The organism is Acidicapsa ligni, assembly GCF_025685655.1.
GTDB classification, from domain to species: domain Bacteria; phylum Acidobacteriota; class Terriglobia; order Terriglobales; family Acidobacteriaceae; genus Acidicapsa; species Acidicapsa ligni.
On sequence record NZ_JAGSYG010000002.1, the window covers coordinates 55,664 to 978,409 of the forward strand.

Below are 922,746 nucleotides of genomic sequence, written 5' to 3' on the forward strand. Positions count from 1 at the left end.
TCGTGGAAAATAGGGCGAGATGGCAGGAATCGTTCTCTCCTTAGAGATATGGCTTTCGTTTCGATGGGACTTTCGTCCATGCAGTATGCAATCTCAGGCCGTACTTCTCTCTGCTGTGAGCGAATGGTAGCTACGTCCTGATACACTTTTCTTTCGGACTCCATCCGGATTCCAGATGTTTTGGTTGACCGTTCTGCCGTTTCGAAGGCGGGGCGGGGAGGTTTCATGCAGCGGTTGCTGACGCTTGTCTTTGTGCTGTGCCTGGCTATACCTGCCGGCATCTCGTTTACCGGTTGTACGCGTAACCCCGCCGGAAATTATTGCAACGGTGAGGGAAATGGACTGAAGCTGACGGATGTCGCTTCCATTGACCTGGAACCGCGCACCACGGGCGTGTCGCTGGCCTTTGGGCAGACGCAGCAACTCGCCACTCCAACGGCCAAGACCTGCAAAGGCAATGCCGCCAGCGTTACCAGCTACACCTGGGGTACGACAAACAACCAGCTCGTGGATATTTCCCCCACAGGGAACATGTGCGCGGGAACATGGAATCGGCGCAGCGGTGGTGGTATTCCCGACTTCACCATCTGCAACAAGCCATCGCCGGTGCCGTCAACCGGAGGGCTGCCTTACCAGAGCGCCTTTGTCACGGCGACGGCATCCGCAGTCACTTCAAACCAGTTGACGATTTACATTCATGCCCAGGTGACTGCTGTCTCCCTTGTGCTGGAAAGTCTCGGCACGACGAATGCCTTTACCGGATGCGTCTCACAGACCCAGACCGCTCAATTGGACTCCCAGGCGTTCTACAGCAACCCAGCCGGTCAGCAGGCGCTTTTGTGCGGACCCCAGCCTACGCCTGGTCAGCCTGCGCTGCCCAGTTGCTCTACCGCAATTGGCAACCTGGCCTACACATCGCAGAACACCACAATCGCCACGATCGATCAGTTCGGTGTGATTACGGCGCAACTGCCTGGAACCACCGCGATCACCGCGTCGGTAGCGGGTTCAGGTTCGTCGGCTGGATATTTCTCCACCTGCCCGCCCAAGTCGATCAGCGTCACCCTGAATAGCTGCGATCCGAACGCCGTCGGCGGTTGCACGGGCAGCGTCACCCAGGGCGTCACACAGAACCTGGTCACGACCGTTGTGGATACGAACAACAATCCCATCACCGGTCTCACGCTGGACTATCAATCGACCAACCCGTTGGATATCAGCGCAAGCTCGACAGGTGCGGTCACAGCCAACTTTGCGGGCGAGGCGGCAATTTACGCAGTCTGCCAGCCGACCACCTGCAACCCGGCTCCAATCAACAAGGTTGGCGTGAATCAGACGGGAACTCCGATCACCAGCAACTCGGTGACCATCACGACCCCGGGACAGGCCAGCTCGTTTGTCTGGTTTGCCAATCCTGATTCGCAATCCTTTACCCCGATCGAACTCATCAGCGGTACCGTGGGCTCGCCGGTGAGAATGCCGTACTTCCCGAACTCGATGGTTCTGGATAGAACGGCAACCAGCCTCTACTTTGGTTCCAGTCACGAACTGATGATTTACAGCGCGACTTCCAATTCGTTGACCAAGGAAGACCCCAACGTTCCCGGTACAGTTCTGGCCGTTTCTCCGGATAACCAGACCGTTCTGATCAACGATCCTATCCGCCAGCTTTTCTACATCTACACCGCAGCTTCCGGTGTGTTCACGACACAAAGCGGTCTCGGTACTGCGGCGCAGTGGACTCCCGATGCGAAGACGTTATACGTCGTGGGTACAACTCCTGCAGGTGCTCCAACCTTGTTCGTCAATAACGTGAACACGGGCTGGACCACGTATCCGCTGAGCACAGAGCAGGCCGCCACTGCCGCGAAGAACCTGGCAATCACCGTTCCCGGAGTGGGAGCCTTCCTGAGCGGAAGTCCGACAGTCGCTCATGCATGGTGCCCCAATGTTTCCTCCAGCGGAACCATCATCCAGGCATATCCCAAGGCAGCCTCCGTTGCAGCCAAGACGGATGCCCTGGCAGCGACGACAGACGGTGAGCATATTCTTGGCGTTGGCCTTGACGGGACGACAGCCACGTTGACCGACGTGAATGTGAATCTCTTCGCCAGCCTCGATGGTGGCGCATGCCCGGCCGCAAACACCGGCATAACCGTGAACACACCGTTCACGCAGACGCCGTTGACCAACGTGCAGGCAACTTCGATCAACCAGATCGTGGCATCGCCGGCTTCAAACCTGGCGTTTGTGACCTATACAGGCAGCGGCACAACGGCTGCCAGCCTGCCGTATTACGTGCCTGCAGCTTCGGGTGCAAAGGGTACCGTTAATTACGTGCCTTTGACGGCCACGGGTACGAGCGTTCCCACGGCTCCTGTCGTAGGTGCCTTCAGCCTCGACGACACACAGTTCTTCGTATCCACTTCGGGAGATAACCTGGTTCATTACATCAATGTCACCGGGGCAACACCGACGGATACGCAGCAAATCAACCCAGGACTTACCTGCGCTGCCGGTAATCCAGATTCCTGCCCGGTCGGACAAGCGCTTCCTGCTACGTTTATCGCCGTCAAGCCGCGCTCGACCACCTAACCAGAACAGAACGAAAGCATTTGCAACAGGCCCGCGCAGGCTCGCATCGCGCGGGCCTGTTGCTTTGTGTGAACAACAAACCGTCGCAGCCTCAACGGCAATTCGGCGAGATAGAATTTAACTATGATCAAGGGCATCTCTTTTCTGCGCCCGGCAAAGACCGCGGCTGATTATGGCAAACTGGCAAACTTTTTCTCAGCACTCGGCTTCACCGCAGGCCATGGCTGGGACGAACCCGCAAGCCGTGGTGCTTCTTTCCTGGCGCCACTGGCCAATCTTGAGTTCGTAGATGGTGCTATGCCTTCAACTGCGGACATCCTGGTGGAAGTGCTTCATCTCGATGCCGTTCGCGAGACAGCTCTGACGTGGCTGCGCAGCCAGGTTGAAGGCGAGGCTGACGCACGCATTACCGCCATCGCGGATACGGATTGGAAGTCGCGAACTTTCACCGTCACGCCGATTGATGGGCATTCGTTCACCTTCTGGGAATGGGCCGATCCGCTCAAGGGCAAGCCTGTGGCTGTTGAAGGCGATCTCTCTGCGGCCGGCATGCGCTTCGCTATCGTCGCCGCACGCTGGAACGCTGTTATTACCGAGCGTCTGCTGGATGGAGCGCTCGATGCGTTGTTGCGCAGCGGTGCCGCTCGCCGCCATATCGAGATCGTGCGTGTGCCCGGTGCGTGGGAAGTTGCAGCGGCGGCGCGTACGATTGCCGATCGAGTTACTCCCAGCCGCGGCCCTGTCGATGCAATCATCACGCTGGGCTGCCTTATTCGCGGCGAAACTGCGCATTACGAGGCCATCTACAACGAAGTCGCGCGCGGAATCGGCCAGTCGCAGCAGGAGACCGGAATTCCTCATTCCTTTGGCGTACTCACCTGCGAGACGTTGGAGCAGGCGTTGAACCGCGCGGGCATCAAGGCGGGCAACAAGGGCTTCGAGGCTGGTGTTGCAGCCATTGAGATGGTTTCGCTGCGTCGCAAGCTTCTTGAGTCCAATTCAATGGATTCAAACGATCGCGAGGACGCATGAGTACCGCGGGTTCCGGAACGCGCCGCAAGTCGCGCGAACTGGCAATGCAGATGCTCTTCCAGGGCGATATAGGCAAGCAGACCCCAGAACAGGTCGGCAAGACTTTCTGGGTCGCCCGGGAGGAGTCCGATGCAGACGTGCGCGGCTTTGCCGAGGATCTTTATCGTGCCGCGACCGTTCGTTCCGACGAGATTGACGAGCTGATCGTGGCACATCTCGTCAACTGGCGGCTGGAGCGGATGCCTGGCGTCGATCGCAACGTTTTGCGGCTTGCCGTGGCTGAAATGCTCGGATTCAAAGGCACGCCTTTTCCAATCATCATCAATGAGGCTCTGGAGATTGCGCGTCGCTACTCCGCTCCGGAGTCGGTCAGTTTTCTGAATGGGGTTCTTGACGCGCTGGCCAAGGATCTGATCAAGCGCATTTAATACAAGCGCATTTGCAAACAGGTAGGAGCTCGCCGTGGCATTCGAACATATTCTTCTCGAAAAGCGAGCGCCCATCGCGGTTGTAACGATCAATCGCCCCAGGGTTTTGAACGCGCTCAACGCCGCCACGCTTTCCGAATTGTCAGAAGCCTTTGAAGATCTGGCCGCAGATACCGCAATCGGTGTCATCCTGCTCACCGGAGCGGGCTCGAAGGCCTTTGTTGCGGGTGCGGACATTCATGAATTAGCTGTGCTGGACGAGGCTTCTGGCCGGGCCTTTGCTGCTCGCGGCCAGGCAATCTTTCGCCGTATCGAGACTCTTGGAAAGCCGGTGATCGCCGTTATTCCTGGCTTTGCATTGGGCGGTGGCTGTGAGCTGGCGATGGCATGCACGCTTCGCCTTGCAAGCGATGCCGCCAGATTCGGGCAGCCTGAGGTAAAGCTTGGCATCATCGCCGGTTTTGGTGGAACGCAGCGGTTGCCTCGGCTGGTTGGCCGAGGGGCTGCACTGAAATTATTGTTGAGCGGCGCCATTATTTCTGCTGAAGAAGCTTTGCGCATCGGGCTCGTGGACGAGGTTGTAGAAGCGGAGCAGTTGATGGCTCGCGCCGAGGTGCTGGCATTGGAGATCGCAGCCAATGCGCCGCTTGCCCTGGCGAAGACACTGGAAGCGGTGGATCGGGGATTAGATCTCTCCCTTGAGAAAGGGTTGGCGCTTGAAGCGGAACTTTTCGGCAATTGCTGCAGCACTGCGGATAAAGCTGAAGGCACAGGTTCCTTTCTCGCGAAACGGCCTGCATCGTGGACTGGAAAATAGCCTGCCGGCGGCGTTATCAGGGAGCGGTTAGGGCTGATATGCTCAGTTTTGTGAGTTCCTACAAGAGATTTGCGATAGGTTGTTTGTGCCTGCTGGTGTCAGCGTCCGTTGGCTGCCATAAGGAAGAACAGGCGGTAACGCAGGTGGCAGCGAATGCGGCTACGGCTGAGCATCGCGCGCAGGCTATTTCCGATCAACGGGATCAACAGAGGGCAGAGCTTGCGCGAGTGGCGCTGCCGACCAAGAGTCGCTATGTCGATGTGCACGAGCCGGGTGCGTGGCTCAATCCTTTTGTGAGTGTGGATAGCAAGATGGTGAATCTGCGTATCACTCTCGCAGATGCGAATCCAAGCACGCTTGGCGAAGGTGGAATGCTGCGTCCAAATGCTGCGCGCAGGCAGGAGATTCAGATTGATCCTGCAAAGCTTACGGAAGCTTTGATTGCGTTGCCCAATAGTGCATGGCCTTATGGCCGAGTGGTGGCTATCGAAGAATCTCCGCTGGCAGATAAGAAGCAGCGGCCTGCGATTCGACGACAGATTGAGGCGGCCATCCAGCAACTCAACGATCTTGGAGTCGTTGTGGATGAGTTTCCCACGCGATAGGCTCTCTCTTTTCCTTGAGCAGAGCCACCTCGGCGCGTAGTTGCTGGTTGGTCACCAATAACTCTCCGACCAGTGCCTGGAGGTTCTTATACCGAGCCTCCAGCATCCCTAATTCTTCCTGCATTGTCTTCTCCAAACAGGCTGATCCTGCGGGGATAGCCGTTGTGTGCTGTGGGGATGGGTAAGGCTTGAGGATGGCCTCAAACCTCACCGATCACCCTGGCTGCCGCGTCGATCGCTTCAGCGATCCTGCGTGTTTGCTCGGGCGATAGAGTGCCCTGGCTTGCGCGGATCTTGAGTGCGAATTTCAAGTTCATGATGGCACGCATGATTTGCGGCGATCTGCCTCGTCCAAAGGCCTGGCCTGCCTGCTCCATGCGTCCGAAGATGGCTTTGAGCGTGGCCTGGTTTGTTTTCAGGTACTCGGTGCCTGATTCGGTAATGGTGAAGAGCTTTTTGGTGCCTTCCATGGAAGAGATGGCGTAGCCTTCTTCTTCGAGGAGGGTGAGGGTGGGGTATACGACGCCGGGGCTGGGTGCGTAGCCGCCGGAGAGGCGTTCTTCAATGGCTTTGATGATTTCGTAGCCGTAGCTGGGCTTTTCGGCGACGAGTTGCAGGATGACGAGGCGTAGTTCTCCCGAGTCGAAGAGGCGCTCGCGGTCCGATCCGAAACCACCGCCAAAGCCGCGTTCCCGGCCTCGCCCCAGAAAGCCTTCGAAGCCAGCGCCGAAACCGCCGTGGCGTCCGTGATGGCGCTCTTCGTGATGGCCGTGGCGACCTTCTCCTCTGCCTTCGTGGCTGTGGGCCTCGGTAAATCGTGCTTCTGCAAATTCTCTCAATCTTTCTTTTCCAAACATATGGATTCTCCTTGTGTTGTAATTCTGATCTTGCGATACATCTCGTGATTGATTCACGATATATCTTAAGATATATCTAAGATTGTCTAACTGATCAAGAAGATTCATGGAAATGTTGGAATTTGTTGCATAATCCGGCGGGAAACTTTATTCCCCATTCGGATGTGGGGTGAAATTGCCGGCTGCAAGCGGGATTTTGGGAAAAGCGAATGGATGACGAATTTTACCGGGGGTGGGGGCTATGTAGATTTTTCTACAGGCCTGCGCGTCGAACTGGATTCTTTGATTGTGCGCGTGGGGAAGGTAATTTTCGGCAAGGTGGGTGAGGCTGCCGGAGGGTATTTTGTAAACCTGAAGACTGTATTTGTAAGCCTGAAGTAGGATGATCGGTAATGCATTCTATTGCCAGGCTACGATCGCTCATTTCGCTTATTCTTGTCGCGATATTCAGTCACATCCTGCTTGCTGAACGTATTCCATCCGAGAGCGGAATCATCTACGGCGTTGCAGCTCGACAGCGGCTCACGATGGACTACTATGCCGGGCAGGGTGCGGGGCCGCATCCGGCGGTGATACTTGTGCATAGCGGCGGCTTTGTCGCTGGCGATAGCAGAAGCAGTAGCGAAATCTACTGTGCTGATTTTCTTGTACCGGCTGGTTATGCGGTCTTCTCTATCAACTATCGCCTGGCTCCTGAATTTTTCTATCCGGCTCCCATTCAAGATGTGGAGAGGGCGATCCGTTTTGTGCGCGCTAACGCTGGGCGCTGGGATGTCGATCCGGCGCGCCTTGCGCTGGTTGGCGGATCGGCTGGCGGCTACATTGGAGCGATGGCTGGACTTGAGCAGGAGCTGGGAAATGAAGCAGCTTCTGACCCGGTGGAGCGCGCAAGTGCGAGGGTTCAGGCTGTGGTTTCGTTGTATGGGCTAACTGGTTTTGAGGACGGCAAACTGAGTAAGAACGAACATCTTTTATTGGACCATCTCATCCGGCAGAAGGGGAAAGCGGCGGCTCTGCGCGAAGCTTCGCCTGCTCATCTTGTCTCGAAAACTTCTCCTCCTTTTCTGCAGATCATCGGAGATAAAGATGAGTATTTTGGATTGAGCAGTGTAACTGGATTCGACGAGAAGTTACGCGCTGCGGGAGTGTCCAGTACTGTCATTGTGATTCCTGGCGGAAGTCATGGAACCTATGATTGGCATCGTCTTCCGAATGTGCCTGACTGGGAGCGAAGGATGACGGAGTGGTTGAATGCGGAGCTCTCCCACTCAGGCCCGATAGGCGAAGGGATACGGAGACGGGAGCCTGTTGCAGAGGCTTCATCTTCGAGATAGGCTCTCTGGGATTGTTGGGCTGAACTGGTTGTTTTTAAATGTCCATCGTTGATGCTGTATTGGGGCTAATTTCTAATCTGAAATCAGCTTATTGGTAGTGCGTTCTCAGTGGCGATATGAGCACAGCGCAACCGGCGCAGTGTATGCGGTGAAACGGCCACTGCATTCACAACATGCTGGGGCTATCAATAGTCGGTAGCACATCCTCAACTCATCGGGCAATTTCTCAGCCAGTTCATCGCCGCGGCCTTTGTATTCTCGGCCTCTGTATCCGGCTTCTATATCTGCGGCTTCTATCAGCAACACCATCTTTCATAAGTATGGATCGGACGTGCGCCAACAATCGCGTCCTGCGCTTTTTGCACTGTAAAGTGCTTTATCGGCGGCGCTGATCAAATCCTTTACAGTCTGGTGATGAAATTCAGTGCAACTCCCCACCCCCACGCTCACGCTGATTTTGCGTACGGTAGGCCCAGGAATTTCGATGCCAAGTATGTGAACCGCTTCCCAAAGCCTTTGCGCCACCACTTCGGCATCTTTCAAATTTGTGCTCGGCAGCACGGCCGCGAACTCGTCTCCTCCATAGCGGCCCAGTATGTCTGTTTTGCGCAGCAAGACTGCCCGCAACGCCTGGGCAACTGACACAAGGCAGCCATCGCCTTCCTGATGGCCCAGCGTGTCATTCAATTGCTTGAACAAATCTATGTCGATCAAAATAAGCGAAAGCGGCGAACCTGAGCGCATACTGTGCTCCCATTCGGAATCAAGCGCTTCATTGAAAGCGCGGCGGTTCGCAATCCCGGTGAGCGCGTCCACATAGGACATCTCCCGCAGACGCATCTGTGCCTGCTCCAGAAATAATTGTGCCCGCTCAAAGCTGCGCTGGAAAAATGTGGCGCGAACCGCAAACAGCAGAAATGCCGTAGTCATTGCAGCAATCCCTATCCGATGAAAACGAGATTCAACAACAATACCGAGCGTCAGCAGGGCGGCCGACGGCATCGCCGGGCTGGCGATGTTGATTAGATCCGCCAGCACACCTACCCTAAAAGGCGCTGCCTCGGAATCTTCGGCCGGGAGCAGAAGATAGATCGTCGGCGCGAGAAGGCTTACCAGGAGGCCAGCCACGTTATACAGGCTCTCTTGCGGATGGAGAGCAACGAGCCGATTAAAGACGAGGCGGATAGGCAACGAAATGACGGCGTTGAGACTAACTGCCCCGAAAAACCATTTTTCATCACGGCCAACCGCGGCGAAGTAATGCAGCAGGTAAGCAGCCGTGACACACAGGCTCTCCAGAAACAGAAGGTGCATGAATGCCATTTCATCAATGGGCGCCACGGGGGCGGAAGTAAAAGGTAACTGGTGCAGCACCACGACATAGAAAAGGTATGCGGCCATCGCTACCAGAGCTAGATCGATCCATATTAAATGCCGGAAATATCGTCTGCCAGCGGGGAGTGAGATAAGCAGTACAGAAGGAATAGCGCTCGAGACCGCGATTACAAACTGACAAGATATAAGGTAGGCAACAGGAACACGTGGAAAGATCGCGCCAGCCCAAAGATCCCATAGCACGTAAACGATATACAGCCCAGAGACAGCGGAAAGCAGAAACCAGTGCGCCTTGAGGTGATCTGACCGCCTCGCGCGCCAAATCTCAATTGCCATCAGGGCGGCTACATTGATCAAGAAAATATAGGCTAAGAGATGCTCTGCCGCTGCATGATTCGAACGGAGAAACAACTGTGTCGAGGCCTCGAACAAAAATATCCCGGCTGCAAGTCCAACGATCCTGCGCGGTCTACCAGCCATCAGGTGCAAATCCATTATTTCCTTCTCTCTTCGTCAACGGACTTCCCGGAACGGTGGGCGAGCTACCGATCAATTAGAGATTTTGATAAATCGATAGAAGAACAATCATAATGAAGAACTCTCACGAAATGATGTAGTTAGCAATAATGAATTATGGGTATGTTCTTCTGTGTTATCCGAAGCCTCATCGCTGTAGTCAGCGAGTAACGATACGATCTTCAAATCTGTGTGTCGTCTGATATCTAAACTGTGATTGTTTTAATGCAAGGCCGCACATTACTCAATGCATTTGCGGCAACGAATTCGGCAACTAATTCATCGCTGAGTGCATTATCGTTGAGTCACTCATGGACGATCAGAACCGGGACATAGGCTTGTTGGTGGTGATTAGGTGCAATTGGGATTGGGCTTTCTCGTTAAACGGTGTTTTGGGAATTTTGGTTTGGGTTGTTTCTTTGTTTTGATAATTCCTCTTTGTGTGACATGAAGGGGAATTGTCATGATGTTCTCTATGTTCAGTTGGTTTGGGTTCAGAGCCTGGATTTTGTTGGAGATGTTTAGCTGGTGAAGCTATGTGGTCTTTAATGGTCCGGCGGCTTTGTACGTGTTGACGAGGATGCCGGATGGCAATGCGTTTGTGTTGACCAGTTCGAAGGAGCGTGGTGGGGTTTGCGCTGCGAAGATGCGTTTTCCTGTGCCTAGCAGGACGGGATAGACGATGAGCAGGACTTCATCGGCTAGTTCGTGTTCGAGTAGCGTGGATGTCAGTGTGGAGCTGCCTGAGAGGATGAGGTCCGGGCCGTGCTGCGACTTGATGCGGCGAATGTCTTCTACGATGTTCGGTCCCACGCTCTCGAATGGGCCCCATTCGAGGCTTTCCGGGTGGTGGGTCGCTACATATTTTGTTGCTGCATTGAGGCGGTCCGCCAGCGGGCTGGATGGCGCTTTGGGCCAGAATCCTGACCAGATGTTGTAGGTGTGGCGGCCGAGCAGGAGATCGAAGCTTCCGCCGTATGCGGCGAGGACTGCTTCTCTGCCAGCGAGGGTTCGATAGGGCGCAGTCCAGTCGCTGTAGGGGAAATTGTCGTCATCGGCGGAGTGCTGGATTACACCGTCCAGCGAGATGTGTTCCATGATTCTGAGCTTTCTCATTTGAGCCTCTTTGTCTGGGTTTCGTTCTCCTGGCGTAGCGGGTCTATGTTACGGCTTTGGGGTTGTTGTTGGTTGTGATTTTTTGGGGGGGAATGAGATTCCCTTCGGGAATGACGGATAGAACGGTAAGGGCAAGTGCAAATGCAACAGCAACGGCAAGTGCAACGGCAAATGCTAACAGCAGATTCCCTGCGGGAATGACAGACAGAAAGGCAACAGCAACAGCAACGGCAACGGCAAGGGCAAGTACAAGTGCAACGGCAGGGTGAGGGCGGTTTGGGTGGTGGGGGTATGTTTGATTCTCCCATCCTGCTGTTGGTGGTCAGGATGGGAGTTTGGGTGGTGTTATTCGGCGTTGTCGATTTGGGCGCGTTGCAGGGTGTCGCTGTAGTCGAAGTAGACGGCTTTCCAGATGGTGTAGAAGTCGATTGCGCCGTTGCCTTCGCGGTGACCGTTGCCGGTTTGTTTTACGCCGCCGAAGGGTAGGTGGACTTCGGCGCCGATGGTGGGGGCGTTGATGTAGGTGATGCCTGCTTCGAGGTCGCGCATTGCGGTGAAGGCGCGATTTACATCCCTGGAGTAGAGGGATGTTGAAAGGCCGTAGTCGATGCTGTTGGCTATCTCGATGGCTTCTTCGAAGGTGTTGAATTCTATGAGGGCGACTACGGGGCCGAAGACTTCTTCGCGGGCGATGCGCATGGAGGGTGTGACCGATCCGATGACGGTGGGGGCGAAGAAGGTTCCGTTGGCGTAGGGGGCTTCGGTGAGGGCTTTGCCGCCGGTGAGGATCTTTGCGCCTTCGGCTTCGGCGATGGCTACGTATTTGGTGGATGTTGCGATCTGGTCGGAGTTGACCTGGGGGCCTACTTCGATGCCTTCTTCGAGGCCGTTGCCGACTTTGAGAGCGGCTGCGCGGGCTACGAGTTTCTGCGTGAATTCGGCGGCGATGGACTTGTGCAGGAGGATGCGGCTGGTGGCTGTGCAGCGCTGGCCGGTGGTGCCGAATGCTCCCCAGAGCGCGCCTTCGAGGGCTAGTTCGAGGTTGGCGTCGTCCATGACGATCATGGCGTTTTTGCCGCCCATTTCCAATGAGACTGGCTTGAAGTTGGCGGAGGCGCGCTGGCCGATGATGGAGCCTACGGCGCTTGATCCGGTGAAGCTGATGGCGCGGACGTCGGGGTGCTCGACGAGCGGTGCTCCGGCCTCGGGACCGAAGCCGCTGACGATGTTGATTACCCCTGCGGGGACGCCTGCGTCGATGAGGGTCTGGACGAGGTTGTAGGTGGAGAGTGGTGTGTCCTCGGCGGGCTTGATGACGCAGGTGTTGCCGGAGACGAGGGCGGGGAAGAGCTTCCACGAGGGGATGGCCATGGGGAAGTTCCAGGGGGCGATCATGCCGACGACGCCGACGGGCATGCGGACGGACATGGCGAATTTGTTGGCGAGTTCGGAGGGCGTGGTCTGGCCGAAGAGGCGTCGGCCTTCGCCGGCGACGTAGTAGGCTTCGTCGATTGCTTCCTGGACGTCGCCACGGGTTTCGGCGAGGACTTTGCCCATTTCGCGGGTCATTTCGCGGGCGAATTGTTCTTTGCGTTCGGCGAGGAGCTGGCCTGCGCGATAGAGGATTTCGGCGCGCTTGGGAGCGGGGACGAGGCGCCAGGTGGCGAAGGCTTTTTTGGCGGCGGCTACGGCGAGGGCGACGTCTTCGGCATTCGATGAAGGGAAGGTGCCCAGGATGTCGGAGTGATCGGCGGGGTTGATGTTCTGGAAGGTCTTACCGCTTACGGAGGGCAGCCATTGGCCGCCGATGAGGTTTTGATATTGCTTGTGTGCCACGGGTGCCTCGCTTTGTTTTCTGAAAAGGCTATTGATAGGCCACATGCGCAGGCAGGGGCCGACCTTTCAGCTTATCGCATAAAGCTTTGTCCATTTATGGACGGGCGTTTTCAATTATGGACAGATGTCGTGGATTCGCGGATGTTTGGGGCGGTGCATTTGCTTGAGAATGTGGAAGTTGCCCGATAAACTGATTGGCAGGTGACGTGCCGTTTGGTGGCAGGGCATTCAGTTTCAGGAGGATTTCAATGCAGACCCTGTTCTACGATTTGAGCTATGCTTTGCGGCAGTTACGGAAGACACCGGGGCTGGCGCTGCTGGCTATTTTGACCCTGGCCCTGGGAGTCGGGGCGAACACGGCGATCTTCACGGTGATTGAAAATGTTCTGCTGCGGCCGTTGCCTTATGCGAATTCAGATCGCCTGCTTTATATCGGGCCTGGGGACAAGACGGGTTTCGCGACTACTTCGTGGTTGAACTACCGCGATATTCGCAATCAGTCGCAGCAGCTTGAGGCGGTGGCGGGCTACTCCGAGGATATTGGGGTGGTTGAAGGGCATGACAGCTCGCAGAGCGTGGTTGCGCCGCGTATCACTACGAATCTGATTGCCATGCTTGGCGCAAAGCCTTTGCTGGGGCGCTCTTTTACCGAGGCTGAGGGACAGGCTGGCGGTCCGCAGGTGGTGATGCTTTCCGAGGGGATCTGGCGGCAGGTTTTTCACGCCGACTCGGGCATCGTTGGGACGGCGATCAAGGTCAGCGGCAAGTCCTACACCGTTATTGGAGTCATGCCGGATTCGTTTCGCTTTCCTGAGCAGGTGGGGCCGGAGATGAGCAAAGGTGTATGGCTGCCGGTGCAGCCCACGGCGGAGATGCTGAAGGATCGGGGCTATCACTTTTTCAATGTCGTGGGTGAGCTGCGTCCGGGGATCAGCACGGCCCAGGAGCAGGGTGAGCTGGATTCGATTGCGGCGCATATTGCGAAGACCGATTCTGGAAATTCTTATGCGTTTCGCGCAACGCTATATCAGGAGGTGTTGACGGGGTCGATGAAGCCTGTGCTCTATGCGTTGTTTGCCGCGCTGGCGCTGGTGCTGTTGATTGCCTGTGCCAATGTGTCGAATCTACTGATTGCGCGGTGCCTGGGGCGTCAGCAGGAGTTTGCGGTGCGGGCGGCTCTGGGGGCCGGGCGGGTGCGGTTGATCCGGCAGTTGCTTTCCGAGGGAATTGTATTGAGCCTCTTCGGCTGCTTTGCCGGAGTCATGCTTGCTCAACTGGCTATGATGCTGGTGCATAAGCTGCCGGAGGGAACGATTCCGCGCGCGGAGTCGATCGGCATTCATTGGACGGTGGTGCTGGTGCTGGCGGCGATCGCGATTCTTACGACTTTGCTGTCTTCGCTGCTGCCTGCATTGCTGGTGGCGCGCTCCAATCCGCAGGCGGCATTGCAGGCTGCTTCACGGGGTATTGGTTCACGCACGGTTAGCGGGAAGTTGAGCGGATGGCTGGTGATGGGCGAGGTTGCCCTTTCGGCGCTGCTGCTTGTTGGAACGGGTTTGCTCTTTCACACGCTATGGAATCTTCAACAGTCGCGGCTTGGTTTCGAGGCGGCGCACATTACGGCTTTCAGCGTTATGCCGGAAAATTCCGCGGGTTTTTCCGGGATGACGGTTTCGGAGGATACGGGAAACGCGCCGCCCTCGGTGGCTACGTTGACGTATCGGCCTGTGCTGGAAGCTGTGCGGAGCGTTCCTGGTGTGGAGAGTGCGGCGCTGGTCACGAGTCCGCCTCTTTCGGGCATGGATATCAATACAAGTTTTGAGGTGGTCGGCGAGGCAAAGGATAAGGCAGATAAAAAAGATGGACGCATCTCTGCTGTCAGCGGCGATTATGCGCGCACGATGGGTACGCCGGTTCTGCGAGGCCGGATGATAGACGACAGCGATGTGGCGACTTCTCCTTTTGTCGTGGTGATCAACGACACGCTTGCAAAGAAGTATTTTGCGGGTAAGGATCCGCTGCAAAAGCAGATCGACCTGGGCGGCAAGAATACGGGGATGATCCGGCCGTACACGGTGGTCGGCGTGCTTGCAGACCAGGTGGATACCAGCGTTGGAGGTGATATTCAACCTTTCATCCTGGTGCCGCAGCAGCAGATTCCAACCACGTCACTCTTTTACCAGGCGCTGTTAGAAACGAAGGTAAATTTTGTAGTGAAGACGCGGGGCCAGATACCGGTTGCGGCGGATATGCGTTCGGTTTTCCATCGGGACGCTCCGGGGTTTGCGGTGGATGGATTTCAGACGATGCAGGAGGCGGTGGAGGGTAACACGTTCAGTCAGCGGCTGGGGCTGTACCTGGTGGGTTCCTTCGCGGGGCTGGCGGTGGCCATGGTGATTGCCGGGTTGTATGGGGTGCTGTCTCAACTGGTGAGTTATCGACGGCGCGAAATCGGGGTTCGCATGGCATTGGGTGCGACGCGGGGAAGTGTAGCTCAGCTTATTCTTCGGCAGGGTTTGATCCTGATTGGGGCGGGACTTGGCATTGGTCTTTTGCTGGCGTTTGCAACGGCGCGCCTGGTAAAGGGATTTTTGTACCAAGTGCAGCCATTGGATGCATGGACTTATGCGGCGGTGGTTCTGACGCTCTGTGTGATTGGAGTATTTGCGTCGCTGCTACCGGCGCGCAGAGCTGCTTCGATTGAGCCTATGGAGGCTCTGCGCATGGAATAGCGTGCGATGAGAAAAAGTGATATCACCACATTCCAAGATGGGTTTTTCGCAGCCCGCACTAGCGGCCTGATGGCCTTACAATTAGGCGTAGAGAGTTTATCCAAGAATGTCATCTAACGGTTATCCATCGCGTACATCGCGTTCGCACGGTTTTCGCTCGCTGTTCAGCATGTTTTCGAGTGATCTGGCGATCGATCTTGGCACAGCTAACACCCTCGTTTTTGCGGCGGGTAAAGGAATCGTGGTCAATGAGCCATCGATTGTCGCCATTAACAAAAATACCGGCGAAGTAGAAGCCGTGGGCAAAGAGGCCAAGGACATGCTCGGCAGGACGCCGGGCAATATCGTGGCTATCAAACCGATGAAAGACGGCGTCATCGCGGACTTCAAAGTCACCGAGAAGATGCTGAATTACTTCATCCAGAAGGCGCACAACCGCAAGATGCTGGTGCATCCGCGAATTGTGATCGGTGTGCCTTCAGAGATTACGCAGGTGGAAAAGCGTGCGGTTGAGGATTCGGCGTACCGCGCCAAGGCCAGCGAAGTCTACCTGGTAGAGCAGGCGATGGTTGCGGCAATCGGTGCGGGATTGCCGATTACCGAGGCTTACGGCAACATGGTGGTCGATATCGGCGGCGGAACCAGTGATATCGCGGTGATTTCGCTTTCGGGCATTGTGTATTCGCGGTCGGTTCGCATGGCCGGGAACCAGATGGACGAGGCGATCACCAACTATCTGAAACGCAAGTACAACCTGCTGATCGGTGAGCGTACGGCGGAGCAGATCAAGATCGAACTGGGGTCGGCTTATGTGCTGGACAAGCCGCTGACGATGGAGATCAAGGGGCGCAACCTGATTGAGGGCGTGCCTAAGACGATCACCATCAACGACAGCGAGATTCGCGAGTCGCTGGCGGAGTGCATTGCGGTGATTATCAATGCGATTCGCGTGGCACTGGAGCGGACGCCACCGGAGCTTTCCGCGGATATTTCAGATCGCGGTATTGTGCTGACGGGCGGCGGTGCGTTGATCAAGAATCTCGACAAGCGCATTCGCGAAGAAACGGGCTTGCCGGTTTCGGTAGCGGATGATCCGCTGGCGTCTGTGGTGCTGGGGACGGGGAAGATGTTGTCCGATTTCCGCCTGCTGCGCAAGATCAAGATCGACTAATCCTGACTGGCTGGGCGGGTGAACGGGCTGTGGCCGGTTCACCCGTTAGCCTGAACGAGCGTGGCCTTATTGAGATAGCCCGTATTCAGATTGATTCGGGTGCTCGATGAGTTTATTTGCTTTTGAAGGCAATCGCTGTAAATCGTGATCTTCTGTTATGCAATTGAGGACAGTTTGTCCTTGGTTCAATCCTCCATTCTTGAGTCATCATGGAATCCTTTTTCAGCCGCTATCGCAACCTGATCGTGCTGCTGGCGGCTCTTCTGCTGCAGGTGATCGGGCTGGCGGTGCAGGTGCGCAAACCTGCTCCGATTGCGGGCAGTGCAATGGCGGCGAATTCGCATGAGAATCGCGATGGGAGCGGTGTGCGCCTGATCCGGCTTTGGGCGTCGGGATTGGTGACTCCGTTTGAGCGGGCGATTCATGGGACGAGCTCGGGCGCGAGTGGGCTTTGGGGAAACTATCTCGACCTGCGCCATACGCGTGAAGAGAATAAACAGTTGCAGGAGACGATCGACCGGCTACGGCTGGAGCAGGCTTCGCTGATCGAGGATGCGCGGCAGGGACAGCGGCTACAGGGATTGCTTGGTTTTAGCCAAAGCTATATTTATCAGACGGTTCCGGCGCAGGTGATTGGGACGAGCGGCAGCCTTGTGTCGCGCGTGATTGTGCTGGATAAGGGCTCGCTGGATGGGCTGAAGCCGGATATGGCGGTGATTACTCCGGATGGGATTGTGGGCAAGGTGCGCGATGTGTTTCAACACTCGGCGCAGGTGCTGTTGATCAACGATCAGACCAGCGGGGCTGGGGTGATTCTGGAGACGACGCGTATTCGGGGAATTCTGCGTGGGAATGCGGCGGGGCAGCCTCAGGTGGTTAATATTCTTGCCGATCAGAGGATTCAGCCGGGCGAGAAGGTGCTGACGGCGGGTGGGGATCAGATTTTTCCGCGCGGTCTTCCGGTGGGCGTAGTGGAGCGAGTGGCGCGCGATCCGGACCGGGGATCATTTATCAATGTGATTATCAAGTCGTCGGCAAATTTGCAGCACCTGGATGAGGTGCTGGTGATTACGGCGCTGGATGCGCACCTGTCTCCGCAGCAGATGGCGGATTTGAAGACCAGCGAAGAGTTGAAGGGTGCGGAAGCGGCGGCGGATGCGGAGAGGAAAAAGGCTGCGCTGGAGATGTCGGAGCGGTTGCCGAGTTTGACTGATCCCAATGCTCCGGTTGATCCGAATGCTGCGAAGCAGGGGGCGAATGGGCAGCCGGATTCGGGTGTTCCTGTGCCTCCGCCAACGCCGAAACCACTGCCTGCTGCGCATGCGGATCGATTTTCGCCGGGGTCTACCGGTGCTGGAGCGCCTGCAACGGGAAGCGGCGATGCTGCGGATGGGGATGAGACGTTGACGAAGCCGGTTACGTCTAAGCCTGTTACGACCAAGCCTGCGACTTCTAAACCTGTCACGCCGAAGCCTGTTACACCGAAGCCGGGAACGCAGGGAGGGGATCAGTAGCGATGCAGGTTCTGACACCCGATTACCGACGCGATCTGGAGACTCGCAGTTATCCCATCTATATTTATGTGCTGGTGCCGCTTGCTGCGCTGGTATTGCAGGCGTGGCTGCCGCGGGTACTTCGGAATTATTCGTACTTCGATTTGCCGTTACTGGTGACGATCTACTTTGCGTTGAACAGGCGTAGTCCGATTCATGGATCGTTGCTTGGGGCTGTGCTGGGTATGGCGCAGGATGGGCTGACGCAGGGAGCTATCGGTATTCATGGGATTGCGAATACGATCTGCGGATTTCTTGCTGCTTCGATAGGGGTTCGCATTGTGGTGGAAAACAATGCGATCCGGATGGTGTTGAATTTTTTGCTGGCATTACTTTCCAGCGCGGTGGTGGTCTTTATTACCAGGGTGCTGCTGGGATTGGGTTTGGAGTGGAACTGGCTGGACCAGGTTCTGAAGGCTGTGGGCAATGCGGTGATTGGGCTGGCGGTGTTTCCGTTGCTGGATCGTACGCAGGCCAGGGATTAGGCGACGCAGTGAATCTGGTGTGAGTCTGTTTGAGTAAGGCTGGGCGAATCTGAATTGGCGCTATGTTTTTATAGACGGGATACGGGCGAATTATGGCTTTCGATAAGATCGATCGCGTGAATCGAGATGAGAAGCTGCAGCCGCTGAAGTTGACGGTGGTGCAGTACGGCATTTTGCTCATGATGCTGGTGCTGGTTGGCGGTTTGTGGCGGTTGCAGGTGTTGGGCGGCGATAACTGGCGGGTGCTGGCGGAGCAGAACCGCATTCGCAAAGTTCCGGTGATGGCGGCTCGGGGCAAATTGCTCGATCGCGAAGGCCGCCTGCTGGTGGATAACTATCCTTCGGTCTCGTGCTTTCTTCTTCGGGAACAGAATCGCAATCTGGATGCCGATCTTCCGTTGATCGCGAAGGGGCTGAATCTCGATCTGGACCAGTTGCGGAATACGCTGCATCGCTTCCGGCTGGCTCCGGGGTATCAGCCGATTCCGATCAAGCAGGATATTTCGCCGGATGAGCAAGCGTTCATTGAGGCGCATCGGAATGAGCTTCCTGAGCTGGAGACGGTGGATGAGGAGCGAAGGCTGTATCCGCGCGATGGCTTTGCGGCGCATTTGATCGGGTATGTCGGCGAGGTGAGCGAGGAGATGCTCAACGATCCGAAATACGCCTATTACGAACCGGGCGATGTGGTGGGCCGAGCTGGCGTAGAGCAGACATACGACGAGTTGCTGCGCGGGCAGGATGGCTCGATGGATGTGGTGGTCGACAGCCACGGGCGTGAGGTTGGACGGCAGGGAATTCAATTGGCTACGCCGGGTCAGGATCTGAAGCTGACGCTCGATATCGATATTCAGCGTGCTGCTGAGCTGGCGCTGGGCACGGCCAATGGTGCGGTGGTGGCGATGGATCCGCGCAATGGCGAGATTCTTGCGCTGGTTTCGCATCCGAGCTACGACCCCAATGCTTTTGCGGTGCGTATTGGGCGGTCGGATTGGAACAAGCTGATTACGGATCCGAATCACCCGCTGATGAACAAGGCTATTCAGGATCAACTTGCCCCGGGGTCTACTTTCAAAATCATCATGTCTGTGGCTGGATTGCAGGAGGGGATTGCGCAGAATCTCAAGGTTAATTGCGCGGGCGGCGGCACATTTTTTGGACACTTCTTCAAATGCGACCATCATCATGGTTTGCTGAGTATCCATGAGGCGATACCGGAATCCTGCGACACGTACTTTTACGATCTGGCCTCGAAGCTGGGGATCGACACGATTGCCAAGTACGCGACTGCGCTGGGAATCGGCTCGAAGACGGGTGTCGATCTGCCGAATGAGATGGCGGGTACGATGCCGTCCACACAGTGGAAGATGAAGAATTATCACGAGAAATGGTATGCGGGCGAGGTCATTTCCGTGGGCATTGGGCAGGGGGCGGTCGCGGTTACGCCGATCCAGTTGGTGCGCGCGCTGAGCGGTATTGCTTCGAATGGACACCTGGTGCGGCCGCATGTGGTGAATAGCGAGCAGCTTCCGGCGCAGTTCAAGCAGGCGGTGCTGGACACGTATTCGGGATCGGGAGTGAAGGATGTTTCGCTGAACTCCGATACGTGGATGACGGTGACCGAGGGCATGGCGCAGACGACTCAGCCGGGGCTTTATCACACGGCGCAGGCTTCGCGGCTTGAGGGGATCGATTTTGCGGGCAAGACGGGCACGGCGCAGGTGGTGGGCGGCGGCGATACGCATAATCGAGGCGGCGTGCGTACTCCGAATGCGTGGTTTGTAGGGATGGTTCCGCGACGCAATCCGGAGATTGCTGTGGTGGTTTTGCAGGAGCATGGCGATTTCGGATCGGGATCGGCGAAGCTGGCTGCACAGATTATTACGGCGTATGTGAACAAGAAGCGCAGGCAGGAAGGAAATCTGCTGTTGCAAGCGAATAAGCCATCGACGCCGGTGGAGATGGGGGCGGTCTGGTCGACGCCTAAGCCGGAGGCGCATCGGGCTGGTTCGCGAGCTGGTTCAAAGGCTGATTCGAATGGCAAGGGCGATGAGCAGGCAGATGGGCTACAGGTTGCGGGGATGAGTGGTGGGCATTTTCTGATCGATACGGGTTCGCCTTACTCGTCTCCGAAGATGGCTTCGGTGCCTTTTCCGAGCAGGCCTCGGCCGGTGCCGAAGGATCCTATTGAGCCGAAGGATCCTATGGAGCCGGTGAATGCGGATGCGATGAAGGCTGGTCTGGCTGGTGCGGGTTCCGGTGAGTCTGCTGGTGCAGGGGCGCTGGCTGCGCGTTTTCGCAGAGTGATTAACTGATGCCGCGTGCGACAGGATCCAGGGGTTTTGGCGGGCTTGGCGATTTTGACTGGGCGCTGCTGGGGATGGTGGTGACGCTTTGCACCATTTCTGTCTTTGAAATTTACTCGGCCACGCTGCATACGAAGTACTCCGGCTTTCATACCAAGCAGATGTATTGGATTGGCGGGGGCATCGTGGTGATGTTTGTGATGTCCAAGATCGACTATCACCGCCTGCTGGATGTCGCTTATTGGGCGTATGGATTTTGCCTGCTGTCGCTGGTGGCGGTCAAACTGGTGGGCAGCAAGGTGCTGGGTGCTCGACGGTGGATCAAGATTGGGCCGATGCATTTTCAGCCGTCGGAGTGGGTGAAGCTGGTGCTGATTGTGCTGGTGGCGCACTACTTTGCCAATCTGGGTGGAAAGCGGCTGACGTGGGGCGATGTGTTCAAAGCGATTGGGCTGGTCGGCATTCCGATGCTGCTGGTGCTTTCGCAGCCTGATTTGGGAACGGCTTTGACGTACACGCCGATTTTGCTCGCTGGGTTATTTCTGGGCGGCATTCACTGGAAGCAGGCGGCGATTTTGTGTACGGTGGGGCTGGTGGCGATTGTCGGAGTCTGGTCGAGCGGCAAGATTCTCAAGCCGTATCAGAAGGCGCGGTTGACGAGTTTTATCAATCCGGATAACGACCCGAAGGGATCGGGATACCAGATTCGGCAGTCGCTGATTGCGGTGGGTTCGGGCGGAATCTGGGGCCAGGGAGCGGAACAGGGGACGCAGACGCAGGGGGATTTTCTGCCGATTCCTCATGCGGACTTCATTTTTGCTGCTTTTAGTGAGGAGCATGGGTTTACGGGCGCGTTTGTTGTTCTGCTGCTATACTTCGTGATATTGATGCGTTTGATTCAGAACGCTCAAACGGCCGCAGACATGTCCGGCTCGCTCCTGGTTATGGGAGTTGTCGCCGTGTTGACCTTTCAAATTGCGGTCAACGTTGGCATGGTCATCGGTTTTATGCCAGTCACCGGAATTCCTTTACCGTTAATGAGTTACGGCGGATCTTCGGTGTTGTTCACGTTTCTGGCGCTGGGTGTGGTTATGAATGTCCGTATGCGCCGTTTTGTGAACTAGGTCTGGCAACAGAGGTAGTATCAAAGGTTTTCACTTTTAGCCGGAGATTGGGCTGAAAGTTCGTAGTTGTTAAGAATCAATCACTTCGCCGGCAGGTTTCGATTGCAAACAGCCCCGGCAGGATTGGGTGAATGAGCACGCAGAGACGGGTAGACCGTGTGCAGCGCTTCCTAAGTACGAAACTCACCGGAACCGGGATTCCATTGTCGATTAACGACGGTGGCACGGATCAGGAGAATCAGTTTCGTCGCGTTGCTACTGGCTTAACGGCATTTGCCACAAACTCTCTGAGCTCAAGCAGTTGCTGTAAATGGCGTTTTCGCCATGGGTACTATGAATCCGGGTGTGCAGGCTTTTCCTTTTCAGGGTTGAGCGGCGTGCCTGATTCTTCTCCGGTACAGATGGGGTCCTCGATTGGATCTTATTCTGGATATAAAGCCGGATTCCTTCCCGAGCAGCTTCCTTCCTATTCTCCTCTCCTGGTACGTGTGTCTCCCTTGCATTCGGCCTTGCCGCAGGTCTCGACGAGCTCAGGCTCCGGGACGGAAAGGCAACATGGCCAAGGAAATATGTATCTCCAGCACGCCGCACGAAACGCGGCTTGCGATATTGGAAGATGATCAGCTCGCAGAGATTTACTACGAGCGGGAAAATGAATATACACTCGCAGGCTCGGTTTACAAGGGCCGCGTAACCCGGGTTCTTCCGGGCATGCAATCCGCGTTTGTGGATATAGGGCTGGAACGCGATGCGTTTCTCTATGTCACGGACTTTCTGGAGATGGAAGACCAGGAAGATACGGACGAGGTAGAGAGAGCAGCGGCGAACGGGGACACGCATCGTCCGCAGATGGCAGCGCCTGTGGCTCAACAGGGACAGCAGGCACAGGCTGCACAGCGCGCGCCTCGCAATGAGGAGCAGCGTGGGGAGCGAGAGGGCCGCGGTGGCCGGGATGGCCGTCCACGGCGCGGAGAGCCTCGGCTGGCAGAGCCACGGCAGGCAACTCCAGTAGAGACAGAGGGGCAGACTGCTGCTCAATTTTCAGTAACTTCGGCTGTGTCTTCAACTGCGCAGGCAGGTGCGCAGGCGGATGAGTTTGCGATTCCGGCGTCGGTTGCGGATGCTGCCGCTCAGCAGGATGAGGCCGAGGATCAGGGTGCTCGCCGTTTGCGCGGGCGTCGTCGACGACGCGGCGGACGCGGACGGGATGAGGCGGGTCAGGCTGCCGGTGCTGTTGCGCCTGCCGGCGAACCTACGGAAGAGCTTATTGTTGCGGATGAGGAAGAGGAAGCGGAGACTCCTCGGTTGGAGTTTGAGGCTGCGGCTTCTGCGCCACGAGCGGTTAGTTCTCGGGAGGCTGCTCCGGAGCGGCATAGGCAGAGGTCGGCTGAGCCGGTTCAGACTTCGGCGGCTACCACGCCATTTCTGCTGCCGGGTGAGTCGCTGGGAAAATATGGCTCGGCACCGATCGTTCCTACTCCGAGCCGGTTGGTTCTGAGCGAGCTTCCGCCGGATACTTCCGATCCATTGCCGGAGCGGACGGCGGCGAAGCCATCCACCTTGATTGAGCATGAGATTGCCTGGGACGGCAAGGGGCTGATGCCTGGCGAGTCGATTGCCCGCCATCGCAGGGCTGAGCCGGAGGTCAAGGTTAGCCACGATATTCCGGTCAACATTCCGGTTAAGGCTGAGGCGGAAATCGCTGCAGAGCCTGTCAGTGTTGCAGAACCTGTGAGTGCCCTGGCGGATCATTCCGGTGAGATTTCGGAGCCGGTGGTTGAGGCTGCTGAAGGGTTTGAGGAAGTTCATGCGTTGCCGGTGGCTGAAATTTCGAGCGGAATACCGAGCGGAATGCATGAGGAAGAGTTCGAAGAAGAAGAGCTTGAGTTCTCGGACGAAGACGCGGTAGCTGAAGTTGGCGCGGAAGAAGAGGCGAATGCCGCTGAGCAGTTTACTGAGGCTGAAAGCGAGCATGCTCATGAAGGTCATGATGGCGACATCTCTGCGAGCCACAATGTAGACCCGTTGCCTCCGAGCGGCTTCCGGCTTAAGGATCTTTTTGGTTCGCGTAAGAAAGAGGAAGAAGTTGAGCCTCCTGCGCCTGTGCAGAAGACGGTGACTGCGGTTTCTGCGTATGCTCCCGGTGCGGGATTGGTGGAAGAAGAAGTTATCGAGGATGAGGAGTACGAGTTCACTCCGCTGAAGGCGCATCACGGCGAAGAGCACGATCTCGAAGAGCTGGAAGAAGAGACGCTGCAGCAGCAGATTCGCTCAGGGGCATTGGGCGAGATGTTGCAGGAAGCGCACATGGATCATCGCATCCTGATCGATTCGGATGACGAAGAGGATGCAGAGGAAGAGGGTGCGCCTGCGGTTGGAGGCGGCCGTTCGGCGGCTGCACCGGGTCGGGATCGCGGGGACAGGAGTGGCGGCCGCGGTCGTCGCGGTGGCCGCGGACCGGGCGGAGCTGGTAGCTCCGGTGGTTCGGGCGGCGATGGCCGTCGCGGGCCTTCGCGGCGCTCGGCGCAGACTTCGGACCTGCCGATTATCAGCGATCTGTTGAAGCCGGGGCAGGAGATCCTGGTTCAAATTGCCAAAGAGCCAATCGCCAAGAAGGGCGCGCGGATCACGAGCCATATTGCGCTGCCGGGGCGGTTCCTGGTGTTCATGCCGACGGTCAGCCATATTGGTGTGAGCCGCAAGATTGCTTCGGATGAGGAGCGTCAGCGGCTGAAGCGGATCCTGGTGAGTGAGAAGGGCGATGCGACCGGCGGATTTATTGTTCGCACGGCTGCCGAGGGAGCGACCGAAGAGGAGCTTCGCGCGGATCTGCGGTTCCTGATCAATCTTTGGAACGACATCAAGCAACGCGCGGATACGTCGAAGTCGCCAGCGTTGATCTATCACGATCTCAACCTGATCGAGCGTATTCTGCGCGACCAGGTGAGCGATAACTTCTCGCACATATGGGTTGATTCCGAGGCGGATTACGAGCGGATTGTTCGCTTCCTGAATCGCTTCTCGCCGGACCTGGTGCGGCGTGTGAAGCTGTACACGAAGGAAATTCCGCTGTTTGAGCACTTCGGCATTCAGGATGAGATTTCGAAGGCGCTGCGCTCGAAGGTTTGGCTGAAGAGCGGTGGTTCCATCGTGATCAACCAGACGGAAGCGCTGGTCGCAATCGATATCAACACCGGCAAATATGTGGGCAAGACGGCGCGGCTTGAGGACACGATTCTCAAGACTAACCTGGATTCGATTCCGGAGATTGTGCGGCAGATTCGACTGCGCGATCTTGGCGGCATCATCGTGATCGACTTTATCGATATGGATGAGCGCAAGAATCGTACTCGCGTGATGGCTGCTCTCGAAGAGGCACTGAAGCAGGATCGTGCGCCGACGAAGGTATTGCAGTTCAATGATTTTGGCCTGGTGGCGATTACGCGCAAGCGCGTGAAGCAGTCACTAGAGCGAACTCTCAGTGTGCCGTGCCCTGTTTGCCAGGCGACCGGCATGGTGAAGTCCGCGGCGACGGTTGCCAACGAAATCTACATTGAAGTGCGCAAGATGCGGAAGCATTTTGACCAGACCGAAGTGTTGTTGCGCGTCAATCCTGAGACGGCGAAGGCACTGAAGGCGAACAATGCGCGCTGGTTGACGGAGCTTGAAGATCTCGCGGGCAAGAATGTGTTGATCAAGAGCGATGCAACGCTGCATCCGGAGCAGTTCGATATTCAAGGGTAATTTTTAAAAAGATGGAGACGGGCTGAGGCGAAAGCTTCAGCCCTTTTTCATGCGCTGAATACGAAATCGTGAATGGATTCGCAGTGATTGCGATGCGTATCGCCAAGGGGCAACTTTTTTGAGAGAGATGTGTCTAATGTTGCAACGAGAGCGATGCACGACTCTCTGGTGGAAGCAATTTAGCTCATTTGAGGTCACAACGTATGTTCATTCACAAAGCTGCGTCGCCTGCGCGACGCGTCCTTTACTTTGCATTCGCAACTGTTTGCGCTATCTCGGTAAGCGTATTTCCAGCGATGGCACAGACGGAATCTTCCCACTCCTCCAACGATGGTTTCAGCGATGGTTTTTCCCACGCGAACTTCTCCAGTTCAACAGATGGTTTGAGCCCTGCAGCGACGGAAGGATACGTGGCTGCTCCTCCTGCGCTTTATGGAGCGGCGGAGCGGCATGATGTCAGCTATGGGTATCACGATCATAGTTGGACTAACCGGATCGCTTTTGAGGCCGGCGGCGGATTCAATGCACCGATCGGCAACGATGAGCCATTCATTACATGGGGTGGCAACTTTACGGTAGGCGCCGGGCTGCATCTGCAGCGTCATTTGAGTTTGCTGGCTGAGTATCAATTCATGGATAACAAGCTGCCTGGCGCACTTATCTCGGATGCTGGCGCGCAAGGCGGGCATGCGCATATCTGGTCGTTGACGCTTGATCCTGTGGTTGATCTTTTTCCTGCGCGCAAGAACGATGTCTATGTGACGGGCGGTGGCGGATTCTATCGTAAGGTCACGAGCTTTACCGATCCTGAGGAAGTTATACAGTGCTATTACTTCTGCGAAGTCGGCGTTGTGGATGTTGTGGTGAGCCACTTCTCCAGCAACCAGGGCGGGTTGAATTTCGGTGTAGGTTTTACGCGCAAGTTGAGCAGCGATAGCAATCTGAAGGCTTTCGCAGAGGCTCGCTATGTGTGGATTAACACGCCGGGACTTGGTGAGCAGGATGGTTTAGGTACGACAGGACTGATTCCGGTTACGTTCGGTCTTCGCTGGTAGATTTAATTCTGCCTTGTCGATAGGTCCACATCTTGATGATGTGGACCTATCTGTTTTAGCGAGCAATATTCATCGCAACCGGCTTCCGCCAATTTCAGCCAAGAAGGCTCGTGCAAGCCTTGGCTCGCCGGGGTCGCTTTCGCCGTGGATGGAGCAGAGATCGAGGAACTGATCGCAGAGCGGATCGGATTCTTCGGATTGCGCGAGGATTGACTGAAGCGCGAAGGCCAGCTCGCGAAGGAGTTCTGCCTCGGGCCATGCTTTATGTTTTGATGCTTCTCCCAGATAATCCTGACTGCTGAAAAGACCGTGCCGGCCTGCGGAGCACTCTTCAAGGCAGGCTATGAGCTGATCTCGAAATGCCTGCGTCAGTGGCTGTAATTGTTCGGGTGCGAGGCGATCATTGAGGCGATCATCGAGAGACATGCTTCTCCTTACTTTGCGTCGCCAGAGTCTGATCGCATGGCTGCTTCGACTTCATCTGCGGTGTGTGGAAGAGTGGCGATCATATCAAGGAGTTTGCCATCTGCGCCGACGACGAAAACATCTTCGATGCGCACGCCGATTTTTTCCTGTGGGATATAGACGCCGGGTTCGATGGTGAAGACCATGCCCGGTTTCAACACGGCGGGATAGATGGCTGGATCATGCACGGCGATGCCGACCATGTGCCCGAGGCCATGAATCCAATAGTCGCTGAGGGGCTCGCCATGCAGGCCTTTGCCGTGAGTGTTGATGTAGTTCCACGCAGCGGTATCGAGTGAGTTTGGGTCTCTATGATACGGATCGTTAATGGTGGACTTGCCTGCGACGAAGGCTGCGATTGCAGCGCGTTGTGCGCCAAGGACGACGTCGTAGACTTCGCGTTGACGTGGTGTGAAGTGTCCGTTGACGGGGACAGTGCGCGTGATGTCTGAGGCATACATGCTGTATTCTCCGGCGGCATCGACGACCATGACATCGCCATCGGCGAGTGTTGCTGAGTTATCGGAGTAGTGCAGTGTGGTGGAGTTGATACCAGTGCCGACGATGGGAGCGTATGAGGGGCGTTCGCAGCCGTCTTCCATCAGCTTTGCGAGAATCTTGCCTGCGATGGCGCGTTCAGTAACGCCGGGCCTGGCGGAGCGCATCATGACGCGTTGAGCAGCGATGGAGGCGTCGCTGGCTTTCTTCAGCAATGCAAGCTCGCCTTCATCCTTGGTCATGCGTAGCTGCATCGTGAGGCTTGTTACGTCATGTTCCGGTAGAGCGGCATCCTCGCCAAGCGTTGTTCCTGTCCAGCCAGCCAGGGATTTGGCCTGGGATGCGAGTGGCTGTGTCCAGACTTGATTCCTGATGCGGCGATCTGTCGTGATCAGTTTGTCGAGCTCTGCGGGTAATTCAGCCATGGGTAAGACTTCGTCGACGCCTGCGATTTGTGCAGCGTTGGGAGTAGCTGCGTCGAGCTTGGTGCCGGTGTATTTTTCCATGCGCAGGTTACGGGCAGGGAGTAAGAGGACTTCGCGATATTTGCGTGGGGAGGATGCGGAGGCCGCATCTGCGACGATCATCAATGCTGCGCCTGGCTCTGTCCAGCCGGTGAGATAGAAGAAGTCTTCATCCTGGCGATAGGGCATAAAGTCCAGAAGAGGTTCTTCTGCAGCGAACAGAATGGCGACTCCACCTTGCAGCGTCTGCGAGAGAGCGACTCGACGCGCGTGATATGTCGAGGGCGATTGTTTCTCCAATGCATGCGCGTGTTGGACGAAGAATGTAAAGAGCAACATGGTGGCACATGCAATGCGAAGAGATATGCGTGTCGGATGCAGTCGCGAAAGGTAGATCATAAGTATTTGCCTTTGCAATGTGGTGTGGCTACGGATGAGTTTACTACCGCACGATTGGGAAGCAGCTATTCTTTTTGGCCTGCACTTACTTCGGCTATTGCGGAGGTAAGTGATGAGACTACAGATTCTGCGTCGTCTTCTGACAGGCGATTGAAGAATGGGAGTGCGAGTGTGCGCTGCGAGATTGACTCTGTGACGGGAAGTATCGCGTGTTGTGCCTGGTGCAGCGATTGATATGCAGGTTGAAGATGAATGGGTGCAAAGTATCGGGCGCATGCGATACCTTGCTTGATCATGATGTCGAGAAGGATGTCGCGCGTGCCTATGGGCAGTGAAGAAGACAAGCGCAGGACATATACGAACCAACTGATCGTGCGGTGCTTGATCTGTAATGGTGGGCGTTCGATCAATGGGTTCAGGACAAGGAGTTTGTCGTAGCGCTCCGCTACGGATTGTCTCTCGACTAGGATTTGATCGAGGCGGCTTAGTTGCACAATGCCCAGCGCACAGGCCATTTCAGAGAGGCGATAGTTATAGCCAAGCTCTGCGTGTTGTAGCCAATCGCCTGATGGATAGCGGCCCTGATTGCGAAGAGCGCGCATGCGATCGGCTAATTGCGAGTCGCGCGTCAGGATTGCTCCGCCTTCGCCGGTTGTGATTTGTTTATTGGGATAGAAGGCGAAGACGGAGATATCACCGAAGCTTCCTACATGCTGGTTCTTGTAAGTTGCGCCGATGGCTTCGCAGGCGTCCTCAATCACAAAGAGGTGGTGGCGGCGAGCGAGCGCCATGAGTGCTTCCATCTCTGCGGGCACACCGAAGTTATGAACGATGATGATGGCTCGAGTGCGGGAAGAGATTGCTGCTTCAACAGATGCCGGGTCCATGTTCAATGTCGCGGGATCTATATCTACGAAGACAGGAGTGGCGCTTTCATAACGCACGGCATTTGCAACGGCAATGAAGGTGAAGGAAGGAACGATCACTTCGTCGCCGGGGCCGATGCCCAATGCATGAATCGCCAGATGTAGAGCGGCTGTTCCTGAACTGACGGCGATAGCGTGCGGCATTTGATGAAAGGATGCCAGTGCGGATTCAAATGCTTCGAGCTTCGGTCCGAGGCTGAGCGTGTTGGTTCGCAGGACTGCGGTAACAGCGTCGATCTCTGCGTCGGTAATGTCTGGAGATGAGAGCGGTATGCGCAGGGTTAGTGCTCCTTCGATTCATCCGAGATAGGTGCGGGAGCTTTGATGAGCAGGCTATTGAGTGGAGTGGTTGCGAGTATATCGACTATTATTTCTGCGGCATTGCCGTGTCCGTAGGGGTTGGTCATGCCTGCGAGGCTATCGCGAAACTCTGAGGTTTGCGCGTGCTCGATTGCGGCGACTATGTCCTCTGCATTTGCAGGCACATCTAATACATTGCGGGCGCGTTCTCTGCCTTGCTGGCGCATGCCTACGTTGACGGTGGGTAGTGCGTAGGATGCGGTTTCCATGATGCCGCTGGAGGAATTGCCTACGAGTACGTTGACGTGGCGTAACAGGCTCCAATAGGTGAGAGCACTCAGGTTCACAAATATGTTTGTGTTTGGGCGCTCTGCAGCGAAGGCTTTTGTACGTGCGATCAATTCATAGCTGCCTGAGTCGGAATTGGGATAGATGAAGATAATCTGTTCGGAGACGCGACTCAGGGCAGCAAAGAGCGCATCGGCTTCGCGTGTCGTATCGCGATGAATGGTTACGGGATGATATGCGACGAGGATGGTTGGTTGTTGCAGGTCGATCGACAGTAAATGTTCAAGCGCTTCCTGGGTCAATAGCGAGCTGCGCCGCAAATGGTCCAGGGATGGAGCGCCTGCGTGATGTACGCGCCAGGGCTCTTCGCCCATAGAGATGACTCGCCTGCGCGCTGTTGCTGTCGAAGTGAAATGGATATGGGCCAGCTTGGTGAGGGAGTTGCGTACTGCATCGTCGATGGCTCCCTGACTGACTTCTCCGCCTTCAATGTGGGCGATTGGAATACGCAATGCGAGCGCTACTGAAGCAGGTGCGAGCATCTCGTAGCGGTCGGCGATCAGCAGTATTAGATCCGGCCGCCAGGCGCCCATTGCATCTGCAAGGCTGAGTGTTGCAAGGCCGATTGTTTTGGCCATTCCTATATCTGTGTCGGAGCTGATGAGGCACTCTATGCGGGCGATGATGGGAAAGCCATCTTTTTCTATTTCTCGAATGGTGTGGCCGAACTCGGGGGAAAGATGTGCGCCGAGTGCGATGATGCCGAGTTCAATCTCTGAATGGCGGGATAACTCAAACAGAGGCCAGTAGAGGTGGCTGTAGTCTGCGCGTGAGGTGGTGACTACTGCGATGCGGCGCTTCATTGTGAGATCGCTTTCAGATTGGATTGTTGCGCAAGGCTTCGTATGGTATCGCTGGGCACATAGGTGGGAACGAGTTGCTGAATCACTTCCATGGCGCGTGAGAGATCACGTTCTTTGACGGCTTGTTGCATCTGATCCAATGCGTGGACAAGCCGCGCGGTGCCTGGGGTAGAGGGTGCAAGTTGCAGCACTCCCGGCAGCGGTATGGATGTCGAGTTTTGCAAGGGGCATTCGCTTGCAGTCCACAGGATTTCGTGCGCCTTATCTCCAGGGCGAGGGCAGGTAAATGTAATTGAAATGGAGCGGTTCATTGCTTGCGTAGTTATCAAAAATTCAGCGAGAGAAAGGATGTTATGAGAGCGATCTAACTGGGGTACGAAGATGCTTGCGGAGCCTGCCTCAATAGAGCATGTGAGGAGCAGATCGACCGCTTCGTCTCTTGTGAGAAAGTATCGACTTGCATTTCGGTCAGTGACTGTAACGGGGCCATCGGACGCTATCTGCTGAAGGAAGAGTTCTACTACGCTGCCATCGCTTTCGAGGACGTTGCCGAGCCTTAGCACGACTCCTTTATATGCGAGAGTGATCTGCTCTGCTATGCGCTTGGTTGCGCCCAGTATGCTCGCGGGGTCTGCGGCCTTGTCCGTTGAGAGAAGTATGACACGCTCGGCGCCATGCTTACGAGCAAGCAAAACTAGCGTATTGGTGCCGAGTATGTTGTTTGCTATGGCTGCAAGAGGATGGCTCTCAAGCAGGGGAACGTGTTTGTGGGCTGCAGCGTGAAAGACAATTTGCGGGCTATGTATTGCGAAGGTTTCATCGAGCAGAAGCGCGTCCGTTACGCTGCCCAGGACTATGTGTGTATCTTTGCAGAGCCCGATGTTTTTCAGCTTTGACTGAAGAGAGTAGAGTGCCTGCTCTGAAGAGTCCAGCAGGACTAGTTTCTTCGGATGGAGGTGTGCGAGTTGGAGGCTCAGTGAGCTGCCGATGGAGCCGCCTGCTCCGGTGATCAGAATGGATTTTTCACGAAGCTGCTGCAGGGTTTTCTGCGAGGGCGAGGGAAGTCGCGGACGATTGAGGAAGGCGTGCCAATCAATCTGCCTGTGCGGAAATCCTGCGTCGGGGCGTTCGTTCACGGACTTAGTATAGATGCTTCGCAGTAGGATTGGCATGGGAACGGCAGGGTTCGAGTTGACTAAAGAATAGGGAAGTAATGTTGATTGCGTCGCATGGAGATGAGCCGTCTATAGTAATCAATTCGGTTTTGTGGGTGCGCGCGGGTCGCTGAATTTGAGACACTGTTGCTGCGCGTTACGGAGCATTTTGTCTGGCGCGAGTCAGGAATCCCGTACATGCAAATCTGGAAGACCACAACTGTCCCCGTATTGTTTGTTATAGGGACTCTTATTCTTGGTAACAGCCTTTCTGCTGCTGCTATCGAGCATGATTCGCAGGCGGTGCGGCTCAATAACAACGGCGTGGCTCTGATGAATCAGCAGCAGACGGAGCGGGCGGAGGCTGCGTTCGCGGAGGCCTTTGGTAAAGACAAGGCGCTGGCTGAAGCTGCGTTGAATGATGGCATCGCGCTGCTCTATTTGCAGAAGCTGCCGGAGGCGCAGGCTGCGCTGAAAAGTGCGATTGCGCTGGAGCCGAAGAATCCTCGTGCATGGTACAACCTGGGGCTCGTGCAGCGAGCCAATAACGATGTGTCGGCGGCACTTATGAGCTTTCAACATGCGGTTGAGCTTGATGCCGGGGATGCGGATTCCTACTATTTCGAAGGCGTTTGTTTGCAGGATGAGAAGCAGACGGACCAAGCGATTGCGGCCTTTCGCAAGGCACTCGAAACGAATCCTCAACATGCTTCTTCAGAGTTTGCATTGGCTCGTACTTTGCAGCGAGCAGGACGAGCGGATGAAGCGAAGATACACTTTCAGCGATTCCAGCATCTTACGAGCGCCAAGATTTCGAGCGCGATTGGTTTGAGTTATGGAGACCAGGGGCACTACTCGACGGCTGTGGCTGTCTCTGAGGCGGTGCAGCCAAAGAAGCCGATGATTGCTGTTCGCTTTACGAAACAGGCTTTATCGGCCGGGCAATCTGGAGATCATGCGGGGAGCGGCGGTAGCTGCATGATGGATGTGGATGGCGATGGGTTGTTTGACCTAGTGCTGATGGAGTCAGGCGATTCTGCGATTCGCGTGTTGCGGAATTCCGGCAATGGGAGTTTTGCGCAACTGGGTGCGGAGCAAACGGGGTTGCGTGCGAATGGGCGAGCTATCTCCTGTGCTGTTGGGGACTATGATGGCGACGGACTTTCGGATCTTGTTGTGGCGCTGGAGGATCGGCTGGAGTTATTTCACAACCTGGGGCATGGGCATTTTGAGGATAGATCGCAGCTTGCGGGCCTTGTGTCGCGCAATCATCCTGCGGGCATATCGTTTGTGGATTATGACCACGACGGGGACCTGGATTTATTTGTAACGGGTGCTGGTTTGAAGCCTGGAGATGCGCCGAATGTATTGTGGCGGAATAACGGCAACGGCACTTTTACGGAGTGGACGGAGGCTGCGGGATTTGGCGGAACAGGCCGTACTCACTCCGTGATTCTCTCCGATATAAATAATGACCGTGCTGTCGATCTGGCTGTAACTGGAGATAGCAATGCTCCTGTGTTGTATCTCAATCCGCGGGAGGGTAAATATCCAGCGAAGCCTCTTTATGTGGGCGATGAGTTATCGGGCACGGAAGGTATCACTGTGCTTGATTTCAACAAAGATGGCTGGATGGATGTTGCGGTTACGCATTCGGGAGCGCCGGGTGTGACGCTTTGGCGCAATCGGGATGGGAAGAGTTTTGAGCGCGAGGACCTGCCGATTCATGACGCGATTCGTGCGTGGGGAATTACTCCGATTGATTTTGATAATGATGGCTGGATTGATCTGGCTGCGATTGTTGAGACGCGGCGTGGAGCGGAGGTACGCGTCTTTCGCAATCGCGGCGATGGTGGCTTTGATGATGTGAGTAAGACGCTTGGATTGGATGGGATTTTTCTTGCTGCTCCGCGTGCGTTGATTGCATTGGATGTGGATGGGGATGGAGATGCGGATCTGATTGTCACTTCAGCAACGGGGCAGCCGGTTCTGCTGCGCAATGATGGAGGGAACAAGAATCACTCGGTGCGATTGAAGCTGACGGGCTTTGCGGATAACAAGACGTCGATTGGAACCAAGGTGGAGATCTTCTCTGACGGTAACTGGCAGAAGTGGGAAGTGGCTGGAGCGTCGGGTTATCTTAGCCAGGGTCCGCCGGAGATTCTGGCGGGACTTGGGGATGCGGAAGGCATCGATCTGCTGCGCATGTTATGGCCTACGGGGGTACCTCAGGATGAGATCAATGTTGCGCGGAAGCAGGTTGTTTCCTACACGGAAGCGGATCGCCGAGGCAGCTCCTGCCCTGTGTTGTTCGCGTGGGACGGCAAGCATTATTCGCTGGTGACGGATACGATCGGCGCGGGTGTTGTGGGACATTGGTTCACACCTGCGCGACGTAATATCTCCGATCCGGATGAGTGGATCAAGGTCGATGGTTCGCAGTTGGCCACGGTGAATGGGCGATTGAGCCTGCGCTTTACAGAGCCGATGGAAGAGGTGAATTACATCGATCAACTACGGCTGCGGGCGGTGGATCATCCTGAAGGCACGGAGGTTTATCCGGACGAGCGGTTTTTGGATGAGCCGCCGTTTGCATCGGGTCGTGTCGTGGTAAGTGCTGCGGCGCATTTGCCGGTTGGTGCGTGGGATGATCATGGGCGCGATGTGATGGCGTTGCTTTTGGCGCGCGATCACAGGTTCGCGAGCGACTTTATCAAGGCTCCGTATGATGGGTTTGCGAATCAGCATGTACTTACCGTGGACATTGGTAAGTGGCAGGCTGCGAATCCGCTGCGGCTGTTGTTGACGGGGTATGTCGAGTACTTCAGCGCGAGCTCGTTGTATGCAGCGTGGCAGGCTGGCGTTGCGCCGGTGTCACCGTATATCGAGGCGCAGTCAGCCGATGGATCGTGGAAGCGGATCGATAAGGAAATGGGATTTCCTGCGGGACTGCAGAGAACGATTGTTGTGGATCTTAGCGGTAAGTTGCCGATCGGTACGCGGCGTATTCGCATCGTGACGAATCTACAGATTTATTGGGATCAGTTGCTGGTCGATAACGGGACTGAGAAGAAAGGCGTGGTCCGTGAGACAGAGATTCCGCTGGCGCATGCGGGGTTGCGTTTTCATGGTTATCCGCGGCAGATTGATGGTGTGAGTTCTGGAGATTTGAGCTATAACTACGACGAAGTCAGTCTTACCGGGCCGTTTCAACGGCAGCGGGGAAGTTATACGCATTTTGGGGATGTTACTCCGCTGGTTAAGGGCGTTGATAATGAGTTCGCTATCTTTGGCAGTGGGGAAGAGATTGCGACGGAGTTCGATGCGAGTGCTCTACCGGCGCTGCCGCCGCATTGGAAGCGGGATTACTTCTTCTATGCGAATGGATATGTGAAGGACATGGACTATTACGATGCTTCTCCGTTTACGGTTTCGCAGTTGCCGTTTCATGGGATGAGTGCGTATCCGTATCCTGCGGACGAGAAGTTTCCTGACGATGCGCGGTCGATTCAGTATCAGTTGGAGTGGAATGACCGCTTCGATAGCGGAGATCCTGCGCATTCCTTCCGATTTGATTATGAGCTGCGGCCATCGACTCCTGCTGCGGATGGCGAGGCGATGCAGAGGTGAGTGAGTTAGTGCTGGAATCAGCGACGCGCCAATTAGCTCGATTGCGATCGGGGGAGATATCGGTCGTTGAGTTAGCCGAGGCGCACATACGGCAGATTGAGCGTTTGAATCCTGCGATCAATGCGTTGGTGGATTTTGATGCGGAGAGAGTGCGGTTGCAGGCTCGCGCGTTGGATGAGACCACGAATGCGATTGGGCCGTTGCATGGATTGCCGGTTACTGTGAAGTCGTCTATCGCGACGGCTGGATATCTGTGTGAGATCGGCAGCACGATCAATCGAGGGAGCGTTGCGAGAGAGGATGCGGCCGTGGTGGCGAGGCTTCGCGCTGCGGGTGCGTTGATTCTTGGGACTACGAATTGTCCTGAATTTTTGATGGCGTATGAGACGGACAATCTGCTGCATGGGCGAACGAGTAATCCGTGGGATCTGGGGCGCTCGCCGGGTGGTTCGAGTGGTGGTGAATCGGCTGCGATTGCGGCTGGCATGTCGGCGGGTGGATTGGGTAGCGATAGTGGCGGGTCGGTGCGGCTGCCTGCTCATTTCACAGGGATTTGTGCGCTGAAGCCGACGCCGGGACGGGTGCCGGGGCGAGGACATTTGCCTCCGTGCGTGGGACCGTTTTCTGTCCTTGGTGCGATTGGGCCTATGGCTCGTACGATTGCGGATGTTTCGTTGTTGTTCGAGACGCTTTCCGGACAGGATGCTATCGATCCAGTGAGTGCTCCGATTGGTTTTCGCAGGCTGGATCCAGTGAGTCTGCGTGAAAAGACGATTGGGTATTTTGAGGAGGATGGCCGCGTCGGAGTGACGGAAGAAACGCGCATGGCTATTCGGGATTCGGTGCGTGTGTTGCGGGATGCAGGCTTTCGTATGGAACCGTTTCGTCCGCGTACGCTGGAGTTGTTGCGGCAGTTGTGGTGGAAGTTTTTTGTGCAGTGCGGAGCTATGTTTTATGAGCCTGCGATTCGTGGGAAACACGATCAGCTTAGTCCAATCTTTCGCGAGTTTCTATCGTTTGCGGAGAAGGCTGGGCCACTGAGTGCGACTGAGTTATTGAACGCGTGGGCAGAGCTTGATTTATTGCGCAGCAGGATGCTTGAGGAGATGGAGAGCCATCCCATTCTGCTTTGTCCGGTGGCGAGTATTCCTGCGTTTCGACATGGAGAGCGAAGCTGGAGGATTGGCGAGAGCCAGGTGGATTATCTTGACGCGGTGCGGCATACGCAGTGGTTCAATGTGCTGGCTGCTCCGGCTGTTGTGGTGCCGGTGGGGAGATCGCCTGAGGGGTTGCCGATCGGGGTGCAGATTGTGGCGCGGCCTTATGAGGATGAGTTGGCGTTGGGTGTCGCGGTTGTGCTGGATGAGGCTTTTGGTTATCGGCCTCCGCCAATGGCAACTAACATCGACTGAGTTATACGCCGACGGGAAAGGGTTTGGGGCTGGACTCGTCTGTATTGGCGTCGGGGCTGGCACCGGATTTCCAGCGCTCGAAGCGGCCTTGCAACAGGCTCATCAGGCCGGTGTACCAGTATCCCAGGACGAACAACAACAGAAACGGCGCGGTGAAGAAGTTGTTGTTGGTAAAGGTGTATACGATGGCCAGCGCGAAGTAGGTGCCGATAGCGAGTTCGATCCAGGGAGTGAGAAGCAGGCGCTTGCGGTATTTTGCGGCCTTGGACTTTTCGCCCTTCTTGGCAACACTGTATTTTGGCGTGCGGGCGAAGGCGGACTTGATTCCGAAAAGCGCTTCCATCACGGCCTTGGTATTGGTGATGGTAAGTCCGATGCCGAGGGCCATCAGAATTGGCAGATAGAGAAATGTCTTGAGCCAGTTTTTGGGGAATAGCTCACGTTGACTGATCACGTAGAAGGTGGCGATGGATAACGTGGATGCGGTGAAGAGGGGAACGTCGATCAGCAGCATCTGGAACCAGCCCTGATAAAAACGCACGATCATCGCGGGGATGAGAAGCGCGGTCATCAGGACCATCAACGGATAACTGAGGTTGGCGGTGAGGTGATAGACGGCCTCGATCTTGATGCGCCGGGGGACATTGGATTTGAAGATGAGAGGCAGGACTTTGATCGAGGTTTGAATCAGACCTTTAGCCCAGCGCGCCTGCTGCGTTTTGAAGGCGGTCATCTCGATGGGTAGTTCGGCGGGGCATTCGATATCGGGAAGGTATTTGAACTTCCATCCGGCGAGCTGCGAACGATAACTGAGGTCGGTGTCTTCGGTGAGGGTATCGTGCTGCCAGCCTCCGGCATCGGTGATGGCCTGGCGACGCCACATACCGGCGGTGCCGTTGAAGTTGAAGAAATCGCCAGAGCGGGCGCGTGCGCCGTGTTCGAGGACGAAGTGGCCGTCGAGCAGGATGGCCTCTACCTGCGTGAGCAGGCTGTAGTCGCGGTTGAGATGCGTCCAGCGGGTTTGCACCATGCCGATGGCTGGGTCGTAGAAGTGATGCACGACTTTCATCAGCCAGTCGTGCGGAGGCACGAAGTCAGCGTCAAAGATGGCGATCAGATCGCCTTTGGCTACTTTGAGCCCAGCATCGAGAGCGCCGGCTTTGAAGCCGTGGCGGTTTTCGCGATGCATGTAAACGATGGGATGGCCGAGCGCTGCGTAGCGGGCAACGATGGCCGCTGCGACCTGCTGGGTTTCGTCGGTGGAGTCGTCGAGGAGCTGAATCTCCAGCTTGTCCTGGGGATAGTCCATTGCGCAGATGGCTTCGAGCAGGCGGTCGATGACGAACTGCTCGTTGTAGATGGGCAACTGGACGGTGATGCGGGGCAGTTCGGTGAACTTGCCGGGTGGTTCCGGGTGGTAGTCCTTGCGGTGCTTGAAGTAGAGATAGACCAACTGGTAGCGATGCACACCGTAGATGGCCAGCACGATCATGACGGCGAAGTAGGGCAGGAGCAGCGCGGCGTCAAAGCCGTTCCAAGTATAGAGGCCTTTGAAGGTCTGGTCGGCGTACTGTGTTTTGAGAAAGTGACGAAAACCGCTCTGGGGAGCGAAGGCAAGGCTGGCGGTCCAGTGTGGCAGACTGCTGGGCAGGCCGCTAAACAGGCCGGAGCACAGACTGGAGATCGAGGCGAGACTCGACTGGATTTGGCTTGCTTCGAGAACGGAAAACAGGGGGAAACCTCCAGACAAGGGTCCTATGCGATTGTAAGCGATTGAGCGGTCCGCATTTGGGACTTGATTCTTAGTGATGGGAAGCGGATTAACACGCCATTGGTTGCCTGGGCAGGCGCTGGGGGCGTAAGGTGGCGATGCCGGGAGGATTTGCCGCTATGTCCAGCTCTACTTTATCCGCCACATCTTCGATTGTTGCCGCAGCCGGGGGCAGTTTTCTGCTGGAGGATCGTCTGCCGGGAGAGGTTTTTACGCCGGAGGATCTGAGCGAGGAGCAGCGGCAGATTGCCGATACGGCCGGGCGGTTTGTGCGGGAGCAGGTGCTGCCGATGGTCGCGAAGGTCGAGGCGAAAGAGCCGGGCGTCATGCGGGAGCTGCTGCGAGCGGCGGCGGATCTGGGGTTTACGGCTGTCGATGTTGCGGAGGAATACGGCGGGCTGGGGTTGGACAAGACGACTTCGGCGGTGGTGGCTGACCATCTTTCGGGGCTGGCGAGTTTTGCGACGGCATTCGGTGCGCATGCGGGGATTGGGACGCTACCGCTGGTCTGGTATGGGACGGAAGAGCAAAAGCAGCGGTACCTGCCCAAGCTGGTTTCGTTGGAGTGGGCGGCGGCGTATGCCTTGTCCGAGGCGACTTCGGGATCGGATGCGATGAATATCCGGACGAAGGCGGTGCTTTCTGCGGATGGCGCGAGTTATGTGCTGAATGGCGAAAAGATGTGGATCACGAATGCCGGGTTTGCGGATCTTTTCACGGTGTTTGCGAAGGTCGATGGGGAGAAATTTTCCGCGTTCCTGGTGGAGCGTGAGACGCCAGGGCTTACGGTTGGCAAGGAGGAGCACAAGCTGGGGATTCGCGGCTCGTCGACCTGCGCGCTGGTGCTGGCCGATTGCAGGATTCCGGTTGGGAATCTGCTGGGCGAGGTGGGTAAGGGGCATCACATCGCTTTCAACATTTTGAATGTGGGGCGGTTCAAGCTGGGAGTGGCCTGTGTTGGCGGGGCCCGGATGGCGATCGAGCACCAGATTCGGTATGCGAAGGAGCGTCGTGCTTTTGGCAAGCCGATCGCGGAGTTTGGGCTTATTCAGCGGAAGATTGCTGCGAGTGTTACACGCTTGTTTGTTACGGAGAGCATGACGTATCGGACGGCGGGGATGATGGACGCGGCGCTGGCGCAGATGGCGCCGGAGGTGGCTGGTTCTTCGCGTGAGATTCAGAAGCGTATCGAGGAATATGCGGTTGAATGTTCGATTTTGAAGGTTTTTGGGTCGGAGATGATGGGGTTTGTCGCGGACGAACTGGTGCAGATCATGGGCGGGTATGGATATGTTGAGGATTATCCTGCGGAGCGCCTGTACCGGGATGCCCGGATCAACCGGATTTTTGAGGGAACGAACGAAATCAACCGGATGATCATTACCGGCTGGCTGATGAAGCGGGCGATGAATGGGCAGCTTCCTCTGCTGGCTGCGATCAAGCAACTTATGGACGAAATCACGCAGCCGCCGAGCTTTGCCTCCGATGAGGAGGGTGAGATGGTTTTGGGCAGGGAAGCAAAGGTGCTTGGGAATCTGCGCAAGATCACGTTGCTGGCTGCGGGGGCGGCATCGCAGCGGTTTATGGCGGGATTGCAGGAGCAGCAGGAGATCATGGCCGATCTTGCGGACTGCATTATGGCTGTCTTTGCGCTGGAGTCGGCGCTGCTCCGGGCACGCAAGCTGGTGGCCAGTAAATTAGTGGGCAGCAAGGGCGGCGGAAGTGACCTGGCGGTGGCGATTACTTCGGCTTTTGCGGATGAGGCACTGGGGTCGGTGGAGCAGGCGGCGCGGCGGGTTCTGGCGGCATCGAGCGAGGGGGATGCCCTGGCCATTCAACTGACGGTGTTGCGCCGGTTCGTCAAGGTGGTTCCGGTGGATGTGGTGGCGCTGAGCAGGACGATTGCGAGCTTTTCGCTTGACGCGGGAAGGTACCGCTTCTAGGCTTCCGGGTGATAGGACATGACCTATAGGTTGGATTGTCTTGACTTCGATGGCGCACTACTCTAAACCTTGACGTATCAAAGCGTACCCTCAAAGAGCTGCCTCTGCCGGGATTAACCCCTCGATGGAGGCTGTGCGAGGGCGCCAAGAGCCGTTTCATTTCATTCCGGGGTTATTGCGTACCCGGCAACTCAATCGCGGTTCGTTCCGCTTTGCCTCCCCTGAGGTTCGTTATGAATGCCTTACTCTCCCCCATCTCTCGTGTTGTTCGTTCCTTGTTTCTTTCTGGTTCAGGAGTTGCGCTGACGGCTGGGATGCTTTTGCCCGGAGTGGTTTTACATGCGCAATCCAGTAAGCCTGCTCTTGTTACCGAATCGGTAAACGAGGCCCATCGTGTTGTTCTCAAGGGCAATACGCACCCGTTGGCTACGAAGGCGGCGGATCGTGGAGCAGTGCCTGATTCCATGCAGGAGAGCGATCTGCTGCTGGTATTGCAGCGCAGTCCGGAGCGGGAGTCGGCGCTTCGAGCTTCGATTGAATCGCTGCATGACAGCACGTCGCCTAATTTTCACAAGTGGCTTACCCCGGCGCAGTTTGCGGCGCAGTGGGGCGCGGCGGACTCGGATATCGCTGCGGCGACGGCCTGGTTGCAATCGCACGGCATGACGGTGACGGGGCCGAATGAGGGGCATACGGCGATCCAGTTTTCTGGAACGGCGGGGCAGATCGGAGAGGCGTTTCACACTTCGATTCACACGTTTGTTGTGAATGGAGAGACGCATCACGCGAATGTGAGCGATCCTCAGATTCCAGCGGCTTTGGCTCCGCTGGTGGCGGGTGTCAGCACTCTGAACGATTTTCATCTGAAGTCGATGGCCAAGGCTGGGCCTCGGGGTATCTATGACACGAAGACGCACCAGGTTCGTCCGGATGCTGCTTCGCTGAGCAAGCTTCGTCCGAATCAATCAATCGCGTCCGGCGGGGAGTTTCTTTATGTTGGGCCAGCCGATGCAGCGACCATTTATGACACGCCGAACGGGGCATTGAATGCCAACTATCTTGGCAACGGCACGTTTGATGGAACCGGAGTGAAGATCGGTATCGTTGGCGACTCCTTTATCGATATCACGCAGAACGCCAACTATCGCACGTTGTTTGATCTTGCTCCTTTGGCACCGATCGTGAAGCTGGCCAATGGCACAGATCCGGGAACGAATGGAGATGCTATCGAGGGGTATATCGATACGCAAATCGCCAGTGCAATTGCGCCTGGTGCGAACGTTTATTTCTACTATGCGGGTGGTGACAACGGAATTCAGGATGCTGTCAAATTCGCTATCGATAAGAATGCCGTGGATGTTCTCAGCATTAGTTTTGGTGAGTGCGAGGGGCAATTGGGAGCCTCGGGTAATGCAATGTTCGAGACCTTCTGGGAGCAGGCGACGGCACAGGGAATTTCGGTTGTAGCTGCGACTGGAGATTCCGGTTCCGCTAATTGCGACGATCCCAATGCGGTGACTGAGGCGAGTTATGGATTGCAGGTCAATGGCGTGGCCTCGACAGCTTACGATATTGCGGTCGGTGGAACAGACTTCTATGCGTTGCTGGGACCGGATGGCAATGGGGCTAACTATCCTAACTATGTTTTGCCAGTGAATGCGAATCGGCTTCGTACAGCGAATACGTATATTCCTGAATCTCCCTGGAATGATACTTATGATGCGGATACCTATCCGCCGGCAAGTTACTCCGCTAACAAGGTTAGTACGCTCGGGTATGATCAGCTTTCCGCAGCGGGTGGAGGCAGGAGCAATTGCACTGTAGGAACGATAAATGCCGACAGCTCGCTCGATTGCAAATCCGGTTACGTGAAACCTGCATGGCAGGTGGCATCGGGAGTGCCTGCAGATAACGCGCGCGATATCCCCGATCTTTCCCTGTTCGCAGGCAATGGACATGCACTCGCAACCTGGGCTGTTTGCACGGACCAGGATACGGATGCGAACGGTAATCCAGTTACAGATTGCGTGCCGTTTGGAGCTGATAGCGACGAGGTCTATGTCTCTGGTTATGGCGGTACATCGGCATCGGCTCCGGCGTTTGCGGGTGTTCTCGCGCTGGTGAAGCAGGCGACCGGGCAGCGGCAGGGACAGGCTGATTATGTGCTCTATAACCTCGCACGGAATGCCAGTCTTGCACCCTCGGTCTTTCATGATGTAACTGTGGGCAATAACTCTGTGCCTTGCGCTACCAATTCGCCAGATTGTGCGAATGACTCGGCGGGGTACTACTTTCTGAAGGGCTACAATACGACGGCGGGTTATGACTTAGCTTCCGGGCTGGGCAGTGTGGATGTCGCCAACATGATTACGAGCTGGTCGAGCGTAGCGCTTGGATCAACAACGACGCAGTTGATGGCTTCTCCTACTTCGATTCAACATGGACAGACGGTTACGGCCAATGTCAATGTCACGAATGAAGGCGATACTGCTACGGGGAAAGTTACTCTATCCGCAAGCACAACTCCGCAGGCACTTACGCTGGGCAGTTTTCCCCTGATGTTAGGCGGAGTTACAGGCAACATTACTCTCGCCGATCTTCCAGGTGGAAGCTACAACTTGTCAGCGACTTACCAGGGCATCGCAAGTCTTTCGCAGAGCGTATCCAATACCGTTGCGATCACGGTTGCTCCGGAGCCGAGTACGACGACGGTTACGGTGAAGGAGCTGAACCCCACTTCGGGTGGGGTGGATGGCGCGGCCAGCACTCCTTATGGCTACTTTGCCGATCTGACGGCTGCGCCTGTTGGAAATAGCAAAGTCGGCGTTCCTACCGGAACAGTTGTTTTCACTGTTGATGATAAGACATTGGGCGGCCCGGTCTCTCTTGGGACGACCGGCACTGCCACTGTCAATCACACGATACTGCCGGTGGGTGAGTACGCTGTCAGAGCGGCTTATAGTGGAGACGCGAGTTTCCAGGCTAGTTCCGGACAAGCTGTCGTCGATGTGGTGAAGGCGACAACGAAGTTGCAGCTTACCTCATCCGCGACGAGTTATAACGGGCAGGCCATTACTTTCACGGTCAACCTCAGCACGAATAGTGCTGGTGCTGCTCCGACCGGCGAGGTAGAGCTGCAGGATGGATCGACGGTTCTGGGTGAGGTTCATCTGGAGGGCGTTGCTGCCTCTGGGACTACTCTGGCGAGCGGGTCGGCGACTTTTTCCGTCTCGAACTTTGCCGTGAATCAGGTTAACAGCATCAGGGCTGTCTATGTGGGAGATGCCAACTACAGCGGGTCAACGTCGAACGCGATCAAGGTTACGGACCTGGTTGCGATCTTTACTTTGAATGACCTTAACCTCACCCTCTCTTCAGAGCACTCGACGCAGGTGGGGAATATCGTCGCTACTTCTGTGGGAGGCTATGCGGGTACGGTGAATCTTGCCTGCAAGCTGACCAGCAATACGACGATGTCGACGTCTACTCCGGCGGAGTGCGCGATGGATCCGGGCACTGCAACCGTTGCGGCACATGGAACGGGAGGCAGCTTAATCCTGATCTTCGGCAATGGAACAAAGCTGCCGACGGGAATTACGGCTTCAGGTGTTGCGGGACGGTGGCTGGGTGCGGGCAGTGCGATATTGGCATTTGCCTTGTTCTTTGGCATTCCGGCACGACGGCGTGGATGGAAGAATATGCTGACGGCGGTCCTGCTGCTTGTCTCCATGTCAGGCTTTACGGCGTGCGTGTCGCAGCCGAAGTTTGTCTCTGCGGGGACATATGTCTTCCAGGTAACGGGTGTCGACTCGAAGAATCCTGCGCTGACGGCGACAAGTACTGTAACGGTGAATGTGCCGCAGTAGAGGCTAAGGGCAGAAGCAGATTCCCTGCGGGAATGACAGACAGAAAAGCAAAAGCCAGAAAACAGAAAAGCAAAAGCAAGAAAACGAATGTACCGCGGTAAAATCGGGCAATTTACGCAAACGGCCATCCTAAACGGGGTGGCCGTTTGCGTTGCTTTTGAGGCTGGTATCAGAGGCGGGCAATGCAGGACTGACAATGCAGGACTGGCAATGCAGGACTGGCAATGTCGGACTGGAGTGTTCGGACTGGGTGTGTGGCAAATGCCTGGGCTGGCCTGATCCTGTGTGGGCTAATCTTGCTCTAAGCGAGGGATGAGCCCTTTGGGGCAACTTCAATCTGCAAGTTAGCGTCCAATGGGGTGAGTCAGGATTAAGTTTTCGATTACACTGGGAGCTTGCCAGTGCAACAGGCTTAATGCACTCACGGGATTGGGTAATATCGGTCCTACTTCATGTGTTACGAAAGGAGTTTCCTTTATGGCGACAGATAATCAGCAGGCATTCGGATGGTTCCTTGCAGGTTTGGGACTTGGAGCACTCGTTGGAATTTTGTATGCACCTAAGAGTGGGCGCGAAACACGTGAAGACCTTCTGACTTCAGCGAAGGATGGATCGGAGTATGTGCGTGTTCGCGCACGTGAGGTGGTTGATCAGGCCGGTCATCTGGTGGATACGGGCAAGGTCAAGGCATCGGAGTATGTTCAGCGTGGACGTGGTGTGGTTGATCAGGGCCGCGCGCAGTGGGAAGAGTTTGTCGATAAGGGCAAAGGCTTCGTCAATGATCAGACGGTGAAAGTATCGGCTGCGGTCGATGCGGGTCGCCAGGCTTATCAAACCACTACCGCTGCACCGGGTGAAGGTCCGCTCTCCTAATCGGACAGCCTGCGTTTTTAGCCGAGGCGCAGGGCATGCATGTGCCCTGCGTTTCCTTATTTTGAGGCGGGATTTGTAGTCCTGCCTGAGTGAACGAGATTCGACTTATGGATACCCAGACAATTCTGATCGTGTTCGTCGCATTCACAGGTTTGTCTGTGCTTTTGCAGGCATGTGTGCTCTTTGGCATATTTCTTTCGCTCAAGAAAACCGCGAAGTCTGTGCTGGATGTGACCGAGGATATAAGGGTCAATGTCATGCCGATGGTGCGCCAATCGCGGGATTTAATGGAGCGGGTTGGGCCACAACTGGTTACGGTTACTGCGGATCTTGCAGAACTTACACAGGGATTGCGCAAGGAAACGGCGTCCGTGCGTGTTTCTGTTTCGGAGATCGTGGACCGCGTGAATCGGCAGACAAAGCATATCGACGCGATGCTGACGTCCGGACTTAATTCAGTTGAGCGAGCAGGAGTGGTCCTGGAGTCTGCGGTGGCTGCGCCGGTGCGCCAGGTCAACGGTATATTGGCTGCTGTAAGGGCGGTAATCGATACATATCGCCATGTCGATCCGCGTGATCCATTGCGAAAGCCTACTCATTCCGCTGCTGACAAAGATATGTTCATCTAGCAGGGATTATGTTTATCTAGTCTTCGCTGCGGCGTCGGCTAGTCCCATGAGGCTAGCTGAATGTTTCGTGAATCCATGCGCCACCGACTACTTCGTCGCCGTCGTAAAAAACAGCGCACTGACCGGGCGTGACGGCGCGCTGCGGCTCGTCAAACGTGGCGAGCGCAAAGCCTTCGCCATCGGGCTGGAGCCATGCCCATGCCGGGTCGTGACGATGGCGGATTTTTGCCTGGACACGAATCGGTTCGGTCAGATCGGGAATGCTGATCCAGTTGAGATCTTTGACGCGGAAGGATTTTGAGTTCAGCTCGGACTCTTCGCCTACGGTTACGCGATGGCTTGCGGAGTCGATTTGGAGGACGTAGAGCGGGTTGGGAGAGGTGACGCCGAGCCCCTTGCGCTGCCCTATGGTGAAGTTGTGGATACCTTCGTGGGCGCCGAGGCGCTCTCCCGTGGCGGTGACCAGATCGCCGGCGGAATCAGGAACCTGCTGGCCCTGCTCCTCCAGGTAATTGGTGATGAACTGCTTGTAGTCGCCGCCGGGGATGAAGCAGATCTCCTGCGAATCCGGTTTGTCGGCGAGGGCCAGGTGGCTTTGACGCGCGATTTCGCGCACCTCGGGCTTTTGCAGATGCCCGAGAGGGAAGAGCGTGTGAGCGAGCTGCTCCTGGGTGAGTCCGCCTAGAAACCAGGTCTGATCTTTGGCGAGGTCGGATGGACGCTTCAGAATCCAGCGATCGCGGATTGGGTCGTACTCGTTGCGCGCGTAGTGGCCGGTGGCGATGCGATCCGCGCCGATCTGCCGGGCGGTGCGCAGAAGCTGGTCGAACTTGAGGTGATTGTTGCAGAGGGAGCAGGGAATCGGCGTGCGTCCGGCAAGATATTCGTTGACGAAGGGCTTGACTACATCCTGCTCGAAGCGCTCCTGCTGATTGACGACATAGTAGGGGATGTCGAGGGTTTCGGCGACGCGGCGGGCGTCATAGACATCGTCCAGCGAGCAGCAGCGGCCGGTTGACCGGGTGGGAACGCCAGCTTTGCCAGCCAGCCGGTTCTGATCCCAGAGCTGGAGGGTGAGGCCGATGACTTCGGCTCCCTCGGCGCGGAGCATGGCTGCGACGGTGGAGGAGTCTACGCCGCCGGACATGGCGACTGCGATGGTCGTGTTTACGCTGGTGACGGGCATGGGTTAACCAGCCGTTCCGGCCAGGACAGGGGAGAGTTCGCGGAGGCGGTCGACGGCGGAGGGAACGACTTCGAGAACGTAATCGATATCCTCGTCGGTGGCGGTCTTCATCAGGCTGAAGCGAAGACTGGCACGGGCGCGATTTTTGTCCACGCCCATAGCCATCAGGACGTGCGATGGCTCGGTGGCACCGGAGTGACAGGCGGAGCCGCCGGAGATGGCGATGCCCTTCAGGTCGAGCGCGATGACGAGCGCCTCGCCCTCAAGCTGATCGAACCAGATATTGGAGGTGTTGGCGGCGCGTGGCGCTCCTGCTCCGTTGACGCCGGTGCCGGGGATTCGATCCAGCAAGCCGGTTTCAAGGCGGTCGCGCAGGGAGGCCAGGCGGTGCATGGCTCCTGTTTCAAGGCTATGCATGGCCAGTTCTGCGGCTTTGCCGAGGCCAACGATGCCGGGGACGTTTTCGGTTCCGGCGCGACGGCGGCGCTCATGGCTGCCTCCGACAGAGGTGGCTTCGAGGGGCGTGCCCTTGCGCACGAACATGGCTCCGATGCCCTTGGGTCCGTGCATTTTGTGGCCGCTGATCGAGAGGAGGTGGCAGCCTATCCTGCTTACATTGATGGGGACTTTGCCTGCGCCTTGTACGGCATCAATGTGAAAGAAGACGCCGGTCTGGGCAGCGATTTTGCCAATCTCTTCGACTGGCTGTACGACGCCGGTCTCGTTGTTGGCGAACATTACGCTGATCAGGCGTGTTTCCGGGCGGATGGCGCGGAGAATATCCATCGGATCGATGAGGCCGTTGGGACGCGGATCGACTTTGGTGGTCGTAATACTACCTTGAGCTGCCAGCCGGTCGGCGGCGGCGAGGACGGCGGAGTGTTCGATCGAGGTGGTGATGAGGTGATCGCCGGGGTGCAGGAGGCCGAAGAGAGCGGTGTTATCGCCCTCGGTACCGCCGGAGTTGAAGACGACCTCAGCCGGGTGACAGCCAAAAAACTCAGCGATGGTTTCGCGGGCCTGATCGACGGCGGTGCGGGCGCGCTGGCCCTGCTGGTGAATTGAGGAAGCGTTACCGAAGTGTTCCATCCAGAATGGGCGCATAGCCTCCATCACCTCCGGTAGAAGTGGGGTGGTGGCATTGGCATCCATGTAGACGGTTCGGCGCATTGGACAATTCTCCTTATTGCCATTCTACGTAAAGTTATGCTTGCCGGATACACGGTTGCGTTAAGAGGGGATGTCGTAACGGCTGGCGGTCAAAAACGGAGGTTGGATTGGGAGAAGCGCGGCCTGATAGAGTCAATGCGCGGCTGGACAACAGTTGGAGAACAGGAAAGCTGATTTGAAAGCCGCTCAGGAGGGTTTGTTGTATGCGCAAGTCTTTTCGTTTCACATCGCTTAATCTGATCGGTTGTTGTCTTTTGGCGGCGACTTCCACTTTTGCAATTGCCCAGGCAGCACCGGCAAAGCCGGCCGTGGGTACGGTGATATCTCCGGCTCAAATGTATGACAGGCAGCTTTCGGGTATGGAGAAAGAAATTGTCGGCGCGGCAGAGGCTATGCCTGCGGATAAATTCAATTTTGCACCGACGCAAGGCGAGTTTAAGGGCGTTCGGACATTTGCCGGGCAGGTGAAGCATCTGGCAGCGGCGAACTACTACTTTTTCCATGACACAACGAAGCCGTTCAAGGATCCGGAAGCGGATATTGAGAAGCTGACCTCCAAGGAAGATATTGTGAAGGCGCTCAAGGATTCCTTTGCCGTTGCGCATGCGTATATCAGCGGAATCACGGTGGCCAATGCATTTGTGATGACCGAGAATGGAACCAGGAGCGGCACGGCGACGATGGCTCTTGCGCACTCGATGGATCATTACGGGCAGATGGTGGAGTATCTGCGCATGAATGGCATTGTGCCTCCGGCGAGCCGCGGCGGGATGTAGTTTTCAGTTTGAATGCAAACGCGAGAGGGTGCCGATTGGCACCCTCTCTTTGATTTCAGTAATGAAGATTGTCAGGTGCGGTCTGCAATCGGGACGTAGGGTGAAGGATACTCGGGTCCGATGTACTCCGCGCGAGGGCGAATGAGGCGGTTGTCGTCCAACTGCTCGATGACGTGGGCGGACCATCCGGCGATGCGGCTGACGGCGAAGATGGGCGTGAAGAGATCGACGTCGATGCCCAGGGTGGTGTAGGTCGAGGCCGAGTAAAAGTCCACGTTGGCGTTGAGCTTCTTCTCGGTGTTGATGTAGATCTCGATTTCGCGGGACCAGTCGTACCACTTGCTGATGCCGGAATCTTTGGACAACTGCTCGCTCATGGCGCGGAGATGCGTGGCGCGCGGATCTTCAGTCTTGTAGACACGATGGCCGAAGCCGGAGATTTTTTTCTTGGCGGCCAGCATTTCGGTTACATATTCAACGGGATCCGCTCCGGCCTTGTCGATGGCGAAGAGCATACGCATGACGGCTTCATTGGCGCCGCCGTGCAGAGGGCCTTTGAGTGCGCCGATTGCGCCGGTGACTGCGGAGTGAATGTCGGAGAGCGTTGCGGCGATGACGCGAGCGGCGAAGGTGGAGGCGTTCAACTCGTGGTCGGCGTGCAGGATGAGTGCGACATCCAGAGTTCTCGCGGCGGTTTCCGAGGGCTTTTCGCCGTTGAGCATCCACAGGAAGTTGGCTGCGTGGCTCAGGGTCGGGTCGGAGGGAATGACCGGGAGGCTTTTGCGCAGACGATCGTAAACGGCCACGATCATGCCGACTTGCGAGGTGAGGCGGTAAGCCTTGCGGACATTGGCGTCGTGGGTGTTGTCCTTCTCGTCGGCATCGTAGAAGCTGAGCGCGGAGACGGCGGTGCGCAGTACTTCCATGGGTGTGGCGCTGGCAGGGAAGCTCTTCAGGAGGTCGATGATCTGGGGAGCGAGAACGCGCGACTCGGCCAGTGCAGCCTGAAATGCTGCGAGTTCTGCTTCTGTGGGCAGGTGGCCATTCCAGAGCAGGTAGGTCGTTTCTTCAAAGGTTGAATGAACTGCCAGTTCATGGATGTCGATGCCACGATAGGAGAGAATTCCGGCATCGCCGTCAATCCAGCAAATTCCCGAGTTCGCGGCGACAATGCCTTCCAGTCCTTTTCCAGCTACTGCAGTCGACATATTTTCTAGGTGCTCCCAGTCTGTGTAGATGAGTTATGCAGCATGGACGTTTGTTGCTGCTGGGCCATGCAATTTTGAAAAGAGAACAAAACTCTTTATAGCGCAGCGATTCCATTGTTGTCACTTCTGAACGGCCAGTCCGGGGGGTGAAAAGCCGTTGTTGTCCCGCTTCCTGAATTCAGGAGGCAAAAATGCATCGAAATGGGAGTGTAACCGACTGGGGAGAGATTCAAGATGTGCAGGAATTCGATATTTCGGTGACATCAAAAAGTTAGTTCACGGGTAGAGTTTTCAGTATGCTAGTACGCACCCGGAGTTTGACCTGACCGGTACCGCGAAACATGGAAGAAAAGAATGTCTCGCACAATCGCACGGCTTGCAGAAGATGCTACGCAGGATCGTAGCCAATGAAAGGCAAAAGTATGAGCGAATTTGACACCCCTCCGTCTCGATCTATTTCTGGAGCGCTGATTGGCGTGATTGCCGCGGCCCTCCTTCTCGCAGTGGGAGGATTGGCGTGGAGCTATGTGCTTTCCACCCATCTCAATCGGGAGGATGCAGCTTTGCGAGAGGCGACCCAGCAGAATACGAAACTGGCCGCGGAACTACGCGAAACCAACGCGCGTCTCAAGGTGACTTCAGAGGAGATGGGGCAGTCGCTTGGACTTACCCAGAAGCAACTGGAAGCGAAGGCGCAGAATCTGATGGAGCGCGAAGCGGCTGACAACAGGCGGCTGGAGAGTGCGCAGAAGGCAAATTCTCAGCAGATTACGGCTGTTTCGAGCGCGGTATCCGATGTCAAGACCGATGTTGGTGGAGTGAAGACGGATGTTGCCAAGACGCAGAGCGACCTGGCGAGTGCTGTGGGTCAACTGCAGTCGATGAAGGGTGATTTGAGCGGTCATAGCAGCTTGATTGCGCGCAATCATGACGAGCTGGAGTTGCTGAAGCATAAGGGTGACCGCAATTATTACGAATTTACTTTGAATAAGGGCGATCGGAAGCCGGTTTCTACGGTGAGCCTTGAGTTGAAAAAAGCAGACCCGAAGAAGAGCCGGTTCACGCTTGAGGTATATGCGGACGACAAGAAGTATGAGAAGAAGGACCGGAACATCAACGAGCCGCTGCAGTTTTATACGGGTAAAGAGCCGATGCTGTACGAGATTGTGGTGAATAATCTCAACTCGAAGAACCAGATCACCGGATATATTTCGACGCCCAAGAGTGCGCCGGTACCGCCAACAGTTCAGTAGTCAGGCTGTAAATTATTGCTCGGTAATCCCGGCCTTGGATGTTAGCACAAGGCTGGGGTGGTTTTTGAACTGGAAGGTGAAGTTTAGATCTTTGCGTGCGGCCCATTCCTCTTTTGAAACACGGAAGGCGGAGACGATCATTCCATCCAGCACCTGATTGGGTTGGAGGATGGTGTCTGGCTGCAGCGTTTTTGCATGCAGGCTTTTCAGCGCAGGGTAGGCAATAAAGATGCGTTCGTAGTCGGTTGGACCGGCTGCATAGCTGGAGTGAATGCCATCCGCCAGGGTGATGTTGCTTAGCATTTCCTTCAACACAATGGGCTGATCGCTCTGGTTGACGAGATGGATGTTGGCGAAGACGAGCACCTGGTCAAAGGCCCGGGCTGTGCTCTGAACGCCATTGGCATCGGTGGGCGTGGTGATGGTGTGGACTGGATGAACCCAGACCTGAGTGACTTCTCCTGCGGCTACCGGAGGCTTGTGAATTGCGACCAGGAAAAGCGCGATCCCCAGCGAGAGAACCACGAAGGCGATGATGGTTGTCCAGATGAGATGGCCGCTGCCCTTGGCGTAATCTTCGCCGTGGGAGCTGGCGTCGTCCGAATTGATCGTGTCCGGTTGCAACTGAAGCAAGCTCATAGCGAGCTAATACTACTCCGATTTGTGGAAAGCCGTTGCGGAAAAATCGAGGATTTTTCCGGCGGGGAACGTAGATTTACCTCACGGTTTACGGGCGCGGGCGCAGTGCGGCGAGGAATTCGCCGGGGGCGAGCGTGTTCAGCACATCGTCACGAGTGAGCCATGCGCGTCGCAACTGGCGGATGCCGTAGCGCATTTTTTCAAGATGGCGAGTGTCGTGCGCGTCGGTGTTGACGATGATTTTGCAGCCGAGTTCCTTGGCCAGGCGCAGGTCGCGGTCGCTTAAATCGAGGCGCTCGGGGGCTGCGTTGTGTTCTACCGCGACTCCGAGTTCGGAGGCACGGCGCAGCACGGTGGGCATATCGATGGCAAAGGGCTCGCGACGCAGCAGGAGGCGGCCGGTGGGGTGGCCGAGGATGCGCACGTAGGGGTTCTCGATGGCGCGGAGCACGCGGGCGGTCATCTCTTCGCGCGTCTGATTGAAGAGGGTATGAACGCTGGCGATGACGACATCCATCTCGGCGAGGACTTCGTCGGGCAGGTCCAATTCGCCGTCGCCGAGTATATCTACTTCAATGCCGGGAAAGATGCGGATGCGGCCTTCCATCTCGCGATCGACCTGCCGGATGTGGTGAACGTGCTCCAGTGCGCGGGCTGCGTCCAGACCGTTGGTCATGGCGAGATTTTTGGAGTGATCGGTGATGGCGATGTACTGATAGCCGCGAGCCAGCGCGGCGTCCGCCATTTCGCGGATGGAGTTGCGGCCATCGGTGGCGAAGGTGTGCATGTGTACATCGCCACGAAGATCGGCCTGTTCAATGACGCGGGGAAGCCGTCCGTGGCCGCTCTGAGGATTGCGTATGGCAGCCTCAATTTCGCCGAGATTTTCGCGCATCTCGGGCGGCATCCAGTCCATGCCGAGAGCTTCGTAGATGGATTCTTCGGTTTCGGCTGCGACGGTGGAGTTATCGTCGAGCCGGGCCAGAGCCCATTCGCTTAAGGTGTAGCCGAGCTTGAGGGCGCGCTGACGCAGCGCGACGTTATGCATTTTTGAGCCGGTGAAGTATTGCAAGGCCGCGCCGTAGGAACCGCTCGGGAGCAGGCGGACGTCGACCTGGAGGCTGTTCGCGAGGTAGAAGCTGACCTTGTTTTCGCCTCTGGCGATCAGGTCGCGAATACCGGGGAAGGCAGCGGTGTAAGCCACGGCTGCGGCGGCCTGATCGGGTTCACAGGCTGGGCCGGTGACGAGGAGATCGAGATCGCCGGCAGTTTCTCGTCCACGGCGAAGCGAACCTGCGGGGGTGACGCGATCGATGCCTTCGAAGGCGAGCAGGTAGGCGATGATGCGATCGGCGGATTCCTCGGCTTCGTCGATGCGGAAGCGGCCGGCGCTTTTGCGGAAGTCGTCGATGCCTTTGCGGAGTTTTTCAATCTGCTTGACGCCCATGCGCGGCAAGCAGTCGAGTCGGCCCTGCTCGATGGCCTCGGCGAGCTGGTCGATGCTGGAGATTTTCGATGCGTCCCAGAGCAGGGCAACGGTTTTGGGGCCCATGCCGGGCAGTTTGAGCAGGTCGAGGATTCCGGCAGAGTAGCGAGCCAGCAGCTCGTCGCGAAGGGGAATGGAGCCGGTGGCGACGGCAGCCTGAATGTTGGCGGCCATGCCCTTGCCGATGCCCGGAACTTCGAGCAGTTTGGCTGTGTCCGCGGCGACTGCGGCGAGATCGACGGTGCTTTGTTCGGCTGCCTCAGCGGCACGCCGGTAGCTGCGAATGCGAAAGGTGTCGCCACCGCTGATTTCCAGCAGATCGCCGGTTTCCGCTAACAGATGAGCAAGGGTTGCGTTGTCCATGGGAAGGGATGTTCTCTCCCGGACAGTATCCGCTATCTCAGGCGCAAGGCGCCACTGGTGACGGACACGTGAACGACGCAACCGCTTAGTTGTTCAAAAAAAGAGCGGCTATCACAGCCGTCACGACAGCGAGCGAAGGCACATGCTTTCTGTGTGTCTCAGCCAGTCGCGGTTAAGCGGCGCAGGGCAGAAACCGTACATCCACATCGTCACATCGTGTGGGGATGTGTCGGAACTCAAAATCCAGAAACCTTCAAGATCCCAAAGCTATAGTCTTATTTAAGACAAACAGGATCGAATACGCCTTACTCCAACTGGAGTCGCAAATCTTTCAGCGGCTTCGCCGAGTTACGCGCAAAAATGAGTCATCGAGCATTTCCGCATGGATAGTGCTCGTTCAGCTAAATGAAAAATCTTCCTTTACCGCTATGCTGCGGCTGAGGTGGACGACGCTGCATCCTTTTGCCGAGTAACTGTATCGGCCTGAGGACCTTTTTGCCCGGTCACGATGTCGAATTCGACTTCGTCGCCTTCTTTGAGTGACTTGTACCCATCCACCTGAATGGCCGAGTAATGTACGAAGACGTCTGGACCATCTTCACGACCAATGAAGCCGAAACCTTTGGCGTTATTGAACCACTTGACTGTGCCTTTGTATTGAGCCACCGGCTTTCATCCTTCCTTCTGCTTTAGCGATAACGGCGTCGGGGAACACCGCCCAATTTAAAGACGAATGAGGAAGATGAAAAGTTGACAACAGACGCGGGAGCATGGCCGCAAGTAAAAAAGCAGAACTTTCCAGATGGGAAAGTTCTGCTTTGGGAATCCTCGAATTGGTTTATTTCTTGCGCTTTACGCCTAGCTGCCGGGCATAGAGGAGGACGCTGGTCAGGGTCTTGCCGTCGATGATTTTTCCTTTTTCGACAAGATCGAGCAGGTCAGAAAGCTTTACCAGGCGGAAGTCGATGTGCTCGTCCTCCTCGGGGTGGGCATCGCCTGCGATCAGCCCTTCTGCGAGGAAGACCTTCATGGATTCGCCGAGGAAGCCAGGGCTGGCGAAGTATTCGACCAGGAGCGACCACTTCTTTGCTCCGTAGCCGGTTTCTTCGGAGAGCTCGCGTTTGGCTCCGTCGATTGGCTTTTCGCCTGCATCGAGCTTGCCAGCGGGGAGTTCCCATAGGAACTGGCCTGCGGCGTGGCGATACTGTCGCTCGATGACGATCCAGGGATCCTTCTTATGCTTGCCGGGATCGACGGCGAGAATGACAACCGAGCCGTTGTGCTTGATGATGTCGCGATGCGACTCGCGGCCACCGGGCTCAATCAGGTGGTCCTGCTGAACGCGAAAGAGCGGTCCCTGGTAGACGACCTTGGTGTCCAGAACCTTGGCCACATCCTGAGCCGGAACCTGGACAGCCCCATTTTCTGTAGCTTCGGTCTGAGCCGGTGCGGTGCCTGCTGGCGCGGCCTTTTCTAATTGCTTGTCACTGCGTATCTTTTTGCCAAGCTTTTTGGCGCTGGCCACTTTCTCGTTTTTTCCCGACTTCTTGGCCAGTGTCGCTTTTGCGGTCTTCGTCGTACCGGTTTTTGCGCGGGTCTTCTTTGCGGAGGGGGTCTTTCGCGGCGCTTTTTGCGGTGTTTCGGAGGGGACCTGGCTGGTCGCTTCGACTTTACTCTTGCGGGTTGTCATTTCAATCTCTCCAGAATCAGGAATACATGTTCGTGTAGCAGGCGCGGCCTGTAACCGGAAGTCTTCCAGAAATACCGTAACACTCATCCGCATCATGACATAGTGTTGTTCCGCTCCGATTTTTTGCTGGAGGCTGCAATCCTCTCATCCGCGATATTGTCCTGCATCTCCGAGCGGGTTAAAAGCATCCTAAACTCGACCCTGTAAGGCGAAAATAACATGCGAGGCATTAGACTCAGACAGGGCGAGAGTTGCCATTACTACTCCGGAAGCCAGAGAGCACGAATTGAATAGTGAATGTTTCCCAATCTCCGCGGTGCCTGGACTGAGCCGCATTTTCCTGGACTATTGTTCGGGGCAACTTGGCGTGCGCGCCTGGTATGGGGCGGCTCCCCGCGATCGTAACTGGCAACAGACGCAGCATGCGCAGAGCGAAGCGCATCGGGAAGAGCTTGCGCAACTGCTGGCGGTTCAGAATCCGCAGGCGACGGCGGCGATTGATCGGATTCGCCAGGGCGTGCCTGTGGTGGTAACCGGGCAGCAGGTCGGCCTCTTCGGCGGCCCTGCATTCACTCCCTATAAGGCCGCTACGGCGATTGCACTGGCTCGTGAAGCTACCGATGCCGGGCATGCACATCTGCCGATCTTTTGGCTGGCCAGCGAAGACCACGATTTTGCCGAGGTGAATCACGTTACCTTTCCTGCTCGCCGCGAACTGACGAAGCTGTCTTACGAGGCTGCGCCATCATCGGCGGTTCCGGTTGGCAGTGTGGTGCTGGATGAATCGATTACACCGCTGATCGATCAGGCATGGGAGTTGCTTGGCTATTCCGATGCGATGGAGTCGCTGGCGGCGGCGTATCGACCGGGGCAGACACTTGCGGGCGCGTTTGCGGAATTTTATGGCAAGGTTTTTGCGGCGCAGGGGCTGCTGGTGCTGGATGCCTCCGGACGCGAAGCACATCGTCTCGGAGCGCCTGTGCTGCGGGCGGCAATTGAGCGAGCGGACGAATTGCACGCGGCCTTGCTGGAGCGCAACAAGGAGATGGTGGCTGCGGGCTATCATGCGCAGGTTGCAGTTGCAGATCGTGGCAGTCTGTTGTTTTTACTGGATGAGCAGACGGGTGCGCGTGTCGCGCTGAGGCGGACGGCAGCGAGTGTTTCGGAACCGGGTGGAAGCTGGCAGGCGGGCTGGCAGAATTATTCGACAGAGGAACTGCTTGGAATTCTGGAGAGCGCGCCGGAACGGATTTCTCCTTCGGCTCTGCTGCGACCGGTCTTTCAGGATCAGATCCTGCCGACTTCGGCTTATATTGGCGGACCGGCGGAGATCGCGTATTTCGCGCAGTCAGCGGTGCTCTATGAGCGGATTCTGGGTCGGCTGACGCCGGTATTGCCGCGGCTTTCTGCGACGCTGGTAGAGCCGTCGATCGGGGAACTGCTGGATCGGCATGAGCTGACTGCCGAGGCGGTTTTTCAGCATACGGAGCAGACGCTGGCGCAACAACTGGCTGCGCGTGCGATGCCGGTTACAGGCAAGCGACGGTTGGCTGCGGCGGGCAACGCTCTCGATGAGGAGCTCACCAGGCTGACGGAATACATGGGTTCTCTGGATGAGGGACTTGGCCAGTCGGCTGGGGTCTCCGCGAGCAAGATGCGCTACCAGATGAATCGGCTGCGGCGTATGGTTGCGAATTTTCAGCTTCAGAAAGAAGCCTCTCTTGGACGACATGCGCAGGCGCTGGCGCACGCACTCTATCCGCATGGCGGCTTGCAGGAGCGGTTGATTGGGGCGGGATATTTTCTGGCTCGTTATGGGGATGGGCTGATCGAACGCCTGGTCGCTGAGGCTGCTGACCAGTGTCCGGGACATAGGATTATTCGACTGTAAGGCCTGGGTATTCAGTCTGGTCTAACGTGTTCGGTATAAGGTAACAGCTATAATTTGCCCGGGCGCGACTGTGCTGTTGACTGTGTGGCCAGGCCGGCGCGAACCGGGAGGTTCATGTTGAAACTGCTCTCATCTGTTGCCTTTGCTGTTGCTCTTGCCGTGGTGGCTTTGTCTACTGTTTACGCGGGCGCACAGGCTTCGGCGGCATCTGTCCCCTGCACTGAGACGAACAGCAGCAATGCTTATCTTGGGATTACAACGGTGCGCCTGTGGCCGGGCGATGCTCCTGAGGCCAAGGGCGTCGGGTGTGAGGATATTCCGACGCTGTCGGTATTGAGGCCACAGCCGGGCAAGGGAAACGGCAGCGCTGTGCTGGTCTTTCCTGGCGGTGCATACATGGGGCTGGCGTCGATTCTGGAAGGCAGGGAAGTCGCCGATTGGTTCACGGCGCATGGCTTTACCGCCTTTGTGCTGCGCTATCGGCTGGGTAAGAAATATCTGCTGCCCGTTCCTCTGATCGACGCACGACGCGCGGTGCAACTGGTGCGGGCGAGGGCATTGGATTATCACATCTCGCCGGATCGGATTGTGGTGATCGGGTTCTCTGCCGGCGGGCATCTGGCTGGTCTCTCCGGAACGCAATTTGTACCGGGGAAGCCGGATGCCGATGATCCGATTGAGCGGGTATCCAGCCGACCGAATGCACTGGTTCTCGGCTATCCCTGGATCGGCGGTATCTCGCCGAATACGGCGCATCTGACTTACTGCAAGTTAGTGGATGTTATGGATCGGTGCGAGGAGTTACAAAAAGCCTATTCGCCAAATCTGTATGTCACCAAAGATACGCCGCCAACATTTATCTACCATACGACGGATGATAAGACTGTTCCGGTAGAACAGGCGCTCAGCTTTTACACGGCGCTGTTGCAGGCGGGCGTTTCCGGGGAGATTCATATCTTTGCGCATGGCGCGCATGGAAGCGGGTTGGGCGCGGGAGATGCATCGCTCGATCAATGGCCTAGTCTGCTTGAAAACTGGCTGCGGGCGCAGGGCTTTCTCGCGCCCGATCAGCGGTAACGAGAGGTTAGTTTGATTGGGTAAAGTGCTGTATTTCGCTAACACCCAGCCAGCAGCGGGCTTTTCCTGTGTTACTGTCAACCGCAAGCTATGTTGGAGTCTATTGAGACGGATTGTAGCTATAGGGTTGTGACGAGTACTTAAGTCAATCCAATTTTTTCCCAGTATAAATCGTAATGAGCCAAGCAATAACCGCCCAAGCACCTGGAAGCGCAGTCAATATCATTGAAAAGATAAGTCCTGTTTTATAAAGCATCCTGCGGGGTTGGCCTTTGTACAAGGCCGTATCGATCATCCAGCCCAGCGTGTAGAAGAGATTTGCCCCTATTCCATAGAAGATGGGGCCGAAGATCATGACGATTGGTTCTTCAAAATCTACACCAGGTTTAACGGCAGCGGATCCCGCGATCTCAACCAGTAACCACGTCACGACTCCGACTGCACCAATTCGAAGGTTATAGCTAAACCTCCGAGATTCCCACCATCGAAGGATGTCGTGACGCGAGATCCTTCGATCATCTTCGAAGAGTGAAACGGGTGCTTCTGGCACGCTCTCTCCTGTTTAACATGGAGACGGCTGTTTTTCTAATTCAGGAACATGGTGCGATAAAGAGTATCGCGCTGGACTGGTTTGAAGCCGGCGTCGCGGATGATTCTGCGTAACTCTTCTTCGGTGGTGTGATTGCTGGTGCCGGCTGCTTTGACTACGTTCTCTTCTAACATGACGGAGCCTACGTCGTTGCCGCCGAAGTGCAGGCCTAACTCCAGAACCTTTAGGCCCTGAGTTACCCAGCTTGCCTGCACGTTCTCGATGTTATCCAGATACAGGCGTGAGATAGCCAGAACCTTTAAGTATTCGACGGAGGTAGCTTCTTCCCATCCGCGGCCGCCGAGGGCGGTGTGGTTGGGCTGGAAGCTCCAGGGAATGAAGGCTGTAAATCCGCCGGTTTCTTCCTGGAGATTGCGCACTACTTCGAAGTGGTTGATGCGCTGGTCAAAATTTTCGCCTACGCCGAACATCATGGTCGCCGTGGTTCTCATGCCGAGTTGGTGGGCGGTGCGATGCACGTCGACCCAGTCCTGTGTCTTGCATTTCAGGCGGGCGATGCGGTGGCGTACGTCGTCGTCGAGAATCTCTGCGCCGCCGCCGGGAATGGAATCCAGTCCGGCATCGCGAAGTCGTGCGATGGTGTCGCGCAGTGATAGCTCGGAGTACTCGGCGATAGCCAGGATTTCGCTGGCGGACAGGCAGTGCAGCCAGATATTCGGGAAGCGCTGCTTGATGCCGGTGAAGAGCTTCTCGAACCAGTCGATCTTGAGGTCGGGATGGAGGCCGCCCTGCATCAGTACACCGGTGCCGCCTAGTTCCTGCGTCTCTGCGATCTTTTCGTAGATCTTTTCAAAGTCGAGGATGTAACCTTCCTCGGCCCTGGGATTTTTGACGCCCTCTTTGGGAAGCGGGCGATAGAAGGCGCAGAAGGTGCAGTATTCCGTGCAGAAATTGGTGTAGTTGATGTTGCGATCAATGATGTAGGTGACGACGCGTTCGGGATGAAGACGGCGACGGACTGCATCTGCTTCCATGCCAAGGCCAATCAGGTCATCGGAGTGGAAGTAGTCGAGAGCCTGCTGGCGTGTAATCGGCATGACTCTATTGTAGCTATTCTGCTGGATTTTGGCTGGGCCAGATCCGATTGAGAGTGGTCAGGCGTAAATTCGCCGTGCAGATTCGGCTATTCGGGCTTGGCCGGGGGAATGGCGGGGGCTTCCTGCGGCTTGGGCTTCCGGGCATAGGTGGAGACTCCCATGCTCATCAGGAAAAAGGTGAAACCCTTGCGGAGTTGATCGGCCATGCTCATCTTTGCGTCTCATTTCCTGAACTGTCGTTGGGTGTCTTGATTCGTATGATACCCCGAGGAAGGCACGCGCAGAGTGAGGCTTAAAAGGAGACGTCGGCGGGCTGCGTGACTTTGAGTACGGATTGATCGCCGGTAAGTTTTTTCCACGCTACGCGGATGGCTTCGATTTTGGCTTCGGTCTGTGGGCTTTCCTGATAGTCGATGACCAGCAGTTTGGAGCGGATACGTTCCGGCGTAGTGGCGTTCCGGCCCTGCCACTGTCCGTAGACGTCGATCACGCTCAGGCCATCGGGAAATCTAGGCGTGACTTCCTTATCCAGAAATGCGCGCCATCTGGCTTCGGTAATGCCTTTCTCCGGTGCATCCGAGGGGCCGAGGCCAAAGTACAGTTTGGTATCGACCCAGCCTTGTGTCCGGGCGGGATGAGCTGCATCCCCATGCAGGGTTGGGCTCACCGGCGCTTGCGAGGACAGGGAATAACGGCCAATGCCGAGCAGGGACAGCGATAGTAGAGCGACGAAAAGGAGAGACTTCATCTTCATCGAAGGAATCCTTACAGGTAACAATTTGGGCAGGTAACGATTTTGTGCCGAGGGGGACTTTTTCTGGTTGAAACTACTTTACGGCACTGGACTGGTTGCCGGGTTGATTAACGGGCTGGCCGGGCGTGAAGTTCAGAGGCTCCTTCAGCAAGGTTATTGCTTCGGGAGGCAGAGGCTTGTCGGCATTGGCGAGCAGCACGCTGACCTGCCACATCTGCGTTTCGGACAGGACGCCTTTGTAGGCAGGCATCCCGGAGAGGCGAATGCCATTGGAGACTTTCCAATAGGTTTCTCCGGCCGGGTCGTCGCTCACGCCTACGACTTCGCCATGATGCTTTTCCCAAAGCGGGGGCGCGTCGGGAAACATGTGTCCGCCGGCTGCGGAGGGGGTGCTGGAGACTCCGTGACAGAAGGCGCATTGCTCGCGGTAGATATGGGCTCCGGCGATGAAATTTGCTTCGTTCGGCTCGATCGGCACTGTGCGGGGTATCTCTCTGTCGATCCGATTGTGGAGGGCAATTTCGGCGAGTTGCCGTTCAAAGGGCAGCGCGTCATCGCTTGCCGCAACCGGGGGATGGCCGTGATGGAACCAGACAAATGCCACTGCGGGAAGAAGCAGGATTCCGATGATAATTCCCAGGAAAATTCGCATCATCTGAAACGGAACCTCCAGTTTCTCAACCATACTAGCGGACTATCAACCCGATGGCGAACCTGGTGCGGCTACTGATTTATTTATGACCTGCAGTTTGTCCCGATCTGGATGCCGGGTTTTTTCTGCAGGTTTTCCGCATAGGGGAATTAGTATTCATTGCACTACTCCATTTGTATCGGCTGGTTGATGAATTCGGTGAGTCTGGCGGAGAGATTGGAAAGAGGGATATTGCAATGGCAGATCACACAAACATGAAGCTGGGCCGCAAGTCCATTCGGACGGACAGCCGCACCCTGCAACTTGGGAAATATATCGGGGCCGGGCTGCCGGCTGCTCCTGCTGCTGCTGACTGGACCAAGGGCATTCAGAAGTGGGGCATGATGCTCAATGACAAACTGGGCGACTGCACGATTGCCAGTGTGGCCCATGCGGTCCAGGTCTGGTCGGCGAATACAGCGGGCGAGATTACGGTGCCTGATGCGCAGGTGTTGGAATACTTCGAGCAATGGGATGGATACAAGCCGAGCGATCCCAGCACTGATGCTGGCGGAGTTGAGCTGAATGTGTTGACCCGATGGCGAAAGGGGGCTTTCGATACGCACAAACTGATCGCTTTTGCCGATGTGGCGATTACCAATCTGGAAGAGGTGCGACAGGCGATTCACCTCTTTGGCGGTGTGTACATCGGCGTTGGTCTGCCTATTACGGCGCAGACGCAGGATGTCTGGGACGTTGTGAAGGATGGCGGGGCGCACGCAAAGGCGGGTAGCTGGGGCGGCCATGCTGTCTTTGTGCCCAAGTATGATGCTCACGGCTTTACCTGCATCACGTGGGGAGCAACCAAGACGATGACCAATGCGTTCTGGGAAAAATATGTCGATGAGGCGCATGCTTTGCTGAGCCATGACTGGCTGGCGCGTAAGGGTGCTCCTTCGGGGTTCAAACTGGATGAGCTGAAGGCAGATCTGGCGCTGATTCACTAAGCTGATTCGGGAAATCGGGTCGGGCGGAATTGGGCTGGATGGCGCCTGGGCGCAGGATATTCAATGGTTTCCGGAAGGGTTTCTGGAATTCGCGATACCGAAACGGTAGTTGAAACCGTCTTACCGCTGTCACTCTTTGTTGTTGCATCTGCGATGAAGGGCTCGAACCAGAAGACGCGCTATACGTGTGTGCGGAGTGGCTGTTCGCGTGGACCTGATCTGCTTTCGGGTCTTCTTTCGGAGCCTCTTTCAGGTTCTGGCAATACGGGGCTGGCCCCTAAGGTGATTTAATACGAAAGGGGCTGCTGCCATATTGGCGCGGTTCTCGATCGCTGTGGAGGAATCCCGATACCGATGTTTTCGTTTAAAAATTCTGTTCTTTTGCTTGTTCTTACCGCGTCTGCAACCCTGGGTTTACAGGCACAAGACAGCAGCTCACAACCGCAGCAGCCTGCTGCCGCCGCACCAACGCCGACTCAGCAGTCCATGACCGTTCAGGCGCGTATTCGCGCTCGCAGGGAACAGCGTCGCGCTACGGCTATCCATGATGTATACAGCCATCTGTACGAGGTGTATCTCGGTGGAGGGTATACGCGCACGATTCCTGGGCCTGGCGCGGTACCGGGAAAGGGTCTGCAACATCTGAATGAGTACGGCTGGAATCTGGGCGTTAGCCGCTATTACACCGAAAAGTTCGGCGTTACGCTGGATGGACGTGGATTGTATGGACCGGCCTACGTTGGACCGAACGCGATTTCGGGAAGCTCCATTACGGAGCCGCGCATCAGCCAGTATGAGGCCCTGATCGGACCGACTTACCGCTTCGTGCTCCACCCCAAATACTCGATCTCCGGCAGGATCATGGGTGGTATCGCTTATGGGAATTTCTCCAGCGATACGGCGACTTTTGGCCCCACTGCACTGGGGCTTTATGGAAATGGACCAGCGGGTGCCTTCAGCGCCAGCGTTCCATTTGAGTACAACGTGAATCCGAGTGTCGGTATTCGTATCGCGCCGGAGTATCTGCTGACTACTTTTGGTTCGTCGATTCAGAATGGCCGTGGAGTTACTGCCGGTGTAGTCGTTCGTTTTGGCAAGCTATAAGGTTCAGCATCTTCGGGTAGTTATCGAGTTATAAGCATAAGGCGCGAACAGATTGAATCCTGTTCGCGCCTTATGCTTTTTCAATTTGCGGAGGAGTTATTGCAGGATGGGAACTCCGGCAATTCGCTGTTGCCACTCGGCTGGGCCAGTGTTGTGAACGCTTGTTCCTTTGGAATCGACGGCGACGGTGACAGGCATATTTTCTACGTCGAATTCGTAGATTGCTTCCATGCCCAGGTCTTCAAAGGCCAGTAATTTTGAGCCGCGAATCGCCTTTGACACCAGGTAGGCTGCGCCGCCTACAGCCATGAGATAGACGGCTCCGAATTCGCGAATAGCTTCAATGGCTGTCGGGCCGCGCTCGGCCTTGCCAACCATGCCCAGCAGACCGGTTTCGGCGAGCATCTGGCGGGTGAACTTGTCCATGCGCGTGGCGGTGGTTGGGCCAGCCGGGCCAACGACTTCTTCGCGGACGGGATCTACCGGGCCTACGTAGTAGATGAAACGGTCCTTGAAGTCGACGGGCAGTTTTTCACCGCGATTGAGGATGTCGGTCATGCGTTTATGCGCGGCGTCGCGTCCTGTGAGCAGCTTGCCGCTGAGGAGGAGTACTTCGCCGGGCTTCCATGACTCAGCTTCGGCGCGAGTCACCGTGTTGAGGTTTACCGGGCGCGCTTTGGAGACATCGTAAGTCAGCCTGGGCCAGTCCTCGAGAGACGGTGGATCGAGATACACGGGACCGGAGCCATCGAGTACGAAGTGTGCGTGGCGGGTTGCCGCGCAGTTGGGAATCATGGCTACAGGCAGATTGGCGGCGTGGCAGGGGGAATCCAGCACTTTCACGTCGAGAACGGTAGTTAGACCGCCCAGACCCTGGGCACCGATGCCGAGACGGTTTACCTTGTCATACAACTCGATGCGCAGTTCTTCGGCACGGTTTTTGGGGCCACGCGCGATGAGCTGTTGTATGTCGATGTCATCCATCAGAGATCGCTTGGCGAGCAGCATTGCCTTCTCCGCAGTGCCGCCGATGCCGATACCCAGCATGCCTGGCGGGCACCAGCCTGCGCCCATTGTGGGGACAGTCTTAAGCACCCATTCAACGACAGAGTCGGACGGATTGAGCATGACGAATTTGCTCTTGGCCTCGGAGCCGCCGCCTTTGGCTGCTACGGTTATATCGACCGTGTTGCCGCGCACCAGTTCAACATTTACGACGCTCGGGGTGTTGTCTCTGGTGTTCTTGCGGGCTCCCGCAGGATCGGCCAGAATGGAGCCGCGCAGCTTGTTATCTGGATCGAGATAGGCCCGCCGGACGCCTTCGTCACACATGGCCTGTAGATCGAGTTCTGAATCGAAGCGTACGTCCATCCCGACCTTGAGGAAGACATTCACGATGCCTGTGTCCTGGCAGATGGGCCGATGACCTTCGGCGCACATGCGGCTGTTGATCAGGATCTGCGCCATCGCATCCTTGGCCGCGTGAGATTGCTCCTTTTCATAGGCAGCGGCGAGGCTGGTGATGTAGTGTACTGGATGGTAGTAGCTGATGTACTGCAATGCGCCTGCAACACTCGCAATAAAATCTTCCTGCCGAATGACCGTCATGAGAAAAGCTCCTCAAATCGCTACCCCACTAGGGTAAAGGATGTGGGCTATCGCTGGCATATTACGAAAATGTCGGTATTGGTTCAGTTTGGATAATTGTCCTTTTATGAAGAGCGGCAGAAGCAGATTCCCTGCGGGAATGATAGACAGAAAGGCAACGGCTAAGAGCATTAGGGCTTGCGAATATCGGTGTGAATGAAGTCATTGCCTTTGTAGAGCAGCGGTTCTCGCTTGTCGCGAGCCAGTGCATAGGCAAAGCAGTCGCCGAAGTTGAGGTTAGCCCGGTGTCCGCTGCCGCGGCCGTAGTCGCGGTAGGCCTGGCGAGCGATTCGGGCCTGTTGAACGGTGAAAGGCTCAATCTCAATATGCGTTGCTTCGAGGATGGCATCGAAACGAGCTCGTAGTAATGGATCTTTATATCCGTCCACGACGATGCTGGCTTCGAGGTAAGTAGCTGCGGAGATTTTGACAGATCGCGATTCCAGTATTGCGGCCTTGAATGCCTGGGCCTCCGGTTCTTCTCTAAGTATTGCGATTAATGCCGAGGAGTCGAGGATCATATCGGGAGTCCCGTTTCCGGATCGTATAACGCGTCTATCAGCTCCGTGGAAGTGGGTCCGTCCTTCATCAAAACGGCGGTTTCACGCGTTACCTCATCCAGCCACTTCGCTAATTCAGCTTTTGGATTGGGCTGCTCCAGTTGCGCTTTTACTGCAAGGGTGATTGCACCAGTCATGCTTTGTCCAGTGCGCTTGCTCAGTTCTCTTACCAATCGAACCGTTTCTTCGTTCTTTATATTCAGGCTCGTCATTGTCTACCTTTCTACCAGTATTATCTATAATTCTACCATCCGTGGTGTTTTCCTTAAGCTTGATGGGGGTTGTGCAGGTGAGAAATCCTGCAATGCCATAATCTAAGAGAATGAGCGATGCCATTTTGGAATCGGGTGCGGGGCTGGCAGGCGGCGACACTCCCGGCGAAATTTACGATGTACTGGTCATTGGGGCGGGGCCGACGGGGCTTGCCTGCGCTATTGACGCGCAGAATGCAGGCTTTCGCGTGGTTCTGGTGGAGAAGGGCTGCATCTGCAATTCGCTCTACCATTACCCTTCGCACATGACTTTTTTCACCACGCCGGAGCTGCTGGAGATCGGCAACATTCCTTTTCCCAGCCCCAATCCCAAGCCCAACCGCAATGAGGCGCTGCAGTATTACCGGCAGGTCGCGGCGTATTACAAGCTGGAAGTGCGGCAGTATCATCGCGTGGAGCAGGTGACGGGTTCAGACGGACAGTTTGTTGTGCATACGCGCGACCGTTTTGAGCGTAGTGGACGAATCGTGGCGCGCAAGTTAGTGATCGCGACCGGTTATTACGATCTGCCGAATTACCTTGGAATTCCGGGGGAGAATCTCTCGAAGGTGATGCATTATTACGACGATCCGCATCCCTATTCCGACCTGGAGATTTTGGTGATTGGCGGTAAAAATTCTGCGGCGATTGCTGCCCTGGAGCTGTGGCGGCATGGGGCGCGTGTGACGCTTGTGCATCGCGGCCCGGATATTCATCGTCACGTGAAATACTGGATCAAGCCTGATATCGAAAATCGCATCAAGAATGGCGAGATTACCGCTTATTTCGATTCGCAGGTAGCGGAGATCTCAATCGATTCTGTACGGCTGGAGACTCCATCGGGGGAGCGTATTCTTAGCAACGATTTTGTCTTTGCGCTGGTGGGCTATCATCCTGATTTTTCTTTTATAGAGAGCCTCGGAGTACGGTCGAAAGGGCCGGATCGGCTGCCGGTTTGCGATCCTGAGTCGCTGGAGAGCAATGTTCCCGGCATCTATCTGGCAGGGGTGATCGTGGCGGGAGCGCGCACCAATGAAATCTTTATCGAGAATGGCCGCTTTCACGGCGGACAAATTACTGCAGATCTTGTGAAAAAGCGAGCCGCTGGGCCCTTTTCTACGTCACAATTGTTAAATATTCCAGTCCTATAAGCCGGGAGAGGGACAGCCATGAGAGCTAGCGTGAGGGTCCGGGGATGGCCTCGTTCCATCAAGTTTCAGCTTCTGGCTGGACTGGTGCTTCTGGAGACGCTTTCTCTCCTGTTATTCGGGGTGCTGCTGATTCATCGCCAGTCGCGTGAGACTTATTTTCGCGCGCAACAGCGGTTAGGGCGTCAGTGCGACACGCTGGTTTTGCAAATCAGAGATGCACTGCAGGCCGGTCGTCCGGAGATGATTGGCGCCTCGCTGCATATGGTGGGTTCTGCGCCCAATGTTGCCATTGCCAAGGTGTCGGATGTCGATAACAAGATCCTCTATGTAAACAAAGGGGTGCCTGCGGGGCATGCGTTGACACCGGCAGAGCGCAGCCAGATTCCGCTGATGGTGCTCAATATATCCCATGTCTTCAAGATCGGCCCGGATGTATGGGAGTCGGCGAAGCCGATTTATTTCCAGGGCAAATTGTTTGGGTTCATCTGGGTGCAAATGGATCCGGCCTGGGATCGCGGCCAGTTGATCTTTTTGCTGCACTCCATCACACTGTTTGGCTTTATCTGGATCGCGACATCGGTTCTTATGGCATGGGGATTGGCCCGGTCGATTACCGGACCGCTTGCTGTGCTTCACCGGGGGACGCGGGCATTGATGGAATCTCCTGAAAGCCACACCAGCTTTCCGCTGCCGGTAACTGTGCATAACGAGATTGGGGACCTGATTGAGGCGTTTAACCGCATGATGGCCTCAATCGAAGAACAGCGCTCCGGGCTGAGCGATACTCTCTCATTGCTTGATTCCATGCTGGCGAATGCGCCTATTGGGTTGGCCTTTTTTGACCGCCGCTGCCGGTTTGTGCGGGTCAATCGGATTTTTGCCGACACTACGGGAATTCCGCTGAGCCGGCATCTTGGGCGGCCACTGTCGGAGGTTTTGCCGGCCGCTGTTGCACTCCAATTGGAAAAGACGATTCTGGGTGTCTTTGAAAATGACGAGCCGGTACGCGATCTGGAGTTGACGGGGACGGCGTTGGGAACCACTCGTCCGTGGACATGGATTACCTCTGCGTATCCGATCCGCACCACGCCCAGCCAGGTTCGCTGGGTTGGGTTGATCGTGATGGACGCGAGCGACCGCAAGCGCGGCGAGGAAGCGCTGCGTAAGACGGAGAAACTGGCTGCGACCGGCAGGCTGGCTGCCTCCATCGCACACGAAATCAACAATCCTCTGGAGGCGATCACGAACCTGTTGTACCTGCTGATCAACTATTCGGGACTGGAAGAGCCAGCCCTGGGTTATGCGGTCATGGCGGATCACGAGGTTCGGCGCATCTCGGAGATCACCCAGCAGACGTTGCGGTTTTACCGGCAGTCCACGCTGCCTGCGTTGGCCAATCTCTCGGAATTGCTCGATTCGGTGCTGAGCCTGCACCAGGGACGGCTGCGCAACCTGGGGATTGAAGTCAAGCGGAAATATGATGCGAAGACCACGCTCTATTGTTTTGCAGGAGAACTGCGGCAGGTGTTTGCCAACCTGGTAGGCAACGCGATTGACGCGATGCCGGAGGGTGGGCGGTTGGAGGTTCGAGCGCGACGCTCCCGAGACTGGAGCAATCCGTCGCGCACCGGAGTTCGCTTCCAGGTGGCGGATACGGGGTCCGGTATGCAGCCAGAGGTGCGCAAGCATATCTTTGAGCCTTTTTTCACGACCAAGGAAGTGACCGGAACAGGACTCGGGTTGTGGGTGAGTTGGGAGATCGTGGTCAAGCACCACGGTTCGATTCGCGTGCGAAGCAGGTCGAATGCAGATGGAGGCAAGTCCGGTACGGCCTTTGAGCTGTTCTTTCCGGATGAGCCAGAGTTGGTCACTGCGCAGGAAGTAGAACAGGCGGAGATATCCGCGCCTGCCTGATGTTCCTGGCCTGATATTCCGGAAGAGATCTGTTTAGTTGGGGAGCTTGATCGTGTCCGGTAGCAGGTCCGGATAGGAGTTCTCGGCGGGGAGGGCTTTCTGCTGATGGCTGAAGCAGCTACCGGAGCTTTGCGACGGCGTTCCATGGGAACGCGTGACATGCAGGCGGTCCATCAGGATGACGCGAACGCGCTGCCCCTCGACTGATTCGGGTAGAGCGCTGCTTACCTTCTTACGATCCACAAAAAGGACGATCGCTGCGTCGCCGGGGTTATCCAGACTTTGCCCGACCCCTACGCCGAAGATTGCCGGGTTGGACTTCAGAAGCGTGGCTGCATTGCGCTGTTTGACAGCCAATACCTGGGCCAGAGACGCGGCATGCGGCTGTGGAGTGGCTGCGGCCGCTTCGTTGGGAATTACGAGTGTTGGAAGACCGCCGATGGTGGCTGGGGGAGTTCCAACATAGCCTGGCTCAACGTAGAAGGCTACGGCGCCTTCTTCCGGATGATCTTTGCTGGCGGCAGGGCCGACGCGCACGATTCCGGTAGAGGGGCCCTGGGACTGCTGGGCCAGCTGTTGAGCGAGCGGCAGGGCCGCCTCGACGCGCTCCAGTTCAATCGAACCCAGTTTGGCATAGCTTGCCGTTACTGAACTTGAGGTATCGTCCGAGAGTTTCTGGCTGCTGTAGCTGAGGCAGGAGACGGGGTGATCCGGGCCTCCGACAAAACTGTAACTGGTCTGGCCGGCCACTCCGGGAACCTGGCTGTTCAGCGCGCCGAGTACATCTGAAACCGGATTCGCGATGGCGTGCTCCACTCCATCCGCATCGGTGCCACCGGCGAAGAACAGGCCTACGGGCTCCGCGTTAGCTGTATCGACCACCAGGGCACCGGAGTCACCGGCATCGCTGAAACTTGTGCCGGAAATGGCGATCTGGTTGGTGAAAGTCTTGGTCATGGAGTGGCTGGTTTCAGCGCAATCGGTGAAGTAGTCCACCACGACGTCGACATTCATTGCAGAGACGCTGGCGCAGGTCAGTCCGGTCGTCCTGCCGCTCTTGGCGACCATCATGCCGAGCGATGCTGCCTGACCCTTACCGCTGGTGGATGAGATTCCCAGGGGAGCTGCGGCGAGGGAGCCGTCCTGCTGCTTGGTTCCCAGCTCCAGAATGCTGCCTTTGAGATCCACCGCGCCGGAGGCGACACGAGCGATGGCCGCGTCCACGTTGGTGGCGGGCGAGGTCAAGGCGGGATAGCCGGTGAGGTTGGCGATGGGGGTGGTGCCGGGGCCGACGCCGTAGGGAGTGCATCCGTTATCGATCAGCCCGGGCTGGATGATGGTTTCGCCGATAAGGGATTGGTCGCTGCGCGCCAGCACGTGATTGTTGCTGAGCACATACTGGTTTCCGCTGGTGTCCTGCAGCAACGCGCCGAGGGTGCCGCCACAGCAGTCGGAGAGTGAGCCCAGGCTTGCGTCGTAATCCGTATTGCTGCCACTGGATGAGCCGAGTTGTACCGGAGCTGCGAGATGGGCCTGGTGTCCGACTGGATTGCTGTTGATTCCGGAGGAGTTGAGAAGCACGCGCGTCCAGCTTCGCGTGGCGGATTTTGTGGGGGAGCTGCCCACATATCCGACAACATACACGAGCACAGGCGTTGCAATCGTTGCGGGCGCTGCATAGGTGACCGTGCAGACGGTGTATGCGGGGTTGGCGCTGCTGACGGAACTGCGGGTGCAGTGAGGTTGGGAGAGTGTGCCTGCGTCGCTGGGTGTTCCTGCGGTGTCGCTGGCGAGGGCAAAATGGATGCTGGCGCTGCCGCCGACTTCGGTCATGGACCCGGAGATCGACACGGTTCCATTCGCTCCCAGTGCCAGATTTTCAGGCGTGAGCGGCTGTAGAAACCCGGGAGTCACGGTGAGGTCTGCGGTGCTCTCGGTCAGGCTGAACTGGCTGGCTTGCTTTGCCGGTACGGCGCTGACGGTAACGTTTGCCTCGTCCTGGGTGAGATAGCTGGGCGGCGTATAAAGGCCATTCGCGCTGATGCTGCCTGCGCCTGCGGTCGGGTCTCCGCCAGTCACGGACCACTCTACTTTGGCCGGTTCGCCGGTGGACAGGGTGGCCGAGTATTGCGTGGTGCGGCTGGTGTCCACCTGGGTCGTCGCGGCGTGGATCGATACCCTGGTCGCACCTGCGATGTCTGTCCCGGAGGCAGATACATGTCCACCGCAGCCCGCAACGGCGAGGATCGCCGGGGCCAGTACGACAGCGGAAGCATGGAGCGGGTTCAGACGCAAAATGAAACTCTGCTTTCAAAACAAAGGTATTGTGCGGCCAGATTCATTTCCATTGCCGACTTACGAAATTACCCTGCGCAGGAAGCCGCGTACACCAAAACGGCCCAGGATTGCCAGGAAGATCGTCAGCGCGAGAAGGATAGCCCACTCAGGCATGTGATGAACACCCGGAGTGACAGCCGCGCGTAGACCCTCACTGATATATACGATTGGATTGAAGAGAACGGCAATCTGTAACCAGCGTATTTTTTCCAGATAGGCCCACGGGTAGTAGACGCATCCCAAAAAGGTAATCGGCACGACGATGATGGAAAAAACCAGCCCAATCTGCTTGGGACTGACGATGGAGCCGATGGCCAGCCCGAGGGAACCGGCCAACAGGCTCGACATGATCAGGACGATGATCAGCAATGGCCAGTTATGGAAGTCGGGATAGACCGGCGTCGCTGGAATCAGGATCGCCATGGGAATGACCGAGAGTGCGGCGACTATGCTTTGCATCGCGCTGAAGCAGACTTTTTCGAGTGCGACGACGGCTACGGGCACGGGGCACATGACGCGGTCGTCAATCTCGCGGGTAACGCCAAATTCGGTCGAGAGCGGCAGGGCGACGGCGGCGATACCGCTGAACATGATTGCCACGGCCATCAGGCCCGGCAGCAGGACGGTTCCAAAACTGGGGCCAGCCGCGGACGCCATCGGATTGCCGCTTGCTATGTGTGGCATAACAAAGGTGAAGACGAAGAGGAAGAGCAGAGGCTGCATGCCGACGCGGAGCAGGAACGGCATCAGCTCCCGGCTCAGCACACGCAGATCGCGGAGGTACAGTCCCCAGAAGGCTTTCAGGAACATGCTTTGTTTGGATGGAGTCTTCTGGGACGGAATCCCCTGGATGGATGAATTACTCACGCAAGTCCCTCCCCGTCAGTTGGATGAAGACTGTTTCCAGACTCGGTTCGGTGATGGAAATGTCTCTCAGGCCGAGTTTTGCGCAGGACTGAATGATCTCCGGAAGCAGGCCATCGACGTTGCCTGCAAAAACGCGCAGGCCGTCGGGCAGGGTTTCGGCGCTCTTTACGCCTTCGCGCAGGCGCAGATCGGAGGCAAGGGCCTCGGCTCCGGCGATATTGCGCAATTTGAGGTCGATGATGGTCTGGGCGCCGTGCGTATCTTTCAAGTGCTGCGGCGATCCCAGGGCCAGCACTTTGCCGCGGTCCACAACAGCAACGCGGTCGGAGAGCTCGTCGGCCTCTTCCATATAGTGCGTGGTCAGGACGACGGTGATGCCTTCTTTGCGCAGTCCCTGCACGGCGGTCCACATGGCAATGCGGCTTTGCGGATCGAGGCCTGCGCTTGGTTCATCCAGAAACAAAACTTTGGGCCGATGAGCAATGGCTCGTGCGATCTGCACACGCTGCGCCAGTCCGCCGGAGAGTTGCGAAGGGTACGCGTCCTTGCGCTCGGTCAGCAGGAACTGGGCCAGTAGTTCACTGGCGCGCGCCTTGGCCTGAGCGTTGGAAAATCCAAAATAACGGCAGTGGTAGTAGATGTTTTCAAAGATGGTCAGGGAGCGGTCGAGCGTGTTGTACTGCGGAACGACGCCGATAAACTGTCGTGCCTGGGATGGCTGCTTCACAACGTCGATCCCGGCAATGCGCACTTTGCCGCTGGTGGGCAGTGTGCGGGTGGTGCAGATGCTGATGGTGGTGGTCTTGCCTGCGCCGTTTGGCCCAAGCAGGCCGAAGATTTCACCCTGGCGTACAGTCAGATCGATCCCGTCCAGGGCGACTACTCGCTGCTTGGCATCGTAGACCTTGGTAAGTTGTTCTATTTCAACAATCAATTCGGGATTTTGATCCGGCATCAGGATGGGCTCATTGTGGGCGGGGAAGTTTGCACCTGTAATCAGATTACAGGAAAGGTGGTTTACTTGCCCCCGGATTCCCGTCTAGATCCGGTCCAGGAGCAAGTCTAGTTTGCTGAGATTACAATCTTGCCAAAATGGGCTCCGGATTCCATTCGACGCAGGGCAAGGGGAAATTCGGTAAAGGGGAAGACTTGATCGATCACCGGCTTGAGTCCTGAAAGCGAGATTGCCTTGTTCATCGCAATGAACTGAGCGCGCGAACCGACATAGACGCCGTGAATGCGGGCCTGTTTGGTGAGGATGGGGCGGACATCGAGAACCTCTGCTGCGCCGGTTAAAACGCCGATCTGTGCGATCACGCCTCCGTGGCAGATGGCGCGGATTGAGCGCGGAAGTGTTCCTGCGCCGCCGACCTCGACGACCAGGTTGACGCCGGCGCCGGCGGTCTGCTCCATCGCCCATTTTTCCCAGTCAGGGCTGGTGCGATAATTCAGTCCGGCATCGAGACCGAGTGTCCTGGCGCGTTCGAGCTTTTCGTCGCTGCTGGAGATGCCCAGCACCTTTGCCCCGGCTAGTTTGGCGAATTGCAGTGCGAAGATGGAGACGCCTCCCGTTCCCTGAATCAGGACGGTATCGCCCGGTTTTACGCTAGTTGCGGTGAAGAGGGCGTTCCAGGCGGTAAGGGCTGCGCAGGGCAGTGTGGCGGCCTCTTCGTAGTTCAGATGGTCGGGGATGCGCACCAGACCTGTCTCGCGCAGGACGATTTCCGTGGCCAGTACGCCGTCGATATCGCCGCCTAAGGCTCCTTTGGAGTGCGCGGCAGAGGGTGCGCCGTCCTCCCAGTTCTGCCAGAAACAGCCTGCTACGCGGTCACCGGTTTTCCATTGCTGTACGTCTGCGCCAACGGCAACTACTTCGCCTACGCCATCGGAACAGGGAATGCGGGGCAGCGCCAGGCGAGGATTGTATTTGCCCTCGACGACCATCAAGTCTCGGAAATTGAGAGAGATAGCGTGAATGCGAACCAGGACTTCGTTGGCATGGAGTGAGGCCGGTGAGATGGAATTACGATTTGCCAGAATCAGCGAATCGATGCCAAAAGCGGGGATTTGCCATTGCTGCAAGATTGGTTCTCCTATATTTAGGGCCAGCAAAGATGGCCCTTACCCTCGGTTGTCGAGCGCATACAACGTACAATGGATACATGGCCCGAGGTTGGGAAAGCAAATCGGTGGAGGAGCAAATGGCAGCAAGCCAGCAGCAATCGTCCGTTTTTTCTGGAAGTGCACAAGATTTGCGGAAGCAACAAGTGGATAAAGCACACGTCGCCCGTCAACTGCAGGCGTTGAATCTGCAGAAGGAAAACATCCTTGGGCAGCGGACTTCGAACCCTGGCCGTCGTGCCGCGTTAGAAGCAGCGTTGGCTCATGTCGAGGCTCAGATCAAGGCGCTCGACTAATTCAATCAATTCAATTTTCGCGATGATTCGCTGCGGCAGCAGGGGCACAGGTCCCTGCTGCCGTACGTGTTTAGCCGCTACATCTTTAACGGGTGTTTCCAGTTGTGCCTGCCTGCTCGCGATGGAAGAGCAGGGAATTAGCCTGCCCAACGGGCGTCATCAGGACGTGGGCGATGTTCACGTGCGCCGGGCGGCTGACTGCCCAGACGATGGCGTCGGCAACGTCGACGGGGGAGAGCGGAGTGATTCCCTGGTAGACCTTGGCTGCACGAGTTTCGTCCCCGCGAAAACGTACCTTGCTGAAATCGGTCTCGACCATACCGGGATCGATGCTGGTAACGCGGACCGGCGTGCCCAGTACATCCTGGCGCAGACCGTCGTTGATGGCCTTTTCTGCAGCCTTGGTGGCGCAGTAGACGGCTCCGTTGGGATAGGTAAGCTCGCCTGCTGTCGAGCCCATGTTCACCACGTGACCGGAACCGCGCTCGACCATGCCGGGAACAACTGCGCGGGTGACGTAGAGCAGGCCCTTTACGTTGGTGTCGATCATCTCGTCCCAGTCCTCGATGTGGCCCTGGTAGAGTTTGTCCAGTCCACGGCTCAGACCGGCGTTGTTTATCAGGACATCAATCGCTGACCACTCGGCAGGCAGCGCTGCAATTGCAGCGGCTACGGCGGGCTGTTTCTGCACATCGAGTTCGAAGGCGTGGACAGCCTGTGCGCCTGCTTCGAGAGCTTTGCTGGCAACGGCGGAGAGTTTGTCCTGGCGGCGTGCGGCAAGCAGCAGCCGCGCTCCCTCGGAGGCAAAGGCATAAGCCGTGGCCTCGCCGATTCCGGAGCTGGCCCCGGTAATGAAGACGATTTTTGCTTTAAGACTCATGCACACAGTGTAGCTAAGAGTTGCCGGAAGCTGGAGCATTCTGCCTCTAAAGCGCGAACATGGAATGCCTCTGCAGTGTGCTTGCTTATTGATCTTTCAACATCTTTGCCGGGGAGGTTTTTGCCGCTGCATTGGCCGGCAGCATGGCGACTGAGATCGCGAGGGCTAAAACTACCAGGGGAACTGTTGCCACAGTGGTCCACGACCAGGGTGTGGACGATAAGGATGTGCCTCCCATCCATTGCCCGGTTGCCAGCTCTACCAGAAGTCTCCACGAGATCAATGACAGCCCCAATGCTGCCACTCCGCATTGGAAGGCCTGCCGCAGCATGGTTCGTCGAATATCCCAGCGCGACGCTCCAAAGCAGAGGCGGACGGCAATTTCTCTGCGCCTGTTGTTGACCGCGTACATCAGAACGGCATACAGCCCGAGATAGGCGATCAGCGCGACCGTTACGGCGCCTGCTACCGGCAGAAAAAGGCGAGCTCTCTGCTCCAGAAAGGACGCTTCCAGGCGCTCATCAATCCGGTATGTGGCGGTTACGCCAAAGGATGGCATGGATGCGTCCGCCTGCTGCCGGATCAACTCGCTCAACGCAACCGGCGACTGGTTGCCCTGCAGCAGGAAGTACAGCGGAAAGGACAGTGCAAATACATTTTCTCGCAATGGCAAAAATAGCGTGGCCTCGGGGGAACTGGTCACTCCGGCAAAGCGCATATCGTCCGTGATGCCGACGACCTCGGCGGTGAAACTGATTGGAGAATTGGGATCCTCGATGCGAATGCTGCGATGCAGCGGGTCTTCGCCTGGCCATAGTTCTCGGGCAAGCTGCCTGTTTACGACAACCTCCGAGACGGAGTGGGTAAACTCATCCGCGGAGAATGGGCGCCCGCGGTAAATGGAGTTGCCCATGGTCTGAAAATAACTCTGCGTTACTCCACAGTAATGAATCGAAGCTGAGGGGATTGAACTTTGGTCGAGGCGTTGCAGGGTGAGCGTCTTCATCGCTTGCCCGAATGGTGCGCAGGAAGCCGCAGCGATCGAATGTATCTCTGGAACTCGATCTCCGGCGCCGCTCAGCACGTTGCGGGTAAATGTCGCAAAGGGAAAATCGTCGCCGCCGCCGGTGGAAAAATTGACGATGGACTGCTTTGTAACCGGACCGATTTCGATTGCTGTCAGGTGAGCCGGTTCAAAGCCAAGCGCCTCTTGCGACAGGCCGCGAACTGCCTGGACCATGGTGCGGCGAGCAGACACATCACGATGCACGACGCCATTTGCACCGCTACCATGGATCGCATGGCGATGCCCGTCCACTTGTCCCCGGTGGAGGTGTATCCCAGTCGTGGTGCACCTCCTTCGCGCAGCAGACGCAGGGCTGGAAGCAATGCAATGGCGGCGGCAAGCAGGCAAACCGCAGCCAGTTCCACGGCTAAGGTATGCGTTACATTCGGCCACGAGATGGAGCCTGCCGGAAGAAGGACGGCTGCCTGTTTGCCGAAAAATATCAGCGACAATATTGTCCCGGCTGCGGCCAGTAGAAAGGATGCCAGTACGGTAAATGCCGGGCCGCACATTCCCTCCGCGATAAGCCGAAGCGTTCGCGCTCCGAGGATGCGCTTGAGCCGTATTTCTTCGGCCTGGCGCGGAGCCTGGGCGAGCAGCAGGCCAGCATAGTTCAAGCCCGCAGCCACGATCAGAGTTACCGCTACGATGAAGGTCAAGTGAGACCAACTGCGCAGCTTGGCGTCCCGCACTGGATCGTTTGTCAGGCCGTCGCTGAGGTGAAGGTGGAAGCGGCGATTTTCAGGCGCGTGGGCAAACCGCTCCAATGCAATACGATTTCCCTGCACTGTCGGCGTGGACGATGCTGTCAGGACAAAAAAGATCGGCTCCATCTTCCATGAGATGCGTTCAGCGGATGCGGATTGCGACCTGGTATTCGAGGCTGCGGCCCTGCTTCCGTTTCCCAGTGCGATCATCTTTTCTGGAGCTACCCAGGCATCTGTTTCCGCCCAAAGTCCGGTGAAGCTGCGCGGTGCAACGCCGATGACACGATATTGGCCGCCATTCAGAGTTGCATCCTGGCCGAGCGCGCTGTGGACGGAGCCGAAGAGCTGCTTCGCAAGAGATTCGGCCAGCACTACTTCAGGCTCGCCAGAGCCGTTGTCCCAGCCCGGAGCAAAGCTTCCGGCAAACACTCCTCCGCGCGTAAAACCTGGGAAAAAACTGGAAGAAACGCCGGAAACCGAGATTTCCCGGCCTTGCCCATGCGCCAGTAACCTGGCTCGCACAGGGCCGCCGTAAGCAGCTATTGCCACCCCTGGAACTGAGATGTGGCTGGAGAGATATTCATAGGCTGGCCAGGGGAGCGAGCGGGATGCGCCTCCGACTGTCTCTTCGGCGAGAGTTTCAAAGGAGAGCGGAAGCAGACCGTTAGAACCGGTGCGCGACATGGCGGCCATCACGGTAAAGGCCAGGGTTGATCCGGCAAATCCCAGGGCCAGAATCAGGCCGGCAAGCATCGTCAGAATTGGACTGCGCCGAAAAGAACGGCGAACTTCACGCACGATCAATGGTTGAATCTCCCTGTCAGCCCTTCATATCGAGAGCTATTTGCAATACGTCGACACTTGCTGCTCCGACTCGTTGGCGAAGCGCTCGAACTGCACTGTCCTGCGGCAGGCACATGGGGTGAGACGGAAACTGCGTAAGGGCAAAAACCAGGTAATGATGATCGGACTTGATGGTGTCTTTGGCTTTGGCAAAGTCAGGCACGGCAGCAAAAACCTCGTTCCGTTGCAGTAGCCCATTGGTTAAAGTGCGACCCACAGCTGATTCCGGCAAATGATTCAGAAAACTTCCGTTTGCTATCGGGTCGCTGCCGTAATAAATCAAAACTCCAGCTGGGTTGTAGACCATAATGCAGGGCAAGCGGAAAGTGACGTTCTTTACCGCATCGTCACTCTTCTTTTTCTCAAAGAGAGGAAGCACATTCTTGCTGAAGTCAGCAAACTTCAGCACGGTAGTTATGTAGATGGAGTCTTCTGCAGCGAAGCTCGTAGGGGTACACAAAGCGATCAGAAGCGCCGCGAAAATTGGCAGCAGGGCTGGTTTCCAGTTCACGAATTCTCCGTTGCCGGTTCGGCAGTTGTAGAGCTAATTTTTCATGTCGAGAGCTGCCTGGAGAACGTCAATCTTCAAGGCTGAGCCTTTTTGAGCGAGCTCTTTAACGGCATTGTCCTGGAGAGCATTCCACGGGCTAAAAGGGTATTGCGTGATGGACAACACAAGAACGTGATGGTCCGATTCGATGGCGTTTTTGGCCGTGGAAAAGTAAGGGACCGCATCAAAAATTTCGCTGCGTTGCAAGAGCCCCTCGGCTTTTCCCTGACCCACGATGGATTGTGGTAATCCGCGCAAAAATGCGCTGTTTTTCTTAGGGTCGAAGCCGGAGTACACCATCACTCCAGCCGCGTTATAAACGATAAGGATTGGCAAGCGGATCGCGATTTCCGTGGGGTCATTCTCTTTGTGCCTCATCTTGAAGACGTGCCCGATGTTGTTATCGAAGGCGACATTCTTTAGGACGGTACTGAGATAGATGGCGTTCTCTGCCGCTATTGTTTGAGGGATGAAGAGTAGGGCTATGACTCCAGCCAGAAACTATGTCAGGCAGACCTTCATCGTTAGGCAGTCCTTCACGGATAATTGATTCTCTTTGGATGATTTTTAGACGAAGTCAGACTAGCAGGAGTTATCTGTTGTGTCGATAGGAAATTGTTATGGAGTTAGTAAGTGGAATTTGGAGGTTGCTTCAGGGGAAGCTATATATTTCAAGCCGTAAGGTATTAAAAGCGGGCCTTTCGCTATACGCGGGATGGCTGAAGTTATATAGATAGTTTAAGACTCAGGATGTCGGGAAAAGTTAGCTCATAATATGGATATTTAATTCTTTATAAATACCGGATGCAATGCTGAGGTTGCATCCGGCATTACTTCTGAGGGCCTTACTCTGGCATGGTCAGAGTTATGACGGTGTAACCAGTGTGTGGGCTATGGCGAATAGGGCCAGTTCCAGACGGGTTGAGACGCCTGTTTTGTCGAAGATGTTGGAGAGGTGTCTTTTTACTGTTTCCTCGCTCAGGGTGAACTGTTTTGCGATGTCGCGATTGCTACAGCCTTCAACGATGCAGCCCACGACTTCCAGTTCGCGTGGAGTCAGGCCGTAGGTTTTGCGTTGCGGCACTGCGGCTTGTTGCATTAGGGTGTGCAGGGCGCTTACGAGATTTACGACACGCTTGCCGCCGATCCAGTAGTCACCGGCGATGACGGTGCGGATGGAGGTTTGCAGATGATCTGCCAGTGCATCTTTGAGGACGATGCCGCGAGCGCCAATCTGCAGTGCTTCAATAATTTGTTGTGTCGTGATGGTCGAGGTCAGAAGGATGATCTTGACCGTCGGCGTGCCGTTCATGATGGCACGCATGGCTTCAAGACCAGGCAAGCGGGGCATCTGCACATCGAGCAGAAGGATGTCGGGCTCCAGTTCCAGGGTCTGCGTGATGGCTTCATCGCCGTCCGACGCTTCGCCGACAACTTCAAAGCCGGGATGAGCCGAGAGCATGTTGCGTACGCCAATGCGCACAACCGGATGGTCATCCGCCAGAACAATCCGAATCAATCTGTCCGTTGCCGACATTCTTCCCCCTTGTGTTCGTGCTTCAATCTTCGATGGTACTCTGGCATTCGGCAGCGATTGCTCACTGGATACCTTTAGCCAAGTTACTACAGTAATGTTTCTTTCAGCATACTCTGTAATGACTTAAGTGCATTATGCAACTGCAAAACTTCTTTTGGCCACGTCTCACGCAGGTTACTGGATTCCAACCTGGCGGCGGATTGCATCGCGCTTGAAAGGCCCACCATCGCGCATCCACCCTTGATGGAGTGAGCGATGCGAGCTACTTCGGGGGTGTCGTTCGCATTCATGGCTTGTTGCAGTGCATTCAGCCGGGTGGTCAGGTCGTTTGCAACGGCGGTATAAATCTCAGTTACTGCCGCGGCGGGCATCATTGCTTTGAGTTTGTCCAAAATAACTACATCAATAACTACATCGATCGGCTCCGGCTCAGCTTCAGAGCCAGCCGCAACGGTGGAGAGATTATTCTCGTTTCGATTCCCGCTTTGGAGCAGAGTTACAAGATGGGCTGCTTCGATGGGCTTGAGCAAAAAACCATCCGTCGCTTCTCGAATGGAGGCGTTAATCTCGCTGCCGCTGATGGCGATCAGGCGGGCTGGCGAGGCACTTCGCAATGCGTGAACCAGCTCGATGCCGCTGAGGCCGGGCATCTGGGTGTCCATCAGGATCACTTCCGGCTGCGATGTTGAAAGTATGGCCACTGCTTGTTGACCATGCTCGGCTGACGATACGGGGAAGCCTTCCATCTCCAGCAGCATCGATAGAACTTCGCGGCTGATGGGGTCATCGTCGATCAGCAGAATGTGCGGAAGAGATGGAGTGCTAGTTGGGCCAGGCATGTTTCCAGTGTGCCATTGCGAGGGAGGTGTTTGTCATTCTAATTTCCGACGACCAGTGTCTGAAAGCTGCCCTTCATGGGAACGACTCTCAGGGATCCGATGCCTCCGGAGTGGGTGGTATCAAAGCCCTCGATATCGGTCACGAGATACACTTCGCCATTTTCGGAGTTTACGGCCAGTGTATTGGCCCGGCTGCGGGTGGGCAAATCCTGAACGACATCGTAGCTATCGGAGATGTGTTGCTGGATGACGGTGAGGCTTCCCAATCCTGCTCCGTTTGCGCTGTAGATCAAGCCGCGCGTGGGGTCGAACCCGATGCCGCCGACTCCCGGACCGATCGGCAGGGAAGTGATCAGTGTGCCGCGGGATGCATCGAGAACCAGCATCTTCAGGTTGCTGCAACCGACGAACAGGCGCTGTTGATCCTTGTCGATTGCCATTCCCTGGGGATCGTTGCAGTCCGATCCGAGATGGAGCCGATGGATCTGGCTTGATGCCTGGGATGAGGTCGATGACCCGCTCCAATCCAGAACGGGAAGAGGAGTGGAGGGATGTTTCGCTTTTTCTGTCTCCGTCGCGCGAGCGAGTTCACGGAGCTTTGCGACGACTGTTTGCGTGTCGAAACTGTCGATTTCGTTCTGGTCTACGATGTTCACGAAGATCTGGCCGTTGCGGTCCGTTTGCGCAAAGCTTAGCCTGCCCGCGAGCAGCAGGTCACCGATACGGGTGTTGGTTGTGCTGTCGATCACGGTAACGACCGATCTTGTCGGACCGGTGGTTTGTGCCGGGTCGCTCGCGATTGAGGCGCAAATTGCAAAGACCGTTGCAGTCACCGGATCGAAGACGATTGCCTGCGGACTGGGACCACTGCGGATATTGGCCACAACATCTTTCATGCGCCGGTCGAAGACCTTTACCTGGCTGGATTGTCCATCGGTCACGTAGCCATACTGACCGCTGTCTTCGAGCGCTACGCTGTGCGCCTCGCCGATGTCGGGGACGACTCCCATCAACTTGCCGGCGTTCAGGTCGACGATCTGCACGACCGATCCGTGGGCGATATAAAGTTGGAGTGCTTTGGAGTCAATCGCAAGATTGCCCCATACACCCTCCCCACCGATTCTCCAGGTCGTTTTGATGAAGAATGGGTGGGCAGGCAGGTCGGTTGCTTTGGGCGGCTCTTGAGCGGCAAGGGTGGCACAGCATGCCAGACAGAATGCCAGAATTCTTTTCATTGCTCTCCGGTCCTGGATTCTACGATCCTATCTTTGTTGGACGTGGATCGAGCAATCGAAGCCGCTTTTATTCGTCACTGACGGAGACTTCATGCAGCCAGCCGGGATGTTTGAGTAGTTCGCGTGGACGCGAACCGTCGGGAGCACCGACCAGGCCATCGCGCTCCATGAGGTCGATGAGGTGCGCGGCGCGGCCGTAGCCGATTCGTAGACGGCGCTGCAGCAGGGAAGTGGAGGCTTTGCCGAACTCGAAGACCAGGCGTACTGCGTCGTCGAAAAGTTCGTCGTTGTCGTCCTCTGCGGCGCCGGTGCCTTCGCCATGCGCACGTTCTTCACGCGGCGCCTCAAGGAAGCCCTCGACATATTCGGCCTCGCCTTGCGCCTTCCAGAAATCGACGACGGCCGCGGTTTCCTTTTCGCTCACATAAGGGGCGTGTAGGCGCATCAACCTTGAGGTTCCCGGCGGACGGAAGAGCATGTCGCCGCGCCCGAGCAGCGACTCCGCGCCGTTGTCGTCGATGATGGTGCGCGAGTCGACTTTAGAGGCCAGGCGGAAGCTGATGCGTGTCGGTACGTTGGCCTTGATGAGGCCGGTGATTACATCCACCGAAGGACGCTGCGTCGCCAAGATCAGATGAATGCCGACGGCACGAGCCATCTGCGCGAGGCGGGTGATCGATTCTTCAACATTGGCGCGGTCGAGCATCATCAAATCGGCCAGCTCGTCGATGATGATGACGATGTAGGGCAGAGATGTTTCTTCTTCGCCTGCATCGGTGAACAGGCTGGCCATGCCTTGTTCCGATAGCTTGGCGTTGTACTGATCGATATTGCGAACACTGCGGCTGGCGAGCAGTTTGAGGCGGCGCTCCATTTCGCGGACGGCGTTGCGGAGTGCATTCGCTGCGAGCTTGGCCTCGGTGATGATGGGCGTGAAGAGATGCGGAATGCCTTCATACATTCCCAACTCGACGCGCTTGGGATCGACAAGGATCAGGCGCACCTGCGCGGGCGTTGTGCGGAAGAGCAGCGACATGATCATCGCGTTGATGGCGACGGATTTACCGGAGCCGGTTGAACCGGCGATCAGTACATGCGGCATTCCGGCGAGGTCGGCGGTGACGATGCGGCCATTGATGTCCTTGCCCATGGCCAGTGTGAGGCGAGATTTTGCCTTGGCGAAGGTCTCCGACTCGATCACGTCGCGGAGATGAATCGTTTCGCGGTCGTGATTCGGCACCTGGATGCCGATGGTGCTTTTGCCTGCCATGCGCTCGATCAGGATGCTTTCGGCGCGCATGGCGAGGCAGAGATCGTCGCCGAGGCCAGCGACGCGGCTGTACTTCACGCTGGCATCGGGTTTGAACTCGTAGGTGGTGACCATGGGGCCGGGATTGATCTGCACGACCTGGCCGTTGACTTTGAACTCGCCGCACTTCTCGACCAGTTTGCGGGCTTCTTCGCGCAGCATATCTTCGCGAATTGCGAGTGGCTCTTCGCCTTGATGGAGCAGGGTGCTGGGCGGTAGTTTGAAGCCGCTCACGTTCTTGGGAGCCACGGTGACGGTGCGCAGATCGGCGTCGGCACGTTCGTGGATGGTGAGGTTTTCTGCTGGAGCTTCAGCCCGAGGTGTGGGGTGTTCTCGCATCGGCAAACGGGTTGGTGCTGGCTCGGGGATTGTCCGTTCTGTTACGAAGCGCTCAGAAATTGCGCGTTCCGGCATCGCATGTTCTGGTATCGCGCGGTCGGGCATTACGCGATCAGGCAGGGGCCGTTCCGAGATTGGCAGAATGGGTGCGAGTTCCGCTGCTTCTTCAAAGGCTTCCGAGGCGGCGTCTTTGGCGCGGTTGCGCGAAGGCATGCGGGTTACTCCGCCTGCTGGATTCGCTGTGCGGCTGGTGATCGGGACTTGCTCGGGACGATGTTCGGGCCTGTGATCAGGCCGGTACTCGGGCTGGTATTCCGTAACTGCCAGAGGAGGATATTCGGATTGAGCCGCAGGTGCTTCTTCTGCTTCGCGTCGATCCCAGATGCTGGGCCGACGTACGCTTGCGGGAAGATCTTCGTCGTCCTGCGCTGCGGAAAATCCTACGCGACGCACTGCCGGAACTTCGTCGAGAAGCTCTTCTTCGGAGCGCTGACGGCGGCGGAATAATCCTGAGAACCAGCCGGTTTTTGTGCGGGCGGATGAGCCTGCTTCGGACATCTCTTCCATGCGTTCCGAGAGGTCGATCGGTCCTCGTTCGGCTTCGCGAACAGCGGCTTCTTCGGCTCGGCGATCGGCACGGTCAGCCTGCCAGTTTTGCCAGCGATCATGGAGTGCGGAGAGCTGGATCGAGCGCTCCTGACTCCATCCCCAGGCGGCCTGGAAGCTGAAGTTCGATCCAAAATACAATCCTGCGCAGGAGAAGACGGCTGCGACAATCCACGCGCCCTGCGTATTCAAATAACGAATGAGGAGATCGGCAATCAGCCTGCCGGTGACGCCCTCGATTGGCAGGATATGCAGCCAATGCCAGTGCCAGGGCAGAAGGCCCAGAATGGCGGGGAAAAACGCCAGCGTGAGGATTACGCCAGTCCAGCGCAGCCATGCAGCACCGTTGTAGCGCGAACGAATCCAGGTCAGGCCGAGCCCGCCAAGCCATAAGGGAAGGCCAAAGGCCGTGAGGCCGAGCACCTGCAACAGCAGATCGCTGAGATAGGCTCCTGTGGGCCCAATCCAATTGCGAACGGCGTGCGGGCCGGTTATGCCGGAGGCGGAATTCAAGGATGGATCGGAGGCATGATACGAAACGAGAGAGAGCGTGAGGAGCGCGGCGAGCAGCACCAGCACTGCGCCCAGGAGCAGGTTCAGTGGGCGACTGCGGGTCGGCGTCGGGACTAGTCGGATGGGTTTCATGGCAGGGACGCACCCGTGGGCAGAACTCAAGCCGATACATCCAGCGAGCCAGCCAACGGTCGAAAATCCCAGAGCAGTTTCTATTATCGCTGGGAAGAAGCAGTTTTCGGTCCAAAAGGAGGCGAGGGGAACCTAGCAGTCAACCCCCGAAACTGAGATGGCCAGGACGAAACCGGGATGGCCCAAACAAAAAGGATGGGCAAGACTAAATCGAGATGCCCAGATGCGACGAGGCCGGAGCATCTGCCCCGGCCTCGTCGCTGCTCTTGTTTTATTGCTAGCTCATGCCCAGCATCTTGTGCCCGAGAGTGAGCAGCAGAACTGCCAGGATGATGCGGTAGATCGCGAAGAGGACAAGTCCATGCCTTCGCACCCATTGCAGGAACCACTCGACGACGCCGAGAGCCACGATGAACGATACAACAAAGCCGATGGCCAGCACGATCCAGCGCTCGGTATTCATCACCAGCGGAGCTGTGGCTTCTGCGACTGCGGGATGATGCAGCACCTCTTTGTAGAGGTCGTAACCGGTTGCGGCAATCATGGTTGGGATGGAGATGAGGAAGCTGAATTCGAGCGCTGCGCCGCGAGTCAGGCCCACGATTTGTGCGGCGGCGATGGTGGACATGGATCGCGATGTGCCGGGGAAGACAGCGGAGAGTGTCTGGCAGAGGCCGATCCAGATTGCCTGCCACAGGCTCATCTCTTCCACGTCACCGATGCCGGCTTCGTGGCGAATTGTCCACGCATCGATCGCCCACATCACGATGCCACCGATCAGCAGGGCCATGGCCATGACTTGAAGGCTTTCGAGATTTTTGCTGATCATCTTTTTCAACAGCAGAGCGGGGATTGCGGTGAAGAGGAACGCAATCAGCGTGAGAGAGATGGGGTGATTCAGAATGGTGCGATTGCCGCTTTCTCCCTTGGGGAAAGTGCGGATGAACTCGATTATCCGGCCCATGAAGAGCAGGCAGAGCGCAAGGATCGCGCCTAACTGGATCACGATGGTGTACATCTTCCAGTAAGCATCGGTCAGGTCAATGTGCAGCAGGGCTTCCGCAATGCGCAGATGCGCGGTGGAACTCACGGGCAAAAACTCCGTGAGACCTTCCACGATGCCCAGAATTACTGACATGAAATAGTTATTCAATCTTCCTCCACCTTCGGTTTCTCCGAGAGGTTTTTAAAAACCGACGCCGTATGCGCCATCCAATGTGTGCGTCGTATTGCAATCCAGCAGACAAATGTTATAAGACAACAGTCCCGGAAAGTCAGATTACAAAAGGGTAATACTGCAGCTTTATCCTGTTCAGGATACCTGAAGGACTTGCAAAACTATTCCGGGAATTCAATCGCGGTCTGAACCGTAGACTGCGATGCCCTGTTCCAGCTTATATACAAGGGCTGCGGCGCGGCTGGTGTAGTCCGACTCAGGGAACTTGGACTGTAATTGCGCCGCTATCTGTTTGGCGCGACTGGCGGCTGCATCGCTCTTTTTATCGTTGCTGTCTGCGGCGTACATATCTTTCAGAACTGCCTGGCGATACGTTGCCTGATAGAGCGCCTGGGCAGTGCGCGGTCCGCTGGGATACTCGGACGCAAATTTTTCGTAATACGCCGATTCTTTCTCCGGGCACTTTTCCTGGCCTTGCCAGTCTCCGCAGAGCTTGTTGTCGATCAACTCAAAGGCAGCCATATCCGCCTGTTTTGAGTGAGGGTAAAGCTTGATGACTTTTTTCATTTCATCTTCGTAGAGCTGCTCGCGAAGATAGGCCTCGCGCTCTTTGGCGGATGGGCGTTTGGAGACATCGGCTTTCTCAAACTGCCAGCGAATATCGGCAGCGCGCCATGCTGCTTCGGCGGCCAGCGGAGAGGTGGGGAAGAACTCCACCAGGCGGCGGTAGAGCAATCGTGCGGCGTGGCCTGCGTTGCGGGGGCCGCGAGCATCTTCGGCCAGAATCTCCATGCTTGCTGCTTCGCCCATCAGTACACGGTCGCCGCCTTCGGTGGTATCGCGCACGATGCCGCGTGCCTGCATCCAGCCGGATACGGGGGGTGGAGCTTCTTCGCGGCCAAATACGGGGGCGTCGCGCTCATCCACTTCTTCTACGTCGGTGTTGGCGAAGACTCGCACCCACGGACCACTGGTTTCGGCAACCACCAGTTCGCGGCCCTCCTGGATGCGATCTACCTTCTGCGATGTTGTATCCGGGGCGACGTAGAGCGGTGTTTCGCGCAGGATGGTTGCCCTGGGGCCTGCGAGTGGCTTCACCTGAGGCTTATCGGCTCCGATAGCGATCAGGGGAGCTGCGATCAGGATGGCGATAGTCGCGGCGAAGCCAAGGGTGTTTTTCACAGTCCAAATCATAAAGGAAGGATGTGAGTAGATCTGTTCGTACTGGGGCAAATTGGTCTTTGATTTGGGTTGAAGGCGAAGGGATGGTGAATTTTGGCTGTGTGGGTGGATGTTTGTGGTGGATGTTTGTGGTGGAACAGCAGATTTCCTTTGGGGATGACGGACAGAACGGCAAGGGCGAGGGCAAAAGAAGAAGCAGATTCCCTTCGAGAATGACAGATAGAACTGCAACTGCAACTGCAAAGACAACAGCTACTGCAAGGGCAACTACAACGGCGACTGGATTTCAGGGGTGTTCGAGTAGTGCTTCGGAGAGCATTTCGGGGGCTACGTTGCCGCCGCTTAGGATGGCTACTGCGTTCCGGTATGGGGGCAGTTCGTGGGCGTGGAATAGCAGTGCGGCTGTCGTTACTGCGCCGCTGGGTTCCGGGACGAGCCGTGTGGTGGCGACGATTGCTCGCATTGCGGCGCGAATCTCGGCTTCGGTAACGGTGATGATGCGATCGACGAAAGCCTGGATATGAGCGAAGTTGCGCACACCCAGACTCTGGGTGCGCAGGCCATCGGCGATGGTGCGGCTGGTGAGTTCTGCCGGCCAGGTTACGATCTCACCTTTGCGGAAGCTTTCGCATGCGTCTCCTGCGAGTTCGGGCTCGACGCCTACAACGAGCGCATTCGGGCATAAGTGCCGGATGGCTGTGGCTACGCCGCTCAGCAGGCCGCCGCCGCTTACAGGGCTTAGGACGAGGTCAACTTCGGGCAACTCTTCCGCAATCTCAAGCCCGCAGGTGGCTTGCCCGGCGATGATCGCTTCGTCATCGTAGGGAGGGATGACGATGTAGCCATGTTTGGCTACGAGTTCTTCTGATTTGGCCAGCCGTTCGCTGGAGGCTACGCCGACTTCGACGACCTCGGCACCGAGGGCGAGAGTTGCGGCGCGCTTGATCGCCGGGGCGTTCGAGGGCATGATGATGAATGCTCTTGCGCCGACTTCGCGGGCTGCGTAGGCTACGCCTTGTGCGTGGTTGCCGCTGGAGAAGGTGATGACGCCGCGTTGGATTTCTTCCTGCGTGAGTTGGAGGATCCTGTTGGCTGCGCCGCGCAGTTTGAAGCTGCCGATGGGTTGCAGGCTCTCGGCTTTGAGCCAGACTTTGCCGACGATGCCGGGAAACGGCGCGCGAATCAGCGGAGTTTTAATGGCGACGCCGGAGATGCGGGCGGCGGCCTCACGTATGGCTTCGATGGAAACTAATGCTGAAGTTACAACGGAAGGGGACATATTCAACCACTGTATTTCATGTGGAATGGACATTTACGCGGGCTCACGGCAGATCTTTGGCGGGGATTTTCTCTTCGGGAGTTTCTGCCTGCCACTGGATGTTGAGGATGCGCCAGTGATTGCCGTCCTTGAAGGCTTCGATGCTGTTGATACCGCGGAGCTTCGCTTTTCCATCCGGAGTGTCGCGAATTTCGTAGGTGCTCCAAAGGTGAGCGATGTGGCCGTAGGTCTGAGCGGTCACTTTGATCTGGCGTTCGTAAAAGGGAGTGCTGCCGCGCTTGGCGACGGCTTCGATCCAGCCATCGAGAGTGACGGTGTGGGGAGTGATTGCGCCATCCTTGGCCTTCAATACGGGAGTCATCCGCGCATCGGGCATCATGAGTTCGCGCATGCAGGAGCGGTCGCGGTTGGCGGGGCCGCTTACGTCTGCGTCGAGTGCCCTGGTCAAATCCTGAAGAGTCGTGGTGGTCGGGCATTTGGTCAGCTTCGGAGTAGGATGGCCGGATTGGGCAGGCGCAGCAGGAGACGAAGCGAAGAGGAGGAGTGCGCTGGCAGCGGTGACGACACAGAGCAAACGTTTCATAGCGCGATTTTACAGAAGGATAAGACCGCTATGTTCGGGAAATGATTTCTAGTTTGCGTATAAGTCCCGGGAGCCTCTGCTGGCTGGCGATGTCAGGCATCAGGTAGCCGGGGAGTGCGTCAAGGAAGATGGGTTGCATTAACAGTTCCTTCGCCGCTTCGGCCAGAAAAATGCGAAGGTCCTGGGTAGTGGCGGCAATTTCATCGAGGAGCGACGGACGGCCATCGATAACGGAAACAAAGTCTTCCAGATCGTGGCTTTCGTAGAAATCCTGCTTGCCACGACTACGAAAGGCTTCGATTTTGGTGCCGAGAAAATAGGGAGCGGTAATGACTCGAATTGATGTTTTGCTGGGCAGGATGAGCTGCTGCGAGTTGTAGAGTGCTCCACGATACCAGCGGTTGCTAAAGCCGAGGACACTTTCCTCTATCGGCATTACATCGAGAATGAGATCGCCATGAAGCCAACGGCATAGTGGTGCGCCGGGACGAGCATCTTCTGTGAATCCACATGCCCGAAGCTGTTCTGAAAAGGCTATGTAATCCAGATACGAAGCGATTTCTGCGATGACATCTACGTCGATTGTTGCTCGGATGGGAGCTCCGCCAGTGTCGGTAAGCAACACTCCCAGTGTTACGCCGCCGACGAAGACGACGCTGTCGAGCAGAGGAAAGAGCCTGGCCGCTACTTCTTCCAGAATGTGCAGATTGGGATCGGGCATCATTTTTTCGTTAGAAGAGGATTCAGACGCGAGGTGAGTTTTTCGACGGCAAGTTTTCGTTCTCGGACTCGGTCGCCACGGATAGCGTCGAGCAGGGCCAGCATTTCGTAAAGTTCCGGATCCTGCAGTGCGGCTTTGGGTACTTGTTTATGGAGTGGAATTAAGGCAATTCCGCGAACGGTACCTTCCGCATAGGGCCAGACGGGCGGAGGTTCTCCACTATCGAGGAAATGAGATTTGAGCGGTTCGGCAGCGATACCCGTGGGAATTCCGCGGGTTAGCGAGCCCCGTTCGGCGGGAAATACATACCGGAAGCCATGAGCAAGAAACTCAAGAAGACCGGCACGATTCACGCGCTTCTCAATATCTGATTTGTATAACAAGCCTGCGACGGTACATCGAGTCAGGGACTCGGAGACTTCGGATGGAGGCAGGAATAGTTCGGCGGCAAGCTTGACGGACGGTACGCGAAGCTCTTTCTGGCGAGAGAGCTTGAGTAGAAGCATTATGTCAAGACCGTTAATCATAGACATGATGATTATGTCAAAAATATTTGGGATTTGCCAAATGGCAAATCCCAAATCCTAGCTCCGAAACGATGTTCGGCTGCTTTTCTCTGAGTGCAGATAAAGCCTAGATTTCCATCACTACGGGCATCACAAGGGGGCGGCGGCCTGTTGTTTTTTGGATAAACCGTTTCAGTTCTACGCGGACCTTTTCTTTGACCATGCCGTAGTCGCTTTTTTCTTCAGCGCTCAGGCCGTCAAGGCTACGCAGGACTACTTCGCGTGCTGGTTCGGTGATATCCGCGCCGGCGAAGCCACGCATTACGACTTCTGGAGCGCGTTCCACCTGGCCGGTATGTTTATTGATCGCCAGAACTGCGAGTACGATGCCGTCTTCAGACAGGGTGCGACGATCTTTGATTACCAGATCTTCGACCACGTCGATGCTTGATCCGGAGTCGATCAATACACGTCCAGCGGTGACTTTGCCGTTCTTGCGCGCGGTGTTGTTGTCCAGTTCGAGTACGTCTCCGTCCTCGATCACGATGGCCTGGCCGATTGCGCCGGTCTCCGTGGCTACCTGGGCGTGCTTGCGTAAGTAACGATAATCGCCATGCACGGGGATGAAGAACTTGGGCCGAACGAGATTGATCAGCAGCCGCATCTCTTCCTGACTGCCGTGGCCGCTTACGTGGATCAGTCCCTGGGAACCGTCGTCGTAAATGACGTTTGCATCGCGGCGGCTCAGGTGATCGATGACGCGGAAGATGCTCTTTTCGTTGCCGGGAATCACGCGTGAACTGAGCACGACGGTGTCGCCCGATTCAATGCGCGCCTGCTTGTGTGTATCGACTGCAGCACGGCTCAGGGCGCTCATGGGTTCGCCTTGCGTACCGCTGATCATGACGAGCAGCTTTTCGGAAGGGAAGTCTTTCATCTGCCCGGGGTGAATGATCAGGCCTGGCGGGATTTCGAGATAGCCCAGGTCCTGCGCAATCTCGGTGCTCTCGTTCATTGAGCGGCCGATGACTGCGACCTTGCGGCCATGCGCCTTTGCCAGTTCAAACGCGATACGAATGCGGTAGATCGACGAGGAGAAGCAGCTGAAGAAAAGCTTCTTCCTGGTGCGGGAGAAAATCTCATCCAGCCGAGGCTTCACAGACCATTCGCTGGGCGTGTAGCCGGGGCGCTCGACGTTGGTGGAGTCCTGCAACAGGGCCAGTACGCCGCGCTTGCCGTATTCGGCAAAGGTATGCAGATCAAAAGGCTTGCCGTCTGGCGGCGACAGGTCGATCTTGAAGTCGCCGGTATGAATGATTACGCCGACAGGAGTATCGATGGCCAGTGCGACGCAGTCCACAAGTGAGTGGGTTACGCGAATCGGCTCGATCGTAAATGGCCCGATGACGAACTTCTGCTTGGGCTGGATCTCGATCAGTTCGATCTGGTCGGTGAGCTTGTGCTCTTCGAGCTTGCCGTCCACGTATGCCAGAGTGAACTCGGTGCCATAGACAGGAACCTTCAGTTCGCTCAGGATCCAGGGCAGGCCGCCGATGTGGTCTTCATGCCCGTGGGTGAGCAGAATTCCGCGTACATGCGCTCTATTTTCAATCAGGTAAGAAATATCAGGGACGACAACGTCAACGCCAAGCAACTCTGATTCCGGAAACATAAGGCCGGCATCAATGACGATAATGTCGTCTTCCCAACGGAGCGCCATGCAGTTCATTCCGAACTCGCCAAGGCCGCCCAAGGGGATGATTTTCAGTTTTTTCGTTTGCATCGTGTCACTCTCGATGCTAACACCTGCGCCTATGCTGGATGTGGTTTACGTTTTCACGGCGCGGACATGGGTTGTTCCGCGCGCCGCATGTATTGAAGATCAATACATGCGGCGAATGTGTCAGCGCAGGAAAGCCAGCATAGGAAGATCAGCGCAGCAGGTCTTCGAGGGCGGTGCTGAGGTCGGTTTTTTCGTCGCGATACTTTACGATCACCGGGGCGTAGAGGCTGAGGCCCCATTCGGCGCCTTTGCCGCGGCTCACGGCGCGTGAGCCTGGAACGACGACGGCGCCCTCGGGAATGATCAATGGCAGTTCTGGAGTGGCGCGCAGGATCTCGCCTTTTACCAAGTCAAATACAGGAGTGCCACGGGTCAGGATGGTTCCGGCGGCCAGGACTGCTCCCTTGCGCACGATGGTGCCTTCGTATACGCCGGAGTTGCCGCCGACGAGCACGTCATCTTCGATGATCACGGGAGTTGCGTTTACCGGCTCAAGTACGCCGCCGATCTGGGCTGCGGCGCTGAGGTGAACGCGTTTCCCAATCTGCGCGCATGAGCCAACCAGTGCGTGCGAATCGACGAGAGTGCCTTCGTCTACGTATGCTCCGGTGTTGATGTACATGGGAGGAACGCAGATGACGGAGCGCGCAACGAATGCTCCGGCGCGGATGCTGGAGCCACCGGCAACGACGCGTACTCCGTCGGCAGGGGTGAAGCGGCGAGCGGGATAAGTATCCTTATCGACAAAGGAAAGGCCGAGGCCTGGCAGTTCGGCCAAAACGCCGACGCGAAAGCCGAGCAGAATGCCCTGCTTGACCCACGCGTTGACGCGCCAGCCTGAGGCGGAGGCGGCATCGGGCTCGGCGGAGCGCAATTCTCCCGCTTCGAGCGCGGCTCGCAATTGAAGAAATGTTTTGAGGGCTTCCGGACGGGTTATAGGGTCTGTGGCGGCAGCAGGGTTCGCGAAGAACTGCTCAATTGGTTGCTGAAGTGGATGTACGGTCATCGATCTTGAGTTTAGCAACTCTGCTTCGCCGTCGCCGCTCGGTGATGATGGAGACAACGGGCGTGGGCCTCAATTGGGAGATTGCCGGCAGGGTTTTATGTGGGATATCTGTACGGGTTGTTCCCTGCGATATCTGTTCGTTCGGTGCTGTTTCCAGTGGTTGCAGCCTGAATGCATTTGGGCCGGAGGGAATCAGGGAAAGCTGCGCGGTTCGCGAGGCGAGTTTTCCGCTGGTGCGTTTGGAGTCAAGCCAGCTACTCAGGCGCAGATCATGAATTACTGGGCGGTCCAGCCAGAAGGAGGGATCGAGGGTGCAGACAATGCGCAAGTGATCCAGTTCCAGCTCGACGAAGAATGTGCCGTGCGGGAAAAACTGATGTGCGTTTTCGGTACCGACGTGTAAACCAACCACTCCTGGGCGCTTGTCTTGCGTAAGAACGACCATTCCAACCTCTATCTGGAGCGCTATAGAACAGAGTCTATGAAGCTGACGGGTAAAGGTGCTCGACCGAAGAGTAACTGAAGGGTAACTGAGGTTCCAGGGTTTCAGTTAGGAAAATGATGTTAGCATTTTCCGATTCAAAAACGGGATATCTCTGCGAGTACTTGGGTAACTGCAAAGATAATCGGAGAATCGAGGCCAGTATACCCGGCCTCGATTCTCCGACGTTAAATTTTGATTGAGATTGTTTACCGCGTTTACATTTTTGTTTAAGCGCAAAAACTGATGGCGTATTGGGTATCGCGCATTTCTTCCCGCTTAATGGGTTGTAAACGAAAGGCATGATCCCCGGCGGGAATCATTGCGACAGGCGCTGGGCTGGCGGCCAGCTTTCCATTCATACGTTTTGCTTCGAGCCACGAGTCGAGCCGCTCATCATGGATCTCCGGCTCTCCATCCCAGAATCGTGGATTCAGCGTACACACTATCCGCAAGTGATCTAATTCAAGTTCAACAACCGGCACATCTGGCGGGAAAAGCCGTTGCACATTGCCGTCTCCGACATGCAACCCCGTCATCCCCGGGCGCATACCTATTGCCTGGACAACCATAAACCACCTCTGCCTTGGGAAGGTCTGAACAAACCCAGACATTTATTACGATGCTTGAATCCAGAAAAGAGGCACACATAAGGTGTGTCATTTTATACAGCATTCACGGAAAAATGCGGCGCCGTTTTCGGCGGCGCGAAGGTAAAGGTTTTCATTTGTTTGAATCCCGTTGTAACTACCTTCGCGCTTGTTACAACCGGGCTTGTTACAGCCGCACTGGTTATAACTCTGCCCTTTGCAAGCGCTTGTTGCTAGAACATTCGCATATCGCCTTCGGGCAACGGGGCATCGCGCAAGAGACCTAACTCTCCTGCAAGCCGCTCCAGACGCTGGCGGGTAGCTCTTGTCGGCTCTACGAGGGGCAGGCGAACGGTGGATTCGCAGCGCCCCATCAGGTTCAACACGGACTTCACCGGTCCGGGATTAGACTCCCAGAAGTTGGCTTCGAAGAGACGGGCGTACTTGCGATCAATTGCCCGGGCGAGATGCCAGTCGTTGCGCAGGGCTGCGCGGACCATGCGCGTTATCTCGGTGGGCGCTTCGTTGGAGGCCACGCTGGCCAGGCCATGCGCGCCGATACCGATGGCTGCAAGAGCCAGATTGTCGTCTCCGCTGAAGATCTTGAATCCCTGGGGCACGGTGTGGACGAGAGCCGCTACCTGGGATAGCTGTCCACTGGCCTCTTTTACCGCCTGGATGTTTGCTGCTGTCTCGGCAAGGTGGACTACCGTTGCCGGTTCAAGATTGACGCCGGTGCGGCCGGGAACGTTGTACAGAACCACGGGTATGGGATGAACAGCGTTCGCGAGGGCGAGGAAGTGCTGATACTGGCCGTCCTGCGAGGGGCGATTGTAGTACGGATTCGCGGAGAGGATAGCGTCGACGCCACGAATGCGCGCGAGTTTTTCTGCCTTCTTGACCAGGGAGCGGGTGGAGTTGTGGGTGCATCCAGCCCAGACGGGAACCCGGCCGGCTGCTGCTGAGATCACGATTTGTATGACGTCCAGCCATTCCTCGTCTTCGAGGGTTGCTGCCTCGCCGGTCGAGCCGCAAGCCATGAGGAAATCGATGCCGGAATCAATCTGCCAGTTCACCAGCGCGCAGAGCGCACGATCGTCGATCGATCCATCGGCCCGAAAGGGCGTCACTATTGCCGTACCGCAACCTGTAGTTTCCATCTCTATTTTCCTGTTCCAGCTTCCAGTTTCAGCCATTGCCGCAAGGTGAGTTTACAACGGATGGCTTCGTCTTCGGTCCAATTGCCGACACGGATTGTGGCGTCTGGGCTGTGCCTGTGTCGGTATCGGAGTGCCCGGTTTCGGCGCAGGGCTGTCATCTCTTGATTCAAAGGCGTTTGGCTTCTTTATGTTGGCCGGTGAGGCGAAAGATCGAACTGGGTTCCTCGGAAGAAGCCTCGTATTCGCCGTCCGGCTGGTTATTGAGGATTTCCCGGTCGGCTGCATCATCCTCGGCGGATAGCGGAATGGGGCCAGCCCACAGTCTTGCCCAGCGCTGATTTTTCTCGAACAGGTCTGCGAATTCATGGTTCGCGTAGAGCACGTCCAGTTGGCCGGGTCTTCGGGCGAAGCTGCTTTCCATATGCCGGATGAGGGATTTGATCACGGGCTCGCGAAAGGGATTGAACATGTACGCCAGGCAGGGAGTGGCAGGGAACTCGAACTCGATGGCGTCCTGGCAGACAATGCGCATCGGGCAGCGAGCCCGCGCGGAGAGATTCCATTTGTCGATATTTTTCTGGGCGGTTGCAGCCAGAACGGGATTGAGTTCGACGCCGATAACTTCTCGAAAAGGCATTCGCGCCGCCAGCAGCATGGCTCGCCCCATGCCTGCGCCGAAGTCGATGAATGTGTAGTCCTGCGACGGGGCAACGAGAGAGGTGGATCGCCAGCGCGCGCACAATTCTCGAAAAACCGAGGGAGCTATGCCGTAATATGCGGTGCTGTGCCGGTCGTGAGCGTGCCCGGTTCCGAGGTGGCGTCCGCTGACGAGGCCACTGGTCTGAACGCCATGTTCAACGTCAAAGGGATGACGAGTGAAGCCATCCTTGATCGTTAGTCCAGGCAGGAGCCGCTTGCGTCCCATAGTCGGTACTCCAGCAGTCTCAGACTACAGCTTGTCGCCCAGAATTTTGTCGACGACTTCGCGGAACTCCCACACGCCATTTTTATCGTGAAGCCACTCCGCCGCGAGCACTGCGCCTTCGGCAAAACCGCGGCGGCTGAATGAGTCGTGGCGCAACTCGACCAGGTCGTTTTCGCTGCGGGCCGTGACGGTGTGCAGGCCGGTGGCATCGCCTTCGCGTTTGGATGTAATCTCCACCTTCGCGTCGGGCTGGGCCGTTTGGATGATCTCTCTCAGAGTGATTGCCGTGCCTGAGGGAGAGTCCAGCTTGGTGGTGTGGTGTATCTCGGCAATGTCAAAGGTGTAGCCCTGCAGCTTGGCGAGCTCGGCCGTGAGCTTGAAGAGCTTTTGCACGCCGATCGAGTAGTTCGTACCATAGAGCAGAGCACCGTCGCGGCGAAAGGCCAGAGCTTTCATTTCGCCCAATTGCGCGTACCAGCCGGTCGTTCCGACGACCACGCGTGCGCCGAGAGCGAGGCAGGCACGGATGTTTTCGACCGCGGCATCGGGCGTTGTGAAATCCAATACGACGTCGATGTTCGCCAGGGTCGGTGCGGTGAGAGCGCTTGCGCCGTGGTTTTCGCGATAGTCCAGTACGCGCACGGAGTGGCCGCGCTCTCTCGCTATTTGCGCTACGAGGCTACCTGTCTTGCCTTTGCCTAGAACGAGCAGCAACATATCTCTCTCCTATTGCGCCTGAGTTGTTGGAACGGTTGGAATCGTTGGTTGCGCTGTAGCCTGGCGAGCCTCGACATCGAAAATCGCGGGGTCGGGATCCTGAAAGAAGGCTGAGTGCAAGGATCGCACTGCTTCTTCCACGTCCTCTTCTTCAATCATGAAACTCATGTTGATCTCGCTGGCTCCCTGCGAAATCATGCGCACGTTGACGTGCTTGATGGCGGTGAAGACCTGCGCGGAGATACCCATCTGGCCGCGAATATCTTCGCCAACCATGCAGACCAGGGCTTTTTGCCCCTCGTACTTCACGTCAGCGAGTTTGCTTAGATCGTCGGCAATGGCGGGCAGCTTGTCGTTTGAATCCACGGTGAGCGAAACGCTGACTTCGCTGGTCGAGACCATATCCACAGGGCACTGGTGCTTGTCGAAGATATCGAAGATGGATTTCAGATAGCCGTGGGTCATCAACATACGGCTGGCTACCACGTCGATGATGGTCAGCTTCTTTTTGACTGCGATGCACTTGAACGGGCTGCGGCAATGCGGGGCCAGTGAGATGATCCGCGTGCCTTCGTTGGTAGGGTTGCGCGAGTTGAGCACCAGCACCGGAATGTTCTTCCGGACTGCGGGAAGGATGGTTGCCGGATGCAGGACCTTGGCGCCGAAGTAGGCCAGCTCCGCAGCCTCTTCAAAGCTGATCACCTTGACCCGCAGTGCGTCGGGGCAGATTCGGGGGTCAGTGGTCATGATGCCATTGACGTCGGTCCAGATCTCGATGGATTCGGCATGAAGCGCGCCGCCGATCAGCGCGCCGGTAAAGTCCGAGCCGCCGCGACCGAGGGTGGTTGTAATCCCCGCTTCATTGCTGCCGATAAAGCCGCCCATCACGGGAACTCGTCCAGCCTCAAGATGGGGCCGCACTTTTTCCGCACAGCGCGCCTCGATCAGCGCGTCCAGCGGAATAGCTTTCTGGAACTGCGAATCGGTGATGATGACTTCGCGGGAATCGATGTGGACTCCGTCGATGTCGCGCTCTTTGAATGCCTCGGCGATCATGAAGCTGGAGAGGCGTTCGCCATAGCTGACGATGAGGTCGGAGATGCGCGGGGTGAGTTCGAGAATGGCGGCGAGGCCACGAAGAATCTCGTCGAGCGCGTCGAACTCACGTTCGATTGCGCTCTGTAGTTTGCCGCAACTCTGAGGATCTTTGACCAGGGCGGCAGCGGTGTCTCGATGACGGCTGCGCAGGCGCGAGCTGATGGCCAGTGCTCCGGTACGATCTCCGCGACTGGCTGCGGCGGCACAGGCCAATAACTGGTCGGTGACCTTGGACATGGCGCTAACGACGACGACAGGTCGTTTCCCTGCGGCGACTCTTCCGGCTACGATTCCCGCGGTGCGATTGATTGCGGTTGCGTCCTCGACGGACGTACCGCCAAACTTCATAACCACCAAACTCATCAGGATTATCCCGTTCTTCTATGCCTGTGCCGCAGCGGCAACGGCCAGAGGCTCCAACTTGCCAAGACTCAAGAGCAGCTCAGCATTCACGATAGCGGCCCCGGCTGCTCCGCGGATGGTATTGTGCGAGAGCACAGTGAACTTCCAGTCCAGCAATCCGCAGGGACGCAGACGGCCCACGGTTGCGGCCATTCCCCTACCACGATTTTTGTCCAGGCGAGGCTGCGGACGATCTTCCGCGGCGACCCACTCGACTGGTTGCGCGGGCGCGGTAGGCAGATTCTGACCTTGCAGTGGATGGAAGTCTGCCCATGCCGACAGCAGTTCTTCGCGTGTCGCGGGCCTGCTCAACTTGATGGATACGCTTTCCGTGTGGCCGTCCTCGACGGGAACGCGGTTGCAGTGCGCGCTCATGCGTGCCGCCAGGGGCACGATGGAGTCGCCTTTGAGGTGGCCGAGGAGCTTGAGCGTTTCTTCTTCCATCTTCTGTTCTTCGTTCTTGATGAACGGAACCACGTTGCCGAGGATGTCCATCGAGGGCACACCGGGGTAGCCTGCTCCGCTTACCGCCTGCATGGTGGTGACGAAGATCTGTTCAATGCCAAAGCGTTCCTGAATCGGCTTGAGCGCCATGACCAGCCCGATTGCAGAGCAGTTGGGATTGGTCACGATGTAGCCGCCGGATTGCTTGCGCCACGTCTGATCTTCGATCAGGTGCAGGTGCTCGGCGTTGACCTCGGGAATCACCAGCGGCACATTGGGATGCATGCGGAAGGCGCTTGAGTTCGAGACGACGGCGCAGCCAGCCGATGCGAACAGCGGCTCCAGATCGCGAGCAATGTCGGTGTCCAGTGCGGCGAAGATGATTTTGGGAGCGCCGGCGGGGTCAGCCGGCGAAATAATCATCTTTGCAATGCGCTCCGGACAGGGAGTATCGAGGCGCCATTTGGCCGCGTCCTCATACACTTTGCCGCTGGAGCGGTCGCTGGCCGCAAGCCAGGTGATCTGGAACCAGGGATGGTTCTCCAGAAGCTGAATGAATCGCTGCCCGACCATTCCGGTCGCGCCTAATATGCCAATTTCTAGCTTGTTTTGCATAAGTGTGGACTCTTCAGTGTACAGGAGAGTTGCACCCGCAGGAATGCGGGAGAACGGATCCGCTTGAATCTACGATCCACTGGCCATTTTTGAGCCACTGTTCGACCGTGATTCGGAAGAAACTTGCAGGCGCGGAATCAAAGATCGCTTCCGCTATGCCGACTTCCCGTTACTAATCTAATCTGGACCATTCAAGGCCCTAAGCAGCCCCTGTAAAGCAGACAATCAACTCGGCTCGTGCCCTAAACTGGTCGTCAGGGCATGTTGCAAGCATTCGGAAAGGTTCGTATGAGACACCCAGACCTTGATGCCGCTCACAAGCATTCGAGTCGTCACCGAGCCGAAGTGGAGGCAAGCACAGTCTGCGGCTGCTTCTATTGCCTGAGCACGTTTCCTCCGACGGCCATCACTGGCTGGATCGATGATGGGCAGACGGCACTTTGCCCCAGATGCCCGGTTGATGCTGTGCTTGGCTCAGCATCGGGCTTGCCGATCACGAGTGACTTCCTAGAGCGTATGCACAATCGCTGGTTCTGAGAGCGGGCCAACTACTTCCGAGAAGCCGACTTATAGTTACCAAGCGTAGTTACTGAAAACGTAATTTTTCGGAAACGATTAATCCTCAGCGTGATATAGAGGTGCAACCACACATCAATTGCTTAGCTATCTTTCTGGCATGCCGATGCTGCTGCGCCTGATGTACTATGCGATGGTATGAACCGAGTCAAGATGACAATCCAACTGGCAATCGCGTATTTGGCTTTGGCCACAGCATCCGTAGCACAAACGGCCGTTTATGGCCACAATGACAAGTATGCACTGCCTGACAGGAGCATGACCCCCGGAGCAGTCAATCCTGCTATCGTTGGTGATCCATCGGGCAAATCGATCATCGTCCAAGGTGTTGAAGCGAATATTTGTGCCAAGGGATTTACCCCCCATCCATACATGAAAGTGACCGAGACCATTAGGAATCAGGTATGCGAAAAATATGCAGGAAAGGGCTGCTCCAATCTGACGAACGGACGAATCAATCGTCTGATTCCGTTGGAAATTGGCGGAAACGATACGATTGAAAACCTCTGGTGGCAGCCAGAACCGGATTTTGCCGCGAAGGACGAGACAGACAACAATCTAAAGTCCTTGGTGTGCTCTGGCAAAATCAGCTTGACCACTGCGCAGGCAACCGTGAAGGCCAATTGGGTCAACAGCATGTGGGTCACCCAATCTTTACGAAAATGTAAGAACTGCACGGTCACGATAGCGCCGCTAATTAAGACGTCAAAATAAGAAAGGTATGTGGCCACGCTGCCCAAAACTTGAGCAGCGGAGACGCTTTCAGCAGCAATGGGATTACTCCTCATAAACGCTCGTATCGTCATTTGCGGATCGCTGACGACAAGCTGACTTGTCGGGACTAACATACACTCATTCATAAATCTCGAATGTCGTGGCGAGTTCTAAATTTGTCTGATTCTTATTGGTTATCAGTTCGATAAGAACATGCCACGCATCGCAACATGACTTTACGGATCGAATCTTTGTACGCGATTCGATTGTGGCGATATTCATCAGAGCAATTATGTTGCTGTGATGAAGCTTGCAGTCGTAGCCGCGAAACTACCCAGAGGAGCATTTCGCATGTCGAAGTCTTTAGAAAACAAACTCGCACTTGTAACCGGATCATCACGCGGTATTGGAGCAGCGATCGCTATTCGTCTCGCTGCCGAGGGCGCTTACGTAATCGTCAACTATGCTGCAAGCCCCAGTCGCGCAGCAGAGGTCGTGGCAGAAATCACCAAGGCCGGCGGCCATGCTGAAGCTGTTGGAGCCGATCTTGGAAGCGCGGATGGCCCAAAGACACTCATTGCATCCATCGATAAGGCCTTCGATGGCAAGTTCGATGGTCGGCTCGATGTCCTCGTCAACAATGCCGGTACGGTGGAATTTGGACCGTTTCTGGAGTCTTCGGATCAGTCCTACGACAAGCATTTCAATCTAAACGTTCGGGCACTCATCGAACTATCCAAAGATGCGGCGAAACGTATGACGAAGTCCGGCTGGGGGCGCATCATCAACATCGGATCCGCGTTCGGCGAAGCAGCACCTCTTCCGGGCGTAACGCTGTACATCGCTACTAAGTTCGCCGTTCACGGATTTACACGCGCCCTGTCACGCGAGCTGGGTTCGACCGGCGTGACTGTCAACGGTGTTCAGCCCGGACCGATCGACACGGAACTCAGCCCTGATGACAATGGCCCTGCCGCGCAGACGATGAAAAAGCTCACAAGCGTCGGTCGTTTCGGCAAGGCTGAAGAGATTGCTTCTGCCGTGGCCTTCCTTGCCAATCCTGAATCGGCTTTCATCAATGGTGAGAATCTTACTGTCGATGGCGGTTGGAACGCCTAGCTTGATGTGCGGCGCGCTCCACGTGCGCGCCGCACGTTAGCTTTCGGTACGACAGGCTGTCGCCAATATGCGGCGTGCATAGTTTGCAATCTCTTTGCGTTCGTCCTCGATCAACCTGACGAAAGTGGGAAGGACAGTAGATTGTGAATTCCTGGGCCACGCCACAACAAGATCAGCCCTGTACTGGTCGGGCTGCAAGCGCAAAAACCGCACACCCTCCGAGCGAAGATTCAGAGTGCACATCGGAACGATCGCAACTCCTTGTCCTGCGCCGACAAGCGTAAATGCTGTCTGCGGCATATCAACCTCATACTCGATCTTTGGTGAGAAACCACGTTCCTGGCACATGCCGAGAATCGCGTCAAAGATGGTTGGTGCAACGTCACGTTGAAGAATGATGAAAGGCTTCTCCGAAAGGTCTTCAATCTTCATCTTCCTGCCTGCGAACGGATGACCTTCAGGAACTGCGACAAGAAGCGGCTCACGGATGATTGTCTTTACATGCAGCTCACGCGCTAACTTCTTCGCGAAAGGCGGTCGTGTGATGCCTATGTCGATTTCGCCTTGAGAAAATGCCACTTCCTGCTGAGGAGGAGTCATCTCACGAAAGAGCAGTTTTACTCCAGGGAGAAGCTCCTTGTACTGCCTCACGACGTTTGGAAGAAATCCATAAGTAGCGACGCTGCAGAATCCCAGGGACAGAGTTCCGATTTCACCGCGGGCGGCACGTTGGGCAGCCTCCATCGCAAGGTCGGACTGCTTCAATGTTCGAAGCGTCTCCTGATAAAAGACCTCGCCCTGAGGCGTCAATCGTGCCGTTCTACCGGAACGCATAAAAAGCTTGATGCCAAGCTCCTGCTCCAACTGAGTGAGTGTCTTGCTGATCGCCGGCTGAGAAATATGCAGGAAGCGCGATGCCTCCCGAAATCCCTTCTGCTGTGCGACGGCGACAAAGTAACGAAGATGCCTTAGTTCCATTGATAACCCATGTCTATCGGTACGATTGCAACTTGGAGTATTTTAGATCACTCTCTATACCACTCTACTCGCCCAAAAGAGTCAACAAATTGCATGAGAGAAGTTAAGTGCGTCAGTACCGGCAAACGTACTTATCGTTCGTGATCCTGTGCCTATGAGTACATTGGCGGTAAATCGCAAAGCCATGTAGTTGTCGCTTTCATCATGTTTGCTTGTTCTTTCTCCTATTGACATTCTTTATGAGCGTTCTCTAAACTCCTATCGTCATTCAATAGGAGCGCGACGAGTGGAACGAAATCAGGCAAATCTTCTGCAGGGCACGTTGGACCTGCTCATACTCAAGGCAATCGGCGATGACGAATTTCATGGCCTGGGTATTGCCCGGCGCGTTGAGCAGATCACCGAGGACACGTTCAATGTCAGGCCAGGATCGCTCTTTCCCGCTCTTCACCGAATGGAAGAAGCAGGATGGCTGAAATCTTTCTGGGGCGAGTCGGAAAATAACCGCCGCGCTAAATATTACCGGCGCACAAAAGCAGGCGAGCGTCAGCTCGGAGTCGAAACAGAACAATGGACGATCATCTCCCGGGCCATCGGCCACGCGTTGAAGACGACATAAAGAGAGCAAATCGTATGTGGTCCCAGATCAAAGCGGCGTTTCGAAATCTACTGCACATTCAACAGGTTGAGTGTGAACTCGACGACGAGATTGCGAGCTACGTCGCTGCAGTAACCGAGGAAAATATCGCCTCGGGCCTCGCTCCTCAGGAGGCTCGCCGCCGCGCGCTTGCTGAATGTGGCGGGACCGAGCATGTGAAGTGGGCTGTCCGCAATGGCCGTGCCGGAACACTCATCGAATCCCTCCGCGAGGACATTCGCTTTGGGATCCGCCAGTTGCGCCGAAACCCCGCTTTCGCCTGGACCGCAATCCTCACGCTTGCGCTCGGCATCGGAGCGACGACCGCAATTTTTTCCGCAGTCTACGCGTTGCTGCTGCAACCACTAACTTATCCAGGCTCAGATCGGCTGATGTTTATCTATCAGCACACAAAATATGACGACATATCCGCTCTGCTCAATCAGGATTTCATCGCAGCGCAGCCTACTCTGCGGTCGTTTGAGTCGGTGGCTGGATATCTCGATTACGGAGACCAGAATCTGACTGGCGCAGGTGCCCCGATGCGCGTGTCGGCGATGCGGGTGACCGCCAACTTTTTCCCCACGCTGCGCACGTCACTCACGCTGGGTAGAAATTTTCTGAGCAGTGAAGACCGCAAGGACGGCCCAGCCGTGGTGATCCTGAGCCACCGTCTCTGGCAGAGCAGGCTGAACAGCGACCCTGCAATCATCGGCCGCACCATCATGCTCGTTGGAAAAGCGCAGACGGTGGTCGGAGTTCTGCCCGCACACTTCATCTTTCCCGACTCGGCAACCGAGCCCGATCTCTATGTTCCTGCAGATATAGACACGGATACGAGTCTTCAAACGACCAACGTCTCGGTCTACATGGTGATGACAATAGCCCGGCTTCGCGACGGCGTAACGCTGCCCAAGGCGCAGGCGGAGCTCAATCTCTTTGAACAAAACCGGGTGAAAGGCTACGGCCCGTTTTTTGTGAACTGGGCCGAAGGCCGCAAAATTCTTGCCCAGCCGCTGCAGCGTTATCTCACAGGAGACGACCGCGAGCCGCTCCTCATCCTGTTGGCCTGCGTTGCCGCTGTGTTGCTCATCGCCTGCGTGAACGTAGCCAATCTGCAACTGGCGCGTACCGTCACCCGCGAGCCAGAGATGGCGCTGCGTGGGGCGCTCGGTGCCAGTCGCCTGCGCCTTATCCGGCAGTCGCTGGTTGAAAACCTCACGCTCTCGGCTATCGCTTCTGTGCTCGGCCTGGCCATCGCCTCCCTGGCCGCATGGCTCATCCGTCATAGCTGTGCGCCGGGCGAATTCTCTTCCGGTTCAGCGGTTGCGGATCTGCTCCAGGCACCCTTCGGCAAGCTGAGCGCTGCCGTTGAAGTCAATGGCTGGGTTCTTGCATTCACCGCAGGCCTTGCGCTCCTGACCACAATTCTCTTTGGCGTTGCTCCGGCCATCGGCTCTTCGCGCGCCGATCTTCGCACGTCGCTTCAGGGTGCAGCGCGCGGCGTCTCCGCGGGACGGCAGCAGCGTCGGTTGCGCAGCGTTTTGCTCGCGTCAGAGATCGGCCTTGCCGTGCTGCTGCTCACCGGCGCGGGCCTGTTGATTCGCAGCTTTGCGCATGTGCTTCAAAACGGTACCGGGTTTGATCCTCGCCAGTGTCTAACTGCAAAAGTGCAGCGCAATTTTTCCGAGGATCCCAAAAAGACGAGAGCCTTTGCGCAACAAATACTGCCACGGCTCAACGCGCTCCCCGGCGTACATGCCGCGGCTATCGGCAGCCTGCTTCCGCTTGAACACAACTACCGGAACAGGACTCTAGCCTTCGGTGACGGACCTCCGCTTCCCGTAGGACAGCGCCCCGGCGCCTCCAGCATCAGCATTAGTCCTGAATATTTCGCGGTGACCGGCACGCGCCTGCTTCAGGGCCGCACCTTCACCGATCAAGATAACGCCGACGCCGTTCCCGTTGCCATCGTCAATCAGGCGTTCGCCCGGAAGTATTTCGACGGCAACGTGCTCAACAAACAATTCAGAATCAACCTCAACGGCCACAACATATTCACCCCGATCACCGCTGTCGGCATCGTGCAGGATGTCCGCTACGACGGCCTCGAAGCGGATGTTAAGCCTGTCATCTATCTGCCGTTTGACCAGGTGCCATATTCCGAGGTCAACATCCTGCTGCGCACCGGCGTCGAGCCCGCTTCGCTTACCGCGGCCCTGCGCAAAGCTGTCATCGACACGGACCCCACGCAGCCAGTGTTTGATGTAGTAACAATGAAGAGCCGCCTCTCGCAGTCGCTCGCCCAGCGGCGGCTCATCATGCTGTTGATTGCAGTTTTCGCGATGCTGGCGATGATCCTGGCTGGAGTGGGCGTGTACGGCGTATTTTCCTATTGGGTAAGCCAGCGTCGGCAGGAGATGGCAATCCGTCTCGCGCTCGGCTCATCGCGCGGTGAACTGTTACGCCTCATCGTTTCGCAAGCCCTGCGCCTGATCCTGGCGGGCATCGTCGTAGGCATCGCGGGCGCATGGTTCCTGGACCGTCTTCTCGCCAGCATGTTGGTCGGCATCCAGGTGCATGACCCGCTATCGCTCTCGCTGGCCGGGGCACTCATGACGCTGGTTGCGCTGGTGGGATGCGGCCTGCCCGCCAGAAACGCAGCCCGCACCGACTTAATTTCCATACTCCACTGCGAATAGGGCCTTTGGATATCAGTGGTATTGGGCCTTGCACTTATCATTACCGATTTTGTCTCTATGCTTTCTCGAGCACGAGATGGGTCGCGTACTCCGAAGTCTGGCGCTTGGTCACGGAAAACCCCAATGCGTGAAGATCCAGACCATCGAACAGCGGCTCTCCTTGACCGAGAAGAACGGGTACCGACGCGATGTGGAGAGAGTCGATCAGGCCAGCTCTCAGATACTGTCGCACTGTGGCCACGCCGCCGCCGATCTTGACGTCTTTGTTTCCGGCCGCCTGCATTGCAAGGGCCAGCGCCTCTTCAATTCCGCCCGTCACAAAGTGGAAAGTGGTTCCTCCTTCCATCATCAAAGATGCACGCTCGTAATGTGTGAGAACGAAGGTGGGCGCGTGGTACGGTGGATTCTCACCCCACCAGCCCTTCCATGAGTCGTCTTGCCATGGACCGCGCACCGGACCGAACATGTTGCGGCCGAGGATGAAGGCACCGAAGTTCTCCATCGACTGGTGAGCGAACACATCGTCGACATCGCCTTTGGTTCCATCCTCTCCCCCATGCATGGAGCGAAAGCTCTGCGTGTGAAAGAACCACTGAAATATCTCCGGTCCGCGCTTACCCAGCGGATCGGCCAGGGTCTGTTCGATCCCAGCGCTGAAACCGTCCAATGAAACACCAAATCCCGCTATTCGAACCTTCGACATCGCAACACTCTCCGTTAATATGATCTTCCTACTCTGCTCCTGGCCGGTATGTCAGCGTGCGGTGACCTTGCGCCGTCGCTGCTCGCTTGCCTTCATCATTTCAGCCAGATCGCCCGTTGGCCGTATCTCGAATATCGACCCATACTTCACGGCAGGATGCTCCGCCATGAGTTGAATTGCGTGATTCATGTCCCGCGCCTCAAGTACGAGGATGCCACCGAGCTGTTCCTTAGTTTCCGCATAGGGGCCGTCAGTCGTCGCGACCTTGCCGTTCTTCCAATACATGGTCAACGCTGTTTCAGACGGTTGAAGGGCTTCTCCGCCAACCCAGTTCCCGTTCGCGCGCAAATAGTCGTCGTAGTCAAAGCATTCGTCGAACATCGCGTTGAGCTCGTCTTCGGTCATTGTCGCGTGTTTAGCCGGTTCGTAGTATCCCAAACAGATGTATTTCATAGGTCTCTCCTTTAAGTTGGCTGCCAGTAGCGCAACCCGCGCTACTGGATTGTTCACCCTATAGTCGTTGGGCAAAGGGAAAATCGACAGCAGAGCTAGTTTTTTCAATTCCGCTATTTCAACTCCTCGAGCCTCCTCGAAAGAAAGCGGCGTTCCGGCTCCTGCCGAGCCCCGTCCCGAAGCAGGGCAAGGGCCTTTTCATACGAAGCACGGGCCTCCGGAAGCCGCCCTAGCCTGCGACACAGATCCGCACGAGCGGAGTGGACGAGGTGATAATTGGCGAGTTCCTCGCGCCCCAGAAGGTCGTCGATGATGCCAAGCCCCTGCTCAGGACCTTCATACATGGCGATAGCAACGGCACGGTTGAGTTCCACGACCGTAGACGGCTGAACCCGCATCAGCCGGTCGTAGAGTAGCGTGATCTGCCGCCAGTCCGTGGACGCCGCTGAGGAAGCCTCAGCGTGAACCGCCGCGATGGCCGCCTGCAGTGTGTATGCACCGAAACGGCGCGATCGAAGAGCGCTTTCGGTGAGCGCGATGCCTTCGGCGATCTGGGCTGTATTCCAAAGAGCGCGATCCTGCCGGTCCAGCAGAATCAGCTCTCCTTCCGCAGAGCTTCGAGCGGCGCGGCGCGATTCCTGCAACAGCATTAGCCCCAACAGGCCCATCACCTCGGATTCCGGAAGAAGGTCCAGTCCCGGAACATCCAGGAGCAGCCTACCCAGACGGATCGCCTCGTGACTCAATCCAGTTCCTGTTGCTTCCGCTGAATAACCCTCGTTGAAGACCAGGTACACGACCTGAAGTACGGCCCCCAACCGCGCCGATAATTCCTGCGACACTGGCACCTGGTAAGGAATCGCTTTATCGCGGATGACGGCTTTCGCTCGAACGATGCGTTGAGCAAGCGTCGCGGGTGTAACCAGAAAAGCCCGGGCTATCTCTTCTGTTGTCAGACCGCAGACTTCACGCAGCGTGAGCGCAACCTGCGCCTCTGATGGCAGTGCGGGATGGCAACAGGTGAAGATGAGACGAAGACGATCGTCCTCGATCTCCTCTTCCTGGGGCGCTTCATAGACACGCGCTTCAAGTTGGCGTGCCAAGTCACTCTGTGCGGCGTCGAAGCGCGCCCGCCGCCGCATTGCATCGATGGCCTTGAATCGCCCAGTCGATATGAGCCAGGGGCGCGGCTTGTCCGGAAGGCCGGTCTGCGGCCATGTCTCCAGGGCGGCAGCGAAAGCCTCGTGCATGGCCTCTTCGGCGAGATCGAGGTCGCCGAGCAAGCGCATCAGCGTAGCTAGAATTCTGCCCGATTCCGACCGGTAAAGAGTCTCTATGGTCCTACTCAGATCTTCGGGCGCATTCGGCGGCATGCATGTCAAATTAGCAAACGGGCAGATTCAACACAACTGCGGTTGGCTGTTCCTCAACCCACCTTCCCGTACTGGCTAATGCGATTTGTATTCATATAAAATTTCCGCCTTGGCAACAGGATTCCTGGACTCATTCTTTCTCTAACCGCTTGCAATCTCAGAGGTGGTCTGTTCAGTTGAGTTGTTCTGAGGTTCCGCCCCAATCCTCTGGGAGCACGTCAGCTACTGATTGAGAAAATGTCCAGGAGTGGCCGGCAAGATCCTCGGCAACATACTGCCGCTCTCCGTAAGGATGGGTGGATGGTTCCTGCGTAATTCGTGCGCCGTGCGCCCGAGCGCGAGTGCAGTGGGCGTCTGCGTCGTCGACTCGGACGGTGATCGAGTGGCCGAGGCCGACAGGGCCGCCAATCTCATGGGGACGAAGCTCTCTTACGATGACTGCACCCTCTCCCACGTTGAGCTGAACGCGGTGCGTGCCAACCCGTAGCCGTATTGAATATGCGAACGCCTTACACAGCCACGCCGCCGCCTCATTTGCATCAGGATAGGCAAGAACCGGGATTACCGTGACACGGGGTATGGATCGGTTCGAAATCATTTGCAAGCTCCAAAATCCTGAGGCTATGACTAGGGTGACTCTGTACAGCGTCTCATCTTACCTCGCTCCATCACCGTCCATCCACAGCCTTCGCGAGACCGACGTACAAGCCACCCTCCCTTGCGGATTCGGGCCGATGCCATCCCCGAGAACAGGCCAAGTCACTCATTGACTCCGCACTGGGCCGCATTTGAATATTGGTCCTCATAAACGCCGTTGTCGTCAGTGATCGCTCACTGGCGATAAGTCGACGTATCGGTACCGATTAGCCGCGTGCAGGAAGGAATCCGGCGGAAGTAATAGTGCGGCGGCTGGCATGCCATGCTGCACCGTCGGACACCGCCGTATTCTACGAGGAACTTCGGGTGACGCTAGCTACGGCCCGCACCGTTCCGTCCCTCGCACAAAACAGGTAAGCGTCTCTTTGAACCTCAGCATGGAAGGCGGCAGCTTGGTCGCCGGCAGCGCGTGAGGGTTTTCGAAGACGGCAAAGCGATATTCGAGTCCCTCCCGTGAACCGGTCGAGACTGCATGGAAGACGCCAAAGCCACCGATATTCTCGTACTGATTGTTCTACTTTAGACCGGGCTGGAGTCGTCCAGGATCTATTCTCAAAATGTGTAGGAGTCGATAGATGGACAGTCCTGTTGTTTGGTTTCCCCAGATATGTGAGGCTACCTGTGAGATGCCTCGCCTCGCCGCCCTGGACGTTCTTGATTCTCTGAGTGACGAGGCGTTTTCGAAAGAGTATGCAGCGCGATCCATGCCTTTTCTACTGCGGCTGGGTGCGTTAAAGTTCTCTGAAGCGGAGATCTTAGGTCTGCTGCAAGGGGCCTACGGCGATCAGACCGTGAACGTCCGTTTCGGCAATATGGCAGATCCGGGTAGCTACCTGAATCGCCGCGAAGAAGCGATGCCCCTAAGAAATTTCATTGGGGAACACTTCATGCAGGTAAACGATGCCGGGACGGCCTATGCCGCCGGCACCGTGATACCCGTCGAGATGGCGCGCGATCTCGGGGTCCCTTTTCCGATGTTCTACCCTGAGTATTTTTTCAATGAGCCACGGATGTGGATGGGTAAGAAGGGAACGGTGACTGCCCTGCACAAGGACATCCCGGACAACTTCTCGTTCGCATACTTCGGTGCCAAAGAATGGCTCCTCTATCCGCCAGCCGATTTTCCTTATCTATACATGATTCATCCGAACCCGAATGCACTTCCAGACTTCGGGGTCAGCATGGTTAACGCAAAGTCTCCGGATGCGACGCGCTTCCCGGAGTTCTCGAAGGCTACACCGATCTCCATCACGCAGCGTGCGGGCGATCTGCTTTATGTGCCTGCGGGGTGGAGTCATTTTGTGGAGAACCACGAAGACTCTCTGATGATGAATTTCTGGCTAAGACGCGGAAGATCCCCTGCGGTGTTAGGCAGGGACCGATGACAGGGGTTCACTCCAGTATCCTGTCCCTGTTCTTCCCATGTGCCAGGGTTAAATCTTATTTCTCGAGAAATCTACTTTCTTCATTTGGCGGTCGCTGGCGATAAGCCGACTTATGGGGACTAATGAGCGCTATTTCGGCAGACCGAGTCTGACGAGTTCAGCCTCAGTCACAAAATAGGCGTTGAACAAAATGCTAAAAGGCACTTGGAGCGACTTGAACTGTGCCGCCTCTTTCTCGAAATCCGTTTCTTTGACCAGCGCTTCGAAGGCCTTCGCCACTTCGGAGCAAGACCTTGCTTTGTAGTCTGGCCATGGTTCGTTTGCACCTCGCTCTCTCGAGTTGGCTTCGAGCCAGAAAGGTTCATAAAGCGAGCCGTCGGAAAGAAGAAACCAAAACTGCCCGCCTAAGCACGCATACCCCAGGTCTGGTGCTTCCTGAAGCGCTGCCGGAAATGCATTCAAACCCAAGCGTACTCATCTTGCCTAACAATTGCGCCTTGAGAAAGGGTCAGTGGCAGCGCTTCAGACAATGCATCGCTCTTTTGGTCGGACATGGAGAAATTGTACGGTGCGAGCCTACTACGACGGCTAGGAGGCCGTCCGTATGGCGAAAAGAGCAAAGAGACCCAAGAGCGTTCTCAAACTTCCTGACCTCGATTATTCCAAGTCGGCAGTCCTCAACAGCCTTCCGTCCTTGAACTCGCGGCGGTCTTACGATCACGCCATCCGCGACTTCATCGAGTGGTATTGCTCCGAGCCATGGCTCGCGTTCAACAAAACGGTTGTGACCCGCTATCGTATCGCTTTGGAGCAACGTAGCTACGCGCCCTCAACGATAAATCTCAGACTCGCAGCAGTTCGCAGGCTTGCATACGAGGCTTCGGATTGCGGACTGCTCAGCCCGGACCTCGCTGCAGGCATTCGCAGGGTCAAAGGAGCGAAACGACTGGGCGTTCGTGTTGGGAACTGGCTAACCGTGGAACAGGGCAAGAAGCTTCTCGCGGTGCACTCAGGCAAACAACTCCGAGACCTACGTAACCATGCCGTTCTAGCCATGCTTCTCGGCTGTGGTCTGCGCAGAGCAGAGCTCGTGGCAGTCAAGGTTGAGCACTTCGAGCTTCGAGAAGATCGCTGGGTGCTTGCAGACCTTATCGGCAAAGGTCGTCACATGCGGACGATCCCCGTGCCTGATTGGGTCAAGTCGACCGTCAATGCCTGGACAGCAGCAGCGGAGCTCCACAGCGGCACACTCTTCCGAGCCATAAATAAGACCGGAAGTGTTCATGGCTGCGGATTCACAGCCAAAGTAATTTGGTCTATCGTTCGCGAGGCTGCCTCAAACTGTGGCATCGGTGTAATCGCCCCACATGACCTGCGGCGCACGTGTGCGCGGCTTTGCCATCAAGCTGGAGGGGAGCTGGAACAGATCCAGTTTCTCCTAGGCCATGTGTCAGTCCAGACTACCGAACGCTATCTTGGGTGCAAGCAGCGGCTTCAGAACGCCGTAAATGATCAGATCGGCCTAGAACCAGAATCTGCCTAAAGAGCATCGCTCTGCTGTAGCTCAACAGGACGTTCCTCTGGAAAAGCGCCGTATTCGGCGTAGTGTCGCTCCAACGGAAAATCAATGTCGCGTTGATACTTTCTTCGGAGCTCATGGTCAGCGACCAGCTTCTCCATCAGGCTTCTAATTCGGGAGTAATGCATCGTCTTGCCCGGCGGAAGAATAACCACGCCACATTCGCTCTTCTTTTCGCTCCAGAAGAATAGCCGCTGGGCACTCTTCGTTCGATCCGAAGTCCAGACCAAATGCCAGTATGTAAAGTTCCAGCGTTCGCCATTCTTACCTTGCCGAGGCTTCTCTTCGTTCCATCGGGCGATCATGTCAGCATATTCTCACGACATGCACAAGTCTGTCTGGAAGCGCTATATCAACAGCTTCCAGATAACTCCTGATAAACGCCGTTGTGGGAACTTACCGAATGTTTCTCCGGTTTTAAGGCAAACAAGAAGTAATCAGCAGCTACTCAACTCGTCCGTTGAGTTCACTGCTGCGGAGTTCTATTTCTTCGGTGGATTCGCGTCGCGATTGGGTTCGCGTGTGTGCAGCAGTTGCTCCAGCTCTTCTTTGAATTCGCGCACATCTTTGAAGTCGCGATAGACGCTGGCAAAGCGTATATAGGCAACCGTGTCCAAGGTCTTGAGATGATCCATGATCAGGCTGCCGATCTCGCTGGTGGTGCGTTCGCGTTCAGGAGCATCCATGAGGTAGCTCTCGGTCGCGTCGACAATCGTTTCGAGCTGCGTTGAGGATACCGGGCGTTTTTCGCAGGCGCGCAGAAGACCGCTCAGCACCTTGTGGCGTTCGAATTTTTCGCGGCGGCCGTCTTTCTTGACAACCATGTAGGGAATTTCGTCGATGCGTTCGTAAGTAGTGAAACGGCGCTCACACTTCTCGCACTCGCGACGACGGCGAATGGAGTCCGCTTCTTTGCTCTCGCGGCTGTCAACGACACGATCCTGGGCAAAACCACAAAACGGACATTTCATCTTGAATTCAATATTAGCCCGTTTAGTTGAAGCAGCGGGTTTTCAGGCCCTTGCAGCAGCAATATCGGCGCTCGCGTAAGTTGCCTGCATGATTCACTTCGTCGAAAGCGCCTTAGCCGCGAAGATCGCCATCGCTCGCAGAGCCTTCCTGCTTTTACCCGCTTTGGCTGCGAATCGAATTCCCGCGAGGGTCGCATCGAAGAAACCGGCTGCACTTTGAATATCCTCATGCGCGAGTTGATTTTTTGCTGCGGCATCCTGAAGCAACGCCAGCAACGTGCGGTGCTGAAGATCGGCTGCGGCTCGAATCGTTTTTATGACTTCCGGATCACGCTGACCAAACTCCGCAATCGCATTGAGGCCCATGCATCCATCGGCGCTGGACATGTCTTTTCGTTCTGCAAAAGAGATGAGAGCATTTTGGATGATTTCCAGCGGCGGCCCGCTTTTCCGAAGCTCCATGAGAAGCGCACCGCAGCTTTCCGTCACGTATAAGTGAAGAGCCTTCAGGAAGAGTTCTTTCTTGCCGCCATAGGTGTCGTACATACTCTGACGGCCAATTTTCATGGCCTGCATGAGTTCTTCCGTAGATGTAGCGGCCAATCCTTGTTGAGAGAACAGGCGCACAGCTTCGTGAAGGGCAACGTCTTGATCGAACTCCTTCGTGCGGGCCATGCACCTTCTCCTTAAAAATGTCTTGCTCCCAGTTTAAGCTGAGTATCCGCCATCGACGGTGAGGCTCGCGCCGGTTATGAATGCAGCGTCCTTTGTCGTGAGGTAGGAAACGAGGCTGGCAACCTCAGCATCTTTTCCATAGCGCCTTAAAGGAATCAGAGTATGCAGCATGTCGACGTGCGGGCCGTCTGCGGGATTCATATCTGTCGCGATAGGGCCTGGCTGAATATTGTTTACGGTGATCGCTCTGGGTGCCAGGTCGATAGCGACACCGCGGACCAGGCCGACTATCGCTGCTTTCGTCATGCTGTAAATGCTTGAACCGGGAAAGCCAGTTCGAACCGCTACGACGCTCCCAATGGTGATGATTCTGCCGCCGTCGTTCATCGTAGCCGCTGCTGCCTGAATGCCAACGACAACCGCACGTACATTGATTGCCAGCATGCGGTCTAGGTCTTCCAGCGAAAGATCGCCGATGCTTCCTCTCGTGAGAATGCCTGCGTTGCTGACAAAGATATCGAGAGGGCCAAAATGAGAAACAGCCTTCGTCACAGCCAATCGCACCTCATCCGCAGACGCGCTGTCTGCCTTGATTGCAAGCGCGCTGCCGCCAGTTGATTCGATTTCATTGACCAGTTGCAATGCTTTGTCTTCGGAGGATGAGTAGGTAAAAGCGACCGATACTCCGTCGGATGCAAGGCGTCGAACAATTCCAGCCCCTATCCCTCTTGATCCTCCAGTGACCAGGGCTATTGATCCCGCGTGCCTGTCTATATGCGTTGATTCCATTGTTTTCTCCTGGGCCGATGTGGCCTGTCTTATTTGGCTTCTTTTATTTGGATTATTCTGTCCAGAATAAGATTCAGAACAAATCGACCGTCATCGAATTGGAATCAGGTTCGAGGAGCGCCCTTCGCGGGACGATATGTGAGAGTTCTGCCGGGCTCAGTCTGAATGGATATGCTCTACGTTTAGGCTGGTTCCTCGACTTGCGCTTCTTTCACTTCTGCGCCGGCGTGCTCGCTCTCTACGGCCACCTTGCGCAGGCTTATGTGCTCAAACTGAGCCCAGATCAGCCCCACCGGCACCACGCTGAGAAACGTGACGCCCAGCAGCGTTGCAGCGCAAGCGGTTGCGGATTCAGGAGCGACGCCAAAGAGTTTTACCAGCACGCCCGCCACCAGGCCAATCTGCGTGAACCAGCCGACTATCGGAAGCTGGATGATGCTGGCGACTCCGCTTGAAGCCAGAAGCACCATGCCCTGGGGCAGTGTTATCGATGCCAGTTGCGGCGCTGAGAAGGCGCGGACCGTTTCCAGGTAGGCGATGGTGATGAGCGCCCACATTCCCAGCGAAAGGCCGAGGGTCAGCAGGAAATCGGTAGGCGTGCGCAGTGTGTCCAGGCCGGTTCGAAAGCTGCGAATCTTCTCTCCGATTGCTTGCGCAAGCTTTTTTGAGAGAACGCCAATCGTCTTTTCAAAGAAGGAGGCGACTACTCCGCCAGCAAGCCGAATCGCAGCCAGAAACAGCGCGCCAGCTACGGTACCGGCCAGTCCCCAGAAGCCAAATTTTTTGAAGATCTCAGGATGAGGCAATGCTCCGGCAGGGGCTAACAAAATGACTGAAGAAAAGATCAGCGCCATCGCTCCGGCGTCAAACAGCCGCTCCACAATGTAAACGGCAATCTGTGTGCTGACGGTGAGGCCGGTCTTCTTGGCCACCAGGTAAGGCCGCGTCAGATCGGCCACTCTGCCGATGAGCGCCACGCCTGTAAAGCCGATTACCTGCGTTCCAAGCAAGGAGAACAAGGGCACCTTTTTGTTGGGCCTGAGCAGGAGCGCCCAGCGTACCGCGCGAAAAAGATAGCCCAGGTAAATACACACAACGCCGATGCAGATATGCCGCCAGTCAGCCTGCTTGAATTGCTCAGCAAACGCGTGAAAATCGAAGGGGTGTTGATGTTGACCATAAATACCCAGTCCGATCAATGCGGCCAGAACGATCACGCCCAGAATCATCTGATTCTTTTTCAAGTGCTCTCCGTGCTCTAGTGGATTTCGATGGTGGCAGCGGCCAGACTTTGCCTGGCGGACTTTTGACGTGCTGCTACGCGGCGGTTAAACTCGTGCACCACGCGAGCCACGTAAACTCGGGTCTCGCGGTAGGGCGGAATTCCGTGATAGCGGTCAACTGCCTCCGGCCCGGCGTTGTAGGCAGCCAGGGCGAGGGTGATGTTGTCGTGATAACGGGTCAGCAGGTTGTCGAGATAGGCCGTGCCGCCGCGAACATTCTGCTCCGGCGCGAAGCTATCGGAGACGCCAAGCTGCAGTGCTGTGCCGGGCATGAGCTGCATCAATCCACGGGCTCCGGCGCGGCTGGTTGCGTGGGTGTTGCCGCCGCTCTCGGCCTTGACCACGCTGGCGAGTAAATCTGCGTCCACATTATGCTCGCCGCCGGCTTTCGATAGCAGTTGATGCAGATCTTCGGGGGTGAGCTTTGTGTCGGATGCTTTCGCGTGCTGCTGCCCGGATGACAGGGAGGATGCCTGCGCGACAGGCAGGGAGCTCTCAGCGGCCCTTGTCTCGGCAGGCGGATCAGGCACGGACTCTACGCCGGTCACTGCCTCCGGCTTCAGCTCAAAATAATCCGGTTCTGTTGCCTTGAGGAAGACGCGAACGTGACCGTCCACGAGCTGATGATGATCGCAGACTACGTCGAATCCATTGGAAAGAGTAAGGCGCTCGGCGGCGAAAACAGTGGATGGCAGGCACAAAGCCCCCAGGGCGGCAATTGCCGCCAGCTCACACCGGATTTTCCACTTTGCGTTCATCGAATTCTTCCCGTTCGTTGCTCGTTCAGACTTTAGCAGACGCGAGGCTGGCGTCTGCTGTTTCCAGCGAGGCGTCGGCTGTTTCCAGTGAAGCCACTGCTTTTTCCAGCATCACGGCCACGCCGTCTTCAGTATTGGTCGGGCCAATGTGCCAGCCGCGTTCAGGGGCCAGTGTCCGCAACTCCTCGGTCGCATTGCCCATCAGCACACCGACTCCGGCCCAATCAAGCATCAGTTCATCATTCCAGTTATCGCCGATCGCCATGGTCTGCTCCTGCGGAATTCCCAATCGCGTCGCCAGTTGCTCCAGGGCTGAGCGCTTTGAAACGCCCCTGGGCAGCAGATCCAGGATGGATAGATCATTGCCTGGGTACGCCGTTCGGATGCACTCGAACTGACCGGTCCAGGGGCAATCTTTGAGTAGCTGCTCGGCCTCGATCATCTCGGCAATCGTTCCGGCGGCCATGCCCTGAATCAGGTCCACGTCGTCTCCAAGCGCATTCTCAATGGGGCGAACTTCTTCAATTGAAAGGCGATTGGATTCGACCCACTTCGCCAGATGATCTTTGGCTTTCGCCATATCTTCGACAATGAGATCAGGCCGGGACGCTTTATCGAGCGTAAAGACCAGCAATCCTACCCCGCGCAGAACCCCGCACAACCCACGTGCCACGGCTGGGTCGAGGCGGCGGAGGGCGATTCGCTCCCCGGAAAAATTCCTCGTCACTGCACCATTGGACGTAATCATGGGCGTATCCGCTCGCAGGCCGACGTTTTGCAGCAGCGGAGCGGTGAAGGCCTGGCGGCGTCCAGTCGCAATCGCCACGACGATTCCTGCCTGCTGCGCTTCGCGGAGTGCCCGCTGGTTGCGTTCGCTCACTTCAGTGCTGAAATCCGGCAAAAGCGTCCCATCCATATCGATGGCAACCAGGCGAATCGGAGACAGAAATGGGGCAGCGGCTTTGGAATAAGGGGAACTATGCATACTCCTCAGTTTACCTTTGAAGGGATGAAGGCAGCATCAATTCCACCATTTAAAGCAGAAAGCCGGTAGGTGGGACAGTTTGCATACACTATCAAAGTTCAGAACTTAGTCCTAGCTCTTAGCCCAGGCCGCTGCCTTTGCCTTTGCTTTTGCCCTTGCTCTTGTTTTTGTTTTTGTTTTTCTGGCTGTCATTCCCGAAGGGAATCTGCTTCTCCAACCCAAGTTCCCAAAAGCCAGCCCTAGCCGAGTCGCCCTGTTCCATAAGTCAACACCTATGTCGAACGTGTAAGCTTTTAAGGATGGCTGAAATGAACGATTCCGATACGATCTGCGCGGTGTGCTATGCGCGTGTCTCTGAGGCGGCACATGCATCCGCCTGTCCCGTTTGCCGTGGAGCATTGCTGCCCTATAGCAGCCTCGATGCGACCGCCTCAGGAGTGGAGACGCTGGATCATCGCGGCCTTGTTCTTCCGCGCCGCCATGCTGTCGGTGGAGTTATCACGCCGCGCTAACTCTCTGCAACAAAAGACAAGGCCGCGTCGTCTTCTCTGGCAGTAGTCCAGAGGATCTTACATATGAAAGTTCCCAGGCAAAGAAGTATTGCTTCCATTGCAAAACTGCTTATCGTTGCGTTGACTCTCTCTAACATGGCCTTCGCCGAATCGAAGCCAATTACAGCAGCCGCGGTGCATGAACGTATCTTCAAGCGCGGGGTCGATAGATGGATCTATGTCAAGGAAGATAACGATATTGTATTAGTGGGCCGCATTACCTCAATCGGTGTACGGTCGTTCAATATGCGGGTGCAGGATGAGTCCCAGCCGACAGAGGTCTTCTATAACGATGTTATCGATGTCCGCACTGGCATTGGCCATAAGGGACTTATCTCTTTCGGAATATTTGCGGCGGCCGGGATCGGCACTTCGGTTGCGCTGGCAGTGCATTTCCAGAATGAATCCAACAAGCTGTTGCAGCCGCCAACGCATCCATAAGGAAGCGCTGGCGCTATTCGTAGCGGAGCGCTTCGGCAGGCAGGATTTTTGCTGCAGCGGATGACGGATAGAGCGTTGCCAGCAGCGCTACTCCGATTGAAACTATCGCTACGAGTACGCCATCTTTCCAATCGGGGGCGAAGGGCAGCGTGTCGATGTTGAACACTGCCGATGAGAGATGGACGAAGTGATAATGCGCGCCAGCCCAGGAGGCCAGATAGCCCAGCGTCAATCCGATGGCTGTGCCTGTCAGGCTGATCAATAGGCCTTGTAGCAGAAAGATTCGCCGCACCTGCCCGGGCAGCACGCCAAAGCTCATCAGTACCGCGATGTCACGGCTCTTCTCCATCACCGTCATGGTGAGCGCAATGAGGATATTCAACGCGGCTACCATGACGATCAGTCCGATGATGATGAAGGTTACGATTTTTTCCAGCGCGAGTGCGTGAAAGAGTTCGTGATTTTCGTCCATCCAGTTGGTGGATAAATAGCCTTTGCCTGCGGCTTGTTGAATCTCTGTGCCACGTGCCTCGGCTTGATAAAGATCGTCGATTTTAAAGCTGATGATCGAGATCAGATCCGGCTCACTGAAGAGCCGCTGAGAATCGGTGAGACGCATGAACGCTACGGCCGCGTCGTACTGGTAGAAGCCGGAATGGAAGATGCCTACGACGCGAAAGTGTCTCCATTGCGGCACCAGTCCGAGTGGGGTCAGTTCCCCCTGCGGACTGGTGACGAGCACAGAGTCTCCGACCGAAACGCCTGCGGTGTCGGCGAGATCGCTTCCAAGTACGATGGGAGGAACTGCGGCATCGACGGGGGCTTCCGTTTCCTGACTGGGAGCTAGTTCACTCGCCGAACCCTTGTTTATCTTCTCAAGCAGGTCGCTGACTTTGCTTTCCTGCGAGGGGATGATTCCTTTGATTAAAGCGAAGCCGGCATGGGTTCCATTGGAGACGAGTACCTCTCCGTAGAGGGCTGGTGCGGCAGCTGTTACATGCGGCAGGCTGCTAAGGCGTTCGACCAGTGGACGCCAGTTCTTGATACCGTCGCCCTTTACGCGAATGAGACTCACATGCGCTGAACTGCCGAGCAGCCTGTCCTGCAGATCGCGGCGCATGCCGTTGGTGATGGCCAGGGCAATCACCAATGCGGCTACTCCGGCGGCCACTCCCGTCACGGAGATGATCGTGACAATTCCGGCCACAGCCTGGCGTCGCTTCGCGCGCAGGTAGCGTATCGCCAGAAAGAGTTCAAATCCCATGAGCGAACCTATCTCTCTCCTGTTGTGGATGAAGCGGGAACAACTACTTTGGCAGCGCCGCTATTGTCATAACGATCGTAAACTCGCACGGCTACCAGGTGCTCTGCCTGCGGTGTCGATTCGTCATTTGCCTGTCCACGCGAAGGCAGTGGGGCGGTGAAGGAATAATGCTCTTCGCTGGAGTCGGAGAGTTCACCAACCGGCTCGATGTACTGCCAGGGTCCGCCGTCGAGGGAGTACTCCGCGTGGCTGATTGGCGACGTGGCATCTTTGCCATCGAAGCTCACCGAAATCGCCTGAGCGCAGGTACCTGGCTTGCAATTCGCATTGACCGCGGCAGAGGCTTTGAGGCTGCTGATTACAGGGGCAGTCGTGTCGAGTTCAAAGCGTTCGCTGGTGAGTTCTCCCTTTAACGCATCGCCCGGTGTATGGGATGGAGCATCGCTGGCTACGACCTTGATCTCGTAACCGCCATCGGGAATCGCAGAGCCATCAAAGCTGTAGACCTTGTCGGTAAGATCTTTCTTCAGCAAACGCCATACATGCTCGCCGTCGCCGCGAAGATAGAGCGTGTAGCGCAGATCGTCGCTGTCATCATCATGCGCGGCCCAGCGCACGGTTACGGCTGAGCGATCCTTTTGCGCCTGGATCGGAGCGACGCCGTTGGCTGTGCCTGTGTCAAAGGTTGAGACGGCCGCTTGCCCCGGATTTGGAAAGGCAATTGTCACCGTCGGTGGCTGTCCTGATTGCATCTGCTGTGCGGTCACCCGCGCGCCTGGAACGACGACGACATCGTCCACCGAGGGAGCTGAGTTTACCGGCAGATAGTTGATCCCGATACCACCAATGAGTCCCTGGTCGCCGAGCACGACTTTCCATTGCAGATAGCGCCCAATCGGCGAAACGATTTTGCCGTCGGCAACAGGCTGCCAGTCGCTCCAGCCCCAGTCTTTCTGGTTGCGTACGGGCTGTTCGACGTTTCCGGATCGAGTCCAGATCTGGAAGCCGTGCGAGCCGGGTTCTGTCTCCACGCGGCCCCAGCGGGCTGTTGCACCAGCGTCGAGAACGTCGCTGGCGTAGGCGTGTTCATCGCTCTTTTCGGAGGTGACAGCGTGATCTGAAAGGCGGTAAAGTTTGCCGGTATTGGCTGTGCCTATCAGCCATCCATTCTCTTGCTGCAGCATTGAGACAGCCTGCAAAGCGTCGAGGTGGGCCACGTCACTGAAGCTTCCGTCGGAATGGATGTTGAGAATGCGGCCGCGATTTCCGGTCAACACTGTCAGGCCATCCGGTGTAGCTGCCAACTGGTAGACGACCTCCTCTTTGCCGGACCATAACTTCTTGGGAGCGGCATTCGGAGTCAGAGCATAAATCTCCGTGCCGTCCGGTAGCGCGGCACTGGCATTGGCGGCCTGCACCGAGCCTGGCTGCAGGAAGTTGATGGTAATGCCGATGCCGCCGCTTTGTACGGGCAGAGCAGACAGAGGATTATGGCTCTTGTCTCCTACATCTGCCGAGTAGATCGTGCCGTCCGCGCCTACGGCAAGAGCCGTGATTTCACGCCGTGGGGCGCTGAACAGCACATAGCCCTTGCCGTTCGGATCGATGCGATAGACAAGCCCGGAGCCGTCTGAACCGGCGAGAAGGTTTCCCGATTTGTCCCATGTGAGTACGCGAATATGCTGCTCGTCGCTCTTGAAGAACAGCTCAGGCTTTGCGCCGGTCTGCTTTACATCCAGACGATAAATCGCCGCGGGACCACCGGTAGCGATGTACAGACGTCCGGCAGAATCAAAGGTCATATCCCAGATGTAGTGGGATTTGTTTGCCTGTTTTTCGGCATCGGGCTTGCTGTTCTTTTCGTCGTCCATCTTTGCCAGATCGAAGACGACCTCGGCATTGGATTCATCCAATTTCGCAGGGGCATCCGGGCGAATCCGATAGACTTTCCCGTCGGGGAGAGTCGCTGCATAGAGCGATCCATCCGGACCGGTGCGCAATACCTGAACAGCGACGGCCTTGCTTTCAAAGAGAGTGGTTGTCTTACCGTCTTTTTCAACACGCTGGATGGTGGCCGGAGAGCCGGTGGCCAGATAGATTGTGCCGGCCTTATTCGCCGCGACTGACCAGACAAAGGTGGCCTGCGTCGTCACGACCTCGGCTGCAACCGGTCCTCTGCGCAGTTTGCCGTTGCTGGTGATTTCCACACCCTGCGGCGTGCCTTTTTCAAACTCGTCTAACTTGGATTGGGTCCAAAGCCGCGTTCCCTGGGCAGAGGCTGGAAGCAGGGCAGGGGCGAGCATCAGGAGAAAGGCTGCGGCAGGCAGTGTGGACAAAAAACTGCGAGAGACAAGGCCGCAAAAACGGAAGGGACGCGAGGCGCAGGACTGATTCATTCTGTCGCTGAGTTTACTAGAGTTGATGCCGGTCGAGAGCGGGAGTGCCCTCGTCGCAGCCGTGACCACAGCAGTGACCACGACTGCGACCACGACAAAGACCACATCTGCGACTGCCCTCGAAGACAGGAATTTAGCGCAGACCGCCTCCGGCCTCCACATGCAGCGTGACTATTTGCTGCCCGTTCAGAACGCCGCCTATGGGTGCTTCGGCTGCGACGAAGATTGACTCGCCATGAAGCTCCACATCCTGGCCGCTATGTTCGGCCTCCATCGAATTGGCCATTGAGAGCGGCAGGCTTTCCAACGTCTGCCCTTCTACGGAGGCTTGCGACTCGGGCAGCAGCAGGGCTGCGTATAGATGAGCCGCGTCATGCAGGCTATGCAGCCGTGCCGATGCGGCTTCGAGGCTTGCCGGATGCCCTGCGGATCGGGTTGCATCGAGGGTGCGATCCAATGCGGCGGCACTTCCTACCAGCAGGCGCAGAGTTCCCGGCTGCAAACGTGCAGGAATCGCAACCGACATGCGAACATTGCGGGCTGGTTTCTGCCAGGGGCGAATGGTTGCCTCAAGCTCCACTGTTCCGCCTGCGTGTACGATGCCGGAGGAAACCAGCCGTACGCTTTCCAGTTCGGTGCGTAGATCCTGCGGAATAGCCTCGATATGCAGGTTCACGCTCTCGACCGGTTGCAGCCGAGAGGCATTCGCGTAGAGCCGCGTGAAATCATCGCCCACCGCCAGCGCTGCCGCCAGTTGCGACTGCATCGAGTCCGCTGGCGCTGCCCAGGTATTGACAGGCACGGGAGCCATGCCGCGCAGGCCAATCTCGCCGGTCACATGATAGCTGGTGCTCACTGTGCTCTGGTTGGTCTGCAGCAGGACCTGGTAAACCGAAACGAGTACTAGCGATGCCGTCATGGATGGCAGATCGGCCACCTCGATCCTGTGTTCGAGAGATCGCGCGGGCTCCTTCGGTCCTCCGTCAACGGTGATGTTTACGGGGATCATCCGCGCTTTGGCGCCGAGTTCGCCGCGAATGGCTGCTCCGCGATCTTGTGTGAATGCGCCGATGGTGCGGCCGGTATTGACGATCTTGAAGGCATTCAATGGCGAGGCAAGCGTGGCCACAACCTCGGCTGAGGTCATGGGCAGAGAAACCGGTCCTGCCTGCAAAACCGGATGCCCGCAGGCCAGGAGCTGCTTCGGATCGATGTAGGTTACGGTGCAAGTGGCGGCGATTTCCAGATCGCCTCGCACAAGTTGCATGCTCACGGCCGATCCGGGCAGTACCGGGCCTGAGTCGTCTGTGGTGTCTGCCTGTTCTGCCGAACCTCCTGAACTTGTCGAGCCCATAGGCCCGCCGGCGGAGATGACATCGAGGCCAGTCCCGGCCATACGCTCTTTCCAGACGCGGATGGCTTCGGGATCAAACCCACTCATGAGCAGAGGGGTTTCCATGGCGGCGAATGTCATGCCGGTGTCTATAGCCGTAGTCGTGCCCGTGGACGCATTCGTGGTCATGCCGGAGGCAAGATTGCTATCGGTGATCTTGCCATTTACCGCAGTTTGCAGCGGGCTGCCCTGCTCGGGAATATCGCGTATTTCGAGCATCTGCTCAATCGGAGTGATGCCTGCGATGGGGTCTTTGCTGAATTGCCCGATGCGATAGGAAAGAGAGCCCAGCAATTTGCCGTCGATATAGACAGGGCTGCCGCTCATGCCCGCAACTACTCCTGTGTACTCCGGCTTGGGGCCGCGCAACCGGGCGAGGATCATGTCCTGCCCCGGGCCGCGTCCGCCGCGAAGGACGCCCAGAATTTCTACATCCATCGGCTCCGGCACGGTTCCTTCAAAGACTGTCCACGCGACTCCCTTGAGTCCGCGATGCACCTGATTGAGTGGAAATACCGGTACGCTGGAGGGCGGTGGTCCTGCGGCGACTTGGCTGGTTTGCGTGGCTGAGCCAGTTGTCTGTGCCGTGAGGGCAACAGCAGTTGTAGTGAGAGCAACGAGAATCAGGGTGAGAGTTGTTTTCTTCTGACTATTCCACACGTCTACCAGATTAGACGCTGCAGCTCGCCCATCGCTGGTCAACGCCTGTAAAACCTGGTCCGAATTAATTTCAGTAGAATGGGTATCCAATTGTTTCGTCTGGCCGTATTCTCCTTGGTAAGTTCAAAGTGAGGTTGCGATGCGTTGCACGAATCCTGGCACCGATCTCCCAAAGTGCAGTGAGTTTTCCTTCGGCTTTCTCTCTGCTTGCCCGCGTCTGAGACGCCACGTGGCATTCAGCGCAACTCTCCTGGCGCTGGCCATTGCGGTGCCTGCAACGCATCTGCTGGCCCAGTCGCAGCAGCCCGCGCCATCGCAGCCGCCATCGCCTCAGCAATCTCAGCCGAAGACGCCGGATGTCTCGACGGACGATTCCGGCGGTCCCTCGGGAGATAACGGCTCCATCATTGTTCCGAAGAAGAAGGCGCAGACAGAGGATGTTCCGCCGCCTGCTCCTGCTGCGCCTAAACTTAAAAATCCAGAGGGGTTGCCGCCGGTTTCGTTGCGCCTGGATGTCCCCGAAGTTACCGTGGATGTGGGCGTGCTAATCGAAAAGACGCATCAGTTCGTCCCCGGATTGAAGCCTGCCAACTTCCGCGTTTATGAGGATGGCAAGGAGCAGAAGGTCATTGGATTCAAGCGCGTCGAGGCACCCATCACGGCGCTGCTCATCTGTGAGTTCGCTTCGACGAACTATCGCTTCATCTATGACATGCGCAACGCGGCCTTCTCCTTTGCACAGCAGTTGAGGCCGCAGGACTACGTTGCCATGATGACTTTTGACATGCGCACGCAGATCGTCACCGACTTCACACAGGATAAGCGCGTCCTGCTTGAGAACATCAACGCCCTGCGCATTCCCGGCTTCTCTGAACGCAATCTTTTCGACGCCATGTATGAGGGGCTCGACCGGCTTACCCGCGTCGAAGGGCAGAAATACATCATTCTGATCGCCTCCGGACGCGACACTTTTTCCAAGATCACGCTGGATAAGGTCATGGACAAGATCCGGCAAACTCCCAATGTGACCATATTTACCGTGTCCACCGGGGCTGTCGCGCGCATCATGTCCGAAGGGCGTGGCGGTATGGGCGGCCAGATCCGCGAGATGGATTATCTGCAGGCCGACAACCAGATGCAGACCTTCTCCAAAATGACCGGCGGCATGTTCTTCGCGCCACGCTTCGTCGGCGAAATGCCGGATGATTTCAGCGCCATCAACCAGGCAATCCGGTCGAAATATGAGCTTATCTATCATCCCCTCAACAACAAGCAGGACGGAACCTTCAGGAAGATTCAAGTCGAACTGGTCGACGATGAAGGCCACCCGCTCAAAATGCAGGACGAAAAGCACAAAGCGCTCAAGTACGACCTCATCTTCCGTAACGGCTACCACGCCAAGCAGGAAGTCGAATAGGCGATTGGATTTAGCTCTCCGGCTGCAATCGCTCTGCGACTTTTCGCACAGTTACGGCATCCAATCAGGAATAACGGGCCAGAACGCTCTTGTTTCTCTATGCCAGTTGGCAGTAAAGTAAACATAGCGTTCGAGACAAGTTTTCGATCAGTCAGGTCGGATCGGTCAGGTCTGGCGAGTTCAGTTTTAGGGAGAATCCAAAAAATGGCTACCGCAATCGCAACCCCAGAAACAATCGCAGTTCCTACGGAAACCAAGGCAACTCCGCTGAACATGACGCCTTCGGCTATCGCCAAGGTACGCGAGATCATGGCTACCCAGGATCCGATCCCGGCTGGTCTTCGCGTGGGCGTTGTTGGCGGCGGCTGCTCGGGCTTCCAATACTCCATGGCTTTTGAAAATCAGAGCGGCATGATGGATAAGGTCTTCACGTACGATGGCCTGCAGGTATTCATCGACTCGACCTCGCTGATGTATCTGAACAATTGCATCGTGGACTACGTCGAGACCTTCGAAGCGGCAGGCTTCAAGTTTGAGAACCCCAACGTCAAGAGCACCTGCGGCTGCGGTTCCTCCTTCAGCGTCTAAGTTTCTTCCTCCAGAACAAAAGGAAAGGCTGCCGTGATGGCAGCCTTTCCTTTTGCCTGAAAACGCCTGTTGCCTATTGCTGCTGTTGCGGTGAGGGCGGCGGCTGGGGCTGGGGAGAACTTCCGCCGAAAGAGCTGCTTCCGCTTCCGCTGCTGCCATTGCCAAAGCTGTTTCCAAAGCTATTGCTGCTACCGTTACTGCCCCCGAAGCTGCTGCCGTTGCTGTTCCCGAAGCCGCTGCTGTTGCTGCCGCCAAAGGAGCTTGTCCCGCCGTTGCCGGCAGCGCCCATCGACTGCCCAACAGCGCCGCCGCCACCCATCATCATGGCCTGCTCGCTCTGCGGATCGTAGGTGAACTCCCACTCGTTGAAATGCTTCTTCTTCTTGTATTCCAGAATCGTTGCCTTGGGGCTGGTGCTTTCCACGCCTACAATACCTCCGCCACCAAAGGTCTGCCCGCTTCCGCCGGAGCTGCCAAAAGTCGAGGCAGTGTTGCTGCCCAGGCTGTTGCTCGTCGATCCGGAATCCGTGCCCGTTCCGCTGGACGACCCACCGTTCGTACCCGATGAGGAGTTCGTTCCCGAAGAACTGCTGGGCAGGGAACTGCCGCCAAAGGTCATTCCTCCGCTGGAACTGCCTCCCGAAGAGCTGCCTCCAAAAGAACTGCCGCCGCTTGAGCTGCTGCCGTACGAACTGCTGCCGAATGCGGAGCTGACACTCTGGCCCGCGCCTCCGGGACCGACCCCCGCCAGAGTTCCGCTGCTGATTCCGGCGAGCGGCTGCCCAAAAAATCCCATAGCCATGGGAGTTTTATTCTCACCGAAGTGGATGAGATGCCACTCGTCTTTGCCGGTCATCGGATCTTTGTAGCGTTTGCGCAGGAATCGAATCTCGCTCGTCTTTTCGAGTGCATCCATATTCGGCGGATAGGCATTGAACTTGCGGTAATAGAGCTGGATGGCGCGCCGATACTGCTTGCCCCGGTGCATCAGTTCGATCTCGCGGTCGCGCTGGATATCCGCGGCAACTTTGGGGGCAGCAATCGCCAATGTAATGAGCAGGATAGCCATCAAAAACAGCACCGCGATCAGGATGTAGCCTTCTTCCCCAGCCGCCGGGCGAGAGCCCACCCGGGCTGCCACAGTGCGGCATTTTCGCAGGTCTTTTGCGCCCTGCTGGCCCTTCGCGGTTTGGAGGTTGATCGCCATAATATCCGTTACTTGTTTGGACTCATCGGCAGCAATCCCGGTGAGCGGCTAATGAACTCAATTGGTGCTGATCGGCAGGCTCTGCGTGTTGTTATAGCTCAGGTCCGTCACTTGAACCTGCCCCGGCTGTACGGTCACGATCTTGAACCGGTGATCGACGATCTCTCCCGGAGAAGCCTCGAAGATATCTTCGCCATGCAGAAGATATGCCTTGAGACTGCCGCTTTTGGTCGATGTGTATCCAAAATAACGCAGATCGATCGCGGGAGGCTGCGGTACAGGAGGCGGCACATAGGCTGCCGGTCCAGATACTGCCGCCACTGCCTGCCGGGCGCTCGCTGCCGGGCGTTCGATGGCTATCGGGGCGGAGTCCTCGGAAAAGATATTGCGTCCGCTACCCGCATACTCGATTGATTCACTGAGCGCCAGCTTTTCCACGTGCAATGCCGGGTCGAGGCCGGAGCTGGGAAGCTTCTCGGCTGCCGGACCAGCCTCGCCAGCCGAGCTGACTGAGTTTGCCGAGTTGGACGCGGATTCCGCGCCCTTATTCTGCGAACTTGTAGCTGTCACGGTACGCGGTCGCGTGCGGGGAACAACCGGAGCCGGAGCTGGTGGTGCGGAGGGTCCGCTGAAAAACAGTTGGCTGATGCCCAGGTATGCCACGAGGCAGAACAGCACTCCCGCAATGATGACGTTGCGCTTATTGTCTGTACCAGCTTTGAGGGCCATGACTATCGTCCCTCCCCGCTGGGAGCGGCGTCGGATGCCGTTCCCTCTGTGGCCTTGGGCGCGCCCTCAATGGGCAGACCGCTCACAGCCGCATCCGCTGGCCTTAGCCAGGTAGAGAACCCAAGTCGAAGATTCACAGTACCGCTTTGCTGGCCGGTCAGGGCCATGGTTCGAATCACGAAGAAAGTCTCGCTGCGTTCCAGTCCATTTACAAAATGCATGATTGCCGGGTAATCGCCGCTCAAACCGGCATCGACGCGAATCTCGGTCAGATCGCCGGAACCCGGCACCTGCGAGTATTGCGCTGCGCCCAGGTGAACCTGGCTCTTGGCCTGAATTGCCCCGATTTGCTCCAGGATCGACGAATAGCTCGGCGGAACGCGCTTCTTGTAGAAATCATCGATCTGAGAGCGGGAGAGTCCCACGCGCTTATCGAGCCCACGAAGCGGCGCTGTCTGAATCTGCATTGCTCGAAGCTGCGCCGCGCGCCCGGCCATGATGTCCATGTTGCTGGCGCTGGTGGCGTGCCAGTCCAATCCAACGCGAATCCCAAGGAAGATAGTGGCGATCGCAAGCACGCCAAAGGCCACGGCATGCAGACCGATAGGCGAAAGCAGGCGCTTGCGCAAAAGCGTGAATTGGCTCATTGCGGTTCTCCTGCTGTTGCTTCGGTTGGCGCGCCATCGGGCCGCAGGCGGTTTTGACTATGATTTCTCAGTCCGTTGGGGTCAAACCCGTTGGGATTTTGCTGGCTCACGCCAGGATTCGGTGTCCGATTTGGCATGGGGCGTTGGAACTGCCGTTGCTGCTGTTGCTGGAGATTTGGCGGCAGGTAGCCTGGTCGAGCACCCGGACCTGCACCCGGGCCAAAACCCGGACGCGCGCCCATACCGGCACCCGGACCAAAACCAGGCCGGGCCGGGGCTCCAAGAGGCGGTATTTCGACCGAAGGAACTGCCCGTTTCTGCGCGGCATTTGCAGCCTTGCGCTGCTCCAGAGTGGGCGGGTTGTACTCCGCCAGCACTTCAAAGGCAACCCTTCCGCTATCGTGTACGGTCTGCGGTCCAGACCTGGATCCGGGCCCGCTTTGCGATTCACTATTGTCCGAATTCTCGCCCGTGATGCGCGGATGCACAAACCGCTGCGAGTGCTCCATGTTCCGTATCATCTCGACGGATCGTTCGCGTAACCCGGCGATGCGCAGTCGCAGCGTCAATTGCCCATTCTTGGCTCGTACCGGCTCGATCGCTGTAACCTGCACGCCAGCGGGTAGAACCCGCTCCAGGTCTTCCATCGCAGCCGTCCACGAGAACGACTTCACATCGAAAAGATGATTCAAAAATCCAGCCTGGGTGAGCACCTTGGCATTGAGAGGCTGCTGCATCTGCGCCTGGTACCCGTCCTCTTCCCGCTGGATATTTGCGATTGCCTTGTCCATCGCTTCTTCGCGGGCGGCAACGCGTAGCGCCGATTGGTGAAAGTGCAGCAGGCCGAGCCCCAGGATGAGCAATAGCCCGGCCAGCACCGCCATGCCGATGCGCAGGCGTTTGACCATCGGGCCCTGGTCGGCATAGGGACGAGTTGCGAGATTGATTGAAATGCGCATCGCTTAGTTCGTCCCCACCAGTGCTCCGGTCACGCCAGCTACAGATTGGTGTCCCATTGCTGAAACTATGCCAGTCTCAGGCGCGGGAACCATTTCTCCTACTGCAAATTCGGCGTCCGCTAACAGCGCTGCAAAATCATGTACCGACAGTGTGCCGGAGTAAAGCAAACGATGAGGACGAAATTGCAGCCTGTCCTCAAAGTATGCGGCGGCGACTGCAATGGATCGCTGTACATCGGCTTGCAGCGCCTCTGGCTCCAGAGGCAATTCGATGGTGCGATGCAGCAGGATGTCGTTGCCTGAAAGGATGGACGTAGTCAGCACTTTGGCGCTCAGATTTACCGCCAGCACTGCCTCCTGGCTGTCGACCGCGCACATACCGGCGAGACTGGTCGGCATCACAACGCCCGGCTCGTACCCGGCAGCCCGCACGGCAGCTTCGTACTCCGTCAGTACCGGGCCGGGAATGATCGCCGCCAGCACCTTCCACTGCGTTTCCAGTTTGGCCGAGCCCTCGCTGAGAACCTGATAGCTGATGCCTGCGTGCTCCACATCAAAGGGCACGGACTTGCGCAGGCGGAAGCGCAATACCGGCAAGGCCTCAGACTGACTCGATGGCAGCGTGTCAAAGTCCAGCACAAAGACGCGCACGACAGAGTCCGGAACCACGACGGTCACCGCTTTCACGCGTGATCCCACCTGTCCCAATGCGGAGCGGATAGCTGTCGTCAGCACTGCAGGGTTCGCGATGTTCGGCTCCAGGAGACTTGGGTAAACCGCGCCGGCAGGCAGAGGCTCAAAGGCATACACAGCCGTGCCACCCGGCGCCGGAGTAGCTGCGGCAACGACCCCCTCAGGCGTGATCTCACAGGCTGCCGCTGGACGTCCGCCCGGCGCAATCCCCACGGGAACTTGTAATCGAAATGAAGGCACTAAAGCATTTCTCCTGTTACATCGCCTTGCTCAGGATTGTTAAGTGCAGCTTTCGTTGCGGAAAGCTGCGTGATCTCGGTAACTTCCATCGACATCCTCAGGAGAAATGCTTTAGCGAGAAGCCTCGATAAAGGTGACCTTGTTGATTTCCTTAAGCGTCGTATAACCGCGGCGTACGCGGTCCAGTGCGGATTCGCGCAGAAAGCTCATGCCTTCCTGCTGGGCCAGTTTACGTACTTCTGAGGTGGGTCGCTTATCCAGAATCAGCTCTCGGATCGGGTCGGTCAAGTCCAGTAGTTCGTGGATCGCTGTTCGACCACGATATCCTGTCCCGCCGCACTCGATGCAGCCCGCTCCCTCGCGGAATTCAAAATCGCGCCACTCCGCCGGATCGAGGCCGCTCAGCAGCAGCAGCTCTTCCGGATGTTTTACCGTATACGAGCAATGCGCGCATATGGTTCGCACCAGTCGCTGAGCGAGAATGCAGTTCAGCGCGGAAACAAAGTTATAAGCCTCGACGCCCATGTTCAGAAAGCGTCCCAGCACATCGACCACGTTGTTTGCGTGGACGGTCGTGAACACGAGATGGCCGGTCAGCGCGGAGTTGATGGCGATCTGCGCCGTCTCCGCATCGCGGATTTCGCCAACGAGGATCTTGTCCGGATCGTGACGCAGAATCGAGCGAAGTCCGCGCGCGAAGGTGAGGCCTTTTTTCTCGTTCACCGGAATCTGCGTGATGCCGCGAATCTGGTACTCGACCGGGTCTTCGATGGTGATGATCTTGTCTTCATCGCTCTTGATCTCGTTCAGAGCGGCATAGAGGGTCGTCGTCTTGCCCGAACCGGTAGGCCCGGTCACCAACACCATGCCGTATGGCTCGCGAATGTAGCGGCGGAAGCGCGATAGATCTTCTTCCGCAAAGCCGACGACTTCCAGCGTCAGGTTGCGAAATTTCTCGCTCATCGACTCTTTGTCGAGTACGCGGAGCACGGCGTTTTCGCCATGCACGGTCGGCATGATGGATACGCGGAAATCGATCAGCCGCCCCTTGTAGCGAACGCGGAAACGGCCATCCTGCGGTACGCGCCGCTCGGCAATATCCAGCTCGGACATGATCTTGATACGCGACAGAATCGTCGAGTGATGCTCGCGTGCAATGGGAGCCATGGCTGGCTGCAGCACGCCGTCGATGCGGTACTTCACCAGCAGGGAATCGTCGTAGGTCTCGATATGTACGTCCGAGGCGCGCCGCTCCAGTGCTGTAAAGATCGTCGTGTCCACGAGGCGGATGATGGGGCTGAGATCTTCATTGCTGGCGAGTTTGTCTATCGAGATATTTTCGTCGGCATTGCCTTCGCTTGAGATCACGTCAAATGTCAGGCCTTCGCTGGCCTCATCCAATACACGCTGCGATTGCTCGGTCTTCTTCAGCAGATCGGTAATCTGCGATAGCGTTGCCACGCGCGGCTCGATGCGGCGCCCTAGCAGGCCCGCAATTTCATCGAGCATCATCAGCTTGGATGGATCGCTGACTGCAATAACCAGCATGTCGTCGCGCAGTTCCAGTGGTATGAAATTGAAGCGGAACATCAATTCCACGGGTACCGTGCGCAGCAGGTCGTGCTGAATTTTAAAGTTCTTGAGGTCGGCAAACTCCGCGCGATAACGACGCGCCATCTGCTCAGCGGCGGCGCGCTCGTCAATCTGGCCAAACCCGACCAGGGCTGGCGAGGGAAGTCCATTCTGGGGTGGAGCTATTACTGCATCAGCCATAACCAAACCTCATAAAACTTGCATTTGCAGATGCCCATAATCCGATCCGGGATAGGGGCTCTTCTACTGCTGGAACTGCTGTACCTGTCCAAGTGAAAAGATTGGGAGATAGAGCGCGATCAGGATGATCACAACAAAAACGCCCATCACCAGCAGAATCGCAGGCTCAATCAGCGCCATGGACGCGGTCAGTGCGGTCTCTACGTCCTCTTCAAAAAACTCTGCAACGGAATTCAGCATCTGCGGCAGTGCGCCTGTCTGCTCGCCCACGGTGATCATCTCAATCGCGACCCCGGGAAAAACCTTGGTTGCCTGGAGCGAATTCGCCAGCGTTTGCCCTTCGCGCACGGAAACCACCGACGAAAAAACGGCCTTCGCAATGCGATTGGAAGAGATGGATCGTGCAGCTGTTTCGAGCGATGGCACCAGCGGCAAGCCGCCCGTCAGCAGTGTCGAAAGGGTACGCCCAAAGAGAGCTACCTGGTACTTGATCCAGATCTTGCCAAAGATAGGCAGCCCGATGCGGAAGCCATCGACGATGTCGCGACCCTTGGGCGTCCGGGCGTAACGAGAGGCTCCGTAACCGAGCGCCGCTACGACAAGCAGGCCATAAATTCCATTGTGCTGCGCCTGTTTGCCAAAGTTCAGCAGCGCAATCGTGATAGCAGGCAGGTGCGAACCCATCTGGTCGTACAGCGTGGCAAAGCTCGGCACCACAAACGTAATGAGAAAGATGAACAGCGCGATCACGATGGTGATCAGCACGCACGGATAGATCAGCGAAGCCGTCACCTTCTTGCGAAAGGTCAGTGAGATGCGCTGGAAGCTGACAAACCGTTCGAGCACTTCCTGCAGATTGCCGGAGCGTTCGCCCGCCAGCAGCGTCGTCGTATACATTGCCGGGAACCCACCCTGCGCCTCGAATGCGGATGAAAGCGATTCGCCGGTTTTGACGCGCTCGGTCACGTTCAAAAGCTGCCCGGCAAAATAAGGATTGCGCTGGTTCTTGGCCAGCATCTCCAGCGAACCATGAATCGGCAATCCGGCGCGGACCAGCGTTAAAAACTGCTGGTTAAAGATGAGAAACGGCTCCAGCTTGGCTTTTTTCTTGCGCCCGAGGCCGCCCCGCGAGCGCACCGAAAACACGTGGTAGCCAGCGTGCGCGAAGCGCTGGCGCAGCTCTTCGGCAGACGCAGCAGAATGGGTCTGCTCCTGCACTCGACCACGTTCATCCGCCAGCTTGATGACAAACTCTGCCATGTTTCCTTTTCCTAAGCGCCGCCGTTACAGAGGTTTCTGGATTGATAGACGATACCGTTGCTGTCCTCAGCGCCCGTCGCAGCTTTCCCCGTTCTCTCGAAAGGGTAACAGTTTCGCCGGTCGGCCAGTGAGATCGCCAGAGAGTTCGCCTGTTCAATGGACGCGCCAGGTGTCTGTCCCGCTCAAAATCGCAAAATGGGAATCCGGGATTGCGATTTTGAGCGGGACAGGAAACAAAATGCTGATACCCATCAGCCCAGCCCCATCAGCCCGGCCCCGAATCCGCCCCGAACCTGTTTCGTGGCGGGTTGGCAGCCAGGCTGGGTTTTGTCCATCAATACCCGTTGGCAACAAGCCACGGTTCCGTAATGTCAAACTCCGGCTTTTCGGCGGTTTTAGCCCGCATTTCCGCGAATTTCAGCAGCACATCGGCCTCAACGTTGATCGTTGCGCCTACAGCGAGGGAATGTAGATTTGTTCGCCAGTAAGTCAGAGGCAGAATCGCCAGGCTGATCGTCTCGCCGCCCGCAGGAATCGTCGAACGAGCGATGGTCAGGCTGATGCCCTCGATCGTTACGGAGCCCTTCTCAACCATGAATGCGCGCACGTTCTCCGGGACTCGCACCGTGAGCCACCAGTCCGTCGCCTCCAGGTTGAACTGTGGAGACGACCTGGGCACAACCGGTTCCAGGGAGACCAGCGATCCAGTCCCGTCCACGTGGCCCTGCACGATGTGGCCGCCGAGCGGACTGCCCGCTGCTGTCGGCAGTTCCAGGTTCACCAGGGAACCGGGGGCGAGTGAGCTGAGAGATGTTTTTTCCAGGGTCTCAGCGGCGAGATCGGCGTAGAAGAACTCGGGGTTGATTTCCAGCGCGGTGAGGCAAACGCCTGAAACCGCCAGCGAATCGCCCTCTCGCAACTGCCCGGCAATACCCGGTGCTGCCACCGTAATTCGCTGTACTCCGTCGAGATTGATAAGGCTAACTATTGTTCCGGTTTGTTCAATAATCCCTGTAAACATGTATTTAGTGTAAGTGAAACGAGCGGAAATAGATTACCGCGTGCCTGACATCCACGGATCGCGCAGGAGTGCGGAGATACTGTAGTCGTTGCCATGACGTTCCATTTCCACAGGGTCGAGCAGGATTGGCAGCGGCAGGCCGCGAAAAGCCGGAACTGCATCGGAGCCGAGAATTTGCGGCGAACAGAAGATTTTCAGGCGATCCACGAGTCCAGCGGCGAGCAGCGCGGTATTGAGCCGGGTGCCGGTTTCCGTCAGCAACGTCAGAATGTTTTCTTCGCCCAGTTTCGACAGCACTTTCCCCAGCGGAACTCTTCCCGGAGCGAGAGTGCTGGCCTCGGGCTTGAGAATCTCCACACGCACGCCGCGCTCTACAAGTGCCTGAATTCGGGCTGCATCTGAGCTCACCGTAAAGACCAGAACGTCCTCATGCGCCGTTGTCACCAACTGCGAATCGAGCGGAATGCGCAGTGCTGAATCCAGTACGACGCGAAGCAGCGGCCGGCGACGACGATTGCCGCTGCGGTCGGTCATCAACGGGTTATCGGCGATAACCGTATCCACGCCGGTTAGAACGGCATCGGCTATCCAGCGCAAAGGCTGTACGGCCGCCCTCGATGCATCGCAGGTGATCCAGAAAGGCTCACGTTTTACATGGATTCCGGGCGGCGGGGCGATGCGGCCGTCCAGCGTCATGGCGACTTTCATCAATACCAGGGGACGCTTGGTGGCGGAAGGCTGAATCCAGCGTGCAAAGCCCTCGTTCAGTCGTTGCGCCTCCGCCTGGCACACGCCTACCTCGACAGCAACTCCAGCGTTTATAAGGGTTTGCAGGCCCTGCCCAGCTACCAGGGGATTCGGATCTTTGGTGGCTGCGACGACCCTTGTTACTCCCGCAACCAAGAGTGCCTGGGAGCAGGGGCCGGTACGCCCGGAGTGGTTGCACGGCTCAAGGGTGACATAAGCCGTACCGCTGCGGGCTCTGTCGCCAGCTATTTTAAGTGCTGCTATTTCAGCGTGATCGCGCAGATCGTACTCGTGCCAGCCTTCGCCCGCGAGTTCGCCGTTCCTGTCTAAAATTACGCAACCCACAACCGGGTTGGGTGAGCAGAGACCTATGCCCCGCTGCGCCAGTTCCAGGGCTCGTTTCATCCATTTTTCGTCTATTGTAGCCAGGCTCACGATAGGTATCCTTTTACAAAATCGTCGGACTTCTTTATTAAAGGTCTAATGTCACAAAGAAACCGTTAGGAATTTAATAAGGAATCGACGAAAACTGCTGGATCGAATTCAAGAAGATCGTTAATTTGCTCGCCGACACCTACGAACCGCACCGGCAGGTTGAGTTCGCGGGCGATGGCGACGGCGATTCCACCTTTTGCAGTACCGTCAAGTTTGGTGAGAACGATGCCGGTAACTCCGGCAGCCTGGGTGAAGAGACGCGCCTGCTGCAGGCCATTCTGCCCGGTAGTCGCGTCCATCACCAGGAGAACTTCATGCGGTGCCTCAGGAATGAGGCGGGCAGCGGTGCGGCGCATCTTTTCAAGCTCGTCCATGAGACCGCCCTTGGTATGGAGGCGTCCCGCAGTGTCGACTACCAGGATGTCGATGCTGCGCGCTTTAGCGGCCGAGATGGAATCGTAAAGTACGGCTGCCGGGTCGCCCCCCTGCTTGGTGCGGATCATTTCGACGCCGGAGCGATGCGACCAGACTTCGAGCTGCTCGATGGCGGCGGCGCGAAAAGTATCCGCTGCGCAGAGGAGAACGGATTTACCTCGGGCACGATACCAGGAGGCGAGCTTGCCGGTGGTCGTGGTTTTGCCCGTGCCGTTCACGCCGACCATGAAAATGACTTTGGGCGGAGCGTTCGGTTCGACAACAGGCTTTCGCGGGGCTTCGAGGATAGCGCGGATCTGTTCTTTGAGAAGCTGGCGTAGTTCTTCACCGCCGTTGATATCCTGGCGGCGGGCTCGATCGCGTAGCTGATCCAGGATGGCAGTGGTGGTCGGCAGGCCCAGGTCGCTGGTGAGCAGGGCGGCTTCGAGGTCTTCGAGCGTGCTTTCGTCTACCGTGCGCGTAAGGGCCAGTACGCCTTCAAGGCGCGAGGAGAGCGACTCGCGGGTGCGGGTCACGGCCTGCTTCATCCGGCTGAAGAAGCTGGAGCCTGCGGGTTCTTCAACTACGGGGTCAGGCGTTTCCTCGACTGATCCCGGAACGGGCTTTGTCTCTTCAACTGTCTGAAGAATCGAAATCGGCTCGTCTTTTTTGCCGCCAAAAAACTTTGAGAACATGGGTGTCTACCAGCTTCGAGTCTACCAGCCGAGCAGTCGATGTCAGCGCATCCGGTCCAGGCATCCGGTCCAGAAATCCAAGACAGACTTTCCCGTCGCTGCCCGCTTTAGGTTTGAAGATAGGTGCCAGCTTTGCCCGCACTGTCTTTATCGCGGAGCAGGTCTTCTACATCGCCGATCTTGTCCGTGAGGAGATTGAGCTTTTGCGAGAGCATTTGAATTTCAGATTCGGCGCGGCGGTTTACATCGAAGTCCAACTCGCTGCGAAGGCGGTCCTTAGTGTCCTGGCGGTTCTGGCTCATCATGATCACCGGGGCCTGAATCGAAGCAAGCATGGATAGGAAGAGGTTGAGCAAAATAAAGGGATAAGGATCCCACGCCCGGCCTTTGAGTATCAGGTTCATTCCCGCGTAAGCCACGAGGACGATGCCGAACCAGATGATAAATGTCCAGGAGCCGCCGAAGCGGGCTACGGTGTCGGCGATGCGTTCGCCAAAGGTGGCTTCTTCTTCGATGAGTTCGTTGGCATTGCGGTTGGCGCGAAGCTGGACGAGGCGCTGCGATGCGTGGAGCTGGCGTCCCAGTACGGTGAGCATGTCGAGGCCGGCCATCGGTTTGCTTTGCAGAAGCGTGGTGATGTCGTTCCGGTCAAGTTCGAGGCATACGGTTTCTGTCAGGGCCATGGCACCGGCCTGGTGCGATGTCTCGTCGAGCATGGAAGCAAAACCGAAGAGGCCGCCATGTGTGGGCTCGTCGATTACGACCTCCTGCTTGTCTTCATCGACGGTGGTGACGCGAACGCTGCCGGACATCACGATGTAAGCATGCCTGGATGGATCGCCAATCTTGAAGATGCGCTGCCGTGCAGCAAAGTTCACGAAATCGACCTGCGTGGCCAGGACGGCCAGTTCTTCATCGTCAAGCAGTTCGAACAACGGGACGTGTTTCAACTCTTCTGGATTGCAGGGCATGGTTGTTTTTCTCCGAAAGGTAGCGTGGATATCGCTTGTCTGAACGACAAGAGCAGACAGATCATGACTGGTTTTGATGGAGCGCAAGAGTGGAACGAAAGAGTGAGTGAGATAGTGATGGTCAGGATCGCGGCGGCTGCAATCAGCCGCCGCGATTGAGTTTTCGACGGATAGTTAAATGGACAGGTTGAGGATGCGGTTCAGGCGTTGGACGAAGTTAGCCGGGTCCTGAAGAGCAACACCTTCCATCAGGAGAGCTTGATCGAAGAGTAGCCATGCTGCGTCTTCTGCAGTGGCATCCTCAGGACGAGCGAGAAGTTTCTTGACGATCTCGTGATCAGGATTGATCTCAAGTGTCGGCTTGGGTGCGGGGAAGTCGGTCTGTCCCATGGCGCGGAGCATCTGCTGCATCTGGATGGAGGGTTCTTCTTCATCGGAAACAATGCAGGAGGGGCTGTCCGCGAGGCGTTCGGAGACGCGCACATCTTTCACGCGATCGCCGAGCGTAGCCTTGAGTTTTTCGAGCAGAGGCTTGAGATTTTCAGCCTGCGCTTCCTTGTCTGTTTTGTCGGCTTCGGCGTCGTCTTTGAAGTCTTCGCTGGTTCCGGCTTTATTGACAGCTTTGATGTCGATCTCGCTGTACTTGTCGATGCCGGAAAAGACGATTTCGTCGATGTCGTCATCGAGTATGAGGACTTCGAGATCCTTCTTCTTGTAGATCTCCAGCAGCGGCGAAGTGCGGAGCAGCGATTCGGCGCCGCCGGTGATGTAGTAGATGCTCTTCTGGCCCTCTTTCATGCGCGATTTAACGTCGGCGAGGCTGGTGCGGCCTTCTACTTTGGTGGACTTGAAGCGGACCAGTTCGAGCAGTGTTTCGCGATTGGCGTAGTCGCCGTACAGGCCCTCTTTGAGAGGACGATTGTATTCGGCGGTGAACTTCGCGAACTCGTCTGGATGATTCGTGGCGATGCTCTTCAGTTCGGAGAGAATCTTCTTCACGCTGGCAGTGCGGATGCTGGTGAGTACGCGATTCTGCTGGAGTATTTCGCGGCTTACGTTAAGCGGGAGATCTTCGCTGTCGATGATGCCGCGCACGAAGCGCAGATACTGCGGCAGGAGTTCCTTGGCGTCGTCCATGATGAAGACACGCTTGACATAGAGTTTCACGCCGACCTTGTATTCAGCCTGGTAGAGGTCGAGTGGAGCCTTGGCCGGGATGTAGAAAAGCGTGGTGTAGTCGAGGCTGCCTTCGGCCTTGGTGTGGAACCAGAAGAGCGGATCCTGCGAGTCGCCGGTGATGGACTTGTAGAGTTCTTTGTAGTCCTCAGGTTCAAGTTCATTTTTAGAGCGACGCCAGAGTGCGCTGGCTGCATTGACCTGCTCGGTCGTGCGCGTCTTGATGGACTTCTTTTCTTCTTCGTTCCACTCGCTCTTGTCGTAGGTCAGAAAGATGGGGAAGGCAATGTGGTTGGAGTACTTCTTGACGATCTCCTGCAAACGCCAGCTGTTGGCATATTGCTTGCCCTCTTCATTGAGATGAAGAAGGATGGTGGTGCCTGCAACCAAGCGTTCGGCTGGCTCGATTTCAAAGCCGGTTTTGCCGTCGCTGGTCCAGCGCCAGGCCAGCTCTTCGCCAGCTTTGCGAGAGACAACTTCGATCTTGTCGGCGACCATGAACGCGCTGTAGAAGCCGACGCCAAACTGGCCGATGAGGTTCGAATCTTTCTTGGCGTCACCGGAGAGCTGCGAGAGAAAATTCTTAGTTCCCGAGCGAGCGATGGTGCCGAGGTGCGAGACAAGTTCTTCTTCGTTCATGCCAATGCCGGTATCGGCGATGACGAGAGTCTTGGCTTCTTCGTCGAGATCGAGATCGATGCGCGGATCGAAGGGGACGGTCTTGTAGACGTCGTCCGTCAGGGTAAGATGGCGGAGCTTGTCGAGCGCATCGGAAGAGTTGGAGATGAGTTCGCGCAGAAAGATTTCTGGATGCGAGTAAAGAGAATGGATGATGAGCTGTAGGAGCTGATTGACTTCAGTCTGAAATTCACGCTTGGACATAGATTGTTATCACCGTTACACATAACTATAAAACGTGAGAGCGAGTGCGCGAATCTGCTGCGTGGCGCATTTGTCCGTGATTGGACAGGGGTGTCCGACGGTGGACGATTTCTGGAGTAATAGATTGAGCTTTTAACCGATAATTGTCCAGAATAGAGCGGATTTCTGCTATTTGATTTTGGAACCGGAAGTGCTATTAGTTCTGGATACCGATGGATGGAGCGTGGCCATGTCTCTTTTTCGCGATCTGAAAATTGCAATTCGTCACCTGTTGAAGTCTGCCGGCTTTACGACAACCGCTGTGTTGATGCTGGCATTGGGGATAGGTGCAACTACAGCAATATTTTCGGTTGTCGAGGGAGTCTTGTTGCGTCCGTTGCCATTCCCCGATTCGGAGCGGGTTGTGGTTTTGACGGACATCCTGCAGGGTTTGGACGTGGGTGGAAATGGCGAGGCTGGGGTTACTGTTCCCGATATTCGTAATTACACTCGCGACACGCATAGCTTTACCAGCCTGGGGGGATATACCGGAACCGGATATGAGCTTTCGGGCGCGGGTGATCCTGTATCGGTGAATGCTTCCCGGATGACTGGAGGCGTCTTTCCGGCATTGGGAGTTGCGCCGCTCATGGGGCGCTTTTTTACTAAGCAGGAAGACGATCAACACCAGCAGGTAGCACTGCTCAGCTATGCCACATGGCGGAACCGCTTTCATGGGGACGCAGGGATATTAGGAAAGAAGATCCTTCTCGACCGCAAGCCTTTTGTGGTCATTGGTGTGATGCCCCGCAATTTTGAGTTTCCGTTGAATCCCGGACAATTGAATCGCAGTGAATTATGGGTTCCGATGAGCTTTACGGTAGAAGAGCTTTCAACACCCGCTGCGGCTAACTGGAGTTACAGCATGGTTGGGCGCTTGAGATCGGATACAACTGCATCGCAGGCAGTTACCGATGCGGGGCGCGTAGCTGCGGAGACGATGCGCAATTATCCGGCAGAAATGGCGGGCTTTCACATTCGTCCGGTGATCAGGCCGCTGCATGACGAGGTGGTAGAAGATGCTCGTCCACTGCTTCGCACATTGTTTCTGGCGGTCGCTGTTGTTCTGCTGATTGCATGCGCCAATCTTGCCGGACTCCTGCTTGTACGAGCCATTCGCCGACGTAGAGAAGTCGCTGTTCGTCTTGCGCTGGGAGCGAGTGCTGCAACCTTGTTGCGACAGGCGATCATGGAAAGTCTGGTGTTAAGCGTTGCCGGCGGTCTGACTGGGCTGGCGCTGGCAGCCATCGCGCTAAAGGTGGGAGTGCAGTTGCTGCCGGAGACATTGCCGCGCATCGGCGAGATTGGTCTGGATTGGACTGTTGCCTGCTTCGCGTTGGTGTTGGCTGTTGTAACCGGAATCATCTGCGGTTTGGCGCCTGCGTTCGCTGCTATTCGAACCAACGTCAACGACACGTTGAAAGAGGGCGGCCGCACTGGCACTTCAGGAGGACACGGGCGGTTGCGCTCGGCGTTGGTGATTGCGGAGATTGCCGTTGCGCTGGTGCTGCTCACAGCATCGGGCCTGCTGCTGCGCAGCTTTGAAAAGATGCGCCAGGTGGATCTTGGTTTCAGGCCGGATCATACGCTGGTGTCCGGTTACGTACTGCCGCAGAAACAGTATGCGACACAGGCCTCAATAGACCAGTTCAATCACGAATTGATACGTAGATTGCAGGGGCTTCCCGGCGTAAAAAGTGTGGGGATTACAAGCTTTTTGCCTGCTTCAGGAAGCAACTCCAACGGAGCGTTTGTTGCTGAAGGATATATTGCTCCCAAAGACGGAAGCCTTGATCTGGCAACTCCGATACAGGTGCAGGGAGACTATTTTCAGGCGATGGGGATTCCCTTGCTGCGAGGGCGATTTTTGAACTCCGATGACAGGGTGGCTACGCAACTGGTGGTGGTTGTAAACCATAAACTTGCTGCGCAGTCGTGGCCGGGCCAGAGCCCTATCGGCAAGCGCTTTCGACTTGGAACGCAAGCCATGCGGACGCCCTGGGCGATAGTGGTGGGTGAAGTGGCGGATGTAAAGGAGAGCTCACCTGACTTGCCGACAAAACAGCAATACTACATGGCTACGGAACAGGCATTGGGAATGGCGGGATCTCTTGCCTCACCGACTGACCTGAGTGGGGGAGGTGGATCGATTGCTATACGCACGGTCATGGATCCGAAGCAGATAGAAAACGCGCTTCGCGCCACAGTTCACGCACTCGATCCGCAGCTTCCGCTCATACAGACACAGACCATGGAGCAGGCAATTTCCGATGTGGAAGCTCCGCGAAAATTCAATACGGCGCTTATCTCATCGTTTGCTGCGGCCGCATTGCTGCTGGCGATCCTGGGCATTTACAGCGTCATTGCGTTCTCGGTTGCGCAACGTGTGCAGGAGATGGCAATTCGCATCGCGCTTGGATCGCAACGCTCCGGAATCGTGGGTCTGATTTTGTATTCAGGCGCGAAGCTGGCTGTAATTGGCTGTGCTATCGGGCTTGCCGGAGCGGTGGCTGCTTCGCATCTGCTGAAGTCATTGCTGTTTGGGGTGAGCGTGCTCGATCCTATGGTGCTGGTAGTGGCTTCGATTTGCGTACTGCTGCTGACTCTGGCGGCATCGCTTCTGCCCGCTTACCGGGCTGCGACTGTCAATCCGACGCAGGCGTTGCGAGCGGAGTAGCTCGCACAGCGGCTAGTCTTCTTCGTGGCGGCCGGGGCGCATCATCAATTCGCGGACAACAGCTTTGGGCGCTTTGCCGTGGTCGAGGATGAATCCCATCTGCTCAGTGATGGGCATTTCTACGCCAAGCTTGTGAGCCAGTCCGAGTGCGGCTCGCGTTGTTCGTATGCCCTCTGCAACTTTGCCGTCGAGGCCGGCGAGGATTTCCGAAAGGCTGCGCCCCTGGCCTAATTCGAAGCCCACAGTACGGTTACGCGAGAGCGAACCGGTGCAGGTGAGAACTAGATCGCCGACTCCGCTGAGCCCGGCAAGTGTTTCGCGATGGCCTCCGGCGGCGATGGAAAGGCGCGTGATTTCAGCGATGCCTCGTGTAATAAGTCCGGCCGCAGAGTTGGAGCCGAGGCCCAGTCCGGCGAGCACTCCCGCAGCGATGGCGATCACGTTTTTAAGCGCGCCGCCAAGTTCGACACCGATGACATCGTCATTGGTGTAAAGGCGCAGCGTATCGCTGGAAAATTCGCGCTGGATCGTTGCTGCAACAGCGCTTTCAGAGAAGGCGATTGTGACCGCGGTCGGCATTCCTGCCGCGACTTCCTGGGCGAAAGACGGACCGCTCAGAGCGCCAACCGGGATGCTGTTTCCTGCTTCGCCAAGGCAGCTTTGGATCACTTCCGTCATGCGCAGAAAGGTGTGATCTTCAATACCTTTAGTGGCGCTGACGAAGATCTGCCCGGAATGAATATGCGGAGCGAGACGAGTGATTGTGGAGCGCAGAAACTGGGACGGAATCACGCTTACGACGATCTCTGCCCGGGCCAGCGCGGACGCGTCGTCACCCGTGATCTGCAGTGAATCCGGAAACCGAAAGCCGGGAAGGAAATGGTGATTCTCGCGGCTCAGGCGCAGCGCTTCCGCTGTCGCCGTTCGATGGGACCAGAGAGTGACTTGATGGTCTGGTTTTGCAGCGAGGGAAAGAGCAATTGCCGTTCCCCAGGCTCCCGAGCCCAGCACGGTGATACGGCTCATAGGGAGTCTTCTGCTTTCGCTACAGGCTTTTTTGCGCCAGTGCCAAAGCGATACTCCGTGCCCGCAACCAGGCGCTGAATATTTGCAGAGTGCTTGGCGATGATCAGCGCTACCACCGCCAGGATTACAACGAAGGGAAGCGGAGCTCGTACCCACGGCGTGAGAAACCAGGCCAGTGCTGGAAAGGCCGCAGCTCCGATGATCGATGCTAGCGAAACATAGCGTGTAAGCGCGAAGATCATTGCAAAAATAACGATGGAACCAACTGCAGCGAGCGGAGCGATGACGGTGAAGACTCCGAATGCAGTAGCGACTCCCTTGCCGCCGCGCAGGCCGAGCCATACGGGGTACATGTGGCCCAGGATGGCGCAAAGGGCTGCTAGCGCTTCTGCGTTGTGCAGCGGAATAGGCGGGAAGCCTATGGAGGCCATCCGCGCGCCTACAAGGACCGCGAGAGCTCCCTTGAGAACATCGAAAAGAAAGGTGGCCGCGCCCAGGCCCTTTGCGCCGGAGCGGAGGACGTTTGTCGCACCAATGTTGCCGCTGCCAAGGCTGCGGATATCCTGCTTGCGGAAAAAGCGCACGAGCAAGTATCCCGTGGGAATGGACCCCAGCAGATAGGCCGCTGCGACGATCGCAAGCGAATGGAACCAGACTGTGAGTGCAACTGGCATTACTCAAACTTTATCAGGTTACGCTTGCGTACTCCGAATATCAGTTTGCCGCGACCCGTCCTGCTGCAGTGCTGGAGTTGCTTGCAGTTATGGACAAAGGCTTCCAATCGGAAGCCCATTTCGACGGGGACGGCCCCATAACCAGCTTGAGCGTCGGACCAGTCATGATCTGCTCGTAGCGGATTACCGGGATGTCGAGCGGTTTGCCGTTCAAGGTCGCAGATTGGATGTAGACGTTTGTTGGTGAGTTGTTCTCAGCAACTACGTTAAGCCGCTTTCCATTGGCTAAACGCAACGACATTTTGGAGAAGAGCGGACTGCCGATCATGTAGTCGCCAGAGGCCGGGTTGACAGGATAGAAGCCGAGAGCAGTGAAGAGATACCAGGCGGACATCTGGCCGCAGTCATCATCGCCGTCAATGCCGGAGGGCAGGTTGGCGTATTCAGCGTTGGCAATTTCGCGGACTTTGGCCTGCGTCTTCCAGGGCTGGCCGCTGTAGTCGTAGAGATAGCCATAGTGGTGGCTCGGCTCATTGCTGTGGACGTTGTGTCCACCCTTGAAATGTTCATCGAGCAGGGCGTTGTATTTTTCAGCGCCACCCATGAGATCGATGAGTCCGGGGATGTCGTGGAAGACTGCCCACGTGTAGACCCAGTGGTCGCCTTCAGTCCAGCCGTCTTTTTCATCGGCCCACGAGCCATCGGAGTTTTTGGCCTGCATGAAGCCGGTTTGCTTGTTGAAGATGTGTTGATAGTTCAGTGAGCGCTTGAGGAAGAATTCGTAATCGCTGGTCTTGCCGAGAGCCTTGGCAACTTGCGCCACGCACCAGTCGTCGTAGGAGTCTTCAAGAGTGCGAGAGGCAGCTTCGGCGGTCTTGTCGGTCGGGACATAGCCAAGCTGTTTCAGGTAGGTGAGTCCGCCGCGTGCTTCGTAGGGTGTGTTGGGTTCGCGATCGAGCCACTTACGGGTGGTGTCGCCATCCGGCGGAGTCATGGCGTCTTTGTAGACGGCTTGCCAGGCGAGGTTGCGGTCAAAGCCGTGAAAGTTTTTCTGAATGGCTTCGGCGACCATGGAGTCGGCATGTGTGCCGATCATGATGTTGGTGTAGGAGGGGTTGGGCCACTTAGGCATCCATCCGCCTTCCTGATAATTCTGCAGCAGAGCAGTGATCATGCCGTCGATGCGCTCAGGCGCAACGAGCGTGAGCAGGCTGTGTTCAGCGCGGAAAGTGTCCCAGATGGAGTAAGCAGTGTACGACTCGCCCTTGTGAATCTGATCGTCGAATGCGCTGTAATAGCGGCCATACTCAGAGAAGATGCGCGGGTAGAGAAGCGTGTGATAGAGCGCGGTGACTACGGTGCGCTGCTCATCTTCATTCGCGCCTTCAAGGGTGATGCGGCTTAGCTTGTCATTCCATGTCATGTGAAGTTTTTTGCGAACAGCATCGAAATCCCATGCGGGGATTTCTGATTTAAGATTGGCGCGCGCCTGCTCGATGCTGATGAAAGATGTGCCGACGCGTGCCTCGATAACTTCGCCAACTCCGCCTTGTGCCGTATTGAATGTTGCGTATGCGCCAGTTGCTTCGTCGTGATTTGAAGAGTCTGTTCCGTAGGTTGCAGCGTCGTGAAATGGCTTACGAAATTGAACTACGAAATAGCCCTTGAAGTTCGGCAGCTTGAAGGGTCCCAGTCCGTCATCGGTGCGGGCCGGGTTGTAACCGGTGATTTCGTTATGGGCCTTGTCGATGCTGACGAATCCTGCGATACCCGGACGCGACGCTTCGACGAGAACCCTGGAGTCAGAGCCCGCTGGGAAGGTAAAGCGCATGTAGGAGCAGCGTTCGGTCGCGGTCATCTCGGTGCGAATTTTTTGTGAGCTGGCCGCGTCCATCACGACGGAGTAATAGTCGGGGTGCGCGATTTCGTCGCTGTGCGTAAAAGGGAGCTTGCGGTCTTCAGGCGTTGTCCTGAGCTTGCCGGTTTCGGGCATGAGTGTGACGTAGCCGTAGTCGCCCATCCAGATAGCGGGTTGATGCGTGCCCATGAAGCCGGAGATGGTGGTGTCTTCGTATTTGTAAGAGACGCCGCTGAGCTTGTTCTGGCGGGTTTGCGCAGCCCAGTTGATCATGCCAAAGGGCGGCGTGACGAAGGGCATGGTGCCGCCGTAGCCGATCTTGCCGCTGCCGGTACCGATGTAGAGGTTTACTTTATCGACGGGATCGATAGGATCAATGGAGTCAATGCGATCAACGGGATTAGCGGGCGCACGGAACGCATGGAGAACAATTGTAGACGACAGTAACAGCAGGGCCAGAAAGTTCAACGGTCGCAAGGGAAGTCCTCTTTTTCTTACTGCGTTGCGGGAAGCGAATATTCAAGATCGTAGGAATGCTTGCCGTCTGCGATCTGGATCGTCATTTTACCGGAGATGCCTTTGAGTTCCCCGCTGCTTGAGCCCGGGACCACCTGGACTTCGAGGGATAGCGATCCGGCGTCCATGGTGCCGAAGTGCTGCATCGCAAAAGTGCCCGTGTGGCCATTCAACTTGCCCGTTACGACCTCAATGGCCACATAGCCTGCAGAGCCGGAACGAGGATCGCCCGCGCTGAGCATTATGCCCTTGCTGGTGCCCTCGAGGTCGCCATGAAATTGCTTGTCGAGCAGGAACCGGCCAATGGAGGGAGTCTCAGAGTGCGGCTCCGGTGGCTGGGGAATTGTCTTGACATCAAAAGGACCGCGGGCATGTTGTGTCATCTGCTTCTCCTGTGTGGAGGATCATGTTCGACAAAATTTTCTTAAAATTGGAGCATGGAAGCAACAACTCGACAGCGAACGACGGAATTACAGACGACCTACGGTTGGAAGCTGGAAAAGGAGTGCCGCCCGCCACAAACTTCCGTTACTGCGGCGTATCCAGCGGATGCTTGCTCTTTTCATAGAATTCGTTTTGCAGCTTCAGACTCACATCGTCGGCTTTAATGGCGACAATGATTTTGCTGATGGAATCCACCCACCAGTTCATTTGATATTCGCCTAACTCACGAGTAGCAGCGGAGCCGTCACCGGCATAGTGATCGGGGTAGCGCGAATACCACCAGATACCGGTGTAAACGCCCTCCGGCAAAGTCTGCCGATGCTGGTCGGCGCCGGACTCGTTCGCAGCACGATCCTGGTGCAGAAGGTCGGGCCGGACAATCATCATCTTGGACGTTTCACTTTCGCCTGCGTGGGCGTCGACGGTCGTCTTCTTCTTGGGGCCACCGGACCCAGGCACGCGCTCGTCGGAAAAATAGACCACATAATCGTGCGGCTTATCCAACTGCGACTGGGCAAAATAGGGCAGCAAGCTATCGTTGCCGCCGTGGCCGTTCACAATCAGAATTTTCTTGCAGCCATTGCGAGCCATCTCGTCCGTAGTCGCCTGCAGCAATGCCAACTGCAAATCGCGGCTGTAAGCCACCGTACCAGGCTCATGACGCGCTTCGGCGATCTGTCCAAAGTAATATTCGGGGAAGACCACGGCATACTGATTCTCAGCCGCATGCAAAGCCGCGTAACGCACATTGATCAGATCGGTGCCAAGCGGCATATGTGGTCCATGCTTCTCCATAATGCCAAACGGCAACAGGCACACGCCCTGCGCACGATGAATGGCCTGGATAAAATCCGGCCCCGTTAGTTCTTCCCAATGAACCGACAGTTTGGCCTGCGGTGAACCGGTCTGCGCCTGCGCGTGTTGCCCCGCATTCAAGAGCGCACCCAAAAGGAAGAGAACTACAGCACAACAACTCATGCGATTCAGCTTGATCATTCAGCGGTCTCTTTTCTGCGCGAATTCTAGCATGACCGGTGACATAGGATGTCTTACACTCGTCCTAGAGATGGCGCGGATTTAGATTTGCTTCTCTTGTAAAGAGCGCTGATGTTTTCCAAGGATTGCGACTTTGAAATTTCATACATATCGACTTTCGATCTTGCTGTTGCTCGTCGTTTCGCCAATGGCGAATGTTGCGCTTTGTGCGCAGTCACTCAAACTCAGCCCTGTGACGCAGAATCAGGGCCCGCAGTCGCTTGAGGACAGGCGCAAGGATCTGAACCGTCTCTTCGATGATTATTGGCAGGACAATCTTCGTCACTCGCCTGAGTTTGCTTCTTCGCTCGGAGATAAGCGGTATAACGATCAGATTTCGGATTACTCGGTGCGCGCTTATAACGATGGGCTGGCGCGGGAGCAGGGATTTTTACTGCGTCTGGCAGCGATCGATACCACAGGTATGAGTGCACAGGAAGTGACAAGCCACGATCTGTTGCTGCGGCAGTTTACGGAAGATCAGGAGGCTGCCGATTTCAAAGAGTGGGAGATGCCGTTTAACCAGATGGATGGAATTCACACGGTGTATCCCGAACTGGTGCGGCAATTGAGCTTCAAAGAAGTGAAGGATTACGACGATTGGATAGCCCGGCTTCATGCAATTCCAAAGGCGTTTGACCAGGTAACGCAGAACATGGAGATCGGCATCCAGGATCGTCGTGTGCCGCCGAAGTTTCTGTTGCAGCAGGGGCTGGATCAAGTGAAGGAATTGGCGCATCAGAAGCCGGAGGATTCTCCGCTGGCGATGCCGCTGAAGAGTTTCCCCGCATCGATTCCGGCGGCGGAGCAAGCGCGTATCAAGGACGAGATGCTGGATGCGATCAAGAAGGAAGTACTGCCCGCGTATCTGAGATTTCAGCGTTTTCTCGAAGTGACGTATGTGCCCGCGGGACGCGACGAGCCCGGGATTTCAGCGCTGGAGGATGGGGCGAAGTATTATGCGTTTTGCATCCGGCGCAGCACGACGACGAATCTGACCGCGGAGCAGATCCACCAGATTGGGCTGGATGAGGTAAAGCGCGATGAGGCGGAAATGCTGGTCATCGCAAAGAAGCTGGGCTTCGCAGATCTGAAGAGCTTTCAGGCTTCGCTGAAAGGAAATCCCAAGCTGCATCCGGCGTCTGCGGATGCCTTGATGGATATTTTTCGCGGGCACGAGAAGGATATGCAAGCCAAGCTGCCGGAGCTGTTTGGACATTTGCCCAAGTCTCAGCTTGAGGTGGTAAAGATTCCCGACTACCGTGCCAAGTCCGCCGCCGCAGCTTATTACGAAGAGGGTACAGCGGACGGCAGCAGACCGGGACACATCACCGTGAACACGTATAACGCTACCGAGCGCTCACTGGTGGACGTGGAGGCGGTTTCGTATCACGAGGGAATTCCAGGGCATCACATGCAGATTTCGATTGGGCTTGAGATGCAGAATATCCCCGAGTTCCGCAAGCATCTGGGATATACGGCATTTGTCGAAGGATGGGCTTTGTATGCCGAACATCTGGGCAAGGATGCCGGCTTCTACCAGGATCCCTACTCGGATTACGGGCGTCTGGAGGCGGATATCTGGCGTGCGATTCGGCTGGTCGTGGATACGGGCGTACATTCGCAGCACTGGACGCGGGATCAGATGGTGGCGTACTTCCGCGATCACTCCGGGATAGACGAGACAAATATCCAGTCGGAGACAGACCGTTATATCGGCTGGCCTGCTCAGGCGCTGGCATACAAAATGGGGCAGATGAAGATTCTGGAACTGCGCGAGCGGGCGAAGAAAGCACTGGGGCCGAAATACGATATTCGCGCATTTGACGATGAGGTGATCGATTCAGGTGCGCTGCCGCTGGATGTACTCGAAGCCCGAATAAACGATTGGATTGCCACGCAGAAGTAGATGCATGACGTCAAATGACGTTAGACCTTTTCTCGCTTCAAAGGAAGGAGCTGAGGTAGGATGCCTAGTATTTTTATGCTGATGCGAGCCTTTCAGTGAGCCATGTAAGTGCCCGCCTTTGCAAGGCTAAATCTGCAGCGTCAACGTCTTTGGCGTGAGTATCGGGCCTATCGTTCACCAAGTCGCAGCTCTCCTCGAAATGCCGTTTGTCGGCAAATACGCCCGAAAACACTGGCCACTCGCGAACGACAACAGCTTTCAGTTCAAGCCAATATAGTTTTTCGGCCAGGTCGTCTGCAGAGACTGCCTTAAGTGGCTCTCTTCGCTCAGTAGGAAGGGATGCTAGCATTCGTTCTCTAGCCCCCCCCCGCTGTTTCTTGATTATTGAATCAGCCCTTAGAAAATTCAGAATCATTTGCCGCATTCGCTTTTCGAGAAGATTCCTACTCTTGTTTATGAGTGCTAGTTCTTCGGCCCATTCAGTGAGCCCAAGTGGACTTGCATCTTCTGATGGTGTATTCGGTGTGGTGGGTTGAAGTAACTCGGCAGTTATGTTCTCCTGTATACCCTTGAGCGCCTCTCTGACCATAAGCCCAGACGGTTCGATTGGCTCTCGTGATGCCAGGATTCCGTATCTGCGAAGAATAGTGAGGTTGCTAGGAAGGATTTGCGACGGGCTGGCCCCCAGCACGCTAAGAGATGGATCAAGAAGTTCTGGGTAAACCCGAAATAAGTGAGAAAGTGCAACTTGCGCGAGCGTATTGCCCTCCTCTTTCACGAACTCAGAAATAAGAAGTTTTGAAGTTGATAATTGTATAATGACTGGTCTGTTTGCAATCTCGGTCCGACGATGAATGTATGAGCATGCTTTGCGAACCCAAAACGGCATGTCGCTGCACGCTGCAGAAATAGCAGCTGCGGAATCCTCTGTGAATGTCAGCCCCGCTGACCGGGCAATTTTCTTGATCATTGCAATTGATGCACCACGTGGTAGCGGGCTTAAGTACTCCTCGGGAATAAGAGCTAGCGCCGCATTCTCTACCTGTCCAATTGATCCGACAGCAAACCACTTTGCAGACACGCCGCCCACCATTACGGAAACGATTTTTTCCGCTCGTAATGCTTCTTGGTATACGGATCTAAAGTTTCTCCAGAATCGGTTGAAACCATCTTTCCAGTAAGTTGTCGTGGGGCTTCCAGGCGTGATGTAATCGACTTCGTCAATAAACAGGGCTATTGGTTTAGATGCGGATTTGATCATCGCAAGCAGACCTGAGGTGGCATCCGGAAGATCCAAAGAAGCAACTGGTGAATTCACTGTTGAATATTGGTCGAGGCTTTTGATAGCTGCACGTATTGCTTCGCCTACTGATGTCATTAATTGCTCGGCGGTCTGTGCCCATATTTCGTCTCGAGAGCAGTCCATTACTACGCTATAACAGTCGTGGTGAGAACGACACTCATTTATCACTCGATTTATAATTGAGGTCTTTCCTATTTTACGGATGCCCAAGCAGGAACGTATTTGACCCGTCTGGAGCTTGCGCGCCATATCTAAAGCTTCGTTTCTTCGACCGAAAAAGTTGTCATCGTCGCTTACTGGGCCGGTTACATCAAATGGATCATGGCTAAAAAGTTCATAACAAAGATGTCTTTCAAGCTCTTCCGGAGTTGTTGGCATTCGGCCGGAAAATACGGGTAGCACCGCAACGCCAAGACTCCGTCCCCACTTAGGCAGCTTTCCGTTACCGTCGGGATCTTTATGCACGATGATCGCCAAGGTTGACTCTAGGCGCCCATCGCTTTCAGAAATTAGCTCGCGTGAGACCTTGACCGTTCGCTGTTGTTGGTCCTGGAATGTTGAAAACAAGATCAATACTTCGCGATCAATGGAAAGGGCCGTCGCGAGCCGCCGAGATGGGCGCGCAAATAGGTACGCATACAGTCCCTTATCGCGAGTCGTGAATTGCGGTTCCTGTGATGCAAAGGAGACGACGGATTCAAAGGGGTGGCGGAGCTTGTCAACCAATTCCCTAAGTTGATCTGGGGGATCGAGTTTGCGCATGAGTGGATATTACCGCGAATGCATAGACGTTTGGGAGTCCACTCTAAAACCCAGCCTTTTGACGGAAGCGACTTTAGGATTTAACGCTGGGTTGTCGTCGAGACATTAGCCTTCTGGGGTTGGATTTGTGCAGGCTTCTAGCTGCTACATGAGGCGGCGTCGCACCAGGTCCAGGGCTTGCTGACTGGCCCATAGGCGAATTCGGTCGCGGTCGCCGCGGAAGTTGCATTCGAGAGACTCGGTTTTTTGGGCGTCGCTCAGGGCTATGTAGACGAGGCCTACTGGTTTTTCTTCGGTGCCGCCGCTGGGGCCAGCTATGCCGGTGATGCCTACTCCGAGGCTGGCTCCGGTGCGCTGGCGGATACCCTGGGCCAGGGCTTCGGCTACTTCTGCGCTGACGGCTCCGTGGGCTTCTATGAGTTCCGGGGGAACTCCGGCGAAGGCGGTTTTCAGTTCATTGGAATAGACGATTGCGCCGCCCAGGAAGGAGCGCGAACTGCCGCTGATGCTGGTAATGCGCTGCGACATGAGGCCGCCGGTGCAGCTTTCGGCTACGGCGAGAGTTTCCTGCTTCATCTCAAGGTAGTAAAGGACGATCTGCTCCAGTTTTTCGTCGGATGAGGCGAAGAGATGCTGATCCAGGACTTCTTCGAGGCGGCTGGCTAGTTCATCTACGCGCTGCTGGGCTGCTTCAAGGGTGGGCTTGGCGCAGAAGAGCTGGAGCTGAATCTCGGCATGTCCGGCGAGGATGGTGGTGTCGACATCCTTGTACGTTGTGTAGATCGGTGCGAGCAGCGCGTCGGCGGTCGACTCCGGAATCATGGTTGCTTTGAGAATGCGTTTGGCGATGTGGCGGACGGGCAGGATGGCGCGCAGGCGCGGGATGCATTCATTGGCGAAGAGCGGTTTGCATTCGTTGGGTGGGCCAGGGACCATCATGACGAGTTTGCGATGACCGGCGAATTGCGTATCCAGCCAGAGGCCGACCGCGGTGCCATTGGCATTGGGCAGGACCACTGCACCCTCGATGATGTCAGCCTGCTTGAGGTTGTTGTCGGTCATGGCCATGCGGCGGGATGCGAAGCGGGCGGCGAGGGCGACGACGAGCGATCCGTCGCGGCGGATGCTGAGGCCGAGGGCCTGGGCGACGGCTTCACGGCTGAGGTCGTCTTCGGTGGGTCCGAGGCCGCCCATGACGGCTACGATGTCGGCACGTCCGAGGGCTACCTGCACCGCGTTGACGAGATCGCGAAGACGGTCACCGACGATGGTTTTGAAGGTGACATCTGCGCCGATGGCGTTGAGCTGTTCGGTGAGGTAGAGCGAGTTGGTGTCCTGGCGGAAAGGGGTCAGGAGTTCGGATCCTACGGCGATGATTTCGCTTTTCATGGATAGATATTGGACTCCTCAAAAGCAGATCCTTCACTCTGCTCAGAATGACAATACTGCTTTCAGGATTTCTTAGAAGAGTCGCAGCCCCTCCACTCCGAGGTCGACGCTGTAGATGGTGTCGTTGGTAGCGAGGACGGCAGTGCCGAGAGGCGAGAAGGCTACGCCGACGAGACCGTTGCCGGCGAGCACCACTTCCGCATTGCCCTGCGGTGTGATGCGGACGAGTCCGCGCTGGCCGTGCAGGGATGCAGCGACGTAGACATTGCCGTCTGCATCGAGGGCCAGTCCCTGGGGACGGCCGAGGCCACGATACCAGGCGGAGGTTGCGCCGTCGCGGTCAATGGCCCAGATGCAGTCATTGGATGAAAGCGAGGGGGCGGTGACGTAGAGGGTGCCGTCTGCGCCGATGGCCAGATGATAGGCGGCGACACTTGGTTCGAGTGTGGAGTGAACGAAGGTCTGGCGGGCATTGCCTGATTGCTGGGGCGCGATTTTGAAGATAGTGCCACTGCGATCGCCGACGAAGAGGTTGCCGTCTGCGTCGAAGGCCGCGCCGGTGGCTACGCCCATGCCTTCAGCGTAGACGGTGGAATCGCCGCTTTGATCGATGCGGTAGACGGTGCCCTCGGCGCGGGAGGTGACGTAGAGATCACCGTCGGGATCGAAGGCGAGGCCGGTGGGGTTGAGGATGCCGCTGGCGAAAGGGGTTCCGAGGCCGTCCGGGCTGATGCGCACGATGGAGACGGGGGTTTGTTTGCCGCGAGTGCCGGAGATGGTGGCGAAGGTCATGCCGGAGCGGCTGACGACGGGGCTGGTGACGGGGTGAAGACCGTCGGAGAGTTCGCGGGCGATGCGGAGCGGGACGATGTTGCTTGCTCCGTGAGAGTTGCGAACTTCGATGAGGCCGTCCGATGCGTTTTCGGGGACGTGGAAGGCGATGCGTTCGGGGCGGCTGAGTGAGATGCGCGCCGCCAGACCGTCGACGGAGACAGCGGGCAGGGTGGTGCCGCGTGGACCGAGAGACTGGCCGCGCAGTTCGACTTCTCCGCCTGGGAGGCTGGCTGCGGGCGAGACGCTCTCTATTACCGGAACCGTTGGAAGCAGAACGTTTTTGGGAGACTTAGGCATTTGGAATCTCAGCGAACGGGTGAAGCGGGCCGATCAGGGCCGGGCCGGTTATTTGAGCCAATGGATCGCGAGTAATAGTACAGCCCCAGCATACAGTCCGGCAGCCACGTCGTCGAAAACGATGCCCCAGCCTTCAGGAAGTTTTTCCAACTGACGGACCGGAACGGGTTTGGTGATGTCGAAGATGCGGAAGAGGAGCAGGGCGAGGAGGATATTTTCCCAATTTGGGATTGCGCCTGCCAGGGGGATGGCGAGCAGGGTTATGGCTTGGCCGGCAACCTCATCGATGACGACGAAGCCGGGGTCTTTGCGGCCGCTTTCGCGGGCGGCGATGGTGGCTGCCGGGACTCCCAGGGCGACGGAGAGGACGATTCCGGCGAGGGTGAGGCTGAGTAGAAGCTGCTGCGACGGGTGGAGGCCGATGGCGATTGCTGTCCAGATGAGGACTGTGGCGACGGAGCCCCAGGTGCCGGGGCCGGGTTTGCCGAGGCCAGCGCCGAAGAAGGTGGCGACGGTCCAGGCCCAGAGGGTCTTTTTCCCGGGTTGGACTCCAAGAGCTTTGCTCTCGGCGGGCTCACTCATAGCGGTCACGGTCGGTTTTCGGATTCATCTCTGAGCCTTCGAGTTCTTCAAGGAGATCGGGATCGAGGGCTGGAGAGCTGATTTTGTAAACGCCCATTGCCCACTTGCCTAGATCGATCTTGCGGCAGCGGTCACTGCAGAAGGGGAAGTCTTCGCCGGTGGCGAGGACCAGCGTCTTGCAGGTGGGGCAGTGGAGGGATTTGATTTTCTTTGTTTTTGCCATCAATTTGTCACTCGGAGTGTTTCCTGTGCTTCTTCCTCTATTTTCGCAGTGTCGGGGGGATATATCCAGACTGGGCCGTTGCAGGGGGGAGGGGGGCTATGTAGATTTTTAGGGACGCTTCGTTTTGGGTTGCTGTGGGGCTCTTTTTTAGTGTGCCTTAGTTTGGGGGAATTGGCTGCAATGGTTTTTGGGTTTCGGGTGGGGGAAGAAGCAGATTCCCTTCGGGAATGACAGACAGAACTGCAAGGGCAAATGCAAAAGCAAGGGCAACTGCTAGGGCAAAGGCTGGGATGGGGGATGGGAATCAGTTTTTTCCGTTGGTGTTATGTCGTTCCTGGAGGGTTGGATAGAGGTCTTCCCAGGTGGAGTTTGATTGTTCGATTAGTTTTATCTTTTGTTCGCGGTCCAATGTTTGAGGGACTTTTCGCGGGCTATGGCGCTGCGTATGTAGCGGAAGTATTCGAAGTAGACTAGGCGATGGATTTCGTAATGGGCGGTGTGGGTTTCTGGGATGTTTTCGCGGTGTGTGGAGGTTCTGCGAACGAGGTTGTTGGTTATTCCTATGTAGAGATTTCGCGAGCGACTGGAGAGGATGTAAATCCAGAAATGATACTCGCGGGGTGGCATGCGGAATGGTAGCAGGGTTGTGGGGAATGTGGTTTTTTCTTTTTGGATGGATGATGGATGGATGAGCAAAGGCAAAGGAAGAAGCAGATTCCCTTCGGGAATGACAGACAGAACTGCAGGGGCAAATGCAAATGCAAAAGCAAAGGCAAGGGCAACGGTAACTGCAAGGGCTCGGGCTTGGTGGTTGGGGTTGGGTGGCTTTGCTGTTTTCCTGTTGCTTTCCTATAGGGGGTGTGGGAGTATGCTCCTGTGGGAAACCAAAAGGATCTGTCATGGGGATGCTGAATCGGTTCTTCCTGCGCGCTGTTCACTTCGCGACTTGGCGGCGTAGCGAGGAGCAGGGTTACGGGCGGTTGAGAGAAGAAATGGAATCGCATCTTGCGGAGCAGACGGAAGAGAATATCCGCGCTGGCATGATTCCGGAGCTAGCGCGTCGAGAGGCTCGTTTAAAGTTTGGTGCGATGGAGGCGGTTCGCGAGAGCTATCACGCGGAGAAGGGGCTGCCATTTCTGGAGAGCCTGCTCACGGACATTCGTTACTCGCTGCGAGTGCTGCGGAAGTCTCCTGCGTTTACGGTTGTGGCTTTGATCACGCTGATGCTGGGGATTGGGGCGAACGTTGTCGTCTTCGGTGTGTTGAATGCGGTGCTGCTGCATCCGCTGGAGGTGAGTGAGCCGGAGAGTTTGTATCAATTGCGCCATACGGCGTGGATGAAGGGACGGCTGCTGACTACGTCGTATCCGGCGTTTGAGGATTTCAGGCGGCGCAATACGACCTTCGCTGGAATGGCTGGGATCAACGGATATTCTCATGCGCAGTTGAACTGGCGTAACGCGGTGATGAACGTATCCGGCGATGAGGTCACGGGCAACTATTTCGATCTGCTGGGCGTGCAGCCGGAGGTGGGAAGGTTGTTCCACGCGGCGGATGAGCATGGGCCGGATTCAGCGCCGTATGTGGTGTTGAGCGATGGTCTGTGGCGAAGCGTTTTTCACGCCGATCCGGGTGTAGCCGGGACGATGGTGGAGTTGGGTAAGCAGCCGTATACGGTGGTGGGCGTGGCGGCGGCGGAGTTCCACGGTACGGAGCGGTTTGGATGGCCGGATTACTGGATACCGATGGTGAACGAGGAGCAGATGAGTGGGGCGGATTATCTGCATAGCCGGGCATCTATCGCGGTTACGGTGATTGGAAGGCTGAGGCCGGGTGTGACGCCGCAGCAGGCGACAGACAATCTCAATACGATTTCTGCGGAGCTGGCGAAAGAGTATCCGGAGACCGACGATGGGCAGGCGCTACGGCTGATTCATCCGGGTCTGCTTGGGGATGATGGGGATGTCATTCGTGGGTTTCTTTTGAGCGTGACGGTGCTGGCCCTGTTGGTGCTGGCGGCGGCCTGTGCGAACCTGGCGAGTCTGTTTGCGGCGCGTGCGGCGGATCGTGGCCGGGAGATGGCGCTTCGTGTGGCGCTTGGATCGAGCCGGCGAAGGCTGGTGAGACAACTGTTGACCGAGGCTGTACTGGTATCGCTGGCGGGCGGCGCAGCGGGGCTGGTGGGGGCGTATCTGCTGTTGGGTGCGTTGAACCGATGGGATTCTCCCTATGGCCACCTGGAAGTCAGTGTGGATGCGCGGGTGTACCTGGCGGGGCTGGCTTTGACGCTGGGAAGCGCGCTGTTGTTTGGGATGGTTCCAGCGCGGCAGGTGTGGGGGAGCAGTCCGTTGCAGATGATGAAGAGCGGAGCATTTGGGCAACTGGATGCAATGCATCTGCGCCGGTTTGCTTTGCGGGATGTTTTGCTTGGGGTGCAGATTGCTATCTGCACGCTGCTGGTAACGGCGTCTCTGGTGGCGGTGCGGGGCATGTTGCGTGAGTTGCATGCTCCGATGGGTTTTAGGCCGCAGGGGGCGATGCTGGTGAATATGGATCTGGATGGTGATCTCGATGGCGACCTCAATGACGAACTGGTTGTGGAGAAGGAGAAAGCGATCCTTGAGGCGGCTGGGAGCATTCCGGGAGTGACGGCGGTGGGTGCGGTGAGCCGTACTCCGATGACGGGCGGGATGCATGGGGTTCCGATTTTCAGGCCGGGAACGACGGAGTTCAAGATCGATAATTCGGTGCTGGCGCCGTATGTTTTTCCGATGTCGCCGGGATACCTGGAGGCTGCTGGAACGCGGCTGCTGCGTGGGCGGGATGTTTCGTGGCACGACACGGCGAATGCGCCGGATGTGGCGGTTGTGAACGAGACATTTGCTCGGAAGATGTGGGGGAAAGACGCGCCGGGAGGCATGGCTGCAGAGATGGCGGCAATCGGGCAGCGCTTTATCGTGGCGGGCAGGCTGACGGAGGTGGTTGGCGTGGTGGAGGACGGGAAATACCACGACATGCAGGAATCTTCGCAGGCTGTTGTGTATCTGCCCCTGACGCAGAGTGAGCAGGGCGAGATGGTTTTTGTGGTGAGATCGCTGCGGACGCCGAGGGAGATGGCGGCGATTTTGCAACGGACGTTGAGCGGCATTGCGCCGAATGTACCGATCACGGTGCAGAGCTGGTCGGATTCGCTGCAGGGTGAGTTGTTTCCGGCACGCGCGGCGGCGGTGGCACTGGGCGTAATGGGTTTGCTGGCGGCGATGCTGGCGGTGACGGGCATCTTTGGCATGGCGGCTTACAGCGTGAGCCGACGGATGAAAGAGCTGGGCATTCGGGTGGCATTGGGCGCGCGCAGGATGCATGTGATGAGCGCGGCGGTGGGTCGGCCGATGGTGCTGCTGGGGGTGGGATCGGTGGTGGGATTACTGTCGGGGGGCTTCGCCAGCCGGTTGCTGGGGCAGATTGTGTACCAGGCGAATCCGCTTGATCCGGTGGTGGTGGGCGGGGTGGTTTTGACGATGGCGCTGCTGGGGGTTGTTGCTGCTGCTATTCCGGCGCGGAGGGCACTTGGGGTGGATCCGTCGCGGTTGATGCGGGAGGATTGAGTTGGATTTACTTTGGGGGATTACGGATAGGAAGGGAAGAAGCGGATTCCCTTCGGGAATGACAGACAGAAAGGCAAATGCAGGAAAAGCAACGGCAGCGGCAACGGCAGGAAAAGTAAGGGCAACGGCGGGAAAAGCAAGGGCAGGTGCGAGGGCAACGGCCTGCTTGCTATTCGATGATTCTGGCTACTACGTCGTAGTGGTGGGATTCGGTGATTTCGCAGCGGTAGAAGGTGCCTGGGACTAGTGTTTCGCGCGGTGTGCAGTCGGCTTCAGTTCCGAAGTCGTTGATCAGGACTTTGCCGTCGATTTCCGGGGCGTGGAGCATGGTGCGGCCCTGCCAGAGGAGGTCGGATTCTTCGCTGACGCCTTCGACTAACAGGTCCATCTCGCGGCCGATCCAGTGGGACTGGCGTTCGGCACTGATCTTTTGCTGGAGCTTCATGAGCTTTTTGCGGCGAGACTCGATGGTGCGCTTGGGGACTTTGGCGTCGAGGTCGAAGGCGGGTGAACCTTCTTCATCGGAGTAGGGGAAGGCGCCGAGCCAGTCGATTTTGGCTTCGCGGACGAAGTTTTCGAGATGCTGGAAGTCTTCGTCGGTTTCGCCGGGGAAGCCGACGATGAAGGTGGTGCGGACGACGAGGTCGGGGACGATGCTGCGGGCTTTCTCGATCATGCGGAGGAAGATATCGCCGCCGCCGCCGCGTTTCATGCGCTTGAGGACTGAGGGGGACGAATGCTGGAGCGGCACGTCGAGGTATTTGGCGATGTTGTCGTGCCTGGCGATGGTTTCGAGGAGTTTGGTGGTGACCTTGTTGGGGTAGGCGTAGAGGAAGCGCAGCCACTTGAGGCCTTCGATGCCGGCGAGGGCTTCGAGAAGCTGGGCCAGGCCGTCTTTCATGGGCTCGCCGTTGACCATAAGATCTTCGCCGTAGCAGGTGGTGTCCTGGCCGATGAGGGTGATTTCGCGGACGCCCTGACGGACGAGGTTTTGCGCCTCAGCGACAACGGATTCGAAGCGGCGGCTGCGGAATTTGCCGCGTAGCTGCGGGATGATGCAGAAGCCGCAGGGGTGGTCGCAGCCCTCGGCTATCTTGATGTAGGCAGAGGACTTGGGGGTGGTGAGGATGCGCGGGGTTTCGTCGCTGTAGAGGTAGTTGGGGAGGCTGGCGATGGCTCCGTCCCAGTGGTCGCGAGAGAAGCGGCCTTGCTCTTCGCGGAGGTCACCTTCGGGGCGGCTGTGCTTGTTTACGGCGCTTGGGGCTCTTTCGACCAGATCTGAGGCGGTGAGGATGTTGAAGGGGGAATTGGAGATCGCTGGTGGGGCCATGTTCAGGCCTGCTGCTGCCAGGATCGCTTCCAGTTCGCCGGTGCCGACTACGGCGTCTACTTCGGGGATGTTTTTCTGGATTTCATCGCGGTAGCGCTCGACGAGGCAGCCAGCCACGATGAGGCGTTTGGTGGAGCCGGAGGTCTTGTGCTGGACCATCTCGAGGATGGTGTTCACGGACTCCTGCTTGGCGGAGTCGATGAAGGAGCAGGTGTTGACGACGAGGATTTCGGCGTCTTCGGGGTTGTTGGTCAGACGCGCACCGGCGCGGTCCAGCAAGCCCATCATGACTTCGGAGTCGACGAGGTTCTTGGGGCAACCGAGGGAGATGAAGCCTACGGTTGGGGCGGTGCTTGACGCTGGTTCGAGCGTCGCTGAGGTGGATTCTTTGCTCACTTATCTATTGTAGCGGGATATGAGTTCTCGTGATTAAACAACGTTTTGAGCCGGGATGGTATTCGGGGTGCGCTCCGAAAGTGTCTTAACGGCTTAGGCATGGTTTTGGGCATGCTTTGGGGTTTACATCGAATTACGTCCGATCACTACCGGTAGTGAGATATGGTGTATGTAGCGTTTATGGCACTTGGGAGGCGCGAGAATGACCCCTACAACGAATCAAGCAGCGGTTTCAATTTCGGAGCGAGATCAAAGGGATATTCAGGATTTGTACACCAAGATTCGAGAGGCTGAGGCGAAGCTCGTCGGTCCGGATGGAAAGACTGATTTATTGCCTCAAAATTTGTATTCGTTTCTGTGCAAATTATTGGGAGATTTGAAGGCGGGAAACTCCGTTACGATTCTTCAGAATAATGCTGAGCTTACGACGGTGGAAGCGGCCAAGCTTTTGTCGGTTTCACGGCAGTTTTTGGTTCAGCTTCTGGAAAAGGGTCAAATTCCATTTCACATGGTTGGGACACACCGGCGGCTATACGCTCGTGACATTCTTGCTTTCAAAGGAAAACGGGATTCGGCGCGACGGAAGACGCTGGACGACCTGGCTAAGGCGGAAGTGAATGACGGTTTGTATGACCGGGTGCCTTTGAATGATTCTGACGCCCGATAATGAGTACTTCGTTGTGCTGGATGCCTGTGTTCTGGCTCCGATGCCGTTGTGTGACACGTTGCTGCGCTGTGCGGAAGAGCCGGCGTTTTTTCGTGTGCTGTGGAGCGAGCAGATTTTGGAAGAGGTAAGCAGAACTCTGGATAAATTTGGTTATACAAGCAGCCAGGCACAGCGGCGTATACGTTTCATGCGGGAGGCGTTTCCCGAGGCCTGCCTCGAAGTTCCGCCACACTTGATTGAAGCGGTGCCCAATCTCCCGGACCCTGACGACAGGCATGTGGTGGCTGCGGCAATTCATGGGCACGCGCATGCTATTGTCACGGCGAACCTTCGGGATTTTCCTCAGGAATTACTTGCGCCGCATGAGATTCTCGTTGAGTCTCCGGATCAGTTTCTAATGCATCAATTTCATCTCAATCGAGATCGGATGCTTGAGGTGCTTGATACTCAGGCGGGCGGAATAGGGCGGTCGAGAGAGGATGTTCTTGAAAAGCTCCAAACCGGTGTGCCTGGTTTTGTCGATCTTCTTTGTCGCTAAGGGAGCGGTCGTGGGCTATCTCAATTAGGCGGCCCAAAGTGGTATCATCAATCAGTGCCGGGTCCTACGCGACGCAATCCCGCCAACCCCGCCAGGTCCGGAAGGAAGCAACGGTAACGGGCTAGTGCGGGCGCAGTAGGCTACCCGGTACTTTTTTGTGTTTTGCTTAAAGTTTTGCGGAATCAGGTTGATTTCATCCTCTCCGGATGGGCTGCCTGAAGGAGATTTCAGTCTTGACTCAAGAGTTTCGTGGTCCTCATTGCACCCGAGCGAAAATCAGCGCACTCGGTACTTATGTTCCCCCTAAAATTCTGACGAATGCCGATCTTGAAAAGATGGTCGATACCAACGATCAGTGGATCACGGAGCGTACCGGGATCAAGGAACGGCACATTCTCGAAAAGGGGCAGGGAACGAGCGATATGGCTGCTGAAGCTGCCCGGCGCTGCCTGGCTGCTCGTGGCATTGAGGCCAGCGAAGTGGATGCGATCATCATCGGCACGGTTACTCCGGACATGATGTTTCCTTCGACGGCTTGTCTGGTGCAGGAGAAGATTGGGGCCAGGGGCGCGTGGGGATTTGATGTGTCGGCGGGCTGCTCGGGGTTTGTGTTTGCGCTGCAGGCGGGTGCGAAGCTGGTGGAGAGCGGCGCGCACAAAAAGGTGCTGGTGATTGGCGCGGATGCCAATTCTAGGATTGTGGATTACACGGATCGGACGACGTGCATCATCTTTGGCGACGGTGCGGGAGCTGTGTTGATTGAGCCTGCGGACGAGGGGGAAGTTGGTCTGATCGACTTTGTGCATGAGATCGATGGATCGGGTGGTCCAGCGCTGAATCTGGCCGGCGGCGGGAGCTTGAATCCTGCGACGGCGGAGACGGTGGCCAGCGGGATGCATTTCATTCACCAGGACGGTCAGACGGTTTACAAGTTTGCTGTACGCAAGATGGCTGAGGCTACGACGAAGGTGTTGGAGCGTAATGGCGTCGAGGGCAAGGACCTGGGATGTTTTATTCCGCACCAGGCGAACAAGCGGATTATTACTGCGACGGCGGACCGGATCGGGATTGAGCCGGAACGGGTGATTATCAATATTGAGAAGTATGGCAATACTTCGGCGGGGACGATTCCGCTGGCGATGGGAACGGCGATGGAAGAGGGTAAGTTGAAGAAGGGCGATCTGGTTTTGCTGGCTGCGGCCGGGGCTGGATTTACGGTTGGAGCTACGCTGCTTCGGTGGGAGATTTAGTTTTTTAGAGATAAGCCCCCTGTCTCAGGCGTGAGATAGGGGGCACCTGTTTGATTGTCCAGGTTGATTGCTTAGGACGGCAACTTCTGGGGTTTTTAGATTAGAAGCTGTAGGGCGGCAGGACTTTGGTTTCGGCTGCTAATTCATAAAATTTGCGCAGGCCTTTCAGGCACTCCTCATCGAGTTTGTAGACGATGTTGGAGGTGAGATAGGTGCGGATTGTGTTGGCTGGAATGGGCATGCGCGCGCTCCATTCGATGACGAGCTGTTCTATGTTGGCGAGGCCGTTATCGCGGGAGGCGGTGAAGTCGGCGGTGATCTCTTCGAGGGAGCGGGTGCAGCTTGCGAGGGAGGTTTCGCGGATGGCCCAGACGGCGGATACCCAGGGGAGTCCGGTGAGGGCTATCCATTCTTCGGCGAGGTCGTGGTAGATGAGCTGTTCGCCGGTGCGTTCTTCGCGGTTCTGACGCTCTTCGAGGGCGTAGAGTGCGGGGTCTCCGATGAGGATGGCTGCGTCGGCGATGTCGAGCATGGGGTCGAGGTCGGGAAAGTGCTGGACGAACTCAACTTCTGGCTTCGTTTCGGGTGTCCACCATTTGCGGAACATGATCTGGGTGTAGGCGAGCGAGGCGCGGGAGGATGTGTCGGCGGCTACGGTGTGAATCCCGGAGATTGGCCGGTTGGCTCGATGGACCAGCAGGATGGAGCGGACGCTGCGTGTGGCGGCGATGGCGCAACCGGGGATCATCAGCAGTCCTGGGGTGGTGGCGAGGGCGGCTACGGGAACCAGTCCGATGTCGGCGGCGCCGGGAGCGTTGGGGGGGAGTGCCAATCGTTCGGCGCAGGCTGCGGGCATCATCCATTCAATTTGATAACGATTGGCGAGTGCGCTGCGGGCTGGTTCGTGCTCGAAGTCCCACATGAGCGGGGCTGGATTCAGAAATCGGATTGCGGCAATTCGGAGTGGGGTTTCGGTGGTGGGGTGGGCCTGGGGAAAGTTACTCACTTCTTCAGGTTATCAAGGTGGGGTGGTGGGTTTTCCATAGGTGGGTGGTGGAAGCTGGTTTCCTTTTGGGTGATGGATAGAACTGTAAAAACAAAGGCAACGGGAGAAGCAGATTCCCTTCGGGAATGACAGACAGATAGGCAAGGGCAAGGGCAAGGGCAAGGGCAAGTGCAACGGCAAAGGCGTCAGGTGGGGTATTGTTCGGGGTGCTTGACTTCTGGTGGCTGGCGGGGTAGTGTGGGCAAAATCTCTTGAAATGAAAAAGACAGGGTTGGCCTGGGGATGTTCTCCGGAGGATCTTGTTTTTGTGGTGGCAATGACTCCTACTACGCCTTTGCAGGTCCGCGCTTCGGTTTATTCGGCATTGGATGAAGATCGTTTGGCATGGCTGGCGCTGACGCTTTCGCCGGGGTTGGGTCCGAGGCGGATTCATGGGGCGATGAGTCGGTTGGGCAGGCCTGCGGAGATTTTTACGCTGTCGCTTACGACGATTGAGGCTATGCGCTTTCCTGCGGAGGCGGCGCAGTATGTATTTGATGGAAGGGCGCGTGCGGCTGCGGAAAAAGAATGGGAGCGGGTGCGGGAGCAGGGTGCGCGGATTGTGACTTTCAGTTGTGAGCAGTATCCGGAGAGGCTGAAGCAGATTTTCGATCCGCCGCCGGTGCTGTGGGTTCGTGGGGATGTGGGCTTGCTGGGACGTCCGTCGATTGCGATTGTGGGAACGCGTCACCCGAGTCCTTATGGGACGGGGATTGCGGAGATGCTGGGGCGCGACCTGGCTGCGCGGGGGATGCTGATTGTGAGCGGGATGGCTCGCGGGGTGGATACGGCGGCGCATAAGGGGGCCATGGTGGCGGGGAGGCCGACTGTCGCGGTGTGGGGGACGGGGATCGATGTGATTTATCCCAAGGAGAACAAGAAGCTGGCTGAGGACATACTGGCGACGGGGGGCGCGCTGGTTTCGGAGCTGCCGTTGGGGACGTTTCCGGCGCCGCAGAATTTTCCGCGGCGGAACAGGATTCTTTCGGGAATGAGCATCGGGGTGCTGGTGGTGGAGGCGAGTGAGAACTCCGGGACGCGGGTTACGGCGAGGTGCGCGGCGGACCAGGGGCGGGATGTTTTTGCGGTTCCGGGGAATGTGACGAATAAAAATTCATGGACGCCGAATACGTTGATTAAACAGGGCGCGAGGTTGACGGCGACCTGGGAGGATGTCTGGGAAGAGCTGCAATCGGACGTGCGTCTGGAGCTGGAAGCGGGATGGGCGGTTGAATCCAAATTGAAAGATGGCGCATCTGACTTGCCGGATAGAGCTGGTTCGAGTCTCGGTTTAGGAAATTTTCCTGGGATGGGAGTCGGCGAGGCAATCGTGTTCGACGCGCTTCGCATGGATGCGGCTTTGCAGATCGACGAACTTCTCGATCAGGTGGAGGCGCAACTCACGTCTTCTGAGGTTTTTACGGCTTTATTTGAGCTGGAGCTGGCTGGCCGGATTCGCTCTTTGCCGGGTAAGAATTTTGTCCGCGCAATATAAGGTTGCGATCAAAGATCCAATCGAGAATGCGAAGTTTTTCGACAGGTCGCTGCTGGTATTCCACCGGCATTCCGTGTTAGTTTCCAAACTTTGCAGGGTGTTTTTTCGGGGCGTGGTTTTTAGCGCCGCGTTTTGAATTCAATTTTGCCGAAAAATCGGTGCAACGGATGGTAGCTGAGTCAGTCCAATAGTCCGACGAACCGGATTGGGCAGGGTCGGCAGGTTAGAGTGGGTACGGAAGACCGTACTGGTTAATTAAGGATGGCAATGAGCAAATCACTGGTGATCGTCGAGTCCCCCGCCAAGGCGAAGACGATCGGGAAATATCTTGGCAAGGAATTTGAGGTGCAGGCCTCCGTTGGACACATCATGGACCTGCCGAAGAACGATATTGGCGTGGAGTTGAAGAAGCGCACCTTCGAGCCGACACTGATTGTCTCTCCGGGCAAGGAGAAGCTGGTTGAACAGCTGAAGAAGGCTGCGTTGAAGGCGGATCACATCTACCTGGCGCCCGATCCTGACCGCGAGGGCGAGGCGATTGCTTACCACCTGGCGTTGCAGTTGGGAACCAATGCGACCCAGAAGAAGAAGATTCAGCGCGTAACCTTTAATGAAATCACCAAGAAGGCGGTGCAGGAAGCGTTCAAGCACGCCCGGGATGTCGACCAGGACCTGGTGGATGCGCAGCAGACGCGGCGCGTTCTGGACCGGCTGGTGGGCTACCAGGTTTCTCCGCTGCTGTGGGACAAGGTGCGGCGCGGGCTTTCGGCTGGACGTGTGCAGACGGTCGCGGTGCGGCTGATTGTGGAACGGGAGCGCGAGATTGGCGCTTTCAAGCCGGTCGAATACTGGACGCTGGATGCACAGTTGCATCCGCAGGGCCGGACGCCGGAGAGCTTTACGGCGCGGCTGGTGGGGATTGACGGCAAACGGGCGACGGTGGAGACGGTCAATACGCCTTCGCTGCCGGATGGGGTTTCTTCAGAGCAGGCTGTAGCCGAGTTGGAGAAGGCTGCGTGGAGCGTTGGCAAGGTTGAGCGGAAGCAGCGCAAGCGGAATCCTTCGGCGCCGTTTACGACGAGCCAGTTGCAGCAGGATGCTTCGCGGAAGCTGGGATTCAATGTGCGGCGCACGATGGGCGTGGCGCAGCGGCTGTATGAAGGCGTCGAGGTGGGCGCTGAGGGTTCGGTGGGTCTGATCACCTACATGCGTACCGATTCGCCGCGTGTTTCTCCGGATGCGATTGCCGGGGCTCGGGAATGGATTGGTTCGCAACTGGGGCCGAAGTATCTGCCTGCGGCGGCGATCCAGTACAAGGGCAAGAAGGATGCACAGGATGCGCATGAAGCGATTCGCCCGACGGATGTGACTCGTACGCCGGATGCGATTGCCAAGTATCTGAGCGATGAGCAGTTGAAGCTGTACAAGCTGATCTGGCAGCGGTTTGTGGCTTCGCAGATGACGGCGGCGATTTTTGATGTGACGACGGTGGAGATCGCGGCGAAGGCCAAGCGGACTTACGATTTCCGTGTTTCGGGATCGGTGCCGGTGTTTGACGGCTTCCTGAAGGTGTATGAGGTTTCGAAGGAAAAGAAGGACGACGAGGACGATGAGCTGGCGAACCGGCTGCCGGCGCTTGCCGAGGGCGAGAAACTGGCGCTCGAAGAACTGAAGCCGGAGCAGCACTTTACTGAGCCGCCTCCGCGATATAACGAGGCTTCGCTGGTGAAGGAGCTGGAAGAGCGCGGTATTGGACGGCCCTCGACGTATGCCTCGATCATCAACACGATTCAGGATCGCGAGTATGTGACGAAGCTGGGCGGGCCGCGTGGGCGGTTCTTCCCGACCGAGATCGGGATGGTTGTATGCGACCTGCTGGTGAAGAATTTCCCCTACATTTTCAATTCGGCCTATACGGCAAAGTTGGAAAGCGAGCTGGATGATATTGAAGAGGGCAAGGAGAAGTGGACCACGCTGCTGGGCGGTTTCTATGACCACTTTGAGGTGGAGTTGAAAGACGCCGAGAAGAGCATGGAAAGCATCAAGGCGATGGAGATCAAGACGGATGAGAAGTGCGATCTCTGTGGCTCTCCGCTGCTGCTGAAGTGGGGCAAGTTCGGGACATTCTTTGCGTGCAGCGCCTTTAACAAGAAGGATAAGAATAGCTGTACTTTCACGAAGGAAAACACTGCGGGCAAGCCGGATATGAATACTCCGGAGGCGCAGGAAGCGGAGCAGGCCGAGGAGTATTGCGAGAACTGCGGACGGGTGATGGTGCTGCGTCGCGGGCCCTTCGGGATGTTCATGTCGTGCCCGGGGTATAGCGAAGATCCGCCGTGCAAGACGATTCGCAAGCTGAGCCAGAAGCAGCAGCAGAAGCCTCCGCAACCGACGGGTGAAGCGTGTCCGTTGTGCGGCAAGGACCTGGTGTTGCGCCAGGGAGCTTATGGGGAGTTTGTTTCGTGCTCGGGCTATCCGAAGTGCAAGTATGTGAAGCAGAACCTGATTGAGGGGATGAAGTGTCCGAAGTGCGGCGAGGGCGACCTGGCTGAACGGAAGGCGCGTCGCGGGAATATCTTCTGGGGTTGCACGAATTATCCGAAGTGCGACTTTACTTCGAATTACAAGCCGGTGGCTAAGCCGTGCCCGAAGTGCAAGAGTCCTTACCTGTTGGAGAAGACGCTGAAGTCTGGCGTGTTCCTGTTCTGCCCGAACAGCAAGCCTGCGGTGGTTGAGGAGGCTGCTCCGAAGAAGGCGGCGAAGAAGAGTGCGGCGAAGAAGTCGGCTACCAAGTCGGTGGCGGTGAAGACTGCTCCGATTGTGACGGAACCGTGCGAGTACGAGAAGCGGATTGGGGATGCTCCGCCACCGCCTACGGTGGAGACGCATGGGCCGGTCAAGGAGAAGCAGAGGGCGGATGAGGCGGAGTTGCAGCCTGTTTCCTGAGGGTGATTCTGTGGGGCGGCTGGGGTTGCTGGCCGTCTCTCTGGTTGGGGTTGTTACTGCATTACTGCAAGGGCAACGGCAAGGGCTAACAGCAGATTCCCTTCGGGAATGACAGACAGAACGGCAAGGGCAACTGCAATTACAACGGCAACTACAACTGCAAGGGCAACTACTAAGGCAAGGGCGAGTGTAACGGCGACGGTTGGGTAGGCTGGTTTTGGGTATTTTGGGATGTGGCTTGCCAAGTGGCGGGGGATTGGCGCATTCTCACTGTGATTGCTTTTGCACCTCACTTTGGATGTCTGCCGGAGGAAATACGCATGAAGCGAATTGCTGCACTCTCTCTTTCGTTGTTATCACTGGTGTCGGTTACGGCGTTTGCAGCTGACTCGACCAAGCTGAACGGCTGGATTTCTGACTCGATGTGCGGAGCCAAGCATGCTGGTACGGGTGCGGCTTGCGCGAAGAAGTGCATTGAAGGCGGCAGCAAGCCGGTTTTTGTGAGCGAATCGAAGAAAGAAGTCTGGACAATCGACAATCCAGAGGCGGTCAAGGAAGCTTATGGCAAGCATGTAGCTCTCACCGTTACTCCGGACGAGGGCGCGAAGAGCGTACATGTGACTTCGGTAGCGGTGCTCGCGGACTAATTCGTACTGCGTCGAGTTACGCAGTATAAGTGCAATGGGCAGATGGCGATTCCTTTTGGGAGTCGCCATCTGCCTTTACCCATACAACGATTCATCAGGTCATCAGGAACGGATCTCATTACCCATGGCGAAAGCAGTCTGGAACGGCGTTGTTATTGCGGAAAGCGAAACTTACGAAACGGTCGAAGGCAATATTTATTTCCCCGAGTCTTCATTGAAGCGGGAATTTTTCCGACCCAGTTCAACCACATCCACCTGCCCGTGGAAGGGACAAGCGCGATACTACTCGCTGTTTGGCGATGGCCAGGAAAATCCTGACGCGGCCTGGTATTATCCCGATCCCAAGCCGGCTGCGCGCAAGATCAAGAACCATGTGGCTTTCTGGCGCGGCGTGGAAATCGAAAAATAAGCTGTTTGCCTATGGCTGGCTTCGCCTGAAGCCGGCAGGCTCGGCACCGGATTGTTTGCGCGGGATTGTTTGCGGGTTCGGGAACCAGTGTGGCTGTCGCAACGTATCATGGTGCTGGCATACGATCCGAAAACCATCTGTAAACCCATCTCTTGTGGAGAACCCATTATGAACAATGCTTCGTCCAGTCTGAGTCGTGCTCTTGTGGTGTGCGCAGGGCTTGCGTGTGGAATGCTTCTCAGCTTTTCCGTCCCGGCTTTTGCGCAGCCTACGTCTGCTCCGCTTAAAGTGCCTGATTTGAAGTACGAGAAGTACACGTTGCCGAACGGGCTGGAGGTTATTTTGCGTGAGGATCACCGGCTGCCCCTGGTGGCGGTTGATCTTTGGTATCACGTTGGCCCGGTGAACGAGAAGGCTGGACGGACGGGATTTGCGCATCTGTTTGAGCACATGATGTTCGAGGGTTCGGAGCATGTTGGCGAGAAGGCGCACTTCAAGTACCTGGAAGGCGCCGGCGCGACGGATATCAACGGCACTACGAGCTATGACCGGACGAATTACTTCGAGACGATTCCAAGCAACGAGCTGGACCTTGCGCTGTGGCTTGAGAGCGACCGCATGGGCTTTCTGCTGGAGACGCTGGATCGCGCGAAGCTGACCAATCAGCGGGATGTTGTGCGCAATGAGCTGAGGCAGGATGAGGGCAATCCGTATGATGTGGCGGACGAAGCGGTGGGGCATCTGCTGTTTCCCAAAGGCCATCCTTACTACGGCAATGTGATCGGTTCACATGCGGATGTGGAGGCTGCGCGGCTGCTGGATGTGCGCGACTTTTTCCATCACTTCTATACACCGAACAATGCGAGCATCTCGATCGTCGGCGACTTTGATGCTGCGACGATCAAGGAAAAGGTAGCCAAGTTCTTTGGGCCGATTCCAGCGGGTCCGGTGGTTGAAAAGGTGAAGGTCGAAACGCCCCAAATTGCTACCGAGCGCCGCGTGACGGTGACGGATACGGTGCAGTTGCCGCGGCTTTCGGTGGCATGGCTGTCTCCTGAGGCTTTTCATCCCGGCGACGAAGATACGGATATGTTCGTCAACATCCTGGGAGGAGGCAAGATCAGCCGTCTCTATCAGAAGCTGGTGTACCAGGATCAGATTGCGCAGAGCGTGAATTGCAGCAACCAGTCGATGATGGTGACTTCGATTGCGAGCTGCGACATTATTGCTCGTCCGGGAGTGAAGCTGGAGGATCTGGAAGCGGCGTTCGATAAGGAAGTGGAATTGCTGCGCAAGGATGGGCCGACGCAGGCTGAGCTTGACCGGGCCCGTAATCAATCGCTTTCAGGGCTCATCCAGGGGTTGCAGAGGCTGGGTGGTTTTGGTGGTGTGGCGGACATGATGGACCGCTACAACCAGTATCTTGGCGACCCAGGATATCTGCCCAAGGATGTGGCGCGTTACGAGGCTATTACTCCGGCCGGTGTCAAGAAGGTTGGGCAGGATGTTTTTGGAAAGAATCAGCGCGTGGTGGTCTATTGCATACCGGGCAAGAAGGTGACAGAAGATGTTCCGCGCAGCCCGGCGGATACGGATGCGACGGTGAAGGTGACGCCGCCTTACGCGCCGGAGTTTGAGACGGCGCAGGACTGGCGCAAGGAAGCTCCGAAGCCTGGGCCGGAACCAACGCTGCATCTGCCGACTCCGACGACCTTTGAGCTGGCCAACGGCGTGAAGGTATACCTGATTGAAGAGCATGCGCTGCCGGTGGTGAGTGCTTCGCTGGTGACGCTTGCGGGTGGAGAAGAGAATCCCAAGGATAAGGCTGGCCTGGCGGGCTTTACTGCGCGGTTGTTGAGTGAGGGTACGACGACTCGTTCTTCGACGCAACTGGCGAACGATGTGGCGCGAATCGGCGCTGAGCTGAGTGCTTCGGCATCGATGGATAGTGCGAATGTGAGCGTTGGTGCGTTGAGCAACAACACGGCTCCTGCGCTGGAACTGCTTTCGGATGTAGCTTTGCATCCGGCATTCAAGGCGGAGGAAGTTGAGCGTATTCGTCAGCAGCGTCTAGTCGGGATTCTGCAGGAAGCGGATCAGCCGATATCGTCGGTTCTGCGTGTTGGAAACAAGGTGCTGTATGGCGATCAGCCGTATGGCTTCCAGCCGGTGGGCACGACGGAGTCAGTCAAGGCGATGACTCGGGATGATCTGACGGGCTTCTGGTCGGCGCATTATGCGCCGAAGAATGCAGCGCTGATCCTGGCGGGCGATCTGACGGAGTCTGAAGCGAAGCAAATGGCGGAGAAGTATTTTGGCGGCTGGAGCAGTTCAACGGCATCGGCTACCACTGCCATACCTGCACCGCCAGCCGCGCCAGCGCGCAAGGTGGTGATTGTCGACAAGCCGGGTTCGCCGCAGACGACGCTGATTACTTTTGGTCTCGGTGTGCCACGCAATACGCCGGATTATGCGGCGATTACGGAGATGAACAGCATCCTGGGCGGGTTATTCTCAAGCCGCATCAACATGAACCTGCGGGAAAAGAATGGCTTCACTTACGGAGCATTTTCGGGCTTCTTCTTCTATCGCTTGGGTGGCCCGTTCTACTCGGGAGCCCAGGTTCGGACGGACATCACCGGACCGGCTACGCATGAACTTTTTGCGGAGCTGAATCGCATTCATACGGATCCGGCTACTCCTGAAGAACTGAAGCTGGCGAAGGATAATGCGTTGCGCACGCTGCCGGGAGATTTTGAGACGGTGGGCAACGAGTCCGGATTGATGGCTGAGCTATTCGTTTATGGTTTGCCGACGGACTACTTCCAGAAGCTGCCTGCAGCGTTTCAGGCGGTAACTCCGGAGGCTGTTGCGCAGGCGGCCAAGGCTTATATTCATCCGGATAACCTGATCGTGGTTGCGGTGGGAGATCGCGCCAAGATCGAGCCGGAGTTGGAGAAGCTGAACCTCGGGCCGATCGAGTATCGCGATGAGAGTGGTGGTTTGCTCAAGAAGTAGATGTGGTTTTGGTTGGATGGGAACGGGCTGCGGAGCGGGTGCTCCGCGGCCTGTTTTTTTTGCCTTGTTTGGTTGGGTAGAGGCAGGTTTTCTTTTGGGGATGGCAGAACTGCAACTGCAAGGGCAACGGAAGAAGCAGATTCCCTGCGGGAATGACAGCCAGAAAGGCAACGGCAACTGCAGAACGGCAACGGCAACGGCAACTGCAGAAAGGCAACTGCAACGGCAAAAGCTGATTGGGGTGGAGAGATGGTTGCCGTTAGTAGGCTTGTAGCTGGTTTAGTGGCAGGCGTACTCGGAAGCAGGTCAGGCCGTCTTCGGAGCGGACGCCCAGGTGTCCGCGATGTTTGCGGACGATGCGCATGGCGTTGTCCAGACCTAGCCCGAGGCCCTGGCCGGGTGGCTTGGTGGTGAAGAATGGTTCGAAGATGCGGTCCTGGAATTCGCGTGGGATCTCTGGGCCGTTATTCCAAACTTCGATGAGCATCATGTCCGGTTCCTGGCGGACTACGATGCGGAGACAGCCTTTTTGTTCGGGATCTGCGCTGTGATCGACGAGCATCAGAGCATCCTGCGCGTTCTCAATGAGGGCTGTCCATACCTGGTTCAACTCGCTGCCGTAGGCGCTGATGGTGGGCAGGTTGAGCGCGTATTCGCGGATTACGTTGATGTCGCTCATGCGCGATTGCAACATCTGCAATGTTGCATCGATGCCGGCGGGGACATCTATTTCGAGAATTGGGGCGCGGTCCATGTAGGAATACGTCTTGATGGCGCTGATGAGGTCGAAGATGCGATTGGTCGAGTGCAGCATGGCCTGAGCGTAGTGTTCGGCGCGCAGGGCGGAGGCGAATTGTTCAAGCACGACGCGGATTGCGGCTTCGTCGAGGAAGGCTCGGAGCGGATCGAGATCGCTTGCCTCGACGCCCATTTCGGCGAGTTCAGGCGCGATCTGCCAGGCATCGGAGGGGCTGTGGCGGGCGATCCAGGCGGTGATTGCGTCTTCGCGTGCGGCAATGTGGACGGCTTCGGTGTCGGGGTGATCGAGAGAGCGAAGACGCACTCCCTGCTCCCAGTTCTGCACGGCGAGTACTTGCTCGGGGGTAAGGCAAAGAGAGACGAGACGATAGCGCCTGTCGCTGAAGTTGCCGAGCTCGGTCAGGATACCTCCGGCGGCGCGCTGGGCGGCTGAGGAGGGATTGTTCAGTTCGTGAGCGAGATTGCCTGCGAGCTTGCCGAGGGCGGTGAGCTTTTCGGTTTGCTGTTCGATGCGGGTGACTTCGCGGACTCTGTCCAGAAGCGTGGCCACGACTCGTTGCCCGAAGGATGGGATCACTTCGAGGATCAGTGGGAACATCGATTTGTGGTAGACGAGCGCCCATACGGGAGAGACGGCAAAGCCCTGCCCTCCGTAGCTGGTCATGCGCGAGTAGGGAAGCAGACCGGTCATCTGGCCGGAGCGACCGATAAAGAGCGCCATCGGGCCGCTCTTGGTACGGCGGACGTGCAGTTCGCCTTTGAGGATGAGCATCATCTGCTCGGCGGGATCGCCTTCTTCAAAGAGGACGTCGCCGGTTTTCAGACGAATTTCTTTGCCATGCTGCGCGAGCCACTCAAGCTGGTCGCTGGGGAGGCCCTGCAATGGTGGAATCTTGTCGATTGCGGCCATGAGGACAGGCCGGGAGGAGGGTGTCTCCGGAATCATGGATAGCGGAAGTTCTATCGGCATTCGGTACCCTCCCTATTGAGTCTTAGTTTAACGGATGATCTTGAACGGAGTTCCATTGGGTGGTGCGATGTGGAGAATACGTGGGACTGGGGGGAATGGTTCCCGGGTTGGAAGGCTGTGGTCCTCTGGTTTGGGGAGTTGGTCTTCTGGGGGATTCCGTTTGGGGATGGATGGGAGGGTGACTGGCAAGGGCGACGGAAGAAGCAGATTCCCTTCGGGAATGACAGACAGAACGGCAAGGGCAAAGACAACTGCAACGGCAAGACAACTGCAACGGCAAAGGCAAACGGAAGAAGCAGATTCCCTTCGGGAATGACAGACAGAAAAACAAAGGCAACTGCAACGCAACTACAAAGGTAACTTCTCGGTTTGGTTGAAAGCTTTGAGTCCGCCCTGGCTGAGGGATGTTTACCTGGCCAGGGAGGACTCGGTATTGCTGGTTTAGCGGGTTTTGGATACTTCTTCTACTGTGACTGGGTCGAGGAAGGGCATGGCTGCGCGGAGCTTTTTGCCGACTGCTTCGATTGGCTCGGCTGCTTCGGCGTCGCGGAAGGCCTGGAACTCCTTGCGGCCGGAGAGCTGGTCGGCGATGAAGCGCTTGGCGAAGGTGCCGTCCTGGATGTCGGTGAGGATGGCCTTCATGGCTTTTTTGCTCTCAGCGTTGACGACGCGTGGGCCGCTGACGTAGCCGCCCCACTCGGCGGTATCCGAGATGGAGTAGTTCATGTAGGCGAGACCGCCGCGATAGATGAGGTCGACGATGAGCTTGAGCTCGTGGAGGACTTCAAAATAGGCGATCTCGGGCTGGTAGCCGGCTTCGGTGAGGGTTTCAAAGCCTGCCTTGATGAGCGAGGCTACGCCGCCGCAGAGAACGGCCTGTTCGCCGAAGAGATCGGTTTCGGTTTCTTCGGTGAAGGTGGTTTCGTGCACGCCAGCGCGGGTGTTGCCGATGCCCTTGGAGTAGCTGAGGGTGAGGGCGTGAGCGTTGCCGGTGGCATCCTGCTCGACGGCGATGAGGCCGGGTACGCCGCCGCCTTCGGTGAAGACTTCGCGGACGCGGTGGCCGGGAGCTTTGGGCGCGGCGAGGGCGACGTCGATGTCCTTGGAGGGCGTGATGGTGCCGTAGCGGATGTTGAAGCCGTGGGCGAAGAGCAGCAGCTTGCCTGCGCTGAGGTTGGGGGCGATCTCTTCAGCGTAGAGTTTGGCCTGAGTCTGATCGGGGGTGAGGATCATGATGACATCGGCCCATTTGGTGACTTCGGCTGGGGTGCCTACTTCGAGGCCAGCCTTCTGGGCCTTGGCGCGGGACTTGCTGTTCTCGGCGAGGCCGACGCGGACTTCTACGCCTGAGTCCTTGAGGTTGAGGGCGTGGGCGTGGCCCTGGGAGCCGTAGCCGATGATGGCGACTTTTTTCGCCTGGATGAGGGAGAGGTCTGCGTCTTGATCGTAGTAGGTCTTGGCCATGATGTTGTTTGACTTCCTTTTAGCAAGTTAGCGCCGCTTTGCGGCATTGGCGAGTTAGCGAGTTAGCTGGATTGTTTTGTAACCAGCTACTGCTCTTGTTGATTTCAGATGTTGTCGGCGAAGTTGTCGGCTGTCTTCGGGGGGTGAATGCCGGGCTTTGGTGCTTCCGCGTCACCTGCACCCATGGCGCGGAGGACTCCGCTGGAGTGTTTGCCGCGGCGCATGGTCATCTTGCCGCTGCGGCAGACTTCGAGGACGCGGTTTTCGGTTTCGTTGAGCACCTGGATGAGGCCTTCGATCTTGCTTTCGACGCCGGTGATTTCAATCATCAGCGAGTCGGGGGCGAGGTCGACGATGCGGGCGCGGAAGACTTCGGCAAGCTCGAAGATGTGGGAGCGGTTGCTTGCCGTGGCGGAAACTTTGATGAGCGCGAGTTCGCGGGTGACGGCGGGCGCGCGGCCGATGTCGTCGACTTCTACGACATCTTCAAGTTTATAGAGGCTGGCCCGGATGCGGTTGCCGGTTTCGGCGTTGGCATGTTCGGGGGCGTTGGCGACGATGGTCATGCGCGAGACGCCGGGGCGCTCGCTGTGGCCGACTGTGAGCGAGATGATGTTGATGTTGAGGCGGCGGAACAAAGAGGCTACACGAGCCAGAACGCCTGGCCGATCCTCCACATAAGCGATGAATGTATGCAGCATAATTGCGACTTACCTCAGGGGCTCTGGTGCTACTCGTCTTCGGGTTTCTCTACCAACGGGTTGTGGCCGGGGCGGCGGATCATTTCGTGCAGGGCTTTGCCTGCGGGGATCATGGGGTAGACGGAGTCTTCTTTCTCTACCATGAAGTTGATGAGGAAGGCGCCGTTGTGGCTGCGGGCTGTCTGCACGGCGGCTTCGAGGTTGCCGCGATCGCGGACTGCCAGGCCTGCGATGCCGTGGGCGTCGGCGAGTTTGACGAAGTCCGGGCTTACGAGGGGTGTGGACTCGTAGTTGCGGTCGTAGAAGAACTCCTGCCATTGACGGACCATGCCGAGGTAGCCGTTGTTGATGATGGCGATGTTGACCTTGAGCTTTTCCTGCGCGATGGTGGCGAGTTCTGAAGACGTCATCTGGAAGCCGCCATCGCCGGCGATGACCCAGACTTCTTTTTCAGGGCATGCGACTTTTGCTCCGATGCCGGCGGGAAGTGCGAAGCCCATAGTGCCGAGGCCGCCGGAGGTGATGAGTGTGCGCGGGTGATCGTGATGGTAGTACTGTGCTTCCCACATCTGGTGCTGGCCTACGTCGGTGGCTATGATGGCTTTGCCTTCGGTGATGCGCCAGAGGTCGTGCATGACGTGTGCGGCGTAGAGATGGCCGTCGTCGGGAAGGTTGCGGATGTCGCGGACTGCGGCTGTGCCTTTGCTCGACTCGATGGCATTCAGCCAGGATGAGCCGTCGCGTCCGGGGAGCAGCGGCAGGAGCTGTTCGAGGACTTCGCGGAGATCACCGACGAGGGCAATGTCGGCTTTGATGTTCTTGTTGATCTCGGCGGGGTCGATCTCGATGTGAATCTTTTTGGAGTTGGGCGAGTAGGTCGAGGGCGTTCCAATGACGCGGTCATCGAAGCGCATACCGCAAGCGATGAGCAGATCGGCTTGCTGGATCGCGTCGTTGACCCACGACTCGCCGTGCATGCCCATCATGCCCATGTTGAGTGGATGCGAGGCGGGGAAGGCTCCGAGGCCGAGGAGCGTGGTGCCGACGGGAATCTGCATGCGTTCGGCGAGAGTGCGGACTTGTTCGCCTGCGTTGGATTGCAGGATGCCGTGGCCAGCGAGGATGACGGGGCGCTTGGCGTTGCGGATCAGCTCGGCTGCGTCTGCAAGCCTTGAGTCGATGACGGACAGCATGGGGTGCGGCAAATAGGGCCTGGGTTTGGCGGCGGCGAAGTCGAAGATGGCGGAGTTCTGCTGCGCGTCCTTGGTGATGTCGACGAGGACTGGACCGGGTCGTCCGGACCGGGCTATCTGGAAGGCAGAGCGGATAGCGGGAGCGATGTCTTCGGCCCGGGTGACGAGAAAATTGTGCTTGGTGACGGGGAGTGTGATGCCGGTGATATCGACTTCCTGGAAGGCATCTGTTCCCAGAACCTTGCTTGATACCTGGCCGGTGATGCAGACCATCGGAATCGAGTCGAGCATGGCGGTGGCGATGCCGGTGACGAGATTGGTCGCACCGGGGCCGCTGGTTGCCATGGCTACGCCGACTTTGCCCGAGGCGCGCGCGTATCCGTCGGCCATGTGCGAGGCACCCTGCTCGTGGCGCACGAGGATGTGACGGATGGGGAACTTGCGCAGAGCGTCGTAGATGGGCAGGATCGCGCCGCCTGGGTAGCCGAAGACTTCGGTGACATCCTCGCCTACCAGCGTGGCCCAGACGATCTCTGAGCCGGTGAGGCGGGTGGGGGTGGTGAGGTGCGAATTGTCTTTGTCGATATTGTTTGTCATGGAAGATTTCCTTCCTTTTCTTCTAGCTTCCAGCTTTTAGCCTCCAGCTACCAGCCAGAGGCTAAAAACTAAATTGTGATTGCGCCTTCTGCGGCGGAGCTTACGGACTTGGCGTATTTGGCGAAGACGCCTTTTTTGAAGCGTGGTTCTGGGGCTTTGAAATTTGCCAAGCGTGATGCAATTTCTTCTTCTGAGACTTCGAGGGTGAGCTTGCGGCCTGCGATGTCGAAGTGGATGATGTCGCCTTCGCGAACGGCTGCGATCGGGCCGCCGACGAAGGCTTCGGGGGCAACGTGGCCTACGGTGAAGCCTCGCGTTGCACCGCTGAAACGGCCATCGGTCATGAGGGCTACGGTGGCGCTGAGATGAGGATTGGAGCTGATGGCTGCGGTGACTTGCAGCATCTCTCTCATGCCGGGACCGCCTTTGGGGCCTTCGTAGCGAATGACGAGGACATCGCCGGGATTGATCTGCTGATTCTGCACGGCGAGGAAGCATTCATCTTCCGATTCGAAGACGCGGGCAGGGCCGCGATGTTCGACGCGGTCGGCTGCTGCAATCTTCATAACCGAGCCCTCGGGGGAGAGATTGCCCTTGAGGATGACGAGGCCACCGTGGGCTTTGATGGGTGCTTCAAAGGTCTTGATGACTTGCTGGCCGGGTGTTTCGATGGCGTCGTTCGCTTCTTCTGCGATGGTGCGCCCGCTGATGGTCATGGCTGAGCCGTCGATCATGCCTGCTTTCAACATGCGCTGGGCTAGGAGGCGCGATCCGCCTGCGGCTTGATAGTCCGAAGCGACGTACTTGCCTGCGGGCGAGAGGTCGCACATGAAGGGCGTCTTGTCGCTGATGCGGTCGAAGTCGTCGATGTTGAGTGGGATGCCCATCTCGCGTGCGATGGCGAGGAAGTGGAGGACTGCGTTGGTCGATCCGCCGGAGGCTGCGACGGAGGCGATGGCGTTCTCGATGGAGGTGCGGGTGATGATGTCGGAGGGGCGGCGGTTGGCGCGGACAGCTTCCATGAGGATGTGCCCGGCCTGGCGCGAGGCTTCGTGCTTTTCGGCGCTCAATGCAGGTACGCCGGAGAGCTGGATGGGGCTGATACCGAGAATCTCGGAGGCCATGGCCATGGTGTTGGCGGTGAACTGACCGCCGCAGGCACCGGCTCCGGGACAGGCATTGGCTTCGACGGCTTCGAGGCCTGCGTCGTCGAGGGTGCCTGCGGCGTGAGAGCCGATGGCCTCGAAGACGTTGAGGATAGTGATGTCCTTGGTCGTTCCGTCGGGGCCCTTGAGCTTGCCGGGGGCGATACTGCCTCCGTAGAGCATGATGCCGGGGATGTTGAGGCGGCAGAGGGCCATGATGATGGCGGGCATATTCTTATCGCAGCCGCCGATGCCTACGATGCCGTCAAAGAGATTGCCGCGAGCGACGAGCTCGACTGAGTCGGCGATGACTTCGCGTGAGACGAGAGAGGCCTTCATGCCCTGGGTGCCCATGGTGATGCCGTCAGAGATGGTGACGGTATTGAACTCCATAGGAGTGCCGCCGGCTTCGCGGATGCCCTGCTTGACGGCTTCAGCTACATCACGGAGATGGAAGTTGCAGGGGCCGATCTCGGTCCAGGTGTTGGCGACGCCGATGATGGGCTTGTGCAGATCTTCTTTGGTGAATCCGATGCCGCGGAGATAGCTGCGTGCGGCGGCGCGATTGGGGCCTTCGGTCAACGGGATGCTCTGGCGCTTGCCTTGGATGGTCACTGATCTGATCCTTTGCTTTATTTCACTTGCCTTGGCTCACTGTAAAAAGGTGCGGAATGATTTCCGCCATCTCACTTGCGAATTGTTCTTTCAGTTGCTTGAAGCGTCCTGGGTATGTCGTGGTGTAAATCGGAATATCAATCCCGGCTTCTTTTGCAGCCCTGTGAATCAACTGGTCTACGCTGCGTCCAATGATAACGATGGCAGCCGGGCGATATGCTTTCAGACGAGTTGCAAGAGGCGCTACGCTCTCTTCGCATTGTCTTCTTCGTTCCTTCCGCTCCATTCCGTTAACAGGGATCAGCGAAAGATCGTCGAGATAAAATCCTCCGGCTTTGAAGTTGGATAAAAAGTCGTCTTCTCCGTGGAAGGCTGCTTTTATCGCACGATACAGTCCGGTGTTCTGCTGGTAAAAAAACTTGCCACTGCGTGGTGCCGATTCTCCCACGAACAGGGTTCCGATTTGGTCAGGCCGGAAGCTTTGGCGTAGTTCTTCCAGCCTGTTCATTGTGATTATGCCGAGGCAGTTGCGGGCCTGGGCTCCAGCCACGTGGCTTGATCGTGTTTTGCTTCGTAGGTGTCGAGTGCTGAAGCGTGGCGCAGGGTGAGGCCGATGTCGTCGAGGCCCTCGATGAGGCAGTACTTGCGAAAGGGATCAATCTCGAAGGTGGCGTGAAAGCCTTGTGCGTCGGTAACCGTTTGATCTTCGAGAGAGACGGTGATCTGATAGTCCGGTGTCTTCGCGGCGCGGTCGAGGAGCAGGGCTACGTCTTCTTCGGAGAGGCGGATGAGGACGATGCCGTTCTTGCCTGCATTGGAGAAGAAGATGTCGGCGAAGGTCGGTGCGATTACGGCGCGGAAGCCGAAGTCGCTGAGTGCCCATGCGGCGTGTTCGCGGCTGGAGCCGCAGCCGAAGTTCTTGCCTGCGATGAGGATCTTCGCGCCTTTGTACTTTGCGTCGTTGAGAACGAAGCTGGGGTCGGGCTCGTCTGCGGACGGGCCTTCCTGGAGACGGCGCCAGTCGAAGAAGAGGAATTCGCCGTAGCCGCTGCGCTCGATGCGCTTGAGGAACTGCTTGGGAATGATCTGGTCGGTATCGACGTTGACGCGATCGAGCGGTGTGGCGAGTGAGGTGATGGTCTTGAAGGGTTCCATGTTAGTTGACCTCCGCTGTCAGTTCGATTGCTGCCCAGTTGCGCACGTCTACGAAGTGACCGGTGATGGCTGCGGCTGCGGCCATTTCAGGGCTGACGAGATGGGTGCGTCCGCCGCGGCCCTGGCGGCCCTCGAAGTTGCGATTGCTTGTGGACGCGCAACGCTCGCCGGGTTGGAGGATGTCGGGGTTCATGCCTAGGCACATAGAGCAACCTGGCTCGCGCCAGTCGAAGCCAGCGGTGCGGAAGATGACGTCGAGGCCTTCGCGTTCGGCTTGATCTTTCACGGCTTGCGAGCCGGGGACGACCATTGCTGAAACGTGTGTGCTGACGTGGTGGCCTTTGGCGATACCGGCGGCGGCGCGGAGATCTTCAATGCGGGAGTTGGTGCAGGAGCCGATGAAGACGCGGTCGACTGCAATCTCTTCAAGGAGCGTGCCGGCTTTGAGGTCCATGTATTCGAGGGCACGCTCGAAGGCGCGACGTTCGCTCTCGTTCTGAGTCTCGGCGGGGTTGGGAACGGATGCGGTGATGGGTGCGACCATGCCCGGGCTTGTGCCCCAGCTTACATAGGGCGCGAGCGTGGTGGCGTCGATGATGAGTTCGCGATCGAATTTGGCGCCGGGGTCGCTGGGCAACTGGCTCCATGCTGCGACGGCTTTGTCCCACTCTGCATTTTTTGGAGCGAAGCGGCGGCCTTTGAGATAGGCGAAGGTGGTTTCGTCGGGAGCGATCATGCCTGCGCGTGCGCCTGCCTCGATGCTCATGTTGCAGACGGTCATGCGGCCCTCCATCGAGAGCCCGCGAATGGCGGAGCCTGCGAATTCGATGACGTGTCCGGTGGCGCCGTCGGTGCCGATCTTGCCGATGATGGCGAGGACGATGTCTTTCGCGGTGACGCCTTTGGGCAGATCGCCTTCAACTGCGATGCGAAAGGTTTTGGGCTTGTCCTGCGGCAGTGTTTGCGTGGCGAGGACATGCTCGACTTCGCTGGTGCCGATGCCGAATGCGAGTGCTCCGAATGCTCCATGAGTGCTGGTGTGCGAGTCGCCGCAGACGATGGTCATGCCGGGCTTGGTGATGCCGAGTTCCGGGCCGATGACGTGGACGATGCCTTGTTCGCGGCTGCCGATGTCGTATAGCTCGATGCCGAATTCTTTGCAGTTTTCGCGCAGGGTCGAGATTTGCTTAGCGGCGATCTGGTCGAGGATGTTGAAGCGCTCGGCCAGCAGTGTGGGTACGTTGTGGTCCACGGTGGCGACGCAGCGATCGGGACGGCGCACGGTGCGGCCGGTGAGGCGTAATCCCTCGAAGGCTTGCGGCGAGGTGACTTCATGGAGCAGGTGCAGGTCGATGTAGAGGATGGTCGGTTCGCCCTGAGGCTCGACGACTACATGCTGCTCCCATACTTTTTCGAATAACGTTTTTGGCGTGTTGCTCATGATTGTGTCCTGTTCCGATGTTCGGGTTCCGATTCGTATGTTGCGAACTAAATGGTTTCGGTGGTCAGCATTTCGTTGACGGTTTCGCGGACCTGTTTGCCCATCTCGGTGCTGGAGAGAACCTTGAAATCGGTTGTATTGCCACGGGCCAAGTCGGGCGTGCGGAAGCCTTCTTCGAGGACGCGGCGTACGGACTTCTCGATGATGGCTGCTTCGGCTTCGAGACCGGCGGAGTGACGTAGAACGAGCGCGGCGGTGAGGATGGCTCCGAGAGGATTGGCGAGGCCTTTGCCTGCGATGTCGGGAGCCGAACCGTGGATCGGTTCATAGAGGTTGACCTTGCCGCCGATGGTGGCGGAGGGCAACATGCCGAGCGAGCCGGTGATGACGGCGGACTCGTCGGAGAGGATGTCGCCGAAGAGGTTCTCGGTGAGGACGACATCGTAGTTGCGCGGGCTGGTCATCAGAAGCATGGCCATAGAGTCAACGAGCTGATGCTCGACGGTGACGTCGGGGAATTCGGCGGCGACTTCGTTTACGGTGGCGCGCCAGAGCTGCGAGACTTCGAGAACGTTGGCCTTGTCTACAGATGTTAGTTTCTTGTCGCGCTTTTCGGCGAGTTGGAAGGCGATGCGGGCGACGCGGACGATTTCGTCGCGGGTGTAGCGCATGGTGTTCCAGGCTTCGCCGGTGGACTTGTTCCACTCGCGAGGCGCGCCGAAGTAGAGGCCGCCGAGGAGTTCGCGAACGAAGAGGATGTCTGCGCCTGCGACGATCTCGGACTTGAGAGGGCTGTTAGCGGCGAGCTCGGCCACGGCGAAGGCCGGGCGCAGGTTGGCAAAGCCGCCGAGGGCAGCGCGGAGTTGCAGCAGGCCGGCTTCGGGACGAGTGTTGGGAGGTAGGGCGTTCCACTTGGTGCCGCCGACTGCGCCGAGGAATACGGCGTCGGATGCCAGGGCTGCTTCGAGTGTGTCTGCGGGCAATGGAGTGCCGTCGGTGTCGATGGCGATTCCACCGATGCGCTTTTCCGTGACGGAGAATTCATGGCCTTCGAGTTCGGCGACCGTGTTGAGAACGGCGACTGCTTCGCGGGTAACTTCGGGGCCGATGCCATCGCCGGCGACTACTAGGAGGTTCAGCTTCATTGCGTTCCTTTTCCTCGTGTTGCGCTCGTGAGGTGTTGTGCTGATGCGCGTTAGTCGACTTCAGCGTAGGACATGGGGCGGCGGTCGCGAATCTGTTGCGGCAGCAGGCCGACTAGATCCTGGTCGTAGATGTTTTTCTTGCGATCGGCGAGGGCTACGAAGCGGTAGTAGGTTTGCTGCAGCTCTTCGCGGGAGATGGTGTAACCGAGTTGTTCGAGACGATTGCGCAGTGCGGCGCGTCCGGAGTGCTTGCCGAGTACGAGAGTGGTGGTCGCCGCTCCGACTGAGGCTGGAGTCATGATTTCGTAGCAGAGCGGATTGGCGAGCATGCCGTGCTGGTGAATGCCGGATTCGTGGGCGAAGGCATTGGCTCCGACGATGGCCTTGTTGGGCGACGGGCCGAAGGTGATGAGCTGGCCGAGAGTCTGGCTGGTGGGCACGAGCTTATCGAGTTGAATGCCGGTGGTGACGCCGTAGCGGTCGGCACGGACGAAGAGTGCGGCTGCGATTTCTTCGAGTGCGGCGTTGCCTGCGCGTTCGCCGATGCCGTTGATGGTGCACTCTACCTGGCGTGCTCCAGCGGAGACGGCTGCGAGAGTGTTGGCGACGGCGAGGCCGAGGTCATCGTGGCAGTGGCTGGAGAGAATAATGCCTTGCGCGTCAATGGCCGGGATGCGCTCACGGACTTCGCGGAAGAGCTGGCCGTATTCTTCGGGGGTGGTGTAGCCGACGGTGTCGGGCATGTTGATGGTGGTGGCACCAGCTTCGATTGCGACGCGGACCATTTCGACGAGAAAGTCACGGTCGGAGCGGGTGGCGTCTTCGGGCGAGAACTCGACATCATCGATGAGGGCGCGAGCCTGACGTACCGACTCTGCGGCCTGGGCGAGCGCTTGTTCACGGCTCATCTTGAGTTTGTATTCGAGGTGCAGATCGCTTGAGGCGAGGAAGACATGAATGCGCGCGCGGTCGGCGTGTTCGAGCGAGCGTGCGGCCATGATGATGTCTTCGCTCTTGGCGCGGGCAAGCGAGGTGATGCGCGGCTTGCGAATGGCTTGTGTAATGGTTGCGATGGCTGCGAAGTCGCCTTCTGACGCCATCGCGAAGCCTGCTTCAAGTATGTCGACGCCGAGATCTTCAAGGGCGTGAGCTATCGAGAGTTTTTCCTGGGTGGTCATGCTGCAGCCGGGGGATTGTTCCCCGTCGCGGAGAGTGGTGTCGAAGATCAGAACTTGATTTTTGTCTATAGACATTGGAATACCTGGGGGGGAAGACTCTTCCGCCTGAACATAGTTTCGCCGAATTGACGGGTATAACGCAAAGTTATAATTATTTTATAATCGATTAGAATTGCTTATGTTGATAGATGAGGTGGAAAGTCATGGAACTGAACCAGTTGGAGACTTTTCTTGCGGTGGCGGAGGAGCATAGTTTTTCGCGTGCCGCGGTGCGATTGCATCGGACGCAGCCGGCTATCAGCCAAGTGATTCGCAAGCTGGAAGAATCGGTTGGTGAGATGCTGTTCGATCGTGCGGCGCGAGACGGATCACTGACGGCGGCGGGTGAGTTGCTGCGCGAGTATGCGACTCGGCTGCTGGCGCTGCGCCGCGAGGCTTCGTCGGCGATGGAGGAGTTGAAGTCGCTGGAGCGAGGGCGGTTGCAACTGGCTGCGAATGAGTACACGTGCCTGTATCTGCTGCCGGTGGTGGATGCGTTTCGCAGGCAGTATCCAAAGATCGATGTAACGGTCCATCGTTCGCTGGCGAGCAAGATTCCGGAAGAGTTGTCCTTGCGGATCTTCGAGCTTGGCGTGATGTCGTTCAAGCCGGACACGGAGCAGTACAGATCGATTGCCGTTTATGCGGATACGCTGGCGCTGGTGATGAATCCGCAACACGCGCTGGCGGGCGAGGAACGCTTATCTATCACCGATCTTGGCGGTGAGACGTTTGTTGCGCACAATGTGCCTTCTCCGTTGCGACGCAAAGTGATCGAGGCATTTGAGCGGCATCGCACGCCTTTGAACATGGATATCGAGCTGCCTTCGATTGAGGCGATCAAAAGATTTGTAGCGATGGGAAACGGCGTGGCGCTGGTGCCGCGATTGACGGTGGGGCGCGAATTGGAGACTGGGGATCTTGTCGCAGTGCCGGTCGATGAGTTGGAGTTTCGCCGATTGCTGCGGCTGGTGCATCGACGGAATGGAAAGTTGTCGTATGCTGCTTCAGCGTTTCTTCAAACGGTGCGCAGCATGGCGGTCGAAGTCGGTGCGCCGTTTCATTACCAGATTGAGCGGGCTGGTTAGAAGCTTGCTTTATAAAATCGATGAGGCTATGGCCAGGGATGCGATGGCGGCGGTTTCTGCGCGAAGGATTCTTGGGCCGAGCGATGCGGGTTGCCAGTTGTGTTTTGTGAAGAGCGAGAGTTCTTCACTTGTCCAGCCGCCTTCGGGGCCGATGGCGAATTCAAATGTGGGCAAATTTACTTCGTTGGTGTTCGTCGCTGCTTCGAGCCGCTGGCGAAGTGTGGTGTCGCGTTCGTCTTCGGCGAGCAGTATGCGTTGCGCATCGGAGTTTTGTTGTAGGCGCGCCGGTAGTGCTATTGGATCTTCGATGAAGGGAAGATCTGCGCGGCGAGATTGCTTGGCTGCTTCGTGTGCGAGCCTTCGCCAGCGCTCGACACGTTTGTCTGCGGCCTGCGCGAGATGCTTCTCGGTGCGGCGGGCGACAATGGGAACGATGGTTGCTACGCCGAGTTCGGTGGCCTTCTCGATGGCCCACTCCATGCGATCGAATTTGAAGATGGCTAGAAGCAGCGTGACCGGGAGAGCTGGATCGGCGGCGGTCTCTGCGATGAGTTTGAAGATGACCTCTTCGATGATGACGGTTTCTATTACGGCGTTGTAGACGCGGCCGTTGGCGACGACATCGACTTCTGTGCCAGCCTGTGCGCGAAGGACGCGCGCGAGATGTTCGGCTTGTGTGCCGAGAAGGCTTGCGGTTGTGTCTGTCCAGCTATCGGCGATCCAGCGGCGTCGTGTCATTGAGGTTGTTGTCCATGACAAGTGTATCGTGCTGACAGATGAATAGCTCACATACGAGAGGCGAAGAGATGAGAGCAGAGACACGAAAGGGGACGCTTTGAGCGTCCCCTTTTGTGTTGCCTTTTTTGTGATGCCTTGCCTGTTGGTTGCTCGCTGGTTCTCCCTGTGAATCAACTCCATTGCAGTCCGAGCAAAACTGCTGCAATGGATGAAGGTATAGTTTCATGCTCGATAAGTGTCAAGAGAAAAATGGAAATCTTAGAGGGAATTTTTTTCGAACGGGAAGGCGTAACTTTCGTCACGCGTGAGGAAGCCTGTCCAGCATGTGGCTTGAACGCAAAAATGCGAGCAACATTCCAGTTGCAAAATCGTGCCATGCATGTGCGAGCATGCCGGGAAAAAGATTGCGGCGAAGTAGCGCAATGATGCCGAACAGCGCACCGAAAACGGTGATGAGACATATGCCGCGCACGCCTTGATAGCCGTGTGCGGAGCCGAAGACGAGAGCTGCAATCACTACGCCAGCAGGCATGCTGCGGAGAAATGCGATGCACTGCGTTTGCAGATAGCCACGGAAGATGATCTCTTCTGAAAAACCGACGAGCAGGCAGAGCCCTCCCCATGCGATGCATTCGAGTGCAGAGCTCGGAGCCATGGTCATGAGTTTTTCGGCCATCTCCTTTTGCTCCTGTTCGGGTGAGGTGAGCTTGGTTGCTGCGGAACCAGGTGTGCTTTTCTGCTCTTGCAATTTGTGTTGATAGATTTTTGTTTCTACGCCAGCCCAGGTGACGGAGAGCGAGCCGAGAATGAACATGGACGCGAACCAGAAGAGAATCGCGATTACGATTTCTTTGCCGAACGCAGAGATCGTATTGGGGAATGCGCAGAGGAGAGAGCGGAAGGAAATCTTTCGTAGACGCAGGCCGAATGCAATCCACGCGACTACGAGGAGTTCGACTGCGCCGGTTACTGCGTAGCGTACGAAGAGCGATCCGCTGTTGCCGGTGGGCGGTGCGTGTTCGAGCGCTCCGTCGAAGGATAGAGCGAGCAGCGCAATGAGAAGCAGGAGCGTGTGCCATAGAGGCGCGATGCCGCGCTGATGGCTGGGCAGAGGTGGAATGGCGATATTTGCAGTGAGAGATTCGCTGCTTAAATCAGGATAGGGTTCATTCGCTTGCGGCTGTTCGCTTTCCAGAGTAGGCCTCTCATTTCTGCATGAAGTGTGCGGCTGCTCAGCACTCGATGATGTTGAGAGCGAGGCCGGCGAGGGACGTTTCCTTGTAGCGGGATTGCATGTCGAGGCCGGTGAGGTACATGGTTCGGATGACTTGATCGAGAGAAACTTTGTGCTCTTCCGGTTCTTCCATTGCCATGCGCGTGGCGTGAACTGCTTTGACTGCGCCCATGGCGTTGCGCTCGATGCATGGAATCTGAACGAGGCCGCCGATGGGATCGCAGGTCATGCCGAGGTTGTGTTCCATGCCGATCTCGGCGGCGTGTTCAATTTGTCCGTTGGTGCCGCCGAGGGCTGCAGCTAATCCGCCAGCAGCCATAGAGCAGGCTACGCCTACTTCGCCCTGGCAGCCGACTTCTGCGCCTGAGATCGACGCGTTTTCTTTATACAGAATGCCAATGGCGGCGGAGGTGAGGAAGTAGCGCAGGAGCCCGGCTTGATCTGCACCTGGGATGAAGTTGAGATAGTAGTGGGCTACGGCCGGCACTACTCCTGCTGCTCCGTTGGTTGGTGCGGTGACGACTCGTCCGCCTGCTGCATTTTCTTCATTGACGGCCATCGCGTAGATGGTGACCCAATCGAGCGGCGCGAGTGGATCGACGGGTTGACCGTTTTGCCTGCGGGCTTCGAGGCGCTCCGCGAGACGATGGGCACGTCGACGGACTTTGAGGCCTCCGGGCAGGATGCCTTCGGTGGCGATGCCGCGAGCGACGCAGGATTGCATGGTCTTCCAAATAGTAAGGATGCGGTTGCGGATTTGCTCTTCGTCCGATTGGTGCGTTCCGTCGGTATGAATGAGCGCGCATTCATTTGCCAACATCAGTTCGTCGATGCGGAGATGATTTGCATTGGCGAGTTCGAGCAGTTCGGCAGCGCTTTGAAAAGGGTATGGAATCTCGATGGAAGGCTTGTCGGTTGCCGCAGAGGTTTCTCCGTCTTCGGTGATGAATCCGCCACCGATGGAGAAGTAGGTGCGTTGCGAAAGCACGGCGCCGGATTCGTCGAAGGCTGTGAGCCGCAGACCGTTTGGATGCTGCTGTGTTGCTTCGGGGGGAAACATCTGATCGCGATGGAAGAGCAGATCGGTGTTTTCGTGGAAAGCGATGGGGTGGCTGCCTGCGAGCAATATCTGCTGCGAGGCGCGAATCCCGGCCACGTCTCGATCGATGGCTTCTGGATCAACGGTGGCGGGTTCGTGACCGCTGAGCCCGAGTAATACGGCGCGATCTGTTGCGTGACCGATGCCGGTAAGCGCGAGCGATCCGTAAAGCTCGGCCTGGAGGCGTGAGACGCGTTGCAGGACCTGCTGTTGGTTGAGGTCGTGGGCGAAGCGGAAGGCTGCGCGCATGGGGCCCATGGTGTGTGAACTGGATGGGCCCACGCCGATTTTATAGAGATCAAAAAGACTAGTCATGCGGAAGGAGTCGTTCAGCATGATTGTAGCGGATATGGATTGGTCGTTTGTAAATCGACGAAGGGTTAGTCGAAGGCGTTGTTGTGAAGATAGGCTCGTTTACGGCGTTTCTCGATATACATGGCTGCGTCGGCCTGGTGGATCATGTCATCGAGCGAGTCGAGTGCGTGAGGGTTGCAATGAATGATGCCGATGTTGATGGAGAGCTGGGGCTGGTCTGGAAAAAAGTTGTTGTGGTGGCTGATTTTCTCATCCAGGCGGCCCTGGATCTCTTCGACGGGCGTGGATGAGCTGGTTGCGAAGACGATGAACTCGTCGCTGCCGATGCGTGCGATGACGTCGGATTCGCGGAAGGTTTCGCGCAGCACCTTTGCTGTGTTCTTGATGAGCTGATCGCCTACATCGTGGCCCAGTTCTGCATTGATCGGCTTGATCCCGTCGAGTTCGAGATAGATGAGCCAGCCCTGAGCGTTGAGGCGAGGTACGAGTTTGAGTTGCTGTTCTGCTCGGAGGAGGAAGCCGCGGCGATTGCTGAGACCGGTCAGCTCATCTGTCACGGAGAGACGCTGGAGTTCGGCTTCGAGGTGCTTGCGCCGATTGATTTCGTCCCGTAGTTGCTGATGGACTGCCGCGAGCTCTTCAGCTTGTGTGTGCACAAGCTGTTCGAGGTCCAGATGGGCGCTTTCGGGAATGGATATGTCTGTTTGTCTCATGAACGTTGGCTGCTTAAACCTGGTGGCCGAACCTGATGGCCAAACTTAAGGACCGAACTTAATGACCGAACCGGGGTGGCCGAATTTGGGTACCTGAATTTAGATGCCGAAATTTGGCGACCGATAGTAGTGAGTGATTTAACGATTCTAAGCGTAACCTACCATGATTTGGGAGTGGCCTAGATTTTATTTGAATTACGCGGCGTGGAATTGCCCAAAATGAAAAAAAAACAGCTTTTTGGACAAGGCGATTCAATTTGGGAGCAGAAAACGGGTGTTGGCAAGATTTTTGAGTATTCGATGTTCAAGCTAGGTTACTACCGTTACTATAAGTGTATTACTTGCACCATGTCAGGTCATATTGGGAACGGATGTTTAATCTCAAGCAGCGATTTAAAAAAGTGAACTCTGTTGTTGCCGTGCTCGTCCTCGCCGCGGTTGGTGCAGGGCTGCTTACGGTGCTTGCTGGATTATTGGTTTACCGCAACACGCGAAGATTGATCTCAGGGGCGGACTGGGTACAGCATACGCAGGAAGTGTTGACAGCGATTCAGCGGGCGTCGATGTGGAACGAGAGGATTGAGTACAGAACCCGGCTGTATCGCCTGACGGGCGAGGAAGAGCAGTTGAATCGAGCGCGTTCAAGCGCCAATCTGCTTGAAAATTCTGTCATCACTCTTCGGGTATTGGTTGCGGACAATCCTTACCAGGTGACAAATGTGGAGAGCCTGGGGATTTGTTCCCAGAACCTGAGCCGGGTTGTGAACACTTTTAACATGCAATCTACTGTGCCAGAGCTGCCGATCCAGCGGTGCCAGCAGACGATCAACCGCATGTTGGATGAAGAGCAGTCGCGGCTGAAAGAACGAACTGCAGTGCGGCAACAGAGCTCTCTGGCCTCAACGATCGGTGAATTTGGTTATGTTGGCCTGTCCCTGGTGGGGCTTGTGGTGCTGTTTGGATTTCTATTGCGGGATGCGGTGCTGCGACAGCGAGTGGGAAGGCAGATGCTGCTGACCAATGAGCGGCTTGCTTCGAGTGTGAATGCGCTGGAGGATAAGGCGAATGAGTCGGCGCTGCTTACGTTTTCGCGCGATGAGTTGCAACTCTGCGTGGATGTATCGCAGGTATATGAGTCTGCTGCCAGAAGCTTTTTACGATTGCTGCCGATGTCGAGCGGATCGTTGTGCATCATCAATAATTCGCGGCAATTGGTGGAAGTAGTTTCGTCGTGGGGCGTGGCGGCGTTGGAGGATTTCAATCCGCCAGAATCGTGTTGCGGGTTGCGATCGGGTCAACCACGCTGGCGTCAGCCGGGTGTTTCGGAGATTCACTGTACGCATTTTGTAGGTCATCTACCGGAGAGATATCTGTGCCTGCCGATTGTGGCTCATGGCAATACGCTGGGCGTACTTTATGTGCAATGCAACACAGATGAAGATGTAGCAGCGGTGAATGCGCGATTGGATGGTTTGCGGCAATTGCTGCAACTTACGGGTATGGCGGTTGCTTCGCTGAACCTGCGCACCAAGCTGGAAAGCCAGTCAATTCGCGACTCTTTGACGGGGCTGTTCAATCGGCACTTCATGCAGATTTCGCTGGAGAGGGAACTGGCGCGTGCGGCACGGCGCAAGCAGACGCTTGCTGTCTTTATGTTGGATGTCGACCACTTCAAGCGCTTCAACGATACGCATGGCCATGCTGCGGGAGATACCGCGTTGCAGGCGATTGCGGATCTCTTCCGGACGAACATTCGGACGGACGATATTGCGTGTCGTTACGGAGGCGAGGAGTTCACGATTATTCTTCCTGACGTGAGTGGCGCTACAGCGTATGACCGTGCGGAGACGGTTCGCAAATCGGTGACCAGCCTTAAAGTTCCATTGGAAGATGAGACTTATGGAGAGTTTTCTCTATCGATTGGCATTGCTCTGTATCCGAGTGACGGCGAGACGGCGGACCTACTGTTGCGGCGCGCAGACCAGGCGCTTTATCGCGCCAAGCGAGGCGGACGGAATCAAGTGGTTGTGTATGAGGCTGGATCTGCGGTTGCGGTACAGAGTTAGTCTTATTTTGAGATTGTTATAGATCTTGTATCGGCTAATTTAGAGCTATGGCATGGAAGCTATGCCTGATTCCCAGGGTGGTGTGTTCGATGTGGATCAGGCTTGCAGGTTCGGGTATGTGGGGCTATAGAACTGGATCTATAAGCCCATATCGGATTGATCGGGAGTGCCTATTTGCTGTGGGCTTCTACTGCGGTATGGGTTGGCAGAGCGGCTTCTACTTCTGCAGCCTTGACTCTTCTGTTTCCACCGTGCAGCAAGGGCTTTTCCATGAGGTACCAGGATAGAGTCGCGTACAGTGTGCTGCCGGCGAAGGCGATAACGGCAATAACATAACGCTGATGCAGGTAGCGCTCGGCTAAGACCAACATGCCGTCGTGGATGAGATAGAAGGAATAACTGATCCTGCCGAGGAAGAGCATGGGTGGCGTGGACAAGATCCATGTGTATCTGCCGCCCAGTGCCCAGAGGAAAACTCCGGTAGCAGCGAGGAGAGATATTTCCAGGGTGATGACGTTGCCGCGGATGGTGCCGTCTGCGGTCGAGAAGCCGGGGTGATACTTGTTGAGATAGATCATCAACGGTGGGGTGAGGATCGTTAGAATGAGCGCGAGATAGCCGTATTTCTTGATTTTTTCGCTGTGACTACGCCAGAGAAAAGTGATGAGAGCGCCAGTGGCGAGGCAGTCCATGCGGAACGGTGTTGATTTGTAGACGAACCAGCGGGAGGCATTCCAGGGTACGTGATCGGTCCACGGTGTCAGGACTCCGCGAAGTAAAGGAGCTGCAATAATCATCGCGACGAGAAGGGCTGGGAGTCGCTTGGGCTTCAAGAAAAAAACAGCGAGTGGCCAGACAATATAGAACTGTTCTTCAACGCCGAGTGACCATAGAGGGCTGAATGCGGGTAGCTGGCGATCTTTATAGAAATAGCCTACGTAATTGGTGAGGCCGATGAACATGTACCAGTGCTGCATCCAATAAACGCCGAAAACCAGCGATGCTACGAGGAGGAGTAGCAGGTAAGGAGGCACAATCCTGCGAACGCGGCGCGCATAGAACTGAGCAATGAAGGATTTGAAGTTATCCTTTTGCATGTCCAGAAGGATGCCGGTGATGAGGAATCCTGAGAGTACAAAGAAAATATCCACGCCCATCCAAAGCATTCGAATGTCGAGGGCATGGCGCAGAAACACCGCGATAATCGCGACTGCGCGCAGTCCATCCAACTGCATAATTCTTTTACTCATACTCGAAGAATATATGAAGCGAGCAGGTGAAGCTAGTGGGATTTAACGTAGTTTAACTTAGCTTGGTTTCGTGTTTCATTTCATGGTTTGGCAGAAGGCTGTGTTGCTTGAGGGAGGTAAAACTGGGTGTGGTTGGTTTGGGGTGATTGTGTTTTTGTTGGGGTGGAGAGGGAGATTCCCTTCGGGAATGACGGACAGAAGGGCAAGGGCAACGGCTAACAGCAACGGCAACGGCTAACAGCAGATTCCCTTCGGGAATGACAGACAGAACTGCAACGGCAACAGCAACGGCAAAAGATAAGGGTAAAAGCAAAGGCTAGGGCTAGGGCTAGGCTAAGAGCAAGAACATCGTTCTGAACTTTGATGCTGTATGTGAGTTGATCCATTACTTAAAACTGGTGCGGTTATGGATTCGGGCGGTGGGATGGTACACTCGCTGCAATTTCCCAAATGTTAGCTAAAGTTTTGAGTGCTGCAGTTTATGGCATCGATGCGAATCTTATCGATGTTGAGGTGGACCTGAGCGGAACTATTGCTGAGGAAGATCGGTTTCATACGGTTGGGCTGCCGGATGCGGCAGTACGGGAGAGCCGCGACCGTGTGCGGGCGGCGATGAAGAATTCGGGGTATTTGATACCGCCGACGCACATTACGATCAACCTGGCTCCTGCGGATATCAAGAAGGAAGGCGCGGGATTTGACCTGCCTATCGCTATCGCTATTCTGAGCGCGTACGGGGCGCTGCACTTGAAGGATCTAAGCCCGTTTTTGCTGGTGGGCGAGCTGGGCTTGGACGGTAGTTTGCGACCGGTGCCGGGGGTGCTTTCGATTGCTGTGCTGGCGCGTGCGCGAGGTATCGCCAACCTGATACTGCCTGCGGTGAATGCAGCGGAAGCTGCGGTGGTTGAAGGCGTGAATGTTTACCCGGTTGCGACTCTTGCCGAGGTGATCGAGTTACTGAATTCGACATTGATGGGAGAGGTGCAGAGGCAGCCGTTTCGCGTGGCGACGGACGAGTTGCTGAACGAATTGCATCACTATGCAGCTGACTTCAGCGATGTGCGTGGACAGCAGACAGCGAAGCGTGCGCTGGAGGTTGCTGCAGCGGGTGGGCACAACATTCTGATGATTGGGCCGCCGGGGTCGGGCAAGACGATGCTGGCGAAGCGGCTGCCTTCGATTCTGACGCCATTGACTTTTGACGAAGCGCTGGAGACGACGAAGATTCATTCGGTGGCGGGAGTGCTGGACGCGGCGCAAGGTTTGGTGGCGCAGAGGCCGTTTCGGGCTCCGCATCATACGATTTCGGATGCCGGGCTGATTGGAGGCGGAGCTGTGCCGCGGCCGGGCGAGGTTTCGCTGGCGCACAATGGGTTGCTGTTTTTGGATGAGCTGCCTGAGTTTCCGCGCAACGTGCTTGAGGTGATGCGGCAGCCGCTGGAGGATCACACGGTGACGATCGCCAGGGCGTCGATGTCGCTGACTTTTCCGGCGCGGTTCATGTTGGCTGCGGCGATGAATCCGTGTCCCTGCGGGTATTTCAATGACAAGTCGCGGGAGTGCAATTGCACTCCGCCGATGATTCAGCGCTATGTGGCCAAGGTTTCGGGGCCGCTGCTGGATCGAATCGATATTCATATCGAGGTTCCGGCGGTGCAGTACAAGGAGTTGCGTGGTGGGGCAGCGGCGGAGGGTTCCGCACAGATTCGCGACCGGGTTATGCGCGCCAGGGAGCGGCAGCGTGAGCGGTTTCAGGAGGCGGGAGAACGCATCTTTGCCAATGCGCAGATGGGGACACGGCAGATTCGGGCTTACTGCGAGCTGGGCGCGGATGCGGAACGACTGTTGGAGCGGGCGATGCAGCAACAGGGATTGAGCGCGAGGGCGCATGACCGAATTCTCAAAGTGGCACGGACTATTGCTGATCTGGAGGGTGCTGCGGGGCTGGCGGTGAGCCACTTGGCGGAGGCGATCCAGTATCGGACGCTGGATCGAAGTTATTGGGCGTAGATCGGTTCCGGGCCATGATCGGGTCGTGCCAGGACCTATCGAGCCATGATCGGTATTGGGTCATGATCTCGTTACTTAGGGTGTAGTTCATGGCTCGGGAGTCGTATTTTGCGTCGTTTCTATGCGTGATAACTTGTGTTGAATTCGATGTACAGGTTTTCAGTATCTTTGCGGAAAAGGTTGATAGATATGACGATGATTCAATCCAATTCAGACGCGCTCCTGGTGGCGATTCCGATGATCGGTATATTGCTTGGGGGCTATTTCAGGCTGGATGAGATGCTGATCAGGCCGAAACAGCAGGTCGAACAGAGGCGGCAGTTTTCCGCTCTCAATGAGCATGGGCAGCCGGTATGTATCGATCCGGACGGCAGGATTTACGAGGGAAAACGCAGGAATTATTGATCGCGCGTCTTGTGGAAGATACTCAGAAATGGCGAATGGCTGGTATTTGGGCCACTATTATATGTAGGGCCGACGCGCAGAAATCGTTGCAAGAAGGACAAAAGGGAAGAGCGTTCCCAAATTTGACAGGTAAACTCTAAAGTAGGGCTGGCTGGAGATGGCAGTTTCATAGGATAAGCTTCTTGTTTTCTATGGAAATCTTCAGGAATAGAGGGTAGGCCGCATAAATGTGCTATAAAAAAGGGTTGACCTAGGAGCACTGTGGGTATAGATTCATGAGTGCTAACCAACAAGGCAGACATCGCGTAGACCTGTAGGGGATGCGCTCTGCGTCGCTTTGATTCCGCGTCATCTTATGTTGCGGTTCACCGGGAGTATCGGTGCGACCGATAGTGTGTTTATCCGGTAGTTGTTGGATATTGCCGGATTTGATTGGCAGGCTGGATTCAATTGATCCAGATTGAACATTGCAGTTTCTGCGGTAGCAATATCGTGGGAGTGAATTATGAGAAGGGTGTCAAAAATGAGTTATCAGAATAGCAGCAACTTTTTGAACTCTATCCCCTTTTTTTGCGTCTAACAAATGTCTGTAAACAAAAAGGGCGTGCCGCTCAACGGGCGTCCTCTGCACCGGTCAAGCCGGGCAGTGATCACCACAAAGGAGAACGATGCATATGCGCTCGGAACTGATTTTTGGGGCACTTACTCACGTGTCCAACCGCTACCAGTTGTGCCAACTGGCGAGCAAGGCAACCCGTAAGTTGCACAAGCCGAACAGCCGGCTGCAGGATACGACGAACGAAGTTCTTTACCGCTTTCGTAATGCCAATCCTGGTATGTCGGCGCCGATCACGGAACCGGAAGCTCAGCCAGTAGAGCAGCGCCGCGCAGCTTAAGCGCGGCCTGCAAGGCCTGCCGTAACCACAACCCCGCCTTTTATTTCCCCGGAGTTCCCTCCAATCCATCCCCCTCCTATCCTCCTAGTCGCAGGTATCCATGACCATTGCTGAGTTAAAAGAGAAAAACATCACCGAATTGAGCCGCATTGCGCGCACACTGGACATTCCCGGCGCTAGCGGTCTCCGCAAACAAGACCTTATCTTTAAGATTCTGCAGGCGCAGAGCGAAAAAGAGGGGCATATTTTTGCCGAGGGCGTCCTCGAAATCCTGCCTGACGGTTATGGTTTTCTCCGTTCTCCGGATTACAACTATTTGCCCGGCCCGGATGATATTTATGTCTCCCCGTCCCAGATTCGCAAGTTTGACCTCAAGACCGGCGACACGATCAGCGGCAATGTTCGTCCGCCACATGAGGGCGAGAAGTACTTCGCACTGGTTAAGATTGAAGCGATCAACTTCGAGTCTCCTGAGGAGACGCGCAACAAGATTCTTTTCGACAATCTGACGCCGCTTTATCCACAGGAACGCATCAAGATGGAGACTGTTCGCGAGCAGACGAGTGGCCGCGTGATGGATCTGTTGACGCCGGTGGGCAAGGGGCAGCGCGGTTTGATCGTAGCTCCGCCTCGTACAGGCAAAACGATGCTGTTGCAGTCGATTGCCAACTCGGTGACGACCAACCATCCTGAGGTTGTGCTGATCGTACTGCTGATTGATGAGCGTCCGGAAGAAGTCACGGATATGCAGCGGTCGGTGAAGGGCGAAGTCATCAGCTCCACCTTTGATGAGCCGGCGGCGCGCCACGTACAGGTCGCCGAAATGGTGATTGAGAAGGCCAAGCGCCTGGTGGAGCACAAGCGTGATGTGGTGATCCTTCTGGACTCCATTACGCGTCTTGCCAGGGCTTACAACACGATTGTGCCGCCTTCGGGCAAGGTACTCTCGGGCGGTGTGGATTCAAATGCGCTGCAGCGGCCGAAGCGGTTCTTTGGCGCGGCTCGCAATATTGAAGAAGGCGGGTCTTTGACGATCATTGCGACGGCTCTTGTCGATACTGGTTCGCGTATGGACGAGGTCATCTTTGAAGAGTTCAAGGGCACGGGCAATATGGAAGTGATTCTGGATCGCAAGCTGGTTGATAAGCGAGTGTTTCCGGCAATCGACATTCAGCGCTCGGGCACCCGTAAGGAAGAGCTGCTTATTCCCAAGGAGGATTTGCAGCGTATCTGGGTTCTGCGCAAGGTGCTGAATCCGCTGTCTCCTGTGGAAGCGATGGAACTGCTGGTGAGCCGCCTTGAAAAGGTGCGCAACAACGCAGAATTCCTGCAGAACATGAACCATCTGTAGAGTTCTCTCTAGGGTTCAAGGCGGGAAGGGGAGTTTGCTTCCAGGTGCATGCAAGGCTTTCCACTGCACCTGTTTGCGGATTTCCCTCTCGCTGATAGAATAGAAAAGTTGTTTCCCAATGTGGGGCTGTAGCTCAGCTGGGAGAGCGCCTCGTTCGCAACGAGGAGGCCAGCGGTTCGATCCCGCTCAGCTCCACCAAATAAATATCAAATTTATAATTCGAAAACCTGGGGCCAACTTGTCCTCATTCAATACCAGAATTGAGAAATCGGATACTTATCCGATTTGGCGACTACTCGGACAGGCGCAGGATCAGTTGTCGGCGACGACAGGAGAAGCATCCGGATGCTTCTCGAATGTCCAACTCTCCCAAAGCCAATGGGGACGTGCGGTCACCCGTGCAGTTGCCTGATACGAAAGCATTGACCGATACCATCGTTCAATAGATTCTCCTCTATACGTCTGCATTCATGACAATTGTGCGGCGCCTCGGAATTAAGCGAAAAAGCACTGCGCTTTGGAATTGCGAGCTGAAGAAGTTCGATGTGCATCTTCGGATCGAAAGTGTCGGACCAGAGGTGCGTGCCCGAATTCGTACGGAACTGCTGTGCCTGATACTCCGTATCAACGGCATATCAGATTCGAGGATATTGCTTTGCCTCTGCGACTGCGCCCACATCGCTCTGCAAACTGCCTACGAATATGCGGATCTGGATTGGTCTATTCCGAATACCGTCGACAGAGGGTCTCGATATGATGGCTCGAGCTTGAGGTTTGCGTTACTGCACGTCGAGCGTAATGGTGGCGGATTGTTGGATATTGCCGCTGGTCGCCGTTACTTTCAGGGTATACGTCTCCGGCGGTGGCGAGGAGCCTCGGCTGTGACCGCCGCATCCTGTAAGAACAGCGGCCACAGGCACACAAATCAGAGCGAGCGATAACAGCCTCAGCATCTGGTTCATCCTGCGTCTGGATTTGCGCATTCCTCCGGCAGCGAAAAATGGAAGAAACAGAAGAGCAAGTGTTATTGGCGGCAGCTTTCTTCCTAAAGCAGGAGCAGGCTGTATCGCGGCGGAGGCGGGTGCCTGGATGGTCAGGGTGACAGTCTGTTTTCCTGCGTTAGCTGCGACTGTAGCGGGCGAAAAGGTTGCCGTCGCCCGGGGCGGAAGTCCACTGATGGAAAAATTTACCGGACCCGCATAGGAGCCATAGAGCGGATCCAGGTTGAACGGATAACTAACCGAACTTCCTGGAGTAACGGTCAGAGTGGTCGGTCCCGATATGGTGAGACTGAAACCGAGCGGAGCTACGGTCACGGTTGTGCCTGCGGAGGCATTGCTGCCTGCGAAGTTTGTGTCACCACTGTAGGCAGCAGTCAATGTGTGGGTCGTTCCGGCCGCAAGGGATATGGTGGCATAACTGGCTGTGCCTGCAGAAAGAGTCGCGGTGTTTAGCAGGGATGTGCCGTCGTAAAAGCTTATGGTGCCGGTCGGCGTGCCGGATGTAGCAGAACTAACCTGCGCGGTCAGAGTCACGCTCTGGCCTGGAGTGGTTGAAGTGCTGCTGACCTTCAACGCGGTCGTTGAAGAAGCCTGAGTGATATTCAAAGCCCCATTTGTGATCGCCGCTGCGTAATCAGAGAGATTGGTTCCGGTTACGCTCGGGACGATCGGATACGTTCCGGCGTTGGAGGTGATGGTAGCGGTGGTGCTGAAGGTTTCGATGAAGGTGTCTCCATCTTGCGCGCCAGTTACCTTGCCGCTGAAAGCCGGATTGGGGGTGCCGTAGACCCTGGTTGCATTGTTGGCGGTGATCGTCAGGGCTGGTCGATTGACGATCAGGGTTTGCGTGACCTGGAGCGCAGGCGGATATGTTGTATTCCCGGCCTGGTTTGCGGCCACTATGATCGTGCCTGCCCCGCCCACGACCATTGTGTTGCCGCTGATTGTGCCGGGGCCTGAAACGACACTGAAGCTGACGGGGAGGCCTGACGTAGCGGTAGCGGACAGCACAATGGGAGCAACGCCATAATTTACAGGACTGGCGAGAGTGAAGCTGATGGTTTGTGACGATTGCGCAGGAGATACATTGAAGGCATTGCCTGGAGGCGACGAGATGGCAATCGATCCATTGAGAGTCAAATTCGCAGTAAGGGTATCGCCGGTGCCTGTTGCGCTTACGCTCAGGGCGGAATACGTGGCGATGCCGTTGCTGGGGGAAGTTGCAGCCGATCCGCCGGAAAGCTTGCCATTGCCGGTCAGCGACAGAGGGATCGTCACCGAGCCACCAGTGAAGCCGTTGCCGCTTTCGTCGAGTTGCACGGTGGGAGCCGGACTCATAGATTTGTTTTCCGTCACTGCCGACGGTTGTTGCACGAAGGCCATAGAGTAGTTGGTCTGCACCGCACCCGCATCCTGACAGGTGTTGCTGCCGTAAACAGTCGTACGCGGCAGACCTCGCTGGTCAGTTCCGGCAGCGCTTGAAGGATTGATGGCGCAGATCGCCACGCTGCCCGGCAACGGAATCATTGTCTGCGTAGGGCCACCATAATTGCCCAATGCCGACAGGTTGGCTGCTATTCCGACGATGTTGCCTAAGACGCCATTTGCAGGGCAGTTGCCGTTGCCGCCGGGGTAGATCATGCATTCTGCGCCGGTGTCTCCGGTCAGGATGCTGTTAAAGACCTCAAGGGTGCCATAGTTTGCGATGGTTTCGTCGCCTGAGTTGCTGGTGAAAGTGCTCCCGTTCACGTCGAGCTCGCCGCCGTAATTAAAGATTACGGGCTGGCCGTTGGGTGCGGTATTCCCGAAAACAGTACTGTTGTTCAGACTCACTGTGACAACGTTGAAGAGGATGCTGGCAGAGCCTGAACTGTTCCCGGATAGAGTGCTGCTATTCACCGTGAGATTACCGGAGTTGTTAATCGCGCTACCTTGCTCTGATTTATTGTTTGAGAGCGTGCTGGCGTTTATGGTCAGAGAACCATCGTTCGTAATGAGTCCGCCCGAGCCGCCATTGGTGATGATCAAAGAGGTAATGGACGTATTACCGCCGGACACGGTGAAGATAGATTCCTGGCTATTTGCTCCTCCTCCACCAGATACAGTTACGAGATTGGTAAGCTGCGATCCACTTCCTGAGGTCCTGCCGATGATCGAGGTATTGCCGGGGATGGTGAACGTCCCGGCGCTGCCAAGCAGGATTGTTTTCGCAGCGGCAAAGAGTGTTGCATCGAAGGTGATTTTTCCTGCGACATCGTTGGCTGCATAGAGCAGCGCGTCGCGCAGGCTGCATGCGGCGTCAGTGCCCTTATCCGGATTAGCCTGCGGCGTGCAATTGGCCTTGTTACCGGCATCATCGCTGCTGGTGGTTACGACGAGGTTCGGCGTAGACGCCGCGGAGACAACGATGCCACTGGAGACGCCGATCAAAGTGTTATTGATGGTATCGGTTGCCGTGATTGTCTGTGATCCTGTGGTTCTCAAGGTCGCGGTGTAGGTTCCTGTCCCATTTGTAAGTGGGCTGTCTGCGGGCAATGTCGCGGCTGTGTCGTTACTGGTGAAGTGAAGCGTGGTTGAGTAGTTTGTGACGGGAGCATTGCTTGCATCCAAAGCCTGGACGGTGAAAGAGACAGGTGTTCCTACCGTGGCTGTAGCCGGCGCCGAGACTTCAAGATGTGTCACGGGTAAAGCAGCGACAGTGATGCTTGCCGAAGCGGAATTTCCGCGGGCCTGCGCAGTGATGACCTGGCTGCTTGTATCCACCACTGAACCGGCTGCGATTCCGGTCACACTCACCGACAGCACGCAGGAGGAAGCCTTCGGGATCGTTCCCGCGGTCAACGTGATCGAAGACGAACCTGCTGTCGCGGTTGCCGTTCCGCCACAGCTGTTGGACAGGCTGTTCGGTGTTGTCACGACCAGGCCTGCAGGCAGCGTGTCACTGAAGGCGGTAGTGGTCAACGCTACGCTTGCGTTGGGATTGTTCAGGGTGAAGGTCAGCGTGGTGGCGCCTCTGAAGGGAATAGACGCAGCGCCAAATGCCATTTGCAGGACTGGCGCGGAAACGGGGTTCGCGGATACGGTGAGCATGGCGTCTGGATCTGTGGCGATGGAATAGGCAGGCGCAACCTGGATTGTGGCCGAGAGAGTATCGGTGCCGGGAGCGGAGACCGACAGACTGCTGAAAGATGCTCCGATGCCGCTGACGGTGGTTACCGGACCTAATCCGGTTGCAGCGCCGGTTCCGGCGAATGTGAGAGTGACCGGTACACCACCTGTGTTTTGTCCACTTTCCGTGACGGAGACGATCGGTGTTGGGCTGGGGCCGGTGGGCTGATTTGTCACGGCGTTGTAGCCGGAGCCTGCATTGGTGAATTGCACCGACTGGAAATTAGTCTGGACAGCGCCTAGATCCACGCATGGATGGCTACCGGAGAAACCGGTGTACGTGGTATTGAGACGAGGAAATCCACGCTGATCCGTCGTGATGCCCACGGGTATAAGTGCGGGGGAACCTGCGCAGATCGCTGCGCCGCCTGGCAAGGGAAGCATGGTCGGGGTTGGGCCGCCGAAGTTGCCGATAGACTCGAGCGGCGCATTGATAACGTTGTTTGGAGTGCTGATCAGGTTGTACATGCTCTGCGTGCCGCAGCCGTCGCAGTCGTCACCAGCGGCGGGGGCTGTGTTGCCAGCTACAATCGTGTTCGTCATCGTCAACCGGGCCGGGCAGCTATAGTAGAAACCCTGGTTGTTGTAGATGCCGCCACCTTGACCTTGGGCCGTATTGCCGCTAATAGTGCTGTTGTTGATGGTTATCGTGCCGCAGAGGTTGTGAAGAGCGCCACCGTCACCGGCAAGAGCGGTGCCGCCGTCCCCTGGCGGGGAGGCCATGTTGCCGAAGAACGTGCTGTTATTCAGGATCACGGTTCCGTTGTTGAAGATCGCCCCGCCGCTGCCAGACAGCGTATCCTCAGCGTCGGAATTGCCGAAAGCACCATTGCCGGTGAAGGCGCTGCTGTTCACAGTCAACGTTCCACCGTTGTAGATGGCTCCGCCGTCGGCGAAGATAGGGCTGCCGTTTGGTTTGTATTGCCCTGAGGCGTTATTGCCGGTGAAGATGCAATTGCTGATTGTGAGAGTGCCCTCGTTATCAATGCCGCCGCCGGAGCCAGCACTTCCGTTCGCAATCGCAAGTCCGGAAAGGATGACGGACCCTGGACCGCTGACAATCAAGATGCCCACCACGCCCGCGCCGGAGACGGTAACCACATTCGCTCCCGGTCCTTGAATCGTCATGCCTTGGCTTACGGTCAGCGGCGCTGTCAGGCTGATCGTGTTTTGGGCCGCGGAATTCGAGGACGCGAAGATCTTCGAATCGAAAGTGATCACGCCCCCGCTTGCATTGTTTACATAGGTGATCGCATCGCGCAGACTGCAAGCCTTGTCTGTCCCAATGCCCGGCTTGCTTTGAATCGTGCAATTGGCGGCATTGCCAGCGTCATCGGCAGCCGTGGTCACCACCAGATTGAAAGGTGCATCCACGACGATGCCGCCGGAGACGCCGGTCAGACTCGCGTTCTGGGTATCGGTGGCTGTGATGGTCTGCGTCCCAAGCGTTATCAGAGTCGCGACAAAGGAGCCACTGCTTTGAAACAACGTGCTGTCTGCGGGCAACGTCGAGGCAGCGTCGGTACTGGTGAAATGCACCGTTCCCGAGTAACCCGAGGTCACGTTGCCGTTGATGTCGTAAGCCGTGACCGTCAGGTTGATCGGTGTTCCGGTGACAGCTGTGGGAGGCGCGGAAACGACGAACCTGGCTGCCGGTCCGGCAGCCACACCGATCGGGGTGGTGCCGGTGATGGTCGCGTGCATCGTATCCGTGACGGTAATAGTCTGGTTTACGGCTGTAAGCAGCGTGACGGTGAACGTACCTACTCCACTGCTCACGGAGGCATTGGCGGGTAAGATGGCCGCCGGATCGCTGCCGGTGAAATGTACTGTGCCGCTATAACCGGTCGCCGTTTGATTGTTCGCATCCTGCGCTGTCACTGTAATGCTGAAGGGAATGCCCGCAGTCACGTTACCTGGCCCCGTGATCGCGAAGTGCGTCGCTGGATTGCCTGCAACCGTGGTTACGTTGAAGGGGCTGCTTGTGGCTGTCAGCGTATCTTCAGGCACGATGAGCAGACTTGTGGACAGAGTGTCCCCCGTTCCTGCCTGATTCACAATCAGGTTGCCAAACGTGGCGACGCCGCCACTGGAAATCTGCGTCGTTGTGCCCTCCAGCGCGCCCGTACCGTGAAATGTAACCGTGACGGGAATGTCATTCACTGCATCGGTGTTGTTGGGTGCGGGGAGGTCCGGGTTTGTCTCCAACACCTGCAGGGAGGGAGCAGGCGTGATCGCCTCGCCTGCCGCGCTATTTGTCGGTTGTTGAACGAAATTGACTGAAGTGTAGTGGGTCTGTACGGCGCCGGCGTCCAAGCAGGGACTGCTGCTGTATCCGGTATAGGTGGTGTTGAGACGCGGAAAGCCCCGTTGATCGTTGATAAGACTGCCGGGAAGAAGCGCCGGGGAACCCGCGCAGATGGCCGCACTGCCGGGTGCGGGAATCATGGTGGCCGTAGTGCCGCCGTGGCTACCCAAAGTCGAAAGTGAAATATTGCTCACCCCAACCACATTGCCGTTGATGCCATTTTGAGGGCATCCATCGCCGTTGCAATCTCCGCCACTGTCATTGACCAGGACGCTGTTGGTCATGGTGAGCGTGCTGCCGAAGTTGGCGACACCGCCGGCGGAGGTGCTGACCTGGGAGCTATTGGAAGAGAACGTACTGCTGGTTACGTTCAATGTACTGCCGTTATAGATTGCTCCACCACCAAATCCGAATCCGGAGCCGCTGCCAGTATTCCGTACCAGGTTGGCATAAAAGCTGCTGTTGATAACCGTCAGGACATTGTTATTGGAGATTGCGCCGCCGTTGGTGTCTGAGAAATTTCCAGAGAAAGTGCTGTTAAGGACTGTTGATGTGCCGTCGTTATAGATTGCGCCGCCGGCCCCCTCCGCATAATTGTTAGAGAGGCTATCGCTATTCATTACGAGGGTGCCGGTGTTTTGAATGCCTCCGCCGTTGCCGAAAGACTGGGAGCCGGAGATTGTACTGTCTGTGACAAGAGCTGTACCGGAGTTGCTGACAGCGCTGGAACCACTGGAGAGACTGCTGTCGCTCACAATCAGCGTGCCTGAGTTGACGATGCCGGTGGCATTGGCGCCAGAAACGGTGCTATTGCTCAGCGACAATGTGCCGGAGTTGACGATGCCCTGGGATTGATTGACCGCCTCTCCTCCACTTGGATTGATGGTGACTCCGGAGAAGACGGCATCCGCTCCGGCGTTCACCGTAAGCATGCTGCCGGAGAGGACAGTCGCGTTTTCGCCAGCGATTGTCAGCTCATTCGCACCCGGCCCGCTGAGATTCAGATGCCCCGAGATGGCCGGGAGCTGACCGATCAGCATGATAGTGCCAGAGGAAGTTGAGTTGACCAGGCCTGCTTTAAAGACGATATCTGCCGAGCCACCTGTGGCGACCGTTGTGAGAGCAGCGCGCAGAGTGCAGGTGCTTCCGCAGGACCCCGACGTACTGTCCGAGAGCGTAGTTACAGTGAGGTATCGGGTTTGTATCGCGCCCAGATCAATCTGAGCGTTTGCCGAGGAAGGACGATTGAAGCCGCGTTGATCCGCAGCCAGCTCCCCGATTTGATAGCTTCCCGCGCCGATCACCGGGCTGCCCGGCATCGGAATCATCGTTTGTGTGGGGCCACCATTCCAGCCCAATGCACCAAGCTGAGGCGCGCCGCCGATGAGGTTGCTTGAGCTTTGCGCGCCGCAATTGTCGCAATCGTCCGACCCAAGTACGCCGCCTGTGGTATTTCCAGCGACGATGGTGTTGATGGCGGTGATCGTGGGCGCAGGCGAATCGGACAAGTTGTTGAAGATGCCGCTACCGCTTGTGCCCGCAGAATTGCCGGAGACGGTGGTGTTGTTCAGCACAATTGTGCCACTGTTGTTATCGATGCCGCCTCCGCTGGCTCCTGCGGAATTACCGGAAAAGGTACTGTTCGTCACTGTGAGCGCGCCACTATTCTGGATTCCGCCGCCGAGAGTGCTCGCCGAATTGCCCGTGAAGGTGCTGTTGTTTACGGTCAGATTGCCGGCGTTGTCGATGGCGCCCCCGTTGGTTGCGGAATTGGTGGAAAATACGCAGGCTGTGAATATAACCGCGCCACCTGAGATCAGGACGCCGCCTCCCGCCCCGTTCGTTGCGGCGCGGCCATTGGCGATGGTCAAGCCTGAGATCGCGACAGCGCTGGAGTTGATGGAGAACACAGTCGCGCTGTTGCTGCCCGAGATGGTCAGCAGGTTTGCGCCCGGGCCCTGAATCGCGATGTTCGTACTGATTGAGAGTGTTCCGCCGGTCAGGGCAATAACCTGTCCATCCAGGGAGTTGGCGAAGGTGACAGTGTCCCCGGATTTCGCATGGTTGATTGCATACCGCACCGAGTTGGAGTCAGATGGGCTATCTGTCGTGTCAGACACCGTCCACGTGGTCGCGCCAGCACTCGATGCGAACAGACCAAAGCAGAGCAATACCGCAATCAAGCCGGGCAGACGAAGTGTTGTTCCGTCTTGACTGGGCTCCGTAATTCTTCGCATCAACCAGTAAGTAGCTCTGGGAAGAAAACTAAGAAGCATTCCACTTGTATGCGCAGACCTGGCTTTGGCCATAACGATAACCTCCAGAACCGCTTGAGAGAGCCATGAACAGAATCGTGGAAGGACGCAACCAGAAAAGTTGCAATCGTTGATGTGGAAGTATTTATTCCAAAAAACAATGCTGAGTCAAGACCTATTTATGCCACACTGCAACGTCCGCCAGTTTTAGCGGAGGCGTTTCAAGTTATCGCATCCTCGCCGAATCAGCGCGCCGAGCGAAATCGGCATGAAGCAGGGAATGTAAGAGTCCTACGAAAAAAGTAGTAGCGAGCTGACCACTCGCGAGCAGGAGATGATGGAATTGGTGGTCGACGGTCTGCAGAAGAAACAGGCAGTTGGAAAGCTTGGAATCAGGGAGATAACGTTGCAGATCCATCACGGGAAAGTTGAGCGTTTCAGGCAGTGTGACAAGGGCCCTGAGCTGTTTAGTTTCAGGAAGGTATTTGCTAATCATGGATAGAGATAACAGATACATTCTGGAATGAAGGCTCACGTCACCATTCGCACAAAATTACTACTACTCAACACATGCAGACATTCATTACTGATTGGTCAACGAATTGGCGATTTATGTTTGATTGGTTGAGTGCTGGGACACGATCTGTGCCAGCTTTCCATGACACCGTTTTCGCAAACGAGGCCCTGCTATCATTTCCGGAGAACTGAGGGCCTTACATCGTGACCGTCTCAACTACTCCGACTGCCATGCGTCACCGCGGCTTCGACCTCTTGCGCGTTATCGCAATTTATATGGTCATGCAGATCCACACCGGTGAGTTCGAATACATAGCGCCAAACGGCACGGTGCTGCACACGGCGGGATCCTGGGCTGTGGGGTGGACAAACTCGCTCCTCCGCGTCTGTGTGCCGCTCTTTGTCATGATTACCGGATTCTTCTTGTTCCCAATCGGAGATGAGCGCAAATTCTTCCGTAAACGCTTCACTCGCGTATTGATCCCATTCTTGATCTGGTGCGCGGTTTACTCATTTTATTACTACGGGCAAGGAGCGATCTCTATACAGACCGCGTTGCTCAACATTGCCAAGATTCCCGTCAACTACGGCACTGAAGTAGGCCATCTGTGGTTTGTCTATATGCTGATGGCGATCTATCTCATCGCGCCTGTATTCTCGCCGTGGATCGTTTCGGCAAGCCGAAAGAGCATGGAACTCTTCCTGGCGTTGTGGGGCGTGACCTTATTGCTGCCCTTCATTCATCTATTCTCAGAGGTGTGGGGCGAGTGTTATTGGAATGCAACGCCACCCTCTACTACTTCTCCGGCTTTATGGGCTATGCGGTGCTAGCTGCTTATATCAAGAGATTCTGGATGGCGCCGTCATTGCGTATCGACTGGCTCGCCGCCGGCTTGATCGTTGTGGGTTACGCAGCTACCGCCGGAGGGTTTCTTTACCGGCTTGGTCACGAGCACGAAGTAAAGAATCTCGAGTTGACCTGGAACTTTACCGTGCTGAACGTTGCGCTCATGACGGCGGGTCTATTCCTCCTCTTCCGAAACATTCATGCGAATCGCAGCAACAGCCGCGGATGGCGGTTGATCGACGATGTTTCGCGTATGAGCTATGGCATGTATCTGGCGCACATCATCGTACTCAATTCGATTCACTCTCTATTGGCGCCTATGCTTGGAAATGCTTTTTTGCGTATACCAACAATTGCGCTGACTACGTTCGTCATCACTTATCTTGGAGTCAAGCTGATATCGCTAGTGCCGGGGAGCAAATATGTAATCGGCTAAGACTTCCAATCCAAGAGAGGCCTTACCAGCCGTTGTCGGCAGGGGGATGACATCCTCTATAAAGGCAGGATTGGGCTCGTCATTACGATGGCTTGCAACGAACGGTGCTACTTACAAGCGAGTGGTGGCAGTAAGATGCCGTGACGATGAAGGTGTAACCGTCAATGCAAGCATATTGAACCGGAGAACTAGATGGTTCTCCAAGTTTTCGAACTACTGTTCGATCGCTATCTCAATCTTGCGCAAAATGTAGTGGCGTGTGGAAACTCCGCATTTCGTAAGCGCCTCATCTTCGCAGGCGCGCTCAATCGTGGTCACCGGATTCTCCATCGTCGCGCGCACAATGTGTCCATCCTTCAGGCTTACGGTCATGTCCACAGTAAATGTCTCGATGCCCACGCCTGCTTCGTACTTGCCGTGCGCATTCTTGGCAATCTGCACCCAATTATTTACGCCTGCGCTCACCGGCTCTTGCATCCAGGCAGCCTTTAGCGGTACTGCCGGGTCATGTGGCGGCACGTGCTTCACTTCCACCGTGGCAGTCCCACCGATGGCATCCACTGACTTCAGAGTCATGTCAAAATCGATTGCGTCCTCGCCCACTATCACACGGGTACCATCCGCCCATGATGACGGCGGCATAGGGTTCTTGAAATAAAAATGATCACCAGCTTTTTTCAGCACACCCACCTTACTGGCGAGCCATAGGTCTGTGTAGAAGGTCAACATGTCGGTAACGGGGCCAATCATCTTTGGGTCCAATTTAGTCAGATCCGGCGCTGATGGATTCTGTTCAGGATCGAGTGTCAACTTCTGTCGAAAGTCCGCAGACGACAAAGCTATGGACGTAGGTTGCCCAGCGCTTGTCATGTGTATCCACTGGTACTCTTCGAAGAATCGTCCCGCATTGTCCTTCTTAACTACGCCTTCTGCGTCGATCTCGTAGTGCCAGGTTTCGTTGACGCCTTTCATGTGATACACCAACCTTTCGCCGTCCCGATACTGCCGGTGGAGCGGGTTCGCTATCGCAAAGCCGGCCTGGGCGTTCGAGCATGAAGGCCACCCGCACAGTGCCAAGAGGGTGAAAGCAACTTGCAATTTCATACCGGCTCCTTGAGCGAAGAGGAAGTGCACTAGCTTTTTTGTAAGCGATGCAATAATACGCGAGCCGATCTAACACCGGACACGAGCCCGTTGGGCCTATTGATTGTTGCGGTAGGATCGTCGGCAATTCGGAAATTACCTTTCAGTAACGTCCAGGTTGCGGGTGATTCGCCTGCAGCGCATTCAAGCACGCTTGAAACTTCTCGAAAACTTACCAATGAATGCATTTGCGATTTGGCACTAACTGAGAGCTCTAATCCCTTCATGTCTTTATCGATGGCCAAGCCATGAACTTCCTTCACCAGGGATACCAATCACACTAATTCTGAGGTGAACATTTCATTATTTTTCGCAACTGCTCAGAACCTCCGGGGTTTTAATTTGATCTCCACGAACGCCGACGGTATTCACTTCGTTCTGAGCGGGCCGGACAATCACATTCGCAACAGCTTCGTCACTCGCACTCTCGATGATGCCCTGGCCATCGACTCCATCGATCTCGCCACCGAAGTCAGTAAGAGTGGACCAAGGCAACTCACGGTGCAACGCAGCTTTTATCGACGCTTTCCGAATGGCACCGCCGTAAACTTTGTCGATCCCTCGACGGCTGAGGAACTGGCTGGCGCTGCGATCGTCTCGCAGAGCCCTGCCGGTTCCAGTTCGCCCACGCTCAACGGAACCGTCGATCTCACCTTTGACCGCGATCTTCCAACCACCATCGCGGCAGGCTATGGAATGGTCTTCGCCAAGGCAGAGGATCGCGGCGCCGGATCGAGCATCGAGGGAAATGAAGTCAAGGAAATATCCTTTGGCCGCGGCGTTTATATCGCTGGCGCGGAAGGAGTGAGCGTCGAACGTAATCGTATCGAGCACAGCAGCAACGCTGGCATCGGGGTTTTTCAAAACGTCACGTCTTATCCTGGCCCTCCAGCCCACGACATCATGATCGCAACCTTCAGCGCTCAATAGGTGCAAACGAGAACTCTCGTCCCTTGACAAGAGCGCGTTGACTCTTTTAATGGCGCGTGGCGATGCACGGAATTTCTCTCAAATGGACTACGTCTATTTCGATCCAGCTACGGGCGGGGAACTGGCACTGTGGAATCGAGGAATCAACAACACATGGGACGGAAGATTTGTCTTCTGGCTGAGCCCATTGCATTTCGGATATGACTGGGAACTTGCGATCAAAATCTCTGGGCCGCGCTCTGCCTCTTCTGTCGATTACAGGAGTGCGTATGTATTGGAACCGATACCTTGGCAAGAAGTGGAAACGGATCAAAGACCGAACGTATTCGTCGGGAGATAACGCTGTACTGGACTGATTTCTGTTGTTTGAGTAAGTCGGGTAGTGCGGACTTTGTTGAAGAAGAACTTCCTTCGATAGATACTGGGGGCTTTCCGCTATCATTAGGCAGTCGTCAGCCTCCGGGTTGTCGATCTCCGGCCTCCTTCGGTGCTTCGCCAAAAAGACTACCGGGGGAGGCCGTCTACCCTCTTCTCCCTCCTCAATTCTTAATCGGTACAGTTCGCTGATTGCCACTTGACGTAAATATACGACCAAAGTAGTCTGCATTTAAAGCAGAGAGCCGTGGAGTCTTTTGGCGAAGCGCCGCGGCCACTCTGGAGATCGATACGACGGTGTGTTTCAGCACATCGACCAGAAGGATGAAACGACGATATGAGTCAACGAAAGAAGTGGAAGATTCAGCGTGCGCTGGGTCTGGAACTACCAGGTCTGGGCAAGCCCGGTGCACTCGAAAAACGGAACTACCCTCCAGGGCAGCACGGCAAAGCCCGCAAGCCTAAGCTGTCGCAGTTCGGCGCACAGCTTCGCGAAAAACAGAAACTGATCTTCCACTATGGCATTCGCGAGGAGCAGTTGCGACGGTTCGTTCGGAAGGCGAAGAGTCTCCAGCCCAAGAATTGGATCGAGGCCCTGGTTGGTCTTCTTGAGCGGCGTCTCGACAATATTGTGTTCCGGCTGGGCTTTGCTCGCAGCATGGCGGCAGCGCGGCAGTTGGTCTCTCATGGCCACATCCTGGTGAACGGTCGAAGAGAGACTATCGGCTCGATGCTGCTTCATCCTGGAGCGGTCATCGAACTCAGTGAGAGAGCCAACCTGTGGGAGACGACACAGAGCGCCCGCAAGGCTCCGCGGCTGCCGTTGCCATCCTTCCTGCAATTCGAGAGCCCAGAGGGCATGGAACGAGGTGTGCTGCTCTCCATCCCTGATTCACGTCATATTCCATTCGAGTTCAACACGAGTCAAGTTGCGGAGTATTACGCAAAGCGCGGCGTTTGACGTAGTTGAGATAGGTACAGCAGTCCGATGGGGAGTCTTTTGGCGAAGCGCCCCTGAAGGATTGGAGATCGACAACCAGGCGGGGTGGTCCGCAATGGACGACCGCCGCAACCGCGAAAGGTGAGGCGATGCGAAGCGCTGTTTTTCTTGTTCTATTCATGCCTTTTCTTGCGAACGCACAGAGTGCATCGCAGCACGTGGATGGTCATGTTCTTGACCCCCACGGTTCCGCAATATCTCACGCAGCCGTTACACTGCGCAACTCGTTAAACGGGGCTGCACAACAAACTGAAACCAATGCCACGGGAGAGTACAGCTTCAACACTGTCTCTCCAGGCGAATATATCCTTACGGCTTCAGCAACCGGGCTGGCGGCTGCAGTTCGTACAGTGCAAATCAGACAGGGCATCGAGGCAACATCAGCCGACGTTTCTCTCACCGTAGCGACGGTGGAGCAGAATGTGACCGTGGTCTCCGCGTCGCGTGTAGAGGAACTGCAGCAGGATTCTCCGCTGCCTGTCGATGTGATCACGCGAGAGCGGATTCAACGGACGGGGTTTGAGAATGTAGCCGATGTTCTGAGTGAGTTGCCGGGTGTAGTTACGCGCAACAACGCGTCTTACTCCGGTTCGTCGCAGGAGCAGATCGACGGCATCGCTTCGCAGGATGTGTTAGTGCTGCAGGATGGTCTGCCGCTGGTTGGAGCTCGGGGGATCAACAGCGGCATCATCGATCTCGACGAGCAGAATATCGGGAGGCTGGATCGGGTCGAAGTGGTTCGCGGTGCAGCTTCTTCTCTGTACGGAACAGATGCTATCGGTGGAGTCATCAACCTGATTACGCATGAGCCGACGCATCCTTTTGAAGGCGGCCTGCGTGTTTCAGGCGGCACCCTCGGCGCTTTCGATGGGGATCTCGATGTGGGCTCGCAATGGAAGAAGCTTACGGCATTCACCGATCTTGAACTACATCGCATCAACTCATATCCGCTGGTTCCTGGCGATGAAAGCACTATAGGTGCTAACAATCAACGCTACGACGGCCTGGTGAAACTGGCGTACAGCTTCAACCCGCGTGCTTCGATTGCCTATAGCGGCAATGCTTATCACAACACGGCGGATGGCAAGAGCGCGGATATTACCGGTACGGCTGGATCGGGATACGATTACGCCGAGAGCCAGGACAGCACGCAGACGCACGCGCTGATCGGAAATTTCCTTCCTACATCGACGACAGCGGTGCAGGCGCGAGTGTATGAGGCGCGCTTCGATTCGAACTCGTACTCGAATCCAATCAATGCGGACGGTACTCATGGTGCGCAGTTTGACTACGGCAATCTCTATGAGCGCTATCACCGCGCAGATGCGACTGCTTCACAACAGATGGGTTCGTGGAACTTTCTTCAGGGTGGGGACGAGTGGGTTCAAGACTCTTATCGCGGCCTTAACAGGATCGTTGGTAATGACAACGGCCAACAGATCACGACCAACGATGTATGGCTTCAGGATCGGATTCAGCCGTGGAAGAAGCTCATCATCAACGTGGGGGGACGGTATGATCACCACTCGCTTTACGGTAATCATGTTGTCCCGAAGATTGGACTTGTCTACAAGATCGACGATCACTGGACTGTTCGTACTGCATACGGAAAGGGTTTCCGTTCTCCAACCATCGGCGAACTGTATTACCTGCTGCTTCATCCCGAGTACGGTTATCAGGTGATTGGAAATCCGACGTTGCAGCCGGAACGCAGCGAGAGCTATTCCGTGGGCGTTGATTACCAGGTGAACCGCTATAGCTTTGGGGTATCACTCTACCGAAACAATCTGAATCACCTGATCAACTATGTCATTGCCGGTGCGCCCGCGACGCAAGCGGATCTTGATACGTTGCTTGCACAGTATGGCATTCCGGCATCGTTTGGCGCGGAGCCCGGACTTTATACCTATGTGTACACCAATGTCGATCAGGCCTACACGCAAGGGATCAACCTCAAAGGAAGCGTGCTGCTTAACCACAATCTGCGCGTGGATGGCTTCTATGCATACCTCGATCCCTACGACGTGACTGACAAACAAACTCTCACGGAACGCAGTCGTAACGCCGGCTACTTTCGCACGGAGTATATTGCTCGACGCCTGGGACTTATCGCTAACATCCGAGGTAACTTCTACGGGCGCTGGTTGATTGATGCCGATAGCGGAACACATGAACAGGCTTATGCTTTGTGGAACTTCTACGCCTCGAAGGATATTACACACGGTATTCAGGCGTATGGAACCATCGACAATCTCGCCAACAGTCGCGACAGCCTTCTCAGGCAAACGTCACCATCGTATGACCGCACCGATTACGGAAGAACCTTTCGCATCGGGATGCGCTACACCTTTCCCCACGAATAACCGCCTTTAAAGGTTGAAGGGAGCAGCTATGAGCGACATCAACGTAATTCTTGCGGAGCGAACCGGGACCGGGGCTATTCGGCTTTGCGGTAGCGACTGCATTCACTTAAGCATCGGGCCGGTGACGATTAACATGGCGCCGGAGTTGTTCGCTCAGGCCGCGGTTCTTGTGAAGCAGGCGATGGAATCGTTATTGGTCATCATGGCCTCCGGAGATCTGAACCAACCACAAAGCTCATTGCCTAACTGAAAGCCCAGGGCCTAACTGAAATCTCAATGTCCAATTGAAAGATCGGAGCGTATTACCGTGCGGAAAATATTCTTGTTTGTCTTCGTACTATTCTGCTGCTTTGAGTTAAGCAAGGCTCAGGCGCAGAGTCCTTCTGTACCGGCTGCTGGTGAACCTCATGCGCGTGTCGGAGTTCTGCTCCTGGCGCATGGGGGCAGCGCCCAGGAATGGAACGAAGAGGTGCGACACGTTGCAGACCAGGTGGACCTTGTGATGCCGACCGAGATTGCTTTCGGCATGGCGACGAGATCTTCAATGCAGGCGGCTGTTGACCGTCTGGTGGCTCGTAAGGTCACTGCGATTGTGGCGGTGCCGCTGTTTGTCAGTTCGCACAGCTCTGTGATCGATAGCATCTCGTATCTACTCGGTTCCCGTTCGGCGGAGCCTGAGGATTTGAAGATGTTTGCGGAGATGGATCATGGCAGTGGCGGCATGGTGATGGACCACGGATCGATACGATCAATGCCGCATGATCCGAGCATGACCGCGGAAGCTAGAAAGCCGATTTCTTCACCGGTCCCTATTCGGCTGGCGTCCGCACTCGATCACCATCGGATAGTTGCCGACATACTTCGTGACAGAGCTGCCTCTGTCAGCCGTGATCCAGCGCATGAGGTCGTTGTGCTTGTGGCTCACGGCCCGGTTCCGGACAGTGAGAACAAATTGTGGCTTGACGATATGGCTTTACTGGCAAGCGAGATGGGGCAGCAGAGCCATTACGTTGGAATCGAATGCCTGACACTGCGCGATGATGCAGATGATCCAGTGCGCAGTGCTGCAACGGAACAGCTCCGCAAGAGAGTCGAGCAGATTAGCAAAGGCGGAAACACGGTGTTGTTGGTTCCGCTGTTGCTCTCGTATGGCGGCATCGAAGGTGGGCTTCGCAAGCGGTTGGATGGCCTGAGCTATAGGATGCCTTCGCAGGCACTGCTACCGGATAAGCGGATCGTGGATTGGGTGATCGACACGGCGGCTCTCTCGTCTACGAAGACAGTGCAGTAGGAGAGCTATTCCCTGTCTTGAGCGTAGAGGCAGCCTAACCGCGTCGGATCGATTTATCTTGGAAAAGGCTTCCCGCTTGGCCGGGAGGGTTGGGTTTCTTTTAGCTGAACCCCTGTAATCTGGAGCCGATTGTTCTGGCCAATGGTTTCCGTCACCCCATTCCTGTAGGGTATGGGGTGAGCTGCCCGATTGGGGAAATAGCTGGTCGAAGAAACGTACGAATAGGCCACTTAAGTTCCTTTGAGGTGATCTGGCCATCCCTATCTTGGTCGTAACGGACAAGTGCTGCGTCAATCTCGGACTACAATTTATCCATACGTTCTCCATGCGGAGAGGCGTTGAGAAATGAGAACTGATGGAGTATGTAACACAATCTGCTTCGAAGCTGGTATCGAGCACCGTGGATGCGCAGAACGCTCCAGGCCTGCTCTCTTCAAAAGCAGTGCTCGATATTCTGCGGCTAATCCTCGCGGGAGCTCCTTTGGCGGAGGTGCTCACAATCATTGCCCGGCTGGTTGAATCGCCGGACGACGGGACTTTGTGCACTATCTGGCTCCCCCATGAGGATGGGAAGCAGCTTTTTTGCGCGGCCGCACCCAGTCTTCCGGGGTTTATCTCTGGTGCTGGATCGATGGCGATCGGTCCAAAGGGTGGATCCTGTGGTACTGCCGTTTATCGCAAGGAACCGGTCTATGTAAACGACGTTCTCACTGATCCGGTTTGGGATATCTATCGTCATCGGCTCTTGCCTTTTGGGATTCGAGCAGTGTGGTCGCGGCCCTTGTTTACGAGCGAAGGCCGGGTTCTTGGGACGTTCGCCATTCATTATCGTGAACCGCGAAGCCCTGACGCCGCCGATCTGCAATTGATCGAGAACGCCGGGCATATCGCGGGAATTGCGATAGAGCGTCATGTCAATGAGGAGAGATTGCGGCTCGAAAGCGATCGACTACGGCTGCTTCTGGAAATAACGAACAGCATGACGTCGAAGTTAGATATGCATCGTTTAGTAGAGACGTTATCTACGGATCTGCTGAGAGTGATGCGATGTGACTTTTGCGCTTTGCTGCTGCCTGATCGCGACAGTGACGGATTGCGCGTAACCACGCTGTACAACCCGGAGCCGCGTGGAGTGCTGTCGGACGGAACGAGCATACCCCATGCCGGTTTTATATGCGGCAAAGCTTTTCGGATCGGCAAGAGTCCACATGTCAACCAATTTGAGAAAGGTTGCTATGACCTGGAAAGCTTCGTCGATGGAGCAGGTCAGAGTATCCACCGTCTGATCACGGCTGAGGGCTTGGTGTCGGGTTGCGGCCTCCCATTGATTGGCAGGAGCGGTGTCATCGGCGTGCTGACAGCGCTGAATCGGTCAGAGAGAGTTTTGGAGCAAGCTGACGTTACGTTTCTCGAACAAGCTGCCCTTCAGGTTGCCATTGCTGTTGAGAACGCGTTGGATTATGAGAAGGCGATAAGGGATCGCGACAAGGAGACGAAGCGAAGGCTGTATCTCGAAGAAGAGCTTCGCGCTGAGTTTGGGTCGATTGTAGGCGATAGCTCCGCGTTGAAGAGCGCGTTGCATTTGGTGTCGGTCGTGGCGCCGACCGATTCTAGTGTGTTGATTCAAGGCGAGACGGGTACTGGCAAGGAATTGATTGCCCGGGCTATTCACAATTTGAGCAGCCGCCGAGACCGCGCGTTTGTTAAGTTGAACTGCGCCGCGATTCCGCTTGGTCTCCTTGAAAGCGAATTGTTCGGTCACGAGAAGGGGGCATTTACTGGTGCTGTTGCACAGAAGACGGGGCGCTTTGAACTGGCCCACAAAGGAACGCTCTTCCTGGACGAAGTCGGCGATATTCCCCTGGAACTCCAGGCAAAACTGCTTCGAGTGTTGCAAGAGCAGGAATTCGAGAGGCTAGGGAGCAACCGGACTCACAAGGTAGATGTCCGTCTCGTTGCGGCGACGCATCGTGATTTGACTCTGATGATAAAGCAGATGACTTTCCGTGAAGATCTCTACTATCGGTTGAAAGTATTCCCGATCCATGTTCCAACTTTGCGGCAACGTGTGGAGGATATACCGAAGCTGGTCTGGCACTTTACAGAGCTGTATGCACGACGCATGAACAAGAGGATTGACACTATTCCTGCGGAGACAATGGATGCTCTCGTGCGATATCAGTGGCCGGGAAATGTTCGTGAGCTGCAGAATTTCATCGAGCGCGCAGTGATCCTTTCTCCTCATACTGTTTTGCGAGCACCCAGCTCAGAGCTTGAGCCTTTCAGCGCCGCAAGACCAGCGAACGCGCCAATGACGGGTCTGGAAGAAGTCGAACGAGATCACATCCTTCGCGCTCTTGAGGCCAGCAATTGGGTTGTAGGGGGTCGGAGCGGCGCGGCCGAACGGTTGGGAATGAAGCGCACCTCTTTTGTGTACAAGATGAGGAAGCATCGTATTGTTCGCCCTATTTCCTCCCGCGCATAGTTTGGGCTGACGCCCTGCGATGAAGTTGAAGCACTCTTCCTTTGCCGCAGTGAATTATGGAAGCCCAGATTCCCGACGGCGTGGGTACGATGGCGAATCGCTCACGCGACAAATCCTGCGACTAACTTCCGTCACTGTTGGATATTCGTCTCATCTTGGTCAGCGAGCGATGAACCCTTTTTGCCTTCGCATTGCCTATCTTGCGGGAAGACAAGGGGTTAGCTTTGCGCTTAAGGGCGGCTCAACAGTTCGGGTTTTGGCACTGCGAGTGCAATGAGAAATCCACGGGTGCTCGCTAGTTCCAGGAGAAAACCCAATCAAAGCGGAGATGCAACAGAAACTCGTCCACACCAACTAGAGAGAAGAGGCTTTATGAGTGCTGTCCTTGCCAAGTTCACGATACCGTTGACATCCGTTCATACAGTTGAAGCAGATGGAGTTGAGGTTTTCTACAGGACGGCCGGTGACCCCGATGCACCGGTTGTGCTTCTGCTCCATGGATTTCCCACATCGTCCTTCATGTTTCGCGAGCTTATTCCACGCCTGGCTGACCAGTTTAGAGTGATCGCGCCAGACCTGCCCGGTTTTGGGTTTACAAGAGTGCCTGAGACACGAGCCTATGCCTACTCGTTCGATGCGCTGGCACATACATTGGAGGCGTTCACGGATGCTCTCGGTTTAGAGCACTACGCGATTTACGTGTTCGATTACGGTGCTCCCACAGGCTTTCGCCTGGCGATGAGGCACCCCGAACGAATCACCGCGATCGTTTCACAGAATGGCAATGCGTATGAAGAGGGTCTTGGCGACGCGTGGGCGCCCATTCGAAAATACTGGTCTGAACCGACCGGAGAAAACAGGGAAGTCATTCGTCAAAACATCCTGAACTTTGAAGGAACTCGTTGGCAATACACGCACGGAGTAGCGAATCCGGAAGGCGTGACGCCTGAGTCGTACACCCTGGATGCCGCTTTGCTCGAACGACAGGGAAACAAAGATATCCAGCTCGACTTGTTCCTGGACTACGCATCGAACGTGAAGCTTTATCCGCAGTTTCAGGACTATCTTCGCAAATCAAAACCGCCTTTACTGGCGATATGGGGCAAGAACGATCCATTCTTCATTCCAGCGGGCGCTGAGGCGTTTCGTAAAGACCTGCCTAATGCACAGGTCCAGTTCCTGGATACAGGTCACTTCGCTATTGAAACGCACGTCGTAGAGATCGCTTCGGCGATGAAGGCGTTTCTTGCGAAGGAGGTTTCACGATGAGTTCCTCTTCTCCAATGGGCACAGCCGTGCTGGTTCATGGAGCCTGGGCTGACGGATCTTGCTGGAGTAACGTCATTTTGCCATTGAGGAACAAGGGATTCAATGTGACGACGGCGCCAATTCCTCTTACAACGCTTTCGGAGGATGCGGCTGCTCTTCGCCGCGTGATCGAAAGAACTACTGGCCCCGTGATCCTTGTGGGACATGCGTATGCGGGTGCCGTGATCGATGCGGTTGAAGACGAGCGAGTGAAATCACTGGTGTACATCGCGGCGCTGGCGCCTGATGAGGGGGAGACTGTCGCGGATCTCTTTTATCGGACGTCTCCTCATCCCAAGGCTCCCCAATTGGCTCCCGATTCGTATGGGTTGATCTGGATGCCGGAGGAAGGATTTGGCGATGCGGTAGCTCACGAGGCAGCTCCGGCGCAGTTAGCCATCATGGCCGCAGTGCAGCGGCCAATCTCGGTCAACTGCATCCAGGAGAAGGCACCTGCTCCGGCATGGAAGACGAAGCCTTCGTGGTTTCTTCTTGCCGAAGAGGACCGGATGATCAACCCTGCGACCCAGAAGTTCATGGCTGAGCGCATGGGAGCAAACATTCGTTCGCACAAGGTGGACCACACCCCGATGCATACGGCGCCGGAGCTCGTAATGGACATCATTCTGGAAGCTGCGCAGAGCACGTCAGCAAAATAAACCTTTGAGCCGCGAGGGTCGCTGTAAGTCATAGAAACGGTCCTCGCGGATCATCTTAGAGCTACAAGGTCAGTTAAGAAGGATATTCATGGCAGTCAAATCCGTTGCTGTTGTAACCGGCGCAAGTCAGGGAATTGGTCGTGCCACTGCTTTACGGTTAGCGTGTGACTTCTCGGCGGTTGTAGTCGTAGCTCGAAATAAAGATGAATTGGAGAAGACCGCTGCCGCGATCAATTCAGCCGGTGCGGAATCACTTATTTACGCGCTCGATCTACGTGAGCCTCAGTCGCCGGAAGTTATCGTCAATGGAACGCTTAATCGCTTTGGGAGAATTGATGCCCTGGTAAACATTGCTGGCGCGGTGCCACAGATTGATTTGTTTGAGATGACAGATGCGCAGTGGGATGACGGCATGTCACTCAAGCTTCATGGTGCACGTCGCCTCACGGTCCAGGCCTGGGCTGCACTGAAGGCTTCGAGCGGCTCTGTTGTTTTAATCTCTGGAAGCGCGGCACTGGATCCGAAGCCGGGTTTTGCAGCGGTGGCGACCATCAACGCTGCCATCATTGCGCTTGCGAAGGCCTTTGCCGAACAGGGCATCAAAGATGGGGTTCAGGTTAACAGCGTAGTTCCGGGCGCAGTTATGACTGGTCGTCGTCGCTCCTTTATAGGGCACTGGGCTCCGGAGCACGGCATGAGTGTTGAAGAGGCCACGAAGCTGTTTCCTGAAAAAGCCGGTATAGCTCGCTATGGGACACCGGAAGAAATTGCGGACTTGATGGCCTACCTGGTGTCACCTGCAGCAAAGTGGATGACTGGCACCTCTGTGCGCATGGATGGTGGTGAGATCAAAGGTATCTAGTGCTGGAAGATCAAAATCTTCGAATCGCTGCACAGGAGTATTTTGCTTCCGTACATCTGAGGATGTGTGCTTCAACGAAGAGCAACGGTTGAGCACTTGAGTCATTTTCAGGTGGAGTATTTTCAGTCATCCTTACCATCATGGTTCCCTAGTTGGAGTATCCTGAGCATCTAACTTTTTGCAGGGTGCGCTGAGTCACGTAGCGAACCAGATTGCTCAACGTCCAGGCGATGCTGAATCGACAATGAGCAATACCAATGATGGAACAGATGCATTGGAAGGTTGAATCCATGTTCCTTGAGAAGCGCGTTGGAGAGATCGTATCTGCTTTGCGCACTATCGAAGATCTGAAGGGGCTGACCGAAGAGGAGTTCACATGGCTCGCGATCCATGGTACCGAGAGGCTTGGTGACGATGGAGATCTTATTTTTAGCCAGGGAACTCCACCTCATCATCTGATGTTCATCCTCAGTGGCGAGGTACTTGTTCATCGTCACTCATCCAGTCCGGTATCTGTCCTGATTGGGCAAACGGGGCGCATCACAGGCAAGACTCCCTTCTCGCGCATCAAGGCGTGGAACGCGGACGGCAGGTCCTCTGGGAAGACGTGGATACTGGAGCTTCACGACAGCTATTTTTCAGAACTCCTCAATGCAATACCGTCGATGACACAACGAATTGTCCGCGTATTGCTTGATCGGAACCGGGAATATACACGAGCGGAAGAGCAGATCGGTAAGCTGGCCGCTCTGAATAAGCTGGCCGCAAACCTCGCGCACGAGCTAAACAATCCTGCGTCGGCTGCCAAGAGTGCGGCCTCGCAATTACTGAGCATGTCTGACGCCGATCATGAGAAAACTCGGTATCGAGTTGGAATGGCTTTAGGTGCAGAAGACAAACTCAATGCGTACCTAGACTGGCTATCGAAATTACGTTCACAGGTTTCCTTCTCGCGTCACAGTGCGACGGAGAATGCTTTTGCGGAAAGTGCGTTGCTTGAAGACTCACTGACATCCTGGTTGGAATCGAAAGGTTTCGCAGAGGCATGGAAACTTGCCCCGATACTTGTTGAGTCCGGTGTGCCTCTATCTTTACTTCAGGAGCTGGAGCAGCTAGTGCCGACGCAGTCGCTTTGCCTTGTAATCTGCGACGTGCAGGAGACCGTTGCCTCTTACAAGGCGATGCTTTCGGTGGCCGATGCCGCTGACAGGATCTTCCGCCTTGTCACCGCAGTAAAAGACTATTCGTATATGGATCGACAGCCGGTTCAGGATGTCAATATCTCCGCGTCGTTAGATATCGTTCTGAAGCTCACGCAGCCTAAACTGACTGGCATCACAGTCAGACGTTTCTATAGCCCCGATGTACCTTTGCTCAAAGCTTTTGGGAGCGAATTAAATCAAGTTTGGGCAGCGCTTATAGAGAACTCACTGGACGCGATGGCTGGCTCCGGAACACTTACACTGTCGACGAGATTGCAGGGAAACACGGTGCTGGTCGAAGTTACAGATACGGGCCAGGGAATCCCTCCGGAGTGCGCTAACCGGGTCTTTGAACCGTTCTTTACTACGAAGCCTTTCGGGACCGGCCTGGGGCTGAGGCTTGATACGGTCCAGCGAGTTGTTCAAAAGCATTTCGGGTCCGTCGCTTTCGATTCGCAACCAAACAAGACAACTTTCCAGGTGCGATTGCCGATTGATCGGACAGAGGTTTATTGAAGCAGCCGAGTTACATTTATAAGTCCGCGGCCGGTATGGCCGTATAGATTTTGTACCGAGACGAATCGCGCGACTAACATCCGTCAGTGTCGGAAATACGTCGCAACTTCATCAGATAGGTATTCGAGACGAGATGAAGTTTCCCATTGATTCTGGGCGCAGAAGAGAAGTAATTGGATAATCTCCCCGAAAAGAATGGTCGGCTGCGTTTGGCGCTTCGATTGCAAATAAACATTCTGGATTACATTGCGTAGGATTTTACGAAAGCGACGGAAGGTTACAAAAATGAAGATTTCAGAACAAGGTGCAGCTTCTCATGCACAAGCCAAGAGCAGGTTAACTCAATTAGCGGCATGGATAGATGATCGTAATATTTCATTCCTGGTCACCAGTCTGGGCTTGATCGTGATGCTGCTCTGGGCCGGAGCTTATAAGATGACTGCTCCAGGCGCCGAGGGCATCATTCCCCTGGTTTCCAATAGTCCGCTGATCAGTTGGCATTTCAAATTATTCGGACCCTATGTCGGTTCCGATTTGATTGGTCTTACGGAGTGGATCGCGGCTGTATTGTTTGCGATCGGCTATCTGAAGCCCAAGGCTGGTATCTTAGGCGGCTTCGTCGCAACGTTCATGTTCTTTACGACCAGCACGATGATTCTTACTACGCCGGGCACGACGAGAGTGGTTCACGGAATAAGTTACATGAGCTTCCTGGGCCTGTTTCTCTTCAAGGATGTTATCTCTCTCGGAGCGTCTCTTTATCTAATCAGTTATTTTGGAAGAAAAGCCATTCTATCGGAAGACAAAAACTAATCATCAAAGCAGACGGTATTTTGGTAGAGGTTCCGTATGCTTTCGAGCACGAAGCTGGAATGTAACTGATCAGGTTGTGGTGAGTTCAACAGATCGAGCTCGGCTGGGCCGTTCTCCTCTAAATCCGTATAGAGCTGCAAAGCCTAATAGTGTCTGTATCGAGGCGAAGATAGCTAGCGCAGTGCTGAAACCGAATGCGAGAGTCGATACACCATAGGGAATCAGGTAGCCTGCGATGAGCCAACCCAGTTGATAGGCAGGTGCTGCAAACTCCTTCAAAAACGCGGGGAGGAGCGGCGCGACCATGTAGTTGCTATAGAAGATGGCGAACGCGAGAGTTGCCATCACCCAAAGCTGAACCTGATTGTTCAAAGCAAGGGGTTCGATCACGAGTTCCATAGTGTCGGCGTAAACCTTAAGAGATTGCCGGCAGGGTGGGCTCGGAGGAGAACAGGGGAGTTAACCCTTCGACAAGTGTTGGATGTGCCCATATGGCATCGCGGAGTGCGGTATACGGAAGCCCGGCTATCATCGCAGTCTGTACGGATGCCATAATCTCGCCGGCATCGACAGCGAAGGCGGTAAAGCCAAGAATGAGATCGTTGTCGATACCTACTAACGCTTTCAAGAACCCGCGTGTCTCCGAGAGAGTATGAGCTCGCAGCACTCGCTCCATTGGGATTTTGAACAAGCGATAGGCTATGTTTTGCTCTTTGGCTTCCTTCTCCGTCAGCCCGATTCTTGCAAGTTCAGGATCTGTGAAAAGGGTGTAGGGAATTAGGCGCCATGTTGTAACGTGATTGCCGCCTGCGAGGTTGTCGCGGACAACGCGGAAGTCGTCAACACTGACATGTGTGAACTGAGGGGTTCCGGCTACCTCGCCGATGGCCCATACGCCTGGCGCGGTTGTCTCAAGCCGTCCGTTGACCTTGATGTAACCGCGATCATTCAACTCGACCCCAGCCAGATCGAGGCCTATATTTTCTGTGTTTGGACGTCGGCCTGCCGCCACAAGCAGGTGAGTGCCCACGAGAGTTTTTTCTCTTCCTCCCTGGTCGAGAACGACGGTTACCGCAGTGCCTGATCTACCGGAGATATGTTTCACTTTTGCATTCAGAATCGTGTCGATGCCTTCGTATGTGAACAAGCTGGCAAGACCGCTGGTTACATCCTCATCTTCCAAGTGGAGCAAGCGGTCATTTCGATCGATGACGGTGACCTTGCTACCGAACCGGCTCATCGCCTGCGATAGTTCCAGTCCGACATAGCCTCCGCCAATTACGATGAGGTGACCTGGGACCACATCCAGTTCGAGCGCCTCGATGTGTGTTAGTGGTTGTGCATCCGACAGCCCGGGAATTGGTTCCGAAGCAGCTCGCGTACCCGTGCTGACGATCACATTGGTTCCGTGGAGTCGGCGAGTTGTCCCGTCTGGAAGCGTGACTTCAAGAGCTCTCGGCCCGATGAAGCGTCCTGCTCCAAGGATGAACTCAGCCCCAGTCTGCCTGAAGTTTTCGCGATACATGTCATTTAATCCCAATACCATCGAGCGCTTGCGGTTTCGCACCGTGGGCATGTCGATGTCGAAGCTATCTGTCATGGCACCGAACTCTTTGCCTCGACGGAAGTAGGACGCAACCCTTGCACTCTGGACAATGTTCTTGCTGGGGAGACAGGCAATGTTCGGGCATGAGCCGCCTATGTACTTTCGCTCAATCACCGCAACACGCTGTCCTTGAGCAGCGAATGTCCATGCGGCGAGCGTTGCTCCTGTCCCGTCCCCCAGGATGACAAGGTCATAACCTTCCGAAGGGAGACTGTTCGTTGCGATGTTTGACGGAGACTCGATGTTTTCAAGTAAGCCCATGCCACGAATCTATGCAACCGAAGTGCCACTGAGGCTGGAGTCGGTTGATTGAGGCACTTATGCTCTAAGTGTTCTATATACGTCAGTTAAAACAGGAGTTTGATGAAGGAAGTTAAGTATTGCGTGGCAAATTAGCGACTGATTCCTGACAGTGGCGGTCGGCGAACGCAGCGACCGTCACCAGACAGTCGCAGTTCACCCATGATTGGGTTCGCTGGATATGTCTCGTACTCGAAGCTTAGGTCACACAATCTTTTGCGCTCTGGCAGACCACAGCTATGACAGAAAAGTAAGGCCCCGGAGAGATTCTGGGGCCTGATCTTTGAGCCATCCTGGTAGTCAAATCTTTCGTCAGAAGTACTTCATATTGGTCAGATCTTCGATCAAGCCAGGTCCAATCGGCTCCCAACCCAGTGCCTTGCGGGTCCACTCGCTCGAAGCCGGCATATCTGTCCCCGCAAAGTGCGCGAGCCAGCCGAAGTGCTCACCAGCTTTTTCCGGCGTTATGGAAACCACTGGCACCTTCAGCCCTTGTCCGATCGTCTCTGCGATCTCCCGCATGGATACGCCTTCTTCCTGCACCGCGTGATACACCGATACGCCTTCGCCAGTTTTCTCGACAACCAGCCGGTAGAGGTGCGCGACATCATGAAGTTGGGCCGCGGCCCAACGATTGGAGCCATCGCCCACGTACACCGACATGCCCTTCTCACGCGCAGCCTGTGTGACGAGCGGCACCAATCCCTGCTTGCGCGTGTCATGCACCTGCGGCAACCGCACAACCGCCAGATGAAGACCTCGCTCTGCCGCTACCTCGCGTGCGGCTTTTTCCGGCCGCCGCGGGATCGATGGCAAGTCCACCGGCGGGTCGCTCTCCATGCGCAGATGGCCCGGGCCGCCGCTTGCCAGCCCTGTACCTGAGGTGACTACCAACAGCTTGCCCGGCTCAAGCGCCGATCCCAGGGCTTTGATTGCCTTGATTTCGTCTTCGGCATTCTTCGCGAAGTTTTCGAAATCGTGGCTGAACGCCAGGTTCACCACCACATCCATGCCCGCCACGCCGCTGCGGAGGCTGTCCAGATCTGTCAGGTTGCCGCGATGCACTTCCGCGCCTGCTGCCTTCAACTGCTCCGCACCCTCATCGCTGCGTGTGAGCCCACGCACCTGGTGCCCTGCTGCAATCAACTCTTTCACGAACTCTGTTCCAATGAATCCTGTCGCTCCGGTCACAAATACTCGCATAGTCATTCTCCTGTTGTTGGGCGCTCCCTGTGATGATCGCGCCGATTGACTTCTGCGTCTCCGTCGGCTAAAACGGAAACAGTCCCCGGATAATAAGATAAACGGGGATACTCCCCGGTTGCAGAAAATTTTAGCCTTTCGTCCTATGTCCAAAAGCAAGCTTCCGCCATCCCCGCCTGTCCGCAAACCTCGCGCCGACGCGATGCGTAATCGTGAGCGCATCCTTGAGGTAGCTAAGGAAGTTTTTACCCAAGATGGTGCGGCTGCGAGTCTTGACGAGATCGCACGGCAATCCGGCATCGGCAACGCGACGCTGTATCGTCACTTTCCAACTCGTGACGCGCTTATCGAAGCTGTGTACCGCAGTGAGGTTGAAAGACTTGCCGGTGCTGCTGCACGCTTTGCTGCGACACTGCCGCCGCTTGACGCCCTCCGCGCCTGGATGAATCTCTTCATAGACCATGTTGCACACAAGATGCTCATTGTGCCTGCGATGGAAACCGTCGCTGGCGGCTCTTCGCGCCTGATCATGGGGTCACGTGGCCTCATCCGCGCCGCATTCGCCGGCCTCGCCGAACGAGCCATCGCCAATGGCGATCTCCGCCACGATACAGATCCCGATGATCTTATTCGTGCTCTTGTAGGTGTCTTTCACACGGCTTATGAACCCGGCTGGGAGCAAACAGCTCGCCGTCTCGTCGACATTCTCATCGTCGGTTCGCGCCCAACAATTTAACGGGTCAAGCTGCGTCCATTACGCATAGGCCTACGATGCTGTTGGTTCACCAGGTGTGCGAACCAGCAAGATCAGGCATGCTGTTGCAAGCAGAGGCAAGAGCCCAGCCATCATGAATGCGGGAGCATAGGAAAAGCGATCGACCAGAATCCCGACGACAAATGTAAAACCCACACCGACCAGGCCCGCAGCCAGTCCACTCAATCCAGTTACGGTAGCTACGACATCCTGCGGAAACAGATCAGAGGGTAGAGTGAGGCCCATCGTCGACCAGCTCGCATAGCCCCACAGGGCGAAACAAATCAGTGCCAGCGCGGCATACACGCTATGCACACTCACGGCAGGGATGCCCGCAAGGATGGGCAGGCAACTGATGAGGCATACTCCAGTGCGCGCTCGTACGACGGAAATGCCGCGGCGAATGCAGTAGCCGGAGATCAGGCCGCCGGTGAAGTTGCCAAGGTCGGCGGCGATAAACGGCATCCATGCAAAGAGTGCGATGCGCTGCAGGCTAAACCCACGAGCGTCGCTGAGATATTGCGGCAGCCAAAATACGTAGAACCACCAGATGGGGTCGGTCAGCGCGCGTCCGAGAACGATGCCCCAGACATTCCTGTCCCTGAGCAGCTTGATCCAACGTTGAGGGCCACGTACCGGGGAGATCTGGGCAATCTCCTGGCCTGCGCGAATGAATGCAACCTCTTCCTGCGTTACGCGTGGATGGCGGTCGATCGGATGGTACACGCGTAGCCAAACGAACAGCCAGACAAACCCTAGCAACCCGGATGCGACAAAGGCCATTCGCCAGCCAAATTTCAATGCAATGAGGGGTATCGCGAGCGCTGCGACGGCACCTCCGATGCTGGAGCCGCTATCGAAGATTGCTACGGCGAGGCTGCGTTCTTCGCTGGGAAACCACTCGGCGACCGTCTTGCTGGCCCCCGGCCAATTGAAGCCCTCGCCTATTCCCAGAAGAAATCGGAAGGAAGCAAAGCTGAAGACGGACGTTGCGAAGCCGGTGAAGATGTTGACGACAGACCAGAAGACCACGGCGATGGCCAACCCTATACGCGTTCCTACAGCGTCGAGGAAGATGCCGCCTAGAAGCCAGGTCACTGCGTAGGAGAGTTGGAATGCGCCCAGGATTTTAGCCAGGTCGGTGTGCGTTAAATGATATTGAGCGGTGATCATCGGAGCCAGCACGGAAAAGCTCTGGCGGCTGATGTAGTTGGTCACCGTCGAGAAGAACAGCGTCCAGACAATCCACCATCGTACGCGTCCTGAACTGCGGATGCTGGATGGCTTGCGCGTACTCTCGGCAACATTCAATGCACTCATCCTACTTTGTTGCTCCGTCTGCATCCTTTGGCTGGCTCTCGATCTCCGCAATATTTGTGACCTTGGTCGGAGCGGCGATGGTGGTGATCGAGTCGACATCGAAGTACTTATACAGATCGAGACAGAAGAGATCGGGTGCATTGCGAAACGCGACTGGAGTGTCGAGAAGGTAGCGCAGGCTCTTCATCCCATGGTGGGTGGTGATTACATCGAATGCGTTGGGTTCGAGTGCTGCCGCGACCTCCGCTATCACGCTGGAGCGGATGCCGTCAGTCTCGATCTGAATCTGGTTGTGCGCGCCGTTGTCGCGAAGCCAATGGGCAATGCCGAGTAACTGTGATACTTCGAGGCCAAGCGGGCGATCACCGGCACTCGAAACAAGAGTTTCCCAATCTGTTGAATCGGGAGTTTGCGGACGTGTGAAGCCATTGAAGATCAGGTCGAGAGAGAGTACCTGTTCGCCGTGATTGACATGGCGGGAGACTGCTTCGCTGGATGCTTCATAGCCACTGTCGTTGAGAATGATTGTCGCAGGACTGTTGTCTCCTGCGTCGTTGGCCTTGAGCCAGATTCCTGTAGCGCTGAGTCCGTTTGAGAGATCGAACCGATACGATATGGTTCGCATCGCCATATGCTTGGTGGCCGTGATTCTCCATGCGTTCTCTACTGCAACCGGCGAAAAGCGAATCACGTCTTTCAGCTTCTGTCGTTGTGTGATGCTCCACGAGGCACGGTCGCTGCCGGTGGATGGAATCGCTGGCCTGGTGATGTTGGCGGCGAGCTTTCGCGCCAAACCAGTTATGGTGAGGTTGTTGGCTGGAATGCCTGAAGTTAGTTCTTCCGGCGTTCTAATTTCAGTGGAGCTTGGAATCTCTTCGGTGATGGCAGGCAAATGAAATTGCTCGGCGAAGAAGCTATATGCATGCAGACGGTTCACTAACTGATAGTTATGCGTGCCGGGATCGCTGCTTTCATACCAGGCCAACGCGTCGGCCTTGCCGTACAGGTTGAAGTAAGGCTTGATCCTATCGTAGTTATCCGGCTTGACGAGCGCTGCGCGGAAGCAGCAATCATCTTCAGCATTGTGGATCAAAAGTGTTGGGCGTGGCGCACGCATGGCGGTGAGAAAAGTGTAGTCCGAGCCTTGGTTGAGATCGGTGGCGTTTTCTTCGATCTCATCAGCATCGCGCGCATGTGCAATGTTGAACGCGAAGGATCCGAAGCCTGCCACCTCTGCGCTCACTGCAATGCGAGGGTCCGTGGCGCTCAGCACAATCGTTTGCCATCCACCGCCGGACAGGCCGGTCATGCCCAGGCGTGTAGGGTCCACCTGCGGCAAGGAAGCCAGATAATCGAGGCCACGACGCATGCCCAGGTAGAAGAAGCCCAGAGCATTGGAGCCAACCAGATCGAGCGCTGCGGCGTCATCGTGGTCGTCTTCTTTGATACGCATCTCGCCGAAGCCAACCCATCCAAGACTTAGCGCGATAATGCCTCGCTTGGCGAAGTTGATGCTGCGCTTCTGTTCATACTCGGCCGCATTGCCCATCGGCTCATGGCCGATTACGTTCAGGATCGCAGGCACGTGACCCTCGATCTTTTCCGGCACGTAGAGCACGGCAGGCGCGTAGAATCCGGGCACAATCTCGTAACGAAATCTGCTTACGCGATACCCATCGCGTGTTTCTGTGGAGCCCTCCTGCTGAAAGATTGGCGCTGAATGTACCCAGTCGGCGGGCCAGCCATGAAAGGCGATGTCATCGAGAATATGTTTGCGCAGTTGCTGTTGCCGAGCAGTCCAATCGTTCGCATTTGTTGGCGCAGGCAGGGGAGTAATGCGGTGGCTTAGATACTGCTGCAGTTGAAAGGCAGTAACATCCGTTGTCTGCACCGGCTGTGCAAGCAGGCTCTTCAGCGATTCAGCGGTCGTCTGCCCATAGCCGATTCCCGCAATCAAAACACATACGGCCGCAATGGCCATCCCATAGATTCGTCCAGCCACTCTCATTTGCCAGCCCCCATAGAAGGTTCATGATGTATAGCAACCTGGCGGCGAACAATAACATCGCCGCCACAATCAATGCTGTGGATTCGTGTGCCCGAAGATGTGAACGAGCTACGCCCCAGTTCGGATGATCAGACTGGATGGTCCAGAATCTGCTCGTTGTGCGGATCCCAATAGAGTCTCTTGCCGCTCCAGTAGGATTGCGCTGCCATGATGCAGACCAGAGAATGCGAGAAGCCGTGATCCACCGTGGCATTTGGCTGGGTGCGATTTTGCATTGCCTGCAGCCAGTTCGTCAGATGAACCACATCATCGTCGTTGGGGCCGAGTGAATCTGGTGGAGGGGCGCCAGGAACTTTGAGAATTTCGCCACGATCTTTTGCAGGGCCGACAATCGGGACACTGTTGTAGACCGGGCCGGCATCCTGTGGATCGAACTCCTGCCGTCCACCTTCCTGCGTGACCCAAAACAGAGATGCACCTTCGCCGCCATAGTTTTCAATGGTGCCATCGCGACCCTGAATCCTGGAGAAACTTCTATAACTGTTCCCGAAGATCGTCTTATAGGTGTAGAGAAATCCTTTCGGATAGGTGATTGCAGTAACGCATGTATCGGGATTTTCTCGCCCATCTTTCCACGTGAAAATTCCGCCGTTGGACACTACGCTTTCCGGATACGCCTGGTCTGTCCAAAGATGAACCATATCGCTGCCGTGGCTGAGCCATTGATCGAAGATTCCTGAAGAGAAATCCTTGTAGAGGCGGAACTCGAGATACACATGCGGGTCGAACGGACGATCTGGTTTGCCGAGCAGCCAGCGCTTCCAGTCGGTATCTTCTTCGCGAAGCATCGATGTCCTGCCATAGAGCCATTGCTTCCACTCGACGTGGATGTCCATCAGCATCTCTCGATTGAGGCCGGTATCCTCGGGCTTGAATCGCCATCGTCCTTCGTTCACATTCCATTCCTGCTCGATGTGGACCACATCGCCGATTCGTCCTGCGCGAATGAGATCCCTCACTGCCAGCGGGTAGGGCTGGCTGCGATGCTGCGTGCCCATCTGCACGATCTGCTTCGATTGCTTAACCGCATTACGCGCCTCGATGGCCTCGGACAACACGTTGGCAAACGGCTTCTCGACGTAACAGTCTTTGCCTGCCTTCACCACTTCGGTGCATAGCTTGGCATGTTGAAAGTCACCGGTTGCAATCATGACGCCATCAATATCCTTGAGCGCCAGCATCTCCTCGGAGTACTTAAACTTCTGCGGCTCCAGGTTGAAAGCCTTCTTTACCTGCGCCGCCCGATGTTCGCGCGCTTCGCTCCACAAGTCACAGACCGCGACGGTTTCGACGGGCATCTGCTTAGAGGCAAGCTGCACCATGCGCACATGTCCTTCGCTACGGTCGCCGCATCCAAGTTGAGCCAACCGAATGCGATCATTGGCGCCCAGAACGCGTGCGTACGACTTGGCGGTGAGTCCTGTCGCGAGGACTGCACCGCCTGCCTGTTTTACGAACGTACGACGGTCGATTCCCGGCTTGCTCTCTTCAGCCATTGCATTCTCTCCCATCTCAGCCATTGCCTGCTGCTCGATCATTTCGTTGACAGATGTACATCGCTCAATTCGGATGCGGACTCGGCATCCAGATAGATCGTGACGTCCGGATGCGTGCGAAGAAGCGTCGAGGGGCAGTCCGTCGTAATTGGATCTTCGAGTGTACGCCGGACTGCAGTAGCCTTGCGGATGCCGGGGACTGAAGCAATCAGCTTTGGCACTCGGAACAACGTGGGAATGGTAAGCGTGAGAGCCTGCTGCGGTACTTCATCCAGGCTGGCGAACCACCCCTCCGACACTTGTTGCTGCTGGCACGCATTGTCCAGAGTTACCACCTTCATGGGCAGAGGATCGTAGAAATCGGCCTCGGATGGGTCGTTGAATGCCAGGTGCCCATTCTCGCCGATTCCGAGCAGGCAAAGCTGCGGATTCATAGCTTCAAGAATGTGAGCATATTCCTGTTCATACTTTTCGATGTCCGCGGCATTGCCATCGATCTCGAAGAACCTGCGCATCGCCACACGGCTAGTCAACTTTTCGCGCAGATAATGGCGAAAGGATGCAGGATGATTTTCGCTCAGACCTACATACTCATCCAGATGAAAGCCCAGCACATTCTGCCAGGGCAGGCCGGGAATCGATGTTAGCACTTCGAGGGTGTCCAGTTGTGAAGCGCCGGTGGCAAAGATCACGGCTATCTCTTTGCCCAGCCGGTCGAGGCGGCGAAGCTCTTCTGCTGCTGCTTGTGCTGCGGCTTCGCCGGCAGCTTTTCCGTTGCGATGAATCTCCAACTTAATAGTTCCTGCGTTGAAGCGTGTGACATCCTGACTTGGTGAATTCATATATCCTTTCCTGCAAATGTTCTAAGCGGATAGTTATACGGTGAGCGAATCAGGGGGAGATGATTCGCATAAGAGTGCAAATGTGGTGGTCGGATCAGAAGAGTATCTTGAGCGAGAACTGCATGATACGCGGGCTCAAGGAGGAGGTTAGCTGTCCAAAGGCGCTGTCGGTCAGGCCCGAATCCGGCATGCCGAAATTGACGTTGTTGAAGGCGTTATAGAATTCGGCTCGGAATTGTGCCGATATGCCTTCCTTGATCGGGGTGTTCTTAAGCAAGGCCACGTCGGCATCGAAATATCGCGGTCCGCGCAGCACGTTCTTGCCGGAGTTTCCAAACGTTCCAATTGCATTTGCTGTAAAGGCGCTGGTGTTGAACCACTGCTGCACCAGTTGGGTGTGAGGCCGTCCTGTACTGAGAATTGCTTTGCCGATGGTTGGCACAGTGAGGTCGGCGCGATCGTTGCCGATTCCGCTGAAGGCATTGTCGTCGTCGGCGTAGATGGTGAATGGGAAGCCGCTCAGCTCAGTCGCGATTCCACTCAGCTCCCACCCATTGACCAGTCTTCCCAGAGCTCCTGTCAGATTTGCGGTCGGAGGCCGGTAGCTTCCCGATAGTTTGAAGGTCTTGCTGATATCTCCCGTGTCGGGGCCATAGTCGAAGAAGCGGCCACAGGTACAGGTATTGCTGCCGGTTGGATTCTGATGACCGCCTGAGCCTCCGGGTCCAAAATCATCCAGCGTCTTGGCCCATGTGAAATTTGAGAGGAAGGCAAAGCCTTGCGAGAAGCGTTTCTCCAGCGTCAACTGAAGCGCGTTGTAGTTGCTGTGTACTTCTGAATCGAGTTCATACAGCGGGCCGAAGTTCGGATAAGGGCGGCGTTGCTGCGTGTTTGCCTCTGTGGATTGGCCCGGAATATAGGTGGCGGGATTCATGGCCAGCAACCCGGCCTCCTGATCGCCGGTTCCATTCAGGTGCGTGCCCTCGCTGCCCATGTAGGCCACGCGAGCCAGCCAGCTTTGGCCGAAGCCGTGTTCCAGCGTCAGGTTTTGAGTAAGCACCATGGGAAGACGGAAGTGCAAAGAGAAATAAGGATAGAGGGAGATGTCCTGCGGGAAGGTTGCGTTTGGCCCTGGATTGGACGGCCCGAACTCTGCGGGGAAGGGATTGGCGATGCCCGCGCTTCCGTATGGGTCGGATAGGTTCACATCCGTCAGACTTACGATCGGAGCGAAGGGCGGAATGCCCACTACATCCTGAAATGCGACTGTGTTGGGCGATTCGTAGTAATAGCCGGCTCCGCCGCGCAGACTGGTCTTTCCATCCTGCGTAACTTTCAGCGCGAAGCCTAAACGCGGTCCGAAGTTCCAGGCATTATCGTCCATAGACGATTTGGGGCAGCCTGCGTCATGATGGCTGCCGCCGAAGAGCAGCCCGGCAGGCGCATTGGGAAAGCGCGTCGACTGCGCACCTGGCTGGAAGCAAGCAACACGTCCTTCGCTATCCGTGTAAGGAATGAAGGGATCCCAACGGAAGCCAGCGCTGATCGTAAGCCGAGAGTTGGCTCGCCAATCGTCCTGAACAAAGGCGCTCCAGTTGATACCGGTGAAGTTCAGATAGAGCCCGCCACCCTGATTCAGGGACGACAGAGCGCCGAGCAGGAAATCGGCCGTGTTGTCGCCTGAGAGACTGTTGGAGAATCCGAAGCTGCCATCTTCGGAGTACTCGTTCTGCATGGGGGTGTGAATGCGCAATGCTTCGCCGCCGAACTGGATTGCGTGCTTACCGCGAATCAGCGTAGCGGTTTCGCGCAGGGATTCGTCACCGCGCGTGAAGTTGCCGTAATGGCTGCCGTCAATGGCAAAGCCGCCGGATACGCTGAAGTCGATTCCGGGTCCCACACCTCCTCCGGAACTTGGAGGTTGGGCGATGTTTACTCCTGCCTGGTTCATGTTGAACGGGATGTTGGAGAGACTCTTGCCCACCTGGCTGGTGTAACCGAAATAACTGCTCATGAAGAAAGTGGGACTGATCGTATAAAGATCGACTACTCCCACGTTCTTGAGTGTCAGCTTCTGGGCGGGATTGGTATCGATTTCGAGCACGTTGCCGGAGGGCGGCGAAAAGATGGGGACGTTGAAGTCGGTTTCGAAATAGCGGGCGCTCAGGTGATGCTTGCCTACGTTGTAGTCCACCTTGGCCAGATACTCATTCGTATTCTGCACCAGGGGAGATCCGTTGAACGTCAGTTGTCGGCCGGGGCCATTGGGAAGAGGAATATGCTGCAACAGGTAGTTGGCGACCGGACTCAGACGGGACAGAGGAATCTGATTGTTGGCAAAGGGCGTTCCTGTTACGGGGTCGACTAACTGCGTGCCTGGTAACAAGTCAGAGAAGTCGCCTTGACGTTCGGCAAGCGTAGGCACAAATTGCACCTGGCCGTTATTGGTCGTGCTGGTTCGCGTGCCCTGGTACGATCCGAAATAAAATAGCCTGTTCTTCAGAATCGGACCGCCGATGCTGCCACCGAACTGATTTTGCTTCAATGGATCGGGCGACGTCGCGAAGTAGTTGCTCGCATCCAGAGCATAGTTGCGCAGGTATTCGAATGCGCTCCCATGAATCTTGTCCGTTCCGGATTTGCTCACGACATTGACGATCCCGCCAATCGCATTTCCATACGCCGCACTCATATTGTTGGTGTCGACATTGAACTCCTGCACCGCGTCTGGATTGGGGAAGGGCAGATTGGCATTGATATACGGGTCGTTGAAATCTACGCCATCCAGCAGGTAGGAGACGCCGTTGGCTCCGCCGCCGTTGACCTTGGCATATTGCTCGCCTGGAAATGTGCCGCCTTCGCAACTCGCACCACAATTTTGCGTGCTGACATTGGTCGCACCGGGGATGAGAAAGACGAGTTGCTGCACCTGGCGCCCATTCAGGGGCAGGGAAGAAACATTCTGCTGGTTGATAAGCTGGCCTACGGTCGCAGACTCCGTTGTCACCAGGGATGCATCGGCGGTCACCGTCACCTGATCGCTCGCCGAACCCACCTGCAATTCGAAGTCGCTGGTTGCCGCCTGGCCGACCGCCAATACGATTCCCTTCTGCACGTAGGAAGAGTAACCCGCCATGCTAACGGTGATGTTGTAACTGCCCACCGGCAGACTGGGCAAGAGATACTGGCCAGAAGTCCCGGTCTTCACCGTCTGCTTATAGCCGGTCTGCACTTCCTGTGCCATTACGACGGCGCCTACAAGGGCTGCGCCGGACTTATCCAGAACTGTGCCGCTAAGGCGGGCTGTGGTGTACTGGGCCGTCGCGTGGATACTGCACAGAAACATCACGACGAGCACTGCGACAGTCATAGAAATGAAACCAGTAGAAAGCCGGTTTTTGTTGATCGCTATCATCTTTGCCTCCGAAGGATATGTTTCCTGCAAGTTCTTACTGCTTTCGCCACAGTCATCAGCGAGCGGTGAGACAAAAGCTCTCCCTGCGCGCAGGCGTACTGCTTTGCGCGTCAACAATTACGTCAAATGACCTAATGCCCGGCGGGCTGGATTTCAGCACCGCTTATTCGGTCGATGGATATGGATCTGCGATGAGTATGAAAACGAAAACTGCGTCCCGGGAGATGGGAAATTAGTGCGTGGAGTCTTGCAATGAACGGAGATTAGCACGGAAAATTACAGAATTGCAATGAAATATTTTCTTAATTGTAAGAAATTTTTCTCAAATATTTCTTACTCAGTCCCGACGTTCAAGGCAAAGGAAAACTATTATCCTGGAATCTTTCATTCCCACAATCCGTTTGCGGATTGTTCCTTCAACTTGTAAAGCATTCTTTTAATTCATCTTATCGGATAATTTCATTGCGTCCGCAGAGGCTTACTGACAATTCGCTTGAGGCCGACGGGACCGGGATGAGGCAATCATTGCCTGTCGTGAAAATTTTCTGTATGGTGGAGGCTGCAGTGTTGAGTGCGTCCGAAACGGTGGATTTTACCCGTGCTTGTATCCGGATGGTTGGGTATGGGAGAAAAATCGGCCGAGTCGAATCGAAATGAGACCGTTGCAGGGATACAGACCTGAATGACTGATAAAGATTCCCGAAAAAGCAAATTAGGTCTCAAGGAGATTGCCTCTACTGCGCAGGTCAGCATCGCTACCGTCTCCCGCGTTCTAAATGGAAGCAATCGCGTCGATCCTGCCATTCGCAAAAGCGTGCTGGCTGCAGCCGCAGAACTAGACATCGACCTGACGGAACGAAACAAGACCAAGGCCCTGGCGTTTTTGCTCAGCAACCGGCCTACCCAGCACGTTTTCCACTCGAATATTCTTCTTGGCGCCGAAGCTTATTGTGGTTCAAGCGGGTGGGAACTGGTCTTTCAATCCTCGCATTATCCGAATCAGATTCCGGGAAAAGAGCTCCACTTGCCGAAGGTAGTGCAGCGCCGGGACATCGTGCGCGGCGTGATTCTGGCGGGCACGAACTCTCCCAATCTACTTGAATTGCTGACCTCGCAACGGATTCCCTTTGTCGTGCTGGGCAACAACGTGATGGGCGAGCTGGAGCAGCCTCAATACGATGTAGTTTTCTCGGACGACATTTGCGGCGGACAGGATATGACCCGCTACCTGATCAGCCTGGGGCATCGTCACATCTGGTTTGTGGGCAATATTCGACTTCCCTGGTTTGCGCGCTGCTACGAAGGTTATTGCCGGGCTATGGATGAGGCTGGATTGCAAGCCCGCTTCAGCACCATCGACTCGGAAGATGAAACCGACATTGGATATCTGGGCACCAAGTCGCTCCTCGCCAAAGGCGAGCCGGTGACTGCCATCTTCGCCGGTAACGACCCCACGGCGCATGGTGTCTATAAAGCGCTACGCGATAGCGGCCGGGAGATTCCGGACGATGTTAGCGTGGTGGGCTGTGACGATACTGTCGGGTGCTGGTTGTATCCTGCCCTGACAACTATCCGGGAGTTCCCTGAACAACTGGGCAGGAAGATGGTTGAATTGCTCATCAATCGGATTCTCGATCCGAATCAAGACCGGCAGCAGGTGATTCTTCCTACTGAGATCGTCAAGCGGGATTCGTGCCGTCCAATTTCCCCCACTGAAAATGTTTCCGCAGAGCCCCGTCTTCAGGACACGATGATTTAGATTTAGGCTGCATCAACCCTAGAGTTCCCCTGCCAAGCGGTGTCTATGAAGGCGCCAAGGCCTCATTCTTACCCTCTTCGCTTCAACTCGTCCACCGCCAGTCGTCATCGTGGCGAACAGCAGATACGAGTGCGTCTGCCATGCGACGGGGATCTCCATTGTTTAGCTCGTGTACGAGTTAAGACCGAGTGAAGACTGGAGGTTCGCGATAAATCCTCTTGCTACTCATCTCCCGCATTCTTTCGTGTCTCGGTAGACTAACGCAGAAAAGATACCTTTCCGTTCTGTGGCGTGGTGAAACTGGCAACCGGTCACGGTGATCTCGCGAGCGCTTTCGGTCGGAGACTTTCCGGCCCGTCGTCACTTCCACCGCGCTGACTGTTAATTGCAAGGTCCGCCCAGCGGAGGAATTACTGACGATGACGGCGTTTATCGGTACTTACTTTTAGGACACACGACTCCGCGTCATTAGCGGCTCGTCGCATCGTATATTCACGAGCTTTTGAGAACGGCGCACGCTATCGTATTCTTCCGAGTATGCGTTTGAAGGCTTTACTTCCCATGATGGCAACGCTGCTTTCTGCGGTTTGTTACGGGCAGGTAGTCTCCAATGGAGACAGGCAGATTGTTAGCTCGGCTCGTGCTCGGTACTACAACCTTGAGGCAGCTGGGTTCCAATCACTCTCCTGTGCTGTGAATTTTGATTTCTCTACAGTACCCCAGATACCTTCGGCCAATGACGAAGCTACGCGGAAGCTCATTCAGCAAACGAGCTTCAGTTTGACCCTAGACAGAAATGGCCCAAGGGTTGAGCACAAATTTCCCGCCGGTTCACCAGAAGCGGCAAAGCAACAGGCGGCACCAGCCACCAATCTTCTGACTTCGCTAATTGGAGGCATCTTTCAGACGTGGCCTACAAAAGGCTTGCACGGTCCCATTCCACCATTTGACTCTCAGATAGCAAGCGTCGCTCGAACGCCTGACGGCTACCTTTTTGGTCTCAGGGTGCCCGGGGCACCTATTCAAGTCTCGACGGACAAAAATTATCTAGTGACGACGATCACTAGCATTGGCGGAAAGATCACAGAGCATCCTGACTACGCGCCTAGCCCCGATGGGATGGTGTTTGTCGGAAACGATGCAACAGACGACTCTGAGCCCTATGGGCAAGTTGCAGTAAAGTACGAACTTGGCCTCTCCGTCATCAATGGACTGAGGTTGCCAACGTCTGTAAGGCTGCGAGTGAACGAAAACATCGATGTGAAGTTTGTTCTGGCAGACTGTTCAGTTAAAAAAGCGATGGTCGTGCCTGTTCTTCCTCCACCGTCTTGATAGGGCGGTTAGAGGCCTTCATCTCTTGAAAGGATGGATACGATTAGCGTCGACGCCCGTTTCACTATTCCTCATAAGTCTACTTATCGTCAATCATCGGCCAACCGACGGGAACGGCGTTTATCGTTACTTGAGGCTCAATTTCTCAGAAGGTGTACGACCGGGGATTTTAATGTGAATAAGATAAACGTTTCGGTGCGCCATTGGTGCGCTACTGTGCTTCGTTTCGTGTCCGTGGCATCTCTTTTCTTCCTTGCGGGGATGGCGTTCCAATCCAACCGTTCGAGTGCTCATTCCGTCGAGGCCGCTTCAACACATCTTTACGAGCTCATGGTGTACCACGCACTTCCGGGCAAAGCATCAGACCTCGAATCTGTCTTTAAGGGCGTTTCCGGACTGCAAGACAAACATGGCTTGAGAGCTGTTGGCTATTGGATTCCGAAGTCCGAAGATCCTGCATGGCAGAACACCTTTGTGTATCTGCTGGATCACTCAGACCGTGAGTCTGCAGAGAAGAACTGGCAGGCTCTCCATGCCGATCCTCTCTTTACTCCCTTCCGTCAAGCTGCTATCCCGCTGATCCGCCAAAAAGATGGCGAATATTTAGTGGACGAGGTGTACATGAGCCCCACATCGTACTCCGCATCGAAATGAAGATCAGCCGTCGAACCTTCTTTTCCAGTCAAAGCATGACTCTGGCAAGGGCAGCGGCAGCGGCTTTGCTCGTGTTGAACACATATTCAGCTACCTGTCAGCATCGCGATTGGATCGCGACCTGGACGGCAAGTCCTGAAGCCGCGGACCCCGATCCTGACGATGCGTTGCTCAATCTGAACGACCAGACGGTCAGAGAGCGAGCGCGCGTCTCCGTCGGCGGTCGGCAAGTCCGAATTGTGCTTTCCAATGAATATGGAAGCGCTCCGCTCATGTTGGGCCGTGTCAGTGTTGGCATTGCACGCAACAAAGCTGCAGTAGTCTCCAGATCGCTTCGAGGAGTCACATTCGATGGCAAAGACAAAATCAGTATCGCGGCAGGAGCGACCGCAACGAGTGACCCCGTGGACCTGCGCGTGGAGAGTGACACAGAACTTGTCGTCAGTCTGTACATTCCTGAGCCGGTTATAGGGGTTACCTGGCATTCGCTGGCCATGAAGCAGGCAGCCATCTCGAAGCATGGCGATCACACGCGGGATACGATTGTGGAGACGAACAAAACTTCCGATAGTTCGGTCTTTCTCAAACAGGTATTGGTTCCCAGCCACCCACGACTAAAAGTTATTGTTGCGTTTGGCGACTCGATCGTCGACGGCGATAAAAGCACTCCCGAAGAGGACAATGGCTGGCCGCACGACCTGTTCAAGCGGCTTCTTGCGAGCGGCGACATGCATTACTCGGTAGTCAATGAGGGCATCGCCGGTAACCGGCTTTTGAAAGACGGCCCCTTCGCTAGTCTTGGCGCCTCCGGTCTCTCTCGCTTTCAGCGGGATGCCCTGGATGTGCCGGGCGTTACAGATATCGTGCTCTTGGAAGGTACTAACGACATTGGATTTCCAGAGGCGAAACTACATGACCTCCTTCTAGCCCCCGCTAAGGACGCCCCGACAGCGGAAGACATCATCCGTGCGTACAGGCAGATCATTGCAGAATCACATGCTCGGGGAATCCGGGTGATCGGTTGCACCATCATGCCAACAGAAGGTGCCGCCATTGCCAACTATCATACGGACACCAAGGAGCATACTCGCCAAGCTATCAATGATTGGATTCGGACCAGCAGAGCGTTCGATGCAGTGATCGATTTCGATGCTGTAATGCGCGACCCGGAGCAACCGATCCGCTTGAATCCGCGTTTTGCATCTGACGACCATCTTCATCCAAATGCTATGGGCTATCAAAAGATGGCGGACGCTATCGACCTTTCCCTGTTGAGACGAGGCGGAAGAAGTATCGCGGCGGATAGGTAACGATAATGTATGGTCCGCCGCAGGACTGCAAGGGAAAAGCTGCGAGCGAGAAGACGAGTCTGCGGCAATGTATTCGGCCTTTGGTTGGAGATATCTCTCCTGGCCATGATGAGTTCCGCTGCGTGCCTGTCCTTATAAGTCGGTCGGTCGTTGGAGACCATTCTCGGTACCAGGTTGAAGGCACGCCGTTGTGACTGTTCTTTCGTCGTTGCTGTTCCTGTGCAGACTTCGGTGGGTAAGCTCTAAATCTGTCGGTGTAGCGCCGTTACCGGCCCGTTCAAACTACTGAGACGCTCGGTTGTGGCCTGTAGTCTTGTCCGCTCGATAGAACGGCCCATGCGATGCGTGCCAGCTTGTTCGCCATGGCAACCACGACGACGTTCTTAGGCGCTCTGGCGTCCAATCGATCCAGCCAGGGTCCGATGGGCGCTCGATCTCGCTTGATCCTCAACACCGCAGCTCGTGCGCCATGGATCAGAACCTTGCGCAGATAGACGTTGCCCCGCTTGCTGATGCCGAGCAGCTTCGCCTTGCCTCCGGTGGAATACTGCCGGGGTACGACACCGAGCCATGCAGCGAAATCTCGTCCTTTACGGAAAGCAGTTCCGTTGCCGATAGCCGCCACAATGGCTGTTGCCACGATCGGCCCGATGCCCGGAATCTGACGGATGCGAGTGCAACCCGCGTCTGCATCGGAGATGCGCTCCAACTGCTTGGTAAGTTCCAAGACCTGCAGTTCAACCGTCTTCCACTCACTCCACAGCATGTCGATGAGGTGGCGCATCTGCGGTGTCAGATCTGCTTCTGCGTTCTCGAGGATGTCTGCCATGGCGGCCTTGAGCTTCGCTGGCGTCTGGGCAAACACCATCCCGCGTTCGAGCAGGAAGGCCCTCAACTGGTTGATGACGGCCGTGCGTCGCGAGATCAGCCGGTCGCGCACGCGGTGGATCGCCTGAAGGTCTAGCTGGTCGTCCGTCTTGATCGGAACGAACCGCATGTTCTTGCGTTCGACGGCTTCAGCGATGGCCTCGGCGTCCACGAAGTCGTTCTTGTTGGACTTCACGAAGGGCTTCACAAACTGCGCAGGAATCAGGCGCACATCGTGGCCTTGCTTCCGCAAGGCCCTCCCGAGAAAGTGCGCTCCGGAACAAGCTTCCAGACCGATCAGAGAAGTCTGCATGTTCGCCGTGTATGTCAGCAACTGGCGTTGTGTGAACTTCTTCTTCACAAGCACCTTGCCCGCTGCGCCGAGCGCCACAAGGTGAAAGGTAGTCTTGCCCAGGTCGATGCCAACGGAATGTATCTGCATAGCGATGATCCTCCTTGTCAGAAGCTGCTTCTACGATCCTCCTGCTCACGCAGGAGAATCAAGCGGCGGACCATCTCATTGGTCGGCTTGTCGGTGGTGGGCTCTAACTGACGACCAGTGCGTTTGTTGGCGCTTTGATTACGACTTTGATCTGATGTTGGCGATCTGATCTTGATATCTATGAATGGGATTTTGAGGCATATGGGCGGTTCGGCTGATTCGATGTTGGATGGCCAGGTCTTCGCGAGGAAGACCTGGCCATTATTTTGGTGTGAGGCGCGTTCTTGCGGGTCTGGACTGGAAGGTCAGGGTTGGAGAGTCAGGGTTAGGTTGTGGCTGATGTTTCCGCTGGTGGCTGTGACGGTGAAGACTACTGCGGGTTTGCTGCTTGAGCATCCCAGGAGTGCCGATGTTGCTAGTGCTACGACTATAAGAATTGCTGCAATTCGTACGCGGTAGTTCTTTAGCTTTTTGCGGAAGCCGAGGAAGAACGCCATGCAGCAGGCGAGTACTGGCAGTGTGGTCGTTCCGCTAAACGGTTTCCGATTGAGGGCCGCAGGCGTGGGCTGGCTGAGCGTCATCGTGGTGCTGACTGTGCCTCCATTCGGAGTCACGGTGGATGGCGTGAAGACCGGAGTTCCATACGAGGGGTCGAGACCGGTCACCTTGAACGTGATCGGCTGATGGAAGCCGATGCTTGCAGTCAGTGGTGCGACATCGATTGCCCATGTCGGGTTGGAGCCGCCCTGTGATGGGGATGCTGAGGAGAGGACGAAGTCCGAAGGATTGGTGCCGCCGCTGAGCGTTACGTTCTCAGTGCCCGTGTTGAGAACGATCTGGAGGTTGGCACTGAATTCGTTCCCTGTTGCAAGAGGCTTGAAGTAGACGGAGATCTGGCAGTTGCCATTTTTGTTCAGGTTTGCGGGGCAGTTGTTGGTCTGGGTGAAGGCTGTAGGGTTTGTGCCGTTGATGCTGATGCCAGCGATAGCAAACGGCGAGTCACCCTGATTGGTCACGTTGACGATCTGGGCCGCACTGGTTACACCGTTCGCCGTGGCGGGGAATTGAAGCGACGTTGGACTGACGACAGGGGTTGGCGGCGAAAGGGTGTTCGCGGTGAGGGCTGTCGCTAGGTAGTGTAGCTGCGTGTCGCCGGAGTAGGTCCAGCTAAGTTGGAACTGTGCGTTGTAGGTGGTATCTGGCGTAGAGATTCCGGTGGGATCGAAGACGATGTCGATGATGCAACTGGTGTTGGGAGCCAGAGTGATGTTGGCGTGGCCATCTGTCGAGATGGGGCAGAAGAAGGGTTGTCCTACCTGCTGGTTGAAGAAGCTGCTGCCCGCTCCGGCGATGATGCGCTGTGTTCCCAGAACTTCAATGGTCTGTGAAGTCTGGTTCGCGAAGGTGAGCTGCTGCTCAGGGGACGAGCTGGAGCCCTGACCCAGGACGACATTCTGGAAGTTCACGGCAGACGGGGAGAGACGAACATCGTCGGCAGTCGGCGGCTGGATACCTGTTCCGGTCAACGCTACCGAGGGGTTTGACGATCCATCTGTGACGGTAAAGGTGCCCTGCACCGTGCCGACGGCGAAGGGGATGAAGCTCAAGGTGTAGGTGCAGGAGGATCCGGCAGCAACTGGCTGTGTGATGCAGGTTGTTGTGACGATATGGAAGACCTGTCCGGTGATGGTGGCTGCCGAAAACGTGACCGCCCCCGGACCGTTGTTGGTAAAGGTGACGACCTGCTGAGCGGTGGTGCTGTCGTAGACATTGCCGAAGTTCACGGTAGCAGGCAACAGCGTCTCCGAACCCTTGGCTTGTGCGCCGGTGGCTGTGAGCTGCACGATCTGCGTTCCAAGGCTATCGGTTACAGTCAATGTGCCTGTGTAGGGGCTCTCGGCTGTAGGAGACGCGGTGATGCCGAACTGGCACGTTGCACCGGCGGCGATGGAGGCTCCGCAACCATTGCTGGTCAACGAAAATCCTGTGCCGGTTACGACTGCGCTGGTGATGGGGAGCGCTGCACTGGAGGAGTTTGTAAGCGTGACAGACTGTGTCACGCTTGTTCCGTCCGTGACGGAGCCGAAGGCGAGCGTGGTGGGAGAAAGCGTTGCCGCTGCTGCGTTGGCGGTTCCGGTGAGCGTAATTGTGAGCCGGGTCGCCGGGTTGTCGAGGTCGCCGGTGGTGTAGGTCGAAGTCAGTGTTCCGGACGTTTGTGGCTTGAAGGTGAAGGTCACCGTGCAACTGGCTTGCGGAGACAGAATGCCGTTGCAGTTATCGCTCTGGGTGAAGTCCTTGCTGTCGGTAAGTGTGCTCTGGATCAGGTAGATGGACTGGGTAGTTCCGTTGAGGAGCGTTGCGGTCATCGCGGCGCTGGTTGATCCGACGCTGGTCGCCGGGAAGGTGATGGTGGTCGGTGTCAGGGTGAGGGAGCTGGACTGAATAGCGGCGATGAAGCCGTCTGTAGCTCCGCCGCCACTAGCCGGCTGATAAGCGTTGGCGATCGGAACGTCCGTTGCATTGGTCTCGCCTACGATCAGGATCTGGCCGGTGTCGGCGAGATACACGCGCTGCGGCAGCGTGGTGCCGGTGGTTGTGCCCAGGTAAGACGAGATCAGCAACGAGTTGTCGAAGGACTGGGTGGTGTCGATCAGGCCAAACACAGCGTCGTAATTATTCGCTCCAATCGGCATGGTCTGCAGGTTGTTCTGAACGGGAAAGCCCGATCCGGCGACGCCGGTAAAGGCCAGCTGGCCTTTTGTCGAGACTGCAATCTCGGCGCTCACCGGCAGGAAGGTGGAATAGAGCAGGGTCGTGCCATCCGGGCTGAGCTTGCTGGCGTAACCGGCGTAATAGCCGTCGATGGCGAGAGAGTAACCGTTCAAGGTGGGGAAATCGCCCTGATTGGTATAGCCCGAGACATAGATGTTATCGGAAGGATCGATCACGATGTCACGAGGCGTAACTACGGTGTCGGAAGCACCGTTGGTTCCTCCGAGGTACGTGGCATAGGGGATTGAGGCGCCTGTGGGATCAATCTCCATCAGGAAGCTGGCAACGCAGGGGGTAGACCTGCATTGAGGCTCCAGTGCGTTGGCGGTTGCGACCGGAAACGTGTTGTCACTGGTTTGGCCGTAGAGCCAGACATCCCCCTTGGAATCGAGTGCCAGGGATGCAAGCTGGGCGACTTTCGTGCCGTCGACGCTGTCGCCTACGCAGGTCGCATAGACAACAGAATCCGTTCCGGTTTTGGTGGTGTCGAGCTTGGCGAGAAAGTCCTGACCGAGCATGAAGAGAGGGTTTTTCTGCCAGATGAAATTTAAATCCGCAACGTCGGATTGCCCGATCAGATAGACGATACCGTTGTTCGCGGTGACCATGACGGGCGGAGCGAAGCTCGCAGACGGGCTACCGTAGCCGATGAACGTGGAGTAGAGGATCGTGGAACCGTCCGCGGAGAGCTTGGTCAGCGTACCGGAGGGTTTGCCTCCTACGACAGGTGTGCCACCGGGATAGCCGTTGACGATGGGGAAGTTGGTGCTATGCGTGGCGCCTGCCACGTAGACGCTGCCGTCCGTATCCAGTGCAAGGTTGTAGGCCTGGTCGTTGTCGCTGCCGCCGAGGTATGTCGCGAAGAGCAGCGTCTGGAAGGTGCTGTCGAGTTTGGCGATGTACATGTCCGGTTGGGTGAAAGCGCCTGCGTCTGCATTGGCCGGGCCGCACTCTCCGACGCAGGCTCCGGTGGTCGCGCCGACCGTCTTCAAGTCTGTCGAATCCGTGGTCAGCAGCAGGTAAAGGCTGCCGTCGCTGCCCACTTTGAGATCGACGATCGAGTCGTTAAACTTGCCGCCGAAGTAGCTGCCGTAGACAATCACGGGGTCGATGACGACTGCCTGCCGATGATCGTAGACACCGAGGGCAAAGCCGTAGCCGCCGTCGGCCAGGGGACGATAGCGGACGGGGATGGGTGTTTTCGCCCCATTCGCCGCCTGCTGGTAGGCCACGGGCTTCAGCAGGCGCAGCGCCTCGTTTGGTGTGCCGGTGCTTGCCGTCTGGCGCAGGATCAGGTCGCCGGTGCTGTCGTCGTTTACGGTCGCCGCGCCTTGAAAGCGCATTCGGATCAGGGATGGATCGGCGTTGGGTGCTAACTGGTAATCGTGCTCCAGTTGATTGCCGTTACCGTAGTAGACGAGATCGATACCGGGGTAAACGGCCGGTACGCGAACGCGGCTGAACTGGCTGACGCCGGTCCGCCACAGTGCAGGATCGTTGCCCAGGAGGTAATTGCTGCGGCCGGGGAGGGTCTCTTCGCCCGTGGGCTTCGCTGCTGTACGGGCACCATCGAGCACCATGGAAATGGCCGTCTTTCCTGGGGCGGAGAACTGTGCTTTTCCAGCGGCGTCGAGGCGCATTGTTCCTGCGGGAGACCGGCGGGTCATGGCACCGTCTGCGGCTGGCTCGAAGTAGAGGGGCTGGCGCAACAGGGTTTGCCGGATCTGGTCGTGGGAGGGAACGGCTGCGGACTGGCTACGGGATTTGGGCTGGGCTTGAGTCGTGGCTTGAGCTTGGGCTTGAACTGCACGGTGCGTTGCGGTCTGGGGCAGCGTTGCCGCCTTTGCCACGCCGATGGAAAGAAGCGTCAGCAGAACGAGAATCGAGGCCGTCATTGATACCCGGGGGGATTGCCTCAAACGAAGATCGAGGGACATGGTGAGCTCCTAAAAGTGAAATCAGAAATTCTGAAGCAGAGAAATCGGAGGCTGATCGGAGACTGAAAGAGCTGGCCGATGATGGGGAAAGACATCGGTCATTGGAGTGTCCTAGGGAAGGTCATTCGCGCTTGCCCGTAAGCTGCTCCAGGGAGTAGCGGCAGATCCAGATCTGGCCGTCGGGCTGCCGCTGGAAGTGAACGCCGCTGTTCGCAAGCGCGGATTGCAGGAGAACGGCAGCGATATGTCCTTGACGGAGGGCCTCTTCGACACTCAAAAAGGACAGTCCATTACAGGCAGGGCAGGGTGCCGAAGGCTGGGTGTTGTTCGTTGGCCCGGTGTCAGATCCGGAGCCAAAGTCGCTGGGCATCGCTCCGGACATCACTTCGGGCATTGCTTCGGTTTGTGTCATCGACACAGAGATCTCGCGGTGCTCGATGCTGATGGAGATCCGGCGGACGCGCTTCATAGGCTGGCCCCGAAAAATAGAGCAAGCGATGGTCGTCGAGTCTTCGCCGAGGCTTTGCTATGCTTCAGGCAAGGTATCGGTTGGCATTCTCTGCTAGGCGTCGGTTGCATGGTTCGGTTATCCCATCGGACTTGTGGTTTCGTCCTCAACTGCGGATCAAGGCTCTCTCAATTTCAGATCAAGTAGGCTATCTTGCTGGAAATAAAAAGCTCCATTCGATTCGAAGGCTATGTAATTGATCGTCAAGGCTGGAGCATGCGCTGGTCGGAAGAGCCGATTGCGCTCAATCGCAAGAGCTTTGACGTGCTGCTTTACCTCATCGATCATCGGGATCGCGTGGTCAGCAAGAGCGAGCTGCTCGAGAAGATCTGGGAGGGTCAGTTCGTGGAGGAGAGCAATCTTGCGCAACAGGTCTTCCTGCTGCGCAAGGCTCTGTCCCGGCACGATTCGCGGAGCAAGATCATCGAAACGATTCCGGGTCGCGGCTATCGCTTTACCGCTCCGATCAAGGAATGGGTCGAGGCACCGGTTGGGGAACCGGAGACTCGCATTGAGCGGATCGTGCTGAGCGCTACGGAATCGATCACCAGGATTACCGTGGAAGAGGAAGAGGAGGATGATTCGCCGTCTTCGCCGTCTCTCGCTCCTGATACATCTGTGATTGATGCCACGACTAGAACCGGTGTCCACGAGCAGGAAAATGGGCAGGGGCTGTCGGTTCAAACAGGGGCGGATCAGGGCGTCCGTGGCGTCCGAATAAGAATAGGCTGGCGCTGGGTGCTGGCCGCATCGTTCGTGGTCCTGGTGCTAAGTATTGCTGGTTGGTTTGGCTGGCAACGTTGGCTCGACAGGGAAAGCGGAGCGCCGGTGGACGTTGTTATTGCCCCGATGGCTGGAAGCACGGGCGATGCGGTGCTGGACCAGGCATTGGTCGTCGCTCTGCGCACGGATCTCTCACAGAGTCCATTCGTCTCCATAGTAACTCCGGCCAGGATTCGCGAAACCTTGAGGGAGATGAAGCAAAAGCCTGACGCCGAGATGACCTCCTCAATTGCAAGAGATGTCTGCGAGCGCACCAATAGCCAGGCGGTTCTATTTGGCAATATTGCTCGGTTGGGGCAGCACTTTCTGCTGACTGAAGAGGCGACGAGCTGCGTCAACGGCGCGATGCTCGCCAATGCGAAGTATGAAGCATCGACAACAGAAGACCTGCCCCACGGCATCGATAAACTTGCTGAAGGTCTAAGGCATGGGCTGGGTGAATCCAGGCGCAGTATCGCTCGATTCGACGTTCCGCTCTTTGTTTCTATAAATACATCATCGCTGGAAGCATTGAAGGAATATACTCTGGGCGCGACGCTGGCGGATCAGGGCAAGTATGAAGACGCTACCAACCTGATGAAAAAGGCGATTGCCGCAGATCCTGATTTTGCAGAGGCTTATTACGGTCTTGCGGCCGGTCTTAGAGCTTTGCATGATCCTGTTGCGGAGAAGGATGCAATTCTCAAAGCGTACAGTTTGCGCGACTCCGCCAACGAGTCGACGCGGCTGGCGATCATTGCTCTGTATCACTACGGAGCGACACAGGACCTTTATGAGGCGGAGCGGAACTACCGTACCTGGACAGAGCTCTATCCGCGCGCTGGCGCGGCATGGAATAATCTGTCGGCTATAGAGCGTGATCTTGGCCATCATGCGGAAACACTCGCCGCCGCCAGGCACGCACTGGAATTGAGGCCCGACGTAACGATCGTCTATGGGAACGTGGCCTATGGGCAGTTAGAGACAGGCGATATGCGGGGGGCACTTAGCACTTGTGAAAGCGCCATTGCCACAGGCCATGATTCAGATCATCTGCGTGGATACTGCTTTGAATCCGCTTACGCTCTGCATGATGCGGCGCTCGTTCAGAAACAGCGAGACTGGGCTGCTGCACATCCCGATGCGATCTTGATCCGGCAGAATGAAGTCGATATCGCGGTTGCAGAGGGAAGATTTTCTGACGCAAGGCGTCTTTTTCCGCAACTCGAGGCGATCATACGTCATAGAGGGGTGGCTGCACCGGCCGATGAAATTGTTCGCGCTGAAAGCATCGATCTGATCGATGCAGGGGAGGTGGAAGAAGGACGCAGGCTCTTCCGCAGCGTTCCTGTCGATCCGAAAAGCCAGTACAGCATCCTTGGCCTGGCCAGTGTGGGAGATTCTGAAGCAGCTGCATCCGATTTGCGCGCAATGCAGACCGAGTTTCCTCAAGGGACTATCTGGAACGATTATCTTGGCCCTGAGGTGCAGGCAATCAATGCCATGACGAATCACAAGCCTGACGAAGCCATCGCCGCACTGGAACGGATTCGACCGTTGGAAGGGCGTGATCCGCTTATCACCATGATGCGGGCAGATGCCTATCTAGCCAAGGGAGAGGCTGGCCTCGCAGAAAAGGAGTATCGCCGGGTGATCGACAGCCCAGTGCAAGATCCGATCATTACGGCGGTGCCGCTCTCCTGGCTTGGCTTAGGCCGTGCGCTTGCTGCTGAAGGCAATCGTACCTCGGCAATCGAAGCCTATAAGCATTTCTTCATGCTTTGGGCACATGCGGATCCCGATGCAAGGTTTCTTGTCCAGGCGAAAGGCGAGTTCAACGCGCTCCACGCACAGCTTTAGTGGAGTGACTGTTTTGGTTAGCGCTTTCCGTGCGCAACGCCGCAAGGCAGCGCGTGTGTTGTGGAAGCAGTTGTCGTTATCCGTCACCGAGTAGGATGAAGCTGCTTCGAGCGGAGTTATATGTTTGCGGTGTGGAGCGCAGTTGGGCACTCAAGTTGCCTGGTCGCGAATGGCGCAGAGGAATTTAATGTCGGTGTAATATGCTTTTGCGAACGGTCCTGTAAAACATCAATTGTACCCACCCATATGTTGTGTTGAGCGCATCTATGCGTACGCGCCGATGTGTGTTTATCTCGTTCTTCCCTCCTACAAAAATCCCACTGTAAAACAATTTCAAAAAATAAACAGCATCTCCTCGTTGAGAACAGATACCTCCAAAAGTCATTTTCTGTAGAGGGGCTTATGCTCCGTCTCATTTGCCCGCGGTGCAGTTTATGAGCCGCTGGGGACAAATGGGAAGCAGGCTGTATTTCTTGGAGGGTTTGTGCGAATTCTGTCGAAGATTGTTGGTAGCCGGCTGGCGGCAGCGGGCATAGCGCTGGTGGGAGCACTCATGATGGTGGGCTGCGGTGGCGGTTCATCGTCATCCTCCCCGGGCAATGCAACCGCAACACCGAGTTTCAGTCCTGCCGCGGGAAGCTACACAACGTCGCAGAGGGTCACCATTTCAGATACGACAGTTGGAGCGGTGCTCTATTGCACGACGGATGGGACGACGCCAACGACATCCTCTCCGAAGTGCGCCCAGCCTTCTACGGTCTTCCAGACGGAATTTCTCCAGGCTCTTGCGGTTGCGCCGGGAAGCAGTCCCAGCGCGGTTGCGTCGGCGGGTTACACGATTAACCTGAACGCCGTGGCGACACCGACCTTCTCTCCTGCCGGGGCTACGTATGCATCACCGCAGATGGTGACCATTGCCGATGCGACTCCCGGTGCGAACATTTATTACACCACCGATGGAAGTGTGCCAACTACCTCTTCGTCGGTGTACGGGGCTCCTATCAACGTTTCTACTTCAGAGACGCTTACTGCAATCGCCATGGCGAGCGGCTTAAGCAACAGTGAAGTTGCAAGCGCTGCTTACACGATCGGCCAGGGTGGCGCTTCGACTGCTGCGGCAACGCCGACATTTTCTCCTGCTGCGGGGACATACTCGTCTTCGCAAACAGTGACCATCAGCGATACATCCGCTGGCGTGAGCATTCATTACACGATCGATGGCAGTACGCCGACGGATTCTTCCGCGACGTACAGCGGTCCGATTACAGTTTCGACGACAGAGACGATCAATGCGATTGCAACGGGCGGCGGTTTCACTGACAGCACGGTTGCCAGTGCGGCGTACACGATCGCTCCTGTTGCTTCGAATCCTGCTGTGGCGCCGACGTTCTCGCCTGCGGCCGGTACCTTCACGTCTGCGCAGACGGTGAGCATCAGCGATGCTTCTGCCGGCGTGAGCATTCATTACACGGTCGATGGCAGTACGCCGACGGATTCTTCCGCGACGTACAGCAGTCCGATTGCGGTTTCCAAGACGGAGACGATCAAGGCTATCGCAACGGGCGGTGGTTTCACTGACAGCACGGCTGCGAGCGCTACATATACCATCAGCTCCGGACCGGCAGCGACGCCGACGTTCTCGCCTGCGGCTGGCTCTTACGCATCCGCGCAGACGGTGACTATCAGCGACGCGACTTCAGGTGTGACGATCCACTACACGATCGATGGCAGCAACCCGACGGATTCTTCCGCGACTTACAGCGGTCCGATTACGGTTTCGTCAACGGAGACTGTCCAGGCAATCGCAACGGGTAACAGCTATACCGACAGCCCGGTTGCGAGCGCTGCGTACTCTATCACCTCCGGCCCTGCGGCAATGCCGACGTTCTCGCCGGTGGGCGGAACCTACACGACTACTCAGACGGTGAGCATCGCGGACGCATCCGTGGGTTCAATCATCCACTACACAATCGATGGCAGTACGCCGACGGATTCTTCTGCGACTTACAGTGGTCCGATTACGGTCTCCTCAACGGAGACCGTCAAAGCAATCGCAACGGGCAACGGCTACACCGACAGTTCGGTTGCAAGTGTGACATACACGATCAGCGCTGGTCCTGCCATAACGCCGACGTTCTCTCCTGTGGCGGGTACTTATGCCTCCACGCAGACGGTGACTATTGCGGACGCATCTCCCGGTGTGAGCATTCACTACACGATCGACGGCAGCACACCGACAGACACCTCCATGTTGTACAGCGGCCCGGTTACGGTTTCCGCAACGGAGGTGATCAAGGCGCTCGCGACGGGCAATAACTATACCGACAGCCCGATCGCTCTTGCTGCTTACACCATCAACACAGGCCCAGCGGCGAGCCCGACCTTCACTCCGACTGGAGGCTCATTTACTACTTCTCCGCAGGTGGTGACGCTTGCCACGACATCCACTGGCGCGAGTATTTACTACACGCTCAACAGCACTGCGCCGGGCAACCCGCCGACGCACGGATCACAGCTCTATACCGGGCCGATCACATTGCCGGCGACGACGACTATCAATGCCATTGCGGGTGGCGACGGCTTTAGCGACAGTCCGGCCTCGACGCAGACGTTCGCTCTCAACGTAGGAACCGCTGCTATGCCGACGATTACGCCTGGCACCGGCAACTTTACTTCCACGCAGACAGTGACCATCACTGGAACGAGCCCTAACTCAGTCATTTACTACACGCTCGACGGCAGTGCGCCGTCTTCAGTGCCTAATCCGGCTATTCCGTACTCCGCCTCTATCTACAACGGTCCATTCACGATCCCATCGACGGCAACCGTCAAAGCGATCGAGGGGGGCAATGGCTATGTAGACAGCGCTGTGGCCAGCTCGACGCTTACCATTACCAGCTCTGCCGTAGCCGCGCCAATATTCATTCCAGGCCCCGGCATACTGCATGCAGTGTCGTCGAATATCAACTTTGGTTCCGCAACGCCTGGTGCCACCATTTATTGCACCTTTGACGGCAGCACACCGCAGGCGATCCCGGCGGATGCGTGCGGGAGAAGTCTCTATCCGGGTAACCCAGCCACTTCGAACAACAACATCGTTGATCTGACAAATGCTCCGTTCACCCTCAAGGCTATCGCGGTAGTCACCGGGCAGCCTCCAAGCGAGGAGACAGACGGTACCTATACCTACGAGTTAGGAACTGCGGACGTACCCACGTTCTCGCCGAACCCTACAACCGGCTTGTATACAAACCCGATAACCGTCTCCCTCACCCAGGATCAGGGTCCGCTGCCGGTGATGTACTACACGACCGACGGAAGCACACCGACTACTTCTTCACCAATGTACATTTCAATTTTTCAAGCAGGTGGAGGGATCCCGATCTCCTCTACTACGACCATCAAGGTGCTCACTGTGGGCAATGGCTACGATGCTGCCCCGGTGGTAACGGGGAACTTTGTCTTCAACCAGGCAGTCGCGGCAACGCCTGTCATTACGCCAGCGACGGGAACCTACGCCGGATCGCAGACGATAACCATTATCGATCCGACTCCCGGAGCCACGATTTACTACACCGACGACGGTACTGCGCCGACGACCGGCTCATCGGTATATAGCGGCCCCATCACCGTGTCTTCGACGGAGACTATCCAGGCTATCGCAGTAGTTCCCACCTTCGCCAACAGCTCGACTGCCTCGGCTACCATCACCATCTCGGCAGGTGGATCGGTGGCGCTCACGGGCAAGGTGCTTAGCGGTACGGCGGCTGTTTCAGGTTCACAGGTGCAGCTATACCAGGCAAGCCAGGCCAACTATGGCGCAACAGGTAGCCCATTGGGTGCTTCCGTCAGTACGGGTGCTGATGGCACCTTCAGCATTTCCTATACCTGCCCGGCCAACCCCAACGATCTGCTTTACCTGATCGCAACGGGCGGCGATGCCGGTCAGGGAGACAACTCCAGCCTGGAATTCATGGCCGGACTGGGATCCTGCAACAGCATGAATGTCGCCGCTCCGATTGTGATGAATGAGGCTACTACCGTAGCTTCGGCCTATGCGCTGTCGCCCTTCATGGTGGCGCCTCCGGATGTAGGTACTTCCGGCAGCAACTACCAGGGCCTGGCGAATGCTTTCCAGACCATCTCCAGCATGGTGAACCTCGCTTCCGGACAGGTGCTTGCGCATACACCGGACTATCCTGCGGCGCTGGCGAACGATCCGACGATTGTGAATAACAGCACGGTGCCACAGTCACGTATCAATACATTGGCTAACGCCCTCAATGCCTGCGCCAGTTTGACCGGCGGAGGTTGCACCGATCTGTTCGCGGCAGCTACGCCGTCCTCCGGGCCATCGTCGGGTACAGCGCCTACTACTACATTGCAGGCCATTCTGAACATCGCTCAGAACCCAGGGATGAATGTGGCCACGCTCTTCACTGCCGCTCCTGCCTCCGGTCCATTCCAGCCTGTGTTGGGTGCGGCGCCGGGTGACTGGACTCTGGCTCTGACCTTTACCGGTGGTGGCCTCGGCATTGCTCCAGGGCTTGTGACCGCCAGTGGCTTTGATCCGGTCTTCGCTAACGGGCTGGCTGTCGATGCTTCCGGCAACATCCTGATCACAGCCTATGCCACTAGTGGGTTTGGCTCGGATAACGGAAGCAACATGCTCGCCATCTTCAACAGTCAGGGCGCTCCTCAGACCCCTGCCACCACCGCGCTTCCTCAAGGAGCCGGAGATTTCCCCCTCTATGGCGGGTTGCAGTCAACAGTTGTAACCGGTCCAAGCGGCTCCTTTGCAATCTCCGGTCCGAGCGGCCTGGCTATCGATGGAACAGGGAATATATGGCTGGGTGTGGGCGGATTCAACCACGGCGTCTCGGAGTTGTCTTCTACTTATGTCCCACTCCAGGGCTATCTTGAGAATTCCGGTTTCCATGCCCCTGGGGGGTTAGCTGTGGATGCAAATAACAACCTGTGGGAGAGCGATACAAATTACCTGCAGGAGTATGGTCCTGACGGAACTCAATTGTCGCCTAACGGCTCCGACAACACCACGTTGTGGAATGGCGCCAGCGCGGTAGATACCTTTGGATTCGAAAGTCTGGCGCAGCTTGTCTTCGATTCGAGCAGCAATCTATGGGCTGAAGATACCGACAGCTTCGGTGACATGTATTTGATCAACCAGAGCACCGGGGCCATTCTTTATGACCCATGGTTTAGTCTCGTCAGCACTACCGGCGAATACACGCCGCTGGTGGCAGACGGCGCGGGGAATATCTATGGCTGCGGCGCTCTGGGCAACCAAACACTCAACGTCTTCGCCGCAACTCAGACCACGCCGCCGACTGGGACGATGCCCAACAGCTATATGCTCTCAACCGGAAGAGGCTGCGGAACTCAGATGGTACTCGATGGACTGGGCCGCATCTTTGCGATGAGCCCATACAATCTGAAAACGTCTATGCCCCCTGGAGTGATTGACGAGTTCACCACTACAGGCGTGTCGATCTCTCCGACGGCAACGGGCTATACGGGAACCGGCGGCGGTGAGGCTCCAACCATCAACGCTGATTTCTCCCAGACTGTTACGACAAACTACGTTCCGGGCATGGCTATGGACGGATCGGGAAATTTGTGGGTTCTGAACACCGATACGGGTGCCCCCGGCACTACGGGCAATGTGCTTGTGAAGTATGTCGGCATAGGAGCCCCGGTGCTTACGCCCACGGCCCTCGCACTGCAATTCGGCGAGATAGGTGTGCGGCCGTAACTAGCCGTCTGGTTGCGAAGGCATGGTACGCGTCATGCCTTCGCAGCTCGAATTCATCGGGTGCAGCAGCAAACAAGTTCCTTCGTAACGAATTCATCGAAACCCACCGGAGAGATAACGTGAGTGTCGCAGTCGCTCCACATACTCAAAGCACAGGCTCGAACCTGTTTCTTCGCAAGTTCCCGGTCTCTCGCGCTTCCCATGTCGAGAGCCGGAGAAAGAGCCGGTTTTTATTTCGGACCGAAGACGCAGGGAGGAATATTGCGCTTGTTTGCGGAGAAGGAGTGGCAATGAGAAGCATCGCTTACGAAGCGGCATCGGTAATTGAAGAGGGCCTTGATTCCAATACTGCATGGGGACAGGAATTCACCCCGGAGGATCAGGCCGATCGAATTTTGCATGTTGCGGAGAATCCGGATGTTTCAGAAGAGGGAGAGCGAGGTGTCGATCAACGAGCGTCGTGCATCGATCCGCGAGAACAAATTCTTAAGCTATACGACGAATACCGGCCGCGGCTATTTCGCTATCTTCGCAGCATGAAGCTTGATCGTGAGCAGGCAGAAGAAATGATTCAGGAAACATTCATGCGGCTGACGACTCAGCTTTTAAAGGAAGAGAACATCGAGAATGTGCAGGGATGGATTGTGCGCGTGGTTCACAACCTTGCGGTCGATGCTCTTAAAAAAAGCGACCGAGATGCAGGGGCGACTTCTGAAGGTATTTTGGCCATTGAGAACCGTGCCGATCCCGCACTCAGTCCGGAAGAGAGCTATTTGAAGAAAGAGCGGATCAGGCGCATGGATCTTGCTTTATCTACCTTCAATGCTCAGCAGCGCGAGTGTTTTCATATGCGGGCACAGGGATTTCGTTACAAGGATATCGGCCTGGCGCTTGGTGTAAGCGAGCAGAGGGCAGCTCTTGTTGTGAAGCAGGTGGCAGTGCGACTGGCGGCTATCTGTGGGTAGAACGATGAGTCGATTTTTAAGACGTTTCATTCCTAACCTAAACGAGCATCTCACCGATGATCGTTTAGCGAGTTTGTTCTGTGACGAGTTGCCGTTTGCCGAGAGGCTGGTCGCCAGGCAGCATCTGGCGAAGTGCTGGCACTGCCGGGTTCGCCAGGAAGATCTTGAAGGACGGCGCGCGGATCGAATGGTGGATCTTTATCGCGATGCTCTCAGCAGCGAGGATCTAATGCTGCAGGCAAAGCCAAGGGATGAGTTTGCCCGACGTCTTGAACTTCGTATACAGCGCGAGACTCCGCGAAGAAGGTGGGCTTTTCGCTTTCCACATGTTTCTTTCCCCGTGCTTACCCCTATGAATCCAACAGTGGCCGTCGGTATGGTGCTCGGTCTTATGGCTGTGATTTCGTTCTTCACCTGGTGGCAGCAGCGTGCTCCGGATATCACTTCGAACACGCTTCTGGTGCGCGCGGAGAAGTGGGATATATCCAGCTCTGCCCATGCTGTGGGCGTCGTGTACCAGACGGTTCAAATCACGACGCGGAAGCAAACGATGAAGCGTTCCATTTATCGGGATCTACAGGGAAAGCGTCAGCCGAGGCTGGCAAAGCTGGAGGAGAAGGAAGAACATCTCAGGGGCATGATGGTTCGAGCGGGCCTGGACTGGGATGAACCTCTTTCGGCGTCCGGCTACCAGACGTGGCATGACCATCAACATATACGCGAGGATCATATCGTTCGTACTGGAAGGCACCTGCTCCGCTTGACCACAGCCGTTCCCGATGGTTCCGTCTCAGAGCAATCGCTGACGGTGCGCGATACGGACTTTCATCCTGTACAGCGTACGGTCGCCTTTCGCGATAACGACACCGTAGAGATTGCCGAACTTGACTTCAAGATATTGCCGTGGACTGCGATCGACGCGAGCGTGTTCGAGCCTATTGGCGGTGTATTGCGTGCGGAGCCAGCGAGTCCGGCCCGGGTTCTTTCTTTTCCGCGCATGCCGGAAGTAATTAACACCGATCAGCTCGATGAGACAGAGCTTGGCGCGAGACTCATTCTGAACCAGCTTCATGCGGATACCGGCGAGCAGATTGAGATCAACAGGATTTCGCAGGGAATTGAAGTAGAGGGCATGGTTGAGACAGATGAGCGTAAGCGAGAACTGCAGGCGCACCTGCAGACGCTGCCTCATGTAGTGGTCTCCATCCGAAGTGTAGATGAGCTTAAGAACAATCCTGATGCCGGTGAAAACGTAAGGAGCATCAAGACTGCTTCGATGCCGGACCAGCCATCTCCACTGGAGATATACCTACAGACGCGTGGACGTGGAGTCAGCGCTATCAGCGTGCTTGCGCAGAAGCTCTTCAACTGTGCATTGACGATCAGCCAGGAGAGCAAGGCTATTGTCGAACTTCGCGCACATTTTCTTCCTGACGAGCAGAAGACGGTTATCGCGTCGGCAATGTCAGCAGAGTTGATTTACAGCCATCACGAGAGACTGCGGATCGCACTGAAAGAGGAACATGAATTGCTGGCCGAGGTCCCGATAGGCCCTCTGTCAGTGGATAAGACCTCTACATCGCGACCTGCATCGGGAGCCGCAACAGTAGCTATAACAGGAGCGCCCGTGCTCATGGATGCGGCTGCGAGGAACCTGGCTCTTTGCAGAGAGCTCACACAAACCAATAGTCCTGCTGCGCGGAGTGCGGAGAATATTCTCGCCGAGATGTCCGCAACGATGGGCGATCTGACAGCCGGCGCGAACGAAGCGTACGGAAAGCCTCAGGATGACACCGTCCTGAGCGGAAAAAAGTAGGAAACGTTTCGGCATGCTGCCAATGTTTATTCAAAAGTTATCGCTGAAATCTGCATATGCCGGGCGAGGTATGCGAGAGCCGGGATGGTTCATGCGGGTTCATCTGTGTGCTGCCGTCTGCGTGGTTGTATCCGCCATTCTGATTACCGGTTGCGGTAGTTCCAGTATTGGTTCCGGTCCAGTTTCTGGTTCAGGAGCAAAGGCTGGTTCTATCGTGGTCGCCAGTACGAACGGCGGGACGAATGCGGTGAACTCGCTTGCGATAGCTTCTGCGGTGACGCTCAGCATGATGCCGTCAGGCGACAGTATTAACGCGGGTGTCGATTGGACTGTGACCTGCGGTGGTAATCCTGTTACCGGCAGCATCACCAATGGCGCATGCGGTACGCTGGCTCCGGCCCACACGGGCGATGGAGCAGTTACGCTGTTTACCGCGCCATCGGTGGTTCCGCTGGGGGATACGGTCACTATCACCGCAACGGTGACCAGCAATCCCTCGCAGAGTAAAACTGTGAGCCTGGCTGTTATCTCATCGCCTATCACGATCTCTTTCGCAAACCCGGCGCCAAATTCGCTTCAGGTCAATACTTCGTTCCAGCTTACGGGGCAGATAACGGGCGATCCGACGGGAGCAGGGATGGCCTTTACAGCAACCTGCGGATCTAGCGCCTGTGGATCATTTTCTATAACGAGTGCCCCAGCTCCGATTAGTGTTGGAGCCCCGAATATCCAGATCAGCACGATTTATAGAGCACCCTCCATTGTGCCGGAAGGGGGTACGGTTACAGTTACCGCTACCTCGCTGGCTGATACAAGCAAGTCTGCGAGCGCAACGATAACCATCACGCCGATAGCAACCGGGCCGGTTACACCTGTGAGCGTCAGCGTTTCGCCAGCGAGCGTCAATGTGCAAACTTCGGGCCCGTCTCATGTGGCTCATCTGACTGCTGTGGTTGCAAACGATCCGGCAATGGCCGGTGTTGACTGGACGGTCAGCTGCGGAGGATCGAGTTGCGGAACTGTGTCGCCATCTCACTCAGCGAGTGGGGCTTCGGTGAGCTACACCGGGCCTTCCTCCATTCCTACGGGCGGAACGGTGACAATCACGGCAGCGTCCACAACCGATCCAACGAAGACTGCTACGACTATCGCGACGATTGTTACGACTGTCACGAATGTTGTAACGATGTCTTCCAAGCCGCCTACAACTCTGTCTGTGGGATCGCAGGCTACTCTCGCAGCCACCGTCACGCCCAATAGCGGCAGTGCTGGTGTGAACTGGACAGCTACCTGCGGTACTGCAGGGGCATGCGGCAGCTTCAATCTTTCTCCGGCACATACCGCAACTGGGGGGCAGATTACTTATACCGCTCCTGCGACTCTTCCGGAAGGCGGCACAGTAACGATCACGGCTTCCTTTGCGGGATCGACGTCTTCGAATCCAGCTGTTGCTGTCGTCACGATCACCGCTCCGCCTTCGGTTTCATTCCAGAAGGCGCCGCCCGCAACGTTGATGGCAACGAGTCAGGCTGCTGTGAGCGCCACGGTCGTCAACGATGTTGCGCCGGGAGGAGTGAGTTGGACAGTGCAATGTGGCAACAGCGTCGCAGGAGGTTGCGGCTGGATCGCGCCTTTGCAGACAGCAAGCGGAGTGACTGCCACATACACTGCGCCACCCGTCACTACGACTGGAACCTCTGTGACGATCACGGCGACATCGATTGCCGATCCCACTGCGTCCATCACTTCCTCTCCGATTGTGATTCAGCCGTCTACGAACCTCTCTATTGAGTTCATTCCGACGGCTCCGGCGCATGTTCAGACAAGTGGGACGGTGAATCTGGCTGCCGCTGTCAGCAACGATTCGACCAATGCCGGTGTCGATTGGCAGGTGTGCGGCAACGGCTGTGGCTTCTTCACAACAACGCCCGCGATTCCGGCTATTACCACGCCAACGACCGTGATTCCTGCGGTTCCAGCGGTGACAGCGACGACGGTGACAGGATGGCAGAACAATCGGCCTCTTATATACACGGCGCCCTCGCAATCCCCAACATCCGGCTCTGTCGTCGTTCTGGTTGCTGCACATGCAAATCCGGCAGCAGCTACATCTGCGACCTTTGCGATTGATTCGATACCCGGCAATCCATCGTTTCAAGGTGTTGTGCAGGCGGGAACGCAGCCTGTCGTTGGGGCCTCTGTAGCTTTGTATGCCGCAGGGACCAGTGGCTATGCGTCTGCGGCATCACAGATACTTCTGGCGCCTGTTACCGATAAGTCGGGCAACTTTACCATGCCTGCGTATAACTGCCCGCAGCCGAACAGCCAGATGTACCTTGTTGCCACAGGCGGGCAAGTCGGCGGCAATAATGCAAATCCGAATCTTAAAGCAAATCCGAATCTTGCCCTGATGACTGTACTAGGAAGCTGCGGTAGCATCGGTGCCGGTCCCTTCATTATGAATGAGGTTACGACTGTTGCCTCTGCTTATGCGACGTCTCCCTTCGCGGCTAACGATGCTCTTACGGGAAACAGCAGTTATCTCTATCTCGGAGCGAGCAGCAGCAATCTATCCGGTCTTGCGAATGCGTTTACCGCGGCGAGTAATCTGGCCGACATATCTACAGGCCAGGCGAGGTTCGAGGTTCCATCAGGAAATGCAGCGGTGCCCTATGTGCAGATCAATACTCTGGCCGATGCTCTGAATACCTGCGCGACAAGCCCAGGCGGGCAGGTGGGGGATGGAAGCGTCTGCGGCCTGTTGTTCTACGATACGAATCTGCTCGGTACCGGCTCATTCAATGGCTCCGTCGCGCCGGCTGATACTTTGCAGGCTGCCTTCAACATTGCGCAGCATCCGATCTCGAATAACTATGGCTATCGGTTGGACAGGGGCGCGGGAGACGGGACGGGTTCTCTATTCAGCCTGGCGACACTTGATTCTCCATTCCAGCCTATTCTTGCGGCGAGACCGGTCGACTGGTCGCTGTCGCTGAACTACACCGCTGGCGGAGGGTTATCCAGCACAAGTGTGGTGGGTTCGTTTGCTGAAGACGCCGCGGGTAATCTCTGGATTACGGATCAGAATGCAGGCAGTGTTATCGAGTGGAGTTCGGTAGGCGCCGCGCTTTCTCCATCTGCTGGATTCTCTGCGGGTGGAGGTCCTATCGCCATCGATGCGATGGGCAATGTGTGGGTCTCTGGCCGCAGCAATCTTACCGAGTTAACCAGCCTTGGCACACCGGTACCGGGCAGCCCCTACGCAGGTGTGCCTGATGGTGGCAATGATATCTCCATCGATGCACTGGGCAATCTGTGGATCAGTGACAGCGGCGGAGTCGATGAGTTCACCAGCTTTGGCGTGCCGGTCTCGCCGAGTGGAGGCTTCACGAACTCCGGCGTCGTTAACCTCACCACCGTGGACATCGACAGCTCTGACAATGTCTGGCTTGGGGCTGGTCCAGCGAATGGCAGCCAGGGTCTGGTTGCTGAACTGGCAAATCCTGGTGGTCAGTTGATTGTCGATGGAGTGTATGGGCCAGTCCTGCCACAGATGGCTGCGGATGGTGCAGGCGATCTTTGGGTCGTAACGCCTGGTAATTTCTATAAGATCCCGCCCTACGCAGGCAGAGGAGCGACTCTGGATGGGGCGATTCTTCCAACAGGCGGTACCGATTCCGAGAATAATCGCCTCTATCTGAATAGTCCCGGAGGCATCGCGATCGATGGTGCCGGGATTGTATGGGCTCCTGGTGCCGGTGGCGATGAAGTAAACCTTGTTCCGCCGGGCCTGCTTCCTATTGACACTAGTTCTGCTTATACGAGCGCCATATCTTATTTCTCTCCCGAGCTGGCGGCTGGGACTCTACGAGCTGCCGTGGATGGCTCAGGCAATGTCTGGGTGCTGCTCGCTAATAACACCGTGGTGGAATATGTCGGCGTTGCAACCCCGGTGGTAGCTCCTCTTGCCCTGGGCGTCATGAACCATAAATTGGCGGCGAAACCATGAAAAAGCGCTGTGAGTTGCAATCTGCAGAGTGCCTATATCAATGCCCTGAAGAAAAGGAAGCAATGGAAACTCAAATTCGTATACCCAGGTCAAGGAAGAATTTTGCTGCGCGGTTGTTTCGCCTGGCTTACCCATCAGGGATTGCTTTGCTGGCAGCCGGCCTGCTTGCCGTTTCCGGTTGTTCTTCGGGTAGCTCCTCTGCGAAGCCGCAGGTGGGCGTGATTGCATTCACCGATGTGAATGGCACTCCGCTGACAACACCTCCCACGGCGCTCACTGCGGGCCAGGGAGCCTATCTCGATGTGAACGTGACGAACGACCCGCATCTGCTAGGCGCGAACTGGGGCGTTTATTGCGGAAGCCAACTACCCCCGGGTACGCCACTGCCTCCGGGGCAGATACAGGATCCATCCTGCGGCACTTTCACGCCTGCCCACACGATGAGCGGTCCGATACCGAGTTATGTAACGAGCGGAGCAGGCTATATCTCGCTCTATAACGCGCCGGTCAATCCTCCAAAACAAGGAGTGGTTACGCTCTATGCCTATGCGACCAGCGATCACAGCGTGTTTTCGACCGTAACTCTTACGATTAACGCGATTCCTATTTCTATACAGTTCGCACCGCCTCCGCCGACCACGCTGGAAGCGGGTACAGGTGCGCAATTCAAGGCAGTGCTGAGCAATGATACTGCGAATGCCGGAGCGACCTGGAGCGCAATCTGCTCGGCAAGCGATTGCGGTTCCTTTAGCCCGGCAAAGACTGCGAGCGGAGGTGCGACAACATACACCGCACCTATCGGCGTGCCTACGGGAGGTACTGTGAAGGTGGTTGCAACTTCTGTGACAGATCCAACCAAAGCTGTCAGCGCAGTGATTCAGATTGAGCCGAACAGCATGAGTGCGGACACGATAGTTGCAGGCAGGTTGCAGGCTGCCCGCCAGCCTGTCAGCGATGCACAGGTCACTCTCTATGCAGCGGTAACGAACGAGACGGCACAGAACGGCGTTGCGAATTCAGGCAATGCTGCACCGGTAGCAGAAGCAGTAACAGATCAATTCGGTAACTTCTCTATCCCCAATACCTATGAGTGCCCAACACCAGATACACAGATGTACCTGATGACGGATGGAGGCAATGCCGGAGGCGGTACGAATCCTGATCTTGCGCTCATGGCGGCACTTGGCTCCTGCTCTACTCTTGCCACTTCGCACTTTGTGGTGAATGAAGCGACAACGGTTGCGGCGGTGTATGCGCTGAGCGGCTTCATGAGCGATCCGCAGCATGTCGGTTCTGCCGGTGCATCGCCTACTGGAATTGCGGCTGCATTCAGCACGGCCAGGGATCTTGTCGATGCCACAACGGGTTTGATTCGTGTGCGCACAGTTTCCGGCGAGGGCATTGTTCCGCAGGCAAAGATCGGTTCACTGGCGAACCTGCTGAGCGCTTGCGCGCAAACTGCCGGCTCTTCACAGGGAGATGGAAGTGTCTGCGATCAACTGTTCCGTGCTACGAACTTCTCTACGAATTCCGCTATGAGTTCCGGCGTGAACGCGAGTACAACCCAGGCAACGCAGGCGAAGAACACGGTACAGGCGTTGCTCGATCTTGCCAGGAACGCAATTGGCTCCGCCAGCCAACCGGATTCCTTTACTGCGCTGTATCAGCTTGCGTCATTGAGTGATTTCTTCGCACCTTCACTCTCGACGGAGCCTCGTGACTGGACGCTTGCGATTCAGTTTCCCACCGGACAGAAAAGTACCAGTGTCACTGCTCTGGAAGCGCAATCGACAAACAGCACAGCGGCAAATAATACGGGACCTAATACGGAATCCAATGCGGAACCCTCCACTGATTCTGCGGGAAACATCTGGGTTCACGGTAGTGGCAATGCGATGACGGAGTTTGTGGGTGGAGCATCGTGTACTGGAATGCCGAAGGCATTGATTGCGATTGCGGCCAGTTCGAGAAGTAATCCGTGAACATCCGGAGAAGACAGCGAACGCCATTTTCATTTATTGCGAAACGGGATCTGAGGAGAATACTGATGCACACGTTGAAGAAAATATTGGCTGCGACGCTTCTGACAACATGCGTTGCCATGCAGGCGCAGAGCGACGCAAACCAGCCGCCGGCAAAGCCAGCCAAAGCAAAGTCTGCCAAAGAGAAGCCGTTGAGCCGGGAAGAGCTTCTGCTGGAGCAGGTCAATGAGAAGTTCCACAAGCTCGATGATCTGAGCCAGAGGTATGAGGACCTGCAGCAGAGATTCGATGCAATGCAGAAGCAGATGGCTACACGCGATGCCGATCTGGAGCAGGCTCGCAAGGATGCGGCGGCAGCACGCGCAGAGGCTGCTGATGCGAAGCAGAAGCTCGAAACGACACAGCAGGCTATCGGTATCGATGGCTCTGGAGTGACGACGCTGCAGAAGGAAGTTGCGGACCTGAAGACTACTTCAACCTCACTTACCTCGAAGATCGAGACGACTCAGCAGGCGACGAAGAAACTTGAAAATCCTGATGTCATCCACTTTAAGGGTATAGATCTGAAGCCAGGCGGCTTCCTTGCGGCAGAGACTGTCGATCGCCAGCGAGCTATAGGCGGTGACGTCAATACGCAGTTCACCGGTATTCCTTTTGCGGGTTCGACAGCGGGCACTCTGTCGGAGTTCAATGCCAGCGGTCGCCAGTCACGCATCGCGCTGCTGGCTGAAGGCAAGCTGCCGTCAGCTACGTTGCGTGGATATTATGAAGCGGACTTTCTTTCGGCGGGAACTACCTCGAACAGCAATCAGAGCAACAGCTACACGCTGCGCCTGCGTCAGGCCTGGGCGCAGGCAGATTTGAATAGCGGATGGATGCTGACCGGAGGACAGATGTGGTCGCTTGCGACAGCCTATCGTCACGGCCTTGCGAACAACTCCGAAGCAATTCCGCTGACGATCGATGCGCAGTACAACGTCGGCTTCACATGGGAACGACAGTTCGGTTTTCGCGTCGTGAAGCGGCTTGGAGATAAGCTCTGGGTCGGCGGTGCTGTTGAAGCTGCACAGACGCTCAACATCGGCGGCCACAATCTCCCCACGCTTGTGTATCAACAGGCAGGCAATGGTGGTGGTCTCTATAATCCCACGGCGAACTACAGCTATAACGCAGCGCCGGATCTGATTGCCAAGTTGGCCTATGAGCCGGGCTGGGGCCACTTTGAGGTGTTTGGCATAGGCCGCTTCTTCCGCGATCGTGTCTACCCGAATGGTCCTTTGCCTCCGGGTGCTCAGCAGCCATCCACAACCTCAGCGCTGGGTGCGTTTACGGCCAAGACAGCGGGTGGGGGAATCGGAGCGAACGGACTGGTGTCGCTCTTCTCGAAGAAGCTGGATGTAGGCGCGCATATCCTGGTCGGCAATGGCATTGGTCGCTACAGCACTACGACACTGCCTGATGCGACGGCCAATCCTGATGGCTCACTGCATTTGCTGGTAGGTGGATCGGCGTTGGCTTCGCTTGAGTGGCACACGACGAAACGCCTCGATCTCTACGGTTACTACGGCGGCGAGTATGTCGGGCGTTCGTGGGCTGCGAGCGACTATCTGGACACCACTCCAGGCCCTACATTGGGCCAGCCGATTCTGATCGGCTATGGAGCTCCTACGAACAATGTTTCCGGTTGCTATCTCGAAGTGCTGCCTGTTTCTTCACCGAACGGCGGCGGCAACGTACCGGGTTCTGCCTCGAACTGCAATGCGGATAACCGCAATATCCAGGAGGGGACCTTCGGCTACTGGTTCCGCTTGTATCGCGGTACTCATGGAACACTGCAGCAGGGCATCCAGTACTCCTATGCGGAGCGGCATACCTGGCAAGGCATTGGTAATCCAGAAGCGAATCTGCCTAACTCTCCGAAAGCTATCGACAACATGTGGTTCACCTCTTTCCGCTACTACCTTCCGCAGTAGGGAAGATGTGCGAGCGATGCGAACCGGAACCATTACCAGGAGTTAAGGCATAACATGTTTCGTTTATTTCCCCGGCTACTGTTTGCTGTGGCGCTCATTGCTGTGCTGGGCAGCCTGTCCCTTCTCGGACAAAGCGCCACCGGTCGTTTTTCAGGCCAAGTTACCGATCAGGGCGGCAACGCCATCTCCGGTGCTACCGTCCAGATTGTCAATCAAGAGACTCTGGTCAAGCGGTCGACGAAGACGAATGCGTCAGGGGAATATGTCGTTCCGTCTTTACCTGAAGGAAACTATCAGATCATTGTGGAAGCGGACGGATTCAGCCGAAGAGCGAGCGAAGTCGTCAGGCTCTCGCCGGGGCAGGTCTTCGTCTTCAATGCCCAGATGTCAGTTGGCGGAATGAAAACTGAAGTTGAGGTTAGTGCCGGAGCGGGAGCGACTCTTGTCGAAACCAACACTGCCTCAATCTCCACGACCATGGGTCAGCAGGAAGTAGCCGGCTATGCTTTGAACGGTCGCAACTTCTCGCAGTTGATCACCATGGCGCCGGGTGTGAGCAACCAGACCGGACAGGATGAGGCGAAGGTTGGTGTGTCCGGAAGCGCAAAGTTCAGCGTGAACGGCGGTCGCGTGGAGTACAACACCTTTGAGGTGGACGGAAGCGACGTTCTCAATACCAGCATCAATGCCAGCCGCGGACAGGGCGAACCTTTGGTGGTATACCCCAGCATCGACGCCATTCAGGATATGAAGGTGCTCACCGCGGACTACAGTGCCCTTCATGGTAAGAGTTCATCGGGCAGCGTTCTGGTGACTACTAAATCCGGTACCGAAGCGTTTCACGGCAACGGCTACGGTTTTCTCCGCAACGAAATATTCAACGCCCGAAACTATTTCGATCAGCCCGATCCAGTTCCGGTAGGTTTTCAAGGAAAACGTACTTACCGGACGCCTTTATACCGGAGGCTTGATTTTGGCGCGACCATCGGTGGGCCACTTTTCATTCCGCATTTCTATAACAACAATAAGAACAGGACCTTTTTCTTTTTCTCAGAAGAGGTACGTCGCGAGAAGACTCCGGTTGATTACAACCAGGCTGTGCCGTCGATGGCGGAGCGTGGGCAAGGACAAACCATTCCCGGTATAGGCGACTTCTCCGATGTCTGTCCGATACCTAGCCCGGGGAAAGTTCTCACATCGAATCCATCGGCATATCCAGATTGTCCACAGGGGCCGGAGTTGCCTGGCAGCAGCGCTCTTTCGGTCGGCAATACAGTCTCAGTGGATTATGCCAGCGCGGCGATTCTCAATTCAGGCATCATCCCTGAGCCCAATTCTTCCAGCGGCTGTAACTCGACAAATCCTTCGCCGCTGGCTCATTGCTACGTCGGATCGGTTTCGCCGCCAACGCACTGGCGTGAAGAATTATTCCGCATAGACCATAACCTTACGGAGAAGGAACGCCTGTCTTTCCGTTATATCCATGATGCTTGGGATACGGTAACTCTCGTTCCCCAATGGGGCGTGGTCCAGAACAGCTTTCCTACCGTAGAGAACCAGCTTGATGGACCGGGTTTGAATATGATGCTCAGCCTGGCCCAGACTTTGCCACATGGCTTTATCAATCTTCTCTCTGCAAGTTATGAAGTGGAACATGTTTCACTGGCTCCTCTGCCGGGACCGGGTGTTACATCGCTCAAGAGGCCGGCAATTCTCGATAATCCGATATCGGCCGGAGCTGCTCCGATTCCGGGTACCATGGCATGCGGGCAATTGATGGCGCCCGGGGGCTCATACACTCCGCAGAGTTTCACCGCGTGCCCCTTCGGCTATATCTTCAGCAATGGCTATGGTGGGAATAAGCTGCCTGGCCTGGACTTCCAGGGGAATAATGGCGCCTATGGTGGACATGGTTTTGCTGCGGATACGGGGTATGCTCCGTGGAATCAGGCTAACCCTACTTTCAATCTGAGGGATGATGCCAGCAAGATCATTGGCAAGCACACGCTTCAGTTTGGTTTTGAAGGGACCTTTGTACAGCAGAATGAGTTGAGCGGTGTGACCGGTGCTAATTCCGGTGATCTGCAGGGCCTGCTTACCTTCAGCAATCAGCAGTCAATTTATACATCGGGCAATGCCTTCGCTGATTTTCTTGCAGGCCCGGGGTTCTCACCCAGCAATCCACTGATTGCTCCTCCGCTTGTGGGCCAGGGCGCAATCAAGAGCTTCACGCAAGATAGTGGTCAGGTTAAGTATTATAACCGCTACAAAATTGCGGAGTTGTATCTCCAGGACGATTGGCGGGTGAATTCCCGGCTGACGATCAATGCGGGTTTCCGTGCGAGCTTATTTGGCTCCTGGTATAACCCCAAGAGTACGGCTTATAACTGGAGGCCAGAGGCATTCAATCAGTCGATAGGCTCTTCTATCTATGTCGATCCGACGAATAGTTATCTTGTGAAAAAGAGCACCGGTCTCCCGGTTCCTCTAAATCGAAACGGACCTTACTCGCTTGCTTCGCTTGATTCTTCCATTACTAATGGATTGGTGCAGTGCGGGGCGGGTACTGTGCCAAACAGTTGCATGACGAACAAGCTTTTTCATCCTGCGCCACGTGTTGGATTCTCCTGGGATCCATGGGGCAACGGCAAGACTGCCATTCGTGCAGGCTACGGTCTTTATTGGGAACACGGCACTGGCTATGAAGCCAACGTTGGCTCTTTGATCGGCAGCGCACCGCTGGTATTGAGTGAGACGCAATCGAATGTTCGAAACTATAACTTGATTGGGCTTTCCTGCCAGGGAGGAACCACACAGTGCGGGAATACTGTCAGTCCAACAGGGGGAGCGACTTTTCCTCTGAACGTGACTTCAGTTCCGACAAAGGCAGTTTACTCGTATACACAGCAATGGAGCCTTAGCGTACAGCACGAAGTGCGCAAGGAGATGGTGGCGCAACTCGCTTATGTCGGTACAAAGGGCACGCATCTGACGGCCGTGCGCGATTTGAATCAATTGCAGCCGCTTAGCAACGCTCTCAATCCTTTTCAACCAGGCCAGCCTATTACGGCGGCGGTTTGTGGAAGCGGCGCTGGTGGTGGACCATTTTCTGTGGCAGGTGTGAATGGCGCATCAGGTGGACCGATCACTGTCCCTACTTCTCCGGGTATCAGCGCCGGTACTCCAGGCTACACAAATATGTTCGTTGCCTGTACAGGTAACCCGGGCTTTGGCACTGGGATTCCTCTGCAAAAACTTGGTATCAGCGCCGATGTCCTGCGCCCCTATCTGGGGTTCAGCAATATTATCTCAGTCGAAAACATCGCCGATTCGGAGTACAACGCATTCCAGGGAACGCTTCGCCAGACGACTGGACCTCTAACTGTGGGCGTGGCTTATACCTGGAGCCACTCGGTGGATGATGCTTCCGACCGGTCTTCAGCTAACTTTGCAAACTCGCTCGACATCCATTCCAACCACGCCAGTTCGGATTTCGATCAGCGGCACATGCTGAACGTCAACTACATTTACGATCTTCCGTTGCTGCGATTGCTGGATGGTTTCGTTCACCTGGTGGGAAGCGGCAGCGATCCATCAGAGAATGAATCTTCTGCTCAGGCCGATACGAAGCGGAACTTTGCTCCCCTCGAAAGGGAACTCATTGGCGGCTGGCAGCTCAGTGGCATAACAACATATCAGACCGGAACACCTTTCAGCGTGATTAACGGCGGCGGTTCGGATGGCACTGGTACGGCTGACAACGCTGGGGTGGGCGATGGGCTTGGCGTCGGCTCTTATGCGGACGTCATCGGCAATGCACGCGCCGGAAAACCGTTCGTAGGGCAAACCAGCAGCAACGTGGGGCCTCTTCTTCTCAACCCCAGAGCTTTCGCAGCGCCGCGTGGTCTTACCTTCGGAGATTCCGGTCGCAACTATCTCAATAATCCTTCGCGCATTAATTTCAATATGTCGATCTTCAAACATTTCAAGCCATTCCATGATCGTTTCGATATTGAGTTTCGTGCTGAGGCCTTCAACGTTTTCAATCACACGCAGTTTCGGATTACTGATCCTGCGAACCCTGGAAACACTGGAAATAATGTCATCAACTGTTACGGCACGCAGACTGAACTCTACTCTGCTGGAGCGTCCGGTTGCCTTACCGGCAACTCCTTTCTGCATCCGGTGGATGCGCACGACCCGCGCATCCTGCAGTTCGCTCTGAAGGGTAACTTTTAGTTATGGAGAAGATCGTCATGCAGCACTTAATGCCGCAGAGTGAGTGGTTCGGAAGACTGGCAGTCAAGGTTCGTTTGCTGGGTGGAGTATCGCTGGTTTTTTGTATCGCCGGATGCGGCGGTTCTTCCTCATCCAAGACGACTGCGCCGCCTCAGCCCCAACCTCAGACATACCTTGCGCCAGCCGTGGCTTACACGGTTGAAGGAAGACCCGCAGATCCTAGTATCGCAACCTACACCGTGGATGATATCGCGGATCATTTTTCGCAGAACATAGACACATCGCAGGGTCCGCAGGTGCTGAATTATGGGGATTTCAAGGCATTGCCGAATGATCTTCTCAGCCTGGGGACAACCACTACCTATAGCCAATTGGACAGTAGCTATGTCGCCACCACCTATCCTCAGCCTCTGCCCGGCTGGGCGATTGAGTTGCCCAATCAGGCAGGAGGGCTGGTGCAGGTGCAGGGGCTACCCGTTGCTCCAATGGTAGCTGCTACAAGCTGCCCGAGCATTACAACTCCACAGACCTGGCAATTCGTGACAATACCTGCTGCTCTATTCCCTTCCGATTTAGGCCAGGAGGTTACGTTCACCTGGAATCCGATGACGGAAACTGCGTATGGCAGCGTGGACATCAGTACCAGCGGCAGCACCGTTACCCTTGATCATATTCAGCAGTTTACGCTGCCTTCTGAAGGTGGATCGGGGCTGCCGGCCATACCTGTTGGTTCTCCTATAATGGCAAGCTGTGGGCCAACTTTCTATGGAAACACCATCAGCATTCCAGACCCACTCCTTATTACGGATCCCGGTCAGGGCGGAGGCCAGTTAGTACAGCCCGCCGCTGTGATGGGAATTGGACCGACTGGTCTGCTTGTTGAAAACAACGGAAGCGATAGCTTCCACAATGTATTTACGAATCTCTACCAGAATGCCCTCGGGGCGGGTACAGGCGCTATCGGTCTACCCAAGCCGTCAAGCGCTGTGGACACCGGCACTCTGGTCGGTGCGCAGTATCGCGGTTTTATCTATGGTGCGGGACTTTATGCTGGCCCCGGTGCTGCCGGTACAGGATGGTCCTCCCATGTGGCGTCCTTTGGCTTTTCCAGTGTGCCGTCCAGTTGCGCCTCGGTTGCTGCCGCCACCAGTACGCTGATTTACGGCGGAGATTTTCCGAATGATGATCCCTCCACTTCTCCTGTTAGCAACTGCGACTTTGCCATCGATCTGGGACCACAGGACACGGCGAACTCCGGCCTGTACCGCCAGGCAACGGTATGGGTCGGCGGTGCCAAGGGCGCGAGCTATCCGACGAATACGACCGGGCAAAGTTATTCCTTTCATGCTGTCGCAATTGCAGGGCAGTTGAATGGTAAGTACGCAATTTTCGTTATTGGGGTCGATTCCACTCAGCCTTGGGAGATTGATCTGCTGCCGAATTGAGGCGTTGGATTGGTAGATTAATTCCGTTCATCGGGTGGACCGCATCATTTCGCTGCACTCTTGCTGAGAAGCAGCCTCGTAACTTGATTCGCGCCTTGATTCATATCCGGAACGGCGTACCGCCGGAAGAGAGAAAGGCTCTCAGGGGCGAAAGTGAAACCAGTTGGGAGATTGTTGCGTCCTCAACGTTAGAGTCTCATCTAAAAGAGGCATCTGTATTTATAAGGGGTATGCATGTCCAGTGCAGTAACGATCGTTCGCTTTCATAAGACCGGGTCCGCTGATGTTCTTCAGTTTGATCAAATCCCTCTTCCCGAGCCCGGTCAGGGTGAAGTCCGCATTCGCGTCAAAGCTCTCGGACTTAACCGCGCCGAGATTATGTTCCGCAATGGCCAATATCTCGAGACTCCGGTGTCTCCATCCAAGAATGGCTACGAGGCCTCCGGAATTATTGAAGCGGTAGGCCCGGATGTCGATTCCAAATGGATCGGTAAGGCTGTGAGCACTGTACCTGGAACTTTCAAACTCAACGAGCATGGAGTTTATGGCGAAGTCGCGGTTGTTCCTTTTCATGGGATAGCCGAATATCCCTCAACCCTCTCGTATGAAGAGGGCGCATCCATCTGGATGCAGTACCTCACCGCATATGGTGCGCTTGTTTGGCTCGGTAAGATTGCCAAAGGAGACTTCATTGTTATCACCGCGGCCAGCAGTAGTGTAGGCGTGGCTGCGATTGAGATTGCCAAGGCAGAGGGCGCTATCAGCATCGCGGTCACTCGAACTGCTACGAAGAAGGCAAAGCTACTCGAACTTGGAGCAGATCACGTCATCGTTACCGATGAAGAAGACCTGGTCGTCCGAGTTAACGAGATCACCTCGGGCAAAGGCGCGCGGATCGTCTTCGATCCGATTGGTGGAAAGATTCTAGAATCGCTCGCTGCTGCGACAGCTCCCAAGGGCACGATCTTCGAGTACGGAGCCCTGGCTCCCGAACCCACTCCTTACCCTCTGTTCACGGCACTCGCCAAGTACCTTACTATCCGTGCTTATACACTCTTTGAGGTGACACCCGATCCTATATTCCCCAAGGCGAAGCAATATATTTTCGACCATCTTGCTTCGGGTGCTTTCAAGCCCATTATTGATAAGAGATTTCGTTTCGCTGAAATTGTAGAAGCCCATCGCTATATGGAATCCAACGCGCAAATCGGTAAGATCGTCGTCACGCTATAAATCAACGCGAAAGGGTGGGTGCATAGCGGCGTGTGCGACCTGAAAGAACCAACGACGCCGCTGTTTATAAATTAGGAGAAATAATGAGTTACAAATACAACGCCGCTACATGGTGGAAACGATGGAGCGGATTCCAAATGGTTATGCTGATCGTGATGGTTGCGTTAGCGTCGTTTTCGCAGGCGGCGCGTGCACAGGAAACAAGATTACCTGCACAAGCGATACAACCTCAGCCGGGATTGCCGCTGGCGCCGGTTGTGAAGGCTTCGGCAGGCCCGGTGCAGGGGCTTGATAACCACGGTGTCTCCGAGTATCTGGGCATTCCATACGCGCAACCACCTGTTGGCGATCTGCGCTGGCAGCCGCCGTTGCCTTATCCTCAATGGATAGGGACACGGGAAGCGACGCACTTCGGTGCAACCTGCGCGCAGATCACGACGCTTGGGGCGTTTGCCGGTCCGCCGAACAGTAATGAGGATTGCCTCTATCTCAATGTCTTTACGCCTAAGCAGGCTGGCAGCAAGAAGCTGGCAGTGCTGGTATGGATTCATGGAGGCGGCAATTTCGATGGTGAGAGCAATGACTACGATGCGAGCAAACTCGCTTCGAAGGGCAACCTGATTGTCGTTACTCTCAACTATCGGCTGGGCCTGTTGGGCTGGCTGGCCAATCCGGCACTGGACCATGAGGGGCATGCGTTCGGCAACTACGGCCTGCTGGATCAGCAGTTGGCGCTGAAGTGGGTGCAGAGGAACATTGCATCCTTTGGCGGCGACCCGAGGAAGGTGGCTCTTGGCGGTCAATCCGCAGGATCAATCGATGCGTCGGCCAATGTGGTTTCGCAACTGGCGACGGGTCTGTTCAACCGCGCGATCTTCGAGAGCGTCCTGATCGACTCGATTTCATTGAGCGCTGGAGAAAAGCTGGGAAGCGCATTCTCGACGGCTGCCGGGTGCGGCACTGGTTCTGGCCCCGATGTTGCTACCTGCTTACGGCGCTTGCCTGTAGAGGCCATCCTGCGGTTGCAAGGGACAGAAAGCGCGAACGGTCCCTACGTCACTACTGCTCCAATTGCGGATGGCACGATTGTGCCGAGCCAGGGATTGTTCGATGCGTTGAAGAAGGGCAAGTTCGCGCACATGCCCATGATGAGTGGCTTTACGCATGACGAATACAATTTCCCAATCGCGATTAACGAGTATTTTTCCGCGACGCCACAAACGCCTGTTTCCGAAGCGGATGTGAGGAAGTATGTGGAGACAACTTATGCCGCGAATGCTTCAAAGGTGCTTGCAGCTTACGATTTAAGCGCTTACGCCACTCCTCAAATAGCGCTCGATGCGATGGGTACCGGATCGCTCATTTGTCCGCAGCAGGCTGTGAACGCGACACTGTCTTCGCAGGTTCCGCTCTATGCCTATGAGTTCAACGATCGGACGGCTCCCTTCTTTTTCCCGGAGTTGCCAGGCTTTCAGTCGCTGGCGTATCACACGGCTGACATTCAGTATTTGTTCTCCGGATATCATGGCGGCACGCGAGGAATAACGCATCCGCTTAACAGCGCGCAGGAGCAGCTTTCGGACGAGTTAGTGATGGCCTGGGCGAATTTTGCGAGGACGGGCAATCCAAACCGTGCGGGAGATCGGGCTGGAGATCGACCGTGGCCGCGCTACGATGTTCGCAAGCCCCGATCTTCGTTTTATCTGTCGGAAGACATTCCAGCTTCATCTCTGCGGACGGCTAATCAGATCTCCGAGGAGCATCAGTGCAAGCTCTGGGATAGTTTGCAGCTCCCTTGATGGCTGAATATTTATCTACAGACGAACTCCAGGTCTACTCTCTGTTGCGGTTTCACGGCAGAGAGTAGGCCTGGGAGAGTACATGATAACGAGGTGTGATTATTAGAGTTATACATAAAACTGTACAGATAACTGTATATATGAAAAAATCCATTTATGAATGATCGAGCAGGTGTTTCCCGGGATGAGCGGGCTTCTGCACTTGCAGCAGAACTTCGTGCGAGCTTTGGGAAGCTGAAGCGAAAACTACGCGAACAAGGTGGGCGAAGTGATTTAAAGCCTTCCCATGCCTCTGTCGTTCTTCGTCTTGAAAAGGACGGCCCTGCGGCTGTATCGAGCCTCGCCCGAGCTGAGGGCATGCGTCCTCAGTCTATGAGTGTCATCATCACATCCTTGCTGGAAGCCGGATTAGTGAAAGGCTCTCCAGACCCGAATGACGGGCGGCAGACCTTGATTTCGCTCTCCAGAAAATGCGAGAAGCTGCTCCAGAAAGGTCGCGCCACAACTCAGGATTGGCTCACAACCACAATTCAGAACAAGCTCTCCAATCAGGAACAGGAAACGCTTGCCGCCGCCGTCAGCCTGCTCACGCGACTCATCGAGGATTGATGTGCCCCCGTGCAGAAACGCAACGCTCATCCCATCCCATTCGAGGAAAACACCGAATGCCCGTTACGACACTTGATGCAAAGACCGCCCTCATTGTCGTCGATTTTCAGAAGGGTATTCTCAACTCACTCTTTATTCACCCTATCGCTGATGTGATCGAGCGAACTCGCACCAGGAGCGCATAATTATGAACTGGCTTTATTTTGTGTCGTACTTCTTCGGGGGAATTTTCCTGACCAACGCTATTCCGCATTTTGTCAGCGGAATGATGGGACAGCCTTTCCAATCACCCTTTGCGAAGCCTCCCGGCGAAGGTCTTTCCTCATCTACTGTGAACGTTCTCTGGGGCTTTTTTAACGCCGTCGTCGGGTATCTTCTCGTGGTTCGCGTTGGCAACTTTGATCTGAGATCGATAAGCGACGTTCTTGCACTTGCGGTTGGCGCACTGCTGATTAGCCTGTTCTCGGCACGGCATTTCGGCCAGTTTCATGGGGGTAATTCGCCGGAACGTTCCTAAAGAACCCAGCAGGTGCTTTCAGGGTTTGAGCATCTTCAATTTCCGTGTGTCGGTCTACGAGAGCTTGGGTTCGGCTGTTTGAACCATTTCCACGAGTACCTTGCGAGTTTCGTCGGCGTTCTGCACTGCGCGGAGGAAGTTGATTCGTGTTCCCTTCATCCCGTCTGCTGTTTTCAAGCGAAGGTGAAACCCAAGGCGGTCGACTGCTGTCATTGTAGCTTCGCTGGCTTCGAGGTTCGAGTGGGCCCTGGCCAGCAGAATCATCGCGGGGACGTGGTCCGTATTCATGTGGCTCAGAATCCTCGGGGCGGCCTCCGCTAGAGGATCGATCTTTGCGATGAGATAGTCATCTGCGGTCACCCACCCCATCACGCCGAAGCCGCCTACGTAATAGATGTCGAGGGGTTGCAGACGATAAAAACCGAAGTCTTTGAAATCGACCCAGGAACGGCTGTTCTCATACCGTGCAAGATAGCGCTCGCGAGCCGCGGAGTTTTCTTCCTCGGGTACGGGGAGGACATCGCCGACCAGAGTAGCTCGTGCAGTGCCGAGTGGATCGCCATCGCCCGCCTGACTCACAAACAAACTGGCGCGCGGATCTGCCTGAAGGTTCTGGGTGTGCATTGCCATGTTGCTGATTAGGAAGATAGGCCGTCCGCTCTCGTCGATTGCATAAGGCATGAGAGATCCGAACGGGTAGCCTGGCCGCTTCAGCGATATAGTCGACAATGTCGCGATGGTACCAAGCGAGACCAGAGTGCGCACCCGCTCGGCGTAACTGGGCTCTGGAAGCTGAGATGCGCTCGGATCGGTATATGCGTGCCTGCGAGGGGATACGGACTCTGTTGTAGACATTCGTGTTTGACTCCTACGTCTATGGTACGTCGGCCGGAACGCCGATCTTGCGGCGCTAAGGATTGGATCGCGACAGCTCATCTTTAGACAGTTCGGATCAAGACGAGCCTTCACTTGTTCTCTCTATTTAACTTTTGCAGGTGTTCCACTCTCGCTCTCTAACAAAATTCAACCAAGAGCTCTGTCGGCGCGTCAGATAGACAGATGGCTGGTCTCGGCTGGCCGTGACTTTATCTTTTTGGGAGCTGCAACAACGATGTCAAACTTTTTAGATGTCTTCTCTACCGCACTTCCTTATAGCGAATACCTAGCGACGGGCACTGAGGAACAGCAACGCCGCTGGACGCAGGTCTATGACATTGCGCAGCTCGATGCTACGCAACAGCAACTAGTAGCCGGCTTTGAGCGAGAGATGAAAATTCTGGTTCATAGCGGCATCTGGTGCGGAGATTGCGTCGAGCAGTGCCCGTTGATTGAGCGCATCGCCGAAGCGAATTCTGCAAAGATCGATTTACGGTTCGCTGAACGCCAGATGACCGGTGAGCTTGCTGAAGACTTGCGCGTCAATGGAGGAAGCCGGGTTCCCGTGGTTCAATTCTTCTCTGAAGACGGATTGTGGTGCGCCACGGTGGGAGATCGGACCCTCAATCGCTATCGAGCTCTTGCCTTGAAGCGGCTTGGCCCTAGCTGCCCAACGGGGATTCTTCCTCCCGAAAAAAGTGAAGTAGAGGCGACGCTCGCAGACTGGCTCAACGAGGTCGAGCGCGTGCAGCTTATGCTGCGTCTGACTCCCAGGCTGCGGGAGAAACATCAGGATTAGGTGAGGATAAAGATAGCGGCTGCCGGTGAACATGTTCTACGCTGTACTCATTGCTGTTCGATCTGGAACAGCAATGCAGCGACTGATTTAACTACCGGAGTGAAGGAAGATCACTGATTGAGCCAAGCCGCAAAGGAGCCTCGCTCACGAATGCTTCCCCGTGATGGACGCCGATCAGAGAACCGAAAAACCGATCGCGAGATTCCAGCCCGAATAAATAATCGTTCATTCCTACCGGCACCACACCAAAGCCCTCGGCTGTTTTTGAAAATTGCGAGGCGTGCATACGAAGCAGTTCGAGTTTACGGTCGTAGACCTCGGAAATGTCGACGACCATGCCAGGTTGCGTGAAGTGGTGCAAAAGGTAATACAGGTAAGCCGAAGACTTGTGTGGAGGATTTGGATCGTTCGACTTTTTCAGCGTGCAATAGATAGCGGCATTCCGGATGAGGTTTCCAGTCGCGGCATGATCTGGATGACGGTCTGTCCAATAGGGCGCCAGCACCATCTTCGGACGCCATCTTCGAATGACACTCGCAATTTTCTTTCGGTTCTCTACGGAGTCGATGACTCCGCAATCCGGTAGATTGAGGTTTTCACGAAACCGGGCACCGACCGAGAATGCGGCGTCCTGCGCCTCTTTATCGCGTTCCTCAGTCGTACCTCGAGACCCCATTTCACCCCGAGTGAGATCCACGATACCGAATGAAGTGCCAGATGCCTGGAGCTTTAATACTGTTCCGCCTGCCCCCCATTCGACATCATCAGGATGCGCACCGAAGAGCAAAATGTCTACCCGGGTCTCATCATTCTGGAGTTGGTTCTGTTTCGCGTCTGCCATCTTCTTTCGATATTACATCTCGGGGTCAAGACAGCACTGCAGCAATCACCTTTGCGTGAGAGGCAGGGTCTCTGCACCAGCTTTGTAGCCGGTAGATATATCGTTCGCCTATCCAGCCTTGCTGCCGATGGAAATTCTTATTGAAATGAGCAACTTAATCGCGTGATTTAATAATGCTCAGCCTCGCGAATAAAGCACATTTTTCACGGTGCTTTCTCCCCTACTCCATCCCGTAACTTTGGGAGTACTTGGCGGTGCGTCGGCTAGAGCGACTTTCATGCATCGAATTCGCGGGCACAAAAGATGGCAAGACTGCATGGAAACATCTAACATGCTGATATGACAGCTACAGAGGCGAAGCTCTTGGTTGCAAAACGAGCGACCGAGTTTATTGAAGACGGGATGGCGGTTGGACTTGGCACCGGGTCGACGGCTACGCAGTTCATACAGCAACTTGCTCTTCGCGTAGAGCAAGGGTTGCGAATACGTTGTGTTGGATCTTCAAAGGCCAGCCATGATCTGGCCAAATCTCTTTCTATTGAGATGACCACATTTCGCGAGACTCCAGTTTTAGATGTTGCCGTTGATGGAGCGGATGAGATCGGTCCTGGGTTGGCTTTGATTAAAGGCGGCGGTGGTGCTCTTTTGCGCGAAAAGATCGTGATCAGCGCAGCTCGATCTTTCATCGTCATCGCGGATTCGTCGAAGATTGTCGACCGCCTCGGGCGTTTTCCATTACCGGTCGAAGTGATTCAGATGGCGACGCCTTTAGTTGAGCGGAAGGTACGAGATCTCGGTCTGGAACCGACTCTGCGGCGAGACAAGGATGGTAGTCCCCATGTGACGGACGAGGGAAACTACATCCTCGATTGCGCTTGCGGGCAGATTGCTGATCCAGAGCAATTGGCTGCTTCAATTCGCGGAATTGTTGGTGTGGTGGAACATGGTTTGTTCCTGGGTATGGCGACGCGGGCGCTTATTGCGTCGGACGAAGGAGTCATCGAGAAAATGCCATAGGCATTTGCTACCAGCAATGTATCGGCGACGCCGCGACCTCGATTCATATAAGACGCCGCAGCCTGGATTCATATAAATTCATTGCATGCATAGCCGTGTGCCTGGGATGCCGACGAAATCAAGGCGGACAATACTTGAGTCGCGGCGGCGGTTTTTTAGACAACTTACGGTAGGATGCGGGGCACTACTGCTGCCACGGTTGCCTGCCTGGGGTGATGCGTCCACTGCTCGATCGTCAGGCCTATTTGAAGAGGTCTCTGCTGTGGTGAGCGGCATACATTGGGTCCACACTGCAGGCATGTCGGCCATGAAGTATCTGCCCGAGAGCAGCGGTGCAGGCTGCGCTTTTCTTGATTACGACAACGATGGCTGGATGGATATCTATCTTGTCAACAGCGGCAAGTGTGATTTTTATAATCCACTAAAGCCTCTGCGTAATGCGCTCTATCGCAACAATCGCGACGGCACATTTACAGATGTGACTGAGAAGGCTGGCGTGGGTGGCGGCGGCTATGGCATGGGCGTTGCGGTAGGGGACTGCAACGGCGATGGTTTGCCTGATATCTATGTGACGCAGTATGGACGAAATATTCTGTACCGCAACAACGGCGATGGAACTTTCACGGATATTACGGAAAGAGCGGGCGTCGGAGCTACGGGTTGGAGTACGAGCGCCGTTTGGTTTGATTATGACAACGATGGGCGGCTCGATCTTTTCGTCTGCCAGTTCTGCGAATTCGACAAGAGCATGAGCTGTCCGGTTGATCCAGATGGAACGCGGCATTACTGTATCCCGCGCCCATTCAAGCCGCGTCATAGCTGGCTCTTTCACAACAATGGCGACGGTACATTTACGGATGTAAGCAAAGAGACCGGTATTGCGGAGCATCTGGGTAAAGCGTGGGGAGCCGTGGCTGCGGATCTCAATAACGACGGCCGCCTGGATTTATTTGTCTCCAATGATACGGTTGAAAATTTCCTATTCATGAATACTGGGAAGAAGTTTGAAGAAACCGGTCTTACTGCGAATGTTGCTTATAGCACTGCTGGTTTTGCGCGCTCTGGAATGGGCGTAGATGCCGCTGATTTTAATGAGGACGGATGGACGGATCTCTTTGTTGCGAACATCAACGATGAGATTTTTTCGCTCTATAAAAACAATCATGATGGCACGTTTGATGATGTCGCAACGTCGATGGGTGTAGGCAGCGCTACGCGATGGATGAGCGGATGGGGATTGAAGTTTTTTGATTATGACAAGGATGGGAATCTCGACCTGATGTTATCGAATGGATTTCCAGATGACATGGTTGAGCGGGAATCTCATTTTGTTACTTACAAGGAGCCGCTGCTACTGTTTCATAACGAAGGCAATACGTTCCGAAATGTAAGTGAGCAGGGAGGTATGGTCTTCACTCGGAAGTTTGCTTCCCGTGGGCTTGCAACGGGGGATTTCAACAATGATGGCGCTATCGATGTGCTAATCAATGTAAATGATGCGGCTCCTCTACTGCTCAAAAACAATGCGGGGGCAGGCAATCACTGGCTTGGTGTGAAGCTGGTGGGCCGTAAGTGCAATACGGATGCTATCGGCGCGTGTGTGAGTTATCAGGCGGGAGATAGGATTCGCCATCGCATGAAAATTGGGGGCGGAAGTTTTCTGTCAGCGCACGATCCGCGATTGGTGCTCGGTGCTGGTGCGCACGCTAAGATCGACTGGGTTGAAGTGTCATGGCCGCAACCGAGTGGAGTGGTGGAGCGGTTTACGAACCTGCCGATCGATCGCTATATCGCCCTGGTTGAGGGTACTGGTCAAACAATAAAAAAGCCCTGAGCAAAAGTTCTGAGCAGTCGAATCATTCGATCTACTGCTCAGAACTTCTTATTCAAGGCTTGTCTATTCGTGTCGAGCCGCGATTGCGCGCCACTTTGCTGTGAGTTGCTTATCTGACAACGCCTTGATGAACACACCGCCAACTACACTTCGTGCCTGGAAGCCGATCTGCTTTCCGGTCTTTGTGTCATACCAGTCGGTCAGGGGGACGCGGCTTGGCGTCTCGTTCATCCACTGATAAATAGGGTCGACGATTGCGTTGAACTGCTCTGGTTTTGAAGCCAGGGTTGCAGTCCAGATAGACCAATCGAGCTTGGTGTAATCAGCGCGGCTATCGAGGGGAAGACCATAGCTGTTGATCTTCGTTAGGTAGTAGGTCATGTCTGTTTCGCGAACGCTGCTGGGAAACAAGTTGTAATCCAGAACGATATCCCACACGAGGTTGTATTTTTGGCTCCATGTGCCGGGGCTGTTGAAGGCGAGCTTGTAGTGATCACCCTCCTGGGCCATGCCGACCCATTTGCCTGCCATGGTTTTTGCTGCGCTCTCATAGTCCTTTGCTACGCTCTCTTGCTTTAACAGACGTGCGAGGTCTGCGTAAGCGGCGAGGGCGTCGATGGCTTTGATAGAGAGATTGGCGTTGTGTGCAACGTGACCTGCGAAGTCATCGGTTGTAAGTTGATTCTCCGGGTCGAGGCCTTTTTCGCGAAGATATTTTGCCCAGCTAGTAAGTTGTGGCCAGTAGCGTTCTGCGAGTTGTGCATTGCCCTCCGCACGCGCAACTGCGTCGACAAGGATGAGCATGTTACCGCTCTCCTCGACGGGCATCTGATCGTCTTCTGTCTGTTCACCGCCGCCATAAACCTGACCATTTGCCAATGGATACTGGCCGAGATCGTGTGGTGAGAAAGGGAATTTCCATCGTGCAAGCGCAGAGTATTCGAGGACAGGAAGCAGTTGCGCTTCGAGTAGCTTGGGTTGGAAGAATAGGAAAAACGGAGCGGAGGGATAGAGCACATCAACCGTGGCAATGCAGCCGTTTGAGAAGTTCTCTTTAGCGAAGAGCATTGGATCGCCGTTGGCATCGGCCGCGAGACCGTGAGCTGCAATCGTTTGCCGATAGGATAGGATTCCGATTGCTGCGTAGTGCGCGCCACCGACCTTGGTGAGATCTGCTGTCAATTCTTTGTCAAATGCATCGCCGCGTTTATCGAGCGCGACATATTGATCTTCTGCGGTATCCAGCATCTTTTCGACAGGCATGTTGTTCCGCTGCCAATACTCGCGAAGATTACGTTGCAGATATTGAATCGCATAGTCTTCGGTATACGAGACCAGCAGGTGCCGACTCACGGGCTGTGTGTTGACAGAACCGAAGTTGAGTATGGCTGTTAGATGAGAGCTTCTGCCTGCAGACTCTGGCATGTCGAGTGAGTCGCTTGTGGGCAGCGTTCCCTTATCGACGAACGTATCTAATGCGTTGGGTGCTATCGCTGTAGTTGAATCTTCGTTCTTTGGAATAGCGAGATGGAAATAGCCCCAATCAATGCGAAGGTTATCGCCCGAGCGATTGAGTAGATTCTGATCACGAGAACCGACAGATATAACGTTCAACAGAGTCGTCTGGTTTCGTGAGGCTACGACCTTTTGGCTGCGATCGTTCACTGCAATGATGGGATCTACATCGATAAGAATGGAGACCTGATGAGCGGATCCATCTGTTGATGTAGCGCTCCATGTTAGGTACGTTACCGGGCGTGAAAGCAGGTCCAGGTCACTCATGATTGCGGGGGTAAAGAAGGTGAGTTCAATTGCTACGCCGCTCTGCCTGAACTCATATCGCGTATGTGTAGGTGTAACAGAACTGGCATTCTGCTGCATCGCCGGAACGTTGTCGGGATTGCTGCCCATGAAGCGATAGGGCTTGCCATCAATGCGCGCCAGACCTGCGATGGGTTGATGTGCTCCAGTCCAATGTGTTGTGTCTGAATCTGTGAGCTTATCGGTCGTGGACCAGATGCTGAAGTAGGGATCATGCGTGATGAGTGGCGTGGCTGGCGGTCTCTGTTGCGATACTGCCGAACCAAGGCAGAGAAAGATAGCGGAAAGAAAAGCCAATGTCGATGGGACGGTCTTCATGAAATCCTCTTTGAGAAAAGACAGTTTGTAAAGCTGGTTCGGGTTGTGTTTGTTATCTGGGAGTGGATGTTTGGCCTGAGTCCGACTGATTCCCAATTGTTGCTGAAGGGTTTCGCCAATTGGCATTCCTTATTTCTTTGAGGCGTTTTGCCATCGCCGCGCTCTTATCCTTGTCTCCGAGTTGTGCGTACGCTCTAGCCAATAGAAAGTAAGCTTGCTCCTCAGTTGGATTGTCTTGAATTGCCATATTGAGCTGAGCTACTGCATCGACAGTATGGCTTTGATTTAACAATATCCGACCGATCTCCAAACGTGCAGGAGCATAGTGAGCGTCTATCGCCAGAGCCTTTGTTAACTGGGCTTCGGCCTCATCCTGATCTTGTTTTGTCTGTAGTGCAAGCGCGAGTTGATAATAGGTGCGTGGCTGGTTCGGTGACAGTTCGATTGATTCGTGATATTCGGTAATCGCCTTATCTGTGTCGTTCAATTTGAGGAGTGTGTTTCCCAGCAGTAAGTGGGCCTGGTAGGATTTTGGGTCTAAGGCGATAGCGTGCTTTAGGTCATCGCGAGCGGTGTCATAGAGAACTGCGTCATACTCGCTTTCGGCAATCGTGATCAGGAATTGTGGAGAGTCTGCGTAGGTGTTTCGCTGCGGTTGTAGAAGAGAGGTTGCTTCCTTGAATCGACCTTCAAGCTGTAGCGTGTTTGCGAGTAGTAGCAGAGATTGAATAGACGGATACGATTTGTAGTTGATCTCGGCTATGGTTTGTGCGGAGGTTAGTTGATGGCTGGAGATAAATACGAGGGTTGCCAGTTGTAACTCCTGAGCTGGCGTCTTTGCAGTGGCATGAAAACCCTTGAGTGCCTCTGCTGCTTGATCGATTTGACCTGTACCGAAAAATTCGCGAGCCAGTGAGGCTGCGATGCTGGTATTCATCGGCCATATGGAATGAGCTTGTTGCAATACTTGTTTTGCCTTAGGTATATCACCGCTTTCATCGAAAGAAGCTGCGAGCAATAGGCTCACTCGCACGTCGCAATTCAAATCGGAAAATGGTTGCAGTGTCGTGGCGGCATCCTGATAGTGTGCGCTTTGCATGAAGGTGCTCGCTTTGCCAAGTACCGCTTCTATTGCATCTTGTGATGGACATCTCCTGTTCGTTTTTGAGTCATGTTTTACTGAACTTCCGGGACTATTGCCGACACTATGCTGCTGGGCCGTCGCCGCAGTTGTTGGACTACCGAATTGGCAGACAACAACTGCAGCGGTGAGGATGAGAACAAGTCGCCTTGTTCGTCGCATTGGCAAGAATGCCACGGGATTAGAAGGCGAACCGCAGGCTAAGTTGAATTTCACGTGCTGGCCCTGCGCCTTGAACATAACCGAATCTGGTGTCATTCACTCCCGTATCCAATCCGTTGAAGTTGACGCGATTGAAGGCATTGAACACGTCCGCTCTGAAGGTTAAACCATATCGGTCGACAAATTTCCATGTTTTGTCGCCTGACAGATCCCAATCCGCGGATCCGGGGCCATATACGCTCTGTACGGAAGAGTTTCCCTGGACACCTACTCCAGTTACAGGTTGAACGTTTTGTATGTTGAAGTATGGTCCAAGTTTTCCATGCTTGCCCAGGTCGCCATTTAACGATGAGTTATTCACTGGACCAGTGACGTTAGGCAATGCGTTGACGAAGATTCCGAGGGATTGGTTGCTGCCGAGTGTCAGCCAGGGGCCGGAGTGAAGAGAAGCGATCGCAGCGAGCTTCCAGCCGCCAACAACTGCATCCATGAGAGCGCCTTTGTTGAGGAAGGCCTTGCCGTGTCCGAATGGGAGCTCATAGATAGCGTTGGCCACTAGGTTTCGAGTCAGGTCTAACTGGCAATGACCACGATCGAGCCTCATGTCAAGAGGATGCCATGAGAACACATCCTGCCACGGCCAGCCGAGGCACTTAGAGAATGTGTAGGAGCCGAGTACGGAGAAGCCCGAGCTATAACGATGCTCAGCGCGAATGATCAGACCGTTGTATATGGAGCTACCCGAGTTAGTGTTCTCTTGAACCCCGTTCCAGCCAGGAAATGGGAAGGTTCCGTCCGGGTTCTCGGGATCGATGTTAGGTCGCTCTTCATAGTGATGCGCTGCGCTTCCTAGGTACGAAACTCCGAAGAGCCAGTTCTTCAACGTGTGATCGATCGAAAGGTTCCACTCGTAGGTGTATGGAGTTTTGCCGTTAGGTTGGATGAACGAAGCTGTCGGACCTCCGCCTTGTACATTTGAAGCGAAGAGCTGGCTGAGGTTGAAGTTGAGAGGTTGCCCAACCGGTGAGTTGTTATAGCCCTGAATCAAATAAAACTTGGTTGTATCTACTTCTACTTCGTATTGGTTGATATTTGGTTGCAGGTAATAGAGTCCGAATCCACCTTTGACGTCTGTGTTACTCAACGGAGTCCAATTGAAACCAAACCTCGGCGCGAAGTTTGTGTATATAGGCTTGACCATGTTTCTGCCAAGGCCGAGGGTGCTTGTGTCTGGATACGAAAGGTCCTGATTGGTTGCAACATCAAAACTTCCGACGTGATTGCGTGTGTCGACGGGCGGTTGGCCATGTTCCCAACGTCCGCCAACATTGATGCTCAGATGACGGCTGACTTGAATATTGTCCTGAATGTAGTAGGACTGATACCACATTCTCAAATTGAGTGTTGGATCGCCAATCGCGGTAGAACTGGAAGTTGGAATTCCAAGAAGGAGGTCGGCGACGGGATCTCCGCTGTAACTTCCGTTGAAGGAGATAGAGGTTGCCGCCCAGTCTTCATACATGAAAATTGGTTGATAGCGGATATCGAGACCTGCCGTGATCTGATGCCTGCCCTTCTGCCAGGAGAGTGCTTCCGTCCACATGTTCAAGCCTTCGCGGACGATGTCTGTGCCCTCTGTCGAACCGGGATTGGCATAGTTCGTTACACCAATGGATGGAGGCCCGTAGGAGCCGGGCTGGTCTACTTCATTAATAAGTCCAAGAGGATTAGCTTTAGATGCATCATAGCCATCTGCGCGTTGTTCGCCGACAGCGGTATGAGCCCATCCATATCGAACGTTGTTGATCAGGTTAGGAGAAAAAACATGAGTCCATCCAATCCCTAAATTTTTGGGATCTGAAGGATATATGATCTCTCTCGATGGAGTGATGTCTGTCACATTTGTGGTCTGATTCTGATTGGTAAAACGGGCAAAGACGCTGTCCTTGCCTGAGATGGCATAGTCGAACCTGACGTTTTCCTGGTTCCAGTTGTCGGTTGTGTTCGCGACATAGAAATAATTTTGGCCGCCGGGATAGGAGCCATTGGCCGCGGGGTACAGCGCTAATACTTTCTGCGCGACGGGGTTGAAGTAGGTGCCTGGGATCTGATTGCCGGGAAATATCGCATAGCCGGTTGGGGTGTTTGGATCGCTTATGTATGGGTTATAAAGCTGTCCTGCATAACCGCTGAAGTTACCCGCGAGTTGTTGTGCGTTCGGGACATTGACGTAGTTATCCGCAGGGAATATCTGCCGGAAACCCTCGTAGTTGCCGAAGAAGAACATCTTGTTCTTCCTGATTGGGCCGCCGAGGCTTGCTCCAAACTGGTTCTGGTGAAACGGTGGCGCAGCGCCTGCGTCGAAATAATTTCGCGCATCGAAATCGTTGTTGCGAATGTACTCGTATGCGTTGCCGTGAAACTGATTCGTGCCGGATTTAGTAACGACGTTAATGAATGCTGCGCCGTTTCCATATGCTGCGGATGACCCGGATTGTTCGACTTTAAACTCCTGAGTGAAGTCGGGTGAGGGAAGCAGTCCGGCTGCTCCGTACCATGCATTGCGTGTTTCGATGCCATCGTATAGATAGCTTGCGTCGTCTTCTCTCAGGCCTGCGATGGCTAGAGCTACTGTTTGAGTGCCGGTCCATTGTGAGGCCGGGGAACTCATGCCGGAAATGATCGGTGTAACACCGGCGGAAAGCTGGGCCAGTTGGAGAACGTCGCGACCATTCAATGGCATATCTTGAATTTGCTGATTCTCGATGATCTGCCCTTGGTTTGACGCCTGAGTATCCAGCAGCAATGCTCCTGCGGATACTGAAACGGTCTGAGTAGTCCCGCCGACTCCGAGTGCGATGTTTTCCTGAATCTGTTGATCGACGAAGAGTTGGAAGGGCTGGAGATGCTGTGTTTCAAATCCACTTTTTGTTACTTCCATCGTGTAGGTTCCAGGAGGAAGTTGTGTCACATGGTATGCGCCAACGTTATCGCTGCCTGCGTGGTAGGTAATTCCTGTCGCCGTGTTGACGACTGAAATACTCGCTCCAGCTACGACTGCGCCCGTCGTGTCTGTTACCGTTCCATTGACGGCGCTGGTCGTGCTCTGTGCATGGCCTGCTACTGCAGCGAAGATTATGACGGCCAGGGCCAGCATGAGAGTCCCAAGGATCATCTGCTTTCGCAGGTGTGTGGGCGATACACTCACATACTCTATATTTCGCTTCATCTCTTGCCTCCTGAAGTCTTGCATCGGTATGCCTCATGGTTGGCTCCTGAGGGCGATGTAATCATTTACATTGCATGCCTCATGGCCCTTTGCTTACGGCGAGGATAGTATGGATTCGAACAAACGATACACAAGATGTCGGAGTACTCAATCACCACTAGTACAGATGAACTATGGAGTTAGTCTGCTGATGTATCTATGTAGAGGAGTGCAATAGTGCGATGGCCGGATAAAGCATCCAGGCAACTCCTGGCAGTGAGCCTCATCCTGGCAGGATTGGCAATTGCCGCGTGGTCCTGGTTTCACTGGCGACACGCAGATAGTGCCGTGCCTATGCAGTCTTTTGATCTACAGGCGGCGCGGTTGGATGAATGGAAGGCCTATGGCGGAAGCTGGAATATTGCTGACGGAGCTATACACAGTAATTCGTATGAACGAGGCGCGAAGTTACTCGCGGGCTCGAAGAACTGGGATAACTACACGCTGAACGCCGATATGCGCTTTGATGGGGTGGCTGCGGATATGGGCGTGATCATCCGTTCCAATGATGAATCGCGTGGCGTCGATTCATACAATGGATATTTCATCGGGCTTCGCAGCCTGGATGGAACGTTGATGATTGGACACTCCAACTATGCATGGGGTGAGGCGCGGCCTGTATTGGTTCCGGGCGGTGTTCATCCATCTATCTGGTACCGTATGCGTGTCACTGCGTATGGTTGTAACATCGCCGTGTCGGCACAGAATCTTACTACCAATCAAACAGCGTGGCTGGCTTTTCAGGAGCGCTCTTGCGTCAAGAGTGGCCGTATTGGTCTGCGCTCACTCAATGCCAATGCCATGTGGCGCAATATCAGCGTGACTCCTGCTGGGTGGAATGACTATCAGGCGTTGCGTCAGCATGTGGATTCCGTGGAGCAGCTTGTGATCCTGGATGGGCCGCCGTGGTGGACTCCGTGGCATGTTGGAATGCTGTTCGCTGCTGCGCTTGCGCTCGCTTTGTTGACGCAGCTTATTTACTTTCGGGTGCAACAGTGGAAAGCATTCACCATCACTCGGGAGCGCGAAAGGCTGGCCCATGAGATTCACGACACCATGGCGCAGAGCTTTGCGGGGGTAGGCTATCAAATTCAGGGAATCAGACGCAGCGTGGTGCGTGACGATTTGCAGGACACGCGCCACATTGCAGATCAATTGAGCGTCGCTTATCAGTTAGTTCGCAGATGTCATGAAGAAGCCAGTCGAACTATCGCTATGCTTAGTAGCTCTTCTCCGCTGGCACAGGAAAATCTTTTAGGGGCTCTCGCGAATACCGCGCGCAAGATCGCAGGAGATCAGATCAAGACCAATACGGAGTTGATTGGAAGCTCCACTCCGCTCAACCTGCGACTGGCGGATGCGTTGCTGCATATCGGGCAGGAGGCAATCGCGAATGCTGTTGGCCACTCCGACCCAACTGTGTTGACGATCACTCTGACCTTTGAAAAAGATGACGTGGAGCTGACGCTGCGAGATAACGGGCAGGGCTTCGACTACTGCCCGGCAACTGCGGGCTTTGGCATTCTCGGCATGCAGAAACGTGCGCGCGATATCCTGGGGACATTCAACATTATGAGTATGCCGGGGCAGGGAACGGTTGTGAGTGTGAGGGCGCGATTACAAGAAGCCAATCGACGGCTGCGCCTGGTTGCAATGGTGAAGGAGTGGTTCGTGAAGACGCCACCTGGCTTCAGTCCCCGATAGTTATTGATTCTGCATAGATGGGCTGGAGAGTTACTCGGGCAGACGGATCAGTCCACGTCGTATTGCAGTTGTTGCGGCTTCAGTTCTGTCATTGGCTTCGAGCTTTACAAGGCAGCTCGCTACGTGATTGCGGGCTGTCTTATCGCTGATGAACAGGCGCTCCGCGATCTGTTTATTGGTCAGTCCCATGGCAACGAGTGTGAGCACTTCAAGCTCGCGTTGACTTAGTTCTTCACGACCCATGGTCTCGAACAATCGTTGTGCAATGCCTGGAGGGATGCAGCGTTTATTCGCGTGCACCATCTCAACTGCTTGAACGATTTCATCCTGAGGTGTGCTCTTGAGCAGGTATCCCATGGCGCCAGCCTGCAAGGCGCGGAGGATGTACTCGTCGGATTCGTAATTTGTGAGCACGAGAATTCGCAGGTCTGGTTGTATGCGCCGCAGCTCAGCGATGGCTTCTGTGCCTTCCATCTCCGGCATGCGAAGATCCATCAGTACTACGTCCGGCTGCTTTCGCTGTATCTCTGCGAATGCTTCTTTTGCCGATCCGGCCATACCGGTGACAGCGATGTTTTCCTCGCTCTCCAGCATGGTCCGCAAGCCAAGCCGGACGACCGGATGATCATCGACGATCAGCACCTTGATCTTGTTTGCCCGCTCATTCATAACAAGACTTTAATCCCTTTTTCGGGCAGAGAGAAAAAGGGAATTGGATAAGCCGGTCAAAAGAGGGCAGCAGATAGCTAGAAAAATGGGCTGGAAAGAGGAGCGAAAATCTTTCGCGCTTCCTCCTTCCAACCCGTTCGGTGCATGTTTGTCGTAATGCTTTATTCGTTCGCGGGCGATGCTCCGAAGGATGGCGGCTCATCGCCTTTCTTGACGCCCCAGTTCTTATCCGGCGTTGAGCCGAGATCGAATTCGAGCGTACCGCCCTTGAGCGCGAAGCTCTCCGGCAGCCATGTTTTGGAGCTTGCCTTGCCGTTGACTTTCACGCCCTGTACGTAGGGCGTATTCGTCTCAGCGGCAGGGGCCAGGATGCTTACGTCTCCGCTGGCGCGATGCACGGTTATCTTGGAGAAAATCGGGCTTCCAAGTACGAGCTCCGCTCTGCCGGGGATCTCCGGATAGAGGCCCATGGATGCGAAGACTGCCCAGGAAGACATCTCTCCCAGATCGTCATTGCCGGGGATTCCGTCGGGTGCATTCTTCCAGATGGTGTTCAATACTTGCCGCACCAACTGCTGTGTTTTCCAGGGCTGTCCGGCGAAGTCGTAAAGCCAGGGGGTCTCGACTGACGGCTCGTTATCCAGCTCTGCATGAAGTGGGCCTGCCTTGGTGACGGCGGGCGCGCCCTTTTCGTCATAGAAGAAACGATCGAGGCGCACGACAGCTTTATCGCGTCCGCCCATCTGCTCAAAGAGACCGGCTACGTTGAAGGGCACCATCCACACATACTGCGCGGCGGTACCTTCGACAAACCCATCTTCTGTGCTTGGCGTAAAGTCTTTGGGCGCTTTGTCGTTATCGTCCTGAATTTTTGCCCAACTGCCATCCGCATTACGATTCATGAAGTAGCCGCCATCCGGAGCGGCTTGCGGATTCCAGATGTTCTTCCAGTACTGTGCTCGTTCTGCGAACCGGCGCTGGATAGCTGAATCACCAAGATGGCCTGCGAGAGCTGAGATTCCAAACTCCGCTGAAACATCCTCAAGCGTGTCGGCGGCCGGTCCCCATGCGGGTGCGCCAACCGGGATGTAGTGCAGCTTGAGCCATTGGTCCAATCCTGGCCGCTGGCCTGCGCACTCGACCGGGCATCCTGCCTGGCTGAGGTCTTCTTTGGTTGGAACATCCGCCGCATGGACCAGCGAGGCGAGTGCAGCTTTCGTCTCAAATTGCCGTCCGCCAAAGGCCCAGATGTCGGCGATGGCTGCGGCTGCGGGATCGCCATTCATGACATGCGTTGCGCCGCTGAGGTGCGTCCAGCGATCCCAGCGACCGCCATCCTGTTGCGATTGGTTGTAGAGACTTTGCGCGACATCGCTGCCTTGTTTCGCATCCAGCCAGGTTAGCAACTGGAACTGCGATCGATAGACATCCCATCCGGAAAAATTGGCGTATTGCACGGACTGTCCGGCGACGACATGATGGACTTTGCCATCCATGCCGGTGTACTCGCCGTTCGAGTCACTGTACGTTGTCGGGGTCATCAGCGCGTGATAGAGCGCGGTTGTGAAGACGGTGCGCTGCTGGTCTGTGCCGCCCTCAATCTCGATCTGATTCAGGCGCTTGTTCCATGCGTCGCGAGCGCGCCGGGAGACCTGCTCGTAGGTTGTGTCCGCGAGACTTTCGGCGTCGAGATTTGCCTCCGCGTTCGCCTCACTTACATAGGAGATTCCGACGCGTACACGTACATCGCCGCCATTGCCAAAGCCAGCCCATACTCCCGAGCCATGACCTGCATCAGGAAAGCCCTTAGCACCGAAACCGGTGCCGCCTTCTGCCTTGGTCGCGCCGGGAGTGATGGACTCATCTTTCCATGCGCCGGTCTCGGTCACAGGGCGATCAAAGTGGGCGACGAAGTAGAGGGTGTAATAGGAGCGGCGATCTTCCGTGCCAAGAAAACCGCAGAAATTGCCGCTGGTTACAGATCCGGTAATGGTGCCGGTTGAGGCGTCAATGTTGGTCTGTGCCGCGGTTGATCCGGCTTCGGAGTCGGACGTGCGCACGAGGATGCGTGCAGGCTTACCGACGGGGAAGCGAAAGGTCGCCACGCCCATGCGGGTCGCGGCTGCCAGGGAGACTTCAACTCCATTGGCAAGTTTGACGCGATAGGAGCCCGGTTCCGCTTTTTCGTCTATGTGGGCGAACCCGGTGGCGTAGGCGTTGCGAAAGTCTTTGGATGGGGAACTTTCCACCGCTTCGGTTACGGGCATCAGCGGGATATCGCCTGAGCCACCGGCGCAACCCCAACCCTCAACGTTGGTCAGACTGAATCCACGAATTTTCTGCGATCGATATTCATAACCGCCGGGTGCGGCGATCGTGTTTTTAGAATTTACAGGTGAGTTTTCAGGGCTGAACTGCACCATGCCGAAGGGCATCGTCGCGCCAGGAAATACGTTGCCGCCATTGGTTGTGCCAATCAGAGGATTGACCCACGAAGCACGATCCGGGTGAGCTGTTTCCTGACTGGTTGCTGTAAGAAAAGATAATGTCAAAGCCGATACGAGACCGGCCTGTAGGATTCCAGAAATAAGGGGACGGGAAACTACCTTCATGCCCGTAGATTAAGACATCGAGCGAGAGCGTGTCTTTGGGCTGGCAGTCGATGCATGAATTTATGTAGTTCAGAATGCCCGTTAGAGGTGAGCCCAGCGTAGCAGGAGCCCGGCCAGGGCAGCCCCGGTTAGATCGCCGACGATGGGAACCCATGCGTATTTCCAGTTAGAGGAACCCTTGCCAGCGATGGGCAGCAGGAAGTGCATGAGGCGTGGGCCAAAATCGCGTGCAGGGTTAATTGCGTAGCCGGTGGTTGCTCCAAGCGAAAGGCCGATACCCCACACCAGGCTGGCGACCAACCACGGACCCATGCCCGGAGCAGGCCCGTTTGCGGAGACTCCGTGAGAAAAGATCGCGCCGGCTACCAGCACCAGAACGAACGTTGCCACGATTTCGCCAAACAAATTCGAAGGCAGGTGCGGAATTGCCGGGCCGGTGCAGAAAATTCCCAGCTTGGCTCCCTGCGCTTCGGTCAGTTCCCAATGCGGATAGAAAAATAACCAGGTAATCGTCGCTGCGCACATTGCTCCCAGCAGCTGCGCGGACCAGAAGCCGATCAGATGAGAGAAGTCTCCGCTGATGATGGCGCTGCTCAGTGTGATGGCGGGATTGAGATGCGCGCCGGGGCTACCGAAGGCCTGAGCTGTCAGCACTCCACATAAAACGCCCAGAGCCCAGCCTGTCGTGACCACCATCCATCCGGCGTTTTCGGCATAGGTCTTGCGCAGGCTCACGCTGGCATTCACGCCTGAGCCGAGCAGGATCAGGATGAACGTTCCGGCGAATTCGCCGAGCCAGGGTGTTAGCTGCAGAGCATCATGCATCGTGCTTCCTCAGTAAAAGTTCCTCGAACCGAGCATTCGTAGGAAACGCGTCCACATCTGTTTTGGGCAACCTCAGCATTGTCTACATTTTTGTTGGTTTAGCCAATGCTGATTCGCCATAGCTGCTCTGGCATTCACTTTCCACGCTGTTCCAGTGGGAAACGCCCTAGCTTCGGCTTTCCTCGAAGCTCTCTATACGTCTATTCATCAGCCGTCAATTTTGCGCTCAAATACCTCGGAGCCGTCACAGACCGTTCCGGCCAGTTACAATTCTGAAAGTGGCGCAGGTTTTGTTGCGTCATTTATCGACACGATCGAAATGATTGACATGCTCCGTTTAGCCGTCAGGCAGTGCGGGCAGTCGCGAGGTTCACGACCGAATGAAGAAATTTGCCCTTATTGCACTCCTGCTGGTAGTTGGTGTGGCCGCAGGCCGAGCCCAGGAAAGCCGCCAGGACTTTAGCGTCAGTGGTTCTGGAATTCTGGAACCATTTATTTCCAGCACAACCGGTGTGAGGGTCTCTTCCAAGCGCGGTTTGGGCGCATTGTTCAGCTATCGCTTCATGCTTACGCCGAGAGGAGCGGTGGAGGCAAACTACTCCTACACGCAGAATGCGGTTCACTATGTGAAGCCCGCCCTGCCGAATGGCGTTCAAGTCAATACCCGCCTGCAGGAAGTCACAGCAGCCTACGTGTACAACTTCAGCTACCACAAGTTCAATCCATTTGTGGAAGCCGGTGGCGGCGCGCTCCTATGGGGCAATATCCGCAATATCGGAACCACCAGCCTGGATGTGAAGTCGCAGACGACGATCGTGGGCCTGTATGGCGCCGGTGTCGCATACGAGATCAGCCCGAGCTTCGATATCCGTGCTGAATATCGCGCTTTCTTTTCCAAGGTGCCGAACTTTGGAGACAGCGATTTGACCACCAATCGCTACTACAACATCAACAACCCCGTTGTGGGCGTGGCTTACCACTTCTAGACACGAGCAAATGCTCTTCGAGCAAAAGGCCTCCGCATCCGGAGGCCTTTTGTTGTTCTATCGAGAATCGCCACGATCCGGTCTGGTTTAACTGGCCGTTTTAACTCCTCCGCGTTGCCTGCCGACTGGCCACGGGCAGAATTTCGTCGAGCCTCTTTTGCCTGTAGGCAAATGTCGCTTCCATCTGACTGCGCACAAATATCGCACCTCCGATAGCCCCCAGCGGTCCCAGCGGCAGGTTGTATTCCACCTCATCGGTGATCAGAGTGCCGACGACGCTATCCCGTGTTTCGGACTGGATGAGGTGGCAGTGGCTCCAGGAGGCGAACGGGCCTTTGACTTGTTCGTCGCAGAAGTGGCTGTTCCATTCAAATTCGGTGATGCGCGCCAGCCATCCTATTCGAAAGGGAAGTCCGCGCAACGGGCGAAAGCTGATCACCATCTCTGAATCCCGGCCGGCTGCGGGGCTTTGAAAACGCAGTTCTGGATCAGGCGCAACCGGCCTCGGAGGCGGCGGAATCAGGCGCGAACTCTCAACTTTCGCCTTTTGCCATTTAGGCATCAGGTGCGGCAGGTTGCCGGGATTTGCGAAGAAAGCAAATACAAGTTCGACCGGAAACGGCGTCCATTGGCTGGTGCTGAGGGTGTACGGCATCCTGGGAGAGTCTCCGGGCGGCTGGTGACTTGCCGCTGTTTCTGCTCAAGAGTACCCCATCCACGGAAAATTAAGGTTACGGGCAAAAGATAGCGGAGCCTGTTGCGCTCCGCTTCTTTTTTGTTCTGTATTGCTTTTCGTGCAGTTCGGGGGAAGGGGAAGCTAGTTGGGGAGCAGAACACTATCAATCACGTGGATGACTCCATTGGATTGATAAACGTTGGCGATGGTCACAGTCGCCATGCCGCCCTTTTCGTCGGTCAGCATGATCTTTTTGCCCTTGGCCGTGGCAGTCAGCGTGCCGCCTGAAACAGTCTTCAGCTCAGCCTTGCCACCGCCGGCCTTGATCATCTTGACCAGGTCTTTGCTGGATACTTTGCCGGCAACAACGTGATAGGTCAGAACTTTTGTCAGTTGATCCTTGTTCTCCGGCTTCAGCAGGGTGTCGACGGTGCCTGCAGGCAGCTTGGCAAATGCCTCGTTGGTCGGGGTAAATACGGTGAAAGGGCCAGCGCCTTCCAGGGTGTCAACCAGGCCAGCAGCCTTAACTGCGGCGACCAGGGTGGTGTGATCCTTGGAATTGAGGGCATTCTCAACAATGTTCTTGCTGGGATACATCGGAGATCCACCTACGTCTGGATCCTTCATCTGAGCCTGAGATACGGTAGCAGCGCTCATTACGGCAGTGGCCATCAGGAGTGCGAGGGAGATTTTCTTGAAGCGGTTCATTGGGTACATCCTCCGGTTAAAGTTGAACTTCACCTGGAGAACGAATGCGTCCTGTCTTCGGATTTCTGTTTTACAAAATACATTTACAGCACGGTCAAAATAGCACGCGGATTTACTCCAAACGCGGGTTGTGCGCATGGTTGCCGTAGGTCGGAACTCGAAACTTCGGATGAAGTAGAAATTAGGGCGAACTGACCCCACTCGGTTAACGTAAGAAGACCCATAGTTGGATTCTGTCCGCCTGATGCGATCGTGGATGAAAATCTTCGAGGCGGTTGAGTTCTGAGGGGAAACCAGGAGTAAATTGCACGTGGTATCGGCACGAAATCGGAAAAAGCGCAATCGCTGGCTCGAACTGATCGCACTCTATAAACTCCTGCAGGCCCTGTTGCTGGTCGCTGTCGGCGTGGGAGCGCTGAGGTTGCTGGGCAAGGATATCGGCGACCTTCTGCAAAATCTGGCCACGGGACTGCGCATGAATCCTGAAGGCCACCTGGTGAGCTTTTTGCTGGGCAAGGCCAGTATGCTGGATGACCACCGGCTCCGCCAGATCAGTGTCTTCATGTTTTGCTATGCAGGCCTGGGGATTCTGGAAGGTATCGGATTGATGCTGGAGAAGATCTGGGCCGAATATCTGACCTCCATCATCACTGCCTCCTTCCTGCCTTTAGAGGTTTTTGAACTGATGCATCGCATTACATGGTTCAGAATTGCTCTATTTGTGGTAAACCTAGCTGTATTGGCTTACCTGGTCGGGCACCTGATTCGGGATAAAGCTGCCAAACGCAGACACATTTGAACCATTTCAGTAACCACCATATATTGTGCATGGTTTAATCCGCGGATCATTCTGTAGTAGCTCTTTCCGTGACATCTCTCCATATCCTCAAAATCTGCATTGAATCTAGTGCTTTTCCGCTAAAAAATCGCACCGGGACGGTCGAAGAACACGGTACTCTGGTGGAAATTTTTGGAGTGAAATGGATTATTCGACGGATTTGTCGAGTACTATAAGTCCAGTTCCACTCCGTCGGAGTCATTTTCCGAAAGAGGAATGCAGAAACCGGATCGTCGAACGCCAGGAAGCGCGTACAGCCCGGAAAGATTTGAGGTTCGAAGATGTTTCGCGGAACCCACGAAGCGAAAGTCGATGAAAAAGGGAGACTCAAGCTGCCAGCAGATTTCATGAAGCTGATTGCTGAGAAGAACTATGGTTCCCAGTTCTTCATTACTTCGCGTGATGGCAAGGTGGCCGAGATATGGCCTCTGCTGGAGTGGGAAAAGGAAGAAGAGAAGAAGGCGGCTCTTCCTGAAGATGACGAAGCGAAGATGACCTGGATGGAAGTGGTGAATCACTTTGGCCAGCAGGTGGAGATAGACAAGCAGGATCGCCTGATGCTTCCACGGGTTCTTCGCGACAGATTTGGTCTGGTGAATGCAGAAGTAGTCGTCACCGGCCTGCAGCGCTTTTTGATGCTGCGCAGCCAGCAGATAGCTGATCAGCGGATTGAAGGAATTTTGGCTCCCAGAAGTGCATCCGAAAAACCGATGCCCATCTCGGAAGCGCGACAGATTTTGGCCAGCCGTGAATCGGCTCAGGAATCCAGAAAGACGGAATTCTGAAAGCAATGAGTACTACTGCCCCCGAGGGGGTACACATGACGACTGAAGTAAATCGCCGCCATGTGCCGGTTCTTTCTCAGGATGTGATTCGATACCTCGCAGTTCGTGAGGGTGGTACCTACCTCGACTGCACGCTCGGATTCGCGGGTCATGCCAGTCAGATTGCACGGCTGCTTGGACCAGACGGTCATTTGATCGGCTTCGATCGCGATCCCCTGGCCTTGGAGTTAGCCGGGCAACGGTTGAAGTTGTTGGCGGATGAACTGGGCGACAGAGTGCCGAAAGTGACTTTAATCGGTGAGGCCTTCAGTTCGGTAGCAGAGCATGTGAAGCCGGGTTCGCTGGACGGTTTGCTGGCCGACTTTGGCGTCAGCAGCATGCAGATTGACGAGGCAGAGCGAGGATTTAGTTTTCAGGCGGATGGGCCCTTGGATATGCGTCAGGATACGCGCCAGGCTCTAACCGCCGCACAAGTGGTAAATGAGATGGACGAGAGTGATCTTGCCAATCTTATTTACGAATACGGAGAAGAGAGGAGGTCGCGGAGAATCGCCAGAGCAATTGTCAGGGCGCGGCCAGTGACGACGACGGGACATTTGGCCCGAGTTGTTGCAGGCAGCGCCCCGGCAATAAAAAATGAGCGAATTCACCCGGCGACCCGTACCTTTCAAGCGCTTCGTATTCATGTGAATCGCGAGTTGGATGAGATACGGAAATTGCTGGAGGCTGCACCGGGATTACTCAAGCCCGCGCTGCTTAAGTCCACAGGCATTTCTTCTTCTCCAAGCTCGAATACGGCTGGTCGGTTGGTCGTTATCAGCTTCCACTCGCTGGAAGATCGGATAGCCAAGGATGTGTTGCGAGAGACAGCGGCCAAGGGCATCTGGACGGTGTTAACTCGCAAGCCGGTAGTAGCGGATGAGTCAGAAACGGATCACAATCCTCGAGCCCGCAGCGCGAAGCTAAGGGCAGCGGAGATGGGCAATGAGCAGGAGTTCGAAAAGAGACCTGATTTTCGCGATGTCGGTTCAGGGGTTCAACGAACGGGTTTTCAGCAGTTGTCCGGAAAAAAGCAGGGAAAAGCTTCGCCGGGTCAGGACAAGGGACCCAAGAGTAAGGCAGCAGGGAAGAAGAAAAAGCGTTTAAGAGATTGAAGCGCAGGCTCGAAATAGAGGCTGCGATCGAGGGAGTCACCATGGCAGCACACGCAGCAACTTATTTCGACAGTGGACGTAGCTCAAGCCGGCGGATCGAAGAGCGCAATGCACGGCTTTTCGCCGAGCAGCAGCGCCTGCGGCGTGGTGCAACTCTGGAAGTTTTCTTCCCCAAGCGCATCGATAATTCACGACTCGTTAAGGCTCCCGATACGGTTCGCATCCGCGAGATGCGCATCTTCACCGCGGCTGTGGCAGTCCTGTTTTCGCTGGTCATGGTCTATGGACTGCAGCACTTCAGCGCCATCGAAATGGGCTACAAGGTAGAGGCCAAGAAGACGCAGGTCGAGGCACTCCGCGAAGAGAATCGTCAGCTTCGTCTATCGGAAGCGCAACTCTCGCAGCCGGGACGCATCGACCAGATGGCGCGCCAGATGGGCCTCATCGAATTGCAGCCAAGCCAGGTCGTTCGCATCACGGACCGTATGGATTCTTCGACGGCAACTGCTGCTCTGGCCCAGGTTTCCCCGACGGCACTGATCCCTTCCGCGACTCGCTGAAATTGCGGGGATCCGCATCTTCGTTCCAGATCCCCGGCTTTTCGGAGTATCTCGCGTGCAACTGCCTAATCCACGAGCGAATCGGAACCGCGGCACTCAGACTGCCTCGGTTCCTTTGCTGCGTATGCGCTATTGGGTGGTCTGCCTGTGCCTGCTGGTGTGGTGCTCGCTGATCATCGGCAAGCTCTTCTGGTTGCAGGTTCTGCGGCACAAGGAATTTGTTGAAAAGGCACAGAGGCAACAGCAGCATACTTTTGAAGTAGCGCCGCGCCGGGGCGTGTTGTATGACCGCAATCTGCGCGAGCTGGCCATGACTGTGCAGGCCGAGTCGATCTATGCTGTGCCATCGGAAATCGACGACAAAGAAAAAGTAGTTCATGACCTGGTGGAGATTGTGCATGGCGGGCCGGAAGATACCTGGACCAGTGAGCCGCAGATACTCGAACGCGTGAATGCATCGCGGGGCTTCGCGTGGATTGCACGTCGCGTAGATAACGAAAAAGCGGCGCGCGTCAAGGCTCTCAACATCAAGGGTATTTACTTCCAGAAAGAATTTCAGCGCTTTTATCCAGATAATCAAATCGCCGCGCAGGTACTGGGTTATGTCGGTACCGACGACAAAGGCCTTGCAGGCATGGAGCTGAAATTTGAATCGCGCCTGCACGGTTTACCGGGACGCATGTTTGCAGCGCTCGATGCTCGGAGGCATGTGCTTGGCTCAAGCGTGCGTGAACCGGAGCCGGGCGAAAATCTGGTCCTCACTGTTGACGAAAACATTCAATTCATCGCGGAGAAAACCCTGCAACGGGCGATGGATCGTACGCATGCGGACAACGGAACGGTAGTAATTCAGGATGTGCATACCGGGCAAATCCTCGCACTTGCGATTCGCCCTACTTTCAATCCCAACGACTTCCGTCACACTACACCTGCACTGTTGCGTAATCATGCCGTGAGCGATGTGTATGAGCCTGGCTCGACCTTCAAGCTCGCGACGTATGCGGCGGCACTCGATCAACACATTGTGACTCCGGATGACATGATCGATTGCCAGGGCGGCGCGATCACCTTCAATGGCCGCACTATTCACGACGATAAATCCGATCACTTCGGTGTGGTCACAGTGCATTACGCGCTCGAACATTCAAGCGACGTGGCTGCTGTGAAACTTGCTCTTAGAATGGGGCCGGATCATTTCTACAATTACCTTCGCAACTTCGGTTTCGGCTCGCGTTCCGGGTTGGAACTGCCAGGTGAAACGCGTGGCCTGTTGCGGCCTCCGCCGAAGTGGGGTGCAACTTCGATCGGTTCGATTGCCATTGGGCAGGAGGTTGCGGTGACTCCACTGCAACTGGTCTCGATGGTGTCAACAATCGCCAATGGCGGAACCTATCTTCCGCCGCACATGATCATGCCTCCCCAGCCTAAAAATGCGCAGGGAGATAACGTGCCAGTCGCGCAGCCATTCCGGGTAGGGCTGGATCTGCCCGATCCGCTGCCTGCCGGTGCGCATCGCGTTATCTCCACGATGACTGCCGCGCAGATGCGCAAGATGATGGAAGGCGTAGTGCTCTATGGCACCGGCAAACAGGCTCAATTGAATGGCTATTCTTCCGGCGGCAAGACCGGTACGGCACAAAAGATTGATCCTGCGACGCGCAAGTATTCGAAGACGATGCACGTGGCGTCTTTCGCAGGGATTGCGCCTGTCAACAATCCTGTCCTTGCGATAGCGGTGGTTCTGGACAATCCCAAGGGCGGAGGCGCGTCTTACTATGGCGGAGCAGCATCTGCGCCAGTCTTTGCTGAAGCTGCGCAAGACACACTCGAATACCTGGGCGTCCCGCACGATGTTGAAGTCCACGCCGCGCACGCTCCCGCCAAGCCTTTGACCGCTCAGGATATAGAGCCGGAGCAGGAAGAAACAGGCGATGTGAATGCAATGATCGCCGCCGTCAATGATCTACCCAACGACGATCCTCTGCGACAGGCCGTGAGCGCAAGCCGAGCTGCGGAATCCGCGCCTCAGACGACTAAAATCAGCGCCAAAGCAGCGGACGAAAAGAAGAAGGCCAGCGCTGCGGCGACTCCTGCAACTCCTCCAGAGACAGTGTCCGTGCCAGTACCTACGGATAGCCCGAATGCAATACCCAATGCAATAAAAGTCCCGTCGCTGATAGGTATGCCGGTACGCCAAGTGGTCGAACAGGTGGCACTTGCGGGCCTGACTCTGCGCGTAGAAGGCCGAGGCTTAGTGCGCACACAGACTCCTGCCGCGGGCAGCCTTGTTTCTTCCGGAACGCAGGTCGTTGTGCATTGTGCCAGGTGATGCGCTGGTGGAGTTTTCGCCCGATTTTTCACAGAATCCTGCAGAATTTGAAACGATAGAATAGAAGCTAGTATGCAGTGGAATGAACTCATCCGCGACGTAACTTCCGCGGCCCAGGACGCGCCTTCCGAGGTCGCTGTCACGGGCGTTGAATACGACTCGCGCCTAGTTCAACAAGGCTCTGTTTTCGTCGCCATGCGTGGTGGCACGACCGATGGAAATCACTATATCGATATCGCTCTCAGCCGGGGAGCAGTGGGCATCATCACTGACTCTGCCGAAGCTTTTGGAGCACTCGCCGTAAGCCATTCAAAAACGCCGCGACTGCTGGTCGAGCATGGGCGCAATGCGCTGGCGCAAGCGGCCTCCGCATTCTTCGGTCATCCTGAACGTGTACTCGGCGCAACCGGAGTGACTGGCACAAACGGCAAAACAACAACGACCTTTCTGATTGAATCGCTGCTCAATGCCGCGCGTCGTTCATCGATTCTCGTAGGCACGATTGAGTATCACGTTGCTGGTCAAGTGAGGCTATCCGCGCACACGACGCCGGAGTCGCGCGATCTCTTTGAACTGATGGCCGATGGTGTTGCGCTGGGTGCAACGGAGTTGGTAATGGAAGTCTCCAGCCACGCTCTAGATCAAGGCCGAATCGCTGAAGTAGACCTTGACTTAGCAGTATTTACGAATCTCACTCGCGATCATCTCGACTATCATCACACGATGGATGCGTATTTTGCAGCCAAGCAATTGCTCTTTGATGGCACGCGCTATCCGGCTCCGCGCGTAGCTATTCTCAATGCCGATGATGCACATTCGCAGCAGCTCGCTACTGCTGCAAAAGAGGCGGGTGCTGAGGTTATCACTTACGGTCTGGGCCGTGCTGCATCGCAGCCTGAGTGGTACGCGGAAGATTTGAAACTGCTTCCCTCGGGTGTGAAGTTCACGCTTGTAACACCCGTCGGCACAGCACAAGTCAACTCCGGATTGGCTGGCGAAGTCAATGTTTTAAACCTGCTCGCCGCGCTCGCTGCGGCGTATGCGCGCGGTGTCGATTTCGACACGTTGATTGCATCCGTGCCGAGTCTTCGTCCTGTACCCGGTCGCTTTCAACCTGTGGACGCCGGGCAGCCTTTTACAGTCATCGTTGACTATGCGCATACCGACGATGCGCTGCGTAATCTCACTGCATTGGCGCGGCAACTCGTGCATGAAAAGCTGGGTCGAGTCATTACTCTCTTCGGTTGTGGCGGTGATCGCGATCGCACCAAGCGCCCGAAGATGGGCCAAGCCGCAGGTGAGGGTAGTGATTTTGTTGTTGTAACCAGCGACAATCCGAGGTCTGAAGATCCAGCCGCGATCCTCGCGGAAATATTGCCGGGCGTCGAGGGTTCCGGTGTCCGCTTTGTTGTTGAAAGCGATCGCGCAACGGCCATTCAATTGGCGCTCGCCGAAGCTGAACCCGGCGACGTAGTATTGATCGCCGGCAAAGGCCATGAAAAGGAACAGATTTTGCGTAGTGGTCCAATATTTTTCGACGATTCGCAGGTTGCTCTTTCCGCTCTGCGTTCCCTGGGCTATGGTGGAGTGAAGTGAAACTGACATTGGCAGAGATCGCTCTTGGTTGCAGCGCCAAGCTGGAGGCTCCAGCGAGCGCCGTGGGCGTTGGTGCGTTTGTGGCCCAGGGCTATTCGATTGATTCGCGCACTGTTGGCGTAGGCGAGCTTTTTTTTGCTGTTCGCGGCCCACGTGTCGATGGCCATGATTACATCGTCAGCGCAATTGAGCGAGGCGCGCTGGCTGCTGTGGTTTCCCTCAACAGGCTTGCAACGTTGCCGGATGCAGCATTGGCTGCGCCGCTGATCATTGTCGAAGATACGCTTGTCGCGTTGCAGGCACTGGCTGCGAACGTTCGTCGTCATTGGGGGAAACGCGTTGTCGCTGTGACTGGCAGTGCTGGCAAGACCTCGACCAAGGACGCAGTTGCTGTAGCGCTCGGTGCAAAATTCAATGTACTCAAGTCACTCGGCAATCTGAACAATGGCTATGGTTTACCGCTGCAACTATTGCGTCTCGAACTAGAACATGAGTACGCCGTTATCGAAATGGGCATGAATCATGCTGGAGAAATCGCCCAGCTTGCTCGTATTGCTGGTCCGGACTGGGGTGTCATCACCAATGTAGGCATGGCTCATGTCGAGAATTTTTCAGATGGACAGGGCGGTATCGCACGCGCAAAATACGAACTCGTTGAGGCATTGCCTGCCTCCGGCATCGCTTTTCTCAATTGCGACGATCGCTATGTTGGACAGTTCGGTCGTGACTTTGCAGGCAAGGTCGTTTACTTCGGAGCAGGCCCATGCGCCGATCCTCAAATTACGAGTGCTCGCGATGGTGACGGACTCCAGATTGAACTGCTTTCCGTCGGTACCAAAGCGACCATGACGCTGCCGATGCTGGGACAGCACAACGCGAGCAATGCAATGGCCGCGATCGCAGTTGCCCGCGAGGCAGGCGTGCCGTTGCAGGACGCGATCCGTGCGCTCGAAACGCTGACCGCTGGAGATCGCCGCGGCGAAGTGCTGACCATCGCAGGCGCGACAATTATCAACGATTCCTATAACTCCAACCCCGAGGCGCTGCAATCCATGATTCGTACACTGGCTGCGCGTTCGGCACAGCGGCGAATTCTCATTGCAGGGGAGATGCTTGAGTTGGGTGATCATGCTCCTGAGCTGCATACGCTTTGCGGCAAAGCCGCTGCCGATGCGGGCGTTGACATCATTGTTGGTGTTCGCGGCAATGCGGATTATCTCGTTAGAGCTGCAGCGGAGAGTGGCGCGGAATCGATCTTCGTGCCGGATGCGATGGCTGCTGGAGCGTGGCTGAAAAACAATCTGAGGCCCGGTGATGCAGTCCTGGTCAAAGGCTCGCGTGGTGTGCGCCTGGAGCAGGCGATTGAAATTCTTCGCTCGACGCAATCAACTGGTTCGTAAGACTCAAGCACGACACTCTAAGCGATACAGGTAACACGATAAAATCAGGCTCGACGTTCTTCCTGGGCTCGGAGGCTCTTTGCTTTACTGGCTGCTTTACCAAAAGCTTTTTCCGTATTTTCATCCATTCCGTATCTTTCAATACCTGACCTTCCGCACGGCATTTTCGTCGTTGACGGCCTTGCTGATTGCGCTGATCATAGGCCCCTATGTGATTGAAAAACTGCGCCAGTTTCAGATCAGCCAGTACATTCGCGACGAGGGTCCGGAGTCACACAAGAAGAAGTCCGGCACGCCGACGATGGGCGGTGTGCTGATCGCGATTGCCATTCTGCTGCCGACCGTACTGTGGTCTAATCCTTCCAATCCGTTTGTCTGGGTCGTTGTTTTTTCGACGATTGGATTTGGCGCGATTGGCTTCGCAGACGATTACATCAAGGTCGTCAAGCGCCGCAACCTGGGTCTGACAGCGCGAGCCAAGATGTTCTGGCAGGTGATCGTTTCATTGATGATCGCCATAACGCTGGTGGGTTTGCAGCAGTTCCGAATTTTCTCAACCAAAATGACGGTGCCTTTCGTCAAGAACTTCCATCCGGATCTAGTCTGGCCGTGGTTGGGTTCCATTCCGCATCTCGGTTTCCTGATGTTTTTGCCGTTTGTGATTTTCGTCACGCTGGTTCTGGTCTTTTCTTCGAATGCGGTCAATCTTACGGACGGTCTCGACGGCCTCGCCATTGGCTGTACTATCATCGCTGCTGGTGCGCTGACAGTTCTGACGTACGTTAGCGGCCATGTTGTTTTTGCCGACTACCTTGAACTCCAACGTATGCCCAAGGTTGGAGAACTGACCGTCTTCTGTGGGGCCATGGTGGGTGCCTCTATCGGCTTTCTATGGTATAACGCGCATCCAGCAGAGGTTTTCATGGGCGACGTGGGCTCGCTGGCATTGGGTGGAGCGATTGCCACAGTTGCTGTAATTATTCGTCAGGAATTGTTATTGCCGTTCATCGGCGGCATCTTTGTGCTGGAAGCGATCTCCGTCATCCTGCAGGTAGGGAGTTATAAGCTGCGTGGTGGCAAGCGTATCTTCAAGATGGCCCCTTTGCATCATCACTTCGAATTACTTGGCTGGAAGGAATCAAAAGTCATTGCACGTTTCTGGATTGCGGCGCTGGTGTTTGCACTATTTGCACTTACCACGCTGAAACTCCGCTAGATACAGGCGGTTTCACGCTTTCGAGTGCCACAATGGATGTGGCGCAAGCGTCAGAACAGAATTGAATGATGGAGCTGGAATGGAGTTGAAAGGTAAAAAAGTTCTGGTCGTAGGTCTGGGTAAATCCGGGCTGGCAGCGGCCCTGTTTCTACGCAAGCGCGGAGCACATGTAACCGTATCTGATATGCGTAGCGCTGCGGCTTTGGCAAAGGAGATTCCAGCGCTGTTGGATGAAGGCATCATGGTCGAATCCGGAGGGCATGGTCTGCTGACGTTTCGCCGCCAGGACCTGATTGTCGTCAGCCCCGGCGTCCCGCTCGACACTCCAGAACTCGTGCAGGTCAAGGCGTTTGGCCTACCTGTCATCGGTGAACTGGAGCTGGCAGCACAGTATCTCAAGGGCAATGTACTTGCTATTACCGGCTCGAATGGCAAGACAACCACGACTGCGCTGATCGGCGAAATTCTCGCCTCGGCAGGCCTGCCTACACAAGTCGGCGGCAACATCGGCGTGCCGGTCATTGACCTGATCGAGAAAAGCACAGATGAAGGCTGGTCTGTTCTTGAAGTCTCCAGTTTCCAGTTGGAGAGCACACAGTTCTTCCATCCTCGCATCGCCGTCATTCTGAATATCACGCCCGATCATCTTGACCGTCATGGGACATTCGAAAACTATGCACTTGCAAAAGAGCGTATCTTCGCCGTGCAGACTGCTTCCGACTACCTTGTTTTGAACGCAGACAATCCTCGCACCGCTCAAGCAGCCGGGCGTACCTCCGCGAACGTCTACTGGTTTTCGCTTGAGTCCTCGGTTGTTCAGGGTGCCTGGGTGCAGGAGGGAGAGATTGTTTTTCGCGCGTCAGCGAACGCGGCGATTGAACCAATTCTGTCTCTCAAATCGATTCCGCTCAAAGGCACGCACAATGTTGAGAACACGCTTGCTGCAGTCTGCGCCGCGCGTCTTGCCGGAGCGGACGCCGCATCGATCGCCAAAGCTGTCGCCATTTTCCGTGCTGTCGAGCATCGCCTGGAGTATGTCGCCACCAATAACGGTGTCGAATACTACAACGATTCGAAGGCTACCAACGTCGATGCCTCTGCGAAGGCCATCGCTGCATTTCCTGGGTGCATTCACCTGATCCTCGGTGGCAAAGATAAGAACTCCAACTATGCCGACCTCAGCGATCTGCTGCGCAAGCGCGTCAAGGCTGTGTATACCATCGGTTCGGCTGCAGCCAAGATCGAATCGCACATTCGCGGCGTGGTTCCCATTGTCTCCAGCGAAACCCTCGACAAAGCTGTCGCTGCGACTGCCAAGGCTGCGCATCCTGGCGATATAGTGCTGCTGTCGCCTGCCTGCTCCAGCTTCGATCAGTTTGAAAACTACGAGCAGCGAGGCCGCATCTTCAAAGAACTGGTAAACAATCTGAACATCCTTAACGAACGGAACAGCCAGGAGAAAGGCTAGATGGCCAAACGAGTAGGAGTGGACAAATGGCTCTTTTTCACCACGCTATCGCTGGTTGTGGTGGGGCTGGCCATGGTTTTCTCAGCCTCGGCTGTCATGGCGCAGGAGCGCTTCGGTTCGCCCTACACATTCCTCGGCGGACAGGCTCTGTGGGCGTTTCTCGGAGTCATCGTATTAGTCGTGTTGATGCGCATCGACTATCGCCGCTATAACTCGAAGAAGTTCATTTATCCCGCAATGGGCGTGACGTTCGTGCTGTTGCTCGCGGTCTTTGCCGTGCATGGCTCGCACGCTACACATCGCTGGATTCGCTTCGGCCCATTCTTCACCTTTCAGCCATCGGAAATCGCCAAGCCGATGCTTGCGCTTTATCTTGCGTGGTTTCTACACAGCCGCCTCAATGCCATGCGCGATTGGAAGCACACGCTGCTTCCTGCCGCCGTCCCTGCATTTCTCTTCATTGGACTCATCGTCAAAGAGCCTGATCTTGGGACTGCGATTGTGCTGCTCGGCATGACTATCCTGGTGCTGGTTCTTGCAGGCATGGAGTGGCGCTATCTAATCGCTATCTTCGCTGCTGTCGCGCCTGTTCTTGCGGCGCTGCTGATCTTCGTACCCTGGCGGCTTGCTCGAATGAAAGTCTTTCTCAACCCTGAGGCCGATCCAAAAGGCGCGGGCTTTCACATCAATCAATCGCTTATCGCGGTTGGGACAGGTGGCTGGACAGGCCGTGGTTACATGGAGGGTGTGCAAAAGCTCTTCTATCTGCCTGAGCCGCACACCGATTTTATCTTCGCGAATATATCGGAAGAGCTGGGCTTCATCGGCGCTGTTCTTATTGTGATTCTCTTCGTGGTGCTTGGCTTTCGTGGCCTGCGAACTGTCTTTTTGCTGCGCGATCCGTTCGCACGGCTGCTTGCTTTTGGAATCACTATTACGATTTTGATTCAGGCGTTCTTTAATATGAGCGTAGTTGTGGCGTTGCTGCCTACCAAGGGTATCCCGCTGCCCTTTATTTCTCATGGTGGAACATCGCTGGTCATCATGCTGGCGAGCATCGGGATTCTGCTCAACCTCACTCGCGAGATCGACTAAACGTGCCAGATCTCCTACCTCATCCAAGAATTCTCATCGCCGGCGGCGGCACAGGTGGACATATCATCCCGGCCCTCGCTGTCGCGCGCGAATTGGTAGCCCGTCACAATGCGGAGATTCTCTTTGTCGGCACTGCGCGGGGCATGGAGTCGCGGCTGGTTCCGGAGGCTGGTTTTGCGCTCAAGCTGGTCGAGATCGGCCCGCTCAATCAGGTTTCCTGGGCAACTCGCATCAAGACGATGATTGGCTTGCCGCTCAGCCTTATTACGTGCTCTCGGTATATTCGCGAATTTCGCGCCGACGTTGTCTTTGGCGTGGGCGGATATGCTTCTGGACCGGCAATGGGTGCGGCGATTCTGCGCGGAGTTCCAACCATGGCGTTCGAACCGAACGCCGTTCCTGGGCTCGCAAATCGTCTCGTGGGTAAACGCGTTCAGGCCGCTGCGGTGAATTTTCCGCCCGCGGCGAAGTGGTTTCGCAATGCTGAGGTCACCGGTATTCCTGTGCGTCCGGAGTTTTTTACGATAAGCGCGCCTCCGGTAGATGCTCCGCCGCACCTACTGGTTTTTGGCGGATCGCAGGGGGCGCGTATTTTCAATACCATCCTGCCGCCGCTGGTTCCAGCGCTGCTCGATGCTGTTCCGGGATTGACGATTTTGCATCAGGCGGGCGCGCGCCACGCTGAATCAACCCGCGCTGCGTACGTTGCTTCAGGCGCGGATCCAGACCGCTGGCAGGTGGAGGCTTTTCTGGATAATATGGGCGCTCGCTTTGGGGCGGCTAACCTTGTCATGGCCCGCAGCGGGGCGTCAACTGTGGCCGAACTGGCCGCTGCCGGAAAACCCTCACTACTCATTCCCTTTGCCGCCGCCGCCGACGATCATCAGCGCAAGAATGCGGATGTCATGGTCGAGGCAGGCGCAGCAGTTTTGCTTGAGGAGCGTCAGTTATCTCAGCCCGGCTTGCTTCTCTCGTCTCTCGTAAATCTGCTTGGCGATCGGGTTGGGTTACGGGCGATGGCTCAAAACGCCAGAACCCAGTCTCGTCCCGGAGCCGCAGAACGAATCGCCGATCGCCTGGCTGAGTTGGCAAAGCGCTAGGTTTTGCTGCCACTCCTGCTCCAGGGAAGACCTTCTCTCCAAAGAAAAAGGGACGATCCTAGGATCGTCCCTTTATTGCTGTATTGCACGTTACAGGTATAGCAGGATCTTACCGGTGACCGCCGCCACCATGGCCACCACCGCCACCGTGACCGCCGCCAAATCCACCACCGGCATGGCCGCCACTGAATCCGCCAGCATGACCGCCGCTGAATCCACCACGTGCACCACTGTACCCGCGTGCTCCACCGGCATAACCACGACCAGCATAGCCGCCGCGTCCAGCGTATCCACCACGTCCACCGTATGCGCCGCGACCGTAGCCGTATCCACCACGCCCGTAACCGCCACGTCCGTAGCCATAACCGCCGCGACCGTAGCCGAATCCACGCCCATAGCCCCAACCGCGGCCATAACCATAACGACCATAGCCGTAGCCCCATCCAAAGCCATACCAGGGGCCGACACCCAGGAAGAGGCCGTCGTTAAACCAGCCTGCTCCGTAGTAGCCGTAAGGTGCGCAGGAGTAAGGGTAATCAGAGTAGTAGCCGTACGAACAGTCCGGCGGACCATAAGCGTAGGGGACCGGGGCAATCACCGGACCAATCCCTACACCGACGAAGACGCGAGCCTGTGCCTGTGGAGCCAGCGAAACAACCGCTGCCAAGACCGCTGCGACCAAAATCAAGCGAAGATTCCGCATTGTAGACCTCCAGGTGCTTACCGTTTCTCTCGACGCTTGCGGGATCGGGGTTCCGGTCAGCTTGCGCTGTTTTCAGCGCTTCTGATGTATTGAACGCTCTTTTTGCAAGGAAGTTGCGGTGATCCGGGAGAATCTTGAAAACGGAAGAATCCGGAAAATCGCAATTCATGGCAAAGCCGCATTCCTACATTTCGGTTAGATGCAGGCATGACGGGATGAGTGCAAAAACAAGATCAGCGAGCATTGAGAAAATACAAAATAAAAGCGGCTCCTCCCTTGTTGAGTGGAGGAGCCGCTTATCAGAACGCCAAAGCCATTTGTTGATGGTCAGGATTTGCTGCCCTGGGGAGAGGAAAACAAGTCAGGACTGCAAGTCGGGGGCATTCGGACTTTTATCGACGACGCTGGTGGCCGCCTTCGAAGTGACCGCCTCCGAATCCGCGCCCGCCGCGATCATTTCCCCGATTGTCGCCCCGATTGTCCCGATGATCGTTTCCCCGGGCAAATCCGCGCCCAGCTTCAGCGCGTCCGCGGTCGTAGCCAACTGGCTCTCTGCCGTAATCTCCTCTGCCACGATCAAAGCCGTAGCCTCCTCCGTAACTTATTCGGCGATCAAGGCCCGGGCGTCCACGGAAGATCCATGCTCCGGGAACCCAATAGCCGGCATTGTAATAACCGGCAGTCCAGACGTATCCGTCTCCAGGGCAGGCGGGAACATAGCTTTCGCCGAAACCGTCCTGGATCCCAAGCGGGGCTGCATTGGCGGCAACTGCTCCCGCCCCAAGTGTTGCTGCAATCAGAGTCAATCCGAGCATCGCATTCCGCAAAGTATTTTTCATGGCAACTATCCTCTATCCTGGCGTTCTTTTGCCTCGGACTAGCTCGCCTTCGTGGGTAACTTGTCTACCGCTGTTACCCTCGGTCCGCCCTTCATGTACAGTGCAAACACCACGTTTAAAAAAGGTTGCGGATAACTCGACCAACTTGAGAAAAATAAATATGCGCAACTTTTGTAAGTAAAACGAGTTGCTCTTCGCATAGGTTGATCCTCGCATCGATTGTGTTTTGACTTACTCACGCAGCCTGCAAAGTTATAGCTTTTCGAAAAGTCTCCATACCTATAAGACAAGTATCTGTAACCATAAAACCTCGCAAATTTGTGCAACCTCGATCTCCCGCGGATTGAACACGATACAAAATGTCATAGTGTTCCACGTGAAACAATTCAAGGTTTGCCCGTGTAACATGCCTGTTTTTGCGGCAGGATTCGAATGGTGCATTGCAGCACAATTCATCGATGCCCAGAGTGTTAACCTAAGCCTTCGCGCATGTTTATTCAAAAGCAACACGTTCACTTCATAGGCATTGGCGGTATCGGCATGAGCGGCATCGCCGAGATTCTGCTCACATTGGGAATGCGCGTCTCCGGCTCAGATCAACGCCGCAGCCCCATTACAGATCGTCTCGCACAGATGGGCGCAGTGGTCTACGAAGGTCACGCAACCGGGCATATCGGCGACGCGTCTGTCGTGGTGACGAGCTCAGCCGTCAGCGCCAGCAATCCTGAGGTCGTCGAAGCGCGAGCGCGTAAGACGCCGGTTATCCAGCGCGCCGAAATGCTGGCGGAGTTGATGCGTCTGAAATACGGAATCGCCGTTGCCGGAATGCATGGAAAAACGACGACGACTTCGATGGTTTCCTCGGTTTTGGCTGCCGGTGGACTCGATCCGACGGTCGTTGTCGGAGGTCGCGTCGATGCCCTAGGCTCGAATGCTCGCCTCGGCAGCTCTCAGTATCTGGTCGCCGAAGCGGATGAAAGCGACCGCTCGTTTCTGAAGCTGTCGCCGATTTTGGCTATCGTGACGAATCTCGACCGAGAACATATGGATTGCTACCGCGATATGTCCGACGTGGAAACAGCGTTTCTTTCCTTTATGGACAGGGTGCCGTTTTATGGCGCGGTTACGGCCTGCATCGACAATCCTCTGCTGGCGGGGATTGTGCCGCGTGCGCAGAGGCGTGTTTTCACTTACGGAATTGCGTCGGAGGCCGATTATCGACTGGAGGTTTTAACCGCGGCTTCCGCTGGGAACGGTGGCGGGTTCGCGCGATTCCAGGTGCATACGGCGAGAGGGCCGCTGGGACCGTTTGAGTTGCGGGTGCCGGGACGGCACAACATCCTGAATGCTACGGCGGCGGTGGCGATTGCCTGCCAGCTTGATGTTTCTGCAGAGAAGATTGCCGAGGGGCTTGCGAATTTTCGCGGTGTCGATCGGCGTTTTCAGTTGCGGGGCAAGTCTGGAGGAGTTGCGGTGGTGGATGATTATGGGCACCATCCTACGGAGATTTCAGCCACGCTGGCCGCTGCTCGGGAGTGTGGCTACGCGAAGATTCATGTGGTCTTCCAGCCGCATCGATATTCGCGAACCCGGGATCTGCTTACCGAGTTTGGGACGGCGTTTTCTCTGGCGGATTCCGTGACAGTGCTGCCGATTTATGCGGCAAGTGAGGATCCGATTACGGGGATTACCGGCGAACTGCTGGTGGCGCGAATGCGGGATACTGCGGCGAGCTTTGCTGCCGATTTTCCAAGCGCGGTTGCGCAGGTGGTGGCGGTTGCCCGTCCGGGAGATTTGATTCTGACCCTGGGGGCTGGAAATGTCAGCCAACTCGGGCCGATGATTCTGGCGGCGCTGGAGATCGCGGCCTAGTCAGGCTACGGGCTGACGGTAATGTCCTGTTTGGAGCCGATCCGGGTGGAGTTTGTCGCAGGGCGTGGCCCGAGCGCTGGACTTAACCGGATTGTAGGACTTAACAGGGAGTGCAGGGCGTAACCGGGTGGGTTCCTTCGGGAAGATGGGGCGGAGTTCCTGGGCGCTGGTTCGCTGCGCAACGCTATAGTGGAATCTGGCGATTCTCACGACCTGGCTCGGGCGTGACGACGAATAGCTATAAAAGTCGAACGACGTTGTGGGATGACGAAGATCCCGCTGGCTCCCCTGCGCCTCAGGTAAGGGGTGCGTGGCGGGCTCCGTCAGCCGTCCTCGCTGGTGAGCGGGGAGGTCGGCGTGCGGTTGTGGCTGCTCCTCCTATGGATGAGGAAGAAGACGCACCGATTCCGCGGCGCACGAATTTCTACGCCTCGAAGACTCACTGGTGGCGACCGCGTACCAACTTTGGCCGAATCGTGTTGGGTACGGGTGTGTTCATCGGGGCATGTGCCTTGATTGCAGGCTGGGCGGCTGGGCGGCATTTTGTGACGCGCGACGCGCATTTCCGCATTCCTGGTGTATCCAGCATCGAATCAACTGGCCTGAGCGAAGTGAATCGGACGGATGTGCTGCCGGTGTTTGGTGCGGATATTGGCCGGAACATCTTCTTTGTCCCATTGCAGCAGCGGCGTAAGGAGCTTGAGGCGATCCCGTGGGTGAAGCAGGCGACCGTCATGCGATTTTTGCCCGATCGCCTGAGCGTGAGCATTCTGGAGCGGACGCCTGTTGCGTTTGTGCGGCAGGGTCAGCAGGTTGAGCTGGCGGATGCGGATGGTGTGATTCTGGATATGCCACCGGCTATGATGGCGCAACATCATTACTCGTTTCCAGTGGTGACAGGGATCGATAGCCAGGACTCGCTGGCGGCGCGGCGGACGCGGATGGCTGTCTATCAGCGCTTTGTTGCCGAGATGGATCAGAACAATCAGCACATGTCGCAGCAGGTTTCGGAGATCGATCTTTCCGACCCCGAGGATTTGCGGGCGACGATGCCGGAGCAGGGGACGGATATTCTGGCTCACTTTGGCGAGGACAAGTTTCAGGAGCGGATGCAGACGTATAAGGCGCATATTGCGGAGTGGCGGCAGCGTTATCCGAAATTGATTGGCGTGGATCTGCGGTATAGCGGAAAGGTTCCGCTGGAGATGGCTTCGGATGTTCCTGGTGCGGAGACGGCGACGGATGGCCCGGCTAAGCCAGCTATTCCTGTTCCTGCGGCGGCAAAGATTGCGAAGTTGCCAGTGAATAAGGCTGCCGCCAGCAAGATAACGGAAAACAGGATAACGGAAAATAAGCCGGTCGAAAACAAGAAGGTAAAGGGCTCCACTCCGTCGCAGGTTTTAGCTGTCAGGAGGGCGACCGAGGCAAAGAAGCGGGCAGCAAAGTTGAAGGCTGAACGGCTGAGATTGGCTCGACAGAAGGCGCATGCGGCTAATCAGAAGCCAGCGGCAAGCGGCGCGAAGGGATAGGGGACGTAAGAACGTATGAGTCAGAAACAGGAAAATCTGATTGTCGTCCTTGATGTGGGCAGCGCCTATACGCGGGTGTTGGCGGCGGACCTGAATGAGGGGGCGCTCCGCTATCGTGCGCACTCCGTGGTGGAGTCTGCGGGGATGCGCAAGGGATTGATCGCGGAGCTTGGTCCGGCGGCTCGGGTGGTGAAGTCGGCCAGCGACCAGGCGGAGCGCACGGTTCGCGTGAATATCGATGAGTGCGTAGTGGGTGTCGGTGGTCCGAATGTGATGGGTGTGAACACCACGGCGGGGCTGAATTTTGGCGCGAAGATGCGCGAGATCAGCCGCGACGATGTGAGTGCCGCAGTGGAGCGGGCACGCGGAGTTTCGCTTCCTCCGGATCGCGAAATTTTGCATTTGCTGACGAGGCAGTTTGTGCTGGATGAGCAGCCGGGGATTCATGACCCTGTGGGCATGGTTGGCAGCCGGCTTGAGGTGGATCTGCATATGTCCACGTGCTCGGGGAGCGCGCAACAGAGCATTATTACCTGCGCGAACCGTGCCGGGCTGGAAGTGACAGATACGGTGTTTGAGGCGATTGCCGCGGCTGAGGCTACGCTGACTGCAGATGAGCGCGAACTGGGCGTCTGCGTGCTGGATATTGGTGCGCATTCAACTGAGTTGGTGGTGTTTTTTGAAGGGGCTGTGGCACATACGGGGAGCATCCCGTTTGGCGGGCAGCACTTTACGAACGATCTGGCGGTTGTGTTGCAGATGCCGGTGGCGCATGCGGAGCAGCTCAAGTTGCGTCATGGACATGCGGTGGTGACGGCGGTTCCGCAGTTGGATGAGATTGAGATTCGCAATCCGAATCCGACGATGATCCGGCATCGGATGGTGGCTGAGATTCTGGAGCCGCGGGCGCGAGAGCTATTTGACATGGTGCGGCGCAGTTTGCGCGATGGCGGAGTGTTGGGTGCTCTGGGCGCGGGGTGCGTGCTTACGGGCGGTGCATCGACACTGCCAGGGCTGCTGGATGTGACGGAAAGCATTCTGCATGTGCGAGCGCGGATTGGACATCCGGTGCAGTTGTCGAGGATGCCGAGTGAGTTGACGCATCCGGCGTATGCCACGCTTGTTGGGATGCTGCTGTACGCGCATCGCAAGAGGGTTACGAAGACCGCGGAAAACAATAGTCTGCGTGCGAAGTTGCGCGCTATTTTTGCAGCCAGTTTGTAGTATCAGTATTGACAGGGGACGGAGGCAACTTTGATGGAACCAACGATGGATCCAATGGAGCGGGCGGGGATGATTCAGCCTGAGGCGGGCGAGACTGAGGCGATTCGAATTCAGTTTCACGATGAGGTTCCGCATGGAGCGCGCATCAAGGTGATCGGCGTGGGCGGCGGCGGTGGAAACGCTGTGAATCGCATGATTTCTGCCGGGGTTGAAGGTGTTGAGTTTATTACGGCCAACACGGATGTTCAGGCGCTGAAGTTATCGCAGGCTCCGGTGAAGTTGCAGCTTGGGGTGCGGCTGACTTCCGGGCTGGGCGCGGGCGCGAATCCGGATGTGGGCAGGCGTGCGGCATTGGAAGATTCGGACAAGATCATCGAGGCGCTTGAAGGCGCGGACATGGTGTTCGTCACGGCTGGCCTGGGTGGAGGCACGGGTACGGGCGCGGCTCCGGTGATTGCTTCGCTGGCCAGCGAGATGGGGATTTTGACTGTCGCTGTGGTCACACGGCCTTTTGCCTTTGAGGGCAAGCGGCGCTTGCAGCAGGCGGAGCGTGGAATGGCTGAGCTGCTGGAGTCGGTGGACACGATGATCGTGATCCCGAATGAAAAGCTGCTGGCGGTGGCCAAGGATGCCGGGTTCTTTGAGAGCTTCAGGATTGCGGACGATGTGCTGCGGCAGGGCGTGCAGGGCATTTCGGACATTATTACGATTCCGGGTATCATCAATCGCGATTTTGCCGATGTAAAGACCACGATGGCCGGTATGGGGCACGCGGTGATGGGCACGGCGGTTCGTTCGGGTGAGAATCGGGCGATCGAGGCGGCCCAGGCGGCGATGGCTTCTCCAATGCTGGAAGAGGGCGCAATCGACGGGGCGCGCGGGATTTTGATCAACATTACGGGATCGAGTTCGCTGAAGCTTTCTGAGGTGAATGCAGCCTCTTCGCTGATCCAGACATCGGCACATGAGGATGCAAATATTATCTTTGGCGCGGTACTGGACGAGAAGATGGGCGAGGAAGTGAAGATTACCGTGATTGCTACGGGCTTCCGCGACCAGATGCCGGAACGGCGTTCGCGCATGCTGGATGTGGCGTCGACGCCGGTGGTTTCGGTGCCTGTGGTAGCTCCGGATCATTGGATGAAGGAAGCAAATCCGGATGCGTTTCGGGCTCCGCTTCGATTTATGAGTGAGGCTGAGGAATCGATTGAGCCTGCGGCTGGCTCCGAGACGCTTGCTTCGTATGTGCCTCAGGTTCAATCGGTTGCGACCGAAGCGACTCCGATGTACAAGGCCGAACCGGCGATTGCCGAGGTGACTCTGCATGAAGCGGAGATGATTACGGAATTTGTACCGCAGCCGCCTCGATTTGCAGAGCTGGCTGAAGCTCCGGCGTATGCACCGTTGCCACGGGATTATCCGACGGACATGCGGGCTTTTTCAGGAGCCGGTGAAGCGGGCCGAATGCCAAGCGCGGGATCTGCGATCTTTGCCCAGCCGGAAGAGTCGGAGCACCAGGATCTGGATGTGCCTGCGTTTTTGAGACGGGGACAGTTTCAAGACTGATGTTTTCCAACTTGGATCAAGTTGGATTGGAATGAAAAATTGAACTGAAAAGAGGATTGCGCTCGTGATGCTTCCTCTATAAAGTTCGTTTAAGCCTGAAAGTGGGTTTGTTAAGTCCAACAGAACGTGGCGAGAAGTCCGCGCATGTACAGGATTTAATTGTGAAGGTTTGTTAAGCTGGTATTGGCAAAGGAATCAACCCTTCGCAATTTTTAAACAGGCAGTACACCGCCCCCGGCAATGATGAGCACGCATGGAACGCCTGCCGCGGACGAGAATTTGGATTTCAAGGATGTTGTCCCGGATGAAAAAACTTCTCTCGTGCGTTGCCTTTGCGGCCATGGTTTGTGGCGTAGTTCCCGGCTCACTTCGGATGGCGTCCGCAGTGGATGTGCCGAGGAATGTTCATCATGCCCGGACGACTCATGCTCATATTGTTGAGCGTCATGGCGTTCATGGGACATCGGCGCATCGGGTGGCAGGAAGTACTGCGGCGGGACACGCGAAGACGGCACATCTATCGGCACATGCTGGTACTCGGGGAGTTGCGACGGTGGTGGGTACCGGCCGTCGTGGACGCGTGCGCCGGACGACTTTGAGTGTTCGCGGGCATCGCTCATACGAGCGGTTTACTGCCAGTTCGTTTTCCAATACCCAGGGCGATGGCGACATTACGGCAGGGGAAGACCCGACGATTCGCGCGGCTGCGATTGAAGCGCTGGGCAATATGAACGGCACGGCGGTGGTGATCAATCCTGCGAACGGTCGGATTCTGGCGATGGTGAACCAGAAGCTGGCTCTGTCTCCGGGAGCGGAGCCTTGCTCGACGATCAAGCTGACGGTGGGAATGGCCGCGTTGTCAGAGGGGTTGGTTACTCGGAATACGCCGGTGAATCTGGGCGGCTTTCGAATGAACCTGACCGAGGCGCTGGCACACTCGAACAATCTTTATTTTGAAGAGATGGGCAGGGAACTGGGCTTTGAGCGCGTACGGCACTATGCGACGCAGTTTGGCCTGGGAGAACTGGCGGGATACGACATTTCCGGCGAGCAGTTGGGAACTTATCCGGATCACGAACTACCCGCGAAAGAAGGCGGCGTGGGCAGGATGTGCAGCTTTGGGCAGGGCGTCTCGATGACTCCGCTGCAACTGGGCGCGTTTGTGGCTTCGATTGCTAATGGCGGGACGCTTTATTACTTACAGCATCCCACCACGCAGGCGGCAATCGCTAGTTTTATTCCGAAGATCAAGCGGACGCTGGATATCGCCCGGTTTATTCCCGAGATGCAGGATGGCATGGCGGGCGCGGTTGAGTATGGAACGGCGCGACGTCTTCGTGTGAACTTCCACGAGTTGCCGGTCTTTGGAAAAACGGGAACGTGCTCGAACAACGGAACGCGTTTTGGCTGGTTCGCTTCCTATTCTGACTCGCCGATGGGTAGCCTTGTCACGGTGTTCTTCCTGGAGGGCGGTCGTCCGGTGTTTGGGCCACGAGCTGCTGAGCTTACCGGGGTCTTCTATCGTAGCCTTTGGGACAAGAACTATTTCGTAGACAAGGGCACTGGACCGGTACAGGCACAGACTTATGAGCTGCCGACACGCACTCGGGAGTCAGTCCAGACGACAGGCAAGTTCTAGATTCCTCAACGTTGATGCACGTACTTCTCGATCGCTATGGCCGCAACTATCTCAGACGCAACTATCTCCGAACTGATTTCTGAATCGTCGTCTACATCCTTTGCACCCTACCTGATTGAGCAGGATTACGCGGCTTACACGCAGGATGAGCATGAGGTATGGGCTGAGCTGGTTTCTCGGCGCATGCCACAGCTTGCGGATCATGCCGCGGAAGAATACCTCGATGGATTTTCGAGCCTGGGGCTGCGCTCGGACCGATTGCCAAATCTGAATGAGATCAGCCAACGGCTGCGTTCGCGGACGGGTTGGAGCACGGTTCCGGTGAGTGGATTTATGCCTGGACCGGCGTTCTTTGCGATGCTGGCGGGAAGACAGTTTCCTACGACAACGTGGCTGAGGAAGCGGGATTCACTCGAATACACGCCGGAACCGGATATCTTCCACGATGTGTTTGGCCATGTGCCGATGCATGCGCATCCGGTTTTTGCGGATTTTCTGGCGCACTATGGGGAGCTTTGCGCGGGAATTGAGAGCGAGGCTGTTCTGGAGCGCGTGGGGCGGCTGTTCTGGTACACGGTAGAGTTTGGCCTGATTCGCCAGAAGGGCCGGGTCAAGGTGTATGGCAGCGGGCTGATCAGCTCGAACGGCGAATGCACCAACGTGCTGGAAGGCAGGTGCGAGGTTCGCGACTTCAGCGTGGAAGCGGTGCTGAATGCGCCGGTGCAGGTGGACCAGATGCACACCGCCCTATTTGCGATTGAGAGCTTTGAGCAAATTTATGAGGCGTTGCAGCAGGTGTCGAATGATATTGCCGCAGGCCGAATTGCTTAGCTTTTGATGATATCTACACGTTCGGTAGATTAGTGAACCGGTAATTTGAACTCAGCATCCTATATAGACCCACAAGCGATTACACTGGGTGCTGCACGAAAACTGGGGCCTCACTATGGCATTGCCTACCACGATTCTTCTCACTTACGGGTATCTGCTGCTTTTTGGATGTGTCTTCCTGGAGCAGATCGGTTTGCCGCTGCCGGCGACGCCGATACTTCTGGCTGCCGGGGCGCTTTCGGCAACAGAGCACATGAGTTTTGGGCTGGCGCTGCTTGCGGGGGTTGTGGCTTGCCTGATTGCGGACTCTGCGTGGTTCTATTTCGGCAAGCAGTTTGGGCATGTCGTGTTGCGGGTGCTGTGTAAGTTTTCATTGGAGTCGTCGACCTGTGTGCGGCGCACACATGACTCCTTTGGCAAGCGGGGCGAGTATACGCTGCTGTTTGCTAAGTTTGTGCCGGGGCTTTCGGTTGTGGCTCCTCCGGTGGCTGGACAGACCGGGATGCCGTTCCAGCGCTTTCTGATTTTCGATACAGCCGGCTCGGTGATCTTTATTGGTTCGCTTCTGCTGACGGGACGACTTTTTGGCAATCTGCTCACTCGCGATCCCCGTGTACTGAACTGGGCGGGGCATTTTGGCGGAGCGCTGCTGATTCTGGCCATACTGGGTTTCCTGGCTTCGCGCATCTATCGGCGGCAGAGCTACATGAAGAAGCTGCGGACGGCACGGTTGGAGCCCCAGACGCTGAAGCAGATGCTGGATGCGGGCGAGCCGGTTTACATTGTGGATCTGCGGCATCCTCTGGAGTTTGTGCCTGATCCGTTCACGCTGCCGGGAGCGCACCAGTTTTCTCCAGATCTACTTACGTTGCAGAGTGCACAGATTCCGACGGACAGGGATATTGTGCTGTTTTGTACCTGCCCCAGCGAGGCCACGGCGGCCAAGACTGCGATGACACTGCATAAGCTGGGTGTGGATCGGGTGAGGCCTCTGCGTGGCGGATATGACGAGTGGAAGCGGCTCGGTTATCCGTTGGATGCGATTGAGATGGCCATTCCAGTGCATAACTGAGACGGACCGAAACGGGTTGAGACGAATTGATAGACGTGTGCGCTTCGCGCAGCTTGTCCGGTTCCCAGTCGCGACCGATACACTGACATTGGTGCTGTTGGATTTGCACCGGGAGCAATGTCAGTGGCCTATAACGATCTTCGCGAATGGATTGCAGCGCTTGATAAAGCTGGCGAGCTGAAGCGCATCAAGGAGCCGGTTTCTCCGCGGCTTGAAATTGCAGAAATTACGGATCGCGCTTCAAAGGCGGGTAGTGGATCGCGCTCGGTACCGGGTGCGAAAGGCTATGCGCCTGGCGGACCTGCGTTGCTGTTTGAAAACATCGTTGGGCATCCTGGGCATCGTGTGTTCATCAACCAGTTTGGCTCGGAGCGGCGGATGGCGATGTCGCTGGGTGTGGACCGACTGGAGCAGATTGCAGAGCGCATTCATGGGCTGATGAATTTGAAGGCTCCTGAAGGACTGCTCGACAAACTAAAGATGTTGCCGCAGATTGGGGAGCTGGCGAAGATGTTTCCCAGGACTGTTGCGGCGAAGGATGCGCCTTGCAAGCAGGTGATTCTGCGCGAGAATTTTAACTTGCTGGATTTTCCTGTGCTGACTTGCTGGCCGCATGACGGTGGACCGTTCATTACGCTGCCGTGTGTGCACACGCGGGACCCGCGCAATGGCAAACGTAATATCGGCATGTACCGGATGCAGGTGTATGACGGGCAGACGACAGGCATGCATTGGCAGCGGCAGAAGGTAGCGGCGGAGCATTATCGTGAGGCGCTGCGCGGTGCGGCTGCTGCGAATGCGGAGACGGACCCAAAGGCGGCGCGTGTGGCGGCTATGGCGGAGTCTTCAGGTGGGGCTTATGCCGTGCCTGCGGGCGCGGTGGGAGGATTGCCGCAGGTAAGTTTCGGCAATTTGAAGGGCTCGCGGATGGAAGTTGCGGTAGCTATTGGGACTGATCCTGCGACTACATTTTCTGCGATTGTTCCTGCACCGCCGGATATTGAGGAGTTCATGATTGCGGGGTTCCTGCGGGGCAAGCCTGTTGACGTTGTGAAGTGCGAGACTGTTGATCTTGAGGTGCCCGCGCAGTCGGAAATCGTGCTGGAAGGATACGTGGAATTAGGCGAGCTGCGAACGGAGGGTCCGTTTGGCGACCACACTGGTTTTTACACGATGCAGGATGAATATCCGGTCTTCCACATTACATGTATCACGCATCGCAAAGACCCGATTTATGCGGCAACGATTGTGGGCAAGCCTCCGATGGAGGATGCCTGGATGGGCAAGGCCGTGGAGCGGATTTTTCTACCAATGATGAAGATGACGATCCCGGAGATTATCGACATCAATCTGCCTCCTGAGGGTGTTTTTCATAACTTGATGATTATTTCGATTCGCAAGAGTTATCCGGGACAGGCGCGGAAAGTTATGTCGGCTATCTGGTCGCTGGGGCAGGCGATGTTTACGAAATGCGTTGTAGTTGTCGATGAGGATTGCGACGTGCAGGATCTCGGCGAAGTTACTCTGCGGGTGACGAATAACATCGATCCGGAGCGGGATATTCAGTTCACGATGGGGCCCATTGATTCGCTGGATCATGCTTCGCGACTGCCTAACTATGGGTCGAAGATGGGCATCGATGCTACGCGGAAGTGGAAGGCAGAGGGCTTTGATCGTCCGTGGCCGGCGATGCTGGAGATGGATCGGACGACAAAGGCAAAGGTCGATTCGATCTGGGTGAAGCTGGGGATTGATCGCTAAAGCATTTCTCCTATCGGTGTACTCTGCGTAGCGGTTGATTGCGTGGCTTTTCATCAGGAAAAGCCACGCTTCGCGAGTCCCGGATAGTGCATTGCAATAAGAGAAATGCTCTAAGCAGAAGATGTTGATGTTGCAGTAGAATCGGGGTGGCTTTTTCGAGGGGTGTCCGATGATGCTGTACTCGATGCGCTCTGCGTTCTTGGCGGCTGCGGGCTGGCTGATGTTGATGGCTTGCGTTGCTGACTTGCATGCTGCGTCTGAACCTCGTGTGACGAATCTGAGTGGCCAGGTGCAGCAACTTGTTCCCAAGGGAGCGCGGGTTGTGGTGCTTATTTTTGCAGCTACGGACTGCCCGATTTCAAATCGCTATATTCCTGAGATCACACAGTTAGAGCGCGAGTTTGCAGGGAGCGGGGTTATGTTCTGGTGGGTGTTTCCCAATCCTGGGGATACGGCCGCAGTGATTCGCAAGCATGAGATGGAGTTCTCGCTCCACATGCCTACGTTGGTGGATGCTCGGCAGGAGTTAGTGCGAATGGCGCATGTGGGAGTTACTCCCGAGGCGGCTGTTTTTGCTGTCGATGGTGCAAAGTTACGCGAGGTTTATCATGGGCGCATCGATGACCGATACATTGCGTTTGGACAGCAGAGGCCTGCGGCTACGCGGCATGAGCTTGCAGATGCGGTGAAGGCGTTGTTGGCTGATAAGCCGGTGGCGGCTGCGACTGGTGGGCCAGTGGGATGCGCGATTGTTCCTGCAGTTGCGACTCAGGGTGTTCCACTGCAGCCATGAACCTTTCTTCTTACTGTTGGCATCGCTTTGTAATAGTTGCTCTGTCTCTTGTGGGCATGATGCTGGGCGCGTTTGGTTCTGTGGATTGTGCGTATGCGGCGGTTAAATCCGATACGTCAAATGAAGTGACCTGGAGCAGAGATATTGCTCCGGTGCTCTATAAAAATTGCGTCTCCTGCCATCATCGCGGCGGGGCCGGGCCATTTAGTTTGATGACTTATGCGGATGCGAAGCGATGGAGTGCGCAGGTGGTAATGGCAACGCAGTCACGGTTTATGCCTCCGTGGCTGCCAGAGCCGGGGCACGGTGACTTTGCGGATGTTCGTCGATTGCCGGATGCGGATCTTGCAATGCTGCGTAAATGGGTTGCTCTTGGCATGGCTGAGGGAGATGTGAAAGATGCTCCGGTAGCTCCGAAGTTTGAATCGACATGGGGCGAGCTTGGCACTCCGGATGTGATTCTGAAGATTGCGCAGCCGTTTACTTTGCCTGCTGGCGGGACAGATGTGTTTCGCAATTTTGTGCTGCCGTATCCGTTGAAGGAGGGGCATTACATTCGCGCGATGGAGATATTGCCGGGTGCGGCTTCTGTTGTGCATCATGCGAATGTGTTGATAGATCGGACGGGAAGTTATCGAAGGCAGCATCCGACGGATTGGCGGCAGGGCGTGGCGGGAATGGAGATATTGCTGGATGCGGGCAACAGCTTTGATCCGGATAGCCATTTTCTTTTTTGGAAGCCGGATACTCCTGCGTTGATTGAGCCGGAGGGAATGCCGTGGAGGCTTGATCCAGGGAACGATCTTATTCTCAATATGCATTTGAAGCCTTCAGGCAAAGCGGAGACGATCGATGCGCAGGTTGGGCTTTACTTTACCGACAAGCCTCCGACGAAGCTGCCCATGTTGTTGCAGCTGGATCGCGATGACGCGCTGGATATTCCTGCAGGGGACAAGGCGTTTGTTGTTGAGGATGAGCTAACGTTGCCTGTCGATGTAGAGGTGCTGGGGATTTATCCTCATGCGCATTATCTTGGCAAAGACATGCAGGGATGGGCGATGCTGCCGGATGGACAGAAGAAATGGCTGGTATGGATTCGCGATTGGGACATCGATCGGCAGTCTGTTTATCGCTATAAAGAACCCGTGCAGTTGCCTAAAGGAACTGTGGTTCATATGCGTTACACATACGATAATTCGGCGATGAATGTGCGCAATCCTCATAACCCTCCGGTGCGAGTAAAGGCTGGGAATCGTTCGGAAGATGAGATGGCGCATATGTGGCTGCAGGTATTGCCGATGCACGGAAAGCCGGGTGATCCTGACCAGCGATTGCTGCTGGAAGAAGCATGGATGCGACAGCGATTGAAGAAGGCTCCGACAGATCGGATCAGCTTGTATAACCTCGGTGCGGCGTTGGCAGGCGAGGGCAAATTTGCGCAAGCGGTTGCGGTGTATGAGCAGGATCGACAGGCGCATTTGGAGGATGCTCGCACATTGACAGCGCTGGGTGCGGCGCTGGAAGGCGCGGGCGATTGGCGGCAGGCGATGGAGAGATATAGAGAAGTGGCCGCCAATTCCGGCTCAGCTAGTTGCGATGCGCGATTTGATCTTGCGCGATTGGAACAAAGGCATGAGATGTATGCCGATGCGGTAAGGGATTTTCGTGCGCAGCTAGCGACTTGTCCTGAGGATGCGGAGACGCATAGCGGACTGGGTGCGGCGCTGGAAGGCGCGGGCGAGAGCGATGCGGCGCGAGTAGAGTTTATGCGTGCGCTGGCGATCCATCGTGAGGACTTCACTGCGTCGCTTGGGCTTGGTGAGTTGTCCCTGGAGGCGGGGCAGTTCAATGATGCTGCGTCGCGATTTGTTGAGGCTGTGCGGCTTGATCCTGCATCCCTGGAAGCGCGGGAGCGTCTGGCGCAGGCGTACGCCAGTGATGGGCATGTGAACGATGCCATCACGGAGTTGATTGCTGCGGAGAAAAGCAACCCGGAGGTTGCCGAGGTTCATGCGCTGCTTTCGCAGATGCTGGGTATGAGTGGGCAAATTGCCGAGGCGATTGCAGAGGAGCGTGCGGCTCTGAAGCTGAATGCAAACGATGCGGATGGATGGAATAATCTTGGCGTACTTGAGGCCAGGAGTGGGCAGACAGATGCTGCGCGTGCGGACTTTGAACATGCCTTACGGCTGCAACCAGATCATGCTGAGGCAAAGGCTAATCTGGCGAGGCTGCTGCCGGCTCACTAGCATCTTTGAATTATGAATCCGCGGTTTATTTACGTACCGGATTTCCTCAAGATGGGTGGGACCATCCGGGGGCGACCCGGTAAACTGGATGTACATTATGGCCGATCAGCAGTCTCTTACTCCTCCTGTACTTCTTCATATTTCTCAACTTCTCAACCTGCCTATGCGTGGCCTGGTGGCCGTGATTGAGCTGCTTGATGAGGGCGGAACTGTGCCGTTCATTGCGCGCTATCGCAAGGAGGCTACGGGCAATCTCGATGAGGTGCAGATTCGCGCGATCGAAGAGCAGTTGGCCTATTTTCGTGAGCTGATGTCACGCAAGGAAACTGTGCTGACTTCGATTGCGGAGCAGAATAAGTTGACGGATGAGTTGAAGGCGCGCATTGAGGCTACGCTCGATCGCAGCGTGCTTGAGGATCTGTATCTGCCGTACAAGCCGAAGCGCCGCACCAAGGCCACGATTGCGCGTGAGCAGGGGTTGGAGCCACTGGCGGATTATCTCTGGGTACAAGGCGAGACGCAGGATGTGCAGGCGCATTCACTTGGCGAGTTCGCGCCCACGTTTGTGGATGCGGAGAGAGGTGTTGCTTCTGCTGACGCAGCGCTTGAGGGCGCGCGGCATATTGTTGCGGAGCGTATCAGTGAAGATGCAGACCTGCGTAAGATACTGCGACAGTGGATGTTTGACGAAGGCGTCGTTACCAGTCGCAAAGCTGTTGATGCAGTCGATGAGCAGGAAAAGTTCAAGATGTATTACGACTATCGCGAGCAGGTGAAGACTATTCCTTCGCATCGCATGTTAGCGATTCGTCGCGGCGAGAGTGAGAACGTTTTGTTCTTCTTGATTGAGGCGGAAGCGGAGCGCGCAACGGGGCAGCTTCGTTCGCGTGTGTTACGTACGCAAGGCGATTGGACAGCGCAGCTTGAGTTAGCGATTGAGGATAGCTGGTCGCGGTTGTTGAACTCTTCGATTCAGGCGGAGATACGGCTGGAGTTGAAGAAGCGTTCGGATACGGAAGCTATCAATGTTTTCAAGGAGAATCTGCATAACCTGTTGCTTGCTGCTCCGGCTGGGCCGATTGCGGTACTGGGCATCGATCCAGGCCTGAGGACGGGATGCAAGATCGCTGTGGTGGATGAGACGGGCAAGTTCCTGGCGCATGATGTGATCTATCCACATACCGGCAAAGGCAATACGGACTCAGCCAAAGCTACGTTGTATCGGTTCCTGAGCCAGCATAATTGTAGAGCGATTGCGATTGGCAATGGAACGGCTTCGCGCGAGACAGATGCACTGGTGCGTGAGTTTCTGCGTGAGAAGGAATTGAATGAAGTATTCACGGTGACGGTGAGTGAGTCGGGTGCGAGTGTGTATTCGGCTTCAGATCTGGCACGGCAGGAGTTTCCTGATCTCGATCTTACGGTGCGTGGCGCTATCTCGATTGCGCGACGGTTGCAGGATCCGTTGGCGGAGTTGGTGAAGGTCGATCCCAAGGCGATTGGCGTGGGTCAGTATCAGCATGATGTAGATCAGCGGAAATTGCAGGACTCACTGGGGCAGGTGATTGAGAGCTGCGTGAATCGTGTGGGTGTGGATCTCAATACTGCTTCGTGGGCGCTGTTGCGATATGTGGCTGGAATCAGCGAGCGCACTGCGCTGAATATCATTGCGCATCGTGATCAGAACGGACGGTTTGTTTCCCGTGAACAGTTGAAACAGGTGACTGGGGTTGGGCCGCGAACGTTTGAACAGGCTGCTGGATTTTTGCGTATTCGCGGCGGTGTAAATCCGCTGGACTCTACTGCTGTGCATCCTGAATCGTATGGACTTGTCGAGCAGATTGCGAAGTTCGCGGCTAGTCCGATTGATGCGATTATTCGACAGCCGGAGCTGCTGGAGAAGGTGGACAAGAGCAGCATTCAGGCAGGTACGTTTACGCTGAACGACATTCTCGAAGAGCTGCGCAAGCCGGGCCGCGATCCGCGTGACAAGTTTGTTGCTCCGAGCTTTCTTGAGTCTGTGCATGAGATATCGGACCTCGAAGAGGGCATGGTGCTTGAGGGCGTGGTGACGAATGTGACTCGCTTTGGGGCGTTTGTCGATGTGGGCGTACATCAGGATGGGTTGGTTCATATCAGCGAGTTGTCGAACAAGTTCATCAAGGATCCTTCTGAGGCTGTGAAGGCAGGGCAGATCGTGAAGGTAAGAGTGATGAGCGCGGATGCGCGGACGAAGCGTATTTCTCTCTCGATCAAGGCTCTGCTTGAGAACAGTGGGCAGCGTGCCGCTGGCCAGAAGCCGCAGCAGGGCGCGAAGGATGGACAGCGCGGTGGGCAACGAAGTGATCAGCGTGGAGGCCAGCGAACTGGACCGCAAAACGGACAGCAAAATGGGCAGCGTCCGGCGCAGTCAGGGCGTGCTGTTGCACCGCCGCCACCACCGCCGATGTCAATGGACGACAAGCTTGCAGCGTTAGCGGCGAAGTTCAATAAACGATAGGCATTCGTGTGGAAGCAGCCCGCATGCAATACTTGCGGCTGGAACGATTCTTGAGCATTCAGGAGACGGCTTTGCTGCTTTCGCACTCGAACTATCTGCTGCTGTGCACGGCGGGCACGATTGCGCTGCTGATGCTGCTGATCCTGAAGGCGCGGCTGCATCCTGCGCTAGCGATCCTGGTTTCCGCAGTGGTGTTGGCCGTGGTTTCAGGAATGCCGTTGAACCGCATTCCCGGGTCGATTGCGACGGGTGTTGGCAACCTGCTTGGCCATGTTTTGCTGGTGCTCGGGTTGGGCGCGGTGCTGGGCAATCTACTGGCTAGTTCAGGCGGTGCGTCGGCGGTGGGTGAGAAGCTGGTGAACAGCTTTGGGCCTCGTGGCCTGCCCTGGGCGATGCTACTGATGGGCATGCTGGTGGGGCTGCCGGTTTTCTTCGAGGTTGGGCTGGTGCTACTGATGCCGATTGTGGTTTCGGTGGCGCAGCGCAGCGGGCGGTCACGGATTGTGACTGGAATGCCTACGCTGGCCGGGCTGTCGATTGTGCATGGGCTGGTGCCACCGCATCCTGCGGCGATGCTGGCGGTAGCGCAGTACCACGCGGATGTGGGCAAGACGATTCTGCTGGGCTTGCTTGTCGGGCTGCCTGCCGGAGCGCTGGCTGGACCAGCATATGCGTGGGTCTATAGCCGATGGATTGGCGGACGTGCACTGCTTTCGCGCGGATTTCCGTTGCCGGAAAAACATGTCGGAGTTGCCGAAGGTTTTGGCCTTGCTTCGGAGCCGGAGCTGCTTGAGAAAGCGCATCGGGCCGGGCTGGTTCCTGCTTCGCTGCTAGCGTTGTTGCTGCCCGTGTTCCTAATTTTTCTGGGTAGTTGGGCGGATTGGTTGTTTGCGCCGCTAGGGCGATTTGCAGAACTGAATGCGGTGTTGCATTTCGTCGGCGATCCACCCGTGGCGCTCCTCTGTGCGGTGCTGGTGGCTGTTGCGCTGTTGAGCTGGATCTGCAACTGGACGCGCGATGTGGCGTTGCGGTTGACGGGTGAGAGCTTTGCGCCAATTGCCGGGGTGTTGCTGATTCTTGCGACGGCAGGTGGGTTGAGCAGGATTCTGGCAGACTCCGGTGCGGCACAGGCGACGATTGAACTGGCGCAGGGAGTGCATCTTTCTCCGCTGCTGCTGGCGTGGATGCTGGCGGCTACGGTACGTCTCGCGATTGGTTCGGCCACGGTGGCGATGGCGGTGACAACGGGGATTCTGGCTCCACTTGCGGGTGGAATGGGTGGAGTTAGTCCGGAGTTATTAGTACTGGCGACGGGCTCGGGGTCGCTGTTTTGCTCGCATGTGAACGATCCGGGATTCTGGATGATCAAGGAGTTCTTTGGGCTGGAACTGAGCGAGACGCTGGCTACCTGGTCGGTGCTGGAGACGGTGCTTTCCGTAGGCGGACTGCTGGGAACGCTGCTGGTTGCCGGGGTAATGAGGTAGTACACCCGAGGCGATATAGAGATAAAGGCGATTTAGTAATAAATATTCGATCGATTGGCCCCACCTGAGCTTTGAACGGCGATGATGTCGTAACTCAGATGGGGGCTCTTGCTTTTGTTTTGGTTGATGCTAATTATTTCAACCTAGAATCTCTTTCTGCGCGGCGAAAATTGTGGCGAGACCACCCTCGGCCAGATCGAGAAGCTGGTTGAGTTGGGGGCGCGAGTAGCTGCCTTTTTCTGCCGTGGCCTGGGTTTCAACCAGGCCGCCGTCCGCAGTCATTACTACATTCATATCCACTTCAGCTTGTGAATCTTCTTCGTAGCAAAGGTCGAGCAGCGGTGTGCCGGCGACGATGCCTACCGAGGTTGCGGCGACCAGTTGCGTCAGCGGCGATTTGGGTAACGAACCGGCTTTGACCAGGGCATTGAACGCGAGGGCGAGAGCAACGCAGGCTCCCGTGATGGCTGCTGTGCGGGTGCCTCCATCGGCCTGGATGACGTCGCAGTCGAGGATGACGGTGCGTTCGCCCAGGGCTTTCATGTCTACGACAGAGCGCAGGCTGCGACCGATGAGGCGCTGAATCTCGTGGGTGCGTCCGCCGATCTTGCCGCGTTCGCTTTCGCGGGCAGTGCGGGTGACGGTGGAGCGGGGCAGCATGGAGTACTCGGCGGTGACCCAGCCGCGGCCGGAGTTGCGCATCCAGCCCGGGACACCCTGCTCGATGGTGGCGTTGCAGAGGACGCGGGTGTGCTCGACGGAGATGAGGACCGAGCCCTCGGCGGTGCGGACGAAGTTGGGGGTCAGGGTGAGTGGGCGTAGCTGGTTTGGGGTTCGGCCTCCGGGGCGGAAGAACGGTGCTTGCGTAGGTGCGTGTGAGGCCGATATGGCGGGGTTAGACATAGAGAGATTGTACGGGAGTGGGCAGAATCGGGCTGTTGGACAGGCAATTCCTGAATCAGGAACGGCTGGAGATTGTCCCAAATAAGGACATGTCTATAAGTGATTCAAAGCAGGGCAGATAGATGTTTACAGGAAAGGTCGTGTTCTCTTTTGGGACAGAAGTTGAGAGAAAGCATTGCGTGACAAAAGGGGAATTTCTCCCTCGGGTCTTTCCTTATCAGGAACTTAGCATTCGTGTCCTGGTTTGGCACGTCGAGTGCTATATGCAAGGGCAAGAACAGAACTCACAACTGAAAAATATGCCGCCAAGATAAGTCCCCAGGTGGGAGTGGCATACTCGCCGACGCGGCGCGTGATTGCTCAATCTGCTTGTTCGATCTGCTTGATAGCTTTTTGATCGATTCAGGCCCGAGGGAGGCTCTGTTCGCATGACGAAAACGCAGGAACTGAATGGCCATTTTAAAGGAGAGTGAAGGATGGAAGATCGCGTGGGTGGGGTGGTGACGGAGTTATCTACGGAGTCATGTATTGCGAACAGTATGACAGCGTTTGGAAGTCCTGAGAGCTTGAGCTTTTCGAGGGTGCCGATTCGATCGGGAGGATTGGCGGCTCTCGCTGGGCAACAGAACAGCATCGCATCGCTGGCGCATGATGCACGCAACATGGTGGCCGCGCTGGAGCTTTATTGCGACTTGTTAGATGAGGATGGAGTGCTGGCGGGATCGTTTCGTCATTATTCGGATGAGCTTCGCCTGGTGGCTGCGGGTAGCCGCCGCCTGCTGGAGAAGATGACCGTTGTCGAGCGGATGATGAAACGCGGCGGGGAAGGGGATTCGGGGCGAGCGGCTGGGGATGGCTGGGAATCTGCGAATTTAACGACAGGTATGTTGCGGGGAGATTTTTGGGCTAATTCCGGTAATTGCGATGACTCTAAGGGTTACGACAGTTCTAATGTTTACAACGATTCGGACGGGCGCGTTTCAGCGGGTGCCACGCCAATAGGGAAGTCGGGACGGATGAATCGATTACCAGCATTCTGGGCGGAGACACCGATAGAGAATCTGGCTGAAGCGCTGCTCGCCAACCAGAACTTGTTGTCGGCGGTGGCCGGGCCGCGGGTGACGGTGACAGCGTCTGTATCGGCATCCGTCGTGGGAGTGAAACTGCCGATTGAGATGACGGGAGAGGACCTGACGAGGGTACTGGTCAACCTGGTGAAAAATGCTGCTGAGGCGATGCCTTCGGGTGGGCACGTTCAGATAGCGCTGGAATTCGTGGGTGAGGGCGGGGTTCGCGCCGGTGCGGAAAAGCTGCGGCTCACGGTCAGCGATACCGGGCCGGGTATTCCAGCGGCGGCGCTACGCACGATCTTCAATGCCGGATATACATCTCGCTATGCGAACACCGAATCTCAAGCCTCAGACGGTCTATGGCCGGCGCAACATCGTGGGTTGGGACTCTCGATTGTGCGCTCGATTGTGCTCGCGGCCGGAGGGACGATCAGTGCGGCAAATCGGGTTGGAGGGAAACGGGATATTGGGGAAAATTTATTGGGAGCGGAGATCACCCTGGAGTTTCCAGTGAAGGGAAAAGGATCGACGGAGGGTGGTCCTGTCGACCATGTCGTCGTGCAGGCAGGAGCAGATATTCATCCTCAGTGAGCTGGCTTTTAGCTCACTTTCAGATGTAAAACCTCAAGTTTCAGCGCTCACGAGGTAACTTCTCAGATAACTCGCAAGCATAACTTCAGAAAGGCGCTTACAATGCTCGAAACAGTCTTTCATTCAACCATTAGGGAATTTATGCCCCAAAGTTCAGAGGCAGAGCAGTTTACTGCAGCGTCCCTTTCTATATCCGCGGCGAAAGTGCGGCTACATCTGCTGGTGGTGGATGCAGATGCGGCGGTGTGTTCGGCCTGTACGGAGATCGCTACTTCGCTGGGATACGCGGCGCAGTTTACTACCGACCTGCATGAAGCGCAGACGTTGCTGTGTTCGCATACAGCTGATATTGTGCTGGTAAACATCAGCTCACACAACCGAGGACTTGAATTTGTATCCGAGGTAAAGCTGTTGTATCCGCGGTTGACGGTGATTGCGATGACGGCGTCCAGCCTGGTGAATACTGCAGTTGAGGCGATGCGGCGAGGGGCTAAGGATTATTTGACCAAGCCCTTTTCCATTGACGAGCTTTCCACGGTTTTGGAGAGAGCATCTGAGTCGGTGACAGTGGATGTTGCCGGAAGGCAGTTACGCGAACGACTTCGATTAAGTAAGGGACTGGGCGCCTTGATCGGACGTTCGACGGAGATGGAGAAGTTATATCGCATTCTCTCCAAGGTCGCCCAGAGTATGCACCCGGTGTTGGTACTGGGAGAGAGTGGAACCGGGAAAGAGTTAGTAGCTCGGACGATCCACACGTACGGGCCGAATGCCAGCAAGCCATTTTTACCTGTGGATTGCGGATCCCTAGTGCCGAGCCTGATTGAAAGCGAGCTATTCGGTTATGTGAAGGGCGCGTTTACCGGGGCAGTGAAATCCAAGGATGGGCTGTTTGTTTCGGCGGAAGGCGGCACCGTCTTTCTGGATGAGGTTGGCGAGCTCACTTTGGACTTGCAGGCCAAGCTGTTGCGCGCCCTGCAGGAGAAGGAAGTGCGTCCGGTTGGAGCGACGCATCGGGTGCCGATCAAGGCGCGGATTGTGGCTGCTACCAATCGTGATCTCGCGGCGATGGTGGAGAAGGGAACGTTTCGCAAGGATCTTTTTTATCGACTGAACGTGGTGAATCTGCGATTGCCTTCCCTGCGCGATCGGCGAGAAGATATTCCACTGTTGACGGCACATTTTCTGGATCGTATCTCGAAAGAGTATGGCAACAAGTTCACCCTGAGCGACGAAGCGTTGCGGACGATGATGAAGCATGACTGGCCGGGAAATATTCGAGAACTGGAGAACTGCATTCAACATGCATGTTCGCTGAGCACCGGGCCAGTGTTGCAACTGGGCGATCTGCCACGTGAATTACGCCAAGCGGGACTGGAGGCTTATCGCAACTCGAATCCAAAGCCCGAAACTGCACAGGCGGAAGGGGTAGCCGAGGTGGAGACGCTGGCCGATATGGAACGGAGGGCGATTCTGAATGCTATTCGCACGCTTAGGGGAGATAAGTTGGTGGCGGCGCGGTTGCTGGGCATTGGCAAAACGACACTCTATCGCAAGCTGAAGGAGTATGGCATCAGCGATTCCTCTCTGGACGAGTAGACAACGCAGGGAGCGAACTGCGTCAGGCTGGATGCCTTCGTTCTGATTTAGAAATCCTGAATTTCTAACCCGCAGGTGTTTGGAGAGAGCGATGAAGATTTTGATTGTTACAGGGATGGAAGGTGCGGAGAATTGCGTGATTGCACTGACGTCGATGCTGGGTCGGGAGTGTGAGGCAGCCGACAGTCGCAAGGCTGCGCTGGCAGCTTTAAAGCGCAGGGAGTATGTGGCCCTGGTGATAGATGAGCGCCTGGCGGATGCCGATCCTGAGGGAGCAGAGTTGCTCTGGGAGCAAGCAGGCCTGGCGATTCCGTTGCAGCTTAGCTTTGCGTCCCATGGAGCGCAACGGCTGGCGCGCGAGATTCGCATGGCGTTAGCTCGCCGGGAACGTGAGCAGGCACTGGCCCGTCAGGCTGCGACGGAAGCGATCGAGCGAGAGCTGAAGTCGACTGTAGCGGGGCTGTTGCTGCACTCGGAGCTGGCGCTTCAGGATCGTGCGATTCCTGCGCCTCTGGCGGACAAGTTGCGGCTGATGGCTGATTTGGCGTGGAATCTGCGACAGCAACTGTCGCCGGTAGAGGCAGCGCTCTCGCGTATTTGAGCGGTAATGCCGACGGACTGTCGATTACCTGCGGCGAAAATTGAGCCTCTCCCCTTGACATTCGACAAGAGCAAAGCGTATTTCTATTCTCGTCTTGTCGATTGCCGAGGGGAATATGCCGCGATCTGTTCAACCGCCTGCACCGTCCTCATCAGACCTGTTGCAGGGAACGTTAGATCTGCTGATTCTGAAGACGCTGGCTCTTGAGCCAATGCATGGCTGGGGTGTCGCGCTGCGGATTCAACAGGTCTCCAAAGATGCCTTGCAGATTGGGCAGGGATCGTTGTATCCCGCGCTGCATCGGCTGGAGTATCGCGGATGGATTGTATCGGAGTGGGCCAGCTCAGAGAACAATCGTCGGGCGAAGTTTTATTCGCTTACGGCTGTGGGTCGGAAGCAACTGGATACTGAACTTGCCAACTGGGATCGCATGGCGGAAGCGATTGCACTGGTGCTTGGGCGCAGAGAGGCTACGTTATGAAATTGCGCGAACTGCTGACGAAGCTGCGTTTTCTGTTTGCTCGAAAGCGAGCCAGCGATTTGCGCGATCTGGATGAGGAGCTGCGCTTTCACGTGGAGCAGTCCGTGCAGGCTTATGTCGATGAAGGGATAGCGGCCAAGGAGGCGCGCCGTCGAGCACTCATTGACTTTGGCGGCGTGACGCGGACGAGAGAAGCGGCTTATGAGCAGTGGCCTGGATGGTGGATGGAAACAGTGTTGCAGGATGTGCGTTATGCGCTGCGTGGATTTCGGCGTAATCCTGTTTTTACTGTCACGGTGATTGTTACGCTGGCGCTTGGCATCGGCGCGACGACGGCCGTCTTCAGCGTAGTGGACCGCATTCTTTTTCGTAGCTTGCCGTATGCGCATGACGATCGCATTGTTTCGATCGGGCTGAGCCAGTCGCTGGAGAAGCAGGAGTTCATGCTGGGCGGATTCTTCTATGAGTGGCGCGATAACCAGAAGCCGTTTGAGGCGATGGCCTCGCAGAGCACCGGACCGACTAGCTGTGTGCTTGCCGAGTCGATACCGACGCAACTCAACTGCATCAGTGCGCAGGCTGGATTTCTTCCGATGCTGGGTATTTTGCCGGTGTTGGGACGCAATTTTCTGCCGGAGGAAGATCGTCCGAATGGGCCGCGTGTGGCGTTGATCACGTATGGATTGTGGAAGAGCCATTACGGTCTCGATCCAAGAATTTTGAATCGGCTGATTACCGTGGATGGCAGCCCGATGCGCGTGGTTGGCGTGCTGCCGAAGGAATTCGAATTGCCTACATTGCAGGCGGCAGATGTGATCATGCCGCTGGCGCTAGTGGAGGCAGAAAAGCAACGCACGCAAAATGGAGGCATCGGGCAGCCGATGCGAGCTTTCGCGCGACTCAAGCCAAGGGTGAGTATTACGCAGGCCAAGGCCGAGATGGAGCCGCTTTTTATTCATACGCAGGAGACGTTTATTCCCGCGGAGGTACGCAAAGACTTTCACCTCAGCATTCGTTCTCTTCGCGATCGACAGACTGAGGATGTACAGCTTGTCGCATGGGTGTTGCTGGGGTCGGTGCTCGCGGTGCTGCTGATTGCATGTGCCAATGTAGCGAGCCTGATGATGGCGCGGGGTGCGGCGCGAGAGCGGGAGTTGGCGGTGCGCTCGGCATTGGGAGCGAGCAGAGGCAGGTTGATTCGACAGACGCTCACGGAAGCATTTCTGTTGTCGATGGTGGGAGCAACGGCGGGGTTGGCGCTGGCGCAAGGGTTGTTGATGGTCTTTATTGCAATGGCTCCGACGAGTGTTCCATTTCTAGATAAGGCACATCTGGACCTGCGTACGGCGGGGTTCACAGTCTTGCTGGCATTGGTTTCGGGCGTTTTTTTCGGATTGATACCAGCGTTGCAGAAGCCGCGTTCTGTGGCGCTGTCTGCGCGAATGACGCATTCCGGAAGACATGCTTTTTTGCGGCTCGGCATGGTGGTGGGGCAGATTGCAATCAGCATGATTCTGCTATCGGGCGCAGCGTTGTTGTTGCGGAGTTTTCAAAAGATGGAGACACAGAATCTTGGGGTGCAGACGCGTGGAGTTATGACGGCGCGCATCTCGCTTCCGGGCGTTCGTACTGAGCCGATCGCGGGGTTGGTAAGTAAGAAAGGGCAGACGCAGAAGGATATCTTTCTGCAGGTTGAGGCGGCGGTGCGTCGTTTGCCGGGAGTCGGCGCTGTTGGATGGAGTGATTCGTTTCCTCCCGGCGGTGGCTGGCAGAATAGCCGCATGTATTCGGATTTTGCTGTGGTGGGGAAATCCCGGTCTTCGGAGAGATCGGGAGGGTTGGTGCGGTTGCGAGGAGTAACTCCGGATTACTTTCGCGCACTGAATATTCCGATTGTTCGTGGAGGTGGGTTCACAGAGGAAGAGCGAGGCTCCAGTGAGCTATTCATGGTGTTGAGCAGGCTACTGGCATCGCGGTTGTTTCCTGGAGAAGATCCGATTGGAAGACGCATTGGCATGGGATCGGACGGCACCACTTATACCGTGGTGGGCGTTGCTGAAAATGTGAGAAATGGTGGCCTCAGCGAGCAGGATATTCCGGAAGCTTATTGGCTAAGGCGCAATGTTGCTGAGGATTGGGGCGTACCGGTCCCTGTAATGGTATTTGATACGGTGCTTGCCCCGGCGACGGTGAGCCCATGGGTTCGTTCGCAGATTGCACATTTGGAACCGATGGCCCCGATTGAGATTGAGACTTTAAACGAGCGGGTGAGCAAGTTGGCGGATAGACCTCGTTTTGAAACGGCGTTGCTTGGATTTTTTGCATTGACGGGACTCTCGATGGCGGTGATTGGCTTATATGGAGTGACGTCGTTTTTGGCGACACAGCGTACGCAGGAGATTGGTGTGCGCATGGCTTTGGGGGCGAATCGAGCAGATATCCTGCGATTGATCGTTCACGAAGGGGCGCGTCTCTTGTTGTTGGGCGCGGCTATTGGAGTGTCGGCATCGCTTGCCCTGACGCAGTTATTGAAGAGCCTGTTGTTTGACATCGGCCCGCGCGATCCTGCGACCCTTGGTGCGGTTACGCTGCTGCTGGCGGTGGTGGCACTGGCGGCGACGCTGATACCTGCCCGAAGTGCGATGCAGACCGATCCGATGGAGGCACTTCGCTGTGAGTAGGGCTCTCAGGTAAGCTGAGAGCGATGCCAAGCCTTTTGAACGATACGAAAAATGATACGGCGGTGCTGCTGATCGATTGTCCTGATCGCAAGGGATTGGTAGCCAAAGTTGCAGGCCTGCTTTATGAGCAGGGTGCGAATATCCTCCATGCGGACCAGCATCAGGACCATGAACTTGGGCTGTTTTTCATGCGCGTGGAATGGGCGCTTGACGGCGCTTCTGTGGATGAGGGAAGCAACGCAATTGCAACATTTACGAGTGCTTTCGCGCCGATGGCTGCGGAGCTTGAAATGCGCTGGCAGTTGCGTTCGAGCAGGCAGCGACCACGCGTGGCGCTCTTTTGTTCGCAGTATCTGCATTGCATTGCCGATCTGCTGCACCGGTCGAGTGCAGGTGAACTGGCTTGCGAGATTGTAGTAATCGTATCCAACCATCGTGCAGTGGAAGATCTCGCGAGATTCCATGGTATTCGCTTCGAGTATGTTCCCGTCACTCCTTCCACGCGTGGCGAGGCTGAGGCGCAGCAACTTGCTTTGCTTGCCGAACTCGGCGTGGAACTGGTGGTGCTGGCTCGGTATATGCAGATCCTCACTGCGAATTTTGTCGAGCATTATCCCTCTGCGATCATCAATGTGCATCACTCGTTTTTGCCGGCATTCATCGGCGCGCGGCCATATCATGCGGCCCATGCGCGTGGCGTGAAGTTGATTGGTGCGACAAGTCACTATGTAACTTCAGTGCTGGATGACGGGCCGATCATTGAGCAGGACGTGGCGCGGATTTCGCATCGGGATCAGGTTGAGGATCTGGTGGCTAAGGGGCGCGACCTGGAACGTGTTGTGCTATCACGTGCGGTACGTTGGCATCTTGAGGGGCGGATTCTTTGCTATGGCAATAAGACGGTCGTATTCGATTAGCGCATGGATGACTTTGTCCTGAATCATGTTGAGATTAGCTGCATCGAAGGCTTAGGGTAACCACTAGACGGGGGCGATAAATGCAGATTGGCATTGATAGTTTCGCGGCGGCAAGCCGTAACTCAGAGACGGGTATTTCGATTTCGCCGAGCGAACGGCTGCGTAATCTACTTGAAGAGATTGAACTCGCGGATCAGGTAGGCCTCGATGCGTTTGGTGTCGGTGAGCATCATCGCGAGGAGTTTCTCGATTCTGCGCCTACGATTATCCTGGCCGCTGCTGCGGCAAAGACAAAGAAGATTCGGCTGGCGAGCGCGGTGACGGTGTTGAGTGCTGCAGATCCCGTGCGCGTCTTTCAGGAGTTCGCTACGCTGGACCTCATCTCCGATGGCCGTGCAGAGATCGTGGCGGGGCGGGGCTCGTTTACAGATGCCTATCCGCTGTTTGGCTTGAGTCTGCGCGACTATGATTCGCTCTTCGAAGAAAAGCTTGGGTTGCTCCTGGAGATTCGCAAGAATACACATGTGAATTGGACCGGCAGACATCGTGCGCCACTTACCGGGCAAGGCGTGTTTCCGAGGCCATTGCAGGCGGAGTTACCTATCTGGGTCGGTGTTGGAGGAACGCCGGAGTCATTCGCTCGCGCTGGCTATCTCGGACTGCCGTTGATGGTTGCAATTATTGGCGGAGAGGCGCATCGCTTTCGCCCGCTGATCGATCTGTACTACGAAGCGGGTAGCCGCGCCGGTCAACCACGTGAAAAGCTCAAGGTCGGGCTACATTCGCTTGGCTTTGTAGGCAACACGACGCAAGAGGCTGCAGATGATTTTTTTCCCGGCTATGCGAAAACATTCACCGAGATTGGGAAGGAACGCGGCTGGCCCCCGACGACGCGCGCACAATTCGATGCGGTGCGTGGAAAGACCGGAGCGCTGATTATTGGCGATGCTCAGGCTGTCGTGGAGAAAGTGCTATACACCAACGAAGTGCTGGGTGGTATTGCACGACTGGACTTCCAGATGACGGTAGGCGAGGTTCCTCACGCGACCATGATGAAGTCGATTGAGTTGCTGGGAACAAAGGTTGCGCCAGCCGTGCGGAAGGCGCTTGGTACTGCATGAGAATGCAGGAGCTTAGTTGACGGTCTTCATCTTGCGATTCAGGAAGTCCATCATCAGGTAGCTGCCGAGCGTGTCGGGGGTGGTGAAGTAGGCTTTGCCGCGACACATGGCGCTGACTCTCTGCACAAATTGCACGAGGCCGGGATCGGTCGCGAGCATGAAGGTGTTGATCAGGATTCCTGCGCGGCGGCAGCGGGCTACTTCTTCCAATGTTTCCGATAGTACGAGCGGATCAAGTCCGAAGGAATTTTTGTAGATACGTCCATCGGGCAACGTCAGCGCGGAGGGTTTGCCATCGGTGATCATAACGATCTGGCGCATCTCTTTGCGCTGGCGATTGAGGATGCTGCGTGAGAGTCGCAGGCCTTCGCGCGTGTTGGTGTAGTGCGGGCCGACCTTGACGCGGGCAATCTGCGAGATGGGTACTTCTTCCGCGGAGTCATGGAAGAGCACCAGTGAGAGCGTATCGCCAGGGTACTGTGTGCGGATGAGATGCGAGAGCGCCATGGCTACTCGCTTGGCGGGCGTGAAGCGATCTTCCCCATAGAGGATCATCGAGTGGGAGCAGTCGAGCATCACTACCGTTGCGCAACTTGATTGATAATCACACTGCTGTACGTGCAGATGTGGGTAGTCGATCTCGATAGGCAGTGTAAGGCTTTCGCCAGGCAGGAGCGCTTCGGACTGCGCGGCGATGGCGGCGGCGAGCGTCGCGGTTGAATCGAGATTCAGTGTATCGCCGAACTCGTAGGGGCGGGACGATCCGTTGGTTTCGACCCCAGTGGCCTGATACGGCGTGTCATGGCGGCCGCCGCTTGCTCGCCCCATAGATCCGAGCAGATCCTGAAGCGCCTTGTAACCGAGGAAGTCTAGGGATTTGTCCGTCACTTCAAAGCGGGCTTCGGACTCGCCCTCTCCTACCTGACCGGCATTGCCTGAGGGGCGTGAGGGATCGTTCTGCTGATTCGGATCGTCGATGCGGACGTAGTCCTGCTGCTCCATGCGCTGGATGAGCTTGTCGATCAGTTCTTCGAGTGCGTCTTCTTCTGATGCCTGGGCGAGCTTGTCTCTGAGCTGCTCATCAAAATCGCCATTCTCAAGAGCCTGACGTATAGCCTCGCGGAGATTGTCGAGGGACTGTTCGCCGTTCAGTTCCTGAAAGCGCATCATCGGATTTTCAAAACCTGAATCGAGCAGATAGTCGGAAAGCTGCTGCATCAGATTTTCGAGATCGATGTCGTCGGCTAGGTCGCCGTTGTATCGGGTGTAGCTGGTGCGCTTCATGGTTTCTCCGGTTTGTGAAAATCCACCCTGGCCGGAAGAACAAAGATCCAGCCAGGTGCGGCACTCTCATTCGTTGATTGCTGCTAGTTGAAGCTGCCGCGCCTGCCGGACTTGCGCTGCTGCCAGTCTTCATACTGCTGCTGTTCGTTGTCGCCGGATTGCCGCTGCTCGCGCCGCGTGGATTTTTCGGGGCCGCTGAAGCCGCGTTCTTCGCTCCGGCTGAGTTTGCGGTGAGCGTAGAGACCTTCGAGCAGAAGCTCGGCTGCGGCTACTACTTTTGCCGGCGCATCCTTGGTCTTTACACCCAGCGCGCCAAGCTTTTCGATGAGGCCCTGAATCTGCGAGAGCTTCTTGACGATCTCTTCGGAGGAGTCTGTGTCGTCCATTTGCAGAGCGCCGCCGAGGTGGAACCATTGCTCGATCTGCTGCGTGTTGATGGCCTCGCCATCTTTCTGGGTGAAGTATTTGTCGTAGACCTTGGCGGAGGCATTTTTCAGAATTTCGCGAACGATCGTGTCGGCTCCGCGAAGTTCGCCTTCGTACTCAAGTTCGAGCTTGCCGGTGATGCCGGGCAGGGCAGCATAAAGATCGGTGATGCGGGGGACGATCAGCGTTTCGCCGTGCGAAAGCGCGCGACGCTCGGCGTTGGAGACGACCAGTTCCAGTGTCGAAATAGGCAGACGCTGGCTGACGCCGGAGCGCTTATCCACGCGTTTGTCATCGCGGGCTAGAAAGGCAACCTGCTCGACAATTTCGCGGAGGTAGGTTGGAATCTCCAGTGTGCCGAGGTTGCGCTTTGTCCATGCTTCCTGCAGCGTGATGGCAATGCCTTCTTCGACAGTGCTGGCGTAGTGGGTGCGGATTTCGGAGCCGATGCGATCCTTGAGCGGGGTAACAATTTTGCCGCGGGCAGTGTAGTCCTCGGGATTGGCGGAGAAGACCAGGGCCACGTCGAGCGCGAGGCGGATGGGATAGCCCTTGATCTGGATATCGCCTTCCTGAAGGATGTTGAAGAGCGCGACCTGGATTTTTCCAGCGAGATCGGGCAGTTCGTTCACGGCAAAGATGCCGCGATTGGCGCGGGGCAGCAGGCCGTAGTGCATGGTGAGTTCGCTGGCGAGGTCGTGACCTCCGCGAGCGGCTTTGATCGGGTCAAGATCGCCGATCAGGTCAGCAACGGTGACGTCGGGTGTGGCGAGCTTTTCGACGTAGCGGTCATCCGTAGAGAGCCATGCGATGGGCGTGGCTTCGCCTTCTTCGGCAATAAGCGTGCGGCAGCGGCGGCACAAAGGCGCGTAGGGATTGTCGCGGATTTCGCATCCGGCGACGTAGGGTACGTGCGTGTCGAGCAGGCTGGTGAGAGATCTGAGAATACGGCTCTTAGCCTGGCCACGCAGACCCAGGAGGATGAAATTCTGCTTGGACAAAATGGCGTTTGCTACCTGGGGCACGACCGTGTCTTCATAACCGACGATGCCGTCAAATAGCGGCTTCTTTTCGCGTAGGCGGACGATGAGGTTGTCGCGCATCTCGTCTTTGACTGTGCGATGAGCCAGGCGGGCTTCAGAGTAGAGGCGGCTGGCGCGAAGTTCGCCAAGCGTGAGAGGTAGCGGTGCAGTCTGGGACATCAAAGCCCTCCCTTGGGTCTTCCTTAGATTAGCCGAGTGGGCTGGAAGATGCAGGAGTGCGCCAGGAAGAATCTACCTGTCCAACTCATCCAGCATGCCCTGCATCTCGCTGAGGGCGTGGTTGTTACCGGTTCGTCGGGCGCTTTCGATGCCGGATTTGAGGCGGTCGATGGCTTCGGGAATGCGTTCTTCTTTGGCCAGCGTTTGCGCGGCCATGAAATAACCGGCAGTATAGTCGGGATTGGCTGTGAGCAGGGCGTCGAACTCGGCCAGGCCCGTTTCAATCTGACCCTGGCCGACGTACTCCATCGCGAGGCCGTAGCGGGCGAAAGTGTTGCCGGGGTCGAGGGTGAGAATCTCTTTAAGTCCTGCGATCTTGTCCATGGCTCCTGGGTTTCCTTATGGTGTTGAAAACATCGGCATTTGCGAAATTGAGAGCGATTGCTGAAACTGGAGATGGTGCACCGATCTCCCCTGCTGATGAATTCAGTTTAATCGCTTGTGTTGCGTGACTGGTCGCAGGGGAAATCGGAACTTCGCAGTACCGTGGCACCGGCAAGGGAAAGAGACAAGTTCACTTATGACGCAAATAGAAGCAATCCCAACCAGTTCTGAATCAGGCCCGTCTAAACGCGCGCCTCGCTCTGTGTCGGATTCACGATCCGAGATGACGGAGATCATCCTGCCTAACGACACGAATACGCTGGGCAATATGCTCGGCGGACGCTTGATGCACTTCATCGACCTGGTGGGGGCAATGGCTGCTTATCGCCATTCGCGGACGCATGTGGTGACGGCATCGATGGACCATATCGATTTCATTCAGCCGGTGCATGTGGGGGATTTGCTGAATCTCAAGTCCAGTGTCAACCGGGCGTTTTCGACTTCGATGGAAGTAGGCGTGAAGGTTTGGGCAGAAGACACGCAGGCGGGCGTCTATCGGCACGTAGCGAGCGCCTACCTGGTATTCGTGGCGATCGACAAGGATGGCAATCGAGTTCGTGTGCCAGAGCTTACGCCGGAAACTCCGGACGAGCAGCGCCGCTATGAAGATGCACAGCGTCGCCGGGAACATCGCGAGGCGGAATCGGAGCGGCGAAAGCTGGCGAAGCTGGCGCCCGTTGGCCTGGGCAGCATTCCATCCGGCAAGGCGTAATGACGGACGTGTCGCGCGTGATGGTCGTGATTTCGGTTCTACACTAAAGACAGGTATTTGGAAGGAAGTCGTTATGGCACATGGACATTCAGTTCCCCCAGCGCCGTTGCCGCTGCCGGGAGTAGGCAAGATCATTGCAGTGGGTTCCGGCAAGGGCGGCGTGGGCAAGACCACGGTCGCTGTCAATCTGGCGATTGCGCTTTCGCGCATGGGGCAAAAGGTGGGCTTGATCGACGCGGATATTTATGGGCCGAATATCCCGCTGATGATGGGCAGCAGTCAACAACCGAAGGTAGGACCGGATAACCAGATTGAGCCGAATTTTACGCATGGCGTCAAGACGATCTCGATTGGCTACATCTCGCCGGGCGACAAGCCGCTGGTAATGCGTGGACCCATGCTGCACCAGATCATTCGGCAGTTTTTGCAGCAGGTGGAGTGGGGCGAGCTGGACTATCTGATTGTGGATTTGCCTCCCGGTACGGGCGATGTTGTTATCTCGCTGGTGCAGACCGTTCCGCTCACGGGCGCAGTGGTGGTTTCTACGCCGAGCGACGTGGCATTGCAGGATGCTCGCAAAGCCCTGGAGATGTTTGCGCAGGTGAACGTCGAAGTGCTGGGCATTGTGGAGAATATGAGCCACTTCACCTGCCCGCATTGCAGCGAGATTATTGACATCTTCTCCAGGGGAGGTGCCGAGCGAACTGCTCAGCAGTTCAATGTGCCGTTTTTAGGGTCGGTTGAGCTCGTTCCAGCGATTCGTGAGGGCGGCGATCGTGGCTTGCCGATTGCATTGGCGGGTCCGGAGTCTGCGCAAGCGGCGGAGTTTTACGCCATCGCTCGCAAGGTTACGGAGCGCGCAGAAGAGGCGGCTTCGCGGAGCGGGGAAGTTATCGAAATCAGTTAATTGGTTGTTGTAAGACGCGAGTATAAGAGGCGAAGCTTCCGGAGGATTTCTTCAGGAGCTTCGTTTTTTCGTTAAGGCGAATCTTTTGCTATCCCGCCCTTTGTGCAAGTGCTCACAAAGGACGGGGAGCCTGTATTTAATTATGTGAGACGGAATACAACAGCGGCCTAGTGTGCGTAGCGCTGTTCTCCTGCGGGGATAGAGATGGCCAACCGGTTGACGTAGGGCGGTAGCGGACACGTTGCGTAGGGCGTGTAGGCGCAGGGCGGGTTTTGCAGGCGGTTGAAATCGAGGACTACCGTTCCGGGCTGATCCATCCCGTGATCCGGCAGGCTGGTATAGAGAAAACGAGCCGCCTCGTAAGTCGTGGTGTGGCTGGTGGCATCTCGCAGGATAAAGAAAAATTCCTTGGCATTTGGTTCTTCGAGCACTGGTTCCAACTGGATGGTTTTGCCGTCGAGCGTGAACTCTGCGAGGCCTGGTGCGGGCATGTCCAGCGTGGTGCCGATAATGGTGGGGATTTTTTCTGTATGTGGAGGATTGAAGGGAATCCACTTTGCGGTTACGCGGTATCTTGCGTCCGGAGCGTACCAGTGCAGGCCACGGAAGCTAGTGCGTGTAGGCGACTGGGCATCCTTGATGCGCAAGGCAAAGCGGTCTCCGCGATGGAGTACGACTAGTGTGAGATTTTCGTCGGAGATCACGGATGCCTTTTCGTCGTCCGGCTGAAGCGGGCCTTCGTGCGCGGGCTGCCCGTCCACGAGCAGATGTGGCGGGAATCCGCCTGCCGGAGCGGCTAGCCGTAATTGGCTACCATTGACTTCGATGACGGCGAGGTACTCCGGTGCGTGGCCCTTCAGGCGAACCTGGCTATCCGCTGCGAGGCCGATGGTATTCTTGCCTGGCTTAAGCCACTCCAGGCCGACAAGGGTCATCCATCCGTCTGGCGCGGAGAGTTCGCTGGCGCGAGCCGTACGCCATTGCTCGAGTTCGTTATGCCATGCTGAGTCGGGCGCAGGTTCTGCGTCGGCCTTTTTGTGGGTCGCTGCATTCGAAGGCACGATGCCGACAACACCGATCAGGACGATTGCAGGCACCAGGCGCAGCGCTCGACGAATCCTCCGGGAGGCGCTGCGAACAGAAGAAGTATGGGCGATGTTCATGATTTAGAAGATACCTTATCGCTGTCGATTCCATGGCCTGTCTATTGTTTGTAGACGCGTGCCTCCCAGGGCTCCAGGTGCAGCGTAGGGGTCTTCTGCTCTTTGCTTTTGAGGTTGCCAAATATCAACTGACCTGCGGAGAGTTTGCCGGGCAGTCGATATTCGTTTGGAGTGCTAGAGAAGTTGAGGACGATGAGATAATTCGCGTTGCCTAGTGTGCGTGTGTAGGCGAAGATTTTGGCATTCGCGGGGTCGAGGTCTTTGTAGTCGCCATACGTAAGTGCGGGTGTTGCACTGCGAAGCCTGATCAACTGGCGATAGTAGTTATAGATCGAGTCGGGATCGGCCGTTTCCTGCTTCGCGTTGATCTGTGTGTAATTGGGATTGATGGCCAGCCATGACTTATCCGCGGTAGTAAATCCGCCATTGGTCGAGTTATCCCATTGCATTGGCGTGCGGGCATTATCCCGGCTGACTCGACGTACGCCGTTAAGGAATGTTTCCGCGCTCTCCTTGCCTGAGACCACACTTTCTTTCCACGCATTGATGACCGCGATGTCATTGAAATCCTCAATGCTTTTGAATGGATAGTTGGTCATGCCTAACTCATCTCCCTGGTAGATAAAGGGAGTGCCCTTGAGCGTGAGCAGCATGGTTGCGAGCAGCTTTCCCGAGGGGATGCGATTGCCGGGTGAGTCATCGCCAAAGCTGGATACCAGGCGTGGATTGTCGTGGTTGGAAAGGAAGATTGTGTTCCAGCTATGCACGTCGAGATTTTGATCCTGGCGAGTGTAGACAGCTTTCAATTCCGGTAGCGTCCAACCCTTCCACGTGCGGTTGTCCTGGTTGATGCGCACTGCGTCGAAGTTGAAGATCATGTTCAGTTCGTTGCGACGTTCATCAACTAGAGATGGTGTCTGATCGAGTGTGACTCCAAAGGCTTCGCCGACGGTCATGGCGTCGTATTTGCTCAGCACATTTCGATTCATCTCCTGCAGATATTCATGCAGGCGCGGGCCCATTGCGTATTTGAATTGTGGGTGCTCAAGTTCAGCAGGTGTGAGATCCGGAAAGCTCTGATCTTTGGAGATGAAGGGGATAACATCCATGCGGAAGCCATCGACTCCCTTGTCGAGCCAGAACTTCATCAGGTCATAAACTTCGGCACGGACCCTGGGGTTTTCCCAGTTGAGATCGGGTTGCTTTTCGGCGAAGAGATGCAGATAGTACTCACCCGTAGCCGGGTCTTTCTTCCATGCTGAGCCGGAGAAGAAAGATGTCCAGTTATTTGGCGGGCCGCCGTTCTTGCCGGGCTTCCAGATGTAGTAATCGCGGAAGGGATTGTCTTTGGACTTGCTGCTCTCGACGAACCATCGATGCTCGTCGCTGGAGTGGTTTACGACGAGGTCGAGGATGAGTTTCATGTGACGCTGCTTGATGGCTTTGAGCATGGCGTCGAAGTCGTCCATGGTGCCGAACTCAGCCATGACCTTGCGGTAATCGCGAATGTCGTAGCCATTGTCCGCATTGGGAGAATCGTAGTGAGGGCTGAGCCAGATGACATTCACGCCGAGCTGCTGAATGTAGTCGAGCTGAGCTGTGATGCCTTTCAGATCGCCGATGCCGTCGCCGTTGGAGTCTTTGAATGAGCGCGGATAGATCTGATAGACGACGGCTTCTTTCCACCATTTACGGTGGTAGCCGTTGGGCGTGGTTTCGGTTGCAGGGGTTTGCGCTCGCGCGGCCAGCGGACCGATCGGAACGATGAAAGGGCAAGCGATTGCAGCGACGACGAGGAGTGTGGTGCGCAGCATTTTCAAAGATAGCCTCCGGGCATCGCCCGTGTCCTCTGTCCGAAATCGGGTAGCTGAGGAGAGTTCGGGAAATGGGACCCTTGGCGACACCTGATTTTATCCTGGTAAATGGGCATAAATCTCAATCCTGGTGCGGGCCGCAGCCGATCTTGACAGTGCTTCCAGTGCTGCCTAGAATGGAAAGTGGTGAGTTACGTTCGTTTCTCTCGGTAAGTCTAAGGGAAACAGTAAGTTACCTGAGGGGTTCGGGATGAACGAGTACCGCATCAGTCCGCGTGAACGGATGGTGCTAACGGCGATCATCGAGATTTACATCGCAACCGGGGAGCCGGTTTCGTCGCAGGCCGTGGCTCGTTATTTCGACAATAAGGACGGGTTGAGTTCGGCAACCATTCGCAATGTGATGGCCTTGCTGGATGAAACCGGAATGCTGGATCAGCCGCATACGTCTGCTGGACGATTGCCGACACCGAAAGCTTTTCGTTATCACGTGGAGCAGTTGCAGCAATCGGCACGAGCCGGAGTGGCTGCCACCAACGTGCAGTTGAGTCAGATAAGCGACTATCGCCGTGAGCAAATTGAAGATAGCTTTACTGGCGTGACTTCGTCGCAGCAATACCTGGAGCGGACCTCCCACGTACTCGCGCTGATTTCGAGCGGTCTTGGTGTGGCGTTGGCCAGTTCGACGGTGCAGCAGGTACTGGAGCATATCCACTTTTCACGGCTAGCGACAGGGCGAGTTCTTGCCGTGCTGGTGACCAAGGCGGGTACGGTTCAGGATCGAGTGCTGACGATCGATCGTGAGTTGAGTTACGACGACCTGGAGATTTCAGCACGGTACCTGAATGAGAATTTTCGCGGCTGGCCCCTGGATAAAATTCGTGTTGAAGTGGCCCGTAGAATCGATGCGGAGCGGGCCGAATACGATATGCGGCTGCGTTCTCTGGATGAGCTTTGCAGGCAGGGCGCACTGGCGGCGGAGTTTGCAGGACCGACGATATATGTTGAGGGGATGGCTAATCTGCTGGCGGGTGAGCTGGATCGTGAGCGGTTGCGCCAGATGCTGGTGGCTCTCGACGCCAAGCAGCGGCTGGTGGAGTTGCTGAACGCGTACGTAGACTCGCGGCAGCACGAGGTGCGCGTCGTAGTGGGGCTCGATGAAGCGATGCCCGCGATGCAGGATCTGGTGTTGATTGGTGCTCCGGCACGCTTTGGCGCGGAGAGCATGGGAACGGTGGCAGTGATTGCGCCCACACGCATGCAGTATCAGGAAATCATGCAGGCAGTGAGTTACATTGCCGGTTTGTCGGAGCGCGTTTTGGAAGCACCGCCGCAGTAGAAATTCATGGAATCTGGTTGTAGATTTGAAGTCTCGAAACTCGGGATTTGCAATTATTATTTCTGTCCTTTGCAGGGCATGTGAGACGGAGTGTTATGGCTAAGCGGGAAGAAGAATACGGAGTTGCACCGGCGGCAGGCGGGAATATCTTGACGACCGAGGAAGGCGTTCCTGGAGATGCATCGGAAGCGAAGATTGGTCTCGTTGAAGAGCCCGGTCCTACGGCTGCGGAGTTTGCCGAGCTGAAGGCAGAGCGAGATCAACTCGTGGATCGATTGGCGCGGTTGCAGGCAGAGTTCGAAAATGCTCGCAAGCGGCAGGAGCGAGAGAAATCGGAGTTTCGCGACTATGCTACCGGTTCGGTGGTCGAGAGCTTTTTGCCGGTGCTGGATAACTTTGCGCTGGCGCTCAATGCCAACGCCTCGGCCGAGCAGTTGCGGACCGGCGTGGAATTGATCGTGAAGCAGATGGATGAGACGCTACGGGGCCTGCAGGTACAGGTGGTTCCGACAGTGGGGCAGGAGTTTGATCCGCGTGTGCATGAGGCGTTGGGTTCGGTGGAGCGGGATGATCTGCCTGACCAGTCTGTCGCCGAAGAGATACGCAAGGGATACCGCATCCGCGAGCGCTTGCTGCGCCCTGCGCTGGTGCGTGTTGTCTCCAATTCAAAACAGACAGAAGCATAAAAACACATGTCCAGGAATCAAGTGAGCAAAGCAGATTACTACGAGGTCCTCGGGGTTACTCGAGAAGTAAGTGAAACTGAACTAAAGACGGCTTATCGCAAGCAGGCGATGAAGTATCACCCTGATCGCAATCCGGGCGATGCCAGTGCGGAAGAGCGCTTCAAGGAAGCCAGCGAAGCCTACCAGGTATTGAGTGATGGCGATAAGCGCGCGGCCTACGATCGTTACGGCCATGCTGCGACTGGCGCTGGATTCAATGGTGGCGGTCCGTTCGCGGATGCTGCTGATCTGGGCGATATCTTCGGCGACTTGTTCGGAGAGATGTTTGGCGGCGGTGGTCAGCGGCGTGGCTCACGTGTGCAGCGCGGGGAAGATCTTCGCTTCGATGTGACCATTGAGTTCGAGGAAGCTGTCTTCGGCAAGGAAACGGAAGTCAAGGTTCGCCGTCGCGAGAACTGCGCGACCTGTCGCGGAGCAGGAACGACCTCCGGGCGTGGACCGACGGTTTGCGCGACATGCCAGGGGCGCGGCCAGTTGCGCTACCAGCAGGGATTCTTCTCTGTTGCCAGGGCTTGCGGAAACTGCGGCGGCACGGGTACGGTGATCACCGATCCTTGCACTACTTGCCGTGGTGAAACGCGTGTAATGCGCGAGTTCAAGATGAATGTGAAGATACCCGCGGGCGTGGAAGATGGCACGCGCATTCGCTACTCCGGCGAAGGTGAGGCTGGCCGTTTTGGTGGGCCTCGTGGCGATCTTTACGTGGTGTTGTCTGTGCGTGCGCATGACTTCTTCGAGCGCGATGGTGTGGATCTGCACTGTGTCGTTCCGATCTCATTTCCGCAGGCTGCTCTTGGTGCTGAGGTGCAGATTCCAGGCCTTGAGGGCGAGGTCACGCTGCGTATTCCGGAAGGGACGCAGAGCGGCAAGGAGATCCGCATTCGCAACGAGGGCGTGCCGCATCTGAATGAAAATGGCCGCGGCGATCTGATTGTGCAGGTGCTGGTTCAGACTCCGAAGAAGCTGTCACGCACACAGCGCGAGCTGGTTCGCCAGCTTGCCGATAGTATGTCGGTCGAGAACAAGCCAGCTTCACGCAATATGCTGAACAAGATGAAGGATTTGTTCAACTAAGGCTGCTGCTGAGGCTCCTGTTTGGGGATTTGCTCCTGATACTGTGGCCAGTTCTTGAGCAGCTCTGTGACGACGGTGTGGCCCACCGTGTACGCGCTTTCGATCGAGGGCAGATAGGCGCCGAATTTACTCGTGCGCTGTGCGGCCAGGCTGGTGGCTGCGTCCATGCCACGGGGCTGCTGGTCGTAGTTGCTGACGGTGCGCAGGATCAGGACGCGCTGCCAATCGACACGTTTTGCATTGGCAAGTAGCCGAAGCGATTGCAGTGTGCCGGTGTCTTCCATGGCGGTGGTGACAAACTTTCCTTGCCCCCCGGTGAAATAACTCATCCAGCGGGTGGCCCATGCATCCATGAGCTTACCGTGCCAGTAGGTGGAGGAGGATACTTCATCGCCTAGCAGAACCTGCGGCGGATTGTTTGCTGCCGCTCCGTCGAAGTGTGAGCGCACCTCTGCCAGATGAGCGGAATCTGCAAGCGCGACGTTTTTCGTGAGGCCATAGGCCCAGAGCATGAGCGATCGATTGGTCTGATAGAACTGGCCCGGTAATGCTGCTGCCGGCTCTTCAAAAGGCTTTGTCTTGCGCAGGGGAACCATGCCGGTAGACCACGCTGTTGCGTTTTGAGGAATCTCCCGCGCGTCGATTTCGTAGCCCAGGTCACCATCGACGATCCAGTTGGCCCAGACGGCGGAACCGAGTGAAGCGTATTCCGGATTGGCGCCTGCAATTCCGGCAACGATCCAGTAGGCATGCGTCAGATCGAAGCGGGGATCGAGGCCCAGGGCCATGATCGTTGCTGCGGCGTAGGCTGTGCCTTGGCCGGTGACGATGGCTAATTCACCGTCTGAATTCATACGCACATCATGGTAAGCGGAAGGAAGCGGATAGATCGTATCCAGGTGATCGCGCTCGACCCAATTCTGTAATTCACCGGGAATATCTCCGGTGTCTGCTCCAGCTTCAAACATGGCGACGGCAACGACCTTCACAGGAATGGGCGGTGGTGTCGAAGCAGTTTTAGTTTTAGCTCCGGCGTATGGGACCAGAGTAAGAAGTGCGATCAGGCAACAAGGAAAAATACGCATGTGTAGCTGCGATGGTACGGCAGCCAAGGTCTCGGGCACAAACCAGGAAGGCCAAACAATGAAAGCATAAACACAGAGAGCCACCCCGCTTGGGGTGGCTCTCTGTCTGTGCCTGTTGTTGCGTGGAAGGATTAGTTAACGTTGAGCCGTGCTTCAGCCTTCTGCGCCAGTACCTTGTGGGCGGTGTCTTCGAGAGACTGCGCTTCAGGTATGTAGGTTACAGCCTTTTGGATCATTGGATCCCAGTCTGCTTGTGTGCGCAGGCCCTGCAATTGGCCAAACTGGATGGTGAAGATTTTCGCCTTGATATTGGCCTTGATCCAATCCATGGGACCGACGAAATCTTCGTTCGTCCACTCGACATTCTGGCTGGTGAGAAACTGCTTGAAATCAGCAATGACCGCATCGTCCACTTTGAAATCTGCGTTGACCGTGTGAGTCGCAAGGTAATGGGGCGCGAAGTGGAAGAACGAGTCATGAAGTGGACTTAGCAGCGTGTCCATGAAGTGGTTGGACTTGGGCGGCTCGATCTTTTCGTCGGGAGTGATGCCGCCGCCGCCGTACACCGTGCGTCCGCCGTCGGTCATCTTGACTTCTTTGTTGGTGTTGTCGGCGGGCAAAGCGTTGGCGCGGTTGTAGTAGTAGTTGTAGAGCGAAACGCCCTTGTAATCGCGCTGGATCAGGCGGCCGGAGGGCGTGTAGTAGTGGTATGTCGTCAGCGCCAGGCCTGTGTTTTCTGACAGGTTGTAGACGGTTTGAACGAGTCCCTTGCCGAAGGTGGTTTCGCCGACGATCAGGGCGCGATCATGATCTTGCAATGCGCCGGACACGATCTCCGCAGCCGAAGCTGTATTCCGGTTCACGAGAACCACGATTGGAAATGTGTGACCGCTATTCCCGTGCGTCGCGGTGTACACCTGGTCGGGATAGGCGCGGCCGCGCTGGGAGACGATGGTCTGTCCCTTGGACAGCAGGTGGTCGCAAATCTCAACCGCCTGGCTCAACATGCCACCCGGATTACCGCGCATGTCGAAGACCAGACCCTTCAGATTCGGGAATCCGTCAACGGCTTCTTCCACTTCGCGAGCGGTGGTTTCCTGGAAGTTGGTGAGGTGCAGGTAGCCGATGCCGGGGCGTATCTCGTATTTGAGATCGACAGACGGGTGGGGAATTTCATCGCGGATCAGGTCAAAGCTGAGCGGCTTGCTCTGGCCCTCGCGGATGGTGGTGATGCTGACCTTGGTGCCTTTAGGCCCTTTCAGGGTCTTGGCAACAAAGTCCGATGTCATGCCCTCGGTCGATTTTCCATCGATGGTGGCGATAATGTCGCCAGGATGGACGCCCGCCCGGAAAGATGGGGTGCCTTCGTAGGGAGTGACGACGTAAATCTTTGTCAACTGCTGCTGGATGACCATGCCCACGCCGTAATAGCGGCCGCGCTGATCTTCGCGCATCTTGGCGAAGTCCTTTGGATCGTGGAAGCTGGAGTGAGGGTCGAGAGTCCGAAGCATGCCCGGAATTGCACCGTCATAAATTACGGTATCCGCCTTGTCCCCGGTGATTGGTTCGGCGTAGTTCTGTTCCACCAGCGCATATACGTTCGTGAAAGCCTTCAGGCTGTCGCGAAGCTGCGACTCGTCCGCAGCGGACTGGGCGCCGACTTTGCGTTGGAGCAGGGTGCCTGCCATTGCGCAAACGCTGAAAAAAACTACAAGTGAAAAAAATGCCCGTCGGGCGCGGGGAGACATTATGCGGGGATCCTCCAGATGCTTTTCGCGAAGGTCTTTGTCGAGCGGATGAACAGTATTTGAACGGCGCCGGCAAAGAGGCTCGGACAGAGCTGTCTTGACGCAAAGTATAACATCGTGTGGATTGGACGGGCCCGCTGCGCCGGGGGTAGCGGCTCGACTCGATTTCCAATCGGTCTTGCTGCTTTCCGGGCGGTTACAATTACGTCTAAGGATCAGGCCAGTTTTTATGCCGCCCATCCTTTTGCCTACTATGACCTTGCGACCTTATCGAATCTCTGCGCTGCTCGTGCTCGGCACTGCGCTCCTCGCTGTTGGCGCCGTTGCGCAGAACCATCCTTCCACCACCAATCCGGCACCGGCCAGCCCTTACGGGGGCGTCACGGTTGAAGATATTGTGGCCCGGGTAAACGACCAGATCATCACCCGGTCGGATTACGACCGCGCCATGAAAGAGATTGACCAGGATGGCCGCCAGCGTGGTCTCTCCATGCAGCAAATCTCGGATCAGCATAAGGATTTGCTGCGAAACCTGATCGACCAGCAGCTCTGGCTCTCCAAGGGCAAGGAGCTGGGCGTGACCGGCGAAACCGACCTTGTGAAACAGCTCGACGAGATCCGCAAGAAGTACAACCTGGAGACCATGGAAGACCTGGAAAAGGCTGCCAAGGAACAGGGCGTGTCCTTTGAGGATTTCAAGGCGAACATCCGCAATCAGATCATCACCCAGCAGGTCATGCGCGATCAGGTGGGCCGCAAGGTGTCAGTCACCCCGGGCGAAGTACAGCGCTACTTCGAAGCGCACAAGCAGGATTACACCCAGCCGGAGAGCGTGCATCTGAGCGAGATTCTTATCTCGACGGGTAAGCCTGCTCCTTCTGCCACCGATCCGGGCGGCGTGCAGCCGGAGGATCCGCAGAAACTGGCGACAGCCAAGGCTAAGGCCGACGATGTTGAGGCCAAGCTGAAGGATGGCGGCAACTTTGATCAACTGGCCCGTTCCAATAGCGATGGACCAACCGCAGCCCAGGGTGGAGATCTTGGCAAGTTTGGCCGTAACAGCCTGGCGAAAGTATTGGAAGACAAGACCTTCGCTCTTCAGGCAGGCCAGTACACTGAGCCAATTCGCACCAAGCAGGGCTACGTAATTCTCAAGGTCGACGAGCATGTGACGGGCGGCGTTCCGCAGTTCAAGGACGTCGAACAGCAGGTTGAGGAGAACTTCTACCAGAGCCGTATGGAGCCGGCAATTCGCGCTTACCTGACGACCATGCGTGAAGAGGCTTATATCGACATCAAGCCGGGCTACGTCGATACGGCAGCCAGCCCGCGCGAGACCAAGCCCATCTACAGCGCCTACACCCCTCCTTCGATCAAGAAGAAGAAGAAGGTGCAGCGCACACGTTTCCGCGAAACGGAGCATGGTTTCCGCAAGAAGGGTACTGCAACGGCTACTGCTCTCCCGGCGACTGCCGATACGAGTGCAAATGCGGCCAAGGGCAAGAAAGTCAATGCTTCCGCAAATGCTTCGATGAAGCCAGGCAAGAAGGAAAAGATTCGCTATGGCCAGGCGCCACGCGAAACCCTGCCCAATGCCGCTGCGACCAAGACCGAGGATGCAGGCGCGCTGCCTAAAACAGATGAGAGTGCTGCAGCGCAGGATGTGGATAATCCCTTGGATAAGCCCGTCGCGCCAGTAAAGAAGACTCGTTACAGCGCTCGCATGAAGCTGGCCAAGGAGCCGAAGGCCAAGGGGCCGCAACTCGACTCATTTACACCAGCTCCGCCGGATGCAGGTGAAGTGGCCGATCGCCAGATGCAGACGGCACCGCTGGGTCTCTCCGGGGACACTTCAAAGAAGCACAAGAAAAAGAAACCAGTTGCTGAGACCAACGGCAAGAAGACTCGCATGCAGGATCAGCCGAAGAAGCCCTCGGATACGAAGCCTCTGGAGATGACCCCAGCGCCTACTGTTCCTGGTGCTCCTGCTCCCAAGCCAGCAACGCCGCCAACGCCTCCGGTGAACCAGAACCCGTCAGTCGATCAGACGGCTCCGGATCAGACTCCGGCGCCCACTACCGAGCCGGTTCCGCAGCAATAACTGACGGGTTTCAGTGATCTGCACCTATGGCGCTGTAGCAATTTCTGCTACAGCGCCATAGGTGTATAGGGTGCAAATGCTGTAAGCTGGGCGGCAGCATGAAAGAAATCTACATCGCCGATCTAGTCCGCCTGGACGAAAACAAACCCTTCGATAGCACCTACCTGGTGCTCAGCAAACAGCAGCGCACAACCAAGACTGCCAAGCCGTATTTAATACTTTCGCTGGGGGACAACTCCGGGCAGATCGAGTCGCGCATCTGGGATCCGCTAGACCCGCGTATCGCGCAGGATTTCAACAAGGGCGACGTGGTCAAGGTGCGTGGATGCGTCTCGCGTTTTGAGGGCGTGTTGCAGTTGAAAGTCGATCAACTGCGTAAGGTGGGCGCATCCGAATTTGACCGCATGGACCTGCTGCCCTCTACGACCTATGACATCGACGGGCTGTGGGCGCAATTGGAGCAGGCGGTGGCCGGCTTCACCAATCCATATCTGCAACTGCTGGTGAACACGATGCTGGCGGAGCCCCAGTTGCGTGCGGCATTCCGCGAGGCTCCGGCGGCCAAGCAATTGCATCACGCCTTTCTCGGCGGCTTGCTGGAGCATGTGGTGAGCCTGGTCGGGCTGGCAGAGCGGGTGGTGCCGCATTATCCAATTCTGATGAAAGACCTGGTGTTGACCGGCGTAATCCTGCATGACATTGGCAAGATTCGCGAACTGGCCTGGGAGACAGGCTTTGAGTACACGTTGGAGGGTACTTTGCTGGGGCATATCCAGATAGGAGCTTCGATGATTGAAAAAGTCATCGACAGTATTCCCGGCTTTCCGCAGCGTCTCAAGATATTGGTTCTGCATGTGATCCTGAGCCATCACGGCAAATTGGAGTTTGGTTCACCCAAGCTGCCAATGATTCCCGAGGCGTTGATGCTTAATTTTCTCGATGACATGGACGCCAAGATGCAGACGCTTGTGTCTGAGTTCCAGAAGGCTGCCCGGCAGGGCAAAGGCCCCGGCGATATGACGGATCGCATCTGGGCGCTGGATCAGCGGACGATGCTGAATTCGCGAGCGTGGCTGGCCGAGGACAGAACTGTGGAAGCAGAGGTCCCCGCGGAGTCAATCGACACGGCGACGACCGAAGCGGAGCAGGAATATCAGCCGCAATCCTTATTGTTTCCGAGCTGAGAAATCAACTGCTTTGCCGACATGCCCCTGTCCGCTAAGGTATCTCTCCTCTCGGAGTATTCCGCACGACGGCTGATTGCGTGGCTTTTCATCAGGAAAAGCCACACTTCACGAGTCCCGGCTAGAGCGTTGCAATAGGAGAAATGCTTTAGGATGTTTAAGCGATGAGCTACTTTCTTTTCAAGACCGAGCCGGATGTTTATTCCTTCGATGATTTTTTGCGCGACAAAGAAACCATCTGGGACAACGTGAACAATGCGACCGCCGTAATGCACCTCCGGCAGATGTCCAAGGGCGCAAAGTGGATTTTTTATCATACGGGCGATGAACGCACCGCAGTTGGAACAGGGACCGTTCTGAGCGTGGACCCGACGGATCCCAAGGTTCCAATCGTGAAAGTAAAGGTCGGCAAACGGCTCAAGACGCCCAAAACACTGGCTATGATCAAGGCCGAACCGATCTTTGCGAAGTCGCCGCTGGTAATCATCGGAAGGCTTTCCGTAGTCCCGCTCACCGAGGATCAGTGGTACTGGTTTGTAGACTGAGCCGATCGGTCTCTGGTCTCTGTCCAATCCCAGCTCAATCCCAGCTCAATCTCTGTCCAATCTCTGCTCAATCCCCGCCGACCCCGGCGTTTTTCGTTACAATCAAGTAGTTATGTTACGTTTTGAAACTGCCGGAGAGTCGCACGGCGAGGCTTTGATTGCGCTCATTTCAGGGCTGCCTGCGGGCCTCCCGGTGGACTTTGACTTCATCAACCACGAGCTTTGGCGGCGTCAGCAGGGCTTTGGCCGCGGCGGCCGGATGAAGATCGAGACGGACAAAATTCACGTCCTTTCCGGTGTGCGCCACGGCAAAACCATCGGTTCGCCTATCGCCATCCAGATCGCCAATCATGATTGGAAGAACTGGGAAGAGAAGCTGCCGGTTGAGGCAGGCGACCTGACAAAGCACCAGGTTGTAGCCTCGCCACGTCCCGGGCATGCGGACCTTCCGGGCGCGCTCAAGTACAACTTCAAAGACGCGCGCTATGTTCTGGAGCGGGCTTCGGCGCGTGAGTCCACTTCGCGCGTGGCTGCTGGCGGCTTTGCCAAGCTTTTGCTGCGCTATTTGGGAATAGAGGTGGCCAGCCACGTAATTCGCGTAGGCCGTGTCGAACTTCAGCGCCCTGCGACCTGGGACGAAATTGTCGCGGTCACCCGGAAGCCTGAAATTCTGCTGAGCTGCGTCGATCCAGAGACCGAAGAACGCATGAAGGAAGAAGTCGCGGAGACCTCGCGTACCGGCGACACCATCGGCGGTATTTTCGAGGTTGTCGTGCATGGTTTGCCTCCAGGCGTGGGCACATACGCTAACTGGGATGAGCGCCTCGACGGCCTGCTTGCCTGGGCCGTGATGAGCCTGCAAGCGGTAAAGGCGGTCGAGATTGGCCGCGGAGTTACGGCGGCGGAGTCCTTTGGCTCACAGGTACATGATGCGATTCATTATGGGCCTGTGGACGCGGAGAAACAGACACGTTTCACCCGTCATCAAAACAATGCCGGTGGGATCGAGGGTGGTATTTCGAACGGAGAAGACGTGGTCGTTCGCGGCTATCTCAAGCCGATCTCGACGCTGCGCAGACCGCTTGAATCGGTACGTTTCGACACGCGTGAGGCAACCAGCGCCAGCTACGAACGAAGTGATATCTGCGTCGTTCCAGCGGCGGGCGTGGCTGCGGAGGCGATGGTCGCTTACATCGTTGCTCAACAGGTGTTGGAGAAGTTCGGCGGCGATTCTGCCGAGGAGTTGAAACGCAATTACGATGGCTATCTGGACCAGATTCGTCATTTCTAGTATTCGTCATTTCCAGTGCGGATACGCCGGTTCTGATATCGATTGAGTTAGGAAATTTCAGGCGACCCAATGATTTTGCCAATTGTGAAATATCCGGAGCCAGTGCTACAGCAACCTGGCGAGCCGGTTACAGAGTTTGACGACGAACTGCGGAAATTTGTAGCCGACATGTTCGAGACAATGTACGCGGCGCAGGGCATCGGCTTGGCTGCGCCGCAGGTTGGCGTGTCCAAGCGTATTACGGTCATCGACCTGAGCAATGCCAAGGATCCCGAGAAGAAGATGGTCCTTGTCAATCCGGAGATTATCCAGCGCAGTGGCAGACTCTATGAAGAAGAAGGCTGCTTGAGCTTCCCCGAGATTCGCGAGAAAGTTGTGCGAGCGGCCAAGGTGCGCATCCGGGCTCAGGATGAGTTTGGGGAGTGGTTTGAGGCCGAGGGTGAGGAGTTGCTCTCGCGTTGTATGCAGCACGAGATCGACCACCTGGATGGCACGCTGTTTATCTTCCGAATCAGCAGTTTGAAACGCGACCTGGCGTTGCGCAAGATCCGCAAGATGCAGCGGGCCGGGGAATGGTAGCCCGTGGTTGAGGGTGAGTTGAAGCGGCTAAGGCTGGTGTTCTGCGGAACGCCTCAGTTTGCCGTGCCTACCTTGCATGCTCTGATTGGTGCTGGACATGAGATTACCCTGGTCGTCACACAGCCGGATCGCGCTGTAGGCCGTAAGCAGGAACTGACTGCTCCGCCGGTGAAGCAGGCTGCTTTGGTCACCGGGCTGGCTGTTACCCAGCCTGAAAAGATCAAAAATAATCTTGAATTTCGTGCGCAGTTGGAGTTGATTGCTCCCGATGCGATTGTGGTTGTTGCTTACGGCCGCATCATTCCGGCGTGGATGCTGGCATTGCCAAGGCTAGGCTGCATCAATCTGCATGGATCGCTGCTGCCCAAATATCGTGGGGCCGCACCGATTCAGTGGGCGGTCGCGATGGGCGAAACAGTCACTGGCAACACCACGATGCTGCTTGAAGAGGGCCTCGATACCGGGCCGATTTTGCTGCAACAGCAAACCCCGATACGTTCGGATCAGACTGCCGTGGACCTCTTTGAAGAGCTTGCCGCAACAGGCGCTCCGCTGGTTGTGGAGACCCTGTCTGGGCTTGCAGATGGCAGCGTGCATCCACGACCGCAGGATCATTCGCAGGCCACACTGGCGCGGATTCTTGAGCGCGATGACGGGCGTATGGATTTTGCCACCCATACTGCGACGGAGCTGTGGAATCGCTGGCGCGGCTTTCAGCCCTGGCCCGGCGCGTTCTCTACTCTGGATGGAAAAAAGCTGATCGCGCATACAGTAAAACCTGGTGTTTTCGCACGCTCCGGACAGCCGGGAGAACTCAATATTCAAAACGATACGCTGCAGGTTTGCTGTGCTGACGGAAGCTGGCTGGAATTGATTGAGCTGCAACTCGAAGGCAAGAAGCGGATGACCGCCGCCGAATTTTTGCGTGGGAACTCTATTGCAAGCAGCGCGAGATTGGGCGGATGATGACAGCTAAATCGTCCTCAGACCCTGCTCTCAAACTCACCATAAAGCCGAAGTCCGTTGCAATTTCTCCTGCAAGGCGTGAGGCATTTGCGATTTTGCTTGAGTTGGAGCGCGGCCACTCGTATGCAGACGATCTGCTGCGCGGGCAGCGAGTGACCGCGCTTTCGCAGCAGGATCGTAATCTCTGCACAACGCTGGTGCTCGGGGTACTGCGGTGGCAGATTCGGCTTGATTCTGCGATTCATCCGCTGCTGGCGCGGCCCAACGCGCGACTCGATCCGGAGATTCGCATTGCGCTTCGGCTTGGCGGTTTTCAGCTACTCTTTCTCGATCGCATTCCGGCTCATGCTGCGATTGGCGAGAGCGTCGGGCTGGCCAAGGCTGCCGGGCACAAATTTGCATCGGGAATGGTGAATGCGATTTTGCGCAAGTTGACGGTCGTCGCAAAACCGTCGGTGGATGTGCCCGAACATCTTTCGCCTGTCGAACTCGCCGAGGCCTCGGGGCATCCGGTGTGGCTGGTGGAGCGATGGGTGAGCTTTTATGGCTCTGAGACTGCGCGTGCCATCTGCCTGCACGGGCAACAGCAGCCGATTGTCGCTCTGCGCCTTGATTCCGTCACGGCTGAGGATGAGCTTGCAGCCGAGGGGATTCGCGTTGAAGCGGGTGCGTTATTAACGGCCGCACGGGTAGTTGCTGCAGGAGATGTAACTGCCTCGGTAGCGTTTCGCGAAGGGCGTGTGCGGATACAGGAAGAAGGTTCGCAACTCATTGCAGAGCTGGCGGGCAGCGGCTCGCAGATACTCGACTGCTGCGCTGCGCCGGGCGGCAAGACGCTTATTCTTGCTGCGAATAATCCCACCGCCAGGGTTGTTGCGTCGGAGGCGAGCGCTGCGAGATTAAGCGCCATGCAGCGGCGGCTTTCCAGCACCGCGAATCAGGCATCTATTCGTCGAATCGAGTTTCGTCAGGCGGATGCAGCCGTGCGTCAGGACGGCGATGCCTTCGATCTGGTGCTGGTCGATGTGCCGTGCAGCGGAACGGGCACCCTGGGGCGCAATCCGGAGATTCGGCATCGTCTGCAGCCTGCCGATCTGGAGCGGCATCATAAGCAGCAATGCGCCATTCTCCGCGCGGCTTTGCAGTCCACGATTGTTGGCGGAAGACTGGTCTACTCCACCTGCTCACTTGAGCCGGAGGAAAATGAGGCCGTCGTTGCTGAAGTTTTAATCGAGGCAGGGAACTGGAAGTGGGTTTCGTTTGCAGCGCGAATTCGCGAATTGCAGACTGAAGGCCGACTCACGGATTCTGGCGTAGAGCACTTGTTGCAATGCGTTGGCAACGATGGCGCGCTGCGCCTGCTGCCCGGGAAGCTGGCTACGGATGGATTCTTTGTAGTGCTGCTGGAGCGGGTTTCCTAAGGATTGCCGGGCGCGTCTACTTGGCAACGTTCAACGTGACAGATGAGCCGACCTCGATGCGATAGCCGACTGGCGGTTGCTGACTCACCACCACTCCTGGCTGAACCGGCGGCTTTGGGAGATTCGCTGGCGCGACCGGAGCGGGCGCAGAAGCGGAAGTTGAGATTGCCGATACCGGTGGTACGGATGGGATCGGCTGGCCTGGCACATCCACAAAATTAGGTATGTTGTACTTAATACCCACACGGCTCAAAATGCCTTGCGCGGTCAGTACTGGCAGGCCGGTCAGGTCGGGCATCACGAAGCCATCCGCGACGGTATCGTCGGAAGCAGCTATCAGCAGGTTGACGCTGGGGCGCTCGATTCCCTGCGCCTTCGGTGGAGGATCCTGGGCGAGCACCGTGCCGGGTGCAGCGCCGGAGTAGGGAAGCTGCGCCGTGGCGCCTGATTCCAGGCCTACGCGACGCAGATTTAGCGAAGCCATCCGCTCCTCATTGCCGAGCACGCTGGGCACCTCAACTTTCTGAGGGCCAAGGCTCTCAGAAACACGTACGCGCCATTCGCGCCGTACTACCGAGCCGGGAATCGGGGATTGCGATAGGATGTGTCCGGCAGCAACATCTGCGGAATAGTAGCGATTATCGACCTCGAGATCGAGCCCCAGTCCGGCAGTCTGGCTGCGTGCCTCCGCAACCGTCATATCCTTCAAAACAGGGACGCGAACTTCTCTGCCATGTATGGCGAAGTGCATTGTGGTCACTGCGGAAAGCAGCGCCACTAGCACCAGACCCAACAGGATGGACGCGCCCTGGAAGAAGTTCTGAATTGGTTGCAGTTTGATCTTCATAATGAACCTAGTCCTGGGCCATCTGATCTATGTCTTCATATTCGATGACGAATTCGATCTTTGCGGACTTCTCGAGCATGGCGGAGACGGAGCAGTACTTGTCCTTGGAGAGTGCCACCGCATCCTCAACCGCTTTGCGGTCTAGCTGGCCGCCAACCTTGTAGATCAGGCGAATCTTGTTGAAGTAACGCGGAGGCTCGGCCTGCTGTTCCGCCACGGCAGAGACCGTGAGGCTGGTGATCGGCTGGCGCTTTTTCTTCAGGATGTTGACGACATCGACCGAGGTGCAGCCGCATAAGGCTGAGAGCACAGCTTCCATCGGACTTAGTCCGTCCGAGTGCTCTGGCGAGGCGTCAAAGAGAATCGTGTGGCCTGACTCGGAGTGACCCTCATAAAGATTGGGATTTGTTTCTGTCGGCTTCCATTCACTACTGGCGATCATGGTATTCCTCCCTGCTGTATATCTGATTCCTGCCGATGCATTCCGCTTCTTCCGCGCCCATTCTACCGATGATTATCCGTCTCCGGCTCCGGGTGAATCAGTACCTTACTGACCTCTGGACACTGTAGCTTGAGACGATCTTCGAGGTTGGTAATGATTTCGTGTACACGCCGCATGGTGAGCGCATCCGGCAGTGTGCAATGGCAGGATATTTGGATGTGTTCGGCTGAGCGTCCTACGAGAATCTCATGTACGTCGATGATCTCTGGGAAGTTTGCCGCGACGGTACGCAGAGAGCGCTCCACGATTACAGCTTCACTTTCCTGCTCGCCCTGTTTGCTGATCGGCTGAGGACGCTCGATAGTGGCAGGCTCGCTTTCGATGTGGGTAATCACATCGTCCAGTTCTGGAACATCGCGCAGAATTTCTTTTTCCATTGCGGTGACAAAGGTATGCGCGGCTGCCAGCGTCAGAGATTCGTTCAACTCGACATGCTGCTCCACACGCAGCTTGCCCCGGATGGATTGCACGCTGACCTCATGGACCGCAACATTGTTACGGGCGGCCACGGCGCGAATGCGGTCGAAGATGCTTTCAGTCGAGCTTTCGCGGGGCACGGTGTGGATGACTACATCAACCTCCGGCACAACACGCTGCACGGCCTCAGTCGCGGCGCGTACCAGTTCGCCGGTATGCTCGAAGGTAAAGCTGCGCGGCAGGGCGAGTGTGAGGTCGGCGAATGTTGAAGAACCGGCGCGGCGAACGCGAGCTTGTTCGATCGCCAGCACTCCATCCACGGCCTTCACCGCGCGCAGGATTTTCTGCCTGGTCTCAGCGGGTGCAGCATCAAGTAATACTGCGGAGGTCTCGCGCGTCAGCTTCCACGTCAGGCGCAGGATCATCAGCGAAACTAGGATTGCCGCAACTGGATCGGCGTAACTAAGCCAGCCGATACCGGCAAGGCTTCCAATCCAGCTCAGAATCAATCCGGCGAGTACGGCCAGTGTGGACCAGATGTCGGAAGCGAAGTGAAATGCGTCTGCTGCAAGTGCTGTGCTGTTGTACTGAAGCGCGACAGCACGCAACTGGCGCGATCGCCAATAGTCCACGACGATCGAGGTCACCAGCACCAAGACTGGCCAGATGGAAAAATGCACGACACCGTCATGATGAAAGATGCGCTGCATCGCTTCCCAGATGATCCATGCGCAGGAGATGGCCATCAGTCCGGCTTCGACAAAGGCAGAAAGATTTTCGAATTTAGCGTGACCGTAAGTGTGATCTTCGTCCGCAGGTTTGTCGGAGACGCGAACGGAGAAAAATGTAAGCGCCGATCCAATCAGATCGAGACCGGAGTGGGCTCCATCCGAGAGTACGCCGAGCGATCCACTCAATAATCCCGCAGCCAGCTTGAGGGCGGTCATGGCTGCAGCAGCGAGCATCGAATGCATTGCGACTCGACGTTTGGCCGCGGTCATTTCCGGAAGTAGGGTGCTGGCAGACATGCGAACTCTAGCCTACAACGTCCCACCGCAGGAGGCCATAGCTCAAGCAGCATTTTAAAATTGAAATCAGGCTCGTGTGCCTGTGTACAGGCCTGCAATGCCGAATGTATACGGCGTCCAGCGCACGTCTCGAAAGCCCACCTCGCGCATTAACGCCAGCATTTCCATGGGCGGAGGAAATCTTTGCACGGATGCAGGCAGATAGTTGTAGGGGCCGTCCTTGCCGCAGATAAGGCGCCCGATCGCAGGTAATACGCGTTTGAAATAAACCTGATATATCTTGCCGATCAATCCAGTTGGCTCGCTGAAATCGAGAATGCCAAGCTGCGCTCCGGGCTTGAGGACGCGATGAAACTCTTCCAGCCCTGCACGATAGTTGGCGAGATTGCGAAATCCAAAAGCCGTGGTGATCAGATCGAGTGATGCTGGACGCAGCGGTAGATGTAAGGCATCTGCTTCGAGTGGGATTGCACCCTTGCCCGCAAATTTATGCGCGCCACGGCTAAGCATTTCACGAGCGAAATCCGCAGAGATGATTGGCCGGGCAGTTGCGGGGCGATGCTTGAGCAGCGCCATCGTCATATCTCCCGTGCCGCAGCAGATGTCGAGAATAGCAGCGTCGGGATTGGCTGTAATGTTGCGAAAACGCCGTGCTGTGCGCCGCCACCAGAGGCGATCGATGTTGGCGGACAGTACGTGATTGAGCAGGTCGTAACGCGGCGCGATAGAGTTGAACATCTGCTGCACGGCAGCCGATGCTCCCTGCTCGTCGGCTACGCCTTGCGGCTTTGCGCCAGAGGCGATTTCTTTGGTGGACATGGCAGATCTAGCAGACATAAATCAGGCCTCATTTCTGGCGGGCAGTTCCTTGGCCAGGGCAAGCATGTACTGCGCGGCTGCAAGCAGCTCTTCAGGGCTGACATCTTCAACCACGCATGCATCGCCGATGCCTACGGGCAACACAAATCTGCGTACATTGCCAAGGTGCTTCTTGTCCTTTGCCGTGGCTGCGACTAACTTTTGCGCATTCAGTTTCAGCGCCGGCAGCGGCCCATAGAGATAGACCAGGCGCATTAATCGATCGAACTGCTTGGTGTTGATCGTTCCGCGTACCTTGCCTAGATAGAGTGCAGCAATCAGGCCCCAGCCCACGGCCTCTCCATGTAGCAGTTTGCGATAGCCAGTAACGGATTCAATAGCGTGACCGAGCGTGTGGCCGAGGTTCAAAATCATGCGCAGGCCGTTCTCGCGCTCATCCTTGCCAACGACTTCAGCCTTCATGCGAATCGAAGAAGCAATTATTTTTTCAAGAGCAGCGGGGTCACGCGCCAACACTTTATCGCGATTCTCTTCGAGATAGCGCAACAGGCTGCTATCGCGAATCATGCCCGCTTTTACGCTTTCAAAAAGCCCCGCTCGCAACTCACGATCAGGCAGAGTGCCGAGCAGGTCCATATCGGCGAAAACAGCCAGCGGATGATGAAAGCTGCCGACAAGGTTTTTACCCTCGGGCAGATTCACGCCCGTCTTGCCGCCAACGGACGAATCCACCTGTGAAAGAAATGTTGAGGGAATCTGAAAATATTCGATGCCGCGCATGTAGATCGCTGCGAGAAACCCGCCTACATCGCCGACGATGCCGCCACCAAATGCGATGAGCAGAGAACTGCGGTCGCCGCCCGCGGCAGCCATCTGCCGAGCCAGCTTTTCCACGGAGCCGAGGCGCTTATTACGCTCGCCCGGCGCGAGAAACAGCACAACGGGATCGATGGTGAACGAGGCAAGAAACTTGTTCGCCCAGAGTTCCCAGATCTCTGGTGAAGTAAGCACAAAGACGCGCTTGGGCAGCTTGCCTGCGATCCGCACCATGCGGGGTTCAAGCGTGCTGATCAGGCCCGTGCCAGTGAAGACCTGGTATTTTGCGGAAGGGGTTTCTACGCGTACGATCTGCATCCTTCTTTAATCGTATCGCATGGGGAATGGATGGTGGGCATGGAATTGAAGTTGTCCCTGCTGCAATCTTTCCCGCAGGCAGATACACGAACATAAGGTCGAATCGATATATCGGTTTCGCACCAGGCCCAGGAGCATCTGTGCCTGATTAAACAGGAGCCGTGACTTCGATTCCCCCAAGTGATTACCTCTCCAATCACCGCCTGTGCAGTGATAGCCTTAAAGATTATGTCAGTGGCGGAAAAAGTCGATTTCCTGATTGTCGGAGCTGGTGTCGCCGGACTACGTGCGGCTGTGGAACTGGCTGAGTATGGCCAAGTGCTGGTAGTCACAAAAGAGGCTCTGGGCGAGTCAAACACGCACTATGCGCAGGGCGGCATCGCCGTGGCCATGTCAGGCGAAGAAGATGTAAGCCTGCACCTGGACGACACGATGAATGCAGGCGATGGGCTTGTATATCGTGACGCAGCAGAGGCGCTGGTTGTTGAGGGTCCGCTGCGCGTTGAGGAGCTGATTCGCTGGGGAGCACAGTTTGACCGCGAAGGCGGCGAACTGATGCGCACGCGTGAGGGCGCGCATAGTTTGCCGCGAATTCTACATGCGAATGGAGATGCAACCGGTGCGGAGATCAGCCGTTCGCTACTGGCACATGCTCGCCAGCATCCGCGGATTACCTTTGCAGACTGGACCATGGTCACGGAGCTAATTGTGCGGGATGGCCGCGTCATTGCTGCCGATATCTTCTCGCGTGAGAGCGTTGGCGGACATCGGTTGCGACGTGTAAGCGCGCGCGCAGTGCTGCTTGCCTCTGGCGGTGCCGGGCAGGTGTACAGCGATACCACCAATCCCGCCGTGGCTACCGGAGACGGCATCGCTATTGCTGCGCAGGCTGGTGCTGAGCTGGCTGACATGGAGTTTTACCAGTTTCACCCAACGGCCTTGTCCTTGCCGGGAGTGCCGCGTTTTCTGATCAGTGAGGCCTTGCGGGGTGAGGGAGCATGGCTGCGCAATCATCGCGGTGAGCGCTTCATGGAGCGTTATCATCCGCAGCTTGAGCTTGCCCCTCGCGATGTCGTGGCTCGCGCCATCACACGCGAAGGTATGGGTACGGTTCCGGGCGAGTCGTTCCCGGTTTATCTGGATATGCGTCATGTGCAGGGTTTGGATCTGCATCAACGCTTCCCAGGGATCAGCCGGTTTCTGGCTGAGCATGGGCTGGATCTGCATCGCGATCTAATTCCTGTTCGCCCAGCCGCGCATTACCTGATGGGCGGGGTTCGCACGGATCTCAGTGGACGTACTTCGCTGACGGGTCTTTATGCGGCCGGCGAGGTGGCTTGCACCGGCGTTCATGGAGCCAACCGTCTGGCTTCAAATTCGCTGCTTGAGGGCCTGGTCTTTGGAGCGCGGGCAGCGCAGGCGATTCTTACGGATAGCCTGGAGCTTGAATCTGTGGAAGCAGTGAATATAGAAGCGATGGATACACGTCTCACTCCTCCCGATGCGAACTCGATCAAGGCAGCAATCCTCAAGCTGCGAAGTGCGATGTGGCAGTATGCGGGGCTGCTCCGCGATGAAGAAACACTACGTGCAGGCATTGCAGCGCACGAGGAAATTGCTGCTCAACTTCGCGATATCGCAAAGCCAGGGCAGGGAAGCCGTTCCCTGTTTGAAGCGCATGCTCTCGCCTCAGTGGCGCAGTCAATTCTGTTGAGCGCTTTGGCTCGCACTGAGAGTCGCGGCGCACATTTTCGCAATGACTATCCCTGGCGCGACGATGTGAATTTTCAAAAGCATTCGATCTTTTCAAAATCCGGGCAGATTGCTTTTGAAGCCTGGTAGCGATTTCGTTTTGAAAGGCTTTATGCGGCTGGCGACTTGTGCTGGCTCTGCGGTATGAAGACGGACGCGAGAGCGCATAGCCCCAATATCGCCGCCATGATCGCCAGCGACCATACCACGGGGATCTCGATCCAATGTGCTGACAGCATCTTGAGCGCGACAAATGCCAGCAGCGCGCCGAGGCCATAATGCAGATAGTGAAAGCGATCGAGCAGGCTGGACAGCGCGAAGTAGAGCGAGCGCAAGCCGAGAATCGCCGCGATATTGGAGGTGTAGACCACGAATGGATCGCGTGAGACGGCAAGCACTGCGGGTATTGAATCGATGGCGAAGAGCAGGTCAGTAGCTTCAACCGCGAGGATTACAGGCAGGAGCGAGACCGATCCCTTTTGCATGTTGGTGATCCAGCCCGGAACAGCGTCGCCCGCAGTATTGCCGCGCAGCAGACGCCACGACGCATAGAGCAGGATTGCTCCAAAGATATACGTCACCCACGCAAAATGAGCGAGTAGAGAAACACCCAGCGCTATGAACACGGCGCGCAGCAGAATTGCGCCGCCTACTCCCCATAGCAGTGCACGATGCTGCTGTTTATAGCTGATACCAAAGCCGCGAAAGAGAATCAGGAAGACAAAAAGATTGTCCACGCTGAGCGATGTCTCGATAACATAGCCGGAGACAAATTCGAGTGCGGTCTGATGTCCCTGCTCATAGTTGAGCCAGAAGGCAAAGCCTGCTGCGACAAGCGCGACAAAGGCGCTCCACATCCACGAGAGCCTTGGGCGCGGCTTGTCCCGGCGGCTGTGGGGCAGCAATGCATCGGCTACGATGAGCGCCAGGACGGCCACGTGAAAGCCAATCCACCAGAGAAGTGGTGCGCCTGCGATATTGTTTCTCAGCTCAACAGACATGGCTCCAACAGACATAACTCCAACCAACATGGCTCGATGCTATCGCAAGTGCGCGCTGTGGTCGATTGAAATTCGGATTGAAAGGCAGACAAACAAGAGCGATCTGTATTTAGCGGTGAGTGTGAGGGGAGTGATTGATTCAGCGTTGATTCAGCAGGCGTATGCTCTCAAGAAATACATCTCCGGCGATCGTCAAACTATGAGCGCTGACTTTGTCCATCGTGTCTTGTGCCGTGTGATGATAGCCATCGGGCAACGCCTGTGTATGCGGTCCGTAATCGATATCGATTATGTCGATCGAAGGCACACCTCGCTGTAGAAATGCAACGTGATCGTCATCGACGGCTCCGCGATTCGCGAAAAAATATCCGCCGTGCCCAGTGTCCTTTGCAGCCTGCCCAACGAGGCGGACGAGCCACGGAGTCGACGCGCTTTCTTCTTCAACATCAAGGTCTTTATCGCCCAGCATATCGGCGAGCATCAAAGCTTTAATGCGTGGCAGTGTGCCATCCTGCCCCCACTTGGCGGCGAGATGACGGCTGCCGTAAGTATGGTCCATTCCCTGCCAGGAGTTGATGGCTTCTTCCCCATCGAAGAAGACCAGCCAGACACTGTAGCCGTCCGACACCTTGCCGCGCAGCTCGTTGGCAATCTCGATGAGTAGCCCTGTTGTAGAGCCGCCATCGTTCGCTCCTACGAACCCGATATTTCTCAGCGGATAGTTCGTCTCATAGTGCGTGGTGAGGACGATCACGCCGTTTTTCTTACCCGGAAAACGCACGATGAAGTTGCGCATGGGAACAGGACAGATAGGCGTGTTCGCGGTGAAGGTATCTTCCTCAAGCTGCCCCTTCGCAGCCTCAGCCTTGAACTGGTTGCGCAGAAACTGCTCAGCCTTGAGATGGCCTGGACTTGTCACCCAGCGCGGCCCGATTGCGACGAACTCGCGTGTGATTTCCAGCGCCCGGTCGCCACGGAAATGCTGCTGACCAAACGCCAAAGATGGCAGCAGCCCGAGAGAAAGCGCGACGGCTCTCACCATCTGCGCAAACCTCATGCCGACTTCTCCTTGGCCTTCTTCCGGTTAGGATGGACCCACCATGCGACGCCGATGCTCAGCAGGTACAGCAGCAACATGGGCACGGCAAAAGCGAACTGCGTCGGAATATCCGGCGAAGGCGTGATGATCTCCACAATGATGAAGATGATCAGGATCGCGTAACGCATGTTCTTCCACAGAAAGCGCGGGCTGACAATGCCAAACATGGCCAGGAAGAAGATGATCACCGGCAGTTCAAAGGTAGCGCCCATGCCCAGGATCAGCGAGAAGAAAAAGCTGGTGTACTCCTCTATGCTGATGACCGGGTGAATGCTCATCTCGCCGCTCAATTTGAGAATGAGAAACTTGAGCATTCCAGGGAAAACATAGTGATAGCCCAGGAATGCGCCTGAAGCGAACAACCCAATAGCTGACGCCATGAAGGGCACAACAAAGCGGCGCTCGCGCTGATAAAGTCCCGGAGCAATGAAGAGCCAGACCTGGTACAGGATGAACGGCGATGCGATGATCGCTCCGCCCACGAGTGGGATTTGAATGTAGCGCAGGTTCACCAGGTCGGCAGGATGGGTAAAGTTTAACTGGATGCCGATGGAGGATAGCGGAGCCTGCATCAGGCTGTATAGCCTGTCGGCAAAAACCAGCGCGATGATATAGCCGCCAACCAAGTAGAGTGCGACATGGATGAGCCGACGGCGCAGTTCGTCCAGGTGCTCGAATAGGCTCATGCCGGGCAGTTCGGCTCGTTCGGTGACAGCGGCTTTGGCGCGATCGATTACATCAGGAGCGTCAGGCATGATTGGCTTCGTGCTCCGTTCCCGCAGGGGTTTCTGTGGCTGCTACTGCGGTGGTCTCTGCGCTCAATCCCGAGGCTGGCTCTGCATTGACGGTTGAAGCTGGAGCCTCTACCGCTTCGGGAACTCGTCCCCGAAACGGTCGTGCGGCCTCAACGATTTCCCCTGTCGACGGTGGCATCACGGAAGGGAAGGTGTGCGGTTCTTCATGGAAAGGCCTCTGGCTGGTTTCTGAGGCGGCTTGATCTGTCGCTGGTGTTGCCTCAGAAGCCGAGGCAGACAATATCTCTGGAGACGTATATGACTGCGAGATTTCCGCGGAGTCTGAGGTTGGTTGAGCCGGCGCATTCAACTCAAGTGTCGTACTGGCCTGTGAGTTGATTTGCGTGTTGGCCTGCGCAGTCTGGGCCTGCAGCTTCTGCTGCCGCTCGGCCTCTTCGCTGGCTCGCAATTCCTCTTCCATCTGGAACTTGAAGTCGTTCGAGACCTTGCGGAACTCGTACATCAGCTTGCCGATCTGGCGGCCAATTTCAGGCAGACGCCTGGGGCCGAATACGACCAGCGCCAGCAGCATAAGCAGCATCGTGTCTGGAATGCCGATGCTTGCAACTTGAATTGTTGGTGGAAGTCCCATGGGTCCTATCACGTAGCTTTGATCACTTGGTCTTGGTTACTACCCAGTCTGCGGCCCTAAATCGATTGCCAGTTCGCTCCATGATACCTGTCCGCGTACAGGGGTCACAAACAGTACGGATCTTATTGCATTCCAGATTGCATTCCAGCCTGCATTACAACTCGCTCTGCCACGGCTAACATCCATTTGTTGGCACCTATTTTAGGCTCCGATATTGAACTCACGTTACAATAGTCGAAATGGAATTCTCGACTGCCGGATCTGTTTTTGGACCATTCCGGCTATGTCTGGCATCCAATATTGAACGGGTTGCAACATCCCCGTGGGTTGGGCAGGTTGTGCTGGCGCGATTCACAACTGAATTTTCGTCAATACAACCTGTAGTGAATCCACTGCAGCCAGATTTGCTTTCAACATCCCCGTCCGCTCTGTCCACGGCGTATCGCCAAGACAGTTGCTGGGCTGAAGGCGGAAGAAAAAGTGGTTTCTGTTATTGAGGAAGTCCCTGCGATTGAATTGGGAACGCAGGAGAGTTGCAGTCTCGAGAATTACCTCGCGCTGCCCGATCACACCATGGATGACCGCATTGCTGCGGCTCGCGAAAAGCTGGGTTCGCAGGTACTCCTGCTCGGTCATCACTACCAGCGCGACGAAGTCATCCGCTTTGCTGACTTCACCGGCGACAGCTACAAGCTTTCAAAAGTTGCCGCCGAGACTGAGGCCAAATACCTCATCTTCTGCGGCGTACACTTCATGGCTGAGAGCGCCGACCTGCTCGGCCGCCAGGATGCCGACGGCAATACCATTCAGCAGGTGATTTTGCCTGATCTGAATGCAGGCTGCTCTATGGCGGACATGGCCGAGATTTCACAGGTGGAAGCCTGCTGGGAGCAACTGGAGCAGATGGGCCTTACCGACGGCCTCATCCCGCTTACCTACATGAACTCGACTGCGGCTATCAAGGCCTTTTGCGGTGAACGCGGCGGGTTGGTTTGTACATCTTCCAATGCCCGTACAGCTTTTGAATGGGCGTTTGCGCGCGGCAAGCGGATTCTCTTTCTCCCCGATCAGCACCTTGGTCGCAATACAGGCCATGCCATGAGCATCGGGATGGATGAAATGACAGTCTGGGATCCGTGGGCGTTGCAGGGTGGGCTGACGAAGGATCGTTATGCCGGATCAAAAATCATCCTCTGGAAAGGGCACTGCTCGGTTCATCAGCGGTTCCTGCCCAGCCATGTGGATGATGTTCGCGCCAAATATCCCGGCATTCAAGTCATCGTTCATCCGGAGTGCCGCTGGGAAGTTTGCCAGAAAGCGGACGCACTTGGCTCGACGGAACGGCTGATTCAGCTGGTAGAGCAGGCTCCGAGTGGGGCCATGTTTGCCATCGGAACAGAGATTCATCTCGTCAACCGGCTGGCAAAGCGCTTCGCGGCAGAAGGCAAACGAATCATCACTCTGGACGACTCCGGCTGCCTGTGTACGACGATGTATCGCATCAGCCCGCAGCATCTCGCCTGGGCTCTCGAAAACCTGCTCGAAGGCCGCGTTGTCAACCAGATTCAGGTGCGTAAGACCGTCAAGCACTGGGCTCGCGTTGCGCTCGACCGGATGCTTGAAATTGGTTAGGAATCACGATGCAGGGGAAATAGACCTATGGATGAAGGTATTTTGACTGAAACAGACGTTGAAATAACAGGCGTTGAAATCGCCAATCCTTCCGCTCCGGAACCGGTTCTTCGCGTGAGCGCACGAGCCTGCAAGAGTGGCCAGATGTTAACCGAAGAAGAAATCGAAGCTGCGGAAGAAGAAGCGCTCGCCTGGTCCCGCAAATCCAATTGTTGTTAAATGCTGCACACATGTCAGATTGAGATTGGCGCTAAACTGATTTTGGGGAATATTGCGGATGAAGACTTTTACTCTCGACGAAGCTCAATCTCTCCTGCCAGTGCTGGAGTCGCTGTTGAAGCGCGCCATCGAAAGCAAAACAGCCGCCGAGGCGCTAGAGTCCGAACTGTCAGAACTCTCGCGTCGCATTTTTATGTCTGGTGGGATGCACGTGGACGTCAATAAAGTTGCTGCCCGCCGCACTGCTATGGGAACGCATGAAAATCGAGCTCGCGAGACCGTTTCCGAAATCGACGAGATCGGTGTGCAGTTAAAAGATCTGGACATCGGTTTGCTCGATTTTCCCTGCCGTGTCGAGGATGAAATCGTGCTTCTCTGCTGGAAGATGGGCGAAGAGTCGATCGATTTCTGGCATACGGAAGAGGCCGGTTTTCGTGGCCGCCAGCCGGTGGACGAGCGTTTTCGGCGCCGAGCCAATTCCGGCAATCGCTTGAACTAGTTTTATCTAAAGTTTCGATAGCTCCAACATTCCTCCGGGGCTTCTGCTTTCCCTTGTGTTAGGCTCCACTCAGCTTCAGGTTTCCGCCACTCAAATTCCAAACAGGGCGCTATTCGCGACAGAGAGAGCTGCATTTGGCCGAGATGCTAAGTGAGGATGTTGCGATTGGCCGCTCCGCCATGCACAAGGCTACTTGGCGGCTGATTCCGCTGATCGCCGTCGGTTACGGCGTCGCTTACATGGACCGCGTCAACATCGGCTTTGCGGCTCTGCAAATGAATGCCGATCTCCACTTCAGTAATACCGTCTTCGGCATCGGCGCGGGCATCTTCTTCCTCAGCTACGCAGTCTGCGAAATCCCCTCTAACCTGCTGCTTTACCGATTCGGCGCACGCCGCTGGCTTTCGCGCATCATGCTCACCTGGGGCCTGCTGGCTGTTACCATGATGTTCGTTCGCACGCCGTTTCAGTTCTATGCCGTTCGTTTTCTGCTGGGCGTAGCCGAGGCGGGATTTTTCCCCGGCGTTCTCTACTACCTGACGCAATGGTTCCCGACCAATATCCGTGCTCGAGCCATCAGCCGCTTCTATGTTTCGCTTCCTCTCAGTGCCGTCATTATGGGAGCAGTCGCAGGGGCGCTCCTTAACCTGCAAGGCAAGATGGGGCTCCGAGGTTGGCAGTGGCTTTTCCTGGTGGAAGGCACGCCTGCTGTCCTCCTCAGCGCAGTATTTTTGAAATACCTGCCGGACTCGCCCAGGAATGCGCATTGGCTCACCGCGCCTGAGCGATCATGGATAGAAAACCAGCTTGCCTCCGATGGATCCGCGCTCCCCGGAAGCCACGCTACTGGTGTTGGCTCTGCCCTGCGGGACATCCGCGTCTGGCTCTTCGGTCTAACCCAGCTGCTCATGCTCGGTGTGAACTACGGCTATACGTTCTCCCTGCCCGCCATCGTCAAGAACGCCACTGCCTTCAACAATTCAAAAGTCGGCTACATCGTCTCCGGCATAGGGCTTCTCGGAGCCATCGGCATGATCTTCAACGCCTGGTTCTCAGATCGAACGGGCAAAAGCTACCTCCATATCATTGTTCCTAGTCTGTTCGAATCCGCCTGCCTGCTGGTTGTCGCAATCACGTTGAAACCGTGGATAGCAATTCCTGTCCTGGCGCTCATGTTCTTTGCTCACAATGCGATTCAGGGGCCGCTTTTGGCTCTTCCAAGCACGTTTCTCAAGGGCAAGGGCGCAGCTACCGGTCTTGCTACCATCAATATGGTGGGAATGCTTGGAGGGGTGATCTACCCTCCCTTCATTGGCTGGATTCGGGATCGCACCGGGGACTATCAGAGTGGTCTTGGTGTTCTCTCTCTCACCATGCTTGCGGCTACCGGAGTCGTGTTTGTGCTCCGCTCGCTAGCCAGTCGATCTATCTTAAAGGCAGCCAAAAATGTACATTCCTGAAGATAAAATCCGCGACGTTCTTACTTACGAATCTCTCATTCCCGTCATCCGTCAGGCTCTAATGGACTATTCCGCAGGAGCGGTCGATCAGCCGCCGCGCAGCGTACTGCGTGTGAAAGATCAGCAGGGCGAACCATCCGGATGGTTCGCTGTAATGCCCGCGATTGCAGGCGAAGTGATGGGCGTAAAGACCGTCACGTTTTTCCCCGGTAACTCCAGCTCGGGACTGCATACGCACATGGCTATCATCGAACTGTTGCGCCGTTCGACAGGCGAACCGCTCGCGGTCATGGATGGCCGCCTGATTACAGAGATGCGCACCGCAGCTGTCTCGGCAGTGGCGGTTGAAGCCCTGGCCCAACCCGGTGCAAAGACTCTGGGTATCCTGGGCAGTGGAGTGCAGGCGCGCTCGCATATTGAGGCGCTACGGCTGGTGTGGCCTGCCTTTCGCGAGGCGGGAAGCATCCGCATCTGGAGCCGCAATCCGCAAAAAGCTGCCGTGCTTGCAGAAGAGACTGGCGCAGTTGCAGTCGCAATCGAAGAAGCCTCAGCCTGCGACGTAGTAGTCACTGTAACCAGCGCAACCGAGCCGGTCCTGCTGGGGAAATGGCTTTCGCCCCAGTCGCTGGTTGTTGCCGTAGGTGCGGTAGGCGCGCAATTACGCGAACTGGATGATGAAGTTATGACCGGCCACCTTATCGCCGAATCGCGCCAGGGCGTCGAGCGGGAATCAGGCGATGCGATTCTTTCTCGCGCAGAGGTTCAGGCAGAGTTGGGCGAGGTACTCGCAGGGAAAGCCACGTTGCCAGCCAGCGGACGCCGCGTCTTCAAATCGGTCGGAATGGCCATAGAAGACATTACGGCAGCGCGGCTGGTGTGGTCACTGCTCGAATCAAACTAGCCGCGCCCGAATCCACGCCCAAAATTCTCATTTCAGTCGGTTATTTTGCCCAGGCAAGACCGTCTGCGCCCTTGCCTGCGTCGATGAGGGATTGCACCTTCCACTGCGCGACGTCGATTGCTGCCACCTTGCCGTCCGGGCTGGACACGTAAGCAGTCCTGCCGTCCGGCCGAACCAGAATTTCAGTAGGGTGCTTGCCGACTTCAATGCTGTGAGTGATCTTCATCGTCGCCAGGTCGAGCACGCATATCTCATTCAAGGTTGGAATGGTGATCAGCAGCGAGCGCCCATCGTTGGTGGATGCAGTGCCATACCCCAGTCCAGGCAACGGAACCCAGCTCTTGACCTTGTTCGTTCTCGTGTCGATTACCGCCAGTTGCGGCTTGGACTGGTCGGAAGTAAAGACCATGCTGTCGTCCTTCGAGATGGAAATGCGCTGCGTCTGGCTGGAAATCGGAATGACCGTCAGCGTCTTTCGCGCCTTCATATCCAGTACAGAGACGGTGCCGGGGCCGACATTTGCCGTGTATCCGCGCAGGCCGTCGTGCGAAATCGCCAGCATATGGGACTCAGTCTGCGAGGTCGGGATCGAGCCTACAACCTTCAAGCTCCGCGGATCGATGATCGAGACGCTCTTGTCGAGTTCCGTAGTGACATACAACAACCCGCTGACCGGCTCGTAAATCGCGCAGTGCGGGCGCACCCCATGACCGAAATCTATTTTGCTGACTACCTTGCGGCTGGGAATATCGATGATGTCGATTATCTGACCATCCGTGCCCGGCTTGCCCACGCCTGAGTTCCCATAAATAGGTACAAACGCGATGTGTCCGGCAGGATATACCGCAACTTCGTGGCCCGTAATTCCGCCCTCGGGAATAGTCGCAACCTGCTGTGCCGTCACAGGATCGATAAGGCTAAGATCCTGATCGGCCTGATTCGCCACTAGCAGGGTTGGCCCCGATTTCCCAGCCATTGCAGACTGAGCCAGAGAGGGAAGCGTGACAAACAGGCAGCAAGCGCCTGAGAACAGAACAACATAGAAATTCGTCAGTTTTTTCACGAGAGAAGTGTACCCGATCACCTGCTATGGATGGGTGTCGGATTCTATCCCAAGCCTTTGGGTAGTGGGTCAGTATGCCTACAGTGTTGTAGTTCTGAACTTTGCTCATGCTCTTAGCCCTTGCCTTTGCCGTTGTCTTTGCCCCTCTGTCTGTCATTCCCGCAGGGAATCTGCTTCTCCCGTTCTTCCCAGAAAGCCGATCGTCCCAAACCGACCAATCCCAAGTCTTTGACATAAGTTGACGAACGATAACTATTATTGTTTAATAGGTCTTGTGACCAATGCATCTGCAATCGTTTTTCGCGACCTCTGCAATCAGCAGGGGCTTGCGGTGACGCATCAGCGGCAGGTGATTTACGAAGTCATGCAGTCGATGCCCGGTCACCCCAGCCCGGAAGAGGTTTTTGTCCAGGTGAAGGAATTAGTACCGGCAATCTCGCTGGCTACCGTCTATAAAAACATCCACATCTTTTTGACCAGCGGTATTCTGCGCGAGGTGAGCCCGCATCACGGTTCGCTGCGCGTGGAGATGAACAGTCATCCGCATCATCACCTGGTCTGTACGCAGTGCCGCAGTATTCAGGACATCAGCGAAGCCGAATTACTCGAATTCAGTGGCTGCCGCCCTGCGGAAAGCACCCTGCCTGGAGGTTTTCTGGCGCAGCGTCTTTCCGTCGATGTACTGGGGCTTTGCTCCCGATGCCAGCAGTCGGCATCGAGTCACTAGGAAGTTTTAACCGTCTTCTTACCCAAATTTTGGATTCACACCGCAGGCGCTCGCAGCTGTGTCTGCTAACCACGACGAAGCACTAAACCTCATACAGGAGTCATTCTAATGTTGACAGTTGGCGAAAATTTCCCTTCCTTCGATCTCACCGCAGTCGTCAATCTCGATCCTCAAAAGGCCTTCGAGCAGATCACCGAGCAGAGCTATCCCGGTAAGTGGAAGGTCGTCTTCTTCTGGCCCAAGGATTTCACCTTTGTCTGCCCGACCGAGATTGCAGCCTTCGGTAAGCTGAACCAGGAATTTGCGGATCGCGATGCGCAGCTTCTCGGCGCCAGCATTGACTCCGAGTTTGTTCACCTGGCATGGCGCAACAACCATGCTGACTTGAAGGATCTGCCCTTCCCCATGCTCTCGGATATCAAGCGTGATCTCTCCGAGCAGCTCGGCATCCTCGACATCAAGGCCGGCGTTTCGCAGCGCGCAACCTTCATCGTCGATCCGCAGAACGTAATCCGTTTCGTTTATGTCACGGATCTCTCGGTGGGCCGCAATCCGCAGGAAGTTCTGCGCGTACTGGATGCTCTCCAGACCGATGAACTCTGCCCCTGCAACTGGAAGAAGGGCGAAGAGACCCTGACCACCAAATAAGGATTGGCCGTCCAGGCAGTAGCCTACGGCAAAATCCTGGTAGATAAACCAGTCCGGCGGAGAATCTGATTCTCCGCCGGATTCATCTGCAATCCCCCATCTGCAATCCCCAAAGAACGGAGCCATCTTATGAGTTTCGATGCCATCATTGATAATCTTCCCGACTACGCTAAAGACCTCAAGCTGAACTATTCTTCGCTCGTCCGGAACAACACCGAACTAACCGCCCAACAGCTCTGGGGAACAGTAGTTGCCTCCGCAATCGCAAGTCGCAATCTCGTCCTGACCGCAGCAGCATTTGAAGCAGCCGCAACACAGCTTACCCCTGTTGCATTTGAAGCAGCCAAGAGCGCCGCAGCCATCATGGGGATGAACAACATCTACTATCGCTTCCAACATCTCAGCTCGAACGAGAAATACTCCACCATGCCCGCACGGCTGCGCATGAATGCTCTGCGTACACATGGCGCCGATGCGGTTGACTTTGAGCTTTGGTCGCTGGCTGTCTCGGCCATCAACGGCTGCGGCAAGTGTGTCGATTCGCACGAGAAGGTTGTTCGCGAAAAGGGAGCGACAGAAGAATTGATCCTCGCCGTCGTCCGCGTTGCATCTGTGATCCACGCCATCGGTTCGGTCCTGGATGCGGTCGAGGCCGAGGCAAAAATTTCTGCGCTTGTATAGAGATCATTTTCTTAATCCATGCATCCGAGTACTGAGAGTGTGAGTTTTCTTTCGAGAGGACTCACATTTTATTTGCCCGTCTCATGCTGTCATCGCCATCGGGTGGAACGACCTGTATCGTGGTGAAGATACTTGCAGACGCAGGTTTAATAAGGTGGATGGCGTGGGTACACATTTTGATTCGATCATCATCGGGGCTGGGCAGGCGGGTCCATCGCTTGCCGGTCGCCTGACACAGAGCGGCCAGCATATTGCCCTGGTTGAACGCAACCTTTTCGGTGGAACATGCGTTAACACCGGCTGCATTCCAACCAAGACCATGGTGGCCAGTGCGCATGCAGCACATCTTGCGCGGCGTGCAAGCGATTTTGGAGTGGTTATCGCAGGCGATATTCGGATCGATATGAAGGCCGTGATCGCGCGCAAGGAGTCGATCTTAGCCAAGTCTCGCGATGGTGTCGAGCAATGGCTGCGCGGCATGAAAGACTGCACGGTCTATCATGAGCAGGCCCGTTTTCTGTCCAGCAACGAACTTCAAGTTGGCTCCGAAACATTGAGCGCAGACAAAATTTTTATCAATGTCGGCGGCAGGGCTGTCGTACCGCAGATGCCTGGCGTGGAAGAAATTCCTTATCTCACCAACTCCACTCTCCTCAATCTGGAGGAACTGCCTGAGCACCTGATCATCATTGGCGGAAGCTACATCGGTCTGGAGTTTGCGCAGATGTATCGCCGCTTCGGCAGCCAGGTGACGGTAATTGAGAAGGGACCGCGGCTCGTTCAACATGAGGATGAAGACGTATCAGCTTCGATCCGCGAGATCATTGAGGCTGAGGGAATTCACGTGCGGCTGGATGCCGAGTGCATTGCCTTTGAAAAAGCCGACGCGAAGACAGACGGCGGCCCCATCGCAGTGCATGTGACCTGCAACGCAGGGGAACCAAAGCTGAACGGATCGCACGTGTTGCTGGCCGTGGGACGCAGGCCAAACACCGATGACTTAGGCTTGGAGAAGGCAGGCGTTCTCACCGACGAGCGTGGTTATATCCTCGTCGATGACCAGCTTCGCACCAACGTTCCGGGCATCTGGGCGATGGGCGACTGCAACGGGAAGGGCGCCTTCACGCACACTTCATACAACGATTTTGAAATCGTCTCCGCAAATCTTCTGGATAACGATCCACGCCGTGTCAGCGATCGCATCTCTGCCCATGCGCTGTACATCGATCCTCCGATGGCGCAGATTGGCATGACCGAAACAGAGGTTCGCAAATCCGGCAGGAAGGCTCTCATGGGCACTCGCCCCATGACCAAGGTCGGGCGTGCAGTGGAGAAAGGCGAGAGCCAGGGATTCATGAAGGTGCTGGTGGACGCCGAGACCAAAAAGATTCTAGGCGCATCCATTCTCGGCACAGGCGGAGACGAGGCTATTCATTGCATTCTTGATGTGATGTATTCGGGCAAACCGTACACCATTCTTCAGCGTGCCGTGCACATACATCCCACGGTTTCGGAACTCATCCCCACCATACTGGGCGATCTCAAGCCGCTGACATAAGTCGCGGCTCGAATCATGAACAGGTGCTCATGGCTTGCCGCCGGCATTCCATTCTGGATGCCAATCCGCGTTCGCAAGCCAGAGCACCGGATTGATCATCGAGCCGATTGAGTGAGTGAGAAAGTCGAAATCGATCCTGGAAATTTCATCGCTCGGCTGGTGATAGTCGGTATGCAGACCATAGCTGGAGACGGTCTGTGCGACAATGCCTTTTTTCGCCAGGGCAAAGTTATCTGAGCGCTGAAAGAACTGTTCCTTGGGGTGTGGATCGGCAGAGATTGCCGCCCCATGCTGGGCCAGCATGGGCCCCAGGTTGGAGCGTTCGTAGCCCGTTAGCCAAAGCGTTTTCGTATGCAGCGCAGGATCGGGGCGACCGATCATTTCAAACTCCAGGTTGGTTACAATCTGCGTGAGCGGCACGGGCGAATGTTCAAGGAAGTATTGATTGCCGTAGCCGCCCAGTTCCTCAGAACCAAAGAGCACAAACAGAATTGATCGTTTAGGCCGGGGTCCGTGGCTGAGCGCGCGCGCCAGTTCGAGCACCGCCGTCGTCCCGGATGCATCGTCGTCCGCGCCGTTGTAAATGGAGTCGCCGTTGACCGGATTGCCCAGTCCCAGGTGATCCAGATGGGCCGTCAGCAGGATCACTTCTTTCACCGGCTCAGGAGCCGCACCTGAGTCGGTTCCGCGCAGGAGAGCGAGCGCATTCCAGGTATCGGTGCGCTGGTTCTGGTCAAACCCATTGCGCTTGAGGTGAGCCTCCAGTCCTTTGGGAAAGGGATTTGGCAGCGGCGCCCGCTGAATGTAACCTCCCCCCTCCGAAGGGACATTTCCCGCAGGCTCAAGGCCAAATGACTGGAAGAGTGAGGCGGCGTAAAGCGCGGCCAAATGCTCATCGCGAGTGCCGGAGCCCCGCCCATGAAGCTCATCGCTGGCCAGAAAATTGAGATCGGCATGTACACATGTAGTGCATATTTCCGCCGCTTGGGGAGCCTTTTCACCTTTCCTGGCGAGAGCCGGCTGGACAGGCAAAGAGAGGAGCAAAAGGCTGAGAATCATGAGTCGTAAGCGCATCTGGGGATTGTAAATCCTTGATTCGGGCAAGCGTTTGGCGCCGGTGTTGCGTCAGATTTCAAGAGGGTTTTGTCCGCCACATGTCTACAATGCGCTACGCTTGAACCTGCGCGGCGACTTACACGGCAAGCACTGGCAGAAAGCTTTGGCCGCAGAAGTCAGGCAAAGAAATTGGATTCGCATCGTGCGCCCGGTTCCACTGGCTCTGGAGCGCGCAGAATTGATTGAGGAGCAACACCGATGATGCAAGGGATTGGATTCGGCTTTCGGCGGCTGGTGGCAGTTTTAGCAGTGGGGGGAGCAGTATTGTTGACGGGCTGCGGAGAGTTCTTTTACCCGGTGACGGGCGGTACCACCCCCACAGGCTCGTCAACCTACGTGTATGTGACGAACATTGGCAGCGGCGGCGTGGGAGGAACTCTCTCGGCATATACCTTGACCAGCGGTGTTCTGGCCGCAGTTAGCGGCAGCCCTATCTCGCTGCCTGCTGTGCCTACTTCTGTGGTGGTGGCGCCGAATAATGCTTTTCTGTATGTCGCCACCAATCTTGGTGTGTTCATGTACACCATCGCTTCCGGCGGTGTGCTGACTGAGGGGAACAACTCCACAATCGTTTACCAGGGGCCATCGTTTCCGCAGGCTTTGGCGGTGGACTCCACCAGCTCGTGGCTGCTGATCGCCAATAACAATAGTACGGAGCTGGATGCATTGCCGGTCGATCCGACATCCGGAATCCCCACGACGAATACTCCTGCCGCGGTCACACTCAGCAGCGCGACGCCTGCGGGACTGGCTATCTCGCCTGCCAATGGTTCGGTCGCCGTTGCACTCGGAACAGGCGGCACAAACGTCTGGGCTTTTAATGCCGCCAATAGCAATCCGTGGGGCAACACGCGGAATGGCATTCTCCTGAATTCCAGCAAAACTTACCCCGGCACTTCGACCAATGCGGTTGCTTTTGACACCACTTCCACCTACCTGTTCCTTGCCGAGTCGTCTACGAATAACAGCGCGGACGATTTACGCAAGTTAACGCTCGCCTCAATCTCCAGCCCCGAAACGGATTATCCGGTCGGCAAAGTTCCTTCCGCCATTCTGGCCGACCTTTCCGGGACTTATGTCTACGTGAGCAACAACACTAACAATACAATCAGCGGTTTTTCGTTGAGTGCGGGTGCGTTGACTGCTCTGACGGATTCGCCCTACGGCACAGCAAAATCGCCGCTGGGGCTAGTGGAGGACAGCACCAAGAGCTATCTGCTGTCGATAGGCAATGGCAACAATCCCAATCTTTGGGTCTATTCCTTTGACGCCACGAGCCTAGGCTCCCTGGATGTTGCAAACACGAATTCGACGGCGAGCACCAATCCTTCACTTTCCAACTCCATCGCAGTCTCGCACTAAGCTGCTTCCTGGGAACGGCTGATTGCCGGTTCGAGCCGAAGTAAAGATCGACACGATCTTCCAGAATTGAATACGGGAATGAAACACCTGAATAAAATAAAAGAGGCGTCCCGACTAATCCCCGGGACGCCTCTTCTCTGCTTCCTACACGTCTGCTTCCTGCGCGGCGATGTTATCCTCAGGTCAGATTGCGGTCTCTCGTGCACAGGTTTTTCTCATTGTTGAGTCCTCTCCAGTCGCGCCCAGCCGGGTCGGTTCAGAGGCTGGTACTCGTGTTTTTGCCCGCGATTTTCTTCCTTTCAGGTTGTACGCATTTCCGCCATATAACGCATGAATATGTGTACGTCGCTGCGCGCCAGGTCTATCTTCGTGACCGCGTGGCAGCGGTTTCGAATCGCGTCGCTCTGGTCACCAATGGTGAGGCGCTTGAGGTTGTGGAGCATGGCCGGAGGTTCCTGAAAGTGAAGACTTCCAAGGGCCAGATCGGCTGGCTTGAGGAGCACTCAGTCATCGATGACAAACTCTATCAACAGTTCCAGGATCTCGACAAAAATCATGAGAAAGACCCCGTTGTATCCACGGGGCAGCTTCGCGATGAACTCTATCTGCATGTGGTTCCGGGGCGGGAGACGCCGCATTTTCTGTTGATTGCAGGCAGCACACAGGTCCAGTTGCTGGCGCGAGGAACCGTCCCCAGAACGCAGGGCGCTGCGCCGGTGCCTGCTGCCAAGCCCAAAACTGCATCGGTTTCATCGCCGACCGGTAAGGACCAGAAGAGCCCCAGCAGCCAGCCGAATGCTGCTAAACCGATCGTTGCCGCTGCTCCTGCCGCTACGGATACACCTGCGCCTGTTACGGCTCCTGCGCCAGCGCCGGTGCCGATGGAGGACTGGTGGCTGGTTCGCGATAAACAGGGCCATACCGGTTGGTTACTCGCCAATCGTGTAGATGTGGATATTCCTGACGAGGTGGGCGCTTACGCCGAAGGGCAGCGCATGGTTGGCGCGTATCCGCTGGCCAAAGTTACAGACTATGTAAGCGCGTCCGGAATCAAGGATGAGAGCCGCAGCAGACGTAAATCTGCACATAAATCGGCTGGTCATTCATCGGCTGGTCATTCAGAAGATAAGACCGACACTCCCGATACTGCCGACGCCCTGGTTCAAAAAGAGATTACGGAGTACCTTACGGTGTTGACGCCTCCCCGTAACGGGCTGCCATATGACTTTGATCAGGTGCGCGTCTTCACATGGAGCCTGAATCATCATCGTTATGAGACGGCGTTTCGGCTGCATGGAATCCAGGGATATTTCCCGATCAAGTTTTCTCAGGAGATGGCCAGTGGCGTTTCTGTGCCGGTCTTCAGCTTCCAGATTGCCAGTGGTGCGGATGTCACTATTGATGCCGATACTGGCGTAGCGCGCCCAGCAAATCCGCGTACGATTGCGTTTCGTCTGGAGGGAAATATGGTGAAGCGAACCGGTGCGGATCAGGCGCCGATTATTCTTACGCACGCTTCGGATAACCCTGCCAAGGCTAATACCGCCAAGAAAAAGAAGAAACGATAGGCCACAAAGACATAACTGCCCGATCCTTCATAGAAGATCGGGCAGTTATGTTCGTTGTGGAATTTCTTATGCCGATTGCTGGAAAGGCGCTCTAACTGAGGAATTCAGCGATTGCGGAGACTACGCGCTCCTGCTCGTCCGGGCGAATTTCGGGGAAGATGGGGAGTGCGAGAACTTCTTTCGCGGCGCGTTCGGCTTCGGGGAAACTGCCTTCGGCATAGCCGAGCGACTCCAGCGCTTTTTGCCGGTGCAGCGGAACGGGATAGTAAATCTCGCTGCCAATCTGTTGGGCGGTCAGGAAATCCCGCAGTTCGTCGCGGCGTGGGGTGCGGATGACGTACTGATGCCAGACGTGATGGCTGCCCGAGAGTTCCCTGGGAAGAATCACGCCGTTTTTGGGATAGATGCCCGATTCTGCCAGTCCGGCAGCTGCAAAGAGTTCGTGATAGCGGGCAGCGGCCTGATGGCGCTTCTCGTTCCACTCTGAAATGTATTTGAGTTTTACCTGCAGGATTGCGCCTTGGAAGCCATCCATGCGCGCATTCCAGCCGACTTCGTCATGATGGTAGCGTTCGCGCATTCCATGCTGGCGCAGCATTTTGAGGCGTTCGGCCAACTCTGGATTGTTGGTTGTGACCATGCCCGCATCCCCGGCAGCACTCAGGTTCTTGGTGGGATAGAAGCTGAAGGCAGCCAAGTCGCCGAGGGCTCCGGCGCGTTCTCCGTCAGAGCGAGCGCCCCATGCCTGGGCTGCGTCTTCAATCAACGCGAGCTCGTAGGTTTTGCCCAGAGCGGCGAAGGCGGACCATGGCGCACACTGGCCGTAGAGGTGGACCGGCAGCAGGGCGCGGACGGGCACTGCCTGAGACTGTTGAAGTAGATTTTCTGCGCGATCTGGATCCAAATTGAAGGAAACCGGATCAATATCGGACAGCAAAGGAGTAGCGCCGGCGCGCAAGATAGAACTGACAGAGGCGAAGAAGCTGAAAGGTGTGGTGATGACGGCAGTGCCCGGTCCAATATTTGCTGCAGCTAAAGCCAACCAGAGGGCATCCGTTCCGGAAGAACAGCCGACAGCATGGCTGACTCCAAGATGCTCCGCTGCCGCAGCCTCGAAATTTGCTACGGGATTGCCGAGAATGAATTGTCTTGTTTCCAGCACGTGGCCCATTGCGGCGAGAAGTTCGTCGTGGATAGGAGTGTACTGGCGGGACAAATCGAGCATCGGGACCGCCTGGACTGGGATTACATGGCCTGGGGCCGCGGTTTTTGTGTCTGCCGATACTGCGGTTGCGGTGGAATCTGTCTGTTTGCTGTTCGAGGTCGCCACTCAGTTATGGTATCAACTTCCCATTGAAACTCGAAACGCGTCCAATGGAAGGGTGAGCGCATCTCATGCGATAGCAGGTTCCGGTTTGATGCGATGAAAGTCGGTCAAACGATAAGCAATGAAATCTCACATGGATGTGAATCTTTGTTGAAACAACGTGTTAGCCCCTATAGTGTGATTTGGTAGATTGCGGAAACCAAAAGCGATTTGAATTGCATGCGGTGACCGGTTTGCAGCAGCGGGGACGGCAACAGTCAGGAAGGGAACTCTGCACCAGCGTCAGCCTGAGCTTCAGGTTTGGATTTCAACACTGGGCGGCAACTCCTGTCGAACTGTCTCCAGAAAATATGAACAGACTTTGAAAACAAGAAAGCAGGAGATCGGCACATGGATAACAAGCCGGCACAAAACATTCAGGATACATTCCTGAACACCGTTCGGAAGGACAAGACACCGATCACGATTTATCTGGTGAGCGGCGTCAAGTTAACCGGTAAGATTCGTTCTTTCGACAAGTATTCGGTGTTGCTCGAGAACAACAGCCAGGAGCAGTTGATCTTCAAGCACGCCATTTCTACAGTTGTCAGCAACCGTAGTGTGCTGCATACGCCGGAACATCGGGCGCCAGGGCAAGGGCCTGGTGCGCCGTTGACTCCAGCCTCCAGCGTGGGTGCGCCCGCGACAGGTGGTGGTGCGTCGGCAGCCAATCCCCAGGCAAATCATTCGTAAAGATCGCAGTCACGATTTGAGGAACGACACATTTGGGAATGGCACGGATGCTTCAGGCTTTGCCGAGGGGCGTTCCGTGTCATACCGCGATGGTCGCGACTCTATTCCTTCCTCGTCCCGCCAGCGGCAGGAGCGGGCGGTGCTCGTAGGCGTGGATTTGTCCAGCCACAGCAAGGTCCGCCGCCCTGGAGCTGAGGGTGCGAAGGCGGCTTCGCGCCTGACCGCCGAATCCACTCACGAGTTCAGTAATGAGTTGGAGACCGGCTCCGATTCACTGGTACTTTCCGATCCAGCACTTTCCGATTCTGCTCTGGGCATCTCGACGGATCTTAACGTGGATGCTTCGCTGGCGGAGTTCTCTGAACTGGTAGAGAGTGCCGGGGCGATCGTGGTAGGACGCACGTTACAACGGCGCAGCAGGCCTGATCCGGCGACTCTGATCGGTGCGGGCAAAGTGGAAGAGATTGCCGGTATTGCTGCCGCGAACAACGCCGACCTGGTGTTGTTCGATCACAATCTTTCGCCGACACAGTTGCGCAATCTTGAAGACGCGTTGCCATGTGCGGTGCTGGACCGGACACAGTTGATCCTCGATATTTTTGCCCGGCATGCACGAACCCGCGAAGGGCAGTTGCAGGTCGAGCTGGCGCAGCTTGAGTACATGCTCCCACGGCTTGCCGGACGTGGAAAGTCGATGTCCCAGCTAGGCGGCGGCATTGGCACACGCGGACCGGGTGAAACCAAGCTGGAGACGGACCGCCGTGCGATTCAAAAGCGGCTGGTGCATCTGCGTGGTGAGCTGGATTCGGTTCGCAGGATTCGACGGCAACAGCGGCAGCGGCGGGAGTCAGCGCCGGTGCCGACGGTTGCCCTGGTGGGCTATACGAACGCGGGCAAGAGCACCTTGTTCAACCGGTTGACGGGCGCGGGCGTGCTGGCTTCTTCGCGAATGTTTGCGACTCTGGACCCCAAGCTGCGCGCGTTGGAGCTGCCGAGCCGGAGGAGGATTCTGCTTTCGGACACGGTAGGTTTTATTCGCAATCTGCCGCATACGCTGGTGACGAGCTTCCGCGCGACGCTGGAAGAGGTTGAGCGAGCCGAGGTTCTGCTGCATATTCGCGATGCGGCTTCGCCATACGGGGACGAGCAGAAATCCCAGGTGGAAAAGGTTTTGGGTGAGTTGGAAGTGCTGAACAAGCCACGTATCGAAGTGTTGAACAAGATCGATCTGCTCACTGCTGAAGAGCGCGCAGGGCTGGAGCACCGAGGAATCGTGACCGTCTCGGCATACACCGGCGATGGGCTGGAAGGATTGCTCAAAGCGATCGACGATGCCCTGGTGGCAGATCCGCTGGTCGATGCCGAACTTGTGGTGCCGCAGGCGGATGGCGCGGCCCTGGCGGCAATTGAGGCGGGGATGGTGATCAGTCAGCGGTCGTTTGAGGGCGAGACTGTGCACCTGTCAGTGCGTGGACCGGCGTCGCTGGTGGCACGGATAAGGCAGGGGTTGGAGAAGCAGGAAATCGGGAGCGGAGAATAGGGCTTGGTCCAGCAGGGATGAGCTGGTTTCCTGAAATTCATGGGAATTTGTTGGGTGCTTTAAGCTTCTATTTTCTTTCAGAAATAAGGTGAGCTGTAGCCCTTGGGAGTGGAGAAGCTTCCGTAGGACTACAGCCCGCTGGACCCTGAACCGGGTCGAGGTGATAGGCTGAGTTTAAGCCCGTTTGCCGTCGTTGCAACATAAATCGCAACACAAATCTTTCGCCAGCAGCATCCCAATCGACGGAAGTCACTCTCATCCGGGAAGTAACTCTTCCGGATTCGTTGACAGAGGGCTATGCCCCTGTTACAAAAGAGTGTCCCTCACACACGCGGCACAATTCAAGGGACAGAAGTTTCATACCATCATGCAAGAAATCATCAATCAAGTCGGCCACTTACTGCTCGGATCTGTGCCTACACTGGTGCTTTTCATTCTGCTCGTGCTGGCCTATCAGTTCCTCGTGCAGGGACCGCTCTCGAAGACACTGGCCGAGCGCCGGGCGCGCACCACTGGCGCTGTCGAAGAGGCGCATAAGGCAATTGCCGCAGCAGAAGCGAAAACCGCCGAGTATGGCGATAAACTGCGCCACGCGCGTGCGGATGTGTTCCGGGTTCGCGAACAGCGGTTGCAGCAATGGTCGCAGGAACGCGATCTCGCGTTGGACAAAGCCCGCAAGGCGGCTGCCCAGCATGTGCTGGAAGCCAAACTTGGCCTGGAAGACGAGGCTGCTGGTTCTCGCAAGACACTGATGGCCGGTGCAGACCAGTTGGCTGAACAGGTGGTACGTGCGGTGATGCCGGCGACTGCCGGGGGTACCCGTTGATTCACGTCAAGTCATTTTCCCGTTGCGCTTCCCATTGGATGTTGTTGATTGGCCTTTCTTTCGGAGTGCTGGCTGCTCCGGCGGCATTGTTGGCCCAAGGGGACCCGGCTCCCGCTTCTGAAATTCAGCCTGCTTCGACGGATGCAAAGCCTCACGAAGGTTTCGTCGCGAGACAGGAAAAGAAAGAAGAAGCGATCGACATTCAGCAATACCGACATTCGGCTACTGTACTCTGGGTTTCGAAGACGCTCCACACCGATCTGGAGACGACGGCCAAAGGCTTTGAATACATCAACTTTGGCATTCTGGTGTTGGCGATTGCCATTCCTCTCATCAAGATCGTGCCCAGAATTTTGAAGAAGCGCACTGCCAAGCTGGGTTTTGATCTCGAAGTGGCAAAGTCGATGACGGAAGACGCAAACCGCCGCCTGAGCGAGGTTGAGACGAGGCTGTCCGGGTTGGACGCGGAAATCGACTCGATTCGCAAGCAGGTTGAGGCGGATATCAAGAACGACGAAGTGCGGATCAAATCTTCCATTGAGGAAGAAAGCGCGCGCATTGTGGCAGCCGCCGAGCAGGAGATAGTGATGGCTGGCGTGCAGGCGCAGCGGGGACTGCGGCAGTTTGCAGCGGACCTGGCGGTGGATCGCGCGTTGAGCCAGTTGACGCTGAATGCCGAGACGGATCGAGCGCTGATTGCTGAGTTTGCGCATGATGTTACAGGCAAGCATGGCAAGAGAGGACAGAACTAATGACGCTCTTTGTTTCACGCTATGCGAAGGCTTTTGCGGATGTGGTCGCTGAGTTCCATCTTGACGTTGCCGATGTTGATAAGCAGTTGAAGGATTTTCTGGCGACCTGGGACGAGAGTGCCGAGTTGCGCGAAGTATTCGAGGATCCTTCGGTTCCGGCTGAGCAGAAAATTGCTGCGCTGGACAAGATGAAGGGCCATCTTCACTTGGCTCCGCAAGTGCGAAATCTGCTGGCGGTATTGATTCACAACGACCGCATCGGCGCGATTCATGATGTGGTAGCGGAGTATCACCGGGAATTGCAGTTGCGGCTTGGGATTCATCAGGCGGAGATTACAACTGCGCGCAAGCTGACTGCTGAGGATAAGGAATCGCTGTTGAAGTATGTGGCAGAGTTGGCAAAGGGCCAAGTCGAGGCGACCTTCAAGTTGGATGAGTCGATTCTTGGCGGGGTCGTAGTGCGGATTGGTTCGACAGTGTATGACGGCTCTATGCTCGGACGGGTTGAGCGGTTGAAGGAAGAGTTGAGTAAGTAATTTCCTCCCGGAATTTCTCGGGCGACAAGTTTAAGAATTGGAAATACGGAAAGAACAGGAAGAGCAGGCATGGCTCAGATCAAAGCAGACGAAATTTCGCAGATCCTCCGCGACCAAATCGCGAATTACGACTCGAAAGTAAAAGTCGATGAGGTTGGCACCATCATTTCGCTTGGCGATGGTATCGCCCGCATTCACGGCCTGGACAAGGTTATGGCTGGCGAGCTGCTGGCTTTTCCGCATGGCATTGCCGGACTGGCGATGAGCCTTGAAGAGGACCAGGTCGGCGCGGTCCTTTTGGGCGATTACACGGAGTTATCCGAAGGCAACGAGGTCAAGCGCACAGGGAAGATTCTTAATGTTCCCGTGGGTGAGGCGATGATTGGCCGCGTGGTGAATGCTCTCGGTGCGCCGATCGACGGCAAGGGACCGATTGCGACCAAGGACACGTTGCCGGTAGAGCGACTGGCTCCTGGCATCATTGACCGCGAGCCGGTGCGTGAGCCAATGGCGACGGGTATCAAGGCGATTGACGCTATGATTCCGATTGGCCGTGGACAGCGCGAGCTGATCATTGGCGACCGCCAGACGGGTAAGACGGCCGTAGTTCTCGACACGATTATCAACTCGGCAAAGAACAACCTGATCTGCATTTATTGCGCGATCGGTCAGAAGCGGTCTTCGATTGCCCAGGTTGTGCAGACACTGACCGAAGCTGGCGCGATGGGACACACGATCATCGTGGCTGCATCGGCTTCCGAACCTGCCCCACTGCTGTATCTGGCTCCCTATGCGGCGACGGCGATGGGCGAGTTCTTCCGTGATTCGGGTCGGCATGCGCTGGTGATTTACGACGATCTCTCGAAGCACGCAATGGCTTATCGCGAAATCTCATTGCTGCTGCGCCGTCCTCCAGGCCGCGAAGCGTATCCGGGCGACGTGTTCTATCTCCACTCGCGTCTGCTGGAGCGTTCGGCGAAGATGAGTGAGAAGAATGGAGCTGGTTCACTTACAGCTCTGCCGGTTGTTGAGACGCAGGCGGGCGACGTTTCGGCGTACATCCCGACCAATGTGATTTCGATTACGGACGGTCAGATCTTCCTTGAAACAGATCTGTTCAACTCGGGTATCCGCCCGGCGGTAAACGTGGGCCTGTCGGTCAGCCGCGTTGGATTCTCCGCGGCGATCAAGGCCGTGAAGCAGGTTGGTTCGACGCTGAAGCTGGATCTGGCGCAGTATCGCGAATTGGCCGCATTTGCGCAGTTTGGTTCAGATCTCGATCCACTGACGCAGAAGCAGTTGAGCCGTGGACAGCGCTTGACTGAACTGCTGAAGCAGCCCCAGTTCCAGCCGCTGACCTGGCCTCAGCAGGTGGTGATTTTGTTTGCCGGTACACAAGGTTATCTGGATCAGTTTGCAGTCACCGACATTCGCGCATTTGAGGATGGGCTATACAGCTATCTTGAGTCTGCGCAAAGCGCGTTGATGAGCGATCTTGAAAAGAAGAAGCAGCTCGATGACGACATCAAAAAGCGGTTGCATGATGCGTTGAAGGAGTATTCGGAAAACTTCAAGGCCACGCTCTTAGACAAGAAGAAATCGTAGGATTGATAGCCTCGGGGGCTAAGGCCCCTCTGGTTGAGGTGGATTGTTGTGGTGGATTTATGTACGGGCTTCAGCCCGTACCCATCAACCCAAGTGAAGTGGGATTGGATTAGGCGATGGCAAGTGTACTCGATCTAAGACGGCGCATTCGCAGTGTGAAGAGCACGCGGCAGATCACCAAGGCCATGAAGATGGTTTCGGCGGCCCGGCTGCGTCGCGCGCAGGCGCGGGCGATGGCGGCACGACCGTATGCGCAGATGATTACGAGCGTGCTCGAGTCATTGATTCGGCGCATTGAAATCATTGACCCTGAGACGGGAATTATTCGTCATCCGCTGTTTATTTCGCGACCGGAAAAACGGGTGCTGGTGATTGTGGTCAGCGGTGATCGTGGATTTGCCGGTGCGTTCAACGGAAATATTCTCAAAGCGGCTCATCTCTATATCGCGGGCAACGACGGTAAGGAAATCGATGTAGAGTCGATCGGACGCAAGGCTACGGATGCGTTCAAACGGCGTTATCCTGCGGCTGTTTACAGTGAGAAGCAGGTTGAAAATCCCGCAGATGGCGCGAACATCACGGAGAAGGTTCGTGAGCGCAAGGGCGGCATTGAAGTTGTAGGCGATCATGTCGGCATGTTGGAAAAGCTGAGCGTGAACAGCGTCTTCGAACTGGCGCAGGATGTGATTCGGCGCTATGTGCGCGAAGAGATTGACGCCTGCTACATCGTGTACAACGAGTTCAAATCGGTCATCCAGCAGCGCGTGGTTACGGAGCGGTTGCTGCCACTGATCGAGATTGGCATGCGTGACATTGCCGCTTCGATTGAACCGTCGAAGGAAGAGCGCGAGCAGGCTGCACATGCCGCGATGACTTCGGGCATTTCGCTTGAAGAAGAGGACACGAAAGAGAAGGACGCGGAAGCCAAAAAGTTTGGTACGGCAGACGTGGACTACATCTATGACGAGTCCCCGGAAGAATTGTTCAACGGTTTGTTGCCGCAGTATATTTCCGCGATGCTGTTTCATGCATTGGCGGAATCCGTGGCGGCAGAACATGCAGCGCGAATGACGGCAATGGATTCGGCAACGAACAATGCGAGTGAGATGATCGATTCGTATACGTTGCAGATGAATCGGTTGCGCCAGGCGGCAATTACCAAGGAAATTATCGAGATTGTGAGCGGGGCTGCGGCGGTTTAAGTTTCAGGCCCATGTCTCGGATGTGGACGAGAGAAGATTTTTGGAAGGCAGATTATGGCGAAGAACATTGGCAAGGTAATTCAGATTTCCGGTCCCGCGGTGGACGTGCAGTTTGAAGAAGTGAACATGCCGCCGATCTACCAGGCGTTGCGCGTGACGAGCGAAGGCTTCACTGTCCCGACTCCGATTGACGTGATCCTGGAGGTGCAGCAGCATCTTGGCGAGGGCCGTGTGCGTACGGTCGCCATGACAGCTACGGACGGCATGGTTCGCGGCATGAACGCGCTCGATCTGGGCAACCAGATTACGGCTCCAGTGGGCCGCGAGACGCTCGGCCGGGTGCTCAACGTGATTGGCGAGCCGGTGGACGAGCTCGGTCCCGTAGGCGAGAAGAAGCGCATGCCGATTCATCGCGCTGCTCCCGCGTTTGACGAGCAGTCGACTCAGGAAGAGATGTTCGAGACGGGCATCAAGGTCATCGATCTCATCCAGCCATTTTTGAAGGGCGGCAAGATCGGCCTCTTCGGTGGTGCGGGCGTCGGCAAGACGGTCGTTATCATGGAGCTTATCAACAACGTGGCGAAGAACCACGGTGGTTTCTCGGTATTTGCCGGCGTTGGAGAGCGTACCCGTGAGGGTAACGATCTCTGGCTGGAAATGTCCGAGTCGGGCGTTATCACTCCAGGTGATCCCGCGAAGTCCAAGGCCGCATTGATCTACGGCCAGATGACTGAGCCGCCAGGAGCGCGTCTGCGAGTGGCGCTTACTGCCCTGACCGTCGCTGAGCATTTCCGCGACGAAGAGGGTGCGGACACGCTGCTGTTCATCGACAACATCTTCCGCTTTACGCAGGCCGGTTCTGAAGTCTCGACGCTACTAGGCCGTATGCCTTCCGCCGTCGGATACCAGCCGAACCTTGCTACGGAAATGGGCGAGTTGCAAGAGCGTATCACTTCGACGAAGAAGGGTTCCGTCACGTCCGTGCAGGCTGTTTACGTGCCCGCTGACGATTTGACCGATCCTGCTCCGGCGACGACCTTTGCTCACCTGGATGCGACGACCGTGTTGAGCCGTCCTCTTTCGGAGCTGGGTATTTATCCCGCTGTCGATCCCCTGGGGTCGAGCTCGCGTATCCTCTCTGCGCGCATTGTCGGGCAGGAACATTACGATGTGGCGCAGGGCGTGAAGCGCATTCTGCAGCGCTACAAGGATCTGCAGGACATCATCGCGATTCTCGGCATCGACGAGTTGAGCGATGAAGACAAGATCACTGTTATGCGCGCTCGTAAGGTGCAGAAGTTCCTGTCGCAGCCGTTCCATGTGGCCGAGCAGTTTACCGGCATCCCCGGCCGCTATTGCAAGATTGCGGACACGGTGCGCTCGTTCAAGGAGATCATCGAGGGCAAGCATGATGATGTGCCGGAACAGGCCTTCTACATGAAGGGCGCCATTGAAGAAGTGCTTGAAACCGCAGAGAAGATGAAGGCGTCGGCTTAAGCTGTTGGGCGAAGGGATAGTCCATATCTCAGAAACGAGATGTGGACACCCAGCTTACAGTCGTTGACCGGAGAAAGTGATATGGCGGAAGAAAGTAAATTACGGGTACGGCTGGTAACGCCTGAGCGTATTCTGCTGGAGCAGTATGCGGACGCGGTCGAACTGCCTGCGAAGACCGGCTACATGGAGGTGCTCTACGGAGCGGCTCCGTTGCTGGCTGAGCTGGGTGCGGGCGATGTGACGCTGCACGGTGCAGGAGAAAACACCGCTCCTGACGCGGACAAGAGGGGTAAGTCGGATCGTTATAACGTGAGCTGGGGTTTCGTGGAAGTATTGCCGGACCGGGTTACGATTCTGGCAAACGACGCGATTCTGCCTTCGGACATTGACGCGACGCGCGCCAAGGAACAGCTTTCACGAGGCCAGGAGCTTTGGAACCAGGCTGGCGATAGCGAAGAGAAATATACCGAGGCTGAGCGGGTAATCAACGAAGCTGAAGCCAAGTTGGCCAGTGTTCAGAGTGCGGGTAAATAGTTACTAGCAGCGGGTAGAAATGAATCAAGACAGGGCCTCTGCCGTCTCGGTGGAGGCCTTATATTTTTCACTCGACTCCGTCTTTTTCAGTCGATGCCCAGGTCTTCGGCGATGCGGGATTCCGGGGTGATCTCTTCCCAATTGAGTGCCGTCTGGTCGCAGAAAATATAGACGAGGCGCTGCCAGATGTCCTGTGTACTCAGGGGTTGAGTGATTTTGCTGTCAGCATCGAATCTCATCAGATTCATGCCTAGAAGAACCTCGGCCAGTTCTCCAACTTTGCGGACGGGGAGTTCGCGAGCCAGGAACGATGTCGCAGCGTAAACACCACTGAAAACCACGAATGCTACAACGGCTGTGACACCCAGCAGCGGGAGCCAGAGCAGGCCCCAGGGATGAGTCCAGCTCACCATAAAGGCGAAGAACGCGATAGCAGCTGCAGCGGTGAGAACGCGGATTGTGTCCCTGGCCCAGCGGGGATGGCGCAGTTTGGGAAACTCGAGTTGGCTGACTTCCGCGAGGCTTTTCCAGGCCGCGATCCGCGTGGGTTTGGGCAGTAAAGGTGCAAGTTTGGTGATGGGGTGGATTGCGTTGCGGGGCAGGCCGAGGCACGCCATCATGGCACGGCGCAGGCTGTAAAAAGCCCGGCTGATGCGGGTGGATGGGCCTGTTTGCATCTTGGTCATGACGAGGCGATAGAGGTCGCCCACCGTTCTGATTGAACTCAATTCGGCGTCGGGGAGATCAATGCCGAACTCTTCTTCGATGCGCATTACGAGTTCGACCGAGTCCAGTCCCATATTGTGTTGATGCCCCTTTGATATGAACGGGTTCCAATGATTTTAGCGTCGTATGTTGTTTATGGCCTAAAGCGCGATTGTGGACGCGGTAGTAATCAGGCATATAACAAGTAATCGAGAAAATGATCAAAGTTATGCGACACGGGGCAGGCAATACACCTACAATTTTATTTAGAAATGGCCGCTAAGGATTCCAATTCGGTGCTGGAAGTTGCTTGTCCTGATTGTGGGACGATGATGCGCATTGATGTGGAGACGGGTGCGGTGATCAGCCATACGCCTGCGCCGCGCAAACGGACGTTTGAGGATCTGGCGGCTGCTGCGAAGGCTATGCAGGAGCAGGATGAGCGCCGGGACTCGATCTTCCGGCAGTCTATGGAAGCAGAGAAGAACAAGGACGATTTGTTCGAGAAGAAGTTTGCGGATGCCTTGCGAAAGGCAAAGGATGCTCCCGCAGGAAAACCCTTGCGCGAGTTCGACCTGGATTAACGCAGCTTCCATCTTGCATCAAAGCCTTGAGGAGAGTGTATGGTCGCGATTCCGATTTCCCACATAGATTCGACAGAGCTTCTAACCGCCGGTTCCGCAGCACCCGCTCAGCAGGGTTGGACAAACTATGTCGCTGCCGGCACCATCGTAGCCGGAGGCGCGCTCATGATTACCGGTCACAAGAAAGCCGGCCTTGCCATAGCTGCCGCTGGAACCGCCCTCGCGCTGCTTGAAGAGCCAGCCGTCATCGAAGGCTGGTGGAACCGCCTGCCTGGCTACCTTGCGCAGGCCCAGTTCTTTCTGGACGAGGCCGAGAGATACATACAGGAAGCCTCCATCCAGGGGCAGCGTTTAAAGAGCATCCTTCACCGATAGCCAAGAGGGCCCATCCGGAGAACCTTGGGGCTGCGGCTCATGGGGCTGCCGCTCATGAATTTCATCGATTTCATTACGGAGCCTTGCCCTCCGCATCGGCCCGCGCGGCTTGTTCCTCATTCTCTATTGATGGAATAATGAAGCTCGATGCGGGTCGCGGTATCGCCCGAACTGCCGACAGAGCTGCCTCTTCCTGGACAACCCTGGACAGTATTGTCCGTTGGAGATGAGCTTGACCTTACTGCGTGGTTTACCCTCCACTACAGCGACAGGGAAGCCGCGCATCATTGCGCTCGATTCGCTACGCGGCCTAGCAGCCTTGGCAGTTGTCTTGTTTCACCTGAATCTTGCGCTCGAAGGAAATCCGCATAACGGGCGGTTACACGCGATCTTTCAACACGTCCCGTTGCGCTACGTGTTGGAAGGCCATTTCGCGGTCATCCTCTTCTTCGTGCTCAGCGGATTTGCCCTGAGCATCTCGATCGAAAAGAACTTCCACTACGGCATCTATCTGGTGCGCCGCCTGTGTCGGTTGATGATTCCATGTATCGCCGCTGTGCTGTTTGCGGCAGCTATGTATCTTCTCGTCTCACCGCAACCAATCCCAGAACTGAATCGATGGTTCAACACCACTATGTGGATGGAGCCGCTGACGCCCGGGCTGGTTTTCAGGCACATTCTCATGACAGGCTCGCAAACGGACTCTTCGCTGGACAACGTCCTTTGGAGTCTGGTCGTCGAGTTACGCATCTCGCTGGTCTTTCCTCTTCTCTATTTTCTGGTAAAAGGCAGGACATGGATTGCTGTCGTCGCAGCTCTGATAATCCAGTTTTTTTTCTCATGGCTGGTTACGCGTGGCGGAAACTATCCCCCACAGTACAACCGCAATCTTGTCGAAGCGCTGGAAAACTTTTGCTACTACGTGCCGTTCTTTGTCGCGGGCATTCTGGCACGTAATCATATGGAAGCCATTCATCGGCGCATCGCGAATCTCCATCCAATTCTTGCGCTCATCATGCTGACTCTGGCGTTCCAGTTTATGGACACGCGCTCCGATATCGTCAAAGGTCTCAAGGCAGTCCTGATCATCTGCCTGTGCGTGAACGTTCCGTTCCTGAACCGGGTGCTTTCGATCCCTCTGTTCGCGTGGCTGGGCCGCATCTCCTTCAGCCTCTACCTGGTTCACATCATCGTGCTCGCATCACTCTTCCATCTCTTCTATGGCAAACTCGGCTACAACCTGTTGTGCGCAATGGTTATTGTTGTTTCGCTGATCGTGGGCTGGATCTTTTATCTACTGGTCGAGAACCCATCCATTCAGCTCGGACGGCGCCTTTCCGCAAAGAAGAAGCCTCCTGTGTCCCTTGTCGGAACCAGTAGTTAGGCGACCCCTGCCGTAAAGCATTCTTCCGTTTCCGGATGCCTTAAATTCTGATGCCTTAAATCCCAAGCTGCTTTCGCCCATCAGGGCTGATCTTGTGCGGAGTCCATTTGGGCTCCCAGACCAGATCTACTTCAACCTTGCTGATTTGCTGCATACTTGCCAGGCGATTATTGACCTGCTCAAAGATGAGGCCGCTGGCTGGGCACTGCGGCGTGGTCAGCGTCATCTGAACTTTGACACGCTGGCGAGGCAAGGCTGGTGTGGAATTTGGGTCAGGCTCGACGGCGACAGAGTAAATCAGGCCAAGATCGACGAGATTGAGCTTTACTTCGGGGTCGAAGCAGTCGCGGAGTGCGGTGAAGATGTCATCCTCGGTGAGGGGTTTAGGGGAGAGACGCACGGCTGGGGCTCGCTTCATTTGTGTTTAGTTTTTGCGTTCGACAAGGAAGCGGGCTATGGCCTTCAATCCCTCGGCTTTTTCGCCAAAGGGCTCCAGTGCGGCAAAGCCTTCACTGATGAGGCGGTCGGCGTCTTTAAGGCTTTGTTCGAGGCCGAAAACGGCTGGCCAGGTGGCTTTATCGCTGGCGAGGTCTTTGCCCGCAGTCTTGCCGAGCTGGGCAGAATCCTGGGTGACATCGAGAACATCGTCGACGATCTGGAAAGCTAGACCGGCTTTGCGTCCGAAGGTATCGAGACGGGCGACCTGGTCAGGGGTAGCTCCGGCAAAGATGCCGCCAGCGACGACGCTTACACGAATGAGGGCTCCGGTCTTGGCGCGGTGGATGGCTTCGACGAGCTCGGGGGTAGGTTTCTGGTGTTCGCCTTCGAGGTCGAGTACCTGGCCGCCGATCATGCCGTCAATGGTGCCGGTGGCCTGGGCGATGAGGCGAATGATTTCGACTGTCGATGCGGGAGGGCAATCGAGACCGGCGAGAATTTCGTAAGCCTGGGTCTGGAGTGCATCTCCGGTGAGAATGGCGATGGCTTCACCGAAGACAACGTGGCAGGTGGGCTGCCCACGGCGCAGGTCGTCGTTATCGAGAGCGGGCAGATCGTCGTGGATGAGCGAGTAGGTGTGCAGCATTTCCAAGGCCGCGCCCAGCCTGCCGATGCCCGATGGGACAGTGCCTGCGATAGCGACAGCGGCCTGGATGGCGAGCACAGGGCGCAGGCGTTTGCCGCCGGCAAAGGTGGAGTGGCGCATCGCGCCGTGAATCGAAACGGGAATAGTGGAGGCAGACGGGATTAAAGCCTCCAGAGACTGGTCTGTGAGCTCGGCGCCTTCGCGGATAAGGGACTTCACATCGACTACAAACATTACAGCAATGATAAACGAACTGCTCTGGTGCGCCGCTCTGTGATCCACAAGGCGATCAGGAGTAGCAGCGCGCAGAGGCTTACCCAGCGGCCCAGGCGTACATCCGGTGTGGTGCTCCATTGGACATCGATGCTGGATGGACCGGCAGTGACGGGAACGGCGATGAGGCCGTCTTCGCGTGGATGAATTGAGCTCAGTTCCGGTTGTTTGCCGTTCACGGTGATCTGCCAGGCTGGATAGCGGCGCAGGCGGAGGACGACGAAACCCTCATGATCGCTGTTGATCTGGAATTGCTTGTGTTCGTTTTGCCAGAGGCTGGCGGTATAAACGTCGTCGCAGGAGCCTTGCTCGGGGTACCAGACAGGGTCGGTATCTTTATCGCCTACGCCAAGATCGCGGGTTGGGTCGGATACCAGGCAGGCCTGGGGCAGACCGGCTGCGACCAGTGAGTTGTCACTGCCAAGGGCAGCATATTCGTCAGTGCCTTCGACGCCGGTGCCCGCGTGGAAAACATCGACCTGGCTCTGGACCTGATCTTCATCGTCGCATGGCTGAAAGAAGAAATGGGTTGCGCCCGCAGTAAAGAGCAGCACTGTGGCTGTGACTGCAAGCAGTGACAAGGCTCGTGCCCGGCGTGTGCTGAGCGGCAGCATGGCGGCCAGGAAGATGGCCAGCGGCGCGTCGAGAGCCATGAGCCAGCGCCACGGGAACTGGAGGAATTGGAGACGGGGCAGGTTCCAGAGGTAAGACGAGATGGGGAATTGCAGCAGGAAGACCACGGGGATCAGCAGGGCGAGGGGAATCCAGATGCTGCGGCGGTTTTGGGGCAGCTTGCCGCGCCTGTAGGCGATGCCAAAGCCGATGACAGCAAGGACCACGGTAAGGACGACAATGATCGATGCGGAGTGGAGAACCTGATCGTGGAAAAGGAGATCGGGAGAGCTGTGATGGGCGAAGAGCCAACTGTCCCGGACTCTCATGCCGATGTCGAGGACCTGCTGGATGGCGACCCAGCGTTGTTCATAGGCCGCTGGAATGAGGTAGAAGGCCGCAAGTGGAAGTCCGATGAGGACTGCGAAAAGTGCTCGCAGGACAGGCCACCAGGAGCGATGCAGGATGGCGGCTGCCAAAGCGACAAAAGCAAGCAGGTAGCTGGCCATGACTCCGGCGGGCGCGTTGGTTAGCCAGGTGACAGCGAGGACAAGGGCCAGAGGAGCAGTTGAACCATCGGCTGAGCCATCGAGCACACGGGATTTCCTGTTTGTGACACCGGATTCGCGGTTTGCCGGGATAAGGTTTGCCGGGGTAATGTTTCTTCGCAGGGCGAAAAGCAGCAATAGCGGGATGAGCGCAGCGGCTGCCAGTTCGCTGAAGGCAGTTCGTTCGTAGCCGGTGAAGAGCGTGTAAGGCGTGGCTGTGGCGAGCATTCCGGCCAGGGTTGAAGCATTGTCAGGCAGAAATTCGCGGGCCAGCGCTCGAGTCGCGAATCCGGTGGCGGTGAGGCAAAGGAAAGTGAACACAGCCGGGACGATTTGCCAGTTGGTGGCATAGCCGAGAATTGCGCCGGTTATCCAACTGATCGGCGGATAGAAGAGAAAGCGTGCCTCGCCAGCACCCCAGTTCGGGCTTTGCGCCCAATGCGGATAGAGAACGCCCTGGCTCCAGCTTGTCTGCACTTCCATCCACGAAAGGAGGTGGAAGTTGAAGTCATGTCCGCACGAGACGCCGCGGAGGAAACGCGGACCGGAGGCGAGCACCGCCGCGAAGAGGATGAGAGCGCAGCCCGCTATGTTGTGCAGTTCGGCGAAGCTGCGAAATCTGGATGCGGCGGTCTGATATTTGAGAGGTGTTTCTTCGTTCACTACGGCACCAGTTGGAGAGTATGGGTAGTCTGAGAGGCAACCGCAGACGTGGAGAAGGGCAGCGGAAAGGTTGTTCCGTTGTACCAGATGCCCCATTGATCGCGGAACCAGGGGCTGGCGGCATTGCCGCTTTCGCCGAGCACAATGTTTTCGGTTGAGGCGTCAGGCGCGCTCCAGTCCATGGTAAAGCGTTGGCTGGGCCCGAAGGCGCGGCCGACTTGCTTGATTGTATTGCCGCCGCCGCTCAGGGGTTGCTCACCTGTGCCGGACCAGTTTTTGATAAGCGGAATCACGCCGAAAAGAGGGTGCTCCAGATCGACGACGTGCCAGGAACCGTAGTTCCAGTGAGAGAGATCTGTGGGCGCATGGCCGCGATCGAGGCCTTTGCGCACAGCGTCGGTCAGGAGCGCGTCCCAGTTTTTATAGTTGGATGGCAGCCATTCGTTGGTGGAGACTGCTCCCGCAGCGTCGCTGGGGGACGTTGCGCCGTGCATAATGATTTCTTCTTCGGCGAAGTTGGATTCCGACCAATGGTAATCTTCGGCGTCGCTGCCGAGTTTGGGCTGAAGGATAAGCGGCCAGAAGGCCTCGCGGGTGAGAGGAAGAATGGACGCTGCTGCGGAGTCAGTCGACATACGGCCATCCCAACTGCGCAGTAAGTCGGCGGCCTGCCTGAGACGCGCATCGACTCCATCGGTGTGGTCAATGGCATAGGCGAAGCGGTGGGCCAGCTCCTGGTCGACTTCGCTGTAGATATCGGTCTGGACGGCCAGCATATCTTCGCGAGTGAGCTTGTCGCGTCCACGCAGGTCCATGTAGATGCGCTCCGCACGGTAAGGATCCGGCCATTCCAATGTGAGAGGAAACTTGGTGTCGTTGGGCGTTACACGGGAGTTGGCCGTGGCGAGCAGACCGGATGGAGGATCATAGGCAAAAGGCATTTCATCGAAGGGAATGTAGCCCTGCCACTCGTGCTGTTTGGTGTCTGCTGAAAATTGGATAGGGGTGCCAGTCAGACCGCCGGGGCGTAGTGGAACTTTGCCGATTGCGTGGTAGGCGATGTGTCCTGCGTCGTCCGCATAGACGACGTTTTGCGTGGGCCAGCACCAGGCTCCGAGAGCGGCAGAGAACTGCTGCCAGTTGGCGGCAGTGTTGATTTCGTAGAGCGGGATGCCTGCCACGGCAGGGTCGTAGAGCGTCCAGTGCAGGGCGATGGGGCGTTTTTCGCGCCTGAACAAAGGATTGAGAAGCGGGCCGTGGGGCGTGAGTTCAATGTCTACAGGAACGTCTTTGCCGAAGCGGACATGGATGACCTCATGGGCGTGGGTGAGTGGAAGCCACTTGCCATCGCTGCCTGCGTAGTTGCCCTTGCCGTCGAGCTTTTCGACATAGAGGTCCTGCACGTCGGCGTAAAGCGCGGTGAAGCCCCAGGCAACATGTTCGTTGTGTCCGGCGATGACCAGGGGCATACCGGGCAGGGTGACTCCGGCGACGTGAAGACCAGGGGCGCTAAGGTCGGCCATGTACCAGATATTAGGGACGGTAAGACCGAGATGCATGTCATTGGAGAGCAGAGGCTTTCCGCTGGCGGTATGTTTACCGGCAATGACCCAGTTGTTGGAGCCGGGGGTGCAGCCTTCGCAGGATGGCAGGCCCAGCAGTTGGCGCAGGACGCTTGAGTCTTCGTGCAGGCCTTCATGTACGTCTTCGTGTGGTGGCACGGATGAATTCGTTTCAAGTCCCAGGAGCGACGAGATCTGGGGCGCCCGGTCTCGTTCCCCATGCGCTTTAGCCTGTGTCTTGATCTGCGCCTTGGCCTGTGTCTGATCCGTCTCTTCATCTTCCGTGGAGGACGGAGCCGGGTGAGGCTGGGTCATGTCGGCGACCGCTGCAGTGGGAGGCTGATCGCGCCACGAGCCTACGGGATACAGGTCGGCTTCGAGCTTTGGATTATGCAGATGCTCGGAGATTTGTTCGCGGCTGAGTTTCACATCCCAATGGCTGTCCAGTATCTGCACCATGTTCAGGCCGATCAGGATGGAGTCCACGCCAGTCCACGGGTGGGGCTTGTAGTGAAGGAACCGGAACTCCGCTGGCAGGTGATCCTGATTCTGCTGGATGAAAAGATTGACGCCGCGCGCGTATTGTTCGGTGCGATGGCGGTCCGCGTCAGGCAGGCTGTTGTAGACGCGCTGGGCGACGTTGCGAAACTGGAGGACGCGCTGTGTTCTGTCGTGATCGAGGAGCGTGCTGCCGAGAATTTCGGCCAGATCCCCGGCAGAGTTGCGGCGCAGGATGTCCATCTGCCACAGGCGGTCCTGCGCAGTAACGTAGCCCTGGGCAAGCAATAGATCGTCAATGCTGGCGGCCTGAATATGCGGAGTGCCGTGGGCATCGCGGCGAATGATCACGGGCGCGCCGAGGCCGGTGACTTTGAGCGTGCCATCGATGACAGGAAGAGAATCCGTCATCGCGACATGCACCCAGACAAATCCAGCGCCGACCGCCAGCAGGACAACGATGACAAGTCCTGCGAGAGACCAAAGCAAACGACGCAACCAGCCTTTAGGCATGCTTAGTACATCCTTATGCAAGAACCAAAACCGATATGGACAGCTTGATTAGGATAGCTGGGGCTGCGCTGCAGGGGAAGGAGTTTCGGAGCCAGTGCTGCTTTCTGAACCTTTCTGGGATCGGCTGCGACGATAGAAGAGGACAAGAGCTAAAAGGGTCAGCAGAATGACAGGCACAATCAGGATGCTGCCTTCAGGTCCGGCGTTGCCGCCGCTCCAGAAATCCAATCCGGATGGGATGGTGGTGAGGTAATGTCCCGAGGGCCTCATGCCGCTGTCTGCCGTGCCATAGAAGAAGGTCTGTGCCCAATCCCATGCAGCATGGAAGCCGATTGCCCACCACGCTGAACCGGTGAGGCGGACGCTTACGCAGAAGACAAATCCAATGCCCGCGGCGGAAAAGATGCCGATCCAGGATTCCCCGGCGTTGAAGGTGTGCATGTAGCCAAAGAAGGTGGATGTGAGCCATGCAGACTCCCAAAAACCGGCAGAGGGCGATTTCTTCAGGTGCAGCAGGAGGCAAGGAAGCACGCCGAGAGCGGCCATGAGATAGACGCCTCCGGACCCGTTGCTCTGAGGATTGAGGTATGCGAAAAGGCTGAAGCAGGAGACTGTGCCGAACGCCCACCAGTAGTTAATACCGCGGGCGAGGGTGAAGAGCATGTAGCACCGGGTCATTCCTTCTTCGCCAAGGCCGGTGAGCAGAAAGCCGATACCCCATAGTGCTCCGAACTGAAGGATAGTTGCTCCGCTAAGCGAGACAGGACCAAAATGCAGCCATCCCCCGGCGTGAAGTGCAAGAACAAGCGCGGATAGGGCGGCAAAGCCCCCAACGAGGCCGGTGAAGAAGTGGCGCACGCGGTTCGGGCCGGTGAGGTTGTAGTCCAGGATGCGGCGACGCTCGTTGAGGGCGGCTACCGCGGCTGCGGCAAGCAGGCCGAGTAACTGGATAGCTTCGACGTAGATCGTGCTAGTGGCGGTGAGGTGGCGTGGATTTATATTGAAGAACTTTTGCGCAAACAGCATGGCCACAGCGCCGAAAAGCCCCATGCCAAGAAAGGCCAGCACGAGAAAAAGAGCAACTGACCAGCCGACGCGCAGCCCGTTTTCGCCGAGGACTACCCACTTCAGGAAGCGGGTTTCCGCAGGTTCCGGAGATGCTGCCGCCTGTGCGAATTGTGGGATGGGCGGTGGTTCTGGCGGTGTTTGCAGTGCCTGAAATTCGTCCTGAGGAGTCATCAATTGTCCTTGAGGAAGCATCTCTATAGTGATCGATATGGTGATAGATCCAGTCTCAGCCTACCCTACGTTAAAGTGATCGCCAATGTTCAGTTTCGGGGTAATGGGTCAGTTTGCATACAGTATCAAAAGTTCTGAACTTTGTTCGAGCCCGTCCGCTGGACTTTGTTCTTGCCGTTCTGTCTGTCATTCCCGAAGGGAATCTGCTTCTCCCGTTCTGCGTAGAAGCACAATTGTCCCAAACTCATCCAATACCGGTTTCGGCTGCCGCTTGACATGGCAGCGTTAGACGCTGATGCTAGACACTTCGGCTATTGCACGGTATCTTCGCTGCGGGTAGCCGGAAATCAGCTCTGGGAGCAAGATACTTGCGGGTTCGCGTTTTCTATCACGACAAATGCTTTGACGGAGCCTGCTCCGCTTCGCTCTTTACTCGGTTTCATCGCGAGTGCGTTACGGCGGATGCCGATTACGAGTACCACGGCCTCGTTCACCGGGCTGGCGCGTTATTCAATGAGGCTGATTTTACCGGCGACGAGAACGCGATTGTTGATTTCAAATACTCGTCTTCGCCAAAAATTACATGGTGGTTCGATCATCATTTGTCGGCCTTTCTAAGTCCCGCCGATCATGAAAACTTTCTGGCCTGCCAGCAGGATGCTCTTTGTGCAAACCGGAAGTTTTTTGACCCGACCTACACCTCCTGCACCAGCTACCTGGCGCATATCGGGGAGACAAAGTTCGGCTTCAACACGGCTCCCGTAGCCGAGCTGATCCACTGGGCCAATATCGTGGACGGCGCGCTGTATGAGAGCGCTGAATCGGCGGTAGAGATGGCTGCTCCGGCGATGAAGCTGACTTTGATCATCGAGGCTACACAAGACCCGGAGTTTATTCCGAAGCTGATTCCGCTGTTGACTGAGATTCCGTTGGCCGAGGTACTGGAGCAGCCGTTCGTGGCAAAGCTGTTGCCGCCGCTGTTGGAGCAGCATGAGAAGGCAATCGCGCTGATTCGGGAGCGAAGCGAATATCACGATGGAACGATCTTTTTCGATATCTCTGACCACTTGCTGGAAGGCTTCAACAAGTTCATTCCGTACTATCTCTTTCCGCAGGCAACTTACTCGATTGGGCTGTCGAAGTCGAGCTTCCGGACGAAGGTTGCCGTCGGATCAAATCCGTGGACCAAAGCTAATCCGGATGAGATGGTGAACCTGGCCAAGGTTTGCGAGCGGTATGGCGGCGGTGGTCACGCGCGGGTCGGGGCGATCAGTTTTTCGCCGGATCGCACGGACGAGGCACGTGAGGCGGCCAAGGTAATTGTTGCCGAGTTGCGGGCGCGGGATCCTTTTCCCGGGGCTTAGTTTTCGTACTTCTAGTTTTTCGTACTTATGGCTCGGCAACGTGGGCACACAGGACTTTTTGTTGGTGGGGTGAATGTGGGGCTTCTTCGTTCTCTGCTTATTCTCTTTACGGCACTGAGTGCTGTGCCTGGTCTCGCTCAGAGCGCTGTTTCCGGGCAGGCGGACTGGGCGCTGGGCCCGTTTACCCGTCCCGTGGATGAGCCTATCCTCAAGCCGCAACCGAATAGCATTTTTCATGACCCGTTGAAGCCTGAACCGGCCCATTGGGAGGCGCTGCATACCTTCAACCCGGCGGCAGTGGTGCGCCACGGCAAAGTGATGGTGCTGTATCGCGCCGAGGACGATTCCGGATCGATGCAGATCGGTGGCCGCACTTCGCGACTTGGGCTGGCGGAGTCGGCGGATGGAATTCATTTCACGCGAATGCCGGAGCCGGTGTTTTATGCGCAGGAAGATAGCCAGAAGCCACGGGAATGGCCGGGCGGAGTGGAAGATCCGCGGCTGGTTGAGGCTCCTGACGGAACGTATGTTCTGACGTATACGCAGTGGAATCGAACGACGTATTCAATTGGCATAGCGACGTCGCCAGACCTCGTTTACTGGACCAAGCATGGCCCTGCGCTGGGCGATTCCGGGCCTTACGGCAAGCTGATGTACAAGTCGGCGAGCATTGTTACAAAGCTGGATCACGGGCGGTTGATCGCTGCGAAAATCAATGGCAGGTTCTGGATGTATTGGGGGGAGATCGAGGTGCGCGTGGCCTCCTCGCCTGACCTCATTCACTGGACGCCGGTGGAGGATAAGACGCACCAGCCCGTTGTCGTGATGCGACGTCGCCCGGGCCGGTTCGACAGTGCATTTCCAGAGGTCGGGCCGCCAGCCATTCTTACGTCGAAAGGTATTGTCCTTGTCTACAACGGGAAGAACGCTTTGCCGGGAGAGCAGCCTGACCCAAAGCTGGCTGCTGGTGCTTATGCGGCAGGGCAGGCCCTGTTTAGCAAAGATAATCCCACGGAGTTGCTGCACCAGTTGGATGAGCCCAGTTTGTATCCCGAGCGGCCCTACGAGAAGAGTGGGCAGTATGCTGCGGGCACGACCTTTGCCGAGGGATTAGTCTTCTTCCACGACACATGGTTTTTGTACTACGGTTGCGCGGACTCATTTGTCGCAGTGGCAACTGCCTCGGCCGGAAATGCTGGCGCCAGCTACTAGACTTCAGCCGCCAGCAGTTAGCCACCAGTAGTTAGTCATTAGACTTTTTCGTGCATGCTGGGCCACTCCGGGCGCCGATGTTCGAGGAAGGCGCGTACGCCTTCACGGAAGTCTTCCGAAGAGCGCTGGCGGGCATTGGCTGCGATTGCCTCCTCAATCTCCTCATCAATCTGATTGGAGGAGTGGCTGGTGAGCAGCTCCTTCACGGCGCGCATGGCTTCAGGACTATTCTGCAACAAGCTTTGCGCTAGGGAGCAGGCTTCGGGCATCAGTTCTTCCGGTTGAACGATGCGGGTTACCAAGCCGAGGCGGCAGGCTTCGTCTGCCTTGATGATGCGGCCGCTCAGCAGCAGTTCGCGTGTACGTTTCTCGCCGATCTGGCGGGTCAGGAACGAGGCGACAATTGCCGGAACGAAGCCAACGCGGACTTCGGTATAGCCGAAGCGGGCATCCGGCGTGGCATAGGTGAAATCGCAGAGAGTAGCGAGGCCCATGCCGCCAGCAATGGCCGGTCCGTTGACAGCGGCGATGATTGGCTTGGGGAATTCATAGAGAGTGCGCAGGACGCGAGCCATGTTTTCGGAGTCGCGGCGATGTTCATCGACAGTACGCGCGTTCATGGTTTCGAGATGTTCCATGTCGAGGCCGGCGCAGAAGGCTGATCCGGCTCCCGTCAAAATCACGGCTCCGCAATCGCAGTTGGCTGCGTCGTCGAAGACCTGGGTGAGTTCGTCGATGAGTTCGGGGCTGAGTGCGTTTCGTTTCTCCGGGCGATTGAGAGTGATAGTCTGTACGCCTTTTTGGGATTCGACGAGAATGTGCTGGAAATGGCTCATGTGCTCCCCCTGAATTATCGAACGACTATTATGCACCCTTTAGATGCAGGATGGTAGTGCGATGAATCAGCCGTTGTTTTCGGTTGTTTCGCTCGCAGATCACTATGAGCCCATTACAGGCTAACTACAGGCCCAGCTCGGTTGCGCGGCGCTGCATTGCCGCTAGGCAAAAGGCTATGTGAGCGTCGAGATCGATGCCGAGCTCCTCCGCGCCTTGAATAACGTCCTGGCGGTTTACGCCCCGGGCAAAGGCTTTGTCCTTGAGTTTTTTGCGTACGCTGGCGGCTTCCACGTCGGCAATGGCTTTACTCGGTTTGACCAGGGCGCAGGCGGTGAGAAAGCCGGAGAGCTCGTCGCAGGCGAAGAGGGTCTTGTCGAGATGCGTGACGCGCGGCGTGCCGGAGTAGGTCGCATGGCCCAGGATGGCGGTGCGTGTCGCTTCGGGCCAGCCGAGACGGGCTAATTCCCCGACGCCAACGAAGGGATGCTCTTCAAGCGAAGGGTGGCGCTCGTAGTCGAAGTCATGCAGCAGGGCAGTAGTGGAATAAAGAGTGAGCAGGTCTTCGCGCGCCTGCCCCGTGAGGCCGAGACGGTCTGCCTCCGCTTCGCCGTAGGCGAGGGCGCAGGTTTCTACCCCCAAAGCATGCTTGCGCAGGCTTTCGCCCTGCGTCCATTCGGTGAGGAGAGCCCATGCAGCCGCCCGGTCGTGAGTGTTGCGGTCATGAATGGAAGTAACGCTCTTGTTATCAGTCATGTTCAGGCTCCTCGTCCAGTGTATGTTGCTTCTTATGGTTCGTGTTTCTCAGGGTTTCACCGAGATTCTTCCCTTTATTTTAGGCAGGACACCAAGTTTCCACTTGACAATTATGGTTCATCGGAACGAAAGTAGCACTTGACGTGGTGTATTTTGTCACCACCGGAAGGCCCGCTCTGGCACTCCGCAGACAAACTATGGCAACGACCCTGGTAACGATGCCCGTTACGACGTCTGTTCGCGAAGTACTACGCTGCGAACACTGCCTGCTGGTGCAGTTCCGGACCAGCAACTCGATGTGCCGGCGCTGCCACAAGCCGCTGGACATGGAAGAAGTTCCAGCCCCCGTCGAAGTGATAGCGCAGAGTGAAGCTCCGCCCTCCGCAACCGATGCCGGTCTTCGGGTTGCGAATCAGGTGAAGGATATTCGCAAGGCGCGTCATTTGAGCCAGCGTCAGCTTGCCAGCCGGATGCAGGTTCCCCGGACGTACATCTCCAAAATTGAAAATGGCAAGGCAATTCCGACACTTGGTTCTCTTGAGCGTCTGGCAAATGCGCTTGAAGTGGACATCTGCCAGTTGGTGCGCGACGGCCGCAGCAAGCATGACGAGGAAGTGGCGGAGATACTGGCCGATCCTTTTCTCGCGGAGCTGGCGCTGTATCTGCCTCAATTGGAGCCGTTGCAGCGGTCAATGCTGTTGAACGATGCACGGGATCGGGCTCGGAATTCTGTTCGCGATATTTCGATGGTCAGGCGTCGCACGGCGTAAGTCTCTGCTGCGGAATCTGGCTTCAAACTCTGTTAGACATACGTTGTCCCCCGGTGCTTGCACAGGGGATGCATTGCGACCCATCGGCGCTTGTGCTACGGTCGATGTTGCTAGAAGGGGTTGCAAGAGGCGAGCCTTTGTACTTGACTGCCACGTCGCGAATTCATGAGTTGACGCCCGAAGAACGGGCCGTATACGCGACACTGACTCCCGCGCGATTGCCGGAGCACGTCGCCATCATTATGGACGGCAACGGCCGCTGGGCTGGTTTGCGTTCGTTAAAGCGCTTTCTCGGCCATCAACAGGGAGCGAAGAGTGTCCAATTGGTGACCGAGGCGGCTTCGCGCATCGGTTTGCCCTGGCTTACCCTGTATGCCTTTTCCCTGGAAAATAATCTTCGCCGTCCGCGTGCCGAAGTCACTTTTCTCATGCGGCTGCTTCGCAGCTACCTGGAGAGCAACCTGCAGCGGATGATGGATAATAACGTCCGCATCCGGTACATCGGGCGAACGCACGAGTTGCCGCCGGAAGTGCAGGAAAAAATGCAATGGGCCGCCGAGGCTACTGCTCGCAACACCGGCACGACGCTGACCCTGGCGCTGAATTACGGCGCACGGTCGGAGATGGTGGATGCGTTTCGCGGGCTGGCTGCGGAGATGAAGTTGAAGGGGCTCAGCCCGGACCGTATCACCGAGGAAGATGTCCATCGCCATCTCTACACGGCGCATATGCCGGACCCGGATCTGCTAATCCGAACGTCGGGGGAGATGCGGATTTCAAATTACCTGCTCTGGCAGATTGCTTACACAGAGATTTTCGTGACGGAACGCTTCTGGCCCGACTTCCGGGGCATTCACCTGCTGGAGGCCATCGCGGCTTATCAGCGTCGGGAACGCCGTTACGGCGGCCTGGGTGAAGCGGAGCGGGAAGACCAATCTGCCGGCGAAGAAATGACAGAAGCAGCTCGAACCTCCAGATAATCCTCCATCGGGGTTACGTTGAGAGATAATTCACTGCCGAGCATCCCTGCTAGGCAGTAAATTATTTGCGGGTAGATGAGGTCAAAGAATCAAATCGTGATCAAATCCGTGCATAGACTCAGGGGCGGTTTAGGCATGATAAAGGACATTATCTGCGTGAAAAGGGATCGGTAAGAGTATTCTTTTCCCAGAACTCTGAGAGAGAGTATAGTCGTGCCATGTGGAAGAGGTTGATCTGGTTTTTTGCTGTAGTCACTATAACGTTGCCGGCGCAGTCTGCTGTCGATACGGCGCGCTTTACTAGTGATGAAATCGCAATTTACAGAAATTTCTTGCTTCACTATCCGGAACAGCTAAGCAACATGATCGGAATGCAGGACACAACCGTGGCATTCAAAACGTCAACGGGATTCCTCGAACAACCGGGTCTGCCGAATCTCGCAATACCCTCATACAGTGGACGCAAGTTGCCACCCGAGATCATGGCGTTGACGAGTGAAAGGGAGGTGACTGCACGGATCGTAGCCGAAGGCAAGCTTATTGAGGCTGGCAAGAGAAGTCCTTCCCAGGGACCTGATGGATATGTGAGAACCCACCTTACCTTGAGTGAGATAGCGTTCGATTCAAAACACGAAGAAGCGGCCTTTATTTTTTACGCATCCTGCGGCTGTCTCGGAGGACAAGGCGGTATGGCCGTTTATGAACGAAAAAATGGTCGATGGAAATTGAAAACCATGCTGAATGTTTTGGAAGGTTAGACAGGAATTACATAGGGTGCCGTAGAGATTTACATTGGGCTACGCAAGATGGAGTAGTGGCCTTTGGGTATGTTTAGAGCATTTCTACTATTGCAATGCCCCAGCAGGGACTCGCGAAGTCTGGCTTTTGTTGATAAAAAATCGCGCAATCAGCCACTGCGCAGAATATACCGATAAGAGGAATGCTTTAGTCTCGCGGAGGAGATTCGTACATACGTTTTTTGCTCGCCGGCCAAACATTGCTGGTTGTATTACTGCTCGCAGGCTTTGCTGGCAATTACACTATTGAGGGCACGGACATATATCAGTTCATCTGTTCTTATTGGTTTATTTCAAAATTTGGCCGAACTGGTTCTCCTAAAAATATGGGGTAATCCTCTGCATGTGGCTGCATGCCCGGGACTTGGCCCGGTCATGTATTCTCAAGCCTGCATGAAACGAATTCTGACAGCCTTGGTATTGATTCCGCTGGTGATTCTGCTGGTGTTTTTTGGGCCGGATTGGGCGGTGACTCTGGCCGTTGGCGCGGTGGCCCTGTTGGCTGCGTGGGAGTACATCGGCATCGCCAAAGCGGCGGATGCGAATCCTCCGCGGGTTGCGGTGCTGGTTGCGATTGCGCTGCTGTTTGCTGTGAGCCAGCTCTGGCCGGATAAGCTTTCTACGGCGCTTGGCGCGTTATCCCTGGCGCTGCTGCTCTATTGCACCTTTTCTTCGCCTATTGCAAAGGTGCTGCATGACTCGGCTTCGTCGATTTTTTGCCTGATTTATATAGGGTTTACGCTGATCTCCTTGCCTGCTCTGCGCAGCGCTGAGGATGGGAAGACGCTGGTGACTTTTCTGCTCTGCGTAGTCTGGGCCGGAGATATTGTGGCGCTCTACGTAGGCCGGAATTTAGGCCGGCACAAACTTGCTCCGCGGCTTAGCCCCAATAAGACGTGGGAAGGCGCAGTCGGTTCGGTGGTGGGCAGCCTGCTGGTCACGGTTGGACTGATTGTGCTGGCTGAGCAGCTCGCCAAGCGAGAAATTATGACGCTGGCTTTTGCCGGACCGGTTTGGCACTGGCTGCTGTTGGCTGTAGTGGTGAACGTGGCCGCGCAGGTGGGCGATCTGGCTGAGTCGGCGCTAAAGCGCTCTGCTGGAGTGAAAGATTCCGGAACGCTTTTGCCCGGGCATGGTGGAGTTCTGGACCGCATCGACGCGCTTCTGCTCGCTGCTCCGGTGCTGTGGTACGCTCAGGTTATTCAACACTTTTAAGGTCAGATTGGGTTAGAAATTCCTTTGAAACGCCTCGCAATTCTCGGTTCCACTGGGTCGATTGGACAGAGCACCCTCTCCATCGTTGAGTCCTATCCCGACCGCTATTCGGTTGCTACGCTTGCAGCGGGACGCAATCTTGAGTCGGCCCTCGAACAGGTCAGGCGCTGGCATCCGCGCCTCGTTTCTTTGGCCACAGAGGAACTCGCGGCGGAATTGACCTCACGGCTCCGCGCCCTGGGTATTACGGAAACGGAAGTTCTTTGGGGTACGGCAGGCAGCGTGGCCTGCGCGACCCATCCTGAGGTGGATTTTGTGGTGTCGGCGATTGTCGGCGTAGCGGGGCTGGAAGCGACGCACGCGGCGATCCTCGCGGGCAAGCCCATTGGGCTGGCGAACAAAGAGTGCATGGTTGCGGCCGGGGAGATCCTGACTGCTGCTGCCCGCGAACGAAATGTTCCCCTCCTGCCGATTGATTCGGAGCACAACGCCGTTCACCAGTGCATGCGGGTGGGAACTCTGGCCGAGGTGAAGTTTGTCTGGCTGACGGCATCCGGTGGACCGTTCCGGCAACTGCCTCTGGAGCAGTTTACCGGGATTACGCCCGAGCAGGCGCTCAAGCATCCCACATGGGTAATGGGGCAGCGGATCACGATCGACTCGGCTACGATGCTGAACAAGGGGTTGGAGGTCATCGAGGCCTGCCGTTTGTTCAATGTTCCATCGTCGCAGGTTCGAGTGACGGTGCATCCACAATCGACGGTGCATTCGCTGGTGGAGTACGTGGACGGGTCGATTCTGGCGCAGATTTCAGTGACGGATATGCGGTTGCCGATCCTGTATGCGCTGGCTTACCCGGAGCGTCCGGCTTCGACGCTGACCTTTGATCTCGCGGCGCTTTCGCATCTGGATTTTTCGCAACCGGATTTCGAGCGTTTTCCCTGTCTCCGCCTGTCTTACGAGGCGGCAGAAAAGGGTGGCGCGCACTGTATCGCCCTGAATGCAGCCGACGAGATTGCCGTGGATGCCTTTCTGAACCGGACAATCTCTTTTATGGACATCCCGCGTACAATAGAAAAGGTGCTGGAATGGACTCCAGAATCTCATCCGGAAACAATTGCCGGAGTTTTGGCGGTCGATTTACAGGCGCGTGAACGGGCTCGCGAAGCGATTTCCGCAGCTGCTATTCGCGTGTAGTTCTGGTTCTAAAGCCCATGTATTGTTTGAGGTAATGCGCGCGCATCTATGCACACAGTTCTAGTTGATCTCATCTCTGTCCTTATCGTGCTGGGCATCATGGTGCTTGTCCATGAGTTTGGCCATTTTGTCGCGGCTAAACTTTGCGGCGTCCGTGTGGAACAGTTCTCAATCGGATTTCCTCCGCGGCTTTTTGGCATAAAGATTGGCGAGACGGACTATTGCATCTCGGCGACACCGCTCGGCGGCTATGTGAAGATGACCGGCGAAACGCTGCCGGGCGAGAACATGACCCTCAACAGCAGCGATGCGCCCGTAGCGCCGGAACGTGATCCGGGCGCGCTGACCTCGCATCCTCGCTGGCAGCGGATCATCATCGGAGTAGCCGGGCCGTTTGCCAACTTTGTGCTGGCTCTGGGGCTGATGACCGGCTTCTACATGCTGCACAATGAAGTGCCGCTATTTGCAGACCAGCCCGTTACTGCAGATTGGATCGTTGCAGGCAGCCCTGCTGCAAATGCCGGGTTACAGCCAGGCGACGTAATTGTCAGCTTCGATTCTCAGCAAAACCCATCCTGGGAGTTGATCAACGAACGGCTGGCGCTAAACCTTCCCAGCGTGCGTCCCGGTCACGGTGTTGAGTTGCCGATGGTTGTGACGCGCAATGGGCAGAATCTCCCGTTGACGCTGCAATTGACAGAGCAGACACCCGGCAAAGACGTACCGTTGAATGAGATTGGACTACTGCCGAAGATACAGGCGGACCCGCTCAAGATCAGTTCGGTCAGCGACAGAACGCCTGCCGCAGAGGCTGGTCTTAAGGCTGGCGACCAGTTTCAATCCATCGATGGACATGTCTTTCACAGCACGGAGTCGATCATCGCGTATCTGCAACAGCAGAAGGGCGCTCCGGTAAAGCTGGTTGTCAATCATGAGGGCACGAGTTCGACCGTGGTTCTGCAGCCGAAGCTTGGCCAGGGCAGGAACGGTCCTGCATGGCAGCTTGGATTTTTAGGCTCTCTGCCGCCATATCGCGTGGATCAGTTGCCGTTTCCTAAAGCGGTGGACGCTTCGGTGAAGTTTAACCGGGAAAATTCGCTGCTGATTCTGGAAGTGCTGAAGCGCGTGCTAACGCACAAGATGTCGGTCGACAATCTCTCCGGCCCGATAGGCATTGCGCAGCAGACCGGACTAGCGGCTGAGACACCAGGATGGGAGTTCAAGATCAAGCTGATGACGACTATCAGTTTGAACCTGGGTATTCTCAACCTATTGCCGTTCCCGATTCTCGATGGCGGCATGATTCTCTTCCTGTTGATTGAGAGCGTGATTCGTCGCGATATCAATCCGACAGTCAAGGAACGTGTCTACCAGGTGGCCTTTGTTTTAATCATCGTCTTCTTTGCGTATGTCATCTTCAATGACATATCGAAGCTGCCGATCTTCTCACACTTCAAGTCTTAGGGCTTTCTCAAAGCTCAAGGCCTTACAGGATCACGTCGAACCAGGCGTGGCTGCAGCAGGAAAGTTGATCCATGTCTATCGTGACCGAGTTACGAGTTCGCTACGCTGAAACGGATCAGATGGGCGTGGTGTATTACGCGAATTACCTGGTGTGGTTTGAGGTAGGACGCGTCGAGTTTCTGCGTTCGCTCGGCTTTGACTACAAGCAGATGGAGATGGAAGATGGCTGCATTCTGCCGGTAGTCGAGGCGAGCTGCCGCTATCGTGCTCCAGCGCGCTATGACGATGTGATTTTGATTGAGGCTGGCCCGATCATCCTGAAGGGCTCGCTGCTCAAGTTTGCTTATCGCATCTTCCGCGCATCGAGTGCGCGGGAAGGGCAGTTGCTGCTGGCAGAGGGCGAAACAGTGCATATTGTCTGCGATGCCAGCCTGCAGAAGTGCCTGATGCCAGAGCGCTATGCAGCCCCTATTCGCAGCGCGATTCGAGTCTCAGGGTTGGACGATCAGGGCGATGTGGACGGGCAGGATTAAGCCCTGGCTTCCAGATTCGCCGTTCTGGGTTGGATCTTCTGTTGTAAAAAAGTGATGATTGCATCGAGAGGCGTACCGGGTCCAAAGACTTCGGCTACGCCTTTTTCTTTCAGCGCGGGAATGTCGGCCTGAGGGATGGTGCCGCCTAAGACGAGCAGGATGTCTTCAGCCTTTTGCTCCTTGAGCAGCGTGATCAGGCGGGGTACGAGAGCATTGTGGGCTCCCGAGAGAATACTGAGGCCGATGCAGTCTACGTCCTCTTCAATAGCTGCCTGGACGATGCTTTCGGGGGTTTTGCGCAGGCCTGTGTAAAGGACTTCCATGCCCGCATCGCGCAGGGCGCGGGCAATGATCTTCGCACCGCGGTCGTGGCCATCCAGGCCGGCTTTGGCTACAAGGACGCGGATGGGGCGGGTTGGAGTTGCGTGCTGCACTAAGCGGAACGGTACCATAATCCACTATCAGAAAGCGTGCTTTTATTCTGCCCGCAGAATCTCAACAGGATCGATCTGGGCTGCCCGCAGGGCCGGAAAGAATGCAGCCGCAGCGGAGACGAGCACTAGTACGACGCCGACGTATACAAGGGTCGCCGCATCCAGCGCGCTTACTCCATACAGGAACGAACGAACCGCATGTCCCGCAGCCCACGCGCCCGCTATCCCCGGAATCAGCCCCAGCAGCACCATCGCACCTGCCTGGCGCATAACCAACCCCGCGACCTTCAACCGTGAAGATCCAAGCGACATCCGAATTCCGATTTCACGGCGCCGCAAGGCTACCGAATAGGCCAGCACACCATAAATTCCCACTGCCGAGAGAGCCAGCGCGACGATGCCAAATCCTGCGACCAGGCGTAAAGCAAGTTGCCGCTGACCTAACGATTGCGAGATTCCGTCTTGCATGGGCCGTAAACTCATCTCGATCATCGTTGGCGCTTCATCTTTCAGGGCGGCGCGCAGCTCCGAAGACAGCGCCGCAGGCCCCAGCGAAGATCGCACCGCGTACTGAGCCGTCATGTTAAAAATCAGACCTATCGGAGAATTTTTCGGAATCTGCATAGAGTCGACATAGATCATTGGTTGGTACGGTGCACCCAGATCTCCTCCCTGGATTTCATTTTCCACCACGCCGACGACCGTCATCGGTTGCGTGAAGGGGAGGTCGGTGTCGGTATCTCCTGGATCGCGATGAAATTTCAAGGTCGTGCCAAGAGGCTGGCGTCCGTCGAGATATTTTTGCAGAAAGGCTTCATTGACCAGCACCACAAGCGACCCACTTGTATCGTCCTCTGTCAAAAAGCTGCGTCCTTTCAGGAGCCGGATTCCACTTGTATGCACAAAGCTCGTGCTCACCAGGCTGTACAAGGCGGAATCTCCTTTCTGATATGTGCGCCCCGATACATCCGTTCTTCCATCCAATACCATGTTGTAGTTCGAGAAAGGGATCTCGGTCTGCATCGTGACGGATTGAATTCCCGGCAACGCTTCAAACCGGCGTAGCAGGCGGGCTTCTATCTCGCGTGAAAGCTGCTGGTCCTGATTTTGGTTTTCCGGCATCAGGACGAGCGTAGTCACGCCCCGAGGATCGAATCCCAGTTTCACATTCTGGAGCTGCTGCAAAGTGCGCACAAACAGGCCGCTGATGACCAGCAGCACGCATGTGAGCGCAACCTGAAGCGCGACCAGGATTCCAGGCAGCCGAGTCTTCCGCGTCGCATTCTTCGTATTAAATCGCGAGGTTGTCTTTCGCCGAATATTCAATGCAGGCGCGATGGATGCGACCACGCCCACCAGAACGGCAAGCACGGCGGTACCAGCCAGAACGATTGGGCGAATGGACAACTCATCAAAGCGGGGAAACTGATTTCCGTAGGCGTGCCGTATGACCTCAACCGCCGCATAGGACAACGCGCTGCCGAGCGCTGCACTGAACAGCGAAATAAGAATGCTCTCCGTCACTAACTGTTGCAATAGCCTGCCAAAACTGGCGCCCAATGCAGAGCGAACTGTCATCTCCGGCATACGGCTGGCCGCGCGCCCAATTTGCAGATTGGCCGCGTTGGCACACGCGATCAGCAGCAATACGCCGACGCCTCCCAGGAGAGTCAACAAGGGCTTTTGCATATCGCCGACAACCAAATCCCGATACGAGCGCAATCCCAGATGCCTGTCTTGCGCCGCGTTGCCAGGTTCGGAGTGAGCGAAGATGCTTTGCGCATCCGCAAGCGCCTGCTGCATCGAAACACCTGGTTTCAGACGCGCGATTGTCGAAGCCGACTCAAGCTTGTAATCGTCATCGCCCGAGGCGTCGAGCGAAACGGGAACATAGACTATCGGACCGCCAGTTCCTTGAGGAACATGAATGCTCAGGGGAAGCACGCCAATCACCGTGCGGAGTTCGCCTGAGACTTTGATCGTGGAACCAATTGCCCTCGGATCAGCATGAAGCCGTTCGCTCCAGAACTCGTGGCTGACCACAACCACGGGAGATTTCGTATCGGCAGGCAGAATCAAGCGCCCTAATCTTGCCTGCACGCCGAGCATTTGGAAGTAATCGGAAGTCACTTCTGTCAGCACAGCGATGCGTGTTCCATCCGATGCAGTCACAGGCCGCACCATGGTGTTGTATCCGCCGACACCGGTGAAGGAACGATTACCGCGACGCAGCTCATCGATTTCCTTGTACGAGAGCGCCTGGGGCGAAGCATAAGTCCCGTCAGGACTATTTTCGGTATAGACCTGCACCAGTTGCTCAGAATGCGGCAGAGCCACAGGTTGCATCAGCGTCGACTGGATTACGGCAAGCATAGTGGTCACGCAACCCAGCCCGAGTACGAGCGTACATACAAGCGTGGCCGTATATGCCGGCACTCCGCTCAGGCTGCGTACCGCGTATCGAATATCCTGCAGCAACCGTTCCAGCCAGAGCCCACCCCAGACCTCGCGGGACTTCTCGACGGTGAGCCCCACATTGCCGAACTTTTTCTTTGCAGCATGCCGCGCTTCTTCGGGCGACATGCCGTTATTAATGTTCTCTTGTATTTCGATCTCGATGTGCGTTTCGAACTCTCGCAGCAACTGATTCCTGCGCTTCTTCCAGCCAAGCATGATCTAGTCCTCCAGCTACGGATTCTCTTTGGCAACCGGCGCAAGAATGAGCGCAATCGCATTCGAGAGCTTCTGCCATTTCGAAGTTTCCGAAAAGAGTTTCTTGCGGCCCTTTGCGGTCAAACGATAAAACCTGGCCTTGCGGTTGTTTTCTGAAATTCCGTCCACGGCGACGACCAGGCCAAGTTTGAGCAGGCGCTGGAGTGCCGGATAGAGAGAGCCGTGGCCCACCTGCAACACATCGTCCGATCGTTGCTCGATGGAGCGCGCGATTGCATGGCCATGGGCCTGACCCAGGGCAAGGGTCTGGAGGATCAGTAGATCCAGAGTGCCCTGCAACAGCTCAAGTTGGGTGTCCGCGTCTCTAGTCGACATTCGACCTGAATCTATACCGGGCTCAGGTCGAATGTCAAGGGGAAGACCAGAGATGCGGCTTTCAAGCAGGCGGCGTTCGTATTGCGTCTTAGAGGGCGCCCATACTCAATACCGCGGAGCCTTTATGAATTCGCTCAATCTCTTCAAGTTGAGTGAGGAATACATCCAGGGCTGCTGGCTCAAAATCGACATAGAGAACTGTAGACTCAGGCGTGTCAATCTGCGAACCAGAAGGTATACGAAGGTCTACTGAAAAGGCTTCGATTCTTGCACGAATTATTGGATGACCAGCCAGGTCTTTGCAAAAAAAATGAAGGTGGACGGCTCCGCCAGCAATATTAGAACCAAAGCCACCAAACATGAATTCACGTGCATCTAGCACGTCTGTAGGAAAACCCTTCAATTTTGCAGCCACTTCGCTGAGTTTGTGAGTGTCTACATATACATCTGCAGAACCACGAAACCTTGCATTCTCAACTTCTATGCGAACTTCTATTAAATCGAAATCGTGATAGAGGTAAGTGAATTGGAGGGCAGGTCTCATGGGATCAGTAGTACCACAGCCTGGATTCGATTAAAACCAACTTGAGTTCTTGCAATACGGACTCTGAAGTGCAACGCGTTGCGATCCTGCTGTTCATGAATCAGGCCCACATCTCAGAGGAGATAAGTAGGCCTGATTAAATCCGGTTGCTGTTAGAGATTTTTCCTTTGCCTACATCGCTTCCGGTGATTCGATTCCCAGCCAGCTTAGGACTGTTACTAACTCGCGCAGTGCGATTGCTGCGGTTGCAAGCAGGAGTGCTTTCTTTGCCGGGTCTTCTTCGGTGAGGATGTGGTGGCGATGGTAGAAGTTATTGAACTCCTGCGCTAACTGAAAGACGTGGCGGGCTATGTATGCGGGCTCGGATGTGGCGATGCACTGGTCGAGAATCGCCGAACGCTTCGCGCTTCGGAGCCAGATGGCCCAGATTTCATCGGCGTCGTTCAGAGATGAGGAAGCATCGAGTTTGGCGAAGTCTGCAAGGACCTGCTCGGGCGTGGTCTCAGCCTTGCGGAAGATGTTACGGATACGCACGATGGCGTATTGCACGTAGGGGCCAGTTTCGCCTTCGAAGCTGAGTGCGTCTTTGAAATCGAATGCAATGACGGTACCGCGTGTGAACTTGAGCATGAAATAACGCAGCGCACCAATCGCGATCTGTTCGGCTATCTTTTGTCTTTCCGATTCGGCTCGTTCGGGCTGGCGCGTGTCCGTTTCTTTGCGTGTTGCGGCGATAAGCTTGTCGATAAGGTCGTCGGCTTTGACGCCGAAGCCTTTACGGCCGCTGACTTCGATGTAGGGCCGTACAAGGTCTTCTTCGGCGATGGTGTAGCCCAGTTCGACGGCGCAGCGCGGAGTGAGCGCTACCATCTCATAGCTGAAGTGGGTATATCGATCAGCCTCCGCAGTGTGTCCCATGCCGCGCAGGGCTTGAATGACGTTGGCCTGCGGGTCGGACTGGCGTGAGTCGATGACGTTGTAGATGGCCTGCGCCCCGCCAAAGTGCGGATGTGGCTCAACGCCATGTTCGGTAGAGATCCAGCACTCGTGATCGGGATACGTAAAGAATGGCTTGTAGCCGAAGTCGCGACCCAGCAGGCCGAACTTCCAGAGGTGGTAGGCGATATCTTTACCAACGTAGGTCACCGTTCCGTTGGAGCGGACGATGACCTTGGCGTCTTCATCGGCAGTGCCTTCTTCAACTACCTTGGCATCGGGCCGGGTCATGACCCAGCAGCCCTTGTTCTTGCCTTCGGTTTCGAAGTAGAGGACGCCGGTCTGCTTCAACTGCTCGAAGGCCAGATCCCAGAATTTGAGGTGCAGGATCTCGCTTTCGCGGGGCAGGAAGTCGTAGGTAATGTCGAGGCGCAGCATGGTTTCGAGATGGCGGCGCAGGACTGCTGTGGAGATGAGCTCGGCGACCTCTGCGGTTTCGTTGCCGCCTGCTTCGATCTCGTGCAGGGTGGCGTAGCGCAGGGCTTTGCGTTGCTTATTTTCTTCTTCGGTGCCGGAGGTATACCACTGCGAGACGCGTGCATAAACATCCCAGCAAAGGTAGTCAAAGCGCTGCTCGCGCGCCTGATCGCCCTCAGCTTCTTTTTCTGAGATCAGTGTGCGAATTTCAGGGAGCGATTTGCCTTCCAGATGCAGGAAGCCCACGACCACGTCGGCTACCTGTACACCGGTATTGTCGATGTAGTTCTGCACGTCGACCTTTTGACCGGCAGCGCGCAGGATGCGGACGAAAGTATCGCCGAGGATAGCGTTGCGCAGGTGGCCGATATGCGCAGCCTTATTCGGATTGATGCTGGTGTGCTCAACGAGGACGTGGAGACCGGTTTCGCGGGCGGAGCTGTTGTCTCCAGCAGCAAGTTGCGACGCCGCTTTGTCCCGCGCGACACGCACGTTGATGTATCCCGCGCCTGCTACTTCGAAGCTGGCGAAGCCTTGATCGAGACCTTGATCAGGGCCAAGGCTGGCGCTTAGCGCCGCAGCAAGTTCAGTGGCGATGACCTTGGGGGCCTTGCGCAGCTTGCGGGCCAGTTCAAACGCTACGGGGAGAGCGTATTCGCCCATCTTGAGGTCAGGCGGCTGCTCGATGGCAATCGATGCCAGCTCAATGTCGTAGGTGGACTTCAGGATTTCATGGACCCGCGCTAGCAGGCGTTGTTGCAGTTCAAGATACACAGGTGGAATCCTCAAAAATACAATGACAGTCAACCTGATTTTATGCGACACCACTGGCGTCGCGGGCACACTCCTTCAGCTTTGGGCAGGATCGCTATCTGTTTGTGTCGTATCGGTTAAGATGAAGGAAAGGTTATCCAGTCAAAGTTCGAGGCTAATTCCGGCTCTAACTGGTGAAAAAAGTCCCCATGTCGACAAATCCCAGCGGCCATTTTTACATCACGACGCCGATCTATTACGTGAATGCGCGGCCGCATCTCGGTCACGCTTATTCGACTATCGTGTGTGACGCGATTGCGCGCCGCAAGCGGAGCCAGGGCATCCCTACGTGGTTTTTGACGGGCACGGATGAGCATGGCCAGAAGATCGAGCGCTCTGCGGCGAAGGCGGGGAAGACTCCCGCGGAGTTTGCGGCGGCGATCTCGGGTGAGTTTCGTTCCCTGTGGGACCGGATGGGTCTGACGTATGACGACTTCATTCGCACCACGGAAGATCGTCACAAGCGCGGTGTGCAGAAGTTGTTCAGCGCTCTGCGCGACAGGGGTTACATCTACAAGGGGTCCTACACTGGCCAGTATTGCGTGTCAGACGAAGCCTTTGTCGAGGTCGCTCCGGGTGCGCCTTGTCCCGATTGCGGGCGTATTACAGAGACCATCAGCGAAGAGAATTACTTCTTCAAGCTGTCGGCGTTTGAGAGCAGGCTGCTGGAGTATTACGAGGCACATCCTGAATTCATTCAGCCTGAGGCTCGGCGCAATGAAGTGATTGCGTTTGTGCGCAGTGGGTTAAAGGATCTTTCAGTGAGCCGGACCAGTTTTACATGGGGCATTCCGGTGCCAGGCGATGAAAAGCATGTCATCTATGTCTGGATGGATGCGCTCGCGAACTACATGACTGCTCTGGGCTACGGAGCAGACTCAGCAGAGCAGAAAGCCCTCTTCGATCAATTCTGGCCGGCGGATGTGCATCTTGTCGGCAAGGAAATCATTCGCTTTCATTGCGTGTACTGGCCTGCGTTTTTGATGGCCGCTGGGTTGCCTGTGCCGAAGGCGGTCGTGGCGAATGGCTGGCTGCTCTTTGACAAAGCCAAGATGTCGAAGTCAGTCGGCAATATCGTTCGTGCGGAGACGGTGCTTGAGGTGTTGGGAGCGGACGCACTGCGCTACTTTCTGCTGCGGGAGATCAGCTTCGGACACGATGGCAATTTTACGTTTGAGGCGCTGGTGCAGCGGTACAACGGCGATCTAGCCAACGGGTATGGCAACCTGGTGAGCCGCGTGGTGAATATGGTGCACAAGTACTTTGGCGGAGTTGTGCCTGAAACAGGTGTGCCGTGTCCTGCAGAGGATGCGGTCGGCGCTGACGCGGCGCGGACGATTGCCGAATTCAACGTGCAGTTTGAAGCGATGGATTTTTCGCGGGCGCTGGAGACGTTATGGTCGCTGGTCGCTGCGGTGGATGGCTATCTGACGGCGAGCGCTCCTTGGAAGAAGAAGTCGGATGTCGGCGAAGAAGAGTTTGCGGCGATGCAGGCGCGGGTACTGGCAACCGCAGCAGAGGCAATTCGCATCATTACAGGGTTGGTGTATCCGATCCTGCCGGAATCGGCTGGGAAGGTCTGGCGGCAACTGGGATTGGGCGAGATTGAAGAGGCTGCCAGGGGCGGCCAGTTGAGTTCGTTAGCATGGGGCGGATTGCAGGCGGGTACGAAGTTTCTTGAGCCTTCGCCGCTGTTCCCCCGTGCAGAAAAGGATGCGGTTGAGCGTATGCAGAATCTTGAGAATGAAAATACGTTGAGTGCTGTGGCTGCGGTGAGCGGCATCAATCCAGATGCACCGGATGCTCCAAACACACAGGATGCTCCCGAAAAGTCTCGTCCGAGTGATTCGCCGGTCATCCACGAGTTGGATGTGCCGCACTGCGGCACGCAAGAGGCTCCAATCCCCGCACCGATTGCGGAGCCGGAAGTTCCAGTTGCTCCCTCTCTTGTGCCCCCGGCACCGAAGCAGGAAACAGCGCCAGTGCTGGAGGGTGCGCACGAGGGCATTGCCCAGATTGGCATTGAGGATTTCATCAAGGTTGAGTTGAGAGTGGCGCAGATTCTGGTTGCAGAGCGTGTGCCCAAGGCGGACAAGCTGCTGCGCCTGGAGGTCGATCTGGGCTATGAGAAGCGGCAGATTCTGGCAGGTATTGCCCAGTATTACGAGCCGGAAAAGCTGATAGGCCGCAAGGTAGTGATCGTCGCCAATCTCGCTCCGCGCAAGCTGCGCGGGCTGGAGTCGAATGGCATGGTCGTCGCTGCTTCGCTGGGCGATCAGGGCGCGCCGGTGCTGGCTGGATTTTTGGAAGACGTTCCGGTCGGGGCGCGGCTGAAATAATTCCAGGATAAGACAGGAAAGAAGCCCTGGAAGAAACAGGGGCTGGGAGACGATTGCTTGCTGGTAGATTCTCACGCGCATCTGGATAGTTCGCGGTACGAGGGCGAGCTTGCGGAGGTCTTGCACCGCGCCTGGGAAGCCGGTGTCGGTACTATCCTGGCGATTGGAATTGGTGAAGGCCCCGCGCAGATGCATCAGGCGTTGGACATTTGCCGCCAGTTCAATGCGCAGTCTCCCGCGCAGCCGATAGAGCCGATGCAGTCAATGGGGTCGATGGAGCCCAAGGCTCTGAAGGTGCCAAAGCTCTATGCCAGCGCAGGAATTTATCCGCACAATACCCACGAGGCGGATGATGCGGCACTGGCCAAATTGGACCAGTTACTGGCTGAACCAGAAGTTATTGCCTGCGGCGAAATTGGGCTGGATTATTACCACGAGGGCACCGACCATTCGGTTCAAAAGCGGGTGTTCATTCGCCAGATGGAGATTGCCACAGCGCGTAAGCGCCCCATTCTGATTCACTGCAGGCCAAAGGACGGCGACGATACCTGCTGGGACGATACTCTGGCTCTGCTCGGTGAGCATTGGGGATCGACGGGTATAGGCGGCATTCTCCATTGCTTCTCGGGAGATTGGAGCCAGGCGCAGCGGGCTATGGATCTCGGGTTTCTAATCAGCTTTGCCGGGCAGATTACGTATCCCAAGGCGCAGGCCTTGCGGGATGTCGCGATTCAGGTGCCGTTGGAGCGGCTTCTGGTGGAGACGGATGCTCCGTTTCTGGCTCCACTGCCGAACCGAGGCAAGCGAAATGAGCCTGCCTGGGTGGCTGAGACCGCGCGAGCATTAGCTGTGTTGCATGGGCTGGGCGTGGAAGAAATGGCTGACATCACGACTAAAAATTTTCAGCGGCTGTTTCGCCTGTCCTAACAGACTCCCTTTTCAAAAACAACTATCGAAACTGGAATCACCAATATCCATGAGGGTATAAGGAATGTGATTTTGTACGCGCCCGCACATGAGTTATATAACTCATGTGCGGCCAGAGAACATCCTGAGGCAGCAGGTCAATGCCGGTAGCCAATGCTAGTAGTCAATGCAAAAGTGAAGCTACGTTATAGCAATTTGCTCAAAAGAACAGTTTGCATAAAGGAGCAATTCTCGTAGAGAAATGATCCGTAGCTAGCAGGCGCTCATTGAACATCTTGGCTCGTATAGCAGGCACTATGCCATATAGCGGTTTGCGGTGGTGATTTGCTTCGTGAGCAGGTTGCATGTAGACCTATAATTTATCTACGGATCAGTATCCATGTAGGATTACGTCTCCGGGCTGAGGTTATGGGGCTTTACAGGTCAGGCTCCTGTTCACTGAATGCCAATCAGAGGGCCTGTTCCACGCTTATGCGATTGAACTTTCTGGTAGCATACGTGGATACCGCGCTTTTTTGCACGAGACTAATGAATTGATTCTAAAATGGTTAGATTCGCTGTCGAAATGAACGGCTATTTTATACAGCCCGAACGTGTGAAACTTGGAATTGTGAAGTTGAAGGTTGCTATCCATCGCACCTTGATAGGCCGGTAAGCAAGTACCAGCAAGGACGGAGAACAATGGCGCAGGATAACTCGTTTGATATTGTCAGCAAAGTAGAAATCCAGGAAGTAAAGAACGCCATTGATCAGGCAGTGAAGGAGATCAAGGCGCGGTTCGACCTCAAGGACTCGAAGTCGGAAGTAACGCTGGAAGGTAGCGACGCGATTCTGCTGGCATCGGCGGATGAGTACAAGCTTGAGGCAGTGAAGGAAATTCTCGGGCAGAAGCTGGTCAAGCGCGGCATTTCGCTAAAGAACCTGAGCTACGGCAAGCTGGAAGAGGCGATGGGGAAGAGTGTTCGCCAGAAGATTACCTTGCAGCAAGGTGTGCCGATCGAGAAAGCCAAGGACATTGTCCGCATTGTGAAGGACTCGAAGCTGAAGGTGCAGGCAACGATCCAGGGTGATTCTCTGCGGATCACGGGTAAAGATCGCGATTCTCTGCAATCGGTGATTGCACTTTTGCGTGGTAAAGATTTAGGCATCGATTTGCAGTTCACCAACTACCGGACGAATTGAGCGGGATCGAAACAGGTCCGCCAGCATCCAAGTGACAGATACTGTGAGTGGCATCGTAGGAACGGGCCGCAAGACGGACGAGGCAACAGGAAAGCACAGGAACTCCGAACCTTTGAGCACACTAGCAATAGCGACGGCACGGGAAGTCTTCGATCTGCTGCGTCCGGAACTCGCGGCGATTGAGATTGAACTCGGGCGCGATGCGGTTTCGACCGTCAGTACGATTACAGAAATTGCAGAATATCTACGCGTCGGCGGCGGCAAGCGGATTCGCCCCACTCTGCTGCTGCTTTCGGCGCGATGCCTGGGCTATGCGGGCTCAGGAATGATTCGTCTGGGAGCGGTGGTTGAGCTGGTACACACAGCGACCCTGGTACACGACGATATTATCGATGGCGCAGATACGCGTCGCGGTCGGCCCTCTGCAAACACCACCTGGGGCAATGAAAAATGCGTACTGGCGGGCGACTGGCTCTACATGCAGGCCTTCCACATCGCGCTGGAAGAACGTAATTTCAAAGTTCTCGATCTGTTAATCAGCCTCACTCAGCAAATGGTTGAGGGCGAGCTGCTGCAGATTCAAAAGCTGGGCCGCGCGGTTACCGAAGAGGAATATTACGACCTCATCTTCCGCAAGACAGCCTGCCTGTTTGCGGTTTCGATGCAGCTTGGCGCAGCGCTGGCCAATGCTGCTCCAGAGCAGGAAGAAGCGCTCGCCAACTACGGACGCGCTGTCGGTCTGGCCTTCCAGATTGTAGACGATGTGCTGGATCTTACCGCGACCGAAGAGGTGCTTGGCAAGCCAGTCGCCAGTGATCTGCGCGAAGGCAAGACGACTCTTCCCGTGATCCATTCTCTCGAACATGGAACAGCTCTCGATCGCGAGATTCTTCAGCGTGTGCTGGAGGATGGCGGATTTGTCCGTGCAAGCCGCGAAGAAGTGCAGGAGCTGCTGCATCGCAACGGTTCGGTGGAGTATGCAATGGCTGCGGCGGATCGCTATGCAGAGGCTGCCCGTGAAGCGCTTGCTCCGATTGAAGACTCCGAATTCAAACGCGCCCTGCTTTGGGTGCCGGATTTCGTAGTCGCACGGGATCGATAGTCATACGAGATCGATCGCACTCTGAGTAACTGGGTCAAACGACTTCAGCGGCTGAGTGGTTGCCCCGCCGCTATGCGCAGTCGGGCATCGACTACCGAGGGGTCGTCCGGGTCGGTTGTATCCTCCGGCACCAGCACGGACAGGATGCCCAGAATCGCCGCAGCAATGGGCGCGGCAAGCGCCACGCCGACGGGACCTGCGATGGCTGCAAGCAACAACTGCATGATCAGGGTGAGTGCAGGCGGAAGTCGAACGATGTTGCGCTCAAGCAACGGCGTGACCAGGTAGCCCTCAAGCGTAAAGACAATCGCAAAGACCAGAATCGCCAGAAGCCCTGTGGTTGGATTTTTGGCCAGTGCGAGTAACGCAGCGGGAATAACAGAGATGATTGGCCCCACATTGGGGATAAAGGTCATCAACGCCGCAATGATGCCCAGGGTACCGGCAAGCGGCACGCCAACAATCCACAAGCCGATGCTGATCAGAATGCCGACCATGGCCATGGAGATCAGTTTGGCAAGCACCCAGGAGCGCAGAATTTTGACTACGCTGGCCGCGCATGCGTCGAGCTTGGGACGATGGTGTATCGGCGTCACGTGGCGTAACCCGGCGTAATAAATGCCTGGTTCAGACGCAAAATAGATGCTGAGGATGAAGACAATCAGAACGCCGGCAAGTACCGTTGCGGAGCTGACGACGATGCCGCCGATGTGCGAGATCGCAAAGCTGAATCCGCTCGAAATCTGATCGGCTCCAGGCGTCTGGTGCAAAATCCATTGTCCCCACTGGTGGCTTTGCATCTGGGCCAGCAGTTGGCGAGCAGCCGCTGGTAGCTCCGTCTCCAGATCGGCGAATTGAAGCGCGGCATTCGGACCTTGAATCCAGATCAGCAGTGCGATCACGGCAAAAGCGACGAGAATAAATCCGGACAGGGCCACGCCCGTCTTGATTTTGAAGCGATTGTGGATCCATTCAGCAACAGCGGAGAGAAAAACTGCGCCAATGATAGAGGCAAACAGCAGAAGAAAAATGACTCTGCCAATCCAAAGAAAGGTCAGCGCCAAGCCAAAGGCGGTAGTCAGCAGCAGCACAAATGCGGCGCGGTTCCTGAACTCTTCATCTTTTGGCAAGCGTGTCGTTCTCCGATCGAGCGCAGTGGATACAGCAGTGAATACATCCACAACCCCTTGAGTCTATCTGATGCACATTTGTTGTGTGGGTTTGTTGGCTCTCTAGATTACTACGCTTTGTCCAAATCGGAAGTTCAGGCAGCCAGGGTCCATCTTCCTCGATGGAAGTGTCGACTATCCCACATGTGCTGTATGGATTGCAGCACATGTGGGAAATTCCAGCCACAGCATCATTCGTAGCTGCGGACCCATTCAAGTATGCTGCGGACGCCGAAGCCGCTGGGGCCTTTGGCGATGAAGGGTTTGGTGTCTTCGTACCAGGCCATTCCGGCGATGTCGAGGTGGATCCAGGGGGTTTCGCCCGCGAACACGTGGAGGAATTCAGCAGCGGTGACAGCACCGCCCCAGCGGCCGCCTGTGTTTTTGATATCGGCAATGTCGGAGCGGATCTGATCGTAGTATTCGTCGCCGAGAGGCAGGCGCCATACTTTTTCGCCGGAGATATCGAGGGCCTTATTTAGCTTCTCAAAGGTCTCGTCGTTGTTCGAAAAACCGCCAGCGTTGACCGGGCCGAGCGCCACAACGCAAGCGCCGGTGAGTGTCGCTGCATCGATGAGATGAGTGCAGCCAAGTTGGCGTGCGTAGGTCAGCCCGTCTGCGAGCACCAGGCGGCCTTCAGCGTCCGTGTTGATGATCTCGATGGTCTTGCCCGGCTCGTCGGCAGAGAAGGGCATTGCAGTCTGCACGTCGCCCGGCTTCTGCGCTTTGCCGTCAGGCATGTTTTCTGCGGAGCAAACGACGCTGATGACCTTGACCTTGGGCTTGATGCGTCCGATAGCGGCCATTGCGCCGAGCATGGCGGCTGAACCGGCCATATCGTACTTCATCAGCTCCATTTTATCGGCGGGCTTGATGGAGATTCCGCCAGTATCGAAGGTGATGCCTTTGCCGACCAGGCCGAGGACTGGGCCGGTATAAGTTTTGGGATCGTAGCCTTCAGGCTCGTACGTGAGAACGATCAGGGCAGGCGGCTCTTCTGAACCCTGGGAGACGCTCCAGAATGCACCCATCTTCAGCTCGTGCAGTTTTTCCGTCGAGTAGACCTCGGATTTGAGCCCGTTAGCGGCGGCCATGGCAGCAGCGCGCTGACCGAGGATCGTCGGTGTGAGCTTGTTGCCCGGCTCATTGACCAGTTCGCGAGCGAAGTTCTGGCTTTCCGCGACGATAATGCCCTCGGCATAGCCTGCTTTGACCGAGGCATTTTCCGCTCCCGATGCGGCCAGCGTGAAGGAGTGGACGCCCTGGTCCTTGCGATCGGAGCGATAGGTATCCGGATCGTAGTCGGCCAGCAGGGCGCCCTCGATGGCAGCGCGGGAGTTAGGGCCGGGTGGCAGAGAGGGTGTTTCCGGCAGCGCGAAGGTGACAGCGCGAATTCCGCGAGGCTTGGCAAAACGAACCGAGGTTCCGACGGCACTGCGGATTGCGTGCGCGGTTGCTTTTGTGGCCTTGCCTACGCCGACGAGCAGCAGGCGTTTGGCGGAGATGCCGGCAGGGGCATGCAACAGAAGAGTTTCATTTGCGTCGGCTTTGAACTCGCCGGAGGTCAGCACGGCGTTGGCAGCGGATTTGACCGCAGCGTCACCGGTCAGCAAAATGGGTTCGGGCCTGGCGTCTGGACCCTTGGCGGTCTGCGCGTCGGCGGCGATTACAACCAGCAGTTCGGTCTCAATTTGAGCGGGAGTCGCAAAGATCAGTTGTGTCTTCATGCCTGCCATTATTTCATTGCAGGCGGCGAGGATTCCTACCCTTGCCCATAAAAACAAAGGTGTGGCCACCGTGGAGCACCCGAAACCGTGGAGCGCCCGAATATGGCAGCAGGAATGTAAAAAAGCGCTAGCGGCCCATCTTGTGTTTATTTTCGTTGATGGCCGTGCGGGATTCGCGGTCTGCTTCGCGGCGCTTTTCAGTTTCTCGCTTGTCCCATTCCTGCTTGCCCTTGGCGACAGCCAGCTCGCATTTCACGCGCCCATTGCGGAAATAGAGCCGCACCGGGATGAGCGTATGCCCCTTGACCTGCGTCTTGATGAGTAGCTTGCGGACTTCTTCCTTATGCATGAGCAGTTTGCGGGTCCGCAGCGCGTCGTGGTTCTGGATATTTCCGTGGGAGTAAGGGCCGATATGTACGTTAAGCAGAAACGCTTCGCCATCCTTAATGAGGCCGTAAGCGTCTTTCAGGTTGGCCTGTCCCTCCCGGATGGACTTGACCTCGGTCCCGCGCAGGGCGACGCCTGCTTCGATTTTTTCCACCAGAAAGTAGTTGTAGCTGGCGCTGCGGTTATGCGCAGCATCCCGCTCGCCGCTGGCGACGGGGTCGCGTGGCTTGGCGGCTTTGGTGGTCGGTTTGACCGCGGCGGCGATCGTGTAACTTGTCTGGCGCGACATCGCGAAAATTCCTCGAATCTCAATCGTAGCACCGGTATGAATTCGGCACTGTGGTTTGCAGCCGCTGTTCGCGGGTCCCGCCATCAATCTGGAACGGAGCTTTGCTAGAATGGGGCATCGCTGGAGCAGAGTTTTCCATCATGTCAGGCTCATCCGGCATGAAGCTGGGACTGACACGGAGAGGCATGAGCCGGATAGTACAGTCCAGCCTGAGGGCCGGTTTTCCGCGGTGTACTTAAAGATGAAATCTGGTCCCGAAACGATGCATTGGAGTTTGATGAACCGCCTCGCTATCCCGCACAAAGTTTACCGAATCGCTGCTGTAAGTCTTGTGGCGTCCACATTGGTACTTAGTACCATTTCGGTCCCTGTCGCAGCAGCGGAGTCCGCGAAAGCCCTTTTTAACCGCGGCCAGGCTGACGAAGCCAAAGAGGACTACGACGGCGCTTACGAGGCCTTCAAGAAGGCATATGCCAGGAAGCCGGACGATCTCCGTTACCGCACGGCCTTTTATCGGCTGCGGCAGATTGCCTCATCCGATCATGTGACGAAGGGTCGCAAGCTTCTCGCCCAGGGAAATGACAATGGTGCTTTGGAAGAGTTCCTTCGCGCCTCGTCGATCGACCCGGGTAACGAGGCGGCTATCCAGGAAGTCTCCCACCTGCGCGCGCATCAGGCGCTGCTGCTTCCCAAGGGTGAGAGCAGCGAAAATCCGACAGAAGCTTCTCCGATGGAGGACATCGCTTCTCCGGTAGAGCTCAAGCCAGTCTCGAATGATCCGTTGACGCTGCGCTATTCGGAAGACGCCAAGGTTGTTTACCAGGCGATTGGCAAGGCCGCGGGCATCAACATTCTCTTTGACCCGGACTATAACTCCAAGCACGTCCAGGTCGATCTCACCAACGTATCCCTCATGGATGCTCTGCACATCGTGGGTACGATGTCCAACACCTTCTGGCGACCGGTGACGACGAACACTATTTTTGTTGCCGCCAATAGCCCCACAAAACACCGGGATTTGGAAGAGCAGGCCGTACAGACGTTTTATCTCTCCAACGCGTGGCAGCCAAATGATCTGAACGATGTGCAGACCGCTCTGCGCAATGTGCTGGCCAGCACGACGATCAAAATCTTCGGCGTACCCAGCCAGAATGCCATTGTGGTACGTGCTACTCCGGATGAATTGATGATGGCGCAAAAGGTCATCAACGATCTCGACAAGGCGCGGCCAGAGGTTGTAGTGGATGTCGCGATCATGGAAGTGGATAAGGACAAGCTGCGCAATATCGGCTTGAGCTGGCCGGGCAGTATTGGCTTCCAGTTGCAGCCTCCGAGCACCTCCGGTACCTCGACTACAACCACGAATGCGGATGGAAGTACTTCCAGCACGACCGGGTCGCTCACCCTGAACAATCTGGCAAATCTCAACGCCAACGATTTTGCCGTGACTGTCAGCGCGGCTACAGCCAACCTGCTGTTGACGGATTCGGAAGGCAAGATCCTGCAGAATCCCCGCATTCGTGCGACGGACGGGCAGAAGGCGACAATGAAGATCGGTCAGCGTATCCCGATTGCGACTGGTTCGTATCAGACGGGTGCGGCGACGGCTATTACCAGCTCGCTTGTGAACACGCAGTTCCAGTACATCGACGTCGGCGTAAATATCGAGATGACGCCTACGGTTCACTATGACCATGACATCACCCTCAAGTTGAAGATCGAGGACAGCTCTGAGGCCAATAACGTGACCATTAGCGGTGTCACCGAGCCGATCATTGCCCAGAAAACCTCGGAGCAGACAATCCGGTTGCGTGAGGGTGAGGCAACTGTTCTGGCTGGCATTCTCAACAAGCAGGATCTTGTCAGCACAACTGGAATTCCTGGATTGAGCGAACTTCCGCTGCTCAAGTATGTATTCGGCTCCAAGTCGCACGAAGTTATCGACGATGAGATTGTCTTCGTACTGGTTCCGCACATTGTTCGCGAGCAGGAGATCTCCCCGCTGAACCGTCGCATGATTGATGTTGGCACGGGGCAGACGATTGATCTGCGGCGTGTTTCCAGCACCTCCATCGCACCGGGTAGCGGCAATCCTGCGGCGAAACCGGCTGCAGGCCGTCCGCGTACATCGGTTGGCGGAGGCATTGGTCCTCTGACCGGTCAAACGGCTGAGGCTGCATTGCCCTCAGCGTTAGCCCAGCTTCGCAAGGGAATCGACGGAGATGTGCCAGGCAAAGATGTAGCAGCAACTCCGGCTACAACTCCAGTTCCGACTCCCGGCGCAACCCCGGCACCGGCTGCTGCCGTCGCTGCTGCGGGACCACCGGTTAACTTCGTTCTGCAGCCCTCGTCGGCACCTCTGGCGGCTGGCTCGGTCTTCCCAGTCCAGGTGATGCTCAACGGTGCGCATGATGTTTCTTCGGCTCCGTTGCAGATCAAGTACGACGCCACCAAGCTGACGCTGCTCAACGTAGACTCAGGCGATCTGCTTGGCAAAGATGGGCAGGCAGTTGCCTTAGTCCATCGCGACGATGGTCCGGGCATGATCACCGTGGTTGCTTCCAGGCCTCCGGGAGTGCCTGGCATTACAGGATCGGGTTCGGTCTGCGTGCTCAGCTTCCAGGCCAAGGTAGCTGGTGAAACCGACCTGACGTTTGCGCGTCCAAGTGCGCTCGACTCGGCACAACACCAGATTCCGACGACCGCGCAGAATGCTCACATCGTGGTGAAGTAGAGGGTGGAACAGGAAATGCGACGGTTTCTTCATCTCCGGTTTTTCCGCATCAGGCATGCGCGGCGCAGCGAAGCCGGATTGACGCTGGTGGAGTTGATCGTGACCGTCGCCATCCTGGGGATTCTGGCTTCAGTTGCTGTTCCTATTGCTCGATTCAAGATTCAGCGCGAGAAAGAACGCGAGTTGCGCTATGACCTGTGGCAGATGCGTGACGCGATCGACCACTACAAGGATGCGGCCGATCGGGGAGCATTCCAGACCAAGGTAGATAGTCAGAACTATCCGCCCGACCTGGAAGAGTTGACCAAGGGAATTGATGTGCAGGGCAAGAAGGTCAGGTTCCTGCGCAAGATTCCCGTAGACCCGATGACAGGCAAAGCGGAATGGGGATTGCACTCGATGCAGGACGATCCCAAGAGTGATTCTTACGGTGGGCAGAGCGTCTTCGACGTCTACTCAAAATCCACGGGAACGGCACTGGACGGGACCAAATATTCGGATTGGTAGAGCCAATGATGACGCGTAGAAAAATTCGGAGTAAGGCGAGCCGCGAGACTGGATTCACGTTGATGGAGCTGATGATCGTCATGCTCATCATCGGCGTACTCATGGCGATCGCCATCCCCAACTACATCTCGGCGATCAAGGCGGCCAGGGAATCCGTGCTGAAAGAGGATCTGCATGTCATTCGCGGGGCTATCGACGCCTTTACGATGGATAAGCAGAAGGCTCCGCAGTCGCTACAGGATCTGGTGGACTCCGGATATCTGAAGGCGATTCCGATGGATCCGATGACCCGCTCCACCGATACTTGGGTGACCGATACGAGCGATGCTCTTACCTCTGTCGATCAGAGTGAGCCGGGCATTTCGGATGTTCACTCAGGTGACCAGGAGCTGGGCAGCGATGGCCAGGCATACTCTACCTGGTAAACCTTGCCTGGTATGTCTTACCTGATCGGTCTTGCGCAGGGACAGCTTGTTCTCAGTGGACGTAGACTTGGGTCATGCCTCCTGAATTCACAGATTCGCGCGACAATCCTATAGCGGCCATCTATGGGCTTTATACCTCGTTGGTGCAGAGCTGTGCGCTGGATTCCAGGTATAGCCTGGGTGGCAAGCTGATCTTCGCCGGAGGTCTGGAGGGCGATGCGAAAGATCTGCTTTTCGCGGCGAATATCGCCGGAGCAGCTTCGCTTGCAGCCGCTGCCGATCCCGCAGTGCAGCGGCAGGCGATTCGCGATGGGGCTGTTGATTTTCTGGTTACTTCTCTGGAAGAGGCTTTGCGCATTCTCAAGAATGAAATTCGCAAGCAGCAGGCCGTTTCTGTGGGAGTCGGAGTCGATCCTGGCCAGTTGGCCGAAGCCATGCTGGATCGCGGTGTCTTACCGGACTTGCTCCCTCCGCTACCTTGGTCTGAGTTAAGCGAAGAGCATCGCCGCCGTTTTCAGGCAGATGGTTCTCGGCCGCTAACGTTGCTGAGAGAATCGCAACACCGGTTCGTCAGGTGGAATGTCGATCGGGAGTTTGTACGTTGGCTGCCCAGGCTGGATGCATGTCTTCAGGCAGTCATCCCAGTTGAGGATTTAGCGCGGCGAAGATGGCTGCGGCTCGCTCCAAAGTATCTGGGACGCATGGCGCAGCGCGTGCATGGGATAGCGCTTACTGACACGGAGATCAGCCAGTTTCGTGAGCAGGCCGCAGCATTGCTTCAGCAGCATTTGGAAGACGCCACCGCTGACAACCATCCAATTCAAATAAGAATAGACGGCATGCTGGTTGGGTAGATTCAGATCGATTTAGATGGTTATTTGTGGGTCAGTTCAGCAGCATCTTCAATCCGCTTCCAAAGATCCTTCAGCCCGGCGCCGGTCTTGGATGAGAGGAACATCAGGTCATCCAACTCAAGATCGCGCTTGAGGGCGGCGAGTTTGCGCGTTCGTTCGTTGCCGCTTTGCTTATCGACCTTGGTGCCGACGACGGCAAAGTTGCGCCCCTCGTGCCGCAGCCAGTTGATGAGCTGTATATCGCTTTCCTGCGCAGGTATGTTGGAGTCGATCAGGCAGATGCACAGTGCAAGCTGTTCGCGCTCGGCAAGATAGGGTTCGATGAAAGCAGGCCAGCCGGCGGAGATTGACTTTGAGATTTTGGCGTAGCCGTAGCCGGGCAGATCGGCAAAGATCACCTTGTGCCGTCCCACCGATCCTTCATCCGCCAGGGCAAAGAAATTGATGGCGCGCGTGCGGCCCGGTGTTGAAGAGACTTTAGCCGCTTTTTCGCCGACGAGGGCATTCAGCAGGCTGGATTTGCCCACGTTCGAGCGCCCCAGAAAAGCTATCTCTGGAGTCGACGAATTGGGGAACTGTGCGGCATCCATTGCCGAGAGCAGAAACTGTGTTTGATAGCGCATAGGAAAATCGAAGAGATCTGAGCCAGAGATATTTTCTAGTTAGCCGTTTCTCTAGCTTGTCGTTCTCCAGTTCTAAGGATACAGGAGATGCAGGTTCGCGCTTTCTCCGGACAATCTCTAGTCAGATGAAGTGCTCACAGATCGGAAAATGGATCGTGAATCGACGGATGACCTTCCCCTGATTTGTCCGTTCCGTTAGAGATCTCGAGGTCGTAGTTGACCACGAATTTGTTCATGAAAACTTCAGAGCGCCATGGTGCGTTGGGGTCGGTCGAGCCATTGTTTGGCGGCAGAATTTGCCGGTCAACTTCGGGGCTTCCAGGAATGGTCCACCGATATTCACTGCGGAATTTTCGGCTGCAGGCGGAGTAGAGCGAGAGGGTCAGCATCCATTGGCCATCGGCCTGGTCGGAATGATCGACGGGATCGACATGACGGATGCTTTCGTGGACCTGAATTCCACCATCCTTTGCTCGCTGAAGAATGGAGCCGAAGGTATCTATCCCCAGCTCCACGCCATCCAGAGTCTTGAATATGTGTCCAGGATTCATGTCCACGCTTACGAAGTTCGAAGAACTTTCAAGGCCAAAGTTGCTGTCCGTGAGCGTGTAGGGGTAAAGATCCCAGGTTACGGGGCCGTTCTTGTCGCGTTCCGATTCTTTGCCATATACGGCTCGGAATTGTTCTATCGATGAGCCCGGAAGGACACGAGGTTCGAGAATCTCTCCAGGGCGAACCAGGAAATCCCGGTCGCAGCCCGCTACGTGGAGTGGTTTCAGATTTTGCGGCGGAGCGTTGGAGTGCGACGGTTTCTCGTTAGCGGAGTGAAGCTGGCCGTGGAGTACTGCACGAGGCCGCGCCCACCAGATCAGATACGCTCCTCCTGCGAGGACGAACAATAAAATCGCAATGATCCACGGCAGAGGTTTGGTCATTTTGACATCTCTTGGAAATTCTAACGGACGGACTAAACCAGAAGCTGAGCCGGAAGCTAAACCAGAAACAGCTATGCCCAACCCTTGCCGATCGTCCGGCTAAGATTGGGCATAACGTTATTGACTGCTTGAGCGCTTACTGACGAGCTACCTGGCCGGAACCTAAATCTCCGGTCGGAATTGTCGCCATCGATTCCGCATCAGGCTCGATCAGAGCGGTGAGCGGAGACTCAAGCGCAATCCGAAGAACTTCGTCCATTTGATCGACGAAATGCAGCTTCATTGCGGACTTGAGGCCCTCGGGAAGGTCATGCGTATCCTTCTCGTTGGCTGCCGGCAGGATGACTTCAAAGACGCCTGCACGCTGGGCCGCCAGCAACTTTTCTTTCAATCCACCGATGGGCAGAACCTTGCCGCGCAGGGTGATTTCGCCGGTCATGGCGATATCGCGGCGAACGGGAATCTTCGCCAGGGCACTGGCCAGAGCCGTCGCCATGGTGATTCCGGCCGAGGGGCCGTCCTTGGGAATTGCGCCCTCAGGCACATGCAGGTGGATGTCCAGGTTGCGATAGAAATCGCGTGGAAGTCCAAGCGCGTGCGCCTTGCCGCGAATGTAGCTGAGTGCGGCCTGGGCCGACTCCTGCATGACATCGCCGAGTTGACCGGTGATGGTCAGCTTACCCTTGCCGTCCAAAATCTGGACCTCAGTAGTAAGGATGCTGCCGCCAACTTCCGTCCATGCGAGGCCGGTGACCAAGCCGATTTCGCTTTTTTCGTGGACTTCAGAATCGCGGAAGCGAGCCACGCCGAGAAACTCGTGGATATTGGCTCCGGTGATCTCCTCGGTGTGCTTGGCGCCGTTCTTGACGACACGGCGAGCTACCTTGCGGCAGAGATTACCGATTTCGCGCTCAAGGTTGCGAACGCCCGCCTCGCGAGTGTAGTGGCGGATGATGGCCAGAATCGCATCATCGTGGAAGGAGATGTTCTTCTCGGTCAGGCCAGTGGCTTCACGCTGCTTTTTGAGCAGGTAATTGCGGGCGATTTCGAGCTTTTCGACCTCGGTATAGCCATGCAGGCGCAGGATTTCCATGCGGTCCTGCAATGGCGCCGGAATGGTGTGCAGCACGTTCGCCGTAGCTACAAACAGCACTTCCGAGAGGTCGTAGTCGACGTCGAGGTAGTGATCCTGGAACGTGGTGTTCTGTTCCGGGTCGAGAACTTCGAGCAGAGCGGATGCCGGGTCGCCACGGAAGTCCGAAGCCATCTTGTCTACTTCGTCCAGCAGGAAGACAGGATTCTTGGTGCCGGCTTTTTTCATGGCCTGGATAATCTGGCCGGGTAGGGCCCCTATGTAGGTGCGGCGATGGCCACGAATCTCGGCCTCATCCCGTACACCGCCAAGCGAGAGGCGCACAAATTTGCGTCCCGTTGCCTTGGCAATCGACATGCCGAGCGAGGTTTTGCCTACGCCCGGAGGTCCAGCGAAGCAGAGAATCGACCCCTTCGGATTTTTGACCAACTGACGCACCGCGAGGAACTCAAGGATACGCTCCTTGATCTTTTCCAGGCCGTAGTGGTCTTCGTTCAGGACTTTTTCAGCATGCTCGACGCTGCGCGTTTCCTTGGATTTTTTCTTCCACGGCACGGCAAGTAGCCAGTCGAGATAGTTGCGGCTTACGGTCGATTCGGCAGACATGGGAGGCATCGCTTCAAGCTTTTTGAGCTCCTGGATAGCCTTTTCCATCACTTCCTTGTTCATGCCGGAAGTTTCGATCTTCTTTTTCAGCTCGTCGAACTCGTTCTTTTCGCCGCGGCCCAGTTCCTTTTGGATGGCCTTGATCTTTTCGTTGAGGTAATACTCTTTCTGGGCGCGCTCCATCTGCCGCTTTACGCGGGACTGGATGTTGCGGTCCATATCGAGCTTTTCGATTTCAACGTCGAGTACGTCGGCGATGCGAGCGAGGCGGGCAGCCGGGTCAAAGATGCCAAGCAGTTCCTGCTTTTCTTCAATGCCAAGTTGCAGATTGGCAGCGATGACGTCGGAGAGCTTCGCAGGCTCATCCATGCGCACGCTGGCGATCATCGTCTCGTAGTTAAGGGACTGCTGCAGTTTGACGTAGCTCTCAAAGAGAGTCGTTACGCGTTGCATCAGGGCCTCTGAGCCGGGTGTCATCTCAAAATTCGATTTGCCTTTGCGCACGGTGGCTACGAAGAAACCGTCTGTGTCGGTGATTTCAGATGATTTGGCGCGCTCTACGCCTTCGACCAGCACCTTGATGTTGCCATCCGGCATTTTGACGCTCTGGACGATATTGCAGATGGTGCCAACCTGGTAGATCTCTTTGGCTTTGGGCTCGTCCACGCTGGCATCGTGCTGTGTAGCCAGAAATATCTTGCGGTCGCCGTTCAAAGCCTCTTCAAGTGAGCGAACGCTTGATTCGCGGCCCACTACAAAGGGCGTCACCATGTACGGGAAGATAACCATGTCCCGAATGGGCATCATGGGCAGTTTGCGTGATTCGTTTTTTTCGCGGGTGGTGGTCATTGAGCCCTCATTGACGTTAGATGCGGCGAGACGGCTGAGGCTTCAGGACGCGCTGCGGTTCTAATCATTTGATTGTATAACCGACTGGGTTTAAGAACAGAAGATACACGTTTTAGGACGCCCCGGCTTACGATTCGCGTGAGTAGAAACAGCTTCGCAGCCAGCAAGTCCTGCTCAGCGAGTCCTGCTCAGGAACGGGTATGTTTTCTCTTAAATCCCCGGTACTGTATCTCGATACTGCGCCCAGCCCCGAATCAACTCGGCGGCGACGACGTGCCCCACCGTATAGGCAGAATCGAGCGACGGCAAAAAAGCTCCATAGCGACCGGTATGCTGGCTGGCCAGGCTGGCCGCGGCATCGAGACCGTTTGGCTGCTGGTCAAAGTTGCTGACCGCCCTCAGTACCAGGATCCTCTTCGGGTCAACGCGCCCCGCATGTTCCAGCAGTTGCAGAGATTGCAGCGTCCCCGAGTCTTCCATCGCCGTAGTTGCAAACCGCCCCTGGCCATTTGTGAAATAGCTCATCCACTGCTGCGCCCACTGATCCATCAGCTTTCCATGCCAGTAGGTCGAGGCGGAAACTTCATCTCCCAGCAGTACGCGGGGTGGATCATGCGCCACGGCACCGTTGAAATGTCCGCGAATCTCCCGCAGGCTGTCGGAATCCTTCAGCGGCACATCTTTCGTGAGTCCGTAGGCCCACATCGTTAACCCGTGATTGGTCTGATAAACCTGGCCGGCATCGGGTTGAGCCGGGCTTTCGAAGGGGGAAATCTTGCGTAGCGGCAGTATGCCTGTTGCCCAACCGGCGGGCATCTCCCGCGCGTCAATCTCATGCGCCAGGTCACCATCCACTATCCAGTTGGCCCACACTGCCGAGGCCAGTGAAGTAGTATCGGGACTGCCCCCGGCGATTCCCGCGATTATCCAGTAGGCATGGCTCAGGTCGAAGCGGGGATCGAGGCCAAGAGCCATAATCGTCGAGGCTGCGTGTGCCGTTCCCTGGCCGGTTACGATGGCGAGTTCTCCATCGGCATTCATGCGTGCATCGTGAAAGGCCGCGGGAAGAGGGAAGACCTGCTCCAAATGGTCGTTGACCACCCAGTTCTGTAACTCTCCAGGCTTGTCGCCGCGATCTTTGCCGGATTCAAACATGGTTACCACCACTACTTTGACCGGGATCGGTGCGGCATTCTTCGGCCGTGTAGGGGGCACCACCAACAATAGAAATATTAGAACTGTAAGCGATCGAGTAAGAATATTGGTGTACACAATTCCAATCATAATGTACCTCGAATCGGAAAGAATGCGACTCTACCGCGGATGGTCCGATAGCTTCGCGAATAGCCCCATCTGCCACAAACAAGAGCCGCTTTTCCGAAGAAAAAGCGGCTCTTGTTTGTGGTGCCATCTATATCGAAAGCAAAATGCTTCAGTCAAATCTTACAAAACCGACATTAGCCAGCTTTTTCGAGGAGCGAAAGCGACAGATCGCGGCGTTCGACCATATCTTTTGTAATTTCAAGGTCGCGAACGCGTTTGTTGCTGGGCAGGTGGTACATCAGATCCAGCATCAACTCTTCGAGAATCATGCGTAGTCCGCGCGCGCCGACCTTGCGGTGCAATGCTTCGCGTGCCACGGCGCTGGTTGCGTCCGGAGTGAAGTGCAGATGTACATTCTCGTATTCAAAGAGGCGCTGATACTGCTTGAGAATTGCATTCTTGGGCTTGGTGAGAATCTCGACCAGAGCGGCTTCGTCCAGTTCATCGAGAACGCCCATGACAGGCAGGCGGCCAACGAACTCGGGAATCAGGCCGAATTTGATGAGGTCCTGAGGCTCGGTCTGGCGCAACAGTTCTGTATCGCGCAGGGAGCGGATCGTCATGGCTGCTTCGGTCTCGCCCTCGCCTGGGACTTTGAAGCCGAGAGCTTTCTTGCCGACGCGGCGTCCGATGATGCGCTCGATGCCGACAAACGCTCCACCGCAGATGAAAAGAATGTTGGTGGTGTCAACAGCAGTAAATTCCTGGTGGGGATGCTTGCGTCCACCCTGGGGCGGAACGTTGGCAACGGTGCCCTCAAGAATCTTGAGCAGCGCCTGCTGTACGCCTTCGCCGGAGACATCGCGGGTGATCGACGGATTCTCGTCCTTGCGGCCGATCTTGTCGATTTCGTCGATGTAGATGATGCCGGTCTGGGCGCGGGCGACGTCGCCGTCTGCGGCCTGCAGCAGCTTGAGAATGATGTTTTCAACATCCTCGCCGACATAACCAGCTTCGGTGAGCGTGGTGGCATCAACGATTGCAAAGGGAACATCGAGCATCTTGGCCAGGGTATGCGCCAGCAGAGTTTTGCCGGAGCCGGTCGGGCCGATGAGCAGGATGTTGGACTTGGAGAGTTCGATCTCGTTGTTGCGCACACGGTTCATCTGGATGCGCTTGTAGTGGTTGTAAACCGCCACGGCCAGCTTTTTCTTGGTCTGGTCCTGGCCGATGACGTACTCATCGAGAAAGGTTTTGACATCCTGCGGTTTAGGCAGGTGTGCCGGGGAAGTAGTTGGGTGAGCTTCGCCGCGGTCATCCTCAAGGATCGAGTTGCAGACCCCCACGCATTCATCGCAGATGTATGCGCGCGGATAATCACTCGGTGATGAGATGAGCTTGGCCACAGCGTCCTGCGATTTATGGCAGAACGAGCAGCGCAGTGTGTCTTCAGGTCCCGTGCGCGTTTTCATCAGAACTACTTCCTCCGGAGAAAATGGAGCTTTTGCTTAAGTGCGAGGCCGGTCGATGATTTCGTCGAGGATGCCATATTCTTTGGCTTGCTGGGCGGTCATGATGAAGTCGCGCTCAACATCGCGTTCGATCCGGTCGAGGCTTTGGCCCGTGTGCTTGGCCATCAGCGTGTTGGTGATTTCACGAATCCGCAGGATCTCACGAGCATGAATATCGATGTCCGTGGCCTGCCCACTCAGTCCGCCCATGGAGGGCTGATGAATCAGGATGCGTGAGTTAGGCAACGCAAACCGCTTGCCTTTTGTTCCCGACAGCAACAGGAAAGCACCCATGCTGGCAGCTTGCCCGATGCAGTAAGTGACGACGTTGTTCTTGATGAACTGCATCGTATCGTAAATGGCGAGACCGGCTGTGATGGAACCGCCGGGAGAGTTGATGTAGAGCTGGATGTCCTTCTCTGGGTCCTCACCGGAGAGGAACAGCATTTGCGCAACGATAAGGTTGGCAATCTGGTCGTCGATCGGAGTTCCAAGGAAGATGATGTTATCGCGGAGCAGACGGGAGTAAATGTCGTAGGCGCGTTCGCCTCGGCTCGTCTGCTCGACCACCATGGGGACTAGTGCCATTGCGCTATTCTCTCACTTTGCATCGGTGCCTGGTGGGGCTCCGGGGTGATTATCTTCCCGGGCTGACTTACTTTCGGCAGCCCGGCTTTGCCACTTTGGTTTTGCCAGCCCCCGAATCTTTCCAGTTGCTGGCCCATTGCGCTTTGGCTTTCAGTTACGCCGCAGGCAGGCGTTGGTAGAGCACGCTTGCGGTCTTTTCACGCCTAAGTTGTTCCCGGATTCTAGCCAGACCGCCGTCTTCCGTCAAACGGGCACGCACGGTTTCGATCGGCTCGCGAGCCTGAAGAGCAGCCATGTACAGCTCCTGCTCAAACTCTTCGTCCGAAACAGAGACGTCTTCAATATCGGCGATTTTGTCCAGCAGCAGCGAGGTCTTGACCTCATTGATGGCGGAATCACGCTGTGCGGCGCGCAGACGGGTAAAGTCGAGCTTGCGCATCATGTCGGGATTCATGCCCTGTGCCGCCAGCGCGCGCAGGCCGCGGTCGAGCCGCGCATCTACTTGCTGCTGTACGAGAGATTCCGGAATCGGGAAGTTGAACTTCTGGGTCAATGCCTGGAAGAGCGCTTCGCGTGTCTGCTGCTCGGACTGACGCTGCTTGGTCGCCAGCAGATGCTCACGGATGCGGGTTTCGAGAGCGGCGAGATCTTCGTAATCGCCTAGTTCCTTGGCGAACTCGTCGTTCAGCTCAGGCAGAATGCGCTTCTTGATCGCTTTTACTTCAAGCGTGTAGGCGACGTTCTTTCCGGCGAGGTTGTTCTCGGTGTAATCCTCAGGATAGACAACTTCGACCTTCAGTTCCTGGCCGACCTTGGCTCCGCGAAGAGCTTCGGTGAAGGCAGGGAGAGTTTCGGCTCCGCCAACTTCGATCAGGGAATCCTGGCCTTCGAGCGGAGGAAGCGCTTCGCCTTCTTCTGCCTGGACCTGGCCGTGATAGCTGATCTGCGCCCAGTCGCCGTCTACGAGAGGGCGGTCTTCCTCGACCGGCTCAACCGTGGAACGGGATTCGCGGAGCTGCTTGATCTCCTGCTGGAACTCTTCTTCAGAGGCCTCGACCGTCGGCTTGGGAACGGTTACGTCCTGATAGCCATCGAGCGAGAATGGCGGGATCACTTCAAAAACGGCGGCGCCGTCGAGCGGCTGACCTTCTTCGAGAGTGAGCCGGGTCAACTGGGGCTGCGATACGGGGGTTACACCGGCAGCAGTAATCGCCGCCTGGAAGCGCTCCGGCAGCAGGGCCTCGACAACATCCTTCTTGATCTGCTCGGCAAACCGCTTGCGAACTACCGACTCCGGCACCTTCCCGGCGCGGAAGCCAGGAATCTTGGCATGCTTTTTGTATTCACGGAGGACGCGGGCAAAAACCTTATCCACTTCTTCAGTGGAGGCTTCGATTGCGACTTCACGGACGCATTCCGGGTTCAGGACTGGCGCGGGCGCGTGATCGTGGCCCTCGTGATCATGACCTGCGTGGTCATGGCCGTCGTGATCGCTATGGTCGTGGAGGTCGTGACCTTCCTGGGTTTGGAGGGAGGTTTCGGCGTCGGAATTGGGAGTGTTTTCGATTGTCTCTGCGGAACTCAAAGTTGTGCCTTCCAGGATACAAGTCAGGATACGAGTCAAGATACGGTCAAAATGCAAACCAACTGCGCGTCTCCCTGTCGGCTAAATCTGTTCGGTCCGGCTGGATCTGTTCGCCGTTAAAGCCTTGCTCGATTTCGAGGAAGCTCCGCAAGAACAGGTCGCGGACAGGAGACATTCTTTCTAATGGTATGAGGGTTGGCCGGACCGGTCAAACCGAGTCAGCTCAGCCAGGGCGTATGGGCGGTTCAACAACTCTCGGCCAACCGATATCTTGTTTTCAATGAACCACTTGGAAGGCTATGCTCGTCAGCTAGATTTCTTCGGGCAAAGCTGGGCGAACGTAGCGAACGAAGCGTGGATGAGCTGCGCCGCATGCCTGGAAATTCAAACGCGCCTGCCGCAGACTCAGTTCGCCATTCACAGTGAGCCGCACTTCCGCGGCGTCGGCAGAGCCTGGCTCCCCATCCTGGCCGTCATCTTCCCACCAGCAGACAGGGCAAAGCTCCATTGTTGTCGGTGTCGACAGCGTCTTAGCCCCACAGCAGGGACAGCGAAATCCAGCACAGAGAAATCCAGCATCGGTCATGCGTAGAGATAGACGAAGGATTCTGGCGCGGGATTACAGCGCAGGACCACAGCAGAACAGGCTCCCGGCAAGCGATTGCGGGGAGCCCGTTGACTGCGTTTGATTTGATCCAGATCAGGTATCCGGATCCGGCTCAGGGAATGAAGACCTTCAGACGGACATGCCACGCCGTGCTCTTGCCCGGTGCCAGCGTGACCATCTGCGTATCCATCTTGCCCCATTCTTTGCCAAAGGGATCGGCAAAGTTGTACTGGTGCTCTACCGCGATGAACGATTTCGCAGGTGGCGCGTAGACTTGCAGCGTTTTGATCGTGGGCGACAGACCCTCGATCCTGACGCCATAATGCGCCTTCGGGTCGGTGATGACCACGGTCACCGGGCCGGCCTTGGTGTCGAAGTCGCTGAAATTGTCATCCATGAACTGTTGCCCCAGCGCCTTGCCGCCCGCAGCCTGAAAGTCATACTGCGTTCCCGCTACCGGAACAATTTTGCCGGTGGGAAAGACATTATCGTAGTTATCCACGATCGCCATTTTGCTGGCTGGAATTTGAATCCGCGCCTGGGTGCGATCTCCGCTGGGAATGTTGAAGTACGGATGCCAGGCAATGGCGACAGGCTCAGACTCGGTGCCGACATTGTGCGCAACGATGGAGGCATCCACGCCCTCAGCCGTGAGGCTAATGGTGATTACGAGGTCAGTCTTCGAGAGCCAGTGGCCGTTGAAATTGCCGCCGTGAATGATTCCGGTAACGGTGCTGCCTGCGGCCGTCTGCTTGACCCCGAGGTCTTCGACCTTGGATTTCAAAATCAGGCCGTGCATGGCGTGTCGTTCCGCGCCGGGATTTTTGCCGATGTTGTTGGCCGGTAGCGTGATGGTGTGGCCGTTCCACTCGGTGGTCAGGCTCTTGCCGTCTGCGGATAGCTTGCCGCGAATGCGATTGGGATAGGGAAACAGAAACGCCGCGCCCAGGCGATAGCTCAAGTCGCCGTTGGGTGTGTCCTGGGTATTGAGCATCTTGGCGGACTCATCCAGGCTTGGCGAGGCGAGCACGTCCACTTCACCCTTGCCGGGGAAAAACGCCTTGATCTGCTGGACCATGAGGGCGCGACCGGGCAGCAGCGTTACGCTTGTGAACTCAGGCCTGGTTGTACCCGGCGTGGCTTTGCGGCTGAGCGTGACGGGCTTAACGCCATCGATCATCGGCACGTCAGATTGTCGGGCAGATTGTTCGGCGTGGCTCACACCAGCAAAGATACCAGCGGCGACGGTGAGCAGTGCAATTGCGCGAGTAGCGTGTTTCATAGTCGGTCTATCCCCTGAAGACGAGTGATGCTGCATGTGAAAGCGCCGTTGGCTGAGATGCCATTTTTCGGCCATCTGCCCAAAAACTATCCAGCTCAAACCCTGGAACTGATACGCGAATCATCCGTTTGCCGAAGCGGCTGCGAGAACGTTTTCTGAAAGCGACCCAATTTTACGACACGCCGCCAGACATTTGCTTTCTACAATAGGTCTATGCCTGTTCAGCCGCCGCTTGCAGCTCTTAGTCTTGGAGCGCAGTCTCTTGAAGTTCTCAATTCGCGCCTCATCGAATGCGAAGCCTGTCCGAGGCTCCGAACGTACTGTGAAGAAATCGCACGGGTGCGGAGACGGCAGTGGCGCGACTGGAGCTATTGGGGCAGGCCTGTACCTTCCTTTGGCGATCCCAGGGCGCGTGTGCTGATCTTTGGTCTCGCTCCGGGAGCGCATGGCTCCAATCGAACCGGGCGGCCGTTTACCGGCGATGGCTCGGGCAATTTCATGTTCCCAATCCTGTACGAAGCTGGCTTTGCGTCGCAGCCAAATTCGGAGAGCCGCGACGATGGCATGAGGCTCACCGATATGTGGATCAGCGCCTCCGTCCGATGCGCACCGCCAGCCAACAAACCCACACCCGAGGAGCAGCGCAACTGCGCCCACTGGCTCGATGAAGAAATGGAGCTGCTGACTCGTCTGAAGGTAGTTGTATGCCTGGGCAAGATTGGCTTCGACGCCTTCGTCGGCTATCTATTGCGCGTAGGAGTGCTAACGTCACGCAAGGGAATCGCGTTTAGTCATGGAGCCGAATACAAGCTGCCGAATGGGCTGCATCTGCTTGCGACCTATCATCCGTCCTTGCAAAACACGAATACCGGTGTGCTGACTGCATCGATGTTCCTGAAGATATTTACTCGCGCTCGAAGCCTGATGGAAGAGAAGAAAAGACTTCCGAAATTGTGAGCATGGATTGCCGAACGCTGCATGCTAGTATCGCTTCCATGCCCCGGTCCTTTCTGTCTTCGGTCTTGTCTTTCGCTGCCATTTCGACTGTGTTCTTCGTCAGCCAACTGCTTGCTGCACAATCCACTCCTGCTGACGTCTTCGTTCTTCATGCGACGCGCCTGCTTGATGTGGAGCATGGTGCTGTGATCTCGCCGGGCGAAGTTCTGGTGCGCGGCAATAAGATCGTCGAAGCAGGCAAATCGGTTACCCATCCCGCAGAAGCTACTATTCTCGATCTCGGTGATACCACGCTGATGCCTGGCATGATTGACGCGCATGTACATCTGTTTCTGCACCCCGGCGCGGAAGATTTGCAGACCGTCACCGAGTCGATTCCTGAGCGAACAATCTATGCGGAGCTTGCCGCGCGCGATGACCTGATGGCTGGCTTTACCGCTGAACGCGATATGGGCACCGAGGGCGCCGGATCAGCCGACACTGCCGTTCGCAATGCGATCGACAACGGGCTTATCCTCGGCCCGCGAATGCGCATCAGCGGCAACGCGATCAGCATTCTTGGCGGCCATGAAGATGCGATCCACTTCAATCCAGCAGAGCATATTTCTTCGAATGCAACTTATGCCAATAACTCGACCGAGTTAGTCGCCGCGATTCGTCAGCAGTTGAAAGAAGGCGCGAGCTTCATCAAGATATACGAAACGGGCAACGATCATCTCGACGGAGCGACTTTCACCGCTCCCTATCAGTACACGCAGGCAGAGTTGGAGGCAGCAGTCGCCGAGACCGCACGCATGGGCACGCGCATTGGCGTACATTGCACTGGCGAACCAGGTGCGCTCTATGCGGTTAAAGCTGGCGTAGCATCGATCGATCACGCTTACTATCTCTCTGCCGAAACCATGCGCCTCATGCATGAGAAGCAGATATACGCTGTACCGACCTTCACTATCGGCGAATACTTCGCCGCGCATGCCGAGAATGCCTCGGGTGCGGAGCGCGAAACGAGCTTGCAGGCCTTTCACGCGGCGGAGTTCAAGAAGCAATTGAAAGCCGGCGTTCCGATGGCTGTTGGCTCCGATGTTGGACCTTTTCCGCATGGCATGCAGGCACGTGAATTGGAACTGATGGTGCAATACGGCATGACGCCCGCTGACGTGCTCAAAGCCGATATGATCAACGGCGCGAAGCTACTCGATTGGGATGGCAGGATTGGCCAACTCAAGCCTGATTACTTCGCGGATGTTATCGCCGTTCGCGGTAATCCGCTTGAGAATATCTCGGCAGTCAAGTCAGTTGTTTTTGTGATGAAGAATGGCACCGTCTATCGCAAGTAGCATCTAGCAGGAGCATGCATGTTCTCTCTCCGACGTATTTGGCTGGCAGTTACCATGACTCTTCTCGGCTCGGTAATCTCTTTTGGGCAGTCCACGAAAGACCACAAATGGGCTGTTGTCCTTCATGGTGGAGCAGGCGTGATTGCTCGTTCGTCGATGACGCCGGAAGCCGAAGCGCAGTATCGCGCCGGGATCAAGGAAGCGCTCGATGCCGCGGCCAGCGTGCTGGATAAAGGCGGTTCCTCTCTCGATGCGGTAGAAGCCGCAATCAAGCTGCTCGAAGACAATCCACTCTTCAACGCAGGTCGTGGCGCAGTCTTTGCAGCGGATGGCACCAACCAGCTCGACGCCGCCATCATGGATGGCAAGACAATGCAGGCAGGCGCGGTTGCAGATGTACAGCGCACGCGCCATCCTATCTCGCTTGCTCGCGCTGTGATGGAGCAGTCGCCGCACGTCATGCTCATTGGCGCAGGCGCAGATGCCTTTGCAGCGCATGTGCATCTGGAGCAGGTGCCACCGGCCTTCTTCTTTACCGAACGCCGTTGGCACAGCTTGGTCGATGAGTTGAAGAAAGAGGGATCGCCGATTCCTCCGCGTCCGGAAGGTGCTCCGGCTCCGCCCACCCATCCGATTGCCTTCTTTGAAACGCCTGATTCGCATAAGTTCGGAACAGTTGGCGTTGTGGCCCTGGACCGCGACGGCAACGTCGCCGCCGGAACCTCAACCGGCGGCACAACGGGCAAGCGCTGGAACCGTGTGGGAGATTCGCCGATCATCGGCGCAGGCACGTATGCCTCGAATCAGTCATGCGCCGTTTCAGCGACCGGCACTGGCGAATACTTCATTCGCCTCACCGTCGCGCGGACAATCTGCGCTTTGGTTCAGTACAAGGGAATGCCGTTGCAGGACGCAGCCGATCAAGTTGTGCAAAAAGAATTGGCGGCTATCCACGGAGACGGCGGCGTCATCGCGCTCACTCCGGACGGACAGCTTGCCTGGAGCTTCAATACGCCGGGGATGTTCCGCGCGAAAGTCGCCGAGGGCGGCAAGGCGCAGATTGGCATCTTCCGCGATGAACCTTGAAAGCTGTGAATGTAGAGCCGCCGAGGTGTCCACAAACGGACACCTCTTTCTGCCTGCGGACAGACGAACGAATATTTCTGCTCGTAAGTATCTGAAAATACGAGAGTAGGAATGGCCAGCCACGTGCAACTACTGTTCGCGTGATGGATATCTCAAGACCTGATATTAAGCGGAAGAAGAAGCGTCAACAGTGGATTCTGGCAGCCTGCGCGGTGGTGGCGATTGCCGCTATCGGCTGGTTCGTAACCCGGCTCAAGCCGGCGTCTCCCACCGTGGACAAGGCCACCGTATGGACGGACACGGTCAAGCGCGGTTCGTTCATGCGCAACGTGCGCGGCCCTGGCACTCTTGTTCCGCGTGAGGAGAGCATCCAGCTTATTCCCGCGCAGACCGACGCGACTGTGATCAAGATCCGCGTGCTGCCCGGAACCAAGGTTACTCCGGACACGATTCTGCTCGATCTCGCCGATCCCTTGCTGCAGCAGAAGTTGCTGGACGCCAGGTTGCAGCTAAAAGGCGCCCAGGCGGATTACAAGAATCTGCAGGCCACGTTGAAGAGCAGCCTGATGGACAAGAAGGTCGCTTCGGCTGCCATCAACTCCGACTACACGCAGGACCAGTTACAGGCGCAGACAGATAAGCAGCTTTTCGATCTCGGTGTGATCTCTGGCCTCGCTTACAACAAGTCAAAAAACACCGCCGACCAGTTGACTACGCAGCACCAGATCAGCCAGGAGCAGATCGACGTAAACACCAAGGCGATCGAGATTCAACTCGCCTCTTCTCAAACGAAAATCGATCAGGCCGAGGCGTTGCTCGGTTTGTACGAGAAGCAGGAGCAGTCGCTTGAGGTACGGGCCGGGATCGCCGGCGTGCTCGTTGCCCTTCCCATTCCCGTTCAGGTAGGTCAGCATGTCGCGGTCGGCACCTCGGTCGCAGAGGTGATCCAGACAGACAAGCTCAAGGCCAGCCTCAAGATCGCAGAGACCCAGGCGCGGGATATTCAGATTGGTCAGCCGTCAGAGATTGATACCCACAATGGCGTCATTTCCGGTAAAGTCAGCAGAATTGATCCCGCAGTATTGAACGGAACGGTCACCGTTGACGTAGAGCTGGAAGGGGCACTTCCACAGGGAGCGCGTCCTGATCTGAGCGTAGACGGCACCATCGATCTCGATCGTTTGTCTGACGTGCTTTATGTAGGGCGTCCGGCATTCGGCAGCGAAAACAGCACCATCAGCCTCTTCAAGTTAGGTGCGGATGGCAAGACTGCAGTCCGGGTTCCGGTCAAAGTTGGCCGCGCCTCGGTGAATGCCATTCAAGTGATTGAGGGTCTGCAGGAAGGCGATACCGTCATCCTGTCGGATATGAGCCGCCAGGATGCCACGGATAAAATTCGCCTCGAATAAGCACCGGAAACGCAAGCGGCAAAGTCAATGATGCAGAGACCAAAAAGAAGGCAAAGGGGAGAGGAACAGATATGAGCGAAACCATCATCGAAATTGAACAGATGACCAAGGTCTTCTATACCGACGAAATCGAGACGCATGCGCTCTCGGGCGTTCACCTCAACATCGCACGCGGAGAGTATGTCGCCATGTCCGGCCCCTCGGGCTGCGGCAAATCGACGCTGCTCTCGATCATCGGCTTGCTCGACACGCCGACCGGTGGCCGCTACACGCTGAACGGCAAAGAGGTAGCAAACCTCAACTTTGCCGACCGTTCGCGCATCCGCAATCAGGAGATTGGTTTCATCTTTCAGAGCTTTAACCTGATCGGCGATCTTACTGTTGCCGAGAATGTTGAGCTGCCGCTGACGTATCGCACCGGCATGCCTTCAGCAGAGCGCAAGAAGAAGGTACAGGAGTCGCTGGAGCGCGTGAACATGGCGCATCGTATGCGACACTATCCGGCGCAACTCTCCGGCGGTCAGCAGCAGCGTGTCGCAGTAGCCCGCGCCCTGGCTGGTTCGCCCTCGATCCTGCTGGCTGACGAGCCTACCGGTAACCTGGACTCCAAAAACGGCGAAGCAGTCATGAAGCTGTTGCAGGAGCTGCACGCGGAAGGTGCGACGATCTGCATGGTGACTCACGATCCTCGTTTTGCCGCGCATGCCGAACGCCAGGTACATCTCTTCGACGGCAAGGTTGTCGCAGAGGGTGAGTTGAACCAGCTTCTGGCTGAGGTTTAAGGCAGAAGTCAGTCACGGTTTCGTTCAGAAGCCTGTTGGGAAGTATCTTCAATTTTTGTCGCTGAAGTTCTCCTCTAAGGTGAAATCGATGGTTGCTGCCTTCATTCAGGACGTTAACCATGTAGATCTTTCTTCCGGCACTCGCCGCTTCGCTAGTTTCTGAGCGCCGTGTGGCTTTGGATCGAATCTTTTGATCGAATCTGTGGAAGCTCTTCGAGCGAGTAATAACAATCGGGGAGATAGGAAAGAAAGGGTTTGGTCTTCATGAATAGCTTCATTCAGGATATGCAATACGCGGTACGCCAACTGCGCAAGTCGTGGGCATTTACGTTGGTTGTCGTCGTGACGCTTGCACTTGGCATTGGCGCGAATACTGCGGTCTTCAGCGTGATGAATGCGATCCTGATGCAGTTACTGCCGGTGCGTCATCCGGAGGGCTTGTCCTATGTAGTGATCGCCAATGATCAGGGACAAGCGCCTGGAGCAATCAATACCGGCGACTCGGACTCTTCCTTCTCTGAGGATACCTTTGAAGCGCTGCGTCAACGCACAGATGTCTTTGAAGAACTGATCGGATATGTGCCGCTTAGTTTTACAGGCAGCGTTGCAGTCCGGCATGGAGGACTCCCTGAGGTGGCCGCGGGCGAGGAAGTCAGTGGCAATTTTTTCACGGGCGTTGGCACACGCATAGATCAGGGTCGGGGCTTCTCTCTTGATGACGAAAAGAATCATGCCCAGATTGCAGTGTTGAGCTACGACTACTGGACGAGCAAGTTTGCACGCGACCCAGGGGTGCTGGGAAAGACGCTCTTCGTCAAAGGTGTACCGATGACGATTACCGGTGTGGCCGCACGTGGATTCAAAGGGATTGAGCCCGCCAGTTCGACTGACTTCTGGATTCCACTGCAGAACAATCCGCTGTTGAACGCATGGGGCGCTCCAGCGGATAGCGCTGCTCTCTATACCTCGCCCAAGTGGTGGTGCCTGCGATTGATGGCTCGTGTGCGTCCGGGCATTTCAGGGAAACAGGCGCAGCAGGCGCTGACCGGAACATTTATTTCTGTCGTAGAAAAGACGCTGGGCAAAGTTGACCCCAAAAAATGGAAGCCTCTGCTTGACTTTGTGCCCGCACGCGGCATCGCCGGCTATAACGAGGAGTTCCGCGAGCCGGTGAAGATTCTGATGGGACTGGTAGCTCTCGTTCTACTGATCGCCTGCGTCAACGTGGCCATGATGGTACAGGCGCGCAACGCTGTTCGTCAGCGTGAGTTCAGCCTGCGTATGGCGCTGGGTGCAGGCAAGATGCGCGTCTTCCGCCAACTGTTGATTGAGAGCCTGCTGCTGGTTGTGGCCGGGGCCATGCTTGGATGGCTCTTCGCGCTCTCAGCCACACATATGTTATCGGCCTGGTCGGGCATTGAAACCGGCCTCAGCCCCGACCTAAATGTGCTGTTGTTTACGCTGGCCATCTCTGCTGTCGCAGCAATTGTTTTCGGCCTGGTCCCACTCTGGAGCGCAGTCAATGCTCCCGTAGCAAGTGTGCTGCGCGCCAGCGCCATCAATATGACGGCGAATCGTACCCGCATTCTTGGTGGACGCATAGTGCTGGCTACGCAGATGGCGATCTGCCTCGTATTGCTGGTCGCTGCCGGGCTGCTCCTGCGCACTCTCAACAACTATTCTTCGCAGTCTCTCGGTATCCAGACAGAAGGCCTGGTGGTCTTCGACGTCACTCCACAAGGAGATATCGAATCCCACGTCTTCTATCGCACACTGCTCGATCGGCTGCGGCAGGCGCCTGGCGTCGCTTCTGTTTCAATGGCTGGAAACCGTCCCGGCAGTGGATGGAGCAGCAACAACGATCTGATACTAGATGGCGTCGAGCAACAAGGCGTGTCGCTGCGATCGAACGACCTCGGCGCTGGATTCTTTCACACCATGGGCGTGCCGATACTTGCAGGCCGTGACTTTCTCGATACCGATACGAAAGACACGCCGCCGGTAGCTATCGTGAATGAATCCCTTGCCAAAAAGTTCTTCGCACATGGCAGCCCAATCGGCCATCGCATCGGAGGCGAACATTCGATGACGATCGTTGGCGTTGTGGCGGACAGCAAATATACCTCCGTTGCTGAGGCGCCACAGCCAATGGCATATTACGCGACAATGCAGGGGCAATCCCTCGGAACCATGTCGATTGAAGTACGCACGCACGGCGATGCACGCGCAATGTTATCGGGGTTACGCCGAGTGGTCGCGCAGGCGTACCCCAATGTGCCTGTCGAGAAACCGATGACACAGCTTGCGCAGTTTGAAAAATCTTACGAGCGTCAGCGAATGTTTGCGGCAATGGGCGGATTCTTCGGCATCCTGGCGGCGGTCCTTGTTGCCACCGGACTTTATGGTACGCATTCTTTCCGTGTAAGCCGCCGCACTTCTGAGATTGGCGTACGCATGGCGCTCGGCGCAACGAGGGGACAAGTGCTGATGATGGTGATGCGCGAAAGCCTGTGGATACTGCTCGCGGGGCTCATCGTCGGACTTCCGTTGACTTACATGGCCATGGGGCAACTCAAGTCAATGCTCTACCAGATGTCTCCTCTCGACCCAGCCAGTTTTGCGATCGCTATCGCCGCGATGATTGTCGTTGCCAGCCTATCCGCGCTTATTCCGGCTCGCAGGGCATCGCGTCTTGAACCCATGAAAGCATTACGAACAGAGTAAGGAACCAATATGCAAACACTCATTTCTGATCTTCGCTACGCAGCGCGACAACTCCGCAAATCGCCAGGCTTTGCCTTGATTGCGATCATCACTCTCGCTCTGGGTATTGGTTCCAATATTGCGGTCCTGACCTTGATTAACGGCATCCTGCTGCGTCCTCTGCCTCTGGGAAATCCAGAGCAACTGGTCGATGTTCATAACGGAGGAGACGGCGGGTTTTACAGTCTGAGCTATTCCAATCTTGTCGAATTGCAAAGACGCACCGGTTCCAAAATGGATATAGCCATGGACGGAATGGGTGGCACGGATGCGAACATAGTCGGCTTCGGCGGAAGGCTACAAATCCATCAGGACGAGGTCACAGCAAACCTGCCGCAGGTGCTGGGCGTGCAGCCCGCGCTCGGACGCACCTTTCGCACGGAAGAGAATGACCCTGGAAAAAACCATGTGCTCCTGCTCAGCGACTCTGTGTGGCGTCGCGTTTTCTTAGCAGACCCGCGTGTTATCGGAGCGACAGTCTCCATCCGCGAAACACCGTATGTCGTCATTGGCGTCATGCCCAAAGGATTCTCTTTCCCTGCTGATACAAGTGGACAAAACTCAGTGTGGTCGCCCGCTGAATTAGGCGATAACGTCCGTGCCGACATAACGAGTGAGAGTCAGGTATATGGCAGCGCAATCGCGCGCCTGCCGGCAGGCATTAGCGCAACTCAAGTTGCCGCCGATCTTAGTCGCGCGCAGGCGCAGATTTCAGCGACTCACAGTGGCCGCGAGATAAGCAAACGCATCGCTGTCGTGCCCTATCAAAAGTCTCTCAATGAAGATGCGCGAAAGCCTCTCATGCTGCTATACGGAGTGGCTGTCGCCATCTGGGCTCTTGCCTGCCTCAATGTAACCAGCCTCATGTTGGCCCGCGCCATCTCGCAGCGCAGGGAGCAGGCAGTACGTTCCGCGCTGGGTGCCACACGCGCCAGGCTTATACGGCAATCCGTTACGGAAAGCCTGTTGATCAGCACTATGGGTAGTGTCGCAGGCATGCTCACGGCGCAAGGCACCATCAAGCTTTTGTGGAGGCCGATCACTCGTAATCTGCCCATGACAAACGCTGTTCACGTGGATTGGCGAGTAGTCCTTCTACTCGTTGCGCTCACTCTGCTCACCGCTGTTATCGTCGGATTCATTCCTGCACTGCGAACCATGCGGCGCGATGTGCAGCACGATCTGCAGGGCGGCAGAACACAGACTGCATCTGCCGCGCACAATCGTCTTCGTGGCGCTTTGGTCGTAGCTCAACTCGCCATCACAGTTGTGCTGCTTACAGGGGCTGGACTCTTCCTTCGTACTGTCCGCGCTTTGCGTGAAGTGCCACTCGGATTTACACAACAGAATGTGCTCACCGGCGGCATCATCCTGCATAGCCCGCGGAGGACGAACAAGACACAGAGTCCCGACAAGCAACCGGACATGGTACATCTCGCATATCAGCCTTTGCTGGATCGGTTGCGTGCAATGCCCGGCGTCCGGGCTGTTGCGCTGAGTTCTGTTCTGCCCATGCGGCCTGAGTTCCGCATCATGCTTTCTGCGAACCTGGACGGCAAGAAACTCCCGTCTGCAGACGAAGCCCAGGCAGAGGGGCGCGTAGCATCGCCAGGGCTCGTCGATGCTCTCGGCATTCCCATATTGCGTGGCAGATTTTTCACCGACGCAGACACACCCGCGAGCCCCGTCGTAGTCGTTATCAACCAGGCGTTTGCAGATAAATATCTGAAAAACCAAAATCCCATCGAACACACTCTTTCCCTGGGCGATGGGCGCTTCGGAACGATGCAGATTATCGGTGTCATCGGAGATGTGAAGCAGGGAAAAGTAGACAACCCGACAAGCCCTGAAATGTATCTCGGTATGAACCAGATCACGCCAGGTTCACCCTTTTATGGAGTCGTGACTGCCTTCATGGAAGTCGCGATCCGCGCCTCTGTTCCAGCAGATTCTCTTCGCGCCCAGTTTGAAAAAGCACTCAACTCAGTTGCGCCGGATGCTACGACTACGGACGTCAAAACAATTCGCCAGGCAGTCGAAGATTCCTTCGGAAGCACGACGCTGACGGAATATCTGATGGAGGGATTCGCAGGACTCGCACTGATCATCGCCTCTGTCGGTCTCTATGGATTGTTAGCCTTCACTGTTGCCCTCCGGACGCAGGAGATCGGCGTACGCCTCGCATTGGGTGCGTCCCGAGTTAATGTAATGGGCCTCGTTCTTCGCCGCGCCGTTCTGCTCATTGGCATGGGGCTTGGCACCGGTTGTATCGCAGCCTGGTTCGCTGTGCGAGTAGCGCAAAGTTATCTTTTCGGAGTGAAGGCTCATGATGCTGTGACCTTCGTCGTCGTGCTGGCAGTGCTGGGTGCATCTGGCCTTCTGGCGGCATATCTACCTGCACGTCGCGCTTCGGCGATCGACCCTATGCAGGCGCTTAGAGCGGAATAGGAGAAACTCGTTGCAATCCATCATTCAAGACATTCGCTATGCAATTCGCCAGTTAACGCACTCGCCGGGGTTTGCCGCTACCGTTATCATCACGCTGGCATTGGGCATCGGCGCCAACAGTGCAATCTTCACCATCTTTGATCAAGTGTTGCTCCGCATGTTGCCGGTGCACAATCCGAAGGAACTGGTGCGTTTTGAATGGAGCGGCAGCTTCTCTGGATCGATGAGCAGCTTCGGCGGCGATACAGATAATTACTTCTCCTATCCGATGTACAAAGACCTGCGCGATCGCAATACTGTCTTCACCGATATTCTTGCCGCCGATCGCACTGGTGTCGGTGTGTCCTGGCATAACCAGGCTGAGAATAAAGATGCCGAATTAGTGAGTGGAAATTACTTCGGCCTGCTGGGGCTTCGACCCGCTCTCGGAAGACTCATCGAGAGCTCCGACGATACTGCGAAGGATGCCAATCCAGTTGTTGTTTTGAGTTATGACTATTGGAAGACGCACTTCAGTGCTGACCGCGGTGTCGTTGGGAAGAGCTTGCTTATCAATGGTCATCCGTTCACTATTCTCGGTGTCGCGCCGGATGGTTTTGTCAGTGCAATTGGTGGCTACAGGCCTGGTGTATTTCTGCCACTCAGTATGAGTGAAGTTGCGATGCCCTGGACCAAGTCAAGAGATAATCTGAATAATCACCAATCCATCTGGTTGACACTGATTGCGCGTCTGAAGCCCGCAGTAACGGCACAGCAGGCAGAAGTATCCATGGCCCCGCTCTGGTACTCACTCCGCGCACAGGAGTTCATCGCATATAAGTCTTCTTCAGCTCGCTTCAAGAATGGATTTCTCAATCACAGCCATCTTTCGGTGAAAGATGATTCCACTGGATTTACACCTGAGCGGAGCGATCTCCGTACTCCGCTGTTTGTACTTATGGGTATGGTTGGAGTACTGGCTGCGATGTGTGCCGTCAACGTCGCCACGCTTCTTCTTCTGCGTGCAGCAGGACGCGTCCGCGAGATCTCCATGCGATATGCACTTGGAGCGGCACGGTCGAGAATCATTTTGCAACTGCTGGTCGAGGGCGCAGTGCTTGGCCTTTGCGGAGCAATCGCAGGACTGGCTCTTTCGCCTTTGATTGCTCGCGTTCTTGTGCAGATGATCAGCCACAGCGATGACATTGCCGACGTACCTTATTCTGCTACTGTCGATGGGCGCATCCTTGCATTCACGCTGCTGCTTTCGTTGTTGGTGAGTCTTGCGTTCAGCGTTGCACCGGCCCTGCAATTCATGCGCCCAAGGCTTGCCGAGACACTGCGCCAGAACACGGGCACAGCCTCAAAAGCTTCACAGCGTTTCCGAAAATTCGCTGTTGGATTACAGATTGCGTTGAGCGTTATTTTGCTTGGCGGCGCGGGCCTGTTTCTTCGCACTCTCACCAATCTTCGCGGGGAGAAGATTGGCTTTGCTGCGCAGAATGTTCTTCTCTTCGATGTAGATCCAACGCTCTCGGGATACAGTGACGATCGCACCGCCCAGGTGGAGATGTCAGTTATCGATGCGGTGCGCACTATCCCCGGAATTCAACAGGCCGCTGGAACCACGGACCCAGAGATCGCAGGGGACTCCAGCACCACGAACTTTACCGTGCAGGGGCATGTGGCGCCGGAAGAAGAGGACATGAACTTCGAAGCCCCCTGGATAACCACCTCCTATTTTGCAACGCTGCGTCAGCCTATTCTTGCGGGTCATGAATTCACGGCTGCGGATACCAAGGGAAGTCCGCATGTGGCAATCGTCAATCTCACATTCGCCAATCGCTTTTTTGGTTCGCCACAGAATGCCCTTGGCCGACTCATCGCCGACGGTGGTGGAGATGGTACAAAGCTCGATACAACGATTATCGGTGTTGTAGGCGACGTAAAGCATCGCAACATGCGCTCCAAGCCGCGTGGCACAATTTATCGCCCTTATCTGCAGGAAAATCACCCTGGCGGTATGGTCTTCTATGCATTGACCGCTCAGAAGAGTGATTCGGTTGAGATCACCATTCGCGAAAGCATACATCGTCTCGATCCCAAGCTCGTTGTCGACGGCATGCGCACTATGGAGCAACAGGTAGATCTGAGTGTTTCAAATGAGCGCACGCTGGCAATGCTGGCAATGAGCTTCTCCGCTCTGGCCTTGGTCATGACGGCGGTTGGTCTTTACGGCGTGCTCGCTTTTGCAACAGCGCAGCGCACTCGTGAGATCGGCGTACGTATGGCTCTTGGTGCACAGCGCAGCTCCGTCGTTGCACTGGTTATGCGGGAGATGGCAATCACTACAATTATCGGAGTAGCGATTGCATTGCCCGCATCGATTGCCTTAGCTCATTTGCTGCAAAGCCAGCTCTACGAAGTGAAGCCCGGAGATCCGGTCACTCTCATCGCCTGCGTTTTTGCCAGCGCAGTCATGGTCGTGATCGCGGCTGCAATTCCAGCCCGTCGCGCAGCCTCTATTGATCCCATGCGAGCACTGCGATCAGAATAGACCAGGCAGTCCGCCAAAAGAATCGGAGTAATAAACAGCATGATTGATCTAAAGAAAATCGAGCGCAGTTACAAGACCGGCCACACGGAAACATGGGTGCTGCGCCACGTGAATCTCACCATCAATCCCGGTGAATTCGTCACTGTGATGGGTCCATCGGGAGCAGGGAAGTCTTCACTGCTGAATGTACTTGCCATGCTCGATGATCAATGGTCCGGTGAGTTTTATTTTGAAGACGAAGCCGTCCATCGCATGAATCGCAAGCAGCGTGCCGACCTTGCTCGCAGGCGCATTGGCATGGTATTTCAGAGCTATCATCTGCTCGATGATTTGAGCGTCGCCGAGAACATCGACCTGCCACTGTCTTACAAAGACATTCCGCGTGCAGAGCGTCAGGCGCTCGTTGCCGACACGCTTGATCGGTTCAATATCGTTGGGAAAAAAGATCTCTTCCCCAGTCAACTTTCCGGGGGACAGCAACAACTCGTCGGCATTGCGCGCGCCGTCATTCACAAGCCGTCACTGCTGCTTGCGGATGAGCCAACTGGAAACCTGCATTCTGGGCAGGCAAAAGAAATCATGGAGCTATTCCGTCAGTTGAATGAACAGGGCACCACGATCATTCAAGTAACTCACTCAGAAGAGAACGCAAAATATGGCAGCCGCATCATCGAGCTTCGCGACGGATGGCTCTATTCCGATACTGCGGGAATTGCTCAAGGTGCAATATCAGGAGTGCAATCGTGAATCCTTTTCTATCGAAGTGCAAGGAGAAGTCAGTGCCAGCGTCTATGAAAGCGGTTGCTTCGCTATGCATTTTGAGCCTTGCCTCGCAGATCGTTGTCCCGGCCACAGCTCAGAGCACTCAGAATGATGTTGCAGGTGCGCCCGCTACGCAAACTGCAACGACGACGACACCTGCGACTAAATCATCCGAGGCCATTCCTTTTGATCTGTTGCAGCATGCCTCGCGTAATCCCATTGACGCTTATCGCGGCAAGAACGTACCACCGCCAAACATGGCGAATTCAGTGCAGCTTAATTCTCTCGTGAGAGATGGCAAGCTATATCTGTCCTTACATGATGCGATCGATCTTGCTCTTGAAGACAATCTCGACATGGTCATCGCTCGCTATAACCTGCCCATCGCGCAGACGGACATCCTGCGTACGGCGGCCGGTGGACAGGCACTCGGTGTAAACACAGGTGTTGTCTCCGGCACCCCAGGCGGCGCAGGCGGCGGCCTCGGCGGTGGTTCAGGAGCCGGTGCCGGTGGTACGACGAGTGGTGCAGGCGGCGCCGGTGCAGGTGCATCGGGCTTGGTCCAGAACACAATCGGTACCGGAACCAACGTCTCCAATTACGATCCATCGATCAATGTCACGACCTACATTGATCACACCACGCAACAGTTGCCTAACCAGGTCCTTTATGGCATCCCGGTTATTCATCTGAATGAGTTCCTCGCTAACGCATCCTACGTGCAGGCGTTTCCGACAGGCGGTAGCATTCAGGCCACCTGGAATAACAATCGGCAAACTACGAACAGCCCAAACAACACTTTCAATCCGCAGTTGAGTTCCTTTGTCGAGCTTTATGTTCAACAGCAATTGCTCGCTGGTTTTGGATTGGGCCCCAATCTCCGCTTCCTGCATATTGCACGCACCAACCAGAAGGTTTCCGACATCGCCTTCCGCGCCCAGGTGATCGCTACTGTGACGCAAATCTGCAATCTTTATTGGGATCTGGTGAGTGCTTACGACAATGAGCAGGTAAGCGAGCGCTCGGTTGCTTTTGCTACGGAGACATTGAATACCAGCCGTCAGCAATTGAAGCTGCAGGCTATCCCCGAAATGGATGTGCTCAAGGCGGAAGGGGAATTGGCTACCCGTCAACAGGATTTGACCGTGGCTCGCACCAACCTTGAGTTGCAAGAGTTGTACATGAAGAACGCGATCACCCGCAGCCTCGACGATCCTATTCTGGAAGAGATGCCGGTTGTGCCAACGGATCATATTGGAACCCAGGTAGAGGGAACCTCTGAGCCGGTGCAGGACATGATTGCCGACGCACTCAAGAATCGTACCGAGGTGCAGGAAAACACACTGACCATGCAGAACAGTGAACTCAGTCGCAAGACTGCACGTAACGCTCTGCTTCCATCCCTATCAGTCTATGGATTCATTGACGGTCAGGGTTATGGCGGTACTACGACTCCTTCGACAGTTGCTCCAGGCACTCCGATTCCGGGGCCAACCGGTTACGGCACGGCTCTTGATAATGCCTTGAACTACACCTCTCCGGAGTATCAGGTAGGCTTCCAGTTGAGCATTCCATTGCGTAATCGCATTGCAAAGGCAGCGCAATACCGCACTGAACTTGAATATCGTCAAACGCAGGTCTATCAGGAAGAATTGAAGAAGAAGATCCGCATCGAAGTGCGCAGCGCGCGCTTTGCTTTGGAGCAAGGTGCAAGCCGTGTCGACGCGGCAAGGAATGCGCATGACCTGGCACAGAAAACACTGGACATCATGCAAAAGGAGCAGAAGTTAGGAGCCGGTTCAAATCAACAAACTCTTGCGTCCGAGCATGACCTGGCCCTGGCCGAATCCGCCCTGGTTGCTGCCGAGACCTCCTATGAAAAAGCGCGTATCGAGGTGCGGCGTGCGACGGGTACAGTACTTGAAGAATTTGGCATCGCAATTGAGGCGAATCGCAAGGGAAATTTGACAGGCGCAGTCAGTCGCGAGACAACAGCACCAGTTCCGAGTGGACAGCAGTAGTTACGGACTGACACACTGGCAAGAGCATATGACAACGGGCAATAAAACAAGCGCGACAATCGACAAACCCTATAAGCTGCTGATCGCGGATGATCAGCCGCAGATTCTCGAGGCATTGCGGCTTCTGCTCAAGCCTGAGGGCTACCAATTGGAGCTGGTGCGGACGCCGGCACTGCTTCTCGAGGCTCTCTCGCATGAGAGCTTCGATGGGGTTTTGATCGATCTGAACTACACGCGGGATACGACCTCTGGACAGGAGGGAATGGATCTCGTCGTCCGCGTCAAGGAGATTGACCCGCAGCTTCCCGTTGTCGTCATGACCGCGTGGGGCAACATCGATCTTGCCGTTGAAGCAATGCGCCGGGGTGCTGGCGATTTCATTCAGAAGCCATGGGAAAACGCGCGATTGATCAGTGTGTTACGCACGCAGATGGAACTGCATCGCAGCCAGAAGCGAACGCAATGGCTTGAAGCGGAGAATCGCATTCTACGCGCGCCCGGTGCTCCTGATTTCATAGCCACTGCGCCTTCCATGCGCCAGGTGATCGAGACAATGTCTCGCGTAGGCCCCTCAGATGCGAACGTTCTTATCACCGGAGAACACGGCACAGGAAAAGAAGTCGTCGCACAGATGCTGCATCGGCTCTCCTCGCGATCGTCACGCACACTTGTCGCCGTTAATACTGGAGCGTTGCCGGAAGGGACATTCGAGTCCGAACTTTTCGGACACGTAAAAGGCGCATTCACGGATGCGCGAACAGACCGCATCGGGCGTTTTGAATTGGCCAACGGTGGCACACTTTTTCTGGATGAAATCGCGAACATTCCAATTCGCCAGCAGGCAAAACTTCTTCGCGTGCTTGAGACTGGTGAGCTTGAGCGCGTCGGCTCATCGCGAACACAATCCGTCGATGTCCGCATCGTTTCAGCGACGAATGCAAACCTGCGACAAGACTGCGCCGAAGGCCGCTTCCGCGAAGATCTTCTCTTCCGGCTTAACACTGTTGAGATAGAGCTTCCGCCGCTGCGCGAACGTCGTGAAGATATTCCTGCATTGGCCGGGCACTTCCTCGCACGCCATGCTACCCGCTATCGACGCCAGATTCAGGGCCTTGAACCGTCAGCACTGCAATTGATGCTGCAATACAACTGGCCTGGCAACGTGCGAGAACTCGATCATACCGTCGAGCGCGCCGTTCTAATGGCTCGCGGAGACCGCATCGATGCTGTCGATCTCGCTCTGCATCCTCAGCGCAGCAGCTCCAGCAGCACTGCTTCAGGCGGATCGCAGAGTCTCGACGAGATGAGCCTTGAGACCGTGGAGTCGATCCTCATTCGCAAGGCTCTTGCGCGCGTAGGAGGCAATGTCAGCCAGGCCGCTGATGCTCTCGGCCTCAGCCGCGGAGCGCTCTATCGGCGGATAGAAAAATATGGTCTCTGAGAGGGATGAGCCTGAAGAAGCGTCAGTAAACGAACGGCCGCTCAAACGCCTGCCGCTGGCACGCTCCGGACGCAGACTCAGCTTTGAGCGCAGCCTGCGTTTGTGGCTTTATCTGATGGGGCTTCCAACTCTTGCTCTGCTCGCCCTACTGCTTCATAAGATCGATACCGATTTCTCAGTTCAATGGATTGCGCTTGTATCAACCGCCATCGCCTGGACTTTCGCTGTATCCCTCGTGACAGAACACATCATTCGGCCTCTGCAGACGCTCGCAAACGTAGTTGCCGCCTTACGCGAAGACGATTATTCCTTTCGTGCCAGGGGCGCTCGCCGCAATGACGCAATGGGCGATCTCGCGCTTGAAATCAATGCATTGGCCGGCATGTTACAGGCTCAGCGTATCGGAGCCATGGAGGCTATGGCGCTTGTTGAGCGAGTGATGAAGTCCATGCAATCTCCCGTGTTGGCCTTCGATCCCGATGGGAGACTTAAGCTTCTCAATGCTGCGGCAGAACGAGCGTTTGATCTTCGCGCGCAAAGTGCGCTGGGCCGCTCCACAAGCAAGCTCAATCTCGAGCATCTATTGCAAGCCGAAGACAACGACCTTTTATCGCTTGGAAACTCGCAACAGTTGGCGCGCTGGGTAGTCAAGCGCACCGGCTTTCGCCTCCGCGGTGTTCCGCATTCCCTCTTCGTTCTATCGGATGTCAGTGAAGCATTGCGGGAAGAAGAGCGTCTCGCCTGGGAACGACTCATTCGCGTTCTCGGTCATGAAATCAACAACTCGTTAACTCCAATCAAATCGATCGCAGGCAGTCTCCGCAGTCGATTGATCACCCTCGATCCAAGGTCAGAGGAAGAAGATGATTTTGCACGTGGGCTCGAAGTCATCGAAGATCGCGCGGAATCCCTCAATCGTTTTCTGCAGGCCTATCGTGAACTCATGGGCTTACCCGCCCCCAGGCTTGAACCCATCTCTCTTGCTGCGCTGATCAAACGTGTAGTGCAGCTTGAGACGCGTCTTTCCGTCAAGATCACTGGTTCTTCCAATGTCGAACTCCTCGCTGACCCGGATCAACTTGCACAGGCACTGATCAACCTCATCCGCAACGCAGCGGAAGCGGCGCTAAGTCCGGATGTGGCCGTTGTCCCCGATTCAATAGTAGAGAGAGTTCCGCAGGTCTCTATCACCTGGGAAACCAGTGGCAACGAAGTGCTCATCTCAATTCTCGACAACGGTCCCGGCCTATCGAATGCAAGCAACCTGTTCGTGCCCTTCTATACAACCAAGCCTGGCGGTACGGGAATTGGACTCGTTCTCGCGCAGCAGATAGCACTTGCTCACACCGGTTCCGTGCAGCTTACCAACCGTATCGACAGCAATGGATGTCGAGCCGACATCCGCTTGCCCCTCGCTGCTTCCCGCCAATCTTCCTGAAAAAAACACTCCTGTGTTATTTCCACACGAAATATGTGGCATAACCACATGAGATGTGCCATTCTAGTGTGGTCATAACACAGGAGTGCGCATGGGCGAACAAAAAGCCGAACCGAAACTGGATATTTTGCAAGGCACGCTTGATCTCATGGTCCTGCAGACCCTGTCTGTCATGGGCTCACAGCACGGCTACGGCATCGCCCGCCGCATAGAGCAAGTCAGCGATGACACGATCCTGTTGAACCAGGGAACGATCTATGCAGCGCTCGTTCGCCTTCAGCATCGCGGATGGATCGCGGCCGAATGGGGCATCTCCGAGAACAATCGCAAAGCCAAGTTCTACTCCATCACCAGGGCTGGAAAGAAGCAGTTACTCAAGGATGCAGCCTACTGGCAGCGTTTGTCCGAAGTGATGGGCCGTGTACTGACAATGGACGAAAGTGGTGGCACGCAATGACACCGCAGCAGCCCAAATCAATCCTGGCGGCGCTGCGTCGAGGTCTGAATCGGCTCTGGTCTTTCTTCCGCAAAGGCCCTCTCGATGACGATCTCAATGAGGAAATGGCCGCGCACATCGACCTCGCAACCGAAGAGAAAATGCGCAGTGGACTCTCGCGCGTGGAAGCGCGCAGACAAGCAATGATCCAGTTTGGAGGCATCATGCAGGCAAAAGAAAATCAACGGGCGACTCGGGGAATTCCAAGCCTCGATATTCTTGTTCAGGATCTTACCTATAGCTGGCGCACGCTTCGGCGTGATACCTCTTTCACGATGATCGCTGTGATCATTCTTGCCATCGGCATCGGCGCCAACATCTCAGTGTTCAGCGTGGTTAATACCATCCTCTTCCGCCCGCTGCCCTTTCGCGATCCGGACCAATTGGTTCGCATGGGACCCATCACTGGCAACAAGGGTGGCATGTCCACCGCGACGTACTCTAGCGATGCCTACGAAGTCTTCGCCTCTAAAACAAAGACTCTACGGGATGTCATGGGCTACTTTGCTTTCTCTGATCGTGACAATGTGCGCCTCAATCGTGGCGGCACCCCGCTTCCCGTTTCGATGATCATGGTGACAGGAAACTTCTTCAAAGCGCTCGGAGTTGAGCCCTCGCTGGGACGACTCTTTACGGCTGAGGAATCCCAGAAGAATGCACGCCCCGTAACTTTGTTGAGCTATCCATTCTGGCAGCGCCAATTCGGCGCAGATCCCAACATTATTGGTAGAGCTATCAGCTTTGGCAATACTCCCGTAACAGTTGTTGGCGTGCTTCCAGAGAATTTCGATTTCGGAGCAGTCTTCGAGCCGGGCGCAAAGATAGATCTCTTTACTCCTGTGAATATGGATGAGATTCGAGAAGAGGGAAATACGCTCGCTCTCTTTGGTCGCCTGCAGCCGAACGCGACACTCCAGCAAGCTCAGGGAGAGGTGAATCTTCTCTTTCCCGATTTGCCGGGAAGCCTCAAGCATCCCGAGTGGAAGCCAGGTTACACCGCTGGCGTTCAAACGTTGAAGGACTATGTAAGTGGCAAGTTGCGGCGTTCTCTAATCGTCGTTTGGATTGCAGTTGGGTTGATTCTCCTGATCGTCTGCGTGAATCTCTCCAATCTTTTATTGGCCCGCGCCGCTACACGTAGAAAGGAATTCGCTCTGCGCAGTGCACTTGGTGCAGGGCGCGGACGCATCATTCGTCAACTGCTCACCGAAAGTATCGTGCTCTCATTCACCGGAGCGATTCTCGGCCTCGGCCTTGCATATGTGACCACCTACTATCTCGCACACAAAGGCTCGGTCGCCTTGCCACTGCTCGGCAGCATTCGCGTTGATGGCACTGCTCTCGTCTGGACGCTGCTGATCACCATGGCAACTGCTCTGGTCTTTGGATTGATACCGGCTTTTAGAACCACGGGTAAGAATCTGCAGGAAGACCTCAAAGATACGGGTCAGGGAGTAAGCGAAGGTCGCAGTCACGACTTTCTACGCTCCTTCCTTGTCATCTCTGAAGTTTCTCTGGCCTGTGTCCTTCTCGTAGGCGCCGGGTTATTGCTGCGCAGCTTCCTTCAGGTGATGGATGTGGATCTTGGATTCAGTCCCAGCCAGGCAGCCGCTATCAAAGTCGACTACAACGACGGCAACAATGCCGATAAAAAAGTAGCTATCTTTCAAGAAATGCAGCGTCGTATCGAGGCGCTGCCGGGTGTGGAGTCCGCAGGCATCTCCGATAATCTTCCCCTCGATCGCAATCGAAGCTGGGATATTTCAGCCAAAGGCGTTCAGTATCCCAGGGGATTACTTCAGGCCACCTTCGTCTATATCGTTTCACCTGGCTATCTACACTCCATCGGTATGCGCCTCGCGGCCGGTCGTGATTTCACGTGGGCTGATGGGCCCAAGGATGAGAAGGTCGTCATCATCAACCAGACGGTAGCACGTAAGCTGTGGCCCGGTCAGAATCCGATTGGCCGGATAGCATCTGCTGGCGGAGACGATGCCCGTGTTATTGGTGTCATCGATGATGTACAGACAGATACGATCGAGGGCGAATCTGGCTGGCAGATGTATATGCCTCTATCGCAGCAGGGCAATGACGGCGCGCAATTAGTCGTCCGCACCAAGCTTCCTCCCGCAGCACTGGCGTCAAGCGTGATGACGACACTTCGCAGCATGAACCCGGCACAGCCAGCGACCGAGTTCCGCCCACTGCAGCGGCTTGTGGATCGCGCTGTCTCCCCTCGACGGTTCTTCGTCTTGCTGGTAGCCTTCTTCGCCGTGCTTGGTGTGGTGCTGGCTTCGCTCGGCATCTATGGCGTAATCTCCTATTCCGTGACCCAGAGGACAAAGGAAATCGGCATTCGGATGGCCCTCGGTGCAACCGCGGAGCGGGTTCAATTCGACGTGATTTCAAGAACGCTGCGCCTTGCTTTTATTGGCATTGTCGTAGGCACCGTCTTTTCATTCATAACCTCCAGGCTGATTGCGTCCTTGCTCTTCGGCACCCGTCCGACAGACCCGATCACATTCGTCGGCATGGTCGTGCTTCTGGGTTCCATGGCCCTCTTCGCGGGATATATTCCAGCCCGGCGAGCTTCGCGTATTGAGCCTATGGATGCGTTGCGCCTGAACTGAAACGGTACCCGTCAGACCAAGAGGGGATGTCGATTCCGGCATTCCCTGTTGGTCGTTCGAAAAAATGCGCCAACGATGGAACATCGACACTCTTCTGACCGTACCTCTGACCATCAGGGAGTGCGCCCATGAGAGTTCTACAACAGGATCTTGCCTACACCTTCCGGCGTCTTTCACGTGCGCCAGGGTTTGTGATCGCGGTCGTTGTCTCGATTGGCTTAGGCATTGCCGCGAATGCCACCATCTTTTCCATGGTGAGTCGATTTGTCCTACGCCCTGCTCCCGTCGGAGATCCCTCCACTCTGCTTAATCTCCACACGTTGCATGATGGCGATCAGTGCTGCAACAACTTCCCCCAGCCCGTCTTTAAAGACCTTCGCGATCAGGCGAAATCCTTCAGCGGAGTAGCAGCCTACAACGAACTGGTTCCCGCCTCCATCGGTGGCAATGGCGAGCCAGAACGTGTCTGGGGCCAGGCCACATCTGCAAATTTCTTCCGTGTGTTGCAGATCCCGATGACTGTTGGCCGTGGCTTTCTGAATGAGGAAGAGAATCAGCAAACGATCGTGTTGAGCCATCGTTTGTGGAAGCGTCGTTTCGCTTCAGACCCGAATATTGCAGGCAAAGCCATAGTTCTCTCCGGACGACCGTACACTGTCGTCGGCGTAGCCCCCGAGGGCTTTCGCGGAGTTGATCTCATCCTGGATTCCGAGTTCTGGGTTCCACTTGGCAACGTAACATCTCTGGTCCCAAATCTCACCAACATCGACTCTCGCGACATGCACTGGCTTGCCGTCGTTGCGCGTCTCAAGCCTGGTGTCACCCAGTCCCAGGCCAGGTCCGAACTTGCTACTCTCGCCAAGCGCCTCGCTGCAACCTATCCCGCCACGGACAAGGGGAATGGCTTCCTCTTTGAGCAGGCAGGCTCACTTCCGCCCCGGGACAAGTCTACGGTCCTTCTTTTTCTGGGAGCGCTCTCGATCGTCGTATTGCTTGTTCTCTGCATTGCTTGTGCCAACGTTGCGAACCTGCTGTTGGCCCAGACCGCAGGTCGTCAGCGCGAGATGGCAGTACGGCTCGCCCTGGGAGCAACGCGCGCGCGCATCGTTCGTCAGATGATGATCGAATCCATCCTGCTCGCGCTCAGCGGGGGAGTACTGGGCGCAGCCCTCTCGCTCATGGCCACGCATGCTCTCTCTACCTTTCGCCTGCCCGCGCCAGTGCCTCTGGACTTAACGCTGAATGTGGACTGGCGTGTCATGGCTTATACCTTCGCGCTCAGCGTCGGCGCGGGTCTTATCTTTGGCATGATCCCCGCGTGGGTAGCCTCGCGTCCCAGGCTTGCAAACGCACTCAAAGGCGAAGACGCGCTTGCCCGCCCAGGCCGCAAATGGACATTACGCAACGTCCTTATCATTGGCCAGATCGCGATGTGCCTCGTCCTGCTCACCTCTACAGGACTTTTCCTGCGCAGCCTGCAACAGGCCGCTAACATTGATATAGGCTTTCGCTCCAACGGGATCCTGAGCCTCTCCGTCGATCCTCGTCTTCACAGCTACACGCCGGAACGTACCATACAGTTTTTCACCCTGCTTCGTCAGCGCGTCGCAGCACTGCCTGGAGTTGCTTCTGTAGTCGTCACCGACAGCGTTCCATTGAACGGAGGCAATCGCAGCGATGGATTCCATGCGCGTATCAAGCCCAAATCCCTCACGGGAGCCGTCAGTGAACCCGACCCAGTCGTAGAAATGTACATGGCTACCCCGGGCTATTTTGAAGCAATGGGAATCCCGCGACTCGCAGGCCGTGATTTTGCCGAAGAATCTCCCGCAGGTCCCAAGGTTGCGGTTATTAACCAAGTCTTCGCGCAGAAAGTCTTCGGTGCAGAAAATCCCATTGGGCAGGTAGTAATGGACGGCGATATTCCCTATCAGGTCATCGGCGTCGTGGCCAATATCAAAGCCCGTTCAATAGGTGAAGAAAATCGCGCCATCCTCTTTCGTTCGCTCGATCAGACCGTTGCGTCTGATCCTTCTTTCACCGGTTACACAATCCTCGTACGCTATCAAGGCAACCCCGAGGCAATCGTATCTTCCGTTCGTGATCAGATTCGAGCACTCGATCCAGCAATGGCTGTTTACAACATTCAAACCATGCAGGAGCATCTCCGCGATGCGTTCTTCCTGCCGCGTCTCGCCGCAACTTTATTCGGAACTTTTGGAGCGATAGGTCTCACACTCGCCGCCGTCGGCTTATATGGAGTGATGAATTATTCCGTGAGTCGCCGCACCCGCGAAATCGGCATTCGTATGGCTCTGGGCGCGCAGGTTGGAGCAGTGCAGCGCCTCATCGTTCGCCAGGGCATGGTGCTGACATGCATCGCGCTCATCGTCGGATTGCCCGCCGCATTTGCGCTCGCGAAGCTGTTCACAAGTGTTCTCTATGGCATTCACACAAACGATCTGGCGACCTTTGTTGTCGTTCCAGTCTTTCTCGCAGTAGTGGCGTTCATCGCGTGCTGGCTCCCTGCACGTCGAGCCTCACGCGTAGATCCGCAGATCGTACTGCGTTACGAATGACGGGCGCGCAGTATGTTCATCTCTTGGTTTTTAAATGTGCCATTGTCCCTTGCGGATAACTAGTCGACTCGCGCACTACAAGTTCAGTCGGTATGTCAAACTCCTGCCGCCCGGATGATTGTCCCGGCTGTTCTACATGCGCACGCAGCGCAGCAAAAGCAGCCTTGGCCAGCGTGTATCGCGACATCTGAATCGTAGTGAGAGGCGGCATTGTAACCTGCGCAATGTGAATGTCGTCAAAGCCAATCACTGATAAGTCATCCGGCACACGCAGCCCCGCCCGATACGACTTATGCAAAACTCCAATCGCAGTCATGTCATTCGAACACATCACAGCAGTCGGCATTTCTTTTCCAGCGAGAAGAGAGCCCATCGCCGCCACGCCACCCTCAAGTGTGTGATCTCCCTGGACAATCCAATCGGGATGAGGCGTGATCCCGCATTCCTGCATTGAATTGAAAAATGCAGTGAGTCTTGATTGCGCAGAATGCAGCCTGATTGGCCCGGTTACAAAGGCGATACGCCTGTGCCCCAGGGCAGCCAGATGCTGTACTCCCTGCCGAATCCCGTGTTGATAGTCAACTCTCAATACGCTGACCCCAGGCCGATCCGGGCCGACATCGACAAACACCAGTGGAATTTTTCGCTTTGCGAGTTGCTCCAGCAACGGCTCTTCAATGCCAAAGGTCATCACCGCGACGCCTTCCACTTTGCGTTCCAGCATACGGCGAATGCAATACGACATTCGCTGCGGATCATAGTTCGTAGAGCTGATGAGAATCTCGTATCCACTATCGACAGCGATGTCCTCAAAGCCTTGAATCAGTTCCGGAAAAAACGGATTTGTAATTTCAGATATCAATAGCCCAAAGATTTTGCTTCGCCCGGAAACCAACGCGCGCGCCTGCGTATTCGGCACATAATCCAGCCTCTCAATCACGTCCCACACACGCTTCGCCATCTTCGGGTTCACAGTGCTGACACCATTGATCGTGCGCGACACAGTAGCGATGGAGACATCAGCCAGACGAGCGATGGTCCGAATATCCATTCTCTCTGGAACAACGTCCCCCACCTGAGACGCATCTGGCTTAGGCCCCGCAGCTTTGGCGCGCTTGATTTTTATAGGCTTTTCCGGCAAATAATCCACCCTACAGGAAATCGTTTTCGCAGCACTCAAATTTCAATCCAAGTGTATTAGATTTGGCAATCAAATGGGATATATGCTAACGGGGCAGTCCACATACAGCATCAAAGCCCCGAACTTAGCCCTACCCATGGCCTTCGTCGTCACCCTTGCTTTTGCCTTTGTCCTTGTCGTTCTGTCTGTCATTTCCGCAGGAAATCTGCTTCTTCCTTGGCCGTTGCCGTTCTAGCTAAAAGTCACGTAAGGCGTATAAAAATCATCCACAAACCCCATCCATTCTGTAGTTCCGATAAAACGATTTCTCAAACACATTTCAGAAATGAGAGATATTCAATGGAGCGACCCCTGCAGCTACTGCTATCGTTGAGCAGCCTGTAAAAAATTCCATCTGGCGGAGAAGAATTCAATGTCTCAGAGCCACCTTGAAGAGCACGTCAATCTCATCGCTAAACATGAACAAGAGTTTCTAAACAGGCGCACCTATAGCGAAAAAATTGGCGACCGGATGGCCGGGTTCATCGGCAGCCTTACCTATGTTTTTATTCACATTGCGGCAGTCTGCGGCTGGGTCGCCTGGAACACCCTGCCGTACTTCCATCTGCGCCACTTTGATCTCTTTCCGTTCCCGCTTCTCGACACTATCCTGGCCTTCGAGGCGATCCTGGTCGCAAGTTTTATTCTCATGCGTCAATCGAGAATGAGCAGGCGCGCAGACGAACGGGAGCAACTCATGCTCCAGGTATTGCTGCTTACCGAGCGTGAGATTACCGCGGTATTAAGTGTCGATCGACAGATCGCAGAACGAATGGGTCTGAGGGAAATAGCTGACGATGAAGAAATAGCCGAGATGAGCCAGCAGACCTCGATTGACGACGTAGCGGATACCATCAAAGAAATATTGCCAACAGAATAAATCCCATAAGACTCTCAATAGAGTAAAGAGTGCCATTGCATAGATGGAAACGGCCAATTCTATTGGAGCGGGAGACCGGGATCGAACCGGCGATATTCAGCTTGGGCTGATGTTGCTGAGGAAGCCAGAGAGAACGACGACAAGGCTAAGACAGATGGCGTCAGCGCGGAGTGTGGAGAGTAGTAACCTGGTTTGCTCGATGGCCCACGTAGACCGATACAACAAACCTTTCAAATCCTGTGCTCTGAATTAAGAGGATTTGCGGACTCCGCAAGTGCGCAACAAAGATGACTTGGGCTCGCGAAGCCTACGAATCGTCATTGGCTGGCAACAGAACACACGCTGGATCATGCGTTCCATGCTTGCTTCGGTAACTGTCGCGGCTTCCGAGCGGCCAGAAGATACTTCAGCCACTCGGTAAATCATGAGAGGTAGATTACTGTTGTTGCTGCCGCACGACAGGTAACTAGTCTGTTCACTCGTTTGACATAAAGCTAAGCTACTTCCGTAGGGACCGCTTAGTTCTTCAGCAAGACATTAAACGCATTGTCAAAAAACAACTCAAGCGGCTTGTCGCTCTGCAATGCTTTTGCCCGGACTTGCGCGCCCTCCCAACTATTGACCAGCAACGCGGCAACGTCATCAGGTTTAACAGTTTTGGGCAGCTCCTGCTTCTCAACGGCCTCTCGAATCGTTCTGGCGATAGCACTCTGCCAGGCGTCGAACGCCTGTCCCAGAAATTTCCGGATCTCCGGATTCTGTCCTGCAACCTCCAGGGTCATATTGCCGAGAAGACAGCCCGCAATCGGTCCACCGCGAACTCCATAAGTTGCAATCAAGTCTTTGAAGTAGCGGCGCAATTTCTTCAGCGGTGAAAGATTCGAGCCGTCAAGCAGCCTTTCCCAACGCTCCTGCTCACCGGCAGCGTACCGCTTAATCACCTCAAGTACGAACTCGTCCTTGGTGGTGAAGTGATGATAGAAAGACCCTTTCGGAACTTTCGCCGCCTCCAAAATCTGATTGACTCCAGTGGCCATATACCCGGCGGTGTGGATCAAACCGAGGCCAACATGAATGAGGTTTTCTTTTGTCGTTTGTTTACTCATGTAAGTATGATTAGACTAGTCTAAATCATCCTCCGTTGCATATCTTTTGTTATCACCCTGCTCCAGATTGCAATGGCTGTGTCGATATACGTTAACCACAGCTCCTGAGCGCTGATGAAAGAGCAACTGGGAGGCGACCGTCGCTGCTGCCCCCCAATGTCTTCCTGATAAGTCTTGAATGATTAGCTTCGTTCAGTTGGAGCTACCATTCAGCTTTGCGATGAGAGTGTTGCCAAACTCTTCGGCTGACATCGGCTGCTGGCCAGTGATGAGTTCGCGATCAACCACTACATTCGGATGCCAGTTGGTAAACGTATCAACGTGAGCACCAGCCTCGGCAAGAGCATTAACCGGATAGAACTGCACATAGCCACCCAGGCCCTTAGGGCCTTCAAGAACGTCCTCTTCACCAGTCGAGAAAATCGTTACATGGTAACCTGCGTAAGGCCAGCCCTTTGCCAGGAAGCTTGCGCTTCCGTCGCCTGCAATCAAGGCTTTCTGGAAGGCTTCTGAATCGCTCAGTGCAATGACCGACGGAAAGCTCTATCTACTTGCGGAATTTCTAGTGAAGCCTGAATTGCTGGAAGAGACAAAGGAAGTTTTTTCTAAGCTTCTTCCCACCGTTTTGAAGGAGCCGGGTTGTGAGGCCATATATACGACCTCGATCGATAGCGACCCGAGCAAACTCGTTTTCTTCGAAAGCTTCTCTTCCGAAGAAGCACACAAGTTCCACATGGCACAGGATTACACGCACGGGCTTGCTGTAGATCTCGAAAGCAAACTTGCGGGGCCAATGAAGGTGACGAAGCTCAACGCCTTCTAGAGGAGGCGTTGAGCCTAAATCGTGGAATGCTATACGTCTCGATTTGCTTTTCGACTGCGCCCTTCAGCGCTGGTCTTTTTGACAGGCTTTCGATCGTTTGAGGGTTTGCCTTTTGCCTGATAGCCCTTTAACTTCCGGGTGATATACACTTCAATCTCACTTAACTTCGCTATCTTTCCGCGGATAACTTCACGGCCCTCTTCGAGAAATTGAATCAATTGCTCTTGTGTATATCCTGCGGCAGTGACCTTGAGAATTGGCCCGATCTCACTCAAAGAGAGTCCTAATCGCTGGAGGTCGCGGATATTTTCTATCGTCTTTAAGACAGACAAATTGTATTCACGATACGTTCTGCTACTGGCCTGCCGCGGTGTCGACGTGATTAGACCAAGCTCCTCGTAATGGCGAATACCGTCTTTGGACAAACCTGCCATTTTCGCGATCTCGTTGATCAGCATCTTGTCCTCTTGACTGTTGGGTTACTCCACACAGTATATTAGTTGAGTCGGGCATGAAAAAGGGTAGTGGCTAGAGTAAATAAATGAGGTTAGTAAATAAATGAGGTTCGAACCTCATCTCCTACTTTGGGAGCTAAAAGGAATATAGGCAAGTGAGTATAAGCCCCACTACCAATCCAGCTGTAACAAGAACGCAGCTTCGAACAATGTGGTTGGCTTCAATAGGCGGAGCACTTGAGTTCTACGACTTCGTTATCTTTGTCTTCTTCACCGCCGTCATCGGAAAACTATTTTTTGCAGCAAATTTGCCGGATTGGGTAAGGCAACTCCAAACCTTTGGCATCTTCGCCGTAGGCTACATCGTGCGCCCACTCGGTGGAATTGTCATGGCGCATCCCGGAGATACTTTAGGCCGAAAGCGTGTCTTCACTCTCAGCATCCTGCTCATGGCATTTCCCACGCTCATCATTGGCCTTGTACCCACATACCGCTCGATCGGAATTGGGGCGCCACTTCTCTTGCTCGTCATGCGAGTACTGCAGGGAATGGCGATCGGTGGTGAAGCACCAGGAGGCTGGGTGTTTGTCGCAGAACATGCGCCTGCGCACCGAACCGGCCTCGGGATTGGGCTTCTCACCTCGGGACTAAGTTTCGGTATCCTGATTGGATCGCTTGTAACCACGCTAATGCATCTCTTTCTGAGTCCCGAACAAATTCTCGCAGGCTTCTGGCGGTTGCCGTTTCTGCTTGGAGGCGTGTTGGGATTCTTCGGCTTGATCCTACGCAGAAAGCTTCAGGAAACACCTGTCTTTGAGGAGATCCGGACCCAGGCACAAGCGAGACGTGAACTACCTCTTTGGGTGATCCTAAGAACTTCGCCGCGAGCTGTTGTTGCCTCATTTGCAGGCACATGGGTGCTCACTGCTGGAATCCTCGTCGTCATTCTCATGACGCCGACGTTGCTCCAAAATGTGTTCCGCCTTAATGCGGATAAAATTCAGATTGCGAATCTTGCTGGCACAGCAGCCTTGGTTGTCTCGACAACTGTGATTGGTATGGCGGTGGACCGTTACGGGTTAAAGCGGCTCGCGATTCCGAGCATGGCCTTTCTGGCTCTTTCCACCTATGCTCTTTACTTCGCAGCAATGCATGCACCTGGCGCGATCCTGCCGCTCTACATCCTGGCCGGGTTCGGTGCTGGTGCTGTCGTACTGACGCCAATCGCCATGGTTAACGCATTTCCACCGCTCGTTCGGTTCACCGGCGTCTCCTTCTCATACAATATCGCTTACGCTATTTTTGGCGGCCTGACACCCCCATTGGTCGCTTGGCTGGGCCAACTTAATTCACTCGGGCCTGTGTATTACGTCGCAGCCGTCGCTGTAATAGGGGCGGTAGGAATTTTAATATCTCCCAATTACGTGTCCAATCGTTGTGAACTTTTTCCCGGACAGTCTCTGGGAGTTGATACAGAAAGAAGAAGTTAGACATTGCAGGAGATACATATGAGTGATTCGCAACCTACCCCGGAAAAAGTTCTTTCCATGATGAACGCGTATCAACAGACAGCTGCCTTATATGCGGCGATAGAACTTGATGTGTTTGGTGCGCTTGGTAAGGGATGCAACGACGTACCATCGATCTCAAGGCACTGCGGGGCATCGGAAAGAGGCATTCGGATTCTGTGTGATTTTCTGTCCAGCCATGGACTCATCGAAAAGTCGAATGGGCGCTACAATCACACACCAACGAGTCTGGTATTCCTCGACCCAGGTTCTCCGATGTCGATGGGATCGCTGGCTGCATTTCTGAATGACTCAGCGGTAAATAATGTGTATCGCAACCTCGCAGAGGTAGTTCGGACGGGCAGAACGACACTACCGGGGACCGGAACAATTGAGCCGGAAAACCCACTCTGGGTAACGTTTGCAAAGTCCATGGTGCCCATGATGGGGCCGATAGCAGTTCCGCTGAGCAACCTGGTTCTGGGTGAGCTAAGCGGCCCGATACGAGTGCTGGATGTTGCCGCGGGTCATGGGCTGTTTGGGATTGAGATTGCTAAGCAAAACCCCTCCGCACAGATCACAGCGCTCGATTGGAATCAGGTGCTCGATGTGGCATCAGAGAATGCGCGAATTGCCGGAGTAGACGATCGCTATACACGGCTGCCTGGAAGCGCATTTGATGTCGAATTTGGCGGCCTATATGACGCTGTCTTGCTGACAAATTTTCTCCACCACTTCGATAAGCCGACATGCGTGACTCTGTTGAAGAAGGTACATAGAGCGTTACGTCCGGGCGGGATAGTAGCCACGCTTGAATTTGTGCCCGATGAGAGTCGTACCAGGCCGTTGGCCGCTACGGGATTTGCCATGACTATGTTGACCTCTACGGAGGCGGGGGACGCATACACGTTGGCAGAACTCTCAGCTATGTATCAGGAGGCTGGATTCGGAACAGTCGCGGCACATCCAATACCGATGAGTCCGCAAACAGTCATCCTGGGAAAAGCCTGAAGTCAACGAATGCCTGTGTCGTAGAGGAAAGGGAATGGGAATTCGTACCGCTTTTACATCAGCATGTCGATGCTCATGCTGATGTAAAAGCAGCTACGCCCCTGCGCCTGCCCATCACCGGACCTTTCGCTACCGCATCGCCTTCTTCATCAACCTATTGAAGATGAGGTCGGTCAGAAACGTTTAAGAAAAAGCATTACACCAGACGCGATAGCGGGCTTGAGGTCGCTGATTCAGAGCGCGCTTTCGATCTGAATAGTGAAGAGCTGCGGATTCGTTCCGATCAGCTTTATCGAACCTTGTTCTGAACGCTTCAATGACCTTCAGAATAGTCGGCACCTACTGTAGCCGACTCCCAGGCATCCAGATTGTCCTGCCATTGCGTAGGCTTGGTAAGGAAGCGCTTGAGGGCAATTTTACCGAGAAGAAGATGCAATGGTGGCTCAGTTGAGTCAGCTACCTGAATGATGGCCTCAACAGCTTTTTGCGATCTTCGGCTTGTTTCCTATTCTGCGAACTTTCCTGAACGTCCAAGGAAGTCTGTTCGAAAGGGGTCAGGCTCGATGACTGTGACATGCACACCGAACGGTTTCATCTCTTCGGCCAAAATCTCGCTGAAGTCTTCGACTGCAAATTTAGTGACATTGTAGAAGCCCCAGCCCGCAGACCCGATCAACCCGCCAATCGAAGACAAGTTGAAGATATGTCCACTACCTCGATTACGAAAATGCGGAAGGAAAGCGCGGGATGTACGAATGACTCCATAAAGATTGGTCTGCAAAACAGGCTCGAACTTCTGCACCGACACCTCTTCGATAGCGCCGTTAATGCCATAGCCGGCATTGTTGACCAACACATCCACATGGCCGAAAGCGTAGATCGCTTCCTGCACTACGCTAGGAATCTTGAAATTGTCTGCATCAGCGGTTACATATGAGACTAGACCAGTCTGTTTATTGATTAATAAAAATAGGCAATGTAATTAAACTTTCTCAGCTCTTGAGCAACACATTGAATGCATTATTGAAGAACAACTCAAGAGGCTTGTCATTCTGGACCGTCTTTGCACGGACCTGCGCACCTTCTCAACCATTGACCAGCAGAGCAGCTACTTCAAGGCTCAAATTACCGAGAAGGCATCCCGCCATCGGCCCGCCGCAGATCTCATAAGTGGCTATCAAGTCTTTAAAGTACCGCCACAATTTCTTCAGCGGCGAAAGATTCGAGCCGTCAAGCAGCCTTTCCCAACGCTCCTGCTCAGCGGCCGCGTACCGATTAATCACCTCAAGGATGAACTCGTCCTTGGTGGTGAAGTGGTGATAGAAAGACCCCTTGGGGACATTGGATGCCTCCAGGACCTGGTTGATCCCGGTAGCCGTGTAATCCGCAGAGTGGATCAAACCAAGGCCAACTTGGATGAGGTTTTCTCTTGTCGTTTGTTTACTCATGTCAGCTGATTAGACTAGTCTATATCGTCCTTCGTTGCATAATTATTGTCTGACCATTCCGCAGATTGCGATGGCTATGGGAATGTTCGTCAAGCACAACTTCTGAGCGCCGATGAAGTACAGAAAGGCGACCCTTCCGGCGGTTTGGCAAGAACTGGAGTAGCGAAGCCATGCAATAGGCTGAGCAGGAATGGGACGGCCGAGATCAGCCGCCAGCATCAAACAGAGCTTTACAGACTGTCGATATCGGGCATGCCAAACGTCAGGGCAGAGAATTACTTGTCGGCCTCAGCGTCGATGGTGAACTTTATCTCATCACCGAGGATGGCAGTGGGATACTTCGAGGCGAAGTTGAAGTCGCTGCGTTTGAGAATGCCGGTTGCAGCGAAACCGATAATCAATTTGCCCATCCTGGTGGGAGGTGTAGGTCCGTCGACCGCGAGCGTAACGCTCTTCGTGACGCCTGCCAGAGTGAGATCTCCGACGATCTGAAGCTTGCCCGATGTGCCGGAAACGGCGGTGGATTTGAAGGTCATGGTTGGGTACTTCTCTATGTTGAAGAAGTTGGGTGACTTAAGATCTGCATCTCTCGTCGAGTTAGCGGTTGAAATAGAAGCGGTCGGGATAACGACTTCAACGCTGGACTTCGAGGGGTCTTTTTCATTCCAGTTCACGGTCCCGGTGATGCCGCCGAAGGAACCGCGCACGTTACTGACAGGAACACGACGTATCTGGAAATCAACTTGTGTGTGATTTGTATCGATGGTCCAGGCGGAGGTCTGAGCAAGAGCGCTGGCTCCCGAGAGCAGTAGCGTGGAAAAAACAGCAGTAAAGAAGCGGAGGTTCATTGGGTCATTCTCCTTGCATAGTGAAACCGGGCTGAAGGCATTGTTGAAGCTGCAATTATGAGGATGTACGCAACGTGGTGGCGTCTGATTCGCGCCAATCTATCTCTAGCTTTTTCGTTGTTGACGCAGATGTACTCTTCAAGCGAATAGAGTTTGGTCGCTCGCCTCAACTCCAAAATGATTCGGTGCAGTGATATTCCCCGATGGGATATACAGCGGTAATTCGCATACATGATCGTTGCCGATTATTGGTCTCTCAGAACATCGTGTTGTCGTTTGAAGAAGTCTCAGGAATCGGTTGAATTACATCCCAGTGCTCGACTACCTTACCGTTCTCGACTCTGAAGAAATCAACGACAGCATTACCGCGTTCGCCTGATTTTTGGATCCAGTGGCAATGAAGGATCACCATATCTCCATCCGAAAATGCACGCTTGATTTCCATACGAGAGTCAGGGTAGTTGTTGCGTAGCCAGCCAATAAATTTCGTTACACCTTCACGTCCATCTGCAATGACGGGTGTGTGTTGCTTGTATGTATCACCGCCATACAGATTGAATGCTGTGTCCGGATCAAAGTCATTGATCAGCTTTTCGTAAAACGCAATCGCGATCTGTTTGTTCTGTTCAGACATAGCCATGATCTCCTTTGGGTCTTGTTCGTTGATAGAAAGCCTCAGCGAGTCAGTAGCTTCTCGATGAGCTCCGCAGGTTTCCCCAAGATCAGATTGGACTAATTGGAGTGGGTCTAGTTGGTTAAGCTGTGTGAATCGTTGCTAAGAACGCGGCTCCTGCCATACTTGCATTTGTATTCATCTACTGCAGGCAAACTTTTCCAGAAGTGCGGTCGCTTCGAGCAGGTCTGGAAAGTCGAATCCCTCTGTAAATTCGTTAACCGTAGCATCCAGCTGTTGCAGCGCGCTTGGTAGACGAGCGTCATTGCTCCAGAGATGGGCGATGGACATATTGATTCTCAATCTCCACTGGAGAGCACCTTGCTCTTCTGCGATGGATAGAGCCTGTTCCAGCAGTTGCTCGGCTCTTGAGAGTGCGCATGGCTCTGCTTTAACAATGAATCGCATTGCTTCAAGCCGAAGGATCTCCGGAGCGCACCACCAACAGCGGTCTCTCTTCGCTCGCTCCAGAAGATGTGGTGGTGCAAAGCCCTGCCCCAGAACGCTAATGCTTTCCCAGTGCCGTGGATCCCATCCTGCTTCGCCGTAAACATTCTGCCGTGCGAGCGTTGATTGGCGAAGTTCAGACAAAGGAAGGCCACGGCTGAACACGGCGACATAGTTCTGCCAATACGTCGAATTTGCTGCCTTGGCATATTCCTGAAGCAAAGCTATGTGCCGTTCAGCAGAAGCAAATTGGCCAGTCCAGAGCTTAATCGGACAACCGGCCATTCCAAGGGCAAAGCAGATGGTCGTTGAGTGACGTGCTTCCAGAGCGAGTTCTACGGCTTCATCCGCACGTTCAGAGGCTGCTTCTGAAAATCCCTGCAACCAGAGAAGGCGAGCCGTCGAAGCCAGCACGATCACCCTGGCGTCGTAGCTATACGCGTTTCGTAAGGGAACGGTATCTCCGCTAATGCGCCTGGCTACCTCCGCGGCTCGTTCGCTGGCCTCACTCAGTCGGCCCAGATATAAGAGAGACAGCATCGCATGAATCAGGTACATCGCTCCCGGATCGTGCCCTGTCTCAGCCTGTAATCGGAGTTGCTCTGTAACGTGAAGAGACTCTTCATAGTTGCTCAACCCATAGTGGTATCGCCATAGACAAAGGAGAGCACAGACCACTCCGGCGTTGTCCTCAAGCTGGGTAGCGAGCTCCAGTGCTCGCACGGATGTTGAGTAAAGCTCCGGCACCGCGCCAAGCGCTTCAAACAACGCCGGCCCTTTTGCAAGAAGGATTTCGAGTTCGGCTTCGCGTGATCCGGCTTTTCCCTTCATGCTTGCGAGAGCTCGATCGGCAATGTCCTGATATTCCCCGGGCAATGAAATCTGAAACCAGATATACGCGGAAACGGCGGCGAGATCAGCACCTAGTTCGGCATCGCCATCTACGGAAAATGCCCACATCATGGCTGCTCGCAACTCGTCTGCGAGTCGACGGTAACGGTCAAGTCCCGCTGACGTCACAAATCCATTTTGCGGTTCCAGTCTCCTGGTCAGATCGCGAAGATAGGTTGCATGTCGCTTACGTAGAGAGTGCGTGGCCGGACCGGCGCCTAACTTTTCCAAAGCGTATTCGCGAGTTGCCTCCAGAAGCCTATAGAGAGGCAGTGGGCCTTCGCGTGAGGTCACGATGAGGGATTTCGCTGCGAGTGAGGTAACGCCGTCGAGGATGCGAGCTTCTGTCATCACTTCGTCAGAAGTTACTGCCAGAGCAGCCTCGCGATCGAAGGCATTTTGGAAGACAGAAAGTCTAGCGAGAAGAAGATGTTCCCCTTGAGAGAGCAATCCATAACTCCAGTCAAGAGTGGCACGAAGGGTGCGCTGGCGCTCGGGAGCAGTGCGGCGGCCCTTAGTCAGCAAATGCAGCGAGCGGTCGAGTTGCTGCGTAAGCGTAGAAATGTTGAACAGCTCGATCCTGGCTGCTGCCAGCTCGATTGCAAGTGGAATTCCATCGAGACGGCGACAGAGGAGAGCGAGGCCAGGGGCGTCTTCGTCTTGAAGTTCAAACCATGCCTGGCTCGCCTGAGCGCGCTCAACAAAGAGACGAACGGCAGGATAAGTGAGCGCCTCAGATGCTGTGAGCAGCTTCCCATCCGCCGGCGGATAATCGAGTGACGGCAGGCGGACGACAAATTCGCTTTCTGCCTGCAGCGGCTCCCTGCTCGTTACCAGAAGATGAGATCCGGGGCTTGAGCGGAGAACTTGTTCGGCAAGATACGCGGACTCTTCCAGCACATGTTCACAGTTGTCAAAGATCAGAAGCGTCTCGCGATCATGAAGACATTCAAGAACAGATGTCTCCTGATCACTCGATGTAAGCGGCAAACGAAGCGCGCTCGCGAGACGATTCATGAGCATATGTCGTGTTGTCATCGTTGTGAAATCCACGAAGACAGCGCCATCTTCGTAGCAGGAGGCGGCTTTATGCCCTGCGGCCAATGCGACGCTGGTTTTACCTATCCCGCCGCTGCCTACAAGCGTGACGAAGCGATGAGCTGAGATGTCGTGCAACAGCCGCTCTATAGCATTCTCGCGGCCTATCAAGGCGGTCCATAGGTTGGGCAGGCTTGAACGAATGCGCTGTCGCGCTGTCGTTCGATGTGCCTCCACGGCAAGATTGAATTGATAGCCTTGACCGGGAATTGTAAGAATCGCGTTTGTCTCTCCTGTAGCAGCCACAAGATGTTTGCGGATGTTGGCGAGATGCACGCGTACATTGCTCTCGACGACAGGCGTGTCGGGCCACGCATAGTCAATCAGTTCTTGCCCAGTTACGACTTCACCAGCTCGTTCGACAAGAAGCGTCAATATTTTTATCGCTCGACTACCAAGCGGAATAGGAACATCGTCGCAGAGCAGAACTCCTCTCTCGGGAAGTAACTCAAACGAGCCGAAGCTATACTTGCGATCTTTTTGCATAATCGGCCTATTCCCAAATGTATTCGCCATGCGAAGCCAAGAGGCCACGCTGGACGCTGGATGCTTGGACAATCGTGCGGTTATTTAGAGTGACCATAACAACGTCAGCTGGAGGAAAGAACGAAACGGCACTCCGCCGCTATGAGTGGCACGCATCCCAGGTGTCAGATGATTGAGCCAACCGCGAGACATCGGGGATCGAATACTTCCAAAGCTGGATTTGGAATTCTTAGAACGAAGGTTGTTCTTCCGGGCCGCGTCTCTTCGAGATAAACGTTGCCTCCATGTTCTCGAGCGACGCATTCGGCGATAGTCAGACCCAATCCCATTCCATCCTTTCGCTCCGCATTCACAAATGGACGGAAGAGGATCTTCTGAATCGATTGAGGTATACCAGGGCCACTGTCTGTGACGCGGATGAAGATGTGGCTTAGTTCCTGATGTAGCGAGATCCCAACCTCTTTCATGTCAGGTGTGAATCTCGCTGCCTGACATGCGTTAAGCAGCAGATTGAACATTGCGCTGCAGAGCCACTTACTATCTACGTACCCTTCAATAAAAGGCATCGCTTCGACCGTGATGCTGACCGTATCTGCATCGGGATGCGAGCGAACCATCCGAACGGCTCGTCCGACTATTTCCTTTAGAGGCTGGCGGTGAAGATGGCACGCACAGCCAGTTCTTGAAAAGAGGAGAAGAGCATCGAGTTGATCCGTCATGCAAGCGATTGCGGCTTTTATCTCCTCGAACAATTCGTCGCGATCGGACAGATTGTTATTTGTGCTGCACATAAACTCTGCATTCGCATAGACAGTGCATAAATGATGACGAAGGTCATGTGCGACAAATTGCGCGACCCTGGCGAGTGCCGCTAGAGATTGCGATTCCGTAAGATCGTTCAATGTACGCTTTGGCTTGTCCTTCTCAACTGCAAGCAACTGCCGTAGAAGCTGGGGATCAATGCCTCCACTCGGATCAACACCTGGCGTTAGCGGAATATGTTCCAGGATGGGAGCTATGGGCATTTAACCTCCAATCGATACACCGACGTATGAACGGAACAATTGATTACAGGGCAGGTAATAACCTGTTTTATAAAATGTGTCAGTACGTTAAGGCTGAGTTGCAAGGTGTCGATCGTGCTCGTTCAACTAGCTCTTCGGATGTAACTCACCTGGTGAAATTCGAAAGATGCTACTTCATCTCCGAAAGGACGCATTGCTTGAAATAGACGAAGCCCGCGAGTTAGAGAACCTCTTTGAATTAACGTACTGTCTGACCGGAGCCTTAGAAATCGCCATTCGTAGGAAATTGCGATACTCCATTTGCTCAGGCCTTCATTCATACTGAACTGTAGCTCTTTGTAGAACTGCCGAGGCGATCCTCATCGTTTGGATATTTGGGTTTACCTTGCACAGGAAAGCGGATGATTCGCCTGCCGAAGATGTGGGAATCGAGTGAATATGCCCCAGGGCCTAATATCCCTAGAACTGCGGTACTCGCGATGGAGAGAACGATGAGAAGTTCCGGACGAGTTCCAGCCATGACAATCAAGGCAAGCTCAATCAAGCAGCTAACGATTGATGCATAGGGAGTGCGAATACCGAGGCACAGCGCACTTACTGGCAAGACCAGGACGATGAAAGTGCTTGCAGTGGCGAAGTCAGGATACTCCCAACCGGATTCCAGCAGAGTGGCAGCGAATGCGAGCCGCAGGATAAACAACGCAATACCCGCCGTTCCAGCAGGGAACATCGAGTAGAGCCGCTGCATAGGAAAAAATAATATCTGAGCTTTTGTAGATGAACAAACGCCAATAGAACTACTCTACGATCATTCTTTTGGAGGGGAATAAGCCTATAGCTGAGGTTTATGCTTGATGGTTTAACGCCCTGGGCGGGGAGAATAGGCTTTGAAGGAAATCACCATGAAGAGAATGGTTCTGCCGATGATCCTTCGCTGTGCCGGCTTGTGCATCGCCATGATCCTGCAAAGTCATGGTTCACATGCACTTGATCCAAACCGATTAATCTCTCAATACGCTCATACGGCTTGGCGCACGCAGGATGGATTTCTCAGAGGCGTTCCGGAGGCGATCGCGCAGACTACCGACGGATACATATGGATAGGTACGCAGACAGGACTGGTGAGGTTTGATGGGGTGCGGTATGTCGCATTGACTCCGCCAAACCAAAGTCAATTGTCTTCGTTGAAAGTTGTGTCTCTTCTAGCTGATCGCGATGGGAGCTTATGGGTTGGGTTGGAGTCTGGCCTGGTCCATCTGAAAGGACAGGATTGGAACACATATACGGAAATCCATGGCCGAGTGAACTCGATTGTTCAGGATAGTAAGGGCTCGATCTGGTTTGTACAGACGCGGATCCTGGACGGATCGAAGCCACTCTGTCAAGTGACTGGTACAGGAATCCAGTGCTTTGGAAATGCTGATGGAGTTGCGAGTCGAGAGTGCAGCGCTCTTATTCTCGATGAAAAAGGAAATTTATGGATTGGCGCAGATATCGAACTTCTCCGATGGAAGCCAAGTTCATACAGCCTATACCCTCTCAAGCAATTAAAGGGATACCGGGAACAGGATGGTATATCTTCCCTTGCTGCCGCCAGAGACGGCTCTTTGTGGGTAGGTGTAGGTGAATCTGGAGCAGGGATCGGATTACTCAGATTTACCCAGGGGGCATGGAAGCCCTTTGTAACCCCTGAACTCAATGGAAATACACTCAATGTTCAAGCCTTGTATCTGGACCGCGAAAATAACTTGTGGGTGGGAACTGCCAAACACGGAATATATCGGATTTGTAACTCGCAAGTAGATCATTTTGGAAGCTCGGAAGGTCTCTCTAGCGACGATATCTACAATTTCTATGAAGACCGGGAAGGAAACCTCTGGGTCGCGACATCCAGAGGTCTTGATAACTTCCGCGATACTCGCCTTGTCGACTTCTCAACGCGTGAGGGATTAAGCACAGATGAAGTCAATTCAGTGCTGGCCGCGCGCGATGGTTCCATTTGGATAGGAAGCTCTGAAGGTCTGGATGTTCTTCACCCGGGCCATCTTTCTGCCACACCTGCGATGAGCACCCTGGCGAGAAAACAGATTACCTCTCTGTTTGAAGATCAAGCGGGCGCGTTATGGATTGGCGTGATGAACTCATTACTGATGCATAACAAAGGAAAGGTTCAAGAGGTTAGGAGGCCGGACGGAACTTCGCTCGGGCTCGTAACTGGAATAACTGAGGATAAGGAAGGCAATATCTGGGTTGAGGTTATCGGCCCTCCACGGACACTGATGCGTATTCGAGATCTCAAAGTGCAAGAGATGTTTCCTGTGCCACAGATGCCGGCTGCCCGAAAACTTGCCGCTGATCCTCAAGAAGGTATCTGGTTGGGTCTACTAAGTGGCGATCTGGCTCGATATCGGCACGGCAAGCTCGACATATTTCCCTACCACCACAATCCAAACTCCAGAGTAGATCAAATCCTTATAAGTCCGGATGGTTCAGTACTTGGGGCTACCGCATTTGGACTGATAGCGTGGCGAAACGGCAAGAAGCAGATACTTACTATTCAGAATGGTCTGCCTTGCAACGCCGTCAATGCGATCCTTTGGGACCATCACAATGCGTTGTGGCTATATACACAATGCGGCCTGGTTCAGATACAAGGTGAGGAGCTGGAAAGGTGGTGGCAGCGGCCAGATATGACCTTGCACATGAGGATATTCGACATATCGGACGGGGTTCAGCCGGGCGACGCGTTATTCAATTCGAGTGCACAGTCTACGGATGGACGGCTTTGGTTTCCCAATAGTGTGGTTCTACAAATGATCGATCCTGACAGACTGGGCGGAAATAACCTTCCTCCTCCGGTCCATGTTGAAGAGATGATTGCTGACGGGCGGAGTTATCCAGTACAAGGGGATTTTCGTTTGCCTCCCCTGACGCGTGATCTGGAGATCAGGTACACGGCGCTAAGCTATGTGTCTCCAGGGAACGTGCAATTTCGCTATAGATTAGATGGCTATGAGAGAGATTGGCAGAACGCTGGGACAAGACGCCAGGCTTTCTATAGCAATCTCTCTCCTGGCAAGTATCGATTTCGTGTCATTGCATGTAACAACGACGGTATCTGGAACGAAGCAGGAGCGGCGATGGCTTTCACCATTGCTCCTGCCTTCTATCAAACGATCTGGTTCAATGTATTTTCAGCTATAGCTTTTCTCGTGCTGATCTGGTTGCTTCATACTCTACGGCTAAGACAAGCCACTGCGCAGACACAAGCACGGCTAGGAGAACGGCTTGATGAGCGAGGACGGATCGCTCGTGAGTTGCACGATACTCTCGTTCAAAGCGTCGATGGGTTGATGCTGCGGGTCCAGACGGCGCTAAGTGAGTCCGATGCTGATCGGAGCCGCCTGATGATAGAAAAAGCTCTTGATTCAGCAGACGAGGTGATGCTCGAAGGCCGCCAGCGTGTGCATGCACTGCGAGCAGAAGCGACTACGATCTACGAATTGTCTGAGGCGCTTGCCTCCTATGGCAAAGACCTTGCCGAGGGCCATAATGCAACGTTCTCGGTTGCGCTTGCAGGCTCGCCCAAGCCTCTTGATGCGTTTGTACGAGATGAGGCATACCGTATCGGACGAGAAGGCCTGGGAAATGCTTTTCAGCATGCGGATGCGACAAAGATTGAGGTTGAAGTTACGTATGACCGTGCCATGGTTCGTATGAGAGTTCGAGATAATGGCAAAGGCATTGATCCGCAGTCTCTCAATGGTGGCCGGGCGGGGCACTGGGGGTTGCGTGGAATGCGGGAGAGAGCAAACGTTGTAGGAGGCAAACTCGTCATCTGGAGTCGCCCAGATGTGGGAACTGAGATCGATCTGGAAATACCAGCAGAGGTAGCCTACGAAAAAGGCTTTCGCGGTTTTGGGCCGCACTGGGTGAAGAGACTGATAGGCGATAGAAGAGTGATGCGATGAGTGAGGCAAGGAAAATCAGAATACTTGTTGTGGATGATCATCCGTTTCTCCGTGAAGGTATTGTTGGAGCAGTCAATAGTCAGAGTGACATGGCTATGATTGGTGAGGCGAGTAATGGCGAAGAAGCGATTGAGCAATTCCGCCTGCATCGTCCCGATGTAACACTTATGGATTTACAGATGCCAACAATGAATGGGACTGATGCAATCATCGCGATTCGCAGCGAATTCCCGACGGCGCGAATCGTTGTGCTTACCGCATACAGGGGCGACGTCCAGGCACTGCGTGCGTTAAAGGCTGGTGCTGCAGGCTACCTGTTGAAAAACATGCTGCGCAAGGAATTATTGGATACGATCCGAGTTGTGGATTCTGGACGGCGACGCATCCCTCCCGAAATAGCGAGAGAGCTTGGGGAGCACATCGTAGACGACGAATTAAGCAATCGGGAGATTGAAGTGCTGAGGCTGATTGCAACTGGAACATCGAATAAGATTATTGCTACGCAGCTATCCCTTGCTGAGACGACAGTGAAGACTCATGTGCAAAATATACTCATCAAACTGAGCGCGAACGATCGCACTCACGCTGTAACTATTGCCATTAAAAGAGGGTACATCGACCTGGCATGATACCGCCTCGTGCATTGAAATTCAGGGGGATAAGTCACGAGGCCAAGGAGGATCATGCAAGCCAAACGAATCAGGAGGTCTGAACCTTATGACAGAGCGTAGTATTTCTACCGCGGCTAGATGCGGACAATGCCGAACGTCTGAAGTCATGCATTCAATCATTCGTCAGCACTATCAGCGCTTTGCAGCGTCAGGAGAGCGTTTCCGGAACATCTGGGAAGAAGAGAAGGGAATTGCATTCATCGACCGCGGATGGTTGGAGCCCGCAAAGTGGGAAGCGCCTCATCCAGAGCCTCAGGGCTTTTATCATTTCTATATTCAATCCAAAAGACATCTTCAATGTGGAGAGTTCAATGGCAGGCCAAGTCGTATTGAATGCCGCATTGGCACTGTTCAGAATGTCCGCCCGGATGAAACAGTACACACTGCTGGAGTTGGGGCAACGAGGATCTTTCAGATCAGCTTTTCTTCCGATTATTTGACTGAGTATCTTGATACGAATTTTGTTATGCCTCGCGGAGTAGAGTTGCGTACTCGTCAGCTCGACGATCTGGGGCTGGAACAAATCGCTCGGGCTCAACACGAAGCCCTGGACTGCGGTATCGCAGGGCGCAAGCTTTATTTCGATGAAATCCATGAAGCTGCTCTCGGCCGGATTCTTGCACTCTATGCGCCACGGAGTCTTCGCGAAAATTCAGTTCGAGAAATCCTTGTGCCCGCAAGGGCGCGTGCTGTAATCGACTACATTGAGGCCAACCTTGCGGAAGATCTTCGACTGTCTGAATTATGTTCAGTGGCCAGGGTTAGCAGAGCGCATTTTGCTCGCGGTTTCCGAAAAGTGGTGGGCATGAGTCCGCACAAGTTTGTTATGCAACGACGTCTGAGTCGCGCGATTCAACTCGTTCGATACGGCGATACTCCGATGAAGGAAATCGCACGGCTTTGCGGTTTTGCAGACGCTGCCCACTTGACGCGGTGCTTTAAGTCGCAGTTTTCATCTGCTCCTTCGCTACTGCGCGAATAGAAATCGCATTTATCTCTGTTCGCGAACCGCCTTATAACGATTCGCAGGCGATGCGTTTCTTAGGCTTGGAATCATTTTCTTCCGTGCAGATTCGAATGCGTTCCACTCCTCTATATTCGCGAGCGATGGAAGTGTGGCGAACTCTCCGAGGTCAAGGCCAGCGAGCGCCGCATCGACTACGTCATCTGTCGTCATCAAGGTGGCACGCCGCTCTTCTGTCATCTCGTGGATAGGAGTGCCTGCAGTAGCGAAGAAGCCGGTTTGTGTTCCTCCAGGCAGAACTACCTGAATCCGCACACCTGTCTCGGCAAGCTCATGCCGGAGCGATTGACTGAACGCGAGGACGAATGCTTTTGTTCCCCCATAGACGCCATTTAATATCTCGGGAGCAACTGCGACGATCGACGAAATATTAATGACTATTCCTGAGCCGCGTTCGACGAAAACAGGAACAACAGCATACGTAAGCCGCGTCAATGCAGTTACATTCAGGCTGATGATCTTTTCCATTTGATCGGCTTTACTCTGCAACAGAGGTTGGGTAGAACCTATTCCAGCATTGTTGACGAGCATCGTAATTTCGGGGTCAGAACGAAGCATTTCTTCGACGCATGCCAGATCATATGGTTCCGTCAAATCTGCAGCCATAACGCGCACAATCCTTCCAGTTTGTTGTCGGATAATTCGTGCCATAGCATTCAGTTTGTCGTGGTCGCGCGCTACGAGAATGAGGTTGTATCCTCTGCGCGCCAATCTGTCAGCGTAAGCCGCTCCAATTCCAGAAGATGCTCCCGTTATCAATGCAGTACCCATGTATTCCTCCCCTGTCGATGGTCGTAATGCTGAATGGTTTCTTCCATCAAACGCCGAGAATGGACTGAGTCTGCATCGCTCGGTGTTAATCTTTGCAAATTGCATTAATCCTGGAAATAAAGACCGACGTCATACGTTGGGAGAGCACTTGAATATCTGTGCTATTTTTTTAAACCAATAGAAAAAAAGCAGTGAGATCGGCCCGTATTGCATGAGCTTGACAATTAGAATTGAGCTCTGATTTTTCTGAAACAGTATGAGTAAACCTGTCTTTATTTTCGGTGAGTTTGAACTGGATGCTGGTCGTCGTGTGCTCACGAGAGGGACCGATCCGATACATCTTGGAAGTCGCGCTATGGATCTTCTCATCGCACTTGTTGAACGGCCAGGTGTGATGCTCGGCGCGGGGCAACTAACTCAACAAATATGGCCTGATACGTTTGTGGATGAGTCTAATCTTCGCGTTCATATTGCGGCGATACGTAAGGCTCTGCGGGGCGCAGGACAAAGCACAGAACTGATCGAGAATCTTCCCGGCGCAGGTTATCGCTTTGCAGCGCCGGTGATCGCCAAGCGGAGGCAAAGCCGCGTCGAAAAAGAGGTTCGTTTTCGACCTCCGCCTCTTTTAACAAGCTTGATCGGTCGAGCCGAGACGGTTCGAGGTTTCATCGAAGATCTGCCTCTACATCGTTTGATCACTATCGTTGGAGCGGCTGGCATCGGTAAAACGAGCGTAGCCCTGGCTGTTGGAAATAGCATAGAGGACGAGTACGCAAATGGAGTATGCTTCGTCGACCTAACATCGGTTGCTGCGCAAGGGCAGATCGCTGCTGCGATCGCATCGGCGTTTCAACTTTCTCCTGTGCGGGAAGATATCCTTGAGTCTCTTTTAAGCTTTATCTCAGATAAGCATCTTCTGCTGGTTCTCGATAATTGCGAGCACCATCTCGACGAGACAGCTCAGCTTGTCGAATCAATGCTGCAGGTTGGTTCGAAGGTAGCGATCCTTGCGACAAGCCGAGAACCACTAGGAGCCCAAGGTGAGTGGCTGCGAAGGCTTAAGGCTCTCGATGTACCACAAGCCTCTGCTGCAACAGTGACTGTTGAGGATGCGCTAACCTACTCGGCGGTACAGCTTTTTGCAGAACGTGCTCGAGCTGTTTCTAGCTCTTTTCATCTCACGGATCAGGAAGCCACCTCCATCGCAGAACTTTGCAGGCAACTAGACGGACTGCCGCTGGCGATTGAGCTCGCTGCCGCCCGCGTGGATACTCTCGCTGTGAAAGATATAGCCGATCAGCTTCGGGCATCGATTGCTCTACTGTCACGCGGACGGCGGACCGCGCAGCTACGGCATCGCACTCTTGCGGCAGCGCTTGATTGGAGCTACGAATTATTACCCGAAGAGGAGCAGATCGTCTTTGCTCGTCTCGGTGTATTTCAGTCACGGTTTACTCGACAAGCGGCGCTTGCAATTGTCTCCGACGAGGTATTGACGGCACCAAAGTTTTTGGAAGCGCTGGCGAATCTGGCTGCAAAATCGATGGCCCTCGTGGAGCCTGGTCGAACGGAGCCGGTCTATCGTCTGTTGGATACGACGCGAACCTATGCCACGGAGAAACTAGGCGGCGGACCTGCGGCTGATAGCGTGCGACGTCGTCATGCAGAATATCTTCGCGCCGAGCAGGCGGAACATAACAGCGTCTCTGTCTCTGATCAGGACTTGCCGCAACAAGATTACCGGCCATTGATCGATGAATTGCGTTCAGCACTGCGATGGTGCTTCTCCGATCACGGCGATCCATTGCTCGGCATTCATGTGACTGTCTCACTCGCCTCCAACTGGTACGCAGTTACATTGTTTCTGGAGTTCTCCGGCGAAGTTAATCGAACGCTTGAGCGGCTGAAAGAGCGAGGCAGGCTCAGCCCCGAGACGGAGATGCAATTGCTGCTTTCGTTCATCCCTGCGCTGTACAACACCGAGGGCTCGACACCGCAGATGTACAAGACACTTGAAAAGGCGCTCGCTCTTGCAGATGAGAAGACCGATCCTCAACGAACCTCGCGCCTTCGACTTCTGAAAGAGCTCTGGCAGTATTACAACGGCTCTGGAGAACATGCTGCGGCACTGGCCGTTGCCGATGAGTTTGAGCGTCTTCTCGGAGGGAATCATGATCGCACGTTTCTGCTGCAGCGAATACGGGCGGTCAGCTATCTGAATCGAGGAGATCTCCAGCAGGTGCGGGAGAATCTCGATGCTGTATTCGCACATCCGGCGAATCAGATGGTGATCAACAGGGGAATCTATGAGTACGACCCGCAGGTTGTCGCGCTGTTCACCCTGGCTCGCACTCAATGGCTGCAAGGGTTTTCTTCTCAGTCACGTCAAACTGCGAGGCTCTGTGTTCAGGCCGCTGTGGATGCGCAGCATCCGGCATCGCTTTGTGTAGCGCTTGCCCTGGCTTCATGCCCTATCTCTCTCTGGTGCGGCGATCGGATGACTGCGGAACAGAGTCTGGAACTGCTGCGTGCGCAAGCAGTCGTATGTCCACTCGCATACTGGCAGCAGTTTGGCGATGTATTTGAACGTGCACTCGGCCTGTCGCGAAACAAAGAAATCAACATACGAGCTCAGTCATGGCGCCATCGCCAACTCCAGGAAGCATGCGTGTTGGATGGTGGATGGATTGCGCCAGCATTGCTGGAACAAGTCCTGGCGGGAGAACGCCACTGGTTCTCCGCAGAGGTTCTTCGGCGAGAGGCGCAGCGCAGGCTCGAAGCATCGAATGGAAACGCATTTGACGAGACGGAAGAGCTGTTGCAAAGATCGTTGCTACTTGCCCGCGAGGGTGGTGCGCTTTCGTGGGAGTTTCGCACTGCGATCAGCCTTGCGCAACTCCTCAAGGACCGAGATACGATGCGTGCATATCTACTGCTGCAGGAGCTCGTCGAGCGTTTTTCTGAAGGATACGATACGGCAGATTACATGCAGGCGCTGACGGTCCTCAGCGAACTGGAGGACCGTCTGGCAAAGATCATGCATGTCTCCTGAAGAGGAGATGAATCCTTCTTCAGATCTCCGAACTGACGAACTGATGAACTATCGAACTATCGAGGTACGATCCGGCTGATCCCATGCGCTTCACGTCGTAGGCGTACGCTTGTGCAACGGCTACTTGGCTGCTGATGGCGGTGGAGGAACGGGGATCGCAATGTCGCTTGCCATCTTCCATCCCGCTGAAGTCATGACCCAGTCGATCAGAAGCAAGAATGGCTTGGGCACAGCCTGCTGTCCACCGTAGCCAACGGTAATCTGGACGGGTACATATGTCTCAGCGACATCTGCGCTTAGCAACACAGCCTTGGCTTTCGTATAGTCAGGATCGATGCGGAACGGGCCGCCAAAGATCACGTCATGAAGATGCGCTACGACTACATCATGTCCCCAGAAGCCAGCCCAGTTTCCTTCGGCGGCTGTGGCCGTCTTCGCGACGAAGAGAGCAGAGGGCGATTCCCACACCATCGCTTTAACGGTGTCGAAGTCTTTTGAGTTCTCGGAGTCGATCAGTTGTTTATTCAACTCTAGAACCTGGTCGAGGTTCGCCTTCGGGATATGGGCCGAACTCTTGCTCGTGAGGCCTGAAGGAGTGTATGCAGGTGCAGACGGAGCGATGCCTGTTATAAAAATTGCGGCGAAGACTATTCTCGTAATCTGTTGAAGCAACTTCTTATTCACAAGTGCTCCTTGCTCGAAAGGGATGCTCAATGGAGATGCTCGATGGTGATTGTCGTCGCAAGTTACGCCACTGTTTGAGTGGCGTAGCGAGGATATGTCTATTTATTCAGCTCAAGCGAACCGGGATGTTTGCATAGGGCAGTCACTTCAATCTGCATAAATGGATAGAGAGGAAGCGAGCTGAGGATGTCATGCAACTCCGCGGGATCGGCAACCTCCAGGATAGTGATGTTGGAGTACTTGCCGGCTACGCGCCAAAGGTGTATCCACTTTCCCCGGAGTTGCAGTTCTTTGGCTCGCTCATGCTCACGCTCGCTGAGTTCCTTGAGCTTTTCTGGGTCAGTGCCGTGAGGAATCTGCACGTCGATGTACACGTGAAATAGCATGCTTCGTCTCCTGTGAAACTGATTGAGAGTTTGCAGACTCTGAGCTTCGACACTTTTGCGTTGAAGCTCAGAGCAAAGCTCGATGGTCGTTGCCTTATATGGAATTACACGATTGTTACAGGCGAATGTCCGGTCATCAGATGCAGAAATGCCAGTGCGTACTCGGACGCAGCAGATTGATCCTGGCCCGTAATCAGCTTGCCGTCGACGATGACTTTAGGCGTGTAAGGTTCAATGCTGCTGTAGACCGCGCCAGTGCTCTCGAGAACAGTTTGCGGATAGTGGGGGATGAGGAAGCTGGGACCAAACATACTCTGAAGCTGCTTGTCTGCTTCCAGCGTGAAACCGGTTACCTGGCGACCCTTGATGCGTCCGGGAATGTTGCCAAGCGCAATGGCTCCGTGGCAAATCGCGCCAACGACTTTGTCCTTTGCCCAGAAGTACTCGAGGGCCTTTGCCACATGCTCGTTCGGATATAGATCAAAGGTCGCACCGCGGCCGCCAGCGACATGGATTGCATCGTACTGACTCAAGTCCACATCTTCGAGCTTGAGCGTGCTATCGAGCTTCGTCTGCACTTTCTCGTCGCTTAGGAAGCCTTTGCTTACCAGGTCTTCCGGCTCGAGCGAATTCTCAAAGTCGGGATCGCTGTACTGGTCGTATACGATCTTGCCACCCTTGGGGCTCGCGAAGTCAACTTCCACGCCACGCTCAGTAAAATGCCAATATGGGTGGGAAACCTCCGACAGCCAGAATGCGGTTTCAGAACTGCTGATAATGAAAAGAACCTTCATCTTTCTTCCTCCGTTGCAACGGGTTTTGTGAAATCCCGACTGCCTGAAATTATCCTGAGCTTTTCTTCGATAAGGCTTACGTCAAGCCGCGTGAATCGTTGTTAAGACACTATCGCCAACTGGTCAATGTGATCTTGTATGTCACATTGCTTCGCCTGTGATGCAGACCCCATCCTTGCTGGGCGATGCTGCCGTATCAAGGATGGGGGACTCTATAAAGCGTTCTTGTGTGCGAGTTCCTCGATGCTCCTGGCGAACTTCGGCGTCTCTTCGACGTTATGCGCGTGAGATGCTTTCTGCCTTGCAGCACTGGCCGCTTCGATCGTCACGTTGTGAGCCTTTAGAAACTCCAACGTCTGATCGATAGCCGTGGAGTGAATGTGATTGGTGTACTCGCAGGTATTGTCATCGATCTTCTTTGCGCTCAGCTCCCAAACTACCTGCAGCTTCGTTCGACCCGCAGGAGAGATCGAATCCGAGATCGAGAGCATCCGGCAGTAATGTGGCTCATGGACCTCAGCGACATAGTGCTGAACGACGAATGCGTCGCCGATCGTCTCCACGTTGATAGACATTGGCCTGCCATCTTCTGTCGTGGTCGATCCCGCAGCAATATGCGCAGTCGAACAGCGCTGGTATTCAGCATCGGGAAGATGCAGTACCCAGTCAGCGATATTCACCTTCTCAATGGGCGCATGAATGATGGCGGTGACGGTTGAAAGAGAAAGCGTATTATCGGTCGACATGGAGATCTCCTTGAGGATCTGTTCTATTGAAGCTTGAGAGACAGGCCAAACAGCACAATCAACCGACATGGATTGATTGTCTCGGTACGTTTGTTATGCCCATTCCTGGTCGTGATGGTAGATGAGTATTGGGTCGCCGACGCGGGAACGCAGGTGGTCAACGACCCACCCCACTTACTTCTTGTTGATCACGTCGGCGATGCCGTTCGGGAACATACCATCGGCGGCCGCGAGCACATTCAGAGCCTCGCGCAGCAGGACGATCTTGCCGTTCTCGGCGGTGAGATGGCCGAAGAACCGCTGGTGAACGTCCTTGCCGGAGATGCCTGATTTCTGATGAATGGTGTACTCACCGAAGGCCTGATCGGGAGTGTCGATATAAATTTTCACGTCAATGAACTTAAAGCCGGGATACATTTTCTCGTGCAGGAAGGTCAGGAAAGCGCCGATATTTTTTGGGCCTTCGTATCGTGGCTCTACACCGAGATCGGCGAGGTACGGCAGCTCTAGCGCTCCGTTGTCGGCGAACAGGGCAGCGGCTTCGAGAGCGGATCCGTCGATATAAGCCTGGAGAAGTTCTTTTGCGGTTTTCATGGATTTGCCCTCCCTGGGCGATTGCGTCTCGCGTAGGAGACTGGTTGTAGGGTCTCGATCAAAGTTCTGATAGATGGATAGGAGCGGCATGCAGCAAGCCGTTCAATGTGCCCGTTATCGCTTGTTATCGTGCGCGGATTTTCTCGCGATACTGTTGGCGAAGAGAGGCGTCTCTTCAGCGTTGTGTGCCTCTGTCGCTGCTTTGAAGCTCGCTTTGATCTGATCGAGAGGCATGTTGTTCCTCTCGATGAAGTTCTCCAAGTCCGGAGTCGTGTGAATCAGGACGACGTTCTCCAGTTGGCTGATGTCTTTGGTTACTGGAGTTGCGATCAGCTCCCAGGTCACTTGGCATGTAGTGCGCCCCTTGTCGGGAAAAAAGAGATCGGTGATCGAAATAACGCGGCAGTGCTGTTTCTTCGCAAGCTCCTCGACGTAGTGTTGGACCATCATGACGCCAACATGCTCCACGTTGAGCGACATACGCTTTCCTGCGGCATTTATCGACGATGCAGCGGCGATGTGGTTCACCGAGCATCGCTGATACTCGGCGTCGGCAATGGTGAACAGCCACTCCGGTATGTCGATGCTCTCGAACGGTGCGCCAAGCGGGGCTTTGGCGCTGCTTTGAACGAGAAGTTGCTGTGTGGTACTCATTTCGTTTCTCCTTGGAGAGTGGTCTATTGAATGTTGAGAGAGGGAGTTATCGTTAGATAAGTCCGCCTGGATTTAGAGCCTGGCGTAGCCACCCTGGATGAATTCGCGCGCAAGCTGAGCGTACTTCTGCGGCTCGTCTTCCCAGACGAAGTGACCGCAATCGATTACGTCTAGCTTGCACTTCGGGAGACCGCGCTTCAGTCCTTCTGCATTGGAGACAGGCACGAACGGATCGTGCTTGCCGACCGTTACCTGGCAGGGAACGGTGATCGTGGGGAGAAGCTTGGCTAGGCGTGGCAGAGCATTAGGGTAATCGCGGACGAAGGTCATCGCGTCCCAGAACTTGTCGCCTGCATAAGAAGCGATATAGTCCTGCAGCACATCTTCGGGAAGCTTGTAGTTCTTCATGCCGCCAACTGCGTCGCGTACGAACTCCTCGCCGGTGAGGTTCTTGAAGGGTTCGAGCGAAGGTGCATTCACGATGGCGTCGAGTGCGCCAAGGATGTCCGTGTGGTCGGTCGCACCGCTGCCGATGACGAGGCTTTTGAAGACGCCAGGGTGCTTGGCGGAAGCGAACAGGCATGCAGGCGTTCCGATGTCGGGAGCGATGACATGCGGCGTCTTGATACCGAACGCATCCATAATGCGGAGGACGAATTCGCCTACTGCCTCAGGTGTACGAGCATCCTTGTTGACCTCAGAGCGACCGAACGGAGGAAGATCCACGGCAACCACGGGTCCGAGCTCGGAGATGGTGTCCCAGATGGGCAGGAACGCGAGGATACTTTCAGGCAAAGGGCTCAACATCAGGATGGGATCCCCATCTGTCTTGTCGTTGGTCGCATAACGAATCTGGAGTCCATCTATCGTCTTGTACTGCAGTGCGTGCAAGCCTGTTTTTGTTGCCGTCATGACTAGTTTCCTTTCGAGTGAAGTACGTGGTGTTATCGGTTGAAATTGCTTGCTGACAGTTGGAAAAGTTGTCGATATGATCAGGGCTCTGCCAGCGTTTGGTGCACCAGGTGAAGCACGATGGAGCCTTCCCCTACTGCAGAAGCAACTCGCTTGACGTTGCCGGAACGTGCATCTCCAACCACAAAAACACCAGGCAGGCTCGTCTCTAACATGTAGGGCGCGCGAGCAAGCGGCCACGGGATGGGAGGCATAGTCGTCTCCAGATCGCGTCCCGTGAGGATGAAGCCTTTGCTGTCGAGTGAAAGGCAGCCCGATAGCCAGTCTGTCTTGGGCGATGCGCCGGTCATGACAAATACGTGGCGGATTGATTCGCTGACTGTTTCATCTGTGACCTTGTTCTTCCATGTGACGCCTTCGATGTGAGACTCGCCATCGAGGTCTGTAAGTTCACATTGGTAGTGCAGTTGAATGCGAGGGTTCTCTTCGATCCTCTGAATGAGATAGCGGGACATCGTATCAGCGAGGCTTCGCGAGCGGACCAGCATCGTGACGCCAGCAGTATTCTGTGCGAGAAATACAGCAGCCTGTCCCGCTGAATTGCCTCCGCCGATAACGATTACCTGCTCGCCTGTGCAGAGCTGCGCTTCCATGAACGTAGCGTTGTAGTAGATTCCGCGGCCTGCAAATGTCTCGATGTTCTTCAACGCAGGCTTGTTGTACTGCGCTCCGGTCGCTAAGACGATTGTGCGAGTGGATATTTCATGGCCGTCGTCGAGGATCACCGTGTATGGGCGTTGATCGCAGCTCAACCGTTGAACGCTTCGAGCCACCATAATCCTGGCCCCGAATTTCTCGGCTTGCGCAATAGCCCGATCGGCGAGCTCCTGGCCGGTGAGACCAGTCGGAAAGCCGAGATAATTTTCAATCTTTGAACTCGAACCAGCTTGTCCGCCGGGAGCAGCCTTTTCGATTACGAGAACGTCCAGTCCTTCTGACGCGCCGTATACAGCAGCAGCGAGACCGGCAGGACCGGCGCCAACGATAACAAGATCGCGCACCTGTGAATCACTGATGTTCGAGTTAAACCCGAGACACTCTGCGACCTCCCTTGTAGAAGGCTTACGAAGCACCTGGGAGTTATTGCAGATCACAACTGGAATGTCGTCTGTTGTTACACCGAAGCGGTCTAGCATCTCCTGGGTTACGGGATCCGTATCAAGATCGAAATAATTAAAAGGGTGGCCATCTCGCGTCAGAAACTCACGGATCAGAAGTGTGTTTGCGGAGTACTTCGATCCGAGGATGACAACGTTACCTTGCCCCGTGTCCTTTAGCGAGAGACGCCGGGCCAGGAAAGCGTTCATGATGATATCGCTGAGCTCGGCGTCCTTGCCGATCAGAGTGCGCAAATATTTTGGACAGAGTTCGAGCAGCGATCCGGCTTCGACGACCTGACATCGATAGATCGATCGGCGTCCGGAGATCATGAGCAGTTCGCCGGAGAACTGGCCTTCGCGGTAAGTAGTGACGATCCTATCCTCATCGCCGCCGACCGCCACGATGCGGATAGCACCTGACAGCACGATGTAAACAGGTGGTGTGTCGAAGGCAGGCTCGTAGAGGATCTCTCCCGCTATCACTTCTCGTTGTTTCGCATGTGGGCGGATGCGATCAATCTGAGCTTCGGTCAATGTCGGGGCGTAGGCCATAAGCTCCTCCGTAGATTGCCGTGAGCCAGAATGACGAAATCACCTTGCGGAGCAATTCGATTGCATGGTGCTTTTGTCTGACTGGTTAACTTCACGAATTGATCGTGCGCCCAGGGAGTAATGGATGCCTGTCAAGCGACGTGAATTGTTGTTAAGTCACGCGGAAGCTCAAGCGGGGCAGTTGAGGTTACGGGGATTTCTAATGGGCCGCCGATTAACAACGATTCACAACGATAAACCGCTATTTCATCTCGACAAGAGATGTACTCGAGAAGTGCTGCGGGTGCTGTCGACGCGAGTTTTACTTCGCGCAAGCAACGCACCTGCAGATAGCAATAACGATGAATGGAGAGCTGCCATGACCGACGCGCAGAAGAAAGAGATCGCCTTGACGTTTATTCACAGCCTTCAGCAGCGGGATCCAATCCTGCTCAAAACCGTATTGACAGACGACGCGGTCTGGAGCCTTCCCGGTACCAGCCAGGTTGGCGGCGAGGCTGTAGGCGCTAACGCCATCGTTGCCAGGGGGCAGTTCCTCGGTGAACACGGGGTCAACTTCGAACTGCTGCATGTGATCTACGGATACGAAGGGATGGGGATCCTGTTGCATAACACCGGCAAATGCAAAGGGAAGGTATTGGATGAGTTCCTCAGCTCTATCTTCAAGTTGCGGGAAGATAAGATCTGCCGAATCGATACGTATATTACAGATGTTCCGATGCTCAACAACTATGTCGCATAACTCTGATCACCAAAGTTCTCATCTCATCGAGAAGACTTTCAAAAGGAGAATTGGTATGAAGGCTATTCAGTTTTCGCGTTTCGGAGATCGGGATGTTCTCGAATATATCGATGTGCCCAAGCCATTTCCCCAGAATGACGAGGTTCTGATCGAAGTGACTGCATCGGGAGTCAACTATGTTGATATTCGAGAACGACAGGGCATCTATCAGCGTGCTGAGACGCATGTCGGCAAGGACAAAGGTCTGCCGCGCATCTCGGGCTTGCAAGTCGTGGGAATTGTAAACGAAGTCGGCCCTACGGGCGACCAGAGCCTTATAGGAGAGAAAGTAGTCGCATTGATCCCTTCGGGAGGATATGCCCAATTCGTCTGTGCTCCTTCAAACACGACCGTTTGTCTCCCAGCGTCGGCAGATGATGCCTTAATAGCAGCAATGCCCACGCAGGGATTGACCGCATGGCTCATGCTGAAGGCTTCAACCCAATTGCGGAGTGGGGAAAGCGTTCTAATTCACGGAGCCGCAGGCGGAGTAGGCAGTCTCGCGGTGCAGCTTGCGAAATCGATGGGGGCTGGGTTGGTTGTTGCCTCCGCAAGCACTGAGGAGAAACGAGCCTTCGCCCACAGCATCGGAGCAGACGTGACTGTTGATTACAGTCTTCCGGATTGGCCTAAACTTGTACTCGAAGCCACTGGAGGCCGCGGCGTAGATATTATCCTCGAATCAATCGGCGGCGATGTCTTTGAGCAAAACTTTGCATGCCTGGCAACCTTCGGCCGTTACATCATCTTTGGATCTACGAGAGGTCCAGGAAGACCCTTCGAACCTCGGAGGCTAATGCAAAAGTGTCAGACGATGACAGGGATATATTTGCCTGTCTTCCTTGCGAAGCCCGAGCTCATTCGCGCTGGGCTCACTGATCTGGTTACCCAAGTGCTCAAAGGCAAGCTCCGTGCTCAGGTCGCTGCAATCTTGCCTCTAAGTAAAACAGTTGAGGCTCATCGTCTCTTAGAGGAGAGGCTAGTCGTTGGTGCAATCGTTCTCGACCCTCGCATCCCGTGATGCTGGATTCGCGTTGTACCAGTATCATTCCACCCTATGCGCTGTAATGGAATCTCTCTTGAGTGCAGGCTCTCGGATCGAAATAAACCGAAGGCGTTCACAAGAAACGCCTTTCCTTACAGTGAGGATGTTTCATAGCTAGGGGGGAGCCTTTCTGGTGCAAGTCCAGAAGATAATCAAGGCCGACATTGCGGGCAGGAGTTGAGGTGGTCCTTGTTTCCACTCAACAGAGTGAAATTGTTGGAAAGATGTATCAGATTTCTACATCAAGAGGTCAACAACCTCAGGAGCATCCGGTTCTCCGACCATCGCCAAACTCAGGTTCGCTCGTGCAGTAATCTGCACTGGTTGTAGCCTCTCCACGAACCACGCATGTGCGATTCTATCCATTCCTGCGCTTACTAGTGGTGCGGCATTTCTGAGACTGCGCGCAATCCCACGGCATCTGTTTTTCCGCCACGAAGGACGATGTTCCGATTGAATACAACTGATTCTTCGCATGAGAATTGACGTACACGTCGGGCAAGGGAATCAGTTGGCCACGCGTAGCAAGTTGGACCCGCGACGAGAATCGTTCCATGATTTCCGCGACAGCCTGTACGGCGCTCCAGGCGTCGCGAGCACTGACCCTGATCCATATGCTGCCAAAGTGCCAGCGGAGGCTAGTGTTCTGCATACGTAGCGAGAACTGCATGGATGAGAGCTAAGTGGCTTAAACCTTGTGGGAGGTTCCCGAGAAAGTATCCAGACTTTACATCAATCATTTCGGCTAGCAGACCGCTTGACTCCGGTAAATTCAATAAAGCAGCATCAAGCATTTCAATCGCTTCATCTCTGCGGTTAATGGTTGCATAGGCTTCCACTAGCCAGAATGTACATGCAATGAATGCTCCCTCTTCTTTCTCAGCACCTGAATACCTATAGACCCAAGGACCGTGGCTGAGTTTTTTTCGGATTGCATGGAGTGTAGAGATCAGACGTTCCTTGTTTGGAAATCCAAAGCGGATCGCCAGCATGAGTGATGAATCCAACTGCCTCGTACCAGGGTACAGAGTATAGGCGGCTTCCTCTTCCGACCAACAGTGTTGGTCTATCCACTGCGCGATTCGATCACGTTCGCGCGACCATCGCGGGACGCCCGTAGCGGGAAGATGACCTCGATCAGCGAGTTGCAAAGCTCTGTCGAGAGCTTGCCATGCGCTGATTTTGGACATGGTATAGTGCTGCAATTGTTCCAACTCCCACATGCCGGAATCTTTCTCGTGCCAACGGTCTGCGCATTCATCGGCGAGAGTCATGAGTGTGGTTGCGCTTTGCCGATCAAGCACGTTCCCTGACTTGGTGAATTCAAAAACAGCTTCGAAGATATCCCCGTAGATACCATGTTGATGTTGGCTACCAGCAAGATTGCCCGTGACGACTGGTCTTGATTCGCGGTAACCAGGGAGATCGCTTGAAACAATAGGAGGGACTGGTTGCCCATCCAGGCTGAAGCAGACTCGAGAGCCTGTGTCGCCCAGCCTTCGCAATAGCCATGCCAGTGCAGCCTGGCTCTCTGGAATTTGGCCGAGCCATAGAAAGGCATGAATCGTGTAGCTTGCGTCACGAACCCATGCGTAGCGATAGTCGTAATTTTTCTTACCACCTATCTTTTCTGGTAACGATGTCGTCGCAGCTGCGGCAATTGCACCTGATGGAGAGAACAGAAGGAGCTTCAGAGCCAGAGCACTGCGTCGTACGAAGTCGACATGCGGACCATCGTACTTTAGGCCATCAGACCAGGTGCGCCATGCGTGGTCGCTAAGGTCAATGCGAGAGTTGATATCCTCGATTGTTGGAAATCCTAAGGGCTGATTTTCTCCGGCCACAATCGCAACGAGCGCAGTCTCCCCTTTGATGAGTGCGGCCTCGCCAATAACGCCGCAATCTCCCTCTTCGAGAATGCTGATATTAGGGCTTCGCCTTAGCATACCCAGCACATGCCCGACATGGAAGATAGCGACGTCCGAGATTGCTTCTAACCAAGGGGAGACCGTGTCACAATGAGTTCCACAAACGAATTTGAACTGGATCGAGACTGCCCCACTCAACACTTCGATACGACGTGCTAACTCTGACCATGGCAGGCGTCCCGCTAAGCTGCTATTCATCGAGTCTGTCACTCGAAGCACACCGGACTCGGTTGTGAACGTCGTTTCAAGCACGTTACTATCGCGCCGATATTTTTGAACTGCTTGAAAGGCAGATGTTGGTTGTAGAGAGAAACAGCCTCCGGCCTTATCGTCAAGCAATCGGTCCAGCAGGGGATGAGAGTCGAGGTTCGGCACACACCACCACGCAATCGTACCGTCTCGTCCGATGATAGCGACTGACCTTCCGTCGCCAATGGCAGCATAGTCGCTCAGCGGCAGATTCGCGGCGGCCTGTGCCGGCTGGAATAGAGGTTTCTGAGCTCTTCTCAAATTCATCCTTGAACAACTTGAGTGAAGGCCAGGCAGGCGGACGTAGCTACTTTCGCCTCAGACGCTGCCTTAATTCTTGGGCTGCTTGTCCACGCCCTTAGCAGGGTTGCTTGCATTGACCAATTCCGGAGTAGAGACCGCGCCGAGGGTTATTTTCTGGGACGTTGTATCAATCCTCTTTGATCTCGTGAATGGTTCAAGAGTGACAGGTTTACCTGTCTCCAAAGCTTGCAGAATTCCCTCGAGAACGCGGACATCTGCGAAACCCTCCTCACCATCCGGTTCCGGACTAAGTCCGTTCAATATGCAATCGGAGAAGTACTTCATCTCGCCGCCGAAATGATCCGTGTTCTTGAAGGACTTCTTTGATTTGTCCTCGCCGAGAGTCGTGGTCTGCTCCAGGGACTTACCGAACATGTAAGCTGGCTCGAGTTGCACACTCCCTTTATCGCCTATCGCTATGAACGAGCTTGAAGGGTTGCCGAAGTATGAGACGTTGAACTGAGCGAGCCGTTCTCCTGGGAAACGCAATGTCACTGCAACAGTATCGGCAAAGTCCTGGTCAAAGCCCGATTCCGGATGTTTCGATCCCGCAGCCGATACGACCTCTATTGGCTCGTCCCCAAAGATGTAACGCGCAGCGTTGACAGGGTATGGGCCCATATCCAGTACGGGCCCTGCAAGATCACCAGCGTGTGCGCGGTGATTGTCAGGATCCACTACTTGAGCAAATGTGGAGGCAAACAGGTGGACTCGTCCAAGCTCACCGGAACGAACCTTATCGATGGTGTCTAATGTCGCGGGCTCAAAGTGCAATCGGTACGCTACCATCAACTTCGCGCTGGATGCTTTTTCAGCCTCAAGGATCTCGCGACATTTCTCGGTTGAGATCTCAATTGGCTTTTCGGTTAGCACATGGATGCCCGCCTTGAGAGCCGGCACGATGAACTCGGCATGGCGCCAGTTAGGCGTGGCCAGGTAGATCGCGTCAAACGTGCCTGACTGCAGTGCGCGGTCAAACTCTTCGTAGGTAAATGTAGCCTCAACATCATACCGGTCGCCAAGTTCTGCGGCTTTGATAGGGTCCGATGAGATTAGAGCAGTAAGCTTTGAGTTTCCGGTATGCTCAACGCCGGGCATCATATCCTCTTGAGCGATATCGCCGACACCAACGATTGCATAACGGACTTTCTCTTCTGAAGCCAAGCCTAGCGATTCTTTCCATCCCATTGTGATTGCCTCGCATTGTGAGTTGGTATAACCGAGCGGTGTGTTGTTGCCCCGTCAACTGTCAGATGCTCATTTGAGATGTTGAGTAGTCGGTCACCGGCAGAAATCTTGGACGATCGTTGACTAGACCAATCGAACTGCGACTTCATGATGAAGTGACCGACTCCGTTCTATGTAGGTGACAGGTCACGGCGACAGGGCGGGTTGCTAAGATCACGGGCTTTTGAAGTGAAGATCGACTCTCCCTGCATTAACAAATAGTCAGCAGTTCTTGCTGCGAGTGCCTGAATCGTCAATCCAGGATTGGCTGAGCCTTGCGTGGGAAAGACCGAGCCATCCATGACAAAAAGATTTGGCACGTCCCACGTGCGCCCGAACTTGTCGCATACACCGGTGTCTGCTGTCGCACTCATGCGGGCGCCTCCAACGAGGTGGGCATAACGCTGCTCTTGCACTACTTCGGTCGCGCCCGCTGCCCGCATGATATCCATGACCTTGTTTTTGCCAAATTCAATCAGGCGTTTATCGTTGTCTCTCAGAGAGAAAGTGACTTGTGCGACGGGAAGTCCAAATTTGTCATAAGCTTCTTGGCGACCATTCCTGCCGTCGGCAACTTCGATCCGGTTATCCTCCCATGGCAGGATTTCTCCGAGCAGCCCGAGCGGAGACCAGTGGTTGTAGTCCATCATCGCCCGACGCAGTCCCCATCCCCATAGTCCTTTGGCTGTCATCATCTGTTTGGCAAAAGCAATCGGCAGCGGACCTACAGTCTGAACTGCAAAACCCCGAGCGAAGTCACGCTTCGGATCGGTTTCGTAAAACTCCTCCGTTAATGCGTGGGCGGGGGGAGCCTTGTATTGCCGAATCAGATTATCGAAGCGACCAAGGATCACATTGCCTGCCTGAGCCATGAGATATTTGCCAAGCGTTCCGGATGAGTTTGCTAATCCAAACTCATGTCCGGGACACGCGGAGTTGAAGAGCAAGCGCGGAGTCTCAAGCGCGTAGCCGCACACGATCACGGCGCGAGCTCGCTGGAAGTGTTCGATGCCTTCAGCGTCGAAGTAATGGACGCCATTTACACTCCCATTTTTGCCCATGCCGATGCGAGAGACCATTGCATTGTCACGGATCTCGGCCCCATGCGCGAGAGCATCGGGAACATGCGTTATGAGCGTCGAAGCTTTCGCGCCCACCTTGCAGCCTTGTATGCAAAATCCCCGGTAAATGCAGTGAGGACGATTGCCATGAGACGCAGAGAGTATGGCGACTGGGCCTCCTGCAGAAACGGGAATGCCGAGTGCGGTGCATCCTTTGATGAGTACATTGCCGACCTCACCCATAGGATGAGGTCCATAGGGATGGCCATGCGGCTTGCCCCAGGGATAGTACGCAGGTCCCGCTACTGGCATTTCGCGTTCGAGGAGTTCGTAATAGGGCTCTATGTCTTCGTAATCGATCGGCCAATCCGCGCCAACGCCATCTCGCGTGTAAACTTCAAAATCTGACGGGTGTAAGCGAGGAACAAAAGATGCCCAGTGAACGGAGCCACCGCCAACGCCTTTGCCGCTGTTGTTTGAGCCAAGAGCGAGAGGATCTTTCCCGCCGGTGATGCGGAGATCGTTCCAATAGAGATTGCGAGAGCCTGCTTCATCGGACACCCACTGGCGTTCTGTATCCCAGAAAGGGCCGGCTTCAAAACCAATTACTTTGAAGCCGGCGCGTGCCAGTCGCTGGACCAGAACACCACCCGCAGAACCAACGCCAACAAGCGCATAGTCAACTAAATCGGAATCGTTAAAACATCGTTGCGGAGCTTTGATCCGCTGCATCGGACCCAGATGCTTCAGGCCATCATCTTTTGCCGGATGATCAAAGGGACCGCCTAAAGGCGCCTCAGAAGAAAACAAGCTCAATGGATACCTGCCTGTTATGAAACGAATCTCGTTAGTCGTTGGTGGGTTGTGGGCGATCGGAGATCGTATCTTCTGGTGCGAGCCAATCGTAACGCTGCTCGTCTACCTCCCAGGGTTCAGCCTCGCCGCCCTCGAGGCGCATATATCCACGTGGATAAGCGGGTCCGCCAAAACCGATCTCGTCCCAGGCGTAAGGATGAGCGTAGTAGACAGCACAACAGTCAGACACGAGCATTGACCAGAAGCGCTTAAGGTTGAAGGCTTTCAAGAGAGCCTCGGCGGCTTCAGGTTTTTCATCATGCAACGACTGGAGGATCTCTTCCTGTTTCATCGTCTCAAGATTGTGGAATGATGTGCCATGGATTTTCTGCGCAATGGCTTCGATGGCTTTTATTGCGATGCGATAAGCGTCCTGATCAGAAGGCATGTCTTCGTAACGATAGCCCTCGATGCGGTTGCTAAACAGGCGATCGTCGATGCCCGGAAGAATGGCAATGCGTGTAGCTTCGGTGCGGTCATCCTGAGGGAGCACGCGATCGACGACAGCCTGCATCGTGGCCGCCTCTGCCGGTGTGAAGAAGCGTATCGGCGGAGTACTTCCTACGCGGTCAAATACTAACTTGCGCGTAGCAGCATCCCAGAACTTCTGCTGTTTCAGAGCGTGCAGCCCAGGGTAATAGCCAGGGGTGGTCTTCAGTTCGAGCGGCACAGCCGTGGATGGATCGAGAGGCCGTTTCGTCTGAACATTTGGCTCTGGAGAGTCGTCCTCTTTACGCAAGAGCATGTCTAGCGCTCCCTCCGCATCAGGTATGCGAGCATTCCAAGCATGCCGCAGGCCGCCATCAGCATGGGTGCGAAAATGGGTGGCCCATAGAGAATGTTGTAGAGCGGCTTCTTCATCCCACCGGATCGGCGAACGATTCCGCGCGCGTGGTAGTAGGTTCCGACTGCACCGTTGAGCATAAGCAGTGAAGATGCGGCTGGAAGCAGCGTATTCGCGAGGCGTTTGCTGCTGATCGAACTGAGCGCAGCGAAGATCATTACGGGCACCAGCAGCACGGGAGACCATTGGACACGATATTTGAAGTTGTTTTTGTAATGTGAATACCAGGATTCCGCTCCAACAGCAAAGGTGCCGATCGCACATACGACACACAGGTGCTTTTGAAAACGACCAATGCGGATGTCATCGCCAAAACTTGAACTGCGGAAAGATAACGATACGTCTACTGTGCGGCTGCGAATGCCATGATCTTCTTCGCGCTGCAGATAACTTGCGATGACCCCGAGGTAGGCGCTGGTGCTAAAGAGTAGAGGCGCGAAAAGAGGCGGTCCCATGACGATGTTGGTGAGGGGAAGACGCCAGCCTCCCGGCTTTCGGGCGATTCCGCGGATATGGAAGCCAAAGCCGATGACGCCATCGATTAGCGTGATAAAGCTGGTATAGCGAAGGAAGGTTGTCGCCAAGCGACGGCTGAAGAAGCCGCATAGCCCTGCGGAGGTGAGCACGCCGGAAAGGATGACTGGGGAGTACATCACCGGATTGGAATAGGATCCCTTGTAATGCTCATATGCAACCTCCGCACCGGTTACGATGCTTGTGGCAGCGACGAGAAGGGACATAGAGCGCTGGAACGTACCATGCTGAATGTGGTCGACGGCAATCTCAGCCGAACTTCGAAGCGATTTGGGAAGCGCGCGTGCGAGCGCCGTGGGAGGAATGTCTGGAATTTTCAAGCTGGGCCCCGCTGGAGAGCCATCAAACTTGTGACATGGTCAGGGAGCTTCGTAGCTGTCTCTGCTGCGCTTGACTCCGAGTCGAGATCGCCGTCATCCCACACGATCGGGCGTGTCCATGCGCCTCCTGCATTGGCGATCAAGATGGGAAATGCCGCGAAATGTCGTTGCTTGCGATCTAGCAATTGCTCTGGAATGTGGATGTCCTCTAGCAGCAGCTTCTGCGCTCCGAGCAAAAGTTTGTGTGCGGCAGACTCAGCCTCTTGACCTGGATAGCCGCCAGTCGATAGGCCATCGATGCCCATACCTTTGACCTCACGATCAAGAAGATATTGAGCGCCATTGCCAGACATATATGGCCAGGCAGTTAGGAATTCCTTTGTATTGGCACGCTTCTCCCCCCAGCCTGTTTTAAGCAGGATGAAAATTCCACGCGTGATTAGTGACTCATGCTTGCGAAGATCGTCCGCGGCGATAGGGTGAGAGGATGAGAAGCCGTGAAGATCCAAAGCAATGCACGGCCCGTAGAAGTGACTTAACGGCAGTTCGTGGATGCATGGAAGGTGCGGCAAGTAGTGGAACGGCGCGTCTACATGCGAACCTGAGTGAGACATGAACGTACAGCGCTCTACAGTGGCTCCGTCAACAACGGCGAGCTGTTGGTATTCGATTGAATTCGGAGGCTGGCCGGGAAATTGTGGCGCGTGATTGTAGTGAGGCTGAGCGAGGTCGTAAATCATTGGCCATCCTTGTCTGCATATTTCTCGGCATCCTTACGCTTGAAATCGATCCCGATCCCTGGTCTGTCCCAGTCCGGGTGCATGCAACCGTCTTTTTGTGCAAACTGGAATCCATCAAAGAGCATGGACTCGATACGAACATGGTCATGAAAATATTCAACGTGGCGTAGAGGGCGTGCTGCACAGGCCAAATGCATGTGAATCGTTGGGCCACAGTGGGCTGAGAGCGGTAGGGGATGAGCATCAGCGATGGCTGCCACTTCCATGAAACCGGTTACACCACCGCAACGCGTGGCGTCTGCCTGGATAACATCCACAGCGCCAGCTTCCATCATTTTTTTGAGATATCGCGCGTTCCAGCCATATTCGCCGGCCGCTATCTCCATACCCGCCGGGGAGCGGTCGCGCAAGAGCCTGAGGCCCTCAAGGTCATCTGAACTGACGGGTTCTTCAAACCATATGACGTCGTATTCGGCGCGGGCCAGATCAGCGAAATAGAGAGCTTGCTTTCGCGAATATGCACCATTTGCGTCGATGAACAATTTGGCTTTTCCACCGATGGCTTTGCGGGCTACTTCTATACGCCGCGGATCAATGTTGGGGTCCGTTCCGACCTTCATTTTGACTTGGTAAATACCTTCCTCTACCCATCCCAATAGCTGGCGCGCGAGTCGACTGTCAGTGTAAGTCGTGAATCCACCGGAGCCATACACGGGCGCGGATTGCCGAATTGGGCCGAGAAGAGTTGCTAAAGGTTGATCGAGCAGCTTTGCTTTGAGATCCCAAAGCGCTATGTCGACTGCAGATAACGCTGTGGCTCCGTTCCCCTCGCTACCGTAGTTCCTTTGCGAACTGCGCATCGCTTCAAACATGGCATTCGTGTTGAAAGAATCGTTGCCTAAACAATGCTTCTCAATTAACTCTCGCGCGATTGTTGCGGCAGATTTATGGCCATAGGTGTAGCCCAGCCCAATGGCGTCCTCCGCGTGGAGTTCAACAACAATTATCGTTGTCGAGTTCCACGCGATCGTGCCATCCGCTTCAGGAGCATCGGTCGGAATGGTGTAGGCGCGAGCTGTGCCTTGACGAATCATCATGAGAGCTACACAATCTGGCGGACGGTGTCTTTCGCGGCGGTGAGAGCGATTTTCAAGCGATTGGGTTCGCCCTTCGCAAGCGCTTCGGAGAACTTCAGCGCTTGGCTTGCAGTGATCTTCGCTGGCAACATCGCTGTGAACGGATCAACGACGCACTCGATTAGGACAGGGCCTGGCATGGCGAGCGCCTCATCGAATTTCTCGCCAGCCGATTTTGGATCATCAATTCGAATGCCGTCAGCACCGACTGACTTGGCCAGAGCAACAAAATCGATAGGCAGTAGATCGCATTGATATTCTGGATTGCCCTGGAAGACCATTTGCTCCCATTTGATTTGGCCTAGCGTATTGTTTTTGATGATCACGATCTTGATCGGAAGTTTGTAGGCGACCGCGGTGATGATTTCACCCATGAGCATAGTGAATCCCCCATCCCCGACCACCCCGATCACCTGCCGATCGGGGTACGCAACTTGTGCTGCAATGGCATAGGGTAAGCCACATGCCATGGTGGCGAGATTTCCAGAGCACGAATGCATCTGGCCCTTCTTCGCTTTCATGTAGCGTGCCCAGACTGTTGTATTGGTACCTGAGTCAGAGACGATGATTGCGTTTTCTCTGGTACGCTTGGAGAGTTCCCACCCAACCACTTGCGGCTTCATGGGTAACGCGGGAGACGTTCCTTCTTTCTCGATCAGGGAGTTCCAGGATTTCATTCCCTTTTGCGCATCTTCAAGGAACTTGCGATAGTCATTGCGATGGAGCATAGGCATTAATAGCGCGATGGTTTTCTTTGAATCCCCCACGAGACCCACTTCCACAGGCATACGTAGACCGATGCGTTGAGCGTTTGAATCAATCTGTACGCATCGGCAGTCATCTGGTTTTGGAAGATATTCCATGTAGGGATAAGAGGTGCCGATCATGAGCAATGTGTCACACTTCTCGAGCGCCTCTTCTGAAGGTGCAGTACCGAGCAAGCCAATTCCACCTGTCGTGTAGGGCGAATCATCGGGAACACAGCCTTTGCCAAGCAAAGGTTTGATAATGGGCGCACCGAGGAGTTCTGCTAACTGGATGAGTTCATCGCTGGCATGCAAAGCACCTTGTCCAGCGAGAATAGCGATCCGTTTTCCATTGTTCAGGATTTCGGCAGCAGTTTGTAGATCGTGTTGTCCGGGGGTGTTGCCAGATATAGCGCTAATCGAGGACGAGTGGTGAGCTACATTCCTTTCGGACCTCGCTTCCTTCACTGGCTGTTGCTGAACATCAATTGGAATCGTAACGTGTGCGACTGATCGTTTTTCGATAGCAGAGCGTATAGCGAGATCGACAACCGATTCCATGTGCGCCCCGCTCATGACACGGTTGTTGTAACAGGCCACATCAATGAACAGCTTATCGAGCTCGACATCTTGCTGTTGGAAGGTGCCCGTGACATCGTTGAATTGCATGCCTGTGATTGCAAGTACCGGCTGCTGATCCATCTTGGCGTCATAAAGGCCATTCAACAGATGGATTCCACCAGGACCCGATGTAGACAGACACACGCCTAGTCTGCCGGTGAACTTCGCATAGGCGCACGCCATGAATGCGGCCGACTCTTCATGCCTCACATGGATAAAACGAATCTTGTCCTGTGCCTTGCGAAGCGCTTCCATTACGCCGTTGATTCCGTCGCCGGGCAGGCCAAAGATGGTATCCACTCCCCAGGCGATAAGACGCTGTACAAGAATATCTGACGCGTTCATGCGTTACTCCTACGAGGATTCGCGAGTTCAGCGAACGAGATCGCGTATGCAGGTAGGATGCAACGGCTAATCATTCGGCTGTCTTGCTTTCTGCCTCTGAGCAAAGGAAGTTTACCCATATCTCGTTCGGCATTTTATCCGGCTTCGAGCGCAGGCGTTACGGCTTGATGAATAGCGCTCCCAGTTCTTCAAGATCGCGTTCGGCGTGAAACTGACGAAGGTATAGGTCTAATTCGTGATAGCGCTTGGAGATCGCAGAATCCATTGCGAGAGGGAAAGGTCCATAAGCCCGCGCAAATCGGCGCAAAATGTCCGTGCAGTGTTGCTCTACGATATGACGAACAGTCAAGGCTCGTACACGGGCTGCGGCGTAGTTCTCTCGGTCGGTGTCAATCTCTCGTCCTGTTGTGTCGAGGCATGAACGCATCGCCCATACTGCGGCCTGCATCGCACCAACATGAGCCAGTGTGTGGGCGTCATGCCTGCGATTCCTCAGCGCATAGAGAACAAGCGATTCGGCCCCGCCTGCCCAGCAGGCCGCAGGCCCACAAGCTCCATGCCAAAACCCCGGTCGATTCAGATACCAGCCGGCGCCTTCTATGACATCTTCCTTGCGAATAAGGCATGCATCAAAGATTGCGCTGCCCGTATTGGTTTCGTTAAAAGCTGTTGTCGCCCATGCCGAGCAATCGTAGCTTAGAGATTTTCCCCGCGCACGCAAATCGACATCGACCAGCAAAGGTTCAGGCGCTCCGACGGTGATCAGCGCGCGATCGACCAGTCCCGCGCCACTGCAGAACATCTTTGTGCCAGAGACACTCAGCCCATCGCTTCTCTTTTCGAGTCGCAAAGCATGACCGGGTACCTCGGATGCCCATACACCATAAATCGTGTCGGGCTTCGGCTTTCGTCCGGCTTCTGCAAGGATTGAGACTGCATCCCAATGCGCTTCCGCAATTCGAGCGAACGAAAGATCTTCCACTCCGGCAGCCCAAAGTTGAGCATGCCGTAAGCAGGTCTCACCGTGACCAGGCAGCGGTAGTGGTTCGTCAAGCCGAGAGCGTAATTGGCGAAGTATGGTTGTTCCCGTCATACGGGCGTTCCGTTATGAGCAGCAAGTGCGTCTGCGAAGCCGTGTGGTGCGCGTCCAATTTTTCTTCCGCTCGTTGTCACTCGAAGCTTGGAGGCGGACAGTGGCTTGTGTCCTGAATCTCTCAACCGGCGCCATAGGCCATGATCCTCCGCCGATTCAATCGCAGGCCATCCGCCGGAGAGTAAATACGCGTCCGCACGAACTCCGATATTCGCTCCGTGTACATGTGGGTGCGTCCCATCGGCATGAATCTGATAGCTAAGGCGAAAGCGCTCTGGCACGAGAGCATCATGTTCTGCGAACGAGTCAACATCCACAATTCCCGCTACTGCGTCTACCCCTTGCCGAGCGATGCCCAGGTGGTCCGCCAGCCAATGCGTAGGTACTTCACAGTCAGCATCCGTATTTGCCAGCCAGCAGTGCTTGAGGGATCCTGCGTATCGCTCCAAGGCGACCTTGGCCGCAACCGCACGAGCTGTTCCCACTGCCCGTGCGTTAACAACAACGACAGTGCCGTTTCTGCCAAGCAGAGCCTCAGCGATCTCACGGGAGCGGTCAGTAGAGCTATCGATCGCCACAACGATGTCGCAAGTGACATTGTGGGGAAGCCTCTCGCGGGCTGCGAGAAGGGAAGAGATACACCGCGGCAAAAGCGTCTCTTCATTTCTTGCGGGGACCAGGACTCCGATGTGCCAGGGAACAACCTTCATAACTTTCTCCAACGATCTAATCGAAATCCGGGATGACGTTCCGATTGATCAAGGGCAAGGCCGTCAATGGTCAGGAGCATCTCGTGGACGCTGTCTCCACTTTGTAGATGATCGTCAGAGTGTCCTAACCAATGGGATGCCAGGATCGTTCCGGAAGTTGATACGTTCTCGATCAGACCCTGCGCCACGATTCTCCATTGCTCGCGGTCGAAGTAGTAGCCAATTTCAGACAGTACGAGCAGGTCAATATCGTCGACTCGAAGATCTTCGGTCACGGGTGCGCAAAGGATTCGAACATGTGCGAGGTGCGAGCATCGTTCTTTGGCAATACGGACAGCAGTTGGCGATAAGTCACTCGCAACAACGCAATCGCACTGCATTGCCAATCGTTCTGTAAGAACACCTATTGAGCACCCTGGTTCAAATGCCATGCGGTATTGTCGTCTACCAAGGGCATCCATGATCGCGTCGTATCGGCCAAGCTCGTAGGCACTGGACGCAAATTGCCACGGGTCGTCATTGTGACGATACATATTCTCGAAAAAGTTTAAGCTCGTTGCATCAACGTTCATGTGTCACCCGCGAAGGAAGATAAGTTTCGAAATTACGCCGCGCCGGCGCAAGAAGCCGTTCTGAAAGGATGGGATCTCCTTCTTCACGTTCGAGCTGAGATCGATGACATACAAGGGCCTGCAGCTTCTGGTCCAGCAATTGTTCTGTAAGCGGTATATGAACGAGCGACAGTCCAGACAATGAATCGGGCGTGCCGCGATGCCAGGTCCAGAAAAGATAAGACGTGAGTTCAACCGCATGTTTAAAGGCGAGACGCTCTGCTACGCGTCCACAAGCTTCATGATCAGGATGAAAGTCGCGGACCCACGGCGCAATTACGTGTTGCGATCGCCTCACGAGAGGCTCGAGCAACACCGCCAACTCATCTTCGTGCTGAGATACTCCGCTATCAATAATTCGGAATCGAAAAATGTCTTTTCGAGTTACGCCCAAATGAGATAACGCATTGGTCTGCTCCTTCTCTCGTAAAGGTCCAAGCCCAGGGATTCCTTCGTATGCGTTTTCTCCGTCTGTCACTGCCGCTACGATCACTTTCACTCCGGTGGATCGAAGGTTTGCGATTAGACCGCCCGCTCCCAGAGTTTCATCATCTGGGTGGGGCGCAACGACCAGCACAGGTCCCCGCCCGATCATGAGTGACGCAGCAGTTGGAGGCCAGGCCGAGCCTTGAGCCAGCCAATTACGCCACTCCACCTCGCTGACAAGAGGCACGATCATCCTTACTCCTAATACGACGGAATGGTGGTACAACAATCAAAAATTTTCAGCAATTCAACTGATCAGGATGTGACAGGTTCAGGACCTCGAGTAGCTTCATGCGTCGCTGCAAGTTGCACAGGCTTTCCACTTTTCGTCGATTCGTAGATCGCTTCGATGATCCGTTGGTCCTGCAAACCCTCTTCACCTGGCGTATGCGGCTGTATGTTGTTCAAGACGCATAAAGCCATATGATCCATCTCCGTCGCAAACTGGTCCGCAGCTTCAATGGAGGGTTCGTTGACGACGTCATGATCATCCTGGACCTTACTGGTGCGCAGCTTGAGACCTGTGTAGCCGAAGGCCGGACTCATCTCTGCCCAACCGAGATCTCCTTCCAACCGCAGCATCTGAGACTTGTGCACTCCGTACCCCGAAGAACAGGTCGCGATAAATCCGCTCGGAAACTTCAATGTGAACGCGTAGGTCTCCTCGACCTCTTGAAACCTCGGATCATTTGTCGGTCGATACAGTGTGCCCCAAACCTCACTCGGCTCTTCTCCTGTGAGAAATCTCGCGGCGTTCAAACAGTAAATGCCGACGTCTGGCAGGCAGCCACCGCCAGATAGCGCAAGCTTTTGTCGCCACTGCGACGGGTCGCCCTGATTCTGTGCGTTAGTTGCGATCAGGCTGCGCAACATCCCGAGCGTATGGTCTCGAACCATCTTCACGATGGCGCGGTTCATTGGCTCGTACTGTTGCCGATAAGCGATCATCAATTTAACGTTTGCCGCCTTGCACGCCGCAATCATTCGCTCGCAATCCGCAGAATGTGTGGCCATCGGTTTTTCGCAAAGGATGTGCTTCCCCATCTTCGCGCCCCGCTGAACAAACTCGGCATGCATGCTATTCGGTAAAACAATGTAGATCACTTGGACATCAGGATTGCGTGCAATCTCGTCATAGTGTTGATAGTCGTAGATAGCAGAATCTTTGATACCGTATTGCTTAGCGATCTTCTCCGCCTTGTTCCCATTCCCGCTCACGAGTGCAGTTGGTTTACAAAATCTGGTTTTTGCGAATGCTGGCAAAATCTGACCGAGTGCAAGATGACCTAGGCCGACTACAGCGAAACCCATCCTGTCGGCCTGCGATACGAATGGTCCTGGAATTTTGTCAGGGGCTTCTGTCGAAGCGTGAATAGCGGGCAAACCAACGGAAGTTTGCTCGGCAACTTTGTCAGGATGCGAAGCTGGAGACTGAGGAGATTGGGCCCCGGATAGAGGTGCCATCCCAGAAGCGGCTACCGTCGCGGCAGCTACGCGAAAGAATTCTCTTCGATTTGTACTTAGCAATCCTAGGCCCCCGGAGCAACCCTGTTCATCCCCTTCAGATGCGAGTCTGCGTTAAAAAAGATGCTCTCGTGTGCTCGCAATGCGTCTCGCATTGTGTCGGATCAAAATGCTTGTAAGGTTCAGAGGCGAACCTATCTCTTCACGCGAGGCCGTACGCGGCAATATTCAGGTAGCAGCTTCACGCCAGTTGCATCCAACTCAAAATCAAGATTCATGAAGGGAAGCTTCCCACGTTGGGCGCTGGCAGGGAAGACCTCATCACTGCACTTATTTTCTAATCCATGCAAATGATCAAAACAAGACAAGTGAGAAATATTAACGTTCTCTCGGCCACCCATTAAAGCTGATAAGTTGCATCGAAGTTATAAGCGAAGGTACGCCAACAAATTTTTCCAACTGAGTGGAGCTGTACATGTGGATCGTCAGGCTGGCGTTGCGGCGCCCCTATACCTTTGTTGTCTTTTCGATTCTCATGCTGCTTCTTGGAATCGGAACGTGCGTCGAAGCTCCCAAGGATATCTATCCCTACATCGATATTCCAGTTGTGACGATCGTCTGGAGCTACACTGGTCTTCCGCCTGAAGAGATGGAAGGCCGCATCGTTACAGTCTGCGAACGAGCCTTAACAACAACGGTCAACGACATCGAGCACACAGAATCAGAGAGCTTTCAGGGTGTTGCTGTTATCCGGGTTTATTTTCAACCGCGCGTAAAGGTTGAGTTGGCAATGTCGCAAATTACTGCTGTTGTGCAGACTGTTTTGCGGGTTATGCCACCCGGAACATTTCCTCCGAACATCCTCAAATATGATGCATCGAGCGTTCCGATCGTTCAACTGGGACTGTCGGGGCAAGGGCTGACAGAAGAGGACCTCTATGATCTCGGTCTATCGTTTATTCGCCCGCGTTTGGCCAACGTCGAGGGAGCGTCGATCCCGTTGCCATACGGCGGAAAAGTCCGCCAGGTCCAGGTCGATGTGGATCCGAATCAGTTGTATTCGCATCATCTCTCAGCAAGTGATGTTTCGGTCGCCTTCAACCAGCAGAACCTGATTTTGCCTGCAGGTGTTGCCAGAATCGGCGACCGCGAATTCATCGTTAAAACAAATTCATCGCCGCTCGTTGTTTCAGCCTTAAATGATCTTCCAATCCGCAGCAGCAATGGCTCGGTTGTATTGGTCAAAGACGTTGCTCAGGTGAGGCTCGGCTATGCTCCCCAAGTCAACGTGGTCCGAGAAGATGGCAAACGATCTGCCCTGTTAACGGTACTCAAAAACGGTCAGACATCAACGCTCGACATTGTGAAGCATGTAAAGGAAATGCTTCCGCAGGTTAAGGCGGGATTGCCAGGCGGCCTGGAAATTACGCCTCTCTTTGATCAGTCGATCTTCGTCTCGGAATCGATTAATGAAGTTATCCGTGAAGCCTCGATCGCTGCGGCACTCACCGCGTTGATGATCTTGCTCTTCCTGGGTTCCTGGCGTTCCACACTGATCGTATGTATCTCCATCCCGCTCTCAATTGCGACATCCCTGGTCATCCTTTACGCTTCGGGCCAAACGATCAATGTAATGACGTTGGGAGGACTGGCACTCGCAGTCGGTATCCTCGTCGACGACGCAACGGTTGAGATCGAGAATACTCATCGCAACATGACGGAGAACAAGCCATTAATTCGAGCTATTCTCGACAGCGCGGAACAGGTGGCTTCGCCAGCCTTTGTGTCAACGCTATCGATCTGTATGGTCTTCACTCCAGTCGTCTTGTTGAGTGGCGCGGCAAAGTATCTCTTCACGCCACTGGCACTAGCTGTGGTCTTCGCTATGCTGGCCTCCTACTTCCTCTCTCGAACTCTAGTTCCGACCATGATGCACTTCCTGCTTGGGAGCGAGCTTGAGCTCTATCAAGATAAGGACAAGGCAAAAGAAGAAGAAAAGAAAAACTGGATCTGGCGATGGCACTCAAAGTTTGACCGTTGGTTTGAGAGAAGGCGTGAAAGCTATAAGCATGCACTGGAATGGACACTCGAAAACCGGGGGCTAACAATTGCGATCTTTGGTGGCTTCGTATTGCTTTCGCTGCCTCTTGTGTTTTTGATCGGGACCGATTTTTTTCCGTACGTAGATTCAGGACAGATGCGCCTTCATGTTTATCCCCCACAGGGGATGCGTCCGGAGGACTCTGAACAGTATTTCGCGAAGATAGAGAAAGAGATTCGACAGGTCATACCGCCCGGTGAGGTCAAACTCATTCTTGACAATATTGGTTTGCCAAATGGTGGTTTTAATCTCGCTTTCTCTGACAGTTCCGTTACGTCGGATTCTGACGGCGATATCCTGATCGCTCTCAATCCCGGCAAGCGAAACACTCAACTCTACATGCGACAGTTGCGCTTGGATTTACAAGCAAAGTTTCCCGACGGAGTATTCTTTTTCACGCCTGCGAATATCACGAACCAGATCCTTGACTTCGGACTACCTGCTCCGATCGACCTGCAACTCTCCGGTCGAGGCAAGAATAATTATGAAATTGCGCAGAAGCTATTGAAGCAAGTGAAAGCCATTCCTGGCGTTGCCGATGCTCACATTCATCAACAAATCGCGTTGCCCACACTCGATGTGAATGTGGACAGGCTCAAAGCAAGCCTCATCGGAGTTACACAGCAAGACGTGACTCAAAGTATGCTGGTCTCGTTAACAGGTACTGGACAAACAGCGCCGAACGAATGGCTCAATCCGCAGAACGGCGTCAACTATCAGGTTGTAGTGCAGACGCCTCAATACCGTATTGACTCGTTGCAGGCGCTAGCTCGTACGCCGATTACTTCGCCCACAGGGCACTCAAGCCAACTACTCGGCAACCTCGCTGACTTTCAGCGTGATGTCAGTCCCGTTTCAATTGGACACTACAATATCCAACCGATCTATGACGTTTATGCTTCGACGGATCAACGTGATCTGGGTGGAGTCGCGAGTGATATCCGCAAAATCATGGATAAGGCCAAGGGGGATTTACCTGTGGGCAGCACTCTCGCCCTACGTGGCGAGGTAAAGACGATGAGCGAATCGTTCACTCGCCTCGGTATCGGTATCATCTTCGCGATCATCCTTGTCTATTTGCTCATGACAGTGAACTTTCAAAGCTGGCTTGACCCGCTGATCATCTTGATGGCTTTGCCCGTCGCTCTTGGGGGCGCACTTTGGATGCTGTTTCTCACAGGTACAACTCTTAATGTTCCTTCGTTGATGGGAACTATCATGACCATCGGCGTCGCAACCGCAAACAGCATCCTTGTAGTTGTCTTCGCAAACGATGAGAGGGCAGCGGATAAAGATAGCGTTGAAGCTGCATTGAACGCGGGATTTACGCGACTGCGCCCCGTTTGCATGACGGCCCTTGCAATGATTATCGGCATGCTTCCCATGGCTCTCGCGTTCGGTGAGGGGGGTGAGCAAAACGCGCCTCTGGGCCGTGCGGTGATCGGCGGCCTCCTGTTGGCAACGCTTGGAACGCTCTTCGTTGTACCGGTCATGTATTCCTGGCTTCGCACTGCAGCGCCCAAGAACTTCGACGAAGAAGTCGATAACGCCTACGACGACGAGAAGGACAAAAAGGCAGCCAAGGGCAGTCGTAAAGATCAGCAGGGGGGCGAGCCGCAAACGGCTTGAAAAATCCATGAGCGAAGAGCGTAAAGAAAAAACTTATCCTGAAGATGAGCGACTGAGGCAATTTCAGGAAGACCCAGATCGACGGATGACTCGCGCAGAGTGGGAGCGGGAAGAATCGCATGCTCGGCAGGCGGCGCATCAACGTCATGAACGGGCAAAGCGCGAAAAGGAGCCTGATCACGAATCGGTTCACGCTAGTAAAAAGGCCACTGGGCACAAAAAGAAGCCTCTTGATAAGCGAAAGGCGGCTCTGTGGATTGGCGGCGGACTCCTGGTGTTGCTGATCATCTTTTTGGTGGGTTTTCTGCCCAGGCACAATGAAGAGAAAAAGGCTGCCGAAGCCGCGAAGAAGCGAGAAACAGAAGAACCGGAAGTGGAGGTTGTTCAGGTTAAGCGGTCTCATAAGACAGGCGAGCTAACGGTTCCTGGAACCACCGCTGCTCTTGTCGAGGCCTATGTCTATGCTCGCGCTAATGGCTATCTGAAAAAGCGATACGTCGATATCGGCGACCATGTGAAAAAAGGTCAATTGCTAGCCCTCATCGATGCCCCTGATCTTGATCAACAGGTGGAGCAAGCTCACCAGCAGTTGAATCAGGCAGAGGCGCAATTATCGCAACAGCAGGCTCAGTTGGCCTTGAACAAGGTTACCTGGGATCGATGGCGTGTATTGGTGGCGAAAGGTGTGTTCTCGCGTCAGGATGGGGATCAGCGTGAAGCACAGTATGAAACGCAGCGCGCTCTCGTGGCCTCGGCAGATCGTAACGTTGAAAGCTTTCGAGCAAATCTCAACAGGGTCATTGCATTGCAGAGCTATGAACGCGTCACCGCTCCATTTGACGGCGTTATTACCCAGCGCAATACCGATATAGGAGCTCTGGTTGGAAGTGCAGGCGCTGCATCTGGTCCGCCGATGGTTTCACCGGACACTCCAAGTTCGGGTTCAGCCAATGTGGGCTCAGGTAATACCAGTGGTAGTTCGGGTACGCCCAACCAGTTAGGATCGCCATCCACGGGTCTGGCCCAGGGCGGCGCTCTGTTTGCTCTAGCACAATTCAACACGCTACGAATTCTGGTGTCAGTTCCCGAGAGCTATGCCAATAGCATTCATCAGGGAATGCATGCTCAGGTATACACGCAGGAACGAGTGGGCAAGCCCATCCCAGCGTTGGTGACTCGAACCGCGAACGCCATCGATCAGAATTCCAGAACTATGCTTGTGGAAGTCGATATCAACAACAAGACTGGCAGCCTTTACCCCGGCATCTACAGCATTGTCACTTTCGTTCAGGTCCGAGGTATACCTCCCATCACAATTCCAGGGGACGCCGTAGTTGTCCGCAACGACCGAACTACTGTCGCCGTCGTACGTGATAACAAAGTGAGTCTTGTACCCGTCGAGATCGGTCGAGACTACGGTCCTGCGATTGAGATTCTCAGTGGATTGCACGAAGGCGATTGGGTGGTCTCCACGGTTACGGATAGTGTCCAACCTGGAATCAAAGTCCGTAGCCGTCCAAATGAAGAGGTTGCGAAGCAGGCGTCTGGTTCTGAAGATGACTCGAATGGAACGCCTGATTTCGGCCCTTCGCAATATGGAGATCAGTCCGTGGTGAACTCTAAATCTGAAAGCACGAATCAGACGGGAAAGCCAGGCCAGAAGAAAGGCGGAGATCAGCAGAAGTCAGGTGGCAAGCAAAAAGGTAGCGACAAGAAGGATGCTTCCAAATGACCCGTTCCTTTGAGCGAACCATTGCGATAGGCTTGATCTGTATAGCCGGTGGTGCGTCCGCGCACACGACGCCTTCGGCGGCCCAGCAAACAAGTCCACAGCCTCCGCCTTTTACGGTGCCCAATCCTCCAACGCCCGCAGCATCCGACGCCCCGGGCCAGCAGAGTGTTCCTGCTGAGCGACGACCCAATGTCTCACCAGATGCCCCGTTGCCGCAACCGGATAAAACAAGCATAGATCTTCGCTCCATCCGACCTCTCGCAGCTCAGCCGTCGGAACAGCCCGCTGCATCCGGTTTCATCAAAGCTGTAGGCAATTCAAGCGTGCGTCCGCAACACCTCGGAGTTTCTGCCTTTGATACAAACGTCTTCAATTTCATTGCTCCGTATCACGTGGCGCGTGTTTCAGGATTCAATGAGAGTTCGCAAGCTCGTCTCGATTCGTTTGTACGGGACGGGAAACTGTACTTGTCGCTTCATGACGCGATCGCGCTGGCGATAGCCAACAATCTGGATGTGGAGATCGAACGCTACAATGTTCTGTCGGCAGACTACGATTTGCTCCGCGCCCAAGGTGGCGGAAATCTGCGCGGGATTGATTTCGGCATTCAACAGACTGCACCCGGTGTGGGAACCGCGACAAGTCCGCTAACTATTACAGCTACAAGCGGAATCGGTTCGTCCACCAATGCGACGGTTACAGATCTCTCGCAAGTCACGCAAACCGGCAGTTCCATGCAACAGTCTCTTGCGGAGAATGGCACATCAAATTTTTCCTCTGGACCGGCTGTGCCGATCTTTGATCCGACGCTTTTTGCGGAAGCAGGCTATTTCCGCAGGTCCGATACGACCTCTCTGGAGAGCGCTTCGTCCACGGATTCGAGCAGCGGTTTTTCCACCTCAACGCCCCCGGCTGATTTTATTTCAATGGGTGTTGACCTCCAAAAGGGCTTCTCTACTGGCGGGCAGCTCGAGATCTACGTTGATAACGCGTCTCAGGTTCTCTATGCGAACTCATCGCAGCTTGATCCATTTCACGTGCCGAGTAGTTCAGCCACTTTCAGCCAGCCATTGCTGAGAGGGGCCGGTACTGGCATCAATCTCCGCTTCATCCACATCGCGAAGATCAACAAAAAGGTATCGAATCTCCTGTTTGAGCAGCAGTTGCTGGAGACTGTCTATGGCATTTCTCGCCTCTATTACGACCTGGTATCTCTCGGTGAAAATTTTGGCGTAAAAGAGGAATCTCTAGCTGCTGCGCAGAAGCTCTTTGACGACGATCAGAATCAAGTAAATGAGGGAACATTGGCTCCGATCGAGCTGACTCGGGCTCGCGCCCTTCTTTCATCCAGCAGGCTTGATGTGATTCAGGCAGAGGGAGAGTACCGTCAACAAGAGGTCATCCTGAAAGAACAGATGCAGAGAAAGCTTGGTGATACGAGCGCTTCCTTCTCGACTATCGTCCCTATTGATCGCATCGTGGTTCCTGATCAATTGCAAGCCGTGAATGTGTCATCCGCGATAGAAGATGCGCTGTCAAACCGTCCCGATCTTGCTCAAGCTACATTACAAGTCGAGGCGGACGAGGACTACCTAAAAGGTTCTCGCAACGCCGTAAAGCCTCTCGTGAACGCGTATGCCAATGTACAAACTCGCGGTTCAACGCTCGTACCACCCGAGGTGCTTGGGTCAGCCGGGACGGGGGCAGCGACTTTACCCGCTGAATTGACACAAGGCGGTCTGAAACTATCGACCATTTATCAGGCAGGAGTACAAGTTACACTGCCTTTACGAAACCGAATCGCGCAGGCGGATGCCGCGCGCGATGCTATCCAACTCAAGCAGGCGCAAGGGCGAACGGAAAAGCTCGCAAACGATATCCGGCAGCAAATCGAGAATTCAGCAACGGCTCTCGAAAGCGCGCAGCAGACTTATGCCGCCGCAGTCGAGAGCGTTAACTATCAACAGCAACTTCTGCAAGCTGAGATCGATAAATTTTCAGTAGGTGAGAGCACCAACTACATGATTATTCAGGACCAGGCTTATTTAGCTCAGGCTCGCTCCACTGAGGTGGCTGCCCGGTCAAATTGGATGAAAGCCCGCTTATCACTCGATCGCGCTCTTGGCGATCTCCTGCAGAAGAGCGGAATCACGTTCGACGAGGCCCTCAGGAACGCTGCGCATTGAACGTCTGCTAATTCGCGTTCGTATTAGTCCGAGCAACGGGAACTACGAACGATAGTAGGCCGCAGGCACGTAGTCGCCATTTAGGCAAATCTGATAGTGGTCAGCCACGTCTGCTGGGCTTAGCCTCGAATTCTCCGAAACATTCGACTTTTCAGCAGAAGCCACAGCATGACAGAGAGTACCAGCCAAACAACAACGGCGGTCGCTATCGCGAGTGCAGGATCATACCGTGGCAGCCCCAATCGGATGGTCACGGCAAATCCAATCAGGCCCACGCAGCCAATTGCCGTTCCGGCAGCGTCGACGCCTGCGGCCATACGACCCCGTTTTGTTCCATCGAACCCAGCTTTACGTTTTTTTTCTCTTTCATGCTTTTCTAGCAAGCTCGCACCTGCCGGGAAAATCGCGGGGAAAGCAAGAAATAGCCCCCCTATACACGGTCCGTATCGCTGAGCAATGAGCCCAGCGCAAACCGTACACAGACCTCCAAACATAAAGCGGAGTGCGTATTCATGCGGTTTTATGTCTTTCAGAGCAGAAAACCTTGTGTTGATCATCGAATCACGGTGCCGATAGAAAAGAAATAGATGCCAAACGCTGCACCCAACCAGACAGGTAAAAGAGCGACCGTTACGGTCAGAGAGTGTGGTTTGAATCGGAGCAAGAGAAAGCTGGATAGGGAAGCATACACAAGGAATGCAATGGCCCCAAAAATCATTGAGCGAGCCTCGATTGCCGCATACTGAACACCCATCTTGGCGATTGTTAAACCAATGGTGGCAAGTGCGATGGAAGGAGCAGCTCCGAATAGCCCCGCGAAGCTTTTGGGCCGCAGCACCTCGCTGATAAGCGCAAAGGATGTCACGACACTGCCGCCGACCAGGAAGCGTATCAGCATTTCGCTCATCTCCCCATCCGCCAGAGCAATCATCACTTCGCCTTCTGAGCCTTTTTAATCAACTCGCTCGCGACGGTTTGTCCTTTGCAGCCAAGCAGGCTGTATTTCTTGCCCTCCAGTCCGTGATAGTTGACGAAGAAGTCCTGAAGTTCCTTCAGAAATTGACTTGGAAGATCTTTGAGCTTACGGATGTTGGTGTACATGTGAGTCGTCTCGGCAACAGCGACGATGCGATCATTCCGGATTTTCTTCTTGCCATCAAGCTGTTCTCCCTCAATGATCCCGATTAGCCGGGCTCGAACCGAGCAACCCGGAAAGACGGGTTCGTCGAGAAGCAGCAGCACGTCGATAGGGTCGCCATCTGGGGCTAATGTCTTTGGCAAAAAACCAAAGTCCCAGGGAAAAGCCATACCCGCCGGAAGCACCTTCTTTAAGGCGAAGATCTTCTGTTCGGGATCGAACGCATATTTGTTACGGCTGCCTTTCGGAGTTTCCACGATGACTTGCAGCATTCCATCCTTACGATCAACCGGTTTCAACTTAGTCGGATCTGCGAGAGATTTTGAGCGCGTCTTTGTCATCCGCTTATGTTAACAGGAGATTAATTTGACGCGATACTGCGGGTATTAAACTCGCCGTGCAAGGAGATTGAGACTTCAAGTCGTCTGCGAGCGATTGCGCGAGAGCTTTCGTAGATGGTCCGTTAGTCGTATCGTCATTCCGACTGAAACCACTCGACTCGAACGGTCAAACTCTCTTGGATGGACATCCTCTTCAGGTGCTGGAAGAGATAGAAAGCTCAAGTTGTCCGCGCTTTTCATGACACATCTAGAGGCGGAATAAGCAACTGATTTGTAGGTCAACCACTCCGCTGCCAACAACATTCAATCGCAAAGAAATATGGACGATCCCAGAAAATGCGCAAATGGAGCAGGAAGTATTTGAATGCTCGACGGGGGGAACCCGAAAGGTGTGTGGCGAACAGAAGAGATCAACATTCAAAGTTGCTAATTCCGTTCTCCTTGAGGAACCTGATCGTCGGCGCCTCAAAGAGAACGATGTTGCCAAAAGCCGTGTTAGGTTGCCAAAAGCCGGGTTAGAAAGATTGGTTCATCTCCAGCAAAGACGTTCTAGATAATTCCCAAGCCACCTGTAACTCCATAGATCTCCCCGGTTATATAGCTACCCTCTTGTGAGGCGAGAAGTACATAGACCGGTGCCAGTTCAACCGGTTGCCCCGGACGCTTGTAGGGAGTATTTTCGCCGAGCTTCTTCAACTTTTTCTTGTCTCCATCTGCTTCCTGTAGGGGCGTCCAAATTGGGCCAGGCGCAATTGCATTGATCCGAATTCCATGCTCTTCCATCAGAGCCTCTTTTAATCCCTTGGTGAAATTAGCTATGGCTGCCTTGGTAATGGCATAGTCAAAAATATAGCCGGAAGGCTCGAAGCCTTGAATACTCGTGGTGTTGATAATGGATGAGCCCGGCTTGAGGTGGGGTACTGCAGCTTTGGTGATCCAGAACATCGAGTAGATGTTCGTTTTCATTAGTGAGTCGAAACGTTCGGTTGTTGTGTCGAGTAGACCGCCAGTTTTCCCCATCTTGCCAGCGTTGTTGACCAGAATGTCGAGTCCACCGAGCCGGTCGACGGCATCTGCCACCAACTGTTCGCAGAAATTCTCTTGAGAAACATCGCCCGGCAGTAATACCGCTTTGCGACCGGCATCACGAATATACTTCGCGACCTCCTCGGCATCCTCTTGCTCTTCCGGCAGGTAGCAGATGGCGACATCCGCACCCTCTCGCGCAAACGCGATTGCGGCTGCGCGACCAATGCCGGAGTCTGCTCCCGTAAGGAGTGCTTTGCGGCTGGCGAGACGGCCCGAACCCTTGTAGGAAAGTTCGCCGCAATCGGGCTTTTCGCTCATCCGGGTTTCGATACCGGGATCGGATTGAATTTCAATACTGGAGGGCGGACCCGGATATTGCGACCGCGGATCCTGCATGGAGATGAGATCAGTTGACATTTGCGCACCTCATTTTTGCTTGATGTAACGTACTTATCACGCAAGAGATCAGATGCAACGCATCCAATAGGGTTGGATTGAAGGTGCAAATGTCGGCGTACACAAGCCGTTAGGACTGATTCAATACTTCTCCTATGCTTTGATGTTCGATTGAACAAACCCCTCTTGGTCTCGTCCGAAATTTCAGACCGACCTCAGAGGATCCAGCCCACTCATTTGACTGGATCCATGAGAAACAGACAAGAAATGGTTTCCGGACACAGATGGTTCGCGTGGGCTAGGTGCTGTACATCGCCACCTCAGCGTCATCCTTTGCGGAGAGGTTCGTCATTCCTCCACGTAAGTAAGGCAAATCACAATGACGAGAACTCATTTGGCGGAGCCGCCTCAGCTCCACCGAAGCTGCGAAACAAAGCCACAACACGATTGGAGGCATCCGGCGCATAGAACATCTCTGTGTTTGCCATTGTGTCTGCCGTCATGTGACGCATCCGCGCAAACATCTCTTCCTCATACATCGCAATCGCGCCAGATGACGTCTTTTCGCCGAGGAGGAACTTCGACAGTACCAGGGCGTCGAGCATTGCCATGTTTACACCTTCGCCGGCATACGGTGGCATCACATGCGCTGCATCGCCGACCAACGTAACGTTGGGCTTCGGTTCCCAATGCTGATTCGAAGGGCAAACAAGTAGCGGGCGCCAGACCATCGACACGGCCTCCCTGAAGAGCGGTTCCCACAGCTCACTCCACCCTTCAAAGTTGGTGTGGAACCATGCCACTCGCTGGTCCGGGCTGCTTGCCTCTTCGAGGCTCTGCCTCGCGGTGTCGTCATGCGTCTTCAATCCTGCGTAAATCAGCACACTGCCGTCAGGCTTGGTTCCCATACCGATTGTTCTTTCGTATCCGAGAGCGATTAGCGCTGACCCACCGAGGAGATCCCACAACTCCGGTATGGTCTGCTTTGCCGCAGGAACCAACCCCTCTACGAGCGACACCCCGACATACTCCGGCCGGATGGTAGTGACCAACTCGCGCAAGCGAGAGTTCGCACCGTCGCTGCCAATGGCGATGTCTGCCAGTGCCGTCTTTCCGCCCGCAAAACGTAACAGCACTTGCTCGCCCTGCATCTCTGCCGAGTCGAGTTTGCAATCCCATTCCACAGTGCCGGGCTGAAGCGAATCGAGCAGAAGATCGCGCAACGGTCCGCGCTCGATCTCAGGCCGCTTCCCGGCACCGGACATCCGGCGAGGATGATCGTGAAGAATAGTTCCATAAGCATCGGTAAGGCGAAGACTATCGAGGTCTGGCCGATGGTTGACCCAGAAAGCATCGATCAAGCCGGCAGCTTGCAGCGCGGCCAGTCCAGAGTCTTCATGGAGGTCCAATGCGCTGCCCTGGACGCGCGCCCTGCGGCTCTGGTCACGCTCATACACTGAGACCTGCGCACCGCCTTGCTGCAGCAGCCGGGCCAGCGTCAGCCCACCTGGTCCTCCGCCGACAATCGCGATCTTCTTTCCTTCAACAGCACTCATGCACACCCTTCCCAACCGTTAATACTCCCATCCACAAAACTATACTTCCACCACACAAGGCGCAGCGATCGCCATGTCTCCGGGTTCTTGCATCGTTGTGCCGGTCCGTTAGTCCCTATAAACGCGCTCTTAGTAAGTAACGCATATCGCATAGCACTTCGGTGAGTGCGGTGGTCTGTTATCACGCCGAGTGAGATTAGGGATCGCTGGCGATAAGCAAACACACGACGTCTCGGTACTGCCCCGATATTCAAAACGCCGTGGGCAAATGACCTGAAGTATCCTCGCACGCTTTTCCAACTCGTGGATGACTGCGTTCTAATTTCTCCGCTTTCTAAGCGCGCTATCCGCACGCGCATCGCTCCCCGTATTACGGGTGATCCATTCGATCTTTCTGAGAAAGGCGCGCGGCCAGATTCTACGTCTTTATGGCTGTCCCATGCCCCCACCTGCTCCATAGATGTTTCCGGTAGTGTAGCTGGCATCATTGGCTGCGAGTTGAACGTAAATGGAAGCTAGCTCACAGGGCTGGCCCGCCCGACCCAGCGGATAGTCGGCACCAAAGTTCTTGAAGTGTTCCACTGTAGCTCCGCCGGAGACTTGCAGAGGCGTGTAGATGGGGCCTGGAGCGACGCCATTTACGCGGACACCTTTTGGTCCAAGCATCTTCGCAAGGGACTTCACAAAGTTCATCGTCGCAGCCTTAGTCTGCGCATAGGCATATAGCTCCGGGATAGGGTCGTAGGCCTGCTCGGACGTGGTCGCGATGATGGCGGATCCTGGTGGCAAATGAGGCACAGCCGCCTTGATGATCCAGTAGGGTGCGTAGAGATTAGTTTTCATGATGGTGTCGAAGAGATCGGATGAGATGTCGGTGATCATTTTTGACTGCGTCTGGCGCGCAGCATTGGATACCAGGATATCGAGGCCGCCAAGACCACTGATCGTTTTCTGTACGAGTGAGGTACAGAAGGACTCGTCCCGTAGATCGCCCGGAATCGTGACACACTTCCGTCCGGCCTTCTTTACGAGCGTGACGACCTCCTGCGCATCGGGTTCTTCCGACGGATAGTAGACGATAGCAACGTCCGCGCCTTCGCGAGCATAGGCTATAGCGGCTGCGCGACCCATGCCAGAGTCGCCGCCGGTAATAAGTGCTTTACGGCCTTCCAGTCGGCCTGACCCTTTGTAGCTGGTTTCTCCATGATCGGGTGGTGGAATCATTTTGCTAGCCAAACCCGGCCAGGGTTGCTGCGTCGTGTCATAGGGAGGTTTCGGATATTTTGTCGTTGGGTCAACGAAGGGTGCGCTGGAATTGCCTTCACGCTGAGTTTGAGCGATGGCCGGAACGGCGGCAGTTACTGCTGCGCCGGCGATACCAGCTCCTAAATGGCCGACGAGGTCGCGACGCGAAAACGCATTTTTATCCGAAGACATGCAGTCAGGCTCCTGTGAGGGTCTCGTATAACAGAAGCGCACGGCCGCTGTTGAAGGTTCAGATGCACAAAACAGGCCTCTGCTGTTGCCTGCCACTTAGTCATTCAGATTGACTCTGTGGAATTTCTACAAATGCTGTACATCGAACTTTAAGCATCCAATTTAATTACGAGTGCAAGCTGCCCCGGTATATCCATCGCAGCAGACGGTCCCATCTCATCCCGTCCGCCGATCTTGCCGAGCGTACTACTTCGACTCCGATGAAGAGAGGTCCAATGAAGAAAACGACTCCCAAAACTACTGCAAAAGAGCTACTCTCCGAGACTGGGGGTGAGCTTCACCAGGTAGCCGGTGGAACTCATCCGTCTATGACCAATCAAACAGGCACGATCGTCTCTGACGACGAAAATTCTCTCAAAGCCGGACCGCGTGGTCCTTCATTGCTGGAAGATCAATTCCTGCTGGAGAAGACTCAACATTTTGACCACGAGAGAATCCCAGAGCGAATCGTGCATGCCCGCGGATTCGGCGCGCATGGATTCTTCGAACTCACACACTCCTTGGTAGGTGTGTCGAAGGCCGGTGTACTCAACCGGATCGGCGAAAAGGTTCCTGTTTTTACGCGTTTTTCGACCGTTGCAGGCAATATGGGTTCAAGCGATCTCGCTCGCGATGTGCGAGGCTTCGCGGTGAAGTTCTACACCCCGGAGGGCAACTGGGATCTTGTGGGGAATAACATCCCCGTCTTCTTTATCCAGGATGCAATCAAGTTCACTGACCTGATTCACTCGGTCAAGCAGGAGCCGGATCGCGGTTTCCCGCAGGCGCAGTCTGCTCATGATACTTTCTGGGACTTCGTTTCGCTCATGCCGGAAAGCACTCATATGCTGATGTGGATCATGTCTGACCGAGCCATACCGCGTTCCCTCAGAATGATGGAAGGTTTCGGAGTTCATACATTCCGTCTCGTAAACGCTTCGGGTAACTCAACTTTCGCCAAGTTTCACTGGCGTCCAAAGCTTGGGATGCAGTCGGTTTGTTGGGACGAAGCCGTCAAGATTTCAGGGGCTGATCCTGACTTCCATCGCCGTGACCTCTGGAACGCCATCGCTGATGGAAGCTTCCCCGAATGGGAACTCGCAGTGCAGCTCTTCGATCAGGAATTTGCGCAAAAATATGAGTTTGACGTTCTCGATGCCACCAAATTGATTCCGGAGGAGATTTTGCCTCTGAAGGTTATCGGTCGCATGGTCTTGAACCGCAACGTCGAAAACTACTTTGCCGAGACCGAGCAGGTAGCATACCGAGTCAGCAATGTTGTCCCTGGGATTGACTTCAGCAACGATCCGTTGCTTCAGGGGAGGCTACTCTCCTACGTCGATACGCAGCTGTCGCGTCTCGGCGGCCCGAACTATCAACAAATTCCAATCAATGCGCCAAAATGCCCGTTCGCAAACATGCAACGCGATGGACATATGCAGACGCAAGCACAAGCAGGTCGCGTTTCTTATTCGCCAAGTTCTCTGGAGTCGAATACGCCGCGCCAGTCTCCAGGCGAAGGATTCCGTACGTTCGAGGAGCCGGTTGGCGAAGCGAAGCTAAGGATACGCGCGGAGTCATTTGCCGATCACTTCTCTCAGGCGAATCAATTCTTCTATTCGCAAACAGAAACCGAGCAGAATCACATCATCTCTGCGTTCATTTTCGAGTTGAGCAAGGTCGAAACCCTTGCGGTTCGTGAGCGGATGGTCGGGCAGTTGGCGAACGTCGATCCCGCGATCGCAAAACGCATTGCTGCCGGTCTCGGCCTTCAAGGGGCAATCAAGGCAGCCCCGACCAAGGTCAAGGTTCGCGATGGACTTTCCCCTTCATTGGCTCTCAGCATTCTTGCAAAAGCCAAAGCTACGCTGGAAGGTCGCACGGTCGGTTGCCTCATTGCCGATGGTTCGGACGGCGCGCTAATCAAGTCTCTGAAGGCAGCCACTGAGAAGGCCGGGGCGAACTTCAAGATCGTCGCGCCGAAAGTAGGAGGGGCGATTGCGGAAGACGGCACCCTCTTTGAAGCCGATTTCCAACTCGCTGGTGGTCCATCCGTGCTCTTCGACACCGTTTACGTGGCCCTGTCCGATGAGGGAACTCAACAACTCTGTTCGGAAGTGGCGGCTGTAGCCTGGGTTCATGACGCGTTCGCTCATCTCAAGGTCATTGGAGGCACGGCAGCCTCACAGCCACTTCTGGATGCCGCAGGTGTGGTCGTTGATGATGGCGTGCTTACTGGGATCTCTGCCGCCGCTTTCCTGAAGACGGCAGCCAAGGGTCGAATCTGGAAACGTGAGCCGAGTGTCCGCACCATCTTCTAGGGTTCAAAGCAGAACTACAAGTGTTCGCAACGACTCAAAACCAAGATTTAGAAAGTGGGAAGATTGATGGACAATTTTGCGGAAACAACGTTTTCTACAACACACGCTCATCAGGAGGCTCATGCCTCGGGAGTCTCCTGGTCAGCGGTATTCGCAGGAGCCTTCGCCATCGCATCGCTGGCGCTCATCCTGTTGGCGCTAGGCTCTGGTCTTGGCCTGTCCTCTGTGTCGCTTTGGTCGAACGAGGGAGTTTCCTCATCGACCATCGGCACAGCTACGATCCTCTGGCTGATCTTTGCCGAACTCGCAAGTTCAGCGATGGGCGGTTACCTCGCTGGCCGATTGCGTACAAAGTGGTCAACCGTGCATTCGGATGAGGTTTATTTCCGGGATACGGTTCACGGCTTTATTGCTTGGTCAGTCGCACTCGTTGTCACCGCGGCTTTCCTTGGTGCTGCGGCAACGTCGCTGACAGGGGCTTCGTTATCTTCTGGTCCCGTTCCCAGGCCAAATGTCTCGGAAGGCCCAAATGCTTACTTTGTTGACGCTTTATTCCGGGGTGACACGGGGAAAGATGACGCGTTGACAGCATCCAAACGAGGTGAAGTCAGCGTGATTTTCGCGAACGCATTGAAACTCGGAAGTATGCCCGCAAATGACCAGAGTTACTTAGATCAGCTCGTGAGTAGAGACACCGGACTCAGCGCATCAGACGCGGATAAGCGCGTCATCGCAACTTTGACCGATGCTCAGCAAACTTCGGAAAAGGCGCGGAAGGCGATCGCTCACACTCTACTTTGGGCGTTCATTGCATTGCTCATCGGCGCATTCTCCGCGAGTTTCGCCGCTACTCTTGGCGGTCGTCAGAGGGATCACGTAATTACAACCCTCTAGTCAGAGTCGTTCCAAAACATTCAGCCCGATATATCAAGGAGTTCTAAATGCGTTCGATCTTGCTTCTTCTACTTGGCGTGCCAATTCCCATCGTCATCTTGATTGCGCTATTTAGCCATTGAAAGCCTGGCTAAGATTGCTGATTTTTGAGGTGCTCAATTAGCTTGAGTGGGTGAATAGGCTTCGCGATCAATTCGAACTCGAAGCCTTGCCTGTAACCGTCCATCAGAATCTCTGAAATCCCAGCTTGCCCTGAGAACAACAATATTCGTGTGGTCGGAAACATTTTGCGGAGAGAAATAGCAAGTTCGACCCCGTTCATTCGCGGCATCAGGACATCCGAGAGCACATAATCTGGCTGAAAGTGTGCAACCGTTTCAAGCGCATCCCAGCCATCGTAAGCGGCAACGACATGGAAACCATTCATTTCAAGGATTTCCTTCAGCGTGTCGGCGATCCGACGTTCATCATCGACGACCAGCACTGTCGGTCGGCTTCGATGTAGTTCCTCTGAGCCCTTCGCATCGGTTAAAGATCCCATCTGATTCCGAAAGAATTCATCACCGGCCAGGATATAACCAGATGGCATTTCAAACATCACATGCCCTTGTAGGTGCGATTGTCTCACTGTCGGTCCCCCGCAAGAGGCGACGCAGGTAGGGCGAAGGGTATGAAGACGGTGATAGTCGTGCCCACGCCGTTCTCTTTCCCTGTGCTGCTGGCAACTGAAATCTGACCGCCGCGTCTTTCGATCAGCTGCCTTGCCACCCACAATCCGATCCCCGTTCCGAGGTCACCCTTGGTTGTGAAGAACGGCTCGAAGATCTTCCCCAGGTGTTCAGGCTTGATTCCCGTTCCAGTGTCGCGAACGACAACTTGAATTCCGTCCCCGGTAGGGCCAGTCAGTTTACGGATGGAAATCTGGAGCACTCCCCCCTGGCGCATCGAATCGAGGGCGTTCGCAACGATATTGGAGAAGACCTGAAGAATCTCACCTTTGCTGACGGCGATTTTTTGCAGATCATCGAATTGTGTATCTACCGAAATTTCGGTCGACAGAAGTCGCGAGCTGTATACCCCAAGTACGTTCTGGATGAGATCGTGGAGATGAACCTCGGAGGGAGAACCCGTGTCCTTGTAGTAACCGAGGGTTTGTCGAGCGATATGGGAGACTCGATCAAGTTCCTCTTCCGCCGTGAGTAGATATTGATTGACCTTTCCGTCCGCCATGCTGTGCAGGCGCGCCAGAAAGATCAGGTTCATTACCGCTTCAAGTGGATTATTGATCTCGTGAGCGATCGTGGCGGCCATTCGCCCGGTGGCCGCAAGTTTTTCCGATTGGATCAATAAGCGCTCAATTCGCTTCCGATCCGAAATGTCGCGAGCGATCTTTGAAGCGCCTATTACCTTGCCCGTACCATTTCTTATAGGAGAGATTGTTACTGAAACCTCGACGCTCTCTCCCGTATTCCTTCTGCGTGTGGTCTCGTAATGATCGATACGTTCCCCAATTCTCAGTTTTCGCAGGATTTCGTATTCTTCGTAATACAGGTCCTCCGGAATAATCCGCAGCAGGGGCTGCCCGACCATCTCTTCCGAGGTATAACCAAACATCTTGCGGGCACCTTCATTCCAACTCGTAACAATCCCATTGAGGTCTTTGCTGACAATGGCGTCGTCTGCGGAATCGACGATAGCTGCAAGCCTGAAACGGCTCTCATCGTTTTGCGCGCGATTGGAGAGATCACACGCAACTTTGGAAGCTCCAATCACGCGGCCATCGATGTTCCTAACCGGGTAGACGGTTACCGAAACAGGTATGTTTCCACCATCCTTCTTGAGCCAGTTAGTTTCGTAAGGAGAGATCGGTTCATCCTCTTTTAGCTTTCGCAGTAGCTCGTTTTCTTGGCCATGAAACTCCAGGGGAATAAGCCGGAGCATCGATTGTCCCAGGATCTCTTCCTCTTGATAGCCGAATACTTGGGCTGCGGCCTTATTCCAACTAAGGATCTTTCCCGTTAGGTCTTTAGTGATGATGGGGTCTGGTGAAGAGTTCACTAAGGCGGCAAAGTGCAGACGCGTATCTGCAGCTATATTGCTGCCATCGTTGGGCTGGTCGGAAGGAAAAGTGTCGGGTCCGAGTTGCAATGCAATTGACTCCAAAGAAGTTCTGCGAAAAGACAGGGCAAAAACCACGCTAGGATTTTAGATGCAGGCTTTCCGGAAGGAGTTTTGTCGGATACACAATCCCATGCAAAACAATCTGATCGCGACGCAAGTATATCGCGGACGTTGAGAACAACTGCAAGTGCAATGATACCGCCCATCGCCACCAGCAACACGGGGATCGGCATGAGCACAGTGATGCCACCTAAGAGTGCTACAAAGCTAAACGTGATGAGAAGTCCGATCGCAAGTGCGACAGCCAATTTAATAGCCGTAATCAGCGGCGGGAGTTGAGCAGAATGAATATGGAGCGCACGATTAAGGGCTGCATGGTGCTCTCCTCTTTTCAGGGCGATGCCTGTGTTGTCTAAGATCCCACGTTCTCCGCCTTGTTGCCATACACAAGGTAGAAGCCAGCGGGAACAAGAAATACAGTGAGCAGAACTGAAATGGTGAGGCCACCAATGAGAGCCTGCGCTAGTGGAGCATACGACTCGCTGCCTTCACCGAGCTTGAGCGCCATTGGCAAAAGGCCAATCAGCGTCGCCAGGGATGTCATCAGAATTGGACGTAGTCGAACACGGCAGGATGTCGTAATGGCCTGGCGTACACCCATATCCTCTTTCAGCAAATGGTGCGCAAATTCCACGATCAGGATGCTGTTCGAGAGGGCGATGCCCGCCAGCATGACCACGCCCATCAACGACATCACATTAAGGGTAGTCCGAAATGCGAGCAACGCCAGGATCACGCCAGTGATGCCTGGCGGGAGAGCCAGTAGGATGATGAACGGGTCCATAAAAGATCGGAATTGGGCAACAAGTACGAGATACAGCAGCACAACCGACAGAACCAGCCCAACGGCGAAGCTGCGAAACGATGAGTTCATCGATGCTACGCTGCCGGTGAGCGAAACGTTTATTCCGTGCGGAGGATTTGCTGAATCCACAATGGCTTGAATCTCTTTGGAAATGCGACCCAGATCTTCGCCCTGCGGTCGCACGTAGATGTCCATGACCCGCCTGATCTGGGTATGATCCATTTCCGTTGGCGCATTGAATTGCTCAATGCTTGCGACCATATCCAGCCGTGTAGGCTGTATGACATTTGTTCCATGCAGCGGAATGGCTTTCAAATCATCGAGCGATTTGATCTGACCCTCTTTGTACATCACGGTAAGAAAATAGTTATTCCCACTGTTTGGATCAATCCAGATGCTGGGTGCAATCATCTGGTTCGAGGTGAGGGCAGTGATGATATTTGAAACCACTTCTTTCTCTGTTAATCCAAGTTCGCTCGCCCGGGTGCGGTCGATACCGATGCGCAGAGACGGATAGTCGATATCCTGTGGAATATAAACGTCAGCTACTCCGCGCACGGCTCGAATGCGACCGGCGATCTGCTGCGCAACTCCGAAGTCTGCCGTCATGTCATTGCCCGCCACCCGAACATCGATAGGCGCAGGGGAACCCATATTGAGAACACCGTCAACGAGGCTGCCTGAGGAGTAGAAGGTCTGCAGTTCAGGAAGTTCCTTCGCGATCGCCTGCTTCATTTCATCGATGTACTCGAAGCTGCTCGTCTTGTGGTCAGAGGCGAGCGCGACTTGCGTAAAGCCTGTATGCATCGCAGAGTTTGGCGAAAAGAGCGCTGAGAATCCCGGATCGACACCAATGTTGGTGACGGTCATGCCCATGTCATGCTGAGACACGATCCGATGCACGATCGCTTCAATCTTGGCTGCCTCTCCTTCCGTCGCTTCAAGCTTCGTGCCGGAGGGCGCTTTGAAGTTGATGACGAATTGGCCTGCATCCGTGCGTGGGAAAAACGACAGTCCAAGCAACGGAAAGAGAAGAAGACTGCAAGCAAAGGCCAGGCCAAAGCCAGCGAGCGTGACGCGCGGCGCATCGAGAACGCGACCGACCAGTTTGTCGTATCGATGTAGCAGTGAATCGAAGCCCGCAGTAAAACGCGCGTTGAATCGCGACCATAAACCGGTGTTGTGCCTGCCCATCGATGGCGGAACAGCTTCTTCTGTCTCTGCTGACTCATGGATAACGTCTCCGTGGGGACTCTTGATATAACGAGAACAAAAGAGTGGCACCACGGTTAATGCAACGAAATATGAGGCAAAGAGCGAGATGACAACAGCCAAGGCAAGGGCTGAGAAGAGAAACTTGCTGACGCCGAATAACAACGTGACCGGAAAGAAAACCACGACGGTGGTGAGAGTTCCAGCAAGAACTGGCAGCGCGACTTCGCGACCGCCTCTCTCAGCGGCGACGACCGGCGCTTCGCCCTCTTCAAGATGACGAAAGATATTTTCCAGCACCACCACCGAGTTGTCGATGAGGCGCGAAAGCGCTAGTGCCAGCCCTCCGAGCACCATGCTGTTAATGGAACTGCCTGACAGTTTGAGAACAAAAAAGGTCGTTAACAAGGAAAGCGGGATAGAGAAGAAGACAGCGATGGTCGCTCGCATGCTGCCTAAAAAGATCAAGATCATTAGGCAAGTAAGGAAGAGTCCGATGCCTCCCTCATGTAGCAGCGTTTCGATCGCTGTCTTCACGAAGCGCGACTGATCGAATACCACTTTGCTCTTCAGGGATGACGGAACGTCATATAACTTCTTCAGCGTGTCTTGGACGCCGTTCACGATAGCGATTGTGTTGGAATCGCCGCCCTGCTTGAAGATCGGGATATAGACTGCCCGCTGCCCATCGACACGAACAATGTTGTACTGCAATCCAAATGAATCCTGCGGCGTTGCTACATCACCAACCCGTACGGGCGACTCTCCCACCATTTTGAGTGGAACCTGAGCGATATCGGCGCTGCCCTTAAGCATGGAGTTGGTGTAGATGTTGTAGTCGTAACGTCCGATCTGTACGTCACCCGCCGGAAGGATCACGTTCGCATCGTTTACTGAACGAACAACGTCCATCGGGCTGAGTTGATTGGCCTCCAACTTGTACGGGTCAGCATAGAGCATGATCTGCCGCCAACGACCACCAAATGGCTGAGGCACCGATGCTCCTGCAACACTAGCCAACTGGTTGCGGACGAAATTTTGTCCTATGTCCTTCAGCTTGCTTTCATTGAGCCCTGAACCGCTCAAAGGTACAAGAGCCACTGGAATACTGGAGGCATCCTGTTTCAGTACGATTGGCGGATAAGTGCCGGGCGGCATGTCACGCAGATCGCTCATGGCCAACGAAGAGATAGTTGCCGCGTCTGCATCGGGGTCAGTTCCAGCACGAAAGTAAACCTTGACCAGGCTCACGCCAGGAAGAGAACGCGACTCCATGTGATCAATACCACCGGCGAGAGTGAACTGCCTCTCTAAGTGGTAAGTAATGTTTGTCTCAATCTGCTGAGGGGGCATGCCGGAATAGAAAGTGGCGACCGCTACTACCGGGAGATTGATCGGAGGAAACATGTCCACCGGCATGTCGGCGACGCTGACCGTGCCCAGGATCATAATGACGAGGCATAGCACTACGATCAGATATGGGTTCCGTATAGAAAATCCCGACATGCTGCTGACTCTTCCTCTCTACTGCGGTTTGTCACGCCGGTCCGGTAGTCCGGCATCGCTTAGCTGTGAACTGCTGAGGTTTCGTAACCAGCGGGCTGGGCATCAACCTTTTCCCCGTCCGACAATCCGGTATGGCGGCCAACAATCACCTTGTCTCCGCTTTGCAGTCCGGACAGAATCTCGACACGAGTGGGCGTCTGCAATCCAGTCTCCACCTGAACGAGATGAACAACACCGTCGCGGACAATGTAAGTCTGCTGGACGCTCGTCCCTAGGCCATCAACCGCATCGAGCGGAACACTCAAGACGTTCGGTCGGGCTGCCAGATGGAGATGAACTTCGGCGTACATCCCAGGTACCAACGTTCCACCTGGGTTTGGAACATCGACTTCAGTGTCCATCGTGCGCGTGGCCATCTGCACTGAGTCAGCATGACGAGTGACCTTGCCTTGTAAGGTTTTGCCGAGGCTCATGATATTCACGTCTACAACCTGGCCATCGCGAATTTCAGAGACAGCACTGACAGGAACTGGCAGGATCAGCCGTAAGAGATCGTTCTGCGCCAGCTTCACAATCGGCATCGCCTGCGATTGAGACGAAATTCCAGCCTGAATCATCGATCCAGTGTTTGCGTAGCGCTTGGTGATCACGCCATTGAAGGGTGCCCGGATCGTTGCATACTGCATCATGGCGACAGCCCGCGAATATTCCGATTCTGCACCTGCTTTGCTCTCCTGCGCAGCCCTCAAGGATGAAGTGGCACTTGCAAGTTGAGCGGCCGCTTCCAGTTGCCGAGATTGGGCAACGTCGATCTCCTGCCGTGGCACTAGCCCCTTGTCCCTCGTTGCTACATCCTGGATTCGTTTGAACGAAAGAGATGCAATGTCGGCTCCCGCCTGGGCTCTCTGAATAGCAGCCTGCGCGGTTACGATATTCGCATCGGCTCCGGCCACTCCTGCTTTCGCCTTGGCTACGTCATCCTGAATTTCAGGAACATCAAGCGTGGCAAGAACAGCATTCTGCTTTACATGATCGCCAATATCGACACCGATCGATTTCACATATCCGGCAATCTTCGCCATGACATCAACTTCCTGGTACGGGCGAAATTCAGCCGTAAGCACAAGATCGTTTTCCAGGCTTGCTGTTCCAACCGTCGCCACAGGGACAGTCGTTATAGCAGCGCTTGGCGCGACCGTTGACCTACACGAAGTCAAGAGACAGGCTGCAGTGACCGGCAACGCCGCGATTGAAATCTTTCTCAGATAAGCCATCCTATGGGACCTTCTCATTGGACCTTTCAATTCAGCGCTCCCGTAGCGTAGTCGAGCTCCGCTCTCCGGACGAGGTAGGTGTAGGTCGCGTCCGCAGCAGTGATTTCTGCCGAGGTCTCGTTTAACTGCGCCTCATTCAGCTCAACAATGCTGCCTAGTTCAGCGTCATAGCGGTCCTGGGCGAGACGTAACGCTTCTTTACTTTGTGCGACAAGGCGGTTGGTCACATCCAGGCTGCGGTATGCCTCGTCCGCGCGATACCACGCATCCCGAACCTGCTCATTCACCTCAAGCTGAAGCTCTTGCACATCGCGAGCTTTGGCCTTTGCCTCAAGATCGGCCTCAGTACGCCTAGCTGCATACAGGCCTCCGTTGAAAACTGGAATCTTCAGGTTGAAGCCAGCCGCGGCATAGTCATCATGCAAAGTATGGTCGTGAAATGGAATCTCACCAGCCGATGCGAGCACATTCAGAGTTGGGTAGCTGAGGCGTTTTTCTGATTTAGCAAACTCTGTCGCAGACTGCTGTTGATCCTGCACTGCACTGAGGTCCGCACGCCGCTCAGTTGCTTCCTTAAACAACTCGTCCGGATTGGATGGTAACGAATCTCCCGGTAGCACAGGCTCACTCAGCGTGGCGTTTACCGGCCGTTGTTCTCCCATCGCTGTGGCGAGCCGGGCCCTCCGCTCTGCAACTGTGGCTTCCGCACGAACCACAGCAAGTTCGGCCTCGCTCTCCAGGACTTTGGCAAAGTTCACATCGAGCGTCGAGCGAAGCTGGCTTTGTGCCAATGCAGAGAGTTGCCGCAAGATCAAGCTTCGATTTTGTTGTGCAGCTTCAGCAGCTCGAAGGACTGCTTCTGCACCCAAGACCTGATAGTAGGCGGATCGAACGTTTAATCGCACCTGGGCGACGGTCAAAGTTGCCAACTCATTTTGTGCTCTTGCTGCGGATCGGGCGCTTCTGACGAGTGCGCTAGTTCTCCCAAAGTCGGTGACGAGTTGTGCCAGGTTGCCACCATAGGCAAATCGATCTGAAATAGAAGATGTGGTTATATTGCCCGCTGCGGTCGATGTACCTGTATCCGCGACTTGAACGCCTGTTGCATTGAATTCAATCATCGGTAGCAGCCCCGAACGAGCCTCTCGCTCTCGCTCCTGGTAAGCACGTGCGCGGAGTTGTGCCGCAAGCATCTTAGGCTGATTCTTGACTGCGGCAGCTTCCGCGTCGGTCAAAGTGATCACTGGCTGGGAGCCCGCTGTCGGTGTCAGAATCGAGCTTGCCTGCGCCCTCGAAGGAACCGAAGGCAGGCAGGCAAGCATCAGGGCACCGAATATCAGGGAATGCGAAAGCTTCATCAAAAAGTACTTTCCTCGGATGCAATCCCTATCGGGAGATGCTGATCAAAATGACGAAGTGACGCGACTATCGCGATGCAACCATCTTGTCGCCAGGTAGGACTTCAAGCAGTGCAGTGCTTTGTTTCCAAATCTTCGGCGAAAGCCGCGTGGAGGTAAGAGTCAGTGTGGAAGGATTTGTTTCAGAGCCTAACTCTTGCGCCGAAACGCCCACGTAACCATACAACCCACAAGCCGACGCGGAGTAGATTCCAACTGACACCTCAACCGAACTACCGTCGCAGCGCCCGTTTGCAATCAGGTGCGCATAGACTCCATCGCGCTTGTTGTAAGCGACTACATCGCCGTCTCCGTTCGTCACAGCTGTCTGATGCAGGTTGAGCTGATCTCCGCCGATCTGCGTCACGTCTCCGAATGGATCAGATTCGTTGGTATTGGTCTCTCGTGCGCCCCAGGTAGTGACTGGATCGGCCATGGCTCGAACACTCACGCTCAATGGCACGACTGCCCCATTCAGCCGCATCGAATCAAAATGAATCGATAAGGTTGATTCCTTCTGTTTTGCATACGGAGTCTTATCAAATGAGAAAGCCGTTGTCTGGAGTACGTGCCCCTCGATCACCGTTCCCGACGGAATCACATTGCCATTCGCCAGATGAACATTTTGGCTTGTCTTCGCCGAAACCGGATCTCCTGCATGCGCAGTTGAAGCGCTGATTGTCCGGGTAAATACGATGGGAAATGTCGTCGGCGAATTGAGATGGGAGTCGACTGCATCAGGTTTCGCCCCCTGGGCAAGAGCAACTGAAGCGGATGCGAGAAGCGTAAGGACCGTAATTCGGTTTAGCATGACCACCCTCCAACAGCCGAAATTCGGCTATTCGGAGTGAATCATTTTCTTTTCTGACATTCTCTGACAGTTTTCTGACATCTCCGCCGGGCTACTTGCGAGAAGCTCCAGACTGCTAAATGATGAATGTGGAGATCTCCGCGGAATGTCCCTGGGACGCTGGAAAATAATGATTATCGAAGATGATCGGCGAATGTCCGACGCCCTTGCCTCCGGCGTTGAAGCGGCCGGCTACGACGTGGCGACGGCATCGTCTGCCGAGGAGGGCTTTTTCCTGGTACATACCGAGAGACCCGATCTCCTGTTGCTTGATTTAACGCTTCCAAATCGCAACGGTCTCGATATTCTTCGACAAATCCGCACGGAGGGAATCGATATTCGCGTCCTCATCCTGACTTCGCATAACACGGTGGAGGATCGCGTCGAGGGTCTTCGAAGCGGGGCGGACGACTACCTTGGAAAGCCGTTTTCTTTTCCAGAATTGATGGCTCGTATTGAGGCGCTTCTCCGGCGCTCCCTTCCACCGTCTACGCCGACTTCCCTGACGGTTGGAGACTTGCTGCTAGACACCAAAACGAGATCTGCGTCGAGATCTGGAGAGAAGCTGGATTTATCTGGACGAGAGTTCGATCTTCTTCTGTATTTTGTTGAGAACCGTGGAAGAACCGTGTCCCGCGAAATGCTGGCAAAGGATGTATGGCGAGAAACATCACGCTACACGCCGATTGACAACGTCATTGACGTACAGATCGCGCGGCTTCGTCGAAAGATCGATGATCCCTTCACCGTGAAGCTGCTTCAGACGGTGCGCGGACTTGGCTTCAGCTTGAGGGAGCCCCAAGCGTGACAGGACTTCCCCATACCAATCTACGAACGAGATTAACTCTTTGGTACGTCTGTATGCTGGCAGTCTTGCTGCTACTGTACGCTGCTCTCGTCTTCGCGTTTCAATACGTCGTACTGACTAGACAGATCTTTCACGACGAAGTGCAAGATGTTGAGACCGTCGAAGGGCTTCTTTTCTTCGATGTTCATGGTGCTCTGCAACTGCGGCAGGACTATTACTCCCGCCCTCAATCCCACTTGTTGATTGATCGGATGATGGAAGTACTCGATTCGTCGGGAACGGTTCTGTATAGAAGTCCCACTCTGAACGGAATGCCTCTGAGTGGGCCGCCGAGGCCAGGCGAAGGAGATAGTAGCTTCGACGAGCATCTTGTCCGACTGCGCGATGGCTCCCACGTATTTCTGATTAGTCACATTCATGATATGCAAGGCAGGCGATTGCTGATTCGCCTTGGATACGATCTAGGGCCACTTCGGTCTCGTATGTACCAGTTTTTTGTTTTGCTTCTGGTGGCAATTCCAATAGCTCTCGGCTTGGCAGCACTGGCTGGGCAGGCTATCGCAAAGAGGGCTTTACGCCCTCTCAACAGAATGGCTCAGGACACGGAGCAGATCACCGCAAGCAATCTCCACCACCGTCTTGAAGTCCTGAACCCAAACGATGAACTGGGCCATATCGCCCAGGTCTTCAATCATCTATTGAATCGGCTTGAGCAGGCATTCATACAACTCCAAAGGTTTACCGCAGATGCAGCTCATGAGCTTCGAACACCAATCGCAGCCTTGAGAACGGTGGGCGAAGTCGCTCTTGAAAGGGGTCAAGACTCAGAGGTGTACAGAGAAGCCATCGGAAGCATTCTTGAAGAGACAGCGCGACTCAACGAAACAATCGACAGTCTGCTATTGCTGGCGAGAGCGGAGGCAACACAACCAGGAAATCCGCAGACTGTTTTTGCCGTACAACCGCTCGTTGATGAAGTCCTCGATCTCCTGCAGGTTGTCATCGATGAGCGAAGGATTTCAGTCATTGAAGAGGGATCACCCACAGAGGCGCTGAACGTCCGTGCAGACAAACCGCTGCTGCGTATTGCAATCCTCAACGTGCTTCACAATGCAGTAAAGTTCTCGCCAACCGGTTCGACACTGAGAATTTCATATAATCAGCTCGACAAACTATCCCCGACCCTGTGCATAGGGTTTCACGATCAAGGGCCAGGAATCGCAACCGGGGAACACGAGAGGGTCTTCGATCGATTCTTCACAAGCAGTTCGCTGGCGACTGCTCCCATGAGCGGTGCTGGACTGGGGCTATCTGTTGCCAAGCTTGTGATTCAAAGGATTGGCGGTGAAATCCGATTCGACCAGGACGTTCGATCCGGCGCGAGATGCCTCATCGAGCTTCCGGTTTTTGAAAGATAAGTATCTCGGGGGGCTGGGAAGCATTGCGTTGCGTGGCCGCATATCTACGTATGAACCATCGTCGGCGAAATACAGGCCAGGGAACTGACAGAGTATGGAAATCCCTAAAGCCGACGGTGTAGCGGGCAGGAACGGGGTCGTTACGAAACCCTCAACGCCAAACTAATGGAGTCCAAACGGAGTTCATTGTTTCAAAGGGTTCTGAAATTAACTGACTCTATTGGAGCGGGAGACCGGGATCGAACCGGCGACATTCAGCTTGGGAAGCTGACGTTCTGCCACTGAACTACTCCCGCTTTGCGCTAATTATACCTTGCGGAATCAATCAAAGGCGACCGCAGCGAGAGCTGCGGTCGCCTCATATTGTGGTCCGGTCACGATTGATGCTTGATTTTAGAATTCAATTCTGAGATGGTTTCAGAACGGTCCGGCATCGGAAATTTACAGTCAATGTCCGATCAGCATCACAGACTGAAAGGTCACGCCTCGCGCAAGTCGTCGCGCCTCGCGCAAGTCATGGTTCCCTGTAACACCTCATCCTATTCGCAGCAAGAGGGCCTGTTCCGCGCATACGCGGCATTCTTTCTACTCGCAATATTATTGGCTTGCACCCCGTATTCACACGGCCAGGCGCAAGGGCAATGTGCGGGGATTGCGACCACTCCCGCTGCTGCCGTTGATTGTGCCCGGCATACAGTTCCGCTGGATAAAGAGGCCACGCTTGATCCACTGCGTTCTTATTCTCTTGCCGAACTGATTGATATCGCCGAGATCAACAATCCTCAGACGCACATCCTCTGGGAGCGCGCCAGGCAGGCTGCAGAGCGCCTCGGCATCGCCCGCAGCGCATACTTTCCCGTACTCGCCGGCATCGCCGCTGCCGGAGATTCGCGCTCGATCGAGCCGTTCCCCGAACCGCTCGCGCTGCGAGGATACGTCATGGTAGAAGCTCCCGTGGCAGTGCCGGAAATCACGCTCAATTATCTTATCTTTGACTTCGGCAAGCGTGAGGCAGAAGTCGACGCAGCCAAGGCGCAGAAGATCGCTGCAGGCGCGAACTTCATTCGAGCGAATCAGGAGATAGCATTTCGCGTCGCAACGTCCTACTACAGGCTGCTCACCGCTCAGGAACGACTCACGGCCGCCCAGGAGACTCTCAAGACCGCTCAGACCACACAAGATGCCGCCGAGGCGCAATTGAACAATGGCCGCTCCACTTTGCCAGACGTGCTGAATGCCAAAGCTGAAACCTCGCAAGCCGTCTTCGATCTTGAGTCAGCCGATGGAGATGAAAAGATAGCACGAGTTCTGCTTACGGAAGCTGTAGGAGCCGAACCCTCGCCCGATATCAAAATCGATGGCCAGGAGAAAACTCCGTTGCCGCAGACCTTGACGATGTCAATTGACGCACTGATTGATCGTGCCATCGCAGACCGCCCTGATCTCATGGCACAGGCCTCCGAGATACGTGCCGCCGATCAGGAAGTGCGAGTCGCAAAATCAGAGTATCTTCCAAGCATCGGGCTCACCGCCAACGGTGCACAGACGTCCTTATGGCCTACCGTTGACAGCGGTAAAGTAGGCCAGGCAAGCGAGCCTACGTGGGCTGTGCAACTTGGCGTCGAGTGGCGATTGTTTGATGGAGGCGCAAGGAAAAACTCCCTGGCCATCGCACAATCAAAAGGACGCGAAGCCCGCGATGAAATGCGCGAAAAGAAAGACACAGCCACACGCGAAGTCTGGACCGCATACATCGGCTTCCGCACCGCGATTCGCAAACAGCAAGCCGCGCAGGCGCTCCTCGAGTCAGCCAATTCTTCCTACTCCGCATCGCTTGATGCATACAAGTACGGAGTCAAAAATCTGATCGATGTAGTGACCGCTGAAAAGCAATTAGCCCAGGCTCGGCTCTCCGGAGTTGCCGCGCGCTCTGAACTTATGTTGCAAGCCGTCGATCTGGAATTCGTTACCGGAAATCTCCTGCGCAAGCAGCAGCCTGCAACGCAAACATTGGATGGTCAAAAGCCATGATCGAGCGCTCGAAATCAAAACAAATATCGTTTGCATTTTTCTCACTTGGCGCAACCTTGTTTCTTGGTGGCTGCAGCCGTGCGCCTTCCGTAGATATCATCGGATCTTTCTTCCCTGTATGGATGGTCTGTCTCACCATCGCGGTGGTTCTCGCCTTCGGAGTACGCTATCTTCTACTACGCTACAAGATGGAGCAGGACGTAGGTCCCTTGGCTCTGTTCTATCCGTCAACAGTCATTCTTATCACCTGCCTCTTGTGGCTTATCTTCTTTCGCTAGGAGCATCGCATGAATCCTGCTGATCAGGAGACGGATACTCTCAGACATAAACGACTCGGCCGTTGGATTGGCATCGGTGTTGTCGCAGGAGCAGTGCTTGCGCTGCTGCTCGCCGTCTTGCTCACAGATATCCATCCCCGCACCGATGACGCCAGTGTAAGAGCAAACATTATCGGCATAGCTCCCGAAGTGAGCGGACTGCTCGTGCAGTTGCCGGTCAAGGATAACGCGTACGTTAAAAAGGGCGACCTGCTTTTTGAAATTGACCCGCGCCCGTATAAATACGCTCTGCAGCAGGCGCTTTCAGATCAGGAGGCGCTCGAACAACAGATCGTCGATGAGCAGCGCAGGATTGCAGCACAGCATAGCGCAGTCGAAGCAGCCAAAGCAGGCGTGCATCAATCGTCAACGGGCATCAAGACTGCGGGCAGCAGCGTCGATGTAGCCAAAGCATCCGTACTTCGAGCAGAAGCCGCTGCAAAAGCCGCGGACGCCCAACTCAAGCTCGCCACCAACAACCTCAATCGCATCGAGCCCTTGCTGCAAAAGCAGTATGTCACCGTCGAACAGGTAGACCAGACGCGGACAGCATTGCATGTAGCGCAAGGAAACTACGATGAGGCGCAGGCCGCGCTCGCCGTAGCTCAAGCGCAGCAGACTCAATCTGTTCTGCGCCAGCAGGAAGCAGATGCATTGGCCGTTGAGTCTCAAGCCAGATTAGGCCAGGCCATTCACACCGTCGATACCCTGGATACGTTGAAGTCGATGCGACCAGCCAAGGCCGCAAAGGTAGATGATGCGCGGCTTGATCTGGAGCGCTGTCGCGTCCTCGCTCCCTTCGATGCCTATGTCACGAACATGAATATCTCCGAAGGCGCGTACGCTCATCCCGGTACTCCCTTGTTCACATTGATCGACACGCGCACCTGGTATGTCATCGCCAATTATCGCGAAGGCAAGTTGAAGAACATCCACCTCGGATCGTATGTGGATGTATATCTCATGGGGCATCCCGATCGAAAATTTACAGGCGTAGTTGAAAGCATCGGTTTCGGCGTCTTTCCTGAAGATGGCAACGTAGCTGCAGGCCTGCCCAACATTGATCGCACATTGAACTGGGTCCATCTTTCATCCAGGTTCCCCGTGCGCGTTCGCATTGTCGATCCGGATCCACTGCTCTTTCGTATTGGATCTACTGCTGTCACGGTAGTGAGGTAACGCATGGCAACGATTGCCATGGTCCCCGTCGCCAGTTGGCCGCAGAGAATCTGGATGGATCTGCAACCCACACCGGGGCGATTGAGTGCTTCGCTGCGCATTGTTTTAGCGTCTATCATCACGCTGATTGTGTTGCACGTCTTCCAGGTTCCATTCGCATCGATCGCTCTTTATTTTGTCTTCATCGTTGGCCGCGACAGTCCCTCCGTCTCTCTTCGTTCCGGAGTCATGTCTCTACTAACACTCGTTGCTTCCGTGGCAACAGAGCTTGGCGTTGTCGCTCTCTCTGACAACGATCCAATGGCTCGCGTCATCTCCGTCGCAGTCGTATCTTTTCTCGCAGGAATGCTTGTAGTCGCAACCACTGTTCCAGTGCTGGCATCCACCTGGGGATTCATCTTCTGCACGCTGATTGCCTTATGGGAAAGGCACGCTCCTGAAGATACGTTGGTGAAAGGCTCGCTGTGGATTCTCGCAGCCATCGCCATCGCCATCAGCTCTTCCATCGCAGTTGAATACATCTTCGGTTCTCGTAATCCAGCTCTACTCCTCACCGAAGAGCGGCGCATGCGCTACCGCTCCCTCATCGAGATGTTCACTCTCTATGCAGAGGGAGCCGAGCCCGCTGTCTTACAAGCCGCCGTAACAAAGGTATCTCGCATCGCCGTTGCCGGTCAGTCCGGTATGCAGCGGCTCTATAACAGCATCGTCGATCGTAGCCTCGACGCTGGATCTCTGCCCATCGGAGCACGAGTGCGCATCACCATGATTGCGCAGCTTATGGATGTCTCAGCCACGTTCGGTTTTCAGAATCACACCGCAGATGATCCCGAAATACGACGGCGATGCGCCAGGATTGCCGCAGTCTGCAAGGTGTTGCTTCAAGACGCAACGATGCCTGACGATCAGGATCTACTCCCTGTCTCTGAACACGCTTTAACACTGCTGGATAGAGTCGAAGAAAATCTGCGCGTAATCTATTCCATGCCGCATGATTTCAGTCCTGAACGCGATAAAAATCTCGTCGCACTCCCTTCTAAAAAAGTATCGTTGCTAATTCCCGGAGCACTGAGGCAACGCAGTACATGGATCTTTGGCTTCAAGATCAGCCTGTGCGCCACACTTTGCTACATCCTCTACTTTGCCCTCGACTGGCCCGGCATTTCAACCTCGGTAACAACCGTGCTGATTACAGGACTCAGCACCACAGGCGCCTTCAAACAGAAAGTTATATTTCGTTTCGCCGGTTCACTGATAGGAGGCTTGATACTTGGGCTCGGATGTACCGCGTTTGTTTTTCCCGAGATGGATTCAATCACCGCATTGACCGTTCTCGTTGCCATACTGGCCTTCGCTTCAGCGTGGATAGCAGGCGGAAGACAGTTCAGTTATGTCGGTCTTCAGATTATATTTTCCTTCTATCTCGTAGCCTTTGAAGACTTCCACGCACCTACCCAGTTAGCCCCGGCGCGAGATCGACTGATAGGAATTCTGCTCGCACTAATTGTCATGTGGTTTGTCTTTGACCAGATGTGGCCAGTGCGAACTGTAACTGCAATGTGCCGGTCTTTTGCATCGATACTTCAGAGCGAAGCCTCGCTTTTCAGAACAGAGCTGGCAACTCCGCCGCATGATGAGATGATCCGCCAGACCGATGCATTGCGCGATCATATAGGCAAAACAATGGCTGGCATTCGCAGCATGAATGAGACCGTCGAATATGAATTTGGCGTCGATCGTCAGCAGCACATCAACGTCGCCCAGCAAATTCTTCGCGCCGCTCTCGTTGCAGTAGCCCTCGTGTGGAATGAACTTACTATTCTGCACAGCGAACAGGATGCAGACTTTCTCTCGCAATCAGGCCTGAGAGATTTGCGTAAAAACATTGCTCTGCAATTGGATGCACTCGCCGCTTCTGTTGTGGGGCAGTCATCCGCGCCCGCCGTGAGCCTTCCCGTTTCTGTTGATGCTGAGATTCTCCAGCATCCTCGCTACGGGGAATACATGCGGCAAACCCTCGCCCGCTATGAAGAACTACGATCTCTACTAGTCGAATTCCACCCGCCCCGTTAAAACGATTCGCGTCGAACCGGCAGGAACAAATACAAATACATCACTGCCACCCGCCGCCAAGCGCAGCGTAGAGTTGCACCAGGGATGCCGCCTCCTGTTGCTGAGCCTGCGCCAGTAGCAACTGCGCATTGTAGAGATCCGTATCCGTCGTAAGCACTTCAAGATAGCTGGTATTCCCCCCCGCATAACGAAGCCGCGCGAGACGCACCGCATCTGCCGCCGATGTGACCTGCGCAAATTGTTCTTCGCGGCGCTCTCTAGTCTCCTTATAGCCAACCAGAGAATTCGAAACATCCTTCAATGCATTGAGAATTGTCTTCCGATATTCGAGAACCATCTCCTGCTCCTGTGCTTGAGACAGGTGATAGTTGCTGCGTATTCGTCCTCCATCGAAGATAGGCTGTGAAAGCGATCCCGCCGCGTACCAGTATGAGTTCGCTCCCGCAAAGAGTTGTTGCAGTTGATTGCTCGAAGACCCACCCAGGCTGGTCAACGATATCTGCGGAAAGTATTGCGCTCGCGCCACACCTATCCGTGCATTCGCCGCAATAAGCTTCGCTTCGGCCTGCTGTACATCAGGGCGTCGCTCCAACAACTGCGACGGCACACCCACTGGAATCTCCTGTGGATGCGGCTGCTCCGCAATCGGCAAGCCGCGATCGATCTCTCCAGGATTATGGCCAAGCAGAATGCTGATCGTATTTTCTTCAGACGCAATTTGATTTCTCAATGCAGGTAGATTTGCCTGTGCCGCATGAAGAAGCTCTTCAGCCTGTCGCACATCGGCCATTGAAGAAGCCCCATGTCGCTCAAGAGACTGTGTCAGTTTTAATGAGTCTTGACGGGCCTTAATCGTACTCTGCGTAATTTCCAGTTGTGCATCCAGGCTTCGCAAATCAAAGTATGCTTGAGCAACATTCTGAACAAGTGTCGTGCGCGTTGCTCGCTGTCCCCACTCGCTTGCGAGCAGCTCCGCGCGTGCCGACTCAGTCTGACGCCGATACATTCCCCAGAAGTCAAGATTCCACGCAGCCGATGCGCTGAAACCTCCACCGTCGAAGAATGAATTTGCAGGAGTTCCATTACTGTTTGTACCCGCAAGCGACGTCGGTATCTGGAGCGCGGAAAAACTTCCGCCTCCACTGATCGAGGGCAATTGCTGTGAGTGCGCGATGCCAACCTGGGCCTGCGCTTCCAGCACTCGCTGCGCCGCAATACGCAAATCGAGATTGTTGGTTAGAGCTTCTTGGATGAGATGCTGTAATGCCGCATCCTGAAAGATCGCAGACCACTGCTCATCACTCAGCGACGATGTAGTCGTTGCCGGAGCTGTAGCAATATCCGGAGCAAGCGCCCCGCGATACGTCTGCGGTACATCGACAGTAGGTCGCGTATAATTGGGGCCCACTTTGCAGCCGACAATCATCGCCACCACGGCAAGCTTCACCATAATTGCAAGTATTCGTTTCATCTCAATGCCTTCCGATACTTCAGACCGCTCAATACCCATCTCACTACTCATCGCACTTCGACGATTTGGCCTTCGTTAAGCAGATCGCTCGGACTAGCTACGAGAGACTCTGATCCATTCAACCCGTTCAACACTTCGATCTGCGTTCCCATATCCCGCCCCACCAACACCGGAACGAAATGGATCTTGTCATTCGCCGTCACCGTGACAACATGCATGCCGGCACGATCGATAACAAGAGAGCTCGTAGGAATGATGAGAGAACTATGCGCTTGTGACAGGGTGAACTTGATCTGCGCATACATCCCTGGCAGCAACGATCCGTCGCGATTGTCGAGCTGTACCTCGGTCAACATCGTGCGTGCCGCGCTATCGAGTGAGCTCGCGCTGCGCACAACAGTTCCCGTGTACTCGCGACCAAGGCGCTCTTTCACTTCAACAGCAGCTTTCTGTCCATCCTGAATATTGACAGCTTCCGATTGCGGTACATCAACCTGAATACGCAACGTGCCGCTCTGTGCAACGCTGAACAGAGGCTTGCCTGCAGCCGCGCTTCCAGTGCTTACAAGATCCCCGCGCTCCACGTTTCGTTCTGTAATCACACCCTCAAACGGAGCGACCACACGTTCAAATCCCTGCATCTGTTCGAGTCGTGAAACGTTCGCGCGATTGGCAGTGACGTTTGCTTCGGCAGCGATGATATTTGCATTCGCAGCACCAACATCGGCGATGCGCGCATTGTCTGCCTGCACCGCTTCGTCAACAATCTGCTGTGAGATAGCGTGCTCCTGGCCCAGCGGAATATCGCGCTCCTTGGTCAGGCGCGTGAGTTCCGCATTCGCCTTGGACTGCTCAAGCGAAGCCTTCGCCTGCTGCAACGAAGCCTGCGATTGCGCAAGCGTCGCACGTGCCTGCAGAAGTTGCTGATCGATCTCAGGCGAAGAGATAACCGCCAGCACCTGCCCTGACTTCACATGCGTTCCGATATCGACATTGCGCTTTTCTACATAACCGTCCACACGCGCATACACCGTCGCGTTGTAGAGAGCCTGTATATTGCCCGGCAACAAAAGCTCAGACGTAGGCTCACCCCTCTTCGCATGAGTTAACGAAACGACTGGATGCGTTATAGCGGACTCATTGACCGCAGCCAACGCTTCACGCTGCCGCGCCAGCCGCGGAAATATTCCGATAGCCAGAAGAGCGATTAACAATGCTATAGCGCCAACGATCCTCACCTTCGTTCCAGAGGAGGCATCTTTGCTTTGGCTGGTGGGTTGAATATCAAGTTGCTGCGTCATACGGCCTCCTGTGGTGTGTTGGGATTTCTTCCGTGAATCAAAGTGAACATGAGAGGAACAAAGAAGAGTGTTGCAAATGTCGCAACGCCGAGCCCGCCGATTACAGCTCGTGCCAGCGGTGCATTCTGTTCGCCACCCTCGCCCACTCCAAGCGCCATCGGCAACATGCCGATGATCATGGCAAACGCAGTCATGATGATCGGCCGCAAGCGTGTGAAGCCAGCCGTTACCGCTGCTTCAAGAGGAGCGACGCCTCGGGCGCGAAGTTCATTCGCAAACGTAACCAGAAGAATCGAGTTTGCCGTAGCCACGCCGATGGACATGATAGCGCCCATCAGGCTCGGTACATTGAACGTAGTCTGCGTTAAAAAGAGCGCCCAGACAATACCGCAGAATGCTCCAGGTAGTGCGCAGATAATGATGAACGGGTCGAGCCAGCTCTGATAGTTCACCACCATGAGCAGGTAGACCAGCAGCGCCGCAAAGGTAAGTCCAATGCCCAGCCGATTGAAGGCCTCATTCATACTTTCCACCTGTCCACGCACAACAATCTTTGTGCCTGGAGGAAGATTCTTGCTCTCTTCTTTAACGATGCGATTGATCTTCGATGCAACCGATCCTAGGTCGCTGTCCTGCGTGTTGGCAAAGATGTCGAAGACAGGCGCACCGTTATGATGGTTGATCACTACAGGCTGAATAGCCGGAGCCAACGTCGCCATATTGCCCAGCAACTCAGTACGATTGTCGACCGTGTGAAGTGGAATCGGCGTATTCTGCAATGCGTTGATTGAGTTAATGCGATACTGCGGAGTCTGCGCTGCAACCTGGTACGTAATGCCCATCTTCGGATCGAGCCAGAAGTTAGGCTGAACAGCAGCCGAAGAGCTGAGTGAAATATAGATGCTGTTCGCCACATCCTGTTGCGTTAAACCAAACTGAGCAGCGCGCACGCGGTCGATATCCAGATGAAGATCAGGAGCATTCACCACCTGGTGCATATGCACATCAACAGTGCCCGGAACAGTAGCCAGGCGTTCACGAAGGCGGCGTGCTATCTCATAGTTCGCCGGATCATAACCCTGTACCTGAACGTCGATTGGGGAAGGCAATCCGAAGTTCAGAATCTGCGTCACGATATCTGCAGGCTGAAAGAAGAAAGTGAGATCGGGAAACTGCCTCTGCAACTGCGAACGCAACTCCTTCACATATTTTTCCGTAGGCCCATGATGCTTCTCGTTGAGCGCAATCAGAATCTCCCCATCCGCACTGCTGATCGTTGCTCCATCTCCGAATGCATAGTTGAACGTTTCGAGACTGAGACCGATGTTGTCGATCATCAGTTCCGTTTCATCCGCAGGAATAGTCTTGCGGATCTGCTCCTCAACCTGGCTGAAGATAGCCTTCGTTGACTCAATACGCGTACCGGGCTGCGCTCTTACATGCAATCGAATTTGTCCCGCATCCACAGCCGGAAAAAAGTCGCGGCCCACGAAAGGCAAGAGCAGAAATGCAGTCGACATAATCGCAATGGATGTAATGAGTGCAACCCGGCGATGATGCAGTACTGTCTTCAGGGCATGCGTGTAGCGGCCCTGCACCCAAAGATAGCCTTGATTAAAGCGATCATTGATACGACCGAAGATAGAGAGTGGCTTCGATCCGTTCACGACATCTTCCGCATGCCCCTCGAATGAATGCTCTGCGCCAAGAAAGAAGTTGACCAGTACCGGCACAAGCGTTCTCGAAAGCACGTAAGATGCAAGCATCGCAAACACAACCGCAAGCGCCATCGGAGTAAAGAGATACTTCGCTGGACCAGTGAGAAAAACGACAGACACAAAGACGATGCAGATCGTTAGAGTGGACACGAGTGTCGGCGTTGCAATCTCTGAAGCTCCGATCAGAACCGCTTCTCGCAACGGCTGCTTTCCCATGTGCCGATGAATATTCTCAATCGTTACCGTTGCATCATCGACCAGGATGCCGATAGCCAGCGCGAGACCGCCGAGCGTCATCGTGTTCATCGTTTCGCCCATCGCACTCAGTACGATAATCGAACTAAGAATCGATAGTGGAATTGAAATCGCAATAATCAGCGTGCTGCGCCAACTTCCGAGAAACAGCAGAATCATTAGCGCAGTAAGACATGCAGCGATTACGCCTTCACGCAATACCCCTGCAATCGACGCTTTCACGAATATCGATTGATCAAAGAGTTCCTTGATCTTCAGTCCCTTAGGTGCAGCGGCTCGCGATGTTGGCAGGACGTCATTCTTGATCTGGTTGACAATATCCAGCGTCGACACCGATCCGGTCTTCATAATGGCCAGCAAAACCGCGGGTTTTCCATTCGCGCGCGCTGAGTTCTGTTGCACCGCCCAGCCATCTCTCACATGCGCAACATCACGCATATACACCAGTCGCCCATTGACCGTTTTGATCGGAACATCGTTCAACGACAATGCATCTACGGGACTGGAGTTAGTGCTAACCGTATATTCTCGATCGCCGATCTTTTCCGTTCCAGATGGAAGCGTTACGTTCTGCGCGTTGATAGCAGCAGTAACATCGATAGGAGTAATACCTTTCGCGAGCAGAGCATTCTGATCCAGATCAACCATGATCTGCCGTGCCACGCCGCCATAAGGAGCGGGCAACAGCGTGCCCGGTACAGTCGACAGTTGCTGGCGTACGCGGAATAATCCATAGTCATATAACTCGGATTCCGATAGCGTATCGCTGGATAAAGCAAGCTGAATAATCGGCACAGTGGATGCGCTAAAACGCAGGATCCACGGCGGATTTACACCCGGTGGCATACGAAAGCGAATCGAGTTTACGGCTGCGCCAATCTGTGACATAGCCGCATCAATACGTACCTGCGGCTGAAACGAAATCTTGATCACACTGGCGCCGTCAACCGTTTGCGAATCAATGGCTTTTACGTCGTTCACGACCGCCATTACAAATTCGCTGAAGGTAGTTACGCGCTGCTCCATTTCCTTCGCCGGAAGACCGGAATACGACCAGATCACAGTAACAACCGGGATATCGATGTTAGGGAAGATATCGGTCGGGGTTGTAGCTATCGAAGTAAACCCCAGTACCAGGATCAATATCGAAGCTACAATGAACGTATAAGGTTTGTTTAGCGCGAGTCTGACAATCCACATCTTGATCTCTCCATAGGCAAGGCATTTCCTTGCGTGGCGAGTATTTAGATGATCATCGAATAAGTAGGATTCAGATTTCTGAAAACTGCTCCTAAATCGAATCTGTCGCGTCTATTCTTAGTGGATATAAGTGAGTCGAAAAATGGGAAAGATTACAGAAAACGAAGCAGCACAAATTGGCAAGGCTCTGGGAGACCCCAACCGCCTTGCAATTTATTCGCAGATTGCGCACCACGATGAACTGTTCTGTGGCGAGATGCATGCCAAGCAGCGCATCACCTTACCGACACTCTCGCACCATCTCAAAGTACTGACAGACCTGGGACTGATTACTCATCGCAAAGAGGGCCTCAACGTTTACTATCGCGTCGTTCCAGAGCGGTTCAATGAGTACGTAAAGTTTTTGACACGTATAGGAACAAGATCAAGCTGAGTATAGGCCGCATCTCCGATGCTGAGAATGCATCGCCTATAAAGTCCAGATGCGATTGGTGCCAATAACAAGGCCTAGCGTCAGTACCGCAATCAGTACCTCACCCAGAACTCCGACTGCGAATGGTTTGAATCCCTGCCGGGAAAGTTCGCGAAAATTCGTCTTCAATCCCACTCCTGCAAATGTCAGCAGAAAAGCCCATCGCGATAAATTGGCAAGACTCTTTATCTGTCCTGCATCAAACACACCCATCGAAACCACCAGGGATATCAGTAGAAATCCCAGCACAAATTTGGGAAACTTCTGCCATAGAAACGCCGCCTTGTTGCCGACCGATCCCGCTTGTCCCTTGCGCGCCCAGTAAATTGCATAACCCAACACGACAAAGCCGATCAGTGCATTTCTGCATGTCTTTGTAAGGATCGCGACCTTGCCCGCACTATCGGAAAACAAAGCGCCAGCGGCCGTGGCTTCTGCCGTATTGTCTACTGCCAGGCCTGTCCAAATTCCATACGCATGATCGCTGAGGTGAAGCGCGCTACCCACGAGTGGAAAAGCCACGAGCGAAATAGCTCCCAAAGCAAGAATGGCTGCAATCGCAAACGAGGAATCCTCATCGTCTGCGTCGATCGCACCTTTGGCTGCAATGATGGCTGACACACCACACACCGCTGACCCAATCGCCAGCAGGTGGATCAGCTTCGGCCTCAGTCCAAAAGCCTTGCCCAGCGCAGTCATCAACAACAGCGCCCCACCAATCTCAACGAACACTAGTAACAGGCTGATGCCTCCCAGCTTGCGAATATCCGCAACCAGAAATCGCGAGCCGAGCAACACGATCCCCGCCTTCAACCAGAACTCGTAAGTATCAACGCCCGCGCTGAAAATAGCAGGCAGCTTCACCAGGTTGCCAATCAGCAGTCCAATGACAATTGCCCACAACACATACTCAATATTGGGGAAAACAATGTGATGCGTCTTCGTGTATCCATTGATCGATTGCTCAATCAACTTGGCCGCGTAGCCAATCACAGCTAGCAGCAGAATGCCGGGGATCAGTCCAATCGCACGGACCAGTGGACCCTGTGTTTTACTTTCTATCGTTGCAGCGTTCGTCTTCATTGGATTCTCTCGTTTACACAAACTGTCTTACCAGGGAACGTTCTGTAGTACGCCGGTCTTCACAAGCAAAGCAAGCAATAAGGCAAGCAGAACAGCCCACCAATCAAGCGTCATCCAGGACGCATTCTTGTTTGGCGAAGCCGTATTGATAACAGGATCATTCGACATCAAAATCTCCTCGATTCAAGCAATCTAAAAAGCAAAAGGCCCACACTCAGCGATAGCTGGCATGTGGGCCGGATGCAAAATCTGTCTGATGTATGTCTACTTCAGACTGCGACCTCCGGAACGCCAGCAGACATCCTGTCTGCAACAACAACAGTTGCAGGTGCTGGCAATTTCGAACGCACAGTATTTGCAAGACATACCGCGTTTATATCGGTATGTCTTGCAGTTCGTCAACAAAGAAACGTTAAAACTCACGCGTAGCCATCCAAAACAAAGGCCCATTTGTTTCGTTATGAACGAAATGCAAATAGGCCTTCGGTCCTGATTTTGGCTGGAGCTACCAACCCAGAACGTAAGCAAAAATCAGCGGCGCTACAATCGTCGCGTCCGATTCAATGATGAACTTCGGTGTATCGACACCAAGCTTGCCCCACGTAATCTTCTCGTTTGGCACCGCGCCCGAATACGAACCATAGCTCGTCGTCGAATCGCTGATCTGGCAGAAGTAAGCCCAGAGAGGCACATGCTCGCGCTGCAAATCCTGATGCAGCATCGGGACCACGCAAATAGGAAAGTCGCCTGCAATACCGCCCGCAATCTGAAAGAACCCCAGTGGCGTTTCTGCAGTCGTCTTCGTGTACCACTCCGCCAATTCCATCATGTACTCAATGCCCGTGCGCACCGTGTGAACCTTCTTCACATCGCCAGAGATGCAGTGCCCGGCATACATATTGCCCAGCGTTGAATCCTCCCAGCCCGGTACAAACATGGGCAGATTCTTTTCCGCCGCAGCCAGCAACCAACTGTTCTTGGGGTCGATCTGATAAGAGTCCTTCAAGTCTCCCGAAAGCAAAATCTTGTACATGAACTGATGCGGGAAGTAGTGCTCATTTGCCTGGTCTGCCCTCATCCATTCCTTCAGCACAACCTTCTCAATACGCCGCATCGCCTCCATCTCCGGGATGCAGGTATCGGTCACGCGATTCATATGCCGGCTCAGTAACTTGACCTCATCTTCTGGAGTCAGATCGCGATAATTCGGCACGCGTTCATAGAAGTCATGTGCGACAAGATTGAAGACATCCTCTTCAAGATTCGCGCCCGTGCAGGTAATCGCATGAACCTTGTCCTGACGGATCATCTCCGCCAGGCTTAAACCCAACTCGGCCGTACTCATCGCGCCGCCCATAGTTACAAACATCTTGCCGCCGGACTCAACCAGCTTGATGTAACCCTCCGCCGCATCCACCAGCGCAGCGGCATTGAAATGACGATAATGATGTTTAACAAATTCCTTAATCGACAAAGCGGAACTCCTTACGGCAATCCATGCCATCCCTGAAATTATCACAACTCTGTGACTGAGCCTGCGTTTTCACCGCGTCAATCGCGGTAAATCTTACCATCGCCATACTACTCTGTTCCTTCACGCGCATCTTTCCAAAGATCGATTTCCCCATCCTGCGCATGTTGATCGATCGCGCTCAACTCATCCGCTGTAAACTCAAGCCTCTTCACCGCGTCCAGCGAGTTATCAAGCTGCTCCACATTGCGCGCGCCAATCAAGGCTGAAGTTACGCGCGTATCACGAAGCGTCCACGCAATCGCCATCTGCGCCAGGGACTGGCCTCGACTCGCTGCAATCTCATTCAACTCACGAACTCGTTTGAGATTGTCATCGCTTAAAAAGGACTTCAAAAACGAGCCTTCAGCAGTGATCCGAGAATCGCTCGGAACACCCTTCAGATACTTGTTCGTCAGCAGACCCTGCGCCAGCGGAGAAAACGCAATGCATCCCACTCCCAACTCATCCAGGGTAGCCAGCAGATCCTTCTCGATCCACCGGTTCAGCATCGAGTAAGACGGCTGATGAATCAGCAGCGGCACGCCTTCGCTCTTCAAAATCTTCGCAGCCTCGCGCGTCCGCTCTGGACTGTAAGAAGAGATGCCCACATACAAAGCCTTGCCCTGTCGAACAGCATGAGCCAGCGCGCCCATCGTCTCTTCCAGAGGAACATCCATCGAGGGCCGATGCGAATAGAAAATATCCACGTACTCCAGACCCATGCGCTGCAGGCTTTCATCCAGGGAGGCGAGCAGATACTTACGCGAACCGCCGATACCATAAGGCCCCGGCCACATATCCCAACCGGCCTTGGAAGAGATCAAAAGCTCGTTGCGATAGCCGCGAAAATCCTTGCGCAAAATCTCGCCGAAATTCTCCTCGGCCGATCCATACGGAGGCCCATAATTGTTCGCCAAATCAAAGTGCGTTACGCCGCGGTCAAATGCGCGGCGCACCATGGCTCGCCCGGTCTCGAACGAGTTAACGCCGCCAAAGTTCTGCCAAAGCCCAAGTGAAACAGGTGGCAGTACAATCCCCGATCGCCCACTCCGTCGAAACTGCGCTCCGTCATACCGCTTCGCATCCGCTACGTAATTCATCTGCACGTCTCCTGCTCAAAGTATTTCACAGCAAATCATCCCCTGGGCACCACCAGCCGCGAAGCATACAGCAAACGAATAATCCGAAACCGATGTCCGCGAAACGGCTCCAGCAACTCCAGCATCCGCTCATCCGAACCCTCGGTTTCACCCGCCAGTGCATAACAAACTAGGTGCGGCAGGTGCAGATCACCGGGAATCGCCGCATCCGTATCTCCCGCTCCATAGCCCATTACCGACTCCGTAGTCCACGGGCCGATACCAGGTATGCGCAATAAATACTGCCGGATCCCCGCAAAGCTCATCGGATGTCTAAGCGGAACAAACATCGTCTCGCGAGCAAATCGCAGCAGTGTTCGCGCCCGCCGTTCATCCATGCCCAGCTGCTGTAACTCAAACATCGGCACCGTTGTAAGCGTTGCTGCTGAAGGAAATACCCGCAGCCCCAGTGGTCCCTCATCGCCAAATCGAGCAACGATGCGACGCCACTCCCGCATCGCATCCACGAAGCGAATTCTTTGCTGCAGAATAGCCGAGCACGTCATGTCATACAGCCACGGAACCCGCAACAATCGCAGCCCCGGCAACAATGTATGCAACCGCAGTATGCCCGTATCCTCGGTCGCAAACGTCGCATAACGATCGTCCTGCCGCAGCCCGCTTGCCGTTTCTTCCGCAAGCGCCTCCGCATCGGCGCCATAAGCGATCACCTCAAGCGAATCGCCATCACGACAAATCTCAACGGCAGCCGCCTCGCCGCGATAATAAAAAGCCTTGCGAAAAGACTCCTGCGTTAACTCCGCCGTGGAATCGTAAGGCCCCAGTTGCTGCAATGAAAATGTCCGGGCAAAATGCACCGGAAAAACTCCGACGCGCACCCGCGCTTCCTGCATTGGCACACTGTTCAAGCGACTTCAACTCCAGCACTCTTGGCCGCATCCTGTTGCATCTGCGCCCTGCGCCAATCGCGTACTCCAAGCGAAGCCAGCAGGACAAAAACTGCGTACAGTACCGCAGTCAGGCTCAGATGCTTGTACTGATATTCGGCCACGTAAATCAGGTCCAGCACAATCCATAGCCACCAGTTGACGATGTATTTTTGCGTACCCCACCATGTCCCCACAAGGCTATACGACGTCAGTGTTGAATCCAGCCAGGGCAGGGAAGCGTCCGTATGCTCCTTCATCCAATACCCCAGCAGCACACTCGCCACAGCACCAAGCGCAACATCGCGCAGCAGAGCCATTCTCTTCGGCGTCTCTATGCGAACTGCGCCTTCCCGATTCAACCCGCGCTGCCAATGCCACCAGCCATAGATAGCAAACACTACAAAAATCCATTGCAGCAGCATGTCGGAGTAGAGCTTGCTCTCGCGAAACTGCTCTCCATACAGCAGGCTCGCGCCAATCGTTATTGGCCAAGAAATCATACTGCGCCGTGTAGCCAGCCATACATCTACCGCGCTCACAACAGCCGCCAGCAGCTCAAACCAGTGCTCATTCAGCCACAAAATCAAATGGGACGCAGGTGCCATCAACGCTCATCTCCACGAGTTCTCGGCTCGGATGCCCATAGCGCAAGATGCTCCAGTAATCTTCGCCCCGACGCAGTCTCAAACCACCGCGCATGATCGACAAAATAGCCTTCGTAAGCCAGGGCAGCTTTCTCTTTCGAATGCAAAATACTCAGAAAGTAATCCGTCTCCGATAGTGCGAACTCGCAATGCACCAGCGGTAACATCGCAACCAATGCCTGCGCTTCCTCATAACTAAGCACACGTAACTCTTCATACCCTGCAAGCAAACTATCGAGATGATCCAGATGCGCAAGATCTGCGACAGGCTCATCCTTGCGCAGCCACTCAATAATGTTTCGCTCAATCGCGGTAGCCAGATCGTGCACAGCATTCGTGCGATCCGCCAGCCCAAAATCAAGGATACCCGTTACCTCCGCATCCTCGCCCGCACTGCTCCACATCAGATTCGAAGCATGAAAATCATTATGCGTCCAAAGCGGCGCAACATGCCGCAGCCATGGGCGAAGCCGCCCATGCAATGGCATCAGCAGCTCATCCATTGACTCCCGCCAATTGCGCTGCACCGCATACTCCTCAAGCAGCGGCCGCACACGCAGATACTCCGACATGCGCGATGGAGGATCATCATCCGCAAAGATAGAAAAGCTGCTGACTAACTGCTGCTTCTTGCGCGCAACAGCATCGTACCCAACCGCCGCCTCATGCATTCGAGCCATCGCTCGCCCAGCCGCAGCCGCATGTCCACAGCTTAAAAAGGGAGTCCATGAAAGCGCGTTCTCATACACATCCACGCCTTCAGCCACCGAATGCACCTCGTATGTCCACTTGCCATCCACGATGGCCGTCTCACCGTGTTCATTGGCCAGCACGCGCGGCACCAGCGCACCGCCTCGCGCGAGATGCGCAGCCAGCCGATGCTCCTCCAGCAACCCGTTTCTATCGCGAATAGCCAAAGGATGCCGCTTCACAAACACCGTGCCCAGCGGAGCGGCCACCACACTGGCAGCAGAAAACGGCCGCGGGCTGAACGAGAGCAATCGTTCCGCTCCGCCTGCCTGCGGATAGCGCCTAAGCAGCGCATCCACTTCAACCAAAGTCAGTTGCGGCCAATCCGGTTGCTCCAGCGCCCCGGTCAGTCCATGCGCATTGTCCGTACCAATCAGAATCACAATCCCCTAAGAATCCCAGTGTATCGCCGCAACCAACCCAAGCCCTAAGCCCTGACCTTTTGCCTTTGCTGTTGCCCTTGCTTTTGCAGTTGCCGTTGTTCTTGCTCTTGTCCTTGCAGTTCTGTCTGTCATTCCCGAAGGGAATCTGCTTCTCAAAAAAAAATGCCCCAACCCAAAACCCAAAAGCCCATCCAAATCCAGGGATGAACCTAGGTAGAGATAGACTTAAGCTGAGCAATAAACCGAGCTCGACTACTCGCTCTCAGGCTTCTGATAAGCCTTCTGTAGATATAACCTGGCTTCGTTCAAAGCCCCTTGCGTATTGTCATTCGTCTGTACCGCCTGGCGATACTCGTTGACCGCGCGGTCGCGCTGCCCGGTAACATCGAATATCTTGCCCAGCGCAATGTGGCTCCAAACCTCAGTCCAGCGCGGTTCGCCATCGCCGCGCAGAGCATCGCGATAAGCATTCGCGCTCGCCTGGTAGTTATGCTGTGTAAATAACACTTCCCCTATCCTGTAGTTAGCCAGGGAACTCTGCGAGTTAGCCTCCAGCGCCTTTTGAAACTCGGCAAGCGCTCCGGTAAGATCGCCCTGAGCCACTAACTGCTGCCCCTTGAGAATAGATACCCGCACCTGTAAGTCAGGAGTAGACTTAAGCAGCCAGTTATCCGGATCGATCGAGATATGCCGCGGCCTACCAAATGTATCAATTACAAACTGCGAGTCCGAGCCCACCACATCGACGCGCTTGATCTCCGTCTTGCCGTCCGTCTCGACGCGTAACTCCACCGGCATGCGAAAAAGATCCAGATCCTGCTGCACCTCGCCAATCGTGCGAAACCCCTTGTTATTTCCCAGCCGATAAACGGCGTACTTGTTTACAAATGTAGGCGCGCCTGTTCCATCAATCCACTGCGCAAAAAACGGAGTCAACTCCTGCTGCGTCTGTGCTTCGGCCACCTTCTCAAAATCGCTCGACCGAATACCCCTGTCCGTATACTCGCTCAACGCTCCCGACAGCACTTTCTTGAACATCGCATCGCCCACTTCCCAGCGAAGCATGTGAAAAACCATCGCGCCCTTCTCCAGCGTCATCGATTGAAACTGCGGCGAAAAAGCACTCAGCCTCCCCGCACTCGACAGCGGAGTCGTATCGTAAGCCAGCGCCCCGGCGGATACATCCTGAATCGCCGTCTTCATCGCCGTCTTGCCGTTCTCATCCTCGATATACATCAGCTCGCCATAGCGAGACATGCCGTTCGTAATCCACGCATCGTTCAGCGTCAGCGGACTCACCTCCGAGCCCCACCACTGATGCGCGATCGTATTCGCCAGCAACCGAATCCCCGATCGATCTCCCGCTCGCGAGCCCGGAATTGCCGCCAGCTCCGGAGCCCACACCGCAGGCAGCGTATCATCCGGCAACTCCACCACATTCAATCGCCCCGACTCCGGCGAGCCAAACGTGTTCGTGAAAAAATCAAATTCCTTCGCCGCCGTCTCCGCCAGATCATTGCGAAACTGCTGATGGTTCACGGTCAGATACACATGCAGATTAGCCGCGCCGCCCGGGGAGACAGGGGCCACAAATCGCCCCGCAATCACCGTCCCCGGAAACCCCGGTTTCTTCCAATTGAAATTGAATTGATCTCCCGGCTTGCCATTCGCCAGGGTGACAGCACTGGCGCCGCCCTCGCTCCCACTCGCCAGCACCCGCATCCCTTGCGGTACGCGAATATGCAGCTCGGCCGTAAACCGGTCCGTCAGATACCCGTTGGTAGGAAACCACCGCCCCGGATACAGCAGGTACGTGATCGGCTCCTGAATCGCAGCCAGCTTCAATCCCTCGACCGGGCCATCCTCATCGCCCGTGATTACGCCCTCGTATGCAAAGGTCCAATGCACAGCCTGTCCCTTCACAAACGGAGTCGGCGGCGTAATCCGGATCGAGCCATCCGCCGTCCGCTCTCCCGTCAACAGCTTGCCCGTATCATCCGTAACCTTGGTCAATTTCAGAGCCGGATGAAAGCCGAATGTCACCATGTCCGCCGTCTCCGGAGCAGTAAATGTCACCACTGCCTTGGCCGTCAGATGATGAGCAGTCGTGTCCAGCTCCGCGTCAATCACATAGCCTTGGATCACCATCCGCCTCGATGCCGAAGCAGACTGCGCTACGGCCGAGCCCGGCATAAGAAACCCAGGCACCAGCAATCCAGGCACCAGCAAGCCGACAGTCATCAAAAAGGAAGGGAAGTATCTGCGGAGTCTCTGAGTTCGGGAAGTCATCTTCAACCTGATCTCTCTAACGGAACTGTCGTTATCTGTCTCGCTCTTGAAGATTAAAGCCAAATCCGGCTGCAGTTGTTGGTTTTTCTCCTGACGGTCAAATGAGAGTCAAATGACGGTCAAATGACGGTCAAACCAAACTTCGGATGGAACGCTACCCTCCGCAGTACGTGCCAGGGCGGAATTCGGACTTATCCCGCAGCCAATCCTAACGTCTCCACCACAATTTTTGCTACCGTAGCAATCGCGGTTTCACCCTGCGCGGCCCCGGAATGAAACCTTTCCGCCACCTGCCTCAAGCCCAACATCATCTCTGAACGTGGTTTTCCGTCAGCCAGAAGCGGCTGCAGATGTTGGACGATGCTCTCCCCCGTAAAGTCATCCTGGATCAATTCCGGCACCAGGCGCCGGTCCGCCACAAGATTCACCATGGCCACATGCGGCACAGTAACTACCCGTTTCGCAATCGCATAGGTCACCGGTGAAACCCGATACACCACCACAAACGGATTCCCAATCAGCGCTGCTTCCACCGTCGCCGTTCCGCTGGCCACGATTGACCCCCGGGAAAAATGCAACGCCGCCCGGGCGTCCGAAACCAGTTTCACCGGTAACCCCGCACCGTCCATCGCCAGAATCTCCCGCGCCTTGTCCCGCTGCTCCAGCGTTAACGTAGACGCCAAAGGCAATACGAACTCCAGATCCCGCAGTCGTTCCAGCAAAAGCCGAGCGCCTCGCAGTATCTCCGGCAAATTCAGGCGAATCTCTTTCGCCCGGCTCCCCGGCAACAACCCGACCCACATCTTCGCAGAATTCAGGTCATTCTCAGCCGCAAACGTCTCACGCGAAATCGAAGGCAGCCCCAAATCCGCCAGCGGATGCCCCACATAATCTGCCGCCACTCCGCGCTCGCGATAAAACGGCTCCTCAAACGGAAAGATCACCAGCATCCGGTCCACAAACCTCTGTACCCGTTTGATGCGTCCCTTCTTCCATGCCCACAGTTGCGGACTCACAAAAAAGATCACCGGAATCCCCAGCCGCTTGAACTCCTCAGCCAGCCGCAAATTCACATCCGGAAAATCAATCAGCACCGCCACATCCGGCCGTCGTTCCTGCACCGCCCGCTTGAGCTTGAGATATTCCCCATAAATCCGCGGCATATGACGAATCACCTCAGTGATTCCCATCACCGCCACGTCTTCCGAACGCACCACGCGCTCAAACCCCAGCGCCTCCATCCGCTCCCCACCCATGCCCATAAAACGAGCACCAGGACAGCGCGAACGCAACTCCTCCAGCAGCAAAACACCGTAGTGCTCCCCACTAGCCTCACCCGCAGAAAGAAAAATTGTAAGAGTCTTAGCCGTCATCCACTCCAGCTTACGGGCTCAGCCCCAGCCCAGCCCTAGCAGTAGCAGTAGCAGTTGCAGTTGCTTTTGCCGTTGCAGTTGTCCTTGCTTTTGCCCTTGCTTTTCTAGCTGTCATTCCCGAAGGGAATCTGCTTCTGTCCTAGCTTCTGCCCTTGCAGTTGCCCCTGCCCTTCTATCTGCAATTCCCCAAGAGAATCCGCTTATCCCTAATCCCCAGCCGCCAACCCCGAAGCCAACTCAGGCGCAAGACTCCCGCCCGCCGCAACAGCCGCCCCCGGCTCCTGGTCCTTATATTGCAACTGGTACAGCTTCCAATAGATCCCCCGCTTACCCAGCAACTGCTGATGCGAACCCATCTCCCGCAACTGCCCCTTATGCATCACCAGAATCACATCCGCCCGTTGCACCGTGGATAAACGATGCGCAATCAGCACCGAAGTCCGTCCCGCAACCATCCGCTCCAGGGCCAGTCGAATCTTCTGCTCCGTCTCCGTATCCACGCTCGAAGTAGCTTCATCCAGGATCAAAATCCGCGGATCATACGCCAGCGCCCGCGCAAAATTGATCAGTTGCTTCTGTCCCGTCGACAGAGAACTCCCACGCTCCAGCACCGGCTCATCGAATCCCTTCGCCAGGCTCTCGACAAACTCCAGCACATTCACATCCCGCGCCGCAGCCACCATTCGCTCTTCCGTAATGGCATCCGCTCCCAGCCGGATATTCTCCGCAATCGTCCCCGTAAACAGGAAAGGATCCTGCAGCACAACCGCAAAATGCTTCCGCAGCGCCTCCAGCTCCATCTCTCGCAGGTCTACGCCGTCAAGAAAAATCGCGCCATGCGTCACGTCATAAAACCGCATCATCAGGCCCGTCAACGTAGTCTTTCCCGCGCCCGTATGCCCTACAATCGCCACCGTCTCGCCCGGCTCAACCACAAACGAAACATCCTTCAAAATCCACTCGACATCCGGCAAAGCCGCCAATACCTCGGCGTTCCCCCCAGCCACCGCAGCCCGCTGCTCATGCGTCAAATCCTGGTAAGTAAACCAGACATTTTTGAACTCGATCCGGTTGCTGCCATCGCCCACCTTCGCCCCAACAGGCGAAACAATCTCCGTCGGCGTGTCCAGAAGTTTGAAGATCCGCTCGCAGGCCGTCATCGCCGCCTGCAGAATATTGAACTTCTCGCTCAAATCCTGGATAGGCCGAAAGAACCGCTGCGAATACTGAATGAACGCCGACATCACGCCAATCGTCACCGCGCCATGCAACGTCGCAAACCCACCCCGCCAGATAATCAGCGCAATCGCAATCGACGACAAAATCTCGACCGCGGGATAGTACAGCGCATACGCAAACACCGTGTCCTTAAAGGCGATCATGTGCTGCGAATTCACCGCCTCAAAGTCCTGGTAAGCGCGCTCCTCGCGGTTGAATAGCTGCACCACGCTCATCCCGCTCACATGCTCCTGCGTAAACGAGTTGATGCGCGCAATCGCCGTCCGCACCCGTCTGTAGCTCTCTCGTACCGTCTTGCGAAACAGGTGAGTCACAATCACAATCAGCGGCAGCACCGCAAAGGTCAACAGCGCCAGCCACCAGTTCATCACCAGCATCACGACGACCATGATCGTCAGTGCGAATATGTCATCGATCATCGACAACACACCCGCTGTGAACATCTCGTTAATCGCGTCCACGTCAGAAGTAAGCCGCGTCACCAGCCGCCCGACGGCATGTTTATCAAAGAACCCGATGTGCATCCGCTGCATGTGGCGAAAAATCTCGCGCCGCAGGTCAAACATCACCTTCTGCCCCGTCCACTGCATCAGGTATGTCTGCGTAAACTCAAATCCATAAGCCAGCAGCAGTGCCGCGAGGTACATTCCTGCCAACTGCCCCAGCCCGGTAAAAGGATCGGCACTCAACTGCCGCCCCAGCCAGTTCGTGCTCAAAGCCCCCGTGCTCAGCGAAGAATCCGAAGTCAGATACCGGTCCAGCCCCACCTTGACCAGGTAAGGCCCAACAACATCGCAGGCCGCCTTGAGGATGACCGCAATCACCGAAACCGTAGACTGCCACTTGTAAGGCTTCAAATACCGCGAAAGCCGCAGCATAAGCTGCCCATCATAGGCCTTGCCACTGATCTCATCTTCGGATTTTTTCGGTGCCTTATTCTCGTCTGCCATAAGGAGTAATTAGTTTGTCGAATCAGGGAATAGCTTCTCCTCCATTGTAACGGGACGCAACGAAGACCCAAATCCCACAAGCCCAAGCCCAAGCTTTTGCCCTTGCCGTTGCCGTTGTAGTTGCAGTTGTACTTGCAGTTGCCGTTGCCGTTCTGTCTGTCATTCCCGAAGGGAATCTGCTTCTGCCCTCGCCCTCCCATCTCCAATCCCAAAAGAAATCAGCCCCAGAAAAAAACACTCACTGTTAACCAACCCATCCCCCAGCAGTTATATAGGCAGAGAAAACAAATCCAAGCACGCAAGGGAAATCGAATGCCACCCCAGAACCTGAAAGTTTCTCCGATCCTGCTTCCCGCGATTCTGCTGGCAGGCATCCTCGGCTCACTCGCCCCGATCCGCGTAAGCGCCGAAACGCCCAGCCAAACCCACGTCTCACCTGTAACCGACAAAGATATCGCCTACAACCAGGCAGAACTCATTCGATTACTCAGCCTCAGTCCGACCCTCACCACCGTTGTTGCCCGTGACCCATCCCTGCTCGCAAATCAGGATTACGTCACTCACAACAACCCCCAGCTTGGTGAGTTTCTCGCGAACCACCCCGAAATCACCCGCAATCCCGATTTCTATCTCTTCACCCATCTCAAAGACAACGACGGCCAACCCGAACAAGCCCTCGAACGCGCCGTCTGGCCGCAAATGAACCAGCCGCCCCACGAGCGTCGGCTCATCGAGTCCCTGATCGACGAAATTGGTCCCTTCTTCGTCTTCATCGGTGTCGCCGGAGCATTGATGTGGCTCATCCGCCAGATTCTCCAGAACCGTCGCTGGTCCCGCATCTTCAAGCTTCAGATGGATGTTCACAATAAGCTCATCGACAAATTCAGCGACAGCCAGGACCTCCTCGTTTACATGGGCACGGACGCCGGCAAGCGCTTCCTCGAAGCTGCGCCGCTTCCCGTTGATTTTGAACAGGATCAGAGAGTTTCAGGCGCCGTATCCCGCATCCTTAATCCTCTCCAGATCGGAATCGTGCTCTCGCTTCTCGGTGTCGGAATACTCTTCGTCCGCAACGCTCACGTCGAGCTGAGAATTCCCCTGATGGTGCTCGGAACCATAGTTCTCATGCCTGGGCTCGGATTTATCATCTCCGCAGGAGTAACCTGGCTGCTTGCCAGTCGTCTGGGCCTCTTCTCCGACTCCAAAGCCCCGGCGATTCGCAACGGATTCCCCTCGTCTGATCCACGCGACCATCAGTAGATCCGACCGTGGATCCCGTGACCGCCCGCACCAGGAAAGAAGCATCAAGACATGCGTTGGCCCTTCCAAATCACGAGCACACTCTCCATCCAGATTCTCCTTGCCGGGGGAGATCTGGAGGGAGAAGCCAGGCACGCGCTGCCCGTTACCCCGCCAGAGACAGCTGGCCAGGCAGCGTTCATGGATAACGAAGATTTCGCCTGCTTCTACGCCCGTTCCGCACGCCCTCTGTGGGCCTACATCGCCAGGGTCTCCGGCGATCGAGCATTGGCCGACGATCTGATGCAGGAGAGTTTTGTCCGCTTCCTGTGCGCCCTGAATCGGCCCAGGCAGCAAGATGGAGAAGTTGCCAGCCGTCGCTACCTCTTTCGCATCGCCACCAATCTCCTGCGCGATCACTGGAAGAGTCCTCGTAACCTGTCCATTGAAGATGTTCCCGAAGAGTTCTTCTCTGCAACCTGCAACGCCGGTCACAATGAATCGCAGGCGATCCTCGATCCAGCTATGGCCCAGATGCGCCCCCGAGAACGCCAAATCCTCTGGCTGGCACATGCTGAGGGGTATTCTCATAAAGAAATAGCAGAAGTCACAGGCCTCGCCTCCGCGAGTGTCCGGCTTCTGCTCTTCCGGGCCAGGAGAAAGATAGCCGCTTTGCTGCGAACCCCACATCGGCCAACCATGCAGGATAGGAAACTGCCATGACCCTCAGTGCCTGCAAATTTACGCCTGAAATCAAAGTCCAGCTTGAGGCCGGTCACTGGCCGCATGCCTCATCCCCCGAACTTCAGGCCCATGCCAAAACCTGCCGCACATGCGGCGATCTTGTCGTCGTTACCAATGCATTCCAGGCCGCAAAAGCAATCACTTTAAGCGAAGCGAAACTCCCCCCACCCGGCATTCTCTGGTGGAGAGCCCAGCTTCGTCGTCGTAACGCCGCCGAGGCGGCAATCAACCGGCCATTGCTCGGCGCCCAGATCTTTGCACTGGTAATCTGCATCGCCGCCTTCTCTCTCCTGCTGGAGACGCTGGCGGACCACAGTCAGCAATGGGCCAGATCGTTCTCCAGCTTTTCCCAGCATTTCGATATAAGCAGAGTCTTCAACTTTTCATCGCTCAGCTTCGACAGCGGCAGCTTAACCACAGTCATCCCCGGAATCGCTCTCCTGGCCCTGCTTACCGGCGTAGCTCTATATTTCGCCACAGAAAAACAACGGCCCTAGCAATCGAACTGGGCTTTTTTAATCCAGCCGCATCACCAACCGGCTCCCGGTAGCCGCTGCCATCTTTTCCAGCGTCTTGACCGTCGGCGAACTTCGCCCATTCTCCAGCCGCGCAATCGCCGACTGCGTCGTACCCATCCTTTGCGCAAGCTGTCTTTGCGTCCAGCCCCGCCGAAGCCGCGCCTCGATCATCTGGTTCCGCAAGGCAAACTCCGGCCTCAGCGCCCTGAGCGCCGCTTCAAATTCAGCCTCATTGCCACGCGGCCGTCCAGCTTTCGAAGTAGTCCTGGAGGAAGTCATCGGAGTCGTCATAGAGGTCGAATATAGCAATCCTGCACTGCTAAATCTGCAACTCAAAAACGAGGCACATCCACCCCAAATCCCACGCAAACGCAAGCCTTGAAAGCAAAACGGCATCCACCAAATCCGCTTGACATTCCCCGCAACCAAAACCGGCCCAAATTGTTCTACGTAGAACATTCCATGGAACATCGCAGGAACATCGCATTGCTCTACAGAAATGCTCCACAGCCAGCTCCAGACTCAATTGACTGATGTCACCAGCGCCACCGCCTTCGTCAGCCGGGCCTCGCGCGGTTGCCTGCGCTTGATCTCCGCCGGCGTATAAATATGTTCAATCCGCTCAATCCGATAAGCCCCCGGAATAAACCGGCTATCCCCACCAATCCCGTCTCCCGGCAACAGGACGATATCCCCCGGCTTGGGCAAAGTATGCAGCGTCTCCAGCGGAATGAAATTGATGCATCGCCCATCCTCCACCACAAATTCCAGGCAATTTTTGCTGTGCAGCAGCCCCTGTCGCGCCTCTTTTGCCTCCTGCCGGGCTTTGAACGATTGGTAATATGTGGCCGCAACCGTAGGCAAAATCACCACGGAGCACAGAATTCCGAGATAAGCATTGAGCTGTGGAGCCGTAGGAAACATGGCGTTTTCTCCATTGAATCTATATGCACACGTGGGGAACCAGCCCAGTATGCCATCCCAAAGCTCCTCAAAATGAGAAAATAAACAGAATGGCGGAATTCTCCGAAAACGCGCTCGGCCTCTACTTCTCTATCCCCTTCTGTCGCGCCAAATGTACCTACTGCAACTTCGCTTCCGGCGTGTACCCCGCCAGCGAACACACTCGCTACGTCGCCCGCCTGATCGAAGACCTAGTCGCTGCCCCGGAATGGGCAAAATCCATGCAGGCTGAACTGCCGCGTACCGTCGACACGATTTACTTCGGCGGTGGAACACCCGTTCTTTTAGCCCCGGAATTGTTCACCCGGATCTTCGCCGCCATCCGCGACCGTTTTGATGTAACCCCCGACGCAGAAATCACCATCGAATGCGCCCCTGGCCAACTCCCCGACGCCACTCTTGAAGCCATGACGTCTGCCGGAGTGAATCGCGTTTCGCTGGGCGTGCAATCGTTCAACGATCGCGAAGCGCAACTCAGCGGCCGCCTTCACACCCGCGACGATGTGTTCAAAGATCTGACCCGCCTGCGCGCTGCTGGGATTACGAATCTCAACCTCGATCTGCTCGCAGGTCTCGCCGAACAGACCCTCGTTTCGTGGCGCGAATCGCTGCAGGTTCTGCTCGAAGCGGCGACTCCACACGCCAGCGTCTACATGCTTGAGATTGATGAAGAGTCACGGCTTGGCCGCGAACTCATCTCGGGCGGAGCACGCTACAGCGCTGGATTGGTCCCCAGTGATGACACCATCGCGACGATGTATGAAGAGGCTTTGACCACCTTCGCCAAAGCCGGATTGCAACAGTACGAAATCTCTAACTTTTCCACGCCAGACAAAGAGTCGATTCATAATCTACGCTACTGGCAACGCCGGCCATACCTGGGACTAGGGCTCGATGCCTCGTCCATGTTGTGCTCCGATGATGGGAATGTTCTACGTGGAACAACTACGGATGACCTCTCTGAATATCTCAATTCAAGCGCCAGCGATACGGCACATGAAACATCCTGGCTAGGTCCGCATCAGCAATTGGAAGAGGCATGGTTTCTCGGCCTGCGACGAAACGCTGGAGTGAATTTAGCCGCGCTGCACAAGGAGTTTGGCGTGGAAGCGGTAGAGCCAGCGATAGATGTTGCCCGCCGTCTGGCTGAAGATGGTTTGCTTACCATAGAGAACAAAACAGTGCGCCTGACGGATCGCGGTCGCCTGATTTCAAATGACGTTTTCGCAGAGTTTCTTGGTCTGAGCGTTGCTCTGAATTCATAACAAATAGACTCAAGCTTGAACACCGGAGAATAATTGTGCCTTCAATCGCATCTTCGCCTGACCATACAGTAATCGATCTGCGCAGCGATACACTTACCAAGCCCACCACAGAGATGCGTGCCGCCATGGCCTCCGCTGAAGTCGGAGATGATGTGTATGGCGAGGACCCTACCGTCAATCTCCTCGAAGCGCGTGCCGCCGAAGTGTTTGGTCGTGAGGCCGGACTGTTTGTGCCTACAGGTACGATGGGAAATCAGGTTGCGATTCGTCTGCATACGCGGCCAGGGCAGGAGATTCTGTGTGAGTCGCGTGCCCACATTCTCGATTGGGAAATGGGCATGGCTGCTGCGTTTTCCGGCGCTCAGATTCGTACGGTTGTTGCTCCACGTGGCATTCTCAGTTGGGAGTTGCTTGCGCCTTTCGTCTATACACGAAGCACCTTTCGCTCAGCTACCGCGCTGATTGAGATAGAGAACACACACAACATGGCAGGCGGCGTATGCACGCCTCTGCCTGAGCTTGAAGAGATATGGCATGAAGCGAAGAAGCGCAATCTGCCTGTGCATCTGGATGGCGCGCGTGTCTTCAATGCCGCGACTGCGCTCAATGTAGACGTCAAGACACTTACACGCGGTTTCGATACAGTGATGTTCTGTCTGTCGAAGGGGCTCTGCGCTCCGGTGGGATCTATGCTGGTTGGCAGCAGGGATGCGATCGACGAAGCGCGTGTCTATCGCAAGGCTCTCGGCGGAGGCATGCGTCAGGCAGGAATTCTTGCTGCGGCGGGACTGATCGCATTGAACAAGATGCCTGCACGATTGCATGAAGATCATGCCAATGCGCGTATGCTTGCAAGCGCGATTGCTCAACTGCCTGAGGTTGAGATCGATCTCGAATCCGTGCAGACGAACATCGTTATCTTTGAACTTAAAACGCGCAAGCCAGTCGAAGTGATTGCAAGCCTCAAGGCAAAGGGAGTGCTCATCAGCCAAGTGGGGCCACGTGCGGTTCGTCTCGTGACACATCATGATGTAGATCATGTTGCATGTGAGCAGGCAGCAAGAGTCCTGGTGGAAACTCTCTAACTAAAGTTTAGCTCCTCACAATGTGAACTTATTTGTGACTGTCAGACCGCAACTTATTGCTGTGGATTGACGTTCTTAGTTGTAGAACAGCCGCTGGTTAAGATCAGCGGTTTGTCGATAATTCACAACAGGAGAATAACTCTCGTGAAGAAATATGTTTTAGCTTTGCTACTTGCAATCTCTCTCGCACCTGCGGCTTCTTTTGCCCAGGTCGTGGTCCACATTGGACCGCCTGCTCCAGTCTATGAACGACGTGGACCCGCACCTGGCGCTGGATATGTCTGGATTGGCGGATATCATCGTTGGGATGGTAACCGGTATGTATGGACGGCAGGGCGTTGGGATCGTCCACCACATCCTGGTGCGCATTGGGTTGATCATCGCTGGGAACATCGCCACGATGGTTATGTCTTTCATGAAGGGCACTGGAGATAAGTTCTCCGTTGTTTCGGCTTAGCCCTCCCCCAAATTTAAGATGAAACAGATTGGATGAAACAGAAAGGATGGAACAGGAGCCTCGCAGCTTCTGTTCCATCCTTTCATTTTGTGTCCGTTTGGGTCTGTTTGCTCGGATCTGTTTGCCCTCCGCGTTGCATTCGCGACTGTAATCGGTTCACCGTAATTTCTCTCCTCCAAGGAATGGTTCCGGTTGTAGAATGCCGCTTGTACTACTTCAGTCTGTCGACGGATTTACACAGGAGGGATAACTTTCGTGAAGAAATATATTCTCGCGTTGCTGCTTGCAATTTCGCTTGCACCTGTCGCTTCTATCGCGCAGGTTGTTGTCCAGATCAGGCCGCCTGCTCCGGTTTATGAACGACGTGGACGCCCACCCGGCGTTGGGTATATCTGGATCGGTGGTTATCAGCGTTGGGATGGCAGGCGTTATGTTTGGACGCCGGGCCGCTGGGATCGTCCGCCACGTCGCGGAGCCCGCTGGATTGCTCCTCGCTGGGAACGTCGGCGTGGCCGTTATGTTTTCCATGATGGGCGCTGGAGATAAGCCCTCAGCGTTGAAGATTGCAATGCAGGACAACAAACAGGGCAGCCGAATAGGTTGCCCTGTTTGTATGTTGATTACGAGCAAATGCTACGTTTCTCACGCACGCTGTAAGTTCTATATGGATGGATTCTGGCTCATGTCACGTTTCATGCGTGCGAGGAAATCTTCGTAGCTCTGGCCATGTTCCGGGGTGAAGGTTTCTGGAAGCACCTGCAGAGATCGAAAGCGGTCGGCGCGGAAGCTGCGAAAATCGGAACGAAGTTCGCACCATGCAACGAGCGTCCACACGTTGCCCCAGAAGAGAAGCGCCATGGGGCGCAGACGACGTTCGGTGACTTTCTCTTCGGCATTGCCATAGATTGCAGCGACGATCTGGTGTTGTTCGATTGCGCCGCGTAATTGTTCCAGTACGTCGCGAGTGGAGAGCTGATTCGCGGCCTGGTTGGGATCTCTGGACGTGAATGCAGGCGCATAGAGCCGCACTGCATCGATTCTGTCGCGAAGCGCAGGCGTAAGCACGGCCTCAATCTTGCGTAACGCGTCGTTGGCCGCGGAGGCCAGCTCCGCATCGCCCCAGGCCATGACCATGCGGCTGCCGAGTACGAGCGCCGTGATTTCTCTGCCATCGAACATAAGTGGAGGTAAGTCGTAATCGCGCCGCAGGGTATAGCCGACGCCGGCCTCGCCAAGGATCGGCACGCCGGAGAGTTGCAGGTCCTGCACATCGCGATAAATGGTGCGGTCGGAGACTTGTAGTTTTTGCGCGAGGCTGCGCGCGGTTTGCAGCCGCCCCGCACGCAGAAATTGGACGATTCGAAAGAGTCGGTCGGCTCGGCGCATGTTGAACGAAATCTTACAGCGGAACCGGCATTTTTGCTGCCGGACTGGTTACGGGTTAAAAGTTTGCGTGGAGGCCGATGCGATTGCCGTCCAGATCGCGGAACTGGGCAATCCAGCCCATGCCGCCGGGTAGTTGCGCTACTTCCTGCAGAAGCTCAGCTCCAGCCTGTTGGGCGCGCCGGAGAACGGCATCCAGTTGACCGTCGCAGTTCAGATAGACGATGGCGCCGACAGAGTCATCTCCAGCATTGGCTGCGGATGGATTTCTGCCGCTGATGAGAGCGCCGGTGGTTGCCGTTTCTTCTGATCGCGGGAAGATGGCGAGTCCGGGGAAACGGTCGTCGGTGCGGAGTTTGGTAGCGAAGGCGGCCTCGTAAAAATTAGTCGCGCGATTCAGGTCGCTCACTGGCAGTTCAAACCAAACCATGGTGTCGGGACGGCGTTCCTTTGTCATCTTGTTCTCCTTGCGTGAGATGTCACGCTTGAAAACCATCTTGCGCCACCCCTGCTGACAGCATTATGTCAGTAACCAATTGGTAATTATGTTATCGGAACGAGTTCCTTTTGACGCCTTTTTCATTTGCTGCGCATCTATAATAGACATATGCCGAAGTATTCCATAGTGGTTCCCTTCCATAACGAAGAAGAGAACGTAACCGTACTTTATGCCCGACTGAAATCCGTAATGGAACAGGTTGGAGACAGTTTTGAGCTGATTTTAGTTGACGATGGCTCGAGCGATCGCACATACAAGCTGCTGGAAGAGATTGCAGCGGTTGACAGCCGGGTGCTGGTGGTCAAACTGCGCCGCAATTTCGGTCAGACTTCGGCGCTGGCCGCTGGGTTCGACAATGCCAACGGCGATTTCATTATCGCTATGGATGGCGATTTGCAGCATGATCCCAACGAGATTCCTGCGTTTATCGAGAAGCTCGAAGAGGGTTACGACGTCGTATCGGGCTGGCGCAAGGAGCGGATTGACAACTTTGTCATGCGTCGCATTCCTTCGCGTTGCGCAAACTGGTTGATGGCGAAGCTTTCGGAAGTGGACATCCACGATTTTGGCACGACCTACAAGGCGTACCGGCGCGAGATTATTCACAACATTCCGCTGTACGGCGAGATGCATCGGTTCATTCCGGCGCTGGCTGCCTGGTATGGCGCTTCGATCTGCGAGATTCCGATCAAGAATGTGAACCGCGAGCGCGGCAAGAGCCACTACGGCATTGGCCGCACCTTCCGCGTCTTCTTCGATCTATTGACGATTCGTTTTCTGCTCAAGCACATGAGCCGTCCGCTGCACTTTTTTGGCGGTTTTGGATCGCTGGGCATTGTGGCTGGAATGATTCTGTCGGTCTTCTTGGGGATCGCCAAGCTTATCCATCCGCACCAGAATGTGATGGACGAGCATGGTCCGCTGTTTGTGGTGGCTGCGGTGTTGATTGTGGCTGGAATCCAGATGCTCGCAATTGGTCTGCTGGGCGAGTTACAGGTGCGCCACTATCACACGAACAATCATCGCGCCCCTTATACGATCGATCGGCTGGTCAGGCTGCGCGCTCCGGAAGAGCCTAGTCTGTTGTCTGAAAACTAACGCGATAAATTTAAGCGCTTATATCAACCCCGTTCCGGTGATCCCGGAGCGGGGTTTTTGTTTGTGCGATGTGGATGTGACGCAGGATGAGGGTGGTTGTGTACACTGCTTCAGTCGGTCGGAATCCTCTGTAGTCTCTTTGTGGAAAGGCAACCATGTTTGTTCGTCGCTCGTATTTTGGAAGTGTTCTCTCACTCTGTCTTATCGCCGGGATTCCTGCGCTGGCGCAGGCACCTGCTCAGAAGCATTATGAACCGACGATCGCTTCGCTCAATACGCATCCGCTGCCGAAGTGGTATGACGATGCGAAGCTGGGCATCTTCATACATTGGGGACTGTATTCGGTTCCGGCCTGGGCGCCGCTTCAGGATCCGGAGCATCCTGCTGATGGGGTAGGCAGCACTCCGTATGCGGAGTGGTATTACAACTCGATGCGTAATCCTGGTTCGCCGACGGAGAAGTATCACAAGGAACATTATGGAGCGGACTATAACTACTATAACTTCGCGCCTATCTTCAACAAAGAAGTCAAGAAGTGGAATCCAGATACGATGGCGGCTATCTTCCGCGATGCGGGAGCTAAGTATGTTGTGCTGACCTCAAAGCATCATGAGGGTTTTACGCTGTGGCCGAGCAAGATTCCCAATCCCAACCAGGATCATCTGCAGGCTTCGCGGGATATCGTCGGCGAGCTTACGGAAGCTGTTCAGAAGACGGGCCTGAAGATGGGGCTGTATTACTCGGGTGGCTATGACTGGACCTTTGATCGTGGGCCTATTCAAACTAACAATGACTACGAGGCTGTGCAGCCAGAGAGTAATGCTTATGGCAAGTATGCAGACGCGCAGGTTGAAGAGCTGATTGAGCGCTATCATCCAGCGGTGTTATGGAATGACATCAATTGGCCCAAATCCGGGAATGCGATGAAGGTCGAGGCGGATTACTACAACGCTGTTCCGGATGGCGTTGTCGACGATCGTTTCGGTATTCAGCACTATGATTTTTCATCGCCGGAGTATTCAAAACTGGATCACATCAGCGAGAAGAAATGGGAAGAGTGCCGTGGCGTTGGGCTTTCGTTTGGATGGAACCGTGCGGAAGGCGATGCGCAGACCATGTCTTCTGAAGCGGTGATCGATCTGCTCGTGGACATCGTCAGCAAGAACGGCAATCTGCTACTGGATGTGGGTCCGCAGGCGGACGGCACGATTCCGGAGATTCAGCAGATACGGCTCCGCGCGTTGGGCGCATGGCTCAAGCAGAATGGGGATGCGATCTATGGGACGCATCCGTGGACTCGCGCCAATGGCACGACGAACCAGGTCGATGCACAGGGCAAGGAAGTCGAACTACGCTTTACGCAGAAGGACGGTCATCTGTATGCGACTCTGCTTGGCAAGCCTGCGTCTTCGACAGTGCTGTTGCATAACGTAACGGCTGCTCCCGGTTCGGCGATTGCCTTGCTTGGTGCGAGCGAACAGGTTAAGTGGATTCAGAAGGGAACTGACTTACAGGTGGAATTGCCCGCAGCTTTGCCGGGTAGTTATGCCTGGGTTCTTCAACTGCAACCTGCTAAATAAAAGTAGATTTATCGTGGGTAAAGACTGGAGCATTTCTCGTATCGGTATATTCGCGCAGCGTCTGATTGTGTGGCTTTTCATCAAAAAAAAGCCACACTTCGCGAGTCTGGCTGGTGCATCGTAATAGGAGAAATGCTCTAGTATCGAGAGGAGCATTCCTACGGGATGATTGTGCATTCGCATAGGAAGGAATCTGACAGGGATGTCCCTCTCGCTGCTTTGGACTATCTTTTTTTACGGATGGTTTGCGTCGGAAATTTATATAGCTGTGACTACTCGCACGCTTCGTCGTGACGGGAAGGTGAATGACCGCGGCACGATGCTGCTGCTGTGGCTGGTGATCTCCGGATCGATCACTGTGGGCACATGGATGAGGGAATCGAGCGGACCGAATGTTCCTTTCGGATTGGGCTCGGAGCAGATGCTGTACTGGCTCAAGCTGGCCTCTGTGGTGGTGCTGATTGCCGCGCTTGTTCTGCGTTGGACAGCGGTAATCATGCTGGGCAAGGCTTTCAGCGCGAATGTGGCGATCCGTTCTTCGCAGAGAGTTCGCACGACGGGGCTTTATCGCTGGATGCGTCATCCCTCCTACACTGGCCTGCTCTTTTGTTTTGTGGCCGTGGGTCTGCACACGCGTAACTGGATCGCGTTTTTTATTGTGGTGGTTCCCACGACGGCTGCGCTTCTCTATCGGATTCATGTGGAAGAGATTGCGTTGCGCGAGCACTTTGGCCAGGAATATACCGAATACAGCAAGCGAACTCGCAGGCTGATTCCCGGCATCTATTGACATAATAGTAATGTCCATCTAAATCTATCGGCACGGAGTGTTTAGTCTGAGATGAAAGCTATTCAAATTACTGAAACCGGTGGTCCTGAGGTTCTAAAGATCGCCGATGTACCTACGCCTACGCCCGGTCCTGGGCAGGTCCTGATCAAGATTGCGGCGACAGGCATCAACTTCATTGAGATTTATTTTCGCGAGGGGCGCTACGAAGCTGCGCTGCCGTTTATTCCAGGGACGGAGGCTTCGGGCACAGTAGAGAAGCTGGGCGAGGGCGTGAGCGGCTTCTCCGTGGGCGATCCCGTGGCATCCACGGTTGTTCGGGGAAGTTACGCGGAGTATGCGTTAGTGGCTGCTGAGAAGCTTGTTCATGTGCCAGCAGGACTGGACCTCAAGCTTGCGGCGGCCGTTATGCTCCAGGGCATGACTGCGCACTATCTTACGCATTCCACGTTTGAGCTTAAGGCTGGAGACACTGCTTTGGTTCATGCGGCAGCCGGTGGCGTCGGGTTGTTGCTGACACAGATGGCTCATGCGATTGGAGCGCGGGTGATTGCGACTGTTTCGACCGATGCGAAGGCAGAGCTGGCGCGCGGGGCTGGAGCAGATGAAGTTATTTTGTATACCGAGATGGATTTTGAAAAGGAAACGAAGCGGCTTACGAATAATCGCGGCGTGGATGTTGTGTATGACTCGGTCGGCAAGACGACGTTCGATGGATCGCTCAGCAGCCTGCGGCCGCGTGGCATGATGGCGCTCTATGGCGGGTCGAGTGGTGCTGTGCCGCTGTTCGATCTGATCACGCTGAATAAGAAGGGATCGCTTTTCATTACACGGCCTACGCTGAACGACTACATCGCTACGAGGGATGAGTTGGAGTGGCGTGCCGGAGATGTATTGAAAGGTGTTGCTGAAGGGAAGCTCAAGATTCGCGCGGAGCATACCTATGCGCTTAAGGATGCTGCACAGGCGCATATCGATATTACTTCGCGGAATACTACAGGAAAGTTGTTGTTGATTCCGTAGCTGGCGGAATTTGTTATCCCATCCCTATCCCATCCTTGTCACGTAAGCGGTCCCATAATCGCGACAAGGATGGGCATGTTTTTTGCTACTCTTCGACGGCGAAGATGCCACGATAGATTAGACCACCGAGAATGCCACCGATGAGTGGGGCTACCCAGAAAAGCCACAGTTGACCTAACGCCCATCCCTGCACAAAGAGAGCCTGGCCGGTGCTGCGCGCGGGGTTGACTGAAGTGTTGGTAATGGGAATGCTGATGAGATGAATCAGCGTGAGGCAGAGGCCGATGGCTATCGGAGCGAAGCCCTTTGGCGCGCGGGCATCGGTTGATCCCATGATCACGATGAGGAAGAACGCTGTCAGCACGATCTCGGCAACAAGGCAGGCTACGAGTGAGTAGCCACCGGGAGAGTGCTCTGCGTAACCGTTCGATGCGAATCCGCCAGAGAGGCTGAAGCCTGCCTTGCCACTGGCGATTACATAGAGGACGCCGGCAGCGGCGGTTGCGCCCACGACCTGGGCGATGATGTATTGAATCGCTTCGCTTGCGGGAAAGCGCTTGCCAGCTACCAGACCTGCGGTAACTGCTGGATTGAGATGGCAGCCGGAGATATGTCCGATAGCAAAGGCCATGGTCAGAACAGTAAGTCCGAAGGCCAGAGCTACACCTGCAAAGCCAATGCCAAGACTGGGAAACGCCGCGGCGAACACTGCGCTTCCGCAGCCGCCGAACACGAGCCAAAACGTGCCAAAACACTCTGCTAAAGAGCGTTTAATTAAAGACATGTAAATTTCCCCCTGGGTACAAAGTCGTGCGGAGGATAGTTGGGAAAATATCCTCCGCGCGGAGTAACCATAAATGAGTCTTCTGTTTTGAGCAATAAAATACTTGTAACAACGGCTTAGAAGTGGAAGCGGTACTTGAGTTGCCCTGAAATCATGCGTGGATCGTTAAAGTGAAATCCGCCGATGGTGACGGAGTTATCTTGCAGTACGCGGTGATTGGTAACATTCAGGACGCTTGCGGATAGGTTCCATCGCTCGCCGATGGCGCGGCCGGCAGAGAGATCGAAGGTGGTGTGTACGGGAAGATAATTTCCGTTATACGGACCTACATTCGCTCCGGCGAGGCCGTTGCTGAATCCCGAACCGTAATACACGTTGCTTGAGAACCATGTGTGCAATGGCAATTGCGTGGTGAATCCTGTGTTCAGAGTATGGCGCTGGTCGTGGTCTACGGGCGTGTAATTGAAGCCGAGGTCGCAGGCTGGATCGTCAGCAATGGTGCAGGTAAAACCTCCGATGATGTTGCCGCGCTGCTCCGCGATCTGGTTGGAGTAGGCGAGATGGAACTGGCCGAGGTGAGCCAGTTGCGGTGACCGCAACGTCATTTCCCACGCGCGAACGAGAGCTCCATCGACGGCGATAGGGAAGTACATGTTGGACTCGCCGAGGTTGGAGTGATCGAGGAAATTATTCACGCGATTCTTTACGTTGGTGATGTCCAGGATCCAGCCTCTGTATGGAATTTGAACGCCAAACTGGTGCTCTTCATCGCGTTCGGAGGGAATGGGGGTGAAGGTGTTTTCTCCGCTTGGCAGATTGCTTGCGTAGTTGAGTACGGAGGATGAAACGGTCTCAAGTGGCGCGGGTTGGAAGAAGTGCCCGTAGAAGCCGCGAAAGACCCAATGCAGCCTGGGGACTTCAACTGTGGCGCCGATGCGCGGGTAGGTTGCGCTCTCGCTCAGGCCGCCTTTGAAGATGGAGAAGCGCATGCCGCCGAGTAACGTGATCCACTTGTTTACGCGCAGGTGGTCGGAGATATAGAACTCGACGAGGCCTGCATCTTGTGTGCCGGTGGTGTTGGGTTGCGACATGGCTGAACCATCGTTGACGACGAAGCCGAAGAGGTCGTTTTCATTTTGATAGAAGGAGTAGAGGCCGCCGGAGAAACTGTTTCTCTTGCCTACATCCATGCGTAGATCGACCTGCGCACCGGCGTAGTTTGAGCCTTGGTGCCACGTGGTGGAGACGGTCGAATCCGTGGGCAGTGAATCATAATTGGACTGGTTGAAGTGATAGAAGGGTGCTACTTCGATAAGCGCTTTGGGGTTGATGGTGCGGACCCAGTTGGCAATGACGAATCCATCGCGCTCGGTCTGTGCGTCACGCAGGCCAAAGGAGTTGTAGTAGCCGGATGTGAATTCGTAATCGGTATCACTGGGATCGTACGGGATGTCGAAATAATCCTGACGAAACTGGCCTGAGAATCGCAGTTGATCTTTCGGAGTTTGATTGCGAATGACGGACAAGAATCCGCTCTCGGAGTTAGTGGAGTCATGCTTGACGTTTGCTACCGGTGTTTCGAGTCCGTAGTTAGAGCGGGAGCCGGTCAGGCTGGCGTAATACGCGGTCTTTTCGGTGTGATCGCCGAAGGAAAGCTGTGATTCGCCGGTGTAGAAATTTCCGGCGGATAGCAGTAACTCCGCATCGCGATTATGCTCGAAGCCATTTCTCGGCAGGACGTTGAAGACGCCGTAGGTACGGTCACCGATGTCGGAGCTATAACTGCCACGATCGACTTGTAACTGCTCGATATCTTTGGGGTCGATCTGCGGGCCGACGTTGGATGCGATCTTGGTATTGGGAATGGCAATGCCGTCGAGGAGCCAGCTTGTCTGGTGGCCTCCGCGTATGTGGAGCATGTCATGGCTCATGTATGCGCCGGGCACGTAGTCCGTCACCATCTGCATGCCGATGGTGCGGCTTGCGCCGGGGGTTTGATCGATGTCTTTGCGCGAGACGAGAGTGGTGGGTGTCACAGAATCTACTGCGTCGACTGTGCCGGGCGTGCCACTCACTGCTACCGTGGTATTTTCTCCAGCTACGGCCACGGCGAAGTGGAGTATGGTGTGCATTCCCGAGAGAACAGTGAGTGGCTGGTCAACATCGGCAAATCCTTTGGCCTCGATGTGAATGCGATAGATGCCGATAGGAACGAGGTTGAGATCGAATGCGCCTTCGGCATCGGTAGTCGCCTTGAGTTGGAAATCGGAGTCGGCAGCGCGCAACGTAATCGCTGCATCTTTTACGGGAAAATGTTGCGGATCATGAACGATGCCGTGCAGGGAAGAAAAGACTGTCGCCAAAGCCGGGACCGCAGTTGCAAGACAGAGCAGAGCTAAAGAAATACAGGTACGCAAACGCATAGAAAAACTCTCCGTGGATCGAATGAAAGCTGATGGAGGTTGCTCGCGCAGAGTTCATGGCTGGCAGTTGGCTGCATGGGAGCAGTCCAAAAACGACTGGGCATGAAAGCCGGATATGAAACCGGGCATGAATGTGCGAGCGGGAGTTTCTAGGTGGTTTGCAGGGAGGGAGGGCCGCGCTTTGGCCAGGTGCGCATGGCGCTGATGCGTGCTGCGGTTTCGCTAGCCTGTGCTGTGCGAGCCTCGCTCAGCAGGGCCGATTGATGTGCAGCAGAGCCGACAAGCGCGTAGTCCGAAACGACGGTGGAGGCTACGGCATGAGGCATGCAGGGGCAGCAGTTGGGCGCTGAGAGGGATGTCTGCTTGTTGTCGCCCGAATTCATCTGCGTCATGGCGCAATGATGAGCGCCGTTGCGGCGGCAGCATGCCGGCAGACGCGAGTCATTCTGGATCGCGTCCCATCCCGCACTCAATGCCCCAGTCGGGACAGCCGCCATGGCTGGTCCGATTCCGAGAACGAGCATGAGCAAAATGGTGAGGATTCGCCGCATCTGGCTGTATCCTACACGAGTTGCGGTTCGTTGTTCGTTTGCGGTTCGCAATCCGGTATTATCGGAAAAAAGGGCGATCGTCAGATCGTGCTGCAAGTCACACGTTCAGAAGAGGAAGCTCCCGTGTCCCAGCCTATTGCACCCGCCGCATCGCCAGTTGCTTCGTCTACACCGTTTCCCGCGCGGTCCTTGCGTATTGCGCTTTTTGGCTTTGGGACGGTCGGCAGCTCGGTTGCTCGCATCCTGATCGAGTCTGCTCCGGCAGGCCTGGAGCTGACGCATATCGTGAATCGCGATGTTGCTCGCAAGCGCGTTGATTGGGTTCCTTCGAGCGTGATATGGAGCGAGGATGCTGCATCCGTTCTTGCTGCGGATGTGGACATCATCGTCGAGCTAGCCGGGGGACTGGAACCTGCAGGGAACTGGGTGCGCCAGGCTCTTGGCGCTGGCAAGAGCGTCGTTACGGCGAACAAAAAACTCATTGCCTATCACGGGTTGGAGTTGGAGAAGCTTGCGGTAGATAAAGGTGTCCATCTACTTTATGGCGCGGCTGTTGCGGGTGGAATTCCGGTTATTCCCGGCCTGGAACACGGGCTTGTTGGAGATCGTGTCGAGCGCATTGAAGGCATCCTGAATGGGACGTGTAACTTCATTCTGAGCAAGATGGAGCAGGGCTCAGATTATGCGCCGGTGCTGGCCGAGGCGCAGTCGCTGGGGTATGCCGAGGCCGATCCGACGGAGGATGTGGCAGGCTACGATGCGCGGGCCAAGCTGACCATCCTGATGCGGCTTGCGTTGCGCGCGCAGGTGCCTCCTGAGTCGATCGATGCGCGCCCGATTACAGAGGTCACTGCAATCGATTTTTCTTACGCCAAGGATCTGCAATGCACGATCCGGCAGATTGCGCGGGCTGAGCGTGTCGGAGAACATTTTGCAGCGACGGTTGGGCCGATGCTCGTTCCGCTGGCGTCGCCGCTGGCGTGGTCGCGAGGAACGGAGAACATGGTCATCACGACTGGGCATTATGGCGGCGATGTGGTGTTCTCGGGGCATGGCGCGGGCGGACATCCTACGGCTGTGGCGGTTGTCAGCGATCTGGTTGGATTGGCACATGGCGCGTGCAGAATCGCCCTGCCTTCAAAGCCTTCGAGTGTCGGTACGGAGTTGGAAGTACCGCACTATATTCGCTTCCTCGTCGATGATCGTCCGGGAATTGTTGCGGGCATTGCAGGGGCCCTGGCGCATGAGGGAATCAACATCAATGCGATCCTGCAGAAGCCTGGGTTTCCGCTGGACCGGCTGCCCTTTGTGGTGACTGTTGAGCCTTGCCGTACCTCAGCGCTCAAGCGTGCGCTGGTTGAGATCGGCCAGTTGCCCGCGTTGTTGCAGGCTCCGCTGGATATGCAGATACTGGAAAAGTAACGGGCAGGAGCTAAGTGCCACTGCCCGTTTGAAGAGCGAATTGGAATGATTCCGGTTTGCTTCGGGTAATGGTTATTTCAGGGGATAAAGCTTCATGTCGCGGAAGTAGAGCTCTGCGCCTTCGGATTGGAAGAGGATTTTTCCACTGGTGGGGAAGGCGTCTGTGCCCTCGTTTACCAGCTTGCCGTTGACGTACTGCCAGACGTGGCCGTCGCGATTGACGAGCTCAACTACGTTCCATTCGCCGCGCGGCTTTTCAACTTCGTTGGTAGGGTCGCGGTAGCCGACTACGTTCTTCCACTCACCCTTGTTAAAGCGATCGATCTTGAGGGCGCTGCCTGCGGGTCCGCTGACGCGCTTGCCGTCTTTGCCGGTGAGCGCGGCGCCATCCGTCATCCAGAAATCACCAGTGCAGCCTTCGTTGATCTGGAACTCGACGGAGCGCGGCCAGACCTTCTGATCGCCCTGGATGTTGTAAAGGATTCCGCTGTCGCGAGCCTGTCCTTCGCGGGGTGCAAAGGTGCCCTCGCCCCATTTGAACTCGGCGCGGAGGTAGTAATTTTTGTAATCCTGCTTGGTGATGATGTAGCCCATCTCTTTGCCGGAGACGTGGATGACGCCGTTCTCAACTGCGAAGATGTGGTTCGGGTCGGAGTTCAGCCCGGTGCTCTTGATATACGTGTCGAAGTTGTTCATGTCGGACGCGGACCCATTGAATAGCACAATGGCCGGACCGTGTTTTGGAATACCCTTGGTAGCTGCCGTCGCGCTGCCTACACATGCAAGGAAGACGACAGTTAGCGACAACACGCTATTCCTGACTCGAAAAAGACTCACGCAATACCCCTCTCAACGTTTACATCGACGTTACGATACAACGATTTCTGAATCAACTAAATGGATCAACCGATTATTGCTCTGCGAGAGAGAAATGCGCAAACGGGCGTTTGCGCATGGGTTGTTGCGAGCGCTATTTATGTGCCGGTTATGCGCCAGACTTGCCTGCCGGATTCGAGTGTTGTGCCTTGCGTGCCGGGCCAGTGGATTCGCGCACGATCAGCTCGGGCTGCATGATGATTTCTGCTGCGTATTCAGCCGTGGGGTTGGCGATTCGTTCCAGCAGGATTCGCGCACCGGTTTTGCCCATCTCCCGTAGCGGCTGGCGCACGGTGGTGAGACTTGGAGTGCAGAATGCTGCGGATTGAATATCGTCAAAGCCGACGACGGAGACGTCTGCAGGCACGCGCAGGCCAGCCTCGGTGAGTGCGCGGATTGCTCCGATGGCGGCGATGTCGTTGAAGCAGAAGACGGCGGTGAAGTCCCTGGTTTTCTCAAGCAGCAGACGCATCGGTTCATAGCCTATCTCGGGAGACATAGGGTGATGGCCGGTCTTTTCGCTCCAGATTCCTTCGTCAATTCGGGTCACGAGCTTGTCGTCGATCTTCAGCCCGAGATCGCGCGAAGTTTGTTGAATGCCGCTCCAGCGATATTCGGAATCGGGGATGACCTTTGGCCCGCGCATGAATGCGATGCGACGATGGCCTAGTTGAAACAGATGTCCCAGGGCCATCTGTACGGCGTTCTCATGGTCGAGCACGATGTTGGTTACATTGGCGATGGCTCCGTGGGCTGAGATGGCCACGATGGGCACGGGTACCTCGATCGTGGCTGGAGTGTTCAGCAGCAGGAATCCATCGACAGCGCGCTCGACAAGCATGCGCGGATACTCTTCCATCAACTCCGGGCGCCAGTCATGACATGCGGTGAAGTAAAAATATTTGGCCTGGGTGAATTCTTCCACGACACCGCTCATGACGCGTGTGAAGTAGCCTTCGCTGAGGTCGGGCGCGAGTACGCCTACGCTCAGACTGCGGCTCTGTCGCAGCGAGCGCGCGAAATAATTTGGCCGATAGTTCAGCTTTGTCGCGGCGTCGAGAACTCGCTGGCGAGTTTCGGGAGGGATCGATTTGGCTGACGGAGAATTATTCAGTACGAGCGAGATGGTGGTCTGCGATAGTCGCAGATGATCGGCCAACATCCTGAGGTTGACGTGCCCTGGCTTGGGATCATTCTTCGATCTCGGCATCCAACGTTTGTATCAGACCTTAAGGGGGAAGTAAAAGGCTTTTCCTGAAGTATCTGCGAGGAACAGGTAAGAGGTTTTCATCCTCTGAAGAGATAACTTGTTTACGGGGTTGAACTACGCAATGAATCGCAGCATGAGAAGCAAAGAAGCAGCGGTCGGGAACGCCCTCAAATCACTTACTACTTACTATCGTCCGCTGCTTCCAAGCCTTGCTTCAATTCGACTCAGGTGGACTGCTCATGGGAGCCTCCTGTTACTGCTGTTATTGGTTATTTGTTAGAGCCTGAGTGCTGGCCAGTCTTTTCCGACCCATGATTTCCATGCTGCCCCTGTTGCTGGTTGGATTGCTGTTGCTGGCCGGATTCGCCTTTCTTATCTCCCTGTTGCTGTTGGCCGACATTGGTTGGCTTGACGTTACTGGACGTATCGCTACCGGACATATGTTGGCGATCGTGTTTTTCAGATTGGTTTGTCATTCCCATGTCTCCTGTTTGCAAGCTTTGATTTTGATCGGCATTCGAGCTCTCATTTCGACCTCTGGCAACGCCGTTGATTTGAAATAAGAAGCAGGGTGTATCGGGTAGGTTGCCCGAAATATCTATCTTGCGATTACTCTTGCTATCTTAATTTTTAACTATTTAGATGACTAAGAAAATACGCATGATATATCCATACAGGGTTGGGCTGGCAACTGATTTAATCCGGCACAGATAAGAGCGCTAAGTGGCTTAAACATTAGAGATTTGCACGATTTTTGAGCAGAGGGTGTTTCACCTTATCAAAACGGATCAGGGGAGGCAGGTCGACCTATAGTTACTATTTTTCGATAACATCGCGACTAACTTCCCAGGCTTTTGCATACTTCCAGCTTATATAGGAGGAGTGATAGAGGTGAAACAAAAGCCCTTCGCGGCCATCGAGGAAACCCCCGCGAAATATGTAGTTCTTGATGAAGGTAAGAACCGGATTCAAGAGGGTCATGGAGAGGAATTCGAGCAGGCCGCGGCAGGTTCGTCCTTTGCGTAGAACGAGCGGAACGCTGGCGGAACTATAGCGGTTCATATGCTCGACGTAGAGTGCCACGGTTGGGTATTGGTAATGGAGCAGGTCGCCACGGAGCTTGCCTTTGGGGCCGCTCCATTTGGGAGTGGCGTGGGGCTCCGTGTTCTCTGGCAGCCGTGCTGTGCCTTGCTGGAACAGACGTAGTTTGTAGTCTGGATATTGACCGCCGTGACGCATCCAACGGCCAAAAATCTGGTTGCGGCGAGGAACCCAATAGGCATCGCGATTGGGAGTGCCTTTCAGCAGCTCCTGAATTTCCGCTTGCAACTCGGGGGTCAGAACTTCATCCGCATCGAGCGAAAAGACCCAGGGCGAGGTGCACTTGTCGATTGCGGAATTCATCTGACCACCGTAGCCCTTCCACGATTCGTGAAAGACCTTTGCGCCGAACTCTTCTGCAATGGAGACTGTTTCATCTGTCGAGCCGGAGTCGACGAGGATCAGCTCATCTGCCCAGGCGACGCTCTGCAGCGTGCGCCGCAGATTCGCCGCCTCGTTATGCGCCAGGATGGCAATAGAAAGCTTCATGAATTGATCGCGGTTTGCGGAGAGAGTTCAGGAGTAGCTGAGATGCGCCTCGATGAGGCGATGCACCAGGGGGCTGAGCGTCTCTGCCGTCTTGGCCAGCACAAAGCCGTCCGTGGTGAGGTCGAGCTTGAAGCTGGTATTGCGAGCCGAGATCCAGATCTGCTGGACGGGGGCGTTGGGGGTGATGACGAATTTACCCGCCGGTTTTTCAAAAATTACATAGAGTGCGCCACCCTGAGACTCAACTTCGTAGCCACCTTCGTCTTCGGAGGCGTACAGTTCCTGAGTCAGTTCTTCAATGGCGGCGTCTGCTGCTTTGCGAAACTCAACTTCATCGATCATGCCGCCAGTGTAACAATTTGCACCCTTTCCGTGCTTTTTGGGGAGCAAGATGCATTTGAGAAATATGCGTGGCAGAGCAATTGACGGGAATTCCTCGGGATTTGTCGGGAATTCTGCCTGTTTTTCCCGTCAATTCATATTCGGATATTCATTCCGTCATAGCTTTTGTTCCAGACTGTCTGTGAGCAACACCAGATCATTGGAGGCAATTACCCCCATGCGCAAGCTCATTGAATTGTCCTGTCTGGCGGTGGTCACGCATTTTGCTGGCGCTTTTCTCTCGTTGTGGGCAGAGGCTCCCCTGCCCCCGCGAGTTCCGGCCCCTGACTCTGCAACGCTCGTTCGCGAGGTGGTTTACAACGAACTCCATGACCATGACACGCATGGCTACTGGCGATATTGGGTCCAGCGGCATGCGAGTAAAGAGACGCACGGCAATGAACTGGAGCAGCAGGTTGAGACTCCGGATGGTGCTATTAAACGGATTGAGTTGATCGACGGACACCCCCTCTCAACCGATGCGCGTGAGGCGCAGGAGTCCGCTCTACAGCACCTGCTGAGTTCGCCGAGCGAGCAGGCGCAGCACCGCAAGGAGTATGCGGAAGACGAACGCCGCATCGGTCGGATTGTGGCCCTGTTGCCGGATGCTTTTTTGTACGAGCCCGCGCAGGAACAGATGTTGCAGCAAGGGCTGTGCTATCACATGCGCTTCCATCCAAACCCGGCCTATCCGGCGCATTCCATTGAGGCGCGGATCTTTCATGCGATGTCCGGCGATCTCTGGATCAGCGTGCAGAACAAGCGCCTGGTGCGGTTGGATGGCAAGCTGGAGGCAAATGTGGATTTCGGCTACGGGATTCTGGGCCGACTGTATAAGGATGGATGGTTTCAACTGGAGCGAACGCATGTCGGCGGCAGAACGGGCGCATCGGCGGCGGCGGGAGATTGGAAGACGCAACGGCTGGAAGTCCACATGATTGGCCGCGCGATGTTGTTCAAGACAATTGCTCGCGAAACGAGCGAGGTTCGCGGCGGGTTTACGGCAGTGCCTGCGAATATCAGTTTGCGAGATGCGGCGGCGCTGATTCGCCAGCCTATTGCTGCTCCGAGTGCGGAGTCGGTTGCGCTGGTGGTGCAGCGGTAGGGTAGTTTGGGGCGTGTCGTTCTGTTCGGGGTGGGAGAAGCAGATTCCCTTCGGGAATGACAGCCAGAACGGCAACAGCAAGCGCAGCGGCAAGGGCAACAGCAATAGCAGGGGCTAAGAGCGAGAATAAAGTTCTGAATTTCGATGATGTATGCGAGCTGACCCATTAGCCGATTTGTGGCTCCCATCCCGGTGCGATGAATTGCACTGGGATGGGAGACGGGCTTTCTGAAATAAAACTAATTTACCCGAGTATCTCGATCTTGCCTTCGGGGGTTTTGGTGAAGGCGTGCACAGTACGGCCGCTCTGGTCGATGTGGCGCAGGGTCAGCTTCCTTGGGGTGACGGAGAGATGGCTGAAGCCGTGGACTTTTTGTGCATAGGGTCCGCGCTGGCTTTGAGGAATAGTGAGATCGTAGAGATCGGCGCCGCCTCCGCCTGAGAGAAAGTGCGAAGTGGGGTGACCTTCGAATTCCAGGTGCTGCAAATCGTGATCGTGTCCGGCAAGGTAGAGCTGGACGCCATATTTGCGGAAGAGCGGATCCCAATCGCGAATGAGGACCGGGTGATCTCCATGTGGGCCGTCGGAGTAGATCGGATGGTGGCCCATGACGACGAGATATGGAGTGGTGCGAGGGCGCTTCAACTCGGCCTCAAGCCACGCGAGTTGCTCGGCCTTCTGCTGCGGAGTGAGGGAAAAATCGCGGCCATGCTGTTTGGAGCTTTCGTCATGCGGCATGTTGCTGTCGAGGGCCAGGAAGGTGATGAGCGGATTCTTCTGGGGAAATTCAAAGCGGTACCAGCGGGCGGGCATGGTGAAGCGCGTCGGGCCAACGCTGGTGCGGCCGGTGCGCGCATATTCCAGCTCATCCTCGACCTTGTTGCCGGGGAAATACTGATAGTCGTGATTGCCGAGGATGGCGTAGGCCGGGCAGGCGAAGATTTCCTGCGGATACATGTCTTCAAACTGGGTCTTCCAGCGGGTGGATTTCGCGCCGCCTTCGAGTGCTTCATACCAGTTGTCGCCGAGCAGGAAGAATGCCTTGGGGTGGACATTGTGGTCTTTCGCATAGGCGCTCATGCCAGCGGCTACCTGGATTTGCGCGGTTGCATCCTCGTATCCCCAATCGCCGATCATGAGGATTTCTGAGGCGTTAGGATCGTTGGGATCGAAGGGCAATGGCCCAGCCAAGCCGAAACTAGAACCGGAACTGAGCGCTGCCAGCGCGCTGAAGGCGAAGCTTTGACGCAGAAAACGTCTGCGACTGTTGGCTGGGTTGGGAGAGGAATTCATCAGGGGACACCTTTTCCGATTTCAAAAATACGTCCTTTTACTGTAGAGCGCGTGTGTCAAAATTGCGTCAACGAAACTTGCTGCGGGAATCGTGTTGATGTGAGACCGTGCCTATGCGAGATAGATACGTGTTTTCAATACATACTGCGGGATCAAAGGATATGTCGAGCTTCAAAAGTATGATTAAATATGATCATGGCAAGTATTGAACGAATGACGATTACGCTTCCGGCGGAGATGGCTAATCTGGTCAAGGATGCTGTAGATGAGGGGAACTATGCTTCTTCGAGCGAGGTTGTTCGCGAAGCTCTGCGGGACTGGAAGATGAAGCGCGAGCTACAATTGCAGAAAATCGCTGCTCTGAAATCTGAAATCGATCGGGGACTGGCTGATGTGGTCGCGGGCCGAATCGCCGAGTTCGACGCGGAACGCATTATGGAGCGCGGGAGGAAGTTATTAGCCGAGCGCTCGTCGTCCGTGTAACTGAAACAGCAGAAGCCGATCTTGCTGAAATCTGGAGTTATCTGGCTCTGGAAGCGTCGGAAGAGTTCGCGACAAGGTTCTTGTCCGCGATTACCGAGCGGTTCGATGAGGCAACGCTTTTCCCCTTTTCCGGAGCAACCAGGTTTTATTTGGCAGACGGATTAAGGGTGATCTTTAAAGATAATTATGCGATTTATTACTTGCCGAGCGTTCGTGAAATTGTTGTCGTTCGCGTTTTGCATGGCTCGCGAGATATAGACGGTATCGTCGCGGATGGCGGGTTTCGATAGTGAATTACAAGAGCACGCAGCCGGGGAGTGGCCTGTGTTGTATTCAGGCCGCGAAAGAAATAGCGTTCGATGTCGAACATCTCTGTCTTTCGCGACCTCAAATTTGAGTAAGCCGAATTAGAACGGGATGTCGTCGTCGGTGATTTCGGCGGAGTGGGCGTAGTCGTCGCCGCCGGAGGGGCGTTGATCGAAGCTGGCGGTATTGCTGCTTCGCTGCTGCGAATAGCCGCCGGATGGTGCGCTGCCGCCTTCTTCGCCGCGGCCTGAGAGCAGGGAGATGTCGTTGACGACGATCTCGGTGCGATAGACCTTTTTGCCGCTCTCTTTATCGTCCCAGCTACGCGTGGTGAGGCGACCCTCGGCGTAGATTTTGTTGCCCTTTTTGACGTAGTCGCGCACGATCTCGGCGAGTTTGCCGTAGGCGGTGAGGTTATGCCACTCGGTGCGCTCCTGGAAATTGCCTTGCTGATCCTTGAACCGTTCGCCTGTGGCGAGGCTGAAATTGGCTACCGGCTGGCCGCTGGGGAGAACCTTGATCTCCGGTTCTTTGCCGACATTGCCCAGCAGGATGACTTTGTTTACGCTCTTTGCCATAAATCTTCACTCCGTTGTGTAAGAAAAAAGGATAGCAGACCATTTCTGCCATGTTGATGGGTGGTTGAACAGTTTCAGTGATTGCAGTCCCGGCTATTTTCGCTGCAGGCTGCGGTTGCGGAGCCATTTGGCTGCGCCGAGGAGCGTGAGCATTGCTCCGAAAGGAAGGCACATTGCGCCGGTAATGAGCGTCAGCCAGCCGGAGTTGGAATGCGCGCCTTCGATGCCTACTCCGCCAAAGACGGTCAGGAGCAGAAGGATGGCCACGATGCCGATGGCCAGGATCAGCGATCCTGCGCGTAAGAGCTGGGATGTGCCGTCGTCGGCAGAGGCTGGCTCATGGGCTGCGGGTCGGCCTGCGGGTCTTGATGCGGGCATGGTGATTATCCCAGCGCCAGACGCAACATCACGTAGGTAATGACGCCGGTTACGGAAACATAGAGCCAGATGGGGAATGTCCAGCGGGCGATCTTGCGGTGCATGGGGATCCGGCCACTGAGAGAGAAGAAGAAAGTAATCAGAATCAGGGGCAGCGCAACGATAGCCAGGATGATGTGGGTGCTGAGCAGCCACAGGTAGGCCGTTCGAAAAGCGGCGTGAACAGGGTAGCGGACATCGCCGTGCAGCGCGTGATGGGCAATGTAGCTGATCAGGAAGAGCGTGGAGAAGGCGAAGGCGGTGAACATCGACGCACGGTGCGCGGCGATCTTTCTGGCCCGGATAAAGGTAAATCCGACGAGAAGTGCCGTGGCGCTGAGGCCGTTCAAAAGAGCGTTGAGGGCGGGCAGGAAGGTAAAGCGCGCGCCAACGGCATCTGCCGCAGGATGGATGTAGATAAGCCAGAAGAGAAACAGCGTCGCGACGATGCTGATGCCGATAATTGCGGCGACGGCAGGACCGGTCTTGAAGGCTGGCGATGTTTTTTGAGTCTGGAGTGTCATGATTTTGGATCCATTTTCATGCTTCGATCTTGTTCCCGATTTGATCTGGCCGCGTTTATCGGATCATTTATCGTTTCATTGCTTATCTGATCATTGCTCCCAGCATCAGGCCCGTGAGCAGCAGAGGCAGATAAATCACGCTTACTTTCAGCAGATCGCGAGCAAACATGCGGCTCTGGGTTTCGCTGGTGGCACGCAGAATGCGGCTGAAGCGGATGGTATATCCCAGGTAGAAAAGGCCCAGGATCACGGCCAGGATTGCGTAGGGAAGGCCAGCCATGCCGAGCCACCACGGAGCAAGGCTCACAGGAATCATGAGGACTGCGTAGACCAGGGCCTCGATCACAGTGGAGAGACCATCCGGCTGCACAACGGGAAGCATTTTGATTCCGGCCCGGCCATAGTCATGGCGATAGAGCCACGCAATCGCCATAAAGTGAGGAAACTGCCAGAAGAAGAGAATCGCGAAGAGGGCTACTCCGGGCCACTCAATCTGGCCACGAGCAGCGGTCCAGCCGAGCAGCGGCCCAGCGGCGCCGGGAAAAGCCCCGATGAATGTGGCGAGCGTGGTTACGCGTTTCAGGGGCGTATAGATAGCCACGTAGGTAAAAACGGTCATCAGCGCCAGCGCTACGGTGAGCAGATTGGTGGTGTACAGCAGCCAGAAACCACCCAGAACCACGGCGCCCAGGCCGAGCGCGAGGCCCTGTAACAGTGAGATTCGCCCGGTAGCAATCGGCCGGTTGGAGGTGCGAATCATCTTTGCGTCGCTCTTGCGCTCCAGTGCTTCATTGAGAGCGCTGGCTCCTGCGGAGACGAGGGCTACGCCGATCAGGGTTTCGAGCAACCCGCGCTGCATGCTGGAAATTCCAGAGCGCATCGAACCCAGGTAGAAACCGGCCCAGGTGGTAATCAGCACCATGGCGGTGACTTTTACTTTGAAGAGTTCGCGCAAATCGCCAACCAGCGTGGCGACCGCTCCGGGCGCGGAATGCAGCTCGACAGTCTGCGAGGCGGCCTGGGTTTCTGGGCCACCTGTAGATTGCTGGATGGCGATCCCGGATTTAGCCGTAGCAGAAGGAGCTGTGGACATGGTTGAGAGCGGAACCTCATCGGCAGTCGCCCGCGAAATGATCCTTTATCGCGAACCGCGTGGATTGGATGTTTTGGGCAGGAGAAAAGGGTCGCCCTGTTTTCTGTTTATTGATCATATCAAGATCATGGTCCGGAATGCGCCGCACTGCGGTAAAGAACGGAGCTGCCGCTGAGGGACCGCCTGCCATGCGTCTGCCAGCAGTCTGCCGGATTCAGGTGCGGATTGCGGGATCGGGAAGGAGCGGGGATTCCGAGGAAAGGCCACCCAGGATGGTCTCGACGACCGCGTCCGGAGTGAGAAAATCCACGCCAATCGTACGATGAGCTTGACGATAGAGGGGAAGACGACGGTCGTATCGGGCTCCGAGCTGGGCATGATTAGCCAGAACGGGCCGCACATCTTCGGTTCCTTTGCATCGCTCCAGGACGGTAGGGAGCGATACTTCAAGGTGAATTACCTGGGTGCCGGAGTGGCGATGCAGCAGGTCGCGGGTTCGGTCGTCCTCAAACGCGCCGCCGCCGAGGGCCAGAATTAGATGGTCCGTATGAAGCAGTTCACGAATGGTTTGGTGCTCAAGCTCGCGGAAATGCGCTTCGCCCATCTGCTTGAAGATTTCTGTAATCGTCATGCCCTGGGAGGACTCGATTTGAGAGTCTACGTCCATAAGCCGCCATGCGAGGCGTTCTGCGAGGAGCCGGCCTACGGTGCTTTTTCCGGCTCCCATGAATCCGGTGAGGACGATTCGCCGGGGAAAATTCGCGGGCAGACCAGGCTGCCCGTCGGATTGCTGGCCAATCACTTCAGGCATCTCCACGCGCAATTGCCAGTTGAATCTGATCCCACAACTCGTCTCGTGGCTCTTCTTCTACTGGAAGAATTCCCCGGACAGCTTCGACGATCGATTCCAAATCGTGTAAGAGTGCGCTGCAACGCTCACAGGCGAGCAGATGCTCATTGTTGCTGAGATCTTCGCCCGCCCCGATTCGTTCTGCCATTTGAGATTGGAACAATACGCATTCGGCATCGTCGAAGACTTTTACCTGAGCTGATGGAGCCACCTGGGGTGACGGAGCGTGGTTCTGAGCACCGTTCGTATGGGCGACGGAGACGACGGCATCCGTTTGTAGCTTCTGCTGGTTTTTCTCATTGGGCTCGATCATCTTTGCAACTCCTCGCCTGCGGGGTTCCGTAGAGCCTCACGCAGCTTCATTCGGGCCTTGTGCAGCTGGGATTTCGAATTGCCAATGGAACAATCGAGCAGAGTTGCAATTTCGTTGTGTTCGTATCCTTCAATGTCGTGCAGAACAAAAATCAATCTGTAGCCAGCAGGCAGATTCTCGACGGCTTTTTCAAGCGTCATGCGATCGATCGATCCGGTCAGCCTCAGGTCGGGTGCGCCAAAACTGCGGGCGGGACCGTGTTCCGGAGACGGATCCAGAGCTTCGTCCAGAGAGATTAGATTCAAACCCTTGCGGCGAAGATGCATCAGGACCACGTTGATGGTTAGCCGATGCAGCCATGTCGAAAAAGCAGAATCGCCTCTGAAAGTAGCGATTTTACGGTGCAATTGCAGGAACGCTTCCTGGGTTAAATCTTCAGCCTCTGCGATATTGCCCAGCATGCGCAGGCACAGCGAGTAGACGCGGCGTTTATGCAACGCATAGAGCTGTGCAAATGCTACGTGATCCCCTGCTTGCGCCTTGGCTAGAACTGCTGCATCGCCGGTTAGAGAGGCGACAGCAGCGTCGGCAAGGGGTACGGCTCCATCCGCAGGCACGTGTGGGGAAGTCGGGGTGTTCGCAGTTCCAACATCCTCGGTTATTTCGGGCTGCATCACCTGAGCCTCCATTCTTGTCTCCCGTAGGCATCTGTTGCCTGTATAGCATCGCGGTCAGATTTACGGGGTTGAAGCTGTTCTGATGCGTTTTCAATCACAGGAAAGCTTCCTGATTTGTGCCTGTTCAAATTTATCAGGCCGAACGCTCGGAGCAAAGTTCGTCGCATAACTGATTCTGGGTTAACGAAGTCAGTCAGGTCTGTATAGAAACACTCAGGTATGGTTCATTCGAAAGGCACACTCTCGTGGAATTGTGAGGCGCAGATCGATTGCAATTATTACTATAGTGAGCAGTGGCAATGCGCAGAGCCTGTCTCGATTCCAGAATTTGCAATTACGGTTAGTCCGGGATGGCTCAATTTGCTTTCCGCTTGAATCAACGGCGGCGAATACAGGAATACTATGGGATGCCGGGCTAAACGATTCTGCGTCCGTGGCGTCAGTTGTTCGTAGCGGCTTTTCTGGCATTCCGGTAGCGTTCCACGCTCCTGGGAAGTGAAATATGGAGTCCATCTGTTCATGTCGGCGAACCTGGCTTTAGCGAATCGAGGGCAGCTCCGTGTTCGCTGCGGCAGATTTGTTGGCCTCCTGCTTGGGGTTTTGCTGATTGCCGGCGGTGCATCGGCGGGGCTTTGCCAGCAATCGCCAGCTTCGCAATCGCCAGGGTCGGGCGGGCCGCGCAACGTCGCCAAAGTCACTCCTGAGCAGCCTGCGGCATACGCTGCAAAATCCTCTGAATCTCTTCCAGATGCACCCGCGCCGGATGCTGTCTCCATGGAAGACCGTCTGCAATCGTGGGAGGGGAAGCAGGTACTCAAAATCGAGTTTGGAGGAGTTTCCACCGTTCGCCTCGAACCGCTTCCAAAGCAACTGGCGCAACAGCCGGGCACGGCCTTGAGCGCGGATAAAGTTCGTCTCAGTCTGCGGCGGCTCTTTGCCACCGGACTTTACGAGACGATCTCGGTGGATGGCAGGCTTGAGGGAGATGGCGTAACACTCATTTTCTCTGGCCAGCCGCGCACATTTATCGGAGTCGTGAGTGTTGAAGGAGCCAGGGGTGCGAATACGAACTCGCTGCTGGTGCGCGCGAGTCGGCTCACACCAGGCACGCGTTTCAAGTTGACCAGCCTGACGCAGGCCGAAGAGAACATGCGCCGGACCTTGACCCAGAATGGATTTCACGAGCCTGTTTTCAGTCACACGCTGATTCCGCATCCAGAGGAGCAACTGGTCGATATTGCATACAAGGTAGACTCTGGCCCGCAGGCGCGCAATGGCAACGTGGCGAGTACGGGCGAGAGCGGCCTGACGCCGGAAAGCTTTTTAAAATACTCCGGATTGAAGCCGGGCAAGAAGGTGAATCAGGACACCCCTACACGCGCGCTCAGCGGTCTGCTCAAGCACTATCGCAAAGACCAGCGTCTTGAGGCTGAGGTCAAGCTGCAATCGCAGCAGTATCTACCTGCGAGTAAGACAATCGACTATGACTTCACTGCGAACCGTGGGCCGGTCGTTCATGTCATTGTGGACGGAGTGAACCTGAGCCAGGCGCGAATTCGCAAGCTGGTGCCTGTCTACGAAGAGGGCGCGGTTGACGAAGATCTGCTCAATGAAGGCAATCGGCGCCTGCAGAACTATTACCAGCGGCTTGGCTACTTTGATGTCAAGGTGACGCATGAGCAGAAGCCTTTCAATGCGGATCATCTGGAGATTGTCTTTCACGTTCAACGCGGAGTTAGTCATCGCGTGGAAAAGGTTTCTATCTCCGGAGCGAAATACTTTGATGTATCGACGCTGCTGGATCTGCTGAGCGTGCGTACGCATGATGCCTTTGATCGCCACGGCATTTACAACCAATCCCTGGTGTCGACAGATGTTGGCGCTCTGCAGGCTATCTATCAGAACAATGGATTTTCCAAAGTCAAAGTAACTCCTGAGATCCTGGACGACGACAAGATAGGCAACGCCGCGAACGTCAAGCGAGTGGGGTTGCGCGTCAACTATCAGATAGCGGAAGGTCTGCAGCAAAGAGTGCATTCCGTACAACTGGACGGCACTCAGAAAGTTACAGCCGAGCCGCTGGTCGCAATGCTCAATACGGTCGCAGGCCAGCCACTTTCTCCGCAGAGCCTTGCAGGAGATCGCGATACATTGATCACCTATTATCTGAGTCGTGGTTTTGATCAGGCACAGATTGAACTAAGTGAGGCCGAGGATAAGGCCGATCCATCGCAGGTGGATGTGGTCTTTCATATTCGCGAAGGGGAACAGGTCTTTCTCCGCAGGCTGCTTATCACGGGGTTGCACTACACGCGCCAGGCGACGATTGATCGGGGTATCACGCTGCACGAAGGCGATCCACTGAATCAGACTGCTCTGCTCGATACGCAACGGAACCTCTATGATCTGGCGCTGTTTAACGAAGTCAATCCAGTTATTGAAAATCCCACAGGCGAGGAGCCGCACAAGACTGTCCTGTTGCAAACAACCGAAGCGCGGCGTTGGGATATCAGCTATGGTGCGGGTTTTGAGTTGCAGACGGGCACCGTGAATGGATCGACAACATCGAATCCCAATGGAGCGACAGGAGCCAGTCCTCGTGTGCTGCTTGAAGTAAGCCGCATCAACATTCGCGGCAAAGATCAGACAGCCAGCCTGCGTGGCACTTACGGACTGCTGGAGCAGCGCATCAATCTCCTCTACCAGTATCCGCATCTCCGTGGCAGCCGCAATTTTGGTTTTAGTTTTTCAGGTGGCTATAACAACAGTCAGGATGTTACGACTTACAGCGCATCCAAGCTGGAAGGCAGTATTCGCCTGACGGAACACTTCTACGGCGAGCACCAATGGATCAGCAAAGCGAATACCTTTGTTTATCAGTTCATCTTTCGGCGCGTGAAGGTGGATGCCAATAGCATTCAGGTAGAGCCCGATGAAATCTCTTTGGACTCTGAGGCCGTGCAGGTAGGAGGCCCGAGCTTCAACTGGATTCGCGATACGCGCGATACTCCACTCGATTCACATCGAGGCACATACACAAGTTTTCAGGAGTTTATTGCCTCTTCGACCTTTGGTTCTCAGGCTAACTTCAACCAGGTAGATATAAGTAACTCAAGTTACTACAAGATCGATCGCGGCCGGATCGTGCTCGCACGCAATACTCGTTATGGACAGGAGCGCGCATACGGACGGCCCGGGGATGAGCTTATTCCGCTGCCTGAGCGGCTGTATGGCGGCGGCGGAAATTCGCATCGTGGTTTCGGTATCAATTCGGCTGGTCCGCGCGATCCGCAGACAGGCTTTCCTATTGGCGGAGCGGGTGTTTTCATTAACAGCACCGAGCTGCGCCTGCCTCCGCCGACACTCCCATACGTCGGTAACTCGGTTAGCTTTGTGTTGTTTCATGATATGGGGAACGTCTTTACCAATGCCTCGGATATCTGGGCCAGTTCGATACGCTTCCGGCAGCAGGATCGCGAAGGATGCCGGAATCTCAGCCAGACGATCATTGGACCAACGACCTCAACGGGACAGCAGGGGACGTGTACCTTCAACTATTTTTCGCACGCTCCGGGTATTGGGCTGCGTTACAACACGCCGGTTGGCCCGGTTCGCGTGGACTTTAGTTATAACCTGAATCCGCCGATTTATCCGGTAACTTATGACGCCCTGAGCAAGAGTTATTTGACGAATCCGTATGTCGGCGAGGGCTCGCATTTCAACTTCTTCTTTAGCCTGGGGCAGAGCTTCTGATGCCGAGACGCGAACACATTGCGATGTTGCAACGCTCGCTTTGCCGCTCATGGTCGAGTGTGGCGCTGAGCGATCTCGTACGTGTTTTTGTTCTTGTCTTGTTATGCCCGATAGCGCTCAGTGCACAGGTCGAGAAGCCGATGCCTGGCGCGGCAAGTGAACATGCAGCAACAGTGCAGGCGTCGAGCGTGGATATTGCGAATGCGGTTCCTCTCGACCGGGTTATTGCGGTGGTAAATAACCAGGTGATCCTGGCAAGCGATCTCGATCTTGAGCTACGCTTTGACCGGCTGGTGCCGATCAACAATCGTGCAGACTCGACTACCACTGGAACGTTGCAGCGTCTGATTACGCGTGCGTTGATCGAGCAGCAGATTTTGCAGGAAGATCCGCATGGCCTTGAAGTACCTTCGAACGAGCTTGAGGCCAATCTAAACGAGCTGCGCCAGAATCTACCCGCGTGTAAAAAACACGATTGCATCTCTGCTGTGGGATGGGCCACTTATCTCACTACACTCGGACTTACACCGCAACGCGTCGAAGCATACTGGAGCAATCGCATGGCGCTGCTGCGATTTATCGAGCAGCGTTTCCGCAGCGGCATTCGCATCACGCCTGAAGAGATTCAGAAATACTATCTGGAGACCTTGCTGCCTCAATATGCCAGCCCGGTTGATGCTCCTCTGCTCGAACGCATCTCACCGCGCATTCAGGAGATTTTGCTGCAGCAACAGGTGACGGCTCTGTTCAATGACTGGCTCAAGAGCCTCAAGGATCAAGGGCAGATCGAAGTGGTTGATCCATCGCTGCAGGCAGCAGCTACGTTCCTGGAGGATACTCCGCCAAGCACTGCTCCTCAACAAACGGCGACACCTGGAATTTCTGTCAGTGTGCCCAGTCCGAGTGCAACCCCGGGCAACTCGGCTCCTGCGCTTACAACCGTACCGACGCCGCCACAACCTGCCGGTCCGCATGATGCAGCGATGGATGAGACAGGAGGCAATCTGTGACGACTCCAGAAACGCCTCAGCCTCTTGACAGTAACGGAGCGGAACAGGAGCCGGTGTTGAAGGCGAAGTCCGGCCGTCGCCGTCGCAAGATCAAGCTGCATTGGACGCATCACACAATGCGGGTCATGGGTGTGTTTCTGCTGGTGCTCGTGGCGCTTGTAGGGATGGCTTATTTCTTCGCCAGCTCGGCAGCATTTGAAGACGGAGTTCGTCTTCGTCTTATCTCTGAACTCGAATCTGCAACGGGCGGTCGTGTTGAGATTTCTCACTTCCGGTGGAACCTGCTGAAGCTGCGTATCGAGGCCGACGGTATCACCATTCATGGCCTTGAAGCGGCGAGCGAAGCACCCTATGCGCATGTGGACCGGTTGCGTGTAGAGGCAGGCATCCTCGGGCTTTTTGTCTCGGGCGTATCGCCGCATGTGGTGTTGCATTCGGTTGAGATTCAGCAGCCGTCATTTCATTTGATTGTCTATCCGGATGGAACAACGAATCAGCCTCATCCGCACGGGACTTCGAAGTCGGGTAAGTCGGGGATCGACACGCTTTTCGATGCGCGCATCGGGCACTTGTCCATCGAACATGGCGTGCTGCATATCGCGAATCAAGAGGTGCCACTTGACTTGCAGGCGCAGGATGCAAGCATTCAACTGGCATGGCTGCCCGGTGTAGGACATGCGCTTGCTTCAGTTACTCATCCGCACTCGGATCAGACCGACGGCAGTTATCGCATCGCGCTTGGTCTCGGAGAACTTGCGTTCAGCCAGGGAAAGTTCGCTGCGATTCCAAGCAGGCTCGATGCGAAGCTGGTGCTCTTTCATAACAGCGTTCAGTTAGATGAGCTGCATCTTATCGCTCTTGATCGCACATTGATTCTGCGTGGCAGGCTGACCAACTTCGCTCATCCCGCATGGCAGGCGCAGGCGAACGGCCAGATCGATCTGCGTATTCTTGCATCGACTACAGGGTTCGTTGGAACACCGGGCGGCATCGTTACTTTGAATGGCATGGCCAATGGTCATGGATCGAGCTTTGATACGAACGGCGATATTACAGGCGAAGGCGTCCATTACAAGGACGATGTTGTCGACGCACAGACCGCGACATTTGCCGCGCACTTTCATGCCGATCCTGCGCAATTACTGGTGAGCGCTATTCGTACACGGCTGGTGCAAGGCGGAGATGTGCAGGGTGAGTTTCAGTACGATAACTGGCTCGATAGCACACCGACGCCTGCGGCTGCTGCGGTAATGCGTCGTGAACACAAGACATGGCCTGTGCCGACGGGCACGGTGCGCGCCAACCTGAGCGGCATCTCTTTAGATACGGTGCTGGTGATGTTGGCTAGTCCTGAATATCGCAAGCTGGGTCTGGATACTTTCATCGCCGGTCCCGCGCGCGCCAGTTGGACGGGCCTCGGAGTCGACCTTGCGATTGGTGGCCAGTTAGCGTTGGCGCCCTCTACACGGTCTGTTCCAGGCGAGGCGCCGTTGCATGGCTCGGTCGATGCGATGTATCACGAGGACACCGGCTCTGTAAGTGTCGCGAACGTGGTCGTCCATACTCCGCATAGCAGTGTTGAAGGGAAAGGCTCGCTTGGCGTGTATCCCATCACACGTGCGTCGGCGATGGATCTTGATTTTCAATCTACGGACCTGAGTGAATTCGATGCTGTGCTGCGCACGCTCGGTCTCAAGCAAGGGAATCGTGTTGGCGTTGCGGCGCTGCCGGTCAGTCTTAAAGGGATGGCGCAGTTTCATGGGCAACTCAATAGCTCATGGATTACTCCGCATGTTGAAGGCCATCTGTCTGCGACGAATATCGGTATTGAGATACCGCCTGCATCTTCAGGGTCGGCGCCCGATCCTGATGCGGACAGCGCTCCTTTGCAGTACATGCATTGGGATTCAATCGATCTCGATGCTCTGTATACTCCGGCGAGCATTGTTGTTCATCATGGAGTTCTCAATCGTGGCGTATCGAGCCTCACGCTGCAGGGCGAGCTGGATGCAGACGATCCTAACTTCAATTTGAGTGAGGCGGAGCCGGAGTTCGATCACAATGCGGTGCTGAGTCTGAAGGCTGATGCCAGGCAATTTTCGCTGGACGAGCTTCTACCCATGGCCGGAGTCGTTGCCCCGGTAAGCGGAAAGTTGAATGCGCAGATCGATGTTCAGGGCGCGTTAAATGCGCTGACTGGCTCGGGCAGCATTGAGGTCAACAAGGCGATTGTTTTTGGAGAATCAATCGAGCATGTAAAGGCTACCGGCTCGATCTCCGGGCAACAATTGAAGATCAGTAATCTGACAGCCCAGCAGGGCACTGGCCACGATACGGGAAGCCTTACAGGCAGCGGTAGTTATGATCTTGCGCATCACAAGTTTAGTGTTGACGCACGTGCTGCGGCAATCGAACTCGGCAGTTTGCAGGAGCTCAAGCGTGCTGGAGTTGCGGTTACGGGTAAGTTGGGATTCACGCTTAGCGGCGATGGCACTGTTGACGATCCTCACCTGCAATCCCATGCTGTCCTAAGCAGCATGTCGATTGCATCGCAACCTGTCGCAGACCTGATGCTCTCCGCAAGCACGCGTGATAGATCGGTGATTTACGACCTTAGTTCTCACCAGGCGACGGGCGATTTTACTGCTCATGGACAGACTTCGCTCAATGCCGCTTATGAAACGAAAGCTAACGTACAGTTTTCTAAATTCGATATCGGTGCATTGCTTAAGCTGCTGCGTGTGACGGGCATCAACGGGCAGTCCGATCTCGAAGGTACAGCAACCCTATCCGGGCCGTTGGCTCACCTTGAGAAGATGTCGGGCGATGCGAGTTTGAAGCAACTCGCGGTGAGTGTTGAAGGGGTCAATCTGCAAAGCAGGGGAGCAGTGCATGCAGCGCTTTCAAACGGTATTGCGCGGCTCGATCCAGTAGAGATTACCGGCGAAGGCACTGACTTAAAGTTAAACGGAACGCTTGGTGTAACCGGCAAACAGCAGCTTGATTTGCAGGCCAGCGGATCGGTCAATCTTCACCTCGCGGAATCGTTGGATCCAGATTTAAGCGCGACGGGAATCACGTCGTTTCAAATGGAGGCGCATGGGCCGGTTGCCAATCCAATTCTGCAAGGGAAGGTGCAATTTCAAAATGCCTCTGTGGCGTTGCAGGATTTTCCGAATGGGTTGAGCCAGATTCAAGGCACGCTTGAATTTATTCAGAATCGTCTAGAGGTTCGCTCGCTGACTGCGGTGAGTGGCGGCGGTCAATTAAGTGTCACGGGCTATCTTGGATTTCAGCGCGGCCTCTATGCCGATCTCACCGCGACGGGCAAGGGAATTCGTATTCGCTACCCGCAAGGCGTGAGTTCGTTGGCGGATGCAAAGCTGCGTTTGCAGGGACCGCAGAGCAATCTACTTCTGAGCGGCAATGTGGAGGTCACACGTTTCGCTATCAGTTCCGATATGGATGTAGCAGCTTTTGCCTCGGCCAATAGCAGCGTCCAGCCGATTGTTCCAGCCGATGCGCCGTCCAATCACATTCGGCTCGACGTGCATCTCACGTCGGCGCCTCAACTCAATTTTCAGAATGCGCTGGCCAAGCTGGCTGGCGACGTCGATCTGCATATTCGCGGAACGCTTGCGTCGCCATCGGTGCTGGGCCGCATCTCACTTACCGAGGGAAGCGCATCCGTTGGCGGCACCAAGTATGAGTTACAGCGCGGCGATATCACATTCAGCAACCCGGTACGCATTCAACCGAACATCGACATCGACGCTACGGCTCGCGTGGAAGACTACGACATCACGCTGGGCCTGCATGGCACAACAGACAAGCCCAAGCTGACGTATCGCTCCGAGCCACCACTGCCTGAGGCTGATGTGATTGCGCTGCTTGCGCTGGGCCGTACGCAGGATGAGCAGCGGGCTTACTCGCAGCAACAACAGCAGGCGGGAGATAATCCCATGACCGATGCACTGCTGGGCGGTGCGCTCAATGCTACTGTTTCTAACCGTGTGCAGAGGCTGTTTGGAACTGGCGCGATCAAAGTGGATCCCAACTTCATCGGTTCGCTGGGCAACTCTACAGCGCGTGTGACTGTTGTAGAGCAGATTGGGAATAACCTTACATTCACATATGCGAGCAACGTCAACACGACCAGTCAGCAACTTATCCAGGCGGAGATCGCGGTAAACAGGCATGTATCGCTGCTGGTTACCCAGGACGAGTCGGGTATATTTTCTGTAGTAGTTAAAACGCGTCGCCGCTACAAGTAGAGCGAAACAGGACATACATTGTGCATGTTCATTTTTTCAAAAGGAATATCTATACAGCAAAATTAGTTGGTTGTAAGATAGCAACGAATTCAGAAATTAGTTACCCAACAATTAGGTACAGGAGATATCCAATATGAATTCTTTTCGTGTGACTGGCAAAATCGCTCTCGCCGTTCTGCTCGCTGGGGCTCTCCTCAGCTTTCCGCAGGTATCGTTTGCTGCGCTTCGGAGCAATGGAAGTCCTGCTTTGCAGGACGATGAGAGTTCCGCCTCGTCAGCAGTAGCATCCAGGCTCGACAAAAAACAGTTCAAGAATGTGAAGGCCACCGTGCAAAACGGAATCGCCACACTGACCGGGACTGTTGATCTTTATGAATACAAGACGGATGCAGGCAGGCGCGCGCAGAAGGCGAAAGGTGTCTCAGCCGTACGTAACCAGATTGAGGTCGCCGGCCCCTCGGTATCCGATAGTGAGCTTCAGCAGAAGCTGGCAGAGAAGCTGCAGTACGATCGCGTCGGATACGGTAACACCTTCAATGCAGTTTCTGTGAGTGTGCAGAATGGTGTTGTATTGCTTGCCGGTCATGCTCGCACGGATGTTGATAAGGACTCGGCAATCGCGCTGGTGAGCACTTATCCAGGCGTGAAGGATGTTTCTGAAGATATCCAGGTAGATCCAGTTTCTTTCATGGATGACCGGATTCGCATGGCAGTAGCTCGTTCGGTTTACGGCTATGCTTCTCTCAATAAGTACGCCATTGATCCGGCCAAACCTATTCGCATCTCCGTGCAGAATGGCAATGTAGAGCTCTTTGGCATGGTAGATTCCAAGGCGGATAAGGATGTTGCTTATATCCGTGCGAATCAAGTCCCGGGTGTCTTCAGCGTTAAGAATAGTCTTCAGGTTGCGAACGATACTTCCGAGAAATCGAAGTAAAGCGTAAAATAAAATGCAGTTAGACTGAAGCAGGTTGTTCTTGTGTTGTCCTGTTTCTCACACAAAGGCCCGCAGCAATTGCGGGCCTTTGTGTTGCTACGGGCTTTGTGTTGCCTGTTATCTCCAGCGAAAGATTCGCAGGGCAACTATGAACGGCACAATCAACCACGCGAGCAGGATGGATACAGGCATCAGCATGTGATCGATGCTTACTCCCTGCAGCATGTTCGCGCGTAACGCGTCGATGGCAGCGGTTAACGGCAGCGCGCGAACGAAGGGTTGAATAACGGCCGGGAAGCGTGATGCAGAGAAAAATACGCCGGATAGAATCCACATAGGCAGCATCACCAGGTTCATCAGCCCCGATGCAGCTTCCATGGTCTTGGCGCGCGATGCCGTCAACAGTCCGAGTGCGGAAAAGCTCAATGAGATCAGGATGCACAGGAAGCCAAGCTGCCATAGAGACCCGCGAAATGGAACGCCAAAGGCCAGCGCTGCGAATCCAAGGAACACGACGACTTCGATTGCCAGCATGACCAGGCGCGACAGCAGGAACGACGCCAGATATTGCCACTTGGGCATGGGCGAGGCGACGAGACGTTTGAGCAGCTTCTTCTGGCGAGCCTCGACGATGGCAAAGCCGAGGCCCCAGATTGCCGGCCCCATCAGGTTCATGCCAAGCAGACCCGGCACAACAAAGTCGATGTAGCGCGAACCCTTTTCGTGTACCAGCTGATTGTCCGCATGTATAACTTCGCGTCTGCCTGCGATGGTTTGAATCGCGCCGTCTGCGAGCAGGCGCGCAGTTCTTGCATCTGGATTGGTATCGTCGTACTCATACGCGACGCCATCCGGCTTTTGAATCGCAAGCAGAAGAATGCTGCCTGTCGCCAGGGATTTTGCACCGGTCGATTCATCCATGATCGTTGCAGTTAATCCCTTGTCGCTGGCGAGGGCCTGTGTCAATTGGGTAGTCGTTGCGCCCACTGGCAGTACATCCGCAGGGCGATTGCGAAAGGCAAGTCCCAGACCAACAGCCAGAATGATGGGGAAGACAAAGGTCCAGAAGATGGCTTCGGGCTCGCGCAGAAAAAGTCGAAAGCGCACCATCGTCAATTGAAAGAGCGAGCTGTTCGTGAGGCTACTCATCGCGCAGATTCCTTCCTGTCAGGCCAACAAATACATCTTCGAGCGACGCTGAATGTGTACGAAATTCGCTGAGATGCAGCTCCTGGTTTTTGAGTGCGGAGAAGATGAGCGGCACTGCTATGTGCAACTCCGAAACAGACAACTGATGCAATCCTGCATCGACGCGATGCGATTGGATTCCGGGGATTGCGAGTAGCGGGACGGTGTCCACGATGCCGTGTCCTTCGGTTTGTTCTTCACTTTGCCCGGTTACGGAAAACTCCACGATATGCTCGCCGCCGACGGACGCGATCAGTTCCTGCGGTGTGCCGAGGGCGATGATTTTGCCATGATCCATAATCGCTACACGGTCGCACAGGCGCTCCGCTTCATCCATGTAATGCGTGGTTAGAATGATCGTTCGGCCTGCCTGTTTGAGTTCGTCTACCAGGTCCCAAAGATGGCGCCGTGCCTGGGGATCGAGGCCAGTCGTCGGCTCATCGAGAAAGAGCAGCTCCGGATCGCCGACCAGCGCGCAGGCCATTGCGAGACGCTGCTTTTGTCCACCCGAGAGACCGCCAACGCGCGAGGTCCGCTTCTCTTCGAGTTGCGCGGTTTTGATGGATTCTTCGATGGAAATGCCGCGTTTGAAGAAGCTGCGAAACATACGCAGCGTCTCCTCCACGGTGAGCTTGTCGGGGAACTGCGTCTCCTGCAATTGGATTCCGATGCGTTGTCGAAGCTCATTCGCACCCGAGCGCCAACTCAGACCCAGCAGCTCCACGACTCCTTCGTCTGGAGTGGTGAGGCCTTCGCAGATTTCGATAGTGGTTGTTTTGCCTGCACCGTTCGGGCCGAGGAGTCCAAAGCACTCACCGCGCGCTACCTCCAGATCGAGGCCATTCACCGCGACGACGTCGGCAAAGGTCTTGCGCAGCCCTCGCAAGAGAAGGGATGGGCCAGTCTTCTTTGTTTCAGGAGCCATTGGATTCGGATAAGAGTTTGCCATCGACACAAGACTATGCGGAGTTGAGCCGTGCATCAATACGAAAGTCGGCATCGATACGAAACTTGGACTCAACGCGAAAGCCGCATGCGGCGCTCACGCATCAATCACGTGTGTTACGGGATTTGTACTGGATTCGCCATCGCTGAAGAGCACAGTGAAAATAGCGCGTCAGGCTGCGGCTGCTGCGGTGGCAGCAATGCGGGTGATGGCGACGACCGTGATATCGTCTGACTGGCCAAATTGTTGCGCGGCCTTTGCGATTGCATCGGCTGGTTCGGTTGAGAGTTGCTGCGCGCGGTTGAATCCAAGCAACTCGCCATCTTCGTTTTGCGCTTCGATGACTCCATCGGAATAGAACGTGAGGCGGCTGCCCGGGGCTAATTGAAAGTGGGTTGTTTCATAACTTACGTTGCTCACAATGCCGAGCGGAAGAGCGCCTGGCAGCGGAAGCTCCACTCCATCGAGATAGGGCGAAAGATGACCGGCATTGGCGATCGTTACCTCTCCATCCGCAGTAATATGCGCGGCTAGTGCGGTTGAGAAGCCTCCATTGCTGCGCCCGATGAGGCGTTCATTCAACTTGGCCAGCATTTCGTCCGGCGCATGTGTATAGTCGGCGACGGTGTGAATGGCTCCCACTAAAACCGAAACAAGCATGGCGGCAGGCAGGCCTTTGCCAGCCACGTCTCCCAGGACCAGCATCAGGCCGTCATTGGCCGCTGGCAAAATCTGGAAGAAGTCGCCGCCGACCTGCTGCGCGGGATCATAAACGCTTTCGATAAAGAAGCCGGGGATCGCTTCGAAGTTCTCGGGAAGGATGACTTGCTGGACCTCACGGGCCGCGGCGAGTTCGCCTTCGAGAAGAGCCTGGTGGCGGCTTACGCTGGAGGAGCGGCGCAGCATGATGATGGCCAGCGAGAGCGTACAGAAAATCCCCGACACATTATCGAGCGAGATGGAGAATGGTCCGGCTGGGTAGCGCTGTATGAGATTTAATCCCCGCAACGCGGCGGCGTTCCAGGCGGGGATCCTGAAGAGCAGGGCAAGCGTGTAGTTGGCATAGATATACAGGCTGAACTGTATTACCGGAATCAGCAGGATGCCTGCCTCCCGGTTGCCGCGCCGCCAATGGATTGCGAGAACAACCGGTACGACAATCGACAGGAGCGCAACAAAAAGCAGATTTTCCAGGAGCTGATAGCTCCCGGGGAGCGAGGGCAGGTATTCGCCCAGCGTGCTGTAGGCATTGAGAAGACCGGCGAAGATCAGAAAGCTTCGGAATTTCCAGCCGATACGAATCTCGACGAAGGCGAAGTACATCGAGACCCAAACGAGTGGGGACGCGATCCGAAAGCAGCCGGCAACGATCGGCCACGCAATGGGGATGTTGTAGAAAAGGGAGCTGACCTGGATGGGAAACTCGGCCAGCCGGATCATGCCCAGTGCGGCTATCCATAAGTATTCGAACTGGCGACGCTGCGCGGCAAAGAGTACGAGGGCAACCAGGCCAAGTCCGACGTTCAGGGCCAGATCGAGCCATATGAAAAAATTCTCGCCGATCACCGCCAGCCAACCTTCGCGATAGAGTGTGGTCGTCTGCCCGAGGGTCAGATTTGCTGCAAAGAGCCCCGGGTTTGTACCCGCCCATTCATTCTTTGCGATGTGTACACGCACGGCTACCAGGAGGGAGCCGCTCGCCAGTTGAGCGTCCGGGATGGAGCTCAGGACTCGCGCGTCCATAGTGTAGGCGTGAAAGGGCGCAACCTGTCCGGAAACCATCAGCCGTTCGCCGTTTACATAAACTTCAAAGGCATTGGACAAAGTGCGTTCTTCGAGGCCGAGACCAGTTTGCGTCGGACTGACCTTGATCCGCTGACGGTACCAGACTACTTCCGGACTGGAGTCGGGGAAGATGGTACGGAGGGAACGGTTTGGATTAAATGGAATCCACTGCGAGTCGTCGAATGCGGGCTGGGCAAAGGCTGGATTATCTCCCGCTTGCACAAGCCATGTTCCGGATAGATTCGTGGGCTGACTCAGGTGTGTTGCGTCGAACTCCGCAACGCTGCTCGCCGCATACGCGCTGGGCGCTGCCGCCGACAGGGTGAGAATCGTGACAAGGGCTGCGACGAGGGCAGTCGCGAAGGCTGGCAGAAGTTTTTCCACCCCGTTGGGGCCGACGGTGCCGCGATACGATCTCTTCACTCTAATTCCATTGGATTCCGTTCCAAATTAACATCCCCTACCCCTCAAGTACACTGGAGAGTGGAGCTGAATAACCTTTTATGACTACGTTTTGGGCCAAGACAAAGATCACGCTGGAGATGATCAAGTGGGAGCACTCGATCTTCGCGCTGCCGTTTGCATTGACCGGTGCATTGCTGGCCGCTCACGGACTTCCCCGTCTGGCCATTCTCGGCTGGATTCTGGTGGCTATGATTACGGCCCGCTCGGCAGCCATGGCCTTCAACCGCTGGGCCGATGCTTCGCTGGACGCCGCCAATCCGCGTACCAGCATCCGCGCTATTCCTGCCGGGCAGCTTTCGCGCGGGTTTGTCCTCGCCTTCACGCTGCTCATGATCGCCGGTTTTGTCTTCGCTACCAGCCAGATCAATCGGCTTACGCTTGAGCTATCGCCGGTCGCGCTCGCCGTCCTGCTGGGATACAGCTATATGAAGCGCCTCACTCGCTGGACGCATTTTGTGCTGGGTCTTGCGCTGGGCATCGCTCCTGCGGCTGCGTGGATCGCCGTCCAGGGGGCGCTCGATCCGCGCATTCTTGTTCTAACCGCAGTGGTAACTTGCTGGGTCGCCGGTTTCGACACTCTCTACGCCTGCCAGGATATGGAGCACGACCGCCAGGCGGGCCTGTTCAGCCTGCCTCAATCTTTTGGCATTGAAACTGCTTTCTGGATCGCGCGGCTGCTGCATGTCGCGGTGGTTGTCCTGCTGGTATGGTTTGCAGTTCTCTTCCACTTCGGCGTCGCGGGGCAGATTGGCATCGCCGCTGTGGCTGGGTTGCTGCTCTATGAACATCTCCTCGTCTCTCCGCGTGACCTGCGCAAGCTGAACGCTGCCTTCTTCACCATGAACGGAGTGATCGCCACCGTTTTTCTCGTCTTTGTCGCGGCTGACATTTGGTTGACCCCGCTGCTTAGACGATAGGCCGGGCGCTTTCGGCGCGTTATGGTATTTTTCGGATACACGCTGTTTTCATCTTGCAGTCATCCCGAACACACATTGGGCAGGAGTGTCTTACTACCTTGATCAAGATCGCTATCCAGGGAGAGCCCGGCTCTTTTAGCCACGAGGCAGCCATGAAACTGGCCGCCACCATGAAAGAGGATGCGCTCATCGCTCCTTACTCGCTCTCGGCCGAGGTTTTTGCAGCGCTCGTTCGAGGCGATACGGATGCCGCCGTCATCCCGATTGAGAACTCGCTGGCTGGCTCCGTCTCGGAGCACTTTGACCTGATGCTGACCCACGATGTCACCATCGTTCGCGAGACGCGGCTGCGAATTCGGCACAACCTCATCGCTATCTCCGGTGCGGAGATCGATGAGATTGACCGCGTTTTTTCGCATCCGGTTGCCCTCGCCCAGTGCCGCCGTTTTCTCGCGGAGCATCCCAAAATGGAATCGTTCGCCTTTTATGACACGGCGGGCAGCGTAAAACAACTGGTAGAACTGCGCGACAGCCACGCCGCCGCCATCGCCAGCCAGGCGGCAGCGCGGTATTACGGCGCGCAGATTCTGGCCTCCGACATTGAAGACAATCCTGAGAACTTCACCCGCTTCTTCTACCTGCGGCGCTCGGGTGAGGTCCAGCCCGACCCGGAGTCGAATAAACTCAGCCTCGCCTTCACCCTGGAAAACCGTGTCGGCACCCTGGTCGCTGCACTTTCTGAGTTGGCCAAAGAAGGAACGAATCTCACCAAAATCGAATCGCGCCCGGTTCACGGACGTCCCTGGGAGTATGTCTTCTTCGTGGATTGCCAGCTCAACTCGTCGACCGACGGGCTCCGCGTTCTGGAAGCGTTGCGTTCCCACTGCGCCATGGTCAAGGTGTTAGGGCGCTACCGGGAAGCGAACAGCTAGCAGGCCAACCGCTGATTTCGTGGCAGAAGTTCACCGGTTTCCGGCGGAGTTCTGCCATCGATCTTTCACCCGATCCTGCCATTTACAGATCTGCCCTTAGATGTTCCCTGACACACACCAATTAGAAGATTTTAAATATCTCCTTTTTTATCAATACAAATACATCGACTGCTCACTTCTTTGTTTAAGGGTTTATTGGCCTCGGCCGATAAACGTATGAGACATTCTGGACAATATATATCGCTATATATAGGTAGCGCGTGGTGGGGGGAGTGGTATGTTTATTTCCAACCTTCGACGCTTCGCTATTACGTGTTGTTTTGGGGAACGGGGGCGTCGCTGTCGTCGTACAACCAGCTATGCGCTTCCGGTGAAGTCGGCATCAGCAAGCAGAATTGGGCGGATTAAGAAACCGTGAAACTTTCGAACCTGTGGTGTGTCTAATAAGGAAAGTTGATACGAGGATACTCAATGTTTAGCCAATCGACCAATTCGCAACCCGGTTTTCAGTCCAGCTCTAATACCAATTCCGATCCCCAGACGGCAGTTCCGGTGACAGCGAAGGCGTACCCGGTATTGCCTGTACGCGATACGGTCCTTTTTCCCCATGCAGTTTTGCCGCTAACGGTTGGCCGCGAAAGCTCGATTCAGTTGATTGAGTCTCTCGGCGACCAGCGCACAATTGTGGTCGTTGCACAACGCGATCCGCGTCAGGATGCGCCGCAGCCCGATCAATTACACGAGTACGGCACCCTGGCTACCGTTCATAAGGTAGTCAAAATGCCAAATCAGAGCCGGTTTGTCTTCACCGAAGGCACAGCCAGGGTGAAGCTCACGCGGTTCAGCCAGACTGAGCCTTTCCTGATGGCGGAGGTTGAGACGGTCGAAGATCGCGAAGCTACAGAGGCCAACGAAACGGCATCCGTGGAGGCTTTGCAGCGAAACGTCATCTCGCAGTTTCAGCAGATCGTAAACGCTTCGCCTACCCTGTCGGATGAGTTGCAGACGATTGCCGCGAACATCCACGAGCCGGGACGTGCGGCGGATTTCATCGCTTCGTCACTTCCGTTCCTGACTACTGCCGACAAGCAGGCTTTGCTTGAGTCGTCGGACGTAGCTGTGCGCCTCGAAAAAGTGACCCAGTTCCTGGCCAAAGAGATCGAAGTTCAGCAGTTGCGGAACAAGATCCAGACCGAGGTACAGGACCAGGTACAGCAGTCCCAGCGCGATTACTACCTTCGCGAGCAGTTAAAGGCGATTCAAAAGGAACTGGGCGAAGTGGATGAAGGGCAAAGAGATAACGACGAGCTGAAAGAAAAGATTGAAGCCGCCGGAATGCCCGACGACGTCAAGAAAGAAGCTCTCAAAGAGTTGAGCCGGCTTGCTCGTATGTCTCCGATGGCTGCCGATTCAGGCCTGGTGAGGAACTATATTGAGTGGCTCGCTGCGCTTCCGTGGACCCGCAGTTCGGGTACGGATGTCGACATCAGTAAGGCTCACGAGATCCTCAATGACGACCACTACGGCCTGAAAAAGGTCAAAGATCGCATTCTGGATTACCTGAGCGTGCTCGAACTCAAGCCGGACATGAAGGGGCCGATTCTCTGCTTTGTCGGACCTCCGGGCGTCGGTAAGACTTCGCTGGGGCGGTCGATTGCCCGGGCGTTGGGCCGGAAGTTCCAGCGTGTTTCGCTGGGCGGTATGCATGACGAGGCGGAAATCCGCGGCCATCGCCGGACATATATCGGCGCGCTGCCGGGGCAGATCATGCAGTCAATTCGTCGCGCGGACACCAACGATCCGGTGATCATGCTCGACGAGCTCGACAAACTTGGGCGCGATTTCCGCGGCGATCCGGCTGCGGCGTTGCTTGAAACGCTGGATCCTGAGCAGAACTCGACCTTCCGGGATAACTACCTGGATGTGCCGTTCGATCTGTCCAAGGTGCTCTTTATCTGCACCGCGAACATGCTTGATCCCATCCCCGAGCCGCTGCTCGATCGTATGGAGATCATCCATTTGCAGGGTTATACCGAGGAGGAAAAGGTACATATTGCATTCAAGTACCTGATTCCAAGGCAGATTGCTGCGAATGGCATCGACCCGGCGTTGATCGAATTTCCCGAGGAGGCGGTTCGTCACATCGTTCGCCACTATACCCGTGAGGCTGGCGTACGCAAGCTGGAGCAGGTATTGGGTACGGTCTGCCGCAAGCAGGCCCGCCGAATCGTGGAAGGGAACAAGGAGAAACTTGTCATCGACAAGGAGACCCTGCAGGAGTTCCTCGGCGGCGTGAAGGTTCGCGTCGATATGGAAGTCTTTGACCGTACAAGAAGGGCTGGCGTAGCTGTCGGACTAGCTTGGACCCCGGCGGGTGGCGATGTTCTTTTCATCGAAGCCAACCGGATGAAGGGTAAGGGTGGCTTCACCGTCACCGGGCAGATTGGCGATGTCATGCAGGAGTCCATGCAGGCCGCTCTGACGTGGGTTCGCTCCAACGCCAACAGTCTTGGCCTGGAAGAGGACTTCAATTCAGAGGTCGATCTGCACATCCACGTACCGGCAGGAGCTATCCCCAAGGACGGTCCTTCAGCAGGTGTGACGATGGTTACGACGCTCGTTTCGCTGATGACCAACACGCCGATCCGGCCGTTTACGGCTATGACCGGCGAGGTTACGCTGAGTGGAAATGTACTCCCGGTCGGCGGCATCAAGGAGAAGTTCCTGGCTGCTCGCCGGGCTGGAGTCCAGCATGTGATCCTGCCTGCGGACAACCGTCAGGACGTCGAAGAGGATCTGACCCCAGCTCAGACAGAGGGTGTCACCATCCATTACGCAAGCCGCGTCGAGGAGGTACTGGCAGCAGCATTGCCACTCCTCCACGCTCGACCACAGGATAATGAAGCCTCAGTTAATCTTGGCCTTGGACCGGTAGCCTAATTCGATACTTTAACAATTGAAAATGCCCCTTGCGCCGATGTCAGAGCGCAAGGGGCATTCTTTTTGGGATGGAGCTTGACCTTGAGCACGGCTTGAGCCTCGCTTGAGTGCAGTTAAGCCGGTAAATAGTTTTCCACAGGCAGCGAGCCTTATCTTGAATCGACATTAACCTAATTAAATAATTGATAGTAATAAACTTAACAATTTTAAGAAGAGTTAATGCTGTTTCCTACTTCTGCATTTCAGGAAAGCAGGGATAGTATTTGGACCATTAATGTTTCTGATTGTTAATTTGCGCGTAAGCTGTTGATTATTAATTATTTAAAATTTCAGTCAAGATGCCAAAACAGCAAGTGTTCGTGCGAGCACATCTACACCGGCAGCGATCCATTCCGGGGAGGCGTATTCATCTGGACGATGGCTCACTCCGCCTCGGCAAGGGATGAAGATCATGGCGACGGGTGCGAACCGGGCTACGAAGAGTGAGTCATGATAGGCCCTGCTTACCATCCTTTTGCTGGTATAGCCTGACTGTTCCGTTGCGGATTGCACTGCCTGCAGGATGCCGGTATCGCAGGTTGCGGGCGGGTCGGCGTTGATGAGTTTAAAGCCGATTCGAACTCCGCGCCGCGAAGCTATTTCCTCAGCCGCAACTCTCAGGCTGGCCAACACGCCGTCCCTTCGACTGGCATCGGTGTCGCGGATATCTGTTTCGAGCAGCACCCGGGATGGAACTGAATTGACCGCTCCGGGGAAGACTTCGCAGACGCCGACCGTCGCCACCGTGTCGATGACTCCTGTCGTTTTGGCTGCTGCTTCGAGCGCGAGAATCAGTTCGGCGGCGGCCGCCAGGGCATCGTGTCGGTCGGGCATGAGCATGGCCCCGGCGTGTCCGCCTTCACCTTCAACCGCGATCCGCATGGAGGCAGGCGCGGCGATATGGGTCACGATGCCGAGATCCAGACCCTCGCGTTCGAGCAGCGGACCCTGCTCGATATGCAGCTCCACAAATCCATGAAAGTGGCCGGAGGCGAGCGCCACGGTCTTCAAGTTTCCGGTGAACCCCGCAGCCGTTCTCAGTTCCTCAAGCCCACGGCCATCCCTGTCGCGGAGCGCGAGAGCTTGTTCCGGCGAAAGCACCCCGCCCATCATCCGGCTTCCCAGGCATCCGATGCCGAAACGGGTCGGCTCCTCGGCGGTAAAGATCACAAGTTCGATCGACCGCCGAGGCTGGAATCCGACTCGTTGCAGAGCGCGAATCGCCTCCAGCCCGCCGAGTACGCCGACCGTTCCGTCGTAGGCTCCGGCGTTCGGAATGGCATCAATGTGCGAACCGGTCGCGACCGCGGGCAGGCCTGGCTCCGATCCGGCCCAACGGCAAAAGGTGTTGCCGACGGCGTCTTCGCGGATGGAGAGTCCGGCCGCCTGGCAGAGATCTTTCACGTATGCCCGGGCGCGCAGGTCAGCGTTGCTGAAAACTACGCGCGTGACCACAGGTGCAATAATTTCGGACGATGCTGTGACTTTGTGGGGCGCTGTGATTTTGGACGGCGCAGCGGCCTCGGAAATGGAAGCGAGCGTTTCCAGCTCTGCCATCAACCCGCGAATTTCAACAGACGGCGTCGGTTCGAGCATCGTTCTTAGGCTCCCAGAGGGTGACGGTTCCAGTCTTTATAGATGAGATATTTGGCGGGAGTTTTCCCTATCGCCCCAAACCATTGCGGGCAGTAGGGAGCCATCCAGATAAAATCGCCCGCCGAGACGGGATACCAGCTATCGCCGAGACGATAGATTCCGCCGCCCTCCAGCATCAGCAGGCCGTGCTCCATGAGATGTACCTCGACCAGGGCCAGCGATGCCCCTGGAGCGTAGGTCATGGTGTTCACGGCAAAATCGAAGTTGATTCCGTCCGGTACCAGGCGCTTGACCTGTAGAGCTTCATCGCCGCCGAGCGCTTCGGACTGGATGGTCGCTTCGTCGCCAACGACTACCTTAGGCTGGGCAGAGTCGGCAACAGAGTCGGCAACTGGCTCGTAGAATTTTTCGATGACTACGGCCTTTGAGACGTTGCGGGCTCTGACCCGGTGCGGAGTATTTGCGGGCAGGTAGGCAAATTGGCCGGGGGCCAGTGCATAGCTGGGGCCGTCTGAGATTTCCAGTTCTACGTGGCCTTCGAGCAGATATAGAAACCGCTCAACGCCTGCGGGAGCAGAAGCCAGGGTGCCATCTTCGGTGAACTCCGCCGTCATCTGCGTGAATCCTGCACCCAACTGAGGCCCAATATGAATGACAAACTCCACCCCCGAAGACCCGGGCAGAGGTGTACGAATGAACGTATCCGGCGTTTGCAGAAGATGATCGGCCTTCAGGCTGCTTCGAGTTGCTCCCAGATGTTGCACGATTGTCCCTTTCTGGTGATGCAGTCAGACTATCGCTTCCAATCGCTCCGGGCACACAGCCGGCGCAAAAACAATCCGCCAATTTTTAGCGCCGCCTCAACATCCGCCTCGAGAACGGTTTCGTCGGGATGATGACTGACCCCACCCGGGGAGCGCAAAAAGAGCATGGCAGTCGGTAGACGCGTGGCCATCACCATTGCGTCGTGGCCCGCGCCGCTGGTCATGTGCCGCTCTGCAAATCCGGCAGCCGCAACAGATTCCGCCAGCAATGCCGTCATCTCCTCGTCCATCGGAACCGCGACCTGCTCCAGCAGACGGCGAGCCTCGCATCGCACTCCGCGCCTGGCCGCGATCGCTTCGGCCTGCCGGGTCAACGTGTCGATGGCCTCCTCGCGAACGAAATCCCGGGCGTGGCGAAGATCGAGGCTCACGCGCACATTGGCGGCGATCACGTTTCCGGCATTGGGCTGCGCAACGATCCTGCCCACGGTCGCGACCAACCCGTCCGTCTTGTTGGCCAACGCCTCGACGGCCAGAATCCATTCGGCCGCAGTGGTCATGGCATCCTGCCGCAAATGCATCGGAGTCGTTCCGGCATGGTTGGCACGCCCCTGAAAACTGAATTTGCAGCGCGTCTGCCCCACAATGGCGGTGACGACAGCGACGGACAGCCCTTCGGCCTCAAGCACCGGGCCCTGCTCAATGTGAATTTCAAAAAAGCCAATCGCATCTTCGCCCACGATTGCCTCCTCGATTGCGCCAATGCCCGGCCCTGAATTGAGCGCTAAGTTCAATCCTGAGTTGAGTCCAAAGTTGGCAATGGCCTGCCCCACCGAGATGCCCTCGGCATCCGTGAGCGCCAGCAGAGCAGGATCGAAGCGACCGGCCATCGCCCGGCTACCGAGAAATGGAACACCGAATCGCACACCCTCTTCCTCTGAAAACGCTACGACCTCAATCGCCAGAGGCAGGGAACTCGCCCGAGCCTCAGCCGCGAGGTGCAAGGCCAGAACAACCCCAAGCACACCATCAAACGCCCCGGCATCGGGAACAGTATCGATATGCGAACCAATCACCAGGCGCTTTTGCATAGACGCGTCCGATTGAAGGCAGCCGCGCAGGTTGCCGACCGCGTCGATGGAAACCGCCATGCCCAGCTCTTCCATACGCCTGCGAAGATAGGCATGAACCTGGGCGACGGGCGGAGTCAGAAACCGCCGGGTCGTGCGCCCCGGTTCTTCGGTCATGGTTGCAAGCAACTGGCATTCGGCAAGGACTGCGGCGGCCCTCGTTCGATCACTCATGCATTTCGCCGCAATTCGCGTCCTCGCGGCACCGGGTCCATGACGGCATCGGAACCGCGCCCCCAGAAAATGCATTCGCCACGGAGATAGGTTTCAAGCACACGTCCGCGAAGTTGCGCTCCAAGATAAGGCGAAAGCTTATGCCGGAAGCGAAGATCCTGCTCCGTCACAGTCCACTCTTCATCCGGATCGAAGATCACGACATCGGCGTCATATCCAATAGCGAGGGCGCCTTTTTGTCCTTGCCTGCCCTCAACTCCAGCTACACCAGCCAGCCCCGCCAGGCGTGCCGGTTCCTGGGCCAGCCATTTGGAGAGCAATTCCAGATCCCTGGCTTCCAGATCTTTGGATTCCAGATCTCTGCCACGGTGCTTCAGGCCGGTCCACACAATCGGCAGCGCCAGCCCAAGGCTCGCGATTCCGCCCCAGGCCTCATCGAAACGCCCGGTTTCCTTCTGTTTCAACTCGGGTTCACATGGGGAGTGGTCGGTAGCAATCATGTCGATCACGCCCTCGCGCAATCCGTTCCAGAGAGCGTCGCGGTTTGCCGCGCTGCGAATCGGCGGCGCACACTTGTACTCCGTCGCTCCATCGGGAATCTCTTCCGAGGCAAACCATAGATATTGCGGGCAGGTCTCGACAGTAATCTTCAGCCCGGCAGCGCGAGCCTTTTTCAGAATGGGCAACGCCTGAGCACTCGATAGATGCACCACATGCAGCGGCGTGTCGAAGACGACGGCCAGTGCAATCAGCATCTCGATCGCTTCCAACTCCGCCTCATCCGGCCTGGAGGCGAGATAGGTGGCATATTTTCGCCAGTCGCGCTGCTCGGAGTTGAGAAGCGCCGTCGCCTGTTCGACAGGCCCGGCCAGCTCCGCATGCGCCAGCAACGGCAGTCCGGAACCGTGCAGCTTGTCGAGAGCTACGCGTAGCTGCGGTTCATCGACCCAGGCAAAATCGTCAATGCCGGATGGCACCAGGAAGCATTTAAATCCCGCAACGCCTGCCTCGGCCAGCGGAAGCAACTGCTCCTCATTGCCGCCGATGCCCCCGTTGCCGACGATTCCACCCCAGGCTACCCAATCAACCCAGGCTTTTCCTTCGGCAGCTTTTCGCTTGGCTTCGAGTGCATCCGGTGACAGAGTTCCCGGTACGGAGTTAAGCGGCATATCCACAAGCGTAGTTACACCGCCTGCGGCTGCTGCCTGGGTCGCCGTGGCAAATCCCTCCCACGCGATGCGGTTGCCATCTCCATCCCCCGCATCATTGATGTGAACATGTGTGTCGACCATGCCCGGCATCAGGACGAAGTCGCCATAGTCACGCAGATGCGCATCTGGCGGTACATTTCCCCACTCGGCTACTTCGAAGATACGCCCGGCTTTTACCAGCAGAATTGCGGGCCGTACACCTTCTGTCGTTACGACTCGCGTTGACCGGAACGCCCATGTGCGCGTTTCTTTCCAGTTTTCCGCAGGAGATTGACTCGTACTTTCACGAAAACCCTGTGCCATACTGTCCTTAATCCTCGGAGAATTCCTGAAGCCTAAGTGTATCGGAGGTATGCCCTGCTCAATCAGCCAAATCCAGCTCATCTTCGCCGCGCTATTGCACTCGCGACCGAAAACGTACTCTCCGGCAAAGGCGGCCCGTTCGCTGCAGTGATTGTTCGCGATGGAGAAGTTATTGCAGAGGCAGCCAATTCCGTCACTACGAGCAATGATCCCACAGCTCACGGCGAAGTGAACGCGATTCGTGCAGCATGCAAAGCGCTGGGCACATTCACGCTGACAGGCTGTGAGATTTACTCCAGTTGCGAACCATGCCCGATGTGCCTGGCCGCCATCTATTGGGCCCGGCTCGACGCGCTCTATTACGGCAGCAATCAGCAGGATGCAGCCAGGGCTGGCTTTGACGATGCCTATCTCTATGACGAGTTGCGTAAGGTGTACGCGGACCGCAGCATCCCCTCGCAGCAACTGCTTCAGGCCGATGCATGGGAGTGCTTTTCAGCGTGGATCGATCATCCGGCAAAAGTGGATTACTGAGGCTGGCAGCGTTTTTCGCGCTGCTTCAAATACCAAGTTCGCGCGCTGCCATCTCTGTTCCCTCAACCCTCGCCTGAATCTTGCGGAAAGCAGTTTCACGAGCAGTGGATGTATCGTCCGCAAAGGGCGCAAAGCCGCAATCATCCGTTGTCCCCAGTTGCTCCGGTGGCAGAAAAGATGCCGCCTCCAGAACGCGCTCACGCACTTCCATCGCACTCTCCACACGAGGATTAATCGGATCGATAACACCGATGAAGACCAGGGGCTTTGCATCGGAAACCTGCGCAGCCAGATCTCTCACCAGCTTCAACACACGCCCACGATCCGGCTCACTCGCCATCTGCAGGTAAAAGCGACCGACCCGCATCTGGAATAAATCCGGTAACAAACCTGCATAGTCCACATCCGCAGAGTGAGTCGAATCATGATCCCCACCGGGGCATACATGCACGCCAATGAGACAACGTTCCTCGGCAGAGAATCGATCCAGCACATGGTTATTCAGCGCGATAAAACTTCGCAGTAATCCACCGCTCGGATCGAGCTTTAAAGACAACCGTCCCTCGGTGAAATCAATCTGCACACTATCCGCGCCTGCATCGAGAGCGCCGCGAATATCTGTCTCGGCCTCGTCCAGCAGATCGGCTACAAATTCTTCCCGGGCATACCCGGCAATGCCGTCGCTCGGATAGAGCAGACTCAATGCGGAAGCCGAAATCACCGCCTGCTTGATTGGCCGTTGCGTATAACTGCGCGCGGCCTTGAGATAACTCGACGCATGAATTCCATATCGAAACGGACGGGCAGTCAGTCGCGGCAACGGGCGCTGATGTCCATCCGCAAACGGAATCACCACACCATCCGGCGCAAGATTTGTAAGGCCGCTCAGGGGATAGGTGGCAAAGCTTGGCTTCGTCTGTTCGCCATCGGAGAGCACCGGCGATCCCGTCTGCTCCAGACGCGCAATCGTGTCCTTGAGGGCTGCCACGTAGGCTTCGTTCAACACCTCTGAACTCACGATGCCGGCTTGAAAAGAAACCATTGCCTGAATCAATTCAGGAGGACGAGGTATGCTGCCAATCAACTCAGTCGGAATCGCCATGCGCAAAATCCTATCAAGCTTTTGCCGATCCGCACGTCCACCCAAAGGATGAGTCGAGTGGAGGGGAACAGGACAAATCGGCATGCACTGTTGATAACGCGTTCAGTCCAGTTGTGCGATCTATTGCTGTGCTCACACGAAGCATAGATAGAGTTCCCCGCTAAAAAACGATTGCTCTTGCAGCCCCTTTGCGATATTTTCAGAGACTCATCTACCTCCCTGTTTTGAGGCCTCCCTGTTCTGAGAACTCTCTGTTTTTGAGACCGCCGCAGTGAGGCCAGAGATCTAACTCTCTTTCTGATTCCTTCACGCATACCCATCCGGAGGCCCGTTGAGCACAGCCGCAAGCGCCATCGACTCTACTCTCATCAATGACGACCTCGCGCCCACGACAGCCGCACAGCGTACATGGGGAACCTATAACTACATTGCGCTCTGGTTCTCCATGTCGATGGAAATTACGACTTATCAACTTGCAAGCTCGCTCATAGCGAAGGGCATGGACTGGAAGCAGGCAGTCGGTACCGTGTTGCTCGGCAACCTTATCGTGCTCGTCCCGATGCTGCTCAACGCACATGCCGGAGCCCGGTATGGCATTCCGTTTCCAGTCTTTATTCGCGCACCTTTCGGTGTTCGTGGCGCCAACCTCCCGGCAATCCTGCGTGCGCTCGTTGCATGCGGCTGGTTTGGTATTCAAACATGGATCGGTGGCATGGCCATTCACTCCATGCTGCTGGTGGCATGGCCCGGCGTTGCGCAGGCAGAGTGGGTTCTCTGGGCTTGCTTTCTCGGCTTCTGGTTATTGAACATGGTGGTGGTGTGGCGCGGCGTCGAATCCATTCGCTATCTACAGGGCTTTGGAGCGCCGTTCATGTTTGTGATGGCTGCTGCGTTGTTGATCTGGGTGCGCGTCAAGGCAGGCAGTTTTGGCTCGATGCTTTCAACTCCGAGCAGGTTTCATTCATGGCATGAATTCCTGCCTGTCTTCTTTCCAACACTCACAGGAATCGTCGGCTACTGGGCAACCCTCGCTTTAAACATTCCGGACTTCACTCGCTATTCAAAATCACAAGGCGCGCAGATTGTTGGACAGGGCTTTGGCCTGCCTGTCGCAATGACTCTGTATACCTTTGTCGGCATCGCGTGTACCTCGGCATCGGTTGTATTGTTTGGTGAGCCCATCTGGAACCCGATAACTCTGATAGGTCGTTTCCATCAGCCGGTTATAGCGTTCGTCGCACTTATCGCCATACTTGTAGCGACGCTCAACGTCAACATAGGAGCCAACGTAGTCTCCCCATCAAATGATTTTTCCAACCTGTATCCGAGGCTGATCAGCTATCGCACCGGAGGCATGATTACCGGCTTTCTAGGACTGGCGATGCAGCCCTGGAAGCTGCTCGCCACTCCGGATGCCTATATCTTCGGATGGCTTGAGGGCTACTCCGGATTGCTGGGACCGGTGGCAGGAATCATGATCTGTGATTACTTCTTTATCCGCAGGACAAAGCTCGATGTGAACTCGCTCTATCACCGCGACGGAATCTATCACTACAGCAAAGGCATCAACCCGCGCGCGATTATCGCGCTCGTAGTTGGCGTTGTTGTTGCATTGATAGGCATGTTCGTTCCAACGTTGCGTTTCCTTTACGACTACAGTTGGTTCGTCGGATTTTTTCTCGCAGCGCTGATCTATGCATTCCTCATGCACTTATCCCCTGTGCCGATTATGGAGCAGGGCATGAAGCCGAACAAAGGCCCAATTAACGTCCAGCATTGACGCCAGGTATTCGAGACAACATTACTTCACCAGCGCATCCGCAATCGAGAGCGCTTCGTCCAGTGCGTCGATGCCTTCATCGAGTTCGGCTTCGGTGACGATCAGCGGCGGCGCGATTACGAAGTGGCTTATCCAGGCCTGCTGCGCTACGCCGCGAGCCATCATCTTAGCCGCAATCTGATCGACGACAAGCGGCTTGCCCTCGACCTTATCGCTCATCGTGTTGAAAGGCTCCTTGGTCTCGCGATTCTTGACGAGTTCAACCGCCCAGAAGAGGCCCATGCCGCGCACATCGCCGATGGAGGGATGTTTATCTTTGAGCGCTTCCAGCTTGGTGCGCACATACGGTTCAAGCGACGCGGCTCGCTCTACCAGGTTGAGACGCTGCATTTCTTCGATCGTAGCGACAGCCGGTCCCAGGGTCATGGGGTGCGCTTCGTAGGTGTGTCCGTGGGCGAAGTAATGCTCTTCGAAGTAGTCGGCTATCTTAGTCGTAGTGGCGCAGAGGCCAAGTGGAACATAGGCGGAAGTTATGCCTTTGGCTGTGACGAGGATGTCGGGTTTTACTCCCCAGTTATCGACGGAGAACCACTTACCCGTGCGTCCCCAGCCAGCCATAACTTCATCGGCGATGAGCAATACGCCATTTTCTTCGCAGATAGCTTTGAGCCGCGGCAGATATTCTTTCGGCGGAACAAGTACGCCGTTCGTTCCCACGACTGGTTCTACGATGACCGCAGCAACATCGCTCTCATTACGGATCATGTGCTCGATGTAATCCGCACACGCGATGTTGCAGCCGGGATAGGTGTGCTTGATAGGGCACTTGTAACAGTTCGTCTCAGGCGCGAAAACGAAGCCCTGCCCCTTGCCGCCTGGCTCCATCGCCCAGCGACGCGGATCGCCTGTCGCTGCAATCGATGCAGTGGTAGAGCCATGATACGAACGATAGCGCGAAATGATCTTGGTCTTGCCCGTATACATGCGCGCAATCTTGAAGGCCGCTTCATTGGCCTCCGTGCCTGAAGTTGCGAAGAAAAACTTCTCCAATCCCTCAGGCAGCACTTCGAGAAGCTTCTTGCTCAGGCGTGCTCGCGAGGTTGTCGCATATCCCGGAGCCATGTAGGGAATATCGCGCGCCTGCTCCGCAATCGACTCGATGACGCGCGGATTTTTGTGGCCCAGATTGACGCACATGAGCTGAGAGGAAAAATCCAGATACCGCTTGCCCGCCGCATCCATGAAGTAGCAACCCTCAGCGTCCACCACATGCATTGGCTTCCATGTCTTCTGGATGCGCCATGTTCCGTAGTTATTGGCGCGCGTGATAGATGTGACTTCTTCCGTAGTTAACAGGCCGTTGATAAGTGCGTCACTCATGGATTATTCCCCCGCAAGTTGGTCCTCAAATCCTACCACTACTGCATCCCGCACCTTCTAATATCCGAGAAGGTCGATCACGATCAGCGCTCTTCAGGCTGCGATGGCAATGCATTTTCTTTAGAAGAAACGGGCATCAAATGGGTGTTCATACGTCCTGGTAATTTTCAGCAGATTGGCTTCGGCGTGCCGAGGATTTACGAGCATGTTCCATGTCTCGGGGACCAGTACGCTGGGAACTTGCAGTAGAAAGGAACGTCCTTCAGAAAGCCACAGATCCCCCACCGCCTGCGTCACGGTCATGTCGTCGGTCCAGTTAGCAGTGAATGTATCGGCTTTGACTGTTTCTTGTGAAAGCGTATCCGGCCCTTCAATTCTCAGCACCTGAAAACGCTCAGGGCGATCCTCGGAGTCGATTTCGAGATGGACAAGGATTTCAAGCAAGGCGGTTGCTGGATTCAAGGTGCAATAGACGACCGGACGGCCCTTTGTGTGCCAGCGGCCGGACACATACAGGCCTCCCACTCCGTCTAAAGTCTCGTGGTTACTGACTCTCCAGAGGATCACAGGGCAATTCTCAAGCCGCGAATCCGTAGTCGAGTTGCAACAGCATCTCTTCTACAAGTCGCGCGCCAGCCTCAGTCCGCAGCATCTCAAGTGGGCTGCGTCCCTCGAAACGAGCCTTTGCCTTGCGTAGCCAACGCGAGGCTTTCGCGTCATCGCCAAAAACCTCTTCAGCGAGTGAGGTGACACGAGCGATCCGAACGGCGCGGTCCGATTCATCGTGGGTCAGAGACTCATGGCGAGTTTTGCGGTGTGCCAGGGTTCGTCGCGGAAGAATGAAGCTGTAGATTTCTTCATCGCTCATCCCATGATTGGAAAGCGACTCGACAGAGGCGAGCGGGAGGCGTTCATCCACCAGCCGGGCGAGGTCACGGTCTGAGCGTAAGGGCGTCACCCCAAGTTTGGCCTCTATGCGGCGATAGAACATCGCCGGTTCTCGCCTGGCACGAACCTCGGCAGCTTGAGCCATAAAGACCTCCCTGGCAACCTGCCAAAATTATAGTGGCAACTTGCTCAAGTCGCAACTAAGGCCAAATCTTCTCAAATCTGCCTGCCACAAGCGCAGAGCTGCAGCGATCTTCCCAATTAGGAAACGTCTGCCTCCGGAAGTAGGATAACCACAAATTCGCCTAGCTGAAGTGTCTCGCCCACGCCTCTACCCATGCGGTCGAGAGCGTTCTCCACGGTCCCCAGAAATACAACAGCGTGGCGCCATACTCGGTCAACAGCAGGGCCGCCGCGCCCATCACAAAAGACCGGATCAAGCGACCACGCCACCAGTCCCAGGCGACCATCAGGACAATCAGCAGCACATTGCCATAGAACACTTCGGCGAACCATGGAATCACGTGGGTTGGCTCGGGCAGGAAATACCCGGAAATGCGCGAGAACCCAGGATCGGCCAGCGAGACTGTCGCCAGTATCATCATTCTCTTGTGCGCAGCCGGATTCTTCCTGAGCGCTATTCCCCATGCCAGCAGAATCAGAAACCCGGCAATATCCAGCAGGTTCACCGACAGAAACGGCGGACCGCTCGGGTCGTCGTGTAAATGCGGCACCTTGGACGCCATCGCCGCCCACGGTCCCATCACTGCCATCAGGCACGCCCATCCCGCGGCAAACCAGCCCAGCCTGCGATGCCATGCCACACGGTCGCGCAGCACCAGCAGCACCTGCGCCGCCAGCAATAACAGCCATATCGTGAACACAGCCGCATGTACATGCACAACCCAGGACGCTGGGGGATTTTCATGCATGTACCGGGGAATATCCATGCCGAATCCGGCAATGATTCCCACACACAGGATGCCGAGCCACACCGCAGAAGGCACGCGGTCTTCCCGTGCGCTCCACGTGCCACGCACATGCAACTTCGCCCTCGAACTTCGTACCGTCGGCGCTGTCGCCATCCACACCTTCTGTTGTTGTCTTGGAATAAGGTTGCTGGATAGACCTGTGGACGTCAACCAAATTTCTGGCGAATGCTTTGTTTCTGTGACCGAAGATGTCGTGGATGGCAGGCTCGAAAGCAAAAGCAGATTCCCTGCGGAAATGACAGCAAGAAAAGCAAAAGACTGACCCTTTGCTTAGGGTGACAACTGGAGATGCAAAAGCAAACCCCCGGCTGGTGGCCAGGGGTTTGTGGTTGAGTTGGACTTTGTTTTATGCGCTGTAAAGCAGGATTCCGTCGGTCTTTTCTTCCGACTCGCTGGGCGTGTTCGAGACCGAGCGATAGAAGAGTTGGTTGTTGACGATGTAGACCTCCAGGAAGGCAGGACGATCGGTGATGTGGCCGCCGATGAGTGCTTCCGAGAGCGGGTCTTCAATGTAGCGTTGCAATGCACGGCGCAGAGGACGTGCCCCGTAACTGCGGTCGCCGAGGGTCTTGTCGAGAATCCACTTCTTGGCTTCACCATCCACTGAGATAGTGATCGATTTCTGCGCCAGATTCGCGTTGAGCTGGTTGACCAGCAGGTCCACGATCTGGATCAGGTCTGCATCCGACAACGACTGGAAGAGGATGACTTCATCGATACGATTGAGGAACTCTGGATTGAAGGTGCGTTTGACTTCACCCTTCACCAGCTCTTCAATCTTCTCCATCACCAGGTCTTCACGATCGCTTGAGAAGCCGAGGCCTTTGTTCTTCTGCAAGTGCCGCGCGCCAATGTTGGAGGTCATGATGATGATGGTGTTCTTGAAGTCGACCGTGTTGCCGAGGCCGTCGGTGAGCTGCCCGTCTTCAAAGACCTGCAATAGCAGGTTGAAGACATCCGGGTGCGCCTTCTCGACTTCGTCGAGCAGTACGACAGAGTAGGGCGAACGCTTGACGCGCTCGGTCAACTGACCGCCTTCTTCGTAGCCGACGTAGCCCGGAGGCGAACCGATCAGCTTCGATACGGAATGCTTCTCCATGAACTCCGACATATCGAAGCGGATCAGTGCCTTCTCGCTGCCGAAGAGGAACTGCGCCAGGGTACGCGCGACTTCCGTTTTGCCGACGCCGGTGGGGCCGAGGAAAAGGAAGCTGCCGATGGGTCTTGCTGGAGACTTGAGGCCTGCGCGGGAGCGACGAATCGCACGTGCCAGCGCAGAGATTGCCTTGTCCTGCGAGATAACGCGCCGGTGAAGTTCTTCTTCCACGCGGAGCAGTTTTTGCGTCTCTTCTTCCTTGATCGAAGTGATCGGCACACCTGTCCAGCGGCTGACTACGTCCTCGATATCTTCGCGGCCTACGATACCGGCGGCGGAGTCATCGAGATGATATTTTTCGCGCAGGGTGCGAAGATTCTCGCGCTCTTTGCGTTCTTCGTCGGAGTAGAACCGCGCCTTCTCAAATTCATGATTGGCAATCGCGTTTTCCATGCGATGCACTATGAACTTGATACGCTTTTGAACCTCGGTAATCTCTTCGGGAAGGGAAGTCTGGCGAAGCTTTACGCGCGCGCCCGCTTCGTCGATGAGATCGATAGCCTTGTCAGGCAGGAAGCGATCCGGGATGTAGCGATTCGAGTGCGAGACAGCGAATTCGATGGCCGCATCGGTGTAGCTGACCGCGTGGAACTTTTCGTAACGATCCTTGATGCCCATGATGATGCGGATGGCATCGACTTCGTTAGGCGGCGGGACTTTTACGGCCTGGAAGCGGCGTTCGAGCGAGCGATCTTTTTCAATCGATTTGCGGAACTCCGCCGGTGTCGTCGCGCCGATGCACTGAATCTCACCGCGTGACAGAGCGGGCTTGAGGATGTTGGCTGCGTCGAGCGAACCCTCCGCAGAACCGGCGCCAACCAGCGTGTGCAACTCATCTATGAAGACGATGGAGTTTTGATTCTCCATCAGCTCTTTCATGATGGTCTTGAGACGCTCTTCGAACTGGCCGCGATATTTTGTTCCTGCGACGATGAGCGAAAGATCGAGCGCAAGCACGCGCTTGTCGGCGAGGAAACTCGGTACTTCGCCATCTGCAATGCGCTGAGCAAGGCCTTCGACGATAGCCGTCTTACCTACGCCAGGCTCGCCGATCAGCACGGGATTGTTTTTGGTGCGGCGGCAGAGGATTTGGATAACTCGTTCAAGTTCACCGTCGCGGCCGACGAGTGGATCGAGCTGGTTGTCCATCGCCGACTGCGTAAGATCGCGGCTGAACTCAGCCAGCAGGCTGCTCTCACGCTGACGGGCCTGCGTTGGCGCTTTCTCCTGCGTAACGCGTGCCAGCTCTTCGCGAATCTGCGCCAGCTTCAGGCCGCGCTCCTGCAATATCTCAGCCGCGAAGCACTTCTCTTCACGCAGCAATCCCAGTAGCAAATGTTCCGTGCCGATATGCTTGTGGCCTAGTCGCTCGGCCTCTTCCGCTGCATAGGCGAGCACGCGCTTGCATTCATTCGAGAGCGGCAAATCGACGGAGGTCGAAACCTTCTCGCGGATGGTGGTATGCGCCTCAATCTGCTTGCGGATCGACTCCACCGAAGCATGGGAGCGCAAAAATCGGTTGGTGAGTGCCTTGTCTTCGCGCAACAGGCCGAGCAGCAAGTGCTCAGTCTCGATGTAAGGCGAGCCGAACTGGCTGGCCTCATATCTGGCAAAGAAAATAACGCGCCGCGCCTTCTCCGTGTAGCGTTCGAACATGATGCTCCTTTTCGTATGACTATCGGCTGCGGTGGCTGTTCGCGAGAAACATGCGAACAGGTTGGGTTGGGAATTTACAGTCGATTGTCCTCGGAGGCACCTACCAGCCTGCCCCCTGCCAAACGCAATACCCGGGTACATCGCCCGGCCAGTTCAATATTGTGCGTTACCAGTACGGAGGTAAGTCCGTGTTCCTCATGCAGTCTTTCAATCAAACTAAAAACCATCTCTGCCGTGGCGTCATCCAGATCGCCGGTGGGCTCATCGGCCAGCAGCAGCTTCGGATTGGTCACCAGTGCTCGCGACAGCGCCACGCGCTGCTGTTCGCCGCCGCTCAACTCGCCGGGGCGGTGAGTGGCTCTGTCGGCCAATCCTGTTTCACCCAGCCAATGGGCGGCTTGCTGCATCGCTTCTTTCCGCGCCACTCCGCGTGCAAGTAACGGCATTGCAACGTTTTCCTGCGCCGTAAATTCGGGCAGCAGGTAGTGAAACTGCCATACGTATCCGACTTCCTCATTGCGAAAACGGGCCGCTTCCCGGGTGCTCAATTGAGTCACCTGAGTTGAGGCGCAGTATATCGTTCCAGCGGATGGCGCATCAAGAGCGCCCAGCATGTGCAAAAGTGTGCTTTTTCCCGATCCGGATTGGCCGACGATGGCGACCAGCTCGCCGCGCCCTATCTCCAGGTCGAGGCCGTCGAAGAGACGCAAGGCTCCGCGCGCCGTTTTATATTCCTTGCGCAGGCCCGTAACCCGCACCATTGGCTCACGAACCAGCTTTTCCCTACCCCCGGCACCGGAAAGCGCAACACTCCCGATTCCGTTCGCAGGGCCGCCATAGTTGGCGTCGGAGTTCGGGGTGGAGAGGCTTTGTGTCATTCCTGTGACTCATATCCTATCGCGCTGCAACAGGCTGTCCACGCTTTTGCTCGTAGAGAAATTACTACTTTTGTTGGATGCATGGGGACGCCGTTCGGAAGCAGCCGAATCCGGATTGAGCGCTGGATGAAGATAAAAAACGATTCTCAGGTATTCAGCACAGGTGTATGGCATCGTTATTGGCCAGCTATTGGGCCAGAATCTCGTGCATAGCTACCGCCCAGGCCTTCTGCAGAGGCTCAGGGCTTTTCCGCAGACGCGCCTTTTCCGCGCGACGGGCGGGCGCTGCCGTCCTCGATGCACTTGTCGGAGACGCGCACCGGGTTGGAACACTGCCCGTAGGCTCCGCGCACAAACGCGCGATAGAGGCGGTTAACGTCCACCTTCTGGCCGGTGCGTACCTCGCGCTCGACGGCCGAGTGCATGGCCGAGAGCAACTGCGGCTTCAGCTCCGTCAGAACTTTTTCAATGTAGATGTACGGCAATCTTCCTCCTGTAACCGTCTTACTCACGATACAGGGGCGGCCGCATTTATTTCTTTTCTGAGACGGATAAGCGTGCAATCCGCCCCTTTGGCCCCACTGCAAAGGGTAAGGACAAGGCATTCCAGTTGCCATTGTCGAGCGGCTGCCAGGTCTTGCCGTCGTCGCGGCTCACATCCGAGCCGTTGGTTCCAGCGGTGATCCACGCCTCCAGCTCGGCGCTGAAAGCGACCGCCGAGCGGTAGCCATGGGGTGGTGTGCCTGCCGCCGTCCAATGAAGCCCCTTATCCGTAGACCACGCAGCAGTTCCAGTCGATTCACCGGGTTTTTGATAGTCGCCGCCGGTGGCGATCATTGTCACCTGCAGCGCAACAGTATTGCGATAAGGGAGGGACTCCGAATGGGCGGCAATCGAGAAAATCCCGGCAGAATCCGTTCCGCTGGTCAGGGGAAGACTGATCCTTCTCCAGCTGTGCTCCGGGGTCTTCTCAATCCACAGCAGCGCGCCGTCTCTGCCTCCGGAGGCGAAGATCTGCGGCATGTGGTCATTGTCCTGATTTCCGGGAAACAGGCTGTTGCTGGCAGCAAAGCCTGCCACATTGACGCCGCGGAGCGCGAGATCGGGGCTTTGCCGTGCGCTCCATGTAGCGCCGGAGTCGTGCGTATCGAAGATGCGAAAACTGCCGTGGACAGGATCGCCCAGCAGCGAACCCACCCAAAGCGGTGTTCCGCCCTCCTCTGACCAGTCGGCAAAGAAGCTGTCGAAGAACCCATCCGGGCTGTCAGGATTTTTGAAGAGCAGCGTCCACGATTTGCAGCCGTCATCCGTCCGATAGAGGCGGCTTTGCGTCCCGGGACCGGAAGACATCACGATAGCCTTCGCTCCATCCCAGGCCTGAACACCGCGAAAATCCAACGCCTGCCCGTCAGGCGGGGTAGCGCATTTTGTCCAATGAACGCCACTGTCGATGGTTTTGAGAACCGTCCCTTCCGTTCCGCTCGTCCAGGCAACTTTGCCGTCGATCGAGTAGATTCCACGCAGCGAAGCCGTCGTCCCGGATTCCTGCATGGTCCACGCAAGCGCCTGGGACGATTCGGCCATTCCTGCAGGCATTTGGGCACACATCGAACCATAGCCCAACAGAAAGATACCGCTCATGATCGCAGATGGTTTACAGAAAGAAATACGCATTGCCCAAAGTATAGAAGGCCAAGCGTGGCTTCTATAAGCTCTGATCCCCAGAAGCGATAGAGAACGAGACAGCGCAGCACCAGGCGATTGACTGTGAGCTGCAGCTTCAGCCGCAAAACAAAACGCATAATATGCAGAGAATTATTCTATAAACACGCACAATCAGAAGAGGCGATTGAAGCGAATTGCCCTTGCTTTTTTGGCTGTCATTCCCGCAGGGAATCTGCTGTTAGCACTCGCCAGCTCGTAGCAGCCCGTTTCCGGCCGCTCGTCCGTACCTGTATGTAAATCTACATAGCCCCCCTGGGGGGGGCTATGATTCGTCATCCATTCGCCTGAGTTTGGTTTTTGGGCTGATCTTCAGCCCAAAAACCAAACATCATTAAACCTTGGACTGGAAGAAGTCGAGCGAAAGCTTCAGTCCTTCACGCAGGCCGATTTGCGGCTCCCATCCAAGCAGTTTCTTGGCCTTGGAAATATCCGGTTTGCGGCGTGTAGGGTCATCCTGAGGCAGCGGCTCAAAGCGAAGTTCGCTGCGTTTTCCTGTGACCGTAGCGGTTATTTCGAGAACGGCTTCGGCGCATTCGAGAATCGTGAATTCAGTGGGATTGCCAATGTTCGTCGGCAGATGCTCATCGGATCGCGAAAGGCGAAGGATGCCCTCAATGAGATCGGCTACGTAGCAGAAACTGCGTGTCTGCTGGCCATTGCCATAGACGGTCAGCGGTTCTCCGCGCAAAGCCTGCATCACAAAGTTGGAGATCACGCGGCCGTCAGAGGGATGCAGGCGTGGTCCGTAAGTATTGAAAATGCGAACCAGGTGCGTGTTAACGCCGCGATAGCGGTTGTAGGCCATCGTCAGGGATTCGGCATAACGCTTGGCTTCGTCATAGACCGAGCGAGGGCCTACAGGATTGACATTGCCCCAGTAGTTTTCCGTCTGCGGATGTTCCAGCGGATCGCCGTAGCACTCAGAGGTGGAGGCATGAAGGAAGACAGCTCCATACTTATGTGCAATTTCCAGCGTGTTTTCGGTTCCAACGGAGCCTACGCGAAGTGTTTCAAGCGCAAGTCTCAGGTATTCCGGCGGGCTGGCAGGCGAAGCCATGTTGTAGACCGCATCGACCTTGCCGGGATCGAATGGCTGGCATATATCGCGTTCTTCAAAGGCAAATCGCGATTCAGATTTCAAGTGCGCGATATTACCGAGATTGCCGGTGGAAAGATTGTCTATACCAAGGACGGTGTGGCCCTCGCCGAGAAGACGATCGGTCAGGTGAGAGCCTAGAAAGCCGGCTGCGCCGGTCACAAGTACACGCATAGTCAAAGAATTACGCTCCGGGGAAAGTGCGCATCAACATAAATTTCTGGCGGGAACCGAAATTCCCGCCGGTAGTTTTGCATTTTGCAGATTAGGAAAGCACCAGTTTGCGCGGTTTACCCTGCTGTGCCGTGTAGGCTGCGGGTCGACCCACGCTGACGTAAGTGAAACCCTGCTCCTGCATCTCTGCTGGCTTATACAGGTTGCGTCCGTCAACAATGATCGGGAAGCGCAGTGCCTGATTGAGCTTCTGCAGATCGAGCTTCGCGAACTCTGCCCAGTCGGTGAGGATGAGCAGGGCATCGGCGCCTTCAGCCGCGTTGTAGGCACTGGTCGCGTAGCTGAGATTTGCGGACGGAGGCAGAACCTCTTTCGCACGGTCCATTGCTGCCGGATCGTACACGGTGATCGATGCACCAGCGGAGAGCAGCTTCTTGATCACATCAATGGCTGGAGAGTCGCGGATATCGTCGGTATCACCCTTGAATGCCAGGCCGAGGGCGGCCAGCTTCTTGCCCCGAAGGGTCCACAGAGCGGAGCGCACTTTGTTGAAGAAGACTTCCTGCTGGGTTGCGTTGATCTTGCGGACTTCTTCCAGAATCTGAAAGTCGACACCCTGCTGCTGTGCGACCCAGTAAAACGCTGCAACATCCTTAGGGAAGCAGGAGCCGCCATAGCCGAGGCCTGCGCGCAGAAACTTCGGTCCGATACGGGAATCGAGGCCCATGCCGGCGGCAATGTCTTCGATGTCCGCGTCAACGGATTCGGCAAGGTTTGCCACTGCGTTGATGAAGGAAATCTTGAGCGCAAGAAAGGCGTTGGAAGCGTGCTTGATGATCTCGGCGCTCTGTGCGGAGGTGACCAGCAGTTTTGCCGGGTTTTCCGCGCTCAACATGCCTGGAAGAGCTCCTGGCTGCGAGAAGTAGCTGCCATCGGTGAGCGGCGCGTAGATGCGCTGCAGAACCTCGGCGGCGCGTGGGTTGTTGGCGCCGACGACGATTCGGTCAGGATGCAGGAAGTCGATGATCGCCGTGCCTTCGCGGAGGAATTCCGGATTGGAAACGACATCGAAGTTTTCAGGGGTTACGCCGTGGCGATGCATAACGCGGCTGATCCACTCATTGGTGTAGACCGGAACCGTGCTCTTTTCCACGATGACTTTGTAGCCGTTGACGGCGCGTGCAATCTCGCTGACCACAGCCTCAACGTAGGAGAGATCTGCCGATCCTGTGCTGCCCTGAGGGGTGCCGACGGCGATGAAAATCGCTTCGCACTCTGCAACAGCCGCGCCCAGATCCGTGGTGAACTCGACACCGCGGTTCAGGTGCTTGGCGAGCAGATCGGGGAGATGATGCTCGTAGATGGGCACTCCACCTTCACGAAGTTGTTTGACCTTAGCCTCGTTGTTGTCGACGCAGATGACCTTGTGGCCTATCTCGGCGAAACATACGGCAGCGACCAGACCCACATAGCCTGATCCGATAACACAGATACTTACTTGCTTCGACATGCGCGACGACTCCTTGTCGATATAAGAACGGGGGCAGATTGTAAAAGAAATGCCCGCGAGTTAAGGTTGGCGGCGATCCCTGACTGCTGTAACCGGATATTCATAATGGTGACAGGCCAATACGGGTTGCACACCTCCCAGGTATGGCCGACTTCAGCCGAAATTTGCTGGAGTCAAAGGAAAATATACGAGCTCCGAGCTTACCTGTCTGTTTCAGGTTATCTGGAATGAGCGATAAGAAGAAATATTTTTTAGATAGTGTGCGATGGTCTGGAAGGCTCTGCGGGGTAACATGCACGGTTTTTTGCTCGTGCCCGTCATGTGTCTATCGTGTGTCTGTAAGGTGTTCAGGGGTTGTGGCTTTGTTAGAGTGAGGGTACGGAAACTCGATTGAGAGTTTCACAATGCGGAGTTTAAAGATGGCTAAATCTGAAGTTGAATCTCTTGCGCCCTTTCGGCTGGAGCCGCTATTCGTACAGCGTATCTGGGGTACGGCTGATCTTCGTCCCTGGTACGACCACGTAACCGCACCGGGCGCAGGTGACCCGATTGGCGAGGTATGGCTGACGGGCGATAGCTGCAAGGTGCTGGATGGACCGCTGGCCGGAAAGACGCTGGCGGATGTTTTCGCCGATCAGTCCGTTGCCATGCTCGGGGCCAGGTATGGAGACAAGTTTGGAGGCAAGGACGCAGAGCGGACAGCGGGGCAGTCGCCATTGCTGCTCAAGGTGATTTTTGCCCAGGAAAAGCTGAGCGTGCAGGTACATCCGGACGACCGCCTGGCGCAGAAGTACGGACAGCCCCGGGGCAAGACCGAATGCTGGTATGCACTGGCAGCCGAGCCGGGTGCAAAGGTCGCAGCAGGGCTCAAGCCTGGCGTTACGCTGGAGCAGATCGAGCAGGAAGTCACTGACGGAACGCTGGAGCAGAGCCTGGAAGTGCTGCCGGTTGCAGCGGGCGACATGGTATTTGTCGATGCCGGTACGGTGCATGCAATCTGGCCTGGATCGGTGCTGTTGGAGACGCAGCAGAACTGCGATATTACCTATCGTCTGTTCGATTATGGGCGTCCGCGCGAGCTGCATGTGGCCAAGGCTCTGGAGGCGATTCGCTTTCAGACGGCCGCCGGAAAAGTGCCTCCGGGCGAGCTTTCGGCTGGCCGCTCTGTGCTGGTCGAGAGCGATTATTTCCGCGTGGAAAAGGTCTTTGTGCAGGGAACGAGATCGGGCGACTCGTTGAACTCGGCTTCGCAGAACTTGACTTCGCAAGCGGGTGAGCCAGCCGGTCTGCAATATCTGTTTGCCGCAGAGGGAGCAGGCGTGATCTCGGCTGTGGACGGCGCTGCTTTTGAGAGCGTGACGCTGCCGAGCCGCGGCATCGTGGCTGTTCCTGCAGCAGCTCCGGCGTGGCAGATTGAGGATCGTGGAGGATTGGAGTTGATTCGGATCACGCCACGATGGCCGGCGCAGGAAGCCGGATCGATTGCATGACGGACCACGTAACGGATCGCATAAAGGCTCGGTCGTGGCGGGAATCGGTGGTTGAATACATCCGCGTGGAGGCGACTCCAGCGGATAAATTCGGCCACCAGCCTCGTCTCTATGCTCTTGCGCAGCAGATTGCCAAGGGGCAGGATTGTGACGACGATGTGCTGTTTGCCGCCGCGTGGATGCACGATCTGGGGGTTTTTATCGGTCATCGGCCGAGTGACCCAGTTGAACTTGCGCGCTGGGATCATGTGCCGTACACCATTTCACGCAGCAGGGAACTGCTGCCGCAATGGGGGTTTCCAGCGGAGAAGCTGGAGGTTGTCGCTGAGACTATTCGGACACATGAGGCGAAATATACGCCGCTGGTGCCCGAAGCCGTTGTGCTGCGAGATGCGGATATCCTGGAGCAGCTTGGGGCGATTGGCGCGTTGCGAGCCTTCGTCAAGGTAGGGCGAGATACGCGGTATGCGACGTATTCCGATGTAATTCCAGTTTTGGAGCGGGCTCTGACGGTATTGCCAGGCCTGTTGCAGCTTGAGGTTTCACGGGAGCTTGCCAGGGAGAGAGTTGCTGCCTTGCGGTCTTTGTTGGAGGCAATCCGGGCCGAGGCTGCTGGTAACCTTCATTAGCCTCAGCGAATATACATACCTGTTTGAATATCGAATAACGGTACATTTTTAATCAAAATCAAACACAAATCAGCGTAGCTGCTTTGTTTGCAACTCTATGCAATTTCTTTACATGTAATTTGTCTAGTCCGATGTACACTGCCAATTAGACGGCCTCGGGGGAGGAGGTCTGCATTACAAGGAGACGTTGAATGCGATCGAAGCTTGTTCTGGCAGCACTTTTCTTCCTCTCAACTTTGCCTGTTTTAGCCCAGGTGGCTCCTGCCGCCAGGATAAGTGGACTTCCTCTAGGAGTTGGTGCAGGTCTGTCGGACTATAGCGTCGATTATGGTCCGGGACGCAGGATGCTTGGTGTGTCGGCCTGGGCTGACTACAGTTTGTTTCACGGCTTGGGAATCGAAGCTGAAGGTACGTCGATTTTGTGGGACAAGCCTAGTTCCTTGCCTCGCATGAAGCAGGAAACGATCAAGGGCGGGGCGATTTACAAGTATCACCAGGTCTTCCACGTTCGTCCTTATGTGAAGGGGCTTATTGGATTGGGAAAGATTGATTTCCCCTCAATTAATCCCTTGTATACGCAGGACACCTTTACCATGTACGCAATTGGCGGAGGTGTTGAGTACAAGGTGTGGAAGACGCTCTCTGTACGGGGCGACTATGAGTATCAGTATTGGTCGAACTATCAAGGGAGTAATTACTTGAACCCGAATGGATTCACGATAGGTGCGACTTACTATCTGCGCGGTGTTCACAGGCATTACTAAGTCGAGCAAATTTTTCTGGATTAGTTAAGTTGGAGCTTGGATGCTATCGATTCCAGATAGGGTTGCCCATCTGAATCAAAATCACAACGCTTCTATTCTCTATCTTGCTATTCAATCTGTTGGTACACTGAGTTAAGACCGTCTCCGGCGTTTTCATAGAAATGCCTCTACTGCGCAGGCGATTTTACTTGTTGCGCTTTTGCTAAGCACGGCTCATGCCATGACATTTTATTTGCATTCATCCATTTTTGAAAGGAATACCTAGCCATGCATATTCGAGGCGCACACGCACTGGTTTGCGGAGCGGGCGGTTTTATCGGCGGTCATCTTGTGAATCGGCTTTTCGATGAGGGTGCGGCCAGTGTACGAGCGGTTGATGTGAAGCCGCTGGACGAGTGGTATCAGACAAACCCCAAGGCTGAAAGCCTGGTTCTCGACCTGCAGGAAAAAGATGCCTGCCTCACGGCGACTGAAGGCACTGATTCTGTTTTTCAGCTAGCCGCGGATATGGGCGGAATGGGCTTTATCGAAAATAACAAGGCGCTTTGCATGTTGAGCGTTTTGACCAATACGCATATGTTGCTGGCGGCCCGTAAGACCGGTGTAAAGCGGTTCTTCTATTCTTCGTCCGCATGCGTATACAACGGCGAAAAGCAGACCAATCCGGATGTGGTTGCTCTGAAAGAAGAAGATGCTTATCCTGCGTTGCCGGAAGATGGCTATGGCTGGGAGAAGTTGTTCAGCGAGCGCATGTGCCGGCATTTCTCTGAGGACTACGGCCTGGAGACACGCGTGGCGCGTTTCCACAATGTTTACGGCCCTCTGGGTACGTGGACAGGCGGACGTGAAAAGGCTCCAGCGGCGATCTGCCGCAAGGTGCTTGAGGCCAAGGCCTCGGGCAAGCATGAGATTGAGATCTGGGGCGACGGTCATCAGACGCGCAGCTTCATGTACATCGATGATTGCACCAAGGGCGTTCTTGACATCTATCACAGCGATATTCTTGAGCCGATCAATCTTGGTTCGAGCGAGCTTGTGACGATCAATCAACTGGTGGATATCGCGGAAGATCTTGCCGGTGTAAAGCTGAAGCGCAACTACAACCTGAGCGCACCCAAAGGCGTGAACGGGCGCAATAGCGATAACACCAAGATCCTGGGTTACTTGAACTGGGAACCAAGCATCAAACTTCGCGATGGGCTTGCGCAAACGATGTCCTGGATTGAGCAGGAAATGCTTACCACTGTTACCAGCAGGTAGGAGTATTGCATGAATTCTGTTTCACGGTTTCAGCAGATTCTGGGAGTGCGCTTTTTTGTAGGCGACGCCCAAGGAGCCATTGAGGAGGTGTCGCAGCACGGCGGTCTCGTCGTCGTGCCTGCGGCGCCAGCACTCAAGAACTTGGCTGTTGACAAGGGCTATCGGGAGGCTTTGCTGGGGGCGGATTTTGCTATCGCCGACAGCGCCTTCATGGTGCTCTTGTGGAACCTGATTGATCGCAATCGTATCCCCAAGTTATCCGGATTGAAGTATCTTCGCGCATTAGTGGAGGAGCCTGATTTTCAGAAGGGTGGCTCCTTCTGGGTTATGCCCACTGCTGCCAGCGCGCAACGTAACTTGCGCTGGTTGCAGGAGGCAGGTGTCCAGATTGCAAGCGAGGATGTGTATCTTGCTCCGCTTTACGGGCATGTAATTTCGGATGAGGAGTTGTTGGAACGCCTCGAAGAGCGCCAGCCCAAGCACATCGTGCTGGGGATTGGCGGCGGAACGCAGGAGCGGCTTGGGTTGTATCTGAAGCAGAATCTCAGCTATCGCCCGGCGATCCATTGCATCGGTGCGGCAATTGCGTTTCTGAGCGGCGATCAGGTACGCATTCCAGTCTGGGCGGATACGCTTGGTCTGGGCTGGCTGTGGCGTACGGTTGCCGATCCGAAGCGGTTTTTCCCGCGGTACTGGGATGCCCGGCACCTGGCGCCCCTGCTCCTGAAATACAGAGACCGGTTGCCTATCACTACGGCTTAGCTGAGATCACAGTAATTGGATTCACCGTAATTGCATTTTTCTGCTGATTGCTTTTTTTATTGATCCACCTTTTGTAGCCAGTCATAATTTTTTTGATCTGACGGGGCATTCCTTGAGAGAGGATTGCCCCGTTGAACTTTGCATCGAATTTAATGTGCGGAACTTTTCGGTGCGGTCTGGGTCTAACAATGTGAGAGTCGTAGACTTCCTCCTCGTTGAGGTGGATAGTGGACGACGGACGGAAATTTCGTGAGTTCGTGATTGCGAAAGAACTTACACAGGAGCAGGATGATTACCATGAAGAATAATACTTTCCGCTCGTTTTATCCGGCGCGCCGCAAAACGGGTTTGGCGCTGGTTCTTCTCGGCGGCTTAGCCGGATTTGGGAATATTGCTGCATTGGCACAGGATACTGCTGATTCAGGGGCACAGGCTTCGGCCCCCGCTGGACAGCGCTCCGATGGGCAGATTGAGATGGATGTTGTCCATGCTCTGGATGCCTCTCAAGAGCTGAAGCAGGACTGGATCACGGCAGGGACCGTGCAGGGTGAAGTTACGCTCTCCGGTACCTCAGGTACGGAAGACAACCGCAAGCTTGCGGAGTCGATTGCCAGCAAGGTGTCGGGCGTGACCAAGGTTGTAAACAACCTCAAGGTCGGCGATCCGCAGACTGCTGCGCAGCAGAATAATGCGCAGCCGCAGGATCAGCAGAATCCGGCTGACGATCAGGGCCAGTATGGGGATCAGGGTCAGGATCCGAGCCAGGGTCAGGATCCAGGTCAGGGACAATACCCGGCCCAGGGTCAATATCCCGCCCAGGGCCAGGCTCAGGGACAATATCCTCCGCCGCAGGGTCAGTATCCTCCTCAGGGTCAATATCCCCCGCAAGGGCAGTACCCAGCTCAGGGCCAGTATCCTGGCGGCCAGCAGGCTGCCAATAACGGACCGATGCCGCCTCCCGGAGCGCGTCAGAACTACGCTCAACCGCAGGGTCCTCAGCAGCCTATCGGACCTGTGACACTGCCTCAGGGAACTCTGCTGAAGGTTCGAACCAGTGAGCCTGTGGGCAGCAAGATGGCCAAGGAAGGCGCTGCGATCGAGTTCACCGTGGCTCGGGATGTGTACGCTGCAGGCATTCTGGCTATTCCGCGTGGCGCAACGGTTCACGGCGTGGTCACGAATGTGAAGAAAGCGGGCGCGCTTGGTGGACGTCCGGAAGTAGGACTGAATCTGCTGTCGCTGGATCTTGGCGGCAAAAACTATGCTCTGGCCACGGATCCTTACCAGGTGCAGGGGCCGAACAAGGCTGGTCGTACCGCAGGTAATGCCATTGGCGGCGCTCTATTTGGCGCGCTCGTCGGCGGCGCAGTAGGCGGCGGCAGCGGCGCTGCTATCGGTGCGGCGGCGGGTGGTGTTGGTGGAACAGCGGCTTCGGCTGCGACTCCCGGCCCACAGGTCTGGATTCCGGTAGAGGCTATGATGGATTTCCATCTGAATGCACCTCTGACGGTAACTACAGTCAGTGCGGCTGAGGCGCAGCGTCTGGCCGCGAATGCCGGACCTTCTCCGCAGAACAGGCCGACTCTTTATCGCCGTGGACCCTATCCGTATGGATATCCTCCACCGCCACCACCGCCGGGCTATTACTACCGGCCTTACTAACGATTGAAGAATTGACAATACCGGCTCCGGGCATTGCCTGGGGCCGGTATTGTTTTGGCTATTCGGCCTGTAATTCGTGGCAGTTGTCGCAGGGATTCCAGCGTCGTATCATCTTTCTATATGGAGTTGTGATGGCGTTTCCAATTAAAGTTTGTGCAGTCTGCGAGGAAGAGTTTGAGTTGAAGCCCGGTAAGCCGGGTTATGCCAATCGATGCCCGGAGTGCAGTGTCCCCGAAGTTACTGAGACAACCACAAAGCAGCCTATGGATGCGGTGGATCGCAAGTCTGAGAGTGAAGCCAATGAGGCTCGCAGGCAGGCGATTCGCGAACTGCTTTACAGCCGCAAGTAATCCACGCAATTGAGCGTGCGAGCAACACAAAGGGGATGAGCCATTGGCTCATCCCCTTTGTGTTGCTTTCGGATTGTTCTTACTTGTTCTTACGCGCTGACGATTTCCGCGGTGTTCACCTTGACCGGGGTCAGCCAGCCGAAGCGATCCGGCTTGAGGCCGTTGGCGATTCCGAAGAACTCATCCGCGATCTTCTTGGTGATTGCGCCGGGTGTGCCATCGCCAATGACAATGCGGTCGATCGAGCGAATCGGCGAGACTTCCGCTGCCGTGCCGGTGAAGAAAACTTCGTCGGCGATGTACAGCAGTTCGCGTGGAATGGATTGCTCGGTGACAGGCAGGCCAAGGTGCCGGGCGATCGTCAGCACGGAGTCGCGAGTGATGCCGGAGAGCGCTGAATTGGCCAGCGGCGGCGTATACAGCACGCCATTGCGGACGACAAAAACGTTCTCGCCGGAACCCTCGGAGACCAGGCCATTGACATCCAGCGCGATGCCTTCCGAGTAGCCGTTGATGTCGGCTTCCATGCGGATAAGCTGCGAGTTCATGTAGTTGGCGCCAGCCTTGGCCAGAGCGGGCATGGTGTTGGGGGCCAGGCGGTTCCAACTGCTGATGCAGACATCGGCTCCGCCGTGTCCGCCGGCAACATATTTGCCCCACGGAAAGTTGGCGATGAACACGTCGGTAGGCGAGCCAGTCGGGTTGACGCCGATTTCGCCGTATCCGCGCATGGCAATGGGACGGATGTAGCAGGGCGCGACGCCGTTGGCTTCGATCACATCCACGACTGCTGCGCACAGCTCGTCGAGAGAGTAGGGCAGGGGCATGCGGTAGATCTTGGCGGAGTCAAGCAGGCGCTGCATGTGTTCGGGCAGGCGAAACACAGCCGCTCCCGAGGGCTGGCCGTAGCAACGGATTCCTTCAAATACGCTGGAGCCGTAGTGAACAACGTGGCTCATGACATGGATATTCGCCTGCTCCCAGGGAATGAGTTTGCCATTGCGCCAGATATTTTCTGTGGGCTGAATCGGCATGGGGTTGTGACTCCTCTTAAAGCACTGCTGTTGCACATCGAGATTACCGCTTAGGTTATCGCGAACAGCTATGCAATGTCACGAAGAAGGGCGAATTGGTTTTGGGTTCGTCGGGGATGATTGTTGTTCTGTGAAGATGCGGCGAAGAAGATTCGCTTTGGGAATGACAGCTGGAACGGCAAGGGCAAGAGCTGAGGCAAAAGCAAAAGCAGATTCGCTTCGGGAATGACAGCCAGAACGGCAACGGCAACGGCAAATGCAACGGCAAATGCAAGGGCAACGGCAACGGCTAAGGGAACTGCAACTGCAGATTCGCTTTGGGATTATTCGGCATTCTCTGCTTCGTCGAAGAAGATGGCCTCGATGGTTGTGTCAAAGAGCCGCGCGAGGCGAAAGGCCAGTGGGAGGCTGGGGTCGAACTTGCCTGTTTCAATCGCGTTGACGCTTTGACGCGAAACTTCGAGTCTCTGGGCGAGGTCGGCCTGGCTCCACTGCCGCTCGGCGCGTAGAACACGAAGCCGGTTCTTCATCGGTTTCTCCATAGCTGGATGCGCAGCGCGATGGCAGCGGTGATGAGGAAAATCTCCAAATTAAAGGCTGTGAGAGCCGGTACATGGGGAGAGTTGTAGCCTACGATAATGTAGCCGAGAAAGGTGTCAATCACCATGACCAGCCCGAACCCCCAGAGGATCGACTGAACGACGAGATGGCGCAGATACTCGTCCTTTTCTGCGGCTAGATAACGCGCGATAACGATCATGACGCCGATGATGGGGGTAATGGCGAGCAACGCGATTACACAATAAGTCAGAGTGGAAAAGTGGCTCCGCTCGATTTTTGGGAGAATGCCACCTAGTCCGCCGCAGATCGCCATCATTGCCCCGATAAGCTGCATGGTGCGGCGCTGGAGAGCTGTGAGATTTCGATTACAGATTCGCATGATTGGTTTCCTTTGCAATGTGACAAGTAAACATTACATTGGCCGTGTAGATATGTCAAGCGTCCTTATCATTATCCCTTTGACTGAGGGGAATAAACGTGCAAGAATAAGCCATCACTAAGAAGGATGGCTATATGACTGAACCAAAATCTATTGAGTGGCTGCTGTTGAATTTCATCCGAGAAGCGATATTAGCTGCGCAAGAACGTGATGTTTACAAGAACGCTGCTCAGAATACCGAAGTGACTAGAGTGTTGGTTCGGACCGCGTTTTCCAGTCCTGAATACGATTTGAAGCGTCGGCAATGTAACGCTCTATTTCAAGAGGTATGGGAAGCGGTTCAGAAGTCCGATCTGAGTAAAGTTGCTGAAGAACTGGGAGGACTTTCAGGAATATTAGGTCTGACTGTATCTGGTTCACAGGAGTAGCCAATGAATCTCTTCTCTCTAGCCAAAGAGTTTCCGACCGAATCCGATGCTCTTGAGTATTGGATCAAGACCCGATGGCCGGATGGTATACGTTGTGTTGAATGTAACCACAGTAAGGTTTACCGGATTGAGACAACGGGCAAGACTGGCAAATCTTGCCTAGTGTTGGAGTGTGCAAAGTGCGGGTTGCATTTTAGCCCGACCGCTGGGACGTTGTTCCACGATAGCCACCTCCCCTTACAGAAGTGGTTTGCGTGTATCGCTTTGATGTGTGAAGCGAAAAAAGGAGTGTCGGCCAATCAGATCAGCCGTCATATCGGAGTTACCTATAAGACCGCGTGGTATCTTTGTCACCGTATCCGCAAGGCAATGTCCGAAGAACCTTCGGTAATGGGTGGTCAGGGTCAAATCGTAGAGATTGACGAGTCCTTCATTGGTGGCAATATCCGTGGTGGTGGCGTAGACGGCAAGAAATCCAAGATCAAAGTCTTTGGAGTTGCCGAACGTGGCGGAAGAGTCCATCTACGGAAAATCAAGAATCTAAAGAAAGAAACTCTACAGCCTTTAGTTGACGCTATGGTAAGTCCGAACGCTTCTAAAGTCATTACAGACGGTGCGTATGTATACCGATCTCTAATACCCAAGGAAAAGCACATCGCCGGGAATCACTTTCAAGAAATCCGCAAAGGTGAGGCGATCACCAACAAAACCATAGAAGGTGCTTTTTCACTCTTCAAACGTGGTGTAGTCGGCAACTACCACAAAATAGGTGAAGAACACATGGATGCATACCTGGGTGAGTTCTGCTGGCGGTATAACCGTCGCAAGCATCAGCCCGAGATGTTCAATGAGGCTTTGAAGCGGCTGAATCAAGCGCCATTACCGTATAGCAAATTGAAGGGTGGGGATAATCCGTTCTGACTGCTAAACTACTAACGAACCGGAACTCCGGACGGAGGTGCCATTATGTCCAAGCTGATAACTTGGCTCCTGAAGATGTTCCCGGCGTCAGTAGTGCGAACAGCAACGGGAATATACCTCGCCTGACAACAAGGTAAACCGCTGTTCCGCCGTAGCGCAGCTTAACCGGTAGCTATGCATCCCTACATAGGTGGCTACTCACCACCATGATGGAAGCAGATTGGTCTAAAAGCCAGTTGGACCTACTGACACAGTTGTCGTGGATAGACAAGCCGCGTTAAAGGCTAGTGAGATTGGCACTAGCCCCAACTACTTGTCAGTTTTAGGTACTGGTTTCTTTCTACTATTGGGCAGTGTCCCCACCACATCCTTGAGCGGTATCGGCCTGCTATTGATTAGCTTACTCAGTACCGCGTCAAATTTCTCTTTACTGACTTCTATGTCTTTTATTTCTTTTACGTCTTCCATCAAGAATTAATCCTCTATGCCTTTAAGCAAATCAGACGGTTTGATCTCAAGCGCCCCAGCTATTGCCTCTAAACTCATTAAACCTAGTTCCCGTTCCCCTCGCTCTATTGTACTAATGTGATTCTTTCCAATCCCTGAATGTTCGGCAAGGTCGATTTGTCTCCAGCCTTTCTTTCTTCTCAAATCTTTGATTCTTTTACCCAGCCGGACACAAATACTGATTGCCATCCGTACAGTCTCGTTATATTCTCATTTCAATAATCCCTGCATACATGGATTGAGACGAATGAAACCACTGCTGTACATTTCGGGCGCTGCTTTATGCTTGATACTCTTTGGATCGGGAATGCTGGTTGGCCGTGAATTTCCATCTCACCGCTACGAAAAGATTTCGACTGGACCCTACTTGCTGGATGTCTCTACCGGGAGAGTATGCTTTGTTTTCTTGGATTGGAGTGTTGATCCGACTTCGGAAACCCTTAAAGCCTACTCCACCCCACACACTGACAACCTGATTGACAACTATTTGAGCAAAAAAGCGGCGGCTTCTGTACCAGACTGCCCAAAGTGAGGAAATATGAACTATTTTGGCGTGAAGTGTGCAAAATGTGGAAATCCACTTCTTCTAGAGAAGATAACCCCTGTTCCTGCGGGGAAAATCGATTTCTACACCATGCCTATAGACAAGAGAAAATGTTCGATCTGCTTTCACGAGCAGCAATACTTTATAGAACATCGAATTATCCTCTCGGTTTCGGTAACTTAATCACTACCTGCAAAACAGACATCCATGCAATCTGTCCGGTTGTGTCAGATTCCGTGGCATACAGGTTCTCATTATCTGGATGCCAATGGGCCTCTACGCCGAAACGATTTGAGATAGGGATTTCTTCTAGCTTGGTATACATCTAAACTCCATTAACCGGAATATCTAAACTCTTGAGGGCGGTGTTCGCGTTTGTGATCTCTGTTCGGAGAATTCGGGAGCGGCGCTGTTTCATGTCTAAAGCAGAAACGCTCTCTTTTACGGCATCTATACTGAATCCCCACTCTGGATCAGACTCCAGTTTCTGAGCAAGGTCGGCAAGACCTTGGGCGGTAGCCCTTATCTCACTGATTAGGTATTCGTGCTCTGCAAGATTTCTAGCTCGCTCCCTGAGCGCCCTTGCGAGAAAACTATCTTTATCATTTTCGATCTTGTTATATTCCATACTTACCTCAATAGCTGCCGTATCACCCAAACTGCGACTTCTTTAGGTGATACGGTCGCCCAAACACTTAGTGCTGGTTGGACTCGCCGAAAAACCACATCTCGGTTCCACACGGCTATTTCGATAAACGAATCTCTTGTCATCGAGTGCCCCGTAAACAGGACTCTAGAAGCCTCTGGGTGATATTCAATTTTGATGTAATTACCATCCAGGAGTTTTAAAGTCAGCCCTTGAGGTTCTTCTTCGAGAAAGACTTCGGTTGAACCCGAGCCGACATTGAAGGCGGTTACAGACTCCTTTAGTATTTCCCTTAGGTCGGACCAAAGCTTAGGACTCCGAGCCTTAATGAACTTACGTTCCTCTAGAAACGCAAGTTTCCCTAATTGATCATCTTGCTGCCTTCCCCTGTAGGAAAGGACCAAATCTTCTATGGATTGCATAATACCCTTCTACTGCAAGAACTTATCTAAAGTAGAGCATTCCTTCAACAAGCCTCGAAGTTCACTTGCCAGAGAACGGATTCTCTCGGCGCTGAGATCGGGGATGCTGGACTTTGCAATTGCTCGAAAAGCATCAATCCCGTAATTATCACCCTCAAATACAACTTTCTCGGGCGCGCTGAGAAGATTGTTTCCAACCCAAACGAGAGTATTCCCTATTCGGGTTGATTCCTTACTTAGTTCGGCGATTTCGGTTTTAACTTGCTTTAGTCTGTCGTGGGCTTCTGTAATCTCCCGGTTACGGGCTTCTCTATTTAGCTGATATTCCATATCTATCCTTTTTTAAATCTATTCGTAGACGCCAAGTATTTCTTTTTCATCTTCCAACGCTTTTTTGCGGAACATTGCTTCCCTCAGAGTATCAGCCAACTTAAACGCCTCTAAGGGTTTCGCTAGAGTTGGAAGTTTTTGCGTGTCAAAGGCGATTGGATTAGCATTGTAGTGGTTTTGTTCTTGCCTCCACAATCGAGTAGTAGGGTAGTCTTTAGCAAACATCCCAAACTCTGAATACAAAGCACCGATTTCTTTTAAGTCTTTTTGTGTCTTATATATGAGTTTATTGATTTCGTAGAGATCGGCCAGAACTTCACCGATACGAGTTTTTGTAGGGTTTGTATCCATATCTATCCTTTTTAAATTTGCCTTTAAATTCCATTAACAGGAATTCTGTTTGGTCTAGGAATCTAGGAAAACAGTCCCTTTTAACTTTTTTGTGTCTTCGGCTATTTGAGTGCTTAGTGCGCCGCAGCGCGACTGTTTTTCCGGTAAGGACAATAGGCCGGTATTGGCCGCTTGTACGTCAAAGCTGTATTCCGGGTTCACTAGCAGTTGTTTACCTAAACTCTGAATGCCTTCCGCTATAACCTTAATTTCATCATTCAATAATGTATGTTCTCGGATGTTTTCTTTGCGACGAAGCGCGATCCGATATTCGCCTAGTTGTTTTTCTTCTTCCGTCATACAACCTTCTTTTTAAGTATGTCTCATTATATCAAAATAAAAAGAAAAAGTCAAGCATAAAATGAAATATTTGTCAAGAAAATAAGAGAATTTTATCCTCAGTCAAAGGGATAATTATTAGCGTCCTTGTCTTAAATGAGACTGAGCCAGCGTTGCTATCCCAGGCTCCTGGATCGCTGTAAGATTTGAAGCGGTCCAATTTGAAACGGTCTAATGGGATGGAAAATGCTGGATTGGATGAGACGAGCACGTAAAACCCGTTGGCTTTCCGTGCAATGGCTCTTCGCACAATGGGTTTCCGCGAGAAGCTGTTTTAGGCCAAGGCTCATGGCTGTTGCGCTGGCCCTGGTCCTGGTCCTGGTTCTGGTCCTGCCGGGGACGGTGGCGCAGGCCTTTGCCATCAAACATGTCACCGTGGAGCAGTTGGAGAAGGAACTGGATTCGATTCGAGGCAAGTCGGATTCGAAGATTGCCCATCAGCTTGCGGGCATGGAATTGACGGAGCGGATGAATGTGAGCACACTTTCGCGATTGGAGAGTGGTTTGCGTGGCCGTCAGAGCCGCCAGGCATTGCTGCTGCTGGCGGATGATGCGGTCTTTCTGGATTCTCCCGCTGCAGAAGTTTCTACTGATCCCAAGCCGGATGCAGCCGCGCGGCAGAAAATGGCGGACCTTATGGTGGCTTATGTAAAGAAAACCATATCGCGATTCCCCAATTTCTTTGCAACGCGCAACACGACCTGGTTTGCGGATCAGCCGGATACGAGTTTTTCCGGATATGAGTCGATGCATGTTATTGGGAATGCCAGTGAGACCGTTCTTTACCGCGATGGACACGAGGTGGTGGAGAACGCAAATGTGACAAATAAGAAAGCCAGCACCGGCACGCGGGGAGTGGTGACGACGGGGGAGTATGGCCCCATTCTTATCACCGCAATCATCGATGTAGCTCATGGCACGATGGCCTGGGATCGTTGGGAAAAAATCGAGAGCCCAAATCTAAATTCAAACCCCGGTGGAAGCACAAGTCAGACACTGGCAGTCTTTCGCTTTAGCGTGCCCAGGGACAAATCCCATTACGGGGTGACGGTTTGTTGTTCAGAGGAAGGTCTTGGGAACAAACGCTTCAAACGATTTCCCGCCTATCACGGAGAGATTGCTCTCGATCCGGAGACTGGCGCGATCTTTCGCCTGACGATGCAGGCCGATCTGGAGCCGTCGGATCTTGTCGTCGAGGCCGATCTGATAGTTGAGTTTGAGCCTGTTGAGATAGGCGGTATTGCCTACGTTTGCCCGGTAAGGAGCGTCTCAATCTCAGAGGAGCCGATGCGGGATGATAGCTCCAGGCGTCCCAGCTATCGTAACGACGGGGGCTATCACAGCGATGCAGGAAAGCATGGCAACGCGGGAACTGAGGGTGGTTTGCCCAATGGGCGCGGGCGCTATCAGACATTTATGAGCGATGTTGTCTTTGAACGGTATCATCTGCTTCGCTCAGAGTCTCGAATGGTGATTGGCAACAATTGATGAGAGGTGCGGAGATCGTATGTATCGGATTCTAGGTATTGGCGAGTTGCTGTGGGATATGTTGCCGGAAGGGCCTCAGCTTGGAGGCGCGCCTGCAAATTACACCGTCATGGCTGGCAGACTGGGCGACCAGGCCGCGATCCTTAGCCGCATTGGGCATGATGAGCTGGGACTGCGTGCGCTTGAGATTCTGGAGCCTTTTCCAGTAGATTGCTCGCAGTTGCAGGTGGACTCCGCACAGCCGACGGGGCGGGTCACTGTTGAGTTGAACGATGGGCAGCCGAGTTACACGATTCATGAGCCGGTGGCATGGGATTCATTTGAGCTTACCGAGCAATGGCAGGCCACCGTGGCCCAGGCAGATGCGGTTTGCTTTGGATCGCTGGCGCAGCGGAACGAGCGGTCGCGCGAGACGATCCACGCACTGGTGCAGGCGACTCGTCCGGAGTGTTTGCGGATTTTTGATGTGAATCTGCGGGCACCGTTTTACACGGCGGAGATTTTGCGGGAGTCGTTGAAGCTGGCCTCTGTGGTGAAGATGAATGATGCGGAAGTACCCATGGTGCTGGGATTGCTGGAGCTGGATACGGCAGGGCCATTCCGTGAAAAGGCAAAGGCATTGCTTGGGGAGTTTTCTAACCTGACGCTGGCTGCGATCACCTGCGGAGGCGAGGGAAGTATGCTAGTGAGCCCGACGGAATGCCAGCGCCACCCTGGCGTGAATGTTCGCGTAGTCGACACGATTGGCGCGGGCGACGCGTTTACTGCGGCGATGACGCATTACCTGCTGCGCGGTGCTCCGCTGGCTGTGCTGAACGAAGCGGGAAATCGCTGGGGAAGCTTTGTGGCTTCGCAATCGGGAGCAATGCCGGAGATTCCTGAGGAGATCCTGCATCGAATTACGAAGGAAATCGAGGGCTGAGGCTTCTGAATTCCTGAGCTTTTAACTGGAGACGTACCCGGATCGCATTAGCATTCGGGTTGTAGTCTCAGGAGATGTGATGTCGCAAAATTTCAGTACTGGACAGGGCAACGGTGGACGGCGCTCGCATGTGGCGCCGCAGGGAAGCCAGGGATTCACAGTACAGGCCAAGTCGGATTCGTTGCCGAGCTATCCGTTTCAGCCGCTGCCTACGCCAGCGGGGCCAGCTCCTTATCGGTTCGACCTGTCGCAGCTTTTGACAGCGGACCAGGTTGCGCAAATCGAGAATACAGGCTCGATGGTGGTGCATACAGTTGGGGACACGGGCGATTATCGCGGCCAGCAGCAGGACTTTGTCGCGGCGATGATGACTGCCGATAGTGAAGCGTTGCCGGCGGATAAGAAGCCTGCGTTCTTCTATCATCTGGGCGATGTTATTTACTTTGCCGGAGATATCGATAAGTATGGCGATAACTTCTATGCCACGTATCAGGACTATCCTGGATTTATCGTTTCCATCCCTGGAAATCATGATTGCCAGCCGGATGATCCACAGGATGGGCCGGTGGATCCCACCAAGAAACCGTTGGATGGGTGGGTACAGAACTTCATGTCCACCGACCCGACGCTGCCCGGTTCACTGAAGACTGGCGCGTCGCGAACGCAGATGGATTTGCCCAATGTTTATTGGACGTTTACGACTCCCTTTGCGACGATCATCGGACTGTTTTCAAATGTTGGAGAGACGCAGGGAGAGATTCACCAGGATCAGATCGACTGGTTTCAAGGCGAGTTGACTGCTGCTGCGACAGATCGGCCACTGATCGTTACGGTGCATCATCCGCCGTTTTCGGGAGATACGGAGCACTCGGGAAGCACGGCTGTTTACAAGGTATTGTTCGATGCTTTCGCGGCCACAAAACGGTATCCGGATTTGATCCTGTCCGGGCATGTGCATAACTATCAAAGGTTCACTTATGAGGTAACCGGGCCGACGGGTGCGTTGCAGATTCCCTGCATCGTGGCTGGTGCGGGCGGGTACACAAATCTCGGGAAATTGCAGAAGGTGAAGGGTGCATATCCCACAACGCCCCTGACGCTGGATAACGGACTGACACTGGAGAAATACGACCAGGGCAACTTTGGATTTCTGCGGCTGGAGCTCACCAAAAGCCAGATTATGGGAAGCTATATCTCGGCTCCCTACGTGGCTGGCGCGACAGGTGCAGGGACGCTGGTGGAAAGCTTCGTAGTGGATCTTGCCACGCACACGGTGAAGTCCGCGTAGTCCTTGTTTATAGCGGCTGATAATTGGGGCGGAGGCTAATGCCTGCCGCCCCATTCTGTTTGTATTTTTTGCTATTGGTGCTGTTAGCCGTTGATGGAACGCATAGCCGCTTCCGGGTAGCGCAGGCCGTCGGCGGAGTCAGGCGGAAGGATGCGGTCGATCTCCGCGAGGTCGTCTGCGGATAACTCCACTGTCAATGCGCCGATGTTTTCTTCCAGGTACGAAATGCGCTTGGTGCCGGGGATCGGGAATATGTCCTCACCCTGGGCCAGCAGCCATGCAAGCGCGAGTTGCGAGGGCTTGCAGCCTTTGCTCGCGGCCAGCTTCTCGATATGGGCCACTAATTCCAGATTCTTTTGGAAGCTCTCGCCCTGGAAGCGCGGGTTGAGCCGTCGCCAGTCGCCTGGTTCGAGATCGTCGATGGTGCGAATTTGCCCAGTGAGAAAGCCGCGGCCCAGCGGGCTATAGGGAACGAAGGCGATGCCCAGCTCGCGGGTAACGGGAAGAATCTCCGCTTCCGGATCACGAGACCAGAGCGAGTATTCCGTCTGGAGAGCTGTAATGGGATGAACTGCGTGGGCGCGACGGATCGTGTTGGGTGCGGCTTCCGATAGGCCAAGAAAGCGAACCTTGCCCTCCTGGATCAACTCAGCCATGGCGCCGACGGTGTCTTCGATAGGTGTGTTGGGATCGACGCGGTGTTGGTAATAGAGATCGATTACCTCAACGTTGAGGCGCTTCAGGCTGGCTTCGCAGGCGGATCGGACGTAGTCGGGTTTGCTGTTCATGCCAAGGAACTCGCCGGTGGCAGATCGTACGTTACCGAACTTGGTGGCGAGGAAGACTTCATCGCGGCGGCCTGCGATTGCCTGGCCGACGAGTTCTTCATTGCGGCCTACGCCGTAGATATCGGCGGTATCGAGGAAATTGGTGCCGAGGTCGAGTGCGCGATGAATTGTGGCGATGGCCGCAGCCGTATCGCCGGGAGCGTAAAAATCAGACATGCCCATACAGCCGAGGCCGATGCGGGCGGATTGAATCCCAGAGTTTCCAAAAATGCGGGTTTCCATCAGGGGTATTACTCCTTGTTGAAGAGATAGTACCCACATAGGATGCTGCAAAAGAGTTGATGACACAACATTCGCATCACCCATCCCCTGTATGGGGATGGATGAAACATTCGTGTAATGTTGAGGGATTTTGCGCTGTTGCGCCGGAACGTTTAAAGGATCGTGTATTTAAAGAATCATGGATTCCCAATCCTGCGGCGTGTATACGCTATCGAGGTCGGGAATCCATGATCTTCCGGGGGAGGAACTCAAAAATTGTTCCGGGTCGCCTAGACGGCTCGTCGGCCAGTAATGAGGTTGTAGATCAACACGATCACCGCAACAACAAGGATGATGTGGATGAGTCCACCGGCGATGTGCAGGGAAAAGCCCAACAGCCACAAGATGAGCAGAATTACAAAGATTGTCCAAAGCATATTGTTCGTCTCCTGTAGGGCTTAGAAGCAGGAGATTGCTTGTGGGATGGTACAACGCAATATTTATTCAGAGACTTGCAAAATCAGTGTTCTGGATTGCTCACTGTGCGGGCGCTGCGGGCGGTACTTCAGAGGGCGCAACAGGCGGTGCAACGGGACGATGTTTAGCGCGCAGGTAGGCGACCAACTGGGTTAATTCAACGTTGCTTACTGCGTCTCCAAAGGGAGGCATCTTTTGGCCGCCCTTTTCGATTTGTTCCGCGATCTTGGGGGCTTTCCAGGTTTTGCGGATGTTGGCTAATGATGGACCCCTGGTGGTGCCTTGTCCGGTGCTGCCGTGGCAGTAGGCGCAACCTTTGTCGCGGAAGAGAACGGCTCCTGCCTGCTCGTTCGGCTTTGTACCGGCGAAAGCCCGCGATGGGTTGATGGCCAGTAAAAGCATGAGTGTTGCGGAAGAGAAGACAAGGGCGAGTGAGTGGTTCTTCATCATGTGTGTACTTGACTTAGTGTAGCGAATTCATGGTTTGAGCACTTCACATCTCATACAGAGCATCTGTGCAGTCCTGTGAGATGCGGCAGGGTACGGGAAGATATCATCCGCCGCCTGGGATATAGGTGTAGTCGATCTTGGCGGGTTTGGTGATCGGGTCGCCGGTGAGATCGTGGGCATGCCAGACGACGCTTTCGCTGGCTACCTCAGGGTGCTTGCGCAGGAACTCAAGCGCATAGACCGAGGCGGTTGGATCGTCTTTCTGGTCGGCAAAGCGCGCGGCTTCGAAGCTTGCCTTTTCCTTCTCGCCGAGGCGGCGATAGAGGATGGCAAGGTTGTAGTGCGCGGCGAGATCATCGGGGTCAATGCGCTGTAGCTGTTCGTAGATGTCGCGGGCTTTGGGATATTTATGCTGCTGGTAGTAGCTGAAGCCAAGTTCGCGCAGAGCGTCTTTGGAGCGTGGATATTTGACGAGGACGGCTTCGAGATCGTTGATGGCTTCGTTGACCTGGCCTCCGTTGCGCTCGACGAGTGCGCGATAGTACAGTGCGCGTGGATCGTCCGGCAGCAGGGCTAGAGCTTTGGCGAGGTTGGGACGGGCGTCATCATATTTTTCCCAGAGAATCTCAACAACGGCCATGTTGGTAAAGGCGTCAGCGTAGTCGGGTCGCAGCGCGGCGACATGTTCAAAGGCATGAACGGATGCCGCATACTGTTGGGCATCGAGCAGAGCGATGCCGTAGTTGTTCCAGCGCATCCATTCCTTGTTCTCATCTACGCCAGGTTTGACGATCCCGTTTTCGCCGAGATTGAAGGTGCGGGTCTGGCCCGCCATATCGATGACTGGTTCTGGATAATGCTTCTGCTTCATCGCGTAATCGATGAAATGCTGGTCGAAGCGCCGGTACTTGACGGTAGCGGTGATGTTGAATTGGCCAGTCAGATCTTTAGGAATGCGGAAGCGGTATCGCACGAGCTGGCTGCGGCCTGACTGGATGGTGTTGTTATAGGCCAGTACGCGATTGAACCAGATCTGATGAAGATCGTTGAATTCACCCTTGTTGTTGATGATGCGGTTGGTGAAGGAATGAGCGCTGGGGTCGATCTCCCCATCGGGGCGCAGGAAGCCGCTTTCACTGATGGTCTTGCCGCTGCCATCCTTGACGGTGAAGTTCACCCAGGACTCGTACATATCGCGCTGCTCCGGAACATGGGAGTGCGCGATGCCCTTGTTCTGGATGACGACATCGGCGGTGAGCGCTTCCCCGGCGGCCAGGGAGAAATTGGTGAGGCCAAGAGGAGCGATGAGGACAGAGTCGTTAGAGGTGGCGGCAGCGTTCTCTTTTTCGAGTGCGAAAATGTCGACGCTGAAGACGCCATTCTTGAGGAAAGCCTCAGTCTTCGCGGCCTGCTCATCGAACTTGTAGTACTGCGGGATGAGCGTGTTTGCCCCGAGCCAGCGATGGCTGACCAGCTTGCCCTCTTTCGCTCCGTAATCGGAGGCGTTGGCGGCCAGCGGCTCCTTGACCATGTGGCAGGTCTGGCATGTGGAGACGACATCTTTGCGATAGAAGGGAAGCGGCGATTGCCTGGTGAAGCTGGCGGCCTGCCATTCGTCGTAAACGCTGAAGGCCCGGAGCCACTTGTAATCGTCGAGAGTGCGGGGGATAGCAGCCTTGTGGCAGGCGGCGCAAAATTCAGAGGTATGGAGCAAGGGGCGCATGACCGCCTTGGAATGGCGATCGAGGTGGGCAAGGATTTCGCTGTCCGCAACCGGCCGCGTGATCGGCGCGCCGCTCTCGTCGACAAGCACAGCCGGCACTCCCATCACATAGCTGCCAGTGCCCATGGTGGTTGTCGATGTGATGGAGTGGCATGTGGAGCAGGTGATGCCTTCGTCCTCGAAGGGGCGTTTGCGCGGCATGCCCTGGGAGAGATCCCCGGAGAGCAGAGCTACCGGGTTGTGGCAACCCTCGCAGTGGCGCGAGTACTGCACGCCCTTCTGCTCAATAAGCATGTTTACGTTTTTGAGATACCAGGGAGCGCGGAAGCTATTGGAATGAGCCGACTGACGCCATTGGTGATAGCTCTCCTGATGGCAGTGGCCGCAGTACTGCGCGGTCAGGAAGCTCTTGGGGCTCATGAAATCGCCGTTGTAGGAGGTCGCGTTCGAGGGCAGAAAGGGCGTGTCTTTGCCGAAGGCGTAGTTGTATCTGGAGGCGACGTGTTTGTGATATTCGCTAGGCGGCACGGTCATCCACGGGGCGACCGTTGGAGTCGTACCGGCTGCGCCTGACGCCGCGCCCGGTGCTGAGCCGGGAGTGGGGCCGAATGTGCCTTCTTCATCGGCTGGTGCGGGCTGCTGGGGAGAAGTCTGTTGCTGTGCTGCCTGACCGCTACCCGCGTGGACAGATGGGACGAGTATCCCTGAAGTAAACATGAGAATGGCGGCGGCAAGAATGACAGTGGCGAGGGAAAGCCAACGTGCAGAGATGGGAAGGCGATATGAAAGATGCCTGAAGCGCTTTGACCGTGAAATAGATGGATTGCGGAACATCGGACTCGGATTCCCCCACGTAAAGCAACGGTCGAATGGCTGATTCCCAAAGCAGCGCGACAGATAAGATCTCAACTGCGAAATCAAACTGCGAAATTACGCAGGAATCTACGTTACATACGCTACAAAGGGTAGCAGGTGTAGGACGTAAGCTGTCATCCACCTTAGGATGGATAGGTAGCGAAGACACGGACGCTCTCCGGCGATCAAGAGTGCGCTTGAAGCGGAGAGACGATTGGCGAAAGGTCGATTTACAGTTCCCGATTTGAGATGCACGGGACAAGTCCATATCGGCATCTGGAACATTCGCGGCATCTGCCTTTGCTCGCTATGGCGCAGCGAACGGTGAATACAGTAGGATGAAGTGCGAAATCCGCGATTTATTTGCGATGTCGTGGACAGTGATTCTTTATCGCGGTACGGGACTGGCAGGGAATCGAAGTAGCATTTTTTGCGACATAATCATGGCATCCAACCCTTACTTTCCATTGGCAGTTTTATTTGTTGCGGCGCTGGGCTTCGGGCTGGCTCCACTGGGACTGGCATGGCTGTGGGCCCGGGTGTTTTCTCCGGCAAAGCCAAATGCCGTCAAGAACGCCATTTACGAGTGTGGGCTTGAGTCGCGCGGCGATGCCTGGGTGCAGTTTCGCTCGGCATACTATCTGTATGCGATCATCTTCCTCATCTTTGATGTAGAGGCGATTTTCCTGTTGCCGTTTGCGGTGGTGTTTACAGGGCTGGGCGCTGGTGCGTGCCTGGCGATGCTGGTATTTGTGCTGCTGCTGGCTGAGGGATTGGCCTGGGCATGGGCTAAAGGTGTGCTCGCCTGGGCATAGTAGTTTGTAGGCTGTGATTATGGGTTCGGGAATTGGAGCAGCGATGGCGGTTAAGCCTGATTTGAAGATCGAACTCGGCAAGCAGGGCGTCTTTGTAACGACGATCAGCGATCTCTACAACTGGGGGCGCAAGAATTCTGTCTGGCCCATGCAGTTTGGATTGGCCTGTTGCGCTATCGAGATGATTGCGACCACAATGGCCCGGTACGATCTGGCGCGGTTTGGCGCGGAGGTATTTCGTCCTTCGCCGCGGCAGGCGGACCTGATGATCATTTCGGGGACAGTTACCAAGAAGATGGCTCCGCAGGTCGTGCGTCTGTATAACCAGATGGCCGAGCCGAAATATGTGATTGCGATGGGAGCCTGCGCTATCTCTGGCGGCCCGTTCAAACAAGGCTATAACGTGCTGAAGGGCATCGACCGCTACATTCCTGTAGACGTGCATATTCCGGGTTGTCCGCCGCGTCCCGAGGCTTTGATTCATGCCTTCATGACGCTGCAGGCAAAGATCGACGAGCAGCCGCTGACCGGCAGTGAAAGGCCGCGTCATCTCGATGCTGAAGCGCAGGGAGAGTTTCCCATTCCGGTGCAGGGCGCGCATGATCTTGAGCCTCCGGTGAACCGGCTGGTGTGGCCGCTGCCGGCGCCTGCCGTAATTGGCACGGATGCGGAGAACTGCGGATGAAGAGTGCCAAAGAGATCCTCATGGCGATTCAATCTGCATTGCCTGGGGCACAAGTAGAAGTTGTTTTGAATCCGAGTCCATCAGGGCAACATTCGCTGCGGATCGATCCTGCCTCGGCTCTTGCCGTCGCGGTGTTCCTGCGTGAAGACAGCGAGCTTGCACTCGATTACTGTTCCAATGCCACGGGGGTTGATTGGCCGGATAAGGAAGTCGCCGAGAAGGTCAAAGTCGCCAAGGTTGTGGAAGGTGTCGAGCAGGTTGTCGAAGAAACGATCAAGCACGTCGAGCCGGGTTATCTTGAGGCTGTCTACCACCTCTTCTCGATGAAGAAGGGGCCTGTAAACGAGCCAGGGCCGGTAGTTTTGCGTATGCGGACGGTCAATCGTACCGATCAGGTCAAGCTGCCTTCTCTGACTCCGGTGTGGCGTTCGGTGGAGTTTCAGGAACGCGAGATTTTCGATCTTTTTGGCATTGTTTTTACGGGACATCCTGACTTGCGGCGCATCCTCATGTGGGATGAGTTTGAAGATCATCCCATGCGGCGGGATTATGTCGATCCGGATGATTATGAGTACGAGCCGACACCGCATGATGAGGTCTTGAAGCGCGCCGAAGAGCAGAAAGCCAAAGCTGCGGAGGTGACGCAATGACCGCGACTGCCTTCAAGAGCTATCGGCCTCCCATCATCGAAGCAGATGGCGATGGAGAAGTGCTCGAAGTGGCGATGGGACCGCATCATCCCTCGACGCATGGCGTATTTCGCATGGATGTGGCGCTCGATGGCGAGCGTGTCATCCGGCTCAAGCCTGTCTTTGGCTATCTGCATCGCAATCACGAAAAGATAGCCGAAAAGGGAAGCTATCTTGCCTCGATGCCGTATACAGACCGCCTCGATTATTTTTGCTCGCTGACCAATAACTGGGCCTATGCACTGGCGGTCGAAAAGCTGGCGGGGCTTGAGGTTCCGGAGCGCGCTGAGTACATTCGCGTAATCACGGCAGAGCTGACACGCATTCAAAATCATGCGAGCGCAATCGGCTTTTTGATGCAGGAGATGGGCGCCAGCGGAACGCCGTTGATGTATGCCTTTCGCGAGCGCGAAAAGATTCTCGATCTCTTTGAAGAGCTGACCGGCTCACGCATGATGTGCAACTACATGCGTTTCGGTGGCTGTCGCTCGGAGCTGCCGACGGGCTGGCTGGAAAAAGTAAAGGTTATCGTTGCAGGGTTTCCCGCATTCATCGATGAGATAGAGGCGCTGCTGACGAGCAATGAAATTTTGATGGCGCGGGCGCAGGGAGTCGGTGTACTCACGCCAGAGCTTGCAGTCAATGCCGGAATTACGGGACCGATGCTGCGCGCCGCAGGTGTGAATTACGACATTCGCAAAGTGGATCACTATGGAATCTACGATCGCTTCACGTTCCGCGTGCCGCTTGGCGATCATGGCGATATCTACGATCGCTACATGATTCGCGTACTCGAGATGCGTGAGTCGATCGGGATATTGGAACAGGCGATCCGAGATATTCCCGCAGGTCCGATCATGGACCCGAAGTCGAAGATTCGCGGATTCCGGCCCAAGGTTGGCGAGGCTTACGGACGCATCGAAGCCCCCAAGGGCGAACTGGGTTTTTATCTGATCAGCGATGGCACCAGCAATCCGTATCGATATCGCGTGAGGCCGCCATCCCTGATCAATCTCACGGTGCTTGAGGATATGTGCCTGGGCCAGAATGTTGCCGATGTTGTGTTGATCTTTGGCAGTGTGGACATTGTGCTTGGCGAGGTGGATCGCTAATGAACAGCGTGTGGATGGAGGGCCAATGTTAGGCGAGGGAATGCTGAAGGGACTGGCTGAAACGGCGAAGAACTTTGCCGGCAGCTTTGTCTCGAAAGGACGTCTGACCACGGTGCAGTATCCCGAGCAGCGCATTGCGCCGATCGAGAATACGCGTGACTTTCCATTCCTGATCTTTGACGGGGACGATGCAATGGCCGGGCTGCGTTGCGTGGCTTGCCAGATATGCGAAAAGGAGTGTCCGCCGAAGTGCATCTACATCACCAAAAGCGCCGATAAGAAGCCTGATTATGTTGGCAAGGCGCAGTTTTATCCGACGCGATTTGATATTGATATTTCGGTATGCATGAGCTGCCAGATTTGTGTGGAAGTGTGTCCGTTTGAAGCGATCAAAATGGATACCGAATTCGAATTGAGCACGACGGATCGCTTTGGCGGTCTGCTGCTCGATCGAGAGCAGCTTGCGAAATCGAACGAATACTACAACACGATTCATCCGACCGAAGCCGCTGAAGTGGATGCAAGATTAGCGGAAGAAAAGGCCAAGACTGAAGCGAAGGCAAAGGCTGCAGCAGAAGCGGCAGCAGCGAAGGCAGCCTCTGCGGCGGCGGCTTCGACTGCAGCAGCGATAGAAGCTCCAAAAACGAAGGAGCTGGGTGTATGAGCTTCTTTCCTTTTCTGGACCAGATATTTGTCTTGTTGCAGCACTGGATTGCCGGGCTATTCCCGGTATGGTTGCAACCGTTTGTAGGTACAGTAGTAGCGGTGATTGGGATTGTTGCTGCGTTCCCCGGAATTTTCGCGGTGACGACCGTGCTGGAGCGCAAGGGACTGGGGCGTATTCAGAATCGTATCGGGCCAAATCGTGTCGGCCCAATGGGTCTTTTGCAGCCCGTCGCTGACGGCATCAAGTCGCTGACCAAGGAAGATATTGTTCCGTTGAGCGCAGATGCAGTGGTGCATTTTCTCGCGCCGGTTCTGCTGGTTGTCGCCGTGTTTCTGGGCTTTGCGGTGCTGCCTGTCGGGCGCAACATGGTGCTCGCAAACTTCGATGCAGGACTGTTGTTTTTCTTTGCCATCGGGGCATCGACAGAGCTGTCCATCTTTATGGCGGGCTGGTCGAGCCGCAATAAGTATTCGCTGCTTGGAGCGATGCGCGCTGTTGCCCAGATGATAAGTTACGAAGTACCGTTGCTGCTTTCGAGTGTCGTAGTCGTGATGATCACGGGGTCGCTTTCTACCGTGAAGATCGTTGAAGCGCAAGGCGGATTCACCGGCATTTTTCCGCACTGGTATGTGTTCACCCCCTGGGGATTCGCGGGTTTTGTGTTGTTCGTTATTGCCGCGCTGGCCGAGACGAATCGTTCCCCGTTCGATCTTCCGGAAGGCGAGTCCGAGCTGGTCGCAGGCTACTTCACGGAGTATTCGGGATTCAAGTTTGCATTGTTCTTTCTCGGGGAGTACCTGGGGATGTTTTCGATAGCAGGCTTTGCTATCACGCTCTTTCTGGGCGGATGGGGCGCACCGTTTTCCTTTCTGACATTTGTGCCTTCGTGGGCATGGTTCTTTCTTAAATTGCTGGGTTCGATTGCGTTCTTCATCTGGCTGCGCGGGACGATGCCTCGTTTGCGCCAGGATCAATTGATGAACTTCGCATGGAAGTTCATGTTGCCGATGACACTGCTTAATCTCGTCGTGGCAGGTAGCTGGCGTTTCTTTGGAGATGGCTGGCTGCGATGGGTGATCTGTAGTGCTGTGCTGCTTGCTGCTTATGTGCTGCTCGGTCGCACACTGATGCGAAAACAGCATCTCGGACCAAGGAGTTATCGCTATGCAGATTAACCGTTGCAGGAGGGCGCAATGATTTTTGGATTGAGCGTTGTCTTTCTGCTGATTGCTCTGGTGACGGTCGCTGGCGCGCTGGCTGCTGCATTACTGCGCAATCTGGTCCACTGTGCGTTGAGCCTGACTGTGACCTTTGCGGGGCTGGCGCTGATGTATCTACAGCTCGATGCGCAATTTGCCGGCTTCGCGCAGATCCTGGTGTATATCGGAGCAGTTGCGATTCTTGTCGTCTTCGCAATCCTGCTGACGCGTGGCGCAGGGACGCAGATGCATCAGGCTTACTCGTCGAGCTGGCTGTTAGGACTGGTGATTGCAGCCGCGGTATTTGCATTGCTCGCATGGGCTGTAATGAAGAGCCTGCCGTCTGCGGTTGCCACTGCTACACCGGTTGTCAGCGTCAAGTCGATTGGATATGCGTTGATGGGCAACTATGTATTGCCTCTCGAAATCGTAGCCGTGCTGCTGACGGTTGCCCTGCTTGGCGCGGTGATTGTTGCCATGCCGGATGTGCGCAGGAAAGGTGGCGTGCAATGAGTCCGCTGACAGGTTGTCTCATCGTGGCTGCGCTGGTGTTTGCCATTGGACTTGCAATCGCACTGACGCGGCGCAATGCGATTCTGGTGCTGATCGGCATCGAGCTGATGTTGAATGCCGCGAACCTGAACCTGATTGCTTTCTGGCGATTCGGACCGCATGCTGAATTGCTCACGGGAATGATGTTTGCTATCTTCTCCATTGCCGTTGCTGCTGCTGAGGCTGCGGTAGGGCTTGGGTTGGTGATCGCCTATCATCGCCATTCCAAGTCGACAGACCTGGATGCCATGACGCGGATGAAGGGATGAGCGAGCGATGATTGCAAGTACTGCATCCCTTATGGCGAACTGGCTGGCGCAGGGGCCAGCAGCCGAGTTTCCGGCAGAGGTAATCGATCAGACATCTTCCTGGATCGTGCGGAATCTCTGGCTGATTCCAGCGGTGCCGATGGTTGCCGCGGGCTTGATCGCACTGCTGAAGCAGCCGATGCGCAGGACCGCGGCCACGCTGGCAATTGGCGGGCTGTCTTTCTCGCTGCTGCTTTCGTTGTGCGCCTTTGCACATGTGCTGACTGCGTGGAGCCACGGTGGAGTTACCCGCGAAGTGGTTAACTTCGATTGGCTCTCATTGGGGTCGGGTTCGTTGCAACTCGGCTGGCTTCTTGACCCTCTTGCCGCCGTAATGTTGGTGATGGTCACATTTGTTGGTCTGCTCATTTTCATCTACTCCACTGGCTATATGGAGCATGATGAAAACTTCACGCGCTTCTTCTGCTTTCTCTCTTTGTTTGCAGGCGGAATGCTGGGCGTGTTGATTGCCAACAGTCTGCTGCTTCTCTTCATGTGCTGGGAGATCGTGGGGCTTACTTCGTATCTGTTGATCGGCTTCTGGTATCACAAGCCAAGTGCGGCGGCTGCGGCAAAGAAGGCGTTTCTCACCACCCGTGTCGGCGACATCTTTTTTCTATTGGGCATTGTCTGGTTGTTCGCGCAGACGGGCACGACTCTCTTCTACAACAGGGGCGCCGGTGCGATAGAGCCTGCTGCATTGGCATCATTGTTGAGTCAGCCTGCTGCTTTTGGACTCACTGCGGCCACCGCGATTGGATTATTGATCTTCGCTGGAGCTGCAGGCAAGAGCGGGCAATTGCCGTTGCACGTCTGGCTGCCGGATGCGATGGAGGGCCCAACGCCGGTCTCGGCATTGATCCATGCAGCGACAATGGTGGCTGCTGGAGTGTACCTCGTCGCGCGGGTCTATCCGCTGATGTCTGCTGGAGTCGGTGTCGGGCCCGGTGTCGGGAGTACTACAGTTTCGCTCACCGTTATTGCATGGATCGGTGCGTTGACGGCGCTCTTCGGCGCTCTTGTCGCCGTGGCTCAGAACGATATCAAGCGTATCCTTGCTTACTCGACCGTATCGCAACTCGGGTACATGATGGTTGGTCTCGCAACGGGCGGAGTTGCGGTTGGCATGTTCCATCTCATCACGCATGCCTTTTTTAAAGCGCTGCTTTTTCTCGGGGCAGGATCGGTGATTCACGGCTGTCATGAGGAGCAGGACATTCGCCGCATGGGGCGTTTGCGTATCGACATGCCGTTGACCTTTGTGACGTATTCCGTGGGCATGCTGGCGCTAAGCGGCTTTCCGATTTTCTTCTCGGGCTTTTGGAGCAAGGATGCGATTCTTGGCGCGGCACATAGCTGGCCGGTATCGAAAGGACCGTTCGTGCTGTTGCTTATTGGCGCGTTGCTGACCGCGTTCTACATGACCCGGCAGGTGGCGTATGTGTTTTTCGGGCATTGGCGCGGGCCAAAGCATGCTCATGCGCATGAGAGCCCGTTGGTCATGACGGGTCCGCTGGCGATTCTTGCCATCTTCGCGGTCGGACTCGGAGTATTCGGTACTCCGCTGTGGCCCTGGTTTACCGGCTTTCTTGAGAGCAGGTCTGTTGCATTCGATGTGCATGGATTCAGTGAACCGGGACTGCTGCCGTTGATGGGCTCTGCGACGTTGATCGTCTTTGCCGGTCTGCTGCTGGGCTGGTGGTTGTATATTCGCAGGCCGATTGTTTTGCCCGAGTCAGAGGATGCAATAGAGCAGCTTATTCCGACTCCGTGGGCGTGGCTGGCGAATCGGCTCTATTTCGATGAACTGTATGCTGCAACAGTCCTGCGCTGGTATGCCGCGCTGGCGTGGATTGCCGGGTGGCTCGACCGGCGTGTCTGGGGTGGGATTGTGGCGGCTGTAGCTGAGAGCTTTCGCGGATTGGGCTGGTTCAACAAGGGGCTGGATTCGCAGTGGATCGATGGTGGCTTCGACAAGGGCTGTGAGGAACTGGTGACCAGCGGCGGAGTATTGGCGTGGCTACAGGCCGGGCGTGCTCCTGGGTATCTTCGCGTGATGGGTGTGGGTGTTTTGCTGCTGGCTGGCATTGCGCTTGTGATCGGCGCAGTTACAGGGCAGGTGCGTCTATGACATCTGTTCTTACGATCCTGACCGCGATTCCCGCAGTGGCCGCAGTGGTTGCATTGCTTGCTGGGAATCGGCTTCACCTGGCGCGCGGCATTGCGTTTGTTGCGGCTCTTGCCTCGCTCGCTCTCTCCATCTGGATATGGCTGGGGCTTTCGGGCAATGGGGCAATGTCTTTCATCGAACGGTCGGCATGGGTGCCGAAGCTGGGGATCGAGTATCATCTCGGCGTTGATGGGTTGGGCGGACTGATGCTGCTGCTTGCGGCGATCGTTTCGCTGATGTCGGTTGCAGCGTCGCGGACTGTAAAGACTCAGCCCGGATTGTATTTCGCGTTGATTCTTCTGTTGGAGTCGGGACTGTTTGGAACGTTTACGGCGCTGAATTTCTTTCATTGGTTTTTGTATTGGGAGCTGAGCCTGATTCCAGCGTTCTTCCTGATCAAGCTATGGGGCGGTTCAAAGCGCGGCTCGGCAGCGACACAGTTCTTTGTCTATACGATGGTTGGTTCCGTGGCTCTGCTGCTGGCATTTCTCGCGGTATTTGTAGCTACAGGCAGTATGGATTTTGAAGTGCTGACACAGATGGCTTCGACAGGCGAACTGGTCGCTGCCATTCAAACGCATCTCGGGCCTATCGGGCTTTGGCTGGCGCTCGCTGTGTTGCTTGGCTTTGCTGTAAAAGTCCCATTGATGCCGTTTCATACATGGCTGCCCGCAACATATGCGGAGGCTCCGACGGCTGTCACCATGTTGTTGACCGGTGCTATGTCGAAGATGGGCGTATACGGATTGCTGCGACTGGCTCTCCCGATCTTCGGTCATGAATTAGCGCAGGTACGGACTCCGCTTCTTGTGCTTGCAGTGCTTACTGTCGTGGCTGGCGCATGGGCTGCAGTTGTTCAAAAGGATTTGAAGCGGGTCTTTGCATACTCCTCCATAAATCACCTTGGATATTGCCTGCTGGCGATCTTTGCCGTAGCGCTGCCTTCCGGTGTTGATTCCGCTGTTCGTTTGAGCCAGGTAGCTGCGCTCGATGGCGTGGTGCTGCAGATGTTCAATCATGGGCTGACCGCAGCCGCCATCTTCTGGTTCCTGTCGCTGCTTGAGGAGCGCTCAGGCGGCCAGTTAGGCATCGATAGTTTCGGCGGATTGCGCAAGCCCGCGCCTGTGCTCTGCGGGCTTATGGGCGTCGCGCTTTTCTCCTCACTGGGGTTGCCGGGCTTGAATGGTTTTGTAGGCGAGTTCCTCATCTTTCGTGGCGTGTTTCCGCTGAGCTGGTGGGCGGCTTCGATCTCCGTGCTGGGACTGTTGATTACGGTGGCGGTGATTTTGACAGTCATTCAACGAGTCTTTACCGGTCCTGTATCGGAGCGTTGGAAATCGTTCCAGGATATGACGGCGATTGAGCGGTTGGATTTTGCGCCGGTGCTACTGCTGATGTTGTTGCTGGGACTGGTGCCGCAGGTGGTGCTGGGCACAGTGAATGCGACGGTGATGCATCTCGTGGCGGGGTGGAGATTCTGATGCTGGCGTATACGATCTATCTCTCATTTGCAGGTGCGCTGATATTGGCTTTGCTGCCGCGTGTTCCAGCATCGTTCGCGCGCGTGCTGGCTTTATTCTTCGCTCTCGGTGGACTGGCTGTTGCGGTTGCAGGATTTATCGCTGGCGGAACGCAGGGCAATGTGGCTGTTGCGGACGTGGCATGGGTTCCCGCTATGGGGATTCATTACACGCTTGCGGCAGACGGCATCAGTCGCGTGCTGGTTCTGCTGACTGGCCTGGCTTCTGTCGCGGGTGTATTGTTTTCCTGGAATATAGATGAGCGCACGAATGAGTTCTTTGCCTTCTATCTGGTGCTGATCGGTGGCGTTTACGGGGTCTTTCTGTCGGTCGATCTCTTCCTGCTGTTTGTCTTTTACGAGATTGCGATTGTGCCCAAGTATTTCCTGATCGCTATATGGGGCTCGACGCGGCGCGAATATGGAGCGATGAAGCTGGCGCTCTACTCCTTTGCCGGCTCGGCGATGGTGCTTATTGGGCTGCTGGCGGCATACGCCACGGCTGGCGCGCACACCATGGACCTGCATGCTCTCGCGCGATATCCGTTTCCGGTGAGCTTCCAGATGTGGGCGTTTCCGCTGGTGTTTACAGGGTTTGCAATACTCGCGGGCATGTGGCCGTTTCATACATGGGCGCCGACCGGCCATGTTGCTGCGCCGACGGCCGCATCCATGCTGCTTGCAGGCGTGGTCATGAAACTTGGCGCCTATGGCTGCCTGCGTGTGGCGATGACGCTGTTTCCGCATGGCCTCGATCCGTGGGGATTCTCGTTCTTCGGGCTCGATTCGTGGCGCACTGTATTCGGCCTGCTGGCAGTGATTGGAATTGTCTACGGCGCTGCTGTGGCCCTGGTGCAGGATGACTTCAAGTTTGTCATTGGCTACTCCAGTGTGAGCCACATGGGGCTTGTTCTACTGGGCCTGTTGACGCTGAGCCAGATCGGAATAGACGGCGCGGTCCTGCAGATGTTTTCGCACGGAGTGCTGGCCGGGTTGCTGTTTGCGATTGTCGGGCGCGTCGTTTATGGACGCACGCATACACGCGATCTCAATAAGTTAAGCAAGCTGCAGTTGGGCAAAGCGATGCCCTTTGCCGCATGGCTATTTGTCATTGCCGGCATGGCCTCAATGGGGCTGCCCGGGTTTAGCGGGTTCATCGCGGAGCTGCAGGTGCTGATCGGCGCATGGCAAGTGTATCCGTGGTTTGCGGCTGTGGCTGGGGTGGGTATCGTAGTGGGCGTTGCATATACATGGCGAGCGATGCAGAAAGCATTTTTCAGCGACACTCCCGCAGTAACCGCCGATGGAGCAGCCGTGCCGATTCCCAGGTATGAGCCGATTACCTGGCCAGAAGCGGCTGGCGTGATCCTGCTGGCTGGGACAAGCCTGGTGGTCGGTTTGTACCCACGGCTGCTGCTGGATGTGATTACTCCTGCAACGCATGCATTGCTCATGGGAGGCCGCCCATGAACGGCGTGAACTACTGGAATCTGTTTGCAATTACACTGCCTGAGAGCCTGCTCGAAGTCATCTCGCTGGTGGTGCTGATTGTCGATCTGGGCCTGCTGCGCAAGAGCTCTCATGCAACGCGTATGGCCGTGGCAGCGGTGCTTGGAGTTGTAGGTTGCGCTGCTTCAATCTGGTGGCTGTCAGGACATGCAGGGTCCGAGGCGGCTGTTGGAGATTTTCTTGTTGCGACGCCTTTGGTGGCCGCAGCACAGATCGGAATATTGATCCTGACCGGGCTGGTGTTGCTGCTGAGCATCAAGGCAGAGTTCTCGCGTAATCCAGGCGAGTTCGTTGCTATCGTGTTGCTGGGCACAACCGGCATGATGCTGGTAGCAGCGGCGCGCGATCTGCTGATGATCTTTGTCGCGCTTGAACTACTGAGCCTGTCGCTCTACGTGTTGACCGCCTTTGCAAAAAACTCGGCGCAATCGGCTGAGGCTGCGCTGAAATATTATCTCTTCGGTGGAATGTCCGCCGCGCTGATGCTCTTCGGATTCAGCTATCTTTACGGCCTTACAGGAACGACTAGCCTGCCGGGTATAGCGCAAATGCTTGCGACAGGAGCTACGAGTCCATTGCTCATCGTAGCCCTGGTGCTGGTGGCGGCGGGGTTAGGCTTCAAAGTGGCAGCGGTGCCGTTTCATTTATGGGCTCCGGACACGTACCAGGGAGCGCCTGCTCCGGTCACGGCGCTCATTGCTTCAGGGTCAAAGGTGGCCAGTTTTGCCGTGTTGGTCGCTTTGACAACAGCTCTCGCAGGTGCTTCCAGCAGCGCATCAGGTACATCCGCATCCAGCATGTCCGCATCCAGCATGTCATGGATCGTTCTGCTGCTGTGGATGGCTGCCGGATCAATCGTACTCGGCAATCTGGCTGCCCTGGTGCAGACCAGCGTAAGGCGATTGCTGGCATATTCCGCCATCGCACATGCTGGATACATGCTGCTGGGCATTGCCGCGCATACGCCGCAGAGTGGTGCTGCGGTGCTTTACTATGCGCTGACTTACGCCCTTACGACCGTTGGAGCCTTTGGCGTAATTGCCGTTGTGGAGCGCGCGACGGGAAGCGATCGGCTTGATGCCTTTGCTGGTCTCAGCAGACGCAGCCCATTGCTGGCCGGGACGATGCTGATCTTCCTGCTATCCCTGGCGGGCATTCCGCCGTTGGTCGGCTTCTGGGCCAAGTTCAATCTCTTTGCCTCAGTCTTGCGTGCTGGAACAATCGGCGTATGGGGCTTGGGACTTGTAGCAGTCGCGTTGGCGGCAAGCGCTGTTTCGCTCTATTACTATCTGCAGGTGTTAAAACGCATCTATGTGATCAAGCCGGTTCAGGCTGAACCGCTCGCCATCTCGTTCGTCGAGTTGACTACGCTGATTTTGATTGCGCTGGCTGTCATTGCGCTGGGGGTTCTGCCTGGCGCTCTCAGCGGCTGGATACAGCTCGGATAAAACCAAAATAAAATTGTATAGAGGATCGATGCGGCCATAGTGGAGAGTGCCTGGTCAACGGCCGTCCTCGTCTATGTAGTTCCATTCGTTGTAAAGCAACTCATACTTTTACGATGCCTTTAGCGACGGCTTTTCATGGCTGCATAACGGGATCGTAATGTCTTCTTACTGTTTTGCTTATGTAAAACTTATGGCTTCGCCTCTAAGAATAGAACAGCCCCGAATGGAATTTACGCGGCTAATGTGTTGCGTATCAGATGCTTTCGGGCTTCGCTACTGCTAAAAAAACTGCGGTAATAGAAGGCTTACAATCGCTGACTTCATTGCGACTGAAGGGCTTGGTATAGAGGAAAGAATGAAATCGAGCTTGAGCCGTCTGTTGTATGTAAACGTCATAACTCTGGTATACGTACTATTTTTTTCGCTGCCATCCGCATCTGCTCTCCAAAGTGAAACTGCGGGGAAAGATTCCGTTACGCCCATTGAGGCTTCTGGAACTCCGCAGCCGAAAGCGATTGCGCAGGGTACATTGAACATGCAGGGAGCGATGGCGTCACTGCCGTCTCAACCTGCAACTGCGGAAGGCGCAGATGCCCAGGCATCGGCTTCATCCCCAACTCCCGCGCCTTATTTCAAAGCCTCCGATGGCCTCTTCAAGCGATGGGGCAAGGCATATTTAGCGGACTGGACGGGAACCGCGCCGAGCGATCCTAACGCGCCGAAACGTCGTGGAACGGATGCGCCACTCTCATCCCCGCCATTTCCCTCCGCAGATTGGCCGATCGGTGGAACGCAGGTGATTGGTGCTCCTGACTATCAGACATACATGTTGCAGCAGGCCATCAGTAAGGACCAACTGAAGTTGAGCCGCGTGAAATGGTATGGCTACATTTCCATCGGCGCGAATGGCTCGACCAGCAATCGCAGCAATGCGAGTAAAGGCATTCCTGCTAATTTTCCATCGGCCTACGATGAGTTCTCAAACACGATTGTTCTTGATCAACTCGCACTCTACACAGAGCGCCTTGCGGACACAACTCAGACCGATCATTTCGACTGGGGATTTCGTCTGACGAATCTATATGGGCAGGACTATCGATTTACAACGAGTCACGGAATGTTCAGCCAGCAGTTATTGGTAAAGAATGCGCAGTATGGATACGACCCGGTGATGTTTTATGTTGATCTCTATTTTCCCAAGTTGGGTAAGGGAGCCGATCTTAGAATAGGCCGGTATATCTCCTTGCCGGATATCGAAGCGCAGCTTGCGCCGAATAACTATACCTACTCTCATTCCATTTTATATACGGTGGATTGCTACACGCAGTTAGGCGCAAACCTCACGACCAAGGTCAACGATCATTGGACTTTTCAGGCTGGCATCTCTCCAGGCTGCGACACGATGCCATGGACGACGGATGCGAAAGTAACCGGAAATGCCTGCGCGGTTTATACGTGGAAAGTTGGCGGCGATACGCTTAATACATGCGCCAACTCGATCAACGACGGTAAGTACGCTTATAACAATCTGGCTGCTTACTACGAAACCTGGTATCACAAAATCAATGACCACTGGCATACGGATACAGAATTCTGGTACCAGTACATGCGAGACACGCCAAACATGTATTGGTATAACACCGGAGTTTCACCGTCCGGCACGACTCCCTGGCCGGAGCACACTGCTGCAAATACGACGTTGAATTTTGGCGCAGTCTGCCAGGATCCGCGGCTACCGGCGAGCCAGCAATCAGCACGATGCTATGCGCAAGAATGGGCTGTGGCCAACTATGTCGAACATGATTTCTGGCATCACACGGCCTCGCTCAACATTCGCAACGAACTTGTCAACGATATCAAGGGTCAGCGCACCGGTACTCCTGGCTACTATGAAGAACACATGGTGGGCTTCGATTTCTGGGCTGGTTCCACTGTGACTTTTCGGCCTGAACTTAGCTACATGCATACATTCAGCCCGTATGGCCTTCACGCATTGGATATAGATCCTGGATCTTCCGTAGCGGCGCTCTCAAAGCTGGCTCCGGGAGAGACAGCAGCAACAGCGATGGGATTGATTGGTGCCAAGACGCAGGCACTTGTGCTCGCGGCGGATATTATCTGGCACTTTTGATCGACCTGTTATTCGCTTATTGAGGCCCGCGTAGAACCGTGCAAACCGAGGCACAAACCGGGCCTCCAATATTGAAAGTTGCAGCATGTTCTGCGGCCTTGACCTGCAATGGAGCAGGTACTTTTTGCAGGAGTTGCCACGCTGCCCAGCCGATCATCGCGATGCCTGTTGCACCAACCGGGTGTCCCTTGGCGATGAGGCCGCCGGATGTGTTGATGCCGCATTCACTCCCGGGTGCGGCGTTGCCATCGGCCCAATAAGCAGCGCCTCTGCCGGGTCTCGCACGGCCGAGAATTTCGGTGCCCAGCGCTCCCATCACCGTAAAGCAGTCATGAATCTCCGCAGCCTGAATCTCTGCGGGAGTGATCCCCGCCATTGCATATGCAGAGTTCATGGCCTTGTAGGCTCCGATGGGTTCAAGCACCTGGCGCTGTTGATGCTGTAGTGGATCAACAGCCTGTCCCCAGCCCGCAACCTGTACGCAATCATGCTTGTCTATTCCCAGGCGAACCAGGCCTTCTTCAGTCGCCACGATGATCGCCGCGTAACCATCGGTGATTTGGGAGCAATCGTACGTCTTGAGCGGCAGGCCTTCTACGAGATAACGGTTGGGGCCGGCGATGGTCATTGCCTGTTCGACTGTCAATTCGACGCTCCGCATCTGGGCAAATGGATTGTGCCGGGCGTTCGCGTACTCCTGCACGGCAATGGTTGCTAGGTCAGCTTCCGATACGTTCCAGGTCTTCATGTAAAGCTGCATGATTTCGGCGAAAATATGAGGAAAGACAAAGGTCTTGCCCTCGCGCTCCGTTGGGTCAGAGAAGTAGCCGAGCGCCTCGCCTACGCGCTTGCCATCGGCTCGTCCCTCGGCATCGCGCATCTTTTCGAGGCCCACGGCGATAGCTGTTTCGCCCATCCCTGCCTGCAGTTTTGTGATGCAGGAGAGTACTGCCTGGCCACCCGAAGCACAGGCGTTCTCGACAGCTTCAAGGGGCTTTGCGGCCATGCCCGGAACTCCGGCAAGCAAACCCGCGAGCAACCCCTGCTGATGCAGCGAGAAATTGCATGCCGCAGCAATGGAACCTGAATCGAGTTGATCGGCGGTAATGCCAATTTCAGCACAGGTATCCGTAACCGCGAGGCGAATCATTTCGGCCTGTGTGAGCGACAACAACTTGCCAAATCTGGACTGGTGATATGCCGCAATGTAGATAGGTTTCATCGGTACCTTTCAACGGGTGAGAATACCATAGCCAAGGCATCGTGCGATTCGATAGGATTGCGGTGTTTACTGCATGTGAGGAAACCCAATGCGCATCGATGCGCACCAACATTTCTGGCATTACACGGACGACGAGTATGGTTGGATCACGGACGCGATGGCCGCGATTCGAAGAGATTTTCTGCCTCGCGATCTAGTGCCTTTGCTGGATGAAGCAAGCATCGATGCAACGATCGCCGTTCATGCGCGTCAATCTCTACATGAAACAAACTGGCTCCTCGATCTGGCGGAAGAGCATGCGTGGATTGCAGGCGTTGTCGGTTGGGTTCCGTTGGCCGAGGCTGGCGTCAATGCTGAAGCCGAGAAGGCGTTGGCGCTTCTGGTCGAGAACCACAAACTCAAGGGCGTTCGACATGCATTGCAGGGTGAGCCGGACGAGTATTTTGAACGCGATGATTTCAATGCAGGCGTAGGGCTGTTACGGAAATATTCGTTGTCTTACGACTTGCTGATTCTGGAGCATCAATTGCCAATGGCTCTTCGTTTTGTGGACAGGCATCCGGAGCAACCGATCGTGCTCGATCATGCGGCCAAGCCGTTGATTGCGGCTCAGGTGTTTGAGCCCTGGCGCGCGCGAATTCACGAGCTTGCCAGGCGGCCGCATGTTTCGTGCAAGCTCTCCGGGTTGGTGGCCGAAGCGGACTATGAGCATTGGACAGTGGATGATCTGCTGCCTTACGCAGAAACAGTGCTGGAGGCTTTTGGACCGAAGCGTATTCTCTTTGGCTCGGATTGGCCGGTATGCACGGTGGGCGTGAGTTATTCGCACTGGGCTGCGGTGGTGCACGATTTTATTGCTCAGCTCAGCGTCGAAGAGCAGGATGCAATCCTCGGTGGCAATGCGGCCAGGTTTTACGGTATTTCTCAAATTCAATAAGTGATTCGCAATAAGTGATTAGATTGACGAATTCAATGAGGCGGTAGTCGTTTGAATATCTCTGTACCAGGTGTCGACCGAGGTCCGGTTGCTGGATCTAAACAACCTATCGTACCTGCTGGCCGCATGCTGCCATTTGTATTGGTGACAGCGCTTTTCTTCCTGTGGGCAATACCAAATAACTTGAACGATATCCTGATCCGTCAGTTCATGAAGTCATTTGCCTTGTCACGTTTTGAGGCTGGCTTTGTGCAGACGGCGTTTTATCTCGGCTATTTTGGATTGGCCATTCCCGCCGGAATGATCATGCGTCGATTCGGTTACAAGACAGGTATTCTCACTGGATTGTGCCTGCTTGCATCGGGCTCGTTTCTCTTCTGGCCTGCGGCGAATGCTGGAAGTTATAGCTTCTTTCTTCTGGCACTGTTCGTAATCGCGTCCGGCCTGTCGTTTCTGGAGACGGCGGCCAATCCGATGATTGTGCGCATTGGCTCTCCTGAAAACTCGGAACAGCGATTGAATCTCTCGCAGGCGTTCAATCCCCTGGGCAGTATCTGTGCCGTGCTGGTGGGAACGCTCTTCATCTTTTCCGGTGTCGAGTTGACGCAGAGCCAGGTCGCAGAGCGGCAGGCTGCAGGAACTTACGCCGCATATCTGCACTCGGAGATTCTTCGCGTCATCACTCCGTATCTTGCTCTCGGTGTAATTGCGTTGCTGCTCGCATTGCTTATCGCGCGCACAAAATTTCCATCACTTGATGCCGAAGAAGAAACGCAGGACGCAGGGCACGGTCATGGTCTCGGAGTGCTCTTGCAGCGGCATTTTCTTCTCGGACTGGCTGCGCAGTTTTTGTATGTGGGCGCCCAGGTATGCACATGGAGCTACTTCATTCAGTATGTACAGTCGTACGCGGGTGTTCCCGAACGCACCGCGGGCTACATGCTCACCGGCACGATGGCGGCGTTTGCGATTGGTCGATTTCTCTCCGCATGGCTATTGAAATTCATTCGCGCGGATAGGCTGTTGGCGCTGTTCGCTGTCGGCAACGTGGTGCTGGTGCTTGTTGCTATTCTTCAGACGAATTGGATCGGCGCGATCTGCCTGCTGAGCAGCAGTTTCTTCATGTCGATGATGTTCCCGACGATTTTTGCGTTGGGCATTCATGGACTGGGATCACGCACCAAGACTGGCGGATCGCTGATGGTGATGGCGATCATCGGCGGTGCGGCGCTCACTCCATTGATGGGCAAAATCTCTGACGGGTTGAGCGTGAGTATCGCTTACACCGTGCCGTGCATCTGCTATGTTGGCGTGGGGCTCTATGCCTGGTTTGGCGCACGGCCCAAGGCAATGAAAACTATTTAGAACAGAAGCAATCAAGCGCTCGAAAAAAGCCTCCGATTTTTGCTTACACGCAAAGGTCGGAGGCTTTTCAATTGAGGACGAATGCTTTATCCGGCAATAACAGGATTGACGATTTGCCCCAGTCCTTCGATGGAGACAGTCACCGTTTCGCCTGCCTTGAGCCAGCGCTTTGGAGTGCGGCCCAGGCCGACGCCTGCGGGCGTGCCGGTGCTGATGATGTCGCCGGGCAACAGCTCGGTGATCGAGGAAATATATTCGATCAGCTCAGGAATGCGGAAGATCAGTTCGCGCGTGTTGGAGTGTTGCAGCACTTCGCCGTCGATCGAGAGCTGAATGTCCAGTGCGTGCGGATCGGCAATCTCATCGGCAGTCACGATTGCAGGACCCAGTGGGCAGAAGGTCGGGAGGCTCTTCGAGAGCGACCATTGCGAGGTGGAGAACTGAATATCGCGCGCGCTGACGTCATTGAGAACCGTGTAGCCGTAGACGTGATCCATCGCGCTGTATGCGGGAATGCGATAACCGCCTTTGCCTAGAACGACTGCAAATTCAGCTTCGTAATCCGGCTCCTGAGTGATGGACGGCAGGACGATGTTTTCGCCGCTCGCGATGATCGACGGAACCATCTTGAAGAAGACGACAGGGAACTTGGGCAGCTCCATCTTCGACTCAATGGCGTGATCGCGATAGTTGAGACCAATGCAGAAAATACGCGGTGGGTTGGCGAGTGGCGCATGCAGTTTTACATCCGCGAGAGGAAGCTTTGCTGCCGGTGTTGCAGGCCTGGCTGCGCTGCTGATCACTGCGAGCGTATCGCTGAAAGAAGAGGATAGATCCGCAACTTCACTGGTGGCTTCGAGCAGGTAGCCAGGGCGGATCTTGCCGTCTGCGGCTGAAAAGGAAACTAGCTTCATAAGTATTCTCCGAGTGAGTTATGCAGCGGTCCAGCCGCCGTCGAGTGTGAAGAGAGATCCGTTGATAAATCCAGCTTCGCGAGAAGAGAGATAGCGAACCATGGAGGCAACTTCTTCCGGCTGTCCGAGCCGGCCCATCGGCTGACGCGCTTTCAGTTCTTCGCGAATCTTTTCTTTCTCGTGCGCGTGATACTTGTCGAGATAGCCTTCGACGAACGGAGTCTCTACAGTGCCGGGGCAGATGGCGTTGACGCGCAACTCTTTCGCGTATTCAACGGCGAGCTGACGGGTCATCGCAAGCACCGCGCCCTTGGTGGTGCAGTACGCGAAACGCTGCTTGATGCCGATGAGTCCTGCGACAGAGCCAATGTTCACGATGCAACCCTTGGAAGGGCTGGCCAGGAGCAGAGAAAGCAGGCCACGCGTGACCAGGAAGACGGAACGCACGTTGACATTGAGCAACTTGTCAAAGTCTTCAATGGACGTAGTCGCTACGCTGCCCACGTGGCCGATCCCCGCGTTATTGACGAGAATATCGAGCTGGGGCAGGATCGCCGCGACGGCTTCAATGGATTCGGTGCTTGTGACATCCATCTTGACTGCGCGTGCATTGCCGAGTGACGTTGCGAGAGCTTCGGCTGCCGACAGGTTGATGTCAGCGATCCAGACGAAGGCTCCGGCCCTCACCAGTTCTTTGCTGGTAGCTTCGCCAATGCCGCTTGCACCGCCCGTTACGAGCGCATGCAGGCCATCCAAACGAAAGGCATTGTCCGTGGTTGCAGTTGTCATTTCGCCTCGCTTTCAATCTCAGGTAAAGTTTGTCCGTCGAGTTCGCTGGAGAGATAAGCGGCTTCGACTGTGCGCATGGTATCGAGTGCATCGGAGACTCGTGTTGGGAGTTCGCTGGATGCGCCGCAGACAAAGGCCTGCAACGAACCCATAGATCCCATGAACGCTTCCGGAAACCAGTTGCCCTCGGTTGGCAGCGTCTGCCATTTGCCTGCGTCTTCGCCGGTTCGAGGTGCATAACGCAGGCGATCGGGCTTGCCCGCAGGATAGTCTAGGTTCACGCCCATGATGGCCTCAAGCGCGCCTTCTGTGCCTTCCCAGGTGACCTGGCTTTGCTGCGTCTCGGGATAGGTATGCGCGTGTGTAGAAGAGATGCTGACGCGCTTCCAATCGTCGTATTCGAGGATGATGACAGAGCGCGTTGCAACCAGATCGGGAGTCAGCGGATTACGCGACGTCTTGGCGAGAACCCTGCGCGGATTGCCGAACCACGCGCGGCAGAGATCGACGTAGTGGATGCTGTGATAGAGAATTTCAAGTCGCGAAAGCCGCGCCATAAAGTTCCAAAGATCCCAGGGCATAAACACGGTGACGTCGACTTTCATATCGTGGACGTCGCCGATGGTTCCTGCCAGTGCGATGTTGCGTGCAGCCTGCATCACTGGGGACCAGCGAAGCTGAAAATTGACAGCGGCTGTCAGGTCTTTCTCGCGACAGAGGCGCTCGATGGCGACTGCTTCGGCGAGAGTTTCGCCCATGGGTTTCTGGATCAGGACCGCGGCTCCATCCGGAAGCTGCGCCAGAACTTTGAGGATTGCGTTTGCCGGTACAGCTACATCGAAGATGACCTCGGACGGAAGCTGCGGCAATGCCTCAGCAACCGAGGAATAAACCTTCGGAATATCGAACCTGGCCGCGAGCGATTCTGCCTTGGTCTTGTCTGGATCAAGGATGGCAATAACCGGAAAACCAGCTTTGCGATAGGCGGGCAGGTGCGCATCATTCACGATGCCGCCAGCTCCTACGGAGACTATAGGGCGTGGAATAAAGTTCAGTTCTGACGCGTTCAGTTGTGAGTTAGAAATAGGAATCAGATTGGACACGGTCATAGTGCGTACTTGTTCTCAGGGGGGATTTTTCTTGCCAGACGGGGAAATCATACATGGTAGCGTCCGGCATTGTCAGTCATCGATAAAGTTGTGAACTTCGTTTTTGCTGTGACTGCGTGCTTTCGGTGCAGTTCCGAATGGTGCAAGAGGATGCGAGATGGTGGGAGGAGATGAAGAAGAAGCCGTGCAAGGAATCCGGCAATAGAGTCAGGCCATAAAGGTTGGTGCTTTCCTGCTAGTGTTTCCCCAGCCGTGGCTAATTTTCCGTTGGGAAAGCTTCCAGCTTATGGCCGCCATCACGCTGCTTGACCAGCATTTGTACTTTACCTTCAGCGGCATCCAGTTCCTGCTTGCATGCGGCAGACAAGCTCACGCCTTCTTCAAACAGCTTGAGGGACTGCTCCAGGGCAAGGTCGCCCTGTTCCAGTTGTTCGACGATAACTTCCAGCTTTTTTAGTGACTCTTCAAATTTTGCCATCGTGCTGTAATTGCTCCTGAATACTGCGAACGCGACGAAATACTTATCGCGGAAGGCTTGTTTGTGGCAACACGGAAGCGATGGCTTCAGCGGCCAGTGCGTAACGGCCAAAGGGTGCGCTGACCTGCACTCCCTGGACCATCGGGCGTGCTTCCGTAAGCATCTCCTGGGCGATTCGGACGCCCTCCATGCGAGCGGCATCGGGATTTTCTGCCTGGGCCATGCGCAGCATGACTGCTTCGGGCATGGACACGCGCAGGTCGTTACGCATGAACTCGGCATTGCGCAGGCTGGTGAGTGGCCAGATACCGGCGATCACCGGAATGCGGAACTCCTCGATGCGCTTGAGAAAGCTTTCCAACAGGCGCAGATCGAAGACCGGCTGCGTGATGGCGTATTCAGCCCCGGCTTCCACCTTCCACGCGAAGCGGCGAATCTCCTGTTCAATATCTGGGACACCGGGATTGGCGGCGACGGCAATAGTGAAGTTCGTCGATGCCCCAATCGAATTGCTACCGATATCGAGCCCGTGATTGAGGCGGCGGACGATATTGACGAGACCGATTGCATCCACATCAAAGACCGCGGTTGCGTCGGGATAGTTGCCCAGCTTGGGCGGATCGCCGGTGAGGCAAAGAACATTGCGCAGGCCGATCGACGAAGCTCCCAGCAAATCGGACTGGATACTGAGGACGTTGCGGTCGCGGCAGGTGTAATGCAGCACCGTTTCAATGCCGGCCTGCTGCTGAATCTGAATGCAGAGGCTCTGAGCGCTCATGCGAGCAGAGGCGCGAGGCGAATCCGGAATGTTGATCGCGTGAACGCCGAGCGAGGCTAGGAGGCGAGCGCCTTCAATCTCCTTAATGCAATCGATCCCACGTGGTGGAACAATTTCAACCAGCGTGACGAAAGTGCCTTCGGCAATCAGCGCTCCAATACGGGAGCGTTCCGCGAGCGGAGCCGGAGGAATTTCAATGGTGTTTGTAGCAGTTGCATTCTTCTGGGCCGCTATTCCGGAGGCCGAATTCTGGTTGCGATTTTGGGCATCGATAGCCCGGATGGCTGACTTCATGGCGCGGATATGATTCGGAGTGGTTCCGCAACAGCCGCCGACGAATTGTGCTCCGGCCTTGATCGCCTTGCGTGCGAAGCTGGCCATATACTCCGGCGAGCAAAGATAGATGTTGCGCCCTTCAATCGCGCGGGGCATGCCTGCATTGGGCATGGCAACAATGGGCAGGGAACTGGCAGCACGCATTGCTTCAATTGCGGTTAGAACATTTGCCGGACCGGTAGAGCAGTTGCAGCCGATCGCATCCGCGCCCCACTCCGTGAGCAGTGTCGCGGCCTGGCCGGGCGACGATCCGTCGAGGCAGTTGCCATCGTCATCCACGGTGACCATGAGGAAGACGGGCAGTTCCGGAGCAGTCGCCTTGGCGGCCAGCAGGGCCTCGCGAGCCTCGTTCAACGCCGGCATGGTCTCAATGATCAAAAGATCTGCACCGGCGGAGGCAAGGGCTCCTATCTGCTCGGCAAAGGCAGCGCGAGCCTCTTCCAGGCTGGTCTTGCCCAATGGCTCAAGATGCACGCCCAGCGGGCCGATGGATCCGGCAACCCACGCGTCGCCTGCCTGCTTGTCTTTCAGGTGCTCGGCAGCTTGGCGCGCAATGCGTACTCCCGCCTCGTTGATCTCGACGGTGCGGCTGGCAAGGCCATGACGAGCCAAGCGGAAGCGATTGGCTCCGAAGGTGTTCGTCTCCAAAATTTCGGCGCCGCTCTGCAGATACTCCTCATGAACGGAGAGGATCAGGGCCGGGTCGGAGAGGTTGAGTTCGTCGTAACAGCGGTTGATAAAAACTCCGCGAGCATAGAGCACAGTACCCATTGCTCCGTCACAAAGGACCGGTCGGTCGGCAAAAATGTCTTTCAGTGTACGCACGTTACCAATCATGCTATCGCGTTTCCGAACCGCCTGTCGCGATTGTCGAAGGCAACTGCTTTCCTGTGTCAATGGTCCGCGTCCAAGCAGAAGCGACCGCAAGGGAAGACAGCGTTATTGGGTTCAGACATATAGAAGGGGCAGGGGCAACTGGCTGAGGCCTGCAGGTCGACCCGTATTTGTTATACTTTGCCAGTCAGCTCGTTTATCTGAGGTATAGGATTTTGAAGAAGAGAAGTCTCGTAATTTGCGCCCTGGCGGCACTGGTGACCGCGGGTGTACTGGCGGGCTGTGGTAGTAACCTTTATTTTGCTGGTCGAGTTCTGCCTCCCAGCGGAATCGCCAATCGCGTTCTGATTGCTATTCAGAACCCCAGTCCGGCTTCTCGCGGCGCACTCCAGTTTGTGGATGCGTTCTACGATATTCGGCAGAGCTTTAAGGATACGATCCCGTTTTTCAGCATCGCTGGATATAGCGGCGCGCTTCCGATCACCATCCAGAACATGCCCGAAGAGCAGCTCGGGGCAGTCTATGGATCGGGCGACGGCACCTTTACGCTGATCAACTATGCGAAAGAAACGACATCGGGACCGGCTGCTACGCTGAGCTCGCTGTCCTCTAGCATATTTGTCTCCCGTAACCAGCTTTTCGTCTTTGCCGCCAGCCAGCAGACACACGTGATGACGGTGGTGGACAGCGCAGCGGGCAAGCAATACAGCCTGAGCCTGCCGGGCGTTTATCGCGTTTCGACGAATCCCGGCGGATCGATGGCGCTGGCTTTCGTGCAGAACTCGAATTTTGTGTATTACCCGCGCAAATTGCAGACATCCGAGTCCACATCGCTGGCAGCATACTTTCTGACGAATCACAGCTGGCCGCAGCCGTATGTTGATTGCGAGCCGCAGAATTTGCCCGGCATGTGCCTGGCTCAAATGCAGAGCCCGGACAGTTTGAACACGAATTCCAACCTCTTTGCAGGCGCGCCGCTTAGCTTCGACCGTCCTGTAAAGGCGCTGTTTTCGGCAGATGGCTCTTCGGCCTATATCCTGAACTGCGGACCGGAGTGCGGCGGAACGGCATCCTCGGTATCGATTGTTCCCATCGCTCCCATGATTCTGCAGAGTGGCCAGCAATCCGGCCAGTTGCCGACGCAGAGCGCGCTGACCAAGGCGACGATTCTTGCCCCTGGTGGAGCAAGCAATGGGCTGGTGAATTCGAATATGTTGTACGTCATGGGTCAGCAACCGCAGACTCAGGCCGACGGCCAGGTGCTCTACGCTGGAAATCTGACACAGATCAATCTGACCAACAACAGTCTTGCCGGTCAGGCTATCTCGGTGAGCGATGGCGCTCCCGGACAGCCGACGAAGATGATTCTGGCGGATGACAACACGCTCTGGGTTGGTACAACTCGTTGCTCAGAGGGTGTGCGCTTTGCCCAGGGACTGCCCTACGGTTGCCTGACAATGCTTACGACCTCAAGCGATCCAGGCACTCCCCCAACGGTTACGATGATCGAGCCTTTCCAGGGCGATCTGACCGGTATTGCCGCGGTGACAACTCTGCATAAGATCTATATTGCCGAGGGTGGACAGGTTTACATCTACTCCACTACCGATGGATCGGCGATTAACAACTTCTTTGTAACCGTCAACGGCACCGCCTTCGACGTGGCTTACATGGATGCCATCACCGATTCGGACAACACCGACTACTAAACAGAATGCAGACCCCGCAGGCAGTGATTGATGTTTTGGCCATCGCAGCACATCGCGATGATGTCGAACAGACCTGCGGGGGAACGCTCCTTCGCATGAAGGCACGCGGACTGCGAACAGGCATTCTCGACCTGACGCAGGGCGAATCCGGTACGCGTGGCAGTGCAGCAGAGCGCTTCGCCGAGGCCGAGGGAGCAGCCCATATCCTGGGCGTAACCACGCGACAGGCTCTCGATCTGCCTGACGGCGCAGTTGCCAACACGCTTGAAAATCGCCTCAAAATTGTAAAAGTCATTCGCGATCTGCGTCCCCGCGTCGTGATCCTGCCCTATTGGGAAGCTCGCCATCCGGACCACGCAACCTGCTCCACTCTTGGCTACGAGGCATGTTTTCTCGCCGGACTATCCAAGCTTGAGGGCAATCGCGTCGAGGATCTGCCGCCTCATCGGCCCTTCAAAATCATCTACGCCAGCCTCTATGCGGATGTTCGTCCCAGCTTTATTGTGGACATCACGCCCTTCATCGATCAACGCCACGCGTCGCTCATGGCCTACAAGTCCCAATATGCCAACCAGCAGCAGGGCGGGGGACTATTCGTGCCCGAAGAAGAGATTCGCGAACGCACCTTTGCCGAGGCTCGACATTATGGGCTGCTTGCCGGGGTGAAGTATGGCGAGCCTTTCGTACAGCGGGAGGTCGGCCTGGTGGACGATGTCACGCTGATCCCCGTGCAATCGATCTAATCGGGCTAACGGACTAACAATCTGGCTGTATTAATTTTTGTTATCGCTACTCAAAAATGAATAACTTTGCCTTATGACCGCTCGTCCGCGAGAATCGTCTCAGAGGTGAAGTGATGATTCAAAGCTGGAACCCCGCCGTCTACGCTCAAATAGGAAGTTTTGTCCCCGCTCTCGGAGCAGGAGTGCTGGAGTGGCTGTCACCGCAGCCTGGAGAACGCATCCTCGATCTGGGCTGCGGCGATGGACAGCTTACGGCAAAGATCGCCGCAGCCGCCGCAACTGTGACCGGCGTGGATTCTTCCGCAGATATGGTGAAAGGTTCTCTGGCTCGCGGCCTGGATGCACACGTCTGCAATGTTGAGGCGCTCCCGTTCACCGGCGAGTTCGATGCTGTATTTTCAAATGCTGCGCTGCATTGGGTGCGCGATCAGGATGCGATGCTGGCCGGAGTTAAGCGAGCGCTTCGCCCCGGTGGCCGGTTCGTGGCTGAGATGGGAGGTCACGGGAATATCGCGTCAATTCAAGTAGCGCTGGCCGCGGTGCTGGCGCGACACGGCCTCGATCGTGAATTCAGCGCAGAGCAGATGAACTATTTTCCGACGGCCACTGCCTATCGGGCGCGCATGGAGCGTCATGGGTTTACGGTCGACGAGATTCAACTCATCCCACGGCCAACTCCCTTGCACGAAGCTGGAATGCGCGGCTGGCTGACGACTTTTCGACGCGGTGTTCTGGATTCCGTGCCGGAAGATCTTCGCCCCGTCGTCCTGGATGAAACCGTCGCTCTGCTCGAACCCGTCCTGCGCGACGATCAGGGCAACTGGACTGCAGATTACGTCCGCCTGCGCTTTATCGCTCATGTTTAAGCTGGCTGCAGCTAATTAGAATAGCCTTTATGACTTTGGCCTCGGACAGTCAATCGTCTTTGATATCGGATCGCTATTTACTCGTGATGACTGCGACGATCATCCCGGCAGCCAATGCCGGGGTGAAGCGGTCCGATCCGCAGATCCGCATGGAAGATTACAAGCGGGCTCTGCGATTCTGGCTATCGTATCCGCATGTGGCCGCTGAGCGCATCCTGTTTCTGGAAAATTCAGGCGCCGACCTGGGCGAACTGCGAGCAATTGCAACCAATGAAAATCCGTTTGGAAAGGCAGTCGAAATCCTCTCCGTGCCCGGCAATCATATTCCCGAGGGCACCAATTACGGATACACGGAAATGCAGATGCTCGACGAAGGCTTGGCCCTGAGCGAACTCCGGCGGGAAACGACCCACATGATCAAAGTGACCGGCCGGCTGATGTTTCCCACGCTCGGCAAGGCTCTGGATAAAGTTCGCAAACCTTTTGAGCTGCTGGTGGACTGTCGCAAGCTGGGTTTTCCTCGACGCGGCTTTGACGCCAACACGCAGTTGTTTCTCTGCTCGCATCGTTTCTACGATCGCGTCCTGCGCGATTCGCGCAACGAGATGAACTCGACCGACGTTCGACTATTGGAACACCTAATCTTCCGCAAGGTTATTCCGTTCAAAGGCCAGCCTGGGATATATCTCCGCTTCCCCTGCAACGTGGAACCGGTAGGCTACTCCGGCTTCAAATCGAAAAGCTACAATTCCCCTTCCACCACCCTGATTCGTGGCATGCGTTCCGTTTTACGAGTGATCGCGCCAAATTATTGGTATTAATAAACAGCATTGCCAAGGTGCGCAAATTCATCCATCATCAGCCATAATTTGACTCGGAATTCGCGACTGTCTGCCGGTTCTGCCCCTTCCCCAGAGCAAATTCATCAAACGTTTGCACTTTCTTTGCCTTTCTGAACTAAGCTTAAGATGAATCCGTGCGGCTATATAGCTCGCATTAAGGCCGCCGGGCGAGGGTATTGAGGTTTGAGCCAGACAGTTTTTGTGCTTGAGGATGACACAGACATCTCCCGTCTTGTGCAGCATCATCTGGAGGCAGCGGGCTTTTCTCCCCGTGTCTACCACACCCCTTCCAACCTGATTCCCGATGCCGAACGCCAGGCTCCAGCGTTGTTTTTGCTGGACATCATGGTTCCCGGCGGCGACGGGCTGGATGTGTGCCGCAGGTTGCGCAATCATCAGGCGCTTTCTTCGGTGCCCATCATTTTTCTGACTGCGCGCGCCGGTGAAAACGACCGCGTTCTGGGTCTGGAACTCGGTGCGGACGACTACATCACAAAGCCGTTTGCAACTCGCGAACTGGTAGCTCGGGTCAAGGCTGTCCTTCGACGCTTCGAGCGGCCTACTTCGCCTTCGGTCATCACCTTTGAAGAGGTGATCATCGATGCCAACGCGATGCAATTGCATGTGCGCGGCGAGTTGACGACGACTACGGCAACCGAGTTTCGCCTGCTGGATTACCTGGCTCGGCATCCAGGTCGCGTCTTCAGTCGCGATCATCTTCTGGACGCGGTATGGGGCGATGCTCGTTTCGTCACTCCTCGTTCGGTTGACGTTTATGTGCGCCGCATTCGTGAAAAGATTGAGGTCGATGCCGAGAATCCACGCTATCTGAAAACGGTGCGCGGAGCTGGCTACCGCTTTGAGATTCCCAAGGGAGAGTAATCTCCGGAACGGATTTCTCCCGTGACCCGCAAGGTTTTTTACAAACTGCTCGCTGTATTCGCCCTTCTGCTGGTTTTCCACGCTGCGGTAATGGAGATGTTCTTCCGTCGCATCGTGGTGAATTCAGCAGGAGGTTCGTTGCATGTGCTGGGGCGCGAGGCATTGCTGTCCGGCGTAGCCGCGATCCTAGTGGCGCTTCCTTTGGCTGCGTGGTTTTCCCTGAATATCTCGCAACGTTTGCGCCGCATGGTAGGCTTTGCCCACCGTATTGCAGAAGGCGATCTCGATGCCCGTCTCGACGACGGCTATCGTGATGAAATCTCAGCCATGGCCGAGGCGCTTAACACCACTGCTGCCCGGTTGCAGCAGAGCTTCGCCGAGTTGGAGAGCCGCCGCAGCGAACTGGCGGCCTTACTGGATTCCATGCAGGAAGCAGTCGTTGCCATTACCCGCGAGGGCAACGTGAGCTGGTCCAACGCCGTCATGCAGCGGTTGACGGGCTCGCCGATTCGCGAGGGCCGTGCGCTTGTGCATTCCGTTCGCGATCCCGACGTGCTGGCCTGCGCCGAGGGAGCGTTGCGTCATCGCGAGCTTCGCCTGGGACGCGCCAATTCGCTGGTGCATGGGCGCATCTTCGAGATCAATGCCGCTCCTACACCGGGCGGAGGCGCCGTGGTCGTTCTCCATGACGTCACCAGCGTGGAGGCGGCGGAAAAATCCAGGCGCGATTTTATCGCCAATGTGAGCCACGAACTACGCACGCCTCTCACCTCCATCTCTGGCTATGTTGAGACGTTGCTTGAAGATCCCGACCCGCGTCCTGAAACCACGCGCGAGTTCCTGCAGATCATTCTCAAGAACTCCAATCGGATGAATCGCCTCACCGAGGATCTGCTGGAATTAGCCGGTGTTGAGAGCCCGGACTACAAGCTCATTCCTCAACCCATCCGTGCCTCTGCCCTCGTTGAGGATGCCATCGAGTCGCTCGCCGGCCTGGTGGTTGAATCGGGCATTGCCCTGGAGAGCGGCAGTGCGCCCGCGGATGTTGTCATGGCCGATCCCGATGCCATGACCCAGGTCTTCGGCAATCTGATTGAAAATGCCATGAAGTACGGCAAATCCGGAGGCCGTGTGCGTGTCTTTGCGCAGTCTCTGGCCACTCAAAACGTGGTTGAATTTGTCGTCCAGGATTTCGGCCCGGGAATGGCCTACGAGCACCTCAACCGAATCTTCGAGCGCTTTTACCGCATCGACAAGGCGCGTTCGCGAGACTCCGGCGGAACCGGGCTTGGGCTGGCGATTGTGAAGCATATTGTGCAGGCCCACGGCGGACGCATCTGGGCAGAGAGTGAACTGGGACGTGGAGCGGCCTTCCACTTTACGCTCCCAATCCTTACTCCGGCCGTGCCTGTTTCGGCCATCGTACCGGCTTCCATTGAGTCAACGCCCGTCCGAAAAGACGAGAAGATTTAGGTTGGCAGGCAGGAAATTCCGTAGCATTGAGACGATGAATCATGCGACATTCAAGTGTCCTTAACATTCGTAAGGCAGAATCGGTTTTAATAAGTTCGACATCAAGGAGCTGAAAGTGAAGAAGACCTCGATCATGATTGCCGGATTGACGGCTGGCCTGTTGTTGGCAGCGTCCGGCATTGCACAGGCGCAAAAGCTCACCGGTGCTGGTGCCACGTTCCCCTATCCCATCTACGCCAAGTGGTTTAGCGAGTACAGCGCGGCGCATCCGGGCGTTGAAATCAACTATCAGTCGATCGGTTCCGGCGGAGGTATTCGCCAGGTGACGGCTGGGCTGGTGGATTTCGGTGCAACCGATGGTCCAATGACAGACGAGCAGATTGCCAGCTCCAAGATCAAACTGGTTCACATTCCTACCGTCCTCGGTGCAGTCGTTCCGATCTTCAACGTGAGCGGCGTCGGCGACCTCAAGTTTTCTCCGGATGTTCTGGCTGACATCTTCCTCGGTAAGATCACCACCTGGAACGACGGACGTATCGCCAAGGACAACCCGGGAGTAAACCTGCCCAGCGAGACGATCAATGTTGTGCATCGTTCCGATGGCAGCGGCACCAGCTACATCTTCACGGATTACCTGAGCAAGGTCAGCAAGGATTGGGCCAATGGCCCCGGCAAGGGCACGGCTCTCAACTGGCCCAAGGGCATCGGCGGCAAGGGCAACGAGGGTGTTGCCGGTCTGGTTCGCCAGCTTCCTGGAGCCATCGGTTACGTTGAGCTGATCTACGCCATGCAGAATCACATTTCCTTCGGAGCAGTGAAGAACCCTGCAGGAAACTGGGTCAAGGGATCGATCGCAGGCGTGACCGAAGCTGCATCGAGCGTCAAGCAGATTCCGGCAGACTACCGCGTGTCGATTACCAATGCTCCCGGTGCGCAGGCCTATCCAATCTCCAGCTTTACCTGGCTCCTGGTGCCCGTAAAGGCGCAGGACGCTGCTAAGGGTAAAGTTATCAAGGACTTCCTGAACTGGATGCTGACCGCGGGCGAAAATGAAGTTTCCGCTCTCTACTACGCTCCTTTGCCAAAGGAACTGGTCGCGAAGGAACACGTCACCGTCAATAATCTCCAGTAAACTGGTTTCGATGACGAAAACAAGGCCCGGGAGCAAATTCCCGGGCCTTGCCGTTGATTCTCGTCATAGTTACCGGCAAGTTACTACAAGCCAGTGTGTATGCACTTGATTTCGTAGCCCGTTAACATTCTGTTCATATTCCGTCGTTAGCCTCAAAGAGGTGACTGTACCCTTGTCAGAGATTCGCATACCCAAGCTAGAAGTTGCTGCCACGCCTCAATCGGAACCTTCCGGTGTGGGTTCGGGCAATCCTGCTTCTGTCGGCACAGGACCCGAGGCAGTTCGCGCCAGCACATCGATCTCCGAGGTGAGGCGCTTCCTGCTTGCGCGTGGCAACTCAGCCTTCGCCGACCGACTGTTCGGCGGAACGATGATGGCCTGCGCCATGAGCATTTTCGGCATCGTTCTGTTGATCGCGACAGAACTGGTGATGCGGTCGCAGTTGAGCTGGCACAAATTCGGGTTCGCTTTCTTCTACAAATTCAACGTCGATCCGGACACTCATTTACCCGTCTTCTGGGATCCGGTCAGCGGTACTTTCTACGCGCTGCCGTTTCTCTACGGCACGTTGGTTTCGTCCCTGTTAGCGCTTTTGATCGCCGTCCCGCTGGCGATCGGCGTGGCCATTTTTTTGACGGAAATGTGCCCCAAGTTTCTGCGCGGACCACTCGGTTTTGTGACCGAACTGCTCGCCGCTATCCCGAGCGTGGTTTACGGTCTGTGGGCAGTCTTTGTCCTGGTGCCGCTGCTTCGCGAACATGTAAATCCAGTCTTCATTGCCATCTTCAACAATTCAGTAGTGGTCAAGTTGTTCGGATGGACCGGGATTGTCGGCGACAAGGGCTTTTTCGGCGGTTCGAACTACGGCTTGGGCATGATGGCTGCGGGAGTGATTCTCGCCGTCATGATTCTGCCGATCATCTCCTCGCTCACCCGCGAAGTAATGAACGCGGTTCCTAACAGCCAGCGGGAAGCAGTCCTCGCTCTCGGCGCAACACGCTGGGAGATGATTCGCACCGGTGTGTTGCGTAACGCGCGCATCGGCATCGTAGGTTCAGTCATCCTCGGCCTGGGCCGGGCGTTGGGTGAAACGATGGCCGTGGCAATGGTTATCGGCAATCGCCCTGAGATTTCCAAGTCGCTCCTGTCGCTTGGTTATTCCATGGCCTCAGTGATCGCCAATGAGTTCAGCGAAGCCTCCGATAATCTCTACCTGAGTGCGCTGATTGAGATTGGTCTCGCCTTGTTTATCGTCACCATCATCGTGAACGCACTGGCCCGCGTACTCGTGTGGGCCGTCACTCGCGGCACGCCTGCGCGGGTGCAGTAGGAGACGGCGCATGAGACAACGGATGAACCAAAATCGCGCCCGCTCCGCCATGCGCACAGGTGTAGATCACATGGCGACCGGCCTCGCGATCTTAGCCACGATCCTGGTGATCGCCCCACTGATCGCCATCTTTGTTTATCTAATCTACAAGGGCGCAAGCTCGCTGAACCTGGCCTTCTTTACGCAGATTCCCAAGCCGGTCGGCGAGGCTGGCGGCGGTATGGCCAATGCAATCGTCGGCTCAGGAGTGCTGCTCGCTGTTGCCAGCCTGATCGGTGTACCCATCGGCATCGGCGGCGGCATTTATCTCGCCGAGTTTGGCCGGGGAACAAAGCTGGCCAATGCCGTTCGTTTCACGGCTGACGTATTGAACGGCGTGCCTTCCATCGTGATGGGCATTGCAGTCTACTCGCTGATTGTGATTCCGCAGGGACATTTTTCTGCCTTTTCCGGCGGCGTCGGTCTGGGCATTATGATGATTCCCACCGTGACGCGTACCACCGAAGAAATGCTGCTGATGGTGCCCAACGCCGTTCGCGAAGCAGCGCTCGGGCTGGGTGTTCCCAACTGGCGTTCGGTGCTTTCGATCACGCTCAAAACGGCATCGCCCGGAGTGATTACCGGCTGCATGCTGGCCTTTGCTCGCGTTGCCGGTGAGACTGCTCCGCTGATCTTCACTGCATTCGGCAATCAATTCTGGAGTGCCAGTCTTAACCAGCCAATCGCCGCGCTGCCATTGCAGATTTACATCTATGCCATCTCTCCCTATGACGAGTGGCATCGCCTTGCATGGGCCGGCGCGCTGGTTCTGATCATCTTGATTGTTTTGGCTGTTTCGCTTGTACGTTACGTCGCCAGCCGCGGCATTTTGAAAGGGGCAAGCTAGTGGGAGTCGGGATCGAGGTCACCAACCTGAACGCGTGGTATGGTGCCAATCACACGCTGCAAGACATCAATCTGCCCATTCCGGCGAACCACGCCACCGCACTTATCGGACCCTCCGGTTGCGGCAAGTCAACCTTCGTACGTTGCCTCAATCGTATGCATGAGACCAATCCGATTGCACGCGTGACGGGCTCCGTGCGCATCGGTGAAGTCGATATTTATGCCGATGCATCGCCGGTTGAGATTCGCCGTCGTGTCGGCATGGTCTTCCAGCGCCCCAATCCTTTCCCGACGATGTCCATCTATGACAATGTCTGCAGCGGATTGAAGCTCAACGGCTACAACAATCGCAAGACGCTCGATGAAATCGTGGAGCGTTCGTTGCGCGATGCCGCGCTGTGGGATGAGGTCAAGGACGATCTGAAGAAGAAGTCCGGCGCCAGTCTATCCGGTGGTCAGCAGCAGCGTATGTGTATTGCGCGCGCACTGGCCGTCGATCCTGAAGTGCTGCTGATGGACGAGCCCGCCTCGGCGCTCGATCCCGTATCCACTTCAAAAATCGAAGATCTAATCTTTCAATTGAAATCGCAATATACAATCGTCATCGTTACCCATAATATGCAGCAGGCCGCACGTGTGGCTGAGAAAACCGGCTTCTTCCTCAACGGTCGTATGGTGGAGTTCGATTCAACCCACAAGATCTTCACCAATCCCAGTGACAAGCGGACCGAAGATTACATCACAGGAAGGTTTGGTTGAGACGATGACACGTATTCGGTTTCAGCGTAGTCTCGATGATCTGAAAGAAAAGTTGCTCGTTATGGCAGGGCTCGCAGAGCAGGCCATTCAGCGCGCCACCGAGGCATATCGCACTCGCGATCTCTCGATCTGCGATCTGGTCAGCCGCAGCGAAATGGCTATCAATCGGCTCGAACGCGAGATCGATCAGTCTGCCCTTGACCTGCTCGCAATGGAGCAGCCCATGGCCATCGACCTGCGCTTCATTCTTGCGGTGATCAAGATCAATGCCGATCTGGAGCGCGTAGGCGATGGAGCCAAGAGCATCAGCGATCGCGTACGCACCATGGACTCGATGGCTATTGCCGATCTGCCCGTCGATATTCCGCGCATGGCTTCGCTGGCCGCGGACATGGTTCGCAGGTCGCTACAGTCGTTCATCGAGGCAGACCCCGAAATGGCGAACTCGGTGCTGAGCATGGATGATGCCGTTGACAGCATGAACCGGGCTGCTCACCTGATGCTTGGCCAGGTCATGGCAACCGAGTGCCACCTTGCTCCGCAGGCACTGCATGCGTTGATGGTTTGCCGCGCGCTGGAACGCGTCGCGGATCACGCGACCAACATCGCCGAAGACGTAATCTTCTGGGTGCGTGGCGCGGATGTTCGCCACAAGGGCAGCCTGGAGACAAACGCAACGGCCGATCCGAATAACCTGCTGACTTAAGCCTCACAAGAGCGGGCGACGATCTCCAAACAGGGAACAACATAAAACAAGCAACAATACAAAGGGCAGGCTCCGATTCGGAGTCTGCCCTCTGTATTGTTGCCCTATGCGAACTGCTACTGAATCACGAGGGTGAAGGTTGTCGTTGCGTTGATGGATGCAGTGCTTGAATCCTGCCCCGAGAGAGTCATCGTGTAACTTCCCTTGGCTGGGTTGGGAATGGTGTTGGAGTTACTGCCGCCACAAGCGGAGATCGCAAAGCCCACTCCGATAAGAAGGAGGATGCCGGCTACTCCGCGGAACTTCTTCGCGTAGCGCCCGGCAAAGCCGAAGAGAAGCAGTCCAGCCAGGGCCAAAGCCCCAGGGGTAGATTTGCTTCTATTGCTGTCATTGTTGCTGGAGGTATTGCTGCGGCGCAGAGTATGCAGAGCTGATTTTCCATTTTTCTGAACTGCAGCCTGGGTCGCGCAGAAAGTAGCGTTGGTATAGATGGTGAGGGTCGTCGTTACAGCACTCGTTCCGCTCACAGCCAGGATTCCATTGCCGCTGCTATCCTGGGTTCCATATGCCCAGCAAATGTTCTGCAGCGCATTGTCGTTAGAGGAATCGAGACTGAAATCGATGGTACCGGTGTAACCGCTTGCTGGTGTCACCGTGATAGTAGAGGCACCCGAGTTTCCATCTGAAACGGTGATGCCTGTTGCCTTGAGTGTAAAGGTGCCAGTTCCAGAGTTGGGAGCTACAGCCGTCACGGTTGCGGTTCCAGTGGATGCCGCGTAGGTTGAATCTCCCGAGTAGGTGACAAGCACCTGGTGCATGCCAGCCGAGCTAAACGAAGTTGTGTAGGTAAAGGTGCCGTTCGACGTAAGAGTATTTCCTGTGATCGGGGTACCCGAATCAACAGTAATAGTCACGGTGCCCGAGGGAGTCGGTGCGCCAGCAACAGGAGTAGCTACCGCTGGAGCCACCGTGATGGTGAATGTGTCCGTCGCACCCACATTCGGCGATGCGGAGGAAGCAGAGACGACTGTGGTCGTGTCGGTCAGCGCAGGCCCTGTGTTCTTCATGGACCAGGCACTGGCTAAATTGAAGAGATCGATGCTGCCCAATCCAGTGACCTGGTCGTATCCGGTTACCGCTGCGAAGCCGGTAACAGTGCTGTTGCACAGCCCTGTTCCAGAGGGACAATCGTTGTTGCCACCGACGATGTCATGGAAAGCCGAAGCATAGATGGAGCTGTCCGAGGCTAGCGAATAGAGTGTAGGGTTAATCAAGCCCTGGCCGGTCGTATAGTTCTGCTGCTGGTTGATGAGTGCCAGCATGCCCGAGAAGATTGGCGCAGCAAAACTTGTTCCACCTGCAATGGTCAGATCCCCGGTGCTGGAGTCGCGGAAGCCGCTGTTGCAGCTTGCCACCTGGTTCTGACCCCAGAAACTAGGATCGCTGGAGCAGAAGAGGTAGCCAGGCAGGCCAGTCGAAGCAGCCAGGGCAATATCCGGAACATCGCGTTTGTTATCGGAAGGAATACCGGTCGGGCCCGTCTGCCAGGAAGGTTTGGGGAAGATAGCACTGGCGCCGCCGCCGCTTGCACCGAGACAATCCGCTTGACCGCAACCGGCTGTATCTTCGTTCCATGCAACTTCAGGAATATATTGCAATGCTGAGGTGATGACATCGTTGCTGCCTGCTGCATCCCAATAGGCTGAGCCTGCGGTCAGATAAGCGGCGTTGGCCTGAGAAACCTCTGTGCCGCCCAGGCCTGTTACATACTGGCTGCTGGCTGGGTAATCGACTGCGTTTGTCTGCTGCTGAGTCACCGTCAGATTCGTAGACGGAAAGCAGTCTGTAGCGCCATCATCGCCTGAGGCGGCGACCACCGTTTGTCCTTGCGAGGCTGCCTGTTGGAGTAAAGGCTCAAGCGTGAAAGATCCCAGGTTGGTTTCGCAGGTGCCATAGCTGGTGCTGACAATATTGCCTAACTTGTTGTCGACCACCCAGGTAAGAGCATCGAACGCGCCATTGTTATCTGAAGTGCCCGTGTAGACAAAGTAGATTGTGGCGCCCTTGGCGATTGCTCCTGACCACTCCAGGTCAAGATCGGACTCGGTTTCATCTCCAGTTTCAAAGGCGGCGGAGCCTGTACCGGGAACCAGGATCGTAGTGGGATCCTTGACGGCAAGACCTGCTGCATTCTGAAAGTTTTCGATATCATGCGGATCGATCTGGGACTGGCCTACAATGGCAATCGACTGGCCGACGCCGGTAAAGCTCGCGTTATATTCCTTCTGGATGTCATAGACCGTCGCGATATCGCCCGGAGCAAAAAAGAGACTCTGCGTCTGACTCGATGTGAAATTAGGGTTCGCGCGAAGAATCCTGTTTTTGCTCGAAACCAGGTGAGACTTCGGCCGGAAGTTATCCAGATTGTGTACAGACTGCACCACGCCTGCCAGGGCCGCAGGTACGCTGATCGCAGTCGATGGAGCAAAATGCTTTTCGACGCCTGTAGCTGTCGGAATGCTGTAGTTATGCAACTCCGTGCCGAAGGCCGCTTCCGCCTGGGCTACCGTGCCGGAAAAGCGGATCAGTTGCTTGCCGCGAGCCACGGAGTCAATCGAGAATCCCTGCTGCTCAAGCCAGCTCTGCACCTTGGCAATATCCGAGTCGGCCAGGCCAAAACGGCTGCCGAACTGCTCCGGCGTGAGCCACTGGTGATATTGCGGCGAGGACGGATTCTGTTGCGCCGCTATCAGCGCCTTCAAGGCAGCTTCCTGGCTTTGCGTATGGCTGAAATAGATGCTGATGCCTTCCAGCTTGGTCGACGCTGCAACGCGGCCGCCGTCATACTTCGCCAAAGCCAGCGGATCCTTCGAATCCGGCAGCGGCGTAAGTTGGCCGGGGTTAATCTCCGCCGCGATACGTGGCGACGCGATGCTTGCGGACGGTGCAGTCTGGGCTAATGCGGGAACGGATGCCGTTCCGGCAACTAGGAGGCAAAGTGAGGAGAGAAGGTACTTCTGCAGTTGCATAGCGAAGTTTTTCATGGCCATCCCTGATTGAGGTAAAGCGGTGCTACGACAGTCTGTTGTGTGTGTCCGCCCAGTGCAGATTGGCGCCGGGAAGATACACCGAAATGTTGTGCGTGGAGCAGGGATGAGCAAATGCATCCCGTCTGAATGCTACAGTCCGAGGCGGGAATACTGAACCAGGCTATTGCCCGGAAAAATACAGGACGAATTTGAGAGCAGTTTCACGGGTAACCAGAGATCCAGGCAAACTTGAGACGGTGACTGGAGCTTCGGCAATTGACTTAGACACCTGTTGAAAAAATAAGTCGCGCAAATTTTGTATCAGGTTCCAATTGCCATTGTTTTTTTGTGCGAATTAGGTCAAGTGTACGACGCGTCAGCCGTCCCACGCGTCGAAAAGTAGATGCCGGGGGTAATAGATCCCGACCCGAATTGGAATGTCCGGCCCATTGAGACTGCGTAAAACCTGCGCATAGGCAGCGAGCTGGCCGGCATGTCGGTTCCTGTGCTGGTTGAAAAAACGAGCCCGAACCGCTTCATCAGCGAAGTCGGCTCCCTCGGCAAGGCTACTTTTGTAGTCGATGATCCACCATACCGGCTCCGTATTCGGATTCGTTGCGTTCGGTTCAGGCGTGAGAAAAACCCGGTCCGGACGCAGATTCCATTGCCTGCCTCCAATCAGGCCCGTCCAGTGACTTTCAGAGGCCGCCTGCGGATGCGGCGTCAAAATCCACGCCCCAATAGCATCCGTCGTTATTGTCTGCACAGTGGCCAGAGCGCGGGCGGCAATCTTCCGCGCCTCTGCCATCGGAACTCCGTTGCCTCGAATATCCGCCGTAATCCCCGGAACTTCTTCGGCCAGGGCAAGCGCTGCTTCGCCGGGCTCCATCCGCTGGCGAAGCTGGCTTAAACGGTCCAGCAGAGAATGAATCGCCTTGCCCTCCACGCGCGAATAGATTCCGCCTTCCGTACGAGCATAGAGCGCTGTTTCTTCTGGCGCGGTTGAGGAGCTGGCAGAAGAAGTTTCGCTTCCAAAGTGCCTGTCGGATGAAGAGGGTCTGGCGTAATCCACCGGTAGTCTGCTCAATTTCGTCGGCCTGCTGACGGAGCGAGCAGGCATCTGTACGAGATTGTCCGTGATCCCGTTATCATCCGCCGCCGCATCCGATACCGCGGCTAGCGTCTCTACGATTTCCGGCTGCTGCTCGATTTGCTCTGCGATCCACTCTTCAAACCGCGCCTGAACCGTAGCCTCCAGCGCGGGCCATGCCGTCGCCAGCAGACTCGTGGATGGAGTGACGAGCGCAGACTCGCCCTTTTTGTTCACAGTAAAACGTGGCCGCGCAAAGAGATGAAGCTCTTCCCGGGCACGCGTTGCGGCAACATAGAGTACCCGCCGCATCTCCTGAATTTCGCGATGCCGCTTCACCCCATCCACCCAGCTCTTGGCATCGCCCGCTTCCTGCCCCTTGGGCTGGAAAGGCGCAATGAGGAATTCGGTTAATTCGCCGCTTAATTGATCCAGTCCATCCCCGCTATCATCCGAATCCGCCAGCCCCCGTTCCAGCCACGAGAGCATCGTCTGATCAGACATCTTGCCCCGAGCGCCCAGTTCCGGCACGATCACCACCTCAAACTCCAGTCCTTTGGATTTGTGAATGGTCATCAACTGCACTCCGTAATCACTGCTTGCCTCCGGATCGGGCAGCGCGCATAGCTTCTCCAGCGCTGCATCGAATCCCGGCCCGAGCAGGTCAACCTCGCTGTCCGGCAGTTTATCGAGCGCAGACCAGAGCAGCCGCAGATTCTCACGCTGCTCCAGATTCACCACATCCTCACCACCCAGCGACTTCCAGATGGATTCAAGCCACGTACCCAGCGCCGTACTGGCTCCCGAACTGCGAACATCCATAGCCTCTCGCAATACGCGGCCAACACGCGCAGCCGCAGCCTGCCCCTGCTGGCTAAGCAGCGCCTGTTTCATCAGTTCCGGTTTCGTCAGTTCCGGCCCAGCCTGTTCCTGTCCGGTCAGCTCCGGCAAACGATGGGACAGCAACTCCGGTATCGAAGTCGCCATGACCGTTGCGTCATCGGCACTGGTCAGCAGATGCAGGTCCGCCAGCGAAAGACCGCACCACGGTGCACGCAGAACTCCCAGCCAGGCTGTACGGTCAACCGGATTGAGAACAGCTCGTGCCAATGCAAGAACGTCCAGCACCTCGGGCCGCTCGCGTAGCGGAACCAGATCGATGGCCCGAAAGCCGATGCCCGCCTCGCGCAGCGCCTCGGCCACCAATATCAGCGACTTCTTCGTGCGCCCGAGAACAGCGATGCGATATTTACCGTCACCGTTTGCCGCGGCGCGGGCAGCGGCCATCTTTTGCAGATGAGTCTGAATGAGCGCCACCATCGCATCCAACTGCGCCTGGCCGGTAACTTCGGAGTCGCCGGGAAGAGGCGGCTCTGCGTCCTTTTGCTTAGGCCCGGTCTGATTAGGTCCGGTGAAAGCCAGATGCAGCTCGATCCTTGCGCTCGATTCCGAACTCCGCGCAGCGATCGCAGGAGAAAACTGCACGCCACTGCCATCGTCCTCGGCAAAGATTTGCTCGAAGTGGTCGTTCAGATCCGCGACCAGGCTTGGTGCCGTCCTAAAGTTGGCCCGTAGCGGCACAAAGTCAAAATGAAACGGCTCTGCGCCATTGATGCTATGGATGCTTTCAATCTCCAACCCATGCGTTTTAAGGCGTTCAAAAAGCTCAACCTCCGCCTCGCGAAATCCATAAATCGACTGCATCGGATCGCCCACGCAAAAGCAGCTTCGCCCCTCGCGCTCCGGCCATGCCGCGATGAGACGCGCAAGCAACTGGTGCTGATTGCGGCTTGTGTCCTGGAACTCGTCCACCAGCAAATGGCGAATGCCGTCGGCCTGCTGCTGTGCAATGTCCGAGGGCAAGCCGTTCTCGTCCGGCGCGAGGATGCGTAACGCGATCTGCGCCACCTCGGTAAAATCCACTCCACCCGTTTCGGCAAAGACCAGTTGCAGCTCCACCGCTGCAGCCCTCAGCACGGCAAAGCAATGGCGTACCAGCTCCCATTCTTCCTCGGTATATCGCAGCGGGATAGGCTTCAGAAAAGCCGCCAGCGCCGATAACAATCCGCTCTCTTCTTCCAGGCTTTTGACCAGCTCGCCAAACCGCTGTTTCTGCGCCCGGCCCTGCGGTGTCGCAGGAAACCCTTCGTTCTTGGTCAGTCCGCGTTCGGATCGCCAATCGCCGTCTTTCGTAAGAAGAAATCGCGCCAGGTCGCCATGACCGGCAATCGCTTCTTCAATCTCCTCAAGATCCGCAAAGGGAACGCTCAGTATCTCGGCACGTTCCGCAAGACTTAATGGCGAATTTTTCCCACACTCTTCGCATGCAAATCGCGCCAGCTCCAGAGCAAACTCACGGCAGCCTCCAAGCGCATCCAGCTTGCCGCAAAGATGATGTAACTGCTTGCGGACGCCGCGAAGAAATGGGGCTTCCAGGCGAAGGCGCAACGCGCTCCAATCCACCTCGCGGGCAAAGACAAAGTCCTGGTACCAGCGATTGCGCGCGCCCAGCATCTGGACAATCTGGTCCTCAACATCCTTCCAGTTGTTGTCTCGCCACAGCAGCAGAGCCTCTACCGATTGCCGCTCCGGCGAGTCGGCATGACGAAGAGAATTGATCGTTTGTCGTGCCGCGCGTCGATATAGTTCCTGTGGATGCTCCACCAGCTCAAGCCGTCCGCCGAGCCCCGAAAGCAAGCCCCATCCCAGCGGACTCTGCAACGCAAGCCCGCGGCAAAATGCGTCGATCGTCGTAATGCGCAACTGGCTCGGCTGATCGAGTATCTGCCAGCCAAGCAGCGTTGACCGATCCAGCGCGCGGCGAGCTAATGCACCCAAACTCTCCGCATCAATCTCCAGGCCGATTGCTTCTTCCGTTGTCGCCTCAGCCTTTTCCAACTCCGCAAGAATGCGGTTACGCATCTCCGCCGCCGCAGCCTTGGTAAAGGTGATGGCGACAATCTCATCCGGTTTTTCAGCCTGCCCAAGCAGGCGCAAAAATCGCTGTGTCAGTAGATAAGTCTTGCCCGAACCCGCCGGTGCCTGCACCAGAAAAGATCGATTCGGATCGAGCGCGCGGCTTCGCTCTGCCTGGTCCGGAGGCACAAACGAGTTGCGGATAGCGATCACTTCACTCACCGTAGCCTCCGCCCTGTGCGTTCGCAGAATCCGCTTCGCTGGCTTCTTCCTCTGCGATCAATTCGCGCAGCGACACGTTTTCCTGTATCCGGCAGATCGTGTACAACTCGCAGTTTTTGCAAGTCTCATCGCCGTCTCTCGGATCAACATCGGCGCGTCCATGCAGGAAGTCTTCGCCGAGTTGATGGATAAGCCTTCGCCACTCTTCCAACTGTTCATCCGTGAGCGGATTGCGCATCAGTATCGAAGCTTTACTGAGATCGGCGCGCAGCGTATTCGCCGCATCGCGTGCACGTCCGTAGAACTTCGTATCCCCTGGTCGCACTCGCGCAAAGACCAGCCCCTGCAATGTTTGCCCCGTGTGCTCCTCGTGCATCGCAAGGCTGGCATACAGCGGCAGTTGCACATCTTTGGGCCGCTCACCAGCCCAGACCGATGGACCGACCGAGCCAGTCTTGTAATCGATAACCAGCTTCGAGCCATCCCCAAGCACATCGACGCGATCAAGCCTTAGGCTCAGCGTGAGCCCGGCAACAGTGATGTCGCTCTTGATTTCCGTACCTTCAATCTGAAAGGGAAGTCGCTGCTGCTCATAGCCCAGCCACTCCGTCACCAGGCCCGTCAGTCGTCTTGCCTCCAGAAGAAGAAAACGCTTCGGCAGAGTCTCGCGTAGATTCGCAGGCAGCTTTCGTTCCATCACCCAGTTCACAATGCTGCGCACAAACGCCTGCAAATCAGGCAGCTCCAGCAATTCCTGCAGAGACGCAAGTCCGCCCTCGTCCTTGCTCCAGATGCGATGGAGCACAGCGTGCAACAACTGCCCACGCTGTTTTGCATTGAGCCCTGCTTCGGCAGGCTGCCATTGTTCAGCCCCGAGACGAGCGACGGAGAAAGCCTGAAACGGACACAGCGATTGCCGCGTCAGTGTCGCAGAGCCACCCGCCATTGCTGCAAGCGGAAATGCAATCCGGCTCGCATCCTCATACACTTCCGTCAATGGCTGACGAGCAGGACTGCTTTGCGCAAGCCCGCTCGGCATAGCGACAGGTGCGCCGACATGGCGCAGGATCAATCGCGATGGTCGAGCCTCGGATTCGTCCGATTGTTCGCAGTAGCTGAAGATCACTTCGTTCGCGCTTGCCAGCAGCCTCGTTGTCGCTTCCTGCGCAAGTGACCAGTCCGCCTGCGGAGTAGAGTGCGGCATACCCGCTTCGCGTTGCAGACGGATTGGCAGCAGGGGATGCGGTGCGCCTCGTCCAGGCCAGCTCTCTTCATCCGCACCAAGAAACCAGATACCATCCGACAACTGTCCGGCAGACTCAAGCGGCTCTGAAATCTGCACCGCCGCGTCTCTTGATTCCGCCGCAAAAATCGTTCCTCCAACCGCTGTTGCAACAATGCCGATAAACTCATCCCATTCCATGCCGGAATCTCCGGGCGCCACAGCTTCAAAGCCAAGAGAGGCGCAATTTTCCATCACGGAATCCCAACGCTGCCGCGCCTGAAATGTCGTACTCGAAAGCGGACGAAAGCCCGGCCATCCCGCAGCTTCGAGCAACTGACTCACCGCATCCGCCCATGCAAGAGGACTCTGGCGCTCCGGCTGTTTTCTCAGCATCTGTTTCGCTGCCAGCAGTCGCGCCGTCCACGCCTCTGGAGGAGCAATCGTCCTGCGAAACGAACGCGAATTTCCCGCATCGCTCTCCGCCTGTTCCGCTTCGTAACCCGTCGCCGAAGAAGCAAGCCCCTGCGGATTTGCAAACGCCTCCAGCGACCACTCTGTGCGCTCCAATCCCTTGCGGCGAAGCTGGCGCATTGTCTCCGCCAACGCGATCTCTTCCTTCGCATTGGCAGCCGTGTGTCCGCTGGCAATAAGCCAATCCAACTCCGTCTCGGTCAGTGCTCCATCGAGCCATTGCAGTAGAAGCAACGCAGCCCGCGCCACTCCCATTTGCCCGAGTGGGACACCGAGCGAAAACTCAAATCCAATCTCACTGCCATTAGCTTCCAGCAAGGCCCGTTCAATTTCGCCGCGCCTCTGCTGCAAATTCGTTGTCACAATCGTCAGCCGCACATTGGGATCAGCTTCGAGCCTGCGGCGAATCCACGAGACGCATGCCGTTAGCTCCGTAGCCGAATCGCGAGCCGCAAAAAACACACTCTCCCTCGCTGCATCTCCTGCCTCAAGCAGTTGCCATGACGGCGCTCCGCCAGCCCAGGCATGCAGCAATTTTTTCTGCGAATCCAGCACACGATCGAAGCCGATCAGCAGCAGGGGAGCGCGTACCTGGCCGCTGTTATCTTCGTTCTCCAGTTGTGTCGCAAGTAGTTGTGCCGCAAGCTCAGAAACAAGGCGGCTCGCGCTGATCAATGCCTCGCGACGGCAACGCGATTCGAACTCTGTAATCCACTCGCTGAAGATGGCCGCATCGCCCGGCCAGCCAAGCCGCTCTCTCGATGTCAGCGCTTCCGGTGCATAATCGCAGAGCAGCTTGTATGCCTGCTGCGCCGCCTTGGCCAACTGGTCCGGATGCAGCAAATGAGCACCCGCCCGGCTGCCGCGAACAACCTTCGTCCACAGCCTCTGCTCCTGCAAAGCATTCAACAGCAGCAGGCCGTCCCGGTTTCGCTCCGTCCAGCGCTCACGAACCCAGCTATCCCAGGCAGCAATCGCCGGTGTTGTCCACGCCATGCGCCCCGCGTCTCGTTGCGCAGAGTGATGAGCCGCCGCCACCGACCGCGCAGCGCGATCTGTGGCCGTAAGCACCACGCCGCCATTCGCCAGCCACTCATCGACGCGCGCGCTTCGTACTGTTTCCTGCTGGATCATTTGCTTTTGATTCTAAGGCGCGTGAGTGCCTTTGATCTGTTCCGCCACGCACGCCCCTCTGGAAAACACGATCAAACCTATCCAAATGCCGCCACGTTTGCCCATAAGCCGATCCGGTTACACTGGAGTGTGAAACGCCCGCTGCTCATCGCCTTACTCTCACTCTCTGTGGCAGTTTTCGGCTGCCACAAATCCCCCTCCGACGGGGATGCGTCCGCCACCGCTGCAACCCAGTTCAAGACCTATCCCCTGCGCGGCAAAGTAGTTTCGACCAGCTCAGCCACCGGAGAAGTGACGCTGGATGCGCAAGCCATCCCTGGCTTCATGGAAGCCATGACCATGCCCTACAAGCTGCGTGATACCCGCATCCTGGGCGAGCTGCATCCCGGCGACATCGTCACCGCCGATGTTCTGGTGTCGCAGGGCTCCGACGCCAGCGTTTTTGTGGATCACTTCGTCGTCGTAGGTCTCGCCAAGCCGGATTATGTACCTGCCGCGCAGTTTCACGTCCCGCAGCAGGGCGACGTCGTGCCCGACTTCAAGCTCGTCAATCAGGATGGCCACCCAATCCATCTCTCCCAGTTCCACGGCAAAGCTGTGCTCCTCACCTTCATCTACACAAGCTGTCCGCTACCGGATTTTTGCCCGCGCGTAACGCGCAACTTCGCCGCGATTGAAAAATCACTGGCGGCCAATCCAAATCTCTTCGCCAAAACGCACCTGATCGCCGCCAGCTTTGATCCAGCGAACGATACGCCGGCCAGGCTGAAGAGCTACGGAGAAAACTACATCCGCAGCGACGATCCAAAGGCCTTTGTCCACTTCGACTTTGCCGTAGCCAGCAAGGCCGGACTGCCTCCGATGGCCAGGTTTTTTGACGTAGGCCTGACCGGCGAGACCGACGGCACCATCACGCACACCCTGTCCACCACGCTGATCGGTCCGGATGGCAAGGTGGTGCGCTTCTACCCCGGCAACGAGTGGACTCCGGAAGATCTGCTCTCCGACGTGAAAAAACTTTTTCCCAATGCATAACCCAAGGAATAACCAGGTGAGCAAATGATCGTAATCGTCATGGGAGTCAGCGGATCAGGTAAATCCTACCTGGCAAATAAACTGGCAGAGAAAACAGGCTGGATTTTCGCCGAGGGAGATGATTACCACTCCGACGCCAACAAAGCGAAGATGCATGCCGGTACTCCGCTCACCGACAAAGACCGGGCCCCCTGGCTCGCCACGCTGCATCAGCTGCTGGCCAGCTGGCAGCAGCAGGGAACTCCCGGCATCCTCACCTGCTCGGCGTTGAAGTCGACCTACCGAGAACAACTCGCCGACGGTCTCCCCGATGCCCGCTTTGTCTGGCTTGATCCGTCGCGCAGCGTGCTGATGGACCGCATGGCGCACCGTTCCGGCCACTTTATGCCCGCGGCGCTGCTCGACAGCCAGCTTGCCACCCTGCAGCCGCCTGTCAGCGATCCAAACACCCTCCGTTTGGACGGCACCGAGCCCATCGAACAGGAAATAGACCGGATTCTGGCCTGGCTGCAAACTACCGGCGTTAAACCTCGAACCACTGAATCGGCAGACACCTCAGACTCATCCATTCCAGTAGACTTGCACCAGAGATAATTTCCGAGGTCCTGCCCGCATGGCAAAAGTAACATTGTTTTTCGCTGCACTTTTTATTGCAATTGGAGCAATCGCGTTTTTCAGCACCGGTGCCAACCATCCCACTGCGCTGATTCCCGCCGTTCTTGGCGTCCTGCTCGCGATCTTCGGAGCACTTTCATTTTCCCCTGACGCCAGCCGCCGCAAACTCTTCATGCATATCAACGTAACGCTCGCGCTGCTCGGCTTCCTCGGCACCGCAATGGGCCTCATCGAGTGGTTTCGCATGTTGGGTGGCATAGCCGTGAAGAATCCTCCCGCCACGGAATCCAAAGCCGCTATGGCTCTGCTCTCGCTGCTGTACGTGATTCTTTGCGTGCGCTCTTTTATCGCGGCTCGCAAAGCAAGGTTGGTCTGATCGATGGCAACCATGCGAGGCGGCGGAATCGATATGAAAGCGGAGCGAGGCGGTCATGGCCGCGGCAAAGGTGGTTCTGACCTGCCCAAGCGCAAGGTAGACATCAAAAAGCTCTGGCCCACTATCTGGACGCTCGTCAAGCCGCGTCGCTGGCTGCTCCTCGCCGGCTTCGTCCTGGTCGCCATCAAGACCGTCGCGGGCCTCACCATGCCCGCGCTCAGCAAGTACCTGCTGGACGACGTACTCGCCACTGCACACCCCAAGCCAAACCTGCTGCCGATGTTGATTGCAATCGTCTTTGCCGCCACCATCATCCAGGCAATCACTTCGTACTCGCTGACACAACTGCTTTCAAAAGAGGGGCAAAAGCTCATCTCTGAACTGCGCAAGCGGGTTCAGCAGCACGTTGGCCGATTGTCGGTGGCCTACTACGACGCCAACCGCACCGGCACACTCGTCTCCCGCATCATGAATGACGTTGAAGGCGTCCGCAACCTCATCGGTACCGGCCTTGTAGAATTCGTCGGCGGTATGCTGACCGCTGTTCTCGCCTTCGCTTACCTCCTCCACCGAAGCGTCACCGTGACCGTCACAGTCTTTCTGGTCATCGGAGTCTTCGTCGTAATCCTGCAATACGGCTTCAAACGCGTCCGCCCCATCTTTCGTGAACGCGCCAAGATCAATGCTGAAGTCACCGGCCGTCTGACCGAGTCTCTCGGCGGCGTTCGCGTCATCAAGGGCTATCACGCCGAGGAGCGCGAGGCCTCCGTCTTCGGCCAGGGCGTGGAGCGTCTGCTCAAAAACGTTGTCAGCTCACTCACCATGACCAGTACGCTTTCATCCGCGTCCACCGCGGTCCTTGGCCTGGTTTCGGCGATTGTGATGTGGCTCGGCGGCCACGCCGTTCTCAATCATGGATGGACCATCGGCGACTACTTCTCTTACAACATGTTTCTCGCCTTCATGATCGCTCCCGTTTTTCAGATCGTGAACATCGGTACGCAACTCACAGAGGCTTTCGCGGGCCTTGATCGCACCACGGAAATTCTCGCCGAACTCGAAGAAAACTCCGATCCCAACCGCACACGAACCATGCCGCCAATCCACGGCACAGTTAAGTTCGAGCATGTGGAGTTTGAATACGAAACCGGTAAGCCCGTTCTGCACGACGTAAATTTTCTAGCTCAGCCGGGCAGCGTCACTGCTCTTGTCGGCTCATCCGGCTCCGGCAAATCCACCATCATCAGCCTGATCTGCGCCTTCCACAATCCCGTTTCCGGCAGCGTCGTTGTCGATGGACTGGATCTGGCGACAGTCGATCTCAATAGCTACCGTTCGCAGCTAGGAGTAGTGCTCCAGGACTCGTTCCTTTTTGATGGATCCATCCGCGATAACGTGATGTTCTCGCGCCCCGGCTCAACCGAAGAACAGTTTCTCTCCGCCTGCCGTACCGCGCGCGTCGATGAATTTGCCGAGCGCTTTCCCGAGACATACGACACCATCGTCGGCGAACGCGGCGTCAAGCTCTCCGGCGGTCAACGCCAGCGCCTGTCTATCGCTCGCGCATTGCTGGCCGAGCCGCGCATCCTCATCCTCGACGAAGCAACCAGTTCACTCGACTCCGAATCGGAAGCGATGATCCAGGCAGGCTTAAACCAACTCATGCTGGGCCGGACGACCTTCGTCATCGCTCATCGCCTGTCCACAATCCGTCGCGCCGACCAGATTCTCGTCGTCGAAGGTGGCCGCATTCTCGAACGTGGCAACCACGAAGAACTGTACACCCTGCATGGCCGCTACTACGACCTCTACACCCGCCAGCACGGCCTCGAAGAGAACCTCTTCTTAGCCCCCGGCGAAGGCGACGCAGTTCCGGAAGTAGCTCGTTAGCGGAGACATCAAGGTCTTGGCGAGTTAGCGCCAAGGACATCCCGGCATAGCTACACTTACCTCAATGGGGTGACTTGAAGCTGATCTCTACTTTTATCTGTACTGCAACAGGTTCGCCATTTTTCATTGCGGGCTTAAAGCGATATTTGGAAATAGCTTCTGTGGCGTTCTCGTCAAGACCATAGCCTATCGACTGCAAAAGGGTGATATTTGTAGGTAATCCGTGCCTGTCTACAATCAATGAAAACTCGCAAACCCCAGAAACCTTGTTCGTCAACGCATCCTGAGAGAGCTCTGGTTCGACGCTTCTAAAAAGCTTCGGCGGTTTAACTTCACCCCCAACTTTTTTCCAATGCGGGGTATTGCCTCCAGGATTTTTCAGTGGACCGTCTTCCGGTGCAAGTAAAGCTTGTTCGGATAGCTGTTCGCGAGATTGCTGTTCGCCTGAATAGAATTTTTGAGTTGGCTCAGATAGAAGGCGCAAAGCTCGGGTCTTCTTGCCGGCAGCATTGATTAGGTCTATGTAACAGCCGTGGGCGCTTACTTGCAGATTTTCCCGAACAGCAACTGGAGCTCCATCACGAGTGCCAGGGTTAAATCGGTCCGTTTCGGCAATGAAGATCGCCACTCTATCCAGTTCCGTTTGAGACGGATCCACGAACATAACATTTCTAGGATGGCCATTCTCATCCACAATGAGTGACAACTTGATATTTGCCTTGATGCTATCGGAGCATTTCGTCACGACGAGCCCAGAGAAATCAGGTTGGAGCAGGTTCGGTGCGACTACTCCTGGACGAACGGTATAAACCGTGGTCCAGGGTGGTTGAGCAACCATTGCAGAAGAGATCGTACCGGTGCTTGATTGAGCTTCAAGATTGATTGCACAGATGGCCAACAATGCAAGGATGCAATGCGTCTTCACAGGTATCTCCGAATTGTGTACAGCGAATTTATCCGACCAGCCCTAACTCTTTAAGCAGAAACGCATAGTCGAAAGCTATCTCTTTGAGATAGTCATATCTTCCGCTCGCACCGCCATGCCCCGCGCTCATATTGGTCACCAGCAGCAGCGGCTGCGCATCCGTCTTGAGCGTGCGCAACTTAGCTACATACTTGGCGGGCTCCCAATACATCACCTGGCTATCATTCAGCGAAGTCTTCACCAGCATCGCCGGATAACTCCCCGCCTTGAGATTCTCATAAGGCGAGTAACTCAACATGTAATTGAAATACTCTTCCTCATTAGGATTGCCCCACTCCTCATACTCCGGCACCGTCAGCGGCAGGGAAGCATCCAGCATCGTATTCATCACATCGACAAACGGCACATGCGAAAGCACCGCGCGGAAAATCTCCGGCTTGAGATTCGTGACCGCGCCCATCAGCAATCCACCAGCGGAGCCGCCCTCGATCGCCACGCGCGCAGGATCGCCAAAGCCGCTGAGCGTCAGATATTCCGCAGCAGTTACAAAGTCACTGAACGTATTCCGCTTCACCAGCATCTTGCCTGCATCATGCCACGGCTTGCCCAGATCGCCGCCGCCGCGAATATGCGCATACGCCATCACGATTCCACGATCCAGCAGGCTAAGTCGATTTGCATTGAAGCCAATCGGCAGCGAATAACCATACGATCCATAGCCGTACACATACAGCGGATTTCCACCCGCCTCACGCTTGTCCTGCCGATACACCAGCGAAATCGGTATCTTCACTCCATCCGTTGCCGTAGCGAACACACGCTCCGAGGCATAGAACTCGCGATCGAATCCGCCCGGCACTTCAACCTGCTTCAACAGCGTCGATGCAGCCGTTGCAATGTCATACTCGTAGACCGAACTGGGTGTCACCAGCGATTGATAAGCGTAGCGAAACCTGGTCGCATCGAACTCGCGATTGATATGCGGAAACGCGCTGTAAACAGGCTCCGGAAACTTGATCTCGTTGGATTGGATCGCGCGATCATTCTCCGTAAAGCTCCACAGCCGCAACCGTGGCAATCCATCTTCGCGTTCGCAGGCAACAAAGAAATGTTCAAAGAGGTCGATATCTTCCAGCATCACCGCTTCGCGATGCGACAGCAGCTCCGTCCAATGCGCGCGGCCCGGAGTCGCCACCGGCGCCGTCACCAGGCGAAAATTGCGCCCCGCATCGTTCGTGCGAATGAACCATAGTCCCTTGCGATGGTCGATTGAATACTCCTGGTCATCGACGCGCGCCGTCACTAGCGTCCATGCACCGGTCGGGTCGTCCGCAGCCAGAAAGCGCGCCTCGCTCGTAGTGTGACTGCCAGCCTCCAGCACCAGGAATTCGCCATCGCGAGTGCGCCCCGCACCGAGATTGAATCGCTCGTCCGGCTCCTCAAATACCAGCACATTCTCAGCGTGCGATGTGCCCAGCACGTGCCGCCAAAGTTGAAACTGTCGCTTCTGTTCCACATCTTCCACGGTGTAGAACAGCGTCTTGTTATCCGCCGCCCACACCAGCGAGCCAACGCGCTCAACCTCTCCATCCACGACCAAGCCAGTATGCAGATCCTTGATCTGCAGCGTGTATTGGCGAAAGCCGGTATGGTCCACGCTGTATGCCAGCCAGCGGCCATCATCGGAAACATTCGTGCCGCCAAGAGCCATAAAGCTCTTCCCCTCGGCCAGCGCATTGCCATCCAGAATCACGTTTTCCGGAGCATCCCCTCCATTGGCCTTGCGGCAGTAAACCGGATATTGCCGTCCCTCTTCAGTCCGCGTGTAATACCACCAGCCGCCATCGCGATAGGGAACTGAAACATCCGTCTGCTTCATGTGGCTCAGCATCTCTTCATAAAGCTGCTCCCGCAGATCTGCCAGCGGAGCCATCACCGCCTCGGCATACAGGTTTTCAGCCTCCAGAAAAGCCGTAACTTCAGGACTTTCCTTCTCACGCAGCCACGCATAGTCATCCACCAGCACGGTGCCATGAATCGTGGTCTGTTTCGGCTCCTTGCGAGCCGTGGGAGGAGTGATGGAAGAGGCGGATATCTGCGAGGTCTTGGCCTGGGTTTCACGGGCTTGCGTTTCAATTGTCATATCAGTAGTTAGGATAGTCCCCCAGCCTCAACAAAGGGAACTGCGGCACTACGTTACGCGTACAATTAGGCGTGATGTTAGTCCGCCGCTCCCGTTCGGCTCTTATCTGGCTCTCTTTGAGCCTTGCTCTTGTCTTTTCCGCACTAACCGGCCTCGCCGAACGTGTCGAAGACCTGCCTAAACCCACCGATTACGTCTCCGACTTTGCGCATGTCCTTTCTCCGCAAACGGTTGAACAGTTAGATCGACTCTGCTCGCAACTGGACCACTCCAAGGCCGACACCCAGGTGGCCATTGTCGTCCTTCGTAACCTCAATGGCGACGACAAAGCCGATTTCGCCAACCGTCTTGAAGAGAAGTGGAAAGTTGGCAAAAAAGGCTCCGATCGCGGAATCCTCATGCTGGTCACAGTCGAAGATCGCCACTATTGGATCGAAGTCGGCTACGGCCTCGAAGGCATCCTTCCCGATGCCAAGGTCGGTGATATTGGCCGCCTGATGGTTCCACATTTGCGAGCCCGCGACTATAACGGAGCTGTCACCACCGGCCTGGTCCAGATAGCCAACGTAGTTGCCGCTGACGCCAAGGTCTCGCTGCAGGATCAACCCGGTCAGGATCAATCCGATGCTTCGTCTGAACAGATGCAGGTTCGCAGGCAGCCTCGCCGCGCATCCACGGCCTCCGTCATTTTCCGCATCATTATCATCGTTCTTGTAATAGCCTTTTTCGGAGTGCGCGGCCTTTTAGGATTTGGCCTCGGCATGTTTTTCGGCGGCGGCGGTGGTGGTGGTGGCAGAGGCGGCGGCTGGGGTGGCGGTGGTGGAGGCGATTCCGGCGGCGGTTTTGGTGGCTTCGGCGGTGGCGAATCCGGTGGCGGCGGAGCTGGCGGCGACTACTAGCATTTCAGGTTTTTTCAGGCAGGCTGCTATCCTTCGCGCCTGTAACGTGTTTTAACCGGCACTGGCGAATTTGTACGCTGGGCCCAATCGAGGAGAAAGACTCATGATGCGTCGTGGACTTTGGATTTTTCTTGGAATTCTGGCTGTCTTCGTTTTTGTCGGACTTCTGATTTATGGCAGCTTCATCAGTGCCCAGCACCAGATGGTTGCCAAGGACGAGAACGTGAAATCGAGCTGGTCGCAGGTCGATGTGCAACTGCAACGCCGCGCTGACCTTATCCCCAACCTGGTTGAGACGGTCAAAGGCTTCACCAAAGAAGAAAGCACCGTCTTCGGCGACATCGCCAATGCGCGCGCCGGCCTGTTGAATGCCCACGATCCGAAGTCCAAGATCGCCGCCAACGGCCAGCTCGATTCAGCCTTTGGCCGGTTGCTGGCGCTCACCGAGAACTATCCGCAACTACGCTCGAACGAACAGTTCCTGCGCCTGCAGGATGAGCTCTCCGGCACTGAGAATCGCATCAGCGTCGCCCGCCGCCGCTACAACGAAACGCTGCGTGACTACAACACGTTCGTCCGCCAGTTTCCCAACAGCCTATGGGCCGGCGTCCTCGGCTTCCACGTCAATGACGCCTACTTCGAGGCCAGCGCAGCGTCTCGCACCGCCCCAGCAGTAAAGTTCTAACCAGAAACGTAAAGCTCTAACCCAAAAACCGAATGCCCAGTTCTCGAAAACGAGACCTGGGCATTTCTTCCGCTCAGAGTATTTCCCAGTTCTCCCGGCGCAAATGCTCAGAAACACAAAAAGGCCGCGTCAAAACACAAAAGAGCCACGTCTACGGTTCGCCGCCGACGTGGCCCTTCAATTTTAAGTGCTGGAGACTCTGAATACTGGAAACGAGCGTTTACTTGAAAGAAGCGATGGCGCTGGCTTCGTCGTCGTAAATATCGAATACGGTATACAGCTTGGTGACCTGCAGAACGTCCTTGACCTTCTTGGTCAGGTTCAGCAGCCGCACATCCGCGCCCTGGTTCTTGGCGGTTGTGTATGCGCTCACCAGTTCGCCCAGGCCGGAGCTGTCGATGTAGTTCACATCGCCCAGGCCCAACAGAACCTTCTTTACGCCCTTGCCGATCAGCTCGCGAATGGCATCGCGCAACTGCACACTGCCCTCGCCAAGTGTAATCCGCCCGCTCAGATCAAGAATTGTTACGCCGTCCAGCTCCCGGGTTGCAATTGTCAGTGCCACAGAGAAAGCCCTCCTTGGATTATTGGTTATTAGATCAAACTTCGGTTAAGTTACTCTTCGTTTCCGCGGATGGCAGATGCTTGATAAGCGTCAGCTCGGTGCCGGGATGCAGTTGTCGAAAGTGTACCTCATCCATAAAGGACCGGATGAGGAAGATGCCGCGACCTGTGCCGCGTAGAAGGTTTTCCGGTGCCAGCGGATCGGGTAAAGTCGATGAATCGAGGCCTTCACCCTGGTCGGCAATCGTAATTACCAGCGACTTGCCTGTGTTTTCAAAGCTGGCACTGATCTGTTTGTTCGGGTCATAACCGTTGCCATGCAACACTGCATTGACCGCCGCCTCGCGTACCGCCATCACTACCCGGAAGCACTCGTCCTCATCCAGCCCGGAGGCCTGAATGAAGTTCTCCGCCGCAGCCTCAACCTCGGCCACGCTGTCCATTGTCGACGCCAGCTTGAAGCTAAGCCGCCCTGTCTGTGGTCCGGTCAATCGCGAGTCTCCATCGGAATGCTTCACGCCAGCCTGGACTTGGAGAGCATATTCACAGTTTGCGCCTCGAAGGTGGTTTCTCGAAGTTCGTGTATCGACGCATACCACGGCACTCAAAAGCCTTCATCGCAGTTTCGTTGCTCAAAGCCGTTGTGTCAAGCGAGTGCCCCTGCGATGAAGAAAGATCAGCCAGCCGAATCATTCCGAGATAAATAATACCAACCCTGCATAGGAATGGAATGAATCGAATGAGGATAGAGATTGATCACCCGCATGGCGAGCACACTTCCTTCAGATCTTGTTCGCCAGTCGCTGCCTTTACACGCTAAACTCAACCTGAAATGCGCCCCCGCACCACATCCCGTGTAAGCCTCACCGCGATGCTCGGCACACCCGTGACCGACCCGCAGGGAATCGTGCGCGGCAAGCTCAAAGATATTGCGGTCGCCACCGGCCCCGAGGCCGGGCGCGTCGCAGGCCTGGTGCTCAAAACCCGGCAGGGCCTGCAGATTGTCTCATCCATTGACGTAATGGAGACCCCTGCAGGCACGCTCGAACTACGGTCTCCCACTGCCATGAGCCCCCTGCGCGGCGATGAAAATTATCTCTTCCTGCAACAGGACCTGATCGACCGCCAAATCATCGACATCCACGGTCGCAAGGTTGTTCGCGTCAACGACGTCGATCTGGAATGGCTCGGCCACGGCGGAGTTCACCTGCTCCGCGTCTCTGAGGTTGAAGTAGGCCTTCGCGGAGCCGTCCAGCGTGTCTTCAAAGGGATACTGCCGCGTCATACCCTGGAGTCGCTGTCGCGCCGCTTCGCCTCCCGCGGCATCCCCTGGCAGTTCGTCGATGTGATCGAGGTAGATCCAGCGCGCCGCGTCAAGCTGCGTATCGAACACGAACGTCTCTCCCAGATGCATCCCTCCGATCTCGCCGAGATTCTTGCCGATCTCGCTCCAGCCGAGCGCGAAGTAATCTTCACCTCGCTCGATGAAGAGGTAGCCGCGGACACACTGGAAGAAGTCGATTCAAAGCTGCAAAAGGCTCTCCTCGAAGGCCTCGACGAAGAGCGCATCGCCGACATTGTCGAAGAGATGGACCCCGGCGCAGCCGCCGACCTGCTAAGCGAAATGTCGGACGAGCGTTCCGAAGCCATCCTCGAAGAGATGGAGCCCGACGAGCGCCATGAGGTCGAGGAGCTTCTCGAGTTTCACGAGGACTCCGCAGCCGGTCGCATGACCACCGACTTCGTCTCCGTTCACATCGATGCGCTGGTCGCCGATGGCGTTCAGGCCATGCGCGACTTCGATGGAGACGTCGAGACAGTCACGGAAATCTATCTGCTCGGAGCAGACCGCGTCCTGCGCGGTGCCGTCCCCCTCGCGCGCATGGTCATGGCACATGCCGATAGCCATCTCAACGTACTGTCGGAGTCGCGCACTCGCTCCTGCCCAGCAGACATGCATCAGTCGGAGGTGGCAGAGTTGTTCGACAAGTACAACCTCTACTCCCTGCCTGTCGTCGATTCACTGGGACGCATGGTCGGCGTCGTGCACTCAGACCAGGTCATCAGCTATCTGCTCGAAAAGATATAACTACCTCGAACGCCCGGCAAAGTCTAACAACGCGCGAATATCCCCAGTCTCCAGCACACGTTTCGGCGCGCCCGTTCGGGCAACTGCCAGCATTGCGTGGCCCAGCTCTTCGGTAGTAACCACCTGCTTCGGAAAAGCTCGCCGTAAGAGCGGCAGCAACGGCCCGGTAAGCGCATAAAAGAACTGGTACACCTTCGTCTTCGAGCGAATTCCATGCAGCGGCACAATCAGCCCAGGCCGAAACATATACGCATGCGGAAACAGCCGCAGCAGGGCATTCTCTGTACGCCCTTTGACTCGCGCCCACATACTGCGGCCCTGTTCTGAGCTATCCGTTCCCGCTCCCGAAACATACACAAACGTCATCTCCGGATTCAGCCGCGCCAGGGTCTCTGCAACGGCTATCGTCAGCTCATAAGTCAGGTGCGTATAGGCATCCTCTTTCATGCCCGAGGACGATACACCCAGGCAGAAAAAGCAGGCGTCAAAGCCGCGAAGCTCTGCTTCATATTTGCCCGGACGGAACAAATCCGAAGTCACAACCTCATGCAGCTTCGCGTTCTGCATTCCAGTCCCGGCCCGCCCAACCGTCTGCACCCGATCTACATCCGCAGCCAGCAGGCACTCGCGCAGAACACCCTGCCCCACCATCCCCGTCGCACCAAATAAAAGCACCTTCATCTCGCAATCACCTCTTGCCTGCAACAGCAAACTCTCTCGCCGTCGGCCAGAAAACGCCAGTCAATTCCTCCGAAACATCCCATAGCCCGCGAGCCAGGGAGGCATCGTTTGCCTTGTCCGATACCGTCGCCTCTCCGACCCGCCCCTTCAGTTCAAACATCCCCTTGGGACCGTAATAGCCCGCAGGCATCGCTTCCGGAGAAGTCGCCGCGAAAAGTGTCGGCAGAGCGCCCTTCACCACGGAGTGACCAATGATACGAACCACGATCGGACTGATTCTACCCATGAAAGACTGCGTGCCCGGCCCGTTTGCGATCAAATCGGTGCTCGATCCGCCGGGATGAGCTGCGTTACTCATCAATCCCCAGCCATGTGCATCGCTGCGCCGTTGCAGCTCCTTCGTGAACAGAAGATTGGCGAGCTTCGACTGGGCATACGCAGAGGTAGGCTTATACCCGCGCTTCCACTGCAAATCGTCAAAATGGATAACACCCACCTTGTGCATCAGGCTGCTCACCGTGACGACACGAGGCTCACCGCTGCGGCGCAGCAGAGGCAACAATTGCCCTGTCAGCGCGAAGTGAGCCAGATGGTTGGTTCCAAACTGCAGCTCAAATCCCTCCTGCGTCGTTTCACGTTTCGGCAGGGCCATCACGCCGGCATTGTTCACTAGGATATCGATCGGCCGATCCTCTTTCAAAAGCCGTCCGCTAAACTCCCCTATCGATTTGAGATTTGCCAGATCGACCAGCTCAAAGCGAACCCTAGCCTCCGGAACGGCCGTCCGAATCCGTCGCAGAGCATTCGCCCCTTTGACCTCGCTGCGCCCCGCAACTATCACCTCTGCCCCGGCCCGCGCCAGTTCCAGGGCGTTTTCGTAGCCCAGGCCACCGGTTGCACCCGTCACCACCGCCAATTTTCCAGCCAGCTTCGGCACGTCGCTGATACCCCAGTTACCCTTCACGGAATCCATCATCAAACCTCTTTTCATGTCAGAACGTTTTCGTTCCACAATTAATTCGTCATGCTGACAAAATACGTCATTATGTCAAGCGTTGAGTCGATTATTGACATAATGACAAATAATGCCAATACTTGAACTCGTGGAAAATGAAAAAAAGTTGCGCGTGCTGGCTGCAGCCAAGATCGTCTTCCTGCGCTACGGCTTCCGGCGCGTCACCATGCAGGACATAGCCGACGAAGCAGGAATATCGCGCCCTGCTCTCTATCTTGTTTTCCCTAATAAGGAAGAAGTATTCATAGCCACCATCGGGCATCTCTCCGGGGAAAGCCTGGCGACAATTCGCGAGAAACTGCCTACTCTGCCGGACGCTGAGGCAAAACTGAGGTTTGCCTTTGAAATCTGGACAATCTATCCCTTTGAACTGATGCTCGCCTCGCCAGATGCAAGAGATCTGGCACACTGCGGCGAAGGCTTCGCCAGCGAAGTCCTCGGCAGAATCTCTGCCGAATTCGAATCCATACTCCAGCTCATCCTTGAGCCGGTCGTTGCTGCAAATGGGGCCGCAATTCTTCCGGCAGCACAGGTCGCGCACCTTCTGGCAGCCTCAGCGCACGGCTATAAAGACGCGTCCAAATCCATCAGTGAACTGCGCGAAATGATCCACGGCTTGATTACGCTGACACTGGCCGCGCTGGAAGTAAAATCCAACCCCAGACCAGTATCAGCGTAAGCTCTCTTACTCGCCCGGCACAGGCGCAGCCCCGTCGCCCGCCACTCGGAAGATCCGCGGTATCCGCGTCTCAGCCGCAGGCAGCGCAGGGAAGCCCGCATGAGGCTCCGTCTGGTACCAATAAGCGACCGAATAATAATCATCCGACCGGTTATTCGCATGCCCATGTTCGATCGTCGCGCGAATGGATTTTTCAAAAGCGATCGGGCTCTCGGTATGCCAGCGATACATGCAATAACGCCCGCCGATTCGTTCCGGATTTTCGATAAACGGCGCACCATGATTCCTGTGGGAAAATGCCTGCTTGCCAAAATTCCAGGCGCCGTTAAAGTAGTCCTCGGTGCCGGTTCCGTTGATGGTTGGCAACGTGTCCCCATCGATGAAGAACATGTCATCGCCCTCGCCAAACCAGGAATTCTGGTTCTGCAGCACGGACTGCGTCACACCCACAAAATGCCCGCGCCCCGTCGCCTCCATGTAGACGTAGTTGCCTTTGCCATCGAGATTTTTGCGGCTGTACACCGCGTTATCGCCCTTCTGATTCCAGTCGTCGACTTCGCCCTTGCACGGCGCAGCCTGTGCGTACTGCGCATGAAAGCGACCAAGGTCGGCGGGCAACCCAGGCAGCACCACATAGTCGATGGCAAAGAAGTACGCATCCGTTTTCTTGCTGCCTTCATTGGTAACCGTAATCCTGGCCGCACTCGAAAACGGCATCTGAAAATAAGCGTTCATAGCCTTGGTCGTAGAGACTGCCGTCAGCTCAGACTCATAAATAAAATATTCCCCAAGGCCTAATCCAAAGAAGTCGCCAACCGGCACTTCAATCGATGGAGAACTCTCCCCATCCCACCAAGCGCGCAGCACCAGGTTTTTCAAATGATACTCATCCGGCGACACGATGGTGACCCAGATATGCGTGATCACTCCCGCACCCGTAATGTCCAACAATGTCGCGGATTTCCCCGCCTCAATCTGCACCATGTCGGCATCCCCGCCGCTGCGATCCCAGCTTGAGGCTCGACGCGACTTGTAATTGCGCAACCGTGACTGCGAGAACAAATCGTCAGGAATACCCGCAACATCAGGCGCCGTCAATGGCGAAGCCGCTTTAGCAGCAGCTATCGCAGTCATCGGAGCAGTTGCCCCTAACCCCGCAATAGCCGCTCCAGAGGCAAGCAGGCCCAGCATCCTGCGCCGCCCAAGTCCTTCAATGTTCCCTGTGGCCGCGTCATTTGCTGTTTCCCCGCTGTGGTTTACATCGCTGTGGTTTGCATCTTTGCTGATCTTTCTATCTACATTTGGAGAATCGTTTAAATTTAGACCGCTCATAAATTCCTTTCTAGAAATACAAACAGAATAAGTCATGCTCCCCATCTGCGGATAACCTGCGCGTCTATCTGTTTTTCTCAACTCACACACTGAATTCAGAATGATATGTTCATGGTGGATATACCTTGAGTCGAGGAGAAAGAGTGCATGTGGAAGCGCTGGCGAATCCGGATCATGCTCTTCCTCGCCGTGCTTGGTCCCGGCTTCATCACCGCCAACGTCGACAACGACTCGGCCGGCATTCTCACCTATTCTCAGGCCGGAGCGCAATACGGATACGCGCTGCTCTGGACCATGATTCCGATCACGCTCGCTCTGATCGTTGTGCAGGAAATGTGCGCCCGCATGGGCGTCGTCACAGGCAAAGGACTCAGCGATCTGATTCGTGAAGAGTTCGGCCTGCGCGTCACCGTCGTCGTGATGGTGCTGCTGGTTGTAGTCAACTACACCAACGTCATTACCGAATTCATCGGCATCGCAGGCAGCCTGCACCTGTTTCATGTGTCGAAATTCATCTCCGTGCCCATCTGCGCTATCCTCGTCTGGCTGCTTGCAGTTCGCGGAGATTATAAGCAGGTCGAGAAGATCTTCCTCTTCGCCTCCATCGTTTACATCGCCTACATCTTCGCCGGAGTGCTCTCCCAACCCGACTGGCACGACGCCATGCTGGCCACGGTCAGAATGCCGAAGCGCTCCATGTGGACCGGCGATTACATCTACATGGCTGTCGGCGTAGTCGGCACCACCATCGCGCCGTGGATGCAGTTCTACCTGCAATCCTCCATCGTGGAAAAAGGCGCCCGCGTCAAGGACTACGCAGCCTCGCGCCTCGATGTCATCGTCGGCAGCATCTTCACCGATATCGTGGCTTGGTTCATCATCGTCGCCTGCGCAGCCACCCTCTTCGTACACGGCATGGGAGCCATCCAGGTACCCTCAGACGCCGCCGACGCCATGCGCCCACTGGCTGGCAACTACGCCTTCCTGCTCTTCGCCTTCGGACTGTTCAACGCATCGCTCTTCGCTGCATCGGTTCTCCCACTTTCAACTGCGTACACCGTCTGCGAAGGTCTTGGCCTGGAGTCAGGCGTAGACAAGAGTTTCAAAGAAGCTCCCTTCTTCTACTGGCTCTACGCCCTGCTCATCGCCAGCGGAGCCATCACCGTCCTCATCCTGCCCGACACCAAGCTAATCAGCATGGCGATTTTTTCGCAGGTGCTCAACGGAATCCTGCTGCCCGTCGTGATCGTGCTGATGCTCATCCTGATCAACCGCAAAGAGCTGATGGGCCAATACATCAATTCAAAGTTATTCAACGTAATCGCGTGGACTACCTGCCTGATCGTGATCGCCCTGAACGTAGCCCTGATGTTCTCGCATCGTTAGCTTCTCGCATCACTGGCGCGCAAACGCATCTCGACTGCAAAAGAGCGAGGCCGCATCGTTGCGGCCTCGCTCTTATTACTGAACTTTAGATACCGGACTTCTTAGGCATACGCCGCAGGCGCAAATCCATCGCAGCCGCTAACCGGCGTCACCATCAAATGAAGTGGAGCGTGCTTAGGATGGCCGCATTCATCAATCAATGTTTCCGATGCTTGATGAGAGGAAAGAATCGCCACCAGCTTGTCGCTACTTTTGTGAGACTCACCGAAGTGTGAACACAGTCCGCATTGCCCGTCGTTGATTGCTGACATAGTAACCTCCTCAGGTTGGTCGAACGCGGCAATTATCTCTCCATAAGACGCAATTTTGCAATGCCAATTTGCACATGTAAGTAATTGAAAGTAGGACAGATTAAGTCGGCTTTAACGCAAATTGATGTAAGTAGCGGACTTCTAAATAACTCGGTTGCTCTGCATTTTCAACGATCTGCATCCCACAATAAGTTACCTCGCAGATACTGGAGAATTTTTCAGAAAGGGTATAGTCCAAAGCATAGAGGTCCGTGTGACTTTTGGCGGCATTCGACTATTCCGAAAAATATTCTAAATAGAAGACAATCGCACCCGGTCAGCGACCACAAGAACAGGTGTAACTTCGACGCGGTTTCTGCCCGACTGCTTGGCCTTGTAAAGAGCCCGGTCGGCATACTCCACAAGAAGTTCCGGAGACGTAATGTAATTCAGATGTCCACTCGCAGCAGCGCCAATGCTTACACTGAGCGACCTTCCGTTAGCTCCTGGAAGAGGTAGCGCAGAGACGGCTGCACGAATTTTCTCCGCTACAATCAACGCTCCCTCCAGCCGTGTCAGTGGAAGAATCACAGCAAATTCCTCGCCGCCATAACGGGACACAGAATCAATAGTGCGCGGCAGTAAGTTTGAAATGCACTGTGCAATCGCCACCAGGCATGTATCGCCGTATGGATGGCCATAGTTGTCGTTCACTTCTTTGAAATAGTCCACATCAATCATCAGCAGTGCAAGAAAATCGTCATTTCTATCCGCATACTTCCAATCCCTTTTCAGATAGAGTTCAAACGCTCCGCGGTTGCCAATCTGGGTCAAATGGTCCCGCATGGTCTGATCCGTGAGTTGATCTTTGGCTTCCATATGTTGGCTCTGCGTCACGGCAAGTCGCAGCCCAAAGATAACGATCGCAACACCAATGGCTGCAAATCCAATCAGCGGATGAATGAGAGTCAGGCATGCTCCAAGTAGAAACGCAGCCAGCATCGAAAAGAGCGGCATAGCTGCACGAATGATGTAGCGCGTACGCGGAGAATATGCTGGCTTGCCTGTATTTCGAACCGGAAAATAGGCCAGAATGGCAAATCCCACGTTGGGGAGACAGATCATGAAGTCGAACGGCGAGTGATGATGCCACCCCAAAGTATCGTAAACGATATAGTCATTCAGGAAAAAGCTGATAGCATCCAGCCCCAGGAAAACACAGAGTGCCCGCCCAAAATGTTTCTCCTGGGATGAAGTCAGACTAGGCAAAACAATGAGAGCCGCTCCTGCTAAAAAGACCTTGAAGATAAGAAAAAACTGAGTAAAATGCGGTCTTTCGAAAAGATGTGTATCGGCCAAAGCGAGGGTACAGATCAACACCGTCAGGCACACATCCATCCAAGGAATAGTGGTGGAACTCCTTTCCTCCGGAGGGCTGGAGACAATCACCAGCCGCAGGGAAAGTATGATCAATGACGCGCTGAATGTGTTTACATGCGGCCAACGAGGCAGATACAGATCGAGGATCGACATAGCGAACATACCGACAGTCCAGATAGCAATGCTGGACAGCAGTAATATCCATCGCAGGCGCAATGAGCCGCTGGTCTTGCGCGCAGCTCCCCATCCGGCCAGAAGGGCAGCTAGTCCAGGAAATCCGGCGATCGTATACGACAGCGCATCGGATGCCGAGGTAAAAATCACCATTGTGGCGGCATACAGGGCAAGGTAGCCACCCGAGATTGCAAGCACAAGTATCGGACGAGACTTCGCCGCACCAGTAATCGAAGACATAGCACCTCTGAGCCTGCTCAACATTGCCCGGATCGCGAGTCCAATACAGAGATCGAAGAAGTTACAAATAATGATAACTGCCGGTAAGCCAGTTATGGATGATCAATGCTTCAATTGTTACTTAAGTTTCTAATTAAAAGACGAGCCAGAAATGGCCCCAAAAATACAGACCCGAAATCTTTCTACAGCAGCTTCCCAGCCGCCAGATCCCGAATCAAACCTCGGTCGGCAGCCAGAAAATCATAGTTCGGCAGTTCTTCCAGCTTTACCCAGCGCACTTCTTTGAAGATACGGTTTTCCAACTCGCCCTCAAACTCGTACACCGCAAAGAATTGTAGATCCACCGCGCCACCATGCCGGTAATTATGGCGAATATGCGTCACACGCGGCCCGATCGTGGCATCGATGCCCAACTCCTCGTTCAGCTCACGCGCCAGAGCCGCTTCCGGACCCTCGCCCGGCTCGATCTTGCCGCCAGGGAACTCCCACTGCAAAGCCATAGGCTGATCCGGTCGGCGTTGACAGATAAGCACTTCGCTTCCGCGAAGCATCAGCGCAGCCACCACAAGCCGCAGGGCATTCGTCCGTGTTCCAGTCGCGCCGCTTCCAGCCTCGTTCCCGTTCTTAGCCGTCGTTTCTTCGCCAGGACCTGCGTTCTCTTCCGTCACTGAACCAGTGTAGTCGCTCCAGCCGCGAAGCTGAAAGCGCGTCTTGCTCAGTAACCTCAGGCTCGCCCCGATCCTTGAATGGTTCGTTTTTTAACGGATCGTAATTTTCAGGAAGGGAAGGAGCGATCCCAAATCACTCCCCGGCAACTCCAGCGTGAACACCCTCAGCCGCCTGTGGCCTGAAGTAACCCCATCCACGCTGCGCACATGCCTCAAGCAACGCCGGAGAGGGATTGATTGGAAACGGCTTACGAGCAATCTCCAGCATCGCCAGGTCATGGATAGAATTCCCGAAAACCACATCCGGACGGTCCAGACCGACCCGCCGCAGCGATTCTGCCTTGCCCTCGTCCGTCGGAACATCCACAATATCGGCGGTAATCAGCCCGCTCTCGACTCGAACCTCAGCCGCCAGCACGCGTTCCTCGGGAATGCCAAACTGCCGTACACCCTCCGCGATGACCCACTTGTTCGTCGAACTGACTGCCCAGAGCGTCGCGCCCTGCGCATTCAGCTTGTCGATCAACTGCCGCATCTCGGCAAACATATGCATCTGCACATGTTTGGAGATAAACTCCGCAGCGGCGGAACGCAATTCCTGCTCACGCAATCCCGCATACACCTGCGCCATTTGGCCGCAGATATCCCGCTCGCTGACCTTGCCTGCCATGTATGCCCGGTGCCGTGTGTCCATCCAATCGCTGGCAGAGCGCGAAACCAGCCCCTGCTCGATCGACCACACCATAAAACTGTAGCCCGCGTCGCCGCCCCACAACGTGCCATCGCAATCAAAGACCGCAACCTGTGGCTTCTGATCCAATACCAACTGCTCCATTTCAGCAGCCGTCCAGCGGGGAATCTCAATCTGTGTCTGTATCACTTATCTCGTCCTGGGTTGAGCCTGCCTGCGCTCATCTCTTCTGCAATCCGATACTCTTCTAACCATTTTCCCTCAGTTGCATGTCTTTTGCCTATCCAAACCATGTAAACGTGTTGTGAACAAGTAAAACCTTTCACCCGATAGCAACTACAGCATCAACATCCAGAACATTACCCCAGCCACCAGCCTTAACCCTTTGCCTTAGCTTTTGTCCTTGCCCTTGCTTTTGCAGTTGCACTTGCCCTTGCCTTTCTGTCTGTCATTCCCGCAGGGAATCTGCTTCTCCCATCCCCAAAGAACAATCCCAAACCCACACCACAGAGCCGCAAACTCAACCAGCAACCAGGCTTTTAGAGTCTTTTTCTTTGTTGCCGAATTTGATTCGGTGTCCAATGTGGTTCTCCAGGCATGCGCGGCGACGTCCATTTGCCTCCTGAAAGGCCATAATCGCTTTAGAGCATTTTCCCAACGGGTGTAATCCGGCCAGCAATGGCCCTGTGGTCTTTCTTCCAAGAGAGGGCACGCCGGAAGTATTTCCGCCAGGCCGCCGCAATCGGAAAAAGCTCTCGTAAACCTATGGAAACCTCGCGCAATCTCGGCCTCGTACGGGAATATCTCACCTACCTGCGCGTCGAAAAAGGCCTGCGCCCACTGACCTGCGAAGCCTATGACAGCGACCTCAAAACCTTCGCTGAATTCCTCGAAAGCCGCCACGGCGTACTCCTCACCGCCACCCAGCAGGATGTAGCCGCTTTACTTGAGCATCTCCGCACCCACGGCATCGACTCCCGCTCCGCCGCGCGCAAGCTGAGCTGTATTCGCGGTTTCTATAAATGGCTCCTGCTCGACCGCCGTATCCATCACGACCCCACCATCAATATCGAATCGCCCAAAGCCTGGAAAGTCCTGCCCAAGTCGCTCGCCGAGTCGGAAGTAAATGAAATGCTCCAGGTCGCCGAGATGGCCACCAACCACCCCCAGGCCAATGCCACAGCCCTGCGCAATCGCGCCATTCTCGAACTGCTCTATGCCGGCGGTCTGCGCGTCTCCGAAGTGACCAGCCTTTCCACCAGCGACCTTGCTCTCGACTCCGGCCGCGTTCTAGTTCGCGGTAAAGGAGACAAGGAGCGCATCGTACCGCTCGGTCGCACCGCCCTCGAAGTTCTCGAAGCCTATCTCCGCGATGGCCGCCCGCATCTGGCCCGCGCCCGCATGGCCGATGCTTCGCGCCTCTTTCTCTCTCTGCGCGGCATGCCCCTCACCCGCCAGTCCATCTGGATGATGGTCAAGGCCGCCAACGTCTCTGCCAGTCCGCACACCCTGCGCCACAGTTGCGCCACGCACATGGTGGAGCACGGCGCCGACCTGCGCAGCGTTCAATTGCTTCTCGGCCACGCCGACATCTCCACCACCCAGGTCTATACCCACCTGGCTCTGGGCCGCCTCAAGGCTGTTCACCGCGAACATCATCCACGCGGCAAGTCCGCAGCCACGCGCCTTGCAGCACTTGAGTCCGTAGAATCCTTAGGACCGGCCCTCGCCCTCGAAGAAGAGCAGCCATGAGCGCTCAGCCCCTGCCTGCTCCCACCTCCACCTTGAACGAACTCGTCACCGCTTACCTCGCGGTCCTGGCCAACGAACGCGGCAGCTCGCCTCACACCCTTCGCGCCTACGAGCGAGAGCTTCGTGCCTTTGTCGCCTACATCGTAGCCGAGCAGGGAGCCGACACCCGGCCCGCTGCTATCGAGCACACGCGCATCCGCACCTATCTCGGCTCGCTCTACGAACGCGGCCTCTCCAAAGCCTCTGCCGCCCGCGCGCTCGCTTCCATTCGAAGCTGGTTCCGCTGGCTTGCCCGCTTCGGCCATGTCGATCAAAACGTTGCCTCGCTCGTGTCTACGCCCAAGCTACCCAAACATCTTCCGCGTGTCCCATCGATAGAGCAGATGAATCGCGTCGTCGATTCGTTCAATGATCCCAAAGATGCAGCCGCCAGTTGGCCGGCCCGCGACAGCGTTATCTTCGAACTGCTCTATGGCTGCGGCATCCGCAACGCCGAACTGACCGGCCTCAATCTCGCCGATATTCATTGGGCAAATGAAGCGATCCTCGTCCGCGGCAAAGGACAGAAGCAGCGCTATGTCCCACTCGGCGATGCCGCTGCGCAGGCGATTCGCACGTATCTGGCAGAGCGTCAGTCGCGTCTAGCCGCCGCCCAGCGCAGTTCCAACGCGCTGCTCCTGAATCTGCATCTGCGCAGCGACGGACGCCTCTCCACGCGCAGCGTCGCACGCATCGTCAAGCGCATCGCAGTTCAGCGCGGCCTCTCATCGGATGTACATCCTCATACGTTGCGCCACGCCTTCGGCACACATCTGCTTGAAGAAGGCGCAGATCTGCGTTCCATTCAAGAACTGCTGGGCCACGAACGCCTCAGCACCACGCAGCGCTACACCCAGCTAACCGCCGCACAACTCACGCAAGTCTACGACCGCACTCACCCCAGGGCAAAGTAACGAGCTAAGTAGCACGCAAAGGGAACATCCTAACCCTGCGCCGTCGCCGGGCTGATCGTTGCGCGAATCTCCATCACCGCATCCGCCGGAAAACCACCCTGCTGCGCATGTTCTCGGATCATCTCTGCATTCGGAGCAATGTAAACGCACGTTATCTTGTCATCCGTCACAAACGACTCCACCCACTCAATCTCTGGACCAAGGCTCCGCAGCACGCTGCACGACTTCTGCGAGATGCCCTGCAATGCTTCGCCGCTAAGCTTTCCTGCGCCAGGAATATTCCGTTCAATCAGGAACTTCGGCATGATCTTATCCCTCCTCAACAAAGTTGATGGCGAGTATACATTGCATAGGAGAAATGCTTAAAGCCCCGCAAGCCGTTGCGGCTTGCGGGGCTCTCACCTGCAGACAGGTTCTTACTTGCAGGCAACCTTCGAGTAGTCCTGGTAAAGAGTCCAGAAGTTGTTGCTGTTGAACTCCGCTCCATTGATCGCAAGCGGTTCCGAAGGACTTGTCCATTTGAAGCTGTTCACGCCGTTCGCGAGATTGAAGCTCTTGGGAAACAGATTGTTCGATGGAGCAGGATCGGTCGTATTCTTCGGATTGAAGCCGATGATCCACGGGCCGCCACTCGTCCCGCCAGTTTGCGAATTGCCAACCTCGACAATTCCGCTCGTGCCCAGGGGATTCACAATGCCCGTAGCGCCGTTGTCCTGGTAAAGGTAGTTGCCTTCAAAAGGAGCAGCCTGCGGATAGCCGAAGATATTCCACTGCCTCTGCGTGTAGTCGCCGCCGTACGCATAACCGAGCCAGCCAGTGTAAGTGCCGATGACCTTACCGCTATCCCCGCCGCAACCCTTGCCAGTGCTGTCATGCATCGAGAGAAAGCCAATGTCCCAGTACCAGTTAGGAGCGTTGCTGGTCCAGGTGTACGCAAAATTCACCTTCCATCCACCGCCCAGGCTCGCGTCGCTGCCATTGTTCCAGCCCGGATAAAACGTCCAGTTGCCATACCATTTGCCAGTCGCGATATCGAACATGCAATGCCGTGCCGTGAGCACCGTATGGTTGTTCAATGCCACAGAGCCAGAGCACACATAGTCGCCGGCCTTCTCACTTGCGCCTTCAGGAATCGTGAAGAAGAGCTTACCGATTGTCGTGTACGGATACTCATTGTTGATCCCTGCACGGTAGTTGTTGAAGGGCAGTTCATACGTGAACGGCGTCGAGTCCGGAGTGATTCCTTCGAGAGCTTCTCCGCTGACCTCACCCTGGCTTAGCGGAAAGCGCTCCGTCGAATTTTCCTCTTCAACATCCCCAACATCGCGACGAGCTGTCGGCAATCCACCCACACCCGTAACCATCGGCTCCGGTTTCGCCAGTAGCTCCGCATTCGTGCGGACAGTGCCTGGCGCCGAGCGAGGCACCGGCATCGGTTGAGCATTGGCCATTCGTTCCGGAGTCCAATACTCGCTCACCGCGCGAGCAGCATCCGCGCTGAGTTTAACATTTGGATTGCTCGCGCTTTTCGGTGCTTCCTGAGAGAACAGAGAACCATGAGCAAGACCAAGTACAAGCACAGAGCCAACGACCGGCCATGCAAAGCGGGGAAAAGTATTCATTCGCATCACAAGTTCACCTTTCATGTTTTTTGTAGTTGCGGTTAAGCAGATCTCGAGCCAGGAGCACTGCACGCAGTGGGAGCGCGGTCCCGGAGCTATTGGCGATTCATCAAGCTACCAACGCAGAGTTAGTGCCGCGCATCGACGCGCCGTTTCATCGGTGAAGAAAGAATCGCGATGCAGCCGTTTCCTGCAGCGCACTCAGGGCGAGCGCGCTCAGAACGAAAAGACAAAAGTGCAACGCCAATGTAGTTGTCTCTATGAAGTAGTGTTGAGTAGCAGTGTACCGAGCGTGTCGCTCGCAACCAGGCAAGTCAATCCGCAGCAAGAGCCGTCGGCTGATACCGTCGCCGTATCCACTCATACAGCGGCAGCCCCAATAAAATCAGCCCCGTTCCAATCAATGACCCACGCAGGTTTCCGATATAACTTGAAACCAGAACCGCCGCCGAACAAAGCACAAACACCGCAGGCAGCACCGGATATCCCCAGACTTTATAAGGCCGCGCCATCTCTGGCCGTTTTCTGCGATAGATAAACACCGTGGTAGCAGTCAGCATATAAAACAGCCACTCCGCAAATACCGCCAGTTCAAACAACTTCTGAAACTTCCCCAGCACCAGCAACAACGCCGTAGAAATAAGCGCCTGAACCACCAGGGAATAAGTAGGGCTCTGAAATCTTGGACTGATGCGCGCAAACTGCGGAAAGAACAACTTATCGCGAGCAGCCGCAAAGGGAATTCGCGCACCCGACATGATCGTTCCATTCAGCGTGACAAAAATACTAAGAGCCATGCCCGCCGCAACCAGCGCCGCACCCGCAGGCCCCGCGACCACGCTAAGTGCAGCCACAGCCGGTCTAGGCGAAGCAGCAATCTGTGCGGCAGGCAAAATGTACTGGATCGCCGCATTCGTCGCCATGAACAACGCGCCAACAACAAAGAGACCACCGACCAACGCAATCGGAAGATTCCGCCCAGGTCTCTTAACCTCACCTGCCACCATGGCCAGATCGTTCCAGCCGTCATATGCCCACAGCGTGGCAATCAGGGCAATCATGAATCCGTCGAGCCCACCTGTAGCGTGTGGCAGCGAAGTAGCAAAATTCCCCCACGCGCCCACCGAAGAACCAAAGCAAAATCCTGCGATAACAAGAATCAGCACACCCTTCAGCACCGTGAAAACAACCTGAAAATCGCCAGCCTTCTTGATGCCCAGGCAGTTCAATCCCGTGACCAGCCATGTCACAGCGATAGCGAAAAGCTGCGACCACATCACCGGCAGCGGGCCGCCAATCGCCTGCGTATCCAGCCAGTGAAAGACCGCGAAAATTCCCAGTGTCCGCGCCAGCCCGCTCGTCACAGAAGCAATCGAAGCAGGCTTGGCCACCGCGAACCACGTCCACATGTAAAGGAAGCCCGTGCGATCGCCGTATGCCCCGCGCAGATACACATACTCGCCGCCCGCATAGGGCATCATCGCGCCCAGCTCTGCGTAAGTCATCGCACCAAAGAGCGAGAGCAGTCCGCCCACAATCCACGCCGTGTACACCATCCCCGACGAGCCAACAGCCAGCATCATCTCGGTCGGCACAAGAAAAATACCGCTGCCGATAATGGTCCCCACCACAATCGCAGTGGCATGGCTTGCGCCCAGCACACGCGGCAGATCGGGAACAAGATTAGCTTGTGAAGAAGAGCCGGACTGGGGCGTCAATGTACTCATCGATGCACAGAGATGGATGCACAGAGATTAGCATGGTGAGCACAGAGGCTGGCCTTGGAAAATCGATCGGCGTCTACATCTTGTTCAGATGCCGAAATCCACTCGTCTCTACCAGCATCACAGCAAATAAAAAAAAGTTATAAGTCGAATGCACCAGCGTACTGGCCGCAAGTGATTTCGTTGTCAACCTTACCGCACATAGCACCAGGCTGATGCAGTAAAGCAGAGACAGCGGTCCCCATGATTTCGCCACCTGTGCCGAGTGCATCAACGCAAACGGAGCACTCACTGCCAGCGCAGCAAAGATCATAGCCGGCATACTCCAGATAGGATTGCCCTCCGCATCCAGCCCACGTGGCAACGCACCGGTTAAGCGCTCATGGCACCAATCCCACGCCGTTGCTAAGGCCGGTAACAGAAATCCGCGAAAGATCATCTCTTCAAAAAACGGCGCAATCGTCACACCAAAGACAAGCAGCATCCACGCATCCGACTGCGATCCAAATAGCTTGTCGATGGGAGCTTCCTTAGGAAAGGGAAGCACGAGATTCCCCAGCATCGCCAGCACATTACAAAAAGCTGCTGTCAATACCAACCGCGCTCGCAATCGAAATGCGGTTGCTCCATGCCAGTGAATGCCCGGGAAAAAACCACGACCCCAAACCATCGTGAAAAACGGAATCGCCGCACCAACGCCCACAACATAAATAAGCACCTGTGTACTCAGAGCAATCACGGTACTGTTCTGTGCCTGGGCAAAGCTATGCAGACCCCAGAGATGAAAGTGCAGCGCAAACGCCAGTGCGCCCGAAGCCACCAGAAAGCCCATCAGCAGCATCAACAAAAACAGCGATGCATCCGCAAAGTTAGGATGACGAATAGGCAACAACGCATGCGGAGCTTCCATCGCAAAAAGCGGCCCGTTCATCTCGAACGGCTCATGCACCTGCGCAGGCGGCGTAATTACTTCGAACCGCTCTAACGGGCGATTGAAATGAAGATCCTCAGCCGTAGTCGCACTCGTTTCTGAAACCGGCTTCTCGTCCGCTCCATCTTCAGCACCACTCATGCCTTAGCCGCTTTCTTCTTTGCAGGCCTGGCCACAGCTTTCTTCGCAGCGGATTTCTTCGCCTTCGCCGGAACGCTCTCCTCGGCAACTTCGACAACGATCGCATCCGCTGGCGCCTCTTCCGGCAATCCGTTTACAGCGTAATACTTCGCGAGAAACTCTCCAGTGAAGGATCCAGGCACAGCAGCCACCTGCGCCGGGCGTCCCTCCGCGATGATGCGTCCACCATCCTCGCCACCCTCTGGTCCCATATCGATCAGCCAGTCCGCATTGCGAATCACATCCAGATTGTGCTCGATGATGATCACCGAATTTCCCAGATCCGCCAGCCGATGCAGCACCTCAAGCAGCTTGCGCACATCGTCAAAATGCAACCCGGTCGTCGGCTCATCCAACAGGTAAAGCGTACGCCCTGTCTGCCGTTTCGATAACTCACGCGCCAGCTTCATTCGCTGCGCCTCTCCGCCTGAAAGCGTAGTCGCACTCTGCCCCAGGTGAATGTACCCAAGCCCAACATCGACCAGCGTCTGCAGCTTCTGCTTCAGCAGCGGAACGTCCTTCAAAACCTCAAGCGCATCCTCAATCGTCAGGTCCAGAATCCCCGCAATCGAATACCCGTGGAACTTGACCGCCAGTGTCTCCTGGTTATACCGCTTGCCATTGCAGACTTCGCACTGCACATACACATCCGGTAAGAAGTTCATCTCGATACGCCGCTGCCCATCGCCCTGGCATGCCTCGCAACGGCCACCCGCAACGTTGAAGCTGAATCGCCCCGGTTTATACCCACGCTCACGCGACTCCGGCAACATCGCAAACAGATCGCGCAGTGGTGAAAACAACTGCGTATACGTCGCAGGATTCGAGCGTGGCGTGCGGCCAATCGGCGATTGATCAATGCGAATCACCTTGTCGACCTGATCCGCTCCGGTAAGCAAATCATGATTGCCCGGCTCCTCGCGCGAGGAATAAATAGTCTTCGCCAGCGAACGATACAGGATGTCGTTGACCAGCGTGCTCTTGCCACTGCCGCTCACGCCCGTCACCACTGTCATCACGCCCAGCGGAACCTTCGCCGTAACATCCTGCAGGTTATGTTCGCGAGCGCCTTCAATCACCAGCCACTTGCCCGTCAGTGCTCTCGGATGAGCACGATGCATGATGCTCGTCTCGCCGGAAAGATACCGCCCCGTAAGCGAATCCGGTGCAGCCATAATCTCTGCCGGAGTGCCTTCCGCAACAACCGCACCACCAAGCCGTCCCGCACCAGGACCAAGATCAAGTACATAATCCGCCGCGCGAATCGTGTCCTCATCATGCTCCACAACAAGCACCGTATTGCCCAGATCGCGCAGCCGCGTAAGCGCATCGATCAGCCGCATGTTATCGCGCTGATGCAGGCCAATCGAGGGCTCGTCCAGCACATACAACACGCCACGCAAACGCGAACCAATCTGCGTCGCAAGTCGAATGCGTTGCCCCTCGCCACCCGAGAGCGTAGCCGCATTGCGATCCAGCGAAAGATAACTCAGTCCCACACCAGCCAGAAACTCCAGCCGCTCCACAACTTCCTTGCGAATGCGCTCCGCAATCAACGCCTCTCGCGAAGTGAACTTTAATTCGCGAGCAGCAGTGAGCGCGCGATTCAACGATAGCGCCGTAAAATCACTGATCGACAACCCACCGACCTTCACCGCCAACGACTCAGGCCGCAACCGCTTCCCGCGGCAAGTCGGGCAAGTCGATGCCGACATGAAGTTCATCATGTACTCGCGATAACCGTCGCTCTTCGCGTCTTCCATGCCATCGCGCAGAAACGAAAGTATGCCGTGAAACCCCGTGCGTGGAGCCTCCGTACGAGGCGGCCCATACACCAGCAGATGCTGATGTTTATTCGGCAACTGCTCAAACGGAACCTTCAAGTCGATCTTGTAGCGATCTGCCGCGAGATGAATCAGCTTCAGCAGATACTGCGAAGCAGACCCCGGCCCAAGGCCGCCATCCAGCAGCGGCTTGGACCAGTCCGTAATCACCTTCGCCGGATCGAAATCATACAGCGAGCCCAGCCCATGACATTCCGGACATGCGCCAAATGTAGAGTTGAAGCTGAAGCTGCGCGGCTCCAGCTTAGGCACATCCAAACCGCAATCGGGACAAGCCATCGACGACGAGAACAACTGCTCTTCGCGATTCGTTGAGGCACCCGTCGAGCCTGCGACCAGCACCAGTCCATTCGCCATCTGCAGCGCTTTAGCCACAGAACCTTCGAGCCGCTTTTCTACACCCGGCTTCAGGATGATGCGATCGATCACCGCTTCAATCGTGTGATTCTTGCGCCGGTCCAGCGTGACCGTCTCCGCCAGGTCGCGCATCTCTCCATCGATCCGCGCGCGAAATCCCTGCTGCTCCAACTGATCCAGCAGCTCGCGAAACTCACCCTTGCGCCCCCGCACTACCGGAGCCATCACCACCACGCGCTGCCCATCTCCAAGCTGCAAAATGCGCTGCACAATCTGCTCCGCTGTCTGCCGCGAAATCGCATGTCCGCAGTTCGGGCAATGCGGAGTTCCAATCGACGCATACAGCAGCCGCAGGTAGTCGTAAATTTCCGTGATCGTTCCCACCGTCGAACGCGGACTGCGGCTCGTCGTCTTCTGCTCGATCGAGATCGCAGGACTCAGCCCCTCGATCGAATCCACATCCGGCCGTTCTATCTGATCCAGAAACTGCCGCGCATACGCCGACAGCGTTTCCACATACCGCCTCTGCCCCTCGGCATAAATCGTGTCGAACGCCAGTGAGCTTTTGCCCGAGCCCGACAGCCCCGTAACCACCGTGAGCGTGTTGCGCGGAATGCGAACATTGATATCGCGCAGATTATGCTGCCGTGCGCCTCGAACCGAGATGTGCGTAATCGTCATAAGATTTTGGGGGTGGAAGCATGGGTCGGACGGGCTGGATAAAGCGCGAAGGGCTAAACCTCCATTGCAACCTGATTGTTACAAATCGAGTAACCCGCTAGGGGTATTCTATTTGCCAACAGAAAGAGGGGTCAACGCGGCGGCTTTCTCTGAGAGAATCCATACTCAGGACAGGAAAACGGCTGCATCCTGCCTCAACCCCCCTGGCAGCCTGTGCCCAAGGCACATTTTTGGAGACGTATGCAGGATTTTGTGAATTTGGCGATGTTGGTCTGTGCCTCCCTGGCCGCCATGTGTCTGGGCGTTTTCACAGCCTATGGACTATTTAAAGTGGGCTTCGCAATCATGCGCTGGCACACACGGCAGAACTCTCCAGCCGCAGTCAAGGCTCGCGCCGAAGTAGCCCGCGTTTCGTAGGCGATAAGCATCGAAGGATTTCGTTCAAAATTCTCAAAATCTACGAAATCCTCGATGAATTGCCCGTGAAAAAATCGCCAGTAAAAGACAACATTTCTTCAGCTCTATGCCGCCACTTCTTCAAGCACAGGAGCAAACCGCGCTCCGAAGAACAGCAAAGCCCCTGAAATGACCAGCGTCACCAGCGTCAATCCCAGCCCGATCCGCAGCGTAAATAGATCCGCGATTCGTCCAATGATCGTGGGCGAAAAAGCATCTCCCAGGCAGTGAATCAGGAACAGATTCAGCGCGATTGCGCTTGAGCGAACCTCGCAGCCCACTGAGTTGCAAATCGCCGCATTCAACGGCCCGGTATTCAGAAACAGGAAAAATTCCGCGACAAACAGCGCAGCCACAGCCCATGCCGGTGGACCGAAAAACACCAGCGCAGCCATCGGCAAAGTCAAAATCATGCTCCATGCCGAAAGCAGGTAGAGCGCGCGATGATTCGTGCGCAGCCACCGCTGTGCGATCCAGCCCCCGATAAACGTCCCGGCAAGCCCGTCGACAACCGTGATCGCGCCCAGCACTGTTCCCGCCTTGCCCACATCCATCCCCGAGAACCGGTGCAGAAACGTCGGCATCCAGGTCGAGATTCCGCCCATGGTAAACACCATCATCGCCATGCCCAGCGTCGCACAGAGATACGCCGGGTTGCGGAACAGCGCAAAGAAGCGAGAAACCGTCTCTCCCATCCCGACCCGCTCAACAGGCGCTCCAACGCCGTCACTGGCTCCGCGCACAGGCTCAGTGGCAAACAGCCCATAGAGCGCAGCAATCAACAAACCTGGAATCGCTCCGACAAAGAACGGCACCCGCCATCCAAAATGCGAGCCAAGTTGGCCGCCGACAACATAGCCCAGCGCCGCACCGACCGGAATAGTCAGGTAAAAGAACGAAAGAATGCGGTTCCGCTCCCGCGCCGGAAAGAAATCTGAAAGCACCGCAGGGGCAAAAATGCCGAAAGTCGCCTCTCCCACCCCCACCAGGGCATGTCGAAAATACAGCGACCAGTAATCGTGAACCCAGAAAGTAAACAGTGTCGCCAGGCTCCAAAGCACCGCTCCGGCAACGATGAGCGGCTTGCGCCGAAACCGGTCCCCAAGCCACCCCGTACACGGAGCCGTGATCATGTAGGCAACAAACAGCGCCGTCGTCAGCGCGCCCATCTTCTCGTCGCTGACGCTAAACTCCTGCTGGATCAGCGGCTGCGCCCCCGGCAAAATGTAGCGATCCAGGTAATTGAGCAGGTTCAGCCCGGTCAACAGCAACAGCGCAACGAGCGCCGGCCTGGCCATTCTGGCACGAGGCATTCGAGCGCCAGGCATGGCAGGCGATATTGGGGCGTGTGATCCGGTATCGGAGCGGGCCAAGGTCAATACCTCGCAGCGTTCAGCAGAAGATCGAATAGAAGAACGCCTTGAGCCTACCGGATTGGAACCTCTTTCGGACAGCCCGAAAAACGTCCCCCTCCAACCATCCAGACTCGAATCAGGCTCGAAGCCTCAAGCCCGCCTAAAGCTCATAGAATCACTACTCTTTTGGACGAGGCCAGCGGGCTTCCACCGTCGTTGCGATGCCGCCACGCGGGCGAAACTCGCCCCGCACCACGGCCCACACCGGATCGCATGCCTTCACCAGGTCTTCCAGCACCTGGTTCACCACGTTCTCCTGGAAGATGCCCAGGTTGCGGTAGCAAAATAGATATTCCTTCAGTGACTTGAGTTCCGCGCAGCGTTCGCGCGGCATATACCGCAGCGTCAGCACGCCAAAATCCGGCAGCCCGGTCTTAGGGCATACCGAAGTAAACTCGGGGTCATCGACGACAATCTCGTAGGCCGGAAACTGGTTCGGCCATGTTTCAATCGCAGGAAAAGGGAAGTCCAGCCCCGCCTTTGCGTGCTCATCCGTATAACGTGGTTCTAAAGCCATGACTCAATTGTAAAACGTCTCATGTGTGTCTCGGCATCCACACTTCACATCCATTTACGTTGCCATTTAAGTTGTCGTTTGCACTGATTGCCAGAGCCCGAATACGCTCCAGCAACACGTCTTATTTCGAGACTCTTTTCTGTGAGTCATATTTGCCTCAGCCGAGTCTTATATACTGACCTCGGTTCAGGACAAGATAGATCGTATGGCAGAGGAAAGAAAGCAGATAGCGCGAGTTTGGTTTTGGGTCGGGGCGGCAGTGCTGCTTGTGATCGTCTTTCTCGTATCCAAACACATGACGCGCGACCGCTTGCCGGTGCATGCGGCCACCGTATCGCGTGCAACACTTGAAAGCACCATTCCCACCAATGGTGTCGTCGAGCCGGAAAAGAATTTCACCTACCACAGCCCGCTCGCCACTACCGTTCGGTCCATTAGTGTATCGCAGGGCGACCGCGTAAAAGCGGGTCAGTTGCTCATGCAGTTGGACGATATTACAGCCCGTGCACGCCTAGCTTCTGCCGAGAGCGCTCTCCACAGCGCCCAGGCTTCGGATGAGGCCATCCACGACGGCGGCACTTTAGAAGAGCGCCAGTCCCTGTCCTCCACAGTCACCCGTGATCAACTCGACGTTGCGCAGAAACAGCGCGACCTCGGCGCGCTCCAGAAATTGCAGACCACCGGTGCCGCCTCCGCCAGCGAAGTCGAAATCAGCCGCCAGCGTCTCGCTCTCGCCCAGGACACTCTGCAAACCGACCAGGGCCGTCAGAAGACCCGCTATTCCGCAGCCGAACGCACCCGATCCAGCTCAGCCGTAGCCGATGCCCAGGCCAATCTCGTCGCAGCTCGCGCCATCCTCGATCAGACATCCTTTCGCGCCCCGATCGACGGCACCGTTTATTCCATCCCCGTCGGCCGCTCCGATTTTGTCGAAGAAGGAAAGATGCTTCTTCAAATCGCCGATCTGACCCAGGTTCGCGTCCGTGCTTATTTCGATGAGCCGGAGATTGGCCGCCTCGCCGTTGGACAAAAGATTCTTATCGTCTGGGAAGCCCGGCAGGGCCGGGAATGGCATGGCCACATCACCCAGGTGCCATCGACCGTAGTCACTGCGGGAACCCGCAACGTTGGCGAAGTTCTCGTAGCTATCGATGACGCCGACAACGGCCTGCTCCCCGACACCCACGTCACCGTTACTGTCACCACCTCCAGCGAGCCCAACGTGCTTACCGTTCCTCGCGAGGCCGTGTACAAAGAGAACGGCAAGCCCTACGTCTATCGCATCGTAGATGGCAACCTGCAGCGTACCTCTGTAACCACCGGTACCTTCAACATGACGCAGGAAGTTGTCACATCCGGCCTGAATGACGGCGATGTGGTCGCTATGGGAAGCATCAGCGGGATCGCTCTCGAAGATGGAGTGCCAGTAAAGGTAGTGCGATGAGGACAAAGCATAGCTTCGTCGCCCATGCCCTGTCCGTCGGAGTAGTGCTGGCATCCGCAATGCTGCCCGCCTACGCGGCTGATTCGCTGGCCACCGCGAACGCCGCCCTCCAGGCAGGCAAGGCCGACGAAGCGACAAAATTGCTTCAGGATGCCCTGCACTCCGATGCGAAAAATGCGGAAGCAAACAATCTTCTCTGCCGCGTCGAATACAGCCTGCAGCAATGGAACGATGCAGCCGGCCATTGCGAAAAGGCCGTCACTCTCAAGCCGGGAGACGCGCGCTATCATCTCTGGCTGGGCCGCGCTTTTGGTGAAAAGGCTGACCACGTCTCCTTTATCAGCGCCTATTCGCTTGCCAAGCGTGCCCGCGAAGAATTTGAAACTGCCGTCAAACTCGATCCGCATGACGCAGACGCCCTGAGCGATCTCGGCGAATTCTACAAAGAGGCTCCAGGAGCAGTCGGCGGCGGCATCGACAAGGCGCAGGGTATCGCCAAGCAGCTCGATGCAGTCGACCCCGCCCGCGCCCACAATCTTCGCGGCGAGATCGCGGAAAAGCAAAAAGATCTGGACGCTGCCGAAAAAGAATTCAAGGCCGCCACCACAGGCCCCGGTGCCGCTCTGCAATGGATGGAGCTCGCCAACTTCTATCGCCGTCATGAGCGTTGGTCCGACATGGAAGCCGCCATCAAGAGCGGGCAGGCCGCCGCCGGTCACGATAAATACGGAGCATTGGCGCTCTTTAACGGAGCATCCATCCTCGCCCGCACCAATCGTCAACCGCAACTGGCCATCAAGCTTTTCACCGAATACATCGCGTCTCCGGATAAGACTGAGGATGCACCGGCCTTCGACGCACTGGCCCGGCTCGCCAGACTGCGCAAGTCCACAGGAGACAACGCAGGCGCAGAGCGCGACAAGGCCTCCGCACTGGATCTAGCCAAAAACTACAAGCCGGCGCAGGATGCCACCAGCGATGCGAAGGGCAAATAATCTTGAAACCCTGACAACGTCATCAGCAGAACGGAATGCAATTCCAGAGGACTAAACAGAGCAAGTGATTAAACCGCAAGCAAGCAAGCCGCAGCCGCGTACCACGAGATCCGCAAACCGACGAGAACATTCATCGGCAAGTTGGGCTGCCCTCGCCGTGCTGCTCTGTTCTTCGTTTGGACCGGCCATCGCTCATGCGCAGATCTCGCTTGCCACCATCGTGGATCAGGCCCAGCGCAACAGCAGCGCCGTAAAGCTGGCAACCGCCGATGTTCGCAAGGCCCAGGCACTGTTCGCTCAAAGCAAAGATGTTTATATTCCCAATCTCATAATCGGTTCCAGCATTGGTCCGCCCTCCATCGGCTTTCCAGTCAATCAGCCCTCGATCGCAAGTGCCACCATGCAATCTCTGGCCTTCAGTTATCCGCAAAGGCAGTACATTGCGGCAGCGATGGCAGGCATCAATGGCGCATCGCTCGCTCTTAAAGACGCTCGGGAACAAGTCGCACTCGATGCCTCAACCAATTACATCGAACTCGACACCGTCAACCGCGAGTTGCAGGCCGCACACGACCAGGCGGAGTTCTCCGACCGCCTGATCAAGATAGAGCAGGAGCGATCCGAAGCAGGCATCGACTCCGTCAGCGACCTGTTGCAGGCTCGTCTGACGGCCGCTCAACTCAAGCTCAAGCTTCTGCATCTCCAGGCCCGCGCCGGTTCCCTGGTCGCCGAGCTCGCCACTCTCACCGGCCTGCCCGCAAGCACCATCGTCACAGACCCAGCCAGCATCCCCCAGATCCCCGATGTAAAGGATGATGCCATTCCTACATCCGCCATCGAGGCCGCCCAGGCTCAAGCCAAATCCCGGCAGCTTCAGGCCCACGGCGACGAACTCGCCACAAAAATTCGCCCCCAGATCGGCTTCGGAGCCCAATACAATCGCGACGCTACCTCGTTGAATAACTACAACCTCTACTACGGCAAAGCTGGCCAAAAGCTCAAGGCCGATAGTTTTGGAGCTGGTTTCTCCATCCAGATACCGATCTTTGACCTCATGCATCGCGCCAAGGCCCGCGAGTCCTCCGCCGAAGCTCTCCGCGCTACCGTAGAGGCCGAGCAGGCCCAGCGTCAGAACGATGTCCAGATCGCCACCCTCACCGGAAATTTACGTGAACTGGATGCCGTAGCCGAAGTCGCGAGTCTAAAACAACAGATCGCAGGCGAACAGCTCAAAGCCGTTCAAAGTCAGCTCGCCTACGGTAACGGAGCGGGAACCGATCCCGGCGCGCCCCCGCAGCTCTCGCCCAAGGCCGAGCAGCTCGCCCGCATCGACGAGCGGCAAAAGCAAGTGGACGCCATCGACGCCGGATTTGACCTGACCAAGGTGCGCCTGAACCTGCTCCGCGCCCTCGGCCACATGGATGAATGGCTGAAAACACTCTCGACTGACCCAGCATCTGCTTCAGCCGCCGTTTCCACCGGCGCCGAAACACGTGGAGCAGTCAAACCGCAGTAACCCGTTTAACCCCTTCTGGACACCGTCCGGTGACTGATTCGGCAACCCGGACCCGGATAGGTGCACAAATGGTAACAAATGGTAAAATCAAGTTGAAACTTATGCCACTGAAAACGCTTTTCCTCAATCCGCCCTCGTTTGAGAACTTCGATGGAGGCGCCAGCTCACGTTGGCCCGCCACCCGTGAGATCGAGTCCTATTGGTACCCGGTCTGGCTTGCGTATCCCGCCGGACTGCTGGAAGGTTCCCGCCTGCTCGATGCTCCCCCTCACCACGTCAGCGCGGATGAGACCATTCAGATCTGCAAGGACTACGAATTCCTGGTGCTCTTTACCTCGACCGTAGGCTGGGAAGGCGATCAGCGCCTCGCTGAAGCGATCAAGGCCGCCAATCCGGCCATTCGCATCGCATTTGTAGGCCCGCCGGTAACCACCTCGCCGGATAAGGCTCTGAACGAGTGCCAGGTCCTCGATTTCATCTGCCGTCGTGAGTTCGATTACTCCGTCGTTGAATTCGCGCAGGGCAAGCCTCTGAACGAGATTCTCGGCATCAGCTACCGCGAGAACGGCAAAGTCGTGCACAACCCCGACCGCCCGCAGATCGAAGATCTCGACGCGATGCCCTGGGCCACCAAGATCTACAAGCGCGACATGGACGTCACCCGTTACAACGTGCCGTTCCTGCTGCACCCGTACATCTCGCTCTACTCCACTCGCGGCTGCCCGGCGCAGTGCACCTTCTGCCTCTGGCCTCAGACCCTCAGTGGTCACGCCTGGCGCAAGCGCTCCACCGATGACGTGGCTGCCGAGCTCAAGTGGGCAAAAGAAAACTTCCCCGAAGTCAAAGAGTTCTTCTTCGACGACGACACCTTCAACATCCAGAAGCAGCGCACCATCGAGCTCTGCGAAAAGCTCAAGCCTCTGAAGCTAACCTGGTCCTGCACTTCGCGCGTCACCACCGATCGCGACACGCTCAAGGCCATGAAGGACGCTGGCTGCCGCCTGCTCATCGTCGGCTTTGAATCCGGCGATCCGCAGATCCTCAAGAACATCAAAAAGGGCGCCACCGTCGAGCGTGCCCGCGCCTTTGCCAAGGATTGCAACGACCTCGGCCTGGTCGTCCACGGCGACTTCATCCTCGGCCTGCCAGGCGAGACCAAAGAGTCGATCCAGAACACGATCAACTTCGCCAAGTCGCTGGACGTTGAAACCATCCAGGTTTCCATCGCCCACGCCTATCCCGGCACCGAGTTCTTTGACTACGCCGAAAAGAACGGCTTCATCACCAACGAAGACGCCATGAGCGACGCCGGTGGCCACCAGATGGCTCACATCGAATACCCCGGTCTGCCCAAGGAATACGTCCTCGAAATGGTGCACAAGTTCTACGACGCGTATTACTTCCGCCCCAAGGCTGCATTCCGCGTCATCTGGAAGGCCGTCATCAACCGCGACGTTCCCCGTCTTTACGTCGAGGCCAAAGCCTTCCTCAAGCTGCGTGGACAACGCATGCAGATGGTCAAGGATGCCAAGAAGCTGCAAGGCAAAACTCCAGACGCAGTAAGCGCCTGAGCCTGTCATCGAGTCGATAGCAAAGAACCGAATCATTACAACCGCGGATGCCCCAGGTCTCGATTTTGAGACCTGGGTTTCTGCTTAAAGGGTGGACTCGTCTCAAAGTCCATCTCTTTTTGGCACCAGGAGCAGCAAGCTGAAAGCCGCCTCGACAAGACTAAAGCTGAGCCAGTATGTCGTCCTTGCACTGGTCGCCATCTGCGCTCCGCTCGGCGACAGTTGCCTCGCACGCGGCATGCGTCAGATGCCCTCCATCTCCCTCGATCACCCACTCGCCCTCGTCTCCGCCGTATTTCATCCGTGGATCGCCGCAGGCATCGTGATGCTCATCTGCTTCTTCGCCTGCTATCTCACGGCGCTTAGTTGGGCAGATCTTACCTACGTCCTGCCCACCACGGCCTTCGGATACGTCATCATCGCGTTGCTCGGCCGTTTCTGGCTGCATGAGGAGATTTCCATCTACCGCTGGGCCGGAATCATTCTCATCACCCTCGGCGTAGGGTTCGTCGCCCAGGGGCCAAGTCTCACCGAACAGACGCCCGACAGGGAACTGACGTCATGATCCTTCCCGTCGCCCTCCCGCAAGGCGTAAGCCCCTGGCTCGCTGCCGCCATGATCGCAACCGTCGCCATCACCTCGACCATCGGCGAAGTCCTGACCGCCGCCGCCATGAAATCCATCGGCGACCTCGACGAAATCCGCGCTCACTCCGGTCTGAAGGGTGCCATCCGCGCCGTTCTCACCTGCCCGCTCTTTTTCCTCGGAGTTGCATTCCTGGCCTTCGCATTCTTCGCCCTGCTCTTCGCCCTCAACCATCTGAACCTGAGCCTCGCCGCACCCGCCGCCGCCTCGCTCACCCTGGTCACCAACGCGATCGCCGCCAAGCTCTTTCTCAAAGAAAACGTAGACCGCCGCCGCTGGACTGCCGCCGTCCTCGTCTGCATCGGCGTGTATCTTCTAGCCCACTAGGCCATTCATCCAAAAGTCCTGCCTCCCCCCATTTGAACGATCCTCAATCCGTTCGGCATCTATCCTGAACTCCGGTTACACTCCAAACATGGCCCTTCGCCTCTTCGTAGCCACCACCAGTGACGGCAAGCTCGCCGACTTCCGCGAGGCAGCGGAGGAGTACCAGATCGCCATCGATCCCGTGCCTGGCCTCCGAACCATTCCTGCACCGCAGGAAGACGGTCTCACCTTCGAAGCCAACGCCATCACCAAGGCCATCTATTACAGCGGATTCGCCCCCGGCGAAGTCGTCATCGCCGACGATTCCGGCCTCGAAGTCGACGAACTGGAAGGCGCTCCCGGCGTCCGTTCCGCGCGCTTCGCCGCCGATAGCGGCCTGACCGATTCTCCCGACGCCAACGACAACACCGATGTCTGGAACAACCTGATCCTGCTGCAAAAATTGGCCGGTGTTCCATCGGAACGCCGCTCCGCCCGCTACCGCTGCGTCCTCGCAGCAGCCCGCGATGGCGAAGTGCTCCTCACCGCCGAAGGCACTGTCGAAGGCGAAATACTCGAAGCCCCACACGGTACCGGCGGCTTCGGCTACGACCCGCTCTTCTATCTTCCCAACCTCGACCAGACCATGGCCGACCTCGACGTGGGCGTCAAGTTCGCCCTGAGCCATCGCGGCCTCGCCTTTGCCGATCTTCTCCCGCGCCTGGTCTCCTAGAGTTCGATCTCCTAGAGATCAATCTCGTCTCATAGTCATCGGTCTCGTCCCGATTCCGAGACCTGAATTCCCATCTTCTATCCCCATGATTCGCAATGTGGCAAGCAACCCCCTTGTTTCCTTGACGGTCGTGTTATCCGCCACCAATAATGCACAATAGATTCGACAACCAAAGTGAATCCGTCCGCCGGTTCTTTTCACCACCAAGATTAGGAGTTCAAAACTCATGGCCACCGCCACCCATTCCGCTGGCAGCGAACACGCCCACCAACCGGGCAGGGGCGTAGCGCCCCTCCGCGCCGGCAAGGGATACTCCTTCCTGCTGCGTAAGCTGCACTCACTCTCCGGCATCATCCCCATCGGCGCATTCCTGATCGAGCACATCCTCTCCAACTTCGAGGCTCTCAAAGGCCCCGCGGCCTACGGAGCGCAGGTCAGATTCCTCAATAGTCTGCCGCTCGTCCGTGTTCTGGAGTGGGGTTTCATCTTCCTGCCGCTCGCCTTCCACGCTCTCTATGGCGTCTACATCGCACTGCGTGGCAAGTCCAATGTCATCTACTACCCCTGGGCAGGGAATTGGATGTACGTGACCCAGCGTTGGACCGGCTACATTGCCTTCGTCTACATCATCCAGCACGTAATCCGCCAGCGATTCATGGGCGTCAGCCTGCCCGAACATCCCGGCGCAGCCTTCGCCAAAGTCCAGCACGAGCTAGCCAACCCCTGGATGCTGGCCGTCTACTCCATCGCCATGATCGCCGTCTGCTGGCACTTTTCTTATGGCATCTGGCTCTTCGCCGCCAAGTGGGGCATCACTCCCGGCAATAAAGCACGCAAGCGTTTCGGATATGTCTGCGCCGTAGTCGGAATTCTTCTCTGCGGCCTCGGCCTGGCCAGCCTCTACGCCTTCGTCGGCCCCAACTACAAGAACGCGCCTGAAGACGTACCCGTTACCTATTTGGCCGTACCAGCCCACGCAGGAGCCATTTCATTCGAAGCGTCGGAGGATTTGGCTTGAATGCAGTGCTTAAGGCTCGGCCAATTTTTTCCGGTGTCTGGTTTGCCGGAGTATACGCCGTCCTCGTTGTGGTTCTTTGTACCGTTATTGCGATCAACGCACAGCCGGATCAAGTGGGTTTCGAATGGATTCCGATCGTGTGGCTGAGCGCGCCCTAGTCCTACATGATAGTTGGTAATTACCAATTCATCATTCCTGGCTTGGTCCTAAATGCTGGCATCCTGTTCCTGTTCGGCAGCATGTTCGAGTATTGCAGGTGCAGGATTTTTTCAAAGTAAGCTGACGGTCGCGGGAGCCGCAACGCTCTTGGACGTGAAGATAAGAGAACGAGGTTTATTTCATGGCAGCACCTAAAATCATCGTAGTTGGCGGAGGCCTAGCCGGACTCGCCGCCGTCATCAAGATCGCCGAAGCAGGCGGCACCGTGGACCTGTTTTCTATCGTTCCCGTCAAGCGCTCCCACTCCGTCTGCGCCCAGGGAGGCATCAACGCCGCCAAAAACCTCAAAGGTGAGGGCGATACCACCGACAAGCACTTTGACGACACCATCTATGGCGGCGACTTCCTCGCCAACCAGACTCCCGTAAAGGCCATGTGCGAAGCCGCCCCCGCCATCATCGATCTGCTCGATCGCATGGGCGTGCCCTTCAATCGCACCCCTGAGGGTCTGCTCGATTTCCGCCGCTTCGGTGGCACCCTCTATCACCGCACCGCATTTGCCGGAGCCACCACCGGCCAGCAGCTTCTCTACGCACTCGACGAGCAAGTCCGCCGCTATGAGTCAGAAGGCAAAGTCCGCAAATTTGAAGGCTGGGAGTTTCTCTCTGCCGTTCTCGATTCCACCGGAACAGCCCGCGGCATCTGCGCCATGGACCTCCGCTCGATGGAGCTGAAGACCTTCCCCGCCGACGCCATCATCATCGCCACCGGCGGCAACGGAGCCATCTTCGGCAAAAGCACCAACTCCGTCGTCTGCACCGGCTCCGCGCAATCCGCTCTCTACCAGCAAGGCGCCTTCTACGCCAATGGTGAATTCATCCAGGTTCACCCCACCTGCATCCCCGGCGAAGACAAGCTCCGCCTCATGTCCGAGTCAGCTCGCGGCGAAGGCGGCCGCGTCTGGGTTCCCAAAACCGCCGGAGACAAACGCGCAGGCAAAGCCATCCCCGAGTCCGAACGCTGGTACTTCCTCGAAGAGTGGTATCCCAAGTACGGCAATCTCGTCCCCCGCGACGTAGCCACCCGCGCCATCCACAAAGTCGTCTACGAGCACGGCCTCGGTATCGACGGCCAGCCGATGGTCTACCTCGACCTGACCCACATCGACAAGGAAACCCTCAATCGCAAGCTCGAAGGCATTCTCGAAATCTACGAGAAGTTCGTAGGCGACGACCCCCGCGAAGTCCCCATGAAGATCTTCCCCGGCATGCACTACACCATGGGCGGCCTTTGGGTGGACTACGACCAGATGACCAACATCCCCGGCATCTTCGCCGCCGGAGAAGCCGAGTATCAATACCACGGTGCGAATAGGCTAGGGGCTAACAGCTTAATGAGCTGCATCTACGGCGGTTTCCAGGCCGGTCCGAATGCCATCGCCTACGCCAAGAGCCTCGCCGCAGCCACCGGCGACGGCGGCCACGCGCAGGAACTAGCCCGCCAGTCCACGCTCAACAAGCAGCTCATCAGCTCCAGCGGCACAGAAAATCCCTTCCGCATCTGGCGCGAACTCGGCGAGACCATGACCGCCAACGTCACCGTCATCCGTTACAACGATCGCATCCTCAAGACCGATGCCAAGATCGTCGAACTCCTCGAACGCTATCGCAACATCAATCTCAGCGACAAGAGCCAGTGGGCCAACACCAGCTTCGCTTTCACCCGCCAGCTCTACAACATGCTGCAGATCTCGCGCGTAGTAGCCCAAGGCGCAGCCCTAAGAGACGAGTCCCGCGGAGCCCACTACAAGCCGGATTTCCCCGACCGCGACGACGCAAATTTCCTCAAGACCACCAAAGCCACATACGCAGCGGATACAAACGCTCCACGCTTCGAGTACGAAGCCGTGGACACACAATTCATAGCCCCTCGGCCACGCAAGTATTGAGACAGTCAAGTTGGAATTCGAAGATGTATGAAACCTGGAAGAGTGCCGAAATAAATCGCATGCTATTCCTTCGAGCCATTGAATGGGTCGTATGGCCCGCATTTCTGTCACCTTTGTATGTACCGATCTTGCTTACTTTGTGTCCATGGTGGAAAACTTTTCTAACCCTTTTCGCAGCAGATCTGATTTGGTGTCTCTTTCGAGATCGAATTCACAATATTGCGTTGGCAAATTTCGCTGCGATTGCCGTCAAGTGGGTCGGATTGCCAACCTGCATAATTTGTTCAATCGTACTAATTTGCCAAAAAAGATATGGGACCGCTGTTCTCTCATTTCTGATGCCATTTATTAGTGGATTTCTCGGTATCCCAGGGAACATCGGTCTGGCGAAACTAAATTTTGGTCGTGAGATCGGGTTCGGACTCGCGGATGAAGATCTGAACACCTTGAGCAATTGAGGATTTGTAGTTCGGCCAAGCGGCCTGTATTTGGAAGCCTAACAATTGGTGAGGCAAGCTATGTTGATGACAATACGCAAACCGGCAACCATAGGCGAGATTCTCGTCGAAGAGTTTCTCTTGCCCATGGAAATAACCCAGGGACAACTAGCCGAGGCCATGGCCGTGCCGCGTAAGCATGTCAACGAGCTTTGCAATGATCGTCGTGCAGTTACCGCGCCGTCCGCCCTGATCTTGTCCCGCGTCTTCGGCAACAGCCCCGAATTCTGGCTCAATGTGCAGCGTCGCACCGACTTGTGGAACGCCATGCACTCGCCTTCGGAACAAGAACGAATTAACCGTGCGCGGCCACTCACCGACGCCGCCTGAGTCCTGAACCACATTGTCCCTTGTCCCATCCACGGAGAAAATCATGGCAGAGAAAACCATCCAAATCGAGATCAAACGGCAAAGCAATCCCGACGCAGACGCAACATGGGAGAAGTTTGAACTGCCCTGGAAGCCGGGCATGAACGTCATCTCCGTCATGATGGAGATCGCGGCTAACCCCATCAACGCCTCCGGCCAAGAGACGACGCCCATTGCCTATGACTCCAACTGCCTCGAAGAGATCTGCGGCTCCTGCGCCATGGTCATCAACGGCAAAGCCCGCATGGCCTGCACCGCCCTCATCGACAAGCTGGAGCAGCCGATCAAGGTTCAGCCGCTGACCAAGTTCCCCGTGGTCCGCGATCTCGCCGTCGACCGCAGCGTCCTCTTCGAAAACCTCAAGGCCGTCAAAGCCTGGGTCCCCATCGACGGTACATACGACCTCGGTGCCGGCCCACGCATCTTCCCCCAAGCGCAGGAAGTGGCCTATCCTCTATCGAACTGCATCAGTTGCACCATCTGCATGGAAGTCTGCCCCCAGTTCAACGACGTAACCGGCTTCGTCGGAGCAGCCACCATCGCCCAGGTCAAACTCTTCAACGCACACCCCAGCGGCAAAGTCCTCAAAGAAGACCGCCTGCGCGCGCTAGCCGGAGACGGCGGCGTCCAGGAGTGCGGCTTCGCCCAAAACTGCGTCAACGCATGCCCCAAACAACTCCCACTAACCGAAGCCATCTCAGACGTAACCCGCGACGTAGTAGTCCAGGCAGCCAAAGACTTCCTCCGCGGCTAAACCAGAACTCGGCCCTTTGCATCTCAGCCTCGTCTGCCTTCGCAAAGCAAAGGATCTGCTTTTAGCGGTTACCTTTGCATTTATAGAGCTGTCTCTGACGAGTGAGAACTGCGCCAATGCCTGCTTCAAGCGGCTTTCACTCGCAGGAGCCATCAGCGAAGATAACCCGTGACGCAATCGTTCAGCAGCTCAAAGACTTAGTGTGATCGTAAGTTTCGAACCGAAAACAACGCAGTTCGATCTCAAAACCGCCGCCCTAGAATCGCTAATGTCCGCGCGATAGCGTCTAGTTCGAGTGTCGCTGCTTGCAATCTGCTCCCCACTTGTGTATCAATCGTGAAATCACCAATATGAACAGGGAATCGTCAACAAGCTTTGATAGTGCGCAGGAGCACTACTGGAAGGAATTTCAGCGCCTCAAGTACTGCGCCTGCTACACCAGGCGCTATCGGGATCACCTCGCTTGGTGGGAGACCCGAATTGCTATTGTCCGCGCAATCACATCCAGTTCGAGTATCGCTGGTTGGGTGATCTGGCGACAGATTGCCTTTGTGTGGGCCCTCTTGATCGCAGCCACCCAGGTGGTGGACGCCCTTCAAAATGTGCTGCCGTTTCAGAAGCGCCGAGAATCTCTCAGTGGTTGGTGCAATGAACTCGACCTCATCTTCGTCATGTCGCAGCGCGACTGGGAAGCGACCTATGCCGGGCGCATGACTGAAGAAAGGATCGTGGAGTTGACCCATCAGTTACGGTTGGATATGCAACATCTCGAAATGAAGTTCATGCCGCAAGGGCTGCCGCCCGTCCAGAAGCTGGTCATCGTCGCCGAATTGGACATGGTGCTTTTCTTCGAAGCGCGGTATTCTTTCAAGTAGCGAGGTTGGTATGAAGGACAGATTTATGATTACCGCAAACGACAGCGCCATTCCTCAGGCCCGGGTGATCCTGCCTCTCCCCAAGGGGACAAAACCCCCGGTTCACACCGGAACAACACTGACTCACAAGACCACAAAAAAGTAATAGCAACTAGAGGCTGCCAACGCAGGGTAGGGGCATTTTTTTCGGACTTCCACCACACACAGGCCTATCAATTTGTGTCAAGCCATCTTGTCCGAGCTAGCTTGTAACTCCCTTCATCACAAATACTTCCATTATGTCTAAATTGCATAGAGTTAACTTGAAAAAGAGCACACTAAAAATAGTTGTTGGACATGGGCTTTATCATCCTTATTGATCGAAAGGGTATGTACCGAAAAATTAATACCGGACCCCTGTCCTGTATCTCTGTGCTTTCTAGGAGCGGCCTACCCTTAAATCACCACGAAATCAGAATAGGATTTACAGCGTCTTGCGAGTACATCCAGCATTTTCAGTCCTATTGGATCGAAATAAGTTACCGTAGATCTCGAAAGCAGCAAGAGAGCGATGGAGAGAACAGGATTATTCCGATTGAACAACGCCCTAGAGCGTGATCCCGCGATCGACGCATGGTTTAAAAATCACGAAGGCGAATTGGGAGCCATCGCCCATCAGTGGTTTGAAGCAATGCGAAATTGCGGCGACGAAGTCCGAGAGCTCATGCACGACGGCTGTCCAGTCGCATGCCTAGGAGACGCAGCCTTCGGCTACGTCAACATATTCACCTCGCACGTAAGCGTAGGCTTCTTTCAAGGCTCAGCGTTACCCGATCCAGCCCACCTGTTGCAAGGCACCGGCAAGTTCATGCGCCATGTGAAGCTGAAACCGGCAACACAAACAAACGCAGCAGCCCTGAGCAAACTCAAAGCCCTGAGTAAATTAGTGGCAACGGCGTATCAGGATATAAAGTCGCGAGTCGAAAACAGCTAGCTAGAAAATAGTGAGTCTGCCTGACCCCTAATTCACCACCACTCCCTGTCCGGGACTATCCAGCGAAAACGTCGGTATCTCAATATCAAACCGCTCGCCGCTCGTGCTCTCCATCTGGTAGCTGCCGCCCATCATCCCCCACGGCGTGTTCAGCGGAGCGCCACTCGAATATTGAAAACTCTCCCCAGGCTTGAGAATCGGTTGCTCTCCAACCACCCCCGGTCCCTTGACCTCATTCAGTTCGCCGCGCGAATTCGTAATCATCCAGTGCCTGCTCAGCAACTGCACCGTCTCCTGCCCCTGGTTCTCGATGGTCACGCGATAAGCCCATACATACTGCGAACTACCCGGCGACGAATTCGCTTCCAGGTAAACAGGCTCAACGCTTACCGCTATTCCCTTTGTGATTGCCCTATACTGCGCACGATCTGTCATAAAGAGAGTGTAGAGCTTATTCCTGCGCAGCACGAACCAGCCTAGCCAGTCTGTTCCACCCACTCTGCACAAAATTATCCGGAACAAGCCCACAATAGAAGATCGAGCCAGACAAAACCGCACACCGCATCGACAAATTCAGCCAGCCAGCACAAAAAATCTACATAGCCCCCGGGGGTGGAGTATATTCCCCGTATCTTCGCCTATCGCAAATCGATCTTTCAACCCCACACTCCATTCGCAGGAACCTTTTCCGAAAATTCCTCGTAACTCCTAGCGGCCTTGGTTCAAGAACTCCATCTTCGCGCGTCGCCGTTCGCCCGATGCCGCTACACTTAGAAAACGCATGATGAGCGTCGGGAAATTGTCGGTGACAGTACCGGTCTGGCTGATGCTCGCCTGCCTTCTGACTTCCCATGCCTTTGCCCAGTCATCCTCAGCCAAAACAACTGTCCTGACCGATTCCAATCAGAACTCAATCACCGTCAGCACTCGCGAGCAGATGACCGTTCCAGCCGCGATCCACGGCGCCATCAAGCTCGACGGTCCCTGGCGTTTTCACACCGGCGACGACCCCGGCTGGGCAGATCCCTCCTTCGACGACTCCAGTTGGGAAAAGATCAATCTCACTTCATCGCTCGCCGAGCAGGGAATCGACAGCTACTACGGCTACGGCTGGTATCGCCTGCGCATTCGCCCCGTGCCCATACCCGACTCCGGCCAGATCGCACTGTCTCTACTCGTCATGCCCTTCGGAGTAGGCCAGTCAGAGGTATTCATCAACAACGTGCACCAGGCATCCACACGAGGCATGTCTGAGAGTCCGAAAATGTATCTTTCCCCGCCCTACGGAGTGCAACTCACCCAGGTCGCACCCGACGGCACCATCGTCATCGCCATCCGCACCTGGGCCAGCGTGCCCGTTACGCATGGCCTGCTGGATCGCGTCGAGATCGGCGATACCCAAAGCATCGTCGAAGAAATCACCTCCGAGCGAGCCCACGAATGGGATCAGCATGTGCTCGCGGCGGTTCTCGTCAGCTTCCTCTTTCTCTGCGTGGCAGCACTCGGAGCAACCCTCTATCTTGCGCAACGCAATCATTCCGAATATCTCTGGCTCTCTCTTCTCTGTCTTTCCGTCGCCATCATGGGCGCGATTGACTTCCTCTATGCCGCAGCCTTCGTGAGCCTGCCGGCCTTCAATATTCTCGACCTGTGGGCGGGCCGCATCTTCATGGCCGTCACATTGGAGTTCGTCCTCCGTTTCACCGCCAGCGAATACCGCAGGCTCGTTCGCGGAGTGCAGATCGCAGTGCTCTTACTGCCTTTCATCGCGTGGATTCCCGTACCTTTGGTCTACACCTATCTTTCATTCGCCGCACGGTTTGTCTTCTGCGCACTGGTCGTTGCTCTGCTCTTCCGCGCCTGGCGTCGAGGGCGTCTTGAGGCCGGAGTCATGCTCCTCCCATTCATCCTCGCAGCCACTGCGGATTCAACCGATACCGTGCTCGACTACGCAGCCTCGCAGCACTGGCTCTCGGAACGTTTCGCCTCGCACCGCTTTCATTTCGGCCCTATCGAATTCAGCACCAGCACTGTGGCTTACCTGGTTTTCCTCGGCAGCCTCATCGCCGTCATCCTCTATCGCTTTGTCCACGTCAGTCAGGAAGAGCAACGCACCGCTGCCGAAATAGAAGCAGCGCGCAGCGTACAGGCCCTTCTGATTCCGACTCGTCTCCCGTCCAGCAAAAGCTTCTCCCTCGACAGCGCCTATCTGCCTATCAACGGAGTCGGCGGCGACTTCTTCCAGGTCTTGCCCCTGCAGGATGACTCCATACTGCTCGTGGTCGGCGATGTCAGCGGCAAAGGTCTGCAGGCCGCGATGAGCGCCAGCAGCCTCGTCGGTGCCCTGCGTAACGAACTCGCGCACGACCCCGCAGTCGTTCTCTCCCATCTCAATCAGGTCATGCTCGGCAATCCCACCGTAGAGAGCGCCAACTCCGTCGCCAGCTTCGCCACCTGCCTCTGTGCTCGCGTCTATCCCTCCGGCAAAATGGTGATCGCCAACGCCGGTCATCTCAGCCCCTACCGCGATGGCCGCGAAATGGAACTGGCTCCCGACCTGCCGCTAGGCGTCATTGCCAATATCACTTACGAAGAAGCAACCTTCCAGCTCAAGCCCGGCGACCGCCTCATCTTCCTCTCCGACGGAGTGGTCGAAGCCACCAATCCCCAAGGCGAACTCTTCGGCTTCGAACGCACCCAGCAGGTCAGCCACGAAGCCGCCCGTTATATAGCGCAGATAGCCCAGCGCTTTGGCCAGACCGACGACATCACAGTGGTCTCTCTCTACTTCGTCCCCAACGCCGCCCACCGCGTAGAGCACGAGGCGGTAGCCGTTCATTAATCGCTGTCTACTAAGCAGATCGCTACTTCAATACGATTAAGCCTGCCGCACCAGCTTCAGCCGGATGGAAGTGATTCCATATCGCGTCAGCCGTCTTGCGCGGCACCACCGCAGCCAGGGACTCGGCAGTAGCCTGCTGCACATCGCGCAGGCTTCCAAAGTGCGTCAACAGCCGCTGCCGCATAAGCTGCCCCACACCCGGAATCGCCAACAGCTCCGAATCGCGATCCCGCATCTCGCGCCGCTTGCGATGATACCCAATCGCAAATCTGTGGCTCTCATCGCGAATCAGTTGCACCAGGTGCAGCACCGGTGACCGCCGATCCAGCACCACTGGATCATCCTCATTGCCGTACACGTAGATAACTTCTTCACGCTTGGCAATCGAAGCCAGCGGCTGAGTCGTATAACCCAGCTCTTCCAAAGCATCGCCCGCCGAATGCAACTGTCCCAGCCCGCCATCAATCAGGATCAGCGAAGGCATCGGCTTGCCTTCTTCCTTCAATCGCTTGTAGCGTCGGTGAACGACCTCGCGCATCGAAGCAAAGTCATCCACACCCGAAACCGTCTTGATCTGGAACTTGCGATAGTCCGACTTCTTCATCGCGCCATCTTCCCAGACCACCAGCGAAGCCACTGTTTCCGCACCCTGAATATGCGAAATATCAAAGCACTCAATCCGCTTCGGCAACTCCGGCAGCATCAGCGCATCCGCCAGCGCCTCCTGAATTACCTTGCGCGATGGTTCCAGCACACGAAAGCGCTGGGTATACGACTGCTTCGCATTCTGCCCCGCCAGATCGATCAGCGAACGCTTATCCCCTCGCTGCGGCACGGCCAGCTCAATGCGATGTCCCGTGCGCTCTGTCAGCAACGTACACAGCGATTCACGGTCGTCAAAATCAACCGGCACCAGGATCGAACGCGGCACATAACTCTGATCGATATAAAGCTGCTTCAGTAGAGCAGAGAAGAATTGCCCGGCATGAAATACCGGCGCCTCAACCTCAGCCGCGTCTTCCTGTATCTTCTCCGGAGAAACATCGTCTCCAGCGCTTTCTTCTACCACAGCGCTGGTAAGAAACTCCGGTAATTCCTCCCAGAAAAACTCGCGCCGGTCGACAATCTTTCCCGATCGAATATGGAACAGATTCGCCGCAATGCATCCATTCTCGAAGTGATAACCAAACACATCCGCATCATCGGAATCCGTAGTAGCAATGCGCTGCTTCTCCTCCAGTTGATGCACCGTCGAGATCAAATCCCGATATCTCGCTGCCCGCTCAAACTGCTCGGCCTCAGCCGCCGCCATCATGCGCCCAGTCAACGAACGCTCCAGCTCCGCGCTCTTGCCCTCAAGAAAAAGCTGCGTGTCCTTCACCGCGCCAGCGTATGTCTCCGGAGTCGTAAAATCCTGCACACACGGCCCCAGGCAGCGATGAATGTAGTACTGCAAACACGCCCGCGGATGATACCGCGACAGATCTACCTTGCAGCTCGGAATCAGAAAGCTGCGATGGATCAGATCCACCACGCGATACGCCAGGTTCCCCGGAAAATACGGCCCGTAATACGCTGATCCATCCTTGCGCAGCCGACGTGTAACAAACACCTTCGGATACCGATCGCCCAGCGTCAGCTTCACATACGGATACGTCTTATCATCCCGCAGCAGGATGTTGAATCGAGGCTTGCGCTGCTTGATCAGGTTGTTCTCAAGCGCCAGCGCCTCCATCTCGTTCGCCACCAGGATGTAGTCGAGATCGACAGCCTCGCGCATCAGCCTGCCGGTTTTTGCATTCGCCTGATTAGTTGCCAGCAGGTAGCTCTTCACCCGCGAACGCAGGTTCCGCGCCTTGCCTACATAGATCACCTCACCTGCGGCGTTCTTGTACAGATACACCCCAGGCTGCGTAGGTAAAGTCCGAATTTTCTCGTAAAAGTCCATGTAAAATCTGGCCGACCCCTGTCCCGCCGGAAAAGTTCCAATCTCTAGTTTAGCGATCAAACAGGCCACGCGTGCCGAACTGATCCTGAGTGTTCTAAGTATCAATTTTTCAGAGCAATAAAAATGCAGATTGCAGAAAATTACCCCAGCCCAGCCCACAATAAATCAGAGCAGCCCCACCCTCCACCCTTGCAGTCGCGTGCTTTTGCCTTTGCCGTTGCAGTCGCCCTTGCCTTTCTGGCTGTCATTCCCGCAGGGAATCTGCTGTTAGCCGTTGCAGTTGCTTTTGCAGTCAGCCGTTGCCCTTGCCGTTCTGGCTGTCATTCCCGCAGGGAATCTGCTGTTCCCCACCCATCCATAAATCTACATAGCCCCCCTCCCCCCAAAAACCAACCCAAGAAACACATCATTCACACCCGCGTAACCCTTACCCAAACAGAGTAAAATTTACGCACTTCCTCTCAGCCCAAAGTTTCGCGCAGAACTTATAAGTTTCATTAAATCAGCGATATATGAATTTTCTAAACTTTGGCGAGCCACGTGCCATATCTAACAGCGAAGGTAAACCCAATAGCTCTGCCAATTGGTCATTCCACACTTGTGCAGGGGAGGACAAGACAAATGACAATGCAAAAAATGAGTGTTTCACTTTCTGTTTCAGTGATGGCAATTGCTCTTGCAGGCGTCACCGGTTGCGCCACCAAGAATTACGTGAAGAATCAGACCGCTCCGATCATCGATCAGACCAATCAGCTCAACGATAAGACCGCGCAAAACAACCGCGATATCAAGAGCACAGACGAACGCGCCACCGCTGGCATCGCCAAGGCACAAGGCGCAGCAGATTCCGCCACGCAAAATGCCCAGGGAGCCCAGAAATCCGCAGGGGATGCCGAGAATGCTGCCAACGATGCCGTTCATCGTGCAGACTCCCTCGCCAGCGTTGTAGCCGGTCTGGACAACTATCAGGCCATCGGCAATGTTTCCGTGACCTTCGGCTTCGATAAGGCCGCACTCACCAAGGACGACAAAGCCCAGCTCGATACCTTCGCCGCGACCCTCGCAACCGCCAAGAGCTACATCGTAGAAGTCACGGGCGGCACCGACTCCACCGGCAACGCCGACTACAACTACGCGCTCAGCCAACGTCGCGCGGACGCAGTTGTCCAGTACATCGCGTCGAAGTATTCGATCCCTGCCCACCGCTTCTACCTGATCGGCATCGGCAAGGATAAGGAAGTCGCCGACAACAGCACCCGCGAAGGCCGCGCCAAGAATCGTCGCGTAGACATTCGCCTGCTCTCGAACACCGGCGCCAGGACAACGGACGCCTCTGCACCCGTAGGCGCCCAGGGCAGCCTCTAAGCTCAACCCCAACCAACCGGCAATACTGAATCAATACTCAACGATGCAATCCTGAACGACTTAAGGCCCTTCCTAAGAAGGGCCTTTTTTTTCGAATAGAAATTCCTTAAACGGAAGCCATCCCTAAACGGAAGCCGTTTTGATGTGCTCTGCCCGTACATCGTTCGCCGTAAAGAGTGCGAGGAATGGAGCATCGCCCGCAGCCGCCTCTACCGCAGGCCGTCCGCCTGCCTCCTGCCGCTCTACCAGGCAAACCACCGCCGCCACAACCATGCCGGCATCTTTGGCTGCCTGAATTGCATTGATTGTCGAAGCGCCAGTCGTGCAGACATCATCCACAATCACCACGCGCGCACCTTCGCGAAGAAATCCCTCAATCCGGCGTCCAGTTCCATGCGCCTTCTCTGCCTTGCGCACCAGGAATCCATGCACCAGCGGATACTCCGGATCGACCTGGGCATTCCACGCACTCGCCGTGGCAACGTTCGAAACAATCGGGTCAGCTCCCATCGTCAATCCGCCAACCGCGTCGGCATCGATACCGTGCTCGTCCAGCAACTCCAATACGGCATGGCCCGTAAGCCGTCCGCCCTCGGCATGGAGAGTCGTCGTCCGGCAATCGATGTAGTAGTCGCTCGTTCCACCGGAAGAAAGCGTAAACTGCCCCAGCCGAAAGCTGATCCTGGACAGCAGCGTAAGCAATTGCGATTTGTACGTAGAATTATTCATCGACCTAAGTCTACCAAGCCGGGTCTCCCAAGCCGTGTGGGCATCGGAGATGTTGGTTTGTTTAGCCAGATCAACGTCACACAGTGTATTTTCCTTGCATGATGCGTATTCAGCTTTCGCGACTCCTTACGTCCGCGGCTCTGCTCGCCGTAGCCGCTTCCGCTTTGGCACAAACCACGACACCCGCTCCCAAGCCTGAAGATACGGAGATATGGGAGCCCGTCCCCAAGGTTGTCACCGCAACTCCAAACTTCACACCGCCCCCGTCCGATGCCATCATTCTCTTCGATGGCAAGAACGAAGACGAGTGGGTATCGAATAAGGACAAATCGCCAGCGCAATGGGTCGTTGCCAACAACGTTCTGACCGTAAGCAAGTCCCAGGGAAACATCGAGACCAAGCGCAGTTTCAAGAACTATCAGCTTCATCTCGAATGGAAAGTCCCGGCCAGCATCACCGGTTCCGGTCAGGCACGCGGCAACAGCGGCGTATTTCTGGCCTCTACCGGATCGGGCGATGCCGGTTATGAGTTGCAGGTTCTCGATTCGTATAACAACAAAACCTACGTGAACGGCATGGCGGGCAGCATGTATAAGCAGGCCATTCCGCTGGCAAATCCCGGTCGCAAACCCGGCGAGTGGCAGAGCTACGACGTAATGTGGACAGCGCCGACATTCAACGAAGACGGTTCGGTGAAAACTCCGGCCTATGTCACTGTGCTCTTCAACGGCGTCCTGGTGGAGAACCATTTCGAGTTGAAAGGCGAGACGCTCTACATAGGCAAGCCGTTCTACAAGAAGTATGACGCAGCTCCGATCAAGCTTCAGGCACACGGCGACAAAAGCGAACCAATGAGCTTCCGCAATATCTGGGTAAGGGAACTGAACTAAGAATTCCACGCAGACAATTCCACACCGAGCAATTCCACACCGAGCAATTCCACATTGCAAAAGATGCTCAAAAGCGAGAGGCCAGCAGGGAAGAATCCCGCTGGCCTCTCGCTTCGTTAGCGCTTTGGTTTCTTTGTTAAAGAGCTTAGTTGTTGAAGGGCGTAAGATTCATCGGCTCGGTAAGGGTAAATAGCAGCACGGAACCCGGCTCCAGCGTAGCCTGCGGATGATCCACCATCAGATGCGTTGTCACGATGCCTGCGCCAACCAGGCTGCCCGTCAGTGCTCCGACCGGCCCTCCAAGCACAGCACCGGTAATTGCACCGGCTCCTACAACCGAGCCGTATTCGATGCCATCCTTCTTTGCCCGCGAACCAGGATTGATGCTTCCTTCGCCGCCAATCCTCGTCTTCGATCCTGGAGTACCCGTTGTCTCCGCATGCAGCGCATATCGCGAACCATCGGGCAGAATCACGGCCTCCGGCCTCAGACGAAAGCTGCCGTGTCCGCCAAAGTGGCCAGCCGAAACGGCAGTCACGCGGCCCTCAATTCCGGAGCCAGCAGGAATCAGCACCCTGCCATTCTGCAGAACATCACTCGCAACCTGACCGTGGAACGGTTCGCCCTTTTCGCTCTCCGTGCTTGAAAGCCGTTCACTCAATCGCACACGAATCGTTGCACCTTCCATCAACTGCCCCGGCCCAGCCGGTTGCGGATGCACAATATCTCCATCCGGATCGGCAATCTGCTGGCGCTCCATCAACGGCTGCGGTGTGGGATAGGACGAGTAAGCCGAACCCGAATAGGTCTGCCTGGCATTCCCTGCATCCGGAGCGGCCTGCTGCATCGGTGGCGGCGGAGCAGGCTGGGCTACAACAGCCGCCGAAGGCTTGGCATCCGGAGTCGTCTCAACTACGTCCTGGGGCGGCTGGGACACGCCCTGATACGTGCTCGGCTGGCTCGTCTGCTGTTGTGCCATTGCGGCACTCGCCAGAGTCAGCGACGCGGAAGCAATCATGGTCAAAGCTAGCTTTTGCTTATGCATAGCGAAATTCTCCTTCAAAAGAGGGTGCAGCAAAAAGGCGGTGCAGCAAGAAATCAACCGACAAGGCTCCGGTCAACTTAGGAAGACACGTTATGAAGACACGAACGATGTCGCGAAGTTGTCTCCAGAGCGCAGAAACGGCATTCCGGCACCTTATCCATCTTCTACGGTAGTCCTTTTTCATGCAGGCCGCAGAATTGATTTCACCCGTTCGATGAATCCGTGTACCGCCCGGTGCACGAATCAGGATAGGCACTCCCGCGCAGGAAATCGCCTTCGCGCATGGCGCATCCTCAACAGCTCCTTCATCAGGGTGCGCGCTCTCGTTTGTTAGAATGACCTCGGTATCTGCAATAAACAACGCATACAACAAATAAGGGGAGGACGCACATGGCCGAGCTTTTGACCACGATCCAGAGCACTTTCGGCAAGGCCGTCAACGTCGATCGTCGCCCCAAACTAAACGACCGCCTGCAACACCGCATCGCGAGGACTGATATGACTGAAATTGCAGCAATTCGCGCCCGTGAAATTCTCGATTCGCGCGGCAATCCTACTGTAGAAGCAGACGTTATTCTTGAATCCGGCGCTCTCGGCCGCGCAGCAGTTCCCTCGGGAGCCTCCACCGGCGAACATGAAGCCGTGGAACTCCGCGATGGAGACAAGAGCCATTACCTGGGCAAGGGCGTATTACAAGCTGTTGAAAATGTAGAAACCATCATTGCCCCCGAACTCGAAGGCTTTGACGCCAGCAACCAGCGCCTTCTTGACTTCACGATGATCGCGCTCGATGGCACCCCGAACAAATCCAAGCTCGGCGCCAACGCCATTCTTGCTGTTTCCATGGCCGCCAGCCGCGCCGTTGCCCAGACTCTCGAAATCCCGCTCTACCGCTATCTCGGCGGCGCCAACGCCTGCATCCTGCCCACACCGATGATGAACATCCTCAACGGCGGCGCGCACGCAGACAGCAATGTAGACTTTCAGGAATTCATGGTTATGCCGGTTGGCGCAGAGCGTTTCTCTGACGCACTTCGCTGGGGCACCGAGGTCTTCCACACCCTCAAAGGCGTGCTGAAGAAGAAGGGCTACAACACCGCAGTTGGCGATGAAGGCGGATTCGCTCCTTCACTCACCTCCAACTCCGAGGCCATCGAACTCATTCTCGAAGCCATCCACCTCGCAGGCTACAAGCCCGGCGAACAGATCGCCATCGCTCTCGATCCGGCCGCGAGCGAGTTCTACGACAAAGACAAGAAGAAGTACGTCTTCAAGAAGAGTGACAAGCGCGAACTCACCAGCGAGCAGATGGCCAGCTTCTGGGATGATTGGTCCCGCCAATACCCCATCGTCAGCATTGAAGACGGCCTGGCCGAAGACGATTGGGAAGGCTGGCGCTCACTCACCGAAAAGGCAGGCGGCCGCATCCAGCTCGTCGGAGACGATCTTTTCGTCACCAACGTGCAGCGTCTGCAGCAGGGCATCGATGAAGGCGTAGCCAACTCGATCCTGATCAAGGTCAACCAGATCGGCACCGTAACCGAGACCTTCGAAGCGATTGAACTTGGCCGCCGCTACGGCTATACCAGCATCATTTCGCATCGCAGCGGCGAAACCGAAGACACCTTCATCGCCGACCTCGCAGTCGCCACCGGAGCAGGCCAGATCAAGACCGGCTCAGCCTCGCGCACCGACCGCATCGCCAAGTACAACCAGCTTCTTCGCATTGAAGAAGAGCTGGGTCAGGGCGCAAACTTCCTCGGCATCGAAAGCATCAACTACAACGTATAACTTCGTGTTGAGCAACTGCGCGTGCCCCATGTCTCGCGTCCGAGGCATGGGAATGCATCAACCGAAACGAATCTTCGGGTGCCCATCCTTGACGCAGTTCATCGCGACAAGGATGGGTAACAAGTTCTGCAGCCGAATCAAAATGCGTTGTTATGCAAAGCAAAGTATCTGTTTTTGCCTGTGCATTTTTGCCCTTGCATTCCTTGCTCTTGCATTTTTGTCTGTCATTCCCGAAGGGAATCTGCTTTTGTCTTTTGCCCTTCCGGTCGCTGCCATTTAGACATTCAAGCTGCAATCGTCAGCTTCCCCAAAATCGTTGAGAGGTCCTACCGTGTCCATCCCTCGCCGCCCCTTAGTTCTGACCATCCTCGACGGATGGGGCTACTCGCCAAAGACCGCGAACAACGCCATCGCCCTCGCTCGCAAGCCCACCTATGACAAGCTCCTCGCGGAGTACCCTAACACCCTCATCCGCGCCAGCGAGCACTTCGTCGGCCTGCCGGATGGACAGATGGGCAACAGCGAAGTGGGCCATCTGAATCTGGGTGCGGGCCGTGTCGTCAAGATGGACATCACACGCATCGACTCCCTCATCGCCACCGATGAATTCACGAACTTTCCGGCTATCGCCAAGGCCATGCAGCGCGCCCGCGAAAACGATCGCCAGCTTCATCTCATCGGTCTGCTCTCAGATGGTGGAGTTCACGCTCACCAGGAGCATCTCTACGCACTGCTGCGTGCAGCCAAGGCCCACGGAGTAACTCGCGTCTTCGTCCATGCTTTCCTCGACGGCCGCGACACACTGCCGACCTCAGGAGCAGCCTATATCGCCAAACTCCAGCAGAAGATGACCGAGTATGGCATTGGCAAACTTGCCTCCGTCAGCGGTCGCTATTTCGCCATGGATCGCGATAAGAAGTGGGATCGCGAACTCAAGGCATTCACCGCTATGGTTGCAGGCAAAGCCGAGGGTGGAACAACCAGCGATCCCGTCGCTTATGTGCGCGAACAATACAACAAGAACATCACCGACGAATTCACGATTCCCTTCGTCGTCACCGATGAATCCGGCAAGCCGAACGGCGTCATTCGCGATGAAGATGTAGTTATCAACTTCAACTACCGTGCCGACCGCGCGCGCCAGATTACACGCGTCCTCACTCGCGAAAGCGGCCTCAATCAAGCAGGCGGCCGCAACCTCGACGCATGGGAATCGCTCGATGAAATCATTCCTCGCAGCGATATTCCCAAGAAGCTTTACTACCTCTGCATGACGCAGTACGACAAGAACTACAGCCTGCCGCTCGTGATCCTGCCCGAGTCGATGGACAACCTGTTAGCCAACGTCCTTGGCAATGCTCAGCTTCGCAACCTGCGCGTAGCCGAGACAGAGAAGTATGCTCACGTGACTTACTTCTTCAACGGCGGCATAGAAACTCCATTCCCCGGTGAAGATAGAACACTTATCCAATCCAAGAAAGTAGCGACTTACGACCTAGCCCCTGAGATGTCCGCCGAAGGCATTGGCGACACCATCGTAAACGCTATCAACGACACGGCATTCGATCTCATTATCGCCAACTTCGCGAACGCGGATATGGTTGGCCACAGCGGCCAGTTGGAACCCACGATCAAGGCTGTTGAATATGTGGATGCCCAACTAACACGCATCTACAAAGCCCTGCGCGAAAAAGGCGGTAGCTGGCTGATTACCGCCGACCACGGCAACGCCGAACAGATGGTAGACCCAGGCACCGGCGGCCCACACACAGCCCACACCACCAACCCTGTCCCAATGATCTACGTCGGCGAAGACGCCAATAAATACACCCTGCGTCCCGACGGCAGCCTGCGAGACATCAGCCCAACCTTGATCAATCTCCTAAACCTGCATCTGCCAAATGAAATGACAGGCGGCGACCTGCGCGTGCCGATCGCTGCGCTATAAACCAAGTTGCGTGCCCCACATCTAATTCCTTAGATGTGGGGCACATTCATGCAAAGCATAGACGTGGCTGTGTGATTTCTCCACAATTGGAATTAACAGACTCATCTAACAATAAACAAATGAGGCACAGTCCTAATAAGACTGTGCCTCATTTGTTTCACGGAAAAATTTCTACAGCTAGTTAATAGAGATAGCCTTGGTAAGCGGCAAATCCTGTGACGATCCGCCGACCATGAATGTATAGCCGCCTGGTGTGAGCTTCCACTGATCCGCGGCGACATCAAAGACTGAAAGATATTTTGGATCGATAGCTACAGAAACAGTTTTGCTTTCGCCCGGAGCCAGCTTGACTTTGCTCCAGCCTACAAGGCGCTTCGGTGGTTCATTCGTGACGGCTGGCAGTGCGGCATATACTTCTGCGATCTCCGTTCCTGCACGGCTTCCCGAGTTCGTTATTTTGAATGACACGGACGTCGAACTTCCCGGAGTTACCTGCAGGTCCGAGTAAGTGAAAGTCGTATAGGAGAGTCCAAATCCAAACGGAAAGAGTACCGGCTTCTTCTCTGCGTCATACCACTTATAGCCAACCTTGAGGCCTTCGCTGTAAGTCACGCTGAAAGTCGCTTTCGCGTCCTCGTTATGCATAACTGGCGACGGTCCCTGCGCTCCCGGAGGTGGTTGCACAACTGTCGGGTGCGGCAGATCGGCCTCGCTCCTGGGGAAGGTCATCGGCAGCTTTGCACTTGGGTTAACATCGCCAAAGAGTACGTTGGCGACGGCCTGTGCGCCCTTGCTGCCGGAGTACCAAGCCTCTGTCACAGCGCCTACCTGGTCAAGCCACGGCATGGTCACAGCCGTACCCGTTTCGAGCACAACAACAGTTTTGGGATTGGCAGCAGCGACAGCGGAAATCAATGCGTCCTGGTTGTTCGGCAGCGAGAGGCTTTTCAAATCCTCGCCTTCGCTGGTCCATTGATTCACGAAGACGATGGCGACGTCGGACTGCTTTGCCAGGGCTGCTGCCGAGGCTGTATCCGCTCCTGAATCGAAGAGCACCTTGGCCGTTGGCGCTTTGGCGATGATGCTTTTGAGGGGCGAAGTGGGGAACCATACATGCGATAGCCACACCGGGTTATAGCCACCCGGAGGATCAACCTGCGCTGAGCCTCCACCGGAGATCATGCCCATGTCCGCGTGATCGCCAATGATAGCGATGGACTTGATGCTGTCTTTGTCGAGCGGCAATAGATTGCTGCTGTTCTTGAGCAGCACGATGCTGTGTTCCTCGATGCGCTGTGCGGTTTCAAAACCAGCTTCAACATCGACCACGCTCTTGCGGATGGGGTCATCCACCAGGCCGGCGGCAAACTCCGAACGCAGAATGCGGTGTACATGCTCATTCAGTTCGGCCTCTGAAATCTTGCCATCCTGAACGGCTTTCTTATAAGTGTCACCATAGAAGTTCTCTTCAGGCTGCTCGTTGTCGAGACCGGCTTTGGAGGCCTTCAATACGGAGTGCGTGCCACCCCAGTCCGATAGTACGAAGCCCTTGAAGTGCCAGTCATTGCGAAGAACATCGGTAAGGGTGTAGTGATTTTCGCAGGCGTAGTCGCCATTGATTGCGTTGTAAGAGCACATGACGGCTGCGGGATCGCCCACGGAGATGCCGATCTCAAAGGCCAGCAAATCTGTTTCGCGGAGTGAGCGCTTGTCGATGATGGAGTCGACTTCGTTGCGGCCGCTCTCCTGATCGTTGACTGCGAAGTGCTTGATGTCGCCGATGACATGCTGCGCCTGTTCGCACTTGATGCGATTGCCGACGAGTGTTCCTGCGAGGATTGGGTCTTCGCCCTGGTATTCAAAGGTGCGCCCGTTGCGCGGTTCACGGGTGATGTTGACGCCTCCGCCGAGGGTCATGTTGTAGCCCTGCGCGCGGAGTTCGCGGCCAATGAGCGCACCGTATTCGCATGCAGACTCGGTATCCCAACTCGCGGCTGCGCCGAGGTTGGAGGGCAGAGCAGTCGAGTAGCGGCCATTCATGGCGCTGGAGCGAACTCCGTAGGCTGCGTCACTCATTTGAATAAAGGGAATCCCTAGCTCAGGGATGCCCAGGACGAATCCCGCGCCTCCATTGCCCAGGTAGGCGTTGGCCTTGGCCTTGCCCCAGCCGGGCATGCCCTGACCGTGCAGCAGATCGATCTTCTGATCCAACGTAAGCTGCTTCATTACCAGATCGGCGCGCTCATCCGGAGAGAGACTCTTATTCATCCATGCGGCGTGAGCCCAGGCGGGCTCTGCGGGCTTATGGCGGGGTGACTGCGCGGGGCTCGCAACCGAAATAGAGGTGAGGATTGCGAGTGCGGTAAGGCTCTGGCGCCAAGGCAAACTTATTTTCATTATGACCATCCGGAAAGGTTTTTCTGCGATACCCATCATACGCGTGTAAGTGCATAAGTAAATCGTATGAGCTGAGATTCGGGAGATAATTTCCGGAATCAGGACAATCGATTGTTCCATAGCGCATGAAAATAGGCTTTCCTGATCATCCTATGTCTTTACGTAATTGCGATCATCCTTCGACTACGGTAGGAACTCCGACAGATGAGCTCGACGGCTTTATCTTCCGCCGAATCATCATCAGCTCGTCTGGAACGAGTTCGATCCGAGCATTCCTGACGATGCTCGACAGCTTAGCCGAAGGGCTATTCAAATTAGTGATCCAGCCATCGTATATTCACTGGGCGTTCATATTGACACGGTACAAAAGTTTAGTTCGCCGTAAGTCGCGGTGATATAGGAGGAATAGTGCAAAAGCTAATAGCATCAACGCTCGCCACGCTACTAATTGCCGGTACACTTCCAATTCCCGCACTTGCTTCAGGCAACACGGGGGAGACGGCAACTCCAATCAAGCATCTCGTTGTGATCTTCCAGGAAAATGTCTCGTTCGATCACTACTTTGCAACGTATCCATATGCGGTCAATCCGAAGGGTGAACCGCGCTTTTCCGCTGCCCAGAATACGCCGACAGTCAATGGATTGCTTGGTGCTTTGCTTGAGCACAATCCTAACCTGACAAACTCAGTCAACGGCAAGGGTGCGACGAATCCGTTCCGCCTGGACCGGTCGCAGGCTGCAACGGCCGATCAGGATCATGACTACGGCCCAGAGCAGAAGGCTTTCGATCATGGCTTGATGGATGCGTTCCCGTTCTCCGTAGGTACGGCAGGTCCTCCGCCGACGGGTAGCCCGATCACCGCTACGACTGGGTTGACGATGGGTTACTACGATGGCAACACTGTGACCGGCTACTGGAACTATGCACAGCAGTATGCAATGAGCGATAACTCATACGATACAAACTTTGGCCCTTCTACCGATGGAGCAGTCAACCTGATCTCCGGCCAGTTGAACGGCGTGATCGACGACGTGAATCCGGGCGGCGCAACGATCAGCGACGGTGGCGATGGATTGACGCTGATCAGCGATGCCGATCCTGTGGGCGATGTGTGCTCGACGACAAGCGGAGAGCTGGTACGGTTTGGCGGAAAGAACATCGGCGATCTGCTGAATGCTCATGGCATTAGCTGGGGATTCTTTGAAGGCGGCTTCGATCTGCAGGCCAAGAATGCCAACGGCACGACGGGTTGCAATCGCACCACTACTTCCAAGGTGACCAACACGAACAAGGCCGATTACATTCCGCATCACGAGCCTTTCCAGTACTACACCTCGACTGCAAATCCGACCCACGCGCGGCCTTCATCGAAGTCGGCGATTGGCTTCAGCGGAGATGCGGCGAATCATCAGTACGATACACAGGACTTTTTCGACGCGATCAATGCCGGCAACTTCCCGGCGGTTTCGTATCTCAAGGCTCCTGGATTTGAAGATGGCCACGCTGGTTATTCCGATCCTCTGGATGAACAGAACTTTGTGGTAACGGTGATCAACTTTCTGCAGAAACAGAGGGATTGGGACTCTACCGCTGTGGTCATTGCGTATGATGATTCCGATGGCTGGTACGATCACCAGATCGGACCGATTGTGAATGCCTCTACGACTGCTGCAGATGCGCTGACCGGACCCGGAGCTTGCGGCGATGGATCCTCAGCTCTGCCTGGAATCAGCTCGGGAACAGAGCACGCTCAGGGACGTTGCGGATATGGTCCGCGTCTGCCTCTGCTGGTGATTTCTCCCTGGTCGAAGCATAACTTCGTGGATCACACTGTCACGGATCAATCTTCAATCCTGCGGTTTGTTGAAGACAACTGGCTGGGCGGCGAGCGGGTCGGACAGGGATCGTTTGATACGATTGCGAACCCGATCAACAACATGTTCAATTTCGATCGTCCAGAGAACTCCGGCAGATATCAATTGGATCCCGGTACTGGCCAGGTCGTAGAGCGTGATCGCGGCATTAACTGGTAACCGGTTCGTACAACCGTAGTAAAGAAGCAACGGCAGTAAGAAGCAACGGCATGGGAGGGTTTTTCTCCTGTGCCGTTGTTTGTATTAGCGTGAATCTGAAAGAGGTTTTTCATTTGAGTCCTCGAAATTGCCAGAGCCGTTTAAGTCGGCGCAAATTTCTTTCCCAATCCGCGATAGCTGCAACTGTTGGTGCTGTCACGCATTCAGGCATGGCTGAGATGATGTCGCATCGAGCTGCTCCACATCGGGCCGTTCTGTCTGTACCGAATCTTGATCCAAACAGTCTTGAGCGCTATGTGGATGCGCTGCCTGTTCCGGAGATTGCGAAGGCTTCCGGAATGCACGAAGTTCCCGGCCAGCCAGGAGTCAAGGTACCGTTTTATCGCCAGTCGATGCGGGAGATTTCTACGAAGCTGCATCGGGATTTACCGGCTACGCGCATGTGGTCTTACGGTGGGTCTGTTCCGGGCGTGACGTTTGAGACTCGAAGCGGACAGGGCCTGTTAGTGGAGTGGACGAACGCGTTGCCAGCGAAGCATTTTCTGCCGATCGATCATTCGCTGCACGGGGCCGAAAAGGGAAGTCCCGAAGTGCGAGGTGTTGTGCATCTGCATGGTGGCAAGACTCCGCCTGAGCATGATGGGTATCCAGAGGATTGGTATGTGCCGGGTAAGTCGCGGAGTTACTACTATCCCAATGAGCAGGATGCGACGCTGCTGTGGTATCACGATCATTCGATGGGCATCAACCGGTTGAACATCTATGCGGGGATGCTGGGGTTGCATGTGATTCGCGATGAGGTTGAGGATGCGCTGCATCTGCCAAGCGGAAAGTATGAGGTTCCGCTGGTGATCATGGATCGCGATTTACACGAGGACGGGCAGTTGAGTTATCCGGTGTCGGCTGATCCAGATAAGCCCTGGGTGCCGGAGGCTTTTGGTGCGGCGCAGTTGGTGAATGGCAAGCTGTTTCCATATCTGGATGTGGAGGCGCGGAAGTATCGCTTTCGAGTATTGAATGGAGCGAACGGGAGATTCTATCGGCTTTCTCTTTCAGAGGGAGTTGAGATGCATCAGATCGGTTCGGATCAGGGGTTGCTGGCTGGCCCGGTGGCTATGAAGCATGTGCAGCTTGCTCCGGGAGAGCGCGTGGATCTGGTGGTGGATTTTGCGGGACATCGGGGCGCGAAGATTTTGTTGGCGAGCGATTCTTTTCCGCTGATGCAGTTTCGAGTGGGGGCGGATGAGGTTCACGATGCGAGTGAGTTGCCTAAGACGCTGCGGCCGGTAGCGCGGATTGCGGAGAACTCTTCGGTGATGACGCGGCGGCTCACACTCGATGAGACGGAGAGCATGGTGGGCGAGTCCATGGGGATGCTGTTGAATAAAACTCCGTGGCATATGCCGATTACCGAGAAGCCGGTGCTTGGTTCGACTGAGATATGGGAGTTTGTGAATCTTACGGATGATACGCATCCGATCCATCTGCACATGGTGAAGTTTCAGGTGTTGGATCGCAGGCCGTTCGAGGCTTTTGAATATATGACTGCCGGGACGCTGCGGTATACGGGGGCGGTGATGGCTCCTGATGCGAATGAGATGGGATGGAAGGACACGGTTCGCGTAAATGCGAAGACTGTTACTCGGATTATTGTCCCCTTTGTTGGGTATCCGGGGCGGTACGTCTGGCACTGTCACCTGCTGGAGCATGAAGACAACGAAATGATGCGGCCTTATGAGGTAGTCAAGGCTTAGAGGGGCTGGACGCAACAACGGCCTGTGCATGGATATGCGCAGGCCGTTGCTGGGTGATCTGTTGGGATTGGCTTTTGACTAAGGCACTCGCGCTTTGGCGAAGGCCAGTGGCCCGGCGGGTATTTTCGTCGGGACTTACTCTGGGGCTTGGGCGCGATGCCCTAGGCCTCAGTCACCTCACGTTGATCGATACATTGGTACGAACAACTGTCTGAATTCATAGGCTGGATCATCCTCCTTTCCCGTGTAGGTTGAAATTAATCCTGGGGGTGGGGCGAAGTCAAGTGGCCGGGGCGAACAGGTGGAGAACCTGACCCCCAGGGGGGCTATGTAGGTGTTTCTTCGTTGGAGGCCGTTTTGAGTTCCTGGAGGAGATTGCGGCGGATTTTGGGTTCGATGGGGCGTGCGTTGTAGGCAACCTGCGCTACGTAGGTGAGGCGGGTGCCGTCCTCGATTCGGATAGCGCCGATGAGCATGCCGTGAGCGATGCAGGCGAGGAAATCGCGAATGTTTTCTGCTCCGGAAAGTGCGGGCAAGGCTCGACGGTAGGCTTTTTCGGCTTGTTGCACTGCGTCGAATTTCAGTTCGCCGCTTGTAGCGGCTTTTTCGAGGGCGTTCCCGTAGGCATTGCAGCATTGCGTGACTGCCGGGTTGCCGGTGGTTGGATCGGTTGCGGCACCGGTGAGGTCGGGAGGCTCGGGAGGCGGAATCTGGCTTACCTTAAGCAGGAGCTGGTCGAGGGTCGTCCTGGAATTGATCTTTGGGTAGCCGACAGGGAGAGTTGTATCCGGCATCGAAGTTGCTCCTGGGATGGTTTCTGGGATGGTCTGAGGTTCATTGCATCTCCAGCTTCGATTTTGCGCGTTTGCGCGGTAATTCTATGCAACTGCGGGAAGGGGATTGTCTGTCTGGTTTGGTTTTGAAATCGTGCTCGATCGTTAGGCGGCGAAGGTCTTGCGGCGGTTTGCCAGGTCGCCGAGCCCGGCGAGGAGACCGTCGATGGATATGTCCTCGTCGAGAGCCTCCCAATGGAGGCCGCGGGGACTGAGAACTACCTGCTCGCGCTGCTCGGGGGTACTGTTCCGGAGGCGCGGAAACCATGCCAGCGGCACTCCCAGGACGCGGCCGTCGCTCAGGTCTACCCAGAAGCTATCTTCGTCAAAGTGGATTCGGGTTGGGCTAACGGAAGAATTCATTCCAACTCTTCTCGAAGATTTCCAGCACAGGATAGGTTTCGCATAGTGTAGCTTATCGATTCGCTGGATTGGATCGAGATTTTTGATAAGCAAAGCGGAGTGTTAGTTGGAGTGTTTCATGTGCGGGCTGAAGCCCGCACCTATCCAGGGCTTGGGGCGCTGGTCTATTGGGATTCTGTTCTGGTGTGAACTGCCCACATCTCAGAATTGAGATGTGGGGCATCTGGCTAATTGCTATAGACGAGATAGTCGTTCAAGTTAGAAGTGGTAGATGAGGTCTGTGGCTAGAGTCAGTTGGCCGTGGAGGTGGCCTTGATCGTAGGCTGGCTGGTCCCAGGCGTGTTCGTATCGGAGTTCGGGGCGGAGTTGGATGGTGGTGCCTATCCAGTGGCCCCACATGATTGTGTTCTCTGAGTAGCGTGTGGCGTAGCCGGTGCGCTGGCCTTTTTTGTCGTTGAGAAAATCGGCGCGGAAGGCGAGGAAGTTATGCGGCGATAGCTCCTTTTGCAGGGAGGTGTCGGCGGCGTATTCGGGGGCGGTGCAGCGCGGTTCCCCGACGAGGCAGAAGGCGGGGTTGGCTCCGGCCTCGGGCTTGATGGGACCGTTGATGCGGGGCACGTCGCGCTCGTACATGTACCAGGTTTCGCTGGCAGCGTGGAGCGACTTTGAGAACTTGTGATACCAGGTGGCGTCGTATTGCTGAATGTTGTTGAAGGCGTATTTGGCGTCGTTGATTCCGTTGGCGCAGACGTAGAGATTGTCGTTCACCGAGTGGGTGGTGTAGCTGACGCAGGCGGTCAGGGACGGTTTGGCGTCGCGGGTCCAGATGGCTACGTCGTGGCTGCCGGTGAGCCCGAGTTGAACGAGCCACTGATCGTTGATCTTTGTGGTGGCCAGGATGCCGGTGTCGGTGAAGGGGTCGATGGAGTAGAGGAGCGAGTGGCTGAAGAGATAGTTGTTGGGTGCGAGCTGGGCTTCGACGCCGGGGATGGAGATGAAGCGGCCGATGCGTATGTCGGTGCCCTGCCCGATCTTCGGCAGATAGATATCGAGATATTCGAGGGCGGGGTCGAATCCATATTGGCGATGGAGGTCGAGCCACTGGTGGCTGAAGTAGCCTTTGGCGGTGGTGAAACGGTAGTCGGCGCCGTAAAGGGCGGTGATGTGGAATCCCCAGTCGATGTGGGCGGTTTGGACGGAGTCAGGCAGGCGCTCGATGTAGAGGACGGCCTGGCTTAGTTCGAGGCGATTGGCATAGACGTCGTTGGCCTCGGGGGCGTTGGTGCGGGATGAGGAGCTGTAGTTGACGGAGGGTTCGAGCCAGCCGTAGATCTTGGTGCGGCTGCTGGCGTTGTTGATCGCGGTGGATAGGGGATAGCTGGCGGTGTCGGGTTCGCCGAGGACGGGCGATCCGCCGTAGGACCAGTCGCTGTTGGGGAAGGGTGGGGAATCGAGTGGGGATGGGAGGCCGCGGCGGGCTGGTGGCTGTGTTGCCGGGGCTGTTGGATTTGGCGGTGTGGGGTGCCAGTCCTGGCGATAGTAGTTGGCCCAGCGGGCGAAGAAGTTGGGGTTCGCTGCGGTGGGTTTGGGGGCGTCGGGGAGTGGCTGCTGGGTCGAGGCTGATGCTGAAAACAATGAAAATAAGAAGAGGCAGGGGAGCAGGTGCGAGACGTGCTTGATGTATTGGATTTTAGGCATGCGGAGCGGCATTATTGCTGGCCTTGGCTGAGTATAGGTCTGAAAACCGTAAGGGAGGCGTTAGTTTTCATTTAATGGGTTTCTGTGTGGTGGTGGCTAACAGCAGATTCCCTGCGGGAATGACAGCCAGAAATGCAAAGGCAAGGGCAACAGCTAACAGCAGCAACGGCAAAAGGCAACGGCAACCGCAACGGTTACCAGCTGTGGAGCCAGCCTTCTTCTTCGCCTATGTTTACTTTTGTGCCTAGCAGGTCGGATAGGACGGGGGCGGTCAGGAGTTTTTCGCGGGGGCCGTCGTCCAGGATTCTGCCCTGGCGCATGAGGATGATGCGGTCGATTTCCGGGGGGATGTCGCCGAGGTGGTGAGTGACCAATACGAGGCCTGTGCCCTGATGCATGAGGCTGCGCATGGTATCGCGGAGGTTGCGCTGGGCGGCGAGATCGAGGGCGTTCGATGGCTCGTCGAGGAGGAGCTGGCTGGGGCGGTGGACGAGGGCGCGGGCGATCATGATGCGGCGCTTTTCTCCGGCGGACATTTCTCCTACGAGCTGGGTGGCCAGGTGGGTTGAGCCGGCTCGGCCCTGGACGCGCTCGATGGCTTCGGCGGCGCGGAGGCGCATTTCTTCGGTGACAATGAGGTTGGGCCAGAGGCTGCTGGCGGAGAAGAATCCGGCGATGACGCAATCGAGGCCGCTGGTGAGGGGCGTACGCTGGTCGGAGTGCTTGAAGGGCAGGTCGGCGGAGACTACTCCGAAGTGCTGGCGGAGCTGGGTGAGATCCCAGCGAGGGCGGCCGAAGATGCTGACTTCCATGCCGGGGACGACGATGGGGTAGAGTTCGCAAGTCATGGTGCGAATGAGGGTGGATTTGCCGCAGCCGTTGGCGCCGAGGATGGCTACGTGTTCTCCGGTATGGATGGTGAGGTTGATGTCGTGGAGGACGATGCTTTCGCCAAGGGCTACGTTGACGTTGGTCATCTTGAGGAAGGGGTGCGCGCTGACGGATTTGGTTTCGGGCATCATCTCATTTGTTAGAGTAAACGGGATGGTTGGGTGAAATCCCGTATCTCAAGAGCGAGACATGGGATACCCGGATTCGTTGAGTTGGATATTCGGATTTATTGAGGATAGAACTTCGTGATGAGTGATGTTTCTGGTTTTTTGATTCCGGCGGGGTTTCGGTTTGCGGCTGTGAAAGCTGGACTGAAGGCGAGTGGACGAACGGATTTTTCGGTGATTGTGGCTGAATCCGCGACGGGCGAGGCGGTGAGTGCTGCTGCGTTGTTTACGGCGAATAAGGTCACGGCCGCCCCGCTGACGGTGGATAAGGCGCATCTGCGTGCTACTGGCGGCAAGGTGCGGGTGGTGGCGATCAATGCGGGCAATGCGAATTGCGCTGCGGGGCAGGCGGGACTGGATGCTGCGTATGCGACGTGCGCTGCTGCGGCGACTGAGTTTGGCTGCATGCCGGAAGAGGTTTTTCCTTCTTCTACGGGAGTTATCGGAGTGCCGCTGCCGGCGCATAAGCTGATTGCTGCGCTGCCTGCGATAAAGGCTGAGCTGGGCGCGGAGTCGGATCATTTTCAGCAGGTAGCAAGGGCGATTCTGACTACGGATTTAGTGGAGAAGACGGCGTTTGCGCGAGTGATGGTCGATGGCAGGGAAGTGCGCATTGCCGGTGTGGGCAAGGGCTCGGGGATGATTCATCCTCGGCTTGTGCCTCACGCGACGATGCTGATGTATCTGCTGACGGATGCGGAGATTGAGCCTGAGGTGTTGCAGACGATGTTGAATGCCGCGGTTGAGGTCAGCTTCAATCGCATCTCGGTCGATGGCGATACTTCGACGAATGACACGGTATTGCTGCTGGCTTCGGGGCAGAGTGGCGTGCGGATTGAGGCGGGCAATGCGGATTTCCAAGCAACGCTGACCCAGGTTGCTACTTCGCTGGCGCGGCAGGTGGTTGCGGATGGCGAGGGTGTGACCCATGTTGTCGAGCTGCGCATTCGTGGAGCGAAGAGCGATGCTGATGCCGTGGTTGTGGCCAAGAGCATTGCGCATTCGCCGCTGGTGAAGACGGCGTGGGCCGGGGCTGATCCTAACTGGGGCAGGCTGATGGCTGCGATTGGTTATTCAGGTGCGCAGATTGCGCCGGAACAGATCGATATATGGTTTGGCGAGTTGCGTATATGCCGTGATGGTGGGCGCGCGGCGGAGTACGATGAAGCCGCCGCGCATGCTTATCTGGAGCAGGCTGAGTTCTCAATCACCATTGATCTGCGACAGGGCACGGGTCAATGCGTATTTTGGACGACCGATCTTACGACGGGATACGTAAACATCAACACTGCTTACTCGACTTAGTTTGCGGAGTTGTCTGGGACGCGCGTCGGGATGCATGGCGGCTGAGAACTGGCGCATTGCTTTGCGCCCTGCCTGCGAGATGAGGAACATGCTGCGGGACGACCTGAGCAATCTGGGCGCGCTGGAAGAACCAGGCGCATTGATTGGACTGGACAAGCTGATTGGGCGTCCAGCGCTCTCGGGACGTGTGGTGTTGTCTGCCGTGCGTCCCGATGATGCGCCGGAGGATGCGTACATGGAGTACAGCGCTACTGCCCCCAGGATCAGAAACAGAGCGGTTTGAAATATCATTGCGCCGGTTGAGTCCAGAACCACGTCGGAGAACAGGCCGGTGCGGTTCGGCAGAAAGAAGTGCTGATGGATTTCATCGGCACTGGCGACTAGAAAAGTTGCGTAGATAGCGAGCCAATGACTGGCAAGGCCGCGCTTGAATTTGCTGGCGGTGTTGCGCAGGGTGAGCCAGAAACCGCGAAAGCATACGAGCGAGAGAATGCCGTATCCACTGAAGTGGCCTGCCTTGCGAATCTCATGATGGACGATGCTCCAGTTACGGGCAAAGGTCTCTCCGGTAAGAGCCTGCGAAATGGCGCGCAGTGGGCCGGATGTGTGGTCGGTGCCGAAGGTCGCTGTGGACTCGATGGCGAAGACGCATGCGCAGAGCATGACTGGGAGCCAGGCCTGAAAGAGTGTAGACCACCGTGTTTCTGTGGACTGGTAGGAATTTGAGAACATGATGGGAGCGGTGGACATGATGTTCGATTCTCCTGAGGATCAATCGATAGTTCGCAGCGTTATGAGCATCGATTGATCGAAATTAACGTTCTTCCCCCAGGAGTAAAGCAAGCAGCGGGCCAATCTGTAAGTCGTTGATATATTTACGATCTAATCTCTATTTAGATTTTCTATCTCAGGAATTATCCACATGGCAATGTAATTTTTACCGAAATGGAAGATATTGCAGGCGAGCGGCTTTTCTGATCTGTCGGGCACATTTCAGGAGGTCTGCGGCGCGCGGTTCTACAGCAAAAATCGGGCATTTACCGTATTACGGCATTGGTACCAGAATGCGAGTTGCCTATCCTGCCCCTGATCATGCAAATTGAGAGTGGGAGTTTTCGCGGAATTCTGCGGGACAGCGTGAACTCAACGGGCTGCGTATTGGGCCGTTTAGCAATCGAACTTTGGTCCGTCTGGAACACTGCAAAAGTTCATCGCTTCTACAATCAGAACAGTTGAGGTTAGGGAAACTATGGCTACCAAGGTGAAAGAGCCAGTCGAAACGCCTGCGGCGACGAATGGTTCTGCAAATGGATCGAGCTTGATCAGCAATGACAAGCTGCGACAGTTGTATGCGACGATGCTGAAGTGCCGCACTCTGGAAGAGCGTGCACGGGTTCTGTTCAAGCAGAGCAAGTTCACTGGTAACTACTATGCTGCGGTGGGTCAGGAAGCTGCGGCAGTAGGCATGGCTATCGATCTGCGCGTGGAAGATACGATCGGGCCTTCGCATCGTGACTTCATTACTGGATTTATCAAGGGCGCGCCGCTGGACAAGATGCTTTGCCATCTTTATGCGCGCGGTAACAGCCCGGACAAGGGACGTTCTTCGCCAGCGCACTTTGGATATCAGCCGCTGAATGTGATTACTCCTGCTTCGACGATTGCGGCGCAGTTGAACATTGCTACGGGCGTTGCGTTGGCGAACAAGATGAAGAAGAACGATAACATCGCCGTGGCTTTCTCGGGCGATGGTTCTACTTCGCTTGGCTTCTGGCATGAGGCGCTGAACTTTGCCGGTGTGCATGATCTGCCGATCGTGTTTGTCTGCCAGAACAATCTGTGGGCAGAGTCAGTGAATCTGCAGTTCCAGACGAAGGTGCCGGACATCAGCGTGAAGGCGCAGGCATACGGTTTCCCAGGCATCACGGTGGATGGCAACGATGTGGTTGCTGTTTATCGCGTGGCCCAGGAAGCGATTGCGCGGGCGCGGCGTGGACAGGGTCCGACGCTGATTGAGTGCAAGACGTATCGCTGGTATGGGCACTCGGAGATCGATCCTGCGAAGTATCGCGATCCGGAAGAGGTTGAGCGCTGGAAGGCGAAGGATCCGATTGCCAATATGGAGAAGTATCTGACGGGCAAGAAGCTCTTTACTCCGGAGTGGAAGCAGGAGATTGTCGACGGCTTCAACAAGGAGCTGGATGCGGCTATCGAGATTGCGGACAAGTCGGCGTTGCCTGAGGGCATTGAGGCGTTGGATCATGTGTTCTCGTTTGATATTCGGGATCGCGTGCTGAATCCGAAGACTTATACGCCGAGTTACTAAGCAGGATTATTCGGAAGGGTTATTTTTCCGAGTATTCCCTCTGGGGCTGAAGCCTAATTGCTTTTGTCGTATGGATGGCGCGGTTGAGGCCGCGCCCTTTCAAAGCGCGAAGGTAAACAGTGATAGTTAACGTCGAGATTGGATTGGAAGAACAATGGCACTTGTGACATATATCAGCGCTATTACGGAAGCGCTGCAGGAAGAGATGCGGCGCGATGAGCGCGTGTTCATTATCGGCGAGGATGTTGGCGTCGAGGGTGGCGTGTTCAAGGCTACCAAGGGTCTGTATGAAGAGTTTGGCGCGGATCGTGTGATTGATTCACCGCTGGCTGAGGGCGTTATTGTTTCGGCCTCTATTGGCGCGGCCCTGGCTGGTTTGAAGCCGGTGCCGGAGATTCAGTTCTCCGACTTCATTACGCCTGCGATGGATGCGTTGACACAGCAGGCTGCGAAGCTGCGTTATCGCTCGGGCGGTACGCAGACATGCCCGCTGACGTTGCGCGTTTGCTATGGCGGCGGTGTGGGCGGCGGACTCTATCACTCGCAGACCAACACGACCTGGTTTGCGCATGAGCCGGGCCTAATTGTGGTTGCTCCGGGCACGGTGGCGGACGCAAAGGGCATGCTGAAGGCGGCTATTCGTCAGGACGATCCAGTTATCTACTTCGAGCATAAGAAGCTTTATCGTTCGATCAAGGAAGATTTGCCTGATGGCGATGATTTCGTCACAGATTTGTTCAAGGCTGCGATTCGCCGGCCAGGTAAGGATCTGACGCTTGTGACTTATGGCTGGACGTTGCAGCTTTCGTTGCAGGCGGCGGAGAAGATTCATGCGGAGACAGGCGCGGAGATTGAGGTTGTCGATCTGCGTATTCTGAATCCTCTGGATAAGGACACTTTTCTTGAGTCGCTCGCGAAGACAGGCAAGATGCTGATCGTGCACGAAGATCACCGCACGCTGGGCATTGGCGCTGAGATCTCGGCGATTGCAGCGGAGCAGGCGTTTGATTGCCTCGATGCTCCGATTGTGCGCTTGACTGCTCCTGATGTGCCTGCGATTCCATTCTCGGCGCCGCTGGAGAAGTTTTATCTGCCTTCGGTGGATAAGATCGTTGAAGCTGCGACGAAGCTATTGAATTACTAGTTGTTTGATGTATCGTTTTGCTCAATGCCCTTCCGGTCTGGAAGGGCATTGTCGCATTGACCCTGCCGAGTGCGCTTCAGTACAGTTAGAGAATGAGTATCTTCTGTAGCAGGTCACACGCCTTCGCGATTTCTTCTATCGTGACTTCTCCTGTGGTTTCCAGCGTTTTGATAGCGGCTGGATTGGTTTTGTCACTGGGGGCTGTGCCGATGCTGGCTGAGGCTCCGGCGAGTGGGCAGATTCATGCGAGTGATTTGCGGGAGCCGGTTGCTCCCTGCAGGGCTTCGGTGATGGGCTCGCCATATATTAACGTGGATAGCTGGATGTATCCTGCGCTGCTGCGGCTTTATTCTCTGGGGTATCTGGACACTGCATTCCTGGGGCTGCGGCCGTGGACGCGGCTGAGCGTTATTCATATGCTGGAGGATACTTCGGCGAAGCTGGAAGATGCGCCTGAGTCGTCGGCTACCGATGAGGCGCGTGGTCTCTATGATGCTTTATGGCATGAGCTGAATGTCGATGCATCGGGGCCTTGTTTTCAGCGTCACGGACAGATTCGTCTTGAGTCGACTTACACTGTAGCTCGCGGTATCTCAGGGACTCCGCTGCATGATAGCTATCACCTGGGCGAGACGGTAATCAACGATTACGGTCGTCCGATTGAAGGTGGATTCAATAGTTATTCGGGCGGCAGCGGATATGCGACTGCTGGCCCGTTCACGCTTTATCTTCGTGGCGAGTTTCAATATGCGCCGTCGGGGCCTGGATACTCGCAGGCGCTGTTTGACAGCCTTTCGATGCGGGATGAGATTCCGGTTGCGACGAATCCTGTTCAGGCGACGATTCCTCTTGGGCCGATTGATACCAAGACCAATGCACGGCTGATGGAAGGTTATGTCTCTGCGCATCTAGTGGGACATGAAATTTCATTTGGAAAGAGCGATGCCTGGATGGGACCGGGGCAGGGTGGCGCGTTTGCTTATTCAAACAATGCTGAGAACATCTATTCGTTCCGCATCAATCGCGTAGAGCCGCTGTATGTCCCACTGCTTTCGCGGCTGACGGGGCCGTTCCGCTATGACTTCATGGTGGGGTCATTGAAGGGACATACGTTCTACAACGATCCGTGGATGCATGTGGAGAAGATCAGTTTCAAGCCGACGCCGGATTTGGAATTTGGCTTTGAGCGCAGCGTAATCTGGGGTGGCAAGGGACATGTGCCGATCACGATTCACTCATTCCTGAAGAGCTTCTTCAGCTTGCAGAATGTGACGGCGGCGGAGAAGCAATCGCGGAACGATCCGGGAGCGCGTTTCGGGGCGTTCGATATGACGTACCGTTTGCCGTATCTGCGCAACTGGCTTACGTTCTATACGGACTCCGATGCGCATGATGATGTTTCGCCGATCTCGGCGCCACGTCGTGCGGCGATTCGTCCAGGACTGTTTTTGTCGCATGTGCCGGGGCTTCCCAAGTTGGATCTTCGCGGTGAAGCGGGCATGACGGATCAGTCTACTTCGCGCAGCATGCAGGGTGCATTCACTTACTACGAGGGCGAGCAGCCGCAGGGCTACACCAATGCAGGCCAGATCATGGGCGACTGGATGGGGCGCGAGGCCAAGGGTGGCCAGGCGTGGGCTACGTGGCATCTGAGCGGTAATGAGTGGGTCCAGGTTAGCTGGCGCGGACAGAAGGCTGCGAAGGATTTCATCATCGGCGGTACGACGATCAATGATTTCAGCGGGCAGGTGGTAAAGCGATTTGCACGTGACCTGGAACTGAATGCCAACTTCAGCTATGAGGGTTATAAGGCTCCGGTTGGTGGATTGTATCTTCCAGGCAAGCAGACGGTGACTACGACTACATTTCAATTGACGTGGTATCCGGAGCGTAAGACCAGCTTCTAACTCTGTATCTTTGGCTGCAAGTATAGATAACTATTGGAAGCGCTTTTTGAAGTGTTATACCGGCAGGGGCATCGTATGGCGATGCCCCTGTTTTATTGGCCAACTAGCTCATGTGAATGCCTGCTGTGCGATAGATTTCGCGAATGTATTGCATGTCGCGCAGGCCTTCTTCGCCGGGGCTTTGTGGTGCGTGATTGTGCAGGATGCAATCTGAGAAGTGATCTGCTTCACGCTGAAACTGCATGGGATCTTTCTCTGTGTTGGGCTCGTCGAGCTTGACTGTCTTGCCGTCGGGGCCGGTGTATTGAGCTGTGAGCCGCAGATCTTCGTAGATGAACGCGGGATTGACTTCGAGCCAGCCTTTGGAGCCGTGGACGCGGAAGTATCCATCCATTGCGGCGCCATAAGTGGTGATGCAACTGGCGAGGATTCCTGATGGAAATTTCGTGATCCAGGAGATGGTTTCTTCTACATCTTTGAAGCGTGGATCGTTTGGATTTTTGTTGGCGTAGGCGGAGAAGCTCGATGGTTCTTCGCCGGTGAGATAGCGGGTGGCGTTGAGGCAGTAGATGCCTACATCGAAGAGCGGTCCGCCGCCTGCAAGGGCCTTGCTGAGCCGCCACTCGGAAGGGCCGCAGTTGAAACCAAACGCGCTTTGAATGGCCTGCACTTCGCCGATCGCACCTTCGCGGATGAGCTTGACCGCGCGCAGATTGGTGGGTTCATAGTGGCAACGATAAGCGATCATGAGCTTGACGTTGGCTGCCTTGCAGGCTGCGATCATGGACTCCGCTTCGGGCACGGTGACGGCCATCGGCTTTTCGCAAAGTACGTTTTTACCGGCTTTGGCGCAGCGAATCGTGTACTCGGCATGCATGCTATTGGGCAGAGCGACATAGACGGCATCGACTGCCTTGTTATCGCGGATGGCATCCATGTTTTCGTAGTTATAGATGGATGATTTAGGCACGCCGTATTTTTCCGCATACTGCGCAGCTTTCTCGGGATGGCCGCTGACGAGGGCGGTGACTTTGGAGTTGGGGCTTCCCTGGATGCCGCGTATGAAGTGGTCGGCGATGCGTCCGATGCCGATGATGGCGTAGCCAATTTTGCGGTCTGATGCAGGGGATGCAGTTTGCGCCTGCAACTGGGGTGCGAGCTGAGGTGCTAATTGCGCTGCGAGACCGAGGGCGCCGAGTCTGGTGAAGTCGCGTCGTGACAGTGTCATCGGGGTAGCTCCTAAATCGATTTTTCCTGGTTTGCTTAAAGGCGTCATAGCTTGCGCTCCGAGTATAGCGCTGTGTGTCGCGATAGGAAAGAAAGAGTCTGGGAAATTCATTTTTTCGATCTGCAACCTTCGGGTTCGCAGGAACGTATTGGAGTTATGAGCTGACGCGATGGAATGACGGGTGATTCATCTTCAATGGCGTTTATGTGTCCTGCGTATTTGTCTGATCGGTGTCTTACAGAGCGCGTTTGCTGCGAGGATTGCCATGGGATTCGTTCGAGAGATGTTGTTCGCGGCTTTTTTATTGAGTGTCATTGCTGTTCCTGAATTACTGGCGCAAGGGACACCGGGGGCTGTCGATGTGCCGACTTTTCGCGCTACATCGAGCCTGGTTTTTCTTGATGTGACGGTGTTGGATAGCAAGGGACGTCCGGTGGTGAAGGGGCTTACCAAGGATGACTTCACGATTACTGAGGACAAAAAGCCGCAGCGGATTTTTTCTTTTGAAGCGCCTGATGCGCATATAGGGAATGCGGGCGATAATCCAGATGGCAAAGCACCGGCGACTATCTTTGTGCTCGATCTGTTGAATTCGGATTTTGCTGATTTTGCTTATATTCGCTACTCGGTGCGCAAGTATCTCGCCTCACAGCCGGAGCAGTTGGCCTCGCCTGCGGAGTTGATGGTAATTGGCAATCAATCACTTGAGCTGCTGCAGGGCTATACGCGCAATAAATCCGATCTATTGTTTGCGCTCAATCATCTACCTGCGATCTTGCCTTACAAGAAAATGAACGGCGCATTCTGGGCGGAGAGATTTAATCAATCGATCGATGCATTGCAGCAGATTGCGCTGCAAAACAACGGTATACCGGGGCGCAAGAATATCGTATGGGTGGGGCATGGTGGCCCCGGATTAAATACCGGATACCTGACTTATGATGTCGTGAGCCAAGTTAACCGCTATGTGCATACCACGACTAACATGCTGGTCGATGCGCGGATGAGCCTCTTTGTGATTTATCCGGGTCTGCCTGTGCATGGCTCGGATATGGCGATCAGCGCAGGGGATGCGGCAATGGTTATCGGGAACAACGATCCGTTTGCGGGCGATGTCAACTTTGGTGTGTTCGTCAATGAGACGGGAGGCAGCCTCTTCTATAACCGCAACGATGTGGATAACGAAATGAAGCGGTCACAGGAGCTAGGCTCCATGTATTACACGCTGACGTATCAGCCGCATGATGGCGAATCGAATGGCAAGTTCAGGCGGATCAGGGTAGCTTTGCGCGATACAAGCATGCGGGTTGTAACCAAGGCTGGCTACTTCGCACCGGATGAGAATGCGCCGACTGATCCGAGGGCGCAATTGATCTCGAATCTTAGCGGCGCGGTTCGATCGATTATTCCTTTTGCGGCTCTCGATATAAGGATGGGGAATGTCGTGCGGCATCCTGATTCTCAAGCGGCAGAGTTTACGGTGATGCTGGGTTCGAGGAATTTTAACTGGCAAACGACAGAGGATGGACGGAGCACGGCAAGGCTGATTTTGGCGGCCGCGAGTTTGTCAAAGAACAAAGACATTCTTGCGTGGAGAATGGAAGAACTCACGCTGACGATGGCTACGCAGGACAGAGCCCGGCTGGACAACCAGGAGCGGCATCTGACGATTTCGCTTAGGGTTCCGCGGAAGACGCAGACGGTTCGTGTTGCGATTGGAACGGAAGATGGAGGGCGAATCGGCGCGACGGAAATAGATCGCAAGAGCATCGATGCCGCGCCTGCAATGCCGACGCCTCAGCCTAAGTTAAGTTTGCAGCGGCCTGGGGCTATGTGAAGATTACGTTTGCATAAGGCCGACGCGGAGTTTTTATTTGCGCTTGGCCTGGCGAATGCGGCGTAACTCTTCGAGGCGTTGCGCTAACTGCTTCTCGCGGCCTTCCTGCGTGGGTTCGAAGTAGCGGCGGCCCGTTAACGATGGAGGCAGGCAATCCATGTCGGCTACTTTGCCTTCTTCATCATGCGCGTAGCGGTAGCCTTTGCCGTAATCCAACTCTTTCATCAGCTTGGTTGGAGCGTTGCGGAGATGCAGCGGAACTGGCTCTTGGCGAGTGGCTTGGATGTCCTGCTGCACGGCTGCGTAGGCCACGTATACGGAGTTGGATTTGGGGGCCATCGCGAGATAGACGACTGCCTCGGCGAGGGCCAGATCTCCTTCCGGGGAGCCGAGAAACTCCATTGTTTGCCGTGCGCTCAGGCAGAGATTGAGTGCCTCGGGAGCCGCGAGTCCGATATCTTCAACCGCCATGCGGATCACGCGGCGGGCGAGGTACATGGGGTCTTCGCCGGAAGCAAACATGCGTCCGAGCCAGTAGAGCGCGGCGTCGGGGTCGCTGTTGCGAACGCTCTTATGCAGGGCGGAGATGAGGTTGTAGTGTTCTTCGCCGGACTTGTCATAGATGAGGACGCGCTGTTGGAGAGCTTCTTCGGCGATGGCGCGATTGATGTGGCCGTGCTTTCTCTGAGGAGCGCGGTCGGCGGCCAGCTGCGCGGAGATTTCGAGGGCGTTGTAGGCATTGCGGCAGTCTCCGCTGGAGTAGCCTGCGAGCATTTCGAGGGCGTCTTCATCGGCGGTGAGTTCGAGGTTGCCGAGGCCGCGTTCGCGGTCTGCGAGGGCGCTGCGCAGGAGGCCGATGATCTGCTCTTCAGTGAGAGCTTTGAGCACATAGACGCGGCAGCGGGAGAGCAGCGCGGAGATGACTTCAAACGACGGATTCTCAGTGGTGGCACCGATGAGGCGGATGGTGCCGCGCTCGACGTAGGGCAGAAATGCGTCCTGCTGGGCCTTGTTGAAGCGATGGATTTCGTCGACGAAGAGGATGGTCCGCGAGCCCATCTGCGAGGCTTGCTCACTGGCAGCCATAACCTGCTTGATCTCCTTGATGCCGGAGAGGACGGCGGAGAATTCGAGGAAGCTGGCCTGGGTGGTTTCGGCGATGATCTTGGCGAGGCTGGTCTTGCCGACGCCGGGTGGTCCCCAGAAGATCATGGAGGCGGGGTCGTCGTGCTCGATTTGAACGCGCAGGGGCTTGCCGGGGCCGATGAGATGTTCCTGCCCGGCGTACTCGGAGAGATTGCGAGGGCGCATGCGTTCGGCGAGCGGAGCGTTGCGGATGCGGCGCGCTTCGGATTGCGGCGTGGATGGCTGGTCGAAGAGGTCCATTTTATCTAGCTTGTCCATCTTCATGCTTCATGCTTTGATTCGCTTCATACTTTGATTCGATGCTGTAGATTCCGCTGGCGGGCTGCTTCGTAGAGCAGGATGCTGGCGGCGACGGCTGCGTTGAGGCTTTCGACCGGGCCGGGGCAGGGAATCGTGATGCGGGCATCCGCTTCAGCGGCGATCTCGGCGGACAGGCCGTTGCCTTCGGAGCCGATGAGAAATGCTATCGGGCCGGTGAGGTCGGCCTGGTCGAGCGGTGTTGCCTGGTGGGCCATTGCGGCGAAAGTCTGCACATTTGATTGTCGCATTTTCGCCAGGTATTCGCCTAGAGGCGCCGTCAATAAAGGCAAGCGGAAGACGCTGCCGGCGGAGGCACGAACGGCTTTTGCGTTCCAATGGCTGACGGTTCCGGGCAGGCTGATCGCGCCGGTTGCTCCGAAGGCTTCGGCGGAGCGCAGGATGGTGCCGAGGTTGCCGGGGTCCTGCACTCCGGCGAGGACGATGAGGAGCGCGCGCGGGGTGAGCAACTGTTGCCAGTTCCAGGTGGGGCGGCGGACGAGGGCTGCGATGGGCTGGGGTGTTTCGGTGGAGACGGCGGAGGCGAGGACTTCAGCGGGCAGTGCGAGGATCTCGATGGAGCCTGCGATTTCCAGTTCGTCCAACAAGGCTTCGTGGCCCTGGGCGATGAAGATTGTTTCGATAGCGATGTTGCTGCGAATTGCTTCCGCGAGCAGGTTGACGCCTTCGATTGCGACTGCTTCCGCATCGGTTCGTGCGGGGCGCAGGAGTGCTGAGCGCAGTTCCTTTACGCGGGTGTTCTGCTTGCTCTGTACAATACGAATAGCCATATGCAGGGTGTTTGTCAGTACCTAGGCGATTGTAGCCTTTTGATTTAAGGCGTCCAACCGCTTGTTTGCGCAGATGCCGCGCGAAACCTATCCGGGCAAAAGCGATCAGCTTTCAAGGCTCTGACGGGATATATTGGCGGCATGTGGCAACAGGGTATAGTAACCGGGTATAGTACCGAGAACAGCACAGACATTGGAGCCGAATTCGAGGCAACGGTGTCGCCTGATGTCAGGGTTCCAGCGGCCGGGAACGCCAGTGTATGCAAGTTGATTTTCGCCAATTCAGGGAACCGAGGTAGACCTACTTGTCCGCGGAGATTTTGCGCGTCCATCCGGACGAACCACAACCCGATCGTATTGAATATGTCGTCGCCTGCATTCGCAAGGGCGACGTTGTGGCGCTGCCGACGGATACATTTTACGGGCTGGCTGTCGATCCGGTGAACCTGTATGCTGTGGAGCAGATTTATCAGATCAAGTCGCGGCAGAAGCATAAGCCGCTTTCGCTGCTGATCTCCTCTGTAGCCCAAGCCTACGAATTGGCTCGCGATATCGACGACCGATTCGACAAACTGGCAGAGCGTTTCTGGCCGGGGCCACTGACGATTATTGTGCGTGCGGGCAGCAAGCTGCCGTTGCGCTCGACTGCGAATACGGGCAACGTGGCGTTGCGTGTTCCGGATGCGGCTATTGCGCGGGCAGTGGTGGATTGCCTGGGGCTGCCGATTACGGCGACGTCGGCCAATTTGCATAATGCGAGTGAATGCTCACATGCGGCATGTGTGCGCGACCAGATTGGCGACCGTATTCCACTGATCGTCGATGGAGGACCGTCGGGTCATGCTGTGCCGACTACCATCGTTGATCTTTCAGACAGTAACGGAAACTGGAATGTCCTGCGCGAAGGCGCAATCCCCACGCACGAAATTGTGATGGCACTACAAAGATAGATGAACGATTCTGTAAGACCTACTGAGCGCCGGGGTGGTTGGGCTGCTTCTGCGGTTCGGTTTCTGCTGGGATTTTTGTTTCTTGTTGCCCTGCTTACAGCGCTGGGCTGGTGCATCTGGGTTTATGTGCAGATCGAGCGCTTTGCTTACGAAGATGAAGCTGCTCCGGCGGATATAATCTGCGTGTTTGGCGCGGCAGAGTACGATGGGCGTCCTTCGCCTGTGTTGAAGGCACGATTGGATCATGCGCTGGCTCTTTATGAGCATCACATCGCGCCTGTCATTCTCACGCTGGGCGGCAGTGCTCCGGGAGACAAGTTCTCCGAGGGGCAGGTTGGTCAGGCGTATCTGATGGCCAACGGAGTGCCGGAGAAAGCTATCATCGCCGAGACGCAGAGTCGTTCGACGGAAGAGCAGGCTCGGCGCATCGTGGTGATTGCGCGAACCAATGGCTATCATCGCATCGTGATTGTCAGCGATCCTACGCACCTGTTTCGTATTCGCGAGATATGCGCCGCCGCTGGTTTGCCGGTGATGACTTCGCCGAGGCCGCAGGTGGCAGCGGTGGGCAGTTCGTCGGAATGGCAACAGGTCTGGCATGAGATCGTGACGTACTCGGTCTGGCGCATGCATCTGGATTAAAGCATTTGGATAAGAGCGCGGGAATGATACCCTGCACGCTATGAAACCTCTCCGCATCTTGATGGCATTGATTTTTGCTGCAGCGTCTCTTCCTGTCTTCGCGCAATCCTTCACTGTAAGTATTCCCCGGGATCGCAGCGCAAAGCCGCTCGATGGGCGACTGCTTTTGGTGCTTTCGTCTGATCCTTCAGCGGAACCGCGTATGCAGATCGACGATACTCCGCAGACGCAGATGATCTTTGGAGTGAATGTGGATGGGCTTGCCCCGGGAGCTTCGGCGACTATCGATGCGGGTGCATTTGGTTATCCGGTGCGTAGCCTGAAGGATGTGCCTGCGGGCGAATATACAGTGCAGGCGGTGCTGAATCTTTATGAGACATTTCATCGTTCGGATGGATCGACGGTGAAGCTACACATGGATCGGGGTGAGGGGCAGCATTGGAACCTCACTCCCGGCAATCTTTACAGCAAGCCGCAAAAGATTACGATCAAGCCGGGCGGTACGCCGATAGCGTTGTCACTCACGGAAGAGATTCCACCGATCCCTGAAGCGAAAGATACAAAGTACATTCGCCATATCAAGATTCAGAGCGCGTTGCTGACGAAGTTCTGGGGACGTCCGATGTTTCTCTCAGCGATTGTGCTGGTGCCCGAAGGGTTTGATGAGCATCCGAATGCGCGTTTTCCGGAGATGGTGTTTGAAGATCATTTCGCGGATGAATTTGGAGATCTCAGAACGACTCCGCCAGACTCAAATCTGAAGCCGGATTATAGTGAGCGCTTTCATATTGCGGGCTATAACCGCATTCAACAGGAAGAAGCGTACAAGACATATCAGCAATGGATCAGCGCCAGATATCCACGCTTTCTGGTGATCAAGATTCAACATGCCAATCCTTACTACGATGATTCGTACGCAGTGAACTCGGCTAATCTCGGACCGTATGGAGATGCGATTGAGTCTGAGTTGATGCCTGCTCTTGAGAAGCAGTTTCACGGCATCGGGCAGGGTTGGGCGCGATTTTTATATGGAGGGTCGACGGGCGGATGGGAGTCGCTGGCGGTGCAGGTTTTTTATCCGACGCATTACAACGGAGCTTTTGTAGCCTGCCCTGACCCAGTGGATTTTCATGCGTTCACGAATATCGATCTCTATAACGACAAGAACGCGTTTTATATCGAGGGCGCGCATAAACGCGTGTTGCAGCCATCGATGCGGGACTATCTCGGACATACGACTTCAACGACGCGGGATAACAATGCGTATGAACTTGCGTTGGGCGATCATGGCAGATCGGGAGAACAGTTCGATATCTGGCAGGCTGTTTATTCGCCGGAAGGATCAGATGGTTATCCGCTGCAAATCTTCAATAAAGAGACGGGGGAAATCGATCACAAAGTAGCTGCGTATTGGCATGATCACTACGATCTGGACGCGATTCTGGCGCGGGATTGGGAGACGCTTGGACCACAACTGCGAGGCAAGATTCACCTCTATGTCGGCAGTGATGACACGTACTTTTTGAATGACGCGGTTTATCGCATGGAGGATTTTCTCAAGAGCACAACGAATCCTCCATACGAGGGTGAGGTTGCGTATGGATCCCGTGCAGAGCATTGCTGGAACGGCGATCCTGCGCTGCCTAACTATCTTTCGCGCCTGCATTACAACACGATGTATCTGCCGAAGATACTGGATCGCATTGCGAAAACTGCGCCTGCCGGGGCGGACCTCACCAGCTGGCGTTATTAGCGCAGTAGCCTGTAACCAGGCTATTGCACATACTTCAATGTGTACGCCGTTGTTGGATCGATCTGCTTCCTGATCACGCCGAGCTGCGTGAGTTGCGTATTGGTTGCTGCCCACCGAGCGGCGTTCATCTTGCCGATTTCGGAGCCGGATGGATCTGCGCCTGTGATGAAACTGCCATCCTTGAGCGCCTGTATGGTGTACTGCATCTGTTCCGGATTTTGTGCAGGATTCATTTTGAGGATGAGCGCGTTGGCAGGTGCGGGGTCGCGCATGTACTCCTGCCATCCCTTTATGGATGCGCGTACGAATTTAGCGACGACATCGGGATGTTGCGCAAGATAATCGTTTCGCGTGAAGAAGACGCGATAAGGATCATAGCCCGCGCCACTGATGAGCATGGTGCGAAAATCGCCGCCTGCTTTGCCGACGAAGTACGGTTCGCTGGTGACGAAGATCTGTTGGATGTAATTGGGGTCCTGCAGAAAGTTTGCGATGGAGTGTGTGGCAGGCGTTTCGCGAACATCTTTCAGATGGTATTTGCTCACGATGAATTTGAACCAGGTCGCGCCGGGCTGGGCTGCGACGGTGTGGCCTTCGAGTCCGGCGAAATCGCGAACAAGTGAGTTCTTATGCACCATCACTGCCTGCGGATCGTGTTGCATGGTTGCACCGATGGCCATGAGCGGCAGGCCGTTCGATACAGCTTCGAGAATCTGGTCACTGGCTCCAAGGCCAAACTCTGCGCCACCACTTGATACCACCTGCAATCCGCTGGTGTACTGGCCTAACGGAAGTATGGTTACATCGAGCCCCTCGGCCTGGTAATAGCCCTTGGCCACTGCGGTGAAATAGCCACCCTGCTCGGGCTGTGGATACCAGTCGGCCTGCAGGCGCACCGGGATCAAGCCGCTGTTGTTTGCAGGAGCATTGTTATTGTGGCAGCCGGTAAGCAGGGCCAAAGATGCCGCCATTGTTGCAGCAAGTGTGCTGGACCATCGCAAAAAGTTTTGCTTCATCCGCCGCTCCTTCATAAGTCGCATCAGCATGAGTTCTATCAAGGCCTGGTTGGCGTTTAGAAATCTGCCGCTTGTCTCCAGACGTTACCACGCGAGACTTTGTAGATGGAGCATAAATTTAAAAATCAAATTGCGGCTCGCCGCGCTCCGAGTTGTGCTGCGACGGTCAACAGCCTTGCATCGTCCTCATGCGCGGCGACGAGTTGCACGCCACCCGCTTTTACTTTTGCAGTGTCGTGTCCAGAGGCAAAACAGGGAACTGTAACTGTAGGCATTCCCGATAAGCTGGCGGGCGTGGTGTAACGCAGCAGACGTGTGCGCGTCTGACTATGATCCGCACCGGCGACGAGCCGTGTGACGGGTGCGGCGGGCATCAGCAGCAATTCATGTTTGGCGAGTAATGCGTCCATGCGATCGCGAAAGGCCGCGTGGCGCATTCGCAGGGCAGCTATATCCTGGTCGCCGAGGCTTGCGCCCCATTGCAGGCGCTCGCGGATGGAAGGCATGAATGCAGCGTAGTTCCCACGATGAATCGTTGCTGCTTCGGATGCTTGAATCGCGGCAAAGATTTCGAGCGAGTCGCTCCACCAGTCAATGTCAACCGTTGTTGCAGTCAGCCCTAGTTCTTCCAATTCTCGAGTGGTTGCTTTGAGGCTGGCAACAACAGCGGCTTCGCAATCGTGAAGGAAAGAGTTACTGATGACCGCAAAGTTTTTCGGGAGTGTCAGCTTGCTGGCGTCGGTCGAACCAAAGATGGAGCCGAGCAGTGGGCCATCTTCAAGATCATGAAAAAGCCAGCCCAGTGTGTCGAAAGATTGGGCGAGATGAGCAGCACCACGCCAGTCTCCGCGCCCCAGCGAAGCGCGATAGCCAGCGAGCCCACACAGAGCCGAGGGCACACGCACGGAGCCGCCTGTATCGGTGCCGATGGAGGCCAACGCTGATCCTTCCATTACGCTGGCAGCCGCGCCGCTGGAGGAGCCGCCGGTGAGCGCGCCTGCGTCGCCGGGTTGCAGGCAGTCGCCGAACTCTGCATTCTCGCCTGTGATTCCGTAGGCGAGCGGATGCAGGTGTGTCTTGCCGATAATGATTGCGCCAGCGGAACGCAATTGCTCTACGAGCCAGGAATCATGCGTAGCGATGCCATGCAGTTCGCGATAAAAGTTAGTGCCACAAGTTGTGGGAGAGCCTGCGAGATCGAAGCAATCCTTGACCGAGATAGGAACGCCCCAGAGGCTGGGTCTTGCATCGCCGAATAGACCAGGCTTAGCGCACATGCCATGCTCAGCGTACGCGGCGCTGGAAATACGATCCGTTTCTTTCAGCGTCCACGCTGCATCTTGCCATAGATAGGTATTGTGGCTGGGATTGCCGTTGGAGAGGGCCAAGGACGATTGCGTGTTTGCCTGTATCTCTGCACTGGGGTTAGCCGCTGAAGCCAGAGTTGCACGCAAGGAACGAACGAAATTTTGTTTCAGGCCCATGCTCGCATTGTAATAAGTCGAAATCGATTGTTGTACTAACTCGAAATTTGCTTGATTGAATTTGTGGCCTTCCATGCTAATTTCGAGTATGGGTGTCAGTACAGCAGTATCCCGCCGGCGCAACGGCGCTTCGCTATCTGCTTTCGATGAACAGTCCATGGCTTCGCTCGTTGCGTTTACCGCGCGCTCGCTGGAGACAGAACGCCCGGTGCCGTTTGGCTCTTCGATTGTGCATACGCGTACTGGAGAAGTTCTACTGCGCGCGTTGAATGCCGTAGCTCGTGAGTTCGATCCGAGTTCTCACGCCGAGGTACGGGCGATTCGCCTGGCTACCAAGCGGCTCAAGAACATCTCCCTGGCGGGTTATACGCTTTACACCACGTGCGAGCCCTGCCCGATGTGTATGAGCACCGCGCTATGGGCTGGCCTGGATCGTGTCGTTTACGGCGCGACAATTGCGGACGCCAGCCGTCACTGCGGGCAGATTCATATTCCCGCGATTGAGATTGTTGGACGCAGCGATATGCAATGCAAAGTGGAGGGCCCGGTGCTTCGCGAGCAATGCTATGCCCTGTTCACCCATCCAAATATGCTGCGGGCTTTTCGTTTATGGTCTACGCGAAAACGCAAATAGGAGACGAGCGTTTTATGTCTGTATCTCTCGCATCGGAACTCTCGACTCTTGTTGCTGACCCTGCACGTGTTATCACTGCGCCTGCGATTGTTGAGCGGCTGTCGAAGGATTTTTATTGGTACTCGCCGATACTCAAACGTCAGTTGGAAAGTAAGTTGGGAGACATTGTTGTTCAACCGGTGAATGTAGATGAAGTGCTCGCGGTTGTACGTTATGCGGGGCAGCATGCGGTGCCCGTCACAGTGCGCGGTGCGGGGACAGGGAACTACGGTCAGTGCATTCCACTGCATGGCGGCATCGTGCTCGATCTGGCTTTGATGGACAAGCTGGAGGAGATTACAGCGGATGGTGTTGCTGTATGTCAGCCTGGGTTGCGCCTCGCCACGATTGAAACAGAGGCGCGCAGGCAGGGGTGGGAGCTGCGCATGTATCCATCGACGATTGCCAAGGCATCGATTGGTGGATTTCTTGGTGGCGGTTCAGGTGGGATTGGATCGGTGGCGCATGGTGGTCTGCGGGACTTCGATACAGTGCGTGCTTTTGAAGTTGTGACGATGGAAGAAGAGCCGCGCGTGGTGTTGCATGAGGGCGGGGCGATACACGAGATTCTGCATTGCTGGGGAACGAACGGCATCCTCACTCGCATCTGGTTTGCGCTCACACCTGCAGTTGAGTGGACGCAGTTCACCGCGGCTTTTGATACTTACGATGCAGGCTTTTTATTCGCCAAGTCGATCGCTGAAAACAAGGATTGGACGAAGCGGCTGATGACTGTTTTTGAATGGCCGATACCTTCGTTCTTCGCACCAATCAAACATGTAGTTGCACAGGATAAGACGCTGGTGCTGATCATGATTGAGACAGGCCAGGTGGATGAACTTAGATCGGCGGCCGAGGCAGCACAAGGGTCCGTAACATTTACCGGTGCGTATATAGGTCCGCGTACGCAGCCGTTGCTCAGTGATTACACATGGAACCACACTACGCTGTGGGCGATGAAGGCCGATCCTGCGTGGACATATATTCAGGCTGGATTTTCGCCGGTGGATTGCATGGAACAATTTCGATTGCTGCGCGAGCGCTATGGCAGGGAGATTCTCTTTCATATCGAGTTTATGAAGAATGGCGAAGGCGTTATCATTCCCGGTGGTATTCCACTGGTGTACTTTACCGGAGAGCAGCGACTCAATGAGCTTATTGCTTACTGCCGTGAGATAGGCGTTTTTATTGCCAATCCGCATGTGAACTATGTTGAAGATGCAGGCCGATTTCGTTCGGATAATATTCAACTCAAGGCCAAGCAAAAGTACGATCCGCGAGGCTTGCTCAATCCAGGAAAGATGATCAGTTTTCAGCCTGAGGCGGTCGCTAAGTGAAGACATGGATTCCTGACGCGCGTAACTTTGCATATCTCACGTGGAAGCAAGTCGATGCGCTCCCGCGTGCATCTACCCTGTTGATTTTGCCCACGGCTGCGATTGAGCAGCATGGCTATCATCTTCCGCTTGCAACGGATACGCTGATCAATAATCTTCTGCTGGGCAAGGCGCTGGAGTTAGTTCCGGACGAGTTGCCTATCTATGCTTTGCCTCCGATTTGTTATGGCAAAAGCAATGAGCATATCGGGTATCCTGGCACGCTTTCTGTATCGGCCAGCACATTCATGGCGGTGATACGCGATATCGGTGCAAGTATCGCTGCTGGCGGATTCCAGAAGCTAGCGCTCTTCAATAGTCATGGCGGCAATACTTCGCTCGTGGATGTGATGGCGCGTGATCTTCGTGCTGAGTTTGGACTGCGTACGTTCTCTCTCTTCGGTTCGCCGGGAGCAAGCTTCGATACGGTCAGCGCGCAGGAACGGACCTATGGCTTTCATGCCGGTGAAATTGAAACTGCTTACCTGTTGTATGGTGCGCCTGAGTTGGTGCATACAGACAGTTACACGTCGAACTACATTGCGCGTGTCGATAAGCCGGAGGCGCTCAAACCGGAAGGTTCGAGTGCAAACTTTGCATGGTTGACGAGGGACATCGCGCCTAGCGGAGTAATGGGTGATCCGACACCAGCGACGGCCGAGAAGGGCGAGCAGTGGGTGAATGAGGCGGCTGCAGGCATCGCGGAGTTATTGATCGCGATGTATAACTTTGTTCCGAAGCATGGTGCCTGATCGATTGACACGGCTTGATTGACACGGCTCGATTGACACGGCGAATGGAGAGAACGTTGATTGATTGCGGCAATGGGATTCTCCTTGAGCGCGGTGTGCGTTGCGTACTTTCAGATGGTGTCACGCTTGTTTCCGATCACTATTATCCCTCTGACAGGAGCGATGGCCCGTGGCCAACGCTGCTGATGCGACAGCCTTATGGGCGCGATATCGCTTCGACTGTTGTTTACGCGCATCCAGTGTGGTTTGCGCGACATGGTTATCATGTCGTGATCCAGGATGTACGCGGACGCGGCGATTCCGATGGAGACTTCTATCCATTTCGCAATGAAGGGCGCGATGGTGCGGAGACTATTGCGTGGCTGCGTCTGCACACGGCATGCAATGGGCGCATTGGCATGTATGGGTTCTCGTATCAAGGGCTGACGCAACTACTTGCTGCTGTCGAAAATCCAGAGGGATTGCAGTGTATTGCGCCGCACATGACGGCAGCGGATCTATATCACGGCTGGTTCTATCATCAAGGGGCTTTGCGGCTTGCTTCGACATTGGGCTGGGGCATTCAAATGTTGCGTGAGGATGCGCGACGCCGTGGGCTGCGTGCAGCGAGCGATCGGCTTGAAAACGTATGGAGCAATGTGCGCGCGCAGGCAGCGTTTGTTCCTTACACGAAGCATCCGGCAATCGACGATGCTGAGCTTCCGAGCTATGTTCGTGATTGGATGTCTCATCGCGATGCCGATGCGGACGGTGCTATGTTTTGGAGCGAACTCGATATCAGTACACGCTCAAGCAGGATAGAGATTCCCGCGCTGCATATCTCGGGATGGTACGACACATATCTTGAGGGATCGATTGCGGGATATGTAGCGCTTAGAAAGAATGCGGGATCGCAGTTTGCACGCGAGCATCAGTACCTGTTGGCCGGGCCGTGGATACATATTCCGTGGGGTGATCGCGCTGCGGATCAGAATCTTGGAGCGGCTGCAAACTTCGATACAGATAGCTATCTTCTGCGCTGGTTCAATCACTGGTTGAAGGATTCGGATGAGTTCACGCATGAGCCTCGGATTCGTCATTTTGCGCTCGGTGAAAATGAATGGAAGAGTGCACAGGAATGGCCCGAAGCGGCGACCACCAACCTGTATTTGCACAGCGCAGGCAATGCGAATTCTCGCAAGGGCGATGGGCGTTTGAGCTTTGTCTCGCCTGAGGATGAGGAGCCGCGCGATATCTTTGTTTATGATCCTGAGGTTCCAGTGATGGCACCGGGTGGGCCGCAATCGCTGAGTGGTCCATTCGATCAGGCTGTGCTTGAGATGGGCAATAATCTTCTCGTGTATAACTCTGCGCCAGTGCACGATGCGGTGCATATCTTTGGTCGGCCAAGCGTCACAATCTATGCTGTAACATCGGCTGCAAGCGCAGACATCACGGCAAAGCTGGTGCGTGTTACGGCGTCGGGTCGAGCGGAGTTTATCTGCATTGGTGTGGCGCGTTCTTCGTGGCTCTTTCGAGATGAGGGATACGTTGCCGACCAGGTGCAGTGCTGGCTATTCACGCTGGAGCCTACCTCCGTTGTGATTGCGCCTGGGGAATCATTGCGGGTTGAGATAGCGAGTTCGGCATTTCCTCTTTATGACCGCAATCCATCGTCCGCTGCGGCTCCGCAGTTGGCAGATCATTGGAACTGGCAGCGATCCACACAGCAAATACTGCATACGAAAGAGCATCCGTCGGCACTGCATCTTCCTGTTGCGGGAGGTGCTGCGTGGTGAATTCGGATCGAAGCGTTAACGCTTCTGCAGCAATCTCTTCTGTATCGATTCCGGAGATTTTGCTTCAGCGAGTCAGCAAACAGTTTCGCAATGGGGCGGTGGCGCTGCAGGATGTTTCCATTCAGGTTGAGAAGAGCGAATTTGTCTCGCTGCTTGGGCCATCCGGGTGTGGCAAGTCAACTTTGCTGCGGCTGGTATCCGGGCTGTCGGCGGTGACGAGTGGCGCGGTGAGCGTGAATGGTATGACGCCGATGAATGCTCGTGAGCTGATGAGCTTTATCTTTCAGGATGCTACGTTATTGCCGTGGCGTACGGTAGAGCAGAATGTTGGCCTGGGCATGGAGTTGGAGCATGCTGCACGAGCGGCGCGTAAGGATAAAGTTGCGCAGATGCTGGAGCTGGTTGGATTAACGCATGTGGCGCAGCGGTATCCGCGGCAACTCTCCGGCGGTATGAAGATGCGTGTTTCGATTGCTCGCGCACTGGCTAGCCGACCGCGAATTCTACTGATGGATGAGCCCTTTGCCGCACTTGATGAGATGAGCCGCGATCGCCTCAATGAAGAATTGTTGCGGCTCTATCTGGAGCAGCAGTGGACGGTGCTGTTTGTGACGCACTCTGTGGCGGAGGCGGTTTTTCTCTCGACACAAATCGTTATTCTCGCGCCGCATCCGGGACGTGTGGCGCATCTTGTTCCAATTGATTTGCCCTGGCCGCGTACGGCGGAGATGCGGCTGTCCCATGCATACGAAGAGCAGGTGTCGCATGTGTCGCGATTGCTGCGCGGTGTGCGGTCTTTGGCGAGCAGGGATGCGGGAGAAGCTATCGTATGAGGCGCCATCTGTGGTTCGCTTTCAATAGCATTGTCGTGCTGATGGTTCTACTGGCTCTGTGGCAGATAGCCGTGCTGTGGCTGAAGATACCGGCTTATATGTTGCCTGGGCCTCTGGTTGTCGCGAAGGCTGTTGTCAGCCGTTTTCCTGCGTTGGTCAAATCATTGCTGCTCAGTACGGAGGCCGCGGCGTTGGGGCTTGTCTCCAGCATAGTGGTGGGTGTTGCGGTTTCGCTGGTTTTTGCGCAGTGGCAGTGGCTGCGGCGCCTGGTTTTTCCTTATACGATCCTGCTGCAAACGGTGCCGATTGTGGCGATTGCTCCGCTGATCATCATGTGGGCAGGGCCTGGCGTGTACTCAGTAGCGCTGATCGCGTTTATCATCTGCCTCGCGCCGATCATTGCGAATACAACCCAGGGACTGATCAGTGTGGAAGAGAACCTGATTCATCTCTTCCTGATGCACAAGGCGACACCTGCGCAGATTCTTTTCAAGTTGAGATTGCCTCACGCTTTGCCCAATCTTTTTGTGGGGATTCGTATCTCGGCAGGCATTGCTGTTACGGGCGCGATTATCGGGGAGTTGTTTGCAGGCTCCAGCCGTGTTGGTGAAGGAGGTCTTGGCTACTCCATTACGTATGCGAGCGCGCAGCTTGAAACGGACTATCTTTTTGCGCTGGTGTTTGCTGCCACGGTGCTTGGATTTACGTTCTTTTTTATAGGGATGTTTCTTGAGTGGTATTTCCTTCATAATTGGCATGAGTCCAGTCGTTCGAATGTTTCAGAATAAGCATGTTTGCATGCGTTGATAGGGATTAGTCGATGCTTCGAATGGAAACGGATACAGGTTGGTGGCTCATCACGCATCCCGACCATGCGCGTCTTGCCGGCGAATTTGCGCGTGCCTGGGGGAATTCGCGGTTTCGCAAGCCTGAGCCGCGTATGCAGGTGTTGCATGGCATTGCTACGCATGATGATGGATGGGTGGTGCGGGATCAGCATCCGTCTATCACCAGGCAGGGCAAGCCCTCTGCATTTTCGATAGAGCTGGTGGGGAAATATTCGGCCTTTGAGGAGATCGATCTCAGTGACTATCTGGCGGTGCGTGAGCGGGCGGTGAGGATTGTTGCAGCGAAGGATCCTTATGCCGGGCTGTTGATTGCCATGCATACGTACAACCTGTTGACGGATCACGCGGATCGCTCAACGATCGCTTCGGATCAGCTTCCTCTGCTCGATGAGTTTCTGGATAAGCAGCTTGTTTATCAGCAGGAGCTATTGGTCAGGATCGATTCCGATCCGGAATTAATCGAGCAGGAGAAGGACAGGCAGACGATAGAAGAGCACTTTCATCTGCTGCAGGCCTGCGATAATCTTTCGTTGCTGGCGTGTGTTGCGTATGCTTCTCCGGCTACCTTGTTACATCCGTTGCCGCTGAATGATGGCTCTGAATCTGGGGTTGCCGTGATCGCAATTGCGCCACGCAAGTTTCGTCTTGAGCCGTGGCCGTTTGCTGAAGAGTTATTGACGTTTAACTTTCCAGCGAGGCATGTGGAAGGGCTTATCTTTGCGAACTCCGCTGTTCTCGATGCGGCGTTTGCGGCTGCTCCGGTACAAATGTTGACTGTTACTTTATCCGCGTAGTTGAACGAGTAGTTGAAACGGGGTCTGATACGCGGGCGTATTGATTGCGAGATTGCGGCATACACAAAAGAGCGATCCCTTTGGGGGATCGCTCTTTTGTGCTTTGTTGTTGGTCCGATTAGAAGTCCAGTCGCAGGGACATCTGGATCTGGCGTGGGCTGCCAATGGTGTGAGTAACGATGCCCAGTCCCGACGGGCAGGCATAGAAGCTTGTGTTGGTTTGAGCGCCGGTCGAACAGCCGGTAGGCAATGGCGTTACGCCCGCTGTCGGGAATGCGCTGTAATCCTGGTTCTGGGATACTTCGTTTCCAGGAACATCGAAGCTGGTGGTGTTCGTGAGGTTGTAGACATCGAAGGTGAACCTCGCGCTGTACCGATCGTTGATTTTGGCAACCTTGATGAGCGAAGCGTCCGCGCGCTTTTGGAAAGCTTGACGGAAGATGTTGCGCTGGCCGGTGGTGAAGCCGGTTTCGAAGGGATCGGAGGTGGGGATAGCTCCGCCGAGACCACCGGCAGGCAAGAGAGGAAGCGTGAAGCAGGCGGGATTCAGAGCGGGCTTTCCACCGAACGGCGTCCATGCGCCGGAGGCTCCGGTCTTCGCGCTCTTCGCCGTGCATCCCTTGGCAAGGGGGACGATGGGGTTGGTGATACCGTCCGCGGTCGAGTAGTAGATGCTGCCAACGGCGCCGGAGAAGTCGATGATGCTGTAGGGCTGACCGCTCTGCAGTACGGTGAGTCCGACGAGCGACCAGCCATTGATGATTTTGCCTTCGAGCGAGTGCTTTGTGGCGAAGTCAGGAAGGCGGAAGACGTAGTTGAAGTTGATGACATGGGTGCGATCGAAGTCGGACGAACCATATCCGCTGCGCAGGTTGAGAGCGTTGTTGCCGTTGTAGAAGAGACCAAGGCCGCTCTGTTCGTCGAGGGCATGGGAGTACGTGTATGAGGCTCCGACCTGGATGCCGTGGCTCATGCGCTTTTCAACATGCGCCTGAAGTGCGTTGTAAGCATCGACACCAGCGGCGCGGTAGGAGATGGACTCAGCCGCGTAGCCCATGTAGGGAACGCGCAGATCGACGTTGCCGCCCTCATAGTTAGCCAGGTATCCGGTGCCATCCGGAAGGCTGGCGCCACCGACGTTGTAACCATAGCTGTACTTCTGCGCGTATGCGCCACCGGCAAGGGTTGGGCTGGTTGGCGAAGCGATATTCGGTTGGTTGAACGGTACGGGGATCACCTGGTGACGGCCCACGTTGCCGACATAGCCAAGTTCAATGGCCAGGTCGCTACGCGGTTGCCATTGAATGTCGAGGGTGTAGTTGATGGTGTAGGGCAGCTTGTTCTTGCGGTCATAGACACCGAGTGAGATCGGCTGTCCGTTGTTGATTACGCCGGCATCTCCTGAGCCAGTGTTCAAGATGCTGTAGGCGTTGGGAAGATACTTGCTGAGATCCGATGCCTTGGGATTGGATGGGGCGGGAAGTGGCGTGACACCGTAAGGATTCTCAAGGTTGCCGGTTTCTGCGGTGGGTGCAGAGGGAGGGCCACCGGGTGTTGCGGGCTGTCCGCCGCAGGTCGGAATGTAGCCCTCGTAAAAGGACTGGGTTGCGGTGGGGCAACTTGTGACATTGACAAAGGGGAGCTGCTGGTTGACGCCAAATGGGCCGCCGGTGACGGTGCCGATCGCGTATCCGGGCGAGAAGTAGCTGAACAGTTCACCGCGGTCGTAGTACATGCCTATGCCGGTGCGAATGACCACCTTGTCATGCAGGAATGCGGGTTGCCATGCTGCTCCGACGCGTGGAGCGATGCCCCATTGGCGACCGGTAAGAGTGGTATCGCTTACGCCTGCGGTGCCGTTGGCATTGTTTCCGGCGATGATCAGGCCGGGGTTTTCGATGGTGTCTGAGCTGACGTTATAGCAATAGGCATTCGGGTCGGTGGTGCTGCAGCTCGTGGGATTGGGGTTGGCATCGAAGTTGAAGAGACGTCCGTATTTTTCAGTGAGGCCCGCGTCCCAGTCATAGCGCAGTCCTGCAGTGAATGAAAGTGTCGGAGTGAACTGATATTTGTCCTGCACATAGGTTCCAAGCTGGTTGGCGCGATAGTAGCGGCTGGCATCGCCCTGCAGGTAAGAGCTGACATAAAAGCCGGTGGCCGAACTGCCTGGCGTGACGTAGCCCTGGATCATCTGGCTGAAATCGTCAGTAGCAACTGTGCCGGTGCCGGTGCGCTTGTCGATGGTATTGAGTTGTGTGTAGCTGTAGTTGGCGCCGAAGCTGAGGGTGTGATGTCCGAGCGTCCAGATGGCATTGCCGGAAGGCGCGATGCGGTTTTGGAAGACGCCGGTATTGGGTGCTTGGCCCTCGGCATTCGGGCCGATATTGAGCACTGCGGAAGAAAGACCGGAGGGCTGATAGTCGCCGAGAACGTTATATACGGAGACACCGGGGAAATACTTCGATCCGAATACGTTGATCGACCCTGTGCCTGCCGAACCGCCGGGAATGGAATCGGGACCGAAAGCCTGTTCGTTGCCAGCCCAGTTCTTTTCACGCAGAAAGCCGAGAGTCTGGGTGGTGCTGAGATTCGATTTGATCGTGTACGTGTTGGTGATAGAGAAGACCTGCGCACCGGAATCGAGGTGCTCGGTAAAGCCGGGAACGCTGGAATAGGAATAGGGCGAAAGTGTTGGATCGTGCTGGTAATAGTACTTGAGAGAAAGAGTGTCCTTGGCGGTGGCGTTGTAGTCGACGTCGGCTACGCCAAGGTCGGCGGTGAAGCGGCCGGTGCCTGGGATGAATGCGTTGTCGATGTGAGCGGCAGTAGGGGGAACTCCGTTGCGAGAGTCGTTGGGGATAAGCCACTTGCCTGGTTCGCCTGGGAGTGAAGGTGAGTTGAACAAGGCGAGAGCGGTATGGTCGATCTGGCCCGCGATGATTGGAGTGCAGCCGAAGTTTGCCTGATCCGAGGCCGTGCAAAAAGAGTTATTGGTGACATTCGCCAAAGCTGAGGCGGAGCGGTCATCGGTCAGGCCGACAGGAACGTCGAGGAGCGAGTCGCCGATCTCCTGATCCGAGACGTGCAGGTGCTGATAGCCGAGGAAGGCGAAGAGCTTATCTTTGATGATTGGTCCGCCAACTGTTCCGCCAGCAATGTAGCGATGTAACTGGGGGACTTTATTGTTATCCGGAATGTTGGGGTCTTGATTGAAGAAGAAGGGGGCAGCGTTGATCCAACTGGTGCCACGATGAACGTATGCGTTGCCGTGCAGTTGATTGGTGCCAGAAGAGGTGCTGAGATCGATATGTGCGCCGGAGGTAGAGCCCTGTGTAGCGTCATACATGGAAGCGTTGACGCGGACTTCCTCGATCGTCTCAGGGGCAGGCGTCGGGATTGCGTTGCCGATGGACAGATAAACCGAGGCGGCGGATGGGATGACGCCACCCGCGCCCGTGCTGCTGGAGACGCCGGTGCTGTTGATGACGCGGGCCGAGCCTACCTGGCTGGTGCTCTTGCCATTAAAGAGGTTGCTGGCATCGACTCCGTTCAGCGAGAAGCTGTTGCTGGTGTCGCGTTGTCCGTTGGCCCAGATTGGCTGGTTGCCAAGTCCGGAATTCGCGCCTGTGCCGCCGGGAAGTTCCGCACTGACGCCGGTCGACAGGATGGCGAGGCCGGTGAAGCTGCCGGTTGGCAGAGGTGCTGATTCAATCTGCGATTTTTCAAGAACGTAACCGTTGGTTGTATCGACGGCATTCAACAGTGGAGACGCTTCAACTGTGACCGTCTCGCCTTTTGCATTTCCAACCTTGAGGCTGGCGTTCAAGCTTACGGTGCGATCTGCCTGTATGGTGATGTGAGGTGTTTTCTGCACTTCGAAACCATCGGCGGTATAAGTCAGGGTATAACTTCCGATAGGTAGATTGACGATGAGATACTCACCGGAGCCATTGGATTTTACGGTGCGCGTCAGGCCTGTTTGTTCCCCTAAGACTGTTACGGCGGCATTTGGAATTACGCCGCCTGAGCCGTCTGTAACCTGGCCGGTAATGCTGCCGAGAGTCTGCTGAGCCAGCGTAGGGACAACACAGAGCACTGCGACTGCCGAGAGTACCAGCAACCGGAAAAACGACGAAATATTTTTCATGGATGGTATCAATTGCAGGCCTCACAAAATAGGAATTTCCCACAGATCCTGAAGCACGCTTCAAAACCGTCTGTTTAGTTCAGAACCTGCTGTTGCGGCAGGTTCAAAAAAGAAGGAATGGGCTGGTGAGCAATGCTTGTTTGGTGAATCGCTTGTGAAAATTCTTCGGGGTTATCAATACAATAACCCACCCGGAAAGAAAATCAATGGAAAATTTATCTAATTGCGTTGCCAATTGTGCGCCTAATGTGAGAATTCTTCCGCGTGTCCCGAGGCAGGACACACCTTTATTTATGGTGTGATCGTAGTGACAGGTAAAAGCGAGACATGGGCCGAAACTATCCGCCAGCCTTGAGCGAAACGCACCCAGACCTGGCTTTGTCTGCCGCGAGTCAATTTATTCTCGGTTTCGCGTTCAAATTCGAGCGTTATGCTGCCGTAATCGTTGCCAAAACTCACAATCTCCAGGCGCTTTACGGTTCGCGCCAGGTTAGTTCCCGGGCGCGCTTTGCGAAATGCCTCCAACTCCGCATCGCCGTATAGATTCTCGGTTACACCAAAGCGCATCGCATGAGGCGAAGCCCAGAACATGGCGACAAGTGTATCCACGTCATTCGTTACCAGCGCCTGTTCATACCGAGGATAGAGCGCGTGCAGCTCGGCTAATACTTCAGGACGATTGATGTCTTCCTGGAACAGGCTCATGGAATTTGTATCTCCATTATTCAAGGTTGTTATCGAAGCAACAGCTCATCCAGTCAATTGCGCGACACTTCTTCGAGTCAGGCTCCGGGGAAGAGCTCAATCTCTGGGGAAGAGTTCAATCGAAGGCAGGATCTGCTTACTGATTGCGCCGCTGACGGTGAACATAGGCTCATTTACTACCTGGCTGAGGCGTAGCTTGAGCGCCACACTGCATAGAAGATACGCGTGGATATCGCTGAAGCCCCAGCGGCTCATCAACAGATCAATCATGCGGCTGGTGGCGGCCCGAGCGGCGGCGGCAATATCTTCTCCTGACTCGACGACGACCCAGGCATCGCCGCGTGTATCCGATGCGACGGCTTCACTGGCCTCGACGATTGGGCCTGCGAGCGTCTGTTGCTTGTGCAGTTGAAAGCGTAGCGTTACATCGAGCGGGCATTCGATGCCGTTGATGCAGACTTCGCCATCGCCCTGCGCGGCGTGTCCGTCGCCGCAACTGAAAAGAGCACCCTTGTTGTAGACGGGCAGATAGAGCCTGGAACCGGCGCAGAGTTCGCGCACATCAAGATTGCCGCCAAAGCTGCCGGGCGGACGGGTACGGAATGTGCCGTCCTCTGCGCGAGCCACGCCCATCACTCCGAGAAATGGCCGCACCGGCAGCTTTGCAGGAGTCAGGGAGCTGGTTTCATCGCCATCCAGTTGCCAGTGAAAAAGGTATGGCGTACGGAAGCGCTCTTTTAGAAAGCCGAGGCCCTCGATGATGCTGGACCAACCCCAGCCGCGATGCTGCGTCGATAGAACATCAATTTGCAGCACATCCCCTGGCTCGGCGCCATCGATCCAGACAGGCCCGGTCAATGCGTGAATTTTGCTGCGATCAATCGCGAGAAACTCATCGGCTGTCATGCCGGGATGAACCTGGCCGCCGCTGGCATCTACGCATTCAAAGTGAACCTCGTCTCCGGGCATAATATGCAGCCGCGGTTCGAGTGTGCGGTCCCATACGGAATGTGTTGGTTCAGCGCTCAATGTATGCATGGTGTGCAAGCTCATCCGGCCTTGACTCGAACCGTCATTTGTATCTCTACCATTGCATTGCGAGGCAGCGCGTTTACGCCGACTGCTGCTCGTACATGCCTGCCTGCTTCTCCAAAGATCGCCACCAGTAAATCAGATGCCCCGTTAATGACAGCGGGAGAATCAGGAAATCCTGCTACGGCGTTTACGTAGCCATTCACCGAGATAATCTCTGCGATGGCGTCGAGTGAACCCAATTCGCGCTTAAGCACGGCGAGCTGAGTTAGAGCGCAGGCCCGGGCCGCAGCATAGGCATCTTCAATATTGCGGTCTGCGCCAACTGTTCCCGTCATTACTCCATCGGGTGAAGTAGATACGACACCGGCAAGATATACGATGTCCCCAACCCGCTTAGCCGACAGATAGTTTCCACCGGGAGCGGGCAGGGTTGGCAGATTCAAACCTGATTGCGCGAGCTGTTCTTCCCTTGTCATTTCAGTTGAATTTAGCACGTCTCGTATACCGCTTTGGAGGTCGCATCTTTTTTTCTTTTGACCTCACACTACTTCACGCTAGGATGAGCCATGTATTCTTCCTGCTTGCTTGCCTGGCTTGTAATACATCTATTCGCGGCTTTTATTCCATCGTCAAGGCCCGCGCCACTTCTATCTGATTCGGCTCACCCGCTTTTGCTGGTCTCGCGTACTTCGCCTGGAGATCTTGAGATAGGTGGAGAACTGAGTGGTCTTCCGGCTGGGACCTTACGCTATGTGCGCTACGAAGATCTCCTGAAGCTGCCGCAGGAAACTTACACGGTTTCTGATGATAATAACTTCAAGGGCCGAACCGAGATATCGGGTATAGCTCTTGCAACGCTTGCTAGTCTTTTCGGCAAGTCGTCGCATTCGGACCTTATCATGGCTATATGTTATGACAAGTACAGGTCTAACTATCCGAGTGACTATGTTACTACTCATCATCCCCTGCTGGTGCTCAAGATCAACGGGCAGGAACGCGATAAGTGGCCGCTCTCTATTTACGATGGCGAACTAGGTCCATACCTTATATCGCATCCAACCTTCACTCCATCTTTCAAAGTGCTTGCGCATAAGGATGAGGCGCAGGTTCCTTTTGGCGTGACGCGGTTGGAGTTCCGAACGGAGTCGGTTGTCTTTGGTGCGATTCGCCCAACCGGAAATTGGAGCAAGGATTCGCCGGTGTGGGAAGGATATGAGATCGCTCGCCAGGACTGTTATCGGTGCCATAACATGGGGAACGAAGGCGGCAAAATGGCTGAGCGTTCGTGGCTGATTCTAGCTGCATGGGCTGCAACGGACGCTCCGCAGTTTCAACACTATATCCATAATCCACGATCGGTTATGCCTGCGGCCAAGATGCCGTTACATCCGGAGTACGATGAGCGCACGCTGCAAGCACTGACCGAGTATTTCAAGACTTTTATGCCTGTAAGGAGCGATCGATGATTACACGCATTGCAAAGATTGTATTGATTGCTGCTGTTGCATTTTTTTATACGCTGGTTGTGCTGAATAACACTACGGATTTCGATTCAAACTACCAGTTTGTGCGGCATGTTTTATCGATGGATTCGACGTTCCCCGGCAATCACGGCATGTGGCGCGCGCTGTTGAATCCGGCATGGCATCTGGCTTTTTATTTTTCGATCATCGCCTGGGAGATCGTGACCATGATCCTGCTCTGGATCGGGGTGGTTGCTCTCGTGCGCGCAGTGCGCAGGCCGGTAGCTGATTTCTCAATGGCCAAGCGTATCTCGATCCTTGCTCTTACTCTTGGTATGTTGATGTGGCTGGTTGCGTTTCTTACGGTCGGAGCGGAGTGGTTTCTCATGTGGCAATCGCATTTGTGGAATGGACAGGAAGCAGCTATCCGCATGTTTATCGTTCTAGGTCTGATCCTGCTTATCGTTCTGCAACCAGATCACGAAATGCAGCCCTAACTCAACAAACCTTGACTTAATCCTGATGAACGCGTTCTGTATAACTCATGAGTTATGCAGAATGCCGGTCATGGATTGTCTTGCGCCGGACGACAAACAAGGTCATGCCCAGAGCCATGTAGCCGAGATAGACATAGGGAAACCAGACAGCCGCTCCATCCGGAACCGGATACACACTGCCTACACCTGCTCCGATCATCACCAGTATCGTGATCCAGCTTACGATAACGACGAGATGCGAATGTTGTCCCAGCGCTTTATGCGCGAAGGGCAGCGCGACTGCAACCAATGCGTACGCGGTCAGAAAACCGAAGACTGAAATAGATCCGAGCCAACCGTACATGTCTGTACCGGCTACACCGCGCAAGGCCAACCCCAAAGTGACTGCAAGCATAACAATGGATGTTAGGACGACGCCTGCGCCGGGTGTTCCGAACTTCTTATGTGTGCGGCCAAAGATATCGGGAATCAATCCACTGTGCGACATGCGCAGCAGTACGCGCGATGCTGCGGTGGTACATGCGAGAACGCAGGCAAACATGCTGACAAACGCGCCGATATCAATTGCTGTTCCAAGCGGCGAAACACCGGCCTTGCGTGCGAGCACATGCAGGGGGCTTGCTGAGTCGCTCAATTTTCCAGTCTCGCCGTGAAAGCCGAGCACTTCAGAATACGAACACAGGATGAGAAATATACCCGCCAGGATTGCGCATTGAATAACTACGCGCGGGATGGTTTTGAGTGGATCGCGCGCTTCTTCGCCCAGGGTGGTAGCACTCTCAAAACCGACGAAGCTGAAGATTGCGAGTACCACTGCCGGGCCGAGCGATGAGATGGTAACTCCTTTGAGCCGTAACTGGTCCAGGTCAAAGCGAACACCGTAGTGGCTAAGCAGCAGAATCAGCACGATTGCTATTAGGCTTACGGAGATAACTTCAATCCAGAGCATCATCTCTGCGGATAACTTCACGTCGCGATATGCGATTGCTCCTGTTCCTAAACATACAAAGGCCAGAGTTACAAATGCAGGAGGAACCGATGAGAAAAATTGCGTCATGAGCAGGTTACCGTAATATAAAGCGCCGCCTGCTACTGAGGCGCCAGTGGCTACATACGCTATCAGGAGCGCCCATGCGGCAACTGCTCCAAGCGATGGGCTCAGTGTGTCGGCGGTGTAGGCATAGAGCGATCCAGGGGAGGACGAGAGTCGCGCGAATCTGCTGACACAAAATCCGACCAGTAACATCGCCACTGTCGCCAGTAAGTAGACGAACCATGTGCCATTCCCGGCCAGCGCAAATACGAGTGGAATAGTCAGGGAAGGAGATGTCGAGGGCGCCATGGCAGATACGGATTGCGCTAAAGTTTCAAGTGGCGAAAGCACGCCTTTATGTAGCCCATAGCCTTTGTCTATACGGTTAACACCGTCTGCGTGATACACGTCTGCTGCTGTGCCTGTCTTCGCCACGCACTCTCCTGATTTAAAAGAATCGTCTGGATGCCTTAGTCTGCAGCTTTCCCTGTCAGGGGTCAAGCTCAAAGATCAACACTTGAAGATCAGCGCTCAATTACTGCTTCGATATAGCCATGCGGTTCGTCGATGGGCACAAAGACCTGGTTTGGATTGTTCTGACCGAAGCGACTTAGATCTACCAGAAGACAGTGCAGGTTCGGCATGGTCAGGGTAACGCGCGCTATCTCGGGAATAGCCTCAATCAAGTCTTTACCCATGTCGTAGAGAGTGTGCTGCACGCTAAGACTGTCGTGCTCGGCAAAGGTCTGGATGAGCGTTTCCAATGCGCGTGATCGACTTAGTTCATAACTGGCGGGCGGAGCGTCGTACTCCCAAGCGATGGTGGCTCGTGTTCCCAGGATACGATCTGTACTTTCGGGCAGTGTTGTCAGTTTGTCTTTGATGTATCCGGTAAATGCGGATTTGGTTGTCTTGAGAATCATGAGGCCATCTACGCCGGAAGTCACTTTTGGTTTTTCGCCGCGTAGCTGCTCGATCTTCGCTGTTTGCAATTCCGGGCCCGTCATCGTATACGTTGTGGCATGAGGCAGACCATTGATCAAGGCCTGCTTCCAGCTCTTTTCTTCGATCTCTACAGAGGCTTTCGTTACCTGAGAATTGTTGAGCAGGAGATAGTGGACGAGCTCGATGGCGAACTCCTCCAATGTTGCGGCTTGTGACTCGCGCGCCAGCCAGTAGACGGTATTCTTCATGGTGTCTGTCGGGAGAATCCTGCTGTTGTCTCCATCGGTGAAGGCGCTTTCGAAGTCTCCATGCAGCAGCACTTGCACGCTCCACTCCTTCATCGCGTGATGAGTCTCATGACGTACAACCTTCATGACGCGGACACGTGATTTTCCGTAGCGATTCTCGCCTAGATGAGCCATCGAATCTCCTAACTGCCTCGATAGGTTGTATAGCTGTTATCGCTCAACAGGAGCGGCAAATGATAGTGAGGCTGCCCGTCGATAAGGAAGGTGATGGATATCTCCGGGTAGATACTGCGACGGCCCTGAGTTTCGAAGTATTCGCCTATCAGAAAAGTCAGGCGATATACGCCGTCGCTGGCATCGGGGCACAGATCGCGGCAGCGGCCATCGGAGTCTGTTGCGCCTTCGCGGGCTGCAATCCAACCCGTGGGTGTTTGCTTTTCAAGACGCAAAGGAATGCCTGCGCCGGGTTTGCCTAGAACGGCATCGAGTATGTGCGTTGTGATGGCGCTCATGGTTGTAACCACTTTCTCAGGCGGATTTGCGTAATCTGCCGCTGCTGTTCCGCCGCTTCGCGCAGCTCTGCCTGGCGAGCGCCGGGGAGACGCCGGTTCAGAATTGCGAGCATCTCGTCGGCGCTTTTGCTCGAGGCGCATACGATGTATGTGAAGCCAAAACGCTCTTCGTAGCGCTGGTTTCCGGCGGCAAGCTCTTCAAGCACGCCTGATTGCGCTGTATTCACAGAGGATTGCTCCTGTTGCGACCAATGACTCGACTGGGCTGAAGCGTGAGGCGTTTTTCGATGGCCGATGCGTGGATGGGCGAGGAATGCTTCCATCCAATCCGTTTCCTCCATCTCGGCCCATACCTGGTCGGCTGCGGAATACAGGGCTTCTTCGTCGGCAAAAGGGCGGAGTGCGACGAGTTGCGCGGCCCACCGGTTTGCCGCGCAGCAACTCAGTAGATCGCCGGTCGCTTCTTGTGCGGATTTGCGGTTCCAGGCTGCAAGAATTGCGATCATGCTGCGGTCTCCCTGCTGCTTGATTCGCTGCTCGGACATGGCAGTTGGGCTTTGGATTAGGCGTTAGCATACACGGGCTGAGCGGTGGTTTCAAAGATATGTGTCGGGTTGCGGCTTGGTTCCTCCACGGATTCATTCTCAATACGTCTAACGTGAGGGTATTCTTTTGAAGAAGATGCGCGTTCAAATTCTCCCCTTCGGCGTTTTGAAAGACCTGCTTGGCCCCGCTTCCCGTGAGTTGACTCCAGGGGCGTCGGTAGCGGACCTGCTCGCTATTCTCGGGGTGGAGTTGCGTTCGCAGCCCCGTGCCGCCCAATTGCTTAGCCGAATTGCGGTGAGCGTGAATGCGGAGTATGCCAATGCCGGGCAGATTTTGAACGAAGGCGACGTGGTGGGCCTGCTGCCGCCGGTCTCGGGCGGGGCTGAAAGCGGTGCTGCACATGCTCCTGCGGTGATCACTTATCTCACCCACGAGGTTATCCGGACGCAGGAACTCACGACCGCGGCCGCGCAGGGAAGCGATGGCGCTGTGGTGACTTTCGACGGAATCGTGCGGGATAATACGCGTGGCCGCCAGGTGCTTTCACTGAATTACGAGGCTTATGAGGAGATGGCTTCGAGGCAGATGGCCGAGCTTGCCGCGCAGGCGATCGAGCGTTTTGGAGTGCGGCACGTCACGCTTGTGCATCGTCTCGGGCATCTGGAGATCGGCGAGAGCAGCGTACTGATTGTGGCTGCCGCGGCACATCGCGGGGCTGCCTTCGATGCCTGCCGATGGCTGATTGACACGCTCAAGAAGACGGTGCCGATCTGGAAAAAAGAGACGTTTGTCGATGGGGTTGTGTGGGCGGATGGCGAGCCGTTTCCCGATGAGCTTATGGCTCGAACCGGCGATGCGGCGGAGGCGGCGCAATGAGGCGCGTGACGCATCGTTTTCTATGTGCCAGCTTATTTGTGGATATCGGGGCGAGCCTGGTCCTATGGGCAGGCGTGCCGTTGCTGGCGCAGACGCCTGCGCCGGTAGATAATGCGCAGACTGCTGCGGATGCTCCGATGACGGTTCTGCACATGAACGTCAAGCTGGTGAATGTTTTTACCAATGTTACGGATGGGACCGGGGCGATTGTCGGGGGGCTGACCAAGGATGATTTTTCACTGAAGGAAGATGGTCGTGCGCAGCGGATCGCTGTTTTTGAGCGCCAGTCGGAGCTGCCGCTTAATCTGGTGCTGGCCATCGACACCAGTGGCAGTGTGCGCAAGGATCTGCCATTGGAGCAGGATGCCGCGCGACGGTTTGTCCATGTGCTGCTGCGTGGGCAGGATCAGATCAGCCTGCTGGAGTTTTCTACAGAGGTGCGCCAGGTTGTTGCCTTTACTAACCAGGCGAATCGCATCGATCGTGGCCTTTCAAGCCTGCGCGGAGGTCCGGCTACCGCTTTGTATGACGCGATTTATCTGGCTTCGCAGAGTCTCGCTCCCAGGCAGGGACGCAAAGTGCTTGTACTGGTGACCGATGGCGGCGATACGGCCAATACTGTCACCTATGCGCAGGCGCTTGAGCAGGCTTTGCGCGGCGAAGTGATGGTTTACAGCATTATCGATGTGCCCATTGAGGCGAGCGCCGGACGCGATACAGGCGGCGAACATGCCCTGATTACGCTTGCGGAGCAGACGGGCGGCAGGTATTTTTACGCCAGCGACGGGGGATTGGATAAGGCTTTCAACCAGGTTTCAGATGATCTGCGAACGCAGTATCTGCTGGCGTACTATCCGACGCACCAGCAGCCGGGCATGAACTTTCACCATATACAGGTCACGGTTCCGCGCGCTACTGCTGAATCGTTCAATATTCGCTATCGCACGGGCTATTATTCTGATCCGGGTGCTCAGTAGTAATTTTGTCTTTCTGGTTTGGAGTGGGAGAAGCAGATTCCCTTCGGGAATGACAGCCAGAAAGGCAACGGCAGCGGCTGAGAGCAGGAATAAAATTCTGAGCGCGGTGCAAAATTCAGAACTTGATGCAAAATTCAGAACTTCGATACTGTATGGAAACTGATCCAGTAATAATTTTGATTGCTATAAGCTAAATCTGTTATAGAACAACTATCCTTTCCCCGGCTGCGTCCCACTACAATAAAGGCTTATGAATCCTTCACCCTCCCATTTGCGCCGTTCGAGAACGCCCCCGCCGGGCGATACCGGACAAGAGGCGCTTTATCTCCGTTCCTTGAGCGATCGCCAGGTGAGCGTCAGCGTGCAACTACGCGATGGCGAAACCATCCAGGGCTGGATTGAATATTTCGATGATGGCATGATTCGAATCACGCGCGACGGGCACCCTAATCTCTTTATCTATAAACATCAGGTACGAACAATCACAGAAGTCACACGCAGGCCAGCCCGTAAGGATGCTGCCTCGAAGGGCAAAGCATGAGCAGCGAGACGCAGACACAGAAAAATCTGGTGGGCGAAAACGCACAATTTACCTGGATTCCCAAGGCGTCTGAACTTGCTTTAGAGGCCGGGGCGAAGCTGCGGGATTTCTTTGCCCAGGGAGTCAAAACAGAATATAAAGGCGACGTGGATCTGGTCACCGTCGCTGACCGCACGGTGGAAGCGTACCTGCGCGAGGCACTGCTGCTGGCTTTTCCTGATCACGGAGTCTATGGCGAAGAGGGAACGCGCGACCGGCTTGATTCGGAGTTTCGCTGGTACATTGATCCGCTCGACGGAACGACCAATTTTGCGCATGGTTTTCCGCACTTCTGCGTGTCGATGGGCCTTGAACACCGGCCGGCCGGCATTGCCGACGAGCATGATGGACCGATCGTTGCAGCGTTGATTTACGACCCCATGCTCGATGAACTTTTTGTCGCTGAGCGGGGCAAGGGCGCGTTTCTGAACGGTAAACCCATGCACGTTTCGCCTGTGCCGGTGCTGGGCGAGTCGCTGGTTGCAACTGGATTTCCAAGCCGCAAACGGCACGATAATCCGAACATTCACTTCTACCATGAGCTCACGCTTCGTTCGCATGGAGTGCGTCGCGCGGGCTCTGCTGCATTGGATCTCGCCTATGTCGCCTGCGGACGGCTGGAAGCTTTCTGGGAGTTCAATCTGAACCCCTGGGATACTGCTGCCGGTTTTCTGCTGGTGGAGGAAGCTGGTGGAATGGTCACCGGTTTCGATGGGGCTTATCGCCGCCTCGACAGCAACGAAGTACTGGCGTCGAATCAGCGAATTCACCAGGAATTGCTTGGCTTTTTCGCGGATCTCTTCGCTGGACGAAACCTCGCTCCGCTGCCGTCGCCAATGGACTATGCAGCCCGCCGCGCGGCGCTTGCTGCATCGGAGGCGACCGCAGGTTAACTTCGTATACGCGGTTTGTTTGCTGCCTTTCAGACCGTGATATGAGCACCCTCTACACTGCCAATCGCTCACCCTCTTGTGCTACTATGAGCGAGCAGAAACACCTTTGCGGAGAACTCACTTATGGCATACGTCATTGCAGAACCCTGTATCGGCACCAAGGACACCGCCTGTGTAGACGCGTGTCCCGTCGATTGTATCCACCCCAAAAAGGACGAAGGCGATCACGGTCCAGCCGATCAGCTCTTCATCGATCCAGTCGAGTGCATTGATTGCGGCGCCTGCGTACCGGCCTGCCCGGTATCGGCTATTTTCGCCCAGGACGACCTGCCGGAGAAGTGGGCTCACTTCACCGAGAAGAATGCCGAGCATTTCGGTCGGTAATTTTTCGCAGCAGAAACAGAAAGCTCGAAACGCGCATCCCGTTAGCTCGGGGTGCGCGTTTATATTTTGTGCGTAAGCCAACCGGGCGGTATGACTGCCGCGCATATTAGGCCAGCGTCATCCCCGCGGATTTCGCAGCCTGCTTCCCGGGCTGAGCAGGTAGCAAGATAATCCGCAAAGTAATGCGAAGATAGAAGTTGAATGACCTTGCTCGCCTCAGATGCCGTGGTGCTGCGTACCTGGCCGGTGAATGAATCGGATCTGATCGTCAGTTTTTTTACCCGTGACTACGGCAAGGTCAAAGGTGTTGCCAAGGCTGCCCTCAAGAGCCGCAAACGCTTTGGCGGCGCGTTGGAACCGATGACCCAGGCGCGCGCTTTTTTTGCTGAACGGCCTCGCCAGGAGCTTGTCCGCCTGGACCAGCTTGAGTTGCAGCGGTCGCCGCTCTCCATGCCGGTCGATTACACGAGGGCGGCCGTGCTCAGTTTTTATGCCGAGGTGCTGGAAGAGGCTCTGCCCGAGCACGATCCGCAGGAGACGGTCTTTCGCTTGCTGCTGGCGGTGCTTGAGCAGACATCCGTCGAGCAGCCGTGGATGCCGTTGACCTATTTTTCCCTCTGGATGACGCGCCTTATGGGCTGGCTGCCCGATCTTACCGCCTGCACGCTTTGCGGGGAGCGTTTCGTGGCGGGCGAGGCCAGCTTTCATCCGGGGGCGGATGGCTTGTTCTGCCCGTTGCACAGGCAGGGCAGCGGAGGGTTGCTTGTCGCGGATTCGTGGCTGCTGGCGCAGCGTATTCTGCGCACGCCGATCACCGCATTTGGAGAAGAACCGTGGCCGCGACGGAGAGCCCAGGACCTGCGCCGTTTCACGCTGCAGTCGCTCGAACGCCATCTCGAACGGCGGCTCCGGTCGGCAGAGGCAATCAGTCGAATCTAGCCGAATCGGGATAGATTGAGGCAAATTTGGAAAATAAACGTATGAGGTCGATGCGCGGATGGCTGGTTCGGGCCGGTGCCGTTAGAATTGGATAAGCTTTTTAGCCTGAGAGAGTCCTCTTGTCTTCTGTCCAAAGTATTGAAAGCACTCCTGCAGCCCTTGCGCAGACCCCACTGACGTTTCAGGAACTGCTGTTTCGTTTGCAGTCCTTCTGGGCCGCGCGTGGTTGCGTGCTCCAGCAGCCGTATGACGTTGAGGTAGGCGCGGGCACCATGTCGCCGGAAACATTTCTGCGCGTGCTCGGCCCCAAGCCGTACCGGGTGGGCTATGCGCAGCCTTCGCGCCGTCCTGCGGATGGTCGCTATGGAGAAAATCCCAATCGGCTGTTCAAGCACACGCAATTTCAGTTGATTTTGAAACCGCCACCGGCCAATGTGCAGGAGCTTTACCTGGAGTCGCTGGCGGCTATCGGAATCGATCTGAGCCGCCACGATCTCAAGTTTGAAGAAGACAACTGGGAGTGGCCGGCAGGTGGTGCATGGGGCGTTGGCTGGCAGGTGATGCTGGACGGGCTGGAGATTACGCAGTTCACCTACTTCCAGCAGTGCGGTGGGTTGGATCTCGATCCGATCACGGCTGAACTGACCTATGGCCTGGAGCGCATCGCCGCCTTTTTGCAGGATGTGGACTCGATCTACGACATCGTATGGGCGCGCGATCCGGAGACTGGCACGGCCGTTACGTATGGTGAAGTTCGCCTGGCGGAGGAGCTGCAGTTCTCTGTCTACAACTTTGAGTTCGCCGAAGTAGACAAGCTCTGGACGCACTTTAACCTCTACGAAGCCGAAGCGAAATCGCTGCTGGAGCAGGCCAACGCACTGCTGCAACAGGAAGACGCGGATGCCGATACGAAGCGTCGTTTCCCGCTGCTGGCGACTTACGAGCTGGCGCTGAAGTGTTCGCATCTCTTCAATCTGCTGGATGCTCGTGGCGCGATCTCAGTGACCGAGCGTGTCGGCGTGATTGCGCGCATTCGCACGTTGGCAGTCGGAGTGGCCAAGGCATACGCAGCGCAGCAGGCAAGCCTCAATTAAAGCCAAAGAACAGGCGTCAGGAAAGTAATTCGAGATGGCAGACTTTTTGTTTGAGATTGGGCTGGAAGAGGTTCCAGCCCGCATGATTGCCGCCGCTGAGGCTGAGTTGAGCCGCCGCGTCGAGCAGCTTCTTGTCCGTGAGCGGCTGCTTGCTGAGACGTATTCGGTGCAGAGCTTTTCTACGCCGCGCCGCCTGGCTGTGCTTGTCTCCGGCGTGCTGGCAGGGCAGGCAGATATCGAAGAGCAGCTCACCGGCCCATCGTGGAAGGTTGCGTTCAATAACGATGCGCCTACTCCGGCTGCGATTGCTTTTGCCAAAAAAGCAGGCGTCGAGATTTCAGCGCTCGAAAAAGTTACAACACCCAAGGGCGAGTATGTTGGCGCGACCGTAAGGCGCGCTGGCCGTCAGACTGCGGAGCTGCTGGCTGCTTCGCTTCCTGCAGAACTTACCAGCATTTACTGGCCCAAGAACATGTACTGGAGGCTCAACAAGCCAGAGCGTTTTGTGCGCCCGGTGCGGTGGCTGGTTGCACTGCTCGACGATGCGATTGTGCCCGTTGAATTTGGCGGAATCGCCGCAGGCAACAGCAGCCGCGGTCATCGCGTGCTGCATGGCGACGCTCCGGTGTTGATCGCCAGGCCAGCCGATTATCTTGAGACGCTGCACGCCGTCTATGTGAACGCAGATGTGGCAGCGCGGCGGCACACGATTCGCAAAGCGCTCGATCATGTCACACGAACGGTTCCCGGTGCGCGTTGGCGTGAGGATGAGGCGTTGATCGAGAGCGTCGTTCATCTCACGGAATGGCCTACGGTTTTGCTGGGCAGTTTTGAGCCTGAGTATCTCTCGCTGCCGGAGGAAGTTCTGGTTACGGTGATGCGTGACCATCAAAAGTATTTCGCTGTCGAAGATGCGGACGGCATGCTGGCTCCTCACTTCCTCACGGTGCTGAATACGCAGGTGGATGAGCAGGGTCGTGCGACGATTCGCCATGGCAATGAGCGCGTGCTGCGTTCGCGCTTTAAAGACGCGCAGTTCTTCTGGGAGGCCGATCAGAAGACGTTGCTCACGGAGCGCGTGGAGATGTTGAAGGCCGTTACTTTTCAGAAAGAATTAGGAAGCTATTTCTGGAAGACGGAAGGCAATCTCCGCATCGCCGAACAGCTTGCGGCCAATGTGCAGGCCAAGGGCAAGGTGCTGGATAAGGTTGCCCTGTTGCAGGCTGCCTTGCTGGCAAAGACCGATCTCACTGCTGAGCTGGTCAAGGAATTCACTGAGCTGCAGGGCATCGTCGGCGGTCTTTATGCGAAGGCGCAAGGGCTGGGGGATGCTGTCGCAGCCGCTATTTACGCACAGTACACGCCTGCTTCGATTGAAGACGATATTCCGGAGACCATCGAAGGGCAGTTGCTCGGCATCGCGGATCGTATTCACACGATCTCCGCCATGTTTGGTATTGGCAACGCGCCTACCGGGTCGAGAGATCCTTTTGCGCTGCGCCGCAATGCCAACGCCATCATCAAGATTCTTGCCGAGTCGGAGCTGCCGCTCACGCTGGCTGAAGTCGTCTCCATCTCGGGAGCGGAATCGGATGCGGTTCCCAGCTTTCTCGCCGAGCGGCTTAGCTTCTATCTCAAGGATGTTCGCGGCTTTGCGTATGACGTGGTGAGCGCGGTTCTGGCTGTTGGGGCAGACGATGTTCGCGATGCCATTGCGCGCGCGGAGGCATTAACTGCCGTGCGTGGTTCCGAAGATTTTGTCGCTATCTCCGCAGCCTTCAAACGCATCAAAAACATTCTGCGCCAGGCTGCCGAAAAGGACGAGCCACTGGCTCTGAATACTGCGTTTAGTGCTGCCTTGATCGAGGCCGAGGAGCGCGATTTGTATGCGGCCTCATCAAAACTTGCGGCCATCGTTTCAGAGCTTCGCGAAGAGGGAAACTATGCGGCGGCGCTTGCGGCAATCGCCATGCTGCGGCCTGCTGTGGATGCCTTCTTCGACAAGGTGATGGTTATGTCTCCTGAGCCGGATGTGCGCGCTGCACGGCTTGCGCTGATTCAATCTGTTCTGGATGGTTTTTCAGGCATTGCCGATTTCAGCGAGATCGTCACGGCCTGATTTGAAACTGCAGACACGACCGCAGGCAGAACGGGCCATTATGAACCCGGAGAAGTCTCATCGCTAACGGAATCTATTGAGACATCTCCGGATTCAACGGAAGAATGAACGGGGAAACGAATCCCGCACACCTGTTTGCGCGTCTAAAATTAATAGAATGTCCGATGCTTTTTCACTCAGTCTTTGGTACCCGCAATTCCGCTTTGCCTCCCTTGGCGAAAAGCTGGAGCTGGTGCTACGCCAATTCGCCTCGCATGGCGGTGAACCAGGAGTTTTCTCCGCAACTGCATGGCCTGTGAACTGGCGGGAAGCCGCTGCTTTCCAGGAGATTTATGGCCTTGGGGAGCATGGCGCGCGAATCGAATACGCGATAGAGGAAGCAATGGAGCTTCTTCATGCCGATTACGCTTACGAATTTCAGATTGGCTGGACGCTTTGGGAGCCGGATCTGAACGGCGGCCTGCATCCGAATTGGGTGCGTACTCCGCGCCTGGTTCGTGTGATCGGCTATGGGCCGGAGTTTGACGAAGGCGCCTTCGAGCAGGAGGGCCATATTCGCATCGACTTCGGAACGGACGCGCCGTTCCTGCAGGAAGATGTGGAGCTGACCCCGGAAGCGATTCGCTGCATTGAAGAAAACGTGCGCCAGCTTATCGATCTGACCAATGCCGTCGAAAAGGAATCTGAAGCCTCTGCCCGTCTAATCTGGTCGGAGTTGGGCGAAAGCCTTGCAGCGCGCCTGGTTGCACGTCTAAATCTAAACCGACTGCAATAATCGGAATGTCTTGAAGATCAACCGAGCCGTCCTGATGACCGAGCAATGTCCAGCCAGTGAAAGAAGTCAGCAGGCGGCGCGGCCATGCCCGCGAATCGCCTTATGAATGAGCCGACAAAGCTGCAACGCTCCACGCCGTGGTTTACGATCGAGCGCCTGCGGACGCTGGTGATCATTGGCGGCGTCTTGTTGATTGCGGCGATAGCGCTCTTTCTGGCAGCGGGGCAATGGAAGCGGCGGTTTCTCAGCAAGGACCTGCCCGGCAGGCTTGGAATCGACATCTCGCAACAGGCCGACGGCGTCAATTACACGCAAACGCGCAAGGGCAAGACACTGTTCAAAATCCACGCGGCCCGCGCTGTGCAAATGAAGAAAGACGGCAAGACGTTGCTTCATGACGTCAAGATCGATCTCTACGGTGAAGACGGCAATCGCGCGGATACGATCTCAGGCAGCGAATTTGAGTATGACCCGACGGCAGGCATAGCGCATGCCATTGGTGCGGTCGAGATTGAGTTGATGCGGCCCGGCGTTGCTCCGGCGATTGCGCAGCTCAAGCCCGGCGCGCAAAAAAGCCCTGCCCTCCCCAACCAGGTTGCGGGAGAGATTACAGACAACGATATTCACGTCAAGACAAGCGGCCTCACTTTCGATCAGAAAAGCCAGGTTGCCACAACCGATCAGCGGGTCGATTTCGCGTTGCGCCAGGGCAACGGCAGTTCGATTGGAGCGACCTTTGAGTCCGGTAAGGGACATCTCGTTCTCAACACAGCTGTGGAGCTGCACATCGATCAGGCTGCCAACCGCACCGGCGGTCCGGTTACCATTCATGCCAGCCACGGCGAATTCACGCGTGGGCAGCAAATTTGCGAGTTGACGCGGGCCTTGGCGGACTACTCCGGTGGCAACGCGCAGTTTGGAAACGCGCTGATCCATTTTCGTGACGATGGATCCGTAATCAAACTCGATGGCTCAGGCGGAGTGGACATCCAGACCAAGGCTGGAAGTCACGTTACAGCGCCCGTGGGCACGATGGATTTCGACGAGAAGAATCATCCTCGTCATGGATTGTTGCAGGGCGGCACCACTTTGGAGATGACCGAGGCCATGCGGCACGTGCTGGGATCGTCCCCGACTGCCCAGCTTGATTTTGATGGCGAGGGCCAACTGAAACACGCCTACCTTGAGCGGGGCGTTGTCTTCAATAGCCAGCAGCAGGTCACGACTCCGAAAGGTGCCGCGGCCCAGCTTCATCGAACCTGGAAGTCGCAGACTGCGGACATTCTGTTTGCCGTTGCCGCGCCTGCCAATGCGGGCAAAAAATCTTCGCAGGCGAAAGGCCAAGCTCCAAGCCAGGCCCAAAGCGATATCTCTTCTAAAGTCGAGCCGCGCACGATTCATGGCACGGGCGGAGTGGTGATCACATCCGAGACCACCATCGCTGGAATTACGGTTTCCGGCGGCGCGGGGACCGGCGCAGGAGCTGGCGCGGCAGCTAATTCAGGAACAGGCGTGGCCGGCCCATCCAGGCTTTCTGCCGATTCGGTTGTGGCCCAACTTGAGCCGGGTTCCGTGCTGTCGAGTCTCTCTGGAACCGGTCATGCCAGCTTTGAGCAGCGCACGGCCCAGGGAGTTCACCAGGCCAGCAGTTCCGACCAGCTCGATGTCCGGTTTGAAACCGGGGCGGGACATGCGAATGGTCATGCTTCCGCCAAAAACGGCGTACAGGCAAGCGGGGTACAGGCAAGCGGCGCACAGGCAAATGCAGTTCATGAAAGTGCGGAAATCGCTTCGATCACGCAGGTTGGTCACGTGCTCCTGATGCAGGATGCGACGCCTGGGCATGGCGGCAGCGCCGGGCAGTCGCCGGTTCGCGCTACTGCTGCCCGTGCGGACTACGATGGATCGAGCGAGCTGCTGCATCTCTCCGGCTCTCCGCGCGTTCAAAACGGCGCACTGGATATGACCGCGAACCGCATCGACTTTGCTCGTGCCAGCGGGGATGCGTTTGCTCACGGCGATGTGAAAGCAAGTTGGAGCGGCAGCGAGGGCAAGTCTGCTTCCGCGCCGAATCTGGGCGGCAATGGTCCGGCGCATGCCATTGCAGCGGAGGCGGAGCTGCACCAGTCCACGCAGGAAGTTACTTTCCGCGGATCATCGGGTGTTCCGGCACGTTTGTGGCAGGCGTCCAACTCGGTTTCTGCGCCCACGATTCTGCTCAATCGGCAGAAGCAGACGCTGACTGCGACGGCCAGTGGTCAGGCCAATCCTGTACATACCGTTCTGCTCAGCAACTCAAAGCCCCGGAGCGGTTCGGAGAAGACATCCGCCAAGGCAAAGCCCGATGGCCCCTCGATCATCCAGGTACGCAGCGGTGAACTGCATTATTCTGAGGGAGAGCGGGTTGCGCTTTTCAGCAGCGGCAGCGTTGGCAGTGTGACGACGGATACTTCCGGAGCGAGCGGGGCGGCAACTGTCGTTTCGGACGAGGCTGAGGTCAAGCTACTTCCTCCTGGAGTGCATCCAGCCGTGCAAGCCGGGCCAGGCACTGTGCAAACCGGATCAGGCACTGCGGGGAATCCGTCGATCGATCGCATGACGGCACGCGGGCACGTCAATGTAATTTGGCCAGGGCGTAGAGGAATTGGCGATAAACTCGTCTATCTTAGCGACGACGAGACCTTTACGCTGACCGGAACCGGCGCCGCGCCTCCGCGTATTACCGATCAGGTGCATGGAAACGTCACTGGCAGCGCTTTGATTTTCCATACGCGCGATGATAGCGTCACTGTCGAGGGCGACGGTGGCAAAACCGTTACCGAAACGCAGGCTCCCAAAAAGCGGAGTTGATTGGCAAGAACGTTTGGATGGGAATGCAGACACTCAGCGCCGAGGGAATCGGCAAATCGTATAGCGGTCGACAGGTTGTCCGAGAAGTCAGCGTCAGCATCACGCGCGGAGAAGTTGTCGGTCTGCTCGGCCCTAACGGCGCAGGTAAAACCACCAGCTTTTACATGATCGTGGGTCTGGTGGCCCCGGAGTCGGGCCGCGTCATGGTCGATGATGTTGATATCACGCGTGTTCCCATGTACCTGCGCGCCCGCAATCACGGCATCAGCTACCTGCCGCAGGAGCCGTCGGTTTTTCGCAAGCTCACGGTGGAGCAGAACATTCTCGCAGTCCTCGAAGCGCAGCCAATCCCCGACCACGAGCGCCGGGCACGCACCGAACGCCTGATTCAGCAGCTCAATCTGCGCCATATTCGCACGACGAAGGGCTATGCGCTCTCAGGCGGCGAACGGCGGCGCGTCGAAATTGCTCGCTGCCTCTGCATTCAGCCCAGCTTTTTGTTGCTGGATGAGCCCTTCAGCGGTATTGATCCGATTGCCGTACTCGATTTACAAAAGATTATTTTTGATCTCAAGTCCAGTGGAATCGGCATCTTAATTACTGACCACAATGTACGCGAGACGCTTTCCGTAACCGACCGGGCGTACATTATTGCAGAGGGAAAAATCTTTCGTACCGGCACGCCTCACCAGTTGGGTAACGATCCTGAAGTGCGCCGTGTCTACCTGGGTGAGGGTTTTTCATTGGATTAAAATGCCTGGGCATCATTTTCCCGTTATAAACCATGCCCATTCCGGTACAACTGTCCTGAACCTGAACAACTTCGTCAAGCCATCGGGGACAAGAGATTTACACTTGTCATGAACAACCGATCGGGACACCCACTATGCCACTGTTGCAGCCGAGATTGAATCTGAAGGTATCGCAACGTCAGATCCTGACCCCAGGACTGATGCAGATGGTAAGTGTGCTCGCGTTGAATAAACTTGAGCTGACCGAGATGATCAACGCCGAGATGATCGAAAATCCGGTGCTGGAAGAAATCGACGAGTCTGTACCGAGCCTGGACGAGATCGGTGGCCGCGAGGCGATGCGCGACCGGGTTGTGGAAGAAGCACCGGTGACGCCGAAAGATCCATTCGAAGAGATCGACTTTGGCTCTTATTTTCAGGATTATCTCGACCCCGGTTTCCGCACCAGCCAGGAGTACGAGGAGCTGGATAAGCCCTCATTCGAGCATTTTCTCTCGCAGCCGACGACGCTCACCGACCACCTGCTCTGGCAGCTTGGCTCAATGAGCCTTGAAGCGCATCTACGCGAGTCCGCCGAATTCCTCATAGGCAATCTGGATGAGGATGGGTATCTGTCGACTTCGCTTGAAGAGCTTGCCGAAGCGTTCGCGGGAAAAGAGGATACGCAACAGTCTTCGCTGGACCGGATGCGTGCCGCGCTTGACGTGATCCAGCATCTGGACCCGGCGGGTATAGGCGCGCTCGATCTGCGTGACTGTCTGCGGATTCAACTGAATGCACAGTTACGCGAGTTGGAGCTGGTCTTCGATCGCATCCCTGTTCATGAAGCTGATGAGTTTGGCGAGTTGGATGTCGCGGATGAGATGCATGGGGAGCATCTGTCGCAGAATCGAGATCACCGGACTGCTTCCGTGCATGCGCCGGCGTTGAATTCTGATGCAGAGTTGGTTGATCTTGCCGCTGAAGCGCACAGCCCGCACCACAGCCTGCACGCTGACGCGGAAGTGGTTCTCGATCAGCGCCGACAGACGTTTGCAACTGCCAAGCTCATTGTTCGCGACCATTTGCAACTGCTGCAAAAGCGGGATATCAAAGAAATCTCCCGCGCAGTCTCGCGGCCAGCCACTGAAGTCAACACGGCTATTGAGCTGATCCGCACGCTGGACCCTCGGCCGGGCCGCCGCTATAACCGCGAGCAGACGCGGCTCATCGAGCCCGACGTTGCTTTTGTGAAGCGCGGCGATACCTGGATGGTGGCTATGAATGAAGAGGACATGCCCACTCTTCGCCTGAGCCAGCGCTACCGCCGCATGCTGGTCGCCGACGGCACGGATAAGGAAGTAAAGGATTACGTCAAGGAACGCTTCCGCTCGGCAATGCAGTTGATGCGCAACATCGCTCAGCGCAAGAGCACGATCCTGCGCACCTGCGAGGTGATTGTGCGGCGGCAGCAGGAGTTTCTCGATGTGGGCATCGAGGCGCTGCGCCCGATGATGATCAAAGAGGTCGCGGAGGAGATTGGCGTTCATCCCTCGACTGTCAGCCGCGCCGTGGCCAACAAATACGCGCACACTCCGCAGGGCGTGATCGAACTGCGCTTCTTCTTCTCTGAAGGGGCGAATGGCCCCGAGGGAATGGACACACCGCTGGTCGTTCTCAAGCGCAAGGTGCGCAAGCTCATCGAAGAAGAAAACCCGCGCCATCCGCTGACGGACGATCAACTCGCCGCGTTGCTACAAGGGCAGGGAATTCAGGTCACCCGCCGCACTGTCGCCAAGTATCGCGAAGATCTGCACATTCCATCGACCCACCAGCGCCGCCGCCGCGAAGCGTAATACTGCTCTTCTTGCGCTATCCTGCAGCGTTTATTGATGAGTAAATACGGAATCAATTTCTGGATAGTCCCTCGCGGATGTGACACACTGTTGGCATCAGCTCTGTAGCCAAAAGGTCTTCGCTTGAATTTTCGTCGATTGCGCGTCTTTGCTTTTGTTGCCACGCTTATTTTTATTTGGCAGGTTCGCACTGCTGACAGCCAGCAGCAGCCTAATACCAATGCGACGTATCACCAGTTGCGCACGTTGTTGCCGGGTCCGGCGACGATCGTGGTGGACAACTTTACTCTCAAGCGCGACTCGGCCACGTTTACCTTTACGCATGGGGAGTTCGCTCTCTTTGGCGAAGTGAATGGCAAGGTCACAGGTGCGGTTTTTGGCGGGACGGGGCATTTTCATCTGACGCCGCCGACTACGGTGGAACGGCACAATCTGCAGATCCTCACCAAAAAGTCAGAGTTCGACGAAGATTTCACACGGGTGGTACTGCGCTTCTCCGACAAAACTGCGGACGAACTGCGCAAGGCTGCCGTGAGCGGAAAGCAGGCTCAACCGGATAGCAGCCTCGTCCAGGCGGCAACGGAGTTTCACACCTTTCAGCGTGAGCATCTTTTTGAAAACATCGACCTTCGCCTGCTTGAAGATGTTCTAAGCCCGGCACCATCGGCAGAAGGCGGCTTCTTTCTCGCGGCCATCAAAGGCTCCACGGATTCGCACCTGATCTTTGAGATCGATCCCCACGGCGCTCCCGTCGTAACTCCGGAAGAGGTAAGGCTGAGCAACTGGAACCAATGGGGCTGGACCTTTCCCTCGGCTTTTCATCTCGCGAGTGAATATACGGCCGGCACGGATAGCAGCCGGCAGGAAAACACGCCCTTCCACGTTGAGAGTGAAGACCTCGATACAACGATCGAAAAGAGCGGCTTCCTCGGCGGAGTAGCCACAGTGCATCTGCATGCCCTGGAGGACGGACTTGCAGTGGTGCCGCTCGAACTGTTCCCGACATTGCGCGTAAGCCATGTCGAAGGCGAACACGGAGAGGCTCTCGACTTTGTGCAGGAGAAGAGAGAGGAAGATGCCGATTTTGCGGTCGTCCTCGCTACGCCTCTCAAGAAGAACGATACGGCGATCCTCAAGATCACGTACGGCGGCAAGGATGCAGTGGTCAATCGCGGTGGCGATAACTATGATCCCATCGCGCGCGAAAACTGGTTTCCCAACGGAGGCACTTCGTTCGGCAGTTATTCGCGATACAAGATGCGCTTTCATTCGCCTAAAGAGACTTCGTTAATTGCGACGGGCGACAAGTTGAGCGATAAAGTAGATGGCAAATCGCGCATCACCGAGTGGGATTCCATGACGCCGCTGCCGGTTGCGGGATTTCATCTGGGCCTTTTCGTCGAGAAAGATGGGAAGACTCCAGATGGTTTGGCGGTATCTGCCTATGCCAACAGTGAACTGCCGAGCTGGGCACAGGGCGTTCGAAACGCGGCTAACGATGAGGGCATGGGGCCGCAGCTTGGGTCTCACATGTCAGGCATGGCCGTCGGTAATCTGAATACGACCGGGATGCTTCCGGCTACGTTGTCGCAAGGCACAGTTGCTGCGCAGATTTACACGAACTATTTTGGCAAACTGCCTTTCGATCATCTGGCCTTGTCACAGCAGCCTGCATGCGACTTTGGTCAGAGCTGGCCGATGCTTGTGTATCTGCCGATCTGCGGCTTCTGGGATCAGACGATTCAGAATCAGTTCGGGCTCAACCCTGCTGATCCGTATTGGAAGACGGTGACAGCGCATGAAGTCGCGCATCAGTGGTGGGGCCACACCGTGGGATTTATGAGTTACCGCGACCAGTGGATGAGTGAAGGTTTTGCCGATGCGTCGGCCTCAATCTTTCTCCAGAAGACACGCAAGACGCCCAATGATTTTCGTGATTTCTGGAAGCAGCTCAAAACGCAGTTGACGGACCGCAATGCCGATGGATTTCGTCCCATCGACGTGGGCCCGGTAACGATGGGCAGCCGGCTCAGTTCGCCAAAAACCGGATGGAGCGTCTATCAGAACCTCGTCTATCCCAAGGGCGCATACATTCTGCACATGGTGCGTATGATGATGTTTTCTTCGAAGACAGGTGACGCGGATTTCATCGCCATGATGCATGACTTCGTCGATACCTACAGGCTCAAGGTCGCTACTACCGAGGACTTCAAAGCAATGCTTGAGAAGCACATGACACCCGGCATGGATCTCGATCACAACCACAAGATGGATTGGTTCTTCAACGAGTATGTGTATGGCACCGATCTGCCGCAGTATCACTTCGAGACGCAGCTAAAAGAGAACAGCGACGAGGACTCGCTCTACTTCAAACTTACGCAATCGGGTGTTCCGGAAAGCTTTAAAATGCTGGTGCCTGTCTACCTGGAACTCAGCGATGGACGCGCGGTTCGAATGGGCACTGTGACGATCATCGGCAATCAGGTGGTGGAGAAAACGATTCGGCTGGCCAAGCCTCCGGTCGCTATCAAGAAAGTCTCAATCGACTACATGCATGACGTGCTGGCAGTAGAAAACTAGTTCTAATAGCGGGTGCGTCCGGTCTCTTCGGTTGTAACTCCGAAGTGCATGGTGCGGTAGTCGAAGGTATAACTCTTCAACTCGTCCAGGGCATCCATACCCAGGGTGCCATAGGTATCATCGACTGCGCTTGAGCCAAGCGGTTCCGTGAGCACCTGCATGAAGTGGAAGCTCGCCGGAGTCTCTCCTACCAGAAGGCGCACCGATTCGGAGACATACGCCGGCGCGGGAGGCTTATGCTGCGATCCGGGCATGCTGAGCAACTGCATCTTCTTGTCTGCAAACTCGTCTTCATGCTCGGCATAGTAGCGGGATGTGAGATAGGTCTGCTGCCCACTGGCGTCAATCGCGTACATGCGCTCTTCGCCGGGCTTGCCGAGTGCTGCGAGGATCTGGTCGCCGTCCAGAAAGAAGCGTGCGCCGCTGGTGAGACGCTCGCCTTTTTCGCCCGGCTGTACCTCGATCTTGGCGTCGGCGGTGATCTTCAGGCTCCCCAGCGCGGAGATCGCGGGATAGCCCAGCACGCCGCGCACCTCGTAATGCGATTGTGGAAAGGCATAATCCGCATCGTCAAAGACAAAGGCAGTCATGTTGCGAAAGGTAACCGTCCCCAGCGTGAAGCGTGGAATCACCGTTGCGTGAACCACCATCGCCCGGCCCGTGATGGTGTGCACCGTCGCTGACTGCTCGGATATTTTAAGCCCGACTTCTCTTGCCGTGGAACGGCAGATGAGATTAAAAGGAGCGGTCGGGTCGAGCATCCAGTCATGCGATTGCGCGTCGACAAAAACCGGGATATCCGTCAGCCCGATCGCATCGCGGTCATAGGGCAGGGAAAACGCGTCGCCCGGTTCGACCGTCATCGCAGGATGGCCAATGGCGAGGGGCAGCAGCTTCAGCGGAAGCTCGATCTCGTCCCGCTCATCGGCAGTCAGGCTGGCGCCCATACGGCTGTCGTAGTTCTGGTATGCCTGCGATGCCTTGGCCCATTGGCCGGTGCGTAGATAGTCCTCGGCGAGCGCTTTGCGAACGATTTTTTCCTGAGCCGCATCGCCGCTGGAGACTAAGGAATCCAGCAGCGGCTCCAGCATCTGGATGGACTCCAGCGGCTTGTTCTCATGATTGGCGAGCACGCCGCGCAGGAGTTGCTTTTGCTTTGGCGGCAGCACCGCGTCGTCATTGCTCTCCGGGGCATCGAGCATCTGTTCCATGTCCGGGAACTGGTGATCTCGCAGCAGTGAAAACAGCCTGGAAAAGGTACTCTGCTCCTGGCCGAATTGTGACCCGGTCCGAACCTGCGCGCCTGCGCCGGGAGCTGCCTCCGGCGTGGCGCCGGGCTGCTGTGCACTGGACTGCTGTGGAGGTGCAGGAGGCGATGGCAATGTTTGCGGCGTTTGGGACTTTTGGGGCTGCGGTAATGCGGGTTTTGGTGTAGCGTCCTGCGGAAGAGTTTCCTGGGCGTTCAATGCTGTTACCGCTGCCAGACTTGAAATCAGCATCCATGCGACGCCAACATGGGGTCTCCCAACCTGCCTGATAGCTCTGCCCCACTTACCCAAGTCACAACCAAACATGCTACGAAGTTACCAGATCTTCCACCCTTAATTCAGTTTCGTTCTATCGGTTGCGATTCCTTGGTACTGCCGGGATGTGGTACTCCTGCGCAAATTCCTGCCCGATTTGAATAGACACGTGGACCGCCGCTGATTAGACTTGAGCTTTCCCCGATTCAGTGTAAAGAATCGCAAAAGGACGCATAACAATACGGTCGTCCGATTGCCGTTGTCCCAGTAGGGTAAGTTTGTCCGTAGGTTTATACAGGGGAGAATACAGGAACGGCCCGGCATATTTGTATCATTGGCGACAGCACTAGCACGCAGCATGTCTTAACTTAGGGAGTTCAGCCCGTAATAAACCGCCCGTTTCCAGGATGGAATATGGTATTTTTCGTTTCGCTCATTTGCTGCGCCGCGGCACTTGCGTCTGCAGGGTTTCTTTATCAATGGTTTGGAGCACATCGCGATCGTCGTCTTTACGCCGGTCTTGGCCGATGGATCAGTATTGGGAACGGCTGCAAGCTTTATATGCTCGAAAAAGGTTCGGGCGGCCCAACTGTACTTTTTGAGGCTGGAATAGCCGCGACCAATCTGAATTGGTGCCATATTCAGGATATGGTCTCCGAATTCACCCATACCGCCTCTTACGATCGCGGCGGTCTTGGCTGGAGCAGCCCATCGAACACCGTGCGCACCCCCGGCAACATTGCGATTGAGCTGAACGCGATGCTGGAGGCTGCTGGCATCAAGCCGCCCTACGTGCTTGTAGGCCACTCCTTTGGCGGGCTTGTCATGCGGCGTTACGCGCTCCTCTATCCGGAAAATGTCGCAGGCATCATCCTGGTAGATCCCATGCGCTGTGAAGAATGGCCTCCGTTGAACCCAGAGAAGCAGGCGTTGCTCGATCGTGGCGCAAAGCTCTCCGGTTATGCGGTTCCCATCGCACGGTCGGGCCTGGCCCGGCTCGCTGTAACGTCCCTGCTCTGCCGTTCCGGGCGCCTGTCCACCTTTCTGGCTGGAGCAGCCGGCAAAGGGGGAATGCATGTCCTCGGCCGCATCAAAAGCGAAGTTGGCAAGATGCCTGAGGCAGTCTGGCCCATCGTGGCCGCTCACTGGTCGCGTCCTGGCTACTACGTCGGCATGTCAGACCATATCGTGGCTGTTCCCGACACCGTGCGGGAGATGCAAAACGCCGAACCCATCTTCGGCATTCCTATTTTGCTGTTGACGCCGATCACCTCTTCTCCGCTGACGGATGAATGCCTGGCCTGCATCGGGGACAACATTCAGCAGGTAATCGCGCCAGAGAGCGAGCATTGGATTCATCTCGATGAGCCGGATCTGGTCATCGACTCCATCCGGGAGATGGTGATGGCCACCAGTTCCATGACGGTTGAGGTCATTGCCTAAGGCTGCCACGTATTGATTTTGACCGGCGGCTTGGGTCATTACTGACGGCTCGGGTTATTTTGGTTGTGGACCATTTTGGTCCTGACGAGTTTCATATTGTTTTCAGGCGGGACTCTTGTCCCGCCCTATGAACTCCCTTATGTCTCTCCCGGTACACTGTCAGTAACGATGAAGCGAAGAATGATCGAGCACTACGAGATACTCCGCCGCCTTGGTGCGGGCGGGAGCGGCGTCGTGTATCTCGCCAATGACACACTTCTGACGCGTCCGGTCGTGCTCAAGATTCTGCGCCGCGGGCTGCTTACGCAGGGGCAGATGCGGACCACCGTCCTGCGCGAAGCCCGGTTGGCATCGGCCATCGAACACCCTAACGTCTGCGCTATCTATGAAGTAGGCGAAACCGGCGAAGAAGCGTACATCGTAATGCAGTTCGTTCCCGGCCAGTCGGTCGATACGCTGATCGCGCGCGGACCGGCAAATGTGCAGCTCGTGCTTTCGGTCGGCATTCAGATCGCGGACGGCCTCCAGGCAGCCCATGCGCTGGGTATTTTTCACCGTGACCTGAAGCCTCAGAATGTCATGCTGACCGACGGAGGGCTGGTCAAGATCCTCGACTTCGGTCTGGCTCGCCGCCTGCATCCGGAAGAGGCGGATTTCGATCCGTCCAAACCAACTGTTCCCCGAACTACTTCTCTCGCAGAGACTTACACCGCGCGCGGCGGAACAATCCGCTACATGGCCCCGGAGCAATTCGTCACCGGCCAGTCGAGCGTGCAGTCGGATATCTGGGCGCTTGGTGTCCTGCTCTACGAACTCACGGCTGGACGGCACCCGTTTGCGCGTCCCGATGCAGAAGATTTCCAGGTCATTCGCGCGATCCAGTTTTCAGATCCGCCCGATCTGGAGGAGATCGTTCCCGGTCTTTCCATCGAGTTGAAGAGTGTGATCGCGACTTGCCTGGAAAAGAATCCCGCTGTCCGTTACTCCTCGGCCGGCGAGGTAAGGGAAGCACTCAAAACCATCATGAAAGCGATGCAGCTTGAGACGGGCGGTATTCCCGGCGACGCTGCGGCCAATCTTGTGACCAGCGGCCCGGAAGCGGAGAAGCGAACCACCAGCTTTCTCTCGATGCTTGCCGAGCGCTTTCGCGAGTCCAGCAGCGAGTCTCCGCGCCAGAACTCCGTCGTGGTGCTGCCGTTCAATAATCTTGGCACCACACAGGTTGCGCCGCTCTATGGGTTTGCGCTGGCCGATGCGATCGCAGCGCGGTTGGCCCGCATTCCATCCATAGTTGTCCGTCCATCCAGCTCCCTGATGAGCCTGCCTACCGCGCAGATGGACCCGCTCGATATTGGCCAGAAGCTGCTGGTTTCGCATGTATTGGCGGGGAATTTCATGCGCTCCGAGCAGGGCTTCGACCTCAACTGGCAGTTGCTTGACGTGGCTTCGCAAAGCGTACGCTCCGGTGGAACGATCAGTGTTGCTTCGTTCGATCTGATTGCCGTGCAGAATGAAATCTCCAACGAAGTTTTCGCCGTGCTGCAAGGCATCGGCGGCGTCGATAACCGCTCGCCGCAGTCTGAAAATGGCAGGTCCGTCTCCCGCGATGTTTCGTTGCCGGATGTCGTTTCGGAAGAGTATCTGCAAGCGCGTGCGTTGCTCAGTTCCTTTATGACTCGCACCGGCTCGCGTGCGGATCTCGATCGCGCCCATGCTTTATTTGAGAACATCACCACCAGCGATCCGGAGTTTGCCGCTGGCTGGTCCGGCCTGGGCATTGCCGAACTGCAATATGTGCGCCACGGCTTCGGCGGCCAGATTCACGTGATGACAGCTCGCCGCGCCTTTGATCTTGCTTACAAGCTCGATCCCGGCTCGACCGAGGCCAATCTTTATCGCATCTACATGCTGCTCTCGCGTGGCGAAAAAGAATCGGCTCGTCACGGCATTGCCAACCTGCTCAGCTCAGCGGCCAACGACTGGAATGTGCACATGGTCGCGGGCATTACGCTGCGTATCGACGGCATGTATGAAGAGGCGTTGAACCAGTTCAGCCAGGCGCTCAAGCTGAATCCAGCGAACGCGGCGCTGCTCTATAATCACCGCGCACGCGTCTATCACTACAAAAATCAGCTTGAGGTTGCAGGCGACGAGCTTGCCAAGGGTCTGGCGCTTGAGCCGCGGCATCCGCTATTGCGAACTTCGGCTGGCTACCAGCAGATGCGCATGGGCAATCTGCACGAGGCGATTGCGCTTCTTGAAGCTGTGATTCACGACGACAACTCGATGCGCATCGCCGTTCCAACGCTGGCGTTTTGCTACGTGCAGGTGGGCGAACGAGCGCGGGGCGCTGCTCTGCTCAAGGACGACACGCTTGCCGCCGCCGAAGCCGACAGCGAAATGGCCTATCGCCTTGCTTCGTATTTCGCTGTCGAGGGCGACTCCAGCGAGGCGTTGCACTGGCTGCGCCGGGCGATTTACCTGGGGAACGAAAACTATCCTTGGTTCGCCAAGAATCCTGCATGGAATAACCTGCGTACCAACTCGGATTTCGACCGGATTCTCGAAGATCTGAAAAAAGCGTATCGCAAGAATCAGAAGATCTGGACACGGCTGCTGGAGCAGGTTCCGCACGATTCCGAATAATGGCCGGGCTCTACAGAGTCTTCAATACCTGAATTGAAAATGTTCGAGCGCCAGCACCACCGCCACGGAAAAAGCCGGCGCACTCAAGGTCGAGAGAAAATTCACAGCATCGTTATTCAGCCAACGGCCGCGTTCGAGCGTTGCGCCCAGCAGGCTGTCGAATAGCAGACCGAAGACTCCGCCAACAAACACCAGCCAGAAAATGGACCATCCGTTTCCGAGTACGGGTCCAAGCACCAGGGCGGACACGGCGCCGATGATTGCAGCGGCTACGACTCCGGCAGCAGTGCCTATCAGCGTGATGGCGCCATCGGTTCCCGGTTCCACCACGCGCAGGGATGTAACCATGCGCGGACGGCCGCCAAAAACCTGCCCAATTTCAGAGGAAGCCGTGTCCGCCGCCGCTTCTGCAAGTGCCGCGGACGAGAGCGTGAGCGCCAGCGATGGACCATGCTGAGCCGATCCCAGCGTGCCCAGGAACAATGCGGATAACGTGGGATGAGCCAGCAAAGCCGCTGCCCCGAGATTTGCTGCCACCTGTGCGGAATTTCGCCCGTGTTTTTCTTCGCTGGTGCCGAGCTTCTCTTTTTTGGATCGCCCGATTTTGGTTGCCGCATACGCAATCAAAAATACGGCCAGCACCGGCAGTAGACCGCCGTGGAGCCAACTGCTCGAATACGGGTAGTTCGTAGTCGAATACATCAGGCTTGCCGCAAGGGTTGCCCCTGTCGCAGCCGCAGCCGCGGTGCCTGCCCTCAGCCGCCATACGACCAGGCCAAAAACACTGCAGATTCCCAGGGTCGTCCAGGCTACGACAGGCACTTGGTTCGACCACCAAAGACTGTCCAGCAGGGCGCTGATCGCTGTCCAGGGCACCACCAGCAGCAGGATTATTTTGGACTGCCAATTCAGCGAATGTTGTGACTCAAGATTTCCCACACGTCTCCCCTTCGATCTGGTCCAAGTCCTGCTTTACACAAGACTACCAACCAACGCCTGTCCAATGCGTCCAACCGTCATACCTGTGATTTACAATCGACCAGTAAGCAGGACATTGACTGAATGATTGAATTCTTCCAAAGCTTTATCCCGGCGCATCGGCGTCTGGCCCAGGGAACACTGGCATTTGCAACCATTGCAGCTCTCGCAGGATGCGGCAGCACTCCCCGCCCCACCACGACGCCGATTACCCCTACCGGGCCGGCATCGCAGCCTGCATCGTTTGCCTTTGTGATCTCCACGCCATTGCCCACCGCCCAGACGCCAGTTCCGCAAGGCGTCGGCACGGTAATCGATTACTCCGGTGACACGATTATGGCCAGTGCGCAGATTGGTCCCAACCCGGTGACCTTTGCCCTCAATGGCGGTGGATCGGAAGCCTGGACGCTCAATGGAGACGGCACTGTCTCCAACATTCCAGTCTCTACCAACCTGCAGCCCAAGCTGGTGACTTACAGTACTCTGAGCCAGTTCAACGGCGCCGATCCGGTTGTTGGACTCTTCAACAGTTCGCTGGGTCTGTACGCTCTGGATACCACGACCGATCCCGTTACCGGCAAATCGCAACTGGATGTGCTCACCGGCAGCCCGGACGCTTTCAAGCTGACTGTCCCGGTTGATCAGACGCCTGTCACCATGGTCGGTGTCTCCAGCGCTACGCGTTACTACACCATCAGCCAGAATATTCCTTACGGAATCGCCTGCAATACCAATCCCACCGGCGTCACACAGACCGGCACGGCCGATGGTATCGAGACCCTGACCTATACCGTCTCGTCGCAGATTCCGCTGGGAGTTTGCCCCGTATACGCAGTCGGCACACCGGATACGAAGCGCGTCTTCGTTCTGAACCGCGGCAGCGATACGATCACAGTGATCAATAGCCAGAACAATGCGCCTGATCAGTGCCCCGCAAACAGCGTCAACCAGAATGGCCAGCCCTTTAAATGCCATCCTGTACTGCCTCTGTCCACGACAGCAGTCAACGCTATCTGCCCAACCCCGACGGCAGCAACCTGCGTCCTGCCGCCGAACGGAACCACCGGCTTTCCTGCTGTTGCCGGTCCGGTCTACGCCGAGTACAACCAGGCCACCGGCCAGTTGGTCGTCTCCAACTATGATGGCAACACCATCAGCATCATCGACGTAAGCCTGGATGAGTTTGGCAACGACAGCCCGACCTTTGGCACCACCTTCACCGTGGCCGTGGGCAACAATCCTGCCGCAGTCACCGTGCTAGCCGATGGCTCGCGTGCGTATGTCGCCAACCAGTCCGGCGATGCCGTGAATGGATCCGATGCCGGCTCCGTCACCATCGTCAATATGAACAGCCATACGATCGAGAAGACCTTACCAGTCACCGGTCATCCTCGTACCGTCGTCTCTACGGAAAACTCGCTCTTCGGCAAAGTCTACGTGGCTTCTCCTGACAGCCCTGACGTCACGATCATCCGTACCGATCAGGACATTATCAGCACCTCCATCCTGGTGCAGGGAAACGCTATCGACGTTCGCACAACTTCGCCTGACGCGAGTTCGGCCAATACGAATACCGTGAGCCGCCTGCCGGGCGCAGGTCAGCCCTGCTTCCTGCCTCCAACGGAGCTCACTCCTACCTCGGTTGCGGATTGCCAGTTGCTGCAATTGCCGTAGTTCTGAAGCTAAAACCGGTTCAGCGAAACCAGTTCAGCGCAACCGGTTCAACAATGAGCCACAATGCAAAGGGCCAGTCTTCTCAGAAGACTGGCCCTTTGCATTGTGATCGCGTTTCCTGTTCGAAGAATATACCGATAGGAAAAATGCTCCAGCCTTGACGACTTAGGGCTGGCTGCCAGCCTTTGCCTTACTGCCCGCTCAGGACTATCGGGGCTGTTGGCGTCGTTGCTCCGCCTTCGTTTTCGATTGTCACTCCAAAGGCGCTTGCCTGCATCTGGGTTGGGAGGGATGGGAAGATCACTGCCGCATCGCCCTGCAAGTCCGGCTTGAACAAGCCTGCCGGAATCGGGGGAGTGCCATTCGCAGGAATCAGCCACAACTCGTATGTCTTGCCCGCAGGAATGGGAAGCAGGTTAGCTGCGGTAAACACCAGCTTGCCGGAAACCGCGGCATACAGAACATGACCTTCCGGCATTTTTTGAGCCACGGGCTTAGGAGACAGCGACACGTGTTGCGCGCCATTTCCATGCAGGAATTCCTTCAATTCAGCCAGCTCGCTGTTTTGAGACTCGGCACGTGCCATCGCAGGCATGAGCTGACGAATCTGGCGCATGTGAGTGACATCATCGTAGGCAACGAACAACAGCGCGGCAGCCAGCGCCCCGGAGAGAATCCGGAGAGGCATGGGAGTCTGCAGCCATTCGTGCAAAGACTTGGTTGCGATGAACATGCGGTTGTTGTTCCGCATCTGCGTAAACTTTGATTCGGTAGTATCGGTATTCAGCTTCTTGAGGAAGCGCTCGCGTGCTCCGGCTGGCACAGCTTCCTGGGGAATCACCGTCGCGTAGCTGGCCAATTCCACCTGAATCCGGGCCAATTCGTCGCGGCACTGGTTGCACAGGGAAATATGCGCTGTCAGGTTGCCTAGTTGAACCTCCGGCAGCGTACCCAAGGCGTACTGGATGAGATCGTCTTCCGGAATGTGGACTGCATCTTGCATGCTCATGCTTCCAGCGCCTTTCTCACCGTCATCAAAGCGGTGCGAATGCGCGTTTTTACCGTGCCGAGCGGAGTTCCCGTCCGCTCTGAAATCTCTGTGTGTGTCAAACCTTCAAAATACGCCATCTGCAGGGAAGTCTGTTGTTCGCTGGGCAATGCCTCAACGACACCACGCACCTGATCCATCAGATGATTCTCTTCCACCGCCCGCTGTAAATTTCTCGGCTCGGGAAGGACCATGTCCTCCAACGGCTGCATATGCGACCTTCGCCGAATCACATCAATCGACCGGTTGCGGGCTACGACTGCCAGCCATGCCCCGAGGCTGCCGCGTTGGGATACAAACCCTCCGGGTTGTCTCCAAACCTGTAGCAGCACTTCCTGCATGACGTCCTCCGCAAGCGCAGGTTCTCGCAATACTCGCAGGGCTATTGAATAGACCAACCGCGAATATCGGTCAAAAAGCGTTGCCATTGCAGCTTGATCCTGCCTGGCAACCGCTTCCAGCAACTCGGCGTCTTCCATTTGCATGGCTTCCGTTTCTTCTACCGCTGTTGCCTGCCTGATCTCTGTGAATAGAACGAGGCAGACCGTAGTTTGGATTGCATCGTGCCGTACTTCTGAATTTCTGAAGAATTAACAGAAAGACAAGACTACTGTTTCAGCGAGCGCGTGACAACTCGCACAGTCAATTAGAAGCATAATAGATTCAGAAGGATGATCACTTCAGCACGAATACGAATCGATACCCTGATGGTCCAGAAAGGACTTGTTCCAAGTCGGGAACGAGCCCGCGCCCTCATTCTGGCTGGACGAGTGCTGGTATCCGAACAAAAAGTCGATAAACCCGGCACCGCTTTCGCCGACGATGTGCCAATTCGCATCCTTGGCCAGATCGACGGCAAGGACCAGCGTTATGTCAGCCGTGGCGGCCTCAAGCTGGAAGCAGCCCTGGCGCACTGGACTATTCCTGTCGATGGCCGCGCCTGCCTCGACATCGGCACATCGACCGGCGGATTCACCGACTGCCTTTTGCAGCACGGCGCCAGCCACGTCTCCTGCGTCGACACCGGTTACGGTCAGATTGCCATGAGCCTGCGCCAGGATGCCCGTGTGAAACTCTACGAGCGCACCAATGCGCGTCTGCTCGCTCCCGGCTTGCTCGATGCGACTCCGCCCGCTCTGACGTTGCTGGTCATGGATGTTTCCTTTATCGCCGCAAGCCTCGTTCTTCCTGCCGTTCGCGCGGCCGCCACAAGCCTCACCGAGGCGGTTGTGCTGGTCAAGCCGCAGTTTGAGGCAGGGCGCGAACATGTGGGCAAGGGCGGCATCGTCCGCGACCCGCTGGCGCACCAGATTGCGATTGATCGCGTGGCGCAATGCCTGACCGGGCTCGGTGCGCATTCGATCGAGGTGATCCCATCTCCTATTACCGGTATGGAAGGCAATCATGAATTCCTTCTGCATGCGCTGCTCGGGGCAGTTTCGCCCGGTTCACATTGAGAACCTCTGTTTCAGTAGCTGGGGTACACTGAAGGTGTCCAGATGAACCGAATCGCTATTGTTTCCAAGCCTCTTAAAGAGGAGCTCGCGCGGCTGCTTCCAGAACTCGTCGTATGGCTCCGTGAACATAATTTTGAACCAGTTCTGGATCGCGAAAGCGCCTCCTACCTGGTCGGGGCTGAAGCCTCCCAGGGTATATCCCGTATTGAAAAATCCGGCATCGCAGTCCTGGATCGCCCGGATCTCCCGCAGGCTCGTCCATCGCTGGTCGTTGTTCTCGGCGGCGATGGCACGTTGTTAGCGGTGGGGCGTATTTTTGCTCGTACGGATACACCGATCCTCAGCGTCAACCTCGGCTCTCTCGGCTTCCTCACCGAGGTTCGCCTCTCCAGCCTCTATCCCACGCTGGAGGGCTGGTGTGATAACTGCTGCACCATCGACGAGCGCACCATGCTGCACGCCGAGCTGTGGCGCGATGAGCAATGCATTACCAGCTTCGAGGCTGTGAACGATGTTGTGCTCTCCAAGGGCGCGATTGCTCGCATGGGCGACTTCGCCGTTGAGCTCGATGGCATGCTGGCCGCGCGCTTCCGCGCCGACGGCGTCATCGTTGCCACCCCTACCGGATCGACAGCGTATACGCTGGCAGCCAACGGCCCGATCCTGGTTCCCGGCGTAGATGCCCACGTCATCACGCCCATCTGCCCGCATCTGCTTACACTGCGGCCAATGGTTGTGCCTTCCACCGCCACGCTCACCCTGCGCATCGAGGGGCCCAAAGGCGGACTTCCCAACCAGACCGTGCTTACGGTAGATGGTCAGCAGGCAGTCGATCTTCGCGTCGGGGACGAGCTTCGCTGTCACCGCTCCGAGTTCACCGTAAAGCTGGTTCGTCTCGGAGGCAATGGCTTCTTTGAGGCTCTGCGCAGCAAACTCAAATGGGGCGAGCGGTAGCACTCGCCTGCTGCGGCCGCCTTGGTCCGCAGCCTGCCATGCTAAACTCGCCAACATCCGGTTTTCTTTTCTGAAATGGATTCTCAAGCAGGCAACTGCGTACGCCACAGATCCGCAAGTCTCAGTTGGGAAGCCAAATTCTAAAATTTAGAAAATCTCAGGGAGAATCCCACCTTGTCCCATCTCTGGAACAGAACAACTCTCGTTACGGCAGTCTCCATATTGTCGCTCTCATTTGCGATTCCATCCTTTGCCCAGGGTCCGGAGCGGCGTGCAACAACCGAGACGAAAGAAGAGCCTTCAAAGGACATTCCCATTCCGCAGGAGACGACCGCGATCACCCAGCATCAGCAGACCATTGGCGGCCAGACCATTCACTACACGGCTACCGTTGGCAATTTGCTGATCAGCAAAGAAGATCACGATCAGAACGAGAAGCCATACCACAGCATCTTCTACGTGGCCTATACCGCGGATGGAGCGGACGCCAAAACGCGCCCCGTAACCTTCCTCTACAACGGCGGTCCTGGCTCCGCGACGATCTGGCTTGAGATGGGGTCTGTCGGCCCGGTGCGCGTGCTTTCACAGAGCCCCGAGGCTACTCACAATCCGCCGTTCCAGGTGGTGCCTAACGAGTACAGCCTGCTCGATAAGACCGATCTCGTCTTCATCGACGCACCCGCCACCGGCTACTCGCGCCCGGTCGGAAAGGGAACTGTGAAGGATGTGGCCGGCGTGGATCAGGATCTGACCGCGTTCACCAAATTCATCATTCGCTACATCACGGTGAACCACCGCTGGAACTCACCGAAATTCCTCTTCGGCGAGTCCTACGGAACCACGCGTTCGGCTGGTCTCTCCGCAACGCTCAATGAAGAAGGCGTGCAGTTGAACGGCGTCATCCTGCTCTCGTCAATCCTCAACTATAACGCACACGCCGCTGGTCTCGACAACGAATACATCACCGACCTGCCGACCTTTGCCGCCATCGCGTACTACCACAACAAGGTTGCCGACAAGCCAGCCGACATTCTCACCTTCGTCCAGCAGGCGCGCGAATTCGCAAGCGGACCTTATGCCGCAGCGCTCTTCGCAGGCAACACCATCAGCCCCGCAGAAGAGGATAAGGTCGCAGCCGATCTCAGCCGCTTCACCGGCCTCAGTGTCAAGTATGTGAAGGACGCGAATCTGCGCATCTCGCCCACGCGTTTCCGCAAGGAACTGCTGCGCGATCAGAACAAAGTTCTGGGACGTTACGACGGACGCTTCGAAGGTCCTGACGCGGATGCGGCTGGCGAATTTCCCGGCTTCGATCCCTCCGATACAGGCATCTCCGGAGCTTACATCGACTCTTTCCACGACTACCTTGAGAAGGAGCTGAAGTACAGCAATCCAGAGACCTACAACAACAGCGGACCAGGCGTGAACCAGCAGTGGGATGAGCATCATCGTCCTGCCTCCGGTGGCCGTGGTTTCGGCCAGCAGACCATGCCCTACGTCGCAGGAGACCTGGGCGATACCATTCGCAAGAATCCCTATCTCAAGGTCTTCTCCGCGAACGGCCTCTACGATCTGGCCACGCCCTTCTACTCAACTGAGTGGGAGCTGTCGCACATGGGAACAGACGCCAAACTGCGCAACAATGTCCAGTTCGGCTACTATCCCTCGGGCCACATGGTTTATCTCAATGTAGACGCGCTCAAAGCCTTCCGGCAGGATCTTGGGAAGTTCTACGACAGCGCCAAATAACCACAGCGCAAAGTAACGGGAACAATCAGAAATAAAAACAGAAAGCCCCGGTTTCGATGTATTTCCCATACATCGAAACCGGGGCTTTCTCCTGCTCTGCGGATTCAGTTTTACCGATTAGCTCTACTGATTCAACTCGGTCAACAAGACCCTGGCCTTCAATGCCAGAGTATGTGCGCCATCGACATCGCCGGTCTTTAACGCTTCCCGTGCCTGCTTGAGAAATTCACGAATCTGGGCAGCGGTCTTGGTTTCCGAATCGCTCAGAGTTCGGGAAATTCCGTTCAAGCCTTTTTCCGTGCCGCTGATGGAGTTTTCCGTCTGCGCTCGCAGATCGCCGGAGTCCCCGCCGGAGAGCTGGCCGATCGCGCTCACAGCAGCCCCAGGATTGGCAGCTTCCTGATTTGCTGCAGGGTTCGCTCCAGAGTTCGTCGCAGGAGTCACAGGCTTCTTGGGACGAGGTACTTTCTTCTTTGGCGGCGGAGGTGGAGGCGTCGAATTGGCTGTCGTTGAAGGTGCAGGCGGAACATCGCCCACGACAGGCGCCGGTAGATCTGCCGTAGATACGGCTACTGGCTGCTGCGGTGGTGCATCGACAATTGGTGGAGCTAGCGCCTGTGGCGGCGTCTGTTTTACTTTTTGATCGCAGCCCATCAATAAAACAGGCAGCAACAACCCCACGGCATACTTGGCCGTAAAACTCATCCTTCCAACCCCTTTACGCTTTCTAAAACCGTCGGCTGAGGATGCCGCCGTCCCCGGTCCGTGGCAGAGAGGGGAATTCGCAGTTGGAATTCCGAGCCACGACCTAGTTCTGATTGTACGTCGATACTGCCATGATGCAACTGGAGAATGCGATAAGTCATTGCCAGCCCTATGCCGCTGCCATCTTTCTTCGTGGTGAAATACAAATCGAAGATTTTCTCGCGAAGCTCCTCGGAGATACCTTCGCCTTCATCCAGCACTTTGATCACTGCCGATTTGCCATCTTCAACCAGCAAAACCTCTAATTTGCCGCCGTAAGGCATCGCTTGGCCGCCGTTCTGCACCACATTCAGCACGGCCTGTTTCAGCAGATCAACGTCCACCTTGGCAACCATCGGGAATTCGGGAAGCTTGCAGGTCAGCCTCACCTGCCTGGTCGATAGTTCAGCCGCAGCCAGCGTCACCACGTCCGACACCACGTTGCGCAGGTCGTACTCGATCAGGCGCACTTCTACTGGACGAGAAAAGTCCACCAGCGTTTGCACAACACGGTCCAGTCGATGAATTTCGGAATCAATAATGTCAAGGTGGCGCGTTGCCGGAGTCGCCGTATCGCCCAGTTTGGTCTTCAACAGCTCCAGGTGAACCACAATGGCATTGATCGGGTTTTTCACCTCATGCCCCACGCCCGACGTAAGACGCCCAATTGCCGCCATGCGCCGTGAAAGCTCAAATTCGCTCTCGATTACTTCCATCGACTCCTGATCATGCAGGGTCAGCAGGGCGCCCAATCCCTGCCGCAAACCATCGTCGTGAATGAAGTCCAGCGATACCTCGATCCGGTTGCCGGCCTCGGTCCTGATCTCTTCCTGCACCAGCGTTACGCCGGCATCCCAGGCATCGCGTATCGTCGTGCTTAGCACCGTGCTCCGGTCAAAAATATCTCGCGCATGCTGCCCCAGCAGGTCGTTCCGATCCATGTGCAGAAAGCGTCCAACCGAGTTGGAAACCAGCACCACGCGCCCATCCCCGGTAAACAGCACGATGCCATCCTGCAGATTACCCAGCACCTGGTCGAGATTCTCCTTGAGTGCCGAGAAAACCTCTTCCACGTTGCGCATGCGCTGACCGATTCGCTCGATCTTGTTGGAGACACGCAGCACCGTATCGGTTGTCTCCGGTTCCTCGCCGTCGGAGCTCTGCTCTTCCGCCGAAGGAGTCCAGTAATCCAGTTGCAGGTTCAGCTCTTCCATCGGCTGCAAGGCCAGGTTGGCGAGCAGGAATGCCACCAGCAGCGCCGTTCCCAGGGCGAAACCCATCAGTGCCAGCGCTGTCTTCAGCCACGGCCAATAGTGCTCCAGCAGAAACGTGGTGCGCACGCCGACCCGAACCGTGGCAAACGGCTCGCCGTTGCGGTCCAGCGGCACTGTAACGTCATACACCTTGGGCTTGCCGAAGATCGTCTCCAGCAGCTCTACAGGATTGCTGTCCTGCAGCCGTTGATAGTTCGGCCGTGTCGGGAGCAATTGATCGTCGCCGCCCGGTCCCGTGGTCAGCAAAGCCCGATTTTGCCGGTCGCTGATGCTGATGTCATACACCGTCGGCGAATAGCGTATTGCCGAGTTCACGAGCGCCATCAAAGCCGTGTTATCTCTCACCGCCATTGCCGCCAGGTTGCGTAATTGCACCGGGTCGTTCGGATCGACTTTCTGATCCTTCAGTCCCGTTTCAAGCGCCAGTTGCAATGCGTAGCGAACCTGCTGCGCGACCAGAACATTCGTGTCATACGACTGTTGTACCGCCGCCTCAAGCAGTCGGCTGACATACACCAGGGAAAGTACGGCCGTGATTAAAAACACCAAGCTGGTAATTGCCAGAACGAGTTTAGTTTTAAGGCTCATTCGCTAGCTTGCGCTTTCCCGTTGGTATTCGTATTCCTTGAGCTTGTTGTGTAGTGTCTTCAAACTTACACCGAGAATCTCGGCAGCCCGCGTCTTATTTTGCCCGGTATGTTCCAGCGTACGCAGAATTAATAGTTTCTCTGCTTCGCCCACCGTCGCTCCAACGCGTACCTGTACCGAATTTCCGTCCGCAGCAGGAGCAGGCGGAACGAAAACCTTGCCAAAGCCAGGCGGCAGATGAGCGATCTCCACCATTCCCGCATCGGACGAAAGAATCACCGCGCGCTCCATCAGGTTGCGCAGCTCGCGCGCATTGCCCGGCCACTCATGCTGCTGCAATCGCTCCTGTACCGCCGCTGAAACCCCAACCACGCGCCGCCCATGCTTCTGGTTCATCTCCTCCAGCATCGCTTCGACCATGTCGGGAATATCCTCGCGATGCTCCCGCAACGGCGGCATATGAATATGAAACACATTCAGCCGATAAAACAAGTCCGAACGCAGTTGCCCCGCGGCAACAGCCTCCTCGGGATTGCGATTGGTGGCAGCCAGCACGCGAACATCCACATCCTGCTCGTTACGCGCTCCCAGCCGCCGCAGCTTGCGTTCTTCCAGTACGCGGAGCAGCTTGGCCTGCGTGCCGATAGGCATTTCGCCCAGTTCATCCAGTAGCAATGTGCCTTCTTCCGCCAACTCAAAGCAGCCCGCCCGGCGCTCCATCGCTCCGGTAAACGAGCCTTTTTCGTGGCCGAAGATTTCGCTCTCCATCAGCGTCTCAGGAATCGCCGCGCAGTTCACCGCCACGAATGGGCGATCCTTGCGATCGCTCAGATCATGCAGCGTCCGCGCCACCAGCTCTTTGCCCGTGCCACTTTCGCCGGTGATCAGCACGGAGACGTTGGAAGGCGCAATCCGCTCGATCAGCCCAAACACTTCCTGCATCGGTTTGGAGTGACCGACCAGTGCGCCCAGCACTCCGCTCTGCCGCAGTTGCCGCCGCGTAACCTCCAGCTCCAGCTCGGTATTGCGTTGCCGCACCGCGTTGGCCAGGATGGTCTTCAGCCGCGTCGCATCCACCGGCTTCGAGATGAAGTCGTAAGCACCCAGCTTCATGGCGTCCACGGCCAGCTCAACCGAACCCTGTGCTGTCAGCACCACAACAGCCAGATTGCTGTTGCCGGAGTCGGTCAGCTTCGTCAGCAGCCCAATGCCATCCATACGCGGCATTTTGAGGTCGGTGACGACAATGGCCGGGTCCCATGCCAGGACCTTTTCATAACCTTCGACGCCATCGCGCGCGGTCTCCGTCCGATAGCCCCAGCCGGAAATCAGCTCCGCCAGGCCCATCAGGGCATGAACCTCGTCTTCCACAATCAGAACTTTGGTAGGTGTCTGCATCGCTTTCCCGTATCCGCCAAACTGCTCAAAAACAAGAACCTGGGATTTCAAACAGTCCGTAGACTCCGTTCTACCACGCCCGCTTGTTTAAAGAATGGTTCGTAATGCACCAAAGTCACCCTACAGGGTATCCTGTGGCCATGTCTTCTGATATGTCCAATTTCGAGATCACCGTCCAGGATGCAGCGATTCTGCTTAAAGAGGGTAAGGCCAAGTTGATCGACGTGCGCGAACCCATCGAATACGCTACCGCCAAAATCGATGGCAGCACCCTGATTCCCATGGGCGACATTCCCGCCCGCGCCCACCAGGAACTCGACCCCGACGACCACCTGCTGATCCTTTGCCATCACGGCGCAAGATCGCTCAGCGTCACTAACTGGCTCCGCCAGCAGGGCTTCGACTCCACTCAGTCCATCGCAGGCGGCATAGAACAATGGTCCCGCGAAATCGACCCCAAAGTCCCCCGTTACTGACACAGTTGTCTTTGCCTTTGCAGCTGCAGTTGCCTTTGCCGTTGCTTTTCTGGCTGTCATTCCCGCAGGGAATCTGCTGTTAGCAGTTGCCGTTGCTTTTGCCGTTGCCCTTGCTTTTGCCTTTGCCGTTGCCTTTCTGTCTGTCATTCCCGAAGGGAATCTGCTGTCAGCCTTTGCAGTTGCCCTTCTATCCGCCATTCCCAAAAATGAATTCGCTTCCCCACCCCAACAAAAGACCAACCACCCAAACCGCCCCACCCCCAGAACCGAATCAACAAAGAAGCCGAACGGTATATCGTCATATACTTTTCCTTTGCCTCAGGGAGCCAACATGCCATCCTCCGCAATCGACTACGCCCGCCAGAACCAGTCTCGTTTTCTTGAAGAACTGAAAGCGCTCCTGCGCATTCCATCCGTTTCGACGGACCCGGCGCACAAGGGCGATGTCCGCAAAGCTGCCGAGGTGCTCGCAGCCGAGCTGAAGCGCATCGGCCTGGAGAATGTCCGCCTGATCGAGACCGGAACTCCAGAAAAGCCCGGCCATCCGCTCGTCTACGCCGACTGGCTGCATGCTTCCGGCAAACCAACCGTCCTCTGCTACGGACACTACGATGTCCAGCCCCCCGATCCGCTCGACGAATGGCTCTCGCCGCCCTTTGAGCCCACCGAGCGCGACGGCAACATCTACGCCCGCGGCGCCGTGGACGACAAGGGCCAGATGTACATGCACGTCAAAGCCATCGAATCTCTGCTCGCTTCAAACAGCAAGCTCCCGCTGAATGTCCGGGTCATTCTTGAAGGCGAAGAAGAAGTTGGCGGAGAGGGAATCGCCACCTTCGTCGCCTCCAAACCACCCGAGTTGCAGGCGGACTTTGCCCTCGTCTCCGATACGGAGATGTTCGCGCCTGGCCTGCCTACCCTATGCGTCGGCCTGCGCGGCATGATCTATACCGAGATCGAAGTGCGAGGAGCCAAGACCGATCTCCATTCCGGAATGTACGGCGGCGCGGCCCCCAATCCCTTCGTCGCGCTTGCACAGATCATCGCCCGCCTCAAGGACGAAAAAGGCCACATCCTCATCCCCGGCCTCTATGACAGGATCATTCCGCCCAGCCGCGAAGAACTCACCGCCTGGGAGAGCCTGCCCTTCGATGAAGAGCACTATCGTCAGACCGAGGTCGGCTCAAAATCCCTGGTCGGCGAAGAAGGCTACAGCGTTCTGGAACGAACCTGGGCGCGGCCTACCCTCGACGTTCACGGCATGCCCGGCGGCTTCATCGGAGCAGGCGCTAAAACCGTCATTCCCGCCAAGGCTCTCGCGAAAGTCTCGATCCGCCTGGTTCCGGACATGAATCCGACCGATACCTTCGCCCTCTACCAAAGCTTCGTCCAGCACCTGACGCCGCCCGGCGTGGACGTGGATGTCCGCCTGATCCACTCCGGCGAACCCTGCCTGATCCCGGTAGACAACCCCTACATCCAGGCAGCGACTTCAGCTCTCAAGGAAATCTGGGGCAAGGACACCGTCTTCATCCGCTCCGGAGGCTCGATTCCAATCGTCGGTGACTTCGCCCGACACCTCAATCTGCCCAGCGTCATGATGGGATTTGGTCTACCCGACGACAATCTTCACGCACCCAATGAGAAATTCCTCATCAGCAACTTCCACCAGGGCATTGAATCCATCGTCCGTTTTCTGGAAACCGTTGGCGAACCCGCCGAAAACTGAATCATGCCGGTGACAGAACAGCAGTGCAGGGAACCAGCCGCCGGTTTTATTCTCGCCGGCGGCCAATCCTCGCGCATGGGCACCGACAAAGCGCTGGCCATCTTCGACGGCCAACCGCTCGTCACAAACGCTCTGGCTATCCTGAAGACTGCTGGCTTGCCAGTTAAAATCGCTGGCTCACGCTCCAGTCTCGGCGAATTCGCAGAAGAAATCCCGGACAGCCTTCCATCGACCGGCCCCTTGGGTGGAATTTACGCAGCCCTGCGCCTCGCATCCGCAGGCCCAGCGACAGGTTCAGCTACAGGCCCAGCTACAGCCCCAGCCGCACAATGGAGCGTTTTTTTACCTGTGGATATGCCACTCATGCCGTCCGCGCTGATTGCCCGTCTGCTCGAACGCGCCATGCTGACCTCTGCCCCGATCACAGTAGCCACGCTCAACGGCCGGATGGAACCATTTCCTGTCGTGCTTCACCGAAATGCGCTGCCAATCATCGAGCAGCGCCTCCACTTCGGCGAAACGGGCTGCCAGTCGGCCTGGCGCTCAATACCTGTTGCTCTTGGCGAACGGCTCGATTCCGTCTCCGTTGAATCTCTCGTGCAGGCCGGTCACTGCCGCCATCCAGCCGGTCTTCCGCCAGCGTGGTGGTTCCAGAGCGCAAACACTCCCGCCGAACTTGCATGGCTCAACCGTATCTCGCAACAGTATCTGCGACAAAAATCTGCCACAAATCGCGTAAGCTGATCCTGTGAGCGAAGAGACCCAGACCGAATCCTCTTTTCCAAGTGAACGCGACCCGCAGGAGCCAGAATTGCAGCCAGAACCGGAGCCAGGTCCTGCGCCGTCCCTGCTGGAAGACCTTGATGAACTCCAATCCCCCACCTCCGTCAAGGAGCTTGAGGCTGCCTCCGCTGAGGCCAAGGTCGTCATCGCAGATGCAGTCGCCGAGGCTGCCGTGGCCAACCCAAGCGTCCCGCCCCTGGTGGCTGAGCCGTATATTGCTTTCGACAAGGTTTCCATAGCCTTTGGCGACCGCAAGATCCTGGATAACATCAGTTTTCACGTCGGTCGCGGCCAGACACTCTGCATCCTGGGGCGAAGCGGCGTCGGAAAATCTGTTTCGCTACGCATTCTGCTCGGCTTTCTAGCCGCAGACTCCGGCTGTATCCGCGTCGATGGCAAAGAGATTACGACCATGCACGAAGCCGGTCTCCAGGAGATCCGCAAACAAGTCACCATGGTTTTCCAAAATGGAGCCCTCTTCGACTCACTCTCGGTTGGCGAAAATATAGCGTTCCCCCTGCGCGAAAAAGGCGGCTTGGCCGAGGATCAGATTCAGCAGCTAGTCATGCGCCTGTTGGAACTCGTCGGAGCCAGCGAAACCATCGATCTCCTGCCCAGCAGCCTCTCGACCGGGCAAAAGCGCTGCATCGCCATCGCCCGCGGACTGGCCGCCCAACCCCAGGCCATCCTCTATGACGAGCCGACCACGATGGTCGATCCGATCATGGGCCGCCTCATCGGCGACCTCATACAGCGCCTCAAGCTGCAACTTGGCATTACCAGCATTGTCGTTACCCACGACATGCGCTTCGCCATGCGACTGGCCGATCTCGTCCTCTTTCTGGACTCCGGCACTGCCCGCTTTTTTGGAACCATCCACGAGTTTCAGCAGTGTACCGATCCGCATGTATTGCAGTTTTTGACGCTGGATGCCTATCAACTTCCGGTCGCTAACGGCAGTAAACGCTGACTTCGGCTGTCGAAATCCGTTAGAAACATTGTCCTTATATGGTTCTCATAAGTTTTGCACGCCGTTAACCTCGGATCGGTTAAACTGTTCTTAGTTCGATGGTTTGCTGTTGGCGTTTGAGTCATATTGGCAGCAAGGTTAGCCCGTATCACCGATTGGCTGATCTGCCTACAGTTTAGTTAGACACTTCCCATGTAGACCGTCCCGATACGGCTCACGAAGATGGAAGCGGATGAGTCGATGTGAATTAACTTCGCTCACCTGCTCCGTACTTTGGAAGTGTAGTAGCAATCTATTCAGGGGCCTGCGCTTGCTTCCTGATTGCGAAAACGGAAGACGTATTTTGCACAATCGAATGCAACCCGGGAGGCTCAATGCTGCTTCCTACAAGGTATACGCTCCCGGATTTCACCCATTGCAACCCTTTTTTGCTGCTGGTTTTGTACATCTGGATATGCATATTCCTCCTAACTGCTCCATGTTGACGGATTTTGCAGCATTTCCCGATTTTGAGGTTTGCGAACGCTATGGCGACATCTGAATTTTGGCAAAGAGTGTCCTCTACGCCTCCATCTCCCACACAGGAGTGGAGTGAAAGTGGCATTGCCAGTCACCAGAGAACCGCTCGTGGCAGCGCCGCGATGTGGATGGTTCTGGATGCTTTGACCGTTTTTGGGGCGGCATTGGTGGCGGCTACAATCGAGCTCGAAACAAATCCCGTGGCGGGACTTCTCAGCTTCTGGCATGGAACGCTCTTCCAGGGGCAGTCCACAGGCATACTTACCGCACTCCTGATTGGATTTACCGCAACCCTGATCGCCGTAAGCCGCGGCCTGCATCTTTATACGCCCGTACGCCTGACAAACCATCTCCACGAGCAGCGGCTGAGCGTACAAGCCTGCCTGGTGTCGGGACTTATCCTGACCGGCACGCTCTATCTCATCAAGGCCGAGCAAATCCCGCGCAGCGTCGTGCTGCTGACGGTAGTGCTGATCACGGTCTCCCTCAGCCTGCGCCGGCTCGTCTTCCGCGCCATGATGTACCGCCGCTTCGAGCGCGGCCTCAATACCCGCAACGTCATCATCGTAGGCACCGGCGCGGAAGCTCATGCGCTTCGTCACCATCTGCAGAGCATTCGCCAGCTTGGCTACATCTTTAAAGGATTCGTCCACGTCCCCGGCGTCGATACCCAATTAGCGGGCACAACGGGCGATGTTCTCGGCCCTCTGGATAGCCTTTTCGATCACGCCCGCAAGCATTTCGTGGATGAGATTTTCTTTACCTCCGCCTGCGAACGCGGCGTCATTAAGTCCGTTCTGGATCAGGCACGCGCCAACGGCATCGACCTGCGCGTAGTGCCGGATATGTATGACGGCCTGGCATGGAACAGCACCATCGAATATATCGGCCAGTTTCCAACGATTCCTCTCCACCGCGGCCACGTTCCAGAGGTCGGCTTGGTTCTCAAGAGGCTTCTGGATCTCACACTTGCGACTTTTGCGCTCCTCATCTTTTCACCGCTTCTGCTGATCATCGCCATCGCCGTCAAACTGGACTCGCGCGGGCCGATTTTCTACGCCTCTGAGCGAATCGGCAAGAAGGCCAGCGTCTTCAAATGTATTAAATTTCGCACCATGGTTCGCGACGCGGACCGCCGCCGTGCAGAAATCATGCACATGAACGAGCGCGAGGGCATTCTCTTCAAGATGTCCAACGACCCCCGCATTACCCGCGTCGGTCGTGTCCTGCGCAAGTATTCGCTGGACGAACTCCCCCAGTTTTTCAATGTCCTCTTCGGGGACATGAGTGTCGTAGGGCCGCGTCCCCCGATCGCCAGCGAAGTACGCCAATACAACCTGGCACACCTTCGCCGCCTCGATGTAACCCCCGGTATCACAGGGCTTTGGCAGGTTCAGGCTCGTCAGGATCCCTCTTTTGACAGCTACATCTCACTCGATGTGGCATACATCGAAAACTGGACCGTATGGCTGGATATCAAGATCATCCTGCGAACCATCGGCGTAGTCTTCGCCGGCACTGGGTCTTAAAAACAGAGACCAGAGAACAGGAAAAAGCGACCAGGGAAAAGGGAATAGCAGCCTGAGGTCAGGCCGTTAGCCCAATGGGAGATTCAGTATTCTCTGGTCCCATACTCCCCGGTCCTTCCACCGCTCCGATTTACACTAGACATGTGAAGATAGCTTTAGCCCAGATCAATCCCACTGTCGGGGACTTCACCGGCAATCTTGCAAAGATCGTCAGTGCTACCCAGAGTGCAGCCAGTTCCGGTGCCAGGCTCACGGTTTTCTCTGAACTGTCCCTATGCGGCTACCCTCCCGCCGACCTGCTTGAAAAGCCCAGCTTCCTCGCCCGCTGCGTCAGCGTGATTGAGGAGCTGTGCGCGGCCACCGCATCGCTGCCGACAGCCGTGCTGGTCGGAGTTGCGCTCCCGGCGCCGCAAGGCTCCGGCAAATCCGCCGTGAATGCAGCCGTCCTCATCGACAAGGGACAAGTCCTGCTCGAACAGCACAAGATGCTGCTGCCCTTCTATGACGTCTTCGATGAACAGCGCTATTTCGCCCCGGCAACCAGCCAGTGTGTCGTCGAACTCGACGGCGAACGGCTGGCCGTCACTATCTGCGAAGACGCCTGGAACGACAAAGGCTTCTGGCCGCAGCAGCGCTATCCCGTTGACCCCGTGGAAGATCTGATGCGTCAGCATCCCACGGTACTGATCAACATCTCGGCCTCCCCATACTGGCACGGCAAGATCACCATTCGGCAGCAGATGCTCGCGGCCATTGCTACGCGCCATCGGATTCCCGTTTTCATCTCCAATCAGGTCGGCGGCAACGACAGCCTGGTCTTCGATGGCTCCTCATTCGCCCTGGCCGCCGATGGAACAGTCCTCGTCCAGGCTGCCTCATTCCGCGAAGATATCGTCCTGGTAGACAGCACGCTGCCTACCGGCGTGGACATCCCGGAAGCCTTGCAGGAATCGGAAACCGAAGCCGCTTATCAGGCACTCGTTCTCGGCACACGCGATTACGTTCTAAAGACCGGTTTCAGCAAAGTCCTCATCGCACTCAGCGGAGGAATTGATTCGGCTCTGGTCACTGCAATCGCCGTCGATGCGCTTGGACCGGAAAACGTCCTCGTCATCGGTATGCCCAGCCAGTATTCGTCTACCGGCTCAGTCGACGATAGCCTCCAACTCGCTCGCAATCTCGGCATCCAATTCGAAACCCTGGCAATCGCGGATATCTATCACCAGTTCGCGGATACCCTCAAGCCAATGTTCGTCGGCAGGCACCCGGATCTGACCGAAGAGAATCTGCAATCGCGGATTCGCGGCGTGCTGATGATGGCTCTTTCAAACAAATTCTCATCGCTCGTGCTCACGACCGGCAACAAATCCGAGATGGCCGTCGGCTACTGCACTCTTTATGGAGATATGGTTGGCGCCCTCGCCGTAATTGGCGATCTGGTTAAGACCCGCGTCTACGCGCTCAGTCACTGGATCAACCGCAATGGAGAAGTGATTCCCGAATCGATCCTCACCAAGGCTCCCTCGGCCGAACTGCGCCCCGATCAAAAGGATACGGATTCGCTGCCGCCCTACGATGTCCTCGATCCCATCCTTGAGGCCTACGTCGAACGCTACGAATCTCCCGCGCAAATCGTAGCGAAGTACGGTTTTCCCACTTCAACCGTCGAACAGATAGTCCGCCTCGTCGAGCGCACCGAGTACAAGCGCCAGCAGGCCGCCCCGGTTCTCAAACTCACTCCCAAATCTTTTGGCATGGGCCGCCGGTTTCCCATTGCTGCCCGGGTTCAGGTATAAACCAATTGTGTGCATTGTTTCCCCGCAAGGGCTCAACGCAACAAAGGAGAACTAAGCTTGATTCATCCATCGCTTCGTCGCGGCAGCCTTGCCGCACTCGCCTCCGCCGCAATTCTTACCCTGCCTTTTTTTGCTCAGCCGCTATTCGCGCAGACAGAGGTACCCGCAGCTCCCCAGGAACCGATAGCCTCTGCGGAACCTTCCTTCCCCAAGCCTGAAGCATCCGATTTCACCGCTGACTCGCCCACCAAGGCCCAGGTCGAAGGCTTCTTGCATGCTAACTGGGGATATGACACCAATCGCCTCTACCAGGTGCAGCGCATTGTCAAGACCAGCGTACCCGGAATCAGCAGCGTCGTCATACTCGTTGGCGAAAAGGGAAACAAGCAGACCGGAGCGCTTCAGTTCTTCACCTTGCCCGATGGAAAGCACATCATCACCGGCGGCGAAATCCTGCCCTTCGGCGAACATCCCTACACGGAGAACCGAGCCACCCTCATCGAGCGTGCTGACGGCCCATCCAAAGGCGCAGCCTCCAAGGATCTGGAGTTGGTAGAGTTCGCTGACTTTCAATGCCCTCACTGCAAAGATGCGCAGGGCACCATGGACAAGCTGGCGACCGACTTCCCCAACGCACACATCGTCTACCAGAGCTTTCCCCTGGTCAAGATTCACCCCGAAGCCTTCCGTTCCGCGGCTTACGGTGTCTGCGTAGCTAAGCTCGGCGGAAATCCCGCCTTCTTCACCTACGCATCTGCCGTTTTCGAAGGTCAGGCCGGACTCGCCAGCGCCGAGGGAGCAACGCTCACCCTCAACAGCGCCGTGTCCAAGGCTGGACTCGCACCCGAAAAGGTCGAAGCCTGCTCCAAGACTCCAGAGACCAAGGCCACCGTTGATGCCGGCGTCAAACTCGCCGAAGACCTCAACGTCAATCAAACTCCCACCCTGGCAATCAACGGCCATCTGATTCCCCTCGGCGGCATTCCGTACGAGTCACTGAAGCAGATGATCACCTTCCAGGTACAGAACGACGGCGCCGCCAAGTAAGCGATCGTCCTCTCTCAAGCAAGCAAAACAAAAGGGCCACCGGATAACGGATGGCCCTTTGTCTTGCTCTGAATAGTTCTTGCTCTCAATATCGAGTCTGAATATCAAGCCTGAATATTACGAGAGAGTGTGTAGTGCATAATCCGTCCTGCATAATCCATCCTGCATAATCTAGGGTCGGCTGGTCGCGGTGCCCGTGGCCGCCTTGTCTACCATCAGCATCGGACCATGCGAGAACTGTTGCGAATCTCCCCGCACCACAGCAGGCGTTATCAGGATCAGCAATCGGGCCACATTCTCGTTCCTCTGGATGTCGCTGAGATCCTCCAGACCCGGAATGTCGCCCAATCCCGGCGTTCCACTCAGAGCCCTTGATTCCTGACGGGAAAGATCGCTCAACAGCACAGCCGTCTCTCCTGCCCGCAGTGTCAACACACCGGCAACCTGCTGGCTGTTCAGGATTGGAATATCGTTCAGACTCGCTCCGCCCAGGGACTCAATCTTCAGGTCCAGCGAGATAGCAACATCGCCGGAACGCATGATCTTGGGGGCGGTCGCCTTCAATGTCAATCCAAGATCCTCATACTGAATCTGCGGAACAGTCTGATTCGCTCCCGAAGTTCCAGCAAGCGCCGTCACCGCCAGCGAAGAGTAGGACGATGTCTCGATCGGATAGCGCTCTCCGATCTTCAGCGTCCCGTCTTCCTGGTCTCCCAGTCGCAGATGCAGATCCTCGATCATCCGCGTATCGCTGGTGTTCAAACTCAACGTCAGCGTCGCCGGGCTGGGAGTAACGATACTCTGCGTAAGTCCGCCGCCAAAGGGCAGAAAGCCCTGGTTGAAAGGCGTACCCGTCAGTTGCCCCGAAGCCACCAGGATAGCGAGAATCTCGACCTGGTTCGCCAGCGTACTCTGATTCGGCACGAGCCCTGAAGATATGATCTGCTGCACCAGCGACTGATTCTGACTCAGCACCGAATTGATCTCCGAGAAGACGTTGAACACTCCGGTCTGCTGAAAAAATGTCGCCCCTGTCTCCCGCATACTGACGTGCGACAGTTGAAGAATCTTGATATCGAGATCGAGCTGATTCCGGCCATCGATCAGTTGCCCGACCGTCTGGTTAAACGCCGCCAGTGTTTTCGTCGGAGCCTTGATCGTCATCGTTCCGCTGGTCGGCGAAATCACCGCATGTTGCGCGCTGAAAACATTCTTGGCCAGGTTGGCGACATCGGTCATCTCCTTATCCGATAAACCGGGTAAGTAAATCGTCTCCAACTGCTGCCGCTGAAAATCCGTACGATTGATAGGCGTGTCTCGCGCCACCAGAACGCGATGAGGATCGAGCGGCTCATAGAACGTCTGCGTCAGCAATCCAAGTACGCGCATCGCCTCGGTAAATGTCGCATCATCCAGATCGAACCGGATCGGTTTGGTCAGCACACTATCATGCACGGAGGCATCGATTCCGTACGCGTGAAAGACATCCTGCACCACCTGCCGCTGCCCATTCTTCAAGTGGAAGCTATGCTTATCGGCACTTGGCTGCAACTGGATCGGCCCGCCCAGCACCGTTGCCTCGACCGGAGCCGCAACAACTGGAGGCGCGTCCGCTGCTGTCCTGGCAACCTCGTCGCCCATCTCATCCAGATGCTCGATCAGCTCCGGGCTGGTAGGATCGACTTTCTTCGCACGCTGCAGCAGCGCCTCGGCCTTGCTGCTGTCTCCGCGAACATTTTCCCGGCTCGACTGCTGTACAAGCTGCGTTACAGCGCTTTGCTGAGCCAGGGCGGCTGCCCGGATATAGACGCTATTCTCCGGCTCAAGCTCGGCAGCCCGCTTCAGCAGCGCCCATGCCTGCTCCGGCTGTTCCTTTTCCAAAAGGCGCGTGCCTTGCAGATAGAGCTTCGCCGCCTTTCGCTGATTGCGAACGGAGCCAGCCTGTACCGGCTTCCCGATCGTAATCCCATCGGCGTTGTCTTTCTTGTCAGCCTTATCTTTCTTGTCTGTTTTATCCGTCTTGTCCGGCGCAGCAACCGGCGGTTGCGTTGCCGCCGGAGTCTGCGCCTGTGCTCCGGGCGAGGCCGGTGCCTGGGTCGCAGGTTGTGCTGTTGGGGTCGCAGTCTGAGTCGTTTGGGTTGCAGTCTGTGCCGTCTGAGCTGGCGCCTGTGAACCGGTGCCCGTCTGCTGTCCACTCTGGCCAGACAGCGCCAGCGCCAGCAATGCCGCAACCATCACGGCTGCACCGCCGCACGTACATTCGTCTCAGCCAGTAAATCAGCCAGCGAAGTAGTGCAGACCTCCGGCTTCATCTCGGCCAGTTCATCAAATCCATAATTGCCCGTAGCGACCGCAATCACCGGCAGGGAATTCGCCCGTGCCGCCTCAATGTCACGCGGCGTATCGCCCACCACGCATGGGCTCACATTGGGACCAGCGATCTCGCGAGCCTTGAAGACCGCATCCCGGATCATCTCCGAACGCACTTCAAACTTGTCGCTGAATCCGCCAAAGCGAAACCACTCACGCAGCCCCACAAGCTCCACCTTGGTCCAGCCAATCATCTCCAGGTTGCCGGTCGCCAGGCCAAGCAGCGCACCGCGCTCGGCAAGATGCCTGAGAGTCTCTTCGATACCGGGCATCCTCCACATATCCAGGTCTGCGCGCCGTGTCTCAATCGTCTGGCGCATCGCTTCGAGAATCGCCTCGTTCTGCGACTCCCAGGCATCTACCGCGATCCCTGCCTGGGCAAAAGCCTCGCGCAGAATCGCCGTATCCGTGCCGCCATGCAGCACCATGCCTTCCAGCGAAATCTCCAGCCCTGTTACCTGACGAACACTCGATGCAAAGGAATTGAAATGGATGCGGTCACGGCTGCGCAAGATCGTACCGTCAATGTCGAACAGATACGCGTCCTGCGCATCCCAGACAAATCCATCCTGAATAGAAACGCGCGCCAACGACTTGCCTTGAGCCGATTGAATTTCAGTTGTAGCCATATCTCGCTTTTCGGGGAACCAGTCAGCAGCCATCAAACCTACCGACCTGGCGAATCTCTGGACTAACGAATTTGCTGACGCAGTCCGCTATGTACCAGACGTTCGCTGCGCACCGGACGCTTGAGCCCCGCACGTACTTCCGCAACTTCCAGCTCCAGCTCAGCCATAGTGCGGCTCAGCGTGTTGCGATGCATCCCCAGCTCATCGGCGGCTTTACACTGGTTGCCGCGGTTGGCCCGCAGCACTTCGAGTAAATATTGCCGTTTGAACTGTCGTACAGCATCCTCATAGCGGATGCCGGTTGAATGCATTTGGGTGATCAGGCTGTCTAGTTCGCGCTTCACGTCGTCCTCGTGTCTCAATAGAGTGCCATGCCCGGCTTCTATCTGTCTCAAGTCTTCTACAAAATCTTTATGCCTTCTCGGGATGCATCCACTCCGGTGTGTCCTTTTCAAGAACCCGTAAGCCATCGAGAATCCGATGCTTCAACTCATCCGGAGTCATCTGCGTCGTCAAGTGTGCCGTGCCTAAAAAATATTTCGTCAATTGCGATTTGCCCAGCCACTGCGTCCTGGGATAAAACGCCGCCATCGTCACGATGCACAACGTCACCAGCAACGCTCCGCGCAGAAAGCCAAAGACAAATCCCGCCAGCCTGTCGAGCCACGCCAGTCCCACGCCGTGAATCACATTCTTGATCAGCATGCCCAGCAGGCCGGCCACAATCATCACCGCCAGCGCCAGCAGACAAAACCATATCGCTTCAGACAGCGACTTGTTGTGCAACAGGGGCCATAAATCGTCAGCAAAATGTCTGTAGTTCCAACTCGCAACTGCGATTCCCAGAATCAATCCCACCAGCGAAAAAATACTCTGAATCAACCCCGTCCGATATCCCACAATCGCACTCAGCAACAGCACCACGACAATAGCGATGTCCACAACATTCATGCCGCAGCCGATTCCTTCACGGGGTTCACCTCTAAGAATTTACAGCCAGCAGAGGTTTTCGTTTGAAACAAATATCAGCGTGGGACAACAAAAGCGAACCTGTTTCCCGCGAAGCGCAATCCGGTTCCCGGCAAAGCTCTCAGAGCCGCAGCTCCGAGCACCCGTTCAGAGCACCAGATCATGGCCCGTCAACAACCGAAACGCCTCAAGATACTTCGCCTGTGTCCTGTTCACCACATCCTCCGGCAACGCAGGCGCAGGGGCCTGCTTGTTCCAGCGAATGCTCTCCAGGTAATCGCGCACAAACTGCTTGTCAAAGCTCGGTTGCGCACCGCCCGGCCGCCACGACGCAGCCTCCCAGAAGCGCGAAGAATCAGGCGTCAAAGCCTCATCGCCGAGAATGATCTGTGTCGTACTTCCCTGACTGCTCACACGTCCAAACTCAAACTTCGTATCCGCGAGAATCAACCCATGCTTCTCCGCATGAGTCGCAGCCTTCGTATAGAGCGCCATCGTCAACCGCCGCAGCTCCGCAGCATCCGCAGCGCCAATCGCGTCTTCCATCGCCGAGAAAGGAATATTCTCATCGTGCGCGCCATCCTGGCTCTTTGTCGCAGGCGTGAACAAAGGCTCCGGCAATCGCGAACCATCCTGCAACTCCGCAGGCAACGCAATTCCGCAGACTGTTCCTGTAGCCTGATATTCCTTCCATCCCGAGCCAGCCAGATACCCGCGAGCAACACACTCCACGGGAAACATCTCCGCCCGCTTCACCAGCATCGTACGGCCCTCAAGCTGATCTGCATACGGCTGCAACTCGGTAGGGAACTCGCTCACCTCAGCCGTGATCAGGTGGTTGGGAACAATGTCCGCAAGCAGCTCAAACCAGAACAACGAGATCTGCGTCAGAATCTTTCCCTTGCCCGGAATCCCCGATCCCAGCACAAAATCAAACGCCGAGATACGATCGGAGGCCACTAGCAAAAGCGCATCCGCTCCGTCATGTTTCACAGAGTAAAGATCACGCACCTTGCCCCGCCCAATCAGCGGAACGCTACCAAGATTGCTCTGAAGGAGGACTGACAAGAGGGAAGCCTTTCAACAACCAATAAACTCAAAAAATCCTGAACCCGAAACCTTGATTCTCATTTTCCGTAGGTCACTTGTCAACGACCCAGGCTCCCGATTTCTCAATTAACGTAACACCGATAAAATGCCCCGCGATCAACTCCCATCCACATCGCTCAGATCAAAGCATCCATTCAAGTAAAATGACATTTCAACGATCGCGAGGAAAAAGATGGCAAATCGATACGGAGAAGCAGCTCTGATGGCTGCCCGGCAGTCCGCTTCTCAAAACATGAACCCCATGGATCAATGGCAAATCGCTATGGAATCGCTCTACCCCACCAGCATCGCCGCCCGCAAAAAAGGCAGCCCACGCGCCGCTTTTCTCGGATTGTGCGAAGAAGGCCTCGTGAAGGGAATTCCAGCCGGCCATTACCGCGCCTCCAAAGACGACAAAGCCAGCGCGATTCGAGCCGCAGCCTTACTTGTCGAAGGATCTCAAAGCTGGTCTATCGGCACCCTTTGGAAAGCAGTCTCCGAAAACTCCGAAAAGCCCCACAACAGCCAGTTGGATGTTGTCATGGCCCTCTGGAAAAACGACCTCATCGTCCGCAATCCCTAGAATTCCATGCATGCCACGCATGGAATTCCAGGGTCTCTCTCGGGACTAGGTAGTAGGACTAGGCAGTAGCCCTCTGCTGCCCGCCCATATGTACACTCACGATCTTTGAAACACCGGGCTCCTGCATCGTCACGCCATAGATCATATCCGCCGTCTGCATCATCCGCTTGGAGTGCGTCACCAGCAGGAACTGCGTATCCTGGCTCATTCCATGCAGCATGTCCGCGAGCCGCCCGACGTTGGTTTCATCGAGCGCCGCATCCACTTCGTCCAGTACGCAGAAAGGTGCAGGCTGATACTGGAAGATTCCAACCAGCAGACTCAGCGCAGTAAGCGCCTTTTCGCCGCCCGAAAGCAGCAGTACATTCTGCAGCTTCTTGCCCGGAGGCGAAGCCACAATCTCAAGCCCGCTCTCGGCCTGATTCTCCGCATCCGTCAAGCGCAGAAACGCCTGCCCGCCATGGAACAATCTGCTGAACACATGCCCAAAGTTCTCATTGATCTTCACAAACGCTTCATCGAACTTCGTGCGTGAAATCTGATCGATCTCCTTGATCGTGCTCTGCGTATTCTCAATCGAATCGATCAGGTCTTTGCGCTGTGTCTCAAGGAACTCATGCCGCTCCGAAGTCTCCTTGTACTCCTCAAGCGCCATCATGTTCACCGGACCCATCGCCTCAAGCTTCTGCCGCAACTCGCGCCCGGCCTCTTCTTCAGCAACAAGCTCATCGCCTTCAAGATGGGCAATTCCTTCTTCCGCACGAAGCGCAACTGCCTCCACGCCAAGCTCATTCAAACAACCGGCTTCGAGATGCTCAAGATCGCTCTTCAGCTTCGCCGCCTGGCTCGCAAACAAACTGCGCTTCTCGCGGAAAGCATCCGTCGATGAGCGCAGAATCTTCAACTGCGCTTCCATCGTGGCAAGCTGCTCACGCAAAGCCTTCGCCTCTGCGGCAGCGCTGCGAGCCTCTTCAAGAGCCTGATCGCGTGAGGCTTTCAACTCAAGCTGACGCACCTCAAGCTGGCCACTCTCGCCAATGCGCTGATCGCGTTCCGCCTCGGCTGCAACACGCTGCTGCTCCAGCGCCAGCACGCGCCGCTCCATGTCCGCATGAAGCTGATCGATGCGCCTGTAAGCACTCTCTGCGCCGCGTCTCCGTTCTTCAAGTCCAGCCAGTTCCGCTGTAACCCGCGCAGCTTCCTGCTGCAATCCCTCGCGGCCCTGGCGCAACTCGGATAGACCCTGCTGCAACTCCTCCAGCCGAACCTCAGCCGCCGTATGCTCCGCTTCAAGCCGCTGTGCCTCTTCAAGCTTCTGCCCGATCAATCCCTGCTTCTGGTCGCTTGCTTCCTTGTTCCGCGCAGCCTGTAGCAGCCACTCCTGCAGCCGCCGCTCGATTCGTTGAACTTCGGACTCCATCTGCTTCAGAGCCGCGCCCTGGTTGGCCGCATCGCGCTCCGCCTGCCGTCGCTGCTCGCTCAACTGCTCAAGCCGCGCCGCCACTTCTTCAATGGCTCGCGCCGCTTCAACCGCACTGATCTCCGCGTGATTCAGATCCGCTTCAACACTCGACAACTTTTTTTGCGTCTCGCGAAGCTCGCGCTTCACCGCCAGCGGACCCTCGGCCGCAGGCTTGCCGCCGCTCACCGTCGCGTTATGAAAGCACTCACCCGTAGGTGCAAGAAAATAGCCCTGCGGATAACTCATCGCGCTCTTCCGCGCGGTCTCCGCATCCGGAGCAAGATATCCATGACGCAGCTTCGGCAGCATCCCTTCAAGCGCCTGACCAAAACCGTTCTGCACCTTGATCATCTGCCGCAGAGAGACAAGGCCTTCGCCTGAAATCACATCGTTGGAGTGATTGGAAACAGCCGAGCCATCCTCCGGATGAACCAGGAAGGTCGCACGCCCATCCATCCCCGAACGCAGCAGCCGAACGCCTTCTTCCGCATCGCGCCAGTTCTTGACGACGATGTAATTCAGCTCTTCCCGCAGAAAATCATCCGCAATGACTTCATGCTCGCCAGCCACATCCAGAAAATCCGCCAGCGTTCCAATCGGAGTCATCCCCGGCCCAAGTGAGTCCGCCTTCAGCAGCTTCCGCACCGTCTCCGTCGAATAGCTGTGATTCTTGATCACCGAGTCCAGCGAGTTGCGTCGTCCTGTAAGCGAAGCCTGCTCACTGCGAAGCTGATTGGTCCGCGTGCGCAGCGCTGCTTCTTCCTGCCTTCGAACGCCGAGCGTCTCGCGCAGCTCTGCAATCTCCGCTTCAAGCTGCTTCAGAGCTTCGGTCGCAGTCTCAAAACGAATGCCGACCTGTCCACGCTCCGCGCCAAGATTTCCCGCCTCAGCCCGCGCCTGGCCCATCTCGTTTTCAAGCCGTTGCGCCTCGCGCTCAAGCGCCGCAAGCGACTCCTCTGCCTGCGCCGTCTGGTTGCGCGCCGTGCCTGCCAGGGTCAGCAAATGCATCGCATTGCGGCGTCCGCTCTCCAGCCCCCGCTCCGCGTCGAAAACCTGTTGTGCCGCACCCCGCGCTTCATTCTGCCGCGCCTCAACCTGCTGGCGAAACGCCCGCGACTCCTCCGCCGCATTCTCCAGGAACTGCTTGTGCTGCGTCCGCTCTTCACCGATTCCGGCAATCTGCGTCCGTGTCTGTTCCAGATCTGCTGCCATGCCCGCCAGCCGTGACTCAAGCTCCGCCACACGCTCGCTGTTGCCACGCTCCCGCGCCGCAGCCCGCTCAAGTTCGACAGCCGCGCCATTGGCCTGTGCCTGCGACTGCTGCCCCAGCTTGTCGAGCTCAAATCCCCGCTCGCTCAGCCCGTGCGAAGAGCCCTCAAGCATCTCGATCTCCGACGCGGAGCCATCGATCTGCGTCGTCAGCGTTGCAATCTCCTGCTCCAGCTTCAACTGCTCCGCATCCATTCGCGCCATGCGGCTGGCAATCGTTACCCGCAGCTTGGTCCGCAACTCATCGCGCAGCGCTGCAAAACGCTCCGCCTTGGCCGCCTGCCGCTTCAGGCTGTTCATCTGCCGCGTTACTTCATCGAAGATGTCATCCACGCGCGCCAGGTTCTGCTTCGCCGATTCAAGCCGTAACTCCGCCAACCGCTTCTTCGTCTTGAACCGCGTAATGCCCGCGGCTTCTTCAATAATCGCGCGACGATCGTGCGGCTTCGAACTCAGCAACTGCCCGATCCGCTCCTGCCCGATAATCGCGTAACTCTCCGGCCCAAGACCGGTACCCATGAAGATGTCCTGGATATCGCGTAACCGGCACAGCTTTCCGTTCAGCAGATACTCGCTCTCGCCAGTACGAAATAGCCGTCGCGTAATGACAATCTCGCCCTTCTGCGCCGGAGTCCGCTGAAACTTCCGGCGGCGAATCTTCAGCACCACCGCCTGCTCCGCGCCGCCCTGCATCTCGCTCTCCGTCGGCGGTGCAGGCGCAACTTCGCCCTCATCCTCGTCCACAACCTGCCCCGGCTGGTTCTCGGCAATCGCCTCTTCCACATCCGTGGCCCGCTGCTTTCGCAACGCAGTTTCGTCCCAGTCGGCGGGCATCTCGTTCTCGATATGCACCTCGGGGGCCATGGAATCAATCGCCATAGGCCCCTCATACGCCTCGGGATCCACCATTGTGATCGTCACTTCGGCCATTCCCAGCGCCTTGCGGTCCCGCGTTCCGGCAAAGATCACATCCATCATGTGCGCGCCGCGCAGCGTCTTTGCGCTCTGCTCGCCCAGCACCCAGGTCACGCCATCCAGAATGTTCGACTTGCCGCACCCATTCGGCCCCACCACCACCGCAATGCCCGTTCCCGGCAACGCTACTTCAGTACGGTCGGCAAAGCTCTTGAAGCCCAGGATATGGATCTTTTTCAGTTTCAGCATGCAAACTCCCCAATGGACGTGATCTTCATTACCGTGCCCCGGTCTTCAAATGAGAAGAAAAAGAGACGAGCCGGGTCGGCAAAATATTGCCATACGATTACAAAGCTAAGGGTGCGAATAGGCAGGGTCAACACCGTAAAACCCCGTTTTTGTGGATAAGAAGTCCGAAACCCCCATTCTGGAAAATATCCCGAAAAATCAAGGAATTAAGGACGAGTTTTCCTCAGGATCAGCCCTCAAACAGCCATTCAGTAGCGGCCCGGATGGGAGGTCCGGACGAGAGTACCAGACGAGAGTACCAGACGAGAGCGTCAGCCTAAACAGACCACCCCGCCGGCACCGCCTTCCGAATCACCTTCTCAATCGCCCGCAGCGCCTGCGGCCTCGGAAATCCAGGCCTGCTCGCCAGCCGAATCATCCGCGTCGACTTCTGCAAAAGCGGCCGCATCTCCACCCCTCGATTCAGAGTTCCCGCCTTCGCCAACCCGCGATTCTCCAGCCACGGCACAGCCAGCGCCGGAATCAGCGTAGTCCCATACCCTGCCGCCACCAGGTTCACCAGCGTCTCAAGCGTCGCCGCCTGCATCGTGCTCTGCAAGCCCACTTTGGCCCCGCACGCAGTCAATGTCTGATTTGCCAGGCAATGCCCATCCGCCATCACCAGCAGATCTTCGGCCATATCCTGCTCGTCCACCGTCTCGCTCTTCGTCAACCGGTGCTTCGGTGGCAAAACTGCCACCAGCGGCTCGGCAAACAACACAATCTCCGTAATCTCCGCCGTCCCCGTCGATGAGATCGAGGAACCAACCAGCGCAGCATCCAGCCGATGACTTCGCAACCCCTCGACCAACGCCCGCGTCTGATCCTCCCAAAGCTCAATCGCCAACCCCGGAAAAGCCTTTCGCAGCGGCCCCAGCATCAGCGGCAGCAGGTACGGAGCCAGCGTCGGAATCACCCCCAGCCGCAGCGCCCCCACCAGCGGATCGCGTGCCGCCTGCGCCACCGCCTCAATCTGCCCAGCCTCCGCCAGCGCCTTGTGCGCGTGCTCCAGAATCAACCGCCCCACCGGAGTCATATCCACGCGCTTGTTCGTTCGCTCCAGCAGCGTAACACCCAGCTCCTCTTCCAGCTTGCGAATCTGGCTGCTCAGCGTCGGCTGGCTCACATTGCAGGCCTCAGCCGCCCGCCCAAAATGCCGAAACTCAGCCACCGCCGCAAAATACCGCAACTCCTGCAAATTCATAGCCCACTCCAGCCTTCATCATAGCGAAACTCAATCGTCACAGTAGAAACTATCGATTTTACCAATGATGGTCCGAGGGGCTAGGGTTATTTCTGCACGGCATTCCGGGGAATCATTCCGGCCATTCCCGGCAACTAATATTCGCACCTGTGAATACCCGGCAATTCTTACGCTGACGGGCCAACAGGAAGCGCCAGCACCAACTGTAACCAGCTAAAAGGAGAGAACCTTGTCAGAAGAAGCAAAATGCCCGGTAGCGCACGGTACTCAAAGGCCCCTCGCGGGCGGTGTCCGTATGAACTCGGATTGGTGGCCTAATCAACTCAATCTGAAAATTCTGCACATGCACTCCCCCTTGTCCAGCCCCATGATCGAAGGGTTCAACTACGCTGAGGAGTTCAAGACCCTCGACCTGCACGCCGTGATCAAGGATCTCCAGGAATTGATGACCAGCTCGCAGTCCTGGTGGCCGGCAGATTACGGACACTACGGGCCGTTCTTCATCCGCATGGCATGGCACAGCGCAGGCACCTATCGCATCGCCGATGGACGCGGCGGCGCTGGCGCGGGCATGCAGCGGTTTGCCCCTCTCAATAGCTGGCCGGACAACGTCAGCCTCGACAAGGCGCGGCGGTTAATCTGGCCCATCAAGCAAAAATACGGCCGCAAAATCTCCTGGGCCGACCTGATTATTCTCACCGGTACCGTCGCGCTGGAGTCGATGGGACTCAAGACCTTCGGTTTCGCCGGCGGTCGCGAAGACGTCTGGGAGCCCGAAGAAGTCTACTGGGGCAATGAAACCACGTGGCTCGGAGACAACCGCTACAGCGGCGACCGTCACCTGGAGAACCCGCTCGGCGCCGTCCAGATGGGCCTCATCTACGTAAACCCGGAGGGCCCCAACAACAACCCCGATCCAGTCGCCGCGGTTCGCGATATACGTGAGACATTCGCGCGCATGGCGATGGATGACGAAGAGACAGTAGCGCTCATCGCAGGCGGACACACCTTCGGCAAAGCTCATGGCGCTGCCGATCCCGCAAAGTATGTCGGCCCCGAGCCCGAGGGTGCCGCAATCGAAGAGCAAGGCCTCGGCTGGAAGAGCAGTTTTGAAAGCGGCAGCGGTGCTCACGCCATCAGCAGTGGGTTAGAAGGCGCCTGGACCATGAATCCGACCAGGTGGGACAACAACTTCTTCGAAAACCTCTTCGCCTATGAATGGGAACTGACCAAAAGCCCCGCCGGTGCCCAGCAATGGACACCCAAGAACGGAGCAGCAGCCGGTACCGTGCCCGATGCTCATGACGCATCGAAGAGGCACGCTCCCATCATGTTCACGACCGATCTTGCCTTGATCATGGACCCCAGCTACAAGGAGATTTCGAAACGCTTCCTCGACGATCCCCAGTACTTCGCCCACGTCTTCACCAGGGCCTGGTTCAAGTTGACCCATCGCGACATGGGACCAATCGCGCGATACCTCGGCCCGCTCGTCCCAACCGAAACACTCATCTGGCAGGATCCCATTCCCGCAGTCGATCACGAACTGGTCGGAGAGCAGGACATCGCTGCCCTGAAGGCGAAAATCCTTGCCTCCGGACTTTCCATCTCCGAGCTCGTCACAACCGCCTGGGCATCGGCATCAACCTTCCGTGGCGGCGACAAGCGCGGCGGAGCGAACGGGGCACGCATTCGCCTCGAACCGCAAAAGGATTGGGAAGTCAACCAGCCCGCCCAACTCGCCAAGGTACTTCAGGCACTCGAAACGATCCAGAAAGACTTCAACGCTTCGCAGTCGGGCGGCAAGAAGGTTTCTCTCGCCGACCTTATCGTTCTCGGCGGCTCAGCAGCTGTTGAAGAAGCCGCGAAGAAGGCGGGCAGCGACGTAAAGGTTCCCTTTGCGCCCGGCCGCACCGATGCATCGCAGGATCAGACCGACGTGCACTCCTTCATTCCACTGGAGCCGACCGCAGACGCGTTCCGCAACTACCTCCGAAACGGGCAGCAGAGATCCCAGACCGATCTGCTCGTAGACAAGGCAAACCTGCTCACCCTGAGCGCTCCCGAGATGACCGTTCTGATCGGCGGCCTGCGCGTGCTCAATGCCAACTTTGGACAGACAACACACGGCGTCTTCACCAAGCGGCCGGAAACACTGACCAACGATTTCTTCGTAAACCTCCTCGACATGAGCACGAAGTGGCAGAAGTCAACCACTCCCGAAGGCGTGTCGCAAGGCTTGCTCGAAGGGCATGATCGCACCACCGGAGAGCTCAAGTGGACAGGCACCATCGTCGATTTGGTCTTCGGTTCAAACTCCCAACTCCGGGCCCTCGCCGAAGTCTATGCCTGCAGCGACTCGCAGGAGTCGTTCGTGCAAGCCTTCGCAGCAGCCTGGACTAAAGTGATGAACCTCGACCGCTTCGACATTTAACGCGACAACCTCGCATAACCTCAGCCGAAAGGCCTGACAGTCACACACAACACAGCCTCTACATGGCCTAGGGATATCCCGGGACAGGTAGAGGCTGTGTCGTTTCTATTGCTTTTCGCTCGTTGAAAGAAAGAGGAACAAAGGAAGGAGGAACTTGCAGGCAATATCTTGAAGCGCAAACAGGAACAGGTTCTGCGCGGCACATCTTTACGCTGAAATATTTTTCAAAATGATACAAAAACGCAAACCACCCCGGCCCTCGAATTCACATCCAATTTTTGAGAAGCATAGATAGGAATCAAGGGGATGTATATGCCAGGCTATTTCGTAATTAACTTAAAGGTCACGAATCGCCAGAAGATTGAGGAATACTCCGACGAAGTCGCTGTCCTGGTCGAGCAATATGGAGGTCATTACCTCGTACGTGGAGGCGCATACGACATCCTCGAAGGCGAGTGGGATGCCGACCGTGTCGTGGTCGTCGAGTTTCCCAACGTCGAAGCCGTGAAAAGTTTCCACGCCTCCGGCCAGTACGCTCGCCTCCATCAGATCTGCACCGAGGGCGCCAAATCCAACGCCATCGCCGTAGCAGGAGTCGAGCGGCGATCAGCCTGAGGCGCAGATAGCCGCATCTCGTTAGGGAATCCAATCCCGCCCAATCACTTCATCGGGACTAGATTCTCGCCCGCGTGAAGCTTCGTCTCCTTACCCTTCCATACAAACGTCCCGGTAAGCCCCTGCGGTAAATCAACCGTCGCATTCGCCTCAGCATACTTCACATGAATCAACCCCTGCGGAGCAGGAAAGCTCGCCTCAAGGTGCGTCAGCTCACCCAGATGCGGAGCAACTCGCACCGTCCTGAATCCGGGACTCGCAGGCGAGATTCCCGCCACCAGCGTCAACAGATCAAACGTCGGATGCGCCGACCACGCATGAGAATCCGACCGCGTATTCCCCGGCTGCTCCGGCCATGTTGAAAATCCTTCTTTCAAAAATTCATGCCAGCTTCCCAGCGTCTTCAGATACTCATCCGCCATCCCTGCATGATCGAGCGCCCGCGCCAGATAGTAGCGAAAGTAGTAGCTCGCCGTGATCAAATCCGGATCGGCCTTCACCGACGAATCGCCAAGCTCGTGGCCCACAATCTGTCGCATCACCTCAGCCTGTTCGCTCCTCGGAACTACGTCATACAACACGCCCAGCATGTTTGTGTGCTGGCTGAAAATATCCTTCGCCGGAGAATCCGCCATCAGCTTCCGTGACGCATCCCAGCAAAGCGTTCGCTCTCCCTTGATCGCCGCATCCAGCCGCGCACGATCGATCTGCACATGCTCTTTCGAGCCCAGCGCACTCTCAAGATCAATCGCATCCTGCAACGCGCTGATGTACTGCATCGTCACCAGGCAAGTCTCCCCATTCTGCTTGTCATAAGAAGGGAACTCCTTCTGCACCTCGATCCAATCCACAAAGTTCCACCACGGAGTCTTGCCCAGCAACCCATCCGCATGTTGATAACTCGCAAACCAATCCAGCACCGTCCGTGTGCCCGGCAAAATGCTCTTCACAAATTCCGTGTCCGGCCGATACATGTAGTTGTCATGCAACATCCCGATCCACAGCAAACTGAACGGCGGAATCATCTGCGGCAATGACTCCGGATAGCGGCTCGTAGTGATGCCCGCTGGCACCCGCGAATCATTCAACGCCCGTATCGCCTGCCTCGGCAACCGATCGTCGCCCGTCATCGCATACGTGATCATCGCCTGAATACGCGTATCTCCCGCATACTGCAACTGCTCGTAATACGGAGTGTCCATGTAAGTCTCATGCGCATCCAGGCGCGCCGTATGCCAGCCAATCTCCCATATCTTCTGCAAGTCGGCATCACCCGTCTCAAGCTGTGCCTTCGTCTCAAATGGATAAGCCGTGAAGTGCGCCTCCATTCCATCCAGCGTCAGCGGCTCGTCCGCGGTTTCAACCGCTACATCCACATAGCGCCATGTCCGCCACCACAGCGGCTCAAACACCCGATGCGCCCCGCCATCCGGAACAACCTCATCCACATACCCCAACGCCTGCCGCGTGCCAACTTCATTGCGATTGCCCTTATGCTTTTCCGCATCGTAAAGCGCCTCGGCATAAGTCAACGTCACATGCGAACCCTTGCCGCCTGAAAACATCAGCTTCGGATAAGCCGTGGTCAGCTCCGACCGGTCGAGCATCAGGTGCACAGTAGAGTGCGCCGCAATCGTCACTGGCGCAGCCGGAAACTTCTCTCCATCCTGCAGCGTGCCCGTCACCCGCACCACGTGCCCGGCATCTTCCTTCGTATAAGCCATGTGCGGCAGCGTATCCTGCACCAGAGCCCACGGAACATCCGCCGTCACCTCGCGCGAAGCCGCAATGCCGGCACGCGAAGAGTTATCCTCCCGCAGCGCAGGCCCCGCAGCCACCCACTTCGACCCCGGTGCTGCATCTGCCTTCATCCAATCCCAGTCATACTCAGACCCCTTCAGCGTTTCGCCCGGACCAGCCGCGTAATACACCCATAGGCCATTCTGCCTGCGCGGAAGCAGCACCTGCCCCGGCTCCTCTTCCACCATCCACGTGGAGTTCGTATTCACCGCTTCCTCAGCCTTCGTATCTCCCTGGACGAGAAACGCAGTCCTGTCGCTGATCTGCGCCACCGGAGCATACGTGCCAAAGTTCCACACCGTCGCTGCAATCACATTCGCGCCCGGCTTCAACATCGGCCCCAGGTCAAACGTCTCGTAACGCCAGTGCGTCATATCCCCACGCGCAGGCCCATCCCCAACCCGCTCGCCATTGAGATACAGCACAAACCTGTTATCCGCGCTCACCTCAACCAGGTAGTGCGCAGGCGCAGATGCGATATCGAGCGTCTTCTTGAAGTGCAGAGTAATAGGCTCCCGCAGCGGCGCCGTCGGATGCGAAATCCACTGCGCCGACCAGCCTCTGCGTCCCTCCTCAGCCTTTCCACTCTGGGCAGTCGCCCACGTTCCGCCGACAAGCGTGACCGCCAGCGCACTCAGCATCATCGAACGCAGCAAGATCGAACGCAGCAAGGCAGAACTAACCCAACGGGAACAGGCAACAACTCGCATCACAAAACTCTCCAGAGAAGAAGTGGATCGAAGCAGGACGGGAAACCATCCGGATCAGTCTAATCTAAAAAAGTATATCTATTGAATCTGTAAGTCGCGCCAATATCTAAATTCGCCCAGCCGCCCGCAAATCCCGAATCTCCTCGTCCGTAAAAATTCGCGACCGAATCAGAAACCGCACACCCTCCGATCCCTCCAGTGAAAACATCCCACCCCGCCCCGGCACCACATCCAGAATCAACTGCGTATGCTTCCAATACTCAAACTGACTCTTGCTCATATAAAACGGAACCCCGTCCACTTCGCCCAACTGCACATCCGAGTCGCCAACCAGAAAATCCCCCAGCGGAAAACACATCGGGGAGCTGCCATCACAGCAGCCCCCCGACTGGTGAAACATCAGCTCACCATATTGCTCTCGCAGCTTGCGGATTAGCGTCACAGCAGCATCCGTAGCCAACACCTGCACCGGTACCGCCAAATCAACCTGTTCCATCAACCCCACCTGAAGCGCAGGAATAACAAATCCTGCCCAAAACAATCGTCATCCTGAGCAAAGCAAAAATCTGCCAGCGCTGTCTGTCATTCCCGCGACTTCAGCAAGCCTTAAAAGAAACCCAGCTTTTTGGGCGAGTAACTCACCAGCATATTCTTCGTCTGCTGATAATGATCCAGCATCATCTTGTGATTCTCGCGTCCAATGCCGGACTGCTTGTACCCACCAAACGCTGCGTGCGCCGGATAAGCGTGATAGCAGTTCGTCCAAACGCGCCCTGCTTGAATCGCGCGTCCCATGCGATAGCAGATATTGGCGTCGCGACTCCACACGCCCGCGCCCAATCCATATAGCGTGTCGTTGGCAATCTCCAGCGCCTGCGCCTCGTCCTTGAAGGTCGTCACAGATACGACAGGCCCAAAGATCTCCTCCTGGAAGATGCGCATCTTGTTGTGTCCTTCAAACACCGTAGGCTGCACATAATAGCCGCCCTCAAGATCGCCATCCAGCCTGGCACGCTCGCCGCCAATGAGAACCTTGGCGCCTTCCTGCTTGCCAATATCGATATAGCTCAGAATCTTCTCCAGCTGCTCATTCGAAGCCTGCGCCCCAATCATCGTAGAGCCATCCAGAGGCGAACCCTGCTTCACCGCGGCGACCCGCTTCAGCGCCCGCTCCATAAAGCGGTCATAGACGCTCTCCTGGATCAGCGCCCTGCTCGGGCAGGTACAAACCTCACCCTGGTTAAACGCAAACATCGTGAAGCCTTCAAGCGCCTTATCGAAGAAATCATCATCCTCGCGCACTACATCTTCAAAGAAGATATTCGGCGACTTACCACCTAACTCCAGAGTTACAGGAATAAGGTTCTGGCTGGCATACTGCATAATCAACCGGCCCGTCGTCGTCTCGCCCGTAAACGCGATCTTGGCAATCCGCGACGAAGAAGCCAGCGGCTTACCCGCCTCCAGCCCAAAGCCATTCACGATATTCAACACACCCGGAGGCAGCAGATCGCCCACCAGCTCCGCCCATACCAGAATGCTCGCCGGAGTCTGCTCCGCCGGCTTCAGCACCACGCAGTTACCCGCAGCCAAAGCAGGAGCCAGCTTCCATATCGCCATCAGGAGAGGAAAGTTCCACGGAATGATCTGTCCCACCACACCCAGCGGCTCGTGAAAGTGATAAGCCACCGTGTCATGATCGATCTCCGAGATACCGCCCTCCTGCGCACGAATCGCCCCCGCAAAATAGCGGAAGTGATCGATCGCCAGCGGCAGATCGGCAGCCGTAGTTTCGCGAATAGGCTTGCCGTTATCCCATGTCTCCGCCTCGGCCAGCAGAGCAAGATTATCTTCCATCCGCTGCGCAATCTTGTTCAGAATATTGCTGCGCTCCGTAACGCTGGTCTTGCCCCACGCAGCCTTCGCCGCATGTGCAGCATCCAGCGCCCGCTCCACATCCGCAGCATTCGACCGCGGAATCTCGCAGAACGGCTTGCCCGTAACCGGCGTCACATTGTCAAAATATTTTCCCGATAGCGGAGCCACCCACTCACCGCCAATATAGTTCCCATACCGGGCACGAAACCCATGTTGCCCACCGCCTAATGTTCCAGGCTGTAAAGAAGTCAAAGTAGCCATAATGTCACCTCGTATAGATAGAGAGAACCGGCGTGCCAAATCCCACGTCCTCCCTCGAACGTCAAATAATACACCCACCCCATCAACGCAGGTCAAATCGAATTGATGGCAGTCTCACAGTACGTTTTGAATATCGCTGCGTACATGATCGTTGCGTACTCCGTGCCCAGCGCCCAGGCTAAGACAGTCAACCGGGCACACGGCTCTGCACAAAATTACCCTGAACAAGCCCACAATAGAAAAATGACCCAAAAGCCGCGTTCCAGATCGCTCCGTCCATCCATCCACAAAAATCTACATAGCCCCCTCCCCCATCGAATTCGCCATAATTTCGTCTCACGCAAGCGAACTCATAATCCCCGCTTTGAATTAATGCGCATGAGGCCCGGAACTGACCTTGACGCCATCTTTCCAAACCGCCGAAATCGACTCCGTGTTGCGAATATCTTCTGAAGGATCCTTATCCAGAACGATAAAACTGGCCTTCAATCCCGGCCGCAGTACTCCAAACTCATTGGAAGCACGCAATAACTCCGCGCCATTTTTCGTCGCAACCGTAATAGCTTCCAGTGGACTCAACCCCGCCCGCACCAGCAACTGCAACTCCTGATGCTCGGCAAATCCAAACGGACGAATCGGCGTAGCCCCGGAATCCGTCCCCAGTGCCACCAGCAATCCCGCATCGTAGACCTTCTTCAGATTCTTGAACGCAATCGGAAGCGCCGCCAACTCCGCGGGCGTCTTCTTATCGTTCTTCACCGATTGCTTGTACTGCGCGCTGGTGATCATCTCGTAGACCCCAGGCTCAAGCGAGTCGCGAAAGAAAGGCTGATTCAACCACGCCGGATCATCCGCATACGCCGTAGCAAAATCATCCAGCGACATCGTTCCGATATACGCCACATGCTTGCGCTTCATCTCCGCTACCAATGCATCAGGAATCTCAGCATCGCGAACAGAATGAGCCAACACATCCACGCCATCATCCACCAGCCTCTGCGCATCTTCCTCGTGATACACATGCGCGGCAACTCGAAGATGATGCTTATGCGCTTCATCGATGATCGCCCCGTAAATCTCAGGCTTCATCTTGGGAAACTGCCCCCAGAAGTCGTCCACCCACATCTTGATCAAGTCCGGCCTCTGCGGTGTTGACGGCGCCTCGCGATCTTTCCCCTGCACAATAATCCTGTTCGAATTGTGTTCCGGATCTACGCTGACTTTCGGAGAGTCATCCACTTCTCCGGCTACTTGCGGAGCAGTCCGTGAAGCCAGTTCGCGCACATCTTTCCGCGCTTCATCAGCCGTCGCAGGACGATAAATCTCATCCGCACCCATCGCAGCAGGCGGTAATCCACCCGGCACGCCAAACCCGCGCCCAGCCGTATAAATCAACGCACCGGGAATCTTGCCCGCATGGGATTCCTCGCGCCATTGATAAGCCTCATCGCGGTCCGTGCCCATCACCATCACGGCGCCAACACCGTAATCCTGGTACTGCAAAAGCTGCCGCCGAACGTTGGCTTCGGTATAGTTTGCCGCCGACATCTTCGTGCCTTTCACCAGGCCCAGATGCCCATGACAGTTCACAATCTCCGGCATAATCGTCTTGCCGGAGAGATCGATGATCGTCGCTCCCTTGAGAGCCGGCGCAGAAGAACTAACGATCGCTCGCACCCGATCGTGATCGATCACCAGCGCGGCATCCTTTCGCGGCGGCCCGCCATTGCCGTCAATCAAAGTGACATGGCGCAACACCGTTACCTGGGCTACCTGCGCCTGAGCTGGATCGCAGAGAGACACAACGCAAAAAAGAACCAACAGTGGACTGAGTATCTGGAGGATCGATCGCACGGGAATTACCTCTGATAAAACTGAAGAAGTGGATGGACACAAGCATCCTAATATCTGGATGCTGAATTTGACGCACAGTATACCTGCATCTTCCGCAGAGATGTTGTGCGAAAGGACGCGGCGCGATGCGAAACTCAGTTGCCATCGAGATACGTCCAATATCTGTACGGAATGCAATCTTACCCAGAGGTTTTTATGAACTACGTTCGTCTCGGGAATACAGGCACTAAAGTATCGCAAATCTGTCTCGGCTGCATGAGCTACGCAGAGGGCTCCAAGGGCGCGCATCCCTGGGCGCTGAATGAAGAACAGAGCCGCCCTTTTTACAAAAAAGCCCTCGATCTGGGCATCAACTTTTTCGATACAGCAAACGCCTATTCCGTCGGCACCAGCGAAGAGATCCTCGGCCGCGCCATGCGTGACATGGCTCGCCGTGAAGACATTGTTATTGCCACCAAGGTCTACGTCCCGATGCGCGATACACCCAACGGCAAAGGCCTTTCGCGCAAGGAAATCTTCTTCGAAATCGACGCAAGCCTGAAGCGTCTTGGAACCGACTACGTCGATCTCTACCAGATTCACCGCTTCGATAACGAAACGCCAATCGAAGAGACGCTTGAAGCTCTGCATGACGTAGTCAAAGCCGGCAAAGTCCGCTATATCGGAGCGTCGTCGATGTACGCGTACCAGTTCTCAAAGGCGCTCTATCTAGCCGATCTTCATGGATGGACGCGCTTCGTCACCATGCAGCCTCACTACAACCTGCTCTATCGCGAAGAAGAGCGCGAAATGCTCCGCCTCTGCCTGGAAGAAAAGATAGGCGTTTTGCCCTGGAGCCCGTTGGCACGCGGTCGCCTCGCTCGCACCTGGGCTGAGCGCGGCGAAACCAATCGCGCGCAGACCGACGCCTTCGGCAAAAAGCTCTATTCTCACACCGAAGAGGCTGACGAAAAGGTCGTCAATGCTGTGCAGAAAATTGCCGAGCAACGCGGTGTTCCGATGTCGCAGGTCGCACTTGCCTGGGTACGTCAGCAGCCCGCTATCACCGCGCCAATTGTCGGCGCAACCAAGCTGCATCAACTCGAAGATGCAGTAGCTTCGCTCTCCATCACCCTAAGCAAAGAAGAGTGCGAATCCCTCGAATCTCCTTACATTCCTCATAGCATCAGCATCGGCTGAACACAGCATCGATTGGACGCAGCATCGATTGATGCCAGCGAGGCGGGCGACTCTTAACGTCGCCCGCTTTTCTTTACCGCCGAAGTCAGCTTTCCTGTTACTGCGTATTTCCGCCGCTCAATCGGTGTAGAAAGCACAACGCTGGTCACTGGATTTCCATAGGGCAGCAGCGCCTCGATCAATGCTTCCAGCCCGGACATTGAAGTCGTGGTCACCTTCAGCAAAAAAGCATCTCCGCCCGTTAGGTGATGGCACTCGCGAACTTCTTCAAGCGTCTTCACGAAATCCACCAGCCGAAAGTAGTGCTGTCCATCGCACGTCATGCGAATAAAGGCCAGCACCTCTAATCCCAGGGCTTCGCGGTCCATCTCTACGGTGTAAGCGCGCACGATGCCTACTTCTTCCATCTGTTTCATGCGCTCTGCCGTTGCCGTAGGAGAAAGCCCAACCCGTCGCGCCAGTTCTGCGGTCGAAAGCCGCGCATTATCCTGCAGCTCCGTCAACAGGCTGCGCCCGAAACTGTCCATCAGGTAAGAAGCCCCAAGATCCGTTGAATCTATCGCCATAGCAACCAAGCATAGTGGAATCAAATCCAAAATCCAAGATCAGGGGGGTAACCACTCTGTACGCGCAGACATCCGCTGCCTAGCATAAAAGTCTATGAAGCTTGAGAATACAGCGCTCCCGTTTCAACTCGATGGCAGTCCTATAACTCTGTCTGAAATCGAATCCGTCGCCAGTTTTGCAACGACAGGCCATTGCCTGGTTGTTATTACGCCTGAGGCTTTGGCCCGCGCAGCCGCCAGCCGAGAAGTCATCGAGCAGATCCTGGCCACAGGCCAGACTGTCTACGGAGTCAACACCGGTTTTGGCAAGCTTGCCGACGTGCGCATCCCGTCTGAGCATCTCGCCCAGTTGCAGACGAATCTGGTTCGCAGCCATGCCTGCGGGCTTGGTGAGCCGCTCTCCGAGGCGGAGTCCCGCGCGATGCTGCTGCTGCGCGCCAACGTCCTTGCGAAGGGCTTCAGCGGCGTACGCCCCGCGCTTCTCGAACTGCTGGTAGCCATGCTCAACGCAGGCGTTCATCCCATCATTCCCGCCAAAGGCTCGGTTGGAGCCAGCGGCGATCTTGCCCCGCTCGCGCATCTCGCCCTGGTTGTAATCGGCGAGGGCGAAGCGATTTTCCAAGGCCAGCGTATGTCCGGCGCAGAGGCTCTGACTGCAGCCGGTCTCGCTCCGCTGAAACTTGCCGCCAAAGAGGGGCTGGCATTGCTTAACGGCACGCAGGCAATGACCGCTGTCGGCGCACTCGTAACCCATCGCGCTCGCTATCTTGTACAGACCGCGGATCTGGCTGGAGCCATGTCCCTGGAAGCGCTCAAGGGAACGCCAACCGCCTTCGACTCGCGCATTCACGCGGCGCGTCCGCATTCGGGCCAGATCGCTTCCGCTGCCAATCTCACCGCAATCCTTGCCGATAGCGAAATTCGCGAGTCGCATCGGTCGCAGTCTGTCGACACGCGCGTACAGGATGCCTATTGCCTTCGCTGCATGCCCCAGGTTCATGGCGCAGTTCGCGGCGTTCTCGACCATGTCGCGAGCATTCTCGAAACCGAATCGGGTTCTGCGACGGACAACCCGTTGGTGTTTCCAGCGAAGCAGGGAAGCGACGCCGAGGTCTTATCCGGCGGCAACTTCCACGGAGCACCCTTGTCCTATGCCTTCGACTACGCCGCGGCCGCTCTCACCGATCTCGCCAGCATCAGCGAACGCCGCATCGACCGGCTCATCAATCCCGATATCAACGAGGGACTGCCAGCGTTTCTTTGCGCTAACGCAGGCCTTTCCTCGGGATACATGATTGCCCACGTCACTGCCGCGGCGCTTCTGAACGAATGCAAGGTTCTGGCTCACCCAAGCAGCACGGACTCCGTCCCGACCTCCGGCGGCAAAGAAGACCATGTTTCTATGGGTATGACCGGCGCGCTCAAACTACGCCAGATTACGGACAACCTCGAACTCATCCTCGCCATAGAGATGATGTGCGCCGCGCAGGGTCTCGACTATCGTCTCCCCCTCAAGCCGGGCAAGGTCGTGGCGGATGCCCATGCAAGGGTTCGCGCTGTTGTCGCGCATCTCGATGACGATCGCATTCCGGCTCCGGACATTGAAGCGATCGCCAGCCTGATTCGTAAAGGGAAAGTATAGGCGGGCAAATAGCGGTGGGAGAGTCGAGCAGGGAAGGCTGGCCGCTGTTGGGAGCGTCCGGCCTATCCTGCGAAAGGACGCGCAAAGTGCTACAATATGTTGGGTTAGCCGCGTCCTGTATCCCTATAGAACGCCGCTCCGATATCGTTATCAGCCACTGAGGTTTCTCATGTCCGGCCATTCAAAATGGGCCACAATCAAGCACAAAAAGGGCGCGCTGGATGCTAAGCGCGGCAAGATATTCACTCGCCTGATCAAGGAAATCACGATCGCAGCCAAGACCGGCGGCGGAGATCCTGACGGCAATCCGCGCCTGCGCTCTGCCATCCTGGCAGCCAAGGCCGAGAATATGCCGCAGGACAACATCAAGCGTGCGATTCAGCGCGGTACGGGCGAGCTGGAAGGTGTGAACTACGAAGAGATTTCGTTCGAGGGCTACGGCCCCGGCGGCGTCGCACTGATCGTGGACACCCTGACCGACAATCGCAACCGCACGGTGAGTGAAGTTCGCTTTGCATTCTCGAAGAACGGCGGCAATCTCGGCGAGACCGGATCGGTACGCTTCATGTTTTCAAAGAAGGGCGTCATTGCGATCGAGAAGGCCGAGGCCACTGAAGATCAGCTCATGAATATCGTGCTCGAACATGGTGGAGAAGACCTGAACGATCACGAGGAGAGCTGGGAAATTGTCACCGATCCTGCGTCGTATGAGGCCGTTCTCGCAGCGGTGAAAGCGGCGAAGATTACGACGGTGATGAGCGAGGTAACGATGGTAGCCTCGACCTACACCAAGCTTGAGGGCACGGCAGCCAATCAGATGATTCGCCTGCTGGATACCCTGGAAGATCTCGACGACGTGCAGAATGTCTATTCCAACTTCGATATGGATGCAGAACAGATGGAAGCGGCGGGTTAGCAGACAGATTTGTCATTTGCTTGCAGAGGCCGCCTATCTCAGGCGGCCTTTTCTGCGAAACTGGTAAGGTACTGCGAAGCTTTTCTTACCCCACCGCAATCTTATCTTCGCGATATCGATTTGAATTTGTCCCAGGAAAGGGAAGTAACTTGTTTCCATTTTGGTCTCGGTTTTCAAAATGCACATTAGCGTTTTCGCTGATCTTAGGATTAGCCGCAGTTGCCGGAGCGGAGCCTGATCATGCAGGCACGACGCCCGCTGCTGGAGCAGATTCAAGCGGTCAGGGCTCCAGCACATGGGAGTTCGGTCCATTCCTGAACGGCGGAGTCGGTCTCGGAAATCGCTCTGATTTTTCCTTTCTGTCTCCGGGCTTCCAGGTGGGCAAGACGCTGACTCCGGTGGTGAAGGCTGGTCCGCTGAGCGGCCGGTTTGAATTTGCGGGCAACATCATGCCTCTTTGGCTGGCCTTTACTCCGGCCCCGCACTCGCAGATAGCCATTGCCTCGGATGGAACGCCGGTTCTTCAACAGGTGGGCGGCGGCACATTTACCGGTCTCAGCATTACGCCGGTAATCTTCCGCTGGAATTTCGCAAACCATTCACGCCGCTTCAAACCCTGGGTTCAGGCGGCTGGCGGCCTGATCTATACGACCCACAAGTTTCCGCCGAATATTGAGGTTCCGAAGGGAACGCCGGGTGGGACTTCGGTATTCAACTTCTCCCCGCAAGGTGGAGGCGGTTTTCATTATTTCCTACGTCCGCGACGGTCAATTGATTTTGGCGTGAACGCGGTACACATTTCTTCCGCCTCCCTGGGCGATAGAAATCCTGGAGTAAATGCCAGCCTGCAGTTCCAATTGGGCTACACTTGGTGGAAATAAATGGTGGAAATAAATGTCTGAGGGAATTCACGGGCCGATCGTAGCCTGCGTGCCGAACTTCTCCGAAGGCGTGGACGAAGCCTGTGTTCGGGCTATCGTCTCCGCCATGCGGGTGGAGGGCGTGCGGCTGCTCGATTGGTCGATGGATTCCGACCATAACCGTTCCGTGGTGACCATCGCAGGCGCTCCGGCCCTGGTTCTGGAGTCGGCCATCCGGGGGGTGGGTAAGGCCTCAGAGCTGATTGATCTGACCCGTCAGACGGGTGTCCACCCGCGCATTGGGGCAGCGGACGTGATCCCATTTGTGCCGGTCTCCAAGGTTTCGCTCGACCAATGCGCGCTGCTGGCACGACAGGCGGGTGCGGAGATCTGGCGGCGTTTTGGCATTCCGGTGTATTTTTATGAGGCCGCTGCGGCGCGTCCTGACCGGGCTAATCTTGAGGATGTGCGACGGGGGCAGTTCGAAAAGTTGCGTGAGATTGCGCGGCGAGAGACATCGCGACGCCCTGACATTGGCGGACCAGCGCTGCACGCGACTGCCGGGGCGTGTGCCGTGGGAGCGCGCAAATTTCTGGTAGCCTACAACATCTACTTCGACTCCACTGACGTATCCCTGGTGCGGGCAATCGCGAAGGAGCTTCGTGCTTCCTCCGGAGGCTTGCACGGAGTCAAAGCATTGGGAGTCCTGGCTCACGGCCGGGCTCAGTTGACGATGAATGTGACGGATTTGAAGACCACGCCCGTCTCCAAGGTGTACGCGCAGGTCTGCCGGTTGGCCGCAAAGCACAAGGCCGATCCGGTAGAAGCTGAAATCATCGGTTTGCTGCCTCAAATTGCATATGAGCAGGATAGCGAGTGGATGCGTCTGTTAGATGGGTTCGATCCGGAAACCAAGGTTTTGGAGCGCAGGTTGGATGCTCCATTGGCTTGGCCGGAAGACCAGTAACCAAATTTTGTGCTGACAAAGTCATGCACGATGCGCCTTTTTTGCCCGGCGCGAACCGGAAATACGCTTTCCGATCCAGGAGGAATATCTTGAAGAAGCATTTGTTAACAACTTGTTCACTGTCTGCACTTTTCCTGGCGGTGGTAATCGCGGGATCTTCCGTTTCCGCCTCAGCCGCACAATTATCGTCCGATGCTCGCGCGGCGATTCCACATGATGTTCAGCAGATGGTGGTCATCGACTATCGCATCATGCAGAATTCATCGGCTGCGATGGAGTTGCGTGGGCAGGTAATGCCTCCTGAGTTGAAGACGCTGGAAGACGGTCTGCGCAAGTCCGGTCTGGATGACAACAACGACGTAGATCAGTTGGCATTCATTCTTTACCGCGAGGGTGCGAGCGGGGAAGACGTTCGGACAATCGGCTTTGCGCAGGGGCAGTTCCCAGTGCAGGACGTGGTGGCCAACTTCAGAAAGAAGAAAGTCAAGTCAACCCTGGTACGCGGCAATCGGATTTATCCGTTGGGCACCACGGGCATGAGCGTGGCGTTCCTCGACGAGTCCACGATGGTTTTCGGCGGCCTCTCGGCAGTTCGCACTGCGCTCGACGTGCGTGATGGCCTGGCGCCAAGCCTGCTGACGAATCAGACGGTAATGGATTCAATGCGTTCTGTAGATGCCGCGCCTCTGTGGAGCGTTCTAGACCAGAAGGGAACTCAGACCATGATGAAGCAGGTGCTGGGCGATGCTGGTTCGATGGCCGACTTCGACACGGTAAAAAAGCGCATGGTGGCGAGCTGGTACGCAATGGACTTCCAGCATGGCGTGAAGTTCGATCTCTCGGTGGTTACCGGAGATAACTTCGCTGCCGCTACTGTTTCTTCCCTGCTGAATGCAGCGGTGCTCTATAAGAAGATGAGCGGCTCGGACAGCGATAAGGCTGCGCTGGACGACACGGTTATCCGGTCGAACTCAGGGCGCCTGGATGTGCATTTCGCTGCTTCGGATTCGCAGTTTGGCTCGCTCATGAAGTCGCCGATGTTCCAGAGCATGGTCCGGTAAAAGATGGTCCGGTAAACAGGTAACAGGTGTAATGAATGACTCCGCCCATGCTTCAATCCGGGCGGAGTTCTTATTTGCATAGCTAATATTCAGAGGCTAAACAGGATCGCCCTTGCGGCGTATCTTCGGTACTTCGAGCAGGCTGGACGGGAAGTCGGGACGGGATAACGTACTGGCCACGATGACTCGGTTGCGGCCCCTTGCCTTGGCCCGGTAAAGCGCCTGATCCGCAGCCTCGATCAGGTCCTGTGCCGATTTGCCGCGCTGAGGCGTGATTGTGGCACAGCCGATGGAGACAGTCACGATTCCCGGTGCGTTGCCTTCATGGGGCAGGCGGCGATTGCGAATAGACTGGCAAATATCTTCGGCCACTGCTCTTGAACCTAACTCGTCTGTGCCGGGCAGGATCACGGCAAACTCTTCGCCACCGTATCGCGCAACCAGATCGCCGGGGCGGAGAACGATGTCCAGAGCAGCCTCTGCAATCTGCTTGAGGCAGCTATCTCCGCGGACATGGCCGTAAGTGTCGTTATAGCGCTTGAAGTGGTCCGCATCGATCAGCAGCAGGGAAAGTTTGTTGCCGTCGCGGGATGTGCGTCTCCATTCGGCGGCCAGGGCATCGTCAAAGCGCCGCCGGTTTGCGATGCCGGTCAGGGCGTCGATGACGACGAGAGTTTCCATGGCGCGATAGGCGGATTGCAGATGCTCCTCCGAGCGTTTTCGTTCCGTGATATCGCGGACGATATTCAAGTAGCCAATCGGCCGGCCGGTTCCGGGGTCGCGGTAAACGCGCAGGCTGCCTTCCACCCAGATATATTCGCCGTCCCTTTTTCTTGCCCGGTATTCCAGCGTTCCACCCTCGGCACCGGCCCGCAGCGCCCTCATGGCCGTCTCCACGTCGGCAACATCGGCAGGATGAATGACCTCGCGGAACAGGCGGCCAACAAGCTCATGCGGCTCCCAGCCGGAGAGAGTCTTGATGCCCGGGGATACATACGTTCGTCGTCCGTCCAGGTCTCCAAGCACGATGGCGTCGCGTGAATTGTCGACCACCAGTTTATGCAGAGCTGCAATTTGTCGAAGGTCGTTCTGAGTTCTCCGCAGACTGCCAAAAACCACTGAAATGGAATAGAGCGTAAGCATCGTCGATGCCAGGAATAACTGGAGGATAGCAGCCTTCCACTCAATGCTCATCTGCGTGGCAAGCGCCATTGGGCCGCGGCCGTGGACGGTGTCCCATCCGCCGATGATGGCAATCAGCAGCGTGCAAAGCGCGGCCCATCCGAGATCCAGTTGCATCAGGACAAGAACAAGAAAGGGAAAGACGAGAAACATGAGCGGAAGCTGGCTCTGATTGAAGATAAGCAGGGTGCAGACCAGCGTCATCGTCGGGTAAATCCATTGCCTGCGCAGCAGACGCCAGTTGCGCATCCTGTTTTGCAGGATGGCGACAAAGGTAGGCGTAACAACCGCGATGCCGAGTCCATCTCCGACCAGCCATCCCTGAACGACGCTGAGAAAGTCGTCATGATAGGTAAAACTTTTGAAAATGCCGTAAATGATTGCCGGGACTGCGGGAGCCAGGACACATGCAAATCCGACAAATCGAAGAAGATATCGGCCATCGGTGAAGATGGGTCTGACCGTGGACTTTCGCTTTAGCAGAAAGGCCCCGATCAGGACTTCAAACATGTTCAGGCTATTGAACAGCAGGTTCATCCCGAGCTTTTCGCCGATGAGGAAGCTGCCTACGACCATGCCTGCAAAGCCGGCGAGCCCATAGCCGAGCCAGCGCCACCGTGGAGCGAGCAGTAGAAACGCAAGGACCAGGCCGTTTGCCAGCCAGATGATGTTCAATCCGTCGGAGTATCTCTCCATCGAGTTGATGGAAATAATCGAGGCGGTTACGCCCAGGAACATGCCAGTCAGCCGCAGCGGGTAGTTATACCTGTGCTGCCATCGCTTTCCTGCTGCACTGGTATGCAAGAGTTCCTCCACTTCGGGCTACTTATGTATCGACGGGAAAATCAATGCTTCAACAACGTGAGCTCACATGAATCATCGCCAACGATAATCCCGATATCTCTGGCAACAACTACTGCAGGCTGCTTCTGAACCTGATACCCCGGAAAGAAAGGCAAAATCAATTGGAGCTGGCGATCGTTATTCGTTCAATTCTTTGTTCGTTTGTTCGATCTTCTACTTCATGATGCAGGCTTAAAACTGGGTTGAAACTCAACTTTGCCATGGGAAAGCAGGAGAATGGTGAGTTCGCCCTGTTGCTCCTCTACCAACTCCAATCCCTCGGCATGCGATGTCTTTCCATCGGGCGTGATGTAGCCCACTTTGATTGGTCCGCTTCCGCGAATTTTGAAACGATAGTCCATGGTTGCTCCCGGAACCAGTGAGTTTGTACCAAAGCTGGCGGTGGGATAATCGACTTCCAATTCGCGGATGGTTTCGCCCGTTTGATTCACGATGTGCGCAGCGATCCAGTAGCTTTTGCAGCCACTGAGAGGCAGCATGATTATCAGCGCCAGAAAGGTAGCCGTCATACGCCAGCTTTTAAAAGCAAAGTACTTCAATTACGGCCTTCTTTCGCATGAGCACTACTGTCAGAAGATGCATCTGTACCGGCGATCACCTGGGCAGCCTTTTCCAGCTGATGAATACGACGGAAGATTTCGGGCAGGCGTTGAAAGACTGCGACAGCCCGTAACCAGCTCCGATTCTCAAATGCAGGCGAGCCCGAGAGCATTTTTCCGGATGGCACATCGTGCGATACGCCGGACTGCGCTGTCAAGATTACTTCGTCGCCAAGAGTGCAGTGACCAGCTACGCCAGTCTGCCCGGCAAGGATCGCGTTGGCGCCAACGACAGAGGAACCGGCAAGACCAGCCTGCGCGCAGACCAGTGTGTTCTTGCCCACCTTGGAGCCGTGCCCGATCTGGACGAGGTTGTCTATCTTGGCTCCATCGGCAATTTCGGTCGCTCCAACAGTGGCTCGATCGATGCAGGCATTGGCCTGGATGTCCACATGGTGACCGACCAGCACCGGGCCCGACTGGGGAATTTTCTGCCAGTTGCCCTGGTTGTCTTTAGCGAATCCAAAGCCGTCCGATCCGACGATCGCTCCATTTTCGAGCGTGACATGGTCGCCGAGAATACACCCTTCGCGCACGACAGCGTGAGCATGGGCGTAGAAGTGATCTCCCGCTACGACGCCGGGATAGAGCACCACGTGGGGCAGCACGGTTGCGTTATCGCCCAGTTGCACGCCTGGTCCGATGACAACATAAGCTCCGATATGAGAATTGGCCCCGATCCTGGCGGTAGGGTCGATGACCGCGGTGGGATGTATGCCGGGCGCGTAGGCAGGCGGCTGGTAAAAGATGCCCAGCGCCTGTGCGAAGGCATGATATGGATTGGCGAGGCGAAGCGTAGGGGTTGAGATTTCCGGGAAATCCGGAGATACAAGAACCGCCGCAGCCTTTGTCTTGTGAACCAGGCCTGCGTATTTTGGGTTGGCAACGAAGGTGATCTCGGTTGGGCCAGCCTCTTCAATGCCGCGTACGCCCGTGACCTCTATAGTGCCGTCACCGTGCAGGGTTGCATTCAGACGATCTGCCAGTTCTGCCAGTCTCATTGTTGAGATTGTAATTGGAATATCAGTCTGACTCAGACTGACTCAAGCCTGACGTCAGGCGGACGGGCTCAAACGGACTGGCTTAGGCGTACTGGCTTAGACGGATGCAGGCGGACACAGGTATTCAAGGCCGTTCATTCCAACAGAACTCGTTCCGGAACGCGTTCTGTTGGAAAGAGAGTCGGCTGCAAATCCTGGCCGGGGCCTGCGCCGGAGTGCGGGGCAGAGGCCGCTCCAATAACCGAGAGGACGATCAGTTCTCGAATCGAGCTTCGTGGAACAAAGACCCGCTGAGTGTTGGTGCGGGTATCGGGCGGGGTGAGCAATATCCCAACGCCCTCGATGAGTGATCGGTCATTGGCGACGATGCCCTCCAGGACATCTGCGTCTCGCAGCGTGAGGCGCACCCATAGCCCCGTCATGCGTCCGGTCATGCGCGGCCTGCTGGTGAATCGCCTGCGCAGCAGCCGTTCCGGTTGAGCCGATTCTCCCGAAGAGGATTCGCCTGCAGCCGACTCGCCAGGAAGCGGATCGCGGACGTAGCAGACCCACTTCACGGCCTCCCAGTCAAGGACGGCCAGTTTTCCCGAGCTGTCGAGAAGTTCTAAAACCGGGCTGTCCGCAGGATTGGCCGCGGCATAACCGGCGGCCCAATCCTGCGTAAACTTGCGTACTATCACCGGTTTACGGGCCTGGCTCACAGGGTGGATTGTCGCACGAGCCGCTGGCGAATGAGTGAATTCAGTTCTAAAGCTGTAGCCAAGCTGGTTACGGTGTGATAACGTACTGTGGTTGCACGCATGCTAATGACGCTTTCTAAGCGTTGTTGCATCAGATACTTGAGAGACACCAAGGCGGGGAATAACCCGCGGGAGTAGTGAACGAAGCATGCCTGACTATATTTATTTGTTGGAGAACCGGCTGTCCGCCCCCCAGCAAAATGCCTTACGGACGGTACGGGATTTGGCGCGCGAAGCGCAGAAAACAGTCTTTCTCACCGGGGGCGCCGTGCGCGATCTCACTTGTGGGAATCCTGTACGCGACCTTGAAGTAACTGTGCACGGAAACGTGCTTGAACTGAAGTCCGCAGTCGAAAAAGCGGGAGGCAAAGTCTGGGGTGTCGATGAAGTTTCGCGCACTCTGTATCTGTGCTTCCCCGGCAACGTTCGTCTGGATCTGGGGAGCGCGCGTCGCGCTGATTTTCCAAAGTCGGGCAAACCTGTGTATGAGTGGACAAGCATCCAGGAAGATCTGCGCGCGCGCGACTTTACCGTAAATGCGATGGCAATTTCTCTGAATGAGGGATCTTACGGCTTGTTGATGGACCCAACCAATGGAGTCGCCGATATCGAGGCACGCCATCTGCGATTGGTCTCCAACTACGGTTTCCTTGAGAATCCGGTGCAGTTGATTCGTGCAACCCGGCTCAAGGCCCGACTGGCTTTTGAACTGGAAGAAAGAACCCACACACGCTACGAAAATGCCAAGGGTGAAGATGTCATCGAGCATCTCTCCGAGCATGAGCGCAGTCGCGAACTGGAGCAGATCGGCCATGAAGAAGAGCCGCTGAAGGTTCTGCATGCGTTGGAGGCCGAGGGCTGGATGCAGCACCTCTTCGCAGCGTGGACTGCGGCCAAGGCCGATGTGGACAAGCTGACGGCGTTGCACGATCTTTCGATCGAGCTACAGGTGCAGGGTGTGCACCCGGATGTATCTGCGGCGCAGATGCAGTTGCTGACGGCCAAGCTGGCTGCGAAGGATCTGGCCCAGCTCAAGAAGCAGATGCTGCGACCGGGCTTTGTCGAGGAGTGGAATCATCTCGACGCGCAGGCAGCAGATTTCGCCAAGGTACTGCTCTCGAAAGAGAATGCGACACCCTCTGCGACCTACAATCTTTTCACGAGCTATGCGGCGGAAGCTGTTCTATGGCTTGGGTTTACCAGCAAGCAGGCAGCCGTCAAGGAAAAGTACGAGAATTTCCTGAAGGTCTGGCCGCAGGCTCGTCAGCGCGTTCCTTACGCCTTGATGCTCGAAATGAGAATCACGCCCGAGCTACCTGGCTACAACGACCTGGTGAAGACCATCTTCCTGCAATTGATCGATGGCGGTTTGACCACCAACGAGGAGATTCGTGCGCTGCTGGAGCCGCATTCACCGCCCGCGCCGCCTCCGCCGGTCACGATCAAGCGGACTCGCGCCAAGAAGGGTGCAGAGGCCAAGAAGGCGCGTCATTCGGATGAGGATGATGAAGACTCCGACGATCTGGGCGACGACGAGGACGAGGAAGATGGTCTCGATCTCGACGGCGAGGATCTCGATTTCTCCATCGGAGCCGATGATGCGCGGATTGCTCCTGCGGCGGACGGCGATGAGGACGATGTCTTCGCTCGCGATTCGGTCGGGGATGACGATCTCGATTCCGACGGAGATCGGGATGCGGATACAGACGTCGATCCAGATGACGAGCCCACCCCTCCGGCAGCACCGAGAGGCCGCAAGGGCCGCGGAACATCCAAGGCCGCGTCCAGATCGGAATCGACTGCGGATCGCAATTCCGCGTCCGGAGCCGGATTGCGCGAGCTTGCGGAGGAGTACGACCTGGTTGAACCGGATGATCCAGCCGATTTAGACGAGGCTGATCCGTCGATTCTGACCGAGGATCTGACAACGGCAAAGAAAGTAACCTCGAAGGGACAGAAGGCGACTCCGATCAAGTCGTCTTCTGCCGCATCTAAAACAAAGGCTGCCGTGAAGGTGGTAGCGAAGGCTCCTGTGAAGGCGCCGGTTAAAGTCGTAGCGAAGTCTGCGGCGAAGCCGGCACCTGCCAAGCCTGTCGCGAAGGTTGCGGCTAAACCGGCGAGCAAGGCTCCTGTAAAAGCTGCGGTAAAGGTAGTCGCAAAGGCAGTTCCGGCGAAAAAGGCTGTCGCTGTATCCAAGACTGGCAAGAAACGGTAACGATTGCAGGGCTGTCATGCTGCGGTCAGGAAATAAGATTTCCTGAATCCGAGGCATGTTTGCGGCTTGTATTTATGCCAGAGTAACTCGTCATCCGAACGAGTGTGGCTTAGCATGAGCATGGTTGTTTATCTACAAAATTTAAAGCACACGAAGTTCAAAGCAAGGAACCGAATCGCAAGAGAGCGAACCGTTATAAATTGAGCTGTTCCGGTCGAACCGTTCCGATAGAGCTGTTCTGATCAAGTCACAAAGATCAAACTATGAATCTGCTTCATAGCAAATGAGTGTCTGCGAAGTCGGAGTAATTGCAATCAAAATCACTCCGACGAAATCTCTTCAGCGCCCGGCCTGACGGAGTGTATCCGTTTGGTTCCCGTGTAAACTTCGCCTGCGACATTTCTTCTTGAATAGGAACGACGTCGTTTGTCATAAAAGCGTCCATGGCAATCGACACACTCCCAGGGAAATCTCCCCAGGAAATACATAAATCGGTCAGCGAACGTTCTATTTCTGGCTCGGCGCCTGGTGGAGCTGGACGCGCATTTTGGACAATCAGGATTCATCGGTTTCTACCTTCCGTATTGAATTCCCGCAGGCAACTGGAGAGGCCATACTTTCAAGGCCTTAAGTAAAACAATGCCACTTCTCAATAAATCTTTTAGACGTCTTATTTTCACACAAGGGTTACTTCGCTCGCCATCGAAATCCTGATAGGAGAACCGGTGTATCCTCGTGCTGATACACAATTTAAAGCAATTGTAATACTCCCGTGCAGCGATAGCGCAGAATTCGAAAAGCATACGAGATTCATCTCCGTGACTAAAGTTTTTGGGAGTTTAGTCCTTGTTTTCCTCAGCCATAAAACTCGGCTGATTTCTGAGCTTCCCAAAGCGCCTAAAATTGAAATTGACCATGGCCGAATTCACTCATCTCCACCTGCATACGGACTACTCTCTTCTCGACGGCGCTTGCGACGTGGACAAACTGGTGGAGCGTGTCTCTTCCATCGGCCAAAAATCAGTTGCCATGACGGATCACGGCAACATTTATGGGGCCGTTCATTTCTTTGATGCAGCAAAGAAGAAGGGCATCAAGCCTATTCTTGGTTGCGAGTTGTATGTCTGCAAAAAAGAAGATCATCGCGCCGATCCAAGCGGAGACAAGTACAACCATCTGCTGGTGCTGGCACAGAATGAAGAAGGCTATCGCAACCTCATCCGGATTACCTCCGAGGCCTCTGTACATGGCTTCTATAAGAAGCCGCGCATCAGCAAGCAGTACCTGGCGAGCCACGCAAGCGGGTTGATTGGACTCTCCGGATGCCTTTCGGGCGAGCTGTCTGAGAACCTGTTGAAGAGTGATTACGAAGCTGCCCGTGCAACGGCCTTGCAGTATCAGGACATCTTCGGCCGCGGCAATTTTTACCTTGAGATCCAGGATCAGGGTCTTGAGATGGAGAAGCGCATCCACGCTGACTTTTTCAAGCTGGAGCGAGAGCTTGATATTCCGCTGGTAGCGACAAACGATTCGCATTATTTGTGCGAGGACGATCACACCGCACATGACACGATGCTCTGCGTGCAGACCGGTTCGAAGGTACAGGACAAGGATCGCTTCCGCTTCGACGGCGACCAGTTCTATGTCAAGAGCGCGGACGAGATGCTGCGGCTCTTCCCTGATCGTTACGACATCATGCAGCGCACACAGGAGATTGCAGAGCGCTGCAACCTGAAGCTCAACAAGGTCGACAATCCGTTTCCGGAGTTTGCTGTTCCGGACGGACACACGATCGATAGCTACTTTGAGCACATCTGCCGCGAGGGCTTCAAGAAGAGACTCGATACTGCAATCCGTCATCTGGAGTCGCGTGGACTTCTGCGGCATCCTCGTCATGAGTATGAGGCTCGCCTGCAGCGCGAGATCGACATCATCACGCAGATGAAGTATGTCGGCTACTTTCTTATTGTCTGGGACTTCATTCGTTACGCGCGTGAGCAGGGTATCCCGGTTGGACCAGGGCGTGGTTCGGCGGCAGGTTCGTTGGTGGCCTACGTCATGGAGATCACCAATGTCGATCCGATCCAGAACGTACTGCTCTTCGAACGCTTCTTGAATCCGGAGCGCGTGTCGATGCCGGATATCGACGTTGACTTTTGCATGAACCGCCGCAGCGAAGTGATCGAGTACGTTACGCGCAAGTATGGGCGCGAGCAGGTCGCACAGATCATCACCTTCAACACGATGGCTGCCAAGGCCGCGATCAAGGATTGTGGTCGCGCAATGGACATGCCCTATGGCGATGTAGATCGTATTGCGAAGCTGATCCCGGCAACGATTGGCATCACCATCGACAAGGCACTTGAAGAGCAGCCGGAGTTGAGCAAGGTTTACAACTCCGATGCTCAGATTCGCGAGTTGATCGATACCGCGAAGAAGCTTGAAGGATTGGTGCGCGGCTCGGGTGTTCACGCAGCCGGCGTGGTGATTGCTCCACGTCCGTTGACCGAGCTGGTGCCGATCGTCAAGACGAAGAACGACGAAATTGTGACCGCTTACGACATGAAGGCGGTTGAAAAGATGGGCCTGCTGAAGATGGACTTCCTCGGGCTCACGACGCTCACTGTCATCAGCGATGCGCTCAAGTTAATCCAGTTGAATCGCAATGTGGAGCTGGATATTGAGACGATTCCACTGGACGACAAGGAGACGTACGAAAAGGTCTATCACAAGGCGCTTACGTCGGGTGTCTTTCAGTTTGAATCGGGCGGTATGCGCGATGTTCTGCGTCGCTACAAGCCGGAGTCGATTGAAGATCTGACCGCTCTGAACGCGCTCTATCGCCCCGGCCCGATCCAGGGCGGCATGATCGATGACTTCATTGAGCGCAAGTGGGGACGCCGCAAGGTTGAGTACACTCTGCCGCAACTTGAGCCACTCCTGAAAGAGACGCTGGGCGTGATCGTTTACCAGGAGCAGGTGATGCAGATCGCCAACGTGTTGGCGAGTTATTCCCTCGGCGAAGCGGATCTGCTCCGCCGCGCGATGGGTAAGAAAGATCCCAATGAAATGGCCAAGCAGCGCGCCCGATTCATGGAAGGCGCAGGCAGCCTTGGATTGCCGAAGGACCGTGCAGGCGAAATCTTCGACCAGATGGAGAAGTTCGCTGGATACGGCTTCAACAAGTCGCATTCGGCCGCGTATGCGTTGCTTGCGTATCAGACCGCGTATTTGAAGACTCATTATCCGGTGGAGTTCATGGCGGCCCTGTTGACGTCGGAAATTTCGAAGCCGGAAAATGTCGTCAAGTACATTCAGGAATGCAAGGAGATGGGGATCGCTGTTGAGCCGCCGGATGTGCGCTTGTCCGGCGCGCACTTCACGCCGAGCGGCGATGCAATTCGCTTTGGATTGACGGCGATCAAGAATGTCGGAGGCAACGCGATCGAGTCGATTCTCGTTGCTCGGCGTGAGCTTGAAGAGAAGGGAAGCGCCTTCACAACCTTCTGGGATTTCTGCGAGAAGGTTGATCTTCGTCTGCTGAACAAGCGTGTACTTGAATCGCTCATCAAGGCCGGCGCCTTCGATTCGATGGGCGGACGTGCGCAACTGACAGCCGCAGTCGATAAGGCGATGGAGCGTGCGCAGAAGGCCCAGAAAGATGCGGCGCAGGGTCAGCATGGACTCTTCGGTTTGTTCAACGAAGTAGCGGCACCAGGGCGCGACAGCAACGATCTGCCTCGTGTGCCCGACTGGGAAGAAAATCAGCGATTGGCAGCAGAAAAAGAGGTTCTCGGCTTCTTTGTCTCCGGTCATCCGCTGGACAAGTACGCGGAGAAGATTCGCAACCTGAACAATGTTGTTTCGACTGCCGCTGCGCTTGAGATGAAGCCTCCGGCAGCGCCTCGCTGGGGACAGCAGCGCGATCCTTCCGATGAAATTTCAATCGCCGGAGTGCTGGTTGGAATGCGGGCCGCGAAGAGCAAGCGCAATGACAAGATGTATGCGCAGGGGCACATTGAAGACTCCTACGGCAAGATCGAAGTGATCTGCTTTGCCAAGGACTACGAGCGGCTTGCGGATCAGCTCAAAACTGAAGCCGCAGTGTTGTTGCGCGGCACCCTGATCGGCGAAGAAGAGTCTGCTCCCAAGCTGGCCATCAGCGGCCTGCAGGCGCTCGATGCCGTGCAGGTTAAGCTGCCATCGGGTGTTCGCCTGAGGCTCAATCTGGATATTGCAAGCGATGATTTGTTTGCATCTCTGAAAGAACGAATCGATGCAGCGCCAGGCCCTGGAAAGGTGATGATGCACCTCGAAAAGAAAGGCCAGTTTGCCGTGGTTCTCGAACCCGAGGGCATGAAAGTAGCCGCTGACCGTACATGGGTAGATTCGGTAGAAGAACTGCTGGGGCGTGGCGCTGTGCAGGTGCTTGGATAGGGCAGGCAAGAGGTCATTGCTATTGGCTATTGAATGTACTCTACATGGCTGGCAAACTCAGATCCGGCGAGATGACAGATCGCTTTGTCGAGAGTGGCCAGCTTTCCCCTGTGATGTATCGCCAATCCGAGCAGATAAGCATCGGTTGTTTGCTTGTGTCCAAAGATGCGCGAATGCAGAGGGGCTGTTGCTTTTGAGTAATCCACATCCATCGGCCAGAAGAAGTGATTCTTAAAAGACGTGAGCCGCTGTAAAGATTGGATCGCATCTTCGTGCGTTACCTTCTCCACATAAGTAGCTGGGTTGGAGAGCAGGCGCACGAAACCGCTTTGAGTCATGGCGCAGGTGCTGAAGCCGCGTCTTCCCATTTCCATAAACCAGGGGTAAACGATGGAGTGTGCGATATGCTGAGGAAGCACAATCGCCAGCAGCACATTGACATCGAGTAGATAAATTTTTGAAGACGAAGTGCCTACCACGGGCATTCTTCAAGAAGCTGTTTTACGCGCTCCGTTGTGAGCTTGCCGTCTTTAATTTTCACATCCAACAGGAGCAGGCCATCTTTTTCAACCAGGTGGGATTTTTGCGGCTCACTGCGCAGAATCAACTCTTCGATGGCGTGGCTGGTGGAGGTTCCAGTCGCGGTTTTGAATCGCTCGACGATCTGGGCTGCGTCCGCGGAGAGTGTAACCGTGGTGCGATGAACTTTATCCTTCTTGCGACCGCCTTGAGCAATGCGCTTCTTGCTCCTGGTGAGTGGTCCGGTTTGAGTTACTGTGCTCATATCAGTTTTATGATGCTCTTTGTGAATCAGGAATGCAAGAATAGAAAAAGTGATGCTCTTTTGGTAATTGCGCATCTTTATTGGAGGGTCTGTGCAATATCGCCGTCTCGGCAATGGTCCGCTCACCGTCTCGGAGATCAGCCTCGGCACCTGGCTTACCTTCGGCCAGGCGGTTGAGCGCGAGGCAGCCGTCCGCTGTGTGCACGCTGCGCTCGATCTTGGCATCACTCTCTTTGACACAGCCAATATGTATGCTGCGGGTGAGGCAGAGAGAGTCTTGGGCGAGGCCCTGCGCAGCTCCGGCCGAAGCCGCGATCAATACCTGATTGCAACCAAGGTCTTCAACCCCGTGCCTCCCGAGCCGGATAAAGGGCTTTCCGCGCCGCAAATTGTCAAGCAGCTTGACCGGTCTCTCGCCCGGCTGGGTGTGGATTACATCGACCTCTACCAGTGCCATCGTTACGACAAAGAGACGCCGCTCGATGAAACGCTCGAAGCTCTCGACCGCGCTGTGAAGTCCGGCAAAGTAAGGTCGATTGGTCTCAGCGAATGGCCGGTTGAAAAGATCCTTGCCGCTGCCGATTCAACCAAAGCGCATGGCTGGACGCCGATGTCTTCGAGCCAGCCTCAATACTCCATGCTGGTGCGCAAGCCTGAGGCGCAGGTCTTCCCCGCCTGCCGCGAACATGGGATCGGCAATATCGTCTTCTCGCCGCTGGCCCAGGGAGTTCTCACCGGCAAGTACAAGCCGGGGCAGCCCCCGCCGGAAGGCAGCCGCGCCGCCAGCCCCGACACCAACTTCACCATGGAAACGCTGGGCCGTCGCTTTCGCAGTGATTTTTTACTGGCTGCGGTTGAACAACTGAACCCAATCGCCGCCGATCTGGGCCTCACCATGACTCAAATGGCTTTGGCGTGGGTATTGCGCCGTCCGGAGGTGTCATCGGCCATCGTGGGAGCCTCCCGGCCCGAGCAACTGGCAGCCAATGCAGCCGGCAGCGGCATCCCATTATCGACGGAGGCGCTGGGGCGGATTGACGCGATTCTTAACCCCGTGGTGCTCTTCCATCCTGTTCCACCCAAGCCCGCCTGGAAGCGGTGGCTTGGCCGCTATTTGTCGCATTGAGCTGCAAACCGTAGAATCGTTAAGGATCGGGTTGGCGTTTAAACCCGCAGGTATTTGTTACCCTACATGAGCGATACGTCCCAAGGTACTTCTGGCAGTGCAAATCAGGCGCAGGCTATATCGCCGGCGTGGATCAAGGTTGAGCGTGCGCGCCATCCCAAGCGCCCCTATCCTATGGACTTCATCGAACGGCTTTTTACCGATTTCAGCGAGATACACGGTGATCGTGCCTACGGCGACGACGAAGCAATCGCCTGTGGCATGGCGCGCTTTCACGGCCAGGAGGTTCTGGTCATCGGCAACCGCAAGGGTGGCACCACCAAGGAGCGCGTAAGGCGCAACTTTGGCATGCCCAATCCCGAGGGCTACCGCAAGGCGTTGCGTGCGATGAAGATTGCCGAAAAATTCAATCGTCCGGTCATCACATTTATCGATCTGCCCGGCGCGTTTCCAGGTCTAGGTGCGGAGGAGCGCGGTCAGGCAGAAGCGATCGCCCGCAATTTGCTGGAGATGGCCAAGCTCAAAGTGCCGACGATTGCCATCATCTCCGGTGAGGGCGGCTCAGGCGGCGCTCTGGCACTGGCAGTCACCGACCGGGTGCTGATTCTCGAAAACGCGCTTTATTTTGTGATCACTCCCGAGGCCTGCGCAGCTATCATGTGGCGCGATGCCGCCCATAAAGAGCGTGCCGCCGAGGCGATGCGCATCACCGCGCAGGAAGTAAAAGAGCTGGGCTGCGTGGATGACATCGTTCCCGAACCGCCTATCGGCGCACATGACGATCATGAAGCCGCTGCTGCGTTGCTCGACTCCTGCCTGCTTTATCACCTGGAGCAACTGAACGCGCTTTCGACAGAGCAGCGCCTCGCAGAGCGAAAGACCAAGTTCCGCAACATCGCCCAGTTCTACACGGAGGGGTAACCATGTCCCCTGCCGTTTTCTTTGTAGGAACTGGAGTTGCCTGGTGACCGCGCCGCAAACTTCAAATCCGTTTAAAGCCGCAAGCAGAGTTGTGCTGGCAGCGATCTACTTCTTTCTGGCGAGAATACTGGCGCATCATGGCGCGCAGGGGCTGGTTTCTGAGGATTGGCTTCCGTTGGCCGAGCAGGCCATGTTCGCGTTTTTGTTGTTGCTGGGCTATGCGGGCATAGGTTTTTCTCTAGACCGTCAACTGCATCCCATCAGTCTGCAGGGTTTGCCGCGTCGTTCCGGGTGGCTGGGTGAAGCGGGTATGGGGCTGGCGATTGGATGGGCGATTGCCGTGCTCTGCGTGCTGCCCATGGTCTTCTTCGGCGGAATCGCGCTGCACTTTTCTTTCACGCTGGTTTCCTTCCGATGGCTTATCGCCGATGCGGCTTTTTTTGCGCTGGCTACACTGGCCATTGAGATTGCATTTCGCGGTTATCCATTCCAGCGCGCGATTGATGCTATTGGAGAACTCCCGGCAGTGCTGCTGATGTCCGTTCTCTATGGCATTTTGCTGGCCTGGCTGCCCAACGCAAGCCACGCCAGTATGGCCGTGAATATAGTCCTGGGACTGCTGCTGGCAATGGCCTATCTGAGGACGCGAGCGCTTTGGCTTCCCTGGGGATTGAGCTTCGGATGGGTCGCTTCGCGCGCGCTGCTTTTCGGTTTGCCGGTGAACGGTATCGGCAATCACTCTTCCGTCGTGCAGGGATATCCCATGGGACCGCTCGCGCTGACCGGCGGAGATTTTGGCCTGGAAGGCACATGGCTGGCTTTTGTCGTGCTGCTGCTGGCGCTGTTTTTTGTATACAGGGCGACCAGCGATCTGAGTTTCATCTATAACGCGCCTGTGCTCAAACCGGCTGGAATGCCCGTCGATCTGGACGCTGCCGCCAAGCGCCAGCATGAGACGGCCACCCGTCCTGAAGTGCCGGAAGTCAAGCCTCTGGTGCAGATTCTCCCTGCAACCCCGCCACCGCTGCCGGTTGCGTCCGACTTGGACAGGCCCGCCAATCCGTTCAATCCCCGATCGAATACGCCGGGAAGCTGATTCCCCTTTTGGCAGGATCGAAAACAATCGCTATTCTCCTTGCATATTTCTCTTGAACAGCGCTAACCTTTGGCGCAAGCTCTGAGCCATGCTTCGTACTGCGGAGCGCGTTTCACCTGCTTCGAGCTTGTGCTGGAGGGCCGGTATGGCACGATGTCTGGCTATTCCTCTTACGCGGATTTTTACTCGGACTCTTATCCGTACCCTTATCCGGCCCCATGCATATATGGGGTTGATCTGCGTGGCCGTCTGCATGATCGCATCCTCATGCGGGCAATCCGCATGGAGCCAGGTGCTTACGGTTTCCACCAAATCTCAATCCCCAATCGACCGCCGCTACGCACAAATTGAACCGACCCACGTCGATCTGCCCCAGCAGGAAATCGACGCCCGTGGGCATCAGGAAATCCTGCGTCTCCTCACCGCCGAACAGGGATTCGCAATGCGGCCTCTGCCACGAGGCAAAAAGGGCCTGACACTGGTTGCCAATGGCAAGCTTTCCCCGGCTGGCGAAGGTTATCTGACTCTCGTTGGAGAGCAGGGCGTGTCCGTGAAGCCCGGCGACCGCGTGGTGCTGTCGAATATCAGCATCGATCGCGACAAGATGGTGTTTGAAATCAACGGCGGTCCCGACCACAAACATGCGTTTCTGCGCCATATTCAGATTGGAATGGACCCGAATATGACGCACCCCGTCGTTCAGGATGAGGAGCAGGAGCCGACGGGTTCGCGAATCACCTTGAGCTTTAACGGGCGCATGCCGGATGTGACTCCGGCGCAGGTCATGGCGCTGTTGGCGCCGCTGATCTCCTTTGAAGTGAAGTCGCCCGAGAAGGCGTACACCGATACACTCCCGCCAAAGCTCAAAGAAGCCATCTTGAATCATCACGTGATGGTGGGGATGAGTACGCAGATGGTTCTGTATGCGCTCGGGCAGCCAGAGAGCAAGTCGCGCGAAATCGAAGGGCAAATGCCATTTGAAGAATGGATCTACGGCCATCCGCCGCAAGATGTGAACTTCGTGCGCGTCAATGGAAACCGTGTGATTCGCGTAGAAGTAGCAAGGCTCGGGCAACCTCTGGAAATCTTTACCAAGGATGAAGTGCAGGGCCAGATGATGACGGATGGCCGTCCGGTCCTGGCGGAGACAGCCGTTCCCGATCAGCGCACCGTGTCGTTAGGAGATGCGCATCGCAATCCGGATACGCAGGCGCCGCTCGCTCCGCCGAGTTTGCGGAAACCGGGCGAAAAGCTGCCTGAAGACGATCCGAAGAATGCGAATAGCGTGGGCAGGGAAGGCCCGATGAAGCCAGTGATGTTCCCGAAGGACACCACGCATGATCCGGCGCGTGTAGATCAGGCCAGACCAGACCCAGCCAAGCCAGACCAAAGCAAGCCAGACCAAGGCAAACCAGATCAGGCACAATCCGCGACTCCGTCCCCGGCAGATGCAGTTAAACCAGATGCAGCTAAACCGGACACAGGCAAACCAGATACAGCCAGTCCGGACGCAACTCCTGAGCCTTCCACCCCATCGCCCGCCCCGCCGAATGCGGAGCCATTCCTGCAGAATGCGCTGCCGGCGAGGCCGTGAGTTTTTCCACGATTCTCAATGCTGGTGTAAACTCGATAGAGCGAGTCTCTGTTCCTCTCTGAAGTGCTAATCCCGCCAGTGCAATTCCCCTTGAATTGAACTTGACGTGACTCTGGGTATCTTTCCGGAGAGTGGACTTTGGCCGCGACGTTGAAGCCGCGTGATGTATCGGCGTGTGTGCAGAGACAACTTCACAGGAGAGAAATCAGGATCCATGGCCAAGATTGCTAAAACAGGTGACCGTAAGAAAGCGATGGACACGTCGAAGTCAACCGACTGTCCCAAGTGCAGCAAACCGACCCGCATCGTAAAGCGCGTCAAAGATCGTGAGCGGGGAATCCCCGGCGGAGTGTATATCTCCTGCTCAGCTTGCGAGTTCTACGAGAAGCTCTAAGCTTTACTCGATGTTTGCATCAAAGAAAAGCCTGGCAGATGCCGGGCTTTTCTCATGGATAAAATGTCCTTGTTTTTGAAGGGCTCGGCTTCTGTCGTTGGAGAAAGCAGGAGCCTATTCCCCGAGCATGATCCGCTGAATGCGATGAGCTTTGCCCGTAAGCGGATCGCAACTGATAAGCGCCGCGCACATCTTGGGATTAGCCGTAGCCGCCTCGAATTTGCCCGACATTCCGGTGAGGAAGCGATTCAGCACCAGCTCCTTTTCGACGCCGATCACGCTGTCATACGGTCCACTCATGCCCACGTCCGTTTGATACGCAGTGCCACCCGGCAGCACCCGTTCATCGGCGGTAGGAATGTGCGTGTGCGTACCAAGGACAGCGGTCACGCGGCCATCCAGATGCCAGCCCATCGCTACTTTTTCGCTGGTAGCCTCGGCATGAAAGTCGAGCAGAATTACCTTGGCTTTAACCGTCTCAAGAATGCGGCCCGCCGCGTGAAACGGATCGTTGGTCCCGTTCATGAAGACGCGGCCCATCAGGTTGATGACCGCATAAGTCTGGCCGTCAGCCAGTCGGCCTTCGTAAACGCCATAGCCCGGCAAGCCGTGCTGCAGATTGGCTGGCCGCAGTACGCGGCGCGGCCGTTCATGGCTGTCCGCCGGGACAGACTTCATGTACTCGATAAGCTCTCGCTTGTCCCAGACATGGTTGCCTGTGGTGATCACATCGGCGCCCAGGTCGAAGAGTTCTTCGGCCAGGCCCGGCGTGATGCCAAAGCCGCCGGCAGCGTTTTCGCCGTTGATGACCGTGAGGTCGACCTTGTGGCTTTCGCGCACATGGCCAAGGTGTTCGCGAACGATCTTGCGTCCAGCGCTACCGAATACATCGCCTACAAATAGAATTTTCATTCGGCCTCTTTTTCGCTCTGCTGTTCAGGCCGCATCAGTGGAAAGAGGATGACGTCGCGAATCGAACGCGAACCGGTCAGCAGCATCGTCAAGCGGTCGATGCCGATGCCTTCACCGCCGGTTGGAGGCAGGCCATAGGCAAGCGCGCGCACATAATCTTCGTCCATCTGGTGCGCTTCGTCATCGCCTGCAGCTCGCTGGTCGAGTTGGGCGCGGAAACGCTTCTCTTGCTCGACCGGATCGTTCAACTCGCTGAACGCGTTGCCAACCTCAAAGCCGCCAATGAAGAACTCGAAGCGCTCTACATGCGCCGGGTCGTCGGGCTTGGCTTTCGAGAGTGGCGAGACTTCAGTTGGGTAGTCATAGATGATTGTGGGCTGGAAGATGAACGGTTCGGAAGCTATCTCGAATAACTCGTAAACGTCCTTGCCGGTAGGCTTGCCATCATTGATGTGGTCTCGGAATCGTTCCAGCAACGTTGCGAAGGAAGAGATGAAAAATTTCGAATGGAAAGCACGTGAAGAAATTCCGATAGGGTTAATATCGGATTCAGCTCTTTCCTTTTCCATGAGCTGCCGTTGAATATCAATTGCGTTTAGAGTTCTCTCAATCCAAACGAGCGTGGCGTCTCTTTCTTGAATATCTGAAATAGTTGGCTTGACCGAAACGAATAATGGTCTTTCCTTTGCGAATTCATCCCAAAACCTAATAATAGCTTCGGCCATCGTCAGCCGCTGCCACTTCGCGAGGTCGATGGTGTGGCCGTTGAATTCAACGACAGTTGTGCCGTTGACTTCCATCGCGACGAAGGTGATCAACTCTTCAGTCAACGTCATCAGGTCGTGATAATTCGCATACGCCTGATAAAACTCCAGCATGGTGAACTCAGGATTGTGCTGCGTGCTGACGCCTTCGTTGCGGAAGTTGCGATTGATTTCGTAGACGCGGTCAAGGCCGCCGACTACCAGCCGCTTCAGGTACAGCTCCGGGGCAATGCGCAGAAAGAGATCGACATCCAGAGCGTTGTGGTGAGTGCGGAATGGCCGCGCTGCTGCGCCTCCGGCGATAGGCTGCATCATTGGAGTTTCGACTTCGAGATAGTCGCGCTCATCGAAAAATTTGCGCACAGCCTTGAGAATCTTCGAGCGCTTGACGAAAACTTCGCGTGAGTCGAGATTGCTGAAGAGATCGACATAGCGCTGGCGGTAGCGCAGCTCGACATCGGAGAGGCCGTGGAACTTCTCCGGCATAGCCAGCATGGCTTTGGCAAGAAAGGTCAGTGTCTCGACGTGAACAGTCAGTTCGCCGGTCCGTGTGCGGAAGAGATAGCCACTGACGCCAATGTGATCGCCAAGGTCGAGCAGCTTGTAAAGCGCAAATCCTTCTTCGCCAACCGCATCCAGCCGAACATAGATCTGGAGCCGTTCCCCATTCTGCTGCAAGGTTGCAAAGCCAGCCTTGCCCTGAGCGCGAATGGCCATGATGCGGCCCGCGATGGAAACGACCGGGCGCTCACCCTCGGGAGCATCGTTCAGGGCCTCGGTAGAGGTATTGCCCCATTCTGCACGTACCGCGGAAATAGTGTGGCTGGCGGCATAGTGATTCGGGTAGGTGGACTTGCCGAGTGCGGTGATGGCTTGCAGCTTCTCTTGCCTTAGCGCGAATAGACTGCGCTCGAATTCTGACTCAAACACGATAATTCCTCGGTTGTTCTCAAGCTTTTCTTCGACTCTCAGTATACTGGTCGCGCTCTGAGCCTCCCGGCGTGTATAACCGGGAGGGATGCCATTCCATAGCCCAATGCCGGAAGATAAGACGCGAGCTGGCTCCGGATCCGAGCCAAGCGGCCTGCAAAGCCTGGTGCAGGCGGAAAAGCTGATCCAAATAGCGATTCTGCTGCCATGCGCCACCCTGATCGGCTGGGGCATCGGCTGGTGGATCGACAGCCGCCTCCATACCCATTGGGTCGGGATTGCAGGCCTGGTTTTTGGCATGATTTCGGGGATGGTAAGCGTGATTCGGCTGGCAATGGCCGCAGGCGACCATCCTCGGCGCGGGCAAAAGAGCCCGAAGCAAAAGAGCCAGGAACAAAAGAGCGAAGAGCAATAAACGAAGAGCAAAAGAACGAAGAAGAGAAATGACCGAGAACCCATCCATTCCTACCCCGCCCGTCCATCCGATCGTCGAAATGACGGACGCAGATCTCGCCGCAATGATGGTTCGCGCGGTGCGCGTGACCGCCATCCTCGGCGTGATTATCGCGCTCATCCTGTGGTTTGCGATGAGCTGGCAGAATGCCGCACTCTTCGCCGTCGGTGCGGCCATTTCCGCCGCCAGCATTTACGAGTGGATGCGCTTGATCCGCCTGTTCAACGCACGGCTCGACCAGCAAAAGGCTCCGCGCGGCGCAACCCTGGTTATCAGCCTCTTTCTGTTGAGGTTGGTATTCTTTGCCGGCGCAATTTATGGTAGCCTGAAGTGTTTCCAGGGTTCGCCGATTGTATTGGTCTGCGGATTAGGTCTGGCTGTGGCTGGACTCGTTTGGGAGGCTCTGCGCCTCCTGCGCAGTTAGAACCGAAACACCTTTTGAATAGGAAGACCAGAGACAGATGCCTGAATCGCTTGCACTTACCCGACTACTGAACCAGATCTTCGGCGGTCCAATCTCGTCGGCGCTTAACGCCATTGGAGTGCATCCCAACCACCCCACAGCGCCCATCAGCGATGCGTATGCGCTGGAGTTGCTGGTCGCTGCGATTCTGATCGGATTTTTCCTGATCGTCCGTATGACGCTCAGCGTTGAAAAGCCAGCACCCGTACAGCAGTTCGCGGAAATCATCCACGAATTCGTCGGCGGTCAGGCAGACCAGATTATCGGCCACGGCTACGAGCGGTTTCAGAGCTTTGTCACGGTCATCTTTCTGTTCGTGCTGTTCTGCAACCTGCTCGGCCTCATCCCCGGCGTCGATACGCCAACCAGTTTCCCGATAGTTCCGCTCGGCCTGGCCATCGCCACGTTTGTCTTTTACAACTACCACGGCTTCCGCGAGCAGGGAATCAAAGGCTATCTCGGCCACTTTGCCGGACCGATCTGGTGGATTGCCCCGCTGCTTTTCCCCATCGAGATCATTTCGCATTGCGCACGCGTCATGTCGCTGACCATCCGTCTTTACGCGAACATGTTTGCCAGCGATCTGGTAACGCTGGTCTTCTTCTCGCTTGTTCCGCTCGGCATCCCGGTGATCTTCCTGGGGCTGCACACCATGGTTTCGATTATCCAGGCGTTCGTGTTCATGCTGCTGGCGATGATTTATCTTTCCCAGGCCGTCTCGCACGAACACTAGAAATCTGCCCGACAGGGCGAACAGAATTCCGCCGGAGAGCGCTTCTGCTTCGGAGCAACGGAAGATCGCAAGCGTGAGGGGGCCAGCACGGTGAGCCTCAACCACCCACTGGCGATCAATTCAGTGAAGCAGGAAGACTCAAGGAGAAACACATGCGTAAAGTTCAATATCTGTTGATGGCTCTTTCTGTTCTGTGCTTCGCAGCTCCTGCGTTCGCCCAGAGCGGTGCAGGCGTAGTTGATCTGGCCCCAATCGGCGCCGGTATCGGCATCGCGATTGCCGCGGGCCTCTGCGGCCTCGGCCAGGGCAAGGCAACCGGAAGCGCAGTCGAAGCATTGGCTCGCAACCCCGGCGCACGTGCAGGCATTCAGTTGCTGCTCGTTCTCGGCCTCGCGTTCATCGAATCCCTCACCCTGTTCACGCTGGTCATCATCTTCGCCAAGATCAAGTAGTTTTGGTCAGGCAGTCTCAGTGAATCGAGCCGCCCGTTTAATCGTCGCAAGATAAGACGATGAAACGGGCGGTTTTCCTTCGTGTAAAAGCAACATTCTTCAAGCGTTTCCCATTATTGAACTTGTCTTTACCTTTCTGACTTATTTCTGGAAAACCGCTGCTTCCGTCTTGACACAGAAAACCTCTGCAGTGTTTCCTGAAGTTACTGATCCACATTTCCCTCAAGTCAAGACGAGTTCTTCGTCGAACTGCGTTGATGCAGGCTGGATGCTTGTTTGCGGTGCTGAGTTCTGAAGCTACGAACCAGGTCATCTGGTTCCCGACTTCGGATTCTACTTCCGGATTCACTACGACGGAAGAGCGACCCCGATCAACAATCCTTCCCGACAGGACCGGGTAGTTTACTCCGGACTGTGTTTCGCCTGTTTCTGGAGGGACTGTGTTCAAACGCGGAACGGATATCGTTCTTTCGTCTTTGTTGCTTCTGGTTGCAATGCCGATTCTTCTGCTTGCAGCGCTTGCGATTCACCTCAGCTCACCGGGGCCTGTGCTCTTTCGACAATCGCGCATGGGGCGAGGATTTCAGCCCTTTGAAATCCTCAAGCTGCGGACCATGGCTCACGCGGAAGCCGGTCTGGCCTACACGCTCGGTCCTGACCCGAGAATTACCCCGATAGGCAAATGGCTCAGGCGCAGCAAGCTCGACGAGTTGCCGCAGCTCTGGAATGTGCTGCGTGGAGATATGAGTCTCGTGGGTCCGCGTCCGGTGCTCCTGGACCTTGCTACGGAATTCAGGATTCACTACAAACTGCTGCTTCGTGTGCGGCCCGGGCTGACCGATCCTGCTTCGCTGAAGTACAGCCAGGAGGCGCGTCTTCTGGCAACCGCGCAGAATCCCCTGCAATTCTTCAAGACAGTCGTTATTCCAGACAAGATTCAGATATCTCTGGATTACCTGGAACAAAGAAACTGGTGGAGCGATGCCGCGACGATCCTCATGACGTTGTTGATCTGTTGCTGTCCTTCTCTAAGGCAGATCTACGGTCGCCTGCCAAAATCCGATGCTACCAACAGGGCTGACAACTTAGGGATGGCGGTGCCTCTTCAATCGCTTCGAGTCAAGGCATCGGCCCTCCACGCCCGGGAGATCGCGATCGACGGTGGTTTTGTACAAGAGCTTGCTCGGGATATTCCCGCTGGGGAAAAGGGCGATTTTTCCTCTTTGGTTCCGTGGAATCTTCTGCGAATACCCGATTCAATAGCACAATCCACATCTCAGGAAGCCAGAGGTGGTGGAATGCCTCTTTAGGAGCGCAGCAATGCGGATTACGATGAGAAGCATTGTCGAGGAATAGACAGATGCCGTCTCTGTATCAACCGGAAATACTGTTTGCCGCTGATTCTCCGTATACCAACCAGGGCCTGCTGGTGGACGATAGCGGCACGGTCATCGGAGTCGCCGCAGAGCAATCGGTACCCACCGGTACGCGCAGGATTTCCATGCCCGGCAAGGCACTCTTACCCGGCCTGGCAAATGCGCATTCCCACACCTTTCAGCGTCTCTTCCGCGCCCGTGCCGAGGGTCGCCGCGACGGTGGGGACACATTCTGGACCTGGCGTGAGCAAATGTACCGGGCAGCGGAGTTTGTCTCGCCCGACGATCTTTTTCATGTGGCCCGAGCCACGTTCTTGGAGATGCTGCACGCGGGAATTACAGTCGTCGGCGAGTTTCACTATCTGCATCGCGATGCAAAAGGCGAAGCTTACAGCGATTCCAATCTGCTCAGCCATCAGGTCATCGCCGCAGCACAATCGGTTGGTATTCGAATCAGCCTGCTCAGGACGGCGTACTTCCGCGCTGGCTTTGGCAAAACTCCGCATCCCGGGCAGCGCCGTTTTTATGAGCAACCGGACACCTATTTACGCAATCTCGACGACCTGGTTTCCGCCTATGCGAATGCCGAAAATGTGACCGTAGGCGCCGCACCGCACAGCATTCGGGCCGTTCCGCTGGACGAGTTAAAGCAGATTGCGGAGTACGCACGGACTCACGGCAATCTCCCGTTACACATGCATATCTCCGAGCAGGTCGGCGAGAATGCGGCGTGTTTTGAGGAGTACGGAGCCACCCCCGTAAGCCTGGTTGCCGCACATGGAATCCTTTCTCCGCGCACGACGCTCATTCATGCCATTCATCTGACGGAGGCGGAGTTGGCCGCAGTCGCCGAGTACAAGGCCACCATCTGCTCCTGCCCCACGACAGAGCGAAATCTCGGTGATGGAATCTTCCCCGCAGACGCGGCAGCGTGTCTGGGCATTCCAGTCGCCTTTGGCACCGATAGCCAGGCCCAGATCGACATCCTTGAAGACGCGCGGCAACTCGAATACCACCTGCGTCTCAAGGATCAGCAACGCGGCATTCTCGATGCGTCCGCGCGAAGCGATTGGGCCTCGCGCGAACCCATCGGCAATGCGCTCTTTCGTGCAGCGTCCAGCAACGGATATGCAGCCCTCGGTCTGCCGGGTGGCAGCCTTGCCGCAGGCGAGCCGGCTGACTTCTTTACCGTAGATTTGAATGACCTTTCGATTCTCGGCTCAGATGCGGAGTCGATCCTGACGCAAGCTGTTTTCGCGTCAGCCAAAGGTGCTATTCGTGATGTAGCGGTGCAGGGAAGACTCGTTCTTCAAGACGGAAAACACGTGCTCAACGAAGACATTCGTACTCAATATCAGGACGTTCAGAGACGCTACCAGGCCACAGCGCCGAGTCGTCAAGGAGACTTATAATGACCATTGCTTCTGAAGCAAATAAATCGATTCGCGCGCCTCGCGGCAGCCAGTTACGTTGCAAGGGATGGCAGCAGGAGGGTGCGTTGCGCTGCCTGATGAACAACCTCGATCCTGACGTCGCCGAGCGCCCCGCCGATCTCGTCGTATATGGCGGCATCGGCAAGGCTGCGCGCAACTGGGAGAGCTACCACGCCATCGTTCGCGAGCTTGAAAACCTCGGTAACGAAGAGACGCTGCTCATCCAATCGGGCAAGCCGGTCGCGGTTTTTCCAACGCATGATATGGCTCCGCGCGTGATCCTCGCGAACTCCAATCTGGTAGGTCAATGGGCCAACTGGGACCACTTTCACGAGCTCGATCGCAAGGGCCTGATGATGTACGGGCAGATGACTGCCGGTAGCTGGATTTACATCGGCACACAGGGTATCCTGCAGGGAACCTTTCAGACCTTTGCGTCTCTGGCCGACATTCATTTCGGTGGCACGCTCAAGGGCCGTCTCGTCGTGACCGGCGGCGTCGGCGGCATGGGTGGAGCACAGCCGCTCGCTGTCACGCTCAACGACGGCGTAGTCCTTGCTATCGACGTAGATCGCACGCGCATCGATCGCCGCGTCGATACACGCTACTGCGACACCGTTACCGAGAGTCTCGACGAAGCACTGGCACTCTGTGAAGCAGCCCGTCGCGAAGGCCGTGCTCTTTCCGTGGGACTCGTCGGCAATTGCGCTGAAGTTTTGCCGGAGATTGTTCGTCGTGGAGTCGTAGTCGATGTCGTCACCGACCAGACCAGCGCGCATGATCCTCTCAACGGATATATCCCTGTCGGCTATTCGCTCGCGCAGGCTGCAGAGCTTCGTCAACGCGATGCTGCGGCTTACACCAAACTCTCAACTGAATCCATGGCCATCCATGTGAATGCAATGCTCGACCTTCAGCGTGCGGGCGCGATTGCTTTTGATTACGGCAACAACATTCGGCGATTCGCGGCAGACGCAGGCTGCAAAGATGCATTCAACATCCCAGGCTTCGTGCCGGAGTATATCCGTCCACTCTTCTGCGAAGGCGCGGGTCCATTTCGCTGGGTCGCACTCTCCGGAGATCCAGCAGACATCGCCCGTACCGATGAGCTGGCCCTTGAACTTTTCCCGCACAACGAAATCCTCAATCGGTGGATGCGGCTGGCGCGCAATCGCTTCGCATTTCAGGGGCTGCCCGCGCGCATCTGCTGGCTCGGATACGGCGAGCGAGCGCAAATGGGTGAGGCGATCAACGATCTGGTTCGCAAGGGCGAACTCAGCGCTCCCGTGGCCATTGGTCGCGATCATCTCGATACCGGCTCCGTCGCCAGCCCCTACCGTGAGACAGAGCGCATGCTGGATGGTTCCGATGCCATAGCGGATTGGCCCATCTTGAACGCGCTGCTCAATACTGCAAGCGGCGCAAGCTGGGTCAGCTTTCATCACGGTGGCGGAGTAGGCATGGGCTACTCGCTTCACGCAGGCCAGGTCACGGTTGCGGATGGTTCTGCCAACGCGCAGAAGCGCCTGAGCCGCGTGCTCAACAACGATCCAGGCCTGGGAGTTGTTCGTCATGCCGACGCTGGCTATGAGATCGCCCGGCAGACAGCCAGAGACAAAGGCATTCGCATGCCGATGCTCAACAAATAGGCAGCGAAAATGAGCATGTCGAATAAACTCGCCATCGTCAACATCGGGCAACTCGTTACACTTGCCGGGCCACCTCGACCGCGTGTTGGGCCTGAGATGCGTGAGCTGGGCTTGCTGCAGGATGTCGCGTTGCTTATCGAAGACGGACGTATCGTCGCCACAGGCAGCTATCAGGATCTGCGCAATCGAATAGGCAATGAAACGGCCGTCATCGACGCGCAGCAGCAACTTGTAACCCCCGGTTTTGTAGATGCACACACGCATCTGGTCTTTGCAGGCAATCGAGCCGCGGAGTTTGAAAAGCGCATTGGCGGTGCAACCTACCAGGAGATTGCTGCGGCAGGTGGCGGCATTCAATCCACCGTTGCACTCACACGAAAAGCTACAGAAGAAGAGTTGCTGGCGCAGGCACGCAAGCATCGTGACTGGATGCTGCGCGGCGGTACAACTACGCTTGAGGCCAAGTCTGGCTATGGGCTCGATCACCCAACCGAGCTGCGCATCCTGCGCGTGCTGGCGCGACTTGCAGAGGATGGGCCAGTCCGCATCATTGCAACGTTGCTTGCCGCACATACAGTGCCCAAAGAGTTTGCAGACCGTCGGGCAGAGTATCTCCATTGGATCGTTGCCGATCTCATTCCTGAAGTAGCCTCGCTTGAACTCGCCCGATACTGCGATGCCTTCTGCGACGATCATGCATTCACCGTCGAAGAGACGCGGCAAGTGCTTGAAGCTGCGCAAACGCATGGCTTAGGACTGCGGCTTCATGCCGAGCAGTTTCGTCCAGGCACAGGCGCGGCTCTCGCTGCTGAATTGCACGCCGCCACTGCCGATCATTTGGAGACTGTTACGGAAGATACTTTGCACCTGCTTCTCGATGCAAAAGTGCAGCCTGTATTGCTGCCCGCTTCAGTGTTTTGTCTCGGGCGCGATCAATATCCACCGGCTCGCAGGATGATTGATCTCGGCCTGCCCGTGGTGATTGCTACGGACTTCAATCCAGGTTCATCGCCTGCACCTTCCATGCTGTTCACAATGGCTTTAGCGTCCATTCACATGAAGATGCTTCCTGCCGAAGCTCTCATCGCGGCAACGATCAATGCCGCCTACTCTCTCAGGCTGGGTGACACGATCGGTTCGCTTGAACAAGGAAAAGCCGCTGATTTTCTCATCCATGAGTGCGACGACTATCGCGAGCTTGCCTACTACGTTGCCGCTCCTGCGCGCCCACGAGTCTTCATCGCTGGCAGCGAGGTAACTCCATGACGCAGGCCTTGTCCGTTATAGATCTTCTGCGCGAGTTAGTCGCTGTTTCAACTCCATCATCCGTTTCCAATCTACCGTTGTTGCATCGCGTCTCCGCTCATCTTGCACCACTCGGCTGGCATGTCATGCTCTTTCCCTACGCCGATGAAAAGGGCATAGAAAAAGCAAACCTGATAGCCCGTCCCAACGGATACCGGGGACAGGACAAAGAACAAGACAAAATAGACTTGGCGTTTATCTGCCATACAGACACGGTGCCTTACGCTGCGGACTGGGCCGGCGCGCTTCATCTGGAAGAGAGCGAAGGGATGTTGCATGGCTGTGGATCGTGCGATGTCAAAGGCGCACTGGCGTGCTTTTTGGCTGCTGTTGTCGGCGCCAAGTCAGATGCAATCCGCTCAAATGTTGCATTGATCCTTACCGCCGATGAAGAGATCGGATGCAAGGGCATGGAGCGTTTACTGGGAGCAACAAATCTGCGCATCGGCTCTGCTCTTGTGAGCGAGCCAACATCCTTGCGGCCCGGTATCGCGGGCAAAGGATACGGTCTTGCGCGCATCCGTGTAGAGGGCAGAGAAGCGCATTCAGCGTTCCCTCAACAAGGCATATCGGCCATCTCAATAGCTGCACGGCTGATAGCGAAGATCGAAGATAGCTTCATCCCATCTCGCCATGATCGTCTTTTTGATCCTCCCCACACGACACTCAACATTGGAGTGATAGAAGGCGGCACGGCGAAGAACATTATCCCTGGGCAATGCAGCTTTCTCGTCGAGTGGAGAGCCATTCCCGGTGAAGAGACCGGCGCAGTTTTTAATCGGATAAGCGCGTTGATCGAAGAGGTACGTCAATCCCCATCCTCTCCAGAACATGCAGCCATACATATTGAGCAACTAAGAGACGAGTCAGGCTTTGCACCTGCGAGCGTGGGCACTCTACAAGAGCGTCTCGCTACCTTAGTTGCTCATGAACCTGTCGGAATAAGCTTCGGTTCTGAAGCCAGTAGAGTCGCCCGCATCGCAGACGAAGTCATCGTCATTGGTCCCGGCGATATGCACACAGCGCACAGCGCCCGCGAGTGTGTGCCCATTGCCGAATTGCAGCAATGGACACGTGTCCTGCGCTCTCTCTTGACGGTGTGATTAAAACTGTTCCACTGGCGTTTCATGACTCTTGCGCGTCAGCAGGTAATAGATCACCGGCGTCACAATAAGAGAAAGAACGACCGAGACAAGCAATCCTCCAATGACCGCGATGGCCAGCGGCTGCAACATCTGCGAGCCAGATCCGAGAGCCAGTGCAAGTGGCAGCATTCCACATACGGCGGCAATTGCAGTCATAGCAATTGGCCGTAAGCGGCGTTGAGCAGCAAGCAACATCGCCTCGCGTGCCGGTAGTCCCGCTGCCCGGAATTTCTCATCCGCATCGAGCAGCAAAATTCCATTTTTCGCAACAATCCCGATCACCATAATCAGCCCCATAAAGCTGGCTACATTGAAAGTTGTTTGCGTGATGAGTAATGCCACGACTACGCCCGAGATAGAGAGTATTGAACTGGTAAGAATCGCAATCGGCGCAGAGAAGTTGCGGAACTCCGCAAGCAATACTCCGAAGACCAGTACCAATGCGAGGATCAAAACTCGCAGCAGATCCCGGAAGGATTTCTGCTGCTCTTCGTAGGTGCCACCATACTCGACATGCACGTTTGAAGGCAGATGTAATGCCTGCACCGTTGAGCGTACCTTGGCCATCGCGCTGCCTAGATCTGAGCCTTCAAGGCGGCCGCTGACTACGATGAGTTGTTGCAGATTTTCCCTGCGAATTTCATTCTGCGGAGGCAGTTGTGTAATCTGTGCAATCGCGCCAAGCGTAGCAGTGTGGCCACTGGCGGAGTTGAAAACAGTATTCTGAATTGAGTTAAGAGAAGAGCGACTTTCTTCCGGAAGCCGGATGCGTATCGTGTATGGACGACCATTGACGATCAGCGGTTCGTTGGTTGGAAGGCCGTCCAGAATAGACGTTGCATCTTCAGCAATTTCCGCTGGCGTAAAGCCAAATTGCGCCGCAAGCACAGGGCTGATTTTGAAATCGGTAGCAGGCCCGCTCACCGTGTTGTCGACGCCATTCTGCGTATCGACAACACCGGGGATTTTTCCAATCGCATCCTGAACCTTGGGGCCAAGCTGATTTAGCAGCGCCTGATCACTGCTGAATAATTTGATCTGAATCGGCTCAGGCGAGTTGGAAAGATCGCCAATCATATCCTGCAAAACCTGCGTGAATTCAATATCCAACTCAGGCTCAGTCTTCTTGATCTCATTGCGGACATCCGCCATGACTTCGTCTATTGGTCGCGAACGATGCGTCTTGAGCCTGACCGTAAAGTCTCCATAGTTCGCCTCGGTAACAGCCGCCAAGCCCATCTGCAGACCAGTTCGTCGAGAAGTAATCAACACCTCCGGAGTATCGTGCAGTATCTTTTCTACATGCTGCAACACGCGATCTGTTTCGGATAACGAACTGCCCGACGGCATGATGTAATCGAGAATAAATGCACCCTCGTCCATCTCCGGAAGAAGATCAGAACCTAAAGCGTTATAGCTGAAATACGTGCCGATAATAAGGCCAATACACAGTAGTCCAAGCACAATAGGTCTCGACAAAGCCCAACCAAGTGCAGAGGCATGAGCGGTAAGAATACGCTTCATGACCGGGCCCGCATGATGTGAACCGGCGCTCGTATCTGCATCTTCTCTTGCGTCCACTTTCTTCTTGCGCAGCAAGAACAGGGACAACGCCGGAGTCCACGTAAGCGCGAGCAAAAGAGAAGTCAATAACGACGCCGTCATAGTTACAGCAAGAGCGCGAAAGAAACTGCCTGTAACACCGGTGACTGCAATCAGTGGAAGAAAAACGACCACGGGAGTAATCGTGGATCCGATCAGGGGCAAAGTAATTTCATTGAGCGCCTTGCGCACCGCTTCGATACGCGATTCACCTGCATCCCGATGCACAACGATGTTCTCAACGACGACGATAGCGTCATCAATTACCAGGCCAATCGCAGCCGCAAGTCCGCCAAGGGTCATCAGGTTAAATGACTCACCGATGATCCACAGCAGGAGAATGGTAATTGCGACAGTGACCGGTATAACAAGGCCAGCGACGAGCGAAGAACTCCAATCACGCAGGAAGAGAAAGAGAATGATGCAGGCAAGAATAAGGCCTATAAAGATTGCGTCTCGAACGCTGCCAATCGACTGGCGCACCAACTCTGACTGATCATAAAACGGTTCCAGGTGTACGCCCTGGGGCAGCTTCGGCGTGAGCGTCACAACCTCATCTGCAACGGCGCTGGCCACCTGAACAGTATTCGATGAAGGCTGTCGCGCTATGTTCAACAGCACAGCCTGTTTGCCATTGGAGGTGACCATCGTATAGATAGGCATGGCAGCGGGCACAACCGTTGCTACATCGCTCACATGCACTGGAACACCGCCGGGAGTGGTCTTGATAACCAGATCGGATAACTCGCTTGCACTGTGCGCCTGTGCTCCAATGAGCCCTAGAAATAGCTGATGATCGGCTTCATAAAGTCCTGGTGAATCGACGATGTTCGCTGCTTGCACGCCGTTCAGTAGATCAGAAATCGTAATCCCGGCGGCTTGCAAACGAGAGATGTCCGGAACGATATGAAACTCAGGAACCTTGCCTCCTTGCACTACAACCGTGCTGACCCCATCGACGCGATTCAGCGGAGGCTTGAGGTCATATGTAGCAATCTCCCACAGGCGCTCCTGCGAAACAGTCTGCGGTCCACGATCATCTGCGGTTAATGCGTAGCCGAGAATAGGAAAGGTCGCAAACGTAAGCCTGTTTGTGGTGATGTGTGCTGTTGTCGGCAGAGTCTGCTGCACCTTGGAGAGCGCCGCGTCCACGAGTTGCAGCGTGTGGAACATATCAACGTTCCAGTTGAAGAACAGGCTGATCTCCGCCGAGCCACGACTGGTCGTACTGCGCACCGTACTTAATCCCGGCACACTGTTCACCGCGTCTTCAATAGGCTTGGTAATGGTGATCTGCATCTGTTCGACGGGCATCACACCGTTGTCGACGCCAATCACCACGCGGGGAAAATTCGTGTCAGGAAAAACTGAAGTCGGCACCTGAAATGCCGCGTAGATACCAGCAAACGTGAGCGTGATCAGAAAAAAGAATATGGATGCGGAAGCAAGCGAAAGCCAGAAACTATCTTTGGGTTGAGCGTTGGTTTGTACTATGGATTCAGGCGGCGAGCTCATTTATCTTCTCCGCTCTTTCCTGCATCCGGCTTGTCATCTGCAGCACCGACCTTGACCTTCGTGTCTTCATCCAGAGCATAGCTGCCTGTCGTGATCACCATATCTTTGTCGGTGATGCCGGACAACACCTGGGATATAGTTGCAGTCTGAAGGCCGATCGTTGCCGGGTGTTTATGTGCCGTTCCATCTGCAGCAATCACCATCACAAACTTGCCGCCATCCTGTGCCGTCTGGAGCGACTGTGTAGGAATCAGCAGCGCATTGTTGGCACTGCGCCCTGTGATCGATACATGAACAGGCGTTCCAGCCTTGAGTATTTCTTTATGATTCTCAACTCGCACCCAAACCTCAACAGTTGTGCTGCCAGGGTCGAGAGCTGGACTAATGAGAGTGACCTTGCCTGCGATGGGGTCGTCCATGCCCGGAACAAGAATAGTTGCTTCTGCACCAACGGATAGCTGCTGCGCCATTAACTGCGCGATGTGTAGTTTGGCAATTAGTGAGGACGTCTCCATCACCGTAATAACAGGAACTCCAGCGGCTGCTGTTTCCCCTGGATATACGGGCATATCCGTGACAATGCCATCGATAGGACTGCGAATCTCTGTGTAACTCAACTGAGCCTGCGTTCCGAGAAACTTACCTTTCGCCGAGTCAAGCTGTCCCTTGGCGGATTCCAGTGCAGCCTTATTGCTGGTCTTTTGTACGGCTTCGAAGTGTTGCTGCGCCAGGTCATAAGCGGCCTGCGCCTGCACAAGCGCCGCTTTCGCTGTATCCAGATCACGGCCTGGAATTGCTCCTTGCGAAAAGAGTTGAGTGCGCGCGGTCGCGATGCTTTGACTTAATTCCAGATTTGCCTTCGCTTGTTTCAAATCAAGTTCGGCTCTGGTGTAGTCTTCGGGCACTGTAGCATGGGTTGCGTTGGCGTATGCTGCTTCGGCCGACTTATAGGCGCCTTCGTTATCCATCACTGCCGCCGATAGATCGCTGTTCTCAAGCACGGCCAATAGTTGCCCTGCTTTGACGTGCGCTCCTCGTTGTACATAGAGCTTCTTCACCGGCGATGTAATTTTTGGCGTAATGACCGCATGATTCAATGGGGACAATGTTGCATCGGCAACAATCTGTTCCGAGATATCGCCACGATGCGGCAGAGACGCTTGTACAGTAACTTCTGAAGTTACTGGCACATCTTTTTTCTGACACCCCGCGATAATAGGCAGAAGACAGCAGGTTGCCAAAACAACATTGAGAAGATGTGCTCGATTTGCAAATAAGAATTCTGGCATAAGTCAGAGCGTTCCTGTCAGTATCTGGAGGTTGGCCAAAGCTGTCTGATCGCGAAGAATGCCATCTTCTTCTGCGAGCTCTGTCGATGTTAACGAGTTTTGTGCATCCACAACTTCAAGCACATTCGCTTCACCCGCGGTATAACGAAGCAGCGTTAAACGAAGGCTCTCCCGCGCGGTTTCTACGCTAACATCCAGAGAGTGCAATTGATCATTGGCGACTCTCGCTTCTGCGTAGAACTCGTCCAGTTGCGCAATAAGTTTTCTCTGAGTGTCGGATAACGCAATGCGGGCCGATTCGCGTAAGCTCTGTTTTTGTCGGATGCGATTATGCGTAGAGAGCCAGTCCCACACAGGAATATCGAGCGTGGCCATCGCGGAGTAGCCGAGGTTGCGTGTCCCATCCGGTGCATGGATCGCGAACTGCGCAGCGTCGATTCCGTAGCTGAAGTTGAGCCCCAAATCTGGAAGATATGCAGCACGCGCTGCCGTAACATCAAGCGAACTGGTACGCAATGATGCGAGAGCGCTCGCCAGCTCGGGATTATGTGCAGTAGCTGCCGCATCGATCTCTGCCCGCTGCGCGAGCGGCGCAACAGAATCAGAACGCAGAAGAGTGTAAGGAGTATGGGGATCGGAAAAAAGAAGAACGGCAAGATCCAGCCGCGCTTTTTCTTTCTGTAGTGTCATATCTGCAAGATCGCGTTCGCGCTGCTGTTGCTGCAACTGCGCCTTCACAACGTCGGCATGAGCAACTTCACGAGCCTCTTCACGCTTCTGTGTCAGGCCGGTAAAGTTGGATGCTTCGTCTGCCGCACGCTTGGCCACCGTCAATTTGCGATCGGCAGATAGGGACGAATAGTAAAGGCCGACCACAGCGGCGACTAGGCCACGCCGTGCAATCTCCAACTCGGCTGATGCCACCGATGTTGCGGCCGATGCACGGGCAACTGCTGTTACCTGCTGCAGCCCGATTGTTTCAGTCACGACTCCCTGGCTCGTGTATTCGTGAACGGCATTGCCTCCGATAAAACGAGGCGTACTGGTTGCAGTCGCAGCACTCGCATTTGCGGAGTCAGTCACGCCATGCGCAGGCTGCGTATACAGGTATTGATTGTGATAGACGACGCTCGGCAACAGGGCTGCACGCGCCAAAGTGCGATCCAGCGCGGCTACATGACTCGCAGCGACAGCAGCATTGAAGTTTGGTTCATTCGCTTTTGCACGTACGATTGCTTCGTCAAGCGTGATCTGGATAGCACCAGGCGTTTGTGTCGTCGTGTCATTCACCTGCTGCGCTGAAATAGCCAGCGCAGAGGTGAATGACGACAATCCAAAACCGATACAGAGAACGACAAGACTAAGACGTTGCATTGAGCGAATTACACAAGCAGTCGTCAATCCAATGGATTGTGATTTATTCATGACCTATCACAAGGACTGTGAATGTTCCTGGAATGACTGCGGGACGAGGATGGGGATTTGCAGCAGTAGCAGCAGGAGCAGGCCCGGTCTGTGCAGTAACGACGTAGACTTTTCCTGTGGCCGTATCGATGGTCATGGTCCGCGCACGTGCCTGCGTTGTTAGATTTTGCAGAACCCGATAGTTACTGTTGCTCGCGTCGATAATGGTAAGAGTACCCTCTCCATTCGAAGAGAAAGCCAGCTTACTCTTCGGGTTGTAGCCCGCAGCGTCTGGGCCGTCGCCAATGGAAGGAGCTGCAAGTTGCTTGCCCGTATTTGCATCCGTGATTGCCATCTTCTTACCGTCACATACCGAAAAAAGTCTTCGGCCTGATAAGTCGATAGCAAGTCCTGAAGGCGAATCGCAATTTGCCAGTGGCCATGTGGCAGTTATCTTTGGGCTCTTTGCATCTAACCGAACGATTGCATTCTTGTCTTCAATATTGTCAAAGACGATGCCCGTTCCATCGGCGACAGGAAATTCCGGCTTGCCTGGGAGCGGGACAGTTGCGATGACCTTACGTGTCGCGGTGTCGATTACGGTGGCGTCTTTGCTGCGTCCATTGAATGCCCAGACAGTTTTGGTGACGGGTTCAAAAACGATTCCATCTGGATTGGTGCCTGCAGGAATAGTAGCTACCGTTGCAAGACTTGTACGGTCGAAGACTACGACCGCGTTGCCGCCGCCATCGCTTATGTAGCCAAAGTTTCCGGAGTCATCGAGCGCTACGCCATGCGTTCCATGTAGCCCTGTAATCGCTCCGATCGATTTTCCTGTGGATGAATCGATCACTTCAACACGCGTGCCATGAGTTATGTAGAGCCGATGTGCGGCAGAGTCTGCGACAAGATAATCCCATCCACCTTCGCCTCCGACCGTCCACTTATCCAGGACCTTGAAGGCCTTCTGCGCTGATACAGGCTTAGCTGCCGTGAGAGAAAACAGGATGAGTGCTGCGAGAATCGAGTAACAGAGGCGATCCGTTTTTGACCTAGAGTTCATCTTTACTCCAATTTATTGAGACAGACATTCGAGATACTTTTATTACTATTCCACCTGCACCTTAAGCCATCCTTAAGGCGCGGACGTCTTTCTATTTCTTTACAATTTATTTTCAAGACAAGAACAAGCTGGCGGATTCGCCCTGGTCTCCGGCCAACGGAAGTTGCACCAGAACCACCGTTCCTCGTCTCAATTCGCTTGTTACGTCAATGGTTCCATGCACGTTGTCCACGATAGCCTTGCAGATTGCCAGGCCGAGTCCAGTACCACCAGTCTTGCGGCTACGGGAAGGATCACCGCGAGAAAATCGCTCGAAGATTAGAGGAAGATCGTCGGGATGAATTCCTTCCCCTTGATCCGCAATTCGTAACTGCGCATAGTCGCCACTGCGTATCAGATCTACATATGCGGTGGATCCTGCAGCACTGTGTTGAAGAGCATTCATCAGAATGTTGGCGCAGAGTAGTTTGAATTGCTCCGTCTCGATGCGAGCCCATAGATGTTCAGGGCTGTGCATGGTGATTTGGATCTGACGTGTTTCCGCGATGGTGTTGAGATCGTCGATGACCTGCTTGATCGATGGCACGAGATAGATAGCATGACTTATAGATGGGCTATGCTGCTCAGCTCTCGCTAAAGTCAGCATCTGTGCAACGATCCCTTCCATGCGCTCGCAATCGGTCAGGCAGCGTTGCAGACCAGCCTGATACTCTTCGGCAGTACGGGGCTTCATTTCCAGTAATTGCAGAGAAGATTTGACGACAGCGACATTCGTTTTCAATTCGTGTGCAGCATCTCCGACAAAGCGTTTCTGTTGCTCAAACGATCGTTCGAGACGCTGTAGAACCGTCTCAATTGCATTGACCAAAGGAGCCAGTTCTTCGATTCTGCGTGCGTCTTCCGATGGTAAAAATGTCCACGAAGTCACTGAGACGCTGGCCGCTCCCGCAGCTAAATCCCGCAGAGGGGATAGGCTGCGATTGAGCAGCCATGCCATCAAAAATCCGGTGATCGCAAGCAGGGCAAGGCTACTGATCGCATAGAAAGTGACTGCTCGCAAAACCGCTTTCCATACCCTCTTTGTTCGTGATCCATAGTAGACAGTGACATATCGTCGAATCCCGCCGTCCTTATCGCCAGGGTCAACGATGCGAAGACCATGCTTGCGTACAACTCGATAAACGTCTCCGTGAACAAGAGTTTTCATGAAGACATCTTTATCTAAGGTTAGAGGTTCTCCCGATGATGAAGATGGAATTCTGCTCCAGTTCGCAGATTTTCCAAGAACGCGACCACTCGCATCCTCTACCTCATAAATGTCATCTTTTGGCAGACTCACTTCGCTTCCGTCGAGCATGACATTGTCCTGTGTATCCTCAGCATCTTGCACCGCTCCTAGCAGGGAGTCGGCGCGGCCGCGAAGCATGACATCAAAGGAACGAAAGTGCATGTGTTGCTCATAAAGCAAGGCTACTCCGCTGACGCAAAGCGCTGAGATGAATTCAACCAATAGGATCGTTGTGATAAGTCGCCGCGTGATGGAGTAGGATTTCACTTTTCGTCAATCCTTCTTATAGACAGCCGATAACCTCGTCCACGCAGTGTTTCGATGCCGGATAGATCGTCAACTCCGCCTAGCTTTTTGCGAAGATTGGAAATATGCACTTCAATAACATTCGAATGATGTTCCCAATTGTAGTCATATAAGTGCTCAAGTAACTCCTGCTTTGAAGTGACCATCTGTGGCCGATGCATAAGGTATTCGAGAATGTGATACTCCATGGGAGAAAGCACGATCAACTTACCGCCGCGAAGCACCTTCTGCTCCAGTGTATGTAGCTCGATATCGCCCACGCGAAGAGTCGGATGGGCAACACCTTTACCTCGACGAATAAGAGCTTTGACCCGAGCCAACAATTCGCCAAGATCAA

At 55.8% G+C, this 922,746-nt stretch carries 748 protein-coding genes, 2 tRNA genes and 1 other RNA gene (1 of these 751 running past the window's edge); 380 read left to right on the forward strand and 371 right to left on the reverse strand.

The features are described from left to right. Positions 1–225: 225 nt before the first annotated feature. From OHL19_RS06675 to OHL19_RS06695, 5 genes are all read left to right on the forward strand, one after another. Entirely contained in the window at positions 226–2,595 is a 2,370-nt protein-coding gene (locus OHL19_RS06675) for a hypothetical protein (protein WP_263356866.1), read from the forward strand. Positions 2,596–2,718: 123 nt separating this feature from the next. Then, complete coding sequence (ribH, locus tag OHL19_RS06680) at positions 2,719–3,627, forward strand: 6,7-dimethyl-8-ribityllumazine synthase (protein WP_263356867.1); 909 nt, start codon at positions 2,719–2,721, stop codon at positions 3,625–3,627. Then, entirely contained in the window at positions 3,624–4,055 is a 432-nt protein-coding gene (gene nusB / locus OHL19_RS06685) for a transcription antitermination factor NusB (protein WP_263356868.1), read from the forward strand. Before ribH ends, nusB begins: the two co-directional genes overlap by 4 nt. Positions 4,056–4,089: 34 nt before the next feature. Then, on the forward strand, positions 4,090–4,872 hold the full coding sequence (locus tag OHL19_RS06690) for an enoyl-CoA hydratase-related protein (RefSeq protein WP_263356869.1): 783 nt from the start codon (positions 4,090–4,092) through the stop codon (positions 4,870–4,872). Between the two features lie 95 nt (positions 4,873–4,967). After that, on the forward strand, positions 4,968–5,477 hold the full coding sequence (locus OHL19_RS06695; RefSeq protein ID WP_263356870.1) for a hypothetical protein: 510 nt from the start codon (positions 4,968–4,970) through the stop codon (positions 5,475–5,477). Positions 5,478–5,677: 200 nt separating this feature from the next. On the opposite strand, the gene OHL19_RS06700 is transcribed toward OHL19_RS06695, so the two are convergent. After that, a complete protein-coding gene (locus OHL19_RS06700; RefSeq protein ID WP_263356871.1) occupies positions 5,678–6,334 on the reverse strand; it encodes a PadR family transcriptional regulator in 657 nt (218 codons plus the stop codon). Between the two features lie 213 nt (positions 6,335–6,547). Here OHL19_RS06700 and OHL19_RS06705 point away from each other — a divergent pair, with 213 nt between their 5' ends. Both OHL19_RS06705 and OHL19_RS06710 read left to right on the forward strand, forming a co-directional pair. Beyond that, complete coding sequence (locus tag OHL19_RS06705) at positions 6,548–6,715, forward strand: hypothetical protein (RefSeq protein WP_263356872.1); 168 nt, start codon at positions 6,548–6,550, stop codon at positions 6,713–6,715. A gap of 11 nt (positions 6,716–6,726) precedes the next feature. Then, on the forward strand, positions 6,727–7,668 hold the full coding sequence (locus OHL19_RS06710; protein ID WP_263356873.1) for an alpha/beta hydrolase: 942 nt from the start codon (positions 6,727–6,729) through the stop codon (positions 7,666–7,668). 312 nt (positions 7,669–7,980) lie between these two features. On the opposite strand, the gene OHL19_RS06715 is transcribed toward OHL19_RS06710, so the two are convergent. The 3 genes from OHL19_RS06715 to OHL19_RS06725 all read right to left on the reverse strand — a co-directional run bounded on the left by OHL19_RS06715 (position 7,981) and on the right by OHL19_RS06725 (position 12,471). Further along, a complete protein-coding gene (locus tag OHL19_RS06715; RefSeq protein WP_263356874.1) occupies positions 7,981–9,498 on the reverse strand; it encodes a GGDEF domain-containing protein in 1,518 nt (505 codons plus the stop codon). Positions 9,499–10,053: 555 nt separating this feature from the next. Then, positions 10,054–10,635 carry a dihydrofolate reductase family protein gene (locus OHL19_RS06720; protein ID WP_263356875.1) on the reverse strand — a complete coding sequence of 194 codons (582 nt, stop codon included), beginning with the start codon at positions 10,633–10,635 and terminating at the stop codon, positions 10,054–10,056. A gap of 345 nt (positions 10,636–10,980) precedes the next feature. Beyond that, on the reverse strand, positions 10,981–12,471 hold the full coding sequence (locus tag OHL19_RS06725) for an aldehyde dehydrogenase family protein (RefSeq protein ID WP_263356876.1): 1,491 nt from the start codon (positions 12,469–12,471) through the stop codon (positions 10,981–10,983). 248 nt (positions 12,472–12,719) lie between these two features. Here OHL19_RS06725 and OHL19_RS06730 point away from each other — a divergent pair, with 248 nt between their 5' ends. From OHL19_RS06730 to OHL19_RS06765, 8 genes are all read left to right on the forward strand, one after another. Next, positions 12,720–15,203, forward strand: a complete 2,484-nt coding sequence (locus tag OHL19_RS06730; RefSeq protein WP_263356877.1) for an ABC transporter permease — start codon at positions 12,720–12,722, stop codon at positions 15,201–15,203. A 106-nt stretch (positions 15,204–15,309) separates the two neighbouring features. Continuing rightward, positions 15,310–16,374 (forward strand): rod shape-determining protein, encoded by a 1,065-nt coding sequence (locus OHL19_RS06735; protein WP_317890546.1) that lies wholly within the window; start codon positions 15,310–15,312, stop codon positions 16,372–16,374. 209 nt (positions 16,375–16,583) lie between these two features. Further along, complete coding sequence (gene mreC, locus OHL19_RS06740) at positions 16,584–17,888, forward strand: rod shape-determining protein MreC (protein ID WP_263356878.1); 1,305 nt, start codon at positions 16,584–16,586, stop codon at positions 17,886–17,888. A 2-nt stretch (positions 17,889–17,890) separates the two neighbouring features. Further along, complete coding sequence (gene mreD / locus OHL19_RS06745; RefSeq protein WP_263356879.1) at positions 17,891–18,412, forward strand: rod shape-determining protein MreD; 522 nt, start codon at positions 17,891–17,893, stop codon at positions 18,410–18,412. 92 nt (positions 18,413–18,504) lie between these two features. Further along, positions 18,505–20,727, forward strand: coding sequence for a penicillin-binding protein 2 (mrdA, locus tag OHL19_RS06750; RefSeq protein WP_263356880.1), 2,223 nt, complete (start codon positions 18,505–18,507; stop codon positions 20,725–20,727). Continuing rightward, complete coding sequence (gene rodA / locus OHL19_RS06755) at positions 20,727–21,842, forward strand: rod shape-determining protein RodA (protein WP_263356881.1); 1,116 nt, start codon at positions 20,727–20,729, stop codon at positions 21,840–21,842. The genes mrdA and rodA overlap by 1 nt, the downstream gene beginning before the upstream one ends. 555 nt (positions 21,843–22,397) lie before the next feature. Then, positions 22,398–25,586 (forward strand): Rne/Rng family ribonuclease, encoded by a 3,189-nt coding sequence (locus OHL19_RS06760; protein ID WP_263356882.1) that lies wholly within the window; start codon positions 22,398–22,400, stop codon positions 25,584–25,586. 203 nt (positions 25,587–25,789) lie between these two features. Then, a complete protein-coding gene (locus OHL19_RS06765) occupies positions 25,790–26,641 on the forward strand; it encodes a porin family protein (RefSeq protein ID WP_263356883.1) in 852 nt (283 codons plus the stop codon). A 69-nt stretch (positions 26,642–26,710) separates the two neighbouring features. Here OHL19_RS06765 and OHL19_RS06770 read toward each other — a convergent pair whose 3' ends face one another. From OHL19_RS06770 to OHL19_RS06790, 5 genes are all read right to left on the reverse strand, one after another. Next, positions 26,711–27,067, reverse strand: coding sequence for a hypothetical protein (locus tag OHL19_RS06770; RefSeq protein WP_263356884.1), 357 nt, complete (start codon positions 27,065–27,067; stop codon positions 26,711–26,713). Positions 27,068–27,075: 8 nt separating this feature from the next. Beyond that, on the reverse strand, positions 27,076–28,467 hold the full coding sequence (locus tag OHL19_RS06775; protein WP_263356885.1) for a M24 family metallopeptidase: 1,392 nt from the start codon (positions 28,465–28,467) through the stop codon (positions 27,076–27,078). Between the two features lie 65 nt (positions 28,468–28,532). Continuing rightward, a complete protein-coding gene (locus OHL19_RS06780) occupies positions 28,533–29,690 on the reverse strand; it encodes a DegT/DnrJ/EryC1/StrS family aminotransferase (RefSeq protein ID WP_317890565.1) in 1,158 nt (385 codons plus the stop codon). Then, positions 29,675–30,844, reverse strand: a complete 1,170-nt coding sequence (gene neuC / locus OHL19_RS06785) for a UDP-N-acetylglucosamine 2-epimerase (RefSeq protein ID WP_263356886.1) — start codon at positions 30,842–30,844, stop codon at positions 29,675–29,677. Before neuC ends, OHL19_RS06780 begins: the two co-directional genes overlap by 16 nt. After that, a complete protein-coding gene (locus OHL19_RS06790; RefSeq protein WP_263356887.1) occupies positions 30,841–31,980 on the reverse strand; it encodes a polysaccharide biosynthesis protein in 1,140 nt (379 codons plus the stop codon). The genes neuC and OHL19_RS06790 overlap by 4 nt, the downstream gene beginning before the upstream one ends. A gap of 216 nt (positions 31,981–32,196) precedes the next feature. Here OHL19_RS06790 and OHL19_RS06795 point away from each other — a divergent pair, with 216 nt between their 5' ends. Together OHL19_RS06795 and OHL19_RS06800 are read left to right on the forward strand one after the other, a co-directional pair. Beyond that, complete coding sequence (locus OHL19_RS06795; RefSeq protein WP_263356888.1) at positions 32,197–35,628, forward strand: FG-GAP-like repeat-containing protein; 3,432 nt, start codon at positions 32,197–32,199, stop codon at positions 35,626–35,628. Beyond that, positions 35,625–37,040, forward strand: a complete 1,416-nt coding sequence (locus OHL19_RS06800; protein WP_263356889.1) for an amidase — start codon at positions 35,625–35,627, stop codon at positions 37,038–37,040. Before OHL19_RS06795 ends, OHL19_RS06800 begins: the two co-directional genes overlap by 4 nt. A 1-nt stretch (position 37,041) precedes the next feature. On the opposite strand, the gene OHL19_RS06805 is transcribed toward OHL19_RS06800, so the two are convergent. Beyond that, positions 37,042–38,679 carry a cellulose synthase family protein gene (locus OHL19_RS06805; RefSeq protein ID WP_263357622.1) on the reverse strand — a complete coding sequence of 546 codons (1,638 nt, stop codon included), beginning with the start codon at positions 38,677–38,679 and terminating at the stop codon, positions 37,042–37,044. A gap of 251 nt (positions 38,680–38,930) precedes the next feature. Here OHL19_RS06805 and OHL19_RS06810 point away from each other — a divergent pair, with 251 nt between their 5' ends. The 4 genes from OHL19_RS06810 to OHL19_RS06825 all read left to right on the forward strand — a co-directional run bounded on the left by OHL19_RS06810 (position 38,931) and on the right by OHL19_RS06825 (position 46,122). After that, complete coding sequence (locus OHL19_RS06810; RefSeq protein ID WP_263356890.1) at positions 38,931–40,754, forward strand: acyl-CoA dehydrogenase family protein; 1,824 nt, start codon at positions 38,931–38,933, stop codon at positions 40,752–40,754. A gap of 233 nt (positions 40,755–40,987) precedes the next feature. After that, positions 40,988–44,620, forward strand: a complete 3,633-nt coding sequence (locus OHL19_RS06815; protein ID WP_263356891.1) for an Ig-like domain repeat protein — start codon at positions 40,988–40,990, stop codon at positions 44,618–44,620. 477 nt (positions 44,621–45,097) lie between these two features. Further along, positions 45,098–45,493 (forward strand): YtxH domain-containing protein, encoded by a 396-nt coding sequence (locus OHL19_RS06820; protein WP_263356892.1) that lies wholly within the window; start codon positions 45,098–45,100, stop codon positions 45,491–45,493. A 107-nt stretch (positions 45,494–45,600) separates the two neighbouring features. Continuing rightward, positions 45,601–46,122, forward strand: a complete 522-nt coding sequence (locus OHL19_RS06825; RefSeq protein WP_263356893.1) for a hypothetical protein — start codon at positions 45,601–45,603, stop codon at positions 46,120–46,122. Between the two features lie 52 nt (positions 46,123–46,174). On the opposite strand, the gene mnmA is transcribed toward OHL19_RS06825, so the two are convergent. Both mnmA and OHL19_RS06835 read right to left on the reverse strand, forming a co-directional pair. Next, the gene (mnmA, locus tag OHL19_RS06830) at positions 46,175–47,308 is read right to left on the reverse strand and encodes a tRNA 2-thiouridine(34) synthase MnmA (protein ID WP_263356894.1); all 1,134 of its coding nucleotides are present in this window, start codon (positions 47,306–47,308) and stop codon (positions 46,175–46,177) included. 3 nt (positions 47,309–47,311) lie between these two features. Then, entirely contained in the window at positions 47,312–48,478 is a 1,167-nt protein-coding gene (locus OHL19_RS06835) for a cysteine desulfurase family protein (protein ID WP_263356895.1), read from the reverse strand. A 203-nt stretch (positions 48,479–48,681) separates the two neighbouring features. Between OHL19_RS06835 and OHL19_RS06840 the strand changes: the two genes are divergently transcribed. Continuing rightward, positions 48,682–49,254, forward strand: coding sequence for a DinB family protein (locus OHL19_RS06840; RefSeq protein WP_263356896.1), 573 nt, complete (start codon positions 48,682–48,684; stop codon positions 49,252–49,254). Between the two features lie 71 nt (positions 49,255–49,325). On the opposite strand, the gene OHL19_RS06845 is transcribed toward OHL19_RS06840, so the two are convergent. After that, positions 49,326–50,462: a citrate synthase gene (locus OHL19_RS06845; RefSeq protein ID WP_263356897.1), complete on the reverse strand. Its 1,137-nt coding sequence runs from the start codon at positions 50,460–50,462 to the stop codon at positions 49,326–49,328. Positions 50,463–50,884: 422 nt separating this feature from the next. Here OHL19_RS06845 and OHL19_RS06850 point away from each other — a divergent pair, with 422 nt between their 5' ends. Beyond that, positions 50,885–51,715, forward strand: coding sequence for a hypothetical protein (locus OHL19_RS06850; protein ID WP_263356898.1), 831 nt, complete (start codon positions 50,885–50,887; stop codon positions 51,713–51,715). A gap of 12 nt (positions 51,716–51,727) precedes the next feature. On the opposite strand, the gene OHL19_RS06855 is transcribed toward OHL19_RS06850, so the two are convergent. The 4 genes from OHL19_RS06855 to OHL19_RS06870 all read right to left on the reverse strand — a co-directional run bounded on the left by OHL19_RS06855 (position 51,728) and on the right by OHL19_RS06870 (position 55,893). Next, a complete protein-coding gene (locus OHL19_RS06855) occupies positions 51,728–52,354 on the reverse strand; it encodes a hypothetical protein (RefSeq protein ID WP_263356899.1) in 627 nt (208 codons plus the stop codon). Positions 52,355–52,442: 88 nt separating this feature from the next. Beyond that, positions 52,443–54,203, reverse strand: coding sequence for a DNA polymerase/3'-5' exonuclease PolX (polX, locus tag OHL19_RS06860; protein WP_263356900.1), 1,761 nt, complete (start codon positions 54,201–54,203; stop codon positions 52,443–52,445). Between the two features lie 426 nt (positions 54,204–54,629). Next, the gene (locus OHL19_RS06865) at positions 54,630–54,869 is read right to left on the reverse strand and encodes a cold shock domain-containing protein (protein WP_263356901.1); all 240 of its coding nucleotides are present in this window, start codon (positions 54,867–54,869) and stop codon (positions 54,630–54,632) included. A 172-nt stretch (positions 54,870–55,041) separates the two neighbouring features. Next, complete coding sequence (locus OHL19_RS06870) at positions 55,042–55,893, reverse strand: NUDIX hydrolase (protein WP_263356902.1); 852 nt, start codon at positions 55,891–55,893, stop codon at positions 55,042–55,044. 286 nt (positions 55,894–56,179) lie between these two features. Between OHL19_RS06870 and bshC the strand changes: the two genes are divergently transcribed. After that, the gene (gene bshC / locus OHL19_RS06875) at positions 56,180–57,784 is read left to right on the forward strand and encodes a bacillithiol biosynthesis cysteine-adding enzyme BshC (protein ID WP_263356903.1); all 1,605 of its coding nucleotides are present in this window, start codon (positions 56,180–56,182) and stop codon (positions 57,782–57,784) included. A gap of 114 nt (positions 57,785–57,898) precedes the next feature. Further along, positions 57,899–58,861, forward strand: coding sequence for an alpha/beta hydrolase (locus OHL19_RS06880; RefSeq protein WP_263356904.1), 963 nt, complete (start codon positions 57,899–57,901; stop codon positions 58,859–58,861). Positions 58,862–59,006: 145 nt separating this feature from the next. On the opposite strand, the gene OHL19_RS06885 is transcribed toward OHL19_RS06880, so the two are convergent. From OHL19_RS06885 to OHL19_RS06905, 5 genes are all read right to left on the reverse strand, one after another. After that, on the reverse strand, positions 59,007–59,411 hold the full coding sequence (locus OHL19_RS06885; RefSeq protein ID WP_263356905.1) for a hypothetical protein: 405 nt from the start codon (positions 59,409–59,411) through the stop codon (positions 59,007–59,009). A gap of 35 nt (positions 59,412–59,446) precedes the next feature. After that, positions 59,447–60,508, reverse strand: a complete 1,062-nt coding sequence (mqnC, locus tag OHL19_RS06890) for a cyclic dehypoxanthinyl futalosine synthase (RefSeq protein ID WP_263356906.1) — start codon at positions 60,506–60,508, stop codon at positions 59,447–59,449. Between the two features lie 86 nt (positions 60,509–60,594). Then, the gene (locus OHL19_RS06895; protein WP_263356907.1) at positions 60,595–60,720 is read right to left on the reverse strand and encodes a hypothetical protein; all 126 of its coding nucleotides are present in this window, start codon (positions 60,718–60,720) and stop codon (positions 60,595–60,597) included. Between the two features lie 80 nt (positions 60,721–60,800). Beyond that, complete coding sequence (locus tag OHL19_RS06900) at positions 60,801–61,256, reverse strand: DUF3574 domain-containing protein (protein WP_263356908.1); 456 nt, start codon at positions 61,254–61,256, stop codon at positions 60,801–60,803. 79 nt (positions 61,257–61,335) lie between these two features. Beyond that, positions 61,336–61,917: a c-type cytochrome gene (locus OHL19_RS06905; RefSeq protein WP_263356909.1), complete on the reverse strand. Its 582-nt coding sequence runs from the start codon at positions 61,915–61,917 to the stop codon at positions 61,336–61,338. Positions 61,918–62,150: 233 nt separating this feature from the next. Here OHL19_RS06905 and OHL19_RS06910 point away from each other — a divergent pair, with 233 nt between their 5' ends. Next, positions 62,151–62,900, forward strand: coding sequence for a hypothetical protein (locus tag OHL19_RS06910; protein ID WP_263356910.1), 750 nt, complete (start codon positions 62,151–62,153; stop codon positions 62,898–62,900). Between the two features lie 354 nt (positions 62,901–63,254). After that, positions 63,255–64,004 carry a hypothetical protein gene (locus tag OHL19_RS06915; protein ID WP_263356911.1) on the forward strand — a complete coding sequence of 250 codons (750 nt, stop codon included), beginning with the start codon at positions 63,255–63,257 and terminating at the stop codon, positions 64,002–64,004. A 96-nt stretch (positions 64,005–64,100) separates the two neighbouring features. Here the strand turns inward: OHL19_RS06915 and OHL19_RS06920 are convergent, their stop codons facing one another. The 3 genes from OHL19_RS06920 to OHL19_RS06930 all read right to left on the reverse strand — a co-directional run bounded on the left by OHL19_RS06920 (position 64,101) and on the right by OHL19_RS06930 (position 66,423). Then, positions 64,101–65,612 (reverse strand): fumarate hydratase, encoded by a 1,512-nt coding sequence (locus OHL19_RS06920; protein WP_263356912.1) that lies wholly within the window; start codon positions 65,610–65,612, stop codon positions 64,101–64,103. A gap of 170 nt (positions 65,613–65,782) precedes the next feature. Then, positions 65,783–66,172 (reverse strand): type II toxin-antitoxin system VapC family toxin, encoded by a 390-nt coding sequence (locus OHL19_RS06925; protein ID WP_263356913.1) that lies wholly within the window; start codon positions 66,170–66,172, stop codon positions 65,783–65,785. Continuing rightward, complete coding sequence (locus OHL19_RS06930; RefSeq protein WP_263356914.1) at positions 66,169–66,423, reverse strand: type II toxin-antitoxin system VapB family antitoxin; 255 nt, start codon at positions 66,421–66,423, stop codon at positions 66,169–66,171. The genes OHL19_RS06925 and OHL19_RS06930 overlap by 4 nt, the downstream gene beginning before the upstream one ends. 110 nt (positions 66,424–66,533) lie before the next feature. Here OHL19_RS06930 and OHL19_RS06935 point away from each other — a divergent pair, with 110 nt between their 5' ends. Together OHL19_RS06935 and OHL19_RS06940 are read left to right on the forward strand one after the other, a co-directional pair. Beyond that, a complete protein-coding gene (locus OHL19_RS06935; protein WP_263356915.1) occupies positions 66,534–67,613 on the forward strand; it encodes a YpdA family putative bacillithiol disulfide reductase in 1,080 nt (359 codons plus the stop codon). Positions 67,614–67,631: 18 nt separating this feature from the next. Further along, entirely contained in the window at positions 67,632–69,527 is a 1,896-nt protein-coding gene (locus OHL19_RS06940) for a sensor histidine kinase (protein ID WP_263356916.1), read from the forward strand. Positions 69,528–69,560: 33 nt separating this feature from the next. Here the strand turns inward: OHL19_RS06940 and OHL19_RS06945 are convergent, their stop codons facing one another. The 4 genes from OHL19_RS06945 to OHL19_RS06960 all read right to left on the reverse strand — a co-directional run bounded on the left by OHL19_RS06945 (position 69,561) and on the right by OHL19_RS06960 (position 74,813). Then, positions 69,561–71,822, reverse strand: coding sequence for a S1 family peptidase (locus OHL19_RS06945; RefSeq protein WP_263356917.1), 2,262 nt, complete (start codon positions 71,820–71,822; stop codon positions 69,561–69,563). 60 nt (positions 71,823–71,882) lie between these two features. After that, complete coding sequence (locus OHL19_RS06950) at positions 71,883–72,731, reverse strand: ABC transporter permease (RefSeq protein ID WP_317890547.1); 849 nt, start codon at positions 72,729–72,731, stop codon at positions 71,883–71,885. Beyond that, positions 72,724–73,686: an ABC transporter ATP-binding protein gene (locus OHL19_RS06955; protein ID WP_263356918.1), complete on the reverse strand. Its 963-nt coding sequence runs from the start codon at positions 73,684–73,686 to the stop codon at positions 72,724–72,726. The genes OHL19_RS06950 and OHL19_RS06955 overlap by 8 nt, the downstream gene beginning before the upstream one ends. A 107-nt stretch (positions 73,687–73,793) precedes the next feature. Next, positions 73,794–74,813 carry a zinc-dependent alcohol dehydrogenase family protein gene (locus tag OHL19_RS06960; protein ID WP_263356919.1) on the reverse strand — a complete coding sequence of 340 codons (1,020 nt, stop codon included), beginning with the start codon at positions 74,811–74,813 and terminating at the stop codon, positions 73,794–73,796. Positions 74,814–74,998: 185 nt separating this feature from the next. Here OHL19_RS06960 and OHL19_RS06965 point away from each other — a divergent pair, with 185 nt between their 5' ends. Beyond that, the gene (locus tag OHL19_RS06965; RefSeq protein ID WP_263356920.1) at positions 74,999–75,148 is read left to right on the forward strand and encodes a hypothetical protein; all 150 of its coding nucleotides are present in this window, start codon (positions 74,999–75,001) and stop codon (positions 75,146–75,148) included. 85 nt (positions 75,149–75,233) lie between these two features. On the opposite strand, the gene OHL19_RS06970 is transcribed toward OHL19_RS06965, so the two are convergent. The 24 genes from OHL19_RS06970 to asd form a co-directional block, all read right to left on the reverse strand. Beyond that, positions 75,234–76,028 carry an SDR family NAD(P)-dependent oxidoreductase gene (locus OHL19_RS06970; RefSeq protein ID WP_263356921.1) on the reverse strand — a complete coding sequence of 265 codons (795 nt, stop codon included), beginning with the start codon at positions 76,026–76,028 and terminating at the stop codon, positions 75,234–75,236. A gap of 85 nt (positions 76,029–76,113) precedes the next feature. Continuing rightward, the gene (locus OHL19_RS06975; protein WP_263356922.1) at positions 76,114–77,286 is read right to left on the reverse strand and encodes an FtsX-like permease family protein; all 1,173 of its coding nucleotides are present in this window, start codon (positions 77,284–77,286) and stop codon (positions 76,114–76,116) included. Beyond that, positions 77,208–78,599 carry an ABC transporter permease gene (locus OHL19_RS06980; RefSeq protein WP_263356923.1) on the reverse strand — a complete coding sequence of 464 codons (1,392 nt, stop codon included), beginning with the start codon at positions 78,597–78,599 and terminating at the stop codon, positions 77,208–77,210. Before OHL19_RS06980 ends, OHL19_RS06975 begins: the two co-directional genes overlap by 79 nt. Positions 78,600–78,621: 22 nt before the next feature. Beyond that, positions 78,622–79,155 carry a hypothetical protein gene (locus tag OHL19_RS06985; RefSeq protein WP_263356924.1) on the reverse strand — a complete coding sequence of 178 codons (534 nt, stop codon included), beginning with the start codon at positions 79,153–79,155 and terminating at the stop codon, positions 78,622–78,624. A gap of 33 nt (positions 79,156–79,188) precedes the next feature. Further along, positions 79,189–79,530, reverse strand: coding sequence for a hypothetical protein (locus OHL19_RS06990; RefSeq protein WP_263356925.1), 342 nt, complete (start codon positions 79,528–79,530; stop codon positions 79,189–79,191). 529 nt (positions 79,531–80,059) lie between these two features. Beyond that, a complete protein-coding gene (locus OHL19_RS06995) occupies positions 80,060–80,731 on the reverse strand; it encodes a response regulator transcription factor (RefSeq protein ID WP_263356926.1) in 672 nt (223 codons plus the stop codon). Between the two features lie 86 nt (positions 80,732–80,817). Next, positions 80,818–81,570 (reverse strand): response regulator, encoded by a 753-nt coding sequence (locus OHL19_RS07000; protein WP_263356927.1) that lies wholly within the window; start codon positions 81,568–81,570, stop codon positions 80,818–80,820. A 38-nt stretch (positions 81,571–81,608) separates the two neighbouring features. After that, complete coding sequence (locus OHL19_RS07005; protein WP_263356928.1) at positions 81,609–82,805, reverse strand: YncE family protein; 1,197 nt, start codon at positions 82,803–82,805, stop codon at positions 81,609–81,611. A 67-nt stretch (positions 82,806–82,872) separates the two neighbouring features. After that, on the reverse strand, positions 82,873–85,704 hold the full coding sequence (locus OHL19_RS07010; RefSeq protein WP_263356929.1) for a DNA translocase FtsK: 2,832 nt from the start codon (positions 85,702–85,704) through the stop codon (positions 82,873–82,875). A gap of 277 nt (positions 85,705–85,981) precedes the next feature. Next, on the reverse strand, positions 85,982–86,842 hold the full coding sequence (locus OHL19_RS07015; RefSeq protein WP_263356930.1) for an undecaprenyl-diphosphate phosphatase: 861 nt from the start codon (positions 86,840–86,842) through the stop codon (positions 85,982–85,984). A 213-nt stretch (positions 86,843–87,055) separates the two neighbouring features. Further along, positions 87,056–88,063 (reverse strand): tetratricopeptide repeat protein, encoded by a 1,008-nt coding sequence (locus tag OHL19_RS07020; protein ID WP_263356931.1) that lies wholly within the window; start codon positions 88,061–88,063, stop codon positions 87,056–87,058. Positions 88,064–88,349: 286 nt separating this feature from the next. Continuing rightward, positions 88,350–89,342: a threonine ammonia-lyase gene (locus OHL19_RS07025; protein ID WP_263356932.1), complete on the reverse strand. Its 993-nt coding sequence runs from the start codon at positions 89,340–89,342 to the stop codon at positions 88,350–88,352. Between the two features lie 43 nt (positions 89,343–89,385). After that, positions 89,386–89,925, reverse strand: coding sequence for a hypothetical protein (locus OHL19_RS07030; RefSeq protein ID WP_263356933.1), 540 nt, complete (start codon positions 89,923–89,925; stop codon positions 89,386–89,388). A gap of 28 nt (positions 89,926–89,953) precedes the next feature. Continuing rightward, on the reverse strand, positions 89,954–90,649 hold the full coding sequence (locus OHL19_RS07035) for a hypothetical protein (protein WP_263356934.1): 696 nt from the start codon (positions 90,647–90,649) through the stop codon (positions 89,954–89,956). Next, positions 90,646–91,179: a hypothetical protein gene (locus tag OHL19_RS07040; RefSeq protein ID WP_263356935.1), complete on the reverse strand. Its 534-nt coding sequence runs from the start codon at positions 91,177–91,179 to the stop codon at positions 90,646–90,648. The genes OHL19_RS07035 and OHL19_RS07040 overlap by 4 nt, the downstream gene beginning before the upstream one ends. Positions 91,180–91,279: 100 nt before the next feature. After that, a complete protein-coding gene (locus OHL19_RS07045; RefSeq protein ID WP_263356936.1) occupies positions 91,280–92,935 on the reverse strand; it encodes a ribonuclease J in 1,656 nt (551 codons plus the stop codon). 148 nt (positions 92,936–93,083) lie between these two features. Beyond that, positions 93,084–93,941, reverse strand: coding sequence for a 2,3,4,5-tetrahydropyridine-2,6-dicarboxylate N-succinyltransferase (locus OHL19_RS07050; RefSeq protein ID WP_263356937.1), 858 nt, complete (start codon positions 93,939–93,941; stop codon positions 93,084–93,086). Further along, entirely contained in the window at positions 93,910–94,386 is a 477-nt protein-coding gene (locus tag OHL19_RS07055) for a hypothetical protein (protein ID WP_263356938.1), read from the reverse strand. The genes OHL19_RS07050 and OHL19_RS07055 overlap by 32 nt, the downstream gene beginning before the upstream one ends. A gap of 266 nt (positions 94,387–94,652) precedes the next feature. Continuing rightward, a complete protein-coding gene (locus tag OHL19_RS07060; protein ID WP_263356939.1) occupies positions 94,653–94,994 on the reverse strand; it encodes a hypothetical protein in 342 nt (113 codons plus the stop codon). Between the two features lie 251 nt (positions 94,995–95,245). Continuing rightward, positions 95,246–96,172, reverse strand: coding sequence for a 4-hydroxy-tetrahydrodipicolinate synthase (gene dapA, locus OHL19_RS07065; protein WP_263356940.1), 927 nt, complete (start codon positions 96,170–96,172; stop codon positions 95,246–95,248). A gap of 166 nt (positions 96,173–96,338) precedes the next feature. Continuing rightward, complete coding sequence (locus OHL19_RS07070) at positions 96,339–97,097, reverse strand: class I SAM-dependent methyltransferase (RefSeq protein ID WP_263356941.1); 759 nt, start codon at positions 97,095–97,097, stop codon at positions 96,339–96,341. 24 nt (positions 97,098–97,121) lie between these two features. Then, on the reverse strand, positions 97,122–97,814 hold the full coding sequence (dapB, locus tag OHL19_RS07075) for a 4-hydroxy-tetrahydrodipicolinate reductase (protein ID WP_263356942.1): 693 nt from the start codon (positions 97,812–97,814) through the stop codon (positions 97,122–97,124). 9 nt (positions 97,815–97,823) lie between these two features. Then, the gene (lysC, locus tag OHL19_RS07080; protein ID WP_263356943.1) at positions 97,824–99,275 is read right to left on the reverse strand and encodes a lysine-sensitive aspartokinase 3; all 1,452 of its coding nucleotides are present in this window, start codon (positions 99,273–99,275) and stop codon (positions 97,824–97,826) included. Between the two features lie 18 nt (positions 99,276–99,293). Beyond that, positions 99,294–100,373, reverse strand: coding sequence for an aspartate-semialdehyde dehydrogenase (gene asd, locus OHL19_RS07085; protein WP_263356944.1), 1,080 nt, complete (start codon positions 100,371–100,373; stop codon positions 99,294–99,296). A gap of 288 nt (positions 100,374–100,661) precedes the next feature. Here asd and OHL19_RS07090 point away from each other — a divergent pair, with 288 nt between their 5' ends. The 3 genes from OHL19_RS07090 to OHL19_RS07100 all read left to right on the forward strand — a co-directional run bounded on the left by OHL19_RS07090 (position 100,662) and on the right by OHL19_RS07100 (position 102,782). Continuing rightward, the gene (locus tag OHL19_RS07090; RefSeq protein WP_263356945.1) at positions 100,662–100,910 is read left to right on the forward strand and encodes a cytoplasmic protein; all 249 of its coding nucleotides are present in this window, start codon (positions 100,662–100,664) and stop codon (positions 100,908–100,910) included. 192 nt (positions 100,911–101,102) lie between these two features. Further along, positions 101,103–101,663 carry a hypothetical protein gene (locus OHL19_RS07095; protein ID WP_263356946.1) on the forward strand — a complete coding sequence of 187 codons (561 nt, stop codon included), beginning with the start codon at positions 101,103–101,105 and terminating at the stop codon, positions 101,661–101,663. A 351-nt stretch (positions 101,664–102,014) separates the two neighbouring features. Continuing rightward, positions 102,015–102,782, forward strand: a complete 768-nt coding sequence (locus OHL19_RS07100) for an SDR family NAD(P)-dependent oxidoreductase (RefSeq protein WP_263356947.1) — start codon at positions 102,015–102,017, stop codon at positions 102,780–102,782. A 36-nt stretch (positions 102,783–102,818) separates the two neighbouring features. Here the strand turns inward: OHL19_RS07100 and OHL19_RS07105 are convergent, their stop codons facing one another. Continuing rightward, positions 102,819–103,760: a LysR family transcriptional regulator gene (locus tag OHL19_RS07105; protein ID WP_263356948.1), complete on the reverse strand. Its 942-nt coding sequence runs from the start codon at positions 103,758–103,760 to the stop codon at positions 102,819–102,821. Between the two features lie 286 nt (positions 103,761–104,046). Here OHL19_RS07105 and OHL19_RS07110 point away from each other — a divergent pair, with 286 nt between their 5' ends. Both OHL19_RS07110 and OHL19_RS07115 read left to right on the forward strand, forming a co-directional pair. Then, positions 104,047–104,379 carry a PadR family transcriptional regulator gene (locus tag OHL19_RS07110; protein ID WP_263356949.1) on the forward strand — a complete coding sequence of 111 codons (333 nt, stop codon included), beginning with the start codon at positions 104,047–104,049 and terminating at the stop codon, positions 104,377–104,379. 14 nt (positions 104,380–104,393) lie between these two features. Next, positions 104,394–107,099, forward strand: a complete 2,706-nt coding sequence (locus OHL19_RS07115) for an ABC transporter permease (protein ID WP_263356950.1) — start codon at positions 104,394–104,396, stop codon at positions 107,097–107,099. Positions 107,100–107,154: 55 nt separating this feature from the next. On the opposite strand, the gene OHL19_RS07120 is transcribed toward OHL19_RS07115, so the two are convergent. The 4 genes from OHL19_RS07120 to OHL19_RS07135 form a co-directional block, all read right to left on the reverse strand. Next, positions 107,155–107,802, reverse strand: coding sequence for a dihydrofolate reductase family protein (locus tag OHL19_RS07120; RefSeq protein WP_263356951.1), 648 nt, complete (start codon positions 107,800–107,802; stop codon positions 107,155–107,157). Positions 107,803–107,853: 51 nt separating this feature from the next. After that, the gene (locus OHL19_RS07125; protein ID WP_263356952.1) at positions 107,854–108,255 is read right to left on the reverse strand and encodes a YciI family protein; all 402 of its coding nucleotides are present in this window, start codon (positions 108,253–108,255) and stop codon (positions 107,854–107,856) included. Between the two features lie 113 nt (positions 108,256–108,368). Further along, on the reverse strand, positions 108,369–109,628 hold the full coding sequence (locus OHL19_RS07130; RefSeq protein ID WP_263356953.1) for an RNA polymerase sigma factor: 1,260 nt from the start codon (positions 109,626–109,628) through the stop codon (positions 108,369–108,371). Between the two features lie 172 nt (positions 109,629–109,800). After that, positions 109,801–110,226 (reverse strand): VOC family protein, encoded by a 426-nt coding sequence (locus OHL19_RS07135; RefSeq protein ID WP_263356954.1) that lies wholly within the window; start codon positions 110,224–110,226, stop codon positions 109,801–109,803. Positions 110,227–110,860: 634 nt separating this feature from the next. Here OHL19_RS07135 and OHL19_RS07140 point away from each other — a divergent pair. Further along, positions 110,861–111,670, forward strand: a complete 810-nt coding sequence (locus OHL19_RS07140) for a cupin-like domain-containing protein (RefSeq protein WP_263356955.1) — start codon at positions 110,861–110,863, stop codon at positions 111,668–111,670. Positions 111,671–111,799: 129 nt separating this feature from the next. On the opposite strand, the gene OHL19_RS07145 is transcribed toward OHL19_RS07140, so the two are convergent. Beyond that, positions 111,800–112,138 (reverse strand): hypothetical protein, encoded by a 339-nt coding sequence (locus OHL19_RS07145; protein WP_263356956.1) that lies wholly within the window; start codon positions 112,136–112,138, stop codon positions 111,800–111,802. Positions 112,139–112,274: 136 nt separating this feature from the next. Between OHL19_RS07145 and OHL19_RS07150 the strand changes: the two genes are divergently transcribed. Beyond that, complete coding sequence (locus tag OHL19_RS07150) at positions 112,275–113,213, forward strand: tyrosine-type recombinase/integrase (RefSeq protein ID WP_263356957.1); 939 nt, start codon at positions 112,275–112,277, stop codon at positions 113,211–113,213. Here OHL19_RS07150 and OHL19_RS07155 read toward each other — a convergent pair. The 7 genes from OHL19_RS07155 to OHL19_RS07185 all read right to left on the reverse strand — a co-directional run bounded on the left by OHL19_RS07155 (position 113,210) and on the right by OHL19_RS07185 (position 118,710). Next, on the reverse strand, positions 113,210–113,554 hold the full coding sequence (locus OHL19_RS07155) for a hypothetical protein (protein WP_263356958.1): 345 nt from the start codon (positions 113,552–113,554) through the stop codon (positions 113,210–113,212). The two genes, OHL19_RS07150 and OHL19_RS07155, sit on opposite strands and share 4 nt — an antisense overlap. 177 nt (positions 113,555–113,731) lie before the next feature. After that, entirely contained in the window at positions 113,732–114,220 is a 489-nt protein-coding gene (gene nrdR / locus OHL19_RS07160) for a transcriptional regulator NrdR (protein WP_263356959.1), read from the reverse strand. Between the two features lie 93 nt (positions 114,221–114,313). Beyond that, the gene (locus OHL19_RS07165) at positions 114,314–114,895 is read right to left on the reverse strand and encodes a TetR/AcrR family transcriptional regulator (protein ID WP_263356960.1); all 582 of its coding nucleotides are present in this window, start codon (positions 114,893–114,895) and stop codon (positions 114,314–114,316) included. 33 nt (positions 114,896–114,928) lie between these two features. Continuing rightward, the gene (locus OHL19_RS07170; RefSeq protein WP_263356961.1) at positions 114,929–115,684 is read right to left on the reverse strand and encodes a 3-oxoacyl-ACP reductase family protein; all 756 of its coding nucleotides are present in this window, start codon (positions 115,682–115,684) and stop codon (positions 114,929–114,931) included. Positions 115,685–115,866: 182 nt separating this feature from the next. Continuing rightward, a complete protein-coding gene (locus OHL19_RS07175) occupies positions 115,867–116,928 on the reverse strand; it encodes a lysylphosphatidylglycerol synthase transmembrane domain-containing protein (RefSeq protein ID WP_263356962.1) in 1,062 nt (353 codons plus the stop codon). Between the two features lie 14 nt (positions 116,929–116,942). Further along, positions 116,943–117,725 carry a lytic transglycosylase domain-containing protein gene (locus tag OHL19_RS07180; protein ID WP_263356963.1) on the reverse strand — a complete coding sequence of 261 codons (783 nt, stop codon included), beginning with the start codon at positions 117,723–117,725 and terminating at the stop codon, positions 116,943–116,945. Positions 117,726–117,750: 25 nt separating this feature from the next. Then, positions 117,751–118,710: a Cof-type HAD-IIB family hydrolase gene (locus OHL19_RS07185; protein ID WP_263356964.1), complete on the reverse strand. Its 960-nt coding sequence runs from the start codon at positions 118,708–118,710 to the stop codon at positions 117,751–117,753. 308 nt (positions 118,711–119,018) lie between these two features. On the opposite strand from OHL19_RS07185, the gene OHL19_RS07190 reads away from it, so the two are divergent. Further along, positions 119,019–119,222: a hypothetical protein gene (locus tag OHL19_RS07190; RefSeq protein WP_263356965.1), complete on the forward strand. Its 204-nt coding sequence runs from the start codon at positions 119,019–119,021 to the stop codon at positions 119,220–119,222. A 63-nt stretch (positions 119,223–119,285) separates the two neighbouring features. Then, on the forward strand, positions 119,286–119,702 hold the full coding sequence (locus tag OHL19_RS07195) for a hypothetical protein (RefSeq protein WP_263356966.1): 417 nt from the start codon (positions 119,286–119,288) through the stop codon (positions 119,700–119,702). A 13-nt stretch (positions 119,703–119,715) separates the two neighbouring features. Here the strand turns inward: OHL19_RS07195 and OHL19_RS07200 are convergent, their stop codons facing one another. The 3 genes from OHL19_RS07200 to OHL19_RS07210 are packed head-to-tail and all read right to left on the reverse strand — an operon-like array spanning position 119,716 to position 125,505. Further along, positions 119,716–120,966 (reverse strand): FtsX-like permease family protein, encoded by a 1,251-nt coding sequence (locus tag OHL19_RS07200; RefSeq protein ID WP_263356967.1) that lies wholly within the window; start codon positions 120,964–120,966, stop codon positions 119,716–119,718. A gap of 8 nt (positions 120,967–120,974) precedes the next feature. Then, positions 120,975–123,524: an NHL repeat-containing protein gene (locus OHL19_RS07205; RefSeq protein ID WP_263356968.1), complete on the reverse strand. Its 2,550-nt coding sequence runs from the start codon at positions 123,522–123,524 to the stop codon at positions 120,975–120,977. Further along, positions 123,496–125,505 (reverse strand): SpoIVB peptidase S55, encoded by a 2,010-nt coding sequence (locus tag OHL19_RS07210; protein WP_263356969.1) that lies wholly within the window; start codon positions 125,503–125,505, stop codon positions 123,496–123,498. Before OHL19_RS07210 ends, OHL19_RS07205 begins: the two co-directional genes overlap by 29 nt. A gap of 139 nt (positions 125,506–125,644) precedes the next feature. On the opposite strand from OHL19_RS07210, the gene OHL19_RS07215 reads away from it, so the two are divergent. Together OHL19_RS07215 and OHL19_RS07220 are read left to right on the forward strand one after the other, a co-directional pair. Then, the gene (locus OHL19_RS07215; protein WP_263356970.1) at positions 125,645–126,832 is read left to right on the forward strand and encodes a VWA domain-containing protein; all 1,188 of its coding nucleotides are present in this window, start codon (positions 125,645–125,647) and stop codon (positions 126,830–126,832) included. 204 nt (positions 126,833–127,036) lie between these two features. Continuing rightward, on the forward strand, positions 127,037–127,420 hold the full coding sequence (locus tag OHL19_RS07220) for a HesB/IscA family protein (protein WP_263356971.1): 384 nt from the start codon (positions 127,037–127,039) through the stop codon (positions 127,418–127,420). Between the two features lie 73 nt (positions 127,421–127,493). Here the strand turns inward: OHL19_RS07220 and OHL19_RS07225 are convergent, their stop codons facing one another. The 12 genes from OHL19_RS07225 to htpG all read right to left on the reverse strand — a co-directional run bounded on the left by OHL19_RS07225 (position 127,494) and on the right by htpG (position 141,269). Then, on the reverse strand, positions 127,494–128,627 hold the full coding sequence (locus tag OHL19_RS07225; RefSeq protein ID WP_263356972.1) for a type II secretion system protein: 1,134 nt from the start codon (positions 128,625–128,627) through the stop codon (positions 127,494–127,496). 57 nt (positions 128,628–128,684) lie between these two features. Further along, the gene (locus OHL19_RS07230) at positions 128,685–129,356 is read right to left on the reverse strand and encodes a hypothetical protein (protein WP_263356973.1); all 672 of its coding nucleotides are present in this window, start codon (positions 129,354–129,356) and stop codon (positions 128,685–128,687) included. 2 nt (positions 129,357–129,358) lie between these two features. After that, complete coding sequence (locus OHL19_RS07235) at positions 129,359–130,003, reverse strand: hypothetical protein (protein WP_263356974.1); 645 nt, start codon at positions 130,001–130,003, stop codon at positions 129,359–129,361. Continuing rightward, positions 130,000–130,962 (reverse strand): fimbrial assembly protein, encoded by a 963-nt coding sequence (locus tag OHL19_RS07240; protein ID WP_263356975.1) that lies wholly within the window; start codon positions 130,960–130,962, stop codon positions 130,000–130,002. Before OHL19_RS07240 ends, OHL19_RS07235 begins: the two co-directional genes overlap by 4 nt. A 3-nt stretch (positions 130,963–130,965) precedes the next feature. Further along, positions 130,966–131,895: a type IV pilus biogenesis protein PilM gene (locus OHL19_RS07245; RefSeq protein WP_263356976.1), complete on the reverse strand. Its 930-nt coding sequence runs from the start codon at positions 131,893–131,895 to the stop codon at positions 130,966–130,968. A 111-nt stretch (positions 131,896–132,006) separates the two neighbouring features. Next, positions 132,007–133,572 carry a GspE/PulE family protein gene (locus OHL19_RS07250; protein ID WP_449701829.1) on the reverse strand — a complete coding sequence of 522 codons (1,566 nt, stop codon included), beginning with the start codon at positions 133,570–133,572 and terminating at the stop codon, positions 132,007–132,009. Positions 133,573–133,731: 159 nt separating this feature from the next. Further along, a complete protein-coding gene (locus tag OHL19_RS07255) occupies positions 133,732–134,928 on the reverse strand; it encodes a type II secretion system F family protein (protein ID WP_263356978.1) in 1,197 nt (398 codons plus the stop codon). Positions 134,929–135,262: 334 nt separating this feature from the next. Further along, positions 135,263–135,949, reverse strand: a complete 687-nt coding sequence (locus tag OHL19_RS07260) for a riboflavin synthase (RefSeq protein WP_263356979.1) — start codon at positions 135,947–135,949, stop codon at positions 135,263–135,265. 33 nt (positions 135,950–135,982) lie between these two features. Continuing rightward, positions 135,983–137,131 (reverse strand): bifunctional diaminohydroxyphosphoribosylaminopyrimidine deaminase/5-amino-6-(5-phosphoribosylamino)uracil reductase RibD, encoded by a 1,149-nt coding sequence (gene ribD / locus OHL19_RS07265; protein WP_263356980.1) that lies wholly within the window; start codon positions 137,129–137,131, stop codon positions 135,983–135,985. 65 nt (positions 137,132–137,196) lie between these two features. Further along, positions 137,197–138,240 carry a signal recognition particle-docking protein FtsY gene (gene ftsY / locus OHL19_RS07270; protein ID WP_263356981.1) on the reverse strand — a complete coding sequence of 348 codons (1,044 nt, stop codon included), beginning with the start codon at positions 138,238–138,240 and terminating at the stop codon, positions 137,197–137,199. A gap of 107 nt (positions 138,241–138,347) precedes the next feature. Beyond that, the gene (locus OHL19_RS07275) at positions 138,348–139,211 is read right to left on the reverse strand and encodes a DUF1003 domain-containing protein (protein WP_263356982.1); all 864 of its coding nucleotides are present in this window, start codon (positions 139,209–139,211) and stop codon (positions 138,348–138,350) included. Positions 139,212–139,385: 174 nt separating this feature from the next. Next, positions 139,386–141,269 carry a molecular chaperone HtpG gene (gene htpG / locus OHL19_RS07280; protein WP_263356983.1) on the reverse strand — a complete coding sequence of 628 codons (1,884 nt, stop codon included), beginning with the start codon at positions 141,267–141,269 and terminating at the stop codon, positions 139,386–139,388. A gap of 229 nt (positions 141,270–141,498) precedes the next feature. Here htpG and OHL19_RS07285 point away from each other — a divergent pair, with 229 nt between their 5' ends. After that, entirely contained in the window at positions 141,499–143,985 is a 2,487-nt protein-coding gene (locus tag OHL19_RS07285; RefSeq protein ID WP_263356984.1) for an ABC transporter permease, read from the forward strand. Between the two features lie 12 nt (positions 143,986–143,997). Here the strand turns inward: OHL19_RS07285 and OHL19_RS07290 are convergent, their stop codons facing one another. From OHL19_RS07290 to OHL19_RS07310, 5 genes are all read right to left on the reverse strand, one after another. After that, positions 143,998–145,011, reverse strand: coding sequence for an NAD(P)H-dependent glycerol-3-phosphate dehydrogenase (locus OHL19_RS07290; RefSeq protein ID WP_263356985.1), 1,014 nt, complete (start codon positions 145,009–145,011; stop codon positions 143,998–144,000). Further along, positions 145,008–145,685 (reverse strand): glycerol-3-phosphate 1-O-acyltransferase PlsY, encoded by a 678-nt coding sequence (gene plsY, locus OHL19_RS07295; protein ID WP_263356986.1) that lies wholly within the window; start codon positions 145,683–145,685, stop codon positions 145,008–145,010. Before plsY ends, OHL19_RS07290 begins: the two co-directional genes overlap by 4 nt. 40 nt (positions 145,686–145,725) lie before the next feature. Beyond that, positions 145,726–148,020 (reverse strand): GH92 family glycosyl hydrolase, encoded by a 2,295-nt coding sequence (locus OHL19_RS07300; protein ID WP_263356987.1) that lies wholly within the window; start codon positions 148,018–148,020, stop codon positions 145,726–145,728. A 17-nt stretch (positions 148,021–148,037) separates the two neighbouring features. Further along, positions 148,038–148,442 carry a DUF3224 domain-containing protein gene (locus tag OHL19_RS07305; protein WP_263356988.1) on the reverse strand — a complete coding sequence of 135 codons (405 nt, stop codon included), beginning with the start codon at positions 148,440–148,442 and terminating at the stop codon, positions 148,038–148,040. A 145-nt stretch (positions 148,443–148,587) separates the two neighbouring features. Next, complete coding sequence (locus OHL19_RS07310) at positions 148,588–149,499, reverse strand: creatininase family protein (RefSeq protein ID WP_263356989.1); 912 nt, start codon at positions 149,497–149,499, stop codon at positions 148,588–148,590. Positions 149,500–149,632: 133 nt separating this feature from the next. Between OHL19_RS07310 and OHL19_RS07315 the strand changes: the two genes are divergently transcribed. Continuing rightward, positions 149,633–151,447 (forward strand): DUF885 domain-containing protein, encoded by a 1,815-nt coding sequence (locus OHL19_RS07315; RefSeq protein ID WP_263356990.1) that lies wholly within the window; start codon positions 149,633–149,635, stop codon positions 151,445–151,447. A 73-nt stretch (positions 151,448–151,520) separates the two neighbouring features. On the opposite strand, the gene OHL19_RS07320 is transcribed toward OHL19_RS07315, so the two are convergent. The 6 genes from OHL19_RS07320 to OHL19_RS07345 form a co-directional block, all read right to left on the reverse strand. Continuing rightward, the gene (locus OHL19_RS07320) at positions 151,521–153,512 is read right to left on the reverse strand and encodes an ATP-binding protein (RefSeq protein WP_263356991.1); all 1,992 of its coding nucleotides are present in this window, start codon (positions 153,510–153,512) and stop codon (positions 151,521–151,523) included. A gap of 144 nt (positions 153,513–153,656) precedes the next feature. After that, positions 153,657–154,901, reverse strand: coding sequence for a competence/damage-inducible protein A (locus tag OHL19_RS07325; RefSeq protein ID WP_263356992.1), 1,245 nt, complete (start codon positions 154,899–154,901; stop codon positions 153,657–153,659). Positions 154,902–154,973: 72 nt separating this feature from the next. Continuing rightward, the gene (locus OHL19_RS07330; protein WP_263356993.1) at positions 154,974–156,032 is read right to left on the reverse strand and encodes an NHL repeat-containing protein; all 1,059 of its coding nucleotides are present in this window, start codon (positions 156,030–156,032) and stop codon (positions 154,974–154,976) included. 48 nt (positions 156,033–156,080) lie between these two features. Further along, entirely contained in the window at positions 156,081–156,614 is a 534-nt protein-coding gene (locus OHL19_RS07335) for a phosphatidylglycerophosphatase A family protein (RefSeq protein WP_263356994.1), read from the reverse strand. Further along, a complete protein-coding gene (locus OHL19_RS07340; protein ID WP_263356995.1) occupies positions 156,607–156,837 on the reverse strand; it encodes a DNA gyrase inhibitor YacG in 231 nt (76 codons plus the stop codon). Before OHL19_RS07340 ends, OHL19_RS07335 begins: the two co-directional genes overlap by 8 nt. Positions 156,838–157,224: 387 nt before the next feature. Further along, positions 157,225–157,464: a GIY-YIG nuclease family protein gene (locus OHL19_RS07345; RefSeq protein WP_263356996.1), complete on the reverse strand. Its 240-nt coding sequence runs from the start codon at positions 157,462–157,464 to the stop codon at positions 157,225–157,227. 272 nt (positions 157,465–157,736) lie between these two features. On the opposite strand from OHL19_RS07345, the gene OHL19_RS07350 reads away from it, so the two are divergent. Then, on the forward strand, positions 157,737–160,442 hold the full coding sequence (locus tag OHL19_RS07350; RefSeq protein ID WP_263356997.1) for an ABC transporter permease: 2,706 nt from the start codon (positions 157,737–157,739) through the stop codon (positions 160,440–160,442). Positions 160,443–160,611: 169 nt separating this feature from the next. Here the strand turns inward: OHL19_RS07350 and rimO are convergent, their stop codons facing one another. Further along, the gene (gene rimO, locus OHL19_RS07355; protein WP_263356998.1) at positions 160,612–162,168 is read right to left on the reverse strand and encodes a 30S ribosomal protein S12 methylthiotransferase RimO; all 1,557 of its coding nucleotides are present in this window, start codon (positions 162,166–162,168) and stop codon (positions 160,612–160,614) included. A 202-nt stretch (positions 162,169–162,370) separates the two neighbouring features. Here rimO and OHL19_RS07360 point away from each other — a divergent pair, with 202 nt between their 5' ends. The 4 genes from OHL19_RS07360 (at position 162,371) to OHL19_RS07375 (ending at position 164,623) form a co-directional block, all read left to right on the forward strand. Continuing rightward, positions 162,371–162,835: an excisionase family DNA-binding protein gene (locus tag OHL19_RS07360; protein ID WP_263356999.1), complete on the forward strand. Its 465-nt coding sequence runs from the start codon at positions 162,371–162,373 to the stop codon at positions 162,833–162,835. Then, the gene (locus OHL19_RS07365; RefSeq protein WP_263357000.1) at positions 162,816–163,373 is read left to right on the forward strand and encodes a PIN domain-containing protein; all 558 of its coding nucleotides are present in this window, start codon (positions 162,816–162,818) and stop codon (positions 163,371–163,373) included. The genes OHL19_RS07360 and OHL19_RS07365 overlap by 20 nt, the downstream gene beginning before the upstream one ends. A 55-nt stretch (positions 163,374–163,428) precedes the next feature. Then, positions 163,429–163,526, forward strand: an RNA gene (gene ffs / locus OHL19_RS07370) — signal recognition particle sRNA small type. 80 nt (positions 163,527–163,606) lie between these two features. Next, positions 163,607–164,623 carry a beta-ketoacyl-ACP synthase III gene (locus OHL19_RS07375; RefSeq protein WP_263357001.1) on the forward strand — a complete coding sequence of 339 codons (1,017 nt, stop codon included), beginning with the start codon at positions 163,607–163,609 and terminating at the stop codon, positions 164,621–164,623. A 100-nt stretch (positions 164,624–164,723) separates the two neighbouring features. Here OHL19_RS07375 and OHL19_RS07380 read toward each other — a convergent pair whose 3' ends face one another. Continuing rightward, the gene (locus OHL19_RS07380; RefSeq protein WP_263357002.1) at positions 164,724–165,629 is read right to left on the reverse strand and encodes a menaquinone biosynthetic enzyme MqnA/MqnD family protein; all 906 of its coding nucleotides are present in this window, start codon (positions 165,627–165,629) and stop codon (positions 164,724–164,726) included. A 316-nt stretch (positions 165,630–165,945) separates the two neighbouring features. Between OHL19_RS07380 and dprA the strand changes: the two genes are divergently transcribed. From dprA to OHL19_RS07405, 5 genes are all read left to right on the forward strand, one after another. After that, positions 165,946–167,163, forward strand: a complete 1,218-nt coding sequence (dprA, locus tag OHL19_RS07385; protein WP_263357624.1) for a DNA-processing protein DprA — start codon at positions 165,946–165,948, stop codon at positions 167,161–167,163. A 267-nt stretch (positions 167,164–167,430) separates the two neighbouring features. Further along, a complete protein-coding gene (gene topA / locus OHL19_RS07390; RefSeq protein ID WP_263357003.1) occupies positions 167,431–170,109 on the forward strand; it encodes a type I DNA topoisomerase in 2,679 nt (892 codons plus the stop codon). A 320-nt stretch (positions 170,110–170,429) separates the two neighbouring features. Beyond that, entirely contained in the window at positions 170,430–170,756 is a 327-nt protein-coding gene (locus OHL19_RS07395) for a hypothetical protein (RefSeq protein WP_263357004.1), read from the forward strand. Positions 170,757–170,880: 124 nt separating this feature from the next. After that, the gene (locus OHL19_RS07400) at positions 170,881–171,165 is read left to right on the forward strand and encodes a DUF427 domain-containing protein (RefSeq protein WP_263357625.1); all 285 of its coding nucleotides are present in this window, start codon (positions 170,881–170,883) and stop codon (positions 171,163–171,165) included. Positions 171,166–171,333: 168 nt separating this feature from the next. Beyond that, entirely contained in the window at positions 171,334–174,183 is a 2,850-nt protein-coding gene (locus OHL19_RS07405; protein ID WP_263357005.1) for a M16 family metallopeptidase, read from the forward strand. Positions 174,184–174,442: 259 nt separating this feature from the next. Here the strand turns inward: OHL19_RS07405 and OHL19_RS07410 are convergent, their stop codons facing one another. The 10 genes from OHL19_RS07410 to OHL19_RS07455 all read right to left on the reverse strand — a co-directional run bounded on the left by OHL19_RS07410 (position 174,443) and on the right by OHL19_RS07455 (position 186,621). Further along, positions 174,443–175,912 carry an ATP-binding protein gene (locus tag OHL19_RS07410; protein WP_263357006.1) on the reverse strand — a complete coding sequence of 490 codons (1,470 nt, stop codon included), beginning with the start codon at positions 175,910–175,912 and terminating at the stop codon, positions 174,443–174,445. A gap of 441 nt (positions 175,913–176,353) precedes the next feature. Beyond that, the gene (gene ilvC, locus OHL19_RS07415; protein ID WP_263357007.1) at positions 176,354–177,376 is read right to left on the reverse strand and encodes a ketol-acid reductoisomerase; all 1,023 of its coding nucleotides are present in this window, start codon (positions 177,374–177,376) and stop codon (positions 176,354–176,356) included. Between the two features lie 104 nt (positions 177,377–177,480). Then, on the reverse strand, positions 177,481–178,077 hold the full coding sequence (gene ilvN, locus OHL19_RS07420; RefSeq protein ID WP_263357008.1) for an acetolactate synthase small subunit: 597 nt from the start codon (positions 178,075–178,077) through the stop codon (positions 177,481–177,483). Positions 178,078–178,106: 29 nt separating this feature from the next. Then, positions 178,107–179,867, reverse strand: coding sequence for a biosynthetic-type acetolactate synthase large subunit (gene ilvB, locus OHL19_RS07425; protein ID WP_263357009.1), 1,761 nt, complete (start codon positions 179,865–179,867; stop codon positions 178,107–178,109). A gap of 68 nt (positions 179,868–179,935) precedes the next feature. Continuing rightward, positions 179,936–181,627, reverse strand: coding sequence for a dihydroxy-acid dehydratase (ilvD, locus tag OHL19_RS07430; RefSeq protein ID WP_263357010.1), 1,692 nt, complete (start codon positions 181,625–181,627; stop codon positions 179,936–179,938). Between the two features lie 22 nt (positions 181,628–181,649). After that, entirely contained in the window at positions 181,650–182,135 is a 486-nt protein-coding gene (locus OHL19_RS07435) for a hypothetical protein (RefSeq protein ID WP_263357011.1), read from the reverse strand. A gap of 5 nt (positions 182,136–182,140) precedes the next feature. Then, entirely contained in the window at positions 182,141–182,782 is a 642-nt protein-coding gene (gene leuD / locus OHL19_RS07440) for a 3-isopropylmalate dehydratase small subunit (RefSeq protein WP_263357012.1), read from the reverse strand. Between the two features lies 1 nt (position 182,783). After that, positions 182,784–184,223 (reverse strand): 3-isopropylmalate dehydratase large subunit, encoded by a 1,440-nt coding sequence (gene leuC / locus OHL19_RS07445; protein WP_263357013.1) that lies wholly within the window; start codon positions 184,221–184,223, stop codon positions 182,784–182,786. Between the two features lie 47 nt (positions 184,224–184,270). Continuing rightward, the gene (leuB, locus tag OHL19_RS07450; RefSeq protein WP_263357014.1) at positions 184,271–185,368 is read right to left on the reverse strand and encodes a 3-isopropylmalate dehydrogenase; all 1,098 of its coding nucleotides are present in this window, start codon (positions 185,366–185,368) and stop codon (positions 184,271–184,273) included. Between the two features lie 50 nt (positions 185,369–185,418). Next, entirely contained in the window at positions 185,419–186,621 is a 1,203-nt protein-coding gene (locus OHL19_RS07455) for a 2-isopropylmalate synthase (RefSeq protein ID WP_263357015.1), read from the reverse strand. Positions 186,622–186,749: 128 nt separating this feature from the next. Here OHL19_RS07455 and OHL19_RS07460 point away from each other — a divergent pair, with 128 nt between their 5' ends. After that, positions 186,750–187,673 (forward strand): LysR family transcriptional regulator, encoded by a 924-nt coding sequence (locus OHL19_RS07460; protein ID WP_263357016.1) that lies wholly within the window; start codon positions 186,750–186,752, stop codon positions 187,671–187,673. A gap of 9 nt (positions 187,674–187,682) precedes the next feature. Here OHL19_RS07460 and OHL19_RS07465 read toward each other — a convergent pair whose 3' ends face one another. From OHL19_RS07465 to OHL19_RS07480, 4 genes are all read right to left on the reverse strand, one after another. Then, positions 187,683–188,411: an RsmE family RNA methyltransferase gene (locus tag OHL19_RS07465; RefSeq protein WP_263357017.1), complete on the reverse strand. Its 729-nt coding sequence runs from the start codon at positions 188,409–188,411 to the stop codon at positions 187,683–187,685. Between the two features lie 298 nt (positions 188,412–188,709). Further along, the gene (locus tag OHL19_RS07470) at positions 188,710–189,225 is read right to left on the reverse strand and encodes a CPBP family intramembrane glutamic endopeptidase (protein ID WP_263357018.1); all 516 of its coding nucleotides are present in this window, start codon (positions 189,223–189,225) and stop codon (positions 188,710–188,712) included. 418 nt (positions 189,226–189,643) lie between these two features. Beyond that, entirely contained in the window at positions 189,644–191,059 is a 1,416-nt protein-coding gene (locus tag OHL19_RS07475) for an L-serine ammonia-lyase (RefSeq protein ID WP_263357019.1), read from the reverse strand. A gap of 65 nt (positions 191,060–191,124) precedes the next feature. Beyond that, positions 191,125–191,772, reverse strand: coding sequence for a GGDEF domain-containing protein (locus OHL19_RS07480; protein WP_263357020.1), 648 nt, complete (start codon positions 191,770–191,772; stop codon positions 191,125–191,127). Positions 191,773–192,173: 401 nt separating this feature from the next. Between OHL19_RS07480 and OHL19_RS07485 the strand changes: the two genes are divergently transcribed. After that, entirely contained in the window at positions 192,174–193,838 is a 1,665-nt protein-coding gene (locus OHL19_RS07485; protein ID WP_263357021.1) for a sensor domain-containing diguanylate cyclase, read from the forward strand. A gap of 170 nt (positions 193,839–194,008) precedes the next feature. Here OHL19_RS07485 and OHL19_RS07490 read toward each other — a convergent pair whose 3' ends face one another. Then, positions 194,009–195,088, reverse strand: coding sequence for an acyltransferase family protein (locus OHL19_RS07490; protein ID WP_263357022.1), 1,080 nt, complete (start codon positions 195,086–195,088; stop codon positions 194,009–194,011). Between the two features lie 450 nt (positions 195,089–195,538). Here OHL19_RS07490 and OHL19_RS07495 point away from each other — a divergent pair, with 450 nt between their 5' ends. The 5 genes from OHL19_RS07495 to OHL19_RS07515 all read left to right on the forward strand — a co-directional run bounded on the left by OHL19_RS07495 (position 195,539) and on the right by OHL19_RS07515 (position 199,948). Continuing rightward, complete coding sequence (locus OHL19_RS07495; RefSeq protein WP_263357023.1) at positions 195,539–197,098, forward strand: YifB family Mg chelatase-like AAA ATPase; 1,560 nt, start codon at positions 195,539–195,541, stop codon at positions 197,096–197,098. 189 nt (positions 197,099–197,287) lie between these two features. Then, entirely contained in the window at positions 197,288–197,503 is a 216-nt protein-coding gene (locus OHL19_RS07500) for a hypothetical protein (RefSeq protein WP_263357024.1), read from the forward strand. Positions 197,504–198,177: 674 nt separating this feature from the next. After that, a complete protein-coding gene (locus tag OHL19_RS07505; RefSeq protein ID WP_263357626.1) occupies positions 198,178–198,399 on the forward strand; it encodes a DNA-directed RNA polymerase subunit omega in 222 nt (73 codons plus the stop codon). A gap of 100 nt (positions 198,400–198,499) precedes the next feature. Next, complete coding sequence (rho, locus tag OHL19_RS07510) at positions 198,500–199,750, forward strand: transcription termination factor Rho (RefSeq protein ID WP_263357025.1); 1,251 nt, start codon at positions 198,500–198,502, stop codon at positions 199,748–199,750. Positions 199,751–199,872: 122 nt separating this feature from the next. Continuing rightward, positions 199,873–199,948, forward strand: a tRNA-Ala gene (locus OHL19_RS07515). Positions 199,949–200,529: 581 nt separating this feature from the next. On the opposite strand, the gene OHL19_RS07520 is transcribed toward OHL19_RS07515, so the two are convergent. Then, on the reverse strand, positions 200,530–208,536 hold the full coding sequence (locus OHL19_RS07520) for a beta strand repeat-containing protein (protein ID WP_263357026.1): 8,007 nt from the start codon (positions 208,534–208,536) through the stop codon (positions 200,530–200,532). Positions 208,537–208,795: 259 nt separating this feature from the next. Here OHL19_RS07520 and OHL19_RS23040 point away from each other — a divergent pair, with 259 nt between their 5' ends. From OHL19_RS23040 to OHL19_RS07530, 3 genes are all read left to right on the forward strand, one after another. Next, complete coding sequence (locus OHL19_RS23040) at positions 208,796–208,984, forward strand: LuxR C-terminal-related transcriptional regulator (protein WP_396126746.1); 189 nt, start codon at positions 208,796–208,798, stop codon at positions 208,982–208,984. 218 nt (positions 208,985–209,202) lie between these two features. Then, positions 209,203–209,829 (forward strand): acyltransferase, encoded by a 627-nt coding sequence (locus OHL19_RS07525; RefSeq protein ID WP_263357027.1) that lies wholly within the window; start codon positions 209,203–209,205, stop codon positions 209,827–209,829. A gap of 23 nt (positions 209,830–209,852) precedes the next feature. After that, positions 209,853–210,281: an acyltransferase family protein gene (locus tag OHL19_RS07530; RefSeq protein WP_396126684.1), complete on the forward strand. Its 429-nt coding sequence runs from the start codon at positions 209,853–209,855 to the stop codon at positions 210,279–210,281. Positions 210,282–210,494: 213 nt separating this feature from the next. On the opposite strand, the gene OHL19_RS07535 is transcribed toward OHL19_RS07530, so the two are convergent. Beyond that, the gene (locus OHL19_RS07535) at positions 210,495–211,385 is read right to left on the reverse strand and encodes a hypothetical protein (protein ID WP_263357028.1); all 891 of its coding nucleotides are present in this window, start codon (positions 211,383–211,385) and stop codon (positions 210,495–210,497) included. Positions 211,386–211,766: 381 nt separating this feature from the next. Between OHL19_RS07535 and OHL19_RS07540 the strand changes: the two genes are divergently transcribed. The 11 genes from OHL19_RS07540 to OHL19_RS07590 all read left to right on the forward strand — a co-directional run bounded on the left by OHL19_RS07540 (position 211,767) and on the right by OHL19_RS07590 (position 225,228). After that, positions 211,767–212,354, forward strand: coding sequence for a hypothetical protein (locus OHL19_RS07540; RefSeq protein ID WP_263357029.1), 588 nt, complete (start codon positions 211,767–211,769; stop codon positions 212,352–212,354). A 712-nt stretch (positions 212,355–213,066) separates the two neighbouring features. Continuing rightward, a complete protein-coding gene (gene rpsD, locus OHL19_RS07545; protein WP_263357030.1) occupies positions 213,067–213,690 on the forward strand; it encodes a 30S ribosomal protein S4 in 624 nt (207 codons plus the stop codon). Between the two features lie 128 nt (positions 213,691–213,818). Beyond that, the gene (locus tag OHL19_RS07550) at positions 213,819–216,092 is read left to right on the forward strand and encodes a TonB-dependent receptor (protein WP_263357031.1); all 2,274 of its coding nucleotides are present in this window, start codon (positions 213,819–213,821) and stop codon (positions 216,090–216,092) included. A gap of 28 nt (positions 216,093–216,120) precedes the next feature. Further along, entirely contained in the window at positions 216,121–216,342 is a 222-nt protein-coding gene (locus tag OHL19_RS07555) for a hypothetical protein (protein WP_263357032.1), read from the forward strand. Positions 216,343–216,399: 57 nt separating this feature from the next. Then, complete coding sequence (locus OHL19_RS07560; protein WP_263357033.1) at positions 216,400–217,383, forward strand: sirohydrochlorin chelatase; 984 nt, start codon at positions 216,400–216,402, stop codon at positions 217,381–217,383. A gap of 355 nt (positions 217,384–217,738) precedes the next feature. Beyond that, entirely contained in the window at positions 217,739–219,868 is a 2,130-nt protein-coding gene (locus OHL19_RS07565; RefSeq protein WP_263357034.1) for a sigma 54-interacting transcriptional regulator, read from the forward strand. 372 nt (positions 219,869–220,240) lie between these two features. Beyond that, the gene (locus OHL19_RS07570) at positions 220,241–221,137 is read left to right on the forward strand and encodes an alpha/beta fold hydrolase (RefSeq protein WP_263357035.1); all 897 of its coding nucleotides are present in this window, start codon (positions 220,241–220,243) and stop codon (positions 221,135–221,137) included. Next, positions 221,134–221,835: an alpha/beta fold hydrolase gene (locus OHL19_RS07575; RefSeq protein ID WP_263357036.1), complete on the forward strand. Its 702-nt coding sequence runs from the start codon at positions 221,134–221,136 to the stop codon at positions 221,833–221,835. The genes OHL19_RS07570 and OHL19_RS07575 overlap by 4 nt, the downstream gene beginning before the upstream one ends. Before the next feature lie 88 nt (positions 221,836–221,923). Further along, the gene (locus OHL19_RS07580; RefSeq protein ID WP_263357037.1) at positions 221,924–222,697 is read left to right on the forward strand and encodes an SDR family oxidoreductase; all 774 of its coding nucleotides are present in this window, start codon (positions 221,924–221,926) and stop codon (positions 222,695–222,697) included. A gap of 257 nt (positions 222,698–222,954) precedes the next feature. Continuing rightward, positions 222,955–224,415, forward strand: a complete 1,461-nt coding sequence (locus OHL19_RS07585) for a sensor histidine kinase (protein ID WP_263357038.1) — start codon at positions 222,955–222,957, stop codon at positions 224,413–224,415. Positions 224,416–224,700: 285 nt separating this feature from the next. Further along, positions 224,701–225,228, forward strand: coding sequence for a DUF417 family protein (locus OHL19_RS07590; protein WP_263357039.1), 528 nt, complete (start codon positions 224,701–224,703; stop codon positions 225,226–225,228). A 69-nt stretch (positions 225,229–225,297) separates the two neighbouring features. Here OHL19_RS07590 and OHL19_RS07595 read toward each other — a convergent pair whose 3' ends face one another. The 3 genes from OHL19_RS07595 to OHL19_RS07605 all read right to left on the reverse strand — a co-directional run bounded on the left by OHL19_RS07595 (position 225,298) and on the right by OHL19_RS07605 (position 228,337). After that, positions 225,298–225,618, reverse strand: coding sequence for a hypothetical protein (locus OHL19_RS07595; protein WP_263357040.1), 321 nt, complete (start codon positions 225,616–225,618; stop codon positions 225,298–225,300). A gap of 25 nt (positions 225,619–225,643) precedes the next feature. Continuing rightward, on the reverse strand, positions 225,644–227,095 hold the full coding sequence (locus OHL19_RS07600; RefSeq protein ID WP_263357041.1) for a dihydrolipoyl dehydrogenase family protein: 1,452 nt from the start codon (positions 227,093–227,095) through the stop codon (positions 225,644–225,646). A gap of 351 nt (positions 227,096–227,446) precedes the next feature. Then, complete coding sequence (locus OHL19_RS07605) at positions 227,447–228,337, reverse strand: SDR family oxidoreductase (protein ID WP_263357042.1); 891 nt, start codon at positions 228,335–228,337, stop codon at positions 227,447–227,449. A gap of 118 nt (positions 228,338–228,455) precedes the next feature. Here OHL19_RS07605 and OHL19_RS07610 point away from each other — a divergent pair, with 118 nt between their 5' ends. Beyond that, entirely contained in the window at positions 228,456–229,073 is a 618-nt protein-coding gene (locus OHL19_RS07610; protein WP_317890549.1) for a TetR/AcrR family transcriptional regulator, read from the forward strand. A gap of 30 nt (positions 229,074–229,103) precedes the next feature. Here OHL19_RS07610 and OHL19_RS07615 read toward each other — a convergent pair whose 3' ends face one another. From OHL19_RS07615 to OHL19_RS07635, 5 genes are all read right to left on the reverse strand, one after another. Then, positions 229,104–230,411, reverse strand: coding sequence for an MFS transporter (locus tag OHL19_RS07615; protein ID WP_263357043.1), 1,308 nt, complete (start codon positions 230,409–230,411; stop codon positions 229,104–229,106). 1 nt (position 230,412) lies between these two features. Further along, complete coding sequence (locus tag OHL19_RS07620) at positions 230,413–232,413, reverse strand: alpha/beta hydrolase family protein (RefSeq protein ID WP_263357044.1); 2,001 nt, start codon at positions 232,411–232,413, stop codon at positions 230,413–230,415. Between the two features lie 134 nt (positions 232,414–232,547). Continuing rightward, the gene (locus tag OHL19_RS07625) at positions 232,548–233,999 is read right to left on the reverse strand and encodes a Gfo/Idh/MocA family protein (protein WP_263357045.1); all 1,452 of its coding nucleotides are present in this window, start codon (positions 233,997–233,999) and stop codon (positions 232,548–232,550) included. 14 nt (positions 234,000–234,013) lie between these two features. Next, entirely contained in the window at positions 234,014–234,817 is an 804-nt protein-coding gene (locus OHL19_RS07630) for a glucosamine-6-phosphate deaminase (protein WP_263357046.1), read from the reverse strand. Positions 234,818–234,911: 94 nt separating this feature from the next. Beyond that, positions 234,912–238,232 carry a TonB-dependent receptor gene (locus OHL19_RS07635; protein ID WP_263357047.1) on the reverse strand — a complete coding sequence of 1,107 codons (3,321 nt, stop codon included), beginning with the start codon at positions 238,230–238,232 and terminating at the stop codon, positions 234,912–234,914. Positions 238,233–238,914: 682 nt separating this feature from the next. On the opposite strand from OHL19_RS07635, the gene OHL19_RS07640 reads away from it, so the two are divergent. The 4 genes from OHL19_RS07640 (at position 238,915) to OHL19_RS07655 (ending at position 243,287) form a co-directional block, all read left to right on the forward strand. Beyond that, positions 238,915–239,991, forward strand: coding sequence for a LacI family DNA-binding transcriptional regulator (locus OHL19_RS07640; RefSeq protein ID WP_263357048.1), 1,077 nt, complete (start codon positions 238,915–238,917; stop codon positions 239,989–239,991). Between the two features lie 543 nt (positions 239,992–240,534). Further along, positions 240,535–241,323, forward strand: a complete 789-nt coding sequence (locus OHL19_RS07645; RefSeq protein WP_263357049.1) for a hypothetical protein — start codon at positions 240,535–240,537, stop codon at positions 241,321–241,323. Between the two features lie 174 nt (positions 241,324–241,497). Beyond that, positions 241,498–241,977, forward strand: coding sequence for an NIPSNAP family protein (locus tag OHL19_RS07650; protein WP_263357050.1), 480 nt, complete (start codon positions 241,498–241,500; stop codon positions 241,975–241,977). A gap of 35 nt (positions 241,978–242,012) precedes the next feature. Continuing rightward, a complete protein-coding gene (locus OHL19_RS07655) occupies positions 242,013–243,287 on the forward strand; it encodes an SGNH/GDSL hydrolase family protein (RefSeq protein ID WP_263357051.1) in 1,275 nt (424 codons plus the stop codon). Positions 243,288–243,564: 277 nt separating this feature from the next. On the opposite strand, the gene OHL19_RS07660 is transcribed toward OHL19_RS07655, so the two are convergent. From OHL19_RS07660 to OHL19_RS07670, 3 genes are all read right to left on the reverse strand, one after another. Then, complete coding sequence (locus tag OHL19_RS07660; RefSeq protein ID WP_263357052.1) at positions 243,565–244,596, reverse strand: IS110 family RNA-guided transposase; 1,032 nt, start codon at positions 244,594–244,596, stop codon at positions 243,565–243,567. A gap of 305 nt (positions 244,597–244,901) precedes the next feature. Continuing rightward, a complete protein-coding gene (locus OHL19_RS07665) occupies positions 244,902–249,305 on the reverse strand; it encodes a choice-of-anchor D domain-containing protein (protein WP_263357053.1) in 4,404 nt (1,467 codons plus the stop codon). A gap of 121 nt (positions 249,306–249,426) precedes the next feature. Continuing rightward, entirely contained in the window at positions 249,427–249,774 is a 348-nt protein-coding gene (locus tag OHL19_RS07670; protein WP_263357054.1) for a hypothetical protein, read from the reverse strand. Between the two features lie 192 nt (positions 249,775–249,966). Here OHL19_RS07670 and OHL19_RS07675 point away from each other — a divergent pair, with 192 nt between their 5' ends. The 14 genes from OHL19_RS07675 (at position 249,967) to OHL19_RS07740 (ending at position 278,795) form a co-directional block, all read left to right on the forward strand. Beyond that, a complete protein-coding gene (locus OHL19_RS07675) occupies positions 249,967–252,435 on the forward strand; it encodes a winged helix-turn-helix domain-containing protein (protein WP_263357055.1) in 2,469 nt (822 codons plus the stop codon). Between the two features lie 484 nt (positions 252,436–252,919). Next, positions 252,920–258,208 carry a beta strand repeat-containing protein gene (locus OHL19_RS07680; RefSeq protein WP_263357056.1) on the forward strand — a complete coding sequence of 1,763 codons (5,289 nt, stop codon included), beginning with the start codon at positions 252,920–252,922 and terminating at the stop codon, positions 258,206–258,208. Between the two features lie 290 nt (positions 258,209–258,498). Further along, complete coding sequence (locus OHL19_RS07685) at positions 258,499–259,173, forward strand: RNA polymerase sigma factor (protein WP_263357057.1); 675 nt, start codon at positions 258,499–258,501, stop codon at positions 259,171–259,173. Positions 259,174–259,177: 4 nt separating this feature from the next. Continuing rightward, positions 259,178–260,989, forward strand: coding sequence for a cupin domain-containing protein (locus OHL19_RS07690; RefSeq protein WP_263357058.1), 1,812 nt, complete (start codon positions 259,178–259,180; stop codon positions 260,987–260,989). Positions 260,990–261,002: 13 nt separating this feature from the next. After that, on the forward strand, positions 261,003–264,998 hold the full coding sequence (locus OHL19_RS07695) for a hypothetical protein (protein WP_263357059.1): 3,996 nt from the start codon (positions 261,003–261,005) through the stop codon (positions 264,996–264,998). Positions 264,999–265,060: 62 nt separating this feature from the next. Beyond that, a complete protein-coding gene (locus OHL19_RS07700) occupies positions 265,061–266,980 on the forward strand; it encodes a hypothetical protein (RefSeq protein WP_263357060.1) in 1,920 nt (639 codons plus the stop codon). Positions 266,981–267,045: 65 nt separating this feature from the next. After that, complete coding sequence (locus tag OHL19_RS07705) at positions 267,046–268,953, forward strand: hypothetical protein (protein WP_263357061.1); 1,908 nt, start codon at positions 267,046–267,048, stop codon at positions 268,951–268,953. A 54-nt stretch (positions 268,954–269,007) separates the two neighbouring features. Then, positions 269,008–273,192 (forward strand): TonB-dependent receptor, encoded by a 4,185-nt coding sequence (locus OHL19_RS07710; protein ID WP_263357062.1) that lies wholly within the window; start codon positions 269,008–269,010, stop codon positions 273,190–273,192. A 17-nt stretch (positions 273,193–273,209) separates the two neighbouring features. Further along, entirely contained in the window at positions 273,210–274,637 is a 1,428-nt protein-coding gene (locus OHL19_RS07715) for a hypothetical protein (RefSeq protein ID WP_263357063.1), read from the forward strand. Positions 274,638–274,871: 234 nt separating this feature from the next. Continuing rightward, positions 274,872–275,870: a zinc-dependent alcohol dehydrogenase family protein gene (locus OHL19_RS07720; RefSeq protein ID WP_263357064.1), complete on the forward strand. Its 999-nt coding sequence runs from the start codon at positions 274,872–274,874 to the stop codon at positions 275,868–275,870. An 83-nt stretch (positions 275,871–275,953) separates the two neighbouring features. Next, positions 275,954–277,669 (forward strand): carboxylesterase/lipase family protein, encoded by a 1,716-nt coding sequence (locus tag OHL19_RS07725; RefSeq protein WP_263357065.1) that lies wholly within the window; start codon positions 275,954–275,956, stop codon positions 277,667–277,669. A 156-nt stretch (positions 277,670–277,825) separates the two neighbouring features. Next, on the forward strand, positions 277,826–278,278 hold the full coding sequence (locus OHL19_RS07730) for a MarR family winged helix-turn-helix transcriptional regulator (protein ID WP_263357066.1): 453 nt from the start codon (positions 277,826–277,828) through the stop codon (positions 278,276–278,278). A 56-nt stretch (positions 278,279–278,334) separates the two neighbouring features. After that, on the forward strand, positions 278,335–278,463 hold the full coding sequence (locus OHL19_RS07735) for a hypothetical protein (RefSeq protein ID WP_263357067.1): 129 nt from the start codon (positions 278,335–278,337) through the stop codon (positions 278,461–278,463). A gap of 2 nt (positions 278,464–278,465) precedes the next feature. Next, positions 278,466–278,795: a hypothetical protein gene (locus OHL19_RS07740; protein WP_263357068.1), complete on the forward strand. Its 330-nt coding sequence runs from the start codon at positions 278,466–278,468 to the stop codon at positions 278,793–278,795. A 54-nt stretch (positions 278,796–278,849) separates the two neighbouring features. Here the strand turns inward: OHL19_RS07740 and OHL19_RS07745 are convergent, their stop codons facing one another. After that, complete coding sequence (locus OHL19_RS07745) at positions 278,850–279,650, reverse strand: HugZ family pyridoxamine 5'-phosphate oxidase (protein ID WP_263357069.1); 801 nt, start codon at positions 279,648–279,650, stop codon at positions 278,850–278,852. Between the two features lie 256 nt (positions 279,651–279,906). Here OHL19_RS07745 and OHL19_RS07750 point away from each other — a divergent pair, with 256 nt between their 5' ends. Next, entirely contained in the window at positions 279,907–280,470 is a 564-nt protein-coding gene (locus OHL19_RS07750) for a thioredoxin family protein (protein WP_263357070.1), read from the forward strand. Positions 280,471–280,561: 91 nt separating this feature from the next. Here OHL19_RS07750 and bshB1 (OHL19_RS07755) read toward each other — a convergent pair whose 3' ends face one another. Then, positions 280,562–281,311, reverse strand: coding sequence for a bacillithiol biosynthesis deacetylase BshB1 (gene bshB1 / locus OHL19_RS07755; protein WP_263357071.1), 750 nt, complete (start codon positions 281,309–281,311; stop codon positions 280,562–280,564). Positions 281,312–281,650: 339 nt separating this feature from the next. Between bshB1 (OHL19_RS07755) and rpiA the strand changes: the two genes are divergently transcribed. Together rpiA and OHL19_RS07765 are read left to right on the forward strand one after the other, a co-directional pair. Then, the gene (rpiA, locus tag OHL19_RS07760) at positions 281,651–282,328 is read left to right on the forward strand and encodes a ribose-5-phosphate isomerase RpiA (RefSeq protein ID WP_263357072.1); all 678 of its coding nucleotides are present in this window, start codon (positions 281,651–281,653) and stop codon (positions 282,326–282,328) included. Positions 282,329–282,593: 265 nt separating this feature from the next. Beyond that, a complete protein-coding gene (locus OHL19_RS07765; protein WP_263357073.1) occupies positions 282,594–284,162 on the forward strand; it encodes a CRTAC1 family protein in 1,569 nt (522 codons plus the stop codon). A gap of 63 nt (positions 284,163–284,225) precedes the next feature. Here the strand turns inward: OHL19_RS07765 and OHL19_RS07770 are convergent, their stop codons facing one another. From OHL19_RS07770 to OHL19_RS07780, 3 genes are read right to left on the reverse strand one after another with little or no spacing between them, the layout of a single operon-like run. Then, the gene (locus OHL19_RS07770; protein WP_263357074.1) at positions 284,226–286,301 is read right to left on the reverse strand and encodes a glutaminase family protein; all 2,076 of its coding nucleotides are present in this window, start codon (positions 286,299–286,301) and stop codon (positions 284,226–284,228) included. A 52-nt stretch (positions 286,302–286,353) separates the two neighbouring features. Further along, positions 286,354–287,700, reverse strand: a complete 1,347-nt coding sequence (locus tag OHL19_RS07775; RefSeq protein WP_263357075.1) for a tetratricopeptide repeat protein — start codon at positions 287,698–287,700, stop codon at positions 286,354–286,356. Next, positions 287,624–290,833: a TonB-dependent receptor gene (locus tag OHL19_RS07780; RefSeq protein WP_263357076.1), complete on the reverse strand. Its 3,210-nt coding sequence runs from the start codon at positions 290,831–290,833 to the stop codon at positions 287,624–287,626. The genes OHL19_RS07775 and OHL19_RS07780 overlap by 77 nt, the downstream gene beginning before the upstream one ends. A 216-nt stretch (positions 290,834–291,049) precedes the next feature. Here OHL19_RS07780 and OHL19_RS07785 point away from each other — a divergent pair, with 216 nt between their 5' ends. Next, positions 291,050–292,576 carry a family 16 glycoside hydrolase gene (locus OHL19_RS07785; RefSeq protein ID WP_263357077.1) on the forward strand — a complete coding sequence of 509 codons (1,527 nt, stop codon included), beginning with the start codon at positions 291,050–291,052 and terminating at the stop codon, positions 292,574–292,576. 30 nt (positions 292,577–292,606) lie between these two features. Here OHL19_RS07785 and OHL19_RS07790 read toward each other — a convergent pair whose 3' ends face one another. From OHL19_RS07790 to OHL19_RS07800, 3 genes are all read right to left on the reverse strand, one after another. Further along, the gene (locus tag OHL19_RS07790) at positions 292,607–293,245 is read right to left on the reverse strand and encodes a response regulator transcription factor (protein ID WP_263357078.1); all 639 of its coding nucleotides are present in this window, start codon (positions 293,243–293,245) and stop codon (positions 292,607–292,609) included. Positions 293,246–293,406: 161 nt separating this feature from the next. Beyond that, positions 293,407–295,797 carry a GH92 family glycosyl hydrolase gene (locus OHL19_RS07795; protein ID WP_263357079.1) on the reverse strand — a complete coding sequence of 797 codons (2,391 nt, stop codon included), beginning with the start codon at positions 295,795–295,797 and terminating at the stop codon, positions 293,407–293,409. A 141-nt stretch (positions 295,798–295,938) separates the two neighbouring features. Next, a complete protein-coding gene (locus OHL19_RS07800) occupies positions 295,939–296,682 on the reverse strand; it encodes an MIP/aquaporin family protein (protein WP_263357080.1) in 744 nt (247 codons plus the stop codon). Between the two features lie 380 nt (positions 296,683–297,062). On the opposite strand from OHL19_RS07800, the gene OHL19_RS07805 reads away from it, so the two are divergent. Then, entirely contained in the window at positions 297,063–297,668 is a 606-nt protein-coding gene (locus OHL19_RS07805; RefSeq protein ID WP_263357081.1) for an outer membrane beta-barrel protein, read from the forward strand. A 100-nt stretch (positions 297,669–297,768) separates the two neighbouring features. Here OHL19_RS07805 and OHL19_RS07810 read toward each other — a convergent pair whose 3' ends face one another. Beyond that, entirely contained in the window at positions 297,769–298,323 is a 555-nt protein-coding gene (locus tag OHL19_RS07810; protein ID WP_263357082.1) for an SRPBCC family protein, read from the reverse strand. A gap of 162 nt (positions 298,324–298,485) precedes the next feature. After that, positions 298,486–299,052 (reverse strand): fasciclin domain-containing protein, encoded by a 567-nt coding sequence (locus tag OHL19_RS07815; RefSeq protein ID WP_263357083.1) that lies wholly within the window; start codon positions 299,050–299,052, stop codon positions 298,486–298,488. A 310-nt stretch (positions 299,053–299,362) separates the two neighbouring features. On the opposite strand from OHL19_RS07815, the gene OHL19_RS07820 reads away from it, so the two are divergent. The 11 genes from OHL19_RS07820 to murG all read left to right on the forward strand — a co-directional run bounded on the left by OHL19_RS07820 (position 299,363) and on the right by murG (position 312,593). After that, a complete protein-coding gene (locus OHL19_RS07820; RefSeq protein ID WP_263357084.1) occupies positions 299,363–299,851 on the forward strand; it encodes a DUF2127 domain-containing protein in 489 nt (162 codons plus the stop codon). A gap of 320 nt (positions 299,852–300,171) precedes the next feature. After that, on the forward strand, positions 300,172–300,675 hold the full coding sequence (locus tag OHL19_RS07825; RefSeq protein WP_263357085.1) for a division/cell wall cluster transcriptional repressor MraZ: 504 nt from the start codon (positions 300,172–300,174) through the stop codon (positions 300,673–300,675). Positions 300,676–300,710: 35 nt separating this feature from the next. Continuing rightward, a complete protein-coding gene (rsmH, locus tag OHL19_RS07830) occupies positions 300,711–301,829 on the forward strand; it encodes a 16S rRNA (cytosine(1402)-N(4))-methyltransferase RsmH (protein WP_317890550.1) in 1,119 nt (372 codons plus the stop codon). A gap of 41 nt (positions 301,830–301,870) precedes the next feature. Then, positions 301,871–302,389 carry an FtsB/FtsL family cell division protein gene (locus OHL19_RS07835; RefSeq protein ID WP_263357086.1) on the forward strand — a complete coding sequence of 173 codons (519 nt, stop codon included), beginning with the start codon at positions 301,871–301,873 and terminating at the stop codon, positions 302,387–302,389. Positions 302,390–302,444: 55 nt separating this feature from the next. Continuing rightward, positions 302,445–304,718 (forward strand): penicillin-binding protein, encoded by a 2,274-nt coding sequence (locus OHL19_RS07840; protein ID WP_317890551.1) that lies wholly within the window; start codon positions 302,445–302,447, stop codon positions 304,716–304,718. A gap of 72 nt (positions 304,719–304,790) precedes the next feature. After that, positions 304,791–306,314, forward strand: coding sequence for a UDP-N-acetylmuramoyl-L-alanyl-D-glutamate--2,6-diaminopimelate ligase (locus tag OHL19_RS07845; protein WP_263357087.1), 1,524 nt, complete (start codon positions 304,791–304,793; stop codon positions 306,312–306,314). Next, on the forward strand, positions 306,311–307,714 hold the full coding sequence (locus tag OHL19_RS07850; RefSeq protein ID WP_263357088.1) for a UDP-N-acetylmuramoyl-tripeptide--D-alanyl-D-alanine ligase: 1,404 nt from the start codon (positions 306,311–306,313) through the stop codon (positions 307,712–307,714). The genes OHL19_RS07845 and OHL19_RS07850 overlap by 4 nt, the downstream gene beginning before the upstream one ends. A gap of 79 nt (positions 307,715–307,793) precedes the next feature. Beyond that, the gene (gene mraY / locus OHL19_RS07855; RefSeq protein ID WP_263357089.1) at positions 307,794–308,930 is read left to right on the forward strand and encodes a phospho-N-acetylmuramoyl-pentapeptide-transferase; all 1,137 of its coding nucleotides are present in this window, start codon (positions 307,794–307,796) and stop codon (positions 308,928–308,930) included. A 79-nt stretch (positions 308,931–309,009) separates the two neighbouring features. Then, positions 309,010–310,398: a UDP-N-acetylmuramoyl-L-alanine--D-glutamate ligase gene (gene murD, locus OHL19_RS07860; RefSeq protein WP_263357090.1), complete on the forward strand. Its 1,389-nt coding sequence runs from the start codon at positions 309,010–309,012 to the stop codon at positions 310,396–310,398. Continuing rightward, the gene (gene ftsW / locus OHL19_RS07865) at positions 310,399–311,493 is read left to right on the forward strand and encodes a putative lipid II flippase FtsW (RefSeq protein ID WP_263357091.1); all 1,095 of its coding nucleotides are present in this window, start codon (positions 310,399–310,401) and stop codon (positions 311,491–311,493) included. A gap of 2 nt (positions 311,494–311,495) precedes the next feature. Further along, positions 311,496–312,593, forward strand: coding sequence for an undecaprenyldiphospho-muramoylpentapeptide beta-N-acetylglucosaminyltransferase (gene murG, locus OHL19_RS07870; protein WP_263357092.1), 1,098 nt, complete (start codon positions 311,496–311,498; stop codon positions 312,591–312,593). A gap of 109 nt (positions 312,594–312,702) precedes the next feature. Here murG and OHL19_RS07875 read toward each other — a convergent pair whose 3' ends face one another. Then, the gene (locus OHL19_RS07875) at positions 312,703–313,296 is read right to left on the reverse strand and encodes a hypothetical protein (protein WP_263357093.1); all 594 of its coding nucleotides are present in this window, start codon (positions 313,294–313,296) and stop codon (positions 312,703–312,705) included. Between the two features lie 392 nt (positions 313,297–313,688). Then, positions 313,689–314,135 carry a hypothetical protein gene (locus OHL19_RS07880; protein ID WP_263357094.1) on the reverse strand — a complete coding sequence of 149 codons (447 nt, stop codon included), beginning with the start codon at positions 314,133–314,135 and terminating at the stop codon, positions 313,689–313,691. A 489-nt stretch (positions 314,136–314,624) separates the two neighbouring features. Between OHL19_RS07880 and murC the strand changes: the two genes are divergently transcribed. The 12 genes from murC (at position 314,625) to OHL19_RS07940 (ending at position 332,655) form a co-directional block, all read left to right on the forward strand. Further along, on the forward strand, positions 314,625–316,007 hold the full coding sequence (murC, locus tag OHL19_RS07885) for a UDP-N-acetylmuramate--L-alanine ligase (RefSeq protein ID WP_263357095.1): 1,383 nt from the start codon (positions 314,625–314,627) through the stop codon (positions 316,005–316,007). Positions 316,008–316,117: 110 nt separating this feature from the next. Then, entirely contained in the window at positions 316,118–317,536 is a 1,419-nt protein-coding gene (locus OHL19_RS07890) for a cell division protein FtsQ/DivIB (RefSeq protein WP_263357096.1), read from the forward strand. A gap of 15 nt (positions 317,537–317,551) precedes the next feature. Next, the gene (ftsA, locus tag OHL19_RS07895) at positions 317,552–318,760 is read left to right on the forward strand and encodes a cell division protein FtsA (protein WP_263357097.1); all 1,209 of its coding nucleotides are present in this window, start codon (positions 317,552–317,554) and stop codon (positions 318,758–318,760) included. Positions 318,761–318,829: 69 nt separating this feature from the next. Then, positions 318,830–320,326, forward strand: coding sequence for a cell division protein FtsZ (gene ftsZ, locus OHL19_RS07900; RefSeq protein ID WP_263357630.1), 1,497 nt, complete (start codon positions 318,830–318,832; stop codon positions 320,324–320,326). A gap of 304 nt (positions 320,327–320,630) precedes the next feature. Next, positions 320,631–321,965: a penicillin-binding transpeptidase domain-containing protein gene (locus tag OHL19_RS07905; protein ID WP_263357098.1), complete on the forward strand. Its 1,335-nt coding sequence runs from the start codon at positions 320,631–320,633 to the stop codon at positions 321,963–321,965. 36 nt (positions 321,966–322,001) lie between these two features. Beyond that, a complete protein-coding gene (locus tag OHL19_RS07910) occupies positions 322,002–322,796 on the forward strand; it encodes a phenylalanine 4-monooxygenase (protein ID WP_263357099.1) in 795 nt (264 codons plus the stop codon). Between the two features lie 115 nt (positions 322,797–322,911). Beyond that, the gene (locus OHL19_RS07915) at positions 322,912–323,868 is read left to right on the forward strand and encodes a VTT domain-containing protein (RefSeq protein ID WP_263357100.1); all 957 of its coding nucleotides are present in this window, start codon (positions 322,912–322,914) and stop codon (positions 323,866–323,868) included. A 123-nt stretch (positions 323,869–323,991) separates the two neighbouring features. Then, positions 323,992–325,629 carry a UbiD family decarboxylase gene (locus OHL19_RS07920; RefSeq protein WP_263357101.1) on the forward strand — a complete coding sequence of 546 codons (1,638 nt, stop codon included), beginning with the start codon at positions 323,992–323,994 and terminating at the stop codon, positions 325,627–325,629. A gap of 169 nt (positions 325,630–325,798) precedes the next feature. Then, positions 325,799–326,422: a redoxin domain-containing protein gene (locus OHL19_RS07925; protein ID WP_263357102.1), complete on the forward strand. Its 624-nt coding sequence runs from the start codon at positions 325,799–325,801 to the stop codon at positions 326,420–326,422. Beyond that, positions 326,419–328,671 (forward strand): tetratricopeptide repeat protein, encoded by a 2,253-nt coding sequence (locus OHL19_RS07930; protein WP_263357103.1) that lies wholly within the window; start codon positions 326,419–326,421, stop codon positions 328,669–328,671. Before OHL19_RS07925 ends, OHL19_RS07930 begins: the two co-directional genes overlap by 4 nt. Positions 328,672–328,768: 97 nt before the next feature. Beyond that, complete coding sequence (locus tag OHL19_RS07935) at positions 328,769–331,171, forward strand: Tex family protein (protein WP_263357104.1); 2,403 nt, start codon at positions 328,769–328,771, stop codon at positions 331,169–331,171. A gap of 23 nt (positions 331,172–331,194) precedes the next feature. Then, complete coding sequence (locus OHL19_RS07940; protein ID WP_263357105.1) at positions 331,195–332,655, forward strand: GntP family permease; 1,461 nt, start codon at positions 331,195–331,197, stop codon at positions 332,653–332,655. A 138-nt stretch (positions 332,656–332,793) separates the two neighbouring features. On the opposite strand, the gene rph is transcribed toward OHL19_RS07940, so the two are convergent. Next, positions 332,794–333,558, reverse strand: coding sequence for a ribonuclease PH (gene rph / locus OHL19_RS07945; RefSeq protein WP_263357106.1), 765 nt, complete (start codon positions 333,556–333,558; stop codon positions 332,794–332,796). Between the two features lie 476 nt (positions 333,559–334,034). On the opposite strand from rph, the gene OHL19_RS07950 reads away from it, so the two are divergent. The 7 genes from OHL19_RS07950 to OHL19_RS07980 all read left to right on the forward strand — a co-directional run bounded on the left by OHL19_RS07950 (position 334,035) and on the right by OHL19_RS07980 (position 342,619). Next, positions 334,035–335,219 carry an ATP-binding protein gene (locus OHL19_RS07950; RefSeq protein WP_263357107.1) on the forward strand — a complete coding sequence of 395 codons (1,185 nt, stop codon included), beginning with the start codon at positions 334,035–334,037 and terminating at the stop codon, positions 335,217–335,219. A 141-nt stretch (positions 335,220–335,360) separates the two neighbouring features. After that, the gene (locus OHL19_RS07955; RefSeq protein ID WP_263357108.1) at positions 335,361–336,818 is read left to right on the forward strand and encodes a sigma-54-dependent transcriptional regulator; all 1,458 of its coding nucleotides are present in this window, start codon (positions 335,361–335,363) and stop codon (positions 336,816–336,818) included. 91 nt (positions 336,819–336,909) lie between these two features. Beyond that, positions 336,910–337,419, forward strand: coding sequence for a hypothetical protein (locus OHL19_RS07960; protein WP_263357109.1), 510 nt, complete (start codon positions 336,910–336,912; stop codon positions 337,417–337,419). Between the two features lie 115 nt (positions 337,420–337,534). Next, positions 337,535–337,900, forward strand: coding sequence for a PadR family transcriptional regulator (locus tag OHL19_RS07965; protein WP_263357110.1), 366 nt, complete (start codon positions 337,535–337,537; stop codon positions 337,898–337,900). Further along, on the forward strand, positions 337,897–340,581 hold the full coding sequence (locus OHL19_RS07970; protein ID WP_263357111.1) for an ABC transporter permease: 2,685 nt from the start codon (positions 337,897–337,899) through the stop codon (positions 340,579–340,581). Before OHL19_RS07965 ends, OHL19_RS07970 begins: the two co-directional genes overlap by 4 nt. Before the next feature lie 23 nt (positions 340,582–340,604). Further along, positions 340,605–341,498 (forward strand): formyltetrahydrofolate deformylase, encoded by an 894-nt coding sequence (purU, locus tag OHL19_RS07975; RefSeq protein ID WP_263357112.1) that lies wholly within the window; start codon positions 340,605–340,607, stop codon positions 341,496–341,498. An 80-nt stretch (positions 341,499–341,578) separates the two neighbouring features. Further along, positions 341,579–342,619 (forward strand): LLM class flavin-dependent oxidoreductase, encoded by a 1,041-nt coding sequence (locus OHL19_RS07980; RefSeq protein ID WP_263357113.1) that lies wholly within the window; start codon positions 341,579–341,581, stop codon positions 342,617–342,619. A gap of 12 nt (positions 342,620–342,631) precedes the next feature. Here the strand turns inward: OHL19_RS07980 and OHL19_RS07985 are convergent, their stop codons facing one another. From OHL19_RS07985 to OHL19_RS07995, 3 genes are all read right to left on the reverse strand, one after another. Continuing rightward, entirely contained in the window at positions 342,632–343,903 is a 1,272-nt protein-coding gene (locus tag OHL19_RS07985) for a vWA domain-containing protein (protein ID WP_263357114.1), read from the reverse strand. Positions 343,904–343,986: 83 nt separating this feature from the next. Further along, positions 343,987–345,531 (reverse strand): magnesium chelatase, encoded by a 1,545-nt coding sequence (locus OHL19_RS07990; RefSeq protein WP_263357115.1) that lies wholly within the window; start codon positions 345,529–345,531, stop codon positions 343,987–343,989. 72 nt (positions 345,532–345,603) lie between these two features. Next, positions 345,604–345,915 (reverse strand): tetratricopeptide repeat protein, encoded by a 312-nt coding sequence (locus tag OHL19_RS07995; protein ID WP_263357116.1) that lies wholly within the window; start codon positions 345,913–345,915, stop codon positions 345,604–345,606. A 283-nt stretch (positions 345,916–346,198) separates the two neighbouring features. On the opposite strand from OHL19_RS07995, the gene OHL19_RS08000 reads away from it, so the two are divergent. Beyond that, positions 346,199–346,687, forward strand: coding sequence for an acyl-CoA thioesterase (locus OHL19_RS08000; protein WP_263357117.1), 489 nt, complete (start codon positions 346,199–346,201; stop codon positions 346,685–346,687). Between the two features lie 73 nt (positions 346,688–346,760). Then, positions 346,761–347,594, forward strand: coding sequence for an Mrp/NBP35 family ATP-binding protein (locus tag OHL19_RS08005; protein WP_263357118.1), 834 nt, complete (start codon positions 346,761–346,763; stop codon positions 347,592–347,594). A gap of 167 nt (positions 347,595–347,761) precedes the next feature. On the opposite strand, the gene OHL19_RS08010 is transcribed toward OHL19_RS08005, so the two are convergent. Then, positions 347,762–348,757, reverse strand: a complete 996-nt coding sequence (locus tag OHL19_RS08010; RefSeq protein WP_263357119.1) for a DUF1684 domain-containing protein — start codon at positions 348,755–348,757, stop codon at positions 347,762–347,764. A 41-nt stretch (positions 348,758–348,798) separates the two neighbouring features. After that, complete coding sequence (locus tag OHL19_RS08015) at positions 348,799–350,571, reverse strand: glycoside hydrolase family 13 protein (RefSeq protein WP_263357631.1); 1,773 nt, start codon at positions 350,569–350,571, stop codon at positions 348,799–348,801. A 250-nt stretch (positions 350,572–350,821) separates the two neighbouring features. Here OHL19_RS08015 and hrcA point away from each other — a divergent pair, with 250 nt between their 5' ends. From hrcA to dnaJ, 3 genes are all read left to right on the forward strand, one after another. Further along, complete coding sequence (gene hrcA, locus OHL19_RS08020; protein ID WP_263357120.1) at positions 350,822–351,910, forward strand: heat-inducible transcriptional repressor HrcA; 1,089 nt, start codon at positions 350,822–350,824, stop codon at positions 351,908–351,910. Positions 351,911–352,005: 95 nt separating this feature from the next. Beyond that, positions 352,006–352,596: a nucleotide exchange factor GrpE gene (locus tag OHL19_RS08025; protein ID WP_263357121.1), complete on the forward strand. Its 591-nt coding sequence runs from the start codon at positions 352,006–352,008 to the stop codon at positions 352,594–352,596. 6 nt (positions 352,597–352,602) lie between these two features. Beyond that, a complete protein-coding gene (dnaJ, locus tag OHL19_RS08030; RefSeq protein WP_317890552.1) occupies positions 352,603–353,730 on the forward strand; it encodes a molecular chaperone DnaJ in 1,128 nt (375 codons plus the stop codon). On the opposite strand, the gene OHL19_RS08035 is transcribed toward dnaJ, so the two are convergent. Continuing rightward, entirely contained in the window at positions 353,727–354,815 is a 1,089-nt protein-coding gene (locus OHL19_RS08035) for a purine-nucleoside phosphorylase (protein ID WP_263357123.1), read from the reverse strand. The two genes, dnaJ and OHL19_RS08035, sit on opposite strands and share 4 nt — an antisense overlap. Positions 354,816–354,946: 131 nt before the next feature. After that, complete coding sequence (locus tag OHL19_RS08040; RefSeq protein ID WP_263357124.1) at positions 354,947–356,563, reverse strand: S41 family peptidase; 1,617 nt, start codon at positions 356,561–356,563, stop codon at positions 354,947–354,949. A gap of 229 nt (positions 356,564–356,792) precedes the next feature. Here OHL19_RS08040 and OHL19_RS08045 point away from each other — a divergent pair, with 229 nt between their 5' ends. The 7 genes from OHL19_RS08045 to rsmB all read left to right on the forward strand — a co-directional run bounded on the left by OHL19_RS08045 (position 356,793) and on the right by rsmB (position 364,650). Further along, on the forward strand, positions 356,793–358,664 hold the full coding sequence (locus tag OHL19_RS08045; RefSeq protein WP_263357125.1) for a peptidylprolyl isomerase: 1,872 nt from the start codon (positions 356,793–356,795) through the stop codon (positions 358,662–358,664). A 98-nt stretch (positions 358,665–358,762) separates the two neighbouring features. Further along, the gene (locus OHL19_RS08050; RefSeq protein WP_263357126.1) at positions 358,763–359,848 is read left to right on the forward strand and encodes a 3'-5' exoribonuclease YhaM family protein; all 1,086 of its coding nucleotides are present in this window, start codon (positions 358,763–358,765) and stop codon (positions 359,846–359,848) included. Between the two features lie 164 nt (positions 359,849–360,012). Continuing rightward, positions 360,013–360,393, forward strand: a complete 381-nt coding sequence (locus OHL19_RS08055; RefSeq protein WP_263357127.1) for an EVE domain-containing protein — start codon at positions 360,013–360,015, stop codon at positions 360,391–360,393. A gap of 112 nt (positions 360,394–360,505) precedes the next feature. Continuing rightward, positions 360,506–361,684 carry a chorismate synthase gene (gene aroC / locus OHL19_RS08060; protein ID WP_263357128.1) on the forward strand — a complete coding sequence of 393 codons (1,179 nt, stop codon included), beginning with the start codon at positions 360,506–360,508 and terminating at the stop codon, positions 361,682–361,684. A gap of 69 nt (positions 361,685–361,753) precedes the next feature. Beyond that, entirely contained in the window at positions 361,754–362,263 is a 510-nt protein-coding gene (gene def / locus OHL19_RS08065) for a peptide deformylase (protein WP_263357129.1), read from the forward strand. Positions 362,264–362,281: 18 nt separating this feature from the next. Beyond that, positions 362,282–363,229, forward strand: a complete 948-nt coding sequence (gene fmt / locus OHL19_RS08070) for a methionyl-tRNA formyltransferase (RefSeq protein WP_263357130.1) — start codon at positions 362,282–362,284, stop codon at positions 363,227–363,229. Next, positions 363,226–364,650 (forward strand): 16S rRNA (cytosine(967)-C(5))-methyltransferase RsmB, encoded by a 1,425-nt coding sequence (gene rsmB / locus OHL19_RS08075; RefSeq protein WP_263357131.1) that lies wholly within the window; start codon positions 363,226–363,228, stop codon positions 364,648–364,650. Before fmt ends, rsmB begins: the two co-directional genes overlap by 4 nt. A 16-nt stretch (positions 364,651–364,666) precedes the next feature. Here rsmB and OHL19_RS08080 read toward each other — a convergent pair whose 3' ends face one another. From OHL19_RS08080 to aroB, 5 genes are all read right to left on the reverse strand, one after another. Next, positions 364,667–365,497: a PASTA domain-containing protein gene (locus OHL19_RS08080; RefSeq protein ID WP_263357132.1), complete on the reverse strand. Its 831-nt coding sequence runs from the start codon at positions 365,495–365,497 to the stop codon at positions 364,667–364,669. Between the two features lie 7 nt (positions 365,498–365,504). Continuing rightward, positions 365,505–365,939, reverse strand: a complete 435-nt coding sequence (locus OHL19_RS08085; protein ID WP_263357133.1) for an OsmC family protein — start codon at positions 365,937–365,939, stop codon at positions 365,505–365,507. Positions 365,940–366,001: 62 nt separating this feature from the next. Continuing rightward, positions 366,002–367,444: a cation-efflux pump gene (locus tag OHL19_RS08090; RefSeq protein ID WP_263357134.1), complete on the reverse strand. Its 1,443-nt coding sequence runs from the start codon at positions 367,442–367,444 to the stop codon at positions 366,002–366,004. Between the two features lie 66 nt (positions 367,445–367,510). Continuing rightward, entirely contained in the window at positions 367,511–368,281 is a 771-nt protein-coding gene (locus tag OHL19_RS08095; RefSeq protein WP_263357135.1) for a ubiquinone/menaquinone biosynthesis methyltransferase, read from the reverse strand. Positions 368,282–368,284: 3 nt separating this feature from the next. Then, on the reverse strand, positions 368,285–369,397 hold the full coding sequence (gene aroB, locus OHL19_RS08100) for a 3-dehydroquinate synthase (protein WP_263357136.1): 1,113 nt from the start codon (positions 369,395–369,397) through the stop codon (positions 368,285–368,287). 228 nt (positions 369,398–369,625) lie between these two features. On the opposite strand from aroB, the gene nadB reads away from it, so the two are divergent. Next, complete coding sequence (gene nadB / locus OHL19_RS08105; protein ID WP_263357137.1) at positions 369,626–371,239, forward strand: L-aspartate oxidase; 1,614 nt, start codon at positions 369,626–369,628, stop codon at positions 371,237–371,239. A 20-nt stretch (positions 371,240–371,259) separates the two neighbouring features. Here nadB and OHL19_RS08110 read toward each other — a convergent pair whose 3' ends face one another. From OHL19_RS08110 to OHL19_RS08125, 4 genes are all read right to left on the reverse strand, one after another. Continuing rightward, positions 371,260–372,150 (reverse strand): TerC family protein, encoded by an 891-nt coding sequence (locus OHL19_RS08110; RefSeq protein WP_263357138.1) that lies wholly within the window; start codon positions 372,148–372,150, stop codon positions 371,260–371,262. Between the two features lie 139 nt (positions 372,151–372,289). Beyond that, positions 372,290–373,207: a M28 family peptidase gene (locus OHL19_RS08115; protein ID WP_263357139.1), complete on the reverse strand. Its 918-nt coding sequence runs from the start codon at positions 373,205–373,207 to the stop codon at positions 372,290–372,292. Next, a complete protein-coding gene (gene tatC, locus OHL19_RS08120) occupies positions 373,204–374,004 on the reverse strand; it encodes a twin-arginine translocase subunit TatC (protein ID WP_263357140.1) in 801 nt (266 codons plus the stop codon). The genes OHL19_RS08115 and tatC overlap by 4 nt, the downstream gene beginning before the upstream one ends. Beyond that, positions 373,997–374,635 carry a twin-arginine translocase TatA/TatE family subunit gene (locus OHL19_RS08125; protein WP_263357141.1) on the reverse strand — a complete coding sequence of 213 codons (639 nt, stop codon included), beginning with the start codon at positions 374,633–374,635 and terminating at the stop codon, positions 373,997–373,999. The genes tatC and OHL19_RS08125 overlap by 8 nt, the downstream gene beginning before the upstream one ends. A 480-nt stretch (positions 374,636–375,115) precedes the next feature. Here OHL19_RS08125 and nadA point away from each other — a divergent pair, with 480 nt between their 5' ends. From nadA to OHL19_RS08150, 5 genes are all read left to right on the forward strand, one after another. Then, positions 375,116–376,267 (forward strand): quinolinate synthase NadA, encoded by a 1,152-nt coding sequence (gene nadA, locus OHL19_RS08130; RefSeq protein ID WP_263357142.1) that lies wholly within the window; start codon positions 375,116–375,118, stop codon positions 376,265–376,267. A gap of 27 nt (positions 376,268–376,294) precedes the next feature. Further along, the gene (locus OHL19_RS08135) at positions 376,295–376,486 is read left to right on the forward strand and encodes a hypothetical protein (RefSeq protein ID WP_263357143.1); all 192 of its coding nucleotides are present in this window, start codon (positions 376,295–376,297) and stop codon (positions 376,484–376,486) included. 58 nt (positions 376,487–376,544) lie between these two features. Then, positions 376,545–376,985, forward strand: a complete 441-nt coding sequence (locus OHL19_RS08140; protein WP_263357144.1) for a DUF2203 domain-containing protein — start codon at positions 376,545–376,547, stop codon at positions 376,983–376,985. 143 nt (positions 376,986–377,128) lie between these two features. Continuing rightward, the gene (locus tag OHL19_RS08145; RefSeq protein WP_263357632.1) at positions 377,129–378,445 is read left to right on the forward strand and encodes an MFS transporter; all 1,317 of its coding nucleotides are present in this window, start codon (positions 377,129–377,131) and stop codon (positions 378,443–378,445) included. Beyond that, on the forward strand, positions 378,432–379,346 hold the full coding sequence (locus tag OHL19_RS08150) for an ornithine cyclodeaminase family protein (RefSeq protein ID WP_263357145.1): 915 nt from the start codon (positions 378,432–378,434) through the stop codon (positions 379,344–379,346). Before OHL19_RS08145 ends, OHL19_RS08150 begins: the two co-directional genes overlap by 14 nt. A 40-nt stretch (positions 379,347–379,386) precedes the next feature. Here OHL19_RS08150 and OHL19_RS08155 read toward each other — a convergent pair whose 3' ends face one another. After that, positions 379,387–380,409: a YncE family protein gene (locus tag OHL19_RS08155; protein WP_263357146.1), complete on the reverse strand. Its 1,023-nt coding sequence runs from the start codon at positions 380,407–380,409 to the stop codon at positions 379,387–379,389. Between the two features lie 274 nt (positions 380,410–380,683). Between OHL19_RS08155 and OHL19_RS08160 the strand changes: the two genes are divergently transcribed. From OHL19_RS08160 to OHL19_RS08175, 4 genes are all read left to right on the forward strand, one after another. After that, complete coding sequence (locus OHL19_RS08160; protein ID WP_263357147.1) at positions 380,684–381,136, forward strand: Fur family transcriptional regulator; 453 nt, start codon at positions 380,684–380,686, stop codon at positions 381,134–381,136. 108 nt (positions 381,137–381,244) lie between these two features. After that, on the forward strand, positions 381,245–381,784 hold the full coding sequence (locus tag OHL19_RS08165; RefSeq protein WP_317890553.1) for a peroxiredoxin: 540 nt from the start codon (positions 381,245–381,247) through the stop codon (positions 381,782–381,784). 129 nt (positions 381,785–381,913) lie between these two features. Then, positions 381,914–382,465 (forward strand): carboxymuconolactone decarboxylase family protein, encoded by a 552-nt coding sequence (locus OHL19_RS08170; protein ID WP_263357148.1) that lies wholly within the window; start codon positions 381,914–381,916, stop codon positions 382,463–382,465. 163 nt (positions 382,466–382,628) lie between these two features. Next, a complete protein-coding gene (locus OHL19_RS08175) occupies positions 382,629–384,023 on the forward strand; it encodes an FAD-containing oxidoreductase (protein WP_263357149.1) in 1,395 nt (464 codons plus the stop codon). Between the two features lie 27 nt (positions 384,024–384,050). Here the strand turns inward: OHL19_RS08175 and OHL19_RS08180 are convergent, their stop codons facing one another. Further along, positions 384,051–385,097 (reverse strand): M28 family peptidase, encoded by a 1,047-nt coding sequence (locus OHL19_RS08180; protein ID WP_263357150.1) that lies wholly within the window; start codon positions 385,095–385,097, stop codon positions 384,051–384,053. Between the two features lie 240 nt (positions 385,098–385,337). On the opposite strand from OHL19_RS08180, the gene OHL19_RS08185 reads away from it, so the two are divergent. Further along, positions 385,338–386,501 carry a beta-propeller fold lactonase family protein gene (locus OHL19_RS08185; RefSeq protein WP_263357151.1) on the forward strand — a complete coding sequence of 388 codons (1,164 nt, stop codon included), beginning with the start codon at positions 385,338–385,340 and terminating at the stop codon, positions 386,499–386,501. A gap of 272 nt (positions 386,502–386,773) precedes the next feature. Further along, positions 386,774–388,069 carry an SH3 domain-containing protein gene (locus tag OHL19_RS08190; RefSeq protein WP_263357152.1) on the forward strand — a complete coding sequence of 432 codons (1,296 nt, stop codon included), beginning with the start codon at positions 386,774–386,776 and terminating at the stop codon, positions 388,067–388,069. 91 nt (positions 388,070–388,160) lie between these two features. Here OHL19_RS08190 and OHL19_RS08195 read toward each other — a convergent pair whose 3' ends face one another. Further along, complete coding sequence (locus OHL19_RS08195) at positions 388,161–389,294, reverse strand: DegT/DnrJ/EryC1/StrS family aminotransferase (RefSeq protein ID WP_263357153.1); 1,134 nt, start codon at positions 389,292–389,294, stop codon at positions 388,161–388,163. 492 nt (positions 389,295–389,786) lie between these two features. On the opposite strand from OHL19_RS08195, the gene hfq reads away from it, so the two are divergent. From hfq to atpC, 9 genes are all read left to right on the forward strand, one after another. Continuing rightward, positions 389,787–390,128 carry an RNA chaperone Hfq gene (hfq, locus tag OHL19_RS08200; protein WP_263357154.1) on the forward strand — a complete coding sequence of 114 codons (342 nt, stop codon included), beginning with the start codon at positions 389,787–389,789 and terminating at the stop codon, positions 390,126–390,128. 76 nt (positions 390,129–390,204) lie between these two features. Further along, positions 390,205–391,668, forward strand: coding sequence for a GTPase HflX (gene hflX / locus OHL19_RS08205; RefSeq protein WP_396126747.1), 1,464 nt, complete (start codon positions 390,205–390,207; stop codon positions 391,666–391,668). A 367-nt stretch (positions 391,669–392,035) separates the two neighbouring features. Further along, positions 392,036–392,494 (forward strand): F0F1 ATP synthase subunit B family protein, encoded by a 459-nt coding sequence (locus OHL19_RS08210; protein ID WP_263357156.1) that lies wholly within the window; start codon positions 392,036–392,038, stop codon positions 392,492–392,494. A gap of 44 nt (positions 392,495–392,538) precedes the next feature. Further along, the gene (locus OHL19_RS08215; RefSeq protein WP_263357157.1) at positions 392,539–393,246 is read left to right on the forward strand and encodes an ATP synthase F0 subunit B; all 708 of its coding nucleotides are present in this window, start codon (positions 392,539–392,541) and stop codon (positions 393,244–393,246) included. Further along, a complete protein-coding gene (gene atpH / locus OHL19_RS08220) occupies positions 393,246–393,782 on the forward strand; it encodes an ATP synthase F1 subunit delta (RefSeq protein ID WP_263357158.1) in 537 nt (178 codons plus the stop codon). Before OHL19_RS08215 ends, atpH begins: the two co-directional genes overlap by 1 nt. Before the next feature lie 69 nt (positions 393,783–393,851). Further along, positions 393,852–395,387 carry a F0F1 ATP synthase subunit alpha gene (gene atpA / locus OHL19_RS08225; RefSeq protein ID WP_263357159.1) on the forward strand — a complete coding sequence of 512 codons (1,536 nt, stop codon included), beginning with the start codon at positions 393,852–393,854 and terminating at the stop codon, positions 395,385–395,387. A gap of 116 nt (positions 395,388–395,503) precedes the next feature. Next, the gene (locus tag OHL19_RS08230) at positions 395,504–396,589 is read left to right on the forward strand and encodes a F0F1 ATP synthase subunit gamma (protein WP_263357160.1); all 1,086 of its coding nucleotides are present in this window, start codon (positions 395,504–395,506) and stop codon (positions 396,587–396,589) included. Between the two features lie 54 nt (positions 396,590–396,643). Beyond that, complete coding sequence (gene atpD / locus OHL19_RS08235) at positions 396,644–398,086, forward strand: F0F1 ATP synthase subunit beta (RefSeq protein ID WP_263357161.1); 1,443 nt, start codon at positions 396,644–396,646, stop codon at positions 398,084–398,086. An 81-nt stretch (positions 398,087–398,167) separates the two neighbouring features. After that, the gene (gene atpC / locus OHL19_RS08240) at positions 398,168–398,620 is read left to right on the forward strand and encodes an ATP synthase F1 subunit epsilon (protein ID WP_263357162.1); all 453 of its coding nucleotides are present in this window, start codon (positions 398,168–398,170) and stop codon (positions 398,618–398,620) included. Positions 398,621–398,706: 86 nt separating this feature from the next. Here atpC and OHL19_RS08245 read toward each other — a convergent pair whose 3' ends face one another. After that, positions 398,707–399,420, reverse strand: a complete 714-nt coding sequence (locus OHL19_RS08245) for a phosphopantetheine-binding protein (protein ID WP_263357163.1) — start codon at positions 399,418–399,420, stop codon at positions 398,707–398,709. Positions 399,421–399,654: 234 nt separating this feature from the next. Here OHL19_RS08245 and OHL19_RS08250 point away from each other — a divergent pair, with 234 nt between their 5' ends. The 3 genes from OHL19_RS08250 (at position 399,655) to OHL19_RS08260 (ending at position 401,668) form a co-directional block, all read left to right on the forward strand. Beyond that, positions 399,655–399,909, forward strand: coding sequence for a hypothetical protein (locus OHL19_RS08250; RefSeq protein ID WP_263357164.1), 255 nt, complete (start codon positions 399,655–399,657; stop codon positions 399,907–399,909). A 39-nt stretch (positions 399,910–399,948) separates the two neighbouring features. Beyond that, a complete protein-coding gene (locus OHL19_RS08255; protein ID WP_263357165.1) occupies positions 399,949–400,284 on the forward strand; it encodes a hypothetical protein in 336 nt (111 codons plus the stop codon). A 232-nt stretch (positions 400,285–400,516) separates the two neighbouring features. After that, positions 400,517–401,668: an acyltransferase family protein gene (locus OHL19_RS08260; RefSeq protein ID WP_263357166.1), complete on the forward strand. Its 1,152-nt coding sequence runs from the start codon at positions 400,517–400,519 to the stop codon at positions 401,666–401,668. A gap of 55 nt (positions 401,669–401,723) precedes the next feature. Here OHL19_RS08260 and OHL19_RS08265 read toward each other — a convergent pair whose 3' ends face one another. From OHL19_RS08265 to OHL19_RS08285, 5 genes are read right to left on the reverse strand one after another with little or no spacing between them, the layout of a single operon-like run. Beyond that, positions 401,724–402,086, reverse strand: coding sequence for a metal-sulfur cluster assembly factor (locus OHL19_RS08265; RefSeq protein ID WP_263357167.1), 363 nt, complete (start codon positions 402,084–402,086; stop codon positions 401,724–401,726). A 6-nt stretch (positions 402,087–402,092) separates the two neighbouring features. Beyond that, complete coding sequence (locus OHL19_RS08270) at positions 402,093–402,986, reverse strand: polyprenyl synthetase family protein (RefSeq protein ID WP_263357168.1); 894 nt, start codon at positions 402,984–402,986, stop codon at positions 402,093–402,095. Further along, entirely contained in the window at positions 402,986–404,848 is a 1,863-nt protein-coding gene (locus tag OHL19_RS08275) for a hypothetical protein (RefSeq protein WP_263357169.1), read from the reverse strand. The genes OHL19_RS08270 and OHL19_RS08275 overlap by 1 nt, the downstream gene beginning before the upstream one ends. After that, positions 404,848–407,421: a penicillin acylase family protein gene (locus OHL19_RS08280; RefSeq protein ID WP_263357170.1), complete on the reverse strand. Its 2,574-nt coding sequence runs from the start codon at positions 407,419–407,421 to the stop codon at positions 404,848–404,850. Before OHL19_RS08280 ends, OHL19_RS08275 begins: the two co-directional genes overlap by 1 nt. A 48-nt stretch (positions 407,422–407,469) precedes the next feature. Next, the gene (locus tag OHL19_RS08285; protein ID WP_263357171.1) at positions 407,470–408,660 is read right to left on the reverse strand and encodes a CPBP family intramembrane glutamic endopeptidase; all 1,191 of its coding nucleotides are present in this window, start codon (positions 408,658–408,660) and stop codon (positions 407,470–407,472) included. Between the two features lie 368 nt (positions 408,661–409,028). Here OHL19_RS08285 and OHL19_RS08290 point away from each other — a divergent pair, with 368 nt between their 5' ends. Further along, entirely contained in the window at positions 409,029–410,024 is a 996-nt protein-coding gene (locus OHL19_RS08290; protein WP_263357172.1) for a phosphoesterase, read from the forward strand. A gap of 75 nt (positions 410,025–410,099) precedes the next feature. After that, entirely contained in the window at positions 410,100–411,236 is a 1,137-nt protein-coding gene (locus OHL19_RS08295; RefSeq protein WP_263357173.1) for a glycoside hydrolase family 130 protein, read from the forward strand. 38 nt (positions 411,237–411,274) lie between these two features. Here the strand turns inward: OHL19_RS08295 and OHL19_RS08300 are convergent, their stop codons facing one another. Together OHL19_RS08300 and OHL19_RS08305 are read right to left on the reverse strand one after the other, a co-directional pair. Continuing rightward, positions 411,275–412,072, reverse strand: coding sequence for an enoyl-CoA hydratase/isomerase family protein (locus tag OHL19_RS08300; protein WP_263357174.1), 798 nt, complete (start codon positions 412,070–412,072; stop codon positions 411,275–411,277). Between the two features lie 124 nt (positions 412,073–412,196). Then, complete coding sequence (locus tag OHL19_RS08305; protein WP_263357175.1) at positions 412,197–412,826, reverse strand: HAD family hydrolase; 630 nt, start codon at positions 412,824–412,826, stop codon at positions 412,197–412,199. A 197-nt stretch (positions 412,827–413,023) separates the two neighbouring features. Here OHL19_RS08305 and OHL19_RS08310 point away from each other — a divergent pair, with 197 nt between their 5' ends. The 7 genes from OHL19_RS08310 to OHL19_RS08340 all read left to right on the forward strand — a co-directional run bounded on the left by OHL19_RS08310 (position 413,024) and on the right by OHL19_RS08340 (position 419,782). Further along, entirely contained in the window at positions 413,024–413,596 is a 573-nt protein-coding gene (locus OHL19_RS08310; RefSeq protein ID WP_263357176.1) for a helix-turn-helix domain-containing protein, read from the forward strand. A gap of 137 nt (positions 413,597–413,733) precedes the next feature. Then, entirely contained in the window at positions 413,734–414,576 is an 843-nt protein-coding gene (locus OHL19_RS08315) for an isoprenyl transferase (RefSeq protein WP_396126694.1), read from the forward strand. Positions 414,577–414,806: 230 nt separating this feature from the next. Beyond that, positions 414,807–415,334, forward strand: a complete 528-nt coding sequence (locus OHL19_RS08320) for a hypothetical protein (RefSeq protein ID WP_263357178.1) — start codon at positions 414,807–414,809, stop codon at positions 415,332–415,334. Positions 415,335–415,766: 432 nt separating this feature from the next. Next, complete coding sequence (locus OHL19_RS08325) at positions 415,767–416,588, forward strand: phosphatidate cytidylyltransferase (protein ID WP_263357179.1); 822 nt, start codon at positions 415,767–415,769, stop codon at positions 416,586–416,588. Positions 416,589–416,612: 24 nt separating this feature from the next. After that, positions 416,613–417,785 (forward strand): 1-deoxy-D-xylulose-5-phosphate reductoisomerase, encoded by a 1,173-nt coding sequence (gene dxr, locus OHL19_RS08330; RefSeq protein WP_263357180.1) that lies wholly within the window; start codon positions 416,613–416,615, stop codon positions 417,783–417,785. A gap of 48 nt (positions 417,786–417,833) precedes the next feature. Next, positions 417,834–419,249 carry an RIP metalloprotease RseP gene (gene rseP / locus OHL19_RS08335; protein ID WP_263357181.1) on the forward strand — a complete coding sequence of 472 codons (1,416 nt, stop codon included), beginning with the start codon at positions 417,834–417,836 and terminating at the stop codon, positions 419,247–419,249. A 71-nt stretch (positions 419,250–419,320) separates the two neighbouring features. Further along, on the forward strand, positions 419,321–419,782 hold the full coding sequence (locus OHL19_RS08340; RefSeq protein ID WP_263357182.1) for an acyl-CoA thioesterase: 462 nt from the start codon (positions 419,321–419,323) through the stop codon (positions 419,780–419,782). Here OHL19_RS08340 and OHL19_RS08345 read toward each other — a convergent pair. The 5 genes from OHL19_RS08345 to OHL19_RS08365 all read right to left on the reverse strand — a co-directional run bounded on the left by OHL19_RS08345 (position 419,779) and on the right by OHL19_RS08365 (position 425,995). Next, the gene (locus OHL19_RS08345) at positions 419,779–420,234 is read right to left on the reverse strand and encodes a cobalamin B12-binding domain-containing protein (RefSeq protein WP_263357183.1); all 456 of its coding nucleotides are present in this window, start codon (positions 420,232–420,234) and stop codon (positions 419,779–419,781) included. The genes OHL19_RS08340 and OHL19_RS08345 overlap by 4 nt on opposite strands. A gap of 24 nt (positions 420,235–420,258) precedes the next feature. Continuing rightward, entirely contained in the window at positions 420,259–422,889 is a 2,631-nt protein-coding gene (locus OHL19_RS08350) for an ADOP family duplicated permease (protein WP_263357184.1), read from the reverse strand. Between the two features lie 15 nt (positions 422,890–422,904). Further along, complete coding sequence (locus OHL19_RS08355; protein ID WP_263357185.1) at positions 422,905–423,264, reverse strand: PadR family transcriptional regulator; 360 nt, start codon at positions 423,262–423,264, stop codon at positions 422,905–422,907. 88 nt (positions 423,265–423,352) lie between these two features. Next, positions 423,353–423,808: a hypothetical protein gene (locus OHL19_RS08360; RefSeq protein ID WP_263357186.1), complete on the reverse strand. Its 456-nt coding sequence runs from the start codon at positions 423,806–423,808 to the stop codon at positions 423,353–423,355. Between the two features lie 171 nt (positions 423,809–423,979). Continuing rightward, on the reverse strand, positions 423,980–425,995 hold the full coding sequence (locus OHL19_RS08365; protein ID WP_263357187.1) for an arginine--tRNA ligase: 2,016 nt from the start codon (positions 425,993–425,995) through the stop codon (positions 423,980–423,982). A gap of 188 nt (positions 425,996–426,183) precedes the next feature. Here OHL19_RS08365 and metG point away from each other — a divergent pair, with 188 nt between their 5' ends. From metG to OHL19_RS08385, 4 genes are all read left to right on the forward strand, one after another. Next, positions 426,184–428,373 carry a methionine--tRNA ligase gene (gene metG, locus OHL19_RS08370; RefSeq protein WP_263357188.1) on the forward strand — a complete coding sequence of 730 codons (2,190 nt, stop codon included), beginning with the start codon at positions 426,184–426,186 and terminating at the stop codon, positions 428,371–428,373. A gap of 57 nt (positions 428,374–428,430) precedes the next feature. Then, positions 428,431–429,300, forward strand: a complete 870-nt coding sequence (locus OHL19_RS08375; protein ID WP_317890554.1) for a TatD family hydrolase — start codon at positions 428,431–428,433, stop codon at positions 429,298–429,300. A 681-nt stretch (positions 429,301–429,981) separates the two neighbouring features. Beyond that, a complete protein-coding gene (locus OHL19_RS08380) occupies positions 429,982–430,482 on the forward strand; it encodes a YajQ family cyclic di-GMP-binding protein (RefSeq protein WP_263357189.1) in 501 nt (166 codons plus the stop codon). A 112-nt stretch (positions 430,483–430,594) separates the two neighbouring features. Further along, positions 430,595–431,584, forward strand: coding sequence for a polyprenyl synthetase family protein (locus tag OHL19_RS08385; RefSeq protein WP_263357190.1), 990 nt, complete (start codon positions 430,595–430,597; stop codon positions 431,582–431,584). 44 nt (positions 431,585–431,628) lie between these two features. Here the strand turns inward: OHL19_RS08385 and OHL19_RS08390 are convergent, their stop codons facing one another. The 3 genes from OHL19_RS08390 to smpB all read right to left on the reverse strand — a co-directional run bounded on the left by OHL19_RS08390 (position 431,629) and on the right by smpB (position 435,156). Then, positions 431,629–432,714, reverse strand: coding sequence for an AI-2E family transporter (locus OHL19_RS08390; RefSeq protein WP_263357191.1), 1,086 nt, complete (start codon positions 432,712–432,714; stop codon positions 431,629–431,631). A 230-nt stretch (positions 432,715–432,944) separates the two neighbouring features. Next, positions 432,945–434,480 carry a leucyl aminopeptidase gene (locus OHL19_RS08395; RefSeq protein WP_263357192.1) on the reverse strand — a complete coding sequence of 512 codons (1,536 nt, stop codon included), beginning with the start codon at positions 434,478–434,480 and terminating at the stop codon, positions 432,945–432,947. A 127-nt stretch (positions 434,481–434,607) separates the two neighbouring features. Then, positions 434,608–435,156 carry an SsrA-binding protein SmpB gene (gene smpB / locus OHL19_RS08400; RefSeq protein ID WP_263357193.1) on the reverse strand — a complete coding sequence of 183 codons (549 nt, stop codon included), beginning with the start codon at positions 435,154–435,156 and terminating at the stop codon, positions 434,608–434,610. Between the two features lie 277 nt (positions 435,157–435,433). Between smpB and OHL19_RS08405 the strand changes: the two genes are divergently transcribed. From OHL19_RS08405 to OHL19_RS08420, 4 genes are all read left to right on the forward strand, one after another. After that, complete coding sequence (locus OHL19_RS08405; protein WP_263357194.1) at positions 435,434–437,890, forward strand: cohesin domain-containing protein; 2,457 nt, start codon at positions 435,434–435,436, stop codon at positions 437,888–437,890. Between the two features lie 15 nt (positions 437,891–437,905). Further along, entirely contained in the window at positions 437,906–438,397 is a 492-nt protein-coding gene (locus OHL19_RS08410) for a type II secretion system protein (protein ID WP_263357195.1), read from the forward strand. Between the two features lie 5 nt (positions 438,398–438,402). Continuing rightward, positions 438,403–438,822: a competence type IV pilus major pilin ComGC gene (locus tag OHL19_RS08415; RefSeq protein WP_263357196.1), complete on the forward strand. Its 420-nt coding sequence runs from the start codon at positions 438,403–438,405 to the stop codon at positions 438,820–438,822. 74 nt (positions 438,823–438,896) lie between these two features. Beyond that, entirely contained in the window at positions 438,897–439,676 is a 780-nt protein-coding gene (locus OHL19_RS08420; RefSeq protein ID WP_263357197.1) for a hypothetical protein, read from the forward strand. 20 nt (positions 439,677–439,696) lie between these two features. Here the strand turns inward: OHL19_RS08420 and yihA are convergent, their stop codons facing one another. The 9 genes from yihA to OHL19_RS08465 form a co-directional block, all read right to left on the reverse strand. After that, a complete protein-coding gene (yihA, locus tag OHL19_RS08425; protein WP_263357198.1) occupies positions 439,697–440,299 on the reverse strand; it encodes a ribosome biogenesis GTP-binding protein YihA/YsxC in 603 nt (200 codons plus the stop codon). A gap of 134 nt (positions 440,300–440,433) precedes the next feature. Beyond that, positions 440,434–441,234, reverse strand: a complete 801-nt coding sequence (locus tag OHL19_RS08430) for a hypothetical protein (RefSeq protein WP_263357199.1) — start codon at positions 441,232–441,234, stop codon at positions 440,434–440,436. A 136-nt stretch (positions 441,235–441,370) separates the two neighbouring features. Next, positions 441,371–443,782, reverse strand: coding sequence for an endopeptidase La (gene lon / locus OHL19_RS08435; RefSeq protein ID WP_263357200.1), 2,412 nt, complete (start codon positions 443,780–443,782; stop codon positions 441,371–441,373). A 210-nt stretch (positions 443,783–443,992) separates the two neighbouring features. Beyond that, positions 443,993–445,066 carry a purine-nucleoside phosphorylase gene (locus OHL19_RS08440; protein ID WP_263357201.1) on the reverse strand — a complete coding sequence of 358 codons (1,074 nt, stop codon included), beginning with the start codon at positions 445,064–445,066 and terminating at the stop codon, positions 443,993–443,995. 173 nt (positions 445,067–445,239) lie between these two features. Further along, positions 445,240–446,517: an ATP-dependent Clp protease ATP-binding subunit ClpX gene (gene clpX / locus OHL19_RS08445; protein ID WP_263357202.1), complete on the reverse strand. Its 1,278-nt coding sequence runs from the start codon at positions 446,515–446,517 to the stop codon at positions 445,240–445,242. 36 nt (positions 446,518–446,553) lie between these two features. After that, positions 446,554–447,144 (reverse strand): ATP-dependent Clp endopeptidase proteolytic subunit ClpP, encoded by a 591-nt coding sequence (clpP, locus tag OHL19_RS08450; protein WP_263357203.1) that lies wholly within the window; start codon positions 447,142–447,144, stop codon positions 446,554–446,556. Between the two features lie 154 nt (positions 447,145–447,298). Then, a complete protein-coding gene (tig, locus tag OHL19_RS08455) occupies positions 447,299–448,729 on the reverse strand; it encodes a trigger factor (RefSeq protein ID WP_263357204.1) in 1,431 nt (476 codons plus the stop codon). A gap of 310 nt (positions 448,730–449,039) precedes the next feature. Further along, entirely contained in the window at positions 449,040–449,315 is a 276-nt protein-coding gene (locus OHL19_RS08460) for a CPCC family cysteine-rich protein (protein WP_263357205.1), read from the reverse strand. A gap of 133 nt (positions 449,316–449,448) precedes the next feature. Next, entirely contained in the window at positions 449,449–450,618 is a 1,170-nt protein-coding gene (locus tag OHL19_RS08465; protein ID WP_263357206.1) for an aldose 1-epimerase, read from the reverse strand. A 213-nt stretch (positions 450,619–450,831) separates the two neighbouring features. Here OHL19_RS08465 and OHL19_RS08470 point away from each other — a divergent pair, with 213 nt between their 5' ends. From OHL19_RS08470 to OHL19_RS08540, 15 genes are all read left to right on the forward strand, one after another. After that, positions 450,832–451,575: a uracil-DNA glycosylase gene (locus OHL19_RS08470; RefSeq protein ID WP_263357207.1), complete on the forward strand. Its 744-nt coding sequence runs from the start codon at positions 450,832–450,834 to the stop codon at positions 451,573–451,575. Between the two features lie 38 nt (positions 451,576–451,613). Continuing rightward, positions 451,614–452,912 (forward strand): metal-dependent hydrolase family protein, encoded by a 1,299-nt coding sequence (locus tag OHL19_RS08475; RefSeq protein ID WP_263357208.1) that lies wholly within the window; start codon positions 451,614–451,616, stop codon positions 452,910–452,912. A gap of 18 nt (positions 452,913–452,930) precedes the next feature. Then, positions 452,931–453,998: an isoaspartyl peptidase/L-asparaginase family protein gene (locus OHL19_RS08480; protein WP_263357209.1), complete on the forward strand. Its 1,068-nt coding sequence runs from the start codon at positions 452,931–452,933 to the stop codon at positions 453,996–453,998. 143 nt (positions 453,999–454,141) lie between these two features. Next, positions 454,142–455,407 (forward strand): efflux RND transporter periplasmic adaptor subunit, encoded by a 1,266-nt coding sequence (locus OHL19_RS08485; RefSeq protein ID WP_263357210.1) that lies wholly within the window; start codon positions 454,142–454,144, stop codon positions 455,405–455,407. Positions 455,408–455,478: 71 nt separating this feature from the next. After that, positions 455,479–456,189: an ABC transporter ATP-binding protein gene (locus tag OHL19_RS08490; protein ID WP_263357211.1), complete on the forward strand. Its 711-nt coding sequence runs from the start codon at positions 455,479–455,481 to the stop codon at positions 456,187–456,189. 264 nt (positions 456,190–456,453) lie between these two features. Beyond that, complete coding sequence (locus tag OHL19_RS08495) at positions 456,454–458,913, forward strand: ABC transporter permease (RefSeq protein ID WP_263357212.1); 2,460 nt, start codon at positions 456,454–456,456, stop codon at positions 458,911–458,913. Between the two features lie 9 nt (positions 458,914–458,922). Beyond that, positions 458,923–461,400 (forward strand): ABC transporter permease, encoded by a 2,478-nt coding sequence (locus tag OHL19_RS08500; protein ID WP_263357213.1) that lies wholly within the window; start codon positions 458,923–458,925, stop codon positions 461,398–461,400. A gap of 10 nt (positions 461,401–461,410) precedes the next feature. Then, positions 461,411–463,936: an ABC transporter permease gene (locus tag OHL19_RS08505; RefSeq protein WP_263357214.1), complete on the forward strand. Its 2,526-nt coding sequence runs from the start codon at positions 461,411–461,413 to the stop codon at positions 463,934–463,936. A 39-nt stretch (positions 463,937–463,975) separates the two neighbouring features. After that, the gene (locus tag OHL19_RS08510) at positions 463,976–464,683 is read left to right on the forward strand and encodes an ABC transporter ATP-binding protein (RefSeq protein ID WP_263357216.1); all 708 of its coding nucleotides are present in this window, start codon (positions 463,976–463,978) and stop codon (positions 464,681–464,683) included. A gap of 32 nt (positions 464,684–464,715) precedes the next feature. Continuing rightward, positions 464,716–466,719, forward strand: a complete 2,004-nt coding sequence (locus OHL19_RS08515; RefSeq protein WP_263357217.1) for a TolC family protein — start codon at positions 464,716–464,718, stop codon at positions 466,717–466,719. A gap of 28 nt (positions 466,720–466,747) precedes the next feature. Further along, positions 466,748–468,160 (forward strand): sigma-54-dependent transcriptional regulator, encoded by a 1,413-nt coding sequence (locus OHL19_RS08520; protein ID WP_263357218.1) that lies wholly within the window; start codon positions 466,748–466,750, stop codon positions 468,158–468,160. Continuing rightward, the gene (locus tag OHL19_RS08525; RefSeq protein WP_263357219.1) at positions 468,150–469,598 is read left to right on the forward strand and encodes a sensor histidine kinase; all 1,449 of its coding nucleotides are present in this window, start codon (positions 468,150–468,152) and stop codon (positions 469,596–469,598) included. Before OHL19_RS08520 ends, OHL19_RS08525 begins: the two co-directional genes overlap by 11 nt. 91 nt (positions 469,599–469,689) lie before the next feature. After that, on the forward strand, positions 469,690–470,055 hold the full coding sequence (locus OHL19_RS08530; protein WP_263357220.1) for a PadR family transcriptional regulator: 366 nt from the start codon (positions 469,690–469,692) through the stop codon (positions 470,053–470,055). After that, positions 470,052–472,724 (forward strand): ABC transporter permease, encoded by a 2,673-nt coding sequence (locus OHL19_RS08535; protein WP_263357221.1) that lies wholly within the window; start codon positions 470,052–470,054, stop codon positions 472,722–472,724. Before OHL19_RS08530 ends, OHL19_RS08535 begins: the two co-directional genes overlap by 4 nt. Before the next feature lie 128 nt (positions 472,725–472,852). After that, positions 472,853–475,303: an ABC transporter permease gene (locus OHL19_RS08540; protein WP_263357222.1), complete on the forward strand. Its 2,451-nt coding sequence runs from the start codon at positions 472,853–472,855 to the stop codon at positions 475,301–475,303. 16 nt (positions 475,304–475,319) lie between these two features. Here OHL19_RS08540 and OHL19_RS08545 read toward each other — a convergent pair whose 3' ends face one another. Continuing rightward, positions 475,320–476,483 (reverse strand): LacI family DNA-binding transcriptional regulator, encoded by a 1,164-nt coding sequence (locus OHL19_RS08545; protein ID WP_317890555.1) that lies wholly within the window; start codon positions 476,481–476,483, stop codon positions 475,320–475,322. Between the two features lie 373 nt (positions 476,484–476,856). On the opposite strand from OHL19_RS08545, the gene OHL19_RS08550 reads away from it, so the two are divergent. Then, positions 476,857–477,363: a DUF1003 domain-containing protein gene (locus OHL19_RS08550; protein WP_263357223.1), complete on the forward strand. Its 507-nt coding sequence runs from the start codon at positions 476,857–476,859 to the stop codon at positions 477,361–477,363. A gap of 518 nt (positions 477,364–477,881) precedes the next feature. On the opposite strand, the gene OHL19_RS08555 is transcribed toward OHL19_RS08550, so the two are convergent. Beyond that, a complete protein-coding gene (locus tag OHL19_RS08555) occupies positions 477,882–478,469 on the reverse strand; it encodes a TetR/AcrR family transcriptional regulator (RefSeq protein ID WP_263357224.1) in 588 nt (195 codons plus the stop codon). Positions 478,470–478,661: 192 nt separating this feature from the next. Next, positions 478,662–478,961: a type 1 glutamine amidotransferase family protein gene (locus OHL19_RS08560; RefSeq protein WP_263357225.1), complete on the reverse strand. Its 300-nt coding sequence runs from the start codon at positions 478,959–478,961 to the stop codon at positions 478,662–478,664. Positions 478,962–478,995: 34 nt separating this feature from the next. Between OHL19_RS08560 and OHL19_RS08565 the strand changes: the two genes are divergently transcribed. Continuing rightward, complete coding sequence (locus tag OHL19_RS08565; protein ID WP_263357226.1) at positions 478,996–479,292, forward strand: putative quinol monooxygenase; 297 nt, start codon at positions 478,996–478,998, stop codon at positions 479,290–479,292. A 29-nt stretch (positions 479,293–479,321) separates the two neighbouring features. Here the strand turns inward: OHL19_RS08565 and OHL19_RS08570 are convergent, their stop codons facing one another. Beyond that, positions 479,322–479,750, reverse strand: coding sequence for a MerR family transcriptional regulator (locus tag OHL19_RS08570; RefSeq protein ID WP_263357227.1), 429 nt, complete (start codon positions 479,748–479,750; stop codon positions 479,322–479,324). 206 nt (positions 479,751–479,956) lie between these two features. Here OHL19_RS08570 and OHL19_RS08575 point away from each other — a divergent pair, with 206 nt between their 5' ends. After that, positions 479,957–481,237 (forward strand): MFS transporter, encoded by a 1,281-nt coding sequence (locus tag OHL19_RS08575; protein WP_263357228.1) that lies wholly within the window; start codon positions 479,957–479,959, stop codon positions 481,235–481,237. Between the two features lie 18 nt (positions 481,238–481,255). Then, positions 481,256–482,266 carry a methyltransferase gene (locus tag OHL19_RS08580; RefSeq protein ID WP_263357229.1) on the forward strand — a complete coding sequence of 337 codons (1,011 nt, stop codon included), beginning with the start codon at positions 481,256–481,258 and terminating at the stop codon, positions 482,264–482,266. 505 nt (positions 482,267–482,771) lie between these two features. On the opposite strand, the gene OHL19_RS08585 is transcribed toward OHL19_RS08580, so the two are convergent. From OHL19_RS08585 to OHL19_RS08615, 7 genes are all read right to left on the reverse strand, one after another. After that, entirely contained in the window at positions 482,772–483,227 is a 456-nt protein-coding gene (locus OHL19_RS08585; protein ID WP_263357636.1) for an SDR family NAD(P)-dependent oxidoreductase, read from the reverse strand. 124 nt (positions 483,228–483,351) lie between these two features. Continuing rightward, complete coding sequence (locus tag OHL19_RS08590) at positions 483,352–483,714, reverse strand: TetR/AcrR family transcriptional regulator (protein WP_263357230.1); 363 nt, start codon at positions 483,712–483,714, stop codon at positions 483,352–483,354. A gap of 275 nt (positions 483,715–483,989) precedes the next feature. After that, positions 483,990–484,562 carry a YceI family protein gene (locus OHL19_RS08595; protein ID WP_263357231.1) on the reverse strand — a complete coding sequence of 191 codons (573 nt, stop codon included), beginning with the start codon at positions 484,560–484,562 and terminating at the stop codon, positions 483,990–483,992. A gap of 256 nt (positions 484,563–484,818) precedes the next feature. Continuing rightward, positions 484,819–485,196: a nuclear transport factor 2 family protein gene (locus OHL19_RS08600; RefSeq protein WP_263357232.1), complete on the reverse strand. Its 378-nt coding sequence runs from the start codon at positions 485,194–485,196 to the stop codon at positions 484,819–484,821. 177 nt (positions 485,197–485,373) lie between these two features. Continuing rightward, positions 485,374–488,157, reverse strand: coding sequence for an ATP-binding protein (locus tag OHL19_RS08605; protein WP_263357233.1), 2,784 nt, complete (start codon positions 488,155–488,157; stop codon positions 485,374–485,376). A gap of 164 nt (positions 488,158–488,321) precedes the next feature. Beyond that, positions 488,322–489,182 carry a sensor histidine kinase gene (locus OHL19_RS08610; RefSeq protein ID WP_263357234.1) on the reverse strand — a complete coding sequence of 287 codons (861 nt, stop codon included), beginning with the start codon at positions 489,180–489,182 and terminating at the stop codon, positions 488,322–488,324. 316 nt (positions 489,183–489,498) lie between these two features. After that, positions 489,499–489,930 carry a hypothetical protein gene (locus OHL19_RS08615; protein WP_263357235.1) on the reverse strand — a complete coding sequence of 144 codons (432 nt, stop codon included), beginning with the start codon at positions 489,928–489,930 and terminating at the stop codon, positions 489,499–489,501. A 154-nt stretch (positions 489,931–490,084) separates the two neighbouring features. Between OHL19_RS08615 and OHL19_RS08620 the strand changes: the two genes are divergently transcribed. The 3 genes from OHL19_RS08620 to OHL19_RS08630 all read left to right on the forward strand — a co-directional run bounded on the left by OHL19_RS08620 (position 490,085) and on the right by OHL19_RS08630 (position 494,806). Then, positions 490,085–493,153 (forward strand): sensor histidine kinase, encoded by a 3,069-nt coding sequence (locus tag OHL19_RS08620; protein ID WP_263357236.1) that lies wholly within the window; start codon positions 490,085–490,087, stop codon positions 493,151–493,153. Next, entirely contained in the window at positions 493,150–493,782 is a 633-nt protein-coding gene (locus OHL19_RS08625) for a response regulator (RefSeq protein ID WP_263357238.1), read from the forward strand. Before OHL19_RS08620 ends, OHL19_RS08625 begins: the two co-directional genes overlap by 4 nt. 88 nt (positions 493,783–493,870) lie before the next feature. Further along, a complete protein-coding gene (locus OHL19_RS08630; RefSeq protein WP_263357240.1) occupies positions 493,871–494,806 on the forward strand; it encodes a helix-turn-helix domain-containing protein in 936 nt (311 codons plus the stop codon). Positions 494,807–494,815: 9 nt separating this feature from the next. Here the strand turns inward: OHL19_RS08630 and OHL19_RS08635 are convergent, their stop codons facing one another. Continuing rightward, on the reverse strand, positions 494,816–495,619 hold the full coding sequence (locus OHL19_RS08635) for an SDR family NAD(P)-dependent oxidoreductase (RefSeq protein ID WP_263357241.1): 804 nt from the start codon (positions 495,617–495,619) through the stop codon (positions 494,816–494,818). Between the two features lie 256 nt (positions 495,620–495,875). Here OHL19_RS08635 and OHL19_RS08640 point away from each other — a divergent pair, with 256 nt between their 5' ends. Next, the gene (locus OHL19_RS08640) at positions 495,876–498,671 is read left to right on the forward strand and encodes an ATP-binding protein (RefSeq protein ID WP_263357242.1); all 2,796 of its coding nucleotides are present in this window, start codon (positions 495,876–495,878) and stop codon (positions 498,669–498,671) included. A gap of 120 nt (positions 498,672–498,791) precedes the next feature. Here OHL19_RS08640 and OHL19_RS08645 read toward each other — a convergent pair whose 3' ends face one another. The 8 genes from OHL19_RS08645 to OHL19_RS08680 all read right to left on the reverse strand — a co-directional run bounded on the left by OHL19_RS08645 (position 498,792) and on the right by OHL19_RS08680 (position 505,153). Further along, positions 498,792–499,355, reverse strand: a complete 564-nt coding sequence (locus tag OHL19_RS08645; protein WP_263357243.1) for a hypothetical protein — start codon at positions 499,353–499,355, stop codon at positions 498,792–498,794. A 98-nt stretch (positions 499,356–499,453) separates the two neighbouring features. Then, positions 499,454–499,741 (reverse strand): muconolactone Delta-isomerase, encoded by a 288-nt coding sequence (locus tag OHL19_RS08650; RefSeq protein WP_263357244.1) that lies wholly within the window; start codon positions 499,739–499,741, stop codon positions 499,454–499,456. A 104-nt stretch (positions 499,742–499,845) separates the two neighbouring features. Next, on the reverse strand, positions 499,846–500,535 hold the full coding sequence (locus OHL19_RS08655; protein WP_263357245.1) for a type 1 glutamine amidotransferase domain-containing protein: 690 nt from the start codon (positions 500,533–500,535) through the stop codon (positions 499,846–499,848). Between the two features lie 212 nt (positions 500,536–500,747). Then, positions 500,748–501,281, reverse strand: coding sequence for a hypothetical protein (locus tag OHL19_RS08660; RefSeq protein WP_263357246.1), 534 nt, complete (start codon positions 501,279–501,281; stop codon positions 500,748–500,750). 174 nt (positions 501,282–501,455) lie between these two features. Beyond that, a complete protein-coding gene (locus OHL19_RS08665; protein WP_263357247.1) occupies positions 501,456–501,875 on the reverse strand; it encodes a nuclear transport factor 2 family protein in 420 nt (139 codons plus the stop codon). Between the two features lie 114 nt (positions 501,876–501,989). Further along, the gene (locus OHL19_RS08670; protein WP_263357248.1) at positions 501,990–502,529 is read right to left on the reverse strand and encodes a hypothetical protein; all 540 of its coding nucleotides are present in this window, start codon (positions 502,527–502,529) and stop codon (positions 501,990–501,992) included. A gap of 72 nt (positions 502,530–502,601) precedes the next feature. Next, on the reverse strand, positions 502,602–503,441 hold the full coding sequence (locus OHL19_RS08675) for an alpha/beta fold hydrolase (protein WP_263357249.1): 840 nt from the start codon (positions 503,439–503,441) through the stop codon (positions 502,602–502,604). A gap of 80 nt (positions 503,442–503,521) precedes the next feature. After that, entirely contained in the window at positions 503,522–505,153 is a 1,632-nt protein-coding gene (locus OHL19_RS08680; protein WP_263357250.1) for an FAD-dependent oxidoreductase, read from the reverse strand. 358 nt (positions 505,154–505,511) lie between these two features. Between OHL19_RS08680 and OHL19_RS08685 the strand changes: the two genes are divergently transcribed. Both OHL19_RS08685 and OHL19_RS08690 read left to right on the forward strand, forming a co-directional pair. After that, positions 505,512–505,895: a nuclear transport factor 2-like protein gene (locus OHL19_RS08685; protein WP_263357251.1), complete on the forward strand. Its 384-nt coding sequence runs from the start codon at positions 505,512–505,514 to the stop codon at positions 505,893–505,895. 55 nt (positions 505,896–505,950) lie between these two features. Continuing rightward, the gene (locus tag OHL19_RS08690) at positions 505,951–506,955 is read left to right on the forward strand and encodes a quinone oxidoreductase family protein (RefSeq protein WP_263357253.1); all 1,005 of its coding nucleotides are present in this window, start codon (positions 505,951–505,953) and stop codon (positions 506,953–506,955) included. 662 nt (positions 506,956–507,617) lie between these two features. Here the strand turns inward: OHL19_RS08690 and OHL19_RS08695 are convergent. The 13 genes from OHL19_RS08695 to OHL19_RS08755 all read right to left on the reverse strand — a co-directional run bounded on the left by OHL19_RS08695 (position 507,618) and on the right by OHL19_RS08755 (position 522,099). After that, complete coding sequence (locus tag OHL19_RS08695; protein ID WP_263357254.1) at positions 507,618–509,423, reverse strand: glycoside hydrolase family 15 protein; 1,806 nt, start codon at positions 509,421–509,423, stop codon at positions 507,618–507,620. Between the two features lie 63 nt (positions 509,424–509,486). Continuing rightward, positions 509,487–510,647 (reverse strand): Gfo/Idh/MocA family protein, encoded by a 1,161-nt coding sequence (locus OHL19_RS08700; RefSeq protein WP_263357255.1) that lies wholly within the window; start codon positions 510,645–510,647, stop codon positions 509,487–509,489. A gap of 170 nt (positions 510,648–510,817) precedes the next feature. Continuing rightward, positions 510,818–512,563: a GMC family oxidoreductase gene (locus OHL19_RS08705; RefSeq protein WP_263357256.1), complete on the reverse strand. Its 1,746-nt coding sequence runs from the start codon at positions 512,561–512,563 to the stop codon at positions 510,818–510,820. 31 nt (positions 512,564–512,594) lie between these two features. Further along, positions 512,595–513,347: a gluconate 2-dehydrogenase subunit 3 family protein gene (locus OHL19_RS08710; RefSeq protein ID WP_263357257.1), complete on the reverse strand. Its 753-nt coding sequence runs from the start codon at positions 513,345–513,347 to the stop codon at positions 512,595–512,597. A gap of 2 nt (positions 513,348–513,349) precedes the next feature. After that, a complete protein-coding gene (locus OHL19_RS08715) occupies positions 513,350–514,300 on the reverse strand; it encodes a hypothetical protein (protein ID WP_263357258.1) in 951 nt (316 codons plus the stop codon). Beyond that, positions 514,297–515,040, reverse strand: a complete 744-nt coding sequence (locus OHL19_RS08720) for a cyclase family protein (RefSeq protein WP_263357259.1) — start codon at positions 515,038–515,040, stop codon at positions 514,297–514,299. Before OHL19_RS08720 ends, OHL19_RS08715 begins: the two co-directional genes overlap by 4 nt. Further along, the gene (locus OHL19_RS08725; RefSeq protein WP_263357260.1) at positions 515,037–516,137 is read right to left on the reverse strand and encodes an enolase C-terminal domain-like protein; all 1,101 of its coding nucleotides are present in this window, start codon (positions 516,135–516,137) and stop codon (positions 515,037–515,039) included. The genes OHL19_RS08720 and OHL19_RS08725 overlap by 4 nt, the downstream gene beginning before the upstream one ends. Before the next feature lie 5 nt (positions 516,138–516,142). Continuing rightward, on the reverse strand, positions 516,143–517,888 hold the full coding sequence (locus tag OHL19_RS08730; protein ID WP_263357261.1) for a thiamine pyrophosphate-dependent enzyme: 1,746 nt from the start codon (positions 517,886–517,888) through the stop codon (positions 516,143–516,145). 157 nt (positions 517,889–518,045) lie between these two features. Further along, positions 518,046–518,981, reverse strand: a complete 936-nt coding sequence (locus OHL19_RS08735; protein ID WP_263357262.1) for a hypothetical protein — start codon at positions 518,979–518,981, stop codon at positions 518,046–518,048. Further along, positions 518,978–519,691 (reverse strand): glycosyltransferase, encoded by a 714-nt coding sequence (locus OHL19_RS08740; protein ID WP_263357263.1) that lies wholly within the window; start codon positions 519,689–519,691, stop codon positions 518,978–518,980. The genes OHL19_RS08735 and OHL19_RS08740 overlap by 4 nt, the downstream gene beginning before the upstream one ends. After that, a complete protein-coding gene (locus OHL19_RS08745) occupies positions 519,688–520,224 on the reverse strand; it encodes a nodulation S family protein (RefSeq protein WP_263357264.1) in 537 nt (178 codons plus the stop codon). Before OHL19_RS08745 ends, OHL19_RS08740 begins: the two co-directional genes overlap by 4 nt. A 28-nt stretch (positions 520,225–520,252) precedes the next feature. Further along, on the reverse strand, positions 520,253–520,981 hold the full coding sequence (locus OHL19_RS08750) for a PIG-L deacetylase family protein (RefSeq protein ID WP_263357265.1): 729 nt from the start codon (positions 520,979–520,981) through the stop codon (positions 520,253–520,255). A 62-nt stretch (positions 520,982–521,043) separates the two neighbouring features. After that, positions 521,044–522,099: a Gfo/Idh/MocA family protein gene (locus OHL19_RS08755; protein WP_263357266.1), complete on the reverse strand. Its 1,056-nt coding sequence runs from the start codon at positions 522,097–522,099 to the stop codon at positions 521,044–521,046. Between the two features lie 628 nt (positions 522,100–522,727). Here OHL19_RS08755 and OHL19_RS08760 point away from each other — a divergent pair. Genes OHL19_RS08760 through OHL19_RS08770 form a run of 3 tightly spaced genes read left to right on the forward strand, consistent with a single transcriptional unit; the run spans position 522,728 to position 529,900 of the window. Then, a complete protein-coding gene (locus OHL19_RS08760; RefSeq protein WP_263357267.1) occupies positions 522,728–525,982 on the forward strand; it encodes an efflux RND transporter permease subunit in 3,255 nt (1,084 codons plus the stop codon). A 7-nt stretch (positions 525,983–525,989) separates the two neighbouring features. Then, on the forward strand, positions 525,990–527,714 hold the full coding sequence (locus OHL19_RS08765) for an efflux RND transporter periplasmic adaptor subunit (protein WP_263357268.1): 1,725 nt from the start codon (positions 525,990–525,992) through the stop codon (positions 527,712–527,714). Next, positions 527,711–529,900 (forward strand): TolC family protein, encoded by a 2,190-nt coding sequence (locus OHL19_RS08770; RefSeq protein WP_263357269.1) that lies wholly within the window; start codon positions 527,711–527,713, stop codon positions 529,898–529,900. Before OHL19_RS08765 ends, OHL19_RS08770 begins: the two co-directional genes overlap by 4 nt. 119 nt (positions 529,901–530,019) lie before the next feature. On the opposite strand, the gene OHL19_RS23045 is transcribed toward OHL19_RS08770, so the two are convergent. The 6 genes from OHL19_RS23045 to OHL19_RS08795 all read right to left on the reverse strand — a co-directional run bounded on the left by OHL19_RS23045 (position 530,020) and on the right by OHL19_RS08795 (position 535,797). Further along, positions 530,020–530,457, reverse strand: a complete 438-nt coding sequence (locus OHL19_RS23045) for a DUF3147 family protein (protein WP_396126698.1) — start codon at positions 530,455–530,457, stop codon at positions 530,020–530,022. Then, complete coding sequence (locus OHL19_RS08775; protein ID WP_263357637.1) at positions 530,454–530,831, reverse strand: DUF3147 family protein; 378 nt, start codon at positions 530,829–530,831, stop codon at positions 530,454–530,456. Before OHL19_RS08775 ends, OHL19_RS23045 begins: the two co-directional genes overlap by 4 nt. Continuing rightward, on the reverse strand, positions 530,831–531,379 hold the full coding sequence (locus OHL19_RS08780) for an inorganic diphosphatase (protein ID WP_263357270.1): 549 nt from the start codon (positions 531,377–531,379) through the stop codon (positions 530,831–530,833). Before OHL19_RS08780 ends, OHL19_RS08775 begins: the two co-directional genes overlap by 1 nt. Positions 531,380–531,928: 549 nt before the next feature. Then, positions 531,929–532,825, reverse strand: a complete 897-nt coding sequence (locus OHL19_RS08785; RefSeq protein ID WP_263357271.1) for an SDR family oxidoreductase — start codon at positions 532,823–532,825, stop codon at positions 531,929–531,931. 353 nt (positions 532,826–533,178) lie between these two features. Then, positions 533,179–534,360 carry an FAD-dependent oxidoreductase gene (locus tag OHL19_RS08790; RefSeq protein ID WP_263357273.1) on the reverse strand — a complete coding sequence of 394 codons (1,182 nt, stop codon included), beginning with the start codon at positions 534,358–534,360 and terminating at the stop codon, positions 533,179–533,181. A 426-nt stretch (positions 534,361–534,786) separates the two neighbouring features. Beyond that, positions 534,787–535,797: an SDR family oxidoreductase gene (locus tag OHL19_RS08795; RefSeq protein WP_263357274.1), complete on the reverse strand. Its 1,011-nt coding sequence runs from the start codon at positions 535,795–535,797 to the stop codon at positions 534,787–534,789. A gap of 275 nt (positions 535,798–536,072) precedes the next feature. Between OHL19_RS08795 and OHL19_RS08800 the strand changes: the two genes are divergently transcribed. Beyond that, positions 536,073–538,157, forward strand: a complete 2,085-nt coding sequence (locus OHL19_RS08800) for a catalase (RefSeq protein ID WP_263357275.1) — start codon at positions 536,073–536,075, stop codon at positions 538,155–538,157. Positions 538,158–538,223: 66 nt separating this feature from the next. Continuing rightward, the gene (locus tag OHL19_RS08805; RefSeq protein ID WP_263357276.1) at positions 538,224–539,051 is read left to right on the forward strand and encodes a hypothetical protein; all 828 of its coding nucleotides are present in this window, start codon (positions 538,224–538,226) and stop codon (positions 539,049–539,051) included. A 130-nt stretch (positions 539,052–539,181) separates the two neighbouring features. Here the strand turns inward: OHL19_RS08805 and OHL19_RS08810 are convergent, their stop codons facing one another. The 6 genes from OHL19_RS08810 to OHL19_RS08835 all read right to left on the reverse strand — a co-directional run bounded on the left by OHL19_RS08810 (position 539,182) and on the right by OHL19_RS08835 (position 548,237). Next, a complete protein-coding gene (locus tag OHL19_RS08810) occupies positions 539,182–539,649 on the reverse strand; it encodes a response regulator (protein ID WP_263357278.1) in 468 nt (155 codons plus the stop codon). A 26-nt stretch (positions 539,650–539,675) separates the two neighbouring features. Further along, positions 539,676–541,199 carry a PAS domain S-box protein gene (locus OHL19_RS08815; RefSeq protein WP_263357279.1) on the reverse strand — a complete coding sequence of 508 codons (1,524 nt, stop codon included), beginning with the start codon at positions 541,197–541,199 and terminating at the stop codon, positions 539,676–539,678. Between the two features lie 385 nt (positions 541,200–541,584). Next, positions 541,585–544,755, reverse strand: a complete 3,171-nt coding sequence (locus tag OHL19_RS08820; protein ID WP_263357280.1) for an efflux RND transporter permease subunit — start codon at positions 544,753–544,755, stop codon at positions 541,585–541,587. A 59-nt stretch (positions 544,756–544,814) separates the two neighbouring features. Continuing rightward, positions 544,815–546,029, reverse strand: coding sequence for an efflux RND transporter periplasmic adaptor subunit (locus OHL19_RS08825; RefSeq protein ID WP_263357281.1), 1,215 nt, complete (start codon positions 546,027–546,029; stop codon positions 544,815–544,817). Positions 546,030–546,055: 26 nt separating this feature from the next. Beyond that, positions 546,056–547,387, reverse strand: a complete 1,332-nt coding sequence (locus tag OHL19_RS08830; protein ID WP_263357282.1) for a TolC family protein — start codon at positions 547,385–547,387, stop codon at positions 546,056–546,058. Between the two features lie 67 nt (positions 547,388–547,454). Further along, positions 547,455–548,237, reverse strand: a complete 783-nt coding sequence (locus OHL19_RS08835; protein WP_263357283.1) for a hypothetical protein — start codon at positions 548,235–548,237, stop codon at positions 547,455–547,457. Between the two features lie 169 nt (positions 548,238–548,406). Between OHL19_RS08835 and OHL19_RS08840 the strand changes: the two genes are divergently transcribed. Together OHL19_RS08840 and OHL19_RS08845 are read left to right on the forward strand one after the other, a co-directional pair. Further along, positions 548,407–549,084: a response regulator transcription factor gene (locus OHL19_RS08840; protein ID WP_263357284.1), complete on the forward strand. Its 678-nt coding sequence runs from the start codon at positions 548,407–548,409 to the stop codon at positions 549,082–549,084. Positions 549,085–549,137: 53 nt separating this feature from the next. Continuing rightward, positions 549,138–550,502 carry an ATP-binding protein gene (locus OHL19_RS08845; RefSeq protein WP_263357285.1) on the forward strand — a complete coding sequence of 455 codons (1,365 nt, stop codon included), beginning with the start codon at positions 549,138–549,140 and terminating at the stop codon, positions 550,500–550,502. A 221-nt stretch (positions 550,503–550,723) separates the two neighbouring features. Here the strand turns inward: OHL19_RS08845 and OHL19_RS08850 are convergent. After that, a tRNA-Gly gene (locus OHL19_RS08850) sits at positions 550,724–550,798 on the reverse strand. A gap of 154 nt (positions 550,799–550,952) precedes the next feature. Here OHL19_RS08850 and OHL19_RS08855 point away from each other — a divergent pair. The 4 genes from OHL19_RS08855 to OHL19_RS08870 are packed head-to-tail and all read left to right on the forward strand — an operon-like array spanning position 550,953 to position 556,102. Then, complete coding sequence (locus OHL19_RS08855; protein WP_263357286.1) at positions 550,953–552,533, forward strand: TolC family protein; 1,581 nt, start codon at positions 550,953–550,955, stop codon at positions 552,531–552,533. Continuing rightward, positions 552,530–552,811, forward strand: a complete 282-nt coding sequence (locus OHL19_RS08860) for a YtcA family lipoprotein (RefSeq protein WP_263357287.1) — start codon at positions 552,530–552,532, stop codon at positions 552,809–552,811. The genes OHL19_RS08855 and OHL19_RS08860 overlap by 4 nt, the downstream gene beginning before the upstream one ends. Before the next feature lie 9 nt (positions 552,812–552,820). Then, positions 552,821–554,029, forward strand: coding sequence for a biotin/lipoyl-binding protein (locus OHL19_RS08865; protein ID WP_263357289.1), 1,209 nt, complete (start codon positions 552,821–552,823; stop codon positions 554,027–554,029). Between the two features lie 3 nt (positions 554,030–554,032). Then, positions 554,033–556,102: an FUSC family protein gene (locus OHL19_RS08870; protein ID WP_263357291.1), complete on the forward strand. Its 2,070-nt coding sequence runs from the start codon at positions 554,033–554,035 to the stop codon at positions 556,100–556,102. Between the two features lie 40 nt (positions 556,103–556,142). On the opposite strand, the gene OHL19_RS08875 is transcribed toward OHL19_RS08870, so the two are convergent. Genes OHL19_RS08875 through OHL19_RS08885 form a run of 3 tightly spaced genes read right to left on the reverse strand, consistent with a single transcriptional unit; the run spans position 556,143 to position 562,047 of the window. Continuing rightward, positions 556,143–557,573 (reverse strand): efflux transporter outer membrane subunit, encoded by a 1,431-nt coding sequence (locus tag OHL19_RS08875; protein WP_263357292.1) that lies wholly within the window; start codon positions 557,571–557,573, stop codon positions 556,143–556,145. 47 nt (positions 557,574–557,620) lie between these two features. Next, complete coding sequence (locus OHL19_RS08880; protein WP_263357293.1) at positions 557,621–558,874, reverse strand: efflux RND transporter periplasmic adaptor subunit; 1,254 nt, start codon at positions 558,872–558,874, stop codon at positions 557,621–557,623. After that, positions 558,871–562,047 (reverse strand): efflux RND transporter permease subunit, encoded by a 3,177-nt coding sequence (locus OHL19_RS08885; protein ID WP_263357294.1) that lies wholly within the window; start codon positions 562,045–562,047, stop codon positions 558,871–558,873. Before OHL19_RS08885 ends, OHL19_RS08880 begins: the two co-directional genes overlap by 4 nt. A 142-nt stretch (positions 562,048–562,189) precedes the next feature. Between OHL19_RS08885 and OHL19_RS08890 the strand changes: the two genes are divergently transcribed. After that, positions 562,190–562,480, forward strand: a complete 291-nt coding sequence (locus OHL19_RS08890) for an ArsR/SmtB family transcription factor (protein WP_263357296.1) — start codon at positions 562,190–562,192, stop codon at positions 562,478–562,480. Between the two features lie 36 nt (positions 562,481–562,516). On the opposite strand, the gene OHL19_RS08895 is transcribed toward OHL19_RS08890, so the two are convergent. From OHL19_RS08895 to OHL19_RS08940, 10 genes are all read right to left on the reverse strand, one after another. Further along, positions 562,517–563,602, reverse strand: coding sequence for a YeiH family protein (locus OHL19_RS08895; RefSeq protein WP_263357297.1), 1,086 nt, complete (start codon positions 563,600–563,602; stop codon positions 562,517–562,519). A gap of 27 nt (positions 563,603–563,629) precedes the next feature. Continuing rightward, entirely contained in the window at positions 563,630–563,770 is a 141-nt protein-coding gene (locus tag OHL19_RS08900; protein WP_263357298.1) for a hypothetical protein, read from the reverse strand. A 337-nt stretch (positions 563,771–564,107) separates the two neighbouring features. Continuing rightward, a complete protein-coding gene (locus OHL19_RS08905; RefSeq protein WP_263357299.1) occupies positions 564,108–565,076 on the reverse strand; it encodes a deoxyhypusine synthase family protein in 969 nt (322 codons plus the stop codon). Positions 565,077–565,183: 107 nt separating this feature from the next. Further along, positions 565,184–566,215, reverse strand: coding sequence for an L-glyceraldehyde 3-phosphate reductase (gene mgrA, locus OHL19_RS08910; protein WP_263357301.1), 1,032 nt, complete (start codon positions 566,213–566,215; stop codon positions 565,184–565,186). Positions 566,216–566,250: 35 nt separating this feature from the next. Then, entirely contained in the window at positions 566,251–567,114 is an 864-nt protein-coding gene (locus OHL19_RS08915) for a DNA-3-methyladenine glycosylase family protein (protein WP_263357638.1), read from the reverse strand. 5 nt (positions 567,115–567,119) lie between these two features. Beyond that, positions 567,120–567,749: a nicotinamide riboside transporter PnuC gene (pnuC, locus tag OHL19_RS08920; protein WP_263357302.1), complete on the reverse strand. Its 630-nt coding sequence runs from the start codon at positions 567,747–567,749 to the stop codon at positions 567,120–567,122. Continuing rightward, positions 567,749–568,921, reverse strand: coding sequence for a phosphotransferase enzyme family protein (locus OHL19_RS08925; RefSeq protein ID WP_263357303.1), 1,173 nt, complete (start codon positions 568,919–568,921; stop codon positions 567,749–567,751). The genes pnuC and OHL19_RS08925 overlap by 1 nt, the downstream gene beginning before the upstream one ends. Positions 568,922–569,173: 252 nt before the next feature. Then, positions 569,174–571,210 (reverse strand): M1 family aminopeptidase, encoded by a 2,037-nt coding sequence (locus OHL19_RS08930; RefSeq protein WP_263357304.1) that lies wholly within the window; start codon positions 571,208–571,210, stop codon positions 569,174–569,176. 191 nt (positions 571,211–571,401) lie between these two features. Then, positions 571,402–572,583: a lipid-A-disaccharide synthase gene (gene lpxB / locus OHL19_RS08935; RefSeq protein ID WP_263357306.1), complete on the reverse strand. Its 1,182-nt coding sequence runs from the start codon at positions 572,581–572,583 to the stop codon at positions 571,402–571,404. A 206-nt stretch (positions 572,584–572,789) separates the two neighbouring features. Further along, entirely contained in the window at positions 572,790–574,772 is a 1,983-nt protein-coding gene (locus tag OHL19_RS08940; protein ID WP_263357307.1) for an ABC transporter ATP-binding protein, read from the reverse strand. A 312-nt stretch (positions 574,773–575,084) separates the two neighbouring features. Here OHL19_RS08940 and OHL19_RS08945 point away from each other — a divergent pair, with 312 nt between their 5' ends. From OHL19_RS08945 to OHL19_RS08955, 3 genes are read left to right on the forward strand one after another with little or no spacing between them, the layout of a single operon-like run. Then, positions 575,085–576,032, forward strand: a complete 948-nt coding sequence (locus OHL19_RS08945; protein WP_263357308.1) for a hypothetical protein — start codon at positions 575,085–575,087, stop codon at positions 576,030–576,032. Positions 576,033–576,083: 51 nt separating this feature from the next. Further along, the gene (locus OHL19_RS08950) at positions 576,084–576,734 is read left to right on the forward strand and encodes an RNA polymerase sigma factor (RefSeq protein WP_263357309.1); all 651 of its coding nucleotides are present in this window, start codon (positions 576,084–576,086) and stop codon (positions 576,732–576,734) included. Beyond that, positions 576,731–577,252, forward strand: a complete 522-nt coding sequence (locus OHL19_RS08955; RefSeq protein ID WP_263357310.1) for a hypothetical protein — start codon at positions 576,731–576,733, stop codon at positions 577,250–577,252. The genes OHL19_RS08950 and OHL19_RS08955 overlap by 4 nt, the downstream gene beginning before the upstream one ends. A gap of 18 nt (positions 577,253–577,270) precedes the next feature. On the opposite strand, the gene OHL19_RS08960 is transcribed toward OHL19_RS08955, so the two are convergent. Next, positions 577,271–577,552: a helix-turn-helix domain-containing protein gene (locus OHL19_RS08960; RefSeq protein ID WP_263357312.1), complete on the reverse strand. Its 282-nt coding sequence runs from the start codon at positions 577,550–577,552 to the stop codon at positions 577,271–577,273. A gap of 243 nt (positions 577,553–577,795) precedes the next feature. Then, on the reverse strand, positions 577,796–578,197 hold the full coding sequence (locus tag OHL19_RS08965) for a hypothetical protein (protein WP_263357313.1): 402 nt from the start codon (positions 578,195–578,197) through the stop codon (positions 577,796–577,798). A gap of 89 nt (positions 578,198–578,286) precedes the next feature. Here OHL19_RS08965 and hemW point away from each other — a divergent pair, with 89 nt between their 5' ends. The 4 genes from hemW to OHL19_RS08985 all read left to right on the forward strand — a co-directional run bounded on the left by hemW (position 578,287) and on the right by OHL19_RS08985 (position 581,589). After that, positions 578,287–579,501 (forward strand): radical SAM family heme chaperone HemW, encoded by a 1,215-nt coding sequence (gene hemW, locus OHL19_RS08970; protein ID WP_263357314.1) that lies wholly within the window; start codon positions 578,287–578,289, stop codon positions 579,499–579,501. 35 nt (positions 579,502–579,536) lie between these two features. Further along, the gene (locus tag OHL19_RS08975) at positions 579,537–580,586 is read left to right on the forward strand and encodes a threonine aldolase family protein (protein ID WP_263357315.1); all 1,050 of its coding nucleotides are present in this window, start codon (positions 579,537–579,539) and stop codon (positions 580,584–580,586) included. Between the two features lie 213 nt (positions 580,587–580,799). Continuing rightward, positions 580,800–581,021, forward strand: a complete 222-nt coding sequence (locus tag OHL19_RS08980) for a hypothetical protein (RefSeq protein ID WP_263357639.1) — start codon at positions 580,800–580,802, stop codon at positions 581,019–581,021. A gap of 277 nt (positions 581,022–581,298) precedes the next feature. After that, on the forward strand, positions 581,299–581,589 hold the full coding sequence (locus tag OHL19_RS08985) for a hypothetical protein (protein ID WP_263357316.1): 291 nt from the start codon (positions 581,299–581,301) through the stop codon (positions 581,587–581,589). Between the two features lie 114 nt (positions 581,590–581,703). On the opposite strand, the gene OHL19_RS08990 is transcribed toward OHL19_RS08985, so the two are convergent. Both OHL19_RS08990 and OHL19_RS08995 read right to left on the reverse strand, forming a co-directional pair. Beyond that, positions 581,704–582,429 carry a helix-turn-helix transcriptional regulator gene (locus OHL19_RS08990; protein ID WP_263357317.1) on the reverse strand — a complete coding sequence of 242 codons (726 nt, stop codon included), beginning with the start codon at positions 582,427–582,429 and terminating at the stop codon, positions 581,704–581,706. A gap of 55 nt (positions 582,430–582,484) precedes the next feature. Next, positions 582,485–582,883, reverse strand: coding sequence for a VOC family protein (locus OHL19_RS08995; protein WP_263357318.1), 399 nt, complete (start codon positions 582,881–582,883; stop codon positions 582,485–582,487). Positions 582,884–583,033: 150 nt separating this feature from the next. Here OHL19_RS08995 and OHL19_RS09000 point away from each other — a divergent pair, with 150 nt between their 5' ends. The 4 genes from OHL19_RS09000 (at position 583,034) to OHL19_RS09015 (ending at position 587,413) form a co-directional block, all read left to right on the forward strand. After that, positions 583,034–584,023, forward strand: coding sequence for a glycosyltransferase family 2 protein (locus OHL19_RS09000; protein WP_263357320.1), 990 nt, complete (start codon positions 583,034–583,036; stop codon positions 584,021–584,023). 155 nt (positions 584,024–584,178) lie between these two features. Then, entirely contained in the window at positions 584,179–585,603 is a 1,425-nt protein-coding gene (locus tag OHL19_RS09005; protein WP_263357321.1) for an alpha-L-fucosidase, read from the forward strand. Positions 585,604–585,805: 202 nt separating this feature from the next. Then, the gene (locus OHL19_RS09010) at positions 585,806–586,393 is read left to right on the forward strand and encodes a methyltransferase family protein (RefSeq protein WP_263357322.1); all 588 of its coding nucleotides are present in this window, start codon (positions 585,806–585,808) and stop codon (positions 586,391–586,393) included. A 51-nt stretch (positions 586,394–586,444) separates the two neighbouring features. Then, complete coding sequence (locus OHL19_RS09015; protein ID WP_263357323.1) at positions 586,445–587,413, forward strand: quinone oxidoreductase family protein; 969 nt, start codon at positions 586,445–586,447, stop codon at positions 587,411–587,413. A gap of 85 nt (positions 587,414–587,498) precedes the next feature. Here the strand turns inward: OHL19_RS09015 and aqpZ are convergent, their stop codons facing one another. The 3 genes from aqpZ to OHL19_RS09030 all read right to left on the reverse strand — a co-directional run bounded on the left by aqpZ (position 587,499) and on the right by OHL19_RS09030 (position 591,171). Further along, positions 587,499–588,197, reverse strand: coding sequence for an aquaporin Z (gene aqpZ / locus OHL19_RS09020; RefSeq protein ID WP_263357324.1), 699 nt, complete (start codon positions 588,195–588,197; stop codon positions 587,499–587,501). Between the two features lie 116 nt (positions 588,198–588,313). Beyond that, complete coding sequence (locus tag OHL19_RS09025) at positions 588,314–590,620, reverse strand: TonB-dependent receptor (RefSeq protein WP_263357325.1); 2,307 nt, start codon at positions 590,618–590,620, stop codon at positions 588,314–588,316. Positions 590,621–590,769: 149 nt separating this feature from the next. After that, complete coding sequence (locus OHL19_RS09030; protein ID WP_263357326.1) at positions 590,770–591,171, reverse strand: hypothetical protein; 402 nt, start codon at positions 591,169–591,171, stop codon at positions 590,770–590,772. Positions 591,172–591,294: 123 nt separating this feature from the next. Between OHL19_RS09030 and OHL19_RS09035 the strand changes: the two genes are divergently transcribed. Next, positions 591,295–592,593 (forward strand): homoserine dehydrogenase, encoded by a 1,299-nt coding sequence (locus OHL19_RS09035; RefSeq protein WP_263357327.1) that lies wholly within the window; start codon positions 591,295–591,297, stop codon positions 592,591–592,593. 72 nt (positions 592,594–592,665) lie between these two features. Here the strand turns inward: OHL19_RS09035 and OHL19_RS09040 are convergent, their stop codons facing one another. The 5 genes from OHL19_RS09040 to cyaY all read right to left on the reverse strand — a co-directional run bounded on the left by OHL19_RS09040 (position 592,666) and on the right by cyaY (position 596,611). Then, positions 592,666–593,403 carry a DUF1080 domain-containing protein gene (locus OHL19_RS09040; RefSeq protein ID WP_396126748.1) on the reverse strand — a complete coding sequence of 246 codons (738 nt, stop codon included), beginning with the start codon at positions 593,401–593,403 and terminating at the stop codon, positions 592,666–592,668. Between the two features lie 175 nt (positions 593,404–593,578). Continuing rightward, positions 593,579–594,679: a LacI family DNA-binding transcriptional regulator gene (locus OHL19_RS09045; protein WP_263357329.1), complete on the reverse strand. Its 1,101-nt coding sequence runs from the start codon at positions 594,677–594,679 to the stop codon at positions 593,579–593,581. 269 nt (positions 594,680–594,948) lie between these two features. After that, positions 594,949–595,155 carry a hypothetical protein gene (locus tag OHL19_RS09050; protein ID WP_263357330.1) on the reverse strand — a complete coding sequence of 69 codons (207 nt, stop codon included), beginning with the start codon at positions 595,153–595,155 and terminating at the stop codon, positions 594,949–594,951. A 340-nt stretch (positions 595,156–595,495) separates the two neighbouring features. Beyond that, a complete protein-coding gene (locus OHL19_RS09055) occupies positions 595,496–596,269 on the reverse strand; it encodes a glycosyltransferase family 2 protein (RefSeq protein WP_263357331.1) in 774 nt (257 codons plus the stop codon). A gap of 27 nt (positions 596,270–596,296) precedes the next feature. Next, positions 596,297–596,611: an iron donor protein CyaY gene (gene cyaY / locus OHL19_RS09060; protein WP_263357332.1), complete on the reverse strand. Its 315-nt coding sequence runs from the start codon at positions 596,609–596,611 to the stop codon at positions 596,297–596,299. A gap of 217 nt (positions 596,612–596,828) precedes the next feature. Between cyaY and OHL19_RS09065 the strand changes: the two genes are divergently transcribed. Beyond that, positions 596,829–597,755 (forward strand): hypothetical protein, encoded by a 927-nt coding sequence (locus tag OHL19_RS09065; RefSeq protein WP_263357333.1) that lies wholly within the window; start codon positions 596,829–596,831, stop codon positions 597,753–597,755. A gap of 244 nt (positions 597,756–597,999) precedes the next feature. Here OHL19_RS09065 and OHL19_RS09070 read toward each other — a convergent pair whose 3' ends face one another. Continuing rightward, the gene (locus OHL19_RS09070) at positions 598,000–599,049 is read right to left on the reverse strand and encodes a metallophosphoesterase (RefSeq protein ID WP_263357334.1); all 1,050 of its coding nucleotides are present in this window, start codon (positions 599,047–599,049) and stop codon (positions 598,000–598,002) included. A gap of 195 nt (positions 599,050–599,244) precedes the next feature. On the opposite strand from OHL19_RS09070, the gene OHL19_RS09075 reads away from it, so the two are divergent. Together OHL19_RS09075 and OHL19_RS23050 are read left to right on the forward strand one after the other, a co-directional pair. Then, entirely contained in the window at positions 599,245–599,532 is a 288-nt protein-coding gene (locus OHL19_RS09075) for a type II toxin-antitoxin system ParD family antitoxin (RefSeq protein WP_263357335.1), read from the forward strand. Between the two features lie 47 nt (positions 599,533–599,579). Then, positions 599,580–599,822, forward strand: coding sequence for a type II toxin-antitoxin system RelE/ParE family toxin (locus tag OHL19_RS23050; protein ID WP_396126749.1), 243 nt, complete (start codon positions 599,580–599,582; stop codon positions 599,820–599,822). 117 nt (positions 599,823–599,939) lie between these two features. Here OHL19_RS23050 and OHL19_RS09080 read toward each other — a convergent pair whose 3' ends face one another. The 7 genes from OHL19_RS09080 to OHL19_RS09110 form a co-directional block, all read right to left on the reverse strand. Then, a complete protein-coding gene (locus OHL19_RS09080; RefSeq protein WP_263357336.1) occupies positions 599,940–600,416 on the reverse strand; it encodes a single-stranded DNA-binding protein in 477 nt (158 codons plus the stop codon). Between the two features lie 93 nt (positions 600,417–600,509). Continuing rightward, complete coding sequence (locus tag OHL19_RS09085) at positions 600,510–600,794, reverse strand: hypothetical protein (RefSeq protein ID WP_263357337.1); 285 nt, start codon at positions 600,792–600,794, stop codon at positions 600,510–600,512. 5 nt (positions 600,795–600,799) lie between these two features. After that, positions 600,800–601,357: a DUF420 domain-containing protein gene (locus OHL19_RS09090; RefSeq protein ID WP_263357338.1), complete on the reverse strand. Its 558-nt coding sequence runs from the start codon at positions 601,355–601,357 to the stop codon at positions 600,800–600,802. Positions 601,358–601,439: 82 nt separating this feature from the next. Beyond that, complete coding sequence (cyoE, locus tag OHL19_RS09095) at positions 601,440–602,450, reverse strand: heme o synthase (protein WP_263357339.1); 1,011 nt, start codon at positions 602,448–602,450, stop codon at positions 601,440–601,442. Between the two features lie 214 nt (positions 602,451–602,664). Next, positions 602,665–603,252: a shikimate kinase gene (locus tag OHL19_RS09100; protein ID WP_263357340.1), complete on the reverse strand. Its 588-nt coding sequence runs from the start codon at positions 603,250–603,252 to the stop codon at positions 602,665–602,667. A 1-nt stretch (position 603,253) separates the two neighbouring features. Next, positions 603,254–603,613, reverse strand: coding sequence for an anti-sigma factor (locus OHL19_RS09105; protein WP_263357341.1), 360 nt, complete (start codon positions 603,611–603,613; stop codon positions 603,254–603,256). Then, complete coding sequence (locus tag OHL19_RS09110; protein WP_263357342.1) at positions 603,610–604,287, reverse strand: RNA polymerase sigma factor; 678 nt, start codon at positions 604,285–604,287, stop codon at positions 603,610–603,612. The genes OHL19_RS09105 and OHL19_RS09110 overlap by 4 nt, the downstream gene beginning before the upstream one ends. Positions 604,288–604,809: 522 nt before the next feature. Here OHL19_RS09110 and OHL19_RS09115 point away from each other — a divergent pair. From OHL19_RS09115 to OHL19_RS09130, 4 genes are all read left to right on the forward strand, one after another. Next, entirely contained in the window at positions 604,810–608,043 is a 3,234-nt protein-coding gene (locus tag OHL19_RS09115; protein WP_263357343.1) for a POTRA domain-containing protein, read from the forward strand. Then, positions 608,043–609,053 (forward strand): SurA N-terminal domain-containing protein, encoded by a 1,011-nt coding sequence (locus OHL19_RS09120; protein ID WP_263357344.1) that lies wholly within the window; start codon positions 608,043–608,045, stop codon positions 609,051–609,053. Before OHL19_RS09115 ends, OHL19_RS09120 begins: the two co-directional genes overlap by 1 nt. After that, on the forward strand, positions 609,050–613,327 hold the full coding sequence (locus OHL19_RS09125) for a translocation/assembly module TamB domain-containing protein (RefSeq protein ID WP_263357345.1): 4,278 nt from the start codon (positions 609,050–609,052) through the stop codon (positions 613,325–613,327). The genes OHL19_RS09120 and OHL19_RS09125 overlap by 4 nt, the downstream gene beginning before the upstream one ends. A 133-nt stretch (positions 613,328–613,460) precedes the next feature. After that, positions 613,461–614,264 carry a BON domain-containing protein gene (locus OHL19_RS09130; protein WP_263357346.1) on the forward strand — a complete coding sequence of 268 codons (804 nt, stop codon included), beginning with the start codon at positions 613,461–613,463 and terminating at the stop codon, positions 614,262–614,264. 117 nt (positions 614,265–614,381) lie between these two features. On the opposite strand, the gene OHL19_RS09135 is transcribed toward OHL19_RS09130, so the two are convergent. The 3 genes from OHL19_RS09135 to OHL19_RS09145 form a co-directional block, all read right to left on the reverse strand. Then, positions 614,382–615,413 (reverse strand): ABC transporter permease, encoded by a 1,032-nt coding sequence (locus OHL19_RS09135; protein ID WP_263357347.1) that lies wholly within the window; start codon positions 615,411–615,413, stop codon positions 614,382–614,384. After that, a complete protein-coding gene (locus OHL19_RS09140; protein ID WP_263357348.1) occupies positions 615,406–616,452 on the reverse strand; it encodes an ABC transporter ATP-binding protein in 1,047 nt (348 codons plus the stop codon). The genes OHL19_RS09135 and OHL19_RS09140 overlap by 8 nt, the downstream gene beginning before the upstream one ends. Before the next feature lie 117 nt (positions 616,453–616,569). After that, positions 616,570–618,606, reverse strand: a complete 2,037-nt coding sequence (locus tag OHL19_RS09145; protein ID WP_263357349.1) for a PP2C family protein-serine/threonine phosphatase — start codon at positions 618,604–618,606, stop codon at positions 616,570–616,572. An 80-nt stretch (positions 618,607–618,686) separates the two neighbouring features. On the opposite strand from OHL19_RS09145, the gene OHL19_RS09150 reads away from it, so the two are divergent. The 3 genes from OHL19_RS09150 to lon (OHL19_RS09160) all read left to right on the forward strand — a co-directional run bounded on the left by OHL19_RS09150 (position 618,687) and on the right by lon (OHL19_RS09160) (position 623,437). Further along, positions 618,687–619,565, forward strand: coding sequence for a UbiA-like polyprenyltransferase (locus OHL19_RS09150; protein ID WP_263357350.1), 879 nt, complete (start codon positions 618,687–618,689; stop codon positions 619,563–619,565). Between the two features lie 98 nt (positions 619,566–619,663). Further along, complete coding sequence (pheA, locus tag OHL19_RS09155; protein WP_263357351.1) at positions 619,664–620,497, forward strand: prephenate dehydratase; 834 nt, start codon at positions 619,664–619,666, stop codon at positions 620,495–620,497. 471 nt (positions 620,498–620,968) lie between these two features. Next, positions 620,969–623,437 carry an endopeptidase La gene (gene lon, locus OHL19_RS09160; RefSeq protein ID WP_263357352.1) on the forward strand — a complete coding sequence of 823 codons (2,469 nt, stop codon included), beginning with the start codon at positions 620,969–620,971 and terminating at the stop codon, positions 623,435–623,437. Positions 623,438–623,770: 333 nt separating this feature from the next. Here lon (OHL19_RS09160) and OHL19_RS09165 read toward each other — a convergent pair whose 3' ends face one another. The 4 genes from OHL19_RS09165 to allB are packed head-to-tail and all read right to left on the reverse strand — an operon-like array spanning position 623,771 to position 628,654. After that, positions 623,771–625,072 (reverse strand): M20 family metallo-hydrolase, encoded by a 1,302-nt coding sequence (locus OHL19_RS09165; RefSeq protein ID WP_263357353.1) that lies wholly within the window; start codon positions 625,070–625,072, stop codon positions 623,771–623,773. Positions 625,073–625,077: 5 nt separating this feature from the next. After that, positions 625,078–625,836: a (S)-ureidoglycine aminohydrolase gene (allE, locus tag OHL19_RS09170; protein ID WP_263357354.1), complete on the reverse strand. Its 759-nt coding sequence runs from the start codon at positions 625,834–625,836 to the stop codon at positions 625,078–625,080. A 29-nt stretch (positions 625,837–625,865) separates the two neighbouring features. Next, positions 625,866–627,140: an allantoate amidohydrolase gene (locus OHL19_RS09175; RefSeq protein WP_263357355.1), complete on the reverse strand. Its 1,275-nt coding sequence runs from the start codon at positions 627,138–627,140 to the stop codon at positions 625,866–625,868. Further along, a complete protein-coding gene (gene allB / locus OHL19_RS09180) occupies positions 627,137–628,654 on the reverse strand; it encodes an allantoinase AllB (protein ID WP_263357356.1) in 1,518 nt (505 codons plus the stop codon). The genes OHL19_RS09175 and allB overlap by 4 nt, the downstream gene beginning before the upstream one ends. Before the next feature lie 36 nt (positions 628,655–628,690). Here allB and OHL19_RS09185 point away from each other — a divergent pair, with 36 nt between their 5' ends. Beyond that, the gene (locus OHL19_RS09185) at positions 628,691–629,188 is read left to right on the forward strand and encodes a nucleoside deaminase (RefSeq protein WP_263357357.1); all 498 of its coding nucleotides are present in this window, start codon (positions 628,691–628,693) and stop codon (positions 629,186–629,188) included. A gap of 25 nt (positions 629,189–629,213) precedes the next feature. Here the strand turns inward: OHL19_RS09185 and OHL19_RS09190 are convergent, their stop codons facing one another. Beyond that, the gene (locus OHL19_RS09190; RefSeq protein WP_263357358.1) at positions 629,214–630,290 is read right to left on the reverse strand and encodes a cobalamin-independent methionine synthase II family protein; all 1,077 of its coding nucleotides are present in this window, start codon (positions 630,288–630,290) and stop codon (positions 629,214–629,216) included. A 331-nt stretch (positions 630,291–630,621) separates the two neighbouring features. Here OHL19_RS09190 and OHL19_RS09195 point away from each other — a divergent pair, with 331 nt between their 5' ends. Further along, complete coding sequence (locus OHL19_RS09195; protein ID WP_263357359.1) at positions 630,622–632,070, forward strand: NCS1 family nucleobase:cation symporter-1; 1,449 nt, start codon at positions 630,622–630,624, stop codon at positions 632,068–632,070. Positions 632,071–632,091: 21 nt separating this feature from the next. Here the strand turns inward: OHL19_RS09195 and OHL19_RS09200 are convergent, their stop codons facing one another. The 10 genes from OHL19_RS09200 to OHL19_RS09245 all read right to left on the reverse strand — a co-directional run bounded on the left by OHL19_RS09200 (position 632,092) and on the right by OHL19_RS09245 (position 643,525). After that, complete coding sequence (locus OHL19_RS09200) at positions 632,092–633,450, reverse strand: aminotransferase family protein (RefSeq protein ID WP_263357360.1); 1,359 nt, start codon at positions 633,448–633,450, stop codon at positions 632,092–632,094. A gap of 120 nt (positions 633,451–633,570) precedes the next feature. Next, positions 633,571–634,017, reverse strand: a complete 447-nt coding sequence (locus OHL19_RS09205) for an RES family NAD+ phosphorylase (RefSeq protein ID WP_263357361.1) — start codon at positions 634,015–634,017, stop codon at positions 633,571–633,573. A 10-nt stretch (positions 634,018–634,027) separates the two neighbouring features. Further along, complete coding sequence (gene parS, locus OHL19_RS09210) at positions 634,028–634,483, reverse strand: type II RES/Xre toxin-antitoxin system antitoxin (protein WP_263357362.1); 456 nt, start codon at positions 634,481–634,483, stop codon at positions 634,028–634,030. Between the two features lie 160 nt (positions 634,484–634,643). Next, positions 634,644–635,423 (reverse strand): hypothetical protein, encoded by a 780-nt coding sequence (locus OHL19_RS09215; protein WP_263357363.1) that lies wholly within the window; start codon positions 635,421–635,423, stop codon positions 634,644–634,646. A gap of 253 nt (positions 635,424–635,676) precedes the next feature. Beyond that, a complete protein-coding gene (locus tag OHL19_RS09220) occupies positions 635,677–638,142 on the reverse strand; it encodes an ATP-dependent Clp protease ATP-binding subunit (protein WP_263357364.1) in 2,466 nt (821 codons plus the stop codon). A gap of 74 nt (positions 638,143–638,216) precedes the next feature. Beyond that, positions 638,217–639,020 carry an ABC transporter ATP-binding protein gene (locus OHL19_RS09225; RefSeq protein ID WP_317890556.1) on the reverse strand — a complete coding sequence of 268 codons (804 nt, stop codon included), beginning with the start codon at positions 639,018–639,020 and terminating at the stop codon, positions 638,217–638,219. A 239-nt stretch (positions 639,021–639,259) separates the two neighbouring features. Next, the gene (locus OHL19_RS09230; RefSeq protein ID WP_263357365.1) at positions 639,260–639,532 is read right to left on the reverse strand and encodes a hypothetical protein; all 273 of its coding nucleotides are present in this window, start codon (positions 639,530–639,532) and stop codon (positions 639,260–639,262) included. A gap of 19 nt (positions 639,533–639,551) precedes the next feature. Continuing rightward, complete coding sequence (locus OHL19_RS09235) at positions 639,552–640,616, reverse strand: beta propeller repeat protein (protein WP_263357366.1); 1,065 nt, start codon at positions 640,614–640,616, stop codon at positions 639,552–639,554. Between the two features lie 460 nt (positions 640,617–641,076). Beyond that, complete coding sequence (locus OHL19_RS09240) at positions 641,077–642,015, reverse strand: UDP-glucuronic acid decarboxylase family protein (protein ID WP_263357641.1); 939 nt, start codon at positions 642,013–642,015, stop codon at positions 641,077–641,079. A gap of 91 nt (positions 642,016–642,106) precedes the next feature. Next, on the reverse strand, positions 642,107–643,525 hold the full coding sequence (locus tag OHL19_RS09245) for a UDP-glucose dehydrogenase family protein (protein WP_263357367.1): 1,419 nt from the start codon (positions 643,523–643,525) through the stop codon (positions 642,107–642,109). 419 nt (positions 643,526–643,944) lie between these two features. On the opposite strand from OHL19_RS09245, the gene OHL19_RS09250 reads away from it, so the two are divergent. From OHL19_RS09250 to OHL19_RS09280, 7 genes are all read left to right on the forward strand, one after another. Continuing rightward, complete coding sequence (locus OHL19_RS09250; protein WP_263357368.1) at positions 643,945–645,015, forward strand: type I phosphomannose isomerase catalytic subunit; 1,071 nt, start codon at positions 643,945–643,947, stop codon at positions 645,013–645,015. Next, on the forward strand, positions 645,012–645,644 hold the full coding sequence (locus tag OHL19_RS09255) for an HD domain-containing protein (protein WP_263357369.1): 633 nt from the start codon (positions 645,012–645,014) through the stop codon (positions 645,642–645,644). Before OHL19_RS09250 ends, OHL19_RS09255 begins: the two co-directional genes overlap by 4 nt. A 191-nt stretch (positions 645,645–645,835) precedes the next feature. Continuing rightward, a complete protein-coding gene (locus OHL19_RS09260) occupies positions 645,836–646,408 on the forward strand; it encodes a porin family protein (RefSeq protein WP_263357370.1) in 573 nt (190 codons plus the stop codon). Between the two features lie 267 nt (positions 646,409–646,675). Beyond that, a complete protein-coding gene (locus OHL19_RS09265) occupies positions 646,676–647,668 on the forward strand; it encodes an NAD-dependent epimerase/dehydratase family protein (RefSeq protein WP_263357371.1) in 993 nt (330 codons plus the stop codon). Between the two features lie 9 nt (positions 647,669–647,677). Then, positions 647,678–648,430: a WecB/TagA/CpsF family glycosyltransferase gene (locus OHL19_RS09270; protein WP_263357372.1), complete on the forward strand. Its 753-nt coding sequence runs from the start codon at positions 647,678–647,680 to the stop codon at positions 648,428–648,430. Between the two features lie 297 nt (positions 648,431–648,727). Further along, positions 648,728–650,092, forward strand: coding sequence for a BON domain-containing protein (locus tag OHL19_RS09275; RefSeq protein ID WP_263357373.1), 1,365 nt, complete (start codon positions 648,728–648,730; stop codon positions 650,090–650,092). Positions 650,093–650,223: 131 nt separating this feature from the next. Further along, positions 650,224–650,442, forward strand: coding sequence for a hypothetical protein (locus tag OHL19_RS09280; RefSeq protein ID WP_263357374.1), 219 nt, complete (start codon positions 650,224–650,226; stop codon positions 650,440–650,442). Between the two features lie 89 nt (positions 650,443–650,531). On the opposite strand, the gene OHL19_RS09285 is transcribed toward OHL19_RS09280, so the two are convergent. From OHL19_RS09285 to OHL19_RS09295, 3 genes are all read right to left on the reverse strand, one after another. Continuing rightward, a complete protein-coding gene (locus OHL19_RS09285; protein WP_263357375.1) occupies positions 650,532–651,476 on the reverse strand; it encodes a branched-chain amino acid transaminase in 945 nt (314 codons plus the stop codon). A 323-nt stretch (positions 651,477–651,799) separates the two neighbouring features. Continuing rightward, on the reverse strand, positions 651,800–652,006 hold the full coding sequence (locus tag OHL19_RS09290; protein WP_263357376.1) for a helix-turn-helix transcriptional regulator: 207 nt from the start codon (positions 652,004–652,006) through the stop codon (positions 651,800–651,802). Next, complete coding sequence (locus OHL19_RS09295) at positions 652,003–652,416, reverse strand: hypothetical protein (RefSeq protein ID WP_263357377.1); 414 nt, start codon at positions 652,414–652,416, stop codon at positions 652,003–652,005. The genes OHL19_RS09290 and OHL19_RS09295 overlap by 4 nt, the downstream gene beginning before the upstream one ends. 134 nt (positions 652,417–652,550) lie before the next feature. Here OHL19_RS09295 and OHL19_RS09300 point away from each other — a divergent pair, with 134 nt between their 5' ends. Both OHL19_RS09300 and OHL19_RS09305 read left to right on the forward strand, forming a co-directional pair. After that, positions 652,551–652,844: a hypothetical protein gene (locus OHL19_RS09300; protein ID WP_263357378.1), complete on the forward strand. Its 294-nt coding sequence runs from the start codon at positions 652,551–652,553 to the stop codon at positions 652,842–652,844. A gap of 3 nt (positions 652,845–652,847) precedes the next feature. Then, positions 652,848–653,765, forward strand: coding sequence for an IS1595 family transposase (locus OHL19_RS09305; protein WP_263357379.1), 918 nt, complete (start codon positions 652,848–652,850; stop codon positions 653,763–653,765). Positions 653,766–654,239: 474 nt separating this feature from the next. On the opposite strand, the gene OHL19_RS09310 is transcribed toward OHL19_RS09305, so the two are convergent. The 5 genes from OHL19_RS09310 to OHL19_RS09330 form a co-directional block, all read right to left on the reverse strand. Next, a complete protein-coding gene (locus OHL19_RS09310) occupies positions 654,240–654,461 on the reverse strand; it encodes a helix-turn-helix domain-containing protein (protein ID WP_263357380.1) in 222 nt (73 codons plus the stop codon). Positions 654,462–655,141: 680 nt separating this feature from the next. Then, positions 655,142–655,444: a hypothetical protein gene (locus OHL19_RS09315; RefSeq protein ID WP_263357381.1), complete on the reverse strand. Its 303-nt coding sequence runs from the start codon at positions 655,442–655,444 to the stop codon at positions 655,142–655,144. 449 nt (positions 655,445–655,893) lie between these two features. After that, a complete protein-coding gene (locus OHL19_RS09320) occupies positions 655,894–656,214 on the reverse strand; it encodes a hypothetical protein (RefSeq protein ID WP_263357382.1) in 321 nt (106 codons plus the stop codon). Positions 656,215–656,232: 18 nt separating this feature from the next. Continuing rightward, positions 656,233–656,565, reverse strand: coding sequence for a hypothetical protein (locus tag OHL19_RS09325; RefSeq protein ID WP_263357383.1), 333 nt, complete (start codon positions 656,563–656,565; stop codon positions 656,233–656,235). Positions 656,566–656,619: 54 nt separating this feature from the next. Continuing rightward, the gene (locus OHL19_RS09330) at positions 656,620–656,904 is read right to left on the reverse strand and encodes a hypothetical protein (protein ID WP_263357384.1); all 285 of its coding nucleotides are present in this window, start codon (positions 656,902–656,904) and stop codon (positions 656,620–656,622) included. 327 nt (positions 656,905–657,231) lie between these two features. On the opposite strand from OHL19_RS09330, the gene OHL19_RS09335 reads away from it, so the two are divergent. The 3 genes from OHL19_RS09335 (at position 657,232) to OHL19_RS09345 (ending at position 660,641) form a co-directional block, all read left to right on the forward strand. After that, positions 657,232–658,431, forward strand: coding sequence for a hypothetical protein (locus OHL19_RS09335; RefSeq protein WP_263357385.1), 1,200 nt, complete (start codon positions 657,232–657,234; stop codon positions 658,429–658,431). Positions 658,432–658,450: 19 nt separating this feature from the next. Next, the gene (locus tag OHL19_RS09340; protein ID WP_263357386.1) at positions 658,451–659,353 is read left to right on the forward strand and encodes a carbohydrate kinase family protein; all 903 of its coding nucleotides are present in this window, start codon (positions 658,451–658,453) and stop codon (positions 659,351–659,353) included. 79 nt (positions 659,354–659,432) lie between these two features. Further along, positions 659,433–660,641: a metallophosphoesterase family protein gene (locus OHL19_RS09345; RefSeq protein WP_263357387.1), complete on the forward strand. Its 1,209-nt coding sequence runs from the start codon at positions 659,433–659,435 to the stop codon at positions 660,639–660,641. Between the two features lie 83 nt (positions 660,642–660,724). Here the strand turns inward: OHL19_RS09345 and OHL19_RS09350 are convergent, their stop codons facing one another. From OHL19_RS09350 to OHL19_RS09365, 4 genes are all read right to left on the reverse strand, one after another. Then, on the reverse strand, positions 660,725–661,711 hold the full coding sequence (locus OHL19_RS09350) for an aldo/keto reductase (protein WP_263357388.1): 987 nt from the start codon (positions 661,709–661,711) through the stop codon (positions 660,725–660,727). Between the two features lie 269 nt (positions 661,712–661,980). Then, the gene (locus OHL19_RS09355; protein ID WP_263357389.1) at positions 661,981–662,127 is read right to left on the reverse strand and encodes a lmo0937 family membrane protein; all 147 of its coding nucleotides are present in this window, start codon (positions 662,125–662,127) and stop codon (positions 661,981–661,983) included. A gap of 100 nt (positions 662,128–662,227) precedes the next feature. Next, on the reverse strand, positions 662,228–662,617 hold the full coding sequence (locus tag OHL19_RS09360; protein WP_263357390.1) for a c-type cytochrome: 390 nt from the start codon (positions 662,615–662,617) through the stop codon (positions 662,228–662,230). Between the two features lie 103 nt (positions 662,618–662,720). Continuing rightward, a complete protein-coding gene (locus OHL19_RS09365; RefSeq protein WP_263357391.1) occupies positions 662,721–665,174 on the reverse strand; it encodes a tetratricopeptide repeat protein in 2,454 nt (817 codons plus the stop codon). 464 nt (positions 665,175–665,638) lie between these two features. On the opposite strand from OHL19_RS09365, the gene OHL19_RS09370 reads away from it, so the two are divergent. The 13 genes from OHL19_RS09370 to OHL19_RS09430 all read left to right on the forward strand — a co-directional run bounded on the left by OHL19_RS09370 (position 665,639) and on the right by OHL19_RS09430 (position 679,999). Then, positions 665,639–666,010 carry an NADH-quinone oxidoreductase subunit A gene (locus OHL19_RS09370; protein WP_263357392.1) on the forward strand — a complete coding sequence of 124 codons (372 nt, stop codon included), beginning with the start codon at positions 665,639–665,641 and terminating at the stop codon, positions 666,008–666,010. 19 nt (positions 666,011–666,029) lie between these two features. Continuing rightward, the gene (locus OHL19_RS09375) at positions 666,030–666,695 is read left to right on the forward strand and encodes an NADH-quinone oxidoreductase subunit B (RefSeq protein WP_396126711.1); all 666 of its coding nucleotides are present in this window, start codon (positions 666,030–666,032) and stop codon (positions 666,693–666,695) included. Then, a complete protein-coding gene (locus OHL19_RS09380; RefSeq protein WP_263357393.1) occupies positions 666,692–667,345 on the forward strand; it encodes an NADH-quinone oxidoreductase subunit C in 654 nt (217 codons plus the stop codon). Before OHL19_RS09375 ends, OHL19_RS09380 begins: the two co-directional genes overlap by 4 nt. After that, positions 667,342–668,496 carry an NADH-quinone oxidoreductase subunit D gene (locus tag OHL19_RS09385; protein ID WP_263357394.1) on the forward strand — a complete coding sequence of 385 codons (1,155 nt, stop codon included), beginning with the start codon at positions 667,342–667,344 and terminating at the stop codon, positions 668,494–668,496. Before OHL19_RS09380 ends, OHL19_RS09385 begins: the two co-directional genes overlap by 4 nt. Before the next feature lie 25 nt (positions 668,497–668,521). Next, positions 668,522–669,160 carry a 4Fe-4S dicluster domain-containing protein gene (locus OHL19_RS09390; RefSeq protein WP_263357395.1) on the forward strand — a complete coding sequence of 213 codons (639 nt, stop codon included), beginning with the start codon at positions 668,522–668,524 and terminating at the stop codon, positions 669,158–669,160. Then, positions 669,157–670,338, forward strand: coding sequence for an NADH-quinone oxidoreductase subunit NuoH (nuoH, locus tag OHL19_RS09395; protein WP_263357396.1), 1,182 nt, complete (start codon positions 669,157–669,159; stop codon positions 670,336–670,338). Before OHL19_RS09390 ends, nuoH begins: the two co-directional genes overlap by 4 nt. An 18-nt stretch (positions 670,339–670,356) precedes the next feature. Continuing rightward, a complete protein-coding gene (locus OHL19_RS09400; RefSeq protein WP_263357397.1) occupies positions 670,357–670,875 on the forward strand; it encodes an NADH-quinone oxidoreductase subunit J family protein in 519 nt (172 codons plus the stop codon). Next, the gene (gene nuoK / locus OHL19_RS09405) at positions 670,872–671,183 is read left to right on the forward strand and encodes an NADH-quinone oxidoreductase subunit NuoK (RefSeq protein ID WP_263357398.1); all 312 of its coding nucleotides are present in this window, start codon (positions 670,872–670,874) and stop codon (positions 671,181–671,183) included. Before OHL19_RS09400 ends, nuoK begins: the two co-directional genes overlap by 4 nt. A gap of 7 nt (positions 671,184–671,190) precedes the next feature. After that, complete coding sequence (gene nuoL / locus OHL19_RS09410) at positions 671,191–673,353, forward strand: NADH-quinone oxidoreductase subunit L (RefSeq protein WP_263357399.1); 2,163 nt, start codon at positions 671,191–671,193, stop codon at positions 673,351–673,353. Next, positions 673,350–674,873 (forward strand): complex I subunit 4 family protein, encoded by a 1,524-nt coding sequence (locus OHL19_RS09415; protein WP_263357400.1) that lies wholly within the window; start codon positions 673,350–673,352, stop codon positions 674,871–674,873. Before nuoL ends, OHL19_RS09415 begins: the two co-directional genes overlap by 4 nt. Continuing rightward, positions 674,873–676,381, forward strand: a complete 1,509-nt coding sequence (locus tag OHL19_RS09420; protein WP_263357401.1) for a complex I subunit 4 family protein — start codon at positions 674,873–674,875, stop codon at positions 676,379–676,381. The genes OHL19_RS09415 and OHL19_RS09420 overlap by 1 nt, the downstream gene beginning before the upstream one ends. Then, positions 676,378–677,868: an NADH-quinone oxidoreductase subunit N gene (locus OHL19_RS09425; RefSeq protein WP_263357402.1), complete on the forward strand. Its 1,491-nt coding sequence runs from the start codon at positions 676,378–676,380 to the stop codon at positions 677,866–677,868. The genes OHL19_RS09420 and OHL19_RS09425 overlap by 4 nt, the downstream gene beginning before the upstream one ends. A 355-nt stretch (positions 677,869–678,223) precedes the next feature. Then, positions 678,224–679,999 carry a porin gene (locus tag OHL19_RS09430; protein ID WP_263357403.1) on the forward strand — a complete coding sequence of 592 codons (1,776 nt, stop codon included), beginning with the start codon at positions 678,224–678,226 and terminating at the stop codon, positions 679,997–679,999. Between the two features lie 16 nt (positions 680,000–680,015). Here OHL19_RS09430 and OHL19_RS09435 read toward each other — a convergent pair whose 3' ends face one another. Continuing rightward, on the reverse strand, positions 680,016–681,221 hold the full coding sequence (locus OHL19_RS09435) for a thiolase family protein (protein ID WP_263357404.1): 1,206 nt from the start codon (positions 681,219–681,221) through the stop codon (positions 680,016–680,018). An 88-nt stretch (positions 681,222–681,309) separates the two neighbouring features. On the opposite strand from OHL19_RS09435, the gene OHL19_RS09440 reads away from it, so the two are divergent. Beyond that, positions 681,310–682,158, forward strand: a complete 849-nt coding sequence (locus OHL19_RS09440; RefSeq protein ID WP_263357405.1) for an amidohydrolase family protein — start codon at positions 681,310–681,312, stop codon at positions 682,156–682,158. 51 nt (positions 682,159–682,209) lie between these two features. Then, positions 682,210–683,523: an L-fucose:H+ symporter permease gene (gene fucP, locus OHL19_RS09445; protein WP_263357406.1), complete on the forward strand. Its 1,314-nt coding sequence runs from the start codon at positions 682,210–682,212 to the stop codon at positions 683,521–683,523. An 86-nt stretch (positions 683,524–683,609) separates the two neighbouring features. On the opposite strand, the gene OHL19_RS09450 is transcribed toward fucP, so the two are convergent. The 5 genes from OHL19_RS09450 to OHL19_RS09470 form a co-directional block, all read right to left on the reverse strand. Further along, positions 683,610–684,437, reverse strand: a complete 828-nt coding sequence (locus OHL19_RS09450; RefSeq protein ID WP_263357407.1) for a fumarylacetoacetate hydrolase family protein — start codon at positions 684,435–684,437, stop codon at positions 683,610–683,612. A gap of 18 nt (positions 684,438–684,455) precedes the next feature. Further along, complete coding sequence (locus tag OHL19_RS09455; RefSeq protein ID WP_263357408.1) at positions 684,456–685,226, reverse strand: SDR family NAD(P)-dependent oxidoreductase; 771 nt, start codon at positions 685,224–685,226, stop codon at positions 684,456–684,458. After that, positions 685,223–686,335: a Gfo/Idh/MocA family protein gene (locus OHL19_RS09460; RefSeq protein WP_263357409.1), complete on the reverse strand. Its 1,113-nt coding sequence runs from the start codon at positions 686,333–686,335 to the stop codon at positions 685,223–685,225. Before OHL19_RS09460 ends, OHL19_RS09455 begins: the two co-directional genes overlap by 4 nt. 256 nt (positions 686,336–686,591) lie before the next feature. Next, positions 686,592–686,813, reverse strand: a complete 222-nt coding sequence (locus OHL19_RS09465; protein ID WP_263357410.1) for an exodeoxyribonuclease VII small subunit — start codon at positions 686,811–686,813, stop codon at positions 686,592–686,594. 43 nt (positions 686,814–686,856) lie between these two features. Further along, the gene (locus OHL19_RS09470; RefSeq protein WP_263357411.1) at positions 686,857–688,764 is read right to left on the reverse strand and encodes a bifunctional homocysteine S-methyltransferase/methylenetetrahydrofolate reductase; all 1,908 of its coding nucleotides are present in this window, start codon (positions 688,762–688,764) and stop codon (positions 686,857–686,859) included. Between the two features lie 212 nt (positions 688,765–688,976). On the opposite strand from OHL19_RS09470, the gene OHL19_RS09475 reads away from it, so the two are divergent. The 11 genes from OHL19_RS09475 to phoU all read left to right on the forward strand — a co-directional run bounded on the left by OHL19_RS09475 (position 688,977) and on the right by phoU (position 700,088). After that, complete coding sequence (locus tag OHL19_RS09475; RefSeq protein ID WP_263357412.1) at positions 688,977–690,470, forward strand: hypothetical protein; 1,494 nt, start codon at positions 688,977–688,979, stop codon at positions 690,468–690,470. A 23-nt stretch (positions 690,471–690,493) separates the two neighbouring features. Beyond that, positions 690,494–691,213 carry a bacillithiol biosynthesis deacetylase BshB1 gene (bshB1, locus tag OHL19_RS09480; RefSeq protein ID WP_317890557.1) on the forward strand — a complete coding sequence of 240 codons (720 nt, stop codon included), beginning with the start codon at positions 690,494–690,496 and terminating at the stop codon, positions 691,211–691,213. A 113-nt stretch (positions 691,214–691,326) separates the two neighbouring features. Further along, a complete protein-coding gene (locus OHL19_RS09485; protein WP_263357414.1) occupies positions 691,327–692,079 on the forward strand; it encodes a class I SAM-dependent methyltransferase in 753 nt (250 codons plus the stop codon). A gap of 29 nt (positions 692,080–692,108) precedes the next feature. Next, positions 692,109–692,900 (forward strand): hypothetical protein, encoded by a 792-nt coding sequence (locus OHL19_RS09490; RefSeq protein WP_263357415.1) that lies wholly within the window; start codon positions 692,109–692,111, stop codon positions 692,898–692,900. A gap of 204 nt (positions 692,901–693,104) precedes the next feature. Further along, positions 693,105–693,803, forward strand: a complete 699-nt coding sequence (locus OHL19_RS09495) for a winged helix-turn-helix domain-containing protein (RefSeq protein WP_263357416.1) — start codon at positions 693,105–693,107, stop codon at positions 693,801–693,803. 21 nt (positions 693,804–693,824) lie between these two features. Beyond that, entirely contained in the window at positions 693,825–695,276 is a 1,452-nt protein-coding gene (locus OHL19_RS09500; protein ID WP_263357417.1) for a sensor histidine kinase, read from the forward strand. Positions 695,277–695,391: 115 nt separating this feature from the next. Next, positions 695,392–696,408, forward strand: coding sequence for a phosphate ABC transporter substrate-binding protein PstS (gene pstS / locus OHL19_RS09505; protein WP_317890558.1), 1,017 nt, complete (start codon positions 695,392–695,394; stop codon positions 696,406–696,408). 172 nt (positions 696,409–696,580) lie between these two features. Next, complete coding sequence (pstC, locus tag OHL19_RS09510; RefSeq protein WP_263357418.1) at positions 696,581–697,738, forward strand: phosphate ABC transporter permease subunit PstC; 1,158 nt, start codon at positions 696,581–696,583, stop codon at positions 697,736–697,738. A 10-nt stretch (positions 697,739–697,748) separates the two neighbouring features. Then, positions 697,749–698,624, forward strand: a complete 876-nt coding sequence (gene pstA, locus OHL19_RS09515; RefSeq protein ID WP_263357419.1) for a phosphate ABC transporter permease PstA — start codon at positions 697,749–697,751, stop codon at positions 698,622–698,624. Next, the gene (pstB, locus tag OHL19_RS09520) at positions 698,624–699,382 is read left to right on the forward strand and encodes a phosphate ABC transporter ATP-binding protein PstB (RefSeq protein ID WP_263357420.1); all 759 of its coding nucleotides are present in this window, start codon (positions 698,624–698,626) and stop codon (positions 699,380–699,382) included. The genes pstA and pstB overlap by 1 nt, the downstream gene beginning before the upstream one ends. A gap of 4 nt (positions 699,383–699,386) precedes the next feature. Beyond that, positions 699,387–700,088 (forward strand): phosphate signaling complex protein PhoU, encoded by a 702-nt coding sequence (gene phoU / locus OHL19_RS09525; protein WP_263357421.1) that lies wholly within the window; start codon positions 699,387–699,389, stop codon positions 700,086–700,088. Positions 700,089–700,204: 116 nt separating this feature from the next. Here the strand turns inward: phoU and OHL19_RS09530 are convergent, their stop codons facing one another. The 3 genes from OHL19_RS09530 to OHL19_RS09540 all read right to left on the reverse strand — a co-directional run bounded on the left by OHL19_RS09530 (position 700,205) and on the right by OHL19_RS09540 (position 710,175). After that, complete coding sequence (locus tag OHL19_RS09530) at positions 700,205–703,132, reverse strand: protease pro-enzyme activation domain-containing protein (RefSeq protein WP_263357422.1); 2,928 nt, start codon at positions 703,130–703,132, stop codon at positions 700,205–700,207. Between the two features lie 361 nt (positions 703,133–703,493). Then, positions 703,494–707,345: a UvrD-helicase domain-containing protein gene (locus OHL19_RS09535; RefSeq protein WP_263357423.1), complete on the reverse strand. Its 3,852-nt coding sequence runs from the start codon at positions 707,343–707,345 to the stop codon at positions 703,494–703,496. Beyond that, positions 707,338–710,175 (reverse strand): PD-(D/E)XK nuclease family protein, encoded by a 2,838-nt coding sequence (locus tag OHL19_RS09540; RefSeq protein ID WP_263357424.1) that lies wholly within the window; start codon positions 710,173–710,175, stop codon positions 707,338–707,340. The genes OHL19_RS09535 and OHL19_RS09540 overlap by 8 nt, the downstream gene beginning before the upstream one ends. Positions 710,176–710,304: 129 nt before the next feature. Between OHL19_RS09540 and OHL19_RS09545 the strand changes: the two genes are divergently transcribed. Genes OHL19_RS09545 through OHL19_RS09560 form a run of 4 tightly spaced genes read left to right on the forward strand, consistent with a single transcriptional unit; the run spans position 710,305 to position 714,091 of the window. After that, entirely contained in the window at positions 710,305–711,210 is a 906-nt protein-coding gene (locus OHL19_RS09545) for an SCO family protein (protein ID WP_263357425.1), read from the forward strand. 24 nt (positions 711,211–711,234) lie between these two features. Beyond that, a complete protein-coding gene (locus tag OHL19_RS09550) occupies positions 711,235–711,804 on the forward strand; it encodes a gluconokinase (RefSeq protein WP_263357426.1) in 570 nt (189 codons plus the stop codon). 19 nt (positions 711,805–711,823) lie between these two features. After that, positions 711,824–712,201: a hypothetical protein gene (locus OHL19_RS09555; protein WP_263357427.1), complete on the forward strand. Its 378-nt coding sequence runs from the start codon at positions 711,824–711,826 to the stop codon at positions 712,199–712,201. A gap of 3 nt (positions 712,202–712,204) precedes the next feature. Then, positions 712,205–714,091: an ABC transporter ATP-binding protein gene (locus OHL19_RS09560; protein ID WP_263357428.1), complete on the forward strand. Its 1,887-nt coding sequence runs from the start codon at positions 712,205–712,207 to the stop codon at positions 714,089–714,091. A 61-nt stretch (positions 714,092–714,152) separates the two neighbouring features. On the opposite strand, the gene OHL19_RS09565 is transcribed toward OHL19_RS09560, so the two are convergent. After that, positions 714,153–715,016 carry an energy transducer TonB gene (locus OHL19_RS09565; protein ID WP_263357429.1) on the reverse strand — a complete coding sequence of 288 codons (864 nt, stop codon included), beginning with the start codon at positions 715,014–715,016 and terminating at the stop codon, positions 714,153–714,155. Positions 715,017–715,044: 28 nt separating this feature from the next. Continuing rightward, positions 715,045–717,159, reverse strand: a complete 2,115-nt coding sequence (locus OHL19_RS09570; RefSeq protein WP_263357430.1) for a S9 family peptidase — start codon at positions 717,157–717,159, stop codon at positions 715,045–715,047. A 74-nt stretch (positions 717,160–717,233) separates the two neighbouring features. Between OHL19_RS09570 and OHL19_RS09575 the strand changes: the two genes are divergently transcribed. Both OHL19_RS09575 and OHL19_RS09580 read left to right on the forward strand, forming a co-directional pair. Further along, the gene (locus OHL19_RS09575) at positions 717,234–718,058 is read left to right on the forward strand and encodes a TPM domain-containing protein (protein ID WP_263357431.1); all 825 of its coding nucleotides are present in this window, start codon (positions 717,234–717,236) and stop codon (positions 718,056–718,058) included. Positions 718,059–718,161: 103 nt separating this feature from the next. Next, positions 718,162–718,743 (forward strand): LemA family protein, encoded by a 582-nt coding sequence (locus OHL19_RS09580; protein ID WP_317890559.1) that lies wholly within the window; start codon positions 718,162–718,164, stop codon positions 718,741–718,743. A 220-nt stretch (positions 718,744–718,963) separates the two neighbouring features. On the opposite strand, the gene OHL19_RS09585 is transcribed toward OHL19_RS09580, so the two are convergent. Continuing rightward, entirely contained in the window at positions 718,964–719,308 is a 345-nt protein-coding gene (locus OHL19_RS09585; RefSeq protein WP_263357432.1) for an STAS domain-containing protein, read from the reverse strand. A gap of 34 nt (positions 719,309–719,342) precedes the next feature. Beyond that, positions 719,343–719,798, reverse strand: a complete 456-nt coding sequence (locus OHL19_RS09590) for an ATP-binding protein (protein WP_263357433.1) — start codon at positions 719,796–719,798, stop codon at positions 719,343–719,345. A gap of 341 nt (positions 719,799–720,139) precedes the next feature. Here OHL19_RS09590 and OHL19_RS09595 point away from each other — a divergent pair, with 341 nt between their 5' ends. Further along, positions 720,140–721,396, forward strand: coding sequence for a magnesium transporter MgtE N-terminal domain-containing protein (locus OHL19_RS09595; protein ID WP_263357434.1), 1,257 nt, complete (start codon positions 720,140–720,142; stop codon positions 721,394–721,396). Here OHL19_RS09595 and OHL19_RS09600 read toward each other — a convergent pair whose 3' ends face one another. Both OHL19_RS09600 and OHL19_RS09605 read right to left on the reverse strand, forming a co-directional pair. Next, positions 721,397–722,077 (reverse strand): NAD-dependent epimerase/dehydratase family protein, encoded by a 681-nt coding sequence (locus tag OHL19_RS09600; RefSeq protein WP_263357435.1) that lies wholly within the window; start codon positions 722,075–722,077, stop codon positions 721,397–721,399. 7 nt (positions 722,078–722,084) lie between these two features. Then, positions 722,085–723,053, reverse strand: coding sequence for an SDR family oxidoreductase (locus OHL19_RS09605; protein ID WP_263357436.1), 969 nt, complete (start codon positions 723,051–723,053; stop codon positions 722,085–722,087). Between the two features lie 109 nt (positions 723,054–723,162). On the opposite strand from OHL19_RS09605, the gene OHL19_RS09610 reads away from it, so the two are divergent. Then, complete coding sequence (locus tag OHL19_RS09610; protein WP_263357437.1) at positions 723,163–723,771, forward strand: TetR/AcrR family transcriptional regulator; 609 nt, start codon at positions 723,163–723,165, stop codon at positions 723,769–723,771. A 6-nt stretch (positions 723,772–723,777) separates the two neighbouring features. Here the strand turns inward: OHL19_RS09610 and OHL19_RS09615 are convergent, their stop codons facing one another. Then, positions 723,778–725,103 (reverse strand): DUF2961 domain-containing protein, encoded by a 1,326-nt coding sequence (locus tag OHL19_RS09615; protein ID WP_263357438.1) that lies wholly within the window; start codon positions 725,101–725,103, stop codon positions 723,778–723,780. A gap of 147 nt (positions 725,104–725,250) precedes the next feature. Here OHL19_RS09615 and OHL19_RS09620 point away from each other — a divergent pair, with 147 nt between their 5' ends. Then, positions 725,251–726,489, forward strand: coding sequence for an Nramp family divalent metal transporter (locus tag OHL19_RS09620; RefSeq protein ID WP_263357439.1), 1,239 nt, complete (start codon positions 725,251–725,253; stop codon positions 726,487–726,489). Between the two features lie 101 nt (positions 726,490–726,590). Here the strand turns inward: OHL19_RS09620 and OHL19_RS09625 are convergent, their stop codons facing one another. The 4 genes from OHL19_RS09625 to OHL19_RS09640 all read right to left on the reverse strand — a co-directional run bounded on the left by OHL19_RS09625 (position 726,591) and on the right by OHL19_RS09640 (position 730,121). After that, positions 726,591–726,800, reverse strand: coding sequence for a hypothetical protein (locus OHL19_RS09625; protein ID WP_263357440.1), 210 nt, complete (start codon positions 726,798–726,800; stop codon positions 726,591–726,593). Positions 726,801–727,091: 291 nt separating this feature from the next. Beyond that, positions 727,092–728,573, reverse strand: coding sequence for a GGDEF domain-containing protein (locus tag OHL19_RS09630; RefSeq protein WP_263357441.1), 1,482 nt, complete (start codon positions 728,571–728,573; stop codon positions 727,092–727,094). Between the two features lie 182 nt (positions 728,574–728,755). Further along, on the reverse strand, positions 728,756–729,148 hold the full coding sequence (locus OHL19_RS09635) for a (deoxy)nucleoside triphosphate pyrophosphohydrolase (protein WP_263357645.1): 393 nt from the start codon (positions 729,146–729,148) through the stop codon (positions 728,756–728,758). Between the two features lie 226 nt (positions 729,149–729,374). Then, entirely contained in the window at positions 729,375–730,121 is a 747-nt protein-coding gene (locus OHL19_RS09640) for an HAD family hydrolase (RefSeq protein ID WP_263357442.1), read from the reverse strand. Positions 730,122–730,697: 576 nt separating this feature from the next. Here OHL19_RS09640 and xerD point away from each other — a divergent pair. Then, on the forward strand, positions 730,698–731,684 hold the full coding sequence (gene xerD, locus OHL19_RS09645) for a site-specific tyrosine recombinase XerD (RefSeq protein ID WP_263357443.1): 987 nt from the start codon (positions 730,698–730,700) through the stop codon (positions 731,682–731,684). Then, on the forward strand, positions 731,681–732,637 hold the full coding sequence (locus OHL19_RS09650; RefSeq protein ID WP_263357444.1) for a tyrosine-type recombinase/integrase: 957 nt from the start codon (positions 731,681–731,683) through the stop codon (positions 732,635–732,637). The genes xerD and OHL19_RS09650 overlap by 4 nt, the downstream gene beginning before the upstream one ends. A 29-nt stretch (positions 732,638–732,666) precedes the next feature. Here OHL19_RS09650 and OHL19_RS09655 read toward each other — a convergent pair whose 3' ends face one another. The 5 genes from OHL19_RS09655 to uvrA all read right to left on the reverse strand — a co-directional run bounded on the left by OHL19_RS09655 (position 732,667) and on the right by uvrA (position 739,976). Next, positions 732,667–732,942, reverse strand: a complete 276-nt coding sequence (locus OHL19_RS09655; protein ID WP_263357445.1) for a DUF4242 domain-containing protein — start codon at positions 732,940–732,942, stop codon at positions 732,667–732,669. A 111-nt stretch (positions 732,943–733,053) separates the two neighbouring features. Further along, complete coding sequence (locus OHL19_RS09660) at positions 733,054–734,259, reverse strand: trypsin-like serine peptidase (protein ID WP_263357446.1); 1,206 nt, start codon at positions 734,257–734,259, stop codon at positions 733,054–733,056. 314 nt (positions 734,260–734,573) lie between these two features. Continuing rightward, complete coding sequence (locus OHL19_RS09665) at positions 734,574–735,986, reverse strand: APC family permease (protein WP_263357447.1); 1,413 nt, start codon at positions 735,984–735,986, stop codon at positions 734,574–734,576. Between the two features lie 73 nt (positions 735,987–736,059). After that, complete coding sequence (locus tag OHL19_RS09670; RefSeq protein ID WP_263357448.1) at positions 736,060–737,055, reverse strand: CPBP family intramembrane glutamic endopeptidase; 996 nt, start codon at positions 737,053–737,055, stop codon at positions 736,060–736,062. After that, positions 737,052–739,976 carry an excinuclease ABC subunit UvrA gene (gene uvrA, locus OHL19_RS09675; RefSeq protein WP_263357449.1) on the reverse strand — a complete coding sequence of 975 codons (2,925 nt, stop codon included), beginning with the start codon at positions 739,974–739,976 and terminating at the stop codon, positions 737,052–737,054. The genes OHL19_RS09670 and uvrA overlap by 4 nt, the downstream gene beginning before the upstream one ends. 240 nt (positions 739,977–740,216) lie before the next feature. On the opposite strand from uvrA, the gene OHL19_RS09680 reads away from it, so the two are divergent. Further along, positions 740,217–740,393, forward strand: coding sequence for a hypothetical protein (locus tag OHL19_RS09680; protein WP_263357450.1), 177 nt, complete (start codon positions 740,217–740,219; stop codon positions 740,391–740,393). A 104-nt stretch (positions 740,394–740,497) separates the two neighbouring features. Here the strand turns inward: OHL19_RS09680 and OHL19_RS09685 are convergent, their stop codons facing one another. Next, a complete protein-coding gene (locus tag OHL19_RS09685; protein WP_263357451.1) occupies positions 740,498–741,745 on the reverse strand; it encodes a spinster family MFS transporter in 1,248 nt (415 codons plus the stop codon). 220 nt (positions 741,746–741,965) lie between these two features. Beyond that, entirely contained in the window at positions 741,966–742,364 is a 399-nt protein-coding gene (gene queF / locus OHL19_RS09690) for a preQ(1) synthase (RefSeq protein ID WP_263357452.1), read from the reverse strand. 205 nt (positions 742,365–742,569) lie between these two features. On the opposite strand from queF, the gene OHL19_RS09695 reads away from it, so the two are divergent. The 13 genes from OHL19_RS09695 (at position 742,570) to OHL19_RS09755 (ending at position 756,167) form a co-directional block, all read left to right on the forward strand. Next, positions 742,570–743,808, forward strand: a complete 1,239-nt coding sequence (locus OHL19_RS09695) for an efflux RND transporter periplasmic adaptor subunit (protein ID WP_263357453.1) — start codon at positions 742,570–742,572, stop codon at positions 743,806–743,808. Further along, positions 743,805–744,803, forward strand: a complete 999-nt coding sequence (locus OHL19_RS09700; RefSeq protein WP_263357454.1) for a tetratricopeptide repeat protein — start codon at positions 743,805–743,807, stop codon at positions 744,801–744,803. Before OHL19_RS09695 ends, OHL19_RS09700 begins: the two co-directional genes overlap by 4 nt. 64 nt (positions 744,804–744,867) lie before the next feature. Next, positions 744,868–746,319: a TolC family protein gene (locus OHL19_RS09705; protein WP_263357455.1), complete on the forward strand. Its 1,452-nt coding sequence runs from the start codon at positions 744,868–744,870 to the stop codon at positions 746,317–746,319. 101 nt (positions 746,320–746,420) lie between these two features. After that, the gene (gene hpnJ, locus OHL19_RS09710; RefSeq protein WP_263357456.1) at positions 746,421–747,890 is read left to right on the forward strand and encodes a hopanoid biosynthesis associated radical SAM protein HpnJ; all 1,470 of its coding nucleotides are present in this window, start codon (positions 746,421–746,423) and stop codon (positions 747,888–747,890) included. Positions 747,891–747,981: 91 nt separating this feature from the next. After that, the gene (locus tag OHL19_RS09715) at positions 747,982–748,455 is read left to right on the forward strand and encodes a DMT family transporter (RefSeq protein WP_263357457.1); all 474 of its coding nucleotides are present in this window, start codon (positions 747,982–747,984) and stop codon (positions 748,453–748,455) included. After that, positions 748,452–748,862 carry an EamA family transporter gene (locus tag OHL19_RS09720; RefSeq protein WP_263357458.1) on the forward strand — a complete coding sequence of 137 codons (411 nt, stop codon included), beginning with the start codon at positions 748,452–748,454 and terminating at the stop codon, positions 748,860–748,862. Before OHL19_RS09715 ends, OHL19_RS09720 begins: the two co-directional genes overlap by 4 nt. A gap of 88 nt (positions 748,863–748,950) precedes the next feature. Further along, entirely contained in the window at positions 748,951–749,574 is a 624-nt protein-coding gene (locus tag OHL19_RS09725; protein WP_263357459.1) for a non-canonical purine NTP pyrophosphatase, read from the forward strand. 226 nt (positions 749,575–749,800) lie between these two features. Further along, complete coding sequence (locus tag OHL19_RS09730) at positions 749,801–750,592, forward strand: succinate dehydrogenase (RefSeq protein ID WP_263357460.1); 792 nt, start codon at positions 749,801–749,803, stop codon at positions 750,590–750,592. Positions 750,593–750,932: 340 nt separating this feature from the next. Next, positions 750,933–752,699 (forward strand): succinate dehydrogenase flavoprotein subunit, encoded by a 1,767-nt coding sequence (sdhA, locus tag OHL19_RS09735; protein WP_263357461.1) that lies wholly within the window; start codon positions 750,933–750,935, stop codon positions 752,697–752,699. A gap of 518 nt (positions 752,700–753,217) precedes the next feature. Then, positions 753,218–753,526, forward strand: coding sequence for a HigA family addiction module antitoxin (locus OHL19_RS09740; protein WP_263357462.1), 309 nt, complete (start codon positions 753,218–753,220; stop codon positions 753,524–753,526). 43 nt (positions 753,527–753,569) lie between these two features. Beyond that, on the forward strand, positions 753,570–754,319 hold the full coding sequence (sdhB, locus tag OHL19_RS09745; protein ID WP_263357463.1) for a succinate dehydrogenase iron-sulfur subunit: 750 nt from the start codon (positions 753,570–753,572) through the stop codon (positions 754,317–754,319). A 350-nt stretch (positions 754,320–754,669) separates the two neighbouring features. Next, positions 754,670–755,194 (forward strand): hypothetical protein, encoded by a 525-nt coding sequence (locus OHL19_RS09750; protein WP_263357464.1) that lies wholly within the window; start codon positions 754,670–754,672, stop codon positions 755,192–755,194. A gap of 574 nt (positions 755,195–755,768) precedes the next feature. Beyond that, a complete protein-coding gene (locus OHL19_RS09755; protein WP_263357465.1) occupies positions 755,769–756,167 on the forward strand; it encodes a DUF1801 domain-containing protein in 399 nt (132 codons plus the stop codon). Between the two features lie 27 nt (positions 756,168–756,194). Here the strand turns inward: OHL19_RS09755 and apaG are convergent, their stop codons facing one another. Beyond that, positions 756,195–756,665 carry a Co2+/Mg2+ efflux protein ApaG gene (gene apaG / locus OHL19_RS09760; RefSeq protein ID WP_263357466.1) on the reverse strand — a complete coding sequence of 157 codons (471 nt, stop codon included), beginning with the start codon at positions 756,663–756,665 and terminating at the stop codon, positions 756,195–756,197. 307 nt (positions 756,666–756,972) lie between these two features. On the opposite strand from apaG, the gene OHL19_RS09765 reads away from it, so the two are divergent. Next, the gene (locus tag OHL19_RS09765; RefSeq protein WP_263357467.1) at positions 756,973–759,009 is read left to right on the forward strand and encodes a PP2C family protein-serine/threonine phosphatase; all 2,037 of its coding nucleotides are present in this window, start codon (positions 756,973–756,975) and stop codon (positions 759,007–759,009) included. Positions 759,010–759,031: 22 nt separating this feature from the next. Here the strand turns inward: OHL19_RS09765 and uvrC are convergent, their stop codons facing one another. Continuing rightward, complete coding sequence (uvrC, locus tag OHL19_RS09770; RefSeq protein WP_263357469.1) at positions 759,032–760,957, reverse strand: excinuclease ABC subunit UvrC; 1,926 nt, start codon at positions 760,955–760,957, stop codon at positions 759,032–759,034. Between the two features lie 621 nt (positions 760,958–761,578). Here uvrC and OHL19_RS09775 point away from each other — a divergent pair. Then, positions 761,579–762,322, forward strand: a complete 744-nt coding sequence (locus OHL19_RS09775; RefSeq protein ID WP_263357470.1) for an OmpA family protein — start codon at positions 761,579–761,581, stop codon at positions 762,320–762,322. A 123-nt stretch (positions 762,323–762,445) separates the two neighbouring features. Here the strand turns inward: OHL19_RS09775 and pyrE are convergent, their stop codons facing one another. Then, positions 762,446–763,051 carry an orotate phosphoribosyltransferase gene (gene pyrE, locus OHL19_RS09780; RefSeq protein WP_263357471.1) on the reverse strand — a complete coding sequence of 202 codons (606 nt, stop codon included), beginning with the start codon at positions 763,049–763,051 and terminating at the stop codon, positions 762,446–762,448. 98 nt (positions 763,052–763,149) lie between these two features. Between pyrE and OHL19_RS09785 the strand changes: the two genes are divergently transcribed. Next, positions 763,150–763,941, forward strand: coding sequence for a 3-keto-disaccharide hydrolase (locus OHL19_RS09785; RefSeq protein ID WP_263357472.1), 792 nt, complete (start codon positions 763,150–763,152; stop codon positions 763,939–763,941). A gap of 145 nt (positions 763,942–764,086) precedes the next feature. Here the strand turns inward: OHL19_RS09785 and OHL19_RS09790 are convergent, their stop codons facing one another. Next, positions 764,087–764,986, reverse strand: a complete 900-nt coding sequence (locus OHL19_RS09790; protein WP_263357473.1) for a DUF456 domain-containing protein — start codon at positions 764,984–764,986, stop codon at positions 764,087–764,089. 498 nt (positions 764,987–765,484) lie between these two features. Here OHL19_RS09790 and eno point away from each other — a divergent pair, with 498 nt between their 5' ends. Together eno and gpmI are read left to right on the forward strand one after the other, a co-directional pair. Beyond that, positions 765,485–766,777, forward strand: a complete 1,293-nt coding sequence (gene eno, locus OHL19_RS09795; protein WP_263357646.1) for a phosphopyruvate hydratase — start codon at positions 765,485–765,487, stop codon at positions 766,775–766,777. A 331-nt stretch (positions 766,778–767,108) separates the two neighbouring features. After that, positions 767,109–768,725 carry a 2,3-bisphosphoglycerate-independent phosphoglycerate mutase gene (gpmI, locus tag OHL19_RS09800; RefSeq protein ID WP_396126728.1) on the forward strand — a complete coding sequence of 539 codons (1,617 nt, stop codon included), beginning with the start codon at positions 767,109–767,111 and terminating at the stop codon, positions 768,723–768,725. Positions 768,726–768,902: 177 nt separating this feature from the next. Here gpmI and OHL19_RS09805 read toward each other — a convergent pair whose 3' ends face one another. Further along, the gene (locus OHL19_RS09805) at positions 768,903–771,122 is read right to left on the reverse strand and encodes a beta-glucosidase (RefSeq protein WP_263357474.1); all 2,220 of its coding nucleotides are present in this window, start codon (positions 771,120–771,122) and stop codon (positions 768,903–768,905) included. 408 nt (positions 771,123–771,530) lie between these two features. On the opposite strand from OHL19_RS09805, the gene OHL19_RS09810 reads away from it, so the two are divergent. Next, a complete protein-coding gene (locus OHL19_RS09810; RefSeq protein ID WP_263357475.1) occupies positions 771,531–773,156 on the forward strand; it encodes a phospholipase C in 1,626 nt (541 codons plus the stop codon). 209 nt (positions 773,157–773,365) lie between these two features. Further along, on the forward strand, positions 773,366–774,910 hold the full coding sequence (locus OHL19_RS09815; RefSeq protein ID WP_263357476.1) for a multicopper oxidase family protein: 1,545 nt from the start codon (positions 773,366–773,368) through the stop codon (positions 774,908–774,910). 326 nt (positions 774,911–775,236) lie between these two features. On the opposite strand, the gene OHL19_RS09820 is transcribed toward OHL19_RS09815, so the two are convergent. From OHL19_RS09820 to OHL19_RS09835, 4 genes are all read right to left on the reverse strand, one after another. Then, complete coding sequence (locus OHL19_RS09820) at positions 775,237–775,704, reverse strand: hypothetical protein (RefSeq protein ID WP_263357477.1); 468 nt, start codon at positions 775,702–775,704, stop codon at positions 775,237–775,239. 144 nt (positions 775,705–775,848) lie between these two features. After that, complete coding sequence (locus tag OHL19_RS09825; RefSeq protein ID WP_263357479.1) at positions 775,849–776,106, reverse strand: DUF2442 domain-containing protein; 258 nt, start codon at positions 776,104–776,106, stop codon at positions 775,849–775,851. A gap of 258 nt (positions 776,107–776,364) precedes the next feature. Then, on the reverse strand, positions 776,365–777,804 hold the full coding sequence (locus OHL19_RS09830; protein WP_263357481.1) for a porin: 1,440 nt from the start codon (positions 777,802–777,804) through the stop codon (positions 776,365–776,367). A 194-nt stretch (positions 777,805–777,998) separates the two neighbouring features. Beyond that, positions 777,999–778,826 carry an ABC transporter ATP-binding protein gene (locus tag OHL19_RS09835; protein ID WP_317890560.1) on the reverse strand — a complete coding sequence of 276 codons (828 nt, stop codon included), beginning with the start codon at positions 778,824–778,826 and terminating at the stop codon, positions 777,999–778,001. A gap of 117 nt (positions 778,827–778,943) precedes the next feature. Here OHL19_RS09835 and argJ point away from each other — a divergent pair, with 117 nt between their 5' ends. Beyond that, on the forward strand, positions 778,944–780,167 hold the full coding sequence (gene argJ / locus OHL19_RS09840; RefSeq protein ID WP_263357482.1) for a bifunctional glutamate N-acetyltransferase/amino-acid acetyltransferase ArgJ: 1,224 nt from the start codon (positions 778,944–778,946) through the stop codon (positions 780,165–780,167). Here argJ and OHL19_RS09845 read toward each other — a convergent pair. After that, on the reverse strand, positions 780,066–780,917 hold the full coding sequence (locus OHL19_RS09845; protein WP_263357483.1) for a VanZ family protein: 852 nt from the start codon (positions 780,915–780,917) through the stop codon (positions 780,066–780,068). The two genes, argJ and OHL19_RS09845, sit on opposite strands and share 102 nt — an antisense overlap. A gap of 499 nt (positions 780,918–781,416) precedes the next feature. Here OHL19_RS09845 and OHL19_RS09850 point away from each other — a divergent pair, with 499 nt between their 5' ends. The 3 genes from OHL19_RS09850 (at position 781,417) to OHL19_RS09860 (ending at position 785,544) form a co-directional block, all read left to right on the forward strand. Then, positions 781,417–782,493, forward strand: coding sequence for a thiamine pyrophosphate-dependent dehydrogenase E1 component subunit alpha (locus OHL19_RS09850; protein ID WP_263357484.1), 1,077 nt, complete (start codon positions 781,417–781,419; stop codon positions 782,491–782,493). Positions 782,494–782,647: 154 nt separating this feature from the next. After that, on the forward strand, positions 782,648–783,637 hold the full coding sequence (locus tag OHL19_RS09855; RefSeq protein WP_263357485.1) for an alpha-ketoacid dehydrogenase subunit beta: 990 nt from the start codon (positions 782,648–782,650) through the stop codon (positions 783,635–783,637). Between the two features lie 92 nt (positions 783,638–783,729). Continuing rightward, positions 783,730–785,544 carry a capsule assembly Wzi family protein gene (locus OHL19_RS09860; protein ID WP_263357486.1) on the forward strand — a complete coding sequence of 605 codons (1,815 nt, stop codon included), beginning with the start codon at positions 783,730–783,732 and terminating at the stop codon, positions 785,542–785,544. Positions 785,545–785,647: 103 nt separating this feature from the next. Here the strand turns inward: OHL19_RS09860 and OHL19_RS09865 are convergent, their stop codons facing one another. After that, complete coding sequence (locus OHL19_RS09865) at positions 785,648–786,772, reverse strand: Gfo/Idh/MocA family protein (RefSeq protein WP_263357487.1); 1,125 nt, start codon at positions 786,770–786,772, stop codon at positions 785,648–785,650. Positions 786,773–787,037: 265 nt separating this feature from the next. Between OHL19_RS09865 and OHL19_RS09870 the strand changes: the two genes are divergently transcribed. After that, positions 787,038–788,609, forward strand: coding sequence for a VWA domain-containing protein (locus OHL19_RS09870; protein ID WP_263357489.1), 1,572 nt, complete (start codon positions 787,038–787,040; stop codon positions 788,607–788,609). 33 nt (positions 788,610–788,642) lie between these two features. Here OHL19_RS09870 and OHL19_RS09875 read toward each other — a convergent pair whose 3' ends face one another. After that, positions 788,643–789,995, reverse strand: a complete 1,353-nt coding sequence (locus OHL19_RS09875) for a replication-associated recombination protein A (protein WP_263357649.1) — start codon at positions 789,993–789,995, stop codon at positions 788,643–788,645. Between the two features lie 44 nt (positions 789,996–790,039). Continuing rightward, positions 790,040–790,843 (reverse strand): TrmH family RNA methyltransferase, encoded by an 804-nt coding sequence (locus OHL19_RS09880; protein WP_263357490.1) that lies wholly within the window; start codon positions 790,841–790,843, stop codon positions 790,040–790,042. Positions 790,844–791,148: 305 nt separating this feature from the next. Between OHL19_RS09880 and OHL19_RS09885 the strand changes: the two genes are divergently transcribed. The 3 genes from OHL19_RS09885 to OHL19_RS09895 are packed head-to-tail and all read left to right on the forward strand — an operon-like array spanning position 791,149 to position 794,188. Further along, positions 791,149–791,793 (forward strand): L-threonylcarbamoyladenylate synthase, encoded by a 645-nt coding sequence (locus OHL19_RS09885; RefSeq protein WP_263357491.1) that lies wholly within the window; start codon positions 791,149–791,151, stop codon positions 791,791–791,793. Further along, the gene (locus OHL19_RS09890; protein WP_263357492.1) at positions 791,794–792,435 is read left to right on the forward strand and encodes a YdcF family protein; all 642 of its coding nucleotides are present in this window, start codon (positions 791,794–791,796) and stop codon (positions 792,433–792,435) included. A gap of 40 nt (positions 792,436–792,475) precedes the next feature. Next, on the forward strand, positions 792,476–794,188 hold the full coding sequence (locus OHL19_RS09895; protein ID WP_263357493.1) for a hypothetical protein: 1,713 nt from the start codon (positions 792,476–792,478) through the stop codon (positions 794,186–794,188). A gap of 20 nt (positions 794,189–794,208) precedes the next feature. On the opposite strand, the gene OHL19_RS09900 is transcribed toward OHL19_RS09895, so the two are convergent. Both OHL19_RS09900 and OHL19_RS09905 read right to left on the reverse strand, forming a co-directional pair. Then, positions 794,209–795,204 carry an ABC transporter substrate-binding protein gene (locus OHL19_RS09900; protein ID WP_263357494.1) on the reverse strand — a complete coding sequence of 332 codons (996 nt, stop codon included), beginning with the start codon at positions 795,202–795,204 and terminating at the stop codon, positions 794,209–794,211. 125 nt (positions 795,205–795,329) lie between these two features. Continuing rightward, on the reverse strand, positions 795,330–796,688 hold the full coding sequence (locus OHL19_RS09905; RefSeq protein ID WP_263357496.1) for an amidase: 1,359 nt from the start codon (positions 796,686–796,688) through the stop codon (positions 795,330–795,332). Positions 796,689–796,845: 157 nt separating this feature from the next. Here OHL19_RS09905 and OHL19_RS09910 point away from each other — a divergent pair, with 157 nt between their 5' ends. Genes OHL19_RS09910 through OHL19_RS09940 form a run of 7 tightly spaced genes read left to right on the forward strand, consistent with a single transcriptional unit; the run spans position 796,846 to position 803,742 of the window. Continuing rightward, positions 796,846–797,322, forward strand: a complete 477-nt coding sequence (locus OHL19_RS09910; RefSeq protein WP_263357497.1) for a nucleoside deaminase — start codon at positions 796,846–796,848, stop codon at positions 797,320–797,322. A 14-nt stretch (positions 797,323–797,336) separates the two neighbouring features. Next, positions 797,337–798,698 carry an FAD-binding oxidoreductase gene (locus OHL19_RS09915; RefSeq protein ID WP_263357498.1) on the forward strand — a complete coding sequence of 454 codons (1,362 nt, stop codon included), beginning with the start codon at positions 797,337–797,339 and terminating at the stop codon, positions 798,696–798,698. Beyond that, positions 798,695–799,489, forward strand: a complete 795-nt coding sequence (locus tag OHL19_RS09920; RefSeq protein WP_263357499.1) for a creatininase family protein — start codon at positions 798,695–798,697, stop codon at positions 799,487–799,489. Before OHL19_RS09915 ends, OHL19_RS09920 begins: the two co-directional genes overlap by 4 nt. Before the next feature lie 56 nt (positions 799,490–799,545). Further along, a complete protein-coding gene (locus tag OHL19_RS09925) occupies positions 799,546–801,267 on the forward strand; it encodes a CocE/NonD family hydrolase (RefSeq protein WP_263357500.1) in 1,722 nt (573 codons plus the stop codon). Continuing rightward, entirely contained in the window at positions 801,264–802,100 is an 837-nt protein-coding gene (locus tag OHL19_RS09930; RefSeq protein ID WP_263357501.1) for an ABC transporter ATP-binding protein, read from the forward strand. The genes OHL19_RS09925 and OHL19_RS09930 overlap by 4 nt, the downstream gene beginning before the upstream one ends. After that, complete coding sequence (locus tag OHL19_RS09935) at positions 802,097–802,888, forward strand: ABC transporter permease (protein ID WP_263357502.1); 792 nt, start codon at positions 802,097–802,099, stop codon at positions 802,886–802,888. The genes OHL19_RS09930 and OHL19_RS09935 overlap by 4 nt, the downstream gene beginning before the upstream one ends. A 32-nt stretch (positions 802,889–802,920) precedes the next feature. Next, the gene (locus tag OHL19_RS09940; RefSeq protein WP_263357503.1) at positions 802,921–803,742 is read left to right on the forward strand and encodes a DUF3891 family protein; all 822 of its coding nucleotides are present in this window, start codon (positions 802,921–802,923) and stop codon (positions 803,740–803,742) included. Positions 803,743–803,860: 118 nt separating this feature from the next. Here the strand turns inward: OHL19_RS09940 and OHL19_RS09945 are convergent, their stop codons facing one another. The 4 genes from OHL19_RS09945 to OHL19_RS09960 form a co-directional block, all read right to left on the reverse strand. Continuing rightward, positions 803,861–807,889, reverse strand: coding sequence for a TonB-dependent receptor domain-containing protein (locus OHL19_RS09945; RefSeq protein ID WP_263357505.1), 4,029 nt, complete (start codon positions 807,887–807,889; stop codon positions 803,861–803,863). 291 nt (positions 807,890–808,180) lie between these two features. Next, positions 808,181–808,594, reverse strand: a complete 414-nt coding sequence (gene hpxZ, locus OHL19_RS09950; protein WP_263357507.1) for an oxalurate catabolism protein HpxZ — start codon at positions 808,592–808,594, stop codon at positions 808,181–808,183. 96 nt (positions 808,595–808,690) lie between these two features. Next, the gene (locus tag OHL19_RS09955; RefSeq protein ID WP_263357508.1) at positions 808,691–809,632 is read right to left on the reverse strand and encodes an acetamidase/formamidase family protein; all 942 of its coding nucleotides are present in this window, start codon (positions 809,630–809,632) and stop codon (positions 808,691–808,693) included. Positions 809,633–809,643: 11 nt separating this feature from the next. Next, positions 809,644–810,105 carry a RidA family protein gene (locus OHL19_RS09960; RefSeq protein WP_263357509.1) on the reverse strand — a complete coding sequence of 154 codons (462 nt, stop codon included), beginning with the start codon at positions 810,103–810,105 and terminating at the stop codon, positions 809,644–809,646. 90 nt (positions 810,106–810,195) lie between these two features. Between OHL19_RS09960 and OHL19_RS09965 the strand changes: the two genes are divergently transcribed. Both OHL19_RS09965 and OHL19_RS09970 read left to right on the forward strand, forming a co-directional pair. Further along, positions 810,196–811,095 (forward strand): c-type cytochrome, encoded by a 900-nt coding sequence (locus OHL19_RS09965; protein ID WP_263357510.1) that lies wholly within the window; start codon positions 810,196–810,198, stop codon positions 811,093–811,095. Continuing rightward, the gene (locus OHL19_RS09970; RefSeq protein ID WP_263357511.1) at positions 811,092–811,589 is read left to right on the forward strand and encodes a DUF2165 family protein; all 498 of its coding nucleotides are present in this window, start codon (positions 811,092–811,094) and stop codon (positions 811,587–811,589) included. The genes OHL19_RS09965 and OHL19_RS09970 overlap by 4 nt, the downstream gene beginning before the upstream one ends. A gap of 52 nt (positions 811,590–811,641) precedes the next feature. Here OHL19_RS09970 and OHL19_RS09975 read toward each other — a convergent pair whose 3' ends face one another. From OHL19_RS09975 to uraD, 4 genes are all read right to left on the reverse strand, one after another. Then, positions 811,642–813,057 carry an APC family permease gene (locus tag OHL19_RS09975; protein WP_263357512.1) on the reverse strand — a complete coding sequence of 472 codons (1,416 nt, stop codon included), beginning with the start codon at positions 813,055–813,057 and terminating at the stop codon, positions 811,642–811,644. 89 nt (positions 813,058–813,146) lie between these two features. Next, a complete protein-coding gene (pucL, locus tag OHL19_RS09980) occupies positions 813,147–813,989 on the reverse strand; it encodes a factor-independent urate hydroxylase (protein ID WP_263357513.1) in 843 nt (280 codons plus the stop codon). A gap of 8 nt (positions 813,990–813,997) precedes the next feature. Continuing rightward, positions 813,998–814,327 carry a hydroxyisourate hydrolase gene (uraH, locus tag OHL19_RS09985; protein WP_263357514.1) on the reverse strand — a complete coding sequence of 110 codons (330 nt, stop codon included), beginning with the start codon at positions 814,325–814,327 and terminating at the stop codon, positions 813,998–814,000. Beyond that, positions 814,324–814,833, reverse strand: a complete 510-nt coding sequence (gene uraD / locus OHL19_RS09990) for a 2-oxo-4-hydroxy-4-carboxy-5-ureidoimidazoline decarboxylase (protein WP_263357515.1) — start codon at positions 814,831–814,833, stop codon at positions 814,324–814,326. The genes uraH and uraD overlap by 4 nt, the downstream gene beginning before the upstream one ends. 175 nt (positions 814,834–815,008) lie before the next feature. Here uraD and OHL19_RS09995 point away from each other — a divergent pair, with 175 nt between their 5' ends. The 13 genes from OHL19_RS09995 (at position 815,009) to OHL19_RS10055 (ending at position 831,527) form a co-directional block, all read left to right on the forward strand. Further along, positions 815,009–815,749, forward strand: coding sequence for a molybdenum cofactor biosynthesis protein (locus tag OHL19_RS09995; RefSeq protein WP_263357516.1), 741 nt, complete (start codon positions 815,009–815,011; stop codon positions 815,747–815,749). Then, positions 815,746–816,726, forward strand: a complete 981-nt coding sequence (locus tag OHL19_RS10000; protein ID WP_263357517.1) for a VWA domain-containing protein — start codon at positions 815,746–815,748, stop codon at positions 816,724–816,726. The genes OHL19_RS09995 and OHL19_RS10000 overlap by 4 nt, the downstream gene beginning before the upstream one ends. A 250-nt stretch (positions 816,727–816,976) precedes the next feature. Further along, positions 816,977–817,267: an RNA chaperone Hfq gene (locus OHL19_RS10005; protein WP_263357518.1), complete on the forward strand. Its 291-nt coding sequence runs from the start codon at positions 816,977–816,979 to the stop codon at positions 817,265–817,267. Further along, positions 817,264–818,199 carry an inositol monophosphatase family protein gene (locus OHL19_RS10010; protein ID WP_263357519.1) on the forward strand — a complete coding sequence of 312 codons (936 nt, stop codon included), beginning with the start codon at positions 817,264–817,266 and terminating at the stop codon, positions 818,197–818,199. The genes OHL19_RS10005 and OHL19_RS10010 overlap by 4 nt, the downstream gene beginning before the upstream one ends. A 123-nt stretch (positions 818,200–818,322) precedes the next feature. Continuing rightward, complete coding sequence (locus OHL19_RS10015) at positions 818,323–818,583, forward strand: 4Fe-4S dicluster domain-containing protein (RefSeq protein WP_263357520.1); 261 nt, start codon at positions 818,323–818,325, stop codon at positions 818,581–818,583. A gap of 201 nt (positions 818,584–818,784) precedes the next feature. Next, positions 818,785–819,522 (forward strand): DNA repair protein RecO, encoded by a 738-nt coding sequence (gene recO, locus OHL19_RS10020; protein WP_263357521.1) that lies wholly within the window; start codon positions 818,785–818,787, stop codon positions 819,520–819,522. Positions 819,523–819,641: 119 nt separating this feature from the next. Next, positions 819,642–820,616 (forward strand): glycine--tRNA ligase subunit alpha, encoded by a 975-nt coding sequence (locus OHL19_RS10025; protein WP_263357522.1) that lies wholly within the window; start codon positions 819,642–819,644, stop codon positions 820,614–820,616. A gap of 34 nt (positions 820,617–820,650) precedes the next feature. Then, positions 820,651–822,735 carry a glycine--tRNA ligase subunit beta gene (glyS, locus tag OHL19_RS10030; RefSeq protein ID WP_263357523.1) on the forward strand — a complete coding sequence of 695 codons (2,085 nt, stop codon included), beginning with the start codon at positions 820,651–820,653 and terminating at the stop codon, positions 822,733–822,735. A gap of 157 nt (positions 822,736–822,892) precedes the next feature. Next, positions 822,893–823,510, forward strand: a complete 618-nt coding sequence (locus tag OHL19_RS10035) for a hypothetical protein (RefSeq protein WP_263357524.1) — start codon at positions 822,893–822,895, stop codon at positions 823,508–823,510. An 84-nt stretch (positions 823,511–823,594) separates the two neighbouring features. Next, a complete protein-coding gene (locus OHL19_RS10040) occupies positions 823,595–826,360 on the forward strand; it encodes a hypothetical protein (protein ID WP_263357525.1) in 2,766 nt (921 codons plus the stop codon). Between the two features lie 23 nt (positions 826,361–826,383). Then, on the forward strand, positions 826,384–827,112 hold the full coding sequence (gene lptB / locus OHL19_RS10045; protein ID WP_263357526.1) for an LPS export ABC transporter ATP-binding protein: 729 nt from the start codon (positions 826,384–826,386) through the stop codon (positions 827,110–827,112). Positions 827,113–827,246: 134 nt separating this feature from the next. Then, complete coding sequence (locus tag OHL19_RS10050) at positions 827,247–828,947, forward strand: RNA polymerase factor sigma-54 (protein ID WP_263357527.1); 1,701 nt, start codon at positions 827,247–827,249, stop codon at positions 828,945–828,947. Between the two features lie 123 nt (positions 828,948–829,070). Then, positions 829,071–831,527, forward strand: a complete 2,457-nt coding sequence (locus OHL19_RS10055) for a M1 family metallopeptidase (protein ID WP_263357528.1) — start codon at positions 829,071–829,073, stop codon at positions 831,525–831,527. A gap of 2 nt (positions 831,528–831,529) precedes the next feature. Here the strand turns inward: OHL19_RS10055 and OHL19_RS10060 are convergent, their stop codons facing one another. Then, complete coding sequence (locus tag OHL19_RS10060) at positions 831,530–833,026, reverse strand: retropepsin-like aspartic protease (protein ID WP_263357529.1); 1,497 nt, start codon at positions 833,024–833,026, stop codon at positions 831,530–831,532. A 438-nt stretch (positions 833,027–833,464) separates the two neighbouring features. Here OHL19_RS10060 and OHL19_RS10065 point away from each other — a divergent pair, with 438 nt between their 5' ends. Further along, on the forward strand, positions 833,465–834,493 hold the full coding sequence (locus OHL19_RS10065; RefSeq protein WP_263357530.1) for an alpha/beta fold hydrolase: 1,029 nt from the start codon (positions 833,465–833,467) through the stop codon (positions 834,491–834,493). A gap of 168 nt (positions 834,494–834,661) precedes the next feature. Beyond that, entirely contained in the window at positions 834,662–837,139 is a 2,478-nt protein-coding gene (locus OHL19_RS10070; protein WP_263357531.1) for a serine/threonine-protein kinase, read from the forward strand. A 21-nt stretch (positions 837,140–837,160) separates the two neighbouring features. On the opposite strand, the gene OHL19_RS10075 is transcribed toward OHL19_RS10070, so the two are convergent. Continuing rightward, positions 837,161–838,078 (reverse strand): DUF92 domain-containing protein, encoded by a 918-nt coding sequence (locus OHL19_RS10075; RefSeq protein ID WP_263357532.1) that lies wholly within the window; start codon positions 838,076–838,078, stop codon positions 837,161–837,163. A gap of 123 nt (positions 838,079–838,201) precedes the next feature. Here OHL19_RS10075 and OHL19_RS10080 point away from each other — a divergent pair, with 123 nt between their 5' ends. Continuing rightward, positions 838,202–839,791: a YncE family protein gene (locus tag OHL19_RS10080; protein WP_263357533.1), complete on the forward strand. Its 1,590-nt coding sequence runs from the start codon at positions 838,202–838,204 to the stop codon at positions 839,789–839,791. 190 nt (positions 839,792–839,981) lie between these two features. On the opposite strand, the gene OHL19_RS10085 is transcribed toward OHL19_RS10080, so the two are convergent. Further along, positions 839,982–840,800: an anti-sigma factor gene (locus OHL19_RS10085; RefSeq protein WP_263357534.1), complete on the reverse strand. Its 819-nt coding sequence runs from the start codon at positions 840,798–840,800 to the stop codon at positions 839,982–839,984. Beyond that, complete coding sequence (locus tag OHL19_RS10090; RefSeq protein ID WP_263357535.1) at positions 840,797–841,324, reverse strand: sigma-70 family RNA polymerase sigma factor; 528 nt, start codon at positions 841,322–841,324, stop codon at positions 840,797–840,799. The genes OHL19_RS10085 and OHL19_RS10090 overlap by 4 nt, the downstream gene beginning before the upstream one ends. Positions 841,325–841,510: 186 nt before the next feature. Here OHL19_RS10090 and OHL19_RS10095 point away from each other — a divergent pair, with 186 nt between their 5' ends. The 3 genes from OHL19_RS10095 (at position 841,511) to OHL19_RS10105 (ending at position 844,999) form a co-directional block, all read left to right on the forward strand. Beyond that, positions 841,511–842,296: a TlyA family RNA methyltransferase gene (locus tag OHL19_RS10095; protein WP_263357536.1), complete on the forward strand. Its 786-nt coding sequence runs from the start codon at positions 841,511–841,513 to the stop codon at positions 842,294–842,296. Between the two features lie 42 nt (positions 842,297–842,338). Continuing rightward, positions 842,339–843,250, forward strand: a complete 912-nt coding sequence (locus OHL19_RS10100; protein WP_263357537.1) for an NAD(+)/NADH kinase — start codon at positions 842,339–842,341, stop codon at positions 843,248–843,250. Between the two features lie 174 nt (positions 843,251–843,424). Continuing rightward, positions 843,425–844,999, forward strand: coding sequence for a S10 family peptidase (locus tag OHL19_RS10105; RefSeq protein ID WP_263357538.1), 1,575 nt, complete (start codon positions 843,425–843,427; stop codon positions 844,997–844,999). Between the two features lie 123 nt (positions 845,000–845,122). Here the strand turns inward: OHL19_RS10105 and OHL19_RS10110 are convergent, their stop codons facing one another. From OHL19_RS10110 to OHL19_RS10120, 3 genes are read right to left on the reverse strand one after another with little or no spacing between them, the layout of a single operon-like run. After that, entirely contained in the window at positions 845,123–845,704 is a 582-nt protein-coding gene (locus OHL19_RS10110; RefSeq protein WP_263357539.1) for a flagellar protein FliS, read from the reverse strand. Next, the gene (locus OHL19_RS10115) at positions 845,701–847,605 is read right to left on the reverse strand and encodes a sensor histidine kinase (RefSeq protein WP_263357540.1); all 1,905 of its coding nucleotides are present in this window, start codon (positions 847,603–847,605) and stop codon (positions 845,701–845,703) included. Before OHL19_RS10115 ends, OHL19_RS10110 begins: the two co-directional genes overlap by 4 nt. Positions 847,606–847,608: 3 nt before the next feature. Continuing rightward, the gene (locus OHL19_RS10120) at positions 847,609–849,054 is read right to left on the reverse strand and encodes a sigma-54-dependent transcriptional regulator (protein ID WP_317890561.1); all 1,446 of its coding nucleotides are present in this window, start codon (positions 849,052–849,054) and stop codon (positions 847,609–847,611) included. 89 nt (positions 849,055–849,143) lie between these two features. Between OHL19_RS10120 and OHL19_RS10125 the strand changes: the two genes are divergently transcribed. The 7 genes from OHL19_RS10125 to OHL19_RS10155 all read left to right on the forward strand — a co-directional run bounded on the left by OHL19_RS10125 (position 849,144) and on the right by OHL19_RS10155 (position 857,852). Next, positions 849,144–849,479: a rhodanese-like domain-containing protein gene (locus tag OHL19_RS10125; protein WP_263357541.1), complete on the forward strand. Its 336-nt coding sequence runs from the start codon at positions 849,144–849,146 to the stop codon at positions 849,477–849,479. A gap of 331 nt (positions 849,480–849,810) precedes the next feature. Then, positions 849,811–851,208: a dipeptidase gene (locus OHL19_RS10130; RefSeq protein WP_263357542.1), complete on the forward strand. Its 1,398-nt coding sequence runs from the start codon at positions 849,811–849,813 to the stop codon at positions 851,206–851,208. A 3-nt stretch (positions 851,209–851,211) separates the two neighbouring features. Next, on the forward strand, positions 851,212–851,952 hold the full coding sequence (locus OHL19_RS10135; RefSeq protein WP_263357543.1) for a molybdenum cofactor guanylyltransferase: 741 nt from the start codon (positions 851,212–851,214) through the stop codon (positions 851,950–851,952). A 4-nt stretch (positions 851,953–851,956) separates the two neighbouring features. Beyond that, complete coding sequence (locus OHL19_RS10140) at positions 851,957–852,961, forward strand: ABC transporter ATP-binding protein (RefSeq protein ID WP_263357544.1); 1,005 nt, start codon at positions 851,957–851,959, stop codon at positions 852,959–852,961. Positions 852,962–853,488: 527 nt separating this feature from the next. Beyond that, entirely contained in the window at positions 853,489–855,009 is a 1,521-nt protein-coding gene (locus OHL19_RS10145; protein ID WP_263357545.1) for a sugar transferase, read from the forward strand. Positions 855,010–855,152: 143 nt separating this feature from the next. Continuing rightward, on the forward strand, positions 855,153–856,805 hold the full coding sequence (locus OHL19_RS10150) for an NAD+ synthase (protein WP_263357546.1): 1,653 nt from the start codon (positions 855,153–855,155) through the stop codon (positions 856,803–856,805). 57 nt (positions 856,806–856,862) lie between these two features. Further along, positions 856,863–857,852, forward strand: a complete 990-nt coding sequence (locus tag OHL19_RS10155; RefSeq protein ID WP_263357547.1) for a DsbA family protein — start codon at positions 856,863–856,865, stop codon at positions 857,850–857,852. Between the two features lie 171 nt (positions 857,853–858,023). Here OHL19_RS10155 and OHL19_RS10160 read toward each other — a convergent pair whose 3' ends face one another. The 5 genes from OHL19_RS10160 to OHL19_RS10180 form a co-directional block, all read right to left on the reverse strand. Further along, positions 858,024–860,087, reverse strand: coding sequence for a hypothetical protein (locus tag OHL19_RS10160; RefSeq protein ID WP_263357548.1), 2,064 nt, complete (start codon positions 860,085–860,087; stop codon positions 858,024–858,026). Continuing rightward, positions 860,087–860,851 (reverse strand): HAD family hydrolase, encoded by a 765-nt coding sequence (locus OHL19_RS10165; protein WP_263357549.1) that lies wholly within the window; start codon positions 860,849–860,851, stop codon positions 860,087–860,089. Before OHL19_RS10165 ends, OHL19_RS10160 begins: the two co-directional genes overlap by 1 nt. A 62-nt stretch (positions 860,852–860,913) precedes the next feature. Continuing rightward, a complete protein-coding gene (locus OHL19_RS10170) occupies positions 860,914–861,246 on the reverse strand; it encodes a helix-turn-helix domain-containing protein (protein ID WP_317890562.1) in 333 nt (110 codons plus the stop codon). 16 nt (positions 861,247–861,262) lie between these two features. Further along, entirely contained in the window at positions 861,263–861,802 is a 540-nt protein-coding gene (locus OHL19_RS10175; protein WP_263357550.1) for a CvpA family protein, read from the reverse strand. A gap of 165 nt (positions 861,803–861,967) precedes the next feature. After that, positions 861,968–862,888, reverse strand: coding sequence for a phosphoribosylaminoimidazolesuccinocarboxamide synthase (locus OHL19_RS10180; protein ID WP_263357551.1), 921 nt, complete (start codon positions 862,886–862,888; stop codon positions 861,968–861,970). 214 nt (positions 862,889–863,102) lie between these two features. On the opposite strand from OHL19_RS10180, the gene OHL19_RS10185 reads away from it, so the two are divergent. Next, a complete protein-coding gene (locus OHL19_RS10185; RefSeq protein ID WP_263357552.1) occupies positions 863,103–863,492 on the forward strand; it encodes a DUF6979 family protein in 390 nt (129 codons plus the stop codon). Between the two features lie 58 nt (positions 863,493–863,550). Here OHL19_RS10185 and smc read toward each other — a convergent pair whose 3' ends face one another. Both smc and OHL19_RS10195 read right to left on the reverse strand, forming a co-directional pair. Further along, positions 863,551–867,387 (reverse strand): chromosome segregation protein SMC, encoded by a 3,837-nt coding sequence (smc, locus tag OHL19_RS10190; protein ID WP_263357553.1) that lies wholly within the window; start codon positions 867,385–867,387, stop codon positions 863,551–863,553. A gap of 316 nt (positions 867,388–867,703) precedes the next feature. Next, positions 867,704–868,630, reverse strand: a complete 927-nt coding sequence (locus tag OHL19_RS10195; protein ID WP_263357554.1) for a LysR substrate-binding domain-containing protein — start codon at positions 868,628–868,630, stop codon at positions 867,704–867,706. Between the two features lie 229 nt (positions 868,631–868,859). On the opposite strand from OHL19_RS10195, the gene katG reads away from it, so the two are divergent. Both katG and OHL19_RS10205 read left to right on the forward strand, forming a co-directional pair. Beyond that, entirely contained in the window at positions 868,860–871,064 is a 2,205-nt protein-coding gene (katG, locus tag OHL19_RS10200; protein WP_263357555.1) for a catalase/peroxidase HPI, read from the forward strand. 306 nt (positions 871,065–871,370) lie between these two features. Next, complete coding sequence (locus tag OHL19_RS10205; RefSeq protein ID WP_263357556.1) at positions 871,371–871,679, forward strand: DUF1330 domain-containing protein; 309 nt, start codon at positions 871,371–871,373, stop codon at positions 871,677–871,679. Positions 871,680–871,723: 44 nt separating this feature from the next. On the opposite strand, the gene OHL19_RS10210 is transcribed toward OHL19_RS10205, so the two are convergent. From OHL19_RS10210 to OHL19_RS10225, 4 genes are all read right to left on the reverse strand, one after another. Continuing rightward, on the reverse strand, positions 871,724–874,189 hold the full coding sequence (locus OHL19_RS10210; RefSeq protein WP_263357557.1) for an alpha-L-rhamnosidase-related protein: 2,466 nt from the start codon (positions 874,187–874,189) through the stop codon (positions 871,724–871,726). 106 nt (positions 874,190–874,295) lie between these two features. After that, positions 874,296–874,685, reverse strand: a complete 390-nt coding sequence (locus OHL19_RS10215; RefSeq protein ID WP_263357558.1) for a DUF779 domain-containing protein — start codon at positions 874,683–874,685, stop codon at positions 874,296–874,298. Positions 874,686–874,795: 110 nt separating this feature from the next. Then, positions 874,796–876,328 (reverse strand): aldehyde dehydrogenase, encoded by a 1,533-nt coding sequence (gene adh, locus OHL19_RS10220; protein ID WP_263357559.1) that lies wholly within the window; start codon positions 876,326–876,328, stop codon positions 874,796–874,798. 369 nt (positions 876,329–876,697) lie between these two features. Beyond that, positions 876,698–878,182 (reverse strand): amidohydrolase family protein, encoded by a 1,485-nt coding sequence (locus OHL19_RS10225; RefSeq protein ID WP_263357560.1) that lies wholly within the window; start codon positions 878,180–878,182, stop codon positions 876,698–876,700. A gap of 195 nt (positions 878,183–878,377) precedes the next feature. On the opposite strand from OHL19_RS10225, the gene OHL19_RS10230 reads away from it, so the two are divergent. Further along, positions 878,378–879,361, forward strand: coding sequence for an aldo/keto reductase (locus OHL19_RS10230; RefSeq protein ID WP_263357561.1), 984 nt, complete (start codon positions 878,378–878,380; stop codon positions 879,359–879,361). A 53-nt stretch (positions 879,362–879,414) separates the two neighbouring features. On the opposite strand, the gene OHL19_RS10235 is transcribed toward OHL19_RS10230, so the two are convergent. Next, positions 879,415–879,927 (reverse strand): Lrp/AsnC family transcriptional regulator, encoded by a 513-nt coding sequence (locus OHL19_RS10235; protein ID WP_263357562.1) that lies wholly within the window; start codon positions 879,925–879,927, stop codon positions 879,415–879,417. 94 nt (positions 879,928–880,021) lie between these two features. Between OHL19_RS10235 and hutH the strand changes: the two genes are divergently transcribed. From hutH to OHL19_RS10260, 5 genes are all read left to right on the forward strand, one after another. Next, positions 880,022–881,569, forward strand: a complete 1,548-nt coding sequence (hutH, locus tag OHL19_RS10240) for a histidine ammonia-lyase (protein WP_263357563.1) — start codon at positions 880,022–880,024, stop codon at positions 881,567–881,569. Positions 881,570–881,738: 169 nt separating this feature from the next. Then, complete coding sequence (locus OHL19_RS10245) at positions 881,739–882,485, forward strand: YebC/PmpR family DNA-binding transcriptional regulator (RefSeq protein WP_263357564.1); 747 nt, start codon at positions 881,739–881,741, stop codon at positions 882,483–882,485. A 149-nt stretch (positions 882,486–882,634) separates the two neighbouring features. Beyond that, the gene (locus OHL19_RS10250) at positions 882,635–883,366 is read left to right on the forward strand and encodes an acyloxyacyl hydrolase (protein ID WP_263357565.1); all 732 of its coding nucleotides are present in this window, start codon (positions 882,635–882,637) and stop codon (positions 883,364–883,366) included. A gap of 13 nt (positions 883,367–883,379) precedes the next feature. Continuing rightward, complete coding sequence (gene ftcD / locus OHL19_RS10255; RefSeq protein ID WP_263357566.1) at positions 883,380–884,312, forward strand: glutamate formimidoyltransferase; 933 nt, start codon at positions 883,380–883,382, stop codon at positions 884,310–884,312. An 89-nt stretch (positions 884,313–884,401) separates the two neighbouring features. Beyond that, positions 884,402–885,373 (forward strand): hypothetical protein, encoded by a 972-nt coding sequence (locus OHL19_RS10260; RefSeq protein WP_263357567.1) that lies wholly within the window; start codon positions 884,402–884,404, stop codon positions 885,371–885,373. A gap of 96 nt (positions 885,374–885,469) precedes the next feature. Here OHL19_RS10260 and OHL19_RS10265 read toward each other — a convergent pair whose 3' ends face one another. The 4 genes from OHL19_RS10265 to OHL19_RS10280 all read right to left on the reverse strand — a co-directional run bounded on the left by OHL19_RS10265 (position 885,470) and on the right by OHL19_RS10280 (position 889,699). Then, positions 885,470–887,359: a sensor domain-containing diguanylate cyclase gene (locus tag OHL19_RS10265; protein WP_263357568.1), complete on the reverse strand. Its 1,890-nt coding sequence runs from the start codon at positions 887,357–887,359 to the stop codon at positions 885,470–885,472. A gap of 218 nt (positions 887,360–887,577) precedes the next feature. Then, positions 887,578–887,958, reverse strand: a complete 381-nt coding sequence (locus OHL19_RS10270) for a hypothetical protein (RefSeq protein WP_263357569.1) — start codon at positions 887,956–887,958, stop codon at positions 887,578–887,580. Then, complete coding sequence (lpxD, locus tag OHL19_RS10275) at positions 887,955–889,019, reverse strand: UDP-3-O-(3-hydroxymyristoyl)glucosamine N-acyltransferase (protein ID WP_263357570.1); 1,065 nt, start codon at positions 889,017–889,019, stop codon at positions 887,955–887,957. Before lpxD ends, OHL19_RS10270 begins: the two co-directional genes overlap by 4 nt. A gap of 134 nt (positions 889,020–889,153) precedes the next feature. Beyond that, positions 889,154–889,699 (reverse strand): DUF6982 domain-containing protein, encoded by a 546-nt coding sequence (locus tag OHL19_RS10280; RefSeq protein WP_263357571.1) that lies wholly within the window; start codon positions 889,697–889,699, stop codon positions 889,154–889,156. Positions 889,700–889,907: 208 nt separating this feature from the next. Here OHL19_RS10280 and OHL19_RS10285 point away from each other — a divergent pair, with 208 nt between their 5' ends. Both OHL19_RS10285 and dnaE read left to right on the forward strand, forming a co-directional pair. Beyond that, entirely contained in the window at positions 889,908–891,974 is a 2,067-nt protein-coding gene (locus tag OHL19_RS10285) for a tRNA nucleotidyltransferase/poly(A) polymerase family protein (RefSeq protein ID WP_263357572.1), read from the forward strand. A 915-nt stretch (positions 891,975–892,889) separates the two neighbouring features. After that, positions 892,890–896,411: a DNA polymerase III subunit alpha gene (dnaE, locus tag OHL19_RS10290; protein ID WP_263357573.1), complete on the forward strand. Its 3,522-nt coding sequence runs from the start codon at positions 892,890–892,892 to the stop codon at positions 896,409–896,411. Between the two features lie 26 nt (positions 896,412–896,437). Here the strand turns inward: dnaE and OHL19_RS10295 are convergent, their stop codons facing one another. Beyond that, entirely contained in the window at positions 896,438–896,890 is a 453-nt protein-coding gene (locus tag OHL19_RS10295) for a TA system VapC family ribonuclease toxin (RefSeq protein WP_263357574.1), read from the reverse strand. Next, positions 896,884–897,195, reverse strand: a complete 312-nt coding sequence (locus OHL19_RS10300) for a hypothetical protein (RefSeq protein ID WP_263357575.1) — start codon at positions 897,193–897,195, stop codon at positions 896,884–896,886. Before OHL19_RS10300 ends, OHL19_RS10295 begins: the two co-directional genes overlap by 7 nt. A 91-nt stretch (positions 897,196–897,286) precedes the next feature. On the opposite strand from OHL19_RS10300, the gene OHL19_RS10305 reads away from it, so the two are divergent. The 5 genes from OHL19_RS10305 to OHL19_RS10325 all read left to right on the forward strand — a co-directional run bounded on the left by OHL19_RS10305 (position 897,287) and on the right by OHL19_RS10325 (position 902,326). Further along, a complete protein-coding gene (locus tag OHL19_RS10305) occupies positions 897,287–898,321 on the forward strand; it encodes an aldo/keto reductase family protein (protein ID WP_263357576.1) in 1,035 nt (344 codons plus the stop codon). 66 nt (positions 898,322–898,387) lie between these two features. Further along, positions 898,388–899,242, forward strand: coding sequence for an acetyl-CoA carboxylase carboxyltransferase subunit alpha (locus OHL19_RS10310; RefSeq protein ID WP_263357577.1), 855 nt, complete (start codon positions 898,388–898,390; stop codon positions 899,240–899,242). Between the two features lie 43 nt (positions 899,243–899,285). Then, a complete protein-coding gene (locus OHL19_RS10315) occupies positions 899,286–900,338 on the forward strand; it encodes a CPBP family intramembrane glutamic endopeptidase (RefSeq protein WP_263357578.1) in 1,053 nt (350 codons plus the stop codon). 145 nt (positions 900,339–900,483) lie between these two features. Next, complete coding sequence (locus OHL19_RS10320; RefSeq protein WP_263357579.1) at positions 900,484–901,932, forward strand: hypothetical protein; 1,449 nt, start codon at positions 900,484–900,486, stop codon at positions 901,930–901,932. A 214-nt stretch (positions 901,933–902,146) separates the two neighbouring features. Then, positions 902,147–902,326 carry an Rcat domain-containing protein gene (locus tag OHL19_RS10325; protein WP_263357580.1) on the forward strand — a complete coding sequence of 60 codons (180 nt, stop codon included), beginning with the start codon at positions 902,147–902,149 and terminating at the stop codon, positions 902,324–902,326. A gap of 114 nt (positions 902,327–902,440) precedes the next feature. On the opposite strand, the gene OHL19_RS10330 is transcribed toward OHL19_RS10325, so the two are convergent. Together OHL19_RS10330 and OHL19_RS10335 are read right to left on the reverse strand one after the other, a co-directional pair. Further along, the gene (locus OHL19_RS10330) at positions 902,441–903,238 is read right to left on the reverse strand and encodes a TIGR00282 family metallophosphoesterase (protein WP_263357581.1); all 798 of its coding nucleotides are present in this window, start codon (positions 903,236–903,238) and stop codon (positions 902,441–902,443) included. Continuing rightward, positions 903,235–904,932, reverse strand: coding sequence for a lysine--tRNA ligase (locus OHL19_RS10335; protein WP_263357582.1), 1,698 nt, complete (start codon positions 904,930–904,932; stop codon positions 903,235–903,237). The genes OHL19_RS10330 and OHL19_RS10335 overlap by 4 nt, the downstream gene beginning before the upstream one ends. A gap of 88 nt (positions 904,933–905,020) precedes the next feature. Here OHL19_RS10335 and OHL19_RS10340 point away from each other — a divergent pair, with 88 nt between their 5' ends. From OHL19_RS10340 to OHL19_RS10380, 9 genes are all read left to right on the forward strand, one after another. Beyond that, positions 905,021–905,347, forward strand: coding sequence for an AtpZ/AtpI family protein (locus tag OHL19_RS10340; RefSeq protein WP_263357583.1), 327 nt, complete (start codon positions 905,021–905,023; stop codon positions 905,345–905,347). 28 nt (positions 905,348–905,375) lie between these two features. Continuing rightward, entirely contained in the window at positions 905,376–905,810 is a 435-nt protein-coding gene (locus OHL19_RS10345) for a hypothetical protein (protein WP_263357584.1), read from the forward strand. Between the two features lie 37 nt (positions 905,811–905,847). Continuing rightward, positions 905,848–906,582 carry a F0F1 ATP synthase subunit A gene (gene atpB, locus OHL19_RS10350; RefSeq protein WP_263357585.1) on the forward strand — a complete coding sequence of 245 codons (735 nt, stop codon included), beginning with the start codon at positions 905,848–905,850 and terminating at the stop codon, positions 906,580–906,582. A gap of 152 nt (positions 906,583–906,734) precedes the next feature. Next, positions 906,735–907,034 carry an ATP synthase F0 subunit C gene (locus OHL19_RS10355; RefSeq protein WP_263357586.1) on the forward strand — a complete coding sequence of 100 codons (300 nt, stop codon included), beginning with the start codon at positions 906,735–906,737 and terminating at the stop codon, positions 907,032–907,034. Between the two features lie 440 nt (positions 907,035–907,474). Next, entirely contained in the window at positions 907,475–908,344 is an 870-nt protein-coding gene (locus OHL19_RS10360; protein ID WP_317890563.1) for a sugar transferase, read from the forward strand. A gap of 50 nt (positions 908,345–908,394) precedes the next feature. Further along, complete coding sequence (locus tag OHL19_RS10365; RefSeq protein WP_263357587.1) at positions 908,395–909,822, forward strand: formimidoylglutamate deiminase; 1,428 nt, start codon at positions 908,395–908,397, stop codon at positions 909,820–909,822. After that, positions 909,822–911,492 (forward strand): urocanate hydratase, encoded by a 1,671-nt coding sequence (gene hutU, locus OHL19_RS10370; protein ID WP_263357588.1) that lies wholly within the window; start codon positions 909,822–909,824, stop codon positions 911,490–911,492. The genes OHL19_RS10365 and hutU overlap by 1 nt, the downstream gene beginning before the upstream one ends. A gap of 15 nt (positions 911,493–911,507) precedes the next feature. Continuing rightward, the gene (gene hutI, locus OHL19_RS10375; protein ID WP_263357589.1) at positions 911,508–912,758 is read left to right on the forward strand and encodes an imidazolonepropionase; all 1,251 of its coding nucleotides are present in this window, start codon (positions 911,508–911,510) and stop codon (positions 912,756–912,758) included. Further along, positions 912,755–913,900: a M20/M25/M40 family metallo-hydrolase gene (locus OHL19_RS10380; RefSeq protein ID WP_263357590.1), complete on the forward strand. Its 1,146-nt coding sequence runs from the start codon at positions 912,755–912,757 to the stop codon at positions 913,898–913,900. The genes hutI and OHL19_RS10380 overlap by 4 nt, the downstream gene beginning before the upstream one ends. Here the strand turns inward: OHL19_RS10380 and OHL19_RS10385 are convergent, their stop codons facing one another. The 6 genes from OHL19_RS10385 to OHL19_RS10410 all read right to left on the reverse strand — a co-directional run. Then, entirely contained in the window at positions 913,901–917,059 is a 3,159-nt protein-coding gene (locus OHL19_RS10385) for an efflux RND transporter permease subunit (protein ID WP_263357591.1), read from the reverse strand. It abuts the gene before it with no gap. Next, on the reverse strand, positions 917,056–918,249 hold the full coding sequence (locus tag OHL19_RS10390; protein WP_263357592.1) for an efflux RND transporter periplasmic adaptor subunit: 1,194 nt from the start codon (positions 918,247–918,249) through the stop codon (positions 917,056–917,058). The genes OHL19_RS10385 and OHL19_RS10390 overlap by 4 nt, the downstream gene beginning before the upstream one ends. A 102-nt stretch (positions 918,250–918,351) precedes the next feature. Next, a complete protein-coding gene (locus OHL19_RS10395) occupies positions 918,352–919,773 on the reverse strand; it encodes a TolC family protein (RefSeq protein WP_263357593.1) in 1,422 nt (473 codons plus the stop codon). Next, entirely contained in the window at positions 919,766–920,815 is a 1,050-nt protein-coding gene (locus OHL19_RS10400; protein WP_263357594.1) for a YncE family protein, read from the reverse strand. The genes OHL19_RS10395 and OHL19_RS10400 overlap by 8 nt, the downstream gene beginning before the upstream one ends. A 112-nt stretch (positions 920,816–920,927) precedes the next feature. Further along, on the reverse strand, positions 920,928–922,370 hold the full coding sequence (locus tag OHL19_RS10405; RefSeq protein ID WP_263357595.1) for a sensor histidine kinase: 1,443 nt from the start codon (positions 922,368–922,370) through the stop codon (positions 920,928–920,930). Next, a protein-coding gene (locus OHL19_RS10410) for a response regulator transcription factor (RefSeq protein ID WP_263357596.1) crosses the window boundary here: on the reverse strand, positions 922,367–922,746 show its 3' portion. It continues 310 nt past the right edge of the window; only the last 380 of its 690 coding nucleotides appear in the window; the start codon falls outside the window, past its right edge; the stop codon is at positions 922,367–922,369. Before OHL19_RS10410 ends, OHL19_RS10405 begins: the two co-directional genes overlap by 4 nt.

Bases quoted from the DNA above. Each gene is read 5' to 3' on its own strand.
- htpG (WP_263356983.1), bottom strand. From the start codon at position 141,269: ATGTCCAAGCGTGAATTTCAGACTGAAGTCAATCAGCTCCTACAGCTC.
- OHL19_RS07410 (WP_263357006.1), bottom strand. From the start codon at position 175,912: ATGCCGATAGAACTTCCGCTATCCATGATTCCGGAGACACCCTCCTCC.
- OHL19_RS07970 (WP_263357111.1), top strand. From the start codon at position 337,897: ATGAAATTGCGCGAACTGCTGACGAAGCTGCGTTTTCTGTTTGCTCGA.
- OHL19_RS09000 (WP_263357320.1), top strand. From the start codon at position 583,034: ATGCCGAAGTATTCCATAGTGGTTCCCTTCCATAACGAAGAAGAGAAC.
- OHL19_RS10165 (WP_263357549.1), bottom strand. From the start codon at position 860,851: ATGGCTACAACTGAAATTCAATCGGCTCAAGGCAAGTCGTTGGCGCGC.
- OHL19_RS07715 (WP_263357063.1), top strand. From the start codon at position 273,210: ATGCAGCACTTAATGCCGCAGAGTGAGTGGTTCGGAAGACTGGCAGTC.
- OHL19_RS07165 (WP_263356960.1), bottom strand. From the start codon at position 114,895: ATGGCCCGCACGAAGGAGTTCGATCAAGACGTTGCCCTTCACGAAGCT.
- OHL19_RS08470 (WP_263357207.1), top strand. From the start codon at position 450,832: ATGCCTGTTCAGCCGCCGCTTGCAGCTCTTAGTCTTGGAGCGCAGTCT.
- OHL19_RS07770 (WP_263357074.1), bottom strand. From the start codon at position 286,301: ATGAAGACCGTCCCATCGACATTGGCTTTTCTTTCCGCTATCTTTCTC.
- OHL19_RS06970 (WP_263356921.1), bottom strand. From the start codon at position 76,028: ATGAGTCTTAAAGCAAAAATCGTCTTCATTACCGGGGCCAGCTCCGGA.
- lon (WP_263357200.1), bottom strand. From the start codon at position 443,782: ATGACCACCACCCGCGAAAAAAACGAATCACGCAAACTGCCCATGATG.
- OHL19_RS09825 (WP_263357479.1), bottom strand. From the start codon at position 776,106: ATGAATTCTTCCGTTAGCCCAACCCGAATCCACTTTGACGAAGATAGC.
- OHL19_RS08500 (WP_263357213.1), top strand. From the start codon at position 458,923: ATGCAAACACTCATTTCTGATCTTCGCTACGCAGCGCGACAACTCCGC.
- OHL19_RS08650 (WP_263357244.1), bottom strand. From the start codon at position 499,741: ATGCTATTTCACGTGTACATCGACGTGCAGATTCCTCACGGCACTGAC.
- OHL19_RS06760 (WP_263356882.1), top strand. From the start codon at position 22,398: ATGGCCAAGGAAATATGTATCTCCAGCACGCCGCACGAAACGCGGCTT.
- OHL19_RS08775 (WP_263357637.1), bottom strand. From the start codon at position 530,831: ATGATTGCTCTGGCGGATGGGGAGATGAGCGAAATGCTGATACGCTTC.
- OHL19_RS06955 (WP_263356918.1), bottom strand. From the start codon at position 73,686: ATGCCGGATCAAAATCCCGAATTGATTGTTGAAATAGAACAACTTACC.
- murC (WP_263357095.1), top strand. From the start codon at position 314,625: ATGTTTATTCAAAAGCAACACGTTCACTTCATAGGCATTGGCGGTATC.
- OHL19_RS07750 (WP_263357070.1), top strand. From the start codon at position 279,907: ATGTCAAACTTTTTAGATGTCTTCTCTACCGCACTTCCTTATAGCGAA.
- OHL19_RS08940 (WP_263357307.1), bottom strand. From the start codon at position 574,772: ATGGCAGACGAGAATAAGGCACCGAAAAAATCCGAAGATGAGATCAGT.
- OHL19_RS08790 (WP_263357273.1), bottom strand. From the start codon at position 534,360: ATGAGTGCTGTTGAAGGAAAGAAGATCGCGATTGTCGGCGGAGGACCA.
- OHL19_RS07815 (WP_263357083.1), bottom strand. From the start codon at position 299,052: ATGAACCGCTTCAAGAAAATCTCCCTCGCACTCCTGATGGCCACTGCC.
- lysC (WP_263356943.1), bottom strand. From the start codon at position 99,275: ATGAGTTTGGTGGTTATGAAGTTTGGCGGTACGTCCGTCGAGGACGCA.
- OHL19_RS09255 (WP_263357369.1), top strand. From the start codon at position 645,012: ATGACGGACCACGTAACGGATCGCATAAAGGCTCGGTCGTGGCGGGAA.
- OHL19_RS07200 (WP_263356967.1), bottom strand. From the start codon at position 120,966: ATGGGATTTGAACTCTTTCTGGCGATACGCTACCTGCGCGCGAAGCGA.
- OHL19_RS07205 (WP_263356968.1), bottom strand. From the start codon at position 123,524: ATGTGGAGGCCGGAGGCGGTCTGCGCTAAATTCCTGTCTTCGAGGGCA.
- OHL19_RS07550 (WP_263357031.1), top strand. From the start codon at position 213,819: ATGCGAAGCGCTGTTTTTCTTGTTCTATTCATGCCTTTTCTTGCGAAC.
- OHL19_RS08700 (WP_263357255.1), bottom strand. From the start codon at position 510,647: ATGGGATGGAAAGAATCGCTAGGCTTGGCTTCAGAAGAGAAAGTCCGT.
- OHL19_RS07585 (WP_263357038.1), top strand. From the start codon at position 222,955: ATGATGGAACAGATGCATTGGAAGGTTGAATCCATGTTCCTTGAGAAG.
- OHL19_RS08835 (WP_263357283.1), bottom strand. From the start codon at position 548,237: ATGCTAAACCGAATTACGGTCCTTACGCTTCTCGCATCCGCTTCAGTT.
- OHL19_RS08000 (WP_263357117.1), top strand. From the start codon at position 346,199: ATGACGGAGATCATCCTGCCTAACGACACGAATACGCTGGGCAATATG.
- OHL19_RS09895 (WP_263357493.1), top strand. From the start codon at position 792,476: ATGAAACCTCTCCGCATCTTGATGGCATTGATTTTTGCTGCAGCGTCT.
- OHL19_RS07960 (WP_263357109.1), top strand. From the start codon at position 336,910: ATGAAGATTTTGATTGTTACAGGGATGGAAGGTGCGGAGAATTGCGTG.
- hfq (WP_263357154.1), top strand. From the start codon at position 389,787: ATGGATAACAAGCCGGCACAAAACATTCAGGATACATTCCTGAACACC.
- OHL19_RS08765 (WP_263357268.1), top strand. From the start codon at position 525,990: ATGAGCGAAGAGCGTAAAGAAAAAACTTATCCTGAAGATGAGCGACTG.
- OHL19_RS09540 (WP_263357424.1), bottom strand. From the start codon at position 710,175: ATGATCCAGCAGGAAACAGTACGAAGCGCGCGCGTCGATGAGTGGCTG.
- OHL19_RS07910 (WP_263357099.1), top strand. From the start codon at position 322,002: ATGGCCGCAACTATCTCAGACGCAACTATCTCCGAACTGATTTCTGAA.
- OHL19_RS09970 (WP_263357511.1), top strand. From the start codon at position 811,092: ATGATTACACGCATTGCAAAGATTGTATTGATTGCTGCTGTTGCATTT.
- OHL19_RS08050 (WP_263357126.1), top strand. From the start codon at position 358,763: ATGAAAGAAATCTACATCGCCGATCTAGTCCGCCTGGACGAAAACAAA.
- OHL19_RS07000 (WP_263356927.1), bottom strand. From the start codon at position 81,570: ATGCCTGGCCCAACTAGCACTCCATCTCTTCCGCACATTCTGCTGATC.
- OHL19_RS08460 (WP_263357205.1), bottom strand. From the start codon at position 449,315: ATGACCGATGCTGGATTTCTCTGTGCTGGATTTCGCTGTCCCTGCTGT.
- uvrC (WP_263357469.1), bottom strand. From the start codon at position 760,957: ATGGACTTTTACGAGAAAATTCGGACTTTACCTACGCAGCCTGGGGTG.
- OHL19_RS07990 (WP_263357115.1), bottom strand. From the start codon at position 345,531: ATGTCCCAGACTGCACCGCTACCTCTCACGCTTGGCGAACTTCGCGCC.
- OHL19_RS08310 (WP_263357176.1), top strand. From the start codon at position 413,024: ATGGCAACGACCCTGGTAACGATGCCCGTTACGACGTCTGTTCGCGAA.
- hutU (WP_263357588.1), top strand. From the start codon at position 909,822: ATGACCATTGCTTCTGAAGCAAATAAATCGATTCGCGCGCCTCGCGGC.
- OHL19_RS07115 (WP_263356950.1), top strand. From the start codon at position 104,394: ATGTGGTCCCAGATCAAAGCGGCGTTTCGAAATCTACTGCACATTCAA.
- OHL19_RS07470 (WP_263357018.1), bottom strand. From the start codon at position 189,225: ATGTTCATTCTCGGCTCGCTCTCCGTCACCTGGGCTGGCGTAGAAACA.
- OHL19_RS09490 (WP_263357415.1), top strand. From the start codon at position 692,109: ATGACTTTGGCCTCGGACAGTCAATCGTCTTTGATATCGGATCGCTAT.
- OHL19_RS08245 (WP_263357163.1), bottom strand. From the start codon at position 399,420: ATGGGACTGGACTCGGTCGAACTCGTAATGCGCATCGAAGAAGAGTTC.
- OHL19_RS07720 (WP_263357064.1), top strand. From the start codon at position 274,872: ATGTCCAGTGCAGTAACGATCGTTCGCTTTCATAAGACCGGGTCCGCT.
- smc (WP_263357553.1), bottom strand. From the start codon at position 867,387: ATGCTGAAACTGAAAAAGATCCATATCCTGGGCTTCAAGAGCTTTGCC.
- OHL19_RS09075 (WP_263357335.1), top strand. From the start codon at position 599,245: ATGGCAAGTATTGAACGAATGACGATTACGCTTCCGGCGGAGATGGCT.
- OHL19_RS07980 (WP_263357113.1), top strand. From the start codon at position 341,579: ATGCAGATTGGCATTGATAGTTTCGCGGCGGCAAGCCGTAACTCAGAG.
- OHL19_RS08710 (WP_263357257.1), bottom strand. From the start codon at position 513,347: ATGCTCTTGCGTAAAGAGGACGACTCTCCAGAGCCAAATGTTCAGACG.
- OHL19_RS08735 (WP_263357262.1), bottom strand. From the start codon at position 518,981: ATGACGGGAACAACCATACTTCGCCAATTACGCTCTCGGCTTGACGAA.
- OHL19_RS08210 (WP_263357156.1), top strand. From the start codon at position 392,036: ATGCAAGAAATCATCAATCAAGTCGGCCACTTACTGCTCGGATCTGTG.
- nuoK (WP_263357398.1), top strand. From the start codon at position 670,872: ATGAGTCCGCTGACAGGTTGTCTCATCGTGGCTGCGCTGGTGTTTGCC.
- OHL19_RS09330 (WP_263357384.1), bottom strand. From the start codon at position 656,904: ATGACGGAAGAAGAAAAACAACTAGGCGAATATCGGATCGCGCTTCGT.
- OHL19_RS08945 (WP_263357308.1), top strand. From the start codon at position 575,085: ATGCCACCCCAGAACCTGAAAGTTTCTCCGATCCTGCTTCCCGCGATT.
- OHL19_RS10330 (WP_263357581.1), bottom strand. From the start codon at position 903,238: ATGAAAATTCTATTTGTAGGCGATGTATTCGGTAGCGCTGGACGCAAG.
- OHL19_RS08140 (WP_263357144.1), top strand. From the start codon at position 376,545: ATGAAGACTTTTACTCTCGACGAAGCTCAATCTCTCCTGCCAGTGCTG.
- queF (WP_263357452.1), bottom strand. From the start codon at position 742,364: ATGGCTTTAGAACCACGTTATACGGATGAGCACGCAAAGGCGGGGCTG.
- OHL19_RS09085 (WP_263357337.1), bottom strand. From the start codon at position 600,794: ATGCCCGCATCAAGACCCGCAGGCCGACCCGCAGCCCATGAGCCAGCC.
- OHL19_RS09655 (WP_263357445.1), bottom strand. From the start codon at position 732,942: ATGCCGAAGTTCCTGATTGAACGGAATATTCCTGGCGCAGGAAAGCTT.
- OHL19_RS07140 (WP_263356955.1), top strand. From the start codon at position 110,861: ATGGACAGTCCTGTTGTTTGGTTTCCCCAGATATGTGAGGCTACCTGT.
- OHL19_RS08170 (WP_263357148.1), top strand. From the start codon at position 381,914: ATGAGTTTCGATGCCATCATTGATAATCTTCCCGACTACGCTAAAGAC.
- OHL19_RS09400 (WP_263357397.1), top strand. From the start codon at position 670,357: ATGATTTTTGGATTGAGCGTTGTCTTTCTGCTGATTGCTCTGGTGACG.
- OHL19_RS08805 (WP_263357276.1), top strand. From the start codon at position 538,224: ATGGACAATTTTGCGGAAACAACGTTTTCTACAACACACGCTCATCAG.
- OHL19_RS06910 (WP_263356910.1), top strand. From the start codon at position 62,151: ATGGCAGATCACACAAACATGAAGCTGGGCCGCAAGTCCATTCGGACG.
- OHL19_RS09150 (WP_263357350.1), top strand. From the start codon at position 618,687: ATGACTACGTTTTGGGCCAAGACAAAGATCACGCTGGAGATGATCAAG.
- OHL19_RS09775 (WP_263357470.1), top strand. From the start codon at position 761,579: ATGACAATGCAAAAAATGAGTGTTTCACTTTCTGTTTCAGTGATGGCA.
- OHL19_RS09280 (WP_263357374.1), top strand. From the start codon at position 650,224: ATGGCGTTTCCAATTAAAGTTTGTGCAGTCTGCGAGGAAGAGTTTGAG.
- nusB (WP_263356868.1), top strand. From the start codon at position 3,624: ATGAGTACCGCGGGTTCCGGAACGCGCCGCAAGTCGCGCGAACTGGCA.
- OHL19_RS09740 (WP_263357462.1), top strand. From the start codon at position 753,218: ATGTTGATGACAATACGCAAACCGGCAACCATAGGCGAGATTCTCGTC.
- OHL19_RS09030 (WP_263357326.1), bottom strand. From the start codon at position 591,171: ATGCGGCGAATCCTCACCATTTTGCTCATGCTCGTTCTCGGAATCGGA.
- OHL19_RS06810 (WP_263356890.1), top strand. From the start codon at position 38,931: ATGTCCAGCTCTACTTTATCCGCCACATCTTCGATTGTTGCCGCAGCC.
- OHL19_RS10215 (WP_263357558.1), bottom strand. From the start codon at position 874,685: ATGGAACAGGTTGATTTGGCGGTACCGGTGCAGGTGTTGGCTACGGAT.
- OHL19_RS09300 (WP_263357378.1), top strand. From the start codon at position 652,551: ATGACTGAACCAAAATCTATTGAGTGGCTGCTGTTGAATTTCATCCGA.
- OHL19_RS09450 (WP_263357407.1), bottom strand. From the start codon at position 684,437: ATGAAGCTAGTTTCCTTTTCAGCCGCAGACGGCAAGATCCGCCCTGGC.
- OHL19_RS08695 (WP_263357254.1), bottom strand. From the start codon at position 509,423: ATGAATTTGAGAAGAGCTCAGAAACCTCTATTCCAGCCGGCACAGGCC.
- OHL19_RS09870 (WP_263357489.1), top strand. From the start codon at position 787,038: ATGGGATTCGTTCGAGAGATGTTGTTCGCGGCTTTTTTATTGAGTGTC.
- asd (WP_263356944.1), bottom strand. From the start codon at position 100,373: ATGCAAAACAAGCTAGAAATTGGCATATTAGGCGCGACCGGAATGGTC.
- OHL19_RS09650 (WP_263357444.1), top strand. From the start codon at position 731,681: ATGAGCGCTCAGCCCCTGCCTGCTCCCACCTCCACCTTGAACGAACTC.
- OHL19_RS07120 (WP_263356951.1), bottom strand. From the start codon at position 107,802: ATGTCGAAGGTTCGAATAGCGGGATTTGGTGTTTCATTGGACGGTTTC.
- OHL19_RS07600 (WP_263357041.1), bottom strand. From the start codon at position 227,095: ATGGGCTTACTTGAAAACATCGAGTCTCCGTCAAACATCGCAACGAAC.
- purU (WP_263357112.1), top strand. From the start codon at position 340,605: ATGCCAAGCCTTTTGAACGATACGAAAAATGATACGGCGGTGCTGCTG.
- OHL19_RS23045 (WP_396126698.1), bottom strand. From the start codon at position 530,457: ATGATCAACACAAGGTTTTCTGCTCTGAAAGACATAAAACCGCATGAA.
- OHL19_RS10365 (WP_263357587.1), top strand. From the start codon at position 908,395: ATGCCGTCTCTGTATCAACCGGAAATACTGTTTGCCGCTGATTCTCCG.
- OHL19_RS06920 (WP_263356912.1), bottom strand. From the start codon at position 65,612: ATGACGGTCATTCGGCAGGAAGATTTTATTGCGAGTGTTGCAGGCGCA.
- OHL19_RS08855 (WP_263357286.1), top strand. From the start codon at position 550,953: ATGTCCGATCAGCATCACAGACTGAAAGGTCACGCCTCGCGCAAGTCG.
- OHL19_RS10340 (WP_263357583.1), top strand. From the start codon at position 905,021: ATGCCATTCCATAGCCCAATGCCGGAAGATAAGACGCGAGCTGGCTCC.
- OHL19_RS10080 (WP_263357533.1), top strand. From the start codon at position 838,202: ATGATTGAATTCTTCCAAAGCTTTATCCCGGCGCATCGGCGTCTGGCC.
- OHL19_RS07875 (WP_263357093.1), bottom strand. From the start codon at position 313,296: ATGCGGAATCTTCGCTTGATTTTGGTCGCAGCGGTCTTGGCAGCGGTT.
- allB (WP_263357356.1), bottom strand. From the start codon at position 628,654: ATGGCACAGGGTTTTCGTGAAAGTACGAGTCAATCTCCTGCGGAAAAC.
- OHL19_RS08890 (WP_263357296.1), top strand. From the start codon at position 562,190: ATGGGAAAGATTACAGAAAACGAAGCAGCACAAATTGGCAAGGCTCTG.
- OHL19_RS08045 (WP_263357125.1), top strand. From the start codon at position 356,793: ATGCCGCCCATCCTTTTGCCTACTATGACCTTGCGACCTTATCGAATC.
- OHL19_RS07625 (WP_263357045.1), bottom strand. From the start codon at position 233,999: ATGGCTGAGATGGGAGAGAATGCAATGGCTGAAGAGAGCAAGCCGGGA.
- OHL19_RS10395 (WP_263357593.1), bottom strand. From the start codon at position 919,773: ATGAATAAATCACAATCCATTGGATTGACGACTGCTTGTGTAATTCGC.
- OHL19_RS08660 (WP_263357246.1), bottom strand. From the start codon at position 501,281: ATGTCGACCGATAATACGCTTTCTCTTTCAACCGTCACCGCCATCATT.
- OHL19_RS07230 (WP_263356973.1), bottom strand. From the start codon at position 129,356: ATGGCCCTCAAAGCTGGTACAGACAATAAGCGCAACGTCATCATTGCG.
- OHL19_RS07240 (WP_263356975.1), bottom strand. From the start codon at position 130,962: ATGCGCATTTCAATCAATCTCGCAACTCGTCCCTATGCCGACCAGGGC.
- OHL19_RS09370 (WP_263357392.1), top strand. From the start codon at position 665,639: ATGGCATCCAACCCTTACTTTCCATTGGCAGTTTTATTTGTTGCGGCG.
- OHL19_RS06845 (WP_263356897.1), bottom strand. From the start codon at position 50,462: ATGTCGACTGCAGTAGCTGGAAAAGGACTGGAAGGCATTGTCGCCGCG.
- OHL19_RS10010 (WP_263357519.1), top strand. From the start codon at position 817,264: ATGAGCAGCGAGACGCAGACACAGAAAAATCTGGTGGGCGAAAACGCA.
- OHL19_RS08875 (WP_263357292.1), bottom strand. From the start codon at position 557,573: ATGAAACGAATACTTGCAATTATGGTGAAGCTTGCCGTGGTGGCGATG.
- OHL19_RS09665 (WP_263357447.1), bottom strand. From the start codon at position 735,986: ATGAGTACATTGACGCCCCAGTCCGGCTCTTCTTCACAAGCTAATCTT.
- ftsZ (WP_263357630.1), top strand. From the start codon at position 318,830: ATGATTCAGCCTGAGGCGGGCGAGACTGAGGCGATTCGAATTCAGTTT.
- aroB (WP_263357136.1), bottom strand. From the start codon at position 369,397: ATGCAGATCGTACGCGTAGAAACCCCTTCCGCAAAATACCAGGTCTTC.
- polX (WP_263356900.1), bottom strand. From the start codon at position 54,203: ATGGACAACGCAACCCTTGCTCATCTGTTAGCGGAAACCGGCGATCTG.
- OHL19_RS10235 (WP_263357562.1), bottom strand. From the start codon at position 879,927: ATGGCGATAGATTCAACGGATCTTGGGGCTTCTTACCTGATGGACAGT.
- OHL19_RS09200 (WP_263357360.1), bottom strand. From the start codon at position 633,450: ATGAGTGACGCACTTATCAACGGCCTGTTAACTACGGAAGAAGTCACA.
- OHL19_RS10145 (WP_263357545.1), top strand. From the start codon at position 853,489: ATGGCGACATCTGAATTTTGGCAAAGAGTGTCCTCTACGCCTCCATCT.
- OHL19_RS07740 (WP_263357068.1), top strand. From the start codon at position 278,466: ATGAACTGGCTTTATTTTGTGTCGTACTTCTTCGGGGGAATTTTCCTG.
- OHL19_RS07060 (WP_263356939.1), bottom strand. From the start codon at position 94,994: ATGGTTGTCCAGGCAATAGGTATGCGCCCGGGGATGACGGGGTTGCAT.
- hpxZ (WP_263357507.1), bottom strand. From the start codon at position 808,594: ATGAGCCTGTTCCAGGAAGACATCAATCGTCCTGAAGTATTAGCCGAG.
- yihA (WP_263357198.1), bottom strand. From the start codon at position 440,299: ATGCGCTATCAAACACAGTTTCTGCTCTCGGCAATGGATGCCGCACAG.
- OHL19_RS09605 (WP_263357436.1), bottom strand. From the start codon at position 723,053: ATGATGGATTCCGTGAAGGGTAACTGGGGTATCAGCGACGTGCCGAAG.
- OHL19_RS08830 (WP_263357282.1), bottom strand. From the start codon at position 547,387: ATGAAGCTTTCGCATTCCCTGATATTCGGTGCCCTGATGCTTGCCTGC.
- OHL19_RS09375 (WP_396126711.1), top strand. From the start codon at position 666,030: ATGGGTTCGGGAATTGGAGCAGCGATGGCGGTTAAGCCTGATTTGAAG.
- ftsA (WP_263357097.1), top strand. From the start codon at position 317,552: ATGAGTCAGAAACAGGAAAATCTGATTGTCGTCCTTGATGTGGGCAGC.
- mreD (WP_263356879.1), top strand. From the start codon at position 17,891: ATGCAGGTTCTGACACCCGATTACCGACGCGATCTGGAGACTCGCAGT.
- OHL19_RS06935 (WP_263356915.1), top strand. From the start codon at position 66,534: ATGAGCGATGCCATTTTGGAATCGGGTGCGGGGCTGGCAGGCGGCGAC.
- OHL19_RS09235 (WP_263357366.1), bottom strand. From the start codon at position 640,616: ATGCCTGCAGGAATGGCCGAATCGTCCCAGGCGCTTGCGTGGACCATG.
- OHL19_RS07335 (WP_263356994.1), bottom strand. From the start codon at position 156,614: ATGAGTGAGCCCGCCGAGAGCAAAGCTCTTGGAGTCCAACCCGGGAAA.
- OHL19_RS07995 (WP_263357116.1), bottom strand. From the start codon at position 345,915: ATGGACAAGATCGCAGGACTTAAAGAGATTCTCACCCTCGACCCCGGC.
- OHL19_RS08810 (WP_263357278.1), bottom strand. From the start codon at position 539,649: ATGTTTGAAATGCCATCTGGTTATATCCTGGCCGGTGATGAATTCTTT.
- OHL19_RS09865 (WP_263357487.1), bottom strand. From the start codon at position 786,772: ATGACACTGTCACGACGCGACTTCACCAGACTCGGCGCCCTCGGTCTC.
- OHL19_RS08745 (WP_263357264.1), bottom strand. From the start codon at position 520,224: ATGTATCGTCACAATGACGACCCGTGGCAATTTGCGTCCAGTGCCTAC.
- OHL19_RS08750 (WP_263357265.1), bottom strand. From the start codon at position 520,981: ATGATCGTGCCTCTTGTCAGCGAGGTGGAGTGGCGTAATTGGCTGGCT.
- OHL19_RS08440 (WP_263357201.1), bottom strand. From the start codon at position 445,066: ATGATTGGAATTGTGTACACCAATATTCTTACTCGATCGCTTACAGTT.
- OHL19_RS09460 (WP_263357409.1), bottom strand. From the start codon at position 686,335: ATGACCGTGTCCAATCTGATTCCTATTTCTAACTCACAACTGAACGCG.
- OHL19_RS07935 (WP_263357104.1), top strand. From the start codon at position 328,769: ATGGCCGATCAGCAGTCTCTTACTCCTCCTGTACTTCTTCATATTTCT.
- OHL19_RS07695 (WP_263357059.1), top strand. From the start codon at position 261,003: ATGCTGCCAATGTTTATTCAAAAGTTATCGCTGAAATCTGCATATGCC.
- OHL19_RS07045 (WP_263356936.1), bottom strand. From the start codon at position 92,935: ATGCAAACGAAAAAACTGAAAATCATCCCCTTGGGCGGCCTTGGCGAG.
- OHL19_RS08800 (WP_263357275.1), top strand. From the start codon at position 536,073: ATGAAGAAAACGACTCCCAAAACTACTGCAAAAGAGCTACTCTCCGAG.
- OHL19_RS08895 (WP_263357297.1), bottom strand. From the start codon at position 563,602: ATGAAGACGAACGCTGCAACGATAGAAAGTAAAACACAGGGTCCACTG.
- OHL19_RS07320 (WP_263356991.1), bottom strand. From the start codon at position 153,512: ATGCGCAAACTCGATCCCCCAGATCAACTTAGGGAATTGGTTGACAAG.
- OHL19_RS09630 (WP_263357441.1), bottom strand. From the start codon at position 728,573: ATGTCTTCGATTACTGGTGCGGCGAAGTCTCGTCCGATACTTGTGCTT.
- OHL19_RS07105 (WP_263356948.1), bottom strand. From the start codon at position 103,760: ATGGAACTAAGGCATCTTCGTTACTTTGTCGCCGTCGCACAGCAGAAG.
- OHL19_RS08185 (WP_263357151.1), top strand. From the start codon at position 385,338: ATGATGCAAGGGATTGGATTCGGCTTTCGGCGGCTGGTGGCAGTTTTA.
- OHL19_RS09120 (WP_263357344.1), top strand. From the start codon at position 608,043: ATGCCGAGACGCGAACACATTGCGATGTTGCAACGCTCGCTTTGCCGC.
- OHL19_RS06895 (WP_263356907.1), bottom strand. From the start codon at position 60,720: ATGAGCATGGCCGATCAACTCCGCAAGGGTTTCACCTTTTTCCTGATG.
- OHL19_RS08180 (WP_263357150.1), bottom strand. From the start codon at position 385,097: ATGCGCTTACGACTCATGATTCTCAGCCTTTTGCTCCTCTCTTTGCCT.
- OHL19_RS09530 (WP_263357422.1), bottom strand. From the start codon at position 703,132: ATGAAAAACTTCGCTATGCAACTGCAGAAGTACCTTCTCTCCTCACTT.
- OHL19_RS08720 (WP_263357259.1), bottom strand. From the start codon at position 515,040: ATGATTTACGACCTCGCTCAGCCTCACTACAATCACGCGCCACAATTT.
- OHL19_RS07345 (WP_263356996.1), bottom strand. From the start codon at position 157,464: ATGCCACCCCGCGAGTATCATTTCTGGATTTACATCCTCTCCAGTCGC.
- OHL19_RS09890 (WP_263357492.1), top strand. From the start codon at position 791,794: ATGAACGATTCTGTAAGACCTACTGAGCGCCGGGGTGGTTGGGCTGCT.
- OHL19_RS07630 (WP_263357046.1), bottom strand. From the start codon at position 234,817: ATGAATTCACCAAGTCAGGATGTCACACGCTTCAACGCAGGAACTATT.
- OHL19_RS09470 (WP_263357411.1), bottom strand. From the start codon at position 688,764: ATGATTGGTAACGTGCGTACACTGAAAGACATTTTTGCCGACCGACCG.
- OHL19_RS10110 (WP_263357539.1), bottom strand. From the start codon at position 845,704: ATGAGTTTTACGGCCAAGTATGCCGTGGGGTTGTTGCTGCCTGTTTTA.
- OHL19_RS08025 (WP_263357121.1), top strand. From the start codon at position 352,006: ATGGCTAAGCGGGAAGAAGAATACGGAGTTGCACCGGCGGCAGGCGGG.
- OHL19_RS09915 (WP_263357498.1), top strand. From the start codon at position 797,337: ATGTCTGTATCTCTCGCATCGGAACTCTCGACTCTTGTTGCTGACCCT.
- OHL19_RS07400 (WP_263357625.1), top strand. From the start codon at position 170,881: ATGGCGAAAGCAGTCTGGAACGGCGTTGTTATTGCGGAAAGCGAAACT.
- OHL19_RS09135 (WP_263357347.1), bottom strand. From the start codon at position 615,413: ATGAGTAGCCTCACGAACAGCTCGCTCTTTCAATTGACGATGGTGCGC.
- OHL19_RS08415 (WP_263357196.1), top strand. From the start codon at position 438,403: ATGATGACGCGTAGAAAAATTCGGAGTAAGGCGAGCCGCGAGACTGGA.
- OHL19_RS07235 (WP_263356974.1), bottom strand. From the start codon at position 130,003: ATGAGCCAATTCACGCTTTTGCGCAAGCGCCTGCTTTCGCCTATCGGT.
- OHL19_RS07360 (WP_263356999.1), top strand. From the start codon at position 162,371: ATGACCCCTACAACGAATCAAGCAGCGGTTTCAATTTCGGAGCGAGAT.
- OHL19_RS07035 (WP_263356934.1), bottom strand. From the start codon at position 90,649: ATGATGCCCGATCCCAATCTGCACATTCTGGAAGAAGTAGCGGCCAGG.
- OHL19_RS09805 (WP_263357474.1), bottom strand. From the start codon at position 771,122: ATGAAAATAAGTTTGCCTTGGCGCCAGAGCCTTACCGCACTCGCAATC.
- OHL19_RS07465 (WP_263357017.1), bottom strand. From the start codon at position 188,411: ATGACACGACGCCGCTGGATCGCCGATAGCTGGACAGACACAACCGCA.
- OHL19_RS08005 (WP_263357118.1), top strand. From the start codon at position 346,761: ATGGCACATGGACATTCAGTTCCCCCAGCGCCGTTGCCGCTGCCGGGA.
- OHL19_RS09315 (WP_263357381.1), bottom strand. From the start codon at position 655,444: ATGGAATATAACAAGATCGAAAATGATAAAGATAGTTTTCTCGCAAGG.
- OHL19_RS07725 (WP_263357065.1), top strand. From the start codon at position 275,954: ATGAGTTACAAATACAACGCCGCTACATGGTGGAAACGATGGAGCGGA.
- OHL19_RS07565 (WP_263357034.1), top strand. From the start codon at position 217,739: ATGGAGTATGTAACACAATCTGCTTCGAAGCTGGTATCGAGCACCGTG.
- OHL19_RS07100 (WP_263356947.1), top strand. From the start codon at position 102,015: ATGTCGAAGTCTTTAGAAAACAAACTCGCACTTGTAACCGGATCATCA.
- OHL19_RS08350 (WP_263357184.1), bottom strand. From the start codon at position 422,889: ATGCTTGGCTGGAAGAAGCGCAGGAATCAGTTGCTGCGAGAGTTCGAA.
- OHL19_RS09700 (WP_263357454.1), top strand. From the start codon at position 743,805: ATGAGGACAAAGCATAGCTTCGTCGCCCATGCCCTGTCCGTCGGAGTA.
- OHL19_RS09625 (WP_263357440.1), bottom strand. From the start codon at position 726,800: ATGTCAGCAATCAACGACGGGCAATGCGGACTGTGTTCACACTTCGGT.
- OHL19_RS10040 (WP_263357525.1), top strand. From the start codon at position 823,595: ATGCCCGCGAATCGCCTTATGAATGAGCCGACAAAGCTGCAACGCTCC.
- plsY (WP_263356986.1), bottom strand. From the start codon at position 145,685: ATGCCAGTTGCACTCACAGTCTGGTTCCATTCGCTTGCGATCGTCGCA.
- OHL19_RS08110 (WP_263357138.1), bottom strand. From the start codon at position 372,150: ATGTCTGTTGAGCTGAGAAACAATATCGCAGGCGCACCACTTCTCTGG.
- mrdA (WP_263356880.1), top strand. From the start codon at position 18,505: ATGGCTTTCGATAAGATCGATCGCGTGAATCGAGATGAGAAGCTGCAG.
- OHL19_RS09580 (WP_317890559.1), top strand. From the start codon at position 718,162: ATGATGCGTCGTGGACTTTGGATTTTTCTTGGAATTCTGGCTGTCTTC.
- OHL19_RS09910 (WP_263357497.1), top strand. From the start codon at position 796,846: ATGGCTTCGCTCGTTGCGTTTACCGCGCGCTCGCTGGAGACAGAACGC.
- OHL19_RS07015 (WP_263356930.1), bottom strand. From the start codon at position 86,842: ATGTCAGTAATTCTGGGCATCGTGGAAGGTCTCACGGAGTTTTTGCCC.
- OHL19_RS08490 (WP_263357211.1), top strand. From the start codon at position 455,479: ATGAGCGAAACCATCATCGAAATTGAACAGATGACCAAGGTCTTCTAT.
- OHL19_RS08255 (WP_263357165.1), top strand. From the start codon at position 399,949: ATGGTCGCGATTCCGATTTCCCACATAGATTCGACAGAGCTTCTAACC.
- OHL19_RS07700 (WP_263357060.1), top strand. From the start codon at position 265,061: ATGGAAACTCAAATTCGTATACCCAGGTCAAGGAAGAATTTTGCTGCG.
- eno (WP_263357646.1), top strand. From the start codon at position 765,485: ATGACTGAAATTGCAGCAATTCGCGCCCGTGAAATTCTCGATTCGCGC.
- OHL19_RS08355 (WP_263357185.1), bottom strand. From the start codon at position 423,264: ATGTCGACTAGAGACGCGGACACCCAACTTGAGCTGTTGCAGGGCACT.
- hutH (WP_263357563.1), top strand. From the start codon at position 880,022: ATGAAGCTTGAGAATACAGCGCTCCCGTTTCAACTCGATGGCAGTCCT.
- OHL19_RS08740 (WP_263357263.1), bottom strand. From the start codon at position 519,691: ATGAAGGTTGTTCCCTGGCACATCGGAGTCCTGGTCCCCGCAAGAAAT.
- OHL19_RS09785 (WP_263357472.1), top strand. From the start codon at position 763,150: ATGATGCGTATTCAGCTTTCGCGACTCCTTACGTCCGCGGCTCTGCTC.
- OHL19_RS07745 (WP_263357069.1), bottom strand. From the start codon at position 279,650: ATGTCTACAACAGAGTCCGTATCCCCTCGCAGGCACGCATATACCGAT.
- OHL19_RS07805 (WP_263357081.1), top strand. From the start codon at position 297,063: ATGAAGAAATTTGCCCTTATTGCACTCCTGCTGGTAGTTGGTGTGGCC.
- rph (WP_263357106.1), bottom strand. From the start codon at position 333,558: ATGTCTAACCCCGCCATATCGGCCTCACACGCACCTACGCAAGCACCG.
- lptB (WP_263357526.1), top strand. From the start codon at position 826,384: ATGCAGACACTCAGCGCCGAGGGAATCGGCAAATCGTATAGCGGTCGA.
- OHL19_RS07070 (WP_263356941.1), bottom strand. From the start codon at position 97,097: ATGGGACGCAAGCGGCTCCTGCCTGGACTAACGATCAAGGATGGCTTC.
- OHL19_RS10005 (WP_263357518.1), top strand. From the start codon at position 816,977: ATGAATCCTTCACCCTCCCATTTGCGCCGTTCGAGAACGCCCCCGCCG.
- OHL19_RS08860 (WP_263357287.1), top strand. From the start codon at position 552,530: ATGATCGAGCGCTCGAAATCAAAACAAATATCGTTTGCATTTTTCTCA.
- OHL19_RS10185 (WP_263357552.1), top strand. From the start codon at position 863,103: ATGGCAAATCGATACGGAGAAGCAGCTCTGATGGCTGCCCGGCAGTCC.
- OHL19_RS06770 (WP_263356884.1), bottom strand. From the start codon at position 27,067: ATGTCTCTCGATGATCGCCTCAATGATCGCCTCGCACCCGAACAATTA.
- OHL19_RS10325 (WP_263357580.1), top strand. From the start codon at position 902,147: ATGGCCAAGATTGCTAAAACAGGTGACCGTAAGAAAGCGATGGACACG.
- OHL19_RS07225 (WP_263356972.1), bottom strand. From the start codon at position 128,627: ATGGCGATCAACCTCCAAACCGCGAAGGGCCAGCAGGGCGCAAAAGAC.
- OHL19_RS07150 (WP_263356957.1), top strand. From the start codon at position 112,275: ATGGCGAAAAGAGCAAAGAGACCCAAGAGCGTTCTCAAACTTCCTGAC.
- OHL19_RS07340 (WP_263356995.1), bottom strand. From the start codon at position 156,837: ATGGCAAAAACAAAGAAAATCAAATCCCTCCACTGCCCCACCTGCAAG.
- OHL19_RS08960 (WP_263357312.1), bottom strand. From the start codon at position 577,552: ATGACTTCCTCCAGGACTACTTCGAAAGCTGGACGGCCGCGTGGCAAT.
- OHL19_RS07775 (WP_263357075.1), bottom strand. From the start codon at position 287,700: ATGACACCAGATTCGGTTATGTTCAAGGCGCAGGGCCAGCACGTGAAA.
- OHL19_RS07090 (WP_263356945.1), top strand. From the start codon at position 100,662: ATGAGACACCCAGACCTTGATGCCGCTCACAAGCATTCGAGTCGTCAC.
- OHL19_RS09045 (WP_263357329.1), bottom strand. From the start codon at position 594,679: ATGCCGAGATCGAAGAATGATCCCAAGCCAGGGCACGTCAACCTCAGG.
- OHL19_RS09105 (WP_263357341.1), bottom strand. From the start codon at position 603,613: ATGATCGAGCCCAATGAGAAAAACCAGCAGAAGCTACAAACGGATGCC.
- OHL19_RS07405 (WP_263357005.1), top strand. From the start codon at position 171,334: ATGAACAATGCTTCGTCCAGTCTGAGTCGTGCTCTTGTGGTGTGCGCA.
- OHL19_RS07555 (WP_263357032.1), top strand. From the start codon at position 216,121: ATGAGCGACATCAACGTAATTCTTGCGGAGCGAACCGGGACCGGGGCT.
- OHL19_RS07835 (WP_263357086.1), top strand. From the start codon at position 301,871: ATGGCAGCACACGCAGCAACTTATTTCGACAGTGGACGTAGCTCAAGC.
- lpxB (WP_263357306.1), bottom strand. From the start codon at position 572,583: ATGACGGCTAAGACTCTTACAATTTTTCTTTCTGCGGGTGAGGCTAGT.
- OHL19_RS10320 (WP_263357579.1), top strand. From the start codon at position 900,484: ATGGCACGATGTCTGGCTATTCCTCTTACGCGGATTTTTACTCGGACT.
- OHL19_RS09680 (WP_263357450.1), top strand. From the start codon at position 740,217: ATGCAGGATTTTGTGAATTTGGCGATGTTGGTCTGTGCCTCCCTGGCC.
- OHL19_RS08605 (WP_263357233.1), bottom strand. From the start codon at position 488,157: ATGCAAAAAGATCGCAAGTATAGCTTCGGCTCGTTTGAGTTACTTCCC.
- ribH (WP_263356867.1), top strand. From the start codon at position 2,719: ATGATCAAGGGCATCTCTTTTCTGCGCCCGGCAAAGACCGCGGCTGAT.
- OHL19_RS10285 (WP_263357572.1), top strand. From the start codon at position 889,908: ATGCCTGACTATATTTATTTGTTGGAGAACCGGCTGTCCGCCCCCCAG.
- OHL19_RS07640 (WP_263357048.1), top strand. From the start codon at position 238,915: ATGACTGATAAAGATTCCCGAAAAAGCAAATTAGGTCTCAAGGAGATT.
- xerD (WP_263357443.1), top strand. From the start codon at position 730,698: ATGGAAACCTCGCGCAATCTCGGCCTCGTACGGGAATATCTCACCTAC.
- mreC (WP_263356878.1), top strand. From the start codon at position 16,584: ATGGAATCCTTTTTCAGCCGCTATCGCAACCTGATCGTGCTGCTGGCG.
- OHL19_RS07455 (WP_263357015.1), bottom strand. From the start codon at position 186,621: ATGTCTATAGACAAAAATCAAGTTCTGATCTTCGACACCACTCTCCGC.
- OHL19_RS07350 (WP_263356997.1), top strand. From the start codon at position 157,737: ATGGGGATGCTGAATCGGTTCTTCCTGCGCGCTGTTCACTTCGCGACT.
- adh (WP_263357559.1), bottom strand. From the start codon at position 876,328: ATGGCTACTTTGACTTCTTTACAGCCTGGAACATTAGGCGGTGGGCAA.
- OHL19_RS09080 (WP_263357336.1), bottom strand. From the start codon at position 600,416: ATGGCAAAGAGCGTAAACAAAGTCATCCTGCTGGGCAATGTCGGCAAA.
- OHL19_RS10050 (WP_263357527.1), top strand. From the start codon at position 827,247: ATGCCACTGTTGCAGCCGAGATTGAATCTGAAGGTATCGCAACGTCAG.
- OHL19_RS08380 (WP_263357189.1), top strand. From the start codon at position 429,982: ATGGCGCAGGATAACTCGTTTGATATTGTCAGCAAAGTAGAAATCCAG.
- argJ (WP_263357482.1), top strand. From the start codon at position 778,944: ATGAGTGATGTTTCTGGTTTTTTGATTCCGGCGGGGTTTCGGTTTGCG.
- OHL19_RS08165 (WP_317890553.1), top strand. From the start codon at position 381,245: ATGTTGACAGTTGGCGAAAATTTCCCTTCCTTCGATCTCACCGCAGTC.
- OHL19_RS10015 (WP_263357520.1), top strand. From the start codon at position 818,323: ATGGCATACGTCATTGCAGAACCCTGTATCGGCACCAAGGACACCGCC.
- OHL19_RS09285 (WP_263357375.1), bottom strand. From the start codon at position 651,476: ATGCCGATTCAGCCCACAGAAAATATCTGGCGCAATGGCAAACTCATT.
- OHL19_RS07310 (WP_263356989.1), bottom strand. From the start codon at position 149,499: ATGATCAAGCTGAATCGCATGAGTTGTTGTGCTGTAGTTCTCTTCCTT.
- lon (WP_263357352.1), top strand. From the start codon at position 620,969: ATGTTTAGCCAATCGACCAATTCGCAACCCGGTTTTCAGTCCAGCTCT.
- OHL19_RS08115 (WP_263357139.1), bottom strand. From the start codon at position 373,207: ATGAGGTTTGCGCAGATGGTGAGAGCCGTCGCGCTTTCTCTCGGGCTG.
- OHL19_RS06815 (WP_263356891.1), top strand. From the start codon at position 40,988: ATGAATGCCTTACTCTCCCCCATCTCTCGTGTTGTTCGTTCCTTGTTT.
- OHL19_RS08665 (WP_263357247.1), bottom strand. From the start codon at position 501,875: ATGAAAACCGCAAAAGAACTTCTCCAGGCTTATATCGACGGATCCGCT.
- OHL19_RS09110 (WP_263357342.1), bottom strand. From the start codon at position 604,287: ATGCAGCCCGAAATAACCGAGGATGTTGGAACTGCGAACACCCCGACT.
- nuoH (WP_263357396.1), top strand. From the start codon at position 669,157: ATGAGCTTCTTTCCTTTTCTGGACCAGATATTTGTCTTGTTGCAGCAC.
- OHL19_RS09845 (WP_263357483.1), bottom strand. From the start codon at position 780,917: ATGTCCACCGCTCCCATCATGTTCTCAAATTCCTACCAGTCCACAGAA.
- OHL19_RS09215 (WP_263357363.1), bottom strand. From the start codon at position 635,423: ATGGCGACAGCGCCGACGGTACGAAGTTCGAGGGCGAAGTTGCATGTG.
- OHL19_RS06900 (WP_263356908.1), bottom strand. From the start codon at position 61,256: ATGAAGTCTCTCCTTTTCGTCGCTCTACTATCGCTGTCCCTGCTCGGC.
- OHL19_RS10115 (WP_263357540.1), bottom strand. From the start codon at position 847,605: ATGAGCCTTAAAACTAAACTCGTTCTGGCAATTACCAGCTTGGTGTTT.
- OHL19_RS09455 (WP_263357408.1), bottom strand. From the start codon at position 685,226: ATGACAACTGCAACCACGGACAATGCCTTTCGTTTGGATGGCCTGCAT.
- OHL19_RS07790 (WP_263357078.1), bottom strand. From the start codon at position 293,245: ATGAATGAGCGGGCAAACAAGATCAAGGTGCTGATCGTCGATGATCAT.
- OHL19_RS08345 (WP_263357183.1), bottom strand. From the start codon at position 420,234: ATGGTACCGTTCCGCTTAGTGCAGCACGCAACTCCAACCCGCCCCATC.
- OHL19_RS09380 (WP_263357393.1), top strand. From the start codon at position 666,692: ATGAAGAGTGCCAAAGAGATCCTCATGGCGATTCAATCTGCATTGCCT.
- OHL19_RS08480 (WP_263357209.1), top strand. From the start codon at position 452,931: ATGTTCTCTCTCCGACGTATTTGGCTGGCAGTTACCATGACTCTTCTC.
- OHL19_RS07570 (WP_263357035.1), top strand. From the start codon at position 220,241: ATGAGTGCTGTCCTTGCCAAGTTCACGATACCGTTGACATCCGTTCAT.
- OHL19_RS08880 (WP_263357293.1), bottom strand. From the start codon at position 558,874: ATGACGCAGCAACTTGATATTCAACCCACCAGCCAAAGCAAAGATGCC.
- glyS (WP_263357523.1), top strand. From the start codon at position 820,651: ATGGCAGACTTTTTGTTTGAGATTGGGCTGGAAGAGGTTCCAGCCCGC.
- OHL19_RS09175 (WP_263357355.1), bottom strand. From the start codon at position 627,140: ATGAGTGATCGAACGAGGGCCGCCGCAGTCCTTGCCGAATGCCAGTTG.
- OHL19_RS08085 (WP_263357133.1), bottom strand. From the start codon at position 365,939: ATGATCGCCAGTAGTGAATGGAAGCCGACAGAAACAAATCCCAATCTT.
- pnuC (WP_263357302.1), bottom strand. From the start codon at position 567,749: ATGGCACCTGCGTCCCATTTGATTTTGTGGCTGAATGAGCACTGGTTT.
- OHL19_RS07690 (WP_263357058.1), top strand. From the start codon at position 259,178: ATGAGTCGATTTTTAAGACGTTTCATTCCTAACCTAAACGAGCATCTC.
- OHL19_RS09820 (WP_263357477.1), bottom strand. From the start codon at position 775,704: ATGCCGGATACAACTCTCCCTGTCGGCTACCCAAAGATCAATTCCAGG.
- OHL19_RS08725 (WP_263357260.1), bottom strand. From the start codon at position 516,137: ATGATGATTCGTCAAGGCACAGCTCGCGCCTACACCATTCCGACCGAT.
- OHL19_RS09960 (WP_263357509.1), bottom strand. From the start codon at position 810,105: ATGACAAGGGAAGAACAGCTCGCGCAATCAGGTTTGAATCTGCCAACC.
- OHL19_RS07810 (WP_263357082.1), bottom strand. From the start codon at position 298,323: ATGCCGTACACCCTCAGCACCAGCCAATGGACGCCGTTTCCGGTCGAA.
- OHL19_RS08785 (WP_263357271.1), bottom strand. From the start codon at position 532,825: ATGTCAACTGATCTCATCTCCATGCAGGATCCGCGGTCGCAATATCCG.
- OHL19_RS07915 (WP_263357100.1), top strand. From the start codon at position 322,912: ATGGCATTGCCTACCACGATTCTTCTCACTTACGGGTATCTGCTGCTT.
- rho (WP_263357025.1), top strand. From the start codon at position 198,500: ATGACCATTGCTGAGTTAAAAGAGAAAAACATCACCGAATTGAGCCGC.
- OHL19_RS09940 (WP_263357503.1), top strand. From the start codon at position 802,921: ATGCTTCGAATGGAAACGGATACAGGTTGGTGGCTCATCACGCATCCC.
- OHL19_RS08145 (WP_263357632.1), top strand. From the start codon at position 377,129: ATGCTAAGTGAGGATGTTGCGATTGGCCGCTCCGCCATGCACAAGGCT.
- OHL19_RS08865 (WP_263357289.1), top strand. From the start codon at position 552,821: ATGAATCCTGCTGATCAGGAGACGGATACTCTCAGACATAAACGACTC.
- OHL19_RS07260 (WP_263356979.1), bottom strand. From the start codon at position 135,949: ATGTTTACAGGGATTATTGAACAAACCGGAACAATAGTTAGCCTTATC.
- OHL19_RS07050 (WP_263356937.1), bottom strand. From the start codon at position 93,941: ATGACCGTACATCCACTTCAGCAACCAATTGAGCAGTTCTTCGCGAAC.
- OHL19_RS08530 (WP_263357220.1), top strand. From the start codon at position 469,690: ATGGGCGAACAAAAAGCCGAACCGAAACTGGATATTTTGCAAGGCACG.
- OHL19_RS08510 (WP_263357216.1), top strand. From the start codon at position 463,976: ATGATTGATCTAAAGAAAATCGAGCGCAGTTACAAGACCGGCCACACG.
- OHL19_RS08900 (WP_263357298.1), bottom strand. From the start codon at position 563,770: ATGTCGAATGATCCTGTTATCAATACGGCTTCGCCAAACAAGAATGCG.
- OHL19_RS09345 (WP_263357387.1), top strand. From the start codon at position 659,433: ATGTCGCAAAATTTCAGTACTGGACAGGGCAACGGTGGACGGCGCTCG.
- OHL19_RS09245 (WP_263357367.1), bottom strand. From the start codon at position 643,525: ATGTCGAAGCAAGTAAGTATCTGTGTTATCGGATCAGGCTATGTGGGT.
- OHL19_RS09275 (WP_263357373.1), top strand. From the start codon at position 648,728: ATGAAGAATAATACTTTCCGCTCGTTTTATCCGGCGCGCCGCAAAACG.
- cyaY (WP_263357332.1), bottom strand. From the start codon at position 596,611: ATGATCGATGAAGTTGAGTTTCGCAAAGCAGCAGACGCCGCCATTGAA.
- OHL19_RS08475 (WP_263357208.1), top strand. From the start codon at position 451,614: ATGCCCCGGTCCTTTCTGTCTTCGGTCTTGTCTTTCGCTGCCATTTCG.
- OHL19_RS09250 (WP_263357368.1), top strand. From the start codon at position 643,945: ATGGCTAAATCTGAAGTTGAATCTCTTGCGCCCTTTCGGCTGGAGCCG.
- OHL19_RS09140 (WP_263357348.1), bottom strand. From the start codon at position 616,452: ATGCCGACTTTCGTATTGATGCACGGCTCAACTCCGCATAGTCTTGTG.
- OHL19_RS09875 (WP_263357649.1), bottom strand. From the start codon at position 789,995: ATGGACCTCTTCGACCAGCCATCCACGCCGCAATCCGAAGCGCGCCGC.
- OHL19_RS07195 (WP_263356966.1), top strand. From the start codon at position 119,286: ATGAAAGTTCCCAGGCAAAGAAGTATTGCTTCCATTGCAAAACTGCTT.
- OHL19_RS09190 (WP_263357358.1), bottom strand. From the start codon at position 630,290: ATGGCGATTCCGACTGAGTTGATTGGCAGCATACCTCGTCCTCCTGAA.
- OHL19_RS07480 (WP_263357020.1), bottom strand. From the start codon at position 191,772: ATGAGACAAACAGACATATCCATTCCCGAAAGCGCCCATCTGGACCTC.
- OHL19_RS08680 (WP_263357250.1), bottom strand. From the start codon at position 505,153: ATGGCCTACGCCCCGACATTGACCGAAGCTCAGATTGATCGCATCCGC.
- OHL19_RS09310 (WP_263357380.1), bottom strand. From the start codon at position 654,461: ATGGCAATCAGTATTTGTGTCCGGCTGGGTAAAAGAATCAAAGATTTG.
- OHL19_RS06705 (WP_263356872.1), top strand. From the start codon at position 6,548: ATGACGAATTTTACCGGGGGTGGGGGCTATGTAGATTTTTCTACAGGC.
- OHL19_RS08690 (WP_263357253.1), top strand. From the start codon at position 505,951: ATGAAGGCTATTCAGTTTTCGCGTTTCGGAGATCGGGATGTTCTCGAA.
- OHL19_RS09850 (WP_263357484.1), top strand. From the start codon at position 781,417: ATGGCTACCAAGGTGAAAGAGCCAGTCGAAACGCCTGCGGCGACGAAT.
- OHL19_RS08280 (WP_263357170.1), bottom strand. From the start codon at position 407,421: ATGCCTAAAGGCTGGTTGCGTCGTTTGCTTTGGTCTCTCGCAGGACTT.
- OHL19_RS08525 (WP_263357219.1), top strand. From the start codon at position 468,150: ATGGTCTCTGAGAGGGATGAGCCTGAAGAAGCGTCAGTAAACGAACGG.
- rodA (WP_263356881.1), top strand. From the start codon at position 20,727: ATGCCGCGTGCGACAGGATCCAGGGGTTTTGGCGGGCTTGGCGATTTT.
- atpC (WP_263357162.1), top strand. From the start codon at position 398,168: ATGGCGGAAGAAAGTAAATTACGGGTACGGCTGGTAACGCCTGAGCGT.
- OHL19_RS08125 (WP_263357141.1), bottom strand. From the start codon at position 374,635: ATGGGACTTCCACCAACAATTCAAGTTGCAAGCATCGGCATTCCAGAC.
- OHL19_RS08950 (WP_263357309.1), top strand. From the start codon at position 576,084: ATGCGTTGGCCCTTCCAAATCACGAGCACACTCTCCATCCAGATTCTC.
- OHL19_RS08270 (WP_263357168.1), bottom strand. From the start codon at position 402,986: ATGTTTGTAGTCGATGTGAAGTCCCTTATCCGCGAAGGCGCCGAGCTC.
- OHL19_RS06825 (WP_263356893.1), top strand. From the start codon at position 45,601: ATGGATACCCAGACAATTCTGATCGTGTTCGTCGCATTCACAGGTTTG.
- OHL19_RS06700 (WP_263356871.1), bottom strand. From the start codon at position 6,334: ATGTTTGGAAAAGAAAGATTGAGAGAATTTGCAGAAGCACGATTTACC.
- OHL19_RS07930 (WP_263357103.1), top strand. From the start codon at position 326,419: ATGAACCTTTCTTCTTACTGTTGGCATCGCTTTGTAATAGTTGCTCTG.
- lpxD (WP_263357570.1), bottom strand. From the start codon at position 889,019: ATGAGACTGGCAGAACTGGCAGATCGTCTGAATGCAACCCTGCACGGT.
- OHL19_RS07985 (WP_263357114.1), bottom strand. From the start codon at position 343,903: ATGAAGCGCACCAGCTACACCCGATACAACGGCGACCTAGCCGACGAC.
- sdhB (WP_263357463.1), top strand. From the start codon at position 753,570: ATGGCAGAGAAAACCATCCAAATCGAGATCAAACGGCAAAGCAATCCC.
- OHL19_RS08990 (WP_263357317.1), bottom strand. From the start codon at position 582,429: ATGCGCCGAGCCGACCGACTCTTTCGAATCGTCCAATTTCTGCGTGCG.
- OHL19_RS08010 (WP_263357119.1), bottom strand. From the start codon at position 348,757: ATGAACATCGCCCATACTTCTTCTGTTCGCAGCGCCTCCCGGAGGATT.
- OHL19_RS10300 (WP_263357575.1), bottom strand. From the start codon at position 897,195: ATGAGCACAGTAACTCAAACCGGACCACTCACCAGGAGCAAGAAGCGC.
- OHL19_RS07535 (WP_263357028.1), bottom strand. From the start codon at position 211,385: ATGAAATTGCAAGTTGCTTTCACCCTCTTGGCACTGTGCGGGTGGCCT.
- OHL19_RS06915 (WP_263356911.1), top strand. From the start codon at position 63,255: ATGTTTTCGTTTAAAAATTCTGTTCTTTTGCTTGTTCTTACCGCGTCT.
- OHL19_RS06940 (WP_263356916.1), top strand. From the start codon at position 67,632: ATGAGAGCTAGCGTGAGGGTCCGGGGATGGCCTCGTTCCATCAAGTTT.
- OHL19_RS09435 (WP_263357404.1), bottom strand. From the start codon at position 681,221: ATGAAACCTATCTACATTGCGGCATATCACCAGTCCAGATTTGGCAAG.
- phoU (WP_263357421.1), top strand. From the start codon at position 699,387: ATGACACGTATTCGGTTTCAGCGTAGTCTCGATGATCTGAAAGAAAAG.
- OHL19_RS06840 (WP_263356896.1), top strand. From the start codon at position 48,682: ATGCGCAAGTCTTTTCGTTTCACATCGCTTAATCTGATCGGTTGTTGT.
- hutI (WP_263357589.1), top strand. From the start codon at position 911,508: ATGTCGAATAAACTCGCCATCGTCAACATCGGGCAACTCGTTACACTT.
- OHL19_RS09880 (WP_263357490.1), bottom strand. From the start codon at position 790,843: ATGGCTATTCGTATTGTACAGAGCAAGCAGAACACCCGCGTAAAGGAA.
- topA (WP_263357003.1), top strand. From the start codon at position 167,431: ATGAGCAAATCACTGGTGATCGTCGAGTCCCCCGCCAAGGCGAAGACG.
- smpB (WP_263357193.1), bottom strand. From the start codon at position 435,156: ATGTCGCGCCAGACAAGTTACACGATCGCCGCCGCGGTCAAACCGACC.
- OHL19_RS10310 (WP_263357577.1), top strand. From the start codon at position 898,388: ATGAGCGATACGTCCCAAGGTACTTCTGGCAGTGCAAATCAGGCGCAG.
- OHL19_RS08870 (WP_263357291.1), top strand. From the start codon at position 554,033: ATGGCAACGATTGCCATGGTCCCCGTCGCCAGTTGGCCGCAGAGAATC.
- OHL19_RS08655 (WP_263357245.1), bottom strand. From the start codon at position 500,535: ATGAAGGTTCTTTTCATTATCAGCAGTTCTGAAACCGCATTCTGGCTG.
- OHL19_RS08825 (WP_263357281.1), bottom strand. From the start codon at position 546,029: ATGGCTTATCTGAGAAAGATTTCAATCGCGGCGTTGCCGGTCACTGCA.
- OHL19_RS08795 (WP_263357274.1), bottom strand. From the start codon at position 535,797: ATGTCTTCGGATAAAAATGCGTTTTCGCGTCGCGACCTCGTCGGCCAT.
- OHL19_RS07925 (WP_263357102.1), top strand. From the start codon at position 325,799: ATGATGCTGTACTCGATGCGCTCTGCGTTCTTGGCGGCTGCGGGCTGG.
- OHL19_RS10130 (WP_263357542.1), top strand. From the start codon at position 849,811: ATGCCATCCTCCGCAATCGACTACGCCCGCCAGAACCAGTCTCGTTTT.
- OHL19_RS09955 (WP_263357508.1), bottom strand. From the start codon at position 809,632: ATGCATACATTGAGCGCTGAACCAACACATTCCGTATGGGACCGCACA.
- OHL19_RS09335 (WP_263357385.1), top strand. From the start codon at position 657,232: ATGGCTGTTGCGCTGGCCCTGGTCCTGGTCCTGGTTCTGGTCCTGCCG.
- OHL19_RS09295 (WP_263357377.1), bottom strand. From the start codon at position 652,416: ATGCGAATCTGTAATCGAAATCTCACAGCTCTCCAGCGCCGCACCATG.
- bshB1 (WP_263357071.1), bottom strand. From the start codon at position 281,311: ATGGCAGACGCGAAACAGAACCAACTCCAGAATGATGAGACCCGGGTA.
- OHL19_RS08015 (WP_263357631.1), bottom strand. From the start codon at position 350,571: ATGCTGCGCACCACACTCCTCGTCGTCGCTGCAATCGCTTGCCCTTTC.
- OHL19_RS09570 (WP_263357430.1), bottom strand. From the start codon at position 717,159: ATGACAATTGAAACGCAAGCCCGTGAAACCCAGGCCAAGACCTCGCAG.
- OHL19_RS10345 (WP_263357584.1), top strand. From the start codon at position 905,376: ATGACCGAGAACCCATCCATTCCTACCCCGCCCGTCCATCCGATCGTC.
- OHL19_RS07655 (WP_263357051.1), top strand. From the start codon at position 242,013: ATGACTCTGGCAAGGGCAGCGGCAGCGGCTTTGCTCGTGTTGAACACA.
- OHL19_RS08600 (WP_263357232.1), bottom strand. From the start codon at position 485,196: ATGTCTGAACAGAACAAACAGATCGCGATTGCGTTTTACGAAAAGCTG.
- OHL19_RS08625 (WP_263357238.1), top strand. From the start codon at position 493,150: ATGAGTGAGGCAAGGAAAATCAGAATACTTGTTGTGGATGATCATCCG.
- OHL19_RS08670 (WP_263357248.1), bottom strand. From the start codon at position 502,529: ATGAGTACCACACAGCAACTTCTCGTTCAAAGCAGCGCCAAAGCCCCG.
- OHL19_RS10100 (WP_263357537.1), top strand. From the start codon at position 842,339: ATGAACCGAATCGCTATTGTTTCCAAGCCTCTTAAAGAGGAGCTCGCG.
- OHL19_RS08285 (WP_263357171.1), bottom strand. From the start codon at position 408,660: ATGACTCCTCAGGACGAATTTCAGGCACTGCAAACACCGCCAGAACCA.
- OHL19_RS09835 (WP_317890560.1), bottom strand. From the start codon at position 778,826: ATGATGCCCGAAACCAAATCCGTCAGCGCGCACCCCTTCCTCAAGATG.
- OHL19_RS08195 (WP_263357153.1), bottom strand. From the start codon at position 389,294: ATGCTCGATTTGTCCCGCCAGTACACTCCTATCCACGACGAACTTCTC.
- OHL19_RS06905 (WP_263356909.1), bottom strand. From the start codon at position 61,917: ATGATGCGAATTTTCCTGGGAATTATCATCGGAATCCTGCTTCTTCCC.
- OHL19_RS09725 (WP_263357459.1), top strand. From the start codon at position 748,951: ATGGCCCTTCGCCTCTTCGTAGCCACCACCAGTGACGGCAAGCTCGCC.
- OHL19_RS09050 (WP_263357330.1), bottom strand. From the start codon at position 595,155: ATGACAAACCAATCTGAAAAACACGATCGCCAACATATGTCCGGTAGC.
- OHL19_RS08420 (WP_263357197.1), top strand. From the start codon at position 438,897: ATGCCTCCTGAATTCACAGATTCGCGCGACAATCCTATAGCGGCCATC.
- OHL19_RS07965 (WP_263357110.1), top strand. From the start codon at position 337,535: ATGCCGCGATCTGTTCAACCGCCTGCACCGTCCTCATCAGACCTGTTG.
- OHL19_RS09485 (WP_263357414.1), top strand. From the start codon at position 691,327: ATGATTCAAAGCTGGAACCCCGCCGTCTACGCTCAAATAGGAAGTTTT.
- mgrA (WP_263357301.1), bottom strand. From the start codon at position 566,215: ATGAATTACGTAGCGGATGCGAAGCGGTATGACGGAGCGCAGTTTCGA.
- OHL19_RS06710 (WP_263356873.1), top strand. From the start codon at position 6,727: ATGCATTCTATTGCCAGGCTACGATCGCTCATTTCGCTTATTCTTGTC.
- OHL19_RS09430 (WP_263357403.1), top strand. From the start codon at position 678,224: ATGAAATCGAGCTTGAGCCGTCTGTTGTATGTAAACGTCATAACTCTG.
- OHL19_RS09695 (WP_263357453.1), top strand. From the start codon at position 742,570: ATGGCAGAGGAAAGAAAGCAGATAGCGCGAGTTTGGTTTTGGGTCGGG.
- OHL19_RS07330 (WP_263356993.1), bottom strand. From the start codon at position 156,032: ATGCCTAAGTCTCCCAAAAACGTTCTGCTTCCAACGGTTCCGGTAATA.
- OHL19_RS09620 (WP_263357439.1), top strand. From the start codon at position 725,251: ATGTGGAAGCGCTGGCGAATCCGGATCATGCTCTTCCTCGCCGTGCTT.
- OHL19_RS10230 (WP_263357561.1), top strand. From the start codon at position 878,378: ATGAACTACGTTCGTCTCGGGAATACAGGCACTAAAGTATCGCAAATC.
- OHL19_RS08300 (WP_263357174.1), bottom strand. From the start codon at position 412,072: ATGAGCCATTTCCAGCACATTCTCGTCGAATCCCAAAAAGGCGTACAG.
- OHL19_RS08565 (WP_263357226.1), top strand. From the start codon at position 478,996: ATGACCGACGGAAAGCTCTATCTACTTGCGGAATTTCTAGTGAAGCCT.
- OHL19_RS08430 (WP_263357199.1), bottom strand. From the start codon at position 441,234: ATGACCAAACCTCTGCCGTGGATCATTGCGATTTTATTGTTCGTCCTC.
- aqpZ (WP_263357324.1), bottom strand. From the start codon at position 588,197: ATGTCTTTAATTAAACGCTCTTTAGCAGAGTGTTTTGGCACGTTTTGG.
- ftsY (WP_263356981.1), bottom strand. From the start codon at position 138,240: ATGTTCTCAAAGTTTTTTGGCGGCAAAAAAGACGAGCCGATTTCGATT.
- OHL19_RS07155 (WP_263356958.1), bottom strand. From the start codon at position 113,554: ATGATCGCCCGATGGAACGAAGAGAAGCCTCGGCAAGGTAAGAATGGC.
- aroC (WP_263357128.1), top strand. From the start codon at position 360,506: ATGTTACGTTTTGAAACTGCCGGAGAGTCGCACGGCGAGGCTTTGATT.
- OHL19_RS09220 (WP_263357364.1), bottom strand. From the start codon at position 638,142: ATGTTCGAACGCTACACGGAGAAGGCGCGGCGCGTTATTTTCTTTGCC.
- OHL19_RS08080 (WP_263357132.1), bottom strand. From the start codon at position 365,497: ATGAAGATCAAACTGCAACCAATTCAGAACTTCTTCCAGGGCGCGTCC.
- OHL19_RS06765 (WP_263356883.1), top strand. From the start codon at position 25,790: ATGTTCATTCACAAAGCTGCGTCGCCTGCGCGACGCGTCCTTTACTTT.
- pyrE (WP_263357471.1), bottom strand. From the start codon at position 763,051: ATGAATAATTCTACGTACAAATCGCAATTGCTTACGCTGCTGTCCAGG.
- rsmH (WP_317890550.1), top strand. From the start codon at position 300,711: ATGACGACTGAAGTAAATCGCCGCCATGTGCCGGTTCTTTCTCAGGAT.
- OHL19_RS09945 (WP_263357505.1), bottom strand. From the start codon at position 807,889: ATGAAAAATATTTCGTCGTTTTTCCGGTTGCTGGTACTCTCGGCAGTC.
- mqnC (WP_263356906.1), bottom strand. From the start codon at position 60,508: ATGCCGATTACACGCCAGCAGGCTCTCGACTACTTCCACTCCGATGAC.
- OHL19_RS07365 (WP_263357000.1), top strand. From the start codon at position 162,816: ATGATTCTGACGCCCGATAATGAGTACTTCGTTGTGCTGGATGCCTGT.
- OHL19_RS07055 (WP_263356938.1), bottom strand. From the start codon at position 94,386: ATGGTCGTTCTTACGCAAGACAAGCGCCCAGGAGTGGTTGGTTTACAC.
- OHL19_RS06795 (WP_263356888.1), top strand. From the start codon at position 32,197: ATGCAAATCTGGAAGACCACAACTGTCCCCGTATTGTTTGTTATAGGG.
- OHL19_RS09660 (WP_263357446.1), bottom strand. From the start codon at position 734,259: ATGAATACTTTTCCCCGCTTTGCATGGCCGGTCGTTGGCTCTGTGCTT.
- OHL19_RS07580 (WP_263357037.1), top strand. From the start codon at position 221,924: ATGGCAGTCAAATCCGTTGCTGTTGTAACCGGCGCAAGTCAGGGAATT.
- OHL19_RS08360 (WP_263357186.1), bottom strand. From the start codon at position 423,808: ATGAGACCTGCCCTCCAATTCACTTACCTCTATCACGATTTCGATTTA.
- OHL19_RS06720 (WP_263356875.1), bottom strand. From the start codon at position 10,635: ATGAGAAAGCTCAGAATCATGGAACACATCTCGCTGGACGGTGTAATC.
- OHL19_RS06675 (WP_263356866.1), top strand. From the start codon at position 226: ATGCAGCGGTTGCTGACGCTTGTCTTTGTGCTGTGCCTGGCTATACCT.
- ilvC (WP_263357007.1), bottom strand. From the start codon at position 177,376: ATGGCCAAGACCTACTACGATCAAGACGCAGACCTCTCCCTCATCCAG.
- OHL19_RS09615 (WP_263357438.1), bottom strand. From the start codon at position 725,103: ATGAGCGGTCTAAATTTAAACGATTCTCCAAATGTAGATAGAAAGATC.
- OHL19_RS06925 (WP_263356913.1), bottom strand. From the start codon at position 66,172: ATGATCCTCGACTCCTCGGCATTAATCGCAATACTTAGAGAAGAACCG.
- OHL19_RS07730 (WP_263357066.1), top strand. From the start codon at position 277,826: ATGAATGATCGAGCAGGTGTTTCCCGGGATGAGCGGGCTTCTGCACTT.
- nadB (WP_263357137.1), top strand. From the start codon at position 369,626: ATGTCAGTGGCGGAAAAAGTCGATTTCCTGATTGTCGGAGCTGGTGTC.
- OHL19_RS08590 (WP_263357230.1), bottom strand. From the start codon at position 483,714: ATGAGTAAACAAACGACAAGAGAAAACCTCATCCAAGTTGGCCTTGGT.
- OHL19_RS07290 (WP_263356985.1), bottom strand. From the start codon at position 145,011: ATGAGCCGTATCACCGTGCTGGGCTCGGGAGCCTGGGGAACGGCAATT.
- OHL19_RS10210 (WP_263357557.1), bottom strand. From the start codon at position 874,189: ATGCGAGTTGTTGCCTGTTCCCGTTGGGTTAGTTCTGCCTTGCTGCGT.
- ilvN (WP_263357008.1), bottom strand. From the start codon at position 178,077: ATGCTGCATACATTCATCGCTTATGTGGAGGATCGGCCAGGCGTTCTG.
- OHL19_RS09720 (WP_263357458.1), top strand. From the start codon at position 748,452: ATGATCCTTCCCGTCGCCCTCCCGCAAGGCGTAAGCCCCTGGCTCGCT.
- OHL19_RS09165 (WP_263357353.1), bottom strand. From the start codon at position 625,072: ATGCTCGAACCGACGCCGTCTGTTGAAATTCGCGGGTTGATGGCAGAG.
- OHL19_RS07490 (WP_263357022.1), bottom strand. From the start codon at position 195,088: ATGAGTAAAAGAATTATGCAGTTGGATGGACTGCGCGCAGTCGCGATT.
- OHL19_RS07190 (WP_263356965.1), top strand. From the start codon at position 119,019: ATGAACGATTCCGATACGATCTGCGCGGTGTGCTATGCGCGTGTCTCT.
- OHL19_RS07255 (WP_263356978.1), bottom strand. From the start codon at position 134,928: ATGGCAGAGTTTGTCATCAAGCTGGCGGATGAACGTGGTCGAGTGCAG.
- OHL19_RS09815 (WP_263357476.1), top strand. From the start codon at position 773,366: ATGGCTGAGATGATGTCGCATCGAGCTGCTCCACATCGGGCCGTTCTG.
- OHL19_RS07735 (WP_263357067.1), top strand. From the start codon at position 278,335: ATGCCCGTTACGACACTTGATGCAAAGACCGCCCTCATTGTCGTCGAT.
- OHL19_RS09240 (WP_263357641.1), bottom strand. From the start codon at position 642,015: ATGCGTGTACTTGTGACCGGCGCAGCCGGCTTTCTAGGCTCTCACCTG.
- OHL19_RS08845 (WP_263357285.1), top strand. From the start codon at position 549,138: ATGCTGGCAGTCTTGCTGCTACTGTACGCTGCTCTCGTCTTCGCGTTT.
- OHL19_RS07495 (WP_263357023.1), top strand. From the start codon at position 195,539: ATGTTAGCTAAAGTTTTGAGTGCTGCAGTTTATGGCATCGATGCGAAT.
- OHL19_RS09440 (WP_263357405.1), top strand. From the start codon at position 681,310: ATGCGCATCGATGCGCACCAACATTTCTGGCATTACACGGACGACGAG.
- OHL19_RS08410 (WP_263357195.1), top strand. From the start codon at position 437,906: ATGCGACGGTTTCTTCATCTCCGGTTTTTCCGCATCAGGCATGCGCGG.
- OHL19_RS08760 (WP_263357267.1), top strand. From the start codon at position 522,728: ATGTGGATCGTCAGGCTGGCGTTGCGGCGCCCCTATACCTTTGTTGTC.
- rseP (WP_263357181.1), top strand. From the start codon at position 417,834: ATGCACACAGTTCTAGTTGATCTCATCTCTGTCCTTATCGTGCTGGGC.
- dapA (WP_263356940.1), bottom strand. From the start codon at position 96,172: ATGGAAACTACAGGTTGCGGTACGGCAATAGTGACGCCCTTTCGGGCC.
- OHL19_RS07940 (WP_263357105.1), top strand. From the start codon at position 331,195: ATGCAATACTTGCGGCTGGAACGATTCTTGAGCATTCAGGAGACGGCT.
- sdhA (WP_263357461.1), top strand. From the start codon at position 750,933: ATGGCAGCACCTAAAATCATCGTAGTTGGCGGAGGCCTAGCCGGACTC.
- hrcA (WP_263357120.1), top strand. From the start codon at position 350,822: ATGAACGAGTACCGCATCAGTCCGCGTGAACGGATGGTGCTAACGGCG.
- OHL19_RS09900 (WP_263357494.1), bottom strand. From the start codon at position 795,204: ATGAAGCAAAACTTTTTGCGATGGTCCAGCACACTTGCTGCAACAATG.
- OHL19_RS07575 (WP_263357036.1), top strand. From the start codon at position 221,134: ATGAGTTCCTCTTCTCCAATGGGCACAGCCGTGCTGGTTCATGGAGCC.
- OHL19_RS07125 (WP_263356952.1), bottom strand. From the start codon at position 108,255: ATGAAATACATCTGTTTGGGATACTACGAACCGGCTAAACACGCGACA.
- OHL19_RS07010 (WP_263356929.1), bottom strand. From the start codon at position 85,704: ATGAAACCCATCCGACTAGTCCCGACGCCGACCCGCAGTCGCCCACTG.
- OHL19_RS07615 (WP_263357043.1), bottom strand. From the start codon at position 230,411: ATGAGTGCATTGAATGTTGCCGAGAGTACGCGCAAGCCATCCAGCATC.
- clpX (WP_263357202.1), bottom strand. From the start codon at position 446,517: ATGAAAACGCGCACGGGACCTGAAGACACACTGCGCTGCTCGTTCTGC.
- OHL19_RS07800 (WP_263357080.1), bottom strand. From the start codon at position 296,682: ATGCATGATGCTCTGCAGCTAACACCCTGGCTCGGCGAATTCGCCGGA.
- rpsD (WP_263357030.1), top strand. From the start codon at position 213,067: ATGAGTCAACGAAAGAAGTGGAAGATTCAGCGTGCGCTGGGTCTGGAA.
- OHL19_RS08620 (WP_263357236.1), top strand. From the start codon at position 490,085: ATGAAGAGAATGGTTCTGCCGATGATCCTTCGCTGTGCCGGCTTGTGC.
- OHL19_RS08055 (WP_263357127.1), top strand. From the start codon at position 360,013: ATGAGCTACTTTCTTTTCAAGACCGAGCCGGATGTTTATTCCTTCGAT.
- OHL19_RS08095 (WP_263357135.1), bottom strand. From the start codon at position 368,281: ATGTCTGCTAGATCTGCCATGTCCACCAAAGAAATCGCCTCTGGCGCA.
- atpD (WP_263357161.1), top strand. From the start codon at position 396,644: ATGGCGAAGAACATTGGCAAGGTAATTCAGATTTCCGGTCCCGCGGTG.
- OHL19_RS07605 (WP_263357042.1), bottom strand. From the start codon at position 228,337: ATGCGAGTATTTGTGACCGGAGCGACAGGATTCATTGGAACAGAGTTC.
- OHL19_RS07955 (WP_263357108.1), top strand. From the start codon at position 335,361: ATGCCCCAAAGTTCAGAGGCAGAGCAGTTTACTGCAGCGTCCCTTTCT.
- OHL19_RS07705 (WP_263357061.1), top strand. From the start codon at position 267,046: ATGCACACGTTGAAGAAAATATTGGCTGCGACGCTTCTGACAACATGC.
- uraD (WP_263357515.1), bottom strand. From the start codon at position 814,833: ATGATCGCAATTCTTGCAGCCTGGAACCGCAAATCCGCACAAGAAGCG.
- OHL19_RS07530 (WP_396126684.1), top strand. From the start codon at position 209,853: ATGGCGCCGTCATTGCGTATCGACTGGCTCGCCGCCGGCTTGATCGTT.
- OHL19_RS10070 (WP_263357531.1), top strand. From the start codon at position 834,662: ATGAAGCGAAGAATGATCGAGCACTACGAGATACTCCGCCGCCTTGGT.
- OHL19_RS10385 (WP_263357591.1), bottom strand. From the start codon at position 917,059: ATGAGCTCGCCGCCTGAATCCATAGTACAAACCAACGCTCAACCCAAA.
- OHL19_RS07780 (WP_263357076.1), bottom strand. From the start codon at position 290,833: ATGAAGCGAAATATAGAGTATGTGAGTGTATCGCCCACACACCTGCGA.
- OHL19_RS09555 (WP_263357427.1), top strand. From the start codon at position 711,824: ATGGCAAAAGTAACATTGTTTTTCGCTGCACTTTTTATTGCAATTGGA.
- OHL19_RS09425 (WP_263357402.1), top strand. From the start codon at position 676,378: ATGAACGGCGTGAACTACTGGAATCTGTTTGCAATTACACTGCCTGAG.
- OHL19_RS07275 (WP_263356982.1), bottom strand. From the start codon at position 139,211: ATGCCCTGCAATCCAGAAGAGTTGAAACACGTCCCGTTGTTCGAACTG.
- def (WP_263357129.1), top strand. From the start codon at position 361,754: ATGATTTTGCCAATTGTGAAATATCCGGAGCCAGTGCTACAGCAACCT.
- OHL19_RS08755 (WP_263357266.1), bottom strand. From the start codon at position 522,099: ATGGGTTTCGCTGTAGTCGGCCTAGGTCATCTTGCACTCGGTCAGATT.
- OHL19_RS07670 (WP_263357054.1), bottom strand. From the start codon at position 249,774: ATGAAGCGCGTCCGCCGGATCTCCATCAGCATCGAGCACCGCGAGATC.
- pucL (WP_263357513.1), bottom strand. From the start codon at position 813,989: ATGGCTCATCTAGGCGAGAATCGCTACGGAAAATCACGTGTCCGCGTC.
- OHL19_RS09010 (WP_263357322.1), top strand. From the start codon at position 585,806: ATGTCCCTCTCGCTGCTTTGGACTATCTTTTTTTACGGATGGTTTGCG.
- rpiA (WP_263357072.1), top strand. From the start codon at position 281,651: ATGACAGCTACAGAGGCGAAGCTCTTGGTTGCAAAACGAGCGACCGAG.
- OHL19_RS08570 (WP_263357227.1), bottom strand. From the start codon at position 479,750: ATGCTGATCAACGAGATCGCGAAAATGGCAGGTTTGTCCAAAGACGGT.
- OHL19_RS09855 (WP_263357485.1), top strand. From the start codon at position 782,648: ATGGCACTTGTGACATATATCAGCGCTATTACGGAAGCGCTGCAGGAA.
- metG (WP_263357188.1), top strand. From the start codon at position 426,184: ATGTCGACAAATCCCAGCGGCCATTTTTACATCACGACGCCGATCTAT.
- OHL19_RS09130 (WP_263357346.1), top strand. From the start codon at position 613,461: ATGAATTCTTTTCGTGTGACTGGCAAAATCGCTCTCGCCGTTCTGCTC.
- OHL19_RS07845 (WP_263357087.1), top strand. From the start codon at position 304,791: ATGCAGTGGAATGAACTCATCCGCGACGTAACTTCCGCGGCCCAGGAC.
- OHL19_RS08635 (WP_263357241.1), bottom strand. From the start codon at position 495,619: ATGGGTACTGCATTGATAACGGGAGCATCTTCTGGAATTGGAGCGGCT.
- OHL19_RS08035 (WP_263357123.1), bottom strand. From the start codon at position 354,815: ATGCGTATTTTTCCTTGTTGCCTGATCGCACTTCTTACTCTGGTCCCA.
- OHL19_RS09025 (WP_263357325.1), bottom strand. From the start codon at position 590,620: ATGCGTTTGCGTACCTGTATTTCTTTAGCTCTGCTCTGTCTTGCAACT.
- OHL19_RS08340 (WP_263357182.1), top strand. From the start codon at position 419,321: ATGTCTATCGTGACCGAGTTACGAGTTCGCTACGCTGAAACGGATCAG.
- clpP (WP_263357203.1), bottom strand. From the start codon at position 447,144: ATGGCACTAGTCCCCATGGTGGTCGAGCAGACGAGCCGAGGCGAACGC.
- atpH (WP_263357158.1), top strand. From the start codon at position 393,246: ATGACGCTCTTTGTTTCACGCTATGCGAAGGCTTTTGCGGATGTGGTC.
- OHL19_RS08555 (WP_263357224.1), bottom strand. From the start codon at position 478,469: ATGAGTAAACAAACGACAAAAGAAAACCTCATTCATGTTGGCCTCGGT.
- rsmB (WP_263357131.1), top strand. From the start codon at position 363,226: ATGATGACAGCTAAATCGTCCTCAGACCCTGCTCTCAAACTCACCATA.
- OHL19_RS06775 (WP_263356885.1), bottom strand. From the start codon at position 28,467: ATGATCTACCTTTCGCGACTGCATCCGACACGCATATCTCTTCGCATT.
- OHL19_RS08675 (WP_263357249.1), bottom strand. From the start codon at position 503,441: ATGACGGCAACAAAAACAGGCTTGCACGCACTGCAGTACAAGACGATA.
- OHL19_RS07005 (WP_263356928.1), bottom strand. From the start codon at position 82,805: ATGAAAAGAATTCTGGCATTCTGTCTGGCATGCTGTGCCACCCTTGCC.
- murD (WP_263357090.1), top strand. From the start codon at position 309,010: ATGGAGTTGAAAGGTAAAAAAGTTCTGGTCGTAGGTCTGGGTAAATCC.
- OHL19_RS08630 (WP_263357240.1), top strand. From the start codon at position 493,871: ATGACAGAGCGTAGTATTTCTACCGCGGCTAGATGCGGACAATGCCGA.
- OHL19_RS07505 (WP_263357626.1), top strand. From the start codon at position 198,178: ATGCGCTCGGAACTGATTTTTGGGGCACTTACTCACGTGTCCAACCGC.
- mnmA (WP_263356894.1), bottom strand. From the start codon at position 47,308: ATGCCCGTCACCAGCGTAAACACGACCATCGCAGTCGCCATGTCCGGC.
- OHL19_RS09575 (WP_263357431.1), top strand. From the start codon at position 717,234: ATGTTAGTCCGCCGCTCCCGTTCGGCTCTTATCTGGCTCTCTTTGAGC.
- OHL19_RS06930 (WP_263356914.1), bottom strand. From the start codon at position 66,423: ATGACGAGCCTGAATATAAAGAACGAAGAAACGGTTCGATTGGTAAGA.
- ftcD (WP_263357566.1), top strand. From the start codon at position 883,380: ATGTCTGAGGGAATTCACGGGCCGATCGTAGCCTGCGTGCCGAACTTC.
- OHL19_RS07395 (WP_263357004.1), top strand. From the start codon at position 170,430: ATGAAGCGAATTGCTGCACTCTCTCTTTCGTTGTTATCACTGGTGTCG.
- OHL19_RS09265 (WP_263357371.1), top strand. From the start codon at position 646,676: ATGCATATTCGAGGCGCACACGCACTGGTTTGCGGAGCGGGCGGTTTT.
- OHL19_RS08520 (WP_263357218.1), top strand. From the start codon at position 466,748: ATGACAACGGGCAATAAAACAAGCGCGACAATCGACAAACCCTATAAG.
- OHL19_RS08325 (WP_263357179.1), top strand. From the start codon at position 415,767: ATGAAACGAATTCTGACAGCCTTGGTATTGATTCCGCTGGTGATTCTG.
- leuB (WP_263357014.1), bottom strand. From the start codon at position 185,368: ATGAAGCTGAACCTCCTAGTAGTCGCCGGCGATGGCATCGGCCCCGAA.
- OHL19_RS07500 (WP_263357024.1), top strand. From the start codon at position 197,288: ATGACGATGATTCAATCCAATTCAGACGCGCTCCTGGTGGCGATTCCG.
- OHL19_RS08885 (WP_263357294.1), bottom strand. From the start codon at position 562,047: ATGTGGATTGTCAGACTCGCGCTAAACAAACCTTATACGTTCATTGTA.
- OHL19_RS07905 (WP_263357098.1), top strand. From the start codon at position 320,631: ATGAAAAAACTTCTCTCGTGCGTTGCCTTTGCGGCCATGGTTTGTGGC.
- dprA (WP_263357624.1), top strand. From the start codon at position 165,946: ATGACTCCTACTACGCCTTTGCAGGTCCGCGCTTCGGTTTATTCGGCA.
- OHL19_RS07635 (WP_263357047.1), bottom strand. From the start codon at position 238,232: ATGATAGCGATCAACAAAAACCGGCTTTCTACTGGTTTCATTTCTATG.
- OHL19_RS10380 (WP_263357590.1), top strand. From the start codon at position 912,755: ATGACGCAGGCCTTGTCCGTTATAGATCTTCTGCGCGAGTTAGTCGCT.
- OHL19_RS09560 (WP_263357428.1), top strand. From the start codon at position 712,205: ATGGCAACCATGCGAGGCGGCGGAATCGATATGAAAGCGGAGCGAGGC.
- OHL19_RS09340 (WP_263357386.1), top strand. From the start codon at position 658,451: ATGTATCGGATTCTAGGTATTGGCGAGTTGCTGTGGGATATGTTGCCG.
- OHL19_RS06850 (WP_263356898.1), top strand. From the start codon at position 50,885: ATGAGCGAATTTGACACCCCTCCGTCTCGATCTATTTCTGGAGCGCTG.
- OHL19_RS07135 (WP_263356954.1), bottom strand. From the start codon at position 110,226: ATGATTTCGAACCGATCCATACCCCGTGTCACGGTAATCCCGGTTCTT.
- OHL19_RS10195 (WP_263357554.1), bottom strand. From the start codon at position 868,630: ATGAATTTGCAGGAGTTGCGGTATTTTGCGGCGGTGGCTGAGTTTCGG.
- OHL19_RS08250 (WP_263357164.1), top strand. From the start codon at position 399,655: ATGATGCGCATTGATGTGGAGACGGGTGCGGTGATCAGCCATACGCCT.
- OHL19_RS10400 (WP_263357594.1), bottom strand. From the start codon at position 920,815: ATGAACTCTAGGTCAAAAACGGATCGCCTCTGTTACTCGATTCTCGCA.
- OHL19_RS08595 (WP_263357231.1), bottom strand. From the start codon at position 484,562: ATGAACCTCCGCTTCTTTACTGCTGTTTTTTCCACGCTACTGCTCTCG.
- OHL19_RS09015 (WP_263357323.1), top strand. From the start codon at position 586,445: ATGAAAGCTATTCAAATTACTGAAACCGGTGGTCCTGAGGTTCTAAAG.
- OHL19_RS08610 (WP_263357234.1), bottom strand. From the start codon at position 489,182: ATGCCCATAGCTCCCATCCTGGAACATATTCCGCTAACGCCAGGTGTT.
- OHL19_RS10245 (WP_263357564.1), top strand. From the start codon at position 881,739: ATGTCCGGCCATTCAAAATGGGCCACAATCAAGCACAAAAAGGGCGCG.
- OHL19_RS08305 (WP_263357175.1), bottom strand. From the start codon at position 412,826: ATGACTGATAACAAGAGCGTTACTTCCATTCATGACCGCAACACTCAC.
- OHL19_RS09270 (WP_263357372.1), top strand. From the start codon at position 647,678: ATGAATTCTGTTTCACGGTTTCAGCAGATTCTGGGAGTGCGCTTTTTT.
- OHL19_RS09005 (WP_263357321.1), top strand. From the start codon at position 584,179: ATGTTTGTTCGTCGCTCGTATTTTGGAAGTGTTCTCTCACTCTGTCTT.
- OHL19_RS09670 (WP_263357448.1), bottom strand. From the start codon at position 737,055: ATGAGTGGTGCTGAAGATGGAGCGGACGAGAAGCCGGTTTCAGAAACG.
- OHL19_RS09685 (WP_263357451.1), bottom strand. From the start codon at position 741,745: ATGCCTCGTGCCAGAATGGCCAGGCCGGCGCTCGTTGCGCTGTTGCTG.
- OHL19_RS09325 (WP_263357383.1), bottom strand. From the start codon at position 656,565: ATGGATACAAACCCTACAAAAACTCGTATCGGTGAAGTTCTGGCCGAT.
- OHL19_RS09115 (WP_263357343.1), top strand. From the start codon at position 604,810: ATGTCGGCGAACCTGGCTTTAGCGAATCGAGGGCAGCTCCGTGTTCGC.
- OHL19_RS07950 (WP_263357107.1), top strand. From the start codon at position 334,035: ATGGAAGATCGCGTGGGTGGGGTGGTGACGGAGTTATCTACGGAGTCA.
- atpB (WP_263357585.1), top strand. From the start codon at position 905,848: ATGCCTGAATCGCTTGCACTTACCCGACTACTGAACCAGATCTTCGGC.
- OHL19_RS06835 (WP_263356895.1), bottom strand. From the start codon at position 48,478: ATGCGCCGAACCGTCTACATGGATGCCAATGCCACCACCCCACTTCTA.
- OHL19_RS07520 (WP_263357026.1), bottom strand. From the start codon at position 208,536: ATGGCCAAAGCCAGGTCTGCGCATACAAGTGGAATGCTTCTTAGTTTT.
- OHL19_RS07130 (WP_263356953.1), bottom strand. From the start codon at position 109,628: ATGCCGCCGAATGCGCCCGAAGATCTGAGTAGGACCATAGAGACTCTT.
- OHL19_RS10135 (WP_263357543.1), top strand. From the start codon at position 851,212: ATGCCGGTGACAGAACAGCAGTGCAGGGAACCAGCCGCCGGTTTTATT.
- OHL19_RS07660 (WP_263357052.1), bottom strand. From the start codon at position 244,596: ATGCAGATACATTCCGTTGGCATCGACCTGGGCAAGACTACCTTTCAC.
- OHL19_RS08040 (WP_263357124.1), bottom strand. From the start codon at position 356,563: ATGTCTCCCCGCGCCCGACGGGCATTTTTTTCACTTGTAGTTTTTTTC.
- OHL19_RS07220 (WP_263356971.1), top strand. From the start codon at position 127,037: ATGGCTACCGCAATCGCAACCCCAGAAACAATCGCAGTTCCTACGGAA.
- OHL19_RS09860 (WP_263357486.1), top strand. From the start codon at position 783,730: ATGAGTATCTTCTGTAGCAGGTCACACGCCTTCGCGATTTCTTCTATC.
- OHL19_RS07305 (WP_263356988.1), bottom strand. From the start codon at position 148,442: ATGACACAACATGCCCGCGGTCCTTTTGATGTCAAGACAATTCCCCAG.
- cyoE (WP_263357339.1), bottom strand. From the start codon at position 602,450: ATGTCCACAGCTCCTTCTGCTACGGCTAAATCCGGGATCGCCATCCAG.
- OHL19_RS09260 (WP_263357370.1), top strand. From the start codon at position 645,836: ATGCGATCGAAGCTTGTTCTGGCAGCACTTTTCTTCCTCTCAACTTTG.
- OHL19_RS07590 (WP_263357039.1), top strand. From the start codon at position 224,701: ATGAAGATTTCAGAACAAGGTGCAGCTTCTCATGCACAAGCCAAGAGC.
- OHL19_RS06735 (WP_317890546.1), top strand. From the start codon at position 15,310: ATGTCATCTAACGGTTATCCATCGCGTACATCGCGTTCGCACGGTTTT.
- atpA (WP_263357159.1), top strand. From the start codon at position 393,852: ATGGCTCAGATCAAAGCAGACGAAATTTCGCAGATCCTCCGCGACCAA.
- OHL19_RS07040 (WP_263356935.1), bottom strand. From the start codon at position 91,179: ATGTCTATGATTAACGGTCTTGACATAATGCTTCTACTCAAGCTCTCT.
- OHL19_RS08150 (WP_263357145.1), top strand. From the start codon at position 378,432: ATGTACATTCCTGAAGATAAAATCCGCGACGTTCTTACTTACGAATCT.
- OHL19_RS10000 (WP_263357517.1), top strand. From the start codon at position 815,746: ATGAGGCGCGTGACGCATCGTTTTCTATGTGCCAGCTTATTTGTGGAT.
- OHL19_RS07665 (WP_263357053.1), bottom strand. From the start codon at position 249,305: ATGTCCCTCGATCTTCGTTTGAGGCAATCCCCCCGGGTATCAATGACG.
- OHL19_RS10175 (WP_263357550.1), bottom strand. From the start codon at position 861,802: ATGAATGTTGTGGACATCGCTATTGTCGTGGTGCTGTTGCTGAGTGCG.
- OHL19_RS09390 (WP_263357395.1), top strand. From the start codon at position 668,522: ATGTTAGGCGAGGGAATGCTGAAGGGACTGGCTGAAACGGCGAAGAAC.
- OHL19_RS09830 (WP_263357481.1), bottom strand. From the start codon at position 777,804: ATGCCTAAAATCCAATACATCAAGCACGTCTCGCACCTGCTCCCCTGC.
- OHL19_RS08135 (WP_263357143.1), top strand. From the start codon at position 376,295: ATGGATGAAGGTATTTTGACTGAAACAGACGTTGAAATAACAGGCGTT.
- OHL19_RS08575 (WP_263357228.1), top strand. From the start codon at position 479,957: ATGTGGTTGGCTTCAATAGGCGGAGCACTTGAGTTCTACGACTTCGTT.
- OHL19_RS09320 (WP_263357382.1), bottom strand. From the start codon at position 656,214: ATGGAATATCAGCTAAATAGAGAAGCCCGTAACCGGGAGATTACAGAA.
- OHL19_RS07095 (WP_263356946.1), top strand. From the start codon at position 101,103: ATGACAATCCAACTGGCAATCGCGTATTTGGCTTTGGCCACAGCATCC.
- OHL19_RS07685 (WP_263357057.1), top strand. From the start codon at position 258,499: ATGAGAAGCATCGCTTACGAAGCGGCATCGGTAATTGAAGAGGGCCTT.
- OHL19_RS08405 (WP_263357194.1), top strand. From the start codon at position 435,434: ATGAACCGCCTCGCTATCCCGCACAAAGTTTACCGAATCGCTGCTGTA.
- dapB (WP_263356942.1), bottom strand. From the start codon at position 97,814: ATGTTGCTGCTCGTTCTAGGCAAAGGCAAGACAGGTAGCCTCGTAGCG.
- OHL19_RS10060 (WP_263357529.1), bottom strand. From the start codon at position 833,026: ATGCTGATTTCAAGTCTGGCAGCGGTAACAGCATTGAACGCCCAGGAA.
- OHL19_RS06730 (WP_263356877.1), top strand. From the start codon at position 12,720: ATGCAGACCCTGTTCTACGATTTGAGCTATGCTTTGCGGCAGTTACGG.
- OHL19_RS08955 (WP_263357310.1), top strand. From the start codon at position 576,731: ATGACCCTCAGTGCCTGCAAATTTACGCCTGAAATCAAAGTCCAGCTT.
- OHL19_RS07435 (WP_263357011.1), bottom strand. From the start codon at position 182,135: ATGAACAGGCTGGAAGAACTACGCCAAAGCTTCCGGCCTGACCAAATC.
- dnaE (WP_263357573.1), top strand. From the start codon at position 892,890: ATGGCCGAATTCACTCATCTCCACCTGCATACGGACTACTCTCTTCTC.
- ilvB (WP_263357009.1), bottom strand. From the start codon at position 179,867: ATGACAAACAATATCGACAAAGACAATTCGCACCTCACCACCCCCACC.
- OHL19_RS09355 (WP_263357389.1), bottom strand. From the start codon at position 662,127: ATGCTTTGGACAATCTTTGTAATTCTGCTCATCTTGTGGCTGTTGGGC.
- OHL19_RS08535 (WP_263357221.1), top strand. From the start codon at position 470,052: ATGACACCGCAGCAGCCCAAATCAATCCTGGCGGCGCTGCGTCGAGGT.
- OHL19_RS10095 (WP_263357536.1), top strand. From the start codon at position 841,511: ATGATCACTTCAGCACGAATACGAATCGATACCCTGATGGTCCAGAAA.
- OHL19_RS07170 (WP_263356961.1), bottom strand. From the start codon at position 115,684: ATGGAATCAACGCATATAGACAGGCACGCGGGATCAATAGCCCTGGTC.
- OHL19_RS08230 (WP_263357160.1), top strand. From the start codon at position 395,504: ATGGCAAGTGTACTCGATCTAAGACGGCGCATTCGCAGTGTGAAGAGC.
- OHL19_RS07325 (WP_263356992.1), bottom strand. From the start codon at position 154,901: ATGAAAAGCGAAATCATCGCCGTAGGATCCGAACTCCTGACCCCTTTC.
- uvrA (WP_263357449.1), bottom strand. From the start codon at position 739,976: ATGACGATTACGCACATCTCGGTTCGAGGCGCACGGCAGCATAATCTG.
- OHL19_RS07475 (WP_263357019.1), bottom strand. From the start codon at position 191,059: ATGACTAGTCTTTTTGATCTCTATAAAATCGGCGTGGGCCCATCCAGT.
- OHL19_RS09385 (WP_263357394.1), top strand. From the start codon at position 667,342: ATGACCGCGACTGCCTTCAAGAGCTATCGGCCTCCCATCATCGAAGCA.
- OHL19_RS08485 (WP_263357210.1), top strand. From the start codon at position 454,142: ATGGATATCTCAAGACCTGATATTAAGCGGAAGAAGAAGCGTCAACAG.
- nuoL (WP_263357399.1), top strand. From the start codon at position 671,191: ATGATTGCAAGTACTGCATCCCTTATGGCGAACTGGCTGGCGCAGGGG.
- OHL19_RS08465 (WP_263357206.1), bottom strand. From the start codon at position 450,618: ATGAAACACGCTACTCGCGCAATTGCACTGCTCACCGTCGCCGCTGGT.
- OHL19_RS09290 (WP_263357376.1), bottom strand. From the start codon at position 652,006: ATGAAGAACCGGCTTCGTGTTCTACGCGCCGAGCGGCAGTGGAGCCAG.
- OHL19_RS06880 (WP_263356904.1), top strand. From the start codon at position 57,899: ATGTTGAAACTGCTCTCATCTGTTGCCTTTGCTGTTGCTCTTGCCGTG.
- OHL19_RS09730 (WP_263357460.1), top strand. From the start codon at position 749,801: ATGGCCACCGCCACCCATTCCGCTGGCAGCGAACACGCCCACCAACCG.
- OHL19_RS08780 (WP_263357270.1), bottom strand. From the start codon at position 531,379: ATGACAAAGACGCGCTCAAAATCTCTCGCAGATCCGACTAAGTTGAAA.
- ftsW (WP_263357091.1), top strand. From the start codon at position 310,399: ATGGCCAAACGAGTAGGAGTGGACAAATGGCTCTTTTTCACCACGCTA.
- OHL19_RS09070 (WP_263357334.1), bottom strand. From the start codon at position 599,049: ATGAATTCCTCTCCCAACCCAGCCAACAGTCGCAGACGTTTTCTGCGT.
- OHL19_RS09790 (WP_263357473.1), bottom strand. From the start codon at position 764,986: ATGCATAAGCAAAAGCTAGCTTTGACCATGATTGCTTCCGCGTCGCTG.
- OHL19_RS08550 (WP_263357223.1), top strand. From the start codon at position 476,857: ATGTCTCAGAGCCACCTTGAAGAGCACGTCAATCTCATCGCTAAACAT.
- hpnJ (WP_263357456.1), top strand. From the start codon at position 746,421: ATGCCACTGAAAACGCTTTTCCTCAATCCGCCCTCGTTTGAGAACTTC.
- OHL19_RS07285 (WP_263356984.1), top strand. From the start codon at position 141,499: ATGTCTCTTTTTCGCGATCTGAAAATTGCAATTCGTCACCTGTTGAAG.
- OHL19_RS08930 (WP_263357304.1), bottom strand. From the start codon at position 571,210: ATGACTTCCCGAACTCAGAGACTCCGCAGATACTTCCCTTCCTTTTTG.
- tatC (WP_263357140.1), bottom strand. From the start codon at position 374,004: ATGCCTGACGCTCCTGATGTAATCGATCGCGCCAAAGCCGCTGTCACC.
- OHL19_RS10035 (WP_263357524.1), top strand. From the start codon at position 822,893: ATGTCCGATGCTTTTTCACTCAGTCTTTGGTACCCGCAATTCCGCTTT.
- neuC (WP_263356886.1), bottom strand. From the start codon at position 30,844: ATGAAGCGCCGCATCGCAGTAGTCACCACCTCACGCGCAGACTACAGC.
- leuD (WP_263357012.1), bottom strand. From the start codon at position 182,782: ATGGAACCCTTCAAGACCATCACCTCACTCGCCACACCGCTCGATCGC.
- OHL19_RS10125 (WP_263357541.1), top strand. From the start codon at position 849,144: ATGTCTTCTGATATGTCCAATTTCGAGATCACCGTCCAGGATGCAGCG.
- OHL19_RS08395 (WP_263357192.1), bottom strand. From the start codon at position 434,480: ATGAAGACACAACTGATCTTTGCGACTCCCGCTCAAATTGAGACCGAA.
- OHL19_RS09995 (WP_263357516.1), top strand. From the start codon at position 815,009: ATGCGCGTTCAAATTCTCCCCTTCGGCGTTTTGAAAGACCTGCTTGGC.
- OHL19_RS07030 (WP_263356933.1), bottom strand. From the start codon at position 89,925: ATGAAACGTTTGCTCTGTGTCGTCACCGCTGCCAGCGCACTCCTCCTC.
- pstA (WP_263357419.1), top strand. From the start codon at position 697,749: ATGAGACAACGGATGAACCAAAATCGCGCCCGCTCCGCCATGCGCACA.
- OHL19_RS09465 (WP_263357410.1), bottom strand. From the start codon at position 686,813: ATGGCAAAATTTGAAGAGTCACTAAAAAAGCTGGAAGTTATCGTCGAA.
- OHL19_RS06995 (WP_263356926.1), bottom strand. From the start codon at position 80,731: ATGTCGGCAACGGACAGATTGATTCGGATTGTTCTGGCGGATGACCAT.
- OHL19_RS08640 (WP_263357242.1), top strand. From the start codon at position 495,876: ATGAGTAAACCTGTCTTTATTTTCGGTGAGTTTGAACTGGATGCTGGT.
- OHL19_RS06855 (WP_263356899.1), bottom strand. From the start codon at position 52,354: ATGAGCTTGCTTCAGTTGCAACCGGACACGATCAATTCGGACGACGCC.
- OHL19_RS07185 (WP_263356964.1), bottom strand. From the start codon at position 118,710: ATGCATAGTTCCCCTTATTCCAAAGCCGCTGCCCCATTTCTGTCTCCG.
- recO (WP_263357521.1), top strand. From the start codon at position 818,785: ATGACCTTGCTCGCCTCAGATGCCGTGGTGCTGCGTACCTGGCCGGTG.
- OHL19_RS07250 (WP_449701829.1), bottom strand. From the start codon at position 133,572: ATGGCGCGTCGTTATCGCGCGGAGTTTGCCGACCTCAAGAACTTTAAA.
- OHL19_RS09365 (WP_263357391.1), bottom strand. From the start codon at position 665,174: ATGTTCCGCAATCCATCTATTTCACGGTCAAAGCGCTTCAGGCATCTT.
- parS (WP_263357362.1), bottom strand. From the start codon at position 634,483: ATGGCTCAAGCTGCCGAGGTTCGTGCCAGGCGAGAACCGGCGATGTTC.
- hemW (WP_263357314.1), top strand. From the start codon at position 578,287: ATGGCGGAATTCTCCGAAAACGCGCTCGGCCTCTACTTCTCTATCCCC.
- OHL19_RS07025 (WP_263356932.1), bottom strand. From the start codon at position 89,342: ATGTCCCCTTCCGTTGTAACTTCAGCATTAGTTTCCATCGAAGCCATA.
- OHL19_RS08685 (WP_263357251.1), top strand. From the start codon at position 505,512: ATGACCGACGCGCAGAAGAAAGAGATCGCCTTGACGTTTATTCACAGC.
- OHL19_RS10065 (WP_263357530.1), top strand. From the start codon at position 833,465: ATGGTATTTTTCGTTTCGCTCATTTGCTGCGCCGCGGCACTTGCGTCT.
- OHL19_RS06820 (WP_263356892.1), top strand. From the start codon at position 45,098: ATGGCGACAGATAATCAGCAGGCATTCGGATGGTTCCTTGCAGGTTTG.
- OHL19_RS09305 (WP_263357379.1), top strand. From the start codon at position 652,848: ATGAATCTCTTCTCTCTAGCCAAAGAGTTTCCGACCGAATCCGATGCT.
- OHL19_RS09610 (WP_263357437.1), top strand. From the start codon at position 723,163: ATGCCAATACTTGAACTCGTGGAAAATGAAAAAAAGTTGCGCGTGCTG.
- OHL19_RS08580 (WP_263357229.1), top strand. From the start codon at position 481,256: ATGAGTGATTCGCAACCTACCCCGGAAAAAGTTCTTTCCATGATGAAC.
- OHL19_RS09600 (WP_263357435.1), bottom strand. From the start codon at position 722,077: ATGAAGGTGCTTTTATTTGGTGCGACGGGGATGGTGGGGCAGGGTGTT.
- OHL19_RS09750 (WP_263357464.1), top strand. From the start codon at position 754,670: ATGAACAGGGAATCGTCAACAAGCTTTGATAGTGCGCAGGAGCACTAC.
- OHL19_RS10085 (WP_263357534.1), bottom strand. From the start codon at position 840,800: ATGAGCATGCAAGATGCAGTCCACATTCCGGAAGACGATCTCATCCAG.
- OHL19_RS08615 (WP_263357235.1), bottom strand. From the start codon at position 489,930: ATGCAGCGGCTCTACTCGATGTTCCCTGCTGGAACGGCGGGTATTGCG.
- OHL19_RS09065 (WP_263357333.1), top strand. From the start codon at position 596,829: ATGCGCAAGCTCATTGAATTGTCCTGTCTGGCGGTGGTCACGCATTTT.
- OHL19_RS09225 (WP_317890556.1), bottom strand. From the start codon at position 639,020: ATGACACAAAGCCTCTCCACCCCGAACTCCGACGCCAACTATGGCGGC.
- uraH (WP_263357514.1), bottom strand. From the start codon at position 814,327: ATGAGCGCCATCACAACGCACATACTCGATGCCGTTCTAGGCAAACCC.
- OHL19_RS08495 (WP_263357212.1), top strand. From the start codon at position 456,454: ATGAATAGCTTCATTCAGGATATGCAATACGCGGTACGCCAACTGCGC.
- OHL19_RS08770 (WP_263357269.1), top strand. From the start codon at position 527,711: ATGACCCGTTCCTTTGAGCGAACCATTGCGATAGGCTTGATCTGTATA.
- nrdR (WP_263356959.1), bottom strand. From the start codon at position 114,220: ATGAAATGTCCGTTTTGTGGTTTTGCCCAGGATCGTGTCGTTGACAGC.
- OHL19_RS08540 (WP_263357222.1), top strand. From the start codon at position 472,853: ATGAGAGTTCTACAACAGGATCTTGCCTACACCTTCCGGCGTCTTTCA.
- OHL19_RS09935 (WP_263357502.1), top strand. From the start codon at position 802,097: ATGAGGCGCCATCTGTGGTTCGCTTTCAATAGCATTGTCGTGCTGATG.
- OHL19_RS10205 (WP_263357556.1), top strand. From the start codon at position 871,371: ATGTATATGCCAGGCTATTTCGTAATTAACTTAAAGGTCACGAATCGC.
- OHL19_RS08995 (WP_263357318.1), bottom strand. From the start codon at position 582,883: ATGACAAAGGAACGCCGTCCCGACACCATGGTTTGGTTTGAACTGCCA.
- OHL19_RS09090 (WP_263357338.1), bottom strand. From the start codon at position 601,357: ATGACACTCCAGACTCAAAAAACATCGCCAGCCTTCAAGACCGGTCCT.
- OHL19_RS09905 (WP_263357496.1), bottom strand. From the start codon at position 796,688: ATGGGCCTGAAACAAAATTTCGTTCGTTCCTTGCGTGCAACTCTGGCT.
- OHL19_RS08090 (WP_263357134.1), bottom strand. From the start codon at position 367,444: ATGTCTGCCAGCACCCTACTTCCGGAAATGACCGCGGCCAAACGTCGA.
- OHL19_RS07825 (WP_263357085.1), top strand. From the start codon at position 300,172: ATGTTTCGCGGAACCCACGAAGCGAAAGTCGATGAAAAAGGGAGACTC.
- OHL19_RS09415 (WP_263357400.1), top strand. From the start codon at position 673,350: ATGACATCTGTTCTTACGATCCTGACCGCGATTCCCGCAGTGGCCGCA.
- OHL19_RS07880 (WP_263357094.1), bottom strand. From the start codon at position 314,135: ATGAAAAATACTTTGCGGAATGCGATGCTCGGATTGACTCTGATTGCA.
- OHL19_RS08840 (WP_263357284.1), top strand. From the start codon at position 548,407: ATGATTATCGAAGATGATCGGCGAATGTCCGACGCCCTTGCCTCCGGC.
- OHL19_RS09595 (WP_263357434.1), top strand. From the start codon at position 720,140: ATGCGCCCCCGCACCACATCCCGTGTAAGCCTCACCGCGATGCTCGGC.
- dnaJ (WP_317890552.1), top strand. From the start codon at position 352,603: ATGTCCAGGAATCAAGTGAGCAAAGCAGATTACTACGAGGTCCTCGGG.
- OHL19_RS09360 (WP_263357390.1), bottom strand. From the start codon at position 662,617: ATGATGAAGAACCACTCACTCGCCCTTGTCTTCTCTTCCGCAACACTC.
- OHL19_RS09350 (WP_263357388.1), bottom strand. From the start codon at position 661,711: ATGGAAACCCGCATTTTTGGAAACTCTGGGATTCAATCCGCCCGCATC.
- OHL19_RS08820 (WP_263357280.1), bottom strand. From the start codon at position 544,755: ATGTCGGGATTTTCTATACGGAACCCATATCTGATCGTAGTGCTATGC.
- OHL19_RS10090 (WP_263357535.1), bottom strand. From the start codon at position 841,324: ATGCAAATGGAAGACGCCGAGTTGCTGGAAGCGGTTGCCAGGCAGGAT.
- OHL19_RS07710 (WP_263357062.1), top strand. From the start codon at position 269,008: ATGTTTCGTTTATTTCCCCGGCTACTGTTTGCTGTGGCGCTCATTGCT.
- OHL19_RS10355 (WP_263357586.1), top strand. From the start codon at position 906,735: ATGCGTAAAGTTCAATATCTGTTGATGGCTCTTTCTGTTCTGTGCTTC.
- OHL19_RS07460 (WP_263357016.1), top strand. From the start codon at position 186,750: ATGGAACTGAACCAGTTGGAGACTTTTCTTGCGGTGGCGGAGGAGCAT.
- OHL19_RS06715 (WP_263356874.1), bottom strand. From the start codon at position 9,498: ATGGATTTGCACCTGATGGCTGGTAGACCGCGCAGGATCGTTGGACTT.
- OHL19_RS09055 (WP_263357331.1), bottom strand. From the start codon at position 596,269: ATGAAGCTTTCTATTGCCATCCTGGCGCATAACGAGGCGGCGAATCTG.
- OHL19_RS06870 (WP_263356902.1), bottom strand. From the start codon at position 55,893: ATGACAACCCGCAAGAGTAAAGTCGAAGCGACCAGCCAGGTCCCCTCC.
- OHL19_RS09965 (WP_263357510.1), top strand. From the start codon at position 810,196: ATGTATTCTTCCTGCTTGCTTGCCTGGCTTGTAATACATCTATTCGCG.
- OHL19_RS09550 (WP_263357426.1), top strand. From the start codon at position 711,235: ATGATCGTAATCGTCATGGGAGTCAGCGGATCAGGTAAATCCTACCTG.
- OHL19_RS08730 (WP_263357261.1), bottom strand. From the start codon at position 517,888: ATGAACGCGTCAGATATTCTTGTACAGCGTCTTATCGCCTGGGGAGTG.
- OHL19_RS08965 (WP_263357313.1), bottom strand. From the start codon at position 578,197: ATGTTTCCTACGGCTCCACAGCTCAATGCTTATCTCGGAATTCTGTGC.
- OHL19_RS08265 (WP_263357167.1), bottom strand. From the start codon at position 402,086: ATGAAGCGAGCCCCAGCCGTGCGTCTCTCCCCTAAACCCCTCACCGAG.
- OHL19_RS09420 (WP_263357401.1), top strand. From the start codon at position 674,873: ATGCTGGCGTATACGATCTATCTCTCATTTGCAGGTGCGCTGATATTG.
- OHL19_RS10160 (WP_263357548.1), bottom strand. From the start codon at position 860,087: ATGGTTGCGGCATTGCTGGCGCTGGCGCTGTCTGGCCAGAGTGGACAG.
- leuC (WP_263357013.1), bottom strand. From the start codon at position 184,223: ATGAGCAACACGCCAAAAACGTTATTCGAAAAAGTATGGGAGCAGCAT.
- OHL19_RS07180 (WP_263356963.1), bottom strand. From the start codon at position 117,725: ATGAACGCAAAGTGGAAAATCCGGTGTGAGCTGGCGGCAATTGCCGCC.